The organism is Streptomyces sp. NBC_01546 (genome assembly GCF_045208355.1).
Taxonomy (GTDB): domain Bacteria; phylum Actinomycetota; class Actinomycetes; order Streptomycetales; family Streptomycetaceae; genus Streptomyces.
The window spans coordinates 1,863,358-2,786,103 of sequence record NZ_CP109379.1; the positions used below are offsets into that span (position 1 = coordinate 1,863,358).

At 71.8% G+C, this 922,746-nt stretch carries 655 protein-coding genes, 8 tRNA genes, 3 rRNA genes, 17 pseudogenes and 3 riboswitches (2 of these 686 cut by a window edge); of the genes and pseudogenes, 250 read left to right on the plus strand and 433 right to left on the minus strand.

What is annotated here, in order from left to right:
• From OHA89_RS08905 to OHA89_RS08955, 11 genes are all read right to left on the minus strand, one after another.
• A protein-coding gene (locus OHA89_RS08905) for a M1 family metallopeptidase (protein WP_266614073.1) crosses the window boundary here: on the minus strand, positions 1–1,150 show its 5' portion. It extends 203 nt beyond the left edge of the window; 1,150 of the gene's 1,353 nt are visible here — the first part of the coding sequence; its start codon is at positions 1,148–1,150; its stop codon lies beyond the left edge, outside the window.
• Positions 1,151–1,172: 22 nt separating this feature from the next.
• On the minus strand, positions 1,173–5,090 hold the full coding sequence (locus tag OHA89_RS08910) for a Pls/PosA family non-ribosomal peptide synthetase (RefSeq protein WP_406365832.1): 3,918 nt from the start codon (positions 5,088–5,090) through the stop codon (positions 1,173–1,175).
• A 166-nt stretch (positions 5,091–5,256) separates the two neighbouring features.
• Entirely contained in the window at positions 5,257–8,130 is a 2,874-nt protein-coding gene (locus OHA89_RS08915) for an NHLP bacteriocin export ABC transporter permease/ATPase subunit (protein WP_406368446.1), read from the minus strand.
• Between the two features lie 22 nt (positions 8,131–8,152).
• Positions 8,153–10,294, minus strand: a complete 2,142-nt coding sequence (locus OHA89_RS08920; RefSeq protein WP_406368448.1) for an NHLP family bacteriocin export ABC transporter peptidase/permease/ATPase subunit — start codon at positions 10,292–10,294, stop codon at positions 8,153–8,155.
• A 77-nt stretch (positions 10,295–10,371) separates the two neighbouring features.
• A complete protein-coding gene (locus OHA89_RS08925; RefSeq protein WP_406365833.1) occupies positions 10,372–11,178 on the minus strand; it encodes an HlyD family efflux transporter periplasmic adaptor subunit in 807 nt (268 codons plus the stop codon).
• A gap of 98 nt (positions 11,179–11,276) precedes the next feature.
• A complete protein-coding gene (locus OHA89_RS08930; RefSeq protein ID WP_257553557.1) occupies positions 11,277–11,516 on the minus strand; it encodes a hypothetical protein in 240 nt (79 codons plus the stop codon).
• 366 nt (positions 11,517–11,882) lie between these two features.
• Positions 11,883–14,483, minus strand: a complete 2,601-nt coding sequence (locus tag OHA89_RS08935; RefSeq protein WP_323186080.1) for a SpoIIE family protein phosphatase — start codon at positions 14,481–14,483, stop codon at positions 11,883–11,885.
• A gap of 144 nt (positions 14,484–14,627) precedes the next feature.
• Positions 14,628–16,412, minus strand: a complete 1,785-nt coding sequence (locus OHA89_RS08940; protein WP_406365834.1) for a VanW family protein — start codon at positions 16,410–16,412, stop codon at positions 14,628–14,630.
• A gap of 100 nt (positions 16,413–16,512) precedes the next feature.
• Positions 16,513–17,526, minus strand: a complete 1,014-nt coding sequence (locus OHA89_RS08945) for a TolB family protein (protein ID WP_406365835.1) — start codon at positions 17,524–17,526, stop codon at positions 16,513–16,515.
• Positions 17,523–18,851, minus strand: a complete 1,329-nt coding sequence (locus OHA89_RS08950) for an MFS transporter (RefSeq protein WP_406365836.1) — start codon at positions 18,849–18,851, stop codon at positions 17,523–17,525. The genes OHA89_RS08945 and OHA89_RS08950 overlap by 4 nt, the downstream gene beginning before the upstream one ends.
• A gap of 2 nt (positions 18,852–18,853) precedes the next feature.
• Entirely contained in the window at positions 18,854–19,714 is an 861-nt protein-coding gene (locus OHA89_RS08955) for a glycosyltransferase (protein ID WP_406365838.1), read from the minus strand.
• 354 nt (positions 19,715–20,068) lie between these two features.
• Between OHA89_RS08955 and OHA89_RS08960 the strand changes: the two genes are divergently transcribed.
• From OHA89_RS08960 to OHA89_RS08990, 7 genes are all read left to right on the plus strand, one after another.
• On the plus strand, positions 20,069–21,157 hold the full coding sequence (locus tag OHA89_RS08960) for a Gfo/Idh/MocA family protein (protein WP_215145798.1): 1,089 nt from the start codon (positions 20,069–20,071) through the stop codon (positions 21,155–21,157).
• A gap of 104 nt (positions 21,158–21,261) precedes the next feature.
• Positions 21,262–22,257, plus strand: a complete 996-nt coding sequence (locus OHA89_RS08965; protein WP_266614085.1) for an NAD-dependent epimerase/dehydratase family protein — start codon at positions 21,262–21,264, stop codon at positions 22,255–22,257.
• Positions 22,254–23,411, plus strand: coding sequence for a DegT/DnrJ/EryC1/StrS family aminotransferase (locus OHA89_RS08970; protein WP_406365839.1), 1,158 nt, complete (start codon positions 22,254–22,256; stop codon positions 23,409–23,411). Before OHA89_RS08965 ends, OHA89_RS08970 begins: the two co-directional genes overlap by 4 nt.
• Entirely contained in the window at positions 23,408–24,175 is a 768-nt protein-coding gene (locus OHA89_RS08975; RefSeq protein WP_406365841.1) for a NeuD/PglB/VioB family sugar acetyltransferase, read from the plus strand. The genes OHA89_RS08970 and OHA89_RS08975 overlap by 4 nt, the downstream gene beginning before the upstream one ends.
• A complete protein-coding gene (locus OHA89_RS08980; protein WP_266614091.1) occupies positions 24,172–25,290 on the plus strand; it encodes a DegT/DnrJ/EryC1/StrS aminotransferase family protein in 1,119 nt (372 codons plus the stop codon). The genes OHA89_RS08975 and OHA89_RS08980 overlap by 4 nt, the downstream gene beginning before the upstream one ends.
• Positions 25,291–25,372: 82 nt before the next feature.
• Positions 25,373–28,630, plus strand: a complete 3,258-nt coding sequence (locus OHA89_RS08985; RefSeq protein ID WP_406365842.1) for a DUF4082 domain-containing protein — start codon at positions 25,373–25,375, stop codon at positions 28,628–28,630.
• Complete coding sequence (locus OHA89_RS08990; RefSeq protein WP_257553569.1) at positions 28,627–29,676, plus strand: glycosyltransferase; 1,050 nt, start codon at positions 28,627–28,629, stop codon at positions 29,674–29,676. Before OHA89_RS08985 ends, OHA89_RS08990 begins: the two co-directional genes overlap by 4 nt.
• Here OHA89_RS08990 and OHA89_RS08995 read toward each other — a convergent pair.
• Entirely contained in the window at positions 29,595–30,353 is a 759-nt protein-coding gene (locus tag OHA89_RS08995; RefSeq protein WP_257553570.1) for a hypothetical protein, read from the minus strand. The two genes, OHA89_RS08990 and OHA89_RS08995, sit on opposite strands and share 82 nt — an antisense overlap.
• Positions 30,354–30,433: 80 nt before the next feature.
• On the opposite strand from OHA89_RS08995, the gene OHA89_RS09000 reads away from it, so the two are divergent.
• Positions 30,434–32,482, plus strand: a complete 2,049-nt coding sequence (locus tag OHA89_RS09000; protein ID WP_266614094.1) for an O-antigen ligase — start codon at positions 30,434–30,436, stop codon at positions 32,480–32,482.
• Positions 32,428–33,399: a glycosyltransferase gene (locus tag OHA89_RS09005; protein ID WP_215145811.1), complete on the plus strand. Its 972-nt coding sequence runs from the start codon at positions 32,428–32,430 to the stop codon at positions 33,397–33,399. Before OHA89_RS09000 ends, OHA89_RS09005 begins: the two co-directional genes overlap by 55 nt.
• On the opposite strand, the gene OHA89_RS09010 is transcribed toward OHA89_RS09005, so the two are convergent.
• From OHA89_RS09010 to OHA89_RS09075, 14 genes are all read right to left on the minus strand, one after another.
• Positions 33,396–34,199 (minus strand): glycosyltransferase family 2 protein, encoded by an 804-nt coding sequence (locus OHA89_RS09010; protein ID WP_406365843.1) that lies wholly within the window; start codon positions 34,197–34,199, stop codon positions 33,396–33,398. The two genes, OHA89_RS09005 and OHA89_RS09010, sit on opposite strands and share 4 nt — an antisense overlap.
• A gap of 12 nt (positions 34,200–34,211) precedes the next feature.
• Positions 34,212–35,288: a hypothetical protein gene (locus OHA89_RS09015; RefSeq protein ID WP_266614096.1), complete on the minus strand. Its 1,077-nt coding sequence runs from the start codon at positions 35,286–35,288 to the stop codon at positions 34,212–34,214.
• Positions 35,285–36,739 carry an oligosaccharide flippase family protein gene (locus OHA89_RS09020; RefSeq protein WP_266614098.1) on the minus strand — a complete coding sequence of 485 codons (1,455 nt, stop codon included), beginning with the start codon at positions 36,737–36,739 and terminating at the stop codon, positions 35,285–35,287. The genes OHA89_RS09015 and OHA89_RS09020 overlap by 4 nt, the downstream gene beginning before the upstream one ends.
• Complete coding sequence (locus tag OHA89_RS09025) at positions 36,736–37,485, minus strand: chain length determinant protein (protein ID WP_266614100.1); 750 nt, start codon at positions 37,483–37,485, stop codon at positions 36,736–36,738. Before OHA89_RS09025 ends, OHA89_RS09020 begins: the two co-directional genes overlap by 4 nt.
• 19 nt (positions 37,486–37,504) lie before the next feature.
• The gene (gene wecB, locus OHA89_RS09030) at positions 37,505–38,632 is read right to left on the minus strand and encodes a non-hydrolyzing UDP-N-acetylglucosamine 2-epimerase (RefSeq protein ID WP_266614102.1); all 1,128 of its coding nucleotides are present in this window, start codon (positions 38,630–38,632) and stop codon (positions 37,505–37,507) included.
• Between the two features lie 2 nt (positions 38,633–38,634).
• Entirely contained in the window at positions 38,635–39,891 is a 1,257-nt protein-coding gene (locus tag OHA89_RS09035) for a nucleotide sugar dehydrogenase (protein WP_257553578.1), read from the minus strand.
• Positions 39,891–40,661, minus strand: coding sequence for a WecB/TagA/CpsF family glycosyltransferase (locus tag OHA89_RS09040; protein ID WP_266614105.1), 771 nt, complete (start codon positions 40,659–40,661; stop codon positions 39,891–39,893). Before OHA89_RS09040 ends, OHA89_RS09035 begins: the two co-directional genes overlap by 1 nt.
• Entirely contained in the window at positions 40,658–41,827 is a 1,170-nt protein-coding gene (locus OHA89_RS09045) for a hypothetical protein (protein ID WP_266614107.1), read from the minus strand. The genes OHA89_RS09040 and OHA89_RS09045 overlap by 4 nt, the downstream gene beginning before the upstream one ends.
• 432 nt (positions 41,828–42,259) lie before the next feature.
• Positions 42,260–42,859, minus strand: coding sequence for an acyltransferase (locus OHA89_RS09050; protein ID WP_215145821.1), 600 nt, complete (start codon positions 42,857–42,859; stop codon positions 42,260–42,262).
• Positions 42,860–42,980: 121 nt separating this feature from the next.
• Positions 42,981–43,646 carry an MSMEG_1061 family FMN-dependent PPOX-type flavoprotein gene (locus OHA89_RS09055; RefSeq protein WP_266614108.1) on the minus strand — a complete coding sequence of 222 codons (666 nt, stop codon included), beginning with the start codon at positions 43,644–43,646 and terminating at the stop codon, positions 42,981–42,983.
• A 566-nt stretch (positions 43,647–44,212) separates the two neighbouring features.
• Positions 44,213–44,683 carry a hypothetical protein gene (locus OHA89_RS09060; protein ID WP_406365844.1) on the minus strand — a complete coding sequence of 157 codons (471 nt, stop codon included), beginning with the start codon at positions 44,681–44,683 and terminating at the stop codon, positions 44,213–44,215.
• Positions 44,684–44,711: 28 nt separating this feature from the next.
• On the minus strand, positions 44,712–45,092 hold the full coding sequence (locus OHA89_RS09065) for a hypothetical protein (RefSeq protein WP_406365845.1): 381 nt from the start codon (positions 45,090–45,092) through the stop codon (positions 44,712–44,714).
• Between the two features lie 126 nt (positions 45,093–45,218).
• Positions 45,219–46,229 (minus strand): AIR synthase-related protein, encoded by a 1,011-nt coding sequence (locus OHA89_RS09070; protein WP_406365846.1) that lies wholly within the window; start codon positions 46,227–46,229, stop codon positions 45,219–45,221.
• 98 nt (positions 46,230–46,327) lie between these two features.
• Positions 46,328–47,695 (minus strand): MFS transporter, encoded by a 1,368-nt coding sequence (locus OHA89_RS09075; RefSeq protein ID WP_406365847.1) that lies wholly within the window; start codon positions 47,693–47,695, stop codon positions 46,328–46,330.
• Positions 47,696–47,956: 261 nt separating this feature from the next.
• On the opposite strand from OHA89_RS09075, the gene OHA89_RS09080 reads away from it, so the two are divergent.
• The 5 genes from OHA89_RS09080 to OHA89_RS09100 all read left to right on the plus strand — a co-directional run bounded on the left by OHA89_RS09080 (position 47,957) and on the right by OHA89_RS09100 (position 55,619).
• Positions 47,957–48,958, plus strand: a complete 1,002-nt coding sequence (locus OHA89_RS09080) for an AfsA-related hotdog domain-containing protein (protein WP_266614115.1) — start codon at positions 47,957–47,959, stop codon at positions 48,956–48,958.
• Between the two features lie 5 nt (positions 48,959–48,963).
• Positions 48,964–50,490 carry a BTAD domain-containing putative transcriptional regulator gene (locus tag OHA89_RS09085; protein ID WP_406365848.1) on the plus strand — a complete coding sequence of 509 codons (1,527 nt, stop codon included), beginning with the start codon at positions 48,964–48,966 and terminating at the stop codon, positions 50,488–50,490.
• Entirely contained in the window at positions 50,427–51,551 is a 1,125-nt protein-coding gene (locus OHA89_RS09090; RefSeq protein ID WP_406365849.1) for a hypothetical protein, read from the plus strand. Before OHA89_RS09085 ends, OHA89_RS09090 begins: the two co-directional genes overlap by 64 nt.
• 64 nt (positions 51,552–51,615) lie before the next feature.
• Positions 51,616–53,841: an ATP-binding protein gene (locus OHA89_RS09095; RefSeq protein ID WP_406365850.1), complete on the plus strand. Its 2,226-nt coding sequence runs from the start codon at positions 51,616–51,618 to the stop codon at positions 53,839–53,841.
• A complete protein-coding gene (locus tag OHA89_RS09100) occupies positions 53,832–55,619 on the plus strand; it encodes an AMP-binding protein (RefSeq protein WP_406365851.1) in 1,788 nt (595 codons plus the stop codon). The genes OHA89_RS09095 and OHA89_RS09100 overlap by 10 nt, the downstream gene beginning before the upstream one ends.
• Before the next feature lie 25 nt (positions 55,620–55,644).
• Here OHA89_RS09100 and OHA89_RS09105 read toward each other — a convergent pair whose 3' ends face one another.
• The 3 genes from OHA89_RS09105 to OHA89_RS09115 form a co-directional block, all read right to left on the minus strand.
• Complete coding sequence (locus tag OHA89_RS09105) at positions 55,645–56,601, minus strand: polyprenyl synthetase family protein (RefSeq protein ID WP_406365852.1); 957 nt, start codon at positions 56,599–56,601, stop codon at positions 55,645–55,647.
• Positions 56,602–56,833: 232 nt separating this feature from the next.
• Entirely contained in the window at positions 56,834–59,545 is a 2,712-nt protein-coding gene (locus tag OHA89_RS09110; RefSeq protein ID WP_406365853.1) for an AAA family ATPase, read from the minus strand.
• A gap of 145 nt (positions 59,546–59,690) precedes the next feature.
• Complete coding sequence (locus tag OHA89_RS09115; RefSeq protein WP_406368450.1) at positions 59,691–60,518, minus strand: metallophosphoesterase family protein; 828 nt, start codon at positions 60,516–60,518, stop codon at positions 59,691–59,693.
• 307 nt (positions 60,519–60,825) lie between these two features.
• Here OHA89_RS09115 and OHA89_RS09120 point away from each other — a divergent pair, with 307 nt between their 5' ends.
• Positions 60,826–61,554 (plus strand): 4'-phosphopantetheinyl transferase, encoded by a 729-nt coding sequence (locus tag OHA89_RS09120; RefSeq protein WP_257553595.1) that lies wholly within the window; start codon positions 60,826–60,828, stop codon positions 61,552–61,554.
• A 387-nt stretch (positions 61,555–61,941) separates the two neighbouring features.
• On the plus strand, positions 61,942–62,982 hold the full coding sequence (locus OHA89_RS09125) for a LuxR C-terminal-related transcriptional regulator (protein WP_215149910.1): 1,041 nt from the start codon (positions 61,942–61,944) through the stop codon (positions 62,980–62,982).
• On the opposite strand, the gene OHA89_RS09130 is transcribed toward OHA89_RS09125, so the two are convergent.
• From OHA89_RS09130 to OHA89_RS09165, 8 genes are read right to left on the minus strand one after another with little or no spacing between them, the layout of a single operon-like run.
• Positions 62,922–63,851: a 4'-phosphopantetheinyl transferase superfamily protein gene (locus OHA89_RS09130; protein WP_257553596.1), complete on the minus strand. Its 930-nt coding sequence runs from the start codon at positions 63,849–63,851 to the stop codon at positions 62,922–62,924. The two genes, OHA89_RS09125 and OHA89_RS09130, sit on opposite strands and share 61 nt — an antisense overlap.
• Positions 63,848–64,084: a phosphopantetheine-binding protein gene (locus tag OHA89_RS09135; RefSeq protein WP_215149912.1), complete on the minus strand. Its 237-nt coding sequence runs from the start codon at positions 64,082–64,084 to the stop codon at positions 63,848–63,850. Before OHA89_RS09135 ends, OHA89_RS09130 begins: the two co-directional genes overlap by 4 nt.
• Positions 64,071–66,026, minus strand: coding sequence for an HAD-IIIC family phosphatase (locus OHA89_RS09140; RefSeq protein WP_406365854.1), 1,956 nt, complete (start codon positions 66,024–66,026; stop codon positions 64,071–64,073). Before OHA89_RS09140 ends, OHA89_RS09135 begins: the two co-directional genes overlap by 14 nt.
• Positions 66,027–66,033: 7 nt before the next feature.
• A complete protein-coding gene (locus OHA89_RS09145; RefSeq protein ID WP_215149914.1) occupies positions 66,034–67,053 on the minus strand; it encodes a 3-oxoacyl-ACP synthase III family protein in 1,020 nt (339 codons plus the stop codon).
• Positions 67,050–70,019 carry a type I polyketide synthase gene (locus OHA89_RS09150; RefSeq protein WP_406365855.1) on the minus strand — a complete coding sequence of 990 codons (2,970 nt, stop codon included), beginning with the start codon at positions 70,017–70,019 and terminating at the stop codon, positions 67,050–67,052. The genes OHA89_RS09145 and OHA89_RS09150 overlap by 4 nt, the downstream gene beginning before the upstream one ends.
• Positions 70,019–70,369: an acyl carrier protein gene (locus OHA89_RS09155; RefSeq protein ID WP_257553599.1), complete on the minus strand. Its 351-nt coding sequence runs from the start codon at positions 70,367–70,369 to the stop codon at positions 70,019–70,021. The genes OHA89_RS09150 and OHA89_RS09155 overlap by 1 nt, the downstream gene beginning before the upstream one ends.
• Positions 70,370–70,406: 37 nt before the next feature.
• Positions 70,407–72,161: an acyl-CoA dehydrogenase gene (locus OHA89_RS09160; protein ID WP_257553600.1), complete on the minus strand. Its 1,755-nt coding sequence runs from the start codon at positions 72,159–72,161 to the stop codon at positions 70,407–70,409.
• A complete protein-coding gene (locus OHA89_RS09165) occupies positions 72,155–73,978 on the minus strand; it encodes a fatty acyl-AMP ligase (protein WP_266614131.1) in 1,824 nt (607 codons plus the stop codon). The genes OHA89_RS09160 and OHA89_RS09165 overlap by 7 nt, the downstream gene beginning before the upstream one ends.
• 165 nt (positions 73,979–74,143) lie before the next feature.
• Between OHA89_RS09165 and OHA89_RS09170 the strand changes: the two genes are divergently transcribed.
• Positions 74,144–75,124 carry an ACP S-malonyltransferase gene (locus OHA89_RS09170; protein WP_406365856.1) on the plus strand — a complete coding sequence of 327 codons (981 nt, stop codon included), beginning with the start codon at positions 74,144–74,146 and terminating at the stop codon, positions 75,122–75,124.
• 59 nt (positions 75,125–75,183) lie between these two features.
• Here the strand turns inward: OHA89_RS09170 and OHA89_RS09175 are convergent, their stop codons facing one another.
• Complete coding sequence (locus OHA89_RS09175) at positions 75,184–76,782, minus strand: PQQ-binding-like beta-propeller repeat protein (protein WP_266614132.1); 1,599 nt, start codon at positions 76,780–76,782, stop codon at positions 75,184–75,186.
• Positions 76,783–76,822: 40 nt separating this feature from the next.
• Positions 76,823–78,433, minus strand: coding sequence for an AMP-binding protein (locus OHA89_RS09180; protein ID WP_323186083.1), 1,611 nt, complete (start codon positions 78,431–78,433; stop codon positions 76,823–76,825).
• A gap of 97 nt (positions 78,434–78,530) precedes the next feature.
• Between OHA89_RS09180 and OHA89_RS09185 the strand changes: the two genes are divergently transcribed.
• A complete protein-coding gene (locus OHA89_RS09185; protein WP_257553605.1) occupies positions 78,531–78,800 on the plus strand; it encodes a phosphopantetheine-binding protein in 270 nt (89 codons plus the stop codon).
• A 72-nt stretch (positions 78,801–78,872) separates the two neighbouring features.
• Here the strand turns inward: OHA89_RS09185 and OHA89_RS09190 are convergent, their stop codons facing one another.
• The 9 genes and pseudogenes from OHA89_RS09190 to OHA89_RS09230 all read right to left on the minus strand — a co-directional run bounded on the left by OHA89_RS09190 (position 78,873) and on the right by OHA89_RS09230 (position 136,995).
• Positions 78,873–80,126 carry a pyridoxal phosphate-dependent aminotransferase gene (locus OHA89_RS09190; RefSeq protein ID WP_215149920.1) on the minus strand — a complete coding sequence of 418 codons (1,254 nt, stop codon included), beginning with the start codon at positions 80,124–80,126 and terminating at the stop codon, positions 78,873–78,875.
• Positions 80,123–81,505: a KamA family radical SAM protein gene (locus OHA89_RS09195; protein WP_406365857.1), complete on the minus strand. Its 1,383-nt coding sequence runs from the start codon at positions 81,503–81,505 to the stop codon at positions 80,123–80,125. Before OHA89_RS09195 ends, OHA89_RS09190 begins: the two co-directional genes overlap by 4 nt.
• Positions 81,506–81,774: 269 nt before the next feature.
• Positions 81,775–83,394: an MFS transporter gene (locus OHA89_RS09200; protein ID WP_215149922.1), complete on the minus strand. Its 1,620-nt coding sequence runs from the start codon at positions 83,392–83,394 to the stop codon at positions 81,775–81,777.
• Positions 83,395–83,579: 185 nt separating this feature from the next.
• Entirely contained in the window at positions 83,580–85,175 is a 1,596-nt protein-coding gene (locus OHA89_RS09205; protein ID WP_406365858.1) for an AMP-binding protein, read from the minus strand.
• 55 nt (positions 85,176–85,230) lie between these two features.
• On the minus strand, positions 85,231–101,616 hold the full coding sequence (locus OHA89_RS09210) for an SDR family NAD(P)-dependent oxidoreductase (RefSeq protein ID WP_406365859.1): 16,386 nt from the start codon (positions 101,614–101,616) through the stop codon (positions 85,231–85,233).
• A 102-nt stretch (positions 101,617–101,718) separates the two neighbouring features.
• On the minus strand, positions 101,719–106,638 hold the full coding sequence (locus OHA89_RS09215) for a type I polyketide synthase (RefSeq protein ID WP_406365860.1): 4,920 nt from the start codon (positions 106,636–106,638) through the stop codon (positions 101,719–101,721).
• Positions 106,639–106,708: 70 nt separating this feature from the next.
• Positions 106,709–109,999 (minus strand): annotated as a pseudogene (locus OHA89_RS09220) (type I polyketide synthase); the annotation flags it as partial.
• Between the two features lie 247 nt (positions 110,000–110,246).
• Positions 110,247–120,692, minus strand: a complete 10,446-nt coding sequence (locus OHA89_RS09225; RefSeq protein ID WP_406365861.1) for an SDR family NAD(P)-dependent oxidoreductase — start codon at positions 120,690–120,692, stop codon at positions 110,247–110,249.
• On the minus strand, positions 120,661–136,995 hold the full coding sequence (locus tag OHA89_RS09230; protein ID WP_406365863.1) for a type I polyketide synthase: 16,335 nt from the start codon (positions 136,993–136,995) through the stop codon (positions 120,661–120,663). Before OHA89_RS09230 ends, OHA89_RS09225 begins: the two co-directional genes overlap by 32 nt.
• 360 nt (positions 136,996–137,355) lie before the next feature.
• Between OHA89_RS09230 and OHA89_RS09235 the strand changes: the two genes are divergently transcribed.
• Genes OHA89_RS09235 through OHA89_RS09245 form a run of 3 tightly spaced genes read left to right on the plus strand, consistent with a single transcriptional unit; the run spans position 137,356 to position 139,923 of the window.
• On the plus strand, positions 137,356–138,915 hold the full coding sequence (locus tag OHA89_RS09235; protein ID WP_266614146.1) for an acyl-CoA carboxylase subunit beta: 1,560 nt from the start codon (positions 137,356–137,358) through the stop codon (positions 138,913–138,915).
• Between the two features lie 23 nt (positions 138,916–138,938).
• On the plus strand, positions 138,939–139,136 hold the full coding sequence (locus OHA89_RS09240; protein WP_215146403.1) for an acyl-CoA carboxylase epsilon subunit: 198 nt from the start codon (positions 138,939–138,941) through the stop codon (positions 139,134–139,136).
• 28 nt (positions 139,137–139,164) lie between these two features.
• Positions 139,165–139,923, plus strand: a complete 759-nt coding sequence (locus OHA89_RS09245; protein ID WP_215146402.1) for a thioesterase II family protein — start codon at positions 139,165–139,167, stop codon at positions 139,921–139,923.
• 67 nt (positions 139,924–139,990) lie between these two features.
• Here the strand turns inward: OHA89_RS09245 and pqqB are convergent, their stop codons facing one another.
• From pqqB to pqqA, 5 genes are read right to left on the minus strand one after another with little or no spacing between them, the layout of a single operon-like run.
• On the minus strand, positions 139,991–140,893 hold the full coding sequence (gene pqqB / locus OHA89_RS09250; protein WP_406365864.1) for a pyrroloquinoline quinone biosynthesis protein PqqB: 903 nt from the start codon (positions 140,891–140,893) through the stop codon (positions 139,991–139,993).
• Positions 140,890–142,002, minus strand: coding sequence for a pyrroloquinoline quinone biosynthesis protein PqqE (pqqE, locus tag OHA89_RS09255; RefSeq protein WP_406365865.1), 1,113 nt, complete (start codon positions 142,000–142,002; stop codon positions 140,890–140,892). The genes pqqB and pqqE overlap by 4 nt, the downstream gene beginning before the upstream one ends.
• Complete coding sequence (gene pqqD / locus OHA89_RS09260; RefSeq protein ID WP_266614155.1) at positions 141,993–142,247, minus strand: pyrroloquinoline quinone biosynthesis peptide chaperone PqqD; 255 nt, start codon at positions 142,245–142,247, stop codon at positions 141,993–141,995. Before pqqD ends, pqqE begins: the two co-directional genes overlap by 10 nt.
• A gap of 26 nt (positions 142,248–142,273) precedes the next feature.
• Entirely contained in the window at positions 142,274–142,969 is a 696-nt protein-coding gene (gene pqqC, locus OHA89_RS09265) for a pyrroloquinoline-quinone synthase PqqC (protein ID WP_215146398.1), read from the minus strand.
• Between the two features lie 58 nt (positions 142,970–143,027).
• Positions 143,028–143,132, minus strand: coding sequence for a pyrroloquinoline quinone precursor peptide PqqA (pqqA, locus tag OHA89_RS09270; protein WP_215146397.1), 105 nt, complete (start codon positions 143,130–143,132; stop codon positions 143,028–143,030).
• 249 nt (positions 143,133–143,381) lie between these two features.
• Here pqqA and OHA89_RS09275 point away from each other — a divergent pair, with 249 nt between their 5' ends.
• The gene (locus OHA89_RS09275; RefSeq protein WP_406365866.1) at positions 143,382–144,293 is read left to right on the plus strand and encodes an ion transporter; all 912 of its coding nucleotides are present in this window, start codon (positions 143,382–143,384) and stop codon (positions 144,291–144,293) included.
• Here the strand turns inward: OHA89_RS09275 and OHA89_RS09280 are convergent.
• Positions 144,290–145,336, minus strand: coding sequence for a phosphatidylinositol-specific phospholipase C domain-containing protein (locus OHA89_RS09280; RefSeq protein WP_266614160.1), 1,047 nt, complete (start codon positions 145,334–145,336; stop codon positions 144,290–144,292). The two genes, OHA89_RS09275 and OHA89_RS09280, sit on opposite strands and share 4 nt — an antisense overlap.
• Positions 145,337–145,559: 223 nt before the next feature.
• On the opposite strand from OHA89_RS09280, the gene OHA89_RS09285 reads away from it, so the two are divergent.
• On the plus strand, positions 145,560–146,504 hold the full coding sequence (locus tag OHA89_RS09285; protein ID WP_266614162.1) for a serine protease: 945 nt from the start codon (positions 145,560–145,562) through the stop codon (positions 146,502–146,504).
• 131 nt (positions 146,505–146,635) lie between these two features.
• Complete coding sequence (locus OHA89_RS09290; RefSeq protein WP_266614164.1) at positions 146,636–147,238, plus strand: TetR/AcrR family transcriptional regulator; 603 nt, start codon at positions 146,636–146,638, stop codon at positions 147,236–147,238.
• On the opposite strand, the gene OHA89_RS09295 is transcribed toward OHA89_RS09290, so the two are convergent.
• Both OHA89_RS09295 and OHA89_RS09300 read right to left on the minus strand, forming a co-directional pair.
• The gene (locus OHA89_RS09295; protein ID WP_266614166.1) at positions 147,235–148,638 is read right to left on the minus strand and encodes an NAD(P)/FAD-dependent oxidoreductase; all 1,404 of its coding nucleotides are present in this window, start codon (positions 148,636–148,638) and stop codon (positions 147,235–147,237) included. The two genes, OHA89_RS09290 and OHA89_RS09295, sit on opposite strands and share 4 nt — an antisense overlap.
• Positions 148,639–148,745: 107 nt before the next feature.
• Positions 148,746–149,675 (minus strand): oxidoreductase, encoded by a 930-nt coding sequence (locus tag OHA89_RS09300; RefSeq protein ID WP_266614168.1) that lies wholly within the window; start codon positions 149,673–149,675, stop codon positions 148,746–148,748.
• A 152-nt stretch (positions 149,676–149,827) separates the two neighbouring features.
• On the opposite strand from OHA89_RS09300, the gene cbiE reads away from it, so the two are divergent.
• The 3 genes from cbiE to OHA89_RS09315 are packed head-to-tail and all read left to right on the plus strand — an operon-like array spanning position 149,828 to position 152,629.
• Positions 149,828–151,120: a precorrin-6y C5,15-methyltransferase (decarboxylating) subunit CbiE gene (gene cbiE, locus OHA89_RS09305; RefSeq protein WP_266614170.1), complete on the plus strand. Its 1,293-nt coding sequence runs from the start codon at positions 149,828–149,830 to the stop codon at positions 151,118–151,120.
• Positions 151,117–151,866 (plus strand): precorrin-4 C(11)-methyltransferase, encoded by a 750-nt coding sequence (gene cobM, locus OHA89_RS09310; RefSeq protein WP_257553625.1) that lies wholly within the window; start codon positions 151,117–151,119, stop codon positions 151,864–151,866. Before cbiE ends, cobM begins: the two co-directional genes overlap by 4 nt.
• The gene (locus OHA89_RS09315; protein ID WP_266614171.1) at positions 151,856–152,629 is read left to right on the plus strand and encodes a cobalt-precorrin-6A reductase; all 774 of its coding nucleotides are present in this window, start codon (positions 151,856–151,858) and stop codon (positions 152,627–152,629) included. Before cobM ends, OHA89_RS09315 begins: the two co-directional genes overlap by 11 nt.
• Positions 152,630–152,662: 33 nt before the next feature.
• Here OHA89_RS09315 and OHA89_RS09320 read toward each other — a convergent pair whose 3' ends face one another.
• The 6 genes from OHA89_RS09320 to OHA89_RS09345 all read right to left on the minus strand — a co-directional run bounded on the left by OHA89_RS09320 (position 152,663) and on the right by OHA89_RS09345 (position 161,875).
• Positions 152,663–156,328, minus strand: a complete 3,666-nt coding sequence (locus OHA89_RS09320; protein ID WP_406365867.1) for a hypothetical protein — start codon at positions 156,326–156,328, stop codon at positions 152,663–152,665.
• A gap of 3 nt (positions 156,329–156,331) precedes the next feature.
• Positions 156,332–156,652, minus strand: coding sequence for a hypothetical protein (locus OHA89_RS09325; protein ID WP_215146387.1), 321 nt, complete (start codon positions 156,650–156,652; stop codon positions 156,332–156,334).
• Positions 156,653–156,841: 189 nt separating this feature from the next.
• Positions 156,842–158,329 (minus strand): precorrin-2 C(20)-methyltransferase, encoded by a 1,488-nt coding sequence (locus OHA89_RS09330; RefSeq protein ID WP_266614174.1) that lies wholly within the window; start codon positions 158,327–158,329, stop codon positions 156,842–156,844.
• Entirely contained in the window at positions 158,326–158,973 is a 648-nt protein-coding gene (locus OHA89_RS09335) for a precorrin-8X methylmutase (RefSeq protein WP_215146385.1), read from the minus strand. The genes OHA89_RS09330 and OHA89_RS09335 overlap by 4 nt, the downstream gene beginning before the upstream one ends.
• Complete coding sequence (locus tag OHA89_RS09340; RefSeq protein ID WP_406365869.1) at positions 158,970–160,193, minus strand: cobalamin biosynthesis protein CobG; 1,224 nt, start codon at positions 160,191–160,193, stop codon at positions 158,970–158,972. The genes OHA89_RS09335 and OHA89_RS09340 overlap by 4 nt, the downstream gene beginning before the upstream one ends.
• Positions 160,194–160,255: 62 nt before the next feature.
• Complete coding sequence (locus tag OHA89_RS09345; RefSeq protein ID WP_406365870.1) at positions 160,256–161,875, minus strand: hypothetical protein; 1,620 nt, start codon at positions 161,873–161,875, stop codon at positions 160,256–160,258.
• Positions 161,876–162,242: 367 nt separating this feature from the next.
• Positions 162,243–162,327: riboswitch (cobalamin riboswitch) on the plus strand.
• Positions 162,328–162,380: 53 nt separating this feature from the next.
• On the opposite strand from OHA89_RS09345, the gene cobN reads away from it, so the two are divergent.
• Positions 162,381–165,998, plus strand: coding sequence for a cobaltochelatase subunit CobN (cobN, locus tag OHA89_RS09350; RefSeq protein WP_406365871.1), 3,618 nt, complete (start codon positions 162,381–162,383; stop codon positions 165,996–165,998).
• Positions 165,999–167,116: 1,118 nt separating this feature from the next.
• Here cobN and OHA89_RS09355 read toward each other — a convergent pair.
• A complete protein-coding gene (locus OHA89_RS09355; protein WP_406365872.1) occupies positions 167,117–167,524 on the minus strand; it encodes a hypothetical protein in 408 nt (135 codons plus the stop codon).
• 26 nt (positions 167,525–167,550) lie between these two features.
• On the minus strand, positions 167,551–174,288 hold the full coding sequence (locus tag OHA89_RS09360) for a polymorphic toxin-type HINT domain-containing protein (RefSeq protein WP_406365873.1): 6,738 nt from the start codon (positions 174,286–174,288) through the stop codon (positions 167,551–167,553).
• Positions 174,289–174,729: 441 nt separating this feature from the next.
• On the opposite strand from OHA89_RS09360, the gene OHA89_RS09365 reads away from it, so the two are divergent.
• Entirely contained in the window at positions 174,730–178,620 is a 3,891-nt protein-coding gene (locus tag OHA89_RS09365) for an FG-GAP-like repeat-containing protein (RefSeq protein WP_406365874.1), read from the plus strand.
• A gap of 85 nt (positions 178,621–178,705) precedes the next feature.
• Here the strand turns inward: OHA89_RS09365 and OHA89_RS09370 are convergent, their stop codons facing one another.
• On the minus strand, positions 178,706–179,860 hold the full coding sequence (locus tag OHA89_RS09370) for an acyltransferase family protein (protein WP_406365875.1): 1,155 nt from the start codon (positions 179,858–179,860) through the stop codon (positions 178,706–178,708).
• Positions 179,861–180,197: 337 nt separating this feature from the next.
• Between OHA89_RS09370 and OHA89_RS09375 the strand changes: the two genes are divergently transcribed.
• Positions 180,198–182,216, plus strand: coding sequence for an ABC transporter ATP-binding protein (locus OHA89_RS09375; protein WP_406365876.1), 2,019 nt, complete (start codon positions 180,198–180,200; stop codon positions 182,214–182,216).
• A gap of 110 nt (positions 182,217–182,326) precedes the next feature.
• Positions 182,327–184,543, plus strand: a complete 2,217-nt coding sequence (locus tag OHA89_RS09380) for a germacradienol/geosmin synthase (RefSeq protein ID WP_266614180.1) — start codon at positions 182,327–182,329, stop codon at positions 184,541–184,543.
• Between the two features lie 75 nt (positions 184,544–184,618).
• On the opposite strand, the gene OHA89_RS09385 is transcribed toward OHA89_RS09380, so the two are convergent.
• From OHA89_RS09385 to OHA89_RS09415, 7 genes are all read right to left on the minus strand, one after another.
• A complete protein-coding gene (locus OHA89_RS09385) occupies positions 184,619–185,851 on the minus strand; it encodes a GNAT family N-acetyltransferase (protein WP_406365877.1) in 1,233 nt (410 codons plus the stop codon).
• 128 nt (positions 185,852–185,979) lie between these two features.
• On the minus strand, positions 185,980–187,233 hold the full coding sequence (locus OHA89_RS09390; protein WP_266614185.1) for a YncE family protein: 1,254 nt from the start codon (positions 187,231–187,233) through the stop codon (positions 185,980–185,982).
• A 129-nt stretch (positions 187,234–187,362) separates the two neighbouring features.
• Positions 187,363–188,523 carry an XdhC family protein gene (locus tag OHA89_RS09395; protein ID WP_406365878.1) on the minus strand — a complete coding sequence of 387 codons (1,161 nt, stop codon included), beginning with the start codon at positions 188,521–188,523 and terminating at the stop codon, positions 187,363–187,365.
• 111 nt (positions 188,524–188,634) lie between these two features.
• Positions 188,635–190,098 carry an NCS2 family permease gene (locus OHA89_RS09400; RefSeq protein WP_215146377.1) on the minus strand — a complete coding sequence of 488 codons (1,464 nt, stop codon included), beginning with the start codon at positions 190,096–190,098 and terminating at the stop codon, positions 188,635–188,637.
• Positions 190,099–190,429: 331 nt separating this feature from the next.
• On the minus strand, positions 190,430–192,835 hold the full coding sequence (locus OHA89_RS09405; RefSeq protein WP_266614191.1) for a xanthine dehydrogenase family protein molybdopterin-binding subunit: 2,406 nt from the start codon (positions 192,833–192,835) through the stop codon (positions 190,430–190,432).
• Between the two features lie 2 nt (positions 192,836–192,837).
• Positions 192,838–193,443, minus strand: coding sequence for a (2Fe-2S)-binding protein (locus tag OHA89_RS09410; RefSeq protein WP_406365879.1), 606 nt, complete (start codon positions 193,441–193,443; stop codon positions 192,838–192,840).
• Positions 193,444–193,445: 2 nt separating this feature from the next.
• Positions 193,446–194,342 (minus strand): xanthine dehydrogenase family protein subunit M, encoded by an 897-nt coding sequence (locus tag OHA89_RS09415; protein WP_215146374.1) that lies wholly within the window; start codon positions 194,340–194,342, stop codon positions 193,446–193,448.
• A 254-nt stretch (positions 194,343–194,596) separates the two neighbouring features.
• Between OHA89_RS09415 and OHA89_RS09420 the strand changes: the two genes are divergently transcribed.
• Together OHA89_RS09420 and OHA89_RS09425 are read left to right on the plus strand one after the other, a co-directional pair.
• Positions 194,597–196,276, plus strand: a complete 1,680-nt coding sequence (locus tag OHA89_RS09420; protein WP_266614192.1) for a PucR family transcriptional regulator — start codon at positions 194,597–194,599, stop codon at positions 196,274–196,276.
• A gap of 180 nt (positions 196,277–196,456) precedes the next feature.
• Positions 196,457–197,224, plus strand: coding sequence for a hypothetical protein (locus OHA89_RS09425; protein ID WP_215146407.1), 768 nt, complete (start codon positions 196,457–196,459; stop codon positions 197,222–197,224).
• Positions 197,225–197,256: 32 nt separating this feature from the next.
• On the opposite strand, the gene OHA89_RS09430 is transcribed toward OHA89_RS09425, so the two are convergent.
• Positions 197,257–197,922, minus strand: coding sequence for a GntR family transcriptional regulator (locus OHA89_RS09430; protein WP_266614194.1), 666 nt, complete (start codon positions 197,920–197,922; stop codon positions 197,257–197,259).
• A 103-nt stretch (positions 197,923–198,025) separates the two neighbouring features.
• On the opposite strand from OHA89_RS09430, the gene OHA89_RS09435 reads away from it, so the two are divergent.
• Positions 198,026–198,886, plus strand: a complete 861-nt coding sequence (locus tag OHA89_RS09435) for a (2Fe-2S)-binding protein (RefSeq protein ID WP_406365880.1) — start codon at positions 198,026–198,028, stop codon at positions 198,884–198,886.
• Positions 198,887–199,082: 196 nt separating this feature from the next.
• A complete protein-coding gene (locus OHA89_RS09440) occupies positions 199,083–200,141 on the plus strand; it encodes a DUF2637 domain-containing protein (protein ID WP_257553642.1) in 1,059 nt (352 codons plus the stop codon).
• Between the two features lie 36 nt (positions 200,142–200,177).
• On the opposite strand, the gene OHA89_RS09445 is transcribed toward OHA89_RS09440, so the two are convergent.
• From OHA89_RS09445 to OHA89_RS09460, 4 genes are all read right to left on the minus strand, one after another.
• The gene (locus OHA89_RS09445; RefSeq protein WP_257559288.1) at positions 200,178–200,564 is read right to left on the minus strand and encodes an ATP-binding protein; all 387 of its coding nucleotides are present in this window, start codon (positions 200,562–200,564) and stop codon (positions 200,178–200,180) included.
• Between the two features lie 175 nt (positions 200,565–200,739).
• A complete protein-coding gene (locus OHA89_RS09450) occupies positions 200,740–202,482 on the minus strand; it encodes a pyruvate dehydrogenase (protein ID WP_406365882.1) in 1,743 nt (580 codons plus the stop codon).
• A gap of 61 nt (positions 202,483–202,543) precedes the next feature.
• A complete protein-coding gene (locus OHA89_RS09455; protein ID WP_406365884.1) occupies positions 202,544–202,930 on the minus strand; it encodes a hypothetical protein in 387 nt (128 codons plus the stop codon).
• A gap of 1,157 nt (positions 202,931–204,087) precedes the next feature.
• Entirely contained in the window at positions 204,088–207,855 is a 3,768-nt protein-coding gene (locus tag OHA89_RS09460) for a S8 family peptidase (RefSeq protein WP_406365886.1), read from the minus strand.
• 199 nt (positions 207,856–208,054) lie between these two features.
• Here OHA89_RS09460 and OHA89_RS09465 point away from each other — a divergent pair, with 199 nt between their 5' ends.
• From OHA89_RS09465 to OHA89_RS09475, 3 genes are all read left to right on the plus strand, one after another.
• Complete coding sequence (locus tag OHA89_RS09465; protein WP_215148083.1) at positions 208,055–209,032, plus strand: helix-turn-helix domain-containing protein; 978 nt, start codon at positions 208,055–208,057, stop codon at positions 209,030–209,032.
• Between the two features lie 24 nt (positions 209,033–209,056).
• Positions 209,057–209,542, plus strand: coding sequence for a DUF456 domain-containing protein (locus OHA89_RS09470; RefSeq protein WP_257553647.1), 486 nt, complete (start codon positions 209,057–209,059; stop codon positions 209,540–209,542).
• Positions 209,543–209,613: 71 nt separating this feature from the next.
• A complete protein-coding gene (locus OHA89_RS09475) occupies positions 209,614–209,985 on the plus strand; it encodes a PPOX class F420-dependent oxidoreductase (protein ID WP_215148069.1) in 372 nt (123 codons plus the stop codon).
• 25 nt (positions 209,986–210,010) lie between these two features.
• Here the strand turns inward: OHA89_RS09475 and rsgA are convergent, their stop codons facing one another.
• The 5 genes from rsgA to OHA89_RS09500 form a co-directional block, all read right to left on the minus strand.
• The gene (gene rsgA, locus OHA89_RS09480) at positions 210,011–211,120 is read right to left on the minus strand and encodes a ribosome small subunit-dependent GTPase A (RefSeq protein WP_257553648.1); all 1,110 of its coding nucleotides are present in this window, start codon (positions 211,118–211,120) and stop codon (positions 210,011–210,013) included.
• A gap of 260 nt (positions 211,121–211,380) precedes the next feature.
• A complete protein-coding gene (locus OHA89_RS09485; protein WP_406365888.1) occupies positions 211,381–211,830 on the minus strand; it encodes a carboxypeptidase regulatory-like domain-containing protein in 450 nt (149 codons plus the stop codon).
• A gap of 92 nt (positions 211,831–211,922) precedes the next feature.
• A complete protein-coding gene (locus tag OHA89_RS09490) occupies positions 211,923–212,741 on the minus strand; it encodes a hypothetical protein (protein WP_266614205.1) in 819 nt (272 codons plus the stop codon).
• Positions 212,738–213,394, minus strand: a complete 657-nt coding sequence (locus OHA89_RS09495) for a response regulator transcription factor (protein ID WP_257553651.1) — start codon at positions 213,392–213,394, stop codon at positions 212,738–212,740. Before OHA89_RS09495 ends, OHA89_RS09490 begins: the two co-directional genes overlap by 4 nt.
• The gene (locus OHA89_RS09500) at positions 213,382–214,629 is read right to left on the minus strand and encodes a sensor histidine kinase (protein WP_266614209.1); all 1,248 of its coding nucleotides are present in this window, start codon (positions 214,627–214,629) and stop codon (positions 213,382–213,384) included. The genes OHA89_RS09495 and OHA89_RS09500 overlap by 13 nt, the downstream gene beginning before the upstream one ends.
• Before the next feature lie 177 nt (positions 214,630–214,806).
• Between OHA89_RS09500 and OHA89_RS09505 the strand changes: the two genes are divergently transcribed.
• Together OHA89_RS09505 and OHA89_RS09510 are read left to right on the plus strand one after the other, a co-directional pair.
• Positions 214,807–215,307, plus strand: coding sequence for a hypothetical protein (locus OHA89_RS09505; RefSeq protein WP_266614210.1), 501 nt, complete (start codon positions 214,807–214,809; stop codon positions 215,305–215,307).
• A gap of 9 nt (positions 215,308–215,316) precedes the next feature.
• Complete coding sequence (locus OHA89_RS09510; protein WP_257553655.1) at positions 215,317–215,718, plus strand: VOC family protein; 402 nt, start codon at positions 215,317–215,319, stop codon at positions 215,716–215,718.
• Here the strand turns inward: OHA89_RS09510 and OHA89_RS09515 are convergent.
• Together OHA89_RS09515 and OHA89_RS09520 are read right to left on the minus strand one after the other, a co-directional pair.
• Positions 215,649–216,383: a helix-turn-helix domain-containing protein gene (locus OHA89_RS09515; RefSeq protein WP_266614211.1), complete on the minus strand. Its 735-nt coding sequence runs from the start codon at positions 216,381–216,383 to the stop codon at positions 215,649–215,651. The genes OHA89_RS09510 and OHA89_RS09515 overlap by 70 nt on opposite strands.
• A 37-nt stretch (positions 216,384–216,420) precedes the next feature.
• Entirely contained in the window at positions 216,421–217,548 is a 1,128-nt protein-coding gene (locus OHA89_RS09520; RefSeq protein ID WP_266614212.1) for a YihY/virulence factor BrkB family protein, read from the minus strand.
• Between the two features lie 17 nt (positions 217,549–217,565).
• Between OHA89_RS09520 and OHA89_RS09525 the strand changes: the two genes are divergently transcribed.
• From OHA89_RS09525 to OHA89_RS09590, 14 genes are all read left to right on the plus strand, one after another.
• Positions 217,566–219,215, plus strand: coding sequence for an acyl-CoA dehydrogenase family protein (locus OHA89_RS09525; RefSeq protein WP_266614213.1), 1,650 nt, complete (start codon positions 217,566–217,568; stop codon positions 219,213–219,215).
• 264 nt (positions 219,216–219,479) lie between these two features.
• A complete protein-coding gene (locus OHA89_RS09530) occupies positions 219,480–220,742 on the plus strand; it encodes a GAF domain-containing protein (RefSeq protein WP_215148077.1) in 1,263 nt (420 codons plus the stop codon).
• A gap of 5 nt (positions 220,743–220,747) precedes the next feature.
• Positions 220,748–221,311 (plus strand): GNAT family N-acetyltransferase, encoded by a 564-nt coding sequence (locus OHA89_RS09535; RefSeq protein WP_266614215.1) that lies wholly within the window; start codon positions 220,748–220,750, stop codon positions 221,309–221,311.
• A 142-nt stretch (positions 221,312–221,453) separates the two neighbouring features.
• Positions 221,454–221,537, plus strand: coding sequence for a putative leader peptide (locus OHA89_RS09540; protein WP_310942095.1), 84 nt, complete (start codon positions 221,454–221,456; stop codon positions 221,535–221,537).
• 225 nt (positions 221,538–221,762) lie between these two features.
• The gene (locus OHA89_RS09545; RefSeq protein ID WP_215148044.1) at positions 221,763–223,460 is read left to right on the plus strand and encodes a nitrite/sulfite reductase; all 1,698 of its coding nucleotides are present in this window, start codon (positions 221,763–221,765) and stop codon (positions 223,458–223,460) included.
• Positions 223,457–223,636, plus strand: coding sequence for a hypothetical protein (locus OHA89_RS09550; RefSeq protein ID WP_215148042.1), 180 nt, complete (start codon positions 223,457–223,459; stop codon positions 223,634–223,636). Before OHA89_RS09545 ends, OHA89_RS09550 begins: the two co-directional genes overlap by 4 nt.
• The gene (locus OHA89_RS09555; RefSeq protein ID WP_257553659.1) at positions 223,633–224,346 is read left to right on the plus strand and encodes a phosphoadenylyl-sulfate reductase; all 714 of its coding nucleotides are present in this window, start codon (positions 223,633–223,635) and stop codon (positions 224,344–224,346) included. The genes OHA89_RS09550 and OHA89_RS09555 overlap by 4 nt, the downstream gene beginning before the upstream one ends.
• 35 nt (positions 224,347–224,381) lie before the next feature.
• Positions 224,382–224,927, plus strand: coding sequence for an adenylyl-sulfate kinase (gene cysC, locus OHA89_RS09560; protein ID WP_215148038.1), 546 nt, complete (start codon positions 224,382–224,384; stop codon positions 224,925–224,927).
• Positions 224,924–225,859 (plus strand): sulfate adenylyltransferase subunit CysD, encoded by a 936-nt coding sequence (cysD, locus tag OHA89_RS09565; RefSeq protein ID WP_257553660.1) that lies wholly within the window; start codon positions 224,924–224,926, stop codon positions 225,857–225,859. Before cysC ends, cysD begins: the two co-directional genes overlap by 4 nt.
• 2 nt (positions 225,860–225,861) lie before the next feature.
• Positions 225,862–227,202, plus strand: a complete 1,341-nt coding sequence (locus OHA89_RS09570) for a sulfate adenylyltransferase subunit 1 (protein WP_215148034.1) — start codon at positions 225,862–225,864, stop codon at positions 227,200–227,202.
• Between the two features lie 224 nt (positions 227,203–227,426).
• A complete protein-coding gene (locus tag OHA89_RS09575; protein WP_266614216.1) occupies positions 227,427–228,572 on the plus strand; it encodes an aliphatic sulfonate ABC transporter substrate-binding protein in 1,146 nt (381 codons plus the stop codon).
• A 34-nt stretch (positions 228,573–228,606) separates the two neighbouring features.
• On the plus strand, positions 228,607–229,401 hold the full coding sequence (locus tag OHA89_RS09580) for an ABC transporter ATP-binding protein (protein WP_266942772.1): 795 nt from the start codon (positions 228,607–228,609) through the stop codon (positions 229,399–229,401).
• On the plus strand, positions 229,388–230,287 hold the full coding sequence (locus tag OHA89_RS09585) for an ABC transporter permease (RefSeq protein ID WP_266614220.1): 900 nt from the start codon (positions 229,388–229,390) through the stop codon (positions 230,285–230,287). The genes OHA89_RS09580 and OHA89_RS09585 overlap by 14 nt, the downstream gene beginning before the upstream one ends.
• Before the next feature lie 5 nt (positions 230,288–230,292).
• Positions 230,293–231,057 (plus strand): sirohydrochlorin chelatase, encoded by a 765-nt coding sequence (locus OHA89_RS09590; RefSeq protein WP_266614222.1) that lies wholly within the window; start codon positions 230,293–230,295, stop codon positions 231,055–231,057.
• Positions 231,058–231,147: 90 nt separating this feature from the next.
• Here the strand turns inward: OHA89_RS09590 and OHA89_RS09595 are convergent, their stop codons facing one another.
• Complete coding sequence (locus tag OHA89_RS09595) at positions 231,148–232,149, minus strand: ketopantoate reductase family protein (RefSeq protein ID WP_266942775.1); 1,002 nt, start codon at positions 232,147–232,149, stop codon at positions 231,148–231,150.
• A gap of 45 nt (positions 232,150–232,194) precedes the next feature.
• Between OHA89_RS09595 and OHA89_RS09600 the strand changes: the two genes are divergently transcribed.
• A complete protein-coding gene (locus tag OHA89_RS09600) occupies positions 232,195–233,040 on the plus strand; it encodes an aldo/keto reductase (RefSeq protein ID WP_257553666.1) in 846 nt (281 codons plus the stop codon).
• A gap of 60 nt (positions 233,041–233,100) precedes the next feature.
• On the opposite strand, the gene OHA89_RS09605 is transcribed toward OHA89_RS09600, so the two are convergent.
• From OHA89_RS09605 to OHA89_RS09625, 5 genes and pseudogenes are all read right to left on the minus strand, one after another.
• A complete protein-coding gene (locus OHA89_RS09605; RefSeq protein ID WP_257553667.1) occupies positions 233,101–233,649 on the minus strand; it encodes a DUF1697 domain-containing protein in 549 nt (182 codons plus the stop codon).
• Between the two features lie 20 nt (positions 233,650–233,669).
• Positions 233,670–234,916: pseudogene (mgt, locus tag OHA89_RS09610) on the minus strand (macrolide-inactivating glycosyltransferase).
• 12 nt (positions 234,917–234,928) lie between these two features.
• The gene (locus tag OHA89_RS09615) at positions 234,929–236,227 is read right to left on the minus strand and encodes an ABC transporter substrate-binding protein (protein ID WP_406365892.1); all 1,299 of its coding nucleotides are present in this window, start codon (positions 236,225–236,227) and stop codon (positions 234,929–234,931) included.
• Positions 236,227–237,075 carry a carbohydrate ABC transporter permease gene (locus OHA89_RS09620; protein ID WP_406365893.1) on the minus strand — a complete coding sequence of 283 codons (849 nt, stop codon included), beginning with the start codon at positions 237,073–237,075 and terminating at the stop codon, positions 236,227–236,229. Before OHA89_RS09620 ends, OHA89_RS09615 begins: the two co-directional genes overlap by 1 nt.
• Positions 237,075–238,079: a carbohydrate ABC transporter permease gene (locus OHA89_RS09625; protein WP_406365894.1), complete on the minus strand. Its 1,005-nt coding sequence runs from the start codon at positions 238,077–238,079 to the stop codon at positions 237,075–237,077. Before OHA89_RS09625 ends, OHA89_RS09620 begins: the two co-directional genes overlap by 1 nt.
• Before the next feature lie 28 nt (positions 238,080–238,107).
• Here OHA89_RS09625 and OHA89_RS09630 point away from each other — a divergent pair, with 28 nt between their 5' ends.
• Positions 238,108–238,965, plus strand: coding sequence for a phosphotransferase enzyme family protein (locus tag OHA89_RS09630; RefSeq protein WP_406365896.1), 858 nt, complete (start codon positions 238,108–238,110; stop codon positions 238,963–238,965).
• Between the two features lie 13 nt (positions 238,966–238,978).
• Here OHA89_RS09630 and OHA89_RS09635 read toward each other — a convergent pair whose 3' ends face one another.
• Positions 238,979–239,890, minus strand: a complete 912-nt coding sequence (locus OHA89_RS09635) for a LysR family transcriptional regulator (RefSeq protein WP_257553673.1) — start codon at positions 239,888–239,890, stop codon at positions 238,979–238,981.
• 109 nt (positions 239,891–239,999) lie between these two features.
• Between OHA89_RS09635 and OHA89_RS09640 the strand changes: the two genes are divergently transcribed.
• Positions 240,000–241,205 (plus strand): MFS transporter, encoded by a 1,206-nt coding sequence (locus OHA89_RS09640; RefSeq protein ID WP_257553674.1) that lies wholly within the window; start codon positions 240,000–240,002, stop codon positions 241,203–241,205.
• A gap of 144 nt (positions 241,206–241,349) precedes the next feature.
• Here the strand turns inward: OHA89_RS09640 and OHA89_RS09645 are convergent, their stop codons facing one another.
• Positions 241,350–242,141 (minus strand): alpha/beta fold hydrolase, encoded by a 792-nt coding sequence (locus OHA89_RS09645; protein WP_266614233.1) that lies wholly within the window; start codon positions 242,139–242,141, stop codon positions 241,350–241,352.
• Between the two features lie 195 nt (positions 242,142–242,336).
• Here OHA89_RS09645 and OHA89_RS09650 point away from each other — a divergent pair, with 195 nt between their 5' ends.
• From OHA89_RS09650 to OHA89_RS09680, 7 genes are all read left to right on the plus strand, one after another.
• Positions 242,337–249,590 carry a non-ribosomal peptide synthetase gene (locus tag OHA89_RS09650; protein WP_266614235.1) on the plus strand — a complete coding sequence of 2,418 codons (7,254 nt, stop codon included), beginning with the start codon at positions 242,337–242,339 and terminating at the stop codon, positions 249,588–249,590.
• A 1-nt stretch (position 249,591) separates the two neighbouring features.
• A complete protein-coding gene (locus OHA89_RS09655) occupies positions 249,592–250,764 on the plus strand; it encodes an NAD(P)/FAD-dependent oxidoreductase (RefSeq protein WP_215141526.1) in 1,173 nt (390 codons plus the stop codon).
• On the plus strand, positions 250,761–251,678 hold the full coding sequence (locus OHA89_RS09660; protein WP_406365897.1) for an SDR family oxidoreductase: 918 nt from the start codon (positions 250,761–250,763) through the stop codon (positions 251,676–251,678). Before OHA89_RS09655 ends, OHA89_RS09660 begins: the two co-directional genes overlap by 4 nt.
• 417 nt (positions 251,679–252,095) lie before the next feature.
• Positions 252,096–253,856 (plus strand): phenylacetic acid degradation protein PaaN, encoded by a 1,761-nt coding sequence (paaN, locus tag OHA89_RS09665; RefSeq protein WP_266614238.1) that lies wholly within the window; start codon positions 252,096–252,098, stop codon positions 253,854–253,856.
• Positions 253,853–254,347: an ATP-binding protein gene (locus OHA89_RS09670; protein WP_406365898.1), complete on the plus strand. Its 495-nt coding sequence runs from the start codon at positions 253,853–253,855 to the stop codon at positions 254,345–254,347. Before paaN ends, OHA89_RS09670 begins: the two co-directional genes overlap by 4 nt.
• Positions 254,248–255,069, plus strand: coding sequence for a LuxR C-terminal-related transcriptional regulator (locus tag OHA89_RS09675; protein ID WP_406365899.1), 822 nt, complete (start codon positions 254,248–254,250; stop codon positions 255,067–255,069). Before OHA89_RS09670 ends, OHA89_RS09675 begins: the two co-directional genes overlap by 100 nt.
• 61 nt (positions 255,070–255,130) lie before the next feature.
• Positions 255,131–256,576 (plus strand): NAD(P)/FAD-dependent oxidoreductase, encoded by a 1,446-nt coding sequence (locus OHA89_RS09680; RefSeq protein WP_406365900.1) that lies wholly within the window; start codon positions 255,131–255,133, stop codon positions 256,574–256,576.
• Positions 256,577–256,586: 10 nt separating this feature from the next.
• On the opposite strand, the gene OHA89_RS09685 is transcribed toward OHA89_RS09680, so the two are convergent.
• The gene (locus OHA89_RS09685) at positions 256,587–257,312 is read right to left on the minus strand and encodes a 3'-5' exonuclease (protein WP_215141540.1); all 726 of its coding nucleotides are present in this window, start codon (positions 257,310–257,312) and stop codon (positions 256,587–256,589) included.
• Positions 257,313–257,407: 95 nt separating this feature from the next.
• Complete coding sequence (locus OHA89_RS09690; RefSeq protein WP_215141516.1) at positions 257,408–258,658, minus strand: SAV2148 family HEPN domain-containing protein; 1,251 nt, start codon at positions 258,656–258,658, stop codon at positions 257,408–257,410.
• 274 nt (positions 258,659–258,932) lie between these two features.
• Here OHA89_RS09690 and glgX point away from each other — a divergent pair, with 274 nt between their 5' ends.
• Positions 258,933–261,047: a glycogen debranching protein GlgX gene (glgX, locus tag OHA89_RS09695; protein WP_266614242.1), complete on the plus strand. Its 2,115-nt coding sequence runs from the start codon at positions 258,933–258,935 to the stop codon at positions 261,045–261,047.
• Here the strand turns inward: glgX and OHA89_RS09700 are convergent.
• Positions 261,032–262,330 carry an MFS transporter gene (locus OHA89_RS09700; RefSeq protein ID WP_266614243.1) on the minus strand — a complete coding sequence of 433 codons (1,299 nt, stop codon included), beginning with the start codon at positions 262,328–262,330 and terminating at the stop codon, positions 261,032–261,034. The two genes, glgX and OHA89_RS09700, sit on opposite strands and share 16 nt — an antisense overlap.
• Before the next feature lie 82 nt (positions 262,331–262,412).
• On the opposite strand from OHA89_RS09700, the gene treY reads away from it, so the two are divergent.
• Entirely contained in the window at positions 262,413–264,665 is a 2,253-nt protein-coding gene (gene treY, locus OHA89_RS09705) for a malto-oligosyltrehalose synthase (RefSeq protein ID WP_406365901.1), read from the plus strand.
• Here treY and OHA89_RS09710 read toward each other — a convergent pair.
• On the minus strand, positions 264,648–265,520 hold the full coding sequence (locus OHA89_RS09710) for a LysR family transcriptional regulator (protein ID WP_266614246.1): 873 nt from the start codon (positions 265,518–265,520) through the stop codon (positions 264,648–264,650). The two genes, treY and OHA89_RS09710, sit on opposite strands and share 18 nt — an antisense overlap.
• Positions 265,521–265,631: 111 nt before the next feature.
• Between OHA89_RS09710 and lpdA the strand changes: the two genes are divergently transcribed.
• Both lpdA and OHA89_RS09720 read left to right on the plus strand, forming a co-directional pair.
• Positions 265,632–267,047: a dihydrolipoyl dehydrogenase gene (lpdA, locus tag OHA89_RS09715; protein WP_406365902.1), complete on the plus strand. Its 1,416-nt coding sequence runs from the start codon at positions 265,632–265,634 to the stop codon at positions 267,045–267,047.
• Between the two features lie 104 nt (positions 267,048–267,151).
• Positions 267,152–268,426: a M14 family zinc carboxypeptidase gene (locus OHA89_RS09720; protein WP_266615337.1), complete on the plus strand. Its 1,275-nt coding sequence runs from the start codon at positions 267,152–267,154 to the stop codon at positions 268,424–268,426.
• Positions 268,427–268,528: 102 nt separating this feature from the next.
• Here the strand turns inward: OHA89_RS09720 and OHA89_RS09725 are convergent, their stop codons facing one another.
• Positions 268,529–269,092 carry a DUF1707 and FHA domain-containing protein gene (locus tag OHA89_RS09725; protein WP_257553686.1) on the minus strand — a complete coding sequence of 188 codons (564 nt, stop codon included), beginning with the start codon at positions 269,090–269,092 and terminating at the stop codon, positions 268,529–268,531.
• Positions 269,093–269,202: 110 nt separating this feature from the next.
• Here OHA89_RS09725 and treZ point away from each other — a divergent pair, with 110 nt between their 5' ends.
• Entirely contained in the window at positions 269,203–270,951 is a 1,749-nt protein-coding gene (gene treZ, locus OHA89_RS09730) for a malto-oligosyltrehalose trehalohydrolase (RefSeq protein WP_406365903.1), read from the plus strand.
• Between the two features lie 19 nt (positions 270,952–270,970).
• Here the strand turns inward: treZ and OHA89_RS09735 are convergent, their stop codons facing one another.
• Positions 270,971–272,095: a Xaa-Pro peptidase family protein gene (locus tag OHA89_RS09735; protein WP_266614253.1), complete on the minus strand. Its 1,125-nt coding sequence runs from the start codon at positions 272,093–272,095 to the stop codon at positions 270,971–270,973.
• Positions 272,096–272,297: 202 nt separating this feature from the next.
• Here OHA89_RS09735 and OHA89_RS09740 point away from each other — a divergent pair.
• Positions 272,298–272,370, plus strand: a tRNA-His gene (locus OHA89_RS09740).
• Between the two features lie 62 nt (positions 272,371–272,432).
• On the opposite strand, the gene OHA89_RS09745 is transcribed toward OHA89_RS09740, so the two are convergent.
• Positions 272,433–273,188 (minus strand): alpha/beta fold hydrolase, encoded by a 756-nt coding sequence (locus tag OHA89_RS09745; protein WP_257553689.1) that lies wholly within the window; start codon positions 273,186–273,188, stop codon positions 272,433–272,435.
• Positions 273,189–273,261: 73 nt separating this feature from the next.
• Here OHA89_RS09745 and OHA89_RS09750 point away from each other — a divergent pair, with 73 nt between their 5' ends.
• Positions 273,262–273,984, plus strand: a complete 723-nt coding sequence (locus OHA89_RS09750) for a hypothetical protein (RefSeq protein WP_266614254.1) — start codon at positions 273,262–273,264, stop codon at positions 273,982–273,984.
• Here OHA89_RS09750 and OHA89_RS09755 read toward each other — a convergent pair.
• Positions 273,971–276,034, minus strand: coding sequence for a phosphocholine-specific phospholipase C (locus tag OHA89_RS09755; RefSeq protein WP_406365904.1), 2,064 nt, complete (start codon positions 276,032–276,034; stop codon positions 273,971–273,973). The two genes, OHA89_RS09750 and OHA89_RS09755, sit on opposite strands and share 14 nt — an antisense overlap.
• Before the next feature lie 299 nt (positions 276,035–276,333).
• Here OHA89_RS09755 and OHA89_RS09760 point away from each other — a divergent pair, with 299 nt between their 5' ends.
• The 6 genes and pseudogenes from OHA89_RS09760 to OHA89_RS09785 all read left to right on the plus strand — a co-directional run bounded on the left by OHA89_RS09760 (position 276,334) and on the right by OHA89_RS09785 (position 281,605).
• Positions 276,334–277,356, plus strand: a complete 1,023-nt coding sequence (locus OHA89_RS09760) for a 3-oxoacyl-ACP synthase III family protein (RefSeq protein WP_266614258.1) — start codon at positions 276,334–276,336, stop codon at positions 277,354–277,356.
• Positions 277,353–278,096, plus strand: a complete 744-nt coding sequence (locus OHA89_RS09765; protein WP_257553693.1) for a glycosyltransferase family A protein — start codon at positions 277,353–277,355, stop codon at positions 278,094–278,096. Before OHA89_RS09760 ends, OHA89_RS09765 begins: the two co-directional genes overlap by 4 nt.
• A pseudogene (locus OHA89_RS09770) lies at positions 278,096–278,953 on the plus strand (AMP-binding protein); the annotation flags it as partial. The gene OHA89_RS09765 and the pseudogene OHA89_RS09770, both read left to right, overlap by 1 nt.
• Positions 278,954–278,991: 38 nt before the next feature.
• Positions 278,992–279,570, plus strand: coding sequence for a hypothetical protein (locus OHA89_RS09775; protein ID WP_406365905.1), 579 nt, complete (start codon positions 278,992–278,994; stop codon positions 279,568–279,570).
• The gene (locus OHA89_RS09780) at positions 279,567–280,655 is read left to right on the plus strand and encodes a cytochrome P450 (protein WP_266614261.1); all 1,089 of its coding nucleotides are present in this window, start codon (positions 279,567–279,569) and stop codon (positions 280,653–280,655) included. The genes OHA89_RS09775 and OHA89_RS09780 overlap by 4 nt, the downstream gene beginning before the upstream one ends.
• Positions 280,652–281,605 (plus strand): NAD(P)-dependent oxidoreductase, encoded by a 954-nt coding sequence (locus OHA89_RS09785; protein WP_266614262.1) that lies wholly within the window; start codon positions 280,652–280,654, stop codon positions 281,603–281,605. Before OHA89_RS09780 ends, OHA89_RS09785 begins: the two co-directional genes overlap by 4 nt.
• Here OHA89_RS09785 and OHA89_RS09790 read toward each other — a convergent pair.
• The 8 genes from OHA89_RS09790 to OHA89_RS09825 all read right to left on the minus strand — a co-directional run bounded on the left by OHA89_RS09790 (position 281,571) and on the right by OHA89_RS09825 (position 288,709).
• The gene (locus tag OHA89_RS09790) at positions 281,571–282,164 is read right to left on the minus strand and encodes an ATP/GTP-binding protein (RefSeq protein WP_251064468.1); all 594 of its coding nucleotides are present in this window, start codon (positions 282,162–282,164) and stop codon (positions 281,571–281,573) included. The two genes, OHA89_RS09785 and OHA89_RS09790, sit on opposite strands and share 35 nt — an antisense overlap.
• The gene (locus OHA89_RS09795; protein WP_251064469.1) at positions 282,151–282,516 is read right to left on the minus strand and encodes a DUF742 domain-containing protein; all 366 of its coding nucleotides are present in this window, start codon (positions 282,514–282,516) and stop codon (positions 282,151–282,153) included. The genes OHA89_RS09790 and OHA89_RS09795 overlap by 14 nt, the downstream gene beginning before the upstream one ends.
• Positions 282,516–282,923 carry a roadblock/LC7 domain-containing protein gene (locus OHA89_RS09800; protein WP_215142933.1) on the minus strand — a complete coding sequence of 136 codons (408 nt, stop codon included), beginning with the start codon at positions 282,921–282,923 and terminating at the stop codon, positions 282,516–282,518. The genes OHA89_RS09795 and OHA89_RS09800 overlap by 1 nt, the downstream gene beginning before the upstream one ends.
• Entirely contained in the window at positions 282,920–285,280 is a 2,361-nt protein-coding gene (locus tag OHA89_RS09805) for a nitrate- and nitrite sensing domain-containing protein (protein WP_406365907.1), read from the minus strand. The genes OHA89_RS09800 and OHA89_RS09805 overlap by 4 nt, the downstream gene beginning before the upstream one ends.
• 158 nt (positions 285,281–285,438) lie before the next feature.
• The gene (gene msrB, locus OHA89_RS09810) at positions 285,439–285,846 is read right to left on the minus strand and encodes a peptide-methionine (R)-S-oxide reductase MsrB (RefSeq protein WP_215142937.1); all 408 of its coding nucleotides are present in this window, start codon (positions 285,844–285,846) and stop codon (positions 285,439–285,441) included.
• 15 nt (positions 285,847–285,861) lie between these two features.
• Positions 285,862–287,259, minus strand: coding sequence for a UDP-N-acetylmuramate--L-alanine ligase (murC, locus tag OHA89_RS09815; RefSeq protein ID WP_406365908.1), 1,398 nt, complete (start codon positions 287,257–287,259; stop codon positions 285,862–285,864).
• A 50-nt stretch (positions 287,260–287,309) separates the two neighbouring features.
• Positions 287,310–287,777: an indole-3-glycerol phosphate synthase gene (locus tag OHA89_RS09820; RefSeq protein ID WP_215142940.1), complete on the minus strand. Its 468-nt coding sequence runs from the start codon at positions 287,775–287,777 to the stop codon at positions 287,310–287,312.
• A 149-nt stretch (positions 287,778–287,926) separates the two neighbouring features.
• Positions 287,927–288,709, minus strand: a complete 783-nt coding sequence (locus tag OHA89_RS09825) for a pyrimidine reductase family protein (protein WP_257553698.1) — start codon at positions 288,707–288,709, stop codon at positions 287,927–287,929.
• Positions 288,710–288,793: 84 nt separating this feature from the next.
• On the opposite strand from OHA89_RS09825, the gene zapE reads away from it, so the two are divergent.
• From zapE to OHA89_RS09845, 4 genes are all read left to right on the plus strand, one after another.
• Complete coding sequence (gene zapE / locus OHA89_RS09830) at positions 288,794–289,849, plus strand: cell division protein ZapE (protein ID WP_406368455.1); 1,056 nt, start codon at positions 288,794–288,796, stop codon at positions 289,847–289,849.
• 62 nt (positions 289,850–289,911) lie between these two features.
• Complete coding sequence (locus OHA89_RS09835) at positions 289,912–290,340, plus strand: OsmC family peroxiredoxin (protein ID WP_257553700.1); 429 nt, start codon at positions 289,912–289,914, stop codon at positions 290,338–290,340.
• A 117-nt stretch (positions 290,341–290,457) separates the two neighbouring features.
• Positions 290,458–291,801: an alkaline phosphatase PhoX gene (locus tag OHA89_RS09840; RefSeq protein WP_406365909.1), complete on the plus strand. Its 1,344-nt coding sequence runs from the start codon at positions 290,458–290,460 to the stop codon at positions 291,799–291,801.
• Between the two features lie 74 nt (positions 291,802–291,875).
• Complete coding sequence (locus OHA89_RS09845; protein ID WP_266614272.1) at positions 291,876–292,799, plus strand: polysaccharide deacetylase family protein; 924 nt, start codon at positions 291,876–291,878, stop codon at positions 292,797–292,799.
• A 9-nt stretch (positions 292,800–292,808) separates the two neighbouring features.
• Here OHA89_RS09845 and OHA89_RS09850 read toward each other — a convergent pair whose 3' ends face one another.
• Positions 292,809–293,000, minus strand: a complete 192-nt coding sequence (locus tag OHA89_RS09850) for a hypothetical protein (protein ID WP_266614274.1) — start codon at positions 292,998–293,000, stop codon at positions 292,809–292,811.
• Positions 293,001–293,242: 242 nt separating this feature from the next.
• On the opposite strand from OHA89_RS09850, the gene OHA89_RS09855 reads away from it, so the two are divergent.
• The 3 genes from OHA89_RS09855 to OHA89_RS09865 are packed head-to-tail and all read left to right on the plus strand — an operon-like array spanning position 293,243 to position 296,840.
• On the plus strand, positions 293,243–294,610 hold the full coding sequence (locus OHA89_RS09855) for a discoidin domain-containing protein (protein ID WP_266614276.1): 1,368 nt from the start codon (positions 293,243–293,245) through the stop codon (positions 294,608–294,610).
• Positions 294,610–295,872 carry an MFS transporter gene (locus OHA89_RS09860; RefSeq protein ID WP_406365910.1) on the plus strand — a complete coding sequence of 421 codons (1,263 nt, stop codon included), beginning with the start codon at positions 294,610–294,612 and terminating at the stop codon, positions 295,870–295,872. Before OHA89_RS09855 ends, OHA89_RS09860 begins: the two co-directional genes overlap by 1 nt.
• Positions 295,869–296,840, plus strand: a complete 972-nt coding sequence (locus tag OHA89_RS09865) for a hypothetical protein (RefSeq protein ID WP_266614280.1) — start codon at positions 295,869–295,871, stop codon at positions 296,838–296,840. The genes OHA89_RS09860 and OHA89_RS09865 overlap by 4 nt, the downstream gene beginning before the upstream one ends.
• 61 nt (positions 296,841–296,901) lie before the next feature.
• On the opposite strand, the gene OHA89_RS09870 is transcribed toward OHA89_RS09865, so the two are convergent.
• Entirely contained in the window at positions 296,902–297,573 is a 672-nt protein-coding gene (locus OHA89_RS09870; RefSeq protein ID WP_215142958.1) for an AIM24 family protein, read from the minus strand.
• A 71-nt stretch (positions 297,574–297,644) separates the two neighbouring features.
• Here OHA89_RS09870 and OHA89_RS09875 point away from each other — a divergent pair, with 71 nt between their 5' ends.
• From OHA89_RS09875 to OHA89_RS09890, 4 genes are all read left to right on the plus strand, one after another.
• Entirely contained in the window at positions 297,645–298,397 is a 753-nt protein-coding gene (locus OHA89_RS09875; protein ID WP_266614281.1) for an aminoacyl-tRNA hydrolase, read from the plus strand.
• 182 nt (positions 298,398–298,579) lie between these two features.
• Entirely contained in the window at positions 298,580–299,860 is a 1,281-nt protein-coding gene (locus OHA89_RS09880) for a DUF692 domain-containing protein (protein ID WP_406368457.1), read from the plus strand.
• A complete protein-coding gene (locus OHA89_RS09885) occupies positions 299,857–300,909 on the plus strand; it encodes a TIGR04222 domain-containing membrane protein (RefSeq protein ID WP_266614283.1) in 1,053 nt (350 codons plus the stop codon). Before OHA89_RS09880 ends, OHA89_RS09885 begins: the two co-directional genes overlap by 4 nt.
• 160 nt (positions 300,910–301,069) lie before the next feature.
• A complete protein-coding gene (locus OHA89_RS09890; RefSeq protein ID WP_406365911.1) occupies positions 301,070–302,716 on the plus strand; it encodes an alpha/beta fold hydrolase in 1,647 nt (548 codons plus the stop codon).
• 112 nt (positions 302,717–302,828) lie between these two features.
• Here OHA89_RS09890 and hemQ read toward each other — a convergent pair whose 3' ends face one another.
• A complete protein-coding gene (hemQ, locus tag OHA89_RS09895) occupies positions 302,829–303,542 on the minus strand; it encodes a hydrogen peroxide-dependent heme synthase (RefSeq protein WP_406365912.1) in 714 nt (237 codons plus the stop codon).
• A gap of 4 nt (positions 303,543–303,546) precedes the next feature.
• Positions 303,547–305,025, minus strand: a complete 1,479-nt coding sequence (gene hemG / locus OHA89_RS09900; RefSeq protein WP_406365913.1) for a protoporphyrinogen oxidase — start codon at positions 305,023–305,025, stop codon at positions 303,547–303,549.
• Between the two features lie 150 nt (positions 305,026–305,175).
• Between hemG and OHA89_RS09905 the strand changes: the two genes are divergently transcribed.
• The 3 genes from OHA89_RS09905 to OHA89_RS09915 all read left to right on the plus strand — a co-directional run bounded on the left by OHA89_RS09905 (position 305,176) and on the right by OHA89_RS09915 (position 309,482).
• Positions 305,176–306,210, plus strand: coding sequence for a DUF4349 domain-containing protein (locus OHA89_RS09905; RefSeq protein ID WP_406365914.1), 1,035 nt, complete (start codon positions 305,176–305,178; stop codon positions 306,208–306,210).
• Positions 306,211–306,268: 58 nt separating this feature from the next.
• Positions 306,269–307,651, plus strand: a complete 1,383-nt coding sequence (locus tag OHA89_RS09910) for an FAD-dependent oxidoreductase (protein WP_266614290.1) — start codon at positions 306,269–306,271, stop codon at positions 307,649–307,651.
• Between the two features lie 118 nt (positions 307,652–307,769).
• On the plus strand, positions 307,770–309,482 hold the full coding sequence (locus tag OHA89_RS09915) for an alpha/beta hydrolase (RefSeq protein WP_406365916.1): 1,713 nt from the start codon (positions 307,770–307,772) through the stop codon (positions 309,480–309,482).
• 40 nt (positions 309,483–309,522) lie between these two features.
• Here OHA89_RS09915 and hemE read toward each other — a convergent pair whose 3' ends face one another.
• Positions 309,523–310,587: a uroporphyrinogen decarboxylase gene (hemE, locus tag OHA89_RS09920; protein WP_266614294.1), complete on the minus strand. Its 1,065-nt coding sequence runs from the start codon at positions 310,585–310,587 to the stop codon at positions 309,523–309,525.
• Positions 310,588–310,678: 91 nt separating this feature from the next.
• Here hemE and OHA89_RS09925 point away from each other — a divergent pair, with 91 nt between their 5' ends.
• The 3 genes from OHA89_RS09925 (at position 310,679) to OHA89_RS09935 (ending at position 313,678) form a co-directional block, all read left to right on the plus strand.
• A complete protein-coding gene (locus OHA89_RS09925; RefSeq protein WP_257553714.1) occupies positions 310,679–311,335 on the plus strand; it encodes a DUF3000 domain-containing protein in 657 nt (218 codons plus the stop codon).
• A gap of 272 nt (positions 311,336–311,607) precedes the next feature.
• A complete protein-coding gene (locus OHA89_RS09930; protein ID WP_069922445.1) occupies positions 311,608–312,270 on the plus strand; it encodes a response regulator transcription factor in 663 nt (220 codons plus the stop codon).
• A 124-nt stretch (positions 312,271–312,394) separates the two neighbouring features.
• A complete protein-coding gene (locus OHA89_RS09935) occupies positions 312,395–313,678 on the plus strand; it encodes a ribonuclease D (protein ID WP_215142980.1) in 1,284 nt (427 codons plus the stop codon).
• Between the two features lie 33 nt (positions 313,679–313,711).
• Here OHA89_RS09935 and OHA89_RS09940 read toward each other — a convergent pair whose 3' ends face one another.
• Positions 313,712–314,914 carry an alpha/beta fold hydrolase gene (locus tag OHA89_RS09940; RefSeq protein WP_266614295.1) on the minus strand — a complete coding sequence of 401 codons (1,203 nt, stop codon included), beginning with the start codon at positions 314,912–314,914 and terminating at the stop codon, positions 313,712–313,714.
• A 334-nt stretch (positions 314,915–315,248) separates the two neighbouring features.
• On the opposite strand from OHA89_RS09940, the gene OHA89_RS09945 reads away from it, so the two are divergent.
• The 3 genes from OHA89_RS09945 (at position 315,249) to OHA89_RS09955 (ending at position 319,733) form a co-directional block, all read left to right on the plus strand.
• Entirely contained in the window at positions 315,249–316,475 is a 1,227-nt protein-coding gene (locus tag OHA89_RS09945) for an acetyl-CoA C-acyltransferase (protein ID WP_215142984.1), read from the plus strand.
• The gene (locus tag OHA89_RS09950; RefSeq protein ID WP_266614299.1) at positions 316,472–318,601 is read left to right on the plus strand and encodes a 3-hydroxyacyl-CoA dehydrogenase NAD-binding domain-containing protein; all 2,130 of its coding nucleotides are present in this window, start codon (positions 316,472–316,474) and stop codon (positions 318,599–318,601) included. The genes OHA89_RS09945 and OHA89_RS09950 overlap by 4 nt, the downstream gene beginning before the upstream one ends.
• Before the next feature lie 91 nt (positions 318,602–318,692).
• Positions 318,693–319,733 carry an LCP family protein gene (locus OHA89_RS09955; protein WP_215142988.1) on the plus strand — a complete coding sequence of 347 codons (1,041 nt, stop codon included), beginning with the start codon at positions 318,693–318,695 and terminating at the stop codon, positions 319,731–319,733.
• A 94-nt stretch (positions 319,734–319,827) separates the two neighbouring features.
• Here OHA89_RS09955 and OHA89_RS09960 read toward each other — a convergent pair whose 3' ends face one another.
• The 6 genes from OHA89_RS09960 to OHA89_RS09985 all read right to left on the minus strand — a co-directional run bounded on the left by OHA89_RS09960 (position 319,828) and on the right by OHA89_RS09985 (position 328,344).
• Positions 319,828–321,315 (minus strand): amino acid permease, encoded by a 1,488-nt coding sequence (locus OHA89_RS09960; RefSeq protein WP_266614302.1) that lies wholly within the window; start codon positions 321,313–321,315, stop codon positions 319,828–319,830.
• 128 nt (positions 321,316–321,443) lie between these two features.
• A complete protein-coding gene (gene dxs / locus OHA89_RS09965; RefSeq protein ID WP_266614303.1) occupies positions 321,444–323,360 on the minus strand; it encodes a 1-deoxy-D-xylulose-5-phosphate synthase in 1,917 nt (638 codons plus the stop codon).
• A gap of 262 nt (positions 323,361–323,622) precedes the next feature.
• The gene (locus OHA89_RS09970; protein ID WP_215144593.1) at positions 323,623–324,912 is read right to left on the minus strand and encodes a sugar ABC transporter permease; all 1,290 of its coding nucleotides are present in this window, start codon (positions 324,910–324,912) and stop codon (positions 323,623–323,625) included.
• A gap of 26 nt (positions 324,913–324,938) precedes the next feature.
• Positions 324,939–325,727 (minus strand): ATP-binding cassette domain-containing protein, encoded by a 789-nt coding sequence (locus tag OHA89_RS09975; protein WP_215144586.1) that lies wholly within the window; start codon positions 325,725–325,727, stop codon positions 324,939–324,941.
• Between the two features lie 171 nt (positions 325,728–325,898).
• The gene (locus OHA89_RS09980) at positions 325,899–327,011 is read right to left on the minus strand and encodes a sugar ABC transporter substrate-binding protein (RefSeq protein ID WP_266614304.1); all 1,113 of its coding nucleotides are present in this window, start codon (positions 327,009–327,011) and stop codon (positions 325,899–325,901) included.
• A 118-nt stretch (positions 327,012–327,129) separates the two neighbouring features.
• Positions 327,130–328,344 carry an ROK family transcriptional regulator gene (locus tag OHA89_RS09985; RefSeq protein WP_215144584.1) on the minus strand — a complete coding sequence of 405 codons (1,215 nt, stop codon included), beginning with the start codon at positions 328,342–328,344 and terminating at the stop codon, positions 327,130–327,132.
• A gap of 547 nt (positions 328,345–328,891) precedes the next feature.
• Here OHA89_RS09985 and mgtA point away from each other — a divergent pair.
• Both mgtA and OHA89_RS09995 read left to right on the plus strand, forming a co-directional pair.
• Positions 328,892–331,612, plus strand: coding sequence for a magnesium-translocating P-type ATPase (gene mgtA, locus OHA89_RS09990; RefSeq protein WP_406365918.1), 2,721 nt, complete (start codon positions 328,892–328,894; stop codon positions 331,610–331,612).
• Between the two features lie 52 nt (positions 331,613–331,664).
• Positions 331,665–332,216, plus strand: coding sequence for a hypothetical protein (locus tag OHA89_RS09995; protein ID WP_406365919.1), 552 nt, complete (start codon positions 331,665–331,667; stop codon positions 332,214–332,216).
• On the opposite strand, the gene OHA89_RS10000 is transcribed toward OHA89_RS09995, so the two are convergent.
• The 4 genes from OHA89_RS10000 to acnA form a co-directional block, all read right to left on the minus strand.
• Positions 332,140–333,066: a carbohydrate ABC transporter permease gene (locus OHA89_RS10000; protein WP_266614306.1), complete on the minus strand. Its 927-nt coding sequence runs from the start codon at positions 333,064–333,066 to the stop codon at positions 332,140–332,142. The genes OHA89_RS09995 and OHA89_RS10000 overlap by 77 nt on opposite strands.
• A 13-nt stretch (positions 333,067–333,079) precedes the next feature.
• A complete protein-coding gene (locus tag OHA89_RS10005; protein ID WP_215144580.1) occupies positions 333,080–334,024 on the minus strand; it encodes a carbohydrate ABC transporter permease in 945 nt (314 codons plus the stop codon).
• 20 nt (positions 334,025–334,044) lie between these two features.
• Entirely contained in the window at positions 334,045–335,469 is a 1,425-nt protein-coding gene (ngcE, locus tag OHA89_RS10010) for an N-acetylglucosamine/diacetylchitobiose ABC transporter substrate-binding protein (protein WP_406365921.1), read from the minus strand.
• Between the two features lie 298 nt (positions 335,470–335,767).
• A complete protein-coding gene (gene acnA / locus OHA89_RS10015) occupies positions 335,768–338,482 on the minus strand; it encodes an aconitate hydratase AcnA (RefSeq protein WP_322975516.1) in 2,715 nt (904 codons plus the stop codon).
• Between the two features lie 489 nt (positions 338,483–338,971).
• Here acnA and OHA89_RS10020 point away from each other — a divergent pair, with 489 nt between their 5' ends.
• From OHA89_RS10020 to OHA89_RS10030, 3 genes and pseudogenes are all read left to right on the plus strand, one after another.
• Positions 338,972–340,501, plus strand: coding sequence for a UDP-N-acetylglucosamine 1-carboxyvinyltransferase (locus tag OHA89_RS10020; protein WP_215144574.1), 1,530 nt, complete (start codon positions 338,972–338,974; stop codon positions 340,499–340,501).
• Positions 340,502–340,635: 134 nt separating this feature from the next.
• Positions 340,636–341,013 (plus strand): annotated as a pseudogene (locus OHA89_RS10025) (cytochrome P450); the annotation flags it as partial.
• A gap of 26 nt (positions 341,014–341,039) precedes the next feature.
• Entirely contained in the window at positions 341,040–341,600 is a 561-nt protein-coding gene (locus tag OHA89_RS10030) for a hypothetical protein (RefSeq protein ID WP_266614321.1), read from the plus strand.
• A 9-nt stretch (positions 341,601–341,609) separates the two neighbouring features.
• Here OHA89_RS10030 and OHA89_RS10035 read toward each other — a convergent pair whose 3' ends face one another.
• The gene (locus OHA89_RS10035; protein ID WP_266614322.1) at positions 341,610–343,157 is read right to left on the minus strand and encodes an MFS transporter; all 1,548 of its coding nucleotides are present in this window, start codon (positions 343,155–343,157) and stop codon (positions 341,610–341,612) included.
• An 83-nt stretch (positions 343,158–343,240) separates the two neighbouring features.
• On the opposite strand from OHA89_RS10035, the gene OHA89_RS10040 reads away from it, so the two are divergent.
• Positions 343,241–345,322 (plus strand): alpha/beta fold hydrolase, encoded by a 2,082-nt coding sequence (locus tag OHA89_RS10040; protein ID WP_266614324.1) that lies wholly within the window; start codon positions 343,241–343,243, stop codon positions 345,320–345,322.
• A gap of 458 nt (positions 345,323–345,780) precedes the next feature.
• Positions 345,781–347,790 (plus strand): hypothetical protein, encoded by a 2,010-nt coding sequence (locus tag OHA89_RS10045; RefSeq protein ID WP_406365922.1) that lies wholly within the window; start codon positions 345,781–345,783, stop codon positions 347,788–347,790.
• 212 nt (positions 347,791–348,002) lie between these two features.
• Here OHA89_RS10045 and OHA89_RS10050 read toward each other — a convergent pair whose 3' ends face one another.
• From OHA89_RS10050 to OHA89_RS10125, 16 genes and pseudogenes are all read right to left on the minus strand, one after another.
• Positions 348,003–348,980 (minus strand): ABC transporter ATP-binding protein, encoded by a 978-nt coding sequence (locus OHA89_RS10050; RefSeq protein WP_257553732.1) that lies wholly within the window; start codon positions 348,978–348,980, stop codon positions 348,003–348,005.
• Positions 348,977–349,987 (minus strand): ABC transporter ATP-binding protein, encoded by a 1,011-nt coding sequence (locus OHA89_RS10055; RefSeq protein WP_266614336.1) that lies wholly within the window; start codon positions 349,985–349,987, stop codon positions 348,977–348,979. Before OHA89_RS10055 ends, OHA89_RS10050 begins: the two co-directional genes overlap by 4 nt.
• Complete coding sequence (locus tag OHA89_RS10060) at positions 349,987–350,973, minus strand: ABC transporter permease (RefSeq protein ID WP_266614338.1); 987 nt, start codon at positions 350,971–350,973, stop codon at positions 349,987–349,989. Before OHA89_RS10060 ends, OHA89_RS10055 begins: the two co-directional genes overlap by 1 nt.
• Entirely contained in the window at positions 350,970–351,776 is an 807-nt protein-coding gene (locus OHA89_RS10065; protein ID WP_406368459.1) for an ABC transporter permease, read from the minus strand. The genes OHA89_RS10060 and OHA89_RS10065 overlap by 4 nt, the downstream gene beginning before the upstream one ends.
• Positions 351,765–351,848 (minus strand): annotated as a pseudogene (locus tag OHA89_RS10070) (hypothetical protein); the annotation flags it as partial. The gene OHA89_RS10065 and the pseudogene OHA89_RS10070, both read right to left, overlap by 12 nt.
• Positions 351,849–351,945: 97 nt before the next feature.
• Positions 351,946–353,688 (minus strand): ABC transporter substrate-binding protein, encoded by a 1,743-nt coding sequence (locus OHA89_RS10075; protein WP_406365923.1) that lies wholly within the window; start codon positions 353,686–353,688, stop codon positions 351,946–351,948.
• 265 nt (positions 353,689–353,953) lie between these two features.
• Positions 353,954–354,709 (minus strand): hypothetical protein, encoded by a 756-nt coding sequence (locus OHA89_RS10080; RefSeq protein WP_406365925.1) that lies wholly within the window; start codon positions 354,707–354,709, stop codon positions 353,954–353,956.
• A gap of 157 nt (positions 354,710–354,866) precedes the next feature.
• A complete protein-coding gene (locus OHA89_RS10085; RefSeq protein WP_215142323.1) occupies positions 354,867–355,577 on the minus strand; it encodes a GntR family transcriptional regulator in 711 nt (236 codons plus the stop codon).
• A gap of 56 nt (positions 355,578–355,633) precedes the next feature.
• Complete coding sequence (locus OHA89_RS10090; protein ID WP_266614350.1) at positions 355,634–356,596, minus strand: ornithine cyclodeaminase family protein; 963 nt, start codon at positions 356,594–356,596, stop codon at positions 355,634–355,636.
• The gene (locus OHA89_RS10095; RefSeq protein WP_266614352.1) at positions 356,593–357,609 is read right to left on the minus strand and encodes a proline racemase family protein; all 1,017 of its coding nucleotides are present in this window, start codon (positions 357,607–357,609) and stop codon (positions 356,593–356,595) included. Before OHA89_RS10095 ends, OHA89_RS10090 begins: the two co-directional genes overlap by 4 nt.
• Positions 357,606–358,610: a proline racemase family protein gene (locus tag OHA89_RS10100; protein ID WP_266942837.1), complete on the minus strand. Its 1,005-nt coding sequence runs from the start codon at positions 358,608–358,610 to the stop codon at positions 357,606–357,608. Before OHA89_RS10100 ends, OHA89_RS10095 begins: the two co-directional genes overlap by 4 nt.
• A gap of 36 nt (positions 358,611–358,646) precedes the next feature.
• Positions 358,647–359,585, minus strand: coding sequence for a dihydrodipicolinate synthase family protein (locus OHA89_RS10105; protein ID WP_257553740.1), 939 nt, complete (start codon positions 359,583–359,585; stop codon positions 358,647–358,649).
• A gap of 76 nt (positions 359,586–359,661) precedes the next feature.
• Entirely contained in the window at positions 359,662–361,086 is a 1,425-nt protein-coding gene (locus OHA89_RS10110) for an NAD(P)/FAD-dependent oxidoreductase (RefSeq protein WP_406365927.1), read from the minus strand.
• Positions 361,067–361,396 (minus strand): (2Fe-2S)-binding protein, encoded by a 330-nt coding sequence (locus tag OHA89_RS10115; RefSeq protein ID WP_257553742.1) that lies wholly within the window; start codon positions 361,394–361,396, stop codon positions 361,067–361,069. The genes OHA89_RS10110 and OHA89_RS10115 overlap by 20 nt, the downstream gene beginning before the upstream one ends.
• Complete coding sequence (locus tag OHA89_RS10120) at positions 361,393–362,553, minus strand: FAD-binding oxidoreductase (protein ID WP_266614359.1); 1,161 nt, start codon at positions 362,551–362,553, stop codon at positions 361,393–361,395. The genes OHA89_RS10115 and OHA89_RS10120 overlap by 4 nt, the downstream gene beginning before the upstream one ends.
• Positions 362,554–362,623: 70 nt before the next feature.
• Positions 362,624–364,993, minus strand: a complete 2,370-nt coding sequence (locus tag OHA89_RS10125) for a collagenase (RefSeq protein WP_406365929.1) — start codon at positions 364,991–364,993, stop codon at positions 362,624–362,626.
• Between the two features lie 174 nt (positions 364,994–365,167).
• On the opposite strand from OHA89_RS10125, the gene OHA89_RS10130 reads away from it, so the two are divergent.
• Complete coding sequence (locus tag OHA89_RS10130) at positions 365,168–366,538, plus strand: aminopeptidase P family protein (RefSeq protein ID WP_406365930.1); 1,371 nt, start codon at positions 365,168–365,170, stop codon at positions 366,536–366,538.
• Here OHA89_RS10130 and OHA89_RS10135 read toward each other — a convergent pair.
• Positions 366,535–367,443: a LysR family transcriptional regulator gene (locus tag OHA89_RS10135; protein WP_406365931.1), complete on the minus strand. Its 909-nt coding sequence runs from the start codon at positions 367,441–367,443 to the stop codon at positions 366,535–366,537. The genes OHA89_RS10130 and OHA89_RS10135 overlap by 4 nt on opposite strands.
• Positions 367,444–367,561: 118 nt before the next feature.
• Between OHA89_RS10135 and OHA89_RS10140 the strand changes: the two genes are divergently transcribed.
• Positions 367,562–368,290 (plus strand): SDR family NAD(P)-dependent oxidoreductase, encoded by a 729-nt coding sequence (locus tag OHA89_RS10140; protein ID WP_215142345.1) that lies wholly within the window; start codon positions 367,562–367,564, stop codon positions 368,288–368,290.
• A gap of 39 nt (positions 368,291–368,329) precedes the next feature.
• Positions 368,330–368,536: a 4-oxalocrotonate tautomerase family protein gene (locus tag OHA89_RS10145; RefSeq protein ID WP_215142347.1), complete on the plus strand. Its 207-nt coding sequence runs from the start codon at positions 368,330–368,332 to the stop codon at positions 368,534–368,536.
• Between the two features lie 237 nt (positions 368,537–368,773).
• On the opposite strand, the gene OHA89_RS10150 is transcribed toward OHA89_RS10145, so the two are convergent.
• Together OHA89_RS10150 and OHA89_RS10155 are read right to left on the minus strand one after the other, a co-directional pair.
• Positions 368,774–369,172, minus strand: a complete 399-nt coding sequence (locus OHA89_RS10150) for a RidA family protein (protein WP_266614365.1) — start codon at positions 369,170–369,172, stop codon at positions 368,774–368,776.
• Complete coding sequence (locus OHA89_RS10155; RefSeq protein WP_266614366.1) at positions 369,169–370,296, minus strand: acyl-CoA dehydrogenase family protein; 1,128 nt, start codon at positions 370,294–370,296, stop codon at positions 369,169–369,171. Before OHA89_RS10155 ends, OHA89_RS10150 begins: the two co-directional genes overlap by 4 nt.
• A 114-nt stretch (positions 370,297–370,410) precedes the next feature.
• On the opposite strand from OHA89_RS10155, the gene OHA89_RS10160 reads away from it, so the two are divergent.
• The 3 genes from OHA89_RS10160 to OHA89_RS10170 are packed head-to-tail and all read left to right on the plus strand — an operon-like array spanning position 370,411 to position 373,748.
• Positions 370,411–372,042: an AMP-binding protein gene (locus OHA89_RS10160; RefSeq protein ID WP_406365934.1), complete on the plus strand. Its 1,632-nt coding sequence runs from the start codon at positions 370,411–370,413 to the stop codon at positions 372,040–372,042.
• Between the two features lie 4 nt (positions 372,043–372,046).
• The gene (locus tag OHA89_RS10165) at positions 372,047–372,859 is read left to right on the plus strand and encodes a PaaX family transcriptional regulator C-terminal domain-containing protein (RefSeq protein WP_406365935.1); all 813 of its coding nucleotides are present in this window, start codon (positions 372,047–372,049) and stop codon (positions 372,857–372,859) included.
• A gap of 49 nt (positions 372,860–372,908) precedes the next feature.
• Positions 372,909–373,748 carry a GNAT family N-acetyltransferase gene (locus tag OHA89_RS10170; protein WP_406365937.1) on the plus strand — a complete coding sequence of 280 codons (840 nt, stop codon included), beginning with the start codon at positions 372,909–372,911 and terminating at the stop codon, positions 373,746–373,748.
• 6 nt (positions 373,749–373,754) lie between these two features.
• Here OHA89_RS10170 and OHA89_RS10175 read toward each other — a convergent pair whose 3' ends face one another.
• Together OHA89_RS10175 and OHA89_RS10180 are read right to left on the minus strand one after the other, a co-directional pair.
• Positions 373,755–376,004 (minus strand): bifunctional salicylyl-CoA 5-hydroxylase/oxidoreductase, encoded by a 2,250-nt coding sequence (locus OHA89_RS10175; RefSeq protein ID WP_266614370.1) that lies wholly within the window; start codon positions 376,002–376,004, stop codon positions 373,755–373,757.
• 4 nt (positions 376,005–376,008) lie between these two features.
• Positions 376,009–376,836, minus strand: coding sequence for an enoyl-CoA hydratase family protein (locus OHA89_RS10180; protein ID WP_266614371.1), 828 nt, complete (start codon positions 376,834–376,836; stop codon positions 376,009–376,011).
• Positions 376,837–377,032: 196 nt separating this feature from the next.
• Here OHA89_RS10180 and OHA89_RS10185 point away from each other — a divergent pair, with 196 nt between their 5' ends.
• Positions 377,033–377,443, plus strand: a complete 411-nt coding sequence (locus OHA89_RS10185) for an ATP-binding protein (RefSeq protein WP_266614372.1) — start codon at positions 377,033–377,035, stop codon at positions 377,441–377,443.
• On the opposite strand, the gene argF is transcribed toward OHA89_RS10185, so the two are convergent.
• The 7 genes from argF to OHA89_RS10220 form a co-directional block, all read right to left on the minus strand.
• Positions 377,444–378,466 (minus strand): ornithine carbamoyltransferase, encoded by a 1,023-nt coding sequence (gene argF / locus OHA89_RS10190; protein ID WP_406365938.1) that lies wholly within the window; start codon positions 378,464–378,466, stop codon positions 377,444–377,446.
• A 124-nt stretch (positions 378,467–378,590) separates the two neighbouring features.
• The gene (locus tag OHA89_RS10195) at positions 378,591–379,817 is read right to left on the minus strand and encodes an arginine deiminase (protein WP_266614376.1); all 1,227 of its coding nucleotides are present in this window, start codon (positions 379,815–379,817) and stop codon (positions 378,591–378,593) included.
• Between the two features lie 46 nt (positions 379,818–379,863).
• On the minus strand, positions 379,864–380,376 hold the full coding sequence (locus tag OHA89_RS10200; RefSeq protein ID WP_266614377.1) for a hypothetical protein: 513 nt from the start codon (positions 380,374–380,376) through the stop codon (positions 379,864–379,866).
• A 161-nt stretch (positions 380,377–380,537) separates the two neighbouring features.
• Complete coding sequence (locus OHA89_RS10205) at positions 380,538–383,120, minus strand: polynucleotide kinase-phosphatase (protein WP_406365939.1); 2,583 nt, start codon at positions 383,118–383,120, stop codon at positions 380,538–380,540.
• On the minus strand, positions 383,117–384,628 hold the full coding sequence (locus OHA89_RS10210; RefSeq protein ID WP_406365940.1) for a 3' terminal RNA ribose 2'-O-methyltransferase Hen1: 1,512 nt from the start codon (positions 384,626–384,628) through the stop codon (positions 383,117–383,119). Before OHA89_RS10210 ends, OHA89_RS10205 begins: the two co-directional genes overlap by 4 nt.
• Positions 384,629–384,666: 38 nt before the next feature.
• Positions 384,667–385,542 (minus strand): homocysteine S-methyltransferase, encoded by an 876-nt coding sequence (gene mmuM / locus OHA89_RS10215; RefSeq protein ID WP_406365941.1) that lies wholly within the window; start codon positions 385,540–385,542, stop codon positions 384,667–384,669.
• A gap of 17 nt (positions 385,543–385,559) precedes the next feature.
• Positions 385,560–386,483, minus strand: a complete 924-nt coding sequence (locus OHA89_RS10220) for an LLM class F420-dependent oxidoreductase (protein WP_266614385.1) — start codon at positions 386,481–386,483, stop codon at positions 385,560–385,562.
• 295 nt (positions 386,484–386,778) lie between these two features.
• Here OHA89_RS10220 and OHA89_RS10225 point away from each other — a divergent pair, with 295 nt between their 5' ends.
• Positions 386,779–387,030, plus strand: coding sequence for a hypothetical protein (locus OHA89_RS10225; RefSeq protein WP_266615417.1), 252 nt, complete (start codon positions 386,779–386,781; stop codon positions 387,028–387,030).
• Between the two features lie 42 nt (positions 387,031–387,072).
• On the opposite strand, the gene OHA89_RS10230 is transcribed toward OHA89_RS10225, so the two are convergent.
• The 4 genes from OHA89_RS10230 to OHA89_RS10245 all read right to left on the minus strand — a co-directional run bounded on the left by OHA89_RS10230 (position 387,073) and on the right by OHA89_RS10245 (position 389,812).
• A complete protein-coding gene (locus OHA89_RS10230) occupies positions 387,073–387,558 on the minus strand; it encodes a DUF6099 family protein (RefSeq protein WP_257553760.1) in 486 nt (161 codons plus the stop codon).
• Between the two features lie 123 nt (positions 387,559–387,681).
• On the minus strand, positions 387,682–388,074 hold the full coding sequence (locus OHA89_RS10235; RefSeq protein WP_257553761.1) for a nucleotide pyrophosphohydrolase: 393 nt from the start codon (positions 388,072–388,074) through the stop codon (positions 387,682–387,684).
• 3 nt (positions 388,075–388,077) lie between these two features.
• On the minus strand, positions 388,078–389,349 hold the full coding sequence (locus OHA89_RS10240; RefSeq protein WP_266614387.1) for an ATP-binding protein: 1,272 nt from the start codon (positions 389,347–389,349) through the stop codon (positions 388,078–388,080).
• Between the two features lie 67 nt (positions 389,350–389,416).
• Positions 389,417–389,812, minus strand: a complete 396-nt coding sequence (locus tag OHA89_RS10245) for a cell division protein SepF (protein WP_030012729.1) — start codon at positions 389,810–389,812, stop codon at positions 389,417–389,419.
• A 157-nt stretch (positions 389,813–389,969) separates the two neighbouring features.
• Here OHA89_RS10245 and OHA89_RS10250 point away from each other — a divergent pair, with 157 nt between their 5' ends.
• Both OHA89_RS10250 and OHA89_RS10255 read left to right on the plus strand, forming a co-directional pair.
• Positions 389,970–390,689: a DUF2470 domain-containing protein gene (locus tag OHA89_RS10250; RefSeq protein ID WP_406365943.1), complete on the plus strand. Its 720-nt coding sequence runs from the start codon at positions 389,970–389,972 to the stop codon at positions 390,687–390,689.
• Between the two features lie 46 nt (positions 390,690–390,735).
• Positions 390,736–391,656, plus strand: a complete 921-nt coding sequence (locus OHA89_RS10255) for an NADP-dependent oxidoreductase (RefSeq protein WP_257553764.1) — start codon at positions 390,736–390,738, stop codon at positions 391,654–391,656.
• Positions 391,657–391,699: 43 nt separating this feature from the next.
• On the opposite strand, the gene OHA89_RS10260 is transcribed toward OHA89_RS10255, so the two are convergent.
• From OHA89_RS10260 to OHA89_RS10285, 6 genes are all read right to left on the minus strand, one after another.
• Positions 391,700–393,067, minus strand: a complete 1,368-nt coding sequence (locus tag OHA89_RS10260) for an LLM class flavin-dependent oxidoreductase (protein WP_266614394.1) — start codon at positions 393,065–393,067, stop codon at positions 391,700–391,702.
• Positions 393,068–393,077: 10 nt separating this feature from the next.
• Positions 393,078–393,851 carry an ABC transporter permease gene (locus OHA89_RS10265; protein WP_266615341.1) on the minus strand — a complete coding sequence of 258 codons (774 nt, stop codon included), beginning with the start codon at positions 393,849–393,851 and terminating at the stop codon, positions 393,078–393,080.
• 247 nt (positions 393,852–394,098) lie between these two features.
• Positions 394,099–394,893: an ABC transporter ATP-binding protein gene (locus OHA89_RS10270; RefSeq protein ID WP_266614396.1), complete on the minus strand. Its 795-nt coding sequence runs from the start codon at positions 394,891–394,893 to the stop codon at positions 394,099–394,101.
• 6 nt (positions 394,894–394,899) lie between these two features.
• Positions 394,900–395,940, minus strand: coding sequence for an ABC transporter substrate-binding protein (locus tag OHA89_RS10275; RefSeq protein ID WP_257553768.1), 1,041 nt, complete (start codon positions 395,938–395,940; stop codon positions 394,900–394,902).
• A gap of 40 nt (positions 395,941–395,980) precedes the next feature.
• A complete protein-coding gene (gene ssuE / locus OHA89_RS10280; RefSeq protein ID WP_257553769.1) occupies positions 395,981–396,538 on the minus strand; it encodes an NADPH-dependent FMN reductase in 558 nt (185 codons plus the stop codon).
• Between the two features lie 34 nt (positions 396,539–396,572).
• Positions 396,573–397,520, minus strand: coding sequence for a TauD/TfdA family dioxygenase (locus tag OHA89_RS10285; protein WP_266614398.1), 948 nt, complete (start codon positions 397,518–397,520; stop codon positions 396,573–396,575).
• Between the two features lie 971 nt (positions 397,521–398,491).
• Here OHA89_RS10285 and OHA89_RS10290 point away from each other — a divergent pair.
• From OHA89_RS10290 to meaB, 3 genes are read left to right on the plus strand one after another with little or no spacing between them, the layout of a single operon-like run.
• A complete protein-coding gene (locus tag OHA89_RS10290; protein ID WP_266614400.1) occupies positions 398,492–400,363 on the plus strand; it encodes a methylmalonyl-CoA mutase family protein in 1,872 nt (623 codons plus the stop codon).
• A gap of 7 nt (positions 400,364–400,370) precedes the next feature.
• Positions 400,371–402,572: a methylmalonyl-CoA mutase gene (gene scpA / locus OHA89_RS10295; RefSeq protein ID WP_266614401.1), complete on the plus strand. Its 2,202-nt coding sequence runs from the start codon at positions 400,371–400,373 to the stop codon at positions 402,570–402,572.
• Positions 402,573–402,582: 10 nt separating this feature from the next.
• The gene (gene meaB / locus OHA89_RS10300; RefSeq protein WP_406365945.1) at positions 402,583–403,566 is read left to right on the plus strand and encodes a methylmalonyl Co-A mutase-associated GTPase MeaB; all 984 of its coding nucleotides are present in this window, start codon (positions 402,583–402,585) and stop codon (positions 403,564–403,566) included.
• Positions 403,567–403,684: 118 nt separating this feature from the next.
• Here the strand turns inward: meaB and OHA89_RS10305 are convergent, their stop codons facing one another.
• Entirely contained in the window at positions 403,685–404,686 is a 1,002-nt protein-coding gene (locus OHA89_RS10305) for an asparaginase (RefSeq protein WP_406368461.1), read from the minus strand.
• A 118-nt stretch (positions 404,687–404,804) separates the two neighbouring features.
• Between OHA89_RS10305 and OHA89_RS10310 the strand changes: the two genes are divergently transcribed.
• The gene (locus OHA89_RS10310; RefSeq protein ID WP_406365946.1) at positions 404,805–405,260 is read left to right on the plus strand and encodes an Lrp/AsnC family transcriptional regulator; all 456 of its coding nucleotides are present in this window, start codon (positions 404,805–404,807) and stop codon (positions 405,258–405,260) included.
• Between the two features lie 78 nt (positions 405,261–405,338).
• Here the strand turns inward: OHA89_RS10310 and OHA89_RS10315 are convergent, their stop codons facing one another.
• The 4 genes from OHA89_RS10315 to OHA89_RS10330 form a co-directional block, all read right to left on the minus strand.
• Positions 405,339–406,706: a carotenoid oxygenase family protein gene (locus OHA89_RS10315; RefSeq protein ID WP_266614406.1), complete on the minus strand. Its 1,368-nt coding sequence runs from the start codon at positions 406,704–406,706 to the stop codon at positions 405,339–405,341.
• A 74-nt stretch (positions 406,707–406,780) separates the two neighbouring features.
• On the minus strand, positions 406,781–407,221 hold the full coding sequence (locus tag OHA89_RS10320; RefSeq protein WP_266614408.1) for an SRPBCC family protein: 441 nt from the start codon (positions 407,219–407,221) through the stop codon (positions 406,781–406,783).
• A gap of 34 nt (positions 407,222–407,255) precedes the next feature.
• Positions 407,256–408,716 carry an MFS transporter gene (locus OHA89_RS10325; RefSeq protein ID WP_406365947.1) on the minus strand — a complete coding sequence of 487 codons (1,461 nt, stop codon included), beginning with the start codon at positions 408,714–408,716 and terminating at the stop codon, positions 407,256–407,258.
• Between the two features lie 104 nt (positions 408,717–408,820).
• Entirely contained in the window at positions 408,821–409,387 is a 567-nt protein-coding gene (locus OHA89_RS10330) for a TetR/AcrR family transcriptional regulator (protein WP_215142411.1), read from the minus strand.
• 63 nt (positions 409,388–409,450) lie between these two features.
• On the opposite strand from OHA89_RS10330, the pseudogene OHA89_RS10335 reads away from it, so the two are divergent.
• Positions 409,451–409,594, plus strand: a pseudogene (locus OHA89_RS10335) (flavin-dependent oxidoreductase); the annotation flags it as partial.
• Here OHA89_RS10335 and OHA89_RS10340 read toward each other — a convergent pair.
• The 5 genes from OHA89_RS10340 to OHA89_RS10360 are packed head-to-tail and all read right to left on the minus strand — an operon-like array spanning position 409,592 to position 414,367.
• The gene (locus OHA89_RS10340) at positions 409,592–410,758 is read right to left on the minus strand and encodes an aminotransferase class I/II-fold pyridoxal phosphate-dependent enzyme (protein WP_406365949.1); all 1,167 of its coding nucleotides are present in this window, start codon (positions 410,756–410,758) and stop codon (positions 409,592–409,594) included. The pseudogene OHA89_RS10335 and the gene OHA89_RS10340 overlap by 3 nt on opposite strands.
• Positions 410,748–411,485, minus strand: a complete 738-nt coding sequence (locus OHA89_RS10345; RefSeq protein WP_266614414.1) for an alanyl-tRNA editing protein — start codon at positions 411,483–411,485, stop codon at positions 410,748–410,750. The genes OHA89_RS10340 and OHA89_RS10345 overlap by 11 nt, the downstream gene beginning before the upstream one ends.
• Entirely contained in the window at positions 411,478–412,461 is a 984-nt protein-coding gene (locus OHA89_RS10350) for a pyridoxal-phosphate dependent enzyme (protein WP_266614416.1), read from the minus strand. The genes OHA89_RS10345 and OHA89_RS10350 overlap by 8 nt, the downstream gene beginning before the upstream one ends.
• Positions 412,458–413,468 carry a DMT family transporter gene (locus OHA89_RS10355; RefSeq protein ID WP_406365951.1) on the minus strand — a complete coding sequence of 337 codons (1,011 nt, stop codon included), beginning with the start codon at positions 413,466–413,468 and terminating at the stop codon, positions 412,458–412,460. The genes OHA89_RS10350 and OHA89_RS10355 overlap by 4 nt, the downstream gene beginning before the upstream one ends.
• Positions 413,465–414,367 (minus strand): hypothetical protein, encoded by a 903-nt coding sequence (locus OHA89_RS10360; protein ID WP_266614420.1) that lies wholly within the window; start codon positions 414,365–414,367, stop codon positions 413,465–413,467. Before OHA89_RS10360 ends, OHA89_RS10355 begins: the two co-directional genes overlap by 4 nt.
• Positions 414,368–414,698: 331 nt before the next feature.
• Between OHA89_RS10360 and OHA89_RS10365 the strand changes: the two genes are divergently transcribed.
• Together OHA89_RS10365 and OHA89_RS10370 are read left to right on the plus strand one after the other, a co-directional pair.
• The gene (locus tag OHA89_RS10365; protein WP_266614422.1) at positions 414,699–415,646 is read left to right on the plus strand and encodes a LysR family transcriptional regulator; all 948 of its coding nucleotides are present in this window, start codon (positions 414,699–414,701) and stop codon (positions 415,644–415,646) included.
• A gap of 9 nt (positions 415,647–415,655) precedes the next feature.
• Positions 415,656–416,600: a DMT family transporter gene (locus tag OHA89_RS10370; RefSeq protein WP_215142423.1), complete on the plus strand. Its 945-nt coding sequence runs from the start codon at positions 415,656–415,658 to the stop codon at positions 416,598–416,600.
• A 116-nt stretch (positions 416,601–416,716) separates the two neighbouring features.
• Here OHA89_RS10370 and OHA89_RS10375 read toward each other — a convergent pair whose 3' ends face one another.
• Positions 416,717–417,529: a LuxR C-terminal-related transcriptional regulator gene (locus tag OHA89_RS10375; protein ID WP_266614425.1), complete on the minus strand. Its 813-nt coding sequence runs from the start codon at positions 417,527–417,529 to the stop codon at positions 416,717–416,719.
• Between the two features lie 258 nt (positions 417,530–417,787).
• Between OHA89_RS10375 and OHA89_RS10380 the strand changes: the two genes are divergently transcribed.
• The 21 genes from OHA89_RS10380 (at position 417,788) to OHA89_RS10480 (ending at position 443,699) form a co-directional block, all read left to right on the plus strand.
• Positions 417,788–417,994, plus strand: a complete 207-nt coding sequence (locus tag OHA89_RS10380) for a hypothetical protein (protein WP_257553786.1) — start codon at positions 417,788–417,790, stop codon at positions 417,992–417,994.
• A 14-nt stretch (positions 417,995–418,008) separates the two neighbouring features.
• A complete protein-coding gene (locus OHA89_RS10385) occupies positions 418,009–418,800 on the plus strand; it encodes a thioesterase II family protein (RefSeq protein ID WP_406365953.1) in 792 nt (263 codons plus the stop codon).
• Between the two features lie 46 nt (positions 418,801–418,846).
• Entirely contained in the window at positions 418,847–419,740 is an 894-nt protein-coding gene (locus tag OHA89_RS10390; protein WP_266614429.1) for an isocitrate lyase/phosphoenolpyruvate mutase family protein, read from the plus strand.
• On the plus strand, positions 419,737–420,699 hold the full coding sequence (locus OHA89_RS10395; protein ID WP_406365955.1) for a 3-oxoacyl-ACP synthase: 963 nt from the start codon (positions 419,737–419,739) through the stop codon (positions 420,697–420,699). Before OHA89_RS10390 ends, OHA89_RS10395 begins: the two co-directional genes overlap by 4 nt.
• Entirely contained in the window at positions 420,699–422,915 is a 2,217-nt protein-coding gene (locus tag OHA89_RS10400) for an iron-containing redox enzyme family protein (protein ID WP_406365956.1), read from the plus strand. The genes OHA89_RS10395 and OHA89_RS10400 overlap by 1 nt, the downstream gene beginning before the upstream one ends.
• A gap of 64 nt (positions 422,916–422,979) precedes the next feature.
• Positions 422,980–424,188, plus strand: coding sequence for an acyl-CoA dehydrogenase family protein (locus tag OHA89_RS10405; protein WP_406365958.1), 1,209 nt, complete (start codon positions 422,980–422,982; stop codon positions 424,186–424,188).
• A 77-nt stretch (positions 424,189–424,265) separates the two neighbouring features.
• A complete protein-coding gene (locus OHA89_RS10410; protein ID WP_406365960.1) occupies positions 424,266–425,411 on the plus strand; it encodes a hypothetical protein in 1,146 nt (381 codons plus the stop codon).
• 111 nt (positions 425,412–425,522) lie between these two features.
• Positions 425,523–426,620, plus strand: coding sequence for a saccharopine dehydrogenase (locus tag OHA89_RS10415; RefSeq protein WP_406365961.1), 1,098 nt, complete (start codon positions 425,523–425,525; stop codon positions 426,618–426,620).
• Positions 426,610–427,806, plus strand: coding sequence for a saccharopine dehydrogenase family protein (locus tag OHA89_RS10420; RefSeq protein WP_406365963.1), 1,197 nt, complete (start codon positions 426,610–426,612; stop codon positions 427,804–427,806). Before OHA89_RS10415 ends, OHA89_RS10420 begins: the two co-directional genes overlap by 11 nt.
• Positions 427,803–429,170: an acetyl-CoA carboxylase biotin carboxylase subunit family protein gene (locus OHA89_RS10425; protein WP_406365965.1), complete on the plus strand. Its 1,368-nt coding sequence runs from the start codon at positions 427,803–427,805 to the stop codon at positions 429,168–429,170. The genes OHA89_RS10420 and OHA89_RS10425 overlap by 4 nt, the downstream gene beginning before the upstream one ends.
• Positions 429,160–430,485 (plus strand): MFS transporter, encoded by a 1,326-nt coding sequence (locus OHA89_RS10430; protein WP_406365967.1) that lies wholly within the window; start codon positions 429,160–429,162, stop codon positions 430,483–430,485. Before OHA89_RS10425 ends, OHA89_RS10430 begins: the two co-directional genes overlap by 11 nt.
• Positions 430,486–430,574: 89 nt before the next feature.
• Complete coding sequence (locus OHA89_RS10435; RefSeq protein WP_257553797.1) at positions 430,575–431,894, plus strand: lysine N(6)-hydroxylase/L-ornithine N(5)-oxygenase family protein; 1,320 nt, start codon at positions 430,575–430,577, stop codon at positions 431,892–431,894.
• On the plus strand, positions 431,882–432,988 hold the full coding sequence (locus OHA89_RS10440; protein ID WP_266614446.1) for an FAD-binding oxidoreductase: 1,107 nt from the start codon (positions 431,882–431,884) through the stop codon (positions 432,986–432,988). The genes OHA89_RS10435 and OHA89_RS10440 overlap by 13 nt, the downstream gene beginning before the upstream one ends.
• Positions 432,985–435,258, plus strand: a complete 2,274-nt coding sequence (locus OHA89_RS10445; RefSeq protein ID WP_406365969.1) for a class I tRNA ligase family protein — start codon at positions 432,985–432,987, stop codon at positions 435,256–435,258. Before OHA89_RS10440 ends, OHA89_RS10445 begins: the two co-directional genes overlap by 4 nt.
• Positions 435,255–438,596: a non-ribosomal peptide synthetase gene (locus OHA89_RS10450; RefSeq protein ID WP_406365971.1), complete on the plus strand. Its 3,342-nt coding sequence runs from the start codon at positions 435,255–435,257 to the stop codon at positions 438,594–438,596. The genes OHA89_RS10445 and OHA89_RS10450 overlap by 4 nt, the downstream gene beginning before the upstream one ends.
• The gene (locus OHA89_RS10455) at positions 438,593–440,131 is read left to right on the plus strand and encodes an AMP-binding protein (RefSeq protein WP_406365972.1); all 1,539 of its coding nucleotides are present in this window, start codon (positions 438,593–438,595) and stop codon (positions 440,129–440,131) included. The genes OHA89_RS10450 and OHA89_RS10455 overlap by 4 nt, the downstream gene beginning before the upstream one ends.
• A complete protein-coding gene (locus OHA89_RS10460) occupies positions 440,121–440,417 on the plus strand; it encodes an acyl carrier protein (protein WP_406365973.1) in 297 nt (98 codons plus the stop codon). The genes OHA89_RS10455 and OHA89_RS10460 overlap by 11 nt, the downstream gene beginning before the upstream one ends.
• A gap of 3 nt (positions 440,418–440,420) precedes the next feature.
• The gene (locus tag OHA89_RS10465; protein ID WP_257553803.1) at positions 440,421–441,059 is read left to right on the plus strand and encodes a GNAT family N-acetyltransferase; all 639 of its coding nucleotides are present in this window, start codon (positions 440,421–440,423) and stop codon (positions 441,057–441,059) included.
• Positions 441,056–442,105, plus strand: a complete 1,050-nt coding sequence (locus OHA89_RS10470) for a C45 family autoproteolytic acyltransferase/hydolase (RefSeq protein ID WP_406365974.1) — start codon at positions 441,056–441,058, stop codon at positions 442,103–442,105. The genes OHA89_RS10465 and OHA89_RS10470 overlap by 4 nt, the downstream gene beginning before the upstream one ends.
• Positions 442,106–442,149: 44 nt before the next feature.
• Positions 442,150–442,902, plus strand: coding sequence for a 4'-phosphopantetheinyl transferase family protein (locus tag OHA89_RS10475; RefSeq protein WP_406365976.1), 753 nt, complete (start codon positions 442,150–442,152; stop codon positions 442,900–442,902).
• A 29-nt stretch (positions 442,903–442,931) separates the two neighbouring features.
• Positions 442,932–443,699 carry a hypothetical protein gene (locus tag OHA89_RS10480; RefSeq protein ID WP_406365978.1) on the plus strand — a complete coding sequence of 256 codons (768 nt, stop codon included), beginning with the start codon at positions 442,932–442,934 and terminating at the stop codon, positions 443,697–443,699.
• A 310-nt stretch (positions 443,700–444,009) separates the two neighbouring features.
• Here the strand turns inward: OHA89_RS10480 and OHA89_RS10485 are convergent, their stop codons facing one another.
• The 6 genes from OHA89_RS10485 to OHA89_RS10510 all read right to left on the minus strand — a co-directional run bounded on the left by OHA89_RS10485 (position 444,010) and on the right by OHA89_RS10510 (position 455,149).
• Complete coding sequence (locus OHA89_RS10485) at positions 444,010–446,157, minus strand: AIPR family protein (RefSeq protein ID WP_406365980.1); 2,148 nt, start codon at positions 446,155–446,157, stop codon at positions 444,010–444,012.
• A 112-nt stretch (positions 446,158–446,269) separates the two neighbouring features.
• Entirely contained in the window at positions 446,270–447,898 is a 1,629-nt protein-coding gene (locus OHA89_RS10490) for a protein kinase domain-containing protein (RefSeq protein WP_406365982.1), read from the minus strand.
• A gap of 72 nt (positions 447,899–447,970) precedes the next feature.
• The gene (locus OHA89_RS10495; protein ID WP_406365984.1) at positions 447,971–451,210 is read right to left on the minus strand and encodes a type I restriction endonuclease subunit R; all 3,240 of its coding nucleotides are present in this window, start codon (positions 451,208–451,210) and stop codon (positions 447,971–447,973) included.
• Between the two features lie 52 nt (positions 451,211–451,262).
• Positions 451,263–452,438: a restriction endonuclease subunit S gene (locus OHA89_RS10500; protein ID WP_406365985.1), complete on the minus strand. Its 1,176-nt coding sequence runs from the start codon at positions 452,436–452,438 to the stop codon at positions 451,263–451,265.
• Positions 452,439–452,518: 80 nt separating this feature from the next.
• The gene (locus OHA89_RS10505) at positions 452,519–454,567 is read right to left on the minus strand and encodes an N-6 DNA methylase (RefSeq protein ID WP_406365986.1); all 2,049 of its coding nucleotides are present in this window, start codon (positions 454,565–454,567) and stop codon (positions 452,519–452,521) included.
• A 123-nt stretch (positions 454,568–454,690) separates the two neighbouring features.
• A complete protein-coding gene (locus tag OHA89_RS10510; RefSeq protein ID WP_406365987.1) occupies positions 454,691–455,149 on the minus strand; it encodes an ATP-binding protein in 459 nt (152 codons plus the stop codon).
• 154 nt (positions 455,150–455,303) lie between these two features.
• Here OHA89_RS10510 and OHA89_RS10515 point away from each other — a divergent pair, with 154 nt between their 5' ends.
• From OHA89_RS10515 to OHA89_RS10535, 5 genes are all read left to right on the plus strand, one after another.
• On the plus strand, positions 455,304–456,149 hold the full coding sequence (locus OHA89_RS10515; protein WP_406365988.1) for a Scr1 family TA system antitoxin-like transcriptional regulator: 846 nt from the start codon (positions 455,304–455,306) through the stop codon (positions 456,147–456,149).
• On the plus strand, positions 456,146–456,337 hold the full coding sequence (locus OHA89_RS10520; RefSeq protein ID WP_406365989.1) for a DUF397 domain-containing protein: 192 nt from the start codon (positions 456,146–456,148) through the stop codon (positions 456,335–456,337). Before OHA89_RS10515 ends, OHA89_RS10520 begins: the two co-directional genes overlap by 4 nt.
• Positions 456,338–456,430: 93 nt before the next feature.
• Positions 456,431–457,612: a DUF262 domain-containing protein gene (locus tag OHA89_RS10525; protein WP_406365990.1), complete on the plus strand. Its 1,182-nt coding sequence runs from the start codon at positions 456,431–456,433 to the stop codon at positions 457,610–457,612.
• Positions 457,605–458,729 carry a DUF3696 domain-containing protein gene (locus OHA89_RS10530; protein WP_406365991.1) on the plus strand — a complete coding sequence of 375 codons (1,125 nt, stop codon included), beginning with the start codon at positions 457,605–457,607 and terminating at the stop codon, positions 458,727–458,729. Before OHA89_RS10525 ends, OHA89_RS10530 begins: the two co-directional genes overlap by 8 nt.
• A 54-nt stretch (positions 458,730–458,783) precedes the next feature.
• Positions 458,784–459,707 (plus strand): hypothetical protein, encoded by a 924-nt coding sequence (locus OHA89_RS10535; RefSeq protein WP_406365992.1) that lies wholly within the window; start codon positions 458,784–458,786, stop codon positions 459,705–459,707.
• A gap of 354 nt (positions 459,708–460,061) precedes the next feature.
• Here OHA89_RS10535 and OHA89_RS10540 read toward each other — a convergent pair whose 3' ends face one another.
• The 3 genes from OHA89_RS10540 to OHA89_RS10550 all read right to left on the minus strand — a co-directional run bounded on the left by OHA89_RS10540 (position 460,062) and on the right by OHA89_RS10550 (position 465,349).
• Complete coding sequence (locus tag OHA89_RS10540) at positions 460,062–461,381, minus strand: hypothetical protein (protein WP_406365993.1); 1,320 nt, start codon at positions 461,379–461,381, stop codon at positions 460,062–460,064.
• A 482-nt stretch (positions 461,382–461,863) separates the two neighbouring features.
• On the minus strand, positions 461,864–463,201 hold the full coding sequence (locus tag OHA89_RS10545) for a class I SAM-dependent RNA methyltransferase (RefSeq protein WP_406365994.1): 1,338 nt from the start codon (positions 463,199–463,201) through the stop codon (positions 461,864–461,866).
• 93 nt (positions 463,202–463,294) lie between these two features.
• Entirely contained in the window at positions 463,295–465,349 is a 2,055-nt protein-coding gene (locus OHA89_RS10550; RefSeq protein ID WP_406365995.1) for an APC family permease, read from the minus strand.
• A gap of 209 nt (positions 465,350–465,558) precedes the next feature.
• Here OHA89_RS10550 and OHA89_RS10555 point away from each other — a divergent pair, with 209 nt between their 5' ends.
• Both OHA89_RS10555 and OHA89_RS10560 read left to right on the plus strand, forming a co-directional pair.
• Complete coding sequence (locus tag OHA89_RS10555) at positions 465,559–466,227, plus strand: potassium channel family protein (RefSeq protein WP_406365996.1); 669 nt, start codon at positions 465,559–465,561, stop codon at positions 466,225–466,227.
• Positions 466,224–466,886, plus strand: a complete 663-nt coding sequence (locus tag OHA89_RS10560) for a TrkA family potassium uptake protein (protein WP_030709508.1) — start codon at positions 466,224–466,226, stop codon at positions 466,884–466,886. Before OHA89_RS10555 ends, OHA89_RS10560 begins: the two co-directional genes overlap by 4 nt.
• Positions 466,887–466,941: 55 nt before the next feature.
• Here OHA89_RS10560 and OHA89_RS10565 read toward each other — a convergent pair whose 3' ends face one another.
• The 7 genes from OHA89_RS10565 to OHA89_RS10595 all read right to left on the minus strand — a co-directional run bounded on the left by OHA89_RS10565 (position 466,942) and on the right by OHA89_RS10595 (position 473,537).
• Positions 466,942–467,664, minus strand: coding sequence for a DUF3159 domain-containing protein (locus tag OHA89_RS10565; RefSeq protein ID WP_266614492.1), 723 nt, complete (start codon positions 467,662–467,664; stop codon positions 466,942–466,944).
• Positions 467,665–467,667: 3 nt separating this feature from the next.
• Complete coding sequence (locus OHA89_RS10570) at positions 467,668–468,087, minus strand: OB-fold nucleic acid binding domain-containing protein (RefSeq protein ID WP_215142499.1); 420 nt, start codon at positions 468,085–468,087, stop codon at positions 467,668–467,670.
• Positions 468,088–468,112: 25 nt separating this feature from the next.
• A complete protein-coding gene (locus OHA89_RS10575; RefSeq protein ID WP_215142501.1) occupies positions 468,113–468,799 on the minus strand; it encodes a response regulator in 687 nt (228 codons plus the stop codon).
• Positions 468,796–471,438: a DUF4118 domain-containing protein gene (locus tag OHA89_RS10580; RefSeq protein ID WP_406365997.1), complete on the minus strand. Its 2,643-nt coding sequence runs from the start codon at positions 471,436–471,438 to the stop codon at positions 468,796–468,798. Before OHA89_RS10580 ends, OHA89_RS10575 begins: the two co-directional genes overlap by 4 nt.
• A 185-nt stretch (positions 471,439–471,623) precedes the next feature.
• On the minus strand, positions 471,624–472,415 hold the full coding sequence (locus tag OHA89_RS10585) for a DUF3710 domain-containing protein (RefSeq protein WP_406365998.1): 792 nt from the start codon (positions 472,413–472,415) through the stop codon (positions 471,624–471,626).
• 1 nt (position 472,416) lies between these two features.
• A complete protein-coding gene (gene dut / locus OHA89_RS10590; protein ID WP_215142513.1) occupies positions 472,417–472,953 on the minus strand; it encodes a dUTP diphosphatase in 537 nt (178 codons plus the stop codon).
• Positions 472,953–473,537: a PaaI family thioesterase gene (locus tag OHA89_RS10595; protein WP_215142515.1), complete on the minus strand. Its 585-nt coding sequence runs from the start codon at positions 473,535–473,537 to the stop codon at positions 472,953–472,955. Before OHA89_RS10595 ends, dut begins: the two co-directional genes overlap by 1 nt.
• A 58-nt stretch (positions 473,538–473,595) precedes the next feature.
• Here OHA89_RS10595 and OHA89_RS10600 point away from each other — a divergent pair, with 58 nt between their 5' ends.
• Positions 473,596–474,060 (plus strand): DUF3093 domain-containing protein, encoded by a 465-nt coding sequence (locus tag OHA89_RS10600; protein WP_215142517.1) that lies wholly within the window; start codon positions 473,596–473,598, stop codon positions 474,058–474,060.
• A gap of 11 nt (positions 474,061–474,071) precedes the next feature.
• Here OHA89_RS10600 and OHA89_RS10605 read toward each other — a convergent pair whose 3' ends face one another.
• The 4 genes from OHA89_RS10605 to OHA89_RS10620 form a co-directional block, all read right to left on the minus strand.
• On the minus strand, positions 474,072–475,019 hold the full coding sequence (locus tag OHA89_RS10605) for a hypothetical protein (RefSeq protein ID WP_406365999.1): 948 nt from the start codon (positions 475,017–475,019) through the stop codon (positions 474,072–474,074).
• Positions 475,020–475,031: 12 nt separating this feature from the next.
• Complete coding sequence (locus OHA89_RS10610; protein WP_030008769.1) at positions 475,032–475,328, minus strand: DUF4193 domain-containing protein; 297 nt, start codon at positions 475,326–475,328, stop codon at positions 475,032–475,034.
• 382 nt (positions 475,329–475,710) lie between these two features.
• On the minus strand, positions 475,711–476,952 hold the full coding sequence (locus tag OHA89_RS10615) for a HAMP domain-containing sensor histidine kinase (protein ID WP_257553815.1): 1,242 nt from the start codon (positions 476,950–476,952) through the stop codon (positions 475,711–475,713).
• 4 nt (positions 476,953–476,956) lie between these two features.
• Positions 476,957–477,610: a response regulator transcription factor gene (locus tag OHA89_RS10620; RefSeq protein WP_030008767.1), complete on the minus strand. Its 654-nt coding sequence runs from the start codon at positions 477,608–477,610 to the stop codon at positions 476,957–476,959.
• Between the two features lie 258 nt (positions 477,611–477,868).
• On the opposite strand from OHA89_RS10620, the gene OHA89_RS10625 reads away from it, so the two are divergent.
• Positions 477,869–478,048 (plus strand): hypothetical protein, encoded by a 180-nt coding sequence (locus tag OHA89_RS10625; protein ID WP_215142523.1) that lies wholly within the window; start codon positions 477,869–477,871, stop codon positions 478,046–478,048.
• Between the two features lie 79 nt (positions 478,049–478,127).
• Here OHA89_RS10625 and OHA89_RS10630 read toward each other — a convergent pair whose 3' ends face one another.
• Positions 478,128–478,931, minus strand: a complete 804-nt coding sequence (locus tag OHA89_RS10630; protein WP_406366001.1) for an inositol monophosphatase family protein — start codon at positions 478,929–478,931, stop codon at positions 478,128–478,130.
• Positions 478,932–478,943: 12 nt separating this feature from the next.
• The gene (locus tag OHA89_RS10635; RefSeq protein ID WP_406366002.1) at positions 478,944–480,110 is read right to left on the minus strand and encodes a ferrochelatase; all 1,167 of its coding nucleotides are present in this window, start codon (positions 480,108–480,110) and stop codon (positions 478,944–478,946) included.
• Positions 480,111–480,282: 172 nt separating this feature from the next.
• Between OHA89_RS10635 and OHA89_RS10640 the strand changes: the two genes are divergently transcribed.
• Entirely contained in the window at positions 480,283–481,536 is a 1,254-nt protein-coding gene (locus OHA89_RS10640; protein WP_257553817.1) for an MFS transporter, read from the plus strand.
• Positions 481,490–482,815, plus strand: a complete 1,326-nt coding sequence (locus OHA89_RS10645; protein ID WP_266614512.1) for a D-arabinono-1,4-lactone oxidase — start codon at positions 481,490–481,492, stop codon at positions 482,813–482,815. Before OHA89_RS10640 ends, OHA89_RS10645 begins: the two co-directional genes overlap by 47 nt.
• A 32-nt stretch (positions 482,816–482,847) precedes the next feature.
• Here OHA89_RS10645 and OHA89_RS10650 read toward each other — a convergent pair whose 3' ends face one another.
• Positions 482,848–483,606 (minus strand): hypothetical protein, encoded by a 759-nt coding sequence (locus tag OHA89_RS10650; protein WP_406366003.1) that lies wholly within the window; start codon positions 483,604–483,606, stop codon positions 482,848–482,850.
• Between the two features lie 528 nt (positions 483,607–484,134).
• On the opposite strand from OHA89_RS10650, the gene sepH reads away from it, so the two are divergent.
• Entirely contained in the window at positions 484,135–485,151 is a 1,017-nt protein-coding gene (gene sepH, locus OHA89_RS10655) for a septation protein SepH (protein WP_215142532.1), read from the plus strand.
• Positions 485,152–485,227: 76 nt separating this feature from the next.
• Here the strand turns inward: sepH and OHA89_RS10660 are convergent, their stop codons facing one another.
• Complete coding sequence (locus tag OHA89_RS10660; protein ID WP_266614516.1) at positions 485,228–486,073, minus strand: sulfurtransferase; 846 nt, start codon at positions 486,071–486,073, stop codon at positions 485,228–485,230.
• A 173-nt stretch (positions 486,074–486,246) separates the two neighbouring features.
• On the opposite strand from OHA89_RS10660, the gene OHA89_RS10665 reads away from it, so the two are divergent.
• The gene (locus OHA89_RS10665) at positions 486,247–487,044 is read left to right on the plus strand and encodes a VOC family protein (protein ID WP_215142536.1); all 798 of its coding nucleotides are present in this window, start codon (positions 486,247–486,249) and stop codon (positions 487,042–487,044) included.
• On the opposite strand, the gene OHA89_RS10670 is transcribed toward OHA89_RS10665, so the two are convergent.
• On the minus strand, positions 487,041–487,814 hold the full coding sequence (locus OHA89_RS10670) for a hypothetical protein (RefSeq protein ID WP_266614518.1): 774 nt from the start codon (positions 487,812–487,814) through the stop codon (positions 487,041–487,043). The two genes, OHA89_RS10665 and OHA89_RS10670, sit on opposite strands and share 4 nt — an antisense overlap.
• 61 nt (positions 487,815–487,875) lie before the next feature.
• A complete protein-coding gene (locus OHA89_RS10675; RefSeq protein WP_406366004.1) occupies positions 487,876–488,334 on the minus strand; it encodes a type II 3-dehydroquinate dehydratase in 459 nt (152 codons plus the stop codon).
• 422 nt (positions 488,335–488,756) lie between these two features.
• Here OHA89_RS10675 and OHA89_RS10680 point away from each other — a divergent pair, with 422 nt between their 5' ends.
• Positions 488,757–490,073: a LuxR C-terminal-related transcriptional regulator gene (locus OHA89_RS10680; RefSeq protein ID WP_266614521.1), complete on the plus strand. Its 1,317-nt coding sequence runs from the start codon at positions 488,757–488,759 to the stop codon at positions 490,071–490,073.
• Between the two features lie 38 nt (positions 490,074–490,111).
• Here OHA89_RS10680 and OHA89_RS10685 read toward each other — a convergent pair whose 3' ends face one another.
• The 5 genes from OHA89_RS10685 to OHA89_RS10705 all read right to left on the minus strand — a co-directional run bounded on the left by OHA89_RS10685 (position 490,112) and on the right by OHA89_RS10705 (position 495,505).
• A complete protein-coding gene (locus tag OHA89_RS10685) occupies positions 490,112–490,975 on the minus strand; it encodes a metallophosphoesterase family protein (RefSeq protein WP_406366005.1) in 864 nt (287 codons plus the stop codon).
• 128 nt (positions 490,976–491,103) lie between these two features.
• Entirely contained in the window at positions 491,104–492,435 is a 1,332-nt protein-coding gene (locus tag OHA89_RS10690) for a cation:proton antiporter (RefSeq protein ID WP_266614525.1), read from the minus strand.
• 6 nt (positions 492,436–492,441) lie between these two features.
• Positions 492,442–493,230, minus strand: a complete 789-nt coding sequence (locus OHA89_RS10695) for an alpha/beta fold hydrolase (protein WP_322975518.1) — start codon at positions 493,228–493,230, stop codon at positions 492,442–492,444.
• Between the two features lie 156 nt (positions 493,231–493,386).
• Positions 493,387–494,643 (minus strand): cytochrome P450, encoded by a 1,257-nt coding sequence (locus OHA89_RS10700; protein WP_257553826.1) that lies wholly within the window; start codon positions 494,641–494,643, stop codon positions 493,387–493,389.
• Between the two features lie 115 nt (positions 494,644–494,758).
• The gene (locus tag OHA89_RS10705) at positions 494,759–495,505 is read right to left on the minus strand and encodes a class I SAM-dependent methyltransferase (RefSeq protein WP_257553827.1); all 747 of its coding nucleotides are present in this window, start codon (positions 495,503–495,505) and stop codon (positions 494,759–494,761) included.
• Between the two features lie 442 nt (positions 495,506–495,947).
• On the opposite strand from OHA89_RS10705, the gene OHA89_RS10710 reads away from it, so the two are divergent.
• Positions 495,948–497,591, plus strand: a complete 1,644-nt coding sequence (locus OHA89_RS10710; RefSeq protein ID WP_406366006.1) for a bifunctional 3-(3-hydroxy-phenyl)propionate/3-hydroxycinnamic acid hydroxylase — start codon at positions 495,948–495,950, stop codon at positions 497,589–497,591.
• 3 nt (positions 497,592–497,594) lie between these two features.
• Here the strand turns inward: OHA89_RS10710 and OHA89_RS10715 are convergent, their stop codons facing one another.
• The 22 genes from OHA89_RS10715 to OHA89_RS10820 form a co-directional block, all read right to left on the minus strand.
• Positions 497,595–498,494 carry an ROK family protein gene (locus OHA89_RS10715; protein ID WP_406366007.1) on the minus strand — a complete coding sequence of 300 codons (900 nt, stop codon included), beginning with the start codon at positions 498,492–498,494 and terminating at the stop codon, positions 497,595–497,597.
• 15 nt (positions 498,495–498,509) lie between these two features.
• A complete protein-coding gene (locus tag OHA89_RS10720) occupies positions 498,510–499,202 on the minus strand; it encodes an HAD-IA family hydrolase (RefSeq protein ID WP_266614532.1) in 693 nt (230 codons plus the stop codon).
• A 73-nt stretch (positions 499,203–499,275) separates the two neighbouring features.
• Positions 499,276–500,352: a Gfo/Idh/MocA family protein gene (locus tag OHA89_RS10725; protein ID WP_266614533.1), complete on the minus strand. Its 1,077-nt coding sequence runs from the start codon at positions 500,350–500,352 to the stop codon at positions 499,276–499,278.
• On the minus strand, positions 500,349–501,509 hold the full coding sequence (locus OHA89_RS10730; RefSeq protein ID WP_266614534.1) for a DegT/DnrJ/EryC1/StrS family aminotransferase: 1,161 nt from the start codon (positions 501,507–501,509) through the stop codon (positions 500,349–500,351). The genes OHA89_RS10725 and OHA89_RS10730 overlap by 4 nt, the downstream gene beginning before the upstream one ends.
• Before the next feature lie 226 nt (positions 501,510–501,735).
• Entirely contained in the window at positions 501,736–502,548 is an 813-nt protein-coding gene (locus OHA89_RS10735) for a shikimate dehydrogenase (RefSeq protein WP_266614536.1), read from the minus strand.
• Positions 502,545–503,804, minus strand: coding sequence for a 3-deoxy-7-phosphoheptulonate synthase (locus OHA89_RS10740; RefSeq protein ID WP_266614538.1), 1,260 nt, complete (start codon positions 503,802–503,804; stop codon positions 502,545–502,547). The genes OHA89_RS10735 and OHA89_RS10740 overlap by 4 nt, the downstream gene beginning before the upstream one ends.
• Before the next feature lies 1 nt (position 503,805).
• Positions 503,806–504,873 carry a 3-dehydroquinate synthase gene (locus OHA89_RS10745; protein ID WP_266614540.1) on the minus strand — a complete coding sequence of 356 codons (1,068 nt, stop codon included), beginning with the start codon at positions 504,871–504,873 and terminating at the stop codon, positions 503,806–503,808.
• Between the two features lie 6 nt (positions 504,874–504,879).
• Positions 504,880–506,223, minus strand: a complete 1,344-nt coding sequence (locus OHA89_RS10750) for an NAD(P)/FAD-dependent oxidoreductase (RefSeq protein WP_266614542.1) — start codon at positions 506,221–506,223, stop codon at positions 504,880–504,882.
• Positions 506,224–506,308: 85 nt separating this feature from the next.
• A complete protein-coding gene (locus OHA89_RS10755; RefSeq protein WP_215142576.1) occupies positions 506,309–507,085 on the minus strand; it encodes an arylamine N-acetyltransferase in 777 nt (258 codons plus the stop codon).
• 16 nt (positions 507,086–507,101) lie between these two features.
• Positions 507,102–517,745: a type I polyketide synthase gene (locus tag OHA89_RS10760; RefSeq protein ID WP_406366009.1), complete on the minus strand. Its 10,644-nt coding sequence runs from the start codon at positions 517,743–517,745 to the stop codon at positions 507,102–507,104.
• 51 nt (positions 517,746–517,796) lie between these two features.
• Positions 517,797–523,370 (minus strand): SDR family NAD(P)-dependent oxidoreductase, encoded by a 5,574-nt coding sequence (locus OHA89_RS10765; RefSeq protein WP_406366010.1) that lies wholly within the window; start codon positions 523,368–523,370, stop codon positions 517,797–517,799.
• Between the two features lie 54 nt (positions 523,371–523,424).
• The gene (locus OHA89_RS10770; RefSeq protein WP_406366011.1) at positions 523,425–534,254 is read right to left on the minus strand and encodes a type I polyketide synthase; all 10,830 of its coding nucleotides are present in this window, start codon (positions 534,252–534,254) and stop codon (positions 523,425–523,427) included.
• Positions 534,255–534,290: 36 nt separating this feature from the next.
• The gene (locus OHA89_RS10775; RefSeq protein WP_406366012.1) at positions 534,291–545,039 is read right to left on the minus strand and encodes a type I polyketide synthase; all 10,749 of its coding nucleotides are present in this window, start codon (positions 545,037–545,039) and stop codon (positions 534,291–534,293) included.
• Between the two features lie 6 nt (positions 545,040–545,045).
• Entirely contained in the window at positions 545,046–562,106 is a 17,061-nt protein-coding gene (locus OHA89_RS10780) for a type I polyketide synthase (RefSeq protein WP_406366013.1), read from the minus strand.
• A 36-nt stretch (positions 562,107–562,142) separates the two neighbouring features.
• Complete coding sequence (locus tag OHA89_RS10785; protein ID WP_257553843.1) at positions 562,143–563,336, minus strand: cytochrome P450; 1,194 nt, start codon at positions 563,334–563,336, stop codon at positions 562,143–562,145.
• Between the two features lie 51 nt (positions 563,337–563,387).
• On the minus strand, positions 563,388–564,014 hold the full coding sequence (locus OHA89_RS10790) for an FMN-dependent NADH-azoreductase (protein ID WP_266614548.1): 627 nt from the start codon (positions 564,012–564,014) through the stop codon (positions 563,388–563,390).
• Positions 564,015–564,343: 329 nt separating this feature from the next.
• Positions 564,344–565,330, minus strand: a complete 987-nt coding sequence (locus OHA89_RS10795; RefSeq protein ID WP_266614549.1) for a Gfo/Idh/MocA family protein — start codon at positions 565,328–565,330, stop codon at positions 564,344–564,346.
• Positions 565,327–566,313, minus strand: coding sequence for a Gfo/Idh/MocA family protein (locus OHA89_RS10800; protein ID WP_257553845.1), 987 nt, complete (start codon positions 566,311–566,313; stop codon positions 565,327–565,329). Before OHA89_RS10800 ends, OHA89_RS10795 begins: the two co-directional genes overlap by 4 nt.
• Before the next feature lie 191 nt (positions 566,314–566,504).
• Positions 566,505–567,155, minus strand: coding sequence for a thymidine kinase (locus tag OHA89_RS10805; protein WP_257553846.1), 651 nt, complete (start codon positions 567,153–567,155; stop codon positions 566,505–566,507).
• A 56-nt stretch (positions 567,156–567,211) separates the two neighbouring features.
• Positions 567,212–568,417, minus strand: coding sequence for an alkaline phosphatase family protein (locus OHA89_RS10810; protein ID WP_257553847.1), 1,206 nt, complete (start codon positions 568,415–568,417; stop codon positions 567,212–567,214).
• Positions 568,417–569,013 carry a DUF5998 family protein gene (locus OHA89_RS10815; RefSeq protein ID WP_073909804.1) on the minus strand — a complete coding sequence of 199 codons (597 nt, stop codon included), beginning with the start codon at positions 569,011–569,013 and terminating at the stop codon, positions 568,417–568,419. Before OHA89_RS10815 ends, OHA89_RS10810 begins: the two co-directional genes overlap by 1 nt.
• A gap of 50 nt (positions 569,014–569,063) precedes the next feature.
• Positions 569,064–571,847 (minus strand): bifunctional GNAT family N-acetyltransferase/acetate--CoA ligase family protein, encoded by a 2,784-nt coding sequence (locus tag OHA89_RS10820; protein ID WP_266614553.1) that lies wholly within the window; start codon positions 571,845–571,847, stop codon positions 569,064–569,066.
• A gap of 184 nt (positions 571,848–572,031) precedes the next feature.
• On the opposite strand from OHA89_RS10820, the gene OHA89_RS10825 reads away from it, so the two are divergent.
• Entirely contained in the window at positions 572,032–572,313 is a 282-nt protein-coding gene (locus OHA89_RS10825; RefSeq protein ID WP_069922293.1) for an HPr family phosphocarrier protein, read from the plus strand.
• Positions 572,314–572,504: 191 nt separating this feature from the next.
• On the opposite strand, the gene OHA89_RS10830 is transcribed toward OHA89_RS10825, so the two are convergent.
• From OHA89_RS10830 to OHA89_RS10845, 4 genes are all read right to left on the minus strand, one after another.
• The gene (locus OHA89_RS10830) at positions 572,505–573,182 is read right to left on the minus strand and encodes a GntR family transcriptional regulator (RefSeq protein ID WP_215148665.1); all 678 of its coding nucleotides are present in this window, start codon (positions 573,180–573,182) and stop codon (positions 572,505–572,507) included.
• A gap of 190 nt (positions 573,183–573,372) precedes the next feature.
• Positions 573,373–574,173, minus strand: coding sequence for a M23 family metallopeptidase (locus tag OHA89_RS10835; protein ID WP_215148663.1), 801 nt, complete (start codon positions 574,171–574,173; stop codon positions 573,373–573,375).
• A gap of 12 nt (positions 574,174–574,185) precedes the next feature.
• Positions 574,186–574,345, minus strand: a riboswitch (cyclic di-AMP (ydaO/yuaA leader).
• A 218-nt stretch (positions 574,346–574,563) separates the two neighbouring features.
• On the minus strand, positions 574,564–575,931 hold the full coding sequence (locus OHA89_RS10840) for a pitrilysin family protein (protein WP_266615347.1): 1,368 nt from the start codon (positions 575,929–575,931) through the stop codon (positions 574,564–574,566).
• A 20-nt stretch (positions 575,932–575,951) separates the two neighbouring features.
• Complete coding sequence (locus tag OHA89_RS10845; protein ID WP_266614556.1) at positions 575,952–577,304, minus strand: pitrilysin family protein; 1,353 nt, start codon at positions 577,302–577,304, stop codon at positions 575,952–575,954.
• A gap of 188 nt (positions 577,305–577,492) precedes the next feature.
• Between OHA89_RS10845 and OHA89_RS10850 the strand changes: the two genes are divergently transcribed.
• Together OHA89_RS10850 and OHA89_RS10855 are read left to right on the plus strand one after the other, a co-directional pair.
• Positions 577,493–579,949, plus strand: coding sequence for a DNA topoisomerase (ATP-hydrolyzing) subunit A (locus OHA89_RS10850; RefSeq protein WP_406366016.1), 2,457 nt, complete (start codon positions 577,493–577,495; stop codon positions 579,947–579,949).
• 106 nt (positions 579,950–580,055) lie between these two features.
• A complete protein-coding gene (locus OHA89_RS10855; RefSeq protein WP_406366018.1) occupies positions 580,056–582,113 on the plus strand; it encodes a restriction endonuclease in 2,058 nt (685 codons plus the stop codon).
• A 31-nt stretch (positions 582,114–582,144) separates the two neighbouring features.
• Here OHA89_RS10855 and OHA89_RS10860 read toward each other — a convergent pair whose 3' ends face one another.
• Both OHA89_RS10860 and OHA89_RS10865 read right to left on the minus strand, forming a co-directional pair.
• Complete coding sequence (locus OHA89_RS10860) at positions 582,145–583,218, minus strand: GTP-binding protein (RefSeq protein ID WP_266614561.1); 1,074 nt, start codon at positions 583,216–583,218, stop codon at positions 582,145–582,147.
• Between the two features lie 24 nt (positions 583,219–583,242).
• Positions 583,243–584,421, minus strand: coding sequence for a citrate synthase (locus tag OHA89_RS10865; protein ID WP_406366020.1), 1,179 nt, complete (start codon positions 584,419–584,421; stop codon positions 583,243–583,245).
• A gap of 70 nt (positions 584,422–584,491) precedes the next feature.
• On the opposite strand from OHA89_RS10865, the gene OHA89_RS10870 reads away from it, so the two are divergent.
• Positions 584,492–585,715 carry a citrate/2-methylcitrate synthase gene (locus OHA89_RS10870; protein ID WP_406366021.1) on the plus strand — a complete coding sequence of 408 codons (1,224 nt, stop codon included), beginning with the start codon at positions 584,492–584,494 and terminating at the stop codon, positions 585,713–585,715.
• A 34-nt stretch (positions 585,716–585,749) separates the two neighbouring features.
• Here the strand turns inward: OHA89_RS10870 and OHA89_RS10875 are convergent, their stop codons facing one another.
• From OHA89_RS10875 to OHA89_RS10900, 6 genes are all read right to left on the minus strand, one after another.
• Complete coding sequence (locus tag OHA89_RS10875) at positions 585,750–587,357, minus strand: glycoside hydrolase family 13 protein (protein ID WP_266614564.1); 1,608 nt, start codon at positions 587,355–587,357, stop codon at positions 585,750–585,752.
• A 51-nt stretch (positions 587,358–587,408) separates the two neighbouring features.
• A complete protein-coding gene (locus tag OHA89_RS10880; protein WP_257553859.1) occupies positions 587,409–588,284 on the minus strand; it encodes a carbohydrate ABC transporter permease in 876 nt (291 codons plus the stop codon).
• Between the two features lie 15 nt (positions 588,285–588,299).
• Positions 588,300–589,208 carry a carbohydrate ABC transporter permease gene (locus OHA89_RS10885; protein ID WP_266614565.1) on the minus strand — a complete coding sequence of 303 codons (909 nt, stop codon included), beginning with the start codon at positions 589,206–589,208 and terminating at the stop codon, positions 588,300–588,302.
• Between the two features lie 76 nt (positions 589,209–589,284).
• On the minus strand, positions 589,285–590,682 hold the full coding sequence (locus OHA89_RS10890) for an ABC transporter substrate-binding protein (protein WP_266614567.1): 1,398 nt from the start codon (positions 590,680–590,682) through the stop codon (positions 589,285–589,287).
• A gap of 203 nt (positions 590,683–590,885) precedes the next feature.
• Positions 590,886–591,896 carry a LacI family DNA-binding transcriptional regulator gene (locus tag OHA89_RS10895; RefSeq protein WP_257553862.1) on the minus strand — a complete coding sequence of 337 codons (1,011 nt, stop codon included), beginning with the start codon at positions 591,894–591,896 and terminating at the stop codon, positions 590,886–590,888.
• A 175-nt stretch (positions 591,897–592,071) separates the two neighbouring features.
• Positions 592,072–596,358 (minus strand): discoidin domain-containing protein, encoded by a 4,287-nt coding sequence (locus OHA89_RS10900; RefSeq protein ID WP_406366022.1) that lies wholly within the window; start codon positions 596,356–596,358, stop codon positions 592,072–592,074.
• Positions 596,359–596,588: 230 nt separating this feature from the next.
• Between OHA89_RS10900 and OHA89_RS10905 the strand changes: the two genes are divergently transcribed.
• Both OHA89_RS10905 and OHA89_RS10910 read left to right on the plus strand, forming a co-directional pair.
• A complete protein-coding gene (locus OHA89_RS10905; protein ID WP_266942956.1) occupies positions 596,589–598,190 on the plus strand; it encodes a sensor histidine kinase in 1,602 nt (533 codons plus the stop codon).
• A complete protein-coding gene (locus OHA89_RS10910; RefSeq protein ID WP_215148644.1) occupies positions 598,187–598,885 on the plus strand; it encodes a response regulator in 699 nt (232 codons plus the stop codon). The genes OHA89_RS10905 and OHA89_RS10910 overlap by 4 nt, the downstream gene beginning before the upstream one ends.
• Positions 598,886–598,891: 6 nt before the next feature.
• On the opposite strand, the gene OHA89_RS10915 is transcribed toward OHA89_RS10910, so the two are convergent.
• The 3 genes from OHA89_RS10915 to OHA89_RS10925 form a co-directional block, all read right to left on the minus strand.
• Entirely contained in the window at positions 598,892–600,484 is a 1,593-nt protein-coding gene (locus OHA89_RS10915) for a cation acetate symporter (RefSeq protein WP_406366024.1), read from the minus strand.
• Positions 600,481–600,966, minus strand: a complete 486-nt coding sequence (locus tag OHA89_RS10920; protein ID WP_215148640.1) for a DUF485 domain-containing protein — start codon at positions 600,964–600,966, stop codon at positions 600,481–600,483. Before OHA89_RS10920 ends, OHA89_RS10915 begins: the two co-directional genes overlap by 4 nt.
• Positions 600,967–601,110: 144 nt before the next feature.
• On the minus strand, positions 601,111–603,231 hold the full coding sequence (locus OHA89_RS10925) for a type IIA DNA topoisomerase subunit B (RefSeq protein WP_215150788.1): 2,121 nt from the start codon (positions 603,229–603,231) through the stop codon (positions 601,111–601,113).
• A gap of 448 nt (positions 603,232–603,679) precedes the next feature.
• Here OHA89_RS10925 and OHA89_RS10930 point away from each other — a divergent pair, with 448 nt between their 5' ends.
• Positions 603,680–603,913: a hypothetical protein gene (locus tag OHA89_RS10930; RefSeq protein WP_030028922.1), complete on the plus strand. Its 234-nt coding sequence runs from the start codon at positions 603,680–603,682 to the stop codon at positions 603,911–603,913.
• A 129-nt stretch (positions 603,914–604,042) separates the two neighbouring features.
• Here OHA89_RS10930 and OHA89_RS10935 read toward each other — a convergent pair whose 3' ends face one another.
• From OHA89_RS10935 to OHA89_RS10965, 7 genes and pseudogenes are all read right to left on the minus strand, one after another.
• Positions 604,043–604,978, minus strand: coding sequence for a serine protease (locus OHA89_RS10935; protein WP_406366027.1), 936 nt, complete (start codon positions 604,976–604,978; stop codon positions 604,043–604,045).
• A 115-nt stretch (positions 604,979–605,093) separates the two neighbouring features.
• Positions 605,094–606,671 carry an RNA polymerase sigma factor gene (locus OHA89_RS10940; RefSeq protein WP_266614581.1) on the minus strand — a complete coding sequence of 526 codons (1,578 nt, stop codon included), beginning with the start codon at positions 606,669–606,671 and terminating at the stop codon, positions 605,094–605,096.
• A 364-nt stretch (positions 606,672–607,035) separates the two neighbouring features.
• Positions 607,036–607,977, minus strand: coding sequence for a FadR/GntR family transcriptional regulator (locus tag OHA89_RS10945; protein ID WP_323186086.1), 942 nt, complete (start codon positions 607,975–607,977; stop codon positions 607,036–607,038).
• Positions 607,978–608,113: 136 nt separating this feature from the next.
• Positions 608,114–609,952: an ATP-binding cassette domain-containing protein gene (locus OHA89_RS10950; protein WP_406366028.1), complete on the minus strand. Its 1,839-nt coding sequence runs from the start codon at positions 609,950–609,952 to the stop codon at positions 608,114–608,116.
• Positions 609,953–610,134: 182 nt separating this feature from the next.
• Entirely contained in the window at positions 610,135–610,881 is a 747-nt protein-coding gene (locus OHA89_RS10955) for an NUDIX domain-containing protein (protein WP_215150780.1), read from the minus strand.
• Between the two features lie 102 nt (positions 610,882–610,983).
• Positions 610,984–612,971 (minus strand): annotated as a pseudogene (locus OHA89_RS10960) (glycogen debranching N-terminal domain-containing protein).
• Positions 612,972–613,180: 209 nt separating this feature from the next.
• Positions 613,181–614,443, minus strand: a complete 1,263-nt coding sequence (locus tag OHA89_RS10965) for a DUF4192 domain-containing protein (protein ID WP_406366029.1) — start codon at positions 614,441–614,443, stop codon at positions 613,181–613,183.
• 123 nt (positions 614,444–614,566) lie between these two features.
• Here OHA89_RS10965 and OHA89_RS10970 point away from each other — a divergent pair, with 123 nt between their 5' ends.
• Entirely contained in the window at positions 614,567–616,726 is a 2,160-nt protein-coding gene (locus OHA89_RS10970; protein ID WP_257553871.1) for a RecQ family ATP-dependent DNA helicase, read from the plus strand.
• Between the two features lie 215 nt (positions 616,727–616,941).
• A complete protein-coding gene (locus OHA89_RS10975) occupies positions 616,942–617,571 on the plus strand; it encodes a hypothetical protein (protein WP_257553872.1) in 630 nt (209 codons plus the stop codon).
• A gap of 112 nt (positions 617,572–617,683) precedes the next feature.
• On the opposite strand, the gene OHA89_RS10980 is transcribed toward OHA89_RS10975, so the two are convergent.
• Both OHA89_RS10980 and OHA89_RS10985 read right to left on the minus strand, forming a co-directional pair.
• On the minus strand, positions 617,684–618,346 hold the full coding sequence (locus OHA89_RS10980; protein ID WP_406368464.1) for a hypothetical protein: 663 nt from the start codon (positions 618,344–618,346) through the stop codon (positions 617,684–617,686).
• Positions 618,347–618,422: 76 nt separating this feature from the next.
• Entirely contained in the window at positions 618,423–619,133 is a 711-nt protein-coding gene (locus OHA89_RS10985) for a ribonuclease HII (protein WP_257553873.1), read from the minus strand.
• Positions 619,134–619,758: 625 nt separating this feature from the next.
• On the opposite strand from OHA89_RS10985, the gene OHA89_RS10990 reads away from it, so the two are divergent.
• Positions 619,759–621,312, plus strand: coding sequence for an MFS transporter (locus OHA89_RS10990; protein ID WP_266614592.1), 1,554 nt, complete (start codon positions 619,759–619,761; stop codon positions 621,310–621,312).
• 86 nt (positions 621,313–621,398) lie between these two features.
• Here OHA89_RS10990 and OHA89_RS10995 read toward each other — a convergent pair whose 3' ends face one another.
• From OHA89_RS10995 to nrdR, 8 genes are all read right to left on the minus strand, one after another.
• Entirely contained in the window at positions 621,399–623,114 is a 1,716-nt protein-coding gene (locus OHA89_RS10995; protein ID WP_266614593.1) for a DUF4173 domain-containing protein, read from the minus strand.
• A gap of 164 nt (positions 623,115–623,278) precedes the next feature.
• On the minus strand, positions 623,279–624,202 hold the full coding sequence (locus OHA89_RS11000) for an ADP-ribosylglycohydrolase family protein (RefSeq protein ID WP_266614595.1): 924 nt from the start codon (positions 624,200–624,202) through the stop codon (positions 623,279–623,281).
• A gap of 11 nt (positions 624,203–624,213) precedes the next feature.
• The gene (locus OHA89_RS11005) at positions 624,214–624,873 is read right to left on the minus strand and encodes a histidine phosphatase family protein (protein WP_215144513.1); all 660 of its coding nucleotides are present in this window, start codon (positions 624,871–624,873) and stop codon (positions 624,214–624,216) included.
• Between the two features lie 83 nt (positions 624,874–624,956).
• Complete coding sequence (locus OHA89_RS11010; protein WP_257553877.1) at positions 624,957–625,562, minus strand: YdbC family protein; 606 nt, start codon at positions 625,560–625,562, stop codon at positions 624,957–624,959.
• A 32-nt stretch (positions 625,563–625,594) separates the two neighbouring features.
• Positions 625,595–626,452 (minus strand): arylamine N-acetyltransferase, encoded by an 858-nt coding sequence (locus OHA89_RS11015; RefSeq protein WP_406366031.1) that lies wholly within the window; start codon positions 626,450–626,452, stop codon positions 625,595–625,597.
• 129 nt (positions 626,453–626,581) lie between these two features.
• On the minus strand, positions 626,582–627,067 hold the full coding sequence (locus tag OHA89_RS11020; protein WP_406368466.1) for a DUF6215 domain-containing protein: 486 nt from the start codon (positions 627,065–627,067) through the stop codon (positions 626,582–626,584).
• 122 nt (positions 627,068–627,189) lie between these two features.
• Positions 627,190–630,081 (minus strand): vitamin B12-dependent ribonucleotide reductase, encoded by a 2,892-nt coding sequence (locus OHA89_RS11025; RefSeq protein ID WP_406366033.1) that lies wholly within the window; start codon positions 630,079–630,081, stop codon positions 627,190–627,192.
• A 144-nt stretch (positions 630,082–630,225) separates the two neighbouring features.
• On the minus strand, positions 630,226–630,738 hold the full coding sequence (gene nrdR / locus OHA89_RS11030) for a transcriptional regulator NrdR (RefSeq protein ID WP_215144523.1): 513 nt from the start codon (positions 630,736–630,738) through the stop codon (positions 630,226–630,228).
• 469 nt (positions 630,739–631,207) lie between these two features.
• Here nrdR and lexA point away from each other — a divergent pair, with 469 nt between their 5' ends.
• Complete coding sequence (lexA, locus tag OHA89_RS11035; protein WP_031142326.1) at positions 631,208–631,999, plus strand: transcriptional repressor LexA; 792 nt, start codon at positions 631,208–631,210, stop codon at positions 631,997–631,999.
• A 72-nt stretch (positions 632,000–632,071) separates the two neighbouring features.
• Here the strand turns inward: lexA and OHA89_RS11040 are convergent, their stop codons facing one another.
• The 5 genes from OHA89_RS11040 to OHA89_RS11060 form a co-directional block, all read right to left on the minus strand.
• Entirely contained in the window at positions 632,072–634,042 is a 1,971-nt protein-coding gene (locus OHA89_RS11040) for an ATP-dependent DNA helicase (RefSeq protein WP_406366034.1), read from the minus strand.
• A 52-nt stretch (positions 634,043–634,094) separates the two neighbouring features.
• On the minus strand, positions 634,095–635,951 hold the full coding sequence (locus tag OHA89_RS11045; protein ID WP_406366035.1) for an IucA/IucC family protein: 1,857 nt from the start codon (positions 635,949–635,951) through the stop codon (positions 634,095–634,097).
• Between the two features lie 98 nt (positions 635,952–636,049).
• Positions 636,050–636,748 carry a GNAT family N-acetyltransferase gene (locus OHA89_RS11050; protein ID WP_266614603.1) on the minus strand — a complete coding sequence of 233 codons (699 nt, stop codon included), beginning with the start codon at positions 636,746–636,748 and terminating at the stop codon, positions 636,050–636,052.
• Positions 636,749–636,778: 30 nt separating this feature from the next.
• Positions 636,779–638,767 (minus strand): IucA/IucC family protein, encoded by a 1,989-nt coding sequence (locus tag OHA89_RS11055; RefSeq protein ID WP_406368468.1) that lies wholly within the window; start codon positions 638,765–638,767, stop codon positions 636,779–636,781.
• A 255-nt stretch (positions 638,768–639,022) separates the two neighbouring features.
• The gene (locus OHA89_RS11060) at positions 639,023–640,336 is read right to left on the minus strand and encodes a diaminobutyrate--2-oxoglutarate transaminase family protein (protein WP_266614608.1); all 1,314 of its coding nucleotides are present in this window, start codon (positions 640,334–640,336) and stop codon (positions 639,023–639,025) included.
• Positions 640,337–640,706: 370 nt separating this feature from the next.
• Here OHA89_RS11060 and OHA89_RS11065 point away from each other — a divergent pair, with 370 nt between their 5' ends.
• Positions 640,707–641,876: a serine protease gene (locus OHA89_RS11065; protein WP_215144533.1), complete on the plus strand. Its 1,170-nt coding sequence runs from the start codon at positions 640,707–640,709 to the stop codon at positions 641,874–641,876.
• 93 nt (positions 641,877–641,969) lie between these two features.
• Here the strand turns inward: OHA89_RS11065 and hflX are convergent, their stop codons facing one another.
• From hflX to miaA, 6 genes are all read right to left on the minus strand, one after another.
• The gene (gene hflX / locus OHA89_RS11070) at positions 641,970–643,475 is read right to left on the minus strand and encodes a GTPase HflX (protein ID WP_215144535.1); all 1,506 of its coding nucleotides are present in this window, start codon (positions 643,473–643,475) and stop codon (positions 641,970–641,972) included.
• Positions 643,476–643,631: 156 nt separating this feature from the next.
• A complete protein-coding gene (locus OHA89_RS11075; RefSeq protein ID WP_266614610.1) occupies positions 643,632–645,071 on the minus strand; it encodes a M1 family metallopeptidase in 1,440 nt (479 codons plus the stop codon).
• Between the two features lie 115 nt (positions 645,072–645,186).
• Positions 645,187–647,286, minus strand: coding sequence for a RelA/SpoT family protein (locus OHA89_RS11080; RefSeq protein WP_406366036.1), 2,100 nt, complete (start codon positions 647,284–647,286; stop codon positions 645,187–645,189).
• 140 nt (positions 647,287–647,426) lie between these two features.
• The gene (gene dapF / locus OHA89_RS11085) at positions 647,427–648,302 is read right to left on the minus strand and encodes a diaminopimelate epimerase (protein WP_266614614.1); all 876 of its coding nucleotides are present in this window, start codon (positions 648,300–648,302) and stop codon (positions 647,427–647,429) included.
• 34 nt (positions 648,303–648,336) lie between these two features.
• Positions 648,337–648,891 (minus strand): hypothetical protein, encoded by a 555-nt coding sequence (locus tag OHA89_RS11090; protein WP_406366037.1) that lies wholly within the window; start codon positions 648,889–648,891, stop codon positions 648,337–648,339.
• Between the two features lie 126 nt (positions 648,892–649,017).
• Positions 649,018–649,956, minus strand: coding sequence for a tRNA (adenosine(37)-N6)-dimethylallyltransferase MiaA (gene miaA, locus OHA89_RS11095; RefSeq protein WP_215144543.1), 939 nt, complete (start codon positions 649,954–649,956; stop codon positions 649,018–649,020).
• A gap of 187 nt (positions 649,957–650,143) precedes the next feature.
• Here miaA and OHA89_RS11100 point away from each other — a divergent pair, with 187 nt between their 5' ends.
• The gene (locus tag OHA89_RS11100; RefSeq protein WP_257553889.1) at positions 650,144–650,359 is read left to right on the plus strand and encodes a gliding motility protein; all 216 of its coding nucleotides are present in this window, start codon (positions 650,144–650,146) and stop codon (positions 650,357–650,359) included.
• A 23-nt stretch (positions 650,360–650,382) separates the two neighbouring features.
• The gene (locus tag OHA89_RS11105; protein WP_406366039.1) at positions 650,383–650,628 is read left to right on the plus strand and encodes an antitoxin; all 246 of its coding nucleotides are present in this window, start codon (positions 650,383–650,385) and stop codon (positions 650,626–650,628) included.
• Positions 650,629–650,711: 83 nt separating this feature from the next.
• Here OHA89_RS11105 and OHA89_RS11110 read toward each other — a convergent pair whose 3' ends face one another.
• Positions 650,712–651,419: a hypothetical protein gene (locus OHA89_RS11110; RefSeq protein ID WP_406366041.1), complete on the minus strand. Its 708-nt coding sequence runs from the start codon at positions 651,417–651,419 to the stop codon at positions 650,712–650,714.
• Between the two features lie 34 nt (positions 651,420–651,453).
• Positions 651,454–652,971, minus strand: coding sequence for a tRNA (N6-isopentenyl adenosine(37)-C2)-methylthiotransferase MiaB (gene miaB, locus OHA89_RS11115; protein WP_406366043.1), 1,518 nt, complete (start codon positions 652,969–652,971; stop codon positions 651,454–651,456).
• Between the two features lie 95 nt (positions 652,972–653,066).
• Here miaB and OHA89_RS11120 point away from each other — a divergent pair, with 95 nt between their 5' ends.
• Entirely contained in the window at positions 653,067–654,062 is a 996-nt protein-coding gene (locus OHA89_RS11120) for a TAXI family TRAP transporter solute-binding subunit (protein ID WP_257553892.1), read from the plus strand.
• Here OHA89_RS11120 and OHA89_RS11125 read toward each other — a convergent pair.
• Positions 654,052–655,071 carry an ROK family protein gene (locus OHA89_RS11125; RefSeq protein WP_406366045.1) on the minus strand — a complete coding sequence of 340 codons (1,020 nt, stop codon included), beginning with the start codon at positions 655,069–655,071 and terminating at the stop codon, positions 654,052–654,054. The genes OHA89_RS11120 and OHA89_RS11125 overlap by 11 nt on opposite strands.
• A 21-nt stretch (positions 655,072–655,092) precedes the next feature.
• The gene (locus OHA89_RS11130; RefSeq protein ID WP_266614620.1) at positions 655,093–656,139 is read right to left on the minus strand and encodes a LacI family DNA-binding transcriptional regulator; all 1,047 of its coding nucleotides are present in this window, start codon (positions 656,137–656,139) and stop codon (positions 655,093–655,095) included.
• Positions 656,140–656,412: 273 nt separating this feature from the next.
• On the opposite strand from OHA89_RS11130, the gene OHA89_RS11135 reads away from it, so the two are divergent.
• Entirely contained in the window at positions 656,413–657,678 is a 1,266-nt protein-coding gene (locus OHA89_RS11135; RefSeq protein ID WP_406366046.1) for a glycosyl hydrolase, read from the plus strand.
• A 21-nt stretch (positions 657,679–657,699) separates the two neighbouring features.
• Positions 657,700–659,784, plus strand: coding sequence for an endo-beta-N-acetylglucosaminidase (locus OHA89_RS11140; RefSeq protein ID WP_406366047.1), 2,085 nt, complete (start codon positions 657,700–657,702; stop codon positions 659,782–659,784).
• A 9-nt stretch (positions 659,785–659,793) separates the two neighbouring features.
• Here OHA89_RS11140 and OHA89_RS11145 read toward each other — a convergent pair whose 3' ends face one another.
• Both OHA89_RS11145 and OHA89_RS11150 read right to left on the minus strand, forming a co-directional pair.
• Positions 659,794–661,206 (minus strand): ATP-binding protein, encoded by a 1,413-nt coding sequence (locus OHA89_RS11145; protein ID WP_406366049.1) that lies wholly within the window; start codon positions 661,204–661,206, stop codon positions 659,794–659,796.
• A 12-nt stretch (positions 661,207–661,218) separates the two neighbouring features.
• Positions 661,219–661,941 (minus strand): response regulator transcription factor, encoded by a 723-nt coding sequence (locus OHA89_RS11150; protein ID WP_406366050.1) that lies wholly within the window; start codon positions 661,939–661,941, stop codon positions 661,219–661,221.
• A 264-nt stretch (positions 661,942–662,205) separates the two neighbouring features.
• Between OHA89_RS11150 and OHA89_RS11155 the strand changes: the two genes are divergently transcribed.
• From OHA89_RS11155 to OHA89_RS11190, 8 genes are all read left to right on the plus strand, one after another.
• Positions 662,206–662,991, plus strand: coding sequence for an amino acid ABC transporter ATP-binding protein (locus tag OHA89_RS11155; RefSeq protein ID WP_285443961.1), 786 nt, complete (start codon positions 662,206–662,208; stop codon positions 662,989–662,991).
• A gap of 118 nt (positions 662,992–663,109) precedes the next feature.
• Positions 663,110–663,961 carry a glutamate ABC transporter substrate-binding protein gene (locus tag OHA89_RS11160; protein ID WP_266614626.1) on the plus strand — a complete coding sequence of 284 codons (852 nt, stop codon included), beginning with the start codon at positions 663,110–663,112 and terminating at the stop codon, positions 663,959–663,961.
• An 83-nt stretch (positions 663,962–664,044) separates the two neighbouring features.
• On the plus strand, positions 664,045–664,719 hold the full coding sequence (locus tag OHA89_RS11165) for an amino acid ABC transporter permease (protein ID WP_257553897.1): 675 nt from the start codon (positions 664,045–664,047) through the stop codon (positions 664,717–664,719).
• Complete coding sequence (locus OHA89_RS11170; protein WP_266614628.1) at positions 664,716–665,606, plus strand: amino acid ABC transporter permease; 891 nt, start codon at positions 664,716–664,718, stop codon at positions 665,604–665,606. The genes OHA89_RS11165 and OHA89_RS11170 overlap by 4 nt, the downstream gene beginning before the upstream one ends.
• A gap of 192 nt (positions 665,607–665,798) precedes the next feature.
• Complete coding sequence (locus OHA89_RS11175) at positions 665,799–667,388, plus strand: FAD-dependent monooxygenase (RefSeq protein ID WP_406366053.1); 1,590 nt, start codon at positions 665,799–665,801, stop codon at positions 667,386–667,388.
• 33 nt (positions 667,389–667,421) lie between these two features.
• Entirely contained in the window at positions 667,422–667,508 is an 87-nt protein-coding gene (locus OHA89_RS11180) for a putative leader peptide (RefSeq protein WP_322975615.1), read from the plus strand.
• A 78-nt stretch (positions 667,509–667,586) separates the two neighbouring features.
• Entirely contained in the window at positions 667,587–668,132 is a 546-nt protein-coding gene (locus OHA89_RS11185; protein WP_266614632.1) for a cysteine dioxygenase, read from the plus strand.
• Positions 668,123–668,521 (plus strand): rhodanese-like domain-containing protein, encoded by a 399-nt coding sequence (locus tag OHA89_RS11190; RefSeq protein ID WP_406368471.1) that lies wholly within the window; start codon positions 668,123–668,125, stop codon positions 668,519–668,521. Before OHA89_RS11185 ends, OHA89_RS11190 begins: the two co-directional genes overlap by 10 nt.
• 78 nt (positions 668,522–668,599) lie before the next feature.
• On the opposite strand, the pseudogene OHA89_RS11195 reads toward OHA89_RS11190, so the two are convergent.
• The 3 genes and pseudogenes from OHA89_RS11195 to recA form a co-directional block, all read right to left on the minus strand.
• Positions 668,600–670,777 (minus strand): annotated as a pseudogene (locus tag OHA89_RS11195) (FtsX-like permease family protein); the annotation flags it as partial.
• Between the two features lie 22 nt (positions 670,778–670,799).
• Complete coding sequence (recX, locus tag OHA89_RS11200) at positions 670,800–671,363, minus strand: recombination regulator RecX (protein WP_215142185.1); 564 nt, start codon at positions 671,361–671,363, stop codon at positions 670,800–670,802.
• 3 nt (positions 671,364–671,366) lie between these two features.
• Positions 671,367–672,479, minus strand: coding sequence for a recombinase RecA (recA, locus tag OHA89_RS11205; RefSeq protein ID WP_215142183.1), 1,113 nt, complete (start codon positions 672,477–672,479; stop codon positions 671,367–671,369).
• Between the two features lie 233 nt (positions 672,480–672,712).
• Between recA and OHA89_RS11210 the strand changes: the two genes are divergently transcribed.
• Complete coding sequence (locus OHA89_RS11210) at positions 672,713–673,510, plus strand: hypothetical protein (RefSeq protein ID WP_406366055.1); 798 nt, start codon at positions 672,713–672,715, stop codon at positions 673,508–673,510.
• Between the two features lie 61 nt (positions 673,511–673,571).
• Positions 673,572–674,327: a Clp protease N-terminal domain-containing protein gene (locus OHA89_RS11215; RefSeq protein ID WP_266614635.1), complete on the plus strand. Its 756-nt coding sequence runs from the start codon at positions 673,572–673,574 to the stop codon at positions 674,325–674,327.
• Here OHA89_RS11215 and OHA89_RS11220 read toward each other — a convergent pair.
• Together OHA89_RS11220 and OHA89_RS11225 are read right to left on the minus strand one after the other, a co-directional pair.
• Complete coding sequence (locus OHA89_RS11220; protein ID WP_323179959.1) at positions 674,281–675,369, minus strand: AI-2E family transporter; 1,089 nt, start codon at positions 675,367–675,369, stop codon at positions 674,281–674,283. The two genes, OHA89_RS11215 and OHA89_RS11220, sit on opposite strands and share 47 nt — an antisense overlap.
• 223 nt (positions 675,370–675,592) lie before the next feature.
• On the minus strand, positions 675,593–675,787 hold the full coding sequence (locus tag OHA89_RS11225) for a DUF3046 domain-containing protein (protein ID WP_257553905.1): 195 nt from the start codon (positions 675,785–675,787) through the stop codon (positions 675,593–675,595).
• An 81-nt stretch (positions 675,788–675,868) separates the two neighbouring features.
• Here OHA89_RS11225 and OHA89_RS11230 point away from each other — a divergent pair.
• Positions 675,869–676,780 (plus strand): annotated as a pseudogene (locus OHA89_RS11230) (hypothetical protein); the annotation flags it as partial.
• Positions 676,781–676,804: 24 nt separating this feature from the next.
• On the opposite strand, the pseudogene OHA89_RS11235 reads toward OHA89_RS11230, so the two are convergent.
• The 3 genes and pseudogenes from OHA89_RS11235 to OHA89_RS11245 all read right to left on the minus strand — a co-directional run.
• A pseudogene (locus tag OHA89_RS11235) lies at positions 676,805–677,101 on the minus strand (AzlD domain-containing protein); the annotation flags it as partial.
• Complete coding sequence (locus OHA89_RS11240) at positions 677,098–677,805, minus strand: AzlC family ABC transporter permease (protein ID WP_266614637.1); 708 nt, start codon at positions 677,803–677,805, stop codon at positions 677,098–677,100. The pseudogene OHA89_RS11235 and the gene OHA89_RS11240, both read right to left, overlap by 4 nt.
• A 69-nt stretch (positions 677,806–677,874) precedes the next feature.
• Positions 677,875–678,723: an AraC family transcriptional regulator gene (locus OHA89_RS11245; protein WP_406366057.1), complete on the minus strand. Its 849-nt coding sequence runs from the start codon at positions 678,721–678,723 to the stop codon at positions 677,875–677,877.
• A gap of 80 nt (positions 678,724–678,803) precedes the next feature.
• On the opposite strand from OHA89_RS11245, the gene OHA89_RS11250 reads away from it, so the two are divergent.
• A complete protein-coding gene (locus OHA89_RS11250) occupies positions 678,804–683,393 on the plus strand; it encodes an ATP-dependent helicase (RefSeq protein WP_266614641.1) in 4,590 nt (1,529 codons plus the stop codon).
• On the opposite strand, the gene OHA89_RS11255 is transcribed toward OHA89_RS11250, so the two are convergent.
• On the minus strand, positions 683,394–684,101 hold the full coding sequence (locus OHA89_RS11255) for an NADPH-dependent F420 reductase (protein ID WP_257553913.1): 708 nt from the start codon (positions 684,099–684,101) through the stop codon (positions 683,394–683,396).
• Between the two features lie 225 nt (positions 684,102–684,326).
• On the opposite strand from OHA89_RS11255, the gene OHA89_RS11260 reads away from it, so the two are divergent.
• On the plus strand, positions 684,327–685,148 hold the full coding sequence (locus tag OHA89_RS11260; protein WP_266614643.1) for an Fpg/Nei family DNA glycosylase: 822 nt from the start codon (positions 684,327–684,329) through the stop codon (positions 685,146–685,148).
• Between the two features lie 32 nt (positions 685,149–685,180).
• A complete protein-coding gene (locus OHA89_RS11265) occupies positions 685,181–685,951 on the plus strand; it encodes an SDR family NAD(P)-dependent oxidoreductase (protein ID WP_266614645.1) in 771 nt (256 codons plus the stop codon).
• Here OHA89_RS11265 and OHA89_RS11270 read toward each other — a convergent pair.
• From OHA89_RS11270 to OHA89_RS11310, 9 genes and pseudogenes are all read right to left on the minus strand, one after another.
• Positions 685,899–686,144 (minus strand): hypothetical protein, encoded by a 246-nt coding sequence (locus OHA89_RS11270; RefSeq protein WP_257553915.1) that lies wholly within the window; start codon positions 686,142–686,144, stop codon positions 685,899–685,901. The genes OHA89_RS11265 and OHA89_RS11270 overlap by 53 nt on opposite strands.
• 170 nt (positions 686,145–686,314) lie before the next feature.
• Positions 686,315–686,695: a helix-turn-helix domain-containing protein gene (locus tag OHA89_RS11275; protein ID WP_069922226.1), complete on the minus strand. Its 381-nt coding sequence runs from the start codon at positions 686,693–686,695 to the stop codon at positions 686,315–686,317.
• 109 nt (positions 686,696–686,804) lie between these two features.
• Positions 686,805–687,353, minus strand: a complete 549-nt coding sequence (locus tag OHA89_RS11280) for a CinA family protein (protein WP_257553916.1) — start codon at positions 687,351–687,353, stop codon at positions 686,805–686,807.
• Complete coding sequence (pgsA, locus tag OHA89_RS11285) at positions 687,350–688,006, minus strand: CDP-diacylglycerol--glycerol-3-phosphate 3-phosphatidyltransferase (protein ID WP_215142159.1); 657 nt, start codon at positions 688,004–688,006, stop codon at positions 687,350–687,352. Before pgsA ends, OHA89_RS11280 begins: the two co-directional genes overlap by 4 nt.
• Positions 688,003–689,496, minus strand: a complete 1,494-nt coding sequence (gene rimO / locus OHA89_RS11290; RefSeq protein WP_257553917.1) for a 30S ribosomal protein S12 methylthiotransferase RimO — start codon at positions 689,494–689,496, stop codon at positions 688,003–688,005. Before rimO ends, pgsA begins: the two co-directional genes overlap by 4 nt.
• A 137-nt stretch (positions 689,497–689,633) precedes the next feature.
• A complete protein-coding gene (locus OHA89_RS11295; RefSeq protein WP_215142155.1) occupies positions 689,634–690,539 on the minus strand; it encodes a RodZ domain-containing protein in 906 nt (301 codons plus the stop codon).
• A 239-nt stretch (positions 690,540–690,778) separates the two neighbouring features.
• Entirely contained in the window at positions 690,779–693,565 is a 2,787-nt protein-coding gene (locus tag OHA89_RS11300; protein ID WP_406366063.1) for a DNA translocase FtsK, read from the minus strand.
• 127 nt (positions 693,566–693,692) lie between these two features.
• The gene (locus OHA89_RS11305; protein ID WP_215142151.1) at positions 693,693–694,373 is read right to left on the minus strand and encodes a two-component system response regulator; all 681 of its coding nucleotides are present in this window, start codon (positions 694,371–694,373) and stop codon (positions 693,693–693,695) included.
• A gap of 330 nt (positions 694,374–694,703) precedes the next feature.
• Positions 694,704–700,228, minus strand: a pseudogene (locus OHA89_RS11310) (HAMP domain-containing protein).
• 166 nt (positions 700,229–700,394) lie between these two features.
• Between OHA89_RS11310 and OHA89_RS11315 the strand changes: the two are divergent.
• The gene (locus tag OHA89_RS11315) at positions 700,395–702,974 is read left to right on the plus strand and encodes a SpoIIE family protein phosphatase (RefSeq protein ID WP_266614651.1); all 2,580 of its coding nucleotides are present in this window, start codon (positions 700,395–700,397) and stop codon (positions 702,972–702,974) included.
• A gap of 466 nt (positions 702,975–703,440) precedes the next feature.
• Here the strand turns inward: OHA89_RS11315 and OHA89_RS11320 are convergent.
• From OHA89_RS11320 to thyX, 7 genes are all read right to left on the minus strand, one after another.
• Positions 703,441–703,513 (minus strand) — tRNA-Thr (locus OHA89_RS11320).
• Positions 703,514–703,518: 5 nt separating this feature from the next.
• A 5S ribosomal RNA gene (gene rrf, locus OHA89_RS11325) occupies positions 703,519–703,635 on the minus strand.
• Between the two features lie 76 nt (positions 703,636–703,711).
• Positions 703,712–706,834 (minus strand): 23S ribosomal RNA (locus OHA89_RS11330).
• Between the two features lie 283 nt (positions 706,835–707,117).
• Positions 707,118–708,642 (minus strand): 16S ribosomal RNA (locus tag OHA89_RS11335).
• The 16S, 23S and 5S rRNA genes sit together here with 1 tRNA gene alongside, the layout of an rRNA operon.
• Positions 708,643–709,292: 650 nt before the next feature.
• Positions 709,293–710,978 carry a ribonuclease J gene (locus tag OHA89_RS11340; protein ID WP_215148813.1) on the minus strand — a complete coding sequence of 562 codons (1,686 nt, stop codon included), beginning with the start codon at positions 710,976–710,978 and terminating at the stop codon, positions 709,293–709,295.
• Positions 710,979–711,092: 114 nt separating this feature from the next.
• Positions 711,093–711,992: a 4-hydroxy-tetrahydrodipicolinate synthase gene (gene dapA, locus OHA89_RS11345; protein ID WP_406366066.1), complete on the minus strand. Its 900-nt coding sequence runs from the start codon at positions 711,990–711,992 to the stop codon at positions 711,093–711,095.
• A gap of 201 nt (positions 711,993–712,193) precedes the next feature.
• Entirely contained in the window at positions 712,194–712,934 is a 741-nt protein-coding gene (thyX, locus tag OHA89_RS11350; protein ID WP_215148809.1) for an FAD-dependent thymidylate synthase, read from the minus strand.
• 244 nt (positions 712,935–713,178) lie between these two features.
• Between thyX and OHA89_RS11355 the strand changes: the two genes are divergently transcribed.
• Both OHA89_RS11355 and OHA89_RS11360 read left to right on the plus strand, forming a co-directional pair.
• On the plus strand, positions 713,179–713,418 hold the full coding sequence (locus OHA89_RS11355) for a hypothetical protein (RefSeq protein ID WP_215148807.1): 240 nt from the start codon (positions 713,179–713,181) through the stop codon (positions 713,416–713,418).
• A gap of 48 nt (positions 713,419–713,466) precedes the next feature.
• Positions 713,467–714,027 carry a PH domain-containing protein gene (locus OHA89_RS11360; protein WP_257553922.1) on the plus strand — a complete coding sequence of 187 codons (561 nt, stop codon included), beginning with the start codon at positions 713,467–713,469 and terminating at the stop codon, positions 714,025–714,027.
• Between the two features lie 37 nt (positions 714,028–714,064).
• Here the strand turns inward: OHA89_RS11360 and OHA89_RS11365 are convergent, their stop codons facing one another.
• From OHA89_RS11365 to eccD, 6 genes are all read right to left on the minus strand, one after another.
• Positions 714,065–714,517, minus strand: coding sequence for a hypothetical protein (locus OHA89_RS11365; RefSeq protein ID WP_266614653.1), 453 nt, complete (start codon positions 714,515–714,517; stop codon positions 714,065–714,067).
• A gap of 15 nt (positions 714,518–714,532) precedes the next feature.
• A complete protein-coding gene (gene dapB, locus OHA89_RS11370; protein ID WP_215148801.1) occupies positions 714,533–715,285 on the minus strand; it encodes a 4-hydroxy-tetrahydrodipicolinate reductase in 753 nt (250 codons plus the stop codon).
• A 29-nt stretch (positions 715,286–715,314) separates the two neighbouring features.
• On the minus strand, positions 715,315–716,694 hold the full coding sequence (locus OHA89_RS11375; RefSeq protein ID WP_215148799.1) for a pitrilysin family protein: 1,380 nt from the start codon (positions 716,692–716,694) through the stop codon (positions 715,315–715,317).
• Positions 716,691–718,913 (minus strand): polyribonucleotide nucleotidyltransferase, encoded by a 2,223-nt coding sequence (locus OHA89_RS11380; protein WP_257559306.1) that lies wholly within the window; start codon positions 718,911–718,913, stop codon positions 716,691–716,693. The genes OHA89_RS11375 and OHA89_RS11380 overlap by 4 nt, the downstream gene beginning before the upstream one ends.
• 304 nt (positions 718,914–719,217) lie before the next feature.
• Positions 719,218–719,505 carry a 30S ribosomal protein S15 gene (gene rpsO / locus OHA89_RS11385; protein WP_215148797.1) on the minus strand — a complete coding sequence of 96 codons (288 nt, stop codon included), beginning with the start codon at positions 719,503–719,505 and terminating at the stop codon, positions 719,218–719,220.
• A gap of 183 nt (positions 719,506–719,688) precedes the next feature.
• The gene (gene eccD / locus OHA89_RS11390; RefSeq protein WP_266614656.1) at positions 719,689–721,194 is read right to left on the minus strand and encodes a type VII secretion integral membrane protein EccD; all 1,506 of its coding nucleotides are present in this window, start codon (positions 721,192–721,194) and stop codon (positions 719,689–719,691) included.
• Between the two features lie 196 nt (positions 721,195–721,390).
• On the opposite strand from eccD, the gene eccCa reads away from it, so the two are divergent.
• Positions 721,391–725,344, plus strand: coding sequence for a type VII secretion protein EccCa (gene eccCa, locus OHA89_RS11395; RefSeq protein ID WP_406366071.1), 3,954 nt, complete (start codon positions 721,391–721,393; stop codon positions 725,342–725,344).
• A 76-nt stretch (positions 725,345–725,420) separates the two neighbouring features.
• Positions 725,421–725,666 carry a DUF397 domain-containing protein gene (locus OHA89_RS11400; RefSeq protein ID WP_215148791.1) on the plus strand — a complete coding sequence of 82 codons (246 nt, stop codon included), beginning with the start codon at positions 725,421–725,423 and terminating at the stop codon, positions 725,664–725,666.
• Between the two features lie 69 nt (positions 725,667–725,735).
• On the opposite strand, the gene OHA89_RS11405 is transcribed toward OHA89_RS11400, so the two are convergent.
• The 4 genes from OHA89_RS11405 to eccB all read right to left on the minus strand — a co-directional run bounded on the left by OHA89_RS11405 (position 725,736) and on the right by eccB (position 729,496).
• A complete protein-coding gene (locus tag OHA89_RS11405) occupies positions 725,736–726,044 on the minus strand; it encodes a WXG100 family type VII secretion target (protein WP_215148789.1) in 309 nt (102 codons plus the stop codon).
• Positions 726,045–726,086: 42 nt separating this feature from the next.
• Positions 726,087–726,431 carry a WXG100 family type VII secretion target gene (locus tag OHA89_RS11410; RefSeq protein ID WP_215148787.1) on the minus strand — a complete coding sequence of 115 codons (345 nt, stop codon included), beginning with the start codon at positions 726,429–726,431 and terminating at the stop codon, positions 726,087–726,089.
• Between the two features lie 213 nt (positions 726,432–726,644).
• Positions 726,645–727,895 (minus strand): type VII secretion-associated serine protease mycosin, encoded by a 1,251-nt coding sequence (mycP, locus tag OHA89_RS11415; RefSeq protein WP_266614660.1) that lies wholly within the window; start codon positions 727,893–727,895, stop codon positions 726,645–726,647.
• Between the two features lie 11 nt (positions 727,896–727,906).
• A complete protein-coding gene (eccB, locus tag OHA89_RS11420; protein WP_266614662.1) occupies positions 727,907–729,496 on the minus strand; it encodes a type VII secretion protein EccB in 1,590 nt (529 codons plus the stop codon).
• A gap of 258 nt (positions 729,497–729,754) precedes the next feature.
• Between eccB and eccE the strand changes: the two genes are divergently transcribed.
• The 3 genes and pseudogenes from eccE to OHA89_RS11435 all read left to right on the plus strand — a co-directional run.
• Complete coding sequence (gene eccE / locus OHA89_RS11425; protein WP_266614664.1) at positions 729,755–731,029, plus strand: type VII secretion protein EccE; 1,275 nt, start codon at positions 729,755–729,757, stop codon at positions 731,027–731,029.
• Positions 731,026–731,724 carry a hypothetical protein gene (locus tag OHA89_RS11430; RefSeq protein WP_215148779.1) on the plus strand — a complete coding sequence of 233 codons (699 nt, stop codon included), beginning with the start codon at positions 731,026–731,028 and terminating at the stop codon, positions 731,722–731,724. The genes eccE and OHA89_RS11430 overlap by 4 nt, the downstream gene beginning before the upstream one ends.
• 112 nt (positions 731,725–731,836) lie before the next feature.
• Positions 731,837–731,914, plus strand: a pseudogene (locus OHA89_RS11435) (hypothetical protein); the annotation flags it as partial.
• Positions 731,915–731,937: 23 nt separating this feature from the next.
• Here the strand turns inward: OHA89_RS11435 and OHA89_RS11440 are convergent.
• On the minus strand, positions 731,938–732,105 hold the full coding sequence (locus tag OHA89_RS11440; RefSeq protein WP_406366074.1) for a hypothetical protein: 168 nt from the start codon (positions 732,103–732,105) through the stop codon (positions 731,938–731,940).
• A gap of 280 nt (positions 732,106–732,385) precedes the next feature.
• Here OHA89_RS11440 and OHA89_RS11445 point away from each other — a divergent pair.
• Positions 732,386–734,175, plus strand: a pseudogene (locus OHA89_RS11445) (MinD/ParA family protein); the annotation flags it as partial.
• Here OHA89_RS11445 and OHA89_RS11450 read toward each other — a convergent pair.
• From OHA89_RS11450 to rimP, 9 genes are all read right to left on the minus strand, one after another.
• Positions 734,096–735,052 carry a bifunctional riboflavin kinase/FAD synthetase gene (locus OHA89_RS11450; RefSeq protein ID WP_215148777.1) on the minus strand — a complete coding sequence of 319 codons (957 nt, stop codon included), beginning with the start codon at positions 735,050–735,052 and terminating at the stop codon, positions 734,096–734,098. The pseudogene OHA89_RS11445 and the gene OHA89_RS11450 overlap by 80 nt on opposite strands.
• Before the next feature lie 162 nt (positions 735,053–735,214).
• Entirely contained in the window at positions 735,215–738,565 is a 3,351-nt protein-coding gene (locus tag OHA89_RS11455; RefSeq protein ID WP_406366075.1) for a serine protease, read from the minus strand.
• A 258-nt stretch (positions 738,566–738,823) separates the two neighbouring features.
• Positions 738,824–739,732, minus strand: coding sequence for a tRNA pseudouridine(55) synthase TruB (truB, locus tag OHA89_RS11460; protein ID WP_257553932.1), 909 nt, complete (start codon positions 739,730–739,732; stop codon positions 738,824–738,826).
• Positions 739,729–740,190: a 30S ribosome-binding factor RbfA gene (gene rbfA, locus OHA89_RS11465; protein ID WP_257553933.1), complete on the minus strand. Its 462-nt coding sequence runs from the start codon at positions 740,188–740,190 to the stop codon at positions 739,729–739,731. The genes truB and rbfA overlap by 4 nt, the downstream gene beginning before the upstream one ends.
• 28 nt (positions 740,191–740,218) lie before the next feature.
• A complete protein-coding gene (locus OHA89_RS11470) occupies positions 740,219–740,512 on the minus strand; it encodes a DUF503 domain-containing protein (protein WP_030161467.1) in 294 nt (97 codons plus the stop codon).
• Positions 740,513–740,672: 160 nt separating this feature from the next.
• Complete coding sequence (gene infB / locus OHA89_RS11475; RefSeq protein WP_266614672.1) at positions 740,673–743,792, minus strand: translation initiation factor IF-2; 3,120 nt, start codon at positions 743,790–743,792, stop codon at positions 740,673–740,675.
• A gap of 148 nt (positions 743,793–743,940) precedes the next feature.
• Positions 743,941–744,228, minus strand: coding sequence for a YlxR family protein (locus OHA89_RS11480; protein WP_257553935.1), 288 nt, complete (start codon positions 744,226–744,228; stop codon positions 743,941–743,943).
• Between the two features lie 147 nt (positions 744,229–744,375).
• On the minus strand, positions 744,376–745,386 hold the full coding sequence (nusA, locus tag OHA89_RS11485) for a transcription termination factor NusA (RefSeq protein ID WP_215146646.1): 1,011 nt from the start codon (positions 745,384–745,386) through the stop codon (positions 744,376–744,378).
• Between the two features lie 2 nt (positions 745,387–745,388).
• On the minus strand, positions 745,389–745,886 hold the full coding sequence (gene rimP / locus OHA89_RS11490; protein WP_266614674.1) for a ribosome maturation factor RimP: 498 nt from the start codon (positions 745,884–745,886) through the stop codon (positions 745,389–745,391).
• Between the two features lie 114 nt (positions 745,887–746,000).
• On the opposite strand from rimP, the gene OHA89_RS11495 reads away from it, so the two are divergent.
• From OHA89_RS11495 to OHA89_RS11510, 4 genes are read left to right on the plus strand one after another with little or no spacing between them, the layout of a single operon-like run.
• The gene (locus OHA89_RS11495) at positions 746,001–746,603 is read left to right on the plus strand and encodes a hypothetical protein (protein ID WP_266614676.1); all 603 of its coding nucleotides are present in this window, start codon (positions 746,001–746,003) and stop codon (positions 746,601–746,603) included.
• Entirely contained in the window at positions 746,600–747,040 is a 441-nt protein-coding gene (locus OHA89_RS11500; protein ID WP_257553937.1) for a ferritin-like domain-containing protein, read from the plus strand. Before OHA89_RS11495 ends, OHA89_RS11500 begins: the two co-directional genes overlap by 4 nt.
• Positions 747,041–747,084: 44 nt before the next feature.
• Complete coding sequence (locus tag OHA89_RS11505) at positions 747,085–747,987, plus strand: aminoglycoside phosphotransferase family protein (protein WP_257553938.1); 903 nt, start codon at positions 747,085–747,087, stop codon at positions 747,985–747,987.
• A gap of 44 nt (positions 747,988–748,031) precedes the next feature.
• Positions 748,032–748,943 carry a slipin family protein gene (locus tag OHA89_RS11510; RefSeq protein WP_266614679.1) on the plus strand — a complete coding sequence of 304 codons (912 nt, stop codon included), beginning with the start codon at positions 748,032–748,034 and terminating at the stop codon, positions 748,941–748,943.
• Positions 748,944–749,174: 231 nt separating this feature from the next.
• On the opposite strand, the gene OHA89_RS11515 is transcribed toward OHA89_RS11510, so the two are convergent.
• The 11 genes from OHA89_RS11515 to OHA89_RS11565 all read right to left on the minus strand — a co-directional run bounded on the left by OHA89_RS11515 (position 749,175) and on the right by OHA89_RS11565 (position 765,322).
• A complete protein-coding gene (locus OHA89_RS11515) occupies positions 749,175–750,869 on the minus strand; it encodes a proline--tRNA ligase (protein ID WP_406366080.1) in 1,695 nt (564 codons plus the stop codon).
• A gap of 43 nt (positions 750,870–750,912) precedes the next feature.
• Positions 750,913–751,455: an N-acetyltransferase gene (locus tag OHA89_RS11520; protein WP_257553941.1), complete on the minus strand. Its 543-nt coding sequence runs from the start codon at positions 751,453–751,455 to the stop codon at positions 750,913–750,915.
• 50 nt (positions 751,456–751,505) lie between these two features.
• The gene (locus OHA89_RS11525; RefSeq protein WP_257553942.1) at positions 751,506–752,351 is read right to left on the minus strand and encodes a GNAT family N-acetyltransferase; all 846 of its coding nucleotides are present in this window, start codon (positions 752,349–752,351) and stop codon (positions 751,506–751,508) included.
• Positions 752,352–752,490: 139 nt separating this feature from the next.
• Positions 752,491–753,648, minus strand: coding sequence for a flavodoxin-dependent (E)-4-hydroxy-3-methylbut-2-enyl-diphosphate synthase (ispG, locus tag OHA89_RS11530; RefSeq protein ID WP_215146653.1), 1,158 nt, complete (start codon positions 753,646–753,648; stop codon positions 752,491–752,493).
• Positions 753,649–753,823: 175 nt separating this feature from the next.
• Positions 753,824–755,125 (minus strand): RIP metalloprotease, encoded by a 1,302-nt coding sequence (locus OHA89_RS11535; RefSeq protein WP_257553943.1) that lies wholly within the window; start codon positions 755,123–755,125, stop codon positions 753,824–753,826.
• Positions 755,122–756,375: a 1-deoxy-D-xylulose-5-phosphate reductoisomerase gene (gene dxr, locus OHA89_RS11540; protein ID WP_266614683.1), complete on the minus strand. Its 1,254-nt coding sequence runs from the start codon at positions 756,373–756,375 to the stop codon at positions 755,122–755,124. Before dxr ends, OHA89_RS11535 begins: the two co-directional genes overlap by 4 nt.
• A 20-nt stretch (positions 756,376–756,395) precedes the next feature.
• Positions 756,396–757,709, minus strand: a complete 1,314-nt coding sequence (locus OHA89_RS11545; RefSeq protein WP_215146656.1) for a hypothetical protein — start codon at positions 757,707–757,709, stop codon at positions 756,396–756,398.
• A gap of 65 nt (positions 757,710–757,774) precedes the next feature.
• Entirely contained in the window at positions 757,775–759,727 is a 1,953-nt protein-coding gene (locus OHA89_RS11550) for an acyl-CoA dehydrogenase family protein (RefSeq protein ID WP_257553945.1), read from the minus strand.
• Positions 759,728–759,883: 156 nt separating this feature from the next.
• Entirely contained in the window at positions 759,884–761,329 is a 1,446-nt protein-coding gene (locus OHA89_RS11555; RefSeq protein ID WP_406366084.1) for an aldehyde dehydrogenase family protein, read from the minus strand.
• 178 nt (positions 761,330–761,507) lie between these two features.
• A complete protein-coding gene (locus OHA89_RS11560) occupies positions 761,508–763,088 on the minus strand; it encodes a PucR family transcriptional regulator (RefSeq protein ID WP_257553946.1) in 1,581 nt (526 codons plus the stop codon).
• A gap of 131 nt (positions 763,089–763,219) precedes the next feature.
• Positions 763,220–765,322: an ATP-binding protein gene (locus tag OHA89_RS11565; protein WP_406366086.1), complete on the minus strand. Its 2,103-nt coding sequence runs from the start codon at positions 765,320–765,322 to the stop codon at positions 763,220–763,222.
• 238 nt (positions 765,323–765,560) lie between these two features.
• Between OHA89_RS11565 and gabT the strand changes: the two genes are divergently transcribed.
• Positions 765,561–766,895 carry a 4-aminobutyrate--2-oxoglutarate transaminase gene (gene gabT / locus OHA89_RS11570; RefSeq protein WP_215145299.1) on the plus strand — a complete coding sequence of 445 codons (1,335 nt, stop codon included), beginning with the start codon at positions 765,561–765,563 and terminating at the stop codon, positions 766,893–766,895.
• 358 nt (positions 766,896–767,253) lie between these two features.
• The gene (locus tag OHA89_RS11575; protein ID WP_406366088.1) at positions 767,254–767,844 is read left to right on the plus strand and encodes a phosphatase PAP2 family protein; all 591 of its coding nucleotides are present in this window, start codon (positions 767,254–767,256) and stop codon (positions 767,842–767,844) included.
• Here the strand turns inward: OHA89_RS11575 and OHA89_RS11580 are convergent.
• The 8 genes from OHA89_RS11580 to OHA89_RS11615 form a co-directional block, all read right to left on the minus strand.
• Positions 767,810–769,627 carry a chitinase gene (locus OHA89_RS11580; protein WP_406366090.1) on the minus strand — a complete coding sequence of 606 codons (1,818 nt, stop codon included), beginning with the start codon at positions 769,625–769,627 and terminating at the stop codon, positions 767,810–767,812. The genes OHA89_RS11575 and OHA89_RS11580 overlap by 35 nt on opposite strands.
• Positions 769,628–769,724: 97 nt before the next feature.
• A complete protein-coding gene (locus OHA89_RS11585; RefSeq protein WP_266614690.1) occupies positions 769,725–770,213 on the minus strand; it encodes a hypothetical protein in 489 nt (162 codons plus the stop codon).
• A gap of 156 nt (positions 770,214–770,369) precedes the next feature.
• A complete protein-coding gene (locus tag OHA89_RS11590) occupies positions 770,370–771,788 on the minus strand; it encodes an NAD(P)/FAD-dependent oxidoreductase (RefSeq protein ID WP_406366092.1) in 1,419 nt (472 codons plus the stop codon).
• Between the two features lie 23 nt (positions 771,789–771,811).
• Entirely contained in the window at positions 771,812–772,606 is a 795-nt protein-coding gene (locus tag OHA89_RS11595) for an ABC transporter permease (protein ID WP_266614694.1), read from the minus strand.
• Positions 772,606–773,544, minus strand: a complete 939-nt coding sequence (locus OHA89_RS11600) for an ABC transporter permease (RefSeq protein ID WP_257553953.1) — start codon at positions 773,542–773,544, stop codon at positions 772,606–772,608. The genes OHA89_RS11595 and OHA89_RS11600 overlap by 1 nt, the downstream gene beginning before the upstream one ends.
• The gene (locus tag OHA89_RS11605) at positions 773,541–774,689 is read right to left on the minus strand and encodes an ABC transporter ATP-binding protein (protein WP_406366094.1); all 1,149 of its coding nucleotides are present in this window, start codon (positions 774,687–774,689) and stop codon (positions 773,541–773,543) included. The genes OHA89_RS11600 and OHA89_RS11605 overlap by 4 nt, the downstream gene beginning before the upstream one ends.
• 77 nt (positions 774,690–774,766) lie before the next feature.
• Entirely contained in the window at positions 774,767–776,017 is a 1,251-nt protein-coding gene (locus OHA89_RS11610; protein ID WP_257553955.1) for a spermidine/putrescine ABC transporter substrate-binding protein, read from the minus strand.
• Positions 776,018–776,064: 47 nt separating this feature from the next.
• Positions 776,065–777,579 carry a gamma-aminobutyraldehyde dehydrogenase gene (locus OHA89_RS11615; RefSeq protein ID WP_266615362.1) on the minus strand — a complete coding sequence of 505 codons (1,515 nt, stop codon included), beginning with the start codon at positions 777,577–777,579 and terminating at the stop codon, positions 776,065–776,067.
• Between the two features lie 194 nt (positions 777,580–777,773).
• On the opposite strand from OHA89_RS11615, the gene OHA89_RS11620 reads away from it, so the two are divergent.
• The 3 genes from OHA89_RS11620 to OHA89_RS11630 all read left to right on the plus strand — a co-directional run bounded on the left by OHA89_RS11620 (position 777,774) and on the right by OHA89_RS11630 (position 780,397).
• The gene (locus OHA89_RS11620; protein WP_257553956.1) at positions 777,774–778,331 is read left to right on the plus strand and encodes an NADAR family protein; all 558 of its coding nucleotides are present in this window, start codon (positions 777,774–777,776) and stop codon (positions 778,329–778,331) included.
• Positions 778,332–778,394: 63 nt separating this feature from the next.
• Positions 778,395–778,456: transfer RNA gene (locus OHA89_RS11625), tRNA-Ser, on the plus strand.
• 345 nt (positions 778,457–778,801) lie between these two features.
• A complete protein-coding gene (locus tag OHA89_RS11630; protein WP_406366096.1) occupies positions 778,802–780,397 on the plus strand; it encodes a TROVE domain-containing protein in 1,596 nt (531 codons plus the stop codon).
• Positions 780,398–780,425: 28 nt separating this feature from the next.
• Here the strand turns inward: OHA89_RS11630 and OHA89_RS11635 are convergent, their stop codons facing one another.
• Positions 780,426–781,106, minus strand: coding sequence for a hypothetical protein (locus OHA89_RS11635; RefSeq protein ID WP_406366097.1), 681 nt, complete (start codon positions 781,104–781,106; stop codon positions 780,426–780,428).
• Between the two features lie 110 nt (positions 781,107–781,216).
• Here OHA89_RS11635 and OHA89_RS11640 point away from each other — a divergent pair, with 110 nt between their 5' ends.
• The 5 genes from OHA89_RS11640 (at position 781,217) to OHA89_RS11660 (ending at position 786,205) form a co-directional block, all read left to right on the plus strand.
• The gene (locus OHA89_RS11640) at positions 781,217–782,242 is read left to right on the plus strand and encodes an adenosine deaminase (RefSeq protein WP_266614699.1); all 1,026 of its coding nucleotides are present in this window, start codon (positions 781,217–781,219) and stop codon (positions 782,240–782,242) included.
• Positions 782,243–782,278: 36 nt separating this feature from the next.
• Positions 782,279–782,968 carry a glycerophosphodiester phosphodiesterase gene (locus OHA89_RS11645; protein ID WP_266614701.1) on the plus strand — a complete coding sequence of 230 codons (690 nt, stop codon included), beginning with the start codon at positions 782,279–782,281 and terminating at the stop codon, positions 782,966–782,968.
• Positions 782,965–784,152, plus strand: coding sequence for a sensor histidine kinase (locus tag OHA89_RS11650; protein ID WP_406366099.1), 1,188 nt, complete (start codon positions 782,965–782,967; stop codon positions 784,150–784,152). Before OHA89_RS11645 ends, OHA89_RS11650 begins: the two co-directional genes overlap by 4 nt.
• On the plus strand, positions 784,149–784,868 hold the full coding sequence (locus OHA89_RS11655; RefSeq protein WP_406366101.1) for a response regulator: 720 nt from the start codon (positions 784,149–784,151) through the stop codon (positions 784,866–784,868). Before OHA89_RS11650 ends, OHA89_RS11655 begins: the two co-directional genes overlap by 4 nt.
• A 149-nt stretch (positions 784,869–785,017) precedes the next feature.
• A complete protein-coding gene (locus OHA89_RS11660; protein WP_406366103.1) occupies positions 785,018–786,205 on the plus strand; it encodes a serine hydrolase domain-containing protein in 1,188 nt (395 codons plus the stop codon).
• 8 nt (positions 786,206–786,213) lie between these two features.
• Here the strand turns inward: OHA89_RS11660 and OHA89_RS11665 are convergent, their stop codons facing one another.
• The 3 genes from OHA89_RS11665 to OHA89_RS11675 all read right to left on the minus strand — a co-directional run bounded on the left by OHA89_RS11665 (position 786,214) and on the right by OHA89_RS11675 (position 789,466).
• Positions 786,214–786,678, minus strand: a complete 465-nt coding sequence (locus OHA89_RS11665) for a hypothetical protein (protein ID WP_257553962.1) — start codon at positions 786,676–786,678, stop codon at positions 786,214–786,216.
• A gap of 77 nt (positions 786,679–786,755) precedes the next feature.
• Entirely contained in the window at positions 786,756–787,934 is a 1,179-nt protein-coding gene (locus OHA89_RS11670; protein ID WP_266614707.1) for a PotD/PotF family extracellular solute-binding protein, read from the minus strand.
• Between the two features lie 92 nt (positions 787,935–788,026).
• Positions 788,027–789,466, minus strand: coding sequence for a gamma-aminobutyraldehyde dehydrogenase (locus tag OHA89_RS11675; RefSeq protein WP_215145266.1), 1,440 nt, complete (start codon positions 789,464–789,466; stop codon positions 788,027–788,029).
• Between the two features lie 170 nt (positions 789,467–789,636).
• Here OHA89_RS11675 and OHA89_RS11680 point away from each other — a divergent pair, with 170 nt between their 5' ends.
• From OHA89_RS11680 to OHA89_RS11725, 10 genes and pseudogenes are all read left to right on the plus strand, one after another.
• Positions 789,637–790,140 carry an Lrp/AsnC family transcriptional regulator gene (locus OHA89_RS11680; protein ID WP_215145265.1) on the plus strand — a complete coding sequence of 168 codons (504 nt, stop codon included), beginning with the start codon at positions 789,637–789,639 and terminating at the stop codon, positions 790,138–790,140.
• A gap of 3 nt (positions 790,141–790,143) precedes the next feature.
• Positions 790,144–791,505, plus strand: a complete 1,362-nt coding sequence (locus tag OHA89_RS11685; RefSeq protein ID WP_215145264.1) for an aspartate aminotransferase family protein — start codon at positions 790,144–790,146, stop codon at positions 791,503–791,505.
• Positions 791,506–791,805: 300 nt separating this feature from the next.
• A pseudogene (locus tag OHA89_RS11690) lies at positions 791,806–792,480 on the plus strand (ABC transporter ATP-binding protein); the annotation flags it as partial.
• Positions 792,462–793,538 carry a hypothetical protein gene (locus tag OHA89_RS11695; RefSeq protein ID WP_266614710.1) on the plus strand — a complete coding sequence of 359 codons (1,077 nt, stop codon included), beginning with the start codon at positions 792,462–792,464 and terminating at the stop codon, positions 793,536–793,538. The pseudogene OHA89_RS11690 and the gene OHA89_RS11695, both read left to right, overlap by 19 nt.
• Before the next feature lie 26 nt (positions 793,539–793,564).
• A complete protein-coding gene (locus OHA89_RS11700) occupies positions 793,565–794,656 on the plus strand; it encodes an LOG family protein (protein WP_406366105.1) in 1,092 nt (363 codons plus the stop codon).
• An 80-nt stretch (positions 794,657–794,736) separates the two neighbouring features.
• Positions 794,737–795,642 (plus strand): hypothetical protein, encoded by a 906-nt coding sequence (locus OHA89_RS11705; RefSeq protein WP_257553967.1) that lies wholly within the window; start codon positions 794,737–794,739, stop codon positions 795,640–795,642.
• A gap of 124 nt (positions 795,643–795,766) precedes the next feature.
• Positions 795,767–796,369 (plus strand): hypothetical protein, encoded by a 603-nt coding sequence (locus OHA89_RS11710; RefSeq protein ID WP_406366107.1) that lies wholly within the window; start codon positions 795,767–795,769, stop codon positions 796,367–796,369.
• 127 nt (positions 796,370–796,496) lie between these two features.
• Complete coding sequence (locus tag OHA89_RS11715; RefSeq protein WP_215145253.1) at positions 796,497–796,733, plus strand: ferredoxin; 237 nt, start codon at positions 796,497–796,499, stop codon at positions 796,731–796,733.
• Positions 796,723–798,117 carry an NAD(P)/FAD-dependent oxidoreductase gene (locus tag OHA89_RS11720; protein WP_266614715.1) on the plus strand — a complete coding sequence of 465 codons (1,395 nt, stop codon included), beginning with the start codon at positions 796,723–796,725 and terminating at the stop codon, positions 798,115–798,117. Before OHA89_RS11715 ends, OHA89_RS11720 begins: the two co-directional genes overlap by 11 nt.
• A 33-nt stretch (positions 798,118–798,150) precedes the next feature.
• Entirely contained in the window at positions 798,151–799,401 is a 1,251-nt protein-coding gene (locus OHA89_RS11725; protein WP_266614716.1) for a cytochrome P450, read from the plus strand.
• Here OHA89_RS11725 and OHA89_RS11730 read toward each other — a convergent pair.
• From OHA89_RS11730 to rpsB, 9 genes are all read right to left on the minus strand, one after another.
• Complete coding sequence (locus OHA89_RS11730) at positions 799,398–800,426, minus strand: ABC transporter ATP-binding protein (RefSeq protein ID WP_266614718.1); 1,029 nt, start codon at positions 800,424–800,426, stop codon at positions 799,398–799,400. The genes OHA89_RS11725 and OHA89_RS11730 overlap by 4 nt on opposite strands.
• Positions 800,426–802,042 (minus strand): iron ABC transporter permease, encoded by a 1,617-nt coding sequence (locus OHA89_RS11735; protein WP_266615366.1) that lies wholly within the window; start codon positions 802,040–802,042, stop codon positions 800,426–800,428. Before OHA89_RS11735 ends, OHA89_RS11730 begins: the two co-directional genes overlap by 1 nt.
• Positions 802,043–802,137: 95 nt before the next feature.
• Positions 802,138–803,238 carry a thiamine ABC transporter substrate binding subunit gene (locus OHA89_RS11740; RefSeq protein WP_215145248.1) on the minus strand — a complete coding sequence of 367 codons (1,101 nt, stop codon included), beginning with the start codon at positions 803,236–803,238 and terminating at the stop codon, positions 802,138–802,140.
• Between the two features lie 84 nt (positions 803,239–803,322).
• Positions 803,323–803,431, minus strand: a riboswitch (TPP riboswitch).
• A 58-nt stretch (positions 803,432–803,489) separates the two neighbouring features.
• On the minus strand, positions 803,490–804,245 hold the full coding sequence (locus OHA89_RS11745) for a hypothetical protein (RefSeq protein WP_406366109.1): 756 nt from the start codon (positions 804,243–804,245) through the stop codon (positions 803,490–803,492).
• Between the two features lie 93 nt (positions 804,246–804,338).
• Positions 804,339–805,415: a phosphatidate cytidylyltransferase gene (locus OHA89_RS11750; protein ID WP_215145247.1), complete on the minus strand. Its 1,077-nt coding sequence runs from the start codon at positions 805,413–805,415 to the stop codon at positions 804,339–804,341.
• On the minus strand, positions 805,415–805,972 hold the full coding sequence (frr, locus tag OHA89_RS11755) for a ribosome recycling factor (protein ID WP_030016386.1): 558 nt from the start codon (positions 805,970–805,972) through the stop codon (positions 805,415–805,417). The genes OHA89_RS11750 and frr overlap by 1 nt, the downstream gene beginning before the upstream one ends.
• 85 nt (positions 805,973–806,057) lie before the next feature.
• Positions 806,058–806,837: a UMP kinase gene (gene pyrH, locus OHA89_RS11760; protein ID WP_215145246.1), complete on the minus strand. Its 780-nt coding sequence runs from the start codon at positions 806,835–806,837 to the stop codon at positions 806,058–806,060.
• Positions 806,838–806,999: 162 nt separating this feature from the next.
• Positions 807,000–807,836, minus strand: coding sequence for a translation elongation factor Ts (gene tsf / locus OHA89_RS11765; RefSeq protein ID WP_215145245.1), 837 nt, complete (start codon positions 807,834–807,836; stop codon positions 807,000–807,002).
• A 135-nt stretch (positions 807,837–807,971) separates the two neighbouring features.
• Positions 807,972–808,895 carry a 30S ribosomal protein S2 gene (gene rpsB, locus OHA89_RS11770; RefSeq protein ID WP_257553974.1) on the minus strand — a complete coding sequence of 308 codons (924 nt, stop codon included), beginning with the start codon at positions 808,893–808,895 and terminating at the stop codon, positions 807,972–807,974.
• Between the two features lie 248 nt (positions 808,896–809,143).
• Between rpsB and OHA89_RS11775 the strand changes: the two genes are divergently transcribed.
• Positions 809,144–809,665 (plus strand): M23 family metallopeptidase, encoded by a 522-nt coding sequence (locus tag OHA89_RS11775; RefSeq protein WP_266614723.1) that lies wholly within the window; start codon positions 809,144–809,146, stop codon positions 809,663–809,665.
• Here the strand turns inward: OHA89_RS11775 and OHA89_RS11780 are convergent.
• The 18 genes from OHA89_RS11780 to proS form a co-directional block, all read right to left on the minus strand.
• The gene (locus tag OHA89_RS11780) at positions 809,619–810,176 is read right to left on the minus strand and encodes a TetR/AcrR family transcriptional regulator (protein WP_266615367.1); all 558 of its coding nucleotides are present in this window, start codon (positions 810,174–810,176) and stop codon (positions 809,619–809,621) included. The two genes, OHA89_RS11775 and OHA89_RS11780, sit on opposite strands and share 47 nt — an antisense overlap.
• Positions 810,177–810,228: 52 nt before the next feature.
• On the minus strand, positions 810,229–811,065 hold the full coding sequence (whiG, locus tag OHA89_RS11785; RefSeq protein ID WP_215145239.1) for an RNA polymerase sigma factor WhiG: 837 nt from the start codon (positions 811,063–811,065) through the stop codon (positions 810,229–810,231).
• 209 nt (positions 811,066–811,274) lie between these two features.
• Complete coding sequence (dprA, locus tag OHA89_RS11790) at positions 811,275–812,438, minus strand: DNA-processing protein DprA (RefSeq protein WP_266614725.1); 1,164 nt, start codon at positions 812,436–812,438, stop codon at positions 811,275–811,277.
• A complete protein-coding gene (locus OHA89_RS11795; RefSeq protein WP_266614727.1) occupies positions 812,435–814,057 on the minus strand; it encodes a YifB family Mg chelatase-like AAA ATPase in 1,623 nt (540 codons plus the stop codon). The genes dprA and OHA89_RS11795 overlap by 4 nt, the downstream gene beginning before the upstream one ends.
• On the minus strand, positions 814,057–814,428 hold the full coding sequence (locus tag OHA89_RS11800; protein WP_215145233.1) for a YraN family protein: 372 nt from the start codon (positions 814,426–814,428) through the stop codon (positions 814,057–814,059). Before OHA89_RS11800 ends, OHA89_RS11795 begins: the two co-directional genes overlap by 1 nt.
• Positions 814,429–814,587: 159 nt before the next feature.
• On the minus strand, positions 814,588–814,896 hold the full coding sequence (locus OHA89_RS11805) for a DUF2469 domain-containing protein (RefSeq protein WP_005311352.1): 309 nt from the start codon (positions 814,894–814,896) through the stop codon (positions 814,588–814,590).
• 55 nt (positions 814,897–814,951) lie between these two features.
• Complete coding sequence (locus OHA89_RS11810) at positions 814,952–815,464, minus strand: NUDIX hydrolase (protein WP_257553982.1); 513 nt, start codon at positions 815,462–815,464, stop codon at positions 814,952–814,954.
• Positions 815,454–816,236: a signal peptidase I gene (gene lepB / locus OHA89_RS11815; RefSeq protein ID WP_266614730.1), complete on the minus strand. Its 783-nt coding sequence runs from the start codon at positions 816,234–816,236 to the stop codon at positions 815,454–815,456. The genes OHA89_RS11810 and lepB (OHA89_RS11815) overlap by 11 nt, the downstream gene beginning before the upstream one ends.
• 42 nt (positions 816,237–816,278) lie before the next feature.
• Positions 816,279–817,184, minus strand: coding sequence for a signal peptidase I (gene lepB / locus OHA89_RS11820; protein WP_266615369.1), 906 nt, complete (start codon positions 817,182–817,184; stop codon positions 816,279–816,281).
• A 113-nt stretch (positions 817,185–817,297) separates the two neighbouring features.
• On the minus strand, positions 817,298–818,152 hold the full coding sequence (lepB, locus tag OHA89_RS11825; RefSeq protein WP_406366114.1) for a signal peptidase I: 855 nt from the start codon (positions 818,150–818,152) through the stop codon (positions 817,298–817,300).
• Entirely contained in the window at positions 818,145–818,891 is a 747-nt protein-coding gene (lepB, locus tag OHA89_RS11830) for a signal peptidase I (protein ID WP_257553985.1), read from the minus strand. The genes lepB (OHA89_RS11825) and lepB (OHA89_RS11830) overlap by 8 nt, the downstream gene beginning before the upstream one ends.
• A 44-nt stretch (positions 818,892–818,935) precedes the next feature.
• Positions 818,936–819,286 carry a 50S ribosomal protein L19 gene (gene rplS / locus OHA89_RS11835; protein WP_073911044.1) on the minus strand — a complete coding sequence of 117 codons (351 nt, stop codon included), beginning with the start codon at positions 819,284–819,286 and terminating at the stop codon, positions 818,936–818,938.
• 133 nt (positions 819,287–819,419) lie between these two features.
• Positions 819,420–820,241 carry a tRNA (guanosine(37)-N1)-methyltransferase TrmD gene (gene trmD / locus OHA89_RS11840; protein ID WP_257553986.1) on the minus strand — a complete coding sequence of 274 codons (822 nt, stop codon included), beginning with the start codon at positions 820,239–820,241 and terminating at the stop codon, positions 819,420–819,422.
• Positions 820,241–820,798 (minus strand): ribosome maturation factor RimM, encoded by a 558-nt coding sequence (gene rimM, locus OHA89_RS11845; RefSeq protein ID WP_215150438.1) that lies wholly within the window; start codon positions 820,796–820,798, stop codon positions 820,241–820,243. The genes trmD and rimM overlap by 1 nt, the downstream gene beginning before the upstream one ends.
• A 93-nt stretch (positions 820,799–820,891) precedes the next feature.
• A complete protein-coding gene (locus OHA89_RS11850) occupies positions 820,892–821,131 on the minus strand; it encodes an RNA-binding protein (protein ID WP_007266827.1) in 240 nt (79 codons plus the stop codon).
• A 2-nt stretch (positions 821,132–821,133) separates the two neighbouring features.
• Complete coding sequence (gene rpsP, locus OHA89_RS11855) at positions 821,134–821,571, minus strand: 30S ribosomal protein S16 (RefSeq protein ID WP_215150440.1); 438 nt, start codon at positions 821,569–821,571, stop codon at positions 821,134–821,136.
• Between the two features lie 272 nt (positions 821,572–821,843).
• Entirely contained in the window at positions 821,844–822,440 is a 597-nt protein-coding gene (locus OHA89_RS11860; protein ID WP_069922136.1) for a hypothetical protein, read from the minus strand.
• A 199-nt stretch (positions 822,441–822,639) separates the two neighbouring features.
• Positions 822,640–824,052 carry a proline--tRNA ligase gene (gene proS / locus OHA89_RS11865; protein ID WP_215150442.1) on the minus strand — a complete coding sequence of 471 codons (1,413 nt, stop codon included), beginning with the start codon at positions 824,050–824,052 and terminating at the stop codon, positions 822,640–822,642.
• A gap of 131 nt (positions 824,053–824,183) precedes the next feature.
• Between proS and OHA89_RS11870 the strand changes: the two genes are divergently transcribed.
• Entirely contained in the window at positions 824,184–824,927 is a 744-nt protein-coding gene (locus OHA89_RS11870; protein ID WP_406366119.1) for a methyltransferase type 11, read from the plus strand.
• 10 nt (positions 824,928–824,937) lie between these two features.
• Here the strand turns inward: OHA89_RS11870 and ftsH are convergent, their stop codons facing one another.
• From ftsH to OHA89_RS11900, 6 genes are all read right to left on the minus strand, one after another.
• Entirely contained in the window at positions 824,938–826,878 is a 1,941-nt protein-coding gene (gene ftsH / locus OHA89_RS11875; RefSeq protein ID WP_257553990.1) for an ATP-dependent zinc metalloprotease FtsH, read from the minus strand.
• Positions 826,879–827,005: 127 nt separating this feature from the next.
• Positions 827,006–828,580 carry a signal recognition particle protein gene (gene ffh / locus OHA89_RS11880; protein ID WP_215150448.1) on the minus strand — a complete coding sequence of 525 codons (1,575 nt, stop codon included), beginning with the start codon at positions 828,578–828,580 and terminating at the stop codon, positions 827,006–827,008.
• Between the two features lie 158 nt (positions 828,581–828,738).
• Positions 828,739–831,165: a [protein-PII] uridylyltransferase gene (locus OHA89_RS11885; RefSeq protein WP_266614739.1), complete on the minus strand. Its 2,427-nt coding sequence runs from the start codon at positions 831,163–831,165 to the stop codon at positions 828,739–828,741.
• A gap of 17 nt (positions 831,166–831,182) precedes the next feature.
• Positions 831,183–831,521 (minus strand): P-II family nitrogen regulator, encoded by a 339-nt coding sequence (locus OHA89_RS11890; protein WP_215150452.1) that lies wholly within the window; start codon positions 831,519–831,521, stop codon positions 831,183–831,185.
• The gene (locus tag OHA89_RS11895; protein WP_215150453.1) at positions 831,518–832,864 is read right to left on the minus strand and encodes an ammonium transporter; all 1,347 of its coding nucleotides are present in this window, start codon (positions 832,862–832,864) and stop codon (positions 831,518–831,520) included. The genes OHA89_RS11890 and OHA89_RS11895 overlap by 4 nt, the downstream gene beginning before the upstream one ends.
• 318 nt (positions 832,865–833,182) lie before the next feature.
• Complete coding sequence (locus OHA89_RS11900; RefSeq protein WP_406366122.1) at positions 833,183–834,682, minus strand: hypothetical protein; 1,500 nt, start codon at positions 834,680–834,682, stop codon at positions 833,183–833,185.
• A gap of 373 nt (positions 834,683–835,055) precedes the next feature.
• Here OHA89_RS11900 and OHA89_RS11905 point away from each other — a divergent pair, with 373 nt between their 5' ends.
• Positions 835,056–835,724: a bifunctional DNA primase/polymerase gene (locus tag OHA89_RS11905; protein ID WP_257553994.1), complete on the plus strand. Its 669-nt coding sequence runs from the start codon at positions 835,056–835,058 to the stop codon at positions 835,722–835,724.
• A 70-nt stretch (positions 835,725–835,794) separates the two neighbouring features.
• Here the strand turns inward: OHA89_RS11905 and ftsY are convergent, their stop codons facing one another.
• Complete coding sequence (ftsY, locus tag OHA89_RS11910; RefSeq protein ID WP_266614742.1) at positions 835,795–837,006, minus strand: signal recognition particle-docking protein FtsY; 1,212 nt, start codon at positions 837,004–837,006, stop codon at positions 835,795–835,797.
• Positions 837,007–837,149: 143 nt separating this feature from the next.
• Here ftsY and OHA89_RS11915 point away from each other — a divergent pair, with 143 nt between their 5' ends.
• Both OHA89_RS11915 and OHA89_RS11920 read left to right on the plus strand, forming a co-directional pair.
• Positions 837,150–838,589, plus strand: a complete 1,440-nt coding sequence (locus OHA89_RS11915) for a cytosine permease (RefSeq protein ID WP_215149146.1) — start codon at positions 837,150–837,152, stop codon at positions 838,587–838,589.
• 63 nt (positions 838,590–838,652) lie between these two features.
• Positions 838,653–839,639, plus strand: coding sequence for an LLM class flavin-dependent oxidoreductase (locus tag OHA89_RS11920; RefSeq protein ID WP_266614745.1), 987 nt, complete (start codon positions 838,653–838,655; stop codon positions 839,637–839,639).
• A gap of 41 nt (positions 839,640–839,680) precedes the next feature.
• Here the strand turns inward: OHA89_RS11920 and OHA89_RS11925 are convergent, their stop codons facing one another.
• The 4 genes from OHA89_RS11925 to OHA89_RS11940 all read right to left on the minus strand — a co-directional run bounded on the left by OHA89_RS11925 (position 839,681) and on the right by OHA89_RS11940 (position 846,177).
• Positions 839,681–841,111: a sugar porter family MFS transporter gene (locus tag OHA89_RS11925; RefSeq protein WP_266614747.1), complete on the minus strand. Its 1,431-nt coding sequence runs from the start codon at positions 841,109–841,111 to the stop codon at positions 839,681–839,683.
• Between the two features lie 218 nt (positions 841,112–841,329).
• On the minus strand, positions 841,330–845,127 hold the full coding sequence (locus tag OHA89_RS11930; RefSeq protein WP_266614749.1) for an AAA family ATPase: 3,798 nt from the start codon (positions 845,125–845,127) through the stop codon (positions 841,330–841,332).
• Positions 845,128–845,327: 200 nt separating this feature from the next.
• Positions 845,328–845,546: a hypothetical protein gene (locus OHA89_RS11935; protein ID WP_069922122.1), complete on the minus strand. Its 219-nt coding sequence runs from the start codon at positions 845,544–845,546 to the stop codon at positions 845,328–845,330.
• Positions 845,547–845,895: 349 nt separating this feature from the next.
• Complete coding sequence (locus OHA89_RS11940) at positions 845,896–846,177, minus strand: acylphosphatase (RefSeq protein WP_257553999.1); 282 nt, start codon at positions 846,175–846,177, stop codon at positions 845,896–845,898.
• Between the two features lie 136 nt (positions 846,178–846,313).
• Here OHA89_RS11940 and OHA89_RS11945 point away from each other — a divergent pair, with 136 nt between their 5' ends.
• Positions 846,314–847,216, plus strand: a complete 903-nt coding sequence (locus tag OHA89_RS11945; RefSeq protein WP_266614751.1) for a CAP domain-containing protein — start codon at positions 846,314–846,316, stop codon at positions 847,214–847,216.
• A gap of 6 nt (positions 847,217–847,222) precedes the next feature.
• On the opposite strand, the gene OHA89_RS11950 is transcribed toward OHA89_RS11945, so the two are convergent.
• Positions 847,223–847,828 carry a flavodoxin family protein gene (locus OHA89_RS11950; protein ID WP_266614752.1) on the minus strand — a complete coding sequence of 202 codons (606 nt, stop codon included), beginning with the start codon at positions 847,826–847,828 and terminating at the stop codon, positions 847,223–847,225.
• Positions 847,829–847,967: 139 nt separating this feature from the next.
• On the opposite strand from OHA89_RS11950, the gene OHA89_RS11955 reads away from it, so the two are divergent.
• Positions 847,968–848,375, plus strand: coding sequence for a helix-turn-helix domain-containing protein (locus tag OHA89_RS11955; RefSeq protein WP_215150760.1), 408 nt, complete (start codon positions 847,968–847,970; stop codon positions 848,373–848,375).
• Here the strand turns inward: OHA89_RS11955 and mutM are convergent.
• The 9 genes from mutM to OHA89_RS12000 all read right to left on the minus strand — a co-directional run bounded on the left by mutM (position 848,348) and on the right by OHA89_RS12000 (position 857,342).
• Positions 848,348–849,241: a bifunctional DNA-formamidopyrimidine glycosylase/DNA-(apurinic or apyrimidinic site) lyase gene (gene mutM / locus OHA89_RS11960; RefSeq protein WP_406366128.1), complete on the minus strand. Its 894-nt coding sequence runs from the start codon at positions 849,239–849,241 to the stop codon at positions 848,348–848,350. The genes OHA89_RS11955 and mutM overlap by 28 nt on opposite strands.
• A gap of 135 nt (positions 849,242–849,376) precedes the next feature.
• Positions 849,377–850,213 carry a ribonuclease III gene (gene rnc, locus OHA89_RS11965; protein WP_215150756.1) on the minus strand — a complete coding sequence of 279 codons (837 nt, stop codon included), beginning with the start codon at positions 850,211–850,213 and terminating at the stop codon, positions 849,377–849,379.
• 19 nt (positions 850,214–850,232) lie between these two features.
• Positions 850,233–850,406 (minus strand): 50S ribosomal protein L32, encoded by a 174-nt coding sequence (gene rpmF, locus OHA89_RS11970; RefSeq protein ID WP_003965982.1) that lies wholly within the window; start codon positions 850,404–850,406, stop codon positions 850,233–850,235.
• A 2-nt stretch (positions 850,407–850,408) separates the two neighbouring features.
• Positions 850,409–851,107, minus strand: coding sequence for a DUF177 domain-containing protein (locus tag OHA89_RS11975; RefSeq protein WP_215150754.1), 699 nt, complete (start codon positions 851,105–851,107; stop codon positions 850,409–850,411).
• A 96-nt stretch (positions 851,108–851,203) separates the two neighbouring features.
• On the minus strand, positions 851,204–852,235 hold the full coding sequence (locus OHA89_RS11980) for a cell division initiation protein (protein WP_406366131.1): 1,032 nt from the start codon (positions 852,233–852,235) through the stop codon (positions 851,204–851,206).
• A gap of 103 nt (positions 852,236–852,338) precedes the next feature.
• Entirely contained in the window at positions 852,339–852,818 is a 480-nt protein-coding gene (coaD, locus tag OHA89_RS11985; protein WP_215150770.1) for a pantetheine-phosphate adenylyltransferase, read from the minus strand.
• A 14-nt stretch (positions 852,819–852,832) separates the two neighbouring features.
• Entirely contained in the window at positions 852,833–853,411 is a 579-nt protein-coding gene (gene rsmD, locus OHA89_RS11990) for a 16S rRNA (guanine(966)-N(2))-methyltransferase RsmD (protein WP_266614755.1), read from the minus strand.
• Between the two features lie 44 nt (positions 853,412–853,455).
• On the minus strand, positions 853,456–855,648 hold the full coding sequence (gene recG / locus OHA89_RS11995; RefSeq protein WP_406366134.1) for an ATP-dependent DNA helicase RecG: 2,193 nt from the start codon (positions 855,646–855,648) through the stop codon (positions 853,456–853,458).
• Positions 855,649–855,674: 26 nt separating this feature from the next.
• The gene (locus OHA89_RS12000; protein ID WP_257554004.1) at positions 855,675–857,342 is read right to left on the minus strand and encodes a DAK2 domain-containing protein; all 1,668 of its coding nucleotides are present in this window, start codon (positions 857,340–857,342) and stop codon (positions 855,675–855,677) included.
• A 243-nt stretch (positions 857,343–857,585) separates the two neighbouring features.
• On the opposite strand from OHA89_RS12000, the gene rpmB reads away from it, so the two are divergent.
• Positions 857,586–857,771: a 50S ribosomal protein L28 gene (rpmB, locus tag OHA89_RS12005; RefSeq protein ID WP_073911113.1), complete on the plus strand. Its 186-nt coding sequence runs from the start codon at positions 857,586–857,588 to the stop codon at positions 857,769–857,771.
• 118 nt (positions 857,772–857,889) lie between these two features.
• On the opposite strand, the gene thiD is transcribed toward rpmB, so the two are convergent.
• Positions 857,890–858,690: a bifunctional hydroxymethylpyrimidine kinase/phosphomethylpyrimidine kinase gene (gene thiD / locus OHA89_RS12010; protein WP_266614758.1), complete on the minus strand. Its 801-nt coding sequence runs from the start codon at positions 858,688–858,690 to the stop codon at positions 857,890–857,892.
• The gene (locus OHA89_RS12015; RefSeq protein ID WP_215149793.1) at positions 858,687–859,670 is read right to left on the minus strand and encodes a thiamine-phosphate kinase; all 984 of its coding nucleotides are present in this window, start codon (positions 859,668–859,670) and stop codon (positions 858,687–858,689) included. Before OHA89_RS12015 ends, thiD begins: the two co-directional genes overlap by 4 nt.
• A gap of 245 nt (positions 859,671–859,915) precedes the next feature.
• Between OHA89_RS12015 and OHA89_RS12020 the strand changes: the two genes are divergently transcribed.
• The gene (locus OHA89_RS12020; protein ID WP_030028650.1) at positions 859,916–860,149 is read left to right on the plus strand and encodes an Lrp/AsnC family transcriptional regulator; all 234 of its coding nucleotides are present in this window, start codon (positions 859,916–859,918) and stop codon (positions 860,147–860,149) included.
• Between the two features lie 23 nt (positions 860,150–860,172).
• Positions 860,173–860,673 carry a DUF3515 domain-containing protein gene (locus tag OHA89_RS12025; protein ID WP_215149794.1) on the plus strand — a complete coding sequence of 167 codons (501 nt, stop codon included), beginning with the start codon at positions 860,173–860,175 and terminating at the stop codon, positions 860,671–860,673.
• An 81-nt stretch (positions 860,674–860,754) separates the two neighbouring features.
• On the opposite strand, the gene OHA89_RS12030 is transcribed toward OHA89_RS12025, so the two are convergent.
• The 3 genes from OHA89_RS12030 to OHA89_RS12040 are packed head-to-tail and all read right to left on the minus strand — an operon-like array spanning position 860,755 to position 863,711.
• Positions 860,755–861,912, minus strand: a complete 1,158-nt coding sequence (locus tag OHA89_RS12030; protein WP_215149795.1) for a D-alanine--D-alanine ligase family protein — start codon at positions 861,910–861,912, stop codon at positions 860,755–860,757.
• A 39-nt stretch (positions 861,913–861,951) separates the two neighbouring features.
• Positions 861,952–862,962 carry an NAD(P)H-dependent glycerol-3-phosphate dehydrogenase gene (locus OHA89_RS12035; RefSeq protein WP_215149796.1) on the minus strand — a complete coding sequence of 337 codons (1,011 nt, stop codon included), beginning with the start codon at positions 862,960–862,962 and terminating at the stop codon, positions 861,952–861,954.
• Positions 862,959–863,711: a 1-acyl-sn-glycerol-3-phosphate acyltransferase gene (locus tag OHA89_RS12040; protein ID WP_215149797.1), complete on the minus strand. Its 753-nt coding sequence runs from the start codon at positions 863,709–863,711 to the stop codon at positions 862,959–862,961. The genes OHA89_RS12035 and OHA89_RS12040 overlap by 4 nt, the downstream gene beginning before the upstream one ends.
• A 190-nt stretch (positions 863,712–863,901) precedes the next feature.
• Here OHA89_RS12040 and cofC point away from each other — a divergent pair.
• Positions 863,902–864,558: pseudogene (gene cofC, locus OHA89_RS12045) on the plus strand (2-phospho-L-lactate guanylyltransferase); the annotation flags it as partial.
• A 264-nt stretch (positions 864,559–864,822) separates the two neighbouring features.
• Here cofC and OHA89_RS12050 read toward each other — a convergent pair.
• From OHA89_RS12050 to leuC, 4 genes are all read right to left on the minus strand, one after another.
• Positions 864,823–865,500, minus strand: a complete 678-nt coding sequence (locus tag OHA89_RS12050; protein ID WP_215149798.1) for an HU family DNA-binding protein — start codon at positions 865,498–865,500, stop codon at positions 864,823–864,825.
• Between the two features lie 145 nt (positions 865,501–865,645).
• Entirely contained in the window at positions 865,646–865,873 is a 228-nt protein-coding gene (locus tag OHA89_RS12055; protein ID WP_030009267.1) for a hypothetical protein, read from the minus strand.
• Between the two features lie 137 nt (positions 865,874–866,010).
• A complete protein-coding gene (gene leuD, locus OHA89_RS12060) occupies positions 866,011–866,604 on the minus strand; it encodes a 3-isopropylmalate dehydratase small subunit (RefSeq protein WP_215149799.1) in 594 nt (197 codons plus the stop codon).
• A gap of 6 nt (positions 866,605–866,610) precedes the next feature.
• The gene (leuC, locus tag OHA89_RS12065; protein ID WP_257554007.1) at positions 866,611–868,035 is read right to left on the minus strand and encodes a 3-isopropylmalate dehydratase large subunit; all 1,425 of its coding nucleotides are present in this window, start codon (positions 868,033–868,035) and stop codon (positions 866,611–866,613) included.
• Positions 868,036–868,154: 119 nt separating this feature from the next.
• On the opposite strand from leuC, the gene ndgR reads away from it, so the two are divergent.
• Positions 868,155–868,871: an IclR family transcriptional regulator NdgR gene (ndgR, locus tag OHA89_RS12070; protein WP_150517662.1), complete on the plus strand. Its 717-nt coding sequence runs from the start codon at positions 868,155–868,157 to the stop codon at positions 868,869–868,871.
• Positions 868,872–869,033: 162 nt separating this feature from the next.
• Here ndgR and OHA89_RS12075 read toward each other — a convergent pair.
• The 9 genes from OHA89_RS12075 to OHA89_RS12115 all read right to left on the minus strand — a co-directional run bounded on the left by OHA89_RS12075 (position 869,034) and on the right by OHA89_RS12115 (position 873,091).
• Positions 869,034–869,106 (minus strand) — tRNA-Glu (locus OHA89_RS12075).
• Positions 869,107–869,129: 23 nt separating this feature from the next.
• Positions 869,130–869,201 (minus strand) — tRNA-Gln (locus tag OHA89_RS12080).
• A 23-nt stretch (positions 869,202–869,224) separates the two neighbouring features.
• Positions 869,225–869,297, minus strand: a tRNA-Glu gene (locus OHA89_RS12085).
• 61 nt (positions 869,298–869,358) lie between these two features.
• Positions 869,359–869,431, minus strand: a tRNA-Glu gene (locus OHA89_RS12090).
• Between the two features lie 27 nt (positions 869,432–869,458).
• A tRNA-Gln gene (locus OHA89_RS12095) sits at positions 869,459–869,530 on the minus strand.
• Between the two features lie 86 nt (positions 869,531–869,616).
• A complete protein-coding gene (locus tag OHA89_RS12100) occupies positions 869,617–870,345 on the minus strand; it encodes an HAD family hydrolase (protein ID WP_266614764.1) in 729 nt (242 codons plus the stop codon).
• A gap of 205 nt (positions 870,346–870,550) precedes the next feature.
• Complete coding sequence (gene gltX / locus OHA89_RS12105) at positions 870,551–872,026, minus strand: glutamate--tRNA ligase (RefSeq protein WP_215149802.1); 1,476 nt, start codon at positions 872,024–872,026, stop codon at positions 870,551–870,553.
• Complete coding sequence (locus OHA89_RS12110; protein WP_266614766.1) at positions 872,019–872,807, minus strand: fumarylacetoacetate hydrolase family protein; 789 nt, start codon at positions 872,805–872,807, stop codon at positions 872,019–872,021. The genes gltX and OHA89_RS12110 overlap by 8 nt, the downstream gene beginning before the upstream one ends.
• Before the next feature lie 95 nt (positions 872,808–872,902).
• Positions 872,903–873,091 carry a hypothetical protein gene (locus OHA89_RS12115; protein ID WP_215149804.1) on the minus strand — a complete coding sequence of 63 codons (189 nt, stop codon included), beginning with the start codon at positions 873,089–873,091 and terminating at the stop codon, positions 872,903–872,905.
• Between the two features lie 578 nt (positions 873,092–873,669).
• Between OHA89_RS12115 and OHA89_RS12120 the strand changes: the two are divergent.
• From OHA89_RS12120 to OHA89_RS12155, 8 genes and pseudogenes are all read left to right on the plus strand, one after another.
• Positions 873,670–877,348 (plus strand): annotated as a pseudogene (locus OHA89_RS12120) (nitrate- and nitrite sensing domain-containing protein).
• Positions 877,349–877,357: 9 nt separating this feature from the next.
• Complete coding sequence (locus OHA89_RS12125; RefSeq protein ID WP_008739864.1) at positions 877,358–877,771, plus strand: roadblock/LC7 domain-containing protein; 414 nt, start codon at positions 877,358–877,360, stop codon at positions 877,769–877,771.
• A 151-nt stretch (positions 877,772–877,922) separates the two neighbouring features.
• Complete coding sequence (locus OHA89_RS12130; protein ID WP_215149806.1) at positions 877,923–878,315, plus strand: DUF742 domain-containing protein; 393 nt, start codon at positions 877,923–877,925, stop codon at positions 878,313–878,315.
• Positions 878,296–878,880: an ATP/GTP-binding protein gene (locus tag OHA89_RS12135; RefSeq protein ID WP_073776607.1), complete on the plus strand. Its 585-nt coding sequence runs from the start codon at positions 878,296–878,298 to the stop codon at positions 878,878–878,880. The genes OHA89_RS12130 and OHA89_RS12135 overlap by 20 nt, the downstream gene beginning before the upstream one ends.
• A 335-nt stretch (positions 878,881–879,215) precedes the next feature.
• Complete coding sequence (locus tag OHA89_RS12140; RefSeq protein ID WP_266614772.1) at positions 879,216–882,428, plus strand: nitrate- and nitrite sensing domain-containing protein; 3,213 nt, start codon at positions 879,216–879,218, stop codon at positions 882,426–882,428.
• Between the two features lie 10 nt (positions 882,429–882,438).
• A complete protein-coding gene (locus OHA89_RS12145) occupies positions 882,439–882,852 on the plus strand; it encodes a roadblock/LC7 domain-containing protein (RefSeq protein WP_030037347.1) in 414 nt (137 codons plus the stop codon).
• 93 nt (positions 882,853–882,945) lie between these two features.
• Positions 882,946–883,506 (plus strand): DUF742 domain-containing protein, encoded by a 561-nt coding sequence (locus OHA89_RS12150; RefSeq protein ID WP_257554011.1) that lies wholly within the window; start codon positions 882,946–882,948, stop codon positions 883,504–883,506.
• A complete protein-coding gene (locus OHA89_RS12155; RefSeq protein ID WP_215149809.1) occupies positions 883,487–884,074 on the plus strand; it encodes an ATP/GTP-binding protein in 588 nt (195 codons plus the stop codon). The genes OHA89_RS12150 and OHA89_RS12155 overlap by 20 nt, the downstream gene beginning before the upstream one ends.
• A 165-nt stretch (positions 884,075–884,239) precedes the next feature.
• On the opposite strand, the gene OHA89_RS12160 is transcribed toward OHA89_RS12155, so the two are convergent.
• Positions 884,240–884,431 (minus strand): acyl-CoA carboxylase subunit epsilon, encoded by a 192-nt coding sequence (locus OHA89_RS12160; RefSeq protein WP_215149810.1) that lies wholly within the window; start codon positions 884,429–884,431, stop codon positions 884,240–884,242.
• Positions 884,432–884,446: 15 nt separating this feature from the next.
• Positions 884,447–886,030 (minus strand): acyl-CoA carboxylase subunit beta, encoded by a 1,584-nt coding sequence (locus OHA89_RS12165; RefSeq protein ID WP_215149811.1) that lies wholly within the window; start codon positions 886,028–886,030, stop codon positions 884,447–884,449.
• A 264-nt stretch (positions 886,031–886,294) separates the two neighbouring features.
• On the opposite strand from OHA89_RS12165, the gene OHA89_RS12170 reads away from it, so the two are divergent.
• Positions 886,295–886,903: a YceI family protein gene (locus tag OHA89_RS12170; protein WP_266614775.1), complete on the plus strand. Its 609-nt coding sequence runs from the start codon at positions 886,295–886,297 to the stop codon at positions 886,901–886,903.
• Between the two features lie 38 nt (positions 886,904–886,941).
• Here OHA89_RS12170 and OHA89_RS12175 read toward each other — a convergent pair whose 3' ends face one another.
• The 6 genes from OHA89_RS12175 to ureA form a co-directional block, all read right to left on the minus strand.
• Positions 886,942–888,282 (minus strand): hypothetical protein, encoded by a 1,341-nt coding sequence (locus OHA89_RS12175; protein ID WP_266614777.1) that lies wholly within the window; start codon positions 888,280–888,282, stop codon positions 886,942–886,944.
• Positions 888,283–888,358: 76 nt separating this feature from the next.
• Entirely contained in the window at positions 888,359–889,987 is a 1,629-nt protein-coding gene (cimA, locus tag OHA89_RS12180) for a citramalate synthase (protein WP_257554014.1), read from the minus strand.
• Positions 889,988–890,323: 336 nt separating this feature from the next.
• The gene (locus tag OHA89_RS12185; RefSeq protein WP_266614780.1) at positions 890,324–890,962 is read right to left on the minus strand and encodes a TetR/AcrR family transcriptional regulator; all 639 of its coding nucleotides are present in this window, start codon (positions 890,960–890,962) and stop codon (positions 890,324–890,326) included.
• 37 nt (positions 890,963–890,999) lie between these two features.
• A complete protein-coding gene (locus tag OHA89_RS12190; RefSeq protein WP_266614782.1) occupies positions 891,000–892,037 on the minus strand; it encodes an agmatine/peptidylarginine deiminase in 1,038 nt (345 codons plus the stop codon).
• 12 nt (positions 892,038–892,049) lie between these two features.
• A complete protein-coding gene (locus OHA89_RS12195) occupies positions 892,050–893,783 on the minus strand; it encodes an urease subunit alpha (RefSeq protein ID WP_266614783.1) in 1,734 nt (577 codons plus the stop codon).
• A complete protein-coding gene (gene ureA / locus OHA89_RS12200) occupies positions 893,780–894,490 on the minus strand; it encodes an urease subunit gamma (protein ID WP_406366145.1) in 711 nt (236 codons plus the stop codon). The genes OHA89_RS12195 and ureA overlap by 4 nt, the downstream gene beginning before the upstream one ends.
• A gap of 157 nt (positions 894,491–894,647) precedes the next feature.
• Here ureA and OHA89_RS12205 point away from each other — a divergent pair, with 157 nt between their 5' ends.
• Positions 894,648–896,069 carry a cytosine permease gene (locus OHA89_RS12205; RefSeq protein WP_266614787.1) on the plus strand — a complete coding sequence of 474 codons (1,422 nt, stop codon included), beginning with the start codon at positions 894,648–894,650 and terminating at the stop codon, positions 896,067–896,069.
• A 74-nt stretch (positions 896,070–896,143) separates the two neighbouring features.
• On the opposite strand, the gene OHA89_RS12210 is transcribed toward OHA89_RS12205, so the two are convergent.
• From OHA89_RS12210 to OHA89_RS12225, 4 genes are all read right to left on the minus strand, one after another.
• Positions 896,144–897,229 (minus strand): branched-chain amino acid aminotransferase, encoded by a 1,086-nt coding sequence (locus OHA89_RS12210; protein WP_257554020.1) that lies wholly within the window; start codon positions 897,227–897,229, stop codon positions 896,144–896,146.
• 226 nt (positions 897,230–897,455) lie between these two features.
• Positions 897,456–898,496, minus strand: a complete 1,041-nt coding sequence (locus OHA89_RS12215) for a 3-isopropylmalate dehydrogenase (RefSeq protein ID WP_266614790.1) — start codon at positions 898,494–898,496, stop codon at positions 897,456–897,458.
• A gap of 95 nt (positions 898,497–898,591) precedes the next feature.
• Complete coding sequence (locus OHA89_RS12220; protein ID WP_257554021.1) at positions 898,592–898,723, minus strand: hypothetical protein; 132 nt, start codon at positions 898,721–898,723, stop codon at positions 898,592–898,594.
• A gap of 260 nt (positions 898,724–898,983) precedes the next feature.
• Positions 898,984–899,868: a LysR family transcriptional regulator gene (locus OHA89_RS12225; RefSeq protein ID WP_266614792.1), complete on the minus strand. Its 885-nt coding sequence runs from the start codon at positions 899,866–899,868 to the stop codon at positions 898,984–898,986.
• A gap of 99 nt (positions 899,869–899,967) precedes the next feature.
• Between OHA89_RS12225 and OHA89_RS12230 the strand changes: the two genes are divergently transcribed.
• Together OHA89_RS12230 and OHA89_RS12235 are read left to right on the plus strand one after the other, a co-directional pair.
• Positions 899,968–900,981, plus strand: a complete 1,014-nt coding sequence (locus tag OHA89_RS12230; RefSeq protein ID WP_266614794.1) for an NADP-dependent oxidoreductase — start codon at positions 899,968–899,970, stop codon at positions 900,979–900,981.
• A 119-nt stretch (positions 900,982–901,100) separates the two neighbouring features.
• Positions 901,101–903,131, plus strand: a complete 2,031-nt coding sequence (locus tag OHA89_RS12235) for a phosphocholine-specific phospholipase C (protein ID WP_406366146.1) — start codon at positions 901,101–901,103, stop codon at positions 903,129–903,131.
• On the opposite strand, the gene OHA89_RS12240 is transcribed toward OHA89_RS12235, so the two are convergent.
• Together OHA89_RS12240 and OHA89_RS12245 are read right to left on the minus strand one after the other, a co-directional pair.
• Entirely contained in the window at positions 903,132–903,674 is a 543-nt protein-coding gene (locus OHA89_RS12240) for a GNAT family N-acetyltransferase (RefSeq protein ID WP_406366148.1), read from the minus strand. It lies immediately after the preceding gene.
• A complete protein-coding gene (locus OHA89_RS12245; RefSeq protein ID WP_406366149.1) occupies positions 903,671–904,189 on the minus strand; it encodes an SMI1/KNR4 family protein in 519 nt (172 codons plus the stop codon). Before OHA89_RS12245 ends, OHA89_RS12240 begins: the two co-directional genes overlap by 4 nt.
• Before the next feature lie 109 nt (positions 904,190–904,298).
• Here OHA89_RS12245 and OHA89_RS12250 point away from each other — a divergent pair, with 109 nt between their 5' ends.
• Complete coding sequence (locus OHA89_RS12250) at positions 904,299–905,000, plus strand: nitroreductase family protein (RefSeq protein WP_406366150.1); 702 nt, start codon at positions 904,299–904,301, stop codon at positions 904,998–905,000.
• A gap of 77 nt (positions 905,001–905,077) precedes the next feature.
• Here the strand turns inward: OHA89_RS12250 and pruA are convergent, their stop codons facing one another.
• Together pruA and OHA89_RS12260 are read right to left on the minus strand one after the other, a co-directional pair.
• The gene (gene pruA, locus OHA89_RS12255; protein WP_257554028.1) at positions 905,078–906,709 is read right to left on the minus strand and encodes an L-glutamate gamma-semialdehyde dehydrogenase; all 1,632 of its coding nucleotides are present in this window, start codon (positions 906,707–906,709) and stop codon (positions 905,078–905,080) included.
• Between the two features lie 31 nt (positions 906,710–906,740).
• Complete coding sequence (locus OHA89_RS12260) at positions 906,741–907,667, minus strand: proline dehydrogenase family protein (RefSeq protein WP_215149828.1); 927 nt, start codon at positions 907,665–907,667, stop codon at positions 906,741–906,743.
• Between the two features lie 160 nt (positions 907,668–907,827).
• On the opposite strand from OHA89_RS12260, the gene OHA89_RS12265 reads away from it, so the two are divergent.
• Both OHA89_RS12265 and OHA89_RS12270 read left to right on the plus strand, forming a co-directional pair.
• Positions 907,828–909,015, plus strand: coding sequence for a CdaR family transcriptional regulator (locus OHA89_RS12265; RefSeq protein WP_266614803.1), 1,188 nt, complete (start codon positions 907,828–907,830; stop codon positions 909,013–909,015).
• Between the two features lie 87 nt (positions 909,016–909,102).
• Positions 909,103–909,683: pseudogene (locus tag OHA89_RS12270) on the plus strand (NAD(P)-dependent alcohol dehydrogenase); the annotation flags it as partial.
• A gap of 21 nt (positions 909,684–909,704) precedes the next feature.
• Here OHA89_RS12270 and OHA89_RS12275 read toward each other — a convergent pair.
• Positions 909,705–910,295, minus strand: a complete 591-nt coding sequence (locus OHA89_RS12275) for a TetR/AcrR family transcriptional regulator (protein WP_266614805.1) — start codon at positions 910,293–910,295, stop codon at positions 909,705–909,707.
• Between the two features lie 101 nt (positions 910,296–910,396).
• On the opposite strand from OHA89_RS12275, the gene OHA89_RS12280 reads away from it, so the two are divergent.
• Positions 910,397–911,953 (plus strand): MFS transporter, encoded by a 1,557-nt coding sequence (locus tag OHA89_RS12280; RefSeq protein WP_406366151.1) that lies wholly within the window; start codon positions 910,397–910,399, stop codon positions 911,951–911,953.
• 96 nt (positions 911,954–912,049) lie between these two features.
• Here the strand turns inward: OHA89_RS12280 and serA are convergent, their stop codons facing one another.
• The 6 genes from serA to OHA89_RS12310 all read right to left on the minus strand — a co-directional run bounded on the left by serA (position 912,050) and on the right by OHA89_RS12310 (position 921,868).
• Positions 912,050–913,639, minus strand: coding sequence for a phosphoglycerate dehydrogenase (gene serA / locus OHA89_RS12285; protein ID WP_215140145.1), 1,590 nt, complete (start codon positions 913,637–913,639; stop codon positions 912,050–912,052).
• 263 nt (positions 913,640–913,902) lie between these two features.
• Positions 913,903–914,904, minus strand: a complete 1,002-nt coding sequence (gene ilvC, locus OHA89_RS12290; RefSeq protein ID WP_215140146.1) for a ketol-acid reductoisomerase — start codon at positions 914,902–914,904, stop codon at positions 913,903–913,905.
• Positions 914,905–915,087: 183 nt separating this feature from the next.
• On the minus strand, positions 915,088–915,612 hold the full coding sequence (gene ilvN, locus OHA89_RS12295) for an acetolactate synthase small subunit (RefSeq protein ID WP_030010002.1): 525 nt from the start codon (positions 915,610–915,612) through the stop codon (positions 915,088–915,090).
• Positions 915,613–915,643: 31 nt separating this feature from the next.
• Positions 915,644–917,530, minus strand: a complete 1,887-nt coding sequence (locus tag OHA89_RS12300; protein ID WP_215140147.1) for an acetolactate synthase large subunit — start codon at positions 917,528–917,530, stop codon at positions 915,644–915,646.
• 204 nt (positions 917,531–917,734) lie between these two features.
• On the minus strand, positions 917,735–920,638 hold the full coding sequence (locus tag OHA89_RS12305) for a putative bifunctional diguanylate cyclase/phosphodiesterase (protein WP_406366153.1): 2,904 nt from the start codon (positions 920,636–920,638) through the stop codon (positions 917,735–917,737).
• A gap of 282 nt (positions 920,639–920,920) precedes the next feature.
• Positions 920,921–921,868 carry a 2-hydroxyacid dehydrogenase gene (locus OHA89_RS12310; RefSeq protein WP_406366154.1) on the minus strand — a complete coding sequence of 316 codons (948 nt, stop codon included), beginning with the start codon at positions 921,866–921,868 and terminating at the stop codon, positions 920,921–920,923.
• A 72-nt stretch (positions 921,869–921,940) separates the two neighbouring features.
• Here OHA89_RS12310 and OHA89_RS12315 point away from each other — a divergent pair, with 72 nt between their 5' ends.
• On the plus strand, positions 921,941–922,746 hold the 5' portion of the coding sequence (locus tag OHA89_RS12315) for an aldo/keto reductase (RefSeq protein ID WP_406366155.1). Its footprint extends 202 nt past the window's final position; only the first 806 of its 1,008 coding nucleotides appear in the window; it begins with the start codon at positions 921,941–921,943; its stop codon lies beyond the right edge, outside the window.

The following is a 922,746-nucleotide window of genomic DNA, read 5'->3' on the forward strand; positions in this document are numbered from 1 at the left end:
GGGCGCGGCGGATCGCGTGCACGGCGAGCCCCCCGCGCTGGTACAGGCGGTCGTCGAACATCAGCTTGCGGCCCGGGTCGACCAGCCGGAGGTCCTGCGGCTGCGAGGCCAGCAGCCGGTGCGCGGTGGCGGCCAGCTCGTGCGCGGTGCGGCCGCCGGAGCGCTCCGACCAGAGCCATTCGGCGTACTTCGCGAAGCCCTCGTTCAGCCAGATGTGCCGCCAGTCGGCGATGGTCACGCTGTTGCCGAACCACTGGTGCGCCAGCTCGTGGGCGATGAGCCGCTCCGAACCGCGGACGCCGTCGACGTGGTTGACGCCGAACGTGGAGAGGCCCTGGGCCTCCACCGGGACGTCCAGTTCCTCGTCGGCGACGACCACCGCGTACTCGCCGAAGGGGTAGGGCCCGAACAGTTCCTCGAACAGCTGCATCATGGCGGGCTGCCGGGCGAAGTCGCGGGAGAACCGCGCCAGCAGGTGCGCCGGCACGTGGGCGCTCTGCGGAACGCCGCCGAGCCCGGGGTCGCCGAGCAGCACCGTCTGGTACATGCCGATGGACAGGCCGACCAGGTAGCTGGAGGTCGGCGCGGACTGCTCGTACACCCAGGTGGTCGTGCTGGCCTTCGTGGTCCGGGTGAGCAGCCGGCCGCCCGCCACCACCGTGTAGGGGGAGGGCGTGTTGACCGAGATCTGGTACGAGGCCTTGTCGCCGGGGCGGTCGTTGCACGGGTACCAGGAGGGCGCGCCGACCGGCTGGCTGGCCACCAGCGCGCCGTCGGTCAGTTCCTCCCAGCCGAGGCCGCCCCAGGGGCTGCGCACCGGCTTGGGGTTGCCCGCCCAGTGCACCTCCACGGTGAAGGCGGCGCCGGCGGGCAGCGGCTTGGCCGGCCGGACGCGGAGCTTGCCGCCCCGGTGCGTGTAGAGCGGGGCCCGGCCGTTCAGGAGGACGCGGCCTATTTTGAAATCGGCCAGGTTCAGGTGGAACTCGGAGAGCGGCGCCCGCCCGGCGATCGCGCTGAGCCGGGCCGTCCCGGCCAGCCGGTTGGGGCCGGGCCGGTATTCCAGAGCGAGTTCGTACCGGTGCACGCGGTAACGGGAGTCGCCGTTGGCCGGAAAGTACGGGTCCGATACCGCTGTCTGCTGGCCGTTCACTGCCGCTTCCGTTCTGGCCCTGTCAGGACCGCCACGCCTCGATCGGATTGCCCAGCCAGCGGGAGTCGGCGGGCACGGATTCCCCGGCCATCACGAGGGAGGCGGGACCCAGGGTGCTGCGCGCCCCGACCGTACTCCCGGGCAGGACGATTCCGCCCGGGCCCAGGGTGGCGCCCTCACGGAGGACCACAGTATCCGTCCTCAAGATCCGGTCGTGGAAGAGGTGCGTCTGCAACACACAGCCACGGTTCACGCTGACCCCGTCGCCCAGCACCACCAGGTCCGTCTCGGGCAGCCAGTAGCTCTCGCACCACACGCCCCGGCCGATCCGGGCACCGAGCGAGCGCAGCCACAGGGCCAGCACCGGCGTGCCGGGCACCGATCCGGCCAGCCACGGCACGGCCAGGACCTCGACGAAGGTGTCGGCCAGCTCGTTGCGCCATACGAAGCCGCTCCACAGCGGGTGCTCCCCCGCCCGGTGGCGGCCCACCAGCAGCCACTTCGCGGCCACGGAGACCACGCACGCGGCCACACCGGCGGCGACCAGGACCGCTCCGGACAGCAGCGCGGTGCCCCAGATCCCGAGGCCGCTCGTCGTGATCAGCGCGCAGAGCGCGGCCACGGTCAGTACGGCCAGGGCGGCCGAGCAGAACACCGGGACGAGCCGGCACAGCTCCACCAGGCCGCGCGCCCACAGCAGCCGCGCGGGCGGATCGTAGGTCCGGCTCGCGTCGGAGTCCGCGGCGGAGCGCGGCAGCCGGACGGGCGGCAGGCCCAGGTAGGAGCTGCCCTTCTTGGCCTTCTTCGGCGTGGCGGACAGGACGCCGACCAGCCCGTCGTCCGGGACGGTGCGGCCCGGCGCGGTCATTCCGGAGTTGCCGAGGAACGCCCGGCGGCCGATCTCGGAGTGTCCGATCCGCATCCAGCCGCCGCCCAGTTCATAGGGGGCGGTCAGGGTGTCGTCGGCGAGGAACGCGCCCTCGCCCACCGTGGTGAGGCTCGGCAGCGCGAGCACGGTGGACACCTCCGCGCCCCGGCCGATCTTCATGCCGAGCAGCCGCAGCCACACCGGTGTGATCAGCCCGGCGTACAGCGGGAAGAGCGTCTCCCGGGACAGGTCCATGAGCTGGGTGACCGTCCAGGCCTGCCAGCCGACCCGGCTGTGCGTCGGATGGTTTCCCGTGCGCAGCCCGAGGCTGAGGAGGCGTACGAAGACCAGCAGGAGCAGCGCGTACGCGAATCCGAAGGCGAGCGCCCCGGGCACCACCGCGAGCAACGCTCCGCGCAGGGCCGGGACGAGCCCGGCGTCGGCGGGCACGAACCGGCTCACCACGAGCAGGGCGGGCAGGGTGGCGAGCACGGGCAGGGCCGTGAGGCAGAAGCCGGCCGCCCCGTATGCGGCACGCCAGAAGAGCCCGCGCGGCGGGCGTTCCTTGGGCCAGTTCCGCTTGGCCTTGCCGAGCTTGCCGGCGGGCGCTCCGGCCCAGCGCTGGCCGGTCGGGATCTGTCCGACCACGGCGGAGCCGGGGGCCACCTCGGCCCGCTTGCCGACCCGCGCGCCGGGGAAGAGGATGCTGCGGGTGCCGACGACGGCGCCCGCGCCGACCTTGACCGGGCCGATCTCGAGCCGGTCCCCGTCCAGCCAGTGCCCGGAGAGGTCCACCTCGGATTCCACGGCGCAGCCGCGGCCCAGCTTGAGCATGCCCGTGACCGGCGGCAGCGAGTGCAGGTCCACCTCGGGGCCGATCTTGGCGCCGAGGGCCCGGCCGTAGCGCTCCAGCCAGGAGCCGGTGAGCTGGGTCGCGCCGACGTACTCGGCCAGCCGCTCGGCCGTCCACAGCCTCAGGTGGACGCTTCCGCCGCGGGGGTAGCGGCCCGCCTTCACGCCGCGCAGCAGCAGGCGTGCGCCGCCCGCCGCGATCGCGAGGCGGCCCGGAGGGCTGTAGAGCAGTGCCGTACCGGCGGCGACGAGCCACCAGGAGGCGGCCGGGGCCCACGGGTAGGGGCCGAACCAGTGCAGCACGTTGCCCAGGGCCAGCAGCGCCACCGTCCAGCGCAGGCCGACCAGGGTGAACAGCGGGAGCAGCAGGAGCGACTGGATCACCTTGGAGCGGAGCGGGACCGGGGCGACGGTCCGGGCCGCGTCGTCGTCCCGTACGGACTTCTCCAGCCGCCGGGCGAGCTTGCGCAGGGTGGGCTGCTGGTAGATGTCGAGTACGGCCGCGCGCGGGTAGCGGGAGCGCAGCCGGGTGGTGAGCTGGGCGGCGGCGAGGCTGCTGCCGCCGATCGCGAAGAAGTCGTCGGCGGCGCCGGTGACGGCCACGCCGAGGGTCTCGCTCCACTGCTCGGCGAGCCAGGCCTCGGTGCCGTACAGCTGCTCGGCGGGGCCGGTGGTCTCGAGTTCGGGCAGCGGCCAGGGCAGCGCGTCCCGGTCCACCTTGCCGGAGGTACGGGTCGGCAGCTCCTCGACCGGTGCGAGCAGCGGTACGAGGGCCGCGGGCAGCTCGGCGCGCAGCCGCGTCACCGCCTCCGCGTGGTCCCAGCCCTCCTGGGTGACCAGGTAGCCGACGAGCAGCTGGTTGCCGCTGCGTGCCGTGCGTACGGCGGCGGCCGCGCCGGCGACGCAGGGCAGGGCCTGCAGCGCGGCGTCCACCTCGCCCAGCTCGATCCGGCGGCCGCCGAGCTTGATCTGCTCGTCACCGCGGCCGAGGAAGACCAGCCCTTCCGGTTCCGCGCGGACGAGGTCGCCGCTGCGGTAGGCGCGCTCCCAGCCGAGGGATTCGAGCGGGGCGTACTTCTCGGCGTCCTTCTCGGGGTCCAGGTAGCGGGCGAGGCCGACGCCGCCGATGACGAGCTGGCCGCTGCCGCCCATCGGCACGGGCTCGCCGGACTCGTCGACCACGGCCAGTTCCCAGCCGTTCAGCGGGAGGCCGATCCGGATCGGCTCCTCGCCGGTCAGGAGCGAGGCGCAGGCGACGACGGTGGCCTCGGTGGGGCCGTACGTGTTCCAGACCTCGCGGCCCTCGGTGACCAGGCGCTGGGTCAGCTCGGGCGGGCAGGCCTCGCCGCCGAAGATCAGCAGCCGGACCTCGTTGAGGGCCTCGGGCTCCCAGAGGGCGGCCAGGGTGGGCACGGTGGAGACCACGGTGATCTCCTGTTCCACCAGCCAGGGGCCGAGGTCGGCGCCGCTGCGCACCTGGGAGCGGGGGACGGGCACGAGGCAGGCGCCGTAGCGCCAGGCCAGCCACATCTCCTCGCAGGAGGCGTCGAAGGCGACGGACAGTCCGGCCATGACCCGGTCGCCGGGTCCGATCGGCTCCTCGGCGAGGAACAGCGCGGCCTCGGCGTCCACGAAGGCGGCGGCGCTGCGGTGGCTGACGGCGACGCCCTTGGGCTTGCCGGTGGAGCCGGAGGTGAAGATGATCCACGCGTCGTGCTCGGGGCCGGGCCGGGCGGCGGGGGCGGCGTCGGCGGGTGCGGTGACGTCGATGCGCTGTCCGGCGCCCAGCACCGCCCGCACCCCGGCCTCGCCGAAGACCAGCTCGGCCCGCTCGTCCGGGTCCTCGGCGTCGACCGGCACATAGGCGGCGCCCGCGGCGAGTACGGCGAGGATGGCCACGTACAGCTCGTTGGTCCCGGACGGCACGCGTACGCCGACCCGGTCGCCGAGCCCCACTCCGGCGGCCGCGAGGGCGCGCCGCCTGCGCTCGACCTCGGCGGCCAGCGCCCGGTAGGTCAGCTGGGCGGCGCCGTCGTCCAGGGCGGGCTCGTCGGGGTACGCCCGAACGGAGGCCTCGAGGATGTCGACGAGGGTGCGCGGCGGGGCGGCGGGCCCGGCGGAGAACCGGGCGGATTTACCGGACTCCTCGAGCGCTTCTCCGTCGAGCACTGCCCCGTCGTCGAGCAGAGTGAGTTCACCGTGCTCAGGTGTGGCTGCCATCGGCCCTCGCGTCTCGTTCCCGGATGCGTCCCGGGTCGCCGGCGGAGCCCGGGATTGCCCGGGTTGTTCCGGTCCGACGCCAAACAACCCTCCATTCTAGTGCGTCATCGAGATTTTTCTGGTTGAACCCTTGCGCGTGGCCGGGAAAGGACGGTATCGAGGCGGGTCAGCTGAGCTGGCGGCGGACCAGTTCGTGGAACAGGCCGCTCGTGTCGGCGAGCAGGTCGGCGGGGGTGCCCTGCTGGACGATCCGGCCGTCCGCCATGGCGATCACCCGGTCGGCGTCCATGATCGTGGACAGCCGGTGGGCGATCACGATGCGGGTGGCGTGCAGGGCGCGGGTGGATTCGATGACCACGCGCTGGGCCTCGTTGTCCAGCGCACTGGTGGCCTCGTCGAAGAACAGGACGCGGGGCTTGCGGATGAGGGCCTGGGCGATCATCAGCCGCTGGCGCTGGCCGCCAGAGACGGTGCCGCCGCCGTCGGACAGCATGGTGTGCATGCCCATCGGCATGGCCTTGATGTCCTCGGCCAGTCCGGCCATCGCGGCCGCCTCCCACGCCTCCTCGAGCGAGAACGCCTCGGCGCCGCATATGCAGTCGAGGATCGAGCCGGTGAAGGGCTGGGCGTTCTGCAGGACGACGCCGCACTGGCGGCGCACGGCCGCCTGGTCGAGTGCCGCCAGGTCCTGGCCGTCGTACAGCACGCTGCCGGTGGCGGGCTTGTCGAAGCCGATGAGCAGCCGCAGCAGGGTCGACTTGCCGCATCCGCTGGCCCCGACGATCGCGACGAACTCCCCCTGCCGCACCTGGAAGTCGATGCCGTCGAGTACCGGCGGGCCGTCGTCGGCGTAGCGGAAGGACAGGTTCTTGGCTTCGACCGCGCCGGTCAGCTCGCCCGGTCGGATGCTGGCACGGCCGGCCTCGGGGGCCTCCCGCAGGAGCGGTCTGACCTGCTCGAACATCGGCAGCACCGCGGCGACCGAAATGAGTGCGCCGGTCAGCTGCGTGACCGAGGACATCAGCATGGTCAGCGCGGTGCTGAAGGTGAGGAACTCGGCAGCGGACATGGCGCCGCGGGCCGGTCCGGCCAACAGCGCGAACATCACCAGCGTGCACAGCGGCAGGTACACCGCGCCCAGCACGGTGGTCACGTTCTGTACCCGGCCGACGCGCTGATGCAGTTCGCGGGTACGGGCGAACTCCTTTGCCCAGGCGGCGTAGGCGAAGCTCTCGGCCGCGGCGACGCGCAGCTTGGGCAGCCCGCGCAGGGTCTGGAAGGCCTGGTTGTTGAGCTGGTTGCCGAGTCTGACCAGCCGGCGCTGGTAGCGCAGCTGCCACAGCCCCAGGCCCAGGAACACCGCCGCGACGACGACGAGCATGGCGAGCGCCGCCATCGCCAGCGGCACGCTGTAGACGAGCAGCAGGACGAGGTTCATCGCGGCGACGGCGCCGGCCTGTACGCAGACCGAGCCGATCCCGGACAGCATGCCGCGGATGGCGCTGATGCCCATGGCCGCACTGGCCAGTTCGCCGGTGGAGCGGCCGCTGAAGAACCGCGTCGGCAGCCTCAGCAGCCGGTCCCACACCGCCGGCTGCAAGGTGGCCTCGATACGGCCCTCCAGGCGCAGGATCGACATGTTCTGCAGCAGCATGAAGGCGGCCGCGACGACGCCGGTCGCGATGAGTCCCAGCGCGGTCTGCACGATGAGGCTGTTCTCGGCCTGGGGGACGTACCGGCCGAGCACCCGGCCGGTGGCGATGGGCACCAGTGCGCCCAGGACCACGGCGACCAGCCCGCCCAGGGCCAGGCTGCGCAGCTCCGGCAGGGTGCCGCGCAGGCTGAAGCGGAGCAGGGCCGGCAGGCCCACCCGCCCGTCGGGCAGCGGGCGGTAGAACATGACGGCGCGCGGTTCGAAGGCGGCCTCACCACTGCGGTCGATGCGCTCGCGCGTGCCGGTGGCGGGGTCGACCGCCTCGTAGCGGCCGCGCCGCCACAGCAGGGCCACCGGGGTGCCGTCCTTCTCGCGCCGGCCCACCAGGGGCCCGCTGTTCTCCCGCCACCAGCGCCCGCTGAGCCTGACCACGCGGGTGCGCACCCGGGAGCCGAGCGCGATGCGTTCGACGGGGTCGGTCCGCTCGGAATCCGCGCCCGCCCCGCCCGGTTCGGTCAGGGTGATGCGGGCCTCTTCGGCGACCAGGCGGCACACGGCGAGGGTCGCGTCGACGCTCGCGCCCCGGTGACGGGAACGGCCGCCCGAGCGGCCGATGGAGGCCAGCAGCGTCCGGTCCGCCTGGGTTCGGGCTGCCTGGCCGGCCTCGATGCCGGCCGCCATGCGGTCCTCGTGGGCGCGCTCGAGCTCCTCGATCGAGCGGTCCAGGGCGTACAGCAGCCGGTACTGCTGGTCGACCATGCCCTGCCACATCGCCGGGTCGACGAGGAGGGTGCCGGCCGTGCCCTGCTCGGCCGTGTCCCCTTGATACAGGGCGCCGTACCGCACGCTGCCAGGGGTGACCTGCATCCACAGGATGTCGTCGTCGGCCTCGCCCGGCCCGGTGGCGGCGCGGCCGTCCAGCGGCGCCTGGTAGAGCACGCGCAGGCCGCGGCCGATGCCGCGCGCGAACGCGTCCTCGAGAGGGCTGGGCTGGGGCGCCGCCGGGGCGCCGTACTCCCCCTGGTCGGTCCACCCGTGGGAGTACGGCGCGCCGTAGTCCGCGGCGGACAGCTCCCGCAGCTCGATGCGGCGCAGCAGGCACCCCTGCAGGGGCCGGGCGACCAGGGTGTGTTCGGGGCCGTCGACCGGGCCCAGCAGCAACGTGCCCGCCTCCAGCCGGCCCAGGAAGTGCCAGTGCCCGGCCTGCGCCGCGTCGACGGCGAAGAGGTCCAGCTCGCCGTGCACGACGAGCCACAGCACGAGCGGGCCCTCCAGGGACAGGCTGCGCAGACCCGTGCAGTCGACCGGTGAGCCCAGCTGGCCCAGGGCCGCGACGACCGGGTCGTACGGCCCGCCCGGGGCGCCGTCCCAGGGTGCGGCGGCCATGGCCTGGTGCGCGTACGTCACTTCAGTGCTCCTTGACCAGTGCGGCGTACGCGCCCTGCGCGGCGAGCAGGTACTCGTGCCGGCCGCGTTCCACGACGGTGCCCCGGTCGAGGACGACGATCTCGTCGCTGTCGCGCACCGTGCTCAGCCGGTGGGCGATGACCACGCAGGCGCAGCCGCGGCGCCGCAGGTTGTCGATGACGGCCTGTTCGGTCACCGCGTCCAGGGCGCTGGTCACTTCGTCGAGGACCATGACGCTGGGGCGGCGCACCAGTGCCCGGGCGATCTCCAGCCGCTGGCGCTGGCCACCGGAGAAGTTGCGGCCGTCCTGCTCCACGCGGCTGTGGATGCCGCCCGGGCGGCGGGCCACCACGTCGTGGACGGCGGCGTCCTCGAGGGCGGCGATGACGGCCTCGTCGGGGATGGAGGGGTCCCACAGCGTGACGTTGTCGCGGACGGTGCCCTCGAAGAGGAAGACGTCCTGGTCGACGAAGGAGACGGAGGCGGCGAGCGCGCTGCGCGGGATGTCCTCCAGCCGCATCCCGTCGATGCGGATGGCCCCCTTCCAGGGGGTGTGGAGGCCCGACATCAGCCGTGACACGGTGGACTTGCCGCTGCCGGAGCCGCCGACGAGCGCGACCTGCTGCCCGGGGCCGACCGCCAGCGAGAAGTCCTTGAGCAGCGGCGCGTCCAGCGGGCTGTAGCCGAAGGTGACGTTGTCCAGTTCCACGTGGCCCTTGAGGCGGCGGGTGCCGGCGGCGGGCTCGCGCCGCGAGAAGACCGGGTCGACGGGAAAGTTCTCGACGTCCTTGAGGCGGGCCACGTCGGCCGCGAAGTCCTGGATCCGTCCGGCGACGCCGCCCAGCCGGGAGATCGGCGCGGTGAAGCTGGTCACCAGGGCCTGGAAGGCGACGAGCAGACCGACGGAGAGGTGGCCCTCCACCGCCCGCAGGCCGCCGATCATCAGGATCAGCGCACTGTTGAGGGCCGCGAGCGTGGGCGCGACGATCGCCAGCCACGCGCCGGGCACGCCGAGCCGCTGCTGTACGTCGAGGGTGACCGCGTGCTGTCCGGCCCAGCGGCGGAAGAAGCCGTTCTCGCCGCCGGTGGCCTTCATCGTCTCGATGAGCTGGAGGCCGCTGTAGGAGGTGTTCGTCAGCCGGGCGCTCTCGGCGCGCAGCTTCTGGGTGCCGGTGGCCCTCAGCCGGATCACGATGCGCATGGCCACCACGTTGAGCAGCGCGATCAGTACGCCGACGACGGTGAGCTGCGGGTCGTAGGTCCACAGCAGCACGGCGTACAGCACGACCACCACGGCGTCCACGCCCGCGGCGGCCAGGTCCCGGGCGAGGGTTTCGGCGACGGCGTCGTTGGACTGCAGGCGCTGCACGAGGTCGGCCGGGTTGCGCTGGGAGTAGAAGGTGACGGGGAGCCGGAGCAGGTGCCGCAGGAAGCGGGCGCTGCCGAGGGTGGAGGCGATGATGCGCCCCCGCAGCAGATTGGCCTGTTGCAGCGCGGTGAGCGTGGCGGTGAGCACCAGGGTGACGGCCATGGCCGCGAACAGCACGCCCAGCAGGGAGGTCTGCTCGCCGATGAGGAACATGTCGATGTACGTGCGGCTCAGGGCGGGCACCGACGCGCCGACGGCCACCAGCAGGAGGCTGGAGATCACGGCGGCGGCCATGGTGCCCGAAGTGCCGCGCAGGTGGGCCGGTATGGCGCCCAGGACGCCCGGCTTGCGGCCGCCGCGGCGGAAGCCGTCGCCGGGCTCGAAGGTGAGCACGACCCCGGTGAAGCTGGTGTCGAACTCGTCCATGGGGACGAACCGGCGACCCTTGGCGGGGTCGTTGACGTACACGCCCCTGCGGCCGAAGCGGCGGCCCATGCCGTCGTAGACGACGTAGTGGTTGAACTCCCAGAAGAGGACGGCAGGGGCGCTCACCTCGGCGAGCGCGGCCAGGTCCATCTGCATGCCCTTGGCCTTCAGCCCGTAACCGCGGGCGGCCTTGAGGAGGTTGCTGGCGCGGGAGCCGTCGCGGGAGACTCCGCAGCCGATGCGCAGCTCCTCCAGGGGAACGAAGCGGCCGTAGTGGCCGAGGACCATGGCCAGGGCGGCGGCTCCGCACTCCACCGCCTCCATCTGGAGCACGGTGGGGGTGCGCACGGTGCGCGCCGTCCTGATCCTGGGGGCGGGCGCGGACCTGCGGCGGGAGCGGCCCTGGGCGGCCCTGCGCGACGCGGTCACGGCAGCAGCCAGTCGACGGGGCGCTGCGCGGCGAGGTGGACGGCGCCGGTGACGGGGGTCGTGGAATCGACGGCGTACGGGGGCCCGTCCGTGGAGGACCACTTGTAGCCGGACTTCGTGGCGGAGGAGCGTTCCAGCTCCACGAGGACCGCGATCGGGTTGCCCTGTCGGGAGAACTGTTCGGCGAGGCCCTTGTCGCCGAGGAAGCCGCTGATCTGGGCGGGCGTCTGGGGGGCGCGGCCGACCGCGGTGACGCGGCCGCGCAGTACGCCGAACTGCCGCTGGGGCACCGACTGGACGGTCAGGTCGACGGAGGCGCCCACGGCGATCGTGGAGCCGCCGGCGCCCGGCACGTACAGCACGGCCACCAGGGGGTCGTCCGGGTTCTTCACGTGTTCCAGGGTGGCCACGTCCGCGCCGGTCGTGACGACCGAACCCACCCGTGCCACCAATGACGTCAGCCGGCCTCCGGTCACCGCGCGCACGGGCCGGTCGCCCTGCTCCGTACGGATGGTGAGCAGGGGCTCGCCGGGGGGCAGCAGTCGGCCCTCCTCGGCGAGGACGCCGGTCACCTGACCCGCGACCGGGCTCTGGAGCACGTAACTGCCCTCGGCGTGGGTGAGGATGCCGGGTGCGCTCAGCTTGGAGGAGACGGTGCCGGTGACGGCCCAGAAGCTCGCGGCGGCCATGACGAGGAGCGTGACGGCCAGGACGAGCCGCCCCTGCGGACGCGCGAAGCGTACGGGCAGGTCGAGTTCTTCCGGCGATTGCAGCTTGGAAAGAGCCTTTTGACGAAACTGCACGGACTATTCCTTCAACTGCATTCGCTTCGACCTGACGCAGGGGCAGCCATGAACCCCGGAGCCGTGGGGTGCGCTCCGGGGTTCATGGGATATCCAACTCAGAGACCGGCGCGACCGAGGTTCACGGAAACGCCGGTGATGCCCGAGACCAGGCCGGGGACGTTACCGACGAGACCCTGCGCGGCCTGGACGGTGTTGAGGGAGCCCACGACGCCCACGACGCCGCTGACGTCGCTGGTCACGGCGCCGGCCAGACCACCGGAGACGCTGATGACACCGCCGGAGACGGCGTCCAGCTCGGTGTCGTCGATCTCACGGGTCTCGATGTTGTCACGCATTATGCGCACCTTTCATTTGCAGGGGGAACTCGGCCGCATTTTTCGACGGCCGCAGCGGGCAAGATGTAAGCACGCGAACGGGCTGCCGGGCCAATCCCGTTGACGCCCTTTCACGGACGGAAGGCCGCCTCGAATGACGGGTGTGCCGCTTCGTTCACCGAATGGTCACAGCTTCTCTGCGAGATCGAGTAACGGAAATGGGGGGCCTGTCGTCCGCACAGAAGGTAAGGGACAAACACGCCTCAACCACACGGGACGTGTCAGACATTTCGCGCAACGGTGAACGCGGGCGGACCCGTTCGCGCACACGATGTGCAGATTTCCGGAAGGCGCGGGTCCGTGACGGGCCGATCACACCGGGTGGGGTCAGGCCGGACCGGGCAGCATCAGTTCCGCCCAGATGACCTTGCCTTCGGGCGTGTACCGGGTGCCCCAGTGGTCGCTGACCTGCGCCACCAGGAACAGCCCGCGCCCTCCCTCGTCCGTGGTCGCGGCGTACCGCAGGTGCGGGGCGGTGCTGCTGCCGTCCCACACCTCGCAGGTCAGGGTGTGGTCGTGCAGCAGCCGCACCCGCACCGGCGCGCGGCCGTGGCGCACGGCGTTGGTGACCAGTTCGCTGAGGATGAGTTCCGTGGCGAAGCCGAGCTCCTCCAGGCCCCACTCGTCGAGCTTGCGCGCCGCGGCGTTGCGTACGGCGCCGACCGCGCTCGGCTCGAACGGCACGTCCCACTGCGCGACCCGGTCCGGGCCCAGGGTCCGCGTCCGTGCGATGAGCAGCGCCACGTCGTCGCCGGGCCGGGCAGGCAGCAGGGCGTCGAGCACGGCCTGGCAGCTTTCCTGCGGGTCCCGGCCGGGATGGCTCAGCGCCCCGCGCAGCAGCTCCAGCCCCTCGGCGATGTCCCGGGTCCGCTCCTCGACCAGCCCGTCCGTGTACAGGACGAGCTGGCTGCCCTCCTCCAGGTACAGCTCCGCGGTCTCGAACGGCATGCCGCCCAGGCCCAGCGGGGGCCCGGTCGGCAGTTCCACGATCTGCGTCGTGCCGTCGGGAGCGACCATCAGGGGCGGCAGGTGCCCCGCCCGCGCCATCGTGCAGATCTGGGACACCGGGTCGTACACGGCGTACAGGCAGGTCGCGCCCAGTACGCCGACGCCTCCGCCGTCGCCGTCCCCGATGTCGTCGTGGTCGATGCGCTGGACGAGGTCGTCGAGCCGGGCCAGCAGGTCGTCGGGCGGCAGGTCGAGGGAGGAGAAGTTGTGCACCGCGGTGCGCAGCCGGCCCATGGTGGCCGCGGCGTGCAGGCCGTGCCCGACGACGTCCCCGACGACCAGGGCGACCCGGCTGCCGGGCAGCGGGATCACGTCGAACCAGTCCCCGCCCACCCCGGACTGCGCGGGCAGGTAGAAGTGCGCCACGTCCACGGCGCTCTGCTCGGGCAGGGCGCGCGGCAGCAGGCTGCGCTGGAGCGTCTCGGCGAGGGCGTGTTCGCGGGTGTAGCGGCGCGCGTTGTCCATGCTGATCGCCGCGCGGGCGACGAGCTCCTCGGCCAGTGACATGTCGTCCTCGTCGAAGGGCTCCGGTTTCTGCGACCGCCAGAAGTTGACCACCCCGAGCACGACGCCCCGGGCCGTCAGCGGGGCCGCGATGAGCGAGTGGATCCCGTACTCGACGATGGCCCGTGCGCGCGGCGGGTCCTGGGCCTGCCAGCCCGGCGCCTCGGCCAGGTCGGGCACCAGCTCAGCCTCACCGGTGCCGTAACCGCGCGCCTGCGGGGTGGACGGCAGGAAGTCGATCAGCCTGCCGATGGGGTAGAGGGGGTGGTCGGACCGGATGCCGCCGACCGCCGTGCGCCGCATGTCGGCTCCCGGGCCGGGCTCGTCCCCGTCGAGCACCCGCTCGGCGAGGTCGACGGTGACGTAGTCCGCGAACCGGGGGACGGCGACGGCGGCGAGCTCCTCGGCCGTCCGCACCACGTCGAGGGTGGTGCCGATGTCGACCCCGGCGTCGTAGAGCAGCTTGAGCCTTCTGCGGGCCGTCTCCGCCCGGCTCGTCAGCAGCCGCATCTCGGTGGAGTCGCGGATGGTGACCGCGGTGCCCTCCGCCCGGCCCCGGGTGTGGGTGGGCCGCTGGTTGACCACGAGCAGCCGGTCCCCGGTCTCGAGCACCTCGTCGGTGGCCACCCGGCCGGACAGCAGCAGGTCGGCCATCCGGCGGTCCAGGCCCGGTACGTCCCCGATGTGCTGCCCCTCCGCGTCCTCGGGCAGTCCGAGCAGGCGTTTGGCCTCGTCGTTCGCCAGCAGCAGCCGCCCGTCACCGTCCGTGATCAGCACTCCTTCGCGGACGGAGTGGAGCACCGCGTCGTGGTGCTCGTACATGCGGGTCATTTCCTGCGTGCCGAGCCCGTGGGTCTGCCGCCGCAGCCGTCTGCTGATCAGCGCGGTGCCGACGGTCGCGAGGGCCAGGCCGGTCGCGATGGCCAGCAGGATGACGGGGAGCTGGCGGTCGACGACGCCGCTCACGTTCTTCACGGTCAGGCCCGCCGAGACCAGGCCGACGACCTTGCCGTCCGGCGCGGTGACCGGCACGACCGCCTGGATCTCCTTGCCGAGCGGACCCTGCACGCTCTCGGTGTGGACCTGCCCGGCGAGCGAGGGCTCGATCGTGCCCACGAAGCGTTGCCCGATGCGTTCCGGCTGGGGGTGGCTGTAGCGGATGCCCTTGGTGTCCATCACCACGATGAAGTCCACGCCCGCGTCCTTGCGCGTCGTCTCGGCGAGGGGTTGCAGGATGGCGGACGGGTCGGACGTCTTCAGCGCGTCCTGCAGGCCCAGCGAGTGCGCGAAGGTCTGGGCGACGGCCACCGACCGGCTGCGCGCTTCCCGGTCGATGTCGTGTCGCGACTGGAGCACCAGGGCCAGCAGCGAGCCGGCGGCGAGCAACACCACGATCGCCACCTGGAGGACGAACACCTGTCCGGCGACGCTTCTGGTTCTGTTGCCTACGGGTGACCGCACCGACGTGCCCGGCACGGGTGGCGAGGAATGGTCACGTTCCCAGTTGTAGCACCTCGCGGCGTCCGGGACCCGCGAAGCGCACACTGCGCACCCGGACGGTCACCTGCCGGATGCCATCGCTGGGCCGTTCGTGGGTGTCGCGGAGGGGGCCGGCCCGGTCCCCTCGGGCTGCGGCGTGCAGGTGACCTCGTCACGCGGCGTGTAGTGGGTCTTGAACTCCTCGCGCTTCACTTCCCGGCCGCCCTGGACGAAGACGCGGCCGACGGACACGTCGAAGCCCTCGAGCGGGGTCTGGACCTCGCACGTCGGTCCGCTGCCCGTCCGCTTGGCGGGCTCCGTGACGTTGGTGCGCGGTCCCTTGGTCGCCCGTATCTCGTCGTACTTCTTCGTGCCGAGGAGGGTGATGGTCAGCGAGGTGTCGGTGGATTCCGCCTGGACGTAGAGGGGGTGGCCGGAGTCGTTGATCCAGCGCAGGTCCAGGGTGCCCCACGCGACGGTGGCCTCCCGGCCCTCGGGGTAGCGCTCGATGTAGAAGGAGTGGGCGCCGTGCTCCACGGGCTTCAGGCCCGCGAAGAACACGGCGTTGTACATGGTGGTGGCTACTGCCGAAACGCCGCCACCAGGGGATTTCACGTACTGGCCGTCATTGATCATGATTCCGTCGACGAAGCCGTTCTCCGGGGTGCGCTCGCCGACCGTGCGGTTGAAGCTCCACTCCTCGCCCGGAAGGACCACGGAGCCGTTGATCAGCTCGACGGCCCGGCCGATGTTGGTGGTGCGGTACGGGGCGGCCGGGAAGGCGACGGTGAAGGAGGAGACCTTCTCCTTGATGCCGAGCCGCCGCGCCTCGGCGCTCGTGAGGTCCGGCTGGACCGCCACGGTGGCGACCTCGCCGCTGCGGGCCGCGCCCGAGCGGGTCAGCAGGGGCAGCACGGCCCGGCCGAGCGCCGCCTGTGTCACCTGTCGGCCCGGGCGGCCGGGGTCCCCCAGCACCACGCGGCCGTCCGTCTCGACCCCGAACGCGGCGTCGCGGGGAATCTGGGTGGCCTCCTCGAGCGGGCGGGCCACGGCGGGGTCGGCGAGCAGGCCCTTGGAGTCGAGGGACGGCACGAGCCGGCTCTCGCCGTCGGGGGTCATCTTCAGGTGCTCGCCGAGGACGGCGGGGCTGATGGGTATGCGCTTCCCGGCGACGGTGAGCGTGACGGGGCCCGACATCGCGGGCTGGGCGAACTGCCGCATGGCCCGTCCGGTCTCCTCCGCCCCGATGCCCGGCCGGGTGCGCTCGACCGGCAGCCCGACGGGGCCGGCGCCCGGCCGCAGGTACGCCTCGCGGAGGGTGTCCAGGGCCCGGTCCTCGACCAGGGCGACGCCGGGCCGGGGGGCGACGGCCTTCGCCGTGCCCTTCTCGAAGGCGATGGATCCGTCGCGGACCGGCTGCTCGGTGGTGGCGCCGATGCGGCCGACCGCGGCTCGGCCGGTCTGCTCGTTCACGCGGATCACGGGTTCGACGTCCCGGTCGGCGGAGGCGAAGAGCCTGCCGATGACGGTGGCCGGGCCGTATCCGGTGCGTACGGCGCGGTCGACGGTCGCCCCGGTGTCGAGGGACAGCCCGAGCGCGGCGGGATCGGCCTTCTCGACGCGGTCGCCGATCTTCATCACGACCGGCGCCGCGGCGCTGGGGCCCAGCTCTCGGGCCAGCGTCTGCCGTGCCTCGGCCCGGCTCATGCCGCCGATGTCCACCCCGCGGACGCGCGTGCCCCGGTCGATGTCACCGCCCACCACGAGCCCCGTGACGTAGAGGCCGCCGAGGCCGAGTACGACGGCCCCGCCCGCCACGGGCAGGGCGATGCGCCAATTACCCGTCCAGCTGCCTGCGCGTCCCATGTCTCTCCCGGCCGGTATACGACGATTCCGGGAAATAATGATTCATGGAAAAAGCTGAATTTTGGGGTGGATGTAACTCTTGTCACGAAACGGACATGGGTCAGCCCAGGCGGGTCGGGGAGGAAGCCGAGGGGATCAGGAGCCGGGGGGTGCCGGAGCCGTCGGCGGGGGCGGTCCATAGGTCCGTGGTGTCGGGGGCGCCCTCGGCGGGGAGGGCGTAGGCGAGGGTGCCGTCGTCGAGCCAGGCGGCCTGGTCGTCCACGCTGCGCTTCTCCGCGAGCGGGTGCTCTCGCAGGGTGCTCAGGTCCATGACGTGTTCGCGCCACAGCGAGGCGCCGGCCCGTACGCGCTTCTTGTACGCGATGCGGGTCTCGTCCGGGGACAGGGACGGGCACTCGACGTTCTTCGCGAGGGTGGTGACCGTACGCCGGGAGATCGAGCCCTTGACCAGGTGGGTCTGGCCGGCGGTGCTGAGGGTGGCGTAGAAGGTGTCGTCGTCCTTGGCGAAGGTGACGCCCCAGAAGTTCACGTCCGCGGCGCGGTACTCGCGGCCGTCCATGAGGACGGTGAACTCCTCCAGACTGGCTTCGAGCCGCCAGTCACGGGTGTCCAGGATCGAGGTGCGGGTGGAGAAGAACGCGGCGCCGTAGGACTCGCCGGAGACGAAGACCGTCCAGGCGGCGAACCGGCCGCTCGGGGATACCCGGGCCCGGCTGGGCGTGCCCGCGAGGGGGAAGCTGCGCCGCGTGCGCAGGTCGGCGTCGACGATCAGGGCCTGGTTGTCCTGTGCCAGCGCGCCCGGCGTGGAGCGCAGGCACACACCGGTGCCCGCGGCGGCGTGGAAGCGCTGGCAGGTGAGGTCGGAGGCGGTGCGCGCGGCCTGCGGCGTCCCGGCCGGGACCGAGGCCAGGGCGCCGCGGTGCGGGCCCTGGGCGGCGTTGAGGAAGGTCAGCCGGTCCTGCTGGGTGAGGGTGAGGCTGCCCGCGGCCACCGTGGGGCCGCCTTGCTGCGGCTGGTCGGCGCGGTCGGCGGCGCGCAGGACGAGGCCGGTGGCGAGGCCCCCGAGGAGCAGCACGGCCGCGGTGAGTACGAGCAGGCGGCGCGACAGCGTCATCGGGTTCCTCGGGGGCTTTGAGTGGGGTGGGGCGGGTGTGGCGGGTGGGCCGGGCGCAGTACGAAGGCGGCGACGGCCGCGCTGCACAGCAGGCCGGCCGCGGCGGCGCAGAGGGCGGGGCCGGTGCCCCAGAAGGTCCAGGCCGCGCCGAAGGCCAGTGAGCAGCCGAAGCGGGCCAGGGCCTGCCCGGTGCCGACCAGGGCCAGGCCGGTGGCCCGCAGCTCCCGGGGCACGATGGCTCCGACGGCCGCCGGCAGCACGCCGTCGGTGGCGGCGTAGAACATGCCGTGCAGGGCGAGGACGAGGAAGGGCAGGGCGGGCCGGCCGGGAGCCCACAGCAGCAGTCCGTATCCGGTCAGCAGGAGGGCGTGCCCGGCGAGGAACACGGTGCGCCGCCCGATCCGGTCGGCGAGGGCGCCGGCGGGTACGGCCAGCAGCAGGAACACGGCGGCGGTGCCCAGTGGCAGGAGCGGGAACCACTGCTCGGCGATGCCGGTGCGGCGTTGCAGCAGCAGGTAGACGAAGGCGTCGCTGACGGTGGTGAGGCCGAGCAGCGCGGCGCAGCCGGCCAGGGCGCGCAGCCGGGGCAGGCGCAGCAGGGCCAGGGCCTCGCGCACACCCACGGCGGGAGCGGCGGGAGCGGTATCGGCGGGGACGGGAGGACCGGCGGGGCGGGCGGAACCGGCGGGACCGGAGGTGCCCGGCACGAAGAGGACGAGCACCACCACGCCCAGCACGGCGACGCACGCGCTGACCCCGAAGACGGCGTCGTAACCGTCGACCGCCACGCTCAGGATCAGGAAGGCGGCCAGCGGGCCGAGCAGCGCCCCGGTGGTGTCCATGGCCCGGTGCACGCCGAAGGCCCGGCCCTGTAACCCGGTGGGTGTGGACAGGGAGATCAGCGCGTCCCGCGGGGCGGTGCGCAGGCCCTTGCCGGTGCGCTCGAGCGCGAGGACCACGCCGACCGGGCCGAGACTGTGGGCGAGCAGCAGCAGCGGCTTGCACAGGGCGGACAGGCCGTAGCCGATGCCGGCGATCAGCTTGTGGTTGCGGACCCGGTCGGCGAGGTGCCCGCCGGTCAGCTGGACCAGGGCGCTGACGCCGTTGTAGACGCCGTCGAGCGCGCCGAAGCCGAGCGGGCTGAGGCCGAGCCCGGCGACCAGGTACAGGGGCAGTACGGCGGTGACCATCTCGGAGGAGATGTCGGTGATCAGGCTGACCGTGCCCAGTGCGAGGACGGCGGAGGCGACCGCCGGGGTCCGTGCGGGACCGCGGTCCGGCGCGCCCTTCGCCCCGGCGGGGGCGGAGCGGTCGGCGAGGTACATGCTCAGGAGCTCCTCGAACTCTCGTCCCGCAGCCAGGTGGAGAAGTCCCCGTTCCGGATGGCCTTGCGCGAACCCCTGCGGGCGGCGAGGGCCGCCACGACGAACACCACTACCCCCGGGAGCAGCCGCGGATCCGTCCGCAGCAGGGCGCGCAGGTCGGCGGTGCCCGTGCGCGCGGTCGGCGCGGGCGCTCCGGTCGGTAACGACTCCTGGAAGCGCTCCAGTTCGGCGGAAGAGGTCGCCGCGCGGATCCGCCGCCTGATCAGGTCGGACCAGGTGCGCGGCGGATGGACGACGACCCGGGCCGCCTCGACCACGCGCCGCTCCCCCGGGCCGAAGGCCAGGGACGCGGCCAGGTCATCGGCCATCAGCGGGGGCAGCGCGGCGATCCGCGCGTGTCCCGCCTCGGACACCGCGATGACCCCCCGGCCGAAGAGGCCCGCGCGGACGGCCGGCAGCCGCTGCCACACCCGGTAGTACGCCCGTACCGGCCAGGCGCAGCCGGTCAGCGGGAGGTCGCGGCCCGGGGCGGCGGCGAGCAGGTCCGGGCTGTCGGCGAGCGCGCCGGTCAGGGCGCGCACGTCGGCGGCCCCGAGGACGACGTCGGCGTCCACGTAGAGGCGGGGGAAGCCCTTCGCGTGCTCGTCCCCGACCCGAAGTGCCGTGTGTTTGGAGGGAGTCGGGATCTCCACCACCCGTACGCGGGGGCCGCGCGCGCCCGCCACCCGGGCGGTGTCGTCCGTACAGCCGTTGCACACGACGACGATGTCGGTCCCGGAGGCCGGGGTGCCGGCCAGGAGGGTGTCGAGAAGGCGGCCGATGACCCGGCTCTCGTTGTGGGCCGGTATCACGATGCTGGTCACCCGGGAAGTATGCACGGTCGAACACTCGCCCCAGGCGATTCCGCCAACTCTCCCCGGGGGTAGGCCCGGTGGACTAGATTGACCGTCGTTACGGGGTCGGCTGCCTGGGGGAACACGCAGCCTGCCCGTGGCCGGGCCGGCGCACGGGGAGCGCCGGGCGGCCGGGGGGCGGAGGCACGCGGATTGTCGCGGAGCCTCCATCGGTTGTGGGGGGCCATCACCGTTGAGCAGGTCACGCACGGGACGCGCGGGCTACCCGCCTGCCGTCGACGGCACGTCCTTCCCTCGCACACGCCCCGGCCACGAGTTGTCGACGCGCCGGCCGGCACGTCGCGCAGAGCGAAGGGGAACGCTGTGAAGGACACTGCGAAGGACGCCGGCGCCGTCGGCCCGGGGCCGACGGCGCCATTAGGTGTCGCCGTGGTCGGCGCGGGCTACTGGGGCCCCAATCTCGTCCGCAACTTCCAGTCCAGTCCGGAGTTCCGGCTCCGCTGGCTCTGCGACCTGGACGTGGACCGGGCCCGGCAGGTGCTGGGCGGGTACTCCACGGTCCAGGCGACCGCGGACTACGCGGCGGTGCTCGCCGACCCGGCCGTCGAGGCGGTCGCCGTGGCCACTCCGGCCGGCACGCATCTGGACGTGGCCCTGGCCGCGCTGCGCGCCGGAAAGCACGTCCTCGTGGAGAAGCCGCTGGCCGCCACGTACGAGGACGGGCTGCGGCTGGTGACCGAGGCCGAGGAGCGCGGTCTCACGCTGATGTGCGACCACACGTACTGCTACACCCCGGCGGTGGCCCGCATCCGGGAGATGGTCCGCTCCGGCGAACTCGGCGACATCCAGTTCGTCGACTCGGTCCGGATCAACCTGGGGCTCGTCCAGAAGGACATCGACGTCCTGTGGGACCTGGCGCCGCACGACCTGTCGGTCCTCGACTTCATCCTCCCGGACCACGTCCAGCCGGTCGCCGTCGCCGCGCACGGGGCCGACCCGATCGGGACGGGGCAGTCGTGCGTGGCGTACCTGACGCTCCAGCTCAGCACCGGCGCCATCGCGCACGTCCACGTGAACTGGCTTTCGCCGACGAAGGTACGGACCACCATGGTCGGCGGGTCCAAGCGGACGCTGGTGTGGGACGACCTCAACCCCTCCCAGCGGGTGGCGGTGTTCGACCGCGGCGTGGATCTGACGGCCCCGCAGGAGATCGGCGCGGACGAGCGCCGCGACATGCTCGTCTCCTACCGGACCGGCGACATGGTCGCGCCCGCGCTCGGCGAGAAGGAGGCGCTGCGCAGCATGGTCGAGGAGTTCGCCGCCGCGATCCGTACGGGCCGTCCGGCGCTGACCGACGGCCGGGCCGGCCTGAAGGTGCTGGACATCCTCGAAGCGGCCTCCCGGAGCCTGGAGTTCCGCGGCGCGGTCGTCGGACTGCGCACCGGGCGCTGACCGTTCGCAGGGCCGTCCGCGAGGGCCCGTTCGCAGGGCCCTTCGCAGATCTTTCGCAGATCTTTCGCACGCAAGACCGTGACCGACTCAGTAGGGGCAGGGCGTTGAGCAGCGTACGAGGCAAGAGGATTCTGGTCACCGGCGGGGCGGGCACCATCGGCTCGCATCTGGTGGACCTGCTGGTGGACAACGGGGCACGCGAGGTCGTGGTGCTCGACAACTTCGTGCGGGGACGGAGCGCGAACCTGGCCCGCGCCCTGCCGAGCGGCGTGGTGGAGGTCGTCGAGGGCGACATCCGGGACGCGGTCGCGGTGCGCAAGGCGACCGAGGGCGCCGACCTGGTGTTCCACCTGGCCGCCATCCGGATCACCCAGTGCGCGGAGGAACCGCGGCTGGCGAACGAGGTGATGGTGGACGGCACGTTCAACGTGCTGGAGGCGGCCGCGGCGGCCGGGGTGGGCAAGGTGATCGCCTCTTCCTCGGCCTCGGTCTACGGGCTGGCCGAGACCTTCCCGACCACCGAGCGCCACCACCCGTACAACAACGACACCTTCTACGGGGCGGCGAAGGCCTTCAACGAGGGCATGCTGCGCAGCTTCCACGCCATGTACGGGCTGGACTACGTCGCGCTGCGCTACTTCAACGTGTACGGGCCCCGGATGGACATCCACGGGCTGTACACCGAAGTGCTGATCCGCTGGATGGAGCGGATCGCCTCGGGCGAACCGCCGCTGATCCTCGGTGACGGCACCCAGACCATGGACTTCGTGGACGTCAGGGACATCGCGCGCGCCAATCTGCTGGCGGCGGAGTCGGACCTGACCGACGAGGTGTTCAACGTCGCGAGCGGGACCGAGACCAGTCTGCTCGAGCTCGCGCTGGGCCTGCTGGAGGCGATGGGCGCCGAGGGCCTGGTACCCGAGCACGGCCCGGCCCGCGCCGTGAACGGGGTGACCCGGCGCCTCGCGGACACCTCGCAGGCCGCGGAGCGGCTCGGCTTCACCGCCGGGATCGACCTGCGCACCGGCCTTCGGGACCTGGTGCAGTGGTGGCGGGCCGAGCGCGCCGCCGACGCGGCGGCCACGGAGGCGGGCCGATGAGCACCCCGGACGCGGTACCGGCGGCCCGGATCCCGGTCATGGTGCCGTGGCTGGGCGAGGAGGAGGCGAAGGCCGCCGCCGACGCGGTGCTCTCCGGCTGGGTCGCCCAGGGTCCCCGGGTCGCCGAGTTCGAGCGGGCCTTCGCGGAGCGGGTGGGCGCCGGGCACGGCATCGCGGTGAGTTCCTGCACCACCGCCCTGCACCTGGCCCTCGTCGCACTGGAGCTGGGCCCGGGCGACGAGGTGGTCGTCCCCTCGCTGTCGTTCATCGCCACGGCCAACGCGGTGCGCTACGTGGGCGCGCGGCCGGTGTTCGCGGACGTCGAGGAGGCCACCGGCAACCTGACCCCGGCCACCGTGGACGCGGTCCGCACCCCCCGTACGAAGGCGGTGCTCGCGGTCCACCAGGGCGGCGTGCCCGCGGACGTGCACGCGCTGCGCGCGGCGTGCGCCGACTGGGACCTCGCGCTGGTGGAGGACGCCGCCTGCGGAATCGGCGCGACGGTGGGCGGCAAGTCCGTCGGCCACGGAGCGCTGCTCGCCGCCTGGTCCTTCCACCCGCGCAAGGTGATCACCACCGGCGAGGGCGGGATGCTGACCACGGACGACGCGCGGTGGGCGGAGCGGCTGCGGCGGCTGCGCGAGCACGGGATGAACGTGTCCGCCGCGCAGCGGCACGCGAGCAGCAAGCCGATCGTCGAGAGCTATCTGGAGGTCGGCTACAACTACCGGATGACCGACATCCAGGCCGCGGTGGGCCTGGTGCAGCTGGGCAAGCTGGACGCGATCGTGGCCCGGCGGCGTGAGCTGGCGGCCCGGTACGCGGAGCTGCTGCGCACCGTCCCCGGTGTGCGCCCGGTCCGGGACCCCGGTCACGGCGAGGGCAACTTCCAGTCGTACTGGGTGCTGCTGGCCGAGGAGTTCCCGGTCGGCCGGGACGAGCTGCTCGCCGTGCTCTCCGGGGCGGGGGTCTCGGCCCGGCGCGGGATCATGGCCTCGCACCTGGAGCCGGCCTACGCGGGGCACGGCGCGGCGCCGCTGCCGGTGACCGAGCGGATCAGCCGTGACTCGCTGATCCTGCCGCTGTTCCACACCATGACGCGGGAGCAGCAGGACCGGGTGGTGGCGGTGCTGCGCGAACAGGCGGGCGGATGAACGGGCCGCAGGGCACCGAGGACCTGCTGATCGTCGGTGCGGGCGGGTTCGCGCGGGAGACGGCCCAGGCGGTACGGGACGTGGCATCCGCGGACATGGCGCGGGGCCGCGCTCCGAGGTGGCGGCTCATCGGGCACCTGGACGACGATCCGGCCCTGCACGGCCGGGACGTGGACGGGGTGCCGGTGCTGGGCGGCTGCGAGCGGGTGCACGAGCTGTGGGACGCCCGGGTGGTGGTCTGCGTGGGCAGCCCGCGCGACTACGCCGTACGCGCCCGCCTGGTGCGGCGCCTCGGGCTGCCCGTGAACCGCTACGCGACGGTGGTCCACCCCACGGCGGTGGTGTCGGGGTCCTCGGTGCTCGGCGCAGGCTCGGTGCTGCTCGCGCAGTGCGTGCTGACCGCCGCCGTCCGGGTCGGGTCCCACGTGGCGGTGATGCCGCAGGTGGTCCTCACCCATGACGACGCGGTCGGCGACTTCGCCACGCTCGCCTCGGGTGTCCGCCTCGGCGGCGGGGTGCGGCTGGGGCGGGGCGCCTACGTGGGTGCGGGCTCGCTGGTCCGCGAGTACACCACGGTCGGCGCCTGGTCGCTGACCGGTATGGGAAGCACGGTCCTCGGTGATGTGCCGCCCGGCGAGGTCTGGGCCGGGAGCCCGGCCCGGCGGCTGCGCACGGCGGACGGTCCGGCGCTCGAAGAGCTGCGGACCGATGGGGAGATGACCGGCCGGCGGCCGGAGACACGGATGGGGAGCCCAGTCAGATGAACCAGATACCGCTCGTCGACCTGAAGGCGGCGCACGCCGAGGTCGCCGGGGAATTACGCGCCGGATTCGACCGCGTGCTGGCCGACACCGCCTTCATCGGCGGTGAGGAGGTCCGCGCGTTCGAGCGCGAGTACGCGCAGTTCGCCGGGGCCGGGCACTGCGTGGGCGTCGCCAACGGCACCGACGCCCTCGAACTGGCCCTGCGCGCGAGCGGGGTCGGCGTCGGCGACGAGGTGGTGCTGCCCGCCAACACGTTCATCGCGACCGCGGGCGCCGTCGCCCGGATCGGTGCGCGGCCGGTCCTGGTCGACTGCCTGCCCGACACGCTGCTGATGGATCCGCGGGCCGCGCTGGACGCGGTCGGGAAGGCCACCCGGGCGGTGGTCCCGGTCCACCTGTACGGACAGTGTGCCGCCACCACGGAGCTGGCCGCCGGGCTGCCGTCACACGTCAGGGTCGTCGAGGACGCCGCGCAGAGCCAGGGCGCGACCCGGGACGGCCGCTCCCCCGGCAGCGGCGGGATCGCCGCGACCAGCTTCTACCCGGGCAAGAACCTGGGCGCGTACGGGGACGCGGGCGCGGTGGTGACCGACGACGAAGGACGCGCCGACCTGGTCCGGGCGCTGGCCAACCACGGCGGTGTCGCCAAGTACCGGCACGACGTGGCCGGGTTCAACAGCCGCCTGGACGGTCTGCAGGCCGTGGTCCTGCGGGCGAAGCTGGCCCGGCTGGCCGACGGGAACGCGGCCCGCCGGGCCGCCGCCGCCCGGTACGACGCTCTGCTGGGCGACCTGGCGGCCACCGGACGCCTCACCCTGCCCGTGACGGCGCAGGGCAACGTCCACGTGTGGCACCTGTACGTCGTACGGGTCGCCGCGGGCACGGACCGCGACGCCGTCGTCGGCAAGCTCAACGCGGAGGGCATCGGCGCGGGAGTGCACTATCCGGCCCCGGTCCACCTCACCCCGGCCTTTGCCCACCTCGGCCACGGCCGCGGCGATTTCCCGCACGCCGAGGAGGCCGCGGACCGGATGCTCTCCCTTCCGCTCTTCCCGCAGATCACCGCTGACCAACAGCAGCGGGTCGTGGACGCACTCAGCGGCGCCCTGCGCTGACGCCTCCCGGTTCACGCAAACAAATGAGGTACAGATGAATAAGCGGAGAAGGCTGCTCCGGTTTCGGTACGGTCTTTTCACCGTGGTCGCCACCCTGGTGGCCACGGTTCTCTCACCGGCCTCGGTAGCCGGCGCCGCCGACCCCTGCGGTCCGACGTCGAACGCCGTCGTCTGCGAGAACTCCAAGCCGGGCACACCGATGTCGGACTGGTTCGCGCCCAGCGCCTGGGGCGACATCAAGGGCTTCAGTGCCCAGATGAGCGTCCAGGCCGGCGACACCGTGCAGTTCAAGGTCCAGTCCCCCTCCCCCTACCGCGTCTCGGTCTACCGGCTGGGCCACTACGGGGGCAACGGCGCCCGGCTGCTGTCGACGCAGGCTCAGGCCGCCCAGACCTACCCGGCCAACTACGCCCAGGGCGGGAACCCGAAGAACTGCACGACCAAGGCGTCGACCGGCCTGGTCGACTGCGGCAACTGGCCCGTGACGGCCACGTGGAGCGTGCCGTCCGACGCCGTCTCCGGCCTGTACATCGCCAACTTCGACCAGGCGGACGGCAACGGCCTGATGCCGTACCCGTTCGTCGTCCGCAACGACTCCAGCCACTCCGACGTCCTGGTGCAGACGAGCGACCAGACCTGGCAGGCCTACAACAACTACGGCGGCCAGGACCTCTACGACGGCGGCGGTCCCGCACCGGACGGGCGTGCGTACGAGGTGAGTTACAACCGTCCGATGGACATCGGCGGGGAGAACGGGATCTACGGCTCCGAGTACCAGATGATCTCGTGGCTGGAGCGCAACGGGTACGACGTCAGCTACATGTCCGGGATCGACATGTCGGTGCGCGGCGCCTCCCTGATGCAGAACCACAAGGTGTTCATGTCCTCGGGGCACGACGAGTACTGGACGCAGGAGCAGTTCACCAATGCCCTGAACGCCCGGCGTGCCGGTCAGCACCAGACGTACTTCGCCGGGAACGAGATCTTCTGGAAGACCCGGCTGGCGCCGAGCATCGACGGCGCCAACACCGCCAACCGGACACTGGTCTGCTACAAGGAGACCAAGCTGTCCTTCCCGGTGCCCAACGGCGTTCCCGACCCGAGCGGTACCTGGACGGGCACCTTCATGGACCCGGCCAGCGCCGCCAACGGGCGTCCGTACCAGCCCCAGAACCAGCTGACCGGAACGCTGTTCACGGTGAACGGCTACCGGGCGGACGCGATCACCGTGCCGGGCGCGTTCGCCAGGATGCGGCTGTGGCGCAACACCACCGTCGCGAACCTGACCCCCTCGCAGACCGCGACCTTCCCGACTGGAACGCTCGGCTACGAGTGGGACTCCGACATCGAGGACGCGGCGCGGCCGCCGGGGCAGATCAAGATGTCCTCCACCACCGTGGACATCGAGGACGGCAAGTACCGGCTGGACTACGGCAACACCTACGGGAACGGCACCGCGACGCACAGCCTGGTCGCCTTCCGCGACCAGACCTCGCACGCACTGGTCTTCGGCACGGGCACGGTGCAGTGGTCGTGGGGCCTGACCAACATGCCGACGGGCAACCCGGACGACGCGGTAGTCACCGAGGACAAGCGGATGCAGCAGGCCACCGTCAACGTCTTCGCGGACATGGGGGTGCAGCCCAAGAGCCTGCAGGGCGATCTGGTCCCGGCCACCGCGTCCACCGACGCCATCGGGCCCACCGTCAGCGTGACGAGCCCCGCGTCCGGCGCCACCGTGCCGGCCCTGCGGCCCGTGACCGTCACCGGCACGGCGGCCGACAGCGGTGGCGGCGTGGTGGCCCGCGTGGAGGTCTCCACGGACGGCGGAACCACCTGGAAGGCGACCACCGGCGTCGGAACCTGGAGCTACACCTGGACGCCGACCGCTCCCGGCTCCGTGCAGATCAAGGTCCGTGCGGTGGACGACAGCGTCAACATCGGCGCCGTCACCACCGTGCCGCTGACCGTCGGCCCCCAGCAGTGCCCCTGCACCGTCTGGCCCGCGGCCGCGGTACCGGGGACCGTCAACGCGGGTGACGGCAGCTCGGTGGAGCTCGGCGTGAAGATCCGCACCACGGCGGCCGGTTCGATCACGGGGGTCCGCTTCTACAAGTCCCCGGCCAACACGGGCACGCACACCGGCAGCCTGTGGAGCTCCACCGGTCAGCGCCTGGCCACGGGCACGTTCACCAACGAGACGGCTTCGGGCTGGCAGCAGCTGAACTTCGCCACTCCGGTACCGGTCAAGGCGAACACCACGTACGTCGCCTCCTACTTCGCGCCGCACGGCGGGTACTCCTTCGACAACACCTTCGCCGCCGGCTCCGCGGGCCTCGCCCCGCTCACCGCACTCAAGAGCGGTACCGACGGCGGCAACGGCGTCTACCGCTACAGCGCGACGGGCGGCTTCCCGAACACGGCCGCGAGCGGCAGCAACTACTGGGTCGACGCGGTCCTGGACACCTCGGCCGCGAGCACCACACCGCCCACCGTCACCTCCACCTCGCCGCAGTCCGCGGCGACCGGCACACAGATCACGGCCTCGGCGTCGGCCACCTTCTCCACGGCCATCGACTCCGACAGCCTGGTGTTCACCCTGAAGGACTCCGGGGGAGCCAACATCCCGGGTACGAAGGTGATGGGCGCGGCCAACAGCGCGACCTTCACGCCGTCCAGCGAACTCGCCCTGAACTCGACCTACACCCTGTCGGTCCAGGCGAGCGACCTGTGGGGCAACGCGATGACCGCACCGGTCACGTGGAACTTCACCACCAGCCCCAACCCGCCCACCGTGACCTGCCCCTGCACCCTCTGGCCGAACACCGCCACACCGACCACCGCCAACGTGGTGGACGACGCCAACTCCGTGGAGCTGGGCACCCGCTTCCAGTCCGCGGTGAACGGCTACGTCACCGGTGTCACCTTCTACAAGGGTCCCGGCAACACCGGTGCCCACACCGGCAGCCTCTGGGCCGCCGACGGCACCCTGCTCGCCACCGGCACCTTCGGCAGCGAGACCCTGACCGGCTGGCAGCAGCTCAAGTTCACCACCCCTGTGCCCGTCACCGCCGGTACCTCGTACGTGGCCTCCTACCACGCGCCGAACGGCAACTACTCGGTGGACGGCGGCTACTTCACCGGAGCGCACCGCTCCTACCCGCTGGTCGCACCGGCCGATGGATCGGGCGGCGCCAACGGCCTCTACAAGTACGGCGCGACCACCACGTTCCCCTCGAACACCTTCGGCTCGGTGAACTACTGGGTCGGTCCCGTCTTCACCACCAGCCCGCCGGCCGGTGTCCAGTCGGACGGGTCCACGGAGGTGGCGGGTCAGTGAGCACCGTCAGCGTGGTGATCCCCTGCTACAAGTACGGCCACTTCCTGGCCGACTGCGTCAAGAGCGTCCTGGACGAACAGGAGGGCGTCGACGTCCGTGTGCTGATCATCGACGACGCCTCGCCCGACGACTCCGCGGACGTGGCGCGCGCCCTGGCGGCGGCCGACCCGCGGATCGAGGTCCGGGTCCACGAGCAGAACCGGGGCCACATCGCCACCTACAACGAGGGGCTGCTGGAGTGGGCCGACGGGGACTACGTCGCCCTGCTCTCGGCGGACGACCGGCTGGTCCCCGGCGCCCTGGTACGGGCCGCCGCCCTGCTCGACGCGCATCCGGAGGCCGGTTTCGCCTACGGCCGGCCGCTGCGGTTCCTGCACGGCGGCCCGCTGCCCGCGGCCCGCACCCGGAGCACGGGGTCGGTCGTCTACCCCGGACGGTGGTGGCTGGAGCGGCGCTTCCGGGAGGGCACCGGGTGCATCACCTCACCGGAGGTGGTCGTCCGCACCAGCCTCCAGCGCAAGGTCGGGGGCTACGATCCGGAGCTCCCGCACGCGGGGGACATCGAGATGTGGATGCGGCTCGCGGCGCACGCCGACGTGGGTTACGTCCGCGGGGCCGACCAGGCCTTCTACCGGGTCCACGGCAACAACATGTCCACCACGGACTTCGGCGGGCAGCTCGACGACCTGCGCCAGCGCCTGGTCGCCTTCGACTCGGTGCTCGACAAGTGCGCCGGGCTGCTGCCCGATGCCGACCGGCTGGCGCTGGCGGCGCGCACCCGGCTCGCCCGGTACGCGCTGCGGCGCGCCTACCGCGCGTACGACCGGGGACGCACGGCGGTGGTACCGGTCGAGGAGCTGGTGGAGTTCGCCGCCGAGTGCCTGCCCGGCGGGTACGAAGCGCTCGCCGAGTACCGGGCACTGCGCAGGCGGCGGCGCATCGGCGCGCGCGCCATGCCCTGTCTTCAGCCGCTGGTGCTGTCGGCGGTCGCCGACCGGGGGCGCGAGTGGCTGTGGTGGCGGTCGTGGAAGCGCCGAGGGATCTGATGGACCGTCTCCACCGGTTCTTCCGGCGGGTTCTGGGGACCGGTGTCGGCGCGCTCGCGCCGGCGCCGGTTCCGGCGTGTCAGGAGCCGGTCGGTCCACAGGGCCGCCGCCACACCGCCGACCGCGGCCAGCAGGGCCACTCCGGCCAGGGCGCGCACCCTGTCGCCGGTCCGCGCGACCGCGTGCGGCTGCACCAGGAGGTCGACGCTCATCCGGGCCGCGGCCGGGATGCCCTGCTGCGTCTGGAGCTCGGTCAGGTGCCGGGTGTAGACCTCGATGATCTTCCGTACGGAGGCGTCGGCCGCCGCGGGGTCGGAGTGCTCCACCTGGATCTGGAGCGAGGGGATCAAGTGTCGAGGGGTGACGCTGGTGCCGCTGTTGCGCGGTGTCATCCGGTAGGTGCCGGTGACCCCCGCGGCCTCGAGCTCGGCCGCTCCGGCGGGCGAGCCGAGCTGCTGCACCACCCCGTACGAGACGGCGGCGAGCGGCGGCTGGAGGTTCGCGAGCTGGTTCGGCTGACTGCTGGTCACCGGCGGCTTGAGCACCACGATCGCCGAGCTGAGATAGACCGGTGCGGGCCGCAGCACGGCCGCCGCTCCGGCGGCCGCGAGCAGCATCGCCGCCACCAGGACGTACCAGCGCCGGCGCAGCGCACGGACCAACTCACCAGGCGACACGGGGATCCCTTCCTTCATGACCGATCTTTGCAGGACCCGGGTAGGTCCGCCATCAAATCCGGTTCCCGGCAGGGGTGTTCGTGAGCATTCGTGAAATGGGCGCGGTGCTGCGCCGGCGCTGGTACGTGATCGTGCCGGCGGTTCTGCTCAGCCTGCTGGCGGCGCTGCACCTGTACCGCTCGGTGCCGGTGGCCTACCAGTCGCAGAGCTCGGTGGCGCTGCTCGACTCCACGGCGAACTCCCAGCTGCCGCCCGCCTTCGGCAATCCCATATCCAACGCGGGCGGTTCCCTGGTGGTGACCGCGGACGTGCTGATCAGGACGCTGTCCGGGGCCGACGCCGCCCGCGACCTGCACAGCCTGGGCGTGACCGATCCCTATACCGTCGGGTTCGCCGCGAACACCTCGGGCCCGCTGCTGACGCTGACGGTCACGGGCACCGACCGGGCCAAGGTGCTCGAGGAGACGAACACGCTGACCGCCTTCGCCGGGGAGCAGCTCAACGCGCTGCAGGCGGCGGCCAAGGTCCAGCCCGGGTACTTCGTGCAGACCGCGCAGGTGGTGCTGCCGCAGACGCCGGTGCCGCAGCTCAAGAGCCGCTACCAGCAGGTGCTGGGGGTCCTCATCCTCGGCGTCAGCGGCGGGTTCACCCTGTCCTTCGTGGCGGACGCGCTGCTGGCGGCCCGCCGCCGCAGGCGCGAGAGCTCCGCCGAGGCCGCCGTGCCGCTGGGGGCACCTCCCAGCGGTAGCCGGGGGAGGGCCGCCCGCCGGAGGTCACGGGGCCGCCGTGTGGACGCCACCGCGCTGCTCACCGGGTATCTGGCGCTGGCCTTCTTCATCCCGTCGAACCTGACGCTGCCGGGCATGGGCGGGGTGGGCACCCCGGCCAACGTGTTCGCCCTGCTCGGCCTGTTCTGGTATCTGGCGACGTGGCTCACCGGCCGGATCCGGCCGGCGCCCGGGACCCGGCTGCCCCGGGTGGCCATGTGGCTGCTGGCCGTGTCGGTGCTGGCCTCCTACATCGCGAACGCGGGCCGCGGCAGCGTGCGCAAAGAGCTGCTCGGCGCTGACCGCGGTCTGATCGCCCTGCTGGTGTGGGTGTCGCTGGTGGTGCTGGTCTCCGCCGGCATCCAGGACCGCTCGCGCCTGGACGTACTGCTGCGCCGGGCCGTGGTGATGGGGACGGTCGTCGCGGCCGTCGGGTTCTACGACTTCTTCACCGCGACCAACATCGCCGACAGCATCAGCATCCCGGGGCTCCAGTCGAGCGTCCCCCAGATCACGACCCTGGACCGCGGGGCGTTCACCCGGCCCCGGTCCACCACGGCGCAGCCGCTGGAGTTCGGCGGGATGCTGGCGCTGCTGCTGCCCTTCGCCGTGCAGCAGGCCTTCGATCCCGTGCGGAGCCGGCTGCGCGCCTGGCGCCGCTGGGGGCCGGTGGTGCTGATGGGCGGGGCGCTGCCGCTGACGGTGTCGCGTACCTCGATCATCGGGGTGCTGATCGTGATCCTGGTGATGGTGCCGCGCTGGAGGCCGCAGCGGCGGTGGACCGCGATCGGTGTGCTGCTGGGCGCGGTGGCCTGCTTCAAGGTCATCATCCCCGGGCTGATCGGCACCATCACCGCGCTGTTCGCGTCCTTCCTGACGAACTCCGACAGCAGCACCCAGGCCCGTACGGTCAAGTACAGCGCGATCGTCCCCTACCTGGACGAGCGCCCCCTGTTCGGGCGGGGTCTGGGCACGTTCATTCCCGAGCTCTACTTCTTCACCGACAACCAGTACATGCTGACCCTCGCCGAGATGGGCTTCCTGGGGCTGCTCGCGCTCCTGTTCCTCTTCTTCACCGGCATCCACCAGGGCGGGGCGATCCGCCGGCTGGCCGTCGGCGAGTCCGACCGGGAGCTCGGGCAGGCCTTCTTCGCCTCCGCCATCGTCGCCCTGGTCGTCAGCGCCACCTTCGACGCACTCAGCTTCCCGATGTTCGCCGGGATGTTCTTCCTGACGATCGCCGCCGGAGGCAGCTACCTCGGCTTCATCCGGCGCGCGGCGCCGAAGCCCCGATCCGTGGAGTTCCCATGTCTTCCCGCCGACCAGCCTCCCCTCGGTCTCTCCCCGGCTCCGGCCCGGTAGCCGTTCTCGTCGTCACCTGGAACAGCGCCCCGGTGCTCCCGGAGTTCCTCGCCTCGCTGCCGGCGGGCATGGCCGGGCTGGACTGGCGCCTGGTCGTCGCCGACAACGACTCGGCCGACGGCACCGTGGACCTGGTCCGCTCGCTGGCCCCGGACGCGACGGTCGTCCAGACCGGCCGCAACGCCGGATACGCGGCCGGGGTGAACGCCGCCCTCGGAGCCGCCGCCGGGTGGGAGGGCGGCTTCCGGGCGGCCCTGGTGTGCAATCCGGACGTCCGGATGCGGCGGGGCTGCGCCAAGGTGCTGGTTGACGCGCTCGACGCCCCGCTGGCCGGTGGCGGCCGGGTCGGGATCAGCGTCCCGCTGCTGTACGAGGAGGACGGGCGGACGCTGCTGCACTCGCTGCGCCGCGAGTCGCGCGTGACCCGGGCGCTCGGCGAGGCGGTGCTGGGCAATCGCCGGGCCGGGCGGTTCCCGCGCTGGAGCGAGCTGGTCACCGACCCGTCGGCGTACGAGCGGGCGACGGTCGCGGACTGGGCCACCGGCGCGCTGATGGCCCTCTCCCGGGGGTGCCTGGACGCCTGCGGGCCCTGGGACGAATCGTTCTTCCTGTACTCGGAGGAGACCGACTACTGCCTGCGGGCCCGGGACCGCGGCTTCCGCACCCGCCTGGAGCCCGCGGCCTCGGCCACCCATCTCGGCGGTGATTCGCAGGTGTCGCCCCGGCTGTGGACCCTGCTGACGCTCAACCGCGTACGGCTCTACGGGCGCCGGCACGGGGCCGCGGCGACGGCCGCCTTCCGGATGGCAGTGCTCCTGCGGGAGACCTCGCGGGCGGCGCTCGGCCGCCCGGCCAGCCGGGCGGCGGCCCGCGCACTGGCCAGCCCGTCCGCACTGCGCGCCACTCCCGGTCCCTAGGGGGTGGGGCCGTCCCAGGCGGTGAAGAAGCTCTCCGGGTTGACCAGGTAGCGGACCGTGGGGCGGGGCAGGTGGCGCACCTCGTGGCGGCGGGCGTAGCGGCGGATCAGCTCCCAGTCCTCGCGGGGCAGCACCTCGGGGGTGCGCCGCAGCCTGCTGAAGTACAGGGAGCGGTTGCGGCGCGCGACGAAGGCGTTGGTGTCCAGGAAGGCCTCGTGGGCGGCGCGGCGGCGGTCGAAGGGCACGGAGAGGACGTCCCGCTCCGTGCCGTCGGGCAGCACCCTGCGCAGCGCGGTGTACACGGCGTCGGGCCCGCCGGGCGGCTCCAGCACCGCGAGGGCCTGTTCCAGGTGGTCGGGCTCCCACAGGTTGTCGTCGTCCAGGAAGGCCACGTACCGGGAGCGGGTCAGCCGGATCCCCACGTTGCGCACGACGCCGGCGGTGGCCGTGTTGCGGGCCAGGGACACCGCGAACAGCCGTGGATCATCCGGGAGTTCGGACAGTCCGGCGCCGTCGTCGACGACGATGACCACCTGGTCGGTCACGGTCTGCTCCAGCGCCGAGCGGACCGCCGCGCGCAGCGCCCCGGGCCGCCGGTGGGTGGCGATCACGGTGGCGACCAGGGCGGCCGGGGGCCGGCCGAGGGCGGCGGCGAGCCGGGCGGTCTCGGCGTCCTCGAAGCGCCGCAGCCGTACGGCGGAGGGGGCGAGGAGGACCTTGTTCCTGGCCTCGAAGAGCACCAGCCAGCCGAAGGCCCCTTTGAGCAGCTCCCACGGGGCCCGCGCGATTCGGCGCATCATGAACTCTCCCTGTCAGCCGGTGGGTTCGGGGGTGACGGGCCTGCCGTCGGACATGCGGTTTCCCCGCCACACGTTGCCGGCGCCGCCCGCGTTCCAGGCGGTGACCGGACCGTAGACCCCGCTGCCCGGGTGGTACTGGGTGGAGAAGACGTTGTCCGTGATCTCGATGCCGGTGGCGCCCGGGCCGCCGCCGTAGAGCGCGTACGCTCCCCCGGCCAGCCAGTTGCCCTCGACGATGACGGAGGAGACGGTCCCGGTGTCGGCGAACAGGCCGACGGCGGCGGTGGCTCCCCGGTCCACGGCGACGGAGTTCAGCAAGGTGTTGCGGCGGATGGTCAGCCGGCCCTTGTTGCCGCCTCCACTGATGACGGCGTCGGTGTGCTGCCATTCGCCGCCCTGGTTGCGGAACGCGACGATGTCGTGGACGTAGTTGTCGTGCAGGTCCCCCTGGCCCATGGACAGGGCGTTGCCGAAGACCGAGACGTCGCACCAGCCGACCTCGATCGAGCTGCCGCCCATGTTGGAGACCGCGTAGTTGACCCCTCCGTTGTCGGGGCCCTTGCCCGGCACGGCGGTGATGGTGGTGTGCAGGACCTTCAGCCCGCTGAAGCCGGGGCGCAGGTTGATCCCCCACCAGTTGGCCGAGGTGATCCGGCTGTCGATGACGGTGACGTCGTTGGCGTAGACGTCGAGGGAACCCCGGATGTCCCAGCCCTTGATGACCGTGCCGTCCTTCTTGACGGACATGTTCCCCGTGTCGTGCGGTTCGAGGGCGATCCGCGGGCCGGTGCTCTTCGCGTCGGGGAATCCGCAGTCGCCGGGCGCGGCGCAGGCCGTCGGGGAGGGGGTGCCCGGGGTGGCCGGGGGTTCGGCGGTGCCCGTACCGGGCGGTGTCGCGGGCGTTGTCGCGGAGGGCGTACCGGGCGGCGTGCCGGAGGGCCCGGCCGACGGGTCGGCCGAGGGGGCGGCCGACGGCGTGGCTTTGTGGTCGCCCACACCGGTCCGGTCGGCCTGGTACAAGGCGAGTACGACGGCCAGCAGCACCGCGGCGAGCGCCCATGCCCCCAGGCGCCTTCGGTCGGGGGTCACGGCTTGCCGCGCAGGAAGCCTCGGCTGGGCAGGACGCAGACGGCGTAGCAGAGGGTGCCGGCGGCTCCGGTGACGGCGAGGGCGAGCACGCCGTCGCCGAGGTACCGCTCCAGGCCGAGTACCACGGCGGTCATCACCGCTCCGCCGAGGAAGGGCCAGGCACAGGCCCGTACGACGGTGCCCAGCCCGATGCCGCCGCGGTGCAGCACGAGGAGGTACACCGGCACCACGACGACCACGGCGACCAGGACGTGGCCCTGGGCCACTCCCACGATCCCGCCGCCCCGGGCGCCTGCGATCAGGGCCGGGATCAGGACGAGGAGCCAGAGCCCCTGGACCGCGATGAGGGAGCGGCGCCGGCCGATGGCCACCAGACAGTCGTAGGCGAGTTCGCAGCCGATGCGGACCAGGCCGAGTGCCATCAGCCAGGGCAGGGCCCGGGCGGCGGGCATCCAGCGTTCTCCGTAGACGAGTTCCACGATCGGTCCGGCGAGGGCGGCCAGCAGGACGCAGAGCGGGACGGTTGCCGTGGTGACGACGCCGAGGGCGCGGCCGAATCCGGTGGCGAGCGCCTGCGGTGAGTCGGCCAGCCGGGAGAATCCGGCGAAGGAGACGCGGCGGGCCGCTTCGGAGACGATCCGTACGGGCCAGCCGGAGATGTTGAAGGCGAGCACGTAGAAGCCCAGGGCGAGCGGGTCGAGGGCCGAGCCCACCACCATGGTGTCGACGTTGACCACGCCGAGGGCGAGCATGCTGGCCCCGGCGAGCGGGAGCCCGAACCGGAGCAGGGCCCGGGCCTGTTCCCGGTCCCAGCCGAACCGCAGGGTGCCGGGGGCCGCGAGGCAGCAGCCGATCAGCGCGGCCACGTTGCCGACGACGGCGCCCCAGGCGAAGCTCATCGCGCCCCAGCCCTGGACGGCCAGCAGCAGGGTCACGGCGGTGCTGAGCACGAAGTTGAGCCCGTCGACGGCCATCCGCCGGCCCTGCGCGAACTCGCGGGTGAGGAATCCGGCGGGGACCTGGGACAGACCGTCGAGGACCACGCACAGGCACATCACCCGCAGGACGCCGGAGGCCTCGGGCGAGCCCAGTACGCCGGCCACCGCCGGGGCGGCCGCGAAGAGCACCGCGTACAGCAGGCAGCTGGAGACCGCGCTCAGGGTGAGGACGGTCGGGGCGAAGCGGCGCGGGTCGCCCTCCCAGCGCACGATCGCCAGGGAGACGCCGAGTTCGTTCGCGGAGAGCAGGACGAGCAGGACCGTCTGGGCGATCCCGTACACGCCCCAGGCCTCGGGGCCGAGGAAGAACCGGGCGAGGATGATGCCGGTCACGAAGTTGCCGAGCCGCATCACGATGGTGTTGACCAGGCTCCACTTGGCGGCGGAGCCGACCTTGCGCCCCAGTGACGGCGGCGCCGGGGTGGCCTCGGTGTCCGCCGCGGCGCCGGTCACGGCGATCCTCCCCGGCCCGGACCGGCCGGGTGGGCCACGGTCATGCGCAGGGTGTCCGACGCATCGGCCCCGGCGTCGGCGATGGCGTCGGCGTCCTCGGCGGGTTCGACGGCCTCGCCGGGTGCGGGCCGGTGCTTGCCGGGTTGCTGCGGCCGCCGGCGGGCCTCCACGAAGAAGGTGGCGACCAGGCTGAGCACAAAGCCCAGTACCCCTGCCATGACGAGGTACTGGAGCCTGGCCTTCGTCTGCGCCTCCGGCTTCTGCGGGGGCACGATCGTCGCCATCCGGATCATGGCCTCCGGTGCCACCGACTGCTGGGTCTGGAACTCCAGCAGCCGCTTCTCGGCGTAGGCGGTGAGGATCCCGTCCGACTTCAGGACGGCGGCGGGGTCCGTGCCGGTGACGCTCAGCCACATGAAGGGCCCCTGGGCGTTGTCGGCGATCTTCGCCTCGTGTTTTCCGGTGATGCCGAGGGACTTGAGGTCCCGGACGGAGTCGTCGGAGTTGAGGTTGCGGGCCAGGCCGTCGGCCATCCCGGTGAGCGAGGCCTGGGTGCTCAGGAAGGGGTTGCCGTCGAAGGCCACCGTGGCCTTCTCGGAGTTCAGGAGCGTCACCGTGCTCTGTGACCGGTACTCCACCGGAACCAGCAGGTACACGGCGGCGGTGAGCGCCGCCGTGACCGCCAGTCCGGGCAGCAGCACGTACCAGCGCCTGCGCATGACTCGCCAGATCTCGGCGAGATCCATGGTCTTCCCCCTCTTGTGACTACGGTTGCCGCGGAACGAGGTCGGTCGGTCTGAGCCGGGTCCGCGCGCTCCCGCCGTCCAGCAGGACCCCGGCGATGCGGTCGCCCGCGCGGCCGTCCCACAGCTCGGGGCAGCGGGGCGCGGGCGGATCGTCGAGCACCCGGTGCGCGGTGGTCACGATGCGCTCGGGATCGGTGCCCGCCAGCACGTTGGTGCCCTCCTCGACCGTGATGGGCCGCTCGGTGTTGTCCCGGAGGGTGACGCAGGGCACGCCCAGGGCGGTGGTCTCCTCCTGGATGCCCCCGGAGTCGGTGAGCACCAGGCGGGCGGAGTCCTGGAGGGCGATGAAGTCGAGGTACCCGGCGGCCGGCACCAGCCGGATGCCGTCGGGTACGCCCGCTTCGGCGAGCCGCTCGGCGGCCCGGGGGTGCACCGGCAGCAGTAGCGGACAGCGGCCGGCGATCTCGCCCAGGGCCTTCAGCAGGCCGCGCAGGGCACCGGGGTCGTCCACGTTGGCCGGGCGGTGCAGGGTGACCAGGCCGTACCCGCCCCGGGTCAGCCCGTACCGGTCCAGGACGTCCGACCGCCGGGCCCGGTCCAGGTTGGCGAGGAGGGTGTCGATCATGACGTTGCCGACGACGTGGATCTGGTCCTCCCGGTAGCCCTCCGCCCGCAGGTTCGCGGCCGCGTCGGGCGAGGGGGCCAGCAGGTAGTCGCTGACGCGGTCGGTGGCGACCCGGTTGACCTCCTCCGGCATGCCCCAGTCACGGCTGCGCAGTCCGGCTTCCACGTGGGCCAGCAGCGGGCCGGCCTTGGCGGTCACCAGGGCGCAGGCGAGCGTGGAGTTGATGTCGCCGACCACGACCACCGCGTCCGGGGCCACCTCGTCGAGCAGCGGCTCGAAGGCCGTCATCACCCGGCCGGTCTGCTGGGCGTGGCTGCCGGAGCCGGCGCCCAGGTACCGGTCGGGGGCGCGGATGCCGAGATCGCGGAAGAACACCTCGTTCATGGACTCGTCGTAGTGCTGACCGGTGTGGACGAGGACCACCTCGGCGCCGCGGCGCTCCAGTGCGTCCATCACCGGTTTGATCTTCATGTAGTTGGGGCGTGCTCCGGCGACACAGATGATCCGGACGGTGTCTCCCATGCTCAGAGCACCTCCACCGTCGGTCCGGACAGCCGGTTGCGGCAGTCGAGGACGAAGGAGGCGTGCTCGGTGACCAGTGCGTAGTCGAAGGAGTCGTGGTCGGTGAGCAGGACGACCACGTCGGCGGCGGCCAGTTCCTTGCGGGTGGGCTCGACCCGGACGAGGCGGGCGTCGACCTTGATGTGCTCGACCACGTGGGGATCGGCCGCGCGCACCTTGGCCCCCATGTCGAGGAGCAGTTGCGAGACGCGCACCGCGGGCGACTCCCGCGCGTCGCCGGTGTTCTTCTTGTAGGCGAGCCCGAGCAGCAGGACCCGGGAGCCGTTGACCGAGCGGCGCTTGGAGTTGAGCGCGTCGATGACCCGGCGGGTCACGTACTCGGGCATGTGGCTGTTGATGTCGTTGGCGAGCTCGACGAAGCGGAAGCTCTGGCCGAGTTCGCGCTGCACCCGCCAGGACAGGTACGAGGGGTCGATCGGCAGGCAGTGACCGCCGACCCCCGGGCCGGGTGTGAACTTCATGAAGCCGAAGGGCTTGCTGGACGCGGCTTCGATGGACTGCCACACGTCGATGTCGAGGTGGCGGGCGAACATCGCTATCTCGTTGACCAGCGCGATGTTCACGTGCCGGAAAGTGTTCTCCAGCAGCTTGGCCAGCTCGGCCTCCTTGGGCGAGCTCACCGGCACCGTGGTGTCGACGAGGTCCCCGTAGAAGGACTCGACGGCCTTCAGCGAGCGGGCGTCGACGCCGGAGACGACCTTGGGCGTCTGCTGGAAGCCCCAGACGGCGTTCCCGGGGTCGATGCGCTCCGGGCTGTAGCCGAGGTGGAAGTCGGCTCCGGCGGTGAGCCCCGAGCCGTCCTCCAGGATCGGCGCGAAGAGTTCCTCGGTGGTGCCCGGGTAGGTGGTGGACTCCAGCACCACGGTCGCGCCGGGGCGCAGGTAGCGGGCCAGCGTGTGGGCCGACTCCTCGATGTAGCGGAGGTCGGGGGCACCATCGTGTAACGGGGTCGGGACGGTGACGACGGCCACGTCGAAGCCGCCGCAGTCCCGGGCCAGTTCGGTGGGCCGGTAGGTGCCGAGCTCCAGCGCCCGGCTCAGCCGTTCGGAGCTGACGTCCTCCACGTACGACTCTCCGGCGGCGAGGCTCTTGACCCGCCGCGTGTCCACGTCGTAGCCGACCACCTGGTGCCCGACCTCGGCGGCCCGGATGGCCAGTGGCAGTCCGACGTATCCCTGTCCCACGACGACGACGCGCATCAGTGACTCCTGTTCGCGGAACCGGCAGACGGGGTGCGGCGGATGAGCTCGCGGACCGTCATGAGGAGGAAGGCGGTGTTGGTGGTGAGGTAGCGCTTGCCGAGGCGGCGCGGCTCCTGGAGGGTGCGGTAGAACCATTCGAGTCCCATCCGCTGCCAGACCACCGGTGCCCGTCTGGTGATGCCGGCGAGGATGTCGAAGGAGCCGCCGACGCCGTGCACGACGTGGGCGCCGGTGCGGTCGCCGTAACCGGCGGTGAAGATCTCCTTCTTGGGCGAGGTCATGCCGAGGAACAGGAGCTGGGCGCGGCTGTCCGCGATGGCGCCGGCGACCGACTCCTGCTCGGAGTCCGCGAAGTAGCCGTTGCGGCTGCCGGCCACCCGCAGCTTCGGGAACCGTTCGGAGATCTGCCGGAGCATCATCTCCAGGACCTCCTGCCGGGCGCCGAGCAGGTAGACGGAGATGTCCGCAGCCTCGGCCGCGGCGAGCAGGCGCATGAACAGGTCGATTCCCGCCACCCGTTCCGGCAGCCGGACGCCCAGGACGCGCCCGGCCCAGACCACGGCCTGGCCGTCGGCCAGGACCAGGTCGCAGCCGGCGACCGCCTCGGCGAGGCGGGGGTCGCGCCGCATGTTGACCAGCTTGGCCGCGTTGACCATGCCGATCTCGATCCGCTCGCCGCGGCGTACCGCGTCGAGGCAGCGCTGGACGGTCTCGTCCATGGTCAGGGCGTCGAGCGTGACCCCGAAGAGGGACTGTCTCTGGGTCATCTCTGGGGCCCCCCGAGCCAGGCGAACAGCATCCAGCCGAACTCGTACGGGCGGCACTCGCGGTCCACCGCGACGGGGCGGAAGAGCCGGTCGAGCGGTGCGAGCCGCGCGTGCGGGGCCACCCGGGTGGTGAGTCCGCGGGCGGCGCGGACGGCCTTCCTGGGGTCGCCGCGGTAGACCTTGCGCCAGGTGACGCCGAGTTCCTCGCGGATCATCGGCTCCCGCGGGGTGCCGGCGGGTCCGGCGAGTTCGGGCACCTCGGTCATCCAGCGCAGCCCGCGGCGGATCTCCTTGCCGAAGTCGGTGCCGCCCGCGTCGGCCAGGTCGAACAGGGCGGTCGGGGCCATCGCGTGCTGGTGGACGCTGTAGACGGGGTAGCCCTCGACGACGGTGCCGTGCCGGGCGTCGTAGTGCCACCACCACTGTCCGCCGTCCCCTTGCAGGGCGCAGATACGGGCGGCGCAGGCGTCGGCGGCCGCGAGTGCCTGCGGGTCGTCGCCGCTCGCGTGGAGCCGGGCCAGTGCCTGGAGCGGGTAGGTCTGGTCGGCGAAGCAGGCCACGTGGGACCGGAATCCGGGCACCAGGCCCGGTCCGGTGGCGTGCGGGAAGAGCGGGCTGTCGGCGGACTTCGCGGCCAGCAACCGGTCGCGGGCGGCCGCAAGGCGGTCTTCCACGTCCGCCGTGCCGCGGGCGGCGGTGAGTGCGGAGAGCACCCAGGCCGCCTCGACGGTGTACTGCGGCTTCCCGGGCACGTCCAGCGCGGCCACCCGGTCGAGGGCGTCGGCCAGCTTGGGGTGGCCGGTTTCGGCGGCGGCCCAGGCGATGAGCGCCGCGTCGCCGAGGTTCGTCACCGAGGGCAGCCGTTCCACCAGCAGTCCGGCGAACTCCTCGGCGGTGCGCCCGCCGAACAGGACGCGCTGCCGGTCCTCGGGCAGGAACCTGGCCCCGAGTGCGGTGATGGCCGCGTACCGGGTGCTGGTCCCGCGCTGCTCGAGGCCGCGGGCGCCGTCGGGTGAGGCCTTGCCCACCCGGGTGAACACGAACGTCTCGGCGCCCGGCAGGTACATCCCGGGCAGCCCCGCCTCGGCCAGCGCGAGCAGACGCTCGGCGAGGGCGTGCAGCGGCACGTCCTCGCGGGCCAGTGCTCCTAATCGTGTGATGGTCATCGGGTCCCCACCCCGACTCCCCGGGTGCTGCGCGCACCCCGTATGTCCGAGCTGTACGGCTCCAACACACCTACCCCCTCTGATCACTCCTCGGACGGACCTGGCGGTCGTCACTCCGCGGAGGGGGATTGCGCGTGACGGCGCCCGCGCCGACGGCACCCTTGCGCCGATGGCACGAGCCGTCCGACGGACGCCGACTGGACCCCCCAGCGATGCCTCGGACCGGAGCACGCGCGTGCGACGGCAGCGTTCGCGGGCGCGGTGAAGCCGCGCCGCGCGGCTCTGCCCGCGGTGCCCTCGTCGTGTACAACCCCCCACTGATACAGGCCTGTTGCCTGCTCAGATCCCTTGTGCAGGGACACGGTATGCCCACGGATGTTCGTTGATTGTGGTTTTGAGGAAATGCCGTTGCGCTAAATTGCCGACATTCCGTCAGGTGCGCTCGATGAGCGTGCCGTCCTTCTCCTCGTGCAGCGCGCCGGTGTCCGGGCACTCCCATACGCCCGGCTCGTCCTCGCGCTCCACGAGGCGGACCCCCGCCCGGCCCACCCAGCCGATCCGCCGGGCCGGCACCCCCGCCACGAGCGCGAAGTCCGGTACGTCCCGGGACACCACGGCCCCGGCCGCGACCAGCGCCCAGCGCCCGACACGCACCCCGGCCACGCACACCGAGTGGGCGCCCAGCGAGGCTCCCTCGCCCACCACGACCCCGGCGGCCTCCCAGTCCCCGCCCCGCTTCTGCCGGCCGTCGGGGTCGACCGCGCGCGGGTAGAAGTCATTGGTGAGTACGGCCGCGGGGCCGATGAACACCCCGTCGCCGAGCACGGCGGGCTCGTACACCAGCGCGTAGTTCTGGAGCTTGACGTGGTCCCCGATCCGCACGCCCGGCCCGACGTACGCCCCGCGGCCCACGATGCACCCGCGGCCGAGCCGGGCCTCCTCCCGTATCTGTGCCAGATCCCAGACGGTGGTCCCCTCACCGAGCTCGGCCGTCTCGTCGACCTGGGAGGAGGGTTGAATGCGGACACTCACGGAGCGGTCCCCTTACGGTTCGCGAGGTGTTCGGACGCACGCGCGTACGAACGCAGAGCATATGCGGCGGGGCACACTCGCCGTGGGGATCAACCGACTGTTCACGAAACGGACTTGGCGGTCACTCGTAGCGGTGGAGGAGGGACTCGCGCTCGCTCTGCAGGATCTGCTCGATGGTCAGGCCCGGCAGGTTCAGGTGGGAGAGGGTGACCTCGGCGGAACTCGGGACGGCGTCCTCGGCGAGCCACTCCCCGGGCTTCCAGGCGCTGCTGCGCAGGAACGCCTTCGGGCAGTGCTGGTAGAGCTCCTCCACCTCCACCACGATCGCGCTGCGCGGCGGCTTGCCGACGGCGGTCAGCTGCTCCAGCAGGCGCGGGTCGGCGGAGACGCAGGCCCTGCCGTTCACGCGCAGGGTGGTCGCCCGGCCGGGGATGACGAAGATCAGGCCGGCCCGCCCCGTCTCCACGATGTTGTGGCTGCTGTCGAGCCGCTTGTTGCCGGTGGCATCGGGAATGGCGAGGGTGAACTCGTCCAGGACGGACACGAATCCGGCCGGTCCGCCCCGGGGGGTCACGTCACAGTGGCCGCCGGCGCCCGCGCTGGCGATGAACACGAGCGACGATCTGCCGATCACGGCGCGCGCGACGTCGTGGATCCGGTCCACCGCCTTGCGGCGGACCAGTTCGCTGGGTTCCTCGTAGAGCTCGCGCAGCTGGGCCGTGGTCTGGACGGCGTCGGCGTTCAGGGCATCGAATATGCGGCCGTTCGGCGGCGTGGTGGTTGTCACGTCCACGCAATCTATCCGACCCCCGGAGCCTCCCGCCGGGGGCGCGGCCGTGTCTCCAGCCGGGCACTTCGGGGGCCACCGCTTCGGCGAAGTCGGCGGCGATGTCGCACACGTTCCGGTCCGGGCTCCCGGTGCCCTGCTGGGCCATGACGAGCGCCTTCCCGAACGACGTGGGCCACAGGATCACGCAGCCCTTGGCGTTCCCGCTGACCATCGCGGACCGTACCCCGGGCACGGACGTGGGGGGCGGCTTCGGTTCCAGGGGGATGTCCCTGAGTCCAGCTTCCACCCGCCCGTCACGTCGCTGTCGACCGCGTCGCACGGGTCGGCCAGGACGCCGGTCGCGGCCGGCGGCGCGGGATCCGGCGTATCGCCGCCGCCACCGCCGTCGTGTACCAGCGCCCAGATCCCGGCCCCGGCCGCCGCGGCGAGCAGGGCCGCGGTGATCACCACGATCGACATGCGCCGGGTCCGCTCCCCCGGTGGCGGTCCGTCCGGGCCGGCCGGGCCGCCCGCCTCCACCCAGGCCTGACTGTCCTCGTCCCATGAGGTCACGCCGACCACCCCTACCCGGTCAGAAGTTGTGTGATCTGCTCCACGAGGGCCCCCGCCGAGGCGAGCCCGGCCGCGGCCGTCGCACCGACGTCGAGGCGCTCGCGCCGCACCTGCCCCGTGGCGCCGATCTCCTCCTCGGCCCCGGCGAGCCCGGCGTCGACCTCGGAGGTCTCGTCGCTGGGGCTGAGCAGGCGCAGTTGCTCGCGCAGGGTGCCGAGGGCCGTCCGGAACTCGGCGGAGACGCCGATCAGTTCCTCGGAGGCGTCGAGGGCTCTGGCGCCGCGACCGGTGGCCGCGGCGCCTCCGCTCATCGCCCCGATGAACACCCCGCCGCCGCTGACGCTGACGACGTACTGCTCAAAGCCGCCCGTCTCGTAGCCCTTCGTGCGCAGCGCGTCCTGCACCCCGCTCGCGATGCGGTCCTGCAGCGTCCTCACGTACCGGCTGATGTCCATCTCCTGGAACAGGTAGATGTCCTTCACGCTGCCCAGTTCCCGTGCTGCGGGAGGGTCAGCCAGGCGCGGAAGACGGAGAGGGCCGTGGCCCGTAGGCCAGGAACCAGGGTGCGGGCAGCACCGATTGGGCGCCGACCCCGGCCAGCCCGAGACCGATGAAGACCGCCCAGAGGGCCAGCAGCGCGGCCGCGGTCTCCACCTCCAGCCAGCGTGCCCGCAGGGCGTGCGCGAGGACCGGCAGGGCGTCGATGCCGAGCGAGGGGGCGATCGGCCGCTCCTCGTGCTCGACCAGCTGCTCGATGACGCGGCGGCGGAATTCGCTGTCGAACCAGACGCCCGCGCACAGCAGCCGGGTGGCTTCGCTGCGGATGTGCCGCGGCTCGGCGGCGGCGTCCTCTGCTGCGGGTAAGCCGGAAGTCCGTCCAGGTGTGGACATGCATCCCCCGATGCTCGAACTCCCGCTCGGTAAGGAGTGTCCGAGGGAGTCACGGATGAGCAGTATGGCGGCTGGTGCCCGCGATCGGAAGGGTGTCCGTGGCAACCGTTCCGGTGCGCGGCCCGGTCACAGGAGGCGTTCGGGGACCGAACCGGAAGGGACGGTACGGGTGTGGAGGCGGCCGTCCGGAGTGAGGAACTCGACGTCACCCGGGGCCTCGGGCGTGACCTCGCCGACGACGGCCGCGTGGCGGCCGTAGGGGTGGGCGCGCAGTGCGGTCAGGGCGGGGGCGGTGTGCTCGGGCGGGACGAACAGGCACAGGCAGCCGGCGCAGGCCGCGTCGAGGGGGGCGAGGCCACGGGCGGCGAGGGCCGGCCGCGCCTCGTACCGTACGGGCAGAGCGGCCTCCTCGATGCGCAGGGTCAGGCCGCGGGCGGCGGCGCACCGGCGCAGGACCTCCGCGAGGCCGCCCGCGGCCACCGTACGGGCGTGGCGGACGTGCGGGCGCACCGTGCGCAGCAGGTCTCCCAGGGGGGCGCAGTCGCTGGGCACGTGGTGCTCGTACCCGAGGCCGTCGCGCAGGGAGACCAGGTGGGCGGCGTGGCTGCCCAGCGGCCCGGTCACCACGATGCGGTCGCCCGGCCGGACCGAGCCGAGCTCCATGGGCGGTCCGCTCGGCACGCCGAACGCGGTCGCGGTGACGAAGACCCGGTCGGCCTCGCCCGCGCGGACGACCTGGGTGTCGACGGCGGCGATGGTGACCCCGGCCTCGGCGGCCGCGCCGCGTACGGAGGCGGTCAGCCTGTGCACCAGGTCCAGGGGGAGGCCGGCCTCCAGCACGATGCCGAGGGCCAGGTGGCGGGCTTCGGCGCCGGTGGCGGCCAGTTCGTTGACGGCCCCGCAGACGGCGACCCGGCCGATGTCCCCGTTGCCGAAGAAGGGCGGGTCGACGACATAGGTGCCGGACCGGACGACGAAGGCCTCGGCGGCGCCGGGGCCGCCGCCCGCGCCGGGTGACGTGCCGGGTGAGCCGCCGGGTGACGTGCCGGGCTCCGGGACGAGGGCCTCCTCGATCAGGGCCCGGACCTCCGGTCCGAACCCGACCTGTGCCGTGTCCCACTCCTGTGTGTACGTCACGAGTGCCTCCCCCGAAGCCCGCGAGTCATGATCGTCCCATCATCCTGCGCGGACGGTCCCCCGCATACCCGTGTCGTGGCGCGGCTGCTGATGAGGGGTCAGTAGGGGAGGTCCGGGCGGTCGTAGGAGCGGAGCAGGGCTACGGCCAGCGCCGTCGCCAGGGCCGGGAGGAGTGCGAAGCCGGCCAGCATGCCGAGTTCGGCCGCAGGGGTCTGTTCGGCGGCGCGGCCGGTGCCGGAGGACACGTAGCCGCAGAGCTGGAGGACCACTCCGTACAGGAAGGGGCCGAGGGCTACGCCCAGGCCCTCGCCGGTGCTGAACAGGCCGGACAGGACGCCCGCCTGGCGCCGTTCGGTACGGGCCGCGTCCCGGGCGATGCAGTCCGGCAGCATCGCGTAGAGGAAGAGCAGCTGGCCCGCGTGGCCGGTGCCGGCCAGCGCCATGGAAAGCAGCACCGCCCCCTCGGGCAGCGCGGGCGCGGCGAGGAAGAGCAGGCAGCCGGCGGCGAACAGGGCCGAGGCGATCGGGTAGCCGTGGCGGCCGCGCAGCCGCGACCAGAGGGGCACGGTCAGCAGGTTGGGGGCGACGAAGGCGGCGACGAGGGCGCCGACGCCGGAGGAGTCGCGCAGTACGTGTGCGGCGAAGTACGGCGCGCCCGCGAGCAGGACGCCGGTCGCGACGGACTGGACGACCACGCACCGCAGCAGTGCCATGAAGGCCGGGTTGCCGCGGGCGGCGGCGAATTGGCGGCGCAGGCCCGACTCGGTTTCCATGACGGGGGCGTCCCGGGGGGCGCCTGAGGTGCCCGCGAAGACCCAGACCGCCCCGAGGGCGATCACCGCCCCGCCGAAGATCCCCATCCACCGGTGCCCGGCGAGGCCGCCGCCCCCGGCGTCGATGAGGGCGGGTCCGGCGGCGCCGGTGACCAGTGCCGCCACGCCGATGACGGCGACCCGTCCGCCGACCATGCGCATACGGTCCTCGTGCCGGTCGGTGAGCTCGGCGGGCATGGCGACGTACGGCACCAGGAAGAAGGCGAACGCGGTCGCGGTGAACAGGTACCCGGCCGCGGTGAGCCAGGCTCCGGCGGTGCCCGGCAGCAGCCCCGCGAAGGTCAGCGCGAAGGCCAGGGCCATCGCGAGCCCGCCGCACAGGACGTACGGGCGGCGCGAGCCCCAGCGGGTACGGGTGCGGTCGCTGGCCCGGCCGACCAGCGGGTTGAGGAAGGCGTCCCAGGCCTTGGGGACGAACACGATCGCGCCGGCCAGCGCGGCGCCCACGCCCAGGGTGTCCGTGAGGTACGGAAGCAGGAGCAGGCCCGGGAGGGTGGTGAACGTCCCGGTGACGAGCGATCCGGAGGCGTAGCCGATGCGGAGCCGGGCCGGCAGCCCGGCCATGGGACCCGGCGGCCGCGCGGCGGTGTCCGGCGGGGCGACCCGGGTTCGCCCGGACCCTGTGGTGGCCATCGGGGGCTTCCTTCCGGGGAGCTGTGGAGGTCTGCGGTGGGAAGAAAAGGGCCCCGCCCGGGGGCTGGGGGGACATCCCGGGGGGCGGGGCTCTCGTACCTCAGGGTCCGCCCTCCCGCTTGGACGTGACTAAAGCTCACGTACGCGGATCAGGGGCGACGGGCGACGGACGAGTTCCTGCCATGCACTTTCCTGCCAACGGCGGCGGCTGGATGCCCGCTCGAGCGCCGCTCCACCATGACGCGAGAGAAGGAGAGGGACATGACAGTCGACAACAGCACGACCTCGCTCCCCGCCATCCACGGACACGCGACGGCCGCCCGGCACCTGATCCACCGTCCGCCCTCGCGGGCCCACTACGGCCTCGACGTCCCCAGCCTGGGCGAGGAGAACTTCACGCTCGTCGGCGCGACCCCTGTCGGCCACCCGCTCTTCAACGACGGTCCGGGCCACTTCCACGACCTCCAGATCGCGACCGAGACCATGCGGGAGATCGGCGAGTTCGTCGGCCACCGCTACTTCGGCGTGCCGGAGGACCGCCCGGGCCTGTTCTACCGCTTCACCCTCGACCTCACCGATCTCTCCGCCTGGCGTACGGACGGGCCCGCGGCCGGCCCCGTCCCCATGGAGACCCACATCAGGGCCCGGCCGGCGAACGTGGTCGCCGAAGTGCCGCGCGGACTCGACTTCCACCTCGAGGTGGTGATCGACGGCCGCCCGTGCGCGACGGGCGCCGCCGGTCTGGTCTTCCTCATGCCGAAGCTCTACCGCCGCCACCTTGAGCACTCCCGGCAGGCCCTGCAGGCCGCGCCCGAGCTCGACGATGCGCCCGACGGCCCGCTGCGGCCCGCCGACGCCGCCGAGACGGGCCGCTACGCCCCCGAGAACACGGTGATCAGCGAACCGACGGACGCCGCACGAGGCCGGCTCAGCACCTGGCTGCTCACCCGCCACATCAGCCCCGTGTTCCTCGGTGAGGACGGACAGGTCTCCGGACTGCACCTGCTGGAGGCGCTGCGCCAGACCTCGCTGCTCGCGGCGGGTCGGACGCACGGGCTCGACCCCGTCCGCAGCGCGCTCGGCGCCTGCCAGGTGCACTTCCGCGGACAGGCCGAGGCCGATCTGCCGCTGCGCTGCGTGGCGGTGGCCGGTCCGCTGGGCCGCGACGGCGAGGGGCGGCCCTCCGTACCGGTCACGCTCACCCTGACGCAGCGCCGCCGTGCGGTGGCCGAGGCCCGCACCTCCGTGGTCCAGGACCACTGAGGACGATGCGCTTCGGGATTCTGGGCCCGCTGGAGGTCACGGGAGGCACGGACGGCGCTGCGGGCGGCAGTGCGGGCGACGGCGCTGCGGGCGACGGCACGGGCGGCGATCCTGGGGCCTCGTACGCTCCGCAGGCCGCCAAGCTGCGGGTCGTCCTCGGGACCCTGCTGGTCCGTGCGAACGAGGTCGTGTCGGCAGAGAGCCTCATCGACGAGCTCTGGCCGCAGGCGCCCCCGCGTACCGCGACGACCACGCTCCAGGTCTACGTGTCCCACCTGCGCAAGGCGCTCCGGAGCGCCGATCCGGAGAACGGCCGGGAGTCGCTGGTCACCCGGCGTCCGGGCTATCTGCTGCGGGTCGGCCCGGACGCGCTCGACACCATGGTCTTCGAGGACCTGTCCCGCCGCGGCCACCAGGCCCTGCGGGCCGCCGACTTCGCCGCCGCGGCCGAGCTGCAGCGGCGGGCGCTCGCCCTGTGGCGCGGGCCGGTGCTGTCGGACACCCCGCACGGACCGGTCCTGGACAGCGCGGCCGTCCGGCTGGGCGAGGCGCGCACCACCGTGCTCGACGAGCGCATCCGGGCCGAGCTGCACCTCGGGCTGCACCGCGAGCTGGTGGCCGAGCTCCAGGAGCTGGTGGCCGAGCACCCGATGCACGAGGAGTTCCACGCCCATCTGATGGTGGCGCTGTACCGGTGCGGGCGGCAGGCGGAGGCGCTGCGGGTGTTCGCGCTGCTGCGGCGGACCCTCGTGGAGGAGCTCGGGATAGAGCCGGGCCCGGCATCGCGGCAGCTCCAGCGGCGCATCCTGGAGGGCGATCCGGCGCTGTCGGCGGCCGGCTCCAGAGGTGCGGGGTCCGATGCCGGGCCCGACGCCGGGTCCGACGCCGGATCCGATGGCGCCCGGAGCACGGGAGGCTGGTCCCCCGCACTCGGCGCGCTGCCCCCCGCAGACCCGGCCTTCACCGGCCGTACGGGCGAACTGACCGAGTTGGAACAGCTGTTACGGGCCGCCCCCGCAGGTGGCGCCGTCGCCGTGACGGGCCTGCCGGGCACCGGCAAGACGGCGCTCGCGGTGGAGGCCGCGCACCGCGTGGCGGACGCCTTCCCCGACGGGCTGGTCTTCCTGGACCTGCGCGGCGCCGACGGGCCGCCGCCGACCGGGGCGGAGATCCTCGGCCGGCTGGCGCGCACCCCCCTGACGGGCCGCCGGGTACTGCTGGTCCTCGACCACGTCACCTCCGAGACGCAGGTCAGGCCGCTGCTGCCGCTCGCCGGGGGCTCCGCGGTGCTGCTGACCGCGGGCCGGGTGCCCGCCGGGCTCCCGGGGCTGCGGTCGGTGGTCCTCGGGCCGTGGCGCCCCGAGGAGTCCCGGCGGCTCGCCGGGCTGTTCACCGGCCGCGCGGGGATCCGTACCGGCGCGGCCCGCCCTGTGGCCGAACCGGGCACGGTCGCCGAGATAGCCGAGCTGTGCGGACGGCTCCCGCTCGCCGTACGGGCCGCCGCCGCCCAGCTCGCGGCCCGGCCGCACTGAACCCCGCCACGCTGGCGGACCGGCTGCGCGACGAGGGCGGGCGGCTCGACGCGCTGCGGACCGGCGATGTCGACGTACGGGCCCGCCTGTTGGAGGCGTACGCGGCCGCCCCCGACGCCCAGCGGCGGGAGTTCCGCCTGCTGGCGCTGCTGCCGCCGGGCCGGTTCGGCGCCCGGCAGGCCGCCGCCGCGCTGGACCTGGCCGAGGCGCGGGCCGCGGCGGCCCTGGACGTGCTCGCCGACGAGCGGCTGGTGGCCGTGGACCGGGACGGCTGCCGGCTCCCGGAGCTGCTGCGGCTGCTGGCGGTGGAGCGGCTGGCTCTGGAAGAGCCGCCGGAGGTACGGCGGGCGGCGGCGGAGCGGGTGTGCCGGGCGTACGCGGCGGCCGCCGCGGCGCGGCCGGGCCGGCTGCCGGACGCCGACGCGCGGGGGCTCGTACGGCTGGCGCGGACCGCGTACGAGGCGGGGCTGTGGGCGCTGACGGTACGGCTGACGGATGCCACGGGCGGGTGGGTGGAGGACGACGCCGAGGCCGCGTTCACCGTGGCCCTGGACGCCGCCGTACGGTGCGCGGACCGGTCGGCGCAGGCCCGGATGGAGCGCTCGCTCGGCGATCTGGCCTGGCAGTACCGGCGCCTGGAGCGGGCGCAGGAGCTGTTCGCGCGTGCGCTGGCGCACGCCCGGGAGGCGGGTGACGAGGAGGAGGCGGGCCGCGCCCTGGTGGGTCTGGCCGAGCTGCGGCTGGACGCCGGGGCGGCGGCGGAGGCGGCCGCCCTGCTGGAACCCGCCCTCGCCGCCCTGTCGGCGCCGGGCCGCGCCCGCTACGAGGCGAGCCGTGCGCGGGCGCTCCTCGCCCTCGCACAAGACGGGCCGGAGGGACGGTCGAGGGCCCGGACCTGGTTCGGCGAGTGCCTTGAGCTGGCGGTCGGCCTGCGCGATCACCGGCTCGAGGTGTACGCGCGGCGTTCGCTGCGTGCGCTGTCCGCCGAGGGGGGCGAGCAGCGGGCCGTGGAGATCCGCCCGGGGCTCTGGCGGATCCGGCCGGCCGGTGTCCGCACGTGACCGGGGGGGGGCGGCCCCGCGGCCTGACCCTGCGATCCCCTTCCACTGCTACATACGGAGAGCCATGTCGGTTGCGCTGGGCCCGGTAACGGAACTCGTCGGGCGGGAACGGGAGTCCGCCGCGCTGGTGGAGCGGCTGCGGGATCCGTCGGTCCGGACGCTGACGGTGACCGGGCGGGCCGGAGTGGGCAAGAGCCGGCTGGCCGCGGAGGCCGTACGGGAGATCGGCGGGGAGTTCGGCCGGGTGACGGTGGTCGATGCCGTTCGGTGGTGCGCCGCCGCCGGGCAGGAGCCGCTGCTCACCCCGGCCGGACCCGAGGAACACGGCCGCGTCCTGCTGCTGCTCGACGGCTGCGACCACGATGTGCGCCCGGCCGCCGCCGAGGCGGTGGCGGCGCTCGCCGGGGATCCCCGTGTGGTGGTGCTGGCCACGGCCCTGGAGCCGCTCGGGGTGTACGGGGAGCGGTTGCTGCCGCTGGCGCCGCTGCCCGTTCCGGGATCCGCGGGCACCGGCGACCCGCACGAGGTGCTGGAGGCGGCCTCGGTCGCGCTGTTCGTGCGCCGCGCCCGCGACGCCGACCCGGCCTTCGCGCTCACCCTCGAGAACGCGGCGGCCGTCGCCGAGATCTGCACGCGGCTGGACGGTCTGCCGCTCGCCGTCGAACTCGCCGCGCGCAGGCTGCGACTGCTCTCTCCCCAGTCGCTCGCCGCCCGGCTGCGCGGCCGTACGACCGTGCTGGCGGGCGGACCGGCGCACGCTCCCGAGCGCCACCGCTCGCTCGCGGCGCTCGCCGAGTGGAGCTGCCGGGGCCTGGCCGGTCCGGCCCGCGCGCTGCTGGACCGGCTTTCGGTGTACGAGCCGGGCTTCGGCCTGTCGGCGGCGGGGGTGTCGGCGGAGGCGGAGGTCGAGACGCTGCTGGACCGCGGTCTGCTGGCCGTGGTGGGCGAGGAGCAGGGGGAACCGCGGCTGGCCGTGACCGAGCCCGTACGTTCGCACCGCCGCGCGGAGTTGGCGGACTCGGGGCGCGACGGCGCGGCGCTGGACGCGCACGCGGAACGCTACCGGCTGCTGGTGACCAGCGCACTGCCGGGGCTGAACGGGACCGATCAGGAGCGGCTGCTGCGCGAGTTGGCCGCCGAGGGTGCGAACGTGACGGCCGCCCTGCGGCGGTTGCGGGAGCGGGGCGACGACGAGGCGGCCGCCGCCCTGGTGCTCGGCTGCCGGCTGCCCTGGCTGACGCAGGGGCGGCTGCGGGAGGCCCTGGACTGGTGCGACAGCTCGGCCGAGGCCGCCGGTCCCCCGCTGCCGGAGGCCGTACGGGCCCGGCTGGCCGACATGTCCGGGCTCTTCGCGCTCGCCCTGGGCGATCCGCAGGAGGCCGTACGCCGCCACCGGAGCGCCCTGGCGCTGGGCAAGGCCGTGGGCGACCGGCGGCAGAACGCGCTCGTCTCCGTGCACCTCGGGACGGCCCTGCTGAAGTCCGGGGATGCGCCGGGGGCGCGGGCCGTGCTGGTGGCCGCGCTGAGCGCGCTGGCGTCCATGGGCGTGACCGGGGGCGCGGCCGGGGCGGCGGCCGCGCTCGCGGCGGTCACGCGGGCCGAGGGCGACCGGCGCAAGGCGCTGGAGCTGCTGGACCGGGCCGAGGAGGCGTTCCGGCGGATCCGGGACGGGCGGGGCCTGGCGGGCACGCTGCGGACCGCGGCCGCACTGGCCCTGGACGGCGAGGAGCCGGACCGGGCCGACGGGGCGCTGCGGGAGGCCCTGCGGCTGTACGGGGCGATCGACGAGCGGACGGAACTGCCGGACCTGCTGGAGGAGTTCGCCCTGTTGCTGCTGCGCACGGCGCCTGCCCAGCGGCCGCGTACGGTGCGCCTGCTGGCGGCGGCCGACACCCTGCGGGCCGCGACGGGCGCCGAGGTGCCGGACGCGTGGCGCTCCGAGGCCGAGCGGGCCCGTACGGAGCTGAGCGCGCGGCTGGACTGGTCCGACTTCGCCACGGCGTGGGCCGAGGGCGTCCGGATGACCGCGCGGGCCGCGGTGGCGGAGGCCCTCTCCGCACCCGCTTCCTCGCGCCGACCGGCGGCGGGGGCGGTCGCCGAGGCGCAGTCCCTCACGCCGCGGCAGGTCCAGGTGGCCCTGCTGGTCTCCGAGGGACTGACGAACCGTCATATCGCGGCCAGGCTGGACATTTCCGAGTGGACGGTGGTCAACCACGTCCGCCAGGTGATGCGCCGTCTGGGGTGCACCTCACGGGTGCAGGTCGCCGGGGCGGTGGGCCGATGGGGCTGACGGATTCACCCTCGGAAAGCGCGGCGGCGCACGGCGCGGTGCACGGCCGGCCGCCCGGCCTCACCCCGCCCGCGGGGCTCTCGGACCGGTTCCGGGCGGCCGGCTGGTGGCGCCCGGAGACCTTCCTCGACGATCTGTACCGTACGGCCGCCGCCGCGCCCGAGCGCCCGGCGATCGTCTCGGAGCGGGCGCACCGGCCCGCCGGCCGGCGCAGGGTCGTCGTCACCTACGCCCAGCTCTCCTTGTACGTCGACCGGTTCGCCGCCGCCCTGGCCTCGCTCGGGGTCGCGCCCGGGGACCCGGTCGCCTACCAGCTGCCGAGCTGGTGGGAGACCGCGGCGCTGACCCTGGCCTGTCTGCGGGCCGGGGCGGTGGCGGTGCCGGTGCTGCCGACCGTACGGGCCCACGGACTGCACCGGATCCTGGAGAGCACCCGGGCCCGGGTCTGCGTGGTGCCCGACGTCTGGGAGGGCTACGCGCACGCCGAGGTCCTCGCGGATCTCGCCCCGGGGCTGCCGTGGCTGCGCCACCGGGTCGTCGTGGGGGACGCGGCGGCGACCGGGGCCGTCGATTTCGCGGCGTACTTCCGGCGCACCGCGCACGAACGCACCGAGGCCGGCCGGCGGAGCAGGCCGTACGCCGGGCAGGCCGACCGGCCGGCCCTGCTGATCAGCGTGATGGGCCTGCGGGACTCCTACACCTCGGTACTGCACTCCCCCAACACGCTGTACGCCAACATCGCCGCCCAGCACGGGGGCGACGGCCCGGGGCGGCGGCCCGGCGAGGTCTTCCTCAGCACGCTGCCGCTCACCTCGCTCGCCTCGCTGATCTACACCGTGTGCTGGCCGCTGGCGGTCGGCGGGACGGGCGTCTGCCAGGACGTGTGGGACCCGGGCCGGTGCCTGGACCTGATGGCCGCGGCCGGGGTGGACCAGGTGTACGCGGAGCCCGCGTACTGCTCCGAGCTGCTCACCGCCCAGCAGCGCCGCCCCCGGGAGCTGGACCGGCTGCGGCTGGTCCTGTCCGGCGGGCGCACCAGCACCCCGGGGCCACTCGCCGCCGCACTGCGCGAGGTGTTCGGCGTCCCCGTGCTCTCCGTGTGGGGGGCGCCGGAGCTGGGCATGGGCGCGCTCTCCGGCAACGCCCCGGACCAGGGTGACGGATTCCGCCCGCTGCACGGGCTGGAGGTGTCCGCCGGGCACGGGACCGGGGCGCTCGCGGTGCGCGGCCCGTCGGTGTGCCTGGCCACCTGGGAGCACGGTGCCCCGGCGCCGGTGCCCACCTGGGAGCGGGCGGACGGCTGGCTCGACACCGGCGACCTGGCGGAGGCCGGACCGCACGGCGGGATCCGGGTCCTCGCCCGGGCGGGCACGCGCACCGGCGCGATCTTCATGGTGCCGGTGGCCGAGGTGGAGGAGCGGCTGCTGAGCCACCCCCGGGTCCGCGAGGCCGCGGTCGTCGCCTACACCGATCCCGAGCACGGGGAACTGCCCTGCGCGGTGGTGGTCCCGACCGCCCAGGACCGGCCGCCGGGTCCGGCCGAGCTGCGGGAGCACCTCACCGCCGGGGGTGTCGCGGAGGCCTTCCTGCCGACGCGGCTGGAGATCGTCGGCGCCCTGCCGCGCGACGAGGAGGGCCGGATCCGCCGCGGGGCGCTGCGGAGCTGGCTGACGCGGCTGCGGCCGGGCGGGCCCCGGCCCGCCCCGGCTGAACGGCGGCGGCGCCAGGGGTGTCTTGTCGATCGGGCCGGGCTCGCGGCACCTGGCACCGCGCCCTGATCCGGCCCGATCGGCAAGACACCCCCTAGTCGCAGCCCGCCACCCGGCGGGCGAAGGCGGCGAGTTCGGTGCGCCACGCCGGGTCGACGGTGGCCGCCTCCACCGCCGCGTCCGCGCGCGCCAGGAGTCCGGCGATGGTCTCCTCGGCGCCGTCGCGCGCCCGCGCGTCGAAGAACACGTCGCGCAGGAACTGGGCGTCGCCGTCGAAGCCCGGGCCACCGCGCAGGAATCCGCGGATCCGCCAGGCCGCGTGCAGGGCCCGCGCGTACTCCTCGTAGCTCTCGCGCAGATCCTCCCGACCGGCCAGCGAGGCGCCGATCAGCAGCGCGTGGCGCAGCCCGTACCAGCCCGCGCCGCAGCCGCTGCGGCAGCCGTCGAGGCACTGGCCGGGCCAGGCGTCGTCGAGGTACTCGGTCGCGGCGGCGGCCGCGGCGTGCGCCCCGATCGCCCGCTCGGTGCGCAGGTCGTCCCACAACTCCCAGGCCTCGTACGGCAGCCGGACCGCGAGCCGGTCCCCGTAGGCGAGCGCGAGATCGCCCGCGAGCACGGCGGTGCCCTCCCCGAACCGGCGGGACTCGCCCCGCCAGCCGTTGCGCTCGTGCTCGGCGGCGTGGCTGATGTGCAGGGTCGGGATGCCGCGGCGCAGCGACGCGTTGTCCCGTACGTCCTCGCGGATCATCAGGCAGGTGTCGAGGAGTTCGAGCGCGGCGGCCGCGGCCACGGCGTCGTCGCCGTCCGGGTCGCCGCCCGCCGCGAGGTATCCGGTGAGGCAGATGACCGGGTGGGCGCGCTCGGCCCCGGCCTGGACGAGCTCGGCGACGCCGGCGACCAGGACGGCACTGCGCGGATCGGACGTACGCCGGTTGCGGTGTTCCTCGGCGAGCAGCCGGGCGAGGCGCTCCTCGACCCGGTCGAGCATGGCGTCGCGGACCTGTGCGGGTGTGGCCGTCCGCCACGGCTGGTCGTGCGTCGGTGTGGTCATGATGCCCTCCCTGGTGGGCTGCGGATCATGACCAGACCCTCCCCGAGGTGTCTTGCGGGCAGCCACCGGGGGAACGCGCGGGGAGGGATTCCGGGTGTGGCGGGGGCCGGGTGTGCCAGTTGTCTGCCAGAGAAGGGCGGGGGCCGGCGACGGCTTGCCATGACCTTGCCATGGCGCCGGTGCCGAAGCCGTCACCGGCGCCGTAACCGGCGTCGTCGCCCTTGCAGCCGCCTCACACGAACTCGGCCACCCCCAGGTGGAAGTCGACCGGGAGCGCCTGCCGGCCGGGGATCTCCAGCTTGCGGTAGACGCGGGTCAGGTGCTGTTCCACCGTGCTCACGGTGATGTAGAGCTTCTGGGCGATCTCGCGGTTGGTGTGGCCGTGCACCGCCAGCAGGGCCACCCGCTTCTCCGACTCGCTGAGGCTGGCGACGAGATCGGCGTGCGGCGCCTCGGCGGGCTCCGCCGCGTCGGCGGTGTCACCGGTGTGGCCGGGCAGGATCTTCACGCACAGCGCCTCGGCTCCGCATTCCCTGGCCACGTGCCAGGCCCGGCGGTTGACCATGGCGGCGCGCGCCGGTTCGCCGATCTCCCGCAGTACCTGCCCGAAGTCGCCCATCGCGCGGGCCAGTTCGTACTGGTCGCCCGAGCGGTGCAGGTCGTCCACGGCCTTGGCGAGCATCGCCTGCCGCTCCTTGGGCTCGCGCAGGGACGCCCTCAGCCGCAGCGTCATGCCGCGCACCCAGGGGTCGGCGGCGTCCCGGGTGGTGAGCTGGTCCGCGAGGAACCGTTCGGCCTGGTGGGCCTCGCCGAGCTTGAGCAGGGCCTCCGCCGCGTCGGTGCGCCAGGGCAGGAGCCGCGGCCGGTCCAGGCCCCAGCGCCGCATGTGGCGGCCGATGTCCAGGAAGTCGCCCAGGGCCGCGTGGAAGCGGCTCGTGGCGAGCGCGTAGTGGCCGCGGGCCCGCAGGTATCCGAGTCCGTGGATGCTGCCGGAGAGTTCGGCGGGGGCGGGCCGGCTCAGTACGGCCGCCGCTTCCTCGGGCCGCCCCATGGCCGTACGGGCGCGCACCAGGGTGCCGGCGATCCCGCACAGCAGGACGCTGCCGCCGTGTGCGGGCACGGCCCGCAGGATCTCCTGCGCGGTCCCGGCGGCGCCCGTGAGGTCGCCCAGGCGCATCCGCGCCTCGGCGAGCAGTCCGCCGAACACGGCCTGCCAGCCGGTGGCCCCGCGCTGCGCCGCCTGCCGGACGAAGGACTCGCACCAGGGCAGCGCCCTGGCCGCGCCGTCCAGGTACAGCAGGGTGCGCAGTGCCTGCACCACCGGCTCCACGGTGCCTTCGGCCAGGGTGGCGCCCCGCAGGAAGAGTTCGGCGGCCTGCGCTGCCGCGCCCTCCTCCGCCTCCACGGGGAGCGCCCACAGGGCCGCCGGGTGGACGGGGGTCCTGGCCGTGCGGCCCGCCGGGGGCGGTCCGGTCTCGGCCGGTGTGCCGCGACGGGTGGAGGCGGCCCACTGGGGAAACGCGGAGAGCCCGTCGAGGGGATCGTCCCCGGGGATGTCGCCGTGCCGGCGCTCCGCGCCGGGGTGCCGGCCGCCGCAGGCCGCCAGCCGTTCCAGTACGTCGGCCGACTCGTCGATCCGGCCCTGGGCGGCCAGTACGCGGGCCAGCGGGCCCATGGTGTGCGGGCCGAGCTTTCCTCCGGCCAGTGCGGACAGGGGTTCGAGGAGGTGGCGTTCGGCGACCGCCGGGTCGGTGCGTCCGGCGACGGCGCAGAGTCTGATGGCCAGTTCGGCGCGGATCGCGTCGTCCGGGCAGGCCTCCCGGGCGAGTTGGAGTACGGCCGTGGCCTCGGCGAGGGATCCGTCGGCGACGTACTGGTCCGCCGCGGAGCGCAGGACGGGCAGGGCCCATTCCTCGGCGGTGTGCCGTGCGGCGAGGAGCTGGGCGGCGACCGCCGTGTCGGGCGCGCCCGAGGCGCGGGCCAGCAGGGCGGCTTCCCGGTGCAGGGCGGCCCGGGCGGCCGGGTCCATCCGGTCGAGTACGGCGGCGCGCGCGGCCGGGTGCCTGAAGCCGTGCCCGCCCTCGGGGGCGATCAGGCCCGCGGCGTCGAGGGCGGTGAGGGCGCGGACGGCGGCGGCCTCGGTGGCGCCGGTGAGCCGTGCCAGGTGCGCGGCGCCCGCCAGGTCGTCGAGTACGGCGATGGCCTCGGCCAGCCGGGGGGTGGCGGCCCCGCAGCGGTGCAGGCAGGCGAGCACCGCCTGGGTGTAGGCGTCGCCGGGGCGGTGGTGGGGGTCTTGCAGCAGGGACCGCAGGAGCAGCGGGTTTCCGCCGCTGGTCCGGTACAGCCGGTCGGTCTCCGCCTCGGTGCGGTCCGGCAGCATGGCGCGGACGGCCTCGGGGGCGAAGCGTTCGAGGCGCAGCCGTACGAAGTGGGGCAGCCGGAGCAGTTCGGTGCGCAGCAGCGGGTCCTCGGCGCGTTCGTGCACGGACTCGGTGAGCACCAGGAGGACCCTGGCCTGCCGGCTGCCGCGGGCGAGGTGCAGCAGGTAGCGGCTGGACAGCTCGTCGACGTGGTGCAGGTCGTCGACGCAGATCACCACCGGTGCGGCGGCGCTCAGTTCACGGACGGCGGCGGCGAACACCTGCATGGCCTCGACCCGCCCGGCCTCGGCGGGCGACGGCGGGGGCGACAGGGCCCCGGGCGGGGCGTCGGCCGCCAACTGGCGCAGGACGCCCAGGGGATGGCCCCGCTCGGCCCCGGTGCCCATGGCCCGCAGGACGGCGGCCCCCCGGGCTTCGGCACGGGTGGCGACCGTCTCGAGGAATTCACTCTTTCCACACCCGACCGCACCTTCGACTAATAGCAGTCCGGCATTTCCTTCTGCGCAGCCGTCAAGCAGCGCATGTGACAGAGACAATTCCTCGGCACGCCGGAACAACACCATAGGATCCCCCTGTGTCCCCTTTTCCGTGCGTTCCGGAAAGGAATGCGAATCGGAAAGAGAGATGGTCGAGCACTGCTTGAGCCGGAATACAAGATCAGTATAGGCTCGAAATGCCCGCCCCACGGTGTCCGGAAGTTGCCAGGCATCAATCCCCGCGGCGGGCGCCGGGAAAGATCAGCCGCGGGACGTCGCGCGGGTGGCCCGGAGTGCGCCACTCCCGCGGGTAGCCGACGGACACCTCCTCGAAGCGGACTCCGTCGTACCACGTGGTGCGCGGGATGTGCAGGTGGCCGTAGACCACGGCCGCGGCACGGAAGCGGGTGTGCCAGCCGGCGGTGAGCTCGGTGCCGCACCACTGGGCGAACTCCGGGTGCCGCAGGATCCTGGTGGGTGCCTTGACCAGCGGGAAGTGGTTGACGAGCACCGTGCGCAGGTCGGGGTCGCAGGCGGCCAGGCGCCGTTCGGTGGCGGCGACCCGGGCCCGGCACCAGGCCTCGCGGGAGGGATGGGGGTCGGGGTGCAGCATGAATTCGTCGGTGCACACCACCCCCGCCTCGTAGGCCTGCTCCAGCGCCTGCTCCCGGGTGGCCGACTCGGGCGTGCGGAAGCTGTAGTCGTACAGCAGGAAGAGCGGGGCCACGACGAGCGGGCCGGCCGGTCCCGACCAGACCGGATAGGGGTCTTCCGGAGTGTGCACGCCGAAGGAGCGGCAGATCTCCACGAGGTGCCGGTAGCGCGCTTCTCCGCGCAAAGGCACAGGATCGTCGCGCAGGGTCCAAAGATCATGATTCCCGGGCGCCCAGACCACGGTGGCGTAGCGCCGGGTGAGCAGGGCGAGCACCCAACGGAGATCGTCGGGTGACTCGCCCACGTCACCGGCCACGACGAGCCAGTCGTCGGGGCTGTCCGGATACAGCTCCTCGACGATCCGGCGGTTCTCCGGGAATGCGACATGGAGGTCGCTGATGCCCATGAGGCTTCCGTGCGGCATTCGGTGAGGATGAGCGGAAGATCTTGCGGTGGACACCCCTGTTCGTCCCCTCAGTTGCCATGGGGGACGCGGGCGCTGCGCATGACAGGCGTATGGCAAGGCCGGCGGGGCCACTGCCAGGATCCCGGCAGCCGGCCCGCCCGCGGGGCGGCGGATGGCAGCGCCCTGGGAGGAATCCTGATGTCCGGGGGCCGATCGGGGCGGGCGGCGCCCGCGTTCCTGGTCGGGGCGGGGTCGGCGGCGGCAGCGTGGGACGTGTCAGACCGACGCTTCGACCCGAGGGAATGCCGTGCTCACGAAGCTCCTGCCATCGGATGTCGCCACCGCCGAGTCCACCGCCGACCCGGAGCACGTCTTCCTCTTTCCCGAGGAGGAGTTCCTGATCCGCAACGCCGTTCCCAAGCGGCGGCAGGAGTTCGGGACCGTACGGTGGTGCGCCCGCCGCGCCATGGGGGCGCTGGGAGTGCCCCCGACTCCGGTGGTGCCGGGCCGGCGCGGTGTCCCGCAGTGGGGTCCCTCGGTCGTGGGGTCCATGACGCACTGCGCGAGCTACCGGGGGGTGGCGCTCGCCCGCGCCTCGGAGTTCGTCGCGCTGGGCATCGACGCGGAGCCGAACACCCCGCTGCCGGAGGGGGTGCTGGAGTCGATCACGCTGCCCCAGGAGCTGCGCCGGACCCGGGAGCTGGCGCGGGCGGTGCCGGAGATCGCGTGGGACCGGCTGCTCTTCAGCATGAAGGAGGCGGTCTACAAGACGTGGTTCCCGCTCACCGGCCAGGAACTCGACTTCACGGACGCCCTGGTCACCGTCGACGCGGAACAGGAGACGTTCCGCGCCCGGCTGCTGCCGGACCCCGCACGCCTCTCGCCCGCCGGGCCCACCACGTTCAGCGGCCGCTGGTCGGCGCAGGACGGGGTACTGCTCAGCGCCATAGCGGTGCCGGCCGCCCGGTCGGCTCCGCCGGGGGCCCGGACAGCGCGAAGCGCTCCCCCCATCTGCACTGCGGGGAGCGCTTGCTGAACGTCGTCACCGGCGGGGTGGTCTCATCCCCACTGGTCGTCATCGGGAGTGGCGAGTAGACCCTGCACGGACACGCGCACCCCGTCGGCCGCGGCGGACTGACCCGGTCTGCCCAGCAGCGCCCCTGACATGAACTGCACCCCCATAACGGCGATGACCATACCCGTCAGTACAGTCAAGTAAATCGAAGAGAATTTACCGGAAATTGCCCTCACGACGCCCCCAGTCGAAGATCGAGATTTCCTCAGCCAGCACCTTCGCCCGATTTCTCCGGCTTTGGTGTCCCGGTGATGCGAATAGAGTGCGGGATATCGATCATTCACGCCAAGAGCCGCACGCTGGCGTAAAGTTACGTGGCAGCAATTACATCGATCAGTGGGGGCTGGCATGTTCACAGGGGAGGGCTCGGATTCAGGGTTCGCCGAGCTGGACGACATCAGCGCCTCGGCATACGGTCTCGCCGTCGAGTGCGGGCGCTTCGTACGCGAGAAGATCGCCGAGCAGCTGTCCCTGACACCCGAGGAGATCGCGCGGGTGGAGAAGGTGCTGTGCGGGGTGCGCCTCCTGCAATCCATGCCGGGTCAACCGTCCGAACTGACCCCCGTCACACCCGATGTGGCGGCCGCCTCCCTGGTCGCACCCGCGGAGCGGCACATCCGGGAACTGCAACAGGCGGTCACCGACGTCCGGGCCAAGCTGCTGTCCCTGACGCCCCTGTACTTCGAGGGGCGCCGGCTGCGCAACCGGCTGGAGGCCTTCGACATCATCACCGATGTCACCCGGATCCAGGCGATGCTCAACCACCTCAGCCAGAACTGCAAGGACGAGATGCTCACCGTCCAACCCGGTGGCGCCCGGCCGCCCGAACTCCTCGCGCAGGCAAGGGAGTCGGCACTGTCCACGCTGGCCCGCGGGGTCCGGATCCGGACCATCTACCAGCACACCGCCCGCAACGACCTGCCCACCCGCTCGTACGTCCGCGACGTCAGCCTCCAGGGCGCCGAGATCCGGACCGCCGACGAGGTCATCGACCGGCTGATCATCTACGACCGCGAGGTGGCCTTCCTGCCGGAACGATCCACCCACGAGTCCTCGCCCGGGGCGGCGATCGTCCGCGAGCCCACGCTCGTGGCCTTCCTGTGCTCCGTCTTCGAGTACCTGTGGGACGGCGCGTCCCCGTACGTCGTGGAATCCCAGCGGACCCCCGCCTCCTCCGACGAGCTCAAGTGGTCGATCATCCGGCTGATGACCAAGGGCTACAAGGACGAGATGGTCGCCCGCCGGCTCGGCATGTCGGTGCGCACCTGCCGCCGCCACATCGCCGAGATCACCGAGGAACTGGAGGCCACCAGCCGCTTCCAGGCGGGCTACAACGCCGCACGGCAGGAATTACTCTCCGGCGGCCCGGCAGCGGCGCCTCCCCCCTGATCCTCCCCCGGACCCCGTCCGGGGGAACCCCCGCCCAGCGCCTCCGTGATCGCGTCCACGCAGTCCTGGTCGAGCATCGTCGTGACGTGGGCGTCCTGGAGCCGGCCGAAGCCCGCGTCGTAGACCGCGGCGCTCACGACGTACCCGTCCGCCAGCGGGAACGTCCGGAAGATCCACTCGTCCCCGGTGCCCGCCGTCCCGTCCGGCCGCTGGACCCGCACGGGCCTGCCGTCCGGACCGAAGCCGAACTCGGTGAAGCGGAACTGCATGCCCTGGCCGATCGCCTTGCTGTAGGCCTCCTTGAGGGTCCACAGCCGTACGAGGGCGCCGTTGCGCTCCTCCTCCGGCATCCCGGACAGCAGTACCAGCTCGTACGGCGTACAGATGTGCCGGCCCAGACCGCTGCCGTACATCTCGCGGTCGGCGCGCTCCGCGTCCACCCCGATGAGGCCGCAGGTGGTCAGCCCGACGAGCAGCAGGTCCTCCGTGTGGCTCAGGCTGATGTCGATCTGGTCGCAGCCGCGCAGGTACGGACGGCCGGTGGGGCCGTAGGCGAGTTCCAGGTCCGCGGGCTCGCTGGCGAGCACCGCGCCCGCCGCGTACTTCAGGAGCATCCGGGAGGCGATGTAGCGGCCGCGCACGTCGGCGTGCGTCAGGTCCAGGAAGCGCGTCCAGTCACGGCCGAGCAGCTCGCGCAGCCCGTCGCCGGTCGGCAGGACGGGCTCCAGGTCCTTGAGCCTCGCGTAGACCAGCGCCGTGCCGTGGGTGGCGAGGTCCTCCCTGACCCTGTCCCACGAGTCGCCTCCCGGAACCACGGCGACGGGCTCCCCGAGGGGCGGGCCGAGCGTGGGGCTGCCCGGGGCGGTCATCCGTACTCCTTCACGAGCGTGTGGACGTCCCGGAAGCTGCGCGCCTCCAGCAGACGGTGCACCGGCACCCGGTGGCCGGACTCCTCCAGGAGGGCCACCAGGCGGAGCAGGTTGAGCGAGTCCCACCCGGGGAGGTCCGCCAGCGCGGTGTCCGCGCCCGCGGGGACGTCGAGGTCCAGGCCGAGGTCGTCGCGGACCGTCCGCAGGAACGTGTCGAGGCTATCGAGGCTCATCGGCCGGCCTTCCCCCCAGGAATTCGGTGATGCGCACATGACCGGGTACGTCCGGCACCCGTGCCAGGTCGTGGTGGAACTCCAGCGGCCCGCCCTCGGCCGCGCCGGTCCCGATCCGGGTGAAGCCGCAGGACGGGTAGAGATCACGGACGCGGTGGTTGCGTACGGTGGGCACGTACCGGGCCGTCACCGCGGACAGCCCGAGCGCGCGGGCCCGGGCCAGCAGCACGGCGAGGCAGGCCTGTTCGATCCCCCGGGCGAGCACCCGGCAGCTGAGCCACATGTTGTCCAGGTGCAGCGCCCCGTCGGCGAAGGTCCCCAGCACCGCTCCGACCAGGCCGTTGTCGCCGAACCGGTCCGCGGTGCGGGCGGCCAGCAGCAGGCGGCCCTCCGGGTCGGCGGCCAGCTCGGCCAGCTCGGACTCCTGGTGTCCGCCGCCCGTGAGGTTGAACTGGTTGGTGCGCAGGGTCAGCTGGGACAGGCGGGCGAACTCGTGGGCCCGGGTCGGGCCGAGTTCGACGCGTACCCCGAGGTTCCGCAGGAACTCCTCGTGCGAGCCGGCCTTCTCGTGCAGGGCCCGGCGTTCGCGCTGCCGGTGGTACTCGCCGGTCCTGGCCCGGTCCTCGTCGGTCAGCCGCAGGGTGTCGAACCAGCCGTCCGCGAGCAGCCGGGTCACGTGCAGCGCGGGCTCCTCGTCGAGCGGTACGACGGCCACCCCGGGCAGGCCGAACCGCACCCGGGCGCGCTCGGCCGGCGAGTCGTCGGCGAAGACGAGGGCGTCGGTGGCGATGTCCAGCCGGTCCGCGATGTCCGCGAGGTTGCCGTCCTTGGGCTCCCAGTTGGCGTTGATCCGTACGAAGTCGTCCTCGCGCAGCACGAGATCGGGATGTCCGCGCAGGGCCGCGAGGACCTGGTCCTCGTCGTTCTTGCTGCTGACCGCGAGGAGCACCCCCTGGGAGCCGAGCTGTTTGACGCACTTCTGGAAGGCTCCGAACGCCTCGCCGCGCAGCGTGCCGGCCGCCGCGACCCCGTCGGGTCCCCGCTCGCCGAGCACCCCGTCCCACAGGGTGTCGTCGAGGTCGAGCACCAGGCACTTGCGGGTCATGCCGCGCACCGCCCGGGCCAGGTGCGCGACCTCGCGGGCGTACGCCGCGAGGAGTTCCGCACCGAGCTGGACCTTGGCGTACCGGGCCAGGCGGGGGTCGGTGACCGGCCCGCCCTCGCCGACCAGCGGTTCCAGGTCGATCACCACGAGGCGGGGGGCGGTCTCGGTGAGCCGCAGCAGGCGGGCGTTGAACTCCCGCCACACCGCGCCGAGGAGGGCGCGGGAGCGGTGGTCGAGTAGCTGGTGGCTGTAGGCGCGCGGCAGCGGGACGGTGTTGAGTACGAGGGTGCCGGTGCCCGTGGCGGCCCCGGCCGCCAGCGCGGCGCACCGGCTCAGCGCCTCTTCTCCCGCCGCGAGCACGTCCCCGGGTCCCCACACCGTGGGCACCTGGGCGAACAAGGTCTCCGCGTCGAGCAGGCACAGCGTCAGATCCGGTGCGGCGGCACGCAGTTCGCTGCCGGGATCGGTCAGGTCGCGCAGGTACGTGCCGTGTTCGCCGAGGACGGGCCTCAGCAGGAGGCCGTGGCGGGCCAGTTCACCCGTGAGCGGATCGACGACGTGCCCCACCGTGGACTCGCCGGTGACCGCCACCGTCACGACGGGGGTCCGCGGATGGTGGGCCAGCACGGCATCGGGGTCGAGACCGGCGAGCAGCCGCCCGGCCGCCGCGGCGCCCGACGTGCCCTTGGGACCGCTCTCTTCCGCCGCGAGGAGCGCCGGCACCTCGTCGTACGCCTTCTCCAGCAGGCCCAGCGTGCGCAGTTCGCGCAGCCGCTCCAGCCCGGTGGGTCCCGTCGCTCCCGTCGCTCCCGTCGCTCCCGTCGCTCCCGTCGTCATCGACGCCTCACACCTTCTCCAGGGCGAACCCGGCTCTGATCCACCGGCTGGACTCCACGCACAGGGCGAGTGCGCGCTCCCCGGGGGCGAACTTCGGGAACAGCCGCTCGAGTTGCAGGAACGGCAGGGCGTTGCCCGTGTTTCCGGTCTCGGAGACGCAGGAGATCTCCTGTGCGGAGGAGTCCGGCAGCCGCTCCAGGATGCGCCCGGTCATCCGCTCGGAGAGCTGGGGCGGCAGCAGGTAGCCGATGTCGTCCAGGCCCCAGCCGAGTCCGCCGAGCAGTTCCCAGAGGATCTCCACGGTGATCGACGGGACGTGCTCCTCGATCGCCTTGTAGTCCTCGGCCAGCATCCGCCGCTCCGCGTGGCGGTCGGTGGTCCCGTACCAGTCCAGCACCTGTCCGGGCGGACGGCCCTGTCCGGTCCAGGAGTTCAGCACCGCCCGTACGGCCACCCGTTCGCCCTCGGGCTCGTCGGTGAGCACGGCGGCTCCGGCTCCGTCGCCGAACAGGACGTGGTTGACCAGCTCCTCGGTGGCCATCCGGGCGGTGTCCCGCCGGGGCGACAGGAACCGGTGGGTGACGTCGCCGCCGAGGATCAGCCCGGCCCGGCGGCCGCCGAGGACCAGGGTGCGGCCGAGGTCGAGGGCCTGGACCGCCCCGGAGCAGCCCGACTGGAGCTGGAAGACCGGCAGGTGGCCGAGGTCCAGCCGGTCGGCGACCTCGCTCGCGGTGGTGGGCAGGAGCAGGTCGGGGGTCGCGGTCGCGAGGACCAGGAACTCCATGTCGGCGGGGTCGAGCCCGGAGGCGTCCAGGGCCTGGGCGCCGGCCTCGGCGCACAGGTCGGCGAGGGAGCCGCGTACCTCTCCGGTCACCGGGTCCCAGCCGAAGTGGCGGGTCCTGGTGCCGACGAAGAGGTCGATCCACTCGGCGCTCACCCCCAGCAGCCGGCCGAGCGCGGCATTGTCCACCGGGTCCCCGGGCAGGGCCGTACCGGCGGCCGCCAGGTAGACGGCGCGGCCCGTCATGCCGACCTCGCCGCGATCAGGCCGCCGAGGAACTCGGCGAGCGAACCGACCGAGCGCAGCGCGGGCAGCATCTGCTGGACGGACACCTCTCCGACGTGCGGCAGCCGGGCCTCCACCCGGTTCTTGAGCTGCATGATCATCACGGAGTCGAAGCCGAGGTCCTCGTGGAAGCGGGCCTCGCGCACCACGCGCTCCGGGGGGTACCCGCCGACTTCGGTGACCGCCTGGACCACCGCGAGCAGCACCGGGTCGCCCGCGTCGCGGGCGGGTGCGGAGGCGGGGGCGGGGGCGGCCTGGGGGTCCTGCCGCTCCGGCAGCCGCTCCCCGGCCGAAGCCGGAGCCGGAGCCGTCGCCGCGGGCAGCGGCGCGCGCCGGTCCCAGTAGCGCTGCGCCGAGGAGAAGACGTACGGGCTCATCTGCTCGGCGACCCGGTGCTCGGGTGCGTAGAGCTCCTCCCACACCGGATCGAGTCCGCAGCGGTGGAGGGCGGCGACGGTCTCGGCGAGGTCCCGGCCGGTGGCCTCGGGGCCCGGCGCGGGGTGCAGGAACTCGGCTCCCGGCGCCCGGCCGCCCCGGGCGGCGAGCTGGAGGAGCTGGGTGCGCGGGCCGATCTCGATCAGATGGGTGGGGGCGATGTCCGAGACGAGCGCTCTCAGCGCGGTGTCCATGAGCACGGGCTCCTCGATCTGGTCCGCCCAGTAGTCGGCGTCCATGGGTTCGTGGTGCAGCATCCGGCCGTGCCGGGTCGAGGCCACCGGCACCGCGGGCTGCGCACACCGCACCGCCTCGGTGCGCAGCTTCGCGGCGGCCGGGGCCATCAGGGGCGAGTGGAAGGCGTACGGGGCGGGCAGCTCCCTGACCCGTACGCCGCGCCCGGTGAGCTCCTTGCCGATCCTGGCCAGTGCGGCCGACGGCCCGGAGAGCACGGTGTCCGCGGGGCCGTTCAGCGCGGCCACGACGGCGTCCGGCTCCCCCGCCAGGATCCCGGCGAGCTCCTCGGGAGCGGTGGCTACGGCGAGCATGCCGCCGCCGGGGGGCAGTTCGCCCGTCAGCGCGCCGCGCCGGACGACCAGGCGGGCGGCCTCGTCCAGGTCGAGGGCGCCCGCGGTCACGGCCGCCGCGTACTCGCCCAGGCTGTGGCCGAGGACGGCGGCCGGGGCGATCCCGAGCGCCGTGAGGGTGCGGGCCAGGGCGTAGCCGACGGCGAACAGGGCGGGCTGCGCGAACTCGGGGCGGTGCACCCGCTCGTCGCCGCCGAGGATCAGGTCGCGCACCGAGGTGCCCAGGGGGGCGGCGAGGGCCTCGTCGGCCTCGTCGAGATGGCGGCGGTAGGCCGCCGACTCGCGGTGCAGCCGCGCCGTCATGCCCGGGAACTCGCTGCCCTGCCCGGTGAAGAGAAAGGCCACCACCGGCCTGCCCCACGGGCGCCCGCCGATCCCGGCCGGATCCTGGGCGGCCGCGCCGCGCAGCGCGGAGACGAGCTCGTCGGTGTCGCGGACGGTGACCGCGAACCGGTGCGGCAGGCCGGTCTTGATGCGGTTGCTGCTCCAGCACAGGGCGGCGGCGCCGCCGCGCGGCCGTCTGGCGACCGCCTCCGCCTGGGCGGCGAGGTTGCGGCGCAGTCCTTCGGGGGTGTCGCCGCTGACGGTGAACACGCCGACGGCCCCGCGGGCGGCGCCCGTACGGGCCTTGGGCATTGCGGCCGCGGTGCGGCGGGGCAGCCGGGGGGCCGAACCGAGGACGGCATGGGCGTTGGTGCCGCCCATGCCGAAGCTGCTCACCCCGGCGAGGCTCTCCCCGCGAGGCAGCCGCATCGGGGACTTCAGCAGCCGCAGGCCCCGTTCGCCGAGCCGCAGCCGCGGGTTCTCGCGCTCGGCGAAGAGGCTGGCGGGGACGATGCGGTGGTGCAGGGCGAGGGCGGTCTTGATGAGTCCGGCGATGCCCGCCGCACCCTCGGTGTGCCCCAGGTTGCCCTTGACGGAGCCGAGCGCGCAGGGCGCGTCGCGCGCGATGCCGTGCAGCGCGCCGAGCGCCGCGCACTCGATGGCGTCGCCGAGTACGGTGCCGGTGCCGTGCGCCTCCAGGAACGCGACGCGGTCCGGGGTGATGCCGGCGCGCCGGTAGGCGGAGTTCAGCACCCGCTGCTGCGACCAGCGGTTGGGGGCGATGACCCCGTTGCTGCGGCCGTCCTGGTTGACGGCGCTGCCGCGCAGTACGGCGTAGATCCGCTGTCCCTCGGCCAGGGCGTCGTCGAGCCTGCGCAGGACGACCAGGCCCACGCCGTCGCTGCGGCCGATCCCGTCGGCGTCGGCGCTGAAGGGTTTGCAGCGGCCGTCGTGGGCGGCCAGGCCGAGCTGTCCGTAGACCATGCCCATGGACGGCGAGAGCACGATGCTGGCGCCGCCGGCGAGGGCGGTGTCGCACTCCCCGGCCAGCAGGGAGTTGGCGGCGAGGTGGACGGCGACGAGCGAGGAGGAGCAGGCCGTGTCGACGGCGAGGCTGGGGCCGGTGAGGTTGAAGTGGTAGGAGATCCGGTTGGCCGCCATCCCGGCGCTGCTGCCGGCGCCGAGCAGCGGGGTGACCTGCGCGAGGTCGCTCATGGTCAGGCGGCCCCACTCGCCGCCCATCATGCCGATGAACACCCCGGTCTCGGTGCCCGCCAGTTCGCCGGGGGCGCGGCCCGAGTCCTCGAGGGCGCGCCAGGCGCAGGGCAGCAGCAGCCGCTGGTGCGGGTCCATCGCGGCGGCCTCGCGCGGGGTGACGGAGAAGAAGTCACTGTCGAAGACATCGACGTCGTCGATGAAGCCACCGCGGCCGCTGACAGCGGGGAAGTCCTGCGCCTCCCATCGCTGGGCGGGGACCGGGCCGGTGCCGGCCCCGCCCCGCATCAGCAGGTCCCAGTACGCCTGCACGCCCGCCGCCCCCGGGAAGGCGCAGTCGATGCCGACGACGGCGATGTCCCCCATCAGCGCTGGTCCGCCGGTGCGGTGGCGGCCTGACCTGCGGGAGGGCCGGCGGGCGCGGCGGCGGCCAGCGCGGCCGACAGGTGGCGGACCAGGCTCGCCACGGTCGGGTGGTCCCACAGCAGCGTCGGCTCCACCTCGAGGCCGAACTCCTCCTCCAGGTCGCCGCACAGGCTCAGCGCCGCCACCGAGTCCATGCCGTACTCGGCGAGCGGCACGGTGGGGTCGATGGTCTCGGGAGCCCGGCGCAGGTAGACGGAGAGCCGGGCCGACAGCCATGCGTGCGGCAGTACGCCGTCAGCGGTGGCCGCGGTCGCGGTGGTCGCGGTGTGCCGACCGGTGGGAACGGTCATCGTGGGGCTCCTTCGGTGCGTACGGCCCGGGTCCCGGTCAGCCCGGGATGGGGGTGGAGTAGAGGTCGTAACCGAGCTGGGTGCTGAAGCGGAGCTGGACCTCGTGCCGGATCCGGGTCTCGCACTCCGGCGGCAGATCGGCCACGCGCGTGCCGAGCCGGCGGGCGATGTGGTGCAGCGCGGCCGCCGCCCAGCACGGATCGGCGAGGAACGGGTCGGGGCCGTAGCGGCCCTGGTCCCACAGGCCCAGTACGGCGGCAGCGGCCAGCAGCAGCGCGTACCGGTCCATGAGAGCGAACCGGGCGGGCTGGGCGGTGGCCGCGGAACCGGCCGCCTCCAGCCTGAGCACCCGGCTCCGTACGTCGCGGAACTCCTCGACGAGCTGCCCGGCGAGCGTGCGCAGGGCCCGCTCGACGGGACCGCTGCCGTCGACGGCCGAGCTGACGGCGAGCATCGTCGCGCTGAGCGAGTCGCGCCCGCACGCGAGAGCGAGCCGGTCGGTGCGCAGCGGCGGCAGGTCTCCGCCCAGCCGGAACAGACCCGAGGGCGCCTCGTCCTCCAGGAACCACGAACTCCGGGCCAGGCGCGGCATCTGCGGGATGACCGTGGCCTGGCAGGCGACCGTGCCGGCGTGGCCGAGGCTGAGCACCGGTACGTCCCTGACGTGCTTCTGGAAGATGCCCAGGCTGCCCTCGCGGGTGTAGAAGCCGGAGCCGAGGACTATGGACAGGTCGTACATGGTCTCGGTGAGCACGCGGGGCAGCAGGTACTTGAGCGCCGCCGAGTAGACGCTGGTCTCGGCCGGCAACAGGTGCAGGGCCCTGGTGGCGACGACGGCGAGGCTGTCGTAGAGCAGCAGGTTGACGAAGGCGCTGGTCAGTGCGGCGCCGGTGCGGCTCCCGTCCGTGCCTCGGGCCTGCGCGCCGCCGGAGTGCTCCCGGTCGAAGCGGACGGCGGTGCGCAGGCTGGTGTCGAGGGCGGCGACGGCCGAGGCGGAGATCACCGTGCGGCTGATCTGGAAGGAGCGCAGGGCGGTTTCGATCCCGCTGCCCTCGGGGCCCAGCAGGGCGGTGGCGGGCACCGGACAGTCGTCGAACTCCACTCCGGCGAACCGGCAGCCGCGCAGTCCGACCGGGGTGCGGCGGGCCGTCACCGCCGCGCGTGCGTCGGTCAGCTGCCCCGGTTCGAGGAGCAGTACGGAGTGGCTGCGGCTGCCCGGCGCCGGGTCGGTGCGGCAGAACAGGACCAGCGCGCCGGCCCGCTCGAGGTTGTTGACCAGGGGCTTGCCACCGCTGATCAGATAGCCGTGGGGGCTGCGCCGGGCGGTGACCTGGCTGCGTACGTAGTCGTTGCTGTGGGCGGTCTCGTGCTGGGCGATGGCCGCCTTGCCGCCGTCGCGCAGCAGCCCGGCCAGCCAGTGGCGCTGCCGGGAGCTCCCGGCGGTCCACACGTCGGAGGCGGCCATGAAGGTGGTCATGCCGTGGCCCATGGCCAGGCCGACGTCCCGGCGGAAAACCGGGCGCATGATCCGGACCAGGGTGTCCATGCCGTCGAGCCGCCCGCCCAGGGCCTGCGGGATGTACTCGTCGGTGATCCCGAACTCGTCGAGCAGCGCCTCGCCTGCGGCGAAGGGCACCGCCGCCCGGTCGGCCTCCAGCAGCGCGGTGTAGCCGACCGGGTTGGCCGGGTCCGAGGGGTCGCCGAGCAGCGACTCCAGGGCGGCGACCCGGGTCCGTACGGCGTCCTCGCGCCGGCGCGCCACCGTGCGGTCGCCGAGGAGGGCGGCTACCACCGTCTTCCTCCGTCGGCTCCTTCCGGCCGCAGCAGGTCCTCGCCGAACAGCACGTCCTCGGCCCGGGCCAGCGCCCACACGTCGGGGGTCAGCACCTCGTAGTCGCCGCGCACCACGCCGTCGAGGAAGAGCTTGCGCATCAGGGTGCGCTGGACCTTGCCGCTGCTGGTGCGGCGTACGGCGCCGGGGCGCACCAGCAGGATGTTGCCGGCCGGGATCTCGAACTCCTTGCCGATGAGGGCCTGGATCTTCTGCGCGACGGTGCGCAGTTCCTCGCTGCCGGCTCCGCGCACCTCCTGGACGAGGACGAGGTGTTCCCGCCCGGCGTCCACGGAGAACGCGGCGCCCACGCCGAAGGTCAGGGCGGGGCTGACGGTCCGCGCCGCCCATTCGATGTCCTGCGGGTACACGTTGCGGCCGTTGATGATGACGACTTCCTTCAGCCGCCCGGTGACGAACAGTTCACCGTCCTCGAGCATGCCCAGGTCGCCGGTGCGCAGGAAGCCGCTCTCCTCGTCGTTGAGGCTGGCGCGGAAGGTGCGTACCGTCTCGGTGGGCCGCTGCCAGTAGCCGCGGGCCACGCTGTAGCCGCGCAGCCAGATCTCGCCGACCGCGCCGGCCGGGAGCTCGTGGTGGGTCAGCGGGTCGACGATGCGCACCTCGATGTCGACGGGGGCGCCGCAGCCGATCAGGGTCCGGACGCGCTCGGTGCCGGTGGCCGAGGGACCGGCGCCGATCACCCGGTCACGTTCCAGGGCGGTCTGGTTGAACTCCTTGCGGACGTGCGGGGTGCCGGGGACGCCGCCGGAGACGACCAGGGTGGCCTCGGCCAGTCCGTAGCAGGGGCGCAGGGCCTCGGGGCGGAACCCGGCCGGGGCGAAGCGTTCGGCGAACTCGTCCAGGCTCTCGGGGCGTACCGGTTCGGCGCCGTTGAGGGCCAGGCGCCAGCGGGACAGGTCCAGGGCGGCGATCTGCTCGTCCTTGATCCGCCGCACGCACAGGTCGTAGCAGAAGTTGGGGCCGCCGCCCACGGTGACGCCGTACTCGTCGATGGCCTGGAGCCAGCGCAGCGGGCGCTTGACGAAGGACAGCGGGGTGACCTGGACGCTGTGGCTGCCGAGCCAGACGGGGTGCAGCAGGTGGGCGACCAGTCCCATGTCGTGGAAGTACGGCAGCCAGCTGCCGAAGACGTCCTCGCGGGTGGTGTGCAGCACCTTCTGCAGGGCGGCCTGGTTGGCGAGCAGGTTGCGGTGGGAGACGGTCACACCGCGCGGTTCGGAGACGGAGCCGGAGGTGTACTGGAGGAACACGAGGTCGTCGGGGCGTGCGGTGACGGGCTGCCAGGCGCCGGCGTCGCCGAAGCCGGGGACGTCGGTGACCACGCACTCGGCGTCGGGCCGGGAGTTGCGGGCGAGCCAGAGCGCGACCTCGGGCGCGGCGGCGGTCTCGGTGAGCACCACCTTGGCGCCGGTGTCCTTCAGGACGGCGGTGGTGCGGTTGAGCCGCTTGTCGCGGCCCGCTTCGCCCGGCATCGGTACGGGGACCGCGACGGCGCCGGCGTAGAGGCAGCCGGCGAAGGCCTTGAGGAACTCGACGGTGGAGGAGTAGACCAGCAGCACCGGCTGTCCGGTCGCCCCGTACTCCTGGAGGCCGGCCGCGATGCGTCTCGCCTCCCGGTCCAGCTCCCCGTACGTGAGGTGCCGGGCCTGCGCTCCGCCGGCCGTGTCGCGGAGGAAGACGTGCACGTCCTCGTCGGCGAGTTCTGCCGTCCGAACGCGGAGGAGTTCGGTGAAGGTGGCGAAGCGTGACTCTGACATCCGCGGCATCCCCTCGCGTCTGCGGGCCCGTGGACTGTCGGACCTCGTTTACCGGCGATCATCCGCGCGGCCGCTTAAGTGAGGCTTGTGCGGACCACCGACAAGACGCCCCCTAGGGGGTGGCAGGGGTGCTCGGCGGCGGGTGGGCGGGGCCAACCTCGGTCCATGGACACTCACACCGACAGCGACACCACCGCCGGGACCGAGCCGCCGGCAGCGGCGATCGTCTTCCCCGGCATGCAACCGACGGCCTTCTCCGAGGTGGCCCGGTTCATGCTGGTCAATCCGTACGCGCGGGAGCTGCACGCGATCGCCGACGACGTGCTGGGCTTCTCGCTGGCCGACCGCTACCAGCAGGCCGACGGCGACTACTCGCTCTACGGGCAGATCTCCTTCGTGGTGAACTGCCTCGCGCTGGCGCGGTGGGCCACGGACCGGCTGGAGGTCGCGCCCGCGTACGCGACGGGGCCGAGCTTCGGCGCCCGGGCCGCCGCCGTCTACTCCGGCGTGCTCGACTTCCCCGATGCGGTACGGATGACCGCGCGCCTCGCCGACACGATGGAGGACTACTTCGCGCGGGAACACCCCGCCCTGGTCACCCAGTCGATCGCCCGGGTACCGCAGGAGAAGGTCGCGCTGCTGCGCCGGGAGCTCGAGGAGCGGGGTGAGTGGAGCGACGTGTCCTGCGTGGTCGACCACGACTTCACGATGCTCACGGTGCACGAGTCGGTGCTCGACTGGCTCCAGCGGCGGATCCGCTCGCTGGGCGGCATGTCGATGTACACGATGAAGCCGCCCATGCACTCGTACCTCTTCGGGGGGCTGCGCGACCGGGTGGACGCCGAGATCTTCGACGGGCTGACCTGGTCCGAGCCGCGGCTGCCGCTGGTCGCGGACCAGGACGGCCGGGTGGTGACCACCGGCGAGGGCGTGCGCGGGATGCTGCTGGACGGCTTCGTCTGTACGGTGCGCTGGCCGGACGTGGTGTCCACGCTGGAGGGGGCCGGGGTCGGCCGGCTGTACGTGTCCGGGCAGGACGGGCTGTTCACCCGGGTCGCGTGCACCACGCGCGCCTTCGAGGTGGTGCCGGTGACGCCCCGCTCGGCGATGCGGCCGGTGCGGCGACGGCTGCCGGTCGCGGCCTGAGCGGCGGGCACGGGGAGGGGCCGGTACCCGCTGGGTACCGGCCCCTCCCTCATGTGCGGCTACTTGCCGTCCACGGTGAAGGCGTAGAAGGTGCCCTCGGTGAGGCTGCCGGTGGTGCCGCCGCCGTTGGCGAAGCGGGCGTAGCCGTTGCCCCAGTAGACGGTGCCGTCGACGACCGCGGGGCCGGCGTTGGACGAGTACGGCGCGGTGAAGTCCCAGAGGTAGGCGCCGGTCGCTGCGTCGAACGCGTACATGCGGCCGCTGGTGGAGCCGCCGAACACGACGCCGTTCGCGGTGGTCAGGGCGCCCCAGGCGAAGCCGTCGGTGCGGTCGGCGACCTGCCACAGGACGCGTCCGGTCTGCGGGTCGAGCGCCGCGAAGGAGCTGCGGGTCGTCGTCGTGCCGTCGGCCAGCTGGTAGGGCTGGCGGTTGAAGTTGGCCTCGGCGAGGTAGATCCGCTTGTCGTCATTGGCGGTACCCCACTGGATGCCGCCGATGTGACCGCCGGGGCCGGCCGCCGCGCTCCAGACCACGGCGCCGGTGTCCGCGTCCATCAGCCAGTACTCGCCGCTCTTCTCGCCCGCGCCGATCACCTTGCGGGGGCAGCCGTCGGGCCCCTTGATGGTGAACAGGTGCGCGCCGTCGCCGAAGTCGTAGTCGTAACCCGGGTTCGGCGGGCAGTTGTTGGGCGGGAAGCCGGGGATGCAGCCGGTGTTCCAGGCGTCGAAGCGCTTGGCTCCGGTGTTCCACTTGACCTGGCCGGTCCGCATGTCGAGGGCCAGCACGGTGTCCACGTAGTTGTCCGGGGCGTAGCACTCGGCAGGGGTGTGGCCTGCGGTCTGGCAGTCGCTGACGGACTTCGGGACGGTGTAGTTGTTGCCGGTGGTGAAGTACACGGTGTGGGTCGCCGGGTCCAGGGCCGGGGTGCCCCAGACGGCCACGCCGCTGTAGCCGCCGGGCTGACCGCCGTTGTCGGGGGTCGTGTACTGGCGCCACAGCCGGTCGCCGGTGGCGGCGTCAAAGGCGTTCACGCTGCCGCGGAAGGTGCAGCAGGGGTAGGCCGGGTCGAGGGCGCCCTCGGATTCGCGGGAGGAGACGCCCTGGTAGATCACGCCCTCGTGCACGACGGGAGACTGGGTCAGCACCGCCTTGTACTGGGTGTCCACCTCCCGGCTCCACACCTTGTTGCCGGTGGCCGCGTCGACGGAGATCAGGACGGCCTTGTTCCAGTCCGCTATGTACACCTTGCCGCCGACGACGGCGGGGCTGGTCCGGGCGACCGAGGCCGCGTCACCGGTGTACTCGGACACCTTGCGCGACCAGATCGGACGGCCGGTCTTCGCGTCCACCTTGTGCAGGTAGCCGCCCCAGTCGGGGAAGTACACGGCTCCGCCGACCACGGCCGGGGTGGCGGACACGTCGCCGTGGGTGGCGTACGTCCACTTGGCCTTCAGGCGGCCTACGTTGCCCTTGCCGATCGCCGTTTCCTGCGGGTTCGCCCGGCTGTTGCGGATGTCGTGACCGCCGGTCGGCCAGGCGGACGGGGGCAGGGCCGCGCTGGTGGCGGGAGCCGAGAACAGCGTGGCGGTCAGTGCGAGTACGGCGAGCAGCGCGAATCTGCGGACCGCTCCCTGGCGGGTCCGGGGTCTTGTGCGCATGGGTCTTCCTCTTCCGTGCTGTGATGGGTTGGTTCGGGTATCAGCCCGCGGTCACCGGTACACGGGTGCCGTGCAGGGCGGTGGCGCGCGCGGTGAGTTCCAGCCGGTCGGTCTTCTTGTTGGTGTTCAGCGGGAACTCGTCGAGCCGGTGGTAGTGGCGCGGGATCAGCTGGGCGGGCAGCAGCCCGGCCAGGTCGCGGTGGAACTCCTGCGGGGAGCGCTGCCCGCCGAGGTAGAAGGCGACGAGCTCGGTGCTGTTGGCCACGGGTACGCCGACCACCACCGCGTCGGTCACCGGGGTGCCGGCGCGCAGGGCGTGTTCCACCTCGGCCAGTTCGACCCGGTAGCCCTGCACCTGCACCTGGGAGTCGGTACGGCCCAGGTAGACCAGCTCGCCCCCGGCGAGCCGGCGTACCCGGTCGCCGGTGCGGTACCAGCGGACGCCGTCGCGCTCCAGGTACTTGCCGGCCCCGTCGGCCGGGTCCAGGTAGCCGGCCGACAACTGCGGGCCGGACAGCCATAGTTCGCCCTCCTCCGGGGCCGGAACGCCCTGCTCGTCCAGGAGCAGTTCCGCGTGGCCGTCGTGGAGCAGGCCGAGCGGTACCACCCCGTTGACTCCGAGCCGGGTGGACTCCTGCGGTGACCAGGTGTGCCGGTGGGTGGTGATCGTCATCTCGGTCGGGCCGTAGACGTTGATCACGGCGGAGCGGGGGGCGGCCTGCTGCCAGGCGTCGGTGTCCTGGAACTGGAGCGCCTCGCCGCCGAAGTACGTCCAGCGCAGCGTGGGCATGCTGCCCGGCAGCAGGCGTCCGGTGCGGCGGGACAGCGAGATGACGCTGGGCGCCGAGAACCAGACGGTGATGCCGTGCTCGGCGACGAAGGCGGGCAGGTCGCGGTAGGCGTGCGGGGAGACCGAGACCAGCGGCGCGCCCACCGCCCAGGCGCACCACAGGTCCGAGACCGCGGAGTCCCAGTTGAGGTTGGCGGCCTGGGAGAAGACGTCGTCGGCCGTGAAGTCGTACCAGGCGTCCATGAGGGCGAAGTAGTGCGCCATGTTGCCGTGCGTGAGCCGTACGCCCTTGGGCCGGCCGGTGGAGCCGGAGGTGAACAGGACGTACGCCACGTCCTCGGGTCCGGCGGACCAGCTCGGCTCCGCCAGCGCGGTGTCCGGGCCGGCGAGGAGCGGCCGCAGTCCGCTGCCGGCGGTGAGCGCTTCGGCCTCGGCGGGGGTCAGGTGCGGTGCCAGCACCGGGAGGTCCCCTGGTCCCGCGGCGAGTTCCGCGGCGAGTTCCGTCGCGAGCAGGGCCGCGCCCTCCTCGTCCACCACGAGGGCGGACACCTCCGCCGACGCGAGCATCGAGGCGATCTTGCCGGGCGGGAAGTCGGCCAGCACCGGCACCGCGGGGAGCCCGGCGTACAGGCTCGCCAGGACGGCGACGTACGAGGTGAGGCTGCGGCCGGCCAGGATGCCGACGGCCTTCGGCGGCCCGCCGGGGGCGCTCAGCAGCGCGCCCGCCCAGGACAGGGCCAGTTCGTGGGCGGTCGTGTAGTCGACGGTCTCCTTCCCGACGCGCACGGCCACCCCGCGCGGTGAACGTTCCAGACCGCGCAGGAAACGTGCGTGCAGCGCGGTCCGCGCCATTGGTTCCATTTCTGCTCCTCCTCGCCGGGAATTATCGGTCAGCCATTTCCCGGACCATTTCCGGGACGCATTGACAGTCGTCATCGGACGCCTCCATCATTCCCGTATGCCAGAACTCACGAAGCACACCTGGGACGGCGCTTTCGAGGCCGTCGTACGTCCGTTCCTGCCCTATCTCTCACCCGACGAGAAACTGACCGGTGACGCCGAACTCCGTGACCTGGGGCTCGACTCCATGGGTACGGTCGAACTGCTCGCCGCTCTGGAAGGCGCTTATGACGTCCGATTCCTGGACGATGCGCTGAAGCTGGAGAATTTCGCGAGCCCGGATATTCTCTGGAACACCCTGATCACGCAGACGGAATCCGCCGCTTGAGAAAACCGGTCCACCTGCGGCCCGGCGAGGATTTCATATCCGAGTCGGGCCGTTCGCTTTTTCCGGAGCCGGTCAGGGGACCAGTTGCCGGAAACTCTCCTCGATCCTGTCGAGCGTCTTGCGGACGTGCGGCAGGGCGGTGGGGTCCTGCGCGTCGAGGGCGAGCTGCTGCTGCTCGGCGGTCTCGCCGTACAGCATGCTGGTGGCGCATTTGAACCGCAGGGCGTCCCCCTCGTCGCCGAGCAGGTGTCCGGCGAGCACCACGATCCCCAGGTCCAGCATCCGGCGGGCCAGCGTCGGCGAGTCGGTCACCTCGTACTTCGCCAGCTCCTCACGGACCGGTTCGAAGTCGGGGTAGACGTAGAACGCCCCGGTCGGCGGCCGGCAGCGGGCGCCCGCGTCCACGGTGATGCGGTGGACCTCGCGGGCGACGGCCCCGTGCAGCCGGGCGCTGGCCCGCAGCCGGTCCCGTACCTCCGGCGGCTCGCCGAAGGCGTACGCGGCCACCTCCTGCATCGGCCCCGCCAGCGTCGACCAGACCTCGCTGGCCACCGAGACCACTCCGGTACGGATCCACTCGCCCCAGGGGCCCTGCGGGAAGCGGGCCACGCCGATGCGCCAGCCGCCCAGGGCGAGGCTCTTGCTCAGCCCGGTGGCGATGACCGTGCTCCCGGGGGCCACCTCGGCCGGGCTGAGGTACTCGGTGGCCGGGTCGTGCACCACGTCGCGGTAGATCTCGTCCGAGACGATCAGCAGGCCCTCCTCCTCGGCGATCGCGCACAGTTCGCGGATGAGCGGGGGCGGGGCCAGGGTGCCGGTCGGGTTGTCGGGGAGGGTCAGCACCATGATGCGCGGGTCTCGGCCGAGGACGCGGGCCGCGGTGATGCACTCGCGCAGGGCGTCCGGGTCCGGTACCCCGCCGCACTCCTCGGGGATCGGGACGGCGATCGGGTGCTTGCCGGCCAGCCGGGCCTGGGGGGCGTAGGTGTTCCAGGCCGGCCGGGGCAGCAGTACGTCGCCGGGGACGGCCAGGTTGAGGGCCATCAGCAGCGGCTTGCTGCCGGGGGCGACCACGATCTGCTCCGCGTCGGTGGGGATGCGGCGGCGGCTGAAGTAGCCGGCGGCGGCGTTGCGGACCGCGGGCGAACCGGCCACCGGCCCGTAGGCGTTGCGGTGCGCTCCCGCGGCGAGCCGTTCCACCAGGGGCTCGAACGCGGGCAGCCGGGACTCCCCGAAGCCGAGGTGGATCAGCGGTTCGCCGGCCGCCTGGCGCTGTGCCACCAGCTGGTTGAGCGCCAGGTTCGGTGACATCCGCATGTCGTTCATCCCCTGCTCCCCACCGGCGCGGCCGCCTTCGTCCCGAAGAGCTCCTGTCCGCCCGACCACGCCGGTCCCCCGATGGCGCGGGCGATGTCGGCCGGGACGGTGCGGTCGAGCCGCAGTTCGTCCAGCCAGGCCGCCTCCGGGTCGTAGTGCGCCAGGAAGGGCCTGCCGACCAGGGCGGGGTCGCGGGCCTGGACCATGTGCAGCTGGAAGAAGCGGCCTTCGGCGTTCTCGACGATCCCGTCCACCGCGACCTTGCCGGGGGTCGCGGACATCACCGGGCCGCGTACGGTGCGGGCCAGGCCGGGCAGGGTGCGATAGGCGCTCTGGAAGATCTCGGCCGCCCGCGCGAGGGGTACCCGGAAGTAGTCGTAGGGGCCGGTGTCGCGCTCCACGAACATGTAGTACGGCACCGAGCCGGCGGCGAGTTCGGCCCGCCACATCTCGCTCCAGACGGCCGGGTCGTCGTTGACGCGGGCGATCAGCGGCGCCTGGCAGTAGACGAGGGCGCCGGTGGACCTGATCCGGGAGATCGCCCGCCGGGCGAGGTCGGTGGCGAGCTCGCGGGGGTGGCTGAAGTGCGCCATGACGGCGAGGTTGCGTCCCGAGGCGACGACCTGCTCGAAGAGGCGCAGCACGTCGTCGGCGTCGGGGTCGCCGGTGAAGCGCTGCGGCCAGTACGCGACGGACTTCGTGCCGATCCTGATGGTCCGTACGCTCTCCACGGCGAGCAGCGGCTCCAGGTGGGAGCGCAGCCGCTCGGTGGACATCACCATCGGGTCGCCGCCGGTCACCAGTACGTCGGTGACGTCGGGGTGGTGGCCGAGGTAGGAGACGAGACCGCTCGGGTCGGGCGCGGCGAAGCGCAGGTCCGCGTCCCCGACGAACTGGGCCCAGCGGAAGCAGTAGGTGCAGTAGGAGTGGCAGGTCTGGCCCTGGCTCGGGAAGTAGAGCACCGTCTCGCGGTACTTGTGCTGGAGTCCGGGGATCTCGACGCCGTCCCGGGTGGGGACGTTGAGCTCCTTCTGGCCGGACGGGTGCGGGTTGAGCCGACCGCGGATCTGCTGCACGAGGGTGCGCAGCGCGACCTTCGACGCGGGGTCCGCGGAGAGCGCGGCCAGGTCCCGTTCGTTCTGCTCGGTCAGCATCCCCCGCTGCGGGAACACCAGTTGGAACATCGGGTCGTCCGGAATGCGGTCCCAGTCGATGAGGTGCGACAGAACGTACTCGTTGACCCGGAAGGGCAGCACCATCGACACGAGCCGGACGGTCTCCCGTATGTCGGCGGGCAGGCCGTGGCGGTCGGCGATCTCGTCGAGCTGCCGCGGCCCGTACGCGCGGAACCGTGCCGTCTCGACAGAATCGGTTGCCAGCAGGGACATGCGGATATTCCTCCAGCCTGGTGCCTGGCAGTTCCGAGCGTGTGCTCGAATGCGGTTCGATGCTAGGGAGAGGATTCGGCCACCGGACCCCAGATCCGACCCCAGCCCGACCCTTACGGCACCCCGGCGGCCCGCTCGCGCGGAGCGCTCCAGCGGCGCGGTGTGCCGACCGGCGCGGACCCGGACCCGGGCATGGCGAAGCCGCCCAGGACCGGCGGGGGTTCAGGTCCTGGGCGGCTGTCGGTGGGCCCCTGACGGGGGCAGGTGCCTTACGCGGTGCCCGCGCCCGGCTGTGCGGCCTTCTGCGCCGCCGGGGCGCTCTGCGCGGCGAGTTCCGCGGCCCGCTGGTTGTCGGTCTGGACGGAGCGCAGCCCGATCAGGGCGAAGACCGCGGCGCCGGCCATGACGACGGCTCCGGCCACCGAGGCGGCGTGCACCTCGGTCGTGAAGGCGGTACGGGCCGCCTCGATCAGACTGGCGGACGCGTCGCCCGAGAGCTTGCCGGCGGCCGCCAGGGCGCCGCCGATGGTCTCGCGGGCGGGCTCCAGCGCGTCGGCGGGCACCCCGGCCGGGGCGTCCAGCGCGGAGCTGTTGCGGTAGACGGCGGCGCCGATGCTGCCCAGCACGGCCACGCCGAGGGCGCCGCCGAGCTCCTGGCCGGTCTGGAGCAGGGCGGAGGCGGTACCGGCGCGCTCCGGCGGCACCTGGCCGACGACGAGCTCGGTGACGAGGGTGAGCACCGGGGTGAGCCCGACGGCCAGCGCGATGATGCCGATCAGGATCAGCACCAGGCCGTCCTCGGCCGGCACCTGGGTGAGCATCAGCAGGGCGAGGGTGGCGACGGTGAACCCGGCGCCGATGATGTGGGCGGGCTTGACGGTACGGACGAGGACGGTGGCGACGGGCACGACGGCGCCCACGGCGAGCGTGCCGGGGATGGTCCACAGCGCGGACTTCAGCGCGCTCATGCCGAGGACGGACTGCATGTACTGGGTGCTGAAGAGCGAGTAGCCGACGAGGGTGAAGCAGGCCAGCATGTTCACGGTGACCGAGGCGCCGAAGGCCCGGTTGCGGAACAGCGAGATGTCGATCATCGGGTCGCTGCTGGTGCGCTGGCGGCGCAGGAACAGCGGGACGATGGCCAGGCCGACCGCGATGGCGACGACGTGGGTGACGGAGAAGCCGTCCACGGCGATCTTCTTGAAGCCGTAGATGACCGGCAGCACGATGGCGAGCGAGAGCGCGGCGCTGATCAGGTCGAACTTCCCGGCCGCGGCGTCCTTGAACTCCGGCAGCAGGAACGGCGCGGCGACCAGCAGGAGAAGCATCACGGGGACGTTGATGAGGAAGACGGAACCCCACCAGAAGCCGGTGAGGAGGGCGCCGCTGACCACGGGGCCGAGCGCGGCGCCGGCGGCCATGCCGGTGGACCAGACGGCGACGGCGGTGCGCCGCTGGGTCTGGTCGCGGAACAGGTTCCGGATGAGGGCGAGCGTGGAGGGCATGAGGGTGGCGCCGCCGATGCCCTGGAGGGCCCGGGCGGTGACCACCATCTCGGGGTTGGAGGCGTAGGCGGCGAGCAGCGAGCCGCCGCCGAAGACCACGGCACCGATCAGCAGGAGGCGCCGGCGGCCGATGCGGTCGCCGAGCGCGCCCATGGTGAGCAGGACTCCGGACAGGACGAAGCCGTAGATGTCGATCATCCACAGCTGCTCGCTGCCGGAGGGCCGCAGGTCCTCGCTGATGGCGGGGATGGCGAAGTAGAGAACCGTCAGGTCCATGGAGACGAGCAGCACGGGCAGGAGCAGTACGCCGAGGGCGATCCATTCCTTGCGGCCCGCCTTGGCCTCCGGTCCGGTCGTGTCGTTCTCGCTCAGGGAGCTGGTCATGGGGGCTGTCCAATGCTGTCGGGACGGGACGTGGGTACCAGTGAACGGAATGGCGGGAGGGGCGGGGCGGGTCCGGACCGGGAACAGGGGTCGGAACAGGGGTCAGGACAGGGGTCGGAACAGGGGTGGCGCGGGGACGGGGCGGGGTCGGGGCGGGTCGGAACAGGGGGGCCGGACCGCCGGTTTCAGGCCTCCTCGGCGGCGCGTGCCGCCAGGGCCCTGCGGTCGGTCTTCCCGTTGGGCGTGAGCGGCAGACCTTGGATCAGGCCGACCTTCCGCGGAACCATGTACTCGGGCAGGGTCTGCTTGCAGAACGCGCTGATCACGAGGGGGTCGGCGGTGAAGCCGCGGGCGGGCACGACGTACGCGTACAGCTCCGGATCGTTGCCCGGACGCGGGCGGACCACGGCGGCGGCCGCCTCGACACCGGGGAACTCCAGGAGCCTGCGCTCGATCTCCCCCAGCTCCACGCGGTTGCCCCGGATCTTGACCTGGAGATCGGAACGGCCGACGAAGTACAGCTCACCACTCTCGCCGCGGTATGCCAAGTCATTTGACTTGTACACGAGTTGACCGGAACGGGGGTTGAGCGGATCGGGCACCAGGACGGCCCGGGTGGCCTCCGGATCGTCCCAGTAGCCGGTGAAGAGGGAGGGGCCGCGCAGGTGGATCTCGCCCACCGTCCCGGGTTCCCCGACGGGCCGGCCGTCCTCGTCGATCAGCAGCATCTCCGCGCCCGGGTAGGCGAATCCGATGGAGAGCTTGTCGACGCCCTCGGGCAGCGGGTTCGGCACGTCGGTGAGGGAGAAGGCCATCGCCTCGGTGGGGCCGAAGCAGTTCACCACCCGCGCCTGCGGCAACAGGCCCTGCAGCTGGCGCAGTTCGGGAAGCGGGAAGGCCTCGCCGGAGAACAGCACGCCGCGCAGCTGGCCGGCCAGCTGGGCCAGGCCCTTGGCCTCGTGGCGCAGTACGGGCCGCCAGATCGACGGCACCCCGTCGACCTGCGTGGCGCCGGTCTCGGTCAGGAAGCGCAGCAGCCGGCGCGGCCAGTGCATCAGCTCCCGCGGTACGGGGATCAGCTGGGCGCCCGAGCCGAGGGCGAGCCCGATGTCCAGCAGCGCGAAGTCGAACTGGAGCGGCGAGGTGGTGGCGAGCCGGTCCTCGGCCGTGACGATGGAGTGCTGGAGCATCCCCCGGTAGAAGGCGAGCACCCCGCGGTGGCTCATGACCACGCCCTTGGGGCGCCCCGTGGTCCCCGAGGTGAAGATCATGTACGCGGGGTCGGTGCCGACCGCCTCCCGCCGGTGACGGGTGCGGGGCGCGGGCGCGCGCTCCACGACCACCCCGTCCGGGCCGAAGCGTGCCGTGCCGATGGACTCCGGGACGCCCTCGCGCGTGCCGTCCGCCGTCTGGAGATGCAGGGCGGGCTCCGCGGTGGCGGCGATGGCCAGCAGCCGCGGGGTGGGGACCTCCGGGCTCACCGGGATGAAGGTGAGCCCGAGCATCGAGCAGGCGAGGAGCACGGCCACGGCGGCTGCTGAGTTGTCGGACTCCAGGATCACCCGGTCGCCGATGTCGAGGCCGAGCGAGTCCAGGGTCACCGCGTAGTCGTGGGCCCTGCGCTCGAGTTGGCGGTAGGTCAGCACCCGGGAGGTGCCGTCGGGGCCGGCCTCCCAGGCCGCCGGGCTGTCCGGCGCGGTCCTGGCCGCCGCCAGCATGAACTCGTGGATGCGCTCCGCCGGTCCGCGGACCGCGGCCGGGCGTATCGTGCTCAGGCTCACCGCTGTGCCACCTCTGCTCGTCCGGGTCCAACTGCTCGTCGTCGTCCATTGCTCATCAGGAGATCCGCTCCTTCAGGTCCGTCAGCCAGCTGTCGATGACGGGGGCCGTCGTGTCGACGTGCTGCTCGACGATGGTGAAGTGGGTGCCGGGGACGGTCGCCACGGTGTCGGCGCCCTCCCAGTCGGCCTGCCATCCGGCGTCGGGTGCGATGGCCGCGTCATCGCCCATCTCGAACAGGTCCCCGGCCCGTACGAACAGCACCGGCGCCTCGATCGCGTCCTGCCGGAACTGCGGCAGCAGCTCCACGTACCGCCCCATCGCGGAGAGTTCGGCGCTGCTGAAGGAGCCCAGCGTGGCGGCCTTGTCGGGGACGGCGAACGCCATCTGGTCGAAGAGCGCGTCGTTCGTCGCGCCCATGTAGTAGGTGTCCAGCAGGACCAGCCCGGCGGGGCGCACCCCGTGGACCTGCTCCAGGCGGGCCACGGTGGCGTGCGCGAGCAGACCGCCCGAGGAGAAGCCGAGCAGGGCGAACGGCTCCCCGTCCGCGGCGCGCAGCACGGCCTCGGCGAGAACGTCCACCGCCGCGCCGAAGGACTCCGGCAGGGCCTCCCCGCGCCCGAACCCGGGGGTGGGGATACCGGAGACAGGCATCGAGAGCCGGGCCGCGAGCCGCGCGTGCTGGTGCACGCCGCCCGCCACGGTCGGCGTGCTGAGGCAGATCAGCCGGGGCGTCCGGGATCCCTCCGGCCGGGTGCGTGCCCCGTAGGTCACCGCCGCGGGCAGTTCCGCCAGGTCGGCCGCCGAGGCGAAGGCGGGCCGCAGCGCCGCCACGGACCGCAGCATGGCCAGGCCGGGCTGGAGGTTCCCCGACATGATCGCGTCGAGGAACAGTCCGTACAGGGTGTCGTCGGCCCGGTCGGCGCCGTGCGGGGACGGTGTGTCGCCCTGCCCCCGCTCCCCCATCACGGCGCCCATCCGGTCGGCGAGCAGCCGGGCCAGCTCCAGCGGGTTCTTGCTGTCGAAGACCACCATGGCCGGCAGGGAGAGCCCGGACGCGGAGTTCAGCCGGTTGCGGAGTTCGACTGCGGTCAGCGAGTCGAATCCGGCCTCCAGGAAGCCCGCTTCGGCGTCGACCGCGCTCGCGTCGGCGTGCCCGAGGACCTCGGCCGCGTGGGTGAGCACCGCGTCGAGCACCGCCTTCTCGCGCTCGGCGCCGCCCAGCACGCGCACCTTCTCGCGCAGCGCGCCGGCCTCGGCGGCTCCGGCCGCGGCGCCGGCCCGGCGGCGCACCGCGGGGGCCAGGCCACGCAGCAGGGCGGGCACCTCGTCGGTACGGGCCCGCAGGGCGGCCAGGTCCACCCGCAGCGGTACGAGGGCGGGGGCGTCGGCCGCGACCGCCGCGTCGAGCAGCCACAGGCCCTCCTCCTCGGACAGGGCGGGCGTCCCGCTGCGCCGCATCCGCTGGAGGTCGGCCTCGCCGAGCCACTGGCTCAGTCCGGTCTCGGTGTCCCACAGTCCGAAGGCCATGGAGGTGGCCGCCAGCCCCTGCGAGCGGCGGTGCTGGGCGAGCGCGTCGAGGAAGACGTTCGCCGCCGCGTAGTTGCCCTGTCCGGCGGCCATGACCAGGCCGCCGGCCGAGGAGAACAGGGCGAAGACGGACAGGTCGTGACCGGCCGTCAGTTCGTGCAGGTACCAGGCCGCGTCCGCCTTCGCCCGCAGTACGGTGTCCACTTGCTCGGGCGTGAGCGCCCCGACCAGGCCGTTGTGGGCGACCCCGGCGGCGTGGACGATCCCGCGCAGCGGGTGCGCCGGGTCGATGCCGCCGATCAGCGCGGCCACGGCGGCCCGGTCGGACACGTCGCAGGCGGCGATCTCCACCCGGGCGCCGAGCGCGGCCAGTTCGTCACGGAGTCCGGCCGCGTTCGGCGCGCCGAGTCCGCGTCGGCTGGTGAGCACGAGGTGCCGTACACCGTGCGCGGTCACCAGGTGCCGGGCGACGAGGGCGCCCAGGCCGCCGGTTCCGCCGGTGATCAGGACGGTTCCCTCGGTGTCCCAGGGCGTGTCGCCGCCCGGTGCGGCGGACCGGACGAGGCGCGGCGCGAGGACCCTGCCCTGCCGGATCGCCAGCTCGGGCTCGCCCGAGGCGAGTGCGGCGGCCAGCGCCTTCGGGGACACCTCTGCCTCCTCCAGGTCCAGCAGTACGAACCGGCCCGGGTTCTCCGCCTGCGCGGCCCGCACCAGCCCCCACACCGGGGCCTGTCGTACGTCGACCGGGTCGCCGTCGGCCACGGCCGACGCGGCCCGGGTGACCAGGACCAGCCGCGACCGCGCGAACGCCGGCTCGGCCAGCCACTGCTGTACGGCGGCCAGCGCCGTGTCCACCGCCGAGCGGACCCCGGCGGGGACCGCCTCCTCGCGGACCGCGCCGGGCCCGGTCGCCAGGACCGGCAGCAGCACGGTGTCCGGTACCTCGTCCTGCGCCGCGCCGAGCGCGTCGAGTCCGGGAGCCACCGGAACCCCGGCCACCTCCAGGCCCGGTCCGGCGACCGTGCACGCTCCGCGCGGTCCGGAACCGCCGCCGACCGGCTGCCATTCGACGGACAGCAGCGCGTCCCGGAAGCCCCCGGTCGGCAGCTGTTCGGCGGCGACCGGCCGCAGCAGCAGCGCGGCGACCGAGGCCACCGGCGCTCCGGCCGGGTCGGCCAGGTCGAGGCGTACGGCGTTGCGCTGGCCTTCGACGGGCGCGAGCCGGACCCGTACGGCGGTGGCGGACGCGGCGTGCAGGGTGACGCCCGCCCAGGCGAAGGGAAGCAGCGCGCCCCCCGCGTCCTCCTCCGCGCCGAGCCCGCCGAAGCCGAGCGCGTGCATCGAGGCGTCGAGCAGGGCCGGGTGGAGTCCGAACCGTCCGGCGTCGGCGTGCGCCTGCTCGGGCAGTTCGATCTCGGCGTAGAGCGCGTCGTCCAGCCGCCAGGCGGCCGTCAGGCCCTGGAAGACCGGGCCGTAGCCGAACCCGCGCTCCTGGAGCCGGTCGTACAGCTCGGCCGCGTCCAGCTCGGCCGCGCCGGCGGGCGGCCAGGCGGTGAGACCGTCGCCGGGCTCGGTGGCGCCGGGCGCGAGGAAGCCGTCGGCGTGCCGGGTCCACGGCTCGTCGGGCCGGGCCTCGGGGCGCGAGTAGACCTGTACGGCGCGCCGCGCCCGCTCGTCGGGTTCGCCCACGACGACCTGGAGGGAGACGCCGCCGCGCTCGGGCAGCACGAGCGGGGCCTGGAGGGTGAGCTCCTCCAGGAGTCCGCAGCCGACGTGGTCGCCGGCCTGGAGCGCGAGCTCCACGAAGCCCGTGCCGGGGAGCAGCACGCTGCCGTGCACGGCGTGGTCGGCCACCCACGGCTGGGCGTCCAGGGAGATCCGTGCGGTGAAGGTGACCGCGTCGGAGTCGGGTGACGGCAGCACGGCCGCGAGGAGCGGGTGGTCGAGGGCGTCCTGGCCGACGGCGACGGCATCGGTGGCGGGCTTGGCGGCGTCGACCCAGTAGCGGGCGCGCTGGAAGGGATAGGTGGGCAGGTCCACGAGCCGGGCTCCGGTGCCCGCGTAGAAGGCCTCCCAGTCGACGGGTACGCCCGCCACGTACAGCTGGGCGAGAGCCGAGACCAGTGACTCGGGCTCCCCGCGGTCCTTGCGCAGGGCGGCGGCCGAGACGGCCTCCTCGGAGTCGAGGACCTGCTGGGCGAGAGCGGTGAGCACGCCGCCGGGCCCGATCTCCAGGAACCGGGTGACGCCCTGCTCCTCCAGCGTGTGGACGGCGTCGGCGAAGCGGACGGCCTCGCGGACCTGGCCGGCCCAGTAGTCGGGGGACTGCCAGGCGTCGGACAGTTCGCCGGAGACCGTGGAGACGACGGGTATGCGCGGCTCGCCGAAGCTCAATTCCCGGGCGAGGGAACGGAACTCGTCCAGCATCGGGTCCATCAGTGCCGAGTGGAAGGCGTGCGAGACGGCGAGGCGGCTGGTCTTGCGGCCGGCTGCGGCGAAGTGTTCGCCGATGGCCAGGACGGCCGCCTCGGCACCCGAAACCACCATGGATTCGGGTCCGTTGACGGCCGCGACCCCGACCCCGTCGGTGAGCAGCGGCAGCACTTCCTCCTCCGTCGCCTGGACTGCGAGCATCGCGCCACCGACCGGGAGTTCCTGCATCAGACGGCCGCGCGCGACGACCAGCCGGGCCGCGTCCGCCAGGGACAGCACCCCCACCGCATGGGCGGCGGCCAGCTCACCGATCGAATGCCCGGCCACCACGTCGGGCCGTACGCCCCACGCTTCGACGAGCCGGAACAGCGCCACCTCGAGCGCGAACAGGGCGGGCTGGGTCAGCGCGGTCGCGTTCAGCGCCTGCGCGTCCTCACCCCACACCACCTCGCGCAGCGACCGCCCGAGGTGCGGGTCGATCTCCGCGCAGACGGCGTCGAAGGCCGCCGCGAACGCCGGGAAGGACGCGTACAGCTCCCGTCCCATGCCCAGCCGCTGTGCACCCTGCCCGGTGAACAGGAACGCCGTCTTTCCGGTGCGGCGCGCCAGGTCGCGGACCACGGCGGGCGCGTTGCGGTCCTGGGCCAGTGCGGTCAGGCCGCGCAGCAGCTCCGAGCGCTCCGTTCCCACGACCACGGCACGGTGGGCGAATACGGTGCGCGAGGAGACCAGCGAGAGGCCGATGTCCGCGGGTTCGCTCTCCGGCCGCTCCGTGATCCGGTCCAGCAGGCGCTCGGCCCGGGCGGCCAGGGCCTGTGGGCTCTTGGCCGATAACACCCAGGGCAGAGCGGGGAGTTCTGACCGTACGGTCGTCTCCTCGGCGCCTTCCGGCGCTTCCTCGACGATGACGTGGGCGTTCGTCCCGCTGATCCCGAAGGAGGAGACGGCGGCCCGGCGGGGCCGGTCCGCCGCCTGCCATTGCCGCGCCTCGGTGAGCAGTTCCACGCTCCCCGCCGCCCAGTCCACCTGGTCGGACGGCGCGTCCACGTGCAGGGTCTTCGGCAGGGTCCCGTGGCGCATGGCCATGACCATCTTGATGATGCCCGCGACGCCCGCGGATGCCTGGGTGTGGCCCATGTTGGACTTGATGGAGCCCAGGTACAGCGGCTGTCCCTCGGGGCGGTCCTGCCCGTACGTGGCGAGCAGCGCCTGCGCCTCGATCGGGTCGCCGAGGGTCGTACCGGTGCCGTGCGCCTCGACCGCGTCGACCTCGGCGGCCGACAGCCCCGCGTTGGCGAGGGCCTGGCGGATCACCCGCTGCTGCGAGGGGCCGTTCGGGGCGGTCAGACCGTTGGAGGCACCGTCCTGATTCAGCGCTGACCCGCGGACGACGGCGACCACCGGGTGGCCGTTGCGCCGCGCGTCGGAGAGCCGCTCGAGCAGCAGGACGCCCGCGCCCTCGCCCCAGGCGACACCGTCGGCCGAGGCCGCGAAGGACTTGGAGCGGCCGTCGGGGGCGAGCCCGCGCTGACGGCTGAACTCGACGAACATGCCGGGCGTACCCATGACGGCGACACCGCCGGCCAGGGCCAGCGAGCACTCACCCGACCGCAGCGCCTGCGCCGCCATGTGCAGGGCGACCAGGGAGGACGAGCAGGCCGTGTCCACGGTGACCGAGGGGCCTTCCAGGCCGAGCGTGTACGAGGTGCGGCCGGAGACGAGGCTGCCGCCGCTGCTGGCCGCGGCCTCCACGCCCAGGGCGTAGTCGTGGTACATCACGCCCGCGAACACCCCGGTCGCCGAGCCCTTGAGGGCCGCCGGGTCGATGCCGGCCCGCTCGATCGCCTCCCAGGACACCTCCAGCAGCAGCCGCTGCTGCGGATCCATCATCAGCGCCTCGTTCGGACTGATCCCGAAGAACACCGGGTCGAACTCGGCCGCGTCGTACAGGAATCCGCCTTCACGGGCGTACGTCCGCCCGGGCGTGCCCGGCTCCGGGTCGTAGACCTCCGGGTCCCAGCCGCGGTCGGCCGGGAACCCGCCGATGGCGTCCACACCGCCGGCCACGAGGTCCCACAGCTCATCCGGGGTGGTCACCCCGCCCGGGTAGCGGCAGCCCATCCCCACGATCACGATCGGATCGTCCACGTCCGGACCGCCGGCGGCGGGCACGGCGCGGGCGGGTACGGGTGCGGCATGGCCCCGGCCGGCCACCTCGGCGCCGATGTGGCCGGCGACGGACTGCGCGGTCGGGTAGTCGAAGATGAGCGTGGCGGGCAGGCGCAGCCCCGTCGCCGAGCCGAGGCGGTTGCGCAGCTCCACCGCGGCGAGCGAGTCGAAGCCCAGCTCGCTGAACGCCCGCTCCGGCTCGATGGCATCCGGCGAGGCGTGCCCGAGGACACCGGCCACCTGAACCCGTACGAGGTCCAGCAGCGCGGCGGCCCGCCCGCTCGCGTCCAGCCCGGCCAACCGCGCGGCGAGCCCCTCGGCGCCGTCCCCGGACTGCGCGGCCCGGCGTACGGGGGCACGGACGATGCCGCGCAGAAGGGCCGGGATCTCCCCGGTACGGCCGCGCAGGACGTTCGTGTCGACGCGCAGGGGGACCACGGCGGGCTGCCCCGAGCGCAGGGACAGCGAGAACAGGGCGAGGCCTTCGGCCTGGGAGAGTGCGGGCAGGCCCTGGGCCGCCATGCGCTCTTCGGCCAGGTCCAGCATGGTGGTCATGCCGGTGTTGACGCCCCACAGGCCGAAGGCCATCGAGGTCGCGGGAAGCCCCTCCGCGTGGCGGTGGGCGGCGAGTGCGTCGAGGAAGACGTTCGCCGCCGCGTAATTGCCCTGCCCGGCCGCCAGCACCAACCCACCAGCAGAGGAGAACATCACGAACGCCGCCAGATCCAAGTGCGCGGTCAACTCGTGCAGATGCCACGCCGCATCCGCCTTCGGCCGCAGCACCGCATCCATCCGCTCAGCGGTCAGAGCACCGACCACACCGTTGTCCGCGACACCCGCCACATGCACCACACCCGACAACGGGTGCTCCAAACCATCCAACAGGGCGGCCAACGCCTCCCGATCGGCCACATCACACGCCACAACCGAGACCTGCGCACCCAACCCGGCCAGATCATCGACCAGTTCACCCACACCGGGCGTATCCGCTCCACGCCTGCCCGCCAGCACCAGACGACGCACACCATGCTCGACCACCAGATGACGGGCCACCAGAGCACCCAGACCACCCGTACCACCCGTGATCAGAACCGACCCCGACCCATCCCACACGGGTTCATGAGGATCCGCATCGACCGCCAGCCGGGCCAGCCGTGGCACCAACACCTCACCACCACGCACCGCCAACTCCGGCTCACCCAAGCCCAGAAGAAGACCCAGCTCCACCGACCCATCGGAATCGACCAGCACCAACCGGCCCGGATTCTCCGCCTGCGCCGCACGCACCAGACCCCACACCGGAGCCTGCCGCACATCAACCACATCACCCGCCCCGACAGCCACCGCACCCCGCGTGACCACCGCCAGCACCGAGTCCTCGCGGTCGTCCGCCAGCCAGTCCTGTACCGCCGCCAAGACCCGGTTGGCCAGGGTGTGGACAGCGGCCGGAACATCGTCGTCCGTCACCTCGCACTCGAAGACGGCCGCGCCCTCGGGCAGACCCTGCGGGGCGGCCGCTGCCGGCACGGGCAGCGGGTTCCACACGATGCGGAAGAGGGAATCCGTGCCGCCGGTGCCGAGCTGCTCGGTCGAGACCGGGCGGCCGACGACGGCGCCGACCGTGGCGACCGGAGCACCCGTCGCATCGGCGACCTGCAAGGAGAGGCTCTCCGGCGTGGGCTGGGTGATCCGCACCCGTACGGCGGAGGCTCCCGCCGCGTGCAGGGTGATGTCCTTCCAGACGAAGGGCAGGACGGTCTCGTCCCCGCCGGTGCCGTTCACCAGCGCGGCGTGCATGGACGCGTCCAGCAGCGCGGGGTGCAGCCCGAACTCCCCGGCCTCGGCGTGCGCCTGTTCCGGCAGGGCGACCTCGGCATAGAGCACGTCACCGAGCCGCCAGGCGGCCTTGAGTCCCTGGAACACCGGCCCGTAGCCGAAGCCCCGCTCGCGCAGGCCCTCGTACGCGCCGTCCAGAGACAGGGCGTCGGCGCCGGCGGGAGGCCAGGCCGCCAGGTCGAAGCCGGGGGCTTCGGCGCCTGCCGCGAGCACGCCGTCGGCGTGCAGGATCCACGGCAGGTCAGCCCGGTCCTCGGCACGCGAGTAGACGCTCACCGAACGCCGCCCGGAGGTATCGGCGGGGCCGACGACCATCTGTACGGTGACGGCACCGCGCTCGGGAAGGATCAGCGGCGCCTGCAGCGCCAGCTCTTCCAGTACGTCGCACCCGACCTGGTCGGCCGCCCGGACCGCAAGCTCCACGAAGCCGGTGCCGGGCAGCAGGATGCTGCCCAGGACGTCGTGGTCGGCGATCCAGGGGTGGGAGCTCGCGGACAGCCGGCCGGTGAACGTGACCACGTCGGTGTCGGGGGACGGCAGCACCGCGCCGAGCAGCGGGTGCCCCGCATCGGTCAGTCCGGCCGTGGCCATGCTGCCGCCGCCGGAGCCGATCCACGAGTTGGCGAGGTACTCCTCCGTGCCGATCCAGTAGCGAGTGCGCTGGAAGGCGTAGGTGGGGAGGTCGACGAGCCGGGCTCCGCTTCCGGCGAAGAAGGCCTGCCAGTCGACGGAGACCCCGGTGGTGTGCAGCTGGGCGACGGCGGTGACCAGGGTCTCGGGCTCGGGCCGGTTCTTACGGAGACCCGCGACGAGTACGGCGTCCACGCTCTGCGCGGCCAGCCCGGTCAGGATGCCGTCGGGACCGATCTCCAGGAACCGGGTCACGCCCTGCTGCTCCAGCGCGATCACGGCGTCGGCGAAACGGACGGCCTCCCGCACCTGGCTGACCCAGTACTCGGGCGATTGCCACCCGGTGGAGGTCTCGCCCGTGACGGTGGAGACCACGGCTATGCGCGGCTCGCTGTACGTCAACTCACTGGCAAGGGTGCGGAATTCGTCCAGCATCGGTTCCATCAGCGCCGAGTGGAACGCATGCGAGACGGCCAGACGGCTGGTCTTGCGACCGGCCGCGGAGAAGTGCTCACCCACCGCCAGAACGGCCGCCTCCACACCCGAAATGACCACCGATTCCGGCCCGTTGACCGCCGCAATCCCGACCCCGTCGGAGAGCAGCGGCAACACTTCCTCCTCCGTCGCCTGGACCGCGAGCATCGCGCCACCGACCGGGAGTTCCTGCATCAGACGGCCGCGCGCGACGACCAGCCGGGCCGCGTCCGCCAGGGACAGCACCCCCACCGCATGGGCGGCAGCCAACTCACCGATCGAATGCCCGGCCACCACATCAGGCCGCACACCCCACACCTCAACCAGCCGGAACAACGCCACCTCAAGCGCGAACAGCGCAGGCTGGGTCAGGGCAGTGGCATTCAGCGCCTCCGCATCCTCACCCCACACCACATCCCGCAACGACCGCCCCAGCAACGGGTCGATCTCCCCACACACCGCATCGAAAGCCGCCGCGAACACCGGGAAGGACGCATACAACTCCCGCCCCATCCCCAACCGCTGCGCACCCTGCCCCGTGAACAGGAACGCCGTCCGCCCACCCGACTGCGGCTGGCCGGTGACCACCCCGGGGTGGTCCTCGCCCGCCGCGAGAGCGGCCAGTCCGCTCTCCCGGTCGCCCACCACCACGGCCCGGTGCTCCATCGTGCTGCGCGCCGCAATGAGCGTGTGCCCGATGTCCTCGGGGCTGTAGGCGTCCACCACCTCGCGCAGGGCGCCCGCCTGGCCGGCCAGTGCCTTCGCGGACTTCGCCGACAGCACCCACGGCAGGACGGGCAGTTCCACCGCGCGCTCGGCCTCCGGCGGCTGCGCGGCGGGGACCTCCTCCACGATGACGTGTGCGTTCGTCCCGCTGATGCCGAAGGAGGAGATGCCCGCCCGTCGCAGTCGGCCCTCGGCGCGCCATTCCCGGGCCTCGGTGAGCAGTTCCACCTCACCAGCGGACCAGTCGATCTGATCCGACCGCTCCTCCGCATGCAGGGTCGGCGGCAACACCCCGTGCCGCATCGCCATCACCATCTTGATGATCCCCGCGACACCCGCCGCCGCCTGCGTATGCCCCATGTTGGACTTGACCGAGCCCAGCCACAGCGGCCGGCCTTCCGCCCGCCCCTGGCCGTACGTGGCCAGGAGCGCCTGCGCCTCGATCGGGTCGCCGAGGGTCGTACCGGTGCCGTGCGCCTCGACCGCGTCCACCTCGGCGGCCGACAGCCCCGCGTTGGCGAGGGCCTGGCGGATCACCCGCTGCTGCGAGGGGCCGTTGGGGGCGGTCAGACCGTTGGACGCGCCGTCCTGGTTCAGCGCCGAGCCCCGCACCGTCGCCAGTACCGGATGCCCGTTGCGCCGTGCGTCCGACAGCCGCTCCAGCAGCAGCATGCCCGCGCCCTCACCCCACCCCGTACCGTCCGCACCCGCCCCGAACGACTTGCACCGGCCGTCGGGGGCGAGTCCGCGCTGGCGGCTGAACTCGACGAAGACCTCCGGGGTGGCCATGACGGCGACACCGCCGGCGAGGGCCAGCGAGCACTCCCCCGACCGCAGCGCCTGCGCAGCCATGTGCAGGGCCACCAGGGACGAGGAGCACGCCGTGTCGACCGTGACGGCCGGGCCCTCCAGGCCGAACACGTACGAGACGCGCCCGGAGGCGATGGCTCCGGTGCTGTTGTTGGCGGCGTAGTCGTGGTACATCATTCCGGCGTAGCAGCCGGTCATGCTGCCGCGCAGGGTCTCCGGGTCGATTCCGGCCCGCTCGAACACCTCCCACGCCGTCTCCAGCAGCAGGAACTGCTGCGGATCCATGACGGCGGCTTCATTGGGGCTGATCCCGAAGAAGGCCGGGTCGAATTCGCCCGCCTCGTGCAGGAATCCGCCTTCGCGGGCGTAGCTGGTGTGCGGCCGCTCGGCGGTCGGGTCGTAGATGCGGTCGAGGTCCCAGCCGCGGTTGGCCGGGAAGCCGGAGACGGCGTCCACGCCGTCCGCGACCAGCTGCCACAGGTCCTCGGGGGTGCGCACCCCGCCGGGGTAGCGGCAGGCCATGGCGACGATCACGATCGGGTCCTCGTCCCCGACGCCGGCCCGGACCGCGGTGGGGGACGCGGTTCCCGGCTGCCCGGTGGCTCCGTCGAGTTCGCCGAGGAGGTGCCGGGCGAGCGCGCGCGGGTTGGGGTAGTCGAAGGCGAGGGTGGCGGGCAGCCGGACGTCGGCGGCGGCGCTGACGGCGTTGCGGAACTCGACGGCGGTGAGCGAGTCGAAGCCGAGTTCGCTGAACGCGCGGTTCTCGTCGACCGCGTGCGGTCCCGGGTATCCGAGGGTGATCGCGACCTGCGTACGGACCAGGTCGAGCAGGACTGCCGTGCGCTCCTCGCGGTCGAGTCCGGCCAGTCGGCCCCGCAGCGCCCCCGCCGCCTCGGGCGCCGCCGACGCCGCGCTCCTCCTCGCCCGTACGCGGACCAGGCCGCGGAAGAGCGGTGGCAGGGCCTCGCCCGCCTCGGCGAGCGTGCGGACGTCCAGCCGGATCGGCAGGAGGACCGGGGTGTCGACGGTCAGGGCCCGGTCGAAGAGGTCCACGCCGTACTCGGCGGTGAGCGCGCCGATGCCGGTGCGGCTCATCCGCTGGAGGTCGGCGTCGGTCAGGGCGCCGGACATGCCGCTCGCCCACAGGCCCCAGGCGAGGGACTGGGCGGGGAGGCCGTGGGCGCGCCGGTGGGTGGCGAGCGCGTCGAGCAGGGCGTTCGCCGCACCGTAGTTGCCCTGTCCGGGGACGCCCAGGACGCCGGTCGCGGAGGAGAACAGCACGAAGGCCGACAGTTCCAAGCCGCGGGTCAGTTCATGCAGGTGGAGCGCCGCGTCGGCCTTGGCGCTCAGGACGGTGTCCAGGCCTTCCGGGGTCAGCGAGGCGATGAGCGCGTCATCGAGCACCCCCGCGAGGTGGACCACGCCGGTGAGCGGCACCCCGGAGATCAGGGCGGCGAGGGCGTCGCGGTCTCCGGCGTCGCAGGCCGCGAGGGTGGCTTCGGCGCCGAGTCCGCGCAGCTCGGCGCGGAGTTCCACCGCACCGGGGGCGTCCGTACCGCGCCGGGAGACCAGCAGGAGGCTCCGTACGCCGTGGGCCTCGACGAGCTGCCGGGCGACCAGCCGGCCGAGTGCGCCGGTCGCGCCGGTGACCAGGACGGTGCCGTTGCCGAAGTCGGGGCGGACGCGGCGCTCGGGGTCGTCGGTGACGCGGGTGAGGCGGGCGCCTTGGACGGTCGTACCCCGTACGAGGGTCTGGGGTTCGGCGGCGGCCACCGCGGCGGCCGCCTCCTGCGGGTCGGCGAGGTCGGTGAGGTCCGCCAGGAGGAACCGTCCCGGGTTTTCCGCCTGCGCCGAGCGCACCAGGCCCCAGACGGCCGCCCCGGCCAGGTCGGTGATGTCCTCGCCGGGCAGGGCCACGGCTCCGGAGGTCGCGACGAGGAGCCGGGAGCCGGCGTACCGCTCGTCGGCGAGCCAGCTCTGCAGGACGGTGAGCGCCCGCGCGGTGGCCTCGCGGACCGCGTCCGGGCCGGATCCGGGCCGGGAGCGCAGGATGACGTGCTCCGGTACGGGCCCGTCGGCGGGCAGGGTGTCCCAGTCGGCCACGGGGGCCGCGGGGGCCGCTGGGGCGGGGAGAACGGCCCAGTCGAGGGCGAAGAGGGATTCGTGGGCGACCGTACGGGCGGCGGCGAGCTGCTCGGCGGAGACCTCTCGCAGGACGAGGGAGTCCACGGAGAGCACGGGACGGCCGGTCTCGTCACCGACCGTCAGGGTGATGGCGCCCGCGCCGTCCGGGGCGATCCGGACCCGCAGCCGGGTGGCGCCGGACGCGTGCAGCCGTACGCCGGTCCAGACGAACGGCAGGACCGGGCCCCGGGCCTCGGCGAACAGGTCGGTGAAGACGGACCCGTGCAGCGAGGCGTCCAGGAGCGCCGGGTGCAGGCCGAACGCGGCGGCGTCGGCACGGGCCCGCTCCGGGAGGGCGACCTCGGCGAACACCTCGGTGCCGGCCTCGGCGGCCCAGGCGGCGGTGAGGCCGCGGAAGACCGGGCCGTACGGGAGACCGGCGGCGGCCAGCGCCTCGTACACGCCGTCCGTCTCTATCGGGGTGGCGGCGGGCGGCCAGGCGCCCAGGTCGAAGGCGGAGTCCGGGGCCGCGGCGGCCGCCAGGACGCCCGCCGCGTGCAGGGTCCAGGGCTGGTCGGGCTGGTCGTCGCGGCGCGAGTGGACGCTGACGGGGCGCCGCCCGGACGCGTCCGCGGCGCCGACCTCGACCTGGAGGGCGACCGCCCCGCGTTCGGGCAGGACGAGGGGCGCCTGGAGCATGAGCTCTTCGAGCAGTTCGCAGCCGACCTGGTCGCCGGCGCGGACGGCCAGTTCCACGAAGCCGGTGCCGGGGAAGACCACGGAGTCGCCGACGAGGTGGTCGGCGAGCCAGGGCTGGGCCGATACCGAGACCCGGCCCGTCAGGACCACCCCGCCGGAGTCGGCGAGGGAGACGACGGCGCCGAGCAGCGGGTGCCCGGCGGCGGCCAGTCCGGCTGCCGAGAGGTCGCCGAGGGCGCCGGTGCCCTCGACCCAGTAGCGGGTGCGCTGGAAGGCGTAGGTGGGCAGGGCGACGAGCCGGGCTCCGGTTCCGGAGTGGAACGCCTCCCAGTCGACGGCCGCGCCGGAGGTGTGGAGCTGGGCGACGGCGGTGATCAGGGCCTCGGGCTCGGGGCGGTTGCGGCGCAGGGCCGGTACGAGGACCGCCTGCTCGGAGTCGGCGGTCTGCTGGGCGAGTCCGGTGAGGATGCCGTCGGGGCCGATCTCCAGGAAGCGGGTGACGCCCTCGTGCTCCAGGGTGCGGACGGCGTCGGCGAAGCGGACGGCCTCGCGGACCTGGGAGACCCAGTAGTCCGGGGACTGCCAGTCCGCGCCGGGCCGGTCGCCGGTCACGGTGGAGACGGCCGCGATCCGCGGTTCTTCGTACGTCAACTCATGGGCGATGGCCCGGAATTCGTCGAGCATCGGGTCCATCAGCGCCGAGTGGAAGGCGTGCGAGACGGCGAGGCGGCTGGTCTTGCGACCGGTGGCCGTGAACTGCTCGCCGAGCGCGAGGACGGCCGCTTCGACGCCCGAGACGACGACGGAGCCGGGCCCGTTGACCGCCGCGATGCCCACCTCGTCGGTGAGCAGTGGCAGGACCTCTTCCTCCGTCGCCTGGACGGCGAGCATCGCGCCACCGGCGGGCAGCGCCTGCATCAGACGGCCCCGGGCCACCACCAGCCGTGCCGCGTCCGCCAGGGACAGCACGCCGACGGCGTGGGCGGCGGCCAGCTCGCCGATCGAGTGGCCGGCGACCACATCGGGGGTGATCCCCCAGGCTTCGACGAGCCGGAACAGCGCCACTTCGAGGGCGAACAGGGCGGGCTGGGTGAGCGCGGTCGCGTTCAGCGCCTCCGCGTCCTCACCCCACACCACCTCCCGCAGCGACCGCCCGAGGTGCACGTCGATCTCCGCGCACACGGCGTCGAAGGCCGCCGCGAACACTGGGAAGACTTCGTACAACTCCCGCCCCATGCCCAGCCGTTGGGCGCCCTGGCCGGTGAACAGGAAGGCCGTCGAGCCCTTGGTCAGCACGCCGCGCACCACACCCGGGTGCGGCTGTCCGTCGGCCAGCGCGGCGAGAGCGGCGAGAGCGGCGTCCCGGCCGTCCGCCAGGACGACCGCGCGGTGGTCGAGCGCCGCGCGGCTGGTGGCCAGCGAGTAGGCCAGGTCCCTGGGGTCCAGCTCCGGCGAGGCCGTGACGTGGGCGTGCACCCGGCTCGCCTGAGCGGCGAGCGCCTCGGCGTCCCGGCCGGAGACCGGCCACGGCAGTACGGCGGGCAGCGACAGCGGAAGCGGCACGGTGTCAGCGGCAGGCGCATCCCCCGCCTGGCCCGCCTCGGCCGGCTCCTCGGCCGGTGCTTCCTCCAGGATGACGTGGGCGTTGGTGCCGCTGACCCCGAACGCCGAGACGCCGGCCCGTCGGGGCCGGTCCTCGCCGCGCTCCCACTCCCGGGATTCGGACAGCAGCCGGACCCGGCCCGCGGACCAGTCGACGTGGCTCGAGGGTTCGTCCACGTGCAGGGTCTGCGGCAGCACGCCGTTGCGCAGGGCCATGACCATCTTGATGATGCTGCCGACGCCGGCGGCGGCCTGCGCGTGCCCGATGTTGGACTTGATGGAGCCCAGCCACAGCGGCCGGTCTTCGGGGCGGTCCTGCCCGTAGGTGGCGAGCAGTGCCTGCGCCTCGATCGGGTCGCCGAGGGTGGTCCCGGTGCCGTGGCCCTCGACCACGTCGACCTGGGTCGCGGGGATGCGGGCGTTGGCGAGCGCCTGGCGGATGACCCGCTGCTGGGCGCGGCCGTTGGGGGCGGTCAGGCCGTTGCTGGCGCCGTCCTGGTTGACGGCGCTGCCGCGTACGACGGCCAGTACGGGGTGGCCGTTGCGGCGGGCGTCCGCCAGCCGTTCGAGTACGAGCATGCCCGCGCCCTCGGACCAGCCGGTGCCGTCGGCGGCCTCGGCGAAGGCCTTGCAGCGGCCGTCGGGGGCGAGGCCGCGCTGGCGGCTGAACGCGATGAACGGCGAGGGGGTGGACATCACCATGACGCCGCCGGCGAGGGCCAGCGAGCATTCGCGCTGTCTGAGCGCCTGGGCTGCCAGGTGGAGCGAGACGAGCGAGGAGGAGCACGCCGTGTCCACGGTCACGGCCGGGCCTTCCAGGCCCAGGGTGTAGGAGATCCGGCCGGAGATGACGGCGGCCGCGTTGGCGGTGGTCATATAGGCCTCGGCGACCTCGCCGGCCGCGCCGATCAGGTACTCGTAGTCCTGGATGCCGGAGCCCGCGAACACGCCGACCGGCTTGCCGCGCAGGGACACAGGGTCGATGCCGGCCCGCTCGATCGCCTCCCAGGACACCTCGAGCAGCAGCCGCTGCTGCGGGTCCATGGTCAGTGCCTCGTTGGGGCTGATCCCGAAGAAGCCCGCGTCGAAGCCGGCGACGTCGTGGACGAAGCCGCCCTCGTGGACGTAGCTGCTGCCGGACTCGGCGGTCTCCGGCTCCTCGCCGCGCAGCCCGTCGAGGTCCCAGCCGCGGTCCGTGGGGAAGGTGGTGATGGCGTCCCGGCCCTCGGCCACGAGCCGCCACAGGTCGTCCGGGGTGCTGATGCCTCCCGGGTAGCGGCAGCTCATCGCGACGATGGCGATGGGCTCGTGGTCCTGGTTCTCGACCTCCTGAAGCCTGCGGCGGGTCTGGTGCAGATCCGCCGTGACCCGCTTGAGGTAGTCGAGAAGCCTTGCGTCGTCATTGGACATCTTGGTCCCACCGAGTCCTTGTTCATGCCGTGAGGTCGAGTCGGGTCGGGTCGCGGTTGGCGCGTCGCGGATCGGGCCGCGGATCGGGTCCCGCGCGGTCGGTCAGGTGAGGCCGAGTTCCTTGTCGATGAAGGCGAAGACGTCGGCGGCGGAGGCGGATTCGAGCTGGTCGCCCACGGCCTGCGCGCCGGTCGTCGCTTCGAGGGTTCCGGTCAGCCGTGCCAGCAGGCTCTGCAGGCGGGCGGTGATGCGGGTGGCCTCGATCTCCTCGGCGGCGAGGGTCGCCGCGGTCTCTTCGAGGCGGTCCAGCTGGGCGAGTACGGGCAGTTCACCGGCTCCGGCGTCCTGGCAGAGCTCGGACCACAGGTGGGCCGCGAGCGCCCCCGGGCCGGGGTGGTCGTAGACCATGCTGGTGGGCAGGGGGCGGCCGGTGGCCGCGACCAGCCTCGTCCGCAGGTCGACGGCGGCGACGGAGTCGAAGCCGAGGTCGGTGAAGCCGCGGTCGGCGGGGACCTCGGCCGGGTCCTCGTAGCCGAGCAGGGCGGCCACGTGCGTACGGACCAGGTCGAGGAGGGCCGCCCGCTGCGCGGCCTGGGGCAGCCCGGCCAGGGTGTCCGCGAGGCCGGTGCCCGCTCCGCCGCCGCCCGGTGCCGGGTCGGTGTCGAGGGCGGCCCGCGCCTCGGGCAGTGCGTCGAGGAGCGGGCGCGGGCGGGCGAGTGCGTAGGTGGGCGCGAAGCGTTCCCAGTCGAACTCGGCGACCACGGCGTGCGGGGCGCCGCCCGCCAGGATGCGGCGCAGCGCGCCGACGGCCCGTTCGGGGCGCATCGCGGGTGCTCCGATGCGCCGCATGACGGCGGCCAGTTCGGCGTCGACCATGCCGCCGTCCCAGGAACCCCAGGCCACGGAGGTGGCGGCGAGGCCGCGGGCGCGGCGGTGGGCGGCGAGGCCGTCGAGGCAGGCGTTGGCGCTGCCGTAGGCGGACTGTCCGGCGCTGCCCCATACGGCGGCGCCGGAGGAGAAGAGGACGAAGGCGTCCAGCGGGGTGTCCGCGAGGAGTTCGTCGAGGTGCCGGGCGCCGAGGACCTTGGCGGAGGCCACCTCGGCGAGGTCCGCGAGGGTCAGTTCGGTCAGGGGGGCGATGCGCTGCGGGAGTCCGGCCGCGTGGATGACGGCGGTGAGGTCCGGGAGTCCGGCGAGGAGGGTGCGTACGGCTTCGCGGTCGGCGATGTCACAGGTCTCGACGGAGACCTGTACGCCCGACTCGCGTATTTCGTCGGCCAGTTCGCGGGCGCCGGGGGTGTCCGGTCCGCGGCGGCCGACGAGGACGACGTGGTCCGCGCCGTCGGCGGCGAGCATCCGGGCGACGTGCGCGCCGAGTCCGCCGGTGCCGCCGGTGACCAGGACCGTGCCGCGCGGCCGCCACGGTCCCGCCGGGTCGGGGTGCGCGGGGCGCACCATGCGGCGGGCGTACGTGCCTTCGGGGCGGACGGCGACCTGGTCCTCTCCGGTGGCTCCGGAGAGGGTGTCGCACACGCGCAGCGCGACCCGTTCGGCCGCGGCGCCGGCGACGGTGTCGGCCGGTTCCGCCTCGGCGTCGGCCGGGAGGTCGACGAGGCCGCCCCAGGTGCCCGGAGTCTCCAGGGCCAGGGCCGCCCCGAGGCCCCAGACGGCCGTCTGTGCGGGCCGGGACACCAGGTCGGCGTCGTCCGTGGCCACCGCCCCTTGGGTGAGACACCACACGGGGGCGGTGGATTCCCGCTCGGCCAGCTCCTGGAGCAGGGCGACGGTGTCCGCGAGGCCCTGGGAGAGCGCGGGGTGCTCCGGGTGCGGGGTGTCGTCCAGCGCGAGCAGGCTCAGCACCCCGGCGGGGGCCGCCGGGAGGGCCTCCGGGAGTACGGGGCGCCGGGCGCCGCCGGTCTCCCGCAGTACGGGCGCCGCGCCGCGCGTGGTGAGCGCGTCGGCCAGCAGAGCGGCCAGGGGGCGCTGGCCGGCGGTGTGGAGGACGAGCCAGTCGCCGTCGAGCGGGGCGGCGGGCGTGGGGTCGGCGACCGGCGCCCAGGCGACGCGGTAGCGCAGCGCGTCCACGGCGGCGGTCTCGCGGCGGCCGGCCCGCCAGGTGGTGAGCGCGGGCAGGACGGGGGCGAGGGCGGCGGGGTCGAGGCCGAGCCGCTCGGCGAGTCCCGCGGAGTCCTCGCGCTCGACGGCGTCCCAGAACTGCGACTCCCCGGGGTCGCCGGCGGACCCGGTGGTGGCCTGCGGATCGGGCTGCTGCGCCCAGTAGTTCCTTCGCTGGAAAGCGTAGGTGGGCAGGTCCACGCGGTGCGGGCGGGGCCCGGCCGCAGCCTCGAAGTAGGCGGCCCAGTCGACGTGGACACCGCGGGTGTGGGCGAGGGCCACGGCGCCGGCCAGCTCGCGGTCCTCGGGGCGGCCGCGGCGCAGGGCGGCGGTGAACACCGGCCCATCCGCTCCTTCCGTACCTTCACCGAGGCAGTCGGGACCGAGCGGGGTGAGCGCGGCGTCGGGGCCCAGTTCCAGGAAGGTGTGGACGCCCTTGTCCGCGAGCAGCCGGACGGCGTCGGCGAAGCGGACGCTCGCGCGGACGTGGCGTACCCAGTAGTCGGCGGAGGCCAGGTCGTCCGCGCCGGCGAGCTCTCCGGTGACGGTGGAGACGATGGGTATCCGGGCGGTTCCGTAGGCGATCGTCTCGGCGACGGCGCGGAACCCGGCGAGCATCGGCTCCATCAGCGGCGAGTGGAAGGCGTGCGAGACGGCGAGCCGCTTGGTCTTGCGCCCCAGGGCGTTGAAGTGTTCGGCGATGGCCAGGGCGCCGGTCTCGTCGCCCGAAACCACCACGGCGCGAGGCCCGTTGAGCGCGGCGATCCCGGTGGTCGCGGTGAGCAGCGGCTCCACCTCGTCCTCGGTCGCCTCCAGCGCGACCATCGCGCCGCCCTGCGGGAGGTCGCGCATCAGCCGGCCGCGGGCGGCGACCAGCCGGGCGGCGTCGGGAAGCGTGAGGACTCCGCTGACGTGGGCGGCGGCCAGTTCGCCGATGGAGTGGCCGGCGAGGAAGTCGGGGCGGATGCCCCAGGACTCGATGAGCCGGTACAGGGCCACTTCGAAGGCGAAGAGGGCGGGTTGGGCGCGGCCGGTGTCGGCGAGCGGTTCGCCGTCCTCGCCCCACATGGTGTCGCGCAGGGGGGTGTCGAGGTGTGCGTCGAGGGCGGCGACCGCCTCGTCGAAGGCGTGCGCGAACACCGGGTGGGCGGCGTGCAGTTCACGCCCCATGCCGGGCCGCTGGGCGCCCTGGCCGGTGAACAGGACGGCCGACAGGGCGTCGGGCCGGGCGGCGCCGGTGACGGTGCCGGGTGCGGGCAGGTCGGGGTCGGCGGCGAGCGCGCGCAGGGACCGGGTCAGGTCGGTGCGGCTGCCGGCGACGACCACGGCGCGGTGTTCGAGCGCGGCGCGGGTGGTGGCGAGGGACCAGGCGGTGTCGGCGAGGGGGTGGAGCGGGTGGGCGTCCACGTGGTCGGCGAGGCGGGCCGCCTGCGCGCCGAGGGCCTCCGGCCTCCGGGCCGATACGAGGAACGGCAGGTGGCGGGAGACGTCCTGGACCGAGCTGTCGGATGCCGCCGCCTCGGGTGCCGGCGCCTCGGGGTTCGGGGCCTCGGGGCTCGGCGCCTCCTCCACGATGACGTGGACGTTCGTACCGCTGAGACCGAACGACGACACCCCGGCGCGCTTGGCCCGGCCGCGGTCGGGCCAGGCGATCGGCTCGGTCAGCAGCCGTACGCTTCCCGCGCTCCAGTCGACGTTGGGACTCGGCGCGTCGACGTGCAGGGTCCGCGGCAGCACTCCGTGGTGCATGGCCAGCACCATCTTGATGACTCCGCCGATCCCGGCGGCGGCCTGGGCGTGGCCGATGTTCGACTTGAACGATCCCAGCCACAGCGGCTGGTCGGCGGGCCGCTCCCGGCCGTAGGCGGCGATGAGGGCCTGTGCCTCGATGGGGTCGCCGAGGGTGGTTCCGGTGCCGTGCGCCTCCACGGCGTCCACGTCGGCGGCGGTCAGCCGCCCGGAGGCGAGCGCCTGCTGGATGACCCGCTGCTGGGAGGGCCCGTTGGGGGCGGTGAGGCCGTTGGAGGCGCCGTCGGAGTTCATCGCCGAGCCGCGGATGACGGCCAGGACCGGGTGGCCGAGGCGGCGGGCCTCGGAGAGCCGCTCGACGAGGACCATGCCCGCGCCCTCGGACCAGGTGGTGCCGTCGGCTGCCGCCGCGAAGGACTTGCAGCGGCCGTCGGGGGCCAGGCCCCGGTCCTGGCTGAAGCCGACGAAGGAGTCCGGGCTCGCCATCACGGTCACCCCGCCGGCGAGGGCCAGCGTGCACTCGCCGGTCCGTACGGACTGGACGGCGAGGTGGAGGGCGACGAGGGAGGAGGAGCAGGCGGTGTCCACGGTGACGGCGGGGCCCTCCAGGCCCAGGGAGTACGCCACGCGCCCGGAGGCGACGCTGGCCAGACCGCCGGTCCCGCCGCCGCCCGGATAGTCGTGGTACACCACACCGGCGAACACGCCGGTCCGGCTGCCCTTGAGCGAGGTGGGGTCGATGCCGGCCCGCTCGATCGCCTCCCAGGACACCTCCAGCAGCAGCCGCTGCTGCGGGTCGGTGTCGCGGGCCTCGCGCGGGCTGATCTTGAAGAAGTCGGCGTCGAACTCGCCCGCGTCGTGCAGGAAGCCGCCTTCCCGGCAGTACGTCTTCCCGGGCGTGCCCGGCTCCGGGTCGTAGAGGGCGTCCATGTCCCAGCCGCGGCCGTCCGGGAAGAGCGAGACGGCGTCCCGGCCGGAGTCCACCAGCTGCCAGAGGTCATCGGGGGAGGCGATACCGCCCGGGAAGCGGCATCCCATCGCGACGATGGCGACGGGCTCGTGCTGCTGCTCCTCGGCCTCCCGCAACTGGCGCCGGGTGCGCTGGAGTTCCGTGGTGGCCCGCTTGAGATAGTCCCGGAGCTTCTCGTCGTTGCTCATCGAACCTCAACCAATCTAGAGCTGATCGCTGGCTAGTGCTGTGACCGGAAAGGTTCACCGGGTCACAGCACTAGGAGATGCCGAATTCGCTGTCGAGCACGTCGAACAGCTCCTCGTCGGTGACCGTTTCGAAGTCGGGGCCGTCCTCCGCCGGTCCTGCGGCGGCACCGCCCCGGGCGTCGCGCCAGCGGCGTACGACGGCCTCCAGCCGGGCGGTGATGGCATCCGCGCGGGCGCCGATGACCTCGGTGTCGCCGCCGGAGGCGGGGAACCCGGCGAGCACGGCCTCGATGCGGTCGAGTTCGGCCAGCGCGGCCGCGGCCGGGTCACCGCCGGCGGGCTCGGCCGCCATCCGCTCGCCGAGGAAGGCGGCGGCGGCCCGGGGCGTCGGGTAGTCGAAGATCAGGGTGGCGGGCAGATCGCATCCGCTCGCGGCGGTGAGCCGCTTGCGCAGTTCCACGGCGGCCAGCGAATCGAATCCCATGTCGCGGAAGGCGAGATCGGCTTCCACGGCGGCGCTGGAGGGGTACCCGAGAACCGTCGCGACATGTGTCCGCACCAGTGCCAGCAGGACCCGCGCGCCCTCGGCGGCGCCCACCCCGTCGAGCTCGGCCCGCAGCGCCTCGGCGGCCTCCCGGGACTCCGCGGCCGAGGGGACCTCGTGGCCGGCCGGGGCCAGGGGGATCGGGCCGCCGGAGGAACCGGCGGCGTCGACCCAGTAGCGGGCGCGCTGGAAGGGATAGGTGGGCAGGTCGACGAGCCGGGCCCCGGTGCCCGCGTAGTACGCCTCCCAGTTCACGCGCACGCCGTCCGCGTGGAGCTGGGCCAGGGCCGTGATCAGCGCCTCGGGCTCGGGACGGTTCCTGCGCAGGGCCGGTACGAGCACCGCGTGCGCGGAATCCTCGCTCTCGAGGCTCTGACTGGCGAGACCGGTCAGGATCCCGTCGGGGCCGATCTCCAGGAACCGGGTCACGCCCTCGTGCTCCAGCGCGCGGACGGCGTCGGCGAAGCGGACGGCCTCGCGGACCTGGGAGATCCAGTATTCGGGGGACTGCCAGTCGGCGCCCGCGCGGTCGGCGGTCACCGTGGAGACGGCCGCGATACGCGGCTCTGCGTACGTCAACTCCAGTGCGATGGAACGGAGTTCGTCCAGCATCGGATCCATCAGGGAGGAGTGGAAGGCGTGGGACACGGCGAGCCGGCTGGTCTTTCGACCGGCCGCGGAGAAGTGCTCGCCGACCGCCAGGACGGCTGCCTCCGCACCTGAGACGACCACGGACTCGGGCCCGTTGACGGCAGCGATGCCGACGCCGTCGGTGAGCTGCGGCAGCACCTCGCTCTCGGTCGCCTGGATGGCGAGCATGGCGCCACCGGCCGGGAGTTCCTGCATCAGCCGGCCGCGGGCGACGACCAGCCGGGCCGCGTCCGCCAGGGACAGCACCCCGGCCACGTGCGCGGCTGCCAGCTCGCCGATCGAGTGACCGGCGACGAGGTCGGGCGTGATTCCCCAGGTCTCCACCAGCCGGAACAGGGCGACTTCGAGGGCGAACAGGGCGGGCTGGGTGAGGGCGGTCGCGTTCAGCGCCTCCGGGTCCTCACCCCACACCACATCCCGCAGCGACCGCCCGAGGTGCGGGTCGATCTCCGCGCACGCCGCGTCGAATGCCTCCGCGAACGCCGGGAAGGCTTCGTACAACTCCCGCCCCATGCCAAGCCGTTGGGCGCCCTGGCCGGTGAACAGGAACGCCGTCCGGCCGCCGCGCCGGATGCAGCCGGTGACCACCCCGGGGTGGTCCTCGCCCGCCGCGAGGGCGGCGAGCCCGCTCCCGGGGTCGCCCACGAGCACGGCGCGGTGGGCGAAGAGGGTGCGCGAGACGGCCAGGGAGAGCCCGATGTCCGCCGCATCGGCATCGGGCTCCGCCGTGACCCGGCCCAGCAGGCGCTCCGCCCGAGCGGCGAGCGCCTGCTGGGACTTGGCCGACAACACCCAGGGAGTCACGGGGAGTCCGGCCCGCACAGCCGCCTCCTGGGCGCCCTCCGGCGCCTCCTCGATGATCACGTGGGCGTTGGTCCCGCTGATGCCGAACGAGGACACCCCGGCGCGCCGCACCGCACCGGATGCCACCCAGGGACGCGCCTCGGTGAGCAGTTCCACCGCTCCGGCCGACCAGTCCACCTGGTCCGAGGGCTCGTCCACGTGCAGGGTGGGCGGCAGTACTCCGTGCCGCATGGCCATCACCATCTTGATGACGCCCGCGACACCCGCCGCCGCCTGGCTGTGCCCCATGTTCGACTTGATGGACCCCAGGTACAGCGGCTGCCCCTCGGAGCGTTCCTGTCCGTACGTCTCCAGCAGGGCCTGGGCCTCGATCGGGTCGCCGAGGGTGGTGCCGGTGCCGTGCGCCTCCACGGCGTCGACCTCGGCCGCCGACAGACCGGCATCGGCGAGGGCCCTGCGGATCACGCGCTGCTGGGCGGGACCGTTCGGGGCGGTCAGACCGTTGGAGGCGCCGTCCTGGTTCAGCGCCGAGCCGCGGACGATGCCGAGGACGGGATGCCCGTTGCGCCGCGCGTCCGAGAGCCGCTCCAGCAGCAGGACGCCCGCGCCCTCCGAGCACGCTACGCCGTCCGCCGAGGAGGCGAAGGACTTCGAGCGGCCGTCGGCGGCCAGCCCCTGCTGGGTGCTGAAGTAGACGAACATGTCGGGGGTGGACATCACCGTGACCCCGCCGGCCAGCGCCAGGTCACACTCCCCCGACCGCAGCGCCTGGGCCGCCATGTGCAGGGCGACCAGGGAGGAGGAGCAGGCCGTGTCCACGCTCACGGCCGGGCCCTCGAGGCCCAGCGTGTAGGCGACCCGGCCGGAGACCACGCTGCCCGCGGTGGTGCTCCCGGGCTCCCGGCCCAGGGCGTAGTCGTGGTACATCACGCCCGCGAACACCCCGGTCGCACTGCCCTTGAGGGTGGTGGGATCGATGCCGGCCCGCTCGATCGCCTCCCAGGACACCTCGAGCAGCAGCCGCTGCTGAGGGTCCGTCATCAGCGCCTCGTTGGGGCTGATCCCGAAGAACACCGGGTCGAACTCGGCGGCGTCGTAGAGGAATCCGCCCTCCTGCGCGTACGTCTTCCCGGGGGTGCCCGGCTCGGGGTCGTAGACCTCCGGGTCCCACCCGCGGTCGGCCGGGAAGCCGCCGATGGCGTCCACGCCGTCGGCGACGAGCCGCCACAACTCCTCCGGGGTCGTCACGCCGCCCGGGTACCGGCAGCCCATGCCGACGATCACGACCGGGTCGCCGTGGCGTCCGGGCCGGCGCTCGGCCTCGGCGAGGCGGCGGCGGGCGTCGCGCAGGTCGGATGTGGCCCGCTTCAGATACTCGAGAAGCCGCTCCTCGTTGCTCACCGAGATCTACTCCCTCTGGTCGGACCGTCCGTGGCGGCTCATGTGCCGTACCTGGCCGTTTAGTTGATCGGTTGGAACGCTACTGAGCTGGCCAAAGGGCGGCCTACCCTTAGCCCACCCCTGCCGCGGGCCCCGGCGGATGAGGGGAAATCCCGCACTGCGCGCCAACAAAAAGGCCGGGGTGCCGGATCCGCCCCGGGTCGGGCGGTCAGGGGGTCGCGGGGGTGCCGAGCTCGTTGTCGAGGATGTCGAACAGCTCGTCCGCGGTGACCGCGTTCAGGTCCTCGCCACGGTCCGGGATCTCCGTCGTGGCATACCCCTGGGCGTGCTTCGGTGGCCCCTCGAGCCGGCCGGCCAGGTCCCGGAGCCGGTCGGCCAGTTGCGCCCGGGCCGGGCCGGTCGGCGGGGCATCGGCCAGCAGGAGGGATTCCAGCCTGCCGAGCTCGGCCTCCACCCCCGGTACGGGTGCGGCAGGTACGGCGGGTGCCAGGCGCCGGGCGAGGTAGGCGGCGACTTCCGCCGCACTCGGGTAGTCGAAGATCAGCGTGGCGGGCAGGCGCAGTCCACTGGCCGCGCTCAGCCGGTTCCGCAGCTCCACCGAGCCGAGCGAGTCGAAGCCCAACTCGCCGAAGGCACGGTCGGGTTCTATTGCCTCACCCGACGCGTGACCGAGTACGGCAGCCGCGTGACCCCGTACGACGTCCAGGATGACCCGGATCCGCTCCTCCTCGTCGTCCAGCCCGGCGATGCGGGCGGGCAGCGAGGCGACGTCGGGCGTCGACACCGCGTTGCGCTTGCGGGCGACCGGGACCAGCCCCCTCAGGAGGGCGGGCAGTTCGTCGGTACGGGTGCGCAGCGCGCCCGTGTCCACCTGGAGGGGGACGGTCAGCGCCGTGCCCGAGGCCAGGGAGGTGTCGAACAGGGCCAGCGCTTCCGCCTCCGACAGCGCGGGCGTGCCGGCGCGGCGCATGCGCTCCAGGTCCGCTTCGGTGAGGTCGGCGGCCATGCCGGTGTTGACGCCCCACAGGCCGAAGGCCATCGAGGTCGCGGGAAGCCCCTCCGTGTGGCGGTGGGCGGCGAGTGCGTCGAGGAAGACGTTCGCCGCCGCGTAATTGCCCTGCCCGGCCGCCAGCACCAACCCACCAGCAGAGGAGAACATCACGAACGCCGCCAGATCCAAGTGCGCGGTCAACTCGTGCAGATGCCACGCCGCATCCGCCTTCGGCCGCAACACCGCATCCATCCGCTCAGCGGTCAGAGCACCGACCACACCGTTGTCCGCGACACCCGCCACATGCACCACACCCGACAACGGGTGATCCAAACCATCCAACAAGCCGGCCAACGCCTCCCGATCGGCCACATCACACGCCACAACCGAGACCTGCGCACCCAACCCGGCCAGATCATCGACCAGTTCACCCACACCGGGCGTATCCGCTCCACGCCTGCCCGCCAGCACCAGATGACGCACACCATGCTCGACCACCAGATGACGGGCCACCAGAGCACCCAGACCACCCGTACCACCCGTGATCAGAACCGACCCCGACCCATCCCACACCGATTCATGAGGATCCGCATCGACCGCCAGCCGGGCCAGCCGTGGCACCAACACCTCACCACCACGCACCGCCAACTCCGGCTCACCCAAGCCCAGAAGAAGACCCAGCTCCACCGACCCATCGGAATCGACCAGCACGAACCGGCCCGGATTCTCCGCCTGCGCCGCACGCACCAGACCCCACACCGGAGCCTGCCGCACATCAACCACATCACCCGCCCCGACAGCCACCGCACCCCGCGTGACCACCGCCAGCACCCGGCCGTCGGAAAGGTCATCCGCCAGCCACCTCTGTACGGCCTCCAGGACCTGCTGCGCGTATGTCCGTACGTCGGCGAGCACGTCCGCGGTCTGAGGCACCTCGCCGCAGTCGAAGACCACGGCGTCGGACACCTCGGCCGTGTCCGGCTTCGGCGCGGGCTGCCACTCCACGTGGAGCAGCGCATTGCCCGTACCCGCGCCCAGTTGCTCCGCCGACACGGGCCGGGAGAGGAGGGACTCGACCGACAGCACGGGATGGCCGTGTTCATCGGCAACGGTGAGCGAGAGCCCGTCCTGCTGGGCGACGGGCGTGATGCGAACCCGCAGGGCCTTCGCTCCTGCGGAATGCAGGGCTACTCCGTTCCAGGCGAAGGGCAGCAGGGTCTGACCGCCGCCTTCGCGGCCCGGGATGCCGAGCAGCCCGACGTGCATGGCCGCGTCGAGCAGGGCGGGGTGGAGCCCGAACCGGGTCGCCTCCTCGGAAGCCTGCTCCGGCAGGGACACCTCGGCGTAGAGGGCGTCACCGAGCCGCCAGGCCGCAGCGAGACCCTGGAACACCGGCCCGTAGTGATATCCGGCGGCGGCGAGGTCCGGGTAGGCGTCGGAGACCGGAATGGCCTCGGCTCCGGCGGGCGGCCAGCTGGTGAGCGCCTCCGCGGGGTCCACGGACGCCGGGGCCAATACGCCCTCGGCGTGGCGGGTCCACGGCAGATCCGGTGCGTCGTCGGCTCGCGAGTGAACGGCCACGGTCCGGCGCCCGGATTCGTCCGCCGGGCCGACCACGACCTGGACGGCGATGCCGCCCCGCTCGGGGAGGATCAGCGGTGCCTGGAGCGTGAGCTCTTCGAGCAGCCCGCAGCCCACGTGGGTGCCCGCGCGGACGGCAAGCTCCACGAAGCCGGTACCGGGCAGGAGGACGCTGCCCAGGACTTCGTGGTCGGTGATCCAGGCGTGAGTGCTCGCGGACAGCCGGCCGGTGAGTACGGTCCCGCCGTCGTCGGGCAGCTCCACGGCCGCCCGCAGCACGGGGTGGTCGATGCCGACCTGACCGGTCTCCGCCGTGCCACCGCCGGCCGCCGGCGCCGTCATCCAGTAGCGGGTGCGCTGGAAGGCGTAGGTCGGCAGATCGACCCGGCGGGCGCCGGCGCCGCCGTAGAAGGCCTGCCAGTCGACGTGTACGCCGTCCACGTGGAGCTGCGCGAGGGCGGTGACGAGGGTCTCTGCCTCGGGCCGGTTCTTACGGAGACCCGCGACAGCCATGCCGTCCGCACTCTGCGCGGCCAGCCCGGTCAGGATGCCGTCGGGGCCGATCTCCAGGAACCGGGTCACACCCTGCTGCTCCAGCGCGACCACGGCGTCGGCGAAACGAACAGCCTCCCGCACCTGGCTGACCCAGTACTCGGGCGACTGCCACGCCTCCGACAGCTCACCCGACACCGTGGAGACCACAGGTACGCGCGGCGCACTGAACCTCAACTCCGCAGCCACAGCCCGGAACTCGTCCAGCATCGGATCCATCAGAGAGGAGTGGAACGCATGCGAGACAGCCAGACGGCTGGTCTTGCGACCGGCCGCGGAGAAGTGCTCGCCCACCGCGAGGACCGCCACTTCAACACCCGAAACCACCACGGATTCCGGACCGTTGACCGCCGCGATACCCACCCCGTCGGAGAGCAGCGGCAACACTTCCTCCTCCGTCGCCTGGACGGCCAGCATCGCGCCGCCAGCCGGCAGCGCCTGCATCAGACGGCCACGCGCTACCACCAGCCTGGCCGCATCCGCCAGAGACAGCACCCCCACGGCATGCGCGGCGGCCAGCTCACCAATCGAATGCCCGGCCACCACATCAGGCCGCACACCCCACGCCTCCACCAGCCGGAACAGCGCCACTTCCAACGCGAACAGAGCGGGCTGCGTGATCGCGGTCGCGTTCAACGCCTCCGCATCCTCACCCCACACCACATCCCGCAACGACCGCCCCAGCAACGGGTCGATCTCCCCACACACCGCATCGAAAGCCGCCGCGAACACCGGGAAGGACGCGTACAACTCCCGCCCCATCCCCAACCGCTGCGCACCCTGCCCCGTGAACAGGAAGGCAGTCTGGCCCTTGGCCACCGCCCCGCTCACCACGCCCGGGTGGTACTGCCCTGCGGCCAGCGCCGCGAGGCCTTCCGCCCGGTCGTCGGCCGTGATCACCGCACGGTGCTCCATCACACCGCGTGAGGTGGCGAGGGCGTGCCCGATGTCCTCGGGGGCATACGCGTCCACCACCTCGAGCAGGGCGCCCGCCTGGCCGGCCAGCGCCTTCGCGGACTTCGCCGACACCACCCACGGGACGACCGGCAGTCCGCTGCCGACCTCCGCTTCCGCCTCCGCCACGGCCTCCCGAGGCGCCTCCTCCACGATCACGTGCGCGTTGGTACCGCTCAGCCCGAACGAGGAGATGCCCGCCCGTCGCAGTCGGCCCTCGGCGCGCCATTCCCGAGCCTCGGTGAGCAGTTCCACCTCACCAGCAGACCAGTCGATCTGATCCGACCGCTCCTCCGCATGCAGGGTCGGCGGCAACACCCCGTGCCGCATCGCCATCACCATCTTGATGATCCCCGCGACACCCGCCGCAGCCTGCGTATGCCCGAAGTTGGACTTGACCGAGCCCAGCCACAGCGGCCGGCCCTCCGCCCGCCCCTGCCCGTACGTGGCGATCAGTGCCTGCGCCTCGATGGGATCGCCCAGTCGGGTGCCCGTGCCGTGTGCCTCCACCACGTCGACCTCGGCCGCCGTCAGCCCGGCGTCCGCGAGCGCCTGGCGGATCACCCGCTGCTGCGCCGGACCGTTCGGGGCGGTCAGACCGTTGGACGCCCCGTCCTGGTTCAGCGCCGAGCCGCGCACGACGGCCAGCACCCGGTGCCCGTTGCGCCGCGCGTCCGACAGCCGCTCCAGCAGCAGGACGCCCGCGCCCTCACCCCACCCCGTACCGTCCGCACCCGCCCCGAACGACTTGCACCGGCCGTCCATGGACAGCCCCCGCTGCTCGCTGAAGTACACCAGCATGTCGGGGGTGGACATCACGGTCACCCCACCGGCCAGGGCCAGGGAGCACTCCCCCGACCGCAGGGCCTGCGCCGCCATGTGCAGGGCCACCAGGGACGAGGAGCACGCCGTGTCGACCGTGACGGCCGGTCCTTCCAGGCCCAGCGTGTAGGCGACCCGGCCGGAGACGAGACTGCCCGCCGTGCCACCGGCGTAGTCGTGGTACATCACACCGGCGTACACACCCGTCCGGCTCCCCTTGAGCACGTCCGGGTCGACTCCGGCCCGCTCGATGGCCTCCCAGGAGGTCTCCAGCAGCAGCCTCTGCTGCGGATCCATGGTCAGCGCCTCGCGCGGGCTGATCCCGAAGAACGGCGGGTCGAATTCGGCCGCGTCGTAGAGGAAGCCTCCGTCACGCGCGTACGACTTGCCCGGCACCCCCGGCTCCGGGTCGTACACACCCGGGTCCCAGCCCCGGTCGTCGGGCAGGGGGGCGATGGCGTCCACGCCGTCGGCCACCAGCCGCCACAGGCCGTCCGGCGTGGTCACTCCGCCGGGGTAGCGGCAGGCCATGCCCACGATCACGACCGGATCGTCGTCCGTGGCCCGGACGGCGGCTGCCGCCCCCGGCACGGTGGTGGTGTCCGGGGTTCCGTCGAGGAGTTCGCGCACGTAGGCGGCGGCCGCTTCGGCCGTCGGGTAGTCGAAGATCAGCGTGGCCGGAAGCCGCAGTCCGGTCGCCCCGTCGAGCCGGTTGCGCAGTTCCACGGCGGTCAGCGAGTCGAAGCCCAACTCGTCGAAGGCGCGCCGGGGTTCGATGGCGTCACCCGACGCGTGTCCCAGGACTGCGGCGACCGTCGTGCGGACCAGGTCGAGCACGGCGGCGGCGCGGTCGGCTCCGGTCAGTCCGGCGAGCCGGCCGCGCAGTGCCGGGGAGCCGGATCCGGTACGGGTCGCCCGGCGGCCGGGGCTGCGTACGAGGCTGAGCAGCAGGGCGGGGGTTTCGTCGGCGTGGGCGCGGAGCACCCCGAGGTCCAGGCGCACCGGCACGGTGGCCGCGAGGCCCGAGTGCAGCGCGGCGTCGAAGAGGGCGAGGCCTCGGTCGGCGCGGAGGGCGGGGGTACCGGACTGCCGCATCCGCTCGAGTTCGGCGGCGCCGAGCCGGGTGCCCATGCCGCCCTCGGTGTCCCACAGCCCGAAGGCCATGGAGGTGGCCGCCAGCCCGGTGGCCCGGCGATCGGCGGCGAGGGCGTCGAGAAAGGCGTTGGCGGCCGCGTAGTTGGCCTGTCCGGTCGAGCCGAGGGTTCCGGCGATGGAGGAGAACAGGACGAACGCGGTGAGGCCGAGGCCTTCGGTCAGTTCGTGCAGGTGCCAGGCCGCGTCCGCCTTGGGGGCCAGCACGCCGCTGACCCGCTCGGGGGTGAGCGAGGTGACCACGGCGTCGTCGAGTACGCCCGCGGCGTGGACGATCCCGCGCAGCGGGTGGGCGGGGTCCACCTCGCCCAGAAGAGCCGCGAGGGCATCGCGGTCGGACACGTCGCAGGCGGCGACGGAGACCTGGGCGCCCGACTCCGCCAGTTCAAGGACCAGTTCGGCGACCCCGGGCGCCTTCGCGCCCCGCCGGCCGGCCAGCAGCAGATGCCGCACCCCGTGCCCGGTGACCAGATGGCGGGCCACCAGCGCGCCCAGGCCGCCGGTGCCGCCGGTGATGAGGACCGTCCCGGCCGCGTCCCAGACGGGCTCCGGACCGGTGGCGGCGGACGTGACCCGGACCAGCCGGGGAACGAACACCCTGCCCTCGCGTACGGCCAACTCCGCTTCACTCTGGGCCGGTACGCGGCCAAGGTCCGCCGAGCCGTCGGTGTCGAGGAGCACGAACCGGCCCGGGTTCTCCGCCTGCGCCGCGCGGACCAGACCCCACACCGGGGCCTGGCACACGTCGACCGGATCGCCGTCTCCGACCGCCACCGCACCGCGCGTGACCACCACGAGGGACGCGCTGGCGAACCGCTGGTCCACCAGCCACGCCTGCACCACGGCCAGGACCCGGTGGGACAGGGCGTGGACGGCGGCAGGCACCTCCTCCTCGTCCGGCGCCGCGCACTCGAAGACGACCGTGCCGTCGACCGGGCCCTCGGCGGGGACGTCTTCCCACCGTGCCCACTCCCCCGCCGCCGGGATGCCGGGGCCGGGGTCGGCCGACTGCCATGCGACCCGGTAGAGCGGATCCGCGGCCGGGCCTGCGATCCGGGCCTCGTCCACCGCGCGGCCGACGACCCCGCCGACCGCGGCGACCGGGACGCCGTCGGCGTCCGCGATGTCCAGGGCCAGGCTCTGCGGGGTGGGCCGGGAGATCCGTACGCGAGCGGCCGCCGTGCCGGCCGCGAAGAGCCGTACGTCCTTCCACACGAACGGCAGAACCGTGGCACCGTCGTCACCGGCGCCGTCCACCAGCGCCGCGTGCATGGAGGCGTCCAGCAGCGCCGGGTGCAGCCCGTACGCGCCGGCCTCCACGTCCTCCGGCAGGGAAACCTCGGCATAGACGGCTCCGTCGAGCCGCCAGGCCGCCGTCAGCCCCTGGAAGACCGGTCCGTACGCGAGACCGCGCTCGCGCAGGGCCTCGTACGCGCCGTCGAGAGGGACCGCCACGGCGCCCGGCGGCGGCCACGCGGACAGGTCGAAGGCGGGCGCCTCCGCGCCCTCGGCCAGCAGCCCCTCCGCGTGCAGGGTCCAGTCGGGGTCCGGGTGGCTTTCGTCCCGGGAGTACACGCCGACCGGGCGCCGCCCCGACGCGTCGGCAGCGCCGACGACGACCTGTACGGCGACGGCGCCGCCCTCGGGGAGAACGAGGGGCGCGTGGAGGGCGAGCTCTTCCAGTACTTCGCAGCCCGCGTGGTCGCCCGCGCGGATCGCCAGTTCGACGAAGCCCGCGCCGGGGAAGAGGATCGTGTCCCGCACCACATGGTCGGCGAGCCAAGGCTGCGCGCCGACGGCCAGCCGCCCGGTGAGGACGGCGCCGCCGGAGTCGGCCAGGGTCACCACCGCGCCGAGCAGCGGGTGTGCGTGACCTGCCGTCGCCCGCACCGCGTCGATCCAGAAGCGGGTGCGCTGGAAGGGGTAGGTGGGGAGGTCGACCCTGCGAGTGCCGGTCTTGGCGTAGAAGGCCTGCCAGTCGACACGTACGCCGTCCACGTGCAGTTGGGCGAGAGCGGTGATCAGAGTCTCGGGCTCGGGCCGGTTCTTACGGAGACCCGCGACGAGTACCCCGTCCACGCTCTGCGCGGCCAGCCCGGTCAGGATGCCGTCGGGACCGATCTCCAGGAACCGGGTCACACCCTGCTGCTCCATGACGCGCACCGCGTCAGCAAAACGGACGGCCTCCCGCACCTGCCCGACCCAGTACTCCGGCGACTGCCACCCGGTGGAAGTCTCGCCCGTGACGGTGGAGACCACGGGTATGCGCGGCTCGCTGTACGTCAACTCACTGGCAAAGGTGCGGAATTCGTCCAGCATCGGTTCCATCAGCGCCGAGTGGAACGCATGCGAGACGGCCAGACGGCTGGTCTTGCGACCGGCCGCGGAGAAGTGCTCGCCCACCGCGAGGACCGCCGCTTCAACACCCGAAACCACCACGGATTCCGGACCGTTGACCGCCGCGATCCCGACCCCGTCGGAGAGCAGCGGCAACACTTCCTCCTCCGTCGCCTGGACCGCGAGCATCGCGCCACCGGCCGGGAGTTCCTGCATCAGACGCCCGCGCGCGACGACCAGCCGGGCCGCGTCCGCCAGGGACAGCACCCCCACCGCATGGGCGGCAGCCAACTCACCGATCGAATGCCCGGCCACCACATCAGGCCGCACACCCCACGCCTCCACCAGCCGGAACAACGCCACCTCAAGCGCGAACAGCGCAGGCTGGGTCAGGGCAGTGGCATTCAGCGCCTCCGCATCCTCACCCCACACCACATCCCGCAACGACCGCCCCAGCAACGGGTCGATCTCCCCACACACCGCATCGAAAGCCGCCGCGAACACCGGGAAGGACGCGTACAACTCCCGCCCCATCCCCAACCGCTGCGCACCCTGCCCCGTGAACAGGAACGCCGTCCGCCCACCGGACCGCGCCTGGCCGGCGATCACCCCTGGGTGGTCCTCGCCCGCCGCGAGAGCGGCCAGTCCGCTTTCCCGGTCACCCAGCACCACGGCCCGGTGTTCGAACAGGGACCTGGAGCTCGCCAGGGAGTGGCCGACGTCCGCGGGCCGGAGTTCTTCCTCGTGTACGCGCGTGAGCAGCGCCGCCGCCTGGTCCGCCAGGGCCTGCGCGGACTTCGCGGAGAGCGGCCACGGCACCACCGGGGGCAGCGAGCCCACCGGCTCCTCGCCATCGGCCGTCTCCTCGGCGGGCGCCTGCTCGACGATCACGTGCGCGTTGGTCCCGCTCAGCCCGAACGAGGAGATTCCCGCCCGCCGCGGCCGGCCCTCGGTCTGCCACTGCCGCGCCTCGGTCAGCAGTTCCACGTTCCCCGCCGACCAGTCCACCTGGTCCGAGGGCGCGTCCACGTGCAGGGTCGGCGGCAGCACTCCGTGCCGCATCGCCATGACCATCTTGATGATGCCCGCGACACCCGCCGCGGCCTGCGTGTGCCCGAAGTTGGACTTGACGGAGCCCAGCCACAGCGGCCTTCCGTCGGGCCGCTTCCTGCCGTACGTGGCCAGCAGCGCCTGCGCTTCGATCGGGTCTCCGAGCCGGGTGCCCGTGCCGTGCGCCTCCACCGCGTCGACCTCGGCCGCCGTCAGCCCCGCGTCCGCCAGGGCCTGGCGGATCACCCGCTGCTGCGCCGGACCGTTGGGGACCGTCATGGCGCTCGACGCGCCGTCCTGGTTGACGGCGGACCCGCTGACCAGCGCGAGGACCGGATGGCCGTTGCGCCGCGCGTCCGAGAGCCGTTCCAGCAGCAGGACGCCCGCGCCCTCACCCCAGCCCGTACCGTCCGCGGCCGCCGCGAACGGCTTGCAGCGGCCGTCCGGTGCGAGCCCGCGCTGCTCGCTGAAGTACACCAGCATGTCGGGGGTGGACATCACCGTCACCCCACCGGCCAGGGCCAGGGAGCACTCCCCCGTCCTGAGCGCCTGGGCCGCCATGTGCAGGGCGACCAGCGACGAGGAGCACGCCGTGTCCACGGTCACGGCCGGGCCTTCGAGGCCGAGCGTGTACGAGGTGCGCCCGGAGACGAAGCTGCCCGCGCTTCCGTCGGCGTAGTCGTGGTACATCACACCGGCGTAGACGCCCGTCCGGCTGCCCTTCAGCGTGGTCGGGTCCACCCCGGCCCGCTCGATGGCCTCCCAGGAGATCTCCAGCAGCAGCCGCTGCTGCGGATCCATGGTCAGCGCCTCGCGCGGGCTGATCCCGAAGAACGCCGGGTCGAATTCGGCGGCGTCGTAGAGGAAGGCGCCGTCGCGCGTGTACGACTTGCCCGGCACGCCGGGCTCCGGGTCGTACACGCCCGGGTCCCAGCCCCGGTCGGCCGGGAAGCCGGACACCGCGTCGGTGCCGTCGGCGACCAGCCGCCACAGGTCCTCCGGTGTGCCGGCCCCGCCGGGGTAGCGGCACGCCATGGCCACGATCGCGATCGGGTCGTTGCCCGCGGCGGTGAGCCGGGCGTTCTCTTCGCGCAGCCGCTCGTTGTCCGTGAGTGACTTGCGCAGGGCCGCTACGACCTGTTCCACCGATGTGCTCACGTCATCCTCATCATCCAGGTCGGGGTCAGCTGAGTTCGCCGCCGGCCAGGGCGGCACGTACGAGGTCGTCGACGCCCATGTCCTGGATGGCGGCCGGGCCCTGCGGCGCCGGGTCGGCGGCCGCCTCGGCAGGAGCGGTCTCCGCCAGGCCGAGCAGGGCGTCGAGGAGGCCGGACTCGCGCAGGCGCGCGGCCGGGATCGACAGCAGGGCCCGCCTGATGCCGTCCTCGTCGAGCGGCTCTCCCGCCGCCGCGGCGGCCGGCTCGGGCTCCAGTTCCTCCAGCAGGAACCCGGCCAGGGAAGCCGAGTTGGGGTAGTCGAACATCAGCGTGGCGGGCAGCCGCAGTCCGGTCGCCTTCTGGAGCCGGTTGCGCAGTTCGATGGCTCCGAGGGAGTCCAGTCCCAGCTCGGTGAAGCCGCGGTCGGCAGCGACTCCCGCCGGGTCGCCGTGGCCCAGTACGGCGGCCGCGTGGCCCCGTGCGAGTTCCTCCAGGTAGCGGACCCGCTCCGGCCCGGCGGTCAGGCCGGCCAGCTTGCGCCGTACCAGGGAGCCGCCGGTGTCTCCGGAGCCCGCGGACGGGACCGCGGTGGGCTTGACGGTCTTGCGTGCGGGCGGTCCTGCCAACCCCCGCAGCAGGGCCGGGATGTCGTCGGCCCGCTCGCGCAGCGCGCCACGGTCGAGCCGGACCGGGGCGAGGAGGGCGTCGTCCAGTGCCAGCGCCGCGTCGAACAGGGCCAGGCCGTCGTCGAAGGACAGCTCCAGGACACCGGAGCGGCCCATCCGGCGCAGGTCGGCCTCGGTGAGCTCCGGGCCCTCGCCGACCGTGCCCTCCCACAGGCCCCAGGCCAGCGAGGTGGCTGCGAGACCGGCGGCGCGGCGGTCGGCGGCCAGTGCGTCGAGGAAGACGTTCGCCGCCGCGTAGGTGGCCTGTCCGGCGGACAGGATCTGACCGCCGGCCGAGGAGTAGAGGACGAACGCGGTCAGTCCGAGGTCCTTGGTCAGCTCGTGGAGGTGCCAGGCGGCGTCCACCTTGGGCCGCAGCACCCGGCTCACCTGCTCCTTGGTGACGGCGCCGACCAGGGCGTTGTCCATGACTCCGGCCGCGTGCACGACACCGGTCAGCGGGTGCGCGGCCGGGATCTCGTCGAGCAGTGCCGCCAGCGCGTACCGGTCGGCCGCATCGACCGCGACGATCCGCACGGATGCACCCAACGCGCCTAGTTCCTGGCGGAGTTCCTCGGCTGCTGGGGCCTCCGTGCCCCGCCGGCTGGTCAGTACGAGGTGGCGTACGCCGCGCTCGGCGACCAGGTGCCTGGCGAGCACCCCGCCCAGCAGGCCGGTGCCGCCGGTGATCAGTACGGTGCCGTCCGGGTCCCATTGCGGGGCCGGGGCGTCACCGGTGGCGGCGACGGCGTAGCGGGGTACGAGGATCCGGCCGGCCCGGAGGGCGATCTCCGTCTCGGCCGTGGCGACGGCCGCGGGCAGGGCCTGCACGGACGCGTCCGCCTCGTCGAGGTCGACGACGGTGAAGCGGCCCGGGTTCTCGGCCTGCGCGGCGCGCAGCACACCCCACAACGGGGCCTGTACGCAGTCCACGGTGTCGGCGGGGTCGACGGGCACGGCGTTCCGGGTGACGAGCACCAGACGGGAGTCGGCGAACCGCTCGTCGGCCAGCCACTGCCCGAGTCCGTCGAGCAGTCGGCCCACGGAGGTGCGGACCTGCTCGGGCACGCCGCCGGTGGTACCGAAGACGTCGGAGACGTCGGGTGCGGTCAGGACGACCGTGCCCGGCACCTGCGGCTCCGAGGCGAGGTCGGCGAGCGAGCCGACCGCCCGGAGGCCGGGCAGACCGGACCCCACGACCAGCCAGTCCTCGACGGACACCGGGGTGCCGGAGGGCTGGTGCGACTGGTGCGGCTCGTGCGGCTGCCAGTCGATGCGGAACAGGCCGGCGCCACTGCCGCCGTCGCCGCCCGCCAGTTGCTCGGCGGACACCTCGCGCACCACCAGCGACTCGACGGTGGCCACGGGCTCACCGGTCGGTGTGGTGATCCGCAGGGCGACGGCGTCGGGGCCGGGCTTGGTCAGCCGCACGCGCAGCGCGGCGGCGCCGGAGGCGTGCAGGGTGACGCCGTTCCACACGAAGGGCAGGGCGGCCCGGACGGGTCCGTCGCCGTCCCCGTCCCCGTCGAAGATGCGTTCCGCGTGCAGGGCCGCGTCGAGCAGCGCGGGGTGCAGAGCGAACGCGGCGGCCTCCGTACGGGCGTGGTCGGGCAGCGTGATCTCGGCGTACAGCTCGTCGCCGCGCCGCCAGGCGGCCGTGAGGCCCTGGAAGACCGGCCCGTAGCCGTACCCGAGTCCGGCGAGGTCCTCGTACATCCCGCTCACGTCGACCGGGCGGGCGCCGGCCGGGGGCCAGGCCTCCAGGTCCGCGGCGGGGACCCCCGGCTCGGGGGCGAGGACACCGCGGGCGTTGCGGGTCCACGGGGCTTCGGCGGCGAGGTTCTCGGCGCGCGAGTAGAGGGTGACGTCCCGCCGCCCCGACTCGTCCGCCTCGCCCACGACGACCTGCACGGCGACTCCGGTGTTCCCCGGCAGCAGCAGCGGGGTCTCCTGGGTCAGCTCCTCCAACCGGGCGCAGCCCGCCTCGTGTCCGGCGCGGAGCGCCATCTCGACGTAAGCGGTGCCGGGCAGCAGGACTCTGCCGTGTACGGCGTGGTCGGCGAGCCAGGGGTGGGTGGGGACGGAGATCCGGCCGGTGAGGACCGGGGCGCCGGTCTCGGGCGAGACGACGACCGCGCTGAGCAGCGGGTGCCCGGCGGGCTGCTGCCCCAGTCCGGCCGCGTCGCCGACGGCGGCGGGGGCGTCGAGCCAGTAGCGGGTGCGCTGGAAGGGGTAGGTGGGGAGGTCGACCCGCTGGGTGCCGGTACCGGCGAAGAAGGCCTGCCAGTCGACGGCCACGCCGTGTACGTGGAGCTGCGCGAGGCTGGTGATCAGAGTCTCGGGCTCGGGCCGGTTCTTACGGAGACCCGCGACAGCCATGCCGTCCACGCTCTGCGCGGCCAGCCCGGTCAAGATGCCGTCGGGACCGATCTCCAGGAACCGGGTCACTCCCTGCTGCTCCATGACGCGCACCGCGTCGGCGAAACGGACGGCCTCCCGCACCTGCCCGACCCAGTACTCGGGCGACTGCCACGCCTCCGACAGCTCACCCGTCACCGTGGAGACCACGGGTATGCGCGGCGCGCTGAAGCTCAGCTCCTCGGCCACAGCACGGAACTCGTCCAGCATCGGATCCATCAGGGCGGAGTGGAACGCGTGCGAGACGGCCAGACGGCTCGTCTTCCGCCCGACCCCGGCGAAGTACTCGCCCACCGCCAGGACCGCCGCTTCCACACCCGAAACCACCACCGACTGCGGACCGTTGACCGCCGCAATACCCACCCCGTCGGTGAGCAGCGGCAGCACCTCCTCCTCCGTCGCCTGGACGGCCAGCATCGCGCCGCCGGCAGGCAGCGCCTGCATCAGACGGCCCCGGGCGACCACCAGCCGGGCAGCATCCGCCAGAGACAGCACCCCCACGGCATGCGCGGCGGCCAGCTCACCGATCGAATGCCCGGCCACCACGTCAGGCCGTACGCCCCACGCCTCCACCAGCCGGAACAGCGCCACCTCAAGCGCGAACAGGGCCGGCTGGGTCAGGGCGGTCGCGTTCAGCGCCTCCGCATCCTCACCCCACACGGCATCCCGAAGCGACCGCCCCAGCAACGGGTCGATCTCCGCACACGCGGTCTCGAAGGCCGCCGCGAACACCGGGAAGGACGCGTACAACTCCCGTCCCATCCCCAGCCGTTGCGCACCTTGCCCGGTGAACAGGAACGCCGTCCGCCCTCCGGACCGGGCGGAGCCTCGTACGCCCTCGCCCTCGCCCTCCCCCTCGAGGAAGGCTTCGAGCCCGCTCAGTGCGCTCTGCGCGTCCGCGGCCAGGACGACGCCGCGGTGTTCCAGCGCCGCCCGGCCCGTGGCCAGGCTGTAGGCGACGTCGCCGAGGTCCAGTCCCGGGTCGGCGAGCAGGCGGGAGCGGAGCTCGCGTGCCTGGCGCGCCGGGCCGTCCGCGTCGGAGCCGGACAGCAGCAGCGGCCACGCCGCGGGAGCCGTCGCCTGGACCCGGGCCGGGGCCTCGGCCACGGCCGGCTCCGGCGCCTCCTCGACGATCAGGTGGGCGTTGGTGCCGCTCAGGCCGAACGAGGAGACGGTGGCCCGGCGCGGCCGGTCCGCCCGTCGGGGCCAGGGCCTGGCCTCGGTGAGCAGCCGTACGTTCCCGGCCTCCCAGTCGACCTCGGGCGAGGGCTCGTCCACGTGGAGGGTCTTGGGCATCAGGCCGTTGCGCAGCGCCATGACGGACTTGATGACTCCGCTGACACCGGCCGCGGCCTGGGCGTGTCCGATGTTGGACTTGATGGAGCCCAGCCACACCGGGTCCTCGGCGGGCCGCCCGCGACCGTACGTGGCGAGCAGGGCCTGCGCCTCGATCGGGTCGCCCAGCCGGGTGCCCGTGCCGTGGCCCTCGACCAGGTCCACGTCTGCGGTGGTGAGGCCGCAGGTGGCCAGCGCGCGTTGGATGACCCGCTGCTGCGAGGGGCCGTTGGGGGCGGTCAGTCCGTTGCTGGCGCCGTCCTGGTTGATCGCCGAGCCGCGGATGACGGCGAGGACCTCGTGGCCCAGGCGCTGTGCGTCGGAGAGCCGTTCGACGAGCAGCAGGCCGACGCCCTCCGCCCAGCCCGTGCCGTCCGCGCTGCCCGCGAAGGCCTTGCACCGGCCGTCGGCGGACAGTCCGCGCTGCTGGGCGAACTCGACGTAGATCTCGGGCGTGGACATCACCGTCACACCGCCGGCCAGCGCCATGCCGACCTCGCCGCGGCGCAGCGCCTGGCAGGCCATGTGGAGGGCGACGAGCGAGGACGAGCACGCCGTGTCCACGCTGACGGCCGGGCCTTCGAGGCCGAGGGTGTAGGCGACGCGGCCGGTCAGGATGGAGGCCGCGGTGCCGTTGCCGAGGTAGCCGGCGACGTCGTCGGGGATGTGCTGGAGGCGGGAGCCGTAGTCGTGGTACATGACGCCCGCGTAGACGCCGGTCTGGCTGCCGCGCATGGTCGTGGGGTCGATGCCGGCGCGTTCGAACGCCTCCCAGGCGGCCTGGAGCAGGAGCCGCTGCTGCGGGTCCATGGCGATGGCTTCGCGGGGGCTGATCCCGAAGAACGCGGGGTCGAACTCGGCCGCGTCGTAAAGGAATCCGCCTTCGCGTGCGTACGTCTTCCCGTGCAGGCCGGGCTCCGGGTCGTAGAGGGCGTCGGTGTCCCAGCCACGGTCGGCGGGGAAGTCGGCGATGGCGTCGCGTCCTTCGGCGACGAGGTCCCACAGGTCTTCGGCGGAGCGCACGCCGCCGGGGAAGCGGCAGCTGATGCCGACGATGGCGATGGGTTCGTCGTCCGAGAGGCCTGCCGGGGCGGCGGGCTGCTCCGGTGCCGCTTCCGGTTCCGAGCCCCCGAACTCCGTGTCGAGGTACTCGGCGACGGCGCGGGCGGTCGGGTAGTCGAAGACGAGGGTGACGGGAAGCCTGAGGCCCGTCGCGGAGTTGAGCGCGTTGCGCAGTTCGACGGCCGCGAGGGAGTCGAAGCCCAGTTCTTTGAAGGCGCGGTCGGCTCCGACGGCGTCCGCCGATGCGTGGCCGAGGACGGCCGCGACCTGGGTGGCGACGAGGTCGAGCAGGGTCCGGCGGCGTTCGGTGGCGCCGAGGGCGGCCAGCCTGCGGGCGAGGCCGTCGCCGGCGGGTGCGGTGTTCGCCGCGGTACGGCGGCCGGCGGGCCGGGCGGCGGCCGCGGCGGCGCGCAGCAGCGGCGGGATGTCGGCGCCCCGGGCGTGCAGGGCGGCGGGGTCGACGAGGAGGGGGGCGAGCAGGGCGTGCCGGGTGCGCAGGGCCTCGTCGAAGAGGGCGAGGCCGCGGGCTGCGGGGAGGGCGGGGAGGCCGAGCCGGTTCATCTTCTCGACGTCGGCGTCGGTGAGTTCGCCGCCGAGACCGGTGTTGACGGCCCACAGTCCGTACGCGAGGGAGGTGGCGGGGAGGCCGGCCGCTCGCCGGTGGGCGGCCAGCGCGTCCAGGAAGACGTTCGCGGCGGCGTAGTTGCCCTGTCCGGCGGGGAGGACGAGTCCGCCGGCCGAGGAGAACATCACGAACGCCGTCAGGCCGAGGCCCTCGGTCAGTACGTGCAGGTGCCAGGCGGCGTCCGCCTTGGGCCGCAGGACGGTGTCCAGGCGTTCGGGGGTGAGCGTGCCGATCAGCCCGGGGTCCACCACGCCCGCCGCGTGGACGACGCCGGTGAGCGGGTGCTCGTCCGGGATCGCCCCGAGTACGTCGGCCAGTGCGGCGCGGTCGGCCGCGTCGCAGGCGGCGACGCGGACGTCCAGGGCTCCGGCGTCCAGGAGCCGTTCCCGCAGTTCGGCGGCGCCGGGGGCCTGCGGGCCGCGCCGGCTGGTGAGCAGCAGGTGGCGTACGCCGTGCCGGGTGACGAGGTGGTGGGCGAGGCGGGCGCCGAGTCCGCCGGTGCCGCCGGTGATCAGGACGGTGCCCTCGCCGTTCCAGGGGGCGTCCGCCTCGGGTACGGCGGTCGGTACCAGCCGCGGGATGAGGAACCGGCCGTCGCGCAGGGCGAGTTCGGGCTCGCCGTGGGCCAGCGCCGCTGCCGCGATGGCCGGGAAGTCCGCCGGGTCGGTGTCCGGGTCGGTGTCGAGCAGGACGATCCGGCCCGGGTTCTCGGCCTGGGCCGCCCGGACGATGCCCCACACGGAGGCCTGGGTCAGATCGGGGGCGGTGTCCTCGGCGGTGGCGACCGCGCCGCGGGTGACGACGACCAGGGTGGTGAACTCGAACCGCTCGTCCGTCAGCCAGGACTGCAACAGGCCGAGCACGTACGAGGTGACCGTGCGCGCGGCTTCGAGGACGGGCCGGCGCACCGGGGTGGGGCAGCAGGCCAGTACGACGGCCGACGGGTCGCCGAGGATGGCCAGTCCGTACTCGTCGAGCACCACGACCGAGGAGGAGTGGACGGGTTCGGCCGGCTCGGGGAGCGGGGTCCACTCGATGTGGTGCAGGGCGTCGGAGAGGGTGCCGTCCGCCGGTTCCAGCTGGTCGGCGGAGACGGGCCGGCAGATCAGCGAGGCCACGGTCATCACCGGGCGGCCGGTCTCGTCGGCGACGACCATCGCCGAGTCCTCTGCGCCGCGGATCCGGCGTACGTACACGCGCAGGGCCGCGGCTCCCGTCGCGTGCAGGCTGACCCCGCTCCAGGCGAAGGGCAGCAGTGCCTCGGTGCCGCCCTCGCCCTGGTCGACGAGGACGTCGACGTGCATGGCGGTGTCCAGGAGCGCCGGGTGCAGTCCGTAGCCGGCGGCCTCGCCGCGCACCGCGTCGGGCAGGGCGACCTCGGCGAACAGCTCGTCGCCGCGCCGCCAGGCCGCCTTGAGGCCCTGGAAGGCGAGCCCGTAGCCGTATCCGCGCTCGCGCAGGCTCTCGTACGCCCCGGTCACCTCGACGGGGGTGGCGCCGCGCGGCGGCCACTGGGTGAGGTCCGCCTCGACGTGCGGGGGCGCGCCGGTGGCGAGGAAGCCGGTGGCGTGGCGGGTCCAGGCGTCTTCGGGGGCGCCGTCCGGGCGGGAGTGGATGTGCACGGGGCGGCGGCCGGACGCGTCGGGCGCTCCGGCGGCGACGCGCAGGGCGGCGCCCCCGGTGGCGGGCAGGACGAGCGGGGCTTCGAGGGTCAGCTCCTCCAGGAGGTCGCAGCCCACCTGGTCGCCGAGGCGTACGGCGAGCTCGACGAAGCCGGTGCCGGGGAGCAGTACGGCTCCGTGCACCGCGTGGTCGGCGATCCAGGGCTGTCCGGCGGCCGAGAGCCGGCCGGTCAGGACGACGGATCCGGACTCGGGCGAGACGACGGCCGCGCTGAGGAGGGGGTGTTCGACGGGGTCGAGGCCGGCCGAGCCGAGGTTTCCGGTGGCTGCGGGCACATCGAGCCAGTAGCGCTCGCGCTGGAAGGCGTAGGTGGGCAGGTCGACGAGGGTGCCGGGGCGGCGGGCCGGGCCGCCGAGCACGGCGGGCCAGTCGACGGCGCTGCCGTGCGCCCAGGCCGAGCCGATGCCGGTGAGGGCTTCGCGGGCTTCGTCGCGGTCACGGCGCAGCAGGGGGACGAAGGCGGTGTCCTCGTGGGTGGCCGAGCCCGCGCCGAGCGCGGTGAGCACGGCGTCGGGGCCGATCTCGACGAAGGTACGGACGCCCAGTTCCTCGGCGCGGCGCACCGCGTCGGCGAACCGGACGGGCTCGCGGACCTGGCCGGCCCAGTAGGCGGGCGACTGCCACGTGGTGGAGGTCTCACCGGTGACGGTGGAGACGATGGGCATGCGCGGTTCACGGAAGGTCAACCGCTGGGCCACGGCGGCAAGTTCGTCGAGCATGGGTTCCATCAGCGCCGAGTGGAAGGCGTGCGAGACGGAGAGGCGGCTGGTCTTGCGTCCGGCGGCGGCGAAGTGCCCGGCCACGGCGAGGACGGCCGCCTCGGTGCCCGAAACCACCACGGCCCGCGGGCCGTTGACGGCCGCGAGGCCCACCTGGCCGGTGAGCAGCGGCCGCACCTCCTCCTCGGTGGCCTGGACCGCGACCATGGCGCCGCCGGAGGGCAGGTCCTGCATCAGCCGGCCGCGTGCGACGACGAGTTCCGCGGCGTCGGCGAGGGACAGGACGCCCGCGGCGTGCGCGGCGGCCAGCTCTCCGATCGAGTGCCCGGCCACCACGTCGGGCCGCAGGCCCCAGGTCTCCACCAGCCGGAACAGCGCCACTTCGAGCGCGAACAGGGCGGGCTGGGCGAGGGCGGTGGCGTGGAGCGCGTCCGCGTCCTCACCCCACACCACCGCGCGCAACGACTGCCCGAGGTGCGGGTCGATCTCCGCGCAGGCGGCGTCGAAGGCCGCCGCGAACACCGGGAAGGCGGCGTACAGTTCCCGGCCCATGCCCAGCCGCTGGGCTCCCTGGCCGGTGAAGAGGAAGGCGGTCTTGGCGTCCTGGGCCACCGCCGCTCCCGCGAGGAGCTCCAGCGAGCGGGAGAGTTCCGCCCGGTCGGCCCCCAGGGCGACGGCGCGGTGCTCCAGCGCCGCACGTCCGGTGGCCAGTACGTGGGCGGCGGGAGCCAGTTCCTCGTCGGAGAGCGAGGCCAGGCGTTCCCGCAGCCGGTCGGCCTGGGCGCGCAGGGCCTCGGGCGTGGCACCGGAGACGGTCCAGGGGACGGCGGGGAGGACGGCTCCCGGCGGGGCCTCGACGGCCGGGCCCGGCTCCGGCTCCGCCTGCGGCGCCTGCTCGATGATCACGTGGGCGTTGGTGCCGCTGATCCCGAAGGAGGACACACCGGCCCGCCGCACCCCGGCCGGTGCGACGGCCCACTCCCGCGCCTCGGTGAGCAGTTCCACCTCGCCGGCCGACCAGTCGACCTGGTCGGAGGGGGTGTCAGCGTGGAGGGTCCGCGGCAGCAGGCCGTGGTCCATGGCCAGGACCATCTTGATGACGCCCGCGACACCGGCGGCGGCCTGCGTGTGCCCCATGTTGGACTTGACGGAGCCCAGCCACAGCGGCCGGCCCTCGGGGCGTTCCTGTCCGTACGTCTCCAGCAGGGCCTGCGCCTCGATCGGGTCGCCGAGCCGGGTGCCCGTGCCGTGCGCCTCGACCACGTCGACCTCGGCCGCCGTCAGCCCGGCGTCCGCGAGCGCCTGGCGGATCACCCGCTGCTGCGCCGGACCGTTCGGGGCGGTCAGGCCGTTGGACGCCCCGTCCTGGTTCAGCGCCGAGCCCCGCACGACGGCCAGCACCCGGTGCCCGTTGCGCCGCGCGTCCGACAGCCGCTCCAGCAGCAGGACGCCCGCGCCCTCACCCCAGCCCGTACCGTCCGCGCCCTCACCGAAGGACTTGCAGCGGCCGTCTGCGGCGAGGCCGCGCTGACGGCTCATGTCGAGGAAGGTGTCCGGGGTGGACATGATCGTGACTCCGCCGGCGAGGGCCAGCGAGCACTCCCCGGCGCGCAGCGAACGGGCGGCCATGTGCAGGGCCACCAGCGAGGAGGAGCAGGCGGTGTCCACGCTGATCGCCGGGCCCTCCAGGCCCAGGGCGTAGGCGACCCGGCCGGAGACCACGCTCGCCAGGCTGCCGTTGCCGTGGTAGGCGGCCACGTCCTCGGGGAGCGGACCGAGCCGCAGCCCCCAGTCGTGGTACATCACCCCGGCGAAGACGCCGGTGCTGCTGCCCTTGACGGAGCGGGGGTCGATCCCGGCGCGTTCGAAGGTCTCCCAGGCGACCTCCAGCAGCAGCCGCTGCTGCGGGTCCATGGCCTGGGCCTCGCGCGGGCTGATCCCGAAGAACGCCGGATCGAACCGGGCGGCGTCGTAGAGGAATCCGCCCTCCGTGGAGTACGTCCTGCCGGGCTTGCCGATCTCCGGGTCGTAGAGGTCGTCCGCCCAGCCCCGGTCGGCGGGGAAGGGGCCGATGGCGTCCGCGCCGTCCGCGACGAGCTGCCACAGCTCCTCGGGTGAGGTCACTCCGCCGGGATAGCGGCAGGCCATCCCGACGATCACGATCGGGTCGGCGGTGGTGTCGGCGGTGGCGCCGGCGCCCGGGGCCGCCGGGGCGGGGGCCTGGGCCGGGGCGGCCGTACCGACGAGCTTGGTCACGAGGTGCTCGGCCAGCGCGGTCGCCGTCGGGTAGTCGAAGGTCAGGGTGGCGCTGAGCCGCAGTCCGGTCGCCGCGCCGAGCCGGTTGCGCAGTTCCACGGCGGCCAGCGAGTCGAAGCCGGTCTCGGTGAACGCCCGGTTCGCGGTGACCTCTTCGGCGCTCTGGTAGCCGAGTACGGCAGCGGCCTCGGTGCGCACCAGCCGCAGCACGGTGGCGAGGCGGTCGGGCGCGGCGAGCTCGGCGAGGCCGGCGCCGAGCGGCACGCGGGCGTGGGCCGGGGCGGCCGCCGCCCCGGCTGCCGGGCGGCGTACGGCGGTCCGTACGAGGGCGCGCAGCAGGGTGGGCGTGCCGTCGCCGCGGCTCCGTACGGCCCGGTGGTTCACGCGTACGGGGACCACCGCCGGCTCGTGACCGGCCAGGGCCCGGTCCAGCCGGTCCAGGTTCTCCTCGAAGGTCAGCGAGTCGAGGCCGAGGCGCTCGATCCGGGTGAGGGCGGCCGCGTCGAGGGTGGCGCCCATGCCGCCGCCACCGGCCCACAGGCCCCAGGCGAGCGAGGTGACGACCTGGCCGGCCGCCGCGCGGTGGGCGGCGAGGGCGTCCAGGAAGAGGTTGGCGGCGGCGTAGTTGCCCTGTCCGGCGCCGTCGAGGACGGTCGAGGCGGAGGAGAAGAGGACGAAGGCGGTCAGGTCCAGGCCGGCGGTCAGTTCGTGCAGGTTCCAGGCGGCGTCCACCTTGGGCCGCATCACGGTGTCGAGGCGCTGCGCGGTGAGGTCGCCGGTCAGACCGTCGTCGATGACCCCGGCGGCGTGCACCACGGCGCGCAGCGGGTGCGCGGCCGGGATCGAGGCGAGCAGCTCGGCGAGGGCGTCCCGGTCGGCGACGTCGGTGGCGGTGACGGTGGCCTCGGCGCCCAAGGCAGCCAGGTCGGCGACGAGTTCGCGCGCGCCGGGGGCGTCGGGGCCGCGTCTGCTGGTGAGCAGGAGGTGGCGTACGCCGTGCCGCCGGACGAGGTGGCGGGCGAGTTCGGCGCCGACGCCGCCGGTGCCGCCGGTGATGAGCACGGTGCCCGTGGCGTCCCAGGGGGTGGGGCGCTCCTCGCCGTGGGCGGGTACGGCGGCCAGCCTGGGGACGTACGACTCGGCTCCGCGCAGGGCCAGTTCCGGCTCGGTGGCGGCGGCGAGCGCCCGGCCGAGCGCGGGGAGCCCGGCCTCGTCGGTGTCGACGAGGGTGAAGCGGCCGGGGTTCTCCGCTTCGGCGGAGCGTACGAGGCCCCAGACGGGGGCCTGGGCGAGGTCGACGTCGGTACCGGGGACGAAGGCGCCGTTGCGGGTGACCACGGCCAGGCGGGAGTCGGCGTAGCGGTCGTCCGCCAGCCAGGTCCGCAGGGCGGCCAGTGCGTCGGCGGCCACCGTCCGGACGGCGACGGTCAGGTCGTCGCCGTCCGGGGTCGGGAGGGTGCGGTAGACGACGACGGGCGGCACCGGGCCGTCGGCGAGCTCCGTAAGATCCGTGAACTCCACGGTTTCTGAAGGCAGTTCGAGCGGGTTCCACTGCACGCGCAGCAGCGGGTCGGTGCGGTCGCCCGCCAGCTGCTGCCCGGTGACGGCGCGCAGCTGCAGCGAGTCGACGCGGGCCACGGGGGCGCCGTCGGCGTCGGCCACGGTCACCGCGAGCTCGTCCCGGCCGAGCGCGGTGATCCGTACGCGGATGGCGGAGGCGCCTCCCGCGTACAGCGTGACCCCGTTCCAGGAGAAGGGGATCCAGGTCCCCTCGGGCCGGTCGCCGCCGGCCGCGAGGGCGTGGTCGGCGGGGTGCAGCGCGGCGTCCAGGAGCGCCGGGTGCAGTCCGTAGCCCGTGGCGTCCGCGCGCGTCGGCTGCGGGGGTTCGACCTCGGCGAAGACCTCGCCGTCGCGCAGCCAGGCGGCGCGTACGCCGTGGAAGGCGGGCCCGTAGCCGTAGCCCTCGTCCGCCATGTCGTCGTACAGGGTGCTGACGTCCAGCGGTACGGCGCCGGCCGGGGGCCAGGCGCCGGCGAGGGCGCCCGTGTCCGCGTCGGGGGCGGCGGGTGCCAGGACGCCGGTGGCGTGGCGGACCCACTCGTCCTCGACGGGGTCCGCCTGATCGGGGTGGCCGGGGTGGCCGGGGTGGTCGGGGTGGTCGGGCCGGCCGGCGCCGTCCGGGCGGGAGTAGCACGCGAGGGCGCGGCGGCCGTCCGCGTCGGCGGCGGCGACCACGACCTGGATCGCCACCGCACCCGACGCGGGCAGGACCAGCGGCGACTGGAGCGTCAGCTCCTCGACCAGCGCGCAGCCGGTCTCCGCGGCCGCCCGCAGGGCCAGTTCCACGAAGGCGGTGCCGGGCAGCAGGGTGACCCCGGCGATGGTGTGGTCGGCGATCCACGGGTGGGTGCGCGGTGACAGGCGGCCGGTCAGTACGGTGCCGTCGGCGCCCGCGAGGTCGACGACCGATCCCAGCAGCGGATGCCGGGCGGCGAGCTGGCCCAGTCCGGACGGGTCGCCGCCCGCCCGCTCGGGGGCGAGCCAGTAGCGCCGGGTGCGGAAGGCGTAGGTGGGCAGGTCGACGCGGCGGGTGTCGCGGCCCGCGTAGACGGCGTCCCAGTCCAGGAGCGCGCCGCGGGTGTGGGCGAGGGCGGCGGCCCCCAGCGCCTCGCGGACCTCGTCCTTGCCGGCGCGCAGCACGGGCGCGAAGACGGTGTCGGCCTCGCGCTCCTCGGGCAGGCAGTGCGGGCCGAGGGCGCTGAGGACGCCGTCGGGGCCGAGCTCCAGGAAGGTGCGTACGCCGCCCTGTACGGACAGCCAGTCGACGGCGTCGGCGAAGCGGACGGCCTCGCGGACGTGGCCGGTCCAGTAGTCGGGCGAGCGGAGTTCCTCGGAGGTGGCGAGCCGTCCGGTGACGGTGGAGACGAGGGGGATGCGGGGCGCGGAGTAGCCGAGGATGCCCGCGATCCGCCGGAACTCGGCGAGCATCGGTTCCATGAGCGGCGAGTGGAAGGCGTGGCTGACCTGGAGCCGCTTGGTCTTGCGTCCCTGCCCGGCGAAGCGTTCGGCGAGTGCGAGTACCGCGTTCTCCTCGCCCGAGAGGACCACGGAGTCGGGCCCGTTGACGGCGGCGACGGCGACCTGCGCACCGGCCCCGGCCCCGGCCTCGGCCCCGGCGCCGAGGAACGGGAGTATCTCCTCCTCGGTGGCCTGGACGGCGACCATGGCGCCGCCCCGGGGCAGCTCCTGCATCAGCCGGCCGCGCGCGGCGACCAGCGTGGCCGCGTCCTCCAGGTTCAGTACTCCCGCCGCATGGGCGGCCGCGATCTCGCCGATGGAGTGGCCGGCCAGGAAGTCGGGGCGGATGCCCCAGGATTCGACGAGCCGGAACAGGGCGGTCTCGACCGCGAAGAGGGCGGTCTGCGCGTAGCGGGTCTCGTCGAGCAGCGCGGCCGCCTCGGTGCCCGGCTCGGCGAAGAGGACGTCCCACAGGGAGGTGTCGAGCTGGAGGTCGAGCCAGCCGATGGCTTCGGCGAGGGCGTCCGCGAACACGGGGTGGGAGTCGTACAGTTGCCGGCCCATGGCCAGGCGCTGGCTGCCCTGGCCGGTGAAGAGGAACGCGAGGCGCCCGGAGGGGACCGTGCCGGTCCGGGTGGCGGGGGTGCTCTCCCCGTCGGCGAGGGCGCGCAGGCCCGCCAGGAGCTCCTCGTGGCCGGCCGCCAGGACGGTGGCGCGGTGGTCGAGGGCGGCCCGGCCGGTGCCGAGGGAGTGGCCGAGGTCGTCGGGGGTGAGCTCGGGCCGCTCGGCCACGAACTCCGCGAGCCGGGCGGCCTGTGCGCGCAGCCCCTCCTCGGAGCGCGCCCCGACGGGCACGAGGGCGGGGTGGCCCGTACCGGTGCGGGCGGCGGGGGCCGGTGCCGGCTCGCGCGGCGGCTCCTCCACGATGACGTGCGCGTTGGTGCCGCTGATCCCGAAGCCGGAGACGCCCGCCCGGCGCGGCCGGTCCTCGTCCGCCGGCCAGGGCACGGGCTCGGTGAGCAGCCGTACCGTCCCGGCGGACCAGTCGACGTTCCCGGTGGGGGCGTCGACGTGCAGGGTCCGCGGGAGTACGCCGTGCCGCATCGCCATGATCATCTTCATCAGGCCGGCCACCCCGGCCGCGGCCTGGGTGTGGCCGAGGTTGGACTTCACCGAGCCGAGCCACAGCGGCCGGTCCCCGGGCCGGTCCTTGCCGTAGGTGGCGATCAGCGCCCGGGCCTCGATCGGGTCGCCCAGCGTGGTGCCGGTACCGTGTGCCTCGACGGCGTCGACCTCCTCGCCCGACAGCCCGGCGTCGGCGAGGGCCTGGAGGATGACGCGCTGCTGCGCGGTGCCGCTGGGGGCGGTGAGCCCGTTGCTGGCCCCGTCCTGGTTGACGGCCGACCCGCGGATGACGGCGAGCACCTGGTGCCCGTTGCGCCGGGCGTCACCGAGCCGTTCCACCACCAGCAGGCCGACGCCCTCGGCGAAGGAGGTGCCGTCGGCGCCCGCCGCGAAGGCCTTGATCTGCCCGTCCGGGGCGAGCCCGCGCTGCCTGCTGAACTCGGTGAACAGGCCGGGCGTGCTCAGTACGGTGACACCGCCCGCCAGCGCCATGGAGCACTCGCCGCGGCGCAGGGACTGCACGGCCAGGTGCAGGGAGACCAGCGATCCGGAGCAGGCGGTGTCGACGGTGAGCGCCGGGCCCTCCAGGCCCAGCGCGTAGGCGACGCGCCCGGAGGTGACGCTGAGCGCGCCGCCGGTGACGAGGTAGCCGGTCAGGCTCTCGGGGGCGTCCTGCACCCGCGGCCCGTACTCGGAGGGGCCGGCGCCGATGAACACGCCGGTGCGGCTGCCGCGCAGCGAGGTCGGGTCGATGCCGGTGCGCTCCAGCGCCTCCCAGGCCGTCTCCAGCAGCAGCCGCTGCTGCGGGTCCATGGCGAGCGCCTCGCGCGGGCTGATGCCGAAGAACTCGGCGTCGAACTCGGGGGCGTCGTGCAGGAATCCGCCGGTGCGGGTGTAGCAGGTGCCGGGCACGGCGGGGTCGTCGTCGAACAGTGCGTCGAGGTCCCAGCCGCGGTCGTCGGGGAAGGGCCCGACGGCGGTCGCGCCCCGGGAGACCAGGTCCCACAGCTCCTCGGGCGAGCGCACGCCGCCGGGGAAGCGCCCGCCGATGCCGACGACGGCGATGGGCTCCGCGTCGTAGGCCGCGGCAGCCGCGGGAACGGGGGCCTCGCGCGGGGCCGCCGGCTCGGCGGGCACGCCGAGGAGTTCCGTGCGGACGTACGCGGCCAGCAGCTCGGGGCTGGGGTGGTCGAACGCGGCGGTCACCGGCAGGCCCAGCCCGGTCGCGGCGTTGATCCGGGCGTGCAGGTCGACCAGGGCGATGGAGTCCAGGCCCAGTTCCTTGAAGGAGATGCCGGTCGGCACCACCGGTTCGGTGTCGGGGTGGGCCGCGCGCAGGATGTCGGCGGCCTGCGTGCAGACCAGGTCCAGGAGCAGCCTGGACTGCTCGCTCCCGGGAAGTCCGGTCAGCCGGGCGGCCAGTTCGGCCCCCGGGCGGACCTCCGCGCCGGACAAGTCATCAGCGACAGGATCGAAGCCCGCGGACATCTGCACGCTCCCAGCTCGGTATCGATTGCCCCGGGTCAGTTCCGGCCACGAGGTGATCGCACGCTAGGTCGGCCCCGAAGGGGCGCGACACCCCTATCCCCCCGGGTGTTGACCCTGCCCGGAGCCCGCCCGTTCCCGGCTCCGGACGCCGCGCGTCCGCGCCGCCCGGCGCGACGTGCCTGCTGGGCGGGGGTGCGGGCGGGCCCCGGAGCGGTCAGGGGGGTGGTCGGTGTTCTCCGCGCGCGCCCCGGACGCCTTCAATGGCACGCACTGCTGCCCCGGGGCGCCGCCGTCCGGCGCCCCGGTGGCCGAAGAGACGGGTGGAGCATGACAGTTGCCGATGTCAGTGTCCGAGTGGCCGAACTGGGAGCGATCAAGGAGTCCGTCGAGCTGGGCCCGTCCGCGAGCGCCTCCGAGGCGCAGCACGCCCGCGGCAAGCTGACCGTGCGCGAGCGGCTGGACCTGCTGTTCGATCCGGGCACCTTCCGGGAGATAGAGCAGCTGCGCCGGCACCGGGCGACGGGATTCGGCCTGGAGGACCGCAGGCCGCACACCGACGGGGTGGTGACCGGCTGGGGCAAGGTCGACGGCCGCCGGGTGTTCGTGTACGCGCACGACTTCCGGATCTTCGGCGGCTCGCTCGGCGAGGCGCACGCGCAGAAGATCCACAAGGTGATGGACCTCGCGGTGGCGGCGGGCGCCCCGCTGGTATCGCTGAGCGACGGCGCGGGGGCCCGTATCCAGGAGGGCGTCACCGCGCTCGCCGGGTACGGCGGCATCTTCCGCCGCAACGTGGCCGCGTCCGGGGTGATCCCGCAGATCAGCGTGATGCTCGGGCCGTGCGCGGGCGGGGCCACGTACTCCCCCGCCCTGACGGACTACGTGTTCATGGTGCGCGACATCGCGCAGATGTACATCACCGGCCCCGACGTGGTGCAGGCGGTGACCGGCGAGAAGATCAGCCACAACGATCTGGGCGGCGCGCAGGTCCACTCCTCGGTCTCCGGCGCGAGCGCGTTCCTGTACGACACCGAGGAGGAGTGCCTGGAGGAGGTGCGCCACCTGCTGTCGCTGCTGCCGTCCAACAACCGCGAGCTGCCGCCCGCCGTGGCCGCCACGGACCCGGCCGACCGGTCGTGCGAGGCGCTGTCGCAGCTGGTGCCGGCCGACCCGAACCGCTCGTACGACATGCGTGCCGTGATCGAGGAGATCGTCGACGACGGCGATCTGTTCGAGGTGCACGCCAACTGGGCGACCAACATCATCTGCGGTCTGGCCCGGCTGGACGGGCACGTGGTGGGCGTCGTCGCCAACCAGCCCGCCTCGCTCGCCGGGGTGCTGGACATCAACGCCTCGGAGAAGGCGGCGCGTTTCGTCCAGACCTGCGACGCGTTCAGCGTGCCGCTGGTGACCCTGGTGGACGTGCCGGGCTTCCTGCCGGGCAGCGACCAGGAGCACAGCGGTGTCATCCGGCACGGCGCGAAGCTGCTCTACGCGTACTGCGCGGCGACCGTGCCCCGGGTGCAGATGATCCTGCGCAAGGCGTACGGCGGCGCGTACATCGTCATGGACTCCCGCTCCATCGGCGCGGACCTGTCGTTCGCGTGGCCCACCAACGAGATCGCGGTGATGGGCGCCGAGGGCGCCGCCAACGTGGTCTTCCGCCGGGAGATCGCCGCCGCGGACGACCCGGAGGCGGCCCGCGCCCAGCGCGTCAAGCAGTACCGCCAGGAGCTCATGCACCCGTACTACGCCGCCGAGCGGGGCCTCGTCGACGACGTCATCGACCCGGCCACGACCCGGCAGGTGCTGGTGGACGCCCTGGAGGCACTGCGGGCCAAGCACGTGCCGCTGCCCGAACGCAAGCACGGCAACCCGCCGTTCTAGCCCTACCGCAGAGGAGCACCCCGATGAGCGAGCGGGCCGAACCCCATCTCAGGATCGTGCGCGGCGCCCCGGACAGCACCGAACTCGCCGCCGTCCTCCTCGTGTTGCTCTCCACCACCCGGGGCCGGGAGGACGCCGGGGAGCAGGCCGCGCCCCGGCCCAGGGCCACCTGGGGTCCCGCGCGCGGCTGGCGCCCGCCGGGCACCTGGACCGCCGTGTGAACCCACTACGTAAGGACACCGACCACCCATGAACGGTACGACCACGACCGTGCGGGCGCCCAGCGCCTGGCTGCGCCGCTTCCACCCCGCCGAGGAGGCCCCCGTACGGCTGTTCTGCTTCCCGCACGCGGGCGGCTCGGCCAGCTACTACTTCCCCGTGTCCCGGGCCCTGTCCCCGCAGGCCGACGTGGTGGCCGTGCAGTACCCGGGCCGCCAGGACCGCCGCCACGAGGCGGTCGTGGACGACGTACGGACGCTCGCGGACCGGGTGTTCGCGGAGCTGCGGCCGTGGTGCGACCGGCCCGTCGCGCTGTTCGGGCACAGCCTGGGCGCGACCCTGGCCTTCGAGGTGGCGCTGCGGCTGGAGGCGGCCGGCGTGACGCCGGCGGCCCTGTTCGCCTCGGGGCGCCGGGCCCCCTCCCTGCACCGCGAGGACGAGCGGGTCCATCTCGCCCCGGACGAGCGGCTGCTGGCCACGATCAAGCGGATGAGCGGCACGGACCCGGCGGTCCTGGCCGATGACGAGCTGCTGCGGGCCGTGCTGCCGGCGATCCGCGGCGACTACAAGGCCGCGGAGACCTACCGCTACCTCCCCGGCCCCGACCTGGCCTGCCCGGTCGTGGTGCTCAACGGGGAGAGCGACCCCGAGGTGACCGAGCAGGAGGCCCTTGGCTGGGCCGCTCACACCAAAGGCCCTTGCTCCTTCCGCTCGTTCACCGGCGGCCACTTCTATCTCAACCAGCACGCCTCCGAGGTGATCGAGCTGGTGCGGCAGCAGCTCGCCTGAGGCACACGGCTCCACACCGAAGGGTCCGGCCGCAGTACTGCGGCCGGACCCTTCGGTGTGGAGCCGCTCAGAGCTCGACGCGCGTCCCGTCGGCCGGGATCTCCGCCCCCGCCGCGCACACCTCGCGGTGGGCCGCGGAGCGCGGATCCGCCATCGGGTTGGTGTTGTTGAGGTGCGTGTACGCGAACCTCGTGCCCGGCCGCTCCGCCCGCAGCCGCCCGATGTGGGCCAGGCTCCCGCCCTCCCCGGTCACCGGCAGGTGTCCCATCGCGGCCTGCGCGCCGCTCGCCCCGGCCGCGCGCGTGGCGCCGCCGAACTCCCGGGCCGAGTGGAAGGTGCCGTCGAGCAGGACGTATCCGGCCCCGGCGGTGAACTCGTCGAAGCCGGACGGCCAGGAGGCCAGGCACGGCGCGTACACGAGGACCCCGCCCGTGGCCGGGTCCTCGAAACGGTAGGCGACCACCCAGGGGCCGGCCACCCCGGGCAGCGAGCGCGCGTACTTGGGGCGTTTGTCACCGACCGCGAAGGCGGTCACCCGCAGCCCGCCGACCTCCTGCTCCTTGCCGGCGACGAACTCGGACCACTCTCCTGCCCCGTAGCCGCCGAGGATCCCCCGCACCGGGAACCCCGTGTCCAGCGCCTCGAGCACCGCCTTCGGCGCCCACACCCGCAGCCCGGCCCCTTCCCTGAGCATCATCAGGCCCAGCGTGTGGTCGAGTTCGGCGTCCGTGAGCAGCACACCGCGCACCGGTGTCTCGCGCGGCCCGGGACCGGCCGCCAGCTCGGGGGTGGCGAGGATCTGCGCACGGATGTCGGGCGAGGCGTTGACCAGGTACCACCCGACGCCGTCGGCGCCGACCGCGAGGCCGTCCTGGCACCGGGCGGGCGCTCCCGACGTGCACACCGGGCAGGCGCAGTTCCACTGGGGGCAGCCGCCTCCGGCGGCGGTGCCGAGCAGTACGGCCCTCATCGGCGCACCGCCACCGGTCCGCGCATCACCAGCTCGGGGGGTGTCGCGGGGACGCCCGCCAACATCAGGTCCACGGTGCCGCGCCGGCCGGATCGCGAGCACACCGGGTCGGTGGCCGCGGCGTCCCCGGTGAGCAGGAAGGCCTGGCAGCGGCAGCCGCCGTGGTCGAGGGAGCGCCGGTCGCAGCTCCGGCAGGGGTCGGACATCCACTCCTCGCCGCGATAGGCGTTGAAGGAGCCGGACTCGTACCAGATCTCGGCCAGCGGCCTCTCGGTGACGTTGTCGAGTTCCAGGGTGGTGATCGCGCCCGCCGCGGGGCAGGGCAGCACGGTGCCGTCGGGGGCGACCGTGAGCTGGATCGCCCCCCACCCGTGCATGCACGGCTTGGGGTACGGCTCGTAGTAGTCGGCGAGGACGTACACGATCTCCATCGTGCCCTTCAGCCGTTCCATCGCCGCCCGGACGACCGGTTCGGCAGCGGCCAGCTGCTCACGGGTGGGCATCAGGGCCTCCCGGTTGCGCAGCGCCCAGCCGTAGTACTGGGTGTTGGCGAGCTCCAGCCGGTCCGCGCCCATGCTCGTCGCCAGGTCGATGAAGCCTGCCAGCTGGTCGTGGTTGGCGCGGTGCAGTACGGCGTTGACGGTGAGGGGCAGGCCCTGCCGGCGGATCATCGCCGCGGCGGCGATCTTGTGGTGGTGGGCCTTGGCGCCCGCGAGCCGGTCGGCGCGTGCGGCGTCGGCCCCCTGCACCGACAGCTGTACGTTGTCCAGCCCGCGATCGACCAGGTCCGCGAGGCGCGCCTCGGTGAGGCCGAGCCCGCTGGTGACGAGGTTGACGTAGCAGCCGAGGCCGCTGACGTGCGAGACGAGCTCGGGCAGGTCGGGGCGGGCCAGCGGCTCGCCGCCGGACAGGTGCACCTGGAGGACACCGATCTCGCGGGCCTGGGTGAACACCTCAGCCCACTGCTCGGTGCTCAACTCGCGCTCCCGCTCGATGAGTTCCAGCGGGTTGGAGCAGTACGCGCAGTGCAGCGGACAGCGGTGGGTGAGCTCGGCGAGCAGCCCGAGGGGCGGGGCCGCGTTCTGCGGCCGGGTGGCGGTCAGATCCATCGCACGACGCCCTTCTCGGTGAGCCGCTCCAGGACGGTGCCGACCTCGGTCTCGCGGACTCCGGCGTACCTGGCGCCGAGCGCCGCCGTGATCTGCGCGACGTTCGTGGTTCCGTCGCAGAGTTCGAGCACCGAGACGGCGGTCCCGTTGGGCACGAGCACCCCTTCCGGGTGGAGCACGACATGCGTCTGCCGCGTCCTGTCGTAGATGAGCCGCACTCCGCGGCCGAGCACGGGCCTGTCCACGGCCACTCCTTCTGCGGTTGCGGCCACTACTCGCCCGTGGCGGTGGCGCGTTCGACGGCGTCCAGCATCAGCCACAGCAGGTCGCACTTGAACCGGAGCGCGGCGACGGCCGCGTCCTGCTGCTCCCGTGTCGTGCAGTGCCGGACGACGATGTCCAAGGTGCCCTTGCCCTCACCGGACACGGCCTCGATGCGGTCCGTGAAGTAGGCCAGGTCCGCCGGGCGGATCCAGTCGTAGTGGGCGAGCATGTCGGCGACCCTGCGGCTCATCAGGTGCCCGGCGAACATCTCGGTGAGCCCGGAGGCCACGGCCTCGGCCCACGGCTTGGTCCGGGCGAAGTTCACGTACGCGTCGACCGCGAAGCGCACGCCGGGAACCACGTGCCGCTCGTCGAGCACCTCTTCGCGGCTGAGCCCCACGGCCTCGCACAGCCGCAGCCAGCGCGCGATGCCGCCCTCGTCCCCGGCGGTCCCGTCGTGGTAGGCCAGCCGGTCCACCCAGACCCGTCGGATCTCGGGGAGCGGGCAGTTGCTGATGATCGCCGCGTCCTTCTGCGGCAGCATCCGCTGGTAGTACCAGCGATTGGCGGCCCACAGCCGCAGCGCCCGCCGGTCGAGCTCGCCGCCGTGCAGCCGCCGGTGGAAGGGATGGCTTCCCCAGTAGGAGGAGGACAGGGCGCGCAGGGCGCTGATGAACTCGGACTCGTCCAGTGTTGCCGTCATGTGTTCTCCCGCCACGGCGGGAGCCGGTCGCCCGGACTCCCGCCCGCCGACTGTGGGTTCACTTCTCCAGACGCGCGGCGTACGCGGTGACCTCGAAAGCCGTCTCGTACGCGACGAAGTCCGGGGTGGTCCACGCCTCGGGGGTCTCCGTGACCTCGGCCATGGGGTGCTCCTTCGCTCGGTGCCCATCGGTTTCCGCCAGGAACCTATGGCCTGGCCCGGGTGCCGGAGATCCCCTAACCGCCCCTAACACCGGACTTTCACCCCTGCGGCCCTCCGAGGCCAGGCGGGTTGACATGGGCACCGGACTGAAACCCGATCGGGTGTGTGGCGTTAGTAGGAACGACCACCGCGCCCCGCCCGGCGCGGACCTGCGGTGAAGACGCGTACGAGGAGCAAGATGAGAGTCCCGATGCCGGCCCGACGCGGCCGCGTGAAACTGGCGGCCCGGTGCAAGGAGATCACGGAGACCTCCGCCTTCGGCCTGGCCGTGTTCGGAGTGATCCTGCTCAACGCGGCGCTGATGGGCGTGGAGACGTACAGCGGGGTGGCGCGGGAGTACCGGCCGGTGCTGCAGGCCGCGGAGGACGGCTGCCTGGTCGTGTTCACGCTGGAGATGCTGCTGCGGGTGGGCGCGCACGCCGACCGGCCGAAAGCATTCTTCCGGGACCCCTGGAACCTCTTCGACCTCGCGGTCGTGGCCTCCGCCTTCGTCCCCCTCGTACGCGAGAACACCACCCTGCTGCGGCTGCTGCGGCTGGCCCGGGTCCTGCGCACCGCGCGCTTCCTGCCGCATCTGCGCATCCTGCTGATCGCCGTGGGGCGGAGCCTGCCGGGCACCGCCAGCTTCCTGTTCGTGGGCGCGCTGGTGCTGTACGTGTACGCCATGATCGGCTGGGTCTGCTTCGCGGAGTCCGACCCGCAGCACTACGGCTCCCTGGGCCGCGCCGCGCTCACCCTGTTCCTGCTGACGACGCTCGACGGGCTCACCGACGCGGTGCGGGCCGGGCTGCAGATCTCCCGTCTCAGCATCATCTACTACGCCTCGTACGCCCTGCTCGCCTCCTTCGTGCTGGTGAACGTCCTGATCGGCGTCGTGCTGAACTCCCTGGACGAGGCGCGCGAGATCGAAGCGGAGGCGGGCCGGGTACCGGCCCCGTCCCAGGGCGGGGGCGGGCGGGACGCCATGGACTCCAAGGACGCCGAGGGCGTCCGGGAGCGCATCGCCACCGCCCGCCGCGCGCTGGACGAGATCGAGGCCGGCCTCACCACGGGGGAGCTGCCCCCGGCGCGGCAGCTGGAGGCCTCGCACACGGGGCCTTAGCCGCGCGGGACCACCGTGGCCAGGACCTGGGGCAGCGGGTACCAGTCGGCGGAGACGATGGAGGCGTGGTGTCCGGCGAGGAGCGCCAGGCGGTCGCGGGCCTGCGCCTCCGTCGGTCGGGTGGCGTCGATGGCCGGCGCGACGTTGTGGGCGTCGGTGGCGATCACCAGGTAGTGGTTGCGGTCGTACCAGGCGGTGTCGATCGATCCCCCGGCGTAGGCGCTCGCGTCACCGTCGAAGACGACGAACCACGGGCGCAGGGAGGCGTCGGCGTAGCGGGCGCGGGGGTCGCCCGCCTCGGCCCGGTGCACGGCCGGGAACGCGGCGGCCTCGCCGAGCCGGCCCTGGGCTGCGAGGGAGCGCAGGTGGGTGGCGTACTCCCGGTCGGTCCACAGGGTGTCGGAGCTGTTGCCCTCCTCCACGGTGCCGGGGATCAGCTCCACGATGAACTTCCCGGCGAGCTGGGCGCGGCTGGGCCAGGCTCCGGCGCGGGCGGCGGTGTCGAGGTCGGGGTGGCCGGCCGCCAGCAGGCCGGGGCGGTAGACGGCGTCGCCGAGCCTGCCGGTCAGGAGCGCGTCGAGGTCCGCCGGGCCGCGGCCGAGGTTGGCCGCGAAGCCGTCCTTGAGTTCCAGCTTGAGGACGACGGGCCGGTGGCCGGGGTGGGCGTCGTGCCAGCTGCGGATGTCGGAGAGGCAGCCCGCCAGGTTCTGGTTGCGGGCCTTGGTGCGCAGCTGGGCGGGGGTGGTGGCGTTCTCGCAGTTGTTGTCGTTGCCGAAGGGATTGTTGTGCGAGACCCGCCACGAGCTGCCGAAGAAGTTGGTCCACACGTCGAGCTCGAGCATGGCGGCGCCCGAGTCGAGCGCGTCCGCGAAGTAGGGGTACTTGGCCTTCTCGTAGGCGTTGTGCACGCCGACTCCGGTCGATCCCGCGTAAGGGAGGCCGTCGGAGGGACCCGCCGCGCCGGCGGGGGCCGTGCCCAGCGCGAGGGCGAGCGCCGCCAGTCCCGCGGTCACCGCGCCCGCCATCCGGTTTCGCAGTCTCATGCTTCGGCTCCTGTCACTCCAGTGCGGCTCAAGTCGCTTGAAGGTTAGGAGAGTTGAATGAAGCCCAGAAAACCAGGGAGTGACCGGGGGTCCCCCGGACGGAGTCCGGGGGAGGGCGGCCGGGGAGCCGCTGTGAGAACGGACACGTCCGGTGTGCGGAACCCGTCCCGCGACTCTCCCCTCGAACGAAGCGTCGGACGCGTCTGAGGGCCGGGAGTGCCACATGTTCAGCAAGGTGCACGGGCGGGCCATACGGGCCACCGTGCTGGTCGGCGTCCTCGGCGCACTGGTCCTCTTGGGCGCGGGGTACCTGTGGGAGCTGCGCGGCATGGCCGCGAACCGCGCGGACGGCGACGCCGCGCGGGGCGTCTACCAGCAGGACCCCGAGCGTGCCGACCGGACGGCGGGCGCCGTGCTGGACGGGATCGCCCGCGAGGACCCGAACCCGCCGGCGGACGGCAAGGCCTTCGCCGACGGCGTCGCCTCGGCGGACTGGCGGTCCGCCGGGTGGCAGCCCTCCGACCCCCTGGAGGCCCGGCCCGCGCCGGCCGAGCCGGCGGTCGGGGCGCTCTTCTCCCCCGGCACCGACGGCGACCCCGACCACCACTGCTCGGCGGGCGTGGTCCACTCCCCCCAGGGCGACCTGATCGTCACCGCCGCCCACTGCGTGTACACCGGCGGCTTCCGCACCAACCTGGCCTTCGCCCCCGGCTACCGGGACGGCGTGGCTCCGTACGGGGTCTGGGTGCCCACCCGGATCGACGTGGACCCGCGCTGGACCGAGGACCAGGACCCCGACCACGACGTCGCCTTCGTCCGGCTGCGCCGCCCCGGCTACCCGGGCCAGCGGCTGGAGGACGTCACCGGGGCCGCGACGATCGCCTTCCGGACCGAACTGCCCGTGCCCGCACGGCTCGTGGGCTACCCCAACGACTCCGAGGAGCCGCTGGACTGCCGCAACACCGCCCGCGCCGCGGGCCCGGCGCAGCTGCGCTTCGACTGCGCGGACGTGCCGAACGGCACCAGCGGCGGCCCGGTGCTGACCGACGGGCACACGCTGATCGGGGTGATCGGCGGCCGCGACGGCGGGGGCGACGAGGAGACCTCGTACAGCAGCTACTTCGGTGACGCCGTCCGGGCCCTGTACGAGCGCGCCACGGCGTCCTAGGGCTCGCACCCAGGTGGCACGGATCCGCGAGCCGGAACCCTTTTCTAGAATGACCTTCTATTTACAGGTCTTGCTAGTCTCTCCGGCACGCCCAGCAGGGCCGCCAGCCCACGCACACCGACGGGACCGACATGTCTCCTAAGCAACAACGCGGCGAGGCCACCGTCGACCAGCTCCTGACCGCCGCGCTGCGGGTGTTCGCCGAGTCCGGCCAGCAGGGGTTCACGGTGAACGCGGTCGTCTCGGCGAGCGGGGTGAGCCTGGGCAGCCTCTACCACCACTTCGGCAATTTCGACGGCCTGGCCGCCGCCCTCTACATCCGGTGCATGGACCAGCTGTGCGACGACATGGTCGCCGCCCTGACCCGCTGCCGGACCGCCCGCACCGGCGTCCAGGCGTGGGTGAGCTCCTACCTGCGCTTCACCCAGGAGCACCGGGACGTCGCCCTGTTCCTGCACGCCTCGGCCTACTCCGGCTACCTCGTGGCCCACGCGGAGGAGATCGGCGCGGCCAAGGCGGAGAAGTTCGCGCCCATCATGCAGTGGCTGGGGGTGCGCATGGAGCGCGGCGAGATCGCCCCCCTCCCGGCCCCCGTGATCGAGGTCATGGTCATGGGCCCCCTCACCGAGGCGGCACGCCGCTGGCTGTCCAGCACGTACGAGATCGACCTGACGGAGGCCGCCCGCCACCTCCCGGAACTCATCTGGCGCGCCCTGCGCCCCGACCAGCCCTAGAGGGTGCCGGGCGGGCCGTGATGGGCCGGGTAGGCGGTGGTCCGCGGGGCCGTCGGGGTGCGCCACTTGGACAGGACGCGGAACATCGTGGACGGGCCGAGCAGGGTGTTGGGCGAGGTGGACAGCGACAGGACCCCGAAGAACCGGCCCGCGACGGCCGGGTCGGTGTTGGCGCCCACCATCACCCGTGACATGTAGCGCTGCAGGACCCGGGTGGTCCGGTCCGCGGGCGGGCCCTCCGTCTCCGGGTACCTCAGATCCTCGCTGGTGGCGATCTGCCAGGCCACCTCGGACGCCGCCGTCGTCCTGCGCTGGATCCGCCCGGCGGCCGCGGGGACGGCCGCGGTGTCCATGGTGCGGATCTCCTTGCGCAGGGCGTCCGCCGCCAGGGCGGCCACCGTCATCCCGTGCCCGTACACCGGGTTGAACCGGCAGGCCGCGTCGCCGAGCGCGATGAAGCCGGCCGGGCGGCGCGCGAGGCGCTCGTAGTGCCGCCACTCGTTCGCGGTGCGCCGGAAGCCGGCCGGCGAAGAGAGCGGTGTCGCCCCGCGGAGCGCGTCGTACAGGGCCGGACTGCGCAGGCTGCGGGCGAAGCCGAGGAACTCCTCGTCGCCGGTGGGCGGGGCGTGCTCGCCGTTGCCGACGAGCGTCGCGAGCCAGCGGTCGCCGTCCAGCGGGACCAGCACGCCCCCGCGCGGGCTGTCCGGCCGCCCCTGTACGTACATCCCGTGCCAGCGCCGCGCGGGGTCGGGCGGGATGGTGAAGTACCGGCTGGAGTAGCCGAGATGGGAGTCGTAGCGGGTGGTCTCCGGCGCCTGGTGGCCGAGGGCGGTGAGCCAGGCGGGGGCCTTGGAGGTGCGTCCGGTCGCGTCGACGACGAACCGCGCGGGCAGGGGGTCGCCGCCGCGCAGCCGCACGCCGGTGATCGAGCGGCCGTCCGGTCCGCCGACGAGTCCGGTGGCCAGGCATCCGTCCCGGATGCGGATGCGCCGGTCGCGCAGCACCTCGCCGCGTATCGTCCAGTCGAGCAGCTCCCGGCTGCCGAGCAGGATCCGGGCACCGGGCAGCGGGCCGAACCAGTCCGCGGGGCTCAGCCACAGGAAGTCCTTCGGCGACTCGAGCAGCGCGGCGCCGCCCGCGAGCAGCTTGTCCGTGATCCCGGGCAGCAGTTCCTCGATCACCTCCACGCCGCGCGACCACAGCACGTGCGCGTGCCGGGACTGCGGCACGCCGGGCCGGAACGCCGGGCCGTCGGCGGGCAGTTCGTCCCGCTCCACCACGGTCACGCGCGCGAACCGCTCCGCGAGCACCCGCGCCGCCAGCAGCCCGGCCAGTCCCGCGCCGAGCACCACCGCATGGTCGTGGGGGACTTCTATGTGGTTGTCCGGAGTGTCGTCCATGGCACCGAGTGTCCGGTGCCCGGGGCGCCCCGGTCAGGTCCCGCCCGGGGCGCCCGGAGGCGTCCCGGGGGCGGACGGGGGCGCTCAGGAGCAGAGCACCGTCCGGATCAGCGCGGCAGGGATCCGTACGAGACCCCCGTGAGCTTCTCGGACGCGGCCCAGAGCTGCTCGCCGCACGTGTCGTCGAGGGTCCATTTCGCCCGCCAGGAGCGGGCGGGTGCGCCGCGCCAGCCGAACCGCGGGCCGATGAACGCGTCCTGCCGGACTCCGGGCGCGGTGGCCGCGTACAGCGTGGGCAGGGCGCCCCCGGTGGCGGGCTGCGCAATGACGTCGTTGGCGATCTCCACCCCGCGCGCGTAGAGCGTGCTGCCGTCCCGCGTCGCACCGGCGTGCAGGTTGGTGGACGCGTAACCGGGGTGGGCGGCGGCCGCGAGGATGTCGGATCCGGCGGCGGTGAAGCGGCGCGACAGCTCGTGGGTGAAGAGCAGGTTGGCCGTCTTGGAGCGGCCGTAGGCGACCCAGCGCCGGTAGCCGCGCTCGTATCCCAGGTCGTCGAGGTCCACGTTCCCCAGCGCATGGAAGCCGCTGGATACGTTGACGATCCGCGCCCCGGGGGCGGCGGCCCGCAGCCGCGGCAGCAGCAGCCCGGTCAGCGCGAAGTGCCCGAGGTGGTTGACCCCGAGCTGCGTCTCGAACCCGTCGGCCGTCCGCCCGTAGGGCAGCGCCATCACGCCCGCGTTGTTGATCAGCAGGTCCAGGGCGGCACGGCGCTCCCCGAACGCTTTCGCGAACTCCCGTACGGATGCCAGGTCCGCGAGGTCGAGCGCGGCGAACTCCACCTCGGCGCCCGGCACTTCGGCGCGCAGCCGGACCTCGGCGGCCTTCCCGCGCGCGGCGCTGCGGCAGGCCAGCACCACGCTCGCCCCCCGCCGGGCGAGCTCGCGGGCGGCCACGTAGCCGATCCCGCTGTTGGCCCCGGTCACGACGGCCGTCCGGCCGCTCTGGTCGGGGATGTTCGTGGCGTTCCAGCCGGGCATGGCAGCTCCCTCGCGAACGATTGGGTTACCGAGGGTAGACGGGCCCGGCCGGGGGCGGGAGCGGGGGCCGTACGGGCAGGCGTCGACGCAGGCCAGTAGGCTGCCGTCCGCCAGCCTTCCGCTTTCCCCTTCCCGTTCCGAGGTACCGCGCAGTGAGCTCCGCACCGCCCTCCATACCCGTCACGGTCGTCGGCCTCGGCGCCGACGGCTGGGCCGGGCTCACCGCCGCCGCGCGGTCCGCGCTGTCCTCGGCCCAGGTGCTGATCGGCGGGCCGCGCCAGCTTGACCTGCTGCCGGCCGGCGAGTGCCCCGGTGAGCGGGTGGCGTGGCCGAGCCCGCTGCGGCCGGCCGTGCCGAAACTGATGGCCGAGCACGCGGGCCGCCGGATCGCGGTGCTGGCCAGCGGCGACCCGATGTTCTACGGGATCGGCCGCGCCCTCGCCCAGGAGCTCGGCCCGGACGCCCTCGCGGTCCACCCGCACCCCTCCTCCGTCTCGTACGCCTGCGCCCGTCTGGGCTGGCCGGTGGAGGACACCGAGGTGCTCACGGTCGTCGGCCGCCCGGTGGCCCGGCTCGCGGCCGCCCTGTACGAGGGACGCCGGGTGCTGGTGCTCAGTGCCGGAGCGGGGTCCCCGGACGAGATCGCCGCTCTGCTTCGGGAGCGGGGCTTCGGCCCGAGCCGGATCCGGGTGCTGGAGCAGCTCGGCTCCGAGCGCGAGGACACGTACGAGGGCCTCGCCGACGGCTGGGACCACCCGCCGGGCGACCCGCTGAACGTGGTGGCCGTGGAGTGCCGCCGGGACCCCGCCCACCCGGCGCCCCGGCTCGGTGCGACCCCCGGCCTGCCGGACGCCGCGTACGAGCACGACGGGCAGCTCACCAAGCGCCGCGTCCGCGCCGCGACCCTGTGCGCGCTGGCCCCGGCCCCGGGCGAGCTGCTGTGGGACATCGGCGGCGGCTCCGGTTCCATCGGCATCGAGTGGATGCGTACGCACCCCTCGTGCCGTGCGGTGGCCGTGGAGCGGGTCCCGGAGCGGGCGGCCCGCATCACCCGCAACGCGGCGGCGCTCGGTGTGCCCGGCCTGCGCGTGGTCGTCGGCTCGGCGCCCGACGCGCTCGGCGGGCTCCCCGCCCCCGACGCGGTGTTCATCGGCGGCGGGCTGACCGCGCCGGGACTGCTGGACGCGGCCTGGGCGGCGCTGGCCCCCGGCGGCCGGCTGGTGGTCAACACCGTCACCCTGGAGTCCGAGGCGGTCCTCACCGACCGCTACCGGCGCCACGGCGGCGATCTGGTGAAGCTCTCGGTCGCGCACGCGGTGCCGGTCGGCGGTTTCACGGGGTGGCGGCAGGCCATGCCGGTGACCCAGTGGTCAGTGACGAAGCCGGCGAAGTCGGCGAAGTCGGCGGAACCGGCGAACTCGACGAACGAGAAGGATCAAGCATGACCGTGTACTTCATCGGCGCGGGCCCCGGCGCCGCCGACCTGATCACGGTGCGCGGTGCCCGGACGCTGGCCGCCGCCCCCGTCTGCCTGTACGCGGGCAGCCTGGTCCCGCGCGAACTGCTGGCCGAGTGCCCGCCGGACGCGCGACTGGTCGACACCTCGCAGCTGAACCTGGACGAGATCATCGCCGAGTGCGTACGGGCGCACGCGGCGGGCCAGGACGTCGCGCGGCTGCACTCCGGCGACCCGTCGATCTTCAGCGCGGTCGCGGAGCAGATGCGGCGGCTCGACGCGGCCGGCATCCCCTACGAGGTCGTCCCGGGCGTACCGGCCTTCGCCGCCGCGGCCGCCGCGCTGAAGCGGGAACTGACCGTCCCCACCGTCGGCCAGACGGTGATCCTTACCCGCATCGCCCAGCAGGCCACCCCGATGCCGCCCGGCGAGGACCTGGCCACGCTGGGCCGCAGCGGCGCGCTGCTGGTGCTGCACCTGGCCACCCGCTACGTGGACCGGGTCGTCGGCGAACTGCTGCCGCACTACGGGGCCGAGTGCCCGGTGGCGGTGGTGGCGATGGCCAGCCGCCCCGACGAGCTGATCCTGCGCGGCACGCTCGCCGACATCGCGGCTCAGGTGAAGGAGGCGGGCCTGGTCCGCACCGCGGTCATCCTGGTGGGCCGCACCCTGGGCGCCGAGCAGTTCCGGGACAGCCACCTGTACTCCCCCGAGCGCGACCGGCATGTCTGCTGAACCGCACCCCCTCCCCGCCCACCACGTCCTGATCCTCGGCGGTACGACCGAGGCCAGGCAGCTCGCGGAGGCGCTGGCAGCCGACCCCTCGGTCCGGGTGACCACTTCGCTCGCGGGCCGGGTCACCTCGCCGGTGCTCCCGCCGGGCGAGATCCGCATCGGCGGCTTCGGCGGCATCGCGGGCCTCGCGGGCTGGATCGTCGGCCACGACGTCACCCGCGTCATCGACGCCACCCACCCGTTCGCGGAGCGGATGAGTTTCCACGCCTCCGAGGCGGAGGCGCTCACGGGCGTACCGCTGCTGGCGCTGCGGCGCCCCGGCTGGACTCCGCAGCCGGGCGACGACTGGAGGTTCGCCGGCTCCCTCGAGGAGGCGGCCTCGGTACTGCCCTCGCTCGGCGGCCGGGTGTTCCTGACCACCGGCCGGATGGGGCTGCACACCTTCGCGCACCTGACCGACACCTGGTTCCTGGTGCGCTCGGTGGACCCTCCGGCCGCGCCGGCGCCGCCGCAGCTCGAAGTCCTGCTCGCCCGGGGCCCGTTCACCCTCGACGACGAGCGGGAGCTGCTCGCCCGCCACCGGATCGACGTGCTGGTCACCAAGGACAGCGGCGGCTCGGCCACCGCCCCCAAGCTCACGGCCGCCCGCGAGGCGGGCATCCCGGTCCTCGTCGTACGCCGCCCCGCCGTCCCGGAGGGCGTACGGGAGGCGGATTCGGTGGCCGCGGCCCTGCGGTGGCTCGGGGTCGCCGAACCCTCTTGACGCGGGGAACCGTTCGGAGCCGGTTCCCAAGGGTCACCCGCCGCGCGCCTTGTGCCTGAGGACCTGCACCTCGTACGGGAGCGTCACGAACTCCGCGAGCCCGAGCGCACCCTGGGTACTGGCGTCCATGCGCCGGGCCCGGCTGACCGTCGCTGCCGGATCTTCGTTCGTCAGCCACTTCAGCACGAGGACCGCGAAGTCGTTGAGAAGGGACATGTGGTCCGGCAGGCTCTCCGGATCCGCGGACGTCGCACCCATCACGAATGTGGCGATCTGGTTCGGGAGGGTGTCGGGCGAGCCGACCAGGAGCGCCTCCTTGACCGCACCGACCACTTCGGGCAACGCCCTGGACCACTGGCGTTCCCCGCCCTCGGCGCACATCGTGGTTCCCCACCCGGCGGCCGCCCACAGGGCGTCCGCGTCGCCCAGCCGGATCGCGCAGTCGACCAGGTGCGCCAGGAAGACGGAGCCCACTTCGGTGGCTCCGCGGCCGACCACGGCGGACACCGCCTCACGGTAGTGCGGCAGCGCCTCGGCATGCCGTTCCATGAGCGTGTACACCTGGCCGAGGTCGTCGTGGCATTCGGCGACGGCCGTCCGGGCGCCCAATTTCTTCGCCAGCGCCAGGGCGGAGAGAGAGCAGCCCCCGGCGGCCCTGAGGTCGCCCTTGCCGCGGTAGCAAGCGGTGAGTGTCCTGAGCGCCGACAGTTCTCCCCGTTCGTCCTGGCAGCTTCGGTAGGTCTCCAGCGCTTCGATGACCTCGGTGGTGGCCGTGTCGAAATCGCCGTCCACTTGGTGGAGTGTGCTTCGCTGGAGCAGGAACGAGGCCTGATCCTCCCGGCCTTCCAGCCGTACCGCCAGGGCGTGGCCCTGCTCGGCGTACGCCATCGCCTCGGGGTAGCGGCCGAAACGCATCATGAGCGGGCCGAGCGTACCCAGGGTCCGCATCAGACCTTGATCGTCATGCTGTTCCGTGAAGAGATCACGTGCGTCACCGGCCGAGCGCAGCGCTCTGTCGTAGTCGCCCTGGCTCATCAGCAGGGAAGCCATCACCAGCAACACGTTCGCACGGTTTTCTCCGGCGGGCCGGTAGCGCATGCTGAGTTCGAGGTCGGCCAGGGCTTCCGCGCGGGCGCCGCGCTGCTGATGGAGGAGTCCGGCCAGCTCGAACCGGTCGGCCCGACGGCGATCGGTCACCGGTGCCGGCAGATCGAGTTCTTCGAGCGTCGCGTCGATCTGTGCGATCAACGCGGGGATGTCATCGGATTGTTCACCCTGTGACTGTGCGAGCAGCCAGGCGAGCCGCAGCTCCCACACCAGCGCGTCCACGTACGCCAGGGTCCGTGCGTGCTCGGTGCCCTCCACCGTGCGGCGCAACGCGGTCATCTCCCGGTACAGCACCTGCACCGCGACACTCCGGCTCCCCGACGTCCGGTTCAGGAACTTCAGTGCCGCGCGGCCGAGCACGAGGCAGTGGGCCAGTACGGCCTCGCCCCCGGTGACCTGGTCGGGCCATTGGTCCAACCGCCCGTTCACGGTGCCCACGTAGATGTAGGAGCGGTCGATGCCCTGGGGCGCGCCGGTGCCGACGATGGCCTCGGCGGCCGGTGTCTGCTGAGCGGTGAGCCGGTCCATGACGACGCGGGCGAAGTCGGCGGCCGGCCGGGCGGGGATGTCCCACAGAGTGCCGATGTAGCCGCGCGCGCCGATCCTGATGAACTCGCGGCCGACACCCGTCCATGACTGGCAGGAGTTGTTGAACACGATCGGCCGGTGGTCGAGCTTGAAGAGCTGGACGAGCTGATGGGTTTCCAGCGGCATGTCGGCCAGCTCGATGCTGTTGTCCCCGCCGTGCGTGTTGAAGAAGAGGAGCTCGACGGGCAGGTCGCCCGCCAGGGTCCGCAGTGCCAGCATGGAGGCGTCGCGGCCGTTCAGCAGGATCGGATGGGTGAAGTGCGCACCCACCGACCGCAGTACGTCCTCGGTCTCCGACGCGCGGAAGAACTCGGGATCGAGTACGAGGCTGAAGGTGCCCGCCTGCCGCTCGACGCCTGCGGCGTACAGCTCGGTCAGGACGATGAGTGCGGCATCGGCCGCCACGTGCCCGATGGGCTTGCGTGACCAGTTCGCCGTACCGGTGCGCACGAAGGAGTACGGAAGGCCGGTGGTGAACGCGGTCAGTCTGCGCTCACCCACCGCGTCGATCGTGGCCTGCGGCACCTGCGCCGTCACGGCGGTTTCCGTCTCGGCGTAGGGGTTCCGGCCCCCGAAGAAGAGGATCCGGCGCAGCGCCTCCCCGAAGCCGAGTCCCTTGGCCTCGTTGCCCATCGCACGGGTCGCATCCGTCACCCGGCTCTGGAGCCTGGCCACGGCGCGCTGGACGGGTTCGAGGTCCGGCGGCGGGGTGACCACGAGTCGCGCGCCGCGGTGGTGCGCGTAGAGGGCGCCCAGCAGCGTCGCCGCATCGCCGGTGTTCTCGACGAGGACGGCCTCTCCACTCGCCGGGCCGGCGTCGGCGAACGGGTCACCGGGGGGCGGCGTGCGGGGACGGTCGACCGCGCGGAGGGCAGCGCCGGTACGCAGTGCGGTGAACAGGGCGGACACGTAGCAGGAGGGGTCGTCGACGGGCACCTCCAGGACCCGTTCGGGCTCGCTGCCGGGATCCGGATCGCGCAGCAACCGCCAAGCGGCGGTGGTGAGGTCGCGCAGGCCCACTCCCGTGAGGCGCAGCTTGACCGGCACGTCCGCGAACATCCGTCCGTCATCGTCGTCGGGCACACGCCCGTTGGCGGCCGCGTACCGGTCGTACGCGTCGTCCAGAGCGGGGTCGTGGATGCCCAGCTCCTGCGGGGCGAAGTCGTGCAGGAACACGGCCCGTCCGATCCCCATGCGGGAGATCAGCCGCGAGGTCATCTCGTTGCGTTTGGCCCAGGACCGGTAGGGAGTCAGCATCGAAGCGAGCCATCTCAGGTCGGCCAGCCGCTGCAGCATCTCGCGCTGTGCTTCCGGACCGCCCGCCAGCGCCTGGGCGCCGGCGGTATCGGTGCCGATGCCGGCCATCACCTTTCGTTCGAGCTCCTGATGCAGCTCGTAGAAGTCGATGTGGTGCTCCCTGGGCACCGGCGGCGGCTCGATCGCGATGACCGGCGTCAGACGGTCGCCCGGCAGGCACGAGGCGACGACGGCCGCCTCCCGCAACTGGTCCGGGCGGCACACGACGATCGTGTCACCGACGGCGAAGACGGGCCGGCTGGTGACCGTCAGGTTCACTTCGCTGGTGCCTGCCGGGAGCCGCACGCGCACGGCGCCGCGGTCCACCGTGAACGGGGTCGTGGTCTCGACGGAGAGCTTGACCTCGTCCGGAAGCGTGAAGGCGGCTCCCCCGGGGCGGGGCCGCCCGGCCGCGTCGACCCGTAAGCACCATTCCATCGGCTCGCGCAGGTCGAACCGCTGCCGGAGCACCGTGGTGCCCTTGTCCGGTCCCGTGTCGAGTTCGATGTCCCGGAAGCCGGTCCCGAGCGCCTGCCGCAGCGGGGACTCCGCCGGGCCGTTCGGCGGCAGCGGTCCGAAGCTCACGTACGGGGACAGCAGCTCTTCGCGGAGGGCGAGCGTGGGTTTCCGGTGAAGGCCCAGCAGGATGCCGGTGAGCGCACCGTCTTCGTAGCGGAACCTGATCGCGTGCGGTGCTCCGAGGTACACCGTCTACAGCCCGCGGAGATAGGAATCGGCCGGTGAGTACCGGCGGTCGGGGCCCGGTCGCGAGCGCATCTCCTGGCGGGCGAGGTCCCGCCCCTTGCGCACCAGGGAATTGACCAGCACCGGTGTGGAGGCGCCGACGTACACGGCGGCCCAGTAGGTCGTCGCGGGCAGCACCAGGGCCATCAGCCCACCGAGTGCGCCGAAGACCAGGGATATCACGAGGTAGAACCACGACCATCGGAAGCGTTCGGGATCATTGCGTATCCCGTACAGGCGAACGACCTCCGGCGCCAACGCCCCGACCATGCCCAGTAAGAAGATCACTGTGTTTTCACGCCTCCACAGGCACGGTGCCACCGCGACAGGAATCGAGTTCCGAGTCGAGCGTAGCCTCACGGCGTCGCCGCTGTGTAGTGATCCAGTACGGAAGCGCGGGGGCCCGGTGCCCGGGGGCGGTCCGCCGCCCCCGGGCACCGGGCCCCGGTCGTTCACCTCACCCGGTGACGGTCACCGTCACGGGTAGCGGCGCGGCGTCCACGTGATCCTCGACCCGTCGGCCCGCTCGGTGACCTGGGTCTGCGAGGAGCCGATCAGCAGGATCGTGCGCATGTCCACCTCGGACGGCTCCAGTTCGCCGAGCGCGACGATCCGTACCGACTGCTCCGGTCCGCCCACGTCGCGGGCGACGACCACCGGGGTCTCGGGCGAGCGCAGCTCCAGCAGCAGCTCCCGGGCCTGGGCCACCTGCCAGGTCCGGCTGCGCGAGCCCGGGTTGTACAGGGCGAGCACCAGGTCCGCCGAGGCGGCCGCGCGCAGCCGCTCCGCGATGACCTCCCAGGGCTTGAGCCGGTCCGAGAGGGAGATGGTGGCGTAGTCGTGGCCGAGCGGGGCGCCGGCCGCGGCGGCCGCCGCGTTGGCCGCGGTCACCCCCGGCAGGACCCGTACGGGCACGTCCTTGTACTCCGCCTGCCCGGCGACCTCCAGCACCGCCGTGGCCATGGCGAAGACCCCGGGGTCACCGCCGGACACCACGGCCACCCGCTGTCCGCGCCGGGCGAGGTCGAGGGCGAACTCGGCGCGCTCGGACTCCACCTTGTTGTCGGAGCCGTGCCGGATCTGGCCCGGCCTGGCGGGGACCCGGTCCAGGTAGGTGGTGTACCCGACCAGCACCTCGGCGTCGGCCAGCGCCCGCCGGGTCTCGGGGGTCAGCCACAACGGCCCGGCGGGGCCGGTTCCGACGACCGCGACCTCGCCGGGACCGGACGGCACGCTGCCCGGGTTGCCGATGCGGCTGGGCACGACGGCGACGGCGAAGTACGGCACGGACTCCGGGTCGGTGTCCGCCAGCACGCCGGTGCGCTCCCCGGCCATGGTGGCGCGCTCCACGTAGCGGGCCTCGGCGAGCCGGCCGCTCTTCTCCATCGCCCCGCGCACGGCGGGGAAGGTCCGGCCGAGCTTCATCACGACGGCCGAGTCGGTGGCCGCCAGGCGGGCGGTCAGTTCCTCCTCCGGCAGGGTGCCGGGGAGGATGGTCAGGACCTCCTCGCCCTCCACGAGCGGGGTACCGAGGCGGGCGGCGGCGGCGCTCACGGAGGTGACGCCGGGGATCACCTCGGTCTCGTACCGGTCCGCGAGGCGCTTGTGCATGTGCATGTACGAGCTGTAGAAGAGCGGATCGCCCTCCGCGAGCACGGCCACGGTCCGGCCGGCGTCGAGGTGGACGGCCAGGCGGGCCGCGGCGGACTCGTAGAACTCCTCCATCGCGCCCTGGTAGCCGCCGGGGTGGTCGGTGGTCTCCGTGGTGACCGGGTAGACCAGCGGCTCCTCGATGTGGTCGGCGCGCAGGTGCTTCTCGGCGATCGAGCGGGCGATGGACCGCCCGTGGCGGGCGCTGTGATAGGCGACGACATCGGCCTCGCCGATCACCTCGACGGCGCGCAGCGTCATCAGATTCGGATCACCGGGCCCGAGCCCGACCCCGTAAAGACGTCCGCTGCTCATTCGGCCACGCTCGCAATGGCGTTGATCGCGGCGGCGGCGATGGCGCTGCCGCCGCGCCGGCCGCGCACGATCAGGTGGTCGAGCCCGGAGGGGTGCGCCGCGAGGGCGTCCTTGGACTCGGCGGCCCCGATGAAGCCGACGGGCACGCCGATGACGGCGGCCGGGCGCGGAGCACCCTCCTCGATCATCTCGAGCAGCCGGAACAGCGCGGTGGGCGCATTGCCGACGGCAATCACGGATCCCTCCAACAGGCCCCGGTCGCGCCAGACTTCAAGCGCGGCGGCGCTGCGCGTGGTACCCATCTTCGCGGCGAGCTCCGGCACGGCCGGGTCGGAAAGAGTACAGATCACTTCGTTGTCGGCGGGCAGCCGCTTGCGGGTGACCCCGCTGGCGACCATCTGCACGTCGCACAGGATCGGCGCACCGGCGGTGAGCGCGGCGCGCGCCCGCAGCACCACCTCGGGCGTGTACCCCAGGTCCTTGGGGAGGTCGGTCATCCCGCAGGCGTGAATCATGCGCACCGCGACCTGGGCGACGGAGGCGGGCAGCCCGGAGAGGTCCGCCTCGGCGCGGATCGTGGCAAAGGACTGGCGGTAGATCGCGGCGCCGTCCTTCTCGTACTCAAACACGGTGTACTCGCTCATTTCTTCACTACGTCGGGATCGGTGCGGGCGTCCGCGAGGACCGCGGCAAGTTCGTTGGCCGGTACGTCGTGCCGTGCGGGCCGGCCGGGGGCGGTGACCCGGTACCCGCCCGGAGCCGCCACCACGTCCACCCAGGCGGCGCCGCGCGGATGCCCGCAGCGGCGTTCACAGCCGGACCAGTGGACGGGCAGCGCGCCCCGCGAGGCCGTCTGCACGACGACGGCTCGCGCGTAGGCGCGCACGTCTGCGAGGGATTTCGCACAACCTGGCTTCCCCGTACAGGCGGTGACGGACAGCCAGGGATCGCCGGGGTCGGTGACGAGTCCGGCGTCGACGACCGGGGCGCCGCTGACGACGATGCTGCGCCAGGGGGTGATCCGCAACTCGCCGGACAGCGTCCGCCATTGAGTGGTGGTGAGCCGGCCGAGGGGGATCAGTACGCACAGCGCGTCCGCGTGCACCCCGGGCGCGGGCGGCGGCGCGTACGGGCGGGGCGCGTCGGCGACGTACCGCGCGGGAATCCCGGAGGCGGCGAGTCGGCGGGCGAACTCGGCCCCCTCCAGGGAGTGTTCGGCGGGCAGCTCGGCGACGCGCCAGGCGCGGGTACCGGCAGCCGCGACGGCGTCGAGGAAGTGGTGGGCGGCCGTCAGGGCGGCCCTGGGCGCGTCCTCGTCCGAGACCTCGACGGCGTCGCGGGCCGCGCCGAGGCGCAGCAGCGTACGGCCGCCCGCGTCCGGGCCGAGCAGGGTGATGTCGGGATCGAGCGCGGCCACGTCCCCGCGCCCGTCGTCGACGGCGAACAGGAACCGCCCGGACAGGGCGGCGGCCCTCGGGTCTGCACAGAGCAGCGCGTCCAGCGCGCGCACCGGACCCGGGTCGGCGAGCGGGGTCGCGACGATGTTCCGCACCCGCTCATGCGATGGGGCGGGGAGCAGCCCGGCCCCGTCCAGCAGCTCGGCGAGCCCGGCACCGCACCCGTCGCCCAGCCCCCGCAGCTGCACGTTCCCGCGCGAGGTCAGCTCCAGGTGTCCGTCCCCGAACCGGTCGGCGGCCAGCGCCAGCACGGCGGCCTGCGGAGCACTGAGCAGCCCGCCGGGGATCCGTACGCGGGCCAGGAACCCGTCGTCGGCCGCGTGCAGCCGCAGCGCACCGGGGCAGGCGTCACCGCGCTCCCGTATGACGGGTGCGTCCCGCGATGCGGCGGCAGGGGGCTTGGGCATGGCGGCGAGCATACCGTTCCTGGCGATGTCGGCCGCTGCTGGCCGGATCGCTGGAAACCGGGCTAGGCCGGTTGTCTCCCCGGACGGTGTTGGGAGACGGGGAACAGTGCGAGCTGGTCGCTTCGGTCCCGGCAGGTCTTACGCCCCTGGTGGGGTATGCCTGTGGTCCTTGGCGGGCTCGTGTTCCCGCGTGCCCTCGGGCGGGGGACGGTCTGGCCGGTAGCTCTCCGCGCCACGATCCTCTGGTCGTGTGCGGTCACACCTGGCCGACGCCGAATCCCGTGTCCGAGGGCGCGCCTGCCGATCGCCACCGAGGCACCATGGTGCCCAGTGATGGTGGTCTTGGATTGCTGCTGGAGCGGCTGCTTCCAGTACTGCGCTCCCCAGCGGGAGGTGTAGGCCGGGTCGACCGCGATAACGACCAGACCGGCGTGGTGGGCCATGCCGCGCAGGCGCTCCCGGAAGCGCGCGGTCGGCATTCCGGCGACGGTGCGGCGGAACGTCTTGCCCCGCTTCCCCCTGCCCATCGTCTCGCGGCCGGTGGCGCGGGCTTCGTCGAAGCCCAGGTTCTCGATGGCCAGGCCAGCGCAGTCGTTTGTCTTGGCGAGGTTGATCAGTTCGGTGATCGCAGCCCGTAGGCGGCCGTCGCGCTGGGATGTAGAGCCGGTCAGATCGGTGGGCACGGTGATGGGCTCACCGACTGGATTGCCGTGCGCGTCTACGACGCAGGCGGCCAGGTGGTCGGCGTTGAGGTCCACGGCGAGCAGGCGGATGGCCGAGGCGGCCAGCTCAATGGGTGTGGGGAGCACTGTCTTCGGGGTGGACCAGGAGGCGTCGAGGTACCAGCGGCCGCGTTCGGGGTCGTAAGTGATGTCGTAGCGCACCGAACTGTTGGCGTCGACGCGGTCGAGCCACTCCTCGCGGCGGTGGTTGAACGTAACGGTGCAGGCGAGCTGGTAGCGGCCACGCGGGGCGTTGGCCAGGTGCCGCAAGGGTTCGGGCAGGACGATCGTGGCAGTGCCGTCGGCCGGGTCCACGGTGATCGTGTAATTCCCGTACGGCGCACCGGATTCACCGTCGGCGGTCAGGAACATGCGGGCCGCGTCCCACCGCTCCCGCCACTCGGCCTCGGTGAGGCCGGCGTCGGCGCGGTGGTGCCGCACTTTCGCCAGACGGCGGCCACCCACCACGACCGCAGGGTGCCCGGCCGCGATACGCCGCTCCACCTCGGCCAGCCGGGCGGTGAGTACCTGCAGCCGGCACTGCTTCTGGGTGCGCTCGGCCCGGCTCGGGTAACCGCGCACGCCCCCCACACGCTGACCGCACGGCACCACCAAACGCTTCCCGATCTTCGTGATGGCCCGGCGCAGAGACGTCCGCTCGGCGAAGAGGCAGCGCAGGGACAGCTGGTACTGGTCCTCGGACGCGCGGGTGACGGACCCCGCCCAGCGAGACGACGACACCTTCGTCATCGCGCGTTTACGCTCCGCCCGCCGATTCTCCTTCACCGCCACTCTTCCGATCCGCACCCGCTCAGCCAGATCAGTACGAGCGTGCCCGCCGAGATGTTTGCCGACAATTCGCAAGACCTCGGCATCGCGGATGGACAGACGCAGACGATCCCGGATACGCGCACCCGCGGGCGCCGACACAGTGAACGGATCAGCCAACGTCCGCAGCACACGCCTCCGCCGACCCCCGCCACGCGCCACCAGCCACCCCTCCCCCCACAGCAGCCCTGCACGGCCTCCACCGACACTGGCGCCTCCGCCAACACCGCGCCCCTGCCACGCCCCACGTTCACCCATACGGGGTACCCGATGGCACAGCACGGCCAACAACCCAATCACATTCGGGAACCGACCTCATGTCCGCCACCACCCCCACCGGGCTGACTCCAGCCCGCCTGCGTTTGAGGCGCGGGGTCCGGGGCGGAGCCCCAGCATTGGCGCCGCACCTACCGACCCCCACTCCCGGCCAGGGAAAAGGCCCCCTAGGATGACCTCGGCGGCGCCACACGGCCCGCCATCGCCGAGGACGGCGACATGGGAGGAAGCCCGGTGCGATTCCGGCGCGGTCCCGCCACTGTGAACCCCGCGGAGCGACCCCCGCGACCGGGGTGAGTCAGGAACTCCCGTCGTCCTCACTGCCCGGGGCGCGGAAACCCCGAGGAAGGCCTGCCGCCGCATGATCTTGCTGCTGTCGACGTCCGACACCGATCTGCTCAGCGCTCGCGCCGCGACCACGGCGGACGGCCCCGTCCCCTACCGGTTCGCGAACCCCTCCCGCCTTCCCCTCGAAGACCTCCCCGGCCTCCTCGACGGCGTCGACCTGGTCGTCGTACGCCTCCTCGGCGGCCTCCGCGCCTGGCAGGAGGGCCTCGACCTCCTCCTCGCCCCCGGCCAGACCCGCCCGGTCGTGGTCCTGACCGGCGAACAGGCCCCGGACGCCCAGCTGATGGAGGCCTCCACGGTGCCGATCGGCATCGCGGCCGAGGCCCACGGCTACCTCGCGCACGGCGGCCCCGCCAACCTCGACCAGCTGGCCCGCTTCCTCTCCGACACGGTCCTCCTCACCGGCCACGGCTTCGAGCCGCCCGCCGCCTCCCCCACCTGGGGCCCCCTGGAGCGCACCGCGCGGCAGGCCGCCGGCCCCAAGGTGGCCGTGCTCTACTACCGCGCCCACCAGATGAGCGGCAACACCGCCTTCGTGCACGCCCTGTGCGAGGCCATCGAGGCGCACGGCGCCCAGCCGCTCCCCCTGTACGTCTCCTCCCTCCGCACGCCGGAGCCGGAACTGCTCGCCGAGCTGACGGGCGTCGACGCGGTCATCACCACGGTCCTCGCGGCCGGCGGCACCCGCCCCGCCACCGCCTCCGCCGGCGGTGACGACGAGTCCTGGGACGCGGGCGCGCTCGCCTCGCTCGGCGTGCCGATCCTCCAGGCCCTCTGCCTGACCGGTTCCCGGTCCACCTGGGAGGAGAACGACGAGGGTCTGTCCCCCCTCGACGCCGCCACCCAGGTCGCCGTGCCGGAGTTCGACGGCCGCCTGATCACCGTCCCGTTCTCCTTCAAGGAGCTCGACGAGGACGGCCTGCCCGCCTACGTGGCCGACCCCGAGCGGGCCGCCCGGGTCGCGGGGATCGCCGTACGCCACGCCCGCCTCCGCCACATCGAGCGCCGCGACAAGAAGGTCGCCCTCGTCCTCTCCGCGTACCCCACCAAGCACTCCCGCATCGGCAACGCGGTCGGCCTGGACACCCCGGCCAGCGCCGTCGAACTGCTGCGGACGCTGATCGCGGGCGGCTACGACTTCGGCCCCGTCGCCGAGATCCCCGGCCTCGTCTCCGGTGACGGTGACGAGCTGATCCGCGCCCTGATCGAGGCCGGCGGCCACGACCAGGACTGGCTCACCGAGGAGCAGCTGGCCCGCAACCCGGTCCGCATCCCGGCCGCCGACTACAAGCGCTGGTTCGCCGAGCTCCCCGCCGAACTCCGTTCGAGCGTCGAGGAACACTGGGGCGAGGCCCCCGGCAACATGTTCGTCGACAAGTCCTCCAACCCGGAGGGCGACATCGTCCTGGCGGCCCTGCGCCGCGGGAACCTCCTCATCCTCATCCAGCCGCCGCGCGGCTTCGGCGAGAACCCGATCGCGATCTACCACGACCCGGACCTGCCGCCCTCGCACCACTACCTGGCCGCGTACCGCTGGATCCAGGCTCGCGCGCAGGACGGCGGCTTCGGCGCCGACGCGATGATCCACCTGGGCAAGCACGGCAACCTGGAGTGGCTGCCGGGCAAGAACGCGGGCCTGTCCGCGTCCTGCGCCCCGGACGCCGCCCTCGGCGACCTCCCCCTGATCTACCCCTTCCTGGTCAACGACCCGGGCGAGGGTACCCAGGCCAAGCGCCGCGTGCACGCCACCCTGGTCGACCACCTGGTGCCACCGATGGCGCGCGCGGAGTCGTACGGCGACATCGCCCGCCTGGAACAGCACCTGGACGAGTACGCGCAGATCTCCGCGATGGACCCTGCCAAGCTCCCGGCGATCCGCGCCCAGATCTGGACCCTGATCCAGGCGGCGAAGCTGGACCACGACCTGGGCCTCGAAGAGCGCCCGGACGACGAGGGCTTCGACGACTTCCTCCTCCACGTCGACGGCTGGCTGTGCGAGGTCAAGGACGCCCAGATCCGCGACGGCCTGCACGTCCTCGGCGGCGCCCCGACCGGCGCGGCCCGCGTGAACCTGGTCCTCGCGATCCTGCGCGCCCGGCAGATCTGGGGCGGTACGACGGCCCTCCCGGGCCTGCGCGAGGCGCTGGGCCTGGACGAGTCGGCGGCCACCCGTACCTCGGCGGACGCCGTGGAGGAGCAGGCCCGCGCCCTGGTCCAGGCGATGGAGGACGCCGACTGGTCCCCCGACGCGGTGGCCGCGGTCGCGGCGGCCCACTCGCCGGAGGTCTCGGCGGTCCTGTCCTTCGCCGCCCGCGAGGTCGTCCCCCGGCTGGCCGGCACCACGGACGAGATCGCCCACGTCGTCTCGGCCCTGGATGGCTCGTTCATCCCGGCCGGCCCGTCCGGCTCGCCGCTCCGCGGTCTGGTCAACGTCCTCCCGACCGGCCGCAACTTCTACTCGGTGGACCCCAAGGCCGTCCCCTCCCGCCTCGCGTGGGAGACGGGCCAGGCCCTGGCCGAGTCCCTCCTCACCCGCTACCGCACGGACAACGGCGAATGGCCGGCGTCGGTCGGCCTCTCCCTCTGGGGCACGAGCGCGATGCGCACGTCGGGCGACGACGTGGCCGAAGCCCTCTCCCTCCTGGGCATCCGCCCGGTCTGGGACGAGGCCTCGCGCCGCGTGACCGGCCTGGAACCCATCCCCCTCGCCGAACTCGGCCGCCCCCGCATCGACGTCACCCTGCGCATCTCGGGCTTCTTCCGCGACGCGTTCCCCCACGTCATCGGCCTCCTGGACGACGCGGTCCGGCTGGCCGCGTCGTTGGACGAACCGGCGGATCAGAACTTCATCCGGGCGCACGCCCAGGCAGACCTGTCCGTCCACGGCGACGAACGCCGCGCGACGACCCGCATCTTCGGCTCGCGCCCGGGCACGTACGGGGCCGGCATCCTCCAGCTGATCGACTCCCGCGACTGGCGTACGGACGCCGACCTCGCGGAGGTCTACACGGTCTGGGGCGGCTACGCGTACGGCCGCGGCCTCGAGGGCCGCCCGGCCCGCGACGAAATGGAAACGGCCTACAAGCGCATCACGGTCGCCGCGAAGAACACGGACACCCGCGAGCACGACATCGCGGACTCGGACGACTACTTCCAGTACCACGGCGGCATGGTGGCCACGGTCCGCGCCCTGCGCGGCACGGCCCCGGAGGCGTACATCGGCGACTCCACCCGCCCGGAGACGGTCAAGACCCGCACCCTGGTGGAGGAAACCAGCCGCGTCTTCCGCGCCCGCGTCGTGAACCCCAAGTGGATCGAGGCGATGCGCCGCCACGGCTACAAGGGCGCCTTCGAACTCGCCGCGACGGTCGACTACCTCTTCGGCTACGACGCCACGACGGGCGTGATCGCGGACTGGATGTACGACAAGCTCACGGAAACGTACGTCCTGGACCCGACCAACCGCGCCTTCCTGGAGGAGGCCAACCCCTGGGCCCTGCACGGCATCGCGGAACGCCTCCTGGAGGCCGAGTCCCGCGGCATGTGGGAAAAGCCGGACCCCCAGATCCTCGAATCCCTCCGCCAGGTCTACCTGGACACGGAAGGCAACCTGGAAGGCGAAGCGGACTAGTCCTGATCGCAAGGTGCCCCCGGACCCCATGTTCATCGCTCCGAACGTGAGGTGGTGACCAACGCGGGCGGGCGACGCCCGCCGCGCCGCGGACGCCCCCCCAGGCCCGCACCCTGATCACGGACATGCAGGCCGTCCTCCTCGCCCACTGGAAGGGCTGAGGAGGACGGCCTCTTCGCGGTCATTTCCACGGATCCCGAATACGCGGTCTACATCGAGTCCTTGATCGCGGAACACCGTGACCTAGCGGCCTTCCTCAGCACGGTGGACTTGAGCTCCCCACAAGGCGTCGCAGCCTTCCGCTACTCAATGGACGACCTCCACCACCACATCGCCAAGGAGGAGGACGGCCTCTCCCGTCCTCCCTCACGGGAGACGACTGGAACCTGTCCATCAAGGCCTGGCAATCAGCCCACCCGCACTCCGAACTCCACCCGGCGGGCTGCCCCTCCCCACGGGAGACACTCGAGAATGGCCGCCTACGGCCGGCCGGATACCGAAAGGGCCGGACTCGCCCAAGGCGAAGGTACCGTTGGGCTGTTAGTTGATCGCAACTGCACACAGCCTGCATCCAGATCACACGGTCCGGGCCGGGGCGGCCCCCACACCCGGACTCTGCGGGGTGGTCGGTGCCGGGGCGACTCCTCCCTCTGGACTCACGTTTACCTGCGAAAACGCTGCACCGCCAACACGATTGCGAACGCGTCGACAAGAACACCGGGCGCCGACGAAGCGGTTCGGGTGCGTCCAGGCACACTCGTGCTTCCGGCGTAGCATTTCACTACTTCTGCGCGGTTTGGGCGCTGGGATCCCACAGTTGTGGAGCCGAAGGCGGGCTGCTTGGACAACGTACACACCCCACGCCGGCACCTCAGATGGGCTCCTCAACCTACCCCGCCGCAGGCAGGGCAGGCATGCACCCTTCTGCGGGCAGTTCCGCCCCAACCATTCACGGACGGGGCTTCCGCCGTCACGAGCGACCTACTGCAGTCCACACATGCGGGGAGCCCCCAGAAGTCAATGCCTCTGGGGGCCCGCAAGTACGGGATCCTCAACAGCAGTTTGGGCTGCCCTGGTAACGCAACATCCCACGCCTGACATTGCCGTCAAGGCAGCAGTCAATCGAGAGTCCGCTTCCTCAACTCTGCAAAGCACCCCAAATTGACTGATCTCGATCGTGCCGATACGACCCATTCAGTACTATCGATCGCCTGAATGGCAAGCGGATATTCACTCAAATCCATTTCGCCTATCGCCGCAAGATTTCGCCCGCCCGAACCCTCGATTGCCACCAGGCACAGATCGTGAGTCTGCTCAACGCCCCGCGAAAATTCCACCAGGCCATTCCAATCAAGCAGCACCCCTTCAGGCGTCGAGTTGGCGGCTTGCTCAAACTCTTCGACGGTCACACCATTAGGCATTTCCCCCGTTCCGGAGAATTCCAGAATCCTCCACGTCCACCCCTGATCCTCTACGCATTGCAGCACGTCGGAGAAGGAGACATAGGCCCCCTGAGGTCCATGCATGGGGATATTAATAGAATCTGACATATCTAAGGCCATTCGAGGGGTTCGGCAGCCCCGCGGTTTCGAGTTCCGCCGGTAGGGTTCTCATTATAGGGATGCTGGTGAGGATTATCGTGATTCTGGGGTCTTCCATGATCGGTGAAGTCGATATCACGGACCGGCCGCCCTTCGGCATCAAACTCTCGCGCCTGGGGGTAGTTTTCACGCCGCCCCCTCTTGGTCCCCAGTTGAGTATGCGGCGCACCTTCCGCCTGAGCATCCGGTACGGGGTTCCCGTGCTTATCCCTCGGTAGCGGCCTGTCTGGGAACCCACCACCCGCAGTGATGCAGCTCGAGTTGTGAACGAGGACCGGAGTCTCGCCCGCCAGCACATAGTACGTGTGAAAGTCGCTGACAGTCAGGTTGTACGTGGTTGCCTGCTGGGTGTACGGGTCATTCGCGATCACGATAGCGGTGTCACCGCTCATCGCGCGCAGGGACATTCCTGGACTGAGGTCAGCTGCGTCGACCCATGCATCCTGGGAAGGTGACCAGAACGGGTGCTCGTAGGTGGCTGTCAGGTCTTCGACACCCGCAGAGGTCGCGATCTTGAGCTTGTTGAAGCGTTTGTCGTCGTTCGTGACGATCAGCTGAGTTACCGGGCGCTTGCCCGTCTCGCCCGAGCGAGGGTCGGTTGCGGCTACCTCGTCTCCGACTTCGACATCTTCAATGTTTTTGAGTGTGCCGTCGGCGAGGAGAACCTTCGTGCCGGCCAGGAAGCACTGGCAGCCCGTCGGTTTGTTCGTCGGAACCTTCCGCGCCTTGCCCGAGCCTGGGGCCATTCCGTTGATGTTGAGATTCTCGCCGAAACCAAGGCCGTAGACGGCGGAGACAGCATCGCCGTGCTGGATGGCGTAGGCCTTTAGCTCCTCGCATCCGATCGCATCGCAGGCGTCCATCATCGCCTGCGTTTTGTTGATCCAGTCATCCTGCTCGGAAAATCCGAGACCGAAGCGCTGTGTCTGCTGCGTGTACTTCTGAATGTAGATCTTGATGAAGGCCGCTTGCTTCTTCTTCGGGAGACGAATGCGCAGGCCGTAGTCGTCTTCCAGCAGCGTCGGATAGCGGTACTTGTTCTCGCTGTCGTAGCTGCCCGTCATTCCCTTGTGACGGGACGGGTCGTTGACGTCCTTGTCGTCATCGCGGGGGTTGTAGTGGCCGTCGCAGTGGCCGTTCTTGCAATCCGTCTCGATAAGGCCCGACGGGTCGCTGAGGCTGACCGGGTTGTTGCTGGCGTAGGCGTACCCGTGCATCTGCTGCGAGCTGGACAGGTCCAAGATCGGGTCGACCGATATGAAGCGGCCGGTCAACGGGTCGTACTCCCGGGCCCCGAGGTGGGTGAGACCCGTCTCGGCGTCCTTGGTACCTCCGACGAATCCCTTGTCGCCCGTCCAGTTCGACGGCTGGGGACCACGGTCCTCACCGAAGATGCCGGTCTTACGACGGGTCACGGTCTGGTTGGCGTCCGCGGTGATCTGGGTGGTGCCGGTGCCATGGTGGTCTGCAAGCAGGAAAGTAAGCTTGCCGCTTTCACGCATGGCCACATTGCCGTAGTAGCGGGTGCCCGTGACCGTTCCGGTCGCCTTGTCCAGACGCAGCTCGTTGCCACCCGGCAGGTACAGGGTGGTGGCCTTGGTGTCCTTGCGCAGCAGCCGCTGGCCCGCGGTGTCATAGACGAAGGAGCTGCTGGAGGTGCCCTGGTTGAGCGTCTTCAGGTGTCCTTCGGCATCCCACTCGAGGTACTGCGTCTCGCTGCTCGCGCTGGCCTTGCGGGTCTTGGTGTTGCCCGCCTGATCGTAGGTGAACGTCTCCTCGTGGGGGCTGGTGCCGGTCTGTGTGACCTTGGGAAGGTCGTGCTTTCCGGCCGTGGGTGCCGTGTAGCTGCGGACCGTGTCGGCCGTCGGTCCCGAGGCGGTCTTGTGCTTGGTCTCGCTCTTGCGGTTGCCGACGACGTCGTAGGTGTACGTGGTCCAGTAAGGGTCCTCGCCGCCGATGACGGTGGCGGAGGGCATGGTGGCGCAGGTTTCACCCTTGTTGGTCCATGCCTCGGCGATGCGGCTCAGGGCATCAAGGCTGAAGCACTGGGTGTCCGTGGTGCGCAGAGTGTCCTGGCCGTAAGCGGTCGCGATCGAGGTGATTCGGCCGGCCGGGTTGTAGCTGTACTTCGTGTCTTCGATCCGCTCCGGCGCGAGGTCCCGGTCGGCGTACGAACGGGTGACGGCGCCGGTGTGCTCGTCGTATTCACTGGACCTGTAGAGGCGCTGCCCCAGCGCGCCGAATTCCTGGCGGATGCTGCGGCCGTAGTGGTCGTAGGCCATCGCCGAGACGAGCCGGCTGCTGCCCGCGCCCATGCTGTTCAGAAGACCCGAGACCGACTTGTAGGTGCTGCCCACCGTCTCAGCGGGGAGTCCTCCCATGGCAGGCTGCTTGGTCGTCAGGAGCTGACCGGTGATGTTGTAGGTGTTCGTCCACTGGTAAGTACCGGCTAGTGCGGCCGCATCAGGAGTGGACGGGATGGTGAGCTTGGTACCAAGCGGCTGGTAGAGGTCGTCGTAGGTCAGGACTTCCGACTCGTAGACCATGCCGTCGACGAAGCGGGTCGATTTTGTCAACTGACCCTTGGCCAAGGTGTCGTACACCTGTGAGGTAAGGGTCGTAGTGCCCTGCTTGGTCGCGACCGGGCGGCCGAGCTCGTCGTAGTCGGTATGCAGCGTGACGGCACGGGCATCCGTGACGTCCGTGACCCGGTCGGCCGAGTCATAGGCGGTCTTGGTGATGCCCCTGTCGGGGTCGTTCGATTCGATCTGGCGGCCGCGGACATCGTAGGTGTACGTCCACTTGGCGTTAGACGGGTCGGTCACCTGGCTCAGCCGGCCGAGCTTGTCGTAGCCGTAGTGGGTCGACTGCGAGGTCGTCCGGGCCGCGTCGGTGTACTGCTTGCGCTCGATCGTGCGCCCGAGTACGTCGATGACGTTGGTGGTGGCGGCTGCACCAAGGGGCGGGATCACCGTCGTGCTGTCACCGGTGTACTGGGTGACGGTGCGCTTGGTCTCGGTACCGAACTTCTTGTCGATCAGGTCCGTGGGCCGGCCCGCGCCGTCGAACAGGGTGTCGGTTGAGGCCGGGTAGGTGGTGGCAGTGCCGGTCACCAGTTGCGCGCTGGGCACGCCGTCGGCGTAGTAGGTACCCGAGTTGCGCCAGGCTTGTCCACGGGTGTCGTAGAACGTTTCGCTGACGAGACGACCTGCGAGGTCCGGGGACTGGGTCTGTGTCTGCCGGTCGCGGAGCAGGCCGTCGCGGATCGAGTAGACGGTGGAGTACTTCAGGTCGTGAGTCAGCGACTTCGAGGTGACGACATTGGGTGCGTCGTTGGTGACGGTGTACTCGAAGATGCGGCTGGGCTTGTCCGGGTTGGTTGCGGCGGGCCAGTTGGGGAACCAGATCTTGGTGGTTCGCCCGAGGGCGTCGTATTCGGTGGTGGTCAGCTTGCCGTTCGGGTCGGTGACCTTCGTGGGCTGTGAGCGGAGAGGGTCGACCTCGGACGTGATGATGTGGCCCTTGGGGTTGGTCACGGTCATCGAGGTCGGCGCCTCGCCCGTTCCCGGGGTGTAAGAGGTGCTGGTGACCTTGCCGTACGCGTCGGCAGCGGCCAGCTGGCGGCCGTAGATGTCGTAGCAGAGCTGGTTGTTCGTCGCTCCGCACGTGCTCGGGACGCTGGCCTGAACGTCGTATCCGTCGCCCTTGCCGTTGATCCTCTCGATCCGCGTCATCAGGCCGATGCCGGGGACCTCTCCGAGCTGTCCGTTGTCGAAGTAGGTGCGGACGTCGCTGATGAGGTCGGCGCTTGTGGTCCCCGTCGTCCCGCAGGGGACCGCCTGCGACTCGATGCGGCTGACCTTGTTGAGGATCCACGTCGCCGTGTTGCGGGCGTAGGTGCTCTTCGTGCACTTCTCGTCGCCGAGTTTGGCGGTGTCACCCGTCTCGGAGACCCAATCGGCCATCCCGTAGTCGTCGAAGTGCGTCGTCGACTCGACGGTGCGGGTGCCGCCCGTCACGGTGGTGCGGGTGGCTTGCTTCTCCGTTCCCGACTTGACGGCGACCAAGTCCGGGAGACCCTCGCGCTTCCTCGTCGCTGCGGCGGACGAGAGCCAGGGAGTGTACGAAGAACCGGTCAGCGGCTTGCTCGTGTCGTCACCGTTGTAGAGAACGGACTCGCGCGTGGTGCCGGCGAACTGTTCGCGGTCGATGACGGCGGCGCCCGTCGAGTCCTTGACTTCCTTGCCGTCGAGACCGCGGAAGTAGCGGGTCTCGGAAAGCGTCTTGGGATCGTTGGCGGCGCCGGTGCGTGTCTGGACGAGGCCATAGCCCCTGGACACGGAGTGAACGCGGTCCTCGGGCTTGGCGAGTTCGTCGGTGCTCTTGGCCCAGGCGGCACCACCAAGATAGGTATACGAGGTGACCTTGTCCGGAGACTCGGCGAGGTTGTCGCCCTCGACGACCTGGGTGGTCACATAGGTGTTGAACCAGTCGACCCTGGAGGTGTCGCCCTCCCAAGCCCATTTGACGGGGTAGCAGCGGGTGGTGTTCGTCTCGTCGGGCTTCGGCAGGGAAGTGGCGGTGCAGTCAGGATCGGAGTAGGTCACCCCGATGGTGCCGCCGGTCTCCGTGGTGATCTGGTACATGCGCATGCGCCAGAACCCGGCGAGTCCGTCGCCGGTCTTGTCGACACGGTTGGCATACGGTCTACCGGCGAAGGTGACGGGCTTGAGGGGTACATCGGCGCCGTCGCCGGCCTTGCCGGTGCGAGTGATCGAGCTCAGCCACAGGGCGCGGGACAGTCCGTCGCCGGAAGGCGGGAAGCTCTGTTCCAGTTTCCAGGAGTCGACGTCCTGGTAGACGCCCTTGGTGAGAACCTTGGTGGTGATTTCGGTGAGGCGCATCCGGGACCAGAAAGTGGCCGCAGTCTGGTCCTTGCACTCGGCGGATCCGTCCTTGCAGAACAGGTCGTACGGGGAGTCGGGCCAGTTGCCCGAATTGGCCTCGTCGAAGGTGCCGCAGCTTGTCAGGCACCGCTCGGAAACGCCGAACGTGACCTGGGCCATTGCCTTGGCGGTGTACACCGAGTCGGAGCGCAGGCCGTAGTCGATGTGGTCCAGCCACCCGCCGCGGACGTACTGCGTGACGGTGCCCTTGCCCGTGGTCTCCGAGACGTTACGGGTGTAGTTGTTGGTCTCGGTCTTCCAGTAGTACGCCATGGCACTGCCGCCAGGCGCGACTACGTAGTCGAGCTGCCAGCGCCAAGCCTGCTGACACCAGGCGCTCGCGAAGGAGGCGTTGTAGCAGGGCTCACCCGTCTGGTTGCCGAACACCGGGACGGTCCAAGTGGAGTTCGTCGTCGGATCGTCGGCGGCCGTACCGTTGTCCTTCCAGCCGGGAAGGCGGTTCAGGCCGAAGAAGTACTGGGTGCCATCGGTCGTGGTGACCTTCCAGTGCTCGCCTACACCGTCGACGCCAGCCGTGCCCTTGTCTCCGTTGATGGCGCCGGTGAGCTTCTCGACCTTCTCGCCGGAGTCGGCGGCCGGGTGCCAGCCCTTCCCCTGCTCAAAGACGAGCTCGGTGTTCTTGCCGTTCAAGGAGAGGGTGGCGTTGTCGTTGAACCAGCACTGGTCACCGACCTTGGTGGTGTTGGTGCCACCGGTCTTGTCGTCGTTGCACGGCTTGTACTTGCGTTCTACGAAACCGGGTTCCCAGGACCAGCCGTCACCGATCCACGACGCCTGGCTGTTCGAGGCTGCCATACGGCCATCGACCGACTGGGAGTTGTAGCCCAGGCTGATCTTCGGGTCCAGGCCGCCCGGAACCGTGGGGACGTTCACGTCGTAGGACCAGGAGAACGCTCCGGACGAGCCGCCGGCGTTCCAGGAGCCCGAGGGCTGGAGCGAGGTCGCCTTGTAGTCCCCGGTGGGTCCGGAGGCGTCGGCGGTTACGCCGAGAATCGTCGCGCCACCCGCTGCGCTTGCGGCGACCGACTGGGCCGAAGTACCGGGCATCTTGGCCTGGCTGCCGGCACCGGGCGTAGTGACCTGGCCCGACAGCTTGCCCGCACGGGTGTCGTTGCGAGTCTGGAGCGGCTTGTGCGTACGGCATTCCGGGGCGTTCGGGGTCGTCAGGGCACAGGCCGGCAGCTCGACCAGGCGCAGACGGGCGGCGTAGTCCCCGCCGTAGGCGTGGCGGAAGGAGTTGTAGTCCACCTCGACCTTCGCCGAAGCGGTCTGGGCCGAGCCGTCGGAGCGGCCCAACGAAAGCAGTATGCCGTCCACGCCGACCTTGCGCGCCGCGTCCTTGGCCGCCATGGTGACCTTCACCTTGGACGGCGCTTCGGCCGCCTTGCCAGGTGCCGCGTACACCGCTACCGGCAGCTTCCCGGCCTGCTGGGATCCCAAGTCGGCCGCAGGAGGCTGCGCCGAGCCGGACAGGAAGGCTTTCGAGACCGGGCCGGAGGCCAGGTCCACCTCGGCCGAACCTGGGGAAGGCCAGCTGATCTTGGGAGCCCGCCACGCGTTCTCCGTCGCGGCGTCGGGCTTCTTCGCTCCGCCGGTAGGGACCGGCGTGACCGGTACGGCCTTCGGCTGTTTGAGTTCCGGCAGTGATGGCCGGAATTTGCTGTCAGCTACGGCAACAGCGCCGGGCAACATGCTCGAGAGGACCGCTGCGGCCAATGCCACAGAAAGCCCTCGTATGCGAAATGTTCTCACACCCCACCCCATGTTTCTATGAAAATTTACCGGCGCAGACTAACAGGCCCCCAATTCATCGGATCCCACTCTCTGCCAGCGGCTAAGTTTCCCACATAGACTGCACCATCGTTGCAAATGGGGTCTTGTAGACAATAAGGGACTATGCACTAAGATCCACTTAAAAAACGCAGGTCAGAGGTGTGCATCCCCAAATAAAACGAGTAGAGTCTCCGCGAATATCCGACAGTTGGAGTTTGCGTGACAACAGAAAATTCCCTCCCCGGCAAGCGGAGAGGGCGGCAAATTTCGCGAGCAATATCCGCGATCCTGGTAAGCGGAATTACGGCTACCGGATTGAGTGTGCTGCACCCCACAGCGAACGCTGCTGGCAGCGTTGCCGCCGTCGCGGATCCGCTTGCTGATGGGTCCATGACCGCAGCAGACTTCGCACTTGCCAAGGCCAGAGAGACGGGTCAGCCTTACGAGCTGACGTCCGCGCGGACCGAGACCTCGGACACCTGGGCGCTGCCGACTGGCAAGTGGTCGGTCACCCGCCACGGGACGACGGTGCGTGTCCGGCGCGCCGGTGGGTGGGTCGCAACCGACCCGACACTGCAGTTCGCGGCGGACGGGAAAGTGACGCCGAAGGCGTCGGCCGTGTCCATCGCCTTCTCGGGTGGTGGCACCGGTCCGCTGCTGACGGGAGTGAAGAACGGGCGGACTCTGTCGCTGACGTGGCCCACTGCGCTGCCGAAGCCGACGCTCGCCGCGAACGTGGCGACGTACCCGAACGTCCTGCCGGACGTGGACCTTCAGCTGAAGGCCGAGGTCGAGGGTTTCTCTCAGCTGTTGGTGGTCAAGACCGCCGCCGCGGCGAAGCATCCTGACCTCGCGACACTGAAGTTCAAGCTCGACACCGTGGGCCTGAACGTCACCAGGGATGCGACGACGGGACTGTTGACTGCGGTAAATCCGGCCGGCGAGGTCGTGTTCACCTCCCCGACCCCGGTGATGTGGGACTCCACCACCACGGGGGCCGCTTCCCAGGCACCCGCGGGTGCAGGAGCGCTCAGCGCCGACTCGGGGACGGACACCGCCCCCTCGGATGCCTTCGTGACGCCGTCCGGTGCCAAGAACGCCCAGATGCCCACCACCGTCACGGGCGGCACGCTGGAGATCAAGCCTGACCAGGTTCTCCTCGCCGGTACGGAGACGAAGTACCCCGTCTACATCGACCCGTCGATCGCCTGGGGCGCGCGGCAGAACTGGGCATGGGCCTACCGCAGCTGGGAGAACAACTCCTACTGGAACACCAAGGAGGACGTGCGCGTCGGATACGAGTCCGAGACGAACGGGCTCTCGCGGTCCTACTTCCAGCTCGACACCTCCCCGGTCAAGGGTGCCCAGGTGTCGAAGGCAACCTTCCGGATCAGGGAGACCTGGTCCTGGTCCTGTATCGAGACCCCGGTGGAACTCTTCGCAACCGGCCCGATCTCGAACCAGACAACGTGGAAGAACCAGCCCATCAAGGGGCAGTGGCAGGACATGGTCAAGGCTGCCAAGGGGCGCCCCGGCTGCGAGGCGGGCAACCTCGAGTTCAACGCCACCCAGGCTGTGAAGGAGTCCGCAGCCAACCACTGGTCGAGCGTGACCTTGGGTCTGTTCGCCCAGAACGAGGGCGAGCAGTACCAGTGGAAGCGCTTCGACGCGAAGACGATGACGCTGGAGATCGAGTACAACAACCCGCCCAATACGCCTTCCGACCCGGGGACCTCGCCGTGGGTGCCGTGCGTCCAGGGCGGCTCGATCGGCAACACCACCATCGGCCTCTACGCCACGATCTCCGACCGTGACTCAGGGAACCTGAACACCGAGTTCCAGATCTTCAAGGACGGCCAGAGCGCCGCTGTCGCCGGCCAGAGCATCCCCGCCAACAACGGCAAGGTAGCCACCTGGAACGTCCCCGACGCCTCGCTCCCCGACGGGAGTTACACCTGGAAGGCGCGGACGACCGACCAGGACGGTGCCCAGTCGGGCTGGTCCCAGACGTGCAAGTTCACCGTCGACCGCGCCCGGCCGACGAAGGCACCGAAGATTACTTCGACCGTCTTCCCAGACGGCAGCAATGGCTGGCCTACTGGCACGGGCAAGGCCCGTGAGGAGGGGGACTTCGTCCTCTCGGCCAACGGCGTCAAGGACGTCACGTGGTACGGCTACTACACCGACTGGGACCCGGAGGTGAAGAGCACGGTCGTCGCCGCGGGCACCTCGTTCACAGCGAAGCTCACACCTCCGGGCGCGGGCCCGCACTTCGTCTACTCCTTCAGCCAGGACGCTGCCGGGAACCGTTCCGACACCACTGCCTACCAGTTCTACGCGGCACGCACGGCAAAGAGGGACGTGCCTCACGACTTCAACGGCGACGGCTTCCGCGACATCTGGAGCAGCGACCTCTTCGGCAGCCTCCTGACCTACACGGGCCTGGGCAACGCGAAGTTCTCCGCGACAGTCAGCTCCGGCAAGTCATTCGCCGGAGCCCAGGTCGCCACCCTGGGTGACTGGAACGAAGACGGGCTCAACGACATGCTCGCTCTTGAGCAGGAGCCCGGCATGACCCGCAAAACGCTGAATACATACGAGAACAACGGCCAAGGTGCCGTGATCAACCCCATCCCAATGGGGGTGGACGTGCAGGACAACAACCACTGGTTCAACGCCGATCAGATCATCGCCCCCGGCGACCTCGACGGCGACGCGGTTCCGGACGTCCTCGTCAAGCAGGGGAATAAACTCTGGGCTCACTACCTCACCATCCGGGCCACCCTGGACGAGACCCCGCCCGTGCTCGTCGGCGGCACCGACTGGGACAAGTACACCGTCATCGCCCCGGGTGACCTCAACAAGGACGGCGTTCCCGACCTGTGGCTGCGGGACAACGCCAGCGGCGACATCCTGCGCACCTACGGCAAGAAGAGCACGGTGGAAACAGAGGCGGTCGACCTGGCCACCTGGGGCACTCAGACGCGTGCCAAGGTCGGCTCCACCGTGACCCAGGCTGCCTACCCGAGCGTCGGCTCTGCCGGAGACCTCAACGGTGACGGCGTCGCGGACCTGTGGGCCCGCCAGGCCGACAACACCATGGTCGGGTGGCCCGGGAAGCTCTCCGCCGATGGCACCACCGTCGGTTCCTTCACCACCCGTTTCGAGATCGACGGCGTGCCCGGCGCACGTATTCCCGCCGGTACCACGCTGGCCTCGGGGCAGGAGTTCTCCAGCGGCAACTCCAAGCTGGTGATGCAGTCCGACGGCAACCTCGTGCTGTACACCAAGGACAAGAAGCCGATCTGGGCCACCGGAACCGACAAGAACCCGGGTGCCGTGGCCCGTATGCAGAGCGACGGCAACTTCGTCGTCTACGCTGCCGACGGCAAGACCGCCCTCTGGAGCAGCAAGACCACCACTCCGTACTCGTATGCGGTACTCCAGCCCCGCGGCGTGCTCGTCCTCTTCAACGCCTCCGGGCAGAGTCTGTGGACCAGCGACACCCAGAGCCGGCCGGACTACAACGGCGACGGCTACACGGATGTCGCCACTCGCGACGCCAACGGCTCCCTCTGGATCTATCCCGGCACCGGAGGGACGGGCACCAGCATGCTCGGCAGCCGCTACTTCGCGGGCAGCGGCTGGTGGCGTGATCAGTGGACGAACGTCTACACCGCTGACTTCAACAATGACGGCTACACCGACATCATCGCGCGCCATCACCTCGGCAACCTGTGGCTGTACCCGGGTACGGGCCGAACCGGAACCGAGACCCTCAACAATCCGGTCCTGATCGGCACTGGCTGGAACGTCTACACCGATCTGGGCTTCGGAGACATCAACGGAGACGGCCGTACCGATCTCATAGGCCGCGACAGTGGCGGCGGCCTGTGGGTCTACCCCCACAAGGGCGGCACCGGCACCGACACCCTGGGCAGCCGGATCTCGATCGGCGTCGGCTGGGGCGCGGCTGACTGGCCCACCCTGCGCTTCGCCGACCTGGACAACGACTACAAGATCGACATCCTGGCGCACCGCAACAACGGCAAGCTCTACCTCTACCCGAACACCAGCAAGGACTCGATGAGCCTCGGCGACCCCAAGGTCGTCGGCGAGGCCTGGTGGAACGGTGAATGGACTCCATATGCCACGGACCTCAACAGTGACGGCGCTGCCGAGCAAGTCGGGGTCGCCCGTACCGGCGAGCTGTACGACTTCATAGGTACCGGCCGCACTCTGATCGGTACCGGCTGGGGCATCTCCGACATCATCCTCTGATCCCTGACCGAGCGGGGGGGGTGAGGGCCCGCAGGCCCTCACCCCCCCTTCTCGTTTTCAAGGTCAACGACTGACAGCCGCCAGGTCAGCGTGCTCCCGCGCCCGGTTGCCGGCGGAGGGAATCGAGCGACCGGGTGAGACCGCGCTTCAGAACTGCGGACAAGGGGCGTTCGACGAAGCGGTGGACAAGCCAGGCGGCGACAAGCATGCCGAGCGTCATCACCGCGACCAGCGCCCACGGGGAGAGGTGGTGGCGGAGCAGGCGGATGCCGGTCCAGCCGATGTGCTCGTGGAGCAGGTAGAGCGGGTAGGTGGTCGCGCCGGCAACCGTGAGCCACTTGCCGCGCACCCAGGAGAGCCCGCCGAGAGCCAGGACGATCATCACGAGGTAGCCGAGGGTCATCAGCGCGATCGCCGGCTTGGAGTCCATCGTCCGGCCGAGGCTGCCCGCCAGAGCGTCGTTGTACAAGGTGACCTGGCGGATCGAGAACAGCCAGGAGATCACGACGATGCCCCACAGCAGCATGGTCGGCCGGAAGCGGTGCATCAGGTACATCGCGACACCTGCGATGAAGTAGGGCGAGTACTCGGGCATCAGGATGTAGTCGGCGAACGGCGCCCGCCCAGCGGTCACCAGGACCGAGGCGACGGTCCACAGCACGCAGAAGAGCACCACCCGGCGGTAGGTGACGCCCTTCCACACCACCAGGGCGAACAGCAGGTAGAAACGCAGCTCGACCCAGAGCGTCCAGTAGACGGCGTCCACAGAACCGACCCGGAACGGCTCCTGCAGCATTGTGAGGTTGAGGAGAACGTCCTTCAAGCCCAGCGGCTGCACGACCAACGGCCACAGCGTGACCACCGCGGTCGTGGCCAGGACGGCGAACCAGTACGCAGGATAGAGCCGCACCACGCGCGACGTGAAGAAGTCGCCCAGGCTGCGCCCCCAGCTGCTCATACAGATGACGAAGCCGCTGATAATGAAGAAGAACTCGACCCCGGTCCAGGTATAGGACGCCAGCCAAGACGCGGTGGGAAACACCACATCCACCGGCTTCGTCCAGGCATTCTTGGACGCTTCGGCATTACCACCAAAACCGACATAATGATGGAAAACCACCATAAGAGCGGCGATCAGGCGCAGCCCGTCCAGGGCAGCCAGCCTTGGACGCTTCCCGGCCGCCGGAGCAGGCGCCGGAGCAGCCTCTCGGACCGGGGTGGGTATCAGGTGGTTCAGCACCCGGCAGATCCTACTAAGACCTTTGCTCGCGTGATGACCGGGACATCGGGGTCGCCAGGGATCTCCAGGGCGGAGTACGTGGCACCGGCCGGAGATCGACGCAATCCCTCGAAGGGGGTCATCGCCACCTCCGAGTGATTCGAACGCCCCGCCCCTTAGGGTCCCCGGCCATGCAGGACGTCTGTGCGAGCTTTCGCTCCCCGCGCCCCGTGACGCCGCTCTGAGCAGCCACGTTCTTGCGGTCATCAGTTCGCGGCCGCGGCACCTCGGGAGGAATCTTGCGATCCGTGCACGTTCATGTGGCGTTCGACCCGGCAGCGGGCGGGGGTGGCCGCGGATGAGGCTTCTCAAGCGGCCCGCTCCCGCCGACCCGGCCGTCTCCGAGAGTGAGCGCCGGCTCTTCGGCGGCCCCCTGCGCTACGACGCCGGCTGGGCCAACCACGACTACGCCCGGCTGGAAGGCCGGCTCCTGACCACCCTGCGCTCCATGCCCCGGATGGCCGGCGGGACGCTCCGGCTCGCCTGGGACACCGACCGGCGCGCCCTGCTCACCGTCGCCTTCGCCGAGGCCGGGCAGGGGGTCACCTCCGCCGTCGGGCTGCTCGTCCTCAGCCAGGTGCTCCGTACGCTGCTCGGCGCGGGCAGTGCCGCCGACCGGCTGCACGCCGCCCTGCCCGCCCTCGCCGGGGGCGCCCTGGTCGCCGTACTGGGAGCCGTGCTGGCCTCGTGGTCCACGGCGGCCGCCGGGCGGCTGGAGCCCAAGGTGGAGCGGGCCGCGCACGAGCAGTACCTGAAGGCCGCCATCGAGGTGGAGCTCGAGGCCATCGAGGACGGGGAGTTCCGGCGGCTGCTCGACAGCGCCCAGTGGGGTCCGCCCTCGGCCCGCCGGACCGTCGGGGCTTGCGTGGCCACCCTCGGCGGGATGATCTCCCTCGTCGCCACCGCCGGGGTGCTCACCGTGCTGCACCCGCTGCTGCTGCCCATGCTGCTGCTGATCGCCGCCCCGCGCGGCTGGGGCGCGATGCGGGTGGCCCAGCGCCGCTATCTCTCCATGATCACCTGGGTGGAGCACGTCCGCGCCGCCCGGCTCATCGGCCAGCTGCTCATCTCCCGTACGTCGGCCCCCGAGGTACGGGTGCACGGAGTCGGGCGCTACCTCCTCGGCCACTACCGCAACATGGCCGAACACGCCGAAAGCGAGGCCACCCGCCTCGCCAAGGACAAAGCCGCCACCGAACTGCTCGCCGCCGCGCTCTCCGGCGTCGCGGCCCTCGTCACCTACACGGCGATGGGCGTGCTCATCGTCACCGGCCGGATGGACCTCGCCGTCGCCGGCACCGCCGTGATCGCGGTGCGCACCGGCTCGGCCAGCCTGGGCGCCCTCGTCGCCACCACCAACACCCTGCACGAGGAGTCCCTGTACGTACGGGACTTGGAACGGTTCGTCGCCGAGGCCGGCCGCCGCGCCATCCCGGACGGCGGGCTGCGACTGCCCGAGCGGCTCGGCACGCTGAGGCTCGAGGACGTCTCCTTCAGCTACCCGGACCGGGACGAGCCCGCCCTGACCGGCGTCTCCCTCACCATCGAGGCGGGCACCGTCGTCGCGCTGGTCGGCGAGAACGGATCGGGCAAGAGCACCCTCGTCAAACTCCTCGCCGGTCTGCACCTGCCCGACACCGGTTCGCTGACCTGGGACGGGGTGGACGTACGGGAGGCCGACCGGGAGCAGGTCTTCGACCGGATCTCGCTGCTCACCCAGGACTTCGAGCGCTGGCCGGTGACCGCCCGTACCAACATCGCCATCGGCCGCCCCGGCACCGGGCCCGAGGACGGCTCCGTGGACCAGGCCGCCGACGTGGTGGCCGCGGCCCGGTACGCGGGCGCCGACCAGGTCGTCGAGAAGCTGCCGCACGGCTACGAGACCCTGCTCGCCCGGATGTTCAGGGGCGCCTCGGAGCTGTCCGGGGGCCAGTGGCAGAAGTTCGGCCTGGCGCGCACCCGCTTCCGCGACGCCCGCGTCCTCGTCGTGGACGAGCCCACCTCGGCGCTCGACCCGGAGGCGGAGATCGCCGCCTTCGACAGCATCCGCGGCCTGGCCGGTCCGCAGCGCGCGGTCGTGCTGGTCACCCACCGGATGTCGGGGGTGCGGTACGCCGACGTCATCTACGTGCTGCACGAGGGGCGGCTCGTCGAACAGGGCAGCCACGAGGAGCTGCTGGCCCTGGGCGGCCGGTACGCCACCATGTTCCGGATCCAGGCCGACCAGTACGGCGACAAGCCCGGGCCCGGGGCCGGGCACGAAGTCCCTATCCCGCGCCAGGCCGCCGCGCCGCGGAACGACCAGTCCGTCACCTGAAGCAGTGAACTCCCCCTTATCCCAAGGGCACCAGGGGTAGAGCACTGCTGATCTCGTGCGGGGGCCGGCCCACCGGCCCCCGCACCCATGAGCGAAAGGCCGGCCCTGCCGTGACGCAGCCGTTTCAACTGCCGGACTTCTATGTGCCGTATCCGGCGCGACTGAACCCCCACCTGGAGGACGCCAGGGTCCACACCAAGCAGTGGGCGCGCGCATTCGGGATGCTGGAGGGTTCCGGCGTCTGGGAGGAAAGCGACCTCGACTCGCACGACTACGCGCTGCTGTGCTCGTACACCCACCCCGACTGCGACAGCGAGGCGCTGTCCCTGGTCACCGACTGGTACGTCTGGGTGTTCTTCTTCGACGACCACTTCCTGGAGATGTACAAGCGCTCGCAGGACCGCGCCGGCGCCAAGGACTACCTCGACAAGCTCGCCGCCTTCATGCCGATGGACCTGGCCGACGGCTTCCCCCAGCCCACCAACCCCGTCGAGGCCGGCCTCGCGGACCTCTGGAGGAGGACCGTTCCTGCCATGTCCGCGGACTGGAGGGAACGGTTCTCCGAGTCCACGAAGAACCTCCTCAACGAGTCGATGTGGGAACTGGCCAACATCAACCTCGGCCGCGTCGCCAACCCGCTCGAATACATCGAGATGCGCCGCAAGGTGGGCGGCGCCCCCTGGTCGGCCGGCCTGATCGAGTACGTCTCCGCCGAGGTCCCGGCCCGCGTCGCGCACTCGCGGCCGCTCGGCGTGCTCCGCGACGCCTTCTCCGACGCCGTGCACATCAGGAACGACATCTTCTCCTACCAGCGCGAGGTCGCCGACGAGGGCGAACTCTCCAACGCCATCCTGGTGTTGGAGACCTTCCTCGGCTGCACCACCCAGGAGGCGGCCGAGGCCTCCAACAACCTGCTGACCTCACGGCTCCAGCAGTTCGAGCAGACCGCGCTCTGCGAGCTCCCCCAGCTCTTCACCGACCACGCCCTGAACCCGGCCGAGATCGCCGCCGTCCTCGCCTACGCGAAGGGCCTGCAGGACTGGCAATCGGGCGGCCACGAGTGGCACATGGTCTCCAGCCGCTACATGAACAAGGAGGCTCGGGCCACCGCCCCGCTCACCCTGCCCTTCCTCCCGTCCGGGCTCGGCACCACCGCGCTCGACCTGCGGTCCGTCTTCACGCGGCGTTCGATGGAGATGCGCCACCGGTCCTTCACCCACGTCCCGTTCGAGCGCACCGGCCCGTCCGTGATCCCGGACCTCTACATGCCCTTCACGCTCGCCCTCAGTCCGCACGTGGACCTCGCCCGCCAGGGCTCCGTCGACTGGGCCCGGCGGATGGGCCTGCTGGATCCGCAGCCCGGCGACCCCGGGTCCGCGATCTGGAGCGAGGCGAAGCTGCGCGGCTACGACTTCGCGCTCTGCTCGGCCGGCATCGACCCCGACGCGACGCCCGGGGCGCTGCTCCTCAACGCCTGCTGGCTGACCTGGGGCACGTACGGTGACGACTACTACCCGGTGGTCTTCGGGCAGGCCAGGAACCTGAGCGCCGCCAAGACGACCACGGCGCGGCTGATCACCATGATCCCGGTGGACCACGCCGAGCAGCCGGTGCCGGTGACCGCGATGGAGCGCTCGCTGGCCGACCTGTGGGTGCGCACCAGCGCGGACATGGCCCCGCCCGTCCGCGCCGAGTTCCGGGCCACGCTCGTGTCCATGCTGGAGAGCTGGGTGTGGGAGGTGGAGAACCAGATCCAGAACCGCATCCCGGACCCGGTGGACTACGCCGAGATGCGCCGCCACACCTTCGGCTCGCACCTCACGATGTACCTGTGCCGGCTCGGCCAGGCGGGCCGCGGCATCCCCGAGGAGATCTACCGGTCCGGGACCATCCGGTCCCTGGAGAACGCGGCGGCCGACGCCGCCTGCATGATCAACGACATCTTCTCCTACCAGAAGGAGGTGGAGGTCGAGGGCGAGGTGCACAACTACGTGCTCGTCACCCGCAACTTCTTCGACATCGGCTATCCGGAGGCGCTGCACATCTGCCACGCGCTGATGACCCAGCGCACCGAGGAGTTCGAACACATCGTCGCCAGCCAGCTGCCGGTGCTCTACGACGACTGGAAGCTGGGCGCCGGAGCCCGGGCCGGGCTCGACGCGTACGTCGGCGAGCTCCAGGACTGGCTCGCCGGGATCCTCAACTGGCACCAGAAGTGCCGCCGTTACCGCGAGGAGGACCTCCACCGGCTGCCCGGCGGCCTGTCCACGCACGTCTGGGGCGCGGACTTCGGCATGTCCGCGGCAAGGATCTCGCTCCCGTCCTGAACCCGGCGGCGGGGGCGGTCCGCTCGCCCGCCCCCGCCTCCGCCCCGCCTCCGCCTGCGGCGCCGCCCCGTCGCCTCAGAACTCGTCGCTCGTGTGCGGCAGCAGATCCGTCCGCAGCGCCGCGTCCAGCGCCGCCGCCGCGCCGGGCGTGTGCTCGGCGACCAGCCCGGCGGCGACCAGCTCGACGACCCGGGTCCCGCCCAGGTAGCAGGCGGCCAGCTCCCGTACGTCCAGGGCCAGGTCCGGCGCCGCCCGGGCGGGCTCGTACGCGGCCCCGCCCGGCCCCGCCTTCAGCCGGAACCGCCCGGCGTTCGCGGGCAGCCGTACGTCGGTCAGCTCCAGCACCAGTTCCACCGGCGCGGCCCAGGACCGCCCGGTCAGCGCCGCCCGTACGTCGACCAGGCGCAGCCAGAGCGCCGGGAACTGGGCGGTGACCCGCACCTGGTCCCGGTCGGCGGCGAAGTGCAGCAGCGGGTCGTCTGCCGGGCGGCCCCACGCGGTGACCCTGCCGGTGAGGTCGAGGGCGGCGAGGCACTCCCACAGGGCGGCGGCGACCGCCGGGGTATCGGCCTCCAGTTCCTCCACACGGACCAGACCCGGTGTGCGGACGGGCCCGTTGTCGTCCTCCGGCTTGGTGCGGTAGAGCACGTACCCGGCGATCGGCTCTCCCGGTTCGCCCAGGACGATGATCCGGGGCGGGCTCAACTCCTCGTCCTCCTCGTCCTGTTCGGACAGCCACTCCTGGCTCCAGCGTTCGGGGCTGCGGGTGGGGCGGCCGGCCCGCCCGGCGCGGGCGGCCTCGTGGAAGGGACCGATGACGGCGAGCGCCTCGTCCGGGGCGACGAGGCGCAGCGGGCGCCGGTCCGGGGCGATGCGCAGGGGCAGCGGCCGGGTGGAGTCGATCTCGATGGTGACGCCGGTGGTCGCGCCGCCGTAGCCGAAGCGGCCGTAGATGGCGGCCTCGGAGGCCCACAGGGCGGCGAGCGGGCTGCCGACGGCCGATGCGCGGCGCAGCTGCTCCGCCATCAGCGCGGTGAGTACGCCGCGGCGGCGGTGGGTGGGGGCGACGGAGACGAAGGTGAGCCCGGGGCAGGGAAGATCTGCCCCGGGGACCGAGAGCCGGAAGTCGTGTGCGGCCATGAAGCCGACCAGGGTGTCGCCGTCGTAGGCGCCGATCCGGCTGCAGCGCACGAGCAGGGCGTGATGCCGTTCGCGGCCCTCTTTCTCGGGCCGGTCGTTGAACACCAGATACGCGAGCTCCAGAGCACGGTCGATGTCGGCCTCGGGTACCTCGCGGATGTCCACCATGATCACGAGACTAATCGGTCATCGGCGGACCGGTCACCTCATAGTGGCTGGATCTGCACGTTTGACCAGTTTGCAGGTGCCGGCCCGCAGCCGGCCGGGGCGGGCCGGCACCTGTTCGGGGGCGCGCGTCACCCGGTGGCGGGACCCGTCCAGCCCGCCGGGACGTGTCCGAGCCGGACGCGCTGCGGGTGGTCCCCGACGGGGACGGACACCCGCTTGGTGCCGGTGGCGAAGTCGATGGCCGTCACCCGGTCCGAACCGCTCTCGGAGATGACGCAGGCCGTACCGTCGCCGTCGACGGTGGCCCAGTACGGCTTGTCGGCGGGCACGAGCGGACCCTCGGCGAGGGTGGCCCGGTCCACGACGGTCGCGTAGTCGTCCATGGTGCCCGCGATGCAGAGCTTGGTCCCGTCCGGGCTCATGGACATGCCGTGGTGGCGGGAGTCGTTGACCCACTTGGTGCGGTCGGTGCTGGTGGCCGGGTTCTCGGGCAGGTTCTTGAGGCGGGTGATCCGGTCGGTGGCCACGTCGTACTCCAGGAAGCCGGCGAAGAACGACACCTGGAAGTAGAGCTTGGACTCGTCGGGGCTGAAGGAGACGGGACGTACGGCGTCGGACAGGTCCCGGCGGCCGAAGGCGTCCAGCCGCTCGCGCATGTCGATGACCTTGACCGTGCGGAAGGTCTGCGCGTCGACCACGGTGATCTTCCGGTCGCCCTTCGTCCAGTCCAGCCAGGGCGCGTCGAGGGCGGAGGTCACGTCCCCGATGGAGCTGTTCCACAGGTGGCGGCCGTCGCGGGTGAAGGTGTTCTCGTGGGGCTTGTCGCCGGTGGTGAAGGAGCCGGCCTCCCGGCCCGTGGCGATGTCGAGGACGTGCACGGTGTTGGCGGTGGAGGCCGATACGGCGACGCGGGTGCCGTCGGGCGAGACGGCCATGTGGTCGGCACGGTAACCGGCGACGGCGAAGCGCCAGTTGATCCGCCCCGTCCGTACGTCGATGGACACGACGTCGGCGAAGCTGGGCCGGGAGGCGACGACGGCCGAGCCGTCGGGGGTGGTGTACATGTCGTCCACGAACTGGTCGTGGCCCTCGCCCGCGGTTTCCCGGATGCCGAGGAAGAAGCCGAGCTTGACCGGGTTGAGGTAGATCTCCCGGAGCCGCTCCGCCTTGTCGGGTATGACGTTGATCCGGCCGACCTTGGCGAGATCGCCGGTGGAGGCGAGGACGTCGGCGGTCCCCTCCCAGTTGTTCCCGACGTAGAGCACCTCGCGCAGGCCGCCGTCGCCGGAAGCGGCCGTGGCCGGAGCGGCCGCGGCGGGCGCGAAGGAGGTCAGCAGCGTGGCCGCGGCGAGCGCGGCCAGGGTGCGGAGGGTACGTGACATCCGTTCAACTCCGGTGGGGGGAAGGGATGGAGAGGGTGCCTCCTGTTACCGGCCGGTAAAATAGGCGGAACGCCAAACGGGCGCAACCCCTAGGGGTCGCGCCCTTCCTCACGTACGGAGTTCAGCTCTTCAAGCGACGGAACCGATCCGGCCGATCACCGCGTTCGAGACGCCCTGCGGATCGGGGTGGATCGGGATGTGCGCGCCGGTCAGCGCGGCGCCGCTGCCGCCGCGGCGGTTGGCGACGATCTCGGCGGCGATGGACAGCGCGGTCTCCTCCGGGGAGCGGGCGCCGAGGTCCAGGCCGATCGGGGAGCGCAGCCGGGCCAGTTCGAGCTCGGTCACGCCGACCTCGCGGAGCCGCTTGCTGCGGTCCTCGTGGGTGCGGCGGGAGCCCATGGCGCCGACGTAGGCGACGGGCAGCCGGAGGGCCAGTTCGAGGAGCGGGACGTCGAACTTGGCGTCGTGGGTGAGCACGCACAGGACGGTACGGCCGTCCACTGCGGTGCTCTCCAGGTAGCGGTGCGGCCAGTCGACGACGATCTCGTCCGCCTCGGGGAAGCGGGTCTTCGTCGCGAAGACCGGGCGCGCGTCGCAGACGGTGACCCGGTAGCCGAGGAACTTGCCGATGCGCACGAGGGCGGAGGCGAAGTCGATGGCGCCGAAGACGATCATCCGGGGCGGCGGGACGCTGGACTCGACCAGCACCTTGAGCGGCTCTCCGCAGAGCCGGCCGTCGGCGCCCATCTCCAGCACGCCGGTCCGGCCGGCGTCGAGCATGGCGCGGGCCTCTTCGGCGATGGTGCGGTCCAGCTCGGGGTGTCCGCCGAAACCGCCCTCCCAGGCGCCTTCGGTACGGACGAACACGGCGCGGCCCATCAGCTCGGCCGGGCCCTCGGCGATCCGGGCGACCGCCGCCGCCTCCCCGCGGGCGGCGGCGGCCAGACCGGCCGCGAACACCTCCCGTACGGGAGAGCCCACGGGGACCGGGGTCACCAGGATGTCGATGATCCCGCCGCAGGTCAGGCCCACGGCGAAGGCATCGTCGTCGCTGTACCCGAAGCGCTCGGCGACGGTCTCGCCGTCCTCCAGCGCCTGCCGGCACAGCTCGTACACCGCGCCCTCCACGCATCCACCGGAAACCGAGCCGATGGCCGTGCCCTCGCTGTCGACGGCGAGCGCGGCCCCGGGCTGCCGGGGCGCGCTCCCGCCGACCGCCACCACGGTGGCGACGGCGAAGTCTCGTCCCTGCTCGACCCACCGGTTCAGTTCTTCGGCGATGTCCAGCATGGGGGCCTCCTCGGAGAGGTTCGGTTTCCAGTATCGGATACGTGGAGAGCGCGGTACTTCGTACGGATCAGGCTGTACGGATCGGGTACGACCGGGCCGGATACGGCCTGGTCAGCCGACTCCGAGCCAGCCCTCGATCGGGTGGAGCGAGAAGAAGACCAGGAAGATTCCGGTCAGCGCCCACATGAAGCCGCCGATCTCACGGGCCTTGCCCTGAGCGATCTTGATGGCGACGTAGGAGATGACTCCCGCGGCGACACCGGCGGTGATCGAGTAGGTGAACGGCATGATCACGACGGTCAGGAAGACCGGGATCGAGGTCGAGCTGTCGGCCCAGTCCACGTGGCGCGCGTTCTGCATCATCATCGCGCCGATGACGACCAGGGCCGCGGAGGCGACCTCACCCGGGACGATCTGGGTGATCGGGGTGAAGAAGAGGCAGGCGGCGAAGAACAGGCCGGTGACCACGGAGGCGAGGCCCGTGCGGGCTCCCTCACCGACGCCGGTCGCGGACTCGACGAACACGGTCTGGCCGGAGCCGCCCGCGACGCCACCGATGGCGCCACCGGCGCCGTCGATGAACAGAGCCTTGGACAGGCCCGGCATGCGGCCCTTGTCGTCGGCCAGCTTGGCCTCGGTGCCGACGCCGATGATGGTGGCCATGGCGTCGAAGAAGCCGGCGAGCACCAGGGTGAAGACGATCATGCCGACCGTCATGTAGCCGACGTCGCCCCAGCCGCCGAAGGAGACGTCGCCGAAGAGCGAGAAGTCCGGCATCGAGACCGCGGAGCCGCTGAGCTCCGGCGGACCGTTCTTCCAGGCCTTCGGGTCGATGTCCACGATGAGGTTGATGATCGCGGCGAGGACGGTGCCACCGACGATGCCGATCAGGATCGCGCCGCGGACCTTGCGGGCCTGGAGCATGAAGATGGTGATCAGGGTGACGGCGAAGAGCAGCACGGGCCAGCCGGACAGCTCACCGGTCGCACCGAGCTGGACGGGGGGCATGAACTCCCCGCCGTTGCCGACGAACCCGGCCTTCACGAAGCCGATCAGGGCGACGAACAGGCCGATGCCCATGGTGATGGCGTGCTTCAGCGCGAGGGGGATGGCGTTCATGATCATCTCGCGGAGGCCGGTGACGACCAGGAGACAGATCACGACGCCGTAGACCACGCACATGCCCATGGCCTGCGGCCAGGTCATCTGCGGGGCTACCTGCGAGGCGAGCACGCCGGACACGGAGAGGCCGGCGGCGAGGGCCAGCGGCACCTTGCCGACGAAGCCCATGAGGAGGGTGGTGACGGCCGCGGCGAAGGCGGTGGCGGTGATGATCGCCGATCCGTCCATCACGGTGCCCGCGACGTCCTTGCCCGAGAGGAGCAGGGGGTTGAGCAAGAGGATGTACGCCATGGCCATGAAGGTCGTGATACCGCCACGAACCTCATTGCCGACGTTGGAACCTCTGTGCGTTATGTGAAAGTACCGATCGAGCCAAGAACGCCCGGCGGGGGTGCGAGAGCCGTCGCCGGCCTCTTCCGCGGTGGTCTTGGGCTCCACAGACGACTGGGTCATGGTGCCTAACTCCCAAGGTTCAAAGGGGCACCCGCATAAAGATTGGAGACGCGGGATTTGGGATGCTGCGTTGGCTGCACGACCCGGGGTGACGGCCCGAGGCGACGCGAAAGTTCTGCGTGTACTGCGGGTACTGCGGGGGTTACCGCTGGTATTCCGGTACTGCTGGGGGTGTTGCTGGGTGCAGGGGTACTGCCGGGTGAAACGGACCGCGAGCGGTGCGGTACTTCGTACTCCGGGCGGCGCGGTGTGAAGTGTGACGTTCCCATGTCGCACCGCCCGGAGAGTCTGAGGGGGTCCGGGGGCCTCGCGGCCCCCGGACCACGCCGTCCTAGAGGGTCCCGGTGAGGGCTTCCGGACGGATCGGCGTCTTGTTGAGCTCCAGACCGGTCGCCTGCCGGATCGCCGCGAGGACGGCCGGGGTGGACGAGAGGGTCGGGGCCTCGCCCATGCCGCGCAGGCCGTACGGGGCCTTCGGGTCGGCGAGCTCCAGGACGTCGACCGGGATGGTCGGGGTGTCGAGGATGGTCGGGATCAGGTAGTCCGTGAAGGAGGGGTTGCGCACCTTCGCGGTCTTCGGGTCCACGATGATCTCTTCCATGATCGCGACGCCGAGGCCCTGGGTGGTACCACCCTGGATCTGGCCGACCACGGAGAGCATGTTGAGCGCCTTGCCGACGTCCTGGGCGGTCGCCAGCTCGACGACCTTGACCAGGCCGAGCTCGGTGTCCACCTCGACGACCGCGCGGTGCGCGGCGAAGGTGTACTGGACGTGGCCGTTGCCCTGACCGGTGACCAGGTCGAACGGGACGGTCGGGTGGTGACGGTACTCGAGCTCGAGGTCGATCGCGTCCTCGCCCTCCAGGATGTCGGCGATGTCCGCGAGGACCTCGCCGCCGTCGGTGACGACCTTTCCGCCTTCGAGCAGCAGCTCGGCCGTGGCCCACGCCGGGTGGTACGAGCCGTTCTTGCGGCGGCCTATCTCCAGCAGGGCCTCGCGGACGGCCTCACAGGTGTTCTTCACGGCGCCACCGGTCATGTACGTCTGCCGGGAGGCGGACGTGGAACCGGCGGAGCCGACCTGCGTGTCGGCCGGGTGGATGGTCACCTGCGTGACACCCAGCTCCGTACGGGCGATCTGCGCGTGGACGGTGATGCCGCCCTGGCCGACCTCCGCCATGGCCGTGTGGACCATCGCGACGGGCTCGCCGTTGATGACCTCGAGGCGCACGCGGGCGGTCGAGTAGTCGTCGAAGCCCTCGGAGAAGCCGACGTTCTTGATGCCGACCGCGTAGCCGACGCCGCGGACGACGCCTTCGCCGTGGGTGGTGTTCGAGAGGCCACCGGGCAGCGCGCGGACGTCCGCGTTCTCTCCGGCGCTCTCCCACTGGCGCTCCGGCGGCAGCGGGCGGGCCTTGACCCGGCGCAGCAGCTCGGCGACGGGCGCCGGGGCGTCCACGACCTGGCCGGTGGGCATGACCGTGCCCATCTCCATGGCGTTCAGCTGGCGGAACTCGACCGGGTCCATGCCCAGCTTCTCCGCGAGCTTGTCCATCTGGGCCTCGTAGGCGAAGCAGGCCTGGACGGCGCCGAAGCCGCGCATCGCGCCGCAGGGCGGGTTGTTCGTGTAGAGCGCGATCGCCTCGATGTCCACGTCCTCCAGGACGTACGGACCGACCGAGAGGGAGGAGGCGTTGCCCACGACCGCCGGGGAAGCGGACGCGTACGCGCCGCCGTCCAGGACGATCTTGCACTTCATGTGCGTGAGCTTGCCGTCCTTGGTGGCGCCGTGCTCGTAGTAGAGCTTCGCCGGGTGGCGGTGCACGTGTCCGAAGAAGGACTCGAAGCGGTTGTAGACGATCTTGACCGGCTTGTTCGTGGCCAGGGCCAGGAGGCAGGCGTGGATCTGCATCGAGATGTCCTCGCGGCCACCGAAGGCACCGCCGACGCCGGAGAGCGTCATGCGGACCTTCTCCGGCGGCAGACCCAGGACCGGGGCGATCTGCCCGAGGTCCGAGTGCAGCCACTGGGTGGCGACGTAGAGCTCGACGCCGCCGTCCTCGGAGGGCACGGCCAGGCCGGACTCCGGGCCGAGGAAGGCCTGGTCCTGCATGCCGAAGGTGTACTCGCCCTCGACGATGACGTCGGCGCGCTTGCGGGCCTCTTCCACGTTGCCGCGGATGATCGGCTGGCGGTGCACGATGTTCGGGTGCGGGACGTGACCGATGTGGTGGTCGTCGCGGCCCTCGTGGATCAGCGGCGCGCCGGGGGCGAGGGCGGAGGCCTCGTCCGTGACGAGCGGCAGCTCCTTGTAGTCGATCTTGATCTTGGCGGCCGCGCGGCGGGCGGTCTCCGGGTGGTCGGCGGCCACGAGGGCGACCGGCTCACCGTGGTGACGTACCCGGCCGTTGGCGAGAACCGGGGTGTCCTGGATCTCGAGGCCGTAGTTCTTCATCTCGGCCGGCAGGTCGTCGTACGTCAGCACCGAGTAGACGCCGGGCATCGCGAGCGCCTCGGAGATGTCGATGGAGACGATCTCGGCGTGGGCGACGGTGCTGCGCAGGGTCTGGCCCCACAGCATGTCCTCGTGCCACATGTCCGAGGAGTACGCGAACTCGCCGGTGACCTTGAGGGTGCCGTCCGGGCGGAGCGTGGACTCGCCGATGCCGCCCTTGTTGTGCTTCTGCGTGACGTTGGTCGGCGTACCCGCCGGAACCGTGCGCGTGTTCTGGGCCATGGTCAGACCGCCTCTGCCTGACGGGCGGCCGCCAGGCGGACCGCGTCGAGGATCTTCTCGTAGCCCGTGCAACGGCAGAGGTTGCCGGACAGGGCCTCACGGATGTCCTGGTCGGACGGGGAGGAGTTCTCCTCGAGCAGCGCGTCGGCCTGGACCAGGAGGCCCGGGGTGCAGAAACCGCACTGGACGGCGCCGGCGTCGATGAACGCCTGCTGGATGTTGGAGAGCTCGACGCCCTCACCGGTCTGCGAGTCGCCCGGCTTGGCCTGCCACTGCTTGGCCGCGTCCAGGGACACGCCCTTGCTGCCGCAGCCGCCGCCGGTGCCGCAGGCACCGCCGTGGCCGTGCTCGTCGCGCTGCTTGGCGAACTCCGCCAGGCCCTCGACGGTCACGACGTCGCGACCCTCGACCTGACCGGCCGCGACCAGACAGGAACAGACCGGCACGCCGTCGAGACGGACGGTGCAGGAACCGCACTCGCCCTGCTCACAGGCGTTCTTCGAACCGGGCAGGCCCAGGCGCTCGCGCAGGACGTAGAGAAGGGACTCGCCCTCCCATACGTCGTCGGCTTCCTGCTGACGGCCGTTGACAGTGAAATTGACGCGCATGATTACGCAGCCCCTTCAAGCGAGCGGCCGTTGCCGGTACCGCGGTACTGCTCCCAGGTCCAGACGAGCTGGCGGCGAGCCATGATGCCGACCGCGTGACGGCGGTACTTCGCCGTGCCGCGGACGTCGTCGATCGGGTTGGCCGCGCCGGAGGCGAGGTCACCGAACTGCTTGGCGATCGACGGGGTGATGACCTTGCCCGACTCCCAGAAGCCGCCCTCTTCGAGCGCGGCGTTCAGGAACTCCTCGGCGGCCTTCGCACGGATCGGGGTCGGCGCGGCCGAACCGATGCCGGTGCGGACCGTGCGGGTCTCCGGGTGCAGGGCCAGGCCGAACGCGCAGACCGCGATGACCATCGCGTTGCGGGAGCCGACCTTGGAGTACTGCTGGGGACCATCCGCCTTGTCGATGTGGATGGTCTTGATGAGCTCGTCGGCGGCGAGCGCGTTGCGCTTGACGCCGGTGTAGAACTCGTCGATCGGGATCAGGCGAGAGCCGCGTACGGACTCCACCTCGACCTGCGCGCCGGCGGCGAGCAGTGCGGGGTGGGAGTCACCTGCCGGCGAGGCGCAACCGAGGTTGCCGCCGACGCCGCCGCGGTTACGGATCTGCGGGGACGCGACCGTGTGCGAGGCGAGCGCGAGACCCGGAAGCTCCGTGCGGAGGTTTTCCATGATCTGCGTGTACGGGACGGAGGCGCCCAGACGAACCACGTCCTCGCCGACCTCCCACTCCCGCAGCAGACCGATGCGGTTCAGGTCCAGGAGGTACTCCGGCCGACGGTGGTCGAAGTTGATCTCGACCATCACATCGGTGCCACCCGCAATCGGCACAGCTGTGGGGAACTCGGCCTTAGCGGCGAGCGCCTCCTCCCAGCTGGCGGGGCGAAGGAAGTCCATGTGCGGCTCTCTTCTTCTTCATCGTGTCGTTCACTTCAAGCCAGGAGGCCTACGGGCCCTCGACTGGTCGTTCACGTGCTGTTAACGCGGTGTGGACTCAGTACACCGGCCGCCTGTCCCCCGGGTGCAGTCACCGAAACCATGAAGGAGTTGGCTGACGGCCTCCCTCGTCTTGTAGATTCGTATGAAAGGCAGGATGCAACGACCTGCCCGATTTCCAACGGCAACATTCGAGACAGATCGGCGGCGACATCATGCGGCTGCGCGCACTGCTGGAAACCGAGGCGCTGGGGCTGCGGCTGCTGGGCGGCGAGGATGAACTCGACCGGACGGTCCGCGGGGTCATGACGACCGACCTGCGTGATCCCAGCCGATACCTGACCGGGGGCGAGCTCGTCCTCACTGGCCTGGCCTGGCGTAGAAATTCAGCCGACTCCGAGCCGTTCGTACGAATCCTCGCGAGCGCGGGCGTCGCCGGGCTCGCCGCCGGCGAGGCGGAGCTGGGAGACATCCCGGATGATCTGGTCTCGGCCTGTCTGCGCAACCGTCTGCCGCTGTTCGCCGTGAACGAGGACGTTGCATTCGCCACGATCACCGAGTACGTGGTGCGGCAGGTCTCCGGAGAGCGCGCGGGCGATCTCGCGGCCGTCGTGGACCGCCACCGGCGCCTGATGACCTCGGGTCCGGCGGGCGGTGGACCGGATGTGGTGCTGGATCTGCTCACCACCGACCTCGATCTCCGGGCCTGGGTGCTGTCCCCCACCGGCCGGCAGATCGCCGGGGCGGGCGAGCCGCTGGCACCGGGCGTCTGCGCGGCCCTGGCGAGTGAGCACCTCGCGGCGGTCCGGACGGGCCGCAGGGGACCGCACCGGATCTCCATTCAGGGTATTACCTACTCGCTCTTCCCGATCAGGGGACACGGCCGGGGCGCCACCGGGCCGGGCTCCCGGGACGTGCGCGAGAGCGTGCTGTCGGACTGGCTGCTGGCCGTGGAGGCGGACGCGGGCGACTGGCCCGCCGAGCGCCTGGACCTGCTCCAGGGCGTCACCCAGCTGATCGCCGTAGAGCGGGACCGGCGCGACGCGGCCCGCACGGTGCGCCGCCGTCTCGCACAAGAGGTCCTCGAACTGGTCCAGACGGGTGCTCCGCCCGCCGAGATCGCCGCCCGCCTGCGGGTGGCGGCGCCGGTGCTGCTGCCCGGCCTGGGCGCGGCCCCGCACTGGCAGGTCGTCGTGGCCCGGGTGGACTGGGACGGCGGGGACATCCCCGGCGGCCCGGTGGCCCAGTCGCTGCTGGAGGAGATCCTCGTCGACCCGTCCGTCTCGGGGCCGGAGCCCTCGGACCGGATCGCCGTCGCCCACGCCGGGGACGAGGCCATCGCCCTGGTGCCGCTGCCCTCGCTGACCGGGGAGGGCGGGGAGGACAAGGGCCCCGACTCGGCCCTGCACGCCGACGAGCTGCTCTCGGCCGTACGCGACCCCCTGCAGGCCGGTCTGGCCGACGACGGGCGGCTCACGCTGGGCGTCAGCGCGGCCGTGCACTCCGCCGAGGGGCTGCGCGGGGCGCTGGAGGAGGCCCGGCACGCCCGCCGGGTCGCCGCGGCCCGCCCGGGCCGGGTCTGCGCGGCCGGACACCACGAGCTGGCCTCGCACGTGCTGCTGCTGCCGTTCGTGCCGGACGACGTGCGGCGCGCCTTCACGGCCCGGCTGCTGGACCCGCTGCGGGACTACGACCGGCGCCACCGTGCGGAGCTGATTCCGACGCTGGAGGCCTTCCTGGACTGCGACGGCTCCTGGACCCGCTGCGCGACGCGGCTGCACCTGCACGTCAACACGCTGCGCTACCGGGTTGGGCGAATCGAGCAGTTGACGGGGCGTGACCTGTCCCGGCTGGAGGACAAGCTCGACTTCTTCCTGGCACTGCGCATGAGCTGAGAAGATCCGCCCCGGGGCCGACGGGTTCCGGCCCGGGGCGGCTGATGATCCGTCCGGACTTTGTGAAAGAGTTCACCCGACCCCTTGGCCGGAGCCGCAGATCCGTGCTCTCATTTCGCCCCAGGGCTCAATGATGTGCTGCTTGGTTGCTTCGGGGAGGGCAATGTGGCGGATACCGCCATGTCGGGTGCCGGAACTACCGGGGGAGAAGACCCCCTCCAGCGGGCGATATGGCGGCTGCGCTCGCGCGGCTGTTGGACCGACGCGGCGGCGCTGCTGACGCCGCACCTGGGAAACGCGGGAGCCGCCGTGCAGCGGACCGCGCTGCTGGTCGAGCGGTGCCTGTTCACGGGTCAGGGCTGGGCCGAGGCCGAGGACGCGCTGCGGGTCGCCGAGGCGGTCGCGCAGGACGACGACGACCGCGGGGCGGCCGCGTGCGAGCGGGGCCAGCTGGCGTACGCCGCGACCGTGCTCGGCGTACGGGACCGGGCCGACGAGGCCCGCTCCGCGCTGGGCCGGGCGGCGGCCCTGCTGTCGCCGGGGTCCCGGACCCGTCCGCTGCTGGACTTCCGGCGGGGCCTGGTCGCCGAGCATCTGGCGGACGCCCCGCAGTCGGCGCGGCCGGCGTACCACCGGGCCCATGCGGGGGCCGAGGCGCACGGGGACACCCTGCTGCTGTCGTTCACCTGGCGGCACCTGGCCGCGCTGGCCCTGCGGGACGGTGAGGTCGCGGAGGCCCGCCACGGCTTTCTGGAGTCCCTTCGGATCCGGGAGGAGCTGGGGTTCCTGATCGGCACGGCCCCGGCGCTGGCCGCGCTGGCCGAAGCCGAGCCGGAGCCCGAGGCCGCCCGTCTCCGCGCTGAGGCCCGCCGCCTGTTCCACCTCCTGGGCGGCATCCCCACCTGGCTGGCGGACCAGCTCCACCCCGCCCCTTCGCCCGCGGCGTAGCCACCGGCACCCACACGGCGCTCCGCCCCGGGTCAGGGGGCGGAGCCCGTGAAGTGTTCGCGGACCAGGGACTCCACGACCGGGAGGTCACCGGCGGTCAGGGCCTCCAGCAGCGCCGCATGCTCCGCCGCGTCGGCGACGAGCTCCGCCCGCCGCACCCGCGGAGCGCCCGGCAGGGGCCACTGCGCCCGCCGGTGGAGGTCCTCGGCCACCTGGACCAGCTGGTCGTTCCCGGCCAGCGCGAGGATCTCGCGGTGGAAGGCCCGGTCCGCCTCCGCGTACCCCGGTACGTCGCCCGCCGCCGCCGCCTCCACCGTGGCGGCCGCGGCCGGCCGCAGGGCCTCCCACGTCGCCGCGGGCACGGAACGGGCCAGCCGGAGCATGACGGGGACCTCGAGCATGGCCCGTACCTCGGCCAGCTCCGCCAGCTCGCGCGGCGTGCGCGACAGGACGCGGAAGCCCCGGTTCGGGAGGCATTCCACCGCCCCCTCCAGGGCCAGCTGCTGCATCGCCTCGCGCACGGGGGTCGCGGAGACGCCGAAGCGGTCGCCCAGCGCCGGACCCGAGTAGATCTCGCCCGGCACCAGCTCACCGTCGACCAGCGCCGCGCGCAGCGCGTCGAGGATCTGTCCGCGCACCGAATGGCGCAGCACTTTCCGCGTCTGAGCCGGTACCCGGGCTCGGGCCGTGTCGTGCACTCGGTCCTCCTCGGGATGTCGGCCTGTCCCGAGGATACGGCCTGATCGAGTTCGGGTAAGGTAAGGCTAACCTGTTAACGATCGCGCGATTTGGTGGTCCGTCATGACCGTCACGGCCGTTCACCCCGCCGTCTCCTCCCCGGTGGCGGACGCGTACGCCCGGCTGGCCGAGGCCTACGCCGGGCTCCTGGTCATCGAGCGGTCCGCGCACGACCCCGCCCCCAGCGGTGCGGGCTGGGTCGGCGCGGACGAGCTCGCGGCGGGCGGACCGGCCCTGGACACCTTCCTCGCCTGGGACGAAGCCCAGGTGCTGCGGGACTACGGGCAACAGGCCCGCCCCGACGTGGTCGCGAGCTTCGGGCTGCACCGGTACGCGTGGCCGGCCTGCCTGCTGATCACCGTGCCGTGGTTCCTGCACCGGCGGGTCCCCCGGCTCCCGGCCTCCCGGGTGGCCTTCCACCGGACGCTGGGCCGGATGGCCGTACACGTCGAAAGTTTCTCCTGCCTGCCGGACGACCCGGCGGCCGCTCTCCCCGGGGCCCGGGTCGTGCCCGACGAGGAGGCCCTGCGCGCCGAGGTGCGGGCTGCGGTGGCCCAGCACCTCGAACCGGTGCTGGCAGGCTTCGGCCCGCGCATGCGGCGCGGCCGCCGCGCCCTGTGGGGCATGGTGACCGACGAGGTCGTCGAGAGCCTCTGGTACGTCGGCCACCTGCTCGGCGAGGAGCAGCGGGCCATGGCCGAGCTGGAGGCGCTCCTGCCCGGCTCGACCGCCCCGTACACGGGGGGCGCGGGATTCCGTACGCTCGCCGGGCCGGACGGCGGCGAGCTGCCCACCCGGGACCGGGCGAGCTGCTGCCTCTTCTACACGATCCGGCCGGACGACACCTGCGTCACCTGCCCCCGGACCTGCGACGCGGACCGTATCGCCCGGCTCACGGCGGCGGCCGAGGCAATCCCGAGCTGAACCCACCCCCAAGGGTGACGCTATTCGAACTCAACTCAGCTCGTACGGGCGCCAGTTCGAGCTACAACACCCTATCCGGCGGGCCCCGCCCCCCGATGGCGTCCACTTGCCCCGAAACCGGCGTGCCGGGCCGATCCGCTGCGCCACTATGGCGCCGGAAGGCCGCACACGCGAGGCAGAGGCAAGGGACACCCGCATGAGACTGACCGACATATCGCTGGACTGGCTGCTGCCCGGCAGCCTGCTGATCCTGGGCGTACTTGCGGCAGTTGCGGTACTGGCCCGTGGCAAGCGCGAGAGCGAGAAGGCCGCTGCCGACGACAGCTGGGAGCGCAGCGAGGAGCGCCGCAGGCGCAAGGAGGCCGTCTACGGCACCGCCTCCTACGTCCTGCTCTTCTGCTGCGCGGCGGTCGCCGCCGCGCTCTCCTTCCACGGGCTGGTCGGCTTCGGGCGGCAGAACCTCAACCTCTCCGGGGGCTGGGAGTATCTGGTCCCCTTCGGCCTCGACGGCGCCGCCATGTTCTGCTCGGTGCTCGCCGTCCGCGAGGCCAGCCACGGTGACGCGGCCCTCGGCTCGCGCATGCTGGTCTGGCTGTTCGCGGGGGCGGCCGCCTGGTTCAACTGGGTGCACGCACCGCGCGGGATGGGCCACGACGGGGCCCCGCAGTTCTTCGCCGGCATGTCCCTCTCGGCGGCCGTCCTCTTCGACCGGGCCCTCAAGCAGACCCGCCGGGCGGCGCTGCGCGAACAGGGCCTGATCCCCAGGCCGTTGCCGCAGATCCGGATGGTCCGCTGGCTGCGGGCCCCCCGGGAGACCTTCGGCGCGTGGTCGCTCATGCTGCTGGAGGGGGTGCGCACGCTCGACGAGGCCGTGGACGAGGTGCGCGAGGACAAGAAGGAGAAGGAGAACGACCGGCACCGCAGGCGGGAGCAGCACCGCCTGGACCGTGCGCACATCAGGGCACTGGGCCGGCAGCACCGGGCCTTCGGGCGGACCCGCGCCCGCCAGGTCGACCTCCCGGAACTGACGCAGGGAGCGGGCTCCGCGCCGGTCGGCGCGGAGCCGGCCATACCGGATTCAGGACAACTGCCCCCGCGCCGAAGGCCCTCCCTGCAGGCCGTCAGCAGGACCGAGTCCCTTGAGGTGACCGGTCCCCGGACGGTGGACCTCACCGCCGAGGACGACACCCAGACGATCCCGCGGCTCGATTCGCTGGAACGCAAACTCAAGGACCTGGAGCAGCAGTTCGGCTGACCGGTCCCGGCCCCGGACCCCGGAGGGCTCGCCCGCTCAGGCGAGCCCTCCGTCCAGTTCGAACCAGACCACCTTGCCGCGGCCCGGTTCCACCACGTCCACGCCCCACGCGTCGGCGAGCGCCTGCACCAGCACCAGCCCCCTGCCGTGCGTACCGTCGTCGGCGGTCGGTACGTACGGCAGGGGCCGCCGGGAGGCGTAGTCCCGGACCTCCACCCGCAGCCGGGCGGCGGCGAGGCTCGCGGAGACCTCCGCGCCCTGCTCGGTGTGGACGAGGGCGTTGGTGACGAGCTCGGTGACCAGGAGTTCGGCCACCTCCGCGGCGTCGGCCCGGCACCGGTGGCGCAGTAACTCCCGTAAAGAACGCCGGACTTCACCCACGGCCTTCAGATCCGCCCGGCGCACGCTCCGGCTGATCTCCAGCGCGTCCGCCGCTCCCCCGTCCTCGACGGAGGGCTCCCGCGGTACCGGCCGGCCCCTCTTCCACAGTTTCCCCGTGTTCGCCCCCACCCGCACGGCGGTCTACCTCCCGCGTTCATTGCTCTCGAACAGGTCTACGGGATGCATGCCCCCCGGACCGGTCCGCACTCCTGCGGGCTCAAGGGCGCGGCACGTTGCGGAGGTTGGATCGAGCCATCTGGATCATCCGGCCCACCCCGCCGTCCAGCACGATCTTGCTGGCCGAAAGTGCGAATCCGGTCACCATCTCGGCGCTGATCCTCGGCGGAATCGACAGGGCATTGGGATCGGTCACCACGTCCACCAGAGCGGGTCCCTTGTGCCGGAAAGCGTCCTTCAAAGCCCCCGTGAGCTGCTTGGGCTTCTCCACTCGGACCCCGTACGCGCCCGCCGCGCGGGCGATGGCGGCGAAATCGGGGTTCTTGTTCGCCGTTCCGTAGGAGGGCAGGCCGGAAACCAACATCTCCAACTCGACCATACCGAGGGATGAGTTGTTGAAGAGGACCACTTTGACGGGCAGGTCGTACTGCACCAGGGTGAGGAAATCTCCCATCAGCATCGAGAAACCGCCGTCACCCGACATCGACACCACTTGACGGCCCCGGTCGGTGAACTGTGCGCCGATGGCCTGCGGGAGGGCATTGGCCATGGAGCCGTGACTGAAGGAACCGATGATGCGCCGCTTGCCGTTCGGGGAAAGATAGCGCGCCGCCCACACATTGCACATGCCGGTGTCGACGGTGAACACGGCGTCCTCGTCGGAGAGTTCGTCGAGCACCGAGGCCACGTACTCGGGGTGGATGGGTGTGTGCTTCTCCACCTTGCGCGTGTAGGCCTTGACCACCCCTTCCAGGGCGTCCGCGTGCTTCTTCAGCATCCTGTCCAGGAAGCGGCGGTCCGTCTTGGCCTTCACCCGCGCGTTCAGGGCGCGCAGGGTCTCCCGTACGTCTCCCCAGACCGCGAGGTCCAACTTGGAGCGGCGCCCGAGGTGTTCGGGCCGGATGTCCACCTGGACGATCTTCACGTCGTCGGGGAGGAAGGCGTTGTACGGGAAGTCCGTGCCGAGCAGGATCAGCAGATCGCACTCGTGGGTCGCCTCGTAGGCCGCGCCGTAGCCGAGGAGCCCGCTCATACCGACGTCGTACGGATTGTCGTACTGGATCCACTCCTTCCCGCGCAGGGCGTGCCCGATGGGCGCCTTGACCCGGCCGGCGAACTCCATCACCTCGGCGTGCGCCCCGGCGGTGCCGCTGCCGCAGAAGAGCGTGACCTTGTCGGCCTCGTCGACGAGGCGGACAAGCTTCTCGATCTCGCCGTCGCCGGGGCGGACCGAGGGCCGGGCGGTGACGAGCGCGTGCTCCACCGACTTCTCCGGGGCGGGCTCCGCGGCGATGTCCCCGGGCAGCGCGACGACGCCGACCCCGCTGCGGCCGACGGCGTGCTGGATGGCGGTCTGGAGCACCCGCGGCATCTGCCGGGGGTTGGAGATCAACTCGCTGTAGTGGCTGCACTCGCTGAACAGCCGGTCGGGGTGGGTCTCCTGGAAGTAGCCGAGGCCGATCTCCGAGGAGGGGATGTGCGAGGCGAGCGCGAGGACCGGGGCCATGGAGCGGTGGGCGTCGTACAGGCCGTTGATCAGGTGCAGGTTTCCCGGGCCGCAGGAGCCGGCGCAGGCGGCCAGGCGGCCGGTGATCTGGGCCTCGGCGCCGGCCGCGAAGGCCGCCGTCTCCTCGTGGCGGACCTGGATCCAGTCGATGCCATCCGTCCGGCGGATCGCGTCCACCACCGGGTTGAGGCTATCTCCGACGACCCCGTACAGCCTGCGCACGCCGGCGCGCACGAGGATGTCGACGAACTGCTCTGCCACGTTCTGCTTGGCCATGGGGGTAGCACCCTTCGGTTCTCCGTCGCGTGTGCCTCCCATCCAGCCATGTATGCGCCGGTTACGCCTCCCAGACCGCGGCGGCGGTTCGGTCGTCGGCGTAGCCCTTGAGCCGGAGCTGGGTGTCCGCGAGGAAGGCCGCGAGGCCGGGCGGTTCCGGCTCGGCCCAGCGCGCGGCGAGCTCGGCCGGGAGGACCGGCTCCTCGCGCATCGGCTCCGCCAGGCCGCCGGAGCACAGCAGCAGGGTGTCGCCCGGGTGGGCCACGGACGCGCGGAACCGGAAGCCCCCGTCGGCGGGATCCGCGGGCTCTCCCGGCTCTGCGGGCCTGCGGGGGTCGGCGGAGCGCTCCTCCACCGGCTCCAGGTCCCGCCACTCTCCGGACCGCAGCCGGAACAGCCCGCCCGCGCCGGAGCCGAAGCACACCCGGGTCCGGCATTCGGGGTCCACCGGGAGCAGCAGGCCGCGCAGTCCGGCGGTGTACGCCTCCTCGGCGAGCCCCAGCTCGGCGGCGCGGGCCCGCAGCCGCCCGTAGCCCCGGTCGGTGAGGCGCTGGAGGCCCGAGCGGAGGGCGTCGCGGCGCCCGGCCCGGATGTCGTCGGCCAGCCGCTCCTGGCTCCGCCCGACGGCCGCCGCGACGGTGCGGCAGAGCTCGGCGGCGGCCTCCGCGGCTCGGGGGCGGCCCGGTCGCCGCCGGCGAGGGCCACCAGGACCAGGGCGTCGTCGCCGCCGCCGAACCGGGCGGTGAGGAGGAAGTCGCGGCGGGCCTCGCCGCGGAACCGGGCGGAGTCCCCGCGCAGGGAGGCGGCACGCAGGGTGTAGGTGCCGTAGCGGGCGCCCTCCAGGACCGTGTCGGGGGTCAGCCCGTCCAGGGCGGCCGGGTCGGCGGGCGGGAGCGCGCCGGGCTCGGCTGCGTAGGTGGGGGCGCGGTCGCCGAGGTGGCGCACCTCGGGCCGCCCGGCGGCGGGCGGCTCCGGCACGGGCGCGGGCGCGGCCCGGGGGCGGCGCGGCCTCGGCGGGCCGCTCCGGGGTTTCGGCGCGCGGCACCTCCCACCGCCACACGGGCAGTTCGGGCGGCGGTTCGGGGGCTCGTACGGGCGGCACGTCCACACCCCCGAGCGCGTACCCGGTGGCGTCCTGCTGCCTCGGATCGCGCGGGGGCGGCACGGCGGCCGAAGGCGGCGCGGGGGCCATCCCGGCGGGGGCGGCGGCGGGGAGCGGCGGGGGCCCGGGAGCAGCGCCTCAGGGGCAGGCGGGGGTTTCGGCGGGGCGGGCGGCGGCGAGGGCCGCACCGGCTCGTGCCCCGGCGCCGAAACCGCTCCCGCTGCCGCTTCCGGCCCCGCACCCGGCCCCGCACCCGGCCCTGGTCCCGGTCCGGGGTCCGTGGTCAGGCCCGCCGCCGAACGGAAGCGGTGGTCCAGCGTGTCCCCCGGGTCGGGTGCCGGTCCCGCTTCCGGGTCCTCGTAGAGCTTCTGCCACCAGTCGTCCGCGCCCTGCTGACTCATGCCCTCATTCTCGGCCTCCGGCAGGGGCGGAAAACGCCGAATGCACGAAAAGGGTCCACCGGGCCGCCGCCCGGTGGACCCTTCCACCCTTACCCGTACGGACTAGCGGACGTCGTACGCCCGCACGACCGTCTGGGTAACGGAGGCACCGTTCGCGTCGGTCAGTTCGACCTTCAGCGACACCTGCTTGCCGGTGGCCCCGGCGTGGTCCACGACCGCGCTCCACTTGCCTGCGCGCTCGCTCACCTTCGCCTCGGTCCAGTGCTCACCGTCGTAGGAGTACGACAGCTTCGCCGACTTCAGCGCGCCGGGCGCGTAGCCCGCGTGTCCGGTGACGCTCAGGCCGATGCTCTGGCCGTTCGCCGCCGCGACCGTCTTCATCCCGTCCAGCGGGGCGGCGTACCGCGGGAAGAGGATCGGCAGCCCCTGCGAGTACGCCGACGCGTCGAGCTTCGAGGTGAAGCCCCAGGTCGTCTGGACCGACGTGGAGCGCTGCCAGACCCGCGCGGGCGGGCCGATCTTCTCGATGGCCTGGGTCAGTTCGTACCGGCCCGCCTCGGCCGGGACCTCGAAGACCCCGAACGGGTACCAGCTCTCGCCGATGACCTCGCCGTCGCGCTTGAGCTGGAGGCTGCCGATGTCACCGAAGGAGCCCGGCTGGGCGGCGTGGCGGCTGTCGCCCCACATGGCGGAGGCGAAGCCGATCAGGTTGCCCTGCCGTTCGGCGGCCAGGGTCTCCTTGCCGGAGAGGTCGCGCGGCGCGACCGGGGCGGTCACCCCGTCGTACCAACTCGCGCCGGTCTTCTGCCCCTTGGTGTAGGTGTGCTGCTCGCCGACCATGAACTCGCCCCAGGGGAAGCTGCTGGAGAGCATCTGGTCCCAGGCCGTGTCCCCGGCGGTGTAGAACTCGGTGCGCTTGCCCGGCGTCGCGACGGTCTCGATCCCGCCGAAGTACACCGCGCTGCCGATCGGCCGGTAGGCGCCGGCCAGGTCGATGAAGTCGGCCGCCACGCCCATGGAGTTGTAGGTGGACTCCACCTGGCCGAGCTCGCGGTCGCGCACCCGGTAGGTGTGAGTGCCCTTGACCTCTCCCGTCTCGGGGAAGGCGAGGGAGTAGACGTACGGGCTGTTCGCGGTGGCCTTCCAGGACAGCGTGACCTTGCCCGCCGCCAGGCGGGCCAGCAGCGCCTTGCCCTCGGCGGACTCGATGGCCAGCGCGGGCAGCGCGCCGCCCGCGTAGCCGGTGAAGCCGACCCAGCGGCCGGGAGCCTCACGGTAGGCGAGCAGCGCCTTGGCGCCGGCGGCCTGCGCGTTCTGTGCGACCTCGTACAGCGCCCCGTCCGTGACCTTGACCAGGACGACCGCGTCCTTGGCGGCGACCGCGGCGAGCTCCCCGGGGGTGCCGGCGCCCGCGTCGACCAGCGGCGCGCTGCCGTTTCCGTCGAGGTTGTCGCTGCCGGTGGACGCGGTGATCGGGTGCAGGACCGGACCGCCGGCGACCTTCAGCTCGGAGACCAGCGGCGCGGCCGCCCGCCAGTAGCTGCCGAACTCGAACTCGCCGTCCTTCGCACGGCCTTCGACGGAGGAGTAGAAGCCGCGGATGGTCCGGCCGCCCGCGGCGGTGCCGGCGTGCAGCCACACGTCGTCCCAGCTGCGGGCGAACCCGAGGGTGGTGTTGCGGGCCTCGGCCGGCTTGTCGGCCTCGACGGCCAGGCGCCCGGCCTTGCGGGCGTCGAGCACGATGGTCGTGTCCTTCTTCACCTCGACCTGCGGGCGGCCGAGGTAGGTGAGGGAGTCGATGAGCCGGTCGTCTCCCTCACCCGCGTCGGGGGTGCCGACGAACGCGGAGAGGAAGTACGCGCCCGGCCGGACCCGGTAGACCTGGTCGACGGAGCCGTCGTTGAAGCGGCGCTCGCCGGTGGCGTCGTCGGTGCCGATCACGTCCAGGGAGGACGGTCCGGCGGCCGGCTTGCCCGCGCGGTCCACGAGCTTGACGCGCAGGGTCACCGTCTCCGGCTCGACGTACAGCGAGAAGGGGGTGGAGACGCGCACGCCGTTCGCCGTGGCGGTGATCCGGCCGGTGACGTCCCCGTACTGGGAGCGCGCCAGCCCGGCGGCCGGGTCGAGGGCGAGCGGCACCGTGACGGTGGCGCCGGCCGGGACGGTCACGGTGCGCCGGTCGAGGCGGGCGACCTGGCTGCGGACGGCGGAGCCGTCGTTGCCGGTGACCTTCTCGACGGCGAGGTTCAGGGTGACCGGCTTGGTGCCCGTGTTGGTGTACGGGACCTGCACGGTCGTCCGGTCGCTGCGGTCCTGCGGCCAGTTGTACGTGCCGCCCTGGACGGCGGGGGCGCCGGTGACGGTGGTGTCGATGGCCGCCTGCACGTCGAGGCGGCCGCCGCCGGTCTCGCGTACGTTCCCGGGCACCGCGGTGTTCGCCGAACCGACGAGGGCCGCCTTGACCTGCTGCGAGGTCCAGTCGGGGTGGCGCTGCTTGACGACGGCCGCGGCGCCCGCGACGTGCGGGGTGGCCATCGAGGTCCCCGACATGCCCTGGTACGCGTACACCCCGCGGCCGCCCGCCGCGGCGGCGGAGATCCCGACGCCGGGGGCGGCGATCTCGGGCTTGAGGGTGTGCTGGAGTCCGGCCGGGCCGCGGCTGGAGAAGACGGCCGTGGTGTCGTCGCGGTCGACGGCGCCCACCGTCAGCACACTGGCCGCACAACCGGGAGAGGAGACCGTGTTGTTGCCGGGGCCCGAGTTGCCGGCGGCGATGACGAAGAGCGGGCCCTGCTGGGAGAGCCGTTCGGCGGCCTCGGCGAGCGGGTCGTCGCAGGCGGTCTGGGAGGGGTCGCCGAGGCTCATGGAGACCACGTCGGCCTTGCTCGCGACGGCCCACTCCATGCCGGCGATGATCCACGAGTCGAGGCCGTAGCCCCCGTCGTTGAGGACCTTGCCGCTGAGCAGTTCGGCGCCGGGGGCCACGCCCTTCTTGGCGCCGCCGCTCTCGGCTCCGGAGCCGCCGACGGTGGAGATGGTGTGGGTGCCGTGCCCCTGCCGGTCCGTGTCGGTGTCCGAGTCGGTGAAGTTCTTCGAGTCGGCGACGCGGCCCTTGAGGTCGGGGTGTTCGAGGTCGGTGCCGGTGTCCAGGACGGCGACCTTGGTGCCCTTGCCGTCGTATCCGGCGGCCCAGGCGGCGGTGGCGTTCACCTGCCGGGTGGAGCGCTCCAGGTTCGCCTGGACCTTGCCGTCCAGCCACAGCTTCTTCAGCCCGCCCGAGACGGAGCGCGCGCGGGCGTCCGTACCGGTGACGTCGGCCCAGAACGCGGCGGCCTGCTCCTTGTCGGCGGAGAGGGCGACGCCGCCGATGGAGCCGAGGACGAGGGAGCGGTCGGCGCCGCGGGGCGCGGGCGGGGCGCTGCGCGCCACGTTCACGGAGCCGTCGTAGACCGCGATGAGCGGGAGCTTCTTGGCGTGTGCGTCGTCGTAGCCCTGCCGGATGAGGCCGGTGACGTTGAAGAGCTCGTGGTCGGCCTTGCCCGCGGCGAGGACCTTCACCGCGCTCTCCGGGTAGACGTAGAGGTCCTTGCCGGACTGGCGGGTCTGCACCACCGGCTGCGAGCCGTCCGCGCGCGGCATGGCGGTGGCGGCCGTACGGCCGGCCGCGTCGGTGGAGACCAGGATCCGGTCGCCGGTGACGAGGGTCACCGTGACGGGCGCGGTGGGCTGCTTTCCGGCTGCCTCGCTGCCCACGAGTGGTCTCTTTCCAGGCGCTCCGTCGCTCGGCTGTGCCGCCGACGGGCCGACGGCGGTGACGGCCAGGACGGCTGCTGTGGCCGCCCCGAGCGTCGTTCGCGATATCGGGCGCATCGCTCTCCCCAGGTGAATTCCGGCCAACTACTGCATTGCACGGCAAAGCTGCCGCGTAAATGGCTTCTGGCCAGCGGATGTTGGTGCTGCGGTGGCGTCACCTTGGCAGAGAGCCGGGGGGTGCGGCGATGATGTCCGCGGCGGGTTTGCGCCGTGGCCGCTTCCCGCCAGGGGCTGCGTGGAGAGGTGGGTGTTCGGGTTGCTGGGTGCGATAGGCCTCGACGAGGGCCAGGAGTCGGCGTACCGCGCGCTGGTGGCGCTGGGGGCGGCGGAGGTGCCCGACCTCGCGCACCGGCTGACCCTGCCGGTGCCGCAGACCGAGCGGGCGCTGCGGCACCTGGAGCGACAGGGCCTGGCCGCCCAGTCCTCGGCGCGCCCGGGGCGCTGGGTGGCGGCGCCGCCCGGGGTCGCCCTCGGGGCGCTCCTCACCCAGCAGCGGCACGAGCTGGAGCAGGCGGAGCTGGCGGCGGCGCTGCTGGCGGAGGAGTACCGGGTGGAGGCGGCCGAGCCGGCGGTGCACGACCTCGTGGAGGTGGTGCAGGGGGCGAGCGCGGTGGCGCACCGGTTCCACCAGCTCCAGCTGGGCGCGGAGAAGGAGGTGTGCGCGCTGGTCAGCGGCCGGCCGCAGGTGGTGACGGGCACGGAGAACGAGGCGGAGGACCGGGCCTCCGTACGCGGGGTCGACTACCGGGTGGTGATCGAACGGGAGGTGCTGACCCTGCCGAGCGGGATCCGCGAGGCGTCGACGGCGCTGGCCCGGGGCGAACGGGTCCGGGTGACGGGCGAGGTCCCGACGAAGCTCGTGATCGCGGACCGGACCCTGGCGATGGTCCCGCTGACGGCGCGCGGCGCGGAGCCGGCGGCGCTGGTGGTGCACGCGTCGGGGCTGCTGGAATCCCTGACGGGCCTGTTCGAGGCGGTGTGGCGGGAGTCGCTGCCGCTGCGGCTGGGCGCGTCGGGCGCGCCCGAGGAGTCGGACGGCGGCCCGGACGCCACCGACCTGGAGATCCTGACCCTGCTGTTGGCGGGGATGACGGACGCGAGCGTGGCGAAGCACCTGGAGCTGGGCCTGCGGACGGTGCAGCGGCGGGTCAAGGGCCTCATGGAGCTGTCGGGGGTCACGACGCGGCTCCAGCTGGGCTGGCACGCGTACGAACGGGGCTGGGTGGCCCGATAGCCCCTGGTCGGTCAGGCTGAGCAGATGGATCTGCCTCAGCTGCTCCTGGTGGGGCTGGTGCTGCTGCTCGGGACGCTCGGGGTGCTGGTGCCGGGCGTACCGGGGACCTGGCTGGTGTGGGCGGGACTGCTGTGGTGGACGCTGCACGTGCGGTCGGCGACGGCGTGGACCCTGCTGGTCGCGGCGACGGCCCTGCTGCTGGTGGTCCAGGTGGTGAAGTGGCTGCTCCCGCCGCGGCGGCTGCGGGGGGTGGGGGTGACCCGCCGGATGGTGGTGTTCGCGGGCGCCGGTGCGGTACTGGGCTTCGTGCTGATCCCGGTACTGGGGGCGGTCCCCGGTTTCGTGGGCGGCATCTACCTGTGCGAGAGGCTCCGCCTGGGGACGCACGGCGAGGCGTGGGCGTCGGTACGGGCGGTGATGCGGGCGGTGGGGACCAGTGTGCTGGTGGAACTGTTCGCGTGCCTGCTGGTGGCGGGGGCGTGGCTGGGCGTGGTGGTGGCGGGGGTCTGACCGGCCCCGGGCTCCGGTCCTAGGACCGGAGCCCGATGCGGCCGGCCGCGGTGCCTGCGAGGCTTGCAGCCATGACGGACTTCGAGGGATTCAGCGAGGCCGAGCTGGCGTACCTCCGCTCCCAGCGGCTGGGCCGCCTGGCCACCGTGGACGCGGCGGGGCAGCCGCAGGCGAACCCGGTGGGGTTCTTCCCGCAGGAGGACGGCACGATCCTGGTGGGCGGGCTGGCCATGGGGACGACGAAGAAGTGGCGCAACCTCCAGCGGAACCCGCGGCTGGCGCTGGTCGTGGACGACCTGGTGAGCACCCGCCCGTGGCGTGTCCGCGGCATCGAGATCCGCGGCCACGCCACGCTGGAGACCGGCCCGCACTCCCTGGGCCCCCACTTCAGCCCGGAGGTCATCCGCATCCACCCGGACCGGGTGCATGTGTGGGGTCTCTGACCGTCGGGACCCGCACCAGCGCGTCCTAGGCCCGGCCGGACCGCTTCGCGGCGTAGTTGGCGCGGCCCTCCGCCGACTTGAGCCGCCAGTCACGGCGGATCTCCGACCGGAGCCGCGCGTCCGTCTTCGCGACGATCCGCTGGTTCTCCCGCAGCAGCTTGCGGTAGCTGTCCAGGCGCCGCTCCGGCAGCTCTCCGGAGTCCACGGCGGCCCGCACCGCGCACCCCGGCTCCGCCTCGTGCGCGCAGTCGTGGAAGCGGCAGGACTCCGCGTACTCCTCGATCTCCGAGAAGACCTGGCCGACCCCGGTCCCGGCGTCCCAGAGGCCGACGCCGCGCAGTCCGGGCGTGTCGATCAGGACACCGCCGCCCGGCAGGGCGAGCAGGTTGCGCGTCGTGGTCGTGTGACGGCCCTTGCCGTCGACCTCGCGGGCCTCCTGGACCTCCATGACGTCGGCGCCGAGCAGCGTGTTGGCCAGCGTGGACTTGCCGGCGCCGGAGATGCCGAGCAGCACGCTCGTACCGCCCCCGACGACGGCGGCGAGGACGTCCGTGCCCTCCCCGGTGAGGGAGGACACCGTGAGTACCCGGACCCCGGGCGCGGTGGTCTCCACGTCCTGGACCAGGTGCCCGAGCGTCGCCGGGTCCGGGACCAGGTCGGCCTTGGTGAGGACGACCAGCGGCTGCGCCCCCGATTCCCACGCCAGGGCCAGGAAGCGCTCAATGCGCCCCAGGTCCAGTTCCACGGCGAGGGAGACGGCGATGATCGCGTGGTCGACGTTGGCGGCGAGGATCTGTCCCTCGGACCGCTGGGAGGAGGTGGACCGTACGAACGCGGTCCGGCGCGGCAGGTACGCCTTCACGTAGCGCGGGTTGCCCGCCGGCTCGACCGCTGCCCAGTCGCCGGTGCAGATGACCCTCAGCGGGTCGTGCGGGGTGACGAAGGCGGTGTCGGCGCGGACGATGCCGTCCTCGGTCATGACGTCGCACTGACCGCGGTCGACGCGTACGACGCGGCCGGGCAGGAGGCCCTGCTCGGCGTACGGGGTGAACTCGGCAGCCCAGGCTTCGTCCCAGCCGAAGGGGCTGAGCGCGTGCGAGAGCGAGGATGCCTGCGGGAAAGAAGAGAAAGACAAGGGGAACCCTTCACAGGGTGGCCCCGGCAGCGCGCGCCCGCTCGCTCGCTCAGCGGCGGCGGCGCGCGAAGTGGTGTGAGGTCAGCCGGAGACCACGGAAGTGACATTGATGGTCTTCTGAATGCGGGCAGTGCCCTGCGCGATGACATTCATCAACTGGCTCACCTCCGGATCGTGCACGTACTGACGGTTCCGCAGACCGGCGGAACGCATCCAGCGTAACAAGTGCCCTCAGGCGCGCGCCATTTCTTTTCTCCGCGCTAGGCCGGTTCGAAGTGGTCCAGGAGCCGTAGCTGGAGGCTGTTGAGCACGTTGCTGTGCTGCTTGAGCATCGAGAGGCGGTACGCCGCCGTAGGGGCGTACTCCTCGACCTCGTGCACGGCCGCGGCGATCACATAGCCGTTCAGCGCGTCCATGTTCCCCGCCGCGCCGAAGTCCTGACCCGTGGGCAGCAGACTGCGGTCCAAGGGGGTCTCGTCACTGGTGATCACGTTCGCGACCACCGACGGCTGCCAGTCCCTGGCGTTGGTGAGGGAGTGGTGCGTGTCGAACCGCACGGTGACCGTTTCACCTGCGGCGATCGCCACGCTGTACCGGCCCTCTTCGTCGGTGAAGACGTGATCGATCTCCGAGAGGTCACTGTTATAGACGCTGACCTTGATCATGAAGATCGGACTCTTGTCGGAAACTGCTCGCACTTGCCCGAACATCCGGGTCTCCTCCCGGTCGGAAATACCGCTGGAGACCACCCCTGCAATCCAGTCTGTCCGGGCCCCACCGCCGCCGCCAGTCGGACCGGTTCCTAGGGTCCGGCCGGGTACGAGGCCTCGGCGCGGCCGACGCCCGATTCGATGTCCAGGGTTCGGGGGGAGCCGCCGTCGCGCAGGGCGTCCGGGACCTCGCAGCGGCCGCTGCCGGCCGCGCAGCGCACCCGGAAGCGGGCGGCCGGGGGCACGGTGAGGGCGAGGCGGCCGGAGGCGACCCGGGCGGTCACCTGGTCGGGCGGGGTGGCGAAGGCCGCGTCGGCGCGGCCGGATCCGACCCGGACGTCGGCGTGGGGTGAGGCGAGGCCGGTGGCCAGCAGGCTGCCGGAGCCCACCTTCGCCCGCAGGGCCCCGCGCAGCCCGGCGATCTCGATCCGGCCGGAGTCGGTTTCCGCGTCGACGGCGCCGCCCAGGCCGCTGAGGGAGACCCGGCCGGACCCGGCCGTCACCTTCACGGGGATGTCCGCGGGTACGGTCACCCCCAGCTGGACCGAACAGCCGGCCCCGGCGGCCGTCCAGGAGCCCTCGCCGGGGCAGTGCGGGGTCAGCCTCAGGGTGTCGCCCAGCCAGCTCTCCTCGATGGTGGGCGCCTTGAGCGACCAGCTGATCGCGGCGCGGTAGCCGACCTCTTGGTCGGCGCGGGGGGTGACGGTGACGTTCGCGCTGCCGCCCACGATCTCCAGCGCGGTCACCCGGCGGCCCTCGCTGCCACCGAGCAGGGTGGCGTTGCGGACGGTCCCGTACGACCACGCCTGCCAGGCGACCGGGGCGACGACGAGCAGCGCGCCGAGTACCGCGGCGGTGATCCAGGCACGGCGGTGCCCGCGGCGGGGTCCGTCCCCGTCGGCGCCCGTCACGGTGTGCCGTCCAGGAAGCGGAGCACCGCGAGGACCCGGCGGTGGTCGCCGTCGGCCGGGGGCAGGTCGAGCTTGGCGAAGATGTTGTTGATGTGTTTGGCCACCGCGCTCTCGCTGACGACGAGTTCGGCGGCGATCCCGGCGTTGGAGCGGCCTTCCGCCATCAGGGCCAGTACCTCCCGCTCGCGCGGGGTGAGGCGCTCCAGCGGGTCCGGTCCCCCGCCGCGGCGCAGCAGGAGCTGAGCGACGACCTGGGGGTCGAGCGCGGTCCCGCCCGCGGCGACGCGTCGCAGGGCGTCCACGAACTCCTCGACGTCGGCGACCCGTTGCTTGAGCAGGTAGCCGATGCCGGCCCCGCTGCGGGTGGCCAGCAGGTCGGCGGCGTAGCGCTCCTCCACGTACTGGGACAGCAGCAGCACCGCCGTGTCCGGGTACTGCCGGCGGATCATCAGGGCCGCCCGAACGCCCTCGTCGGTGAAGCCGGGCGGCATCCGTACGTCGACGAGCGCGAGCTCCGGGCGGTGTTCCTCGACGGCGGCGAGCAGACCCTCGGCGTCGCCCGTCTCGGCGGCCACCTCGAATCCGGCCATTTCGAGGACTTTGACGAGTCCTATGCGCAGCAGGACGGAGTCCTCGGCGATCACAGCCCGCACGGCAGCTCCACGGTGATGACGGTCGGGCCCCCGAGAGGGCTGGTGATCATGATGGTTCCGTCGACCGACCCTACGCGCTTGCGCAGGCCGACCAGTCCGGTGCCGCGGGCCGGGTCCGCTCCGCCGACCCCGTCATCGGTGACGGTGAGGCGCAGCAGGTCCCCCCGCCGGCCGGGGACGCGCTCGACCCGGACGCGGCAGCGGTCGGCCCGGGCGTGTTTGGCGACGTTGGCCAGGGTCTCGGACACCACGAAGTAGGCGACGGCCTCGATGGTGGCCCCCGGCCTGGTTGCGATGTCCACGGCCAGCTCGACGGGGAACGGGGCCCGGGCGGCGATCCCGGAGAGCGCCGCGTCGAGCCCTCGGTCCTCCAGTACGGCCGGGTGCAGGCCGCGTACGAGGTTGTTGAGCTCCTCGATGGCCTCCTTCGCCTCGCGGTGGGCCTCGTCGATGACGGCCTTGACCTCGGGCGGCAGGTCGGTCAGGGTGGCGCGGGCGATGCCGAGGTTCATGGCGAGCGCGACGAGGCGCTGCTGGGCCCCGTCGTGCAAGTCCCGCTCGATCCTGCGGCGTTCGAGGTCGGCCGCGTCCAGGACGCCGGCCCGGCTCTCGGCGAGGTCCTCGACGCGGCGCGCCAGCTCGCGGGAGCGGTTGGGTCCGAGGAGCGCGGCCGCGGCGAAGGCGTCGAGGCGGGTGGCGAGCGCGGCGAGCCAGGGCGCGGAGAGCAGGAGGAGGCCGCCGCCGACGGTGATCACGTCGTATTCGAGGTGCAGGTCGGAGGACGGCAGGGTCCAGCCCCACGCGTACACGGCGGCGCCGGCCGCGCCGAGGACCCAGGCGAGCACCACCAGCGCCCCGGCCGCGGCGGCGAGCGGGCTGACGAGGAGGTGGTAGCCGTACTGGCGCCAGGTCGCCTCGGAGCGCACCCGTTCGAGCAGCCCGCGCGGGCTCCACCAGCGCTCCTTGCGCACGACCTCCGGCACGTCCAGACCGAGCAGGGACCAGAAGCGGCTGCGCTGGAGCGCGGTGAGCAGCGGGCTGAGGGCGAACAGCAGGAGCAGCGGGACGGGGCTGCGCCCGGGCGACACGCCCGCGTAGGCCAGCCCGAGGAGGACGGGCAGCGCGGCCGGGATCGCGGCCGCCGTGAAGGCGGTGTTGCGCCGGGCCCACGCCGACCACGGTGCGTGCTCCGTGGTCCAGGTGTACGAACGCCTCAGCGCGCCGCGAAGTGCCATGCCCCGTACGGTAATCGCACTGGTCGGAGAGCTGCGATCACGCTGGTGCCCGGTCGGGGGTGTAGCTGGTGCCACCCCCGGTTCGGACAGTGGGGCTACTGATCGCGAAGGCTCCGCGGACGAGGCTGAGGGGGTGCCCGGGGGACGGTCCGCCGGGCCGGAAGGAGACCCGCGGCCATGGCACTTGTCGCCCATCAGTTCCGTACCCGTCAGTTCCGCACTCGTCAGTTCCCTACCCGTCAGCTCCGTACCCGCCCGCGCATCGACGGCCCGCGCACGCCCCGGCTCGCCACGGTGTTCACGGGAGCCGGGGTGGCGCTGGTGCCGTGGGTGCTGGTGCTGGCGAAGACCGTGCCGCAGACCACCGAGGTCTCCCACTGGTCGACCGCGTGGATCGGCCTGGACCTGATGCTGGCCGCCGGGTTGACCGGGACGGGGATGCTGCTGCGCAAACGCAGCCCCCTGGTGTCCCCGGTGGCCGCGGCGACTGCGGCACTGCTCTTGATGGACGCCTGGTTCGACGTCACCACCTCGGCCGGGAGCGACGGTCAGGGGATGGCGCTGCTGCTGGCGGTGGGAGCGGAGCTGCCGCTGGCGGCGGCGCTGGCCGTGGTCGCCGCACGCACCGCCGGGGGCGTGTCCGTTTCGTTCAAGACGGCCGGCTCGGGTCCGGCCTAGCCTGCGGGCATGACTCCACGACTCGACATGATCGGCCTGGTCGTCTCCGACATGGCCGCCTCGCTCGCCTTCTACCGCCGGCTGGGGCTGGACGTACCGGCCGGCGCCGATGACCAGCCGCACGTCGAAGGCACCGCGCCGGGCGGACTGCGGATCGGCTGGGACACGGAGGAGACCATCCGCTCCTTCGACCCGTCCTGGACCCGGCCCACCGGTGACAGCCGCCGCGAGCTGGCCTTCCTGTGCGACTCCCCCGCCGAGGTGGACGCCCTGTACGCCGAGCTGACCGCCGCCGGGGCCCCCGGGCACCTGAAGCCCTGGGACGCCTTCTGGGGCCAGCGCTACGCCGTGGTCCTCGACCCGGACGGCTGCGGCGTCTCGCTGTTCGCCCCGTCGGCGCCTGCGACGTAGGCGCCCAGCGTGGTCCCGGCCAACGCGCGTACCTCGCGGGCCAGATGCGCCTGGTCGGCGTACCCGGCAACGCAGGCGACCTCGGCGTAGGGCATGCCCGCCCGGGCCAGCTCGAGGGCGCTGCGCAGCCGGAGCACCCGGCCCAGCGTCCGGGGCCCGTACCCGAAGGCGTCCAGGGAGCGCCGGCGCAGCTGCCGTTCCCCGAGGCCGACGGCGGCGGCGATCCGGGCCACCGGCCGGCCCGCCCGGAGCAGGGCCACGACCTCGGCGACGAGGGGGTCCGGCGGCCCGGCCTCGGCGGCGCGGCGGGCGGCCAGCGCGTCCAGCCCGGCGCACGGGTCCCCGTACGAGGCCACCCGCCCGGCGAGGCGGCGTACCTCCCCGGCGGGCCACAGGTCGTCCAGGGCGACGCGCCGGTCCCGCAGCCGGTGTGCCGGTACGCCGAGCAGCGCGGGCGCGGTGCCGGGCGCGAACCTGATCCCGGCGAAGGCCCCGCCCGCGACCTCCCCGGCGGGGTGCGGACCGGTGTCCGCCCCGGCCACCAGCAGCCGCCCCTCGACCCACATCAGGTCCATGCACCCGTCGGGCAGGACCACCTGGCCGGGGCCTTCGGCGCGCCACAGCACGGCTCCGGGCACGACCGCGGACCGCGTCTCCTCGTACACCCTTTCAGGCTAGTGCCGGGGCCCCGCCGGGCGCGGGTCAGTGCTTGCGCAGCCGCGAGCTGTAGTCCTCCGGCGGCAGGAACTTCGACCAGCGCTCGGGGAACTCGGACGGCATCCCCTCGTCGTCCTCGTCGTCCTCCGACTCGCCCTCCGCCATCGCCCGCCAGGCCGCCGCCCGTGCGATCAGCTTGGCGGCCTCCGCCTCGCGGACCCGCTCGTTCGCCTCGCGGGCCGCCGCGGTGGCCACCGAGGGCCAGACCCGGTCGATCGCCGCGTTGACGGCGGCCCCGACGAGGACCGCGAAGGCCGAGATGCCGATCCACAGCAGCACGGCCACCGGCGCCGCCAGCGAGCCGTAGATCGTCGGCCCCTCCACGGTGTTGGTGAGGTAGATCCGCAGCAGGAACGAGCCCAGCACCCACATCGCGAGGGCCACCAGCGCGCCCGGCACGTCCTCGATCCACGGCGAGCGCACGGGCACGGACACGTGGTACAGCGTGGTCAGGAAGACGATGGACAGCAGGGTGACGGTCGGCCAGTACAGCACCGCGATCACGCTGGTGCCCCAGGGCACCAGCCGGACCACCGCGTCGGGTCCGACCACCATCAGCGGCAGCACGACCGCGCCGATGACCAGCGCGATGACGTACAGCAGGAAGGCCAGCAGCCGGGTCTTGACGATGCCGCGCTGCCCGTCGAGCCCGTACATCACGGTGATGGTGTCGATGAAGACGTTCACCGCGCGCGAGCCCGACCACAGGGCGAAGGCGAAACCGAGCGAGATCAGGTCGGGGCGGCCGCGGCCCGTCACGTCGTCCAGCATCGGCCTGGCGATCTCGTTGACGCCCCGGTCGGACAGGATCGTGCCGACCGCCCCCAGGATGTTCTCCTCGATGCTGGCCACCGTCGTCGTGCCCGTCCAGCCGTCCACGTAGCCGAGGAGGCCCAGCAGGCCGAGGAAGAGCGGGGGCAGCGAGAGCAGGGTGAAGAAGGCCGCCTCGGCGGCGAGGCCGAGGATCCGGTACTCGATGCACGAGTTGACGGTGTCCTTCAGGAGCAGCCAGCCCATCTTCCGCTTCGAGACGTTGCGGTAGAGGGCGCGGGCCCGGTGGAGCCGTCCATGGCGTCCGAGGATCCGCTCGGGTGTTTCTTTTGCTGGCTGCACGTCCTTACGGTATCCGCATGGCAGCCACCACCCACACAGTCACCAACCAGGCCCCGCCCCTCGTGGGCCACGACGTCTACGGGGGCGACCGGGCCCTCACCGAGGGCGTGGAGCGGCATCTCGCCTCCGCGGACCCCGAACTCCTCGGCGAGGTGCGGGAGGAGCTCACCCTCCTCGGCCGCGCCGCCGGTTCCGCGCAGGCCCAGGAGTGGGGCCGGCTGGCGAACGAAAATCCACCCAAGTTGCGGACGCACGACCGGTACGGGAACCGGATCGACGAGGTGGAGTTCCATCCCGCCTGGCACCGGCTGCTCGGGAAGGCCGTGTCCTCCGGGCTCACCGACGCCTGGGGCCGGCCGGCGGGACACCTGCGGCGCGCCGCCGGGTTCTTCGTGTGGTCCCAGGCCGAGGCCGGGCACGGCTGCCCGGTCTCGATGACGCACGCCGCCGTACCGGCGCTGCGGGCCGATCCCGAGCTGGCCGCCGAGTGGGAGCCGCGGCTGACCTCGCACGTGTACGAGGAGGGGCTGGCGCCGGCCGCGCAGAAGAGCGGCGTGCTCTTCGGCATGGGGATGACGGAGAAGCAGGGCGGCAGCGACGTACGGGCGAACACGACGGCCGCGGTGCCGCTGGACGCTTCGGGCGAGTACGTGCTGACCGGGCACAAGTGGTTCTGCTCGGCGCCGATGTCCGACGGGTTCCTGGTACTGGCGCAGGCTCCGGGAGGGCTGACCTGCTTCCTGGTGCCGCGGGTGCTGCCGGACGGCACGCGCAACGTCTTCGCGATCCAGCGGCTGAAGGACAAGCTGGGCAACCGGTCGAACGCGTCGAGCGAGGTGGAGTTCGACGGGACCTGGGCGCGGCGGGTGGGCGAGGAGGGCCGGGGGGTGCGGACCATCATCGAGATGGTCGCGGCTACCCGGCTGGACTGTGTCATCGGCTCGGCCTCGCTGATGCGGCAGGCGCTGACGCAGGCCGCCCACCATGCGGAGCACCGCTCTGCTTTCGGAGCACCGCTCATCGACCAGCCGCTGATGCGCAACGTCCTCGCCGACCTCGCCCTGGAATCGGAGGCGGCGACCACCCTGACCCTGCGGCTCGCGGCCGCCTACGACGCCGGGACCGACCAGGAGAAGGCCTTCCTGCGCCTCGCCGTGCCCGCCGCCAAATACTGGGTGACCAAGCGCTGTACGCCGATGGTCGCGGAGGCCCTGGAGTGTCTGGGCGGCAACGGCTACGTCGAGGAGTCCGGACTGCCGAGACTGCTGCGCGAATCCCCGCTGAACTCCATCTGGGAGGGCTCGGGCAACGTCCAGGCCCTGGACGTGCTGCGCGCCCTGCAGCGGGAACCGCAGGCGCTGAACGCCTTCCTCCAGGAGGTCGGCCAGGCCCGGGGCGCGGACCACCGGCTGGATTCGGCCATCAAGGACCTGCTGACCGAGCTCGCCGACCTGGAGGGCATCGAGGCCCGGGCCCGCCGGGTGGTCGAGCGCATGGCCCTGGTGCTCCAGGGGTCGCTGCTGGTGCGGTGGGCCCCGCCGGAGGTGGCGGACGCGTTCTGTGCCTCGCGGCTGGGAGGCGACTGGGGAGCGGCCTTCGGCACGCTGCCGCACAGCCTCGACCTGGGCGCCGTAGTGGAACGGGCGCGGATCACGGGCGGGGAGTAGTCCCCAAACCGCTCCGAGCCGGGATCCGGGCCCGTCGACCGGGAACAGGAGTGGCGCCGCGCCGACTCGGCACCACCCCTGATCCCAGAAGCCCCGAGGAGGAGCTGTCACGCCGCTGAGCGGCGTCCGGACAGTTTCGGTCGGGTGACCGGGACTTGGCGAGAGTTGCATACCGTTGCAACCTTTGAGTCGTCCTGTTCGCACGGGGAGGTTCCGGTGGCCGACACCACAGGCAGCACGGTCGATGTGGCCCGCATCTCGGCCATGGACGCACGGGAGGCCGCGCGTCTGCTCAAGGGCGTACGGGCGGCGGCGCTGGCCGGGGACCGTCCCCCGGCCGCGCCGCGCCCGGAGATCGCCGAGTCCTGGCGCCGGATGCTGGCGGGCGGGGTGCACCCGGACCGGGACGCGCGCTCGCGGATGCTGTCGGCCGCCGAGACCGAGGAGCGGCGGCACGTCTCACCGCTGCGGGAGATCCTCCCGGTGCTCCGGGAGGGGCTGCTGCCGGCCCTGGACGAGGCCCTGCACATCATGGTCGTGGCCGACGCGGAGGGGCGGCTGCTGTGGCGGGAGGGCCACTCCTCCATCCTGCGCAAGGCGGACCGGCTCGGCTTCGCGGTGGGGGCCGACTGGGACGAGGGCGTGGTCGGCACGAACGGGGTGGGCACGGCCCTGGTGACCCGGCGGCCGGTCCAGGTGTTCTCGGCGGAGCACTTCGTCTCCAGCCACCACGACTGGACCTGCGCGGGCGCGCCCGTACGGGATCCGCGCGACGGGCGGCTGCTGGGCGTGGTCGACGTGAGCGGCCCGCTGGCCACCATGCACCCGGCGACCCTGGCCTGGGTGAGCTCGGTGGCCCGGCTCGCGGAGCGCGAGCTGCGCGTACGGCACCTGGAGTCGCTGGAGCGGCTGCGGGCGGTGGCGGCCCCGCTGCTGGCCCGGCTGCCGGGGCGGGCCCTCGCCGTGGACCCGAACGGCTGGACGGCGGCCGTGACGGGCCTGGCCCCCGTGGACCGCGTCCCGCTGCCGAAGTCCTTCGGGCCGGGGCGGGTGTGGGTGCCGCAGCTCGGCGACTGCGCGGTGGAGCCGCTGCCCGGCGGCTGGCTGCTGCGGATCGCGCAGGACCGTACGAGCACCGGGGTGACCCGGGTGGTGCTCGACCTCAGCCGGGCGGGGTCCTGGTCGGCGACGGTGTACGGGGCCGCCGGGAGCTGGTCGCAGGAGCTGAGCCCGCGCCACGCGGAGCTGCTGTTCCTGCTGGCGGAGAGCCCGCGGGGGCGCTCGGCGGCGGAGCTGTCCGGGGAGCTGTTCGGTGACCCGACACGCACGGTGACGGTCCGCGCGGAGATGTCCCGGGTACGCCGCAACCTCGCGGGCGTGCTGACCCACCGGCCGTACCGGTTCACGCAGGACGTGGAGGTGGAGCTGATCCGCCCCCAGGACCCGGCCGCGCTCCTCCCCCACTCCACCGCGCCCGCGGTGATCCGGGCCCGCCTGGGCCGCAGGGGGCCGGACGTGATTCCCTGACCTGCATGAGCACCATCACCCTCACCACCTGGTCCCTGGAAATGACCTCGCCGGCGGACCTGATACCCGCGACCGCGCCGGGCCCGGAGATCACCATCGTCCGGGCGGAGGTCCCCTCTCCCGAGTTCAGCCGCTTCCTGTACGCCTCCGTGGGCGGTGACATCCACTGGACGGACCGGCTGTCCCTGACCCGCGACCAGTGGGTGGAGCAGCTGGGACGGCCGGGCGTGGAGACGTGGGTGGCGTACGACCGCGGTACGCCGGCGGGGTACGTGGAGTTCGACGCCCAGGACGACGGCGTGGTCGAGATCATCTACTTCGGCCTGCTGCCGGACTTCCGGGGGCGGCGCATCGGGGGGCACCTGCTGTCGGTGGGCGTGGCCCGCGCGTGGGACCTCGGGACCCGTTGGCCGGACCGCGAGCAGACGCGGCGCGTCTGGCTCCACACGTGCAGCCAGGACGGCCCGACGGCGATGGACAACTACCTGCGGCGCGGCTTCAAGCTCTTCGAGACGGAAACGGAATCCAAGGAGGACACTCCGACCCCGGGCCCCTGGCCGGGGGCGTAGCCCCTCCGGAGCGGGATGAGCCCAATCCGGCCACGCGCGCACGGGAGTGACCCCGATCACCGCGTACCACGATGCGAGACGACTTCGTCCGGATTGTGGACAGTAGTGGACTCCTCCAATCGGCACATGACACGCTTCCGCCATGAATGGAGCTGGAATTGCCTTGGTGAGTCGGCGGCACGTCGACCTCGGCCGCATGTCCAGCGCCATCTGTCCGGCGTGCTGACGGAACCAGCAACCGCCGCACATCGTCGCAATCCCGGCATCGTCGCCGTGGACGTGGCGATCAGCCCAGCCCCCTGAAGGCCGAATACCGCCCTGCCCGCCGGCAACCCCGGCAACGGCGGTGATCAGCCACACCCGCTCAGCGACGCCGACGTGACGGGGGCGCGCCACCGCTCCCCCCTGCTCCCCGCTCCTGCCCTGAGCCGCCGACGAAGGACGTACCGCCATGGCCGCCACTCCCGAAACGCCCGCAGCCGCCGCCGCGCGCCGCAAGACAGGCCGTCACCGCGGTGAGGGTCAGTGGGCCGTCGGACACCACACGCCCCTCAACGGCAACGAGCAGTTCAAGAAGGACGACGACGGTCTCAACGTGCGGACACGCATTGAGACGATCTACTCCAAGACGGGCTTCGACTCGATCGACCCCAACGACCTGCGCGGCCGCATGCGCTGGTGGGGCCTCTACACCCAGCGCAAGCCCGGGATCGACGGCGGCAAGACCGCGATCCTGGAGCCGGAGGAGCTGGACGACAAGTACTTCATGCTGCGCGTGCGCATCGACGGCGGCCGGCTGACCACCGAGCAGCTGCGCGTCATCGGCGAGATCTCCCAGGAGTTCGCCCGCGGCACGGCGGACCTCACCGACCGCCAGAACGTGCAGTACCACTGGATCCGGATCGAGGACGTCCCGGAGATCTGGCGCCGCCTCGAGGCCGTCGGGCTGTCCACCACCGAGGCCTGCGGTGACACGCCCCGCGTCATCCTCGGCTCGCCCGTCGCCGGCATCGCGCAGGACGAGATCATCGACGGCACCCCCGCCATCGACGAGATCTACCGCCGCATCGTGGGCAACAAGGACTTCTCCAACCTGCCGCGCAAGTTCAAGTCCGCGATCTCCGGCTCGCCGCTGCTCGACGTGGCGCACGAGATCAACGACATCGCTTTCGTCGGGGTCAACCACCCCGAGCACGGCCCCGGCTTCGACGTCTGGGTCGGGGGCGGCCTCTCCACCAACCCCAAGCTGGGCGTCCGCCTGGGCACTTGGGTCTCGCTCGACGAGGTCCCGGACGTCTACGAGGGCGTCATCTCGATCTTCCGCGACTACGGCTACCGCCGGCTGCGCACCCGCGCCCGCCTGAAGTTCCTCGTCGCCGACTGGGGCCCGGCCAAGTTCCGCCAGGTCCTGGAGGACGAGTACCTGAAGCGGAAGCTCACCGACGGCCCCGCGCCCGAGCAGCCCTCCGGCCAGTGGCGCGACCACGTGGGTGTCCACCAGCAGCAGGACGGCAAGTTCTACGTCGGCTTCGCGCCCCGCGTCGGCCGCGTCGACGGCGCCACCCTGACCAAGATCGCGGACGTCGCCGAGCGGCACGGCTCCGGCCGGCTGCGCACCACCGCCGAGCAGAAGATGATCGTCCTCGACATCGAGGCCGACCAGGTCGACTCGGTGGTCTCGGCCCTGGAGGCGCTCGACCTGCGGGTCAAGCCGTCCCCGTTCCGCCGCGGCACGATGGCCTGCACCGGCATCGAGTTCTGCAAGCTGGCCATCGTCGAGACCAAGGCGCGCGGCGCCTCGCTGATCGACGAGCTGGAGCGCCGCCTGCCGGACTTCGCCGAGCCGCTGACCATCAACATCAACGGCTGCCCGAACGCCTGCGCCCGTATCCAGGTGGCGGACATCGGTCTCAAGGGCCAGCTGGTCCTGGACGACGACGGCAACCAGGTGGAGGGCTACCAGGTCCACCTGGGCGGCGCCCTCGGCCTGGAGGCCGGCTTCGGCCGCAAGGTCCGCGGCCTCAAGGTCACCTCGGCCGGTCTGCCCGACTACGTCGAGCGGGTCGTCACGCGCTTCGAGAACCAGCGCGAGGACGGCGAGCGCTTCGCCGCCTGGGTGACCCGTGCGAAGGACGAGGACCTCTCGTGAGCGAGCGCGCCGCACCGTTCTACTGCCCGTACTGCGGCGACGAGGACCTGTTTCCCCACGAGACGGGCCACGGCGCCTGGGAATGCAGGGCCTGCAACCGAGCCTTCCAGCTGAAGTACCTCGGGCTGCTGGCCCGGGGTCTTCAGTCCAACGCCGCTGGAGGGGACGAGATATGACCACCACTCAAGACGCGGATCTCAAAGCCGTGACCCTCAAGAGCGTGGCCGAGCAGGCGGGCCGCGACCTCGAGGACGCCTCCGCGCTGGAGATCCTCACCTGGGCGGCCGAGACCTTCGGGAAGAAGTTCGCCGTGACCTCCTCCATGGAGGACGCGGTCGTCGCCCACCTGGCCTCCCGCGCCTTCCCCGGCGTGGACGTGGTCTTCCTCGACACGGGCTACCACTTCGAGGAGACCATCGGCACCCGCGACGCGGTCGACGCGGTGATGGACGTCAACGTCATCACGCTCACCCCGCGGCAGACGGTGGCCGAGCAGGACGCGGAGTACGGCCCGAAGCTGCACGACCGCGACCCCGACCTGTGCTGCGCCCTGCGCAAGGTCAAGCCCCTCGAAGAGGGTCTGACCGCGTACGACGCGTGGGCGACGGGCCTGCGCCGCGACGAGTCCCCGACCCGGGCGAACACCCCGGTGGTCGGCTGGGACGAGAAGCGGCAGAAGGTCAAGATCTCGCCGATCGCCCGCTGGACCCAGGACGAGGTGGACGCGTACGTCGCCGAGCACGGCGTGCTCACCAACCCGCTGCTGATGGACGGTTACGCCTCCGTCGGCTGCGCTCCGTGCACGAGGCGTGTCGCGGAGGGCGAGGACGCCCGCGCCGGCCGATGGGCCGGCCGGGGCAAGACCGAGTGCGGACTGCACGGCTGATGACGACCACCGAAGAACTTACGGAGACAGAGCAGATGAGCGTGAGCGACCAGGGCGCCACCGTGTGGCTGACCGGGCTGCCGAGCGCGGGCAAGACCACGATCGCCTACGCGCTGGCCGAGCGGCTGCGCGCCGAGGGCCACCGCGTGGAGGTGCTCGACGGGGACGAGATCCGCGAGTTCCTCTCCGCCGGCCTCGGCTTCAGCCGCGAGGACCGGCACACCAACGTGCAGCGGATCGGCTTCGTCGCCGAGCTCCTCGCGAGCAACGGCGTCAAGGCGCTGGTACCGGTGATCGCGCCGTTCGCGGACAGCCGTGAGGCCGTCCGCAAGCGGCACGCCGCCGAGGGCACCTCGTACCTGGAGGTCCACGTGGCCACCCCGGTCGAGGTCTGCTCCGAGCGTGACGTGAAGGGCCTGTACGCCAAGCAGGCGGCGGGCGAGATCTCCGGTCTGACCGGGGTCGACGACCCGTACGAGGCACCGGAGTCCCCGGACCTCCGTATCGAGTCGCACACGCAGTCCGTGCAGGAGTCGGCTTCGGCCCTGCACGCGCTGCTCACCGAGAGGGGTCTGGCATGACCACGGTCGCCCACCTGCACGAAGAGACCGACGCGCCGTACGCGCTGTCGCACCTCGACGCCCTCGAGTCCGAGGCCGTGCACATCTTCCGCGAGGTGGCGGGCGAGTTCGAGAAGCCGGTGATCCTGTTCTCCGGCGGCAAGGACTCCATCGTCATGCTGCACCTGGCGCTGAAGGCGTTCGCGCCGGCGCCGGTCCCCTTCACCCTGCTGCACGTCGACACGGGGCACAACTTCCCCGAGGTGCTGGAGTACCGCGACCGCACGGTCGAGAAGCACGGTCTGCGCCTGCACGTCGCGTCCGTCCAGGACTACATCGACGCGGGCAAGCTGCGCGAGCGTCCGGACGGCACCCGCAACCCGCTGCAGACCGTCCCGCTGACCGAGGCCATCCAGAGCCTCAAGTTCGACGCCGTCTTCGGCGGCGGCCGCCGCGACGAGGAGAAGGCCCGCGCCAAGGAGCGGGTGTTCAGCCTGCGCGACGAGTTCTCCCAGTGGGATCCGCGCCGCCAGCGCCCCGAGCTGTGGCAGCTCTACAACGGCCGCCACGCGCCCGGCGAGCACGTGCGCGTCTTCCCGCTCTCCAACTGGACCGAGCTGGACGTCTGGCAGTACATCTCCCGCGAGGGCATCGAGCTGCCGGAGATCTACTTCGCCCATGAGCGCGAGGTCTTCCAGCGCAACGGCATGTGGCTGACGGCCGGCGAGTGGGGCGGCGCCAAGGAGGGCGAGACGCCCGAGACGCGTCTCATCCGCTACCGCACCGTCGGTGACATGTCCTGCACCGGCGCCGTCGACTCCGACGCCGCCACGCTGGACGCCGTGATCGCCGAGATCGCCGTCTCCCGCCTCACCGAGCGGGGTGCCACCCGCGCCGACGACAAGATGTCCGAGGCCGCGATGGAAGACCGCAAGCGCGAAGGGTACTTCTAGAAATGACCTCCACCACCGAGCAGTTCGCCGATCTGTCGGCGACCACGCTGCTGCGCTTCGCGACCGCCGGCTCCGTCGACGACGGCAAGTCCACCCTGGTGGGCCGGCTGCTGCACGACTCCAAGTCGGTGCTGACCGACCAGATGGAGGCCGTCGAGGCCGTCTCCGCCCAGCGCGGCCAGGACGCCCCCGACCTCGCGCTGCTCACCGACGGCCTGCGGGCCGAGCGTGAGCAGGGCATCACCATCGACGTCGCGTACCGCTACTTCGCCACCGCGCGCCGCCGGTTCATCCTCGCCGACACCCCCGGGCACGTGCAGTACACCCGGAACATGGTCACCGGCGCCTCCACCGCCGACCTGGCCGTGGTCCTGGTCGACGCCCGCAACGGCGTGATCGAGCAGACCCGCCGGCACGCGGCCGTCGCCGCCCTGCTGCGCGTCCCGCACGTGGTGCTGGCCGTCAACAAGATGGACCTCGTCGGCTACCAGGAGTCCGTCTTCGCGGCGATCGCCGAGGAGTTCACCGCGTACGCCTCGGACCTGGGCGTCCCGGAGATCACCGCGATCCCGATCTCGGCCCTGGCCGGGGACAACGTGGTGGACGTGTCGGCGAACATGGACTGGTACGGCGGCCCGACGGTGCTGGAGCACCTGGAGACCGTCCCGGTCAGCCACGACCTCACCGCCTGCCCGGCGCGTTTCCCGGTGCAGTACGTGATCCGTCCGCAGACCGCCGAGCACCCGGACTACCGGGGCTACGCGGGCCAGATCGCCTCCGGCGTGCTGCGGGTCGGCGAGGCCGTCACCGTCCTGCCGTCCGGCCGTACCTCGGTCATCGAGGGGATCGACGCGCTCGGCGAGAGCGTCGACATCGCCTGGGCCCCGCAGTCGGTGACCGTGCGGCTCAAGGACGACATCGACATCTCGCGCGGCGACCTGATCGCGCCGTCCGCGAGCGCCCCGGCCACCACGCAGGACGTCGAGGCGACGGTCTGCCACGTGGCGGACCAGCCCCTGGCCGTCGGCGCCCGGGTGCTGCTCAAGCACACGACGCGCACGGTCAAGGCGATCGTAAAGGAGATCCCCTCGCGGCTGACCCTCGACGACCTGTCCCAGCACCCGAACCCCGGGCAGCTGGTGGCCAACGACATCGGCCGCGTGGTCGTGCGTACCGCCGAGCCGCTCGCGCTCGACGCGTACGCCGACTCGCGCCGCACCGGGTCCTTCCTGCTGATCGACCCGGCCGACGGAACCACGCTGGCGGCGGGCATGGCGGGCGAGTCCTTCGCCTCCACCGCCGAGACCACCGTCCAGGCCGACGAAGAAGGGTGGGACTTCTAGCCCATGCCCTTCGACATCTACTCCACCTTCGCGAAGGAGGGCGGCCGCGTAGGCAGCGGCGCCCTCGGCAGCGGCCAGGGAGGGGTGGCGCGATGTGCGCGATGACGTACGCGCACCGCATGCGCGCCCACACCCCCCACGAGCTGTACCTGCCCCGGCTCCACGAACGCCACAGACGAAGACGTGCGTCATGAGATGACCACGTCACGAGAGGAAGTCCTCCCGTGCCTGCCACCGGTAACACCACCCGTACTGCCCTTTCCCGTGACAAGGGCCTGCGCGGCGTCGCCGCCGCCGCCGCGCTGCCGCTGCTGATCGGCGCGCTCGCCTCCTGCGGCTACGGCTCCCAGGCCGCGAAGAGCGAGGACAAGAAGGCCAACGTCGCGGCTACCGACGGCAAGAAGCTGTCGGCCTCCGAGGTCCGCATCGGGTACTTCCCGAACCTGACGCACGCCACCGCTCTGGTCGGCCTCCAGGAAGGCCTGATCGAGAAGGAACTGAACGGCACCAAGATCAAGCCGCAGTCCTTCAACGCCGGTCCGTCCGAGATCGAGGCGCTCAACGGCGGCTCTCTCGACATCGGTTTCATCGGCCCCTCGCCGTCGATCAACGGCTACGTCAAGTCCAAGGGCTCCAACCTGAGGATCATCTCCGGTTCGGCCTCCGGCGGCGTCAAGCTGGTCGTGAACCCGGACAAGATCAAAACCCTGGACGACCTCAAGGGCAAGAAGATCGCCACCCCGCAGAAGGGGAACACCCAGGACGTCGCGTTCCTCAACTGGATCTCCGAGAAGGGCTGGACGGTCGACCCGGAGTCCGGCAAGGGCGACGTCTCCGTCGTCCGCACGGACAACAAGGTCACCCCGGACGCCTTCAAGCAGGGCTCGATCGACGGCGCCTGGGTACCCGAGCCCACCGCCTCCAAGCTCGTCTCCGACGGCGGCTCCGTCCTCCTCGACGAGACCTCCCTGTGGCCCGACAAGAAGTTCGTGATCACGAACATCATCGTGTCGCAGAAGTTCCTCAAGGAACACCCGGACGTGGTCGAGGCCGTCCTCAAGGGCACCGTGAAGACCAACGAGTGGATCAACACCAACCCGGACAAGGCCAAGGCCTCCGCGAACGCCAGGCTCGAGGCCGAGGGCGGCAAGCCGCTCGACGCCAAGGTCATCGACCCGGCCTGGCCGAGCATCGCGATCACCGACGACCCGCTGGCCACCACGCTGAAGACGCAGGCCGACTACGCGGTCAAGGCCAAGCTCATCGAGCAGCCCGACCTGACCGGCATCTACGACCTGACGCTCCTGAACAAGGTACTGAAGGCCGCCGGCAAGCCCGAGGTCTCCGACGCCGGTCTCGGCGCCAAGTAACCCCGCAATCCAGCAACCCCAGGAGGTGACGACCATGGCCACCATGCTTGCCAAGGCTGCCGAGGGCACCGTAGCGGAGCTGACGCACGCCGCTCGCATCGAGCACGTCTCGAAGTCCTTCTCCGGCCCGGCCGGATCACAGCTCGTCCTGGACGACATCAGCCTCGATGTCGCTCCCGGAGAGTTCGTCACCATCCTGGGAGCCTCGGGATGCGGAAAGTCCACCCTGCTCAACCTGGTCGCCGGCCTGGACAAGCCGTCCGCGGGGTCCATCGAGACCCCCGGCGGCCGCCCGGCACTCATGTTCCAGGAACACGCCCTCTTCCCCTGGCTGACCGCGGGCAAGAACATCGAACTCGCCCTGCGCCTGCGCGGGGTCGCCAAGGCCGACCGCCGTACGGAGGCCGAACGGCTGCTGGAACTGGTCCGCCTCGCCGGCGCCTACGGCAAGCGCGTCCACGAACTGTCCGGCGGCATGCGCCAGCGCGTCGCCCTGGCCCGCGCCCTCGCCCAGGACAGCCAGCTGCTCCTGATGGACGAACCCTTCGCCGCGCTCGACGCCATCACCCGCGACGTACTGCACGGCGAACTCACCCGCATCTGGGCCGAGACCAACCTCTCCGTCCTGTTCGTCACGCACAACGTGCGCGAGGCCGTGCGGCTCGCGCAGCGCGTGGTCCTGCTCTCCTCCCGGCCCGGCCGGGTCGCGAAGGAATGGACCGTGGGCATCCCGCAGCCGCGCCGCATCGAGGACGCGGACGTGGCGGAACTGTCCCTTGAGATCACCGAACACCTGCGTGGGGAGATCCGCCGCCATGGCCAGCACTGACACCACCCCGAAAGCCGCGGCCAAGGGCAGGCAGGACGACCTGGCGGGCCTCGAGGCCGGCCTGGACGCCCTCGACGCGGTCCAGACCCACCGCACACCCATCCGCGAGATCCTCCTCAAGAAGGTCCTGCCCCCGGTCCTGGCCGTCGGCCTCGTGCTCCTGGTCTGGCAGATCCTCGTCGCAACGAAGGTCACCGAGGAGACCAAACTCCCCGCACTGTCCGCGGTATGGGACAGCCTGACCGACATGTGGCTCAAGGGCACCCTGCTCGAGGTCATCTGGACCAGCGTGTCGCGCGGACTGCTCGGCTTCCTGCTGGCCCTGGCCATCGGCACCCCGCTCGGACTGCTCGTCGCCCGGGTGAAGTTCGTCCGCGCCGCGATCGGCCCGATCCTCCAGGGCCTGCAGTCCCTGCCCTCGGTCGCCTGGGTGCCGCCGGCCGTCCTCTGGTTCGGCCTGAACGACGCCATGATGTACACGGTCATCCTGCTCGGCGCCGTCCCCTCCATCGCCAACGGCCTCGTCTCCGGCATCGACCAGATCCCGCCCCTCTACCTGCGGGCCGGGCGCACCCTGGGCGCCACCGGCCTGAGCGGCGCCCGGCACATCGTCATGCCGGCCGCACTGCCCGGCTACCTCGCCGGCCTCAAGCAAGGCTGGGCCTTCTCCTGGCGCTCCCTCATGGCCGCCGAGATCATCGCCAGCTCCCCCGAACTGGGCCTGGGCCTCGGCCAGCTCCTCGAGAACGGCCGCAACAACATCGACCTGCCCGGCGTGTTCCTCGCCATCATCCTCATCCTCGTCGTCGGCATCGCCATCGACCTGCTGATCTTCAGCCCGGTCGAGCGATGGGTCCTGCGCAGCCGCGGCCTGCTGGTCAAGTGAGTCCCGTGTCCACCGCACCCGCCCTCCTCGTCATCGCCCACGGCAGCCGCGACCCGCGGCACGCGGCGACCGTGCACGCCCTCACCGGGCGCGTGCGGGCGCTGCGGCCCGGGCTGCGCGTCGAGACGGCCTTCCTGGACTTCAACACCCCTTCGGTGGGGCAGGCCCTGTCCTCGCTCTACCTGTCGGGCGTACGGGAGGTCGTCGCCCTCCCGCTCCTCCTCACCCGGGCCTTCCACGCGAAGTCCGACATCCCTGCGGCGCTGGCCGAGTCGACGGCCCGGCTGCCGGGGCTGTCGGTGCGGGTGGCCGACGTACTCGGCCCGTCCCCGCTGCTCGTCTCGGCCCTCGAACGCCGGCTGGCCGAGGCCGGACTCACCCCGGCGGACCGCGCCACCACCGCGGTGGTGCTCGCGTCCGCCGGCTCCACGGACCCGGAGGCGATCGCAGTGATCGCTGAAATCGCGCGGGAGTGGCGGCACACCGGTTGGTGCGCCGTGCGGCCTGCGTTCGCCTCCGCTGCCCTTCCCCGTACGGAGGACGCCGTACGGGCGCTGCGTGCGGAGGGCTTCGCGCGGGTGGCGGTGGCGCCGTACGTCATCGCCCCCGGGCGGCTCCCGGACCGCATCGTGGCGGGGGCCGAAGCCGCGGGTGCCGATGTCGTCGCGGACGTTCTGGGCCCTGCCCCTGAATTGGCCCGCCTGCTGCTGCGCCGCTTCGACGCCGCCGCCGTCTCCGCTCCCGCTGGGCTCCCGGCCCTGACGGCCTGAGCACCGCCTCCTGGGGCACCGCCCCAGACCCTCCCCCAGACTCCGTCCGGGGGGACCCCCACGCCTCAAACGCCGGCGGGGCTGGATTTGCTACGCGCGGGCCGCGGCCTCGTCGGCCAGGGCCGTGAGGTCCGTGATGGACATCGCGCCCGGCGGCAGACCCTCCCGGGCAAAGATGTTGGCCGCGTGCCGCAGCACGTCGTTCACCGGCGTCGGAACCCCGTGCAGCCGCCCCAGCAGGGAGATCTCCCCGTTGAGGTAGTCCGCCTCCACCGAGCCGGTGCCCCGCGCCAGGCTCTGCCACGAGGACCCGCCCCGGACCCCCGGCGGCTGGTCCACCTTCCCGTCGCGCGCGGCCGCCTGCTCCGCGTCCGAGGCGTAGGCGATACCGGCCGCCCCGAAGACCGCCTTCGCCTCGCGGACCGCCCGCAGCAGCAGCGCGGCCTTCGCCGGGTCCGGCTCCGGGCCGGTGGTCGCCTGGACCGCGTTGCCGAGGTTCCCCAGCAGCTTCGCGTACTTCCACCGCATCACGTCCTCGACCACCGGCGCCTCGAAGCCGGCCTTCCCGAGGTCCGCCGCGACCGCGCGCGCCGGCGCGTCCGCGCCGCCCGCCGCCAGGCCCACGTGCAGGATCCCGGTCAGCGGCGCGCACAGCGCCGAGACCACGCCCGGCTCCAGGAACGTCGCGGGCAGCCACACGCACACCCCGTACACCCGCGCGAAGCGCCGCAGGGCCAGCCGCTCGCTCTCCACGCCGTTCTGCGCGCACAGCACCGGCAGCCGCTGCGCCGCCGTCCCGCCGCCCGCGACCTCCGCGTCGCCCCACGCGTCGAGCGCGGCGATGGCGTCCTGGGTCTTGACGGCCAGCAGCAGTACGTCGTCCGGGCGCAGTTCACCCAGTTCGGCCGGTCCGGTGACCACGGGCAGCCGGTGCACCCGGGTCCCGTCGGCCGTCGTGAGCCGCAGACCGTCCGCCCGCAGGGCCTCCGCGTGCGCGCCGCGCGCGACGAGGACGACCTCGCCGCCCGCCTCCGCGAGCCGTCCGCCGATGGTGGCGCCTACCGCGCCCGCGCCGATGATGATGTAACGCATGCCTACGAGCCTGGCACATCCCGCCCCTCGCGATACCGTCGGGGCATGGTGGATGAGATATTTGCGCTCGGCGGGGATCTGCCCGTGAGACGGCTCGGCTTCGGTACGGGCGGCCTGGTGGGGCCCGGCTACTGGGGCCCGCGCGGCGGGCGCGCCGAGGCCCGGGCGCTGCTGCGCACGGCGGTGGAGCGCGGGGTCACCCTCATCGACACCGCCGACAACTACGGCCCCGACCTGGCGGAGGAGCTGATCGCCGAGGCCCTGCACCCGTACGGGGAGCAGCTCGTCATCGCCACCAAGGGCGGGGTGGTGCGCACCGGCCCCGACCAGTGGCATGTGGCGGGCCGCCCGGAGCAGTTGCGGGAGATGTGCGAGGCGAGCCTGCGGCGGCTGCGCGTGGAGCGGATCGGCCTCTACCAGCTGCACCGCTTCGACCCGTCGGTCCCGATGGCCGAACAGCTGGGCGCGCTGGCCGATTTGCGGGCGGAGGGCAAGATCCGGCACATCGGGCTGGACACGGTCACCGCGGGGCAGCTGCGGTCGGCACGGGAGTCGGTGCCGGTCGCCGCGGTCCAGAACGCGTACAACCTGCTCGACCGCGGCTCGGCGGAGGTGCTGGCGCTGTGCGAGGCGCACCAGATCGCCTTCCTCCCGTACTACCCCCTGGGCAGCGGCTCCCTGACCCGTGAGAGCGCGGCCGCGGTCAGTGCGGTGGCCGCCGCACACGGTGCGAGCCCGGGCCAGGTGGCGCTCGCGTGGCTGCTGCACCGCTCCCCCGTCCTGTGCCCGACGCCGGGCACCGGTTCACCCGCCCACCTGGCGGAGAACCTGGACGCGGCGACGGTGCGCCTCACCGCGCGGGAGCTGGAACTGCTGGACGCGCTCGGCTGAGGCCTGAGGCCTGAGGTCCCCGCCCCGCCCCGTCCCGCCCCGCCCCGCCCCGTCCCCGGGTCAGGCTCCGGTGAGTTCGACGAGCTTGACGACCGTGTTCCAGTTGCGGGTGGTGACGTCGATGCCCTTGACGACGGCGGGCTTGGCGAGGGCCTCGCCCAGTTTCGAGCGGCCCATGCCGTTCGGGGCGTAGAGGTAGAGGACGCGGTCGCCGAGCCGGTACTCCTCGGGGAGGTACGCCGTCTGGTCGAGGGCGGCGAACCGCTCCGGGCCGGGCTGTTCGGAGAAGAAGGTGGCGTGGAGCTGCTTTCCCTCCAGCTCGGCGGCCGGGAAGGGGCAGGCCTCGGCGACGGCGCTCAGGTACGCGCCGTCCACGACCAGGCAGGCCACCCGGAAGCCGAAGTGGGCCTCTATGGCCGCCTCCAGCTCCCGGGCGAGCGCCTTCGGGTCCTCCTTCGCACTGCTGAAGACGGCGTTGCCGCTCTGCAGGTACGTCTGTACGTCGCCGTGGCCGAGCCCCTCCAGTACGGAGCGCAGCTCCGCCATGGGGACCTTCTTGCTCCCGCCGACATTGATCCCGCGCAGCAGCGCCGCGTATTTCTTCGCCATGAAGGCACCGTAGGGGGTGTCTATGACAGTTCGGCCTCGATGAGGTCGGCGGCCTGTCGTGTGCCGCCCTCGGTGGCCATCTGTGCGCGGACCTCCTCGCAGCGGGCCGCGACGCCGGGGTCGGAGAGCAGGGCGAGGACCGCTTCCCGGAGGGTTGCGGCGTCCGCCTGTTCCATCGGGACGTGCCGGGCCACGCCGAGTGACACCAGCATGTCGGCGTTGCCGAACTGGTCGACGGCCTGCGGGACGGCGACCATCGGGGTGGCGGTGGCGAGGCCCTCCTGGCTGCCGCCGGCGCCCGCGTGGGTGATGAAGGCGTCGGCCTGGCGCAGGATGTCCAGCTGGGGAACCCAGCGGTGGACCTCGACGTTGGCGGGGATCGTCCCGAGGTCGGCCTCGTCGGTGAACTTGCCGATCTGCAGGACGACGTGCCAGTCGGGCAGGTCCCCGAAGGCCTCGGCGCAGGCACGGTAGAAGGCGGGCTGCTTGGTGAAGGCGGAGCCGAGGGAGACCAGCAGCACCTTCCTGCCCTCGGCCGATTCCGGGCGCTGCCAGCGCCCCTGGGTCGCCGTACGGTCGCCGTGGCAGGCGCCGACGAAGGTGTAGACGGAGGTGTCGACGCGGTCGGCGTTCGGCTGGAGTGCCCGGGGGATCAGGACGACGCTGCGGCGCGGGCGGCCCTGGAAGCTGTCGACCTGGTCGCCGAGGCCGTTCTCGGTCAGCCAGGCGGCGAACCGGGCGTAGTAGGCCTGTCCGCGCTCGGATGCCTTGAGGTCGGCGAACATCGGTCCGGCCACTTCATCCTCGTACCCCTCCCAGGCGACCAGGTTCGGGGAGAGGGAGACGGCGGGGACTCCCCAGCGGTGGGCGAGCACGGGCGCCGGGTAGGCGGTGATGTCGTGGATGACGAGGTCCGGTTCGTCGCCCTCGAAGGCGGCCGCGAGCTGCGGGAGCGCCTGGACGGCGTCGTTGAGGAAGGGTTCGAGGTTGTCGATGAGCTCGGTGCCCCAGGCCTCCGGTTCGCCGTCGGTGGGGAGGGTGGAGTTCCAGATCACCGGGGTGGCGCCGGTCTCCGCGACCTTCTCGGCGAAGGAGGCGGGGATCGCGTAGCTGACGCGGTGGCCCCGGGCGACGAGTTCCCGGATCACTTCGATGCTCGGGTTCACGTGCCCGTGGGCGGCGATGGAGAACATGGCGATGTGTGCGGGCTTGGCGGAGGTCATGATCCGACCATAACGAGACGAGACGTCTCGTGCAATCTGTTTATGCTGCGCGGGCCCTACCTCTGGTACCGCGCCAGTACCCGGTTCCCGTCCCCCACCAGCCGTTCCTCGAGCTCGGCGAGGTCGATCGCCCCGCTGTAGAACTCCTGGAGCGCCGGGGTCGCGACCTTGTCCTTCCACTCCGGATAGCCGCGCGCCGACTGGGCCGGCGCCGGGCGCAGCCCGCCCGCCAGGGCCGTGCCCGTGGCCCAGCCGAGCTCGGGCGTGCGCAGGGCCGGGTCGGCCAGCGCCCGCGTGCCGGTCGGCAGCATCCAGTCGCCGCGGGCCAGGCGGACCATGTTGGCCGGGCCCAGCAGGAAGTCGATGAAGGCCGCCGCCTCCTTCTTGTGCGGGCTGTCCTGCGCGATGGAGAGGGTCTGCGGGCTGACTCCCTGCGCCAGGCCGTCCGCCCCGGCCGGGGGCGGCAGCACCTGCCACGCGAAGCCGGGCGGCGCCTGGCGCACGATCTGCTGGCGGTACGAGAACCCGAGCGGCACCATCGCGTACCGGCCGCCGAAGAAGCCGGGCAGGGTGTCGGAACCGCCCATCCCCAGGGTGGCCCGGGAGGCGCTGTGGTCGGTCTCGGTCAGGGCCCGGATGGTGGCGGGGACGACCGCGTCGCCCTCGGACCAGCGGATGACGGCCTTCCCGCCGGCGTCGCGGTGGAAGAGCCGGCCGCCCGCGGACAGGCCGAGGTTGAGGGTGGCGGAGACCGGGTCCTTGAGCGGCCAGGCCACCCCGTACCGGCCCTCGGCGGTCAGCTGCCGGGCGGCCGTACGGAACTCCTCCCAGCTCCAGGGGGCTTCGGGGGTGGGGATGCGCACCCCGGAGGCGCGCAGCAGCTCGGTGTTGGCCATCAGGACCCGGGGTTCCTGGAGGAAGGGGACCCCGTACACCCCGCCGTCGGCCCCGAAGGTGACGGACTCCCAGGAGCCGGCCGGGATGTCGGCCTTGAGCCGTTCGGAGAGCAGGGGCCGCAGGTCGGCGAGGTAACCGCCGTAGGCGAAGTCGGCCAGGTCGTCGGAGGCGTCGTGGATGACGTCGGGGGCCTCGCCGCCCTCGAAGGAGGTCAGCAGCTGGTCGTGGACGCTGTTCCAGCTGCCCTGCACGTACTGGACCTGGACCTCGGGGTGGGCGGCGTTCCATTCCGCGACCAGGGCCTTGTTGGCGTCGACGGACTCCTTCTGCCAGGCGAGCGACTGGAAGCGCAGCCGCACCACGCCGTCGAAGTCGCCGCGCGGCGCGGAGCAGCCGCCGAGCAGCCCGGCCAGCAGCGCGAGAGCGAGGGCCCCGGCCCGCCATCCGCGGATCCCCATCAGCTCTTCACCGCCCCGGCCAGCATGCCGCCGGTGATCCGCTTCTGGATGACGGAGAAGATCACCAGGGAGGGCAGGGTCGCGAGGAAGGCCGCGGCGGCGAGCGGGCCGAGGTCGGCGGCGCCCTCGGCACCCAGGAAGTGGGTCAGGACGACCGGCAAGGTCTGCTGCTCCGGGGTCTTGAGGAGGACGAGGGCGAAGAAGAACTCGTTCCAGGCGGTGATGAAGGCGAACAGCGCGGTGGCCACGATGCCCGGCGCCAGCAGGGGCGCGACCACCGAGACGAGGGTGCGCAGCCGCCCGGCCCCGTCCATCGCCGCCGCCTCCTCCAGTTCGGGCGGGACGGCGCGCACGTAGCCGACGAGCATCCACAGCGCGAACGGCAGCGACCAGACGACGTAGACGAGGATCAGGCCCGGTACGGAGTTGACCAGGTGGAGGTTCTTCAGCACCAGGAACAGCGGGATGATCACCAGGACGAAGGGGAAGGCCTGGCTGATCACGACCCAGCCGGTGGCGGCGGTGGCCAGCCTCCCCCGCCTCCGGGCGAGGACGAAGGCCGTCGGGGTGGCCAGGACGACCGCGAGCACGGCGGCGCAGACCGCGGCGATCAGGCTGTTCAGCGCCGCGTGCGCCAGCGGCTGCTCGGCGAAGGCCTGCCGGAAGTTGCCGAGGGTCGGGTCCTTCGGGATCCAGGTGGGGTGCAGGCTGCCGAGCTCGCGCGCGGGCTTGAAGGCGGTGGAGAGCAGCCACAGGAACGGGAACGCGAGGAAGACGAGGTAGGCGGCGAGCGCCGTGTACTGGGCGGCCCTGGTACGGGTGTTGGTGCGGTTGTGTGCGCGTCCCATCAGGTGTCGCCTCCCCGGAGCCGGCCGGCCAGGTACACGGCGAGCAGGACCGAGATCACCGCGACCATCACGCAGCCCATGGCGGCGGCGTACCCGAACTGCCCGTAGCGGAAGGCCTCCTCGTACGCGAAGAGCATCGGCAGCCGGGTGCGGCCGCCGGGCCCGCCGTTGGTCAGGACATAGACCAGGGCGAAGGAGTTGAAGTTCCAGATGAAGTTCAGGGCCGAGATGGACAGCGCCACCGGACGTATCGCGGGCCAGGTCACCGTCCGGAAGCGGCGCCAGGCCCCGGCGCCGTCGAGGGCGGCGGCCTCGTGGAGCTCGTGCGGGGTGTTCTGCAGGCCTGCGAGCAGCGCGACCGTGGTCTGCGGCATGCCCGCCCAGATGCCGACCACGACGACGGCGGGCAGGGCGGTGGCGAGGCCGCTGAGCCAGTCGGTGTCCCCGGCGAGCCCGAGGCCGGACAGGGTCTCGTTGAGCACCCCCGCGTCGGGGTGGTAGACGAGCCGCCACATGATGCCGACCACCACCTCGGGCATGGCCCAGGGGATGATCGCGAGAGAGCGGGCCAGCCACCGGAAGCGGAGGTTCTGGTTGAGCAGCAGGGCCAGCCCCAGGGCCAGCAGGAACTGCGGGACGGTGACCCCGGCAGCCCACAGCAGGCCGATCCGGAAGGACTCCCAGAACAGCCGGTCGTGGAGCAGGTCCTGGAAGTTCAGGATCCCGGCCCACTGGGTGGGGGCGGTGCGGCCGGACTGGGAGTCGGTGAAGGCGAGGGCGATGCCGTACAGCAGCGGGCCGACGCTGAGCAGCAGGATGGGAATCAGGGCGGGCAGCACCAGGAACCAGGCCCCGTGGTCGGCGCGGCGGCCCTTGCGCACGGGGGCGGCGGCGGTCACCTTCACCCCCTTCCCGGGGGATCGTCCGGATCCGTTGCGGTCATCGTGCGCAGGGCCTGATGGCGCGTCAAGGCAGTGCACACGCGGATGGGAGACTTGGCGCATTCACGACGATCCGGATCCGGAGTACGAGATGGACGAGGCGCGGGCCAGGGACGTACTGGCGGCCGCAGGCCTGGGCGGCGGCGCAGCCTCGCTGCTGGCCCTGGGCGAGAACGCGGTCTTCGCGGCCGGGGAACTGGTGGTGAAGGTGGGCCGCGCGGACCCGGCCCTGACGGCGCGGGCCGAACGCGAACTGGCCGTCGCGTACTGGCTGGAGCGGGCCGGGATTCCGGCGGTCCGCGCGGCCGAGCCCGAGCCGCGGCTGGTGGCGGGGCACCCGGTGACGCTGTGGCACCGGCTCCCGGACGCGGTGCGTCCCGCGGCGCCGGAGGATCTCGCGGTGCTGCTGCGGCGGATCCACGCCCTGTCCGCGCCGCCGTTCCCGCTGGCCGCGCGGGATCTGCTGGGCGGTGTCGAACGCTGGCTGCGGCTGGCCGGCGATGCGATCGACCCGGCGGACGCGGCGTACCTGCGGGCCCGCCGCGACGCCTACGCGGGCGAGGTGGCCGGGCTGGTGCCGCATCTGCCCCCGGGCCCGATCCACGGCGACGCCCTGCCCCGCAACGTGCACGTCGGCCCGGACGGCCCGGTCCTGGTCGACCTGGAGACCGTCTCGGCCGACCTGCGCGAGCACGACCTGGTGGTGATGGCCCTCTCCCGCGACCGGTACGGGCTGCCCGCCGAGTCCTACGAGGCGTTCGTGACGGCGTACGGCTGGGACGTCCGCGAGTGGGAGGGCTGCGCGGTGCTGCGCGGGGCCCGTGAGACGGCGAGCTGCGCCTGGGTGTCCCAGCACGCGCCGACCAACCCGAAGGCGCTGGCCGAATTCCGCCGCCGGGTGGACTCCCTGCGCGAGGGCGCGTCCGAGGTCCGCTGGCACCCGTTCTAGGCGTGTTTCACGGTCAGGCAGCCGTCCCGGCCGTCCCGGCGGTTTCGCTGACCGCCAGGGCGAAGGCCTCCGCCTGCGCGGAGGGCCGCAGACGGTGGCGGATGAGGCCCAGCTCGGAGTCGGGCAGGCCCTGCACCGGGACGAAGGTGAGGGAGTCGCGGCGCCCGTGGTAGTCGGCCGTGGACCGGCACAGCAGCATGGCACCGCGGTTGGCCGCCGTCAGACTCAGCCCTTCCTGGAGCGTGTTGACGCTGGGCCCGGCCGGTACGGGCAGGCCGCCCGGGGTCAGGCCGGGGGCCTGGGCCCGCCGCCAGTACTCGGGGGCTCCGCCGTCGATGCCGATGAGCCGGCAGTCGGCGAGTTCCTCGGCGGACAGCGAGTCCCGGGCGGCGAAGGGGTGCCGGACGGACACGGCGAGGGTCTGCGGCTGCCGGGAGAAGACCGGGCCGAGGACGAGGTCGTCCTCGGCCACCGGCAGCAGGACCACCGCGCAGTCCACCTCCTGGCGGCGCAGCGGCCCGAAGGGGTCGGAGAGCGGGATCTCGACGATGTCGATCGCGCAGTCGGGATACCGGTCCCCGAACCGTGCGATCGCCCGGCTGAGGTAGTCGTCGACGGTGCCCTGGAAGCCGATGCGCAGTTCCCCGCCCATGCCCCGCGCGGCGGCCCGGGCCTCGTCGACCGTGGCGCGCAGGGCGTCGTACGCGGGGCGCAGGCCCGCGAGGAAGCTCTCGCCCAGCGGGGTCAGGCGCACCCGGCGGCTGGTGCGTTCGACGAGCGGGGCGCCGATGCGGCTCTCCAGGGAGCGCAGCAGCTGGCTGACCCGGCTCTGGGAGACGTACAGCCGCTCGCCCGCCCGCCCGAAGTGCAACTCCTGGGCCAGCACGAGGAATGTCTCCAGCTCGCGTATCTCGACACCGCTCATGGTTCCCTTTCTACACCGCCGCTCCGCGCGGCCGATCGAGTAGTCCCGCTTATCGAAGGATGAGGGATCGGCCGTTGTTCCCGCAGGTCGGGGCGGGTTGGCTGGTCGCATGGCACAGACTGAGGAAATTGCAGACACCACCGGGGTGTCGGAGCGGTCGGCGACCCGCGGCTGGCTGGGCGTGGCGGCGGTCGCGAGCGCGACGTTCACGGTGGTGACGTCCGAGATGCTGCCCGTGGGCCTGCTGACGCCCATCGGGGACGCGCTGAAGGTGACCGAGGGCACCGCCGGACTGACCCTGACCATCACCGGCCTGGTCGGTGCGGTGTCGGCGCCGCTGCTGACACCGCTGTTGGGGCGGTTCGACCGGCGGGCGGTGCTGTGTGCGCTGATGGCGGTCCTGACGGTGGGCAACCTGCTCGCGGCGTGGACGCCGAACTTCGCGGTGATGGTGGCCGCCCGCGTGCTGGTCGGTATCGGCATGGGCGGTGTCTGGGCGATCGCGGCGGGCCTGGCGGTACGTCTGGTGCCGCCGAAGTCGATCGGCTCCGCGACCTCGTTGATCTTCAGCGGTATCGCGGTGGCCTCGGTGCTCGGCGTCCCCGCGGGTACGTACATCGGTGAACTGGCCGACTGGCGGACGGCGTTCGTCACCGTGGGCGCGCTGGCACTGGTGGTCCTGGTCGCCCTGGCGGTGCTGCTGCCGCGGCTGCCGGCCGAGCAAGAGGTGCGGCTCAGCGGTGTGATGCGGCTGTTCGGCGAGGCGCGGGTGCGGACCGGACTGGCCGTGGTGGCGCTGCTGGTCACCGGCCACTTCGCCGCCTACACGTACGTGCGCCCCGTGCTGGAGGAGGTCTCGGGGGCGAGCGCCGGGATGATCGGCACGCTGCTGCTGGTCTACGGAGTCGCCGGTGTGGCGGGCAACTTCGCGGCCGGCGCGGGCGCCGGGCGCTCCCCGCGCTCCACCCTGCTGGTGATCAGCGCGGTACTGGCGGCCACGGTGGCGCTGGTACCGGTGCTCGGCGGCTCCGTCCTGACCGCCGGCGTGCTGCTCGCCGTCTGGGGGCTCTCCTACGGCGGCGTGTCCGTCAGCACCCAGACCTGGCTGCTGGCCGCGGCCCCCGAGGCGCGCGAGGCCGCGTCCTCGCTCTTCGTCGGCGTCTTCAACGGGGCGATCGCCCTGGGCGCGCTGGCCGGGGGGCTGGCCGCGGACGGCGCCGGGGTCACCGCGGTGATGTGGCTGGGCGGCGGGCTCGCCGTGGCGGCCCTTGCGGTGACGGCGCTGGGCAAGGCCCCCGCCTCCGGGCGCCTCTGAGACCGGCCCCGGCGCCCACCCCGGGCCGCGCCACCCCGATCCCGGGGCCGGCGGGGCCGGGCGCCGGGCCCACGACCGGCCGCCGCGGGACGGTCCGGACGGCACGGGCGGTACGGGCGGGCCTGCCCGTACCGCCCGTGGTGTTCATCCGCCGACGGCGGCGAGGAACTCGGTGATGAGCTCGGCCCACTCGGCCGGCCGCTCCGCGGCGATGGCGTGACCGCAGTCCAGCGTCGCCAGCCGGGCGCCCGGAATACCGTCCGCGAGTTCGCGGGAGTGAACGGGCGTGATGAGGAGGTCCCCGAGGGGCGAGACGACGAGGGCCGGGACCGCGATCCGCGCCAGGTCGGCCCGTACGTCGATGTCGTCGAAGAGGGCGAGCTGCGCGTCGGTGCCCGGCGGCATTCCGGCGGAGAACAGCTCGAGCTGTTCCTCGATCTCCTCGTGGGAGCGTTCGTCGAGCCAGCGGGTGCCGCCGACCACCAGAGAGAGATAGGAGGCCAGGACCCTGCTGTCCCCGCCCGGCGCGCCGAGTGCCCGCCAGGTGTCGATCACCAGCTTGAGGCGTGCGTTCGGACGGGCGAATCCGGCGGAAAGAACAAGAGCGGTAACCCGCTCCGGATGGCGCACCGCGGCGCGCACCGCGACTGACACACCCATGGAGAATCCAGATATGGCAAAAGAATGTACGCCGGATTGCACGGCGCTTTCCACAATGTGGTCGGCCAGCTGGTCGAGCGACAGCGGATGGTCCAGGAGCGGATTATTCCCGGAGCCCGGATAATCCGGGCCGATGACGGTTCGACGGCCGGCGAGACTTTCGAGGATCGGGCCGTAACTGTCCTCGACGTCACTGCCCGCACCGTGCGCGAGCAGCAGTCCTGGTCCGCTGCCACGCACGGTGACGGATTTCTGGGAGGGAAGCAGAGAGGTCATGTCCGAGATGTTAGCGAGGGCTCCGGGAAATACCTGAGGAATATCGCGCGGATCACATATTCCCACGTGTGACTACTTGATCGAGTAGTCCTCTTCCACTCACACGAGTAGTGGTGAACCGGATTGAGGGAAACGTAGGCTCCTGAGCATCGGACGGCACACATTCCGGCTGTCCGAATTAGCGAAGGAAGGCCGATGCTCGCAACACGCCAGCTCCCTCTGTCCGCCTACCAGCGGGACATTTGGGCTGCCGAGTCCACCGCGCCGGGTGACCCCCAGTTCAACGTGGTCATTCATGAGCGGTTGGCCGGCGATGTCGACGTGGACAGCTTGAAGGAATCGCTGGAAGGCGCCCTGCGGAACAACGACGCGTTCTCCCTGCGCTTCGACGAACAGGACGGAATCCCCTGCCAGTGGGTGGCCGGGACCGACACCGAGGAGGAGGCGGGCCCCTGGGTGCAGTACGTCGACTTCTCCGGCGCCGCCGACCCCGCGGCGGCCTGCGCGGCGTGGCAGGAGTACTCCTTCACGCACCCCTTCACCCTGCGGCGTTCGCGTCTGTTCACGGCCGCAGTGCTGCGTGAGAGTGCCTCGGTCGTCCACGTGCACCTCAACGCCCACCACCTGATCGCCGACGCCTGGGCCCTGAACCAGGTCAGCCGGCAGCTCTGGGAGCGCTACGCCGACCGCTCGGCCGCGGCCATGGCGGCCGGGACCGGGGCCCTGCCCGTGGACCGTCCCGCTCCCCCCTCCGTCACCGCGCTCGTCGAGGCGGACACCGCCTACCGTGCCTCCGGCGCCTTCGAAGAGGACCGGGCGTACTTCCGCGACGCGCTGAAGGGCGTCCAGCCCGCCCTGTTCACCCGCGCCACCGTGGCTCCCGCGGACGGCGCGCGGCGCCGGGCCCGGCACACCTTCACCGTCGAGGCCGACCTGGTCCGCCGCATCCGCGGCGGGGGCAGCTCCCCGTTCGCGTTCCTCGCGGCCGCCTTCGCCGCCTACTTCTCCCGCGTGCACCGCACCGAGGAGCTGGTGCTCGGCGTCCCCTTCCGCAACCGGCACTCGGACGCGGAGCTCGACACGGTCGGCCAGCTGGCCAACAACCTCCCGCTGCGCGTGCCGGTCGGCCCCACGGCCACCCTGCACGAGCTGGCCGCCTCCGTCCGCCGCACCACGGACGCGCTGCGCACCCACGAACGGCTGGCCCTGGGCGACGTGCTGCGCGACCTCCCGGCCGTCGGCGCCGGCTCCCGCAGGCTCTTCGACGTCACCCTCTCCTACCTGCGCCACCCCCGGCCCGCCCCGCTCCCGGGCACCTCGGTGGAGTCCGTCGTGCAGGCGCCCGTCCACCACCAGGACGCGCTGTCCGTGATGGTGCACGCCTTCGACGACGACGCCGACCTGCGGGTCGACCTCGACTACGCCGTCGACGTCTTCGACGAGGACTACCCCATCGCCTCGGTCGCGGGCCACCTGCTGCGCCTCATCGGCGCGGGTGTCGCCGAGCCCGGCCGGGCCGCGGCGACGCTGCCGGTCCTGGACGAGGCCGAGCACAAGGACCTCACTCAGCTGCGGCAGGGGCCCGACACCCCGTACGCCGACGACCGGACCGTGCACGGTCTGATCGCCGAGCAGGCCGCCCGCACCCCGGACCGGACCGCCGTCACGGGCGCCGACGGGACCCCGCCGCTGACCTACGCGGAACTCGACACCCGCTCCAACCAGGTGGCGCACGCCCTGCGCGCCCGGGGCGTGGGCGCCGGCGACCGGGTGGCCGTCCTCATGGACCGCTCCCCGCAGCTGATCGTCGCCCTCCTCGGCGTCCTCAAGTCCGGCGGCGCCTACGTACCCGTGGACCCCGGCTACCCCGCCGAGCGGATCGGCTTCCTGCTCCAGGACAGCCGGGCCAAGGTGGTGCTGACCGACAGCGGCACGCGGGTAGAGGACCAGGACGTCCCCGTGCTGCGCACCGACGAGCTGCTGACCGGCCCGGGCGAGCCGCTCGAGGACCCGGCCGGGCCGCGCGACCTCGCGTACGTGATCTACACCTCCGGCTCCACCGGCCGCCCCAAGGGCGTCATGGTCGAGCACCACTCGGTGATCAACCGGCTCGCCTGGATGCAGAAGGCCTACCCGGTCGGCGAGGGCGACGTCCTGCTCCAGAAGACGCCGATCTCCTTCGACGTGTCCGTGTGGGAGCTCTTCTGGTGGGCGATCGAGGGCGCGGGGCTCGCCCTGCTGCCCGTCGGCGGCCAGCGCGACCCGCGCGGGATCCTGCGCACCATCGCGGAACAGCGGGTCACCACCCTGCACTTCGTCCCGTCGATGCTGGGCCCCTTCCTCGACCTGCTCGAGGACAGCCCGGAGCTGCGCGCCGAAGCCGCCTCCCTGCGGCAGGTGTTCTGCAGCGGCGAGGCCCTGCCCGCCGCGCGCGTGGAGCAGTTCAACCGGGTCTTCGGGTCCCGCGGCGAGAGCGCCCCGCGTCTGGTCAACCTGTACGGGCCCACCGAGGCCACCGTCGACGTGTCGTACTTCGACTGCCCGACGGCCTCGGACGGGCCGGTCCGCCGGGTCCCGATCGGCCGCCCCATCGACAACACCCGGCTGTACGTCCTGGACGCGCACGGCGGGCTCCAGCCGGCCGGTGTCCCCGGCGAGCTGTGCATCGGCGGCGTCGGCGTCGCCCGCGGCTATCTGGAACGGCCCGAGCTGACCGCGGAGAAGTTCACCGAGGACCCCTTCGCCCCGGGCGGGCGGCTCTACCGCACCGGTGACCTGGCCCGCTGGCTGGCCGACGGCACCCTGGAGTACCTCGGGCGCATCGACGGCCAGGTCAAGATCCGCGGCAACCGGGTGGAGCTCGGCGAGGTCCAGAACCGGCTGGCCTCCGTGGCCGGCGTACGGGACGCGGTCGTGGTCGACCACCAGTCGGGCAGCCGGGGCACCTTGCTGGTCGGCTACTACGTCTCGGACGCCGAACTCAGCCCGGCCCTGCTGCGCGGCGAACTGGCCTCTGCACTGCCGGAGTTCATGGTCCCGGCACACTTCATCCGGATCGACACCATCCCCCTGACCCCGAACGGCAAGGCCGACCGCCGCGCCCTGCCCGCCCCCTCGGCCACCGCCGGTCCGCAGTACACGGCGCCGCGCAACGCCACCGAGGAGACGCTCGCCGCGATCTGGGCGGACGTACTGGAGGCGGAGCGGGTCGGGATCCACGACGACTACTTCGCGCTCGGCGGGGACTCCATCACGATGCTGCGCATCCGCGCCCGGGCCGAGAAGGCCGGCATCCTGTTCTCGCTGACGGACCTGGTGCAGCAGCCGACCGTCGCCCAGCTGGCCGCCAGGTCGGCCACCGGCGAGGCACCCGCCGGGCCCGCCGCCGAGCTCGCCCCGTTCGCCCTGGTCTCGGGCGTCGACCGGGCCCGCCTCGAGGGCCGCGCCGACGCCCACCCGCTCACCCGCCTCCAGCTCGGGCTGCTCTACCACAGCCGGGCCGAGCAGGATTCCGCCGTCTACCGCGACGTCTTCCAGTACAGCGTCACGGCCGCGTGGGACGAGGAGGGCTTCCGGCGCGCCTTCGAACGGCTCGTCGCACGCCACCCCGTACTGCGTTCCTCCTTCGACCTGGGCTCGTTCTCCGAGCCGCTCCAGATCGTGGACCACCAGGTGACCGGCGGCTTCGACGCCGTGGACCTGCGGGGCCGGGAGGAGGCCGCGGCGCTCGCCGAGATCCGGGCCCACGTCGACGAACGGCGCTACCACCGCTACGACTTCGAGCAGGCCCCGCTCTACCACCTGCGCGCACACGTCCGTGAGGAGACGCTGGAGCTGGTCCTCAGCTTCCACCACGCGATCCTCGACGGCGGCAGCGTGGCCACCCTGGTCGCCGAGCTGCTGCGGGACTACCTGCACGGCCTGGGCCACCCCATCGAGGCCGTGGCCGAGACCGGCCTCCCCTCGGCGGCGCACCACGTGCGCGCCGAACGCGAGGCCCTGGAGTCGGAGCCGACCCGCGCCTTCTGGCGCGAGCGGCTGCGGGACGCTCCGCTGCTGCGCCTCGAGGCCTTCCGCGGCCACGAGGCCCCGGGCCCGGACACGCAGATCACCAGGATCGTGGACCTGCCCGCCGAACTCACCGCGCAGGTCGGCCGGTTCGCCCGGGAGCGGACGCTGCCCGTGAAGTCGGTGCTGTTCGCGGCCCACTGCCTGACGCTGGGGCTGTTCTCCGGCTCCGACGACATCACCACCGGTCTGGTCACGCACGGCCGCCCCGAGCTGGAGGACGCCGACCGCATCGCCGGACTCTTCCTCAACACGATGCCCGTGCGGCTCGGTACCGCCGCCGACAGCTGGGCCGACGTGGTCCGGGCGGCCTTCCGGCAGGAGCAGCAGAGCCACGCGCACCGCCGCTACCCGCTGAGCGCGATCCAGGAGGACCGGGGTTCCACCGTCCTGGAGACCGCCTTCAACTACATCCACTTCCGCCAGCTGGCCGCCGTCTTCGAACTGCCCGGGGTCCGTCTCCTGGACTTCCAGACCTGGGAGGAGACCAACTTCCAGCTGCTGGTCAACGCGATGACCGACCCGGTGGACGGCTCCGTCCGGCTGCGGCTGGACCACCACGGGCAGACCTTCACACCGGCCCAGGCCGATCTGTACGCCGAGCGGTACACGGCGATCCTGGACCGGCTGGTCCACCACCCCGACGAGGCACCGGACTTTGGCTTCCTGGTGTCCGGGCCCGGACAGGCGGCGGCACGGCGGCAGGAGGCCGGCGCCGCACCGCTGGACGTCGTACGGGCCTTCGCCGCGCAGAGCGCCCGCACCCCGGACGCCACGGCCCTGGTCTTCGGCGACCGCCGCTGGACCTACGCCGAACTGGACGCGGCCGCCGACCGGGTGGCCCGCGAGCTGATCGCACTGGGCTCGCGGCCCGGTGACCGGATCGGCATCGCGATGGACCGCTCGCCGGAGACCGTCGCCGTCATCCTCGGCGTCATGCGCGCCGGGGCCGCCACCGTGCCGCTGGACGTCAGCTACCCGGTGGACCGGCTGACCGCGATGGTCGAGCAGGCCCGCCCGTTCCGGGTCATCGCGAACGCCGCGCACGGCGCGACCTTCGGCGCCCCGGGGCTCGTCCTCGCGGCCGAGGAGCTCTTCGCCGAGGACGGCGAACGGCCGTACCTGCCGCGGATCCCGGCGGAGGTGACGGAGGAGATCACCCCCGACTCCCTCGCCTACGTCCTGTTCACCTCGGGCTCCACCGGCGCGCCCAAGGGCGTGGCGATGCCGCACCGCTCGCTGGCCCACCTGGTCGCCTGGCAGAACGGCATCCCGAGCGGTGTCGTCGGCGGGGTCACCGCGCAGTACGCGCCGATGAGCTTCGACGTGTCCTTCCAGGAGATCTTCTCCACCCTCGCGGGCGGCGGCACCCTGCTCCTGCTCTCCGAGGAAGAGCGCCGCGACATGCCGGCCCTGCTGCGGCTGCTCGACCGGGCGGGCGTGGAGCGCATCTGCCTGCCGTACGTCGCCCTCCAGCAGCTGGCCGAGGCCGCGGACGCGCTCGGGCTCGCCCCGCGCTCGCTGCGGGCGCTGCTCTCCTCCGGCGAGCAGCTGCGCGTCACCGACGAGATACGCCGGCTGTGCGCGGCCCTGCCCGGGGTGATCCTGGAGAACCAGTACGGGCCGACCGAGTCGCACGTGGTGACCGCGTACACGATGCAGGGCGACCCGGCCGCGTTCCCGGCCCTGCCGCCGATCGGGCGGGCCATCGCCGGCTCCGCGGTGCACGTCCTGGACTCCCGGCTGCGTCCGGTCCCGGCCGGGGTGCGGGGCGAGCTGTACCTGTCGGGTGCCTGCCTCGCGGAGGGCTACGTGGGCCGCCCCGACCTGACCGAGGAGCGGTTCGTACCGCACCCGTCCCCCGCGGCCGCCGCAGCGGGCGAGCGCCTCTACCGCACCGGCGACCTGGGCTTCGTCCTGCCCGGTGGTGACGTGGTGTGCCTGGGCCGGGCCGACGCGCAGGTCAAGGTCCGCGGCTACCGTGTGGAGCCGGCCGAGGTGGAGCTGGCCATCACCCGCTTCGCGGCGGGCCACCCCGGCATCGCGGAGGCCGCCGTCGTGGCCCGCCGCCGGGAGGGCAACGACTCCTTCCTCGCGGCCTTCCTGACGGGCGACCCGGACGGCGCCGACCTCACGCTCCTGCGCAAGCAGCTGCGGACGGTGCTGCCCGAGTACATGATGCCCTCGCACTTCGAGTGGCTGGCGGCCCTGCCGCTGACGCCGAGCGGCAAGCGGGACGACAAGGCCCTGCGCGGCGCCGCGCTGAGCACGGGGGCCACCGCCGACGCCGCCGCGGCCCCGCGCGACGCCTACGAGGAGACCCTGGTGGAGATCGTCGGCGATCTGCTCCAGCTGCCCGCGCTGGGCGTGCACGACAACATCTTCGACCTCGGGGCGACCTCGCTCACCGCGATGCGCCTGGTGGTCCAGATCGAGCAGCGCTACGGGATCAGCGTCCCGCTCTCGGAGTTCGTGTCGGCGCCGACCGTGGCCGAGCTGGCCGCGCGACTGCGCTCGGGCGAGGCGATGACCGCCTTCGACCCGCTGGTGCCCATCCGCCCGGCCGGATCGAAGCGCCCGATGTTCTTCGTCCACCCCATGGGCGGGAACGTGCTCTGCTACGTCCGGTTCGCCAAGTACCTGGAGGAGGACCAGCCGTTCTACGCCCTGCAGGCGGCCGGCGGCGACCCCGGCACCGAACCGCTGCGCAGCGTCGAGGAGATCGCGGCCAGCTACATCGAGGCCATGCGCCGGGTGCAGCCGAGCGGCCCGTACGTCATCGGCGGCTGGTCGTTCGGCGGGTTCGTGGCCTTCGAGATCGCCCGGCAGCTGCGGGCGGCCGGGGAGGAGATCGCCCGGCTGGTGCTGCTGGACACCACCGCCCTCAATCCGGGCCGGCGTCTGACCACGGACGACGAGGCCCTGCTCGGCTGGTTCTTCTGGGAGCTGCTGTGGCTGCGGCGCGGGGGCGACTCCCCGCTGGAGCTCATCCCGGACCGGCTGACGACGCTGGAGGAGAAGTTCGACTTCATCGCCCAGCTCGCCATCGACGAGGGCGTGCTGCCCGCAGGGAGCACCGGGGCCGTCGTGCGGCGCCTGTTCCACGTGTACGAGGCCAACTGGAAGGCGGCGTTCGCCTACCGGCCCGAGGTGGTGGACCAGGACATGGTCCTCATCCACGCCGCGCAGCCGCTGCCCGGCGTACTCAACTCGATGCACACGGCCATCGAGAGCATGCACGCGGACCCCAGCAACGGCTGGCGCGAGCGCACCAGCGGCGCGCTCGACGTCGTGGACGTACCCGGCGACCACCTCACGATCATGGAGGAGCCCTACGTGGCCCACATGGTCCGGGTCGTCACCGAACTGATCGGACAGTGAGATGACACAGAAGAAGAAGGCCCTGGTGATCGGCGCGGGGATCGGCGGCCTCACCGCCGCCGTCGCCCTGCGCGAGGCGGGTCTCGAGGTCGAGGTCCACGAACGGGCGGGCGAGCTGCGGGCCGCGGGCTCCGGCCTCTCGGTGATGAGCAACGCCGTCGGCGCGCTGAACTCGCTGGGCGTCGGGATCGACCTGGAGAAGCGCGGGGAGGCCCTGCGCTCGTATCACGTCAAGACGGCCTCGGGCCGGCTGATCCGGGAGTTCCCCTTCCCGGAGATCATCGGCAGGCTGGGGGTGCCCAGTGTGCTCATCACCCGGGCGGACCTCCAGCAGTCGCTGCTGGAGGCGGCGGAGGGCATCCCCCTGCACTTCGGCGCCGCGGCCACCGGCTTCGAGACGGAAGGGGTGCCGGGCGGCGGGGTGCGGGTCGCGTTCGACGACGGCACCACCGCCGAGGGGGACGTGCTGATCGGGGCGGACGGCTTCAACTCCGCCGTCCGCAGGCAGCTGGTGGGCCCGGAGGACTCGCAGGACAGCGGCTACATCTGCTGGCTCGCGGTCGTGCCGTTCTCGCACCCCCGTTTCACGCCGGGTTCGGTGACCCACTTCTGGGGCAGCGGCAAGCGCTTCGGGCTCGTGGACATGGGCGCCGGACGGCTGTACTGGTGGGGCACCAAGAACATGCCGGCCGAGCTCTCGCGGGACTGGAAGGGCGGCAAGGCCGAGGTCCTGCACTCCTACGACGGCTGGGCGGACGAGGTGCGGCAGGCGATCCTGGCCACCCCCGAGGAGTCGATCATCGCCGTGCCCTCCCGGGACCGGGCGTTCCTGGAGCGCTGGGGCCGGGGTCCGGTGACCCTGCTGGGGGACGCCGCGCACCCGATGCTCACCAGTCTCGGCCAGGGCTCGGGCATGGCGATCGAGGACGCCGTGGTGCTCGGGCGGGCCCTGAAGGGCGCGCCCGACCTGCCGCGGGCCCTGCGCCGCTACGAGGACGAGCGCCGCGAACGCACCCGGGGCATGGTCGCCGCCTCGCGCGGCATCAGCTCCTTCGAACAGTCCGAGGACCCGTTCCGCCGGCCGGTGCGGGACGCGTACTTCCGCTTCATGCCGCAGAGCAGGCTCACCCGCACGCTGGAGGACGCCCTCACCTTCCCGGCGGTGGCCGGATGAGCGCCCCCGCTTCCCGTAGGAGAAATCTCGTGTCAGCCGCCCAGAACCGCGCCGCCCTGTCGCCGCGCGGCCGGTCCGTACTGGTCACCGGGGCCTCCTCCGGCCTCGGCCGGGTCTGCGCGCTCGAGCTGGAGGAGGCGGGCTTCCGGGTCTTCGCCGGTGTCCGCAAGGAGGCCGACGCCCTGGCGCTCGCCGAGGCCTCCGCGCACGGCCGGATCGTTCCGGTGCTGGTCGACGTGACGGACGAGAAGTCGGTGGCCGCGGCCGCCGAACGGGTCACCGCCGAGGTGGGCGAGGACGGCCTGTGGGGGCTCGTGAACAACGCGGGCATCTGCGTCTCGGCCCCGCTGGAGTGCGTGTCGCCGGAGCGGCTGCGCCGGCAGCTGGACACCAACGTGGTCGGTCAGCTCGCCGTCACCCAGGCGTTCCTGCCGCTGCTGCGGCGTACCCGCGGCCGGGTGGTCAACGTGACCTCGGGCCTGGGCAGTGTGGCGATCCCGTTCCTCGGGGCGTACGCGGCCGCGCAGTTCGCCAAGGAGGCCCTGACCGACGTACTGCGGCGCGAGCTGGCACCGCAGGGCGTGGACGTCGCCCTGGTGCAGCCAGGCGCCATCATGACGCCGATCTGGGGCAAGGTCTCCGACGTCGCGCGGGCCGCGATGGACGGTGTCCCGGAGCAGGTGGCCGAGCGGTACCGGATCCCCTTCAACCGGTTCCTGCACCAGAACGAGAAGCAGGCGCGGGAGAGCCTGACCCGTCCGGAGGACTTCGCGGAGACGGTCCGGCAGGCCCTGACGGCCCGGCGGCCCAGGACCCGCTACCGGGTGGGTCCGGACGCCCGGAAGGTGAGCGTGCTCGCCCGGGTGCTGCCCGACACGGCACTCGACCGGTACCTGCGGCCGATCACCGAATAGCGCGGCTGCCGGGGTGGCTGGTGCCCGAGGGCTGAGGTAACAGGCAAACCTGCCCAGGAAGTCGTACAGAACAAGCCAGTTGGCACGCCCGCCGAGAGGTGGCGAGCGGCGATATCACGCCAGATGATGGCTGATAGCGGCAAGTTGCGCGTGATATGGCCATCGTCACAGTTTGACCCGCCTTTTCGGCGGGCGTGCCCAACGTCCCAGGACCGGCCCGGATTTCGCCCCTTTCCCCTCGGGCCGGAGCTCCGTCACGCCGCCGATTTCCCGCCCGTCGGTGTGAACGGTCCGTCAATTCCCTTCATGACCTGACTCCGCCGTGGGTGCGAACCAGCCGAATTAGCGTGATCGCCGAGGCTTTCCGGAATCGGCGTTCCCCGACCGGACCCCTACCGTTCGACAAGGATGAGGACCATGGCGCAAACCGTGCGGCCGCCCGTTCCCGAAACCCGCGCCGACGGCGGCGCGCTGACCCGATTCGCGTCCCGGCACGGCAGCACCCTGGAGCGGGCCCGCGAGGTGATCCGCACCCGCGAACACTGGTCGCCGTATTCGGAGGACCCGGAGGATCCGCAGGCCTACGGCCGGGGCGCGAGAGCCGCCGGCGAGGCCGCCTTCCGCCGGCTCCTCGGCCGGCCGCTGGAGCTCGGCCAGCCCGGCCGGGACGGCACCGTGGGCCCCGGCCCGGAAGCGGGCGGCGAGCGCTCCCCGTACGGCGGCCCGCTGAAGGTCTCCTACCCGCACTGCGACCCCGACGTCCTGCTGCCCGCCATGGAGGCGGCCCTGCCCGCCTGGCGCGACGCGGGTCCCGAGGCCCGTGCGGCGGTCTGCGCCGAGATCCTCCACCGGATCAACGCCCGCAGCGCCGAGTTCGCCTACGCGGCCGTGCACACCAGCGGCCACAACTTCCTGATGGCCTTCCACGCGGGGGCCGTCCACGCCCAGGACCGCGGCCTCGAGGCGGTGGCCTGCGCCCTCGCCGAGCAGAATCGGCTGCCGGCCGCCTCGGTCTGGCGCAAGCCCCAGGGCGACGGCCGTGCCGTCACCTTGGCCAAGACCTTCAGGACGGTGCCGCGGGGCGTCTCCCTGGTCGTCGCCAACAGCGTCTTCCCCGCCTGGAACAGCTACCCGGCCCTCTTCGCCTCCCTGGCCACCGGCAACCCCGTGCTGGTCAAACCGCACCCGGCGGCCGTCCTGCCCCTGGCGCTCACCGTCGAGATCGCCCGCGAGGTACTGACCGAAGCCGGCTTCCCGGCGGACCTGGTGTGCCTGGCCGCCGAACACCCCGGCGAGCAACTGGCCCGCCGGCTGGCCACCCGCCCCGAGGTGCGCCTCGTCGACTACGCGGGCAGCACCGCCTTCGGCACCTGGCTGGAGGACAACGCCCGCCAGGCGCGCGTCTTCACCGCCGGGTCCGCCGTCAACACCCTGCTCGTCGAGTCGACCGGCGACTACCGCGACATGCTCGCCAACCTCGCCTTCTCCGTCTCCCTCTACAGCGGGCAGCTGTGCACCAGCCCGCAGAACCTGCTGATCCCGCGGGCCGGTATCAGCACCGACGAGGGGCACCGGACGTACGAGGAGATCGTCGCCGACCTCGGCGCGGCCCTCGCCGGCCTGCTGGGCGACGACACGGTGGCGAGCGGCATCCTGGGCGCGCTCCTGGGACCCCCGGTCCTGGAGCGGCTCGAACGGGTGATGGCCGGGGAAGCCGGGACCGTGGCCGTCCCCTCCCGCGCCGTGCGCGACCCCGCGCACCCGGAGGCGGTCATCCGCACCCCGGCCGTCGTGACGCTCGACGCGAACCGGGCCGCGGACCGGACCACGCTGCTCGCCGAATGGCTGGGCCCCGTGGTCTTCGCCGTCGCGGTGGACACCGTCGCCGACGCGGTCGCGCTGGTCTCCCGCACCACCCGCGAGTGCGGCGCGCTGTCCGTCGGCCTCTATTCCACGTCACCGGAGGTGGAAGCGGCGATGGAACAGGCCTGCGCCGAAGCCGGGGTGATGCTGTCGGCGAACCTGATGGGCGACTGGTACATCTCCCAGTCGGCCGTCTATTCCGATCTGCACGGCACGGGAATGAACCCGTCGGGGAACTCGGTGTACTGCGACGCCGCGTTCGTGTCCGCGCGTTTCCACACCGTCGGCGTACGTCGCTACGGCGGCTCCATATGAACAGCACCCTCACCCACATGCCGCTGCGCGGGCGCGAGCGGGAAATGCGGCTCATCCGCGAGGTACTGGAATACGGCCGCCGCTCCGGCCCCGCCGTCCTGTCGATCGAGGGAATGCCCGGCATCGGCAAGACCCGGCTGCTGCAGGAAGCCGCCGCCCTCGCCGACGGCCTGGGCTACGCCGGGCACCACCCCGATCCGTGGGCGGACCCCCGCCACCTGCGGCGCCGGACCGTTCCGGCGCGCCACACCCGGGGCCGGCCCGGCCGGTGCCATGCCCCGGCGGGGCCCGTCCTCGTCCTGGTCGACGACACCCGCCGGGCCGTGGACGGGCCGCCGCGGATGCCCTTCGCCCCCGCGAACGGCCCGGCGGCGAACCCGTCGTCTGGCTGGTGGCCCACCGGCCCGGCGAGGCGCCGGCCCTGCCGGCCGGCCTCACGGGCCGCAGCGAGCGGCTGTCGCTGGGACCGCTGGGACCGGCCCACTCGCTGAGCCTGGCCCGGGACCTGCTGGGCGCGCCGCCCGCACCGGCTCTGGTCCAGCTGATCGACCAGGCCGGCGGGCACCCCCGGCTGCTGATCGAACTGCTCACCGGGCTCCAGGAGGAAGGTGCCCTGGAGACCGTGGACGACGAGGTCCGGCTGCTGACCTCGCGGCTCCCCGCCCGCCTGGCCACCCGGGTCCGGGCCACCTTGGAGCGCTTCTCCCCCGGATGCCGCCAACTGCTGTGCGTGGCCTCGCTCCTGGGGTGCGAGGTGGTCTACGAGGACCTGGCGCTGATGCTGCGGACCTCGGTCTCCGCCCTGCTCCCCGCGCTGGAGGAGGTGGAGGCCACCGGCGTCGTGCGCAACGACGACGGCCGGGCCGTCTTCTCCAGTCCGCTGCTGCGCCGGCTCATCTCGGACTCGATGCCCGACTCGCTGCGCCTCTCCCTCCAGCGGGAAGCGGCGGCGCTGCGGGCGACGGCGGGGCTCCGCGAGGCGCCGGCCGCCGGGCCGGAACTGAGCGAGCAGCAACGGGTGCTGGTGGGTCTGGTGCGCGAGGGCCTCACCAACCAGCAGATCGCCCGGCGCCTCGCGCTGTCCCCGCACACCGTCAACTACCACCTCCGGAAGCTGTTCAAGACCTTCGGGGTGAGCTCGCGGATCGACCTGCTGACGGCGGCGGAGCACCTGGACGCCTCCGGCCGGGCCACCCGCGCACGCCAGAACTGACCGCACCCCACCACACACACCGCACCGCACCGCACCGCACCGACCGTGGAGACCCGTACCCGTGACCGATCTCGTCCTGGCCGGCACCTGGCCCCGCCCCGACACCCCGCCTCCGGCCCGGCGCACCGCCTGGCTGCGTGACGCCCTGCACGCCGAACCCGACGACGGGCGCTCCCCGCAGCTGCTGGACGAGGTGCGCTGCGACGTCCTCGTCGTGGGCGGCGGCTTCACCGGCCTGTGGACCGCCCTGGAGATCCTGCGGCGGGCGCCCGGCACGGACATCGTGCTGATCGAGGCCGACGTGTGCGGCGGCGGAGCCAGCGGCGCCAACGCCGGCTATCTGATGCCGATGTGGGCCCGCTTCAGCAGCCTCGTCGCGATCGGCGGGCACGAAGAGGCGCGCCGGCTGGGCGAGGCCTCCGCCCAGGCCGTCGACGACATCCTCGCCTTCACCGAGGCGCACGGCATCGACGTCGAGTACCGGCGCGGTCCGTGGATGTGGGCCGCCTCCTCACCGGCCCAGCGCGGGGCGTGGCGGCAGACCCTGGAGGACCTGCGGCGGGCCGGGACGGAGCCGCTGCACGAGGTGTCCGCAGCCGAGTCCCGCCGGGCGGTCGGCACCCGCAACCACTTCGGCGGCGTCCTCGACCCGGGCTGCGCCACGCTCCAGCCCGCCAAGCTGACGCGCGGCATGCGCCGGGTGGCGATCGAGGCGGGCGTCCGCGTCCACGAGCGCACCCCGCTGACCGCCCTGCGGGGCGCGCCCGGCGGCGCCACGACCGCCCACACCCCCTACGGACGGGTGCACGCCGGACGGGTCGTGCTGGCCATCAACGCCTGGGCCGGGCAGCTGGAGGACCTCGGCCGCCGGATGGTGACCGTGGCCAGCGACACCCTCCTGACCGAGCCCGTTCCGGAGCGGCTCGCGGCGCTCGGCTGGGACGGGGAGACCTCGGTCTGCGACTCCCGCCGCAGGCTGAACTACTACCGCACGACCCCGGACGGCAGGCTGCTCTTCGGCAAGGGCGGCTCGGGCGTGGCCTTCGGCCAGAGCGGGGCCGACACGATGTGGGGCGACGCGCTGCGACCCGCCGAGCTACGGAGTCAGCTCGCCCGGCTCTTCCCGGAGCTCGCCGGCGCGCCGGTGGACACGGCCTGGACCGCCCCGGTCGAGTACTCGACCACCTCGCTCCCCTTCGCCGGCTGGCTGAAGTCCGTGCCCGGGGTCTGCTACGCCACGGGCTACTCGGGGGACGGGGTGGGCCCCTCGCGGCTGATGGCCAAGGTGCTCGCCTCCCTCGTCCTGGGCACCAAGGACGAGTGGTCGGGCTCGGCCTTCACCAGGCCGCCGGGCGGCTGGATCCCGCCGGAGCCCGTCCGCTACCCCGGTGCGCGGCTGGTCATCCCGGCGCTGCGCGCGGTGGAGCACCGCGAGGACCGTGGCCGCGGGGTGCCGGCGCTGGTGAAACGGCTGGCCTCCATCGACCCGTCCGCCTTCCGGCTCTGACCCGAGTGTCCTAGCCGGCCGCCGGGACCAGGCCCCGCAGCGGCCAGGCGGTGTCGATCACCGCGTCCGGGGTGCCCTGGCGGCGGAGGTAGGACTGGAAGTCCCGGGCCCAGCGCGCGTGCCAGGTGCCCTGGCGGGCGTGCAGGTCGGCCGGGGTGAGGGCGGCCACCTCGGGGTGGCGCGCGGCTATCGCGCGGGCCACCTCGACCGCGGCCAGGGCGTCCGCCCCGGCGTCGTGCGCGGCGTCCAAGGTGACCCCGTACACCCCGCAGACCGCCTCCAGGGTCCGCTTGCCGCGCCGGTAGCGGTCGACGGCCCGGTCGATGGTCAGCGGGTCGACCACCGGCCCGGTCGCCGCACCGCCCAGCCGCTCGGCCAGCGACGGCAGCCCGTGCCGGGCCAGCTCCGCGGAGAGCAGGGTCAGGTCGAAGGCCGCGTTGTACGCGACGACCACCGCCCCCGCGCGCCAGTGCCCGACCAGCGCCCGGGCGACCTCGTCGGCCACCTCCCGCACCGGGCGGCCCTCGGCGACGGCCCGCTCCGTGCTGATCCCGTGGATCGCCGAGGCCCCTTCCGGAATCGGTATCCCCGGGTCCGCGAGCCAGCCGCGCCGCTCGCGCACCTCGCCGCCCCGTACCTCGACCACCGCCGCCGTCACGATCCGCGACTCCCCCGGCTCCGTGCCGGTCGTCTCCAGGTCGAACCCGATCAGCACACCGCCGTGCCAGTCCCCCATCATGCGCCCTTCCCCCCGTACACCTTCGGTCAACGGCTTTCAGCCTGCCACGGCGCACTGACAGACCGGCCGCCGGGGGCTGGGCGCGGCCGGCGTCACGACACCGGCCGGGAGTCCTCCCACACCGATTCGAATTCCTCGCGGTACGTCGTGAACAGCCCGTGGTCGGCGTCCTTCGGCACGCCCCGGCCGCCGCCGCGCAGGACCAGGACGGGCGATTCCATGCCGCGCGCCCGCCGCAGGTACGACTGGACCACGGCGATCCCCGAGGACTGGCCCTCCACCAGGTAGGCGGTGAAGCGCGGGGTCTCGTCGAAGACGTGGATCTCGAAGCGCGAGGGGTCCCGCAGGCCCGCCCGGACCCGGCGGACGTGCAGGATGTTCATCTCCACCGAGCGGCTCAGCTCGCCCTTGCGCAGCCCCAGCTCGCGCTCGCGCCGTTTGACCGCGCTGCTCGCCGGGTTCAGGAACAGCAGCCGCACCCGGCAGCCGGCTTCCGTGAGCCGGACGAGTCTTCGGCCCGAGAAGTTCTGGACCAGCAGGTTGAGGCCTATGCCGATGGCGTCGAGCCGCCGCGCGCCGCCGAAGAGGTCCTCCGCCGGAAGCTGGCGCTGCAGGCGCACCCGGTCCGGGTGGACCGAGATGACGTCCGCGTACCGGTCGCCCACCAGGTCCTCGACGGCGTCGATCGGCAGCCGGTCGGCCGAGGGGCTGCCCGAGCCGCCTCCCAGCACCTCCAGCAGCCGCGCGGAGGCCCGTTCCGCCTGTTCCAGCACCGGACGGGACAGCGCCCGGTTGCGGGAGACGACGTTGCGGGTGACCTCCAGCTCGTCCAGTGCGAGCTCGATCTCGCGCCGGTCGTCGAAGTACGGTTCGAAGCAGGGCCAGTGCTGGACCATCAGCTCCCGCAGCTGCGGGAGGGTCAGGAAGCTCAGCACGTTGTCGTCGGCCGAGTCGAGCAGGTAGCCCTTGCGGCGGCTGACCTCGCGCACGGCCACCGCCCGCTGCACCCACTCCTGCCCGGCGGGCCCGGCGGCCGCGACCACCCAGTCGTCCCCGCCGTGCACCGGCTCGTAGATCGGCCGCAGTACCGCGCCGACCACCGACCGCAGCCGCTGTTCGATCAGGTTCAGCCAGATGTACGCACGGCCCGCGCGCTGCGCCCGGGTGCGGACCTCGCTCCAGGCCTCCGCGCCCCAGTCCAGCTCGGCGCCGGCCCGGGCGCTCCCGGCCGCCTGCGGGGCCAGCGACACCGCCCCGGCCGCGACCCCCGCCGACGGTGCGTCCGCGGGGCCACCCTCGTGACCGCTGTCACCAGGGGGCAGCTCCAGACCTCCCGAGCTCACCCGTGCACCGCCTTCTGCGTCTGGACGCCCGTCTCCAGTGATCACGGAAGGGTACTCCGCGCGCGCGGCCCGGTGCAGCCCGATGGCCCGTACACCGGCTGTCCGTTGACCCATTATCCGATGCCCAGACAGTCGTCCGACCCGCCTATCAGGTCTACGGGTCACCCGGAGGGACCAACCCAAGTCCACGCGTGAGGCACCTCTTTCGGGGAAGATCTGGCAGTGACGTGGTCCAGCCGGATCAGCCGGAGCAGGATGGGAAGAGTCGTTACCTATGCAGGTCTGGCCGGGACAGGCGTATCCGCTCGGCGCCACTTACGACGGCGCCGGCACCAACTTCGCGGTCTACTCCGAGGCCGCCCGACGCATCGAGCTGTGCCTCCTCCACGACGACGGCTCGGAGACCGCCGTGGAACTGCGCGAGACGGACGCCTTCGTCCGCCACGCGTACCTGCCGGGCATCATGCCCGGCCAGCGCTACGGGTTTCGGGTGCACGGCCCGTACGAGCCCGACCGCGGCCGGCGCTGCAACGCGGCGAAGCTGCTGCTGGACCCGTACGCGCGCGCCATCAGCGGCCAGGTCAACTGGAACGAGGCGGTGTACGGCTACCACTTCGGCCGGCCGGACTCCCGCAACGACCTGGACTCCGCCCCGCACACCATGAGCTCGGTCGTGGTGAACCCGTACTTCGACTGGGCCAACGACCGGCCGCCCCGGCACGAGTACCACCACACCGTGCTGTACGAGGCGCACGTCAAGGGTCTGACGATGCACCATCCCGACCTCCCCGAGGAGCTGCGCGGCACGTACGGGGCGCTCGCGCACCCGGCAGTCATCGGGCACCTGACCAAGCTCGGGGTGACGGCGCTGGAGCTGATGCCGGTGCACCAGTTCGTCAACGACCACCGGCTGGTCAACGACGGGCTGAGCAACTACTGGGGCTACAACACCATCGGCTTCTTCGCCCCGCACAACGGGTACGCCTCGGGCGACCGCGGCCAGCAGGTGCTGGAGTTCAAGTCGGCGGTCCGGGCCCTGCACGAGGCCGGGATCGAGGTGATCCTGGACGTGGTCTACAACCACACGGCCGAGGGGAACCACCTGGGTCCGACGCTGTCCTTCCGCGGGCTGGACAACGCCTCGTACTACCGGCTGGCGGAAGACCCCCGGCACTACACGGACACCACGGGCACGGGGAACTCGCTCCTGATGCGCTCCCCGCACGTGCTCCAGCTGATCATGGATTCGCTGCGGTACTGGGTCACCGAGATGCACGTGGACGGCTTCCGCTTCGACCTGGCGGCGACGCTGGCCCGCCAGTTCCACGAGGTGGACCGGCTGTCCTCGTTCTTCGACCTGGTCCAGCAGGACCCGGTGGTCAGCCAGGTGAAGCTGATCGCCGAACCCTGGGACCTGGGCGAGGGCGGCTACCAGGTGGGCAACTTCCCGCCGCTGTGGACCGAGTGGAACGGCAAGTACCGGGACACCGTACGGGACTTGTGGCGCGGGCAGCCGCGCACGCTGGCGGAGTTCGCGGGACGGCTGACCGGCTCCTCGGACCTCTACCAGGACGACGGGCGGCGCCCGCTGGCGTCGATCAACTTCACCACCTGCCACGACGGTTTCACCCTGCACGACCTGGTCTCCTACAACGAGAAGCACAACGAGGCCAACCGGGAGGGCAACCGGGACGGCGAGACCCACAACCGGTCCTGGAACTGCGGGGTGGAGGGGCCCACCGAGGACCCGGAGGTGCTGGAGCTGCGCGAGCGCCAGATGCGCAACTTCACGGCCACCCTGATGCTGTCGCAGGGCGTGCCGATGCTCAGCCACGGCGACGAGTTCGGGCGCTCCCAGGCCGGCAACAACAACGCCTACTGCCAGGACAACGAGCTGTCCTGGGTGGGCTGGCCGGAGCCCGGCAAGCCGGCGCCCGCGCTGCTGGAGTTCACCCGGCGGATGGTGTGGCTGCGCCGCGACCACCCGGTGTTCCGGCGGCGCCGGTTCTTCCACGGGCGGCCGGTGGAGGGGACGCACGACGAGCTCTCCGACATCGCCTGGTTCACCCCGCACGGCGAGGAGATGCGGGCCCGTGACTGGCAGGCGCAGCACGCGCGGGCGCTGACGGTGTTCCTCAACGGGGAGGCCATCTCCGAGCCGGGGACCCGCGGGGAGCGGATCACCGACGACTCGTTCCTGCTGATGTTCAACGCGGGCGCCGATCCGCAGGAGTTCACCGTTCCGGCGGGGCACGGGGCGCAGTGGCGCCTGGTGGTGGACACGGCGCGGCCGGACGTACTGCCACCCGGCACCGGGCCGCAGTACGCGGCCGGCGACCGGGTGGCGCTGACAGGACGGTGTCTGGTGGTGCTTCAGCGCCCGGCGTAGGCGGAGCTCTCGCCCACGGCCGGCGAGCCGGTCTGCTGCGCCGGGATGAAGGCCTTGCCGTGGGTACGGGCGGCCGGCACCCGGGTGAGGAGGGCGAGGGTCAGGCAGAGCGCGGCCGCCCCCACGGCCACGGCGAAGGCCGCGGCGGGCCCGTAGGACTCGGCGAGCCGCCCGGAGAGCGGCAGCGCGATGGCCTGCCCGGCCACCAGGGAGCTGGCGGCGAAGGCCATCGCCTCGGCCAGCCGGGCGGGCTCCACGACGCGCTCGGTGAGGGCGAACGCGGTGATCAGGTGCGGGGCGTAGGCCGCGCCGAGCACGGTGACGACCAGGTAGAGCGGCCACAGGGAGTCGGTGAAGAGCAGCGGTACGGAGAGCACCAGCGCGGCGCCGGTCGCCACCCGCCAGCGCAGCCGCAGCCCGAAGCGGGCGGGCAGCGCGCCGAGCGAGATGCCGACGACGGCGCTGACGACGCCCATGGCGGCGTATACGACGGCGGCCTGGTCGGGGACGCCCAGCCGCATGGTGAGCGCGGCGATCCCGGCCTGGCAGGCGCCGAACATGGCGCCCTGGAGGGCGAGCGAGCCGCGGACGGCGTGGACCACGCGCGGCTGCCGGACCCGGACCTTGCGCTCCTTGCTCCGCGCCTTGCTCCGCGCCTTCGCTGAGGGGCCGTCCGTGACGGCGGCGGTCGGGTGCAGCGCGAAGGCGGTGCCGAAGACGGCGACGAGGACGGCGGCCCCGCCGAGGGCGACCGCGGGGTGCGCGACGATCGAGGCGAGTCCGACGAAGGCCGGGCCGAGGACGAAGGAGACCTCGTCCAGGGTGCCTTCGAGCGAGTGGACGGCGCCCACCACGCTCTCCTCGGACTTGGCTCGGTGCGCCAGGGCCACGGAGCGGGTCCGGGCGAGCGGCCCGATCAGCGGGATGGAGGCGCCCGCGACGGCTCCGACGGCGGCGAGCGGGACGGTGGCGAGGTGGCCGAGGGCCCCGGCCACCAGGGCGGCGGTCGCGACGGCGTTGACCGCGGCGGCGGTCAGTACGACGGGCCGCTGGCCGTACCGGTCGGCGAGCCGGCCCAGGACGGGTCCGAAGACCACCTGACCGGCGGAGAGGGTGCCGCCGACGATGGCGCCGGTGGCGATCGAGCCGCTGGTCTGGGCGACCAGCACCACGCTGCCGAACTGGGACATCGCGACGGGCAGTCGGGCAAAGAACGAGATGAGCGGAAGTAGGGGCCCGGTCAGGGCGATGACTCTTCGATAGGTGTTGACGGTTCCAACCACTTGAGCAACGCTAACCCGGCGCAGTCACTCGTATGCATTGGGTAATGGCACGGAATCCGGCAGGCTGGGTACGTACGTTCTCATGAGCCTGCCGCGGTCAAGCATCCATTCGGAATCTGATGTTCCGACACCTGTCACTCCGGCGTCGACCTACCGCCTCCAGCTGCGTCCGGAGTTCCCGTTCGCGGCGGCCGAGGAAGCCGTACCGTACCTCGCCTCGCTCGGCGTCTCGCACCTGCACCTCTCCCCCGTCCTGGAGGCGGTGCCCGGCTCGGCGCACGGCTACGACGTCACCGACCACTCCCGGGTGCGCGAGGAGCTGGGGGGCGAGCCGGGCCTGAGGTCGCTGGGCGCGGCCGCCCGGGCGCACGGTATGGGCCTGGTGCTCGACATCGTGCCGAACCACATGGCGGTACCGGCGCCGCTGCGGCTGAACCGGCCGCTGTGGGAGGTGCTGCGGGAGGGGCCGGGCTCGCCGTTCGCGCGCTGGTTCGACATCGACTGGGAGGCGGGCGGCGGGCAGGTGCTGCTGCCGGTGCTCGCCGGGCCGGTGGAGTCCTGCGAGCTGAGGGCCGACGGGCAGGTGCTGCGCTACGGGGAGCAGGAGTTCCCGCTGCGGGAGGGCACCGCGGGGCTGGCGCTGCCCGAGCTGCTGGCCGCGCAGTGGTACCGGCCGGCCTGGTGGCGGGAGGCCCGTACCGGGCTCAACTACCGGCGCTTCTTCACGATTTCGGAGCTGATCGGGGTCCGGGTGGAGGACCCCGAGGTGTTCACGGCCACCCACGCCAAGGTGCTGGAGCTGGTCCGGGACGGGGTGGCGGACGGACTGCGGATCGACCACGTGGACGGGCTGGCGGATCCCGAGGAGTACCTGCGGCGGCTGCGGGCGGCGGCGGGGCCGCACTGCTGGGTGGTGGTGGAGAAGATCCTGGCCCGGCACGAGCGGCTGCCGCCCTCCTGGCCGGTGGCGGGGACCACCGGGTACGACGCGCTGCACCGGGTGGACGGGGTGTTCACCGATCCGGCCGGCACGGCCGAACTGGCTCGGAAGTACGTGGAGTTCACCGGCCACCCCGAGTGGGCGCGGACCGCCGACGAGAGCGCACGGGAGGTGCTGACCGGCGACCTGGCCGCCGAGCTGGGCGCGCTGGAACGGCAGGCCGGTCCGGAATTGGCCTCTGCGGTACGGGAGTTGCTGATCGCCTATCCGGTCTACCGGCCCTACCCCGGCGAGCCGGAGCCGGACCCGCGGGCCGTGCATCGGGCGGCCGCGGTGGCCGGTCCGGGTGCGGTGGGCGGTGTACGGGAGCTGCTGCTGCGGGATCCCGCCTTCGCGGCCCGCTTCGCGCAGACCTCGGCCGCGCTGCGCGCCAAGTCCCTGGAGGACCGGGCCTTCTACCGGTACGCGCCCCTGCTGTCGGCCACCGAGGTCGGCGGCGACCCCGGCCAACCGGCGGTTTCGGCCGAGGAGTTCCACGCGTACTGCGACCGGCTGGAGCGGGAGTGGCCCCGGTCCGGGACGGTGCTGTCCACGCACGACACCAAGCGCAGCGCGGACGTCCGGGCCAGGATCTCGGTGCTGTCGCAGGCGCCGCAGCCGATGGACGGGCTCGGCGGCCCGGACCCGGGGCTGGCGTGGACGGCCCGGCAGACCGCGCTGGGCCTCGGAGAGGTTCCGCAGGCCGTGCCCCGGCTGACCGAGGCGCTGCTCAAGGGGGCCCGGGAGGCCGCCCTGCACACCAGCTGGACGGAGCGGAACGAGGCCTACGAGGCGACCGTGGCGGGATACGCCCCCGGCCCCCTCGACCTGCCGCCGGAGCTGGCGGAGGCGGCCCGCGCCAACCTGCTCGGCATGGCGCTGCTGCACCTGACGATGCCCGGGGTGCCGGAGGTCTACCAGGGCGCGGAGACGGAGTACCGGGCCCTGGTGGACCCGGACAACCGGCGCCCGGCCCGCTTCCCGCGCGAGGAACTGGCCCGGCTGGACGCGCGGGCCGCGCCGTCCGGACCGGCCGAGGAGAAGCTGGCCCTGACGGCCGCCGTGCTGCGGCTGCGCCGGGACCGGCCGGGCCTGTTCGCCGGGTACGCCCCGCTGCAGGCCAGTGGCCCGGCGGCGGACCACTGCCTGGCCTTCGCCCGCTCGCCCGGCCTGGTGGTGGTGGCCACCCGGCTCTCGCACCGGCTGGCCGGCGCGGGGGGCTGGCGCGGCACCACCCTGCCACTGCCGCCGGGCCGCTGGCTGCCGCTGCACGACGGGAGCCCGTACGAGGCCGGGGTACGGCTGTCCGAATTGCTGGCAGCCCGGCCCGTGGCGGTCCTACTCCGGCACCAGTAGCCCGGCGAAGGCAGCCGCCGCGCCGATCAGCGGGACCCTGGAGAAGACTGCCAGGGGCCGGTGCCACGGCGGGTCGAGGGAGAGCAGCACGCAGTCCTCGCCGACGGCGCCCCGGACCATGTGGGCCGGGGCCATGACGATGCCCACCCCGGCGGCCGCCATCCGTACGGCCGTCGAGGTGTGTTCCGTACGCAGCACCGTGCGCGGGGTGAACCCCGCCTCGCCGCACGCCCAGTCGAGGACGGGCTGCCCGTGCACCAGCGGTTCCATGGCGCAGCGGATCCAGTCGCGGTCGGCGAGCTCGGTGAGCCGGACGGTGCCCCGCCCGCCCAGGGGGTCGTCGAAGGGCACCACGATCACCAGCTCCTCCCGGCCGATGCGGAGCACCGGACCGGTCCACTCCTTGGGTTCCGGGCCGACCGCGAGGTCGGCGACGCCCCGCTCCAGCTGTTCCTCCAGGGCCTCCGTGGAGCCGTACTCCCGCACCATCAGCGCCACTCCCGGGTGCAGGGTCCGCCAGCGGGCGGCAACGGCCGGGAGCAGGCCGACGGCGATGGCATGGACGGTGGCGAGGTGCAGTTCACCGCCTTGCGCCCCGGCGGCGGCGCGGGCGGCCCGCTCGGCCTGGCGGGCGCTGCGGACGGCGAGCTGGGCGTGCGGCAGGAAGGCGCGGCCCATGGGGGTGAGCCGGACCCCGCGCGGCATGCGTTCCAGCAGCTCGCCGCCCACGGACCGCTCCAGGGCCTTGACCTGGTGGGAGAGGGCGGGCTGGGTGACGTGCAGGGATTCGGCGGCCCGGGTGAAGGAGGACTCCTCCACGACGGTGAGGAAGTACTCCATCTGACGCAGGCTCATGGACCGGAAGCATAAAGCCGGAAGCATAAAGCCGGAAGCATAAACAACGTGCATGGCAACGAGAAGATCATTGCCTTGGATTCATGGGAACGGACCGCGCAGGCTGTACACATGAACAGCGACAGCAGCACCGTAGATGTGATCGTGATCGGCGGCGGCACGGGCGGCTACAGCACGGCCCTGCGCGCCTCGGCCCTCGGTCTGACCGTCCTCCTCGCCGAACGCGACAAGGTCGGCGGGACCTGCCTGCACCGCGGGTGCATCCCCAGCAAGGCCATGCTGCACGCGGCCGAACTCGTCGACGGCATAGCCGAGGCGCGCGAGCGCTGGGGGGTGCGGGCGAGCGTGGAGTCGGTGGACTGGCCGGCCCTGACCGCCACCCGCGACGACATCGTCTCCCGCAACCACAAGGGCGTGGAGGGCCACTTGGAGCACGCCGGGGTGCGCGTGGTGCGCAGCGGTGCCCGGCTGACCGGGCCGCGGTCGATCCGGACCGATGACGGCCGGGAGTTCACGGCCACCCGCGGGATCGTGCTGGCCACCGGGTCCCGGCCGCGTACCCTGCCCGGGCTGGAGCCCGACGGGCACACGGTGGTCACCAGCGACGACGCATTGTTCGCCCCCGGGCTGCCGGCCTCGGTGCTGGTGCTGGGCGGCGGGGCGATCGGGGTGGAGTACGCCTCCTTCCACCGGTCCATGGGCGCGGAGGTGACCCTGGTCGAAGCCGCGGACCGGCTGGTTCCGCTGGAGGACGCGGACGTGTCCCGCCACCTGGCGCGGGGCCTGAAGAAGCGCGGGATCGACGTGCAGACGGGGGCCCGGCTGGAGAAGGCCGAGCGGCTGGAGGCCGGGGGCGTACGGGCCACCGTGCGCACGGCGCGCGGGGAACTGCGGGAGCTCCGGGCGGAGCGGTTGCTCGTGGCGGTCGGGCGGGTTCCGGTCACCGACGGGCTGGACCTCGCGGCGGCCGGACTGGCCACCGACGAGCGGGGGTTCGTGGCGCCGGCCGACTGGTCCCGGCTGGAGACCGCCGTCCCGGGGATCCACGTGGTGGGCGACCTGCTGCCGCCGCCCTCGCTCGGCCTGGCACACGCCTCCTTCGCGGAGGGGCTGCTGGTCGCCGAGACCCTGGCCGGGGTGGCGAGCGCGCCGGTGGACTACGCCGCGGTGCCCCGGGTGACCTACTCGGCGCCGCAAACCGCCGCGGTCGGGCTGACGGAGGATCAGGCGCGCGAGGCGGCGCACGACGTGGTGGTGAACACCAAGCCGCTGACGGCCGTGGCCAAGGGAATGGTGCACGGGCAGGGCGGCATGGTGAAGGTGGTCGCCGAGCGGGGCGGGCGGGTGCTGGGTGTGCACCTGGTGGGGCCGCACGTGTCGGAGATGATCGCGGAGAGCCAGCTGATCGTGGGCTGGGACGCGGAGCCGGGCGATGTGGCACGGCACGTCCACGCCCACCCGACGCTGTCGGAGGCGGTGGGCGAGGCCTTCCTGACCCTGGCGGGCCGCGGCCTGCACCAGCAGTAGCCCGGGCCTGCGCCCCGTCCCTCGGCAGACCCTCGGCCAGACTCCGTCCGGGGGGCGACCCCCGGCGCGGGTACCGGCCCAGCCCGGCGGGCATGGCATCCCTTGTGACCCTCCTCCGTGACATGTGCTACCCCACACCGCACGAGCTCGCGCTGGCCGCCCGCGCCCTGGCGGACGAACGCCCCGCCGAGGTCCGGCTCCGCCAGGCCGGAACCTCCCGGGCCGGGCAGCCCCTCTGGGTGCTCTCCGTCGCGGCCACCGGCAAGGCCGGGCCCGGCCGGGACGTCCTCGTGGTCGCCGGGGCCCACGCCAACGAACCCGTCGGTGGCGCCACCGCCCTCTCCCTCGCCCGGCGGCTCCTGCACGACCCGGCCCCGCGCGCGGGCTGCGGCTGGCACTTCCTGCTCTGCGCCGATCCCGACGGCGCGGACCTGCACCGCACGCCCCGCCCGTACTCGCTCCTCGACTACCACCGGCACTTCTTCCGGCCGCCCGGTCCCGAACAGCCCGAGTGGGCGCCGTCTTTACTGCCCCCGGACCGGCTGCCGCCCGAGACCCTGGCCCTGACCGCGCTCATCGACGAGCTGCGGCCTGTCCTCCAGGTCTCCCTGCACGCCACCGACCTCGGCGGCTCCTGGGTCCAGCTCACCCGGGACATTCCCGGCCTCGCCGAGCCCTTCGGCAAATCGGCCGCCGAGCTGCGCATCCCGGTGGAGAACGGGGCCTCGGACGCCGCCGGCTGGCCCTCCCCCGGGCCCGGGATCTTCGTGATCCCGCAGCCGGGGAGCGAGGACGCCGGTGCCTTCCACCCCGAGGACACCCGGCTCAGCACCTGGTACCACGCCCACCGGTACGACGGCACCACCGCGATCGTCGAAGTCCCCATGTGGGCCTCCGACCTGGTCGACGACCCGGCCCCGCACCCCGACCCGCGCGGCGCCCTGCGGATGCTGGCCGGACGGCTCGGCGAGGACACCGCCCGCGTGGCCGCCGTACGGGACGGGATCCGGTACGGCCCGCTGCCCTACGAGGACCCGGCCGCGGCGCCCCTGCTGCGCGCGGTGGACTGGACGCTCGCGCTGATCCCCCGGATCACCGCCGAGTGGACCGGCGACGGGGCTCCCGCCGAGGCCACCGCGGCGTACGTCGCCAGCATCGACGCCTTCGGGCGGCGTCTGTCGCTGCGCGCCGCCGCGATGCTGCTGCGGGTGCTGCGCACCCAGGGTCACGCGTCGGCGCCCGGGCTGGACCAGCTGGTCACGGGGTGGTGCGAAGACTTCGCGGCCCGCTTCCAGGCCCGCTGGGTCCCGGTGGCCACGCAGGTGGAACACCAGTCCCGGACCGTCCTGGCCGCGTACGAACGCCTCGTCGCGCCCTAGAAGGGGTCCACGGGCCAGGGCCGCGCCCAGCCCGTGGCCGCGAGCCTCCTCGGCGGCGAACAGCTGCGGCCCTGGCCGCCCGGCGAGATCCGGCGGCCGGGTTCAGCTCGAGGACAGCCGGAAGGTCATCTTCCCGAAGCCGACCTGGTCGCCGTCCCGGACCACCGCGGAACCCGTCACGCGGTGCCCGTTGACCGTGGTCCCGTTCGTGGAGCCGAGGTCCTTGAGCACCCACACCCCGTCACGCAGGCTGAGTTCCGCGTGCGCCCGGGAGACGGTCTCGTGGCTGAGCCGCAGCCCGTTGCCGGGGTCGCGGCCGATCCGCAGGCCACCCGCGCTGGGGTGCGGCAGCAGCAGTTTGGGCAGCTTCTCGGCGGCCCAGGCGCGCCGGACTCCGACCGAGACGGCGGAGACCCGCCCCACCCAGCCGAACAGCCGACGGGTCCAAGGGCTTTCGGCACCCTCGCGCGCCTGGAGGTCGGCGGTGAGGACGGCGAGGTCCTCGGAGCGGCGCGCGACCAGGGCGAGTTCCATCCGGCGCAGGAACGTGTCGTGGGACAGCTTGCCGAGGGCAGCGCCCTCCCTGAGCTGGCCCAGCGCCCGGTCGCGCTCGGCGTCCGAGAGGCGCGGCACGGGGTAGGCGGGGAACTCAAAACTCGACGTCACAGGGTGATTGTCGGCCCGTCGGGGCCGGAGTGTCCAGAACACCCCCGCCGGGCCGGGAATGATGGGCAGGATACGCATGCTGAACAGCGCCGCAGACGAGGGGAACGTCCGTGCAGTTCGAGGTGTGGGCACCGCTGAAGGGTCATGTCGCCATGCGACTCGACGACGCGACGTACGAGATGGCACGCGATCCGGAGCGGGACGGCTGGTGGACCGCGCAGGCCCCGGCCGCCGACGGAAGCCGGTACGGATTCCTCCTGGACGGCGGCTCCGTCCCGCGGCCGGACCCGCGCGGCCGGCGGCTGCCCGACGGACCCGACGGCCTGTCGGCGGTGGTCGACTTCGAGGCCCTGCGCGAGCCGGGAGCCCCGGCGCCGCGCACCCCGCTCCAGGACGCGGTCCTGTACGAGCTGCACATCGGCACCTTCACCCCCGAGGGCACCTTCGACGCCGCCGCCGCCCGCCTGGGCCACCTCACCGGCCTCGGCGTCACCCACGTGGAACTGATGCCCGTCTGTCCCTTCCCCGGCCGGCACGGCTGGGGGTACGACGGGGTCGCCCCCTGGGCGGTGCACGAGCCGTACGGCGGCCCGGCCGGGCTGGCCCGGTTCGTCGAGGCGGCCCACGCCGCCGGGCTGGGCGTGGTCCTGGACGTGGTCCACAACCACCTCGGCCCCTCCGGCAACCACCTGCCCGCCTACGGCCCGTACTTCACCGACACCCACCACACCCCCTGGGGCGCGGCGGTGAACCTGGACGCGCCCGGCTCCGACGAGGTGCGCGCGTACCTCCTGGGCAGCGCGCTGGCCTGGCTGCGGGACTACGGGATCGACGGGCTGCGGCTCGACGCCGTGCACGCGCTGGCCGACGGGCGGGCCCTGACCTTCCTGGAGGAACTGGCCGCCGCCGTGGACGAGCTGGCGGCCGAGACCGGCCGTCCGCTGTTCCTGATCGCCGAGTCCGACCGGTGCGACCCGCGCACCACCACCCCCCGCGCCGACGGCGGCCTGGGGCTCCACGCACAGTGGAACGACGACTTCCACCACGCCCTGCACTGCGCGCTGACCGGTGAATCCCAGGCGTACTACGCCGACTTCGCCCAGGCCCCGCTGGCCGCGCTCGCCAAGACACTGACCCGCGCCTTCTTCCACGACGGCACCTGGTCCTCCTTCCGGGGCCGCACCCACGGCCGTCCGGTGGACCGCCGCCGGACCCCGGCCCACCGCTTCCTCGGCTACACCCAGACCCACGACCAGATCGGCAACCGGGCACTCGGCGACCGGCTCGCCGCCTCGCTCTCCCCCGGGCTGCTGGCCTGCGCCGCGACCGTGGCACTGACCGGTCCGTTCGTGCCGATGCTGTTCATGGGCGAGGAGTGGGGTGCGGGCACCCCGTGGCAGTACTTCACCGACCACCCCGACGCGGAGCTGGCCGAGGCCGTACGGACGGGCCGGCGGCGGGAGTTCGCGGCGCACGGCTGGAAGGCCGAAGAGATCCCCGACCCGCAGGACCCGGCCACCCGGGACCGCTCCTGCCTGGACTGGGCGGAGCCGGAGCAGGCGGGCCACGCCCGCCTGCTGGCCTGGTACCGCACCCTGGTCGCGCTGCGCCGCTCGCACCCGGACCTGCGCGACCCGGACCTGGCGGCGGTCCGGGTCGCCCATGACGAGGAGCGGCGCTGGCTCACCTTCCGGCGGGGCGACGTACGGGTGGCCGTGAACCTCTCCCCGGACCCGGTGACGATCGCGCTGGGGCGCAACGGGGTACGGGTGCTGGCCGCCTGGGAGCCGCTCGAACACCCGGGCCCGGACGGACGGATCCACGTACCGGGTGAATCCGCCGTCGTGCTGGGACCGTGAACCCGTGAGCCCGTGAGTCCTACTCGACGATCGCGAGCTCGCGCGGGGCGTTGTTGAGGCGGCGTCCGCCGTCCTCGGTGACGGTCACGATGTCCTCGATGCGGACGCCGAAGCGGCCGGGCAGGTAGACGCCCGGCTCCACGGAGAAGCACATGCCGGGGACCAGGGGCTGCTCCTCGCCCTCGACCATGTACGGCGGCTCGTGGGTGGTGACGCCGATGCCGTGGCCGGTGCGGTGGATGAAGCGGTCGCCGTAGCCGAACTCGGTGATCACCGCGCGGGCCGCCCGGTCCACCTCCTGGCAGGAGACCCCCGGCCGGACCGCGGCCACCCCGGCCTGCTGTGCCTCGCGCACGACGTCGTGGACGCGCTGCTCCTCGGCGGTCGGCTCGCCCACGTGCACGGTGCGGGAGATGTCGGAGCCGTAGCCGTACCGCAGGCCGCCGAAGTCGAGGACGATCATGTCGCCGTGCTGGATGACCCGTTCGCCGGCCTCGTGGTGCGGGTTGGCCCCGTTGGGTCCGGAGCCGACGACGGTGAAGTCGACCTGGGAGTGGCCGTGTACGCGCAGCAGCGCGGCCAGGTCCTCGGCGACCTCGGTCTCCCGGCGGCCCGCGAAGGGGAGGTGGAGGATCTGCGCGTAGGCGGCGTCGGCGGCCTCGCCCGCCGCGGCCAGGCGCTCGAGCTCCCGCTCGTCCTTCACCGCGCGCAGCATGGGCAGCGAGTCGGTGAGCGGAACGTAGGAGGTGGTGGGCAACTCCCGCTGCAGTCCGAGGAGATGCAGGGCCCAGGTGTTGTCGCTCACCCCGAAGCACCCGGCCGCGTCCAGCAGCGGGGCGGTGACCGCGTACGGGTTCTTCCCGTCGGTCCAGTCCCGCAGGGCCAGCGCGGCGGCGCCGGGGGCCTTGACGGCGTCGGGCGCCTCCAGCGCGGGCACCACGAGCACCGGGTCCTGCCCGGCGGCCAGGACCAGCAGGGTGAGCCGCTCGGTCTCGGCGGTGGGGCGGTAGCCGGTGAGGTGGGTGAGGTCGGGCCCGGGGGCGATCAGCAGCCCGGCCAGTCCGGCGTCGGCGGCGGTCTGCGCGGCGGCCGCCATCCGGGCCGCGTAGTCCTCGGCCGTGAAGGGTGCGGGTTCATGGGTCATACGGGTGATCCTGCCGTGAGCCGCGCGGCGGGGGCAGTGGCCGCGCCGGTCCGGCTCCTCCTCGCCCCCCGCCCGTCGCTGTGAGCGGGGCCACATCGGACTGCGGCACGTCGGCCCGCCCCGGATAACGCGTCGCGGGAGCACCCCCCTGATCGGCTATGCTGTGCGTGCACGTCGAACGGGTGGTCCGCCACCCTTCGTGGTGGGTGTAGCTCAGTTGGTAGAGCACCTGGTTGTGGTCCAGGTGGCCGCGGGTTCAAGTCCCGTCACTCACCCTTTGGGTCCCGTGAGGGGTACGAGGTTTCCTCGTACCCCTCACGGGCGTTTCCGGGGTCGGCTAGGCCCGCAGGAAGGCCTCCACCTCGGTGGCGAAGGTCACCGGGGTCTCGTGCGGCGGGTAGTGGCCGGCGCCCGGGAGGATGCGGATCCGGCAGTTCGGGTACCAGGCCTGCCAGGTGGCGCGCATCACCTCGGCGGTCAGCGCGAGGTCGTACTCCCCGACCAGGACCAGCACCGGGACGGTGTTGCCCTTCACGGCGGAGGACAGGTCGAGGGGCTGCCAGCTCTCCAGGTAGGCGGCGAAGGCCTCGGGCCGGGAGACGTCCAGGGAGTGCGCGACCATGCGGTCCACCCAGCGGCGGCTCGCCCGGTTCCCGGTGACGAGGTCGAGGATGATGCGCCGGCTCTCCGGGTCCTCGGCGGCGCCGTGGAAGAGGGTGTGGGTCGCGTCGTCCATCTCGTAGGGCGCGGCCGGCACGGGCGCGAGCCCGATCAGCTTCTCGATCCGCTCGGGGGCGCGGACGAGGACCTGCTGGACCGCCTTGCCGCCCATGGAGTGGCCGAGGAGGGAGAAGGTCTCCCAGCCGAGCTCGTCGGCGAGCGCGAGGACGTCGTCGGCGATCTCGGGGAGGTCGTACCGGCCTGGGACGTCCCGCCGCTCGCCGTAGCCGCGGTAGTCGAGGAAGGCGTACGAGAACCCCTCGGGGTCCAGGTAGTCCAGCACGGAGCCCCAGTTGGCGGAGGTGCCGAACCAGTCGTGCAGCACGATGACGCGGACGGGCCCGGTGCCGATCCTGCGGTGGGCGATGGCCATGCGTTCTCCCTCGGTGACGGGGTGGAAGACAACCAGCGCCGTACGTTCTGCCCACCGGGCCTACCATCACACCGTGCAGCCGATATCGAGTCCCGAGCCGCTGGCCATGGGGGATTACTCGCGCCCCGACGGGGCGCGCCACCCCCACCACCCCCGGAGCTACGCGATCACCGACCCGGCGGAGATCGCCGAGGTGCGGGCCGTGCGCCCGTACAACCGGCACTCCGAGCACCCCACGGACCCCTATGACGGCGGGCCGGTCGATTGCATGTGCGGCGAGGACTGGAGCCCCGCTCGCTCCACCCCCGAGTCCGAACGCCTGCTCGACCCGCTGTCCCCCGACGGGATCCCGGCCCGTCACCGCGCCCGGTGGGCCGCCGGGGCGCCCGAGGGGCTGCGGGAGTACGCCTGGGCTCTTGCCCGGGGTGAGGGGGAGCCGGACCTGCCGCGGGAGGTGCCCCTGAGCGTGGTGTTCAGCTGGCTGGGCACCCCGCGGAAGGAGCCCCGCGACGCGGCGTCGCTGCTCGCGGAGCTGGGCCCCTGGCGGCTGCTGGCCGGGGCCCCGACGGAAGAACTGGCCTGGGCGGTGCGCGAGACGGACCGGGCCGGCCTGGAGGGCGCCGTACGGTTCTTCTCGAGCGAGGAGTTCACCACCCGCCACCCGAAGCGCCGCCGGGTCCCGGACACCGCCCGCGACCGCCTGCTCCGGCACGCCCGCAGCCACCGCCCCGGCGACCTCCCGGTCCTGGAACGGCGGCTGCTGCGCACCCCGGAGGACCGGGTCAGACGGTCTTGATCGCCGGGTCGGAGATGCCCGGGGCGCCCGTCTCCACGTGGCCGGCGAAGCGGCGCAGGAAGGTGGTGTCCGCGTCGGAGACGACCTTGACGTCGTACCAGCGGCCCGTGGTGCGCAGGTCCACCGTGTGGGAGACCGTGGCGCCGGGGTTGACCCGGAAGGTCTGGGCCGCACCGCCGTAGGCGTTGGTCACCGTGAGGTTGACCGGGGCCGAACCGGGGTTGGTCAGGGTGAGGGCCAGATTGCCGGTCGAGGCCTCGTGGCGCGCCGTGACCTCGGGGCCTGCCTTCTTCGCCGGGCCCTTCCAGGTGCGCACGAAGCCGTTGGGGCCCCACACCGTGAGGTCGATCTGGTTACCGGTGGAGCTGCTGGTGCTCCAGGTGTCCGAGAGGGTCTTGCCCGCCTCGACCGTGTAGGGCCAGGGGCCGTCCGTACGGTTGCCCGAGGTGCTGTGGAAGTGGGCGCCGAGGCTGGGACCGCTGGCGAAGGTCAGGGTGAACTTGCCCGTGGAGACCGTGGCCTTGCCGTCCACGTACGGGCTGTAGCCCAGGGCGCGGGTCGGCTTGGAGCCTGCCTCCTGCTTGGGCAGGGTGCCCGTGGCCGGCGGGGTCGGGTGGTAGGACGGGTGGCGGTTCTTGTCCGGCGGGATGTACCCGGCCGTGGAGGGCAGTGCGGCGGGCGCGGCGTCGGCCTGGGTGAAGTCGAAGGCCGAGGTCAGGTCGCCGCAGACCGCGCGGCGCCACGGGGAGATGTTGGGCTCCTGCACGCCGAAGCGCTTCTCCATGAAGCGGATCACCGAGGTGTGGTCGAAGGTCTCCGAGCAGACGTAGCCGCCCTTGCTCCACGGGGAGACCACGATCATCGGGACGCGCGGGCCGAGGCCGTACGGGCCGGCCGCGTAGCCGGAGACGCCCCCGGTGTAGAGGTCGCCGGTGACGCTCGCCGTGGACAGGCCCCAGGCGGAGGAGGTGGGCGGGTACGGCGGGACGACGTGGTCGAAGAAGCCGTCGTTCTCGTCGTAGGTGATGAACAGGGCCGTCTTCGCCCACACGGCCGGGTTCGCGGTCAGCGAGTCCAGGACCTGCGAGATGTACCAGGCACCGAAGTTCGTCGGCCAGTTGGAGTGCTCGCTGAACGCCTCGGGGGCGGCTATCCAGGAGACCTGCGGGAGGGTGCCGTTGACGACGTCCGCGCGCAGCTTGTCGAAGTAGCCGCCGCCCGCCTTGACGTTGGTGCCGGTACGGGCCTTCTCGTACAGGGCGCTGCCGGGCTGGGCGTTGCGGAAGCTGTTGAAGTACAGCAGCGAGTTGTCGCCGTAGTTGCCGCGGAAGGCGTCGTTGATCCAGCCCCAGGAACCGGCCGCGTCCAGGCCGTCGCCGATGTCCTGGTAGACCTTCCAGGAGACGCCGGCCGACTCCAGGCGCTCGGGGTAGGTCTTCCAGCCGTAGCCGGCCTCCTGGTTGCCCAGGACCGGGCCGCCGCCGGTGCCGTCGTTGCCCGTGTAGCCCGTCCACATGTAGTAGCGGTTCGGGTCGGTGGCGCCGATGAAGGAGCAGTGGTAGGCGTCGCACACGGTGAAGGCGTCGGCGAGGGCGTAGTGGAACGGGATGTCGTTCCGGGTCATGTACGACATGGTCGTGGCCGTCTTGGCCGGGACCCATTTGTCGTACTTGCCGTTGTTGTACGCCTGGTGGCCGCCGGCCCAGTCGTGGTTCAGGCCCTCGAGGAACTGCATCCCGAGGTCCGCGACCTGCGGGTTGAAGGGGAGGATGTCCTTCGTCCCGTTGGACTGGTGGAAGACGGACTTGCCGTTGTCCTGGAGGACGGGCCGCGGGTCGCCGAAGCCCCGGACCCCCTTCATCGCGCCGAAGTAGTGGTCGAAGGACCGGTTCTCCTGCATCAGGACGACGACGTGCTCGATGTCCTGGATCGTGCCGGTGGTGCCCTGCGCCTGGATGGCGGCGGCCCGCGCGATGCTGTCGTTCAGCATCGTCAGGGCGGCGGTACCGCCGGCGATCTGGAGGAACCTGCGGCGATTGAGTTCTGCCATGGCGTGACGACCTCTGCGGGTGAGGGGCGAGTCGAGGGGCGCCCCAAGGACAGCGCCCCCGGAGTACCGGACGGAGATCCTTGTCTGACACCTGGCCGTACAGCCGGAGAACGGAAGGGTCACTGCCGACGGCCCGCGCGTCTGGCGAAGACGGTAAGGGAACCACCCGTCGCGCAACAGCCCCCGGAGTCACTCCACTTCGAGGTCAGGGCCCCGGCCGGGGGTACTCATCCGGCCCGTGCACCGATCTGAGCATCCGTACTCAGGCCCGGGAGATGGCGGCTTGTCATCGTGTGGGCATGCCCTTTCAGCCAAGTGACCCGCAGCCGCGCGCCGGGATAACCGCCGTCGGCAGCCTGCTGCCCGCCGAGGTCCTCTCCTCGGACTCCCTCCAGCGGGAGGTGGCCCGCCGCAGTGGCCTCACGCTGCCGCCGACGCTGCTGAGGCAGGCCACCGGGATCGTCTCCCGCCGCGTCGCGGGCCCGGAGGTGTACGCCTCCACGCTCGCCGTGGGCGCCGCCCGCCGGGCGCTGGACGCCGCCGGGCTGGGCCCGCTCGACATCGACCTGCTGCTCTTCGCCTCCGCCTCCCGCGACATGGTCGAGCCCGCCACCGCGCACATCGTGCAGGCGGAGCTGGGGTCGCGGGCCCACGCCCTGGACGTCACGAACGCCTGCAACAGCTTCGTGAACGGGATCGACCTCGCCCGGTCGATGATCATGGCCGGGCGGGCGCGGCGGGCCCTGGTGGTCACCGGGGAGACCCCGAGCCGGGCGGTGCGCAAGGATCCCGCCGACGCCGCCGGGTTCCGCAGCGGCTTCGCGGGGTACACGTTCGGCGACGCGGGGGCCGCCGTGGTCGTGGAGGCCGTGGAGCGCGGCGGGATCCTCGACGTGGACACCGAGACCCACTCGGAGCACTGGGAGGTCGGGGGCATCCCGGGCGGCGGTTCGCGCCACCCGCGCGGGGACGAGTACACCTACTTCCGCGGCGACGGGCACGAACTGCGCGGCGTCTTCGAGAAGGTGGGCACCGCCGTCATCGACCGGACGCTGCACCGGACGGGGATGGACTGGGACGGCTTCGCCAAGGTGCTGGTGCACCAGGTGACCGTGCCGTACCTGGAGCGGTTCGCTGAGCTGACCGGGGTGCCGGCCGGAAAGCTGGTGGTGACCGTGCCCGAGCTCGGCAACGTCGCGAGCGCGAGCATCGGGGTCCAGCTGGACCGGGTGTTCGCCGCACTGGATCCGGGGGACAGGGTGTTGTTCGTCGGACTCGGCGGTGGTATCAGCATCATGACGATGGTCTGGGAGAAGTCATGAGCCAGGCGATGTGGGTGGTCGTGCCCGCGCACGAGGAGGAGGCCCGCCTCGCGCAGACCCTGCGGGCCCTGGCCGCGCAGCGGGACCGGGACTTCACCCTGCTGGTCGTCGACAACGCCTCGGCGGACCGGACGGCCGCGATCGCCCGGGAGTTCGCCGCCGGCGCGCCCTTCCCGGTCGAGGTGATCGAGGAGCCCGAGAAGGGGGTCGGCTCGGCCGTGGACACCGGATTCCGGTACGCGATCGGCCGGGGCGCGGCCCTGCTCGCCCGCACGGACGCCGACTGCCTGCCCCGGCCCGGCTGGACGCGCGCCGCGCGGGCCGCCCTCGCCGAGCGCCCCGGGCTGGTGTGCGGGCGGATCGTCGCCCGGCGCGACGAGCACGGCCCGCTCGGCCGGGCCGGCTTCGGCCTCCTCGTGGCGCTCGCCGCGCTGTTCGGGCGGCTGCGGCCCGGGCACGCGCGCCGCAAGGGCTTCCGGGCCCCGTACCGCATGCACGCCGGGAACAACATGGCCATCACCGCCGAGCTGTACCTGGCCGTCGGCGGCATGCCCCGGCGCCCCTCGCCGACCGACCGGCTCTTCCTCAACGCCGTACGCCGCCACACCGACCGGATCGCGCACTGCCGGGAGATGGTCGTGGAGAACTCCACGCGGCGCCTGCGGGCCTACGGGATGGCGGGCACCGCCCGCTGGTACCTGGACCAGGGCAGCGGCACGCACGGAACGGATCCCCGCTGATGCTCGACCGTCTCGACCACGCGCTGCGCAGTCGCCCCGAGCGGCCGGCCGTACTCACCGCCACGCGGACCGGCGCGCCCCGGATCCGGGCCACCCGCGGGGAACTCGCCGAACTGTCCGACGCGTTCGCCGCCGCCCTGCACGCGCGCGGGCTGCGCGCCGGGGACACCGTCGGCGTCGCCGTACGGCCCGGGCCGCGGGCCCTCGCCGTGCTGCTCGCCCTGTGGCGGCTCGGGCTGCGCGGGGCCGTGCTCGACCCGGGCGCGGGGCCGGACGTGCTGCGCGCCCGGCTGTCCCTGGCCCGGCCCTCGCTGGTGCTGGCCGACGCGGCCGCACAGGCGGTCGCGGGCTGGGCCCGGCCGCTGGCCCGCCGGGCGCGGCTCGCGCTGCCGGACCTGGCCGAGCTGGGTCCGGTGGCCACCGTCGGGCGCCGGCTGCCGGGCTGCGCGCCCGCGCTGGACCTGAGGGCCCCCCGGGCGGGGGTTCCCGTACACGGGGACCACAACGGGGACGCGGTGATCGTGTTCACCTCGGGGACCACCTCCCGGCCGCGCGCCGTCGTACACACCCGGTCGAGCCTGGCCGCCGGGATGGCCACGGTCTCCTCCCTCTTCGACGCGGCCCCGGACCAGCCCGTCCTCGGGGGCACCTTCTTCGTCCTCGTTCCCGCGCTGACGTGCGGCGCCCCCGTCGCGCTCCCGGCCCGCGACCCCCGGGTGCTGGCCCGCCAGCTGCACCGGCTGCGCCCCCAGGACACCTATCTGACCCCGCCCGGGCTGCGGGACGCGCTGGACGCGGGCGCCCGCTTCCACGGCCGGGTCTGGACGGGCTCCGCACCGGCCGACGCCGCCCTGCTGGAACGGGTGCGCGGGGCGGGCGCGGCGCAGGCGTGGGGGTGTACGCGCTCACCGAGCTGTTCCCGGCCGCCGCGGTCGAGGCCCGGGAGAAGTCCGCCTTCGAGGGCCCGGGCGACCTGGTCGGCGCCCCGCTGCCGGGCGTCCTGGCCAAGCCCGACGCGGACGGCGAGCTGCTGCTGGCCGGGGCCGCGGCCCGCGACCGCTACCTCGGCGAGGAGCCCGACGCGTGGGTGCGTACGGGCGACCGGGCGCGGCTGGACGGCGCGGGCCGGATCGTCCTGGAGGGCAGGTGCAAGGACATGGTGCTGCGCCGGGCGGAGAACATCTATCCGGGGCTGTACGAGCCCGCCCTGCACGTGCCCGGCGTGGAGCTGGCCGTGCTCGTCGGAGTCCCGGCGGGTGACGGCGACGAACGGCTCGTCGCGGTCGTGCAGCCGGGCCGGGGGGTGCGTGAACCCGCCCTGCGCGCCGGGCTGTCGGGCCCCCTGCGGCGGATGGGATCCGCCCGTCCCGACGCGCTGCTGTTCGCCCGGATCCCGCTGGCGGGGCGCTCGCGCAAACCGGACCGGGCGGCGACCGCCGCCCTCGCGGCCCGTCGCCTCGGCGGGTCGGCGTGAGGGGGCACGCGCGGGCCCGGCGGCGCGACCGCCGGGTCTATCTGCGCAGCCATCCCCTGCTGTTCGGGCTGCTCGCCGCCACGCGCGGGCGGCCCGTGCGCCGGCTCGGCCGGACCCTGCTGGTGCACGACGCGGGCGCCTACCGCGAGGCGCTGACCCGGCTGCCGCTGGACCGTACGGCGGCCGGTACGACGGGCGGGGCCGCGCGGGCCGCGCTGGGCGGCAGCGGCGGGGTGCTGTTCGACCAGGAGGGCAGCGGGCACCGGGCGGACCGGCGCGGGCTGGCCGGGGAGCTGGGCACGGCCTCGGTCGCGCGGCTGCGTTCGGTGTGGCAGCCGTTGCTCGTACGCCGCCTCGCGCCGCTCGCCGAGGGCGGCGAGGTGGACCTCGTCGAGCTGTCGCGGGAGCTGGCCGGGGCGGTGGTCTGTGCGCTGCTGGACTGCGCCGCCGATCCGCGGGCCGTCGCGCGGGCGGCCGCCGAGGCCGCGGCGGCGTCCGTACGCAGCCACCTGCCCGGGCCGCGCCGACCGGGTGCGCAGGCCGCGGCGGCCCGGGCGGCCGACCGGCTCCGGCGGCTGCTGGGGCCCGCCGACGAGGCGCTGTCCGCGATGGTGGCGGTGGCCGCCGTGAACACCACCGTGGCCGCGCTGCCCCGGTCGGTGGCGTGGTGCGCCCACGCCGGACTGTGGGACCAGGCCGCCGACGAGGCGCTGCGGCCGGCGCTGGCCGACGAGCTGCTGCGGGTCACGGCGGCCTCGCCGCTGCTGCCGCGGGTGGCCGCCTCGCAGGGGTCCGTCGGCGGCTGCCCGGTGCGCGGCGGCGACCGGCTGCTGCTGGTCGCCCGGCACGCGGCCGAGGCGCACCGGCGCGACCCGGACGCCCGGGAGCCCGCCGGTCCGGGCCTGGCGCACCTGGTGTTCGGGGCCGGGCCGCACGCCTGTCCGGGGGCCGGGGCGGCCCGCTTCCTGCTGACCGACGTACTGGCCGCGCTGGCTCCGTACCGGCCGGTCGTGACGCGGGCCCGGGTGGACCGGCGGGCCGCGCTGCCCGGCTGGCGCTCGCTGACCGTGCGGGCGGGATCATGAGGGCCGCCCGTATCGCGGTCACGGGTGCCAGCGGCTTCTGCGGCGGGCACGTCGCACGCACGGCAGCGGCGGGCGGTGCCGAGGTGGTGTGCCTGGGCCGCAGGCCCGGCCCGCTGGGGGAGCACCGCTTCTGGGACGCCGCCCAGGGCGATCCGGACCTCACCGGGGTGGACCTGGTGGTGCACTGCGCCGCCGCGGTCGGTGATCCCGCCCCCGGCTCCCGGGCCGAGGCGCTGATGCGCGAGGTCAACGTGGGCGGTACGCGGCGCCTGCTGAGGGCGGCGGACGGCCGGCCGGTGGTCTGGGTGAGCAGCGCCAGCGTCTACGACCCGCGCCTCGACCGGCGCCTGGTCACCGAGGAGCATCCGCGCGCGGGCCAGCTGAACGCCTATGGCCGTACCAAGGCGGCCGGCGAGGCCCTCGCCCTGGCCGGCGGTGCGGTGGTGCTGCGGCCGAGGGCGGTCTACGGCCCCGGCGACACCCAGCTGCTGCCCCGGCTGCTCTCCCGGGTCCGGGCCGGGACCCTGCTGCTGCCGGGACCGGACGTGGAACTGAGCCTGACGGCGGTGGAGAACCTCGCCGAGGCCTGTCTGGCGGCGGCCGGCTGGCGCCCGGGCGCCTACAACGTGGCCGACGCCGAACCGTACGCCCGCGACGGGGCCGTACGGGAGGTCCTGCGGGCCCACGGCGTCCGGGCCCGGATCCGGCACCTGCCGCTGCCGGTGGCGCGTGCGGCGGCCCGGTTCGCGGAGTCCCTGCCGACCGCCGAACCGGCGCTGAGCCGCTACGCGGTGGACCAGCTCGCCCACCCGGTGGTCCTGGACACGGCCAGGGCCCGGTCCCGGGGCTGGACCCCGGGCCGGACCCTGGCGGACTACCTGGCCTCGGTGGCCGAAGGCGGCCGGAGCGGGCGCGTCAGACCGTCGCCATGGCTCCCGCGTCGGCGATGAGCCGGTCGAGGAGCGAGAGCAGGCAGGCGCGGACGTCCTGGCGGGAGCGGGCGTCCAGCATGAGGACGGGGGTGTTCGGGTCGCGCAGGTGCAGCGCCGCCCCGATCTCCTCGGCCGTGTAGGGCTGCTCGCCGTGGAAGCAGTTCGCGCCGACCACGAAGGGCAGTCCGCGGCTCTCGAAGAAGTCGACCGCGGGGAAGCTGCGGTCCAGGCGCCGCGTGTCGACCAGCACGATCGCCCCGAGGGCCCCGTTCAGCAGGTCGTCCCACATGAACCAGAAGCGCTCCTGGCCCGGCGTACCGAACAGGTAGAGGACGACTCCGGCGTCGGTGAGGGTGAGGCGGCCGAAGTCCATCGCCACGGTGGTCACCGTCTTGGACTCGATGCCGTCGAGGTCGTCGACGCCGACACCGGCGGCCGTCAGCCGCTCCTCCGTACGCAGGGGCTCGATCTCGGAGATCGTCTCGACCAGGGTCGTCTTGCCGACTCCGAATCCCCCGGCGATGAGGATCTTGACGGGGGCCGCTTCCTGCGGGGCAGGAGTGTCATATCCGGGCAAGGTTGTCCCTGATTCTCATGAGCAGGTGGACGTTGGTGGTCTCCGCCCTTTCCAGGGGCGACCGGTGGTGGATCAGCCCGCGGTCCGCGAGTTCGCCCAGGAGCAACGTCATCGGGGTGAGGCGGATGTGCATCCGGGCCGCTATCTCGGCGACCGCCAGGCCGCCGGGTTCCGCGCACATGGCCAGGATGGTCCGCCACTCGGTGGGCAGGCCGCCCTGGGCGTCCCCGCCGACCGCCGCCGTGATCGTGGTGTCCATGGTGAGGACGGTGTGCGGCGCGGCCGTACGCCCGTCGGTCAGGGCGTACAGCCGCGTACGGCGGCGGCGCGCGGGCTGCGGACCTTCCGGCATTACGATGCCGGCGCCTGGACGCGCTCGGGTGTGCTCAGCCATTCACCGAGCGCCTGGGCGGTCCGTACGGCCTCGCCTCCCAGTTCCCCGAGCCGCGCCTTGCGGGAGGTCACCACGATGAGCGTGCTGCCCTCCCCGCACCCGACGATGCAGAGGTAGCGGTCGTCCATCTCGACCAGCTGGCGGATGACCCGGCCGCCGTCGACCTCCCGGGATATCGCCTTCATGGTGGCCGCGATGCCGGAGGCCGCGGCGGCCATGCGCTCCGCCTGGGGCTCGTCCAGCAGGTAGGCGCTGAGCTTGATGCCGTCGTTGGACAGGAGCACGGCTCCCTGGACGCCCGCGATCCTGCTCAGGTTGTTGTCCAGGACGCTGTAGATCACGTCGTCGGAGGATGTCGTCGTCATGGCTGATCCTGTCGGAGCTCTGCTTCCACTGCCTGGGTCCCCTGTTCGTAGTCCGCCCAGGCGTCGGCCACCTCTTCGGGTGTAGCCGTGTCCTGGCCGGTGGCTGATTCCGGTGCGCGGGGCGCCCGGAGCTGTTCGGCGATGTGGGTCTGCGGGACGCGCTCGGGGAGCGCGGGCCGCGCCGCGCCCTCGCGCGCCACGGGGAGGGCCGCGCTCTCTCGTCGCGCCGGGAGTGCCGGGAGCGCCGGCGGCGGCGTACGGTCCGCCGACCGGGCCGCAGACGGCTCGCGCGGACGCTCGGGCAGCGCACGGCGCGCGGTCGCGGAGCCGCTGTGCAGGACCAGTTCGGGCTTGGGCTCGTCGGCGGTGACGCGGGGCGCGGGGAGCGCCGGCGGCGAGGGCCGGAGCGCCTCCCGCTCGGTGCGCACCAGCAGTTCGCCGGGAAGGATCACCACGGCGGAGGTCCCCCCGTACACCGAGCGGCGCAGGGTGACCGTCGCCCCGAGCTGGTCGGCGAGGTGGCCGACGACGAAGAGTCCCAGCCGGTGCGCGTTCTGCGCGAGAACGGAGTACGGCGGGGCCGCGTGCAGGCGCCCGTTCATCTCCTCGTAGCTCGCGGGGGTCACGCGCGGTCCGCGGTCCTCGATCTCGACCGACAGCCCGTCCGCGACGAGTTCGGCGCGGATGACCACCTTCGACCTCGGCGGGGAGAACCGGGTGGCGTTGTCCAGCAGCTCTGCCAGCAGATGGCTGACCTGGCTGATCACGCTGGGTTCGACGCTCGTCTCGTCCAGGGCGTGCCGCTCGATGCGCCGGAAGTCCTCGACCTCCGCGGCCGCTTCGCGCAGCAGGTCGGCGACGCGCATGGGTTCGGTGTGCGGGTCGGGGACCTCGCCGCCCGACAGGATGAGCAGGTTCTCGATCTGCCGCCGCATGCCCACCGTCAGCTGGTCGGACCGCATCAGTTCGGCGAGCAGCGCCTCGTCGTGACCGAAGGTGTCCTGGAGGTCCTCGGTGAGGCTCAGCTGACGGCTGACGAGGTTTCCGGTGCGCGAGGCGATGCCCGCGGCGAACAGGCCGAACCCGTGACGCTCGGCCGCGAGCTGCCGGTGCCCGTCGACGGATACGGCGACGGCCCTGGCGAACGCGTCGCTGATGCGGCCGACCTCGTCCAGGTCTCCGCGCACCGCCGGCAGGGCCTCGGTGTCGACGGACTGCCCGCGCTGGAGACGGGCGACGACGTCGGGGAGGGTTTCCTCGGCGACGGTCACCGTGCGTTCGTGCAGGTCGTGCAGACGGCGGAGCACCGATCGCGTGGTGAACACGACGACGGCCACGACGAGCAGCAGGCCGCCGCCGCTTCCCCCGATCAGCCAGGCGACCTCGGTCTCCAGCTCCGCGGCCTTGGCCTCCCCGCGCGTGAGCACCTTCCGCGCCCGGTCGATGTTGAGCGTGGCCATCTGCACCGAGAAGTTCTCGTGCGCGGAGCGCCAGCCGCCCACCTCGGCAGGCAGCTTGATGCCGGATGCGAGGTCGGTGTGGTCGGAGACGATCGCGTTCTCGATGCGGTTCTTCGTCTGCCAGTCCGGGGAGGCGACGATCCGGTCGTAGAACCGCCGGTCCCCCACGGGCAGATACGGCACGACCCACGTCTCGTACAGGTACCGGTGGGCTCCCACGGCACTGATGAACTGGTCGAAGCCGGCGGAGTTCAGTTCCCTGGACGGCCCGGCCAGGGCCAGGAGCGTGTCCTCGCGCGCCACCATCTCGGTGGCCGAGAGCATGGACACCACGGGTCGGCTCTCCTGGGCGAGTTCGGCGTCCTGCGCGTGGCTGAACTCCTGCTGGTACGCCTGGATGACCGTGCCGATCACGCCGGTGTAGTAGGTGAGCGTGGCGTCGGCGCCGCCGGTGCGGGCGTCCGCGCGCTGGCGGTACGCGGCCAGTCCGTCGAGCCGCTTGTTCACTTCCGCGAAGGACGTCCCCGAACCGGCCGTCAGCCGACGGACTTCGGCCGCGGCCCGGTCCGTGGCCTCCCGCCGGTTCCGCAGTTCCTCCTCGGCTCCGGCGGCGCCCGCCCACAGTCCGGCGGTCATCGTCCGCTCGGCCTGCATGTCGACCATGAGCGTGTACAGCGGTGCGCCGACCCGCTCGGCGGCCGCGACATCGGCCCGCAGGTGCTCCGATTGCGCGAGCAACCGCTGTGCGGTCACTGCCACTTGGGTGCCCATCGCCACGGTGGGGACCACGGCGAGCCAGATGAGCAGGGTGCGCAGGCGCGGGGTGCGCAGGCGCGGGGTTCGCCGCCGACGAGCCGTCGACGGCCCTGGCGGACCTTCGGGTTCTATGGGAGACATCGGTCCTCGGAGCAGGTGGAGAGCGGGGACGCAAGGGTGCCGATCATAACCAGCCATGGCGAAGAATCGGATAGGTACCTTCCGTAACGAAACAGGACCCCCACCGGTTCATCCGGTGGAGGTCCTGTGGGACGGCGGAAGGGCGCCCGCCCGAGGGGTCAGTCCTCGGCGGGGGTCAGCCGCAGCGAGATGGAGTTGATGCAGTACCGCTGGTCGGTGGGGGTCGGGTAGCCCTCGCCCTCGAAGACGTGGCCCAGGTGGGAGCCGCACGTCGCGCAGCGGACCTCGGTACGGACCATGCCGTGCGAGGTGTCGGCGATCAGCTCCACCGCCTCGGTGTCCTTCGGGTCGAAGAAGGACGGCCAGCCGCAGTGCGACTCGAACTTCTCCGAGGACCGGAACAGCTCGGACCCGCAGCCGCGACAGGAGTAGACGCCTTCCGTCTTGGTGTCCGTGTACTCACCCCGGAAGGCCGGCTCGGTGCCCGCGAGGCGCAGCACCTGGTACTCGGACGGGGTCAGCTCCGCCTGCCACTGCTCGTCCGTCTTCTCGACCTCGTACGACATGACTCTCCCGCTCCCTTAGCTCGACAGGCGGGCGAGGATGGCCGGACCGAGGTCCGTGACGTCGCCCGCGCCCATGGTGAGAACGAGATCACCGGGCTTGGCCATTCCCGCGATGACGTCGGCGACGGCGCCCTTGTCGTGCTCGGCGGTGACGTCGGCGCCCGCGGCGCGGGCTGCGGCGATGATGAGCTCGCTGGTGACGCCGGGGAGCGGGTCCTCGCGGGCCGGGTAGATGTCCAGGACCACGGAGGCGTCGGCGAGGGCCAGGGCCTGGCCCATCTCCTTGCCGAGCTCCTGGGTGCGGGAGAAGAGGTGCGGCTGGAAGACGACCAGGATCCGGGAGTCCCCGGCGGCGCCGCGGATGGCCTCCAGGTCGGCGGTCATCTCCGTGGGGTGGTGCGCGTAGGAGTCGATGACCTGGACGCCGGCCGCCTCGCCCTTGAGCTGGAGGCGGCGCTTGACCCCGGTGTACTTGCCGAGGGCGGAGGCGAGGTTGTGCGCCGGGATGCCGAGGGCGACACCGGCGGCGAGGGCCGCGACGGCGTTGTGCGCGTAGTGGCGGCCGGGCACGGAGACGGTGAAGGTGAGCATCCGCCCGTCCAGGACGACCGTGACCTCGCTGGTCAGGCCGCGCGGGGTGATCTTGGTGATCCGGACGTCGGCCTCGGGCTCCTCGCCGTACGTGACGACGTTCAGGCCCTCGCGGCCGGCAACGCGGCGGGCGATCTCGGCCGCACCCTCCTGGCCGTGGGCGACGACCAGGGTGCCGCCGGGCACGACCTTGGAGACGAAGGTCTCGAAGGACTCGTAGATCTCCTCGATCGACGCGTAGTTCGCGTGGTGGTCCAGCTCCGCGTTGAGGATGATCGCGACCTGCGGGGTGTACTTGTGGAAGGTGCGGTCGCTCTCGTCGGCCTCGGCCACGAAGATGTCGCCCTCGCCGTGGTGGGCGTTGGAGCCGGGGGCGTCCAGGTCGCCGCCGATGGCGTACGAGGGGTCCAGGCCCAGGGCCGAGAGGGACACCGCCAGCATCGAGGTGGTGGTGGTCTTGCCGTGCGTACCGGCGACGGCGATCGGGCGCAGGCCGTCCATCAGGGCGGCGAGGGCGTCGGAGCGGTGCACGACGGGGATGCCCAGCTCGGCGGCGCGGGCCAGCTCGGGGTTGTCGGCGCGGATGGCGCTGGAGACGACCACGCAGGTGGAGTCGTCGGCGAGGTTGCCGGCGGCGTGGCCGCCGTGGACCGTGGCGCCGTGGGCGCGCAGTGCCTCGGCGGTCTCGGAGTCCCCCCGGCTGTCGCTGCCGGCGACCTGCGCGCCGCGCTGGGCGAGGATCTTCGCGATGCCGGACATGCCGGCGCCGCCGATGCCGATGAAGTGGGGCCGTTCCATGGCGGTCGGCAGGCCGGGCTTCATTCAGGTCGCTCCAGGATCGAGGGTGGTGCTTGAGCTCTGACGAGCCCAGCCTATTCGTTGTGGGCGAAGAGCTTGAGCACGGGAACGCCGACCTTGTGGCGGGCCCGGGAGGCCCAGTCCCGGTGGAAGAACTCCTCCACGAAGTGCGGGGCGGTCAGGACGATCACCTCGTCGGCTCCGGTCTCCTCCACGACGCCCTTCAGTTTGTCGAGCGGATGGTCCTCGACGAGCTGCCCGATGACGTTGGCGCCCTTCTTGCGCAGGGCCTCCATGGAGTGCTCGAGGGCCAGCTCGGCGGGGCCGCGCGCGGCCTCGCCCTCCGGTTCGTCGCCCTCGTGAATGGCCTCGGGGAGCTCACCGAGCGCTACGTCGTCGATGGCGCGCAGCAGTCGGTCCTGGTCGCCGCGGGGTTGCATGAGGACGACGAAGGAGACCGAGTCGTCTCCGTGCAGGGTGGTGACGAAGTCCACGTCCACCGCGGTCAGGGGCTGCTCGATCATCAATACGCTCGTGAACACGGACGCCCTCTCCTTCATGGGCCGAGGCCGGCTGGCCGGCCCCCTGCGGAAACCATCCTGCCCCGCTCTCGCGCGGGACCTTGCGCAGATATGTGTGCCCAGGTTCGTGCCCGGCGGAAGCTAAGCGGAACGAGAAATTCCGCCTCTTCTCAGATCCGACGGTAGCTGGTGAAGAGAAACCCGGCCTCTTCCAGTACGGAGGCCGGTGAGAGCCGGTGCGGAACCGTGACGGAGGGCCCGCCCGCGATCCGCTGGGCGCCACCCGCCGTGAGCATCGGCGAGATCGTCAGGCACAGCTCGTCCAGCGCGTCGGCGGCCACGAACTGGCCCAGCAGCCGGGGCCCGCCCTCGGTGAGCTGGCGGCGCAGCCCGCGCGCGGCGAGTTCCCGCAGGGCGCGGGCCGGGTCTACGGCGGCCCCGTCCCCCGCCACCACGACCTCGGCCCCGGCCGCGGTGGCCTCGGCGACCTTGGCGGCGGGCGCGGCGGACCCGGTGACCACCAGGGTCGGCACGAGCGGGGAGGTGAACAGGGGCAGGCCGAAGTCCAGGTCCAGGCTCGCGGTGACCACCGCGATGGCGGCGGCGGGGCCCTGTCCGGCGGCCTCGCGGCGGGCGGCGAAGGCCTCCCGGGCCCGGGCCGGGCGGTACCCCTCCTGGCGAACCGTTTCCGCGCCGACGACCACCACATCGGCCAGCCCCCGCAGGGTGCCGAAGATCCGCATGTCGGTCTCGCCGGAGATGGGCTGCGAGCGGCCCTCGTGCTGTGCGGCGCCGTCCAGGGTCGAAACCATGTTCGCCCGCAGCCAGTGGGCCCCGGCGTCGAGAACGGGGTACTTGTAGGCGTCCGCGAGCTCGTCGAGCGACCACTCCCGGTCGGCCGGGGCCTGGGACGGGGCTGATGTCTGATCGGTCACAGGGAACAGGCGTCGCATCGGTGCAGTGTGCCACGACCCGTAGAGTTGAGTGCTGTGTCAACATCACTCTCCACCTCCGGTGCCACGTCCAGTCGGCCTCCGATAGCCGACGCGGGGCCCCAGGCCCTGTGCGCCCGCGAGCCCCGGGTACCCGCCGAACGGCTGGTCGCCGAGATGGTGCCGCCGCCGCGTTTCGACTCGGTGCGCTTCGACACGTACAACCCGGACCCGACCCAGCCGAGCCAGTCCGAGGCGGTCACCGTCCTCAGCGGCTTCGCGGCCGGTCTGGGCGGGGCGCACGCGAGCGGCGCCGGCAAGCGGCGCTGGTTCGGCAAGAAGCCGGTGGCCGCGGCCGCCCCGCGCGGGGTCTACCTCGACGGCGGCTACGGCGTCGGCAAGACCCACCTGCTCGCCTCCCTGTGGCACGCCACCCCCGCCGAGCCCGCGCTCAAGGCCTTCGGCACCTTCGTGGAGCTGACCAACCTGGTCGGCGCGCTCGGCTTCCAGCAGACCGTGCAGACCCTGGGCGGGCACCGGCTGCTGTGCATCGACGAGTTCGAGCTGGACGACCCGGGCGACACCGTCCTGGTGTCCTCGCTGCTCAGCCGCCTGGTCGAGCAGGGCGTGGCGCTGGCCGCCACCTCCAACACGCTGCCCGGCAAGCTCGGCGAGGGCCGATTCGCCGCCGCCGACTTCCTGCGGGAGATCCAGGGGCTGTCGGCGCACTTCCGGCCGCTGCGGATCGACGGCCAGGACTACCGCCACCGCGGGCTGCCGGAGGCTCCGGCGCCGTTCTCCGACGAGCAGGTCGCCAAGGCCGCGTACGCGACCGAGGGCGCGAGCCTGGACGACTTCCCCGGCCTGCTGGAGCACCTGGCCCGGGTGCACCCGAGCCGCTACGGCGCGCTGACCGACGGGCTCACGGCCGTCTGCCTGACCGATGTCGGCCCGGTGCCGGACCAGTCGACGGCCCTGCGGCTGGTGGTGCTCGCCGACCGGCTGTACGACCGCGAGGTCCCCGTTCTGGCCTCCGGGGTCCCCTTCGACCGCCTGTTCAGTGAAGAAATGCTCAACGGCGGCTATCGGAAGAAGTACTTCCGCGCCATATCGCGGCTCACCGCGCTGGCACGCGACGCGAAGCCCCTGGTGTCGCAGTAGGTTTGGCAACGCCGCGCCCTTCCGGGGGCCCGGCCGTTTCCACTTCTGCGAAGGGATCCACCATGGCCGCCACACGCAACGCGCACGCCGTCTGGGAAGGCGACCTGCTCGAGGGCAAGGGCGAGGTCACGCTCGACTCGTCCGGCCTCGGCACCTACAAGGTCTCCTGGCCCGCGCGCACCGACAAGGAGGCGAACGGGCGGACCAGCCCGGAAGAGCTCATCGCCGCCGCGCACTCCAGCTGCTTCAACATGGCCTTCTCGAACATCCTCGCCAAGGCGGGCAACGCGCCGGCCAAGCTGACCACCTCGGCCGCCGTCACCTTCGTGCCCGGCGAGGGCATCACCGGCATCCACCTCTCGGTGGAGGGCGAGGTGCCGGGCCTCGACAACGACGCCTTCGCCGCCGCCGCCGAGGACGCGAAGAAGAACTGCCCCGTCAGCCAGGCCCTGACCGGCACGACGATCACCCTGAGCGCCAAGCTCGCCTGACGCCCTCCGGAGTCCGGGACCGCTCGCGGAGCCACAGGTGTGACGCCCGGGCGGTCTCCCTCGCGTCGGCGCGCCGCGCGCCGACCCGCGTGGTACCCGTTGCCGATGCCGCTGCCCATGTCCGTCACCCGACGCAGCCTGCTCGCCGCCGGCGCGATCGCCTTCAGCGGGGCGCTCGGCGCCCTGTTCACCGGCCGGGCCGGCGCCGTCCGGCCGACGCGGGGATACGGGCCGCTGCTGCCCGACCCGCGCGGACTGCTCGACCTGCCCGCGGGGTTCTCCTACCGGGTGCTCTCCCGCGCCGGCGGGCCGCTGCGCTCCGGTGAGGGCCCCGTCCCGGCCAACTGCGACGGCATGGCCGCCTTCGGCGCGGGCGGCGGCCGCGTGCGGCTGGTCCGCAACCACGAGAACCGCACCACGGCCGCCCTGCGCGTGCCCGCCGTCCCGGGGCTGACGTACGACCCCGAGGCCCTGGGCGGCTGCACGGCCCTGGAGCTCGGCCCGGACGGCGCCGTCACCGGCGAGCGGGTCGCCCTCGCCGGCACCGCCGTCAACTGCGCGGGCGGCCGGACCCCCTGGAACACCTGGCTGAGCTGCGAGGAGACCGAGGACCGGGCGGGCACCTCCGGTTACACGCGGGACCACGGCTTCGTCTTCGAGGTGGACCCGGCGGACCCGCGGCGCTCGGGGGCGGTCCCGCTCACCGCGCTGGGCCGCTTCGCGCACGAGGCCGTCGCCGTGGACCCGTACCGCGGGGTCGTCTACGAGACCGAGGACGCCTTCGTCGAGCCCTTCGGGCTGTTCTACCGCTTCCTGCCGGCGCGGCCGCTCGGCGGCCCGGGCTCGCTGCGGGCCGGCGGTGTCCTCCAGGCCCTGCGCGTGCCGGGGCTGGCGGACCTGGCCGTGGTGGACCGGCCCGGGGCGGAGTTCCCGGTGGAGTGGGTACCCGTACCCGACCCCTCGGCGGCCGGGACCGCGATCCGGTTCCAGGACTTCGGGCGCGGCGGGATCACCCACGCGCAGAAGCTGGAGGGCTGCTACTGGGGCGGCGGCGGGGTCCACTTCGTCTCCAGCTACGCTCGCCGCCGCGAGGGCGCGGGCGCCGACCACCACGGGCAGGTGTGGTTCTACGACCCGCTGCGCTCCCGGCTCCGGCTGGACGTGCTGTTCGGCCCGGCCGCCGACATCCAGCTGCCCGGGGACTCCCCCGACAACATCTGCCTGGCCCCGGACGGCGGCCTCATGGTGTGCGAGGACGGCGGCGGGGCGCAGTACGTGTTCGGTGTGACGGTGGGCGGTGAGGTGTACCCGGTGGCCCGCAACGCCGAGGACATCGGGCAGCCGGGCGCCCCCGAGTGGGGGGAGTTCGCCGGGGTGACCTTCTCCCCCGACGGGCGGACGATGTACGTCAACGCCTACGCCCCGGGGACCACGTTCGCGGTGACCGGCCCCTGGCAGTGACCTCGCCCGGGTGACTTCGATGTCGGGGAGTGCCGCGCACGACTACTTGTCACATAGTCATATATTTTGCCTGTGTGACCATTTCTGTGCGCAAAGCGGCGTCCGTAGCCGTCCTCGGTGCCGCCCTCGGTGCCGCCCTCACCGGATGCGGGGGCGGCGCCGGCACCTCGGACGCCGGCCGCGGGGCCCGCCTGGGCACCCCCGCGGCGTCCGCCCCCGCGTCCGGCCCGGCGTCCGGCCCCGCCTCCGCCGCGGCCTCGGCGGCCGGGTCCGCCCCGCAGGCCGGCGCCCCCGCCAAGCCCCCGACCCTGGCACCCGGCCCGAACGGCCTGACCCCGGTCTTCGAGCGGGCGAAGCAGCACACCGACAAGACCGTGGCGCTGACCTTCGACGCCGACATGACCTCCGACCAGGGGCCGCGCGCCGCGGGCGGGGAGCGCTTCGACAACCCCCCGCTGATCTCGGCCCTGCGCACCCTCCAGGTGCCGTCGACGGTCTTCATGACGGGCCGCTGGGCCGAGGAGTACCCGGACCAGGCCAAGTCCATCGGCACCGACCCGAACTTCGAGGTCGCGAACCACTCGTACAGCCACCACGCCTTCACGTCCCCCTGCTACGGACTGCCCGCGCTCGACGGCGCCGCCGCCCGCGCCGACGTGGACCGGGCCTTCGCCGCCTTCCGTACGGCGGGCGCGGTCAACACCGTCCCCTACTTCCGCTTCCCCGGCGGCTGCTACGACGACCAGGCGCTGCGGGCCCTGTCCACGGCCAAGGTCACGGCCGTCCAGTGGGACGTGGTGAGCGGGGACGCCTTCGCCACGGACCCGGACGCGGTGGCCGAGCAGGTGCTGGCGGGGGTGAAGCCCGGCTCGGTGGTGGTCATGCACTGCACGCGCAGCGCGGCGCCGGTCACCGAGGAGGCCGTCCGCAAGATCGTCCCGGAGCTGCGCAAACGCGGCTACCGGTTCGTGAAGGTCTCCGAGCTCATCGGGAAGTAGCGAAGGGCCTCAGCCGGAGCAGGCCGTGCGCTGCGCGTCCTGCCACTCGCACACGGGGCACAGCACCACGCCCGGGGTCGCGACCCCGTACTCGGTGGGCTTGCCGCACTCCAGGCAGTCGGCGTACGGAGGCCCCGCCACCCGCCCGGCCGGGGCGGCGGGAGCGGGGCAGTACGACGGGGTCTCGTCCGGCTGGTCCATGCGTACGAGCGTACTGGGAGGCGTCCGGAGAACTGCTGCCCAAGTACTGGTAGGAAACTTTCCTTCCTGTTAGTCTCCCGGGCGGCGGCTTGGCGCGGTGCCCGACCAGCGTGGGCATGACGCGCTCAGCGAGAGCTCTGACCCGGCCGCTGTGACGCCGGCTCCTGCCCGCACACGGGCCGGGGGCGGTGTCCCGCGCCAGAGTCCAGCTCTCGCCGCCCCCAAGGCCAGGGAGTCCAGGTATGCACCTGAACGCTTCCGCTCGACCCCCCTCGCTCCGCTCGTTCCGCCTGTTCCGCGGCGGACTTCACCCACTCCTCCTCGCGGGCACCGCCGTGCTCGTCCTCGTCGCCGGGCTCCTGCTCGCCTGGCCCGAACGGGCCGGGGCCGCCGCCGACCCCCTCATATCGCGCGGGAAGCCGGCCACCGCGTCCTCCGTCGAAACCTCGTCCCTGAGCGCGAAGAACGCCTTCGACGGCGACCCGGCCACCCGCTGGGCCAGCGCCGAGGGCAAGGACCCGCAGTGGATCCGGGTCGACCTCGGCGCCTCCGCCACCGTCTCGCGCGTGAGACTGACCTGGGAGGCGGCCTACGCGAAGGCGTACCGCGTCGAGATGTCCGCCGACGGCGCCTCCTGGACGTCCGTCGCCACCGAGGCCGCCGGCAACGGCGGCGTCGACGACTGGACCGGCCTGTCCGGCAAGGGGCGCTACCTGCGCGTCCACGGAACCGCGCGCGGCACCGCGTACGGCTACTCGCTGTTCGAGGCCGAGGTGTACGGCACCCTCGACGGCGGACCGCCGCCCGGCGGCGCCTTCACGGTGGTCGCGGCCGGTGACATCGCCGCCCAGTGCACGGCCTCCGACAGCGGCTGCGCGCACCCCAAGACCGCCGCGCTCGCCCAGCGGATCGACCCGAAGTTCTATCTGACGATGGGCGACAACCAGTACGACGACGCCCGGATCTCCGACTTCCGCACCTATTACGACAAGAGCTGGGGCGCCTTCAAGGCCAAGACCCGGCCGGTGCCGGGCAACCACGAGACCTACGACCCGGCCGGCTCCCTCGCCGGGTACAAGGCCTACTTCGGAAGCATCGCCTTCCCGCAGGGCAAGAGCTGGTACAGCTACGACGAGGGCAACTGGCACTTCATCGCCCTCGACTCCAACTCCTTCGACCAGGCCGCCCAGACCGACTGGCTCAAGGCCGACCTCGCCGCCAACACCAGGAAGTGCGTCGCCGCCTACTGGCACCACCCGCTGTTCTCGTCCGGCGGGCACGGCAACGACCCGGTCTCCAAGCCCGTCTGGAAGATCCTCTACGCCGCCAAGGCCGACCTCGTCCTGAACGGCCACGACCACCACTACGAGCGGTTCGCCCCGCAGGACGCCGACGGCAGGGCGACCGCCGACGGGATCGTGGAGATCGTCGGCGGGATGGGCGGCGCCGAGCCGTACCCGATCGAACAGGTCCAGCCCAACAGCCAGAAGCGGATCAGCGGTCCCTACGGCGTGGTGAAGCTGGAGTTCTCCGACTCCGGCTACGGATGGACGTACGTCGCCACGGACGGCCAGGTCAAGGACACGAGCCCGAAGTACAGCTGCCACTGATGTACCTGGCCGCCAACGGCCGCCGCCCGGACGCGCCGCCCCGCACCCCAGGGGCCCGGCGGCGCGTCCCCGCCGCCGTCCTCGCGCTCGGCGCGGTCAGCCTGGTCACCGACGTCTCCTCCGAGATGGTCACGGCGGTGCTGCCGCTCTACCTCGTCCTCGGACTCGGCCTCTCCCCCCTCCAATTCGGCTTCCTGGACGGCATGTTCAACGGCGCGACCGCACTCGTGCGGCTGCTCGGCGGACGTCTCGCCGACCGCGGCGGCCGCCACAAGCGCGTCGCGGGGACGGGCTACCTGCTCTCCGCGCTGTCCCGGCTCGGGCTGCTCCTCGCCGGGGGCGCCACTGCCGGGATCGCCGCCGCGCTCGCCGCCGACCGGCTGGGCAAGGGCATCCGCACCGCACCGCGCGACGCCCTGATCTCGCTCAGCGGCCCCCCGGAGGCGCTCGGCCGCTCCTTCGGCGTGCACCGCGCCATGGACACCACGGGCGCCCTCCTCGGGCCGCTCGCCGCGTTCGCCGTGCTGTGGGCCACCGCCGACGCCTACGACGCGGTGTTCGCCGTCAGCTTCTGCGTCGGCCTGCTCGGCGTGCTGCTGCTCGTCGCGTACGTCCCGGCCGGGCCCGCGGCGGCGGCCGGGCCCGCGACTCCCCTCAAGGCCACGGCCCTTCGCGACCCCGCCTTCCGCCGCATCCTGTACGCCGCCGCCCTGCTCGGGGCCGCCACCATCGGCGACGCCTTCCTCTACCTGCTGCTCCTGCGCGGTCTCGACCTGCCGCCCGCCCTGTTCACGCTGCTGCCGCTCGGCGCGGCCGCCGTCTACCTGCTGCTCGCCGTCCCGGCGGGCCGGATCGCCGACCGGTCCGGGCGACGGCCTGCCTTCCTGCTCGGGCACGGCGCCCTGCTCTGCGCGTACGCCGTGCTGCTCGCGCCCGTCTCCTGGCCGACCGTCGTCGCCGTACTGGTCCTTCTGGGGATCTTCTACGCGGGCACCGACGGCGTCCTGATGGCACTCGCCGCTCCCGTGCTGCCCGCGCACGGCCGGGCGGGCGGACTCGCGGTGCTGCAGACCGGCCAGGCCCTGGCCCGGCTCCTCGGCGCCGCCGGGTTCGGGGCGGCGTGGACCTTCTGGGGGCAGCGGCCCGCCCTGTGGGCGGCGGCCCTCGCGCTGGCCGGGGCACTCGCGGCCGCCTGGCGCATCCTGCCCGCCCGCGCCACCACCCCCGCCCCCGCCACCACCCTCTCCCCGGAGCCCTCATGAACCTCCGTCACCGGCGGCTCCGTCTCGCCTTGGTCGTCGCCGCCGTACTCCTCCTGGCGGGCGGCTCCCTGGGCTACGTACTCCATGCGAGGAACCGCGACCGGCCGGCCCGACAGGGCGAGGCCAACGCCTCGTTCAGCCTCGCGGAGCCCGGCCTCTACTTCCTGGACCCGGCGACCGGCCGGGTCGCTCGCCAACCCGGCCCCGACGTGCCGCGCGTGACCGGCGGCCCTTCCTGCGACCGCTTCCACGCCGCCGGGGAACACGCCCTGTGCCTGCGCAAGCTGCCCGGCGTCCCGGCCCGCACCGAGGCCCGCGTGCTCGACCGGCACCTGCGGGAAATCCGCCGGGTGACCGTCCCCGGCATCCCCAACCGGGCCCGCGTCTCCGCCTCGGGGCAGCTCCTGTCCTGGACGACGTTCACGACCGGCGACTCCTACTCCACCTCCGCCTTCTCGACCCGGACCTCGATCCTGGACCTGCGCACCGGCTACCTGATCAAGTCGATGGAGCAGATCCCGCTGACCGTCGACGGGGCCCGGCACCACGATTCCGACGTCAACTACTGGGGGGTGAGCTTCGCCCGCGACGACAACCGCTTCTACGCCACCGTCTCCACCCGGGGCCTCACCCACCTCGTCGAGGGCGACCTGCGGAACTGGTCGGCGAAGGCGCTGCGCACGAACGCCGAATGCCCCTCGCTGTCACCGGACGACAGCCGCATCGCCTTCAAGAAGAAGGTCTCCGACGACCCCCGGGCACCCTGGCGGCTGTACGTCCTGGACCTGGCGACGATGGGGGAACACCCGCTGGCCGAGCCGCACAGCGTCGACGACCAGCCCGCCTGGCTGGACGACGCGACCGTGGGCTACGGCCTCGGCGGCGACGTCCGGTCGGTCCCGGCGGACGGTACGGGAGCGCCCCGGCTCCTCGTCCCGGGCGGCTCGTCACCCGCGTACGTGCGGTGACCGGGCCCCGGCAGTACCCGGGGCCGGCGCGGGCCGTGGCGCCGGCCCACGCCGGCCGGGTTCAGTGGGCCGCAGTCTCGGTGACCTCGCTCGGGCGGACGATGACGAAGCCCTCGCCGCGCAACATCAGCTGGACGGCCTCGCCGGAGCCGCCGCGGATCATCGAGCCGACCGACTGGGAACGGTGCAGGCCGGTCTCCAGCTGCGCGCTCCAGCCGACCACCGCGTCCGTGTCCACGTAGACCGGGGCCTGGGCGGTGACCGGGATGATGATCGGGTGGCCCTCGCAGACGACGGCGAGCTTGCCGGTGCCGGTGAAGAGGCTGTTGAAGAGGCCACCGCCGGTCATCCCGGCGCCCTTCAGCATCTTGATCTCGTAGGACAGGGTCGGGTCGAAGCACAGCACGTTGCGCCCGTTGATGGTCAGCGCGTCGCCGGGCTCGAAGTCGATGATGAAGCAGTTACCCGCCTGGTGGGCGAACCAGGCCTCGCCCTGGCCCCGTACGGACATCAGCGCCAGGCCCTCGCCCGTGACGGCGCGCTTGAGCATGCCGCCTATGCCCTGCCCCTTGCGCTCGAACTGCAGGTTGCCGCGGAAGGCGACCATCGAGCCCTGACGGGCCAGCATCTCGCCGTTGACGGCGTACTTCACGGACTTGGCGTTCTGCAGGGTCATGCCGGGGGCGACGGCCGCCTGGGCCAGGTTCTCGGACGCGAAAAGATCACTCTTCATGGCGTCGATCCTCGCCCGGCCCGGACCCCCGCGGCATCATCCTGGAGGCGGAGCCTGGCATCCTTGGCGGGATGAGCAGCCAGCACCCGAACGACACCACCGACGTCCCCGCGGTCGGCGCGGACAGCCCCTTCCGGCAGGAGCACGTTCTGCGCGACGAGGCCCCGCAGTTCGTCCTGCCGCTGGTGGTGCGGATCGAGAAGACCGAGCCGCCCGCCCGGACGGACGCCTTGGAGACGGCGGCCCGCGCCGTGCTGGTCATGCTGACCGACGAGCGGTCGCGGGGCGAGGGCGAGTGGGCCGAGGCGGTGCGGGACTGGCAGGACGCGCGGATCCGCAAGGTGGTCCGGCGGGCGCGCGGGGCGGAGTGGCGCAAGGCGCAGACCCTGCCGGGTGTCACGGTGCACGGTGCCACCTCGGAGGTACGGGTGTTCCCGCCGGTGCCCCTGGACGGCTGGCCCAAGGAGCTGGCCAAGCTCCAGGTGTCGGGCACCGACCTGGACGACCCGGAGCCGGTCGCCGCGGTCACCGAGCCGGGTCTTCCCGTGCTGTGGTTCAACCCGGCTCTCGACATGTCGGCCGGCAAGGAAATGGCCCAGGCCGGGCACGCGGCGCAGCTGGCGTGGTGGGAGCTGACGGAGGCGGAGCGCGCCGCGTGGCAGGACTCCGGTTTCGCGCTGGCCGTACGAACGGCGCCGCGTGAGCGGTGGGCGGAGCTGAGCGGCAGCGGGCTGCCGGTGGTCCGCGACGCCGGTTTCACGGAGATCGCGCCCGGCAGTGCGACGGTGATCGCCGACCACCCGGCACTGCGCGCGCGGCTCTGACGCCCTCCCGGTCCGGGGGACGGTCCGGGCAAAGGTCCGAGGAAGGTCCGGGAGGCGTCCCGGGGAACCTCAAATGTTGCTCTGAACGTCTCTCTTCGCGATTGGCGCGACCCCGCCGGGGCCATCACATCGCTACACGGTGCGATTCACTGCGCTGAGAGGGGGCGGGGGACATGAAGCCCATGGCACACCTGGGGGTGGGCATCGGCTGGCGGCCGGAGATCGCGGACGCGGTCGAGCGGCTGCCCGGCCTGGACTGGGTCGAGGTGGTGGCCGAGAACATCTGCCCGGGCCATCTGCCCGAGGCGCTGCTGAGGCTGCGCGAGCGCGGCGTCCGCATGGTGCCGCACGGGGTCTCGCTGGGTCTCGGCGGCTCCGACCGCCCCGACCCGGGGAAGCTGGCGGCGCTCGGGGAGCGGGCGGTGGCGCTGGGGGCGCCCCTCGTCACCGAGCACATCGCCTTCGTCCGTACCTCCTCGCCCGCGCTCGAGGCCGGCCACCTGCTGCCGGTGCCGCGCACCCGCGACGCGCTGGCCGTGCTGTGCGAGAACGTGCGCATCGCACAGGACGCGCTGCCCGTGCCGCTGGCGCTGGAGAACATCGCCGCGCTGTTCTCCTGGCCGGGCGAGGAGCTGACGGAGGGGCAGTTCCTGACGGAACTGGTCGAGCGGACCGGCGTACGGCTGCTCATCGACGTGGCCAACCTGCACACCAACCGGGTCAACCGGGGTGAGGACCCGGCCGCCGTGCTGGACGCGATCCCGCTGGAGGCGCTGGCGTACGTGCACGTGGCGGGCGGTGTCGAACGGGGCGGTGTCTGGCACGACACCCACGCGCACCCGGTGCCGCCGGTGGTGCTCGAGCTGCTGGCCGGGCTCCGCTCCCGGGTGGACCCGCCGGGCGTCCTGCTGGAGCGGGACGACGACTTCCCGCCGGAGCCGGAGCTGGCCGCCGAGCTGGCCGCGATCCGCGCCGTGGTGACGGCCGGGCCCGCCGTACCGGCGGACCCCCGGCCCGCCTGCGAGGCGGACACCCGGCCGGCGCCGCCCGACCAGGCCACCCGCACCCGGGTGGGGCTCGGGCAGGCCGCTCTGCTGTCGGCACTGGTGGCCGGGACGCCGGTCCCCGAGGGGTTCGACCGGCAGCGGATCCGGGTGCAGTCCCGGGCGCTGGCCGCCAAGCGGGCCGGGGTCGTGGCCCGGCTGGCTCCCGAACTGCCCGCATTCCTGGGCGGCGAGGAGCCGTACCGCAGGGCCTTCCTCGCCTACGCCAAGGGCCGCCCGATGACCGCCGGCTACCGCCGGGACGCGCTGGACTTCGCCGAGCACCTGCTGATCCAGGACCTGCCGGCCGACCCGGCCGCCCGGCGCCGGCTGACCGCGTGGTGGCGGGACCGGGCCGGGGCGCGGCCGCCCCGCCGGGTCGGGCGCTGGGCCCGGGCGCTCGTGGGGAGGGCGGCATGAACCTGCTCGCCCTGGCGATCTGGATCGCCGTCGCCACGTCCAGCGGCCTGCTGCTCCTCGGCCTGTACCGGGCCCGGCCCCGGTCGGCCGGGCCGGCGCCGGTCCTCCACGACCTGTCCGAGGCCGCGTTCATGGCGGGCGGGCCCGGCGCCGTCGTGGACACCGCCCTCGTCTCGATGCTGGGGGACGGCCGGCTGATGGTCGGTGGCCCGGGCATCGTCCACGTACGCCCCGGGGCGCGGGCGGGCGACCCCGCCGAGCGCGCCGTCCTGCAGGCCCACCGCGGTGCGCCCTCGGGATGGCTCTACCAGGTGCGGTACGCCGCCATGCTCGACCCGGCCGTCCAGGAGACCGGGGACGCGCTGGCGGCCCGCGGGCTGATCTCGCCGCCCGGCTGGGGGCGGACCTGGCGGCGCTGGGGCCTGATCCAGGCCACCGTGTGCGGACTGCTGGTGCCGGTGTCGCTGCCGCTGACCTTCGTCGCGTTCGTCATGGACCCCGACGGGCAGGTGCCGTTCATCGTCAAGGTGCTTCCCGTGCTGCTCGGCGGAATCCTCGTGGGGGCGCTGGGCGCCGCGGCGGCCGGGCGGCGGATCACCCCGGCGGGGCGGCGGGCGCTGCGCGAGATCCGCTCCCACTACGTGAACGACCGGACCCCGCACGTGCAGACCGCGCTGTTCGGGCTGCGCGGCCTGCGGGATCCGTTCCTGCGCGGGCAGCTGGTGCCCGCCGCGCGCGGCACCCGGCTGGCCGCGGCCCAGTCGGGGTCCCGTCCCGCGCACCGCTCCGACTCCTCGTCCTGGTCCTCCGCCGAGATCCTGCCGGTGCTGTGGTGCGCCGGGAGCGACGGCGGCGGGAGCGGGGGCGGATCGGGGTCCGGCTGCGGCTCGGGGTCCTCCTGCGGGAGCTCCGGTGGAGGCTCGGGTGGCGGCTGCGGAAGCGGCAGTTCGAGCTGTTCCAGCGGGAGTTCCAGCAGTTCCAGCTGTAGCAGTTCGTCCGGTTCCAGCTGTAGCAGTTCGTCCGGTTCCAGCTGTTCCAGCAGTTCCTGACGGCGGTCGCCGTTCCCGGGCGGCGGGCGGCGCCGGGGTGCGGCAACCGGGGGTGGATCCCACGGCAACGGGGCCATTGAGGGCGACACCGCCCGGTGTTCCTTTACTTACGCGCGGCGCCCTGGTCATCTCATCGGACCATCCGCAAGAAGGGGCCGCCATGCGGACGACGCCCGCACGCCACGCAGCCGCCGCGGCGGCCCTCACCCTCGCCCTCACCCTGTGCACGGCCGCCGCTGTCACCGCCGCCCCGGCGGCAGCGGCCGCCGCCCCGGATGCCGAATCGGCCGGCGCCGACCTCGCCGCCCGCCGCGCCGCCTCCACCGGCCTCGCCTTCCGGGCCTGTCCGGCCGTCGAGGCACTGCCCGGTCCCGTGCGCTGCGCGACCCTGCGCGTCCCGCTCGACTACGCCCGCCCCGGCGGCCCGCAGATCGCCCTCACCGTCAGCCGGGTACCGGCGAGCCGCGCCGGCGGCGCCGCCCGCCAGGGCGCACTCGTCCACAACCCCGGCGGCCCCGGCGCCTCCGGCATGTACTTCCCGCTGCTCGCCGGACTCCCCGCGTGGCAGCGGATCGCCGCCGCCTACGACCTCGTGGGCTACGCACCGCGCGGCGTCGGCCGCTCCGCCCCGCTGTCCTGCCAGGACCCGGCCGCCCGCGCCGCGGGCCCCACCCAGGTCCCGGTCCGCCCCTCCCCCGCGTACAAGGAGCAGCGCCGCGCCGCCGCCCGGGCGTACGCCCGCGGCTGCGCCGAGCGGGCCGGCTCGGCCCTGCCGTACTACACGACGCTGAACAACGTCCGCGATCTGCACGTGCTGCGCGCCGCGCTCGGCGAGGAGAAGCTGACCTTCGCGGGCGCCTCGTACGGCACCTACCTGGGCGCGGTCTACGCCACCCTCCACCCGGGCCACGTCCGCCGCATGGTCCTCGACTCGGCGGTCAACCCCGATCCGGCCCGCGTCTGGTACCGCAACAACCTGGACCAGGCGCCCGGGTTCGAGCGGCGCTGGCTCGACTTCCGCGCCTGGGTCGCCCGCCACCACGCCGCGTACGGCCTCGGCAGCACCCCGGCGGCCGTGCAGGCGAGCTACGAACGGGTCCGGGACGCGGTGGCCCGTACCCCGGCGGGCGGCAACATCGGCACCGGTGAGCTGCACGCGGCGTACCTCGAGACCGCCTACCGCGACGAGGTCTGGCCGGAGCGGGCGGAGGCCCTGGCCGCCTTCCTGCGCGGTGATCCCGACCCGCTGACCGGCCAGGCGGCCCCGGATCCGGCCGCGGCCGGCGAGGCCGAGAACGCTACGGCCGTGTACACGGCGGTGCTGTGCAACGACGCCTCCTGGCCCGCGGACTGGGCGACCTGGGACCGCGACCACACCGAGCTGGCCCGCACGGCGCCCTTCGAGACCTGGACCAACGCCTTCCTGAACCTGCCGTGCGCCTCGTGGCCGGTGCGGGCCCGGCAGCGGCCGGTGGCGGTCGGCACCCGGTCGGCCCGGCTGCCCCGGCTCCCCCGCACGCTGATCGTCGCGGCGGAACGGGACGGGGCGACTCCGTACCCGGGCGCGCTGGAGCTCCAGCGGCGGCTCGGTACCGAGGCGGCGCTGGTGACGGAGAAGGGGGCCGGCACCCACGGAGTCTTCGGCGGACGCAATGACTGCGTGGACCGTCACGTGGAGCGGTATCTGCTGACAGGTGACACCTCGGGGTGGCGTGTCACGTGTGCGCCGCATCCGGAGCCCGCACCGGTGTCGCTGGACGACCGGGCAGCACGTGCCCAGGGGGCAGTGCTGCCGCCAGTCGTCTGAACTTCCGGGCGGGATCTCCGGCTGCGTCGTTTCGGGGGCAGGGCCTCCCGATCCGCCGGAAGCCACTCTTGTGTCACGAGTGATCCTCCGGCCCTTCCCCCCAGGGGAGGTATCAGGCGAGCCCGGCCACCAGATCGGCGACGGACTTGCGGCGTCCGGTGTAGAAGGGCACCTCTTCACGGACGTGCATACGGGCCTCGGAGGCACGCAGGTGACGCATGAGGTCGACGATGCGGTAGAGCTCATCGGCCTCGAAGGCCAGCAGCCACTCGTAGTCGCCCAGGGAGAACGAGGCGACGGTGTTGGCGCGCACGTCCGGGTAACCGCGGGCCATCTTGCCGTGGTCGGCGAGCATACGGCGACGGTCCTCGTCGGGCAGCAGGTACCAGTCGTAACTGCGCACGAAGGGGTACACGCTGACGTAGTCGCGGGCGGTCTCGTCGGCCAGGAAGGCCGGGATGTGCGACTTGTTGAACTCGGCCGGGCGGTGCAGGGCCATGTTCGACCAGACCGGCTCCAGGGCGCGGCCCAGCTTGGTGCGGCGGAACAGGTTGTACGCGGTCTGCAGCTCGTCCGCGGTCTCCGCGTGCCACCAGATCATGATGTCCGCGTCGGCGCGCAGGCCGGAGACGTCATAGGTGCCGCGGACGGTGATGTCCTTGGCTGCCAGCTGGTCGAACAGCTCCTGGACCTCGTCGGCGAAGCCGGCGCGGTCCTCCGGGAGGACGTTCTTCAGCTTGAAGACGGACCACAGGGTGTAGCGGATGACCTCGTTGAGGTCCTTCGCCTTCTTCCCCGCGTTGGGAATCTTCTCTGGTGCAGTCATGTGCCTATTGTCCCGTGTGCTGATCAGTGGTCTGCGCCAGGGGTGCCGAACCCGCACCGAAGGCGGCGATCACCGCGTCCGCCGCCTTGCCCGCACTGGCGATGCACGCCGGAATGCCCACGCCGTCGTAGAGCGCCCCGCAGACCGCGAGGCCGGGCAGGGCCGCGACGGCCGTGCGGATCCCGGCCACCCGGCCGAGGTGGCCGACCGGGTACTGGGGCAGCCCGCCCTCCCATCGGGTGACGGTGGAGGCCACCGGCCGGGCCGCGAGGCCCACGGCCGCGCCGAGGTCGGTGAGCGAGACGTCGACCAGTTCGGCGTCCTCGCGCCCCAGGTCCTTCTCGTCGCCGTGCCGGCCGACGGAGGTGCGCAGCAGGAAGAGCTCCGGATCGGCCCCGGCCCAGGCCCACTTGTTGCTGGAGAAGGTGGAGGCCTTGATGGTCCGCCCGTCGACGGGAGGTACGAGGAACCCGCTCGCGCCGCCCTCGGCGATGGCGGCGGGCAGGTCGGAGCGGCGGAAGGCCATGGTGACCAGGGCCATGGAGGCGTACTCGACCCCGCGCAGCTCGGCCGCGGCGGCCGGCGCGAGCCCGTCGAGCAGCCGGGCGGCGGGGCCGGCGGGGGTCGCCAGGATCACGCCGTCGGCCTCGATGACCTCCGCGTCGGCGACGACCCGCCAGCCTTCAGGGGTACGGACGACCTCGCGGACGGGGGTTCCGGTGGCGATCCTGGCCCCGGCCGCGCGGCAGGCCTCGGCCACGGCGGCCGGGAGCCGTCCGATCCCGCCGTCGATGCCGGCGAAGACCGGACCGGCCGGCCGGGGCTGCGCCTCCGCGCGGTGCTGCAGTTCCCGTACCCCGTCGCCCAGCAGTGCGTGCGTACGGGCGGCCTCGAAGAGCTGGGGCACGGCGGCCCGCATCGAGATGCGGTAGGCGTTGCCCGCGTACACCCCGCCGAGCAGCGGTTCCACGAGCCGGTCGACGACCTCGCGGCCCAGCCGGGCGGCGACGTACTCGCCGACGGCGACGTCCTCGCCGATCTCAGCGGGCGGCAGCGTGCGCTCGGCCTCGATCCGGGCGAGGCCCTCCGGGGAGAGCACCCCGGAGGCGGCGAGCGGCCGCAGGTCGCCGGGAACCCCCATGACGTGCCCGCGCGGCATCGGCCGCAGGGCGCCGCGGGTCCACAGGTGGGCGGTGGCGGTGGCGGGCGGCTGGAGGGCCGCGCCGAGGCCCACGGCCCGGGCGAGGTCCACGGCCTCGGGGCGGCGGGCGAGCACGGATTCGGCGCCGAGGTCGACGGGGACGCCGGCGAGCTCACCGGCGCGCAGCTTGCCGCCGAGCCGCGGGCCGGCTTCCAGCAGGGTGACGCGCACGCCCGCGGCGAGCAGCCTGTGGGCCGCCGCGAGCCCCGCGATGCCGCCGCCGATGACGACGACGTGCCGGGTCCGGCCGGGGCGATCCGTACGCATGTCCGCTTCGTGCATGGACACATCGTCTCAGACCGATCACCGGCCGGGCACCGAGGCCGGACCGTGACCGCATCGGGATCGGCCCGGGACCGCCGAAGTGAAACCCGCGACGGGACTCTTTACGTCGAACCGGCAACACCAGCCGAAACTCGGGGGTTTGACACGATGCGCACTCCGCACAGACAGCCTTCCGCGGCGGCCCTGGCCGCCCTGTCCCTGGCCGGAGCCCTCGCGCTCACAGGCTGCGGCGCCGACGGGAGCCGGGACAGCGCGAGCGACAAGGCGGCGGTCGCGCCCGCCCAGGGCAACAAGGCTCCGGAGGGTGCGAAGGGAGCGGCGGCGGCCCCTGCCCCGGCGGCGTCCGGTGCCGGCTCCGCCGACAAGAACGGGCAGCAGCCGGTCGCCGTCCGGCCCAACGTCATCCGTACGGCGACGCTGGGCATCGAGACGGAGGACGTCCAGAAGACCCTGGCCGCGGCCCGCACCGCGGCCGACGGGGCGGGGGGCTACGTCGGCAACGAGTCGACCAAACGCGGCGGGGACGGCCGGATGACCTCGACGCTCACCCTGCGGGTGCCGGGCGAGCGCTACGACGCGGTGCTCAGCGCCATGGAGGGCAGCGGCAAGCTCCTGCACCGCAAGGTCGACGCGCAGGACGTCACCGAGAAGGTCGCCGACATCGGCAGCCGGGTGGCGTCGCAGCAGGCCAGCGTGGCCCGGGTGCGGGAGATGATGGGCAAGGCCTCGGCGCTCAGCGAGGTGGTGATGCTCGAGAGCGAGCTGAGCCGCCGCCAGTCGGACCTGGAGTCGCTGCTGGCCCAGCAGACGGCGCTGAAGGACCAGACCTCGCTGGGCACGATCACGCTGGAGGTCTCGGAGCCGGCCGCGAAGCCGGTGGCGGAGGAGAAGAAGGAGAAGGACCCCACCTTCCTGGGCGCCCTGCGCGGCGGCTGGGAGGTCTTCACGAAGATCGTGCGCTACCTGACGGTGGCGGTCGGCGCGCTGCTGCCGTTCGCGCTGGCGGCCGCGCTGGTGGCGCTGGGGTTCCGGCTGTACCGGAGGTTCCGCCCGGCGAAGCCGAAGACGGGTCTGGTCCCGGAGAGGGTCGCGGTCCCGGCGGCCCGGCCGGCGCCTTCGACGTCGCCTTCGCCTTCGAGTTCGCCTTCGGATGGCGCCGCGGAGGCCGACGTACAGGACTGAACGCGCGTTCGGCCGTAGCGTGTTCACCATCTGACGGCGGTGAAGGGCGGTACGGGCGATGGCGGCGGAACGACTGGTGGTGGTCGGCGGTGACGCGGCGGGCATGTCCGCCGCGTCACAGGCCCGGCGGCTCAAGGGCGCGGCGGAGCTGGAGATCGTCGCGTTCGAGCGCGGGCACTTCACCTCGTACTCGGCGTGCGGGATCCCGTACTGGGTCGGCGGCCGGGTCCCCGAGCGGGACGACCTGATCGCCCGCACCCCGGAGCAGCACCGGGCCCGGGACATCGACCTGCGCACCCGCACGGAGGTCGTGGAACTCGACCTCCCGGGATCGCGGGTCCGCGCCCGCGATCTGGACACGGGATCCGAATCCTGGACGGGTTACGACAAGCTCGTCCTGGCGACGGGCGCCCGCCCGGTCCGGCCCCGGCTTCCGGGCATCGGCGCGCACGGGGTCCACGGCATCCAGACCCTGGACGACGGCCAGCGCCTGATGGACACACTGGAGCGGACCGAGGGCCGCCGGGCGGTCGTGGTCGGCGCGGGCTACATCGGCGTGGAGATGGCCGAGGCCCTGGTCGGGCGGGGGTACGAGGTCACCGTCCTGCACCGCGGCGCGCAGCCGATGGCCACGCTGGACCCGGACATGGGCGGCCTGGTGCACAGCGCGATGAACCGGATGGGGATCCGTACGGTCTCGCGCGCCGAGGCGACGAAGATCCTCACCGACGAGCAGGGCCGGGTCCGCGCGGTGGCCACCGCGGGCGGCGAGGAGTACCCGGCGGACGTGGTCGTGCTCGGCATCGGCGTGGAGCCCCGTACTGCCCTCGCCCGCGCCGCCGGCCTCCCGCTCGGCCCCTCGGGCGGCATCCTCACGGACCTCTCGATGCGGGTCCGCGGCCACGAGAACATCTGGTCGGGCGGCGACTGCGTGGAGGTCCTGGACCTGGTCGCGGGCCGCACCCGGCACATCCCGCTGGGCACGCACGCCAATAAGCACGGCCAGGTCATCGGCTCGGGCGTGGGCGGCGGCTACGCGACCTTCCCCGGGGTCGTCGGCACGGCGGTCAGCAAGGTCTGCGAGCTGGAGATCGCCCGTACGGGCCTGCGCGAGCGGGACGCGCTGGAGGCGGGCCTGCGCTTCGTGACGGCCACCATCACCTCCACCACCACCGCGGGCTACTACCCGGGCGCGGCGGAGATGACGGTGAAGATGCTGGCGGAGCGCCGCACGGGCCGCCTCCTCGGCGTCCAGATCGTCGGCGGTGCGGGCTCCGCGAAGCGGGTGGACATCGCGGCGGTCGCCCTCACGGCGGGCATGACGGTGGAACAGGTGGTCTCCCTGGACCTGGGCTACGCCCCGCCCTTCTCCCCGGTCTGGGACCCCATCCTGGTGGCGGCCCGCAAGGCGGTCTCGGCGGTCCGCTCGGCGGGGGTCTGACCTCCTTACCCGTTCGGACGCGTGTCGGTTGCCCGGTGGCCCTGCCGCCGATGTCATGGCAGCGGGGCCCGTCGACACGGCATGGGGCCCCATCTTCTGCGTACGGAAGGGACCCGCGATGCGCGGTACCGGCGTGGGCGTGGCGGCCGGAGCCCTGCTGGCGCTGCTGTCGGCGGCCGGTGTGGCGTCGGCAGGCGGACCGGGCGGCGGTGGCGAAGCCGTCGTGCTGCGCTGGCAGCCGTGCACGCGGCCGGCGCAGGCGGCGCAGGGGGGCTTCGAGTGCGCGGTGGCGAAGGTGCCGCTGGACCACGCCGCCCCGTCGGGCCGGACGATCGACCTGGCGCTGATCCGGCACGGGGCGGCCGAGCCGGGGCGGCGCGCCGGGTCGCTGTTCTTCAACCCCGGCGGGCCCGGTGGCCCCGGGACCCTCGGACTGCCCGAGCTGTACGGCAAGTTCCCGCAGGAGCTGAAGGACCGTTTCGACATCGTCAGCTGGGACCCGCGCGGCGTCGGGGAGAGCACGGCGGTGCGCTGCTTCGACACCGCCGGCGAGGCCTCGGCCTGGCACGAACACGTCCCGCCGTTCCCGGTGGGCGGGGAGGAGCAGCGGGCGTTCACCGCCGCGTACGCCGACCTCGCGAAGCGCTGCGAGCGGCGGGATCCGCAGCTGCTGCGCCACATCTCGACCGCCGACACCGCGCGTGACCTGGACCTGCTCCGCCGGGCGGTGGGGGAGGAACGGCTGCGCTACTGGGGCATCTCGTACGGCACCCTGCTCGGCGCGACGTACGCGAACCTGTTCCCCGACCGGGTCGGGCGGCTCGTGGTCGACGGCAACGTCGACCCGCGGGCGTGGATGAACGGCGGCGCGGGCGGCGAGCCCGAGCTGAACACCTTCCTGCGCCTCGGCTCGCACCTCGGCTCCGCCGACACGCTCACGCAGTTCCTCGACCGCTGCGGCCGCGCGCCGGTGTCGGGCTGCCCCTTCTCCGCAGGGAGCCCGGCGGCGACCCGGGCCAAGTACGACACCCTGCTGGCGCGCCTCGCCGAGCGGCCGGTCGGACGCTGGACGTACGCCCGCGCGGTGAGCGAGGTCCGCGGCGACCTGTACACCGTGCACCCGGGCTGGAACGGGACCGCCGACACCCTTCAGTCGCTGTGGGAGGGCCGGGCCCCCGATGAATCCCCGACGCCGTCCGGGCCCGCCCGCTATCCCGGGTTCGAGCAGTCGCTCGCGGTCATGTGCGCGGAAAGCCCCAACCCCGCTTCCCCCGGGCGCTACGCCGAGCTGGAGGAGCGGGCCGTGCGGCAGGCCGGGGCGCTCGGCCGGTGGTGGGCGTGGGCGAACGAGCCCTGCACGGCATGGCCGGCCCGGGCCGCCGACCCGTACACGGGTCCGTGGAACCGGACCACCGCGCACCCCGTACTGGTGGTCAACACGGTGCACGACCCGTCCACCCCGTACCGCGCCGGGCAGGCGATGGCCGCGGAGCTCGCCCGGGCCCGGCTGCTGACGCTCGACGGCTACGGGCACACCGCGCTGGACAACCCGAGCGCCTGTGTGAAGCGCCATGTGGTCCGGTACGTCCTGACCGGGGCGCTGCCGCCGCAGGGGGCGCGGTGCGGGCAGGACACCCCGCCGTTCACGACCGTGCGGGAGCCGAAGTCGCAGGCCGCGTCACCCCGTCCGGCCGAGGCGGCCGGACGCAAGGCGCCACCGTTCACGTCCTGGCCGCTACGACCCGGCTGGACCAGGACCGTGGTGCCGGCCGCGGATGACCAGCCGATCCGGACCTGGCCACCGGCCTGGCGGCCGGACCGGACCGGCTGATGTCACCCTTTGGATCTTGCCCGGCTCAGCGGGCCGTTGCTCAGCGGGCCGTCTTGGTGTGGACGTAGTCCACCAGGCGGGTCAGGGCGTCCGGGTCCGTCGTCGGCAGGACGCCGTGGCCCAGGTTGAAGACGTGACCCTCCAGGCCGGCGGCGGCGGAGAGGACCTCGTCCGTCTTGGCCTCGACGGCCTCGGTGGTGGAGAAGAGCACCGCGGGGTCCAGGTTGCCCTGGAGGGCCTTGCCCGGGCCCACGCGGTGCACGGCCTCGTCCAGCGGGACCCGGTAGTCGACGCCCATGACGTCCGCGCCGGCCTCACCCATCAGGCCGAGGAGCTCGCCCGTGCCCACGCCGAAGTGGATCCGCGGGACTCCGTAGGAGGCGACGGACTCCAGGACCTTCGCGGACGCGGGCATCACCGAACGGCGGTAGTCCGCCGGGGGGAGCGCGCCGACCCAGGAGTCGAAGAGCTGGACGGCGGAGGCGCCGGCCTCGATCTGGACCTTCAGGAAGGCGGAGGTGATCTCCGCGAGGCGGTCCAGCAGGTCGGCCCACAGCTCCGGGTCCCCGTACATCAGGGCCTTGGTGTGCTCGTGGTTCTTCGAGGGGCCGCCCTCGACCAGGTAGCTCGCGAGGGTGAAAGGCGCGCCCGCGAATCCGATCAACGGCGTGGCGCCCAGTTCACCCGTGAGCATGCCGATCGCCTCGGTGACGTACGAGACGTCCTCAGGGGTGAGGTCGCGCAGCTGTGCGAGGTCCTCGCGGCGGCGGATCGGCTGGGCGACGACCGGGCCGACGCCCGGCTTGATGTCCAGGTCGACGCCGATGGCCTTCAGCGGGACGACGATGTCGGAGAAGAAGATCGCCGCGTCCACCTTGTGGCGGCGCACCGGCTGGAGCGTGATCTCGGTGACCAGCTCGGGCCGCATGCACGACTCCAGCATCTGGGTCCCCTCGCGCACCTTGCGGTACTCGGGGAGCGAGCGCCCGGCCTGCCGCATGAACCACACCGGGGTGTGCGGCACCGGCTCGCGCCGGCACGCCTTCAGGAAGGCGGAATCGTACGTCTGACTCGGCTGGCCCTTGGGGGTCTCGTTGGCGCTCACGACCCAAATCTTCGCACGTATGAAGAGTTGCACGGCTCGGTGCGGGTGTCCCTGCGCCGTACGGGCGCTCATTCCGCCTAGTCTTCCCCGCATGGCTGCGGCTCAGGGACGATTTTCAGATGGCGCTGACGGTATGGACAGCGCGAAGGAGAGCTCCGTCCCGCTCCCGTTCCGGCGGGCGGTCGACGGCTTGAAGAAAACGCGACTGCGTCCGGGGATCGAGATCGACCCCACAAAGCCGCCCCAGAGACTGGCGCCGCACGCCTATGCCCTGGAGGCGGCCGTCGTCGACGGCGAGGACGACCTGGCCGACGGCCGGCTCATCCTGCTCCACGATCCGGCCGGACACGAGGCCTGGCACGGGACCTTCCGGCTGGTGACACTCGTACGGGCGGAACTCGAGCCGGAGATGGCCGCGGACCCGCTCCTCCCCGAGGTGTGCTGGTCCTGGCTGACGGGGGCGCTGGAGGCGCGCGGGCTGGCGTACGGGGAGGCGAGCGGGACCGTGACCATGGCGAGCTCGCACTACTTCGGCGGGCTCGCGGAGCGGCGGCCGGCGACGCAGATCGAGATCAGAGCCTCCTGGACGCCGCGCGAGGGCGTGGGCGGGGTGCCGGACACCTCGGCCCACCTGTCGGCGTGGTGCGAGCTGCTGTGCCAGATCGCGGGACTGCCGCCGGTGGGGCCGACCGACAGCGTCACGGGCGTGGTCTCCCTGCCACAGCGGCGCGGTCCGCACCACCCGTAACGGCGGGGCCGTCCGGCCGCAGTGGGCCGCGGCGTCGGGGAACGGACGGGCGAAGCCCGCGAAGGAGTGTCGGAACGGGGCGTCCGTTGCGGGCTTCTGATCACCCTATGATCGATCGTGCGTCCGAATTGCCCGAATTGTTACTCACCAAATCGTGATCATTCCCTAAAGCCGGGCGGGTGACGTGCCGAAGGAGTCAGTGACCATCCGCACGGTTCGCACCGGCTTCCTTCCCCGAGCCGGCCGTCCCGCCACTCCCCCAGGAGGCCTAGGTGTCCGTTCTTCTCGAGCAGCCCGCAAGCCTGGTCGCCTACCGCCCGAACAAGCCGACGGCCATGGTCGTCGTGGCCGACCCGCGCGTCCGTTCCACCGTGACCCGCCATCTGTGGGCCCTCGGAGTACGTGACGTGATCGAGGCGTCGTCCATCGCGGAGGCCCGCCCCCGCGTCGGCAGCCCGCGCGACATCTGCGTGGCCGACGTACACCTGCCCGACGGTTCCGGTCTCACCCTGCTCTCCGAGACCCGCGCCGCGGGCTGGCCCAACGGACTGGCCCTGTCCGCCGCCGACGACATCGGCGCCGTACGCAACGCCCTCGCGGGCGGAGTGAAGGGCTACGTCGTCACCGGCACCCGGACCAACATCGGGCTCCCCAGCCGGCCCGGCGCCGCCCCCATCGGCGCTGCCGCCGCCCGTATGCACCGCCGCCCCCCGGGTGCCCCGAGCCACCCGGGCGGCTACCGCGAGCTCTCCGGCCGCGAGGTCGAGGTCCTGCGCCTCGTCGCGGAGGGCCAGTCCAACAAGGCCATCGGCGTCTCGATGGGCCTGTCCGCCCTGACCGTCAAGTCCCACCTCGCCCGGATCGCCCGCAAGCTGGGCACCGGCGACCGGGCCGGGATGGTCGCCGTCGCCCTGCGGACCGGGATCATCCACTAGGAGCTGCCCGAGGCTCCCGGGCGAACGCCGGGGAAACCCCGGGAACCGTCCGCCTTTCCCTCTCGCGCCCGTCGACGGATCACTCCGGCGACGGGCGCGTCGCATCCACGGATACCCTTGACCGGTGACCGACGCCCAAGAGACCGCAGCAGACCTGCGCACCACCACCGGGGGCGGCCCCCCGGACGACGTCGTCAGTTCGTCCGATGGGCCGCCGATTCCGTTGCTGGAACCCCGTGAGGGGATCCCCCCGGTGGTCGCCGACGCCGACGCCCTGGCCCGAGTGGTCGCGGCCTTCGCCGCGGGCACCGGCCCCGTGGCCGTCGACGCCGAGCGCGCCTCCGGATACCGCTACGGCCAGCGCGCCTATCTGGTGCAGCTGCGCCGCGAGGGGGCGGGCTCCGCGCTCATCGACCCGGTGGGCTGCCCCGACCTCTCCACACTCGGCGAGGCGCTGTCCGGCACCGAGTGGATCCTGCACGCCGCCACCCAGGACCTGCCGTGCCTGCGCGAAATAGGCATGGTGCCCACCTCCCTGTTCGACACCGAGCTGGCCGGCCGCCTGGCCGGCTTCCCGCGGGTCGGACTGGGCGCGATGGTCGAGAGCGTGCTCGGCTACGCGCTGGAGAAGGGCCACTCCGCCGTCGACTGGTCGACCCGCCCGCTTCCCGAGCCGTGGCTGCGCTACGCCGCCCTGGACGTGGAGCTGCTGGTCGATCTGCGGGACGCGCTGGAGGAGGAGCTGGACCGGCAGGGCAAGCTGGAATGGGCCCACCAGGAGTTCGACGCCATCGCCGCCGCACCGCCCGCGCCGCCGCGCAAGGACCCGTGGCGCCGTACGTCCGGCATGCACAAGGTGCGCCGCCGTCGCCAGATGGCGGTCGTACGGGAGCTGTGGGAGTCGCGGGACCGGATCGCCCAGCGGCGTGACGTGTCACCCGGCAAGGTGCTGGGTGACGCCGCGATCGTCGAGGCCGCCCTGGCCCTGCCGACGAACGTGCAGACCCTGTCCGCCCTGCCCGGCTACGGGCAGCGCATGGGCCGGCGCCAGCTGGAGCAGTGGATGGCCGCCGTGGACCGGGCCAAGGCCCTGCCCGAGAGCGAGCTGCCGCAGCCCGGAGCGACCCCGGCCGGTCCCCCGCCGCCGCGTTCCTGGGCGGACAAGGACCCGGCCGCCGCGGCCCGGCTGTCGGCGGCCCGCGCCGCCGTATCGGCGCTGGCGGAGGGGCTGAACCTGCCCCAGGAGAACCTGATCACCCCGGACACGGTCCGCCGGGTGTGCTGGGAGCCGCCGCAGCGGCTCGAGGCGGAGACGGTGGCGCAGGCCCTGGCGGGTTACGGCGCCCGCCCGTGGCAGGTCGAGCAGGTGACCCCGGCGCTGGTCGCGGCCTTGGCGGCCACGGCCTGAGCAGACCTGCCACGGACGCGTACGACGGGGTCCTCAGTCCTCCACGGGAGTGAGGACCCCGTCCTCGTCCCGGTAGTAGCTGCCGCTGGTCGCGCCCTCGACCTTGCCGTGCTTGAGCCAGTGCTCGGACATGGTGTGCACCGTCTTGTGCACCCGCTCCCAGGGGATCTGGTGACCCGCGCAGGCGATGCAGAACATCAGCTTCTTGGAGCCGGGGATGGCCTTGTAGAGCTCGGGCACCGAGAAGTACAGCAGGCCCAGGTGGGGCGCGGTGTTGACGATCGAGTCGTGCTCCCCGTACACGATGCACACGGGCACCTTGTTGCCGAGCGTGTCGTGCATGGGGACGGTGGTGCGGTTCCAGCCCCACCAGTACGAGTTGCGGATGCGGTTGAGCCCCTCCGGGCTCCCGGCCACGGGCCCTCCCCACTTGGCGCCGACGGGGTCGGCCTGCATCATCGCCTTCCAGACCACGTCGACCATGTCGGCCTCGCGCTGGTCCGGGCACTTCAGGTCGTTCTGCCAGCTGCGGTCGAGCCCGAGCTTGGTGCCGAGGCTCATCGGGAAGCCGAAGGCCCCTGCCGGTGCGGAGACCGGCAGTGCCACAGGGGCACCGAAGTCGGTCAAGGGCTGGCTCTGCCTGCCCTCCGGCGGGAAGATCGGTGCGAGCAGGAACAGGCTGCGCACCTTCCCGGGGTGCTGGATGGCGTAGGGCCCGAGCTGCTGGGCAGCCGCGGACCAGCCGATGAGGTCGACCTTCTTGACCCCGGTCAGCTTCTTGATGAACTCGACGACCGTGTCGACCTCGTCCCAGTCGCTCTGGGAGTTGTTGAGTTGCGCCTTGTACTCCGGCGGGCTCAGGTCGACCTGCGCGTCCGGGTTCGGGACGAGGAGCTTGCGCTGGGCCTCGGTGGGCTGGACGTTCCTCGTTTTGTCCATCTTCGGGCGGGTGGACAGGCCGGATCCCTGGAGCTCCATGACGAAGACGTCGAAGCCCGCCTTGGCCAGTTCTTCGGCCCAGCTGTACTTCTTGTGCTGCAGGTCGAAGCCGGCCAGGGCCGGGGCGCTCCTGCCGTGCAGCATGAGGACGGGTCTGCGCGGGCCGCCGTTGGTGCCGTTGCGTTCCCGGACGAAGAGTTTGGCCATCTCGTCGTAGTTCGCCGGGATGGTCGACTTGTGGTCCACGTAGTGGTCGGTGAGGACAGGGGCTGCCGCGGTGAGGACGGTCGATGCCATCGGTTGCGCTCCGTACGCTCGGTGCGCCCGGGGCGGTCGCCCGGGGCCTGCCCAGGGTTCGCACGGACGTGTGCCCGACGCCATCGACGTGGCCGTGGCGGCCGGGCGGCCGACCCGTTCGGGTAGCCCCGGGCGCTCCGATCGGCCGGGCGCACGGCGGGGGCGCGAGGGGGCTCACGCGGCGCCGGGCGGTGTGACCTTCGCCGCTCCTCGGGGAGGGGGTGTGCACATTGGTTACCCGCAAGTAGCATGGGCCAGGTGAGCGGGCGCTCAGCAACACATGCCGAGCCGCCCCCGCGCAGCAGTGCACACCCGCACCTGGAGGAGAGCCAACGTGCCTCGTACCGTCAGGGACGTCGTCTTCGTCGACGGCGTCCGCACCCCGTTCGGCAAGGCGGGCCCGAAGGGCATCTACCACGAGACCCGCGCCGACGACCTCGTCGTGAAGGCGATCCGGGAGCTGCTGCGCCGCAACCCGGACCTGGACCCCGCGAAGATCGACGAGGTCGCCATCGCCGCGACCACGCAGATCGGCGACCAGGGCCTCACGCTGGGCCGTACGGCCGGCATCCTCGCGGGCCTCCCCCAGTCCGTCCCGGGCTACTCCATCGACCGCATGTGCGCCGGCGCGCTGACCGCCGTGACCGCCGTCGCGGGCGGTGTGGCCTTCGGTGCGTACGACGTCGCCCTCGCCGGCGGTGTCGAGCACATGGGCCGCCACCCCATGGGCGAGGGCGTCGACCCGAACCCGCGGTTCGTCTCCGAGAAGCTGGTCGACGAGTCCGCCCTGTTCATGGGCATGACCGCCGAGAACCTGCACGACCGGTACCCGACGATCACCAAGCTCCGCGCCGACGAGTACGCCGTGCGCTCGCAGGAGAAGGCCGCCAAGGCGTACGCCGACGGCAAGATCCAGCAGGACCTGGTGCCGATCTCGGTGCGCAACACCAACGAGGCGGCCGGTGAGACGGGCTGGGGCCTGGTCACCACCGACGAGCCGATGCGCCCGGGCACCACGCTGGAGAACCTGGCCGGCCTGAAGACCCCGTTCCGTACCCACGGCCGGGTCACCGCGGGCAACGCCGCCGGTCTCAACGACGGTGCCACCGCCGCGATCATCGCGTCCGAGGACTTCGCCCGCGAGAACAACCTCCCGGTCAAGATGCGCCTCGTCTCGTACTCCTTCGCGGGTGTCGAGCCGGAGGTCATGGGCTACGGCCCGATCCCGGCCACCGAGAAGGCCCTCGCCCAGGCCGGCCTGTCCATCGAGGACATAGGCCTGTTCGAGGTCAACGAGGCCTTCGCGGTCCAGGTCCTCGCGTTCCTGGAGCACTACGGCATCGCCGACGACGACGCCCGCGTGAACCAGTACGGCGGCGCCATCGCGTTCGGCCACCCGCTGGCCTCCTCCGGCGTCCGTCTGATGACGCAGCTGGCCCGCCAGTTCGAGGAGCAGCCGCACGTCCGCTACGGCCTGACCACCATGTGCGTCGGCTTCGGCATGGGCGCCACGGTCATCTGGGAGAACCCGAACTTCAACGCCGAGGGAGACTCCAAGTGAGCACCACCGCTGAGCTCCTGAAGGGTGCGGCCGAGCTGTTCCCGGACGAGGTCGTCACGTCCGCGCACGTCCGCCACCTGGACCTGCCGTTCGGCGCCGGGCGCTTCGCGCTCATCACGCTGGACAACGGCTTCGACCACACCAAGCCGACCACCTTCGGCCCGCAGTCCCTCGCCAACCTGAACGCGGCGATCGACCAGGTCGAGCAGGAGGCCCTCGCGGGCTCCATCGTCGGCGCGGGCATCACCGGCAAGCCGTTCATCTTCGCGGTCGGCGCCGACCTCAAGGGTGTCGAGCTGCTGAAGAAGCACGACGAGGCGCTCGCCATCGGCAAGGGCGGCCACGACGTCTTCAAGCGCATCGCGGCGCTGGCCGTCCCGTCCTTCGCCTACTACAACGGCGCGGCGATGGGCGGCGGTGTCGAGGTCGGTCTGCACTGCACCTACCGCACCGTCTCGAAGGCGATCCCGGCCTTCTCGCTGCCCGAGGTCTTCCTCGGCCTGGTTCCGGGCTGGGGCGGCTGCGCCCTGCTCCCGAACCTGATCGGCGCGGAGCGCGCGGTCTCGGTCATCATCGAGAACTCGCTGAACCAGAACCGCCAGCTCAAGGGCAAGCAGGTCTTCGAGCTCGGCATCGCCGACGCGATCTTCGAGGGCGCCGACTTCCTGGAGCAGTCGCTCCTGTGGACCGCGAACGTCCTGAACGGCACCACCGAGGTCGTACGCGACGAGATCGACCGCGGCGAGGCCTGGGACGCGGCCGTCGCCAAGGGCCGCTTCATCGCGGACTCCAAGGTGCACGGCGCCGCTCCGGCCGCCTACCGCGCGCTGGACATCATCGCCGCGGCCAAGGACGGCGACCTGCAGGCCGGCTTCGACGCCGAGGACACGGCCCTGGCCGACCTCATCATGGGCGGCGAGCTGCGCTCCGGCATCTACGCCTTCAACCTGGTCCAGAAGCGCGCCAAGCGCCCGGCCGGTGCCCCGGACAAGTCCCTGGCCCGTCCGGTCACCAAGGTCGGCGTCGTCGGCGCGGGCCTGATGGCCTCGCAGCTGGCGCTGCTGTTCCTGCGCCGCCTCGAGGTGCCGGTGGTACTCACCGACATCGACCAGGAGCGCGTGGACAAGGGCGTGGGCTACGTCCACGCCGAGATCCAGAAGCTGCTCGGCAAGGGCCGCATCAACCAGGACAAGGCCAACCGCCTGACCGCCCTGGTGACCGGTGTCCTGGACAAGGCCGAGGGCTTCGCGGACGCGGACTTCATCATCGAGGCCGTGTTCGAGGAGATGTCCGTCAAGCAGAAGGTGTTCGCGGAGGTCGAGGCGGTCGCCCCGGCGCACGCGATCCTCGCCACCAACACCTCCTCGCTGTCGGTCTCGGAGATGGCCTCCAAGCTCCAGCACCCGGAGCGCGTGGTCGGCTTCCACTTCTTCAACCCGGTCGCGATCCTGCCCCTGCTGGAGATCGTCCGCGGTGACCAGACCGACGACGCCTCGCTGGCCACGGCCTTCGGCGTCGCCAAGAAGCTGAAGAAGACCGCGGTCCTCACCAAGGACGCCCCGGCGTTCGTCGTGAACCGCATCCTGACCCGCTTCATGGGCGAGATCCAGAACGTCATCGACGAGGGCACCCCGGTGGTCACCGCCGAGAAGGCCATCGAGCCGCTCGGCCTGCCGATGTCCCCGCTGGTGCTGCTGGAGCTCGTGGGCCCGGCGATCGGTCTGCACGTCTCCGAGACCCTGAACCGCGCCTTCCCGGAGCGCTTCACGGTCTCCCCGAACCTGGCTGCGGTCGTCAAGGCCGGCAAGCGCGGCTTCTACAAGTACGACTCCGGCAAGCCGGAGCTGGACCCCGAGGTCGCCGCCCTTCTCGTCCAGGGCGATGTCGTCCTGACGGAGGAGCAGGTCCGCGACCGCGTCCTGGACGCAGTGGCGCAGGAGATCGGCCTGATGCTGGAGGAGGGTGTCGTGGCCGAGGCCCAGGACATCGACCTCTGCCTCATCACGGGCGCCGGCTGGCCCTTCCACCTGGGCGGCGTCACGCCGTACCTGGACCGTGAAGGCGTCTCGGAGCGCGTGAACGGCAAGAAGTTCCTCGCCCCCGGCCTGGCGAGCGTCCCGGCCTAGTCCGGGTCGCGGACCGGTATTTCACGCCTTGGCCCGCCCCCTTCGGGGGGCGGGCTTCGGCCATTCGAATATCTGTCTAAGATTCACCCCCATGACGGAAACGCACGCGCGGCCCAGGCGCCGCCGACGCCGCATTCTGCGGATCACCCTGCTGCTGGTCGCCGTGCTGATCCTGGGAGCGGCCGGGGCCGGCTGGTGGACGTACAGCCACCTCGACGGCAACATCTCCAGCGTCGACCTGGACCAGGCGATCGGCGACAACCGGCCGCCGAAGGTGGTCGCGAACGCGCAGAACATCCTGGTGCTCGGCTCCGACTCGCGGGCCGGGGCCAACGGCGACCTGGACCACGGCGACGTCAGCGGAGCCCGCTCGGACACCGCGATGCTGGTGCACATACCCGAGGGCCGGGCCAAGGCGACCGCGGTGAGCATCCCCCGCGACACCCTGGTCACCCGGCCGGAGTGCAAGACCAAGGACGGCAAGAGCGTGCCGTCGGCGAAGCGGGTCATGTTCAACTCCGTCTACTCGCTGGCCGGGCCGGCTTGCGTGGTCAACACCGTGGAGCAGCTCTCCGGGGTCCGCGTGGACCACTTCGTCGAGGTGGACTTCGCCGGATTCAAGGGGCTGGTCGACGCGCTGGGCGGGGTCACCGTCACCCTGGACAAGCCGATGAGCGGTGCCAAGGGCGGCCTGAAGCTGGACGCGGGCACGCACCGGCTGGACGGCACCGACTCGCTCAAGTTCGTCCGTACCCGCTACGGCTACGGGGACGGCAGCGACCTCGGACGCATCGGGCTCCAGCAGCAGTTCATGATGGCGATGCTGTCCGAGATAAAGAAGCAGGACGCCTTCGGGAACCCGGCACGCCTGTACAAGCTCGCCGACGCCGCGACCAAGTCGCTGACCACCGACTCCGACCTCGCCTCGCTCACCGCGCTGTCCGACTTCGCGCAGAGCATGAAGGGCGTGGACCCAGAGACGATGGAGACGATCATGCTGCCGGTCGCCTACGACAAGGTGGACCCCAACCGCGTGGTCGTGGCCGAGCCGCAGGCGACCCAGTTGTGGGAAGCCCTCCGCAACGACCAGAAGATCCCCGCCTCGGCGAAGAACTCCCCCGCCAAGGGCTGAGCCGCCTGCCGCACCGCACGCACGACGCAGCGGGCCCGTACGGGAATCTCTCCCGTACGGGCCCGCTGCGTCGTGTGCGGCCGGCGAGCGGCGCTCAGAACTTCGCGTCCTGGCCGACCTGGTGCAGACGGCTGTTGCGGTAGCTGTAGAGGAAGTAGACGACGATGCCGATGGCCATCCAGATGCCGAAGCGCAGCCAGGTCTCGGCCGGCAGGTTGAGCATCAGCCAGAACGAGGCCGCGATCGACACGATCGGGATGAACGGCACCCACGGGGTCCGGAAGGACCGGTGCAGGTCGGGGCGGGTCTTGCGCAGGACGATCACGCCCAGCGCGACCACCACGAAGGCGAACAGGGTGCCGATGTTCACCAGTTCCGCGAGGGTCTCCAGACTGGTGAAACCCGCGACGATCGCGATGATCCCGCCGAGCAGCAGGGTCGCCCGGTAGGGGGTGCGGTACTTCGGGTGCGTCACGGAGAAGACCCGCGGCAGCAGTCCGTCACGGCTCATCGCGAAGAACACGCGGGTCTGGCCGAGCAGCAGAATCATGCACACGGTGATCAGACCGACGGCCGCTCCGAGGCTGATGGCGCCCGAGAAGAACGGCTGGTTCACCGATTTGAAGGCTTCGGCGAGTGGCGCGGTCGGGGACATCTCCGAGTACTTCTGCATGCCGGTGACCACCAGGGTCACGGCGACGTAGAGCACCGTGCAGACCAGTAGCGAGCCGAGGATGCCGCGCGGCATGTCCCGCTGGGGGTTCTTGGTCTCCTCGGCCGCCGTCGCCACCACGTCGAAGCCGATGAAGGCGAAGAAGATGAGCGAGGCCGCCGTGAAGATGCCCATGACGCCGAAGTTCGTGGGCTCGTAGCCGAAGAGCAACTGGACCAGGGGCGAGTGCCAGCCGCTGACGCCCTCGGCCTGTGGCTGGGCCGGCGGGATGAACGGCGAGTAGTTGTCGGCCTTGATGAAGAACAGGCCCGCGACGATGACCAGCAGCACGACCGTGACCTTGATGGCGACGACGACCGCGGTGATGCGGGCCGAGAGCTTCGTCCCGACGACCAGGATCCACGTCAGCACCAGGACCAGCAGGAACGCCAGCAGGTCGAAGTGGCCGCCGGCATCGGGGCCGGACAGGGAGGTCGGCAGGGTCCAGCCGAAGTTGGTGTCCATGAGGTGACGCACGTACCCGGACCAGCCGACCGCCACGACGGCGGTGCCGAGCGCGAACTCCAGCACCAGGTCCCAGCCGATGATCCAGGCGGGCAGCTCACCGATCGAGGCGTACGAGAAGGTGTACGCCGAGCCGGCCACCGGCACGGTGGAGGCGAACTCGGCGTAGCAGAGCGCCGCGAGGGCGCAGACGATACCTGCGGCCACGAAGGCGAGGGCGGTGGCGGGTCCGGCGTTGTTCCGGGCCGCGATACCCGTGAGGACGAAGATGCCGGTGCCGATGATGACACCGACACCGAAGACCGTCAGGTCCCAGGCGGAGAGCGACTTCCGGAGCGCGTGTTCCGGCTCCTCCGTGTCGCGGATGGACTGCTCCACCGTCTTGGTGCGGAAGGGGCTGTTCATATCCCTACTCACCGACGCACCTCCGAAACAGGCGACGCACGCGAACGGGCCGGGAGGCCCACTCCTCAAGAGTGATCTCCCGGCCCGTGACGTGCAACCGCGCGGCGATCTAGTGGCCGATACCCGTCCTAGTCGACGGCGGCGGCCGGCTCGGTGTCGTAGCGCCCGTCCAGCTTGGCCACCAGGCCGGTGACCTGCCGGGCGATGTCCGGAGCGGTCAGGCCGATCTCGGCCATGACCTCCTTGCGGGTGGCGTGGTCGAGGAACCGCTGCGGAATGCCGAAGTCACGCAGCGGTACGTCGACGCCCGCGTCCCGCAGGGCCTGCGACACGGCGGAGCCGACGCCGCCGGCGCGGCTGTTGTCCTCGACGGTGACGACCACGCGGTGGCGGTCGGCGAGCGGGGCGAGCGCCTCGTCCACCGGCTTGACCCATCGGGGGTCGACCACGGTGCACGAGATGCCCTGCTTGTCGAGCAGGTCGGCGATTTCCAGGCACATCGGGGCGAGCGCGCCGACCGAGACGAGCAGTACGTCCGGACGAGTGACTTCGGGGGCCGGGTTGCGCAGCACGTCCATGCCGCCGATGCGGCCGACGGCCGGGACGGCCGGGCCGACGACACCCTTGGAGAAGCGCACCACGGTCGGCGCGTCCTTGACGAGGACGGCCTCGTTCAGCTGGGCGCGCAGCTGCTCCGCGTCGCGCGGAGCGGCCAGGCGCAGGCCGGGCACGACCTGGAGGATGGACATGTCCCACATGCCGTTGTGGGAGGCGCCGTCGGTGCCGGTGACGCCCGCGCGGTCCAGGACGAAGGTGACCCCGCACTTGTGCAGGGCGACGTCCATCAGGACCTGGTCGAAGGCACGGTTGAGGAAGGTGGCGTACACCGCGAAGACCGGGTGGGCGCCGCCGGTCGCCAGGCCCGCCGCCGAGGTGGCGCCGTGCTGCTCGGCGATGCCGACGTCGAAGATCCGGTCGGGATAGGCGTCCGCGAACTTCTTCAGGCCGACCGGCTGGAGCATGGCCGCGGTGATCGCGACGATGTCCGCGCGCTCCTTGCCGAGCTTGACCATCTCGTCGGCGAAGACGGAGGTCCAGCTGGCGGCGTCGGTGCTGACCGGCAGGCCGGTGTCCGGGTGGATCACGCCGACCGCGTGGAAGCGGTCCGCTTCGTCCTGGACGGCGGGCTCGTAGCCGCGGCCCTTCTGGGTGAGGCAGTGCACGATGACCGGACCGCTGAAGCGCTTGGCGCGCTGCAGGGCCGACTCCAGGGCCTCGATGTCGTGGCCGTCGATGGGGCCGATGTACTTCAGGCCCAGGTCCTCGAACATGCCCTGCGGGGCGATGAAGTCCTTGAGGCCCTTCTTGGCGCCGTGCAGGGTCTCGTAGAGGGGCTTGCCGACGACCGGCGTGCGCTCCAGGAGGTCCTTGCCGCGGGCCAGGAAGCGCTCGTAGCCGTCCGTGGTGCGCAGGGTCGCCAGGTGGTTGGCGAGGCCGCCGATGGTGGGGCCGTACGAGCGCTCGTTGTCGTTGACGACGATGACCAGGGGGCGGTCCTTGGCGGCGGCGATGTTGTTCAGCGCCTCCCAGGCCATGCCGCCGGTCAGCGCGCCGTCGCCGATGACGGCGGCGACGTGGTGGTCCTCGCGGCCCAGCACCTCGTTGGCCTTGGCGATGCCGTCGGCCCAGCCCAGCACGGTGGAGGCGTGCGAGTTCTCGATCACGTCGTGCTCGGACTCGGCGCGCGAGGGGTAGCCGGACAGGCCACCCTTCGAGCGCAGGTTGCCGAAGTCCTGGCGGCCCGTGAGCAGCTTGTGGACGTAGGCCTGGTGGCCGGTGTCGAAGAGGACCTTGTCCTTGGGCGAGTCGAAGACCCGGTGCAGGGCGATCGTCAGTTCGACCACCCCGAGGTTGGGGCCGAGGTGCCCGCCGGTCTTGGAGACGGCGTCGACGAGGAAGGACCTGATCTCGGCGGCGAGCTGGTTGAGCTCCTCCTGGCTGAGCCGGTCCAGATCGCGCGGTCCCTTGATGCGGGTCAGCAGCACCCGTGCCTCCTTGCAGTTGCTCGCTGGTCTGTCGAGTCTAATGTTCCGTCGGCGGGTGCGGTCATCGGGCCGTCCCACTGGGGTCACACCTTTGTCATACATGTACGCACTGCCGCGGGGTCACACATCACAAACGGGCGTATACCCGCACAGGCGTACGCACATATGTACGCACGGATGCCCGGCGCCACACGAAGTGGCGCCGGGCACTGTGACCGTTCTTACCGCCGGATGTCGCTCCGGCGCACAGTCGGACGCACCGTCAGGCGCGTCCGGCCGTCTTCTGGGTCTTGCGCGTGACCGAGTCGATCACCACGGTGGCCAGCAGCACCGCACCGGTGATCATGTACTGGATCGGCGTCGCGATGCCTTCCAGGGCCAGACCGTACTGGATCGAGACGATGACCATGACGCCGAGGAGGGCGTTCCAGGTCCGGCCCCGGCCGCCGAAGAGGCTGGTGCCGCCGATGACGGCCGCCGCGATCACGTTCATCAGCAGGTCGCCGGCGCCGGCGCTCTGGTTGGCGGCCGCGATCTTCGAGGCCCAGAACAGACCGCCGATGGCGGCGAAAGTGCTGGAGATCGCGAAGACCGTGATCCGGATCCGGGTGACGTTGATGCCCGCACGACGGGAGGCCTCGACGCTGCCACCCAGTGCGAAAACGTTTCGCCCGAAGGTCGTGCGGCGCAGCAGGAAGTCCGTGAGGATCAGGGCCAGCAGGAAGACCACCACCGCGAGCGGCAGACCCTTGTACTGGTTGAACAGCACGGCGGGGCCGAAGGTGACCAGCGCGAGCAGACCCGTGCGCAGCAGGATCTCGCCGAGCGGCCGGGAGGGCATCCCGGCGGCGTCGCGGCGCCGCGCGTCGAGGAAGCAGGCGAGGAAGTAGCCCGCCACCGCGAGCGCGGCCAGCCCGTAGCCGACGGCCACGTCCGAGAAGAAGTACGTGGTCAGCTGGCCGACCACGCCGTCGGAGTCGATGTTGATCGTGCCGTTGCTGCCGAGGATCTGCAGCATCGCGCCGAGCCAGAAGAGCAGGCCCGACAGGGTGACCGCGAAGGCCGGGGCGCCGATCTTGGCGAAGAAGTAGCCGTGGATGCAGCCGATCAGGGCGCCGCCGGCCACGGCCGCCAGGATCGCCAGCCATTCGTTGATGCCGTGGGTCACGGCGAGGACGGCGACGATCGCGCCCGAGACACCGCTGACCGAGCCGACCGAGAGGTCGATCTCACCGAGCAGCAGCACGAAGATGATGCCGATGGCGATCATGCCGGTGCCGGTCATCGTGATCGCGATGTTGGTGAGGTTTTCCGGGGAGAGGAAGTTCGAGTTCAGCCCCTGGAAGATCGACCAGATGACGATCAGGCCGATGACGACCGGGAGGGAACCCAGGTCGCCGGCCTTCATCTTGCGCTTGAACTCGCCCACGTACCCGGCGAGGCCCTCCTCGCGGACGAGCAGGCGCGGGTCCACGGCCGGGATCGCGTCGTGAGCGGCCGCGGGATTGACCGGGTCGATGTGCTCCGGCTGGTCGACGGGGCCCTTGCCCAGTGGACCGGTGGCAGGGTTCTGGATGCTCACTTGCCGGCCTCCGAGGTGCGGGCCGCCCGGCGGGTCACGGCGTTGTCCGTGGCCCCGGTGATGGCGGAGATGATCTCTTCCTGCGAGGTGTCGGCGACATTGAAGACGCCGTTGTTCCGGCCCAGCCGCAGGACCGCCACCTTGTCGGCGACGGCCTTCACATCGGCCATGTTGTGGCTGATGAGGATGACGGCGTGGCCGCGCTCGCGCAGCCGTTCCACCAGGTCGAGAACCTGTGCGGTCTGCTCGACGCCGAGGGCGGCGGTGGGCTCGTCGAGGATGACGAGCTGGGGCTCGCCCAGCATCGACCGGGCGATGGCCACGGTCTGGCGCTGGCCTCCGGAGAGCGAGGCGATGGGGATCCGGACGCTGGGGATCCGGATGGAGAGAGTGGTCAGCAGCTCACGGGCACGGCGCTCCATCTCCACCTCGTCCAGGACACCGCGGCGCTTGAGCTCACGGCCGAGGAAGAGGTTCCCGACGACATCGATGTTGTCGCACAGGGCGAGGTCCTGGTAGACCGTCGCGATGCCCAGGTTCTGGGCGTCATGGGGCTTGCCGATGGAGACCGGGCGGCCTTCCCACTCGATGACGCCTTCATCGATGGGGTGCACGCCGGCGATCGTCTTGACCAGCGTGGACTTGCCGGCGCCGTTGTCGCCGACGAGGGCGACCACTTCACCGGAGTGGATCTCGAGTTCTACGTCGGTCAGGGCCTGAACGGCGCCGAACCGCTTCGAGACCCCTCGCAACGCCAGCACGGGCGCAGCGGACACATGAACCATCTCCTTCGCCGCCTGACCGGCGGGGATGTCGTGCAAAAGAGCAGGAGCGGGGCGAATAAGGGAAATATGACTTAGGGGGAACGTTTCTGCCCGGCGCCCCGCGGGTGGCGGGGGAAGAAGGGGCGGGGCGCCGGGCAGGCACGGGGGGTCGCCTCGTGGGCGACGGGGGCCTTACTTCAGGCCGGCGGTGGCGCAGGCCGCCGCGTACTTGTCGGTGCAGATCTCGTCGACCGTGTAGACGCCGTCCTTGACGACGGTGTCCTTGATGTTGGCCTTGGTGAGCGAGACGACCGGGATCAGCACGGACGGAACGCCCTTGGTGGTCGGGCTGTCGACCGTGGAGGTGGTGACGCCGGTGACCTTCTCGCCCTTGGCGAGGGCGACGGCCATCTTCGCCGCGGCCTCGGCCTCGGGGGCGTACGGCTTGTACACGCTCATGAACTGCTCGCCCGCGACGATGCGCTGCACACCGGCGAGTTCGGCGTCCTGGCCGGTGACCGGGGGCAGGGGGGACACGCCGGCGGCCTTGAGGGCGGTGATGATGCCGCCCGCCATGCCGTCGTTGGCGGAGTAGACGCCGATGACCTTGTCCTTGCCGAGCGCCGAGAGGGCGGCCGCCATGTTGGTGTTGGCGTTCTCCGGCTTCCACTCGACGGTGTCGTACTCCTTGCCGACGTTCACCTTGCCGTCGAGGACGGAGTGCGCGCCGGACTTGAAGAGCTTGGCGTTCGGGTCGGTGACCGAGCCGTTCATCATGACGATCTGGCCGTCCTTGGCCTTGTCGCCCAGCGCCTCGAGGAGCGCCTTGCCCTGGACCTTGCCGACCTCTTCGTTGTCGAAGGAGGTGTAGGCGTCGATCGGGCCCTCGGCCAGACGGTCGTAGGCGACGACCGGGATGCCGGCCTCCTTGGCCTTCTTGACCGAGCCGGCGATGGCCTTGGAGTCCACCGCGTCGACGATGAGGACGTTCACCTTGTTGGTGATCATCGTGTCGACCTGGGAGTTCTGGGTGGTCGCGTCCTGCTTGGCGTTGGCGTAGACGACCTCGCCCTTGCCGCCGGTCAGTTCCTTGACCGTCTTCTCGATGAGCGGCTTGTCGAACTTCTCGTAGCGCGCGGTCTGGTTCTCCGGGAGCAGGAGACCGACCTTGATGGCGTCGCCCGTGGCGGCTCCGGACTCCTTGGTCTTGTCGCCGGCCTCCTTGGCACTGCCACAGGCGGCAAGCGATACGGCCATGGCACCAGCGGCGACGGCTACGGCGACTCTGCGCATACGCGTGTTCATTACTTGAACCTCCCTGACGAGGCCGCAACACTGCGGCCGAGGTGGATGTGAGTCAACCCCGGCCGCAAGTTTGCCGTCAAGGAGTGAATCCTTAACGAGATGACAACGGTGCCATCCGTTATCTAACTGAAGACATGGCGGCGGGAGCTCGCACTCCACTTCCATGATCTGACAAAAGCGTCGAATCGCCCATTTCACTGAGCACAAGAGCGAGTGCGCCCAGTACCTCGGCCCGCCCGCCCAGAGACCCCGTCAGCACCGACAACTGGCGTGCGGCGCTCGGGATCGCGTACCTCCCCACTGATTCACGGATGGGAGCCAGTACGAGTTCACCCGCCTCCGCGAGCGAGCCGCCGAGGACCACCCGGCTCGGGTTCAGGAGGTTGCACAGACTGGCCACGCCGCTGCCGACGTGACGGCCCACGTCGGTGATGACGCGACGGCAGCCCGGGTCCCCCTCGCGGGCCAGTTCGACCACCCGCTCCATCGTCAACTCCGGTCCGTGGCTGCCCTGGAGCAGCGGAAGAACGTACCGGGCCGCGGCGAAGGTCTCCAGGCAGCCGCGGTTGCCACAGCGGCAGACCGGGCCGGATTCGTCGAGGGTGATGTGCCCGATCTCGCCCGCGGTGCCGCCCGGGCCGCGGTAGATCTGACCGTTGATCACCAGCCCGGCGCCGACACCGCTGGCCACCTTGATGTAGGCGAGGTCCTTCACTCCCCGGCCGCTCCCCCATACGAGTTCACCGAGGGCCCCGAGGTTCGCGTCGTTGTCCACGTACACGGGCACGCCGAGGCGCCGCGAGAGCTCCTCGCGGGGGTTGATCCCGGCCCAGCCCGGCAGGATCGCGGTCGAGCCGAGGGTCCCGGACTCCACGTCGATCGGGCCGGGGACGCCGAGGCCGACGCCGATGGCCTTGTCCAGGCTCACCCCGATGCCCGCGATCAACCGCCCGACCAGCGCTTCCGCCCGGTCGAAGCCCTCGACCCAGGAGGCGTCCACGTCCAGCGGCTCGGCCTCCTCGGCCAGTACCTGGTGGGCGAGGTTGCCGACCGCCACCCGCAGGTGGGTGTGGCCGAAGTCCACGCCGATCACGATGCCCGCGTCGCCGCTCAGCGACACGCTGCGGGCCCGCCGGCCACCCGCCGAGGTGTCGGTGACCTCGACGGTCCCGCCCTCCTTGAGCTCACGGACGATGTTGGAGACCGTGGCCGCCGACAGTCCGGTGGTACGGGCGATCTCCGCCTGCGTCAGCGAACCCGCGAGCCGGACCGCTCGCACGACCCGTTCGAGATTCGCCCGATGCAGCGAGGACTGCGATCCGGGAGTCTGCACGACTCATCCACTCCTGCCCATAAGCGACGGCCAGCCGTCGCCCCCCGGCCGGGGGTACGGCGCTGCGCGCTCCGAGACCCCGACGTCTCTCCAACTTGTGAACCTTAAGTCGAGCCTTTGCGCATCCAGACGTCAAGAGGCTGACACAGCACCAAACCGTCACTATCGGCCACAAGAGGGAGAGAACGGTCGCCTGGATCGTGCTACGGTCGCTGAGGCGCCGGTCCTCTGCGGCCTTTCCGGCCGGACCGCGCCCCGCAATGACAGCGCTACGCGAGGAGGTGTTCGGGATGAGTCCCGATCGAAGTCCTTGCCGCGCTCTCGCTCTCGTCGGCTGATCTGCCGATCTGCTGATCAGCCGGCTTTTTGCCGCGTTTCCCGCGTACCCCTTTCCTTCCGCATGTCCTGATTCTTCTGTCAGGCATACGTCATCCATGCCCTCGGCGCATCCCGTGGCCCGTCCGCGGCACACTGCGCCGACCCATGATCACTCCACGTGACCGCTCGGCTTCGCGCTGCCCGGACACCGTGGAGGGAGGTATTCGTCATGACCATGCTCACCCCTCGTACCCCCACGAAGCTCGCACCGCCGGGCCGGTCCCGCCGCGAGCGCAAGGCCGCCGAGCTCGAGTCCCGTACCCGCCTCGTCGGCGAGCGCCTCGCCGGCCTCAGCGCCCGCCCGGGGACCCACGCCCTGCAGTCCGTGGACACCTCGCGCAACGGCCTCACCCACGCCGAGGCGGCGCTGCGCCTGGAGCGCCACGGCCACAACCTCGTCGCCCAGGAGCGCGCCCCGCTCTGGTTCGTCCAGCTGGGCAAGGCGTACTGGAACCCCTTCATCGGCGTCCTGGTCTTCCTGGCCGCCGTCATGTACTGGCAGGACCCCGCGGACCCGGGCGTCATCATCCTCTCCGTGATGGTGGGGATCAGCGGGCTGCTGCGCTTCTGGCAGGAGTACCGCTCGGGCCGCGCCGCCGACGCGCTGAAGAAGCTCGTCACCACCACCTGCGCGGTGCAGCGCCGGGCCGGCAGCGGCTCCGGGCCCACCACCTTCGAGGTGCCCATGGACCAGGTGGTCCCGGGCGACGTGGTCAAGCTGGCCGCCGGTGACCTGATCCCGGCCGACCTGCGGCTGATCACCTCCAAGGACCTGATGGTCGGCCAGGCCGCGCTCTCCGGCGAGTCCCTGCCGGTCGCCAAGGCCGACACGCGAACGGAAGACCTCGGCCAGCAAGAGACCACCGACCCGGTGGAGGCCGACAACCTGTGCCTGATGGGGACCTCGGTCACCTCCGGCACCGCCACCGGAGTCGTCGTCGCCACCGGCGCCGACACCTACTTCGGCTCGATGGCAGGCTCGCTGGTCGGCGAGCGCCCGCAGACCAACTTCGACAACGGCGTCCGCAAGGTCAGCTTCCTGCTGATCCGCTTCATGCTGGTCATGGTCCCGGTGGTCTTCATGATCAACGGGTTCACCAAGGGCGACTGGAACGAGGCTTTCCTCTTCGGTATCGCCGTCGCGGTCGGCCTGACCCCCGAGATGCTGCCGATGGTGGTCTCCGCCAACCTGGCGCGCGGCGCGGTCGCCATGTCCAAGCGCAAGGTCGTCGTCAAGCGGCTGAACGCCATCCAGAACCTGGGCGCCATGGACGTGCTCTGCACGGACAAGACCGGCACCCTCACCGAGGACCGGATCGTCCTGGACCGCTACCTGGACGTGCACGGCAACGAGGACAACGAGGTGCTGGAGTACGGCTACCTCAACTCGCACTTCCAGACCGGTCTGAAGAACCTGATGGACCAGGCGGTCATCGACCGCGTCAACGAGGCCGAGGAGGTTGTCGTCGACGCACGGTTCTCGATGGTCGACGAGATCCCCTTCGACTTCGCCCGGCGCCGGATGTCCGTGGTCCTCAACCGGAACAGCATCGTGGGCGACCTCGGCCGCTCCGAACACATCATGATCACCAAGGGTGCGGTCGAGGAGGTCCTGGACCTCTGCACGCACATGACGGACCGCGGCGAGAAGACCGAGCTGACCGAGCAGCTGCGGTGGCACGTCACCCGCATCGCCGAGGACAACAACCGCAAGGGCCTGCGGGTACTGGCCGTCGCCACCCGCTCGATCGGCACGCCGCGCGACACCTACACGGTCGCCGACGAGGACGGGCTGACGCTGATCGGCTTCCTCGCCTTCCTCGACCCGCCGAAGGCCGACGCCGCCCGGGCCCTCCAGGGCCTGGCCGACAAGGGCATCGCGGTCAAGGTCGTCACGGGCGACAACGACCTCGTGGCCGCCCGGGTCTGCGCCGATGTCGGCATCGACGTGGGCCAGGTGGTGCTCGGCTCCGAGATCGACGGCCTCGACGAGACGGCGCTGCGCGCGCTGGCCGCCCGTACGACCGTCTTCGCCAAGGTCAACCCGGTCCAGAAGGCCCGCATCGTGCGGGCCCTGCAGGCCGACGGACACACCGTCGGGTTCCTCGGCGACGGCATCAACGACGCGGCCGCGCTGCGCGACGCCGACGTCGGCATCTCGGTCGACACCGCCGTCGACATCGCCAAGGAGTCGGCGGACATCATCCTGCTGGAGAAGGACCTGCCCGTCCTGGAGCAGGGCGTGGTCCAGGGCCGGACCACCTTCGGCAACACGATCAAGTACATCAAGATGACGGCGTCGTCGAACTTCGGCAATGTCTTCTCGGTGCTGGTGGCGAGCGCCTTCATCCCCTTCCAGCCGATGCTGCCGATCATGCTGCTGATGCAGAACCTGGTCTACGACGTCGCGCAGCTGGCGACCCCGTGGGACCGGATGGACAAGGAGTACCTGCGCAAGCCCCGTAACTGGGACGCCAAGGGCATCTTCCGTTTCATGGTCACCATCGGGCCCGTCAGCTCCATCTTCGACATCTCGATGTTCCTGATCATGTGGAACGTCTTCGCCGCCAACACCGAGGCGACCCAGTCGCTCTTCCAGTCCGGCTGGTTCATCGAGGGCCTGCTGTCGCAGACCCTGATCGTCCACATGATCCGTACCCGGAAGATCCCCTTCATCCAGTCCCGCGCCTCCTGGCCGGTGATGGTGATGACGATCCTCGCGGTGCTGACCGGCCTCTACCTGCCGTTCTCCCCGCTGGCCGACTCGCTGGGCTTCGTGGCCCTGCCGGCGGGCTACTTCCCGTGGCTGATCGGCGTGCTGCTCGCGTACTGCACCCTCACCCAGCTCGTGAAGACCTGGTACATCCGCAAGTTCAACACCTGGCTCTAGGCCGGCCCGCACCACGAGACACGAGAAGGGAGAGGCCGATGCAGCTCACCGAATGGGAGATGGCCGCGCACTCCCCCAGACTCCGTCCGGGGGGACCCCCAGCCCGCCGCGCTCGGGCTCGGAGCCGTCATCGGCCTCGAACGGCAGCGGCGGGCCCGCCTCGCGGGACGCTCCCCAGAACAGCGAGCCGCGCGGCGGCGCCGAGGTGGCCACCGACTACCACTTCGAGGCGGTGTGCCTGGAGACGGAGGAGGCCCACATCCGCCACCGGCTGGTGGACGCGCTGGCCCGGCCGGGCTACCAGCTGCGCCCGATCCGCAGCCGGGACGGGCCGGCGCCCGGCCGGGTGACGGTGTCCGCGCTGCTGACCGCCGAGGGCGAGGAGGGCAGGGCGCTCGAGGATGCCGTCAGCAACCTCTCGCTCGACCCTCCCCCAGCCTTCGGCCGGGGGCCCCCACGGTCTCGGCGGTCAGCTGGTCGGTCGTACCGGATCCGGCCGCCTGAGCCGTCCGGTCGCCCGGTCTGCGCTACTTCAGGGTGGCGGAGGTCAGGCCGGCCTGGATCTGGCGCTGGAAGGAGAGGTAGACCGCCAGCATCGGGATGATCGCGATGGTGGCTCCGGCGAACAGCACCGGCAGGTCGGTCTCGTAGCCCATCTGGTACTGGAGCTGGACGAGCCCCTGCGTGAGCATGTAGCGCTCGGGCTCGCCGCTCGTCTGGGGCTGCATCAGCACGGCGGGCAGGATGTACTGGTTCCACTGGCCCAGGACGTTGAAGATCCCGACGCTGATCAGGCCGGGCTTGGCCATCGGCAGCATCACCTGGAAGAAGATCCGGGTGTCGGAGGCCCCGTCGATCACCGCCGCCTCGTAGATCGCCGTGGGCAGCGTCCTGAAGAAGGAGTGCATGAAGAAGACGGTGAACGGCATCGAGTAGGCGATGTACACCAGGATCAGACCCTGGTAGGTGTTCAGCATGTCGAAGCGCTTGACCATGAAGAACAGCGGCACGAGCGCCAGGAACACCGGGAACATCGCCCCGCTGACGAAGAAGTAGTAGATGATCCGGTTGCCCGTGAAGGGGTAGCGGGCCAGTACGTACGCGGCCATCGAGCCGAACAGCATGGTCAGCGGCACCGAGAACACCAGCACGATGAACGTGTTGGCGAAGTAGCCGCCGATGCCCTTCTCCCAGGCGCGGCCGAAGGCGTCGAAGTGCCAGTTCGCGGGCCAGCTGAGGGCCGATCCGCCGATCTGCGCGTCGGTCTTGAAGGCGCCGAGCGCGAGCCAGATCAGCGGCAGCACGATCATTATCGCCCAGAGGGCGAGGAACCCGTGCGAGAAGACGTTGAGGACCACGCCCTCGGAGCGGCGCTTGTCCCGCTCCCCCGTCCGGCCGGCTTTCCCGGACTGCTCCGCGGCTTTTTCGCCCGGAGCCTTGATCACTGTGGTCATGATGGTCTCCCGCTCAGAACTCGATGCGCTCGCGGCGGGTGGCGCGCAGCGTGATGAGGGACAGGATCATGGTCAGGACGAGCATGACCACGCCCATGGCGCAGGCGTAGCCGCTCTTGCCGAAGTACAGGAAGTTGCGCATCAGCACCGTCGACATGACCTCGCTGTGGTGGTCGGGTCCGCCGCCGAACTGGCCCGAGGTCATGGTCGACACGAGGACGAACATGTCCATCGCGGCGATGCCCAGGTAGACCGCGGAGGTCTGCACAGAGTCCCACAGCAGGGGCAGGGTGACCCTGAAGAAGGTCTGGGCGCGTCCGGCGCCGTCGAGCAGCGCGGCCTCGTAGATGTCCTTGGGCACGGACTGCATGGCCGCGGAGAACAGGACGAGGTAGAAGCCGACCCCGTGCCAGACGACGACGAACAGCAGGCACCAGAGGACGAAGTTCGGCTCGTTGAGCCATTCGACCGGGTGCTCCGGGGAGATCAGGCCGATCTTGGTGAGGAAGCCGTTGAGCAGGCCGCCCTCGTCGCTCCGGTAGATCGCGCCGAAGAGCACGGCGAGGATGGCGAGGGAGAGGACCTGCGGAAAGAAGTAGACGATCTTGTAGACGCGCGATCCGCCGACTCCCTGGACCCCGCCGGCTCCGCCACGCCCTCCCGCGTTCACCATGAAGGCGAAGAAGAGGGCGAGCAGGATGGTGATCACCGGGACGAACACCACGAGCAGCAGGTTGTGCCAGAGCGCGCCGCGGAAGACCTCGTCCTCCAGCAGGGCCGAGTAGTTCTCCAGCCCGACGAAGTCGAACGTCGGTGACTGCCCGGTCCAGTTGGTGAAGGAGTAGCCGAACGTCTGTACGTACGGCCAGATGACGAAGGTCAGGTACAGCGCGAGGGGTGCGATGAGGAAGGAGGCGATGAAGCCGCCCTTCCGTCTCCCCTGGGCTACGTGGCTCATGGTGTCCGTCCCTGCGGTGGTCAGCTGCGCTTGTTGTTCTTGGCGTTCGGGTCCTTGGCCGCCTTGTCTACCGCAGCCTGGGCCCGCTTGATCCACTCCTTTGGCTGGATCCGCTGGGCCATCAGCTCATTGGACGCGTTCTGGATCTCGTTGTCCATCTCGCTGTACCAGTCGGGGTAGCGGTAGCTGAAGGTGTTGCTGCCCGCGGCCTTGAGCGCCTCGACGGCCGACTGGGTACCGGGCCGCAGCTTGACGCTCGGGTCCACTCCGTCCTTGACCACGGTGAGCGAGTTGGCCTGCTGGGCGAAGATCGTCGACCACTCGCGGGACATCATCGAGCGGAGGAACTCCATGGCCCCCGCCTTGTTGGCGGCCTTCTCCGGGACGATGAAGGGCTCGTCGACGCCGGCCCGGATGGCCTCGAAGGGCAGCTTGCTGTCCGCGAGCAGCGGCATCGGCAGGAACTTCATGTCGAAGTCCTCCGGGGTCTGCTTCAGCTGCTCGTTCTCCAGCCAGGATCCGGAGGGGATGAAGGCCGCCTTGTACTGGTTCCACGCGGTCTGGGACTCCGTGTGGGTCAGGCCGTTGGTGCCCGGCATCAGCAGGCCCTTTTCGACCACCTCGTAGACCGCCTCGACGGCGGCCAGGGCGGCCGGGTTGCCCTCGAAGGCGTTCGGCTCCAGGTTGTCGATCGCCTTCATCGCGTCCAGGCCGCCCTTCTTGGCGATCAGGTCCATGATGACGACGTTGATGTAGTACGGGTACTTGCCCTGGTGGGCGAGGCCGCCGATGCCCGCTTCCTTGGCCTTCGCACAGACGGCCAGGAACTCGTCCCACGTCTTGGGCGGCGTCCAGCCCTTCTCCTTGAACAGCTTGCCGGAGTACCAGAAGCCGAAGACGGCGTACACGTACTTCAGGACGACGAACTTGCCGCCCTGGAGCCCCTGTTCGTAGGCGCCGTCGACCAGGGTGTCGCGCACCTTCTTGGTCGGGTCGTCGAGCGAGGGCGAGTCGAGCACGGCGGTGAGGTCGGCGAGCTGGCCGGCCTTGGCGAGTACGTCCAGCTTGATCTGCTGGGCGCCGGAGTCGTCGACGACGTCCGGCGGGTTGCCGCCGTTGAGGCGCGGCTGGAGCTTGGCGGTGATCTCCTGGGTGCCCATGTGGGAGGTGGTCGTGCCCCACTTCTTGTCGAAGGCGGCCTCCCAGGCCTTCGCGTAGTCGTCGCCGAAGCCGCCCTTGAAGACCATGACGTCGAGCTTGCCGCCCTTGGCGACGCCGAACGGGTTCTCCTTGGTCACCGGCGCCTTGTCCGGGCCCTTCGTGGATTCGTCGCCGCCGGAGGCGCAGGCGGACAGGAAGCTCATCGTCGGCACCGTGATAAGCCCGAGTGCGGCGGAGCGCTTGATCAGATCGCGGCGTCCGAGGTCCTCACCAGTGGATCCCATGCTCATGTCCTCGCCTTCGTCAGAAGTGTGAAGGAGGCCGGAAAGTCACGGCGGTTGCCGTGCATGCGGACATCTCCGCAGGTCCCCGCCCATCCCCCGGGTCCGGGCCGCTCGTCTCGCGGTGATCCGGACGGGCACAGGTATAGTCCACTTCCGCTCGTGTGAGCAAGATCATGCACACGTATGGCGGCCAGCTTTTCCGAGTTGAGACCTGGCCGTCACCTCCGCCGGCCGCCGAAAAAGCGGAAGGGCCGTACCCCCTTAACGGGGATACGGCCCTTTGGTGCCGATACCGTGCTTAGCCGCGGATGAGGTTGCGGAGCACGTACTGCATGATGCCGCCGTTGCGGTAGTAGTCCGCCTCACCCGGCGTGTCGATGCGGACGACCGCGTCGAACTCCACGCCCGTGTCGGTGGTGACCTTGACGGTGCGCGGGGTGGTGCCGTTGTTCAGCTCCTCCACACCGGTGAAGGAGAAGGACTCCTCGCCGGTGAGGCCCAGGGAGGCCGCCGTGGCGCCCTCGGGGAACTGCAGGGGCAGGACGCCCATGCCGATCAGGTTGGAGCGGTGGATGCGCTCGTAGGACTCGGCGATGACGGCCTTCACACCGAGCAGCGCGGTGCCCTTGGCCGCCCAGTCGCGGGAGGAGCCGGAGCCGTACTCCTTGCCCGCCAGGATGACCAGCGGGATGCCGGCGGCCTGGTAGTTCTGCGAGGCGTCGTAGATGAACGCGACCGGCGCGCCCTCGACGGTGAAGTCGCGGGTGAAGCCGCCCTCGGTGCCCGGCGCGATCTGGTTGCGCAGGCGGATGTTGGCGAACGTACCGCGGATCATGACCTCGTGGTTGCCGCGGCGGGAACCGTACGAGTTGAAGTCGCGGCGCTCGACGCCGTGCTCCGTGAGGTACTTGCCGGCCGGGGTGTCGGCCTTGATCGCACCGGCCGGGGAGATGTGGTCGGTGGTGACCGAGTCGCCCAGCTTCGCCAGCACGCGGGCGCCGGCGATGTCGGAGACCGGGGTGGTCTCCATCGTCATGCCCTCGAAGTAAGGGGGCTTACGGACGTAGGTGGACTGCGGGTCCCACTCGAAGGTGTTGCCGGTCGGGATCGACAGCGCCTGCCACTGGGCGTCGCCCGCGAAGACGTCCTGGTAGGACTTGCTGAACATGTCCTCGCCGATGGCGTTCGCCACGACGTCGTTGACCTCGGCCTCGGAGGGCCAGATGTCCTTGAGGAAGACCGGCTTGCCCTCGGTGTCGATGCCGATGGCGTCCTTGGTGACGTCCACCTTCATGGAGCCCGCGATGGCGTACGCGACGACCAGCGGCGGGGAGGCCAGGTAGTTCATCTTGACGTCGGGGTTGATCCGGCCCTCGAAGTTGCGGTTGCCGGAGAGCACCGAGGTGACCGCGAGGTCGTGCTCGTTGATCGCCTTCGAGATCTCCTCGTCCAGCGGACCGGAGTTGCCGATGCAGGTGGTGCAGCCGTACCCGACGAGGTTGAAGCCCATCTTGTCGAGGTACGGGGTCAGGCCGGCCTTGTCGAAGTAGTCGGTGACGACCTTCGAGCCCGGGGCCAGGGTGGTCTTGACCCACGGCTTGCGGGACAGGCCCTTCTCGACCGCCTTCTTGGCCACGAGCGCCGCGGCGACCATGACGTAGGGGTTCGAGGTGTTGGTGCAGGAGGTGATCGCGGCGACGGTGACGGCGCCGTGGTCGATCTCGAAGGAGGTGCCGTCGGCCAGGGTGACCAGGGTCGGGCGGGTCGGCACGCCGTCGACGGTGGCCGGGGAGTCGGAGGCCGGGAAGGACTCCTTGCCCGCCTCGTCGTCGTCCTCGACGTAGTTGCGCACGTCCAGGGCGAACTGCTGCGAGGCGTTGGCCAGGACGATGCGGTCCTGCGGGCGCTTCGGGCCGGCGATGGAGGGGACGACCGTGGAGAGGTCGAGCTCCAGCTTCTCGGAGAAGTCAGGCTCGGCGGCCGGGTCCAGCCACAGGCCCTGCTCCTTGGCGTACGCCTCGACGAGCGCGACCTGCTGGGCGTCGCGGCCGGTCAGACGCAGGTACTTCAGCGTCTCGTCGTCGATCGGGAAGATAGCGGCCGTCGAGCCGAACTCCGGCGACATGTTGCCGATGGTGGCGCGGTTCGCGAGGGAGGTGGCGGCGACGCCCTCACCGTAGAACTCGACGAACTTGCCGACGACGCCGTGCTTGCGCAGCATCTCGGTGATGGTCAGCACCAGGTCGGTGGCGGTGGTGCCGGTGGGCAGCTCGCCGGTCAGCTTGAAGCCCACGACGCGCGGGATCAGCATGGAGACCGGCTGGCCGAGCATCGCGGCCTCGGCCTCGATGCCGCCGACGCCCCAGCCCAGCACGCCCAGGCCGTTGACCATGGTGGTGTGCGAGTCGGTGCCGACGAGGGTGTCGGGGTACGCCTGGCCGTTACGGACCATGACCGTGCGGGCCAGGTGCTCGATGTTGACCTGGTGGACGATGCCGGTGCCCGGGGGGACGACCTTGAAGTCGTCGAAGGCGGTCTGGCCCCAGCGCAGGAACTGGTAGCGCTCCTTGTTGCGGCCGTACTCCAGCTCGACGTTCTGCGCGAAGGCGTCCTTCGTGCCGAACTTGTCGGCGATGACCGAGTGGTCGATGACCATCTCGGCGGGCGAGAGCGGGTTGATCTTCGCCGGGTCGCCGCCGAGGGCCTTCACGGCCTCGCGCATGGTGGCGAGGTCCACGACGCAGGGAACGCCGGTGAAGTCCTGCATGATCACGCGAGCCGGCGTGAACTGGATTTCCTCGCTGGGCTGGGCCTGCGAGTCCCAGTTGCCGAGCGACCGGATGTGGTCGGCGGTGATGTTCGCGCCGTCCTCGGTACGGAGCAGGTTCTCCAGCAGCACCTTCAGGCTGTAGGGCAGGCGGGCCGAGCCCTCAACCTTGTCCAGCCGGAAGATCTCGTACGACTCGTCGCCCACCTGCAGCGTGCTGCGGGCGTCGAAGCTGTTCGCCGACACGACAGTCTCCTTCATGCATGAATTTCGCGCGTATGACCGCATCCTGCCGCCACGCCCCTTGGCCAATCCGCTAAGGTAAGACTAAGTTAGGTAACCCTTACCAGCGGGGGCGGCTGCGGTACGCCTTCGGCAGATATCTCGATGTCGAGATAACTCTAGTACATGTCCGGGCGCGGGGACGAGGCGCGCACCTGTGGCGCGGCCCCGGCACGCCCGGATCGGCCGGGTATCGGGCAGAGACCGGCGGGTGGGGCGACGCCGGGCGGCCGGGCCCCAGTCGAGCGCCCCGGCCCCGGCGGACACGCGACGGCCGGAGCAGTTGAGGGACCGAGCAGGACGGACGCACCCAAATGGGATGCCACGGGACCCCTCGGTCAACTCGTCGAGCAGGACACACCCGCCTGCCCCACCATGGGACCTGACGGTCGGTAACACCCGTTCGGCCTACCCCGCGCGATCAACATCTCATATCTGAGATACGGTGCAGCCATGGCAGACGACTACCTCGTACGCATCGGCAAGCTCATCCGTGACGCCCGGCAGCACCGGGGCTGGACACAGAGTCAGCTCGCCGACGCACTCGGCACCAGCCAGAGCGCCGTGAACCGGATCGAGCGCGGCAACCAGAACATCAGCCTTGAGATGATCGCCCGCATCGGCGAGGCGCTCGACAGTGAAATCGTCTCTCTCGGCTACGCCGGTCCGATGCACCTGCGCGTCGTCGGCGGCCGTCGGCTGTCCGGTGCCATCGACGTCAAGACGAGCAAGAACGCCTGTGTCGCCCTGCTGTGCGCCTCGTTGCTCAACAAGGGCCGTACGGTGCTGAGGCGGGTCGCCCGCATCGAGGAGGTCTACCGCCTGCTCGAGGTACTGAACTCCATCGGTGTCCGCACCCGCTGGATCAACGACGGCGTGGACCTGGAGCTGATCCCGCCGGCCCGCCTCGACATGGAGGCCATGGACGCGGACGCGGCCCGCCGGACCCGGAGCATCATCATGTTCCTGGGCCCCCTGCTGCACCGCATGGACCAGTTCCGCCTCCCGTACGCCGGCGGCTGCGACCTCGGCACCCGCACCATCGAGCCGCACATGATCGCCCTGCGCCGCTTCGGCCTGGACATCACCGCGACCGAGGGCATCTACCACGCGCGGGTCGCGACCGGGGTCTCCCCCGACCGCCCGATCGTGCTGACCGAACGCGGGGACACGGTCACCGAGAACGCCCTCCTGGCCGCCGCCCGGCACGACGGCGTCACGGTCATCCGCAACGCCTCCTCCAACTACATGGTCCAGGACCTGTGCTTCTTCCTGGAGGCGCTGGGCGTCAAGGTCGAGGGCATCGGCACCACGACCCTCACCGTCCACGGCATCCCGCACATCGACGTGGACGTGGACTACTCCCCCTCCGAGGACCCGGTCGAGGCGATGAGCCTGCTCGCCGCCGCGGTGGTCACGGAGTCGGAGCTGACCATCCGCCGGGTCCCGATCGAGTTCATGGAGATCGAGCTCGCGGTCCTGGAGGAGATGGGCCTGGACCACGACCGCTCGGCGGAGTACACCGCCGACAACGGCCGCACCCGGCTGGTCGACCTCACGGTCCGCCCCTCCAAGCTCGAAGCCCCGATCGACAAGATCCACCCGATGCCGTTCCCCGGGCTGAACATCGACAACGTCCCGTTCTTCGCGGCCATCGCCGCCGTCGCCCAGGGCCAGACCCTGATCCACGACTGGGTCTACGACAACCGCGCCATCTACCTGACCGACCTCAACCGCCTCGGCGGCCGCCTCCAGCTCCTGGACCCGCACCGCGTCCTGGTCGAGGGCCCCACCCGCTGGCGCGCGGCGGAGATGATGTGCCCGCCGGCGCTGCGCCCGGCGGTGGTGGTCCTCCTCGCGATGATGGCGGCGGAGGGCACCTCGGTGCTCCGCAACGTCTACGTCATCAACCGCGGCTACGAGGAACTGGCCGAGCGCCTCAACTCGGTGGGCGCCCAGATCGAGATCTTCAGGGACATCTAGGTACTGTTCGACGCCTGGAGCGCCGGGATCGGCAAGGAGAGCGGCGTTCGCTCGGACCTCAGCGCTCGGTGGCGGCCGCGGCGAGGGCGGCCTCGACCGCGGCCGGCCGGGCGGGGTCGGGGCGGGTGCCGTTCCCGGTCATCGGCCGCAACGCCGTCGCCGCCACCGAGGTCGACGGGCACACCATCCCCGCGGGCGCGAACGTGATCCTGGCGCCGTGGGTGACGCACCGCCATCCGCTCCACTGGCCGGACCCGGACCGCTTCGATCCGGAGCGGTTCACCCCGGAGGCGGAGGCCGGCCGGCCGCGCTACGCGTGGTTCCCCTTCGGAGGCGGCCCGCGCGCGTGCATCGGGCAGCACTTCTCGATGCTGGAATCGGTGATCGCACTGGCGGTGATCCTGCGGGCGTACGAGTTCGAGGCCGTGGACACCGAGATCCCGGTCAGCGCCGGCATCACCCTGCAGACGGACGGTCCGGCGCGCTGCCGGGTACGTCGCCTGGACCGTTAGCGGGGGCCATCGGCCATCATGGCCGGATGGACGAGGAGCTCCCGGGGAGACTGTCCCCTTACGTACGGCGGCCCGCGCGGGCGATGCTGCCCGGTTCGCCCGCCCCGGAGCGGCTGCTCCGCCGGATCGGCCGCTTCTTCCTCGTCCGGTTCCTGGCGGCGCTGCCCGACGACCTCGCCGACGCGGTGTCGGCGCTCGCCGACCCGTTCGAGCGGGCAGCCCGTCTGGTCGGGCGGCTCTTCCACGGCCCGGCCCTGCGGGGCGGCTGGGACGGCGAGGCCGGCCGCCTCGCCCTGGCCCTGCACGGCTTCCACTGGACGCACTGGCGCACCGAGACCGTGGGCCCGTACGGCACGTTCGCCGCGACGGCGGGGAAGGTCGTGGTCCGGCCGCCCTGGGGCCGCGGCGACCCCGCGCGCGAGTCGTACACCGCCGCCTGCGGCCTGCGCCGCGTCCCGCGGCTGCGCCGCCGGCCGTGCCGGGTGGACCTGGTCTTCGCGGACGGCTCCTGGGTGGCCCTGCGGATGAACACCCGCGCGGACGCCGCCCGGCTGCGCGGTGCGCTGGGTGGCTGGGCAGATGGCTAGCTGGACGGGCTAGACCTTCGTCGGTGTGTGGTTGCCCTGGAGACGTGCCAGGTCCGAGGGCCGGACCTGGATGACGAACATCGCGATCACCGCCCCGACCAGGGTGAACAGGGCCGCCACGACGAAGGCCGCGCTGATGCCCGAGGTGAGCACCTGGTCGCTCCACGGCTTGGGGAACTGTCCCGTGCGCCGGAAGAAGGCCAGCTGGTCGGGGGTGGCCGTGCGCAGGAAGCCCGGCGCCGTTTCCCTGGCCTCGTTGCGGCTGGCCGTGCCGAAGACGGTCACCAGGATCGACAGGCCGAGCGAACCACCGACCTGCTGCGTCGCGTTCAGCAGTCCGGATGCCGCGCCCGACTCCCGGTCGGGGACGTTGGACAGCGCCATCAGGGTCAGCGAGACGAACTGCAGGCCCATGCCGGTGGCGAACACCAGCATGGGGCCGAAGATGCTGCCCATGTACGTCGAGTCGATGTCGGTCTGCGTCAGCCAGGCCAGTCCGGCCGCACAGCAGAGCGCGCCGGTGACCATGAAGGGCTTGGGCCCGAACTTGGGCAGCAGCTGCGAGGTGATCCCGGCCGCCACCGCGATCATGACGCTGACGGGCAGGAAGGCGAAGCCCGCCTGGAGGGGGCTGAAGCCGAGCACGTTCTGCACGAAGAGCGTCAGGAAGAAGAACATGCCGAAGATCGCGCAGGCGAGCATGAGCATGATCCCGTAGGTTCCGGCCCGGTTGCGGTCGGCGAACATGTGCAGCGGGGTGATCGGCTGGGGCGAGCGCCGCTCGTTGACGATGAAAAGGCTCAGCAGGACCACCGCGGCGCCGAAGGAGCCGAGCGTCACCGGGTCGCGCCAGCCGTCCTGGGCGGCGCGGATGAATCCGTAGACGAGCGAGACCATGCCCAGGGTGGACAGCAGTGCGCCCGCGAAGTCGAAGTGTCCGGGGTGGCGTTCGGACTCGTGGATGACCTTCACGGCCATGCCGGCTATGAGCAAGGCGATGGGGACGTTGACAAAGAGCACCCAGCGCCAGTTGAGCCATTCGACGAGGATGCCGCCGGCGAGCAGCCCGATCGCGCCGCCGCCGGCCGAGACCGCGGCGAACACGCCGAACGCCCGGTTACGGGCGGGCCCTTCGCGGAAGATGGTGGTGATCAGCGCGAGGGAGGTCGGCGAGGCGATGGCGCCGCCGACGCCCTGGAGGGCCCGGGCGGCCATCAGCTGGCCGGAGTTCTGGGCGAATCCGCCCAGCAGCGAGGCCAGTCCGAAGAGCAGGATGCCGAAGATGAAGACCCGCTTGCGGCCGAGGATGTCGCCGGTGCGCCCGCCGAGCAGCAGCAGTCCGCCGAACGTGAGGGTGTAGGCGTTGACCACCCAGGAGAGGCTCTCGGTGGAGAAGCCGAGCGCGGTCTGGATGTGCGGCAGCGCGATGTTCACGATGGTGATGTCGAGAACCACCATGAGCTGGCAGGAGGCGATGACGAACAGGGCGAGCCCGTTCCCGCTCCCTCGGACCTTGCCGTCGGTCCCGGTGCTGGTCGGCGTTGCGTTCGGGTCCACCCTGTCGACGCTAAGCCCGCACACGTGGGGTCACCACTCGAACAGCCTAGCCCATGTGATATTTCACATGTCACACTACGATCATGGATGACTTCCTCAGGCTCTCCGCGAGCACCGCCCGGTTCACGTACGGCGCCCCGCGCGCCTTCGCTTTCGGGGACGAAGGACGGCTGCTCTGGTTCCTCCGGTCCACCGGCCCCACCGACCCCTTCGACAGCCTCTGGGTCCTCGACACGGCCACCGGAACCGAGTCCCGCCTTGCCGATCCCCTCGAGCTGTGCCCCGAGCTGCGCCGCGAGCCGGGCGCACGCGCCGGGCTCCCCGAGCTCCCCGCCGCCGAGCGCCGGCTCCGCGAGCGGATACGCCTCGTCGCCGCCGGGATCGGCTCGTACGCGCTCTCCGGCGACGGCCGGCGCGCCGTCTTCGCCCTCTACGGGCGGCTGTACGAGGTCACCGCCGACGGGACCGGGCAGCCCGTGCCCATCCCCGCCGCCGGACCCGCCCTGGACCCGCGCCCCAACGCCGACGGCTCCCGCACCGCGTACATCAGCGCCGACGCCCTGTACGTAGCCCCGGGCGGCCGGGTCAGCCCCGCCGACGGGGCCCGCTGGGGCCTCGCCGAGTTCGCGGCCGCCGAGGAGCTGGGCCGCTCCCGCGGGCACTGGTGGTCCCCGGACGGGGTCACCCTGCTGGCCGCCCGCGTCGTCGAATCCCCCCTCCAGCGGCGGTACTTCGCCGATCCCGCGCACCCCGAGCTCCCGGCCGAGGACTTCGCGTACCCCGAGGCGGGCGGGCCCAACGCCGAGGTGCAGCTGTGGGTGCTCGGCCCGGACGGGGCGCGCGTACGGCTGGACTGGGACGCGGAGAGCTACCCGTACGTCTCCGACGCCGGCTGGGAATCGACGGGGGAGATCCTGCTGACCGTCCAGGACAGGCTCCAGCAGACGGTCCTGCTGCTCTGCGCCGACCCGGCCACCGGCCGGACCCGGGAGCTGTCCCGCACCGTGCACCCGCAGTGGGTGGACCCCCTCCCAGGCACCCCTGCCCGCCTCCCCGACGGGCGGATGCTGACCGCCGCCGACGCCCCCGGTGATGCCCGCGCCCTCGCGGTCGACGGCGCGCCGCTGACCGGCGACGGCGTCCAGGTCCGCCGTGTGGCCGGAGTGCACGAGGGCCGGCTGCTGATCGAGGCCGGGCTGCGGGACCCCGCCGAGCAGCAGGTGCTCCTGCTCGACCCCGCGACCGGATCGCTCGCGCCGCTCGCCGACGGGCCCGGGGTGCACAGCGTCCAGGCCGGCGCCGGGACCCTGCTGCTGACCTCCGCCGACGCCGACGGGATCCGGCGCCTCGTACGCACCGCCGACGGGCGGGAGTTCACCCCCGCCGACCTGTCCCGGCCGCTGCCGTACCGGGTCGTGCCGGTCCTGGAGCAGGTCACCGAGCACGGCGTCCCCACCGCCCTGGTCCTCCCCCGCGACCACGTCCCCGGCCGGCGGCTCCCGGTCCTCGTCGACGCGTACGGCGGCCCCGGCTATCAGGACGTCAGCGCCGAGCCCCGCCGCTGGCAGGCCAAGCAGTGGTGGGCCGACCAGGGCTTCGCGGTGGTGACCGTCGACAACCGCGGCACCCCGTACGTCTCCCCCGCCTTCACGCACGCCATGTACCGCGGGTTCTCCGAGGTCACCCTGGAGGACCAGGTGGCGGCGCTCCGGGCGCTCGGCACCCGGCACCCGGATCTCGACCTCGGCCGGGTCGGCGTCCGCGGCTGGTCCTACGGCGGCTACCTGTCGGCGATGGCGGTGCTGCGCCGCCCGGACGTCTTCCACGCGGCGGCCGCGGGCGCGGCACCGACCGACTTCCGGCACTACGACACGGCGTACACCGAGCGGTACCTGGGCCTGCCCCAGGACAACCCGGAGGTCTACGAGCGGGACTCGCTCCTCGCGGATGCCCCGAAGCTGACCCGCCCGCTGCTGCTGGTCACCGGCCTGGCCGACGACAACGTCCACCCCTCCCACACCCTGCGCCTCTCACAGGCTCTGACGGACGCGGGCCGCCCGCACCAGCTGCTGGCGCTGCCCGGTGTCACCCACATGACCCCGGGCGGGACGAGGGAGAAGGTGATGGCTCTGGAGCTGGAGTTCTTCAGGAGGGAACTCGGCTGATTCCGGGGCGAGGCGGAGCCACTGCCCGAAGGGCCCCGGAGACGCCGTTGGCTCCGGGGCCCTGCCTTCCCGTGGATGCCCGTGTGTCGCACGCGATGCGCGAACTGATCGCCGCGCGGGAGTGGCTGACGCTGTTCCTGCTGCCGGCCTGTGCAGGTCGCCCTCGACCGGCTGGAGACGCTCGTTCGCAACCGGCTCGAGCGGCTGCAGTACCGGCCCGACCTCCTCGACGGCTTCTTCACCGGAACCGTGCCGGCTTACCCGTGTTCATCCTGCTGCCCCGCCCAAGGTGCCCGACCGGGAGCGCGACCATAACGTGCACTCATGGGAGCGATGGGTAGCGGCCTGGTCGGGACGGGGCCTCGTGATCGGCAGCCTTCGCCAGGCTCACGGGACCGGCACGGTCTTCCTCGGTACGGTGCGTGCCGAGGGGCAGACGCGGGCGGGCGGGTGTTCGCATGCTGAAGAAGGCCCTGGTCGCTCTGGGCATGGTGCTGGTCCTGCAGAGTGTGTTCGCGCTCTGCCTGGTCAGTGCGCTGCAGCTGCTCGTGCTGCGCAGCACCCCGTTCGGGGTGACCGGCGCGTCCCCGGTCGTGAACGCGGTGGCCTCAAAGGTGTCACTGGATACCCGCAGCTATGCTGACGAGTCCGCGGTGATGGAGGCGATCGGCCAGAGCAAGCTCTACGGCGCCTACCTGCCCGGCCAGGCGAGCGACACCCTGATCGTCGTCCCCGCCAAGAGCTTCTTCGGCCGTGTGGAGCTGGAAGCCGCGTTCGAGGACGCGGCCAAAAAACTCGACAGGCCCCTGACGGTGAAGACCGTCAAGCCGCTACCGAAGTACGACCGTCTCGGCGGCGTCTCCGGGCTGCTGCTGATCCCGCTGCTCATCGGCGGCTACCTGGCGGCCGTCCTGCTCCTCAAGGCGACCAGAACCGCGGCGGCCCCCTGGCACGTGGCGATGCTCGTCGGCTACTCGGCGGTGGGCGCCCTGCTGACCGACCTGATCGCCGGGCCTGGGATCGGCGCCTACTCCAACAGCCGCTTCTGGCCGCTCCTGCCGTGCTTCATCCTGATCGCCGCCTCGGTCAGCCTCGCGGCCGCCGCCTTCCAGCGTCTCCTGGGACCTGCGGGCACCCTCGTGGTCGCGACCCTGTTCATCATCGTGGGCGGCTCCGCCGCAGGCGGCGTCGGCATCACCCTCCTGCCCGACTACTGGCAGCACCTCGGCGCCGTCTTCCCGCCCCAGCACGCCATCACCCTGGTGCGCAACGTCATCTACTTCAACGGGAACAACATCACCACACCGTTGATAGTCCTGGGCCTGTACGCGCTGGCCGGCGGCATCGTCATCGGCTACCTGGGACGCTGGCGGCCCGTCAAAAGGGTCGGCAAGGCGGCACCCGCCGACGCGTCCGACACGACCGACGCGTCCGATACCCCGGCCACACAGGCCGCGGGCTCGAAGACGGCCGTGCGGGTCCTCGTCGCGCTGGCGATCGCCGCGGTCATGCAGTGCCTGTTCACCGTCAACTACATCAGCTCGGCGCACGAACCCGTCGCGACCGACATGCCGTTCGGTACCACCGGCCAGTCTCCGCTCCTGGCCGCGACCCGGCAGAACCTCTCCCTCAAGGTCACCCAGTACCCGAACGAGCAGGCGGCAAAGGACGCGATCGACCGGGCCGAGATCTACGGAGCACTCATCCCCGGGCAATCGTCGAACACCCTGCTCGTCGTCCCCACCCTCAGCGACGTCGCTCCCCTCGACCTGGCGGCGAACTTCGAGGTCGCCGCGAAGAAGCTCGGGCAGCCGCTCAGCGTCCAGCAGTACGCACCGCACCCACTGGCGAAGAAGGACCCCTTCGGCCTCGTCGAGTCGCTGATGCTCGTCCCGCTGCTGGTCGGCGGCTACATGGCATCGACCATGCTCAGAACCGTCACCGGCAGCGCGACCGGACGCCGACGCCTGACCGCCCTCCTCGGCTTCTCCGTCCTGGCCGGCCTCGCGGTCAACCTCGTCGTCGGCCCCTGGCTCCAGGGCTACCCCCTGGAGAAGTTCTGGATCGTCTGGCCGATCCTCTCGCTGATCGTCGCCGTCGTCGCCCTCGTCGCCGCCGTCCTGCAAAAGCTCCTCGGAGCCGCCGGGACACTCGTGACCGTCATCGTGGTCATGCTGTTCGGCAACCCCTCCTCCGGAGGGGCGAACGGCGTCCCGTACCTTCCGGCGTTCTGGCGTGACATCGGCCCGTTCCTGCCACCCCGCAACGCCTACATCCTGCTCCGCAACACGATCTACTTCGACGGCCACGGCACCACACAGGCACTCGTCGTCCTCCTGGTCTACCTGGCCGTCCCGGCAATCGCCCTCGCCCTCCTCGACCGGTTCCGCACCCCCGAGATCCCCGTGACCCGCGAGACCGAGGCCGAAGCGACCGCTCTGACCGTCCCCGTCGGCGGCCTGCCGTAGGCAGCACCGGCGCGTGCTCTGCATCGACACCCCGGACGCCCCTTGGACGGGCCTGACCGCGGTGTCCGAGCCCAGCGCCGAGCTCGTGGCCCGTCCGGCCGGGAGATCTCGACCGCCGTCGACAACATCGAGCCGGCCTGAACCGCCTGAAGGCAACGCGAAGGCCCCGGAGACGTCATTGGCTCCGGGGCCCTGCCTTCCCGTGATCCCCGTCAGTCACCCGGGAAGTGACAGGCCACCTCTCTTGAGGCGGCGAGCTGCAGCAGTGGGCGTTCGGTGCGGCAGATCTGCTGCGCCTTGGGGCAGCGGGGGTGGAAAGTGCAGCCCGGGGGCGGGGCGGCCGGGCTCGGGGGGTCGCCGAGGAGGACGATCCGTTCGCGCCGCCGTTCCGCCGCCGGGTCGGGCAGCGGTACGGCGGACAACAGCGCCCGGGTGTAGGGGTGCTGGGGGTTCTCGTAGAGGGATGCCTTGTCCCCGATCTCGACGATCCTGCCGAGGTACATGACGGCGACGCGGTCGCTGACCCGTTTGACGACGGAGAGGTCGTGCGCGATGAACACGTAGGCGAGGCCCAGCTCCGCGCGCAGCCGTTCCATCAGGTTGACGATCTGCGCCTGTACGGAGACGTCGAGGGCGGAGACCGGCTCGTCGGCGACGATCAGCCGGGGGCTGGTGGCCAGCGAGCGGGCGATGCCGATGCGCTGGGCCTGGCCGCCGGAGAACTCGTGCGGGTAGCGGTCGATGTGTTCGGGGATCAGGCCCACCAGGTCCATCAGTTCGGCGGCCCGGCGGCGGGCGTCCGTCGCGCTCCAGCCCTGCACCAGCAGCGGGTCGGAGATGATGCGGGCCACCGTCTGGCGGGGGTTGAGGGAGGAGTGCGGGTCCTGGAAGACCATCTGGATGTTCTTGCGCAGCGGGCGCATGGCTCCCTGGGAGAGCCGGCTGATGTCCTTGCCGTCGAAGGCGACGCGGCCCGAGGTGGGTTCCAGGAGGCGTACGAGCATCCGGCCGGTGGTGGACTTCCCGCAGCCCGATTCCCCGACCAGGCCCAGGGTCTGACCGGCCGCCAGGTCGAAGGAGACCCCGTCCACGGCGCGCACGGGCGCCCCCCGGCGCCCGGTCGCGGACCGCTTCCCGGGGAAGGTCATGGTGAGGTCCCGTACGGACAGGAGCGGGTCGGTCGTGGTCATCGGGCCGCCTCCTCGGCGGTGCGGGCGCCGGCGAAGTGGCAGGCCACCGTCCGGCCCGGCGCCTCCCCGTACGTCTCCAGCTCCGGGCGTACGTCACTGCAGCGGGCAGCGGCGCGCGGGCAGCGCGGTGCGAAGGCGCAGCCCGGGGCCGGTGCGAGCAGGGACGGCGGGGAGCCGGGGATGAAGGGCAGCGGTTCGTCGTCGGCAGTGTCGAGGCGGGGCAGCGAGTCGAGCAGGCCCCGGGTGTAGGGGTGCGCGGGCTCCGCGAACAGGTCGTCGACCGGGGCCTGTTCGGCGGCCCGGCCGCCGTACATGACCAGCACCTCGTGGGCGACGCGGGCGACCACCCCCAGGTCGTGGGTGATCATCACGACGCCGAGGCCGCGCTCCTGCTGGAGCGTGGCGATCAGCTCCAGGATCTGGGCCTGCACGGTGACGTCCAGGGCGGTGGTGGGCTCGTCGGCGATCAGCAGGTCGGGTTCGCATGCCAGGGCCATGGCGATCATCGCGCGCTGGCGCATGCCACCGGAGAACTGGTGCGGGTACTCCCCCGCCCGGCGGGCCGGTTCCGGGATGCCGACCTCGCCGAGCATGTCGACGGCCCGTTTGCGCGCGGCGGCCCTCCCGGCCTTGAAGTGCACCCGGAAGTGCTCGGCGATCTGCTCGCCCACCGTGTAGTAGGGGTGGAGGCTGGAGAGCGGATCCTGGAAGATCATCGCCACCTTGCGGCCGCGGATCTTGGACAGTTCCCGTTCGGAGAGAGTGGTCAGCTCCCGTCCGGAGAGGGCCACGGAGCCGGTGACCTCGGCCGCGCCCCGGTGCAGGCCCATGACGGCCAGCGAGGTGACCGACTTGCCGGAGCCGGACTCGCCGACGATGCCGAGGGTGCGGCCCGCCTCGACGGTGAAGCCGAGCGAGTCGACGGCCCGTACGGTGCCGCGCGGGGTGGTGAACGTGACGCGCAGATCGCGCACTTCGAGGAGCGGGGCGGTGTTTTCCGCGGCCATCAGTACCTCACCCTCGGGTCGATCACGGCGTAGAGGAGGTCGACGGCGAGGTTGGCGACGACGATGAAGAAGGCGGCGAGCAGGGTGACCCCGAGGACCACGGGCTGGTCCGAGCTGACCAGCGCCCCGTAGAACAGCCGCCCGATGCCGGGGAGTCCGAAGATGGACTCGGTGATCACGGCTCCGGCGAGCAGTCCGCCGAGGTCCATGCCGAAGATGGTGAGGATGGGGGTCATCCCGGAGCGCAGTCCGTGTTTGACGACGACGGTGCGCTCGGGCATGCCTTTGGCGCGGGCGGTACGGATGTACGGCTCGGCCATCGCCTCGATCATCGAACCCCGGCTCTGACGTGCGTACATGGCGGCGTACAGCAGCGCGAGCGCGGTCCAGGGCAGGAGGAGGTTGGAGGCCCAGGCGAGCGGATTGTCGGTGAAGGCCTGGTAGGTGGGATAGGGCAGCAGGCCGGCGATGCGGATGACCCCGTAGATCAGCATCACGGAGGTGAAGTAGACGGGCAGGGAGGCCGCGGCGACGGCGCCCACCATCAGGGCCTTGTCGGTGGCGGTGTCCTTGCGCAGGGCGGCGGTGACCCCGGCGCCCAGGCCCAGGACGAGCCAGAGCGCGGCGGCGCCGACGGCGAGGGAGGCGGAGACCGGAAGCCGGTCCATGAGCAGGTCCCAGACGGGCAGGGAGTTCTCGTACGAGTAGCCCAGGCAGGGGAAGTCGCACTGGACGGCGTACTGGCCGGTGCCGAGGGTGCGGCCGGTGAAGATGCCGGTCAGGAAGTCGGTGAACTGGCGCCACAGGGGCTGGTCGAGCCCCAGGTAGGCCCGTACGTCGGCCAGCCGCTCGGCGCTGCAGGTCTTGCCGCAGGCGGCCGCGGCCGGGTCGGAGGGCAGGACGTAGAAGATGAGGAAGGTGACGGCGGCGATGGCGAGGAGCACACCGGCCAGGGCCAGGAGCCGGCGGGCGAGGTAGAGGATCAACTGCGGCCGCCCCTCGGGTCGAGGATGTCGCGCAGGGCGTCGCCGAGCAGGGTGAAGGCGAGCACGGCGAGGAAGAGGAAGACGCTCGGGATGACGAAGTACATGGGATCGGTCTCGTAGAAGGCGACGGACTCGGCGATCATCTGGCCCCAGGAGGGGGTGGGAGGGCGGACGCCCACGCCGAGGTAGCTGAGCGCGGCCTCGGTGCTGATCATGCCGGGGATGAGCAGGGTGGTGTAGGCGATGACCGGGCCCGAGACGCCGGGGAGGATGTCGCGGGTCAGGATCCGCCAGGAGCTCGAACCGCCGACGCGGGCGGCGTCCACGTACTCGCGGTGTTTGAGGGAGAGCGTCTGGCCGCGGACGACGCGGGCGACGCCGGGCCAGCCGAAGACCCCGATCACGGCGGTCATGAGGACGATCCGGTTGACGTCCTTGGCCACGGACAGCATCGCGATCATGAAGATCAGGGAGGGGAAGGACATGGTGAGGTCCATGAGCCGGGACAGGATCGCGTCGGTGCGGCCGCCGAAGTAGCCGGCGGCGATTCCGGCGGCGGTGCCCGCGACGACCACGATGGCGGTGGCGGCGAAGGCGATGAGCAGGGAGACCTGCGCGCCGTGGACCACGCGGGCGAACAGGTCGCGGCCGGTGACGGGTTCGACGCCGAGCCAGTGCTCGGGGCCGATCCCGCCGAAGGAGCCCAGCGGCAGGCCCCCGAGGTAGGGGTCGATGGCGGTCTTGTCGAACTCCTCCGGGGACCAGCCGCCGAGCGCGCCCAGCCAGGGGGCGGTGACGGCCATGAGGACGAAGAGGAGGACGAGGCAGAGGCTGACGCGGACGGCGGGGCGGCGGCGGAGTTCCCGCCGGGCGAGCTGCCAGGGGCTGCTGCCGGGCGCTGCCGCGGGCCCGGCTTTGACGGCGTCCGGGACCGGGGTGGTGGCGGTCATGGTGGCGGTGGCTCCGGATTCCTCAGCCCTGGCTCTTCGACGGGTCCTTGAGGCCGACCGTCGCGTAGTCGATCTCGCCGGTCCACACGGGGTGGCCGAACGCGCCGGCGATGTTGGGGCCGACGAGCAGCGGCTTGCGCTCCAGCAGGATCGGGATGGACGGGGACTTCTTCATGAGCTCCGCGTCCAGGTCGATCCAGGCCTGATTGGCCTGCTTCGCGTCGGCCATGTTGTTGATCTCGTCGATCCGCTTGATGGTCGCCTCGTCGCGGAACTGGCTGTAGTTGCCCTGGTTGCCCTTGTCCTTGATGGTGCGTCCGTCGAAGACGAAGGGGATCCAGGTGGAGCCGGACGGGTAGTCGGGGCACCAGCCGGTGAAGGTCATGTCGGGGGTGGTGGCGAGGTCGCCGATGACGTCGTAGTACGCGCCCGGGTCGACGGTGTCGATGACGACTTCGATGCCCGCGCGGGACAGGCCCTGCTGGATGGCCTCGGCGGCGCCCTTGTCACCGGTGGAGACGGACAGGGAGACCTTGAGCTTCTCCTTGCCGGCGGCCTTCAGCAGTTCCTTGGCCTTGGCCGGATCGCCGGCCGGGGCGATCTTCAGCGTGTCGGCCTGCTTGCCGCCGGTCAGGGCCGGGGGCAGGTAGGCGGTGGCGATCTCGTTGAGGGCCGGGCCGCCGCCCGCGGTGACCACGGCCTCCTTGTCGACGGCGTACTGCATGGCCTCGCGGACCTTGGGGTCGTCGAAGGGGGCGCGGGAGTTGTTCAGGTAGAGCATCTCGGTACAGCCCTTGGACTCCGCGATCAGGCGCGCCTTGACGTCCGGCTTGGGCAGCACCTTGGGGGCGCTCTCGGGGCGCATGTCGGCGTACTGGACGGTGGAGGCGTCGGCGCCCTCCCCGGCGATGATGCGGTCGTCGATCTGGCCGCCCTTGAGGCCCATCACGACGACGAACTTGTCGGGGTAGGCCTTGCGCACGGTGTCGGTGTTCGCGTCCCAGTGCTCGTTGCGGACCAGGACCAGCTTCTTGTCGCGGTCGTACGACTCGATCTTGTACGGGCCGGAGGAGAACGGGCGGGCGTCGTACTGGGTGCCCTTCTCCTGGGACTGGGGTACGGGCGAGAAGGTGGGCAGGGTGGCGGTCGCGGAGAACTCGGCGACGGGCCGCTTGAGCTCGAAGACGATCGTGCGGTCGTCGGGGGTCTTCACGGAGTCGAGGTGCTGCCCCTGGAGCGGGCCCTTGTAGCCCTCGGTCCCGGCCAGGTACTGGGCCGCGTAGTCGGGGCCGCCGGTGAGGTCGGGGGCGAAGGAGCGCTCGACGTTGTACTTGACGTCCTGGGCCTTGACGGGCGAGCCGTCCTCGTACTTGACGCCCTCCTTGAGGGTGAAGGTCCAGGTGCGGCCGCCGTTGGAGGGAGTGCCCAGGTCGGTGGCGAGGTCGGGGACGAGCTCGCTGCCGCCCTTGCCCGGCTCGGCCTTGAAGGTCACCAGGGTGCGGTAGAGCAGCCGGGTGCCGAAGTCCATGGTCGGCATGACCCAGTTGCGGGCGGGGTCGAGGTGCGCGAAGTCCTGGTTGGACAGGACGGTCAGGGTGCCGCCCTTGACCGGGCTGCCGCCGAGGATCTTGCCGTCGTTGGCGGCGGCGGGGTTGGACGCGCCGGCGCCCTCGGAGCCCTTCTTGGTGTCGGAGCAGCCCGAGGCGCCGAGTGCGAGTGCCGCCACCAGAGCGGTGGCGAGGGCGAGTTGGGTGCGCTTGGTCATGGGTCACTCCAGTGAAGGGCCGCGCTTTAGGATGTGACCGGTAACATAGTAATGTGAAATTGTACTGACAAGGGGTTGAGTGGCCCGTTATCCAGCCGTGTCCAAATCCGGGTACTCGAAGGCGAGTTGAGGCGGTCCTGTCAGTCCACGGGAGGCCCCGACAACGCGCGGCGCCAGGCGGTCGAGGGCCTTCACCCCGTCACCACCTGGCGCCGCGCGTCACGACGGACGGCCGGAGCGGCACCCGCTCCCGCCCGGGATCAGATCAGTGCTGCGCACCGACCATGGGTTCCTTGTGCTTGTCCTTGTCCCTGTCCTTGTCCTTGTGCTTGCCCGGGGCCGAGACCGGACGGAAGTCAGGGTTCGTCACACAGCCGAGGTTGCGGTAGATGCGGTCGTTCGTCTGCGGGTCCCGGCCGACGAAGTGGTACTGGCAAGCCCCCTCGATGAACCTGCCTTCAATGCCGCCGGGGAAGTCGATCTCCTTGTTCCACAGGAAGGTCGACACGAGGCCGGTCTGCCGTGCGGTGGCGTTGACGTCGATCCCGCCGGGAGCCTGGATCGCGTACACCCAGCCGTCGGCCCCGCCCCCCGCGGCGAATTCCTGCGCCACCCACCGCTCACAACTGGTGCTCACGTGCGCGGCGTTCGGCTGCTGGCCGCCCCCGGTGATCCACTGCAACAGCGGCGTGAGGTCCGAGCCCCGCGGCTTGAAGCCTGTGGGGAAGATCGTCTGGGGGTCCCGCGAGTCGCCCCGCCACAGCGTGTTCACGTCGTGCCGCCAGTACCAGGCCTCGCTCACCGCGGCGAGGTCCACCTCCGGCTGGATCGTGGGGTCCGTCGTGGTCTGCAGCCACTCCGACGCACGGTAGCCGCCGGTCGGGCCGCAGGGGCCGGTGTCGCGGATCTGCTGCGGGGTGCCCGGGTACGGATCCGCCGCGGCGCCGGCGGGTGAGCCCAACCCCAACGAGACGGTGACCAGGACGGCGGCGGAAGCGATCCGAATTGCAGTCTTCAACACGGTCGGCACAACCTCTTCGCTCGGTGCACAGGACTCGGTGTTATTAGCCGAATTCCTGACGCAACCGACCTTCGTCCGCATCCGTCACCCGCTGGCACCACGAGGCCCACCCGCCCGGCGCAGGCCGCCGGCCCGGCGAACCCTCCCGTTCACCGTGCTAGACGCCGGAGCCGAGGCCTCCCGGGGTGCGGCCAACGGGCTCGTCGCGGCCCTGGGCCCACAGGGAGCGGACGTGGCCGAGGTGGCGGACCATGCAGGCCTCGGCCGCCGCGGCGTCACCGGAGAGCATCAGGTCGAGCAGCTCGAGGTGCTCCTCCGCCGAGGACACCAGCTTGCCGGCCTCGTCCAGACCGGTCAGCCCGTACAGCCGGGACCGCTTGCGCAGGTCGCCGACCGTCTCGACGAGGCGGTCGTTGCCCGCGAGCCCGAGCAGCGTGAGGTGGAAGCGGCGGTCCGCCTCCAGGTAGCCGATCAGGTTGTGCTCGCGGGCGCTGGTGACGATCTCCTGCGCGATCGGCCGCAGCGCCTCCAGCTGCTCGGCCGTGGCGATCTTCGTGATCCGCCCGATGGTCGGCACCTCGATCATCGTGCGCAGCTCGGTGTACTGGTCGAGGTCGCGCTCGCTGACCTCGGTGATGCGGAACCCCTTGTTGCGGACCGGTTCGACCAGGCCCTCGCGGGCGAGGTCGAGCATCGCCTCGCGCACCGGCGTGGCCGAAACGCCGAGTTCGGCCGCGAGACCGGGGGCGGAGTAGACGCTTCCGGGGCGCAGCTCACCCGCTATCAGGGCTGCTCGGAGGGCGTGGCCGACCTGGTCGCGGAGCCGTTCCTGGGCCTTGATGAGACTGTGCTGCTTCAGGTCACCCATTGCATTTCCTCCGAGACGCCCTACACCGGCGATGGGCAGAGGAACAGCGTACAATGTCACGTTTCGCTGCTCGCCCCGGCGGCCTGGAACAGCGCGACCGCCACGGCAAGATCCTCCCAGGCCATGCCCACACTCTTGAAGAGCTGTGGACAACCCGGCGTCCCGCCCACGGGCATCCGGCCCGTGACGAGGTCCGCGAGGGTGCCGGTGATGTGGCCGGGCCCGATGGCGCCCTCGGCCTCCGGGACCAGCAGGTCCCCCGCCTCGCGCAGGGCCGCCGCGCGCGACTCCACGTACACCGCCGCGCGTCGCACGAGGGCGGTGTCCGTCTCCCGGGCCTCCGGCTCGTGCGAACCGACGGCGACGACCGTTGCCCCGGGGCCCACCAGCCGTCCGTCGAAGAGGGGTTCCCGGGCCGTGGTGCAGCAGACGACCAGATCGGCGCCGGCCACGTCCTCGGGGGTGCCCGTGCGGGCGGCCGGGCCCAGGGTGCGGGCGTGCGCGGCGAGCTTCTCCGCGCCCTCGGGCCTGCGGGCGACGACCACCACCTCGGCCAACTCCCTTACCGCGAGCGTCGCTTCGAGGTGCCCGTACGCCTGCGGCCCCGAGCCGAAGAGCACCAGTCGCAGCGGCCGCCCGGCCGGCGCCAGGTGGCGCAGCGCGAGGGCGGAGACCGCCGGTGTGCGCAGGGCGGTCAGCGCCGCGCCGTCGAGCAGGGCGAGCGGGCGCAGGGTCGGCCCGTCCAGCAGCAGGTAGGACCCGGTGATCCGGGGCAGCCCGCGAGCCGGATTGCCCGGCGCGACCCCGGCGATCTTCACCCCGGCGTACGTCCCGGACGCGGCCGGCATCAGCAGCAGTTCGCCACCGCCTGGTACGGGGAGGGCGGTGCGCTGCGGGCAGCCCTCCGGGTCGAGGCCGCCCCGCAGGGCGGCGGCCAGTGCGTCGGCCGCGGCGGCCGGGGTGAGCAGCCCGGCCGTCTGCTCGGCGGTCAGTTGCGGGATCACAGCAGGTCCGCTCATAGCAAGAACCCCGCGCCGAGGGCGTCGTACGGGTCGGCCGTGAAGGCGTGTTCACCGGTGCGGTAGGCGGTGCCGGTGACCTCGGTGACGCCACCGGGGAGCATCCGTCCGGTGAACACCGTGCCCGTGACCGACTCGTGCAGCAGGTCCTCGCCCGGACCGAGCCGCCCGTCTTCCGCGAGCAGCGCGAGCCGCGTCGAGGTGCCCGAGCCGCAGGGCGAGCGGTCGATCTGACCGTCGGCGAAGACGGTGACGTTGCGCTGGTGCGGCCCGAAGGGAGTGCCGGGGAGCTCCTCGTACAGGATCACCCCGTAGACCCCGGACAGGAGCGGGCCGTCGGGGTGCCAGGTGGCCGGGTGGGTGGCCAGCGCGGCACGGATCTCCTGGCCGGCCCGCACCAGCGCGGGCAGCGAGGCCCGGGAGACGTCGAGGCCGAGGTCGCGGGCGGCGACCGAGGCGTAGCAGGCCCCGGCGTGTGCGAGGTCCACCTCCGCCATGCCGAGGGTGGTCGCCACCGGCACCTTGCGGGCGCTGACCCGGGCCGGGACGTTGCGGAAGGTGACACCGGTGGTGCGGCCGCCGTCCCGGTGCACGGTCGCGGTGACCCGGCCCGACGGCACGTCGATGCGCACCTGGGCGTCCCCGTCGTCGGGTGCGGCGACCCGGCCGGTGTCCACGGCCCAGACGCCGAGGGCCATGGCGCCGTGGCCGCAGGCGGTGGAGTAGCCGTCCTTGTGCCAGAAGAGCACCCCGAAGTGGGCCCCGTCGTCGTCGGGCGGGACGACGAAGCCCCCGTACATCCCGGCGTGCCCGCGCGGCTCCTGCACCAGCAGGCGCCGTACGTCGTCCAGGGCTCCGCGGCGCGGTGCGGTTCCGGATCCTCCGGGACCGATGGCGGTGGCACAGCGTTCGGCGACGGTGTCACCGGGCACGGCCAGGCCCTCCGCGCCGCAGTCGACGATGCGGAAGGGCTCGCCGGCGGTGTGGTAGTCCACCGTTCGGACGGTGCTCACAGCAGGAAGCCTCCGGGGAAGGGGTCGGCCGGGTCGAGGAAGTACTGGGCGGTGCCCGTGATCCAGGCGCGGCCGGTGACGGTGGGGACCACGGCCGGGAGCCCGCCGACGGTGGTCTCGCCGACGAGGCGGCCGGTGAACTCGGTGCCGATGAAGGACTCGTTGACGAAGTCCGCGCCGAGCTCCAGCAGGCCGCGGGCGTGCAGCTGGGCCATGCGCGCGCTGGTGCCCGTACCGCAGGGCGAGCGGTCGAACCAGCCCGGGTGGATGGCCATCGCGTGCCTGGAGCGGCGGGCGTCGGAGCCGGGGGCGGCGAGGTAGACGTGCTTGACCCCGGCGATGGAGGGGTTCTCGGGGTGGACGGGCCGGTCCCCGGAGCCGTTGATCGCGTCCATGATCGCGAGCCCGGCGGTGATCAGCTCGTCCTTGCGGGCGCGGTCGAAGGGGAGCCCGAGGTCGTCGAGTTCGACGAAGGCGTAGAAGTTTCCGCCGTAGGCGAGGTCGTAGGTGACCGTGCCGAAGCCGGGGACCTCGGCCTTCAGATCGAGCCCTACGCAGAAGGACGGGACGTTGGTGAGGGTGACGGCGGTGGCCGCGCCGTCCTCCACCTGGACATCGACGCTCACCAGTCCGGCCGGGGTGTCGAGCCGGACGGTGGTGACCGGCTCGACGACGGGCACCATGCCGGTCTCGACCAGCACGGTGGCCACCCCGATGGTCCCGTGCCCGCACATCGGCAGCAGGCCCGACACCTCGATGTAGAGCACGCCGAAGTCGGCGTCGGGCCGGGTGGGCGGCTGGAGGATGGCGCCGCTCATCGCGGCGTGCCCGCGCGGCTCGTACATGAGCAGCGTCCGCACGTGGTCCGTGTGCTCGATGAAGTGGAGCCGCTTCTCGGCCATCGTGGCGCCGGGGATCACCCCGATGCCCCCGGTGATGACGCGGGTCGGCATGCCCTCGGTGTGCGAGTCCACCGCGTGGTAGACGTGGCGCGTACGCATGGAGTCCCCTCCGACAGGGTGTTATCCGACAGGGTGCTAGTTGAGACCCTCGGCGAGGGCCTTCTCGGTGGCGGCGCGGACGGCGGCCTCGGTGTCGCCGGTGAGCGGGAAGCGCGGCGGGCGGGTGGCGCCGCCGGGGCGGCCCGCCAGGTCCATGGAGAGCTTGATGGCCTGGACGAACTCGGTCTTGGAGTCCCAGCGCAGCAGGGAGTGCAGGGACTTGTAGAGCGGCAGGGCGGTGGCGAGGTCACCGGCGACGGCGGCCCGGTAGAGGGTGGCGCAGGACTGCGGCAGGGCGTTGGGGTAGCCGGCTATCCAGCCGACGGCGCCCGCGAGGGCGAGTTCGAGGAGCACGTCGTCGGCGCCGATGAGCAGGTCCAGGCCGGGGGCGAGTTCGGCGATCTCGTAGGCGCGGCGCACGTCCCCGCTGAACTCCTTGACGGCGACGATGGATCCGTCGGCGTGCAGCCGGGCCAGCAGGGCCGGGACCAGGTCGACCTTGGTGTCGTACGGGTTGTTGTACGCGACGACGGGCAGCCCGGCGCGGGCGACCTCGGCGTAGTGGGCGCGTACGGTCTCCTCGTCGGCCCGGAAGGCGTTGGGGGGCAGCAGGAGTACGGAGCCGGCCCCGGCCTCGGCGGCCTGCTCGGCCCAGCGGCGGGCTTCGGCGCTGCCGTAGGCGGCGACTCCGGGCATGACGCGGGATCCGTCGCCCGCGGCCTCGACGGCGGTACGGACGACGCGGGCCCGCTCCTCGTCGTCGAGGGTCTGGTACTCGCCGAGGGAGCCGTTGGGGACCACGCCGTCGCAGCCGTTGGCGATCAGCCAGGCCACGTGCTCGGCGTAGGCGTCGTAGTCGACGCTGAGGTCCTCGCGCAGGGGCAGCGCGGTGGCGACCATGATGCCGTGCCAGGGGCGGGTGCGGGTGTCCGTGCCGGTGGCCGGGCGGGGCGCGGGGGTGGGCGCGTGGGTCATGAGGTGACTCCCTAGTGTGGTGTGTGACATTTTACTAGTGGGTGTGAGTCGGCCACAAGGGCCGGGGACGGTCCGATCAGTGCGCGTCCGGGGGAAGTTCGGCGAGCAGGCGCAGCGGGACCGGGCAGGACAGCGGCCGCCGGTCGGGCGCCGGGGCCTCACCGGCGAGGGCGGCCACGGCCGGGCCGCACATCCGGCCCTGGCACCAGCCCATGCCCGCCCGGGTGAGGAGTTTGACCGTACGGGCGTCCCGCGCGCCGAGTTCCCCGGCGGCCTCGCGGATCCGGCCGGCCGGCACCTCCTCACAGCGGCACACGACGGCGTCGTCCCGGAGCCAGCCGGTCCAGCCGGGGCCCGGGCGGTGGGCGGCGCCCATCGCGTCGGCGAAGGCGCGCAGCCGCGCGCGGCGGCGGACGAGCCCGGCGGGGGCGGGCCGTCCGGCGATCGCGTGGGCCGCGATCTCCCCTTCGGCGAGGGCGAGTCCGGCGCCGCCGATGCCGCCGGTCTCGCCCGCGGACCAGACACCGGGGACGGAGGTCCGCATCCCGGCGTCCAGCTCGAGGGCCACGGTGCCGTCGGGGCTGCGGCGGGTGGCGCAGCCGAGGCCGGTGGCGAGCTCCAGCTGGGGCACCAGGCCGTGGCCGACGGCGAGGGCGTCGCAGGGGATCCGGCGGGCGGTGCCGGGCAGCGGGCGCCAGTCGCGGTCGAGGCGGGCGACGGTGACGGCCTCGACCCGGTCGGTGCCGTGGGCCTCGGTGACGGCGTGCCGGGTGAGGAGGCGGATGCGGTGCCCGGCCAGCGCGGCGCCGTAGGCGGCGGCCTCGGCGAGCTTGCCGGGGTTGCGCAGCAGCACCGGGGTCCTGGCGGCGTACGCGGTGTAGGCGGCGGCCTCGACGACCGCGGGGACGGTGGCTCCGGCGGCGGCGAGGGACCCGGCCACCGCGAGCAGCAGCGGGCCGCTCCCGGCGACGACCACGCGCTTGCCGGGCAGTACGAGCCCGGCCTTGAGCATGGCCTGGGCCCCGCCGGCCCCGACGACCCCGGGCAGGGTCCAGCCGGGGAAGGGCAGTTGGCGCTCGTAGGCGCCGGTGGCGATGAGCAGGGCGCGGGCGTGGACCGCCGCCGCGCGCTCCTCGGGCCCCGCGACGGCGTGCAGCACCCAGTGGCCGCCGTCCGGCACCACGGTCCACACGTGGTGGGCCGTCAGGTACGTGACGCGGCCCGCCGACACGTGGGCGCGCAGGGCGGCTTCGCGGCTGGCGAACTCGGGCCAGGCGTGGTGGAGGGCCTCGGGGCGGGCGGCGCCGAGGCCGGGCGCGGGATGCCGGTAGAACTGCCCGCCGGGCTGCTCCCCCGCGTCGAGGAGGGTGACGCGCAGGCCGAGGCCGGCGGCCGTGACGGCGGCGGCCAGGCCGGCCGGGCCGGCGCCGACGACGGCGAGGTCGGCGAGGTCGGCGGGCCCGGACCCGGGGGCGTCCGGCTCAGACGGCGAGGTCGGCATGGCCGGTTCCCTCCTGGGTGGTGACGGTGTCCCCCGGTCGGGCGGGGACCAGGCAGGCCCGCTGGTTCGGGCGGCCGTTGACGGTGACGAGGCAGTCGTAGCAGCTGCCGATCCCGCAGAAGGCGCCGCGCGGGGCGCCGCCCTCGCGGGTGGTGCGCCAGGCGAGGATCCCGGCCGACCACAGCACGGCGGCGATGGACTGGCCCTCCTGCGCGGGCAGTTCGCGGCCGTCGAAGCCGATGGTGTGGGCGGACAACGGGCTGCCGCCGACGAGCGAGCGGGGGGTGCGGTCGCGGTCGTGTGCCTTCATCGGGACGCCTCCGCGGCTCGGTCGGGAAATCGGTCGGGACGGAACGGGGCCAGGGGGACCGCCGGTTCGGTTCCCGTCAGGGCGGCTGCGATCAGGGCGCCGGTGGCCGGGGCCAGGCCGATGCCCGCGCCCTCGTGCCCGCAGGCGTGCAGCAGTCCGGGACGGCGCGGGTCCGGGCCGATCGCCGGGAGGTGGTCGGGGAGGTAGGGGCGGAAGCCGTGATAGGTGCGCAGCACCCGGACGTCCGCGAGGACCGGGAAGAGGGCCGCCGCCTGGGCGGCGAGGCGGCGCAGGGCCTCCGTGGACAGGGTGCGGTCGAAGCCGACGCGTTCGCGGGTGGCCCCGATCAGGACCGGGCCCGCCGGGGTGCCCTCGACCACGGCCGAGGACTGCAGGGCCGCGGAGCCGCTGGCGACGTCCGCGATGTAGTCGGCGGCGTAGACCTTGTGCCGGACCATCCTGGGCAGCGGCTCGGTCACCAGGACGAAGCCGCGGCGCGGGAGGACGGGCAGGCTCACGCCCGCGAGCTCCGCGACGGCCCCGGCCCAGGTGCCCGCCGCGTTCACCACGGCGGGGGCCAGGAGTTCGCGGCGCGCGGTGCGGACCCCGCAGACGGCCTCGCCGGAGCGCACGAAGCCCGTCACCTCCTCGCCGAGGTGGACCTCGGCGCCCGACGCGGCCAGCAGCCGGGCCGCCGCCTGGGCGGGCTGGACCTGGGCGTCCTGCGGGTAGCGGAAGCCTCCCGCGAGGCCCGGGGCCAGATGGGGCTCCAGGGTGCGCAGGTCGCCGGCCGCCGCTTCGATCGCGTCGACCCCGGCCTTGCGCTGGCCTTCGGCGAAGCTCCGCAGGGCTTCGAGCGAAGCCTGGTCCGGGGCGACGACGAGGCCGCCCTTGGCCTCGTACTCGATCTCCTGCGGGAGGACGGCGGCGAGCTCGCGCCACAGCCCGGTGGAGAGCAGGGCGAGGTCGAGCTCCGGGCCCGCCTCCTTGTCGGAGACGAGCAGGTTGCCTTCGCCGGCGCCCGTCGTGCCGCCCGCGACCGGGCCTCGGTCGACCACGGCCACGGAGAGTCCGGCGCGGGCCGCGTAGTACGCGCACGCCGCTCCGACGACGCCGGCGCCGATGATGACGGCGTCCAGGGAGTGTCTCTTGAGCACGACAGTAATATGTCACATTCTTTAGTGGCTGCCCAGACCGGCCCTCCGAGGAGGGCCGGTCCGGTACGGATCAGCTGCGGAGCGGGCCCTCACAGCTGTAACTCGACGTACCCGCCACCTTGTTCGACCAGATCTCCACCGGCCCGAAGGAGCAGTTCATGTCGGCCAGGTTGTTGGAGGCCGTACCGGAGCGGTCGAGTATGAAGTAGTCGACCGTCTCGGACATGTCCTTGAAGTTCTGGTCGTCACTGCGCCAGTTCTTCAGGTTCGCGGTGATCCGCCCGGTACAGGTGAAGCGGCGCTTGCCGGGGTCGCCGTTCTCCACGCAGTCCGGGGTGCTGTAGGTGGCCGTGGCGAAGGAGGACTTCACCGAGGCCAGCGCCGAGTCGCGCAGCTGGTCGTTGGGGGTGAAGGAGGTGTTCGGCACGAAGAGCTGGTCGACCTTGGCGATCTGCGCGTCCAGGAAGCGGTCGTAGTCGCGCTGGAGGTAGGTGTCGGCGCCCATCCGGTGGCGCCAGGCGTCGTACGCCGCGACGTCGTTGTTGCGGAGGTGGGTGTACATCTCGCGCAGCAGCGTGGGCTTCTCGGTCCACAGGAACTCGAAGAAGGTGCCGGCGTAGCTGTAGAAGCGGAAGCCGTCGCCGTCGTAGGTGGCGTTCAGCAGCTGCTCGACGGACATGCGCGGGCCGCCGCCCGAGGTGTCGCTGATGATGCTCTTGACCAGGGACTTGCGGACGGCGATGCCGTTGTCGCGGGTGGCGCCGTCGAAGAACTCGGCCGTGCCCTCGTCCATGGCGGTCGTACGGTCGCCTTCGTACCAGGGGCCTTCCCCGAAGAAGCCGGGGACGGCGAAGCGGCCGTTGAGGTAGTGCGTGTACTCGTGGCGGAAGAGCTCCTCGAGGGTGAGGGAGGAGTCCTGCGGGACGCGGCGCTGGTAGGTGTAGAAGGTGGCGCCGTTCTCGATGTAGATGCCGCCGTTGTTGGTGCCGTAGCCGGTCAGGATCGGGTGGTAGTTCTCGTAGTCGGCGCGGGAGGCGTAGAGCACGATGTTCAGGGTGGTGTTGGGGTCTCCGGCGAGCGGCTGGTCCGTGCCGAGGACCCGGTGGTACTGGGTCTTGACCTGCTTGCTGGCGTAGTAGAGCTGGTCGACGGTGGCCCGGTCGAGGGCGGTGCGGACCTTGATGGCGCCGTTGTCGTAGGTGAAGGTGTTCGGGAAGAGCTGCTTCTCGATGTCCTCCTTGCAGACCCCGTACTGCTTGCACGCCTGGTAGTAGTTGAGCCAGGAGACGAGCTTGGCCCACGGCTCGCTGCCGAAGGCGGACTTCACCGGCCCCAGCAGGGCGCCGAGGTCGGCGACGACCTGGTCCTTGAGGGCCGGGATCTGGCCGAAGCGGCCGTACTCGCCGAGTGCGTCGCGCACCACCCAGGCGTTGCCGGTGCCCTTGAGGTGGGTGTAGCCCGAGAAGGCCTTGAAGACCGCGCGGTACGCGGGGTCGGCCGCCACCGCCGCCTGGAAGGCGGTGTCGTGGTTGCCGTCGTAGACGCCGAGGTAGTTGACGGAGAGGCCGGCGAGCGCCGCGCCCGCCCAGCCGGCGTCCAGGTGGGTGGCCGGGTGGGCCGGGTCCATGGTGGCCAGGACCTTCTTGATGAGGCCCAGCTGGTGCTGGCGCAGGCCCGGTGCGCTGCCGGCGTAGAGGGCCTCGCGCAGGGTGCGGGCGTTGGAGGCCGTGACGTCGAAGGTGTGGGCGGCGCTGCCGAAATCGGCGATGGCCTGGCGCATGGCGTTCACGGTCGGCGCGTCGGTGACGTCGATCTCGTCGCGCGAGTAGTCGTGGTAGGCGACCGCGTGCAGGTAGGTGAACATCTCCTCCAGGTGGGAGGAGTTGCGGCCGTCGTGGGCGGCGGCCAGGCCGGATATCCGGCGCGAGACGGCCTGGACGTGCGCATCGGACATCACGGGGGCCAGGCGGGCGTCCCAGGTCCAGATCAGGCCGCGCAGGCAGCCGTCGGCGAGGACGGCCTGGTCGGCGAGGAAGTCGGCGAACTGCTCCGGGCCGAGGCTGGTGATCCCGTCGAGGGTGCAGGGGACGCCCGCCGCGACGCTCCGTGCGGTGGGGGCCGTCTGGGCCGCCGCCTTGCGGCTCTTCTCGGTGCGCTCGGCGGGCGCGGAGGCGGCCGTGGCCGCGCCGGGGACCTGCCCGGTGAGGGCCTGCCCGCCGGGGGCCGGGGCGGGGGCGGGGGTCGTCTCGGGGGCGTTGGCGAGGTGGTCGACCTCGTCGAACGGGTTCGCGGCGGGCGCCGGGTCGGCCTGGGCCCCGGCGAACGTGGCCGGCACCGGGGCTTCCGCGGCCTGCGTGGTGGCCTGCCCGGCGGAGGCGAGGAGCGTCACAGCGACGGCGGAGGCGAGGAGGGACGAGCGCACAGCTCTGTGCTTGGACACCGAGAACTCCTGGTTGGAGAGGGTGAGGTGGGGGGTGGTGCGTTGAACGGCCCTGCGTCACACGGCGTTTGACGGGGATTAACGTGCCGAGGTGTGAGCTGTAACATAGTAATGTGAAATTGCACTGACAAGACCTGTGCGACCACCAGTTCGCATCTTCTTGAGGGAGCCCCCGTGACCGACACTCCATCCCGCCTCCACACGGGCAGCCACGACCTGCCGGTATCACCGGAGTTGTCCCGTTTCATGGCGGACAACTGGGCCGCCTCCCCGCTGCCCGGCTCCGTCCGCGTCCCCGGCCACGCCGTCACCCCGGCCCGCCAGGCGCGGCTCTCGGCCCGCTTCCCGGGCGAGCGGCTGATCATCCCGGCCGGCGGGCTGAAGGTCCGCTCCAACGACTGCGACCACCGCTTCCGCCCGCACAGCGCCTACGCCTGGCTGACGGGCCTGACCGGCGAGGACCAGGCGGGCCACGTCCTGGTCATGGAACCCTCGGGCCCGCACGCCCACGAGGCGGTGCTGTACCTGCGGCCGCGCTCGCCGCGGGCGGACGGGAACGAGGAGTTCTTCCGCGACCGCCGGTACGGGGAGTTCTGGGTGGGCCGCCGCCCCGACCTGGCAGAGGCGGAACGCCTCACCGGGATCCGCTGCGCGCACCTGGACCTGCTCGGGTCCCCGGCCGGCCGCGACGCCTCCACCGACGCGGAACTCGCCGCCGCCCTCTCGGAGTTGCGCCTGGTGAAGGACGCCTGGGAGGTCGAGCAGCTCCAGCTGGCGGTCGACCACACGACGGCGGGGTTCGAGGACGTCGTACGGGCACTGCCGCGCGCCCTGGCGCACCCGCGCGGGGAGCGGTGGATCGAGGGGGTCTTCGGCCTGCGCGCCCGGGCCGAGGGCAACGGCACCGGGTACGAGACCATCGCGGCGTCCGGCGCGCACGCGTGCACGCTGCACTGGATCCGCAACGACGGCCGGCTGAACGGGGACGAACTGCTGCTCCTGGACGCGGGCGTGGAGACGGACACCCTGTACACGGCGGACATCACCCGCACCCTCCCGCTGTCGGGCCGTTTCACCTCCGTCCAGCGGCAGGTGTACGAACTGGTCCTGGCCGCCCAGGAGGCGGGCATGGCCGCGCTGCGTCCCGGGGCGAGCTTCGGGGACTTCCACCGGGCCGGGATGCGGGTGATCGCGGAGGGCCTGGCGGAGTGGGGCGTCCTGAAGGACGCGGCGGGCGACCTGCACCGGCGGTACACCCTGTGCAGCAGCGGGCACATGCTGGGCCTGGACGTCCACGACTGCGCGAAGGCGCGGGCGGAGACCTACCTGGAAGGGGTCCTGGAGGAGGGTCAGGTCCTCACGGTGGAGCCGGGCCTGTACCTCCAGCCGGACGACGAGACCCTCCCGCCGGAGCTGCGCGGCATCGGGGTCCGCATCGAGGACGACCTGGTCATCACCGCGGACGGCGCCCGCCTGATGTCGGGCGCCCTGCCCCGCACGGTGGCGGGGATCGAGGAGTGGATGGGCCGCCTGCTGGAGGGCTAACCGCTGATCGGGGCGGTGAGGCGGGTGGTGAGTTCCTCGATGAAGGCCTCGAGGTGGGGCGGGCGCGGCCCGGTCCGGGTGGCGCAGAACCACGTACGGGTCAGCGGCTGCTCGCCGATGCGGACCAGCGCGAGGCCGTGCGAGGACACGTACGGGGCCGCCACCCAGTTGGGGAGCACCGTCACGCCCTGGCCGCCCGCCACCATCTCGATCACCAGGTCCGTCACCACCGGCATGGTGGTGATCCGGCCGGGCCGGGCCCCGGCCGGGATCGGCAGCGGCATCGACGGGATGCGGTTCTGGTCGTAGCCGTCGTAGAGGACCAGGTCGGCGCCGTCGAAATCACGGGCGGTCAGGTGCCCGCGGGAGGCCCACGGGTGTCCGGCGGGCACCACGGCCATCATCTCGTCGTCGAACAGCTTGGTCAGGGACACCCGGTCCATCTGCAGGTCCGGCTTGGTGACCAGCGCGACGTCGACCAGGTCGGCCAGCAGCGCCGGGATCGGGGCGTCGTCCGCGACGGCCTCGATGCGCACGTCGATGTCCGGCTCGCGCTCGCGGAAAGCCCGCAGGACGGGCGGCAGCCACGGGAAGGTGGTGCTGCACTGCGCGGTGAAGCGGACCCGCCAACCGTGCCCGTCGCGGATCTCCCGCAGGTCACGGGAGGCCGACTCCAGTTCGCCGAGGATCTGGCGGGCGGCGACCAGCAGCCGGCGGCCCGCCGCGTTGGGCACCAGGCGGCGGCCCTTGCGGTCGAAGAGCTGCATGCCGAGGCGGGCCTCCAGCCGGGTGAGCCGCTGGCTGAGGGCCGGCTGGCTCACGTACAGCCGCTCGGCGGCGGCCGTCAGCGAGCCGGCCTCGGCCGTGGCGTCGAGGAGCTCCAGGTCACGCAGATCCACATCCATAACCTGGGATTATCACACGCTCCAATCTACGTCGTGGTGTTATGGGTTGAGGGTTCATAGGTTCTTGGGTGTCAGCCGGACGAACGAGTCCGCCGATCCGCCCCGAAAGGCACCCACCATGACCACTGCCCTCATCACCGGATCCTCCAGCGGCATCGGCCTGGACATCGCCCGGGCCTTCCTGGCGAGCGGCGCGAACGTCGTCCTGAACGGCCGCGATGCCGACCGCCTCGCCAAGACCGCCGCCGGCCTCGGCCATCCGGAGCGGACCGCGTGGGTCGCGGGCAGCATCGCCGAGCGGGAGACCGGCGAGGCCCTCGTCCGTACGGCTCTGGAGCGCTTCGGCCGCATCGACGTCCTGGTCAACAACGCCGGCACCTTCGCCTCCAAGCCCTTCACCGAGGTCACGGAGGCCGAACTCGACGGCTTCCTGACGGGCAACCTCAAGGGCACCTACCTCACCACCCAGGCCGTGGTGCGGGCGCTGCGCGCGCAGGGCGAGGGCGGCAGCATCGTCAACATCGGCACCGTCCTGGTGGACCACGGGCTGGCCGGCTTCCCGGCCAGCGCGCCGGTGGTCAGCAAGGCCGGTGTGCACGGGCTGACCACGAGCCTGGCCGCCGAGCTGGCGGCCGACGGCATCCGCGTCAACCTCGTCTCGCCCGGCATCATCCGCACCCCGCTGCACGAGGGCGCCGACGTGGACACCTTCGGCGGGCTCGCCCTCCTCAACCGGGTCGGGGAGGCCTCCGAGATCGCCGAAGCGGTGCTGTACCTCGCGGGCGCCGGCTTCGTGACCGGCCACGCCCTGCGCGTGGACGGCGGCCACGTCACGGGCCGTTCCTGACCACCCCTCCCCTCCCTCCCTTACGAAAGGACTTCCACCATGCCGTACGTCAACGTCAAGATCACCCGTGAAGGCGCCACCGCCGCCCAGAAGGCCGAGATCATCGCCGGTGTCACCGACCTGCTGGTCAAGGTCCTCGACAAGGACCCGGCCACCACCTTCGTCCTCATCGACGAGGTCGCGCTGGAGGACTGGGGCGTGGCCGGCGTCCCCACGGACGAGTACCGCCGCCGCCCCCGCGGCTAGGCCACCGGGGGGCGATCCCCCACCCCGCCCCTCCCCGAAACCGGGCTCCGCCCAGACCCTCCCCCAGACTCCGTCCGGGGGGGACCCCCACTCAAACGCCGGCGAGGCTGAAATTGCCGCTGCGCGGCAATCCAGCCGCGCCTGGCAGGCTGCACCAGCCAAAATCCAGCCCCGCCGGCGTTTGAGGCGCGGGGTCTGGGGCGGAGCCCCAGCAGCGGCGCCGCTGGGGCAAAGCGGCTACGGCAGGACGGCCACGCCGTCGAGTTCGACCAGCGCCTGGTCGTCCCAGAGGCGGACCACCCCGATCACGGCCATCGCCGGATAGTCGCGGCCCGCCAACCTCCGCCAGATCCCCCCGAGTTCGCCGGCGCAGTCCCGGTACGCCGCCACGTCCACCGCGTAGACGGTGACACGGGCCAGGTCCCCCGGGGATCCGCCGGACTCCGCGAGCGCCGTCAGCAGGTTGGACAGGGCCCGCTCGAACTGCTCCGGCAGGGTCTCGCCCACCACCTTGCCCGAGGCGTCCAGCGCCGTCTGGCCGGCCAGGAACACCAGCCTGGAACCGGTCGCCGCCACCGCGTGCGAGAAGCCGGTCGGCGGCGACAGCTCCGCCGGGTTGATCCGCTCGAGGCTCATCGCGCGTCCACCCCCCGGTACAGCTCCTTCGCGATGATCGTGCGCTGCACCTCACTGGCCCCTTCGTAGATCCTGGGCGCCCGCACCTCCCGGTAGAGGTGCTCCAGCAGGTGCCCCCGCCGCAGGGCGACCGCCCCGTGCAGCTGGACCGCGTGGTCCACCACGTACTGGGCGGTCTCCGTGGCCAGGAGTTTCGCCATCGCCGCCCGGCGCGGAACGTCCGGGGAGCCCCCGTCGTAGGCGCCGGCCGCCGCGTACACCAGCAGCCGGGCGGCCTCCGTGCGGGTGGCCATCTCGGCCACCCGGTGCGCCACCGCCTGGAGGTCACTCAGCCGCCCGCCGAACGCGGCCCGGTCCGCCGTGTACGCGAGCGTCGCGTCGAGCGCGGCCCGCGCCATGCCCACCGCGAACGCCCCGACGCTCGGCCGGAAGAGGTTCAGCGTGTCCATCGCGACCCGGAAGCCCTGCCCGGGCTCACCGAGCAGGTCTTCGCGGCCCACGGGGACCCCGTCGAAGGCCAGCGAGCCGATGGGATGCGGGGACAGCATGTCCAGTGCTTCGCCGGTCAGCCCGGGACGGTCCGCCGGGACCAGGAAGGCCGACACCCCCTTGGCCCCCGGCCCCTCCCCCGTCCGGGCGAACACGGTGTAGAAGTCCGCCTCCGGCGCGTTGGAGATCCAGCACTTCTCGCCGCCGAGCCGCCAGCCGCCACCGGAATCGGGGGTGGCCGCCAGCGCCAGCGCCGCCGCGTCCGAACCTGCCCCCGGCTCGCTCAGCGCGAAGGCCGCCACCGCCTGCCCGGCACGCACCTGGGGCAGCCATCGCTCGCGCTGCGCCTCGCTGCCCGCCCGCAGCACCGGGTACGCCCCCAGCCCCTGCAGGGCGAGCGCCGTCTCGGCCTCCGTGCAGCCGTAGGCGAGCGACTCCCGCAGCAGGCACAGTTCCAGCGCGCCCGAGGCGAACACCCGCTCCAGCAGGCCCAGCTCCCCCAGCGCCGCGAGCAGCGGCCGGTTGACCCGCCCCGGCTCCCCCTTCTCGGCCAGCGGCCTCAGCCGGTCGGCCGCCAGTGCGCGCAACTGCCCGCACCAGTCCTCCTGGTCCACCCCGAGCGCGAATCCGGTCATCCGAACATCCCCGCTTCTATCGCGTCCTGTTGACTGCCGTCACCATCACGATACGCTCGTGCTGCACGGCCGGCTCCACCCCACCCGGGACCGTCGCAAGGGGGCGAACCCGCCTTGGATCTCAAGCCTTCCGCTCACGCCGACACCTTTGCGCGCGATCATCTGCCGCCCCCGGACACCTGGCCGGAACTCCTCTTCGAACTGCCCGAACTGGCCTATCCGGACCGCCTGAACTGCGCGGCCGAGCTGCTCGACGCCACCATCGCCCGGTTCGGGCCGGGCGGCGCCGATCGCCCCGCCTTCCGCAGCGCCGCGGGCGAGGTGTGGACGTACGGCGGGCTGCGCGAGCGCGTGGACCGCCTTGCCCACGTGCTGACCGTCGATCTCGGCGTCGTCCCCGGCAACCGGGTGCTCCTGCGCGGGCCCACCGGCCCCTGGCTCGCCGCCTGCTGGCTCGCGGTGGTCAAGGCGGGCGCGGTGGCGGTCACCGTGCTGCCCCAGCAGCGCGCCCAGGAGCTCGCCACGGTCTGCGCGATGGCCCGGGTGGGTCACGCCCTGTGCCATGCGGGCGTACTGGACGACCTGGTCAAGGCCGAGGTGCCGGGGCTGCGGATCACCGCGTACGGAGGCGAGGCCCCGGACGATCTGCTGCGCCTGGCCGAAGGGCATGCCGGCCGGCCGTTCCCCGCCGCCCCGACCTCCTGCGACGACGTCGCCCTGATCGCCTTCACCTCGGGAACCACCGGACGGCCCAAGGGGTGCATGCACTTCCACCGCGACGTGCTCTCCGTCGCCGACACCTTCTCCCGCACCGTGCTGCGCCCCCGCCCTGACGACGTCTTCGCGGGCAGCCCGCCGCTCGGATTCACGTTCGGGCTGGGCGGGCTGGTCGTCTTCCCGCTGCGGGCCGGGGCGTCCGCGCTGCTGCTGGAGGAGGCCGGGCCCCGGCACCTGCTGCCCGCGCTCGCCGCGCACCGGGTGACGGTGCTGTTCACGGCGCCCACCGCGTACCGGGCGATGCTGGACGCGCTGGGCCCGTACGACGTGGGCATGTACGACCTCTCCGCACTGCGCCGCTGCGTCTCGGCCGGGGAGAACCTGCCCGCCGCGACCTGGCGGGCCTGGTACGAGCGCACCGGCCTGCGGATCATCAACGGCATCGGGGCCACGGAACTGCTGCACATCTTCATCTCCGCCGCCGACGAGGACATCCGTCCGGGTACCACCGGCCGGGTGGTCCCGGGCTGGCAGGCCCGGGTGGTGGACCACTCCGGCCGCCCGGTCGCCGACAACGAGCCGGGCCTGCTGGCCGTGCGCGGCCCGGTGGGCTGCCGCTACCTGGCCGACCCACGGCAGGGGGAGTACGTCCGGGGCGGCTGGAACCTGACCGGTGACACCTATGTACGCGATCCGGAGGGCTACTTCCGCTACGTCGCCCGCGCCGACGACATGATCATCTCGGCGGGGTACAACATCGCGGGCCCGGAGGTGGAGGAGGCCCTGCTGCGCCACCCGGACGTGGTGGAGGCCGCGGTGGTGGGCCGCCCGGATGAGCGACGCGGACAGGTGGTCGTGGCGTACACCGTCACACGTGAGGGTGTGGTGCTCACGGAGGAGGACCTGCGCACCTTCATGCGGACCGAACTGGCCCCCCACAAGTGCCCGCGCTCCTTCTTCTTCCTCCCCGCCCTCCCCCGGACCGCCACGGGCAAGCTGCAACGGTTCATGCTGCGGGATCTAAAGTGAAGCCGTGGTCGAGCAGCACACTCCGCGATCCCTGATCGTCACGTTCTACGGAGCCTACGGGCGGGCCTTCGAGGGCCCGGTCCCGGTGTCCGCGCTGGTCCGCCTGCTGGGCGCGGTCGGCGTGGACGCCCCGTCGGTCCGCTCGTCGGTGTCCCGGCTGAAGCGGCGCGGCTTCGTGCTGCCCGCGCGCGCGGCGGACGGTTCGGCGGCGTACGAGCTCTCCGCGGAGGCGCGGCAGCTGCTGGACGACGGCGACCGCCGGATCTACGGGACGCCGGCCGACGGGGCGGGGCCGGCGGACGACTGGCTGGTGGCCGTGTTCTCCGTCCCCGAGCAGGAGCGGCACAAGCGGCACCTGCTGCGCTCCCGCCTGGCCCGGCTCGGCTTCGGCACGGTGGCCCCGGGCGTGTGGATCGCCCCGGCCCGGCTGTACGGGGAGACGGAGCACACGCTGGAGCGGCTGCACCTGACGCCGTACGTGGAACTCTTCCGGGGCGCCCACCTCGGCTTCGCCCCGACCGCCGAGGCCGTGGCCCGCTGGTGGGACCTGACGGCCCTGGCCAAGCAGCACGAGGAGTTCCTCGACCTCCACGGACCCGCCCTGCGCGCCCTCCGGCCGGGCCCCGGGCCGACGCCGGAGGAGGCCTACCGCGGCTACCTCCTCGCCCTGGACAGCTGGCGCCGCCTGCCGTACGCCGACCCGGGCCTGCCGCGCGCACTCCTCCCCGCGGACTGGCCGGGCGACCGCGCGGCGGCGGTCTTCGCCGAACTGCACGCACGGCTGCGGGACCTGGGCGCGCGCTTCGCCGGGCAGTGACGCCGAAAACCCGCGTGCGCCGGGGCCCTTCGCCGCGCCAGGATGGGCCATGACTTGGACCTTCACCTCAGACCTGGCGGCCTATCTGGCCGCGGCGGGCCCGGCCGTGGCCGCACAGCCCGTGCCCAACACCCTCCTGCTGACCGTGGCCGACGCGCTGGAACGGCGCGGGCCGCACGCCTACGGGCCTGCCGACCCCCTCTTCGGCTGGTGGACCGGGGCCGACGGAACCGTCTCGGGGGCCCTGCTGTGCACCCCTCCGTATCCGCTGCAGCTCGGTGCGCTGCCCGAGCAGGCGGTGCGGGCGCTGTCGGCCGCACTGGCCACCGAGCCGCTGCTCGCCGGGGTCAGCGGCATCAGCGCCCGGCGCCGCGACGCGGACGCGCTGGCCGGGGCGTGGGGGCGGCCGTTCCGGGTCGCCGAGGAGAACCGCCTGTACCGGCTGGCCGGACTGACCGCCCCGGATCCCGCACCGGCCGGGCGGGCCCGGCCCGCCACCGGGGCGGATCTCCCGCTGCTGCTGGAGTGGATCGAGGCCTTCAACTCGGAGGTGGGCCAGCCGGGCGAAGCCTCCGAAGCCGCCCTGCGCGACCGGATCTCCTACGGCGGCATCCTGCTCTGGGAGCACGACGGCGCCCCCGTCTCGCTGGCGTCCTTCTCCCGCCCGATCGGTTCGGCTGCCCGCGTCGGCCCCGTCTACACCCCGCCGGAGCTCCGCGGCCGCGGCTACGCCGCCGGGGTCACGCACGCGGTGAGCGAAGCGGCGTACGCGGCGGGCGCCTCGGAAGTCCTGCTCTTCACGGACCTGGCCAACCCGACCAGCAACGGCATCTACCTGCGCCTGGGCTACATCCCGGTCGAGGACCGCGCCGAGGTGGCATTTGCGTAGCGGGCCTCAGCCGCGTCCCGTCGGGGGTTTGCGGCTGCCCGCCCGGTAGGGCAGCGGCCAGGGCGCGGCCGGGCCCTCGTAGGACTGGTCGGCGGCCGCGTGCAGGGTCCAGTGCGGGTCGTAGAGGTGGGGCCGGCCGACGGCGCACAGGTCCGCGCGCCCGGCCAGGAGCAGGGAGTTCACGTCGTCCCAGGAGGAGATGGCGCCGACGGCGATGACGGGGACGCCCAGCGCGTTGCGGATCCGGTCGGCGTACGGGGTCTGGTACGAACGCCCGTACTCCGGGGCCTCGTCCGAGACGACCTGGCCGGTCGAGACGTCGATGGCGTCCGCGCCACGGGCGGCGAAGGCGGCCGCGATGTCGACGGCCTCCTGCGGGGACGTGCCGCCGGGCGCCCAGTCGGCGGCCGAGAGGCGGACCGTCATCGGCCGGTCCTCGGGCCACACGGCGCGGACCGCGTCGAAGACCTCCAGCGGGAAGCGGAGCCGGTTCTCCAGGGTGCCGCCGTAGGCGTCCGTGCGGCGGTTGGTCAGCGGTGACAGGAACCCGGAGAGCAGGTAGCCGTGGGCGCAGTGCAGTTCCAGCAGGTCGAAGCCGCAGTCGGCGGCGCGGACCGCGGCGGCCGCGAACTCGGAGCGGACCGCGTCCATCTCCCCCCGTGTCAGGGCGCGCGGGACCGCGGAGACGCCCGGCCGGTAGGGCAGTTCGGAGGCGGCCACCAGCGGCCAGTTGCCCTCCGGGAGGGGGTCGTCCATCCCCTCCCACATCACCCGGGTGGAGCCCTTGCGGCCCGAGTGCCCGAGCTGGACGCCGAGTGCGGTGCCGGGCGCCGAGGTGTGCACGAAGTCGGTGATCCGCTGCCAGGCGGCGGCCTGTTCCCGGGTGTAGAGGCCGGTGCAGCCGGGGGTGATCCGGCCCTCGGCGCTGACGCACACCATCTCCGTCATGACCAGGGCGGCCCCGCCGAGCGCCCGGGCGCCCAGGTGCACCAGGTGGAAGTCGCCGGGGACCCCGTCCTCGGCCGAGTACATGTCCATGGGCGAGACGACGACCCGGTTGCGCAGGGTCAGCCCGCGCAGGGTGAACGGGGTGAACATCGGCGGGGTCTGCTCGTCGGGGCAGCCGAAGTCCCGTTCCACGGACCGCGTGAACCGTTCGTCGCGCAGGCGCAGGTTGTCGTGGGTGACCCGGCGGCTGCGGGTGAGCAGGTTGAAGGCGAACTGCCGGGCGGGCTGGCCGGTGTATCCGGCGATCTCCTCGAACCAGCGCATGCTGGCGGCCGCGGCCCGCTGGGTGCTGGCGACCGCCGGCCGCCGCGCCGCCTCGTACGCCGCGAGCGCGGCGGGTACGTCCGGCTCGGTGCGGACGGCTTCGGCCAGGGCGAGGGCGTCCTCCACGGCGAGTTTGGTGCCGGAGCCGATGGAGAAGTGCGCGGTGTGGGCGGCGTCGCCGAGCAGGGCCACGTTCCCGTGCGACCAGCGCTCGTTCACGACGGTACGGAACCGGGTCCAGGCGGAGCGGTTGCCGTGCAGCGGCCGTCCGCGCAGGGCCTCGCTGAAGATCTTGGCGCAGCGGGCCGCCGACTCGTTCTCGTCGCACAGGTCGAAGCCCGCCGCCCGCCACACCTCCTCGCGCATCTCGACGATCACGGTGGAGGCGTCCGGTGCGTAGGGGTAGGCGTGCAGCTGCATCACCCCGTGCTCGGTCTCCGCGATCTCGAAGCGGAAGGCGTCGAAGGCGAAGTCGGCGGCGAGCCAGATGTAGTGGCACCGCCCGCCCGTCACGGTCGGCGCGAACCGGTCGGCCCCGGCCTCGCGGGTCGCGCTGTGCACCCCGTCCGCGGCGACCACCAGGTCGTACGAGCCCGCGAGCGCGAAGGCGTCGGGGGCCTCGGCGCGGAAGCGGAGCCGGACGCCCAGACCGGCGCAGCGCTCGTGCAGGATCTCCAGCAGCCGGCGCCGGCCGAGGGCCGCGAAGCCGTGGCCGCCGGAGGTCAGCAGCCGGCCCCGGTGCACGATGTCCACGTCGTCCCAGCGCACGAACTCCGCGCTCAGGGCCGCGTACACGACGGAGTCGGCCTGCTCGATCCCGCCGAGCGTCTCGTCGGAGAGGACCACCCCGAAGCCGAAGGTGTCGTCCGGCGCGTTCCGTTCCCAGACCTCGACGGTGTGGCCCTGGCGGGCCAGCAGCGCGGCGGCGTACAGCCCGCCCGGTCCCCCGCCGACGACGGCGACCCGCATGGCGTCCGCGGACATGTGGCTACCTGCCCTTCCACTCCGGCGGCCGCTTCCCGGTGAAGGCGGCGTGGAACTCGGCGTAGTCCTGGCCGTTCATCAGCAGGGCCTGGGTGTTGGCGTCCAGCTCCACGGACGCGGCCAGCGGCATGTCGAGCTCGGCGGTGAGCAGCGCCTTGGTCTGCGCGTAGGCGAGGGCGGGCCCGGCGGCGAGGTGCGCGGCGAGTTCGGCGGCCCGTACGTGGGCCTTGCCCTCCTCGGTGAGCTCGCTGAGCAGGCCGATCCGCTCGGCCTCGGGGGCGCGTACGGGCTCTCCGAGCATCAGCAGCCGGGTGGCGTGGCCGAGGCCGACGACGCGGGGCAGCAGGTAGGCGGCGCCCATGTCCCCGCCGGAGAGGCCGACGCGGGTGAAGAGGAAGGCGAAGCGGGCGGTGGGGTCGGCGATCCGGAAGTCGGCGGCGAGCGCGAGGACGGCTCCGGCTCCGGCGGCCACCCCGTGCACGGCGGCGATCACCGGGAAGGGGCATTCGCGGATGGCGCGCACGACCTGGCCGGTCATCCGGTTGAAGTCGAGGAGCTGGGCGGTGTCCATGGCGAGGGTGGCGCCGATGATCTCGTCCACGTCGCCGCCGGAGCAGAAGCCGCGTCCCTCGCCGCCGAGCACGAGGGCGCGTACGGACCGCTCACGGGACAGTTCGGCCAGGAGGTCGCGCAGGTCGGCATAGGCGCCGAAGGTGAGCGCGTTGAGTTTGTCGGGGCGGTCGAGGGTGACGGTGGCCACGCCGTCCTGCCGGGTCACCCGCAGGTGGCGCCACCGTTCTGTCGCTTCTGTGGAACCGGTGAAGGGGCTCACACGATCGACGGTATCACTGGAACGTGACTGCCGTCACAGAAACGCGACACGTGCCTGCGGTCGTTGCGGCTGCGCCGGGGTGCCGTACAGGGATCATATTTCGACTTCGTATGGTTGAAACCAGGATCTCCCGCTGCGCCGACGCCCACCGGCCGGCCACGACCCCCACGACCCCCACGGAACGGAGGGACCTGCCGTGCCCGACCCCTCCGCCTGGCGGATCGCCCTGCCCCACACGGCGGCGGCCGTACCCATGGCCCGCGCCCTGGTCCGTACCGCGCTGGCCGACGTCGACGCGCCCGCCGACAGCGACACGGCCGAGCTTCTGACCGCGGAGCTCGTCGCCAACGCCGTCGAGCACACCCGCCCCGGCGCCCAGATCGAGCTGGTCGTGGAGCTGCTGGCGGGCGGCTGCCAGGTGGAGGTCCACGACGGCGATCCGCAGCCGCCCGGCGGCCTGACGCCCCGCCCGGACGACGCCCACCCCGACCCCTGGCAGGAGCACGGCCGCGGACTGCTGCTGATCCGCACCCTGAGCTCCGCCTGCGGCCACCGGCCGACGCCGCACGGCAAGGCGGTGTGGTTCACCCTGCCCGCGCGCGTATGACTATGCGCCGGGCTGCGTGCCGGGCTTCGCGAGGGTCGCGACGAGCACGGCCTTGATGGTGTGCAGCCGGTTCTCCGCCTCGTCGAAGACGACGGAGTGCGCGGACTCGAACACCTCGTCCGTCACCTCCAGCGATTCCAGCCCGTGCCGCTCGTGGATCTCCCGGGCCACCTTGGTGCCGAGGTCGTGGAAGGCCGGCAGGCAGTGCATGAACTTCACGTCCGGGTTGCCGGTGGCCCGCAGCACGTCCATGGTCACCGCGTACGGGGACAGCGCCGCGATCCGCTCGTCCCAGACCTCCTTGGGCTCGCCCATGGACACCCAGATGTCGGTCACGACGAAGTCGGCCTGGGCCACGCCCGCGGCGATCTCCTCGGTCAGGGTGATCCGGGCGCCGCTCTCCGCCGCCAGCTCGCGCGCCGCGGCCACCACGGACTCGGCCGGCCAGTAGGCCTTCGGCGCCACGATCCGTACGTCCATGCCCAGCAGCGCGCCGGTCACGAGGTACGAGTTGCCCATGTTGAAGCGGGCGTCGCCCAGGTAAGCGAAGCAGATCCGCTCCAGCGGCTTGCCGGAGTGCTCGGTCATGGTCAGGACGTCGGCCAGCATCTGGGTGGGGTGCCAGTCGTCGGTGAGCCCGTTGAAGACGGGCACCCCGGCGTGGGCGGCGAGCTCCTCGACGGCGTCCTGGCTGTCACCCCGGTACTCGATCCCGTCGAACATCCGGCCCAGCACCCGCGCGGTGTCCCTGACCGACTCCTTGTGCCCCATCTGCGAGCCGGAAGGGTCCAGGTAGGTCGTACGGGCACCCTGGTCGGCCGCGGCGACCTCGAAGGCGCAGCGGGTGCGCGTCGAGGTCTTCTCGAAGATCAGCGCGATGTTCCTGCCCTGGAGCAAGGGCTGCTCGGTCCCGGCCTTCTTGGCCGCCTTGAGATCGGCGGCGAGCTCGATCAGGCCGCGGAACTCGGCGGCGGTGAAGTCGAGCTCCTTGAGAAAACTGCGGCCGGCGAGGTCGGTGGCCATGGGGTCGCTCCAGCGTCACGGTGACAGGGGATATTGGAAGTCTATACGATCCCCTGTATTGATATACGGCCCGGTCGTGGTGCGCGGGCCCCCGCCCCTCCGGCTCCCTCCTCAGAATCCCCCGTCAGACGGCATCGCGCTCCACCGGGCAGCTCATGCAGCGCGGCCCGCCCCGGCCCCGGCCCAGCTCGCTGCCGGGGATCTCGATGACCTCGATGCCCTCCTTGCGTAGATGGGTGTTGGTCGTCACGTTCCGCTCGTACGCGACCACCACCCCCGGCTCGACGGCCAGCACGTTGCACCCGTCGTCCCACTGCTCGCGCTCTGCCGAGTGCACGTCCTGCGTCGCGGTCAGCACCCGGATCGAGTCCAGCCCGAGGGCCGCCGCGATGGCCCGGTGCATGTGCTCCGGCGCGTGGTCGGTCACCTTCAGCTCGTGCGCCCCGGCGCCCGGCTCGATCGTGTAGGAGCGGAGCATGCCGAGCCCGGCGTACTGAGTGAACGTATCTCCGTCGACCATCGTCATCACCGTGTCCAGGTGCATGAACGCCCGCCGCTTCGGCATGTCGAGGGCCACGATGCTGCTCGCCGACCCGGCGGCGAACAGTCCCCGCGCCAGCATTTCCACCGCCTGCGGGGTGGTCCGCTCGCTCATCCCGATGAGCACCGCGCCGTTCCCGATGACCAGCACGTCACCGCCCTCGATGGTCGAGGGGTAGTCGACCTGCCCCTGCGACCAGTAGTGGAAGGCGCCGGAGGAGGTGAAGAGCGGGTGGTGCTTGTAGATCGCCTCGAAGTGGACGGTCTCGCGCTGCCGCGCCGGCCAGCGCATCGCGTTGATGGACACCCCGTCGTAGATCCACGCGGAAGTGTCCCGGGTGAACAGGTGGTTGGGCAGCGGCCCCAGCAGGAAGTCGTCCAGTTCCAGGGCGTGGAAGCGCACCGACACCGGCTCGGCGTGCCGCTCCAGGAACTCCCGCTTGGTCATCCCGCCGACCAGGGCCTCGGCCAGCTCGGCCGAACTCAGCCCGTCGAACACCGCTCTGAGGTGGTCGGTGGCGAGCGGCCCGTACTCCTTCTCGTCGAACACCCGGTCCAGGACCAGGTGTCTCGCCTCCGGGATGTCGAGGGCCTCGCACAACAGGTCACCGAAGAGGTGGACCTCCACGCCCCGGTCGCGCAGCACGTCCGCGAAGCCGTCGTGCTCCTGGCGGGCCCGGCGCACCCACAGCACGTCGTCGAAGAGGAGCGCGTCCTTGTTGCTCGGTGTGAGCCGCTTCAGCTCCAGGTCGGGCCGGTGGAGGATGACGCGGCGAAGCCGCCCGGTCTCGGAGTCGACATGGAATCCCATGCCGTACACGTTCCCAGACCGGACGGCTTTTTGACGTGGCGTCTGCTCAGCGAGGGGTACCGAGGCCGAGAAGTGCCGTCGGGGTGCCGACGAGCTCCGGGGCGATCAGGCCGAGCTTGGGCTTGGTCAGGTTCGGCAGCCCGAAGTTGGAGCCGTCCGGCATGGTCAGCGGGGAGCCGAGGATCGCACCCGGGGTCCGGGCGCGCATCGTGGTGGCCGGCGCGTCCAGGGAACCCTCGCCGTCCGTCTCCGGCTCGCCCAGCAGGTTCGGCACCGGGGAGGTGATGAGGGTGTTGCCGAGCTCGGTGGCGATCGGGACCGCGGGGAGCAGTGGGGACGGGAGCATGTCCCCCGAGTGGAAGCGGGGCGCCTCGGGCGCTCCGACGACCGGCACCGGCACCCCGGTGGCCACGCGGGGGGCCTCGACGCCCAGCGTGGTCTCCACGGCCTCCAGCGGGACACCGACCGGGACCGAGTCGGCCGCGGCCGGGGTGGCCGCGCCGGCCGCCGCCATACAGGTCATGAGCGCCGCAAAGCTTCCGCGCGCGGTCATCTTCATAGGTGATGTTCCGTCCTTCCAGGGTCGCGGACAGTCCGCTGCCCTGGATGAACGATCCCGCCGGTGGTTTTCCCGGCGTTCTCCGCGAAAGTTCCCCCATACGACCTAATTCGCGGCCGTACGGGGGCCTCCGCTTTACGCGCGTGCACCCCTGGCCGGGGTCAGAGGCGGGGGTCGACCGGCTCCGACTCGAGGGCGAGCACCGCGAAGACGGCCTCGTGGACCCGCCACAGCGGCTCGTCGGCCGCCAGCCGGTCCAGCGCCTCCAGCCCGAGCGCGTACTCGCGCAGGGCCAGCGAGCGCTTGTGGCCGAGGAAGCGCTCGCGCAGCCGCTCCAGGTGGTCGGGGCGGGTGTACTCCGGACCGTAGATGATCCGCAGGTACTCGCGCCCGCGCACCTTGACCCCGGGCTGGACCAGCCGGCCCTTGCCGTCCCGGGCGTACGCCTGGAGCGGCTTGACGACCATGCCCTCGCCGCCGGCGGCCGTCAGCTCCGACCACCAGTCGGTGCCCGCCCGTACGGACTCCTCGTCCGCGGTGTCCACCAGGATCCGGCCGGTGCGGCGCAGCAGCCCGGTGCCCGCCGCCTCGTCGGCGGCGACCAGCCGGTCCAGCCAGAACAGCTGCTCGTCGTGGGGTACGGCGGCCAGCGACCGCCCGGCCGCCGCCAGCAGCTGGAACGGCGCGAACCGTACGCCGTCCAGCCCGTCGGTGGTCCAGCAGTAACGCCGGTACGCCTCGGTGAACTTCGCGGCGTCGACGGCCCGGCCGCGCTGGCGCTCCAGCAGCTCGCCGGTGTCGATGCCCCGGGCGGCGGCCGCCACCAGGGCGGCGATCGCGCCCGGGAAGACGGCGCCGGAGGCCGCGCCCACGGCGGCGTACTGGTTGCGCAGCAGGCCGGCGGACTTCAGGGACCAGGGCAGCAGTTCGCCGTCGATCAGCAGCCAGTCCGTGCCGAGCTCCTCCCAGAGACCGGCGTCGGTGACGGCCGCGCGGAGCCGGGTGAGGACCTCCTCGGTGACCTCCGGATCCTTGAAGAACGGCCGCCCGGTGCGGGTGTAGACGGACCCGGTCGGGCCGTCGACGCCGAAGCGCTCGCGGGCCGCGTCGGCGTCCTTGCAGACCAGGACGGTGGCGCGGGAGCCCATGTGCTTCTCCTCGCACACCACCTGGGCGATGCCGTCCTTGCGGTACTGCGCGAAGGCCTCGGCCGGGTGCTCGAGGTAGCCCTCCTCGCGGGAGGTGGCCGTGGGCGCCATGGTCGGCGGCAGGTACGGGACCAGCCGCGGATCCACGGCGAAGCGGCTCATGACCTCCAGCGCGGCGGCCGCGTTCTCCTCGCGCACGGTGACGTTGCCCAGGTGCCGGGTCTCCACGATCCGGCGCCCGTGCACGTCGGCCAGGTCGAGCGGGCGGCCTCCCCCAGACTCCGTCCGGGGGGACCCCCAGTGGCCGCCGGGCACCTCGGTGACGAGCGGGCGCGTGGGCTCGTACCAGACCTTCTCGGCCGGTACGTCGACCAGTTCGCGCTCGGGCCAGCGCAGGGCGGTCATCTTCCCGCCGAAGACGGCGCCGGTGTCGAGGCAGATGGTGTTGTTGATCCAGGCGGTGTTCGGGACCGGGGTGTGGCCGTAGACCACGGCCGCCTTGCCGCGGTAGTCCTCGGCCCACGGGTAGCGCACGGGCAGGCCGAACTCGTCCGTCTCGCCGGTGGTGTCCCCGTACAGGGCGTGCGAGCGGACCCGGCCGGAGGTGCGGCCGTGGTACTTCTCGGGCAGTCCTGCGTGAGAGACCACCAGCTTGCCGCCGTCGAGCACGTAGTGGCTGACGAGGCCGCGGATGAACTCCCGTACCTCCTGGACGAACTCCTCCGGCTCCCCTTCCAGCTGCTCGATCGTCTCGGCGAGGCCGTGGGTCCGCTGGACCTTGGAGCCCTTCAGATAACGGCCGAGCTTGTTCTCGTGGTTCCCGGGCACGCACAGGGCGTTGCCGGACTTGACCATGCCCATGACGCGGCGCAGGACGCCCGGACTGTCCGGACCGCGGTCGACGAGGTCGCCGACGAAGACGGCGGTGCGCCCCTCGGGGTGGGCCCCGTCCTCGTACCCGAGCTTGGCGAGCAGGGTCTCCAGCTCGGAGGAACAGCCGTGGATGTCACCGATGATGTCGAAGGGGCCGGTGAGGTGCGTGAGGTCGTTGAAGCGCTTCTCCAGGACCACCTCGGCGGCCTCGGCCTCCTCGGCGGAACGCAGCACGTGCACCTTGCGGAAGCCCTCGCGCTCCAGTCCGCGCAGCGAACGCCGCAGATCGCGGCGGTGGCGCTGGATGACCGCGCGCGGCAGCCCGGCCCGGTCGGGGCGGGCGGCGTTGCGCTCGGCGCAGACCTCTTCGGGCATGTCGAGGACGATGGCGATGGGCAGGACGTCGTACCGGCGGGCGAGCTCGACGAGCTGCCTGCGGGCCTCGGCCTGCACGCTGGTGGCGTCGACGACGGTGAGGCGGCCGGCCTCGAGCCGCTTGCCGGCGATGTAGTGCAGGACCTCGAAGGCGGCCTTGCTGGCGCTCTGGTCGTTCTCGTCGTCGGCGACGAGCCCGCGGCAGTAGTCCGAGGAGATGACCTCGGTGGGCTTGAAGTGCTTGCGGGCGAACGTGGACTTGCCCGAGCCGGTGGCCCCGACGAGGACGACGAGGGACAGGTCGGTGACGGGAAGTACGCGGTGGGTCCCGGTGCTTGCGATGGTCATGCTGCCTCGCCCTCCTTCGGGGTTTCGGTGGTGGTGTCGGTGGTGTCGGTGGTGGCGGTCGTGTCGGTGTCGGTCTGTGTGAAGACGGCCATCTGGGTCGGCGGCCCGACCTCGGGGTCGTCGTCCCCGACGGGGACGAACCCGACGGCGTACCCGTGCCGTTCGGCGACGGCGCCGGCCCAGGCGCGGAACTCCTCGCGGGTCCACTCGAAGCGGTGGTCGCCGTGGCGGACCTGCCCGGCGGGCAGCGACTCCCAGCGGACGTTGTACTCGACGTTGGGGGTGGTCACGAGGACCGTACGGGGCCGGGCCGCGCCGAACACCGCGTACTCCAGCGCGGGCAGCCGCTCCGGGTCCAGGTGCTCGATGACCTCGCTGAGCACGGCCGCGTCGTAGCCGGCCAGCCGCTTGTCGGTGTAGGCGAGCGAGCCCTGGAGCAGCCGGACGCGCGCGCTCTGCCGCTCCCCCATCCGCTCCAGCCGCAGCCGCTTGGCCGCGAGGTTCAGGGCGCGCACGGACACGTCCATGCCGACGATCTCGCTGTACGCCGGGTCCTTGAGCAGGGCCTGGACCAACTGCCCCTGTCCGCAGCCGAGGTCCAGCACCCGCTGGGCACCCGCGCCGCGCAGGGCGGCGAGGATCGCGTCCCGCCGCTGCACCGCGAGCGGTACGGGCCTCTCCTCCGTGTCACGGCTCTCGTCCACGGCGTTGTCGAGCTCCTCGACCTCGCTGCCGTCGGCCTCGGCGAGGCGGACCAGCTCCAGGCGCTCGAGGGCGTCCTGGGTCAGCCGCTTGTGGCGGGCGAGGTAGCGGGAGCTGATCAGACCGTTCTCGGGGTGCGCGGCCAGCCAGCCGTCTCCGGCGCGCAGCAGCTTGTCGACCTCGTCGGGGGCGATCCAGTAGTGCTTGGCGTCGTCGAGCACGGGCAGCAGGACGTAGAGCTGCCGCAGGGCGTCCGCCAAGCGCAGGTTCCCCTCCAGGACGAGGCGTACGTATCGGGAGTCCCCCCACTCGGGGAACCGCTCGTCGAGCGGTACGGGCTCGGCCCGTACGAGCTCCCAGCCGAGCGGGTCGAACAGCCGGTGCACGAGCTCGGCCCCGCCGCGGGCGGGCAGCGCCGGAATCTCGACGCGCAGCGGCCGTGCCTGCTCCGGCAGCTCCGGGCGGACGGCGCACTGGCCCTTCAGCGCACTGCGGAACACCCCGCTGAGCGCGACGGCGAGCAGCGAGGAGGCGGCGTACGGCCGGTCGTTGACGTACTGCGCGAGCGCGGCGTCGGGCGCTCCGCCCCGGCCCTTGCCCTGACCGCGCCGCACGAGCGCGACGGGATCCACCTCCAGCAGCAGGGCCGCCGTGCACCGCTGCTCAGTGGCCTCGGGGTAGAACACGTGGGCGGTGCCGTGGGAGGTGGAGAACGCCTGCGTCTTCCCGGGATGCTTGTGCAGCAGGTAGCCCAGGTCTGTAGCGGGTCGTTCAGGGGATCCGGTGGTGGAGATCGTCAGGAACACACGACCGATTGTTGCTGGTCACCCGTCCTGACGGCCCCCTATTTTCCGGCGGCCAGCTCCGCGATGCGGTCCGGGCCGATGCGGCAGCAGCCGCCGAGGAGGCGGGCGCCCGTGTGCTGCCAGGCGCCGGTGGGCCAGGGGCGCGGGCTTTCGGGGGCGTGCCAGGTGCCGGTGGCGGCCTCCCAGGCGGAGCCGTCGTTGGGGTAGGCCACGAGCGGTTTGCGGGTGGCGGCCGCGGCCGCTTCGAGGGCGGGCAGGACTTCTGCCGGGTCGCAGCAGTTGACGCCGACCGCGATGACCTGCGGGGCCGCCGCCGCGAGGGCGAAGGCTTCGGGGAGGGGTGCGCCGGAGCGGGTACGGCCGTCGGCGACGGTGTAGCTCAGCCAGGCCGGGGCGCCCGTCTCCGCGAGGACGGTGAGCAGTGCCTCCGCTTCGTCCGGGTCGGGGACGGTCTCCAGGGCGAGGACGTCGGGGCCCGCGGCGAGCAGCGCCTCGACGCGCGGGCGGTGGAAGGCGGCGAGTTCGCGCACGCTCAGGCCGTACCGGCCGCGGTACTCGGAGCCGTCCGCGAGCACCGCCCCGTACGGGCCCACGGAGGCGGCCACCCACACCTCGTGGCCGGCGGCCTCGGCGACGCGGGCGGCGAGGGCGACGCTGCGGTGCAGCAGGGCGGCGGCCCGGGGGTGACCGGGGCCGATCTGGTAGCTCGCGGTGATCAGCACCTCGGCGCCGGCCCGTGCGTACGCCGTGTGGGCGGCCTCCACCTGGCCGGGCCGCTCGTCGAGCACCCGGCCCGTCCAGAGGCCGCCGGACAGGTCGCAGCCCTGGGCGGCGAGCTGGTTGCTCAGCCCGCCGTCCAGGAGCACGGTCCGGTGGGCCAGGGCTTCGGCGAGCGGGCCGGACGCGCGTGGCATCGCTGCTGCGTCCCCGGTCAGCCGAGCTGGGAGAGGACCTGGGCGGAGATCAGCTCCAGGTGGTCCAGGTCGTCGAGGTCGAGCAGCTGGAGGTAGACGCGGGAGGAGCCGATGGAGCCGTAGGCCCCGATCTTCTCCACGACCTGGGCCGGGGAGCCGGCCAGACCGTTGGCCTTGAGTTCGTCCACGTCACGGCCGATGGCGGCGGCCCGGCGGGCGACCTCGGCGTCGTCCTTGCCGACGCAGACCACCAGGGCGTTGGAGTAGACGAGGTCGCCGGCCTTGCGCCCGGCCTCCGCGGCGGCCTCCCGGACCCGCGCGAACTGCCGCTCGCTGTCGGCGATCGACGCGAAGGGCATGTTGAACTCGTCGGCGTAGCGGGCGGCGAGGCGCGGGGTGCGCCGCGCGCCGTGCCCGCCGATGAGCACGGGCACCTTGGCCTGGGCGGGCTTGGGCAGCGCGGGCGAGTTCTCCACCCGGTAGTGGCTGCCCGGATAGTCGAAGGTGGCTCCGATCTCGGTGGCCCACAGCCCGGTGACGATGGCCAGCTGCTCCTCCAGCCGGGCCATCCGCTCGGCCGGGAAGGGGATCCCGTACGCCTTGTGCTCCTCCTCGAACCAGCCCGCGCCCAGCCCCAGTTCGACGCGGCCGCCGGACATCTGGTCGACCTGGGCGACCTGGATGGCGAGCACACCGGGCAGCCGGAAGGTGCCGGCCGTCATCAGGGTGCCCAGCCGGATCCGCCGGGTCTCCCGGGCCAGGCCCGCGAGGGTGATCCACGCGTCGGTGGGTCCGGGCAGGCCGTCGGCCGAGCCCATCTTCAGATAGTGGTCGGATCGGAAGAACGCATCGAAGCCGAGGTCCTCGGTGGCCTTGGCGACGGTCAGGAGGGTGTCGTAGCTCGCGCCCTGCTGGGGCTCGGTGAAAATGCGAAGATCCATGCCCCCATCCTGCCTCCCCAGGCCGCCTCCCCGGGCTCTCCGCCGAGCTCTCTCCCGGCCGCCGCCGGGAGGTACCTCCATCCGGGGGACCTCGCGGAGGTTCCCCCCTCGCACCCCTGCCGGGTGAATCTGCGTCAACCGGACGGTCCACCCCCGACGCCGCCAGTGACCACCCCCGAAGGGGCTCGTTGGCTCGGACGGAGCCGGACCGCCCGGCCCGCGCGCCGGCGGCCACTTCGCCGGTGCGTCCACCGCGCCCTTCCGCCTCGGAGGGGCCAGGGCCGAGGAGGCCGCCATGTCCCACGAGGTCGTGCCGGAGACCCACCGACAGACCGGGCAGGCAGCACACGACGACGCACGTCAGGAGTCCTCGGTCCCCGCCGAGGGCGGCGCACCGAAGGGCCTGCTGCAGCAGATGGAAGAGCTGATGGCGGCGCTGAACGCCGACCTGTCGCAGCTCGACGCCGACCTCCAGTCCTCCTCCACGGACCGCGCCCCGGGCACGCCCGCACCCGGGGAAGAGCGCCCGTCCTACCGGTCGTTCTGACCGTGCGGGTCCCGTCGCGCGCGACGGGACCCGTGTGACACCTCAGGCCACGCCCGAGGCGGACCCCCGCTCGCGCACCGCCATGCGGCGCAGGATCGCCCGTACCCGGTCGCTCGACTCGTCAGCCGCGTCGATCGACTCTATGCACTGCCAGTACAGGGTCTCGTCGTCCGTCCCGCAGGCCACCCCGACCAGGGCTATGCCCACTTCGCCCAGCAATGCCTGGAGCCCGAGCAGTGCCTGCCGGACGTCCGACACCACCGTCAACTGCGCGGCCCGCGGCGGATACTCGGGCGCGCTGCCCTCTCCGCGCAGAGCCGCCCGGTCGATCACCCCGCAGCCTCTGCCTCCCGCTTCCCCCAGTCCCCGTGCCTCCGCTCTCATCTCCGGCGGCCCGGTGACCGCCAGATAGCCTCCTACGCCCTGCGCGAGCGCCTGGGCCTGCCAGGCCTCGCCCACGATGTCCCACGCAGCCCCGCTCTGTGCCAGCGCGTGCCGGCCGGCCGCGATGAGCCGTACCGCATCCATATGCCGTCCCCCGTCCGCACGACATCCCGCCGTCCTCACCACTACCCAGAGTGAGGGCAATGAGCCAGTAAAGCCAGGGGTATTCGGAAAATGTGGACACAAACGTGATTGTGGAGGAGTCCATCACTCCGAAGAGTGACGATTAGGTGTCGGTTCGCCCGCCACCGGGAAGCGGAGCTCGTTCCTCTCGATCTTCGCGGCGAGCGCATCCAGCACATCCACCCCGAGAACCTCACAGAACTGCAGCAGATACGCGAGTACGTCGGCCACCTCATCGGCCACGCGGTGCGCCGTTTCCGGCTTCTCCATGACCTTCGCGGACTGTTCCGGCGTCAGCCACTGGAAGATCTCGACCAGTTCGGCCGCCTCCACGCTCAGGGCCACCGCCAGGTTCTTGGGCGTGTGGTACGGCTCCCAGCCGCGTGCCGCGGCGAAGTCGGCGAGCCTGCGCTGCAGCAGGCCGAGCCGCTCACCGCGCGCCGCCGGGGTCTCGTTCGTGTCGTTCGCGTCGCTCATGGATCACAGGTCTACCACCGTGACACCCGCGAGGAGCCGGGCGGCCGCCGCGGTCTCCTCCCCCACCGCCGCCACCAGCCGGACGTGGCCGCGCCCGCACGACAGCAGGGCCAGGCGCAGCAGCTCGGCGCTCTGGCGCCGGTCCAGGCCGCGGTCGAAGCCGTCGGCCAGCACCGTCAGCGCCTGCTGCGCGGAGAGCAGTTCGGCGGCCGGGTCCATGGCGAGCACTCCCGGGCCGGTCAGCAGGACCAGCGCCTGCGCGAGGAAGCGCAGTTCGCCCGCGCCGAGGCGGGCCAGTTCCGTGGCGGGCCGGTCGGGGCCGCGGTCCAGCACCGCCGTGACGGGGCCGTCGGCGGGGGCCCGTACGTCCAGTCCGGCGACGGGTCCCGCGCAGCCGGTGCGGGCGGCCTCGGCCAGCAGCGCGTGCCGGGTGCCGCATTCGTGGCGGGTCCGGCGCAGTACGTCGGCCAGGTTGGCGCAGTCGCCGAGCAGCCGGCCCTCCCCCGGCGGGACGGGCGCGCGCATCCGCTCCGGGCGGGGATCGCAGGGGAACACCGAGCGCAGCGCCACCACGACCTGTTCGGCGGCGGCCAGGACCTGGCGCTGGCCGGCCGTGGCGCCGGCCACGCGGAGCGGGAGCAGGGCCGTGCCGAGCCGGTCGTCCGGCAGCGGGGCCCGGGTGACGCCGATGGCGCCGCCGGTCAGCCACGCGCCCTGCACGGAGCGCCGGCCGGGGTCGCGCAGGGCGGTGGCGAGCAGGATCTGCCCCGGCTGCGAGAGCCGTTCGCCGACGATGCGCAGGGTGGGCTCGGCCTGGACGGCGAGGTCGAGCCGGACCGGTCCGGCGGGACCGTCGACGGTGCAGCCGATGCGGAAGCCGCGCCGCCGGTCGGCATCGGGGACGGCCAGGTCCGGGATGCGGGCACCCGGGTCGGGGAAGGCCTCCTCGAGGGTGGCTCCGGAGCCGAGCACGGCGAGGGCCTCGTAGGCGGCCAGGGCCTGGGACTTGCCGCTGCCGCTCGGCCCGGCGAGGAGGGTGACGGGCCCGAGCGCGAAGGCGGCGCCCCGGTGCGGCCCGAAGGCGGACAGCCGCAGTCCGGTGACCCCGGGCCGGTGGAGCCGCACGGCTTGCGCGGGCACGGTCGGGTCGTCGCCGGCTAACGCGACGGCGGGGAGGCCGACGGGGAGGTCCGGGGCGAGGGCGGCGGGGGTGGCGGGAAGGGGAGCGGCGAGGGCGGCGGGAGCGGCGAGGGTGGCGGGGAGGGTGGCGTCCATGCGGCGGACGGTACGGGCCGCCGGACCCCCCGAGAGCCCGGCGAACCGTTACGTCGCGGCGACCTTCCTACGATCGGGGGACGGCAGCGGCCGCGATCCCCTCGACCTCGGTCCCGACGGGCGCCAGCAGGAAGACGTTCCGGTCCACCCGGTGCATCCCGCTGCCGAGTCCGAAGACCACACCACTGCTGAAGTCCAGGATCCGCTTGGCCACTTCGCTGTCGGCGCCGGTCAGGTCGAGCAGTACCGGGATCTGCGCGATCAGGTACTCCGCCACCTCCCGCGCGTCCGCGAAGATCTGAACCCGGATCACCACGAAGCGCCGCTGCTCCGCCGCCGACGCTCCCGGCGCCGTGGGGATGGTGCGGTGGTCCACCCGGGAGGGCCATTCGTTGCGGCTGCGCAGGGGGACCACCTGCGCGAGCCCCTCCCACTGTTCGTCGGTGACGTCGTACCTGCTCACCGGGCCGCCTCGGCCGCGCGCTTCATGTGCATCCCCCCATCCTCTCGCGTTTCACCCGTTCAGCCCAACACCGACACGAACCAGACCGGCTACTCCCCACGAACGAATTAGGTTAGGTTAGGCATACCTAAGTTCTCGGGATGATGGAGAGATCCAGATGCGCATGTCCGGTGCCCCTGCCACCCCGGCCACCCGGCCCACCGACGCCGAGCGCGTGCGGTCGATCCTGGCCGCCGCCCACTCCATGACCGCGGTCACCGACGGGCTGCGCGCCGAGGTCCGCCACCTCGACGGCGGCGACCCGATGGGCCGGCTGCACCTGCACCCCGCCGAACCGGGCGGCGACGCCGAGCACCGGCCCCCGATCCGGCTGGAGTTCACCGACGTCGCCCCCACCCCCGTACGCGACCGGGTGCGGGCCCGGGTGACCATCGTGGGCCGCCTGCTCACCCCGTACACGGGCGAGAGCGACGGTCCCGGGGATGAGAGCACCTGCATGGAGTTCGGCCAGGCCGTCCTGGAGACCGCGGACGGCTTCTCCTACGTCGGGCTGGAAGAGCTGGACGCGGCCCGCCCCGACCCGCTGGCCCCGTACGAGGCGGGCATGCTCACGCACCTCCTCGACGACCACCCGGACCTCGTCACCCTGCTGCTGCGCCTGGTCCGGCCGCTGCCCGCCGCCTCGGTGATCCGCGCACTGCCGGTCGCCATGGACCGGTACGGGATCACCCTGCGGCTCGAGGAGCGGAGCGGCCACCGCGACGCACGGCTGGCCTTCCCCTCGCCGCTCGACGACGTGGAGCAGTCGGGGGCGCAGATCCAGGCCCTGTTCAGCGCGGCCCGGCGGCGCTCGCACCGCAACACGCTGCCGGCCTGACGAACGGGGCGGAATAGGCCCGGGCGGCGCCCCGTTGGAACCGATCATGAAGGCCATCACGTACAACGCATACGGAACTCCCGGCCGGCTCACGCTCGTTGACGTACCGCAGCCCAAGGTGGGGCCGGGCGAGGTTCTCGTCCGCGTCAAGGCGGCCGGGGTCAACCCGGTGGACTGGAAGCTCGCCGCCGGATATCTCGACCCGATCCTCGAAGTCCGCTATCCCGTCATACCCGGCTGGGACGTGGCCGGAGTCGTCGAGGCGGTCGGCCCGGACACCTTCGACTTCGCCGTCGGCGACGAGGTCTACGGGTACGTGAGGAAGGAGTGGGTGGAGCTCGGCACCTACGCCGAGCTGGTCAGCGCCCCGGTCCGCACCCTCGCGCACAAGCCCCGCGAGCTGACCTTCGAGCAGGCCGCGGGAATTCCCCTGGCCGGCCTGACCGCCTACCAGTCCCTCACCCGCGTGGGCCTCAAGGCCGGCGAGACCGTCGTCATCCACTCCGCGGCCGGCGGCACCGGCTCGTTCGGGGTGCAGATCGCGGTCGCCCTCGGCCTGCGTGTCATCGGTACGGCCGGCGCGCACAACCACGACTACCTGCGCTCCCTCGGCGCCGAGCCGGTCCTGTACGGGGACGGGCTGGCCGACCGCATCCGCGCGCTGGCGCCCGAAGGCGTGGACGCGGGCCTCGACTTCTACGGCGACGGCGCCGTCGAGCTGCTCCAGTCGCTGGTGAAGGAGCGTGACCGGGTGGTCTCCATCGCCGACTACGAGGCCGCGGCCAAGGGCGCGCACCAGCTGTGGGTACGGCCCGACACCGCCGACCTGACCTTCCTGGCCGAGCTCGCGGACTCGGGCCGGCTCACGGTCAACGTCGAGCACGCGCTGCCGCTCGCGCAGGCCGCCAGGGCGTGGGAGCTGAGCGCCACGGGCCGGACCAGGGGCAAGATCGTACTGACGGTCTGAAAACCCGGCGGGGGGCGGTCCGCCTCGGACCGCCCCCCAGTGCTCAGGCGGTGACCGGCACCGCTGCCGGTGCGCCGGCCCCGCCGCTCGCGTAGCGGTTGGCGGGGCGCGGCAGGCCGTAGTTCTCGCGCAGCGTGCGGCCGGTGTACTCGGTGCGGAAGAGGCCGCGGCGCTGGAGGATCGGCACGACCTGGTCCACGAAGTCGGTCAGGCCGGTGGGCAGGACGGGCGCCATGATGTTGAACCCGTCGGCGGCTCCCCGGGTGAACCACTCCTCGAGCTGGTCGGCGATCTGCTCGGGCGTGCCGGCGAAGACCCGGTGGCCGCGGCCGGCGCCGAGGCGGGCGATCAGCTGGCGCAGGGTGAGGCCGTCGCGGCGGGCGAGTTCGGCGACGAGGGTGAAACGGCTCTTGTTGCCGTTGACGTCCCGCTCCTCGGGGAGATCGGGCAGCGGGCCGTCGAGGGGCAGTCCGGAAAGGTCCACGTTGAGCATTCCGGAGAGCTGGGCGAGGCCGTACTCCGGCACCTGGAGGTCGGTGAGCTGCTGCTCCAGGGCCTTCGCCTCGGCCTCGGTGGAGCCGATGACGGGCGCGATGCCGGGCAGGACGAGCAGGTCGCTCTCGGCCCGCCCGTACTTCGCCAGGCGGGACTTGAGGTCCTTGTAGAAGGTCTGGCCGTCCGCGAGGGTCTGCTGGGCGGTGAAGACGGCCTCGGCGTACTGGGCGGCGAACTCCTTTCCGGACTCGGAGGAGCCCGCCTGCACGAGCAGCGGGTACCCCTGCGGGGAGCGCGGGACGTTGAGCGGGCCGGCCACGCCGAAGTACTCGCCGCGGTGGGCGGCGGGGTGGAGCTTGTCGGTGTCGGCGTAGATGCCGCGCTCCTTGTCGAGGACGATCGCGTCGTCCTCCCAGCTGTCCCAGAGCTTGGTGGCGACGTCGAGGAACTCGCGGGCCCGGTCGTAGCGGAGGCCGTGCTCCAGGTGCTCCTCCCGGTTGAAGTTGCGGGCCTCGTCCACGGTGCCGGAGGTGACGATGTTCCAGCCGGCGCGGCCGCCGCTGATGTGGTCGAGGGAGGCGAATTTGCGGGCGAGGTTGAAGGGCTCGTTGAAGGTGGTGGAGACGGTGGCGATCAGCCCGATGTGCTCGGTGACGGCGGCGATGGCGGAGAGCAGGGTGAGCGGCTCGAACCCGCCCAGGGCGTTGTAACGGGCCTTGCCCCAGAGGGCGAGTCCGTCCGCGAAGAAGATGGAGTCGAGCCTTCCGCGCTCCGCGGTCCGGGCGAGCTCCTGGAAGTAGCGCAGGTCGGTGACGCGCTCGGGGCTGCTGCCGGGGTGGCGCCAGGCGGCGTCGTGGTGTCCGGCGTTCATGAGGAAGGCGTTGAGGTGGAGGGTCCGGGGCGTCTGGTCGGTCATGTGGGTTTCCCTAGGAAGAGGCGGGGACGCGCCAGAGGCTGAGGCGGCGTTCGACGGTGACGAGGAGCTGGTTGAAGGCGACGCCGATCGCGGAGATCGTGATGATGCCCGCGTACATCTGCGGGATCGCGAAGTTGAACTGCGAGGCGTTGATCAGATAGCCGAGTCCCGCTTTCGCGCCGATCATCTCGGCGGCCACGAGGACGAGGATGGATACGGCGCCGGCGAGCCGGATGCCGGTGAAGATCGCCGGTACGGAGGCCGGGAGGATCACCTTCTGGAACAGGCGGGGCGTGGAGAGGTCCATCGACCGGGCGAGCCGGATCAGGGTGGGGTCGGCGTTCCGGACGGCGCTGATGGTGTTGAGCAGGACGGGCCAGAGGCAGGCGTAGACGACGATCGACACCTTCGAGGTCTCGCCGATGCCGAGGAGCAGCACGAAGACCGGGAGCAGCGCGAGGGCCGCGGTGTTGCGGAAGACCTCCAGCAGCGGCCCGAGGAAGTCGGCGAGGGGCCGGTACCAGCCGATGAGCAGGCCGAGCGGGACGGCGACGGCCACGGCGATGCCGAAGCCGCCGAAGGAGCGGATCAGGCTGGCCTGGGTGTGGTCGGCGAGCTGGCCGTCGCCGGCCAGCTCCCACCAGGCGACGGCCACCTCGCTGATGGGAGGCAGGAAGGTGGCGTCGACCAGGCCGGCGCGCGGGGCGATCTCCCAGAGGGCGACCAGGGCGAGGATCGCCGCGGTCCGGACGGCGACGGCCTTCAGGACGCGTACGACGGCCAGTGCGGCGGTCTTCGTACGGACGGGGGCGGGGGCGGGGGCCTGGCCGGCTCGGATCGGGCCGACGGGGGTATCGGCCCGGGCGGTCCCGGCCGGGGCCGGGGCCTTGCGGACCGGGGCCCCGGTCGCCCGGGGCGTCCGGGCCGGGTTCACGACGGGGTCGGCGGCCGGGTCGGCGACGGGGTCGGCCGGGGTGCGGCCGGGGCCGTGAGGCCCGCGGCCGCCAGGGCGGTGGTGTCGGTTCCGGTGGTCATACGGCTGCCGCCTCCTTCTCCAGTTGCTGGGCGCGGGCCACCTCGTCGTGGAGGAGGTTCCAGATCTCGTGCCGGTAGCGGGCGAACTCCGGGCTGGACCGCAGGGCCTCGCCGAGCAGTCCGTCGCGGTCGCCGAAGGAGACCGGGACGACCTCCTTGACCCGGCCGGGCCGGGAGGTCATGACGGCCACCCGCTGCCCGAGGTAGACGGCCTCCTCGATGCCGTGCGTGATGAAGACGACGGTCTTGCCGGTGCTCTGCCAGATGCGGCGCAGCTCGTCCTGGAGGGACTCGCGGGTCTGCGCGTCGAGTGCGGCGAACGGCTCGTCCATCAGCAGCACGTCCGGGTCGTACGCCAGCGAGCGGGCGATGGCGACGCGCTGGCGCATGCCGCCGGAGAGCTGGTGCGGGTGCCGGTCCTCGAAGCCGGTCAGTCCGACCAGGTCCAGGAACTCCTTCGCCCGGGCGGCGCGTTGGCGACGCGGCACACCGGTCGCCTCCAGGCCGAACTCGACGTTGCCCTGGGCGGTGCGCCACGGCAGCAGCGCGTACTGCTGGAAGACGATGCCCCGGTCCAGGCCCGGCCCGGTGACCTGCTTGCCGTCGAGCAGGATCCGCCCGGCCGTCGGGGCCGCCAGTCCGCCGAGGAGGTCGAGGAGAGTGGACTTGCCGCAGCCGCTGGGGCCGACGACCACGAGGAACTCCCCGCTGCGGATCTCCAGGTCGATGCCGTCGAGGGCGGTGAAGTCCCCGAAGGTCTTGCGCACTCCCTCGAACACGATCTTCGCCATGTCCGGTCAGCCCTTTCCGTAGCCGTTGAACTCGTTGGTGTAGAGGTCGGACGGCTTGAACTGCCCCGCCTTGATCTCGCCGCGCTCGCCGAGCCAGTCGAGCCAGAGCTGGAACTCCTTGTCGGGTATCCGGCCGCCCGTCTCGGCGATCCCGAAGGAGCGCCAGTACTGCAGGGCGGCGGTGTCCTCGTTGCGGCCGCGCTTCTTGACGATCTCGGTCATCCGGGCGACGGCCTCCTCGCGCGGGGTGGTGCGGGACCACTCGATGGCCTTGGCCACGCCCGTCACGAAGGTCCGTACGGTGTCCGGGTTCTGCTTGATGAAGCGCTCGGTCATGATGTAGGTGCCCGCGCTGAACGGGCCGAGCAGATCCACGTCGGTGAACAGCGGGCGGATGCCGCCGGAGGCGACGGCCTTGTCGCGCAGGATGCCGGTGAGCACCCCGACCTCGATCTGCTTCGCGCGCAGCGCCTGTTCGGTGTTGACGGGCGGTACGACCAGGGCCTCGACCTTGGCGGCGTCCGCCTTGGAGAGGCCGTTGCGGCTGAGGTAGGTGTCGAGCAGCGCCTGGTAGTGGGCGCCCAGGGTGTTCATGCCCACCTTCTTGCCGATCAGGTCCCGGGCGGAGCGGATCGGGCTGTCCTCCAGGACGAAGTAGCCGGCGTAGGAGTACTGGTCCGAGCCGTAGGAGGAGATGACCGCCTTGATCGGCGCCTTGCCTGCGGCGAGCTTGATGACCGCGCCGTTGAAGGCGCTGCCGAAGTGGGTCTGGCCGGTGGCGGCGGACTGGATGTCCTGCGGGCCGCTGATGGTGTTGCCGACCCATTCGAGCTTGACGTCCTCGAAGTAGCCGAGGTCGGCGGCGAGTTCGGGGAGCGTGACCGCGCCGACCGAGCCCTGGTACTTCAGGGTCTTGACCTGCGAGCCGGAGCCGGGTCCGCCGCCGTTGGCGGTGGCCGTGCCGCAGCTCACCGCGGCCGCCGAGATGCCGAGCAGGGTCAGGAACTGGCGTCGGGAGGTGGAGGTCGGGGCGAGGGCTGCGGGCATGGCGGGTCCTTGTGGGTGCTGGTCGCGGGGGCGGGCTGTATTACGGGGCGGGGGTGAGGGCGGTGGCGTCCGCGGCGCGCAGGGCGTCCGCGAACTCGTCGACGGCCTGGAAGAGGTCCAGTTCCGCCTCGGGCCGCAGCCGGTCGGGGCCGGAGCCGCGCTCGACGGAGGAGTCCAGGACGAACCGGCCGGCGGTGACGTGCCGGGCGCCGAGGGCGGCGAGCACCGGGCGCAGGGCGTAGTCGATGGTCAGGACGTGGGCGAGGCTGCCGCCGGTGACGAGCGGCAGCACCGTCTTGCCGGCGAGGCCGTCCTGCGGGAGCAGGTCGAGGAAGGCCTTGAGCAGTCCGGTGTAGGAGGCCTTGTAGACCGGGGTGGCGATGACGATGCCGTCGGCCTCGGCGACGGCCTCCAGGGCCCGGCGGATGTCCGGCTCGCCGCGGCGGGCGGACAGCAGGTCGGCGGCGGGCAGTTCGCGCACGGAGAGGTGCGCGGTCCCGAAGCCGGCGTGGGCCAGGCGGCGCAGTACGTGGTCGGCGACGACGGCGGTACGGGAGTGGGCGGAGGGGCTGCCGGTGATGGCGAGCAGCTGGGGCACGGGGGCTCCTTGGGCTTCGTACGGGAACGGACGGTCAGGCGGCGGTCGCGGCCGAGGCGCCTGAGGCGATGCCGAAGGCCGGGTCCGGGACGCTCGCAGGGCTGAGCAGGCGGGAGGGCTCGCCGTCGGGGCCGACCGGGACGTCGCCGTCGACCGTGACGCGGCGCAGGGTGCGCTCGTGGTCGTCGGAGTCGTCCACGCCGTAGTGCTGGGTGGCGCGGTTGTCCCAGATCGCGACGTCGCCGGCCTGCCAGTGCCAGCGGACGGTGTTCTCGGGGCTCTCGATGTGGGCCTGGAAGAGGTCCTGGAGGAGGCGGGAGTCGCGGCCGGTGAGGCCCTTGATGCGCTGGACGAAGTTGCCGAGCAGCAGGGTGCGTTCACCGGTCTCGGGGTGGACGCGGACCACCGGGTGCTCGGTGAGGAACTTCGTGGAGGTGAAGACCTCGCGGTACTGGGCCAGGGCCTCGGGCAGCGCGTCGGGCTTCAGGGCGGCGTAGTCGTACTCGTTGGAGTGGACGGCGCGCAGGCCGTCGGCGAGGATCCGCAGCGGTTCCGGGAGGTTGCCGTAAGCGGTGGCGGTGTTGGCCCACAGGGTGTTGCCGCCGTACGGGGGGATGGTCACGGCGCGCAGGACGGAGAAGGCCGGGTAGGCGGGGACGAAGGTGACGTCGGTGTGCCACTGGTTGGCGCGGGCGCCGTGGTGGGAGTCGATGCCGAGGGCGTACCGGCCGTCCGCGGAGGGGACGGTGGGGTGCGCGACCGGGGCGCCGAGCAGCCGGGCGAAGGCCTCGTGGCCGGCTTCGTCGAGGTGGTCCTGGCCGCGGAAGAAGACGACCTTGTGGGCGAGGAGGGCGGCGCGGATCTCGGCGACGGTGGCGGCGGGCAGGTCTCCGCCGAGCCGTACGCCGCCGAGCTCGGCTCCGATGCGGCCGCCGATCTTCGTGACGGTGACGGTAACGGCGGTGGTTGTGGCAGTGGCCATGGGAACTCCCTGGGCAGGGGCGCGGACGAGTTGTCTCCGCGGCGGAGGAAATGGAGGTACGCGGCAGCGCGGTACGACGCGATGCGGGTACGGGAAGACGCGCGGGCCGGGCCTCTGGAACCGGGGGCCACGGAGGCGCGGGGCGGCCGGGGCACGGGGCAGCGGGGCAGCCGGGCCGTGGGGCCCTGGGCCGGGGGCCGGGGCCCTGGAGCAGCCGGGCTCAGGCGCGGTGCGGGGCCGGACAGCGGCCCGGACACCCGCCGGGCGCGGTACAGAGGCCGGGGGTGTGGAGCCGCGGGACGAGGAGTGCGTTCGCGGTCATGGCTCGGAGCCTGACAGCGCCCCCACCCCCGGTCAACCCCCGCCGAAGGCCGCCGACGGGGCCTCGGCCGGAACCCCCGCCGGGGCCTTCGCACCCGCTGCGACCTGGCCTTTCCTCGCACCTGGGAGCCGCGCACGAACCCGGCCCGACGGCCGAAAACCGTGGCTGGATTTCACGCCCCCGCAACGCGACCGCCACGCGTCCGCCGGATCCGCCTGCCGCTGCCGCTGCCGCTGCGCGGGGCCTCCCCCACCCCGCCCCTTCCCTAAACCGGGCTCCGCCCGGACCTGCGCCTCAAACGCCGGCGGGGCTGGGATATGCCCGGCGGACGACATCAGCCAAATCCAGCAACGGCGCCGCACCATCGCTGCTTCTGTCGGATGTCTTCAAAACCGGCGATCATGGTCGGGACCGAGCAGCCACGCGTCCCGTACAAGGGAAGATCCGCCCCGCCGCGACGGCGCTCCGGCCCGCCCCCGACACCCCCGCGCGGATCGTGATCTCGCACGCGGACCCGGCCACACCCCCGCAAGCCGCCGCAACGGTGCTGCTCAGCCCGGTGTTCCGTGATCCAAGCCGCTCAAATGAGAGGGCGAGATCACACCCGTCGGTATAGTGCCGCTTGAGCGTCCTCCCCTACATTCGAGCCATGACGGTCCTGCCTGACGACGGGCTCTCCCTGGCCGCCGAGTTCCCTGTCGCGACACATGAGCAGTGGCAGCGCCTTGTAGAGGGCGTACTGCGCAAGTCGGGCAAGGAAGTCTCCGGCGAGGCTGCTGAAGAAGCGTTGTCCACCCCGCTCGAGGACGGGCTCATCACCCGCCCGCTGTACACCGCGCCGCCCGACGGGACGGCCCCCGACACCGGTTTCCCCGGATTCGCCCCCTTCGTACGGGGCGGCAGGCCGGAGGGCACCACCGCCAACGGCTGGGACGTACGCCAGCGCATGGTGGGCACCGATCCGGCACGCCTGAACGAGGCGGTCCTCGCCGATCTGGAGAACGGGGTCACCTCCCTCTGGCTGACCGCGGGCCAGGGCGGCATCCCGGTCGACGGTCTCGCCCGCGCGCTGGACGGGGTCTACCTGGACCTCGCCCCGGTCGTCCTGGACGCCGGAGCCGAATACGCCGAGGCCGCCCGTACGTTGCTGAGCCTGTATGCCGAGCGTGGCGTCGCCCCCGAGGCCGCCCGGGCCTCCCTCGGCGCCGACCCGCTGGGCCACGAGGCCCGGACCGGTGAGGCGCTGGACCCGGCGGGTGCCGTGGAGCTGGCCCTGGAGGCCGCCGCCGGCTGGCCCGGGGTCCGCGCGCTGACCGTGGACGCCCTGCCGTACCACGAGGCCGGCGGCAGCGCCGCCGAGGAGCTGGCCCTGTCGCTGGCCACCGGTGTCGCCTATCTGCGCGCCCTCACCGAGGCCGGTCTGAGCGTCGAAGCGGCCCTGGGCCAGCTGGAGTTCCGCTACGCGGCCACGGCCGACCAGTTCCTCACCATCGCCAAGCTGCGCGCCGCGCGCCGTCTGTGGTCCCGTGTCGCCGAGGCCTCGGGGGCCCCGGAGGCGGGCGCCCAGCTCCAGCACGCGGTGACCTCGCCGGTGATGATGACCCGCCGCGACCCCTGGGTGAACATGCTGCGCACCACCGTGGCCTGCATGGCCGCGGGCGTGGGCGGCGCGGACTCGGTCACCGTGCTCCCCTTCGACCACGAGCTGGGCCTGCCGGACGCCTTCGCGCGCCGGATCGCCCGCAACACCTCCACCATCCTGCTGGAGGAGTCGCACCTGGCCCGCGTGATCGACCCGGCCGGCGGCTCGTACTACGTCGAGCGGCTCACGGACGAACTCGCGCACGCCGCCTGGGAGTTCTTCCAGACCCTGGAGAAGGCCGGCGGCCAGGCCGCCGCCCTGCGCTCCGGGCTGGTCGCCGAGCGGCTCGCCGCCACCTGGGCCGCCCGCTCGAAGAAGCTGGCCAAGCGCCGCGAACCGATCACCGGCGTCAGCGAGTTCCCGCTGCTGTCGGAGAAGCCGGTCGTACGCGAGAGCGCGCCCCCGGCGCCGACCGGCGGTCTGCCGCGCGTCCGGCGCGACGAGGCGTACGAGGCCCTGCGCGCCCGCAGCGACGCGCACCTGGCGGAGACGGGCGCCCGGCCGCGGATCTTCCTCGCCGCTCTGGGCCCGGCGGCCGCGCACACCGCGCGGGCGGGGTTCGCCTCGAACCTGTTCCAGGCGGGCGGCATCGAGGCGGTGCACGACCCGGTGTCCGTCGACGCGTCGACGGCCGCCGCGGCCTACGCCGCGAGCGGCGCCGACGGCATGGCCGTGCTGTGCTCCAGCGACGCGCTGTACGCGGAGCAGGCCGAGGCGGTGGCCGAGGCCCTGCGCGCGGCGGGCGCCACGACCGTGTTCCTCGCCGGCAAGCCGGGCACCGCAGAGGCGTCCGTGGACGAGTACGTCTTCGCCGGCTGTGACGCCGTCGCCGTGCTGTCCTCCGTACTCGACCGGATGGGAGTGCCCAATGAGCAGTAGGAACAGCATGAGCATCCCCGATTTCTCCGAGCTGTCGCTCGGCCCCACCGCCGCCACCGGAGTCTCCGAGGACCAGTGGCGCTCCTCGGTGAAGGAGTCCACCGGCACCGCGGCCGCCGACCTGCTGTGGGAGACCCCCGAGGGCATCGGCGTCAAGCCGCTGTACACCGGCCGCGACGTGGAGGGCCTGGACTTCCTCCAGACGTACCCGGGCGTGGCCCCGTACCTGCGCGGCCCGTACCCGACGATGTACGTCAACCAGCCCTGGACGATCCGGCAGTACGCCGGATTCTCCACGGCCGAGGAGTCGAACGCCTTCTACCGGCGCAATCTGGCCGCCGGCCAGAAGGGCCTGTCGGTGGCCTTCGACCTGCCGACGCACCGCGGCTACGACAGCGACCACCCGCGCGTGACCGGCGACGTCGGCATGGCGGGCGTGGCGATCGACTCGATCTACGACATGCGGCAGCTGTTCGACGGGATCCCGCTGGACAAGATGTCGGTGTCGATGACGATGAACGGCGCGGTGCTGCCCGTTCTCGCCCTCTACATCGTGGCGGCGGAGGAGCAGGGCGTCTCCCCCGACAAGCTCGCCGGGACCATCCAGAACGACATCCTCAAAGAGTTCATGGTCCGCAACACCTACATCTACCCGCCGAAGCCCTCGATGCGGATCATCTCCGACATCTTCTCCTTCACCTCGCAGAAGATGCCGCGGTACAACTCGATCTCCATCTCCGGCTACCACATCCAGGAGGCCGGAGCCACGGCCGACCTGGAGCTGGCGTACACCCTCGCCGACGGCGTGGAGTACCTGCGCGCCGGTCAGGCCGTGGGGCTGAACGTGGACGCCTTCGCGCCGCGCCTGTCCTTCTTCTGGGCGATCGGCATGAACTTCTTCATGGAGGTCGCGAAGCTGCGCGCCGCCCGCCTGCTGTGGGCGCGTCTGGTCAAGCAGTTCGACCCGCAGAACGCCAAGTCGCTGTCGCTGCGCACCCACTCGCAGACCTCGGGCTGGTCGCTGACCGCGCAGGACGTCTTCAACAACGTGACGCGTACGTGCATCGAGGCGATGGCGGCGACCCAGGGCCACACCCAGTCGCTGCACACCAACGCCCTCGACGAGGCGCTCGCGCTGCCGACCGACTTCTCGGCGCGCATCGCCCGCAACACCCAGCTGCTGCTGCAGCAGGAGTCGGGGACCTGCCGGTCGATCGACCCGTGGGGCGGCAGCGCGTACGTCGAGAAGCTGACGTACGACCTGGCGCGGCGGGCCTGGCAGCACATCGAGGAGGTCGAGGCGGCCGGCGGCATGGCGCAGGCCATCGACGCGGGCATCCCCAAGCTGCGCGTGGAGGAGGCCGCGGCCCGTACGCAGGCGCGGATCGACTCGGGCCGCCAGCCGGTGATCGGCGTCAACAAGTACCGGGTGGCCACCGACGAGCAGATCGACGTCCTCAAGGTCGACAACTCCTCGGTGCGCACCCAGCAGATCGCCAAGCTGCGGCGGCTGCGCGAGGAGCGCGACGAGGCGGTCACGCAGGACGCGCTGCGGGCGCTGACGAACGCGGCGGAGCGGGGCGCGGGCCAGGGCCTGGAAGGCAACCTGCTGGCCCTGGCGGTGGACGCGGCGCGCGCCAAGGCCACCGTGGGCGAGATCTCGGACGCACTGGAGAAGGTGTACGGGCGGCACGCGAGCCAGATCCGTACGATCTCGGGTGTGTACCGCACCGAAGCAGGCGAGTCCCCGTCCGTGGAGCGCACCCGCGCGCTCGTCGACCGGTTCGAGGAGTCGGAAGGCCGCCGTCCGCGCATCCTGGTCGCCAAGATGGGCCAGGACGGGCACGACCGCGGCCAGAAGGTGATCGCGACCGCATTCGCCGACCTGGGCTTCGACGTGGACGTCGGCCCGCTGTTCCAGACCCCGGCGGAGGTGGCCCGCCAGGCCGTCGAGGCGGACGTCCACGTGGTGGGCGTGTCGTCGCTGGCGGCCGGCCACCTGACCCTCGTACCGGCGCTGCGCGAGCAGTTGGCGGAGGAGGGCCGCGAGGACATCATGATCGTCGTGGGCGGGGTCATCCCGCCGGCCGATGTGCCCACGCTCCTGGAGATGGGCGCGACGGCGGTGTTCCCGCCCGGAACGGTGATCCCCGACGCGGCCCACGACCTGGTGACGCGGCTGGCCGCGGACCTGGGCCACGAGCTGTAGGCGGCCGCCGGTGCCGAAGATCGACATCGAGGCGTACGCGAAGGGCGTGCTCGACGGGAAACGCGCGTCCATCGCGCGGGCGATCACCCTCGTCGAGTCCACCCTGCCCGCCCACCGGGCGCTGGCGCAGGCGTTGTTGACGGAGCTCCTCCCCCATGCGGGGAGGGCACGCCGGATCGGGATCAGCGGGGTGCCGGGGGTGGGCAAGTCCACCTTCATCGACGCGTTCGGCACGATGCTGACGGGTCTGGGCCACCGGGTCGCGGTGCTGGCGGTGGACCCGTCGTCCAAGCGCACGGGCGGCTCCATCCTCGGCGACAAGACGCGGATGGAGCGCCTCGCCGTGGACCCCGCGGCGTTCGTCCGCCCCTCACCGTCCGCCGGAACCCTGGGCGGTGTCGCGAAGGCCACCCGCGAGTCGATGATCGTCATGGAGGCGGCGGGCTACGACGTGGTCCTCGTCGAGACGGTCGGCGTCGGCCAGTCCGAGACCACGGTCGCGGGCATGGTCGACTCCTTCCTCCTGCTCTCCCTCGCCCGTACGGGCGACCAGCTCCAGGGCATCAAGAAGGGCGTCCTGGAACTGGCCGACGTCCTGGCGGTGAACAAGGCGGACGGCCCGCACGAGCGCGACGCGAAGGCCGCCGCCCGCGAACTGTCGGGCGCGCTGCGCCTGATGCACCCGGCGGACTCGGCATGGACCCCGCCGGTGCTGACGTGCAGCGCACGGGAGTCGGCGGGCCTGGACGAAATCTGGAACCGCCTCGAACAGCACCGCCGGCTCCTGGACGCGAACGGCCGCCTGACGGCGAAGCGGGCGGCCCAGCAGGTGGAGTGGACCTGGTCGATGGTCCGCGACGAACTCCTGGAACGCCTGCGCTCGGATCCGGCCGTACGAGATCTCGCGCCCGGCCTCGAAGCCGCAGTCCGAGCGGGTACGGTCACCGCCACCGCGGCGGCGGACCGCCTCCTCTCGGCCTTCGGCCGCCCCTGACAAAACGCCGGCGGGGCTGGAGCAATCCAGCCCCGCCTGGGGCCCCTCCCAGCGGTAGCTGGGGGAGTTTGAGGCGCGGGGTCTGGGGCGGAGCCCCCAGCAACGGCGGCGCCGCAGGCTACGCCTCGACCAGCACCGCCCCGGCGGCCCCGAGCACCTCACGCAGGACGCAGGTCTGCTCGGCCACCTCGCCGGAGGCGAGCAGCGCGGACAGGACGGCGATCCGGGCCTGACCGGCCCGCAGCGTCCCCGTCGGCACCGCACCCGCCGCCACCAGATCCACCGCCCCGCCGTGCGTGTAGATCTCGGTGACCGGCCCGGCCATCACCCGCGTGGTCAGCGCGACCAGCACCCCGCGCCCGACGGCGGCCTTGACGGCGTCCACGATCTCGGGAGTCGCGTTGCCCGCGCCCGTCCCGACGAGGACGACACCCCGCGCACCGGCCGCGACGGCGGCGTTCAGCAGCACCGCGTCGCCGTCGGCGTGGTGCACCACCACGTCCACGCGCGGCGGCAGCTCCGGCATGGCCGGCAGCGCGAGCGGGGCGGGCCGCTGGGGTTCGCGCAGGATGGCGACCTTGCCGAAGCCGATCTTCCCGAGCAGTTCCTTCGAGGGGTCGGCGAACGCGTCCAGCGCCACCGCCTGCGTCTTCACCGTGCCGCGCGCGGCGTGCACCCGCCCCGAGAAGGCGATCAGCACGCCCAGCCCGCGCGTGGTGGAGGCGGTGAGGAGCGCGTCGTACAGGTTCTCCGGCCCGTCCCCGTCCGCGGTGCCCATGGGGCGCTGCGAGCCGGTGAACACCACGGAGCGCGCGTCGTGGTGGTGCAGGTCGACGAGGAACGCCGACTCCTCCAGGGTGTCCGTGCCGTGGGTGATGACGATGCCGTCGACGCCGGGGTCGGCGAGCACCTCGTGCACGGTGCGCAGCAGGGTGAGCTGGTGGGCGGTGGTGAGCCGCGGGCTGTTCACGCTGAACAGGTCCACGACCTCGACGTCGATGCCCTCGGGCAGCGGCGCGGTGGCCATGACCTCGCTGCCGTCGGCGTCCGCCGCGAATCCGGAGCCCTGCCAGCGGCTGGCTATCGTTCCGCCGGTGCTGATGACGACGATCCGCCCCATGGCCGCGGCCACCTCTCCTCGCACGTATGTACTGAAACAGCAATGATAGAGAGATCTACGCGCAATGTGATTGCTTCTTTCACCCCTCCCGTAACACCCGGTGGGTGATAATTGCGTGATGGATGCCATTGACCGCGAAATCTTGCGCGAGCTCCAGGCGGACGGTCGCCTGAGCAACCAGGAACTCGCCCAGCGCGTGGGACTGACCCCCTCCCCCTGCATGCGCCGTGTGCGCCAGCTGGAACAGGACGGGGTGATCCAGGGCTACCGCGCCGTGATCTCCCCCGAGGCGGTGGGCCGCGGCTTCGAGGTGCTCGTCTCGGTGGAGGTCCGCCGCGACCGCGAGGCGGTCGAGGCGTTCGAGGCCGCCCTCCAGGACATCCCCGACGTCATCGAGGCCTACCGCCTCTTCGGCAGCCCGGGCTGCCTGCTGCGGATCGCCGTCGCGGACCTGCGCGCGTACGAACGCCTGTGGATCGAGCAGCTGACGGCGCTCTCCGGGATCACCGAGGTCAACTCGCAGATCATCATGAAGCGCATCAAGGAACCGACCGGCCTCCCCGTCGAACGCTGAGGACACCAGGTCGGTGGCGGCGTCTGCCGGACCGGGACCGGGCCCCGGGTGGGCGGAAGTCCCCGGGGCCCGGTCGGGTCAGTTGTCGGTGCCGTCGAGGGCCGTGTCCGGGATCCAGGAGCCGTGGATGCCGGCGGTGACGCGGCGCGGGAGGTGGACGGTGGCGATCCGGTCGAGGCCGGAGGCGTCCAGGACCAGGAGCTGGGAGGCGTCCTGCTTGAGGTCGGAGAGGACGGTGAGGAGGTAGCCGTCGTCCTCGCGGGTGGCGCCGGCGGCGGGGACGAAGACGGCCTCGCTGGGCAGGCGGGCGTCGCCGGCCTGGTGGATGCGGCGGGCGCCGGTGGTGCGGTCGTACTTGACGATGCCGTAGCCGCCGAGACCGTCCTGGTCGGGGAAGGAGACCGCGTACTGGTAGCGGTTCTCGGCGCCGAGGAACTCCTCGTTGAGCGTGGGGAATTCGACGGCGAGGTCGTCGATGACCTGCTCGTCGACGCTGCCGGCGGCCAGATCGATGACCCATCGGCGGTTGAAGGAGCGGGTGTTGGGCTCGGTACCGCGGCCGGGGGCGCCGACCCACCAGTTCCAGGAGAGCTGGAATCCTTCCCGGTCCACCGTCGGGCCTTCCAGCACGATCCGGCCCGCGGCGTCCTCGTAGGCGTTGGCGGCGTGCAGCATGTTGCCGGGCTCGACGGAGAACCAGCGGATCTGCCCGGCGCCCTGCGGACCGCGCGGCATGACGCCGATCCGGGCCGGCTGGGCATCGCTCCAGCCGTAGGGGATGCCCGAGTGCTCGGTCGGGTCGAAGGTGACGCTGCCCTCGACGAAGACCACGTGGTGGCGGGTGAGCGCGAAGTCGTGCTTGAGGGAGGCGGTGGCCCCCGGCACCTCGAAGCTGTGCGTGACCTGGCCCTTGGCGTCGGCCACGTAGTACATGAGGTAGGGCGGGAACGGCGAGGAGCCGAAGAAGTGCAGCTCCCCGGTGACCGGGTCGGTCTTCGGGTGCGCGGTCATCGCGCCGCGCAGCTTGCCGTCGAAGTCGTACGCGCCGACCGTGTCGAGGTCCCGGGTGAGCTCGAAGGGGAAGTTCGCCTCGCAGAGCGCGAGCAGGCGTCCGGCGTGCTCGATGACGTGGGTGCCGGCAGTACTGGCCGTCAGGTCCGGGCCGTGCTCGGTCATGTAGGGGGCGCCGTCCAGGGCGGGGGTGTGCACCCAGCGGTTGCGGTACCACTCGGCGCGGCCTTCCCGCAGCCGGATGCCGTGGACCATGCCGCTGCCCTTGAACCAGTGGGTGGGGGTGACGCCGGGCTTGGGGTTGTGGCTGTTGCGGATCAGCCGACCGGTCAGCTCCGGCGGCAGGTTGCCCTCGACGGTGAGCTCGGTGGCGGTGATCTCGTCGACGGCCGGGGCGTAGTGGCCGGTCAGGTAGGGCTTGGCGGTGGTGGTCATGGCTGGGAACCTCGCTTCGTGTGACGGTGACGGTGACGGATGAGAGATGTGGCGGACGCGGTGGGTGACTGAGGTCAGCCGGCCTGCTCCGCGCGGGACTTGAGGGCGGCGAGCCAGGCGGTCAGGGAGTCGTGGAGGGCCTGGCCGAGCTCGGCGGTCGCGGCGTCGACGGGGGCGCCGCTCCAGGACTCCTCGGTGTGGACGGTGACCCGGCTGCCGGTCTGCTCGAACGTCCACACGTGGACGCCCTCGATGCCGTTGGCGGGGCCGCCCCAGACCAGGCGCTCGCCGGGGACGATCTCGCGGATGGTGGAGGTGATGTCCAGCCCGTGCGTCTTCCAGCTGAAGGAGCCGCCCGGCAGCAGCGGTCCGTCGAGCTCGGCCTGGTCGACATCGGCGTTCCAGCTCGGCCAGGTGTCGATGTCGGTGTGCAGGTCCCAGACCCGCTCCAGCGGGGCGTCGATCACGGTGGACAGGCGGACGATGACGGGAGCGGTCTCGTCGATGGTGAACATGGTGCGTCTTCCTCTCGGTGGATCCGGCGATGGGTCAGCGGGTGCGGATGGTGGTGGACGGCGCGGCGTCGGTGGTGGCCGGTGCCTTCCCGTCCGGGGTACGGCTTCGTCGGGTCAGGAGGGCTGCGAGGACGGCGGTCGCGGCCAGGACGGCGGCGGAGATGGCGAAGGCGGTGCGGTAGCCGGCGGTGAGCGCCTCCAGTTGGGGCTGGTGGGCGGCTGCGTGGGCGGTGGTGGTACCCGCGAGGGTGGCCAGTACGGCGAGGCCGATGGCGCCGCCGACCTGCCGGGAGGTGTTCACCAGGCCGCCGGCCAGCCCGGTGTCCCGCTTGGCGACGCCGTCCACGGAGAGGGCGGTGAGCTGGACGAAGGCGATGCTCAGGCCCAGTCCGATGAGGGTGCTGGCTCCGAGGACGTCGGCGAGGTAGCTGCCGTGGGCGGTGATCCGGGACAGCCACAGCAGTCCGGCGGCTTCGGTCAGCAGGGCGCCGGTCACCGTCGCGGTGGCGCCGACCCGGCCGGAGATCCGCGGGGCGAGGGCGGAGCCGAGCATGTTGGCCGCGGCGAGCGGGAGTTGGCCCAGGCCGGTGACCAGAGGGCTGGAGCCGAGGACCTGCTGCTGGTAGAGCGGCAGGAAGAAGAACAGGGCGATCCACACCGAGCCCAGCAGTGCCATCAGCAGGTTGCCGACGGTGACGCGACCGGCGCGGAACAGGCGTGGCGGCAGCAGCGGATTCGGGTGGCGGCGCTCGACCAGGACGAACACGGCCAGCAGCACGGCGGTGACGGCGAAGGCCCCGAGGACGGCGGTGTCCGTCCAGCCCGAGCGGCGGGCGGTGGTCAGGCCCCACACCAGGGCGGTCAGCGCGAGGGTGACGGCGGCGGCGCCGGGCAGGTCGAACCGGCCGCCGGCGCCGACCGGGCTCGGCGGCACGCTGAGGGCAACGCCGGCCAGGACCAGGAGCGCGCCGATGGCGACGGCGAAGAAGATCCACGGCCAGCCCCACGCCTGGGTGAGGACACCACCGAGCAGGACTCCGGCCGCGCCTCCCGCGCCGGACACCGCGCCCCACACGCCAAGTGCCCTCCCCCGCCCGGGTCCTGGCGGGAACAGGTCCATCACCAGGGCCAGCGCCGCCGGCGCGATCGCCGCCGCGCCCAGGCCCTGCACCGCACGGGCCGCGATCAGGACCGGGGGCGAGGCTGCCAGCCCCGCAGCCAGCGAGGCGGCCCCGAACACCGCGAGACCCGCGAGCAGTACCCGGCGCCGGCCGAGCAGGTCGGCCGCCCTTCCGCCGGCCAGCAGCAGTGCGCCGAAGGCCAGCCCGTAGGCGTTCACCACCCACGTCATGCCGCCGTCCGACAGCCCGACGCCGTCGCGGATCTGCGGCAGGGCCACGTTCACGATCGAGGTGGCGAGCATGACGGTGAACTGCGCCCCCGCCAGAGCGGCGAGCGCCGCTCCGGGACTGCGGGTGGTGGCGGTGATCCTCACGACCGATCCTCCTTGAGTGGTTAACCACTCACACTTGACGCCTAAGGAAAGGCGGGGCCGCATGCCCCGCCGACAATTCCAGCCGTCCGGCCGCGAGCCGGACGTCAGTAGTGCGTGATGCCCGCGGACAGTGTTCGGATCCAGGGGGCGTCCACCTCGTCGGCCCCCATGGAGACGATGAGGTGGCACAGCATGCCGAGCGCGAAGAACTGCTGGACCTGCTCCTCCGTGCCGCCCGAAGCTCCGCGTACGTACTCCACCACCCGGGCGTAACCCTGCCGGACCGCCTCACGCACGGCCGGCTCGGAGACGGCCGCGGCCTGGGCGTGCAGCTGAATCAGCATCAGGTCCTTGTCGCTGATCAGCAGCGCGTAGGAATCCCCCATGGCTTCCAGGACCACCTCGGCGGAGCTGCCCTTCGCCTCGGCCGCCGCCCGCTCCAGGCTGGCCCGGACCAGCACGAAGCAGTGCTCGACCACCGCGGTGAACAGCAGCTCCTTGCTCGGGAACAAGCGGTAGACGTACGCCTGCGAGATGCCGGCCGCCTTCGCCACCTCGGAGGTGGTGGTGCCCCAGTAGCCACGCGCCGCGAAGGCGCCGATGGCGGTGCGCAGCACCGTCTCGCGGCGCTCTTCGGCGGTGGAAAGCTTTCGGGGTCGTTCGCTCTTCATGTGAGTACTCAACCACTCACACTCTTCCGTGTCAACGCATCCACCGGCGCCCTGCGACGACCTCTCGCCGCACGCTCCTCGGCGATCTTCGAGTACCCGATGGTCGACCGCGATCCCCTGCCGCGCCGGAGCTTCGGACGGGTCACCCTGCTCGGCGACGCCGCACACCCGATGTTCCCCATGGGCATGAATGGCGGATCGCATTCACAGCGCCGCCCCGATCCGGTCGAACGCCTCGCCCAGGACCGCCGGATGGCTGGCGGCGTTGATCCGGAAGTACCCGGCGTAGGCATCGCCTCCGAACGCGGCCCCGGGAAGCGTGTGGACCCTGGCGCGGGCGAGGGCGCGGGCGAAGCGCTCCGCCTGGTCCGGCTCGGGGAATCCAGCCCACACCAGGTAGGTGGCCTCGGGTGCGACGGCGTCCACCTGCAGGGGGAGCCGGGAGAGTTCCGTACGGACCGATTCCACGCGCTCGGCGAGTACGGCACGCAGTGCGGCCAGCCATCCGGTCCCCTGCTCGTAGCAGGCGACCGTGGCGATGGCGCCGAAGCTTCCGGGGCGCCCGAGCAGACTCTGCGGCAGCCCGGCGAGCGCCGCGGCCGTGCGGTCCGAGGCATAGACCGTGGCGCTCTTCAGGCCGGCGATGTTGAATGCCTTGGACGCCGAAGTGAGGCCGAAGACCCGGGCCCGGTGCACGGCGGGGTCGGCGAACACGGACCGCGGCTGCCGCGCGAGTCCGAGCGGCATGTGCACTTCGTTCGCGAGCAGCAGCAGATCGTGTTCCAGGACGAGGGAGAGCGCCGCGGTGATCTCGTCGGCGTTCCAGGCCCGCCCTACCGGGTTGTGCGGCTGGCACAGAATCCAGGCCCCCGCACCGGCCGCCGCGGCAGCCTCGAGCGCGGCGAAGTCGTGCCGGTAGCCGGCCTCGTCCCGCAGCAGCGGCACGGCCACCGGGCGCATGCCCGCCTCTTCGATCACCGTGAACAGGTCGCCGTACACCGGTGTCTCCACGATGACGGGGCTGCCGGGCGGCAGCTGGTCCCGGAGGAGTGACCGCAGCCCGGTCAGTATGTCGGTGGTGCAGCGGAGTCCTGCTGTGGAGGCGTGGTGCTCTCGGGCCAGATGGCGTGCGCAGGCCTGCTCCTGCTCGCCGGTGAGGCCGTATCCCGTCTCGCCCTCCCGCACGGCGCGTTCGAGGGCGTGGCGGAGGAACTCCGGTGCCTCCAGATCCATTTCTGCGACACCGAGGCAGATCCGGTCCGGTTCGAGCGCGCCCACCTGCCACTTCAGAGTGCGCCGGGCGCGCAGGACGTCCGCGTCCGCTATGAACCTCGGGGCGTCCCCGGGCGTGAGCCGGTCGTCAGTCCGCATCGCGATCCAGCTCGACATAGAGGCGGGTGCCGCCCTTTCCCTTGGTGCGGCGGCGCACGGTGATGCCGCCCAGGATCTCCTTCGGATGCCGCACGTGGGTGCCGCCGCAGGGGATCTCGATCTCTCCCGAACGCCAGACGAAGACGTCGTCGGCCCCCGGCAGGGGGGTCACGACCGCCTCCCCGGCGGCATCGAGAAGGGCGAGGACACGGGCTTGGATCTCCTGCACCGCCTCGCTGGGGATCGAACAGCCGAAGTCGAAGCGTGCGGCGCTGTCGCTGATGTGACAGCCGCGGGTCGAGCGCGCCTGGCCGTGCGCCGTGAGGTATTCACCGGTGGCGTGGAACAGGAAGTGCGCCAGGGTGTGCATCTGCATGTTGCGGAAGCGGCGTTCCCAGTCGATCTCCATGGTGACCTCCGCTCCCACCTCGAGCGAGCAGGGTTCCTCGAACACGTGACAGAACACCGAGTCGATCGTGGCGACTTCACCGTTGGGCAGCTGATAGGGCCGGCCGCCCGCCTTCTGTACGTCCACCACTCGCTGTCCGTCGACGGTTCCCTGGTCGGCGACCTGCCCGCCGGACTCGGCGTAGAACAGTGAACGGTCGAAGACCGCGTGGTGCCCCTCGACCGCCAGGACGACGGCCGTCGCGGTCGTCGCGTACGGGTCGTGGTGGTAGAGCTGGGCCGTGGCGGGAGCCTTGCTCCACAGGGCGGGGTTAAGCATCGGTCCGTCCTCCGTTCAGCAGTGTCGTTCCGTACAGTTCGCCGCGGTCGGCGAAGAAGGTGAGTATCTCGCCGTCGGCGGACGGGCCGAGGTCCGCGGCGAGTTGGCGCGCGCCCATGAAGCAGACGCCGGACGATCCGCCCACGCTGAGCCCTCTGGCGGCCAGCTCCCGCACGCCGTCGCAGGCCTGTGCGTCGGATACCCGGTAGACGCCCTCGACCCGGGTCCTGGCCGCGTCGATCACGGCGGGGATCCGGTTCTGATTGCCGGTGCCGCGCAGGATGCTCCGGGCCGGCGAGCCGCCGAAGGTGATCGAACCCTCGCGGTCCGCCACGTAGGAGGGGATGCCCTTGGCCTCCAGCATCGCGGACAGGGCGGCGAAGTGGCCGCCGCTGCCGACGCAGAAGATTCCGGCGGTGATCCGGGAGAAGTCGAGGGCGGCCATCAGGTGCGGTACCACCCAGCGGGTGTAGACCTGCGGGTTGAGCGGGCTGTCGTTCTGGTTGGTCCAGTAGTAGTCGGGGTGCTCGGACAGGATGCTCCGCAGCAGGTCGTCGCGGGCCTGCTGGCTGCCGAGGACCGGATGCGGGGTCGCGGCGATGTGGAGGACCCCGCCGACCAGTTCGATCTTCCGGCGGGTGATGTCCGGGATGCCGGGATCGGTGACCAGGTGAACGGGGTGCCCGAGCAGCCGGCCGGCCACCGCCAGTCCGAGTCCGAGGGAGCCCGACGTGGACTCGATGACGGTCTGGCCCTCGGCGAGCAGTCCCTCCTCACGGGCCAGGAGGAGCAGTCCGAGGCCGAGGATCGACTTGAAGCTGGACTCGGTGGCCGGGCTGCCGTGGATCGCGCGCAGCCGCAGTCCGGAGGCCTCGAAGCCGCCGCAGTCCAATGTGCTCAGCCGGCTGAGTTCTTCGATGAGTTCGTACGGATCGGGGCCGCTGTGGCGCGGCGCCGAGGGGTGGACCAGGTTCACTTCTTGCCCTCCAGGAGGTTCTTGGCCCAGAAGATCGAAACGAGCAGCACGCCGATGCCCGCCATCTGCACCAGGCTCAGACGCTGGTCGAACAGGACCAGGCCGTAGACGGCCGCGGCGACCGGCTGCAGCAGCACGAACAGCGCGGCGAGCTGGAGCGGCAGGAACTTCACGGCGTGTGCCATCAGGGTCTGGCCGAGCAGCTGCGAGGTCACCGCGAGGGCGATCAGTACGAGCCAGCCCTTCGCGCTGGTGGGCCACATGCTCTCGCCGAGCAGGGCCGCCACCGCGAAGCAGGCGAGGCCGCAGACCAGGCTGAGGGTGGCCATGATGCGGGTGGCTTCGTGGCGCTCGCGCAACCCCTTGGCCACGACGAGGAACAGCGCGTAGAACACGGCGGTGGCCAGTGCGAGGAGGTCACCGCGCAGATGCTGGGGGTCGAGGCCCGTTCCGAGGATGACCAGGATGTACAGGCCCGCCAGCGCGAGCAGGGCGGGCAGGGCGAGCCGCCACGGCAGCCGGTCGCCGAAGAGCAGGAAGCAGAGCGGGGCGATGATGAACGGCACCAGGTTGGCCAGGAGATTCGCCTCGGCCAGCGAGGTGTAGAGGAACGAGATGTTCCACAGGCACAGGTCGGCGGCGAGGAACAGCCCTCCCAGGACGATCAGGAGCTGGTCCCGCCGCCCGATCCGAGGCCGGCCGGCGCCGGAGACAGTGGGGGCGGTGGCGTTCACGCGCGTGCGGCGGGCGGCCGCCAGTGACATGCCGAGCAGCATGGGCGCGGCAAGCAGCGAACGGTATCCGCCGGTGGCCACCGGACCCACCTCGCTGATCCGGACGAAGACACCGCCGAGGGCCAGGCAGCAGACCGCGAGGAGCACCATGAGCTGCGAACGGGCACGGCTGCCCGGCTTTTCCTCCGCAGTGGGTTCCGGCGCGTCCGGGACCGGGCCCGGGACCTCGTGTCCCGGTTCTGTCGTCGAGTCCGTCGTGACTGCGCGGCTCATGAGTGCCCCGACTCCTTCAGTGTGTAGAGGTGGCTGTCGTAGCCGAGGGAATGCAGTGCACTCCGGGATTCAGCGACACGAAGATCGTGGTCCGTCTGGTGTTGCGAGAAGATGAGCCCGGCCACCGTTCCGCTGTGTGCCACGCACACGCCGAGGGCCCCCCATTCCTTCTTGACCGCCATGAGGTCCTCCAGGGACTTCTTGGGGAGCCGGTCATTGTGCAGTTCGCTGCTGAGAGTCGCTATTTCCGCGGCCGCATTGCCGTCATTCGCGAGGAGTGCCGCGTCGAGTTCGGCGAAGAGCCGCTCGTAGACACGGGCCTTCCCCGGGTCCTCCGGGATTTCCCGGTGGAACTCCTCCGTGCGTACCCAGCCGCCCTCGTCCACTCCGACGATGCTCCAGCGCAGATCCGTGTCGTATTTCGCGATCAGGGTCTGCGACCGCTGGGCGCAGGAGGCGATTCCGGGGTGCAGCAGATAGTCGCCGTATTCGAGCCTTCGGGCCACGGAGAGCGCGAGCGCGTGCGCCACTGGCGCGGGGGTCGCCGGGTGGGCCTCCTGGATGCAGAGCAGGGCGACGGCCAGGATGTCGGCGGTCGAGCTCGCATGTCCTTTGGCCACGGGGATGTTCGACGTGATGTCGATGGTGAGACCGGCGTGGGAGAACCCCAGGTCAGCGCTGAGGGTCTCGAAGGCGGAGAGCGCTTTGGTGCGGTCGGCCGGGCTGATCGTGAGTGCCTGCGTGCCAGGGCCCTCGGCCCGTCGCAGCCGCGCTGCGCAGCTCAGCTCCTCGACGGGCGCCGTGAAGAGGAAGTGCTCGAACCCGCGCGCGCCGACGGTGTAGCCCTGCAATATTTCTCCGAATGCGCCGTGGACGGTGCTGGCGATCTTGTCGTGCATGGGGTCGTTGTACGCGGCATCAAGTGGGTCCGGCAACCAAAGGAAACCTGCTGGCCGCCATAAGCGAGGGCATCGCGGGGGCGACCGTGAACCACATCGCCTGACCGGTTTGCTCCAGTTGCCCCGATAGGCGCCCCGCTCAAGATCATCTTGCTTATCGATGCCGAAAGGACTTCTTATGTGAACCCCCCTCTCGCGCTTGATGTTCAAAACTCGGTAAAACTGCCTCTGTATCACTCTGTGGACCTGCCGATCCATGCATAACGCCCGATACCACCGCGCCCTAAAGCGGAGTTGCTCGATTCCATTTCTCCTGCTTACGTTTCGCCCCATGATCGAGACGCGTCATCTCCGCACGCTGCGCGCCGTTGCGCAAACGGGCTCTTTCGCTGCCGCGGCACGGCAGCTGAGCTGTACCCAGCCGGCCGTGAGCCAGCAGATGAAATCCCTCGAACTGGCCATGGGTACTCCGCTTCTGATCCGCACCAGCCGTGAAGTACGGGTCACCGAGGCCGGTGCGGCCCTCGTGCGCCACTCGGCCGGGGTGCTCGCCGGACTCCACGCGGCCGAGGAGGAGATGGCGGCGTTCGCGGGGCTGCGCACCGGCCGGGTCCGGCTCACCTCATTCCTGAGCGGTACTTCGGCACTGATACCGTCTGCCATCGCCGCGATGCGCGCCGCCCATCCGGACGTAGAGGTTTCTCTCGCGGAGGCGCCTCCGCCGCGCTCCATCGACCTGCTTCGCAATGCCGACTGCGACATCTCCCTGGCCTTCCGCTACCCGGAGATCCCCGGCTCGGGCGCGAATGCGCAAGGCGAGTGGCAGGACCTCGCGGTCCGCCCGCTCCTCGCCGATCCTCTGGTCGTGTTGGTGCCGGAAGGACATCGCCTCGCGGAGGCGGGCCAAGTGGAACTGGCCGAACTGGCCGGCGAATCCTGGGTCATGGGCTGCCACCGCTGTCGCCGCCATCTGTTGCGGCTGTGCGAGCATGCCGGTTTCGAGCCGCGCGCCGAGTACCGAACGGACGACTATCCGACCGTGATCGGCCTGGTCGCGGCGGGCCTGGGGGTCGCCGTTCTGCCGGAACTGGCCCTGGGCGGACCGCCGTCGGCGGCGATCCGGCTGCTCCGCCTGGAGCCCACGGTGCACCGGGAGGTGGTGGCCCTGTCCATGTCGACGTCCCCCTCCGTCCCGGCGGTCGGACTCATGCTCCGCGAACTGGAACGATCCGCCGCCCGCCTGCCGAGGACGTCACCGGTTCACGGCGGCCCAGGCTAGGTTGCTCGTATGAACTCATCATCTGGACGTTCCGGAATGGATCGAGGGGCGCTGTTAGCCGCATCGGTCACTGTGGTGCTCTGGGCCTCTGCCTTCGTATCCATTCGTGCCTCCGCCGACTATTTCGAACCCGGAGCGCTGGCGCTGGGGCGACTGCTGACGGGCTCGTTGGCCTTGGTCTGCCTGCTGTTGGCGAAGGGCGGTGGAGTGCCGCCGCGGAAGGCATGGCCCGGGATCGTGGGATCGGGGGTGCTCTGGTTCGGCGTCTACATGGTCGTACTGAACTGGGGAGAGCAGCTGGTGGACGCGGGAACGGCGTCCATGGTCGTCAACGTGGGGCCGATGGTGGTCGCGCTGCTCGGCGGCTGGTTCCTGAAGGAAGGATTCCCTCCGCTGCTGCTGGCCGGCATGGCCGTGTCGTTCGTCGGCGCGGTCGTCGTCGGCTTCTCGTCGTCCGGCGGCGGATCGTCCTCGGTCCTCGGCCTGGGGCTCTGCCTGCTGGCTGCCGTGGCGTACGGGGCCGGCGTGGTGCTGCAGAAGCCCGCGCTGCGGCATGCGACCCCGATCCAGGTGACGACGTACGGCTGTCTGATCGGCGCCGTCGCGTGTCTGCCGTTCAGCGGGCAGCTGGTGTCGGACCTGTCCCGGGCGCCTGTGTCGGCCACGCTCAATGTCGTCTACCTGGGGCTGTTCCCCACGGCACTGGCCTTCACCACCTGGGCCTACGCGCTGTCGCGGACCACCGCCGGGAAGATGGGGGCGACCACCTACGCGGTGCCCGCCGTGGTGATCCTCATTTCCTGGCTCGCCCTGGACGAGGTGCCGGGCTGGGTCACACTCCTCGGCGGTGCCATCTGCCTGGGTGGCGTGGCCGTATCCCGGATGCCCGGCTTCCGCAGGCGCGGACCCGAGGAGACCGCAGAACCGGCGGCCAGCGTGGAGACAGCACGCTGAGGTGACTCGCCGAGGTCGGCAGGACCGGAGGCGACACGGACAGGGGCGGGGACATGATGTCCCCGCCCCTGTTTTTCGTACCCGCTTCTCGCGCCTACTCCTCGATGCCTGCCGTCTCACAGGATGAGCGTGGTCTCATTTCTGCCCAGTTCATAGCCGAACTGAATTCTGGTGTGCGCGCCCAGTTCCTGTTTCATCGCCGCGATATGCCCTTGCAGTGATCTCTCGCTGATACCGAGCCGGCGTGCGATCTGCTTGTCGGGGTAGCCCGAGACGAGCAGTTTGCTGATGGAGTTCCGGAGTGATGGGATGACCTGCTCGGCCGCCCTCGTGGCATGTGTCGAAACGAAGGGGAAGGGATTCGCCCGATCCCAGGAACGCTCGAATATGTCTTTGAGGAAGCGCACGATGGCGGGCTCCCTGATGGCTATGGCGTTGGTACGGGTTTCATTCGCAGAAATGAACGCGACGCTTTCGTCGACGATGATCATCCGGTCAAAGAATTCGGCCAGGGTGCGGACCTGGACTCCATAATCGGAGACGGTCCGCACGTAATTCTTGGTCGCTTCGTCGAATCGCGTGGTGTGCTGATACAGGGTGCGCATCGCAATGCCCCCCGCTATCTGGCGGCGTACGGATTCGAGGGCCTCGTCAAGAACCGGCCCTGGGCGCGGCCCGTCGGGCTGAGCGGTCAGGATCTCCTTGCGCGCATCGGCGAGTGCCTCGTCGATGGCGGCGCCAATGGCTTCGAGCCCGTGGTGATAGCGGATCCGGATGTCGGGGGGAGCCTTCGCCGCCGGTGCCGCGGGCGGTGCCGGTGCCGCGGCCGGGTCGGCCAGGCCGCCCGCGACAAGCCGGGAGAGCGCCTGCAGGTGCTCGGACATGAGCTGCTGCACACCGTTCGGGGTATCCGGAATTCCGTGTTCCATTCACATTCTCCCACTCGCTCGTCCTGTCACTTCCCGAGTGCTCAAAGGGTCTTGCAATGCCAACCGAATGTCCAATACATCCCCGTGTGCGGCTTTTAGGATCCATCGGATTTTAGCAGTGCGGGAATACGAGTCATCTCGGAGCTTGAGTCAAAGTCCACCCGGACTCGAGAGTGATCAAGGCCGATCGCAGCGATCGCCTTCACTCCACTAAACGGTCCGCGGGTACCTGCCCCGCTCTTTTGGAGGCTTGACGAAATGTTGGCGACCCTTTCCCGCCCCGGTACGTCGTTCCGGCCGCGACTGACGGTCCGCATCGCCACGGCAGCCATTGCGGCCACGCTGGCCGGCGGCGGGGTCGCGGTGTCCTCCGCGAGCACGGGCACCGCTCACGGGACATCGGGTGATGTGAAAATTCTGGCCGATGTTGGCTGGAATTCGACCAAGCCCAAGGTGACCCCGTGAGCACGGTCGTTCCAGTGAGCTCTTCCCCCTGGTTCATGTGTGACGGGACGGAATCCGAGCCGGGGCCCGCCGCACGTGTCTACTGCTTCCCGCACGCGGGCGGTAACCCGCGCTCCTTCCTCGGCTGGCAGTCGGACCTGGCGGGCGTGGCCGAGATCGCCGGGCTCTGCCCGCCGGGACGCGGCAACCGCTACCGGGAGCCCGCGCTCACCGATGTCGCGGAACTCGCCGACGCGGTGGCGCACGAGATCTCCGCCACCGCCGACCGCCCCTTCGTCCTCTTCGGACACAGCTTCGGCGCGGTGCTCGCCTTCGAGGTCGCACGGCGCATCGGTCACCTGCCGGACTTCCGCCACCTGGTCGCCTCCGGCTGCTCCGCCCCCTCCCTGCTGCCCACCCGGCGGGTCGTGGAGGCCGCCCGGCTGGAAGGCCGGGAGTTCACGGAGGCCGTGGGCTTCTTCGGCGGACTGCCGCCGGAGGTCATGGCCGACGAATCCCTGCAGGAGCTGCTCCTGCCGAACCTGCGCGCCGACTTCCGCATGGTCGCCGGGTACGCGTACCGGCCGGCCGCACCCCTGTCCGTACCGGTGACCTTGATCAACGGTACGGACGACCCGCACATCAGCGAGGCCGGGCTGCAGTCCTGGGAACGGGAATGCCTCCGGCCGCCGGTCCGGCACCGGGCCGAGGGCGGCCACTTCTACTTCGACGGCCGCTCCCGGACCGTCACCGACATCCTGCGGTCGCTCCTGCCCGCAGCGCCCGGAGCCGGGCAGCCTGGCGACTGGCACGTCGAACTCATCTGAACGTGCCGGAACCGTACGACACCAGCGCCACAGAGGAACTCCATCCGTGAACCTGCCCGTTGCCCCTTCCGTAGACCCCGCCGATCAGCGCGCCCGCGCCCTCGCCTTCCGCCGGCTCCACCAGGGCACCGAGCCCTTCGTCGTCCCCAACCCGTGGGACGCGGGAACCGCGCGGCTGCTGACCGGACTCGGCTTCGCCGCGCTCGCCACCACCGGTGCGGGGCTGGCCTACCGCCTCGGCCGGCCGGACGGCACGAACCTGGTGGGCAGGCTTGAGATCCTCGCCAACGCCGCGGAGATCGTGGCAGCGACGCATCTGCCGGTCTCCGCCGACCTGGAGAGCGGTTTCGGTGACACGCCGCGGGACGTGGCCGAGACCATTCGGCTCGCCGCCGCAGCGGGCCTGGTCGGAGGCTCGATCGAGGACTCCACGGGCCGGGCCGACGACCCCGTACGTCCCCTGGAGGAAGCCGTGGAACGCGTGGCCGCGGCTGTCGCCGCCGCCCGGGAGCTCGACTTCCCCTTCACCGTGACGGCCCGCGCCGAGAACTTCTTCCAGGGCCGGTCCGACCTGGCGGACACCATCCGCCGACTGCGGGCGTACGAGGCCGCGGGCGCCGATGTCCTCTACGCGCCGGGCCTCCCGGATGCGGAGGCGGTGCGCGCAGTGTGTGCCGCCGTCCGGCGCCCGGTCAACGTCCTGATGGGTTCGCCCGCCCTGCCGCTGTCCGTGGCGGAGCTCGGCGAACTCGGCGCACGACGGATCAGCGTCGGCTCGGCGCTGGCCCGGGCGGCGCTCGGTTCGGTCGTCCGCGCCGCCGAGGAGATCCGTACCCACGGGACCTTCGGCTTCGGGGCGGACGCCCTTCCCTACCCCGAAGCCAACGCGATGATGACACCGGCCCCGTCGGCCGGGCAGGAGAGTGACTCCGCACGGTGAACGCCACCCCCGTCCATCTGTCCGCCCCCCGCTACGTCCTCGGCGAGAACCCGGCCGACCACACGTCCATGGCGAATCTGACCGCGCGCGCCGCCGAGCTGCGCATGCCGGCCAAGGCCTCGCTGTGGGGCTGGGGAACGATCCACCGCACCGGCAAGAACCTGGAGACGCTGGCCGTGGAAAGCGGCCGGGCGACACTCGCCGCAGCTGGGGCAGAGCCCGGCCAGGTCGACGCCCTGATCCTCTGCTCGACCCGGTTTCCCGGCGGCCCCCGCACCCACGGGGGCTTCGTACAGGCGGTCATGACCGGCCTCGGGCTGGGTGATGCCGCTTTCACCGGCATCACCCTGAACCGCTGCACCAATCTGCTCGTCGGACTGCGCCTGGCACAGGCGCTGGTGGCCTCCGGGCAGCATCACACGGTGCTGGTCGTCACCACCGACCGGATCTCGGACGAGGCGATCCGGATGGAGAACTTCGCCCTGTTCAGTGACGGTTCGGCTGCCTGCCTGGTGAGCGCCCGGCCATACGGAGAAAACGCGTACGAGATCCTCGGCGGGGCCTCCGCCCAAGACCCGCCCTCGCTCGGCTGGTCCAACGAGATCAGCTCGGACCTGGCCCGGGTGGTCAACGACCGCATCCTCACGCCGCTCGATCTGACCCTCAAGCACGTCGACGGCGTACTGCACCCGAACCTCTTCAAGCCGATCGTCGTGCTGAAGGAGCGCCAGGCCGGATTCAGCGCCGGGCAGTTGTTCCTGGACAACATCCCCCGCGTCGGACACTGCTTCGCGGCCGACCCCCTGATCAACCTCGTGGACCGCGACGAGGCGGGACAGCTGCGCGACGGCGGTCACTACCTCCTGGCGTCGAGCGTGCCGGGCGTACGGGTCGGCGTACTCCTGCGCAAACTCTCCGCCGCCCAGCAGCCGACGAGCGACGAAACCCCGGAGTCCTGATGAACGCGCACACCGGATTTCCCCTTCCGGACCTGACCACTTCCCTGCCCCGCGCGGCCTTCCGGTTCAGCCCGAAGGCCGCCGAGGACGCCGCCGCGGTCATCGAGGCCGGACCCGCCGGCATCTTCCGGCAACTCCTCGACGACCAGGAGAGCGAGACGACCCGCCTCGTCGCCCGCCGGACCCTGCACGCCTTCCTCCCCGCGGCCGAGGACGAGGCCCCTACGGACGCCGACGCGATCGCCGCCCGCGTCCGGCGGGCCCGCACCGCCATCGAACCGGCCCTCGCCGGCCTGCGCGAGCGCGGCCCGCAGACGTACCGCCTCGTCCTGCGCCAGCGCGCACCCCTCATGCTGCTCGCCGGCTGCTGGCTGGACGATGTCTCGCAGACCGCCACCCAACCGTCGGTCATCGTCAACCAGCTCTTCGGCCAGCACTTCTTCTTGCAGGGCGAGGGCACCCCCGAGCGCGGGCTGCTCGCCCGGCGGCGGCGGACGCTCGCCGAGCTCGAGGTGCACCTGCCCGGGATCGAGACCGCGGACTTCCTGAAGGAGACCGAGGCGCGCCCGCTGACCGCGCTGCACGCCTCCTTCTACCTCGCGCTCTCCCGGCTGCCCGCGTCGTTCCTGCCCGAAGTGGTGGGCGTGCACTACGCCGTGAACGCCCTGGGCGTCGACGATCTGCTGCTGGGTACGGACACTCCCTTCCTGGCCGAGGCACAGGCCCGTGCGCTCCTCGCCGAATACCTCAGGCTGACCGAGAGCTCGCCGACCGGCGCACGGGACCGGCAGCGGATGACCGCCTCGATCGAGCTGGTGCTGCGCCTGGAGCAGGAACACACCGCACTCCTCGGCGAGCTGGCCGACTGGCACGACGGACTGTCCCTGGACGCCAAGGTCGGGCGGATCGTGGCCCGGCACGCGCCGTACGCGGGCCGCCAGCATCGCAGTGTGCGTCTCGGCGACCGGCGGCTGTCGGAGTGGCTCGACGACGAGAACATGGATCTGGCGGCCTTCGTCGGCCAGTTCCGCGAGGCCAGGCAGATGAAGCCCGCCCGCGAGGGCGTGTGCCGGTTCCTGCGGTCCATCAAGTTCGGCGGGCCGATGTTCGGCATCTTCGACGAGTACGAGGCGGCCGTGTTCACCCAGTGGGCGCAGGCCATCGCGGCGGGTGAGCCGGCGGACCTCGACTTCCGGCCGAACACCGCCGGCGACGGCCAGGCCCTGGCGTGGGCCGAGGCGCTGCGCGGCAGCGACCCGGACGACACGGTCCTCGCCGAGGCCCCGGCCGGCCTGGACGACCGGCAGCTGTTCCACCGTGTGGTCAACATCGAGCAGTTCCCCCACATCCTGGGGACCGCCCGGGACCGGGCCGAAGCCAACCTCGCCGACGCGGAACTGCTGTTCGCCCATGGATCGGGCGGCACCCTCACCGATGCCGAGTACTTCGACTACACGCCCGAGGCGCTGATGGCGCGCGTCGACGCGATCTACTGGGACAAGCTGGTGGACCCGTACCAGCCCCTCACCGAGATCCCCGACCGGGACACCGTGATCTTCGAGCAGAGCACCTTCGCCCTCGGCAGCCTGATCGACGGCACCTGGGCCCAGCGCATCGGCAACCTCGGCCGCAACCACCGGCAGAGCGACCACATGCTGTTCTCCATCTACGCCGACGAGATGGGCCGCGGCGACCTCGACAAGAACCACATCACGCTCATCCACCAGGTGCTGGCCAGCATGGACATCCACCTGCCGCACATCCGCCAGGACGAGTTCCTGGAGCAGGGCGATCTACCGGACGGGCTCTACGGGTTCTCCATCCACCAGGTGTGCCTGGCGCTCTTCCCCGACACCCTCTACAACGAGATCCTCGGCTACAACCTGGGCATCGAGATGTTCGGGCTCGGAGCGATGCGGCTCCACGAGATACAGAAGCTGCGCCGCCACAACCTCGACGCGGGCTACGAGCAGGCACACCTGTCGATCGACAATTTCTCCGCCGGGCACGCCCGGCAGTCGGCCGACATCATCGTCTCCTACCTCGACGGCATCCGGCGCAACTCCGGGGAGGAAGCCGTCCAGCGGGAGTGGCGCCGCATCTGGCGCGGCTACGCCTCCTTCGCCTACTTCGTCGAGCACAAGCTGGTCGCTCAGGTCAGTGCCGGGCAACCGGCCGCCACTCCCGCCGAGGAAGATGCCGGCCTGCTCATCTGACGCCTGACGCCTGACGCCTGATGCCGTACCCGCCGATGTCCGCCCCCTCGCACGGAGAACTGCCTTGGAACTCACCAGCGCCTTCGACCAGGAAATCCTGGCCCTCCCCTTCTACGACGACGGGCACCGCCGCCTCGCGAACGCCATCGGCACCTGGTGCGACGGCCGCGCCCCGCTGTGGAAGGAGGTCCGCCGGCAGGACCCGGAGAAGGCCGGACGGCGTCTGGTACGGGAGCTCGGCGAGGACGGCTGGCTCTCCTTCCTGGACCCTCGGACCGCGCCCGGCGGCCTCCCCGGTGACTTCCGCAGCATCTGCCTGATGCGTGAGGCGCTCGCCTACGCCGAGGACCTGGCCGACTTCGCCTTCTCCATCCAGGCCCTCGCCGCCACGCCGATCATCCGGTACGGCAGCGAGGAGCAGAAGGAGAACTACCTGTCACGGATGGCCGAGGGTTCGCTCATCGGCGCGTTCGCGGTCTCCGAGCACGAGGCGGGTTCGGACATCGCCTCGGTCGGACTGCGGGCCGAGCGCGACGAGGACGGCGGCTACGTCCTGAACGGGCAGAAGGCGTGGATCGCCAACGCCGGGATCGCGGACGTGTACGTCGTCATCGCCCGCACCGGCGAGGGCCCCGGCCCGCTGGGGCTCACCGCGTTCCTCGTCCCTGCCGGCTCCCGCGGTCTACAGGTCCACGAACGCCTGGACGCGGTCGCCCCGCGCGCCTTCGCCCATCTCTCCTTCGAGAACTGCCGGGTGCCCCGGGAGGCTGTACTGGGCAAGCCGGGCAGGGGTTTCGTCATCGCCATGGACCTGCTGGAGCGGTTCCGGATGACGGTCGGCGCCGCGGCGCTCGGGTTCGCCCGCCGGGCCGCCGACACGGCGCTGGCCCACGCCCGCACCCGCCGGATCGGCAACGAGAAACTGGTCGACCTCCAGCTGACCAAGGCGTCCCTGGCCGAGATGGACGTCCGGCTCAACGCGGCCGCCCTGCTGGTGGCGCGGGCAGGCTGGGAGACCGACCACGGCAGCAGGCGCTTCGCCCGGCATTCGAGCATCGCCAAGCTGTACGCCACCGAGGAAGCCCAGCACGTCGTCGACTCCGCCGTGCAGTTGCTCGGCGCGGCGGGTGTGGTCGCGGACAGCGTCACCGAGCGCCTGTACCGGCAGATCCGTTCCCTGCGGATATACGAGGGCACCTCGGAGGTCATGCGGCTGACGATCGCGGGCACCCTCGACGCCCGGCGCGCCGCGCTCCCCGCCCGCTATCTCTGACGCACCCTTCCCTCAGCGACGCCACCTCCCCCACCCCAAGGCACCGACATGCCGAACACCCAGCAAGGAGCACACAGGTGACCAACCCGATCGAAGCGGTCAGGCTGGCGGACCCGTACCCCGGCTACGCGGCGCTGGTGGCCGAGCGCCCCTTCGCCTTCGACCCGGCCCTGAACGCCTGGGTCGCGGCGGACGCTGCGGCGGTGCGCGCCGTGCTGGGCTCCGCCGCCCTGCGGGTCCGTCCGGTGGCCGAGCCGGTGCCCGCCGGAATCGTCGGCACCCCCGCCGGTGAGGTGTTCGGGGATCTGGTGCGGATGACCGACGGGGGCCTCCAGCAGCACCTGAAGGGTGTGGTCGTCGAGGCGCTGGGGACCGCCGACCCCGTGCACGCCGCCCGGCTGGCCGCCGAGCAGACCCGGGCATCTCTCGGGACGGGCGGCGAAGTCCCCTTCGAGGAGCTGATGTTCGCCGTCCCCGCACGGGTCGTGGCGGCCCTGTGCGGGCTCGACGCGGACGGCTCGGCGGAGGCCGCCCGGCTGATCGGCGATTTCGTCCAGTGCATCCCCGCCCTGGCCACCCCGGAGCAGCAGGCTGCGGCGGCGCTTGCCGCGGCCCGGCTCCAGGAGTTGCTCGGCCCCGGTCTCGAACACGCGGAGGCCGCCGGGAACGGGCTGCTCGCCGGGCTCGTACGGGCGGCACGGGAGGCCTCCTGGACCCGGACGGCTCCGCTGCTGGCCAACGCGGTCGGGTTCCTGTCCCAGACGTACGACGCCACGGCCGGGCTGATCGGGAACACGCTGCTCGCGCTGGCCCGGGGTGAGGAGACCCCGAAGACCCCTGCCGCGTGGGAGCGGTTCGTACGGGAGGTGGCCCGGCACGACGCGCCGATCCAGAACACCCGCCGCTTCGCCGCCGAGCCGTTCCGGCACGGTGCTGCCGAGGTCGCGCCGGGCGAGCAGGTGCTGGTGCTGCTCGCCGCCGCCAACCGGGACCCGGCGGTCAACCCCGATCCGCACGCCTTCCGGCCCGGCCGCGAGGCGCCGGTGGTCTTCACCTTCGGCGCCGCCGCCCACCGGTGTCCCGGAGGGAGCCTGGCGGTGGCGATAGCCGGGGCGGTCGTCGGGACGCTGCTGGACTCCGGGTTCGACCCGGCGCGGCTGTCGTCCGGGCCGGCCGAAGTGACGTACCGGCGGCTGGCCAACGCCCGGATCCCGGTGCTGTAGCGGCGCGACCCGCCCGGCGCAGTGAGCACACACAAGGCTACCGCCTGCCCATTTTCACCGAACTTATCGCCGCAAGTCGGCAGTTCTTCTCATGAGGGAGAAATGGCATCGATGTCGAATAATCCGCACCTTTGGATGCGGGCGGAATCCCGGCCGAGCGAGCGCCGCGCGCCCCTCGTCCCCGAGGATGCCGCGCGCCTGGTGGCCCAGGGCGTCGAGATCACCGTGGAGGAGTCGGCGCAGCGCGCCTTCCCCCTCGACGACTACCTCGCCGCGGGCTGCCACGCAGCCCCGGCGGGCAGCTGGACCGATGCGCCTGGCGGTGCTCACGTCCTGGGCCTCAAGGAGCTCCCTGACGGCCCCGCGGAACTGACCCACCGTCACATCTACTTCGGCCACGCCTACAAGGGACAGACCGGCGCGAGCGAGTTGCTCGCCCGGTTCACGGCGGGCGGCGGCTCGCTCCTCGACCTGGAGTACCTGACCGACGACACCGGCCGGCGGCTGGCGGCCTTCGGCTACTGGGCGGGCTACGTCGGAGCGGCGCTGGCCGTACTGCACCGGCGCGGGCGGCTGCGGACCCCGCTGACCCCGACCGGCCTTGACGCGCTGGACGCCCTGCTGAACGAGCCCGGTGAGAACGGGAGCGCGCTGGTGATCGGCGCCCTCGGCCGCAGCGGCCGCGGCGCGTGCGACGCCCTGGCCAAGGCCGGACTCACCCCCACCCGGTGGGACATCGCGGAGACGGCCACGCTGGACCGCGCGGCCCTGCTCGACCACGACATCCTCGTCAACACCGTCCTGATGAACCGGCCCACGCCGCCGTTCCTGACCCACGCGGACCTCGACGGCCCCCGGCGCCTCTCCGTGGTATCGGACGTCACCTGTGACGTGACCTCGGCGTGCAACGTCCTGCCGGTCTACACCGAACTCACCGACTGGGACCGGCCGGTACGCCGCCTGCGCGAAGGCGACCGGCCGGCCGACCTCATCGCCATCGACAATCTGCCCTCGCTGCTTCCGGTGGAGGCCAGCCGCGCCTTCTCGGCGGAGCTGTGGCCCCTGCTGGCAAACCTGGGCGGGGCGGATCCGGTCTGGGCGCGCTGCCTGGGCGTCTTCGAGACCGCCGTCGCCGGGACCGGGAACGGCGAATCCGCCGGGGACCGTGCGGACGACGACGAACGCAAGGAGTACGCCGATGCCCGCTGACCGGATATCGCCTGCCCCGGTGCCCGCGAGCGGCACCGTCCACTGGATAGGCACCGGCCTCTCGACCGGCCGCAGCGGCCTCGGGCTGCTGTGCGCACAGGCCGACCGGGTCGTGCTGTGGGACCGTACGGCCGAGCGCGCCGCCGACCGGCTCGCCGCCCTGGACCTGACCGGCCGCGCCGGGGTACGGGCCCTGACGGACGGGGCCCTGGAAGCCGAGGTGGGTGCCGGGGACGTGATCGTGTCGATGCTGCCCGCCGCCGAACACCCGCGTCTGCTGCGCCTCGCCATCGACCGCCGGGCCCACTTCGCCTGCACGAGCTACGTCTCCGAGGAGATCGCCGAGCTCGCGGAGCGTGCCGCCGAGGTGGGCGTCGTGGTGCTGACCGAGGCCGGACTCGACCCGGGAATCGACCACCTGATGGCCCATCTGCTGGTCTCAAGAGCCCGTGAGGCGATCGGGGACACCGCCGAGTCGGTCGACTTCACCTCCTACTGCGGCGGCATCCCGGCCGTTCCCAACGAGTTCCGCTACCGCTTCAGCTGGGCGCCGTACGGCGTACTCGCGGCTCTTGGCTCCGCCGCGCGCCATATCGCCGGGGGCGTCGAGAGCACCGCCCAGCGCCCGTGGGAGGCCACCGCGGCCTACCGCCTGGGCGCCGAGGACTTCGAGGTCTACCCCAACCGCGACAGCGTGCCCTTCGTGTCCCAGTACGCCATCCCCGAAGGCTGGCGTCTGCGTACCTTCGTCCGCGGCACCCTGCGCAACGCCGGCTGGCGCGACGCCTGGGAACCGGTCTTCCGCGTGGTGGGCTCCGGTGACCAGGCAGAGGTCCGCCGGCTCGCCAAGGAGCTGGCCGAACGCCACCCGACCACCGAGGCCGACCGCGACCGCGTGGTGCTCTCCGTCGCGCTGGACGTGCGCGCCTCGGACGGGAAGCGCTGGCAGGGCTCGTACCTGATGGACCTGACGGGCGAGCGGTCGGAGAGCGCGATGGCCCGCGCCGTGTCGCTGCCGGTCGCCTACGGAGTCACCCGGCTGCTGGCCGGGGCGCTGCCCCCCGGTCTGCACCGCGCCGGCCAGTCCGGCGAGGAGGCCGCCCCCTGGATGGCGTTCCTGGACTCCAACGGCCTGGGCAGCGCGTTCGCCGAAACCGTCCCCACCCCTCGAGGAGCCGACGCATGACCGCCGCAACTGACCCCGAACCCGCTGTGGAGGCCGGTTCCGAGGGCGCGCCCGAGGCCTTCGTCCTCACCGGTGCCTTCTGGGTCGTGTGCCGTAACCCCCGCTACCTGGCGGAGCTTGCCGCGCGGGGCCTGAAGATCCTGCTCATCACCCCGGCGGGCTACCGTGAGGCCGCTGAAGCCGCCCGCAAGGACCCGGACCACCCGGCGTCCCTCCTCGACGGCATCGCCTTCGTGGACGGCTCCCTCGACCAGGAGGGATCGTTCCTGCCGGGCTTCATCGCCCGCGCCCGCGTCTGGAGGCAGAAGTACACGATCGTCGGGGCGTACGCGGTCGGCGAGACGCTGGTGGAGCCGACCGGCCTGCTGGGCGACGCGCTCGGCCTGCGGGGCCCAGGACTGCGGGCGACCCGCGCCTGCCGCAGCAAGTACCTGCAGCGCTGGTACCTGGACGAGTTCAGCCCTGCCTCCCTGGTGATCCCGCCGGGGGAGCGCGAGGACACCGCCCTCGACGGGCTGCCGTACCCGGTGGTGGCCAAGCCCGCCACCCGCCACTCCAGTTCGGGTGTGGTGACCGTCGCGGACGCGGCGGAGCTGCGGGCCGAGCTGGCCGGCTACCCCGAGTACGAGACCCTGCTGGTCGAGCAGAAGATCGAGGGCCACGAGTACTCGGTCGAGAGCCTGGTGCAGGGCGGCGAGATCGTCTTCGCCTCGGTCACGAGCAAGGAGACCACCGAGTCGGACGCCCGCTCCTTCGTGGAACTGTCCCACTCGGTCCCGAGCGCCCGCCCCGGCGTGGACGACGGACTGCTGGACGCCAACCGGCGGTTGCTGCAGACCCTCGGCTTCCGTGACGGCATCGCCCACGCCGAGTGGCGGACGGGCGTGGACGGGCGGCCTTACCTGATGGAGGTCGCCGCCCGGACGCCTGGTGACGGTCTGCTCGCGCTGTACCACCTGGCCACCGGCCGGCCCCTGGAGCCCGAGATCGTCAAGATCGCGCTGGGCGAGCCCGCCGACTACCCGGCGCCGCGCCGCTGGACCCGCCAGGTCTACCTGGACCACACACCCGGCACCCTGGAGAACGTCTCCGTCGACTGGCCGGGGATCACCCCCGTCTGGGTCGGCGAGGGCGGGATCTGGCCGGAGATCACCCCGGGCGCCGCCGGCGAGCCGGCCGCGCTGCGCGCGGTACTGGTGCTGAAGGAGAAGGGTGCCGAGCTGTCCCCGCTGGCCAGCTCCGACGACCGGGCGGTCACCTTCCTCATCGACGCCCCCTCCGCCGGGGAGCTGGACGACCTGGAGCGCCGGGTCCGCGCCGCGGTGACGCTGACCGTGGGGACGGTGGACGGACATGGCCTCTGACACCGTCACCGAGACTGCGGACGCCGGCACCGGCACCGGCACCGGCACCGGCGAGGAGGAGAAGGCGCGACGGGCCACCGTCTGGGGCACCTTCCGTGAGGCCCCGCTCCCGGTGAAGACCGTCCTCGCCGGGGTCCTGGTCAACCGCCTCAGCGGCTTCCTCCAGGTCTTCCTCGTCCTGTTCCTCACCGCCAAGGGCTACTCCGACGGCAGCACCGTCCTGGCCCTCGGCGTCTACGGGGCGGGGGCCGTCGCCGGCTCGCTGATCGGCGGCACCCTGGCGGACCGGATGGGCGTACGCAACGCCACGGTCGTCTCGATGGGCAGCACCAGCGTGCTCACCGCCGCTCTGCTCTACGTGCCGAGCTTCCCGGCGCTGCTCGCCGCGATCGCCCTGGTGAGCCTCGGCTCCCAGCTCTTCCGGCCGGCTTCGGCGACACTGCTGGCCGAACTGACCGCCGAGAACCGGCAGGTCATGATCTTCGCGATGTACCGCTTCGGGCTCAACCTGGGCGCGACGGCCGCACCGCTGGTCGGCTTCGCCCTCTACAACGCGGGCGGCCACGGGTACACCCTGCTGTTCTGGGGCGAGGCCGTGATCGCCCTGGTGTACGCGGTGTTCGCGTGGGCGACACTGCCGGCCCGGGTCGGTGCCGCCCCGGCCGCTGCCGCGGCGGACCCGGACGGGGCGCCGGGCGGCTACGCGGCGGTGATCCGTGACCGCCGGTACCTGCTGTACCTGATCGCTGCCTTCTGCCACGCGGCCGTGTACATGCAGTACCTGTCCACTTTGCCGCTGTACATGAAGGACGAGGGGCTGGCGCTCTTCTGGTACACCTTCGCCGTCTCCCTCAACGGGTTCATCGTCATCGCCTTCGAGCTGCTGCTCACCAAGCTCTCGCAGGAGTGGCCGCTGAAGGTGACGATCGGTCTGGGATTCGCCCTGGTCGGTGCCGGCGTGGCCTTCTACGGTCTGCCCATCGGACCCGCCGCCGTGATCGTCGGCACGCTCATCTGGTCGATCGGCGAGATCGTCGGCGGCCCGGCGGTGTTCGCCTATCCGGCGACCGCGGGCCCGGCGCGACTGCGCTCCCGGTACATCGGCAGCTTCCAGTTCATGTTCGGTCTGGGCACCGCCGTGGGTCCGATGATCGGCAGCTGGCTCTTCCTCCGGCTGGACGGTCTCGTCTGGCCCGTGGTGGCCATGGGGTCGCTGCTGGCGACGGTCTTCGGGCTGATCGCCGTACGCCGTCCCGAACCTTCGCCCGCCAAGACGGCGAATCCGGCGCAAGCCCCGTCCCCCGCGCAGGTGTGAGCCGCATTGACCCCCACCACCGCACGTACCGCCCTCATCAGCACGACTCGGCCGGTCAGCCACCGGCACGCCTCGAAGGAGAGGACCGTATGAACACCAACCACGTCCGTCCCGAGTCCGACCACTACCGCTGCATCGGCATCGGAGTGGGCCCCGCGAACCTGAGCCTGGCATCACTGCTCCACGGTCGCCCGGAGGTGAACAACCTCTTCATCGACCGGAAGGAAGCCTTCGGCTGGCACGACAACCAGCAGATACCCGGCGCCACCCTGCAGGTCTCGATGTTCAAGGACCTGGTCAGCCTCGCCGACCCCCAGAGCCCCTTCTCCTTCCTGTCCTACCTGCACGACCAGGGCCGGGTGTACCACTTCCTCAACGCCCAGTTCGCCGACGTACCGCGCCTGGAGTTCCGCAACTACCTGGCCTGGGCCTCCCGGCGCAACCCGAACGTCGTCTTCGGCGAGACGGTGCAGGAGGTCGGCTTCGACGAGGTCTTCACCCTGCGCACCGACCGTCGCACGGTGACGGCCGACAACATCGTCGTCGGCGTGGGCAACCAGCCCTGGGTCCCGCCGCAGGGCACGCTCGGTGCCACCCAGTTCCACGTCAACGACTACGTCGAGGCGGCCCGGAACCTGGGCGGCAAACGAGTCGTCGTGGTCGGCGGCGGACAGTCCGGCGCCGAGGCGTTCCTGGACCTGATCTCCCGGTCCGGCACTGAAATGCCGCGCCGCGTCTCCTGGATCTCGCGCCGCCGCAACTACTTCCCGATCGACGACTCACCCTTCACCAACGACTACTACATGCCGTCCCACTCGGACTACTTCTACGGCCTGGGCCCGGAGGCCCGCGCCACCTTCAACGCCCAGCACGTCCTCAGCAGCGACGGCATCTCGGAGTCCACGCTGCGCGACGTCTACCAGGCCGTCTACGTCCACCGCTTCGTGGAGGGCAACAGCGACCTCGTCGGGCTGCACCCGAACCGCGACGTCGTCGCGGTCGAGGAGAGCCCCGTCGGAGGCTGGGACCTGACCGTCCGGCACAACGACGAACCCGGCGCCCCCGCCGAGCACTTCGACGCCGACGTCGTCGTCTGGGCAACCGGCTTCCGGCCGGCCCGGATGGACTTCCTCGCACCGATCGCGGACCGGCTGGAGCGCGACGGGGACGAGCTGCGCATCGACGAGGACTTCGCGGTGCGCTGGGACGGCCCGGCCGACCGCAGCATCTTCGTCCAGAACGCCGCGCGCGGGCAGCGCGGCCTGGCCGACCCCAACCTCAGCCTGAACGCCTGGCGCAGCCGGCGCATCGCGGACAGGCTGTGCGGGGTCCGTACCGACGAGCAGCTGGCGTCCTTCATCGAGTGGTCCGCCAAGTCCCCCGAGGCGAGCGCCGCATGGAGCGCGTGACGACCCCGCCGCGGCAGCGGCAGGACCCGGCGGCGTACGACGTGGCGGTGGTCGGCGGCGGTGTCCTCGGCCTCAGCATCGCCCAGGAGTTCCTCTCCCGGGAGCCGCAGGCACGCGTGGTGGTCCTGGAGCGGGACGCGGTCGGCAGCGGTGCCACCCGCCGCTCGGCGGGTCTGCACTTCCCGCGCGGCTCCTCGCCCCGGATCCGCGAGATGGCGGCCCTCAGCCAGGAGCGCTACGCGGCGCTCAAGGCGGCCCGCCCCGAACTGCCGATCCACAGCCTGGACATGACGGTGGTGGCCCCTGCTTCGGCACAGGCGCGGCTGGAGGAGACCTACCTGCCGCAGGCGCGGCTGCGGCCCGTCCGGGAAGTGGCCGGCAAGACCGCCCTGCTGCCGGAGGGCACCGCCGCCTGGGAGGGCGACGGCTGCCAGTACGCGGACGTCCAGGCCCTCACCCAGCAGCTGGCACGCGATCTGCGCCGGACCGTGGAGTTCCGCGAGGGGGTCGAGGTCACCGCGGTGACACCCGGCGCCGACTCGGTGGAGCTCTCCCTGAGCACGGGCGGCACGCTCCACGCCGGACAGGTGGTCCTGGCGCCTGGTCCCTGGCTCGCGGCCCCCGCGTGGAAGGATCTCGTATCCCCGCTCGGAGCCCGGGTGAAGAAGATCGTGGCCCTGCACATCGAGGTCCCGCCCTCCGTGGGCGACCGGGCGGTGGTCTTCCAGGACGAGGACGCCTTCCTGCTGCCGTACCACGAGCGCGGGCACTGGCTGTTCAGCTACACCTGCCAGGAATGGGATGTCGATCCGGACACCGTCGCGACGAGCCTGACCCCCGCCGACCGGGACGCGGCCCTCGCCGTCCTGGCCCGCTACGCACCCCACTTGATCGAGCACTGCGTCTCCGGGCGCGTCTTCTGCGACGCGTACGGCCCTGGCTTCGAGCCGCTCGTCCGCCCGCTCACGGCCGACGGCCGAGTGGTGTTCGCGGGCGCCGCCAGTGGCTCCGGGTACCGGCTGGCCCCTGCCATCGCGGCGGAGACCGCGCATCTGCTCTTCGTTCCGTCCCCCGGAAAGGACGACGTTTCGTGATCATCAACACCTATGACGACACCGTGCTCAGCGAGGCCTTCGGCATCGACATGAGCGATATCCATGGTCTGGGTGTCGGCGCCGGCTGGGGCCGGGTCTCTCCCGGCACCAGCTCCAACAGCCACCAGCACGACGAGACCGAGTTCTTCGTGATCGTCAGCGGACGGGGCGAGTTCGTCGTCGACGGCGAGCGCCACCCGGCCGCTCCCGGCACGGTCGTCCTCTTCGAGCCGTTCGAGTCCCACGTCCTGGAGAACACCGGGGACACCGACCTGGTCTTCCTCACCCAGTACTGGCGGGACGCCGGGCGCGCCCTGACCTCGGCGCTCAGCGCCGAGCGCAAGGACTTCGGCGATCGCCCGGTGTTCGTCTTCTCCACACCGCCCACCCCCAACGGCGACCTGCACCTCGGCCATCTGTCCGGTCCCTACCTCGGCGCCGATGTCTACGTCCGCCACCAGCGGCTGATCGGCACCAAGGCCTGGCACCTGACCGGCAGCGACGACTACCAGAGCTATGTGGTCGCCGCGGCCGCCGCCGACGGCGTCGAGCCCGCCGAGGCCGCCGCCCACTACAGCGCCGAGATAGCCAAGACGCTCGAGCTGATGGACATCTCGCTCGACCAGTACACGGTCACCGACACCGCCCCGGAGTACCGGTCCGGTCTGCAGGACTTCTTCTCCCGTACGGTCTCCTCGGGCCGGGTCACGGTCACCGAGGCCGACGCCCTGTTCGACGCCTCGAGCGGCCAGTACCTCTACGAGGTGGACGTCAAGGGCGACTGCCCCGGCTGCGGTTCGGGCGCCGGCGGCAACATCTGCGAGCAGTGCGGCGAGCCCAATGTCGTCACCGACCTGACCGACCCGGTCTCCGCCCTCTCCCCGGCCGCCCCGCGCCGCGGCCCGGTCTCCCGCTGGTCGCTGCCGCTGCACGAGTTCCGCGAGGACCTCGACGCCCACCACCGCCTGGGCCGGGTCCCGGCCAGGCTGCGCGAGCTCACCGACCGCCTCTTCCGCCGCCCGAGCCTCGACATCCCGGTCAGCCACCCCTCCTCCTGGGGCGTTCCCCCGGCCGAGAAGGACCTGGACGGACAGGTCATCTGGGTGTGGCCCGAGATGTCCTACGGCTTCCTCTACGGTATCCAGGCCCTCGGCGCCCGCCTCGGAGAGAACTGGAAGGCCGCCGAGCCGGAGCAGGACTGGAAGGTCGTCCACTTCTTCGGCTACGACAACAGCTTCTACCACTCGGTGCTCTACCCGGCCCTGTACAAGCTGGCCTTCCCCAACTGGGCGCCGGACATCGACTACCACGTCAACGAGTTCTACCTGCTGGAGGGCCAGAAGTTCTCCACCAGCCGCCGGCACGCCATCTGGGGCAAGGAGATCCTCGGCCCGGACTCGGTCGACGCCGTCCGCTACTTCCTGTCCCGCACCCGCCCCGAGGCCGAGCGGACCAACTTCCAGCGTGCCGCGTACGAGGCGACCCTCGAAGACACCCTGATCGGCACCTGGCAGGCCTGGCTGAACGACCTCGGATCCCGGGTCGCCAAGCACTACGGCGGCGCAGCCCCCGACGCCGGTACCTGGACGCCGGAGCACTCCGCCTTCCTCGGCCGCCTCGGCAACCGCCTCGACGCCGTCTCCGCCAGCCTCGGTTCCGAGGGCTTCTCCCTCAACGAGGCCGCGGCCGAGCTCGACGGCATCGTCAACGACACCGTGCGGTTCTCCCGCAAGGAGGGCCTGCTCGCCGAGACCGCCGGCTGGGAGAGCGAAGCACGTACCGCCGTGGCCCTCGAACTGGCCGCGGCCCGGCTGCTCGCCCAGGTCGCCGCCCCGGTCATGCCCCGCTTCGCCGCCCGCGTGGCCGAGGCGATCTCGCTGCCCGCGCCCACCGCGTGGCCGCGTACGGTCGAACTCGTCGCCCCGGGCAGTGAGATCCGCCTGGCCGACGCCGTCTTCTTCGTCCCGACCGGCCGGCCGGCGCCCGGCGCCACCGCCGGCTTGCGCCTGGGCGACTGGCTGAGCGAGCTCGTACGGACCCTGCTGCAGCTGCCCGCCGGCCAAGAGGTCGCCGCACACGGCCTGAACGCTCTCGGCACCAGTTCACTGCAGGCCGTCACGCTGCAGTACCAGATCCTCGAGGCACTCGACGTGGACATCACCCTCGAGGAACTGCTCGACGCCGAGGACGTCTCCGCCCTCGCCGCCCTCGTGGAGGAGCGCGCCGAGGACACCGCCGTCACCGAGCTGGTCGGGGCGGAGGCCCGATGAGCTTCCGCGACGTACTGCGTGAGATCGAGAGCCGCGGCCTGTTCCTGGAACTGTCCGGCAGCGACCTGCGTTTGCGGGGCGGCCGGGAGAACATGGAACCGGACTTCATCGCGCGGATCAAGGACGTGAAGGAAGACCTGATCTCCCATCTCCTCGACGAGGAGAAGAACGGTCCGGGGTTCCCGCTCACCACCCTGCAGCGCGCCTATCTGCTGGGCCGCAGCGGCATCTTCGAAATCGGTGACGTGGCCAGCCACGTCTACCACGAGATCGAGGGCTTCTGGGATGTGGACCGGCTGGAGAAGGCGCTGGCGGCCGTCATCGACGCCCACAGCGCGCTGCGTTCGCGCTTCTGCGCCGACGACCGGCAGGTCACCGAGAACAGCTGGTCCCGGCTGCGGATCCCCCGCCTCGACCTGCGGTCCAAGAGCCCCGGGGAGCAGAGCCGGATCCGCGGCGAGCTGCGCGAGGAGCGTTCGCACCGGGTGCTCCCCGCCGACCGGGCGCCGCTGCTCGCCGTCGAGGTGACGGTCCTCGCCGACGACCGGATGGTGCTGCACGTCAGCCACGACGGGCTGGTCATGGACGGGATCAGCATGTTCCTGTTCTTCCGCGCCTGGTGGCGGGAGTACCAGGGGGCCGGCTCCGGCGCCCTGGAGGAGCTGCCGTACGAGGACTACGTGACGGCCGTGGAGGCCGGGCGGGACCGGGCCCCCTTCCGCCGCTCGCGTGACTACTGGCTCGCCCGTGTCGACGAGCTCGCCCCGCACCCCGACCTGCCCTTGCGCACCAGTCCCGCGGCGCTGTCCTCGTCCCGGTTCTCCCAGCGCCAGGTGCGCCTTGGCCGGGAGGCGTGGGCAACGCTCAAGGAACGGGCCGCCGACGCCGGCCTGACCCCGTCGGCCGTGCTGCTCGCGGCGTACGCGGAGACCCTGGCCACCTGGGGCGCCGGAGCCCGGTTCACGATCAACACCACGGTCGCCAACCGCCCGCCCATCCACCCCCGCGTGTTCGAGGCCATCGGCAACTTCTCGGACACTCTGCTGGTCGAGGCGGAGGTGGACCGGAGCCTCACCTTCGTGGAGCGGGCCCGCGTCCTGCAGACCCGGCTCCGCAAGGACCTGGACCACCGGCACTTCTCCGGCGGCCAGGTCATGCAGGAACTGGCGCGCCGCCGCGGCGGCGTGGCGGGCGCCCGGATGCCCTTCACCTTCAACAGCGCGATCGGCCACGGCAACACCGAGGCCGACGGCTCGGCCCTGGAACTGTTCGGCCCGGAGGTCTTCACCGTCTCCCAGACCCCGCAGGTCTGGCTGAACGCCTTCGCGATGGAGCAGCACGGCGGACTCGTCGTCCAGCTCGACGGCATCGACGAGCTGTTCCCGGAGGGGCTGCTGGACGCTTTCACCCACGGCTACCGGACCCTGCTGGAGGACCTGACCGATCCGGGCTCCTGGCAGCGCACCTCCTTCGGCCTGCTGCCCGAGGCGCAGCTCGAGCGGCGCCGCGAGGCCAACGACACGCAGGTCCCGCTGCCGCCGACCATGCTCGGCAACACGTTTGTGGAGCAGGCCCTGCGGACCCCGGACGCGGCCGCGATCCTCACCTCCCGCCGCGAGGTCGGCTACGGCGAGCTGCTGCACCGGGCCGCCGCCGCGGCGCGCTGGCTGCGCGAGGGCGGCGTCGGCCGGGACGAGCTCGTCGGCCTGGTGATGCACCGCGGTCCCGAGCAGATCGTCGGCATCCTCGCCACCGTCCTGGCCGGAGCGGCGTACCTGCCCGTGGACGCGGGCCTGCCCGCCGAGCGGCAGGAGTACATGCTGCGCGACGGCCGGGTGCGCCGGGTCCTCACCAACGCCGGCTGGCAGGACACCAGTGGCGAGCGGGAGGTCATGCGCCTCGACATCACCGACGCGGACACCGGCAGCGGCCGGGCCGACGCCACGCCCGAGGTCCCCGCCCGGCTGCCCGGCTCGGACCCCGATGACCTCGCCTACGTGCTCTACACCTCCGGCACCACCGGCGCGCCCAAGGGCGTCATGGTCACCCACCGCAACGTCGCCAATGTCGTCGCCGACTGCCACGAACGTTTCGGCATCGTCCCCGCCGACCGTTTCTTCGCCATCAGCGCCTTCAACTTCGACCTGTCGGTGTGGGACGTGTTCGGCGCCCTCTCGGCGGGTGCGGCCCTGGTCATGCCCGACCGGGACAAGGCCGTGGACCCGGCGCACTGGCTGGACCTGTGCGAGAGCGCGGGGGTGACGGTGTGGAACTCCGTTCCCGCCATAGTCGGCCTGCTGCACGACCAGGCGGTCGCGGACGCGGTGGTCCCGCCTGCGCTGCGCCTGGTGATGATGAGCGGCGACCGTATCCCGCCGGCCCTGCCGGCCGCGCTGCGCACGCTCAAGGCCGACCTCGACGTGGTCTCCCTGGGCGGCCCCACCGAGACGACGATCTGGAACATCCTGCACCCGGTCGGTCCGGAGGAGGACGGCAGCGAGTCCATCCCCTACGGACGCCCGAACGCCAACAACCGCGCCTACGTCCTCGACCGGGACGGCCTGGACGCTCCGGACTGGGTGACCGGCGAGATCTGCGCGGCGGGCACCGGCCTGGCCCGCGGGTACTGGGGCGACGAAGAGCGCACCGCCGAGCGGTTCTTCCACGACGCCGTGCGCGGCGAACGGATGTACCGCACCGGCGACCTGGGCCGGATGCTGCCCGACGGAAACATCTCGATCCTGGGCCGCAGCGACTTCCAGATCAAGGTCAACGGCTACCGCATCGAGGCTGGTGAGGTCGAGACGCGCCTGGTCGCCGTCCCCGGCGTCGCCCAGGCCGTGGTCGCGGGCCAGGCAGGCGCCCAGGGCGCCCGGCTGGTGGCCCATCTGGTGGCGGTCGGCGAAGGCCGCCCCACCGACACCGAGCTGCGCGACGCGCTGCGCCGTGATCTGCCCGACTACATGGTGCCCACCGCCGTGGTCTGGCACCCGGAGCTGCCGCTCACCGGGAACGGCAAGGTGGACCGCAGCAAGCTGGCCACGGCGGCCGTCGCGGCGGCGGCCCCCGCTCAGGAGAACCGCAGCGGCGGTGAGCCCACCACGCAGACCGAGAAGACCCTCGTCTCGATGTGGACGACGGTGCTGCGCGGCAAGCAGGTCGGCATCCATGACAGCCTCGGCTCACTGGGCGGCGACTCCATCGCCGCCGCGCGCATCCTGACCGCCGTGCGCAAGCAGTTCGGGATCACCGTCCCGCTCGACGCGTTCGCCGAGATGGACTGCGTCCACGCACTGGCCGCGGCTCTCGACGAGCAGCAGGCGGGGACGTCGCGATGACCACGACCATGACCTCGGTGATCAACCGGATTGTCTCCACCGCTCCGTCCGGCGGCACGATCTCCTTCGCCCGCCTGGACGGTACGGAGACCATCGGCCTGCCGGAGCTGTACGAGCGCGCCGGGCGGCTCGCCGGACACCTGCGGGACCGGGGTGTCGGGCCGGGCGACCGGATCGGCATCCTGGCCGCGAACAGCCTGGAGTGGGTGCTGCTGGACCTGGCGGCGCTGCGGCTGAAGGCGCAGACCGCCGGGTTCGAGCCCGGCAAGTTCGACCCTGCGGACGATCTGGCCGGACGCTACGGCCTGACCATGCTCTTCACGGACCGGCCCACGGACACCCACCGGTCCATGCCGATGAGCGAGGTTCGCGCACTCTCCGAGCCGGCCGTGCGGCCGGACGAGGCGGCCGCCCCGGCGCCCGTGACGTGGGCCCCCCGGGACGTGACCACCATCAAGTTCACCTCCGGCAGCACCGGAACTCCCAAGGGGCTCGGCGCGACGGCCGGCAGCATCGACAGCTCGCTCGCGGCGGTGCAGGAGATCTTCGGCCACGTGCCGGGTGACGACCTGTTCGTCTTCCTGCCGCTGTCGCTGCTCCAACAGCGCTACTGGGTCTACTCGGCACTCGCCCACGGCCACGACGTCACGATCAGCACCTACGAGGCGGCCTTCGCGGCACTGCGCCGGGTCAAGCCGACCGTGGTCATGGGCGTGCCGGCCTTCTACGAGACGGCCAAGCGCCAGGTCGAGTCCCGCGTACGGCGCTCGGGCGGCACGGCGACCGCTGCCGACGCGGCCCGCCACCTGTTCGGCGACCGCATCCGCTACCTGTGGACCGGTTCCGCACCGGCTGACGCGGCGATGCTGCGCTTCTTCACGGATGCCGGACTGCCCATCTACGAGGGCTACGGGCTCAACGAGACCTGCATCGTCGCGAAGAACCATCCGGGCGCGACCCGTGAGGGCAGCGTGGGACGCGTACTGCCGGGCAAGCAGGTGCTGCTCGACGAGGACGGGGTGGTCAGCGTCCGCAGCGAACATCCGGTCGGCTACGGCTACACCTACGCCAAACCGGGTGACTCCGAGCGCGTCTTCGACTCGGACGGCACGGTGCGAACCGGCGACCTCGGCTACATCGACGACGACGGATTCCTCTTCATCAGGGGCCGGGCCGATGACGTCATCGTCCTGGACAACGGCAAGAAGGTCATCGTCAGGCCGCTCGAAGAGCACATGCGGACCAGTCCGGCCATCGCCGAATGCGTCCTGTTCTGCCCCACCCAAACAGACCTGGTCGCGGTCGTCTCGCCGGCGGCGCTGCCCGCCGACCCGGACGCCGTCCTCGCCCAGCTCGCCCTGACCAACGCCGCATTCGGCAGGGACGAGCAGATCAGCCGGGTCGTCATAGCCGACGAGCCGTTCAGCATCGGCAACGACCTGCTCACCTCGCAGTACAAGCCGAAACGACCCCGGATCCTGGCCGCCTACCGGACCAGCCTCCACGACAGCAAGGCAGGCATTCATGCACCCTGACACCGCCATCGACACGGCGATCGGCACGGCCATCGAGAACGCGGCCCGCGAGGCCCTCTCCGCCGTCCTCGACCCGGAGGTCCCCCCGGAGGAGCTGGACCTCGACGCGGACATGGCCGGCTCCTACAGCCTGACCTCCCTCAACAAGGTTCTCTTCCTGACCGAGGTGTGCGACGCGACCGACGTCGACCTCGCCAACTTCACCGAGCACGACCTCGCCGACATGCTCACCCTGCGCAGCGTCATCGAGTCCCTCACCCGGCACACCGACAACAAGGCGGTCTGAATCATGTCCTGGTCCCAGAAAGCGGCAGCGGTCCTGGAGAACGAGTACGTCCTGCTGCGGCCGGTCGCCGAAGCGGACCGCGAGGCCGTGCGCGCCGTCGCCATGGACCCCGACATCTGGCGCTACTTCGTCTCCGCGGTCACCGACGACGCCGACTACGCCACGTTCTTCGACGCCTGCCTGGCCGACCACGCGGCCGGCCGCCGCGCGGTCTACGTCATCGTCGACAAGGCCTCGGGCCGCGTCGCGGGCAGCATGAGCTTCGGCAACATGGCCGAGGCCGACAAGCGCCTGGAGATCGGCTGGTCCTGGCTGGGCCGCGACTTCCGCGGCAAGGGCATCAACCGCTGGGCCAAGTACCTGCTGCTGCGCCACGCGTTCGACGTCCTCGAGGCCGAGCGCGTCGAGTTCAAGACGGACATCCTCAACATCCAGGCCCGCCGCGGTCTGCGCAACATCGGCGCCGTCGAGGAAGGCACCCTGCGCAGCTTCAACTTCATGCCGGGCGGCCGCCGCCGCGACGCCATCTTCTACAGCGTCCTGCGCGCCGAATGGCCCCGAGTGGAGGAGGAGCTCGCGACGAAGCCGAAGGTCACCCCGCAGGAGCCGCAGGACGTCGCGGTGCCGAGCGCCGCCCGATGACCGGGGGCGGGGAGATACCCCTCATCCACGCGTCGGGCGACCCGTTCGCCGTGGGACGCGCCCACGGTGAGGCCCTCGCCGGTCCCCTCCGCACCTTCCTGGACGACTCGCTCTGCCGGCTGAACAAGGTCATGCCGGAGCCCGTCTCGCCGGCCGGTCTGCTGCCGTCGATCGCCGCCTACCGGGCGGCGGTCACGGCGGCGGTCCCCGCCCTGGCCGACGAGGTCTCCGGCCTCGCGGCCGGGGCCGGGATCGGGGAGGACGAGGCCTGGCTGCTGCAACTGCGCCGGGAGATCATGGGCTATCGCAAGGTGCCCACCATGGGCGACTGCACGACGTACGCCCGCACCGGTGCGGGCGGTCCGGTCCTCGCCCAGACCATCGACCTCAACGGTGATCTGGACGACTATCTGAGTGTGCTGAAGGTGGAGCGGTCCGACCGGCCCGGGCGGCGCTCGCTCGTCCTGAGCTTCGGCGGGCTGCTCGGTTACCTCGGCCTCAACAGCGACGGCCTCGCGATCGGCCTCAACCTGGTGCTGGGCGGCAACTGGCGCCCCGGCGTGCCGCCGTACCTCGCCATCCGGCACCTGCTGGACTCGGCGGGCAGTGTCACCGAGGCCCTGGAGATCCTGCGCGGGCTGCCGCTGGCCAGCTCCCGCACGCTCGTCCTGTGCGACCGCGAGCAGGCCGTCTACGTCGAAGTCCTCGGCGACGAACTCCGCGTCGTGGAGGGCCCGGAGGCCGTGCACGCCAACCACTTCCTGCACCCCGACTTCGTCGCGGGCGACGAGATCAACGTCTTCGCCCGCAACTCCTCGGTCCGCAGGCTGAAGGCGGCCGGTGCCGGACTCGCCGCGCTGCCCCCGGGCTCGGGCGCCGAGGAACACTTCGGGCTGCTGTCGCTGCCGCCGATCTGCGTACCGGACCGGGGCGACATCCGCGCCGAGCGGACCGTCGCGGCCGTGGTGATGCTGCCGGACCGGGGCGAGCTGCACGTACGGCCCGGGGATCCGTCGCTCAGCGCCACCCAGGTCTTCAGCCTGTAGTGGCCACCACCGGCCGCCACGGCACCGGAAGGAGGAGAACACACATGGACGCATGGCTGGTGGATCTGGACGAGCACGCCTGGTCACCGGCACGGTACGCGAACACCGGCACGCGCCCGGGCAGCAGGGCCCGTGCGACACCGGAAGAGAGCAGGCGCGCGGCGGAGTTCACCCGCGCGTCCTCCACCCGCCGCTTCCTGCGGGCCCGGCTGGCGGTGCGGGAGCTCCTGGGGGAACGGCTCGCCGTCCCCCCGGCGGAGCTGCGCGTCGCTCGTACGCCAGAGGGAAAACCGTATCTGCCGGACCATCCGCACCTGCACATCAGCTGGTCGCGCTCGGAACGGCTGCTGCTCCTCGCGGCGGCCGACACCGGCCCGATCGGCGTGGACATCGAATGGCTGCGGCCGATGCCCGCAGCCCTGGACGCGCTCGCCACGGTCTACCCCGCACTGCCGGTCACCGCCGAACCGGAGGTCTTCCTCCCGGCATGGACCCTGTTGGAGGCCGCGGTGAAGGCGACCGGCCTCGGGCTGGCCCGGGGTGCGAAGGACGTCGATCTCGCACTCGGCCCCGGCAACACGGTGTCGCTGCGCGGCATCGTCGGCCACGGGCCTTCGGACGCCTGGTACGGCCGTACGGAACCACTCGCGGCAAGTGGCGCGCTCCCGGCGGCCGTGGTCGCCGTGGTCACCCGGGACCGGCCCCCGATGTCTCTGAACCAGCTGCTCGGGAGAGACCGGCCGATGCCGGCGCCCACCGCGCGGAGCAGCCCGGACCCCTTCGTCCTGACCCTGTGACCGCCACCGACGCATTGAGGACCGACACGATGACCCGACCCACCGGTGTCCTGCTCAGGCTGCATGCCGTCGTCCCCGGGCTCGGCGCGGCCGACCTGGCCCGCGCCGTCTCCCGCACACTGACGGGCGAGGACTCCCCGCCCGGGGGATGGCGCGCCGGGCGGCGCGGCCAGGTCCTGCGGCACGAGGGGACCAGCGCCGAGGTGACCGGCGCCTGGGACGGACCTGAGCTGTGGCTGCGGCACCGGGGCGAACCGGCCGCCGCGGCGTGGGCCACCGGACTGCTGGACAAGATCGCCACGGTTGCGGCCGGGGCGGACCGAGCTGCCGCGTCCACTGCCGTGCCCGCCGCAACGCCCGCGGACCCGGCTACCACGCCCACCGCCGTACCCGACACGGACCGGGACCCGGCACCGCGCGCGGACGCGCCCGCCTACCTGGCCTGGCGGGCCCTGATGGCCCGCTGGCAGGTCGCCGACCGCGACCTCGCGGAGATCACCGCACCGGGCCTGCTCACTGCACCGCTCCCCGCTGCGCCGTCAGCCACATCCCACCCGCCCCACCCGTACCGCCCCGAGGAGCCCGTCTTCGTCTTCGACCACATTGGCCCCCCGAAGCCGCCGCCGGGCTGGCTGCTGCGTGAATGGTTCGCCCCCGACGCGGGCCTCTACCACTGCTCGGTCGCCTCCGGCTCCCGGCTGTCCGTCCGCACGCCCGACCCGGCGGCCGGTGACCGCTCCGCGGAACTGCTGGCGGCCTGGCAGGCCCTGACCGCCCGCTACGACGCGGCGGCCTGACCGACGGAGCAGCTCCCCGGCTGCCACCAACAGAGAAAGCCGCCTCCCGCACCGGGATGAACCCGTGGTGCGGGAGGCGGCCTTTTCGTGCGCGCGACCGGTTCCAGAAATCGCGACGCACTCCACGTGGTGCGTCATCGGGAAGGGATGAGAATGAAGCGAGCCGATAAAGCAGCAGGTCAGAGGCCATAACAGGCCGCTGAACGCGGTTCGAGATGGGTCCGAGCGTCAAACGAGCGTCACGGGTTCCTACGACAGCGTTACAGCGAACTGCACCTGCAAGACGTTTGCCTCCGCACCTGGATGCCATTTACACCCCCGGGTCTCCATCCTGCTCCTCCAGCTCACCGAGGAGCCGCCACGCGAGCTCCGCCAGCGTGTCCCCATCGGCGGTAGACCATCGGGTCGTGCCCTGGTTAGACACCGGCCTCTCCTCCCAGCCAGCGAGTTCCCACATGCGGGAGATCAAGCCAGAAGGTGAATACTGCTCGCCGTCTGCAGCCCACAGGACTGGCCTCGTCCGATGGTTAACCCAGGTTGCCCGAGAGCGCTGCTCGTCCTGCGCAAGCCAATCCTTGAGCGCGTCCTGTTCGGGGACGATGTAGGTGTTCAGGGTAAGTACTGCGCCATCCTTGAGCGCTCCCTGGTCGATGATGACGTGGACCGCGTTGGGGCGCCGCGGCTTACGCTGCTTCTTCTGCCGTCGATACTTCTCAGGAATGGCCTCCTCTACACCTTCGGCAATCCTGTGCCGCACCTCCGCGGTCAGTTCCTTGCACCGCTGCGTATCGGCACACAGATACCTGATCTGCGAGCGCTCTCCGTAGAGGCTGTCCATGGCCGCGACCAGCGCCGGCACGACCCGCTCCAGGATCTCGGGCACTCGGGCAACGGCGCCCTCTGCCCAGGAGAGAGCGGGATCGGGTTCGTCCATGGACTCGGTCCCGAGCTCCTGGAAGACCAGGTGTGCGATCAAGAATGTTCCATGCTCTACCACAGCTGCCCCACGCCCCTCGAAGCGTGCCCGGAGCTCGTGCAGGGTCCGCCGGACAGCCCGCAGAACGAGCACCGCATTCCACAGCTGGTACGCACCGGGCTGCGGGCGGAACAGGACGTCGTAAACGCCCTGACTGCCGCGTTCCCAGAGGACATCCAAGGAACCCGCGATACGAGCCGCGTACTGGCTGTGCGGGTGGGCGCAGGCCAGGGCACACGCGGCCTCCACGACGGAGCACCCCGACTCGGCGGGCGGTTCGAGTTCACCGCGCCGGACGCTGTAGTCCAGCCCGAGTTCCGCCTTGATCTCCTCCATCAATGCGGCCTGGACCGGGTCCAGCGCAATGAAGTCCCGCGGCTCAATGCGATTCTGCCGGTTCGTGGCCTGCGTGGTGCGCTTCGCGAACTCCTCGGCCCCGCCGGTGACAATGATCCGCACACCGACCTTCGCAAATCCGGCGTCGCTCTGCTCCTTCGTCATGGCGTCAGCAATGGAACGCACCGTCTGCGCACCGTTGACGACACTGGCCCCCCGGATCTGCAGGGACAGCGGATGCTGCTCCGGGGCCAGCATGGACTGCTGGGTCTTGTGCACGGAGTCACACAGAATGGTGATCCCGTTGTTGAAGTACCAGAAGTGGGCGGGTTCCTGGGTAAGGGTCCCGACCAGGTCATTGTTGATGGGTGTCAGACCCAGCGGGTTGCGGATGTTGAGATTGAAGAGGTCGGCACCGTGGTCCCTGAGCCATGCCGCGATCTGCTCCGCGGTCACCACTCCCTGGTACGACTCGTACGGTGAACTGACACCGAACCAGGGGAAAAGGTCTGCGGCCATGTCGACAGGCTTGGCGGCGATGTCGTCCCGGACCTTGGCCCAGACCTCCGATGCGTGGATCACTCGGCGGCCAAGCAAGTCGCCGTGACGGTTGAACTCGCTCTCTCCGTTACTGAGCGCCTGCTCCACCTCAGCGGACACAGGTTCGGCTCCCATGAGCACGATGACCTGCGTGACCGACACGGCGCCCTGGCCCATGAGGGCCTTGGCTTCCTGGGCGAGCTTCTGACCACGGGGGTTGAACTGGGCGAATTCCTCACTGTCGATGAGCCGTAGCCCGGCCAGTAGTTTGTGTACCGCCTCCGTCTTTGCCCTTGCCGTTCCCTTGCTGCTCCACTTCGCCTGAACAAGGTAGATGTGGGCAGGCTCAGTCACTATGGCGATCGCGTCGATGCCCTGGTCGCCACCTCCGTCGATGACCGTGAGCGCAGCGTCTCGGGCACTCCAGCCCGTAACGATCCTCACCGCGTGCGCGGCCAGCGCCCGGGAGCGACGGGCGTCAGCACGACGCTCCTCCGAGTGACTGGCGAAGTCGCTCATGTCCAGGAGATCCGTGTAGGTGTCATCGAACGCCCGGCGGACCTGACGGACCTGGGCAGGGATGTCCCGTTCTGCGTTGTGGGCCATGGGCATGCGTTCTCCTGTACTCGGGGCCGAGCGGCAAGGGGGCGGTGACGGTCTGGGGCCCTGGACGGTGTGATCGGATCGGTGGTCCGGGTGTCCCGGTGCTCGGACGATCTCAGGCCGAGAACCGACGGAGCCGGGCCAGATATCCGTCGATGTCGGCGAGCTCAGACGCCTCAGGCCCACGCAGTCGCTGTGTGTCCCGGCGCAGTTCCGCCGCCGCCGCGAGCGCGTCGGCCATCCGTTCCGTAGAGGCGTACAGCCGGGCCAAGGAGGCAAGGGCGTCCAGGTGGCGGTCAACGGCCGCCGCGTCGTCCGGTTCGCGAGAACCTGCGACGTAATCGCGGAAGGCGTCGACGGCGGCCGTCGTCTCACCGAGCTCCATACGGCACTGTGCGGCGAAATAGCGACACAGCAGCGCTTGTTCGTCGTCCGCCCCGAAGCGCACGGCGTAGGCGTGTCCCGCATCTTCGAAGTGTCCGGCCGCTTCACGATGGGCTCCACCGAGGAACCTCACCTGCGCCAGGGAGAACAGCAGGTCCTCACGCAGACCGGTGGCATCGCCCGCGCGCTCGATCGCCTCCGTCAGGAGGTCGGAGGCCTGGGTGAACTGTCCATCCTGGGCGAGTCGCGCCGCCTCGTCCGCGACCTCGTCCGCCTCCCGGTCCGTCAGCGCCGACGTATCGGAAGCGGACTCGTCCGGTACGAGCGCCGCCGGAGCCACCTCCGTCGGTGTGTATCTGGGTCGCTGACGTCCGGGGGGTCCCCCGAACGGCTGGTGGAAGGGGTGCCGGGGATCGAGTTCCCGCCCGTCCCGGTACCCGGCGTCGTCTGCGTGCACCCAGGGCAGCAGGGCCTCGTACACCGCGGCGGCTTCGAGTCGCCTCTCGGGTTCCTTTTCCAGCATCGCCAGCAGCAGCCGCTCCACATCGGCCGGGACATCGGGCCTGCTCCCTCGGATCGGCCGCGGCGCGGTCCGCACGTGGTGCCAGGCGTACGAGCGGTTCCCGTCCCCGTGAAACGGGGGCTGCCCGGTGAGGAGTTCGTACAACACGCACCCCAGGGCGTAGACGTCGGCCGCCGGGCCGACCGCGTTCGCCAGGCTCTGCTCCGGTGACATGTAGGCCGGCGTCCCGACGGTCATGCCTTCCTGCGTGAGTCGCGGATTACTGCCCGAGCCGAGGAGCGCCGCCACCCCGAAGTCGAGGACCTTCACCACTCCACCCCGCGTGAGCATGAGGTTGGCCGGTTTGATGTCGCGGTGGACCACGTCGTGCCGGTGCACCTCGTCGAGCACGGAGGCGATCTGCGCCCCGGCGGCGGCGACCCATGAAACCGGCAGGGGCCCGGACTCGTGGTCCGTCTCGTCGACGACCGCCTGTAGTTCACGGCCGGTCAGCAGCTGCATCACGATGTAGAGCCGACCGGAGAGGTCGTCGATTCCCGTGTCGTATACGGCGGGAATCCCCAGGTGCTCCACGGCCGCTGTGGTCCGGACCTCGCGGAGGAAGCGGTCACGACGGGTACGGAGGACCTCCTGCGACCACGTGCTGGGCGACGCACCGCCCTGTCCGCGCACGTCGGCGAGCATCATCTTCACCGCGACCCGACGGTCGAGCCGCTCGTCGTAGGCGTGCCACACCTCGCCCATACCGCCGGCTCCGATCGGGCGGTTCAGCCGGTACCGCCCCGCGAGCACACGGGACGGTACGGCGGCATCCTGGGTGACGGCGTCGTGCAGCACGGGCGGTCCCTCCTGCGCGGAGTGCCGGGCACACGCCGTGCGTCACACGTGATCGTTCTTGGTGTGACCAGGTTACGAGGCTGCGGGCGGAGTGTTCCCGGATTGGCCGGATTTGATCGCAGCGGCTCGCTCCGCCGTGGCCCGCCGCTCGGCCTCCCGGCGCACCGGCCGCCGGATGAGTCCGTACGCCTGCTGGGTGGCGACCTGCTTGAACAGCTTGTTGACCAGCGGATCGTCGTAGTACCGCACCAGCAGGGCGTCGTTGGACTGGGCCTGCTCGATGACGACTCGGTCCATATCCCGTTCCACTTCCCGTCGGAAGGTCTCCTCGTCGTTGTGCAGGCCAATCGCCTTGAGTTCCGGGTCCTCCGCCACGGCCACCACCAGCTGGCCGAGCAGGATCTGGTCCGTGGTGGACAGTCCGATGCCGTACTCGTCGTTGACCGATTCGATGACCTCGGCCAGCGACTGCTCCGGCACCTCGGTGGGCGTGCCTGCCGCCTGCGGCACCAGGCCGGGCAGCACCTGGGCGCCCTCGGCCCTCAGCTCGAGTTCCGGCGTGCCGGTCTTGCGTACACGCATGTGGCTGGGCGTGACCTCGCCTATGTCGGCGCTCGCGGTCCCCTCCGGGCGCGGCAGTCGGCGCAGCAGGAAGCGTCCGTACTGGTAGAGCCGCTCCAACTCCTCGCTCTCGAAGCCGATGACGTGCGAGAGCCAGCCGTACGCCTTGACGTACGACTCCAGGGCGCGCCGGAACTCCTGCGCGGCGTCCGGCTCGTCCGCGGCCAGGGCCGTGAAGCGGTCCACGGCCGGTGTGGTGTAGCGGTGAAGCTTGGAGTGGGCCTTCTCCACGGCCGCGTCGGCGGCGTCGCCTTCCTTGAAAGCCGCGAAGTAGGCGGTGACGAACGCGTCCATCTCCGCCACGATCAGCAGCCGATACGCCATCACCTCGTCATGCCGCTCGAAGAGGAGATTGGGCTCCGGCGGCTCGGCGACTGACGCCTCGTAGTACGCCTGGAACGCCTCCTCGATCACCTCCGGCTTGTTCGCGAAGTCCAGGACGAACAGGTCCTCGGCGGACTTCAGCCGGTGGGTGCGATTGAGACGGGAGAGGGTCTGTACAGCCGCCAGGCCCGCCAGGGGCTTGTCCACGTACATCGTGGTGAGGAGCGGCTGGTCAAACCCTGTCTGATACTTGTCCGCGACGACCAGGATGCGGTACTCGGGGCGGGGGACGGCTGGCGGCCGGGGATCGTCGAGCCGGGTGTACCCGAACTTGTCGGGAAGCTCGCTCTCGGTGAAGCCGTTGAGCTTCGCCTCCGTGTACTCGATTCCCTCGTCGAGAGTGAGGGTTCCGGAGAAGGCGACGAGGGCCGCGCAGTCCTGGAAGCCGCTCTGCTCGGCGTAGGACCGGATCTCCTGGTAGAGCCGTACGGCGTGTTCCCGGCTAGGGGTGACGACCATGGCCCTGGCCCGGCCGCCCAGCCGGCCTGCGGAGTGGGACCGGAAGTGGTCGACCATGATCCTGGCCCGTGACTTGAGGGAGGCTTCGGACATCAGGGCGGCCCGCACCATCCGGGAGCGGGCCTTGCGCGGGTCCACCTGCCGCTCCGCCTCGTCGGCGGCGGCCTTCTGGAGCTTGAAGTAGGTGCCGTAGGTGATGTAGGTGCCGAGCACGTCGAGGATGAATTCCTCTTCGACGGCCTGCCGCATCGAGTAGATGTGGAAGGGCTCCATCTGGCCGCTCTCAGGCGACCGGGTGCCGAAGAGGTTGAGGGTCTTCTCCTTAGGCGTCGCGGTGAACGCGAAGAAGGACAGGTTCGGCTGCTTGCCGCGGGCCAGCGCGGCGGCGGTCAGCGGATCACCGTCCTCGTCGACCGCGTCCGAACCAAGCTTGCCCAGAGCCTTCTTGAGCGCGTCGGCGCCCTTACCGCCCTGGGAAGAATGCGCCTCGTCGATGACGACGGCATAGCGGCGGCTGCGTCCAAGGCCGGCGGCCTTGTCCAGGATGAACGGGAACTTCTGGAGCGTGGTGATGACGATCCGGGCGGTGGACCCGGTGAGGGCCTCAGCGAGCTGCTGGGAGTCGTTGTCGACCCGCAGGACCACGCCGGGCGTGTGGTCGAACTGGTAGATCGTGTCCTGGAGCTGCTTGTCCAGGACCCGCCGGTCGGTGATGACGACGACCTTGTCGAAGACGGGCTTGTTGGAGCTGAGCCCCTTGGCGGCTGCCGCGCCCGGGTCGATGAGCGCCGGATCCTCAGGCGTGTGCAGCGAGCCCAGCCGGTGCGCGAGCCAGGCGATGGTGTTGGACTTGCCCGAACCGGCCGAGTGCTGGACCAGGTAGTTCTCTCCCGCCCCATGCCGGGCCGCGTGCGCGGTCATCCTCCGCACGGCGTCCCACTGGTGGAAGCGCGGAAAGATCAGCGGGTGAGAGTGGGCCACCCCCGGCCGGTAGCGGGGGGCTTTGCCGGCCTTGGCGGCCGGGTCCTCGACGTGCAGGTAGCGGTGCAGGAGGTCGAGCCAGGCGTCCCGCTGCCAGACCTGCTCCCACAGGTAGGAGGTGGCGTACTCGGCGTCGGCCGACAGCGGCGGGTTGCCCGCGCCTCCGATGGCGCCGGGGCCGCCCGTACCCATATTGAACGGCAGGAACCGGGTCTTCGGGCCCGCCAGGCGGGTCGTCAAGAACACGAGGTCCGGATCAACGGCGAAGTGGACAAGGCTGCGGCGAGCGAAGTACAGCTCGCCCGGGTCGCGGCGCCGGTATTGGCGCATGGCGTCCTCGGCCGCCGACTGCCCGGTGAGCGGGTTCTTCAACTCGACAGAGGCGACAGGCAAACCGTTGAGGAAGAGCGCCAGGTCCACGGACTTGGTCGGGTCGGCGGTGGAGAAGTAGAACTGCCGCACGACAGTGAGGCGATTGGCGTCGTACTCGTCCAGCGCCCCCGCGGCGAGGGTGTGGGCGGGCTTGAAGAAGGCGAGGCGGATCTTGACGTTCCGGTCGACGACGCCGTGCCGCAGCACGTCGAGCAGCCCGCGCCCGTCGATCTGCTTGGCGACGAGGGCGCCGAACCGCTGGATGGCCTGCTCCTCCTCTTCGCCGTAGGCGTCCTGAAGCCGCTGCCACTGATCAGCTTGGGAGGCGCCGAGGAAGGTACTGAGCTCCGAGGTGTCGATCCCGAGCGCGTGCCGGTAGGTATTGGCGAGCCCCTGCTCCCACCCGCCCCTTAGCAGCCCGGCCTCGACGGCGTCCTCGAAGGCCAGCTCGGTGTGGGCCTGGTGCGCGAGCGCTCGCGCGGGGGCGTCGGTCATAGGGACTCCTCGGGGCGGGCGGGTATGGGGTGGCGGACGGGGGCTGCGGAGGTCATACGGCTGCGGCCCGGCCGGCGGTGGTCACGTCGAGCTGTCCGGTGACGGCGGCAGTGATGAGGGCTTGGCGCCGCTCGGCAAGAAGGGAGCTCGCGCGCCCGATCGACGCTCGCATTCGCTTGACCGTCCCCTCCTCCTGTTCACGTTCGGCCACCACGTCTTTCTGCGCTGCAAGGGGAGCGTCCGGGATGAGACACCCCATGACGACGGCCGTTGGCAAATTGTTCGCCATGCCCTCGGCGCCTGAAATCCCGAGCTTGATGTGTTCACGAACAGAGTGACAGCGAAGAGCGCGGGCGATAAAGGGAGCGAGTGCACGGGTCCGATCAACACGCAATCTGTACACCTTGTCACAGAGGAGGAGTTGATGATCAAGCTCCTCAACTATTCCGATGCTGCCGATAAGTTCAGGTGAGCCACTCGCCCGCGACATGAGAAGGTCCCCGTTCCGGAGCTTGTACTCTTTACGAGGTTCCACATTAGGGGGGAGCGCCTTATGCTGCATGGCGTCAAATCTTCCCGAATTGACGCATCCAGCTTTGACTACACCCCATTCACCATCGCCAACATAGCGGTCCTCACACTGCGGGGACCAGCCCTGCTCCATGGACATGAGTACACGACGGAGACGCACAGTCCCATATTTGCGCGAAAGGCGCTCCGTAACGTCATTTAGACTACTGGCCGCGTGGAGAGTGAGAAGATCCCTCTGACGATCACGCGCCTCAAGCAGCGCGTCGATTCGCGCGGTCTCGGCGTCAAGGAAGTCCGCGATGCGACGCTGTTCCTCCATTGACGGCACTTCGATCGGCAGTGCCCGCACCCGCTCCGCGCTGATGTGGTAAATGTTCGCGCCCGTGGCCACTGACGCGAACAGTCCACTCCCGAAAGCCGATCGGGCCCACCACTCCAGGAACCGTCCGTCGGTCGCACCTTCCCGAGGCCGCATCCGCAACAGTGTGTTCTGGAAGCAGACCGGGCCGTCGATCTCTCCACGCCAGACAGCCGAGGCCCCAACAGATCCCAGGCTCCCGCTGCCCTCAGTGACAAGTACATCACCAGGGCGCAGGGAGAAGACCCGCCGCTCAGCCGGGGCGAAATTCATCTGTTTTACGTCGCTGAGGTCCAGGAAGCCGTCCTTGACGTTCGCTGCCCGAAGGTACGGAACCATGTGCGGTCCCGAGTCGTGCTGCGGCGAACGCTGTCGGCCTAGGGACACTTCCGCGACAGCACGGACCGTGACCGTCCGGCTCATCCCGCCACCTCGCCAAGCAGCTTCTGGATATCCGCCTCAAGGGTCTTCAGTTCCGCGTCGATCTCGGCGAGCGGCCGCGGCGGCTTGTACACGTAGAAGTGCCTCGTGAACGGGATCTCGTAGCCGACCCGGTAGCGCACGGTCTCCTTCGTCTTCGGGTCCTTGAATTCCGTGATCCACGCGTCATCCACGTACGGCTTCACCTCGCGTGCGAAATACGCGTCGATATCACCCCGCCTCGGCACGTTCTCGTAGTCGCGCAAGTCCGGATCATGCTCCGGCTGCCCCTTCTTCACGTACTGGACCTCGCCCTCGGGGTCCGGGACCCCGACCGCGTCGCGCATCGCCTTGTCGAACGGCTTGCCGCCCGGCCACGGGACTCCGCCCTCGGCCAGGGTCTTGCGCAGGGCGTCCCACGCCTCCGCCTTCTTGTCCCACCTCGACCCGATGAGCGGCTTCAGTGCGTCCGTCAGCTTCTCCACACCACCGGACCCGAGCTCCCTTTCGGCCACCTTCGACACGCGCAGCGCGTCCAGCGTGTCCTCGGTGACCTCGAAGCGCAGCTTCAGCGGGCGGTCAATGGTGATCCGCTTGTAGCCGAAGTCATCCGCGTCCATGATCTTGACCTTGTCCGGCACTGAGTGCTCGGAGCCGTCCCCCGAACGGGACAGCCGCCGCGCCTCCCCGTACCAGCGGTAGATCTCCTTCCGCTGCTCCTCGACGATCTCCTTGCGCTTGTTGCTCAGCGACTTCCGCATCTTCGACCACTGGTCCCGCGCGTCGATCAGGATGATCCGGTTCTTGAGGTTCTTCGGCTTGCGGTTGGTGACGATCCAGAAGTACGTGGAGATGCCGGTGTTGTAGAACAGCTGGTCCGGGAGGCCGACGATCGCCTCCAGGTAGTCGTTCTCGATGATCCAGCGGCGGATCTCGGACTCTCCCGATCCCGCCCCGCCCGTGAAGAGCGGTGAGCCGTTGAAGACGATGGCGAGCCGGCTGCCGCCGATCTCCTCCCCGTTCTCACCGATCTTCGGCTGCTTCATCTTGGCGATCATGTGCTGGAGGAAGAGGAACGAGCCGTCGTTGATCCGGGGCAGGCCGGCGCCGAAACGTCCGCCGTGGCCCTGGTCCTCGTACTCCTCCTTGATCTGCTTCTCCACCTTCTTCCACTCGACGCCGAAGGGCGGGTTGGCCAGCATGTAGCTGAACTCCTCACCTTCGTGTCCGTCCTGGGTGAAGGAGTTGCCGAAATGGATGAGTGACGCGTCCTGCCCCTTGAGAAGCATGTCGGAGCGGCAGATCGCGTATGACTCGGCGTTGAGTTCCTGCCCGTACAGGTTGACCCGGGCCCCGGGGCTGTGCTCCTTGATGTGGTGCTCGGCCGCCGACAGCATGCCGCCGGTACCGCAGGCGGGGTCGAGGATGTCGATCACCGGAGCCCCTTCTTTGAGGCGGTGGTCGTCGGGTGCGATCAGCATCTCCACCATCAGCTCGATGACCTCGCGCGGGGTGAAGTGTTCACCCGCGGTCTCGTTCGAGGCGTCCGCGAACTTGCGGATCAGCTCCTCGAAGATGAAGCCCATGTTGTGGTTGTCCACAACCTTCAGGCTGAGGTCGATGTCGCGGAACTTCTGGACCACGAGATAGAGCAGGTCGGCCTTGGCCAGTCGCTCGATCTGGAGATGGAAGGCGTAGCTGTCGAGGATCTCGGTGGCCTCGGCGGAGAAGCCATCGATGTAGTCCTTGAGGTTCTTCTCGACCTTCTGCGTGTCCGAGTCCGCGCCGATAGTGGCGAACGTCTGCTTCGAGGTGTTGTAGAAGTTCCGGCCGGCGGCGACCCGCAGTACGGCGTCCTTGTTGACTCCCGCATAGGACGCTTCCCGCGCCCACACGTCCTCGCGCGTGTCCGACATCACACAGTCCATACGGCGCAGCACCGTCATGGGCAGGATGACCTTGCCGTACTCGGAGCGCTTGTAGTCGCCTCGGAGCAGGTCCGCCACCGACCAGATGAAGTCGGCCAGCTCCTGGTTCTTGTCGCTCACTCGCTACCTTTTCGTGGTTCCGTGTCCTGCGCGGTCGCCGCGCCGCACCCGCTGGTACGCCGGGACGGGCTGGTCAAGCCTACGGAGTCCGGAGAGGCCGTACGGCGCCGACCGGAGAACTGATCACGTCTTCGCGATCTCGCCCTCGGGGCCTCGGGGTGACAGTGCGCACTCTGCCCACACGGTCTTCCCCGGCCCCACCCTGCCCCGGACACCCCACCGCTCGGCAAGCGCGGCGACCAGATTCAGGCCACGTCCGCCCTCACCCTCGGGCGTGAGCGCGGCACGCTCCGGCAGCGCCGGATGAGTTTCGGAAACCTCGACCCTGACGAGGGCGCCGTGGTGCGCGAGGCGCAGTTCGAAGTCACGGCCCGGAACCCGGCCGTGGAGCACGGCGTTGGCCGCGAGTTCCGCGACGACGAGCGTGAGGGCGTAGTGCGTCCCGGAGCCGTACGTAACGCCCCAGTCGGCGAGCTGCTGGGCGGCCAGGAGGCGGGCGAGCCGCGCGCCTCGCCGGGTGGACGAGAACCGCTGGGTGAACGTATGTACGGTGACGGTGGTCGAGCTGTGGGGTGGCGTCATGGAGCCCAGATTTCCGGCCGTCGCACCAGATCGGACAGGTCCGCCACTGGTACAGATCCCGCTGTACTGGTTCACGCTGTGGACTGGGTGGATCACCGTACGTAACTCTGTGAAGTCCGGGCGGGAGCGTACGGGCGCGAAGGGGCGGACTGCGATGAGCGTGGACCACAACGGCGGGGCCAACCACGAGCCGGAGCTGTCGGACAGTCTCAGGACTTTCGGGGCGGTGCTCAAGGCCCTGCGGGACGAGGCCGGGCTGACTCAGGAGGAGTTCGGTCCCCGGGTCCAGTATTCGGCGCATTACATCGCCAAGATCGAGCAGGGTAAACGCTTCCCGCCGAAGGACCTCGTCGGGCAGGCGGAGACGGTCCTCGGTCCAATCGCCGGGCGGGTGCTGGAGGCGGCGGCACGGAGTCTGACGAAGAAGGCGGGGCTGGCCTCACGGTTCCGGCCGTGGGCCGGCATCGAGGAGGACGCGATCTCCCTGTACACGTACGAGTGCCGGGCCATTCCCGGGCTGCTGCAACCCGAGCCGTACATCCGCGCGATCTTTGAGCGGTATCTTCCCCCGCTGGCCGAAGAGCAGCTCGAACGTCAGGTGACGGCACGCTTGGCACGCCAGCACTTGCTCGCTGAACGGCCCAACACCATGTTCTCCTTCATCTTCGAGCAGGCTCTTCTCGAACGTCGCTTGGGCGGCGCAGAAGTGACCCGGGAGCTCTTGGACTGCCTGCTGGACCGTGGATCCCTCCGTAACGTGGAGGTCCTACTCATGCCCTTGCGGCAGGAGGATCACGCGGGCTCCGAGGGGCTGATGTACCTGGCCGAGACGCCAGATAATCGTTGGCTCGGATACGTAGAGGGACATGACAGCAGCACCCTGATCACGGATCCGAAAGACGTGAGTTCCATGCTTCAGCGCTATGGCAAACTGCGCTCACAGGCTCTGAGCCCTCAGGCCACAACGAGCCTGCTGGAGCAGATGCGAGGAGCGCTATGAGCACCACTGAACTTACCTGGTTCAAGAGCAGCTACAGCGGCGGTGGCGGCGACAACTGCGTCGAGGTCGCCCTCCGCCCCGAGACCGTCCTCGTCCGGGACTCCAAGGACAGGGGGCTCGCCCCCGTACATGTGTCCCCCGGCGCCTGGTCCGCCTTCGCCGCCCACGCCGGAGACATCCGCCTCTGATACGCCACCACCCACCCCGGCACCGGGCCGCCCCGCATACGATGCCTCCGTGGACGACGGAGCCCGATAGCGGAGAGGCGGTTCGGAGAACCCATGAGTGACAGTACGACCGCACCCGAGGCCCGCCTCGTCCAGGACATGATTCCCGTCGAGCTGGACGAGACGGGCTTCAGCACGGGCGTGGAGCGGGAGGACATCGGCGAGCGGATCGACAGTCCCTTCGATCCCGATCTGATCGAAGTCCAGACCCGCAATCCCACCGTCGGTCTCCTTCTCAACCGCATCAGACGGGGAACGATCGACCTCGCCCCCGACTTTCAGCGCCGGGCCGGCATCTGGACCTTGAAGGCACAGAGCCGACTGATCGAGTCGCTGCTCCTACGCATCACGCTGCCGACCCTCTACGCCGCCGAGGGCGAGGACGACACCTGGGCCATCGTGGACGGAATTCAGCGGCTCTCCACGATCGCCCGCTTCGTCGCGCCCGAGGACATCGACAGCGAGCCGCTGCGCCTGACAGGGCTGGAGTACCTGACCGAGTTCAACGGCTATGTCTTCACCGACCTGCCCGGCCGCCTCCAGACCCGGATAGAAGAGACCGAACTCGTCGTCCTCCTCATCCGGCGGGGGACCCCGGAGGAGGTCAAGTTCAACATTTTCGCCCGGATCAACACCGGGGGGCGCGCGCTCACCCGCCAGGAGCTACGGCACGCTCTGATCCCCGGCCCCGCCCGCGCGTTCCTCGCCGATCTCGCCCGCTCCGATGCGTTCCGGAGGGCGACCGGCGAGAGCGTGTCGCCGGAGCGCATGTCCGACCGGGAGATGTGCCTTCGGTTCCTCGCGTTCACCCTCACGCCGCCCGACGCGTATGCGAGCGGAGACTTCGACGACTTCCTCCGCAAGGCCATGCACCAGGTCAACGATGCGGATTCTCACGAACGAGACGCCTTGCGGGAGCGTTTCCTGAAGGCGATGGACGCCGGTTCCGCCGTCTTCGGCGAGCATGCCTTCCGTAAGCGCTTCCGCGGCACAGGCCGCCGTTCGCCGGTCAACAAGGCTCTCTTCGAGGCGCAATCGGTCACTCTCTCCGGATACACCACGCCTGAGATCGAGCTGCTCGCCGCGCGCCGCGCCCAGGTCGAGGAAGGGTTCCTCGGCTTGATGGAGGACGCCGCTTTCTTCAACGCCGTGTCCGCCGGAACGGGCGACATCGGCAAGGTCCGCCTCCGCTTCCGCCTGCTCGACGAGATGTTCCGGGAGGTCCTGAGTGCTTGAGCGCATCGGCATCACCAACTTCAAGGCGTTCGGCCGCCAGGACCTCACGTTGGCGCCCTTCACCCTGCTCACCGGCCTGAACTCCTCCGGCAAGAGCACGGTCCTCCAGGCCCTCGCGCTGCTGCGCCAGTCGTACGAGGCGGGTGTCCTGGAAGATGGCGGCGAGTCGGGGCTGCTGCTCAACGGCGAGTTCGTCCAGCTGGGCACCGGACAGGACGTACGGCACGAGGCGTATCCGAAGGACGACCCCGACATCGGCCTGACCCTACTCCCGGCCGGCCTACCCGACACGCCCCTCACCTGGCGGGCCGCGTACGGCCCGGAGGACGATCTGCTGAAGCTGGTCGCGGCGCCGCCGGCAGGGACGCACCTGGTCGACGCCCTGCCTGAGCTCTTCTGTCCGGGCTTCCAGTATCTCAAGGCCGACCGCATCGTCCCCGACATCAGCTACCCGCGCTCGCATCACGCGGTCGTACGGCGAGGGTTCCTCGGTGCCCGGGGCGAACACACGGCCAACTATCTGCGCGTCCACCAGGACGATCCCGTAGGAACCGCGCTGCGGCACCCGTCAACGACCTCCGGCACGCTGCTGGCGCAGACCGACGCGTGGATGCGGCAGCTCTGCCCGGGAGTCAATCTCCAGGCGATCGGTATCGACGGCACGGACACCGTGCGGCTCAGCTACGGCTTCGGGTCGGGCGTGAACGCCTCGAACCGGTACCGGCCCACCAACGTCGGCTTCGGCCTCACCTACGCGCTGCCCATCGTCGTCGCCTGCCTCACCGCCCGGCCGGGCTCGCTCATCCTCCTGGAGAATCCGGAGGCTCATCTCCACCCCCAGGGGCAGACCTCGCTGGCCTACCTCGCGACGGCCGCCGTCGCCGCCGGCGCGCAGCTCGTCGTGGAGACTCACTCCGACCACGTCCTCAACGGCCTGCGGATCTCCGTCAAGAACAACCGCATCCCGGCGTCCGCGACAGCCGTGCACTTCTTCCGTCGCAGCGGGCAGAGCGGGGAAGTGGTTAGTCCCCGGATGGGGGACGACGGCATGCTGTCCGAATGGCCGCGAGGGTTCTTCGACGAGTGGGAGAACTCCCTCGACCAGCTGCTCGACTGAGCGCCGCGAGAGTCAGGCTGACACGATTCACGATCATCACACCTGGGGGCGGGCGTGCCACTTCTGCTGTTCCTCAACGAGCGGTCCTGCATGTCCGAAGCCTCGCCGGCAGAGGTGGCCGAGGCTATGGACGGGCTGATCAGCGTCCTGCGGGAGGCCCGGTCGTGGCGCGACATCGCCCTCGTCACCCGGACCCCGCTGGCTCAGTCCGAGCTGGCCCGCGACTACTGCTACCAGCGGTGGGCCGCAGACAACCGGCATCGCAACCATCGGCAGTACATCAAGGCCCTGCGCAACCGGGCCCCATTCGCCGAGATCCTCCCCCAGGACATGACACCCGGCGAGGTGGAGTACGAGTACGCGGGGGAACCGGTCGAGGGGATCGGCGCCGCCCATCTCATGGACGGGCTCTGCGTCAGCCTGCCAGTTTCGACCGCCTGGCACCGGCCGTGGCTGGAGGTCACCGTCCGTACACTCGTCGAGGACGACCGCGGTGAGCTCGTCATGGCGGAGGCGACCGAGTCCGTACGTCATAGCTCCCGTGCCGTCGACCTCAAGCCGCACGAGCAGTGGGGGCGGTCCACCGGGCTCGACTCGATCGACTCGGCGGCTCGGTTGTGGGAGGAACGGGGTGACTTCTTCCCCTCGCTCCGGTTCCTTCCCCGGGCCCGGCAGGATCTGGACGCTCTCCAGCCGCCAGCGTTCGTGCAGGTGCGCGGTCTGTTGGCGCGGCTGGAGGAGTCAGCCGCGCGGTGGGATCCGGCCGAAGCCGCCGTGCCTGCCTGGCAGGGAGCGAAGATCACGCCGGAGCATGAGCAGCGCAAACGCCTGTGCCACTTCACGGACGAGGACGGGGAGGATCACTGCTACGACTGGCACGGCCGCTTCACTCCGGGTCCCGGGCGCCTGCATTTCCGGCTCCTGCCCGAAGAGGGGGTGTTGGAGATCGCCTACATCGGACGCAAACTTGGAGCTTAGGGAATGGCCTTCGGCCGCCCTAGCGCGCCCAGGGCACGAGAGCGAGCAGCACAAGACCACCTCTCCGAGTCTAGGGACGACCCCCGATATCCACCGGATGGCGCCTCCTCGGCGACCTCTCGGGGCGCCAAAACGTGCGTAAACGAGCGTCGGGGCGTGGAGTCCTGCGACCCTTCGGAGCCGGGTGCACAGCCATACTGCCGCCGCGTCGTACGCACCCGGACTCGTCGTCCTCTCGCGGCTCGCGTCCCCACCGGCAGCCGCATCTCAGGCACCGGCTCCCGGCCCCGCCGCGCTGGCCCCTGGCCATGCTGATCGGTGTACGTACCGGCGGATCGTGGGATCACCGCGGGCTCAGCCCGCCGAGCCACCTCTGCGCTCCCTGGTGCGTTCGGCTTGCGTCATGTCGTCGCCAATGAGGGCGGCGAAGACAAGGGAGCGCGAGCCGTTGAGGCTGGCTTCGATTTGGTCCCGGATGATCTCGCTCGCCTTGCCGCGCGTGCCGATCCAGCCGTCTTGGACGAGCTGGGTGAAGGTCGTGTTGTCGAAGTAGCGGGGCACCGTGTGATAACCGAACAGCTCTCCCCCTCTCGGGCCCGTCGCGAGGTCGGGCTGTTGGCGAAGCCACTCGACGTGCTCGCGAGCGAGGTACATACCACCGATCAGAGCGTCCCCTCTCGGTGCGGTCTGCTCGGACTTACAGAATTTGATCCAACAAGGCTGAGGAGCAAGACGATAGTCGAGCAGCGGATCCTGATCGAGCCTCGTGCACGCCTCTTCTACCTGCCTCATGCGCTCCAGCTGGTCGTCCAGGTCAGTATCCGGACGATAGCCCCACTCGCTGCGGCCCGCACCGACCTGCTGCATCTTCTTGTACTGCACAAGGATGAAGCTGTCCCGGTTCACATGGTGGTAGATCAGGTCGATCCCCAGCGTGTCCTCGGCCGGCAGACGGTTGACGTTGGCGATGAAGAGCTTCTGATCGCCCTTCTGGAACAGACGCTTCGCGAGGTGCTCCGCATCGCTACCGACCCAGTCCGAGAACCGTTGCGCGTCGTGAAAGACAAGGTGGTCCTCGTGCGCCGGGTGACCTGGAAGAGTGGCTAGAACCGGCACTCTGGACCCGTTCTCATCCGGAAACAGAGCCTCACCGATGATGCTCCGGTCGAATCCGCCCAGCTGAAGCGCCAGCCCTGTGGCATCCCGTTCCTCGACAAAGAGCTCCCGCACCCGGCTGAGAATCCGGAATCCACCTGTCCGCTCCTGCAACCGGGCGATGACACCGGCCAAATCGGCCCGACAAGTGGTGAGTGCGTCCAGCAGCTCTTCCCCGGCACGCTTCGACAGCGTGCCCGACACACCGGTGGCGTATCTGTGACGAAGGTGGACTCGATCGGACAACGTCTCAATGGGGACGGGAGGTTCGATGCGATGAAGCTGCGTCACCTCGATCGTCTTACCAAATGTTCCCGCGCGTCGGCCGCTCCTGGCGTGCCCGACGTACTCAACGAGCGGCCTATGACTGTCCTGTCCGGTCACAACCAGGACGACGTGGCTACTCTTCCACGCTTCACGTTCCCCTAATGACTCCCAGCCGGCCTCGAACTGTGTCGGCCGCCGGAAGCCGGCAAGGAACTTCTCTTCATCAGGAGTGCACCGCAGGATCGCCACCATGGGTTCACGGTACGTCTAGCTTGATCCAGCCAGCATTACTGGGGCTCCCTCACAAGGGTGCCAGCCCAACTACGCGTCGGCCTGGCGGACTTATGAAGAGCCGAATGTATCCGGCTCCGGGCTGAACCTAGCCGAGAAGCTGTGCGCATTGCTGCAGCTCGCACGGGGAAGCATGGGGCCGCATTCCGGGCGGTCCGGCCTCGATCGCGACCGCCCGCATAGGCCGCTCCCGAACCGCCACACAGCACGCCCAAGAGTCGCCCATTCCTCGCTGACGACCCCTCAGGAGATTCACAGGCGAGCGTCATTCGAGCGTCAAGATTCCGAGTGATCCGGTGGTGCTACCGCCGAACCTCTGCCCCTGGTCACCCAAAGCCGCAGGTCAAGCAGCTCGTGGCAGCCGCGACTGCGACCGTATTCGCTCGACCTATTGTCCGTCCGGAAACAGGTCGAGTGAACTACCGAAACCGAGAAACCGCAGGTCAGGCGTCCTTCTTCACCGGCTCCAGGATTGCCACGCACTCCACGTGGTGCGTCATCGGGAACAGGTCGAAGACGCGCAGGGTGCGGACCTTGTAGCCGTTCTCCTTGAAGTAGCCCAGGTCGCGGGCCAGGGCCGCCGGGTCGCAGGCCACGTACGCGATGCGGCGCGCCGAGAGGCCGGCGATGTGGCGGACCGTCTGCTTGCCCGCGCCCGCGCGGGGCGGGTCCAGGACGACCAGGTCGCACTCCGTGATGCCGGTCTTCGGGAGGATCTGCTCGACCTTGCCCTGCTCGATCCGGACCCGGGGGAAGTCGGTCAGGTTGTGCCGGGCGTCCTCGACCGCGCGCTTCGTCGACTCGATGCCGAGCACCGCGCCCGTCTCCCCGAGCCGCTCGGCCAGCGCGCCCGCGAAGATGCCGACGCCGCAGTAGAGGTCGAGGGCCATCTCGCCCTTGCGCGGCATCAGGCCCTGCATGACGGCCTTGATCAGGGTGTCCGCGGCCTGCGGGTGGACCTGCCAGAAGCCGCCCATGCCCACGCGGTACGTACGGCCGTCCGCGCGCTCCCGTACGAAGGGGCGGCCGTGGACCCGGTGGACCCCGCCGTCCTTCTCCTCGACGCGCAGGACCGAGACCGGCTTGTCCAGTTCCACCAGGGGCAGGCGGCCGCCGGGGCGCGGGGTCAGGACGACCTGGCGGTCGCCGGAGCCGGAGGCCGCGATGGCCTCCACCGACGCCATCTGGGGCCAGTCCTGCTTCTCGATGCCCAGCTCGCTGACGCCCGGCGCCGCGATCATGCAGTGGTCGATCAGCTCGATGTCGTGCGAGCGGTGCTTGCGCAGACCCGCGTTGCCGTCCTCGTCGATGGCGAACTGCACGCGGGTGCGCCACTGCGGCACCTGCCCGGCCGGCACCTTGTCGCCCTCGGCGGGCATGACCGTGCCGTCCCAGCCGGCCTCCTCCGGGGTGAGCCCGGCGAGCCGCTTCAGCTGCTCGGCGACGACCTCGCCCTTGAGCCGGCGCTGGGCGCCCGGCTTGGCGTGCTGCCAGTCGCAGCCGCCGCACTTGCCGGGGCCGGCGTACGGGCAGGGCGCCTCGACGCGGTCCTTGGAGGCCTCCAGCACGGTGATCGCGTCGGCGCGCAGGTAGCGGGAGTCCTCGTCGCCCTCGGTCACACGGGCGACGACCTTCTCGCCGGGCAGCGTGTGGCGCACGAACAGGACGCGGCCGTCCGAGGTCCGGGCGATGCAGTGCCCGCCGTGTGCCACGGGGCCGACCTCGACCTCGTACTCCTCCCCGACCAGTGACTGCTTCTCGTTCTGCTCGGCGCTCGTCATGGTGGGGAGACTCCAAAAAACTGAAAACGGGAAACGGCCGGACGACCGACCCACCAGTTTACGTGGATCTCGTCCGGCCGTTCACCAACCCGGTCAGCCCTTCGCGGCGGGCTTCTTCGGGGGTCGCGGGGTGTCCACCGGACCGCGGCGCACGGCGCCCGGGGCGTTCCAGTCCTGGCGCTTCTTGGCCCGCCTCTTGGCGAGCTCCGAGGACTCCAGCTGGTAGGGCACCGAGGTGACCATCACACCGGGAGTGAAGAGCAGCCGGCCCTTGAGCCGCAGCGCGCTCTGGTTGTGCAGCAGGTGCTCGTACCAGCGGCCGACGACGTATTCCGGGATGTACACGCTGACCGCGTCGCGCGGGTTCTCGCTGCGCAGGCCCTTCACGTACTCCACCACCGGGCGGGTGATCTCCCGGTACGGCGAGTCGAGGATCTTGAGGGGGACGTTGATCCCGCGCCGCTCCCACTCCTCGCGCAGCGCCTTGGTCTCGGCCGCGTCGACGCTGATGCTGAGCGCCTCCAGGGTGTCCGAGCGGGTCAGCTTGGCGAAGGCCAGGGCGCGCAGCGTGGGCTTGTGGACCTTGGAGACCAGGACGATCGAGTGGACCCGGGAGGGCCGCACGCTGTCGTCGCTGGGGCCCTCGGCGGCGGCGATCTCGGCGGAGACCCGGTCGTAGTGCTTGCGGATCGCGGACATCGTGCCGTAGAAGATCACCATGCCGAGCAGGGCGACCCACGCACCGTGGGTGAACTTCGTGGCGAGGACGATGACCAGCACCATGCCGGTGAAGAAGGCGCCGAAGGCGTTGATCGCCCGGGAGCGGTGCATCCGGCGGCGGGCGGCCGGGTCGCGCTCGGACTTCAGATGGCGGTTCCAGTGCCGGACCATGCCGATCTGGCTCAGCGTGAAGGAGACGAAGACGCCGACGATGTAGAGCTGGATCAGCTTGGTCGAGTCGGCGTCGTAGAGCCACACGAGCAGGATCGCGGCGCCGGCGAGGAGCACGATGCCGTTGGAGAAGGCGAGCCGGTCGCCGCGGGTGTGCAGCTGGCGCGGCAGGTAGCGGTCCTGGGCGAGGATCGAGCCGAGCAGCGGGAAGCCGTTGTACGCGGTGTTGGCGGCCAGGAAAAGCACCAGCGCGGTGGCGGTGGCCAGCAGGATGAAGAAGAAGCTGCCGTCGCCGAAGACGGCCTCGGCCACCTGCGAGATCACCGGGTTCTGGACGTATTCGGGGCCGACCGGGACGCCGTTCGACAGCAGGTCCTCGGCGGGGTTCTCGGCCATCCTCACGTCGGAGGCCATGGCCAGGCCGATGATCCCGCAGAACATGGTGACCGCCAGGCCGCCCATGTAGGCGAGGGTGCTGGCGGCGTTCTTGCTCTTGGGCTTGCGGAAGGCCGGTACGCCGTTGCTGATGGCCTCGACGCCGGTCAGGGCCGCACAGCCGGAGGAGAAAGCGCGCAACAGCAGGAAGACCATCGCGAAGCCGGCCAGACCCTGCTGCTCGGGTTTGATCTCGAGGTCGGCGGTCGGCGCCGTCATGGTCTCGTCGAGGACGATGCCCTTCCAGGCACCCCAGGCGATCATGACGAAAACGGCGGCGACGAAGACATAGGTCGGGATGGCGAAGAGCTTGCCGGACTCCTTCACGCCGCGCAGGTTCATCAGCGTGAGCAAAAGGATCATGACGGTCGCCGAGAGCACTTTGTGCTCGATGACGAAATGCACGGCGGAGCCGAGATTCTCGACTCCGGAGGAGATCGAAACGGCGACGGTCAGGACGTAGTCGACGAGCAGGGCGCTCGCCACCGTGAGACCGGCTCTGGGACCGAGGTTGGTGTTGGCGACCTCGTAGTCACCGCCGCCGCTCGGGTAGGCGTGGACGTTCTGCCGGTAGGAGGCGACCACGGTGAACATCAGCACGACGACCGCGAGCGCGATCCAGGGGCTGTACTGGTACGCCGACACACCCGCGATCGACAGGACCAGCAGGACCTCGCCGGGGGCGTACGCCACCGAGGAGAGCGGGTCGGAGGCGAAAACGGGCAGGGCGATCCGCTTGGGAAGGAGTGTTTCTCCGAGGCGGTCGCTGCGCAGCGCCCGGCCGATCAGGATCCGTTTGGGCACGTCGGTCAGTTTGGACACGCAGAGGATCGTAAGCGTTCGAAATCGGACTGACGAACCCCCCACCCCTTCACCGCACAATCCCACCGCAATTCATCCCCGAGTGCGCCGCAAGAGGTCACACTCGTGACCACCCGTGTGTAGCTTGGGCCATGGTCTGAGACCCTGATTAGCCAGAGCATGCAATGAGGCTGTGAACCAGCGAGCCGCTGACAGCCGGAAGGACGGCCGTGCACATCGTCATCATGGGTTGCGGAAGAGTGGGTTCCGCCCTCGCGCAGACCTTGGAACAGCAGGGGCATACGGTCGCCGTCGTCGACCAGGACCCCACCGCATTCCGCCGGCTGGGGGCCGGATTCGGCGGCCGCCGCGTCACCGGGGTCGGCTTCGACCAGGACACCCTGAGGGAGGCCGGGATCGAGGAAGCGGGCGCGTTCGCCGCCGTCAGCAGTGGTGACAATTCCAACATCATCGCCGCCCGCGTGGCCCGCGAGATGTTCGGAGTCGAGAACGTCGCCGCCCGCATCTACGACCCCAAGCGCGCCGAGGTCTACCAGCGCCTCGGCATCCCGACCGTGGCCACCGTGCGGTGGACCGCCGACCAGATGCTGCGCCGGCTGCTGCCTTCGGGCGCCGAGCCGCTGTGGCGCGACCCGAGCGGCGGTGTGCAGCTCGCCGAGGTGCACACCTCGGCCGCCTGGATCGGGCACAAGGTCAGCCAGCTCCAGGAGGAGACCGGCGTCCGCGTCGCCTTCCTCACCCGCCTGGGCGAGGCGATGCTGCCCACGTCGGCGACCGTCCTCCAGGAGGGCGACCTCGTCCACGTCATGATGCGCACGGACGAGATCGACAAGGTCGAGGCGTCCTTCGCCGAGGGGCCTGAGGAGGCACACGCATGAGAGTCGCGATCGCCGGGGCAGGCGCGGTGGGCCGTTCCATCGCGGGCGAGCTGCTGGAGAACGGCCACGAGGTGCTCCTGGTCGACAAGGCCCCGACCGCCATCTCGGTGGAACGGGTGCCGCAGGCCGAGTGGCTGCTGGCCGACGCCTGCGAGATCACCTCGCTGGACGAGGCGGCGCTGCAGCGCTGCAACGTGGTCATCGCGGCGACCGGTGACGACAAGGTCAACCTCGTCGTCTCGCTGCTCGCCAAGACCGAGTACGGGGTCCCGCGCGTGGTGGCCCGCGTCAACAACCCGAAGAACGAGTGGCTCTTCAACGAGTCCTGGGGCGTCGACGTCGCGGTCTCCACGCCGCGCCTGATGTCGGCCCTGGTCGAGGAGGCCGTCAGCGTCGGCGACCTGGTGCGGCTGCTGCGCTTCAGCCACGGCGACGCCAACCTCGTCGAGCTGACCCTGCCGGCCGACTCCTCGGTCGCGGGCACCCAGATCAGCGAGATCACCTGGCCCGAGGACACCTCGCTGGTCACGATCATCCGGGGCAACCGGGTCCTCACCCCGCACGGGGAGGAAACCCTGGAGCCGGGCGACGAACTCCTCTTCGTGGCCGCCCAGGCCCGGGAGGAACAACTGGAGGACCTCCTCCAGGCCCGCGGCTAGTACGACGAAGGGGCGGGGGTGACCGGATGGTCACCCCCGCCCCTTCACGTCGGTCTCAGGATCCCGGCTTCCCCTCGGCAGCCTCCTTGGCCTCCCACTCCGCGATCACGTCGATCGGCGGCGGCGCCTTCGCCAGGAAGACCCAGGTGAAGTACACCGCGAGCACCATCGGCGGAAGCTTCAGCGCGATCAGCACCCAGCCGAGCTGCGTCGCGTCGCCCCACCAGTACAGCGGGAAGAGGATCGCGTACTTGGCGAGGAAGATCAGGCCCCAGGCCAGGCTGGCCTTGACGTACGCCTTCTTGCGACCGGGGTTGCGGGTGCGCCAGGACAGGTTCTCCTTGAACACCGGGCCCAGGATCACGCCCAGCAGCGGGAAGCCCACCAGCGCCGAGACCGTGAACGCCACGCCCAGGCCGACGCCGTAGATCATGCCCGGCAGGTAGAAGCCCTTGGCGCTGCCCGTGAACAGCGCGAAGGCCACGCCCACGCCCACGCCGAAGACCCCGCTGAAGGCGTGCTTGACGGTGTCCTTGCGCAGCAGACGCACGATCACCAGCAGCACCGCGACCGCGCCCGCCGCGATGGCGGACAGCTTCACGTCCTTGTTGATCGTGTAGATCATGACGAAGAGCAGCCCGGGGAGCATCGTCTCCACGGTGCCCCGGATGCCTCCGAAGGCGTCAAACAGCGCCGCCTGCGTCACCGCGCGCTGGTCGTCGGCGGGAGCGCCGGATGCGGCGGGCTCTGGGGTGGTCGGTTTGTCGAGTGACGTCACCGGTTAGTGCTCCTGTCCGAGCGGTCGGAGTTCGTACTTCGGGTTGAAGAGCACCCGACGGCCGTGGGTCATGGAGATCCGCCCTGAGGCGATCATGCGCCGACCGGGCTCGATTCCCACGATCGAGCGACGCCCGAGCCACACCACGTCCAGCGGGGCCGAGCCGTCGAACAGCTCCGCCTCCAGGGCGGGGACGCCCGCGCGCGGCCGCAAGGTGACGGTACGCAGGGTTCCGGTCACCTTGACTATCTGCCGGTCGTGGCAGTCGCAGATCCGCGTGCACCCCGCGGCTTCTGCGTCCTCTTGCAGCTCCGCCGAATGCAGCTCCTCCTGCGAGGTGGACAGCCGCTCTATCATCCGGCGGAACCGGCCCACCGGCCTGGCCGGCTTCGCGGGCTTCTCGGGACGCGGTTCAGCACTCATACAAGGAAGCGTACCGGCGTGCCCGCTACCTCTCGAAGCGGTATCCCATGCCCGGTTCGGTGATGAAGTGCCGCGGGTGCGAGGGGTTGCTCTCGAGTTTACGCCGCAGTTGTGCCATGTAGACCCGCAGGTAGTTCGTCTCCGTGCCGTACGAGGGGCCCCAGACCTCCTGCAACAGCTGCCGCTGGCTGACCAGCTTGCCGCCGTTGCGGACCAGGACCTCCAGCAGGTGCCACTCGGTGGGCGTGAGCCGTACGTCGCGCCCCTCCCGCACGGCCTTCTTGGCGGCCAGGTCCACCGTGAAGGCCTCGGTCTCCACGACCACCTCGTCCTCGCCGGATCCGGCGGGCGGCTCGGCCCGGCGGACGGCGGCGCGCAGCCGGGCCAGCAGCTCGTCCATGCCGAAGGGCTTGGTGACGTAGTCGTCGGCGCCCGCGTCCAGTGCCTCGACCTTCTCGTCGGAGGTGTGGCGGGCGGAGAGGACCAGGATCGGCACCCGGGTCCAGCCGCGCAGGCCCTTGATCACCTCGATGCCGTCCATGTCGGGCAGGCCGAGGTCGAGGACGACCACGTCGGGGTGGCGGGCCGCCGCGAGCTCCAGGGCGCTGGCCCCGTCGGCGGCCGCGTCGACCTCGTACTTGCGTGCCTTCAGATTGATCACGAGGGCTCGGACGATCTGCGGCTCGTCTTCCACCACGAGCACCCGGGTCATTGGGGTCCTGCCTTCTGTCGCATCATCCGATCACGGTCGTGATCGCGTTCCACTGTGTCCGCTCCGGCGCCGGTGTCCGCATCGGCGGCGAGGGTGCGGGCCTCGCCGTCCACCGTCGCGCGGGCCGGTGTGCCGTCCCGCGCCGCCGCTCGCAGGGTCAGCACCATGGTCAGGCCGCCGCCGGGGGTGTCCTCGGCCGCGAGGGTGCCGTCCATCGCCTCGGCGAAGCCCCGGGCGACGGCGAGCCCGAGGCCCACCCCGGCCCCGCGCGGCGCGTCCCCGTGCCGCTGGAAGGGGGCGAATATCCTGTCCTTGGCCTCGTCGGGAACGCCGGGCCCCCGGTCGACGACCCGCACCTCGACCCGGTCGCCGAGGAAGCTGGCCGCCACCAGCACCCGCTCCCCCGGCGGGCTGTACTTGACCGCGTTCTCGACCACGTTGGCCACGGTCCGCTCCAGCAGCCCCGGGTCCACCGCGACCATCGGCAGCGTCTCGGGCACGTCGAGCACCACGCTGCCCTCCGGTACGCCGCCCAGCGCCATCGGGACCACCTCGTCGAGGTCGATCTCCCGGATCAGCGGGGTGACGGTGCCGGTCTGCAGCCGGGACATGTCCAGCAGGTTGCCCACGAGGTGGTCGAGCCGGTCCGCGCCGTCCTCGATGCCTTCGAGGAGCTCGGCCCGGTCCTCCTCGGACCATTCCACGTCGGCGGAGCGCAAGGAGCTCACGGAGGCCTTGATCGAGGCCAGGGGCGTACGCAGGTCATGGCTGACGGCGGCCAGCAGCGCGGTCCGGATCCGGTTGCCCTCGGCCATCCGGCGGGCCTCCTCGGCCTCCCCGACCAGCCGCTGCCGGTCCAGGACCACGGCCGCCTGGGCGGCGAAGGCGCCGAGCACACGGCGGTCCTCGGCGGGCAGCACCCGCCCCGACAGGGCCAGCGCCATATGGTCGCCGATGGGCATGTCCACGTCGGCGTCCTCGGGCCGGTCCGCCGGCCTGGGGCCGACGCTGGCGGCCGGCTTCCACGGCTCGACCTCGCCCGCGCGCTCCAGCAGGGCCACGGACTCCATGGCGAAGGTCTCGCGCACCCGCTCCAGCAGCGCCTCCAGGCTGGTCTCCCCGCGCAGCACGCTGCCGGCCAGGAAGGAGAGGATCTCGGACTCGGCACGCAGCCGCGCCGCCTGGTGCGTGCGCCGGGCGGCCAGGTCCACCACGGAGGCCACCGAGACGGCGACCCCGAAGAAGACGGCGATGGCGACGATGTTCTTGGGGTCGGAGACCGTGAACCGGTGCAGGGGCGGGGCGAAGAAGTAGTTCAGCAGCAGCGATCCGACGGCGGCGGAGGCCAGGGCGGGCCAGAGTCCGCCCAGCAGCGCGGCCGCCACGGTCAGCGCCAGGAAGAGCAGCATGTCGTTGGCGAGCCCGAGGTCCGCGTCCACGTGCGTGAGCAGCAGGCAGAGCAGCACCGGCAGGGCCACGCCCACCACCCAGCCGGCTGCGATCCGGGGCCGCCCCAGGCGGGCCGCCGAGCGGACCACGGGCAGCCCGCGGCCCCTGGCCACCTCCTCGTGCGTGACGATGTGGACGTCGAGGTCGGGCCCCGAGTCGCGGGCCACGGTGGCGCCGACGCCGGGGCCGAAGACGTACTGCCAGGCCTTGCGGCGGCTGGAGCCGAGCACGATCTGGGTGGCGTTGACCCCCCGGGCGAAGGCGAGCAGCGCCTCGGGGACGTTGTCGCCGATCACATGGTGAAACGTTCCGCCTAGATCTTCCACCAGCGTCCGCTGGACGGCGAGCTCCTTCGGCGAGGCCGCGGTCAGCCCGTCGCTGCGGGCGATGTAGACGGCCAGGATCTCGCTGCCCGAACCCTTGGCCGCCATCCGGGAGGCGCGCCGGATGAGCGTGCGCCCCTCCGGCCCGCCGGTGAGCCCCACGACGATCCGCTCCCGGGCCTGCCAGGTGGAGCGGATGCCGTGCTCACCGCGGTACTGCTGGAGGTACTCGTCGGCCCGGTCGGCCACCCACAGCAGTGCGAGCTCGCGCAGGGCGGTCAGGTTGCCGGGGCGGAAGTAGTTGGACAGGGCCGCGTCGACCTTGTCCGGCTTGTAGATGTTCCCGTGCGCCATCCGCCGGCGCAGCGCCTGCGGGGACATGTCGACGAGCTCGATCTGGTCGGCCCGTCGCACCACCTCGTCCGGCACGGTCTCCCGCTGCCGGACCCCGGTGATCGACTCGACCACGTCCCCGAGGGACTCCAGGTGCTGGATGTTGACGGTCGACACCACGTCGATGCCGGCCCGCAGCAGCTCCTCCACGTCCTGCCAGCGCTTGGCGTTGCGCGAACCGGGCACATTGGTGTGCGCGAGCTCGTCCACGAGCGCCACGGCCGGCCGCCGGGCGAGAACGGCGTCCACGTCCATCTCGGTGAATGCCGCCCCGCGGTAGGTCAGCTCCCCGCGCGCCACCTGTTCCAGGCCGTGCAGCATGACCTCCGTGCGCGGCCGCCCGTGGTGCTCGACGAACCCGACGACGCAGTCGGCTCCCCGCTCCACCCTGCGGTGGCCCTCGGAGAGCATCGCGTAGGTCTTGCCCACACCGGGTGCCGCGCCGAGATAGATCCTTAGCTTGCCGCGTCCCATGCGCCCATTCTCGGGGACGTCCGCGCGGTCCACGCACCGATGGCGGGCCGGACGCACATCCCTGACGGATCTCTGACGCGGTCGCGCGAAAAGCCGGTGGGCCCCACCCGAAGAGGTGGGGCCCACCGGCCGAAAAACATGACGCTCCCCCCAGGCCCGGTCCGGGCGCGGGGGTCACACCGGGGTCAGCGGACCTCGGTGATCTCCGGGCCGCGCTCGAGCTGGCCCATGCCACCGCCGAAGCGGGAGCCTTCCTGGTCCTCCGTCTGCACGCCGTCCGGCACCATCTGGGCGTCGTTCGGCAGCTTCAGGACGATCGGGTCGCGGGGAGCCATCGGGCCGTCACCGCGGACCACGACGGTGTCGCGGAAGATCTGCTCGAGGACACCCGCCGACTCGGGGCGCACCGCGCCCTGGCCGGAGATGACACCGCGCAGGAACCAGCGCGGACCGTCGACGCCGATGAAACGGACCAGCTGTGCGCCGGTCTGCCCGTCCGGCAGCGGTACGGGAACCTGTGCGCGCAGCTCCCAGCCCAGCGGACCCTCGACCTCGTCGATGATGCCGCCCTGCTGGGTGATGCCCGCGGCGATCTCCTCGCGGACCTCGCCCCAGATGCCTTCCTTGCGCGGTGCGGCGAAGGCCTGCAGCTGTACGGCGCTGTCGCCCAGGACGACGGTCGCGGCGACGATCGCGTCACCGGCGACCTCGACCCGCAGCTCCATGCCCTCGACCCCGGGTACGAAGACGCCACCCAGGTCGACCCGGCCGTCGGCCGGGTTGCCGAGCACCTCGGAGATGTCCCAGGGGCCGTCGGGCCGCGGGGCCGGCGGCAGGTTCACGCGGCGCGGCTGGGCCGCGTCGAGCTCCTCGGCGCCGCCCTGATCGCCGGCGTCCAGGCCGGACACACGGCCATCGACCTGCTCGGCCGCGCCGCCGTCCTTGGCGGAGTCGTTCTTCTTGCGACGTCCGAACACGTCACTGTCCTTCCCGGTCGGTTACGACCGAAGCGTAGCCATTCCCACCCTGCTGACCAGCGCCGGATCCGGCCACGGCCGGATGACCGCCGGTGGAGCCGAAACCCCCCTCGGCCCGGGCCGAGCCGGGAAGTTCCGCCACCTCGTGGAAGCGCACCTTCTCGACCCGCTGGACAACCAGCTGGGCAATGCGGTCGAAACGCTCGAACCGAACGCTCTCGCGCGGGTCGAGATTGACCACGATCACCTTGATCTCCCCACGGTACCCGGCATCCACCGTCCCCGGGGCATTCACGAGCGCGAGCCCGCAGCGGGCGGCCAGGCCCGACCGCGGGTGCACGAAGGCCGCGTACCCGTCGGGCAGGGCGATGGACACCCCGGTGGGGAGTACGGTCCGCTCGCCGGGCTCCAGCTCGGCGGCCTGGGTGGTCACCAGGTCGCAGCCGGCGTCACCGGGGTGACTGTAGGCGGGGAGGGGCACCTCGGGGTCGACGCGGCGGATCAGCACGTCGACCGGTGCGTACTCGTTCTGGGACATCAGGGGTTCACCTCGAAGGCGCGTGCGCGCCTGACCTGGTCCGGGTCGGCCATCGCCGCCCGGATCTCCTCGGGCCGACCGTTGTCGATGAAGTGGTCGACCTTCACCTCGATGAAGAGCGCGTCCGCCCGCACGGCCACGAGGCCCTCGGGCCCGCCTATCCGGCCGACCGCCGTGGAGTAGATCTTCCGCCCGGCCACGGCGGTGACCTCGGCCTCCAGGTACAGCACGGTGTCCACCGGCACGGGCCGTACGAAGTCGGTCTCCAGCCGCCCCGTCACGGCGATGACGCGCAGCAGCCAGTTCAGCGAGCCGAGCGTCTCGTCGAGCGCCGTGGCCAGTACGCCGCCGTGGGCGAGACCGGGGGCACCCTGGTGCGCGGGCTTGACGGTGAACTCGGCGGTGACGCGCACGCCCTCGCCCGCACGGGCCTCCAGGTGGAGTCCGTGCGGCTGGCCCTCGCCGCAGCCGAAGCAGTGCTCGTAGTGCGCGCCGAGGAGCTCGCCCGGTGCCGGTGCATCGGGGTGCCGGACCGGCGCGGTGGCATCGGCCGGGGGCGTCAACGCTGTGTTTCGTCCACTCACAGCCGCAGACCTTACCCGCGCCGCTACCCGCCGGTCGCCTCGTGGCAGGCTTGAGCTCATGCAGCTCTCCCCCGCGCACCACGACGAACGTCTGACCGCCCCCCGCTCCTGGTGGGGCATCGCCGTACTCATCGGTCTCGCGTGCGCGCTGATGCTGCTGCCGCTGGGCACGCTGCCGCTGCTGGCCGGACTGGTCGGGGGCACCGGGCTGGCCGGGCTTCTGGTGAGTTCGTACGGTTCCGCGCGCGTGCGCGTGGTGAACGGCGCGCTGGCGGCGGGGGACGCGCGGATCCCGGTGACGGCCCTGGGTGATCCCGAGATCCTGGACGCCGAGGAGTCGCGCGCCTGGCGCACGTACAAGGCCGACACCCGCGCCTTCATGCTGTTGCGCAGCTACGTGCCGACGGCGGTCCGCGTCGAGGTGACCGACCCGGCGGACCCGACCCCGTACCTCTACGTCTCCACCCGCGAGCCGCAGGCCCTGGTCTCGGCGATCCGCGCGGCGCGCGCACAGGCGGCCTGACCGGCCCGGCCTCAGCCGTCCGTACCGGGGTCCATGCCCTCGAGTGCGGCCCTGGCGGCCTCGGGAAGGGGCTTGGAGGGCTGTTCCAGGGGCGGGAGCTGCCGCAGTGCATCCCACGCCACCGCCCGGCCCCGCAGGTCCGTACGCACCTTCTCGGCGACTTTGCGGGTGTCGCGGCGGTTCATCACCGCTCCGACGGCCGCACCGACCATGAACGGCATGAGGTTGGGCAGGCTGCGGAACATCCGCTTCATGATCTGTTGGCGCAGTTCGCGCTTCATCTGACCGCCGAGCGCCGCGTTCAGCGTGGTCGGCTTGGTCAGGTCGATGCCGCGCTCCTCGGTCCACGCGGTGAGGTAGGCGAGGCTGCGTTCCTTGAGCGCGCCGGGCGGGCGCAGGCCGTAGACCTCGTGGAGCTCGGCGACGAGCTTGATTTCGATCGCGGCGACGGAGGTGATCTCCGCGGCCAGCTCCGCCGGCATGGCGGGCGGGACGGGCAGCATGGCCGCCGCTCCGATGCCCGCGCCGACGGTGGAGGTGGCGTTCGCGGCTCCGGAGATCAGCTTGTCGGCAAGCTGATCGGGGCCGAGGCCCGGGAACTGCGCGCGCAGGGTCGCGAGGTCCCGAACCGGAACGCGTGGTGCGTTCTCGATGATCCATTCGGCGATGTACAGGACGGCGCCCCTGACGCTTCCGCCGCCCTTGCGTACACCGTTCTTGACTGCTTGCAGCCGACGAGCCCCGGACCGGTGCCGGGCCTCCTCGTCGGCCCCTGTGGCCGACGGCACCGCCGAGGCGGTGTCGGAGGGCACGATGGCGGTACCCATGGCGGAGCCGCCGGAGGTTCCAGGACTCGTTACCGGGTCCGTGGTTCCCGCCTGCGCCTCCGCCGGATCACCAGATTTTCGGAAGCGGCGCTTCCGACCGTGCTTCCGAAAAAAGGGTGTCGAGCCAGCCACGGCCGACGCCTCTCAGTCGCAGTCGCGGCAGATCGGCTGACCGTTCTTCTCACGTGCCAGCTGGCTGCGGTGGTGCACCAGGAAGCAGCTCATGCAGGTGAACTCGTCGGCCTGCTTCGGCAGGACCCGGACGGCCAGCTCCTCGTTGGAGAGGTCCGCGCCGGGAAGCTCCATGCTCTCGACCGAGTCGAATTCGTCCATGTCCGCGGACGAGGTCGACTTCTCGTTACGTCGGGCCTTCAGCTCTTCAATGCTGTCGTTGTCGACGTCGTCGTCGGTCTTGCGTGGGGTGTCGTAGTCCGTTGCCATTGTTCGCTCTCCCCCTCTGGGTGTTAGCGGTGTCTCAGCGCACGTAACGCGCGAGAGGCCGGACTTGTGCCCGACCTGAGGCGGAGATTTTGCCTCACATCAAGGTCTGTTACTCAATCGACACCCAGCCGCCTGCCTGAAGGAGCAATCAGCTGGGATGACGACCGGGACCGTACACGGTCCGGGGGCCGTCTTGCACAAACGCCACCCCGTGTATTTCCCGCCATTCGGGGGGCCGGAAACCCGGACTTCCCGGGCGTTCCGGCTGCGATGGGGTCACAGAACGCACATGGTCCGACACTCGGGCATGTGATCGATCACACAGACCGGGTTGTCTTCACAGGACAAGCATTCAGCCAAAAGCGAACACGGGGTGGAGAACTCACAAGGGAAGAGTGACACGCATCACGAGCCCACCGCCTTCCCGGGGGATCGCCTGGATTCGTCCGCCGTGTGCGCGGGCCACGGAGCGCGCGATCGAGAGGCCGAGCCCGACACCCTTGTCGCTGCCCGTTCGCTCCGTACGCAGCCGCCTGAAGGGCTCGAAGAGGTTGTCCACCTCGTACGCGGGAACGACCGGACCGGTGTTCGACACCACGAGGACCGCCTGGCCGTGCTGGGCCTCGGTGGTGACCTCCACCCAGCCTCCCTCCGGCACGTTGTACCGGACGGCGTTCTGCACCAGGTTGAGGGCGATCCGCTCCAGCAGCACGCCGTTGCCCTGGATGACGGCCAGCGCGCGCTCGCCGCGGATCTCCACGCCCTTCGCCTCGGCCTCCCCGCGCACCTGGTCGAGGGCGCGCGAGGCGACCTCCGCCAAGTCCACGGGCTTGCGCTCGACGATCTGGTTCTCGCTGCGGGCCAGCAGCAGCAGGCCCTCGACCAGCTGCTCGCTGCGCTCGTTGGTGGCGAGCAGGGTCTTCCCGAGCTGCTGGAGCTCGACCGGGGCCCCCGGATCGGAGAGGTGCACCTCCAGCAGGGTCCGGTTGATCGCGAGCGGGGTCCGCAGCTCGTGCGAGGCGTTCGCGACGAACCGCTGCTGCGCCGTGAAGGCCCGCTCCAGCCGGTCGAGCATCTCGTCGAAGGTGTCGGCGAGCTCCATGAGCTCGTCGTCCGGCCCGTCCAGCTCGATCCGCCGGGTCAGGTCGGAGCCGACGACCCGGCGGGCGGTCCGGGTGATCTTGCCGAGCGGCGAGAGCACCCGGCCGGCCATCGCGTAACCGAAGGCGAAGGCGATGATGCTCAGCCCCAGCAGGGCCATCAGCGAGCGGCTCAGCAGGTCGTCCAGCGCGTGCCGGCGCTGTTCGAGCATGCACTGGCCGATCGCGGCGTTGAAGTCGTTGGGCGTCAGCTGGCCCACCACGCCCGGGCAGGTACTGCTGGTGACCTTCACCTCGCCGCCGACGATCTGGAACGGGGGCGCGTTGCCCTCCCGCAGGGCCTGGGCCGCCAGCAGGTAGATGATCGACAGCAGCAGGATGCCTGCGATCAGGAACATCCCGCCGTACAGCAGCGTGAGGCGTATGCGGATGGTCGGCCGCAGCCAAGGGAAAGGACCCTCGGGCTGGCCGGGGTCCCAGGTGGGTTTCGGTGGCGCGACCGGTGGCGCCGGATTGGCGGGCACGCGCTCAGATCCGGTATCCGGAGCCCGGCACGGTCACGATGACCGGCGGCTCGCCCAGCTTGCGCCGCAGGGTCATCACGGTCACCCGTACGACGTTGGTGAAGGGGTCGGTGTTCTCGTCCCAGGCCTTCTCCAGCAGCTGCTCCGCGGAGACCACGGTCCCCTCGCTGCGCATGAGGACCTCCAGCACCGCGAACTCCTTGGGCGCCAGCTGCACCTCCTTGCCCTCGCGGAACACCTCGCGCCGGTTCGGGTCCAGCTTGATCCCGGCCCGCTCCAGTACGGGCGGCAGCGCGACCGTGGTGCGCCGCCCGAGGGCCCGCACGCGGGCGGTCAGCTCGGTGAAGGCGAAGGGCTTGGGCAGGTAGTCGTCCGCCCCGAGCTCCAGGCCCTCCACGCGGTCGCTGACATCTCCGGAGGCGGTCAGCATCAGCACGCGCGTGGGCATGCCGAGCTCGACGATCTTCCGGCAGACGTCGTCACCGTGCACGAGCGGGAGGTCCCGGTCGAGGACGACCACGTCGTAGTCGTTCACCCCGACACGCTCCAGGGCGGCGGCGCCGTCGTACACGACGTCCACGGCCATGGCCTCCCGGCGCAGTCCGGTGGCCACAGCATCGGCGAGCAGCTGCTCGTCCTCGACGACGAGTACGCGCACGTCGTTTCCTTCCTCCGAGCCCAGCAGGGCACACGTGTGTTGCGTCGCCCATCCTGCCCGTTTCGGCCGTAAACCGGCTGTAAGGCGCCGCTCGCAGGGTGCAGCGGGGAGGGCGGCCGGGGCGGAGGTGAGGATTCCCTCGTCTTACGAGGTTTCTGCGCCCAGGGTGCCGGGGAGGACGACAGGACACCCCATCCACTCCCTGACGGCGGACTGCCACGTGCCGCCGCCGACCCACGAAGAGGGGGCGAACCCACCATGGACGCATTCACCGCGGGTCTCCTGCAGCGCATCAGGGCCACGCAGTCGGACCTCAGGCAGGCCCGCGAGGCGGGCGACGACTTCCTCGCGGAAGTGGAACAGGCGGAGCTGGAGGATCTCCAGCGCCTCGCCGCCGAACACGGTGTTCCGGTCTCGGTCTCCGTGCCTGCCTCCTAACCTGCCGGCTCCGCACGGAGTGAACCCCGGCCGCCCTCTCGGGCGGCCGGGGTTCACTCATGCGCCCGTCGGCACCCGTTCAGTCGTGCCAGGCCCCCGCTTCGTCCAGCAGCGGCTGCAGCGAGGCGAACACCGCGGGCGTGGCGGCGAGGACGAGCTCACCCGAGGCCGGTTCCCCCGGCCGGCCGCCGGTCAGGGCCCCGGCCTCCCGGGCGATCAGGTCGCCCGCCGCCAGGTCCCAGGGGTTCAGCCCGCGCTCGTAGTAGCCGTCGAGCCGCCCGGCGGCCACGTCGCACAGGTCCAGCGCCGCCGAGCCGCCCCGCCGGATGTCCCGCACCACCGGAATGATCCCGGCCACGACCTCGGCCTGGTGGGCCCGCCGGGTCTGTACGTACGCGAAGCCGGTCCCGAGGAGCGCCTGGTCCAGCGGCGCCGCCGGCCTGCAGGCGAGGCGCTGCGCACCCAGCCAGGCCCCGCCGCCGAGCACCGCGTGGTAGGTCTCCCCGCGCATCGGCGCCGCCACGACGCCCACCACGGTCTCGCCCCCGTACTCGGCCGCGATGGACACGCCCCAGCTCGGCAGCCCGTACAGGTAGTTCACGGTCCCGTCCAGCGGGTCGACGACCCACCGCACCCCGCTGGTCCCGGGGGTGTCGGCCCCTTCCTCGCCCAGCAGCCCGTCCTCGGGCCGCCGCTCGGCGAGGATGCCGGTGATCAGCTTCTCGGCGGCGATGTCCATCTCGGTCACCACGTCGATCGGGCTGCTCTTCGTCGCGGCCACCGCCAGATCGGCCGGTCTGCCGTCGCGCAGCAGTGCCCCGGCCTGCCGGGCGGCCTCCAGCCCCACGTCCAGCAGTTCGGCCTTCAGCTCATCGGAGATCACGGTCCCTCATCCCTACGCGTACGGACTGTCCGCGCCCGCGGCCGCCGGCCGGGGCGCGCGCGCCGGGCAGCAGCCCACGGCGCACAGGTCATGGCTCTGGCCGAGCGTGCCCACCCAGCACTCCCGGGCCTGTTCGCCGCGTTCCTTGGCGGCCCGCTCCAGCACGAGTTCCCGTACGGCGCCGGCGAAGGCGGGGTCGGCTCCGACGGTCGCGGAGCGCGCGACGGGCAGGCCCAGTTCGGCGGCCTTGGCGGTGGCCTCGGTGTCGAGGTCGTAGAGGACCTCCATGTGGTCGGAGACGAAGCCGATGGGCACCATGACCACGGCCGGGGCGCCCGCCTCGTGCAGGGCCTCCAGGTGATCGCAGATGTCCGGCTCCAGCCACGGGATGTGCGGGGCGCCGCTGCGGGACTGGTAGACGAGCTGCCAGGGGCGCGTGACACCGGTCCGCCTGGCCACCTCGTCGGCGATCACCCGGGCGACGTCGAGGTGCTGCTTGACGTACGCGCCGCCCTCGCCGCCCCCGGTGTGGTCCTCGACGGGCCCGGAGGTGTCGGCGGCGGCCGTCGGGATGGAGTGGGTGGTGAAGGCCAGCCGGGCGCCCGGCCGGGTCTCCTCGGGCAGCGCGTCCAGCGCGGCGATCACCCCGTCGATCATGGGCTCCACGAAGCCGGGGTGGTTGAAGTAGTGCCGCAGCTTGTCCACGCGCGGCAGTTCCAGGCCCTCGGCGGCCAGGGTGGCCAGCGCGTCGGCGAGGTTCTCGCGGTACTGCCGGCAGCCCGAGTACGAGGCGTACGCGCTGGTCGCGAGCACCGCGATCCGGCGGCGCCCGTCGGCAGCCATCTCGCGCATCACGTCGGTCAGGTAAGGAGCCCAGTTCCGGTTGCCCCAGTAGACCGGGAGGTCCAGCCCGTGCTCGGCGAAGTCCTTGCGCAGCGCGTCCAGCAGCGCGCGGTTCTGCGCGTTGATCGGGCTGACCCCGCCGAAGCCGAAGTAGTGCTGTCCGACCTCCTTGAGCCGCTCGCGCGGGATCCCGCGCCCGCGCGTGACGTTCTCCAGGAACGGCACGACGTCGTCGGGTCCCTCGGGCCCCCCGAAGGAGAGCAGCAGGAGGGCGTCGTACGGGGCGGCGAGGCCTTCGGCCCTGGGCTGGGCGGCGGCGCGGAGCTGGTCTGACATGCGTCGAATCCTGCCACCCGGCTTCCGCGCGCGGGAATCGGCCCGGCCGGGGAGGACGCCCGCACCACAGGTAAGGTGACCCTAAGTTTCCAGGTCGGGAAGCTTCCCCGTGCGGGCGCCTCATCGGCAGTCGTAACCTGTATGGGCCGATGACGTCCCTTACGGAGGGCCCTTGCCCAGTCCCTATCGCGCCATCTTCGCGACCCCAGGCACCAAGGGGTTCAGCGCCGCCGGCCTCATAGGCCGGATCCCGATCTCCATGGTCGGGGTCGGCATCCTGACGATGATCTCCGAGATCACCGGCCGCTACGCGATGGCGAGCGCGCTCACCGGAACCCTCGCCCTGGCCGCCGCCGGGATCGGCCCGCAGGTCTCGCGGCTGGTGGACCAGTACGGCCAGCGGCGGGTCCTGCGCCCCGCCACCCTGATCTCCGTGGCCTCGGTGACCGGACTGCTGATCGCCGCCGCGAACGGGTGGCCCGACTGGACCCTCTTCGTGTTCGCCGCGATCGCCGGCTGCGTGCCGAGCGTCGGCTCGATGGTCCGCGCCCGCTGGACCGTGATCTACCAGGACTCCCCGCGCGAGCTGCACACGGCGTACTCCTTCGAGTCCGTGGTCGACGAGGTCTGCTTCATCTTCGGCCCGATCATCGCCATCGGGCTGTCCACCACCTGGTTCCCCGAGGCCGGTCCGCTGATCGCCGCCGTCTGCCTGCTGGTCGGCGTCTGGCTGCTCACCGCGCAGCGCGCCACCGAGCCCCCGCCGCACCCGCGCAGCGAGCACGGGGACCGCACCTCGGCCCTGCGCTCCCCCGGCCTCCAGGTACTGACGTTCACCTTCGTGGCGACCGGTGCGATCTTCGGTTCCATCGACGTGTCCACGCTCGCCTTCGCCGAGGAGCAGGGCCACAAGTCCTGGGCCAGCTTCATCCTGGCGATCTGGGCGCTGGGGTCCTGTATCGCCGGAATCGTGTTCGGCCTGCTCCATCTCAAGGGCCGGACCGAACTCAGGTGGGTACTGGGCGTATGTGCGATGGCCGTGAGTATGATCCCCCTCCTACTGGCCGGGAACCTTCCGTTTCTGGCCGTGGCGCTCTTCGTCTCGGGCCTCGCCATCGCTCCCACGATGATCACCACGATGGCCCTGATCGAGGCGCACGTACCACGCGCGAAGCTGACCGAGGGCATGACCTGGATCAGCACCGGCCTCGCGGTCGGCGTCGCGATCGGCTCCTCCGTGACCGGACTGGTCATCGACGCGGCCGGCGCGCAGCGCGGGTACGTCGTCTCCATCGCGTCGGGGGCGGCCGCGGCGGCGGTGGCGTTCGCGGGATACCGCCGGCTGACGAAGCCGGCGCAAGGGGAGGAGCCAGCCACCGATGGGGACGGCGACAGCAGGGCAGAACAGCCAGACCGCGTGGCGTAACTGGGCGGGCAACGTCTCCGCCACGCCCGCACGCACGGTGACCCCGGCCTCGGTCGGGGAGCTCCAGGAGGAGGTCCGCCGGGCCGCCGAACAGGGCCTGCGGGTGAAGGCGGTCGGCACCGGCCACTCCTTCACCGCGGCCGCCGCGACCGACGGGGTGCTGGTACGCCCCCAGGCGCTGGCCGGGATCCACTCGATCGACCGCGCCGCGGGCACCGTCACGGTGGCGGCGGGCACGGTCCTCAAGGACCTGAACGTGGCCCTGGCCAAGGAGGGCCTGTCGCTCACGAACATGGGCGACATCATGGAGCAGACGGTCTCCGGCGCCACCAGCACGGGCACCCACGGCACCGGCCGCGACTCGGCCTCCATCGCCGCCCAGATCCGCGGCCTGGAGCTGGTCACGGCCGACGGACGGCTGCTGACGTGTTCGGAGAAGGAGCACCCCGAGGTCTTCGCGGCGGCCCGGCTCGGCATCGGGGCGCTCGGCATAGTCACCGCGATCACCTTCGCCGTGGAGCCGGTCTTCTTCCTGACCGCCCGTGAGGAGCCCATGGGCTTCGACCGGGTGACGGCCGAGTTCGACCAGCACTTCGCGGAGAACGAGCACTTCGAGTTCTACTGGTTCCCGCACACCGGCAACTGCAACACCAAGCGGAACAACCGCAGCCAGGGCCCCGCGGCCCCGCCCGGGCCGGTGAGCTCGTGGATCGAGGACGAGCTGCTGTCCAACGGCATCTTCCAGGCGGTCAACTCGCTGGGCCGCGCGGTCCCGGCCACCATCCCCGCCATCGCCCGCGTCGCCAGCCGCGCCCTGTCCGCGCGCACCTACACGGACATCCCGTACAAGGTGTTCACCAGTCCGCGCCGGGTCCGGTTCGTGGAGATGGAGTACGCACTCCCGCGCGAGCGGGTGGTCGAGGCGCTGCGGGAGCTCCGGGCGATGGTCGACCGCTCCGGGCTGCGCGTCAGTTTCCCGGTGGAGGTGCGGACGGCCCCGGCGGACGACATCACGCTGTCCACCGCCTCGGGCCGCGAGACGGCGTACATCGCGGTGCACATGTACCGGGGCACGCCGTACCAGGCCTACTTCACGGCGGCCGAGCGCATCTTCACCGCGCACGGCGGCCGGCCGCACTGGGGCAAGGTGCACACGCGGGACGCGGAGTACCTCGCCGGGGTCTACCCGCGGTTCGCCGAGTTCACCGCGCTGCGCGACCGGCTGGACCCGGACCGGGTGTTCGGCAACGACTACCTGCGGCGCGTCCTGGGCGACTGACCTCGGCCGGGCCGGACCGGGCCCGACCGGGCTCAGGGGGCGCTCTGCTGCTGCCCGGACGGCGCCGACGCGTCCGGGCTCGGCGTCGGGGTCGGGGTGGGCGTGGGCGGCGTTGGCGTCGGCGTCGGCGTCGGCGTCGGAGTGGGCTTCGGAGGGGACGGGCTGGGCACCGGGTCCCCGGAGTCCGAGGGGCCCGGGGTGGAGCTCGGGCTCCGGCCGCCGCCGCTGTGCGAGCCCGAGGGGGCCGGGCTGGTCCCGGATCCCGGGGTCCTGCCGTCCTTCTCGCCGCCGCCCGGCTGCTCCTGGGGCCTGGAGGGCTGGTGGTCGGACGCCTTGCGGGTGCCTCCGGAGAGGATGGTGCCGCCGTCCGCGCTGACCGAGGTGCCGGCGATCGCCTCGTAGCTCCCGAGGACACCCAGGGAGATGGCGAAGACGGCGCCGGCGGCCACCGCCGTGCGCTTCCAGCCCCGCACCCGGGTGCCGTGCACGGTGGCCTCGCCGAACTCCTCGCAGGGCCCGGGCCCGCCGGGCAGCGGTACCTGGCGGGCCCTGGGGCGGGCGGTCTCGCGCAACTGGTCGCCGGTGCGCCGGAAGAAGTGCTGGATGACGGGACCGCCGGCGGTGGCGACGACGCTGACCACACCGGCGCCCAGGATGGTCCCGTAGACCCCCATCTTCGAGGCGAGGAGGGCCGCCGCGACGGTCGCGAGCGAGCTGCCGGCCACCTGAGCGGCGCTCAGGTCGAGCTTCTTCTTCTCCGGTTCGACGTCATGCGTCCTTTTCTGACCCATCGCCATCCCCTGTGTGTCCTGCCTCTCCCGCGCCGGAAGCCTTCAGCAGTTACTGACACCCGAGCGAAACGAATAGTTCCGTTTCTGCGGATTCTGTGAAGCAAGACACCCGGAAACGGACACGGGTGCAGGTGGAGCCCGCCGGAGGGCACGCCAACTCCCGCCGTCCGGGAGAACTTCGGCGGCGCGGCGGTCCACCCAGGTGGCCCGAATGGAGTACTGTGACGAGCCCTGGGGTCGTCCTTCCTTACGGATGTCCGGACTCGGGAGAGGGGGCCGGTTGATGGAAAACGGCACTCAAAGACCGGTGATGCCGCGGTATCGCACGGGTTCCTGCTGCGCACAGTAATCGTTCGGTCACTGTGTGTGCCCAACAGGTAACCGTGCCATAACGGCGATCAAGGGCGCATGCCCGACACGCCGGTTTAACTCGGCAAGGTTGTGGCAGGCTGCACCCGGGCAGGCCACACTCGACTAGCGGAAGCAGCGACGCACGTGACGTCGGCAGGCACCACCCGGGAGGTCCCCATGCCCGAACTGCGTGTCGTGGCCGTCTCAAATGACGGCACACGACTGGTGCTCAAGGCTGGGGACAGCACGGAGTACACGCTTCCGATCGACGAGCGGCTGCGGGCTGCCGTGCGCAACGACCGCGCGCGCCTGAACCAGATCGAGATCGAGGTCGAGAGCCACCTCCGCCCCCGCGACATCCAGGCCCGCATACGGGCCGGTGCCTCCGCTGAGGAGGTCGCTCAACTCGCCGGCATCCCCGTCGACCGCGTACGCCGCTTCGAGGGCCCGGTGCTCGCCGAGCGCGCGTTCATGGCCGAGCGCGCCCGCAAGACCCCCGTGCGCCGTCCGGGCGAGAACACCGGACCCCAGCTCGGCGAGGCCGTGCAGGAGCGGCTCACCCTGCGCGGGGCCGAGAAGGAGTCCGTGCAGTGGGACTCCTGGCGCCGCGATGACGGCACCTGGGAGGTCCTCCTCGTCTACCGGGTCGCCGGTGAACCGCACTCGGCGAGCTGGACGTACGACCCGCCGCGCCGGCTGGTCGTGGCCGTGGACGACGAGGCGCGCTCGCTGATCGGCGAGTCCGACGACCTGCCCGCCACGCCGGAACCCAGCTTCCCCTTCGTGCCGAGGATCGCGCGGCTGCCGCGCGACCGGCCGCTGGACCGCGCTCTCGACCGCCAGCTGGAGCGGCCGGTCGCCCCCCAGCCGGATCCGGAGGAGGAGCGGGACACGCTGACCAGCCTGCTGGAGGCGGTCCCGAGCTTCCGCGGCGACATGGTGGTCCCGGAGCGGACCGAACCCCCGGCGGCGGAAGCCGAGGCGGAGGAACCTCAGGCTCCGGCCGCGTCGGCGGGCGCGGGCTCCGCGTACGCCGACGTCCTGATGCCCCGCACGGTGGCCGGCCACCGCGACCGGCTGACGGGCACCACGGACCGGCAGGCCGAGGCGGACGGGGTCCGTCCCGGACGCCGCGCGGCGGTGCCCAGCTGGGACGAGATCGTCTTCGGGACGCGGCGCAAGAAGCAGGAGTAGCCGGGCCAGGGCCGACCAGGACCGGCCAGGAGGATCGCCGCCGCCCGGACGTGCCGGGCGGCGGTTCTCTTCCGGACTACTCGGGGTCCGGGCCCGTGGCCACCGGGCGGGCCGGATCCGCGGACCACTCCGACCAGCTGCCGGCGTAGAGGTCGGAGGCGATGCCCGCCACCTCCAGCGCAAGCACCTCATGGGCGCCGGACACCCCGGATCCGCAGTACACGCCGACCGGGGCGGCGCCCGAGGCGCCGAGCCCGGCGAAGCGCGCCCGCAGGGCATCGGCCGGCAGGAAACGGCCGTCCGGACCCACGTTCTCCGTGGTGGGGGCCGAGAGCGCGCCCGGGATGTGGCCGCCGACCGGGTCGATCGGCTCGACCTCCCCGCGGTACCTCTCCCCCGCACGTGCGTCCAGGAGGACCCCCGTACGCGCACGCGCGGCCGCTCCGTCCGCGTCGAGCAGCCCGACGGCTCCAGGAGTTGGCTTGAAATCGCCCTCCGTGGGGGTCACCCGGTCAGCCGACACGTCACCCCCCGCTGACGTCCACGCGGCCAGGCCGCCGTCCAGTACCCGTACGTCCTCGTGACCCGTCCAGCGCAACAGCCACCACGCCCTCGCCGCCGCCCAGCCCTGGCCGCCGTCGTACACGACCACCGGCACGTCCGCCGAGACCCCGGACCGCCTCATCACCGCCCCGAAGGCCTCCGGGTCCGGCAGCGGGTGCCGGCCGCCCGACCCCGCCGGACCTGCCAGTTCGCGGTCGAGGTCGACGTACACCGCGCCGGGCAGGTGCCCGGCCTCGTACGCGGGGCGCTGGTCGGGGCCGCCCAGCTGCCAGCGGATGTCCAACAGCACGGGAGGCCGGGAACCGGCCAGCTCGCTCATGAGTTCGGCGGCGCCGAGGATCGCAGTTGTCGCAGTCATACGGCCCATCTTCCACCCCGTCCGGCACCGCCGTAACAAGCGCGTCACCTGCCGGGCGCACCGATCCGGTCACTCTCTCCCGGCCCCGAAAGAGCGGCCCGGTCGAGGCGCGCCGAGCCCCCCGGAGTGGAAGCATCAGCAGCGGCAGCGGCACGACGGAGGAGACGGTTGACATGACCGAGGCAGCGGAACCAACGCGGCGCACGCCCGGCACCCCGTGCTGGGTGAGCCTCATGGTGCACGGCCTCGGGACCACCGAGGACTTCTACGCCGACCTGTTCGGTTGGGAGTACGAACCGGGCCCCGAGCAGCTCGGCCCGTACGTCCGGGCCCTGTTGGACGGCCGCGAGGTGGCCGGCATCGGCGAGATGCCACCGGACCGCCATCTTCCGGTCGCCTGGACCACGTACCTCGCCACGGACGACGCCGACGCCACGGCCGAGACGATCCGCTCGTGCGGCGGCACGGTGGCGGTGGGCCCGCTGGACGCGGGCATCGCGGGGCGGGTGGCGATCTGCTCCGACCCGCTGGGCGCGATCTTCGGGCTGTGGCAGGCGGAGAGCCACATGGGCACCCGGCTGCACGGCGCCCCGGGCACGCCGGTCTGGAACGAGCTGGTCACCCAGGACACCTCGACGGTCGGCAAGTTCTACGAGCACGTCTTCGGCCACGAGGCGCAGACGCACTCCACCGCCTCGGACGACTTCGACTACGTGACCCTCCTCCTGGAGGGCCGCCCGGTGGCCGCCGTGCACGGCGTCGGCCGCTCGCTGCCGCACGACCGGGGGCCGCACTGGATGGCGTACTTCGAGGTCGAGGACACCGACGCGGCCGCCGCCCGGGTCTCCGATCTGGGCGGACGGATCCTGGAGCCGCCCCGCGAGGGGCTCAGCGGGCGGGTGGCCACGGTCGCGGACCCGGAGGGCGCGGTCTTCACGGTCGTACGGTCGCGGTCGCGGAGGTCTGCCTAGCGCCCGAGGGCGAGGCGGACCGTGATGCCGTGGCGGACGCGCAGCCGGCGCAGCTCCCACAGGGAGAGCGCGGTCACCGAGAGCGGCGGCGCCAGCAGGAACAGCACGCGTACGGCGAGCGGGGCGTTGACGGGCGCGTCGTCGAAGAGCTGCACGACGAAGAGCGACCAGACCAGCACGGGCGAGAGCAGCGGCGGCAGCACCTCGTGGACGTCGGCGGTCCGGAAGGCGTGGTGGACGCAGAGCACCGCCGAGGCGAGCGCGAAGGGGATGAGGAAGAGTCCCGCGATCGCTCCCAGGCCGAACGCGAACGTGCCCGCGTACGGCAGCCCGTAGGACATCCCCAGGACGGTGGCGAGGAGCGCCCCGATGGCGGTGGCCGGTCCGCGCAGCCGGGCGCGGTAGAAGGCGGGACCGGGCGGCCGCGCCGACAGCACGAAGGCGGCGAGTCCGAGCGGTCCGAGCACGAGCAACAGCCCGGCGCTGATGAGCACTTCGGCGAACTTGTCCTCGACGATGCCGCCCGCACCCTCACGCAGCGGGTAGGACAGCACCAGCCAGAATCCGGCCAGCAGGCCGATGGCCGTCCGGGCGATCTGCGCGCGCCGGATGCCCTCGTCCACGATCCGGTCCGGGCGTGCGGGCCGGTGTATGCGGGACGCGAGGTCGAACGGCGCCCGGACCACCCGGACCCAGCCTGGTCTGCGGACCGGCGCCGGACCCTGCGGGTGCGCGGGCCGGTATGCGGGCGCGGGTCGGTGTGAACTCACGGCGTCGTCCCCCCATGACGAAGATGATCACCGCATCATAGGTCGAGCGGCCCTCCCGCACTCAGGCAATGGGCTTGTGCGGTGTTGCCTCGGACAGGTGCAGCAGCGCCTGGGCGGCCAGGCGGTAGCCGAAGGCTCCGAGACCGACCACCACACCGCTGGCCAGCGGGGCGATCACCGACTCGTGCCGAAACTGTTCGCGGGCCCAGACGTTGCTGAGGTGCACCTCGACCCAGGGCGGTGAATAGCTTGCCAGCGCGTCGCGCAGGCTCCATCCGGCGATCATGAGAGCGCCGGGATTGACGATCGCGCCGACAGTGGTGTCGGTGTGCTCGTGAATGGCGCGGACGAGGTCTCCTTCCGAGTCGTTCTGAATGGAGACGACTTCCCACCCCTTGACGCTCACTTCCTCGGCAACCGCCTTCTCGATGTCGGCCAGCGTGTCGGTGCCGTATATCTCCGGCTCGCGTCGCCCCAGAATTCCCAGATTGGGACCGTTCAAGAGAAGCACGACACTCAAGGGGACACCTCGTCATTCACTGCACCGGCGAGCTCTGGACCATCTCCATGCTGTCGACGCCGTCCGCGGTGCGCCATCATCAGAATTGATAGTTCCAGCGGCGCCCTCCCGCCCGCTCCGTGCCCGCCTCGGTCGAGGAACTGCCGGGTGTCCGCTCGAAACCGGCTCGGGTCGCGCTGGACGGCATCTTGCGCGCTTCCTTCGCCCCGTACGACGGGGATCCGGCAGCGCACCGGCGCGGACCGGTCCGCCGGGGTCTGTCCGACCTCCGCGAACCGCCTGGAGCCGCCCTCCAGTCGGCCAAACCCGATCACATCTCGAGGGGTTCCTGAGTCTCCGCCACCTAGTCTCTGCCGGGAACTCAGCCGGTACCCCCACAGGAACGACGCGGCGTGAATGATGGTCCCCTGACAGGAGATGTGATGCTCGATTCTCTGTTCCGCTTGGAGCTGCCGCCCGCCTTTTCCGCCATGCGGGCCTGCGGCAGCGGCTCTTGCGAGACCGTCAGACTCTCTGCGCTCTCTTTTACCGCCTGGTCGGGTGGCGAACTCGTGGAGGCAATACGCCTGGCGGAAAAAGCCAGTCAGCAGCACCCTGAATGCGCCGGCCATTGTGTGGGGCCGGCGACGGTCTGGCATTCCGCCCTGCTGGTCAGAATCCGCGAGCTCGTATCCGCGGCGCGTTCGCTCGCCCGCGTGGAGGAACTGACGGTCGGCGTCAAGGACACCGACGGACTGGTGGCGGCTTCGCTGATCTGTGCCGGAGATCTCGCGCTCGCCCAGGGGGACGTCAACACCGCTGTCGCTTCAGTGGGCAGGGGTGTTCACAAGGCGCAGCAGGCCGGCCTCCGCTGCATGCTTCCCGACGCGCACACGGTGATGGCGCTCAGCGCTCTCCGGCAGGGCAACATGAGCGTGAGCCTGGAGTTCGTGGATCAGTTGCGGGACGACGCCCTTCTCGGCCGGACGACCGACAGGCCCGGTCAGTACGCGTGGGCCGCGGCTCAGCTCCTGGAGGTGCAGGGCGGCGCGAAGAACGCCGCGCATTTCATCGTGGGCATCATCACGGATGACCAGCTCATCCTGGAGCTCCTGACCTCGCAGCCGGCCGCTGCCGCCTGGCTCGTCCGGGCCACGAGGGAGCTGGGCGACGAATCCCTCGCCAAGCGGGTGGCGTCCGAAGCCTCCGGCCTCGCGGCGCGCAACTTCGGGCTCCGTTCGATGGAAGCGGCGGCGATGCACGCCGGCGGGCTGCTCGAGGACCATCCTGAAAGACTCATCGCCGCGGGTGAAGCGCACCTGGATCCGTGGGCCGGTGCGTCCGCCTACGAGGACGCCGGGAATCTCCTCTCCGCACTGAGCCAGGAACGCGATCGGGCCGTCGAGACCCTCGAACGGGCGGTGGACGGGTACGCGAACTCCGGGGCTCCGCGCGATGCCCGCAGGGTCGTCAGCAAGCTCCGCTCACTCGGAGTGCGGCGTGGCCGCTACCCGCGGTACGTCGGACAGGACGGCGTGAACACCGGCTCCCTCACCGAGACCGAAGCCGCCGTGGCCGAACTGGTAAGCCATGGGTTCACCAACTCGCAGGTCGGCGAGCATCTCTTCATCTCCGGTCACACGGTGGCGTTCCACCTGAAGAAGATCTTCCGCAAGCTGAACGTGGCTTCTCGTGTGGAACTGACGCGAGCGTGGAGCCGCATCTCGGATGCGGCCGCCGAGCCCGCGTCCGCGGGCTGACGTCCGGCGGCCGGCTTCGCCGTGGCGCGGTTCCCCGATCATGCTGTCCCGGCCTCCATCGGCAGGATCCGGCGCAGCTTTCCCGGTGAACCCCCCGGGCGCTTGCGCCACTCGCGGGGATATCCCACGGACACCTCTTCGAAGCGGACGCCCTCGTGGTAGGTGGTCCTCGGAATGTGGAGGTGGCCGTAGACCATGGCGGCCACGCGGAACCTGCGGTGCCAGTCGGCGGTCAGCCGGGTCCCGCACCACATGGCGAACTCCGGGTACCACAGGACGTCCGTCGGGTGCCGGTCGAGCGGGTAGTGGTTGACGAGGACGGTGGGCAGGTCGTCGGGGATCTCGGCGAGCCTGCGCTCGGTCCCGGCGACCCTGGCCCGGCACCAGGCCTCGCGGCTCGGGTAGGGGTCGGGGTGCAGCACGTACTCGTCCTGGCAGACGACTCCGGTCTCGTGCGCGTAGGCCAGCCCCTGCTCCTTGGTGGTGCAGCCCTCCGGCAGGAAGGAGTAGTCGTACAGCAGGAACAGCGGCGCCACGGCCACGGGGCCGCCCGGACCCTCCCAGATCGGGTAGGGGTCCTCGGGCGTCGTCACGCCCAGTTCGCGGCACACCTCGACCAGGTGCTCGTAGCGGGCGACACCGCGCAAGGTGACGGTGTCGCTCGGGTGGGTCCACAGCTCGTGGTTGCCGGGGACCCAGACGACCTTGCGGAAGCGGCTCGCGAAGGTCTTCAGGCACCAGCGGATGTCGTCCACGTTCTCCGCCACGTCCCCGGCCACCAGCAGCCAGTCGTCGTCCGAGTCGGGCGTCATCCGCTCGACCAGGGCGCGGTTCTCGGCGTAGTTGAGGTGGAGGTCGCTGATGGCCAGCAGCTGTCCGGCGCCGCCGGTGGTCCTGGCCATCACTCGCTCCCTTCAGCGCTCACGAGCCGTGGCGAACTGCAAGTCATACAACTCTCCTCCTGGCACTCTTCGCGTGCCGGCTGAACCCTCGCCCGAGGGCGACGACAAGTCCTCATGTCCTCAAGTCCTCAGACCGAGGCGGGTGGTGAGGGCGTCAGGTCGCGCGGTTTGCCGCCGCCCATGCCCATCTCCGTCTCGGCATTCTCCTCGATCCTGTCCATGGCCGCGCGGAGAATGGGCGGCGCCATGAGGGAGGTCACGATCGCCACGAGGATGATGATGGTGTACGTCTCGGGGCCGAGAATGCCGAGCCGCAGCCCCACCATCGCCACGATCACCTCGATCACCCCGCGGGAGTTCATGCCGGCTCCGAGGGCGAGGGCCTCCCACCGGCCCAGCCCGCTCAGCTTCGCGCCGATGTAGGCACCCGCGAACTTGCCGAGGACGGCCACGGCGAGCACCGCGCACGCCGCCGCCAGAACGGCGGGCCTGGCCAGCGCGGTCAGGTCCATCCGTATCCCGGCCGTGGCGAAGTAGACCGGGGCCAGGAAGGCCAGCACCGTGGTGCGCAGCGGGGCCAGCTTCTCCCGGTCCAGCTCGCCGCTGGTGGCGATCAGTACGCCGCACACGAAGGCGCCGAACACGGCCTCCAGACCCATCGCGTGGGTCGCTGCCGAGCCCAGCAGGACGATCAGCGCCGCCACCGCGACGGTCGGGCCAGCCTCCGGGGACCGGTTGGCCGCCCTCAGCGCGATTCTCACCGCCGGGCGGCCCACCAGCACCGCGAACAGCACGACGCCCGTGGGGTACAGCAGGGCGGCGGCGATCTTCCCGGTGGTCAGCCCGACCGTTGCCATCGCCGAGACGATGGAGAGCAGGAACCAGCCGATGACGTCGTCGATCACACCGGAGGCGAGGGTCAGTTGTCCGACCTCGCGGTGGAGGAGGTTCATGTCCATCAGCGTCTTGGCGATCACCGGGATGGCGCTGACACACAGGGCCACTCCGAGGAACAGGGCGAACACCGTCGGGTCGGTGCCGCCCGGCAGGAGCGAGGACGGCAGCAGGAAGCCCACGGCGACGCCGAGCCCCAGGGGCAGGAGCAGACCGGCGAGACTCACCCGGACCGCGGTGGCCCCGCGCCGTTTGACGAGATCGAACTTCAGCTCCATGCCCGTGACACCGACCAGCAACAGCACGCCCAACTGCCCCACCGCATCGAGGAGATGCATCTGGCCGGGCTGCTTCGGCAGCAGCCAGTCGGCGAAATCGGGCAGCACGTGGCTGAGCACCGAGGGACCGAGTATCACTCCCGCGAACAGCTCGCCGACGATCGCGGGCATCTTGAACCAGGCGGCCAGCTGGCCCAGGGAAAGAGCCAGGAGAAGGAGGAGCGCCAGCTGGAGAAGAAGCACCAGCAACGAGTGGTGGGCGATGGTCGGTACGGGTACGGAGCTCATCTCACGTCACCTCAGATCGCTGCCTGCATACGCATCGACGCTCTTCCGGGCCAGACTCTCCGCCAGCAATCCGACCACGCGCTCGTTCTGATCGACGAGGTAGAAGTGGCCTCCCGGCAGTACGTGGAGCTCCGTCGGCCCGGTGGTGTGCTCCTCCCAGGCTGCCGCTTCGTCGATCGAGACCCGCGGGTCATTGTCTCCGGTGAGCACCGTCACCGGGCAGTCCAGCTTCCGGCCGCGTTCGTACCGGTACGTCTCGACGGCACGGTAGTCACTGCGGATGGCCGGCATGATCATTTCCAGCAGCTCGGGGTCGGTCAGCATGGCCGAGCTGGTGCCGCTCAGCTTCCGCAGCTCGGCCACCATCTGGTCGTCCGACTCCATGTGGACCCGCTCCTCGCGATGGCAGGAGGGGGCCCGCCGGCCGGAGGTGAAGAGCCGTACCGGCGAGGGGAGGCCGGCGTCCTGGATGCGCAGCGCGACCTCGTACGCGAGAACGGCGCCCATGCTGTGTCCGAACAACGCCAGGGGCCGGTCGTCGAGCCGGCGCACCGCCGCGAATATCTGATCGGCCAGGTCGGGGATGCTGGCGATGTTCGGCTCGTGGCGCCGGTCCTGCCGCCCCGGGTACTGGATCGCCAGCACCTCCACCGCGGGCGCGAGCGCCCTGGACAGCGGAAAGTAGAAGCTCGCAGACCCGCCGGCGTGCGGCAGGCACACGAGGCGGACCCTGCTGTTCGGCGCCGGGTGGGATCGGCGTACCCACTTCTCGAATTGCTCCGCTGCTTGAGGCACGGCCAGAAATTCCTTTCGGGAAGGCGGGATCCGCGCCGGCCCCGATCATCGCAGTGTCTTTTCAGGAGCGTAGGACAAGCGCGACCGGCCGGACATCCCTCGATCTGATAGGTCAACCACCTTGAAAACCAAGGCGGATACCGGCGATGACCGCGCTCAGCCGAGCCGCAGCGGGAGCTGCGCGACCGCGGTGAAACCGGTCCGCAGCACCCACGGGATCTCCTCGCGCCCTGCGGCGAGGGACATGTCCGGGAACCGGGCGAACAGCGCGTGCAGTGCCACCTCCGCCACCTGGAGGGCCAGCGGTGCACCGAGGCAGTAGTGGGCCCCCTGCCCGAACCCGAGGTGGCCCGTCCCGGTCTCCCGGCCGACGTCCAGCCGCTCGGGATCGTCGAACTTGCGCGGGTCGGTGTTCGCGGAAAGGATCAGCGGCAGGACCGGCGCCCCCGCCGGGATCGTCACCCCGCCCAACTCGACGTCCTCGGCCGGGTACCGGGGGTTGCCGAACTGAGTGGGCCCCAGGCGCATGAGCTCCTGCACCGCCTGCGGCCACCGGGACGGGTCCGCGCGCAGCGGCGCGAGCTGGTCCGGGTTCTCGAGCAGGGCGAGCACCGAGTTGCCGATCAGGTTCATCGTCGTCTCGTAGCCGGCGAGCACCAGGGTGAAGACCAGTTTGACCATCTCCCGGTCGGAGAGGCGGTCGCCGTCGTCCTCCTGGGCCTGCACGAGTGCGGTGACCAGGTCGTCACGCGGCTCGGCGCGCCGGCGCGCGATCACGTCCAGCAGGTGGTCGGCACACTCGCGAAAGACGGTCGGGAGGCGCTCGACGTGCTCCATGGGCGCCATCAGGACGCGCCCCCACGCGTACCAGTCCGGGCGGTCGGCCTCGTCGATCCCGACCAGCTCGCTGATCACGGTGGCCGGCAACTGGAAGCAGAACGACTCCATGAGGTCGACCGGCTTGCCGTCGCGTCCCGCCTCGGCCAGCCGGTCGAGCAGCGTCGCGGTGATCTCCTCGACCCGCGGGCGCAGCCCGGACACCCGCCGTGCGGTGAACGCCCGGGAGATCAGGCGCCGCAGCCGGCGGTGGTCGGCGCCGTCGATCTCGATCAGCTTGCCGGAGAGGTAGTCGACCACGTCGGACGGGATGTTGAGCCGCTTCATGACCGTGAACCGGCTGTCCGAGCTGCCTCCCCGCACCGATGCCGGGTTGTTGAGGAACTGCGGGTCGGTGAGGACGCGGCGCACGTCGTCGTAGCGGGTGACCAGCCACATCGGCGTCCCGCCCATCATCGAACCGGTCAGCACCGGCGCCTGCTCACGCATCCGCGCGTGCGCGGCGAACGGGTCGGCAACCAGTTCCGGCGAGAACAGGTCGACCGGGGCGGCCGGGTTCTCGGCGGTGGCGGTCATAGGTCTACCCCTTCGTGTCAAAGAACTCCGGCCGCACGCGCGGCCGGCTGCTGTACGAGCAGCCGGCCGCGTGGAGCCCGCGCTGGACGGGCTGATGACCTGGCAGCGGCTGCTGCTAGCCGGCGCGTACGGCCGTGAGCTGCCAGACGGGAGCCTTGATCTCGCCCTCCAGCTCCTCGTCGGGCCAGGAGAAGGCCGGGTCGAAGGCGACCGGCGCGTCGGGGGCGCCCTCCGCCGGCTTCGCGCCCAGCATCTCGCGGATGCCCTCGTGGGTGAGCGTGGTGTCGTACATGGCCAGCTCGAGGGAGGCGATGTCCCACTTCTCGCCGAACGTCTCACGGAGGTTCTTCTCGGTGACCCGCTGCACAGTGGGGAAGGGCGCGTGCGCCTCTGCGGCGAACACCCACAGGTGCAGCTTCGCACCGGGCTTGGTGGCACGGTGCAGCGCGGCGACGTAGGCGCGCTGGGCGTCCGCGGTCAGGCAGTGGTAGAGCGCGCTGTCGACGACCGTGTCGAAACGGCCTTCGAAACCCTCGAGGCTGGTCGCGTCGGCGACGGTGTACTCGACCTCGACGCCCGCGGCCTCGGCCCGCCTCTTCGCCTCCTTGACGGCGGTCGGGGCCGCGTCGATGCCGGTGACCCGGTGGCCGCGCGAGGCGAGGAAGATGGAGTTGCCGCCGAGCCCGCAGCCGATGTCGAGCACGTCGCCGGTGATCTGGCCCGCGTCCTCGAGCGCGATCAGGAGCGGCTGCGGCCCGCCGATGTCCCACGGCGCCGGGGCGCCGACCAGGGTCTCTCCTCGGTAACCTGCGTAAAAGGCATCGTTGTCGAGGGTTTCCAGTGAAACTTGCTTTCCGGTCACACGAGCCTCCAGCGAATTGTTCAACGAGATTGATTTTTAGCATCCGGCCGCACTGGCATACCGTCAACCGCGGGAATACTCCGAACCGGCAGCGGTGGCGAACTACCCAGGCCTTATTTCCGCGCGCTGGACACTGTGGAACCCGCAACTTGCATCGTCCTTCCACAGGTTAGGACGGGCGTCACCGGCTGTGCATCCCTCGATCTGATAGTCATTTACGGGGCAGCCCATAGGGCATGGAGGGCCCGCTGAGCATCCCTCAACCTGATAGGTTTTACCGATCCTTGACATGCCTCGAACGCCGGAATACTATTCTGGCAATTTTCCAGCGTGGCGGAATTCAGCCTTCAAACAGCGCGGACCTGTGAAGTTTCCTTGACGCCGTTTTTCGAAGTGCACACTGATCTGCCCACAGCATGCGACTAGGGGCGAGATGCCAACCATGCGAACGCACGATACGTACTCGAATCCGACGGACACGGACGTCGTCATCGTGGGCAACGGGCCGATCGGTGCCACGCTCTCGGTGCTGCTCGCCCAGCGTGGCTGGCGGGTGACGGTGCTCGAACGCCGCCCCCGGCCGTACAAGCTTCCCCGAGCGACCAGTTTCGACGGGGAGACCGCCCGGCTCCTGGCCGGCACCGGAATCGGCCCGGAACTCGACCGGGTCACCGAGCCGGCCAACGGCTACCAGTGGCAGACAGCCGCCGGCGCGGTGCTGCTGGACATCGGGTTCACAACGGCCGGTCCCTACGGCTGGCCGGACGCCAACACGATGCACCAGCCGGCTCTGGAGGAGCTGATCGCGGCCAGGGCGGCGGCGCTTCCCGGCATCACGGTGCTGCGCGGGCACGAGGTCGTGGGGATCTCGGACGGCGAGGAACGGGTGGAGGTGACCGCCGCGACCGACGACGAATCGACGCGCGTCCTCACCGCGAGGTGGGTCGTGGGGTGCGACGGCGCCAACAGCTTCGTGCGCGACCACCTCGACGTCTCCGTCACCGACCTCGGGTTCTCCTACGAGTGGCTGCTCTGCGACGTCGAACTGCGCCAGCCGCGCGAGTTCACCCCCAGCAACGTGCAGATCTGCGATCCGGCCAGGCCCACGACGGTGGTGGCCAGCGGCCCCGGGCGCCGGCGCTGGGAGTTCATGCGCCTGCCGGGCGAGAGCGCCGCCGAGCTCAACCGGGAGGAGACGGCCTGGCGGCTGCTGGCGCCGTTCGGCGTCACCCCCGACACGGCCACCCTGCTGCGCAGCACCACGTACATATTCCAGGCCCGTTGGGCCGACCAGTGGCGAGTGGGCCATGTCCTGCTGGCCGGCGACGCGGCCCATCTCATGCCGCCCTTCGCCGGGCAGGGCATGTGCTCCGGCATCCGGGACGTCGTCAACCTGGCGTGGAAGCTGGACCTGACGCTGCGCGGGCTCGCGGCCGAGTCCCTGCTGGACAGCTACACGGAAGAACGCCGTGCGCAGGCCAAGGAAGCGATCCTGGCGTCGGTCCAGTTGGGCCGGGTGATCTGCGTGACGGACCCGGCGGACGCCGCCGAGCGGGACGCCACGGTGCTGGCCAACCGGCGCGGCCGGCCGGCGGCGCGGCCGGAACCGGCGAAGCCGCTCTCGGACGGGCTGCTTCACCGGCGGTCCGCAGCGGAGGCGGCCGAGCGGGCGGCGGGTGCCGTCGTACCCCAGGGACGCGTGGGCCGGCAGGGCCGCAGCGGGCTGTTCGACGAGGCCGTCGGCCGTGGTTTCATGCTGCTGACCAGCGACGATCCGTACACCGTGCTCGACGAGGAGCGGCTTTCGTTCCTCGCCGGCCTGGGGACCCGCGTGGTGCGGCTGCTGCCTCCCGGGCAGGCGCCGGAGGAGGCCGACGGCGTGACCGATGTGATCTGCGTGGAGGATGTGGACGACGTCTACCGGCCGTATCTGGCGCGGTTCGGGGCGACTTCTCTGCTCGTCCGTCCGGATTACCACGTCTTCGGTGCCGCGAGCGGCCCGGGCGGCACCGAAGCGCTGGTGGACGACCTGCGGGACCAGCTGGGTGCCGCGGTGCCGGCCGGTGCACCGCACCGGGCCGGCTGACGGTCACGGCGCGATCTGCCGGGCGAGCGCCAGCGCCCCGCGCAACGACGACAGGCCGCCCAGCGCTGCCGGTTCCACCGGCAGCGGGGGCTGGCCGGGGCGGGCCAGCCCGGCGAGGTGGTCGGACACCAGCCCGACGAGCCCGGGGATGCCGGCCGCGAAGCCGCCGCCGATCAGGACGCGCTGCGGATGGACCAGTTCCTGGACGCCGGACACCGCGGTGGCCAGGGCCCGGCACGTCTCTTCAACCGCGGTGACGGCCCACGGCTGCCCTTCGTGCAGCGCCCGCCGAAGTTCCTCGAAGGTGGCGGGCGCTCCCCGCAGATGAGCCGCGCGGCGCAGGGTGGCCGGTCCGGAGGCGATCGCCTGGAGGCATCCCCGGCGGCCGCAGACGCACGGCGCACCGCCCATGTCGACGATCACGTGTCCGATCTCGAACGAGCCGCGGCCGAGCCCGGGGCAGAGTGCGCCTCGCAGGACGAGACCGCCGCCGATGCCGGTGCCCACTCCGAGGTAGAGCAGGTCGTCGCAGCCCGAGGCCCGGGCCTCCGCGAGTGCGCCGAGATCGCCGTCGTCCGCCCAGGCCACGGCCGCTTCGGGAAACAGCGCACGCAGGGACTCGTCCAGAGCGAGCCCGTTCCACTCCGGCCGGCTGGGCCAGGCGGTGATCCGGCCGGCCGGATCGACCGTCCCGGGCATCGCGACGCCCACCGCCCGGAGAGGCGCTGCGATCCGTGTCCGCAACTCCCCTACATGTCGGGCGAGTTGCGCCAGGTCCCGGGCGGCGCTGTGCCGCGGGTCCCACCGGAACGCGGACTCGTCAACACACTCCGCGCCGGCCTCCACCCGGAAGGCGACCTTGGTGCCCCCGATGTCGACACCGAGGTGATGTGCCTTCTCCATGCCCGGTGACGGCCCTCAGCCGCGGGGCACGGAGGGGCACAGTGCCAACAGGTCGGCAGGGCGGTGCAGGACGGCGCCGGGCTGAGCGGCCAGCAGTTCGTCCTCGTCGTCGACATCGGCCCACAGCGCGGCGGCCGAGGCCACACCGGCGCCCTTCGCACTGGCCAGGTCGGTCGGTGCGTCACCGACCATGATGGCCGCCTCGGCCGGCAGCCCCAGCAGATGGAGAGCGTGCTCCACGATGTCCGGGGCCGGCTTCGGGTTGGCGACCTCGTCCGACCCGATCACGTGGTCGAAGAAGGGCAGCAGGCCCAGCGTTTCGAGAAGCGAGCGTGCCCGCGGCCCGCTCTTGCCGGTGGCCACCGCGAGCCTGTACCCGCGCACCCGCAGGGTCAGCAGCAGCTCGACGATGCCCTCGAAGACCGGCACCTGGGGCGCGAGCCGATAGCTCTCGCGGACGAAGGGCTCCTCCATCTCCAGCGGGAGGTCCATGATCCGCATGATGTCCGGGAAGTAGCGCCCTTGGTGGCGCCGGTACTCCTCGAACGGCGCCGTGCCCTCACCGACGACCTCCTTGTACGCGATGGCGAAAGCCTCTTCCATCACCGCGAAGCTGTCGACGATGACCCCGTCGAGGTCGAAGATCACGGCGCGCCTGACGGCCGGCAGCGTCTCCGTCTGCGGTCGCCCTACCGTTGTAATTGTCATGTGATGCCCATTCCGTGCGTCTGCTCGTTCTCTTGGAACCGGTGCTTCCACCGGCTTTCCCGACCATCCGCCGCTAGGCGGGCACCACGTTCCGGGCGCGCACGGAGCGGGCCGACGCGTAGAAGTCCTCGATGACGCGGACCGTCGTACGGGCCTCGCCGATGGACCTGCCGCGGTTGCCCGGATCCGTCAGGATTCCGGCGAGGCCGTCCAGCTGGCGCCGGTACTCGTTGCCGATCGGCTCGTCCGGCACCGGGATGGACGTGGTGGTGCCTTCGCGGGTCAGCAACAGCGTCGACTGGGGCCGGCGGTTGGGGCTGAAGCCGAAGGTGCAGCTGAGCTCGGCGGTTCCACCGCTGCCCACGACCTGGATCGTGGAGACGTCCAGCGCCTCGTGCGAGGCCCAGCTGGCGTGCAAGGAGACCGAGACGCCGTCTTCGCGGACGAAGAAGCCCCGGGCGGTGTCCTCGACGTCGCCGTCGGCGTCGGCCGCGGGCTGGTCGTGCCGCCATGCCGCGCTCCACGAACCCATGTTCACGAAGTCGTTCGCCGTCACGCCGACGACCTGTGTGAAGCGGGCCGGACCGAGCAGGGACGCGAGGGTGTCGAGCAGGTGCCATCCGAGGTCGAACAGCACACCGCCGCCGGCCTTGCTGCGCTGGGTGAACCAACCGCCGGCCTTGGGGATGCCGCGCGCCCGGACCCAGGACAGGTCGACGTGCCGGATGTGACCGAGGTCGGGCACCAGAGCCGCCAGGGCTCCCACGTCGCTGCGGTAGGGGGCCGCGCTGCCCGCCAGCAGCATGGCGCCGCCGCTGCGTTCGGCGGCCGCCAGGGTGTCTGCCTCGTCGGAGGTCAGGCAGACCGGCTTCTCGAGGAAGACGGAGATGCCCTTGCCGAGCAGGGCCGCGGCCACCTCGGCATGCAGGAAGTTGGGTACGGCGACGACGGCGAGGTCGACCGACCGGGCGGTGAGCGCGTCCACCGTCGGGTACACGGGAATGCCCAGCGCACGGTCGAATGCCGCGCGCGCCGCCGGTTCGGTGTCGGTGACGGCCACCACTTCGAAGTCGGCGTGCTCTCTCAGCAGGGGGAGCCACAGCTCCCGCCCCGCCCAGCCGAGCCCGACGATGGCCACCCTGACGCTCATGCGGTGCTCACCGCGTCGGCGATGATCGCGGCGGTCAGGTGCAGGTCTTCCTCGCTCGCGAGCAGCGTGCGGTGGTGCAGCCAGATGCAGTCCTGGCTGATGGCCTCCGAGTTGGGGCAGCGCTCCGCGAGCTCGTCCGGGGTCGCGTCGGGCGCGCCGATCTCCCAGAAGGCGTCGGTGCGGTAGATCGCGCGGAATCCCGCGAACGCCGGCAGGCCGGCCTCCACGAGCCGGTCGACCAGGGCGTTGCGGTCGTCCTCGCCCATGCCGGGCACCCGGAACATGGCCATGTAGTGCGAGGGGACGTCAGTGCGCTCGTCACCGCGCTGCGGAACCACGCCGTCGATCGACTCGAGCAGCTTGGAGAGCAGGGCCCAGCGCTCGTGGCGCGTCGCTATCTGATCGTCCAGGCGGCGCAGCTGGGCCCGCAGGACCGCGGCCGAGAACTCGCCCAGTCGCAGGTTGGAGCCGGCGATCGCGTGACGGTACCGGCGGTCGGTACGAGGCCGTCCGCAGCTGTGCCGCAGGAACGCGTTCTCGTACATCTCCGAATCCGGGAACAGCACGGCGCCGCCCTCGCCGGCGGTCATCAGCTTGCCGTTCTGGAAGCTGAACGCGGCGACCGAACCGAGCTCGCCTACGCGCTTGCCCTGCCAGCGGGCGCCGTGGGCGTGCGCGGCGTCCTGGAGCAGCGGGACGCCCGTATCGGCGGAGAGCTTGTCCAGTGCGTCCATGTCCGCCAGGTAGCCCGCCATGTGGACCGGCATGATCGCCCGGGTCCGCGAGGTCACGGCTGCGGCCGCCGCAGCCACGTCGATGGAGTAGGTGTCCGGGTCGACGTCCACCGGGACCGCGACGGCGCCGAGTCGCTGCGCCGCCTGGGAGGACGAGATGAAGGTGAAGGCCGGGACGATGACTTCGGAGCCCGGTCCGACGCCCATGACCTGGAGGGCGAGTTCCAGTGCGTGGGTTCCGTTGGTGACCGCGAGGGCGTGGGCGGCACCGTGGTGCTCGGCGAACTCCTGCTCGAAGGAATCGACTTCACTCCCGCCCATCCGCCACCACTGGCCCTGCTCGAGTGCACGGATGAGCCCTTCCCGCTCACTCTCGTCATACTGGGGCCACTGGGGGAATTCCGGCGCCTGTCGCACGTTCATGTTTCTCCAAGGAATGGATCTGACTCGACGCGAGGTGCGAAACGGGCGGAGCAGCGTGCCACAGAGAAAGACGCGCGCGCACGAGCACTTGCCGTCGAGATCGCGGAAGAGGCGCACACTCCGCCCCGTGCAGCGTCATGTGCAGTCAGAATGAGCTGAATTACCGTCCAGCGTAGAGCGCTGCCTGCGACGGCGCATCCCTAGATTTGGTAGTTGCACCCATAATTCAGTTCAGATCGAAGAAAGCTCGATAGGAATTCAGTTGCCCCTCGAGCATGTGAATACCGTGATGGATGGGGTGTCCCAGTGCGGCTGCTTCACGGAGGAGCCGCGTCTCACGGGGTTTCATGACGATATCGGCCACCACACTGTCCGGCGGCAAGGAGTCCAAGGGGAACGGAAGCGGATCGTCGGTGCGCATTCCGAGCGGTGTGGCGTTCACGGCGATGTCGATGTCCCGCAGGTGCGGTCCGTCCGAGGCGCATATCCGGCCCGGCCAGTACGTGCCGAGGCGGGCGACCAGCGCGCCGAGCTTCGGGGCGTCCACGTCGTACACCTCCAGCCGGTCGACACCGGCCGTCAGCAGCGCCACGGCGACGGCGCATCCCGCGCCGCCGGCTCCGACGAGCGCCACCCGCCTGCCTCGGGGGTCGTGCCCGGCGCCTACGAGACCCGCCACGAATCCCGAACCGTCGAAGTTCTCGGCGAGCCAGCTGCCGTCGGCCTCCCGGCGCAGCACGTTCGCACTTCCGACGATGTCCACGTTCAGGCCGCACCGGTCGGCCAGCCTGCGGACGGCCACCTTGTGGGGCACCGTGATGAACATGCCGTCGAGGTTGTCCACCCGCTGCAGCCCTCGCACGACGTGCTCGAGGTTCTCCGGCCGGGCGTGCACCGGAACGACCACCGCGTCGATCCCGAGGCGCGCGAAGAGCGGATTCATCAGCGTGGGCGCCTGGACCTGAGCGACGGGATCCCCCAGCACGGCATACAGCCGGGTGGTGCCCGTGATGGGGATCCCGGGAGGCTGTCCGGTCATCGCAGCGCTGCCTCGGCGACACGGGCGGCCGCGAATTCGGCGACCTGGAAGGCGAGTTCCATCGACTGTTCCGCGTTGAGGCGGGGATCGCAGGCCGTCTGGTAGCGGGCCGGCAGGTCGGCTTCGGTCAGTCCCGAGGGACCGCCGAGACATTCCGTGACGTCGTCACCCGTCACTTCGACGTGAATGCCGCCGGGGTGGGTGCCCAGCCGGCGGTGGACTTCGAAGAACCCGGCGATCTCGTCGGCTATGCGCAGGACGTCGCGGGTCTTGTATCCGTTGGCCGACGTGTGGGTGTTGCCGTGCATCGGATCGCACTGCCAGATCACCTGGTGACCGGAGGCGGTGACCTTCTCCACGATCGGCGGCAGCACGTCACGGACCTGTGTGTGCCCCATGCGGCTGACCAGCGTCAGTCGCCCGGGTTCATGGTGCGGGTCGAGCCGCCGCACGTATTCGACGGCCATTTCCGGGGTCGTGCCCGGACCTATCTTGAGGCCGATCGGGTTGGAGAGGAGTTCCGCGAACGCGATGTGCGCGCCGTCGAGCTGACGGGTGCGCTCGCCGATCCACAGGAAATGCCCCAGCCCGCTGGACAGTCGGGGCTCCGGCCCCGTCGTGTCCACCCGCAGCAAGGACTTCTCGTAGTCGAGCAGCAGCGCCTCGTGGCCGACGTGGACGTCGTGGAACGAACGGACCAGGGCCATCGCGCGTGCCGCGTCGGCGTGGGCCCGCAGCATCCGGCTGGGATCGGCCGTCCGGGCCGCGAGCGTGGGCTCGACGGAGTTGATCACGTCGCCGCGGTAGACGGGCAGCCCCAGTGCGTCGACGGCCTGGGAACGGGGCTTGGCGTACTGGCCGGCCATGCGGGCGATCTTGACCACGGGCAGTCCGGTGCCGGCGGCGAGCACGGCGGCCATGTCCACGAGCGTCCGCAGATTGGCCCGCACATGGGCTTCGGTGTTCCCGGCGAAGGTTTCGGCGCAGTCACCGCCCTGGAGCAGGAACGCCTCGCCGCGCGCGACCGCGGCGAGCTGCCTGCTCAGCCGTGCCGTCTCGGCCGGCGCCACGATCGGCTCGGACCGGCTCAGCAGTTCCACCGCGTCTCTGGCCCGTTGCGGGTCCGGCCAGACGGGTTGCTGCGCTGCCGGCCGGGCCAGCGCTGCCTCCAGCCGGACGAACAGCGGACGGTCCACCGCTGGGGCAGCGACGGCCGGTCCGTCGAGATCGGCCGGCCACTGGGTCACAAGCTTCATTTCAAACCACATCGATCGTGGAGGCTCCGAGCGCGGCGTCGCCGACGAGGTCGGCCATCCGTGCCCGGGGCATCCGGTCCAGGACCCGCGCGACCACTTCGTGGGGCACGTCGCTCACCAGTTCCGCGCCCTTCGGGCCGTCCAGAACGAAGCCGAGTCCGGTCATCGCCTTCTTGTCGTGCCGCATCAGGTCCATGAGGACCGCGGGATCGGCCTCGGCCGGCAGGGCGGTGGGGAGACCGTAATGCCGGACGATGTCGTGGTGTTCCTCCACCCGCGCCTGGTCGATCCGGCCCAGGGCGCCGGCGAGCCTGCCCGCGAAGACCGTCCCGATGGCCACCGCCTCGCCGTGGCGCAGCGCGAAGTCGGTGGCCTTCTCCAGCGCATGGCCCAGCGTGTGGCCGTAGTTGAGCAGGTGCCGGAGTCCGGTGTCCCGCTCGTCCTGCTCCACGATGCCGGCCTTGAGGGTGACACTGGCGGTGATCTGCTCTTCCAGCGACAGCCCGCGCAGGTCGGCAGCGCCGATGAAGTGGCAGCGGGCGATCTCGCCGAGACCGTTCAGCAGCTCCCGGCGCGGCAGGGTCGACAGGTAGTCCGTATCGCACAGCACCGCGCTGGGCTGCCAGTACGCACCGACCAGGTTCTTGCCGGCCGGGAGGTTCACCGCCGTCTTCCCGCCGACGCTGGCGTCCACTTGGGCGAGCAGCGTCGTCGGGAGGTGGATCACGGGGACGCCACGGTGGTAGAGCGCCGCCGCGAGCCCGACCACATCGGTGGTCGTGCCGCCGCCGCAGGAGACGACGACGTCGGACCGGGTGAGCCCGAACCGTACGAACTCACCGCACAGCGCCTCCACCGTGGCGAGGGTCTTGTCCTGCTCGCCGTCCCGGGCCGGCAGCAGCAGGGTTTCCACACCAGTGTCCGGCACCCATTCCTCCGGGCGGGCCGACACCACTACGGCCCGCCTGGCGCCCAGCCGTTGGATGATCTCGGCGAGCGACGTACGCACCCCCGGGCCGATGAGGACGTCGTACGAATGGTCTCTGAGGCGCAGAGGAATGGAAGCCATCACGTTCTACCGACCCGCCGTCGCCCTGTGTGCGCGCGCCGCGGCCCGCTCCTTACGGTCGAATTCGTCCAGCTGGGGATAGGCCGGGCAGCCGTACACCCGCTTGAACGGAGCGAACGTGTCCCATTCGGTCCGCCGCCGCATTTCCTGTGCCATGGGGTTGTGCTCACTCCAGAAGTCGCCGCCGATGAGCCGGATCACGTACTTCTCCAGGGCCTCGCGCCGCGTGAAGCGGGCGGCGTCGGCGGCAACCGACACCAGCTCGCCCTCGTAGTAGGCGTGGATGAGGCGGATGTACGTGTCGTAGCCCGTCTTGAAGTAGTTGGAATACGTGTCGAACAGGCGGCCCTCCGCCGCGGGGTCGGCCAGCGCCGCCCCGAGGGTCTCGGCCGCGCGGACGGCGGTGGCCGTCGCCACCAGCACGCCGCCGGAGAACATCGGGTCGCCGAAGCAGCCGGCGTCTCCGACCATGAGCCAGCCGGGCCCGGTGACCGTGTCCGAGTGGTAGCAGTAGTCGGTCTCGACCCTGAGGTCCGTGGTGGGGCGGGTTCCGGTCAGGCGCGCGGTGATCCTGGGGATCCTGGCCACGTGCTCCTCGAACGCCTTCTCGGTCGTCGTCTTGCGCAGCACGTCGCGCGGCATGACCGTGCCCACGCTGATGGCGTCCTTGGACAGCGGGATCGCCCAGACCCAGCCGTCGTCGTGGGCGCCGACCTGGATGTCGCCCTCGACGCCGAGGTTGTGGCTCTCGTCGAGTCCTTCGTAGTGGCGGAACACCGCCACCATGCGGAGCTTCTCGAGGGTCTTGCGCAGCCCGAAGCGGTTGGCGATCCGGCCCGCGCGGCCGCTCGCGTCGACCACGTAGGCCGAACGCAGCTCGTGGCCCTGGCCCTCGCGTTCGTAGCGGACGCCGACCATCCGGTCACCGTCCATGAGCAGCTCGGTCACGTTGGCCCCGAAGAGGACCTTCGCGCCGGCCGCCTCGGCCTGGTCGGCGAGCATCTTGTCGAACTTGGCGCGCTCGACCTGGAAGGCGCTCCGGTGCCGTCCTTCACCCTGCTTGGTGAAGTCCGCGCGGAAGACGCCCTCAAAGAACTTCGTCTCGGTCGGGTCGATGAACTCGCCGCCGAACTTGGGGACGTAGCCCTGCGCCTCCACCGCCTCGCGCAGCCCGATCTGGTCGAACAGGCCCATCATGTAAGGCAGCAGGGACTCGCCTATGTGGAATCGGGGGAACTCGTCCTTCTCCAGCAGCACCACGTTGTGGCCCTGCCGGGCGAGGACCAGGGCGCTCACCGCGCCGGCCGGTCCTCCGCCAATCACTATTACATCAGCCGATTCTCTTTCCATTGTGTTCTCCCTTTCGCGTTCCAACTCGTTTCGAATTTCATTTCGGGATGAGCGGTGTTACGTGTGGGGGGTGGGAGTGCAAATTTCAGCTGAGCGGGCCGGACAGAATGCTGGTGATCAGCGTCCGGTGCTCGTCGTCATCCATGATCGTGCGTACCTGTTCACGGCCGTCACGGACCGTCAGGTACCGCCGCTGTTTCATCACGACCTGACCGTTCTCGAAAGTGCGGCCGCACAGCACTTCCTTGTCGTCATGCCGTTCCGGATCCGACAGGATCCCCCGGAAGCAGTCCTCCAGTTCCTTCCAGTCGTCCCACTCCCGGGATTTCATCGTGAAGGTGTAGACGACGCTCCACCTGGTCACCGCTCCTCGGCGCTGCAGAGCGATCTCGGATCCGTGGTCTACCAGCCTGAACTGGCTTCCGTACTGGGACTGCACCGCGTCGGAGACCAGCAGCGGCTCCATGTAGGAAGGGCCCGGGTAGCCGACGTCCACGAGCCATTCGTCACCGTCCAGGGAGACCCGGTTGAACATGTGCTCGACGCCGAGCCCGAAGGTGTCCCAGCCGGTGGCGGTGCTGCCCGCGATCAGCGTGACGTCGTAGCCCAGCTCACGCAGAAGCCTGAAGAACATCCGGTTCAGGTGGTAACACGCCCCGCCCTGCCCGTTGATGATGCTCTTCTCGAAAATGGCGTCCTCGTCGAGGTCGACGATGTCGATCCCGTCGCCGAGGTCATAGGCGAAGCTGTTGTACGGAAGCGCCAGGAGGTGGCTCTTGTGCAGTTTCCGCAGCGTCCCGATGTCCACACCGGTCTCTCCGTCACAGCCGATGCGCTGCAAATACCTGTTCACGTCGAACATGTCATCACCCTCTCTTTCAGACGGAGATCGCTACGGGACGCGCGGCCTCGTCGCCGCACATCAGCTCGTGCAGGTACCCGGCGAGCAGTCCTGGCGTCGGGTAGTCGAAGACGAGGTTGGGGGAGAGCTTCGTCTCGGTGATGTTGCGCAGCCGGTTACGGAGCTCGATGGCGGTCAGGGAGTCGAAGCCGATCTCGAAGAGCCCCTGGTCCGCGTCGAAGTGGTACGTCGGGCTGTAGCCCAGAACGGCGGCCACCTGGGCCCGCACCAGGTCGAGCAGGACCTTCGCCTGATCGGCGGCGGACAGTCCGGCCAGCCTTTCGGACAGCTGGCGGGGATCCTCGCTCGCGCCCGCGGCCTGCACCTGCTGCCGGCCCGCCCGTACCAGGCCGCGCAGCAGATGCGGGACTCCCCCGCCTGCCGCGGCCTGGGTGCGCAGCGTCCGCAGGTCCAGCTTGACCGGTACCAGCAGCGCGTGGCCGGAGCCCACGGCGGCGTCGAACAGTTCCATGCCCTCCGCCGGGGTGATCGGCAGCAGGCCGCCACGCCGGTTCATCCGGTTCCTGGTGAGGTCGTCGATGTGTTCCGCCATGCCGTTGGTCTGCTCCCACAGGCCCCAGGCCAGCGACAGACCCGGCAGGCCCGCCGCCCGGCGGCCGGCCATCAGGCCGTCCAGGAAGGCGTTCGCCGCCGCGTAACTACCGCTGCCGGCGCCCATGAAGACCGCCGAGACGGAGGAGTAGACGACGAAGGCGTCGAGGTCCAGGCCCCGGGTCAGCTCGTCGAGGTGCCGCACCGCGTCCACCTTGGGTGCGAACACCCTCGCCAGCCGCTCCGGAGTCAGCATCCCGATCACGCCGTCATCGGTCACACCTGCGGTGTGCACGACACCGGTCAGGCGGTGCTCGGCCGGCACGGAGGCCAGCAGGGCCTCCACCTGGGCGCGGTCGGACACGTCACAGGCCACCGCCGACACCGCAGCGCCCTGCTCGGTGAGCTCGGCGACCAGTTCCGCCATGCCCTCGGCGTCCGGACCACGGCGGCTGGCCAGCATCAGATGCCGTACGCCGTGCCGCGAGACCAGATGGCGGGCCACCAGGCCGCCCAGCGAACCTGCGCCCGAGACGAGGACGGTTCCCTCCGGCCCGAACACCGCCGGAACGTCCGGGGCTTGATCGGCGACCCGGGCGAGCCGGGGTACGGAGAGGGCCCTGCCGCGCACCGCGACCTGCGGCTCGCCGCTGGCCAGTACCGCTGCCAGCGCCTGTTCCACATCGCCTTCGGCAGCGGGGTCGGTGTCCAGCAGGATGATGCGGTCGGGGTTCTCGGCCTGGGCTGCACGCACCAGACCCCATACCGCCGCTCCGGCCGGGTCGGTCACCGCGCCGTCACCGGCGGGTACCGCGCCTCGGGTCGCGACCACCAGCCGCGACTCCTCCAGCCCGGTCCCTGCCAGCCAGCACTGCACGACCTCCAGCACCTGGCAGGCGAGGCCCAGCACCGCGTCCTCGCCCTCGGTGCTGCCGCCGACGGCTTCCATGACCGCCATCGCCGGTGCCACCGCGCCCGATTCCACATCGTCGGCCAGCGTCGCCACCTGTTCGGCGGTGGTCACCGCCACCCATGAAGGCGCGGGTTCCGTTCCCTGAGTCAGGGGCAGCTCGTTCCACTTCACCTGGAACAACGCGTCGGCGCCCGGCGTGCCCGCAGCCGTCTCCAGCTGCTCGGTGGACACCACGCGGCCCACCAGCGAGTCCATCGTCACGACCAGGCCGCCGGTCTCGTCCGCCGCCTGGAACGACATCGCGTCGTCCTCGTTGCGTGCGATGCGCACGCGCAGCACCGAGGCACCGGCCGCGTACAGCTCCAGCCCGTTCCATGCGAACGGCAGTTGCAGCTCCTGGTCGTCCTCTTCACCCTCGATGTTGCCATCGGCGGCCGCCGCGGCAGCGGTGAGCATCGCCGAGTGCAGGGCCGCGTCCAGCAGTGCGGGGTGGATGCCGAACTTCTCGGCCTCCTTGCGGTGCTCCTCGGGCAGGGCGACCTCGGCGAAGAGTTCCTCGCCTCGCCGCCATACCGCCTGCACGCCCTTGAACGCGGGGCCGTACCCGTACCCCACCTCGGCGAGCTGGCCGTAGCCGCTGCTGATGTCCACCTGCTTCGCGCCGGCCGGCGGCCAGGCAGCGAAGTCGAACCCGGTGCCGCTGCCGTTCGCCCGGACCGTGACGGCCAGCATGCCGGTGGCGTGCCGGGTCCATGTGTCCGTGCCGCCCTGGCCGGTGGCGTCCTCGCGCTGGGAGTACACGTCCACCGTGCGCGAGCCGTTCTCACGCGGTCCGCCGACCACGACCTGGACGCGTACGCCGCCGTGCTCGGGCACCACCAGCGGCGCCTCGATCACGAGTTCTTCCAGGACGCCGCATCCGGCCTCGTCGCCGGCGCGTACCGCGAGCTCCACCAGACCGGTGCCCGGGACGAGCACCACACCGCGGACGCGGTGGTCGGCCAGCCACGGGTGCGTGCGCAGTGCCAGGCGGGAGGTGAAGATGAACCCGTCGGAATGCGGCAGCTGCACCACGGCGCCCAGCATCGGGTGATCGGCCCCGGCAAGGCCCAGCGAGGTCGCGTCGGTCGGCTGCCCGGCCGGCTGGAGCCAGTAGTGCTGGTGGTCGAAGGCGTACGTCGGCAGGTCCACGCGCCCAGACGTCGCCGTCTGCGGCAGGACCGCACTCCAGTCGACGGCCACACCGCGGACGAACAGCTCGGCCATCGAGGCCAGCAGCCGTCGCGGACCGCCGTCCTCACGCCGCAGCGAACCGGTCACCACCGCGTCGGTGTCGGTGTCGTCGGCGGTCTCGGTGATCGGCTGGACCAGCACCGGGTGGGCGCTGACCTCGACGAACACCCGGTGGCCCTGCTCGAGCAGGGCGGCCACGGCCGGGCCGAAGCCCACCTGGCCCCGCAGGTTGCGGTACCAGTACTCGCCGTCCAGGACGTCGGCGTCCTCGACCCAGGTACCGGTGACCGTCGAATAGAACGGTACGTTCGGCGCCAGGGCGCCGACCCCGGCCAGCTCCTCGGCGAGCGCGTCGCGGATGTCCTCCACGTGCCGCGTGTGCGAGGCGTAATCCACCGCGACCCGACGCACCCGGACACCCTCGGCGGACAGGGCCTCCAGGGCCTCGTCCAGCGCCTGCGCGTCACCGGCGATCACTACGGAGGACGGCCCGTTGACCGCGGCCACCTCGACCCGGTCCGCCCACGGCTGGATCCGCGCGACCGCCTCGTCCTCGGACAGGGCGACCGACGCCATACCACCACGGCCGGCCAGCTCCGACGCGATCACCTGGCTGCGCTGTGCCACGACGCGCGCCGCGTCCTCCAGCGAGAGCCCACCCGCCACACAGGCGGCGGCGATCTCACCCTGAGAGTGGCCGAGTACGGCGTCCGGCTTGACGCCCAGGGACGACCACACCGCCGCCAGGCCCACCATCACGGCGAAGCTGGCCGGCTGCAGTACGTCGACCCGCTCGATGAGCTCGGGTTCGGTCTCGCCGCGCAGTACGTCGATCAGCGACCAGTCGACCCACGGCTCCAGGGCGGCGGCGCATTCCGCGATCCGCTCCGCGAAGACCGGGGAGGAGTCGAGCAGTTCACGGCCCATGCCGGACCACTGCGAGCCCTGACCCGGGAACACCCACACGACCTTGCCCGGCGTACCCGAACCGGCACTGCCGGACACGACACCAGCCGTGCTCTCGCCCCGAGCCAGCGCCTCCAGCCCGGACAGAGCCTCCTGATCCGAGCCGGCCACGATCACCGCACGCTCACCGAAGACCGCGCGGTCCGACACCAGAGCTCCGGCCACACCCGCCAACGACACCCCGTCGGCGCCCTCGACGAATTCCGCGAGCCGCCCGGCCTGACGCGAGAGCGAACCGGCGCTGCGCGCGGAGATCACCAACGGCACCGCACCAGCGGGCGCCTGCTCTTCGGAAACGGGCTCCGCCGACTCGGCGGGCGCCTCTTCCAGGATCAGGTGCGCGTTCGTCCCGCTGATTCCGAACGAGGAGACGCCGGCCCGGCGCGGATGGCCGTTCTGCGGCCACTCACGGGCCTCGGTCAGCAGCTCGACGGCACCCGCCGACCAGTCCACCTGGCTCGTGGGCTCGTCCACGTGCAGCGTGGGAGGCATGACGCCGTGGCGCAGCGCCTGCACCATCTTGATCACACTGGCCACGCCGGCAGCCGCCTGCGAATGACCGATGTTGGACTTGAGCGAACCCAACCACAGCGGCTGCTCCGGGTTCCGGTCCCGCCCGTAGGTCGCGAGGAGCGCCTGCGCCTCGATCGGGTCACCCAGGGCCGTACCGGTTCCGTGACCCTCCACCACGTCCACATCGGACGGGGAAAGCCCGGCGCTGTCCAGGGCCCTGCGGATCACCCGCTGCTGCGAGGGACCGTTCGGCGCCGTCAGACCGTTCGACGCACCGTCCTGGTTCACCGCACTGCCACGGAGCACCGCCAGCACCCGGTGACCACGCTCACGCGCCACCGACAACCGCTCCAACGCCACCACGCCCACGCCCTCGGCCCAACCGGTGCCGTCGGCGCCGTCGGCGTAGGACTTGCAGCGCCCGTCACGGGCCAGGCCGCGCTGCCGGGAGAACTCCACGAAGGTGCCGGGGGACGCCATCACCGTCGCGCCGCCCGCGAGTGCCATCGAGCACTCGCCCTGGCGCAGCGCCTGCGCGGCCAGGTGCATCGCCACCAGCGAGGACGAACAGGCGGTGTCGATGGTGACCGCCGGGCCCTCGAAACCGAATACGTACGACACACGGCCGGACGCCACACTCGCCGCCGAGGCCGTGGCCGCGAAGCCCTCCAGCTCCGGCGCCTCGCCGGCGCCCGCCCCGTAGCCCTGGCTGGATACGCCGGAGAACACTCCGACGTCGGTGCCCTTCATCGAGGCCGGGTCGATGCCGGCCTGCTCCATGGCCTCCCAGGAGGTCTCCAGCAGCACACGCTGCTGGGGGTCCATCGCCAGCGCCTCGCGCGGCGAGATCCCGAAGAACACCGGGTCGAAGAGCCCTGCCCCGCGCAGGAAGCCGCCCTGAGTGGTGTACGAGGTGCCCGTGCTCTCGGGGTCCGAATCGAAAAGACCGTCCAGGTCCCAGCCACGGTCGTCCGGGAAGGCCGACATGCCCTCACGGCCCTCGGACACCAGCCGCCACAGACCCTCGGGATCCGTGACACCGCCCGGCAGCCGGCAGGCCATCCCGACGATCGCGATCGGCTCGTCGGGATCGGCGACGACGGCCACAGCCGAGGCAGGGGCGTCGGCCACCGTGTCTCCGAGCTCGTCGCGCAGGTAGCGGGCGAGCGCCAGCGGGGTCGGGTAGTCGAAGACCAGCGTGGCCGGAAGCTTCAGACCGGTCTCCTCACGGAGCCGGTTGCGCAGTTCCACGGAGATGAGCGAGTCGAACCCGGCGTCCTTGAACGCCGTCTCCGCCCCGACCCCGCCCGGCCCGGTGTGCCCGAGGACGAGCGCGACCTGCGCACGCACCAGGTCGAGGAGCAGTGCCTCCTGCTCCGCCGCGCTGAGCCCGGCCAGGCGACGGACCAGCCCGCCTTCCCCGGCGGACGCCGCCCGCGCCAGCTGCCGGCCCGCTCGTACCAGGCCCCGCATCAGGGGCGGCACTCCCGCACCGGCCGCCGCGTCGGCTCGCACGCTGCGCAGGTCCAGCTTGACCGGCACCACCAGCGCCTGCCCGGACGCCACAGCGGCATCGAACAGTTCCATGCCCTCCACGGCGGATATCGCCTGCACACCACCGCGGTTCATACGCGCCTGGTCGGCGCCGCTGAGGTGGGCGGTCATGCCGTTGATCTGCTCCCACAGGCCCCAGGCCAGCGACAGACCCGGCAGGCCCGCCGCGCGACGGCCGGCCACCAGCCCGTCCAGGAAGGCGTTCGCCGCGCCGTAGTTGCCCTGACCGGCCGATCCGAACACGCCCGAGGCGGACGAGAACACGACGAACGCGTCGAGGTCCATGCCGCGGGTCAGCTCGTCGAGGTGGCGCACCGCGTCCACCTTCGGCGCGAACACCCTCGCCAGCCGCTCCGGGGTCTGCGCCGCGATCACACCGTCATCCAGCACACCCGCGGTGTGCACCACACCGGTCAGGGGGTGCTCGGCCGGGACCGAGGCCAGCAGGGACTGCACCTGGGCCCGGTCGGACACGTCACAGGCCGCCACGGACACCGCGGCACCCTGCTCGGTCAGCTCGGCGACCAGGTCCGCCATGCCCTCGGCATCCGCACCGCGACGGCTGGCCAGCACCAGACTCCGTACACCGTGCCGGATGACCAGATGACGGGCCACCAGGGCGCCCAACGAACCGGCGCCGGTCACCAGGACCGTGCCTTCCGGTCCGAACACCACCGGAGCGTCCGGGGTCTGAGCGGCGGTGCGCGCGAGCCGGGGAACCGACAGCACCGTGCCGCGGGCCGCGACCTGCGGCTCGCCACTGGCCAGCACCGCGCCCAGCACCGGCTCCACATCGCCTTCGCCGGTGGGATCGGCGTCGATCAGGATGATCCGCTCGGGGTTCTCGGCCTGGGCGGCACGCACCAGACCCCACACCGCCGAACCGGCCGGGTCGCTCACCGCGCCGTCACCGGCAGGCACCGCGCCACGGGTCACCACGACCAGCCGCGACTCCTCCAGCCCGGTCCCGGCCAGCCACGCCTGTACGACCTCCAGCACCCGGGAGGACAGGGCCAGGACCGCGTTCTCGCCGTCAGCGCTGCCCACGGCCTCCAGGAGCGCCACCGCGGGGACTTCCGCGCCCTCGGCCAGAGCCACCACGTCATCGGCGACGGACACCGGCGCCCACGACGGCGACGGCTCCGACCCCTGAACCGCGGGCAGTTCGGTCCACTCCACCTGGAACAGCGAGTTGGCGGTCACGGTGTCCGCCGCCGTCTCCAGCTGCTCGGCCGACACCGGCCGGGACACCAGCGAGTCCAGCGTCACGACCAGGCCACCTGCCTCGTCCGCCGCCGTCAGCGACACGGCACCGGGCCCGCCGGGCGCCATGCGCACCCGCAGCGCCGTGGCACCCGCGGCGTGCAGCTCCAGCCCGTTCCACGCGAACGGCAGCACCGGCCGCCCGGATTCCTCGCCCGTCGTGCCCGTCGCAGCGCCGAACATGCCGGTGTGCAGGGCAGCGTCCAGCAGCGCGGGGTGGATGCCGTACCTGGCGGCTTCCTTGCGGTGCTCCTCGGGCAGGGAGGCCTCGGCGAAGAGTTCCTCGCCGCGCCGCCACACCGCGCGCAAGCCCTGGAACACCGGACCGTAGCCGTAACCACTCTCGACCAGGCCGGCGTAGAAGTCCCCGACCTCGACCGGCTGCGCACCGGCCGGCGGCCAGGCGGTGAAGTCGAACCCGGTCCCGCTGCCACCGGCCTGGGAGGTGGCCGACAGCATGCCGGTGGCGTGCCGCGCCCACGTATCCGCGCCGCCGTCGTCGATCAGGTCCTCGCGCTGGGAGTACACGTCCACCGTGCGCGAGCCGTTCGCGCCCGCACTGCCGACCGCGACCAGTACCCGTACGCCGCCGTGCTCGGGCACCACCAGCGGCGCTTCGATCACGAGCTCTTCCAGGACCCCGCACCCGACCTCGTCACCGGCCCGTACGGACAGCTCCACGAGCCCGGTGCCCGCGACGAGCACGACACCGCCGACCCTGTGATCGGCCAGCCAGGGGTGCGTCCGCAGCGACAGCCTCGAGGTGAAGACCAGCCCGTCCGACTGCGGCAGCCGCACCACGGCGCCCAGCAGCGGATGATCGGCGGTCGTCTGTCCCAACGAGGCGGCGTCCGTCGCCTGCCCGGCCGGCTCGAGCCAGTAGTGCTGGTGGTCGAAGGCGTACGTCGGCAGGTCCGCCCACGCGGGCCCCGCCGTCCGCGGCAGCACACCGCTCCAGTCCACGGCCACACCGCGGACGAACAGCTCGGCCACCGAAGTCAGCAGCGTCTGCTCCTCCGGGCGGCCGTCGCGCAGGGCGGCGATGCATGCCACCTCGGCGTCCGCGGCGGTGGCCGTCTCCTCCACCAGGCCGGTCAGGGCCGCCCCCGGACCCAGTTCGACGAACAGCGTGCCGCCGTATTCCACCGCGGCCGCGATCCCCTCGGCGAACCGCACCGGCCGGCGCACGTGCCCGGCCCAGTACTGCGGGTCGGCGAGCTCACCGGGCTCGGCCAGCCGCCCGGTCACGTTCGAGACCACCGGAATCGCCGGCGTCTGCCACGCGACCCCGGTCAGCTCCGCGGCGAACTCGGCCAGCATCGGCTCCATCCGCAGCGAATGGAACGCGTGCGAGACCGCCAGCCGCTTCGTCTTGTGTCCCCGCTCCCGCATCCGGTCGGCCGCGGTGAGGACCACCGCCTCCTCACCGGAGAGGACCACCGAGGACGGGCCGTTGACCGCCGCGATCTCCACGCCCTCGCCCAGCAGCCCGGCGACCTCTTCCTCGGTCGCCGCCACCGCGACCATCGCCCCGCCGGGCGGCAGCGCCTGCATCAGCCGGCCCCGGGCCGCGACCACCCGCGCCGCGTCCTGCAGCGACAGCGCGCCCGCCGCGTACGCGGCGGTGATCTCGCCGACCGAGTGGCCGATCACCACGTCCGGCCGCACGCCCCAGGACTCCACCAGCCGGAACAGTGCGCTCTCCACGGCGAACAGGCCCGCCTGCGTGAACACCGTCTGGTTGAGGAGTTCGGCGCTGCCGGGCACTCGGCCCAGCACCACGTCGCGTACCGGGTGGTCGACCCACCCGGCCAGACGCGCGTCCAGCTGCTCGCACGCCTCGTCCAGTGCCTGCGCGAACACCGGGTACCGGTCGTACAGCTCCTGGCCCATGCCCACGCGCTGCGAGCCCTGGCCCGGGAACACCCACACGACCTTGTCCGGCGCACCGGAAACGGCCGCGCTGCCGGACACCACACCGGGCGCGCTCTCGCCCCGTGCCAGCGCCTGCAGCCCGGCCAGCGCCTCCTGGTCCGAGCCGCCCACGACCACCGCGCGCTCGCCCAGCAGGGCACGGCCCGACACCAGCGCGCCCGCCACGCCCGCCAGCGACACCTCGTCGGCGGCAGTCTCCAGGTACGAAGCCAGGCGCCCGGCCTGACCGGCCAGGGAACCGGCGCTCCGCGCCGACACCACCAACGGCACCACACCCGCAGGAGCCGACTCGGCCGGGACGGACTCCGCCTCCTCGGCGGGCGCCTCTTCCAGAATCACGTGCGCGTTCGTGCCACTGACACCGAACGAGGACACACCGGCGCGGCGCGGACGGCCGTTCTGCGGCCACTCGCGCGCCTCGGTCAGCAGCTCGACGGCGCCCTCGGTCCAGTCCACCTGCGTCGTGGGCTTCTCCACGTGCAGCGTGGGGGGCATGACGCCGTGCCGGATCGCCTGCACCATCTTGATCACACCGGCCACACCCGCGGCGGCCTGCGTGTGACCGATGTTCGACTTCAGCGAGCCCAGCCACAACGGCTGCTCCGGCTCCCGGCCCTGGCCGTAGGTCGCCAGCAGCGCCTGCGCCTCGATCGGGTCACCCAGGGCCGTACCGGTCCCGTGGGCCTCCACCACATCCACATCCGCCGCGACCAGCCCTGCGTTGGCCAGCGCCTTGCGGATCACCCGCTGCTGCGAGGGACCGTTCGGCGCGGTCAGGCCATTGGAAGCGCCGTCCTGGTTCACGGCGCTGCTGCGCAGCACCGCCAGCACCTGGTGCCCGCGCTCGCGCGCCACCGACAGCCGCTCCAGCACCAGCACTCCGACGCCCTCGGCCCAGCCCGTGCCGTCCGCGCCGTCCGCGAACGCCCTGCAGCGTCCGTCGCCGGCCAGTACCCGCTGCCGGGAGAACGCCACGAAGGTGCCGGGCGTCGCCATGACCGTCGCGCCGCCGGCGAGCGCCATCGAGCACTCGCCCTGGCGCAGGGCCTGCGCGGCCAGGTGCATCGTCACCAGCGAGGACGAACACGCGGTGTCCACCGTGACCGCCGGGCCCTCGAGGCCGAGTACGTACGACACCCGGCCCGACGCCACGCTCGACGCCCCGCCCGTGCCCGCGAAGCCCTCCAGCTCCGGCGGAATCGCACCGACACCGGCCCCGTATCCCTGGGTGAACACCCCGGAGAACACGCCGACATCGGTGCCCTTCAGCGAGACCGGGTCGATACCGGCGCCCTCGAGCGCCTCCCACGAGGTCTCCAGCAGCAGGCGCTGCTGCGGATCCATCACCACCGCCTCGCGCGGGGAAATTCCGAAGAACCCCGCGTCGAAGCGCCCCGCACCCTGAAGGAACCCACCCTGATCGGTGTAAGAGGTACCCGCGTGGTCGGGGTCCGGGTCGAACAGACCCTCCAAGTCCCATCCACGGTCTTCGGGGAAGGACGACATCGCGTCCCGGCCCTCGGACACCAAGCGCCACAAGTCCTCCGGCCCCGTCACGCCACCCGGGAACCGGCACGCCATTCCGACGATCGCGATCGGCTCATCGGCATGGGATGAGCCCTGCTGACGCAGGGTGTGCAACTCGGTCGTGACGCGCTTGAGGTACTTGAGGAGTTTTTCGTCCGTGGCCATTCTTTAGTCCTTACGAAGATTTGATGGAACCGCAAAGCCTTGAACTGGGTTTCAGATGAGCCCGAATTCACCATCGATGAAGTCGAAGATTTCATCGGCGGACGCGGATTCCAGCTGCTCCGCCACCGTGGAGGCGTCCGCCGCCTCGAGCACTCCGTTGCACCTGGCCACCAAACCCTGAAGGCGCAGCGCGATAGTGGATTTCTGGTCGAGGCGCAATCCAGTGATCAGCGACTCAACGTCTTCGATCTTCGCGTTCACACGAGAAAGCACGTCATCGCTGGTACCGAGCTCGTCGCGCAGGTACCTGGCGATGGCCAGCGGGGTGGGGTAGTCGAAGACCAGCGTGGCCGGCAGCTTCAGACCGGTCGCCTCGCGCAGCCGGTTGCGCAGTTCCACCGACGTGAGCGAGTCGAACCCGGTGTCCTTGAACGCCATCTCCGCCCGGACGCTTTCCGGCCCGGCATGCCCGAGCACGACCGCGACCTGAGTACGCACCACGTCGAGGAGCAGTGCCTCCTGCTCCGCCACGGTGAGTCCGGCCAGGCGACCGACCAGCCCGCCGTCCGTGGCGGATGCCGCCTGCGCAACCTGACGGCCGGCCCGTACCAGGCCCCGCATCAGGTGCGGGACTCCCGCACCGGCCGCGGCCTGCGTGCGCAGCGTCCGCAGGTCCAGGTTGACCGGCACCAGCAGCGCCTCCCCGGACGCCGCAGCGGCATCGAACAGCTCCATGCCCTCCGCTGCCGTCATCGCCTGCACACCACCGCGGCTCGCCCGCGCCTGGTCGGCCCCGCCCAGGTGAGCGGTCATGCCGGTGGCCTGCTCCCACAGACCCCAGGCGAGCGACTGCCCGGGCAGGCCCGCCGCGCGGCGGCCGGCCATCAGCCCGTCGAGGAAGGCGTTCGCCGCGCCGTAGTTGCCCTGACCGGCCGATCCGAACACGCCCGAGGCGGACGAGAACACGATGAACGCGTCGAGGTCCATGCCGCGGGTCAGCTCGTCGAGGTGCCGTACCGCGTCCACCTTGGGCGCGAACACCCTCGCCAGCCGCTCCGGGGTCTGCGCCGCGATCACACCGTCATCCAGCACACCCGCGGTGTGTACGACACCGGCCAGGGGGTGCTCGGCCGGGACCGAGGCCAGCAGGGACTCGACCTGGGCCCGGTCGGACACGTCACAGGCCACTGCCGACACCCCGGCACCCTGCTCGGTCAGCTCGGCGACCAGGTCCGCCATACCTTCGGCATCGGGGCCCTTCCGGCTGGCCAGCACCAGACTGCGCACGCCGTGCCGGGTGACCAGGTGACGGGCCACCAGGGCACCCAACGCGCCGGCACCCGAGACCAGGACGGTGCCTTCCGGTCCGAACACCGCGGGAGCGTCCGGGACTTCACCGCCGGCCCGGACGAGCCGGGGGACGGAGAGGGCCGTTCCGCGCACCGCGACCTGCGGCTCGCCGCTGGCCAGCACCGAACTCAGAACGAGCTCGAGATTGCCTTCGGCGGCGGGATCGGTGTCGATCAGGACGATCCGGTCGGGGTTTTCGACCTGAGCGGCACGCACCAGACCCCACACCGCCGATCCGGCCGGATCGGTCACCGCGCCGTCGGCGCCGGCGGGAACCGCGCCACGCGTCGCGACGACCAGCCGCGACTCCTCCAGCCCGGTCCCGGCCAGCCACGCCTGCACGACCTCCAGCACCCGGGTGGTCAACGCCAGGACCGCGTCCTCGCCGTCAGCGCCGACCGCCTCCAGGACAGCGACCGCCGGCACGCCGACGCTCTCGGCCAGAGCCGACACATCGTCAGCGGCGGACACCGGCACCCACGACGGCGAGGGCTCCACACCCTGACCCGGGGACAGCTCGGTCCACTCCACCCCGAACAGCGAATCGGCGACCGCCGTCTCCAACTGGTCGACGGACACCGCCCGGGACACCACCGAGTCCATCGTCAGGACCAGGCCACCGGTCTCGTCGGCAGCCTCTACCGACAGCGCGTCCGCGCCGACCGGGGCCAGCCGCACCCGCAGCGCCGAGGCACCCACGGCGTGCAGCACCAGCCCGTTCCAGTCCAGCGGCTGCCGCACCGGCTGCCCGGATTCCTCCGCTGCCGTGCCCGCCTGAAGCGCAGCGTCCAGCAGCGCCGGGTGGATACCGAACCTGCCGGCCTCCTTGCGCTGCTCCTCGGACAGGGCGACCTCGGCGAAGACCTCCTCGCCACGCAGCCACACCGCCCGCACGCCCTGGAACGCCGGACCGTACGCGTAGCCACGCTCGACCAGACCGGCGTAGAAGTCCCCGGCCTCGACCGGCTGCGCACCGGCAGGCGGCCAGGCGGCGAAGTCGAACCCGGTACCGGAGCCACCCGCGTGGGCCGATTCCGACAGCACACCGGTGGCATGCCGCGTCCACACGTCCGCCCCGGCAGCGTCCTCGAGCTGGGAGTAGACCTCGACGGGCCGCGAGCCGTTCTCACCCGGACCGCCGACCGCGATCTGTACGCGTACGCCTCCGTGCTCGGGCACCACCAGCGGCGTCTCGATCACGAGTTCTTCCAGGGCACCATTGCCGAACTCGTCGCCGGCGCGCACCGCGAGATCGACGTACACCGCGCCGGGGACGATCACCGCGCCGCCGACCGTGTGATCGGCCAGCCAGGGGTGCGTTCGCAGCGACAGCCTCGAGGTGAAGACCAGGCCGTCGGACTGCGGCAGCTGCACCGCTGCGCCCAACAGCGGGTGATCGGACCCGACGAGTCCCAGCGAGGCCGCGTCGGTGGCCGACTCGGCCGGCTGGAGCCAGTAGTGCTGGTGGTCGAAGGCGTAGGTCGGCAGGTCCACTCGCGCCGCCGTCTCCGGCAGCACGGCGCTCCAGTCCACCGCGACACCGCGGACGAACAGCTCGGCCATCGAGGCCAGCAGCCGTCGCAGACCGCCGTCCTCACGCCGCAGCGAACCCGTCACCACAGCACCGGTCTCGGTGCTGTCGACGGTCTCGGTGATCGGCTGGACCAGCACAGGATGGGCACTGACCTCCACGAACACCCCATGACCCTGCTCGAGCAGCGCCACCACCGCCGGACCGAAGCCCACCTGCGCACGCAGGTTCCGGTACCAGTACCCGCCGTCCAGGACATCGGCGTCCTCGACCCACGTACCGGTGACCGTCGAATAGAACGGCACCGTCGGCGCCAGAGCGCCAACCCCGGCCAATGCCTCGGCCAGCGTGGCCCGGATGTCCTCCACATGACGGGTGTGCGAGGCGTAGTCCACCGCGACCCGACGCACCCGGACACCCTCGCCCGACAGCGCCTCCAGCGCCTCGTCCAGCGCCTGCGCGTCACCGGCGATGACGACCGACGAAGGGCCGTTGATCGCTGCGACCTCGACACGGTCCGCCCACGGCTGGATCCGCGCGACCGCCTCGTCCACGCTCAGCGCGACCGACGCCATACCGCCACGGCCCGCAAGCTCCGACGCGATCACCTGACTGCGCAGCGCCACCACACACGCCGCATCCGGAAGCGACAGCGCACCGGACACACACGCGGCCGCGATCTCACCCTGAGAGTGACCCAGCACCGCGTCCGGCTTCACACCCACGGACGACCACACCGCCGCCAGACCGACCATCACCGCGAAACTCGCCGGCTGCAGTACGTCGACCCGCTCCATCAGCTCAGGCTCGACATCGCCACGAAGCACATCGATCAGCGACCAGTCCGCCCACGGCTCCAGAGCAGCCGCACACTCCGCGATCCGCTCCGCGAACACCGGCGAGGAATCCATCAGTTCACGGCCCATGCCCGCCCACTGCGAACCCTGACCCGGGAACACCCACACGACCTTGCCCAGCGCACCCGAACCAGCCGCGCTCCCGGACACCACACCAGGCAGGTTCTCGCCCCGTGCCAGCGCCTGCAGCCCTGCCAGTGCCTCCTGATCCGAGCCGGCGACGACCACCGCGCGGTCACCGAAGACCGAACGCTCCGACACCAGCGCCCCGGCCACGTCCGCCAGCGACACCCCATCGGCGCGCTCGACGAACGCCGCGAGGCGCTCCGCCTGACCCGCCAGGGAACCGGTACTCCGCGCCGAGACCACCAACGGCACCACACCCGCAGGCGCCGCCGCCGTCGAGACGGACTCCGCCTCTTCGGCTGCCGGCACCGGCTCCTCGGGCGCCTCTTCCAAGATCAGGTGCGCGTTCGTACCGCTGATACCGAAGGAGGAGACACCGGCCCGGCGCGGACGGCCGTTACGCGGCCAGTCCCGGGCTTCGGTCAGCAGCTCCACCGCACCCGCCGACCAGTCCACCTGAGTCGAGGGCGTGTCCACGTGCAGGGTTGCCGGGAGCAACCCGTGCCGCATTGCCTGCACCATCTTGATCACACCGGCCACACCCGCAGCAGCCTGCGTATGACCGAGGTTCGACTTCGACGAACCCAGCCACAGCGGCTGCTCCGGGTCCCGGCCCCGCCCGTAGGTGGCCAGCAGCGCCTGCGCCTCGATCGGGTCGCCCAAGGTCGTCCCGGTTCCGTGACCCTCGACCGCGTCGACATCGGACGGGGAGAGCCCGGCGTTGGCCAGCGCCTTGCGGATGACCCGCTGCTGCGAGGGACCGTTGGGCGCGGTCAGGCCGTTCGACGCACCGTCCTGGTTCAGCGCACTGCCGCGTATCACGGCCAGCACGCGGTGCCCGCGCTCGCGCGCCACCGACAGCCGCTCCAGCAGCACCACGCCCACGCCCTCGGACAGCCCCATGCCGTCCGCGCCGTCCGCGTACGCCTTGCACCGTCCGTCGGCAGCCAGGCCCCGCTGACGCGAGAACGCCATGAAGGTGCCGGGCGTCGCCATCACCATCGCACCGCTGGCCAGCGCCATCGAGCAGTCGCCCTGCCGCAGCGCCTGCGCGGCCAGGTGCATCGCCACCAGCGACGAAGAACACCCGGTGTCCACCGACACCGCAGGACCCTCGAAACCGAATACGTACGACACACGGCCCGACGCCACACTCGACGCCGTCGCCGCGCCCGCGAAAGCCTCCAGCTCCGGCGCGACCGCTCCGCCACCGGTTCCGTAACCCTGGTTGGACACACCGGAGAACACCCCGACATCGGTGCCCTTCAGCGAGACCGGATCGATGCCGGCGCCCTCCAGCACCTCCCAGGAGGTCTCCAGCAGCAACCGCTGCTGGGGGTCCATCGCCAGCGCCTCACGCGGCGAGATCCCGAAGAACCCCGCGTCGAAGAGCCCGGCCCCCCGTACGAAGCCACCCTCATTCGTGTAAGAGGTACCCGCGCTGTCGGGATCCGGGTCGATCAAAGCCTCCAGGTCCCAGCCGCGGTCGTCGGGCAACTCGGAGACGGTGTCGGCCCCGTCGACCACCAGCTTCCACAGGTCCTCGGGCGAGGACACACCACCCGGGTAGCGGCACGCCATGGAGACGATGGCGATCGGCTCCCGCGCCTGGTCCTCGACCTCGCGCAGCCGCTTGCGGGCATCGCGGGCGTCGGCGATGGCCCTCTTGAGGTAGTCGCGGAGTTGTACCTCGTCAGCCACTGAATTCAGCTCCCAGGAAATTGGTGTGTGCGATTGCTGTGGGTGGTGGGGTCCCCGCACGGTCCACGCGGGCCGTACGGCCGGGCCCACCCGAGCCCGGCCGTACGGTCCGGCTCAGTCGAGCCGGTCGAAGATCGCGAACAGGTCCTCGTCACTGGCGGATTCGAGATCCTCGTCGGACGTGTCCGCAGTCCCCGCGGCCCCGTCGGGACCGCCGGCCGCCTCGGCTGCCTTCAGCAGCTCCCGCAGACGTACGGTGATCCGCTCGCGGGCCTCCTCGTCGGAGGCCGCGGACTCGATGGCCGTCTCCAGACCTGCGAGACCGGCCAGCACCGGATCGGCGGCGGACGCCTCCTCGACGCCGCACTCCTCGCGCAGGTGGCGTGCGAGGGTCAGCGGGGTGGGGTAGTCGAAGACGAGCGTGGCCGGAAGCTTCAGACCAGTCACCTCACGCACCCGGTTCCGCAGTTCCACCGACGTCAGCGAGTCGAACCCGGCGTCCTTGAACGCCATCTCCGCCCGGACGCTTCCGGGATCGGAATGCCCGAGCACGACCGCGACCTGAGCACGCACCAGGTCGAGCAGCAGTGCCTCCTGCTCTGCCGCACCGAGCCCGGCCAGCCGGTCGGACAGCGACCGGCGCTCCTCGCCGGTGGCCGCCGCCGCCTGAGCCTGCTGCCGGCCGACTCGCACCAGGCCGCGCAGCAGGTACGGAACCCCGCCACTGGCCGCCGCGTCGGCTCGCGCGCCCTTCAGGTCCAGCTTGACCGGCACCAGCAGTGCCTGCCCGGACCCCACAGCCGCGCCGAACAGCTCCATGCCCTCGGCCGGCTTGAGCGCCGTGATGCCCCCACGTCCCTCACGCCGGCTCATCTGAGCCTTGGTGAGGTCGTCGATGGTGTCCCCCAAGTTGGTGGCCGTATCCCACGGTCCCCAGGCAAGCGACAGACCCGGCAGGCCGGCCCCTCGCCGATGGGCCATCAACCCGTCCAGGAAAGCATTCGCAGCGGCGTATCCGCCACTACCAGCTCCCATAAAGACTGACGACGCGGAGGAGTAGACGATGAAGGCGTCGAGGTCCATGCCACGGGTCAGTTCATCGAGGTGCTGCACCGCATTCACCTTCGGCGCGTACACCTTCGCGAGCCGCTCCGGGGTCAGCGCCCCGATCACTCCGGCGTCGAACACACCGGCGGTGTGCACCACACCGGTCAGGCGGTGCTCGGCCGGCACGGATGCCAGCAGGGCCTCGACCTGAGCGCGGTCGGACACGTCACAGGCCACCACCGACACCGTGGCACCCTGCTCGGTGAGTTCGGCGACCAGGTCCGCCACGCCATCGGCATCCGGACCCTTCCGGCTGGCCAGCATCAGATGGCGCACGCCCTGCCGGGTGACCAGGTGACGGGCGGCCAGAGCGCCCAACGACCCGGCTCCCGAGACCAGGACCGTGCCTTCCGGCCCGAACACCGCGGGGCCGTCCGCGACCTCGTCGCCGACCCGGACGAGCCGGGGGACGGACAGGGCCGTTCCGCGGACCGCGACCTGCGGCTCGCCACTGGCCAGCACCGCACCCAGCACGAGCTCCACATTGCCGTCGGCAGCGGGGTCGGTGTCGAGCAGGACGATCCGGTCGGGGTTCTCCGACTGGGCGGCACGCACCAGACCCCACACCGCCGAACCGGCCGGGTCGCTCACCGTGCCGTCACCGGCGGGAACCGCGCCACGGGTCAGCACGACCAGCCGCGACTCCTCCAGCCCGGCTCCGGCCAGCCACGCCTGTACGACCTCCAGCACCCGGGAGGACAGGGCCAGTACGGCGTCCTCTCCGTCGCCGCCCACCGCGTCCAGGACCGCCGCCGCCGGCACGCCGAGGCCGGATGCCGCGTCGTCGGCCAGGGCTGCCACATCGTCCGCACCGGCCACCGGCACCCACCAGGGTGAAGGCTCCAGTCCTTCGGCGAGGGACAGCTCGGTCCACTCCACCCCGAACATGTAGGAGCGGCTGTCGTCCGCTGCCGCGGCATCCAGCTGCTCGACGGACACCGGCCGGGACACCAGCGAGTCCATCGTCACCACCAGGGCGCCGGTCGCGTCCGCGGCCTCGACCGAGAGCGCGTCCGGGCCGCACGGAGCGACCCGTACCCGCAGTGCCGAGGCGCCGGCGGCGTGCAGCACGAGCCCGTTCCATGCGAACGCCAGCACCGGCTCGCGGGATTCGTCCTCAGCCGCGCCTGCCGCGGCACCGAAGGTGCCGGCCTGCAGGGCCGCGTCCAGCAGCGCGGGGTGGAGACCGAACTTGCCGGCTTCCTTGCGCAGTTCCTCCGGCAGAACCACTTCGGCGAAGACCTCATCGCCACGACGCCACACCGCACGCACGCCCTGGAACGCCGGACCGTAGCCGAACCCGCTCTCGGCCAGGTCGGTGTAGAGGTTCCCGGACTCGACCGGCTGCGCACCGGCCGGCGGCCAGGCGGCGAAGTCGAATCCGGTGCCACCCGCATGGGCCGCTGCCGACAGCGTGCCGGTGGCGTGCCGCGTCCAAACGTCCGCGCCACCCTCACTCACGGCGTCCTCGCGCTGGGAGTACACCTCCACCGTGCGCGAGCCGTTCGCACCCGGTCCGCCGACCGCGACCTGGATACGTACGCCGCCGTGCTCGGGCACCACCAGCGGCGCCTCGATCACCAGCTCCTCCAGGACCCCGCACCCGGCCTCGTCGCCGGCCCGCACCGCGAGCTCGAGCAGCCCGGTGCCCGGGAGGAGCACCACACCACCGATCGCGTGATCGGCCAGCCAGGGGTGCGTGCGCAGCGACAGCCTCGAGGTGAAGACCAGCCCGTCCGACTGCGGCAACCGCACCACAGCGCCCAGCAGCGGGTGGTCGGCTCCGGAAAGCCCGAGCGACGCGGCATCGGTGGCCGGCTCGCCCGGCTGGAGCCAGTAGTGCTGGTGGTCGAAGGCGTACGTCGGCAGCTCCACGCGCCGGGACTCCGCCGTCTGCGGCAGGACACCGCTCCAGTCCACGGCCACACCGCGGACGAACAGCTCGGCCATCGAGGCCAGCAGCCGTCGCAGGCCGCCGTCCTCACGCCGCAGCGAACCGGTCACCACCACATCGGCGTGACGGTCGTCGACGGTTTCGCTGATCGGCTGGACCAGCACCGGGTGGGCACTGACCTCCACGAACACCCCGTGGCCCTGGCCCAGCAGCTCGGCCACGGCCGGGCCGAAGCCCACCTGGCCCCGCAGGTTGCGGTACCAGTACTCGCCGTCGAGGACATCGGAGTCCTCCACCCACGTACCGGTGACGGTCGAGTAGAACGGCACCTTCGGCGCCAGGGCGATGACCCCGGCCAGCGCTTCGGCGAGCTTTTCGCGGATGTCCTCAACGTGCCGGGTGTGCGAGGCGTAGTCCACCGCGACCCGACGGACCCGGACGCCTTCGCCCGACAGGGCCTCCAGCGCCTCGTCCAGCGCCTCGGCGTCACCGGCGACGACCACCGACGACGGCCCGTTGACCGCGGCCACCTCGACCCGGTCCGCCCACGGCTGGATCCGCGTCACCGCCTCGTCCTCGGACAGGGCGACCGACGCCATCCCACCGCGCCCGGCCAGATCCTTGGCAATCGCCTGGCTGCGCAGCGCCACCACGCGCGCCGCGTCCTGCAGCGAGAGCGCACCCGCCACACACGCGGCCGCGATCTCACCCTGGGAGTGGCCCAGAACCGCGTCCGGCTCGACCCCCACGGACGACCACACCGCGGCCAGACCGACCATCACGGCGAAGCTGGCCGGCTGCAGTACGTCGACCCGCTCCATGAGCTCGGGAGCGGTCTGGCCGCGCAGCACTGCCAGCAGCGACCAGTCGACCCACGGGTCCAGAGCAGCCGCACATTCGGCGATCCGCTCGGCGAACACCGGGGAGGACTCGAGCAGTTCACGGCCCATGCCGGCCCACTGCGAACCCTGACCCGGGAACACCCACACGACCTTGCCCGGCGCACCCGAACCGGCACTGCCGATCACGACGCCGGGAGCGTTCTCTCCCTGCGCCAGTGCCCGCAGCCCCGGCAGCGCTTCCTCAGCCGAGTCGGCCAGGATGACCGCACGCTCACCGAAGGCCGTACGGTCCGACACCAGCGCCCCGGCCACGTCGGCCAGCGACACCCCGTCGGCGCCCTCGACGAACGCCGCCAGCCGCCCGGCCTGACCGGCCAGGGAACCGGCGCTGCGCGCGGAGACCACCAACGGCAGCACACCAGCGGGCGCCTGCTCTTCGGAGACGCGGTCCGCCGACTCGGCGGGCGCCTCTTCCAGGATCAGGTGCGCGTTCGTACCGCTGATGCCGAACGAGGAGACACCGGCCCGGCGCGGGTGACCGTTGCGCGGCCACTCACGGGCCTCGGTCAGCAGCTCGATGGCGCCCTCGGACCAGTCCACCTGGGTCGTGGGCTCCTCCACGTGCAGCGTGGGAGGCATGACACCGTGGCGCAGGGCCTGCACCATCTTGATCACACCCGCCACGCCGGCGGCTGCCTGCGAGTGACCGATGTTCGACTTCAGCGAGCCGAGCCACAGCGGGCGCTCCGCATCGCGGTCCCGTCCGTAGGTCGCCAGCAGCGCCTGCGCCTCGATCGGGTCACCCAGGGCCGTACCCGTGCCGTGACCCTCCACCACGTCCACATCGGACGGGGAGAGACCAGCACTGTCCAACGCCCTGCGGATCACCCGCTGCTGCGAGGGACCGTTCGGCGCCGTCAGACCGTTCGACGCACCGTCCTGGTTCACCGCACTGCCACGCAGCACCGCCAGCACCCGGTGACCACGCTCACGCGCCACCGACAACCGCTCCAGCAGCACTACGCCCACGCCCTCGGACAGCACCGTGCCGTCCGCGCCGTCCGCGTACGCCTTGCACCGTCCATCGGTGGCCAGGCCCCGCTGACGCGAGAACGCCGTGAAGCCGCCGGGGGACGCCATGACCATCGCGCCGCCCGCGAGCGCCATCGAGCACTCGCCCTGGCGCAGCGCCTGCGCGGCCAGGTGCATCGCCACCAGCGACGAGGAGCACGCCGTGTCCACCGTCACCGCCGGACCCTCGAGGCCCAGCACGTACGACACCCGGCCCGACGCCACACTCGACACCGACCCGGTGACCGCGAAGCCTTCCAGCTCCGGTGCGTCCGCACCGACTCCGTAGCCCTGACCGGACACCCCGGAGAACACGCCGACATCGGTGCCCTTCAGCGACACCGGATCGATACCGGCGCCCTCGAGCGCCTCCCAGGAGGTCTCCAGCAGCAACCGCTGCTGGGGGTCCATGGCCAGGGCCTCACGCGGCGAGATCCCGAAGAACCCCGCGTCGAACTGCCCCGCGTCGTGCAGGAATCCGCCCTTGCTGGTGTACGAGGTACCCGCGCTGTCGGGATCGGAGTCGAACAGACCCTCCAGGTCCCAGCCACGGTCGTCGGGGAAGGACGACACCGCGTCCCGGCCCTCGGACACCAGCCGCCACAGGTCCTCGGGCCCGGTCACGCCACCCGGCAGCCGGCACGCCATGCCCACGATCGCGAGCGGTTCACCCGCATCGGCCACCACGGCCGCGGGTGCCGCCGGCGCGGGCGCCACGTCACCGAACTCCTCGCGCAGGTAGCGGGAGAGGGCCAGCGGGGTCGGGTAGTCGAAGACCAGAGTGGCAGGCAGCTTCAGACCGGTCGCCTCACGGAGCCGGTTGCGCAGCTCCACCGAGGTGAGGGAGTCGAACCCGACGTCCTTGAACGCCATCTCCGCCCGGACGCCCTCCGGCCCGGCATGCCCGAGCACGACCGCGGCCTGAGCACGCACCACGTCAAGAAGCAGTGTTTCCTGTTCTGCCCCGGTGAGCCCGGCCAGGCGGCCGGCCAGCCCGCCGTCCGTGGCGGCCACAGCCCGCGCAACCTGCCGGCCGGCTCGTACCAGGCCGCGCAGCAGATGCGGGACTCCCCCGCCGGATCCGGCCTGGGCGCGCAGCGTCCGCAGGTCCAGCTTGATCGGCACCAGCAGGGCCCGGCCCGCGTGCAGGCCGGCGTCGAACAGATCCAGGCCCTCGTCCGCCGTGATCTCCAGTACGCCGCTACGGCTCGCGCGAGCTTGGTCGACGCTGCTGAGGTTCGCGGCCATGCCGAGGGTCCGCTCCCACAGGCCCCAGGCGAGCGACAGACCCGGCAGGCCCGCCGCCCGACGGCGCGACATCAGCCCGTCGAGGAAGGCGTTCGCCGCCGCGTAATTGCCCTGGGCGCCACCGCCGAACACGCCCGCGACGGACGAGTACACGACGAAGGCGTCGAGGTCCAGGTCACGGGTCAACTCGTCGAGGTGCCGTACCGCGTCCACCTTCGGTGCGAACACGCCGGCCAGCCGCTCCGGGGTGAGCGCCCCGATCACACCGTCATCGAACACACCCGCGGTGTGTACGACACCGGTCAGGCGGTGCTCGGCCGGCACGGATGCCAGCAGGGCCTCCACCTGGTCGCGGTCGGACACGTCGCAGGCCACCAGCGACACGGCCGCACCCTGCTCGGTGAGCTCGGTGACCAGGTCCTGCGCACCCTCGGCATCCGCACCCCGTCGGCTTGCGAGCACGAGGCTGCGCACGCCGTGCCGGGTGACCAGGTGACGGGCCACCAGAGCGCCCAGCGCCCCGGTGGCACCCGTGACCAGGACGGTGCCTTCGGGCCCGAACACCGCGGGAGCATCCGGGACTTCACCGCCGGCCCGGACGAGCCGGGGGACGGAAAGGGCCGTTCCGCGCACCGCGACCTGCGGCTCGCCGCTGGCCAGTACGGCACCGAGCACCGGCTCCACATCGCCTTCGGCAGCGGGGTCGGCGTCGATCAGGACGATCCGGTCGGGGTTCTCGGCCTGGGCGGCACGCACCAGACCCCACACCGCCGATCCGGCCGGGTCGCTCACCGCGCCGTCGGCGCCGGCGGGAACCGCACCGCGCGTCACGACCACCAGCTGCGACTCCTCCAGCCCGGCACCGTCCAGCCAGGTCTGCAGGATCTCCAGTACCCGGGAGGACAGGGCCAGGACCGCGTCCTCGCCGTCACCGCCGACGGCCTCCAGGACCACCACGGCCGGCGCTCCGGCGCTCTCGGCCAGGTCCGCCACATCATCAGCCGTGGCGACCGGCATCCACCACGGCGAAGGCTCCGTCACCTCGGCCGGGGACAGCTCGGTCCACTCCACGCCGAACAGCGAATCGGCGACCGCCGCGTCCGCCGCCGTCTCCAACTGCTCGGCGGACACCGCCCGGGACACCACCGAGTCCAGCGTCACGACCAGGCCGCCGGTCTCGTCGGCAGCCTCGACCGACAGCGCGTCCGGGCCGACCGGGGCGACCCGTACGCGCAGTGCGGAGGCACCCACGGCGTGCAGTTCCAGCCCGTTCCACGCGAAGGCCAGCACCGCCTCCCCGGGTTCCTCCCCTTCCGTGCCCGCAGCAGAGGCGAAGGTGCCGGCCTGCAGGGCCGCGTCCAGCAGCGCGGGGTGGAGGCCGAACTTGTCGGCCTCCTTGCGCTGCTCCTCGGGCAGGGCGACCTCGGCGAAGACCTCCTCGCCACGGCGCCACACCGCCCGCAGGCCCTGGAACGCCGGACCGTAGCCGAAGCCGCGCTCCTCCAGGCCGGCGTAGAAGTCCCCGACCTCGACCGGCTGCGCACCGGCCGGGGGCCACGCGGCGAAGTCGAACGTCTGCCCCGTCCCCGGTGCCGGCGCGGCCGCCAGCATGCCGGTGGCGTGTCGCGTCCACGTCTCTGCGCCGCCCTCGTCGACGGCGTCTTCGCGCTGGGAGTACACCTCCACCGTGCGCGAGCCGTTCGCACCCGGTCCGCCGACGGCGACCTGGATACGTACGCCGCCGTGCTCGGGCACCACCAGCGGCGCCTCGATCACGAGTTCTTCCAGGACGCCGCATCCGGCCTCGTCGCCGGCGCGGACCGCGAGCTCGAGCAGCCCGGTGCCCGGGAGGAGCACCACACCACCGATCGCGTGATCGGCCAGCCAGGGGTGCGTGCGCAGCGACAGCCTCGAGGTGAAGACCAGCCCGTCCGACTGCGGCAGCCGCACCACAGCACCCAGCAGCGGGTGGTCGGCCGTTGCCTGTCCCAGTGAGGCGGCGTCGGTGGCCGACTCGCCCGGCTGGAGCCAGTAGTGCTGGTGGTCGAACGCGTAGGTGGGCAGCGCCACGCGCCGGGACGACGGCGTCTGCGGCAGCACACCGCTCCAGTCCAGCGCGATGCCCCGGACGAACAGCTCGGCCATCGAGGCCAGCAGCCGTCGCAGACCGCCGTCCTCACGCCGCAGCGAACCCGTCACCACCACATTGGTGCCGGTGTCGGTGTTGTCGACGGTCTCGGTGATCGGCTGGACCAGCACCGGGTGGGCACTGACCTCGACGAACACGCCGTGGCCCTGCTCGAGCAGGCCGGCCACGGCCGGGCCGAAGCCCACCTGGCCCCGCAGGTTCCGGTACCAGTACTCACCGTCCAGGACGTCGGCGTCCTCGACCCAGGTACCGGTGACGGTGGAGTAGAACGGCACCTTCGGCGCCTGCGCGCTGATCCCGGCGAGGGTCTGGGCGAGCGCGTCGCGGATGTCCTCCACGTGGCGGGTGTGCGAGGCGTAGTCCACCGCGACCCGACGCACCCGGACGCCCTCGGCGGACAGGGCCTCCAGGGCCTCGTCCAGCGCCTGCGCGTCACCGGCGACGACCACGGAGGACGGCCCGTTGACCGCGGCCACCTCCACGCGGTCCGCCCACGGCTGGATCCTCGCGACGGCCTCGTCCTCGGACAGGGCGACCGAAGCCATCCCACCGCGACCGGCCAGATCCTTGGCAATGGCCTGGCTGCGCAGCGCCACCACGCGCGCCGCGTCCTGCAGCGAGAGCGCACCCGCCACACACGCGGCGGCGATCTCGCCCTGAGAGTGGCCGAGCACCGCGTCGGCCTTGATCCCGACCGATTCCCAGACCGCGGCCAGACCGACCATCACCGCGAAGCTCGCCGGCTGCAGTACGTCGACCCGCTCCATGAGCTCGGGGGCGGTCTCGCCGCGCAGTACGTCGATCAGCGACCAGTCCACGAAGGGCTCCAGAGCAGCCGCGCACTCCGCGATCCGCTCCGCGAACACCGGGGAGGAGTCGAGCAGTTCACGGCCCATGCCGGCCCACTGCGAGCCCTGACCCGGGAACACCCACACGACCTTGCCCGGCGCACCCGAACCGGCCGCGCTGCCGGACACCACACCGGCCGCGCTCTCGCCGCGTGCCAGCGCCTGCAGCCCGGCCAGCGCCTCCTCGTTCGAACCCGCGACCACCACCGCGCGCTCGCCCAGCAGCGCACGGTCCGATACGAGCGCCCCCGCCACCTCCGCCGGCGACACCCCATCGGCGCCCTCGACGAATGCCGCGAGCCGCTTCGCCTGACCGGCCAGGGAACCGGCGCTCCGCGCCGACACCACCAACGGCACCACACCCGCAGGGGCCGACTCCGCCGAGGCGGACTCCGCCTCCTCGGCGGGCGCCTCCTCCAGGATCAGGTGCGCGTTCGTGCCGCTGACTCCGAACGCGGAGACACCGGCGCGACGCGGACGGCCGTTCTGCGGCCATTCCCGCGACTCGGTCAGCAGTTCCACCGCGCCCGCGGACCAGTCCACCTGCGGGGTGGGCGCGTCCACGTGCAGGGTGGCGGGCATCACGCCGTGGCGCAGCGCCTGCACCATCTTGATGACACCGGCCACGCCCGCGGCGGCCTGCGTGTGACCGATGTTCGACTTGAGCGAGCCGAGCCACAGCGGCTGTTCCGGATTCCGGTCCCGCCCGTAGGTCGCCAGCAGCGCCTGCGCTTCGATGGGGTCACCCAGGGTGGTGCCGGTTCCGTGAGCCTCCACCACGTCCACGTCGGACGGGGAAAGCCCGGCACCGGTCAGCGCCTTGCGGATGACCCGCTGCTGCGAGGGACCGTTCGGCGCGGTCAGGCCATTGGAAGCGCCGTCCTGGTTGACGGCGCTGCCACGCAGCACCGCCAGCACCCGGTGACCGCGCTCACGCGCCACCGACAGCCGCTCCAGCACGACCACACCGACGCCCTCGGCCCAGCCCGTGCCGTCAGCCGCCGAGGAGAACGCCTTGCACCGGCCGTCAGCGGCCAGGCCCCGCTGCCGCGAGAACTCCACGAAGGCGCCGGGCGTCGCCATGACCGTCGCGCCGCCGGCGAGCGCCATCGAGCACTCGCCCTGGCGCAGCGCCTGCGCGGCCAGGTGCATCGCGACCAGCGAGGACGAACACGCGGTGTCGACCGTGACCGCCGGGCCCTCGAGGCCGAGCACGTACGACACCCGGCCCGAGGCCACGCTCGACAGCGTGCCCGTGACCCCGAAGCCCTCGGCCTCCGGCGCGTCCGAACCGGCCCCGTAGCCCTGAGTGGACGTCCCGGAGAACACCCCGACATCGGTGCCCTTCAGCGAGACCGGGTTGATACCGGCGGCCTCCAGCGCCTCCCAGGAGGTCTCCAGCAGCAACCGCTGCTGGGGGTCCATCGCCAGCGCCTCACGCGGGGAGATCCCGAAGAACCCCGCGTCGAACTGCGGAGCCTCGTGGAGGAATCCGCCCATGCTGGTGTATGAGGTACCCGCGTGGTCGGGATCCGGGTCGAACAGACCCTCCAGGTCCCAGCCTCGGTCGTCGGGGAAGGACGACATCGCGTCCCGGCCCTCGGACACCAAGCCCCACAAGTCCTCCGGCCCCGCCACGCCACCCGGCAAACGGCACGCCATCCCCACGATCGCTATCGGCTCGCGGGAAGCGCCGACGAGTTGCCGGTTCTGCTTCTTCAGCGAACCGACTTCTTCCAGCGACTTCCTCAGCGCCTCGACGACCTTTTCATACGACGCACTCACTTAACTGCCCCAATCATTTAGCGGTTCCGAAGGATTTCAGTCGCCGAGCGCCATTTGAACGAGATCATCGACGCCCAGCTCGGCGATCGCCCTTTCCTCATCGGCCTCGTCGTTCGAGCCGATTTCCGGGTCACCATCGCCGAGGGCGACCAGCTTGACCAGGGCATCCATCAATCCAGCTTCCCGGAACCGGGCCAGCGGGAGGGATACGAGCGCGTTCCGCAGTCGTTCCTCGTCCACTTCCGAGTCAATCGCGTCGCTATCCGGGAGCAATTCGTGGTGCAGGTGTCGAGCGAGGGCCAGCGGAGTCGGATAGTCGAAGATCAGCGTGGCCGGAAGCTTCAGACCGGTCGACTCACACAGCCCATTGCGCAATGCCACGGACGTGAGCGAGTCGAATCCCGCTTCCTTGAACGCCATCTCCGCCTGCACGCCCTCCGGTCCTGCGTGCCCCAGCACGACCGCGGCCTGGGCACGGACCAGATCGAGGAGCAGTACCTCCTGCTCCGCCGCGGTCAGCCCGGCCAGGCGACGGAGCAGCCCGCCGTCCGTGGCGGATGCCGACCGCGCCAGCTGCCGGCCCGCCCGTACCAGGCCGCGCAGCAGATGCGGGACTTCCCCGCCGGCCGCTGCCTGGGTGCGCAGCGTCCGCAGGTCCAGCTTGACCGGCACCAGCAGCGCCTGCCCGGACCCGGTGGCGGCATCGAAGAGCTCCATGCCCTCCGCAGCCGCCAGCCGCAGGCCCCCCATGCCGGCGGTCTGCTGCCACTGGCCCCAGGCCAGCGACAGACCCGGCAGGCCTGCCGCCCGGCGGCCGGCCATCAGCCCGTCGAGGTAGGCGTTCGCCGCCGCGTAGTTGCCCTGTCCGGCCGACCCCATGAGCGAGGCAGCCGACGAGAACACCACGAAGGCGTCGAGGTCCAGGCCTCGGGTCAGCGCATCGAGGTGCTGCACCGCGTTCACCTTCGGCGCGAATGCCGTCTCCAGCTGTTCCGGGGTCAGCGCCGTGATCACGGCGTCATCCAGCACACCGGCGGTGTGCACGACGCCGGTCAGGGGGTGCTCGGCCGGGACCGAGGCCAGCAAGGCCTCGACCTGGTCGCGGTCGGACATGTCACAGGACGCCACCGACACGACCACACCCTGCTCGGTGAGCTCGGCGAGCAGCTCCGCAGCTCCCTCGGCATCCGGGCCCTTCCGGCTGGCCAGCACCAGACTGCGTACGCCGTGCCGGGTGACCAGGTGACGGGCCACCACAGCGCCCAACGCCCCGGTACCACCCGTCACCAGAACCGTGCCTTCCGGCCCGAACACCGCGGGAGCGTCCGGGACTTCACCGCCGGCCCGGACGAGCCGGGGGACGGAGAGGGCCGTTCCGCGCACCGCGACCTGCGGCTCGCCGCTGGCCAGCACCGAACTCAGAACGAGCTCGAGATTGCCTTCGGCGGCGGGATCGGTGTCGATCAGGACGATCCGGTCGGGGTTTTCGACCTGAGCGGCACGCACCAGACCCCACACCGCCGAACCGGCCGGATCGGTCACCGCGCCGTCGGCGCCGGCGGGAACCGCGCCACGCGTCGCGACGACCAGCCGCGACTCCTCCAGCCCGGTCCCGGCCAGCCACGCCTGCACGACCTCCAGCACCCGGGAGGACAGGGCCAGGGCCGCGTCCTCGCCGTCGCCGCCGACCGCGTCCAGCAGCGCCACCGCCGGTACCTCGTCGCTGTCGGCCAGGGCCGTCACATCACCGGCGTTGGCCACCGGCACCCACCACGGAGAGGGCTCCGCCACGTCAGCCGGGGACAGCTCGGTCCACTCCACCCCGTACAACGAGTTGGCGACCGCCGTGTCCGCCGCCGTCTCCAACTGGCCGACGGTCACCGGACGGGACACCACCGAGTCCAGCGTCACCACGAGGCCGCCGGTCTCGTCGGCAGCCTCGACCGACAGCGCGTCCGGGCCGACCGGGGCCAGCCGTACGCGCAGCGCCGAGGCACCCACGGCGTGCAGCACCAGCCCGTTCCAGTCCAGCGGCTGCCGCACCGCACCGGATTCCTCCGCCGCGCCGTCGACCGTCCCGGCCTGCAGGGCAGCGTCCAGCAGCGCCGGGTGGATACCGAACTTCTCGGCCTCCTTGCGCTGTTCCTCGGGCAGGGCGACCTCGGCGAAGAGTTCCTCGCCACGGCGCCAGACCGCCCGCACTCCCTGGAACGCCGGACCGTAGCCGAGACCGCGCTCGACCAGGTCGGAGTAGAGACCCCCGACCTCGACCGGCTGCGCACCGGCCGGCGGCCAGGCGGCGAAGTCGAACCCGGTGCCGCCCGCAGGGGCCGAGGCCGACAGCACACCGGTGGCGTGCCGCGTCCACATGTCCGCGCCGGCAGCGTCCTCGCGCAGCGAGTACACCTGCACGGTCCGCGAGCCGTTCTCACCCGGTCCGCCCACCGCGACCTGGACGCGTACGCCGCCGTGCTCGGGCACGATCAGCGGCGTCTCGATCATCAGCTCTTCCAGGACCCCGCACCCGGCCTCGTCGCCTGCCCGCACGGCCAGTTCCACCAGTCCGGTGCCCGGGACGAGCACCGTGCCGCCGACCGTGTGATCGGCCAGCCAGGCGTGCGTGCGCTGCGACAGCCTGGAGGTGAAGACCAGCCCGTCGGACTGCGGCAGCTGCACCACAGCGCCCAGCAGCGGGTGATCGGCCGTCATTTGACCCAGCGACGCCGCGTCGGTGGCCGACTCGGCCAACTGGAGCCAGTAGTGCTGGTGGTCGAAGGCGTAGGTCGGCAGGTCGACTCGTCGGGATGCCGGCGTCTGCGGCAGTACGCCGTTCCAGTCGAGGGCGATACCCCGGACGAACAGCTCGGCCATCGAGGCGAGGAGGCGGCGCAGACCGCCGTCCTCACGGCGCAGCGAACCGGTCACCACGACATCGGCCTCCGTGGTGTCCACGGTCTCGGTGATCGGCTGGACCAGCACCGGGTGGGCGCTGACCTCGACGAACACCCCGTGGCCCTGGCCCAGCAGCTCGGCCACGGCCGGGCCGAAGCCCACCTGGCCCCGCAGGTTCCGGTACCAGTACCCGCCGTCCAGCACCCCGGCGTCCGAAACCCAACCGCCCGTGACGGTGGAGTAGAACGGCACCTTCGGCGCCTGCCCGCTGATCCCGGCGAGGGTCTGGGCGAGCGCGTCGCGGATGTCCTCCACGTGGCGGGTGTGCGAGGCGTAGTCCACCGCGACCCGACGCACCCGGACGCCCTCGGCGGACAGGGCCTCCAGGGCCTCGTCCAGCGCCTGCGCGTCACCGGCGACGACCACCGACGACGGCCCGTTGACGGCAGCGACCTCCACACGGTCCGCCCACGGCTGGATCCGCGCGACCGCCTCGTCCTCGGACAGGGCGACCGACGCCATACCGCCACGGCCTGCCAGGTCCTTGGCGATGGCCTGGCTCCGCAGTGCCACGACGCGCGCCGCGTCCTGCAGCGAGAGAGCGCCCGCCACACAAGCGGCCGCGATCTCACCCTGGGAGTGGCCCAGCACCGCATCGGGCTTCACGCCCACGGACGACCACACGGCCGCCAGGCCGACCATCACCGCGAAGCTCGCCGGCTGGAGGACGTCGACCCGCTCCATGAGCTCGGGGTCCGTCTCGCCGCGCAGCACATCCAGCAGCGACCAGTCCACGAACGGATCCAGGGCAGCCGCGCACTCCGCGATCCGCTCCGCGAACACCGGGGAGGACTCGAGCAGTTCGCGGCCCATGCCGGCCCACTGCGAACCCTGACCCGGGAACACCCACACGACCTTGCCCGGCGCACCCGAACCGGCACTGCCGGACACCACACCCGGCGCGTTCTCTCCCTGCGCCAGCGCCTTCAGTCCCGCCAGCGCCTCGTCGCCCGATTCGGCCACGACCACCGCACGCTCGCCGAAGACCCCGCGGTCCGACACCAGCGCCCCGGCCACAGCCGCCGGCGACACCCCGTCGGCGCCCTTGAGGAACGCCGCGAGCCGCTCGGCCTGACCGGCCAGAGAAGCGGTGCTCCGCGCCGACACCACCAGCGGTACGACACCCGCAGGCGCCTGCTCTTCGGAGCCGGGCTCCGCCGCCTGCGGCGGTGCCTCTTCCAGGATCAGGTGCGCGTTCGTACCGCTGATGCCGAACGAGGAGACGCCGACCCGGCGCGGATGGCCGTTGCGCGACCACTCGCGGGCCTCGGTCAGCAGCTCGATGGCTCCCTCGGACCAGTCCACCTTCTTCGAGGGCTCGTCCGCATGCAGGGTGGCGGGCATCACGCCGTGGCGCAGCGCCTGCACCATCTTGATGACACCGGCCACGCCCGCGGCGGCCTGTGTGTGACCGATGTTCGACTTCAGGGAGCCGAGCCACAGCGGCTGCTCCGGGTTCCGGTCCCGTCCGTAGGTCGCGAGCAGTGCCTGCGCCTCGATCGGGTCACCCAGGGCCGTACCGGTTCCGTGACCCTCCACCACGTCCACGTCGGACGGGGAAAGCCCGGCGCTGTCCAGGGCCCTGCGGATCACCCGCTGCTGCGAGGGACCGTTCGGCGCCGTCAGACCGTTCGACGCACCGTCCTGGTTGACGGCGCTGCCGCGCAGCACCGCCAGCACCCGGTGCCCGCGCTCACGCGCCACCGACAGCCGCTCCAGCACCACGAGGGCGACACCCTCGGACAGCACCGTGCCGTCCGCGCCGTCCCCGTACGCCTTGCACCGCCCGTCGGATGCCAGGCCGCGCTGCCGCGACATGCCGAGGACTCCGATCGGCGAGCCCATCACGGCGACACCGCCGGCGAGCGCCATGGAGCACTCGCCCTGCCGCAGCGCCTGCGCGGCAAGATGCATCGCCACCAGCGACGAGGAACACGCCGTGTCCACCGTCACCGCCGGGCCCTCGAAACCGAAGGTGTACGACACGCGGCCCGAGGCCACGCTTCCCGCCGTGGCGGTCGTGACGAAGCCTTCGAGCTCCGCGGGCACGTTGGTGAGGGACTCGACGTAGTCGTGGATGGAGACGCCGGAGAAGACGCCGATGTTGCTGCCCTGTGCCGCGGCCGGGTCGATGCCCGCGCGTTCCAGCGCCTCCCAGGAGGCCTCCAGCAGCAACCGCTGCTGGGGGTCCATCGCCAGCGCCTCGTTCGGCGAGATGCCGAAGAATCCCGCGTCGAACTGCGCGGCCTCGTGGAGGAATCCGCCCGTGCTCGTGTACGAGGTGCCCGCGCTGTCCGGGTTCGGGTCGTAGAGGCCCTCCAGGTCCCAGCCACGGTCGTCCGGGAAGGACGACATGCCCTCGCGGCGCTCCTGCAGCAACTGCCACAGGTCCTCGGGACCCGCGACACCGCCCGGCAGGCGGCACGCCATCCCGACGATCGCGATCGGCTCGTCGGGATCCGCGACGACGGCCACCGCGGTGGCGGGGGCGGCGCCGTCCGCCGCGTCACCGAGCTCCTCGCGCAGGTGACGGGCGAGGACCACCGGGGTGGGGTAGTCGAAGATCAGCGTGGCCGGCAGTTTCACGCCGGTCGCCGCGCTAAGCCGGTTCCGCAGCTCGACCGCGGTCAGCGAGTCGAACCCGATGTCGCTGAATCCACGGGTGCCCTGAGCCAGTTCGGGGCCGCTGAATCCGAGTACGGCGCTCGCCTCGTCCTGGACGATGGTCAGCAGGATGCTCTCCTGCTCGGCCTGGGGCAGCCCCGCGAGTCGGCGGACCAGTCCGCTGCTGTCGCCGGAAGCCGCCCGCGCCAGGCGTCGGCCCGCGCGTACCAGGCCGCGCAGCAGGTGCGGGACTCCCCCGCCGGCCGCTGCCTGGCTTCGCATGATCTTCAGGTCCAGCTTGATCGGGACCAGCAGCGCCTGGCCGGCGTGCAGGCCGACGTCGAAGATGTCCAGGCCCTCGGCCGGCGTTATCGCCAGCACGCCACCGCGGCTCATACGGGCCTGGTCGACGGCGCTGAGGTGAGCGGTCAATCCGTTGGCCTGCTCCCACAGACCCCAGGCCAGCGACAGACCGGGCAGGCCTGCCGCCCGGCGGCCGGCCATCAGCCCGTCGAGGTAGGCGTTCGCCGCCGCGTAGTTGCCCTGTCCGGCCGACCCCATGAGCGAGGCAGCCGACGAGAACACCACGAAGGCGTCGAGGTCCAGGCCTCGGGTCAGCTCGTCGAGGTGGCGTACCGCGTCCACCTTCGGCGCGAACACCCCGGCCAGCCGCTCCGGGGTCAGCGCCGCGATCACGCCGTCGTCCAGGACGCCGGCCATGTGCACGACACCGGTCAGAGGGTGCTCGGCCGGTACCGAGGCCAGCAAGGCCTCGACCTGGGCCCGGTCGGACACGTCACAGGACGCCACCGACACGGCCGCACCCTGCTCGGTGAGCTCGGCGACCAGTTCCGCCACGCCCTCCGCGTCCGTACCCCGACGGCTCGCGAGCACGAGGTGCCGCACGCCGTGCCGGGTGACCAGGTGACGGGCCACCAGTGCGCCCAGGGCGCCGGTGCCACCGGTGACCAGGACGGTCCCTTCGGTCGCGAACACCGCGGGGGCGTCCGGGACTTCACCGCCGGCCCGGACGAGCCGGGGGACGGAGAGGGCCGCTGCGCGCACCGCGACCTGCGGCTCGCCACTGGCCAGCACCGGACCCAGGACCGTACCCAGGACGGATTCCGCTCCGTCGCCGGAGGCCGGGTCGGTGTCGATCAGGATGATCCGCTCGGGGTTCTCGGCCTGGGCGGCACGCACCAGACCCCACACCGCCGAACCGGCCGGGTCGCTCACCGTGCCGTCACCGGCGGGAACCGCGCCGCGGGTCAGGACGACCAGCCGCGACTCCTCCAGCCCGGTCCCGGCCAGCCACGCCTGTACGACCTCCAGCACCCGGGAGGTCAACGCCAGTGCCGCGTCCTCGCTGTCAGCGCCGGCCACGGCCTGCAGGACCGCCACCGCCGGGACTCCCGCGCTCCCGGCCAGAGCCACGACGTCGTCGGCGGCGGACACCGGCGCCCACGACGGCGAAGCCTCCGTGCCCTGAGCCGAGGGCAGCTCGGTCCACTCCACCCCGAAGAGCGTGTCGCGGCTCTCGTCGCCTGCCGCGGCGCCCAGCTGGTCGGTGGACACCTCACGGGACACCAGCGAGTCCATCGTCAGGACCATGTCGCCGGTCTCGTCGGAGGCCTGGAACGACAGCGCGTCCGGGCCGCTCGGCGCGATCCGCACCCGCAGTGCCGAGGCACCCACGGCGTGCAGCACCAGCCCGTTCCAGGCGAACGGCAGCACCTGGCGGTCGTCGTCCGGATTGGCGAAGGCGTTCGTGTGGAGGGCGGCGTCCAGCAGCGCCGGGTGCATGCCGAACTTGCCGGCGTCCTCCCGCTGTTCCTCGGGCAGGACGGCCTCGGCGAAGACCTCGTCACCGCGCCGCCACACCGCCCGCAGGCCCTGGAACGCCGGACCGTACGCGTAGCCGCGCTCGAGCAGGTCGGTGTAGAAGTTCCCGACCTCGACGGGCTCCGCACCGGCCGGCGGCCACGCGGCGAAGTCGAATCCCTGCGCCGTTGCGCGTGTCGCCGAAGGCTCCGCCAGGAGTCCGGTAGCGTGCCGCGTCCAATCGCTCGCGCCACCCTCGCCGGCGGCGTCCTCGCGCTGGGAGTACACGTCCACCGTGCGCGTGCCGGTCGGGTTCGGTCCGCCGACCGCGACCTGCAACCGCACTCCGCCGTGCTCGGGGAGCACCAGGGGTGCCTCGATCACGAGTTCTTCCAGTACTCCGTAGCCGAACTCGTCGCCGGCGCGCACCGCGAGGTCGACGTACATCGTGCCGGGGATGATCACCACGCCGCCGATGGCGTGACCGGCCAGCCAGGGGTGCGTGCGCAGCGACAGCCGCGAGGTGAAGACCAGGCCGTCGGACTGCGGCAGCTGCACCACCGCGCCCAGCAGCGGGTGATCGGCCCCGGTCAGCCCCAGCGACGCCGCATCCGTGGCCGAGCCGGCCATCTGGATCCAGTAGTGCTGGTGGTCGAAGGCGTAGGTCGGCAGGTCCACGCGCCGGAAGGCCGCTCCACCGGGCAGAACCTCGGCCCAGTCCAGGGCCACACCGCGGACGAACAGCTCGGCCATCGAGGCCAGCAGCCGTCGCAGGCCGCCGTCCTGACGCCGCAGGGACCCGGTCACCACCACATCGGTGCCGGTGTCGGCCTTGTCGACGGTCTCGGTGATCGGCTGGACCAGCACCGGGTGGGCACTGACCTCGACGAACACCCCGTGACCCTGCTCGAGCAGCGCGGCCACCGCCGGGCCGAAGCCCACCTGTGCCCGCAGGTTCCGGTACCAGTACCCGCCGTCGAGGACGCCGGCGTCCTCGACCCACGTACCGGTGACGGTGGAGTAGAACGGCACCGTCGGGGCCTGCGCGCCGACCCCGGCCAGCGCCTCGGCGAGCGCGTCGCGGATGTCCTCGACGTGCCGGGTGTGCGAGGCGTAGTCCACCGCGACCCGACGCACTCGGACGCCCTGGTCCTCCAGCGCGTCCAGCGCCTCGTCCAGCGCCTCGGCGTCACCGGCGATCACCACGGAGGACGGGCCGTTGACCGCCGCGACCTCGACCCGGTCCGCCCAGCGCTCCAGACGCGCGACGGCCTCTTCCTCGGTCAGCGCGACCGAAGCCATACCGCCACGGCCGGCCAGGTCCTTGGCGATGGCCTGGCTGCGCAGCGCCACCACGCGCGCCGCGTCCTCCAGCGAGAGCGCACCCGCCACACAGGCGGCCGCGATCTCGCCCTGGGAGTGGCCGAGCACCGCGTCGGGCTCGACGCCCACGGAGGCCCACACCGCGGCCAGACCGACCATCACCGCGAAGCTCGCCGGCTGCAGGACGTCGACCCGGTCGAGGAGCTCGGGTTCGGCGTCGCCGCGCAGTACGTCGATCAGCGACCATTCCACCCACCGCTCCAGGGCGGCGGCGCACTCCGCGATCCGCCCGGCGAACACCGGGGAGGAGTCGAGCAGTTCACGGCCCATGCCGGCCCACTGCGAACCCTGACCCGGGAACACCCACACGACCTTGCCCGGCGCACCCGAACCGGTCACCACACCGGCCGCGTTCTCACCGCGCGCCAGCGCCTGCAGGCCGGCCAGCGCCTCGTCGTGGGAACCCGCGAGCACCACCGCGCGCTCACCGAGCACGGCGCGGCCCGACACCAGCGTTCCGGCCACGTCCGCCAGCGGCACCTCACCGGCGTCCTCGACGAACGCCGCCAGCCGCCCGGCCTGGGCCGCCAGCGAGGCAGCGGTCCCCGCCGACACCACCAACGGCACCACACCGGCGGGCTGCGCCACGTCCGCGACGGGCTCCGCCTCCTCGGCGGGCGCCTCTTCCAGGATCATGTGCGCGTTCGTACCGCTGGCCCCGAAAGCGGAGACGCCGGCCCGGCGCGGGCGGCCGTTCTCGGGCCACTCCCGCGACTCGGTCAGCAGCTCCACCGCACCCGCGGACCAGTCCACCTGGGGGGTGGGCGCGTCCACGTTCAGGGTCGCCGGGAGCGTCTTGTGCCGCAGCGCCTGGACCATGTTGATCACGGCGGCCACGCCGGACGCCGCCTGCGTGTGCCCGATGACCGACTTGACCGATCCGAGCCACAGCGGCTGTTCCGGGTCGCGGCCCTGCCCGTAGGTGGCCAGCAGTGCCTGCGCCTCGATCGGGTCACCCAGCACCGTGCCGGTGCCGTGACCCTCCACCGTGTCCACATCGGCCGGGGAGAGGCCGGCGCTCTCGAGGGCCTTGCGGATCACCCGCTGCTGCGAGGGGCCGTTCGGCGCGGTCAGGCCGTTGGACGCACCGTCCTGGTTGACCGCACTGCCGCGGATGACGGCAAGCACCTGGTGGCCGCGCTCGCGCGCCACCGACAGCCGCTCCAGCAGCACCACGCCCACGCCCTCGGCCCAGCCGGAGCCGTCGGCGCCGGCGGCGTAGGACTTGCAGCGCCCGTCGAAGGCGAGCGCGCGCTGACGCGCGAAGCCGACGAACCCGCCCGGGGTCGCCATCACCGTCGAGCCGCCCGCGAGCGCCATCGAGCACTCGCCGCGGCGCAGCGCCTGCGCGGCGAGGTGGATCGCCACCAGCGAGGAGGAGCACATGGTGTCGACGGTCACCGCGGGGCCCTCGAGCCCGAGGGTGTAGGAGACGCGACCGGAGGCGACGCCGCCGGCAGTGCCCAGGGCGCGCTCCAGGCTGAGGTATCCCTCGAACCCGCTGAGGTCCGGCGCGTAGTCCTGGTGCACGACTCCCGCGAACATCCCGATGTCGCTGCCCCGCACCGAGTGGGGGTCGATGCCGGCCCGTTCGAAGGTCTCCCAGGACACCTCGAGCAGCTGTCGCTGCTGGGGGTCCATGGCCAGGGCCTCACGCGGCGAGATTCCGAAGAACCCGGCGTCGAACTGCGCCGCGTCGTGCAGGAAGGCGCCCTCCCTGACATACGTCGTACCGGGGTTGTCGGGGTCCGGGTTGTAGAGGCCCTCGACATCCCAGCCGCGGTCCTCGGGGAAGGTGGAGTAGACGTCGGCGCCCTCGGACACCACCCGCCAGAAGTCCTCCGGGCCACGGATTCCGCCGGCGTACCGGCAGGCCATGGACACGATCGCGATGGGCTCAGAGGCAGCCGCGACGAGTGTGCTGTTCTCCTGCTGAAGCCGGGCGTTCTCCTTCAGCGAGGCACGCAGTGCCTCGACGACCTGCTGGTCGGGCGCCGACATATCCATCCTCCACGATTCGTTCACAGGCGATCAGCTCGTCTTGCCCAGGGCCCGTTGCACCAGATCGGCAACGTCCATGGCGTCGATCAGTTCCACGTCGGCGGCGGCCGCCGACGGTTCCGCTTCCGGCGCGTCCGCATCCGCGTCCGCGTCGCCCTCGGCGAGGCCGAGGAGGGTGTCCAGTACGCCGGCCTCCTTGAACCGGGCGAACGGCACGGACGCCAGGACCTGCCTGAGTTCGTCCTCCCGCTCTTCCAGGCCGTCGTCGGCCTCCCGGAGAAGTTCGGAGCGCAGGTAGCCGACCAGCGCCTCCGGCGTGGGGTAGTCGAAGATCAGCGTCGCGGGCAGGCGCAGTCCGGTGGCCGCGTGCAGGCTGTTGCGGAGGTTGACGGCGGCCAGCGAGTCGAAGCCGACCTCCTGGAAGGCCTGGCGCGGGCCGATGCCCTCCGCGCCGCTGTGGCCGAGGACCGTCGAGGCGTGGCCCCGTACCAGCCGGAGCAGGATGCGGTTCTGCTCGGTTTCCGCAACCGCCCGGAGCGAGTCCGCGAGGGACGAGGCGGCGTCGCTGTTCTCGCCGTCGCCCTGCAGTGCCTGGAGCGCTTGCTTCGCCTCGGGCAGGTCGGCGAACAGGGGGCTGGTCCGGACCGAGGTGAACGCGGGGATGAATGCGCTCCAGTCCATGTCGGCCACCGCCACGAACTTCTCGTTGCCCTGTACCGCCTGCACCATCGCGGTCACCGCCAGCTGGGGGCCCATGGGAAGGACACCGCGGCGACGGAGCTGGGTGAGGGCGGCCTCGTCCATGCCCACGCCGATCTGGTCGAGGGCGCCCCAGGCGATCGACGTCGCCCTCAGTCCACGGGCACGGCGCCACTCGATCAGGGCGTCGAGGACGGCGTTCGCCGCTCCGGACGGGCCCTGGCCGCCGCCGCCCCACACACCCGCGATCGAGGAGAACACGACGAACGCGTCGAGCGGTGTGCTCTCGAACAGCTCGTCCAGCCATACGGCCGTGTCCACCTTGGCCGAGAACACCTCGGCGAGGTCGTGCACACCGGTGTCGTCGATGGAACTGGTCTGCGTGACGTCGGCGGCGTGCACCACGGCCGTGAGCGGCTGCTCCGGGTCCGTCGCGGACACCAGCCGCGCGATCGCGTCCCGGTCGGAGTCCTCGCAGGACTCCACCGTGGTGGCGACGCCCAGCCCGGCCAGTTCGGCACGCAGTTCCGACACGCTGTGGCCGGGTGCGTGCGCGGTGGTCGTGATGAGGAGCCGGTCGGCGCCGGCCTGCGCGAGCCAGACCGAGACGTGCTTGCCGAGTCCTTCGGCGCCGCCGGTCACCAGGACCGTGCCCCGGGGGTGCCAGCCGCTGTCGCCGGTGGCCTCCGGCACGGGCTTGCGCACCAGCCGCCGGGTGTACACGCCCGATCGCCGGACTGCGAGCTGGTCCTCACCGGCGGCGGAGTTCAGCACTCCGAGCAGGTACTGGGCCGTGCGCGGGTCGGTCACGGCGGGCAGGTCGACCAGACCGCCCCACCGGTCGAGGCGTTCCAGCGCGGCGGCGCGGCCGAGGCCCCACAGCGACGCCTGCACCGGTGAGGTGAGGGTGTCGTGGATGCCGATGTTCACCGCGCCCCTGGTCACGCACCACAGTGGCTGGGTGGCGTTGTTGTCGCCGAGTGCCTGGATCAGCGCGAGCGTCGACGCCGTGACCGCGGTCGGGTCCTTGGGGCCGCTTCCCGTCTGCTGGTCCATGGCGAGCAGGGACAGCACACCGGTCAGGTCGTGTTCGGCCAGGACGCCGGCCAGCCGCTCGGCGAGCCGCTTCCGGGTGCCGTCGGGCTCGTCGACCTCGAGCAGGACCATGCCGAGTCCGAGACCGGTCAGCTCCGCCAGGAGGGCGTCGGTCACGCCGTCGTCCGGACGTGCGGACGGTGCGACGACCAGCCAGCGGCCGCTCGGTACACCGGCGGCTTCGCGCTCGAGCGGCTGCCAGGTGACCTGGTAGCGCAGCTTCTCCGCCGTCGACCTCTCACGGCGCTTCTCTCGCCATTGCGCCAGTACGGGAACGACGGTGCCGAGGGCGCTGCGCTGGTCGGTCGACGCCATCTCCAGCAACTCGCCGAGGGAGTCCAGATCGGCGTGCTCGACCGCGGCCCAGAAGTCGGAGTCCGCGCCTTCGGCCGCGTCGGCGGCCTCGGTGGCCGATTCCGCTTCCTGCAGCCAGTAACGCTGGTGGTCGAAGGCGTAGGTCGGCAGGTCCACGCGCCGGGAGGTCACCGTCCGCGGCAGGACACCGCTCCAGTCCAGCGGGACACCGCGGACGAACAGCTCGGCCATCGAGGCCAGCAGCCGTCGCGGACCGCCGTCCTCACGTCGCAGCGAACCGGTCACGATCACATCGGACTCGGTGTCGTCGGCGGTCTCGGTGATCGGCTGGACCAGCACCGGGTGGGCACTGACCTCGACGAACACCGCGTGGCCCTGGCCCATCAGGTCGGCCACGGCCGGGCCGAAGCCCACCTGGCCGCGCAGGTTCCGGTACCAGTACCCGCCGTCCAGGACGTCGGCGTCCTGCACCCAGCCGCCGGTCGCGGTGGAGTAGAACGGCACCTTCGGCGCCAGAGCGGTCACCCCGGCCAGCGCTTCGGCCAGCGTGTCGCGGACGTCCTCCACGTGGCGGGTGTGCGAGGCGTAGTCCACCGCGACCCGGCGGACCCGGACGCCTTCGCCGGACAGTGCCTCGAGGGCCTCGTCCAGCGCCTCGGCGTCTCCGGCGATCACTACGGAGGAGGGGCTGTTGACCGCGGCCACCTCGACCCGGTCCGCCCACGGCGCCAGCCGTGCGACCGCCTCGTCGGCGCTCAGCGCCGCCGAAGCCATACCACCGCGCCCGGCCAGGTCCTTCGCGATGACCTGGCTGCGCAGTGCCACCACGCGCGCCGCGTCTTCCAGCGACAGCGCCCCTGCGACGCAGGCGGCGGCGATCTCACCCTGGGAGTGGCCGAGCACCGCGCCGGGCTCAACTCCCACGGAGGCCCAGACCGCTGCCAGGCCCACCATCACCGCGAAGCTGGCCGGCTGCAGTACGTCGACCCGATCCATCAGCGCGGGGTCGGTCTCACCGCGCAGTACGTCGATCAGCGCCCAATCCACGAACGGGTCCAGGGCGGCAGCGCACTCCGCGATCCGTTCGGCGAACACCGGCGAGGAATCCATCAGTTCACGGCCCATGCCCGCCCACTGCGAACCCTGACCCGGGAAGACCCACACGAGCTTGCCCGGCTTGCTCGAACCGGCGCTGCCGGACACGACACCGGGTGCGCTCTCGCCGCGCGCCAGCGCCTTCAGTCCTGCCAGCGCCTCCTCGTCCGAGCCGGCCACGACGACCGCGCGCTCGCCCAGCACCGCACGGCTCGACACCAGCGTCCCGGCCACCGAGGCCGGCGACACCTCACCGGCAGCGGACTCCAGGTACGACGCCAGCCGACCGGCCTGACCGGCCAGGGAGGCGGCGCTCCGCGCCGACACCACCAACGGCACCACACCCGCGGGCTGCGCCTCTCCCGAGACGGGCTCCGCCTCCTCGGCGGGCGCCTCCTCCAGGATCAGGTGGGCGTTCGTGCCGCTGGCCCCGAACGAGGAGACCGCGGCCCGGCGCGGATGACCGTTGCGCGGCCAGTCCCGGGCCTCGGTCAGCAGCTCCACCGCACCCGCGGACCAGTCCACCTGAGTCGTGGGCTCGTCCACGTGCAAGGTGGCGGGCATGACGCCGTGCTGCATGGCCATCACCATCTTGATCACGCCGGCCACGCCCGCGGCTGCCTGCGTGTGACCGATGTTCGACTTGAGCGAGCCGAGCCACAGCGGCTGTTCCGGATTCCGGTCCCGCCCGTAGGTCGCCAGCAGCGCCTGCGCCTCGATCGGGTCGCCCAGGGACGTACCGGTCCCGTGGGCCTCCACCACGTCCACATCCGCCGGAGTGAGTCCCGCCGTGTCCAGCGCCTTGCGGATGACCCGCTGCTGGGAGGGACCGTTCGGCGCGGTCAGGCCGTTGGAAGCACCGTCCTGGTTGACCGCGCTGCCGCGCAGCACCGCCAGCACCCGGTGACCGCGCTCACGCGCCACCGACAGCCGCTCCAGCACCACCACGCCCACGCCCTCGGCCCAGCCGGTGCCGTCAGCCGCCGAGGAGAACGCCTTGCACCGGCCGTCAGCCGACAGGCCCCGCTGCCTCGAGAACTCCATGAAGGCGTCCGGACTGGCCATCACCGTCGCGCCGCCGGCGAGCGCCATCGAGCACTCGCCCTGCCGCAGCGCCTGCGCGGCAAGATGCATCGCCACCAGCGACGAGGAACACGCCGTGTCCACCGTGACCGCCGGACCCTCGAAACCGAACACGTACGACACGCGGCCCGAGGCCACGCTCGCCGCCGTACCGGTCATGAGATAGCCCTGGACGTCCTCGGGCACCTGGTGGAGCCGGGACACGTAGTCGTGGTGCACGATGCCGGTGAAGACGCCGATGTCACTGCCCCGGGCGGACAACGGGTCGATGCCGGCCCGTTCCAGCGCCTCCCAGGAGGTCTCCAGCAGCAACCGCTGCTGGGGGTCCATCGCCAGCGCCTCGCGCGGCGAGATCCCGAAGAGCCCGGCGTCGAACTGCGCGGCCTCGTGGAGGAATCCGCCCGAGCGGGTGTAGCTGGTGCCCGGGTGCGCCGGGTCCGGGTGGTACAGCCCCTCGAGGTCCCAGTCGCGGTCGACGGGGAAGCCGGACACCGCGTCCCGCTGCTCCACGACCAGCTTCCACAGTTCCTCGGGACTGTCCGCTCCGCCCGGCAGCCGGCTGCTCATGGCGACGATCGCGATCGGCTCGTCGGAGACCGATGCCGCCGTCGTGGCCGGGGCGGGCACCGCCGCGGGCTCACCGAGCAGTTCTGCCCGCAGGTGGTCAGCGAGAACGGCCGGTGTCGGATAGTCGAAGACCAGCGTGCTGGGCAGGTTCACCCCGGTGAGGTCGCGCAGCCGGTTGCAGAACTTGACCGCGCTGAGGGAGTCGAATCCAAGGCTCTTGAAGGACTGCTCCCCGTCGAACCCGTCCGTGTCGCGGTGGCCGAGCACGAGGGCCGTGCTCTCCTGGACCATGTCCATCAGCACTCGGTGCTGCTCCGCGGCCGGCAGCCCGGCCAGCCGGCCGGCGATCGCCTCGCCGGCCCCTTCGCTCCGCGACACCACGCGCCGGGTGAGGGCACCGGAAGGCGTCTGCGCATCTGCTGCGGAGTCGCGGTGCCCGGCCGCCGCGGCGGGCTCTTCGGCGCCGTCCGCGGGCATGGCGGCCAGGGTCAACGGGCCGAGGACCGCGACGGGTTCGCCGGTCGCGTCCGCGAGCTCGAGCAGATGGCCGCCGTCGTGTGCCGGCGTGATCCGCAGCCGCAGCGAGGCGGCGCCTTCCGCGTACACCGCCAAGCCGGTGCAGGCGGACAGGTCACGGACACGGTGGCCGTCGTCGGCCGCCGTCAGGTCCGAAGCGGTACGGGAGTCCAGGACCCGCAGTGCGGTGTCGATGAGCGCCGGGTGGATCGTGAACTCGGCGGCCTCGTCCGCCAGTTCGTCCGGCAGCGCGATCTCCGCGAAGATCTGTCCGTCCTGCTGCCACACGCGGTGCGCCCCCGGGAGGAGGGCGTCACTGTCCGCGGGCAGCGACCAGGTCCGCAGGTCGAAGGCCGGCTGAGGCATTCCGGGGACCAGTACGGCTCGTGCGTGGCAGGTCCAGGGCCCCTGCTCCGGGTCGAGGGGCCGGGCGTAGACGGCGGCCCGGCGCCGCCCGTCCGGACCGGGGCCGTCCACCGACACCCGTACCTGGGCGTTGCCGTGCTCGGGCACCGTCAAAGGCGCCTCGACGACGATCTGTTCGAAGCTTCCGCAGTCCACCTCGTCGGCGGCCCTGACGATCATCTCCAGGAGCGCGGCGGCCGGAATCCCGGCAGTGCCGTCCGTTGCCACCTGACCGGGGAACCGGCCCCGGCTGCGCGGCGACAGCTGCCCGGTGAGCACGACGCCGTTGTTGCCGTTGTCACCCGGCACCTCGATCACGGTGCCGAGCAGCGGGTGCCGGGCGCTGGCGGCGCCGAGCGCCTCCGCGCCGCCCACCGCGATCTCGTCGGACTCGACCCAGTACCGCTGGTGCTGGAACGCGTAGGTGGGCAGGTCGGTTCCGGCGGCCGTGGCCGGCCGGCCGAAGACGGCCGTCCAGTCCAGGGCCACACCGCGCACGTGCAGTTCCGCGAGCGCGGTCATGACGTCGGTGGCCTCGGCGCTGTTCTTGCGCAGGGTGGCTATGCAGCTCTGTTCCTGTGCGCCGAGGGTGCCGAGCGCCATCGCGGCGAGGGCTCCGCCCGGGCCGATCTCCAGGAAGGTCGTCGCTCCCTGGCCGCTCAGCGAGGTGACGGCGTCGCTGAACCGCACCGCGTTCCGGACCTGGTCGACCCAGTACTCGGGGGTCCTCAGCTGCCCGTCCCGGACGAGATCGCCCGTCAGGGTCGAGACGACGGGAAGGGCACCCTGCTGGTACGACAGGCTCTGGGCGACCGTGCGGAACTCGTCGAGCATGGGCTCCATGAGCTGGGAGTGGAAGGCGTGGCTGACCGACAGCCTCCGCGCCTTGCGGCCGCGGCTCGCCAGTTCTCCGGCCATGGCGAGCACGGCGTCCTCGACGCCGGAGAGCACCAGCGAGTCAGGGCCGTTCACCGCCGCGATGCAGACCGCACCTCGCGCCCGGGCCAGCAGGGGCTCGACGTCGGCCTCGGTCGCCTGGACGGCGACCATCGCGCCGCCTTCGGGCAGGGCCTGCATCAACCGGCCGCGCGCGGCGACCAGCTTGCCCGCCTCGGCCAGTCCCAGCACTCCGGAAACGTGCGCGGCAGTGATCTCTCCGATCGAGTGGCCGGCGAGGAGATCTGGGCGCACCCCCCAGGACTCGAACAGCCGGAACAGTGCGGTCTCCAGGGCGAACAGGGCGCCCTGCGTGTACATGGTCAGGTCGAGCAGTTCACCGTCGGGCGACCCGGGGGCGGCGAACACCACCTCGCGCAGCGGGCGCGCCGAGTGGTCGCGCAGGTGCTCTTCCACGGCAGCGCACGCGGCGGCGAAGGCTTCGCGGAAGACCGGGAAGGTCTCGGCGAGTTCACGGCCCATGCCGGCCCACTGGCTGCCCTGCCCCGTGAAGAGGATGGCCAGCTTGCCCGTGGCCGGGGTGCCGGAAACGACCGCGGGGCTCGCTTCACCGCGCCCGAAGGCGCTCAGGTCCGCGGAGAGCTGTCCCCTGTCGGATGCCAGGACGACGGCCCGGTGGTCGAGTTGGGCGCGCGTGGTCGCGAGGGCGTGGGCGGCATCGGTGAGGCGTACGCCGGGCCGGTCGTCGAGGAACCGGGCGAGCTGCTCGGCCTGGCCGCGCAGTCCGGCGGGTGTCCGCGCCGATACGGGCACCGGCACGAGGACGCCCGTGGGCTCCGGCATGGGCTCCGGCGTGGAGACGGCCGGCCGGTCGGGGCCGGGGGCCTCTTCGAGGACGACGTGCGCGTTGGTGCCGCCGATACCGAAGGAGGACACGCCGGCCCGGCGGACCCGGCCGTTCTGCGGCCAGTCGCGGGCCTCGGTCAGGAGTTCCACGGCGCCCGCGGACCAGTCGACGTGGGTCGACGGACGGTCCACGTGCAGCGTCTTGGGGAGGACGCCGTGCCGCATGGCCATGACCATCTTGATCACGCCTGCGACACCCGCCGCCCCCTGGGTGTGCCCGATGTTCGACTTCACGGACCCGAGCCACAGGGGCTCGTCGCCCTGCCGGTCCTGGCCGTAGGTCGCCAGGAGCGCCTCCGCCTCGATCGGGTCTCCGAGCGTCGTACCCGTACCGTGCGCTTCCACCACGTCCACGTCGGCCGGGGAAAGCCCGGCACCGGCCAGGGCCTTGCGGATCACCCGCTGCTGCGAGGGACCGTTCGGCGCGGTCAGACCGTTCGACGCGCCGTCCTGGTTCACCGCGGACCCGCGGACCACGGCCAGCACCTGATGGCCCCGGCGCCGGGCATCCGACAACCGCTCCACCAGCAGCAGCCCCGCGCCCTCGGACCAGCCGGTGCCGTCCGCGCCGTCCGCGAACGCCTTGCACCGGCCGTCGGGCGCCAGTCCGCGCTGCCGGGAGAACTCGACGAAGGTCTCCACGGTGCCCATCACCATCACACCGCCGGCCAGCGCCATGGAGCACTCACCCCGGTTCAGCGCCTGCGCCGCCAGGTGCAGTGCCACCAGCGAGGAGGAGCAGGCCGTGTCGACCGTGATGGCGGGACCCTCGAAGCCGAGGTGGTAGGCGATACGACCGGAGGTGACGCTGCCGGAACCGCCGGTGAGCCGGAATCCCTCGACGCCGGACGCCTGGTGCATCCGCATGCTGTAGTCGTGGCTGTTGACTCCGACGAAGACGCCGACGTCCTCTCCGGCCAGTGTGGTCGGGTCGATCGCGGCCCGTTCGAACGCCTCCCAGGACGTCTCCAGCAGCAGTCGCTGCTGCGGGTCCATCGCCAGCGCCTCGTTCGGCGAGATGCCGAAGAACGCGGCGTCGAACCCGGCGGCGTCATCGAGGAAGGAGCCGTGGCGTACGTAGGTGCTGCCCGCGTGGTCGGGATCCGCGTTGAAGAGCCGGTCGATGTCCCAGCCGCGGTCGTCGGGGAACTCGGTGACCGCGTCGATCCCGTCGGCCACCACTCGCCAGAGGTCCTCGGGGCTGTTCACGCCCGCGGGGAAGCGGCACGACATCGCCACGATCGCGATCGGCTCGTCGGTCGTCCCGGCGGGAACCGCGGGCTCCGACGGCCGCTCGGACGTGTCGCCGAAGAGCTTGACGCGCAGGTGATCGGCCAGCGTCGTCGGCTTCGGATAGTCGAAGATCATCACCGGGGAGAGGGTGAGCCCGGTGGCTGCGGCGAGCCGGTTCCGCAGTTCCACTGCCATCAGCGAGTCGAATCCGGCCTCCTTGAAGGTCCGGTCGGCATGGACGGCGTCGGCGGTGGCGTGTCCGAGCACCTCGGCGGCATGCCGGCGTACCAGTTCGACCAGGGCTTCGGTCCGCTCTGCTTCGCCCAGACCGGCGATGCGCTCCCGCACGGACGCGGGCCCGGACGGAGCGGCAGCCCGGGCCGCCGGCCGCGGCGACGGGGCCAGACCCCGCAGCAGCGGCGGGACCGGACCGTCGGCCGCCGACGCCCGCAGAGCGGACACGTCGAACTTGGCCGCCACCAGGGCGCCGGCCGTGCCCGCGTCCACGCCCAGGGCGGCGTCCAGCAGGGCCATTCCCTCGGTGGCGGAGATGCCGCTCATGCCGATGCGCTGGTTGCGTCGCAGGTCAGCGGCGCTCAGGTGCTCGGTCATCGAGCTGACCGTCGCCCAGTAGCCCCAGGCGAGGGAGACCGCCGGCAGGCCGAGGCCGTGCCGCTGTCGTGCCAGCGCGTCCAGCCAGGCGTTGGCCGCGGCGTAGTTGGCCTGCCCGGGGTTGCCCAGCACGCCCGCTGCCGAGGAGAACAGCACGAACGCGGCAAGGTCCATGTCCCGGGTGAGCTCGTGCAGGTGGAGCGCCGCGTCCACCTTCGGGCGCAGCACGGTGTCGACGCGTTCCGGGGTCAGCTCGGTGAGCACCCCGTCGTCCAGGACCCCGGCGGAGTGCACCACGGCGGTGAGCGGGTGCTCGGCCGGGATCGCCCGCAGGAGAGCCTCGAGCTGGGCCCGGTCCGACGTGTCGCAGGCGGCGACGGTGACGGACGCACCCATCGCGGTCAGCTCGTCGTGGAGTTCGGGGGCGTGGCCGCGGCGGCCGGCCAGGACCAGGTGCCTGATGCCGTACGCGGTGACCAGGTGCCGTGCCGTCATCGCACCCAGCGTTCCGGTGCCACCGGTGATCAGTACGGTGCCTTCGGTGTCGAGCGGACGCCGCTGCTGCCCGGCTTCGGGAAGCGACCCGCCCGACGGGACGGACACCCGGACCAGCCGGGGCACCTCCGCCACACCGCCGCGCACCCGCATCTGGGGTTCGCCGCTCAGCACCACGGCCGGCAGAGCGGACCGGGAGACGTCGTCGAGGTCCGCCAGTACGATCCGGTCCGGGTGCTCCGACTGCGCCGAGCGCACCAGACCCCACACCGCGGCCGCGTCGGGTTCGGCGCAGTCCCCGGTGACCACGGCCAACCGGGTTTCCGCGAGCGCGGGTTCCGCCAGCCAGGCCTGGAGCACGGCCAGCGCCGCGTTGACCGAGGCGCGGGGGTCGGCCGGCGCGCTCATGGCCTTGGCCTCGTACAGCAGGACGTCGGGAGTCGACGTGGCCGTCGTGGCCGACGCAGCGACATCCTCGGGGTTCTCGACGGTCACGATGTCGAGGGAGCGCTCCACGGTGGGAAGCGCGCACTGCGTCCAGTCGACGCGGAACAGGGCGTCGTGCGGCAACGCGCCGGTGATCCCTGCCTGTTCGGGGGAGAACGGAGTTCCGCGAACCGCTTCGACGGTCATGACGGGTTGCCCCGTGGGATCGGTCAGCTGCAGACCGGTTCCCTCCGCCGACGACCCGCCCGGTCGCACGTGCAGGGCGGCGGCGCCGGATGCCAGCAGGGACACCCCGGTCCACACGGACGGGAGCATGCCGTCGGCGATGACCGTACGGACTGCGGCGTCCAGCAGGGCGGGGTGCACCCCGTAGCGGCCCGCGTCACGGAGCGCGGCACCGTCCAGGGTGACTTCGGTGGCGGGCCCGGCGTTCGTGGGCGTCACCGTGGTGGCGGTGGGAGCCAGCGCGCCGTGCGCGTGCCGCGTCCACGGCGCGTCCAGAGGGGCGTCCGCGGCGCGGGAGTGGATCTCGACCGGACGACGTCGTGTCCCGTCGGGCTCGCCGACGTTCACCTGGATGCTGCGGCTGCCTCGCTGCGGCAGCACCACGGGCGCATCGACGGTCAGTTCGTCGAGTACGGGGGTGGCCGCCAGGTCGCCGAGCCGGATGGACAACTCGACCAGAGCCGCGTTCGGTACCACGACGGCATCGGACACCAGGTGGTCCGCGAGCCAGGGGTGCGACCGGAGCGACCAGCTCGACGTGGCCATGAGGCCGGCCGAGTTCGGCATGCCGACGACCGCGCCCAGCAGCGGGTGATCGGCCCCGGCCAGTCCCAGCGAGGCCGCGTCGGTGGCCGACTCGGCCGCCTGGAGCCAGTAGTGCTGGTGGTCGAAGGCATAGGTCGGCAGGTCCACGTGTGCGGACGGGGCACCGGCGGGCAGGACACCGCTCCAGTCGACGGCCACACCGCGGACGAACAGCTCGGCCATCGAGGCCAGCAGCCGTCGCAGACCGCCGTCCTCACGCCGCAGCGAACCCGTCACCACAGCACCGGTCTCGGTGCTGTCGACGGTCTCGGTGATCGGCTGGACCAGCACCGGATGGGCACTGACCTCCACGAACACCCCATGACCCTGCTCGAGCAGCGCCACCACCGCCGGACCGAAGCCCACCTGCGCACGCAGGTTCCGGTACCAGTACCCGCCGTCCAGGACATCGGCGTCCTCGACCCACGTACCGGTGACCGTCGAATAGAACGGCACCTTCGGCGCCAGAGCGCCAACCCCGGCCAATGCCTCGGCCAGCGTGGCCCGGATGTCCTCCACATGCCGGGTGTGCGAGGCGTAGTCCACCGCAACCCGACGCACCCGGACACCCTCGCCCGACAGCGCCTCCAGCGCCTCGTCCAACGCCTGCGCGTCACCGGCGATGACCACCGACGAAGGGCCGTTGATCGCTGCGACCTCGACACGGTCCGCCCACGGCTGGATCCGCGCGACCGCCTCGTCCACGCTCAGCGCCACCGAAGCCATACCGCCACGGCCCGCAAGCTCCGACGCGATCACCTGACTGCGCAGCGCCACCACACACGCCGCATCCGGAAGCGACAACGCACCGGACACACACGCGGCCGCGATCTCACCCTGAGAGTGACCCAGCACCGCGTCCGGCTTCACACCCACGGACGACCACACCGCCGCCAGACCGACCATCACCGCGAAACTCGCCGGCTGCAGTACGTCGACCCGCTCCATCAGCTCAGGCTCGACATCGCCACGAAGCACATCGATCAGCGACCAGTCCACCCACGGCTCCAGAGCAGCCGCACACTCCGCGATCCGCTCCGCGAACACCGGCGAGGAATCCATCAGTTCACGGCCCATGCCCGCCCACTGCGAACCCTGACCCGGGAACACCCACACAACCTTGCCCGGCGCATCCGAACCAACCGCGCTCCCGGACACCACACCGAGCGCGCTGTCGCCCTGAGCCAGTGCTCGCAGCCCCGTCAGCGCCTCCTCGGCGGAGTCGGCCACGACCACCGCACGCTCACCGAAGACCGCGCGGCCCGACACCAGCGCCCCGGCCACCGACGCCGGCGACACCTCGCCTGCAGCGGACTCCAAGTGCGACGCCAGCCGACCGGCCTGACCGGCCAGGGAACCGGCGCTCCGCGCCGACACCACCAGCGGCACCGCACCGGGCGACACCAGCGGCGGCTGCGCCTCTTCGGCGGGCGCCTCTTCCAGGATCAGGTGCGCGTTCGTCCCACTGACACCGAACGAGGAGACACCGGCGCGACGCGGCCGGCCGTTCAGCGGCCATTCCCGCGACTCGGTCAGCAGCTCCACCGCACCCGCGGACCAGTCCACCTGGGTTGTAGGTGCATCCACGTGCAGGGTCGCCGGGAGCACCCCGTGCCGCAGCGCCTGCACCATCTTGATCACACCGGCCACACCCGCGGCTGCCTGCGTGTGACCGATGTTCGACTTCAGCGAGCCCAGCCACAGCGGCTGGTCCGCGTCCCGGTCCCGCCCGTACGTGGCCAGCAGCGCCTGCGCCTCGATGGGGTCACCCAGGGACGTGCCGGTCCCGTGGGCCTCGACCACGTCCACATCCGCCGAGACCAGCCCGGCACTGGCGAGCGCCCTGCGGATCACCCGCTGCTGCGACAGCCCGTTCGGCGCCGTCAGACCGTTCGACGCGCCGTCCTGGTTGACGGCGCTGCCGCGCAGCACCGCCAGCACCCGGTGACCGCGCTCACGCGCCACCGACAGCCGCTCCAGCACCACGACGCCCACGCCCTCGGCCCAACCGGTGCCGTCCGCGCCATCGGCGAAGGCCTTGCACCGCCCGTCGGCGGCCAGAGCCCGCTGCCGGGAGAACTCCACGAAGTGGCCGGGCGTCGCCATCACCGACACGCCACCGGCCAGCGCCATGGAGCATTCGCCCTGCCGCAGCGCCTGCGCGGCAAGATGCATCGCCACCAGCGACGAGGAACACGCCGTGTCCACCGACACCGCCGGGCCCTCGAGACCGAGCACGTACGACACCCGGCCGGACGCGACGCTCGGCGCCAGCCCCGTGGTCGTGAAGCCTTCCAGCTCCGGCGCGGCCGCGGCGGCGCCGGTCCCGTATCCCTGGCCGAACAGCCCGGAGAACACCCCGACATCGGTGCCCTTCAGCGAGACCGGGTCGATACCGGCGCCTTCCAGCGCCTCCCAGGAGGTCTCCAGCAGCAACCGCTGCTGCGGATCCATCGCCAGCGCCTCACGCGGGGAGATCCCGAAGAACCCCGCGTCGAAGAGCCCCGCCTCGTGCAGGAATCCGCCCTGATCGGTGTACGAAGTGCCCGCACGGTCCGGGTCCGGGTCGAACAGACCCTCCAGGTCCCAGCCGCGGTCGTCGGGGAAGGACGACAGAGCGTCCCGGCCCTCGGACACCAGCCGCCACAGGTCCTCCGGCCCGGCCACTCCGCCCGGCAGCCGGCAGGCCATGCCCACGATCGCGAGCGGTTCATCGGGGTCGGCCGCCAGGACCGACTCCGTCACCGACCGGGTGATGCCGAGGACCTCGGCCCGCAGGCAGGCCGCCAGCGCGGCCGGAGTGGGGTGGTCGAAGACGACGGTGGTGGGCAGCGGCAGCCCGGTGCTCTCCGTCAGCCGGTTCCGCAGCTGGACGATGGCCATCGAGGTGAAGCCCATGTCGCGGAAAGCCCGGTCGGACGGGATCAGTTCAGGTCCCCGCAGTTGCTGCACAGCGGCGGCCTGCGTACGGACCAGGTCTTCCAGCAGTGCCAGTTGCGCACGCTCGTCCAGACCGGACAGCCGGTCACGCAGGGCTGCCGTGACGACGACGTCGGGCCGGCTCTGCTGCGAGGAGTCCTCGACCAAGGCTTCGAGGATCGAGGGGACTTCGTCGCCCGCGGTCGGCGCTTCCATCTTCAGGGCCAGCAGCGACGGGCGGTTCGCCGTCATGACGACGTCGAAGTCGAACGCGGAGAGGAGCAGGTTGCGGAGCCGGCCGGTCTCGTCATCCGCCGAGTCGCGGTCGCCGGGCCACGCGCCCCAGGCGAGGAAGGAGCCCGGCAGGTTCCGCAGCCGACGGTTGCGTACCACCGCGTCGGACAGGATCCCGTCGACGGCCTCGCCCGGGTTGTCGGGGGAACCCAGCAGCCCGGTGACGTCGGACACCACGACGAAGGCGGCGAGCTCGTCTCCGGCGGTCATCTCGTCCAGCTGAAGGGCCAGTTCGAGGTCGTCGGCGGCGTGGACCACTGCGGTCACCGGACGCGGCAGGTCGGCCAACGCGGCCCGCAGGGGCTCCGGGTTCCCGCTCTCTGCGGTCACCCGGATGATGCCGGTCTCGGCGAGACCCAGTTCGGCGCCGGATACAGCGGTGCCGTTGCCGCCGGGGGAACTGACGAGCAGCAGGTGCTGCGCCTGGTGGACCGTGGCCAGCCGGTGCGCGATCGCCGCACCGTGCTCCGTGTCCGCTCCGGTGACCACCACGGTGCCGGTGGCGCCCGCCCAGGATTCCGCCCGCGGCGTGTCGACCACGGGGAGGCGGTGCAGCCGGGGAACCAGCAGGGCCCCCGACCGCACCGCGATCTGCGGCTCGTCGGACGCGATCGCGGCCGGCAGGACGTCCAGGCTCAGGTCTGCGTTGCCGTCGGCCTCGGCCTCGCCGTCGGCCTCGAGGTCAAGAATGGTGAGCGCTGCCGGACGGACCTCCTGGAAGGACCGGGCGACGGCCCAGAGCGGAGCTTCGGCCAGATTCTGCGCACGGTCCTCCGCGGCGGCCGCGACTGCGCCGCGCGTGAGAACCACCAGGCGGGAAGCCGCCGACTCCGGGCGTGCCAGCCAAGCGTGTACGTGATCCGCGAGGAGGCGGGCGTTGCCGCGTCCCGCGGCGATCGCACCCTGCTCGTCCGCCGGCCCCGGCTGCTGAACGAGGACGATCACCTCGGGAGCCGCGTCGCCGTCGGCCACCGCGGTGTGTACCGCCGCCAGGTCCGGGTACTGCCGTACCTCGGCGCCGGCCGCCTCGAGGGCCTCGACGAGTCCGGCCGCGGAGGGACCCGCCACCGCCCAGCTCCGGGCCGGGGCAACGGGGTCCGTCGGTGCCGCGACCGGAATCCAGTCAAGGCTCATCAGCCCGTCGTGGTGTCCGGTCGCGGCGTACCGCAGCCGGCTCGGCTGCTCGGCCAGGAGACGCCGCTGGATCTTGCCCGAGGCGGTCCGGGGAACACCGGTGACCTCGCGGACCTGTTCCGGCACCTTGTAGGCGGAGAGCTGCTCGCGGCACCGGCTGATCAGCGTCGCGGTGTCGAACCCGGAGGGGCCGGGGACCACGTACGCGACCGGCACCTCGCCGAGCGTGTCGTGCGGCACGCCGGCGACCGCCGCGTCGGCGACACCCTCGACGGTGCGCAGTACTGCCTCGACTTCCTCGGGGTGGATGTTCTCCCCGCCGCGGATGACGAGTTCCTTGATCCGGCCGCAGATGGCGAAGTAGCCGGCGTCGTCACGCCGGGCCAGGTCTCCGGTCCGGTACCAGCCGTCCTGCAGCGCGGCGGCGGTCGCCTCCGGGCTGTTGTGGTAGCCGACCATGACGTTCGGTCCGCTGACCCACACCTCCCCCTCCTGGCCGACGGGTACGTCGAGGCCGGTGGTGGGGTTGACGATGCGGACCCCGACGCCCGGCACGGGCAGGCCGCAGGATCCGTCGACCCGGGCGCCGTCCGGCGGGTTGATGGTGATGGCGCCGCAGGTCTCGGTGCTGCCGTAGGCATCGACCAGCGGGACTCCGAAGACCTCTTCGAAGTCCTGGCGCAGCCGGGATCCGGTGACCGCTCCGCCGACCAGGCCGATCCGCAGGGCGGGTGCGGAGAATCCATTCTGCTGGGCGGCCGTCACCAGGTGGTGGTAGGTGGTGGGAACACCGGCGAGGAAGGTCGAGTTGTCCTCGCGGAGTGCGCTGATCACGTCCTCCGCGGAACTGCCGTCCATGATCCGGGCGGTGGCGCCGACCACGGTGACGGACAGCACGCACGCGATGTGCGAGAGGCTGTGGAACAGCGGGAGGGGCCACAGGACCCGGTCCTGGTCCGTCAGCCCCGGAATCGGCACGTAGCAAGAGGCCACGGACCACAGGCAGTTGCGCTGCGTGGACAGGACGCCCTTGGGCCGCCCGGTCGTCCCCGACGTGTAGAACATCCAGGCCACGTCGTCGAGGCCGAGGTCGTCCCGGGCGGTCCTGGCCGGCTCACTGACGGCGAACTCGTCGTACGAGTAGGCCCCCGCCTGCGCCGGGACATCGCCCGTCACCAGCAGGGTGATGCCGGCCGCGACGGCCGGCGAGCGCTGGAGCCGCTCCGCCTGCACGGAATCGGTGATGACCACCGTGGCGCCGCTGTCGGTCAGCAGGTACTCCAGCTCGGCAAGGGCCGAGGCCGGGTTGAGCGGCACCCCGATGCCGCTGGCGCGAACGATCGCCAGGTAACTCTCCACCGTGGAGACGGTGTTGCCGAGGCAGATGGCGACCCGGTCGCCGGGCCGGACGCCGAGGCCCGCCAGATGTCCGGCGAGCCGGCGCGTCCGCGCCTCCAGGTCGCCATAGGTGACCGCCCGCCGGTCATCCTCGAAAGCGACCTTGTCGGCAAAGCGGGTCGCGTTCTCCACGACTGCGACAGGAAGTGGCTTGATCAGGTCGGTGCGCACTATGCCGCAGTTCCTTTCGGAGAAAAGAAAGAAGAATTACCAGGAGACGGGCAGGCTCTTCAGCCCGAATACAGAGCCCTTGAGAATCAGCGGCACCTCGTCGAACTCGACGGCCAGCCGAAGGCCGGGGAACTCCCGGAGGAGAGCCGACAGGCCCACCCGCAGTGCCACGCGCGCCACGTTCTGGCCCAGGCACTGATGGACGCCGTAGCCGAACGACATGTGACCTGCGGTGTCGCGGTCGATGTCCAGATCCGCGGGGCACCCGAACTTGGCCGGGTCGCGATTGGCCGCGGGCAGCGACACGGTGACTGTGTCGCCCTTCTTGACCACTTCACCGTTCAGCTCGACGTCTTCCAGCGCGGTGCGGAAGATCTCGTACTGGTTGATGGTGATGTAGCGCAGGAGTTCCTCGACCGCGCCGTCGAGCTTGGACGGGTCCGCGCGGAGAGCCGCCATTTCGTCCTCGTGGTGGAGCAGGGCGAAAGCACTGACGGCCAGCGCCGGCCCCGTGGTCCCGTAGCCCGCGAAGAGCAGCAGGGCGACCATGTTGCACAGCTCTTCGTCGGTCAACTGACCGTCGACGATCAGGCGGCTGAGGAGGTCGTCTCCGGGCTGCTTCCGCTTCCTTTCGATGAGCTCGAGGAAATAGGCGAGAGCCTGCGCGTAAGCGGGCATGACCTCGTCCGGCTTCGAGTCCGGGTTGTGCATGATCTCCGGTGCGTGTGCGTACCGGTCACGTTCGTCGTAGGGCAGGCCGATCACCTCGCACACCACCCGCAGGGCCAGCGGTTCTGCGAAGTCCGCCACCAGATCCGCAGTCCCCCCGCGCTCGCGCATGACCTTGATCTGCTCGTCGGCCATGACCTCGACGCCCGATGTCATCTGGGTCGCCCGGCGGCCGGTGAACTCACCCGTCAGCAGACGCCGGTACCGGGTGTGGTTCGGCGGGTCCATGTAGATGAACATCCCCGGGATCTCCGGGGAGTTCGGCGTCAATTCGCCCCAGTGCGTCGTCGGGAAGTGACAGGTTTCCATGTTGTGGCTGAACCGCGGGTCACTGAGGACCTTGCGCGCCAGCTCGTGGCTGGTGGTGAGCCAGCCGACGTGCTCGTCGGGGTAGACCATCCTCGCGAGCGGACGTTCTTCACGCAGCGAATCGAATATCGCAGGAGGATCGAACTGATGGGTCCGCGCCCAATGGTCCTCGAAGGAAATTGCCTCGCTCATGGAATCCTTCTCACTCGAGATGATGTCGATAGCCCCGTTGACCGCGCAGGCCTAGGCGGCCAGCTTCTTGAGGGTTTCGTACGCGGTCGCCAGCGAGGTTTCGGCCAGCGGCCTGAGCTGCGCCATCTGCGGAACGGACGCAGCCATCGTCAGCTCGGCCGTCACGAACGTCAGGTCGTCCCCGAGACCGACCGACTCCAGAACGGCACGCAGATACGGCTCCTGGAAGTCGAAGTCCTCGCGGGGGGTTCCGGGCGCGTACGAACCGCCGCGCGCCTGGATGACCACCACCGACTTTCCGCTGAGCGGACTGGTCTTCCCGGGCATGGACATGTGGGCCGGGTGAACGACACGGTCCAGCCACGCCTTGAAGGTCGACGGGATCGAGAAGTTGTGCATGGGAACACCGAGGACGATCGTGGTCGCCTCGAGCAGCTCATTGGTGATCGCCGCCGTGAGGTCCCGCTCTTCCGCGCTCTGACCGTGCTCGCCGTCCGGGTAGACGAGAGACTGGTGCACGGGGTGCGTGATGTGCGGAATCGGGTCGGCCACGACATCGCGATAGGTGTATCCGCTGCCCGGGTGGCTGTTGCGCCACTCTTCGGCGAAATAGGCCGACAGCTGCCGCGAAACGGATTCAGTACCGATGCTCGAGTCTATGCGCAGGAGGTGCGACATCCCGGAGTCCCCTTACCTATCGAAGAAGAAATGTAGGTCTACGCGTCCCGCGACAGTTCGTCGATTCATCGAATGCGTCGAATTCGCCGCGATGGTGCGGTCTTTGATCCTCTGCAGCCAGACTAGATCGAGCCATGTCGGCACGACATCCCTCAGCCTGGTAGGGAGGGGTCGGTGGCTCGGCAACTCGGTACACTTCGAGCGCTGTTGTAGCGGGTCTCGAGTTTCCCTGAGTAATTCGCGTTAAAACAGCCGGAATTCAAACAAGCGCGAGCCGCCGCCGCTTCGAAAGAGCGGCGGCGGCTTCGACGGGGTACGTCCCGAAGGGGTCAGGCAGAAGCCAGATCGACGGGCTGGCCCGTGCGCACCGACGCGTAGGCCGCCTCGACGACCCGCAGCGTGCGTACGCCGGCGGCGCCGTCCGGGCCGGCTCCCTGCTCCTTGCCGACGGCGGCGATGAACGCTCCGAGCATGACCGAGTCCAGGTCGGCCCCGCCGGCCTCCCACCGTTCGCCGGCCGTGGCGGCGTCGAATCCGCCGAGCAGCCGCGGGCGGGCATTGAACTCCACGCTCGCCTTCTCACCGATGAAGGTCATGGCCGGTCCGCTGAGGGCCGACCGGTTCGCCGACAGGATCCGGCTGCAGTCGATGGACGCGACCGCCCCGCTCGCGTACCGCACGGATACGAGTGCTGCGCTCTCCACGCCCGGCTGCCCGCTGAGGACGCTGTTCGACTGCGCGTACACCTGCTCCGCCGGCTCCCCGCCGAGCACCGCGTCCACCAGGTCGAGCAGGACCGCCGCGTTGGCACCCAGCGCCCCGCCGTCCTGCGCTCCCCCGGTCGCGGGGGTGTTGTACGACCCGTGCATGGTCGTCAGCGTGCCAAGGGCCTCACCGGCGGCGATGCCCTCGCGCACGGCGGTGAACGCCGGGCTGAAGCAGGCCGGCGACGCCAGGGTCAGCCGCACCCCCGCGTCCTCACAGGCGCGCACCATGGCCCGGGCGTCCGCCTCCTTGGCCGCCATCGGCTGCTCGACCAGCACGTGCGCCCCGGCCTCGGCCGCCCGCTCGACCAGTTCCCGGCGGCGGGCGACCTCGCTGGTGACCACCACGGCCTCGGGGCGCAGCGCGAACACCTCGTCCCAGCCGTCCGCGTACGGAGCGTCCAACTCCGCGGCCACTGCCCGCCCCCGGGCGGGATCACCCGGCGCACCGTCGGGGTCCGCGATGATCAGCTCGACGCCGGGCATGCCGTGCAGCAGCCGGGCGTACGTCGCGGCGCGCTCATGGGCGAACGACAACACGGCGACCTTCATGCGGCGGCCCCCTTCACGGTCAGTTCCACGGCACGTCCGGTCCACGCGGACTCCGCCGCGGCTTGGGTGATACGGATGGCGGCCAGTCCGTCCCGCGCTCCGAGCCGCGGCTCGGGACCGCCCGTGAATCCCTGGGCGAACTCGCGGATCATGGAGACGAACGGCGTTTCCCCGAAGTGCGCGAGGTCCCCGGCCGAACCGCCGAACCCCTGGACCTCCTGGGGCCATTCGGAGTCGTAGAGCACCGTCCCGCCCGTGCCCGAGACATGGCAGGTGAGGCGGTAGGGGGGCACCGGCGTCGCCATCCAGCGGCTCACGACCTGGCTGATCGCGCCACTGGCGTGGGTGAGGACGGCGGTTCCGACCCCGACGGCTCCCGTGGGGGCCGGTGCGGCGATGTCACCCTGGTAGTAGGCGTGCACGCGCACGACGTCCCCGAAGACCCACTGGGCGAGGTCGACGCCGTGCAGCATCTGGTCGGTCACGATGCCGCCCGACCGCGCGGACGCCTGCCCGCTCCAGGGCCGCGGGTGGTATCCGGCCACCGTGAACCGGGCGACCGTGCCCGCTCCGACGCTGCCCGCCGCTACCAGCTCGCCGAGCCTGCCGTACGCCGGGGCGAAACGCACGTTGTGGGTCGGGTAGAGCCGTACGCCGGCCTGCTCGGCCGCTGCGACGATCTCCTCGGCCTCGGCGGTGGTGCTCGCCAGCGGCTTCTCGCACACCACGCCCGCACCCGCGGTGATGGCGGCCATGGCCATCGCGTGGTGGGTGCTCGTCGGGGTGCAGATGTCCACGACGTCCACGCCGTCCAGCGCTTCCTCCAGGGAACCGACGGCCTTGGCACCGAACTCGCGCGCGAGCTCCTCGGCCCGGCCGTCGGTGGAGTGGACCCGCACGGACGCGCCGATGGTGGTCCACGCGTCCAGATGGAAGCGTGCGATCAGCCCAGCGCCCATCAATGCCACTTCAAGTCGCTTCATGGCATCCCCCGCCTTTCTTCCCGATCGTCTTGACAGGCGACCCGGCTACGGGAGCCCTCGGCCGGGCGCAGCCCCGGCATGACTGCCGACGCCCAGCACGTCTGAAGTCCGATCAGTCTCGCCCGCACCACCCGGGCGGGACCATCACCAGCGTGGGTAGTCTCAACCGGCACCCCGCCGGGGGGGTGCGGTCAGGCGTGGTTGACCGGGAGGACGTCCGGGGAGAGGGCGCCCGCGCGGGCCGCGGCCGAGGTCATGCGGCGGCGGTGGTGGCGGCGGCAGAGGACCTCGTAGCCGATCTCCTCCGCCGGGCGGTTCACGTCGCCGACCACGACCTGCGCGCCCTCGACGACCATCTCGCCGCCCACCGTACGGGCGTTGTGGGTGGCCCGGGCGCCGCACCAGCACAGGGCCTCGACCTGGAGCTGCTCGAGGCGGTCCGCCAGCTCGATCAGCCGCTGCGAGCCGGGGAAGAGTTTGGTGCGGAAGTCCGTGGTGATGCCGAAGGCGAAGACGTCCATGTCGAGGTCGTCCACGATGCGGGCCAGCTGGTCGATCTGCTCCGGGGCCAGGAACTGCGCCTCGTCCACGATCACGTAGTCCGCCTTGCCGCCCTTGGAGAGCTGGGCGACCAGGTACGCGTACAGGTCCATGCCCTCCGGCGCCTCGATCGCCTCCGTCACCAGACCCAGCCGGGACGACAGCTTCCCCTCGCCCGCCCGGTCGTCCCGCGTGAAGATCACGCCCTGAAGCCCGCGCGCGTCACGGTTGTGCGCGATCTGGAGCGCCAGAGTGCTCTTTCCGCAGTCCATCGTTCCGGAGAAGAACACCAGCTCGGGCATGGGAAGTACAGAACCTTTCGGGTCGTGGGCGGGAGGGGACGAGAGGGAAGGAAGGGTCAGGAGCGGATTTCGAGCAGCGGTACGAGCTGCTCTGCCGCGGTCATGGAGCCGTGCATGCCGACGAGGGCGGACTCGTTGGGCTCGTTGCGCGACGCGGTGATCGCGACATCGGCCTGGGCGGCCGCGACCACGTCGCCGATCCGGCCGAGCACGCGCTCGTCGCACTCCCCCGGCGTCCCGAACCAGCCCAGTTCCAGGGCCTCTTCGCGGCTCGCCACCCAGAAGCGGTCGCCGAGCACCTCGCGCCACACCGTCAGTACGTCGGCCTCGGCGCCCGGTACCGCGTAGACGTGCCGGGCCCGGCCCTCGCCGCCGAGCAGGGCCACGCCCGCGCCCAGCTCCCAGTCCTCGTCGAAGTCGATCCGGGAGTCCTCGTCGAAGGGGACGTCGACCATGCCGTGGTCCGCCGTCACGTACAGGGCGGTGCGCGGCGGGAGTTGCTCGGCGAGGCGCTGCACCAGCCGGTCGACGTACATCAACTGGCCGCGCCAGGCGTCGGAGTTCACCCCGTGGCGGTGGCCGGCCCCGTCGAGTTCGCTGTAGTACGTGTACACGAGCGAGCGGTCACCGGCCGCGAGGCGGTCCGCGGCGAGGTCCATCCGCTCCTCGCCGGTCATCCGGCCGAGGAAGGTGCCGCCGCTCAGCGCGACCTTCGTGAGCGGTGTGGTCTGGAAGGCGGGCGAGGACACCTGCGCGGTCGCCACGCCGGCCTTGTCGGCCAGCTGGAAGACGGTCGGGTACGGCTGCCAGGGCTTGGGCGCGGTCCACGGCTGCCAGCGGAGCTGGTTCATCAGCTCACCGGTGGCCGGATTGCGGACGGCGTAGCCGGGCAGGCCGTGGCGGGCGGGCGGCAGGCCGGTGCCGACCGAGGCCAGCGAGGTGGCGGTGGTCGCCGGGAAGCCCGCGGTGATCGGGCGGCCGGTGCCGCCGCGCGAGCCGGCGAGGAGGGAGGTGAGGTAGGGGGCCTCGTCCGGGTGGGCCTTGATCTGCTCCCAGCCCATGCCGTCGACCAGGAACACACAGTTCCGGTCGGCCGGGGTCAGCTCCGCGATGGAGGCGGAGAAGCCGGGGACGCCCTGGCCGGCCACGAGGGTGGGCAGCAGGTCGGCGAGCGAGCCCGTGCCGTACTCGGGGACGGGCGCGGCCGCGAGATCCAGCAGCTCAGGCTCGTCCGCCCAGTTCTGCGCGGCGGGGTACGCCATCAGCGGGCGGGGGTGGACGTGGCCGCGGTGGCTTCGGAGAGCGCCTGCGCGAAGACCAGGGTCTGGCGCACCGCCTCCGGGCCGTCGCCCGCCTCGCTGACCCGCAGGCTGAGGTCGTCGGCGGTGGAGTTGCCGGTGTAGCCGTGGTCGGAGTCGCAGTTCGGGTCGCCGCAGGCGGCCGGCTCCAGGTCGATCCGGGAGACCGCACCCCAGCCGATGGTCAGGACGACCTCGCGGGGCAGGGTGCCGGGGGTGTAGGACTCCGGGTTGGCGACGACGCGGCTGAGCACCACGGAGGAGATGCTGGAGAGCTTGACCGACTCGGTGGAGGTGGTGGCGTACGGGGACGGCGACCCGGCGTCCGCGGCCTGCTCGTCGGTGTGGCTCACGATGAAGCGGTTGCCGGTCAGGACCAGCACGGTGACGTGGCGGCGGACCTCGTTGGAGTCGAAGGTCGTCTCCTGGTGGACCAGGTACGACGAAATCGGCTCGCCGCCCACCGCGGCCTCCACGGCCTCGGCCACGAGGGCCGGGTAGTAGCCGCTGCGCTCGATCGCCGTGCGCAGCCCCTGGGTCGTCGTACCGGATTTCGCCATGAGGTCCATCCTAAGGCCCCTACGGGGCGTCCCGGCCGCGCCGGACCCGCTCAGTAACTGGGGAGGGTCCGCGGGCCGAGATCGCCACGGGCGGGCGGATGCGCGACGCGGACGGTGGCGCTCAGCACGGAGAGTCCCTCGGTGGCCACGACCACGGGCTCCAGCGAGACCCCGATCACCTCGGGGTGGTCGTCCACGAGCCGGGACAGCCGCAGGAGCAGCTCCTCCAGCGCGGGGGTGTCGACGGGGTCGCTGCCGCGCCAGCCGAAGAGAAGGGGTGCGGTCCGGATGGACCGGATCAGCCCGGCGGCGTCCCGGTCGGTGGCCGGGACCAGGCGGTGGGCGATGTCCCCGAGCAGCTCGGAGGCGACTCCGGCGAGCCCGAAGGAGAGGACGGCGCCGGCGGCCGCGTCGATGACGGAGCGGACCACGGTGTCGACCCCGCGCGGCACCATCGTCTGGACCACCGGCTGGAGCTCCGACGGCTTCCCGAGCAGCCCGGTGAGGTCCTCGTACGAGCGCCTCAGCTCGGCCTCGTTCCTGAGGTCGAGGCGTACGCCGCCGAGGTCCGCGCGGTGGCGCAGGTGCGGGGCGGTGGTCTTCAGGGCGACCGGGTAGCCCAGGATCCCGGCGGCGCGGACCGCCGCGTCGGGGCTGGGCGCGGGCAGGGCGGGCAGCACGTGGATCCCGTACCGCGCGAGCAGCTCGCGGGCGTCCCACTCGGCCAGGGTCAGCACGGCCCCGCCGTCGACGTCGGCCAGCAGCCCGGCCAGCTGGGCGGCGGCGCCGGGCTCGTCGATGTCCTCGTACTCGGGAACGTGCCCGACCTCGGCGTTGCCCCGCCGCCACTGTCCGTACCGCACGGCCTCGGCGAGGGCCTTGACGGCCCGCTCGGCGGCGGGGTAGCCGGGGATCCGGTCCGGCTCGGCGCCGTGCCCCTCGCCCGCGAGACCGGGCCGGGGCAGGTCGGAGCCCGGGACGGGAGCGGGCGGGGCGGGCGAAGGGGCGCCCGCGGCGGACAGCGCCTCGACCAGTTCGCCGAGCTCCACGTGCACCACCGCCACGGGCTTGCCCGGCACCTCGGCCACGGCCTCGCGCAGGGACTCGGCCAGGTCGTCGGCCAGCGCGTGCTCGCTCACCCAGGGGATGGCCGTGACCACCACCGCATCGCAGTCGTCGGAGGCCAGCGCCGCGGCCAGGGCCGTGCGGAAGTCCTCGGGCGCGGCCGCGGTGGTCAGGTCGATCGGCGGCAGCGGCCGCAGGCCCTGGGCCAGGCAGGCGTCGTAGGTGAGGACCCCGAGGGACTCGGAGTTGCCCAGGATCGCGACGCGCGGGCCGGCGGGCAGCGGCTGCGAGGCCAGCAGCAGCCCGACGTCCACCAGCTCCGTCACCGTGTCGACGCGGATCACGCCGGCCTGCCGCAGCAGGGCGGAGACGGTGGCGTCCGGCAGCCGGGTGCCCGGGACCACGTGCCCGGCGGGGGTGTGGCGGCCGCCCTTGGCGACGACCACCGGCTTGACGGCTGCCGTCCGGCGGGCGAGGCGGGTGAACTTCCGCGGGTTGCCCAGGGTTTCCAGGTAGAGCAGGGCGACGTCGGTCGCCTCGTCGTCGTACCAGTACTGGAGGATGTCGTTGCCGGAGACGTCGGCGCGGTTGCCGGCGGAGACGAAGGAGGACAGCCCCTCGCCGCGGCGCAGCAGGGCGGAGAGCAGGGCGATGCCGATCGCCCCGGACTGCGTGAACAGGCCGATCCGGCCGCGCATCGGCATCGGCGCGGGGGTCAGCGAGGCGTTGAGTTCCACCTCCGGCGCGGTGTTGATCACCCCGAAGGCGTTGGGCCCGATCAGGCGCATCCCGTACGAGCGCACCTGCTTCACGAGTTCGCGCTGGCGGGCGAGTCCGGCCGGGCCGCTCTCCCCGTATCCGGCGGACAGCACCACGAGCCCCTGGACGCCGTGTTCACCGCAGGCCGCCACGGCCTCGGGGACCCGGTCGGCCGGGACGGCGATCACCGCGAGGTCGACGGGGGCGCCGATGGCGTCGACCGTGCGGTAGGCCCGTACGCCGTCGAGCAGATCGTGCGTGACCTCCTCGTTGACGGCGTAGAGGTGGCCGTGGAAGCCGCTGTCGCGCAGGTTGCGCAGCGCGGCGGCGCCCACGCCCGCGCCGGAGCGGCTGACTCCGATCACCGCGACCGAACCGGGGGCGAGCAGCCGCTGCACCGAGCGGGCCTCGGCGCGCTGTTCACGGGCGCGCTGCACGGCGAGGGACTCGGCGGTGGGTTCGAGGTCGAGGGTGAGGTGGACGGAGCCGTCCTCGAAGCTGCGCTTCTGCTCGTAGCCGACGTCCCTGAACACTTTGATCATCTTGGTGTTGGCGGGCAGCACCTCGGCGGCGAACCGGCGGATGCCCCGCTCCCGGGCCACCGCGCCGATGTGTTCGAGGAGGGCGGAGGCCACCCCGCGGCCCTGGTGGGCGTCCTGGACCAGGAAGGCGACCTCGGCCTCGTCGGAGGGTCCCGAGGCGGGCCGGCCGTCGGCGCCGATGCGGTCGTAGCGGACGGTGCCGATGAACTCCCCGCCGATGGTCGCCGCGAGGCCGACCCGGTCCACGTAGTCGTGGTGCGTGAACCGGTGCACGTCGCGGTCGGAGAGCCGGGGGTACGGGGCGAAGAAGCGGTAGTACTTCGACTCGTCGGAGACCTGCTCGTAGAAACTGACCAGTCGGCCCGCGTCGGCGGGGGTGATGGGCCTGATCCGGGCGGTGCCGCCGTCGCGCAGGACGACGTCCGCCTCCCAGTGGGCCGGGTACGAGGGGTCCGACTCGGTGGTCATGGGCCTACCTTACGGCCGGAAACCGCCTGACAGCGCTCGCGCGGCGCGTGAGGCACACCAGGGCAAAACGGTGCAAGCTGGGGAAGGTCGAACGGCGGAAGATTCGGGCCGAAGGTCGGTCGGAGCATTCAGGGCGTCGTGAGAGACTGGTCTAGACAACCGTAAGAACCTGAAGGGCATCACCATGGCAGAGCGCCGCGTCAACGTCGGCTGGGCCGAGGGCCTGCACGCTCGTCCCGCCTCGATCTTCGTCCGTGCGACGACCGCTTCCGGCGTCCCGGTGACCATCGCGAAGGCCGGCGGCGACCCCGTCAACGCCGCTTCCATGCTGGCGGTTCTGGGCCTGGGCGCCCAGGGCGGCGAGGAGATCGTCCTCGCGTCCGACGCCGACGGCGCCGAGGCGGCGCTGGACCGCCTCGCGAAGCTGGTCGCCGAGGGTCTCGAGGAGCTCCCCGAGACCGTCTGACCCTTCACACGCGAAAGCCGCGACCCCTGCCGTCCGGGGCCGCGGCTTTCGTGTTCACGCAGGGGAATGTCCACGCAGGGGAGTGTTCACCCAGGGGAATTCGACTCCGCAGGAATTCGGCACGCCGAATTCACGCCACCCGGAATTCCGGCAGCGGCGCACGAATACCGATCCTTTGTATACGGGCCCTGTTAATGACGGCCGCTCGACATGTTTACGGCAGGTTGCGAAGTTCTCACGGCCGCCCGTATCCGCAGCCGGTGCGCGCCCGCCGCCCGGTCGGCGTGGACGGCCGCCAGTGTCCGCGCCCGCTCCGCGTCCCCGCGCGCCACCGCGTCCACGATCGCCCCGTGCTCCGCCCAGGACTCCACCGGCCGGGCCGGCGCCTCCACCACGTACATCCACGCCACCTTGTGCCGCATCTGCGTGAGCAGCGCGATCAGGCCCGGGCTCCCGGAGGCCTGCGCGAGCGTCTCGTGGAACCAGCCGCCCAGGGAGCGCAGATCCTCGCCCTGGCCCCGCCTGGCCCGCTCCTGGCCCAGTCTGACCAGCCCTCTCAACACCTTGAGGTGGGCCTCGGTGCGCCGCCGGGCCGCCTTGGCGGCCGCCAGGGGCTCCAGCAGCATCCGCAGCTCGAGGAGGTCTACGGCCTCCTGCTCGGTCGGCTCGGCCACACAGGCACCCGCGTGGCGCCGCGTGGTCACGAACCCCTCGGACTCCAGGGTCCGCAGCGCCTCGCGCACCGGGACACGCGAGACTCCGTACCGGCGGGCCAGCACCTCCTCGGTCAGCCTGCCGCCCGGTTCGAAGACCCCGGAAACGATGTCGTCGCGGATCGCTGTGCATACCGCGTGCGCAGGAATACGCAAGACCGGACCTCCGCCTATTTCCGATTTTCGACTGCCACGCCCATTGGACACGCATGCGCGTGCTGCGACTCTATTGCAACACACGATAATTTCCGAGAGCGGCCGGAAATGACAAACATGTATCCGGCACAGCAGCGCGAAGGCCCCGGCTCGGGGAGCCGGGGCCTTCGGTGAAGCTGTGGAGTGCGGGTCAGACGCTGACACCGTGCGAGCGCAGGTACGAGATCGGGTCGATGTCCGAGCCGTAGTCGGCACCGGTGCGGGCCTCGAAGTGCAGGTGCGGGCCGCTGGAGTTGCCCGTGGAGCCCGAGAGGCCGATCTGCTGGCCGGGGGTGACCTGCTGGCCGACGGAGACGCTCAGCGAGGACATGTGCCCGTACTGGGTGTACGTACCGTCGTTGTGCTTGATCACGACGTTGTTGCCGTACGCGCCGCCCCAGCCGGCCTCGACCACGACGCCGACGCCCACCGCGTGGACGGTGGTGCCGGAGGCGGCGTGGAAGTCGATGCCGGTGTGGCTGCCGGAGGACCACATGCCGCCGCCCGCCTTGTACTGCGTGCTGACGTACGAGCTGTCGAGCGGCGAGACGAAGGTGTTGAGGCGCTTGCGCTCCTCCTCGCGGGCGGCGCGCTCGGCGGCCTCGCGCTCGGCCTTCGCCTTGGCCTCGGCGAGGCGCTTGGCCTCGGAGGCCCGCTGCTTCGCGTCGGCCTCGGCCTGCGCCTTGGCGGCGGCGTGCTCGGCGGCACGCTGCTGGGAGGCGGCCTGGTCCTCGATGTCACCCGCGAGGTCCTCGGCGACGACCGCGCCGAGCGCGTTGTCCGGGGCGGAGTGGGTGTTGCCGTTGTCCGCGGCGAAGGCCGGGGCGGCGAGGGAGCCGACGACACCAGTGGTGGCGAGGGCGGCGATACCGGCGTAGCCGGCGGTCTTGCGGCTCAGACGGCTGGAACCGCGGTGCTTGCCGGAGCCGGCGGGACGACTGCCAAACGCCATGAAGGGGCTGATCCTTTCCTTCCTTCTCGCCTACCGGGTTAGCTGACGGGTTCGGAGCAGGAAGGTCTCCTACGGGCCTCCTCTTGCGAGGCGGTCCGATTCACCCCAGGGACTGATGTGGGTCCCCGGCTCCCCAGGCTCGCGCCTGACGGGGACTCGGCGATCGCTGCCCGGTGCCGCGGATGCGGCGGGTACAACTGACGGACAGCACGGGTGACGCTAGGCGGATCATCAGTCAATCGCCAAACAGACACGCCTTTTTGTTGCGTACGCCACATCACATAAAAGCAACCTCTCCACTAAACGGACAAAAAGGGGCTCTGGCGGACAAGCCCGCCAGAGCCCCTTGCCGTGTCGGCCGGTTGGCCGTCGGCTGCCGTTCGGTTGCCGTCAGTTGGTGACGACGCTCACGTCGCCGATCCCCAAGGCCCGCACCGGCGCCTCGATCTGCGCCGCGTCGCCCACCAGCACGGTGACCAGCCGGTCCGCGGGGAAGGCCTTCACGACCGCCGAAGTCGCCTCCACCGTCCCGGTTTCGGCGAGCCGCGCGTACAACTGCGCCTGGTAGTCGTCCGGCAGCTCCTGCTCGACCTGGTCGGCGAGGGTGCCCGCGACCGAGGCCGCCGTCTCGAACTTGAGCGGGGCCACGCCCACCAAGTTCTGCACCGCCACGTCCCGTTCGGTGTCGGTCAGGCCGCCCTCCGCGAGGGTGCGCAGCACCTTCCAGAGGTCCTCGAGGGCCGGGGCGGTGTTCGGGGTGTCCACCGAGCCGCTGATGGCGAGCATCGAGGCGCCCCTGCCGTCGGCGGTGGAGCGCAGCACCTGGCCGAAGGCGCGCACGCCGTACGTGTACCCCTTCTCCTCGCGCAGCACCTTGTCCAGGCGGGAGGTCAGGGTGCCGCCCAGGCAGTACGTGCCGAGCACCTGGGCCGCCCAGACCCGGTCGTGCCGGTCCGCTCCGATCCGGCCGATCAGCAGCTGCGTCTGGACCGCGCCGGGCCGGTCCACGATGACCACGCGGCCGGTGTCGTCGGCGGTCACCGGCGGCACCGGGAGGGGCTCGGCGGTGCCGCCCGTCCACGCGCCCAGGGTGTCTGCGAGGACCGCGTCCAGGTCGATGCCGGTCATGTCGCCGACGATCACCGCGGTGGCGGTGGCGGGGCGTACGTGGGCCTCGTAGAAGGCGCGTACGGCCGCGGAGTCGATACGGGCGACCGTCTCCTCGGTGCCCTGGCGCGGCCGGGACATGCGCAGGGTGGCCGGAAAGAGCTCCTTGGAGAGCTGCTTGGCCGCGCGGCGCTGCGGGTTGGCCAGCTCGTGCGGGATCTCGTCGAGCCGGTTGCGCACCAGCCGGTCGACCTCGGCGTCGGCGAAGGCCGGCGCGCGCAGGGCCTCGGCGAGCAGGCCCAGCGCCTTGGGCAGCCGCGAGGCCGGGACCTCCAGGGAGACCCGCAGGCCCGGGTGGTCGGCGTGCGCGTCGAGGGTGGCGCCGCAGCGCTCCAGCTCGGCCGCGAACTCCTCGGCGGAGTGCTTGTCGGTGCCCTCGGACAGGGCACGGGACATGATGGTCGCCACGCCGTCCAAGCCCTCGGGCTCGGCGTCCAGCGGGGCGGCGAGGTTGACCTCGACCGCGATCACCTGCTGGCCCGGGCGGTGGCAGCGCAGCAGGGTCAGGCCGTTGGAGAGGACCGAGCGGTCGGGGGCCGGGAAGGCCCACGGCTGCGGCTCGCCGGCCTGCGGCTGCGGGTGGAAGGTCATCGTGACGGCTGCGGTGTCGCTCACTGCTCCGCCCCCTCGTTCTCGTCGTTCTCGGCGGACTCGTCCGACTCGTCGGCCGCGATCGGCTCGTAGACCAGCACCGCGCGGTTGTCCGGGCGCAGCCGGGCCGCGGCCACGGCCTGCACCTCCTCGGCGGTCACGTCGAGGACCCGCTGCACGGCGGTCAGCGCCAGCTGCGGGTCGCCGAAGAGCACCGCGAACCGGCACAGTTCGTCGGCCCGGCCCGCGACCGTGCTCAGCCGGTCCAGCCACTCCCGCTCCAGCTGCGCCTGCGCGCGCTCCATCTCCTCGGCCGTCGGGCCCTCGGCGGCGAACCGCGCGAGCTCCTCGTCCACGGCCGCCTCGATGTCGGGGACCTCGACCCCGCCGGAGGTCTTGACGTCCAGCCAGCCCAGCGAGGGCGCCCCGGCCAGGCGCAGGATGCCGAACCCGGCCGCGACGGCCGTCTGGTCCCGGCGTACCAGGCGGTTGTGGAGCCGCGAGGACTCGCCGCCGCCCAGGACGGTCAGCGCCACGTCGGCGGCGTCGCACTCGCGGGTGCCGTCGTGCGGGAGCCGGTAGGCGGCCATCAGCGCACGCGCCGGAACCTCCTCGACGATCTCCTCGCGCAGCTCCCGGCCGATGACCTCGGGCAGCGAACCGTCACGGGGCGGCTGCTTGCCGTCGTGCGAGGGGATGCTGCCGAAGTACTTCTCGACCCACGCGAGCGTGCGCTCCGGGTCGATGTCGCCGACGATCGACAGCACCGCGTTGTTGGGCGCGTAGTACGTACGGAAGAAGGTGCGCGCGTCCTCCAGGGAGGCGGCGTCCAGATCGGCCATGGAGCCGATCGGCGTGTGGTGGTACGGGTGGCCCTCGGGGTAGGCGAGGGCGGTCAGCTTCTCGAAAGCCGTGCCGTACGGGACGTTGTCGTACCGCTGGCGGCGCTCGTTCTTGACGACGTCACGCTGGTTCTCCATGGACTCGTCGTCCAGGGCGGCCAGCAGCGAACCCATCCGGTCCGCCTCCAGCCACAGCGCGAGCTCCAGCTGGTGGGTGGGCATCGTCTCGAAGTAGTTGGTGCGCTCGAAGCTGGTGGTGCCGTTGAGGGAACCTCCGGCGCCCTGGACCAGCTCGAAGTGCCCGTTGCCCGGTACGCTCGCCGAGCCCTGGAACATCAGGTGCTCGAAGAGGTGAGCCAGGCCGGTACGGCCCTTGACTTCGTGGCGCGAGCCGACGTCGTACCAGAGACAGACCGCGGCGACCGGGGTCAGGTGGTCCTCGGACAGCACCACGCGCAGGCCGTTGGCCAGCCGGTGCTCGGTCGCTGTCAGGCCGCCGGAGCCGGCCTGGGCTGTGGCCGTGTGACCCATGGGCATGTGATCCCTTCGATCGCGATGCAGAGATTTCCGTCAGACCTGCCACTGTATGCAAGCGCGTCGGCAGCCGGATAAGTTCCCGGGTCACACTGGGTCGGAGTCGGCGCTGTCGGTGCCTCGGGCCACAATGGTCCGCGTCAGACCCCCAGCACACTCATTCTTGGTTAAGGAGCCGCGCAGCGATGGCCCGCCGCAGCACGAAGACCCCGCCGCCGGAGGATTTCGAGGAGAAGATCCTCGACATCGACGTCGTCGACGAAATGCAGGGCTCCTTCCTCGAGTACGCGTACTCGGTGATCTACTCCCGTGCCCTGCCCGATGCCCGGGACGGCATGAAGCCGGTGCACCGCCGCATCGTGTACCAGATGAACGAGATGGGTCTGCGACCCGACCGCGGCTATGTGAAGTGCGCCCGCGTTGTCGGCGAGGTGATGGGCAAGCTCCACCCGCACGGTGACGCGTCGATCTACGACGCCCTCGTGCGCATGGCCCAGCCCTTCTCGATGCGGCTGCCGCTGGTCGACGGCCACGGCAACTTCGGTTCGCTCGGCAACGACGACCCGCCGGCCGCGATGCGTTACACCGAGTGCAAGATGGCCGACGCCACGTCACTGATGACGGAGTCGATCGACGAGGACACCGTCGACTTCACCGCCAACTACGACGGCCAGGAGCGGGAGCCGGTCGCGCTTCCCGCCGCGTATCCGAACCTGCTGGTCAACGGCGCGTCCGGGATCGCGGTCGGCATGGCCACCAACATGCCCCCGCACAACCTCGGCGAGGTCATCGCGGCCGCCCGCCACCTGATCCGCTACCCGCACGCGGACCTGGAGGCGCTGATGCGCTTCGTCCCGGGTCCGGACCTGCCCACGGGCGGCCGGATCGTCGGGCTCTCGGGGATCAAGGACGCGTACGAGAACGGCCGCGGCACCTTCAAGATCCGCGCGACGGTGGCGGTGGAGAACGTGACGGCGCGCCGCAAGGGCCTGGTCGTCACGGAACTGCCCTTCACGGTCGGCCCCGAGAAGGTCATCGCGAAGATCAAGGACCTGGTCGGCTCGAAGAAGCTCCAGGGCATCGCGGACGTCAAGGACCTCACCGACCGCTCGCACGGCCTGCGCCTGGTCATCGAGATCAAGAACGGCTTCCACCCCGAGGCCGTGCTCGAGCAGCTCTACAAGCTGACGCCGATGGAGGAGTCCTTCGGCATCAACAACGTGGCGCTGGTGGACGGGCAGCCGCTCACGCTCGGCCTCAAGGAGCTGCTGGAGGTCTACCTCGACCACCGCTTCGAGGTCGTCCGGCGGCGCAGCGAGTTCCGCCGCACCAAGCGCCGCGACCGGCTGCACCTGGTCGAGGGCCTGCTGGTGGCGCTCATCGACATCGACGAGGTCATCCGGCTCATCCGGGACAGCGACAACTCCGCGCAGGCCAAGGCCCGGCTGATGGAGCGGTTCTCGCTCAGCGAGATCCAGACCCAGTACATCCTGGACACCCCGCTGCGCCGCCTCACCCGGTTCGACCGGATCGAGCTGGAGTCCGAGCGCGACCGGCTGACCGGCGAGATCGACGAGCTGACCGGCATCCTGGAGTCCGACACCGAGCTGCGCAAGCTGGTCTCCACGGAACTGGCGGCGGTCGCCAAGAAGTTCGGCAACGAGCGCCGCACGGTCCTGCTGGAGTCGGCCGGCACGGCGGTGGCGGCGGTTCCGCTGGAGGTCGCGGACGACCCCTGCCGCGTGCTGCTGTCCTCGACCGGCCTGCTGGCGCGTACCGCGAACGGCGATGCCCTTCCCGAGGAGGAGGGCGGCGCCCGCGCCAAGCACGACCTGATCGTCTCGCAGGTCGCGGCGACCGCCCGGGCCGAGGTCGGCGCGGTCACCTCGTACGGGCGGCTGCTGCGGCTGTCGGTGATCGACCTGCCGCAGCTGCCGGACACCCACGCCGCGCCGAACCTGGCGGGCGGCGCCCCGGTCTCGGAGTTCCTCTCCGGGCTGGAGGCGGACGAGAAGGTGATCTGCCTGACCTCGCTGGACGAGTCCTCGCAGGGCCTGGCGCTGGGCACCGAGCAGGGCGTGGTCAAGCGCGTCGTGCCGGACTACCCGGCCAACAAGGACGAGCTGGAGGTCATCACCCTCAAGGAGGGCGACCGGATCGTCGGCGCGGTCGAGCTGCGCACGGGTGAGGAGGACCTGGTCTTCCTCACCGACGACGCCCAGCTGCTGCGCTACCCGGCCTCGCAGGTGCGCCCGCAGGGCCGTCCGGCGGGCGGTATGGCGGGCATCAAGCTCGCCGAGAACTCCAAGGTGATCCACTTCTCGGCCGTCGACCCGGCCCGGGACGCGATGGTGTTCACGGTGGCGGGCTCGCACGGGACGCTGGACGACTCGGTGCTGTCCGGGAAGCTGACCCCCTTCGACCAGTACCCGCGCAAGGGCCGCGCCACCGGTGGTGTGCGCTGCCAGCGGTTCCTGAAGGCCGAGGACGTGCTGGTGCTGGCCTGGGTGGGCAACGCGCCGGTCCGGGCGGCGACGGCGAACGGCACACCGGCCGAACTGCCGGCCGTGGACCCGCGCCGCGACGGCTCGGGGGCCGCGCTGCCCGCGTCCGTGGCGGCGCTGGCCGGGGGCGCGCTGTAGGAGGTACGAGGTCATTCGGGTGGTACGTCCGGGGGACGTACCACCCGAATGGCCACTAGTGTTCTCCCTCTTGGCACTGGCGGGTGGGGCGGGGAGAACAGAGCTGATGAGTCGTCGCTCGGGCGGAGTGATCGGGGACTGGGCGGAGGCCCAGCGCCGGATGCAGCAGACGCAATTGATCCAGCAGCGCCAGGCGGAGCGCCGGCGGCGCGAGCAGCAGACCGCCGACCGGCAGTACCGCGAGGCCGAGGCCCGGCGGCGTACGGAACAGATCGAGGCGGAAGTCGCCGCCCTGCAGGGCCTGCTGGCCGCGGGGTGCCGGGCACCGGCGTTCCGGACGGCCGGGCTGGTCCGGTCCGAGCGGCTCGAACCCTTCAATCCGGGCACGCTGGCGCACCCCGTGCCGATGCCGCAGCTGCACCAGTTCCAGCAGCAGAGCGCGGGCTGGACGCTCGGCTCGAACCGGCGGGCGCAGGCCGAGCGCGAGGCACACGCCCGCTACACGCAGGCCTGGCAGGCCGCGCATGCCGCGGAGGCGCAGCGACAGCAGCAGCTGGCGGCGTACCGGCAGCAGTACGACCGGTGGGCGGCGGAGCAGCTCGCCGGCGTGCGGGCGCACAACAGCGGGCTCGCCGAACTGGCCGTGGCGCTGCGCGCGGGCGACGCGGAGTCGGTGGTGGAGTACTTCTCGGCCGCCCTGTACGCCTCCACGGCCTGGCCCGAGGCGCTGCCGAGGCAGGTGGCGGCCGCGTACGACCCGGGGGCGCGCCAGCTGGTGCTGGACTGGGAGCTGCCGGGGTACGCGGTGGTACCGGAGGCCAAGTCGGTGCGGTACGTGCCGAGTACGGGCCAGGACAAGGAGACGGCCCGCCCGGCCACGCAGCGGCGGGCGCTGTACCGGGACCTGCTGGCGCAGTGCGTACTGCTGGTGGTGCGCGAGCTGTACGCGGCGGACGAGTTCGGCGTGCTGGACTCGGTGGTGGTCAACGGCTTCGTGGACGCCCACGATCCGGTGACGGGCCTGGAAGCACAGCTGGTGCTCGCCACGCTGTCGGCGGCCCGGTCAGCCTTCGAGGGGCTGCGGCTGGAGCAGGTCAGCGCGGTGGACTGCCTGGTGGAGGGGTTGCGCGGGCAGCTGTCGGCACGGCCGGACCAGCTGACCGCCGTACGCCCCGGGCGCAGGCCCGACGAGGTCGGCGGCGGGGTCGTCAGCCACGGCGGGCAGACGGGTGACGGCGAGGCCGAGCCGGATCTGTTCGCGATGGACCCGATCGCCTTCGAGAACCTGGTGGCGGAGCTCTTCCGGGCGATGGGCATGGAGGCGGTGACCACACAGCGGTCGGGCGACGGCGGTGTGGACGTCGAGGCGCTGGACCCGGCCCCGATCCGGGGCGGGCGGATCGTGGTGCAGGTCAAGCGCTACCGGAACACCGTGCCGCCCACGGCGGTACGGGATCTGTACGGCACGGTCCAGGACAAGGGGGCGAACAAGGGGGTGCTGGTCACCACCGCGTCCTTCGGGCCGGGGTCGTACACCTTTGCCAACGGCAAGCCGCTGGAGTTGGTTCCCGGCGACAAGCTCGTTGAGCTCCTGCACCAGTACGGACTGCGGGGCCGTCTGGGCGGCGCCCCGTCGGACATCCCGGCTCAGCGGACGTCCGAGCCCGCTGCCCCTTCCGCGGACCACAACGTGCTCGGCATGTCCTGGTCGGGCGCGGTCGCGCTCGACGTGTGCGCGCTGGTGTGCACCGGCAACCGAGTGCTGAGCGAGGAGCACTTCGTCTTCTTCAACAACCCGCGGACGCCCGACGGTTCGGTGCGCACCCGCGCGCACACCGCGCCCGACAAGGCCGCGCTCGAGGTCACCTTCGAGGCCCTGCCCGGCGAGGCCGACCGGCTGGTCCTGGTGGCCGCGATCGACCCGGAGGCCGATCCGCACGCGGACCTGGCCGGTTTCACGGACGCCCGGATCCGGCTCCTCGACGCGGCGGGCGCGGAGGCGGGGCAGCTGGAGGTGTCCGACGGCCGGGCCGGCGAGACCGCCCTCGTACTCGGGTCCTTCCGGCGCCGGGCGAACGGCGACTGGGACTTCGTGATCGGCGGCAAGGGCTACCGGGGCGGCCTGGAGGACCTGCTGCGCGAGTACGGCGTCGAGGTCGCCTAGGTCCTGTCCGCCCGGACAGGACCTAGACGGCCTAGGCCTCGGCCGTTTCGGCCTCCGGTTCCGCGGGCCGGGCGACGTACCGGAGGACGCCCCACATGCTCTCCGGGCGCGCCTCGTGCGGGGCCGGTTCGCGGCAGGCTTCCAGTTCGCCCAGCAGGCCCGGCCCGTCGGTGCCGGAGCCGATCAGGACCAGCTGCGTCAGCCGGCGCTCGCCCCGGCCCCAGGGCCGCGGGGCGAAGCGGAGGAACCGGCCGACCGCGTGGACCTCGTACCTCTCCTCGTGTCCGGGAACGCCGAAGTAGACGAAGCCCTTGATCCGGTAGAGCCCGGCCGGGCGGCGGTCGAGGAAGTCGATGAACCGGCGCGGCGAGAGGGCCTGTTCGGTGACGAACTCGAGGCTCTCGTACGCCGCGTGTGTGTGCGAGCAGTGGTCGTGGTCGTGGTCCTCTGCCTCCGCGAGCAGGTCCTCGAAGGAGAGCTGTCCGCGGGTCTCGGTCCAGGGCCGCCGGTCGAAGAGCAGCTCGGGGTCGATCCGCCCGTGGTCGGCGCCGACGACCGGGGTGCCCGGAGCGCACAGGGTGCCCAGAAGGCCCTCGATCCGGGCCCGCTCCACGTCATCGACCCGGTCGGTCTTGTTGAGCACGACCAGGTCCGCGACGGCGAGGTGCCGGTCGGTCTCCGGGTGCCGGGACCGGGTCGCGTCGAACTCCGCCGCGTCCACGACCTCCACCATGCCGCCGTAGCGGATGCCGGGATTCTCGCTGGCCACGAGCATCCGGATCATCTCCTGGGGCTCGGCCAGCCCGCTCGCCTCGATGACGATCACGTCGATGCGGTGCACGGGGGCGGCGAGCTTCTCCAGGTACGCGTCGAGCTCGCTGCCGTCGACGGCGCAGCACAGGCAGCCGCCGCCGAGGGAGACCATCGAGTCGCCGACCTGGCCGGCCACCGACATGGCGTCGATCTCGATCGACCCGAAGTCGTTGACGACGACCCCGATCCGGGTGCCGGCGCGGTGGGCGAGGAGGTGGTTGAGCACGGTGGTCTTGCCGGATCCGAGGAATCCGGCGAGGACGACGACGGGGATGGGCTGCCTGCTGTTCACCCGGTCGATCGTATCCAGGTGTCGTCAGCCGAGCGCGGGCACCGGCTGCGGCGGGGTGGGCCCGGTGTACCGGGCGGCAGGCCGGATGATCTTCGAATCGGCGGCCTGTTCCAGGATGTTCGCGCTCCAGCCCACCACGCGGGCCGCGCAGAAGGTCGGGGTGAACATCTCGCGCGGGAGCCCGCACAGGTCCATGACCACGCCCGCGTAGAACTCCACGTTGGTGTGCAGTTCGCGGCCCGGCTTGAGTTCGGCGAGGATCTCCTCGACCTGACGCTCGACCTCGACGGCGAAGTCCACCAGGGGGCCGCCGAAGTCGCGGGCGATGTCCCGCAGCATGCGTGAGCGGGGGTCCTCGGTGCGGTAGACGGGGTGGCCGAAGCCCATGATCCGCTCCCCCGCCAGGACCCGCTCGCGGATCCACGGACCGATCCGGTCCGCGGTGCCGATGGCGTCCAGCGTGTCCAGGGCCCGGCTCGGGGCGCCGCCGTGCAGCGGGCCGGAGAGCGCGCCGATCGCGCCGGTCAGGCAGGCCGCGACGTCGGCGCCGGTGGAGGCGATGACGCGGGCGGTGAAGGTGGAGGCGTTGAATCCGTGGTCGATGGTGGAGATCAGGTACCGCTCTATCGCGCGGGCCGTGACCGGGTCGGGCTCCTGCCCGGTCAGCATGTAGAGGTAGTTGGCCGCGTACGGGAGGTCGTCGCGCGGCTCCACCGGCTCCAGCCCCTGCCCCAGCCGGTGCAGCGCGGTGAGCAGGGTCGGTACGGCGGCGCAGGCGGCCAGCGCGTCGGCGGCCCGGCGGCCCGGGTCGAGGTCGTAGACCGGGCGGAATCCGGCGGATGCGCCGAGCAGCGAGAGCGCGGTACGCAGTCCGGCGAGCGGTCCGGAGAGCGCGCAGGCCCTGGCCAGCGCGGGGAGGGCGTCCCGTACCTCGGCGGGCAGCCGGCGCAGCGGGACGGTCTCGGCGGTGAAGGCGGCGCGCTGGGCGGCGTCCGCGGGCAGCGTGCCGCGGAACATCAGGTGCCACACGTCCTCGAAGCTGCGGCTCTCGGCGAGCTCGACGGCCGAGAACTGACGGTAGTGGTAGAAGCCCTCACGGCCCCGGACGTCACCGAGCTCGGTCTCGGTGACCACGACTCCCGCGAGACCGCGCGGGCCTTCGAAGGTACTGACGGTGGTGTCGGTGGTGTCGGTGGTGTTCATGCATCGACCATCGATGATTGATGGAATCCTTGTCAATATTGATTGAATCAACCTATGTAGGCTGGCGTGCATGAACGAAGAGCGACGGCTCAGCACCCGGCAGGCCGCCGAGCTGCTCGGGGTGAAGCCCGCGACCGTGTACGCCTACGTCAGCCGGGGTCAGCTCACGAGCCGCCGCGACCTGGTGGGGCGCGGCAGCAGTTTCGACGCCCGTGAGGTGGAGGAGCTGGCCCGGCGCAGCCGGCGCGAGGCGGCGGTCCCGGCCGGGGAGCTCGCCGTACGGACGGCCCTCACGCTCATCGAGCCGGACCGCTACTACTTCCGGGGCGTGGACGCCGTGGCCCTGGCCTCGCGGTACGCCTTCGAGGAGGTCGCGGAGTGGCTCTGGACGGGAACGCTCCCGCGCGGGGCGCGGTTCACCGCTCCCCCGGAGCCGCTCGCCGCGGCCCGCCGGGCGGTGGCCGCCCTGCCGGAGCACAGCGGCCCGGTGGACATGCTGCGGGTGGCGGTCGCCGCCGCCGCGGTGGCGGATCCGCTGCGCTTCGACCTCTCCGAGGAGGCGGTACTGGGCTCCGCGCGCTGCCTGATCCCCACGCTGGTCGGCTCCCTGCCGGTGGTGGGTCCGCCGGGGTGGGCCGGGGACGGCCGGACGGCCCGGCAGCTGTGGCCGCGGCTGACGGCCCGCGAGCCGGACCCGGACGCGCTGGCCGCGCTGGACCTGGCGCTGGGGCTCCTCGTGGACCACGATCTGGCCGCCTCCACCCTGGCGGTACGGGTGGCCGCGTCGGCGCGGGCACATCCGTACGCGGCGGTGTCGGCCGGGCTCGGCGCGCTGGAGGGGCCGCTGCACGGCGCGGCCGGACGGCTCGCACACCGGATGCTGGTGGAGGTGCTGGAGCGGGGCGGAGCCGCGCCGGTGGTGGCGGAGTACCTCCGGGCGGGGCGCCGGGTGCCGGGGCTCGGCCACCGGCTGTACCGGGGCGAGGACCCGCGTGCGCAGGCGCTGTTCGCACGGCTGGAGGGCCTGCCGCAGGCGGCCCCCGCGCTGGCCGCGGCACGCGAGGTGGCCGCGGTGATGGCCCGGCAGGGCGGGCTGCACGCCAATGTGGACCTGGCGCTGGCGGTGCTGACGGTGTCGTGCGGGATGGCGGCGGAGGCCGGGGAGACGGTCTTCGCGGTGGCGCGCACGGCGGGCTGGATCGCGCACGCGCTGGAGGAGTACCAGGAGCGGCCGCTGCGGATGCGGCCGAGCGGGGAGTACCACGGACCCCGCCCACCCCAGCCGATGCCGTGACGGGCGGTGGGGCGGGGGCGGTCCGGCCGCGGCGTCAGGTCCGCAGCCAGACCGCCGTGTCCTGCGGGAGCAGCCCCGTGTCGTCAAGGGCGGAGCTGCCCAGCAGGAGTTGGGTGTGGGCCGGCAGCGGGACCGGCCCTTCGGACAGGTTGACCACGCAGACCAGTCCGTCGGGGCGGACGAAGGCCAGCACCCCGGGCGGCGCCTGCAGCCACTCCAGCGAGCCGCCGCCGAAGCCGGCCGCCGCGCGGCGCAGCCCGAGCGCCGTCCGGTAGAGGGTCAGCATGGAGTCCGGGTCGCCGTCCTGCCGGTCGGCGGCGTACGTCGGCCAGCTCGCGGGCTGCGGCAGCCAGGGGTCGTTCCAGGGTTCCGCGGTCCACGGCAGCGGGACCCGGCAGCCGTCCCGGCCGGGGTCGGTGCCGCCGGAGCGGAAGTGCATCGGGTCCTGGATCCGGCTGATCGGTATGTCAGCTTCCGGCAGACCCAGTTCCTCGCCCTGATAGACGTACACGGCGCCGGGCAGGGCCAGCGTCAACAGGGCGGCGGCACGGGCCCGCCGGGTGCCGAGCGCCAGATCGGTCGGGGTCCCGAAGATCTTGGCGGCGAAGTCGAAGCCGGTCTCGGCGCGCCCGTATCGGGTGACCGTACGGGTCACGTCGTGGTTGCAGAGCACCCAGGTGGCCGGAGCCCCGACGGGCGCGTGCTCGGCGAGCGTCTCCTCGATGGAGGTGCGCAGCCGCCGTGCGTCCCATGGGCAGCTGAGGAAGGAGAAGTTGAAGGCGGTGTGCAGCTCGTCGGGGCGCAGGTAGCGGGCGAAGCGCTCGGAGTCGGGCAGCCAGACCTCGCCGACGAAGATCGCGTCGTACGCGTCGGCGATGGCGCGCCAGGAGCGGTAGATGGTGTGCAGTTCGTCGCGGTCGATGTACGGGTGGGTCTCTCCGGGCCAGGGCTCCGGTGAGCGGCCGGCCAGGTCGGGCAGGGCCGGATCCTTCGCGAGCAGGGCCGCGGAGTCGATGCGTACGCCGGACACGCCCCGCTCGAACCAGAAGCGCAGGACCTCCTCGTGCTCGCGACGGACCGCGGGGTGGTCCCAGTTGAGGTCGGGCTGCTCCGGGGTGAAGAGGTGCAGGTACCACTCCCCGTCCGGCACCCGTGTCCAGGTGGTGGCCCCGTTGAACTGCGACGGCCAGTCCCCCGGGGGCAGTTCGCCGTGCTCGCCGCGTCCCGGGCGGAAGTGGAACAGCTCCCGTTCGGGGCTGCCGGGGCCGGCCGCGAGGGCGGCCCTGAACCACGCGTGCTGGTCGGACACGTGGTTCGGGACGATGTCGACGATGGTCCGGATGCCCAGCTCGCGGGCTTCGGAGATGAGCTTCTCGGCTTCGGCGAGGGTGCCGAAGGCGGGGTCGATGGTGCGGTAGTCGGCGACGTCGTAGCCGCCGTCGGCGAGGGGTGAGAGGTACCAGGGGGTGAACCACAGGGCGTCCACGCCGAGTTCGGCGAGGTAGGGCAGCCGGGCCCGGACGCCCGCGAGGTCACCGGTGCCGTCCCCGTCGCCGTCGGCGAAGCTGCGTACGTACACCTGGTAGATGGCGGCCGAGCGCCACCAGTCGGCGGCGTTTTCGGGCAGGGGAAAGTCAGCCACGAGGGGTCCTTTCACGGGGGCGGCCGGGCGTGGCGGTGCGGGCTGCGGACGTCAGCCCTTGAGGGAGCCCGCCGTCAGGCCGCTCATGATGTTGCGCTGGAAGATCAGGAAGATGACGAGCGTGGGCACCGAGGCCATCGCGAGTGCGGCGATGAGATGGTTCTCGGGGACTCCCGAGGCCAGTGAGTAGATGCCGACGTTGAGCGTCTGGAGCGCCGGGTCGGGGAGGGTGAGCATCGGCCAGAGGAAGTCCTTCCAGACCCCGACGATCGCGAAGATCGACACGACGCCCAGGATGGGCCTGGACATCGGCAGGACGATCGAGCGCAGGGTGCGGACCGCGCTCGCCCCGTCGATGGCGGAGGCGTCGAGGATCTCCTGCGGGATGGAGTCGAAGAACCGCTTCAGCAAGAAGATGCTGAAGGCGTTGGTGACGGACGGCAGCCAGATCACCCAGGGCGTGTTGAGCAGGTTCCGCTCGATGAGCGGCATGTCGAGCACCGTGAGGTACTGCGGCACGACCAGGACGGTGGCCGGGATCATCAGGGTCGCCAGCATCATGCCGAGCACGGCCTTGCCGAGGACGGGGCGCAGCTTGGACAGCGAGTACGCGGCGGCCACGTCGAGGACGAGCTGGAAGGCCAGCGCCCCGAAGGCGTAGTAGAGGGTGTTGAACAGCAGCTTGGCGAGGTCCATGACCTTCCAGGCGGCCGTGTAGTTGGCGGTGTGCAGGGAGTCGGGCACCAGGGTCGGCGGGACCTGGGCGAACTCCTCGGTGCTCTTGAGGCCGTTCGCGGCCATCCAGTACAGGGGGCCGAGGAAGACGAGGGTGAAGCCGCCGACGACCAGGACGAGGGCGGTCCAGTACAGGATCCTGCCCCGGGTGCGGCCCAGTTGCGCCGGCGATATCAGCGTGCGCTCTGCCATGTGAGGGGCTCCTTGTCAGCTCTCGTTGTCGCGGCTGAGGCGGACGTAAAGCGCGGAGAAGCCCGCGAGCAGGACGAGCAGGCACAGGCCCAGGGCCGCGGCGCCGCCGTACTGGTTGAAACTGAAGGCGTACTGGTAGATGAGGACGACGACGGTGGTGGTCGAGCCCTCGGGGCCGGCTCCGCCGGTCAGCAGGAACGGTTCGACGAACACCTGCATCGTCGCGATGATCTGCATCAGCAGCAGGAGCGAGAGGATCAGCTTGGTCTGCGGGATCGTGACGTGCCAGATCTTGCGCAGGAGCCCCGCCCCGTCGAGTTCGGCGGCCTCGTACAGCTCACCGGGGATGCCCTGGAGCGCGGCGAGGTAGATCAGGGTCGCACCGCCCATGTTCATCCACGTGGAGGCGATGACGACCGAGAGCATCGCGGTGTCGGTGGACTGCAGCCAGTCCTGCGCGGGGAGGTGCAGGAACTCCAGCGCCCTGTTGAAGAGGCCGTATCCGGGATCGTAGAAGTACTTGAAGAGCAGGACCGAGGCCACCGGCGGCATCATCACCGGCAGGTAGACGAGCAGGCGCAGATAGCCCTGGCCGTGGCGGAACTCGTTCAGCACCAGGGCCACCACGAACGGGACCACGAAGCCGAGGAGCAGGGCCAGTCCGGTGAAGAGCAGGGTGTTGCGCCAGGCCTGCCAGAAGTTCGGGTCCCCGAAGACGTAGGCGAAGTTGTCCCAGCCGACCCAGCGGGTGGCGCCGTTCTCGGTCTTCTGGAAGGCCAGCAGGAACTCCCGGACCATCGGGTACCAGGAGAAGAAGGAGAAGCAGAGGACGGCGCCGATCAGGAAGCCGTGGGCCGTGAGGTTCCGCTTGAGCGCCCGGCGGAACTCCGCACGGGAGGCTCGGGGCAGGGTGGGGGCCGGCATCGGCGCTCGCTCCTTGGTGGGTCGTCGTCTTCGGTGCGCGGGAGGCGGGGGTCCCGGCGGGGACCCCCGGACGCCGCTACTGGTTCCCCAGCACCTGGTTGACCGCCTTCTCGGCGTCGCCGAGGAGCTGAGCCGGGTCCGCGTCCTTGTTGGTGAGGACCCCCGACATCACCTTGTCGAGGACCTTGTAGATCTCCTGCGCCTTCACCGGCTCCGGCTTTCCGGGCACCGGGTTGTCCAGGAAGGCCTTGAAGTTGGCGACCGGCATGGTGGCGCTCGCCGCCTTCAGCTCGTCGTCCTTGGCCTTGCTGGCTCCGGTGAAGAAGGCGGGCTGGGGCAGGCCGACCGGCAGGCCGTCGGCCTTGCTGCGGTCGTACTGGAACTGGCCCTTGCCGACCGCGAGGGTCTTGAAGTTGAGCCAGGCGACGGCGGCCTTGACCTTGTCGGGCGAGCTGCCCTTCTTGATCATGTAGCCGTTGCCGCCGGCCAGGGTGGCCGCGCCGCCCGGGATGGGGCCCATGCCGAAGTTCTCGTACTTGGCGCCGAGCTGCTGGACCATGTAGGTGATGTCGTCGGGCGCGGCGAGGAACATGCCGAGCTTGTCCGAGGCCATCTGCTTCTGCAGGTCGCCCCACTTGAGCAGCTGGGTCTTGCCCATGCTGTCGTCCTCCCAGCGCATGGCGTGGAGGTTGTCGACGATTCGCGCGCCGGTGGCGTTGTTGAAGGCGGCCTTGCCGTCGGCGCCGACGACGTCGCCGCCCATTCCGTACGTGGTGGCCGTGAAGTGCCAGCCGCCGGTGTTCTCCACGCTGTACTCGCCGAAGCCGGCGACTCCGTTGCCCAGGGCCGCGATCTTCTTGGCGGCCGCCCGGACCTCCTCCCAACTGCGCGGCGGGGTATCGGGGTTGAGGCCGGCCTGCTGGAAGAGCTTGCGGTTGACCAGCAGGCCCATCGTGTAGTTGCTGGTGGGCAGGCCGTAGAGCTTGCCGTCCCGCTTGAGGACGTCCGTCACGTTCTTGTCGATGTCGTCGAGCGCGGGCACCGAGGCGGGGGTGACGTACGCCGAGATGTCCTCGGCCCCGTCGTTGTCCAGCACCTGCTGGAGGTCGGTGAAGTAGGCGTAGAAGACGTCCGGCTGGGACTTGGCCTTCAGCATCGCGGTGAAGCGCGGGGGTTCCAGACACTGGCCGGGGGTGGAGCGACCCTCGATGGTGACGTTCGGGTACGTCTTGTTGAACTCCGCCACGTCCTCCTTCCACTCCTTGAGCTCGGCCGCCTTCGCCGGGGGCGGCATGCAGTCGATGGAGAGGGTGACCTTGGTCTTCGGGTCGAGCGGGGCGGAGGCGTCGGTGGAACCGCCGGCGGCCTGGGGCTTGCCGTCGCCGCTGCTGCTCGTGCCGCAGGCTGCGAGGGCGGTCACGGCGAGCGCGGAGGCGAGGGCTGCCGCGACGTTGCGGCGGACGTTGGTTCTCATCGGTGGTCCCCTTCGAGCATCGGGCAGGAGGCGTGGGGGCGAGCGCGGCACACTCAACCACCGCCGATAGATGAACGCAATATCTCGCGCAGATTTCGTAATACATTGACAGTCAGATGTCGGACGGGGAACGCAAAAAGGGCTCCGGAACGTCTGTGTGACGTTCCGGAGCCCTGGGCGCAGCTGCGCGGGCGCTACGAGGGTCAGCCGCGCGGGGCCTGTGCGGTGGAGCCGCGGACCACCAGCTCCGGTTCGAAGAGCAGCTCGCCGGGCTGCACGGCGGCGCCCTGGATCTGCGCGGTGAGCAGTTCGACGGCGGCCCGGCCCATGGCCTCGATGGGCTGCCGGACGGTGGTCAGCGGGGGCTCGGTGCAGTTCATGAAGGCCGAGTCGTCGTAGCCCACCACGGAGACCTGCCGGGGTACGTGCAGCCCCCGGCGGCGGGCCGCTCGTACCGCGCCCAGCGCGAGCGGGTCGCTCGCGCAGATGATGCCGGTCACCCCGCGGTCCAGCAGCCGGGAGGCGGCCGCATGGCCTCCTTCCAGGGAGAACAGCGCCCGCTCCACATGGGCTTCGGGCAGTTCGGTGCCCGCCGCGGCGGCCACCGCCTGGGCGGCCACCAGCTTGCGCAGCGAGGGCATGTGGTCGGGCGGGCCCAGCACCAGGCCGATCCGCTCGTGCCCGAGCGAGGCCAGGTGGCGCCAGGCCTGCTCGACCGCGACGGCGTCGTCGCAGGCCACGCACGGGAAGCCGAGGTCCTCGATGGAGGCGTTGATGAGCACCACCGGAACCTTGCGGTCGGACAGCAGCCGGTAGTGCTCGTGCGGGGCGTCGGCCTGCGCGAAGAGGCCGCCGGCGAAGACCACTCCGGACACCTGCTGCTGGAGCAGCAGTTCCACGTAGTCGGCCTCCGAGACCCCGCCGGTGGTCTGGGTGCACAGCACCGGGGTGAGCCCCTGCTGGGCCAGCGCACCGCCGATGACCTCGGCGAAGGCGGGGAAGATGGGGTTCTGGAGCTCGGGCAGGACCAGCCCGACCAGCCGGGCACGCTCGCCGCGCAGCTGGGTGGGGCGCTCGTACCCGAGGACGTCCAGGGCGGTGAGCACGGACTGGCGGGTCGCCTCCGAGACGCCCGGCTTGCCGTTGAGCACCCGGCTGACCGTTGCCTCGCTGACTCCCACCTTCTTCGCCACTTGAGCAAGTCGTCGCGTCATGAGCGCAAGACTAGCGCAAGGAATGCAAGTTCCTTGCGGTTCGATTAGGGCCAGTTTGGCGCATGTAAGCCCGGTCCGAAAGAGGTCGGACCAGAGGGGCTTCGCCCCCGCCCGGAGATGGCCGCGGCGCGGGCGGGGCACCGCGGAGGCGCCCCACCCACTGTCTGCCCAGCGGCTACGGCAGCTGGTTGATCTTGAACGTCGAGGTCGTGTTCCGTACGTCCACGGCGTTGTCGCTCGTCTTCAGGTTGTGGACGGTGACCTCACCGACCGCCGGGCCCTGTCCCGCCTCGGGCATCTCGTTCGCCCAGAGACCGAAGCCGGACTTCGCGTCGAAGGCGTCGCCGCTCTTCTTCGCCCCGGTGATGGTGATGTCCCTCAGGATGGTGTCCTTGATGGGATTGACCGGCTGACCGCCGACGTACTGCGTCTGGAACATGATTCCGCTGTACGTCGGGTCGACGATGTCGACGTTGTTGATCCGAATCCCCTGGAACACCTTCGAGGCCGAGAACAGCCAGATTCCCGGGAAGGTCTGCGCCCCCCAGAAGTGGCCGCCGGACCGGACGATCGAGATGTTCTCGAAGGTCGTCGGATCCGTCCCGAAGCCGTTCATGGGATACCCGAAGTCCAGCGAGCTGATGGTGATGCCCGAGTAGACGAGGGTGTCGGCGATGTGGATGTTGCGGAAGGTGTTGTTGAAGCCGCCGTAGACGGCGACACCGGCCGCGCGCCAGGTCAGGATCGAGGTCAGGTTCTCGTAGACGTTGTTCTTCATGTCCGAGCCGCCCGCGTCGATCGCGGAGAACAGCGCGAAGCTGTCGTCGCCCGTGGCCCGCGCCTCGTTGTTGGTCACGAGGTTGTCCGTGGAGCCGTTGGTCATGTTGATGCCGTCGGCGAACATGTCGCGGATCCGCGAGTTCTTGATGGTGATCCGGTCCGTGTTGGCGCCCCAGTAGAGGCACACCATGTGCTCGTTCCAGATGTTGTCGATGGTGATGTCGGAGACGTTCGAGAAGTCGAAGACCTTGCCCGGGCCGTCGATGCGCGAGGTGTAGTTGCCGAAGTAGGCGAAGCCGGAGAAGGACGAGCCCTTCGCCGTGCCCTCCGCCCGCCAGCCGATGTCGGTGTTGTCCTGGGAGGACGGGGCCTGGAATCGGGTGAACCACGGTCCGGCGCCGACCACTTGCACGGCCTTGCCGTACACCTGGAACTTGCTCGCCGTCTGGTAGTCGCCCGGCGGCAGGTAGACGCCGGCGAGCTTGCCGGTGGTGTCCATCCGGACCTTGTCCAGGGCGTTCTGCACGTCCTGGTGGGTGAAGCCGGCGGGCACGGTGTAGGTCGCCGGGTCCGGGTTGGGAAGAGCCGTGGCCTGCTCCAGGCTGACGAAGTCGATCGCGTAGGTGGAGGTGTTGGCCGCGTCCTTCTGGAGGCGGATCTTGCTGCCCTGCGGGACGGTCTCGCCCAGCAGGATGTTGGCCTCGTCGTAGATGTGCCGCGGCGCGCCGGAGCCGGGCGAGTTCCCCGGTGAGGCCTCGGCACCGTACAGCCAGGCGTATTTGGAGGTCAGCGGCAGGGTCTTCCTGAGGGTGCCGTTGACGTAGACGTTGATGGTGGAGTCGATGCCGCCGCCGCCCGGGGCGTCCGGGATGGAGAAGCGGGTGACCAGGGTGTTGGTCGCGGCCCGGGTGGTGAACTCGACGTATTCGCCGGTCGCGTCGAGGCTGACGGCCTTGCGGCCCGAGGCCTCCCCCGCGATGTCACCGATGGTGCGGTTGGGTCCGACGACAGTGGCTCCGCCGCCGACGGCCCCGTCCTCCGCCTCGTACATGTCGAAGGGCATGTTCGCCCCGCGGCCCACGAAGAACGGCTTGGTGGAGGTGTTGTTGCCGCGCCTGACCGGCAGTTCGTTGGCGTCGTCGGCGAGCACCACCTTGACGGTGTACTTGCCGTTGGCGGCCGGCCAGCTGCCGAGCGCGATCGGGGCCGAGGAGGCACCGGCCGCGAGGGCGCCGCCGAAGGATCCCGTCAGGGTGCGGACGGTGGCGCCGGCCGCGTCCTGCAGGGTGAGGGTGACCCCGTGCGTGCCGGCGGCCGCCGCCACCGTGCCCTGGTTCTTCACGGTGACGGTGAAGTCCACCGGCTGGCCCGCGGAGGGTGCGCCGGGCGACCAGCTCACGGCCGAAGCGACCAGGTCCGAGCTGTCGACCGGGCGGACCACGAGCGGCGAGGCGGTGAAGGTGTTGTTGCTGTCGTTCTGCTCGACGACCGTGTTCGCCTCGTCCACGACCGCGCTCAGCGGGTACGTCCCCGCGTCGCGCGGGCCGATCCCGGCGGTGACGGTGGCCGTCGCTCCCGCGGCGAGCGCGGGCACGTCGGCCGCGGCGATCTTGGTGCCGCCGAGCCGGAAGGAGACGGCGGTGGCGGCGGCCGGGGCCGGGCCGCTGTTCCTGACGGTCGCGGAGAGGGTGACGGAGTCCGATTCCACCGGGGTGGCCGGGGCCGCGCTCAGCGCGCTGATCTCCAGGTCGGGGTTGGGCGCCGGGACGCCGATGACCTGGAATTCGGCGATCTGACCATTGGAGGCCCCGGTGTTGGCGGTGAAGCGCAGCTGCACGTCCGCGATGCGGGCGGTCAGCGGGATGGTGACGGTGTTGCCGGACGCCGGGTCGAAGACGTAGTCCTTGGCGGCGACCAGACCGGTGACCCCCGCGGCACTCTGCTCCCGGCCGAGAACCTGGATGTTCTGGGTACGGGTGCCCCAGCCGCTGTCCGGGTTGAGCTTGAGGACGATGCGGTCGAGGTCGGCGTTGGCTCCGAGCTTCACCGTGAGGGTGCTCGGATAGGCACCGGCCGCGCCCTCCCAGTAGGTGCTGGTGCTGTTGTCGTTGGCGTTCTCCGCGACGAAGGTGTGGATCACGGAGGAGCCGGCGATCGGCTTGCCCACGGCGAGGTTGGAACCACCGCCCCCGGTGCCGTTGCGGGTCACGGTGTTGCTGTCGCCGGAGCGGTTGCCCGCGGCGTCCTTGGCGCGCACGAAGTAGCTGACGGTGGCGCTCGTGGGCTGGGTGTCGGTGTAGGTGGTGACGTTGCCCGCGACGGTGGTGCGCAGCTGGTTGTTCGCGTACACCTCGTAGCCGGTGACGCCCACGTTGTCGGTGGAGGCCTGCCAGGTGAGTTTGACCTGGCCGGCGGCGGGTTCGGTGAGGGTCAGGGAGCCCGGGGCGGTCGGGGCCTGGGTGTCGCCGGTGTCCCCGGCGCGGGTGACGCTGTTGCTGTTCGGGGACTGGTTGCCGGCCGCGTCCTTGGCGCGCACGAAGTAGCTGACGGTGGCGCTCGTGGGCTGGGTGTCGGTGTAGGTGGTGACGTTGCCGGCCACGGTGGTGCGCAGCTGGTTGTTGGCGTAGACGTCGTAGCCGGTGATGCCCACGTTGTCGGTGGCCGCCTGCCAGGTGAGCTTGATCTGGCCGGTGGCGGGCTCGGTGTAGGCGAGCGCGGTCGGGGCCGTAGGCGCCTGGGTGTCGCCCGTCTGCGGCCCGTAGATCTCCAGCTCGGAGAGCTGGCCGCCGGGTTGCACGGAATTGAGCGAGATCAGCACGCGGAGGTAGCGGGTGGCGGCGGCGTCGAAGGTGATCGTCACGGCGTTGCCGCCGGCCGCGTTGAAGTCGTAGCCCCTGGAGGCGGTGATGTCGGTGTAGTCCGAGCCGTTGGCGCTGCCCTGGAGCTTCAGGGTCTGGGTACGGGCACCCCAGCCCTCCGGCAGCCGCAGGACCACGCGGTCCACGCGTACGGAGGCACCGAGGTCGGCCTGGATCCACTGGGGCATGGCGTTGTTGGCGCTCTCCCAGTAGCTGGCGGCGTTCCCGTCGTTGGCGTTGGCCGGGACGTAGACCTGGGTGCTGCTGCTCGCGGTCAGGGTCTTGCCGAGCGCCAGGTTGGCGGAGGACTCGCCGGGGGCGCGGACCTCCAGCTCGGAGAGCTGCGCGGCCTGCCAGCCCGTGTTCGCGGTGATGTCGATCCGGACGTACCGCGTCTGGGTGGCGGGGAAGGCGATGGTCACCACGTTCCCGCTGCCCTGGCCGAAGGTGTAGGCGGCCGAGCCGACCAGGGTGCTGAACGTGGTGCCGTCGGCGCTGCCCTGGACGGACAGGGTCTGGTTGCGGCTCTCCCAGGCGGCGGGCAGCTTGAGCACCACCTGGTCGACCCGGGTGGTGGCGCCGAGATCGGTCTGCACCCATTGCGGGAGGGTGCCGCCGGCGCTCTCCCAGTACGTCGACTGGTTGCCGTCGGTGACGTTGGCGGGCCCGTAGGCGCCGTTGCTACTACTCGCGGCCGCGGGGCGGCCCGCCGCGATGCTCGGACCGCCGGCGGCCACCGCGCTCAGGGCGGGCCAGCCCGTGATCAGCAGGGCTGTGGTGATGAGGGCGGCGAGTGCCCGCCATCTCCAGTTGAGCCTTCTCATATGTCCTCGTCCCTCGGCATGAGTTTTCTGAACCAGGTGAGATAGGAATTTGCAGCGTGCGGTGCGAGAGTTGCAGAGCATTGCTCAGTCGTCTACTGCCATGACCGCACTTTCATGCCGTCAACACTTGCGCAAGCTGGGCGCAAATAGCGCAAGCGATTTGCGTCCACCATGGAAATTCCGCTTATGCCCGAGCCGACCTACCGTTGCTACTCATGCGGTTCCTCCTCATGAGCGCTCGGCGCCTCGGGCTGCCCAGACGGGCCGTCTCCCAGATCCTGCTCACCCAGCTGGCCATCGCCGGCGGGGTCGTCGTCCTGGCCACCGGGCTGTTCCTGGCCCCGCTGAGCGCCCAGCTCGACGACCAGGCCATGCGGCGCGCCCTGGCCATCGCGCAGAGCGCCGCGGCCGACCCCTCGCTGGCCGCCGACCTCCTGGACTCCGGGCCATCGGCTGACAGCCCCGTACAGTCCTCGGCGGAGCGGATCCGCCGGGCCACCGGCGCCGAGTACGTGGTCGTCCTCGACCTGGACGGCATCCGCCGCTCGCACCCCAGCCCCGACCGGATCGGGCTGCCCGTCTCCACGGACCCCAGCGACGCCCTGGCGGGCCGCGAGGTCATGGAGATCGACGAGGGCACCCTGGGCCGCTCGGCCCGCGGCAAGGTCCCGCTCCTGGCCGCCGACGGCGAGATCATCGGCGCCGTCTCGGTCGGCATCGCCTACGACAGCGTCCACGACCGGCTGCTCGGCGCCATCCCCGGCCTGCTCGCCTACGCGGGCGGGGCCCTCGCGGCGGGCGCACTCGCCGCCTACCTGCTGTCCCGCAGGATCCACCGGCAGACCAGGGACCTCGCCTTCTCCGACATCGCCGGCCTGCTCGCCGAGCGCGAGGCGATGCTGCACTCCATCCGCGAAGGCGTGATCGCCCTCGACCGGGAGGGACGGATCCGGCTGGTCAACGACGAGGCCGCCCGCCTGCTCGGCCTCACCCCGGACTCCGCCGCCTCCCTCGCCGGACGCCCGCTGGACGACGTACTGGGCGCGGGGCGCACCGCCGACGTCCTGTCGGGCCGCGTCACCGGCCGCGACCTGGTCACCGTGCAGGGGCCGCGCGTCCTGGTCACCAACCGGATGCCGACCGAGGACGGCGGCGCCGTCGCCACCCTGCGTGACCGCACCGAGCTGGAGCACCTGGGCCGCGAGCTCGATTCCACCCGGGGCCTGATCGACGCCCTGCGCGCCCAGGACCACGAGCACGCGAACCGCCTCCACACCCTCCTCGGCCTGCTGGAGCTGGGCTTGCACGAGGAGGCCGTGGAGTTCGTCACCGAGGTCGTCGGCGTGCACCGCACCACCGCTGAGCAGGTCACCGAGAAGGTCCACGACCCCCTGCTGGCGGCCCTCCTCGTCGGCAAGGCGACGGTCGCGGCGGAGCGCGGCGTCCCCCTGCGGCTGGCCGGAACCACCTTCCTCCCCGACCGCGTGGTCGACCCGGGAGGCCTCGTCACCATCCTCGGCAACCTGGTGGACAACGCCCTGGACGCCGCCGTCGGTTCGACGGCGCCCCTGGTCGAAGTGGAGCTGAGCGCCGAAGGCCGCACAGCCGTGCTGCGGGTGCGCGACAGCGGCCCCGGGGTCCCTGCCGCACGCCGCGAGGAGATCTTCACGGAGGGCTGGTCGACCAAGCAGCCCAAGGCACACCGCGAGCGCGGGCTGGGCCTCGCCCTCGTACGCCGTCTCGCGGAACGGCAGGGCGGCAGCGCCCGGGCCGGCGAGGCAGCGGACGGAGGGGCGGAGTTCTCCGTCGTACTCCCGGAGGCCCTGCGATGAACGAGACCCCGATTCACGTATTGGTCGTCGACGACGACATGCGCGTTGCCCGGATCAACGCGGCGTATGTGGCGAAGGTTCCCGGTTTCCGGGTCGCGGCCCAGGCCCATTCGGCGGCCGAGGCCCTCGACTTCCTCACCGCCCACCCCGTGGACCTGATCCTCCTCGACCACTACCTCCCGGACGAGAACGGCCTGGACCTGGTGCGCCGCCTGCGCGAACGCGGCCTCCGCACCGACGTGATCATGGTGACGGCCGCCCGCGACCTGGCCACCGTCCAGGCCGCCATGCGCCTCGGCGCCCTCCAGTACCTGGTCAAGCCCTTCACCTTCGCCGGCCTGCGCACCAAGCTGGAGGCGTACGGGACGCTGCGCCGCACCCTGGAGACCGGCGGCGAGGCCGAACAGGCCGAGGTGGACCGGATCTTCGGCGCCCTGGCCACCGCCGGGTCCCCGAACGACCTCCCCAAGGGCCACTCCCCCACCACCGCGGAAGTGGTCCGCCAGGTCCTGCTCTCGGCCGAAGGCCCGCTCTCCACCCAGCAGATCGCCGACCGCGCGGGCATCAGCCGCCAGACCGCCCAGCGCTACCTGAAGCTGCTGGACCGCACCGGCCGCGTCACGCTCGCCCTGCGCTACGGCGAGACCGGCCGCCCCGAGCACCGCTACACCTGGCGCCCGTCCGACGGCTCCTGAGCGGGCTCACACCGCACCGGCCCCGGTCAGCGAACGCACCTCGGTCTCCGCGTGCCTGCGCTCGTCCGCTTCCTCACCCGAGGTCACGGTGCCGAGCCAGCCCGCCAGGAAGCCCAGCGGAATCGAGACGATGCCCGGGTTCTGCAACGGGAAGACCTGGAAGTCCACGCCCGGGAAGAGCGATTCGGGGCTTCCCGAGACCACCGGCGACAGGACGACCAGCAGCACCGCCGGAACCAGACCTCCGTACACCGCCCAGACGGCTCCCCGCGTGGTGAAGTCGCGCCAGAAGAGCGAGTACAGCAGCACCGGCAGATTGGCCGAGGCCGCCACCGCGAAGGCCAGGCCCACCAGGAAGGCGACGTTGAGGTTCTGCGCGAGCAGCCCCAGCGCGATCGCCACCGCCCCGATGCCGACGGCCGCGATCCGGGCCACGGACACCTCGCTGCGCTGCCTGGCGTGCCGGCGCTTGAGGGAGGCGTACAGGTCGTGCGCGACGGAGGCCGAGGAGGCGAGGGTGATCCCGGCTACCACGGCGAGGATGGTGGCGAAGGCGATGGCCGCCACGAAGGCGAACAGCACCGCGCCCCCGGTGGAGCCGACGCCGCCGCCGAGGAAGGCCGCGAGCAGCGGAACGGCCGTGTTCCCCGAAGCGTTGGAGGCCCGCACCTGGTCCGGGCCCACCAGGGCGGCCGCCCCGAAGCCGAGCACGATGGTCATCAGGTAGAAGCCGCCGATCAGCGCGATCGCCCACACCACCGACCGGCGGGCGGCTCGCGCGGTGGGCACGGTGTAGAAGCGCGACAGGATGTGCGGCAGCCCGGCGGTGCCCAGCACCAGCGCGAGGCCCAGGCTCATGAAGTCGAAGCGGGCGGTCCAGTCCCCGCCGTACTTGAGGCCGGGGCTCAGGAAGCGCAGCCCGTGCCCGCTGCGGTCGGCGGCGGTGGTGAGCAGCTGGTCGAAGTTCCCGTGGAAGCGCAGGAGCACGAGCACCGTGAGGGTGATCGCCCCGCCCATCAGCAGCACGGCCTTCACGATCTGGATCCACGTCGTGGCCCGCATCCCGCCGAAGGACACGTAGACCACCATCAGGGCGCCCACGCCGATCACCGCGAGCGTCCGGGCCGCTGGGGTCGAACTCCCGAGCAGCAGGCCGACCAGGCTGCCCGCGCCCACCATCTGCGCGACGAGGTACAGCACGGAGACGACCACCGACGAGGTGCCGGCCGCGATGCGCACGGGCCGCTCGCTCATCCGGGCGGCGACCACGTCGGCGAGGGTGAAACGCCCGCAGTTCCTGACGAGTTCGGCGACCAGGAACAGCACCACCAGCCAGGCGACGAGGAACCCCACCGAATACAGCAATCCGTCGTAGCCGAAGAGGGCGATCAGTCCGGAGATGCCGAGGAAGGACGCGGCGGACATGTAGTCGCCCGCGATGGCGAAACCGTTCTCCAGTGGGGAGAACAGCCGCCCGCCTGCGTAGAACTCCTCCGCCGACCCGTGCCGGTTCCGGCTGACCCAGGTGGTGATGCCCAGCGTCACCGCGATGAAGACGCTGAACAGGATCAGCGCGAGGGTCTGGTGCTCGGTGGTCACCGGCCTGCCCCCTTCGCCCGGTTCCGCTCCTGGTCGCGCTCCTGCTCGAAGACGGTCCAGCGCAGGTCGAGCGCGGCCCGGTCCCGGCGAAGCCGCGCGTGGCGTGCGTAGGCCCAGGTCAGCAGGAAGGTGCTGAGGAACTGGCCGAGCCCCGCCAGCATGGCCACGTTCACCGCGCCCGCCACGGGCCGGGCCATCAGGCCGGGCGCCGCGGTGGCAGCGACCACGTAGGCGACGTACCAGAGGAAGAAACCGGCGGTCGCGGGGACGACGAACCTGCGGTAGCGGCTGCGGACCTCCTGGAAGGCGGCGCTGCGCTGCACTTCGAGGTAGATGTCGGACGCCCCGTGCGCGGGGCGGCCGCCGGGGGCCGGTTGAGGCGGGGACGTTTCCTCCCCTTCGCCCCAGCCGACGGCCAGCGCGTCGTACCAGGGGTCGTCCAGCCGGATCGTTCCGGCATCACGACCTTCGTGCTTGTCCACCGAACTCTCCTTGTCCGCTGCCGCATTGGCCGCGTGCTCACAAGGATGTGCTCAATGGTCCCTTTCCGGACTGATGTCCCGTCGCTCTTCACTCCTTCAGGTGATGGAGCGAAGAGCGACGGTGTGCGAGGCGTACCCGCCGGGTCAGGCGTCGATGCGCGAGCGGTCCAGGGTGGCCGCGGAGCTCGTGATGAACTCCTTGCGCGGGGCCACCTCGTTGCCCATGAGCAGGTCGAAGACCGTCTCGGCGGAGTCGAGGTCACCGATGTTGATCCTGCGCAGGGTGCGGAAGCGCGGGTCCATGGTGGTCTCCGCCAGCTGGTCCGCGTCCATCTCGCCGAGGCCCTTGTAGCGCTGGATCGAGTCCTTGTACCGGATGTTCTTGCGCTGGTACTCCAGCAGGGTCTGGCGCAGCTCGTTGTCCGAGTACGTGTAGACGTACTTGTCCTGGCCCTTCTTCGGCTGGACGAGCTCGATCCGGTGCAGCGGCGGCACGGCCGCGAACACCCGGCCCGCCTCGACCATCGGACGCATGTACCGCTGGAAGAGCGTGAGCAGCAGGCAGCGGATGTGCGCGCCGTCCACATCGGCGTCGACCAGGAGGACGATCTTCCCGTACCGGGCGGCGTCGATGTCGAAGGTCCGGCCCGAGCCGGCTCCTATGACCTGGATGATCGCCCCGCACTCGGCGTTCTTGAGCATGTCCGAAACCGAGGACTTCTGGACGTTGAGGATCTTGCCTCGGATGGGCAGGAGCGCCTGGAACTCGGAATTGCGGGCGAGCTTCGCGGTGCCGAGGGCGGAGTCGCCCTCGACGATGAAGAGCTCGCTGCGGTCCACGTCGTCGCTGCGGCAGTCGGCGAGCTTGGCGGGGAGCGAGGAGGACTCCAGCGCGGTCTTGCGGCGCTGCGCCTCCTTGTGCTGGCGGGCCGCGATCCGGGTCCGGGCCGCCGCGACGATCTTCTCCATCACCGAGCGCGCCTGCTGCTTGTCGTCGCGCTTGGTGGAGGTCAGGAAGGCCTTGAGCTCCTTGGCGACGACGGCGGCGACGATCCGGGTAGCGGCCGAGGTGCCGAGGACCTCCTTGGTCTGGCCCTCGAACTGGGGCTCGGCGAGGCGGACGGTGACGACGGCCGTCATGCCCTCCATCGCGTCGTCCTTGACCACGTCGTCCTCGGCGACGCGCAGCAGCTTCGCCGAGCGCAGCACCTCGTTCACGGTCTTGGCCACCGAGCGCTCGAAGCCGGAGACGTGGGTGCCGCCCTTGGGGGTGGCGATGATGTTCACGAAGGACTTGACGTTGGTCTCGTAGCCCGTGCCCCAGCGCAGGGCGATGTCCACGCCGAGTTCGCGGGTGACCTCGGTGGGGGTCATGTGGCCGCGGTCGTCGAGGACCGGGACGGTCTCCTTGAAGGTGCCCGTGCCGGTCAGGCGCAGTACGTCGCAGGCGGCCTTGTCCTGGGCGAGGTACTCGCAGAACTCGCTGATGCCGCCGTCGAAGCGGAAGGTCTCCTCGGTCTTGCCCGCCCCGTCGATGCCCCGCTCGTCGCGGACCACCAGGGTCAGGCCGGGGACGAGGAAGGCGGTCTGGCGGGCGCGCTGGTAGAGCGTCTCCAGGTTGAGCCGGGCGTCCTTGAGGAAGATCTGGCGGTCGGCCCAGTAGCGGACCCGGGTTCCGGTCTTGCCCTTGGCGACCCGCTTGACCTTGCGCAGGCCGTTGGCGGGGTCGAAGGGGCTCTCGGCGCCCTGCTCGGTGAACATGCCGGGGACGCCGCGGCGGAAGCTGATGGCGTGGGTGGCGCTGTTGCGGTCGACCTCGACGTCGAGCCGGGCCGAGAGGGCGTTGACCACGGATGCGCCGACGCCGTGCAGGCCGCCGGAGGCCGCGTACGAGCCGCCGCCGAACTTGCCGCCGGCGTGCAGCTTGGTCATGACGACCTCGATGCCGGACAGGCCGGTCTTGGGCTCGACGTCCACGGGGATGCCGCGGCCGTTGTCCCGGACCTCCACGGAGGCGTCCTCGTGGAGGATCACCTCGATGTGGTCGCAGTACCCGCCCAGGGCCTCGTCGACGGAATTGTCGATGATCTCCCAGAGGCAGTGCATGAGGCCTCGGCTGTCGGTCGAGCCGATATACATGCCGGGGCGCTTGCGGACGGCCTCCAGCCCTTCGAGGACGAGCAGGTGCCGCGCGGTGTAGTTGGAACCGTCCCGGTCTGCTCCGGACAGCAGCGCGCTGGAAGGCACGGACGTGTCGGCGGTCACGCAGTTCGCTCCTCGCTGAATTTCTTTTCTGGCCCGGCAGGGCGCAGGGGTGGCTCGGTTGCCGGTCGAAGGGTACCGAGGCCAGGTAGAGCCGATGCAACGCCACCCTCGCGCATTCCTCAGCCTAGTCCAGATCCGCACGGATGTTCGATCCCCCGTGGGGGTGAAGCAAACATCACGTTCCCTTCCAGGCATGAACCATTTAGGGTTCGGGCACGTCCTCATGAACAACCTGGCACTCACGCCGGGGGAGGATGGAACTGCAACAAGCGAACGACTGACAACGCGAAACCGTAGAGCAACGCAATACGGCTCCTTCGCCGCCAACCGGCAACAGCCGGCCAGCTTCGGAAGGAAGTTTCGAGGAAAAGCCGCGAGCGGGAACGTTTTCGGCCTGGTTGGATGTTGACCCTGGTACGACAGCTCGTCGAGCTAGAGAAGAGGCGACGTGACTACTGTTCTGACACCCGCGACCCCGCTGACGGCCGCTGACCGATGCGACCGTTGCGGCGCCCAGGCATATCTGCGCGTCGTCCTGCTGAGCGGCGGTGAACTGCTCTTCTGCGCCCACCACGGTCGCAAGTTCGAGCCGGAACTCAAGAAGATCGCCGCGGAAATACAGGATGAGACCGAGCGGCTCACGTCCGCTCCGGCTGCCCATGCCGAACCCGAGGACCGCTGACACAGGCCTGTTCCTCGCATCCGACGAGCCAGGACCGGCCAGGCCGGTCGACGGGCGGCATTCCTGAGACCCAGGGGTGCCGCCCGTCCTCATACCCGGGCCCGCCGCCGCTCCATCACGGCCGGCGGCTTACGGGCCCTTCTCCGTGCGATGCCCCTGTACGGGCCCTGCACCCGGCCCGGAGGCCCTCCCGGGGCTCGGGCCGGTGTCCTGGACCCCGGCCAGCTGCGCGCCGCTCTCCGGGCCCGTCACGAAGCCGACCAGCGGCGCGATGCGCGTGTAGACCCCCGGGCTGTCGGCCCGGCCGCAGCCGCGCCCCCACGACACCAGGCCGATGAGCCGCCCCTGGGCCACCAGCGGTCCCCCGCTGTCGCCCTGGCATGCGTCCTTCCCGCCGACGCCGTCGCCCGCGCACACCATGGATTCCGCCCGGTACTGACCGTTCGCGTCCCCGGGATAGGCCCGCCCGCAGACCTCGTCGGACAGCACGGTCACCCGCGCGGCACGCAGTGCGTACGCGTAGTCACCAAAACCGCTGGTGTCGCCCCAGCCGTACACCGCCGCCTCCGTCCCCGGCGCGTACGAGGCGTGACCCGCGCCGGCCATGGGGAGCACGTAGTGCGCCGGCAGGGATTCCGCGAGTTCCAGGACTGCGAGGTCCCCGGCATTGCTGCGCGGGTCGTACTCCGGGTTCACCCGCGCACCGCGCACCGCGATCTCCCGGCCGTCGGTCGCCCGCAGCTCCGTACGCCCGGCGACCACCCGGAAATCGCTGACCGACTCGACCGGGCCGCCCAGCACCTCGCGGCCCAGGCAGTGGGCCGCCGTCAGCACCTTCGTCGGGGCCACGACGACGCCCCCGCAGAACTGGCCGCCCCGCGTACCCCCGAACCGGTCACGGCTGGCGAGGGCCACGACCCAGGGGCTCTCGCCGACCTTCACCGGCTTGCCGCCGATCACCACGCTGTCCGCGGCCGCCTGCGGTGCCTGGGTCAGCGGTGCCGCGGCCGCTCCCGCCGCCAGGGTCAGCGCTCCCGCCAGAGCGCGGGCAATGGGACGACGCATGAGGCCTCCTGACTCCGAGTGTGCATGACTACACCCAGAGTGGGATGCCTGGTGGCCGTGCGCACCCGCGCGGCCACCGGCGCCGGTGTCGGTATCGCCGCCGGCCCGGTGCCGGTCAGTCGAGGTAGTCGCGCAGCACCTGGGAGCGGGAGGGGTGGCGCAGCTTCGACATCGTCTTCGACTCGATCTGGCGGATGCGCTCACGCGTGACGCCGTAGACCTTGCCGATCTCGTCGAGGGTCTTGGGCTGGCCGTCCGTGAGGCCGAAGCGCATCGAGACCACGCCGGCCTCGCGCTCGCTCAGGGTGTCGAGCACCGAGTGCAGCTGCTCCTGCAGGAGCGTGAAGCTCACGGCGTCGGCCGGGACGACGGCCTCGGAGTCCTCGATCAGGTCGCCGAACTCGCTGTCGCCGTCCTCGCCGAGCGGCGTGTGCAGGGAGATCGGCTCTCGGCCGTACTTCTGGACCTCGATGACCTTCTCGGGGGTCATGTCGAGTTCCTTGGCCAGCTCCTCCGGGGTGGGCTCGCGGCCCAGGTCCTGGAGCATCTGGCGCTGCACGCGGGCGAGCTTGTTGATCACCTCGACCATGTGCACCGGGATGCGGATGGTGCGGGCCTGGTCGGCCATGGCGCGCGTGATCGCCTGGCGGATCCACCACGTCGCGTAGGTGGAGAACTTGTAGCCCTTGGTGTAGTCGAACTTCTCGACCGCGCGGATCAGGCCCAGGTTGCCCTCCTGGATCAGGTCCAGGAAGAGCATGCCGCGGCCGGTGTAGCGCTTGGCGAGGGACACCACGAGGCGGAGGTTGGCCTCCAGCAGGTGGTTCTTCGCACGGCGGCCGTCCTCCGCGATGATCTCCAGCTCGCGCTTGAGCTTGGGCGCCAGCTTGTCCGAGTTCGCCAGCTTGTCCTCGGCGAACAGTCCGGCCTCGATGCGCTTGGCGAGCTCGACCTCCTGCTCGGCGTTGAGGAGGGGGACCTTGCCGATCTGCTTGAGGTAGTCCTTGACCGGGTCGGCGGTGGCACCGGCGACGACCACCTGCTGGGCGGGCGCGTCGTCCTCGTCGTCGGAGATGACGAAGCCCTTGTTCTCGCCGCCCTCCTCCTCTTCGTCGGCCTCGGCCTTGGCGGCGTCGGGACCCTCCTCCGGGGTCTCCTCGCCACCGGCCTCGTCGGCGTCCTTCTTGGAGGCGGTCTTCTTCGCCGCCGTCTTCTTGGCGGCGGTCTTCTTGGCGGGCGCGGCCTTCTTCGCCGCCGTCTTCTTGGCCGCCGTCTTCTTCGCGGCGGGTTCGGTTCCGGGCTCCTGCGCCAGGGCGTCCGTGGTCTCCGCGTCCGTCGTATCGGCCGCCGACGCCGCGGCGGCGGTGGCCGCGGGCTGCGCCGCCGTCTTCTTGGCCACGGGCTCGGTGGCCGTCCGCTTTGCCGGGCTCTTCGCTGCGACGCTCTTGCGGGTGGTGCGCTTGGGCGACTCCGCGGCACTGACCATCAGCGTCACACCCTCTTCCTCGAGGATCTGGTTGAGGCTGCGCAGAACATTCTTCCACTGGGTCGCAGGAATCTGGTCAGCCTCGAAGGCCCGACGCACGTCATCGCCGGCGATCTGCCCCTCGGCCTTGCCCCGCTCGATGAGCGCCATCACAGACTCGGAATCGGCGATCTCCGGCGGGAGCGTACGGGATGTGCTGGCCGACACGAACAACCTCTCGGAACGATGGGAACGGGTTCCGACCCCGGGCCTGGTGGTGCTGGACCGGAGCCGACGACCACCGACTGGGGATGGGCCGGGGGCGCGGGCAGGGGCCGGGGAGCTGTACAGCACCCCCAAGGGCTGCTGTCTTCCCTCCGTCGGCCATCACCTCTTAGGTCATCGCGTGACCTCGCAGAGCGTTACGCCCAATCTTCGTGGCCCGAGTCACACCCCGTATGCGGCAATGCCGGTCATAGGGTCATACGCACGGTTTCTGCCGGGCCGGATGCGGCGCCGCACGCCGGTGTCGCCGGACCCGACCGGGCCCGGCGACATGTCGTGCACCCCCGCGCCCCCGCGGGTACGCCCGTCAGTGCTCGCGCGGGGCGGGGACCACGCGCTCGACCTCCGGATGCACCGTCAGGAGCTGGCGCATGGCGTTCTCGGCGCCCATCGCGTCCCCGGCGGCGAGGGCCTCGACCATCCGCGCGTGGTGCGCGACGCAGGCCTCGCTCGGACGGTCGCAGGCGGTGACGGGGCTGCCGGAGACCTGGAGCGCGGCGGAGACGATGCCGGAGAGGTGCTCCAGCATGCGGTTGGCGGCGACCTGGATGAGGAGAGCGTGGAACTCGTTGTCGGCGCGGGCGAAGGTGATCGAGTCCCCCTGGCCGAGGGCGTGACCCATGATCTCGACCATGTCGGCGAGGCGCTGCTGGATGTCCGGGCGGCCGTGCCCGGCGGCGAGGCGGGCGGCGAGCGGCTCGATGGTCCAGCGGAGCTCGTTGAGCTCGCGGCGCTGGTCGTCGCGCTGGGGGCCGAAGGCCCGCCACTCGATGATGTCGGGGTCGAGCAGGTTCCAGTCGGCGACCGGGCGGACCCGGGTGCCGACGTTCGGGCGGGCGCTGACGAGGCCCTTGGCCTCCAGGACCCGCAGCGACTCGCGGACGACGGTCCGGGAGACCTCGAAACGCTGGCCGATCTCCTCGGGGACCAGCGGGCGGTCCGCTCCGAGATCACCGGAAACGATCATCTGGCCGAGCTGCTGGACGAGTTGGCCGTGCAGTCCGCGGCCGCGGCTGCCGGCGGCGCGGCGGCCGACGCGGCTCAACTCGACGTCGGCGCCGTCCCAGTGGGGCGCTGCGGCGCGGTCGGACCCGGGGGTCTCCGCGTAGGGGTAGCGGTCGAGTTCGCCCGGGCCGGCGAGGCCGGAGTCGGCATGGCGGGCGGCGGTCATCATGGTGTGCGCAAGGGTACTCACGAATCCTTTGTCGGCCGTGCCTCCATTGCCCTTGAGGTCTTTGGTGAAAAGCACACGAAAGGGTGATCGGTGCCACCTACGCAATTGACGACTTATCGTAAAGAACCGGGCCTTTTGCGGGGAGTTGCGGTCCGCATCACGCGAGGTGGACTCCAACGGTCTCGTACGGGCCTTCTGTGCACCGGAACGATCACCAACGGACCCGGCTGCGCAGTCCGGTGAACCCATAGGCGCACAACAGGACCATCAGCGACAACACCAGAGCGGTGCCGACGGGTTGGGCCATGACCCGCAAGGCCCCCAGGACCAGGCGGTCCGCTTCGGGCGGCCACTGCACCCAGGTCAGGCTCCGCAGCCGGGGCCCGAGTCCGGTGACCGGGTACGCGGACGAACCCTCCAGCACCTTGCGCACCAGCGGCACCACCATCACCGGCACGGCGAGCACCGCGGCCAGGCCGGCGGTGGCCGATCTGAAGACGCCGGAGGCCAGGACGCCCGCCCAGGCGCAGCCGATGAGCAGCCCGGCCCAACTCGCGGCCGGGGAGAGCCACTCCACCGGGGTGCGCAGCGGGCCGCTGTCGAAGACGAGGGCCAGTGCGGCGGCGTCGGCCACCACCACCAGGGCGCCCAGCAGGAGGGCGAGGACGGCGCAGACGCCGAGCTTGGCGGCGAGCAGCCCCATCCGGCGGGGCACGGTGCCGCGGTCGGCGGCGAGCGCGGGGTAGCGGTACTCCTCGCCGAAGGCCAGGGCGCCGAGCAGGCCCGCGCCGAGGGCCGCGGGCGGCAGCGGCAGCAGCTCGGGCCAGGCCGCGAGCAGCCGGTTCTGCGGGGTGTGCCCGGCCCGGGCCAGTACGAGCGCGGTCAGAACGGAGACGACGGCGACGACCGCGGTGGTGAGGAAAGGGGTGGCGGTGCCGAAGACCCGGAGCAGCTCGTAGCGCAGCGGCCTCATGGGTCCGCCGACGCGGCGCACCGCCGAGGCGGGCCGCCGCGACCGGGCGCGCCGGGACCGTCCACCCGTGGCAGCCTTGCCCGATGCCCAGCCGGATGCCGCATCGGAAGCCGCGTCGGACGTCGCGTCGGACGTCGCGTCGGACGTCGCGTCGGACGTCGCGTCGGCGGCGGCCCGGGCGTGCGGGACCGGCGGCGCGGGAGCGCCGGCGTCTCCGGTCTCGTCGGCGAGCCGGTGGACCAGCACGCCGTGCTTGAACGCCGCCTCGCCGACCTCCGCGCAGCTGCTGCCGTACACCGACAGGCGGCTGCCGCTCTCCTCCACGATCTCCACCGCGCGCTGGGCAGCCCGGGCCTCGCGGCCCAGTACGTCGGCCAGCCGGGCCGCGTGCGGGGTGCGCACGGCGACCCTCGGTCGCAGCCGGGTCCGGGCGAACTCGGCTGCGTCCTGGTCGGCGACGAGCCGGCCTGCCTCTACGCTGACGATCCGGTCGGCGTTGCGTGCCGCCTCCTTGGCGTCGTCGGTGGTGAAGAGCACCGCTCCGCCGAGGGAGGCGTGGCCGCGCAGCAGCCCGTACAGCCAGCCGCTCTCGCGGGGCGAGAGACCTGCCGCGGGCTCGTCCAGCAGCAGGGTGCAGGGATCGGCGAGCAGCGCGGCGGCCAGCGCGACGCGGCGTTCCATGCCCAGCGAGAGCGAGCCGAGTCGCTGGTCCCGCAGACCCGCGATCCCGACGACCTCGAGCATGGTGTCGGCCCGGGAGGCCGGCACCCCGGCGGCGGCGCAGAGCATCCGCAGCTGGTTGCGTACGGTGCGCGCGGGATTGCCGGGGACATCGCCGAGCAGCACGCCGACCTCACGGCCGGGGTACGGGATCCGGTGCAGCGGGCGACCGCGGAAGTAGGTGACGCCGCGGCCCGGTTCGAGTTCGAGCATGAGCCGCAGTGCGGTGGTCTTGCCCGATCCCGGCTCGCCGAGCAGGGCGGTCACGCTCCCCGGGCGGACCTCGAGGGTGAGGTCGTCCACGAGGGGCTGGGCGTCGGGGCGGGGGTTGCTGGTAAGTCCGATGGCCTGGAGCATCGCTTCTCTCGCGGGGGGTGAGACCGCTCTGCGGCAGCGTGAGTACCGCAAGCAAGATAACGCGATATGTCCGATTTACAGCGCAACCGGTCCGATGGAATGTCAATATTGCGGCCGAGTCAGCCCAGGGTGCCGGGGCGAAACCGGGGGCCGGGCCGGGGACCGGGACTGGTGTCGCGGCGTCAGACCTCGGGACGCAGCATTGGCGGGTTGAGCAAGGTGGCTCCGCCGGCGCGGAACAGCTGTGCCGGGCGTCCGCCCTGACGGGTCGTCGTCCCTCCGGCCGGCACCAGGAATCCGGGGGTCCCGGTGACCTTGCGGTGGAAGTTCCGCGGGTCGAGGGCCACGCCCCAGACGGCCTCGTAGACCCGGCGCAGCTCGCCGACGGTGAACTCCGGCGGGCAGAAGGCGGTGGCCAGCGAGGAGTACTCGATCTTCGAGCGGGCCCGCTCCACGCCGTCGGCAAGGATCCGGGCATGGTCGAAGGCGAGTCCCGCCGAGGTCTGCTCCTCGGATGCGAGCAGTTCGTCGACGGGAGCCCATCGGGCGCTGTTGGCGTCGCCGCCAGCGCGGGGCGCCGGCAGGTCGGGGGCCAGCACCAGGTGCGCCACGCTGACGACGCGCATCCGCGGATCCCGCTTCGGGTCACCGTAGGTGGCCAGCTGTTCGAGATGGGCCCCGTTACCCACGCCCGGGAGGGCGGGGTCGTGTGCGCACAGGCCGGTCTCCTCGGAGAGTTCCCGGGCCGCGGCCGCCGCGAGGTCCTCGTCTCCGCGTACGAATCCGCCGGGCAGCGCCCAGCGCCCCTGGAACGGCTGCTCACCCCGCCGGACGACCAGCGCACAGAGCGCGTGGCGCCGCACGGTGAGCACGACCAGGTCGACAGTGACGGCGAAGGGCGGAAAGGCCGACGGGTCGTAGGGCGACATGCCGCGATCATAGTCGTCTGCCTGACGATAAACAGCGCTTTGGTGACCTTGAAGACGCCGGTGTGCGGGCCGGGTGTGTCCGGCCTGACCGGCAAGACACCTCTAACCTCCCAGTTGGAGCGCATCCGCGGCCTCCTCCACCATGCCGAGGCCGAGCCGGCTGACCCGCACGGCGAAGGGCTCCCCCGATACGCGCAGGCCGGAGAGGCGGAGTGCGCCGAGGGGTGCGCCGGGGAGCGGGGCGAGGGCGACCGTGCCCGCGGGGGCATCGGGACGGATTCCGGCGAGGGCGGTCAGGACGTGCACCCCGGCCGCCGCGGCCACCGCGGCCGGGCGGCACGCGGCCGGGTGCGGAAGCGGGGCGCTGTGGGAAACGCGCTGTTCGGCCGCGAACATCTCCGGCAGCCGGTACCCGAAGCTTTCCGCCGCGTCCAACAGACCGCGGAGAAGGCCCGCGGCCTCCTTCTCGAAGCCCGCCTGGGCCAGTCCGGCCACCGCCACGGCGCTTTCGTACGCCCGTACCGCCCCGGAGCGGTGGCCGAAGGGGTTGTGGCCCGGCTCCTTGGCGGCCATGCTCCGCAGTCCCCATCCGCAGTCCATGGCGGGGGCCCCGAGCAGCCGGGCCAACTGCTCGGTGCAGGCCCGGTCCAGGAGGCCCGGGGCGAGCCGGCCGCCGCCGAGGAGCCCGGTGTCGAGCAGGTGTGCGGCGGCCCCGGTCAGCCGGGGCAGCGGCCGGCCGTCGGGGTGCAGGGCCGCCGCGGGCCTGCCCCGTCCGGACCGTCGATCCAGAAGCCGGCCCGGAACCGCTCCCGCAGCGCGGCCGCCCACTGCCGCCATCCCTCGGCCCCGGGACGCCCGCACGCGGCGAGCAGGTCGGCCCCCAGCAGGGCGGCCCGGTGGGCGTGGGCCTGGGTCTCGCAGCGCCGCGGCCCCGGGTCGGGATCGGCCAGGAAGCCGTCTGCGCCCAGAGCGCCCCGCAGCCAGTCGAGGCACCGCTCGGCGGCGGGGAGCAGCCGGGCCACCTCCTCCTCCGGCATCCCCCAGAGCCGGGCCTCGGCGAGCACCGCCGGGAAGGCCAGGGTCGCCTCCGTACCGGTGCACCCCGGCGGGAGCTGAGGGCCCGCCCCCCGCAGCGGGCCCGGGATCTTCCCCGCCTCGGGGCCGCTCCCGCCGCTCTGGTTGCGGGCCAGGATCCGCAGGGTGGCCGCGGCCAGTCCGGTCCCGAGCGGCAGCGCCATCCGGGCGGCCCAGAGGGACTCCGCCGGGGCCAGTCCCAGCCGCCATGGCACCCCCGCGGCCACGAAGGCGTCGCCCGGCTCCCCGGGATCTCTCAGCAACAGCGCCCCGAGATCCTCGATGCTGGTGCGGAACCACGCCTCGACTCTCGGGTCGTCACCCTCGGCCCGGGCGTCGGCGAGCGGATTCGCCACCTGCCCTGCTGACGCCCGCGTGACCCGGTCCTGCGTGGTCCGCAGCTCGATGGTGTGTGACTCGCCGGGGCCCAGGTCGAGCTGCCAGCGCAGCAGCCCGGACGAGGCCAGCGCGTCGTCGGGCGGCGGCTCGGCGGCGATGACGGCCTGAGCCTCGCCGGTGCTCCACCGCAGCCCGGCGGCATGCACCCCGGCGGGCAGTTCCGGCCCGGCGAGCCCGGCGGCCACGGCGGCCAGTTCCGACAGGTCAGTGCCGAGCAGTACCTCCACGGGCAGCCGCACCGGCCGGGACGCGAAGCTGCGCAGGGTGATCCGCTCGGTGCCGTCCGCGTGCCGGACCCGTTCCACCCCGATGTCCGGGTCGGGGCCGGGCTCCGCCCCGGTGCGCACCGTCGCGGTGAAGACGGCCCGGTCGGCGCCGAGGCTGCGCCCCTGAACGGCGACCGGATCGCGCCCGCCGACGCGCAGCACGCAGCGGGAGAGCAGCCGGCGCCCGGAGCGATAGATCCCGTCGATCCCCCGCCCCGTCAGCTGGCCGTGCTCCGGCGAGATGACCAGGCAGGGCGCGGCGACGCAGATGACGGCGCCGTGCACGGGCGGCGGCTCGGACCTGCGGGCGGCAGGCACGCCGGGTGGTCGGAGAGATGCGGGGTGAGACATGCGTCGCCTTGTCTGGGCTCCGGTCGGTTCAGCCGGGCGGCGGCGTGGCCGGGCCCCCGCCGCCCTCCAGCTGAACGCCCCCACCCCCGCCCGGGTCACGGGCCGCGGCGCCTGCTGCGCGCAGCCGGGGCGGGGCCGCCGCCGTACAACGACGCCCAGGCAGCTCCGGATCCGCCGCACCAGGGTGCCGCGCTGGAGCGGGCGCGGGCTCACTGCCCGCTCCCCGCGGTGCGGCGGGGCTCGCGGCTCGGAGCCGGCTTGCCGCGGCGGCCCGGGGGACGCGAGCCCGCCGGACGGCGCCCCCGCCGGGGCTCGCGGCTCCGCCGCTCCTCCCGCAGACACTCCCGCAGTCCCTCGGGGTCGATGCCCTCGTTGCAGGCGTGGTGGAGCAGCTGGGCGAAGCGGTAGTCGGAATCCGCCCGCAAGGCCAGGCCCAGGGCGATCCGGGCGGTCGGCTCGTCCCCGGTGGACCAGGAGACCCAGCCCGCGAGGGTGAGCGGAGCCGCCGCGTGCTCCCCGTACGCGCCGACGCAGCGCCGGGCGAGGGCCCGCCACAGCCGCAGGGCGGGGCCCGCCTCCTCGTCCTCCATCCACTCTGCGGCGATGTCCCGGATCTCACGGTCCTGGAGGCCGAGGATCAGCGCGGCCGCCTCGTCGTGGCCGAGCAGCGCGTCGTCCCGGTCATCGGCCTGGGTTCCCTCGACGGGTGGGGCAAGGGCCATCCGCCGCATCAGCGACCGGGCCAGCTCGAGGGTCTCGGCACCGACCTCCTCCCGGGTGGCCCCGTCGAGGATCTTCGGTACGAGGGCGGCAGCCGCCCGGTCCAGGGCGCCTTCCATCTCCGCGGCCACGGCGCCGCCCAGCGGCGCCAGCCTGCCCTCGATCTCCTTGAGGGAACCCCGGACCTGGAGGCCGGCGAAGGTGGCCGCGGCGGCCATCACCGAGGTGCCGACCGCCGCCAGCCGGCTGCCCTCGGCCGGGCAGCAGCGCTCGTCGGGACACACGTAGGACCAGAAGCGGCCCGCGGAGAGGCACAGGGCCTCCAACACGGGCACGTCGAGCGCGCCGCAGGCCAGCCTGATGCGCTGGGCGAGCGGCCGCAGCCGGGTCATCACCCGCTGGCCGCTCTCCCCGCCGAGCGGCTCCTGGCAGAGGAAGACGACGATGCCGTCGGGCTTGCCCTCACGCCGCTCGCTGCCGCGGATCAGGCAGTCGGCGACCTGCCGCGCGGTGTCCTCCCATTCCGCGGGAGTGGCCGGGATGCCGACGCGGAGCCGGCCGCCGAAGCGGCCTCCCTCGCCGTGCACGGCGACCATGACGAGGGAGTCCGTGGGGTGGAAGCCGAGCATGTAGGGCAGCGCGTCGGCCAGCTCGGCCGGGCTGCGCAGTGTGATCCGGGGATCGGTGGTGGATCCGGCCGTGCTGGTGGACGGCCGGTCGGACGGGGTGCGTGATTCGTGGTTGTTCGTCATGCCCCGAAGGTCCCGCGCAAGATCCGATCGCGAAAGCCCTGTGGATAACCAATTCAAACTTCAACATCCACAGGCTCAGAGCGGCATTGGCGCGATGTCAGAGGCATCGGGTTGCATGGGGGCATGAACGCAGACCTGAGGTCCTCGGCCGACTCCGTACTAGCCCGTCTCGTGGGCGACCCCACGGGCACGGCTCGGCTGCGCGAGGACCAGTGGCGGGCGATCGAGGCGCTCGTCGCGCACAAGCGCCGGGCGCTGGTCGTGCAGCGCACGGGCTGGGGCAAGTCCGCTGTGTACTTCGTCGCCACCTCGCTGCTGCGGGCGAGCGGCGCCGGACCCACCGTGATCGTCTCCCCGCTCCTCGCGCTGATGCGCAATCAGGTCGAGGCCGCCGCCCGCGCCGGAATCCGCGCCCGCACCATCAACTCCGCCAACCCCGAGGAGTGGGAGGGGATCCAGGCCGAGGTCGCGGCGGGCGAGGTGGACGTTCTGCTGGTGAGCCCGGAGCGGCTCAACAACCCCGACTTCCGCGACCAGGTCCTCCCCAAGCTCTCCGCCGCCACCGGCCTCCTCGTTGTGGACGAGGCCCACTGCATCTCCGACTGGGGACACGACTTCCGCCCGGACTACCGCCGGCTGCGCACCATGCTGGCCGATCTCCCGCCGGGCGTCCCGGTGCTGGCCACGACCGCCACGGCCAACGCCCGCGTGACCGCCGACGTCGCCGAACAGCTCGGTACCGGCGCCGGCACGGACGCCCTGGTGCTGCGCGGACCGCTGGACCGCGAGAGCCTGAGCCTGGCCGTGCTGACGCTGCCCGACGCGGCGCACCGGCTGGCCTGGCTCGCCGACCACCTCGGCGACCTGCCCGGCTCCGGGATCATCTACACGCTGACGGTCGCGGCGGCCGAGGAGGTCACCGCGTACCTGCGCCACCGCGGGCACACGGTGTCCTCGTACACCGGCAAGACGGAGAACGCCGACCGGCAGCAGGCCGAGGACGACCTCCAGGCCAACCGGGTCAAGGCGCTGGTGGCCACCTCCGCCCTGGGCATGGGCTTCGACAAGCCCGACCTCGGTTTCGTCGTGCACCTGGGCTCCCCCTCCTCCCCCATCGCCTACTACCAGCAGGTCGGCCGCGCCGGCCGCGGCGTGGAGCACGCGGAGGTCCTGCTCCTGCCCGGCCGGGAGGACGAGGCGATCTGGCAGTACTTCGCCTCGGTGGCCTTCCCGCCCGAGGAGCAGGTGCGCCGGACGCTGGACGTACTCGCCCAGGCGGGGCGGCCGCTGTCGCTGCCCGCGCTGGAGCCGCTGGTCGACCTGCGCCGCACCCGGCTGGAGACGATGCTCAAGGTCCTGGACGTGGACGGCGCCGTGCACCGGGTCAAGGGCGGCTGGACCTCGACTGGGGAGCCGTGGGCTTACGACGCCGAGCGATACGCGTGGGTGGCCCGCCAGCGGGCCGCGGAACAGCAGGCCATGCGCGACTACGCGGCGGCCACCGAGTGCCGGATGGAGTTCCTGCGCCGCCAGCTCGACGACGAGCAGGCCGCCCCCTGCGGCCGCTGCGACAACTGCGCCGGGGCCCGGTTCACGGCGGACGTGTCCACCGCCGCGCTGGACACCGCCCGCGGTGAACTCGGCCGCCCGGGCGTGGAGCTGGAGCCGCGCAAGATGTGGCCGACCGGGCTCGCGGCGGTCGGCGTCGACCTCAAGGGCCGCATCCCGGCCGGGGAGCAAGCCGCCACCGGGCGGGCGCTGGGCCGGCTGTCCGACATCGGCTGGGGCAACCGGCTGCGCCCGATGCTCGCCCAGCAGAGTCCCGACCAGCCGATTCCGGACGATGTAGCCCAGGCCGTGGTGGCCGTCCTCGCCGACTGGGCCCGCGGCCCGGGCGGCTGGGCCTCGGGTGCCCCGGACGCACCGGCGAGGCCGGTGGGCGTGGTCGCGCTGCCCTCACGGAGCCGCCCCCAGCTGGTCGGTTCGCTGGCCGCGCGCATCGCGGAGGTCGGGCGGCTGCCTCTGCTCGGGACGATCGGGTACACGGACCAGGTCCCGGAATACGGCCTGCCCTCCTCCAACAGCGCCCAGCGGGTACGGGGGCTCCACCAGGCCTTGACCGTGCCCCCGGCTCTGGCGGCGACACTGGCCGAGGCAGCGGGACCGGTACTCCTCGTGGACGACCGCGCGGAGAGCGGATGGACCCTCGCCGTGGCCGCCCGGCTTCTCCGGCGGGCTGGCGCGAAGGGGGTGTTTCCGCTGGTGCTTGCGCTTCAGCCGTAGCCGAATGCGTCATCTTCGGCGTGGCGGGGCAAGGATATGAGCGGCATACCGGCGAATTCCGGTCGGCGGCGCCAATTGCTCGTTGCCGCATGCTCGCGGGCCACGCGAGAATTGGGGTGCTCCCGCCCGGTTCCCCGGCACCCTCCTGGGCCGTGCTGCGGCGCGCCCACACTCCAGCCGTGCCCGTCCGCGGGCGTGTACCCGAAGGGAGGACCGTGACCTTCGGATTCGCCCCGCCCTCGACCACGTCCCTGACAACGGCCACCGGCGGCGCCAGCCGGCACGGCCGGCTGCTGGAACCCGCCGAATGGACGTCGGCAGGCATTCCCCTGCTCCGCAACCCCCGCGAGGTCGTCAGCGGGCTGCACTCCCGGCACAGCCCCGTGCCGTCGACGGCGGTCATCGCCGTCCTCGGCCCGGAGGAGCAGCTCGTGGCGAGCGCTTCGTTCGTACAGCGGTCGACCTCGGCCGACGGCTGGGAGTACCGCAACGCCCTGCTGTCCCGGCTGCGCCGGGTCATCCCGCACGATCTGCGGCGCCGGACCCCGGTGCGCACGGCGGTGCTGCTCTACTGCCGCGAGGGCGACGAGCGGTGGACCGAGGAGGACGGAGCCTGGATGTGGGGGCTGCGGGACGCCTGCACCCTGCACGGGCTGCGCTGCGGCGCGTACATCACGCTGACCCGCGGGGGCTGGCAGGTTCTGGGCGAAGGCCGGGGCGGCCGGCAGCCCAGCTCGGACTCACGGCCTCAGCGGCTCGGCGACACGGTGGCCGAGTTCGCCCCGCTCGCCCTGCACACCGGTGGCGGCGCGGCCGAGGCACTGCGCCGGACCGCCGCGCGCTGACCCTCGTACGGCCGCCCGGCCGAAGGGGTGCGCACGGCGAATCGGCCCTCGGGCTTCAGCGGGGCCGGCCCACGGCCCGCCCCGCCCCTCGCCCGTGCCGGGATACGGGGCGTCAGACGCCCGCACCCAACACGGAGTTGATCTGCTGCGGGTCACCGCACACGATCAGCAGCGCACCGGCCCGCGTGAGCGCGACCGGCAGGTGGCCCGCGACCGTGTCGACCGCTCCGCCGTTGGCGGCGAAGACGACGACGGGGCGGCCGGTGGCGCGCTGGACCTGAGCGGCGTCCGCGTAGAAGACGTCGTCCCCGGCGTCGTGCAGGGCCCAGTAGGCGGCCTCGCCGAAGGACAGCTCGTGGGCGGCCCACGGGTGCGGGTCGCCGGTGGTGAGCACCAGGATGTCACCGGGCGCGCGCCCGGTGTCGAGCAGCAGGTCCACGGCTTCTTCGGCCGCGTCGAGCGCACCCTCGACGGAGGCCGGGATCAGCTGGATCTGCGGCACCGCCGCCGAGACGGACGGCGCTGCGGAGGCGGTCGGGGCGGGGGCTGCGGGAACGGGTCCGGGGGTGGCCTGCGGCGCACGCTGCGCGGGCGGAGCGGGCCTGGGGGCACCACCCGCGCGGCTTGCCGCTGCGGGGGAGGGACTGGGGCGTCCGGGCCGGGGTACTGCTGCGGGACGCGGACCAGGTACGGGGCGGGGGGTCTGCGCGGTGCGGCTCGCGGCCGGCGTGACGCGGGGACCCTGGGCACTCTCGTGAATCTGAGGCTCCTCGATGGCGTGGTGAGAGGCTTGGCGTGATGTCTATCAAACACCGGTACGAAACGTACCGGCCGGTGGCACATGGGTGCGATCAGAAATCGAAGCCGAGTTGGCCTCCGTTTTCCAGCTCCATCGACTCCTCGCTGCGGCGCACCTTCTTGAGGTGGCGCCACCGGGGAAGCGCGTCGAGGTACGACCACGAGAGCCGGTGGTAGGGGGTGGGCCCCAGCTCCTCCAGCGCCGCACGGTGCACGGGCGAGGGATATCCGGCGTTGGCGGCGAAGGCGAAGTCCTCGAAGCCACCGCCCTGACCGCCTATTTCGGCCATCATGCGGTCCCGACGGACCTTCGCGATGACCGAGGCCGCCGCGACGGCGACGCACGACTGGTCACCCTTGATCACCGTACGGACCTGCCAGGGCGAGCCGAGGTAGTCGTGCTTGCCGTCGAGGATGACCGCGTCGGGCCGCACCGGCAGGGCCTGAAGGGCCCGCTCCGCCGCGAGCCGCAGAGCGGCCGTCATCCCCAGCTCGTCAATCTCCTCCGGGGAGGCATGCCCGAGGGCATAAGACGTGACCCAGGCCTCCAGGACGTCGACGAGGGCGTCACGTCGCTTGGGGGTGAGCAATTTGGAGTCGGTGAGCCCGGCGGGCGGCCGGCGCAGACCGGTGATCGCCGCGCACACGGTGACGGGACCGGCCCAGGCCCCTCGTCCGACTTCGTCGACCCCGGCGATGACCTTGGCGCCGGTGGTTGCACGGAGGGAGCGTTCGACGGTGTGGGTGGGTGCTTCGTACGGCATGGCGCCAGCAAGGTTACGCCGCCCCGCGCCGCCTGCACACCCCGCCCCGGGTCGGGCCTTGCCCGGGCCGCCCCGCCGGTCCGGCATCCGCCCTTGAGTCCGGTCCCCCGCCGGTCCCACACAGGTCTCGCGTCGACCCCTCTTCGGTCCCTCTACGGCCCCTCGTCGCGGCTCTCCCGCCGAGCGACGGCACCACCACCCGGTCGATCACCTGCCTGATGTCCGCATCCCACCTTCGCTCCCGCACACCATCACGCGGTGCGCCTGCCTCACCGGAACGACATCCACGACGCCCCTGCGCCACCCCGATCGATCCCCCGCCGCACAAGCTCCCTGATCAGACACAAAGCCAGCGCGCACATTCCGGACCCGATGTCTCCACCAACCTGACGCCGCAGGTCTGGTCGCAGTCGTGAAGGAGAGACCGCGAGCCTGCCCGGCACGGCCGTACCCGGACTCCCCAACGCCGCGTCGAGAATCGCCCGTTCGAGTTCGGGACTCCGCCCGCGCCTACCGGGTACGCCCATTTCCACCCCGGTGAACGCTCGCGTCCGCCGCCTTCTGGCTCGTACCGTGGTCCGCAAGTGAACGATTGCGTCCACTGTTTCACTTTGGGGGATCCTCAGTGACACGCTCTCAACTCGCCACACCCCGAATACCGGGCGCGGCCCACCGGGAGGGGCGCCCCGGAATCGCGCTCACCGTCATCGCCGCCTGCCAGCTCATGGTCGTCCTCGACGCGACGATCGTGAACATCGCCCTTCCGCACATCCAGACCGCCCTCGACTTCAGCACCACCGATCTCTCCTGGGTGCTGAGCGCCTACACGCTCACCTTCGGGGGCCTGCTCCTGCTCGGCGGCCGGGCCGGCGACATCCTGGGCCGGCGCCGCGTGTTCATGGCCGGAATCCTGCTCTTCACCCTGGCCTCCCTCCTCGGCGGCTTCGCCCAGGAACCCTGGCAGCTGCTCGCCGCCCGCGCCCTCCAGGGGGTCGGTGGCGCCATCGCCTCCCCGACCTCGCTCGCCCTGATCACCACCACCTTCGCCGAAGGCCCCGAACGGAACCGGGCCTTCGGGGTGTTCGCCGCCGTCTCCGCGGGCGGCGGCGCCATCGGTCTGCTGGCCGGCGGCATGCTCACCGAGTGGCTCGACTGGCGCTGGGTCCTCTTCGTCAACGTGCCGATCGGCGTGCTGATCGCGGTCCTCGCCCCGCTCTACATCAGCGAGTCCGAGCGCCACCCCGGCCGTTTCGACATCGCCGGCGCCCTGACCTCCACCGGTGGCATGGCCTCGCTGGTCTACGGATTCATCCGCGCCTCGGAGGACGGCTGGCGCGACTCCCTCACGCTCGGCTCGTTCGCGGCGGCCGTCATCCTGCTCGCGCTGTTCGTCGCCGTCGAGTCGCGGGCCCGTGAACCGATCATCCCGCTGCGGATGTTCGCCGACCGCAACCGCGCCGGCACCTACCTGATCATGCTCAGCCTCGCCGCCGCGATGTTCGGCATGTTCTTCTTCATCGTCCAGTTCGTGCAGAACGTACTGGACTTCACCCCGATCGAATCCGGACTCGGCTTCCTGCCCGTGACCGTCGCCATCGTCACGGCCGCGGGCCTCTCGCAGCGCTTCCTGCCGCGCTTCGGCCCCAAACCGTTCATGGTGTCGGGATCCGCCCTCGTCGGCGTGGGGCTCGGCTGGCTCACCCTGATCCGCACCGACTCCTCGTACGTGGCCGGGGTGCTCGGGCCGATGCTGCTGTTCGGGTTCGGTATGGGCCTCAACTTCGTGACCCTCACCCTGACCGCCGTCTCCGGAGTGTCGTCCAAAGAAGCGGGCGCGGCCTCCGGACTGCTCAACGCCAGCCAGCAGGTGGGCGGTTCCCTGGGCCTGTCCATCCTGGTCACCGTCTTCGGCACGGCCGCCCGCACCGAGGCCGGGCAGCAGTTCCCCGCCTTCGCGGCGCAGGCGGAGCCGGGCCAGCTGGCCGCCTTCCAGGAGACCGGGCAGCTGCCCGACCCCTGGGGCGACCTCGTGCTCACCCAGGGCATCTCCACCGCGTTCGGCGCCGCCGTGGCGATGGCGGGAGTGGCCCTGGCCACCGCGCTGCTGGTGATCCGGGTGCGCAAGAGCGACCTTGATGCCCTCAACGGAACCGCCGTGAAGGGTGGACCGCCGGCCTGAGCGGGGCCGGAGGTACGAGGGCCCGGGTGCGGGGACGATCCCGCGCCCGGGCCCTCGTACGTCCGGGGCAGCCGGCCCTCGTACGCCTAGTACTCGGTGCGGCTGCCGAAGCTGCCGAGGCGCGAGCAGACCTCGTACGCGGCCGTCACCGGTCGCTCGTGCAGGATCTGCCGGGCCCGGTGCTCACCCATGCTCATGGCGTACCAGGGGACGTCCCCGGCCCTGGAGATCTCCTCGTCGATCCCGCGCAGGGCGCAGGACCGCTGGGGCTCGGGCAGCCGGTCCAGCGCCGGCACGGCGTCCGCCGACAGGCTCTGGAAGTAGGCCAGGTCGATCTTGCCGTCCGCCTCGAAACGGGCCACGTTGCGCTCTGCGACCATCCCGTCCGGGGACAGCAGGCCGAAGGCCAGAACGGCGGCCGCCGCACTCCCCGCGACCGCGCGCGGCAGCCAGCGGGCCCCGAACACCCCGGCCGCCATGATCAGTACGAGGACCAGGCCGAGCCACAGCTCCATCGCGGCCACCGACACGCGCAGGATGGTCAGCCCGTACGCGTCCACGTACAGGTCCATGCGGCGCAGCGCGGAGGCGACGACGACCAGCGTCAGCGCGCACAGCACCCCGAGGACGGTGCGCACGAAGCGGCGGTCGGCGGCGCCGGAGCGCGGGGCCCAGCGCAGGGCCAGGGCTATCACCGCGAGGGTGAACAGCGTGGCCCAGAGCAGCTGCCAGAAACCCTGCCGGGCGTACTCGGCGTAGGTGAGGCCGGTGCTCTTGAGGACCTTGTCGTAGCCGCCGAACAGGACGGCCAGCTGCACGGCGTTGAAGCCGGCGAAGAGCAGGTTGAGCACGACGAGCGGCAGGGCCCATTCGACGCGGGACCGCGGCTTGCCGGGAGCCACCTTGATCCGGTCCCAGCGCAGCGGGGCGGCGGCGGCGCGGGCAGCGGCCAGCGCGAGGAAGGCGCCGAAGAGGAAGAGAACGATCCGGATGGGTCCGTCCTCGATGGAGATGTCGGGCGTCAGCCCGCTCAGCAGGTCGGCGAAGGCCGCGTCGGCGGAGGCGAACAGCGTGCCGAAGACCAGCAGGAGGACCACGGCCACGGCAACGGCCTTGGCGACGGGCAGCCAGCGGTCCTTCCTGACGCCGCCGCGCGAGCGCAGGCCCGCCCATGCCCAGCCGAGCCCGGACACGGCCGCCTCGAAGAAGCCGATCGGACTGAGCAGGACGCCGGGCCAGGTGCGGCTGCCGTGCAGGGCCAGCGCACCGAGCAGGATGGCGGAGAGGATCGCGAGGGTGGACGGCCACGCCGAGTCGCGCAGGGCGGGTACGGCGAGGAGGGCGAGGCAGCCGATCGCCCAGACCAGGGTCCAGGGGCGGGCGGTACGACGGGCCGCGCGGGCGGCGGCGTACGCGGCGACCACGGCGGGCACGACGGCGAGCAGCAGGCCGGGCCCCATGCCGTCGCCGAGGAGCAGGGCGGCGGAGAGGCCGGCGATCAGGGTCGCGACGAGGGTCACGGCCCCGATCGGGGCGGCTTCGGCGGGCCGCAGCGACACCACCCACTCGGGGGGCCCGGAGGCCGCGGCCCGGGCCGCTGCGGCCCGTTGCCACGCCTGCTGCTGTTGCCATGCCTGCCAGGCGGCGGCGTCGGCCGGGGTTCCGGTGCCCGTCGGTGGTGCGGCTGCGGCTGGCGGTATCTGTTCCGCAGCCGGTTCGGCCGGTTTTTGTGCCGGTCTTCCGGCCGGTCCGCCCTCGGTCCGGTCCGCGGCCTCGTCCACCCCGTCGGTGTTCTCTGACATCGGGTTCCCCTCCCCTGTCGGCCGCCCCGGCTTTCAGGTGGGGCGGCGAAGCGGACAGCGTAGGCCGGTGTCAGGTGGTTTTGAACAGGCTCAAAAGAGGCCTGTGGCAGGACCGTGACAATCGGAAGGGGAGGTTTCGTCCTGCGCGGGACGCCGTGGCCGGCTTACCGCTCACGCTCCGCGGCCTCCGGCAGCCAGGCCGGCAGGGCCTCGGTGCGCGCCAGCCACGCGGCCGGCAGCACCTCGTCGCCGCGCGCGCCCAGTACCCCGCCGACGATCGCGCAGGTCGTGTCGACGTCGCCGCCGACCTGCGCGGTGGTCCAGAACGCCCGCTCGTAGTCGTCCAGCGACCGCGCGGCCGACCACAGGGCGAAGGGCACGGTGTCATGGGCGCTCGTGCGCCGTCCGCAGCCCAGTACCGCCGCGACCGTGGTCGCGTCGCCGTAGTCCAGCATGTCCCGCGCCCGCCGGATCCCGGCGCCCACCGCGCTGCGCGGCACCAGCGCGATCACTCCGTCCAGCAGGTCTGCGGCCTTCGGCGGGCCGGCCGGGTCCGCCGCGAGCGCGGCCGCCGCGGCGACGGCCATGGCCCCGCAGACGGCCTCGCGGTGCTGGTGGGTGGTGTAGGCGGAGATCTCCGCCTGGTGCGTGGCCTGCTCGGGGTCGTCGGCGTACCAGGCGCCCAGCGGCGCGATCCGCATGGCGGCGCCGTTGCCCCACGAGCCCTGGCCGTTGAACAGTTCGGCGGCCAGCGTGCGCCAGTCCTGGCCCTCCCGGACCAGGCGCAGCATCCGGTTCACGGCGGGCCCGTAGCCCCGGTCGAAGTCGTGGTGGTGGGCGAAGGAGCTCGCCAGCGCGTCCTGGTCGATGCGTCCGTGCTCGGCGAGCACGGCCACGACCGAGCAGGCCATCTCGGTGTCGTCGGTCCACTGCCACGTCTCGGTGCCGACGGGCAGTTCACGCCGCTTGAGCAGCGGGTAGTTCACGGGGACGAAGTACTGGGAGCCCAGGGCGTCCCCCAGGGCCAGCCCGCGGAGGCTGGACAGGGCGCGTGCGTAGCGCCGTTCGGGAGTGGAATGAGGGGTCATCGCGGGTCACTCTAGCCGTCCAGGTCGTAGGGCTCGGGTGTGGTCCACCGCTCAAACGGGCGGTCCATCCGATACCGGCCGTCCGGGCCCAGCACGAGCGTCCGGAATTCGCCGTTCCCCGGATTGGACAGGGCCTCGAATTCGGACACCGACCAGTGGAACCACCGCATGCAGAACAGCCGCATGGTCAGCCCGTGCGTCACGAGCAGCACGTTCTGCGGATGGTCCTCGGCCTCGAAGCTGCGGTAGAGGCTCTCCAGGAAGGACCCGACCCGGTCGTACACGTCGGCTCCCGACTCGCCCTGCGCGAAGCGGTAGAAGAAGTGCCCGTACGCGTCCCGGTACGCCTTCTGGAGCCGTACGTCGTCCCGGTCCTGCCAGTTTCCCCAGTCCTGCTCGCGCAGTCTCGGCTCCTCGCGCATCCGGACCCGGGTCGGGTCCAGCCGCAGCTCCCGGAAGGTCTGCAGGGTCCGGCGGTACGGGGAGACGTACGCGCTGATCGTCTCTTCGCCGAAGAGCTCGCGCAGCCGTACGCCGACCGCCGCGGCCTGCTCCCGCCCGCTCGAGGTCAGCCGCAGGGCGTGGTCGGGCTCCCGTTCATACACCGAGTCGTCGGCATTCCCCTCGGATTCCCCGTGCCGGACGAGGACGATGCGCCGTGGTCGAACCATTCCACGACCCTATTCGGCCATCGGCGGGCCGACCGACCGGGCACGCCGGTCGGCCCGCCGAGTCGTCGTACGGTCATACCGCCTCAGACCGTCCAGGAGGGTTCGAGGTCGACGACGTCACCGGTGAGGGCCTCGACATCGGCCTGGATCTGGGCGCGCAGGGAGAGCCGCTCGACCCGCTCCTGCCGGTACTTGCCGTGCTCGGCTGCCGCGTGCCACATCGACAGCACCAGGAACTCCCGGCCCGGGGCCTCGCCGAAGAGGCCCCGGATCATGCCGGGCGAGCCCGCCATCGCCGGATTCCACACCTTCTCCTGCATGAGGGCGAAGTGGTCGACCCGGCCCTCCCGGACCCGGGTGTGCGCGACGCGGACCACGTCGGCGTCGGTGAAGCGCGGCTCGAAGCCGGTCTTCACGTCGAAGCGGTGATCGAAGAGCGTGACCCGCGAATCGGTGTAGGTGCCGTTCTGCGCGGCGGCCAGCCGGTCGTGACTGCGGGCCATGAAGGAATCGTAGAAAGAGCGGCTCTCCCAGAACGCGAAGACATGCGCGACCCCCTGCCGGCCTCGGCTCCAACCGCCGCCCTGTCCCCGGAATCCCGGCTCGCCCGGCAGCCCCGCCCATTTGCGCTGCCCCCGCTCGAACCCGCGTCGGTCCGTCACCGTGCAGCGAATCCACTTGACCAGCACGGCGCCATCGTACGGTCCCGGCGCGGCCCGGGTCAGTCCCCGGCGCGGTGGATCCGTACCAGTTCCGCCGCATCCCGCTCGGGTAGCCGAAGGCCGAACTCCCGGTCGATTACGCCGAGCAGTGCCTCCGGCCCGACGGTTTGCCGCTCCTCCCGCCCGTCGGGGTGGAGCCGGATGAGTTCCCGCCCGACCAGCGTCCGGCGGACGTCATCGCCCGGGTGCTGGACGATGACCCGCCCGATGAAGGCGGAGCGGGGATGGGTGGAGCTGTAGTGGTTGAGCAGGACGTAGTCGACGGGGTGGTACCGCTGAGGGGAGAACGTGTACAGATCGCGCCAGGTTCCCCCGCGCTGGAAGCACAGCACGAGGACGCCGTCCGCCTCCTCCCGCACGCGGTACGTCCAGGCCCCCTGCCGCACCTCGGCTCCGGGGTTCCCCAGCGGGATGGGCTCGCGGGGGCCCTGGTAGCCGAAACCGGCGTCGCACAGCCACGGTTGTCCCTCGACGGTGACGACGAGGACGGCATGCGTCACCGGGGTCAGGGCGTCGCCGCGGGTGCGATTGCGCGCGCCTCGCCCCGAGACCTCGAAGCCGATCCGCTCCAGGGCAGCGGCCAGCAGCGAGTTCTGCTCGTAGCAGTAGCCGCCGCGGCGGTCGTGCACGAGCTTGTCCTCGAGCGCCTTGACGTCCAGCTCGACGGGGCGGCCGAGCAGAACATCCAGACTCTCGAAGGTGATGGCGCCGGTGTGGGCCCGGTGCACTGCGTACAACGTCTCGAGGTCCGGCCGGAGTTCCCCGGCCCTCTCCCTCCCGATCCCGGTCCCGGCCTCCCTGCCGATTCCTATCCGCGCCAGATACGCGTCGAGGTCCAGCTCGTCACCGCTCCACATGGTTCCCCGTCTCCCCGTGATCCGTCCTCACCCGCACAATGATCGGCATGACGGGCCCGGCACACCAACCCCTTCTTCGCCCGCCCGCCGCATCCGCCACTGACGGTGACCGGCCCGAACGGGCCGCGTTCAGCCGGCGGTCCAGCCCGGGCTCGTCGGAAGGACCTGCTCGGCGGTGCGGAACAGGGCCGTGTCATCGGGCAGTCGGCCGTCCTGGCGCCAGATCACGACCTCGAAGGAACCGCCGCCGTCCTGCGCGTCCTTCGCGACCACCAGGCTGCGGGCGATGCCGCCGGGGCCTGTGCCGGTGCTGGTCTTGCCGCCGTTGAAGTTCAAGATGATGCCGATCGTCCGGTCCGAATACAGGACGGCCGGGCGTCCCAGGACCGTTGTCTTCTGCGCGGTGAAGCCCAGCAGGTCGGCCGTCTCGGCGACCGGTAGACGGTCGTACGATGCCGATGTTCCGAAGAGCACCGGAAGATCCGGGCGGTTCAGCGCCGTACACAGCTGAACTCCCGAGACGTACCCCGCCGGCAGGTCCTGGTCCTGGCTCGAGCAAGCGGCCGGCCGGTCGGCGCGGTCGTCGTCGCGTCGGGAATTCTCCCGGACCCGTATCTCGTCGTACTCACAGGCACGACGAAGGGGACCGGCCGTGGGCCGGTCCCCTTCGTGAGCTGCTGGTCAGCTACCCGTGCGGGCTACGCCGGATGCTGCATCCAGCGCGATTGCGCCCGGTTTCAGCTGCAGCCGCTGGTGGAGCCGCAGCCCTCGCAGATGTAGCAGGAGCCGGCGCGCTGCATCTTCGTACCGCAGGAGAAGCAGAGCGGGGCGTCGGCGGAGACGCCGAGCTGCATCTCGACCAGTTCGGCGTTGCTGTGCGCCGTCTTCGGAGCCGGGACCGGCACGGCGGGCGCGAGGGGCTTCGGGGCCGACGGCACCGCGGCCAGCGGGGCCGACTGCGCCAGGGACTCGGTGTCCAGCTCGTCCTCGAGGGGCTCGTAGGAGCCGGTCTCCAGGTGGCGCTGGCGCTCCTCGGCGGTGTGGATGCCGAGGGCCGAGCGGGTCTCGAAGGGCAGGAAGTCCAGCGCCAGGCGGCGGAAGATGTAGTCGACGATCGACTGCGCCATCCGCACGTCCGGGTCGTCCGTCATGCCGGCCGGCTCGAAGCGCATGTTCGTGAACTTCGAGACGTAGGTCTCCAGCGGCACGCCGTACTGCAGACCGACCGAGACGGCGATCGAGAAGGCGTCCATCATGCCCGCGAGGGTCGAACCCTGCTTGGACATCTTCAGGAAGACCTCGCCCAGACCGTCGTCCGGGTAGGAGTTCGCGGTCATGTAGCCCTCGGCGCCACCGACCGTGAAGGAGGTGGTGATCCCCGGGCGGCCCTTGGGGAGGCGCTTGCGGACGGGGCGGTACTCGATGACCTTCTCGACGGCGGCGCGGATGGTCTCCTCCGTCTTGGCGGTGACCTCCTGCTTCTCCTCCTCCTTCTTCTTGGCGGAGAGGGGCTGGCCGACCTTGCAGTTGTCGCGGTAGATCGCGAGCGCCTTGACGCCGAGCTTCCAGGCCTCGAAGTAGATCTCCTCGATCTCCTCGACGGTCGCCGTCTCCGGCATGTTGACCGTCTTCGAGATCGCGCCGGAGATCCAGGGCTGGATCGCGGCCATCATGCGGACGTGGCCCATCGCGGAGATGGAACGCTCGCCCATGGCGCAGTCGAACACCGAGTAGTGCTCGGCCTTCAGGCCCGGCGCGTCGACGACGACGCCGTGCTCGGCGATGTGGGCGACGATCGCCTCGATCTGCTCTTCCTGGTACCCCATGCGGCGCAGGGCCTGCGGGACGGTGCCGTTGACGATCTGCATCGAGCCGCCGCCGACGAGCTTCTTGAACTTGACCAGGGCCAGGTCCGGCTCGACACCGGTGGTGTCGCAGGACATCGCGAGACCGATGGTGCCGGTCGGCGCCAGGACGGAGGCCTGGGAGTTGCGGAAGCCGTTCTTCTCGCCGAGGCGCAGAACGTCCTGCCAGGCCTCGGTGGCCGCGGCCCAGATCGTGTTGTCCAGGTCCTCGGTGCGCGGCGCGACGGCGTTGGCGTCGGAGTGCTGCTTCATGACGCGCTTGTGCGACTCGGCGTTGCGGGCGTAGCCGTCGTACGGACCGACGATGGCGGCCAGCTCGGCGGAACGCTTGTAGGCGGTACCGGTCATCAGCGAGGTGATCGACGCGGCGAGGGTGCGGCCGCCGTCCGAGTCGTACGCGTGGCCGGTGGCCATCAGCAGGGCGCCGAGATTGGCGTAGCCGATGCCCAGCTGGCGGAAGGCGCGGGTGTTCTCGCCGATCTTCTGCGTCGGGAAGTCCGCGAAGCAGATGGAGATGTCCATCGCGGTGATGACGAGCTCGACGACCTTGGCGAAGCGCTCGGCGTCGAAGGACTGGTTGCCCTTGCCGTCGTCGTTGAGGAACTTCATCAGGTTCAGCGAGGCGAGGTTGCAGGACGTGTTGTCCAGGTGCATGTACTCGCTGCAGGGGTTGGACGCGGTGATGCGGCCGGACTCGGGGCAGGTGTGCCAGTTGTTGATCACACCGTCGTACTGGATGCCCGGGTCGGCGCAGGCCCACGCGGCCTCGGCGAGCTTGCGGAAGAGCGCCTTGGCGTCGACCTTCTCGATGACCTCGCCGGTCATGCGGGCACGCAGGCCGAACTCGGTGCCGTTCTCGACGGCCGTCATGAACTCGTCGTTCACACGGACGGAGTTGTTGGCGTTCTGGTACTGGACGGACGTGATGTCGTCGCCGCCCAGGTCCATGTCGAAGCCCGCGTCGCGCAGGGCGCGGATCTTCTCCTCCTCCTTCACCTTGGTCTCGATGAAGGCCTCGACGTCCGGGTGGTCCACGTCCAGGACGACCATCTTGGCCGCGCGGCGGGTGGCGCCGCCCGACTTGATCGTTCCTGCGGACGCGTCGGCGCCGCGCATGAAGGAGACCGGGCCGGAGGCGTTGCCACCGGAGGAGAGGAGCTCCTTGGAGGAGCGGATGCGGGAGAGGTTCAGGCCGGCGCCGGAGCCGCCCTTGAAGATCATGCCCTCTTCCTTGTACCAGTCGAGGATCGACTCCATGGAGTCGTCGACGGCCAGGATGAAGCAGGCGGAGACCTGCTGCGGCTGGGGCGTGCCGACGTTGAACCACACCGGGGAGTTGAAGCTGAAGATCTGGTGCAGGAGGGCGTAGGTCAGCTCGTGCTCGAAGATCTCCGCGTCGGCGGGCGACGAGAAGTAGTCGAAGTCCTCGCCGGCCTTCGTGTACGTCTTCACGATCCGGTCGATCAGCTGCTTCAGACCGGTCTCGCGCTGCGGGGTGCCGACCGCGCCGCGGAAGTACTTGCTGGTGACGATGTTGACCGCGTTCACCGACCAGAAGTCGGGGAACTCGACGCCACGCTGCTCGAAATTGACCGAGCCGTCGCGCCAGTTGGTCATGACGACGTCACGGCGCTCCCAGCTCACCTCGTCGTACGGGTGTACGCCCGGGGTGGTGTGGATGCGCTCGATACGCAGGCCGCCCTTGGCAGCCTTGGTCCCCTTGGCGCGGGAACCACGTGCCGAGCTGCTCGCCGTCTCTGTCATGCCAGGCCTCCCATATGCGGGCAAAAACGCCCTAAAGTGCCATCGCTATTCCGCGGCACGATGCTGTGTCTTGTATCTACGTCTCTTCGCCTGGCAGACCGGCCGTGCTGGCGGTGCGTGAGCACCGGAGCACGGGCCGTCCGGTCAGTCGGCGGCGGAGGCGGGCACGGGGACCGGAGCGGTCCGACCGGGCTCGCACTCTTCAGGGTGAGGTCGCGACACGCGGAGCTCCGCGATGGCGGCCTCGAAGTCTTCGAGTGTGTCGAACGCCTTGTAAACGGACGCGAACCGGAGGTACGCGACCAGGTCGAGTTCCTGCAACGGGCCGAGTATGGCCAGACCCACGTCGTGGGTGGTCAGCTCGGCACTCCCGGTGGCGCGCACCGCCTCCTCGACCCGCTGGCCGAGCTTGGCGAGGGCGTCCTCGGTGACCGGCCGCCCCTGGCACGCCTTGCGCACGCCGGAGATGACCTTGGTACGGCTGAAGGGTTCGGTCACCCCGCTGCGCTTGATCACCATCAGCGAGGCCGTCTCCACCGTCGTGAAGCGACGGGAGCAGTCGGGGCACTGACGGCGCCGGCGGATCGACGTGCCGTCGTCCGTGGTGCGGCTGTCGACGACGCGGCTGTCGGGGTGCCTGCAGAAGGGGCAGTGCATGGTTCCCTCACCCTCCCTCTTGGCACGACTGAATCACCTCACGAGGCCCCTGAACGACAGAGACGGACTCTGTCGGGGGCTTGTGAAGCAGCCACCAGCATATGCGATGTCGGGACCCTCAGCGGACCCGGGGACCACAACTTCTGGGCGGCTGCGCTCATCCAACCACTAGATCTTGGGTTGTGGTGGATTTACCCGACTCCGCGTGTCGCGGCGTCCGATAGGCGGATACGAGGTCTTCCGGTGCCACACTGGGCCCGGACCCGGAGGGTCGCGATCCGACCGGGAAGGGTACCGTAAGCAGCGGGCGCCGAGCCGAACCCGCGTTCGGTGAACCGATCGCCCATACACCCCTCGATTTGCCCACGCGGGACGATCTGCGATTTTTCACTCGAACGTGTGTTTGGCGCAACCTTTCGAAAGCTACTACCGTTGTCCAGCTAGGGAGAACATTTCGAGAGGGGCCGACGTGACCACCACCGCAGACAGTGCCACCATCACTGCCCAGAACCGCTCCCAGAGCCGACTCGAGCCGGTGCATGCCATGAACGACGCAAACCTGAACCCGGAGGCGGAGCCCGTACGCCCCGCACGCTCGCTGCCAGGTCGACCTCCAGGCATCCGCGCCGACAGCTCCGGGCTCACGGACCGGCAGCGGAGGGTCATCGAGGTCATTCGCGACTCCGTGCAGCGGCGGGGTTACCCGCCGTCGATGCGGGAGATCGGCCAGGCGGTCGGCCTGTCCAGCACGTCGTCGGTCGCCCACCAGCTGATGGCCCTGGAGCGGAAGGGCTTCCTGCGCCGTGACCCGCACCGCCCCCGGGCCTATGAGGTGCGCGGCTCCGACCAGCCCAGCTCGCAGCCCACGGACACCACCGGCAAGCCCGCCGCCTCCTACGTTCCCCTGGTCGGCCGGATCGCGGCAGGCGGCCCGATCCTCGCCGAGGAGTCGGTCGAGGACGTGTTCCCGCTCCCCCGCCAGCTCGTCGGCGACGGCGAGCTGTTCGTCCTCAAGGTCGTCGGCGACTCGATGATCGAGGCCGCCATCTGTGACGGCGACTGGGTCACGGTCCGGCGCCAGCCGGTCGCGGAGAACGGCGACATCGTCGCCGCGATGCTCGACGGCGAGGCCACCGTCAAGCGCTTCAAGCGCGAGGACGGCCATGTCTGGCTCCTCCCGCACAACGCCGCCTACCAGCCGATCCCCGGCGACGAGGCGACCATTCTCGGCAAGGTCGTCGCGGTACTGCGCCGGGTCTGACCCCGCCGCCTCGATCCAGCCCCCGGGACCCACTGCGCCGGTCCCGGGGGTTGTCTTGTGCCCGAGGGGCGACTACTTGCCGTCAGCCTGGGCGGCGGCGTCGATGGCGGCCAGGGAACGGCGGGCCTGGTTCCGGTCCGTGGTGTACCAGAAGTCCGGCAGCGTGGCCCGCAGGAAGCTCCCGTACCGGGCCGTGGCCAGGCGGGGATCCAGGACCGCGACCACACCCCGGTCACCCGTGGCCCGTACGAGACGGCCCGCTCCCTGGGCCATCAGCAGCGCGGCATGCGTGGCGGCGACGGCCATGAATCCGTTGCCGCCGTGCTCCTCCACCGACTTCTGCCGGGCGCTCATCAGCGGGTCGTCGGGACGCGGGAACGGAATCCTGTCCATCACCACCAGCTGGCAGCTGGGACCGGGCACGTCCACGCCCTGCCACAGCGACAGCGTCCCGAACAGGCAGGTCTTCGGGTCGGCCGCGAACGCCTTGATCAGCTCGCCCAGGGTCTCCTCGCCCTGGAGCAGGATCGGGTTGTCGAGCCGGCCGCGGAGCTCCTCGGCGGCCGCCTTGGCGCCGCGCATGGAGGAGAACAGTCCGAGGGTCCGGCCGCCGGCGGACTCGATCAGCTCGGCGAGCTCGTCCATCATGTCGCCGCGGGTGCCCTCGCGGCCCGGCGTGGCCAGGTGCTTGGCGACGTAGAGGATGCCCTGCTTCGGGTAGTCGAAGGGCGAGCCGACGTCCAGGCCCTTCCAGAGCGGCGCGTCCTCGGCCTCGACCCCCTCGGGGGACAGGCCCATGGAGGCCGCGACGCCGTTGAAGTCGCCGCCGAGCTTGAGGGTGGCCGAGGTCAGGACCACGGAGCGGTCCTCGAAGAGCTTCTCGCGCAGCAGGCCCGACACCGACAGGGGGGCGACCCGCAGGGTGGCGCCGAATCGGTCGTGGCGCTCGAACCAGACGACGTCGTACTCGGAGCCGTTGGTGATCCGCTCCGTCACCCCGTGGACGTTCTCCACCGCGGCCAGGGCCTGCTTGCGGACGGCGTCCTCGTCGTGGACGGACTTGTCGCGGGTCGCGCCGATCGCCGAGATCACGTTGCGCGCGGCATCCCGCAACGCCATGAGCGCGTAGCCGAGGTCCTCGGGAATCTCCTCCAGCCGGCCGGGGAGAGCCAGCTCCATGACCCGCTCGAAGGACTCGGACGCGGTCTGCAGGGAGTCGGCGGTCTTCTCGTCGACCAGCTTGGCCGCCCGCTTCACCGCCCGGTTGACCTGCCCCGGGGTGAGCTCGCCAGTGGCGACCCCGGTCACCCGGGAGACCAGCTCGTGGGCCTCGTCCACGATCAGCACCTCGTGCTGCGGCAGCACCGGCGCGCCCTCGATGGCGTCGATGGCGAGCAGTGCGTGGTTGGTGACGACCACGTCCGCGAGCTTGGCCCGCTCGCGGGCCGCCTCGGCGAAGCACTCGGCCCCGTACGCGCACTTCGTCGCACCCAGGCACTCGCGGGAGGACACGGAAATCTGCGACCAGGCCTTGTCCGAGACGCCCGGCGTGAGGTCGTCACGGTCCCCGGTCTCCGTCTCGTCCGCCCAGTCGCGCAGGCGCAGCAGGTCCTTGCCGAGCTTGCTGGTGGGGGTGGCCGCCTCGAACTGGTCGAAGAGGCCTTCCTCCTCGTCCTGCGGAGCACCCTCGTGCAGACGGTGCAGGCACAGATAGTTGGAGCGGCCCTTGAGCATGGCGAACTGCGGGCGGCGGCGCAGCTGCGGATGCAGTGCCTCCACCGTCCGGGGCAGGTCGCGCTCGACGAGCTGCCGCTGGAGCGCGAGGGTCGCCGTGGCCACGACCACGCGCTCGCCGTGGGCGAGGGCCGGCACCAGGTAGCCGAGGGACTTGCCTGTGCCGGTGCCGGCCTGGATGAGCCGGTGGGAGTTGTCGTCGATCGCTTCGGCGACGGCTTCGGCCATGGCCACCTGGCCGGGGCGCTCCGTGCCGCCGACGGCGGAGACGGCGGCGTGCAGCAGGTCGGGGAGGGAGGGCTTCGTCATAGCACTGCCAACCCTACGGGGCCCCACCGACAGCGATCGCACCGGCGAGGATTCATGGCTGGTACAAGGGGTTGGGGACGGTGCCGTGCTGGACGGCGTGCGGGCGGGTGGGGCGGTCGCGGTAGCCGTCCTCGTAGAGCCGGTTCCGGTTCAGGCAGAGCCGTCCGATGCGCTCGCCGAGCAGGTCGAAGAGCTCGTAGCGGTCCTTGAGCTCAGGGAATCGGGCCTGGTGGCGGAGGATTTCCGCCCGTGCGAGGGACCAGAACTCGCTCTCCGGGACACCGAGGCGATCCTCGCACAGGGCCGAGAGGTAGCGGAAGACGCCGACGAACAGCCCGGAGTGGATGAACTGGGGAAGGAAGTCGGCGGGCTCGGTGAGCAGGACCGCCCGGACCTCGTCGGGCAGGCACTCGAGCTCGGGAAGCGGTTCGGCGGTGATGTTGATGTCGTCCACGAAGTCCTTGACCGCGAGCCGGACCGGGACGTCGTGTTCGTCGAAGATCACGATGGCGTTCTCGCCGTGCGGGGAGAAGACGGTGCCGTAGCGGTAGAGGAAGTGGAGGAGCGGGGGCAGCAGGGCGGCGAAGAGGCGCTGCAGCCATCCGGTGGGGGTGAGCCCGGACCGGGCGACGAGTTCGGCGGTGAAGGACCGGCCTCGGGGATCGGTGTGGAGGAGGGAGGCGAGCGTGCGGGCGCGCTCGCCGGGTGCCAGGCGTCCGGTCAGGGGCTCGCGCCAGATCGCGCCGAGGAGTTCCTTGTACTGGTACGGGACCTCGGGGAGCGCGTCGTAGACGGGGTGGCGGACGGTGACGGAGGCGACCTCGCCGAGCAGGATGACCCCGCATTCCTCGCGGAGGAAGGGGTCGGCGTCGCGGAGGGAGTGGATCCACGCGGTGACGGCGGGGGCGGCGAGGGTGAGATCGCTGGGCAGACCGCGCCAGACCATGGTGTTGAAGACGGACAGCGGGAGCTTGACGCTGTGCCGGTCGGGGCGGGTGAGGTTGAGGAAGGTACGGATCGACTGCTGGGGCAGGCGCACGTCGGGATCGGCGGGGAGCGGTACGAGGGCGCCGGAGGCGAGGGCGGGGGCGAAGAGCGGGAGGACGACCTCGTCCCACTGCCAGGGGTGGACCGGCAGGTAGAGGTAGTGGAGCGGGTCCAGGCCGCGGTCGCGCAGGGCCTGGTCGAAGCCGGAGCGGGTGACGGGGTCGAGCTCGGCGGAGTAGAGCCGGGCGGGCTCCTCCAAGCCGGCGGTCCCGCGGTAGGCGGCGAGCGAGGTGTGGGCGGCGAGCCAGGGCAGGCGCTGGCGGGTACGAGCCTCCGGTGCCCACGCCGCGGCGTCGGAGGAGGAGAGACCGATGCGGCCCTTGTTGAGGACGAGCCAGGGGTGACCGGTCTGGTGGCCTTCGAGGAGGGCGTAGTCGAGGTCGGCGAGGACGTCGGCGGTGAGCGCGGTGTGGTCGATCCGGGCGTCGGCGGCAAGGGTGGCGCTGAGCTCGCGGACGAGGTGGCCGAGGGTGGCTCCGTCGAGGCCGAGGAGCGTACGGGAGCGGATGAGGAAGGCGTACGGGTCCCCGAAGGCGGTCGGCGGCTGCGTGGAGGGTGGGGGCGGGGTGAGGGTAATGGTGTCGGGGATGACGTGCCAGCTGCCGTACGAGCGGCGGCGGGCCCGGAAGCCGAGGAGGCTGCCGTCGTCCAGGGTCAGGCTCCACGCGTCTGGGGCGGCGGCCGGGGCGGGGACGGGACGGATGATCTCCTCGTAGGCGAATTCGGCGAGCATCTTGGCGAGCAGGCGCCGGGCGGCGGAGTCCCAGGTCGCGGAGGTGAGTTCGGGTGGTGTGCAGGGGTGTTGGGGCGACGGGGGCAGCGGGGATTCTGCGGAGTCGGGGGCTGCGGGGAAATTCGGCACGGGACTCCTCGGAGATCGGGAACTTTGCTGCGTGACGCAGAGTTTTCGAAGGGAGAGGTGCGAAGCGGCGAAGACGGTCGGGGCGCGCGGGGCGGCACTCAGAGGAGATTGCGCAGCGCCCGCTCCCGGACCATCAGGGCGGCACGCTTCTCGGGAAGGTCGATTTCGGTGTAACAGCGGAAACCAGAACTCAGAAAGGCCGATACGGAGGGGGTGTTGCGGATGTCCGGTTCCGCGATGACACGTGTGCAGCGGTGGCGGTTGTCGAGTACCAGGCCGGCGACGGCGCGCAGCAGGGTGGTGCCCAGACCGCGGCCCCGGTTCGTGCCGTCTCCGATGAGCAGGTGGATACCCGTGTCGTGGGGGCGCGCCGGGTAGTGGCGGGAGAGCGGGTCGAGGTCGGCCCGGTAGATCTCCCAGTAGCTCATCGGTGTTCCGTCGAGGAGGCCGAGGCAGGGGATGCTGCGGCCGTCTCCGTCGAGCTGTGCCCGCAGGTGGGCGGCGGTGACCTCGGCGGGACCGGCGAGTTCCCAGTAGGCGGCCACCTCGGGGTCGTTCATCCAGCCTGTCAGGAGTTCCAGGTCGCGGCCCGGTCGTACGGGTTCGAGGCGGAAGGCTCCGGCAGGGGTGTCGGTACTGCCCCAGGTGGCCGGTGAGTCGAGGAGGTCGGCTTCGGCGAGCAGGGGCAACAGCCCCGTGGGGAGCCGTAGTTCGACGGTGTCTCCGTGGGCACGGACCGTGCCGGTGGCGTGGGTGGTGGAGCCGGCGGAATCAGCGGGGGCGTCTGTGGTGGGCATGGGGTTCTTCCCCGCGTCGGTTCCGACGCGTCAATCGTGGAGGGGGTTGGTGATGGTGACGTAGACGGACTGGCTGTCGACGGGTCCGACGAGTTCGTCGAGGCCGCCCAGGCGGGTCAGGAGGTTCGCCTTGCAGCGCAGGGTGGGCGAGTCGAGCAGCTTGGCGGGGAGCGGGCCGAGGCCTGCGGCCTTGCCGAGGAAGCGGCGGAAGGCGGCGAGGAGCACGCGTTCGTCGGCGAGCCGCTCGGATCCGAAGGCGCCGATCAGACCCAGCACGTTGTTGATGCCGAGGTAGTAAGCGAAGCGTTCGTCGGTGACGGCGTCGGAGACGAAGGTGTCGCTGAGGCTGCCGATTCCGGGGAGCCGGTGCTCCAGCTCCGCGCGGTGGGACTCGCGGAAGTAGTAGCCCTGGTTGTCGCGGAAGCGGCCGCCGACCGGCCACCCGGCCGGGTCGAGGAGGACCAGGGTGTTCTGCTGGTGCGCTTCGAGGGCGATGCCGGCGATCGCGTCGAAGGCGAGGACCGGCAGGACCACGTGGTCGAGGTAGCGCAGGAACCACTCGGCGGCGACGGCGGAGGTGGTGCGTCCGGTGGCGGCGGCGAGGGCGGAGACGATCGCGGCGAGCCGGGAGGTCATGGTGCTCCGGCCGGGCCATGGGCGGGGCGATGTGAGAGCGGCGACGCAGACGGCGTCGTCGCCGGATCGGAAGGGGTTGTGGCGCAGCAGGGCGTCGAGTCCGGGGACGGGGGTGCCGTCCGGGGCATCGACGGCGACCCATGCGGGGTCGCGGACGATGTCGAAGCCGGGGTGGGCCGCCTGCCACTCCTCGGCGAGGCCGGTGCGGAGCAGCCGGTGCACTTCGACACCGCGGTGGAGCTCCTTGCGGAGGTTCTCGCGGCGGGAGTTGGTGATGCGCAGGCCCAGGGAGAGCTTGAGCATCGCGGGTGAGCCGGGACGGTGGACGGTGCGGACGGAGGAGGTGGGGTACCAGGGCGCGCCGTACGGGCCCAGGTCGTGCAGGACTCCGGCGTCGCGTAGGGCGGCGACGGCGGGTCGCTGGAGCAGGTCGCGGGCCTGCCAGGGGTGAAGGGGAAGGGGGGTGGCACCGTCGGGCAGTGGGAGTCCGGGGGCGAGTCGGCCCAGGAGCTGGGGGGCGGAGACGGGGCGGCCGCGCTCGGTCCAGGCGGATTCGGTTGCGATGGCGGAGGGGTCGATCGCGAACCAGTGCAGAGGGAAGGAGCCGTGGAGTTCGGGTGAGTAGCGGCGTACTTCGGTCTCGGAGAGTCCTTCGCGGCTCTTCGGATCCGGCTGGAGGGGGTGACCGAGGAGGAGGGACTGTTCGGCGGTCAGGAAGCGGTCCACGCCGATGAGTGCGGGGGCGGCGGGGCGTTCTCGCCGGTCGGCGATGAACTCCGCGGTGCGGCGTACCGAGTCGGCGACCCGGCCGACGAGGTCGGCACTGCCTCGGCCGGCGTCGGGCCCGTTGGCGGTGCCGGGGCCCGAGATCGTGCCCTCGCGGGCGATCAGTGCGGCCAGGGTGACGGCGTCAAGGGCTCGGGCGGTGGCGGGGGCGCCGGCCAGCCTGGCGGGGCCGAAGCGGTGCCATCCCGTGGCGGACCAGTACCGGACGGGGACGAGCAGAGCCGCGCCGGAAGCGGGGAGGGGGATGCGCAGCGGGGTCCCGGCGGGGCCGTCGGGCCGTCGGATCGCGGCCTCGCGGACCCAGCAGCGGAGGAGGTTCTCCACCGCCGCCGCCTCGGCGGCGACGGCCGGGTCGGGATGGTCCAGGAGGTCGGGCTGCGCGGTCGGCTCGGGTCCGGCGGGAACGGGCCAGGAGATCCGGGGTCTGGGCGTGCCGTCCTTCTGGCGCGGCACGGTGGCCGCCGCCCCGATACCGGCCGCCGGGGGCTGCTGGCGCGGTGCTCCGGTGGCGGGGGCCGGGACGCCGGGCTGCGGGGGTTCCGGCGGGCCGGAGGGGCTCGGCGGTGCGGAGGGCAGCACCGGGGGCGCCGGGGGCATGGGGGGCAGGAGCCTGGGCGCGGGGTCGGGAGACACGTGCGCCTCGGCCGGGCCCTGGGCCTCCGGTTGGGCGCCGGGGGCCTCGGGGGTCGGCTGGGTGACCGGGCCGGGGTCGGCTGCCTGAGGCGCGGGGGCGGGAGCGGGGGCGGGGTCCGCGGCTCCGGCGGGCGCCGGGGGCGGGGTTTCCGGGAGCGGCCGGCCGTGGGGCGGGGTGGACTGGTGCGGATCGGGCATCGCGGGTCCTCGGGGTGCGGGTCAGTGGGGCCGTCGGGCGGCGGCCGGAATGGCGTCGGCCAGGCGGTCGAGAACCGCCGCGGCCTGCTCGTCGGTCAGGGTCAGCGGGGGGAGCAGGCGGACGACGGTGTTGTGGCGGCCGCCGAGTTCGACGATCAGGCCCCGGTCCAGGCACTCCTGGCGGACGGCCGAGGCGAGGGCCGTCGCGGCGGCCCCGGTGTCGGGATCGATGAGTTCGATGCCGATCATGAGGCCGCGGCCCCGGACGTCCCCGATGCAGGGGTGGGCGGCGGCCAGGCCGCGCAGGGCCGTCAGCATGCGCTCGCCCAGGGCGGCGGCGCGCTCGGCGAGCCGGTTCTCACGGACGAAGGCGAGCGTGGCGGTTCCGGCGGCCATGGCGAGCTGATTGCCGCGGAAGGTGCCCGCGTGGGCGCCGGGGGTCCACACGTCCAGGTCCGCCCGGTACACGATCACAGCGAGCGGCAGGCTGCCGCCGATCGCCTTGGACAGGACCATCACGTCGGGCACCACCCCGGCGTGGTCGACTCCCCAGAAGGCACCGGTCCGGCCGACGCCCGTCTGCACCTCGTCCGCGATCAGGGGGATCCCCCGGGCCGCGGTGATCTCCCGCATCCGGCGCAGCCAGGCGTCCGGAGCCGGGATGACGCCACCTTCGCCCTGCACGGGTTCGACGATCATCCCGGCGGGGGCGGGCACCCCGCCCTTGGGGTCGTCCAGCAGGCTCTCCGTCCAGCGCGCGCCGAGTTCGGCTCCCTCGGCGCCGCCGACTCCGAACGGGCAGCGGTGGTCCTGCGGGTACGGCAGCCGGGTCACCCGCACGTCCTGGGCCCCGCCCGAGGCGTCCAGGGCTCCGGCGGTCATCCCGTGGTAGGCCCCGGTGAAGGCGAGCAGCCCGGAGCGCCCGGTCGCGGTGCGGACCAGCTTGAGGGCGGCCTCCACGGCGTCCGTGCCGGCCGGTCCGCAGAACTGGACGCGGGCGTCGGCGGCCAGTTCCGGCGGCAGGTTGGCGAACAGCTCGGTGGTGAAGGCGTCCTTGACCGGAGTCGCGAGGTCCAGCACGTGCAACGGGGCCCCGGAGTCGAGGACTCCGCGGACGGCCTGGAGGACGACCGGGTGGTTGTGCCCGAGGGCGAGGGTCCCGGCCCCGGAGAGGCAGTCGAGGTAGCGGCGGCCGTCGGCGCCCTCGATGGTCAGCCCGCGGGCCCGCACGGGGACGATGGGCAGCGAGCGAGCGTACGTCCGGGCGGCGGATTCCCGCTGCGCCTGCCTGCGCAGGATGCCGTCCGCGAAGACCGGACCGCTGAGCGCCGGCAACCGGCTCCCCTGCGGTGGTACTTGTGAAGGCGCCTGCGGCGGCGTCAGCTGTGCAGCGGCCGCCGCCGCTGCCGCTGCCGGCTCGGTCAAAGCCACGAGTGTCGGTCCTCCCGCACGAAGTGCTCTTCCGGATTGCGCCTCGAACACGAGCGCTGCCCGCCCATCCCCCGTACGTACCAACGACGCTGACGGCGACGGATCACGGGTGGGTCCAAGATCCTTGTCCGCCGGACGAAGAGACGGGCGAAGAGAAGGGGCAGAGAGGGGAAGAGAGAGGGGGAACCGCCGCCCCGGGCTGTGCCGTCCCCAACCTCGGCGGCATAGTGGGGTGCTGCACTCCACGCCTCGATTCCACAGGGGGACGAAAGACATGCGACCGAACCGACCGGTCACCGCGATTCTGTGCGCGGCCGCGCTCGCGCTGACCGCCGCCGCCTGCGGGCCCGGCGACGGGGAGGCCGGCGGCGACGCCAAGCCGACCGTGGCGGCGAGCCTTCCGGGCACGGACGGGATCAAGATCCCGGACCAGCTCAAGGACAAGCTCAAGGAACACGGCATCGACCTGGAGAAGTGGAAGGGGGGTGCGTGGAAGAACTGGAAGAAGGAGGACTGGCTCCGCGAGGCGGGCGACTACATCAACCCGGTCATCGAGGGCCTGTGGGACCCGGACCGCATGCGTGACGCGGAGCAGCCGAAGCAGCCGTCCGTCGATCCGGACGCGGGCAAGGACCAGGGCGTCACCGACCCGACCCCGGCGCCGGTGGCGGCCAAGGCGGCGAACCCGCCTTACCACCAGAGCGTTCCGGAGGCCGGCAAGGTCTTCTTCGACGGGCCCGAGGGCTCGATGGTCTGCTCGGCGACCGTGGTCAAGGACCCGGCCCACCCCGGCAAGTCCAACATGGTCTGGACGGCGGGCCACTGCGTGCACGCCGGCAAGTCCGGCGGCTGGTACCGCAACATCGCCTTCGTCCCGTCGTACAACAACGCGGGCAAGCCCGCGGCGCAGCTCAAGGGCGCGCCCCGCGAGCAGGTGGCCCCGTTCGGCGTCTGGTGGAGCGACTGGGCGCAGACCTCCGACCAGTGGATCGCGACCGGCGGTCCGACCGGCGGCGCGGGTGCCCCGTACGACTTCGCGGTCCTGCACGTGACCCCCGAGAAGGGCAGCGGCAAGTCCCTGGAGGAGACGATCGGTTCGGCGCTCCCGGTGGAGTTCGCCGCCCCGGCGGTGCCGAAGGTCGCGAGCATCACGGCCACCGGCTACCCGGCGGCGGCCCCGTTCGACGGCCAGAAGGCCTACCAGTGCGCGGACAAGCCGGGCCGGCTGTCGCTGACCGCGAGCGACCCGGTGATGTACCGCATCGGCTGCACCATGACGGGCGGTTCCTCCGGCGGCGGCTGGGTCGCGGCGGGCGCGGACGGCAAGCCGGCGCTGGTGTCGAACACCTCGATCGGCCCGGCCAAGGCGGGCTGGCTGGCCGGACCCCGGCTGGGTCCGGAGGCGAAGGGCATCTTCGACGCCGTGAGCGGCAAGTTCAAGTAGCCCACGGCACGCGACCACGCACGTGAAATGACCGAGGCCCCGCCCCCTGCGACGCAGGGGGCGGGGCCTCGGTCATTCACACAGGTGCGCTCGTCACCGCTTGGCGAGCGCGTACGGAGCCAGGTCCGCCGCGAGCTCCTGGTGCACCCGCACCTTGAGCAGGGTGCCCTCCGGGGTGTGCTCCTCGGAGATCACCTCGCCCTCGGCGTGCGCCTTGGCGACCAGCGAGCCGCGGGTGTACGGCACCAGGGCCTCCACCTCGACCTCGGGCCGCGGCAGCTCGGTGTCGATGAGCGCGAGGAGTTCCTCGATGCCCATGCCCGTGCGCGCCGAGACGGCGATGGAATGCCGCTCGATCCGCAGCAGGCGCTGGAGGACGAGCGGGTCCGCCGCGTCCGCCTTGTTGATCACCACGATCTCCGGCACGTTCACCGCACCGACCTCGCGGATGACCTCGCGCACCGCCGCCAGCTGCTCCTCCGGCGCCGGGTGCGAGCCGTCCACGATGTGCAGGATGAGGTCGGAGTCGCCGACCTCCTCCATCGTGGAGCGGAACGCCTCGACGAGGTGGTGGGGCAGGTGCCGGACGAAGCCGACGGTGTCGGCCAGGGTGTAGATCCGGCCGCTCGGCGTCTCGGCCCGGCGCACGGTCGGGTCGAGGGTGGCGAACAGTGCGTTCTCCACCAGCACGCCCGCGCCCGTGAGGCGGTTGAGCAGCGAGGACTTGCCTGCGTTGGTGTAACCGGCGATGGCGACCGACGGCACCTTGTTGCGGCGCCGTTCCTGCCGCTTGATGTCGCGGCCGGTCTTCATGTCCGCGATCTCCCGGCGCATCTTCGCCATCTTCTCGCGGATCCGTCGCCGGTCCGTTTCGATCTTGGTCTCACCGGGGCCTCGGGTGGCCATGCCGCCACCGCCGCCGCCACCCATCTGCCGGGACAGCGAGGCACCCCAGCCGCGCAGGCGCGGAAGCATGTACTGCATCTGCGCGAGAGCGACCTGTGCCTTGCCCTCTCGGGACTTTGCGTGCTGGGCGAAGATGTCCAGGATGAGGGCGGTCCGGTCGACCACCTTCACCTTGACGACGTCCTCGAGGGCGATGAGCTGGCCGGGGCTGAGCTCGCCGTCACAGACGACGGTGTCGGCGCCGCTCTCCAGCACGATGTCGCGCAGCTCCCGCGCCTTGCCGGAGCCGATGAAGGTGGCCGGGTCCGGCTTGTCGCGGCGCTGGATCACACCGTCGAGTACGAGGGCACCTGCCGTCTCGGCGAGGGCGGCGAGCTCCGCGAGGGAGTTCTCCGCGTCGATCACCGTGCCGGAGGTCCAGACACCGACGAGGACGACCCGCTCCAGACGGAGCTGTCGGTACTCGACCTCGGTGACGTCTTCGAGCTCGGTGGAGAGGCCGGCCACACGGCGCAGGGCCGCGCGCTCGGAGCGTTCGAACTGCTCGCCGTCGCGGTCTCCGTCGATCTCGTGGCTCCAGGCGACGTCCTCTTCCATCAGGGCATCGGCCCGAAGGCTCTCGGTGAAGCTCTGCGAGTCGCGCACGTCCTGTGCGTCCCGCGCGTCCTGGGAAGGGGAAGAAGAGGAGGTCATTGGATCCTTACGTCGATTCGAATAGCACGGTCACGTCGGATGTCACGTCCAACGTGAGGTGTCACATCCAACGTGAGCTGTCACGTCCAACGTGTCACACCGCCGGGGGATTCCCCGAACGGCCCTGTCGATGGTGACATGCCCGTTCCTCGTGGGTCACACGCTTTTTCCGCTCCACTCGGGGTGCCCGGGCATCGCCGGGGTCGTCTTCCCGTACAGCCACGGCTCCAGGAAGGCCGTCAGGTCCCGGCCCGCCTCCTGCGAGGCCAGGCGGACGAAGTCCTCCGTGCCCGCGACCCCGTCCTTGTGCTCCGCCACCCAGCGGCGCTCGACGCGGTCGAAGGCCTGCGTGCCGATCTCCTGGCGCAGCGCGTAGAGGATCAGCGCGGCCCCGTCGTAGACCACGGGCCGGAACAGGCCGATCTTCTCGCCCGGTGCGGCGGCCTTCGGCGCGGCCGGGGGGCCGCCCGCGGCCCGCCACTGGTCGGAGCGCTGGTAGGCCTCGCGCATGCGCCGGTCCAGGGAGTACTTGCCGAGCCCGTCCGCGTACAGGGCCTCGTACCAGGTGGCGTGTCCCTCGTTGAGCCACAGGTCGGACCAGGTGCGCGGGGCGACGCTGTCGCCGAACCACTGGTGGGCGAGCTCGTGGACCATCACGGACTCCACGTACCACTCGGGGTAGCCCTCGCCCGAGAACAGGCTGTGCTCGAAGAGCGAGAGGGTCTGCGTCTCCAGCTCGAAGCCGGTGCTCGCCCGCGCGATCAGCACCCCGTAGTTCTCGAAGGGGTAGCGGCCGACCCGCTCCTCCATCCAGGCGATGTGGCCCGCGGTCTTCCTCAGCCAGGGGTCCAGCTTCTGCCGGTCGGCGGCGGGCACCACGTCGCGCAGCGGCAGCCCGTGCGGTCCGGTGCCGTGGACGACCGCGGAGCGTCCGACCGAGACCTGGGCCAGTTCCGTGGCCATCGGGTGCCGGGTCCGGTAGGTCCACGTCTTGGAGGGGCCCATCCGCAGGGCGGCGGCCACCGGCACCCCGTTGGCGACGACCGTGAGCGCTTCCGGGGCCGTGACCCGGAAGGTGAAGAACGCCTTGTCGGCGGGGTGGTCGTTGCAGGGGAAGACGCGGTGGGCGGCGTCCGCCTGGTTGGCCATGGCCAGCCCGTCCTCGGTGGGGACCCAGCCCCCGTCCGCGCGCCCGCGCGGGTCGCTGGTGTGCCGGATGGTGATGTGCAGCGGCACGTGGGCGGTGACCGGACGCGCGGGCGTCAGCACGAGGTCCTCCCCCGCGCTCTCGAACCGGGCAGGCTCGCCGTTGACCTCGGCGGACGCCACCTTTCCGTGGGTGAAGTCCAGATTGATCCGCTCCAGCGACTGCAGGGCGCGGGCATCGATGACGGTGACGGCGTCGAGGGGCGTGCGGTTGTCCTTGTACGTGAAGGAGAGGTCGTACGAGAGCACGTCGTAGCCGGGGTTCCCGAGCTCCGGGAACAGCCGGTCGCCGATGCCCAGCGGCTCCGGCGGGGGCAGTACGGCGGCGACGAGGGTGAGGGAGGCCGCGGCCAGCAGGGCGGCGCGCAGGCGCGGGGAGGTGAGCTGCATCCACCACCGCTTACCAGCGTCCGCCACACGGCCGCGAACGGCGCGCGACGGGTCCACCCGAACGGGACCTTCCGGCGCGGACCCGGGCTAGGGAGAGCGCTGGGAAGGGCCCACCCTAGGCGCGGCTGACGTCGTAGACGCCGGGCACGTTCCGCATCGCGCGCATCAGGGCGGGCAGTCCGGCCGCGTCGGGCAGCTGGAGGGTGTAGCTGTGCCGGACCCGCTGTTCGACGGGGGGTTCCACGGTCGCGGAGACGACCTCGACCCCCTCGCGGGCAATGGCTTCGGTCAGGTCGGCCAGCAGATGGGGGCGGCCGAACGATTCGGCGAGCAGTGTGACGCGGCAGTCCGCCGTGGCCCGCCAGTGCACGGCGACGGAGGTGCGCCCCACCGCCCGCATCTGGGCGACCGCGGCGCAGTGGATGCGGTGCACGGTGACGGCCCCGCCCCGGACCACGAACCCGGCGACCGCGTCCGGCGGCACGGGAGTGCAGCAGCCGGCGAGCCGTACGGGGGCGTTCGGCAGGTCGGCGACCGCGTTGGCCCCTCCGCCGCGGGCCCCGATCACCGACAACGGTGCCCGGGCGGCCGTGGTGGTGGCCATCGCCCGGTCGGGATGGGCTTCGAGCCAGCTGCTGATGGCGATCCGGGCCGCCGGGGTCCGCGCGTGGTCCAGCCACTCGGCGGCGGGTCCCGAGGAGGCGTCCTGCGCGAGCAGCAGCTGCACGGTGTCCCCGTCGGACAGCGGGGAGGACAGGGAGGTGAGGCGCCCGTTGACGCGGGCGCCGATACAGCCGTGGGCCGCCGCGCCGTGCTGGGCGTAGGCGGCGTCGATACAGCTGGCTCCGGCCGGCAGGCCCAGCGTCCCCCCGTCGGCCCGGAAGACGGTGATCTCCCGGTCCTGGGCCAGCTCGGCGCGCAGGACGCTCCAGAAGGTGTCGGGGTCGGGCGCGGACTGCTGCCAGTCGAGCAGCCGTGACAGCCAGCCGGGCCGCGTCGGGTCCACGCGCTCCTCGTACGGATCCGCCGCGGTGTCCGGGGTCCCGGCGGTGGCGGATGACGCGGTGACGTACGGATTGCCGAGCGCGACCACGCCCGCCTCCGCCACCCGGTGCATCTGCCGGGTCCGCACGATGACCTCGGCGACGTGACCCTGGGGCGTGGCGACGGCGGTGTGCAGCGACTGGTAGAGGTTGAACTTCGGGGTGGCGATGAAGTCCTTGAACTCCGAGACGACCGGGGTGAAGCAGGTGTGCAGCTCGCCCAGCACCGCGTAGCAGTCTGCGTTCTCGCCGACGAGGACGAGGATGCGGCCGAAGTCGGAGCCGCGCAGTTCGCCGCGTTTGAGGGCGATCCGGTGGACGGAGACGAAGTGCCGCGGCCGGACCTGTACTTCGGCGGTGATGCCTGCCTCGCGCAGGACGGTGCGTACGGATTCGGCGATGGCGGGCAGCGGGTCGCGTTCCCCCGCGTGGGCCGCGATGAGCGCGCGGGTGCGCTCGTACTCCTCGGGGTGCAGGATCGCGAAGACGAGGTCTTCCAGCTCGGTCTTGAGGGCCTGGACGCCGAGCCGCTCGGCGAGCGGGATGAGGACGTCGCGGGTGACCTTGGCGATGCGGGCCTGTTTCTCGGGTCGCATCACCCCGAGGGTGCGCATGTTGTGCAGCCGGTCGGCGAGTTTGATGGACATCACGCGGACGTCGTTGCCGGTGGCGACGAGCATCTTGCGGAAGGTCTCGGGTTCGGCGGCGGCGCCGTAGTCGATCTTCTCCACCTTGGTGACGCCGTCGACGATGAAGCGCACCTCGTCGCCGAACTCCTCGCGGACCTGATCGAGGGTCACGTCGGTGTCCTCGACGGTGTCGTGGAGGAGGGAGGCTGTCAACGTGGTGGTCTCGGCGCCGAGTTCGGCCAGGATCAGGGTGACGGCGAGCGGATGTGTGATGTACGGCTCACCGCTTTTGCGCATTTGACCGCGGTGCGAGGTCTCCGCGAGGAGGTACGCCCGCCGCAGAACGGACAGATCGGCGTCCGGATGGTGGGCACGGTGTGCCTCCGCGACGTGGCCGATGGCGTCCGGGAGGCGGTCGCGGGACGTGGGCCCGAGCAGGGCCGCGCGCCCGAGCCGGCGCAGATCGAGCCTGGTCCGGCCGCGTCTGCGGAGCTCAGGGCGCGCTTCGGGGTGTGCTTCGGGGTTCGTGGCCTCTGCACTCATGGGCACCTCCGGCGGCTTCGACCGGCGGTGGTGGGCATGGGGTGAGCCCTCAGGGCCGGTGCCTGATGTTACCGACCCCACCACGTGGCGCAGTCCACCTCTCGCTCAGCGTGAAATGGATCACCCATTAGAGGGAAGCTTCAGGCGAAAGCCGTTTCGGTGAGCCAGGCCGCCTCGAAGTCGCCCGCGGCCACGATCACGGCCGGTCCGGTCATGTCGATCCGCCCGTCCGGGTGCTCGGTGATGAGCAGGGTTCCGCCGGGGAGGTCGACGGTGTAGCTGACCGGGTCGCCGGTGGCGGCCGGGTCCGCTCCGTCGCGGCGGATGGCGGCCACGGCGACGGCGCAGGCGCCGGTGCCGCAGGAGCGGGTCTCGCCGGAGCCGCGCTCGTGCACGCGCATGGCGACGTGGCGGGGGCCGCGGTCGACGACGAACTCGACGTTGACGCCGGTCGGGTAGGCGGACGCGGGGCTGAACGGCGGGGCGGTGTACAGGGTCCCTGCGTCGTCGAGGCTGTCGACGAAGGCCACGGCGTGCGGGTTGCCCATGTTGACGTTGCGCGCGGGCCAGCTGCGCTCGCCGACGGAGACGGTGACCTCGCCCTCGGGGAGGACCGCCCGGCCCATCGCGACGGTGACGTCGCCGCTCTTGTCGAGGTGGACGTGCTTGACGCCGCCCCGGGTGGCGACCACGAGGTCGCCGGGCTCGACGTGGCCGGCGTGCTGGAGGTAGCGGGCGAAGACGCGGACGCCGTTGCCGCACATCTCGGCGATGGAGCCGTCGCTGTTGCGGTAGTCCATGAACCACTCCGCCTCGCCGGCCAGGTGCGCGGCGTCGGGGTGGGCGGCGGACCGGACGACGTGCAGCACGCCGTCACCGCCGATCCCGGCCCGCCGGTCGCACAGCTTCGCGACGGCGGACGCGGGCAGCTCGATGGCGTTGTCCGGGTCCGGGATGATCACGAAGTCGTTCTCGGTGCCGTGGCCCTTGAGGAAGGAGAGGCTGTTCTGCGTCACCCGCTCATGGTACCGATCCGCTGGTCACGGGCTCTCAGCGGAGCCGCGCCACCCGGTACACGGCGAGGGTTACGAGGGCCAGCGCGACCACGGCGTACAGCGCGGCCATGCGCCAGTCGGGGCGGCGGCCGCTGCCCCGGGCCGGGAGCCCGGGCCACGTGTAGCCGACGCGGCGCGCGGCCATCATGCCCCAGCCGCCGGCGCAGCAGCTGATCAGGAAGCCGAGCATGGCGACCACGGCTCCGCCGTCGCCGAACTCGAAGGCGAGCGGGAAGGCGAACATCAGCGATCCGGCGGCGGCGAGCATCACGATGGGGGCGATCTGCCACAGGCGCAGGCGGCGCTGCGGACGCAGTTCGACCTCGAACTCCGGTCCGCCCGCCTCGGCGCCCGCGGTGTCCGGCGCGTCCGGGCCGTCGGGCGTCAGCCGCGGCGCGGGGTCGGCGGGCAGCCCGAGCCCAGGGGCTCCGGATCCCGTTCCGGTTCCGCTTCCGGTTCCGCTTCCGTCCGGCCGGTCGAGAAGCTTCGGGTCCGCTTCCCGCCGGCTGTTGTCCTGCCCGGTGTCACGAGGGCCGGCCTCCATCGCCACGCGCCCTCCCCACTCGGACTCAGTACGCCGCCATGCACTGGCGGTGACCGCACCGCCAGAAGTTTGATGATGGCACGCCCCCGACCCCCCGACGGGCGCCCGGGGCGTCCCGATGCCATCACGTGATCAGGCTGTAACCGCTCGTTCGACCAACGTCTGCGCGATCCCGGGGAGTTCCCCCCGGTCGGCGGCGGCCCCGCTGAGCCAGTGCACGCGCGGGTCGCGGCGGAACCACGAATCCTGCCGCCGGGCGAACCTCTTGGTGGCGCGGACGGTCTCGGCCCTGGCCTCGTCCTCGGTGCACTCGCCGGCGAGCGCGGTGAGCACCTGCTGGTAGCCGAGCGCCCTGGAAGCGGTGATTCCGTCGCGCAGCCCCCGGGCCTCGAGGGCCCGGACCTCGTCCACCAGCCCGTCCTCCCACATCCGGTCCACTCGCAGCGCGATCCGCTCGTCGAGCTCGGGCCGGGCCACGTCGACGCCGATCTGCACGGTGTCGTAGACGGACTCGTGGCCGGGCAGGTTGGCGGTGAAGGGCCGGCCGGTGATCTCGATGACCTCCAGCGCGCGGACGATCCTGCGCCCGTTGCTGGGCAGGATCGCCCGGCCGGCGGCCGGGTCGGACGCGGCGAGGCGGGCGTGCAGGGCGCCGGGGCCGCGCAGGGTGAGCTCTTCCTCCAGCCGGGCGCGGACCTCGGGGTCGGTGCCGGGAAACTCCATGGCGTCCAGGGCGCCGCGCACGTAGAGGCCGGATCCGCCGACGAGGACGGGCGTACGGCCCTCCGCGAGGAGTTTGTCGATCTCGATGCGGGCGAGGCGCTGGTACTCGGCGACGTTGGCGGTCTCGGTGATGTCCCAGATGTCGAGGAGGTGGTGCGGGACTCCGCCTCGTTCCGCGGTCGTCAGTTTGGCGGTGCCGATGTCCATCCCCCGGTACAGCTGCATGGAGTCGGCGTTGACGACTTCGCCGTCGAAATGGCGGGCCAGGGCTACGCCCAGATCGGACTTTCCGGCCGCGGTGGGACCGACGACGGCGATGACCCGCGGTGCGGGGGCTGCTTTCCTCACTGCCCCAGTCTCGCAGCCCCCCGTCAAGGCACGGTCATGTACCCGATCGGGTGAGGTGACGGGGTCGGGACGGGGTCGTTGCCCTGGCGAGGTTCCGGCCGGATTGCGCCCGGCTGCGCACGTCCGGCGGAGGCCGGTCCGGCCAAGGCGGAACTTCACTCACACGAGTAACGTTACGGGAGTAGACATGGGCGTTTTTGATCGGTTTTTTCGTCGTAAGGAAGAGGTTGCGGCCGAGGAGGTCGTCGCCGAGGCCGTGACGACGGAGTCCGGTGCGGCCGACGAGGCCGAGGCCGAGCCCGCTGTCGCGGAGGCTCCGGCGGCGGAAGCCGTGGAGATCCCGAAGCAGCAGTCGGCCGAGGTGGCCGCGGACAGCGAAGCCGGCGAGGGCGCCCGTACGTAGCGACCGCCAATGGAAGGTGACCCATGGGCCTGCTGGACAATCTGAAGGCCAAGCTCGCTCCGGCGAAGGACAAGGTCGGAGACCTCGCCCAGAAGAACGAGGGCAGGATCACCGAGGGTCTGGACAAGGTGGCCAAGGCCGTGGACTCCAAGACGCACGGCAAGTACAGCGGCCGGATCACGAGTGGTACGGGCAAGGCGAAGGACGCCCTGGGCAAGATCGCGCACAAGGACGCTCCCGGCGGGCCGACGCCGCCGGCAGCTTCCTGACGCGGCACGGAAAAGGGGCGCGGGACCGGCTGGAGCCGGTCCCGCCCCTCCGTCGTTCCCGCCGCCCGGGCCCTGTCGGGGGCCTAGGACCAGGCTGCGACGAAGTACCCGACCCCGTACGGCGCGTCCTCGTACAGCAGGCGTCCGTCGAGCCCCGCGCCTTCGGCGGCGCCCGCCAGCACCTGCCAGGGGGCCCGTCCGGCGGCCAGGAGCTCGGCCGCGAGCTCCGCGTCGAGGGCGGCGAGCGCGGCCACGTCGGCGGCGCCCAGCGCTCGGGCGGCGGCCGCGTCGAAGGCGGCGGCGCGCTCGTCGAGGTAGCCGGGGGCCTTCAGGGTCCGGCAGGCGCTGCCGTCACCCATCACGAGCAACGCGACCCGGGCAGAACGCGTGCCGAGTTCCCGGCCGGTCTCCAGACACAGCGCGGTGTCCAGCGGCTCGGCGACCCCGAGCCCCTCGACGGGGGCCGAGCCCCAGCGCGCGTGCCGCAGCAGCCAGGCACCCACGGCGAGCGAGGGGGGCAGCAGGCGCGGCCCTTCCTCACCCTCCCCGAGCTGTACGTCGGCCTCGACGCCGAATCCGCGGAAGGTGCCGCGGGCGCCCTGCGGGTAGGGCCCGCGGTGGTCCTGGTCGGCGGCCCCGACCACGACGAGCAGGTCGGGCCGGGAGGCGGCGAGCACCGCGAGCGCGTCGGAGCAGGCGGTGCGGGCGTCGCCGAGTTCGGCGGCGGCCCCCGAGGCGACCTCCGGCACGAGCAGCGGCGGGGCGGGACAGACGGCAGCGGCTACGAGCATGATCCGCAGCCTAGCCGCCCCCTGTGGCCGATGGTCAGTCGATCGCGCAGCCCGAGGTGACGGTGGGCAGCGGGGCCGGGACACCCAGGCTCGGGATGCCGAGCATGACCCCGGCGGGCTGGGCCGGGGCGGCGTTGCGCTTCTCCCAGGCGTCGCCGGCGCGGGTGCGGCGTACGGTCAGGGTCGGCCCCTCGGCCAGCAGGTGGTGCGGAGCCGCGTAGGTGATGTCCACGGTGACCACGTCGCCCGGCCGGACCTCCGCGTCCGGCTTCGTGAAGTGGACCAGGCGGTTGTCGGGGGCGCGGCCCGAGAGGCGGTGGGTGGCGCCGTCCTTGCGGCCCTCGCCCTCCGCGACCATGACCTCGAGGGTGCGGCCGACCTGCTTCTTGTTCTCCTCCCAGGAGATCTCCTCCTGGAGGGCGACCAGGCGCATGTAGCGGTCCTGCACGACCTCCTTGGGGATCTGCCCGTCCATGTCGGCGGCGGGGGTGCCGGGCCGCTTGGAGTACTGGAAGGTGAAGGCGTTCGCGAAGCGGGCCTCGCGCACGGCGTGCATCGTCTGCTGGAAGTCCTCCTCCGTCTCGCCGGGGAAGCCCACGATGATGTCGGTGGAGATCGCGGCGTGCGGGATCGCGGCGCGGACCTTCTCGATGATGCCGAGGAACCGCTCCTGGCGGTACGAGCGGCGCATCGCCTTGAGGATCGGGTCCGAGCCGGACTGCATCGGCATGTGCAGCTGCGGCATCACGTTCGGGGTCTCGGCCATCGCCGCGATCACGTCGTCCGTGAAGTCGCGCGGGTGCGGGGAGGTGAAGCGGACCCGCTCCAGGCCCTCGATCTGGCCGCAGGCGCGCAGCAGCTTGCTGAAGGCCTCGCGGTCGCCCAGGTCGGAGCCGTAGGCGTTGACGTTCTGGCCGAGCAGCGTGATCTCGGAGACGCCCTCGGCGACCAGGGCCTCCACCTCGGCGAGGATGTCGCCGGGACGGCGGTCCTCCTCCTTGCCGCGCAGCGCCGGGACGATGCAGAAGGTGCAGGTGTTGTTGCAGCCGACGGAGATCGAGACCCAGGCGGCGTACGCGGACTCGCGGCGGGTCGGCAGCGTCGAGGGGAACGCCTCCAGCGACTCGGCGATCTCGACCTGCGCCTCTTCCTGGATGCGGGCGCGCTCCAGCAGCACGGGGAGCTTGCCGATGTTGTGCGTACCGAAGACGACGTCGACCCAGGGGGCCCGCTTGACGATCGTGTCGCGGTCCTTCTGGGCGAGGCAGCCGCCGACGGCGATCTGCATGCCGGGCCGCTTCGTCTTCATCGGGGCGAGCCGGCCGAGGTTGCCGTACAGCTTGTTGTCGGCGTTCTCGCGGACCGCGCAGGTGTTGAAGACCACAACGTCGGCGTCGCCGTCGGAGCCCTCGGGGGCGCGGACGTAGCCGGCGTCCTCCAGCAGACCGGAAAGCCGCTCGGAGTCGTGCACGTTCATCTGGCACCCGTAGGTGCGCACCTCGTATGTTCCCTTGACGTCCACTGCCGTGCTCCGGTCGCTGCTGCTGGTCATGGAACAAGGGTAGGCGGTACCCGGAGGCCCCCCGGCCGCCCGGGGCGGCGGCCCGCGCCGTGACAGGACGGCGGGCGGGTGGCAGGATCGCGACCATGCCTCCCGTACTGCCCCGGATCAGCAGGCGCCACGCCCTGCGGGCCCTGGTGGCCGTACTCGCGCTGCTCGGCGTCCTGCTCTGGTGGCTGAAGCCCCTCGGGGAGCCGGAGCTCAAGGGGGAGCTGACCTTCAGCACGGGCGTCAGGACCGGGGTCTACCACCGGTACGGAGAGCTGCTGGAGCAGCAGCTCCGGCGGGACATGCCCGGGGTGAAGGTACGGCTGGAAACCAGCGAGGGCTCGCAGCAGAACCTGCAGCGGGTGGCCGCCGGGGAGGCGGACTTCACGGTGGCGACGGCGGACGCGGTGGCCAAGTACCGGCAGGACGGCAAGCCCGGGGCCGCCTATCTGCGCGGGTGCGCGCGGCTGTACGACGACTACGTGCAGCTGGTGGTGCCGGCCGGGTCCCCGGTGCAGTCGGCGCGGGACCTGCGGGGCAAGCGGGTCGCGATAGGCCAGGCGGGATCCGGGGTGCGGCTCATCTCTGAGCGGCTGCTGACGGCGGCCCAGCTGGACCCGGCGCGGGACATCACCCCGGTGTCCATCGGCATCGACACCATGCCGGCCGAGCTGGAGGCCGGGCGGATCGACGCCTTCTTCTGGTCGGGAGGGCTCCCGACGAACGCGGTGCGCGAGCTGTCGGAGCGGTTCGACATCAGGCTCGTGCAGCTCGGCGACCTGGTGGAGCAGCTGCAGGGAAGCGGAAGCCCGGCACGCTACTACCGGGCGGCGGTGATGCCGCAGGACGCGTACGCGCGGGCGCGCAACACCAGCGCGGTGGCGACCCTGGCCGTGCCGAACCTGCTGGTGACCACGGAGGGCACGGACCCCGAGCTGACGGAGCGGTTCACGCGGACGGTGATCCTCAGCCGCGACGGCATCGGGCACGAGGTGCACGCGGCGCAGCTGGTGGACCTGCGGACCGCGATCTACACCGATCCCCTGGACCTGCACGAGGGCGCGCGGCGCTACTACCGCTCGGTCAAGCCGTAGCGGTCGGCGCGGCGGCCTCGGGCAGCAGCATGGTCGCCGCGGCGGCCGCGCCGATCAGGCCCGCGTGCGTGCCCAGGCTCGCCGGGACCACCGTCAGCTCCCGTACGAAGGACAGCGTGGCGTAGTCGGCGAGATGGCTGCGGATGGGGGCGAAGAGGGTCTCGCCGGAGGCGGCGACGCCCCCGCCGATGACCGCGATATCCGTTTCGACGAGGGTCGCGGTGGCCGCGATGGCAGCGGCCAGGGCGCGCCCGGCACGGTCGAAGGCGGCCAGCGCGACCGGGTCGCCGGCCTCGGCGGCCGCGGCCACGCCCGCCGCCGTGGCGTCGCCCCCGGGCTCTGCCGGGGTCCAGCCCTGGGCCCGGGCCCAGCCGGCGATGGCGGTGCCGGAGGCGATCGACTCGACGCAGCCGCGGCCGCCGCAGACGCAGGGTTCGCCGTCGAAGGCCACGCTGATGTGGCCGATGTGGCCGGCGTTGCCGGTGGGGCCGGGGTGGAGCTGGTTGTTCAGGATGAGGCCGCCGCCGACGCCGGTGGACACCACCATGCAAAGGGCGTTCGCGTGGCCCCGGGCAGCTCCCAGCCAGTGTTCCGCCGCGGTCATCGCCACGCCGTCCCCGGCCAGTACGGCCGGGATGGCGGCGCCGCGCGCCGTGAGCTCCGCCGTGACCCGGGCCTGGACGGGGAACTCCCGCCACGCCCCGATGTTGACCGGGCTGACCGTCCCCCGGGAGGAGTCCACCGGACCCGCGCTGCCGATGCCGCAGCGGACCGCCGCGGGCCACAGCGGGGAGCCGGCCAGGTCGGTGATGACCTCGGTGACCGCGGCCATCACGGCGTCCGCTTCCCCGCCGCGCGGGGTCGGACGGCGGGTCGTGGCCGTCATCGTGCCGTCGGGGTGCACCAGCGCCCCGGCGATCTTCGTCCCGCCGATGTCGATCGCCACCGTCAGGCCTGCGGCCGAGGCGTCGGCCCGCGATGTGGGGAAGGGGGCGGTGGGGGTGGTCACGGTGGCGGCTCCAGGAAGGGGTCAGGATTCAGTATGCGCCGCGGGCGGCGCCGTGCTCTCGCGGGGCTCCAGCCGCGGCTGCTCGCTCGTGCGCACCCCGGGCGGCCGTCCCGCGAGGACGGCGAGGAGTTCCTCGGCGGCGAGCCGGCCGAAACCCGCGGTGTCCCGCACGAGGGCGGTGAGCCGGGGGTGGGTGACCCGGCACAGCGCGGAGTCGTCCCAGGCCACCATGGAGAGCCGGCCCGGGACGGGGATGCCCAGCTCGGCGGCGACCGCGATCCCGGCGACGGCCATCACGTCGTTGTCGTAGACGAGTGCCGTGGGCGGCTCGGGCTCGGCGAGGACCCTGCGGGTGGCCGCCGCGCCCTCGGCGTCGGAGTAGTCGGTGACCACGGAGCGCACCCGGTCCGGGCCGAGCCCCCGCAGCGCGGCCTCGGTGCGCAGCGCCTCGATCCGGCGGGCCGTGTGGGCGAGCTCGGGGAGCCCGGCGACGTGGACGATCCGGCGGTGGCCGAGCCCGTGGAGGTGGTCCAGGATCCGGATCATCGCCCCGGCGTCGTCGGCGCGTACCGAGGAGACGGCCTCCGGGGCCTGGGAGAGGTCGCCCTCGCCCACCATGACCGCGGGCAGGGCCAGCCGGCCGAGCAGCTCCGGGCGCGGATCGTGCGTACGGGGGTCGACGACGAGGACGCCGTCGACCCGCCGCTCGGCCCACCAGCGGCGGTAGACGGCGCATTCGGCGTCGATGTCCTCGACGACCTGGAACAGCAGGGCGGTCCGGGCGGCCGAGAGGACTTCCTGGATGCCGGAGACGAGCTGGAGGAAGAAGGACTCGACGCCGAGCGTGTGCGCGGGCCGCGCGAGGACCAGCCCGACGGCTCCTGAGTGTTCGCCGGACAGGGCCCGGGCGGCGCTGTTGGGCTGCCAGCCGAGCTCCTCGGCGACGCGGCGGATCCGGGCACGGGTGGCCTGGGAGACGCCCGGCCGGTCGTTGAGCGCGAAGGACACGGCGCTCTCCGACACCCCGGCCCGGCGGGCGATGTCCTTGATGGTGGGTCTGCGGGCCATGCGTGCCTCGTCATTCGGTGACTTCGATGGCTTCGGTGACTTCGATGACTTCGGTGACGCAGACCGAAATGGCGCTGTCCTTTTCCACGCACGCTCCTGCGGTCCGCCACAGCTAAAGCGCATTAGTTTCCACAGGTTCGGGGGAACAGAACCCTTGTGTCAACAGGGCTGAAGCGCATAAGTACGCCGGACCGAGGCCCTGTTGACTTTCCCCGTGCGCACCGGCAGGTTGTGGCTCGCCCGGTGAATTCCTCAGAACTCCAGGGACGCCCAGTGCACGAAGACGCGCTCCGTTTTGGCGCCAACTACACGCCCGCCCGAGGCTGGTTCCACCACTGGCTGGACTTCGACCTCGACGAGGTCAGGGCCGATCTCGACTCGATCGCCGCGCTCGGGCTGGACCACGTCCGCGTGTTTCCGCTGTGGCCGGTGTTCCAGCCGAACCGGACGCTGATCCGGCCGCGCGCCGTGGAGCAGCTCGTCGCGCTCGCCGACGCGGCCGCCGAGCGCGGGCTCGACGTCGCCGTGGACGGGCTGCAGGGGCACCTGTCGAGTTTCGACTTCCTGCCCGCCTGGACCCGGACCTGGCACCGGCGCAGCCTCTTCGCCGACCCGGAGGTGGTCTCCGGTCAGGAGGAGTACCTGCGCACGCTGGCCGCCGCCCTCGCGGACCGGCCCAACTTCCTGGGCATGACCGTCGGCAACGAGTTCAACCAGTTCTCCGACGACCCGCACCCCGACCCCGACCGGATCACCCGGGAGCAGGCCGCCCGCTGGCTGGAGCGGATGCTCGCCGCCTGCGAGGAGGGCGCGCCCGGGCGGTTCCACCTGCACGCCGAGTACGACGCCGCCTGGTACCGGGACGGGCACCCCTTCACCGTCGCCCAGGCCGCGCGGCTGGGCGCGGCCACCGCCGTGCACTCCTGGGTGTTCAACGGCACCGCGCAGCGCCACGGCCCGGCGGGGACGGCGACCGAGCACCACGCCGCGTACCTGATCGAGCTGTCCAAGGCCTGGGCGCTCGACCCGCACCGCCCGGTATGGCTCCAGGAGGTGGGCGCCCCCGCCCCGCTGATCGCGCCCGAGCGGGCGGCCGCCTTCACGGAGGCCACCGTGGCCAACGCCCTGGACTGCCCGGACTTGTGGGGCGTGACCTGGTGGTGCTCGCACGACGTGTCCCGGGAGCTCGCGGACTTCCCGGAGCTGGAGTACGGCCTCGGTCTGCTCACCAACGACCGCCGGACCAAGCCCGCCGGAGCCGCCGTGGCCCGCATCGCCGCGCAGTGGCGGGGGCGGGGGCGGGGGCGGGCACACCGTCCCGCCGTACGGTCCACCGCGCTGGTGGTGGACGTCGGCGGGGCCGACGCGGCGCCGCGGCGCTCGGTGTGCGCGCCCGGCGGCGCGTTCTTCGAGGCGTGGGCGGGGCTCACCGCGCAGGGGGTCCGGCCCGCGGTGGTGCTGGCCGAGCTCGCCGAGGACCCCGCGCACCTGTCCGCGCGCGGCATCACCGAGGTGCTGCGCGTCCCCGACCTGACCTGACGCCCATCCGGAGGAGCCCGCATGTCCGAGAGCGATGCGTTACGACGACCGACCCGGCGCACGGTGCTGGCGGCCGGGGTGGGTGCCGTCGCCCTGCCGGCCGGGCCTGCTCCGGCGGCAGCCGCTGCGGCCACTCCCGCCACGGCCGCTCCCGCCGACCTGGCCCCGTACGCCTCCTACTGGTTCCCCGATTCCCTCCCCGCGGGCACTCCCGGCCCCGGGATCGTGTGGCGCTCTCTCAAGCAGTGGACCCCGCAGAGCGACCCCGATCTCGCCCACAACACCGCGACCGTACCGCTCGCGCCGCGCTTCACGCCGGTGCCCCCGCACCGGGGCGCCCGCGCCGGCCAGGCCCGGATCGCCTCCCTGGTCTCCTTCGGGCCCACCGCGCAGAACCCCTCGCAGGGTTCGCCCACCGCCGACTACTACGCGCTGACGCACTGGGCGTACATCGACGAGCTGGTCTTCTGGGGCGGCTCCTCCGGCGAGGGCATCGTGCTCGCCCCGAACGCGCCCGTCGTCGACGCGGCCCACCGCAACGGGGTCCGGGTCCTGGGCAACGTGTTCCTGCCGCCCGCGGCCTACGGCGGCGACCTCCGGTGGACCCGCGACCTGGTCCAGCGGGACTCCCTCGGCCGCTTCCCGATCGCCGAGCAGCTGGTGCGGGTGGCATCGGCCTACGGTTTCGACGGCTGGTTCGTCAACGCCGAGACCGAGGGCGGGGACAGTGAACTCGCCTCCCTGATGCGGCGGTTCCTGCGCGCCCTGCGGGCGGCCGGCGAACCGCACGGGCTGCGGATCACGTGGTACGACGCCATGAACACCACCGGGCGGGTCGGCTGGCAGGGCGCGCTCAACGAGCTCAACCAGGAGTTCTTCGAGGACCGGGCCGGCAAGGTCGCGGACACGATGTTCGTGGACTTCCGCTGGACCCCGCAGTCCCTGACCGCCTCCGGCGCGCTCGCCGACGGGCTGGGCCGCTCCCGCCACGAGCTGTGGGCGGCCGTGGACACCGAGTCCAACGGCTGGAATTCCACCGTCCGCTGGGACGCGATCATCCCGCGCGAGCACGACCACGTCGTCAGCTACGGCTTCTACCGGCCCGAGTGGACCCGCAACCACCTCACCGACCGCTCCCCCGGAGCCTTCCACCGAGCCGACGACCGGTTCTGGACGGGCATGTCCCTCGATCCGTCCCGCCCGGCGCCCGAGGACCCCTGGCGGGCCCCGGCCACGGCCGTCGCCGACCGGTCCACGGTCACCGCGCTGCCCTTTGCCTGCTCCTTCAACACCGGGCACGGGGAGCGCTGGTACGAGGAGGGCGAGGTCGCCTCCGGCATCCCGTGGAACCACCTCGGGCTTCAGGACCGGCTGCCGGGCCGCCGCTGGGTCGTGGACACCGCCGGTGAACGGCCCGCCGTGACGCTGGACTTCGCGCGGGCCTGGCGCGGCGGCTCCAGCCTGCTCGTCGCCGGTCCCCTCTCCGCCCCGGCCGCCGTCGGGCTGCACGCGACCCGCCTGCCCCTGACCCGGTCCACGGTCCTGGAGCTGGTGCACGCCACCGAGGCGGGCCCGGTCGCCGTGGAGGTCGGGGTGGCCACCCGCGAGCCGTCGGCTCCGGGAGAGCCGGTCCCGTACACCTGGCTCCGGACGGAAACCCTCGGCACGGGGCAGGCCTGGCGCCGGGCGCGGGTCGGGCTGTCGGCACTGGCGGGGAGAACGGCGTATGGACTTGCCGTACGGATCACGGGACTCGGGAACAGAGCCGTGGTGTGGCGGCTCGGGTCCTTGTCGGTACGCGACACCGCCGCCGGTCGGCGCCCGGCGTCTCCCGCTGCCCTGACCGTGGACGCCTCGGCCCGCCACGAGGACCAGGCCCGGCTCCGCCTGTCGTGGCGCCGGGCAGCCGGGCCGGTCCGGCAGTACACGGTGTCCCGGGTCCTGCCCGACGGCACCCGCCGCTTCCTCGGCGGCACCTGCGGCACCGCCCTCTATCTGCCCGCGGTCCGGCGCGCGGGCCGGGAGCGGGCGGCCGTCTTCGAGGTGCGGGCCGTGGACGAGCTGTACGCGGCGTCCGCCCCGGCACGTACCACCCTGCCCTGGTAGAAGAGCAGGTCAGGAGGTGTGCGGGTCGGTGCGCGGCACCGCCACCGTCACCCGCAGACCGTGCGGCGGGTTCTTCTCGTACGAGAGGGACCCGCCGCCCGCGGCGAGCAGGGCCCGGGAGATCGACAGGCCGAGCCCGGAGCCCTTGATGTTCTGGTGCCGGCCGCTGCGCCAGAACCGGTCGCCGACGCGGAGCAGCTCGTCCTCGGTGAGGCCGGGCCCCCGGTCGGCGATGACCACGCGGACGGTGCGCTCGACGGCCGAGACCGAAACCTCGACCTCCTCACCTGTGGGGGTGAACTTCAGGGCGTTGTCGATGACGGCGTCGAGCGCGCTGGACAGGGCGATGGGGTCGGCCCAGCCGGTGACGGCGGACCGGCCCGTCTCGGTGAGCCGTACGCCCTTCTCCTCGGCGTACGGACGCCAGGCGGCGACCCGCTCGGCGGCCATGGCCCCGATGTCGGTGAGGCTGATCTCGGCGGAGGCGTGCTCGGCCAGCGCCAGGTCCAGCAGGTCGTCCAGGACCTGGGTCAGGCGCTTGCCCTCGGCGCGCACGGAGGCGATCTCCTCATTGCCCTCGGGCAGTTCGAGGGCGAGCAGCTCGATCCGCAGGAGCAGCGCGGCGAGCGGGTTGCGCAGCTGGTGGGAGGCGTCCGCGACGAACGCCCGCTGCTGCTCCAGTACCTCTTCGACGTTGTCGGCCATCTCGTTGAACGACCGGGCCAGGCGTTGGAGTTCCGGCGGCCCGCCGGCGGCCGCGACCCGCGAGTTCATCCGTCCGGTGGCGATGCCGTGGGCGGCCGCGTCCAGGGTCTGCACGGGCTTGAGGACCCAGCTGGTCAGGCGCAGGGCGGCGCCGAAGGCGACCAGCATGGCGGCGGCGAGCCCGCCGGCGATGAGCAGCCAGCCCCGCAGGATCCGGCCGCGCATCAGGTCGGTGGGCGATTCGGTGGCGACGACGGCGACCACGTCCCCGTCGAGGACCACCGGTGAGGCGACGAGGAGTTTGCCGTGGGTCTGCCAGGGCCAGACCTGTCCGGGATCGTGACTGCGCCGCCCGGCCAGTGCCTCCTCGAAGGCGCGGCGGCCTTCGCCGGACTCGGGGAGCTGCCACCAGCCGGGAGCCCGGGCCATGGCGCCGTCGTCGCGGTAGAAGATGCCGACGCGGATGCCGTACAGCTCCTGGTAGCGGGTCAGTTCGTGCTGGAGGGTCGCCAGGCGCTCGTCCGAGCCGGTGGAGCCGGACCCCTCGGCGTCGATGACGAACTGGGCCAGGGCGGCGAAGCGGGCGCTGTCGTCGATGCGGTCGACGACCACCCGCTGCTGCTGTCCGGCGGCCAGGCTCACGGCGAGCGGGAAACCGAGCGCGAGGAGCGTGCCCGCCATCAGGACGACGAGCAGCGGGAGCAGCCGGGCGCGCACGGAGCGGGTTCCTTAGGGGGCGGGGGCGGCCGGGGCGACGAGCCGGTAGCCCACCCCGCGGACCGTCTCGATGAGGGCGGGCATGCGCAGCTTGGACCGCAGCGAGGCGACGTGGACCTCCAGGGTCCGCCCGGTCCCCTCCCAGCTGGTGCGCCACACCTCGCTGATGATCTGCTCGCGGCGGAAGACGACCCCGGGCCGCTGCGCGAGCAGGGCCAGCAGGTCGAACTCCTTGCGGGTGAGCGGCACATCGGCGCCGTCCACGCTGACCCGGCGGGTGGGCAGCTCGATGCTGACGGCGCCGAGCCGGACCGTGGTGGGCGTACCGGTGCCGGTGGCGGCGGCCTCCTCGGAGGCGCCGGTGCGCCGGGCGACCGCGTGGATGCGGGCCAGGAGTTCGCCGGTGTCGTAGGGCTTGGTGACGTAGTCGTCGGCGCCCATGTTCAGGCCGTGGATGCGGGAGCGCACGTCGGCCCGCGCGGTCACCATGATGACGGGCGTGGCGGTGCGCTTGCGGATCTTGCCGCAGACCTCGTAGCCGTCCTGGTCGGGCAGTCCGAGGTCGAGCAGGATGACCCCGTAGGAAGGGGCGCTGGGCGCGGCTCCGGCGGGCAGCAGGGCCTGGAGGGCCTCCTCGCCGTTGCGGGCATGGGTGACCTTGAAGCCGTGCCGGGCGAGGATCGCGGACAGGGCGGCGGCGACGTGGTCGTCGTCCTCGACGAGCAGCAGTCTCATGTCGTCCCCCTCTCCTCTTCTCGATCTTCTTCAGCTTCTCTGCAGGGCCACCCTGCATCCACGCTGATGGAGACTCCCACGTCAAGGGGGTTCCGGCTCGGCGCGCCTTCCGTTATGCACCCGGTACGAGCACATCGAGGAAGCGTACGGAGCGTATCCGGGCGAGGCCGGATCGTTATGCTCAATTCTCCCTCAGATGTGGTGACGGTGTGGACGCTTCGTCACTACTGTCCTCCCAACCGAGGAGGACGGAGCAAGAAGCCGATGAGCGGAGTATCAGTGACCAAGGACGTGCAGGACGCGGCCGGCGCCGCGGACGACCTGGTCGTACTGAGCAACGTCAACAAGCACTTCGGCGCGCTGCACGTGCTTCAGGACATCGATCTGAGCATTGCCCGCGGTGAGGTCGTCGTGGTGATCGGTCCTTCGGGATCGGGCAAGTCCACGCTGTGCCGGACCATCAACCGGCTGGAAACCATCGACTCGGGCACCATCACGCTCGACGGCAAGGAGCTGCCCTCGGAGGGCAGGGAACTCGCCCGGCTGCGCGCCGACGTCGGCATGGTGTTCCAGTCGTTCAATCTCTTCGCGCACAAGACGGTGCTCCAGAACGTCATGCTGGGCCAGGTCAAGGTCCGCAAGACGGACCAGGCCGCAGCGCATGCGAAGGCGGTGGCCCTGCTGGACCGGGTGGGTGTCGGCTCGCAGGCCGACAAGTACCCGGCGCAGCTCTCCGGCGGCCAGCAGCAGCGCGTGGCGATCGCCCGCGCGCTGGCGATGGAGCCGAAGGTGATGCTGTTCGACGAGCCGACCTCGGCGCTCGACCCGGAGATGATCAACGAGGTGCTGGAGGTCATGCAGCAGCTCGCCCGGGAGGGGATGACCATGGTGGTCGTCACGCACGAGATGGGCTTCGCCCGCTCTGCGGCCAACCGGGTCGTCTTCATGGCCGACGGAAAGATCGTCGAAGAGGCCACGCCCGAGCAGTTCTTCAGCAACCCGCGCAGTGACCGTGCCAAGGACTTCCTGTCGAAGATCCTGCACCACTGAGGGTCTCGTCTGGTAGTCATCCGTATGCGGATCACCGCCGGATCGGTTCCTGTCGGCCGCGCGTACGCCGCAAGCGTCGCTCGTCGTTCAACAACGTCTCATCCGAGGGAAGTTCACCATGAAGATCTCCAAGGCCGCTGCGGCCGCGGCCGTCGCCGTCGCCCTTTCCCTGACCGCGACCGCCTGTGGCGGCAGCGACAAGGACGCCGCCAGTGACGGTGGCGCGTCCGGCGGCGCCAAGGACAAGATCGTCGTCGGCATCAAGTACGACCAGCCCGGTCTCGGCCTGAAGACTCCCGACGGCAAGTACACCGGCTTCGACGTCGACGTCGCCACGTACGTGGCCAAGGAGCTCGGCTACCAGCCCGACCAGATCGAGTTCAAGCAGGCCGTCAGCGCCGAGCGCGAGAACCTGATCGCCAACGGCGACGTGAAGTTCGTCGTCGCGACGTACTCGATCAACGACAAGCGCAAGGAGAGGGTCGACTTCGCCGGCCCGTACTTCCTCGCGCACCAGGACCTGCTGGTCCGTGCCGACGACACGAGCATCACCAAGGCCGAGGACCTGAACAAGAAGAAGCTCTGCTCGGTCACCGGCTCGACCTCGGCGCAGAACGTCAAGACCAAGCTGGCCCCCGAGGCCGACCTGCTGGAGCTGGGCGGCTACTCCGAGTGCCTGACCGGCCTGGAGAACAAGAAGGTCGATGCCCTCACCACGGACAACTCGATCCTGGCGGGCTACGCGGCCCAGGAGAAGAACAAGGGCAAGTTCAAGCTGGCCGGGCTGAGCCTGAGCAACGAGAACTACGGCATCGGTCTGAAGAAGGGCGACAAGGAGCTTCAGACCAAGATCAACGCCGCGCTCAAGAAGATGGTCGAGGACGGCAGCTGGCAGAAGGCCGTGGACACGAACCTCGGTCCGGCCAACTTCAAGAGCGAGCCTGCCCCGCAGATCACCGAAGGCAGCTGATTCATCGGTGAGGAGCGTCGCCGCCCGCCTGCCGCGGGCGGCGGCGCACCTCACCGGCCATCCTGGGGAGAGCGCAGGGCATCGTGTTCGATTTTCTTGATTCCGGGCAGTACGACGTGCTCGGAGCCTTCTGGGTGACGGTTCAGCTCACCCTCTACTCGGCGGCCGGATCCTTGATCTGGGGCACCATCCTGGCCGGGATGCGGGTCAGCCCGGTCCCGCTGCTGCGGGGCTTCGGCACCGCGTACGTCAACCTGGTGCGCAACACCCCGCTGACCTTGCTGATCATCGGCTGCTCGCTGGGTCTCAGCCAGACCCTCGGCATCGATCTGGCCGGCGACACGTTCAAGGAGACCGGCTTCCGGCTCGCGGTCCTCGGACTGATCGCATACACGGGAACCTTCGTCTGCGAGGCCCTGCGCTCCGGCATCAACACCGTGCCGGTGGGCCAGGCCGAAGCGGCCCGCGCACTGGGGCTGAGCTTCTTCCAGGTGCTCACCCTGATCGTGCTCCCCCAGGCCTTCCGGGCGGTCGTCGCGCCGCTCGCCAACGTACTGATCGCACTCACCAAGAACACCACGGTGGCGGCGACCATCGGCGTGGCCGAGGCGGCCCTGCTGATGAAGGAAATGATGGAGAACGAGGCGCAGGCCCTCTTCGCCGTCTTCGCGATCTTCGCCCTCGGCTTCGTCCTGCTGACCCTGCCCACCGGCCTGCTCCTGGGCTGGGTGGCCAAGCGAGTGGCGGTGAAGCGATGACCTCCGTGCTGTACGACGCCCCCGGCCCCAAGGCCAAGGCGCGCAACTGGATCTACAGCGGGATCTTCGTCGTCCTGTTCGGGCTCGTCATGTGGTGGGTTCTGTCCCTCATGGCGGAGAAGGGCCAGCTCGAGGCCGACAAGTGGACCCCGTTCGTCACCGACAGCCGGGTGTGGACCACGTACCTGATCCCCGGCCTCCTGGAGACCCTCAAGGCCGGGGCGCTCTCCATGCTGATCGCCCTCCCGCTGGGAGCGGTGCTGGGCATCGGCCGGCTGTCCGACCACGCCTGGGTGCGGGGGCCGGTCGGTACGTGGGTGGAGTTCTTCCGTGCCATCCCGGTGCTGATGCTGATGCTGTTCAGCAGCGCGCTGTACTCACCGCAGTTCATGGACGTGCCGTCCGACACCCGGCCGTTCTGGGCCGTCGTCACGGGCCTGGTCCTCTACAACTCGGCCGTCATCGCCGAGATCGTCCGGGCCGGTGTGCTGTCCCTGCCCCACGGCCAGACCGACGCGGCCAAGGCGATCGGCATGCGCAAGGGTCAGACCATGTTCCACGTCCTGATCCCGCAGGCCGTCACGGCGATGCTGCCGGCCCTGGTCAGCCAGCTCGTGGTGATCCTCAAGGACACCGCGCTCGGCGGCGCCCTGCTCGGCTTCGCGGAACTGCTCGCCGCGAACCGGCAGATCTCGGCGAACTACAGCAACACCATCCCCACCCTCGTCGTGATCGCGCTGATCTACATCGTGGTCAACTTCGGCCTCACCACCTTCGCCTCCCAGCTGGAAGGCCGGCTGAGGAAGTCGAAGAAGAGCACCGGCGCGGTGGTCGGCGTGGCCGATGTCGGCGACATGGCCACCGGCGCGAACAGCGCGGGCGGATAGAACCGTCGTCCTCCCGGTTTGAGACCCCCGTAGGTCTGACGTACGGTCAGTCATAGTGCGTATCCCGTGTGGTGCGGCGGAACTCTTCCGCCGCACCACACGGCGTTGTCCGGACGGGCGTCACTTGACGCGGGCACCTTCAGTCGGTTGCATACGTTCTGTGATCACATACCGGACACCGGGAGCCACATCATGGACCCGGTGATCGTCGTCGGCGCGGGGCCCGTCGGGCTGTCCCTGTCCCTCGCCCTGGCCGGCCAGGGCGTGCCCTCCGTCGTGCTCGACGAAGGGCCCGGGAAGGAGGAACCCCGCCCGGCCCGTACGGTCGTCCTGCACGCCGACACGGCGGCCATGGCGCACCGGCTGGGCTGTAGGACGCTGCGCGACGAGGGGGCCTACTTCGCCGCCTGGCGCACCATGCGGCGCAGCCGCCCCGCCCAGCGGATCACCTTCGACGACGGCCCCGCTCCCCTGCACCTGCCGCAGCACGCCCTGACGCGCGGGCTGCGCGACGCCGCCGCCGCGCACCCGCTCGTCCAGCTGGTCACCGACAGCAGGCTGGACTCCGTGGAGCAGGACGACCACGGGGTCACCGCGCACACCCGGGGCGCCGAGACCACGTGGTGGCGCGGCAGTTACCTGGTCGGCTGCGACGGCGCCCGGTCCACCGTGCGCAAACTGATCGGCATCCGCTTCCCCGGCCGCACCGCCGTGGAGCGCCACGCCGTGGCCGCCCTGCGCACCGAACTGCCTTGGCCAGGCGAGGCGTTGCTGCACCGCAGCCCGCCGTCCGGGCCCGAGGAGGTCACCTCGCGGCCGCTGCCCGACGGGGTGTGGCGGCTGGACTGGCTGCTCCCGGCCCGCGGGGAGCTGGTGACTCCCGACACGCTGGTGACCCTGATCCGGGACACCCTCGCGACGTGGTGCGGGGGCACGACGCCCCCGTACGACCTCCTCGACACCGGGGTCCACACGCTGCACCACCGCCTCGCGCGGCGGTGGCGCGATGGCCGCGCCTTCCTCGCCGGGGACGCCGCCCACCTACTGGGCGCCCTCGGCACGCAGGGCGTCGAGGAGGGGCTGCGGGACGCCGAGAACCTCGCGTGGAAGCTGTCCCTGGCCTGGCACCAGGGAGCCTCCGAGGCGCTGCTCGACAGCTACGAGGGCGAACGGCGCACGGCGGTCGCGGCACGGCTGCGCGCCGCCGACCAGGCGATGCCCGCGCTGCGGGCCACAGGCGGCCTGCGTACCTACCTCCCCGGATCCTCGCGGTCCGCCGAGTCCCTCCTGACCGACGGCCACCTGGGGCGGGGGCCGCTGGGCGCGGCGCCGGCGTACGCCCCGCCGGTGGCCGTACGGGAGGTCCCGACGGCCACGGAACCGGGCGGTCCGGTGGCGAACGTACCGGTGACCGCGCCGGACGGGGCGACCGTGCCGTTGCGCGACATGCTGGGGCAGGGCCGGCTGCTGGTGGTCCTGGTCGCGCCGGGCACCGGGGTCTGGGACCGGCGCCACTGGCTGGGCGCCGGGCTGATGCCCCGCCTCGCTGCCGCGGTGAGCGCGCTGCCCGTCCGTACCGATCTGCTGGTCGCGGACGGCTATCCGGGCGCCCCGGCGCACACCGTGCTCCTGATCCGGCCGGACGGGCACCTGGCGGCGACCTTCGCGGGCGTGCGTCCGGCGGAGCTGTACGAGGCGGCGGACTCGGTCCGGGCGGGAGCGCCCGCGACCCGGGTGCCGACGCCCTCGGCCGCCACGACACCGACGGTGGTGATCGATTGACCGGCTCGCGGCGCTCGTGGTTCACTCGCGGACATGACCGGCAATGACGTACGCCTGTGGCGGAGGGTCCATATGGACCTGCTCCGCTACGCGGGCTGCGTATGTTGCCCTTCCTGCTGATTCGCCCTTTCCTTCGCGCGCCCCGTGCCGTCACCGGCCTGCGCGCATTTCCGCGAACCCCAGGAACGGTCCCCTGCCATGTCTCTGCCTTCTGCACCCGCCCGCACCCCTGAGCCCGTGTCGGCGGCCGGGGGCCCCACGGCCGCCGAACTCCTCCGGTTCGCGCTGCGCACCGCTGCCGATCCCGAGACCGTTTCCTCGCTGCCGCTCGACCCGGAGGGCCGCACCTGGATCCGGCTGGACGGGCCGTCCGGCAGCGAGGCGTGGCTGATCGGCTGGCCGCCGGGGACGGGCACCGGCTGGCACGACCACGCCGAGTCGCGGGGCGCGTTCGCCGCCGCCCGCGGCCGGCTCACCGAGCACTCACTGGCCGTACGCCTGCCCTCGGAGGGCTGGCAGTCGCTGGAGCTCGCCCCCGGACTGGACCGCAGCCGCAGCCTGGGCGCGGGCGACGGGCGGGCCTTCGGGGAGCACCACGTACACGAGGTCCTCAACGAATCCCCGGCCGAGCACGCGGTCTCGGTGCACGTGTACTACCCGCCGCTTCCCCTGATCCGGCGGTACAGCCGCAGCGGCTCCGTGCTCAACCTGGAGCACGTCGAGCGTCCGGCGGACTGGCAGTGAGCACCCCGACGGGCATCGACGAGCTGCTGGAGCGGGTCCGCGCGGGCTACACCCGCGTCGGCCCGCAGGAGGCGTACGCCGCCTCCCGCGCCGGAGCCCTCCTGGTGGACATCCGCTACCAGGCCCTGCGGGACCGCGACGGCCTGATCCCGGGCGCGCTGGTGGTCGAGCGCAACGAACTGGAGTGGCGCCTGGACCCCCAGGGCAGCCACCGGGCCCCCGAGGCCGAAAGCCACGACCTCCAGGTGGTGGTGATCTGCAACGAGGGCTACGCCTCCAGCCTCGCCGCGGCCTCCCTCCACGCCCTGGGCCTCCACCGCGCGACGGACCTGACGGGCGGCTTCCAGGCCTGGAAGTCGGCGGGCCTCCCGGTGGCCACGCCTTCCTGACGCGCACTGCGTCCGCCGAGGGCCGGGCGGCAGCCCTGCTGCCTCCCGGCCCCGTCCGGTCCGGACACCCCGTCCGGCCTAGCCCTTGGCCGTGGCCACATCCACTGGCGGGACCCGGAGCGCGACCCGGCCCGGGAGGGCGGTGGCCGCCAGGGCCAGCAGCCCGGCCACCCCCACCACCACCGCGTACGCGACCGGCAGCACGGCCGGCGCCGCCGCCCCCGTCATGCCCACGCTGAAGGCGGTCAGCACGGCCAGCGCGATCCCCGACCCCAGCACGGACCCGATCAGGACCACCGCCAGCGCCTCCGCCCGAAGCATCCGCAGGACCTGCCTGCGCTTCGCCCCGGCCAGCCGCAGCATCGCGAACTCCCGTACCCGCTCGGCGGTGGACATGGCCAGGGTGTTCATCACCGCGATCGCGGTGAAGGCCAGCACCAGCCCCATCGCCAGCAGGTTGATCTCCGCCCCGGCAGCCTGCCGCTCCGCCCGTGCCTCGTCGGCATCCCGTGCGGACAGCACCGCCACCCCCGGGTACGCCCGCACCGCCGCGGCCAACTGCTCCCGCCCGGTGCCCGGTTCCGCCGCCACCAGGACACCGGCGGCCAGCGGATTGTCCACGTGCGCGGCCACCAGGGCGTGCGGCAGCGTGAGGTCCCCGAAGCCCAGCCCCCGCGCGTACACGGCCGACACCGTCAGGGTGACCGGCGTCCCGTCGCCCAGCGTCAGCCGCAGCGCGCTCCCCGGCTTCAACCCCAGCTGGTCGGCGGCGAGTTCACTGACCGCCGCGGTCCCGGTCCCCTCCCCGAACCCGTCCAGGCTCCCGGCGGTGACCGCGGGGTCCCAGGTCCGGGTCAGCCCCGTCGGGGTCACGCCCTGCGCGTCGTACTTCGCGAGCCCCACCCGTACCGTCGACTGCACGATCTCGGTGGCCGCGGTGACCCCGGGGGTCCGGCGGATCCGCTCCGCCGCCTCCCCCGAGACGCCGGGACCCTGCGCGGCCAGCACCCATCCGGCCTTGACCCCGTCGCGGGCCTGCGCCCGGGCCGCGTCCCCGAGCGTCGGGGTGATGAAGAGCACCGTGGAGGTCATGCCGACGAGCAGGGCGAGCGGGGTGACGGCGGAGGCCATCCGGGTGGAGTTGCCGCGCAGGTTCGCGGTGGCGAGGTGGCCGCCCGCCCCGGCCAGCCGCAGCGGACCGGCGAGCAGCGCGGTGGCGCCGCGTACGAGCAGCGGGCCGAGCAGCGAGACCGCCCCGGCCAAGACCACCACGGCGAGGAAGGTGACCGGGGTCGACGCCGGCTCGGTCCGCAGCGAGGCGAGCACCACGACCAGCACCGCCCCGCCGGCCAGCAGCAGCATGCCGAGCACGGTCCGGATCCAGGCGGGCCGGCGCGGCTCGAGCGCGGCTTCGGCGAGGGCCTCTGCGGGGCGGATCCGGGCGATCCGCCGGCCGGTGATCCGCGCGGCGGCCCAGGCTCCGAGCAGGCTCGCGGCTACGGCGGCGAACATCGGGAAGATGCCGGCGGTGCGCTCCAGGACCGGGGGGACGACCCCGCTGTCGATGAACCGGCCGTACAGCCAGGCGGCGAGCGGCAGCCCGGCGAAGGCCCCGGTGACTCCGGCGGCCAGGCCGACCAGCAGCGCCTCCCGGCCGATCATCCGTCGCAGTTGCCTGGGGGTGGCGGCGATGGCCCGCAGCAGGGCGAGTTCGCGGTGGCGCTGCTGGACGGAGAGGGCGAAGGTGCCGACGACCACGAGGATCGCGACGAGCAGCGAGGTGCCGCCCATCGCGCCGCCCATGGAGACCAGCTTGGTCCGGGCCCCGGCGGCGTCGAGGAACTCCACCGGCCCGCGCTCGTCCCCCGTGCCGACCTGCGCCGTGGCCGACGTGGTGCCCTTCAGGGCCTTCTCGACCCGGCCGGCCAGTTCGCCGGGGTCGGTACCGGGCCGGGGCAGCACGCCGATGACGCTGACCTGTCCGTCGCGTGCGGCGAGCCGCTGGGCCTCGGCGTCGCTGAAGAAGAGTGCGCTCTGGCGGACGAGGTCGCCGCGGGGGGTGGTCGCGATCCCGCTCACCCGGTACGTCTTCGGCTCGCCGGTGGACTGCACGGTGAGCTCGGAGCCGGCCGTCAGTCCGGCGCGGGCGGCCAGCGCGCGGTCGATGACGACCTCGCCGGCGTCCCGGGGTGCGCGTCCCCCGGCGAGCGTGAAGGGGGTCAGCTCGGCGGAGGTCCAGGCGTGCCCGTACGAGGGCGTCCGCGGCCGGGGGCTATCCCTACCCCGGATGCTCCAGATCGTCGGCGTCCTCGCCCTCCGCCTCCAGCGCGCGGCGGACCACGCGCAGGGCCATGCCCTCCGGGTACCCCTTGCGGGCGAGCATCCCGGCGAGGCGCCGGATCCGCTTATCGCGCTCCAGGCCCCGGGTCGCGCGGAGCTTGCGCTCCACTAGCTCCCGGGCGGTCTGCTCCTCCTGGTCGGAGTCGAGCTGCTCCAGGGCCTCTTGCACCAGGGTGGCGTGTACCCCCTTGGTCCGGAGTTCCTGTGCGAGCGCCCGGCGGGCCAGGCCCCGGCCGCGGTGCCGGGACTCGACCCAGGCCCCGGCGAAGGCGGCGTCGTCGATCAGGCCCACCTCCTCGTACCGGGAGAGGACCTGCTGCGACACCTCCTCGGGGATGCCCCGCTTGTCCAGGGCGTCCGCGAGCTGGCGCCGGGTGCGCGGGCTCCCCGTGAGCAGGCGCAGACAGATCGCCCGCGCCTGCTCCTCGGGACTCTGGGGCGGCAGTTCCTGGCGGCCTTCACGGCCGCCGCGGTCCCTGCCGCCCCTTTCCTGCTCCCGCACGGGTCAGCTCTTGGCCACGGCGGCCTTGGCCGTCGTCTTTGCCTTCGACGCGGGCGCGGGGACGGCGGCGGCGGTGGCGTCGGCCGCCGCAGCACCGGCCTCGGCGGTCTCGGTGTCCTTGCGGACCCCCACGCCCAGCTTCTCCTTGATCTTCCGCTCGATCTCGTCGGAGAGGGCGGGGTTGTCGCAGAGGAACTTCCGCGCGTTCTCCTTGCCCTGGCCGAGCTGGTCGCCCTCGTACGTGTACCAGGCGCCGGCCTTGCGCACGAAGCCGTGCTCCACGCCCATGTCGATCAGACCGCCCTCGCGGCTGATCCCGTGGCCGTAGAGGATGTCGAACTCGGCCTGCTTGAACGGCGGCGCGACCTTGTTCTTGACGACCTTGACGCGGGTGCGGTTGCCGACCGCGTCCGTGCCGTCCTTGAGGGTCTCGATGCGGCGGATGTCCAGACGCACGGAGGCGTAGAACTTCAGCGCGCGGCCACCGGTCGTGGTCTCCGGCGAGCCGAACATCACACCGATCTTCTCGCGGAGCTGGTTGATGAAGATCGCGGTGGTCTTCGACTGGTTGAGCGCACCGGTGATCTTCCGGAGCGCCTGGCTCATCAGGCGGGCCTGGAGACCCACGTGCGAGTCACCCATCTCGCCCTCGATCTCGGCGCGCGGCACCAGGGCCGCCACCGAGTCGATGACGATCAGGTCGAGGGCGCCGGAGCGGACGAGCATGTCCACGATCTCCAGCGCCTGCTCGCCGGTGTCCGGCTGGGACAGGATGAGGTTGTCGGTGTCGACGCCGAGGGCCTTCGCGTACTCGGGGTCGAGCGCGTGCTCGGCGTCCACGAAGGCGACGGTGCCGCCGGCCTTCTGTGCGTTGGCCACGGCGTGCAGGGTCAGGGTCGTCTTACCGGAGGACTCCGGCCCGTACACCTCGATCACGCGGCCGCGGGGCAGCCCGCCTACGCCGAGGGCGATGTCCAGCGCGGTCGACCCGGTGGGGATGACCTCGATGGGGTCGTTCGGCTTGTCGCCGAGGCGCATGACCGCACCCTTGCCGAATTGCCGTTCAATCTGTGCGAGCGCGGCGTCGAGAGCCTTCTCGCGGTCGGTGCCTGCCATGGGTTCCACCCGGTTTGCTTGAGTCGATCGCTTCACGCCATTGACGCTAATGCCTGCCACTGACAATGCGCCTCCACGACCGGTTCGGCTGTGGATAACTCATCAGAATGGATGTTCGATTTCCCTGTCAAGCGCACCACGCCGCGCGCCGTCCTGCCACCCTCACCGGCACCCCGCGGTCCGGCACCCCGCACAATCATGGCTCCGGCACGATCTCGAGGGGGATGCACGAAATGCAGGGGATACAACGGACGCAGGGGATGCGGGACACGGCGGGGTACGCGAAGGTCCGGCGTGCGGCGGCCGCCGCACTGATCGGTGCGGCACTGACCGCCGGCACCGCCGGGTGCGGGGCGGGCACGCAGAACAAGGCCACTCCGTCCGCGAGCCAGAGCCACAGCCACGGCCAGACCCAGAGCCCGGGCGGCCCGCCCGGACCGCCCGGACCGCCCGTCGAGCAGCTCAAGGCCTTCGCGCTCGCGCCGGGCGACAAGGCCGGACCGTACGAGGCCACGGAACCGCTGCTGGACGAGCCGATGAGCGAGCTGTACGAGGCCAAGCCCGAGGCGTGCGGACCGCTCACCAGCCTCGGCAAGGCCGGCCACACCGCCCAGGCCTACGCCAAGACCGGGGTTCCCGGCGAGTGGCAGGCCGTCGGAACCGACATCCTGCTGCGCTCCTACAAGGACGGCGGTTCGGCCGCGGCGATGAAGGCCCTGGCCGAGGCGGGCCGGCAGTGCGCCGGCGGCTACACCGAGGACCGCGCGCTCGCCGAGGGGAAGGTCCTCAAGGTGGAGCCGGTCAAGGCGCCCGCGCTGGGCGACGAGGCGCTGGCCTACCGGATCGTGGTGCAGGACGTGAAGGACAAGGGCATCTCGCTGTACAAGTACCTGACGGTGATCCGCTCCGGACCGGTGACGCTCTCCTTCCGGTCCGACGCCATCGACACGAAGGACTTCGGCGGAGTACCGGCGGAGGTGGTCACGGCCCAGTGGGAGAAGTTCGCGAAGGCCTCCGGGGCGGCCTCGTAGCCACAACAGAGTGACAACCACGGGTTGACAGTCGCAAGACTGTCAACCTAGGGTTGCACCCATGACGAACCCTTCCGTGGAACCCGTTCGCATGACCACACCGGTCCGCCTCGACGACCTGATCGAGGCCATCAAGAAGGTCCATCCCGACACCCTGGAGCAGCTCAGCGGCGCCGTCGTCGCCGCCGAGGCCCTGGGCGACGTGGCCGACCACCTCATCGGCCACTTCGTCGACCAGGCCCGCCGCTCCGGCGCCTCCTGGACCGACATCGGCCGCAGCATGGGCGTCACCCGCCAGGCCGCCCAGAAGCGCTTCGTGCCCAAGGCCGACAAGGAGGGCGACGCCGGCCTCGACCCCAACCAGGGCTTCGGCCGGTTCACCCCCCGTGCCCGCAACGTCGTCATGGTCTCGCAGAACGAGGCCCGCGCCGCCGGCAACACCGAGATCCGCACCGAGCACCTGGTCCTCGGCCTGCTCGCCGAGCCCGAGGGCCTCGCGGCGCTCGCGCTGACCGCCCAGGGGGTCGCGGCCGACGCCGTACGTGCCGCGGCGACCGCCACCCTGCCCCCGGCAGCGGCGGACGTCCCCGACCTCATCCCCTTCGACGCCTCCGCCAAGAAGGCCCTGGAGCTCACCTTCCGCGAAGCCCTGCGCCTGGGCCACGGCTACGTGGGCACGGAGCACATCCTCCTCGCGCTCCTGGAGCAGGAGCACGGCGAGGGCCCGCTGACCGGCCTCGGTGTGGACAAGGCCGCCGTCGAGGCCGCCGTCACCGAAGCCTTGGCAGCCGTACTCGGCGGCGAGGCCGGGAAGTAGAGGCGTCCGCGTCCCGCGTCAGCTCGTACTTCTTCACGTACGCGCCGAGGAACGCCTGCAGCGTGGCGACGGCCGGGATCGCGACGAGCGCCCCGACCGCGCCCAGCAGGGCGGTGCCCGCGACGACCGAGCCGAAGGCCACCGCCGGGTGGATGTCGACGGTCTTCGAAGTCAGCTTGGGCTGCAGGACGTAGTTCTCGAACTGCTGGTAGACCACCACGAATCCGAGGACGTACAGCGCGTACCAGGGGTCGACGGTGAAGGCGATCAGAACCGGGAGCGCGCCCGCCAGATAGGTGCCGATGGTGGGGATGAACTGGGAGACCAGCCCCACCCACACGGCGAGGGCGGGCGCGTAGGGCACCCCGAGGATCACCAGCACGATGTAGTGCGCGATGCCGGAGATCAGCGCCATCAGCCCGCGCGAGTAGAGGTACCCGCCCGTCTTGGTGACGGCGATCTCCCAGGCGCGCAGCACCTCGGCCTGCTTAGCGGGCGGCAGTACGGAACACAGCGCGCGCCGCAGCCGCGGCCCGTCGGCGGCGAAGTAGAAGGAGAACAGCCCGATCGTCAGCAGCTTGAAGAGTCCGCCGAGCACGGTGGCGGACACGTCGAGCACGCCGGTCGCGCTGTTCTGCACGTACTTGCGCAGCCAGTCGGAGCGCACCAGGCTGTCCTGGATCTCCAGCCGGGACAGCTCGGTGTGGAACGTCGAGTTGATCGAGTTGATCACCCTGTCGAGGTAGCCCGGGAAGCCCTCCACCATCTCGACGATCTGCCCGGCGAGCATCGAGCCGAGCAGCGCGAGGAAGCCGGCGCCCAGGACGAACACCGCGAGGAACACCAGGAAGGTGGCGAGCCCGCGGCGCATGCCGCGGGCCGCCATCCTCGCCACCGCGGGTTCGACCGCGAGCGCGAGGAAGAACGCGATCAGGATGTTGACGAGCAACCCGATGAGCTGGTGGAAGGCCCAGCTGCCGAGCTGGAAGCAGGCGACGAGGGCCAGTACGAGGACCACGGCGCGCGGCAGCCAGCGCGGCATCCGAGCGTCCGCCCCGGCCGGGGCGCTGCCTGCGGGCGGCATCCCGGGCCCGGCGGGTGCGGCCTGCGCGGCGGGGTCAGCAGGCTGCGGCTGCGTCACCCCGTGGGCATCTGCGGGCTGATCGGTCGTCGTCTCATCACTGGCTGCCACGCCGCCAAGTCTGTCCCACCGGCGGCCCGGACCGCGAAGCGGTGCCCCGTACCCGCCCCTCGCCGGCGGCTTGCTACCGCAGCGAGGCCGGCACGTCCATCGCCGAACACACCGCGCGCCACACGTCCTTGGCTTCCCAGCCGGCGTCCAGCGCCTGGTGGACGGTCCGCCCGCCCAGCTCGGTCATGACGTGGTCCCGCGCGAAGGACTCGGCGTAGCCCGCACCGAAGTGTTCGGCCATCCGCTCCCAGAAAATCGTCAACCGCATGCCTCCAGTATCCCGCCCCGGGAGAGTGCACCGGCCGCGTTCGTCCCTCCCCGCCGCTCCGCCTCGTCCTACGTTGCACGCATGCCTGGAGACGAAGCTTCCCCGCTGACCCCGTTGGCCCGCGCCGAGCGGTTCGTCTGGCTCACGGCGCGGGTGCTGGAGCAGCGGCGGTTCGCATTCCACTTCCTCGGAGGGGACGCCGACCCGGTGGACACCGCCCTCGGCTCCTACCTCAACGGCGACGGCGGCTACGGGCACGCCCTCGATCCGGATCTGCGCGGCCCGCTCAGCCAGCCCCTGCACACCGCGCACGCGCTGCGCGTCCTGGACGGCCTGGGCCGCTGCGCCGGGCAGCGCATCGAGAGGCTGTGCCGCCACCTGACCGTGGTCTCCACCCCGGAGGGCGCCCTTCCGGTGATCTCGCCGGCCCCGGGCGGCTATCCCGTCGCCCCGTACCACCCGATGTACGACGACCCGCCGGGCGAACTGCTGACCACGGGCCCGGTCGTCGGCCTGCTGCACCGCAACCGGGTCTGGCACGCCTGGCTCTTCCGGGCCACGGACTTCTGCTGGGACCGGATCGAGAGCCTGCGCCAGTCGCATCCGTACGAGGTCCAGAGCGCGGTGGCCTTCCTCGACGGCGCCCCCGACCGGGCCCGTGCCGTGGCGGCCGCGGACCGGCTGGGGCGGTTGGTGCGCGAGCGGAACCTCGCGGTGCTGGACCCGTGGCGACGCTCGCAGTACCCGTTGTTCCCCGGCTACGCGCCGGGCGAGCACCTGTTCGCGTACGACTTCGCGCGCCGCCCGGAGTCGCTGGCCCGGAGCTGGTTCACCGACAGGGAGATGGCCCGGGCGCTGGATTTCCTGGCCGCCGAGCAGCAGCCGGACGGCGGCTGGCCGGTGCGCCGGCGGGCCTGGGCGCCGGGCAGCTCGCTGGAGCGGCGGCCGATCGCCACACTGGAGGCGCTGCTGACGCTGCGCGCGTACGGGCGCCTGCCGGCCGGGGTCAGCCGCCCAGGCCCGTACCCCCGCGGTGACGACGACGGCGGCGGCGACCACGAGCAGGAACGGCGCGCGCAGCAGCAGGGCGAGCGCGGCGGCCGCGAGCCCGGCGGCGCGGGCATCGAGCACGAGTGCGCTGCCGGTGCTGAAGGTCTGCTGGGCGGTGAGGGCCGCGAGCAGGGCGACGGGCAGCAGGGCGGCGAGCCGGCGCACGAGCGGCCGTTCCAGGGCCCCTGCGGGGACGAGCAGCCCGGCGAGCTTGACGGCGTAGCAGCCGAGGACGGTCAGTCCGATGGCGATCCAGACGTTCACGAGCGGCGTCCCTTCATCCACAGCACGGCGGGCGCGGCCAGCGCGGCGATCAGCACGGGCACCCCGGCGGGCAGTACGGGCAGGAATCCCAGCCCGAGGACGAGCGCGAGGGCGGCGACGGCCCGCTCGGTGGCGGTCTTGAGCATCGGCGCGAGGAGGGCGAGGAACACGGCGGGCCCGGCGGCGTCCAGCCCCCAGGCGGCGGTGTCGCCGATGGCCTCGGCGCCGAGCGCCCCGAGCAGGGTGGTGAGGTTCCACAGGACGTAGAGGCTGAGCCCGGTGACGGTGAAGCCGAGCCGGGCGGACTTGCGGTCCGGCTGGGCCAGCGCGACGGCAGTGGTCTCGTCGATGACCCAGTGCGCGGCGAAGGGCCGTACGGCGCGCGGCAGCGCGAGCAGCTGCGACAGCCGCAGCCCGTAGAAGGCGTTCCGCGTCCCGAGGAAGAAGGCCCCGGCGGCGGCGGTGAAGGGGTTGCCACCGGCCGCCAGCGCCCCGACCAGGGCGAACTGGGAGGCGCCGGTGAAGACGAGCAGGCTCAGCACGCAGGCCTGCAGCACGCTGATGCCGGCCCCCGCGGCGGTCACCCCGAACGCGAACCCGGACAGCCCGACGGCCACCCCCACCCCGAGTGCGTCGCGCACGACGACGGCGCGCGGCCGCCCCGGCGTCGCCGGGGTCTCCCGTGTTTCTGGCTCTGTGACCATCCGCTGCTCTCCCACGCCCCGAAACTATGCGGGGCCCGGCCGAGCCGTCTTGTACGTTCTTGCGCGCGCCTAGGCCCTGTCCGGGCCGGCAGCCCGTTCCCGCCGGTACGCGCCCGGCGGGACCCCCACGATGCGGGTGAAGTGCCGGTTCAGGTGCGGCTGGTCGGTGAAGCCGACCGCGACGGCCGCCTCCGCCGGCGGGGTGCCCGCGCCGAGCAGCCTGCGCGCCCGCCGGACCCGGGCGTCGGTCAGCCAGGTGTGCGGCGGCATGCCGTACCGCTCCCGGAAGGCCCGCAGCAGGGCGAACGGGCTGGTCCCCAGCTCCGCCGCGAGCTGTTCCAGCGACGGCGGATCGGCCATCCGGTCCTCCAGGACCGCCCGGGCCCGTTCGGCGTCGGCGGCGCCGGCGCGGCGGACCGTACGGGCGGGCAGCGGGCCCGCGTGGCGGCTGAGCATCCGCGCCACCACACCCCGCAGCAGTGTGTCGGCGGCCAGCGCGTTTCCGGCCTCGGCGGCCCGGTGGACCTCGGTGATCACCCGGGAGCCCTGCGCGTCGGCGACCATGTCGGCGGTGAATCCGGGGGTACCGCGCAGCGTGCCGATGTCGGCGGCGACCTCGGTGATCAGGTCGCGGGAGGGGTAGAGGGTGGCGTAGGCCCAGCCCTCGGGCGCCCCGGCCCGCGCGGTGTGCGCCACCTCGGGGTTGATCAGGACCACGCTGCCGGGCCCGGCGCGCACGGTGCCGCCGGGGAGTCCGATCTCCTCGACGCCGCCGGTGACGGCCGCGATGACGTACCCGTCGTGGGCGTGGCGCGGGAAGGTGTGGCGTACGTAGTGGGCGCGCAGCAGATCCAGTCCGGGCAGTTCCGGGTACTGCCAGTGCCGGGCCCATTCCCGGCGCCCCTCGTCCGTCCCCATCTCCCCATTCTGCGCCCAGCCGGTCAGGGGTGTTCCCGCAGGTCCGGCCCGTTGTCAGTGCCGGGGTGCACGATGGGGGCATGTCCGGCTCCGCGCTCGCCTCGTTCTCCCCCGCGACCCGCTCCTGGTTCACGGGGGCCTTCCGTACGCCCACCGCCGCGCAGGAGGGTGCCTGGCGGGCGATCGGGCAGGGCTCCGACGTGCTGGTCGTGGCGCCCACCGGCTCGGGCAAGACGCTGGCCGCCTTCCTGGCCGCCCTGGACCGGCTGGCCTCGGCACCGCCCCCGGCCGAGGCGAGGAAGCGCTGCCGCGTGCTGTACGTGTCGCCGCTGAAGGCCCTGGCCGTGGACGTGGAGCGCAACCTGCGCAGCCCCCTGACGGGGATCCGCCAGGAGTCCGTGCGCCTCGGCCTGCCCGAGCCGGACATCCGGGTCGGGATCCGCTCGGGCGACACCCCGCCCGCCGAGCGCCGGGCTCTGGCCACCCGCCCGCCGGACATCCTCATCACCACGCCCGAGTCGCTGTTCCTGATGCTGACCTCGGCCGCCCGGGACGCGCTGGCCGGGATCGAGACCGTGATCCTGGACGAGGTGCACGCCGTGGCCGGGACCAAGCGCGGCGCCCACCTCGCCCTGTCCCTGGAGCGGCTGGACGAGCTGCTGCCGCGCCCGGCGCGCCGGATCGGGCTGTCGGCGACGGTCCGGCCGGTGGACGAGGTGGCCCGGTACCTCGCGCCGCGCGGCCGGGTGGAGATCGTGCAGCCGCCGTCGGACAAGGAGTTCGACCTGTCGGTGGTCGTCCCGGTGCAGGACATGGGCGAGTTGGGAGGCTCTCCCGCCACCGAGGGCCGGGAGGGCGGGGACAAGCCCTCCATCTGGCCGCATGTGGAGGAGCGGATCGCGGACCTGGTGCAGGCGCACCGCTCCACGATCGTGTTCGCCAACTCCCGCCGCCTCGCCGAGCGGCTGTGCAACCGGCTCAACGAGATCGCGTACGAGCGCGCCATGGGCGAGAAGCTCCCCGAGGGCTCTCCCCCTGCGGAGATCATGGCCCAGTCGGGCGCCGCCCAGGGCGCCCCGCCGCTGCTGGCCCGGGCCCACCACGGGTCCGTCTCCAAGGAGCAGCGGGCCCTGGTGGAGGAGGATCTGAAGGCGGGCCGGCTGCCCGCCGTGGTCGCCACCTCCAGCCTGGAGCTGGGCATCGACATGGGCGCCGTGGACCTGGTGGTGCAGGTGGAGTCCCCGCCGTCGGTGGCCTCCGGCCTCCAGCGGGTGGGGCGTGCCGGGCACCAGGTGGGCGCGGTCTCCACCGGTGTGGTCTTCCCCAAGTACCGGGGCGACCTGGTGCAGGCGGCCGTGGTGACCGAGCGGATGCGCACCGGCTCCATCGAGTCTCTGCGCATCCCGTCGAACCCCCTGGACGTCCTGGCGCAGCAGCTGGTCGCGATGGTCGCGATGGACACCTGGCAGCTGGACGACCTCCTCGCGCTGGTCCGCCGGGCGGCGCCCTTCGCCGCGCTGCCGGAGTCGGCGTTCACCGCGGTGCTGGACATGCTGGCGGGCCGCTATCCCTCGGACGCGTTCGCCGAGCTCAGGCCCCGGGTGGTGTGGGACCGCGTCGCCGGGACGATCACCGGCCGGCCCGGCGCCCAGCGCCTCGCGGTCACCTCCGGCGGCACCATCCCGGACCGCGGTCTCTTCGGCGTCTTCCTCGCCGGATCCGACCCGAAGAAGGGCGGCGGCCGGGTCGGCGAGCTCGACGAGGAGATGGTCTACGAGTCCCGCGTCGGGGACGTGTTCACCCTCGGCACCACCTCCTGGCGGATCGAGGACATCACCCGCGACCGCGTCCTGGTGACACCGGCACCCGGGGTGCCGGGCCGGCTGCCGTTCTGGAAGGGCGACCAGCTGGGCCGCCCGCTCGAACTGGGCCGCGCGGTCGGCGCGTTCCTCCGCGAACTGGGCGGCCTCACCGACGAGGACGCCCGGCTGCGGCTGCTGGCGGCCGGCCTGGACGCGTGGGCCGCGGAAAACGTCCTGGCGTACCTCGCCGAACAGCGCGAGGCCTGCGGTCACGTGCCGGACGACCGGACCATCGTGGTCGAGCGGTTCCGCGACGAGCTCGGCGACTGGCGGGTCGTCGTCCACTCCCCCTTCGGTGCCCAGGTGCACGCCCCGTGGGCGCTGGCGCTGGGCGCCCGCCTCGCCGAGAAGTACGGCATGGACGCGCAGGTCATGCACGCCGACGACGGGATCGTGCTGCGCCTCCCGGACGCCGATCTGCTCTCCATGGACCTGCTGGACCACGACCCCACCGCGCCCGCGCCGTTCGAGTTCGACGACGAACAGGCCCCGCTCGGCGCGGCCGACGTCGCCTTCGACCACGGTGACGTCAACCAGCTCGTGACCGACCAGGTCGGCGGTTCGGCGCTCTTCGCGTCCCGATTCCGCGAGTGCGCGGCCCGCGCCCTGCTGCTGCCGCGGCGCAGTCCGGGCAAGCGCACCCCGCTGTGGCAGCAGCGCCAGCGCGCTTCCCAACTGCTTCAGGTGGCCTCGGAGTTCGGTTCGTTCCCGATCGTGCTGGAAGCCGTACGCGAATGCCTCCAGGACGTCTTCGACGTGCCCGGCCTGACCGAGCTGATGGCGGACATCGAGGCCCGCCGGGTCCGCCTGGTCGAGGTCACCACCCCCGAGCCCTCGCCCTTCGCCCGCTCCCTCCTGTTCGGTTACGTCGCCCAGTTCCTCTACGAGGGCGACTCGCCCCTCGCCGAGCGCAGGGCGGCCGCGCTGTCGCTGGACTCGCGTCTGCTGGCCGAACTGCTGGGCCAGGCGGAGCTGCGCGAACTGCTCGACGCGGAGGTCCTGGGGGAGCTGGAGCGGGAGCTCCAGTGGCTCACCGAGGACCGGCGGGCCAAGGACGCCGAGTCGGTGGCCGACCTGCTGCGCATGCTGGGGCCGCTGACCGATGCCGAGCTGGCCGAGCGCGGGGCGGAGCCCGCCTGGGCACCCGCGCTCTCCTCGGCCCGCCGGGCCATCCGGGTCCGGATCGGCGGCGCGGACCACTGGGCGGCGATCGAGGACGCGGGCCGGCTGCGCGACGCCCTGGGCACGGCGCTCCCGGTCGGTGTCCCGGAGGCGTTCACCGAGCCGGTCAAGGACCCGCTGGGCGATCTCCTGGCCCGGTACGCCCGTACCCACGGGCCGTTCACCACGGTCGCCGTCGCCGCCCGCTTCGGTCTGGGCCCGGCGGTCACCGAGGGTGCCCTGCACCGGCTGGCGGCGGCCGGGAGGGTGGTCGAGGGCGAGTTCCATCCGGCGGGCATCGGCCAGGAGTGGTGCGACGCGACGGTGCTGCGCAGGCTCCGCCGCCGCTCGCTGGCCGCGCTGCGCCAGGAGCTGGAGCCGGTCCCGCCGACCTCGCTGGCCACCTTCCTCCCGCAGTGGCAGCACCTGGGCGGCGCCCTGCGCGGCATCGACGGCCTGGCCCGGGCGGTCGAGCAGCTCCAGGGCGCCCCGGTCCCGGCCTCGGCGCTGGAGCGCCTGATCCTCCCGTCCCGGGTGAGCGGCTATTCCCCCGGCCTGCTGGACGAGCTGACCACGGCGGGCGAGGTGGTCTGGGCGGGCGCCGGAGCCCTCCCGGGCAAGGACGGCTGGATCTCCCTGTACCTGGCGGACGCCGCTCCGCTGCTGCTGCCCCCGCCGCACCCCCTGGAGCTCAGCCCTCTCCACCAGGCGGTCCTGGAGTGCCTCTCGGGCGGATACGGGCTGTTCTTCCGCCAGATCGCCGAGTCGGTCCGGGGCGCGCTTCCCGAGACCTCCGACATCGCGCTCTCGGAGGCGGTGTGGGACCTGGCCTGGTCGGGCCGGCTCACCAACGACACCCTGGGCCCGCTGCGGGCGCTGCTCGGCTCGGGCCGCACGGCCGGCTCGACGGCCCACCGGGCCCGGCGAACGGTGCCGCGCGGGCGGTACGGCACGCTCAGCGCGACCGTGTCCCGTACGGGCCCGCCCACGGTCTCGGGCCGCTGGTCCCTCCTCCCCTCCCAGGCCCCCGACCCGACCCACCGGGCCCACGCCCTGGCCAGGACCCTGCTGGACCGGCACGGGGTGGTGACCCGGGGCGCGGTCGCCGCCGAAGGGGTGGAGGGCGGCTTCAGCGCGGTCTACCGCGTCCTGTCGGCCTTCGAGGACAGCGGCCAGGCCCGCCGGGGCTACGTGGTCGAGGGGCTCGGCGCGGCCCAGTTCGCGATGGACGGCGCGGTGGACCGCCTCCGGGCCGCCGAGCGGACCCCGCCCCCGCTGGCGGCGGTGGTACTGGCCGCCGCCGATCCGGCGAACGCGTACGGGGCGGCCCTGCCCTGGCCGGAGCCCCCGGCCGGGGCCACGCACAAGCCCGGCCGCAAGGCGGGCTCCCTGGTGGTCCTGGTCGACGGCGAGCTCACCCTGTATCTGGAGCGCGGCGGCAAGACCCTCCTCGCCTGGCCGGACTCCGGCGACCCCCGCCTGACGGCGGCCGCCGAGGCCCTCGCCGCCGCCTCCCGTACGGGCACGCTCCCCGCCCTCACGGTGGAACGCATCAACGCCGCGGCCTCCCTGACCTCCCCGCTGGGCCCGGCCCTGGAGGCGGCGGGCTTCCACGCGACGCCCCGCGGCCTGCGCCTGCGCCAGTGATCACCGGACCACCTTGATGCCGAAGCGGGCACCGCCGAGCGCGAACTGGATCGCGCTGTGCATGTGGGAGTACATCTCCATGCCCCGCGAGGAGACGAGCGGACCGAGGTCGAGGATGTCCTGCCAGCCGTAGGACCGCAGCAGGCCGGTCACCTCCGCCTTGGCATCGTCGTGGTCTCCCGCGATGAAGATCGTGTGGTCGCCGCCGCCGACGCTCTGCGGGTCGACGACGGTCTCCTGCTCCTGGGTGACGCACGCCTTGACGACCTTGACCGCGGGCAGGGCCCGCTGGATCCGCTCCCCCAGGCTGTCGTGGTCCACCGGGTCCAGAGCCGGCATCACCCCCCACGGAGTGGGCCAGGGGTGGGCCTGTTCCGGGTTGTAGATGAACGGAACGGCGTAGTCCATCAGAGTCTTGCCGGCCAGCTGTCTGCCGATGCCGCCGAGCACACCCACCGCGCCGGCGCCGTCGATCCCGTTGATGACGAAGTCGGCCGCGGCCGCGGCCTCACCGAAGTGCATGAGCTGGATGCCCGGGTAGTCGGCGAGCCACTGTTCGTACGGCTCGATGCCCATGAAGTCCGGTTCGGTACGGCTGAGCGTGTCCTGCGAGTCCCGGGTCCCCAAGATCACCTCGTGCCCGAGCTCCACCAGCCTGGCCGCGTGCGCGCGTCCGCCCGCACCCGTTCCGAGGACTGCGACCTTCATTGCGACGCTCCGTTCTGGCCGTTCCGGCCGTTCTCGTCGTCCCGGGGGGCCTGTCCGTTCCCCCCGGAGCCTGACCACAGTGACCGAGAAACCGCGCCGCACCCGGCGACACGGCCCGAACCGCCGCGAGCGGATCGCCGGACTGGCCGAGGAACCGATCGCCGGGCCTGAGCCGCGCCCCCCTCCTCGGGCCGCCCGCCCCACCCCCGGCGCGACAATGGCGTCATGCCCGAAGGAGACAGCGTCCGGCGCGCGGCGACCCGCCTCCACACCGCCCTCGCCGGCAAGCCCCTCACCCGCAGCGACCTCCGCGTCCCCCGCTTCGCCACAGCCGACCTCACCGGCCGCACCACCCTCGACGTCACCCCGCGCGGCAAGCACCTCCTCGCCCGCTTCGAGGGCGGCCTCACCCTGCACAGCCACCTCCGCATGGACGGCGCCTGGCACGTCTTCCCCGCGGGTGCCAAGTGGCACGGCGGTCCCGCCCACGAGATCCGGGCGGTCCTCGGCACCGCCGAGGACACCGCCGTCGGCTACCGCCTGCCCGTCCTGGAACTGATCCGCACCGCCGACGAGGACCGGGCCGTGGGCCACCTCGGCCCCGACCTCCTCGGCCCCGACTGGGACGCGGACCGGGCCGCCGCCAACCTGCTCGCCGCCCCCGAGCGCCCCCTCGGCGAGGCCCTGCTCGACCAGCGCAACCTCGCCGGGATCGGCAACATCTACAAGTGCGAGCTCTGCTTCCTGGCCGGGGTCACGCCCTGGACCCCGGTCGGCGCGCTCCCCGAGGCCACCCTCCCCCGCCTGGCCGCCGCGGCCCACCGCCTCCTGTCCGCGAACACCGGCGACCGGCCGGGCCCCCGCAACACCACCGGCAGCCGCCGCCCCGGCCAGGACCTCTTCGTGTACGGCCGCAGCCACCGGCCCTGCCTGCGCTGCGGCACCCCCGTCCGCGAGGCCCCCCAGGACGGCCGCCCCACCTACTGGTGCCCCCGCTGCCAGACCGGCCCGGCCACGGCCCCGGACCGACCCCGGCCCACTGGTTGACGCTCCGTCAGATCCGGTCGTACGGTCCCGGCATGCCCACACCCACAGCCTCGTACGACCTCACCGGCCGCACCGCCCTGATAACCGGCGCGGCGAGCGGCATCGGCCGTGCCACCGCCGTCCTCCTCGCCGAGGCGGGTGCGCACGTGCACTGCGCGGACCGCGACGAACAGGGGCTCGCCGAGACGGCCGCCCTCGTCGCCAAGGCAGGCGGCGCCGCCACCGTCCACGCCCTCGACGTGACCGACCGAACCGCCCTGCGGGCCGCCGTCACCGCCGCGGGCCCGCTCGACATCGCCGCGGCCATCGCCGGGGTCATGCACACCAGCAGCGTCCTGGAGACCACCGACGAGGACCTCGACCGGGTCCTGGACATCAACTTCAAGGGCGTCCTGCGCACCTGCCAGGAAGCCGCCCGTTCCATGATCGCCGCGGGCCGCCCCGGCTCGGTCGTCACGATGGCCTCCGGCGCCGTGGACGCCGCCCAGCCCGGTCTGCTCTGCTACAGCGCGGCCAAAGCCGCCGTCGTCCAGCTGACCAAGACGCTCGCCACCGAGGCCGGCCCGCACGGCATCCGGGTCAACGCGGTCGCCCCCGGCTGGATCCGCACTCCGATGACCGGCCGGCACGGCGCCGAGGTCCAGGACCAGACCGAGGCCGTGATGGTCCGCATGTCCCCGCTGCGCCGGGTCGGCGAGCCCGAGGACATCGCCCAGGCCGTGCTCTACCTGGCCTCGGACGCCTCGTCCTTCATGACGGGCCAGATTCTGCGCCCGAACGGCGGAGTGTCGATGCCCTGGTAGCCCCCGCCGCCCCGGCGGCCTTGCGCACCGGGCCCGGAACACAGTGCACCGGCAGCAGCCCCAGCCCCCAGCCCCCCACGGCCACCGCACCCTCCACGGGCCCGGACTCCGCGGGCGCCAGGGCCAGCCGCAGCACGGCCCACCACCACAGCACCCCCACCGCCAACGCGAGGGCTGTCAGGAACGGCCGCACGGTACCTCCCTGGGGGTCCCCCCGGACGGAGTTTGGGGGAGGGCCGGAGCCCGGACCGCACCATCCTCCCGCACCCGCCTTGGCCCCGCACCCAGAACAGCCGGGAGCCCCGGCCGGTGCATTACGCACCGGCCGGGGCTCCGGCCACACTCATACGCTCACGTACTCGCTCACGCGGCTACGACATTCACCGCTTCCGCAGGCGCCTTGATGGTCACCCGCTCCGGCCCGGCCGTGACCGAAGCCATGGAGACCGAATTGAGCATCGGGCGGACCGGCACACTCACCGGTTCGCTTGCCGCGGCCGACTGTGCCAGCTCGGCCAGCGACAGTTCATCGCTGACTTCGCGCATCAGCTCGGACATCCGTACGTCCAACGCGTCGCAGATCGCGGAGAGCAGCTCGGAGGATGCCTCCTTCTGCCCCCGCTCCACCTCGGAGAGATAGCCGAGCGAAACTCGGGCCGACGAGGAGACTTCGCGCAGAGTACGGCCCTGGCGCTGGCGCTGCCGACGCAGCACGTCACCCAGCAGGCGACGGAGCAGAATCATCGGTGGCTCCCTCCTCTGACCGTGTAGCCGCATCCTTCACGCCCCACCGTACCGCCTCGCGCCGCGGCCGTGCGGGGAGCGATGTCGTGTTCACTCAGGGCTGCAAACATCAAATCCCCCCGTTCTGTTCCGTATCCTGCCCCCGCGCATTCTCACGGAGTTGGCTCGAGAGAAGTTCGAGCACTGTCCGTGCGCTCTCCCTACGAATTTCCGCACGGGAGCCGTTCAACCTCAGCCGGGCCGTTTTCCTGCCTGCCGGACCCTCCACGGCGACGAAAACGGTGCCCACCGGCTGCCCGTCCTGCGGGTCGGGACCGGCCACTCCCGTGGTCGCGATTCCCCACGAAGCGCCCATCACGCGCCGCACCCCGGCCGCCATCTCCTCCGCGACCTGCGCGTTCACCGCACCTTCGGCCGCCAGCAGCCCGGCGTCCACCCCCAGGACCCGGTGCTTGAGCTCCGTCGCGTACGCCGTGACCGAGCCGCGGAAGGAGCGCGAGGCTCCGGGGACGGCGGTCAGCTCGGCGGCCACCATGCCGCCGGTCAGGGATTCGGCGACGGCGAGGGTCTGGTCACGCTCCGCGAGCAGCCGCAACACCTCCGCCGCCACCCCGGACGCGTCCAGCGCCTCCGGGGAATCCCCCGCCGCGTCCGTCACCTGGCAGCCCGCTCCGCGGCGAGACCCTGGCGGCGCAGGACGACCGCCTGCCGGATGTAGTCCAAACCGGTGACCAGAGTCAGCACGACGGCGACCGCCATCACCCAGAAGCGCAAGGTCGCCAGCGGACCGGTCAGTGCGAGCACGTACATGCCCACGGCCGTGCCCTGCGCCAGGGTCTTCAGCTTGCCGCCCCGGCTGGCCGGAATCACTCCGTAGCGGATCACCCAGAAACGCAGGAGCGTGATCCCGAGCTCCCGTCCGAGGATCAGCCCGGTGACCCACCACGGCAGGTCTCCGAGCCAGGAGAGGCAGATCAGCGCCGACCCCATGATCGCCTTGTCGGCGATGGGGTCGGCGATCTTGCCGAAGTCCGTGACCAGGTTGTACGTCCGGGCCAGGTGCCCGTCGAAGATGTCCGTGATCATGGCGACGGCGAACGCCGCCCAGGCCCAGGCCCGCCAGGCCGGGTCGTAGCCGCCCTCGGCGAGCAGCAGGAAGACGAAGCCCGGCACCAGCACGAGCCGGATCATCGTCAGGATGTTGGCGATGTTCCACAGGCTGGCCTGATTGACCGCCGCGGCTCCCAGCTTCGCGCCGGGCGCGGGCCGGCGGCCGGTCCCGCCCGCCGCAGATGCCGGGGCTCCGGTCATCCGGCCGCCTCCTCAAGATCCATGCCAAGGGGCTCGGCCACCAGGTCCACACCCAGGGTGCCGACCACCTTCGCCGTGACGATACGCCCGGGGACCAGGCCCGTGCCGTCCGTGAAGACGACCTGGCCGTCGGTCTCGGGGGCCTGGTGGGCGGCGCGCCCGTAGGCACCCTCGCCGTCCTCCGCCTCGTCGAGCGGAACCACCGTCTCGACGAGTACCTCCAGCGTCTCTCCGATCCGCTCCTCCGCGCGCTGCGAGGTGAGCTCCTCGGCGAGGCGCTGCATGTGGGCGAGCCGCTCGGCGATGGTGTCCTCGTCCAGCTTGTGGTCGTAGGTCACCGCCTCGGTGCCGTCCTCGTCGGAGTAGCCGAACACGCCGATGGCGTCGAGGCGCGCGTGGGTGAGGAAACGCTCCAGCTCGGCGAAGTCCGACTCCTTCTCGCCGGGGAAGCCGACGATGAAGTTGGACCGGACGCCGGCCTGCGGGGCCTTGGTGCGGATGGTGTCCAGCAGCTCCAGGAACCGGTCGGTGTCACCGAAGCGGCGCATGGCGCGCAGCACGTCGGGGGCCGAGTGCTGGAAGGACAGGTCGAAGTACGGGACGACCTTGGGGGTCGAGGTCAGTACGTCGATCAGACCGGGCCGCATCTCGGCCGGCTGGAGGTAGCTGACGCGGACGCGCTCGATGCCGTCGACCTCGGCCAGCTCCGGCAGCAGGGTCTCCAGCAGCCGGATGTCGCCGAGGTCCTTGCCGTACGAGGTGTTGTTCTCGGAGACCAGCATGATCTCCTTGACGCCCTGCTCCGCGAGCCAGCGGGTCTCGCCCAGTACGTCGCTCGGCCGGCGGGAGATGAAGGAGCCGCGGAAGGACGGGATGGCGCAGAAGGAGCAGCGCCGGTCGCAGCCGGAGGCCAGCTTGACCGAGGCGACGGGGCTCTTGTCCAGGCGGCGGCGCAGCGGCGCGCGCGGCCCGGAGGCGGGCGCGACGCCCTCGGGGAGGTCCGCGGGGGCGGCCTCGGGCTCCTGCGCGTGGCCGGGCAGTGCGACCTCGGCCTCCTGGCGGTCCGCCGGGCTGATCGGCAGCAGCTTGCGCCGGTCGCGCGGGGTGTGGGAGGCGTGGATGCCGCCGTTGAGGATGGTCTGCAGGCGGTCGGAGATGTCGGCGTAGTCGTCGAAACCGAGCACGCCGTCCGCCTCGGGGAGCGCTTCGGCGAGTTCCTTGCCGTAGCGCTCGGCCATACAGCCGACGGCGACGACGGCCTGCGTCTTGCCGTGATCCTTCAGATCATTGGCTTCGAGCAGGGCGTCTACGGAGTCCTTTTTGGCGGCTTCGACGAAGCCACAGGTGTTGACGACGGCAACGTCCGCGTCGGCGGCGTCCTCGACGAGCTCCCAGCCATCCGCCGCCAAGCGGCCTGCGAGCTCCTCCGAGTCCACCTCGTTACGGGCGCAGCCAAGAGTGACAAGGGCGACGGTACGGCGTTCGGGCATGGACTCAAGACTACTTCGTCCCGGCGGCGGCCCCCGCCTCAAGTCCCCTCACAACAAGATCCCCGGGGCCTGCGGCAGGTACCGCACAGCGCCCCGGGGATCCGGATCAAAGCGTTCCGCCCTAGGGCGGCCTCGGGTCAGCCCGCCTGGGGCTGTTCCTGGAGGGGGTCTTCCTTGGTGTATGTGAGACGTTCCACCTGGCCCGGCTGGAAGTCGTCCTTGATCTCCTTGCCGTTAACGAAGAGCTTCACGGCCCCGGCGTCGCCGAGCACGAGGTCGACGGACTCCTTGTCCGTGAACGTCTTGGACTGGCCCTGGGTCAGGGTGCCGTCGAAGAGCAGCCGGCCGTTGTGGTCCTTGGCCGAGATCCAGCTCTCGCCGGTGTCGGCCGTCAGGACGACCGTGACGAGGTCCTTGGGCGCGGCGGCGATCGCGCTGTCGGAAGGCTCCGGCTTGGGCGCCAGCGGGGCCTGGGGCGTCTGCTGGGGCTGCGCGGCCGGCTTCCCGCCGCTCTGCTTGGGAGCGGGCTTCGGGGCGGCGGAACCTTCCGCCACCGGCTTCTTGGCCTTCTCGTCGCCGCCGCTGAAGGCGGTGAAGCCCACGAAGCCGATCACGGCGACGATGGCGGCGACCATGGCGGCGGTCCAGTTGGGCCGCTGCCTCTCGGGGCGGAGGCGCTCTGCCTCGAACATCGGCGCGGCGGGGGTGGGTGCCGGCCGACCGCCGTGAGCCGCGTCGTAGCTCTCGATCAGGGGTGCCGGATCGAGGTGGACGGCGCGGGCGAGCGTACGGATGTGGCCGCGGGCGTAGACGTCGCCGCCGCAGCGCGTGAAGTCGTCCTCTTCGATCGCGTGCACGATCGGGATGCGCACGCGGGTGGTGGAGCTGACCTCGTCGACGGTGAGCCCGGCGGCGATCCGGGCCTTCTTGAGGGCCGTCCCGATGGACGGTCCTTCGACGGAACGTTCGACGATGCGGTCCTCGGACCGGTCGTCGGTCGAAGGACGCTCTTCTTCGGGGGAGTTGGCGTTGCCGATGGACACGAGGGCGCCTTTCGAGCGTGTAGCCACCTGCTGGATGTCCAGTCTAGGGGGGTGACGAAAGGGTGGAGCAACCGGAGGGTGCACTTCATACGCCATCCGAATGGCGCGGAAGGTTCCGCCCGGTGCGGCGGCGCTGCGCCGTGCGCGTGCCGTGCGCGGTGCCGCCACCTTCCTTCAACTGGACGCGAGCCCAAGGGAAACGGTTGCCCCCCGTTTCATTACGGATGGGCCTCAGCTCATTACGGATGGGTCTCACCGCGGATGACGGCGAGCACTCCGTCCAGCTCATCGGCCTTCAGCAGCACGTCGCGCGCCTTCGAACCCTCGCTCGGGCCGACGATTCCGCGCGATTCCATGAGGTCCATGAGCCGCCCGGCCTTGGCGAAGCCCACCCGCAGCTTGCGCTGGAGCATCGAGGTGGAGCCGAACTGCGTGGAGACGACCAGCTCGGCAGCCTGGCACAACAGGTCCAGGTCGTCGCCGATGTCCTCGTCGATCTCCTTCTTCTGCTTCTGACCGACGGTGACGTCTTCCCGGAAGACGGGGGCCATCTGGTCCTTGCAGTGCTGGACGATCCCGGCGATCTCGTCCTCGGTCACGAAGGCGCCCTGGAGCCGGACCGGCTTGTTCGCGCCCATCGGCAGGAACAGTCCGTCACCCTTTCCGATCAGCTTCTCGGCGCCCGGCTGGTCCAGGATGACCCGGCTGTCGGCGAGCGAGGAGGTGGCGAAGGCGAGCCGCGAGGGCACGTTCGCCTTGATCAGGCCGGTGACCACGTCCACCGAGGGCCGCTGGGTCGCCAGCACCAGGTGGATGCCGGCCGCACGGGCCAGCTGCGTGATGCGGACGATCGAGTCCTCCACGTCGCGCGGGGCCACCATCATCAGGTCGGCCAGCTCGTCGACGATCACCAGCAGGTACGGGTACGGGCTGAGCTCGCGCTCGCTGCCCGGCGGCAGTTTGATCTTGCCGTCCCGGATGGCCTGGTTGAAGTCGTCGATGTGCCGGTAGCCGAAGGCGGCCAGGTCGTCGTAGCGCAGGTCCATCTCGCGCACGACCCACTGCAGCGCCTCGGCGGCCCGCTTGGGGTTGGTGATGATCGGCGTGATCAGGTGCGGGATGCCCTCGTACGCCGTCAGCTCCACCCGCTTGGGGTCCACCAGCACCATCCGGACGTCCTCCGGGGTCGCCCGGACCATGACCGAGGTGATCAGGCAGTTGATGCAGGAGGACTTTCCGGAACCGGTGGCACCGGCGACCAGCACGTGCGGCATCTTCGCGAGGTTGGCCATGACGTAGCCGCCCTCTACGTCCTTGCCCAGCGCGACCAGCATCGGGTGGTCGTCCTCGGCCGCGTCCGCCAGCCGCAGTACGTCGCCCAGGTTGACCATCTCGCGGTCGGTGTTCGGGATCTCGATGCCGACCGCGGACTTGCCCGGGATCGGGCTGATGATCCGCACGTCCGGCGAGGCCACGGCGTAGGCGATGTTCTTCGCCAGCGCCGTGATCCGCTCGACCTTCACCGCCGCGCCGAGGGTCACCTCGTAGCGGGTGACCGTCGGCCCCCGGGTGAAACCGGTGACCTGCGCGTCGACCTTGAACTCGGTGAACACGTTCGTCAGCGAGGCGACCACCGCGTCGTTGGCGGCGCTGCGGGTCTTGCCCGGCCCGCCGCGCTCCAGCAGGTCCAGCGAGGGCAGCGCGTACGTGATGTCCCCGCGCAGCTGGAGCTGCTCGGCGCGCGGCGGCAGGGCCTGGGTCTGCGGCGGGGCCTTGGTCAGATCCGGTACCGCCAGCGTCCCGGAGGCCGCGGCGGTGGTGTCGCGCGGGCCGGCTCCCTCGGCTTCCTCGGCCGCCGCGGCCGAGCGCGGTACGGGACGCTCCTCGCGGGCGGGCGGCACCGGAGCGGTGATCTCCACGCCCTCCCGCTCGACGGAGATCCCCTGGGTGAGGTCGGCGACCAGCGGAGACGGCGGCAGTCCGCCGTAGACCACCCCGTCCAGTGCGGCGGCAGCCGCCGCGGCCACGTCGACGGCGTCCATCTCCCGGTCCATGGCCGGCCGGGACGCGGCCCGCCGCGGCCGGCGCCGCCGGGCGAGTGCCTCCTCCTCGGCGGCGTCCACCGGATCGGCGGGGTCCTCCCCGGCTCCGGTACGGGCCCGCCACCGCTCCGGATCGTGCCGGTCGGCAGCGCCCGCCGCGCCCTCGTGCTCCCCGTAGCCCTCGTCGTATTCGTTCGGCGCGATGATCCCGAGCCTGATCCCGAGCCGCCGCAGCCGCTCCGGGATCGCGTTGACCGGGGTCGCGGTGACCACGAGCAGCCCGAAGACCGTGAGGAGCACCAGCAGCGGTACGGCCAGCGGCGCGCCCATGGTGAAGATCAGCGGCTTGGAGGCGCCCCAGCCGATGAGCCCGCCCGCGTTCTGCATGGCGGTGGTGCCCTCGTCGCGGCCGGGCGCCCCGCAGGCGATGTGGACCAGGCCCAGCACCCCGATGACCAGGGCGGAGAGTCCGATGCCGATGCGGCCGTTGGCGTCGGTCTGCTCGGGATGGCGGATGAAACGTACCGCCATGACACCGAGCAGGATCGGCACGAGCAGATCCAGTCGCCCGAAGGCACCCGTGACCAGCATCGTGACCAGATCCCCGACGGGACCGCTCAGGTTCGACCAGGTTCCGGCGGCGACGATCAGTGCGAGGGCGAGCAGCAGCAGCGCGACGCCGTCCTTGCGGTGGGCGGGGTCGAGGTTCCTGGCACCCTGGCCGATCCCGCGGAAGACGGCGCCGACCGCGTGCGCGCAGCCGAGCCACAGAGCGCGCACCAGCCGCACCACGCCCCCGGTCGGAGACGGCGCGGGCTTGGGCGCGACCTTCTTGACCGGGGCGCGCCGGGCGGCAGCGGCCTTCTTCGCGGGAGGCTTGCGCGCGGGAGCCGCCTTCTTCGCCGGCGCCGAGGTACGGCCGGTGCGGCCCTTCGCGGTGCCCGCGGTGCTCTGGGAACCCTTGCCGGACGTACGTGAGGCCATGGGCCCGAGATTACCGGTGTCCACGCCGGTGGACACGCGTGCCCACCCCTTCACCCGTTCGTGTCGCCCGTTCCGTAGGCGCTTTGACGCGCCGCCAGCCCTGACGCACCGCCAGGCGGGGTGCCCCTCAGCCCTGCAACGGCAGTACGGCTCCCCCGCCGGCCCCCGGCTCCAGCGCGTCCAGCGCCCGCCGCAGCCCCGTCAGCTTGCGCTCCAGATGAGCCGCGGTCGCCACCACCGCCGCCTCGGCCGAATCCTCGCCGAGCTGCTTGGTCAGCGCCTCGGCCTGCTCCTCGACCGCCGCGAGCCGCGCGGAGAGCTCGGCCAGCAGGCCGGCCGTCTCCTTGCTGGCGTCCACGCCGTTCGAACCGCCGCCCTCCAGCTGGAGCCGCAGCAGCGCCGCCTGCTCGCGCAGTTGGCAGTTCTTCGTATACAGCTCCACGAAGACCGAGACCTTGGCGCGCAGCACCCACGGGTCGAAGGGCTTGGAGATGTAGTCCACCGCGCCCGCCGCATAGCCGCGGAAGGTGTGGTGCGGACCGTGGTTGATCGCGGTGAGGAAGATGATCGGGATGTCCCGGGTCCGCTCCCGCCGCTTGATGTGCGCGGCCGTTTCGAATCCGTCCATTCCCGGCATCTGCACATCCAGCAGGATGACCGCGAAATCGTCCGTCAGCAGCGCCTTGAGCGCTTCCTCTCCCGACGACGCCCGGACCAGTGTCTGATCGAGCGCGGAGAGGATGGCCTCCAGCGCCAGCAGATTCTCCGGCCGGTCGTCGACCAGGAGGATCTTGGCCTTCTGCACCATGCCCTGTCCTCCTCGCCCCGGCATGGGGCCTCCCCGGCTCCAGGCTCCGGCCTGTGCGCCGGGCCCCGCCCCAGAGGACGGCATCCTTGCGCCGTCCGTCCTTGTGCCGGTCATCGTAGCCCCAGTCCCGAGATCGCCACACCCTGTCACCAAGATGTCACTGTGCACGTAGTCCTGTCCGGTCGATCCGGCCGAGCTCGCCGGCCGGATCGACCGGACAGGGCCTAGCAGAAACGTGGTGGGAGAGCAGAAGGTTCCCCGTTTGCCACCCTCCCACACCGCCTCGGGCACAGTCCGTCGGCAATTGTTGCCGACCCGCTCGCCCGGTGATCACTTCCCGCGCATCCACTGCTCCATCACCGACAGCAGATAGTCGGGGTCGACCGGCTTGGTGACGTAGTCGGAAGCACCGGAGTCGATCGCCTTCTCCCGGTCCCCCTTCATCGCCTTCGCCGTCAGCGCGATGATCGGCAGCCCCGCGAACTGCGGCATCCGCCGGATCGCCGAGGTCGTGGCATACCCGTCCATCTCCGGCATCATGATGTCCATCAGCACGACCGTCACGTCGTCGTGCTGCTCCAGCACCTCGATGCCCTCCCGCCCGTTCTCCGCGTACAGCACCGCCAGCCCGTGCTGCTCCAGCACGCTGGTCAGCGCGAAGACGTTGCGTACGTCGTCGTCCACGATGAGCACCTTCTCGCCGTGGAAGTCGTACGTCCGGGGCACCACCGGAAGTTCCTCCTCCGCGCTGCCCCAGCCGTCCTCGGCCCCCACCGCGCCCGGCTGCCCCGGCACGGCCGTACGCGGCTCGAGGTCGCTCAGCGCCTTGCGCCGGCGCCGGAACAGCGCGGCCCCGCCCTGACCGGGCTCGGAGCCCGGCAGCCCCGACCGCTCCGCACGGGCCGGCGAGGCCTGTGCCGAAGCCGCGGGCGCCACGGGGCCGCCGGCAGCGCGGGCCGCGCGTCCTCCGCGGGCCTGCGGTACAGCTCGGCGCGGCCACCGCCCGGCGTGGGCGGCGCGTACCCCTGCGGGGGCAGCTCGCTCGGGTGCAGCGGCAAGTACAGCGTGAAGGTGGAGCCGCGGCCGGGCTCGCTTGCCGCATGGATCTCCCCGCCCAGCAGCCGGGCGATCTCCCGGCTGATGGACAGGCCCAGACCCGTGCCCCCGTACTTGCGGCTGGTCGTCCCGTCGGCCTGCTTGAACGCCTCGAAGATCACCAGCATCTTGCTCGCCGCGATCCCGATCCCGGTGTCGGTCACCGAGAAGGCGATCAGATCCGCATCGGCCTCCCGCAGCGACCCGGCCTCCAGCAGCTGCTCCCGGATCGCCATCGGCACATCGGCCCCGGCCGGCCGGATCACCAGCTCCACCGCCCCGGTGTCGGTGAACTTCACCGCGTTGGACAGCAGGTTGCGCAGCACCTGGAGCAGCCGCTGCTCGTCGGTGTGCAGCGTGGCCGGCAGCTCCGGGGAGACCCGTACCGAGAAGTCGAGCCCCTTCTCCGCGGTCAGCGGCCGGAAGGTCGCCTCCACGTAGTCCACGAGCTGCACCAGCGCGATCCGCGTCGGGGAGACGTCCATCTTCCCGGCCTCGACCTTCGACAGGTCGAGGATGTCGTTGATCAGCTGGAGCAGGTCCGAGCCGGCGCCGTGGATGGTCTCGGCGAACTCCACCTGCTTCCCCGAGAGGTTCTCGTCCGCGTTGTCGGCGAGCAGCTTGGCCAGGATCAGCAGCGAGTTGAGCGGGGTCCGCAGCTCGTGCGACATGTTCGCGAGGAACTCGGACTTGTAGCGCATCGAGACCGCGAGCTGCTCGGCGCGCTCCTCCAGAACCTGCCGGGCCTCCTCGATCTCGGTGTTCTTCACCTCGATGTCGCGGTTCTGCTGGGCCAGCAGCTCGGCCTTCTCCTCCAGCTCCGCGTTGGCGGCCTGGAGGGCCTTCTGCCGGTTCTCCAGCTCGTCGGAGCGCTCGCGCAGCTGCTCGGTCATCTCCTGCGACTGCTTCAGCAGCATCTCCGTCTTGGAGTTGACGCTGATGGTGTTGACGCTCGTACCGATCATCTCGGCGATCTGGCTGAGGAAGTCCTTCTGGATCTGCGTGAAGGGCGTGAAGGAGGCCAGCTCGATGACGCCGAGCACCTTCCCCTCGAAGAGCACCGGCAGCACGATCACGTGCGCCGGCGGCGCCTCGCCGAGCCCCGAGGAGATCTTCAGGTAGCCGGGCGGGGTGTTCTCGACCAGGATCGTCCGCTTCTCCTCGGCGACCGTCCCGATCAGCCCCTCCCCCGGCCGGAAGGAGGTGGGCATCTGGCCTCCGGCGTACGCGTAACTCCCGCGCATCCGCAGCTCGTACGAGCCGTCCGCGCCGCCCTCGGTCCCGATCTCGTTGGTGCCGCCGGCCGGCAGGGCCAGGAAGAAGGCCCCGTGCTGCGCCGAGACCACCGGGGTCAGCTCGCTCATGATCAGCGAGGCAACGTCGTCGAGTTCCCGGCGGCCCTGCATCAGCGCGGAGATCCGCGCCAGGTTGCCCTTGAGCCAGTCCTGCTCCTTGTTGGCCAAGGTGGTGTCGCGCAGGTTGACGATCATCGTGTTGATGTTGTCCTGGAGGACCTGGATCTCGCCCGCCGCGTCCACGTCGACCTTCAGGCTGAGGTCGCCGCGGGTCACCGCGGTGGCGACGGCCGCGATCGCGCGCACCTGCCGGGTGAGGTTCCCGGCCATCTCGTTCACGGACTCGGTGAGGTCCCGCCAGGTGCCGTCGACGTCCCGGACCCGGGCCTGACCGCCCAGGATGCCCTCGGTGCCCACCTCGCGGGCCACCCGCGTCACCTGGTCGGCGAAGGAAGACAGCTGGTCCACCATCGTGTTGATGGTGGTCTTGAGCTCCAGGATCTCGCCGCGCGCGTCGATGTCGATCTTCTTGGTCATGTCGCCCTTGGCGATGGCGGTCGTGACCATGGCGATCTGCCGCACCTGACCGGTGAGGTTGGAGGCCATGAAGTTCACCGAGTCGGTGAGGTCCTTCCACGTCCCCGAGACGCCCGGCACGTGCGCCTGGCCGCCGAGGCGGCCCTCCGTGCCCACCTCACGGGCCACGCGCGTGACCTCGTCGGCGAAGGACGACAGGGTCTTCACCATCGTGTTCACGGTGTCGGCGAGCTGCGCGACCTCGCCGCGCGCCTCGACGGTGACCTTCTTCGTCAGGTCGCCGTTGGCCACCGCCGCCGAGACCTGGGAGATGTTGCGCACCTGCGAGGTCAGGTTGTTGGCCATCAGGTTGACGTTGTCGGTCAGGTCCTTCCAGATGCCCGTCACCCCGCGCACCCGGGCCTGACCGCCCAGGATGCCCTCGGAGCCCACCTCGCGCGCCACCCGCGTCACCTGCTCCGCGAACGACGACAGCTGGTCCACCATCGTGTTGACGGTGGTGACGAGTTCGAGGATCTCGCCCTTCGCATCGACCGTGATCTTCTTCGACAGGTCGCCCATGGCCACCGCCGTGGTCACCTCGGCGATGTTGCGCACCTGCGACGTCAGGTTGTTGGCCATGAAGTTGACGGACTGGGTGAGGTCCTTCCAGGTGCCGGAGACACCCTTCACCTCCGCCTGGCCGCCGAGGATGCCCTCGGTACCCACCTCGCGGGCCACCCGGGTCACCTGCTCCGCGAAGTTCGAGAGCTGGTCGACCATCGTGTTGAGGGTGTTCTTCAGCTCCAGGATCTCGCCCCGGGCATCCACGTCGATCTTCTGCGACAGGTCACCGCGCGCCACCGCCGTGGCGACCTGCGCGATGTTGCGCACCTGCGAGGTCAGGTTCCCGGCCATGCCGTTCACGGAATCCGTCAGGTCACGCCATACGCCGGCCACCCCGGGCACCTGCGCCTGACCGCCGAGGCGGCCCTCGGTACCCACGTCCCGGGCCACCCGGGTCACCTGCTCCGCGAAGGCCGAGAGCTGGTCGACCATCGTGTTGATGGTGTTCTTCAGCTCCAGGATCTCGCCGCGGGCATCCACGTCGATCTTCTGCGACAGGTCACCGCGCGCCACCGCCGTGGTCACCTGGGCGATCTGGCGCACCTGGGAAGTCAGGTTGCCGGCCATGAAGTTGACGGAGTCGGTGAGCTCCTTCCAGGTGCCGGACACCCCCTCGACCCGGGCCTGGCCGCCGAGCCGGCCCTCCGTGCCCACGTCCCGCGCCATCCGCGTGACCTGGTCGGCGAAGGAGGACAGCTGGTCCACCATCGTGTTCACGGTGTTCTTCAGCTGGAGCATCTCGCCGGAGACGTCCACGGTGACCTTCTGCGACAGGTCGCCGTTGGCCACCGCCGTCGTCACCTGGGCGATGTTGCGGACCTGCAGGGTGAGGTTGAGGAAGGCGGTGTTCACCGAGTCGGTGAGGTCCTTCCACGTACCCGCGGCTCCCGGCACCTGCGCCTGGCCGCCCAGCTCACCCTCGACGCCGACCTCACGGGCCACTCGCGTCACTTCCGCACCGAAGGACTGGAGCTGGTCCACCATCGTGTTGACGGTGTTCTTCAACTCCAGCATCTCGCCGGCCACATTGACGGTGACCTTCTGCGACAGGTCGCCGTTGGCCACCGCCGTCGTCACCTGCGCGATGTCGCGCACCTGCGTGGTGAGGTTGCGGAAGACCGTGTTCACCGAGTCGGTGAGGTCCTTCCACGTACCCGCGGCCCCCGGCACCTGCGCCTGACCGCCGAGCAGCCCCTTCGCCCCGACCTCGCTGGCCACACGCGTGACCTCGTCCGCGAAGGTCCGCAGCGTCTCGGTCATCTGGTTGATCGTTTCGGCCAGCTGAGCGACCTCGCCGCGCGCGCTCACCCGGACCTTCTGCGACAGATCGCCGTTCGCGACCGCCGTCGTCACCTGCGCGATCCCGCGCACCTGAGCCGTGAGGTTGCCCGCCATGGTGTTGACGGAGTCGGTCAGGTCCTTCCACACACCGGCGACCCCGGGCACCTTCGCCTGGCCGCCGAGCTCACCCTCCGTACCCACCTCGCGGGCGACCCGGGTCACCTCGGAGGAGAAGGAGGACAGCTGGTCCACCATGGTGTTCACGGTGTTCTTCAGCTGGAGCATCTCGCCGGCCACGTGCACCGTGACCTTGCGCGACAGATCGCCCTTCGCCACCGCCGTCGTGACGAGAGCGATATCACGCACCTGAGCGGTGAGCCGGTACGCCATCGTGTTGACGGAGTCGGTCAGATCCTTCCAGGAACCGGACATTCCGCGCACCTGGGCCTGGCCACCGAGCTTGCCCTCGGTACCCACCTCCAGCGCCACGCGCGTCACCTCGTCGGTGAACGCGGACAGCTGGTCGACCAGGTTGTTGACCGTACGCCCGACCTTCAGGAACTCCCCGCGCAGCGGATGCCCGACCCCGTCCGGGGCCTGGGTCCGCAGATCCATCCGCTGGTCCAGATCGCCCTCGGCGACCGCCGACAGCACCCGGCCCACCTCGGACACCGGCCGGGCCAGATCGTCCACCAGCTGGTTCGAGGCATCGATCGCGGCCGCCCAGGAGCCCTCGCAGGCACCTGTTTCCAGCCTTTCGCTCAGCTTGCCCTCGCGGCCCACCATCCTCCGGACCCGGGACAGCTCCCCGGTCAGGTGAAGATTGCGGTCGGCGACCTCGTTGTAGACGGCGGCGATCTCCGCCATCACGCCCTCGCCGGAGACCGTCAGCCGCTTGCGGAAGTTCCCGTCCCGCATCGACACCAGGGCCGTGAGCAGCCGGTTCAGAGCGGCGGTATCGACCTCAGTCGTGCCGCTGCGCCGGGACCGCCCGCCTTTCGGCCGCGTTCCCGTACGCCGCACCGCTGCGCCAGACTCCACCGTGTCCCTCCCGAAAGGGTCGACCGCTGTTCCACCGGGCTTCGAGTGTTCCTGCCCGGCTCTTCAAGCCTGCCCAGTGTTTCACCCTGGCCGAACCCGGCCATAACACTTCGGCACCATCGCACACCCGCCGTACCCTGCGGGTGGAATCCCCGACGACGGCACCATGCCGACCGTGAAGGTAAGTAACCTGGCACCCGATGTCCAACCGCGTCGAAGGAGTCTCGTGATCACGGCACGGGCGGCTGCCAGTTTCGATCCCCTCGGGCGTTCGGTCGCCGCCGCTCGCGCGTTCGTCCGCGACACCCTGCAGGGCTGGGGCTTCGGGGACATCGTCGACGATGCGGTGGTGCTCACCAGCGAGCTCGTCACCAATGCCGTGGTTCACGCCGGAACCCGGGCCGAGGTCCTGTGCCTGCGCGCCGAGGACGGCGTACGGGTCGAGGTCGCCGACCGGTACCCGGAGCGCGAGCTCCCCCTCCAGCACCCCGGCGAGCGCCCGTACGCCGACCCCGACCGCGAGAACGGCCGCGGCCTGATGCTCTGCGCCGCCCTCGCCACCCGCTGGGGCGTCGAGTACACCGCCACCCACAAACACGTGTGGTTCCGCCTCGACCTGCCAGACCGGCCGGTCGGTACCCGCTCCGCGGGCCCCGTCGTCCCCGACCAGCTGCTCCCCCTCGCCGACAGCCGGGTCCGCGTCGCCGTCCTCCAGATCGACTCCGCCGGCTCCGTCTCCGCCTGGAACGAGGACGCCGAGCACATCTTCGGCTACCCCGCCGAGAAGGTCGTCGGCCGCCCGCTCGGCGAGCTCGCCGCCTGGCCCCAGACCCCCGGCACCGGCACCGGCATCGCCGAGGCCCTGCGTCTGTCCCGCTGGGAGGGCAGTTACGGGATCCGCGGCGCCGACGGCCGCGTCATCCCCGTTTACGCCTCGCACCTCCGGGTACGCGACGCCCATGGCGAGCCCTCCATCGTCTGCCTCCTCGTCCACGACGACGAGCGCGCCCTCCTGCAGACCCCCGTACGGATCCCGGCCGACGGGGGTCTCACCGAGCCCCGCCCCGCGGACCCCTTCGAGGTCTTCATCGGCTCGCCCGCCCCCGACGACCTCGACGGACTCCTCCAGCGCACCGTCGAGCGGGCCCGCGACCTCCTCGACGCCGACGCCGCCTTCCTGCTGCTCGCCACCGACGACGAGACCGAGCTCGAGGTCCGCGCCACCACCGGCCTGCCCTCCACCCGCCAGCGCTTCGCCCGCGTCCCCGTCGAGGCCGGCACCAATCGGTACGGCTCGGCCCGCATGCCCGCCGTCCACGACGACCTCGCTGCCGTCCCCGGAGCCGTCCCGCTCCTGGAGTCCACCGGCATGCGGTCCGTGGTGACCGTCCCCCTCAAGGTCGAAGGCCGGCTCACGGGCTCCCTCGGCGTCGCCGCCGAAATCCCCGGCCGCTACTCCAACGAGGAAGCGCTGCGCCTCCAGTTCGCCGCCGACCGCATCGCCCTCGCCGTCGAATCCGCCCGCCTCGGCGAGCTGGAGCGCCTGCGCCGCGGCTCGCTCTCCTTCCTCGTCGAGGCCTCCGACCTGCTGGCCGGCACCCTCGACCGGGACCAGACCCTGGCCCTCATGGCCCAGATGACCGTCCCCACCCTCGCGACCTGGTGCGCCGTCTACACCATCGCGGACCAGTCCTCGGACCCGTACCTCTCCTACGTGCTGCACGAGGACGAGGAACGCATCGACGGCCTCAAGGCCCTGCTCTCCCGGGTCAGCCCGCCCGAACCGGTCCGCGGGGCCGGCGCCCGCCCCTGGCCGGAAACGGCTCTCGCGGTCGGCGGCGAGACCGTCGTCCTCCCGCTGATGGCCCGCAACCGTGTGATCGGCATGCTCACCCTCGGCAAGCCCAGCGAGGAACACTTCCGCCAGGAGATCCTCGAACTCGCCGAGGACCTCTCCCGCCGGGCCGCCCTCGCCCTCGACAACGCCCGTCTCTACTCCGAGCGCACCGCCATCAGCCGCTCCCTCCAGCGCAGCCTGCTGCCGCCCGGCTCCCCTGCGATCCCCGGCATGGAGGTCGAGGTCATCTACCGCGCGGCCGGCGAGGGCAACGAGGTGGGCGGCGACTTCTACGACGTCTTCCCGATCCGCGAGGGCGCGTACGGCTTCGCCATCGGCGACGTCTGCGGTACGGGCCCGGAGGCGGCGGCGGTAACGGGCCTGGCCCGCCACGCCCTGCGACTGCTGGCCCGCGAGGGCCTGGGCGGGCCCGCCGTCCTGGAACGCCTCAACGCGGCGATCCTCGACGAGGGCGCCCGCAGCCGCTTCCTCACCCTCCTGTACGGGGAGCTCCACCCCCAGCCCGACGGCGGCGCCCTGATGAAGGTCGTCTGCGCCGGCCACCCGCTCCCGCTGCGCCTCCGCCCGAACGGCGAGGTCACTCCGGCCGCGGACCCGCAGCCCCTGCTCGGCGTGATCGACGAGCTGGACCTCTACGAGCAGACCCTCACGCTCGACCCCGGTGATGTCCTGCTCTGCGTCACCGACGGCGTGACCGAACGCCGCGAGGGCACCCGCATGCTCGGCGACGACGGCCTCGCCGAGGTCCTCACCACCTGCACGGGCCTCACCGCGGGCGCGGTCGCCTCCCGCGTCCTGCGCGCGGTCGAACGCTTCGCGGCCGAACCCGCCTCGGACGACATGGCCATCCTGGCCTTCCGCGTCCCGCAGCAGCGCGAAGGCGACTGAGCACGCCCGTCATCCCCGTTACCGCCGAGGCCGCGCCGACAAGATCACGAAGGATGGGGGCGCCATTCCTGCGGCCCAGGGGATTCGCCCTGCGTTGAAGACCTCTTCTGGCCCGTCGGTACCGGCGGCGACACTCGCCCGTGCCGTACTCGGGGCGACGGACGCGGAGGAGAGCGGGGAGACGGCGTCGGCCGTCCAGGCCGTCACGATCTTGAGGACGAGGCGTCGGATCCTGGCCATGGTCATGAGATTGGGTCCTTCCGCTGATCGAGGAGCTCGGACTGCGGATGAGGCGAGGGAGCTGCCTGCTCCCCGTTCAGCCATCCGTGATCCCATTGCGCCCCAGGCAGCGGCCCTGGTCACGGCCCGAGAAATCGGGACTTGACAGCGGGGCCCGCTTCGTGGGCCCCGCCGGCACGGAAACGCAAAAAGGCCCCCGCCAATAGGCGGGGGCCTTCTTTTGCTGAGCCCTTTAACGGAATCGAACCGTTGACCTTCTCCTTACCATGGAGACGCTCTACCGACTGAGCTAAAAGGGCGGGTTGTTCGGCGGCGTCCTACTCTCCCACAGGGTCCCCCCTGCAGTACCATCGGCGCTGAAAGGCTTAGCTTCCGGGTTCGGAATGTAACCGGGCGTTTCCCTAACGCTATGACCACCGAAACACTATGAAATTTGAACGCTGGCATGGACACAGCTGTTCGTTATTTCAGAACTAACACAGTGGACGCGAGCAACTGAGGACAAGCCCTCGGCCTATTAGTACCAGTCAGCTTCACCCGTTACCGGGCTTCCACATCTGGCCTATCAACCCAGTCGTCTACTGGGAGCCTTACCCTCTCAAGGAGGTGGGAATACTCATCTTGAAGCAGGCTTCCCGCTTAGATGCTTTCAGCGGTTATCCCTCCCGAACGTAGCCAACCAGCCATGCCCTTGGCAGGACAACTGGCACACCAGAGGTTCGTCCGTCCCGGTCCTCTCGTACTAGGGACAGCCCTTCTCAATATTCCTACGCGCACAGCGGATAGGGACCGAACTGTCTCACGACGTTCTAAACCCAGCTCGCGTACCGCTTTAATGGGCGAACAGCCCAACCCTTGGGACCGACTCCAGCCCCAGGATGCGACGAGCCGACATCGAGGTGCCAAACCATCCCGTCGATATGGACTCTTGGGGAAGATCAGCCTGTTATCCCCGGGGTACCTTTTATCCGTTGAGCGACGGCGCTTCCACAAGCCACCGCCGGATCACTAGTCCCGACTTTCGTCCCTGCTCGACCCGTCGGTCTCACAGTCAAGCTCCCTTGTGCACTTACACTCAACACCTGATTGCCAACCAGGCTGAGGGAACCTTTGGGCGCCTCCGTTACCCTTTGGGAGGCAACCGCCCCAGTTAAACTACCCATCAGACACTGTCCCTGATCCGGATCACGGACCGAGGTTAGACATCCAGCACGACCAGAGTGGTATTTCAACGGCGACTCCACCCCAACTGGCGTTGGGGTTTCAAAGTCTCCCACCTATCCTACACAAGCCGAACCGAACACCAATATCAAACTATAGTAAAGGTCCCGGGGTCTTTCCGTCCTGCTGCGCGAAACGAGCATCTTTACTCGTAGTGCAATTTCACCGGGCCTATGGTTGAGACAGTCGAGAAGTCGTTACGCCATTCGTGCAGGTCGGAACTTACCCGACAAGGAATTTCGCTACCTTAGGATGGTTATAGTTACCACCGCCGTTTACTGGCGCTTAAGTTCTCAGCTTCGCACGCCCGAAAGCGCACTAACCGGTCCCCTTAACGTTCCAGCACCGGGCAGGCGTCAGTCCGTATACATCGCCTTACGGCTTCGCACGGACCTGTGTTTTTAGTAAACAGTCGCTTCTCGCTGGTCTCTGCGGCCACCCCCAGCTCAGGAAGCAAGTTCCCTCACCAGTGATGGCCCCCCTTCTCCCGAAGTTACGGGGGCATTTTGCCGAGTTCCTTAACCATAGTTCACCCGAACGCCTCGGTATTCTCTACCTGACCACCTGAGTCGGTTTAGGGTACGGGCCGCCATGAAACTCGCTAGAGGCTTTTCTCGACAGCATAGGATCATCCACTTCACCACAATCGGCTCGGCATCAGGTCTCAGCCTTAATGAGGGACGGATTTGCCTACCCCTCGGCCTACACCCTTACCCCGGGACTACCACCGCCCGGGCTGGACTACCTTCCTGCGTCACCCCATCGCTTACCTACTACAAGTCTGGTTCGTCGGCTCCACCACTTTCCTTTCCCCGAAGGGTCCGGAACGGCTTCACGGACTTAGCATCGCCTGATTCGATATTGGGCGTTTCAAAGCGGGTACCGGAATATCAACCGGTTGTCCATCGACTACGCCTGTCGGCCTCGCCTTAGGTCCCGACTTACCCTGGGCAGATCAGCTTGACCCAGGAACCCTTAGTCAATCGGCGCACACGTTTCTCACGTGTGTATCGCTACTCATGCCTGCATTCTCACTCGTGAACCGTCCACAACTAGCTTCCGCTGCTGCTTCACCCGGCACACGACGCTCCCCTACCCATCACAGCGGGCGTTGGCCCTATTGCTGCAATGACACGACTTCGGCGGTACGCTTGAGCCCCGCTACATTGTCGGCGCGGAATCACTTGACCAGTGAGCTATTACGCACTCTTTCAAGGGTGGCTGCTTCTAAGCCAACCTCCTGGTTGTCTCTGCGACTCCACATCCTTTCCCACTTAGCGTACGCTTAGGGGCCTTAGTCGATGCTCTGGGCTGTTTCCCTCTCGACCATGGAGCTTATCCCCCACAGTCTCACTGCCGTGCTCTCACTTACCGGCATTCGGAGTTTGGCTAAGGTCAGTAACCCGGTAGGGCCCATCGCCTATCCAGTGCTCTACCTCCGGCAAGAAACACACGACGCTGCACCTAAATGCATTTCGGGGAGAACCAGCTATCACGGAGTTTGATTGGCCTTTCACCCCTAACCACAGGTCATCCCCCAGGTTTTCAACCCTGGTGGGTTCGGTCCTCCACGAAGTCTTACCTCCGCTTCAACCTGCCCATGGCTAGATCACTCCGCTTCGGGTCTAGAGCGTGCAACTCAATCGCCCTATTCGGACTCGCTTTCGCTACGGCTTCCCCACACGGGTTAACCTCGCTACACACCGCTAACTCGCAGGCTCATTCTTCAAAAGGCACGCAGTCACGACCGTTGTTCCGAAGAACAACGGCGACGCTCCCACGGCTTGTAGGCACACGGTTTCAGGTACTATTTCACTCCGCTCCCGCGGTACTTTTCACCATTCCCTCACGGTACTATCCGCTATCGGTCACCAGGGAATATTTAGGCTTAGCGGGTGGTCCCGCCAGATTCACACGGGATTTCTCGGGCCCCGTGCTACTTGGGAGATTCTTAAGCAAGCCGCTGATGTTTCGTCTACGGGGGTCTTACCCTCTACGCCGGACCTTTCGCATGTCCTTCGACTACATCAACGGTTTCTGACTCGCCGACCGGCCGGCAGACCGATCAAAAGAATTCCCACAACCCCGCATGCGCAACCCCTGCCGGGTATCACACGCATACGGTTTGGCCTCATCCGGTTTCGCTCGCCACTACTCCCGGAATCACGGTTGTTTTCTCTTCCTGCGGGTACTGAGATGTTTCACTTCCCCGCGTTCCCTCCACATGCCCTATGTGTTCAGGCATGGGTGACAGCCCATGACGACTGCCGGGTTTCCCCATTCGGACACCCCCGGATCAAAGCTCAGTTGGCAGCTCCCCGGGGCCTATCGCGGCCTCTCACGTCCTTCATCGGTTCCTGGTGCCAAGGCATCCACCGTGCGCCCTTAAAAACTTGGCCACAGATGCTCGCGTCCACTGTGTAGTTCTCAAACAACGACCAGCCACCCATCACCCCACCAGACAAGCTAGTGAGTTCACTGGGGCCGGCACTGAAGACATGACCTCACGGCCGTACCTTCAGGACCCAACAACGTGCCAGACACGATCCCGTCCACTGTCACTGTTTTCCACGCCGAAGCAGTACTCACAGGAAGTTTCAGAAACCGTGCCAAATAATCAACGTTCCACCCATGAGCTGACCGTGCAGAACATTTGTCTGCAATCGGTACTGTGCTCCTTAGAAAGGAGGTGATCCAGCCGCACCTTCCGGTACGGCTACCTTGTTACGACTTCGTCCCAATCGCCAGTCCCACCTTCGACAGCTCCCTCCCTTACGGGTTGGGCCACCGGCTTCGGGTGTTACCGACTTTCGTGACGTGACGGGCGGTGTGTACAAGGCCCGGGAACGTATTCACCGCAGCAATGCTGATCTGCGATTACTAGCGACTCCGACTTCATGGGGTCGAGTTGCAGACCCCAATCCGAACTGAGACCGGCTTTTTGAGATTCGCTCCACCTCACGGTATCGCAGCTCATTGTACCGGCCATTGTAGCACGTGTGCAGCCCAAGACATAAGGGGCATGATGACTTGACGTCGTCCCCACCTTCCTCCGAGTTGACCCCGGCGGTCTCCTGTGAGTCCCCATCACCCCGAAGGGCATGCTGGCAACACAGGACAAGGGTTGCGCTCGTTGCGGGACTTAACCCAACATCTCACGACACGAGCTGACGACAGCCATGCACCACCTGTATACCGACCACAAGGGGGGCACTATCTCTAATGCTTTCCGGTATATGTCAAGCCTTGGTAAGGTTCTTCGCGTTGCGTCGAATTAAGCCACATGCTCCGCCGCTTGTGCGGGCCCCCGTCAATTCCTTTGAGTTTTAGCCTTGCGGCCGTACTCCCCAGGCGGGGAACTTAATGCGTTAGCTGCGGCACCGACGACGTGGAATGTCGCCAACACCTAGTTCCCAACGTTTACGGCGTGGACTACCAGGGTATCTAATCCTGTTCGCTCCCCACGCTTTCGCTCCTCAGCGTCAGTAATGGCCCAGAGATCCGCCTTCGCCACCGGTGTTCCTCCTGATATCTGCGCATTTCACCGCTACACCAGGAATTCCGATCTCCCCTACCACACTCTAGCTAGCCCGTATCGAATGCAGACCCGAGGTTAAGCCTCGGGCTTTCACATCCGACGTGACAAGCCGCCTACGAGCTCTTTACGCCCAATAATTCCGGACAACGCTTGCGCCCTACGTATTACCGCGGCTGCTGGCACGTAGTTAGCCGGCGCTTCTTCTGCAGGTACCGTCACTTTCGCTTCTTCCCTGCTGAAAGAGGTTTACAACCCGAAGGCCGTCATCCCTCACGCGGCGTCGCTGCATCAGGCTTTCGCCCATTGTGCAATATTCCCCACTGCTGCCTCCCGTAGGAGTCTGGGCCGTGTCTCAGTCCCAGTGTGGCCGGTCGCCCTCTCAGGCCGGCTACCCGTCGTCGCCTTGGTGGGCCATTACCCCACCAACAAGCTGATAGGCCGCGGGCTCATCCTTCACCGCCGGAGCTTTCAACCCCTGCCCATGCAGGCAGGAGTGGTATCCGGTATTAGACCCCGTTTCCAGGGCTTGTCCCAGAGTGAAGGGCAGATTGCCCACGTGTTACTCACCCGTTCGCCACTAATCCACCCCGAAGGGCTTCATCGTTCGACTTGCATGTGTTAAGCACGCCGCCAGCGTTCGTCCTGAGCCAGGATCAAACTCTCCATGAATGTTTACCCGTAATCGGGTGCACACATCACGTAGAGCGGGCCAGTCATGGTCGGAATAAGACCGACTGACCACTGCGTCCTCGCTGTGTAATTGCCTGCAAGCACCCCGAAACGGAGCCTCACAGGTCTTTTTCAAAGGAACCTCATCCACCGAAGTGGACGGGGTATCAACTTTTGGCGTTGATTTTTGGCACGCTGTTGAGTTCTCAAGGAACGGACGCTTCCTTTGTACTCACCCTCTCGGGCTTTCCTCCGGGCTTTCGTTCTGTGTTCTTGCGTTTCCGACTCTATCAGACTCTTTCGGGCCCGATTTCCTCGGCGCTTTCCAGGTTCTGCGCTTTCGCGCTTTCCCTTTCCGGCGATTCCGACTCTATCAGATCCTTTTCCATGTCGTTTCCGACTTGGACTTGGAATTCCGATGGCCTTCGGAGGGCCTTTCCCTTTCGGGCGGAACAGACTTTATCAGGTCTCCCTGGGTCTTGATTCCCGCCCTCCCCCAGACTTCGTCCGGGGGACCCCCAACATGACTCATCCGAGCACACGTGTGTGCCCGGGTGCCGTGCGAGGTGGAGACGTAAACGTACTGGAGCGGGGCCCCCGGATGCAAATCCGGTTGCCCCGCTCCGGTGACGTCGGCTACGGCGAGGGGATCAGACCTCGACGACGACGGGGAGGATCATCGGGCGGCGGCGGTAGCTGTCCGACACCCACTTGCCCATCGTGCGGCGGATGAGCTGCTGGATCTGGTGCGGCTCGGCCACGCCGTCGGAGGCGGCACGGGCGATGGCCTCTTCGATCTTCGCCACCACCGGGCCGAAGGCCGTGTCCTCGATGCCGGACCCGCGGGCCTGGATGTTCGGGCCGCTGACGACCTTGCCCGTGGTGCTGTCGACCACCACGTAGACCGAGATGATGCCCTCTTCGCCGAGGATCCGGCGGTCCTTGAGGTGGACCTCGGTGACGTCGCCGACCGAGAGGCCGTCCACGTACACGTATCCGGCCTGGACCTTGCCGGAGATCCGGGCCTTGCCGTCGATCAGGTCGACGACCACGCCGTCCTCGGCGATGACGATCCGGTCCTTCGGGACGCCCGTCAGGGCACCGAGCTCGGCGTTGGCGCGCAGGTGGCGCCATTCGCCGTGGACCGGCATCAGGTTCCGCGGCTTGCAGATGTTGTAGAAGTACAGCAGCTCGCCCGCGGAGGCATGGCCCGAGACGTGCACCTTGGCGTTGCCCTTGTGCACGACGTTGGCGCCCCAGCGGGTCAGGCCGTTGATCACGCGGTAGACCGCGTTCTCGTTGCCCGGGATCAGGGACGACGCCAGGATCACGGTGTCGCCGGGGACGATCCGGATCTGGTGGTCGCGGTTGGCCATGCGGGACAGGGCGGCCATCGGCTCGCCCTGGGAACCCGTGCACACCAGGACGACCTCGTGGGCCGGCAGGTCGTCGAGGGTCTTGACGTCCACGACGAGACCCGGCGGGACCTTCAGGTAGCCCAGGTCACGGGCGATGCCCATGTTGCGGACCATCGAGCGGCCGACGAAGGCGACCCTGCGGCCGTACTCGTGGGCGGCGTCGAGGATCTGCTGGATGCGGTGCACGTGGCTGGCGAAGCTCGCCACGATGATCCGGTTGTGGGCGTTCGCGAAGACCGTGCGCAGGACGTTGGAGATCTCGCGCTCGGGCGGTACGAAGCCCGGGACCTCGGCGTTCGTCGAGTCGGAGAGGAGGAGGTCGATGCCCTCCTCGCTCAGACGCGCGAAGGCGTGCAGGTCCGTGAGGCGGCTGTCCAGCGGCAGCTGGTCCATCTTGAAGTCGCCGGTGGCGACGACCAGGCCCGCAGGGGTCCGGATCGCGACGGCCAGGGCGTCGGGGATGGAGTGGTTGACGGCGATGAACTCGCAGTCGAAGGGGCCGAGGCTCTCGCGCTCGCCTTCCTTCACCTCGAGGGTGTAGGGGCGGATGCGGTGCTCCTGGAGCTTCGCCTCGATGAGGGCCAGCGTCAGCTTGGAGCCGATCAGCGGGATGTCCGGCTTCTCCCGGAGGAGGTAGGGGACGGCGCCGATGTGGTCCTCGTGGCCGTGCGTGAGCACGATGCCGTCGATGTCGTCGAGGCGATCCCGGATGGACGTGAAGTCCGGCAGGATCAGGTCGATGCCCGGCTGCTCCTCCTCGGGGAAGAGGACGCCGCAGTCGACGATCAGCAGGCGGCCGTCGAACTCGAAGACGGTCATGTTGCGACCGATCTCGCCGAGACCACCCAGAGGGGTGACCCGCAGGCCGCCCTTCGGGAGCTTCGGCGGCGGACCGAGTTCAGGATGCGGATGGCTCAAAAGTGTCTCCTCACCACACACGCCACGTACCTCGGAAGGCACGTGGCGTGTATGTCATTCGTGCTCTTGCTGTTGTCTGTTTCGGTCGTGCTTATTCAGTTGTGAAGTCTGTTGTCAGAGCTGTACCCCGCCGGCGGCGAGATCGCGCTTGAGCTGCGCCGTCTCTTCGGCGGTCAGCTCGATCAGCGGGAGCCGCAGCGGGCCCGCGGGCAGGCCCTGCAGGTTCAGCGCGCCCTTGGTGGTCATCACGCCCTGGGTGCGGAACATGCCGGTGAAGACGGGGAGCAGCTTCTGGTGGATCTCGGTCGCCTTCTGGACGTCTCCGCCCAGGTGGGCCTCCAGCATGGCGCGCAGCTCGGGGGTGACCACGTGGCCGACCACGGAGACGAAGCCCACCCCGCCGACCGACAGGAGCGGCAGGTTCAGCATGTCGTCACCGGAATACCAGGCCAGGCCGCTCTGTGCAATGGCCCAGCTGGCGCGGCCGAGGTCGCCCTTGGCGTCCTTGTTGGCAACGATACGGGGGTGCTCGGCCAGCCGGACCAGGGTTTCGGTGTCGATCGGGACACCACTGCGGCCGGGGATGTCGTAGAGCATGACCGGCAGACCGGTCGCGTCGGCGATCGCCGTGAAGTGCCGGTAGAGGCCCTCCTGCGGCGGCTTGCTGTAGTACGGGGTCACGGCGAGCAGGCCGTGGGCGCCCGTGCGCTCGGCCTGGCGGGCGAGCTCGAGGGTGTGGCGGGTGTCGTTCGTACCGATGCCGGCGACCACGTGGGCGCGGTCTCCGACGGCTTCGAGGACGGCTCGTACGAGGTCGTTTTTCTCCGCGTCGGTGGTGGTCGGCGACTCACCGGTGGTGCCGTTGACGATCAGGCCGTCGTTGCCTGCGTCCACCAGGTGGACGGCGAGCCGCTGCGCGCCGTCGAGGTCGAGTGCGCCATCCGCCGTAAACGGCGTGATCATGGCGGTGAGGACCCGCCCGAAGGGGGTCTGCGGAGTCGAGATCGGAGCCATGGGTAACACGCTACTCGCTGCCATGCTCGACATGTCCCCTCGGGGGACGTGGGTCCGAGTGTTGGACGCCGGCACTGCCTGCTCGGGGGTTCAAGCAGTGCCGGGTCCGTTTGATCAGCCTAGATGAACTTTACGAAACGTCGCAATACGGACACTTGGGACTTGACTCCGCACATGTGTGCGTCAGGCATACAACAGGCCTTACGGGGCAACGCGGCCGTTGCCGTTGAAGGCCGCGTACGTGAGCGGCATGAGCTTCGCCCAGTGCTGCTCCATCTTCTCGCCGACCATCTCGATCTCCCGCTGCGGGAAGGACGGGACCTTCGCGAGCTCGTGCTGCGTGCGCAGACCGAGGAAGTGCATCAGCGAGCGCGCGTTGCAGGTGGCGTACATCGAGGAGAAAAGACCGACCGGCAGGACCGAACGGGCAACCTCACGGGCCACGCCCGCGGCGAGCATCTCCTGGTAGGCCTCGTACGCCTGCCGGTACGAGTCCTCCATGACGCGGCCGGTCAGCTCCTGCTGCGCCTCGGTGCCCTCGACGAAGACGTACTTGCCCGGGCGGCCCTCCTGGACGAGCTTGCGCTCGGCGTCCGGGACGTAGAAGACCGGCTCGAGCTCCCTGTAGCGGCCGGATTCCTCGTTGTAGGACCAGCCGACGCGGTGCCGCATGAACTCCCGGAACACGAAGATCGGGGCGCTGATGAAGAAGGTCATCGAGTTGTGCTCGAAGGGGCTGCCGTGGCGGTCGCGCATCAGGTAGTTGATGAGGCCCTTGGAGCGCTCCGGGTCCTTCTGCAGCTCCTCCAGGGACTGCTCGCCGGCCGTGGAGACCCGGGCGGCCCACAGCACGTCGGAGTCGGAGGCGGAGTGCTTCACCAGCTCCACCGTCACGTCACTGCGGAAGCTGGGTTTCAGATCTGAAGCGGCGGTCTCGCTCACCGGGGGTCCTTCCAAACGTGCGTCCTGGGGCGCGCCCACTCTACGTCGCCGCCCGCGGCCCGCCGTGCAGGGCCGCTCGGGACCGCGGTCGTCCCGCGGAGCTGACGCGGCGCCAAAAAACTTGGTGAATATACCGAAATCGGGCACCGATTGAGCGGTTCGGACGTCCTACCGGGTAGAACCCACGCCCAGCCGCCACAGCCACCGCCGCCCCCGGGCCCCGACCGTCAGGAGAGTCCCTCTCATGTTCAGCCGGCGCGAACCCGTCCCGTTCGCCTTCGTCGCCGAGGCCGACCGCTTCCGCAGCAACGTCACTCCGCCGCCGCGCGAGCGCCTGAGCAAGACCCAGCTCGCCGCCCGTAGTCTGGTCGGGCTGACCGTGGTTGCCGGGCTGGCCGGCTCGCTGGTCTTCGGCATGCCCGCACTGCAGCCGAGCAAGGCGCCGGAGAAGTCGCAGCAGTCGGAGGCCTCCCAGGGGCGGTAGCCTCACGGTCACAGCCCAACCGAACGTGCATGTGAGTGAGGTCCAGCCGTGCCCCTGCCCTTCCTGACTGCCGACGGTGTGTCCGACGCGGATGACGACGGCGACGAGCTGCAGGCCCATGCCGACCACGACCGCTGGCGACGGCCCTACCGGCCGGGCCCCTGGCGGGTGGGCATCGCCGCCCTGCTGCTCCTGCTGTCCGCCTTCATGCTGCTGTCCACGATGATCGTCGCCTTCGCCGGCGGCTGGGGCGGGGCCGGGGTCTGCCTCGCCGCCGCCCTCGCCGTCATCGGCTCGGCGCTGCGGCTGCTGCGCGCCGGCGTGTGGGTGAGCCGTGCGGGACTGCGCCGGGTGGGGTTCTTCGGGACCCGCTCGATCGCGTGGAGCGAGATCGCCGAGCTCCGCACGGTGCAGCAGCCGGTGCGCTGGCTCGGACTGCCGAGGACCGTACAGGGGCAGGCGCTGACCGTGGCCACGCGCGACGGCGCGGAGGTGCCGGCGCTGCTGACCGACCACAACGCCGATTTCCTGTCGCGGGCCGAGGCCTTCGACCGGGCCGCCGACACGGTCGCGGCCTGGGCCGACGAGTACCGGCCCGTGCCCGCCTGATCCGGCGCCGAGCGCGCACGCGAAGCCCGTACCGGTATCAGACCCGTACGGGCTTCGTCTCGTGCAGGGCGATCGCCCGCTGCATGGCCTTGCGCGCCCGCGGGGTGTCGCGGGCGTCGTGGTAGGCGACGGCGAGGCGGAACCAGCTGCGCCAGTCCCCCGGCGCGTCCTCGGTCTCGGCCTTGCGGCGCGCGAAGACCTCGTCGGCGGAGTCCCGCAGGATCCGGCCGTACCGGTCCCGCTCCAGCTCGTCCACGGGCAGTCCGCCCTCGGCCTCCAGCTCGGTCGCGAGCTGGTTGGCCCTGGTGACGAACTGCGTGTTCTTCCAGAGGAACCAGACGCCGATGACCGGCAGGATCAGCACGGCCGCCCCGAAGGTGACGGTGAGCCAGGTGCCCTGCCGGATCAGCATCAGGCCCCGGCTGCCGACCAGGACGAAGTAGACCACCAGGACGGCGGCCGTGAGGAAGTACGTGATCTTCGCGCGCATGGGAGTACTACCGGATCAGCCGAGGTCGAGGAAGTGTTCCAGGCCGAAGGTGAGGCCCGGGGTCTGCGTCACGCGGCGCGCGCCGAGCAGGATGCCCGGCATGAAGCTGCTGTGGTGCAGAGAGTCGTGACGGATGGTCAGGGTCTCGCCCTCGCCGCCGAGGAGCACCTCCTGGTGGGCCAGCAGGCCGCGCAGGCGGATGGCGTGCACCGGGACTCCGTCGACGTCCGCGCCGCGGGCGCCGTCGAGTGCGGTGGCGGTGGCGTCGGGCTGGGCGCCGAGGCCGGCCTCGGCCCGGGCGGCCGCGATGAGCTGCGCCGTACGGGTCGCGGTGCCCGAGGGGGCGTCGACCTTGTTCGGGTGGTGCAGCTCGACGACCTCGACGGACTCGAAGTAGCGGGCGGCCTGGGCGGCGAACTTCATGGTCAGGACGGCGCCGATGGAGAAGTTCGGCGCGATGAGCACACCGGTCCCCGGGGAAGCGGCGAGCCAGGTGTTCAGCTGGGCGAGGCGGTCCTCGGTCCATCCGGTGGTGCCGACCACTCCGTGGATGCCGTGGCGGATGAGGAAGTCCAGGTTTCCCATGACCGAGGCGGGGGTGGTCAGCTCGACCGCGACCTGGGCGCCGGCCTCGGCCAGCGTCTCCAGCTTGTCGCCGCGGCCGAGGGCGGCCACCAGCTCCATGTCGGCGGCGGCCTCGACCGCCTTGACCGCTTCGGAGCCGATGCGGCCCTGTGCGCCGAGGACTGCCACGCGCAGCTTGCTCATGTTGCTTGCTTCCTTACGTGCGTACGGGACTAGGCGACCGCTTCGTCGAGACGGGCTGCCTGCTTCTCCTTCAGCGGGCCGATCACTGCGAGCGAGGGCCGCTGGGCCAGTACATCCTGTGCGACCGAGCGGACGTCGTCCGGGGTCACGGAGGCGATCCGGGCCAGCATGTCGTCGACCGACATCTGGTCGCCCCAGCACAGCTCGCTCTTGCCGATGCGGTTCATGATCGCGCCGGTGTCCTCCAGGCCGAGGACGGTCGACCCGGAGAGCTGGCCGATGGCCCGCTTGATCTCCTCGTCGGCGAGTCCGTCCGTGGCGACCTTGTCGAGCTCGTCGCGGCAGATCCGGAGCACGTCGTGGACCTGGTTGGGGCGGCAGCCCGCGTAGACGCCGAACAGGCCGGTGTCGGCGAAGCCCGAGGTGTACGAGTACACGCTGTAGGCCAGACCGCGCTTCTCCCGGACCTCCTGGAAGAGGCGGGAGGACATCCCGCCGCCGAGGGCGGTGTTCAGCACGCCCAGTGCCCAGCGGCGCTCGTCGGTGCGGGCGAGGCCGGGCATCCCGAGAACCACGTGGGCCTGCTCGGTCTTGCGGTTGACCAGCTCGACGCGGCCGGAGGTGCGGATGCGCTTGCTGCCGGAGCGCGGGCCGATCGGCTCGGCGTCGGTGCGGGTCAGCGCGCCGGCCTTCTCGAAGGCGGCGCGGACCTGGCGTACGACCTTGTTGTGGTCGACGTTGCCGGCGGCGGCCACCACGAGGTGGGTCGGGTCGTAGTGCTTCTTGTAGAAGCGGCGGATCCGGTCGGCGCCGAGCGCGTTGATCGTGTCGACGCTGCCGAGGACGGGGCGGCCCAGGGGGGTGTCCCCGTACATGGTCTGCGCGAACAGGTCGTGGACCATGTCGCCCGGGTCGTCCTCGGTCATCGCGATCTCTTCGAGGATGACTCCGCGCTCGGCGTCGACGTCCTCCTCGCGGATCAGCGAGCCGGTGAGCATGTCGCAGACCACGTCGATGGCCAGCGGCAGGTCGGTGTCGAGCACCCGGGCGTAGTAGCAGGTGTACTCCTTCGCCGTGAAGGCGTTCATCTCTCCGCCGACCGCGTCGATCGCGGAGGAGATGTCGAGGGCGCTGCGCTTGGCGGTGCCCTTGAAGAGGAGGTGCTCCAGGTAGTGCGTGGCGCCGTTCAGCGTGGGCGTCTCGTCACGGGAGCCGACGTGCGCCCAGATGCCGAAGGTGGCGGAGCGGACGGAGGGCAGCGTCTCGGTGACGATGCGCAGTCCGCCGGGCAGGACGGTGCGCCGGACGGTGCCGATGCCGTTCTGCCCCTGGAGAAGGGTTTGGGTACGGGCGACGGCCCGCCCCTCCGAAGAGGGGCGGGCCGTCACACGGGAACTACGCGACATCACTTGTCGGAGTCGTCCTTGTCAGCGTCGTCGCCGGCAGCCTCGCCGTCGATCACGGGGATCAGGGAGAGCTTGCCGCGCGAGTCGATCTCGGCGATCTCCACCTGGACCTTGGTGCCGACCGCGAGCACGTCCTCGACGTTCTCCACGCGCTTGCCACCGGCGAGCTTGCGGATCTGCGAGATGTGCAGCAGGCCGTCCTTGCCGGGCATCAGGGAGACGAAGGCACCGAAGGTGGTGGTCTTGACGACCGTACCCAGGTAGCGCTCGCCGACCTCCGGCATGGTCGGGTTGGCGATCGAGTTGATCGTGGCACGGGCGGCCTCGGCCGCCGGGCCGTCGGAGGCACCGATGTAGATGGTGCCGTCGTCCTCGATCGTGATCTCGGCGCCGGTGTCCTCCTGGATCTGGTTGATCATCTTGCCCTTGGGGCCGATGACCTCACCGATCTTGTCCACCGGGATCTTGACGGTGATGATCCGCGGGGCGAACGGGGACATCGCGTCGGGCGTGTCGATCGCTTCCATCATCACGTCGAGGATGTGGAGGCGGGCGTCGCGCGCCTGCTTGAGGGCGGCGGCCAGAACCGAGGCCGGGATGCCGTCGAGCTTGGTGTCCAGCTGGAGCGCGGTGACGAACTCCTTGGTGCCGGCGACCTTGAAGTCCATGTCGCCGAAGGCGTCCTCCGCACCGAGGATGTCGGTGAGGGCGACGTAGTGGGTCTTGCCGTCGATCTCCTGGGAGATCAGACCCATGGCGATACCGGCGACGGGGGCCTTGAGGGGCACACCGGCGTTCAGCAGCGACATGGTGGAGGCGCAGACCGAGCCCATGGACGTCGAACCGTTGGAGCCGAGGGCCTCGGACACCTGACGGATCGCGTAGGGGAACTCCTCGCGGGTCGGGAGGACCGGCACGATGGCGCGCTCGGCGAGCGCGCCGTGGCCGATCTCGCGGCGCTTGGGCGAGCCCACGCGGCCGGTCTCACCGACGGAGTACGGCGGGAAGTTGTAGTTGTGCATGTAGCGCTTGCGGGTCACCGGGGAAAGGGTGTCCAGCTGCTGCTCCATACGGAGCATGTTGAGGGTGGTGACGCCCAGGATCTGGGTCTCGCCACGCTCGAACAGCGCCGAGCCGTGCACGCGCGGGATGGCCTCGACCTCGGCGGCGAGGGTACGGATGTCCGTGATCCCGCGGCCGTCGATGCGGACCTTGTCCTTGATGACGCGCTCGCGCACCAGGGCCTTGGTCAGGCTGCGGTAGGCGGCGGAGATCTCCTTCTCGCGGCCCTCGAAGGCCGGGAGGAGCTTCTCGGCGGCGATCTCCTTGACGCGGTCCAGCTCGGCCTCGCGGTCCTGCTTGCCCGCGATGGTCAGCGCCTGGGAGAGGTCACCCTTGACGGCGGCCGCGAGGGCCTCGTACACGTCGTCCTGGTAGTCCAGGAAGACCGGGAACTCGCCCTCGGGCTTGGCGGCCTTGGCGGCCAGGTCGGCCTGGGCCTTGCAGAGGACCTTGATGAACGGCTTCGCGGCGTCGAGACCCGCGGCGACGATCTCCTCGGTCGGCGCCTGGGCGCCGCCCTTGACGAGGGCGATGGTCTTCTCGGTGGCCTCGGCCTCGACCATCATGATCGCGACGTCGCCGTCCTCCAGGACGCGGCCCGCGACGACCATGTCGAAGACGGCGTCCTCGAGCTCGGTGTGCGTCGGGAAGGCCACCCACTGGCCGCGGATCAGCGCGACGCGGACGCCGCCGATCGGGCCGGAGAAGGGCAGACCGGCCAGCTGGGTGGACGCGGACGCGGCGTTGATCGCGACGACGTCGTACAGGTGGTCGGGGTTGAGCGCCATGATCGTGGCGACGACCTGGATCTCGTTGCGCAGGCCCTTCTTGAAGGACGGGCGCAGCGGGCGGTCGATCAGGCGGCAGGTGAGGATCGCGTCCTCGGAGGGCCGGCCCTCGCGGCGGAAGAAGGAGCCGGGGATCTTGCCGGCGGCGTACTGCCGCTCCTCGACGTCCACCGTCAGGGGGAAGAAGTCGAGCTGGTCCTTGGGCTTCTTCGACGCGGTGGTGGCGGAAAGCACCATCGTGTCGTCGTCCAGGTAGGCAACGGCGGAGCCGGCGGCCTGGCGGGCCAGACGGCCCGTCTCGAAGCGGATGGTGCGGGTGCCGAAGGAACCGTTGTCAATGACGGCCTCGGCGTAGTGGGTCTCGTTCTCCACTAGCGTTTTCTCCATTTTCGTCGTCTCCGTCCGCCGCCCGTGTGGCGGTGGACGGTTGCGGAGAAGCGCTCCTGGCGTGCGGGCCGGTCTTCGATCGAAGCATCCGGTTCGTTGCCCCTGGGGCATTCCGGGTGCCACTACCGAGGACCGGCGGCGTCGGGAGGGCGCTCCTCCTCTTCAGTTGTGCGCGTCTGCCTCAGACGCGCACGTGCGGCCTTTCCAGACTACAAAGGGTCCGGTCCGGTCCGCACGTACAGCAAAGGGAGCGGCCCCCGGATGTGGGAACCGCTCCCTCCACAGCGCTTTACTTGGCGCCGGCCGCACCGCGGCGGATGCCGAGGCGCTCGACCAGCGCACGGAAGCGCTGGATGTCCTTCTTGGCCAGGTACTGCAGCAGGCGGCGACGCTGGCCGACCAGGATCAGCAGACCACGACGGGAGTGGTGGTCGTGCTTGTGCGTCTTGAGGTGCTCGGTCAGGTCCGAGATGCGGCGGGAGAGCATCGCGACCTGGACCTCGGGAGAGCCGGTGTCGCCCTCCTTGGCACCGAACTCGCTGATGATCTGCTTCTTCGTAGCGGCGTCGAGCGGCACGCGTACTCCTCGTTTAGGTCTTCAGTGCCACCGAGTGCCCCAGGTCGAATTCTCTGGGGATCTTCCGTAACTCGGGAGGCGAGGTCCGCTGAGCGCAGTCCACAGACCCTCTGTCGAGGAGTCCGGGGGACGCGTACACAAACGGCCGTCACACAGCGTACCAGGCTGCCGGGACGCGGCGTCTCAGCTGGTGAGAGCGCGGGCCCGGGAGTAGACGTCCAGCACGGCCAGGGCCAGCGGGACCAGGCTCAGCAGGACCGCCGCCTCGGTGAGGTCGAGCAGCCTTCCCCAGAAGGGTGACAGACCCTTGCGCGGGATGACAAGCGCAATTCCCGCGAGGAGGGCCGCGCCGGCCGAGACGGCGGCGGTCAGCCAGATCGTACGGAGGTCCATGCCGCTGTGGTCCTGCTTCAGGACCAGGGCTTCGATCAGGTCGGCCGGCGGGTGCAGGGCCAGGCCCAGGATCAGCAGCGCGATGGCGACGAGGCCGGCGGCGAGGGCGCACACCACCTGGGAGGTGTAGCGGAAGAGCCGGGCGCGCAGCAGCATGGCGAGGCCGGTGGCGAGCGCGAGCAGCCTGCCCCAGGTGTTGTCGGAGAAGCCGAGGACGGCGGCGGCCCCCACGGCGACCGCGGCGCAGCCGCCGACCAGGCCGAGCAGCATCTCGTGGCCGCGGCGGGCCTGGGCGGCGATCTGCTCGGCGTCGAGGGTGGCGCCCGGGTCGTGCTGGTCGGTGCCGGGCCGGTCACCGTACGGCTCGGTCTCGTAGCGGTCCGGGGTCTCGTAATCCTCGGTGGCGCTCTGCGGGGCGGCGTAGCCGATGGGCAGGCGGGCGAAGCGGGCGGAGAGGCCGGGGAGGAAGGCGACGAGGCCGATGGCGACGGGTGCGCAGGCCGCTGCGGTGGCGGTCGCGGAGGCGCCGGTGGCGATGGCCGTGAAGGTGGCCAGCGTGCCGGTGGCGGCGACGAAGGTGGCCGCGACGAAGGGGGCGTCGCCGCTGGGGGTGAGCGCGACCAGCGCCACGGAGGCGACGAGGACGCAGACGCAGCCGAGCAGGAACTGGAGGCGGCCGGGGCCCTGGCCGGCGGCGGGGGCGATGATCCCGGAGCCGGCGATCAGCAGCTGCGGCAGGGCCGCGAGGCCGAGTGCCACGGCGGAGCCCCGGTCCCGGTAGACGCGGGCGCGGACGCCGGCCACGGCGGTGAGCAGGACTCCGACGGCGCCCGCGATGATCCCCGGCAGCCCGTGCATGTCGTGGCGCAGGGGGTCGGCGTACCAGAGGACGAAGCCGAGCATGACGAGGAGCAGTGCGGCGCCGGCCAGGCCCGCGCCGCGCAGCATGTCGTCGCTCCAGCGGTGCCGGTCGCGGACGACGGCCGAGGCGACGGCGTCGGAGACGTCGTCGAAGACGGCCGGCGGCAGGGACTCGGCGAAGGGGCGGAGGCTGAGCACCTCGCCGTCGAGGACCTGCTGGGCGGCGAGGGTTCGGGCGCCGTCGAGGACGGTGCCGGAGCGGCGTACGAGGTGGAAGCCGGTGGGGGCGCCGACGGGCTGGGTCTGGCCGGTGAGGCGCAGCAGCTCGGGATAGACGTCGGCGACGGCGATGTCCTCGGGGAGGGCGACGTCGATCCGGCTGTCCGGGGCCACGACGGTGACCCTGCAGAAGCCCGTCGTTGCGGCCGTACTCACCTGTGTGACCCCCCGTGTTGGTGCCCGCGGCGGCGGACGATTCGCGGATGCGCATACTGCGCGCGCCACCCTACCGGGCGTCTGCCCGACAGTCGGCAAGTAGGATCACCGACGCGTGGAGGAGACCCCCTCCCCGCCCGGGACTTGGGGGCGCCGGTTGCGGTGTCCCGTCCGTTTTCGAGGGATTGATGCTCCGGTGAGCCAGATCGTCGTCAAACGCCCGCCGCGGTCCCTGCCGCCCGAAGTGCCTTCGGACGAGCTGCGGCTGGAGGCACCGCCGGAGCTACCGCGGGGGCAGCAGGAGGGCATGCTGATGCAGCTCCTGCCGATGCTCGGCATGGGCTCCTCCGTCGTGTTCTTCTTCATGCCGGGTGCTGCGCCGTTCATGCGCATCATGGGTGTGCTGATGCTGGTGTCGACGGTGGCGATGGTGGTCGCGCAGCTCGTGCGGCACCGCCGGGGTACGCAGGGGCAAATGGCCGATGTGCGCCGGGACTACCTCAAATACCTTGCGCAGACGCGTCGTCAGGTACGCCGGACCGCGCGGGCGCAGCGCGACGCGCAGCTGTACCTGCACCCGGCTCCGGAGCAGTTGTGGTCGGTGGTGGCCGAGGGTTCGCGGCTGTGGGAGCGGCGGGTCGGTGACGCGGACTTCGGTCAGGCGCGGCTCGGGCTGGGCTCGCAGCGCCTGTCGACGGCGCTGGTGGCGCCGGACACGGCGCCGGTGGACGAGCTGGAGCCGTTGACTGCGGGCGCGATGCAGCGCTTCCTGAAGGTGCACTCCTCGCTGGACGGGCTGCCGATGGCGGTGTCGATCCGGGCGTTCTACCACGTGACCGTGTCGGGTGAGCCGGAGTCGGCGCGCGGTGCGGCGCGGGCGCTGGTGGCGCAGCTGGCGACGCTGCACTCCCCCGAGGACCTGGTGGTGGCCGTGGTGGCCGCGCCGGGTGCGGTGCCGTCGTGGGACTGGACGAAGTGGCTGCCGCACGCGCAGGTCCCGGGGCAGGTGGACGGGGCCGGTACGAAGCGGCTGTTCGGCGACGACCTGGGTGAGCTCGAGGGGCTGCTGGCACCCCGGCTGGAGGGGCGGCCGCGGTTCAGCCGTGACGTGTCCCCGGTGCTGGACCAGCCGCACCTGGTGGTCGTGCTCGACGGCGGAATGGTGCCGCCGGACTCGGTCTTCGCGGCGGCCGAGGGTTTGCAGGGCGTCACCATCGTCGAGGTGGTCGCGGGCGAGCTGGACGAGCCGCGCGGCGGGCTGTCGGTCGTGGTGCGACCGGGCCGGCTGCGCCTGGAGTCGGGCGCGGGCGTCGCGTACGAGGGCACGCCGGACACCCTGTCGCTGCCGGCCGCGGAGGCGCTGGCCCGTCAGCTGGCCCCGCTGCGCACGGGCGGCGGGGACGACGACGAACCGCTGCTGGCCAACCTGGACTTCACGGATCTGCTGAACCTGGGGGACGCGGCCGCGGTGGACGTGGCGCGGACCTGGCGGCCGCGGTCGGCCGGTGAGCGGCTGCGCGTGCCGATCGGTGTCGGCGAGGACGGCGCTCCGGTGATGCTGGACCTCAAGGAGGCCGCGCAGGAGGGCATGGGGCCGCACGGCCTGTGCGTGGGCGCGACCGGTTCCGGCAAGTCGGAGCTGCTGCGCACGCTGGTGCTGGGTCTGGCGGTCACGCACACCTCGGAGACGCTGAACTTCGTCCTCGCCGACTTCAAGGGCGGTGCGACCTTCACGGGCATGGGGCAGATGCCGCACGTGGCGGCGGTCATCACCAACCTTGCGGACGACCTCACGCTCGTGGACCGGATGGGCGACTCGATCCGGGGCGAGCTGCAGCGCCGTCAGGAGCTGCTGCGCTCGGCGGGCAACTACGCGAACATCCACGACTACGAGAAGGCGCGCGCGGCGGGTGCTCCGCTGGAGCCGCTGGCCTCGCTGGTGCTGGTCATCGACGAGTTCAGCGAGTTGCTGACGGCGAAGCCCGACTTCATCGACATGTTCATCCAGATCGGCCGGATCGGCCGGTCGCTGGGCGTGCACCTGCTGCTGGCCTCGCAGCGGCTGGAGGAAGGCAAGCTGCGCGGGCTGGACACGTACCTCTCGTACCGGATCGGTCTGCGGACCTTCTCGGCGGCGGAGTCACGGACGGCGATCGGTGTGCCGGACGCCTACCACCTGCCGTCGGTGCCCGGTTCGGGCTATCTGAAGTTCGGTACGGACGAGATGACCCGGTTCAAGGCGGCGTACGTCTCGGGGACCTACCGCTCGGGCGGGCCGGACCTGTCGGTGGGCCTGTTCCCGGTGGAGCGGCGGCCCGCGCTGTTCACGGCGGCTCCGGTGCCGGTGGTGTACGCGGCCCCCGACCCGGCGTATCTGGCGGCGCAGTCGGCGCGGGAGGACGACGCGCTCGCGGACACGGTGCTGGACGTGATCGTGAGCCGGCTGGAGGGGCAGGGGGTGCCGGCGCACCAGGTGTGGCTGCCGCCGCTGGACCAGGCTCCGCCTTTGGACCAGTTGCTGCCGGCGCTGGCGCCGAGCACGGAGCGCGGGCTGCACGCGGACGGGTACACGCGCCCCGGCGGGCTCGTCGTGCCGCTCGGCCTCATCGACAAGCCGTTCGAGCAGCGGCGCGAGGTGCTGTACCGGGACTTCTCGGGTGCGGCGGGCCACATGATGGTGGTCGGCGGTCCGCAGTCGGGCAAGTCCACGCTGATGCGGACGCTGATCTCCTCGTTCGCGCTCACGCACACCCCGCGCGAAGTGCAGTTCTACGGACTGGACTTCGGCGGTGGCAGCCTGTCCTCGATCGCCGAGCTGCCGCACGTGGGCGGGATCGCCTCGCGGCTGGACCCGGAGCGGGTGCGCCGTACCGTCGCGGAGGTGGGGGGCATCCTCAACCGCCGCGAGGAGTTCTTCCGCTCGAACAACATCGACTCGATCGGCACCTACCGGCGCCGGCGGGCGGCGGGCGACCTGCCCGGTGAGCCGTGGGGCGACGTGTTCCTGGTCATCGACGGCTGGGGCGGCTTCCGCGGCGAGTACGAGGGCCTGGAGCAGGTGGTCACGGACATCGCGGCCCGCGGTCTGGGCTACGGCATCCACGTGGTGATCACCGCGGCGCGGTACATGGAGGTCCGCTCGGCGCTCAAGGACCAGATGCTGAGCCGGCTGGAGCTGCGGCTCGGCGACGTCATGGACTCGGAGTTCGACCGGAAGGTCGCGGCGAACGTCCCCACGGGGATGCCGGGCCGCGGCCAGGTGCCGGAGAAGCTGCACTTCCTGGGCGCGCTCCCGCGGATCGACGGCTCGCACGACGCGGCGGACCTGTCGGAGGCCACGGCCGCCTTCGTGGACGCGGTGAAGCGCCACTGGGCGGGGCCCGCGGCCCCCGGAGTGCGGCTGCTGCCGCGGCTGCTCCACGCCGACCAGCTGCCCAGGGGCGGGAACCACCCGGGCCGCGGGATCGCGATCGGCATCGACGAGACGGACCTGGAGCCGGTGTTCGTCGACTTCGACTCCGACCCGTTCCTCCTGGTCTTCGGCGAGAGCGAGTCGGGCAAGACGAACCTGCTGCGGCTCATCACCCAGCAGATCGCGGAGCGGTACACGCCGGAGCAGGCGCGCCTGGTGGTGGGCGACTACCGGCGGAGCCTGCTCGGGGCGCTGCCGGAGGCACACCTGCTGGAGTACGCGCCGATGGCGAGCTCGCTGCAGATGCACATGGAGGCGCTGGGCGGGGTGTTCTCCCGCCGCCAGCCGCCGAACGACGTCACTCCGCAACAGCTGCGCGACCGCAGCTGGTGGACGGGGCCGGACGTGTTCATCGTCATCGACGACTTCGACCTGGTGGCCACGAGCCAGGGCAATCCGCTGGCGCCGCTGGTGGACTTCCTGCCCTTCGCCCGGGACACGGGCGTGCGCTTCATCATCGCGCGGAACTCGGCGGGTGCCTCGAGGTCGATGTACGAGCCGTTCATGCAGCGGATCAAGGAGCTGGGCGCGCAGGGCGTCGTGCTGTCCGGCGATCCGTCCGAGGGCGACCTGGTCGGCAACGTGCGGCCGCGTCCGATGCCGCCGGGCCGGGCGTACTTCGCCTCGCGCAGGCGGGGCACCTCGCTGGTGCAGCTCGGGCGGATGCCGGGAATGTGAGGAAACCGGTTCCCCTCGGCGGCGCAGCACCGATAATCGGCGGTGAAGACCGCGCCACCGAGGGGAAAGGCCGCACATGGGCACCCAGCAGGAGAAGGACGAGCTGTACGCGCTCGACATCAGCGGCGTGGAGTGGGAGGGCCCTCCCGGGACCAGCCCCGACGAGGAGCGGGTCGAGATCGCCCGGCTGCCCGAGGGCGCGGTGGCCATGCGGTCCTCGCTGGACCGGGACACGGTGCTGCGGTACACCAAGGCCGAGTGGGACGCCTTCGTACTCGGGGCCCGGGACGGCGAGTTCGACCTCGACCGCCACCGGCCCTGAGACGGGCGGCGGTACGCCGAAGGGGCGCGCCCGGTGCGGGCGCGCCCCTTCGTACGTGGTGTACCGGGCTCAGTAGGCCTCGGTGAACAGGCGCGAGGCCTTCACGTCGGTGGCGCGGTAGTCGCCCTTGCCCTGCTCGATGAGCTTGGCGACGGTTTCCAGCTTCTTCTGCATCTCGTCGGCGATGCGCTTGTACTTGTTCTGGAGGGTGACGTACTCGCGGTGCGCCTCACCGTCCCAGGTGTCGGTCACCACCTTCACGGCCTGCTCCATCTCGTTCAGGTCCTTGATGATGTTGTTCGACACGACGCGGATGCGGTCCGCCATCTGCTGAACGGTCTCGTACCGTACCCGGGTGTTGCCGTCATTTCCCGACATGATCTTCTCCTTCGCGCTGGTGGTGGCTGGGAACGACGCCGGTCAGATGCCCTCGAGGCCGGACCGGCCGCCGCCCGCACCGCCGGAGGGGGCGACCGCCCGGAATGCAGCGCGTACGTCCTCGTCCTGGGCGTTGCTCAGGTTCTTGGTCTGCGAGACCGCGTGGTGCAGGACCCCGAGCAGCCGGCGGATCTCGTCGTGTTCCGTGTTGAGGTCCGTCTGGGCCTTCGCGAAACCTGCGGCACCGACACCCGTCCAGCCCGCGCTGACGGTGGCGATGATGTCGGCCAGCTCGCGGGCCTGGGTGGTGACGGCGTTGGCCGTCTCGCCGATCCTGTTGGCCGCCTTGACGACCGGATCGTCCGCGAGTCCGAAATTATTCGTCATCCGAAGCTCCTCACTTCTCAATTCGCCGGCAGAACCGGCGGATTGCGTGGCGGAGCGGACGTTCCCGGCGCGGTTTTGAGTCACGCGCCCCGGACATCCCCCTCCGCTTCACGCGATCCCCCGATCACATTCGTGAAGCCTGCCGTCACTCTAGTCAGTTCAGCCTCACGGCCCAACACCAGTGGGTTGCTTCCGTAGATGAACTGTGACCGTTCACTGCAAACGGCGTCTGCGGCTGCGTGCGTCCCGGATGACGGTCGCCGTCCCCGCGATGACGGCGATGAGGACGGCGCCGATGCCGAGAGCGTACGTGCCGAACCGCTCCTCCCGCTCCTGGGCCGTCTCGGTGAGCCGGAGCGCGGCCGCCTCCGGGGCGGCCGCCGGGGGCGGGCCGGGGTCCGGGACGGGTGCCTTCGGGACCTCGCGGTCCTGGCTGAGCGCGCGCACCGGGTCGACGATGCCCCAGCCGACGTAGTCGTCGCGGCCCTTGACCGAGCGTTCGGCGGTGTTCTGGATCTGCCAGACGATCTGCTGCGCCGACCAGTCCCCGTGCTTGGCGCGGAGCAGGGCGGCGACCCCGGCGACGTACGGGGCGGAGAAGCTGGTGCCGTTGTCGATGCACTGGCCGAAGCCCGGGACCGTGGAGACCATGTCGACGCCGGGCGCCGCCACCCCGATGAAGTCGCCGGGCTGGGAGAAGGCGGCCCGCTCGTTGTTGCGGTCCGAGGCGCCCACCGCGAGCACGCCGGGGAAGGCCGCCGGGTAGGTCTTGCGCTTCTCGCCGCTGATGCCGTCGTTGCCCGCCGAGGCCACCACCACGACCTTGGCGTCGACGGCCTTCTGCACGGACTTGCCGAGCTCGGAGTCCGCGGTCAGCGGTACGTCGGTGTCCTGGGAGATGTTGATCACCTGGGCGCCCTTGGCCACCGCGTGGTCGATCGCCTGGCTCAGCGAGAGGGCGTTGCCCTTGCCCTGCCCGTCGTTCTGCCGGATCGGGATGATCGTGGCGTCGGGGGCCAGCCCGACGAAGCCGGTGCCCTCCTGGGGGCGGGCCGCGATCAGTCCGGCGACCTTGGTGCCGTGGCCGACGGTGTCGGTGGTTCCGTCGCCGCCCTTGGGATCGATCAGGTCCTTGCCGGCGCCGACGTCGAGGGCGCCGCTGAGCTGGGGGTTCGCCCGGTCCACACCGGTATCGATGACCGCGACGCGGACGCTGTTGCCGTTCTTGTCCTTGCCCTTGGTGTGCGCCCACAGCTCGTCGAGGAGCAGCCGCTGGAGGGCCCAGGGGCGGTCCTCGATCTGCTTCTTCATGGGGAAGGTGCACTCGCCGGCGCCGTCGAGACGCAGGGCGTACGGGGGCTGCGGCGCGGCGGGCCCGGCGGTGGCGGGCGCGGCGGCGCAGACCCCGGCGAGGGCGAAGGCGGCGGCGAGCAGGGCGTGCGGCCGCTGCGGGAGCTGGGTCATCGGCGGCTTCCTCACGAACCCTGCGGCTGGCGGGCGGAGTTGGTGTCCAGCCGCGGGCCCTTGGAGAGGAACTCCGACCAGGCGATGGGCACCATGGCCGGTGCCACGCCCGCGTAGCCGAGCCGGATCTGCGCCTGGCTGGGCTCGGGGGCCCCGGGGGCACCCGCCGTGCCGCCCTTCGCCTGCTGGTCGGGGGCGCCGATCTTCGACTGCTCGGCGTCACTGTCGCCGTTGGCCTGGACGGCGTACCGCAGGCCCGTGTCGGTGACCAGGAAGAGGGAGCCGCCGGCCGTCGTCTGCTTGCCCTGGACCTGCGTGTAGAGCAGCCCCGAGCCCGGGGTGACGTACGCGCTGGTGCCGCTGGCGGTGATGTCGATGGGGAAGCCGGTGCCGGCCCAGGTGCTCAGCGTCTGGTTGCCCTGGCCGTCGACCGCGCGCAGGACGTTGCAGACGGTGTCGCGGCCGCCGGGGCCAGTGGCCTGGGCTCCGGGTGCCGGTGCGCTCTGGTTGACCCGTTCCGCCTTCTTCTGCGGCCACTTGACGTCGCCGGCGAAGGGGGCGGGATCCGGGCTGAGGGCCTGGAGGTCGACCTCGCGGGCCTTGCCGTGCATGTTGAGGCCGTCGGTCGCGGGCGCGGAGATCAGCAGCCAGGCGACGAACTCGGAGACCGGCGCGACCTTCCCGGGCAGGACCACGTAGTGCTGGGTGCCGGAACCCGTCTGGGCCGTCAGGACCATGCCGACCTTGTTGTCGGCGGTGACCAGGCCCTTGACGTCGGCGTTGGCGCCGGCCTTGCCGGGCAGCTGCGGGAAGGCCAGGTCGTCACCGGAGTTGAGGGTCGCCAGCCACTGCTCGGTGACCTGCTGCGGGGTGGCGCTCGTGCCGACCAGGGCGTTGGTCATCGTCCCCGCGGCCGCAGTGCCCTCCGGGAACTTGTACTTCGTGCCCGCCGCGTCGACCAGGTAGCGCTCCTTGCCCGCGCCGGTGCTCTGCACGTACAGCGTCTGGGTGTCGGTGAGCCTGCGCTCGTCGTCCGTCAGGTGCGCCTCGCGGTCGGCGAGCACGAAGGTGGCGGTCTGCACCCCGCGGCCGTTGCCGCCCGGCTGCTGACAGACGGCCCAGCGCTTGGCCTTGGCCGCGTCCTCCTTGGCGGGGAGCCGGTCGGGGGCGTAGGGGATGCCGATGATGGGGCCGCGCGGCGGCTTGCCCGCGTCCAGGACCTTGTCGTCGACCTGGATCACCTTGAACTTCGAGGGGTCCAGCAGCAGTCGGGCGGAGGCGAGGTTGAGCACCGGGTGCAGCCGGGTCTGGTCCTTGCCGTTCACCTTCGTCGTCAGGACCACGTACCGGGTCGTCGACTGCTTGCCGACGAGCACCTGGGTACCGGCGTCCGCCCAGCCCTTGGGGGCCGTGGGCTTGAACATGCCCCAGGCGCCGAAGGCGGCGAGCACGACCGCGGCGACGATCACGCCCGGGACGACCGCGCGCAGCGGGCGCGGCGCGCCCTCCTCGGTGCCCGTCGCGGACGGCTGGAGGAACGCGGCCACCGTGCGCCGCTTCGCAAAGGTGTACGCGTTGAGCTCATCACGTCGTGATGCCATGACCGCCTGCTTCTCCCCGCACGGCCCGGTCGGTGAGTACGGTCCCCGAGCCTCGATTGTCGGACCGGGCACCTACTATGCCTCTTGACCGACGGTATGCAGGGGCCGGGTAGGGTGAGGGTGCCGCTCAGCGCCTTCCACACCGGGGTAATCAGGGCTCGTTGGGGTGGATTGGGGAGATTCCGGGATCGCGCGGCTGCCGTCGCGCAGTGCCGGAACTCACGGGGTCTGGGCACCGAAAGGGGAAGTGCGCGAGTGATGGCAACGGCAACGCAGCCGCAGACCGGCGCGGCCGCACCCGCACACGGCGGGGTGACGCCGCATCCGAAGTCGAGCCCCGGCCGGTTCGGTCCGTTCCGATTGCAACAGCTCGTACTGCTTCAGGTGGCCGCGGCCGTCCTGTTGGTGGCCTGGGTGGTCGAACCGATGCTGCTGGTTCCCGCCGGTGTCCTCGCGCTCGTCCTGGTGGTGCTCGCGGTCGTACGCCGGCACCAGCGCTCCCTGCCCGAGTGGATCGGCGGTGCGCTCGCGCTGCGCGCGCGACGGCGCCGGGCCGCGTCCCTGACCGTGCCCGCGGGCACGGAGCCCGGGCTGGCGCCGCTCGTCGAGGCCGATCCGGCGCTGCGCACGCTCACGTTCAACGACCGCGACCGGCGGCCGGTCGGCATGATCGGCGACGGCACCTTCCTGACCGCGGTCGTCCAGGTGGACACGGACGCCACCGCACTGCGGCCCGACCGGGGGGCGCGGCCGCTGCCGCTGGCCGTCGTACGGGACATCCTCGAAGTGGACGGCATCCGGCTGGAGTCCGCGCAGCTGGTGCAGCACACCCAGCCCGCGCCGGCCCCGCACCTGCCCGCCCAGTCGATGGCCACGCGCAACTACGCGCCGCTGCAGGCCCGGACCGGCACCCCGGCGGTGCGGCTGACCTGGATCGCGCTCAAGCTCGACCCGGAGCTGTGCCCCGAGGCGGTCACCGCGCGCGGCGGCGGGCTGGCGGGTGCCCAGCGGTGTGTGGTGCGCGCGGCGGACCAGTTGGCGAGCCGGCTGGCCGGGGCCGGGTTCAAAGCCAGTGTGCTGACCGAGCAGGAACTCACGGCGGCCCTGGCCACCTCCTCGTGCGCGAACCCGATGGCCATCACCCAGGCCGGGCGGTCGGCCAGCACGGGGCGGCGTACGGAGGAGACCCCGCGGACCTGGCGCTGTGACGACCGGCGGCACACCACGTACTGGATAGGCCGCTGGCCGCAGCTGGGCGGCGCGGGGGCGGCGGCGCTGCCGCAGTTCGTGGCGCTGCTGACCTCACTGCCGGCTCTCGCGACGAACTTCAGCCTGACGATCGCCCCGGCGGAGCGCCAGGGCGTGACGCTGACCGGACACGTCCGGGTGACGGGGCGCAGCGACGAGGAACTGGTCGCCGCCCGGCGGGAGTTGGAGCGGACGGCGCGGGGCGTGAAGACCGGGCTGGTCCGGCTCGACCGTGAACAGGTACCGGGGCTGCTGGCTTCGCTGCCGCTGGGAGGGGCGCGATGAGGGGCGGTTTCGGGCTGGTCGGCCCGCGTCGGGAACGGCACGTGGTGCCCGCCGTGGACCTCGACGCCCTCGCGCTGCCCGTCGGGGACGACGGGGTCGTCATCGGCGTGGACGCCGAGGGGCGGCCGGCGGTGCTCGGCGTCAACCGGCCGACCCCGTACGAGGTGACCCTGATCGGCGGTCTGTGGACGGCGCAGGTGCTGGCGCTGCGCGCGGCGGCCACGGGTGCGCGGGTGGCGGTGGAGACGGGGCGCGGGCACGTGTGGTCCGGGCTGGCCCAGGCGGCGGGCGGCGGGCAGCAGTGCGTGACCCTGCACGAGGTGGGCCGGGTGCCCCCGCAGGGCGCGTCGGCGGGCAGCCCGGTGCTGGTGATCCGGGACTGCGGGATGCGGCCGCCGCGCGGGCGCGTGGTGGCCGGGCCCTGGCAGTCGGTGCTGACGCTGCTGCCGTACCTGAGCCCGACGGCGCCGCGGTTGCTCCAGCAGTCGTCGCTGGTGGGCGTGCAGCGGGTGTCGCCGGACGAGGCGGAGCAGATCGGCCGGCTGATGAGCCTGCCGCGGCCCGCGGTGGATTCCCTGCCGACACTGGGCGACGGGGTGACGCTGTGGTGTACGCCACGGGACCGGCAGTTCGTGATGACCCAGGGGACGGAAGCGGAGACGGGCCTGTTGGGCCCGGCCCGGCGGATCGACTGAGCGCCGGCGGGGCAGACGGGGGCGGACACCGGTACCGGGCCGCGATTAGGCTGAGCGTGGGCGCGGCGTCGAGGTGGGCGCCGGACCAGTGTTCGACAGACCAGGAGGACCAGTGAGCGGCGATCGGAACGAGAGGCGCGGCGGGACGTGGGACGTCCCGACGGACGATCAGTCCGACGCGGAGCCCGAGCTGACGGGCGAGTTCACCATCGACTACACCCCGCCGGCCTGGTACACCCAGGGCGCGGCTCCGGCCGCGCAGGTACCGGGGCTGCCCGAGGGCAGCGGCTTTGAACCCCACCGCCCGTCGGACGTGGCCTCGCCTCCGACGATGCGGATCGCGCCGCCGGCCCCGCGGACCCCGTCCGACGGCTCGGGCATGCCCACGCCTCTGACGACCCCGGCTCCGGCTCCGGCCGAGTCGACTCCGGTCGACGCGGCCCCCGCGCCGGCCCCGGCTCCGGTCGAGGCGGCTCCGCCGTTCCAGGCCCCGGCCCTGACTCCGGTCGAGGTTCCGGCGTTCCGGACCCCGGCGCTGCCCCCGGCCGAGTCAGAGGTGCCCGCGCCCGTCGCTCCCCCGGCACTGGCGCAGACCCCGGCCCCGATCGAGGCACCGGCGTTCCAGGCTCCGGCGCTGCCTCCGGCCGAGCTTCCCGCTCCCGCGCCCGTGGAGTTCCCCGCCCCGATCGAGCCTCCGGCGTACCAGGCGTACCAGGCTCCGGCGCTGCCCCCGGTCGAGGCCGAGGTACCCGCACCGCCCGCGGCCGACGCCGTGCCCGTCGCGGAGCAGGCGGCGCCCGCCCCGGTCAGCCCTGCGGACGTACCGCACGCCGGCGCCGAGAACCCGTTCGGGGGACCCGGTGGCGAACTGCCGTCGCCGCCGCCCGCGTTCGCGGCCCCGGACGACTACGCGTTCCCGCCGCCGGCTCCGGCCCCGGTCGCCCCGGCCCCGGTCGCCCCGGCCCCGGTCGCCCCGGCTCCGGTCAATCCGGCCCCGGCACCCGCTCCGGCCCCGGTGCCCCAGTACGACCCCCGCTCCGGTACCCAGTGGCCCACCGGACCGGGACCGGGACCGGGGCCGGGACCGCAGCAACAGCATCCGCAACAGCAGCCCCCGCAGCCGCACGACCCCCGGTACTCCGGCCAGGCCGCCGGCGGGGCCCCGCTCGGCTACACGGCCGCCGTCGAGCTGTCCTCCGACCGTCTGCTGCGCAACAAGCAGAAGCCCAAGAACAACAACAACGCCGGCGGCCGCTTCCGCTTCGGCGGCAAGGCGGCCGAGGCGGAGCGCCAGCGCAAGCTGGAGCTGATCCGCACGCCGGTCATGTCCTGCTACCGCATCGCCGTCATCAGCCTCAAGGGCGGCGTCGGCAAGACCACGACCACCACCGCCCTCGGCGCCACCCTCGCCACCGAGCGCCAGGACAAGATCCTGGCCATCGACGCGAACCCCGACGCCGGAACCCTCGGCCGGCGCGTGCGCCGCGAGACCGGGGCCACCATCCGGGACCTGGTCCAGGCGATCCCGTACCTGAACTCGTACATGGACATCCGCCGGTTCACCTCGCAGGCGCCCTCCGGTCTGGAGATCATCGCCAACGACGTGGACCCGGCCGTCTCGACGACCTTCAACGACGAGGACTACCGCCGCGTCATCGATACGCTGGGCCGCCAGTACCCGATCATCCTCACCGACTCGGGCACCGGGCTCCTCTACTCCGCCATGCGCGGAGTCCTGGACCTGGCCGATCAGCTCATCATCATCTCGACCCCGTCCGTGGACGGCGCCAGCAGCGCCAGCACCACCCTCGACTGGCTCTCCGCACACGGGTACGCCGACCTCGTCTCGCGCTCCCTCACCGTCATCTCCGGAGTCCGCGAGACGGCCAAGATGATCAAGATCGAGGACATCGTCCAGCACTTCGAGACCCGCTGCCGCGGCGTCGTCGTCGTGCCGTTCGACGAGCACCTCGCGGCCGGCGCCGAGGTCGATCTCGACATGATGCGGCCCAAGACCCGCGAGGCCTACTTCAACCTCTCCGCCCTCGTGGCGGAGGACTTCCTGCGCGCCCAGCAGCAGGCCCCGCAGGGCCACTGGGGAGCCCCGCACCAGCAGGCCCAGCAGCCCCAGCCGCAGCAGCCGTACGGCCAGCCCCAGGGCCAGCCCGCGTACCAGCAGCCGCAACAGCCGTACGCCCAGCCCTACCCGCAGCCCGGCCAGCCCTGGCAGCAGCCCCCGGCCGCGCCGCAGCAGCCCCAGCAGCCGCCGCGGGACCCGCGCCTCGGCTGACCCGCCGACAGCAGGAAGGGCCCGTACCGCCCCCGGAACCGGGACGGTACGGGCCCTTGCCCGTCAGTGACCTCTTCGTCGTCAGCGCGCCGCGTCGTACGCGTCCGTCAGCACCCGCGCCCGCTTCACGTCGCCCGCGATCGCCTCCAGCAGCCCGTCCAGCGACTCGAACTTCGCCATCCCCCGCACGTACGCGAGGAAGTCGACGGCGACGTGCTGCCCGTACAGGTCCAGCCCGATCCGGTCGATCGCGTACGCCTCCACGGTCCGCTCGGTCGCGTCGAACTGCACGTTCGTCCCCACCGAGATCGCCGCGGGCATCCGCTCTCCGTCGGCCGTCAGCCAGCCCGCGTACACCCCGTCCGCCGGGATCGCGGTGTGCGGCGCCGTCTCGACGTTCGCCGTCGGGTAGCCGAGCTCGCGCCCGCGCTGCGCACCGCGCACCACCACGCCCTCGACCCGGTGCGGACGCCCCAGGATCTCGGCCGCGCCCTCCATGTCCCCTTCGGACACCAGCCTGCGCGCCAGCGTCGAGGAGAACGGCACGCCGCCGCCCGCCTCGCCCCGCTCGACCAGGTCCACGACCTCGACCTCGTAGTCGTACGTGCCGCCCAGCTCGCGCAGGAAGTCGACGTTCCCGGCGGCCCGGTGGCCGAAGCGGAAGTTGGGGCCCTCGATGACGGCCCGCGCGTGCAGCTTGTCGACGAGCACCTTCACGATGAACTCGGCCGGGGACAGCTGCGAGAACTCCGCCGTGAACGGCAGGATCAGCAGGGCGTCCACGCCCAGCCCGGCCATGAGTTCGGCACGCCGGTCGTACGGGGCCAGGATCGGCGGGTGGCTGCCGGGGCGGACGACCTCGCTCGGGTGCGGGCTGAAGGTGACGACGACGGACGGGACGCCGAGCTGACGCGCCGTGGCCACGGCCCGTCCGATGATCAGCTGATGACCCCGGTGCACACCGTCGTAGGAGCCGATGGTGACGACGCTGCGTCCCCAGTCCTGGGGGATGTCCTCCAAGCCACGCCAGCGCTGCACTGTGACCGCTCCTCGCCCGAACCCGTGTAGGCCTTGTACTGATTGCCGATTACAGGTCTAAGACTGCCATGCCGGTGCCCGGGGCCCCGCATCGGCGTCCGGGTGGGACGGCCTCCGCGGCCGCCGCGGCCCCTCGTCACGTCACGTCCGGAGCGGCCCTGCTCAAGGTCTCCACGGTCCGCCGCGCGCTCGGGCCCAGCAGGGCCGCCGCCTCCGCGCCCGCCTGCGCCAGCCAGCGCGCCACGAACGCCCCGAAGGCCGGGTCGGACCGGGCCAGCTCCACCGTCCGCCGCTCGAACACCGCGGGCCCGCCGGGGGCCCCGAGCAGCTGTCGCCCGGTGCGCCGCAGCAGCTCCCGCGTACGGTCCTCCGGGCGTGCGGCGGCCCCGGCCGCGACGGCCCCCAGGAACGCGTCGAGCACCCGCGGGTCCGTCTCCTTGCGCAGCAGTACGTCGGCCAGCTCGCCCCGCAGCGCGTACGAGGGCTCCCCGCCCGGCGCGGCCAGTACGGCGGCCAGCTCGGCCCGTACCGCCGCCGGGGCGGACCGCAGCAGGTCCAGGACCAGCGGGCGCAGCACCGGGCCGGCGGCCGGGCCCTGTTCCAGGCGCCGGTCGACGAACGCGGCGGCGTGCGGGGCGTCCTCGGACGGCGCGCGAGGTGCTCCCGTACGAGGTCACCGGCGCGCCGGGCCAGCCCGGGCGTGGTCAGCGCGGCCAGGGCGCGCACCACCTCCCCGTCGGCCCGCTCCCGCAGAGCGTCGAACACCGCGTCCGGGTCGGGCAGTACGGGCAGGGCCGCGACCAGCGCCGCCGCGGGCAGCCGGGGGCCGTGCTCGGGGGCGCGGAAGCAGGCGAGGGCGTCGGGCAGGTAGCGGCCGCGCACCTGCGGGTCGCGGAGCAGCGTCGCCAGGGCGCTGCCGTGCAGGGCGGCGTCGGCGGGGCGGGCCAGCAGCGTCTGGGCGGCGTAGCGCAGCAGCTCGCGGTCTGCGGGGGTGCGCACGTGCGGGGCGGTGGCGAGGCCGTACGCGGCGGCCGCGACCCGCCGCCCGGGCCGTTCGTCGTGGGCCCAGCGGTCCACGGCCCGGCACATCGCGGAGGGCTCCTCCTCGGCGAGTACGGCGAGCAGTTCGTCGGCGCGGGGGTGCGCGGCGGTGACGAGCGCCTCGGTGAGGTCGTCCACGGCGAGGCGGCGGTGGGTGTGCAGCAGGGCCTGCGCGGCGGTGGCGACGGTGGCCCCGGGCCGGCCGCGCAGCCGCCGCCCGTCGGTGAACCAGGCGCAGAGCAGGGGCTGCGCGAACCGGGGGTCCCGGACGAGCCGGCGGGCCGCGGCGTCGAGGTAGCGGTCGCCGGGGACCGCCTCGGCGGGGTCGGCGGGCAGCAGCCGGCGCAGGAGGTCGAGACGGTCGGACTCGGGCAGCCGGAGCCGGTTCCAGAACCAGCCGCCGAACTCGCCCGGGCCCGCGCGGGCCACGTGCTCGGCGAGGGCGTGCAGGACGGGGAGGTGGGGGTGGGCGTCGGGCGCGCGCAGCAGGGTTTCGCGCAGCAGTCGGGCGGCCCACCAGACCCGGTCGGGTTCGGCTGCGCCGGTCCCGGCCTCGGCGAGGGCGTTGAGGCGGTCGACCAGGCGCTGGAGCTCGCCGCGCAGGCTCTGCGCGGGCAGTCTGCGCAGGGCCTCCAGGACGGGCCCGATCCGGTGCCGGGGTACGGGGAGGCCGGGCCCGGCGGGCCGGTGGACGAGGGAGGCCAGGGCGGTCGGGACGTCCAGGTGGAAGGCCTGGATCCAGTCGGACAGCTCCTCGTGGGCGAAGCGGAAGCCGGGCCCGGCGGGCACCAGCAGCCCCTCGGTGAGCACCGCGGAGGCCCAGCCGGTGCGCCACGGGAACAGCTCCTCGAAGTCGGCCCGGGCGAGCGACCCCTGCCCGGGTCCCAGGCAGCGCCGGGCGGCCTCGTGGACCCGGCCGGCCATGCGCGTCGCGAGCCGCCGCACCCCGGGGCCGTGCACCCGGGCGCCCCCGGCCTGGTCGGCGGCGACGCGGACCGCGGCGCGCAGGCACAGCAGGTCCAGGTGGGCGGCGAACACCTCGTCGCGGCCGGGGCGGCCGGCCGTGACCTCGGCGGCGCGGATCCCGGCCAGCAGGCGCAGGGTGAGCGGGTGCCGGGCGTCGGCCTCCCGGACGGCGCCCTCGGGGATGCCGAGGCGGGCCCGGGCGGTCTCGGCCTCGGCGGCGGTGAGGTCGCCGAGCGGGAGGGCGGGCGGCATCCGGCGGGCTGGGCGGGCGGGGGTGTGGAGCACCTCGGGCGGGCAGAGGGCGCCGGCCCGCTCCCAGTGCTCGGGGCGGGCGGCGACGGCCAGCCGGGCGCCCGCCGCGCGCAGCCAGCCGACGGTGGCCTCGGTCCAGGGCCCGAGGCGGTGGGCGAGCTCCGGCGGCATCTCCTCGGGGGCGTCGAGCACCACGAGCAGCGCCCGCCCGGCCTCCCCGGCCACCCGCGCCACCTGCTCGGCGTCCGCCTCGGCCGCGGGCCGGTCCCCCGGTTCGGCCGGGTCCCCGGCGGTGACGATCCGGGCCGCGGCGGCCAGCGCCCGCGTCACCGCGTCGGCCAGCGAGGTGTCCCCGGCGGTCAGGTCCGCGCCGCGCAGCCACAGCGTCGGTGCGGGACGGGACCCGCGTGCCCGGCGTACGGCCAGGGCCGCCAGCGCGGTGGTCCGGCCGGTGCCCGGTTCGCCGACCAGGCCGAGGACGAGGCGGTCGCCCGCCGTGAAGGCCTCCAGTTCGGCCGCGGTCCCCGGTCGCTCCACGGGGTCAAAGCCGGGTTCGGCCTCGTCCGGGGGGAAGGCCGCGCCCACGGTGGTCCCGGTCAGTTCCAGGATCCCGGCGAGGTTCAGGTCCGGCCCGTACGCGGGCACGGTCGCGGTATTGCGTTCCAGCAGCGCGGCCAGCGGACCGGCCGGGTCGGCGACGGCGGCCGCGCGCAGGGCCACCGCGAAGCCACCAGAGCGGTGTTCCGCCCGCAGAGCGGTGCCCAGGACGGCGAGCACCGCTCCGGTCTCGGCGTCGAGGACCGGGCCGCCGCAGGCCTCCCCGCCCAGGCTCAGCGCGTCCCGCCCGTCGGTTCCGATCGCCAGCTCCATCGCGGCGCGGGCGGGCACAGCGTGCAGTCCGCCGGCCGTCGGATAGGTGACCTCGGCGCCCCCGAGCACCCGCGCCTGCCGCCATCCCCGCGCGGGCAGCCGTACGTACGTCCCCGGAGCGATGGCCTCGCGCACCGCCACCGGCAGCGGCCGCATCCCGAGCCCGTCGGTCCGTACGAGCGCCAGCGCGAGCCCCGGCAGGGCGGTGACGTCGCCCGCCTCGGCCAGCCAGGTCCGGCCGGCCGGGCCGGGCGCGTGCAGCACCACCCGGCTCAGTCCCTCGACCGCCTCGTGGCTGGTGACCACCGTCCCGCGGTCGTCGGCGACGAACCCGCTGCCGCGCGCCTGACCGGCGAGATCGCAGATTGTGACGAGCTCCGCCATGGCCGCACCACTCCCCCGCAACGCCCCGTGTTCACGACGGTAGGCAGGTGAAGATCAGCACGAAAAGCACGTGTGGCGAACGCGCCCCCTTACGCTCCCTCCATTCACTCCGAGCGCCTGCTCGGACGGGTGAATACGGGGCTCCGGGTGGATAGAGACCTACCCGAGGGGGGTCGTGGAGCGGTGAGCGCCAGTGCATGCGCGCTCACCGCTCCACGTCAACGAACAGTCCGCTTCAACGAACGCAGCGGCGGTGGGTCAGACGAAGACCGCGAGGGACTTGGCCTTTCCGCCCTTGCTCTCCACGAGCCCGAGCAGCGTTCCCTGCGGTCCGAAGACCGCCACGGTCCGGCCGGCCTCGTACGTGTCCGGCATCTCGATCCGCACGCCGTTGGCGAGCAGCGAGGCGCGCCGGGCATCCAGGTCCCAGCGCGGGAAGGCCGCGGCCGCCGCGTCGCCGATCGGCATGACGGTCAGCTCCTCCTGGAGCTGGTCCAGCGTGCGCGCCCGGTCGATCTTGTACGGGCCCACCCGGGTGCGCCGCAGCGCCGTCAGGTGCCCGCCGACGCCGAGGTCGGCGCCCAGGTCACGGGCCAGGGCGCGGATGTACGTACCGCTGGAGCAGGCGACGGAGACGACGAGGTCGACGACCTTGGTGCCGTCCTCGGCCTCCGCCTCGCGCATGTCGTACACCTGGAACGAGGAGACGGTCACGGGCCGGGCCGGGATCTCGAAGTCCTCGCCGTCCCGCGCGCGCTTGTAGGAGCGCACGCCCTTGATCTTGATGGCGCTGACCTTGGACGGGACCTGCATGATCTCGCCGGTCAGCTTGGCGATGCCCTCGTCCACGGCCTGCCGGGTGACCCCGGTGGCGTCCGTGGAGGAGGTGAGCTCGCCTTCGGCGTCGTCCGTCAGGGTGTTCTGCCCCAGCCGGATGGTGCCGAGGTACTCCTTCTCCGTGAGCGCGAGGTGGCCGAGGAGCTTGGTGGCCTTCTCGACGCCCAGGACCAGCACGCCCGTCGCCATCGGGTCGAGCGTGCCGGCGTGGCCCACGCGGCGGGTCTTGGCGATCCCGCGCATCTTGGCGACCACGTCGTGCGAAGTGAAGCCGGACGGCTTGTCGACGATGATCAAGCCGTCCGGAGTCTTCCCTGCGTTGCTGCTCATTCCGCGGCTGCGTCCTCGTCGGAGTCGTCTGCGTCCTCACCGGGCTTCTTGTACGGGTCGGCGTCACCGGCGTACTGCGCGCCGGAGGACACCTCGCGCACCTGGGCGTCGGAGGTCCGTGCCTTGTCGAGGAGGTCCTCGATGGTCTTGGCGTTCTCCGGGAGGGCGTCCGCGACGAAGGTCAGGGTGGGCGTGAACTTGGTGCCCGCCGCCCGGCCGACCGCGGAACGCAGTACGCCCTTGGCGCTCTCCAGGCCCGCTGCCGCACTGGCCCGGTCCTCGTCGTCGCCGTAGACCGTGTAGAAGACCGTGGCCTCCCGCAGGTCGCCGGTGACCCGGGTGTCCGTGATGGTCACGTGCGTACCGAGGCGGGGGTCCTTGACACCGCGCAGCAGCTTCTCGGCCACCACCTCCCGGATGAGGTCCGCCAGCTTCTTCGCCCGCGCATTGTCGGCCACTGGTCCGTCTCCTTCTTATGTCTTGCTATCAGTCTTCATCACCGTGGAGGCGCCGTCGCACGGACAGCAGCTCCACTTCCGGACGCGCCGCGACCAGCCGCTCACAGCGGTCCAGTACGTCCGAGAGGAACCCCGTGTCCCCGCTCACCAGAGCGACCCCTATGCGGGCCCTGCGGTGCAGGTCCTGGTCGCCCACTTCGGCCGCGCTCACGGAGAACTTGCGTTGGAGCTCGGCGACGATGGGCCGGACGACGGAGCGTTTCTCCTTCAGCGAGTGGACGTCGCCGAGGAGCAGATCGAAGGACAGAGTCCCCACGTACATGCAGTTCCGGATGTCCCGCCGGTGCGGGTTCGGTGGCCTGCCGGCCGTCGCTCGGCAGGGTCACCAGAACCGTACACGCAACGGCCGGGGCCGATCGACGGATATTCCGCCGACCGGCCCCGGTGTTACGAGTTACGACACGGTGCGAACCGCCTCGCGCTTACGCGCGGGGCTTCTCGCGCATCTCGTACGTCGCGATGACGTCGTCGATCTTGATGTCGTTGTAGCTGCCGAGGTTGATACCGCCCTCGAAGCCTTCGCGAATCTCGGTGACGTCGTCCTTGAAGCGGCGCAGACCGGAGATGGTGAGGTTCTCGGCGATGACCTTGCCATCGCGCAGGAGCCGCGCCTTGGTGTTGCGCTTGACCTCGCCGGACCGGATGAGGACACCGGCGATGTTGCCCAGCTTGGACGAGCGGAAGATCTCGCGGACCTCCGCCGTACCGAGCTCGACCTCTTCGTACTCCGGCTTGAGGAGACCCTTCAGGGCCGCCTCGATCTCCTCGATGGCCTGGTAGATCACCGAGTAGTAGCGGACGTCGACGCCCTCGCGGTCCGCCATCTGCGCGGCACGGCCGGCCGCACGGACGTTGTAACCGATGACGATGGCGTCGGAGCCCATCGCCAGCGAGATGTCGGACTCGGTGACCGCACCCACACCGCGGTGCAGGACCCGGATGTCGACCTCTTCACCGACGTCGAGCTGGAGCAGCGAGGACTCGAGAGCCTCGACCGCACCGGACGCGTCGCCCTTGATGATGAGGTTGAGTTCCTGGACCAGACCGGCCTTGAGCACGGAGTCGAGGTCCTCGAGGGACACACGACGGACGCGCTTGGCGAAGTTGGCGTTGCGCTCACGCGCAGCACGCTTCTCGGCGATCTGACGGGCCGTACGGTCCTCGTCGACGACGAGGAAGTTGTCGCCGGCGCCGGGGACGTTGGTGAGACCCAGGACCAGGACGGGGGTCGACGGACCCGCTTCCTCGACGTTGTTGCCCTTGTCGTCGAGCATGGCGCGCACTCGGCCGTAGGCGTCGCCCACGACCATCGTGTCGCCGACGCGGAGGGTACCGCGCTGGACGAGGACGGTGGCGACGGCACCGCGGCCGCGGTCGAGGTGGGACTCGATCGCAATACCCTGAGCGTCCTGCTCCGGGTTGGCGCGGAGGTCGAGCGAGGCGTCGGCGGTGAGGACGACGGCCTCGAGCAGGGAGTCGATGTGCAGACCCTGCTTGGCGGAGATGTCGACGAACATCGTGTCGCCGCCGTACTCCTCGGCGACCAGACCGAACTCGGTGAGCTGACCGCGCACCTTGACCGGGTCGGCACCTTCGACGTCGATCTTGTTGACCGCGACGACGATCGGGACGCCGGCGGCCTTGGCGTGGTTGAGCGCCTCGATCGTCTGCGGCATGACGCCGTCGTTGGCCGCGACCACGAGGATCGCGATGTCGGTCGACTTGGCACCACGGGCACGCATGGCGGTGAACGCCTCGTGACCCGGGGTGTCGATGAAGGTGATCTTGCGCTCTTCACCGTTGACCTCGGTACCGACCTGGTACGCACCGATGTGCTGCGTGATGCCACCGGCCTCGCCCGCAACGACGTTCGTCTTGCGGATGGCGTCGAGCAGTCGGGTCTTACCGTGGTCGACGTGACCCATGACGGTCACGACCGGCGGACGCGGCATGAGGTATTCCTCGCCGCCCTCGTCCTCGCCGAACTCGATGTCGAAGCCCTCGAGGAGCTCGCGGTCCTCTTCCTCCGGGCTGACGATCTGGACGACGTAGTTCATCTCGCCGGCCAGCATCTCGAGCGTCTCGTCGGAGACGGACTGCGTGGCAGTGACCATCTCGCCGAGGTTCATCATCACGGCGACGAGCGACGCCGGGTTGGCGTTGATCTTCTCCGCGAAGTCGGTGAGGGACGCACCGCGCGACAGGCGAACGGTCTCGCCCTGGCCGCGAGGCAGCATCACGCCGCCGACGGACGGGGCCTGCATGGCCTCGTACTCCTGGCGCCTCTGACGCTTGGACTTGCGACCACGACGGGCCGGACCACCGGGACGGCCGAAGGCACCCTGCGTGCCACCACGGGCACCGGGACCACCGGGACGCCCGCCGAAGCCGGGACGACCGCCGCCACCGGCACCGGCCGGACCGCCGCCGAAGCCGCCGCCACCGGGACGCGGGCCGCCGAAGCCGCCACCGCCGCCGGGACGCGAGCCCGGACCGGCCGGACGGCCGGCGAAGCCGCCGCCCGCGGGACGACCGGCGCCGCCGCCGGGACGGGCACCGCCCGCACCGGGACCACGGCCACCGGGGCCGCCGCCGGGACGCGGACCGGGACCACCGGCAGCGGGACGCTGCGGCATCATGCCCGGGTTCGGACGGTTACCACCGGGAGCACCGCCCGGACGCGGGGCGCCGCCCTGCGGACGGGGCATGCCGCCGGGGGTCGGGCGACCAGCGCCCTGGCCCTGGGGACGCGGAGCGCCGCCGGGACCGCCCTGCGGGCGGGGAGCACCCTGGCCGCCGCCGGCGCCGGGGGCACCGGGACGGGGCGCGCCGGCCGGACGGGGCGCCTGCGGGCGCGCCATGCCGGTGGAGCCACCAGAGGTGAAGGGGTTGTTGCCCGGACGGGGACCGGCCGGACGGGCGCCCTGCGGACGCGGGGCCGCGCCACCGGGGCGCGGGGCCTGGGCACCGGGAGCGGTGCCGGCCGGACGCGGGGCGCCGGGACGGGCGCCGGCCTGGCCACCCTGGGCCGCCGGACGCTGCTGCGCCGGACGGGGACCGGGGGCGGCGGCGGGACGCTCGGTGCGCGCCGGGGCGGCGGGAGCCGCCGGAGGCGCGGAGAACTCGGTCGCCACGGGAGCCGCCGGAGCGGGCTTCGGGGCGGCCGGAGCCTTCGGGCCGGGACGCGGGCCGGATGCGGCCGGAGTCACCGGGGCGGGCGCTGCGGCGGCCGGAGCCTCCGCGACGACCGGCTTGGGGGCCGGTGCGCCGGGCTTCGGCGCAGCGGGACGTGCAGCGGCACCCGGGGTGGGAGCCCCGGGCTTGGCGGGGGCGGCCTTGCGGGGCGCACCCGGCTTCGCAGCGGACTTGCCGGCGTTGCCGCCGGGGCCCTGCAGCGCGTCAGTCAACTTGCGTACAACCGGCGCCTCGATCGTCGAGGACGCCGAACGGACGAACTCACCGAGTTCCTGGAGCTTGGCCATGACGACCTTGCTCTCAACTCCGAACTCCTTGGCGAGTTCGTATACCCGGACCTTAGCCACTTCGCTCCTTTTAGGTCCGGGTTACGCCGGACCGTCGCTACTTCATGGGCGTACTCATCGCGTACTCATCGAGTGCTCATCGCAATCTCGACCTACTTCCAACTCGCGAGGTACCTGACCGCACGGGGTATCCGTGCCGTACTACTTCTTACGGTGTCGCCTCGGCCTCGGCGGCCAGGGCGTTGCGCAGTTCCGTCGTGTCGAGCACTCCGGCGGACCGTAGGGCCCGGGGGAACGCCCGGCGGCGGACCGCCTGGTCGAGGCAGACCACGGCGGAGTGCACATAGGCACCCCGGCCGGGCAGCGTACCGCGTGGATCGGGGACGCATTCGTCCTCGATCGCCACGATGCGCAGCAGATCGCTCTTGGCCGCTCGCTCCCGACACCCCACACAGGTGCGTTCGGGGCGTGCGCGGGCTTGCGTCCGGCCAGACACGCCTAAGTCTACCTCCCCGCACCGACCCTCCCCCGACAAGTTCCGGGCGAAAATCGAACGGCTGTTGTGTTGTGGTGATCCACGGGCCGGTGTAAGGCCGCCGCGTGGTCCCTGTCTACCGCCCGGGAAGCCCCGGGCGGTACCGGTTTATTCCCCGTCGCCGTCCGCGTCCGCGTCCGGGGACGCCTCGGTGTCGGGACGGATGTCGATGCGCCAGCCGGTGAGCCGGGCGGCGAGGCGGGCGTTCTGGCCCTCCTTGCCGATGGCCAGCGACAGCTGGTAGTCGGGCACGGTCACCCGCGCGGAGCGGGTGTCCCAGTCGACGACCTCGACCTTGCTCACCCGGGCGGGTGACAGCGCGTTCGCGACCATCTCCGCCGGGTCGTCCGACCAGTCGACGATGTCGATCTTCTCGCCGTGCAGCTCGGCCATGACATTGCGCACTCGGCTGCCCATCGGGCCGATGCAGGCGCCCTTCGGGTTGAGGCCCGAGCGGGTGGACCGTACGGCGATCTTGGTGCGGTGACCGGCCTCACGGGCGATCGCCGAGATCTCGACGCTGCCGTCGGCGATCTCCGGGACCTCCAGCGAGAACAGCTTCTTCACCAGGTTGGGGTGGGTGCGCGACAGGGTCACGGACGGACCGCGGACACCCTTCGCCACCCGCACGACGTACGCCTTCAGGCGCAGTCCGTGCGTGTACTCCTCGCCGGGGACCTGCTCCTGCACCGGCAGGATGGCCTCCAGCTTGCCGATGTCGACGAGGACGTTCTTGGGGTCCTTGCCCTGCTGGACGACGCCGGTGATGACGTCGCCCTCCCGGCCGGCGAACTCGCCGAAGGTCAGGTCGTCCTCGGCGTCGCGCAGACGCTGCAGGATCACCTGCTTGGCGGTCGTCGCGGCGATCCGCCCGAAGTCCGACGGGGTGTCGTCGAACTCCTTGGGCTCCTGGCCCTCTTCGAGGTCCCTCGGGTCTTCCGTCGCCCACACGACCACGTGACCGTTGGTGCGGTCCAGCACGACGCGTGCGCGGCGGAAGCTCCCCTCGGTCCGGTGGTACGCGATGAGGAGGGCCGACTCGATCGCCTCGACGAGCAGGTCGAAGGAGATCTCCTTCTCCCGGACCAGACCCCGCAGGGCACTCATGTCGATGTCCACGGCTACGCCTCCTCTTCCTTCTTGTCCTTGCGGCTGAACTCGATCTCGACACGCGCCTTGGCGATGTCGGTGAAAGCAATGCGGCGGGCGGTCGCCTTGCGGCCCTTCACGCCCGGGACCTCGACGTCCAGTCCCTCGTCGTCGAGGTCGATGATGCGGGCGATCAGTTCCCCGCCCTCCGCCAACTGGAACTTCACGAGACGGCCGATCGCCCGTACGTAGTGACGGTGCTCGCTGAGCGGGCGGTCCGCGCCCGGGGAGCTGACTTCGAGGACGTACTCGTCCTCGCCCATCACATCGGAATCGTCGAGCTTGTCGGAAACCTCACGGCTCAGCTCGGCGCACGCGTCCAGCTCTACACCCTCATCGGAATCCACGATGATCCGCAGCATCCGGCGCTTGCCCGCCTTGGACAGCTCGATCTCCTCGAGGTCCAGGCCCTTGGCGGCGACGAGCGGCTCCAGCAATCCGCGCAGCCTGTCGCTCTGGGTGGTGCTCATCCGGGTGACTCCTCGGCCGCGTGTGCTGTTGTGGTTTCCGTCGTGCGTCAGGTCAAAGGGTATCCGGTCGCGGAGGGTGTTGCCGTCAGCCCTGTGGACGGGGCCCCGGGTACCGTGATCACACCCTGCCCCGCCATCACCCCCGAGGACGTCGCCGTGCCCTGGACTCTGCCATCGAGGCCCTCGCGCAGGAGCCTGCTCGCCGGTGCCGCCGGAGCGGCCGGAGCCGCGCTGCTCACGGGGTGCTCCGACACCCGTTCGTCCGGTATGGATGTCGGGATTCCACTCGAACGGCGGATGCGGGAAGCGGCCGTTCGTGACAGTGCGCGACTGCTGGAACGTTACGACGCCACCGCCGCCGCGCATCCGGCTCTGGCGGCGCGGCTCGAACCGCTGCGCACCGCCGTGGCCGCGCACGCGGCGGCCCTCTCCCTCACCCCTTCGGACGCTCCGTCCGCATCCGCGTCGGCTTCCGCTTCCGCCTCGCCGTCCGGCGGTACGGGGGCGGCCGCTCCCGCGCCGAGCGGGGAGCCGGTGCCGCCGAAGCCCGCCGAGGCCCTGACCGCCCTCGCGGACGCCGAGCGGAGCCTGTCGGAGGCCCGGACCATCGACCTGGCCGGGGCGCCGGGCGAGCTGGCCCGGATGCTGGCCTCGGTGGCCGCCTGCGGCGCCGTCCACGCGTACCTGCTGACCTCGACCCCCGGAGCCAAGCCGTGAAGCCCGAACCCTCCCCCGCCGGCCGGGCCCTGGAAGCCACCCAGGCCGCCCTGGCCGCCGAGCACGCGGCCGCGTACGGCTACGGGGTGATCGGCGCCCGGACCGCCGGGGCCCGCACGACGGAAGCCCGGGAGGCGTACGGCGGCCACCTCGCGCGGCGGGACTCCCTGGCCCGGACCGTGCGGGAGCTGGGCGGCGCGCCCCGGTCCGCGGAGGCGGCGTACGCCCTGCCGTTCGAGGTGCGCACCCCCGCCGACGCCGAGCGGCTGGCCGCCGAGATCGAGGACCGGGTGGCGGGCGCGTACTCCGATCTGGTGCGGGCGGCGGAGGGTCCGCTGCGCCGCGAGGCGGCCGACGCGCTGAGCGCCGCGGCGGTCCGCGCGGCACGCTGGCGCGGTGTCGGCGTAGCCTTCCCTGGGCTCACGGAAAAGCGCTGAAGTGGCGAAACGGGCCCGGCACAGCTGAAAGGGACCACGCACGCATGGCTTTCGAACCGCCGCAGCGGCTTGTACGGGCGCTCGGCGAGATGCCGGAATCGGCGCAAGACGCGGAGTGGCTGGGGCAGTTGCCCCGGCTCACCGAGGCAGCGCTGTCCCGGCGTGAGGTACGGGCCCAGCGGGTGCAGGCCCCGGGCGGCCGCAGCAGCCTGGTCGTCCTCGTCCAGTACGCCGACGGGACCCCGGCCGCGCTGAAGCTGGCGCCTCCGCACGCCCGGCCCGACCGGGAACTGGCGGCCCTGGCGCACTGGGGCGGTTTCGGGGCCGTACGGGTCCTCGACTCGCGGTACCACGAGGAGGACGGGGCGCTGCTGCTGGAGCGGCTGCACCCGGAGGTCTCGCTGCGGTCGCTGCCGGACGCCAAGGCGCTGCTGGAGGCCAGCGGCACGCTGCGCAGGCTGTGGGTGGCGCCGCCCGCCGGGCACGTCTGGGAAACGGTGGCGGAGCGGACCGAGCAGCAGTCGGCGGCGCTGAAGGCGGCCCCGGCGGAGGTCCGGGCGCTGGCGGACACGGCCCTGGCGATGCGCGACGAGCTGGTCGCGGCCGCACCGGAGGAGCTCCTGCTGCACGGGAACTTCCGGCAGGGCAAGGTCCTCGCCGGCGAGCGCGCCCCGTGGCTGACGGTGGGCCCGGACCCGCTGGTCGGCGAGCGGGCGTACGACCTGGCGCGGCTGGTCCGGGACCGGCTGGAGGACCAGGTGGCCACCTCGGCGGGGGCCGCGGGCGCCCGGCGCCGGGTGAACCGGCTGGCCGACGCCCTGGAGGTGGACCGGGACCGGCTGCGGGGCTGGACGGTGTTCCGGGCGGTGGAGTCGGGGAACAGGGCGCTGGCCGCCGGGCGGCGCCGGGACGCGGAGCTGTTGCTGGAGTTCGCCGCCTGGCTGTAGGGCATACCGTTTAGGTAGGCAGGTGAGTCCGGCAGGGGGCCGTCATGGTCGAAGAACTGCTGACAGCGGCGATCGCCGCGGGTGTGGGCATCGCGGTCTACATGGGCGCCGCGGCCCGGGTGGTGAAGCAGTACGAGCGGGGCCTGGTCTTCCGTTTCGGCAGGCTGCGCCCGCAGATACGGCCGCCCGGCTTCGCGATGATCGTTCCTGTGATCGACCGGATCCACAAGGTGAACATGCAGATCGTGACGCTGCCGGTGCCGGCGCAGGAGGGCATCACGCGGGACAACGTCACGGTGCGGGTGGACGCGGTCGTGTACTTCAAGGTCGTCGACCCGGCGAACGCGATCGTGGCGGTGGAGGACTACCGCTTCGCCGTCTCGCAGATGGCGCAGACCTCGCTCAGGTCGATCATCGGCAAGTCCGACCTGGACGATCTGCTGTCCAACCGCGAGATGCTCAACCAGGGCCTGGAGCTGATGATCGACAGTCCGGCGGTGGGGTGGGGCGTGCAGATCGACCGGGTCGAGATCAAGGACGTGTCGCTGCCGGAGACGATGAAGCGGTCGATGGCCCGGCAGGCGGAGGCGGACCGGGAGCGGCGGGCCCGTGTGATCAACGCGGATGCGGAGCTTCAGGCCTCGCACAAGCTGGCCGAGGCGGCGGAGGTCATGTCCGAGCAGCCGGCCGCGTTGCAGCTGCGGCTGCTGCAGACCGTGGTGGCGGTGGCTGCCGAGAAGAACTCGACGCTGGTTCTGCCGTTCCCGGTGGAACTCCTGCGCTTCCTGGAACGCGCGGCCCCTTCGCCCCCGGCGCCCGGCCCGGCCGAGGGCCCGGCCCCGGCCGAGGCTCCTGCCCCGGCCCCGGCTCTGGACGAAGCCCCGCCCGCGGACCCGGGCCTGGCCCTGGACGGCTCGCCGCCGCCCCCGGAGGAGCCGCACGACCCTCGCGACTAGGCGGCGGCCGCTGCGCGGGGCCTCCCCCACCCCGCCCCCTCCCGAAACCGGGGCTCCGCCCCAGACCCCGTACGGCGCTCCGCGCCCGCGCCTCAAACGCCGGCGAGGCTGAGGTGTTCCCGGCAGACGGCACCAGCCAAATCCAGCCCCGCCTGGGGGTCCCCCCGGACGGAGTCTGGGGGAGTTTGAGGCGCGGGGTCTGGGGCGGAGCCCCGGCAACGGACCCGCTGGTTATGTCAGGCGGGCCAGGGCCTCGGAGAGGGGGAGTTCCTCGCGGGTGCCCGAGGCGCGGTGCTGGAGTTCGACCACCGACTCCGCCGAACGGCGGCCCGCGACCAGGATCCACGGGACGCCGATCAGCTCCGCGTCGGTGAGCTTCACGCCCGGGGACAGGCCCGGACGGTCGTCCAGCAGGACGCGCAGGCCCGCCTCCGAAAGGGCCGACGCCGCCTGCTCCGCCAGAGCCAGCGGCACGGCCTTGCCCGCCGCCACCACGTGCACGTCGGCCGGGGCCACGGCGGCCGGCCAGGACAGGCCCCGCTCGTCCGCCGTCTGCTCGGCCAGCGCGGCCACCGCCCGCGAGACCCCGATGCCGTACGAACCCATCGTGACCCGAACGGGCTTGCCCTCCTTGCCGAGGACGTCGAGACCGAACGCGTCCGCGTACTTGCGGCCCAGCTGGAAGATGTGGCCGATCTCGATGGCCCGGTCCAGCCGGAGGCCGGAGCCGCAGCGCGGACAGGGATCGCCCGGTTCCACGACCACCACGTCCAGGTACTGGTCCACCTCGAAGTCCCGCCCGCAGACCACGTTCCGGGCGTGGGTGTCCGCCCTGTTGGCGCCGGTCACCCACGAAGTGCCCGGCGCCACCCGGGGATCGGCCAGGTAGCGGACCTTCTCCAGGCCCTGCGGGCCCACGTAGCCCCGTACGAGATCGGGCCGGCCCTCGAAGTCCTCGGCGGTGACGAGCTCGACGATCGCCGGCGCCAGGTGTTCGCCCAGCTTGCCGAGGTCCACCTCGCGATCGCCCGGCACGCCCACGGCCACGATCTCCCCGTCCACCTTCACCAGGAGGTTCTTCAGGGTCGCCGAGGCCGGGACGCCGAGCAGCGCCGCCAGGGACTCGATCGTCGGGGTGTCGGGGGTGTCCAGCTCCTCCACGGGGCCGTGGTCACCGGCGACCGGGGTCAGCGCGAACGTCACCGCCTCGGTGTTGGCCGCGTAGTCGCAGGAGGGACAGTCCGCGAAGGTGTCCTCGCCCGCTTCCGCGGGAGCCAGGAACTCCTCGGACGCCGAGCCGCCCATGGCCCCCGACACGGCCGACACGATCCGGTGGTCCAGGCCGAGCCGCTCGAAGATGCGGACGTACGCCTCGCGGTGGAGGCGGTAGGACTCCGCCAGCCCCTCGTCGGACACGTCGAAGGAGTAGGAGTCCTTCATCTGGAACTCGCGCCCGCGCAGCACTCCCGACCGGGGCCGCGCCTCGTCGCGGTACTTGGTCTGGATCTGGTACAGCATGACCGGCAGGTCCTTGTACGAGGTGCACTGGTCCTTCACCACCAGGGTGAAGATCTCCTCGTGGGTGGGACCGAGCAGGTAGTCCGCGCCCTTGCGGTCCCTGAGCCGGAACAGCAGGTCCCCGTACTCCGACCAGCGTCCGCTGACCTCGTACGGCTCCTTCGGCAGCAGTGCGGGGAGCAGCACCTCCTGGGCGCCGATCGCGTCCATCTCCTCGCGGACGATGCGCGAGACGTTGTCCAGGACCCGCTTGCCGAGCGGCAGCCACGTCCACACTCCGGCCGAGGACCGCCGGACGTAGCCGGCGCGGACCAGCAGCCGGTGGCTGAGGGTTTCGGCGTCGGCCGGGTCCTCGCGGAGGGTCTTGGCCATGAGGCGGGACATGCGCTGTACGTGGTGTGTGGACATGCCGGGAGATTACCGGCGTCCGCGCGGCCGGGGGTACTTGGTTTCAGGGCCGGGGCAGCGGCAGCGGGGCGCCCATGACGGCGTACGGGAGGCTCGCGCTCGGGAAGTGGACCTGGCGGGCGAGGTCGACGTAGCCGAGGGCCCGGTAGAGGCCGCGGGCGGGGCTGTCGGTGTCGATGGCGGAGAGGATCGAGCGCGTTTCGGCGGCGCTGTCGGTGATGCCGGTGATCAGGGCGCGGCCGACGCCGTGGCCCTGGAATCCGGGGTGGACGTGCAGTTCGGTGATCACGAAGGAGCCGTCGAGCCAGTCCTCGTGGCCGCCGGCCCGCAGATAGGGCTCGACGATGGTGGACCACCAGTGCGTGCGGTCGTTGGGCATCCCGTAGACGAATCCGGTGAGCGCGCCGTCCTCGGCGAAGGCCCCCAGCGCGCGGGCGCCGCGGCAGGTCATGTGGCGCTGGACGATGTAGCGCCGGATGCCGACCTCCTCCTCGCTGAGGCCGAAGGCGACGGCCTGCACGCGCAGGGCCTCGTCCACGCGGGCGGCGAGGTCGAGGGGGCCGATGCGGACTCCGGAAGGCAGCATGCGGCGACCTTACTTCGCGGTAGGGAGGAGCCGGTACGGGTTCGGCCGGTTCAGAACAGCACGCTCATGAAGGCGCCGACCTCACGGAAACCCACCCGCCGGTAGGAGGCACGGGCGGCGGTGTTGAAGTCGTTCACGTAGAGGCTGACCACGGGTGCCACGTCGCGCAGCGCGTAGGCGACGACGGCGGCCATCCCGGTCTCCGAGTAGCCGCGGCCGCGGAACTCGGGGGCCACCCACACGCCCTGGATCTGGCAGGCGCGGGAGGTGGCGGCGCCGATCTCCGCCTTGAAGACGATCTTTCCGTCCGCGATGTGGGCGAAGGAGCGGCCGCTGCCGACGAGTTCGGCGACCCTGGCCTGGTAGAGCAGCCCGCCGTCGCCGGCCATCGGCGAGATGCCGACCTCCTCGGTGAACATGGCCACGCAGGCAGGCATGATCAGTTCCATCTCGTCCTTGCGGACGCGCCGGACCTGCGGGTCGGCCTCGACCGTGGCGGAAGGGCTCTCGATGACCATGAGCGGCTGGTGGGAGCGCACGTCGCGGGCGGGTCCCCAGCTGGGCTCCAGGAGCTGCCACAGCAGCCGGGTGGCCTCGGCGGGGCCCACGATGGAGGAGCAGCGGCGGCCGGTGCGGCGGGCGCGGTCGGCGAAGGCGCGGACGGCCTCGGGTCCGGCGCAGACGGGGACCAGGTTGGCGCCGGCGTAGCAGAGGGAGCGGAGCTCGCCGTCGGCGTACCAGCCCCACATCTCGCCGCCCAGGCGCCAGGGGTCGAGCCCGGCGACCTGGACCCGGGAGGTGACGAACGCGTTCTCGACCGGCTGACGTCCGAGGACGTCGAGCGCCGCGTCGAGATCACTGGGCTCAAGGACCCGGGTGGTGGTCTGCGTCAACACTGGGGCCTCACCGTACAAGTCTGCTGATCTCCGCACTGTACCCGCCGGGACCGGAGGATGCCTGGTCTCCCGGGTCACGAAAAAGCCCCGGCCCCGCCCGCGAGCTGCGGGAACGGGGCCGGGGCACTTCTCGGAGGTCTCAGACGCCGATCGCGACGGTGGGCTCGCCGCTCATCACGCCGTCCTTCTCCATCTGCTCGGCGATCTTCATCGCCTCTTCGATGAGGGTCTCGACGATCTTCGACTCGGGGACGGTCTTGATGACCTCGCCCTTCACGAAGATCTGGCCCTTGCCGTTGCCGGAGGCCACGCCCAGGTCGGCCTCGCGGGCCTCGCCGGGGCCGTTGACGACGCAGCCCATGACCGCGACGCGCAGCGGGACCTCCATGCCCTCCAGGCCCGCCGTGACCTCTTCGGCCAGCTTGTAGACGTCCACCTGGGCGCGCCCGCAGGACGGGCAGGAGACGATCTCCAGGCGGCGCGGCTTGAGGTTCAGCGACTCCAGGATCTGGTTGCCGACCTTGACCTCCTCGACCGGCGGCGCGGAGAGGGAGACGCGGATGGTGTCGCCGATGCCCTCGGAGAGCAGTGCGCCGAAGGCGACGGCGGACTTGATGGTGCCCTGGAAGGCGGGGCCGGCCTCGGTGACGCCGAGGTGCAGCGGGTAGTCGCAGGCGGCGGCGAGCTGGCGGTACGCGTTGACCATGACGACCGGGTCGTTGTGCTTGACCGAGATCTTGATGTCGCCGAAGCCGTGCTCCTCGAAGAGGGAGGCCTCCCACAGCGCGGACTCGACCAGCGCCTCGGGGGTGGCCTTGCCGTACTTCTTCAGCAGCCGGGCGTCGAGGGAGCCCGCGTTGACGCCGATCCGGATCGGGGTGCCCGCGGCCTTGGCGGCGTGCGCGATCTCCTTGACCTTGTCGTCGAACTGCTTGATGTTGCCCGGGTTCACGCGGACGGCGGCGCAGCCGGCGTCGATCGCGGCGAACACGTACTTGGGCTGGAAGTGGATGTCGGCGATGACCGGGATCTGCGACTTCTTCGCGATGACGGCGAGGGCGTCGGCGTCGTCCTGCGTGGGGCAGGCCACGCGGACGATGTTGCAGCCGGAGGCGGTCAGCTCGGCGATCTGCTGGAGCGTGGCGCCGATGTCGGAGGTGCGGGTCGTGGTCATGGACTGCACCGAGATGGGTGCGTCGCCGCCGACGGCCACCGACCCGACCTGGATCTTGCGGCTGACCCTGCGGTCGGCAAGCTTCGTCGGCACGGCCGGCATTCCGAGAGAGATGGCAGTCATCTGCTGTGCAACCCCAAGGTGTGGATCAAGGTCCCGAGATCGGCGGGCTCCAGGCTTCGAGATTACGCCAACCACGGTGCGGCACTCGCATCCGAGGGGGTGTGCCACCCGAACGTAGGGAGCCGGGCACGATGCGTGCCCGGCTCCCGTGTTCCTCGTGTAGCGCCCGCCGCAGCTAGGTGATCTTGATGGGGTTCACCACGTCCGCCACCATCACCAGCAGCGTGAAGCAGATGAACAGCCCGGCCACCACGTACGCGACCGGCATCAGCTTGGCCACGTCGAACGGGCCGGGGTCGGGGCGCCGGAAGACCCGTGCCACGTTGCGCCGGACCGACTCCCACAGGGCGCCCGCGATGTGCCCGCCGTCGAGCGGGAGCAGCGGCAGCATGTTGAACAGGAACAGCGAGAGGTTGAAGCCGGCCAGCAGGTTGAGGAAGAACACCAGCTGGTGCTGGGCGGGGATGTCGAGGGTGAAGATCTCACCGCTGACCCGCGCCGCGCCGACCACGCCCATGGGGCTGTCCTGCTTGCGCTCGGCTCCGTTGAAGGCCGCGTTCCACAGGTCCGGGACCTTGGACGGCAGGTCGATCAGCGACTGCACGCCGGCCGTCATCATCTCGCCCATGCGGTCGACGGACTGGCCGAAGGACTGCGGGACGTAGCCGGAGGCGGGGGCGAAGCCGAGGAAGCCGGCCGTGACGTACTGGTCCTTGACGTACCTGCCGTCGCCGTCCGTCTTGGCGACCTTGTTCTCGATCAGGTTCGCCGTGAGGCCGACCTGCTCGCCGGCCCGCTCCACGGTGATCCTGGCGGGGCCGACGGTGGCGCGGATGTCCTTCTGCAGGGCGGACCAGTCGTCGACCGGGCGGCCGTTGAAGGCGACGATCTTGTCGCCCGCCTTGAGGCCCGCCGCCTTGGCGGGGGCGGCCGGGTCCCCGGGGGCGCACTTGTCGCGCTTCTCGCTCTGCTGGATGACGCAGTCCGAGACCGTGGCGACCGTCGTGGTCTGCGTGTTCAGCCCGAAGGTCATCAGCGTGGTGAGGAAGATCGCCACGGCCAGGATCAGGTTCATGAACGGACCGGCGAACATCACGATCACGCGCTTCCACGGCTTGCGCGTGTAGAAGAGCCGGGTCTCGTCGCCGGGCTGGAGCTCCTCGTACGCGGCCGAGCGCGCGTCCTCGATCATCGACCGGAACGGCGAGGTCGAGCGGGCGGTGACCTTGCCGTCCTCGCCGGGCGGGAACATCCCGATCATGCGGATGTAGCCGCCCATCGGGATGGCCTTGATCCCGTACTCGGTATCGCCCTTCCGCCGTGACCAGATGGTCGGGCCGAAGCCCACCATGTACTGCGGCACCCGGATGCCGAAGAGCTTGGCCGTGGAGAGGTGTCCGAGCTCGTGCCAGGCGATGGAGACCAGCAGGCCGACCGCGAAGATCACGACCCCGAGCACCGTCATCAGCAGTGTCATGCGCCCGCCTCCACGGCGGCCCGAGCCGCCATCTCCCGCGCCCGGGCCCTGGCCCAGGCCTCTGCTTCAAGGACGTCCTGAACGGTCAGGGAAGTTCCCGACTCCGGCGTCCCGTGCTCGTCGACCACGGCAGAGACGGTATCCATGATTGCTGTGAACGGCAGCCGACCTGCCAGGAATGCCTCGACGCACTCCTCGTTGGCCGCGTTGAACACGGCCGGGGCGGTGCCGCCGAGGGTGCCCACGTGCCGGGCCAGGCCCACTGCCGGGAAGGCCTCGGTGTCCAGCGGGAAGAACTCCCACGTGGACGCCTTGGTCCAGTCGAAGGCGGGGGCCGCGTCCGGGATCCGCTGGGGCCAGCCGAGGCCGATCGCGATGGGGCCGCGCATGTCCGGCGGGGTGGCCTGGGCGAGCGTGGAGCCGTCGGTGAACTCGACCATCGAGTGCACGTAGGACTGCGGGTGGACCACGACCTCGATGCGGTCGAAGGGGATGTCGTAGAGCAGGTGCGCCTCGATGACCTCGAGCCCCTTGTTGACCAGGGTCGCCGAGTTGACGGTGATCACCGGGCCCATGGCCCAGGTGGGGTGCGCGAGGGCGTCCTTGACGGTCACCTGTCCCAGCTCGGCCCGGGTGCGGCCGCGGAAGGGCCCGCCCGAGGCCGTGACCACGAGCTTGCGCACGTCGGCCCGGGTCCCGGCGGCGAGCGCCTGGAAGAGCGCCGCGTGCTCGGAGTCCACGGGGATGATCTGGCCGGGCTGCGCGAGGGCCTTCACCAGGGGGCCGCCGACGATCAGCGACTCCTTGTTGGCGAGGGCCAGGGTGCGGCCCGCCCGCAGCGCGGCGAGGGTGGGCGCGAGGCCGATGGAGCCGGTGATGCCGTTGAGGACGGTGTGGCACTCGGAGGCCGCGAGCTCGGCGGCCGCGTCCGGACCGGCCAGGATCTCGGGCAGCGGCTCGGACGCCCCGTACTGGGCGCTCAGCGCCTCTTTCAGGGCCGGTACGACGTCCTCCCGGGCGACGGCCACCGCCTTGACCCGGAGCAGCCGGGCCTGCTCGGCCAGCAGCCCGACCCGCCCGCCGGCGGCGGACAGCGCCGTCACCCGGAACCGGTCCGGGTTGCGCAGGGCGAGGTCGATGGCCTGGGTGCCGATGGACCCGGTGGACCCGAGGATGACGATGTCCCGGGGGCCGGCCGCGGGGTCGAAGAGGAGGTGCGGATCGGCGAGGGGGGCTGGGCGGTCGCTCATGCCCCCATTGTTGCCGGAAGTCAGGAGCGGCCCGACACGGAGCCCCCTTCAGTGACCCGCAGGAGGAGGTGGGGCAGGGTTCCGGCGAAGTCCGGGAGCGTGACGGCGACGCGCCACCAGGCGTCCGGATCGGCGCCGAGGGCCAGGGCGAACAGCCGGTCCGCCTCGGCCCGGGCGGCGAGCACCGGCGCGATCCAGTCGTGGCGGTCGGGGTGGTTCACGTCGCCCAGCCAGTGGTCCTCGTCCAGGGCCCAGCAGGCGGGCGCCTTGTGCCGGATCACGTCCTGGCCCGTGAGCAGCCCGCGGGCCAGGCAGTCGCGCACCCACCGGATGTCCTCCTGGACGGACTGCATGGGCACCGCGAGGCTCGCCAGGGCCAGTTCGCGGTCCACTCCCCCGACGGGCGGGGCGGCCTTCGGAGCCAGGGAGCGCACCGCCTCGGCGAGCCAGGGGACAACGGGCCCGTCGGCGGGCTCCGGCAGGGTGCCGCGCACGATCCGGGCGACGAGTACCGGCAGGGTGCCGCGGAAGGCGGGGGCGTGGCGGAGCAGCTCCGCCCAGAGCCGGGGGTCGTCCCGCAGGGGACGCAGCGCCCGGGCGACGGCCGTCCGCATGCCCGTCCGTTCGGGCAGGGACCAGCGCAGGCCCCTGGTCTCGGGCAGGTCCGCGAGCAGCAGCGTTCGGTGTGCGGGGGCGACGTGGGCGACGAGCTCGTCGCAGGTGAGCAGGCCCATCCGGACGGCCCGGACGGCGGGCCGGTACCACCGGTACCCGTTCGCGTCCTGCGTGCCGGCGTCGAGCAGCGCCCGGCAGGCCTCGCGGGGCAGTCCGCCGACCAGCAGCAGGGCCTCGACCGCGCTGGGCGGCAGCGGGTCCCGGGCGTGCTCGCGCAGCAGCGCCTCGGGGTCGAGGGGGTCGTGCGGCATGCGCAGCAGGGTCAGGGGGACCCGGGGCCGGCGGCCGTGCCGGCGCAGCAGCGCCACCAGCTCGTCCTGGCCGAACGGCCCGGGGCCGACCTGCGCCAGCAGTTCGGGGGAGGGCCCGGGGCGGGCCGCGTACCGCGCGGGGCCGGGCAGACCGGGCAGCGGCCGTCCGACGACGCGCGGGTTGCGGGCGATGAAGTGCCGGTCCTGCGCGCTGCCGCGGCGCAGCAGGAGCGTGACGGCGGAGGCGGGCAGCCATTCGTCGCGGCACAGGTATTTGCGGGCCGCCGGGTCGTGCCCCGCCAGCCGGTCGAGGAGTTCGGCGGCCACGTGGTCCGGTGCGTGGCGCAGGACGTGCGCCACGCACCAGGCCAGCCGCCGGCTGTTTCGGTCTTCCACGGCCGTCGACATCGCAGCCCGCCTCGCACTCGCACCAGTACCCGTACATCAGTCCGACTACTGTCGATGATTGCAGGTCAGCGGAGGGGGCGGTGGACGTTTTCCCGGGTCGAGGGGCCGGGGGAGGCGTCCGCGATCCAGGGGCCCTCGCCGGAGGGGTCGATGATGCCGTCCTCCAGCCAGGTGTAGGTGCCGCTCAGCACGCCCTCGACGACCTTCCGGTCGAGTGCGTCGGTGTTGGTCCAGAGCCGGCCGAAGAGCTCCTCGACCCGGATCCGGGACTGCCGGCAGAAGGCGTCGGCCAGCTGGTAGGCCTCGCGGCCGTGGTCGCCGGTGGCCCGCAGGTGCTCCGCGCGGACGCAGGCCGCGCTCATCGCGAAGAGCTCGGCGCCGATGTCGACGATCCGGCCGAGGAAGCCCTGCTTGGTCTCCATGCGGCCCTGCCAGCGGGACATGGCGTAAAACGTGGACCGGGCGAGTTTGCGGGCGCTGCGCTCGACATAGCGCAGGTGGGTGGCGAGGTCGGGGTGGCCGCCGGGGTGGAAGGCCCGGTAGGTGCCGGGTACCTGGCCGGCGCCGGTGGCCAGCTTGGGCAGCCAGCGGGCGTAGAACCCGGCGGCGCGGGCGCCCGCCTTGGCCTTGTCGCCGAGGTCCTTTTCGGGGTCGATGAGGTCGCCCGCGACCGACAGGTGGGCGTCGACGGCCTCGCGGGCGATCAGCAGGTGCATGATCTCGGTGGAGCCCTCGAAGATCCGGTTGATGCGCAGGTCGCGGAGCATCTGCTCGGCGGGGACGGCGCGCTCGCCGCGGGCGGCGAGGGACTCGGCGGTCTCGAAGCCGCGGCCGCCGCGGATCTGGACCAGCTCGTCGGCCATCAGGCAGGCCATTTCCGAGCCGTACAGCTTGGCGAGGGCGGCCTCGATGCGGATGTCGTTGCGGTCCTCGTCGGCCATCTGGGAGGCCAGGTCGACGACGGCTTCGAGGGCGAAGGTGGTGGCGGCGATGAAGGAGATCTTGGCGCCGACCGCCTCGTGCTTCGCGACCGGCCGGCCCCACTGCTCGCGTACGCCGGACCACTCGCGGGCGATCTTCAGGCACCACTTCCCGGCGCCGACGCACATGGCGGGCAGCGACAGCCGTCCGGTGTTGAGGGTGGTCAGGGCGATCTTGAGGCCGGAGCCCTCGGCCCCGATGCGCTGGGAGGCGGGCACCCGGACCTGGTGGAAGCGCGTGACGCCGTTCTCCAGACCGCGCAGGCCCATGAAGGCGTTGCGGTGCTCGACGGTGATCCCCGGTGAATCGGCCTCGACGACGAAGGCGGTGATCCCGCCGCGGTGGTTCTCGCTCCTGGGTACCCGGGCCATCACCACGAGCAGGTCCGCGACCACCCCGTTGGTGGTCCACAGCTTCACCCCGTCGAGGACGTACGCGTCCTCCCCGTCCGGGACCGCCGTGGTGGCCAGGCGCGCAGGGTCGGAGCCCACGTCCGGCTCGGTGAGCAGGAAGGCGCTGATGGCGGTGGTGGCGCAGCGCGGCAGGTAGGCGTCCTTCTGCTCCTGCGTGCCGAAGATCTTCAGCGGCTGGGGGACGCCGATCGACTGGTGGGCGGAGAGCAGGGCGCCGATGGCGGGGCTGACGGAGCCGACGAGGGCTAGCGCCTTGTTGTAGTAGACCTGGGTGAGGCCGAGGCCGCCGTACTTGGGGTCGATCTTCATGCCGAGGGCGCCGAGCTCTTTCAGCCCGCGCACGGTCTCGTCGGGGATCTTCGCCTCGCGCTCGATGCGCGCTGCGATACCTTCGGCGAGCTGGGCCTCACAGAACTCCCGCAGCCGGGCCAGGAAGGCCTCGCCGCGCCGGACGTCCTCGTCGGCGGGGAGCGGGTGAGGGTGGATCAGATCGAGCCGCAGCCTGCCGAGGAAGAGCTCCTTGGCGAAGCTGGGCTTGCGCCAGTCCTGTTCCCGGGCCGCTTCCGCGACCTGCCGTGCCTCGCGCTCGGTCACCTTGGGCTGTGCGGGCTGTGTTGCGGACATGAGGGGACTCACCTCGCCGCCGAGTCGGGTGTGGTTCACCGGATTACCAGCCGGTGCTACCTGTGAGTCGTACCCAATGTGGGCGGGATGGAAAAGGGGGACGGCCGGAGCCCCCGCACAGTAGGCTCCGGCCGTCGGCTTTTTGGCCGTACGAGATCAGATGTCGAGGCCGGTCAGGACCAGGACTCGCTCGTACGTGTAGTCGTCCATCGCATAGCGGACACCCTCGCGGCCCACACCGGACTGCTTGACGCCGCCGTAGGGCATCTGGTCGGCGCGGTAGGACGGCGCGTCGCCGACGACCACACCGCCGACCTCGAGCTCGCGGTGGGCGCGGAAGGCGACCTGGATGTCGCGGGTGAAGACGCCGGTCTGCAGACCGAACTTGGAGTCGTTCACCGCGGCGAAGGCCTCGTCGGTGTTCTCGGTCTTCGTCAGGGTCAGCACCGGACCGAAGACCTCCTCGGTGGCGAGCTTGACGCCCGCCGGGACCTCCGCGAGCACGGTGGGCTCGTACGAGGCACCCTCGCGCTTGCCACCGGTGAGCAGCTTGGCTCCGGCGGACACGGCCTCGTCGACCCAGGACTCGACCCGCTTGGCGGCGTCCTCGGAGACGAGGGGGCCGACGTCGGTGGCGGAGTCGGACGGGTCACCGGTGACCTGGGCCTGGACCTTCGCGACGACCTTCTCGACGAGGCGGTCGTAGACGGAGGCATCGGCGATCACGCGCTGCACAGAGATGCAGGACTGACCGGCCTGGTAGTTCGAGAAGGTCGCGATACGGGTCGCGGCCCAGTCGAGGTCGGCCTCGGAGGACCAGTCGGCGAGGACCACGGCCGCGGCGTTGCCGCCGAGCTCCAGGGTGCAGTGCTTGTGGGGCACCGACTGCTGGATGGCGTAGCCGACGGTGTCGGAGCCGGTGAAGGAGATGACGGGGAGGCGCTCGTCCTTGACCAGGGCGGGCATCTTCTCGTTCGCGACCGGCAGGACCGACCAGGAACCGGCCGGGAGGTCGGTCTCGGCGAGCAGCTCGCCCAGGATCAGCCCGGACAGGGGCGTGGCCGGGGCGGGCTTCAGGATGATCGGCGCGCCGACGGCGATGGCCGGGGCCACCTTGTGGGCGCACAGGTTCAGCGGGAAGTTGAACGGCGCGATGCCGAGGACCGGACCCTTGACGAAGCGGCGGGTCAGCGCGAGGCGGCCGACGCCACCGGCGTCGGTGTCGAGGCGCTGGGCGTCTCCGCCGTTGAAGCGACGGGCCTCTTCGGCGGCGAAGCGGAACACGGACACCGCACGGCCGACCTCACCGCGCGCCCACTTGATGGGCTTGCCGTTCTCGGCGGAGATCAGCTGGGCGATCTCCTCGGTGCGCTCGGCGAGCCGCTTGGACACGTGGTCCAGGGCGGCGGCGCGCACGTGGGCGGGGGTCGCCGAGAACTCCGCCGTCACGGCGTACGCCGCGGCCACGGCCTCTTCGACCTGGGCCTCGGTGGGCACGCTGACCGTGCCGACCAGGCGTCCGTCCCACGGGGAGTGGACGTCGAAGCTGTCCTCGCCGGTGGCCAGGCGGCCGGCGAGCCAGAAGGCGTGGGTGGAAGTCATGCGAATCCCGGCCCTTCGAGTGTGTGCGGTGGGGTGCTGTCTCCACCACGGTAGGACCCGGTCCGGGATTCGTCGTTTAGCCGGGGTGTAGTACCCGCTGTCCGGGCCGCGCCGCTTTGTCACTGTCCTGGGGCCGGAGGCCTGCCCCCGCCGGGCCCATGCCGGGCCCATGCCGGGCCTATGCCGGGTTCGGGGAGGCCTTGAGGGCGAGCCAGAGCTCCATGCGGACGTCCGGGTCGTCCAGGGAGCGGCCGAGGATCTCCTCGACCCGCTTCATCCGGTAGCGCAGGGTGTGCCGGTGCACGCCGAGGTCGGCGGCGGCCGCGTCCCACTGGCCGTGGCGCGAGAGCCAGGCCTGCAACGAGGCCACGAGGTCGCCGCGTCCGGTCGCGTCGTGTTCCCGCAGCGCGCGCAGGGTGCCGTCCGCGAAGGCCCGTACGGCGTCGTCGGCCAGCAGCGGCAGGACCGAGCCGGCCGCCATCTCCTCGTGCTCCACCATCGGCCGTCCCCGCCGCCGGGCCACGGCCAGGGCCTGGTCGGCCTGCTTCAGGGCCGCCGCGACGGTGTCCGGACCGGCCGGCGCGGACAGGCCGACCACCAGTTCGTCGGGCTCGGGACCCGCGGCGTCCCGGCCGCGCCGCGCCTCCAGCGCCTCCGCGTGGTCCATGCACGCCTGTACGGCCGCTCCCCCGTCGGCGGCCAGGACCACGAGCCGGCCCGGCTCCGGGACCACCAGCAACGGCTCCCCGGTGCGGGACGCCGCCGACTCCACCGTGTCGGCCAGCAGGGCCAGCCCCTCGGGCTGGGCCGTCCCCGGCAGCGCCGCCTCGGCGGCGATCAGCCGGAACGGTGCCTCCAGCAGGGCCCCGTACAGGTCCCCGGCGACGGCCTGCGCGTGCTCCGCCTCCCCGGCCAGCAGCATCCGCAGCACCGCAGCGCCCAGCCGGGACTCGGCGTCGTGGAGCGAGCGCGAGCGCTCGGTGGTGAGGGTGAGCAGTGCGACCGCGGAGTGCACGGCGTACCGCTCGGCCGTGCCCAGCGGGGCCCCCGTACCGACGGCGAGCGCGCCGCGCGCCCGCCGGCCCGTGCCCAGGGACTGCAGCTCGACCCGGTCCTCGGAGCCGCCGACGACGGCGCTCGCGGGCGCGGGCCGCTCCCGCAGCCGCTCCACGTCCGGGGTGAGCCGGGCGGCGCGCCGGGCGGCCCAGTCGGGGGCGGCCGCGACGACCGAGCCCGAGGCGTCGTACAGCGCGGCCCAGCCGTGCACGTGCGCCGCCAGCTTCGCCAGCAGCTCGGCGGGCCCGTCGGCGGAGAGCGCGGCGCGCGTCAGCTCCCGCTGCGCCTCGAAACCGGCGGTCACGGCCCGGTACTGGTCGGCGGCGAGCGCGGCGGAGACGGCCTTGCTGATGGCGAGGAAGGGGGTCCGCCGCGGGACCTCCAGCAGCGGCATGTCCTCCTTGCGCGCGGCCTCGACCAGCGCTTCGGGAATCGCGTCGTAGTTCACGCCGACCGCGAAGCCGATGCCGACGACCCCGGCCGCGGCGAGGCGGCGTACGTAGGGGCCCATCTCCTGCGGATCCTCCGCGTCCAGCTTCATCGCGGTGATCAGGAGCAGCTCCCCGCCCTCCATGTAGGGCACGGGGTCGGCGAGCTCGCTGACGTGGGCCCAGCGCACGGGGGTGTCGAGGCGGCCCTCCCCTGCCCGGACGCTGAGCTTGAGCGCCGAATGCTGGACGAGCGAGGCGAGGGTGAGCGGCATCGGATACCAGGGGCCTTAGCGGGAGGGGACGGCGGAAGAGGGGCGACAGAAGGGCATCAGAGGAGCCGCACCCCATTTCGCCGTGTCGTATGAACGACTCCCCTCGATTCTGCCACCTCGTACGGGTCTGTTCAGGCCGTTCCGCCGAGCCGGACCAGCAGCGGAGCCGCCCGTTCCCCTTGAACCGAGGTCAAGGACAGCACCGCGTGCCCCGGCGGCACGGCGTGCGCCAGGTCCGAGGCGGACCACCGTTCGCGCTCCACCTGCCGCACGGTGACCGCGTCGGTGGTGACGGCCTTGCCGGTGACGAGCTTGCGGAAGGCGTGGATCAGCCTGGTCAGCGGCTGGTCGGCGAAGACGGTGCGGTGGGTGACGTCGCGCGTCTCCACCCATTCGGTGCCCCAGGCCTCGGCGAAGCGCTTGCCGTCCCAGGTGGTGACCCCGGAGAAGGCCATGCGGCAGCCGACCGCGCCGAGCAGCGGCGTCCGCAGCTCCTCCGGTACGTCGTCCAGCGAGCGCAGCGTGAGCAGGACTCCGGCGTTCGCCGAGCGCAGCCGCTGCACGCCCCGGACGGTCTGCGGGGTCAGGGTGTGCGAGGCGTCGTCGAAGGTGAGGAAGGCGAACAGGGAGCGGTCGGTGCGGGCGGCCGCGGCGGCGTTGAACTGGGCGAGCAGCAGCCGGGCCAGCATCCGGGAGGCGTCGGCGTGGCCGCGCTCGGGGAGGTCGACGCGGACGCGGATCGGGTGCTCGAGGGTGCGCAGGGAGAACGGCCGGTTCTGGCCGGTGGTGTCGAAGAAGGCGGCGAAGGCGGGCCGGTCGAGCAGCGCCACCCGGTCGGCGAGGGCCGGTCCGGGGTCGCCGGGGGCCCTGTGCTGCCGTTCCCGGGCGTCGAGCTCGCGGAGCATCGCGTGCTGGCCGGCGTCGGCCAGCTCCCGGCGCAGCGCGCCGAAGGCGTCCGGCAGCGGGTCGAGCAGTTCGCGCAGCTCGGGCACGGCGGGGAAGCGGCCGTACGCCGTCCGGAACGGGCCGAGGAGCTGGGCGAGTGCGGTCGCCGCCCGGCGCACCTCGATGCCGGGGACGTCCCCGACGAAGGCCTCGGCGAGGAGCGTGGCGGCCTCGTCGGGGTCGGTGGTGCCGCCGTAGAGGTCGAGGTCGTAGACGGACTCGGGGTCGCCGATGCGGACCACGACGTCGAAGGCGTCGTCCGGGCCGAGCTGGGCCCCGGCCGCGCCGACGGCGACGACGGCGGCCTGGCCGGCGAGCGCCTGGAGCGCGAGGGACTCGACGACGGGCCGGACCAGGCGCCGGGTCTTGCCGGATCCCGACGGCCCGACGGCGAGCAGCGAGGTGCCCAGCACGTCGGGGTCCAGGGCGAGCGAAGTGCCGCGGCGGACGTAGGGATTGCGCGGGCCGTCCTCGACGGTGCCGAGCCGCACCTGACGGGCCAGCAGGTCGTGGCGGGCGGCGCGCACGGGCAGGTCCCGCGCCCCGGACGGGTGTACGCAGGCCCCGGCGCCCTTGTCCCGCACGGCCTCGGCGAAGGCCCGCAGCCGGGACGGGTCGACCCGCACGGAATCCCAGGCCCGCCGGATCCGGGTGTAGTCCACGTCGTTCATCCGCCCGGCCCCGGCCTCCCCCTCGAGCCGGTCGGCCGCCTCGTCGAGGCCGGCCCCCCGCAGCTGCGGCCAGCGCGCGGGGTCGTCCGCGCCGCCCGCCTCGGGGCGGGCCGGGGCGACCGTGTGCACGGCGCGGACGGGGCGGCTGGTGAGCACCCGGCGGCCCAGCTCGGGCCAGCGGCCCAGTCGCCCGAAGCCCGTCGCCAGGATGCCGGCGACCACGGCGTACCAGACGTACGAGGCCACGACGGCGGGGAGCGTCCCGGCCCAGGAGTCGGGCGTGAACATGTAGAGGGGCCAGAGCCAGAAGCCGCCGAGGTATCCGTTCCACAGCAGGGACCACAGGAGCAGCCCGGCCAGCAGGGCGATCAGGGCTCCGCTGACCAGTTGGCGGGTCGGGGTCTCCTCGGGCTCTTCGGCGGCCCGCGGCACGTGTCCGTACGACCAGACGCCGGGCCCGTCCGAGGCGCGCGGGACGCGCAGCCACTCCCCCAGTGACGGCCCGGCGGTGGGCGCGTGGGAGGGCTTGGGGGGAAGACCCGGGGGCGGTGGGCCGGCCGGCCGGGGGATCTGCCCGGTACCGGGTGGGCGCGTCTCGTGCGTGCCGTCGGTGTCCATGAAACCCCTGCCCCCTGACCGTGCCGTGCGCTGCGGCGCTCAATCTAGTGCCCGGCCCGGGTGTTGGGGCCGTACCCCGCCATGACCGGCGGGAGACGTCCGGCGTCCTTCCTATGGCCGTCACGGACAAGGACACGCGGGCACCACTCCCGAACGGAGCATGCCGTACCCCCTCTGCCGGGCCTAGCCTGCGGACAAAGACACAAGTGCGTCCGAAAACACCCCCCAGGAGCCCTCTATGACCGCTGTCCCGCAGGAGCGCCGCATCGTCACCGCGATCCCCGGCCCCAAGTCGCAGGAGCTGCAGGCCCGCCGCCTCGAGACGGTGGCCGGCGGCGTGGGCTCCGTGCTCCCCGTCTTCACGGCCCGTGCGGGCGGCGGCATCATCGAGGACGTCGACGGCAACCGCCTGATCGACTTCGGCTCCGGCATCGCCGTGACCTCGGTCGGTGCCTCCGCCGAGGCCGTCGTGCGCCGCGCCTCCGCGCAGCTCGCGGACTTCACCCACACCTGTTTCATGGTCACCCCCTACGAGGGCTACGTCGAGGTCTGCGAGGCCCTCGCCGAGCTCACCCCGGGTGACCACGCGAAGAAGTCGGCGCTGTTCAACTCCGGCGCCGAGGCCGTCGAGAACGCCGTCAAGATCGCCCGTGCGTACACCAAGCGCCAGGCCGTCGTCGTCTTCGACCACGGCTACCACGGCCGTACGAACCTCACGATGGCGCTGACCTCGAAGAACATGCCGTACAAGCAGGGCTTCGGTCCGTTCGCCCCCGAGGTCTACCGCGTCCCGGTCGCCTACGGCTACCGCTGGCTCACCGGCGCCGAGAACTGCGGCCCCGAGGCCGCCGCCCAGGCGATCGACCAGATCACCAAGCAGATCGGCGCCGACAACGTCGCCGCGATCATCATCGAGCCGGTGCTCGGCGAGGGCGGCTTCATCGAGCCGGCCAAGGGCTTCCTCCCCGCGATCGTGAAGTTCGCCAACGACAACGGCATCGTCTTCGTCGCCGACGAGATCCAGTCCGGCTTCTGCCGCACCGGCCAGTGGTTCGCGTGCGAGGACGAGGGCATCGTCCCGGACCTGATCACCACCGCCAAGGGCATCGCGGGCGGTCTGCCGCTCGCCGCCGTGACCGGCCGCGCCGAGATCATGGACTCCGCGCACGCGGGTGGCCTGGGCGGCACCTACGGCGGCAACCCGGTGGCCTGCGCCGGTGCGCTCGGCTCCATCGAGACCATGAAGGAGCTCGACCTCAACGCCGCGGCGAAGAAGATCGAGTCCGTCATGAAGGCCCGCCTGACGGCCATGCAGGAGAAGTACGAGATCATCGGCGACATCCGCGGCCGCGGCGCCATGATCGCGATCGAGCTGGTCAAGGACCCCGCGTCCAAGACCCCGTTCCCGGAGGCGGCCGGCGCGCTCGCCAAGGCCTGCCACGCCGAGGGCCTGCTCGTCCTCACCTGCGGCACCTACGGCAACGTGCTCCGCTTCCTCCCGCCGATCGTCATCGGCGAGGACCTGCTGAACGAGGGCCTGGACATCCTCGAGGCCGCTTTTGCGGGCATCTGATCGAACGTGTAGAACGTGAGAGCGCAGCGCCCGATTTCTACCGCCGGTAACGGTCGGACGCTGTGAAGAACGTGTGGGGGGCCGATGGCGGGAGCGCGTTCCTGCTGTCGGCCCCCCTCTCGCTGCCGTACGGTTTCTGCAGATGAGTGAGACACCCCGCTCCCGGGAAACCGAGGGCGACTCCAGTACCGGGCTTCCCCAGCGCCGTACTGGGCATGCGTTCGCGCACACTCCTCACCGATCGGACGGCCGACCGCCCCAAACCCCCCGGGGCGAGCGGCAACCCGATCCGGGCGGCCGTCCCGGAACCATCCCCCCTGTTCCGGGACGGCCGGCCATTCCTCTCCTCGTCGCCGCCGTGTGCGGCCTCCTCTTCTCCCTGGTCACCTGGCAGGTGCTGGTCTCCGGCCCGCTGCTGACCCCGGATCTCGCGCTGAGCCGCGCGCTGGTGCGCACGGTCCCCGACTCCGTCACCGAACGCCTCTCGGACCTGGGCAACATCCCGGTCGCCGTGCCCGTCCTCGCCCTGGCCATGGCCTACGCCGCCCGGCGCGGCCGGCGCCTCGCCGCCGGGGCGGCCGGACTGGCCATGGCCCTGGTGCCGGCACTGGTCATCCCGTTCAAGCAGTGGACCGCCCGCCCGGGCCCCCTGGAGCCCTGGGCCGCCGGCTACTTCCCCTCGGGCCACACGGCCACGGCGGCCGTCGCGTACCTCGGCGCAGCCCTGCTCGTACGCCCGTACACCCGCCGGGCATGGCCGACGGCCATTGCCCTCGTCCTCACGGGGGCAACGGCCGTCGGTCTGATCCTGCGGGGGTGGCACTGGCCGCTGGACGTGCTGGCCAGCCTGCTGATGTGCGCACCCCTGCTGATCGGCGTGGGCTGGGTCAGCCGGCGCGGCCCGCTCAGCCCGCTCAGCCGCCGAAGTAGCCGTCGAAGTTCCGGCTGAACTCCCAGCCTCCGAAGCGGTCCCAGTTGATCGACCAGGTCATCAGGCCGCGCAGGGCGGGCCAGCTGCCGTGCGTCTGGTAGCTGCCGCAGTTCGTCTTCTTCGTCAGGCAGTCCAGGGCCTTGTTCACCTCGGCGGGCGGGGTGTGGCCGTTGCCCGCGTTCGTGGTGGCGGGGAGGCCGATGGCCACCTGCTCCGGGCGCAGCGGCGGAAAGACGCGGGCGGTGTCGCCGGCGACCGGGAAGCCGGTGAGCAGCATGTCGGTCATGGCGATGTGGAAGTCCGCGCCGCCCATGGAGTGGTACTGGTTGTCGAGGCCCATGATCGAGCCCGAGTTGTAGTCCTGGACGTGGAGCAGGGTGAGGTCGTCCCGCAGGGCGTGGATGACCGGGAGGTAGGCGCCGGCGCGCGGGTCCTGGCCGCCCCAGGGGCCGGAACCGTAGTACTGGTAGCCCAGCTGCACGAAGAAGGTCTCGGGGGCCATGGTCAGGACGAACTCCGGGCCGTACTTGGCCTTGAGGGTCTTCACGGCCGAGATCAGGTTGACGATTCCCGGGGTGGTGGGGGCCCGGAAGTCGGTGTCCCCGGTGGCCAGCGAGAGGGAGTGGCCCTCGAAGTCGATGTCGAGACCGTTGAGCCCGTACTCGTCGATGATCTTGCTGACGGAGGAGACGAAGGTGTCGCGGGCGGCCGTGGTCGCGAGCTGCACCTGGCCGTTCTGGCCGCCGATGGAGATCAGCACCTTCTTGCCCGCGGCCTGCTTGGCCTTGATCGCCGCCTTGAACTCCGCCGGGCTTTCGGCGTTCGGGCACTCGGCGACCGGGCAGAGCTGGAAGCGGATGTCGCCCGAGGTCACCGAAGTCGGTTCGCCGAAGGCGAGGTTGATGACGTCCCAGGAGGCGGGCACGTCCGCCATCCGCACGTAGCCGGAGCCGTTGGCGAAGCTCGCGTGCAGGTAGCCGACCAGCGCGTGCGCGGGCAGGGCACCGCCACCGCCGCCGCCACCGCTCGCCGTGGTCACGCTGACGGGAGCGCTCTTCGGGGACGCGCCCGCCGCGTTCACCGCACTGACCTGGAAGGTGTACGTGGTGGACGCGGCGAGGCCGGTCACGCTCGCCGCGGCGGAGCTGACGGACAGGGGCGCCGCGCCGTCCCGGTGGACGGTGTACGAGGTGGCCCCGGGCACGGCCGCCCAGGACAGGGAGACCGAGGTCGAGGAGGTCGCGCTCGTCGTCAGGCCGGTGGGGGCGGCCGGGGGCTGGGGCTGGCCGGGGCCGCCGGGGTCGGGACCGACCAGGGTGAGGTCGTCGGTGAAGTGGGCGGGCTGGCCGTACCAGCCGTGCGTGTAGACCGTCACGGAGGTCGTCGACGGGCCGGTGCGGAAGCTGGTCGTCAGCTGTTTCCAGGCGCCCGGGGTCTGGGTCCAGGCGGACACGTCGGTGGTGCCGGTCCCACTCGCGCCGAGGTAGACGTACGCGCCCTGCACCCAGGCGGCCAGCGTGTACGCCGAGTCGGGCTTGACGGTGACGGTCTGGGCGCAGCGGGCGTTGTCCTGGCCCGCCGGGGTGGCCCTGAGGGCGGAACTCCCGCTGTGGGCGGGGGTGGCGACGACCGCCCCGCTGCCCGCCGAGCAGCTCCAGCCGTCGAGGCCTGCTTCGAAGCCGCCGTTGCGCACTGCGTCTATGTCTGTCGACGCTCCGTCCGCCGCGGCCGGCGGGCCCGCGGCGAGGAAGCCGGCCGCCGCCAGGGCGGCGGCCGTAAGGATGGACCAGGCTCTGCGCACAACTGCCTCCGGGACATGGGGGGATGGAGGGGGGCTGGGGGCACCTCCCGGCGATGGCCGGGGGCGGCGCCCAACATGGTCCAGACCAATACCCTTGTCAAGACTTCCGGCCCTCCTCCGCCACCACGCGCGCGGCCGCCTCGTGCATCGCGAGCTCCAGCACGGCCGGGTCGGTGAGCGTCCCCTGCCCGTCGGGCAGCACCAGCCAGCGCACCCCGCCGGTCGCCCGCCCGGGATACGGGACCACGATCCAGGTCCCGCGCCCCGCTCCCCGTACGCCCGTGCCGATCCAGCGCGACGCCGTGCCCGCGGGCACGAAAAAGCCCAGCCGACCGAACACTGTGCGGCTCCGCCGCGTGGCACCGAAGTCGGCGAGCACCGGGCCGGGCCGGTCGAGGAGCAGCTTCAGTACGTCGAGGGTGGCCTGCCCCAGTTCCCCGGGCAGGATCAGCACGTCCCAGCGCCGGCCGGCGGGCAGGAGGACCACCCCGAGGGGATGGCGCTCCCACTCCCACCGGCAGGCGTCGGGATCCGGCGCCACCGATACGAGCCAGTCCACTGCCGCCTTGGCCTCCGGGATCGTCATCGCCCGGCCTCCGTTCGTCTCGCGCGGTGAAGGGTTCTCACCGGGAGAGAGCGCGGCCGGGCGCGGCTATGACGCGGGTTCCGTTACTCCATGGAGGTGAAGCGGGTCACATGGTGATCGGCGGTGTGCGCCGGGGGCGTGGCTTCCGCGGACGGGTCAGCTGTCGAAGCCGAGGCCGAAGCGGTCGAGCGTCCGGAGCCAGAGGTTGCGGTGCCCGCCGCGGCTGTCGGCGCGGGCCAGCGACCACTTGGTGAGGGTGATCCCGGTCCACGCGAAGGGCTCGGGCGGGAACGGCATCGGCTTGGACTTCACCATCTCCAGCCGGGTGCGCTCGGTGGGGACCCCGTCGAGCAGGTCCAGCATCACGTCCGCGCCGAAGCGGGTGGCGCCCACCCCGAGCCCGGTGTACCCGGCCGCGTAGGCCACCTTCCCGGAGTGCGAGGTGCCGAAGAAGGCCGAGAAGCGCGAGCAGGTGTCGATCGCGCCGCCCCAGGCGTGGCTGAACTTCAGACCCTCCAGCTGCGGGAAGGCGGTGAAGAAGTGCTCCGCGAGCTTGAGGTAGGTCTCGGGACGGTGGTCGTACTCGGAGTCGAGCTTCCCCCGGTAGGGGTAGATCGCGTCGTAACCGCCCCACAGGATCCGGTGGTCCTTGGTGATCCTGAAGTAGTGGAACTGGTTCGCGCTGTCGCCCAGCCCCTGCCGGTTCTTCCAGCCGATGGCCGCGAGCTGCGCCTCGTCCAGCGGCTCGCTCATCAGCGCGTAGTCGTAGACCGGCACGGTGAACGGGCGGATGCGGCGGACCAGCGACGGGAAGATGTTGGTGCCCAGGGCGACCCGGCGCGCGAGGATCGTGCCGTACGGGGTCTGGACGGTCATCCCCGTGCCCGCCGAGGCCAGCTTCAGGCCGCGGGTGTTCTCGTAGATCCGCACCCCGAGGTCCAGACAGGCCTGCTTGAGGCCCCAGGCCAGCTTCGCCGGGTTGAGCATGGCGACGCCGTCGCGGTCCCAGAGGCCCGCGAGGAAGGTCGGGGAGTCGATCTCGGCGCGCAGCGCGTCGCCGTCCAGCCATTCGGAGCCGCCCGCGAGGCCCAGGCGCTGCGCCTCCTCGTGCAGTTCGCGCAGCTCCTCGACCTGGTGCGGTTCGGTGGCGACGTCGATCTCGCCGGTGCGCTCGAAGTCGCAGTCGATGCCGTAGCGGGCGACGGCCTCCTCGATGGCGTCGAGGTTGCGGGCGCCCAGCTCCTCCAGCTTGGCCAGCTCGTCGGGCCAGCGGGCCATCCCGTTGGCGAGTCCGTGGGTGAGGGAGGCGGCGCAGAACCCGCCGTTGCGGCCGGAGGCGGCCCAGCCCGCCTCCTTGCTCTCGATCAGGACGACGTCCCGCCCGGGGTCGCGCTCCTTGGCGAGCAGCGCGGTCCACAGTCCGCTGTAGCCGCCGCCGATGACCAGCAGGTCGCACCGCTCGTCGGTGGTGAGCGCCGGCTGCGCGGCGGGCTTGCCGGGGTCGTCCAGCCAGTACGAGACCGGCTTCGCTTCGGAAAGGGATTTCGCAACACTACGCATGGCGACTGGGGCCATGTCTTCCAACTCCCTACAGGGGTCTACTTCGGTTGTGCCTTCTTGCGGCGGTTGCCGACCATCTGGCCGGCGAGGACCACCAGGACGGCGATGACGAACATCGCCGTGCCGATGACGTTGATCTGCACGGGCGTACCGCGCTGGGCCGATCCCCACACGAACATGGGGAAGGTGACGGTGTTGCCCGAGTTGAAGTTGGTGATGATGAAGTCGTCGAAGGAGAGCGCGAAGGAGAGCAGCGCGCCCGCCGCGATGCCGGGTGCCGCGATCGGCAGGGTGACCCGTACGAAGGTCTGCACCGGGCCCGCGTAGAGGTCGCGGGCGGCCTCCTCCAGCCGCGGATCCATGGACAGGACACGCGCCTTGACGGCGGCGACGACGAAACTGAGGCAGAACATGACGTGGGCGATCAGGATCGTCCAGAAGCCCAGCTGGATGCCCATGTTGAGGAAGAGCGCGAGCAGCGAGGCCGCCATCACGATCTCGGGCATGGCCATGGGCAGGAAGATCAGCGAGTTCACCGCTCCGCGCGCCCGGAAGCGGTAGCGGACGAGCGCGAAGGCGATCGCGGTGCCCAGGACGGTGGCCCCGATGGTGGCCCACAGGGCGATCTGGAGCGAGAGCGAGAGGGAGCCGCACATGTCGGCGACCCCACAGGGGTCCTTCCACGCGTCGAGCGAGAACTCCTGCCAGGCGTAGTTGAACCGCCCGGTGGGGTTGTTGAAGGAGAAGACGGTCACGACCACGTTCGGCAGGATCATGTACGCGAGCGTGCCGAGACCGGCGATCACTACGAGATTGCGGCGAAGCCAACGCATCAGACCAGGTCCTCCGTCCCCGCTCGGCGGATGTAGATGGTGACCATGATCAGCACAATGGCCATGAGGATGAAGGACAGCGCGGCCGCCGTCGGGTAGTCGAGGATCCGCAGGTACTGCGACTGGATGACGTTGCCGATCATCCGGGTGTCCGTGGAGCCGAGCAGTTCGGCGTTCACGTAGTCGCCGCTCGCCGGGATGAAGGTGAGCAGGGTCCCGGAGACCACGCCCGGCATGGAGAGCGGGAAGGTCACCTTCCGGAAGACCGTCGAGGGGCGGGCGTACAGGTCCCCGGCCGCCTCGTGGAGGCGGGTGTCGATGCGCTCCAGAGAGGAGTACAGCGGCAGGATCATGAAGGGGAGGAAGTTGTACGTCAGACCGCAGACGACCGCGAGCGGCGTGGCCAGCACCCGGTCCCCCTCGGTCATGCCGAGCCAGCTGGTGACGTCGAGGAAGCCGATGTCGTTGAGGACGGCGACCACCGGGCCGCCGTCGGCCAGGATCGTCTTCCAGGCGAGGGTGCGGATCAGGAAGCTGGTGAAGAACGGCGCGATGACCAGCACCAGCAGCAGGTTGCGCCAGCGGCCCGCCTTGAAGGCGATCAGGTAGGCCAGCGGGTACCCGAGCAGCAGGCACAGCACGGTGGCGGTGCCCGCGTAGAGCAGGGAGCGCAGGAACTGCGGGTAGTACTCGGTGAAGGCGTCCCAGTAGGTCTGGAAGTGCCAGGTGACCTGGAAGCCCTCTTCGAGGGAGCCGGTCTGCACCGAGGTGGAGGCCTGGTAGACCATCGGCAGCACGAAGAAGACCAGCAGCCACAGGATGCCGGGGAGCAGCAGCCAGTACGGGATCAGGCGCTTGCGCCGGGACGCCTTGTGCACCGGGGGTTCGGTGGAGGCGGGCGCCTGGGGCGGCGCTGTCTCTACGGCGGGGCCGGTCATGCGCTCTCCTCGACGGTCTCGATGCCCGCGTCGATGTCCTGAGCGGCGTCCAGGCCGAAGGTGTGCTCCGGGTTCCAGTGCAGGATCACCTCGGCGCCCGGGACCAGACGGGTGTCCCGCTCGATGTTCTGGGCGTACACCTCCAGCTCGGGGCAGACCTTGCTGTCGATGACGTACTGGGTGGAGACGCCGATGAAGGAGGAGTCCGCGATCCTGCCCGGGATCCTGTTGCGGCCGGCCGCGATGGTGTGCTCCTCGTCGGCGTGCACCAGGGAGATCTTCTCCGGGCGCACTCCGACCAGCAGCTTTCCGCCCGTGCTGGGGGTGGTCGCGCAGCGGGCCGCGGGCAGCCGGAGCTTCGTACCGGAGGCGGATACGACGACCTCGGAGCCGGCCGACTCCACCGAGGCCTCGATGAGGTTGGAGGTGCCGAGGAAGTTGGCGACGAAGGTGGTGCCCGGGTTCTCGTACAGCTCGGCGGGGGCGCCCAGCTGCTCGACGCGTCCGCCGTTCATCACGGCGACCGTGTCGGCCATGGTCATGGCCTCCTCCTGGTCGTGCGTGACGTGCACGAAGGTGATGCCGACCTCGGTCTGTATTCGCTTGAGCTCCAGCTGCATCTGGCGGCGCAGCTTGAGGTCGAGGGCGCCGAGCGGCTCGTCGAGGAGGAGCACCTGCGGGTGGTTGATCAGGGCGCGGGCGACGGCGACGCGCTGCTGCTGGCCGCCGGAGAGCTGGTGCGGCTTGCGCTGGGCGAACTGGCCGAGCTGGACCAGTTCCAGCATGTCGTCGACCTGCTTCTTGACCGACTTTATGCCGCGGCGGCGCAGGCCGAAGGCGATGTTCTCGTAGATGTTCAGGTGCGGGAAGAGGGCGTAGCTCTGGAAGACCGTGTTGACCGGGCGCTTGTACGGCGGCAGGTCGGTGACCTCCCGGTCGCCGAGGCTGACCGTGCCGGTGGAGGGCTCCTCCAGGCCGGCGATCATGCGCAGGGTGGTGGTCTTCCCGCAGCCCGAGGCGCCGAGAAGGGCGAAGAAGGAGCCCTGGGGGATGGTGAGATCCAGCGGGTGCACGGCGGTGAAGGTGCCGTAGTGCTTGCTGATCCCGGCGAGGCGGACGTCGCCGCCCGCGGTCTTGTCAGTCATGGGTCGCGGCCTTCGGTGGTGGTGTCGTCGGAAGAGTGCGGGGTGCGGGTGCGGGATTCCGGTGGGGGCGGGACCCGTCACGCTCCGATGAGCTTGGCGAACTTCTCCTCGTACGCCGTCTCTTCTTCGCTGGTCAGAGAGCGGAAGGCGTGGGCCTTGGCGGCCATGGCCTTGTCCGGGACGATCAGCGGGTTGTCCGCGAGTGCGGGATCGATCTTGGCGAGTTCGTCCTTGACGCCCTCGACCGGGCAGACGTAGCTGATGAAGGCGGCCAGCTGGGCGGCGACCGGCGGCTCGTAGTAGTAGTCGATGAGCTTCTCCGCGTTGGCCTTGTGCCGGGCCTTGGCGGGGACCAGCAGGTTGTCGCTGGAGCTGATGTATCCGGGGGCCGGGATCGCGTACTGGATGTCCGGGTTGCCGGCCTGGAGCTGAATGACGTCGCCCGCCCAGGCGAGGCAGGCGGCGAGGTCGCCCTTGTCGAGGTCGGCCGTGTAGTCGTTGCCCGTGAACCGGCGGATCTGCTTGGTGTCCACGCCCTTCTGGAGGCGGCCGATGGCGCCGTCGAAGTCCGCGGTGGTGAAGTTCCCCGGGTCCTTGCCCTGGTCGAGCAGGGTCATGCCGACGGAGTCGCGCATCTCGGTGAGGAAGCCGACGCGGCCCTTGAGGGTGGGGTCGTCCAGCATCTGGGTGACGGAATCGACCTTCTTCCCGCCGGTGGCCTTGGTGTTGTAGGCGATGACCGTGTCGATGCCGGTCCACGGGTAGCTGTAGGCGCGACCCGGGTCCCAGTCGGGGGTGCGGAACTGCGGGATCAGGTTGGCGTAGGCGTGCGGCAGCTGGGAGGGGTCCAGCTTCTGTGCCCAGCCGAGGCGGATGATGCGCGCGGCGAGCCAGTCGGTGACGACGATCAGGTCGCGGCCGGTGTCCTGACCGGCGGCGAGCTGCGGGCGGATCTTGCCGAAGAACTCGACGTTGTCGTTGATGTCCTCGGTGTACTTGACCTTGATCCCGGTCCGCTTGGTGAACTCCTCCAGGGTGGGACGGGTCTTCTCGTCGTCACTGGTGTCCATGTACTCGGTCCAGTTGGAGAAGTTGATCTCCTTCTCCTGTGCCGAGTGGTCGTCGGAGGCCACCGCCGCGTCCCCCTCGCGCTTGGCGGGCGGGATTCCGCACGCGGCGAGGGTGGACAGGCCTCCGAGGGTGAGCGCTCCGACTCCGGAGGCGCGCAGCAGCGAGCGGCGGGTGAGGGCGCCGCGCCCGCTGGTGAGGCTGCGCCGCATCGCGGCGAGTTGCGCCGCCGAGAGGCGGTCGGGCTCGAACTGCTCCATGCGCGTTGCCCTTTCGGGAGGTGTACCGCTGGTCAGGCGGTGGATTCTTATCGGTCCCCGAAGATCGTGCGGTGCCAGTCCTTCGCGGCCACCGCGGTGTTGTCGTACATCACGTGCTTGACCTGCGTGTACTCCTCGAAGGAGTAGGCCGACATGTCCTTTCCGAAGCCGCTGGCCTTGTAGCCGCCGTGGGGCATCTCGCTGATGATCGGGATGTGGTCGTTGACCCAGACGCAGCCCGCCTTGATCTCGCGGGTGGCACGGTTCGCCCGGTAGACGTCGCGGCTCCAGGCGGAGGCGGCGAGTCCGTACGGGGTGTCGTTGGCCAGCGCGATGCCCTCGTCGTCGGTGTCGAAGGGCAGGACGACCAGGACCGGGCCGAAGATCTCGGACTGGACCACCTCGCTGTCCTGGGCGGCGCCGGAGATGAGGGTGGGCCGGTAGTACGCGCCCTCGGCGAGCTCGCCCCCGGGGATCTCGCCGCCGGTGACGACGGTGGCGTAGGCGCGGGCCCGCTCGACGAATCCGGCCACCCGGTCGCGGTGGACGTGGGAGACCAGCGGGCCGAGGTCGGTGGCGGGCGCGAAGGGATCGCCCAGGCGGACGGTCTCCATCAGCTCCGCGACGCGGGCGACGAAGGCGTCGTGGAGGGGGCGCTGGACGTAGGCACGGGTCGCGGCGGTGCAGTCCTGGCCGGTGTTGATCAGGGAGGCGGCGACCGCGCCGTGCGCGGCGGCCTCCAGGTCGGCGTCGTCGAAGACGAGGAAGGGCGCCTTGCCGCCGAGCTCCAGGTGGAGCCGCTTGACGGTGGCGGTGGCGATCTCGGCGACCCGCTTGCCGACCCCGGTGGAGCCCGTGAAGGAGGTCATGACCACGTCGGGGTGGCCGACCAGGTGCTCGCCCGCCTCGCGGCCGGCGCCCGTGACGATGTTGATCACGCCGTCGGGCAGGCCCGCGTCCTTGGCGGCCTGCGCGAACATCAGGGAGGTCAGCGGGGTGAGCTCGGCAGGCTTGAGGACGATGGTGTTGCCGGCGGCGATGGCCGGGAGGATCTTCCAGGCGGCCATCTGGAGCGGATAGTTCCAAGGGGCGATGGAGCCGACCACGCCGATGGCCTCGCGGCGTACGTAAGAGGTGTGGTCGCCGGAGTACTCGGCGGCCGCCTGCCCCTGGAGGTGGCGTGCGGCCCCCGCGAAGAAGGCCGTGTTGTCGATGGTCCCCGGCACGTCGAACTCCGTGGACAGCTTGAACGGCTTGCCGCACTGGAGAGACTCGGCGAAGGCGAAGTCCTCCGCCTGCTCGGCCAGTACGGCGGCCAGCCGGTGCAGGGCGTCCGACCGCTCCCCGGGAGTGGCGGCCGACCAGCCCGGGAAGGCCCGCTTGGCGGCGGCGACGGCCTCGTCGACGTCCGCCGTGCTCGCGAGTTCGTAGGTGAGGACCTCGTCCCCGGTGGCCGGGTCGACCACGGTGTGTGACCGGCCCGAGGTGCCGGACCTGAGCTGCCCATCGATGTACTGCGCGCCGTCCGCGAAGCGGTCCTTGACCTGGAAGCGGTTGCCCATCACGCTCTCACGCTCTCCGTAGCTACAGTTCGAGCTACAGCTCGAATTGAGTGCCGATCCTGACAGAGGAGGCTCCCCTGTCCAAGTGATTCCGTTGTTGCCTTTTGATTACGCGACGGATTCGGTCGACCAAGTGTCGAGGCACGCCGGAAATCCCGTACGAGTTGTCCGTGGCGACTGCCAGACTCGCGTGCATGGAGATGATCGACCAACTGATCAAGCAGGTCAGCCGTGGTGAGCGAGTGAAGTTCCTGCCGTTCTGGGGGCACCGGCCGAGGCCGGACGGGACCCTCGGTCCGAGCTGCCTGAGCCAGTGGTGGCCGTCCGAGTTCACTGTGGGTGACGTCCGGTATGCGACGGCGGAGCACTGGATGATGGCCGGGAAGGCTCGGCTCTTCGGGGACGCGGAGGCGGAGCGGGCGGCGCTCGCGGCCCGGACCCCGGCCGAGGCGAAGAAGGCCGGGCGGCTCGTGCGCGGCTTCGACAACGCGGTATGGGAGCGGGAGCGCTTCGCCGTGGTGGTGGAGGGCAGCGTGCACAAGTTCGCCTCCGACCCGGCGCTGCGCTCGTACCTGCTGACCACCGGGGACCGGGTCCTGGTGGAGGCGAGCCCGATGGACCGCATCTGGGGCATCGGCCTGGCGCCCGATGACGAACGCGCCCTGGACCCGGCCCGCTGGCAGGGCCTGAACCTGCTGGGCTTCGCCCTGATGGAGGCCCGCGAGCGGCTGCGGTCGGCGCCCGCCGGATGACCTGGGCGTAATTGCGTGGCGGCGCCGGTGAGCCGCCACCTAATGTAGGGCTCGTCCAGGTGCGCAGGTGAGACGTACTTCCACTGTTAATGGGGCGGTCGCGGGTTCGAGTCCCGTCACCGGCTTTCGGGCCGGTGTAGCTCAGTCGGCAGAGCACCACGTCGTTTCGCCGACCTTGTTCTCTGGACACCTACGTCACGCACCTCCCGGTGCGCGGGCTGCGGCTCCTTCTTTTGCAAAGACACCAGGCCGCCGCCACCTTGATCTCGGGAGGCACGCGTGCGGGATGCCCGGTGCGCAGGCAACGGTTACTTCTCCCAATCAGCGGGTCGCGGGTTCAAGTCCCGCCCGGCTCCGGCCGGTAGCTCAGATGATGAGAGCAGCTGACACAAGTCCGTCGCCGACTTCCGATCTCGGGCATCCCGCACGTCACGCCTCCCCCGCTTTCCTTTGAATTCGGGGGGATTCACATGGCTCGTTTCAACCTGCGCGCGTTCAAGTCCGCGCCCGCCTCGCCCACTTCGCCCGTCCGCTCGACCAGCCGCGCACGCACCCACGAGGGCGGCCCCGGCCACCTGCGCGACCCGCGCTCCGAACTGTTCCTGCTCGCGATCGCCAACTTCGTGACGCAGCGCACCGCGTACGAGAGCGGCGAGGCCCGCGACGACCGATTCGCCGCCCTCGTGCGGCGACTCGCGGTCGAGGACCCCGCGTGGACGGCCGGCCTGCTGGGCTGGCTCCGCGGGGAGGCGAACATGCGGACCGCCTCGCTCGTCGGCGCCGCCGAGTACGTGAAGGCGCGCCTCGACACGGGCGCCACCGACGGGCCTTCGAACCGCCAGGTCGTGGACTCCGTACTGCGGCGCGCGGACGAGCCCGGTGAGCTGCTGGCCTACTGGACGGCGACGTACGGGCGGAACGTGCCCAAGCCCGTGAAGCGCGGCATCGCCGACGCGGTACGCCGGCTCTACTCCGGCACCTCGCTGCTGAAGTACGACACCACCTCCAAGGGCTACCGCTTCGGGGACGTCCTCAACCTCGTGCACGCCTCCCCCGACCCGGCCAAGGCCTGGCAGGGCGAGCTGTTCCGCTACGCCCTCGACCGCCGGCACAACCCGGAGAGCGCCGAGGTCCCGGCCGGCAACCGGACCCTCGCCGCCCACCGAGCGCTGATGGAGCTCCCGGTGTCCGAGCGGCGTGCCGTGGTCACCGCGCCGGACGGCGCCGAGCGGCTCGCTGAGGCGGGCATGACCTGGGAGGCGCTGGCCGGCTGGCTGCAGGGGCCCATGGACGCGGCCGCCTGGGAGGCGGTCATCCCGTCCATGGGCGCGATGGCCCTGCTGCGCAACCTGCGCAACTTCGACCAGGCCGGGGTCTCGGACGAGGTGGCCGCGGCGGTCGCGGCGAAGGTCTCCGACCCGGAGGGCGTCGCCCGGTCGCGGCAGTTCCCCTTCCGCTACCTGGCCGCCTACCAGCACGCGCCCTCGCTGCGCTGGGCGTATCCGCTGGAGCGGGCGCTCGGCCACTCGCTGGCCAACGTACCTGCGCTGCCCGGCCGGACGCTGGTCCTCGTGGACCGGTCCGGGTCGATGTGGTCCCCGCTGTCGGACCGCTCGCAGCTCAACCGGGCCGACGCGGCAGCCGTGTTCGGGGCGGCGCTCGCGCTGCGCGCCGAGGAGGCGGACCTGGTGCAGTTCGGCACGACCAGCGCGGTGGTGCCGTACGTGCGGGGCGAGTCCGTGCTGAAGGTGCTGGAGCGGTTCGGGAACCTCGGCGGGACCTACACGGCCGAGGCCGTCAGGAAGCACTACCGCGGCCACGACCGGGTGCTGATCGTCACCGACGAGCAGGCCGCCTCGTACGGCCACGCCGGTGACCCGACGGCCGAGGTGCCGCAGACGGTGCCGGTGTACACCTGGAACCTGGCGAGCTACCGGGTGGGCCACGCCCCGTCCGGTGCCGCGAACCGGCACACCTTCGGCGGGCTCACCGACGCCGCCTTCCGCATGGTGTCCCTGATCGAGCGAGGCCGGGACGCCGACTGGCCGTGGGCGTCCCGCCTCTGAGCATGAGCCCCGGGCCTCGGCCCGGGGCTCATATCTTCTCGCGCGTCCGGGAGTTCGAGTACGGGCTCTCGTAGCCGGAGTCGTCGTCCCACTCCCCGTCCATGAACGGGGCGAACATGGCGAGCAGCATGAGGGCGCCCAGCACGATGCCGATCCCGCCGAGGATGATGCCGGCCAGCGCCATCCCGCCGTTGTCGGCCTCGCCGCGGGTCGCCTTGCCCTTGCCCAGGGCACCGAAGACGACCGCCGCGATCCCGATCCCGATGGCCAGGAAGCTGGTGATGCAGCCGACCACGGAGATGATGCCGAGGACGAGGGCGGTGACGCCGAAGCCGTTGCTCTTCGGCGCCGCGTACAGCGGGTAGCCGGCATTGCCCGGATATCCGGGATACCCGGGATACCCGGGGTACCCCGCGTCGCCGGGATACCCGTACCCCGGCATCGCGGACGGAGCGGTGGGATATCCGTAACCGCTCGTGTCCGGCTGGGACGGATAGCCGTACGCGGGCGGTGCGGTGGGGGTCGGTGTCGGCGTGGACTGCGGGGCGGGCCGCGGTGCTCCCGCCCCCGGCATCTCGATGACCGTCGGCTGGTCGTGCACGGACGGCGGGCCCGGCACTCCCGGCGCGGCCTGCTGCTTGCCCAGGTCCACCGCCGGCCGCTCCGGCGGCGCCCACGGGTCCCTCGGCTCAGGGCTCTGGTCGGTCATGCGGCACCCCCCTCTCGTACGGCCATGCTAAGCGCTGCCACCGACAGTCACCGGCCTGCCTACGATGAAGGCCGATCTGACCGCACGCGCGCCCTCCCGGAGGCACCCTCATGACCGACCTGCACCCCTTCATCGCGGGGCTGCCCAAGGCGGAACTCCACGTCCACCACGTCGGCTCGGCGTCACCGCGCATCGTGGCCGAACTCGCCGCCCGGCACCCCGACTCGAAGGTCCCGACCGATCCCGAGGCGCTCGCCGACTACTTCACCTTCACCGACTTCGCGCACTTCATCGAGGTCTACCTGTCGGTCGTCGACCTCGTCCGCACCCCCGACGACGTACGCACCCTGACCTTCGAGGTCGCCCGTGACATGGCCCGGCAGAACATCCGCTACGCCGAGCTGACCATCACCCCGTACTCCTCCACCCGCCGCGGCATCGAGGAGAAGGCCTTCATGGAGGCCATCGAGGACGCCCGCAAGGCCGCCGAGGCCGAGCTCGGCGTCATCCTGCGCTGGTGCTTCGACATCCCCGGCGAGGCCGGCCTGGAGGCCGCCGCCGAGACCGCCCGCCTCGCCGTCGACCTGCGTCCCGAGGGCCTGGTCTCCTTCGGCCTGGGCGGCCCCGAGATCGGCGTCCCGCGCCCCCAGTTCAAGCCGTACTTCGACCAGGCACGCGCCGCCGGTCTGCACAGCGTCCCGCACGCCGGCGAGACCACCGGCCCCGAGACGGTCTGGGACGCGATCCGCGACCTGGGCGCCGAGCGCATCGGCCACGGCACCAGCTCCACCCAGGACCCCGAGCTCCTCGCCTACCTGGCCGAGCACCGCATCGCGCTGGAGGTCTGCCCGACCTCCAACATCGCCACCCGCGCGGTGACCGACCTGGACCGGCACCCCGTCAAGGAGATGGTGGCCGCGGGCGTGCTCGTCACCATCAACAGCGACGACCCGCCGATGTTCGGCTCCGACCTCAACAACGAGTACGCGGTGGCGGCACGCCTCCTCGACCTCGACGAGCGCGGTCTGGCCCAGCTCGCCAAGAACGCCGTCGAGGCCTCCTTCCTGGACGCGGCCGGCAAGGCGAAGATCAGCGCGGAGATCGACGCGTACACCGCCGATTGGCTCGCGCGCTGACATCGCCCCGGTCCCGCCGCCCCTGAGAATGGGGCCATGCGCACCCTGACTGCCGTCGGCCACCGCGGCGATCCCTACCGTGTCCGTGAGAACACCCTGTCCTCGATCCGCTCCGCGTTCGCGCGCGGGGCGGACGCGGTCGAGATCGACGTACGGCTGACCCGCGACGGGGTGCCGGTCCTGCTCCACGACGAGACGCTCCAGCGGCTGTGGGGCCATGACGTGCGGCTCGACGCCGTCACGGCCCCGCAGCTCAAGGAGCTGACGGGGGGCGGGATTCCGACGCTGCGCGAGGCGGTACTGGCGGCCGGTGCGGGACGGCTGATGATCGACCTTCCGGGTGCCTCGTACGAGGCGGTACGGACCGTCGTGGACCAGGTCCGCGAGTGCGGGGCGCGCGAGCGCACCTACTACTGCGCGGGTCCGAACACCATGCTGGCGGTCCGCGCCGCCGATCCGGGCGCGGAGATCGCGCTGACCTGGACCACGCTGTCGCCGCCGCGCCGGGTGCTGATCGACGCGGTGGCCCCGCGCTGGCTCAACTACCGGTTCGGGCTGGTCACCCGGGAGCTGACGGACGCGCTGCACCGGGACGGCCTGCTGGTGTCGGCCTGGACCGCGGACACCAAGCGGACGATGCGGGCGCTCGCCGAGGCCGGGGTCGACTCGATCACCACGAACCGGGTGGACGCGCTGACCGCCGTACGGGCCGAGCTCGGCCGGTGACAGGCGCGATACGCGCGATACGCGGCCGGGCCGTGCGGCTGGGCCGGGCCTGGCCGTGGGTCGTGGATCTGGGTCTGACGCTGCTGGTGCAGCTGGCCGTCACGATGCCGTTCGTGCTGCCGCGGGAGGCCGGGCTGCCGGCCGTGAGCTGGGGCTCGTACGCGATGACCACTCTGGGGGTGCTGCCGCTGGCGTGGCGGCGGCACCGGCCGGTCACCGTACTGATGGTGATCCTGCTGGTCGGCGGGGTCTACAAGGTGGCGCTCGACGGACCCGGGCAGCCCCTGCCGTACGCGGGGCTCATGGCCTTCTACACGGTCGCCCTGCTGTGCCCCGCACGGGTGCGGGCGGCGGTCGGGGCTCTCTCGGTGGCGGCCGTCTTCGCGTCCGTGGGACTGGCCGCGGGTTCGGCCAGGGAGCTGTCCTTCACCATGTTCTGTGCGGGCGCCGCCTACGCGCTGGGCCGGCTCCAGTTCACGCGGCAGGCCTACACCGCGGCCGTGGAGGACCGGGCGGCGCAGCTGGAGCGGGCGAACCGGATCGAGGCCGAGCAGGCCGTGGCGCGCGAACGGGCCAGGATCGCAAGGGAGATGCACGACATCCTCTCGCATTCCGTCAGCATCATGATCGTGCAGGCGGAGGCCGGTCCGGTGGCCGTTCGCCGGGCCCCGGAGCGGGCGGAGGCGGCCTTCGAGGCGATCTCGGAGACCGGCCGGGAGGCGATGGTGCAGCTGCGGGCGATGCTCGGATTGCTGAGGGAGGACGGTCCGGCGCCGCGTGAACCCCAGCCGGGGGTGGCGGCGCTGCCCCGGCTGCTCGACCGCGTGCGGCAGGGCGGTCCGGAGGTCTCGTACGAGGAGACCGGCGAGGTCCGGGCGCTGGCCCCGGCGGTGGACACGGCCGTGTACAGGATCGTGCAGGAGGCCCTGACGAACGTGGTGAAGCACGCCGCGGCCCGGCGGGTGGCGGTCCGGCTCCACCACGCGGCAGAGGAGCTGACGATCACGGTGACCGACGACGGGCGGGGGCCGGCCGGGGGCGGTTCCGGCGGGCACGGCCTGATCGGGGTCCGGGAGCGGGCCGCGGCGCACGGCGGGACGGTGGAGGCCGGTCCGGGGCCGGGCGGGAAGGGGTATCTGGTACGGGTGGCACTTGTAACCTCGCAGGTGGAGGTGGGGATTTGACGATCCGTGTGGTGGTGGCGGACGACCAGGAGCTGGTGCGCAGCGGGTTCGCGATGATCCTGGACGCCCAGGAGGACATCGAGGTCGTGGCGGAGGCGGGGGACGGCGCGGCGGCGGTGGAGGCGGTGGCCCGGCACGCGCCGGACGTGGCGCTGCTGGACATCCGGATGCCGGTGCTGGACGGGATCGAGGCGTGCCGGACGATCACGGCGCGCAGCGCGTGCCGGACGGTGATGCTGACGACCTTCGATTCGGACGAGTACGTGTACGAGGCACTGCACGCGGGGGCGAGCGGATTCCTGCTGAAGGACGTGCGGCGGGACGATCTGGTGCACGCGGTACGGGTGGTGGCGGCGGGCGAGTCGCTGCTGGCGCCCTCGGTGGCGCGGCGGCTGATCGAGGAGTACACGGCGGCGACGGCGCGGCCCTCGGTCCCGGCGCTCGCCGCGGACCGGCTGGAGGTGCTGACGGCGCGGGAGCGGGAAACGCTGCTGCACCTGGGGCGCGGACTTTCGAACGCCGAGATCGCGGCGGCGCTGGTGGTGAGCGAGCACACGGTGAAGTCGCACGTGGGGAACGTGCTGGCGAAGCTGGGGCTGCGCGACCGGATCCAGGCGGTGATCTGCGCGTACGAGACGGGCATGATCGCGGCGGGGGCGGCGCCGACGGGGGCGGGGGCAGGCACTCCCTCTGGGGTATCTCCCTCTGGGGAGTGAGGGCCGGGCGTGTCGGCTCCCTCGCGCCGGTGAGTTGTCGTACCGCCGAAGACCCCTCCGTGGGGTGATCCGCAACTACCCTTCTGACCAGCAGCATTGAGTCATCGGAGGCCGCAGTGGCCCCGGATGTCTCGCAGGGGGATCCCGTCATGAACGCTCGTACGCGCACACTGATCGCCGCCGCTCTGGTGCTGGGGGTCGCTTCCGGTCCGGTCGTCGCCCATGCCGCACCGGCAGCCGGCCCGGCCGCTTCGGCCGCGCCCGTCGTCCGGACGCCACCCGACGCGGCGGCGCTGGAGAAGGCGATCGCCGGGCTGGGTCCGGAGCACAAGGACGCGACGGCCGCGCTGGTCCGCGTCGGCGGTACGAGCGGGAGCTGGCAGGGGAGTTCGGGGGTCGCGGACATCCGCACCGGGCGGGAGGCCGTGGAGCAGGGCCACTTCCGGGCCGGCTCGGTGACCAAGACCTTCACCGCGGCGGTGGTGCTCCAGCTGGCGGCCGAGGGCACGGTGGATCTCGACCGGCCGGTGCGGCAGTACCTGCCGCGGACCGTCCCCGACGCCTACGGCACGGTCACCGTCCGGCAGCTGCTGAACCACACCAGCGGCATTCCGGCGGCGGGCGGCCCGGGCGACTCGTTCGAGGCACAGTGGGAGCACCGCTTCGACGTCACCGACCCACAGACCCAGTTGGCCAATGCCTTCGCCAAGAAGCCGGAGTTCACGCCGGGCACGGCCCAGCACTACCTGAACATCAACTACACGGTGCTGGGCGCGCTCGTCGAGAAGGTGACGGGCACGACGTACGAGGAGGCGGTCGCCCGGCGGATCCTGAAGCCCCTGGGTCTGCGTCAGACCTCGTTCCCGGCCCGGACTCAGACGAAAATCCACGGTCCGCACAACCGGGGCTACCAGGCGGTGGTGGGGGCGGACGGCTCCAGGGAGCTGCGGGACGTCACCGAGTGGAACTCTTCGGACCGATGGGCGGCGGGGGACATCATCTCGACCACGGCCGATCTGGAGCGGTTCACCATAGCCCTGTTCAGCGGGCGGATCGTGCCGAAGGCCCAGCTGGAGGAGATGTTCACGGTACCGGCGGTGAAGGATTTTGCGAGCGGGAAGGACGCCGCTCTGACGGCGGGGATGTCCAGGATGGTCCTGCCCGACGGCACCGTGGCCTGGGGCAAGACCGGCGGCCGGTACGGCTACAACACGGCGATCGGCGGAACCCGTGACCTCTCCCGCACCCTCGTGTATTCGGTGAACTCCACCGACGCCAAGGGCCAGGACATGAACCCGGTCGCTCTCGGCATCGTGATGGCGGCTTTCGCACGGTAGGCCCTCAACTACGCGGGCATGGCCTCAAGGCGCTTGATCATGCGGTGGAGCACCAGGAGCGGGATCACTCCGAAGACGCCGAAGGACATGTCGATGACGCTCCACCAGAAGGGGATCCCGCGGATCGGGCCGCAGATCAGGGCCAGCGGGATGATGCCGGCGCAGGCGATCATGCCGGCTTCGACGATCCATATGTTGCGCACCGGGTCGCGGTGGACGCCGTAGAAGAAGACGGCGATGACCAGGTGGGCGAAGGCGAGCCAGTCGGTGCCGTAGAGGAGGAAGGGGTATTCGGCATCGGCGCGGCCCAGCCCGTCGCCCACCCGCCGCAGCCATTCGTTGTCCACCAGGGCGTTGGCCCAGCGGAGTTCGCTGACCAGCGGGAAGGCGGTGAGCCCGCTGAGCACGAGACAGACGAGGAACAGGGTCAGCCAGGCACGGATCCGCCGCTGAAGGGCGCTTCTCTCGCTCATGGAAGGAAGCGTACGCATCTTTCTGAACACGTTCAGCCAAATTGGTGAACGCGTTCAATTCCGTGGCCGGACCGTGATCAGAGCCCGACGATCGCGTTCCACCGGCGGGCGAGGGAGCGGCGCTCGGCCGAGGAGATGTCCCGGGCGACGACCAGCCGCTTGCGCATGTCGTCGTCGGGGAAGATCAGCGGATTCTCGGCCAGTTCGGCGGTCTCCTTGTCGCCGGAGCCGGCCAGGACCTCGCGGGCGGCCGGGACCGGGCAGACGTAGTTGACGGAGGCGGCGAGCTCCGCGGCCACCTCCGGGGCGTAGTAGTGGTCGATCAGGGCCTCGGCATTGGCCTTGTGCCGGGCCAGGTTGGGCACGAGGAGGCTCTCCGCCCAGAGTTCGGCCCCTTCCTCCGGAACCACGAACTCGATGTCCGGGTTGTCGGCCTGGAGCTGGATGGCGTCACCGGAGTAGGCCTGGCAGGCCAGGACGTCGCCCTTACTCAGATCGGAGGTGTAGTCGTTGCCGGTGAAGCGGCGGATGTGCTTCTTCTTCACCATGCTCTCGACCTGGTCGCACATCCGGTGGAAGTCGGAGTCCGTCCAGCGGGTGACGTCCACGCCGTCGCCCTGCATCAGGAGGGCGAAGGACTCGTCGAGACCGGAGAAGAGGGTGACCTTGCCCGCGAGCTCCGGCTGCCAGAGGTCCTTGACGGACTTGATCTCCCGGCCCAGAGCCTTGCGGTTGTAGGCGATGCCGGTGATCCCCGACTGCCAGGGAACGGTGTGCAGCCGGCCCTCGTCGAAGGCGGGGGAACGCAGCTGCGGGTCCAGGTACCTGTCCACGTTGGACTGCGCCGAGCGGTCCATCTTCTGGGCCCAGCCCAGGTGGACGAAGCGGGCGGCCATCCAGTCGCTGACCACGACCAGGTCGTGGCCCGTCTCCTGGCGGTTCATCAGGGCCGGGCTGACCTTGCCGAAGAACTCGTCGTTGTCGTTGATCTCCTCGGTGTACCGGACCTCGATGCCGGACTGCTCGGAGAAGGCGTCCAGCGTCGGACGGCGCTCCTCGTCCTCCTCGTCGGTGTCGATGTACAGCGGCCAGTTGGAGAAGGTGAGGCTCCGGTCCCGCTCGGAGCGGTCGACTCCTTCACGCCGGTCCTCGGGGACGTAGGCGGCGGGTACTCCGCAGCCGGTGAGGGCGGCCAGCAGGCCCGTGGCACCGAGGCCGCGCAGTGCGGCGCGGCGGGAGTAGGCGAGTTGAGGCATGGCCTCAGCCTCGGTGAACGCGAAGGGGCGGGCAATAGACATGTTGTCTACCGCCCGCCCCGTCAACGGCCTGCTCTGACCGATGCGGCCGATCAGCCGCCGAGCGAGGTCATCACGTGCTTGATGCGCGTGTAGTCCTCGAAGCCGTAGGCGGAGAGGTCCTTGCCGTAGCCGGACTTCTTGAAGCCGCCGTGCGGCATCTCGGCGACGAGCGGGATGTGGGTGTTGATCCACACGCAGCCGAAGTCGAGGTTCTTGGACATCCGCATCGCGCGGCCGTGGTCCTTGGTCCACACGGAGGAGGCGAGGGCGAACTCGACGCCGTTCGCGTACTCCAGGGCCTGGGCCTCGTCCGTGAAGGGCTGGACGGTGATGACGGGGCCGAAGACCTCGTTCTGGATGATCTCGTCGTCCTGCTTCAGGCCGGAGACCACGGTCGGGGCGTAGAAGTAGCCCTTCTCGCCGACCTGGTGGCCGCCCGCCTCGACCTTGGCGTGCGCCGGGAGGCGCTCGATGAAGCCCGCGACCTGCTTGAGCTGGTTCGGGTTGTTCAGCGGGCCGTACAGCACGTCCTCGTCGTCCGGCTGGCCGGTCTTGGTGTCGGCGGCGGCCTTGGCGAGCGCGCTCACGAACTCGTCGTGGATCGACTCGTGCACGAGCACGCGGGTGGCGGCCGTGCAGTCCTGGCCGGCGTTGAAGTAGCCGGCGACGGCGATGTCCTCGACGGCCTTGGCGATGTCGGCGTCCTCGAAGACCACGACCGGGGCCTTGCCGCCGAGCTCCAGGTGGACGCGCTTGACGTCCTTCGAGGCGCTCTCGGCGACCTGCATGCCCGCGCGCACCGAGCCGGTGATGGAGGCCATCGCCGGGGTGGAGTGCTCGACCATGGCCTTGCCGGTCTCGCGGTCACCGCAGATGACGTTGAAGACGCCCTTGGGCAGGACCGAGTCGATGATCTCCGCCATCAGGACGGTGGAGGCGGGGGTGGTGTCCGAGGGCTTGAGCACCACGGTGTTGCCCGCGGCGATGGCCGGGGCGAACTTCCACACGGCCATCATCATCGGGTAGTTCCACGGCGCGACCTGGGCGCAGACACCGACCGGCTCACGGCGGATGATCGAGGTCATGCCCTCCATGTACTCGCCGGCCGAGCGGCCCTCGAGCAGGCGGGCGGCGCCCGCGAAGAAGCGGATCTGGTCCACCATCGGCGGCAGCTCCTCGCTGGCCGTGAGGCCCAGCGGCTTGCCGGTGTTCTCCGACTCCGCGGCGACGAGCTCGTCCGCGCGGGCCTCGAAGGCGTCCGCGATCTTCAGCAGCGCCTTCTGACGCTCGGAGGGCGTGGTGTCGCGCCAGCCCGGGAAGGCGGCCGCGGCCGCGGCCATGGCGGCATCCACATCGGCCTGACCCGAGAGCGGTGCGGTGGCGTACACCTCGCCGGTGGCCGGGTTCACCACCTCGGTGGTCCGGCCGTCGGCGGCGTCCTTGAACTCTCCGCCGATGTAGTTGCGCAGACGACGCAGTTCGGTGGTCACTACAGCCACACTCCTGATCACATGTCCAACGATTGAGACGATTCCCCAAGGGTAGCTCCTCGGCGGACGCTTTCGACAGAGCCAGACACCACCAACTACGAAATCAGTGAGATCGGAGTCGCCAAACAACGGATTTCATCGATTCCGTCTTGCGGAACAGACGACTCCTCGTGCACAGTGTGGTCGTGGTCAGTCGAAGCGCAGATTCCAGGAACAGACAACCGTCCCCTTCGGTCGATGCTGTGTCCCTGGCGATCATCGAGCAACTGCAGGAGGACGGTCGCCGTCCCTACGCATCCATCGGCAAGGCCGTCGGCCTGTCCGAAGCGGCTGTGCGCCAGCGCGTGCAGAAGCTGCTCGACCAGGGCGTCATGCAGATCGTCGCCGTCACCGACCCGCTCACCGTGGGCCTGCGGCGCCAGGCCATGGTCGGCATCAACGTCGAGGGAGACCTCGACCCGGTGGCCGACGCCCTGACCGCAATGGCCGAATGCGAGTACGTGGTGATGACCGCGGGCTCGTTCGACCTGATGGTGGAAATCGTCTGCGAGGACGACGACCACCTGCTGGAAACGATCAACAAGAAGATCCGCACGCTCCCCGGCGTGCGATCAACCGAAAGCTTCGTTTACCTGAAGCTGAAGAAGCAGACCTACATGTGGGGAACTCGATAGCCCGTGAGCCAGGACCTCTCCAAAACCGCGTACGACCACCTGTGGATGCACTTCACCCGCATGTCGTCCTACGAGAACGCACCCGTGCCCACCATCGTGCGTGGTGAGGGCACCTACATCTTCGACGACAAGGGCAAGCGCTACCTCGACGGCCTCGCCGGCCTGTTCGTGGTCAACGCCGGTCACGGCCGCAAGGAACTGGCCGAGGTCGCCTACAAGCAGGCGCAGGAACTCGCGTTCTTCCCCATCTGGTCGTACGCGCACCCCAAGGCCGTGGAGCTCGCCGAGCGCCTCGCCGACTATGCCCCCGGCGACCTGAACAAGGTCTTCTTCACCACCGGTGGCGGCGAGGCCGTCGAGACCGCCTGGAAGCTCGCCAAGCAGTACTTCAAGCTGCAGGGCAAGCACACCAAGTACAAGGTCATCTCGCGTGCGGTCGCCTACCACGGCACCCCGCAGGGCGCCCTGTCCATCACGGGTCTGCCGGCCCTGAAGGCCCCCTTCGAGCCGCTGGTCCCCGGCGCGCACAAGGTGCCGAACACCAACATCTACCGCGCCCCGATCTACGGCGACGACCCCGAGGCCTTCGGCCGCTGGTGCGCCGACCAGATCGAGCAGGAGATCCTCTTCGAGGGCGCCGACACCGTCGCGGCCGTCTTCCTGGAGCCGGTGCAGAACGCCGGCGGCTGCTTCCCGCCGCCGCCCGGGTACTTCCAGCGGGTCCGTGAGATCTGCGACGAGTACGACGTGCTGCTCGTCTCCGACGAGACGATCTGCGCCTTCGGCCGCCTCGGCACGATGTTCGCCTGTGACAAGTTCGGCTACGTGCCGGACATGATCACCTGCGCCAAGGGCATGACCTCGGGCTACTCCCCGATCGGCGCCTGCATCATCTCGGACAAGCTGGCCGAGCCGTTCTACAAGGGCGACAACACCTTCCTGCACGGCTACACCTTCGGCGGCCACCCGGTCTCCTCGGCGGTCGCGCTGGCCAACCTCGACATCTTCGACAAGGAAGGCCTCAACCAGCACGTGCTGGACAACGAGGACGCCTTCTTCTCGACGCTGAAGAAGCTGCACGACCTGCCGATCGTCGGCGACGTCCGCGGCAACGGGTTCTTCTACGGCATCGAGCTCGTCAAGGACAAGGCCACCAAGGAGTCCTTCACGGACGAGGAGACGGAGCGCGTGCTCTACGGCTTCCTCTCCAAGGCGCTCTTCGAGAACGGCCTGTACTGCCGGGCCGACGACCGAGGCGACCCGGTCATCCAGCTGGCCCCGCCGCTGATCGCGGACCAGGGCACCTTCGACGAGATCGAAGGCATCCTGCGCTCGGTGCTCACCGAGGCGTGGACCAAGCTGTAAATCGTCCGACCACACGGCCCGGATCCTCCGTTCGAGTGAGAACGCGGGGGTCCGGGCCGTGTGCTGTCGCCATCCATCGCGTTCATCTCTTTACATCTCAGTGCGGCGCCAGTGACTTCAGCAGGCTCCGCTTCGTTCCCCCGGACGGAGGTGTACGCCATGGTGGCTCCACCGGACAATGCCCCGACCGACAATGCCCCACCCCAAGACGATCTGCTCTGGGCACGGTCCCTTCACTACTCCCACAGGGGGTCCCCCCGGACGAAGTCTGGGGGAGGTTCCCCCGGCCTCATCGGGGTCTCCGCCGGGATCCGCCAGGGCGAGATCCTGGCCCTGACCGGCCCGCGCGGCAGCGGCAAGACCACGCTGCTGCGCTGCCTCTCCGGACAGCTGTGCCCCGAGCAGGGCGAGGTCTGGTTCAACAGCGTCCCCGTGCACACGATGGGCGCCCTGGCCCGCGAGCGGCTGCGCCGCGACCGGTTCGGCTGGATCGGCCCCGAGCCCCAGCTGCTGCCCGAGCTGAAGGTGTGGGAGAACGCGGCCCTGCCGCTGCTGATCGCCGGTGCCTCGCACCGCAGCGCCAAGCACGCCGCCTGCGAATGGCTGGACCGCCTGGACATCGGCGGTTTCGCCCGCAAGCGCCCCTCCGCGCTCACCCGGGCCGAGTCCCAGCGGGTGGCGCTGGCCCGGGCCCTGGTCAACGAGCCCGCAGTGATCTTCGGCGACGATCCCACGGCCCCGCTGCACCGGGCCGAGCGCGCCCTGCTGCTCCGTACGCTGACCACCGCGGCCCGCTCGCACGGGATCACCGTGGTGCTGGCCACCCACGACGAGGAGACCGCGGCCGCCGCCGACCGGCGCCTGGCCCTGCTCGACGGCCGGCCCGCCGCCACGGCCATGGCCGCCGCGGGGCAGCCGGGTCCCCCGTCCTCCGGAACCGCGGAGGGGCAGGCCGCGTGCTCGCTCTCCGCCTAGCCCGCGGCTCCCGGCCGCTGGTCCAGCTGCGCCGGCTCCTCGTCGCCGCCGCCTCGGCCGGTACCGGGTTCCTCCTTCTCTACGTGCTCGCCGAGGCTGTGGCCCGCCCCGCCGGATCGTTCCCTCGCCTGCTGTGGGCCCTGGTGCCGCTGGCCGCCACCGTCCAATTCGCCGTCGCCGTGGCCCGTACCGACCCGGCGACCCGGCCCCGGGAAGGGCTGGACGCCGCCGGGCTGGGACCCGTACGGCTCAGCCTGATCGCGGCGATCTCCACCGCCGTCGCGTGCACCCTGGGCAGCGCGCTCGCCCTGGCCGCCTTCCTCCACCTGCGCGGGGATCTGGCCGGGCTGCCGTTCGACGGAGCCGGCGCCCGGCTGCTCCATGCCGGCCAGCCGCTGCCGGTGGCGGCCGCGCTCACCCTCCTGGTCCTGCTCCCGCTGACCGCGTCGGCCGCCGCCGCCCTCACCCTGCCCCGGCGCAGCAGGCCCCTGGCCCCGCAGACCGGGCTGCCGTGGGGCATCGCGCTCACCGCATGCGGGCTCGCGGCCCTGGGCTACGCCGGGCGGGGCGGTCCCGGCATGCTCGTCGGCTGGTCGCTCACCGCCGTCGGCCTCGCCCTCGCCGGGCCCGGCCTGGCCTACGCCTGCGGCACGCTGGTCCAGGCCGTACGCCCGGGCGCGCTCCGTCTGCTGGCCGGCCGGGCCCTCCAGGAGGAGGCGCCCCGGCTCGGCCCGCCGCTGGGGGTGCTCTGCGCGGTCGGGGCGGCCGCCCTCACCGCCCTGGCCCTGCGGGACCGGGGCGGGCTGCTCGTCCCGCTCGGCCCGCTGACCGGACCGGCCGCGGCCCTGGTCGCCCTGTGCGCCGCCGCGACCCTTCTCACATCCGCGGTGGAGGCACGCCAGGGCCGAGCCGCCGGCCGCGAGGCCCTGACCGACATCGGCGCTCCGGCCAAGGTCCTGCGTACGGCCGCGAGTTTGCGGGCCACCGCGCTGGTGGCCGTGTGCGTACCCCTCAGCTGGGGTGTGGCGCAGCTGACGTCGCTGGCCCTGACCCGCTGACGCGGGCAGCCCTTAGGGTGGGCCGAATGGTCAACGCAGACATCGAGATCGAGACGCTCGCCGAATTCGACCAGGTCGTGGCCCGCGGCTCGCTCAGCGGCTACCGGATCCAGTCGGTCAACCTGCTGGAGCGGACCTTCGCGCTGCTGTCCGCCGACACCTCGGCCGCCGTGTTCCTGGGCTGCGCGATGGAGCCCGACGCCTCGGTGAAGGTCCGCGCCGACGGCGCGCTGGTCTTCCCGCCCGTGCCGGACCTTCCGTTCAATCCGTACCGGAGCCTGCTCTACACGCCCGAGGAGCTGTTCGCCGGGCTGCCCGCCGGATACGAGGCCACCCCGGACGCCCAGGCCTACGCCTGGTTCCAGGAGACCAAGGCCGACGGAGACGTCTTCTCCTCGATGCTCCGCTCCATCCACGACGACGCCATATCCGACGCCCTGGACGAGCACCTCTCGGGTGCCCGGGTGGTCGGCGTCATGGGCGGCCACGCCATGTCCCGCAGCGGTGCGGAGTACCACGGCGCGGCGGAGCTCGGCCGGGCGCTGACCCGGTCGGGGCTCACCGTGGCCACCGGCGGCGGCCCCGGCGCGATGGAGGCCGCCAACCTCGGCGCCTACCTGGCCCCGGCTCCGGACGAGGCCCTTCCGGAAGCCCTGGAGCTGCTGGCCAAGGCCCCTTCCTTCGCTCCGTCGGTGTCCGACTGGGCGCGGGCGGCCTTCGCCGTACGGGACCGGTGGCCCGGCGGCGGGGACTCGGTGGGCATCCCGACCTGGTTCTACGGGCACGAGCCGCCGAATGCCTTCGCGGCGCACAGCGGCAAGTACTTCGCGAACGCCACCCGGGAGGACGGGCTGCTGGCTCGCTCCACGGCGGGCGTGGTGTTCCTGCCGGGCGCGGCGGGCACGGTCCAGGAGATCTTCGACAGCGCGACGCCGAACTACTACTCCTCGCGGGGCGAGCCCGCACCGATGATCCTGGTCGACCGGGCCCACTGGACCGAGCACCTTCCTGCCTGGCCCCTGCTCCAGGCACTGGCGCGCGGCCGGGCGATGGAATCCCGGATCGCCCTCGTGGACTCGGTGGACGAGGTCCCGGACGTCCTCGCGTCAATGGCCTGACACCGGGAGGCAACTTCCCGGCCCGTTCCGACGTCTGGCAGAGGTACCGCAAAACCTGCCAGACGTGAACGGAGCCTTCGGTGCTCATAGGCCTGCTGACCGCTGTCGCGGCGTCCATCTGCTACGGCACGGGATCCGTCCTGCAAGCCGTCGGATCGCGCCGCGCCGCCCGGATGTCCCCGTCCGCCGCCGGGGTGACGGCGCACGGCGGCCCCAACCTGTCGTCGACCGCGAAAGCGGCGATGACCTGGGAGTTCATCGTCGGGACGGTCCTGGACTTCGTCGGCTTCGGGCTGGGCGCGCTGGCGGCCCGCCTGCTGCCCCTGTTCCTGTCCCAGACGGTGATCAGCGCCAACCTGGTGATCACCGCGGTGCTGAGCGTGAAGATGCTGGGCATCCGGCTGAGCCGCAAGGAATGGACCTCCATCGGCGTCGTCTGCACGGCGCTGGTGCTGCTGGCGACGGCCGCGGGCCACGAGGGCGGGCACCACGCCCCGATGTCCACGCACTGGTGGTTGCTGGGGATCACCCTGCTGCTGATGGTGGGCGGCACGGTGGCCGTACGCCTCCTCGGCGGCGGCGCGGCGATCCTGGCGGGTCTGCTGTCGGGCCTGGGCTTCGGCGCGCTGGGCGTCGGCGTCCGGATCCTGGACGGCGTCGACCCGTTCGACCTGGGCACCCTCCTGTCCGACCCGGCCCTGTACGCCATCCTCGTGGCGGGCTTCGGCGGCATGTACCTGCACACCGTCGCCCTCCAGATCGGCTCGGTGAACGGCGCGACGGCCGCCCTGGTCGTCGGCGAGACGGTCCTGCCGGGCGCGATCGGCGTGCTCTGGCTCGGCGACGCCTCCCGCCCGGGTCTGGCCTGGCTGGCGGTGCTGGGCTTCGTCCTGGCCGTCACGGGCGCGGTGGCGGTCGCCTGGTACGGCAAGCACGAGGGGGCCGACGCGGAGGCCCAGGCCCCGGTCCCCGAGCCGGTGGCGTAGCCCGGAGGAGTCACCCGGTCGGCCCGGAGGAGTCACCCGGTCGGCGCCTTCACCCGGTCGGCCGTCCCCGATGGTGGTGGAGCACGGGCTGCCGCTTTCTGGACGGGGGAGAAAGCGAGGGTTCATGGAACCCACCAGTGAGCGGCTCCGGACCCCGCGCGCCGCGGGAACGGCCGGAATCGCCTTCGCCCTGCTGCTCGCCGCGGCGATCGTGCTGATGCGGATCGCCGTCCCGTCGGGAAACGCCGCTGACGCGGCCATCCCTTCGGACCGGCGCTGGGCGGTGCGGGTGGCCCTGGAGATCATCCCCTTCGCGGGGATCTTCTTCCTGTGGTTCATGGGCGCCCTGCGCGCCCATGCCGGCGAGGCCGAGGACAGATTCGTCGCCACGGTGTTCCTCGGCAGCGGGTTCGTCTTCGTCTCCACCCTGTTCGTCGCCTCCGGGGCGGCGGGCACCGTGCTGGCGGAGAACACGCCCTCCGACTTCGGCCGCCACTACGCGTACACGGTGCTGTCGACCTATGCCATGCGGATGGCCGCCGTATTCGTCTTCGCGACCTCGACGATCGGACGGCGGCTCGGGGTCTTCCCCAAGCCGCTGGTTCTGCTGGGCACCGTCGTCGGGCTGGTCCTGCTCATCGTGGCGTCCGCTGTGCCCTGGTCCGAGCTGGTCTTCCCGGCCTGGGCCCTCATCGTCAGCTTCCACATCCTGCTGCACAGGTCCTGACCTGCCCTTCCGCCGTCTGGCAGGCCGTCCCCGGGCCCCGCGTGCATGCTGGATGCAGGGGAGGGACGGGTACTTCGGGGGCTCGGGGATGACGGGGATGATCGGGCCACGGAAGGGCTGATCTTTCATGAGGCTTGTCGTCGACCTCAATCGCTGCCAGGGATACGCGCAGTGCGCGTTCCTCGCTCCCGACGTGTTCGCCATGCACGGTGACGAGTCGCTGCTGTACGACCCGGAGGCGGACGAGGAACAGCGCGAGAACGTCGCGCGCGCCGTCGCCGCCTGCCCGGTCGGGGCGATCCTCGTCGAATACGACGCTGCGGACGGCCCCGTACTCACCCCGGAGGTGCGCGGTGAGCGTTGACGGCAGCCTCGAGCGCCTCAAGCGCGACGGCCGCATCGTCGTCGTCGGCGCCTCCCTGGCCGGCCTGCGGGCGGCCGAAACCATGCGCGAGAAGGGCTTCAGCGGCTCGCTCACGATGATCGGCGACGAGCCGTACGAGCCGTACGACCGGCCCCCGCTGTCCAAGCAGGTGCTGCTGGGCAAGGCGACCGCGGACCGTACCGCCCTCCCCCGCCGCCGGGACATCGACGCGAAGTGGCGCCTCGGAGTCCCCGCCTCCGGCCTGGACATGGCGGCCCGGCGGGTGCGCCTCGCCGACGGCGACGAGGTGGAGTACGACCGGCTGTTGATCGCCACCGGCGTACGGGCCCGGCCGTGGCCCAACGAGGCCGAGGGCGCCCTCGACGGCGTCTTCGTCCTGCGCACCCGTGACGACGGCGCCCGACTGGAACGGGCCCTCGCGGCCGGTCCCCGCCGGGTACTCGTCATCGGGGCCGGGTTCACCGGATCCGAGATCGCCTCCGCCTGCCGGGAGCGCGATCTGCCCGTCACGGTCGCCGAGCGGGGCGCCGCGCCCCTGGTCGGCGCGCTCGGCGGGGTGATCGGCGAGGTCGCCGCCCAGATGCACCAGGAGCACGGGGTGGACCTGCGCACCGGCGTGATGGTGACCGGGCTGGAGGGCGATCCCTCCGGGCGGGTCCGCGCCGCCCACCTCTCCGACGGCGCCACCGTCGAAGCCGACGTGGTGGTCGTCTCGCTCGGCGCGCAGCGCAACACCGAGTGGCTCGCCGGGTCCGGACTGGGTGCCGGCCCCCGCGGCATCGCCTGCGACGCGGGCTGCCGGGCCTTCAACATCTGGGGCATCGTCACCGACGACATCTACGTGGCGGGTGACGTGGCACGTTCCCCGCACGCGCTCTTCGGGTACCAGTTCCTGTCCCTGGAGCACTGGGGCAACGCCGTCGCCCAGGCCGAGACGGCGGCGCACAACATGCTCAGCGAAGGCATGGACCGCCGCCCCCACGTGTGGGTGCCGGCCTTCTGGTCCTCCCAGTTCGGCGTGAACATCAAGTCGGTCGGGGTGCCGCCGATGGGGACCGAGATCCAGGTCACGCAGGGCTCCCTCGCGGAGCGCCGGTTCGCGGCCGTGTACGGGTACCAGGGGCGCATGATCGCCGCCGTGACCTTCGACAACTGCCGGTGGCTCCCGTTCTACGAGCACCAGATCGAGACCACCGCCCCGTTCCCCCCGCCGTTCTCCACGGTGGACCGCAGGCCGGAGGGGCACAAGCCGATGCCGGCCGACTTCCCCGACCCGTCGGTCCCCACCCACGGTCCGACCATCACCCTCAGCGGCTACTCGCCGGCCGACCGGACGATGACCTTCACCCCCGCGCGCCACTGACCGCGCCCTCCCCGAGGATCACGAGGACCCGTCATGACACAAGCCATCCTGCGGGAGATCATCGACTACGCGAACCGCGCGAACCCGTACCCGCTGTACGAGGAGCTCCGCAAGACCCCGGTCTCGCACGATGGGGACGGCCCGTACGTCGTCAGCACGTACTACGAGATCCAGAGCCTCCTGCACGACCCCCGGATCAGCTCCGACGCCAAGAACCTGAAGGCGACCGGGGACGATCCGCTGGGCCAGGGCCAGGGCGAGGAGGAGGGGGCGACCCTGCCCCCGTCCTTCCTCAAGCTCGACCCGCCCGACCACGACCGCCTGCGGCGGATGACGAACCGGCCGTTCGGGCCGCCGCACGCCCCCCACCGGGTGCACGACATGCGGGAGGAGCTCGGCGGCCTCGTATCCGGGCTCATCGACGGCATCGCCACCACCGGGAACCTGGACCGGGTCGACCTGGTCGACCAGTTCGCCTACCCCTTCCCGGTCTCGGTCATCTGCCGGCTGCTCGGGGTGCCCCACGAGGACGAGCCACGCTTCCACGTCTGGGCGGAGACCCTCGCGGCCAGCCTGGACCCCGACCCGGACGCGGACCCCGCCCAGCAGGGCAAGGGGGCCATGGACGCCCGCATGGAACTGGGCATGTACCTGGCCGGGCTGATCGAGGAGCGCCGCAAGAACCCCGGCGACGACATGCTGTCGCAGCTGGCGACGGCCGACGGCCCGGACGGCTCGATGACCACGATGGAGGTGCTCAGCACCTCCGCGCTGCTGCTGATCGCGGGCCACGAGACCACGGTCAACCTGATCACCAACGGCATGCTGACCCTGCTGCGCCACCCGGACGTCCTCCAGCGACTGCGCGAGGACCCAGCCCTGTCCGTCCCCATCGTCGAGGAGCTGCTCCGCTACGAGCCTCCCGTGCAGCTGCTGCCCCAGCGCAGCACGCTCACCGAGATCGAGGTCGCCGGCGTGACCATCCCCAAGGGCGCATCCCTGTGGCTGATCCTGGCGTCCGGGAACCGCGACCCGAAGCGGTTCGAGAACCCGGACCGCTTCGACCCCGACCGCAAGGACATCCAGCACCTCGGGCTCGGCAGCGGAATCCACAGCTGCTTCGGGGCACCGCTGGCCCGGCTGGAGGCCCAGCTGGCCTTGAGCGAGCTAGCCCGGCGGCTGGAGAACCCCCGGCTGCTGGAGGACCCGCCGCCGTACCGTCAGAACGCGGTCCTGCGCGGCCCGCGCCACCTGACGATCTCCTGCGACGGCGTCCGTTCCTAGGGGGTGTCCGCCGGCAGGACGACCACCTCGGCCGGGGTGAAGGACACCGCGACCCGGTCCCCCGAGGCCGGTGCCCCCGCCAGCCCGCACTCCGCTTCCAGCACCGGCCCCGCCTCGGGGCGCAGCAGCAGCGCGACGTGCGTGCCCCGGAAGGTCCTGGACACGACCTCGCAGCGCAGACCGTCCGGGGCCAGGACCACTCCGGCCGGTCGGATCAGCAGCCGCTGTTCGCCCTCCGGGGATCCGGCCGGGACCGGGACCTTGCCCCACGGGGTCCCCGCGACCCCGCCCGACACCACGGCCGGGACCACGTTCTCGAAGCCGAGGAAGCGCGCCACGAACTCCGAGGCCGGGCGCTGCCACACCTCCAGCGGGGTCCCGGCCTGCGCGACGCGCCCGTCCCGCATGACCACCACCCGGTCGGCCAGCGCGAAGGCCTCGCCCTGGTCGTGCGTGACGGCCAGCACCGTGGTCCCCAGCCGGGAGAACAGCCCCTGGAGCTCCACCACGAGCCGCTCGCGCAGCCCGCGGTCCAGCTGCCCCAGCGGTTCGTCCAGCATCAGCAGCCTCGGTGACGGGGCCAGCGCACGGGCCAGCGCCACCCGCTGCTGTTCGCCGCCGGACAGCGAGGCCACCGCCCGGCCCTGGGCCCCGGGGAGCCCTACCAGCTCCAGCAGCTCCGCGACCCGGGCCTCGGACGAGCCGCGCCCCTCGCCCCGCATCCGCAGCCCGAAGGCGACGTTCCCGCCGACGTCCCGGTGCGGGAAGAGCTGGTGGTCCTGGAACATCAGGCCCACGCCCCGCCGGTGTACGGGCACGCCGGCCTGGTCGGCGCCGCCGAGCGAGACCCGGCCCGCGGACACCGGCTGGAGCCCGGCGACGACCCTCAGCAGGGTCGACTTCCCGCTGCCGCTCGGCCCCAGCACGCACACGATCTCGTGCTCGGCGACCTCCAGGTCCACGCGGTCCACCACCGCGCGCTCGCCGAAGCGGACCGACACCCCGTCCAGCTGAAGCAGTGTCATCAGAACTCTCCCGAGGTCTTGTCGGGACGCAGTCGCTCCAGCACCAGCAGGGACACCGCGCACACCAGCATCAGAATCGTGCTCAAGGCCATGGCCTGCCCGTAGTTCATCTCTCCGGCCCGCCCCAGCAGCCGTGCCACGGCCACCGGCAGCGTCGGACGGTCCGGCCGCGCGATGAACACGGTCGCGCCGAACTCCCCGAGCGAGATGGCGAAGGCGAAGCCCGCCGCGATCAGCAGCGCCCGCCGGACCAGGGGCAGGTCCACCTCCCGCCAGGCGCGCAGCGGGGAGGCGCCGAGCACGGCGGCGGCCTCCCGCAGCCGCCCGTCCACGGCGCGCAGCACCGGCAGCATGGTCCGTACGACGAACGGCACGCCCACCAGGGCCTGCGCGAGCGGAACCAGGACCCACGAGGTCCGCAGATCCAGCGGCGGCTCGTCCAGGGTGATCAGGAAGCCGAAGCCGACCGTCACGGCGGACACCCCGAGCGGCAGCATCAGCAGCGCGTCGAAGCCCCGAACGAAACGGCCGGCGCGCCTGGTGAGGGCCGCGGCCGCGAGCCCGCCGATGACCAGGGCGATGGCGGTGGCGGCGAGCGCGTACTGCAGGGAGTTCCAGATCGCCTCCAGCGGGGGCACCAGGAAGGTTCCGCCGCCCGCGCCCACCTCCTGGAGCGCCCGGTAGAAGCCGAACCCGTACCCGCCGGGCGCGTCGAAGGACCGCTCCACCAGCACCGCCAGCGGGGCCACGATCAGCAGGGCGACCGTCAGCAGCACCCCTCCCAGCAGGGTGCGCTGCGCCCAGCCGCGCGGCCGGTGCGTCGTGCGCCCCGGGTCCACCAGCCGCAGCGCGGTCTCCCGCTTGCGCACCGTCCAGGCGTGCACCGCGAGGATCCCGCCGAGAGCCGCGAACTGCACCATCGTCAGCACGGCGGCCGTGGACAGGTCCAGGAGCTGCGCGGTCTGCCGGTAGACCTCCACCTCCAGGGTGGAGTACGCGGGCCCGCCCAGGATGAGGACGACGCCGAAGGAGCTGAAGGTGAACAGGAAGACCATCAGCGAGGCGGCGGCCACCGACGGGGCCAGCGCGGGCAGCGTCACCCGCCGCCAGGCGGCGAACCGCCCGGCGCCCAGGACCCGGGCGGCCTCCTCCTGGCGCGGATCCAACTGGGCCCACAGCCCGCCGACCGTCCGTACGACGACGGCGTAGTTGAAGAAGACGTGTGCGAGGAGGATCGCCCAGACGGTGGTGTCGAGCCGGACGCCCACCAGTTCGTCGAGCAGCCCGCCCCGGCCGACCAGCGCCAGGAAGGCGGTGCCGACCACCACGGTCGGCAGCACGAAGGGAACGGTCACCACGGCCCGCAGCAGCTGCTTGCCGGGGAACTCGAAGCGCGCGAACACGTACGCGCCGGGGAGCGCGATCAGCAGCGTGAGCAGGGTGGAGGCGAACGCCTGCCAGGTGGTGAACCACAGCACATCGGCGATGTCGGGCCGGGCGAGCACCTCGCCGATCCGGCCGAACTGCCAGCCGGCGTCGGTCTTGAGCCCGCGCCCGACGATCGCGGCCACGGGATAGGCGAAGAACAGCCCGAAGAAGGCCAGTGGCACGGCCATCAGCGCGAACCGCAGGGCCGTGGCCCGGCCGGACTCGCGAGGGGCGGGGACCGGCGCGGCGCCCTCCGGCGCCGCGCTCGGAACCTTTGTACCGCCTACTTCACGACGAGCGAGGTCCATGCCTTGACCCACTGCTCACGGTTCTTGGCGATGGTCTCGGGAGCGACGCTCGTAGGCTTCTCGACCACCACACCGTGCTTGGTGAACAGCTCCGGCAGGGAAGCGTCCTTCGTCACCGGGTTCACGAACATCTGCAGCGGCATGTCCTCCTGGAACTTCTTGCTGATCAGGAAGTCCACGAGCGCCTTGCCGCCCTCCTCGTTCTTCGCGCCCTTCAGCAGGCCCGCGAACTCGGTCTGACGGAAGCAGGTGCCGGTGGCGACGCCCGTCGGGGCCTCGGCCGGCTGCGGCTCGGCGTACAGCACCTCGACCGGCGGACTGGAGGCGTAGGAGACGACCAGCGGGCGGTCGCCCTTGGCCTTCTTGCCGCCCGCGGAGCCGGAGAAGCGCTCGTTGTAGGCCTGCTCCCAGCCGTCGACGACCTCGACGCCGTTGGCCTTCAGCTTGCTCCAGTAGTCCTTCCAGCCCTCGTCGCCGTACTTGCCGACGGAGGCGAGCAGGAAGCCGAGGCCCGGCGAGGAGGTCGCGGCGTTCTCGGTGACCAGCAGGTTCTTGTACTCCGGCTTGATCAGGTCGTCCAGCGTCTGCGGCGGGGCGATCTTCTTGTCGGCGAAGTACGCCTTGTCGTAGTTGACGCAGATGTCACCGGAGTCGATCGGGGTGACCCGGTGCTCCTTGTCGAGCTGGAACTCCGGCTTCACCTCGCCCAGGCCCTTGGCCTCGTACGGCGTGAAGATCCCGTTGTCGAGGGCGCGCGAGAGCAGGGTGTTGTCCACCCCGAAGAAGACGTCGCCGCGCGGGGAGCCCTTGGTGAGGATCTCCTGGTTCAGCGCCGCGCCCGCGTCCCCGGACTTCAGCACCTTGACGGTGTAGCCGCTCTGCTGCTCGAACTCCTTGAGGACCGTGTCGGTCACGTTGAAGGAGTCGTGGGAGACGAGCGTGACGGTCGTGGACTTCGGGGCATCGCTCGTGCCCGCGGACTTGTCCTTGGCGTCGCCGCCGCCGCAGGCGCTGAGCGTGGTGACGCCCAGGGCAGCCGCGAGCGCGGCGCCCGCGATCTTCTTGGTGGTGCTCACTGGTGATTCCTCCTGGGATGTCCAGGAGAAGACGCGGCCCTGCCCGGCGCTCTGTGGGAGCGGACGCCGGGCAGGGCGCAACAGCATGAGTGGTGACCGAACTTCCTACCCCGAATGACCGGGGCGAGGTTCAGAGGGTCTGCGGATGACGGTTCCGCACTCTCAGCGCTGTGGCGCTCCCCTGTCGGAATATGAAATTGGTTCGGCCACAGGGTACCCCGTGGCCGAATACGGACCCCGGTGACCGGAAACTAGCGCTCCGAGGCCGCGAGCTGGCCGCACGCACCGTCGATCTCCTGGCCGCGGGTGTCCCGGACGGTCACGGGCACGCCGTGCCGGGCGATGGCCTCAACGAAGGCCTTCTCGTCCTCGGGCCGCGAGGCGGTCCACTTGGAGCCGGGCGTCGGGTTCAGCGGGATCAGGTTGACGTGGACGCGCTTGCCCTTGAGCAGCTTGCCCAGCAGGTCACCGCGCCAGGCCTGGTCGTTGATGTCGCGGATCAGGGCGTACTCGATCGAGATCCGGCGGCCGGACTTCTCCGCGTACTCCCAGGCCGCGCCGAGGACCTCGCGGACGTTCCAGCGGGTGTTCACGGGGACCAGGGTGTCGCGCAGCTCGTCGTCGGGCGCGTGCAGCGAGACGGCGAGACGGCACTTGAAGCCCTCGTCGGCGAAGCGCAGCATGGCCGGGACGTGCAGCTTCCACAGGGTCTTGCGGGTGGTGTCGTCGTCACACGAGATGTGCCGGATGACGTTCATCAGATCCGGCAGCAGCTCCTGCTGGAGCTTCTCCCGCGAGCCCGCCGGGATGTCGGTCCACTCGGCCGGGTCGTGCGCGTAGCGCGCGAAGTAGTGCTGGGAGAGCTGCTTGGCCCGGAACGGCTTCTCGCCGATCGCGGCGACCGCCTCACGGCGCTCGGCCGGGGTCATGTCGGCGAGGTGCCGGGGCGGCTTCTTGGCCCCGCGAGGGGCGACGAAGGTGAGCTCTCCCGGAACGGGGCGGGCCATGGCAGGTACTCCTTGTAAGACGAAAGGCGCACCGCAGAAGCAGCGCGCCTTCCAAGAGTAACCGCCCGGCGTGTTACGACGCCTTTCCGCAGGTCAGCCCGTGCCCACAAAGGCCGCCAGCAGCAGCCACACCACCGGCGCGGTCGGCAGCAGGGAGTCGAGCCGGTCCATGATGCCGCCGTGGCCCGGCAGCAGGGTGCCCATGTCCTTGATGCCCAGGTCCCGCTTGATCATCGACTCGCCGAGGTCACCCAGCGTGGCGCTGACCGCGACCGCCAGCCCCAGCACCAGGCCCTGCCACCAGGAGCCGCCGTCGATCAGGAACTCCATGCACAGCGCACCGGCCGCCATCGCGAAGGCCACCGCGCCGAACAGCCCCTCGCGGGTCTTTCCGGGGCTGATGCGCGGGGCGAGCTTGGTCTTGCCGAAGCGCCAGCCGACGGCGTAGGCCCCGGTGTCGCTGACCACCGTCAGCACCAGGAACGTCACCACGCGCTGCGGCCCGTCGTCGGCGGTGAGCAGCATCGCGACGAAGGTGGCCAGGAAGGGCACGTAGAACGCGGCGAAGACGCCGGCCGTGACGTCCTTGAGGTAGTCCTCGGGCGGTTCGGTCATCCGCCAGACCAGGACGGCCAGAGCCGTCAGGGCCATGGCGACCCAGGCGCCCTCGGCTCCCCGGACGTATCCGGCGATGACCATGGCCGCGCCGCCGACGGCGAGCGGGACCAGCGGGGCCTTGATGCCCTTCTTCTCCTGGAGCCGGGAGGTGAGCTCCCACAGCCCCACGACGACCGCGACGACGATGACGCCGACGAAGACCGCCTTGACGATGAACAGCGAGGCGAAGATCACCGCGCCGAGGCCGACGCCGACACCTATGGCGGCGCGCAGGTCCCTCCCCGCCCGCTTCTTCGGCGGCGGAGGCGAGGCGTCCTGCGGTACCTGCGAAGGCGGGGGCGGGGGGCTGGGCATGGGCTCCTGCGGCGGCGTTTCGGCGCGGAAGAGGGGGCCGCCGTCCGAGGCGGCCCCCCGATCGCGTGCTTCCCGGTCGTCGAAGTCACGGCCGGCGGCATCGGGCACGATGGGCATGGGCCGAGTGTGCGGGCCCACCTGCGCATCGTATGCGGGACCCGCCGGAACCGGCTCCGGCTGCCAGGAAGAGTCGTTCATCAGACTTCGAGGAGCTCGGCTTCCTTGTGCTTGAGGAGCTCGTCCACCTGCGCGACGTACTTCGCGGTGGTGTCGTCGAGCTCCTTCTCCGCGCGGCGCACCTCGTCCTCGCCGGCCTCCTTGTCCTTGACGAGCTTGTCAAGGGCGTCCTTCGCCTTGCGGCGCACGGCGCGCAGGGAGATCTTGGAGTCCTCGGCCTTGGTGCGCGCGACCTTGATGTACTCCTTGCGGCGGTCCTGCGTCAGCTCGGGGAAGGTCACCCGGATGATGCTGCCGTCGTTGCTCGGGTTGACACCGAGGTCCGAGTCGCGGATCGCCTGCTCGATGTTGCGCAGGGCGCTCTTGTCGAACGGGGTCACGATCGCCATGCGCGGCTCGGGCACGGAGAAGGAGGCGAGCTGGTTGATGGGCGTGATGGCGCCGTAGTACTCCGCCACGATCTTGTTGAACATCGCCGGGTGCGCACGACCGGTGCGAATCGCGGCGAAGTCTTCCTTGGCGACGACGACGGCCTTTTCCATCTTCTCCTCGGCCTCGAGGAGGATCTCTTCGGTCACCACGTGCTCCTGCATGTCTTGAATGGATGGTTCAGGCGGGCATGACGGGCGGGGCCGGTCCGGGCTCGGTCCGGCAGCGGACTGCTCAGGCCCGGGTTCCCTGGTCGCTGACGAGCGTGCCGATCTTCTCACCCTTGACGGCGCGGGCGATATTGCCCTCGGCGAGCAGTTCGAAGACGAGGATCGGCAGCTTGTTGTCGCGGCACAGCGTGATGGCGGTGGCGTCCGCGACCTTGAGGTCGCGGGACAGGACCTCGCCGTACTCCAGCGCGTCGAACTTCACCGCGTCCGGGTTCTTCTTCGGGTCGGAGTCGTAGACGCCGTCGACACCGTTCTTGCCCATGAGCAGGGCTTCGGCGTCGATCTCCAGGGCGCGCTGGGCGGCCGTGGTGTCGGTGGAGAAGTACGGCATGCCCATGCCGGCGCCGAAGATCACGACGCGGCCCTTCTCCAGGTGCCGTACGGCGCGCAGCGGGATGTACGGCTCCGCGACCTGACCCATGGTGATGGCGGTCTGCACGCGGGAGTCGATGCCCTCCTTCTCCAGGAAGTCCTGGAGTGCGAGGCAGTTCATCACGGTGCCGAGCATGCCCATGTAGTCGGACCGGGCCCGGTCCATGCCGCGCTGCTGGAGCTCGGCGCCGCGGAAGAAGTTTCCGCCGCCGATCACGACGGCGATCTCCGCGCCGTCACGGACCACCGCGGCGATCTCGCGCGCGATGGCGTGGACGACGTCGGGGTCGACGCCCAGTCCTCTGCCACCCGAGAAGGCTTCGCCCGACAGCTTCAGCATGAAGCGGCGGCCCTTCTTGTCCTGGTCGCTCTTGTCGTCGGATGCGGTGTGGGTGTCCACGCCCTGATTCATGGAGATCTCCTCGTGCACATACGAAGAAGGCCATTGCCGGTGGGTCCTTGCGGTTCCCTCTGCGGCAATGGCCTCCTCGTCAGATCTGCGGTCGCCTCGCGCAAGCGCGGGCGACTGCCTCAGACCCTACCGGGGTCCGGTGTCCGTCGTGTACGGACGGACTCAGATGCCGACCTTGATGCGGGTGAAGCGCTTCAGGGTGACACCGGCCTCGTCCAGGACCTTCTGGACGGACTTCTTGTTGTCCAGGGCGTAGGCCTGGCCGAGCAGCGTGGCGTCCTTGAAGAAGCCGTTGACGCGACCCTCGACGATCTTCGCGATGGCAGCCTCGGGCTTGCCCTCCGCGCGGGTGACCTCTTCGGCGATGCGACGCTCGGACTCGACCTTGTCGGCCGGGACGTCCTCGGCGGACAGCCACTGCGGGGCGAACGCGGCGATGTGCTGCGCGACGCCGCGGGCGACCTCGGCGTTCTCCTTGTCGAGCTCGACGAGGACACCGATCTGGAACGGCAGGTCGGGCATCGTGCGGTGCATGTACGAGCTCACGTAACCGCCGGTGAACTGCGCGAAGCGGTCCAGGACGATCTTCTCGCCGAGGTTGGCGTTGGCCTCGTCGACGAAAGCGGTGACGGTCTTGCCGGCCTCGATCTCGGACGCGAGGAGCGCCTCGATGTCGGCCGGGGAGGTGGCGGCCACGTGGGCGGCCAGCTGGTTGGCGACGGCCAGGAACTTCTCGCCCTTGGCGACGAAGTCGGTCTCGCACTTCAGCTCGACGAGGACACCGGAGGTGTTGTCGTCGGCGATCAGGGAGACGACGGCACCGTTCTCGGCAGAACGGCCCTCGCGCTTGGCGACGCCCTTCTGACCCTTGATACGGAGGGCCTCCTGGGCCTTCTCGACGTCGCCGTCGGCGTCCACGAGCGCGTTCTTGCAGTCCAGCATGCCGGCGCCGGTGAGCTCGCGGAGCTTCTTGACGTCAGCGGCGGTGTAGTTCGCCATGAGTCTGTGATTCTCTCTCGAAGTCGTAGATCTACGGGTGAACGGCGGAGGCGCCGCGCTTTTGGCGCGGCTCCCCCGCCGTCATCGTCCGTGCTGCGAGTGCCCGGCGCGTGAACGCCGGGCGCTCTCAGTGGGTCAGGCCTGCTCGGCGTCGGCGGCCGGGGCCTCGACAGCCTCGGCGTCGGCGGCCGGAGCCTCGACGGCCGGGGCCTCGACGGTCTCGGCAGCGGCCTCGGCCGGAGCGGCCGCAGCCTCGGCCGACTCGTCGGAGTCGGCCTTCTTGTCGCCCTCGAGCAGGTCGCGCTCCCACTCGGCGAGCGGCTCGGCGGCGGCCTTCTCGCCCGGCTTCGAGTCGCCGGTCGCGGCGCCGGAGCGGGCGATGAGGCCCTCGGCGACGGCGTCGGCGATCACGCGGGTGAGCAGGGTGACGGAGCGGATCGCGTCGTCGTTGCCCGGGATCTTGTAGTCGACCTCGTCGGGGTCACAGTTGGTGTCGAGGATCGCGACGACCGGGATGTGGAGCTTGCGCGCCTCACCGACGGCGATGTGCTCCTTCTTGGTGTCGACGATCCAGACGGCGCTGGGGACCTTCGACATCTCGCGGATACCACCGAGGGTCTTCTCCAGCTTGATCTTCTCGCGGGAGAGGACCAGGAGCTCCTTCTTGGTGAGACCCGAGGCGGCGACGTCCTCGAAGTCGATCGCCTCAAGCTCCTTCAGACGCTGAAGGCGCTTGTAGACGGTGGAGAAGTTGGTGAGCATGCCACCCAGCCACCGCTGGTTGACGTACGGCATACCAACGCGCGTCGCCTGCTCGGCGATGGCCTCCTGGGCCTGCTTCTTGGTACCGACGAACATGATGGAGCCACCGTGCGCGACGGTCTCCTTCACGAACTCGTAGGCGCGGTCGATGTACGACAGCGACTGCAGCAGGTCGATGATGTAGATGCCGTTGCGCTCCGTGAAGATGAAGCGCTTCATCTTCGGGTTCCAACGGCGGGTCTGGTGACCGAAGTGGACGCCGCTTTCCAGCAGCTCCCGCATCGTGACGACGGCCATGGCCATCTCCTTGTTTTCTCGGTTTGGTTCCTGACGCCCCGCCGCGCCCTGCCCCGAAAGGGACCGAGAGACGCTCTCACCTGGCTGTTTCGGGCTGGTGAGGGGGCGTGCGAAGTCGACCCGGTGACCCGGATCGCCACAAGAAGTGTACGGGACCCGGCGGTATGCCGGGTGACGCCGTTGTCCACACCCGGCGGTCTGTCCACAGCTCAGCCCGCCGGACGGCCCGGCACGGGACGCTGTGCGCCATGACGACACTGCTGCTCAGCCTGCTGCTGGCCCTGGTCCAGACGTCCTTCGGCCCCGTCCTCGGGGTCCGGCCGCTGCCCCCGCCCCTCTCGGTGGCGCGCTGGTGGGACCCGCCCCCGACCCCGTACGCGGCCGGCCACCGCGGGGTGGACCTGTCGGCGCCGGTGGGCGCGGAGCTCCGCGCCGTGGCGGCTGGCCGGGTCCACTACGCGGGCATGGTCGCCGGCCGCGGGGTCCTCTCGCTCGCGCTGCCGAACGGCCTGCGCACCACCTACGAGCCGGTCCGCGCCCTGGTCGCGGAGGGCGAGCAGGTCACGGCGGGCCAGGTCGTGGCGGTCCTGACCGAGGGCTCCCACTGCCCGGAACCGTGCCTCCACTGGGGCCTGCTCGCGGGCGAGGCTTACCTCAACCCACTCGCCCTGCTCCCCCGCCCGGCACCCCGCCTGCTGCCGATGGCCGGCTCCGCCGCCGGCCTCAGCCCCGGACGCCCCGCAGCGCCATGGCGACGGCCGTTTCCGTGACGACGGCCGGGTCCTCGGCGGCACCGAGCTCGATCCGCCGGACGGCGGCGTCCACGACCCCTTGCAGCAGCATGGCGGCCAGCCTCGGCTCCGCCTGCCCCAGAGAGCTCAGCGCCTCGACGATCATCGCGACCAGCCCGCCGTGGGCCGCGCGGATCTTCTCCCGCGCCCCGGCGTCCAGCTCGCTCGCGGAGATGGCGACCACCGCCCGGTGCCGCCGGTCGCCCACCAGTCCGAGCTGGCTCCGCACGTAGGCCTCGATCTTCGCCTCGGGCGACTCGGCCTGCTCCATGGCCGCCTCGATCTCGGCGGCCCAGACGGGGAAGTCCACCGCGCACAGCTCTTCGACCACGGCCGCACGGGAGCGGAAGTACTCGTACACGGAGGACCGGGCGAGCCCGGTCCGCTCCGCGAGGGCGGGGAAGGTCAGCGATTCCGTCCCGCCTTCGGACAGCAGGGAACGCGCGGCGTCCAACAGGGCGCCGCGCTGCATCGACCGGTGCTCGGCCACGGAGGCCGCTCGAATCCTGGGCACGTCTCCACTCTACGGAGGTGCCGCAAGCTCACCGCCCCACATCGGCGAGCTTCGCCCGCAGTTGCAGCACGGACTTGGTGTGGATCTGGCTGACCCGGCTCTCGGTGACGCCCAGCACGTTGCCGATCTCGGCCAGCGTGAGCCCCTCGTAGTAGTAGAGGGTGACCACCGTCTTCTCGCGCTCGGGAAGCGTGTTGATGGCCCGGGCCAGCAGGCGCCGCAGCTCCCTGTCCTCCGCCACCTCCACGGGGTTGTCGGCGGCCGTGTCCTCCAGGGTGTCCATCAGCGAGAGGCGGTCGCCGCCCTCCCCGCCGACGTGCAGCAGCTCCTCCAGGGCGACCACGTTGGCCAGGGACAACTGGCTGAAGACCGTGTGGAGGTCCTCCACCCCGATGCCCATCTCCCCGGCGACCTCGCTCTCCGTCGGAGTGCGCCTCAGCTGGGCCTCGAGCGTGGCGTAGGCCCGCTCCACGGCCCGCGCCTTCTGCCGCACCGATCGCGGGATCCAGTCCAGCGCCCGCAGCTCGTCGATCATCGCCCCGCGGATCCGGGTGATCGCGTACGTCTCGAACTTGATCGACCGGTCGATGTCGAACTTCTCGATGGCGTCGATCAGTCCGAAGACCCCGGAGGAGACGAAGTCGGCCTGCTCCACATTGGGCGGCAGCCCCACGCTGACGCGGCCGGCCACGTACTTGACCAGCGGCGAGTAGTGCAGGATCAGCTGCTCCCGCAGCCGCTCGTCACCGGAGTCCTTGTACGAGCGCCAGAGCACCTCCAGGGACGAGGGCGCGGTGGACCGCACACTGCCGCGGGCAGCGGGGGGCACCGCAGCGCGGTCGGACCCTGAGGTGTGCTGGGGCATGCTTCGCCTTTGCCGGAGCCGGATTCCTTGGGAGCGTAGCGTGACGGAAGTGTCGCGGTGCGCGAAGAGTACGGGATGGCGCGGGGGCGCACGGGCGACCCGGCTCGCGCGGGCGACCCGGGACCGGCGCCTGGCGCACGGTCCCGGCGACTGCCACCGGGAGGACCGCGTCTCTCATCGGTTTCACTCTTTCACCGGAACGCCCCAGGTCAACGACCGCCTCGCCGGGTGGCTCCGGTTTGTGTGCCGCCTCCAGGCGTTTGTCCGGTCAACTGCCAGCCCTCGCCCTGCCGTTCGACGAACCCCAGAGAGTGAAGTTCGTACAGTCTGCCGATGACTTCATCGGTGCCGTTGCCGGAGGCAAGTGCCAATTCCTCCACTTGGACCGGGCGGCCGGCCGGGAGCGCTTCGAGCACCCGGTTGGTCTCCGGGTCCAACAGGTCCCGGGCGAGCACGGGCCCGCGCCGCTCGGGGGCCAGCTCGCCGATGGAGCCGACGAGTTCGACCACCTCCGCCGCGTCGGTGACGAGTACGGCCTCGCCCCGCAGCAGTTCGTGCACCCCGGCCGAGAGCCCGCTGGTGGCGGGCCCGGGGACGCCCATCGTGAACCTCCCGAGCTCCTGGGCCCGCCGGGCGGTCACCAGCGAACCGCTGCGGTGGGCGGCCTCCACCACGACCGTGCCCCGGGTGAGGGCGGCGATGACCCGGTTGCGCAGGACGAACCGGCTCGGGGTCGGGTGACTCCCGGGCGCCAGCTCCCCCAGGACCAGTCCCTGGCCGGCGATCCGGCCGAGGAGTCCGGCGTGTCCGCGGGGGTAGGCGACGTCCACCCCGCAGGCCAGGACCGCCGCGGTGGCGCCGCCCGAGGCGAGGGCCCCGCGGTGGGCGGCTCCGTCGATCCCGTACGCGGCTCCGGAGACGACGACCCAGCCCCGTTCGGCGAGCCCGGCGGCCAGGATCTGGGCCATGTGCGCCCCGTACGGGGTACAGGCCCGGGCCCCGACCACGGCGACCGAACGCAGCGCCCAGGTCCGCAGGTTCGGCCGGCCCCGCAGCCACAGCCCGACGGGCCGGGCATCGCCGAGGTCGTCGAGCTGGGTGGGCCACTCCGGCGACCCCGGGCACACGAACCGGCCCCCCGACTCGGCGGCCAGCGCCAGGTCCCGCCGGGGGTCGGCCAGCGCGGCCCGTCTGCGGTACCCGGCCAGCCGCTCGCCCCCGACCCCGGCCGGAGCCTCCACCTCCGCCTCGGGCCCGGTCAGCATCCGTATCAGCCCCACCGCGCCGTACTCCCGCAGCCAGCGCCCGCCCCGCTCCTCCCCGGGTTCCAGGACCCGGGTCAACGCCGCCCTCGCCAGCAGCTCGGGCGTCATGACCGCTCCCCCGTCATGAGCGGAACGCCTCGTGCGATGCCCGTGCGCAGCTCCAGCGCCACGGCCACGTCGAGGGCGCTGGGACGGCCCCGGCCCGCCAGGTCCGCCACGGTCCAGGCCACTCTCAGCACCCGGTCCAGCCCGCGCGCGGTGAGCACCCCCCGCTCCAGATCCCGCTCGGCCTGCGCCAGCGCCCCGGGGTCGGGCTGCCACCGCGTGCGCAGTTCCCGCCCGGGGACCTCGCTGTTGATCCGCCAGGGGGTGTCGTCGAGGCGGTGGGCCGCCCGGGCCCGGGCCAGGGCGACCCGCTCGGCCACGGTGGCGCTGCTCTCGCCCCGTCCGCCGTGCCCGAGCAGGTCGGACCGGCTGACGGGTTCGACCTCGATGCGCAGGTCCACGCGGTCCAGCAGGGGACCCGACAGCCGCGCCTGGTACCGCCTGATCGACGAGGGCGCGCAGTCACAGCCCGCGCCGTGCAGGGTGTGCCGCCCGCAGGGACAGGGGTTGGCCGCGAGCACCATCAGGAACCGGGCCGGCAGGCGCACCACTCCCGCAGCCCGGGCCACCACGATGTGCCCCGACTCGAGGGGTTGCCTCAGCGCGTCCAGCACTTGGGGGCGGAACTCCGGTGCTTCGTCGAGGAAGAGCACCCCTTTGTGGGCCAGCGACACCGCTCCGGGTCTCGGCAGCCCGCTCCCGCCGCCGACCAGGGCCTGCATGGTCGCCGAGTGGTGTGGTGCGCAGTACGGCGGAACGGTCACCAGGGGCTCGCCCGGCGGGAGGATTCCCGCGACCGAGTGCACGGCCGTGACCTCGAGGGACTCCTGTCGCGTGAGCGGCGGCATGATGCCCGGCAGCCGCTCGGCCAGCAGGGTCTTGCCCGCGCCGGGCGGGCCGCTCAGCAAGAGGTGATGGCCGCCGGCCGCGGCGACCTCCAGGCTCCGCCGGGCGGGTCGCTGCCCGGCGACGTCGGCGAGATCCAGCCCGTCCCAGCCGCCGGCGGCCCCCGCGATCCCGGTGCCCAGGCCCGCACCGGGGAGGATCAGGCCCGCCAGTATCGGGTCGGGGCGGCCCGGCGGGTCGGGAGGTTCCTCCTCGGGGACCGCCCCGTCGGTCAGAACCGCGATCAGCTGGCGCAGGCTGCGTACCCCGAGCACCGAGACGTCCGGCACGAGCGTGGCCTCGGCGGCGCACTGCTGCGGCACCACCACCTGCCGGTATCCGGCCTCCGCCGCGGCGAGGACCGCGGGCAGGACACCCCGGACCGGCCGTACCCGGCCGTCCAGGCCCAGTTCCCCGATGAGCACGAGGTCGGCGATCACGCCCGGGTCGACCACTTCGGCGGCGCCGAGCACGGCGGCCGCAACGGCCAGGTCGAATCCCGCTCCGGACTTCGGTACGGAGGCGGGGCTGAGCCCGACGGTGAGCTTCTTCTGCGGCCACGCCGCACCCGAGTTGACCACGGCGGCCCGCACCCGGTCCCGGCTTTCGACCAGGGTCTTGTCCGGCAGTCCCACGAGGGTGAAGGCCGCGACCCCGGGCTCCAGGTCGGCCTGGACCTCCACCACCACGCCGTCGACGCCCACCAGGGCCACCGAGCAGGCTCGGGCGAATCCCATCACGCCACCCCCCTGACGTGCTCCACCACGGGCGCACCGCGCCGTGGCAGCAGGACTCCGACCAGGTCGATGCGCACCCCGCCCGGCGGCGGTCCGCCGTGGTCGGCGAGCCAGCGCCCGGCGAGCGTGCGTAAGCGCTCGGCCTTGCCGGGCCGCACGGCGGCCATGGGATGTTCGAAGTCCCCGGCCCGGCGGGTCTTCACCTCGCACACGACGAGGGCGTCACCGTCCCGGGCGACGATGTCGATCTCCCCGCCGCGGCACCGCCAGTTCCGCGCGATCACGGTCATCCCGGCCTCGGCCAGCCGCCGCGCGGCGAGCTCCTCGCCGTACCGCCCCAATGCCTGCTGTGCCACGCCCTTCGCGTTCATCCGGCACCACCTCCGGTACCGACGATCCCGCGCCCCCGCCCACCCTGTGGATCTTGGTGGACAACTCCGCCGTTGTGGATAACCCGGTCACCCGTACGGTGGAGAAACCCGGCGGCGGAAACCCAGCGGCGGAAGCCCGGCGAAACCCGGCGGGGGAACTCAGCTGCCCGGCAGTTCCAGGTCGCTCTTGTTGAGCTCCTCGATGTTCACGTCCTTGAACGTCAGCACCCTCACCTGCTTCACGAACCGGGCCGGCCGGTACATGTCCCACACCCAGGCATCGGCCATGGAGACCTCGAAGAAGACCTCCCCCTGGACCGAGTGCACCTGCATCTCGTAGTCGTTGGTGAGGTAGAAACGGCGTTCGGTCTCGATCACGTACTTGAACAGCCCGACGACGTCGCGGTACTCCCGATAGAGCTTCAGCTCCATCTCGGTCTCGTACTTTTCGAGGTCCTCGGCACTCATGGCATGTTCCCCTTCAGCCGTGCGTCCCCCTATTGTGCGCCAGGCCCATGCGCCCCTAAACGATTTCCGGGGCCAGGACCACCGGCGCACCCGGAGGACCGTCGTCGAGCAGCGTACGGAGCAGCTCGGCGAGTCTGGTCGGGTACACCGTCTCACGTGCCGAGAGAAGTTCCTCGGAGGTCCACCACCTGGCTCCGGTGACGCTGCGCCGCTCCAGCTCGGTGAGCCCGGCCGGCTCGATCTCCGTCTGGGCGGTTCGGGCCAGGAAGTACCACTCGTCCTGCTCCCAGCGGCGCCCGTCGAAGGGGAAGGAGCAGTACCGGTGCCACAGCACAGGCCCCAAATCGACCTCTGTGATCCCCGTCTCCTCCGCCAGTTCCCGGAGCGCCGCCTGCTCCCGGCTCTCGTCGCCCTCCAGCCCGCCGCCCGGGGTGAACCACCAGTCGTCCGCGGGGTCCGCCGGTTCGAAGCCGTGCAGCAGCAGGATCCGGTCCGCCGGGTCCAGCAGGATCACCCGCGACACCTTGCGGGGGCCGGGGGCCGGGGCCTGTGCCGGGTCAGTGGACACCGGCCGGCTCCCGCCGCCGCCCGCGCCCCAGAACCCGTGCGAGAGGCCCGTAGGCGGCGCCCAGGACCACCAGCGCGGCGCCGGCCACCACGCTCGCGAGCTGGAGCCGCAGCGGCCCGGGCTTGGAGATTCCGCCGGGCAGCGCCGCGTAGGTCCGCGGCCGCTCCAGCATCGCCGTGGAGGGCCAGGCCACGGCGTCGACGCGGGCGCTGACGGTCGACCGGGGCACGGTGCCCTGCCCGGCCTCCTGGAGGTGGGCCCGGGAGTCGAGGGAGGCGGCCCGGCGGTCGCCGAGCAGGAAAAGGTTCCCCTCGGGAACGGTCACCTCGAAGGGGGTCCCGGGGGCCGGGGCCTGCCCGGGCGGCATCGCCAGGCCCGAGTCGGGCTTGGTGTTGTCGGCGTACGGCTCGTCGAGGGCCGTGCCGTTCACGGTCAGCTCGCCGCCCGCGCCGCAGCACTTCACGGTGTCGCCGCCGATGCCGACGACCCGCTTGACCATGGGCGAATCGCTCCACATGGAATCAGTGAAGATGACCACGTCCCCACGGCGCACCTCGCCGCCGTCGATGCGCTGGGCCAGCACCCGGTCCCCGGGCAGCACCGTGGGCATCATCGAGTCGGTGGGCACGGTGTAGGGCTGATAGACGAGCGCCCCCCACACGAAACCGCCGAGGAAGAGCGCAAAGCCGACGGCCACGGCGATGCCCGACAACACGTTGCCGAGACCACCGTGGCCGTCCTTGCCACTGCGTATTGCCTGTGTTCCGCCCATTGCAGCGCCCCCACGTCGGAGATCGTCGACCTGGGCGGCACCCTACCCGGCGGTACGGCCCGAGGTCAGCCTCCGCCGCCGCCACATGACGAGCGGCACAGCGCCCGTGAGCCCCAGCGCGGCCGGAGCCAGCCCGACCGGCGCCAGCCCGGCGGCGCCGAGGCCGAGCGCGGTCGCCGCGGCCTGGTTGCCGATGCCCGGCTGGTCGAAGGTGTCGGGGACCGGCAGGGTGGACCAGCGGGTGATCGGCCATGCGATCACGACGGCCCGCCCGACGACCTTGTCGACGGGCACGAAGCCCTCGGTGGAGTCCTGCATGTGGTAGCGGGAGTCCTGGGAGTTCTGCCGGTGGTCGCCCATCACCCAGATCTTGCCCTTGGGCACCTTGAGGGGACCGAAGGGGGCGTCGTCGCACGCGGTGTTGCCGGGGAAGATGTACGGCTCGTCGAGGGCCTTGCCGTTGACGACGACCGGACCGCCCTTCTTGCACTCGACCGTGTCCCCGCCGATGGCGATGGTCCGCTTGATCAGGTCCTTCTCGGCGGCGTCCGGCATCAGGCCGATCTTGCTGAGGATCTGCTGGGCGAGGTTCGGCTCGGGGGTGGGCTCTCCGGAGAGCCAGTTCGCCGGATCGTGGAAGACGACGACCTCGCCCCGCTCGGGCTCGGAGCCGAACCACGGGGTCAGCTTGTCCACCAGCACCCGGTCCCCGCGCTGCAGGGTGTTCTGCATCGAGTCGGACGGGATCGAGAACGCCTGCACGAGGAAGGTCTTGATCAGCAGGGCCAGCAGCAGCGCGATACCGACCAGGAGCGGAAGCTCCTTCCAGAACGAGCGGTGCGGGCGCGCCTTGCCACCGCCGTCGTCCTCGGCCTCGGCCTCGTGCTTGATGGCGTCGTCCGGCCGCTCCTCGCCTTCATCGCGTCCGGATCGTGCGCCTACCGCCACGTCCCCCACATCCACTCCTCACTCGGATTCGCCGCCCGCTCCGACATCGGACACGGGCCCTCCCCTCCCTTAACGAGCGGGAGTTCCCTAAGGCGCGGGAGACCCAGGACACACTATGCGAACGGAGTGCCCCGTCGGCGCCGACGACGCCCGTGTGCCTCGCGTCGCGCCTGATCGGGCACCATCCGGAAGGTCGCGGGGGTCTCCAGCCGACGCCAGTGCCCGAACGGCCAGGCGATGACCACGGCCTCGCCCACAACCCCGTTCTCGTCGATGGTGCCCTCGAAGGCCTCGTCGAGGTGGTAGCGGGAGTCGGCCGAGTTCGCCCGGTGGTCGCCCATCACGAAGAGCCGGCCCGCCGGCACCCGCACCTCGAAGCGGATCTCCGAGGGCGCGTTGCCCGGGTTCACGTACGGCTCATCGAGCGGCGAGCCGTTGACGGTGACCCGCCCCCGGGCGTCACAGCACTGGACGGTGTCCCCGCCGACGCCGATGACGCGCTTGATCAGATCCTGCTCGTCCGCGGAGGGCAGCAGTCCGATGAAGGTGAGGGTCTGCTTGACCTGCTTGACGCCGACCGGGTCCGAGGCCGGCCGGGCGACCTCGCCCTTGAGCCAGCCGCCGGGGTCCTTGAACACGACGACGTCGCCGCGCTCGACCTTGGAGCCGAACCACGGGGTCAGCTTGTCCACCAGCACCCGGTCGCCGATCTGGATGGTCTGCTCCATCGAACCCGACGGGATGAAGAAGGCCTGCACCAGGAAGGTCTTGAGGAGCAGCGCGATGCACAGCGCCACGACCACCAGCAGGGGCAGCTCACCGGCCCGGCGCGTGCGGCGGCGCCGCCGCACCCGGCGGGCCAGCCGGCGCCGCTCGGCCCGGCCGCCCTCCGGCACGACGGGTTCCGGCTCCGGCTCGGGTCTGCGCTCGGGCTCCCGCCCGCCGCGCGGCCGCCCGCGGCTACCCATGCCCGCCGCCGGCCGTGCCCCAGCGCGAGAGGGGCCAGCCGATCCATTCGGCCCGCCCGATCACCTTCTCCACCGGCACCATCCCCCCGCCCGGTTCCCCCAGGTGGTCCCGCGAATCCCGGGACTGGGACCGATGATCACCCATCACCCACAGGGTCCCAAGGGGGACGACGATCCGGAAGGGCACCTTCGAGGGCGCGTCGCCCGGGTAGAGGTACGGCTCCTCCAGCGGGACGCCGTTGACCTCGATGCGTCCCCCGGCATCGCAGCACACCACGTCGTCGCCGCCGACGCCCACGACCCGCTTGACGAAGTCGGTGTCGGCGGGCTCCGCGAGCCCGAGCGCGGAGGCCGCTCCGTGCAGCAGCTCGCCGATCGGATGGCCCGCGGGGCGTTCCCGTACGAAGGACCCGGTGCCGTCGAAGACCACCAGGTCACCGCGGCGCGGCTGGTCGCCGAAACGGTACGCCAGCTTGTCGACCAGCACCCGGTCGCCGACCTTGAGCGTCGGCTCCATCGAGCGGCTGGGGATCAGGAAGGGCTGCACCACGAAATTGCTGAGCAACAGCAGGAAGACGGTGCAGATCACACCGAGCACTCCGGCTCGCCGCCACGTCAGCCGCCAGGCATGCCGCGACCGCGCCGACCGGCCGGTCTTCGAAAACGCGAAACGCGACCGCCCCTCCCCCTCGTCGGGGGAAGAGTGGCCGCGCTGCGTGTGAGGTGCTTCGGTGTCCATCGGGGGCGAGCCTATCCGGCCGCCCCGGGACCCCGGAGGGGACCTCAGTTGTCGCGCTTCTCCTTGATCTTCGCGGCCTTGCCGCGGAGCTCACGGAGGTAGTACAGCTTGGCGCGGCGCACGTCACCGCGGGTGACGAGCTCGATCTTCTCGAAGATCGGGGAGTGGACCGGGAAGGTACGCTCCACGCCGACGCTGAAGGAGACCTTGCGAACGGTGAAGGTCTCGGAGACACCGGCGCCCTGGCGACGGATGACGACACCCTTGAACTGCTGGATACGGGAGCGGTTGCCCTCGATCACGCGGACGTGCACGTTGATCGTGTCACCCGGGCGGAAGGCCGGGACGTCCGAGCGGAGCGCGGCGGCGTTGACGCCATCGAGCAGGTGAGACATGTTCTTCGTCTGCTTTCTTCGCACGACGCCACAGGTCGCCGGTGCGGGTTTCCGTAGAGAATTCGGGAGCCGTGGGACTCGGCGGACGACGGTCCCCCTGTGGCAGGGGCGTCCGCGAGCACACAGCAGCCGCCTATTCTTCCACGGTCTGCGGCCGGAGCCAAAATCGGCCGTCGTCCGACGGCTTCCAGCCCAGTACGGAGAGGATCTCCCGGTCCTTCTTGTCGAAGGCGGAGGCCTCGCAGCGCTCGATCAGGTCCGGGCGGTTGCGGGCGGTACGGCGGAAGGCCTCGTCCCGGCGCCAGCGGGCGATCTTCCCGTGGTGGCCGCTGAGCAGCACCTCCGGAATGCCCCGGCCGCGCCACTCGGGGGGCTTGGTGTAGACGGGCCCCTCCAGCAGGTTGGCCATCTCGCCGGGGGCGAAGGAGTCGTCGCGGTGCGATTCGGCGTTGCCGAGCACCCCGGGGAGCAGCCGGGCCACCGCCTCGGTGACGACCAGGACGGCGGCCTCGCCGCCCGCCAGGACGTAGTCCCCGATGGAGACCTCGTACACCGGCATGCGCGTCGCGTACTCGTCCATGACACGGCGGTCGATGCCCTCGTAGCGGGCCGGGGTGAAGATCAGCCAGGGCCGCTCGGAGAGTTCGACGGCGAGTTCCTGGGTGAAGGGGCGGCCGCTGGGGGTGGGAACGACCATGACGGGCCCGTGCGCGCCCGCCTCGTAGCCGTCGGCCAGCGCCGCGTCCAGGGCCTCGCCCCACGGATCGGTCTTCATGACCATGCCGGGTCCGCCGCCGTACGGGGTGTCGTCCACCGTGTTGTGGCGGTCGTACGTCCAGTCCCGCAGGTCATGGACGTGTACGTCGAGCTGGCCGCGGGCGCGGGCCTTGCCGACGAGGGAGACGTTCAGCGGTTCCAGGTACTCGGGGAAGATCGTGACGACGTCGAGACGCATCAGGCGTCTTCCCCGTCCTCGTCACGGGTCGAGTCGATGACGGCTTCGCGCTCGTCGATCAGCCCGGGCGGCGGGGTGATGACGCAGCGCTGCTCCTCGAGGTCGATCTCGGCGACGATCTCCTCGACGAAGGGGATCATCACCTCGGAGCCGTCCGGCCGCTCGACGATGAAGAGGTCCTGCGAGGGCAGGTGGGAGATCTCGGTGATCCGGCCGATCTCGGTGCCGTCCTCGAGGACCACGTCCAGATCCATCAGCTGGTGGTCGTAGTACTCGTCGGGCTCCTCGGGGAGCTCCGCCGGGTCCACCTCGGCGATCAGCAGGATGTTGCGCAGCGCCTCGGCGCCGGTGCGGTCCTTGACGCCGGCGAAGCGGAGCATCAGCCTTCCGCTGTGCACCCGGCCCGTCTCGATGGTCAGCGGTCCTGCCGTCACGGGCTCCGTCTTGAGCACGGCGCCGGGACTGAGCCGCAGTTCCGGCTCGTCGGTGCGCACCTCGACGGTGACCTCACCCTTGATGCCGTGGGCGCGGCCGATCCGCGCGACTACCAACTCCACTGTGCTCTCCTGTTCAGACGACGACGGGCCGGGGCGGGCACGTATGCCCTCCCCGGCCCGTGCCGGTGATTCACGCTGCTGGCGAACCGGGTCTCAGCGGACCTGGTCCACGTCGACGAGGTCGACGCGGATCCCCCGGCCGCCGATGGCGCCCACGACTGTGCGCAGAGCACGTGCGGTGCGGCCGTTGCGGCCGATCACCTTGCCGAGGTCGTCGGGGTGAACCCGGACCTCGAGCACCTGCCCGCGGCGCAGGTTGCGCGAGGCGACCTGCACGTCGTCGGGGTTGTCCACAATGCCCTTCACGAGGTGCTCAAGAGCCTCCTCGAGCATGCTCAGGCCTCGGTCGACTCGGCGGCGGCCTCAGCCTCGTCCGCCTTCTTGTCGGCCTTCTTCGCCTTCTGCGTGATGGCCTCGCCCTTGGCGTCGCCACCCTCGAGGGCCTTGGCGAACTCGTCGAAGGTGCGACGCTTGTCTTCCTTCGTCGCCGGCTGCAGCAGCGGCGCGGGGGCGGGGAGGCCCTTGTGGGCCTGCCAGTCACCGGTCAGCTTCAGGATGGCGAGCACAGCCTCGGTGGGCTGGGCGCCGACGGACAGCCAGTACTGCGCACGCTCGGCGTTGACCTCGATGCGCGACGGGTTGTAGGTCGGGTGGTAGATACCGATCTCCTCGATCGCGCGACCATCCCGGCGGGTGCGGGCGTCGGCGACGACGATGCGGTAGTGCGGCTGGCGAATCTTGCCGAGGCGCTTGAGCTTGATCTTGACTGCCACTGGAGTGGTGTCTCCTGAACTTGACGTGGTTGGGCACATGAGATGCCACGTGGGGTTGCGGTACTCGGGTGCCCGATGGACGCGTCAGCCGGAGGAGAGAGGGGTCCTATGCGACTGTCGAGTACAGCTAGCCATTGTGCCATACGCCTGCGGTGCGCTCAGCCGGGCGGGGTGCACCGGCCCCGCCCGGCGGGCGCGGCTGAACCCAGCCCCGGCCGCCGCCCCAGTGGCGGCCCTGCGGCCGGGATGTCGGCGGGGGCCGGCCCCGGCGGTCAGGAGGCCGCCGCGACGGCCACCTCGGGGATGCGGAAGGGCTTCATGCAGCCGCCGCACACGATCGGCGCCTGGGCGAGCACGGAAGGGACCACGCGCACGTTGCGCCCGCAGTCGCAGACCGCCTTGACGCGCACGCCGCCGCCGGAGGAGCCGTGCCGGGCGGCCGGTCCGCGGAAACTGCGCTTGGTGTCGGCGGCCGTGGCGGCCGTGTGCGCCTTCAGCGCGCGCTGCAGCCGCTCGATGGTGGGCCGGTAGCGTCGCTTGGCCTCCGGATTGAGCGCGACCAGCGAGAAGCCGCTGCTCGCGTGGGGCTCCTCGGAGTGGTCCAGCCCCATCTCCTCGGCGATCGCGAGGAATCTGCGGTTGTGGTAACGGCCGGCGCGCGAAGTGTCGCGGACACCCCGGGCGGCGGCGATGCCGTGGACTGCCTCGTGCAGCAGTCGCTCGAAGGAGAGCTCGGCGCCACAGGCGGACGAGGACTCTCCGATCAGGGACTCGGGCGCGGCAAGGTCAGGCAGCTCGGAGTGGTACCGCTGAATGTCGGCCCACGCCTGCGCCAGCTCTGCGGCGAGAACAGGTGGTGTCGTGCTCACGTCGTGACAACGAGCCGGGGTGCCCCGGTGTTCCGATTCCGGGCCATTCCAAATTTTTTGCACGTACCAGTCAGTTCAGTCTCATGCGTCCTGAGGAGGACGGGTGCGTCGATGTCAGGAGGAGTCGGTACTTAACGTCGACGGACAAGCATCAGCCCCGGCGCGCGGCACGAGCCGCACGCCGGGGCCTAAGAGTTACTCAGTACGAGCGCGCGACGATCGCGAGGGTACCGGGGGCGTCGTCCGACTCCGGGACCGACCCGTCGGCGGCGATCAGACAGCGCACGGAGACGGCCTGCTCGGCCAGCTTCGCCTCGCCCTCCGGACCAAGGTCCGCCCACGGGATCCGCGCCCAGCCACCGGCGATGGCGGCCTCGGCGGCCTCCTCGATGGTCGAGACGTCCGAGGTACGGGCCTCACGGCGCTCGCGGGACTCGCGCAGCAGCTGCGCCTGGTCCTCGTCGAGCACCTTGGGCAGCAGGTCGGCGATCGCGTCGATCTGCACCGGGGTCTTGCCGCCCGGGATCCGGCGGGCCAGCATCGCGGTGCCGGCCTCCAGGTCGCGGGGGCCGATCTCGATGCGGACCGGTACGCCCTTGAGCTCCCAGTCGACGGCGCGGCGGCCGAAGGGGGTGTCCACGCGGTCGTCGACGTGTACGCGGAGACCGGCGGCCTTCAGCTGGGCGCCCAGCTCGCGGACCTTCGCCACGGCCTCGTCGCCCTTGATCGCCATGACGACGACCTGGACGTGCGCGAGGCGCGGCGGGACGCGCAGGCCGTTGTCGTCGCCGTGGGACATGATCAGGCCGCCGACCATGCGGGTCGAGACGCCCCACGAGGTCTGCCAGACGAGCTCCTGCTTGCCTTCCTTCGACAGGTACTGGGTGTTGAAGGCCTTGGCGAAGTTGGTGCCGAGCTCGTGGCTCGTGCCCAGCTGCAGGGCCTTGCCGTCGCCCATCATGCCCTCGAGGGTGAGGGTGTTGATGGCGCCGGCGAAGCGCTCCTTGGCGGTCTTGCGGCCGAGCACGACGTCGATGCCGAGCACGTTCGTCATGAAGTCGCCGTACACGTCCGTGTGGATGCGGGCGGCGTAGTCGCGGGCTTCCTCGTAGGTGGCGTGGGCCGTGTGGCCCTCCTGCCAGAGGAACTCGCTCGTACGGAGGAAGACGCGCGGGCGCATCTCCCAGCGGACCACGTTGGCCCACTGGTTGATCAGCAGGGGCAGGTCGCGGTAGCTCTGGACCCACTTGGAGAAGTAGTCGTTGATGATCGTCTCGGAGGTGGGCCGGACGACGACCGGCTCTTCCAGCTCCTTGCCGCCGCCGTGCGTGACGACCGCGAGCTCGGGGGCGAAGCCCTCGACGTGCTCCGCTTCCTTCGTCAGGTACGACTGCGGGATGAAGAGCGGGAAGTAGGCGTTCTGGGCGCCCGCGTCCTTGATCCGCGCGTCCATCTCCTGCTGCATCCGCTCCCACAGGCCGTAGCCGTACGGTCGGATGACCATGGTGCCGCGGACCGGACCGTTGTCGGCCAGCTCGGCCTTGTTGATCAGATCCTGGTACCAGCGGGGGAAATCCTCCGCCTGCGGGGTGAGAACGGGTGCCTTTGCCATGGCGCGAATGGTACGGCGCCCGGCGCACCGAGCGTGAATCGGGTGGCTCGTTCCTCTGGACGCGGGAGCCGATGGGGAGTTCTCTGTCAACGGGGGCAAGGGGGCGACATGGAATCAGGAGCGCTCTTTCGATGACACCGACGCCGACCGCGACGCTCGTCGCCCGGGACTGGGCCGAGATCCAGGAACGGATGCTGGTACCGCTGTACGAGGCGGTCTACGACCGGCTGGAGGTCGGGCCGGGGGACCGGCTGCTGGGCCTCGGCTGCGGGGCCGGGCTGCCCCTGCTGCTCGCGGCCGGGCGGGGAGCCGCGGCCACCGGCGTGGAAGCGGATCCGGCGCGGCGGGCGCTGGCCCGCGAGCGGCTCCTGGAGGTGCTGGCGACTCCGCCGTCCGCACCGGCGGCGTCGGGGTCGGCGGGCCGCCCGTACGACGCCCTGCTGGCCTTCTCGCCCGACCCGGTGGCGCTGGAGCGGGCCCTGCCCGCGGTCCGGCGCGGCGGGGCGGTGGTGCTGGCCGACTGGGGCCCGGCGGAGAGGTGCACCGTGCCCGCGGTGCTGGGCGGCGGGCCCGCGCCGCGGGATCTGGACGCTCTCGTGGAGCGGGCCGGACTGCGTCCGGACGGGTCGGGGCGGGTGTTCTGCCCGTTCGGCTACGCGGACGTGGACAGCGCGGTGCGCGGGCTGTTGTCGACGGGGCTGTACCCCGTCGCGGGCACCGGCTCCACCGGAGTGGCGGACGCCGCGCCCTTCGGGATGGCCGATCCCGTGCTGGCGGAGAAGGAGCTCGCCGTCGCCCTTCACCCGTACGAGCGGCCCGACGGGGCCGTTTGGCTGCCGAACATCTTCCGGTATGTGATCGCCCGAATGGCGTAACGGGGTCGCTTCAGTCCGCGTCGTGGCCCTTCGTCAGGCGCGGGATCCCGGCGGCGGCGTAGGCGGCGGGTTCGTCCAGGGTCTCGGCGGCAAGGAGTGCCTCGGCCAGGGCGTCGAGCTTCGGGCGGTTCTCGCGCAGCAGTCGGCAGGCGTCCTCGTAGCACTCGTCCACAACCCGCCGCATCTCGTGGTCCACCGCGTCCAGGGTGGCCGGGGCGGCGGACAGGCCGTAGGGGCTCTGGCCGTCGGAGGGGATGGCGGTGAGGCGGCCGACGCGTTCGCTCATGCCCCAGCGGCCGACCATGCCGCGGGCGATGCTGGTGACCTGTTCCAGGTCGCTCTCCGAGCCCGTGGTGATGACGTCGTAGACCACGTGCTCGGCCGCCATGCCGCCCAGCGCCCCGATGATGCGGCCGCGCAGGTACGGCTCGGTGTACGAGTAGCGGTCGGCGTCCGGGGTCGAGAGGGTGACGCCGAGCGCGCGGCCGCGGGGGACGATCGTGACCTTGCGCACCGGGTCGGCGCCCGGCTGGAGCATGCCGAGGAGGGCGTGCCCGCTCTCGTGGTAGGCCGTCCGGCGGCGCTCCTCCTCCGGCATGACCAGGGACCTCTCGGCGCCCAGCTGGACCTTCTCCAGCGCCTCGGACAGATCGGCCTGGGTGACCGCCTTGCGTCCCCGTTTGACGGCGAGCAGCGCGGCCTCGTTGGCCAGGTTGGCGAGTTCGGCGCCGGTCATGCCGGGGGTCGAACGGGCCACCTGGGTCAGTTCCACGTCCTCGGCGAGGGGGATGTCGCGGGTGTGGATGCGCAGGATGGCCTCGCGTCCGCCCCGGTCGGGCGGGGAGACGACCACGGTGCGGTCGAAGCGGCCGGGCCGGGTCAGGGCCGGGTCCAGCACGTCCGCCCGGTTGGTGGCGGCCAGTACGACCACGCCCTCGGAGCCCGAGAAGCCGTCCATCTCGGTGAGGATCTGGTTGAGGGTCTGCTCGCGTTCGTCGTGGCCGCCCATGCCGGCGCCCGCGCCGCGCGCCCGGCCGATGGTGTCGATCTCGTCGATGAAGATGATCGCGGGGGCCACTTTCCGCGCCTCGGAGAAGAGTTCGCGCACCCGGGAAGCGCCCACGCCGACGATCATCTCGATGAACTCCGAGGCCGAGGCGGAGAAGAACGGCACCCCTGCCTCACCCGCGACCGCCCGCGCGAGCAGGGTCTTGCCGGTGCCGGGCGGGCCGGACAGCAGGACGCCCCGGGGCATCCGGGCGCCCATGTCCCGGTACTGCTGCGGGTTCTTGAGGAAGTCGACGACGTCGTTGAGCTCGCCCGCGACCTCGTCGATGCCCGCCACGTCCTGGAAGGTGGTGCGCTGGGCGCCCACCTGCAGCTCCACGGGTTTGGGCGGTGCCTTGCGGCCCAGCCCGCCCATGCCGCCCATCCCCGCACCGCTCATGCGGCGGGCGATGAACACCCACAGGAGGACCAGGAGCAGCATCGGGGCGAGGGAGAGCAGCAGATTGGCCAGGAAGCTGCGCTGGACGACGACCGGGGAGGCCGTCACGTTCACGTTCTGCTTGGTGAGGTCGGCCCACAGGTCGTCGTCGGCGAAGGCGGGGCGCTGGGTGACGAACTTGGTGTAGTCGCCCTTGTCCCCGTCGGGCAGCGCCTGCTTGGCCTTCAGCTCGCCCTGGATGGCGTCGCCCTTGGAGTAGATCTTCGAGACGTTGCCGTTGGCGACCTGCTTGCTGAACTCCGTGTACGAGATCGTCGGCTCGTCGCCCTCGTTGAAGAAGGACAGCACGAGGTTGGTCACCAAGTACACGATCAGGGCGGCGAGGATCAGCCCGCGCCAGCCGCCCGGCATCTTCCGCTTCGGCGCGGGGGCGGGCGGCGCACCCTCCGAGCGCCACGGCGTGTCGGCCCGGTCTCGGGGCGGTACGGGGGTGGGGCTGGGCACGGGCGCCTCCTTATGCCGTCCTCCCGGCCGACCATAAGCGACAAACCGGATCATCGCCCCGCAGGAACGGCAAGGCCCCGGCCGTGTGACACAGCCGGGGCCCAGCGTTCGCGTACCCGCGTACGTACTACTTCATGAACTTCTTGAACTCGTCCGGAAGGTCGAAGTCCTCGCCCGGCTGAGCGCCGCCCGCCGGAAGGCCGAAGGGGTTGCCGCCGGCCGCGGGCTCGATCGCCTGCGGGCCCTGCTCGCGGCGGGCCGCTGCTGCGGCCTCCTCTTCCTTGCGCTTCATCGGGTTGCCGCTCTTGCGCTTGCCCTTGGCCTGCTTGACCTGCTTCTTCTGCCGGCCGGGGCCGCCGCCCATCCCGGGGATGCCGGGCATGCCCGGCATGCCGCCGCCCTGCGCCATGCGGGACATCATCTTGCGGGCGTCGAAGAACCGCTCCACGAGCGACTTGACCGCGCTGACCTCGGTGCCGGAGCCCTTGGCGATACGGGCACGGCGCGAGCCGTTGATGATCGTCGGGTCCTGGCGCTCGGCCGGGGTCATCGACTTGATGATCGCGGCGGTGCGGTCCACGTCGCGCTCGTCGATGTTGTTGATCTGGTCCTTGATCTGCCCCATGCCGGGGAGCATGCCGAGCAGCTTGGAGATGGAGCCCATCTTGCGGACCTGCTCCATCTGGGCCAGGAAGTCGTCGAGCGTGAACTCCTTGGGGCCCTTGGCGAGCTTGGCCGCCATCTTCTCGGCCTCGGCCTGCGAGAAGGTCTTCTCGGCCTGCTCGATGAGGGTGAGCATGTCACCCATGTCGAGGATCCGGCCGGCCATGCGGTCCGGGTGGAAGGCGTCGAACTCGTCGAGCTTCTCGCCGTTCGAGGCGAACATGATCTGCTTGCCGGTGACGTGCGCGATGGAGAGCGCGGCACCGCCCCGGGCGTCACCGTCGAGCTTGGAGAGCACGACGCCGTCGAAGCCGACGCCGTCGCGGAAGGCCTCGGCGGTGTTGACCGCGTCCTGGCCGATCATGGCGTCGACGACGAAGAGGATCTCGTCGGGGCTGACGGCGTCGCGGATGTCCGCGGCCTGCTGCATCAGCTCGGCGTCGATGCCGAGGCGGCCGGCGGTGTCGACGATGACGATGTCGTGCTGCTTGGTGCGCGCGTACTCGATGGAGTCCTTCGCGACCTGGACCGGGTCGCCGACGCCGTTGCCGGGCTGCGGGCCGTAGAACGCGACGCCCGCGCGGTCGGCGACGACGCCCAGCTGGTTGACGGCGTTGGGGCGCTGGAGGTCGCACGCGACGAGGAGCGGGGTGTGGCCCTGCCCCTTGAGCCACAGGCCGAGCTTTCCGGCGAGGGTGGTCTTACCGGCACCCTGGAGGCCGGCCAGCATGATCACGGTGGGGGCGGTCTTGGCGAACCGCAGCCGCCGGGTCTCGCCGCCGAGGATCGTCACGAGCTCGTCGTTGACGATCTTGAGGACCTGCTGGCCGGGGTTCAGCGCCTTGCTGACCTCCTCGCCGCGGGCCCTTTCCTTGACGTTCGAGATGAAGGAACGGACGACGGGGAGGGCGACGTCGGCCTCGAGGAGGGCGATACGGATTTCCCGGGCCGCTGCGTCGATGTCAGCCTCGGACAGCCGGCCTTTGCCGCGCAGGCCCTTGAAGGTATTCGCCAAGCGGTCGGAGAGCGTATCGAACACGGTGGTCGCGATTCCTCGGGTCGGGGGCGTTGTGGTCGTCCCCCAGGGTATCGGGCCGCGCCACCTGCCCGGCCCTGCGGGCAGTTTTTCCCGGGGCTCCGCCCCGGACCCCACGCCTGAAGGGTCCGGGGGCGGAGCCCCGACAACGGTGCCGCAGGTTACGACAGGGCCGCCTGCACCGACCCTGCCAAGGCCGCGGCCTCCCGCGCGGGAAGCGGTTTGCCGTCGCCGTCGACCACGTACACGGTGTCCACCGCATTGGCACCCAGCGTCGAGACGTGCGCGCTGCGCACCCGCACCCCCGCCGATTCCAGCGCGCGGCCGACCCGGTGGAGCAGCCCCACCGCATCGGGGGCCCGCACCTCCAGGACCGTGGCCAGCGCGGAGACGTCCGCGACCACCGTGACCCGGGGCGGCGGCGGGACCACCCCGCGCCTGCGCGGGTACGCCGCCTCGCGGTCCGCCAGCTTCGCCGGGACGTCCAGCGAGCCGTCCAGGGCGCGGATCAGGTCGGTGCGCAGCCGGGCGGCCTCCGGCAGCGCCCCGTACTCCGCCGCCACCCGCCAGCGCAGCACCAGCACCTCCCCCGCCAGGTCCGGGAGCTCCATGGAGCGCAGGTCGGCCGCCCTCACGGTGAGCCGGTGCAGGGCCAGCACCCCGGCCACCGCCGGGAGGACCCCCGGCTGGTCGGGGACGGCCACGACGAGTTCCACGCCGACCGCGTCCTCCTCCTGACGGGCGTGGAGGGCGAGCACCGGCTCCCCGGTGCGCAGGGCCTCCACCGCCAGCCGTTCCTGCTCGGTCGTCGGGATCTCCGGCTGCGGCACGTCCTGCGGCGTACCCCGCAGCACGGCGGCGACCCGGGCGACGAGGTCGTCGACCAGCATGGCCCGCCAGCTGCTCCACGCCGCCGGCCCGGTGGCCAGGGCGTCCGCCTCGGTCAGGGCGTGCAGTATCTCCAGCGTGCCCACCGACCCCACGGCCTCGGCGACCGAGCGGACGGTCGCCGGGTCGTCCAGGTCGCGCCGGGTCGCGGTGTCGATCAGCAGCAGGTGGTGGCGTACGAGCGCCCCCAGCACGGCGACGTCCTGCGCGTCGAAGCCGACCCGGGCCGCGACGTCGCGGGCGATCGTCTCGCCTGCCACCGAGTGGTCCCCCGGCCAGCCCTTGCCGATGTCGTGCAGGAGGGCGGCCATCAGGAGCAGGTCGGGGCGGCCGACCCGGCGGGTGAGGACCGAGGCGCGCACCGCCGTCTCGATCAGGTGCCGGTCCACCGTCCAGGTGTGGACGGGATTGCGCTGGGGGCGGCACCGTACCCGCTCCCAGTCGGGCAGCAGGCGCGTGATCAGGCCTTCCGCCTCCAGTGCCTCCCACACGGCCACCGTCGGCTCCCCCGCGCCCAGCAGCGTCAGCAGCTGTTCGCGGGCCTCCGCCGGCCACGGCACCGGCAGCGGTTTGCCCTGTGCCGCGAGCCTGCGCAGGGCGTGCAGCGATACGGGCAGCCCCGCCTGCGCGGATGCCGCGGCGAGCCGCAGCGCGAGCACCGGATCGCGGTCGGGGCGCGCGGCCAGGGCCAGTACGGCCTCGCCGTCGGACTCCACGACCCCTTCGGCGAGCGGTGCCCGCGGGGCCGCCACGGGGCCCCGGGTGCCCAGCAGGCCGCGCAGCCGAGGCCGGGCCGCGCGCGCCCGCAGCACCCGCCCGACCTCCCGCCAGGTCACGTCACCGGCGTACGCGACGACCCGCGCGGCCTCGTACACCTCGCGGAGCAGCGCGTCCGCGTCGAGCAGCCCGAGCTGCGCCGCGACCTGGTCCTGTTCCTGGAGCGACAGCCGGTCGGTGGCCCGGCCGGTCACCAGGTGCAGGGCGTCCCGGGCGTCCAGGAGCCGCCGCCGGGCCTCGGCGAGGCCCTCGCGCGGGGCGTCGGCCAGCCAGGACGCCGCCACCGCCCGCAGCGCTGTGACGTCCCGGAGCCCGCCGCGGGCCTCCTTGAGGTCGGGTTCGAGCAGGAAGCGGAGCTCCCCGGCGCGCTCGGCCCGCTCCCGGCACAGGGAGTGCAGCTGCGGGAGCCGCTTGGCGGCCTGGTTGCGCCAGTCGGCCAGGACGGAGGTCCGCAGGCCCGCGAGGAGGCCGGCGTCACCGGCGACCGGCCGGGCGTCCAGCAGCCCGAGGTGCACCTTGAGGTCCTCGGCGGCCGTCTTGCGGGCCTCGGCGGGTGTCCGTACGGAGTGGTCGAGGGCGAGGCCCAGGTCCCACACCGGGTACCAGAGGCGGTCGGCCAGCGCGCTGAGCTGCCGCGGCTCCGCCTTGCCGTCGTGCAGCAGCACCAGGTCGAGGTCGCTGCGCGGGGAGAGCTCGCCCCGCCCGTAGCCGCCGACGGCCACCAGCGAGGCGCCGCGTACGCCGGTCTCCCGTACGGCGGTCGCGAACAGGGCGCTCAGCCATTCGTCGGTCAGCCCGGCCAGGGCGGAACGCCGCGAAGGCCCGGACCGCGACTCCTCCTGGAGGAGTCGCAGCCGGGCCGCGGCGTATCCGCTGGGTCCCGAGTCGGCCGTGTGGTCCGTGGTCTTCTCGACGCTCGTCACCCAGGAGCTCCCGTCACCTAGAGCGCGTCAGCGCCGCGCTCGCCGGTGCGGACCCGGACCACCGAGTCCACGGGGACGCTCCACACCTTGCCGTCGCCGATCTTTCCGGTGGCGGCGGCGCTCACGATGACCCGGATCACCTCTTCGGCGTCGGTGTCCTCGGTGAGCACCTCGATACGGATCTTCGGTACGAGGTCCACGGTGTACTCGGCGCCGCGGTAGACCTCGGTGTGGCCGCGCTGCCGGCCGTAGCCGCTGGCCTCGGTGACCGTGAGCCCCTGGACTCCGAAGGTCTGGAGGGCTTCCTTGATCTCGTCCAGCTTGTGCGGCTTGACGATCGCGGTGATCAGCTTCATGCGTCAACCTTCTTGCTCGCGGCGGCAGCGGTGGCGGGTACGGCGGTGCTCCGGGAGGAGGAGCCGCCGCCTGCCCCGCTGAAGTCGTAGGCGGTCTCGGCGTGTTCGACCTGGTCGATGCCGGAGACCTCGTCGTCCTCGGTGACCCGCATCCCGATCGTCTTGTCGAGGAGGAAGGCGAGCAGCGCGGACGCCACGAGAGAGTAGGCCAGGACCGAGAAGACTCCGATGGCCTGCTTGCCGAGCTGCTCCAGGCCGCCGCCGTAGAAGAGGCCGGCGACGTCGGACTGGACCCCGCCGGTGGCGAAGAGGCCGACGAGCAGGGAGCCGGCGACACCGCCGACGAGGTGGACGCCGACCACGTCGAGGGAGTCGTCGTAGCCGAACTTGTACTTGAGGCCCACCGCCATGGCGCACAGCACACCGGCGATGGCGCCGACCGCGATCGCGCCGAGCGGGCTGACCGCACCGCCGGAGGGGGTGATGGCGACGAGGCCCGCGACCGCGCCGGAGGCGGCGCCGAGGGTGGTGAAGGAGCCGTGGCGCAGCTTCTCGTAGGCGAGCCAGGCGAGCATGGCGGCGGCCGTGGCGACCTGGGTGTTGACGAACATGACCGCGCCGACGCCGTCGTCGTTGCCGAGCCAGGAGCCTGCGTTGAAGCCGAACCAGCCGAACCACAGGAGACCGGCGCCCAGCATCACGAGGGGGAGGCTGTGCGGGCGCATCGGGTCCTTCTTGAACCCGACGCGCTTGCCGATGACCAGGATCACGCCGAGGGCGCCGGCGCCGGCGTTGATGTGGACGGCGGTGCCGCCCGCGAAGTCGATGACGCCGAGCTCGAAGAGCCAGCCGCCCGCGCCCCAGACCCAGTGGGCGACGGGGAAGTACACGACGGTGACCCACAGGGCGGTGAACAGGGCCCAGGCGCTGAACTTCACGCGGTCGGCCAGGGCGCCGCTGATCAGGGCGGGGGTGATCACGGCGAACATCAGCTGGAAGACGGCGAAGACGTAGACCGGGATGGTGTAGCCGTCCCACAGCTCGGTGATCCCGATGCCGCTCAGGCCCACGTAGTCGGAGTTCCAGCCGATGAGGGAGCCGGAGTCGGTGCCGAAGGCGAGGCTGAAGCCGTAGAGGACCCACAGGATCGTGACGATCCCGAGGCTGATGAAACTCATCATCAGCATGTTGAGGCTGCTCTTGACGCGGACCATGCCTCCGTAGAAGAAGGCCAGTCCCGGGGTCATCAGCATGACCAGGGCGGAGCAGATGAGCATGAACCCGGTGTTCGCGGCAGACAGCGTCGGGGCGTCTGCCGCGAGGGTCGTGATGGCTGATGCCATCGGCGTCTCCTCGTCGTCGGTACGTTCGCGTGCGGGCGATCGTGAAAACCTGAGCGGCGTTAAGGGGTCCGGCCGGGTGGGGGGCTGGCCTGGACTGGCCGGTTATTGGCCCTGAGATTCGCGCAGGCCGGTTTCCGGCGGCGCCGCTGGGTGTTTCGTGCCCGTGACGAAGAGGTCGGGCGTGTTACGCGTCCATGAACGGACGGCGGGCGGAAAACCGGCCGCGGCAGTACCCGGACGTCCTGGCTGGGGGAGCCTGATCGGGCTTCACGGGGTTGGCTGCCGCGGCCGGGGCCTCGGGGACGACCGGGTCGGTCGTCAGACGGCCTCCGCGGCTTCGGGGAGCCGGGCGGCGAGGACGTCGGTGAGCCGGACCACGTCGGCGACGTCGCCGTACTCACGGGCCGCGGTGTCGACGGTCTTGCGCAGCCGGGTGTTCACCCGCTCGGACCGAACCTTTTGCGCCACGTCCAGGGCCCGGCCGACGAGGACGGTGGCCTGTTCGGGCTCGCGCTGGAGCAGGTGGACGGTGGCCATGCCGATGAGGTTGAGGGCGTAGGAGCGCTGGTGCTCCTCGTCCTTCTCGAAGAGTTCGACGGCCCGCTCCATGACGGGTTCGGCGAGGGAGGCGTACGTGGGGCTGCGCCCGGCGACGTACGCCAGATCCCGGTACGAGTGGGAGTTCTCGCCGTTCAGCTCGGCCTCGGAGAAGAAGCGGATCCAGTCGGGTTCGGGCTCGCCCCCGAAGCCGACGTCGCCGAAGGTGTCCTCGGCCATCCGCACCGCCCGCTTGCAGCGGCTGGGCTGCCCCATGTTGGCGTAGGCGCGGGCCTCCATCGCATACAGCATGGCCTGGGTGCGCGGTCCGGCGCAGTCGCGGCTTCCGTACTGCGCGAGGTGGATGAGTTCCAGGGCGTCCTCGGGGCGGCCCAGGTGGATCATCTGGCGGCTCATGCTGGAGAGGATGTACGAGCCGAGCGGCTTGTCGCCGCCCTCCTTCGCGGCGTGCAGCGCGAGCACGAAGTACTTCTGCGCGGTGGGGTGCAGGCCGATGTCGTAGCTCATCCAGCCGGCCAGTTCGGCGAGTTCCGCGGCGACCTTGAAGAGCCGCTTCATGACGGGGGCCGGGTGGTTCTCCTGGAGCAGGTCGGTGACCTCGTGGAGCTGGCCCACCACGGCCTTGCGTCGCAGGCCGCCCCCGCACTGGGCGTCCCACTGGCGGAACATGACGGTGGTGGCGTCGAGGAGGTCGAGCTCGGGTCCGGAGAGCCGCGGCGGGCGGGGGCCGCCGATGGCGCCCGCCGGCCCCACCGCGCGCGGTCCCGGGTCGGCGGCCGGGGCCGGCACGAGCCAGCGCTGCATGGGCTCGATGAGGGCGGGGCCGGCGGAGAGGGCGAGCGAGGTCCCGAGGAAGCCGCGGCGGGCCAGCATCAGGTCGCTGCGGGAGAACTCGCCGAGCAGTTCGACGGTCTGCGGACCGGCCCAGGGCAGGTCGACGCCGGAGACGGAGGGGGTCTGGTGGGCGGTGCGCAGGCCGAGCTGCTCGATGGCGACGACCGAGCCGAAGCGCTCCGAGAACAGCTCGGAGAGGATCCGCGGGACGGGCTCGCGGGGCTGTTCCCCGTCGAGCCAGCGGCGCACCCGGGAGGTGTCCGTGCTGATGTGGTGCGCGCCCATCTGGCGGGCCCGGCGGTTGACCTGGCGGGCCAGTTCGCCCTTCGACCAGCCGCTGCGGACGAACCACGACGTCAGCTGGACGTTCCGGTCGGCGGACTCCACAGACTCCTCGCCCGTTCCGCTTGCGCCGTTGCCGCTCACTGGAACGCCCCCATCCGTTCAGCCTCTTCCACACGAAACCCTGGCGGGAGCGGCAAGCGCCGCCACGGACCTTCACGGGTCCTTCACACATTGCCTCCGGCATACCCACGGACGGGCCTGCCTTGGGGGTTCGTGTACCGAAAGTAATCCTACGATCACCCCTCCGGCGAGGTCGATTCCAGAAACGCCACCATTCGCCACCCCTTTGAATGAACTCGCCACCGGCCAGGCGCGATTCACTTGACACCAAGGTGAAAGGCGATTGGTTGCTCGGAGTGCACTGAGGGCGCGCGCGGCGAGGAGTGCGCCGGGCAAGGAGTCCCGCCGACGTCGTAACCACCGGAGCGTCCGACCCGTTGGAGGGGGCATGGGCATGGGCTTCACGATCGGCGGCAGCCGTGGCACCAAGGAGTTCCGCTCCGGCGCCCGGCGCCGCGGCCGGACCTCGGAGTGCACGGCGGTGGCGGAGTACACCGGGCTGTGGGGCTGGGACGTGGTCCCCGGCGCCCGCGCCGCGGCGCCCGCCCGGGACTGCTCCTGCGGGGACACGCGGTGCACCGCCCCCGGGGCGCATCCGCTGGCCTTCGCCCCCACGGTCAAGGCCGGGGCCACCCTGGACGAGGTCACCGAGGCCTGGGGCGAGTACCCGGGCGCCGCGGTGCTGCTCCCCGTGGGCCGCTCCTTCGACGTCATCGAGGTCGAAGCGGAGGCCGGACGGCGCGCACTGGTCCGGCTGGAGCGGATGGGCCTGCCCCTTGGACCGGTCATCGAGACCGCGGACGGCAGGGCGCAGTTCTTCGTGGCGCCCGGCGCGGCGGCCGAACTGCCGCAGCTGCTGTACCGGATGGGCTGGGACGACGCCGACCTGGACCTGCGGGCCCTGGGTCACGGCTGCCACGTGACGGCCCCGCCCTCCGACCGGGCCGGGCTCGGCCAGGTCAGCTGGCTGCGGCCGCCCGCGCTCGACTCGGCCGGGGGCCCGCCGCAGGCCCGGCTGCTGCTCGGCACCCTCGCCTACATCTGCCACCGCTTCCGCCGGTAGCCCCTCCCACAGACGGTGCCCCCGCGTTCCGGCCGGAACGCGGGGGCACCCGTCTGTGTGCGTACGGCCCTCAGTCGCCGATCAGGGCGTCCACGAACGCCTCCGGCTCGAAGGGCGCCAGGTCGTCCGGGCCCTCTCCGAGGCCGACGAGCTTGACCGGGACGCCGAGCTCGCGCTGGACGGCGACGACGATGCCGCCCTTGGCGGTGCCGTCGAGCTTGGTCAGCACGATGCCGGTGATGTCCACGACCTCGGCGAAGACGCGGGCCTGGGTCAGGCCGTTCTGGCCGGTGGTGGCGTCCAGGACGAGCAGGATCTCGTCCAGCGGACCGTGCTTCTCCACGACGCGCTTGACCTTGCCGAGCTCGTCCATCAGGCCGGTCTTGGTGTGCAGGCGGCCCGCGGTGTCGATGAGCACCACGTCGGCGCCCTCGGCGATGCCCTCCTTGACGGCGTCGTAGGCGATCGAGGCCGGGTCGCCGCCCTCGGGGCCGCGTACCGTGCGGGCGCCCACGCGGTCACCCCAGGTCTGGAGCTGGTCGGCGGCGGCCGCGCGGAAGGTGTCGGCCGCGCCGAGCACCACGCTGCGGCCGTCGGCCACGAGCACGCGCGCCAGCTTGCCGGTGGTGGTGGTCTTGCCGGTGCCGTTGACGCCGACGACCATGATCACGCCGGGGGTGTCCTCGCCGCTCTCCGTCTTCACGACGCGGTCGAAGTCGGTGCCGACCAGGGTCAGCAGCTCCTCCTTGAGGAGGGCGCGCAGGTCCGCCGGGGTACGGGTGCCCAGCACCTTGACCCGCTCGCGGAGCCGGTCGACCAGCTCCTGGGTCGGGACGACACCGACGTCGGCGACGAGGAGGGTCTCCTCGATCTCCTCCCAGGTGTCCTCGTCGAGGTGCTCCCGGGAGAGCAGCGTGAGCAGCCCCTTGCCGAGGGAGTTCTGCGACCGGGCGAGACGGGCGCGCAGCCGGATCAGTCGGCCGGCGGTGGGCTCGGGCACCTCGATCGCGGGGGCGGGCGGAGCCTGCGGCTCGGCCTCCTCCACGGGAGCGGGAGCCTCCGCCTCGGGGAGGGCGACCTCCTCGATGGTGCGGCGCGGCTCTTCGACCGTCGGTGCGGCGTCCTCCCCCACCTGGGGTTCGGCGGGCGGGGCAGTGATGGTCGGCGTGCTCGACGGCGCCGTGGGCGGCAGCTGCTTCTTCTTGCGGCTGCTGACCACGAGCCCGCTGATCGCGCCGACCGCGACCAGGGCGATGACTACAGCAAGGATGAGGATGTCCATAACCCACCCAGTATCGGCCACAGCCGCCCCGGAACCCGGACCTTGGAGGTTCCCATCAGGCCGTAAGCCGCTATTTGTGGTCTTAGCGGCAAATCTACGATGATGGGCGACTCCCCTCCACGCCCTCCCCCACGGAGTACTGCATGCCTGCCGAAGAGACCGCGATCGAGACCCGCGGCCTGGAGCCCGTCCCGGACGGCGAGCGCGGCGGCCGGGTCCGCGAGCTCGTCCCCACCTGGGTCGCCGCCAACATCAGCGTGCTCCTGCTGACCATGGGCGCCGGACTGGTGATCTTCAACAAGCTGAACATCTGGCAGGTGCTGGTCGTCGCGGTCGCCGCGCCGATCGTCTCGTACGGGATCGTCGGGCTGATCTCGATCGCCGGCAAGCGCGGCGGCTCCCCGGGCATGGCGCTCTCGCGGGCCGTGTTCGGCCAGCGCGGCAACCTCTTCCCCGGCGCCCTGATATGGGTGGCCCGGTGGGGCTGGGAGACCATCAACGCGGTCAGCGGCGCCTACGCCGTCCTGACCGTGCTCGACCTGCTCTTCGGCATCAAGAGCAACACCCCGCTGATCGTCGTCACCCTGCTGTTCTTCGTGGGCTGCACCTTCGTCGTCTCGGGTCTCGGCATCAACGCGCTGCGCGTCTGCTCGAAGTGGTCGACGTACCTCTTCGGCGCGTTCAGCGTGCTGGTCCTGGGGTACCTGGTCTTCACCACCGACTGGTCCGCCGTCTTCGGCAAGCCTGCGGGCTCCACCGCGATGATGATCGCGGGCATCGGCACCATCGCCGCCGGCGGCATCAGCTGGGTGCCGTCCGGTCCCGACTTCACGCGCTACCTGCCCCGTACGGCCTCCTCCAAGGGCATGGTCGGCGCGACGATCGGCGGCGCCGGCGTGGTCGTGCTCCCGATGGTCCTGATGGGCGCGGTCATGGCCGTCGGCACCCCGGACCTGGCCACCGCCCAGGACCCGGTCTCCTTCATCGGCGAGCTGCTGCCGATCTGGATCGCCGTCCCGTACCTGCTCATCGCGCTCGTCGGGATGCTGCTCATCAACTCGATGTCCATGTACTCGGCCGGCTTCACCGCGCAGACCCTGGGCATCAAGGTCCCGCGCGCCTGGGCGGTCAGCGTCAACGCCGTCATCAGCCTGGTCTTCGGCTTCCTGCTGATGGTCGTGGCGACCAGCTTCTTCGGCTCCTTCATCTCCTTCCTGACCCTGCTGGCCGTGGCCTTCTCCGCGTGGATCGGCGTCTTCGGCGTGGACATGCTGCGCCGCAAGACCTACGACGGCCCCGCGCTGCTGGACACCACGCGGACCAGCGCGTACTGGTACCGGGGCGGCTTCGCCTGGCAGGCGATGACCTCGTGGGCCCTCGCCCTGGTCGTGGGCCTGCTGTTCACCAAGGTGGACTGGTTCAGCGGGCCGCTCGCCGGCACCTGGATCGGGGAGAACGGCCTCGGCTGGGCGGCCGGCATCCTGACCTCGGGCGTGCTGTACGCGGTACTGCCGCGCACGGCGGTCCCGGACGCGCCCGCTCCGGCCGAGGAGCACGAGCTCGCCGGATCCCTGTCCAACTGACGCTACGTCAGCTAACGTCCCCCTTCGCCCGCCCACCCACATCCGGCGAAGGGGGACTTCTCCATGCCCATCACCGTGGCCCGGTTCAATCTCGTCGACCCCAGCGGCACCCCCGAGTCCCTCTCCGCCCGCTACAAGGCGGCGCTGGAGATGGCGAGGTACGCGGACGACCGCGGGATCGACACCATCCAGACCGAGGAGCACCACGGCACCGGCAACAACTGGCTGCCCTCCCCCTTCGCCTTCGCGGGCGCCGTCTTCGGCGCCACCCGCCGGATCGCGGTCACCGTCTCGGCGATCATCGGCCCGCTGTACGACCCGCTGAAGGTGGCCGAGGACATCGCCGTACTGGACCTGCTGAGCGGCGGGCGCCTGGTCACGGTGGCGGGCATCGGCTACCGGCCGGAGGAGTACGAGCAGCACGGCGTGGAGTGGGGGCGGCGCGGCCGGCTCCAGGACGAGCTGCTGGAGACCCTGCTGAAGGCGTGGACCGGCGAGCCCTTCGAGTTCCGCGGCCGCACCGTACGGGTCACCCCGCGGCCGTTCACCCAACCGCACCCGATGCTCCTGGTCGGCGGGAGTTCGCAGGCGGCGGCGCGGCGCGCGGCCCGGCTGGGGCTGCCGTTCTTCCCCAGCGCGCACCTGCCGGAGCTGGAGGCGTACTACCGGGCGAAGCTCGCGGAGTACGGCACGGAGGGCTTCTGCATGATGCCCGCGGCCGAGACCCCGCTGCTGCACATCGCGGAGGACCCCGACCGGGTCTGGGCCGAGCACGGCGAGCGCTTCCTGCACGAGGCGGGCATGTACGCGTCCTGGCAGTCCAAGGACATCCGCAGCGCCGTACGGTCGGCCGCGCGCTCGGTGGCCGAACTGCGCGCGGAGGGCGTGTACCGGATCCTCACGCCGGACGAGGCACTCGCGTACGCCCGGGGCGCGGGCGAGTCGGGGAACCTGGTGCTGCACCCGCTGTGCGGCGGGATGCCGCTGGACGAGGGCTGGCGCAGCCTGCACCTGCTGTGCGAACAGGTACTGCCCCGGCTCAAGGACTGAGCCGGGGCAGTATCGAGGAGAAGGGGTGTTGGCGGGGGTGGTTACCCCATCTCCTCCAGCGCCTTGCCCTTGGTCTCCGGCACCCACTTGAGGATGAAGGGGATCGAGAGCAGGGCGAAGACGGTGTAGATCACGTACGCGCCGGACAGGTTCCAGTCCGACAGGGTCGGGAACGACACGGTGATGACCCAGTTGGCGATCCACTGGGCCGAGGCGGCGACGCCGAGGGCAGCGGCCCGGATGCGGTTCGGGAACATCTCGCCGAGCAGCACCCAGACCACCACGCCCCAGGACAGGGCGAAGAAGAGCACGAAGGAGTGCGCGGCGATCAGCGCGATCGTGCCCTGGGTGTCGGGCATCGTGATGTTGTCGCCGCTGCCCTCCTTGTAGGAGAACGCCCACGCGCAGAGGCCCAGGGAGACCGCCATGCCCGCCGAGCCGATGAGGGCGAGCGGCTTGCGGCCGATCCGGTCGACGAGGACCATCGCGATCACCGTGCCGATGATGTTGATGATCGACGTGGTGAAGGAGTAGAAGAACGAGCTGCTCGGGTCGATGCCCACGGACTGCCACAGCGAGGAGCTGTAGTAGAAGATCACGTTGATGCCGACGAGCTGCTGGAAGACGGAGAGGCCGATGCCGATCCAGACGATGGGCAGGAAGCCGAAGCGGCCGCCCAGCAGGTCCTTGAAGGTGGACTTGTGCTCGGAGTGCATCGCCTGCTCGATCTCGGCGGCGCGTGCGTCGATGTCGATCTTCGAGCCCTCGACCTCGCGCAGCACCTCCTTGGCCTGCTCGGTGCGGCCGACGGAGATCAGGTAGCGGGGGGACTCCGGGATGACGAAGGACATCAGGCCGTAGATCACGGCCGGGATGACCATGATGCCGAGCATCCACTGCCAGGCCTCCAGGCCGGCGATCTCGCCGCGCTGGTCGCCGTCGGCGAGGTTCAGGAGGCCCCAGTTGACCAGCTGGGAGACGGCGATGCCGATGACGATGGCGGCCTGCTGGAAGGAGGCGAGCCGGCCGCGGTAGGCGGCCGGGGACACCTCGGCGATGTAGGCGGGGCCGATGACGGAGGCCATGCCGATGCCGAAGCCGCCGATGACGCGCCACATCGCCAGGTCCCACAGGGCGAACGGGAGGGCCGAGCCGATGGCGCTCGCGGTGAAGAGGACGGCGGCGATCTGCATGCAGCGGATGCGGCCGATCCGGTCGGCGATGCGGCCGGCGGTGGCGGCGCCGAGGGCGCAGCCGATCAGCGCGGCGGCGATCACCTGGGCGAGCGCCGCGGATCCGACCTCGAACCGTTCACGGATGGCGACGACGGCGCCGTTGATGACGGAGCTGTCGTAGCCGAAGAGGAAGCCGCCCATGGCCGCGGCCGCGGCGATGAAGATGACGTGCCCGAGATGGTCGGGGCGGGCCGCCCGGCCACCGCCTGACGCGGGTGCGTTCGCTGTGCTGGTCAAGATGCGCTCCTGGGCCCGGCGTCGACGGCGGGCGGTGTGGGGGTGTGCGTCTGTGCGCGTGTTCCTCCAGTGGCGCACAGCAAACTGCTCACCACCACCTGAACGTCGAACACGGCAAGGCAGAGCTTATGACTTCACTTTCTGAAGTCAATAGGGCTGAAGAACCCGCTGCGCGCGAGTGAAGAGAGCCACAGTGTTCACTTCCTGAAGTGAACTGGTCAGCGCAGCCGCTGGCTGATGACCTTGGAGACCCCGTCGCCCTGCATCGAGACGCCGTAGAGCGCGTCGGCGACCTCCATCGTCCGCTTCTGGTGCGTGATGACGATCAGCTGGGAGCTCTCCTGGAGCTCCTCCATGATCCGGATCAGCCGCTGCAGGTTGGTGTCGTCGAGCGCGGCCTCGACCTCGTCCATCACGTAGAACGGGCTGGGCCGCGCCTTGAAGATGGACACCAGCAGGGCCACGGCGGTCAGCGAGCGCTCGCCGCCCGAGAGCAGCGACAGCCGCTTGACCTTCTTGCCCGGCGGGCGCGCCTCGACGTCGACTCCCGTGGTCAGCATGTTGTCGGGGTCGGTGAGGATCAGCCGGCCCTCGCCGCCGGGGAACAGCCTCGAGAAGACCCCCTCGAACTCCCGGGCCGTGTCCCGGTACGCCTCGGTGAAGACCTGCTCGACGCGCTCGTCGACCTCCTTCACCACTTGAAGGAGATCGGCGCGGGTCTTGCGCAGGTCCTCCAACTGCTCGCTGAGGAACTGGTGGCGCTCCTCCAGCGCCGCGAACTCCTCCAGCGCGAGCGGGTTGACCTTGCCGAGCTGCTGGTAGGCGCGCTCGGCCGCCTTGAGCCGCTTCTCCTGCTGGGCGCGGACGAAGGGGCCGGGAAGGTTCCGGGGGTGCTCCGGGTCCGCGGGCAGCTCCTCGCCCTCGGCCGGCAGGGACGGCGGCACCGGCTGGTCGGGGCCGTACTCGGCGACGAGCCCGGCGGCCTCCATACCGAACTCCTCCAGCGCCTTGGCCTCCACCGCTTCGATGCGCAGCCGCTTCTCGGCGCCGAGCACCTCCCCGCGGTGCACCGAGTCGGTGAGCTTGTCGAGTTCGCCCTTCAGGTCCCGGCCGCTGTTCCTGGCCTCGGCGAGTTCCCGCTCGCGCAGGCCCTTGGCGTACTCGGCCCCGGCGCGCTCCTCGTCGGCCCGGCCCAGCGAGACCTCCACGTGCGCGAGCAGCTGGCGGGCCCCGTCGGCCACCGCCCGGGCGACCTCCGCCTCGTGCCGCAGCCGTGCCCGGCGGCGCTCCGCGCGGGTGCGGGCCTCCCGTTCGGCGCGGGCCGCCCGGTCGAGTGAATCCGCCCTTCCGGCCAGTCCCTTGACCCGCTCCTCGTGGGTCCTGAGCTGCAGCCGGGCCTCCATCTCGGTCTGGCGGGCGTTGGCCCCGTCGGCGGCGAGCCGGTCCCGCCGGGAGGTGTCCGGCTCCTCCTCCGCCGGCATCTCCTCGGCCGTCGCCAGCTGCCCGGCGCACTCCTCCACGTCCAGCAGCGCCTGCTCCAGCGCGTCCTGGGCCTTGGCCGCCGCGGTGACGCTGCGCTCGGCCTCGCCCGCGGCCCCCTTCGCCTGCCCGGCGAGGCGGCCGAGCTGCTGGGCGACGCCGGCACGGGCCCGCTCGCCGGCCCGGCGGCGTTCCGCGAGCTCCTCGACCAGGGCCGCCGCGTCCTGCCGCCGCGCCCAGGCGGCCGCCTGGGCTCCGGTCAGCTCCCGGCACTGCCCGTCGAGCCGGGCCAGCTCGGCCGCGGCCTCGTCGACCGCCGCCTGCACCTCGATCAGGCTGGGCGCCCCGGCGGAGCCGCCGTGCGCGAGGTGTGCCCCGAGGATGTCGCCCTCGACGGTCACCGCCACCGCGCCGGGCCGCTCCGCGACGAGGGTCTCGGCCTCGTCGAGCGTCCCGACCACGAAGTGGTCCCGCAGCACCCACGCCACGGCCCGCCGCACCTCGGCATCGCCCTGAACGAACTCGGCGGCGGCTTCGCTGCCGGGGCTTTGGCTGATCCCGTCCGCCTGGCGCGGGCTGGATTGCCCGCAGGGCGATTCCAGCCTCGCCTGGGGGCCCCTCCCAGCGGTAGCTGGGGGAGCTTGAGGCGCGGGTCCGGGCAGAGCCCCGTTTCGGGAAGGGGCGGGGTGGGGGAAGGCCCCTTCACCGGCAGCGGCCTGCCCGGGGAGCAGGCTGCCCGCAGCCGCGCCCACCGGGCCCGGGGCCTGCCCCGGAACCACGGCCCCGGCCCCGGCGGCCGAGGCCTGGCCCGGGAGGGCCGGCGCCGCCGGGGCGATCAGGAGGGTGGCGCGCCCCGCGTCCGCGTCGCGGAGGTGGCGGATCGCCGCGGCCGCGGCGGCCGGGGACGACACCGCCAAAGCGTCCGCCGCCGAGCCCAGCGCGGCGGCCACGGCGACCTCGTACCCCGGGGTCACCGACAGCCGCTCCGCCGCCGGTCCCAGCAGCCCGGCCAGCCGCTCCCGCGCCGCGAGCAGCGCTCCCGTACCGTCCTTGCGCCGCAGCCCCAGCGCCAGCGCGTCCCGCCGCGCCGACACCGCCGCCCGCGAGCGCTCCGCCGCCGTCACCGCGTCCCGGGCCGCCGCCAGTTCGGCGTCCGCCTCGGTCAGCCCGGCCCGCGCCGCCTCGTACTCGCCCTCCACCGAAGAGTCGTCGAGGCCGCCGACCTCCTCCGCCAGGACCTCGTACTCCTCCTGCGCAGCCACCGCCCGGGCCGAGGCCTCGTCGCGCGCCGCGACGAGCCGGTCGATCTCGGCCTGCGCGGCACCGGCCCGGGAGCGGGCGGCGCCGAGCCGGCCCGTCAGCCGGGCCAGCGCCTCGCGCCGGTCCGCGATGGCCCGCGCGGCGTCCCGCAGCCGCCGCTCCTCCTCGGCCAGCGCCCGCTCCAGCTCCGCCCGGTGCGCCGCCGTGTCCTCCAGCGCGTGGGAGGCCGCCTCCAGAGCCGCCGTCAGTTCCGCCTCCTGCTCGCGGATCCGCGCGGCCTCCTTCTCCATGTCCTCCGGATCGCGCCCCCGCCGCTCCTCCTCCGCCGGAGCCGTCGCGCTCTTGACCCGCGCGTCCGCCAGCGACGCGGTTCCCCGGACCCGCTCGGCGAGCTGCGAGAGCTCGTACCAGGTCTGCTGCGCCCGCTGGAGCCGCGGCGCGAGCTCCCGTACGGCCTCCTCCAGCTCGGCCTCGCGCCGCAGCGCCTCCGCCAGCCGGGCCTCGGCGGCCTCCTTGCGTTCCTTCAGCGCCGCCTCGTCCGCGACCTCCGCGTCGAGCGCACGGCGCAGGGTGACCAGGTCGTCGGCGAGCAGCCGCAGCCGCGCGTCGCGCAGGTCCGCCTGGATGACGGCCGCCCGGCGGGCCACCGCGGCCTGCCGGCCCAGGGGCTTCAGCTGGCGCCGCAGCTCTTCGTTGAGGTCCTGCACGCGCGCGAGGTTCGCCTGCATCGCGTCCAGCTTCCGCAGCGCCTTCTCCTTGCGCTTGCGGTGCTTCAGTACGCCGGCCGCCTCCTCGATGAAGGCGCGGCGCCCCATGGGATCGGCGTGCAGGACGGAGTCCAGCTGGCCCTGTCCGACGATGACGTGCATCTCGCGGCCGATGCCGGAGTCGGAGAGCAGCTCCTGGATGTCGAGCAGGCGGCAGGTGTCACCGTTGATCTGGTACTCGCTGCTGCCGCCGCGGAACATGATCCGGGTGATGGTCACTTCGGCGTAGTCGATGGGCAGCGCGCCGTCGGAGTTGTCGATCGTCAGCGAGACCTCGGCGCGGCCGAGCGGCGGACGTCCGGTGGTCCCGGCGAAGATGACGTCTTCCATCTTCCCGCCGCGCAGGGATTTGGCCCCTTGTTCGCCCATGACCCAGGACAGCGCGTCCACCACGTTGGACTTGCCGGAGCCGTTCGGACCCACGACACAGGTGATGCCGGGTTCGAAGCGCAGGGTGGTCGCGGAAGCAAAGGATTTGAAGCCGCGCAGGGTCAGGGACTTGAGGTGCACGCCGCCGGACTCTACCTTTCGCGTTCGGTTTCGCCCATGAAGGTCAGGGCAAACCTGACGTCAAAGGAATCAGTCCCTCCACTTGGCCTCATGCCGCGGGGCGCGGTGTCCAGAGAAAGGCGGTGTCCAAAGAAAGAAGGGACGCCGGAGCGTCCCTTGCAGATCATGCGGGGCTGGAGTCGAGCGACGATGAGAGCGGATCAGGTGAGCGCAGGCTCCGCCTGGGGTACGTCGATCTCGATGCTGTCGAGCAGCGAGTCTCCGTCGTGCTGAGCGGCGGCCGCGTTCAGCGCGTCATTTTCGGACTGAATCCGTACGAGCTCGGACTCGAGGTCCTGGACGCGCTGCTGAAGCCGTCGCATCTCGGCGAGGAGTCGCGGATCGGAACCGCCGACGTAACCGAGAAGCGCCTTTGCCATGATGGATGGTCCTCCACACTGAGTGACCGACCGAAGCGGTGTGGGTCGTGAGGGAATCGCACCCGCGGATGTCCGACAGCGACTGTCAGTCACTGCTCTTACTACTGCCAACACTGCCAAACAGCTCAGGTGCGCGGGGCTTCCAGCGTCTCACCAAAAAGTTTGACGGTCAACACGATCACGCCCCGTATCGGCGGGCAGCCCGGGCCCCGCAAGGGACGTGGAGATCATCCTCATCTCCGAGCCTTCCACGGATCGCCCGCGTCGGCAACGCGTCGACGGAGAATGCGCAGATCCGACCGTGTGCGGACGGCCTCGGGGTGTGATCAGTACATGATCAGCAGAAAGGTCACCGGATCGCGAAGCCGTCGTAGCCACCGCGCGGTGTGCCCCAGATCTCTGTCACCCCGTCCACCCGGCCGGGCGTGTCGGCCGAGCGCAGCCAGTCGAGCAGCCGGTGGCAATTCTCACGTTGACCTTCCGCCACCACCTGCACTCGCCCGTCGTCGAGATTGAGCGCGAAACCGACGACTCCGCCGATCTCCAGGGCGTTCTCCCTGGTGAACCAGCGGAAGCCGACTCCCTGCACACGGCCGCGCACCCAGGCGATCAGGCGGACATCTTCATTCATGCGTGAACGCTAACCGGGCAAACACTTTCGGGACACATCGCCCCCTTGCCCCATGGCGTACAGTCGCGCACCAATGAACTCACCCATTTGGGCGAGTAAGGGACGATCTTGATCTGGTAAGGAAGGCACGACGCCGATGGGACGCCACGGACTTCACGCCGCACCGCGCCGCGGCGGCAAGCGCGGCACCGCCCTGCGCACCGGCCTGCTGGGCGTCTCGGTTGCCGTGGCGCTCGGTACGGCCGCCGTCACCACCGGCATGGTGCCGGTCGGCGACTCCTTCCCCTACGTAGGGGTCGCCGGTTCGGCCTCCGACTCCACAGAGGCCCGCGCGAAGGCCTCGGCGAGCCCCGACGGCAGCGCCGTGGACCAGCAGGGCGGCCTCGCCAACCTGTCCGGCCGCGTCCCCACCGGCTCGGGCTCCCCGTCGGCCGGCCCGTCGGCCTCCCCTTCCCCCTCCGCCTCACCGAGCCCGTCCGCATCGGCCTCCGCGTCGCCTTCGGCGCCGGCATCGGCTTCGGCTTCGGCCTCGCCGAGCGCCTCGCCCTCCGCCGCGCCGTCCACCGCGCGTTCCAGCGAGGCCCCGGCGAAGCCCGCCCCCGTGCCCCCGAAGCCGTCCGCCAAGGCGCCGACGACCCCGCCCCCGCCGGCCATCGACGGTCACTCCGCCGAGGAGGCCGCCGTGGTCACCCTGGTGAACCAGGAGCGCGCGCAGGCCGGGTGCGGTCCGGTCCGGGCGAACCCGCCGCTCGCGACGCTGGCGGGCGCCTTCAGCAAGGACATGGCCACCCGCGGCTTCTTCGGCCACACCGACCCCGACGGCAACAGCCCGTGGGACCGCGCCACCAAGGCCGGGATCTCGGGCCTCGGCGGCGAGAACATCGCCCGCGGCCAGGGCGACGCCGAGGCCGTGATGAAGGCCTGGATGAACAGCCCGGGCCACAAGGCGAACATCCTCAACTGCGAGTTCCGCACCCTGGGCGTCGGCGCCCACTTCGCCGCCGGCGGCCCCTGGTGGACCCAGGACTTCGGCTTCTAGCGAGCCTTAGAGCGCGGCCAGGGCCGCGCGGCCCGCGACGACGACGCGGGCGTGCTCGGCGACGCGCCGGCCCAGGTGCTCGGCGGTCGCGATGTCGGCCTTGTGGACCGCGTCCGCACCCTCGTCGGAGTTGGTCTGCGCGGCGGCACCGGCGAAGACGCCGAGGCGGTTGAGGTCGTTCTCCGAGGCGGTGCTGGAGTTCCAGCCCGGCTTCAGGCCCAGGTTGACCCAGCTCATGCCGTGCTGCGCGGCCAGGATCTGGAAGAACTGCAGGGTGTGCAGCTTGTCGCCGCTCTTGGAGGCCGAGTTGGTGAAACCGGCCGCCACCTTGTCCTGCCAGGCGTCGCCGAACCAGCGCTTCGAGGTGGCCTCGGCGAAGACGTGGAAGGCACCGGACGCCGTGCCCATGTAGGTCGGCGAGCCGAAGACGATCGCGTCGGAGGCGTCGAGCAGCTCCCACTGCGCGTCGTCGATCTCGTCGACCTTGATGAAGTGGACGGTCGCACCGGCCTCGGCGGCGCCGTTGCGGACCGCCTCGGCGATGACCGCGGTGTGGCCGTAGCCGGAGTGGTAGGCGATCGAGACGACGGGGGTGTGCGTGGTACCGGACACGGGGAACTCTCCTCGGGAAGTCCCCGTCGCCTCACGGGAGCGGTGCGACGGGGGAAGACTGCGACGAGGAAAAGAAAACCACTAACTTTTAGAAAGCGCAACCCCTCAGTTAGCGCTATACGGAGGTACGCTCTACCTCATGGACACACCATCCGTCTGTACCGAGAGCGCCGAGTCCGAACTACCGTTCGATGCCTTCGCGCGCGCGTGCCCGTCCCGGGAAACCCTGGAACACGTCACCGGCCGCTGGGGCAGCCTCACCGTGGGCGCTCTGCGCGAGGGCCCGTGCCGCTTCAACGAGCTGCGCCGCCGCGTGGAGGGCGTGAGCGAGAAGATGCTCTCCCAGACCCTGCACGCGCTGGAGCGCGACGGCATCGTCAACCGCGAGGCGCAGCCGACCAACCCGCCCCGCGTCGACTACGAACTCACCCCGCTCGGCGTCGAGGTGGCGGACCGTCTGCTCTCCCTCATCCACTTCCTGGAGGGGAGCATGCCGGACGTGCTGACCGCCCGGCAGACCTACGACGACACGCGCGGAGCCCGCTGACAGCGCGGGCAGAAGTAGCTCGACCTGTTCATCCACGGCCGGCGCCGCATCGGCGTACCGCAGCGACGGCAGGGCTCGTCCTCGCGCCCGTAGGCGTCGAGCGACCGGTCGAAGTAGCCCGACTCGCCGTTCACGTTGACGTAGAGGCTGTCGAAGCTGGTGCCGCCGACGGCGAGGGCCGCGTTCATGACGTCCCGGACGTGGCCCAGGAGTTCCGCGCTCCGGGGGCGTGTGAGGGTGGCCGTGGGGCGCTCGTAGTGCAGCTTGGCGCGCCACAGCGCCTCGTCCGCGTAGATGTTGCCGACCCCGCTGATCAGGGACTGGTCGAGCAGCGCCCGCTTGACGGTGGTCCGCCGGCCATGCAGCGCCAGGTGGTAGGCGCCCTCGTCGAACAACGGGTCCAGGGGGTCGCGCGCGATGTGGGCGATGACGTCGGGCAGCCCGTCGGTGCTGTCGGCGGCGACCTCGTGCAACGAGAGCCCGCCGAAGGTCCGCTGGTCCACGAAGCGCAGTTCGGTTCCGGCGGCGCCCGCGGCGGAGCCGCTGTCGGAATCAGTGAACCGCACCCGGATCCGCAGGTGCTTCTCGTCGGGGGCGTCCTCGGGCTGCACGAGCAGTTGTCCGCTCATCCCCAGATGACCCAGGACCGACAGGTCCCGGCCCGCCAGGGGCAGCCACAGGTACTTCCCGCGCCGCTGCGGCACCCCGATGGTCTCCCCGCGCAGGCGCGCCGCGAAGTCGGCCCCGCCGCCCGCGTGGCGCCGTACGGCACGGGGGTGCAGGACCTCGACGGCCTCGACGGTCCGCCCGGCCACCCAGCGCTCGAGGCCCCGCCGCACGACTTCGACCTCGGGCAGCTCGGGCACGGTTCTCCTCCGGTGGCGATGCGGTTCTGGGCGCTGCCGCCGAGCCTACCGGCCCCGTCGCGGGGCCCCGGAAACGGGACCGCCCCGCCGCCTGCCGGGGCAGGTGGCGGGGCGGGGGAAACCCCGAAGGAAGGGTCAGGCGCTCGGCGTCGGGTCGGCGGGCGTCGGCGCCCCGCCCTCCTCGGCCGGAGCACCGGCTTCGGCGTTCGCACCGGCCGCGGCCGCAGCCGCGATCCGCTCGTCCGCCGCGGTACGGATACCGCGCCAGGCGGATTCCGCCGCCTGCTGTTCCGCTTCCTTCTTGCTGCGGCCGGTGCCGGTGCCGTACGAGACACCACCGACGCGGGCAGCAGCAGTGAAGGTCTTCTCGTGGTCCGGGCCGGTCTCGGTGACCAGGTATTCCGGTACGCCAAGACCTTCGGCCGCCGTGAGCTCCTGGAGACTGGTCTTCCAGTCCAGGCCGGCTCCGAGGTTCGAGGACTTCTCGATGAGCGGGTCGAAGAGCCGGTGAACCAGCTCCGAGGCCGCGTCGAGGCCCTGGTCGAGGTAGACCGCGCCGATCACCGCTTCAAGGGTGTCGGCGAGGATGGAGGCCTTGTCCCGGCCACCCGTGCCCTCTTCGCCCCGGCCGAGCCGGATGAAGGAGCCGAGTTCGAGGCCACGCCCGACCTCCGCCAGTGCACGCGAGTTGACCACCGCGGCCCGAAGTTTGGCCAGCTGGCCTTCGGGGAGATCCGGGTGGGTCGTGTACAGCGTGTCCGTGACCACCAGGCCGAGCACGGAGTCCCCGAGGAACTCCAGCCGCTCGTTGGTGGGCAGACCGCCGTTCTCGTACGCGTACGAGCGGTGGGTCAGTGCACGCACCAGAAGGGCGGACTCGAGTCGATACCCGAGCCGCCCTTCCAGAAGCTTGTGGGACGAGGCCGCGTTGTTACTGTCTGCCTGCTTCTCAGCGTTGGACAGCTCAGACATTGCGCCTCTCACCAGCCGCTCAGACCTCGAGGACCTGGCGCTTGTTGTAGGTGCCGCAGCTCGGGCACGCAATGTGCTGGAGCTTCGGCTCCTGGCAACGCTCACACGAAACCAGGGTGGGGACCGCAGCCTTCCACTGCGACCGGCGGTGGCGCGTGTTGCTGCGCGACATCTTCCGCTTCGGAACAGCCACGGCTACTTCTCCTGCTTCTCGGCGGCGCCCTGAACTCCGTCAGAGGCAGTGCCGCTCATGTTGTCCTTCTCGTCGTCCTGATCGGTCACGACGAGTCCCTGCAGTGCCGCCCAACGGATGTCGACGGCGTCATGGTGGTGGTCCGGGTCGTCGTTCAGGCTGAGCCCGCAATCGGGGCACAGTCCGAGACAATCCTCCCGGCACACCGGCTGCAGCGGCAGTGCGAGCACCACCACGTCGCGCAGCACGGGTTCGAGGTCGAACAAACCGTCCTCGAGGAAGAGCGTGTCCTCGTCGTCCTCGGCGTCGTCGGCCGGCTCCGCCTTGGAGCGGGTCCGGTCGTCGGCGTCAGGGTACGAAAACATCTCCTGGAAGTCCGCCTTGAGCTCGCGCTCCACGGACTCCAGACACCTTACGCACTCCCCGGTTGCCGATGCACGGGCGGTGCCTGTGACAAGCACCCCTTCCATGACCGACTCCAGGCGGAGCTTGAGCTTCAGCGGGGTGCCTTCCGGCACTCCGATGACGCCGGCGAGACCGAGGTCCGCCGGTGCCGCGATCTCACGGGACAGCCGCTGCATGGCACCAGGACGCCGACCCAGCTCGTGCGTGTCGAACACGAGGGGGTTGCGGTGGTCGAGGCGGGTATTCAGGGCCGTTCCTGCTTTCACAGATCGCTGAAGATCAAAGACGCTGCCCATAAAGATTGAGCCACATGTGGGCAGCATGGATCGCGGTGCATACGCGCGACCGAAGAGCCAGGATACCCGGCAGCGCGCTCTGCGCCCAATCCTGGCCTAGCGCCCCTGTTCGTACTGGCGCAGCTGATCCAGGTTGATCATGCTCGTGTCGAAGAAGCTGGTCTCGTCGAGCGAGGGCTGCTGCCCCTGCGGCTCCTGGTACGCGGCATACGGGTCGGGCTGCTGCTGCTGGTATCCCGCATACGGGTCGGGCTGCTGCTGGTACCCCGCATAGGGGTCCTGGTGGCCCTGGTAGGCGTAGCCGTCCTGCTGCTGGGGCTGCTGCTGGTAGGAGTACGTGTCGTACACAGGCTCGGGCTGCGCCGGGATCGGCGACGCGGGCGCCGGCTGCGGCTCGGCCAGGCCCGCGAGGAAGTCGGCGTCGCTCCCGGAACGGGACTGCTGCCCGCCCGCCGCGTCCTGGGCGGCCATGTGTGCGCCGAGGTCGTCCGTGGGCACCCGGCCCAGCAGCTTCTGCCGGCCGCGGCCGACGGCCTCCAGGGTCTTGGAGAGCACCGCCTCGAAGGTCGCCAGCTTGGTGTCCACGTACGCGTCCGCCTGCTGCCGCTGCGTGTCGGGGTCGTGGCTGCGCTCGGGCGCCTCGTCGTAGTCGGGGTCCCGGTAGCCCTGCTCGTCCAGCCCGGGGCCGCGGCCCAGCAGCTTCTCCCGGCCCCGGTCCACCGACCCGATGGTCTTGGTGAGCACGACCTCGAAGTTGGCGAGCTTGCTGTCGACGTAGTCGTCGGCCTCGGCCCGGATCTCCTCGGCCTCCCGGCGGGCCTCCTCCAGGATCCGGTCCGCCTCGGCCTGGGAGCGCCGCGCGATCTCGGTGTCGGAGATCAGCGAACCGCGCTGGTTGTGGGCGGACTCGATGATCCGCTCCGCCTCCCGGCGGGCCTCCTCGACCATTTGCGCCCGGCCGCCGATGAGCTCCTGCGCCTGTGCGAGCGAGCCGGGGAGCGCCTCGCGGACCTCTTCGAGCTGGGCGAGCAGCTCGGCGCGGTTGATCACGCAGGAGGCCGACATGGGCATGGACCGGGCGCCGCCGACGGCCGCGACGATCTCGTCGAGCTTCTTCTGCACGTCCATGGGGGCTCGCACTCTCTCGGCCTCGGGCGGTTCCCGAGTCGGACGCCACGACTGTAAGGCCAGCGGGCGGCCCCCCGACACTGACTGACGGCCCGTCAGCGACTCAGCGCTCGCGCAGGCGCTCCATCAGCGCCGCGTGCACGTGCGCCGGAAGCAGGTGGGCGACGTCGCCGCCCCACGCCGCGACCTCCTTGACCAGGGAGGAGGACAGGAAGCTGTAGGTGGGGTTCGTCGGGACGAACAGCGTCTCGACGCCCGACAGGCCCATGTTCATCTGGGCCATCTGGAGCTCGTAGTCGAAGTCGCTGACGGCGCGCAGGCCCTTGACGATGGCCGGGATGTCCCGCTGCTTGCAGAAGTCGACGAGCAGCCCGTGGAAGGACTCGACCTGGATGTTGCCGTAGTCGGCCGTCGCCTCGCGGATCAGCTCGATCCGCTCCTCGACGGTGAACAGGCCCTGCTTCGACTGGTTGATCATCACGGCGACGTGCACGACGTCGTACAGCCTGGAGGCACGTCCGATGATGTCGAGGTGTCCGTTGGTGATGGGGTCGAAGGATCCCGGACAGACGGCGCGGCGCAACTGAACTCCCTCGTTCATGAGTCTTCGCTGGTGAAGGCGGCGCGACCGTACCAAAGGGTGCCCTCGCCGTACTTCCGCGACCGGAGCGGCTCGAAGCCCTCGGGCCACGGGAAGGCGCCGCTCCTGGTGCTGCGTTCCACGGTGACGAGCGCATCGTCCGTGAGCCAGCCATTGGACCGGAGTGTGAGCAGGATCTCCCGAAGATCGTCGTTGCCGACGGCGTACGGGGGGTCCAGGAAGACGATGTCGTACGGGTCCCCGCCGGCCCTCCCCGCGATGACCTGCTCGGCCTTGCCCGACCGGAATTCGGCGCCGGGCAGGCCCACGGCCTTGATGTTGTCCCGGATGGACTTGGCGGCCTTGGGGTCGGTCTCGACCAGCAGGGCGTGGTCCGCGCCGCGGGAGAGGGCCTCCAGGCCGACGGCTCCGGAACCTGCGTAGAGGTCCAGCACCCGGGCCGCTTCGACGCCGTGCAGCGACTCCCACGTGGAGAAGAGGCCTTCGCGCATCCGGTCGGAGGTCGGCCGGGTGCCGGTGCCGGGGGGCACGGCCAGCCGTCGCCCGCCGGCGCTGCCGGCGATCACGCGGGTCATCGATAGGGTCCTTCGGTCTTCGGGAGTAGCGGGCCCCCCTATTGTCAGCCCTTCTCCAGGTACTGCTCCCGCTCGGTGTCCAGCAAGGCGTCCAGCGCGGTCCGCAGCCCCGGCAGCCGCTCCAGCTCCGGGTCCTCCGCGACCACGCGGGTGGCCTCCTCCCGGGCCTGGGCGATGACCTCCTCGTCCTCGATGACGGCCAGCATCCGCAGCGAGGAGCGCACGCCCGACTGCGCCTGGCCCAGTACGTCGCCCTCGCGGCGCTGCTCCAGGTCGATGCGGGAGAGCTCGAAGCCGTCGAGGGTGGCGGCGACGGCGGCCAGCCGGGCCCGGGCGGGGCTCGCCTCGTGCATCTCGCTGACCAGCAGGCACAGGCCGGGTGCGGAGCCGCGGCCGACGCGGCCGCGCAGCTGGTGGAGCTGGGAGACGCCGAACCGGTCCGCGTCCATGATCACCATGGCGGTGGAGTTCGGCACGTTCACCCCGACCTCGATGACGGTCGTGGCGACCAGCACCTTGACCTCGCCCGCGGCGAAGCGGCGCATCACGTCGTCCTTGTCGGCCGGGTCCATCCGCCCGTGCAGCACCTCAACGCTCAGTCCGGCCAGCGGGCCGCGCGTGAGCTGTTCGGCGATGTCCAGGACGGCGAGCGGCGGCCGCTTCTCGGCCTCGTCCTCGGCGGCGGCCTTCTTCTTCGGCTCCTCCTCGTCGCCGATCCGGGGGCAGACCACATACGCCTGGTGGCCCTTCTCCACCTCCTCGCGGACCCGCTCCCAGGCCCGGGTGAGGAAGTGCGGCTTGTCCTTGGCGGGCACCACATGGGTCGCGATCGGCGAGCGCCCGGCGGGCAGCTGGTCGAGGACGGAGGTCTCCAGGTCGCCGAAGACCGTCATGGCGACGGTGCGCGGGATCGGGGTCGCGGTCATCACCAGCAGGTGCGGGGGCTGCTTCCCCTTCGACCGGAGCGCGTCGCGCTGCTCCACGCCGAAGCGGTGCTGTTCGTCGACGACCACCAGGCCGAGGTCGTGGAACTGCACCTTGTCCTCGATCAGCGCGTGCGTGCCGATCACGATCCCGGCCTCGCCGGTGACCAGATCGAGCAGGGCCCGGCGCCGTGCCGGCACGCCCATGGACCCGGTGAGCAGGACCACCTTGGTGCCCTGGTCGGATCCGCCGAGCATGCCCCCCTCGGCCAGTTCGCCCATCATCTCGGTGATGGACCGGTGGTGCTGCTGTGCGAGGACCTCGGTGGGCGCGAGCATCGCGGCCTGCCCGCCGGAGTCCACGACGGCGAGCATGGCCCGCAGCGCCACCATCGTCTTGCCGCTTCCGACCTCGCCCTGGAGGAGGCGGTGCATGGGGTGGCTGGTGCCCAGGTCGTCGAAGATCTCCTTCGAGACGCCCTGCTGGCCTTCGGTGAGCGTGAAGGGGAGTTTGGCGTCGAAGGAGTCGAGCAGCCCGCCCTGGGCGGGGCGGCGGGGCACGGCCGGGAGCTGGGAGTCGGCGTGCCGGCGGCGGGCCAGGGCGACCTGGAGGACGAAGGCCTCGTCCCACTTCAGGCGCTGGCGGGCGTCGTCGATGTCGGCCTTGGTGGCCGGCCGGTGGATCTTCAGCAGGGCCTCGGTGAGGGGGACCAGACCGCGGCCCTCGCGCAGGGCGGCGGGAAGCGGGTCCACGGCCTCCTGGGCGCTGGGCAGCACCGCGTCCACGCACTTGGCGATCTTCCAGGACTCCAGTTTCGCGCAGGCCGGGTAGATCGGGATGAGCTGGCTGGCGAAGGCGGTGGCCGCGTCCCGGTCGGAGGCGTCCCCGCCGAGCGGCTCGTAGGCGGGGTGCGCCAGCTGGAGCTTGTGGTTGAACTTCGAGACCTTGCCCGCGAACATCGCGCGGGTGCCGGGCAGCAGGTCCTTGTGCGGCTTGTGCACGCCCGCGCCGAAGAAGACCAGCTGGAGCCGGCCGCTGCCGTCGGTGATGGTGACTTCGAGGCGTTTGCCGCGGCCCCCGTTGAAGCTCAGGATCCGGGCGTCGGCGACCTGCGCGACGACGGTCACGTGCTCGTCGATCTGGTCGGCGAGCTCGGCCAGCGAGGTCAGCTCACCGCGCTCGGCATACCGCCGGGGGTAGTGGTGGAGCAGGTCCAGGGCCGTGTGCAGGCCGAGCTGCTCGGCCAGCACCTTGGCGGTGGCGGGACCGAGCGTCTTCTTGAGGTCTTCGTCGAGCGCGGGCACGTGTTCCATTGCACACCATGCCGCTGACAAGCCGGCTATTCCACCCCGATGAGGAGCGGCGCCGAGTACCGCCCGCCGCGGTAGGTGACGGTGTCCACGGCCAGGTGCCCGTGCTGGACGTACGCCTCCAGGTGCTCGGCGAGGGTGTCCGGCACCTCGGGTCCCAGTACGAGCGTGACGAGTTCGCCGCCGGAGCCCAGCATCCGCTCCAGGACGGCCTCGGCGGTCTCGGTCAGGCCCGGGCCGATGACGGCGACGTCGCCGTCGATGAGGCCGAGCACGTCCCCGGCCTGGCAGATCCCGGCCGAGGTGAAGGACTGCCGTTCGGCGACGGCGAGTTCCGCGTACCGGGTGGCGCCGGCCGCCGCGGTCATGGCTACCACGTCCTCGTCGAAGCTGCCCTCCGGGTCGTGCACGGCGAGGGCGGCCAGGCCCTGGACCGCCGACCGGGTGGGGATCACCGCCACGCGCACGCCGTCGGCCCGGGCCCGCTCGGCCGCCGCGGCCGCGGTCGCGCGCAGCTCGGCGCCGCCCGGCAGCAGGACCACCTCGCGGGCGTGCGCACGGCGGATGGCGTCGACCAGGTCGCCGACGGCCGGGACCTCTCCGGGGCGCACGAGCACCGCGGTCGCGCCCGCTTCCCCGCACAGCCCGGCCAGCCCTTCGCCCGGGACGACGGCGACCACGGCCCGCTGGGCGCGCTCGCCCCGGGCCCGGCGCCGCTCGTCGCCGAAGTGCGTGATGCGTATCCGGTACGGCCGGCCGGCGACGACGCCGGCCTCCACGGCCGCGCCCGGGTCGTCGACGTGCACGTGGACGTTCCACAGCCCTTCGCCGCCGACCACGACCAGGGAGTCGCCGAGCCCGTCGAGCTGTTCGCGCAGCTCCCCGACCGCCGCCTCGGAGGCCTCGAGCAGGTAGACCACCTCGTAGGCCGGCCCGTCCTCCTGCGCGCAGGGCTCCGGGGTCTGCGGTACGGACACGGCCCGGCCGCGCACCGGCTCGGGGGCCGGCTCCTGCCCGGAGAGCGCCTGCCACAGGGCCCCGAGTACGGCGACCAGCCCGCAGCCCCCGGCGTCGACCACCCCGGCCCGGCCCAGCGCGGCCAGCTGCCCCGGGGTCTCGGCCAGGGCGGCGCGGGCCCCGTCGTAGGCGGCGCGGGCCACGTCGGCGGCGCTTCCCGCCGCGCTCCCGGCCGCCTCGCCGGCGCGGGCGGCCGCCGCGGCGACGGTGAGCATGGTGCCCTCCACGGGGTGCGCGACGGCCCCGTACGCCTCCTCCGCGGCCCGGGTCAGCGCCTGGGCCAGCAGCCGGCCGGGCCCCCGCTCGCCGGGCTCGTCGCCGAGTACGTCGGCCACTCCGCGCAGGAGCTGCGCCAGGATGGTCCCGGAGTTGCCCCGGGCCCCGACGAGAGCCCCGTACGCGTAGGCCCGTACGGCCTGGGCCAGGGAGGTCCGTGTGGCGTCGGTCATGCCCGGGGCGCCCGGAGCGGCCTTCCCGAAGGCCTCGTCGAGGGCGCGGTCGGCCGATTCGGCGGTGAGGTAGAGGTTGGTGCCGGTGTCCGCGTCGGCCACCGGATAGACGTTGATCGCGTCGATGTCCTCGCGGGCCCGGCCCAGTGCGGCCAGGGCCAGCGAGCTCCAGGTGCGCACCGCTTCGGCGTCGAGCTCGTCGGGGCGCTGCGGCTGCGGCTCGTGCGGCACCGGGCGTTCCTCCTTGTGCGGGCCAGGGTTCACCGCAGGGTAACCAAGGACTGCCCGGACGTCCGGACCCCGGGGCGGGGGCAGCGGCGGTCATGGTAGTTTTCTTGGACGGACGCAGTCGTTGTATGCTGCTCCGGTTGCCCGATGAGAGTCGGGCCATTCCCCCCGGCAAACCACTTCAGATCCCTGATACCGGTGCGCCGGGATTCACTGTAAGTGCATCTGAAGTCTTTGGAGTGACCTGTGGCTGCCAACTGCGACGTTTGCGCCAAGGGGCCGAGCTTCGGCAACAGCATTTCCCACTCGCACCGCCGCACCTCGCGTCGCTGGAACCCGAACATCCAGCGTGTCCGTGCCGTGGTCAATGGGACGCCGAAGCGCCTCAACGCCTGCACCTCGTGCATCAAGGCCGGCAAGGTCTCGCGCTGACGCCTCCCGTCGTAGCGCAGCCCTTTCCGGTTGCCAAGAAGACCGGTTCACCTCTGGTGAACCGGTCTTTTGTCTTTCCCGGACCGTGTCCCGGACCGTTTCCCGGACCGGGTGGGGCTCAGCGCCACTGCCAGGCGTGATCCACCGGGCCGATGCCGCCGCCCAGCGGGAAACCGGTGGCGATGGCGCCCGTGACGTACTCCTTGGCGGCCGTGACCGCCTCCGGGACGGTCAGGCCCTTGGCCAGGCCCGCCGCGACCGCACTGGCGAGGGTGCAGCCCGTGCCGTGGGTGTGCCGGTTGTCGTGCCGCGGGGCCCGCAGCCACCGCTCCTCGGTCCCGTCGGTCAGCAGGTCCACGGCCTCGTCCCCGTGCGCCGCCAGGTGCCCGCCCTTGATCAGCGCCCACCGCGGCCCGTACCCGAGGATCGCGTCGGCGGCCCGCCGCATGTCGTCCTCGCTCTCCACCAGCACGCCCGTGAGCTGCGCCACCTCGTCCAGGTTGGGCGTGGCCACGGTGGCCCGCGGGAGCAGCTCCTTGCGCACGGCGTCCAGCGCCGAGGCGGCGAGCAGCGAGTCGCCGTGTTTGGAGACGCCCACGGGGTCCACGACGGACGGGGCGGGGGTGTCGGCCAACAGGGCGGCCACCGTCTCCACGAGCACGGCGGAGGAGAGCATGCCGGTCTTCACGGCCTGTACGCCGATGTCGTCCACGACGGCCCGGTACTGGGTCGTCACGGCCTCGGCGGGCAGCTCCCAGACTCCCCGTACCCCGAGCGAGTTCTGCGCGGTCACCGCGGTCACCACGCTCATGCCGTGCACGCCGAGCGCCAGCATGGTCTTGAGGTCGGCCTGGATGCCTGCGCCGCCGCCGGAGTCGGATCCGGCGACGGTCAGGCACAGCGGCGGGGCGGTGCTCACGTGGCGCTGTCCTCGGTGGCCGGATCGGCCCCGAAGTGGTCCCAGCCGCCCGTGCTGGTCCAGGGCGCGCCGTCCACGGTGACCTGGGGCAGCGCGGAGCGGTTGAGCACCTCGCCGATGACCTTCCAGCGGGCCGGGAGCTTCACGTCGGGCGGGAAGGTGGCCACGATCGCGTGGTCCTCTCCCCCGGTGAGCACCCACTGCAGCGGGTCCACGCCGACGGCCTGGCCGATGTCGTGCATCTGGGTCGGGATGTCGACGGCCCCCGAGCGCAGGTCGATCCGTACCTTGCTGGCCTCGGCGATGTGCCCGAGGTCGGCAATCAGGCCGTCGCTGACGTCGGTCATGGCGGTGGCGCCGAGCCCGGCGGCCGCGGGGCCCGCGTGGTAGGGCGGCTCGGGGCGCCGGTGCGCCTCGACGAAGGCCCGCGGGGAGCGGAAGCCGCGCGAGAGGACCGCGAAGCCGGCGGCGGACCAGCCGAGCCAGCCCGTGACGGCCACGACATCGCCGGGCTGGGCGCCGGAGCGCAGCACGGGCTCGTGGTTGCGCAGGTCGCCGAGGGCGGTGATGGCGACGGTGATGGTGTCGCCGCGCACGACGTCCCCGCCGACCACGGCCGCGCCGGCGACCTGGCACTCGTCGCGGATGCCGTCCATCAGCTCGGTGGGCCAGGTGACCGGCAGCTCGGCCGGGACGACGAGGCCGAGGAGCAGTGCGGTCGGCACCGCGCCCATGGCGGCGATGTCGGCGAGGTTCTGCGCGGCGGCCTTGCGGCCGACGTCGTAGGCGGTGGACCAGTCGCGCCGGAAGTGCCTGCCTTCCAGCAGGATGTCGGTGCTCGCCACGACCCGCCGGTCGGGTGCCGACACCACCGCGGCGTCGTCGCCCGGTCCGAGCCGGACCGCCGGGGTGGTGGTGAGCCGTGAGGTGAGCTCACGAATGAGCCCGAACTCCCCCAGTTCGCCCACAGTGCCCTTCATCGCTGTGCCCCTTCTTGCCCAGTCCGCTTGCGGTCGCGAGCCGTCACAGCTCTGGGTACCGTCAACAGATACGTCAACTTCAGCTCTCCGTACGCCCCGCTGTGCGTGGCGCCGGGCTCGCGGGTCTCCCCGCGGCGCGCGGCAACGCGGTACCGTGGCGTCCCTTCTTCCCCCGGCCCCTTCGATCGTGTGGGGCCCACCTGAAGGTTAGGGGAAATGATCCTCGTGGCCGCCCTGGAGGTTCCGTGGTACAGGCGTACATCCTTATCCAGACCGAAGTGGGCAAGGCGTCGTTCGTCGCCGAGTCCATCGGCCAGATCCCGGGGGTGATCCAGGCCGAGGACGTGACGGGTCCGTACGACGTGATCGTGCGCGCCCAGGCCGACACCGTGGACGAGCTCGGCCGCATGGTCGTGGCCAAGGTCCAGCAGGTGGAGGGGATCACCCGCACCTTGACCTGCCCGGTGGTCCATCTGTAGCCCCCGTCTACTCTTGGCCGGTGATGTCCCTCCACCGCCGGCCCCGCCGTGTCCGATTCCTGCCGGCCGTGTCGGCCGTACTGGCCCTCGCGGCATGTTCTCCGGGCGGTTCCCAGGCCCGGGTGGATCCGCCTCCCACGCCGCCCGCCGACGTCGCGGGGCTCTGTGCAGCACTGCACGAGGAGCTCCCGGAGACGGTGGCCGGCCTGGGGCGGACCCCGACCGAACCGGAGTCCGGTCTGACGGCCGCGTGGGGCGGCTCGGCGATCGTACTGCGGTGCGGTATCCCCAAGCCCCCCACGATGGCCGATCCGAAGCAGGAGGGCGTCCACGTGAACGGGGTGGCCTGGCTGCTGGAGCAGCTCCCCGACAGCGCCGGAGGCGGTTTCCGGTTCACCACCGGGTTGCGGCTGGCGTACACGGAGGTCCGGGTCGACAAGGAGCACGCCACGGACGCGGGGATGCTGGTCGGGCTGTCCGCCGCCGTCTCCGCGACCGTGCCGGAGGGCATCTCGTCCTACTGAGCTCCTGCCGAGCACACCGCCGCCCGCCGAACCGTGCCTGTGAGGGCGGGTCGGCGGGCGGTCTGCTGTACGGCCCGGCGGCTAGCGCAGCCCGGTGGAGCGGCGCAGTGCGGCCTGGATCAGGAGGTCGACCAGTTCCTGGTACTCGATGCCCGACTCCTGCCACATCCGCGGGTACATGGAGATCGGCGTGAAGCCCGGCATCGTGTTGATCTCGTTGATGACGAAGGTGCCGTCCTCGGTGAGGAAGAAGTCGGCGCGCACCAGGCCCTCGCAGGAGGCGGCCTCGAAGGCCTCGATCGCGAGCCGCTGCACCTCGGCGGTCTGCTCCGGGGTGAGCGGGGCGGGCACGATCCCGGAGGCCGAGTCGATGTACTTCGCCTCGAAGTCGTAGAAGTCGTGGCTGGAGACCGGCGGGATCTCGGCGGGCGCGCTCGCGCGCGGGCCGTCCTCGAACTCCAGGACCCCGCACTCGATCTCGCGGCCGCGCAGCAGCGCCTCCACGATGATCTTCGGGTCGTGGCGCTGGGCCTCGCGGACCGCCTCGTCCAGGCCGGAGGCGTCGTCGACCTTGGTGATGCCGATGGAGGAGCCGGCCCGGGCGGGCTTGATGAACAGCGGCCAGCCGTGCTCGGCGGCGAAGTCCAGGATGCGGCCGCGGGCGGCGTCGGGATCGGCGGTCCACTCACGGGGGCGGATGGTCACGTACGGGCCGACGCGCAGCCCGAAGGAGGTGAACACCCGCTTCATGTAGTCCTTGTCCTGGCCGACGGCCGAGGCGAGGACGCCGGAGCCGACGTACGGGACCCCGGACAGCTCCAGGAGGCCCTGGAGGGTGCCGTCCTCGCCGTACGGGCCGTGCAGGACGGGGAAGACGACGTCGACCTCGCCCAGGGCCTTGGGGACGGCGCCGGGCTCGGTGTAGACGACCTCGCGGCTGGCGGGGTCGACCGAGAGCACGACGGCGCCGTCCTCGGAGTCGGCGAGCTCCGCGACGCTCGGGAGTTTGCGGTCGGCGATGGCCATCCGCGACGGCTCGTCGGCGGTCAGTGCCCACCGGCCGTCCGTGGTGATGCCGATGGGCAGCACCTCGTACTTGGAGCGGTCGATGGAGCGCAGCACCGCGCCCGCCGTGACGACCGAGATGGCGTGTTCCGAGCTGCGGCCGCCGAACACGACGGCCACGCGGGGCTTGCGGCCCTGCTGCTCAGGGGTCTGGGGGAGGTTCTCGCTGCTCATATCGCCACGAGGGTACCCGCTCAGACGTCCGGAAAGGAGTCAGCGGCGTTCCGGTTTGGCGCTGCGTCCCATCAGTTCCTTGAGCGCGACCAGGGTCGGCTTGCCGTGGTGGACGATGTCGACGACCGTCTCGGTGATCGGCATGTCGACGCCGTGCCGGTGGGCCAGATCGGCCACGGACTGGCAGGACTTGACGCCCTCGGCGGTCTGCTTGGTGACCGCGATGGTCTCCTCCAGGGTCATCCCGCGGCCGAGGTTGGTGCCGAAGGTGTGGTTTCGGGAGAGCGGCGAGGAGCAGGTGGCGACGAGGTCGCCGAGTCCGGCGAGGCCGGAGAAGGTGAGCGGGTCGGCGCCCATCGCCAGGCCCAGGCGGGTCGTTTCGGCGAGGCCGCGGGTGATGAGCGAGCCCTTGGTGTTGTCGCCCAGGCCCATGCCGTCCGCGATGCCGACGGCGAGGCCGATGACGTTCTTGACGGCGCCGCCGAGCTCGCAGCCGACGACGTCGGTGTTGGTGTAGGGGCGGAAGTACGGGGTGTGGCAGGCGGCCTGGAGGCGCTGGGCCACCGCCTCGTCCACGCAGGCCACGACGGAGGCGGCGGGCTGGCGGGCGGCGATCTCGCGGGCCAGGTTGGGGCCGGTGACCACGGCGACGCGCTCGGCCGGGACCTTGCCCACTTCTTCGATGACCTCGCTCATCCGCTTGGCGGTGCCGAGTTCGATGCCCTTCATCAGGGAGACGAGCACGGTGTCGGGGGCGAGCAGCGGGGCCCATGCGGCGAGGTTGCCGCGCAGCGTCTGGGACGGGACGGCGAGGACGGTGAAGTCGGCGCCGCGCGCGGCCTCGGCCGGGTCGGTGGTGGCGCGGAGGTTCTCGGGGAGTTCGATCCCCGGCAGGTAGTCCGGGTTGGTCCGGCCGGTGTTGATGGCGTCGGCCAGCTCCCGGCGGCGGCCCCAGAGGGTCACCTCGCAGCCGGCGTCGGCGAGCACCATGCCGAAGGCCGTGCCCCAGGAGCCGGTTCCGTACACGGCTGCCTTCACGGGACGTGTCACTTCTTGCCCTCCCCCGCGGCCTTGCGCCGCTGTTCCGCCCTGGCCTTGCGATGGTCGTACGGCTGCTCGGGCGCGGTCTCGCCGCGCACTTCCTCCAGCAGCGCGGTGATGGCCGCCATGATGACCTCGGTGGCCTCCTTGAGCACTTCCGGGGTGGGTTCCCGGTCGTAGAAGGCGGAAAGGTCGACGGGCGGTCCGGCGAGCACCTGGAGGGTCTTGCGCGGGAAGAGCCGGACCTTGTCCTGCTGGGCGTAGGGCGGCATCGCGAGGTTCGCGCCCCACTGGGCCACCGGAATGACGGGGGCCTTGGTGATCAGCGCGACACGGGCGGCGCCGGTCTTGCCGGCCATCGGCCACATGTCGGGATCGCGGGTGAGCGTGCCTTCCGGGTAAAAGGCCACGCATTCGCCGCGCTCGATCGCGTCCACCGCGGCCCGGAATGCGTCCAGGGCGTTGGTGCTCTCGCGGTAGACCGGGATCTGCCCTGATCCGCGCAGGATCGCGCCGACAATGGGGACCTTGAAGAGGCCCGCCTTGGCCAGCAATCGGGGTACGCGGCCGGTGTTGTACTGGAAGTGCGCGTAGGAGAGCGGGTCCAGATACGAGTTGTGATTGACGGCGGTGATAAAGCCGCCATCGACCGGAATGTGCTCCATTCCCCGCCAGTCCCGCTTGAAGAGCACTACCAGCGGCGGTTTTGCGATGACCGCCGCCAGGCGGTACCAGAAGCCGATTCTGCGGCGGGACACTCGGACACCTTCCTCTAGGACCGGTGCGCGGCGTGGGCACCTCGTCGGCCGGACAAGTGTCGCCCCAGGCCCGGTCTCTGTCGAGAACACCGTACGCCCCGCTCACGCGGCCGGAGCCCCGGGCTGCCCGGGCGGAGGTGACAATGGGCCGACACATAACCCGGCCATGACCTGACCATGGGCTGTACATGTGCCGGAGCGCACCGGAGGGAAGGGGTCGGTCACGAACGCCGTCTGGAGCCTGGTGGTCCCGTTGAAGCCTCTGTCGACGGCCAAGAGCCGGCTCGCGGCCGCGGTGGGCGCGTCCCGCCCGGGGCTCGCGCTCGCCTTCGCCCAGGACACCGTGGCGGGGGCGCTGGCCTGCCCGGCGGTCGCGGATGTGGTGGTGGTCACGGACGACTCGGTGGCCTCCGCGGAACTGGCCCGGCTGGGGGCGCGGATCGTCGCGGACGGCCCGGGGGCCGGGCTCAACGCGGCGCTGGCCCACGGGGCGCGGGCGATACGGGCGGACCGGCCGGGGGCGGCGGTGGCCGCGATGAACGCCGATCTGCCGGCCCTGCGGCCGCCCGAATTGCTACGCGTGCTCGAAACCGCATCGGCATTTCCCCGGGCATTTCTGGCGGATGCGGCCGGAATCGGGACGACCTTGCTTTCCGCTGCTCCGGACGTGGAATTGGCACCCGCGTTCGGCGGCCGCTCGCGGGCCCGTCATTCGGCTTCGGGGGCGGTGGAAATCGCACTGTCGGGCGTGGACAGCGTGCGCCGGGACGTGGATACGGCGGCGGATCTGAGGACGGCTCTCGCCCTCGGTGTGGGGCCTCATACGGCCCGATACAGTGCCGGTATGCAGGCGACCGCGTACACGTACGACTCCCAGACCCGCAGCGGCAGTGTGCTGCTGGACGACGGCACCCCGGTGCCCTTCGAGGCCCCGGCCTTCGACGCGGGCGGCCTGCGGCTGCTGCGGCCCGGGCAGCGGGTCCGGATCGAGACGGACGGCGAGGGCGCGGCCCTGCGGATCACCCTGGTCACGCTGCAGACCTTCTGAGACGCACCGCGGGCCGGTTTCCCCGCGGAGGGGAAACCGGCCCGGCGTGTGTGACTCGTGCCCCTACTTCTTGCGGGCGGTGGTCTTCTTCGCGGTGGCCTTGCGCGTCGCCGTCTTCTTGGCGGGCGCCTTCGTCGCTGCGGTGGCCTTCTTGGCGGCCGGAGCGGTCTTCTTCGCGGTGGCGGTGGTCTTCTTCGCCGCCGGCGTGGCCTTCTTGGCGGCCGTGGCCTTCTTCGCCGTGGCCGTCGCCTTCTTGGCGGTAGCCGTGCTCTTCACCGCCGCCTTCTTGGCGGTGGCGGTGGTCTTCTTGGCCGTGACCTTCTTTGCGACCGCGGTCTTTGCCGCCGCCTTCTTGGCGGTGGTGGCCCTCTTCGCGGCGGCCTTCTTGACCGTCGCGGACGCACCACCGGTGAGGCTGCCCTTGGGCGCCTTCTTCACCGAGACCTCGCCGCCCTTGGGCAGCTTCTTGGTGCCGGCGACCAGGTCCTTGAACCCCTGGCCCGCACGGAAGCGGGGCACCGAGGTCTTCTTGACCCGGACGCGCTCTCCGGTCTGCGGGTTGCGGGCGTAACGGGCCGGACGGTCGACCTTCTCGAACGAGCCGAAGCCCGTGACCGAGACCCGGTCGCCCGCGACGGTAGCGCGGACGATCGCGTCCAGTACCGCGTCGACAGCGTCCGCGGCCTGCTGACGGCCGCCCAGCTTGTCGGCAATCGCTTCTACGAGCTGCGCCTTGTTCAACGTCTTCCCCTTCGGAGACTTCGCCAGAACGAATGTGTTCAAGCTTATTTCGCACGTTAGGCGGATATATACCGCAAATCAAACACGAAACGGGCTAATCACCCTAGTGCCGCAACGCTGGAGGCCGTTACGGAGTTCCTTCGCATCAGTCGCCTTCAGGGAATCGACCCTCGTCAAGGTCCTTCATCAACCTGTCCAGGCGCCTTGCCGCATCGGCGAGATCGTGCTTCGCCGCGGCCGTGACGACCAACAGCTTCCGGGACAGCGCCATCCTTACGCCCTCCGGGACTTGCAGTGAGCGCACCCGTGTGTGTGCTTCTTTCAGCCGGTCCGCGACGAGTTCGTAGAGCTCAAGTTGACTGTCGCGTTCCATGCACAGATTGTGCCATCTGGGGCGAGTTGTCGCCTCACGGGGCCTCAACACACAGCTGTGCCCCCCACCGGACGGTGGGGGGCACAGTGTCGTGGACGTGATCACCCGAAGGTGAATAAGCGCTGATCAGGCTGGAATCAGACCTGAACCGTGCGCGGCTTGAAGGCCGGACGGGCACTTTCGTACGTGGCGATGTCCGCTTCGTTCTGAAGGGTGAGGGAGATGTCGTCCAGGCCCTCCAGCAGCCTCCAGCGGGCGTTGTCGTCGAGTTCGAACTCCGCCACGACGCCCTCCGCTCGCACCTGGCGGTCGACCAGGTCGACGGTGATCTCCGCGGTGGGGTCGGCCTCGGTCAGCTTCCACAGCCGCTCGACGGTCTCCTGCGGCAGAACGACGGTCAGCAGGCCGTTCTTCAGCGAGTTCCCGCGGAAGATGTCGGCGAAGCGGGAGGAGATGACCGTCTTGAAGCCGAAGTTCTGCAGGGCCCATACGGCGTGCTCGCGCGAGGAACCGGTACCGAAGTCGGGGCCGGCCACCAGCACGGTCGCCCCGGCGCGCTCCGGGCGGTTGGTGATGAACTCCGGGTCCTTGCGCCAGGCCTCGAAGAGCCCGTCCTCGAACCCGTCACGGGTGATCTTCTTCAGCCAGTGGGCGGGGATGATCTGGTCGGTGTCGACGTTGCTGCGGCGCAGCGGGACGGCCCGGCCGGTGTGGGTGGTGAAGGCTTCCATGGGTTCTCAGACTCCGGCGGTCGCGGGGGCGTCGGACAGGTCGGCGGGAGAGGCCAAGTGGCCCAGTACCGCGGTGGCCGCGGCCACCTGCGGGGAGACCAGGTGGGTGCGCCCGCCCTTACCCTGCCGGCCTTCGAAGTTGCGGTTGGAGGTGGACGCGGAACGCTCACCGGGGGCCAGTTGGTCGGGGTTCATGCCCAGACACATCGAACAGCCCGCGTGCCGCCATTCGGCGCCGGCCTCCTTGAAGAGCTTGTCCAGGCCCTCTTCCACGGCCTGCAGGGCGACCCGGACCGAGCCGGGGACGACCAGCATCCTTACGCCGTCGGCGACTTTGCGGCCCTCGATGATCCCGGCGACGGCGCGCAGGTCCTCGATGCGGCCGTTGGTGCAGGAACCTACGAAGACGGTGTCGACCTTGATGTCGCGCAGCGGCTGCCCGGCGGTCAACCCCATGTACTCCAGGGCCTTTTCGGCGGCGTGGCGCTCCGAAGCGTCCTCGTACGAAGCCGGGTCGGGGACGTTGGCCGACAGCGGCGCGCCCTGGCCCGGGTTGGTGCCCCAGGTGACGAACGGGGCCAGCTTCGTGCCGTCGATGACGACCTCGGCGTCGAATACCGCGTCGTCGTCGGTGCGCAGCGTCTTCCAGTAGGCGACCGCCGCGTCCCAGTCCTCGCCCACGGGGGCGTGGTCGCGGCCCTCCAGGTAGTCGAAGGTGGTCTGGTCGGGGGCGATCATGCCCGCGCGGGCGCCGGCCTCGATCGACATGTTGCAGATGGTCATGCGGGCTTCCATCGACAGCTGCTCGATGGCCTCGCCGCGGTATTCCAGGATGTACCCCTGGCCGCCGCCGGTGCCGATCTTGGCGATGATCGCCAGGATCAGGTCCTTGGCGGTGACACCGTCGGCCAGCGCGCCGGTGACGGTGATCGCCATCGTCTTCGGCCGGGCCAGCGGCAGTGTCTGGGTGGCCAGCACGTGCTCGACCTGGCTGGTGCCGATGCCGAAGGCCAGCGCGCCGAAGGCGCCGTGCGTGGAGGTGTGCGAGTCGCCGCAGACCACCGTGGTGCCGGGCTGGGTCAGGCCCAGCTGCGGTCCCACGACGTGGACGACGCCCTGCTCGACGTCACCCAGCGAGTGCAGGCGGACACCGAACTCGGAGCAGTTCTTGCGCAGCGTCTCCAGCTGGGCCCGGGAGACCGGGTCCGCGATCGGCTTGTCGATGTCGAGGGTGGGGGTGTTGTGGTCCTCGGTCGCGATGGTGAGGTCGAGGCGTCGGACCTTGCGGCCGGCCTGGCGCAGGCCTTCGAAGGCCTGGGGGCTGGTCACCTCGTGCAGCAGGTGCAGATCGATGAAGAGGAGGTCGGGCTCGCCTTCGGCGCGCCGGACGACATGGTCGTCCCAGACCTTCTCCGCGAGTGTCCTACCCATCGCTTTCCCTCCGGCTCACCGTCCCGGACCCAGTGGTTCGTGGACCCGTACATACAGACTCGCTGGTTCTTGGAAAAATTGAACTTGCGTTTCACAGTGTGAGACGTGAATATCGTTTCATGGACAACTCTAGCGGCGTCGGCGTTCTCGACAAGGCAGCTCTGGTACTGAGCGCACTGGAGTCCGGTCCGGCCACCCTCGCCGGGCTGGTCGCGGCGACAGGGCTCGCACGACCCACGGCACATCGCCTTGCCGTGGCACTGGAACACCACCGGATGGTGGCGAGGGACATGCAGGGCCGGTTCATTCTCGGTCCGCGGCTGGCGGAGCTCGCCGCCGCGGCCGGCGAGGACCGCCTGCTGGCCACGGCGGGACCGGTACTGACCCACCTCCGCGACGTGACGGGCGAGAGCGCGCAGCTCTACCGCCGTCAGGGAGACATGCGCATCTGCGTGGCGGCCGCCGAGCGGCTGTCGGGCCTGCGGGACACCGTCCCGGTGGGTTCGACCCTCCCGATGAAGGCGGGCTCCGCCGCGCAGATCCTGATGGCCTGGGAGGAGCCCGAGCGGCTCCACCGCGGCCTGCAGGGCGCGCGCTTCACGGCGACGGCGCTCTCGGGCGTACGCCGCCGCGGCTGGGCGCAGTCGATCGGCGAGCGGGAGCCCGGCGTGGCCTCCGTGTCGGCGCCGGTGCGCGGGCCGTCGAACCGCGTGGTGGCCTCGGTGTCGGTCTCCGGGCCGATCGAGCGCCTGACCCGCCACCCGGGCCGGATGCACGCCCAGGCCGTCATCGACGCGGCCGCCCGCCTCACGGAGGCCCTGCGCCGCACTGGCTGACCTTTCACCCTGCTTCATCCACCACCCCCGGGCCCGGGGGCGCGTACGACGCCGCACACGTCCGAACACGCGCCGCCGGGCCCGTACTTGTATCCGGGTCGACCGGGTCGGGACAAAGCGAAGAGGCCCTCCGCGATGATCGCGGAGGGCCTCTTCGATGCGTACCCCCGACCGGATTCGAACCGGCGCTACCGCCTTGAGAGGGCGGCGTGCTAGGCCGCTACACAACGGGGGCTAGCTGGTGCTGCTGTTACTGCGCTGGGCTACCAGGACTCGAACCTAGAATAAGGGAACCAGAAACCCTCGTGTTGCCAATTACACTATAGCCCAAAGTGGTCTAGACCAGACCAACGTACCCCCGACCGGATTCGAACCGGCGCTACCGCCTTGAGAGGGCGGCGTGCTAGGCCGCTACACAACGGGGGCCCTAGCGATCCTGCTTCGAGACGTCCGGGTGCGACCCAGGAGATCTCGCGGGAAGGATCTGTACCCCCGACCGGATTCGAACCGGCGCTACCGCCTTGAGAGGGCGGCGTGCTAGGCCGCTACACAACGGGGGCAAAGCACTGCGTTACTGCTGCACTGCGCTGGGGTACCAGGACTCGAACCTAGAATAAGGGAACCAGAAACCCTCGTGTTGCCAATTACACTATACCCCACCAAAAGTCAACCCCCTGCGGGGCCTTTTCTTTGGGTGGCGCCTCCGTCCGGCCTTTCGGCCCGCTCCGGCGGCGCAGAAAGAACATTACCGGATGCCTGACCGTGCTCCAAAACGGGTATCCCCAGCCAGCAGCTCCGGGAGCTGGCCAAGGCCGGCGATGCGGTGCACGCCGTCGGGCCCGTCCCCGCGGCCCCCGTCGCGGTCCAGCCAGATGGCGAGCAGCCCGGCGTCGCGCGCCCCGCGCGCGTCGATCTCCGGCTGGTCCCCGACGTACGCCACCTCCCCCGGCGGCAGCCCCAGCGCCTCGCACGCGGCGAGGAACGCGCCGGCCTCGGGCTTGCTGATGCCGAGCTCCACGGCGCAGACCAGCACCTCGAAGCGGTCGCGCAGCCCGAGGTCGCGCAGCTTGGGGTCCTGGTTGGCGGTGGAGGAGTTGGAGAGCACCCCGTGCCGGTAGTCCTCGGCGAGGGCGTCCAGCGCGGGCACCACGTCGGGGAAGACGGTCCAGGCGTCCTTGTAGTGCTCGATGTACCGCTCCAGCCAGGCGTCGGCCGCCTCCGCGCTCATGCCGGGCTCCCCGAGGAACTCCCGTACCCGCTCCCGGCGCTGCCCCTGGAAGGTGCCCTCGCCGGCCGCGAAGCGCGCCCAGTGCCGGTCGGTGATCTCCCGCCACAGCGCGAGCGCCTGCGCGGGGGTCCCGTACCGCCCGGCGATCCGCTCCTCCTCGAGCTTCCGCGAGAGCCCGGCGGCGTCGGCCCCCGTGTAGTCGAAGAGGGTGTCGTCGATGTCCCACAGGATCGCTCGGATGGCCATACCCCCAAGTATGCGAAGCCCCCGCGACCGTGTCCCGAGGACACGGAAACCGGCACCCGCAGGCCGTCGAGGTCCGGTGACCGCCGAGGAAACCGCGACGGCGCAAGCCGATGTGGCGTGCAAGGCGAACACCGATCTGCAGACTTCAGGCCCGGACCCCTGGCATCCGCCTAGGGGTCCGGGCCTGGTCTTCGTTCCGGAGCGGCTAGCCGGCGAGCTTGGCCAGGGTCGCGTCGATCCGGGACAGCGAGCGCTCCTTGCCCAGGATCTCCAGGGACTCGAAGAGCGGCAGGCCGACCGTGCGGCCGGTGACCGCCACGCGGACCGGGGCCTGGGCCTTGCCGAGCTTGAGGCCGTGGGCCTCGCCCGCGGTCAGGACGGCCTGCTTGAGGGACTCGGGGTCGCTCCAGTCGGCCGTTTCCAGGTTGGCGCGGGCGGTGGTCAGGAGAGCCGCCGGCTCGCCCTTCATCGCCTTGTCCCACGAGGCCTGGTCCTCGACCGGCTCCTTGCGGAACAGGAAGTCGACGTTGGCGGTGATGTCCGACAGGACGGTCACCCGGGTCTGGGCGTACGGCGCGATGCGCTCCCAGGCCTCGGCGTCGAAGTCCTCGGGCTCCCAGTTGGCGTGCGGGGCCCCCAGCCACGGGGCGCAGGCGTCCGCGAAGGCCTTCGGGTCCAGCAGGCGGATGTGGTCGGCGTTGATCGCCTCGGCCTTCTTCAGGTCGAAGCGCGCCGGGTTGGCGTTCACGTCCGGGATGTCGAACTTCGCCACCATCTCCTCGATGGTGAAGATGTCCTGGTCCTTGGAGAACGACCAGCCGAGGAGCGAGAGGTAGTTCAGCAGGCCCTCGGGGAGGAAGCCGCGCTCGCGGTACAGGTTGAGCGAGGCCTCGGGGTCGCGCTTGGAGAGCTTCTTGTTGCCCTCGCCCATGACGTACGGCAGGTGGCCGAACTCGGGGGTCCCGTTGGCGACGCCCAGCTCGATGAGCGCCTTGTAGAGCGCGATCTGGCGGGGGGTCGAGGACAGGAGGTCCTCGCCGCGCAGCACGTGCGTGATCTCCATCAGCGCGTCGTCCACCGGGTTGACCAGCGTGTACAGCGGGGCGCCGTTGGCCCGGACGATGCCGAAGTCCGGCACGTTCTCGGGGGTGAAGGACAGCTCGCCGCGGACCAGGTCCGTGAAGGTGATGGTCTCGTCGGGCATCCGGAAGCGGACGATCGAGCTGCGGTGCTCGCCCTGGTACGCCTCGACCTGCACGGTGGTGAGCTCGCGGCAGTGGCCGTCGTAGCCGGAGGGCTTGCCGGCGGCGCGGGCGGCCGCGCGGCGCGCGTCGAGCTCCTCGGTGGTGCAGTAGCAGTGGTACGCGTACCCGCCGTCCAGGAGCTTCTGCGCGACGTCCTTGTAGATGTCCATGCGCTCGGACTGGCGGTACGGGGCGTGCGGGCCGCCGACCTCGGGACCCTCGTCCCAGGTGAAGCCGAGCCAGCGCAGCGAGTCGAGCAGCTGGCCGTAGGACTCCTCGGAGTCGCGGGCCGCGTCGGTGTCCTCGATGCGGAAGACGAACGTACCGCCGTGGTGGCGGGCGAACGCCCAGTTGAAGAGGGCCGTGCGGACCAGGCCCACGTGGGGGTTGCCGGTCGGGGACGGACAGAAACGGACGCGGGGGGTCGCGTTAGCCACGCTTGATCACCTTGTTGGTGAGAGTGCCGATGCCTTCGATGGTGACGGCGACCTCGTCGCCGACGTTGAGGGGGCCGACTCCGGCCGGGGTCCCCGTGAGGATGACGTCGCCCGGGAGCAGCGTCATGGCCTCGGTGATGTGGACGATCAGGTCCTCGATGGAGCGGACCATGTCGCTGGTGCGGCCGAGCTGGCGCTGTTCGCCGTTGACCGTGCACTGGATGGTGAGGTCGCTCGGGTCCAGGTCGGTCTCGATCCAGGGACCGAGGGGGCAGGAGCTGTCGAAGCCCTTGGCCCGGGCCCACTGCTTCTCGCGCTGCTGGACGTCGCGCGCGGTGACGTCGTTGGCGCAGGTGTAGCCCAGGATGACGTCCTTGACCCGCTCCTTGGGGACCTCTCGGCACATGCGGCCGATGACCACGGCGAGCTCCGCCTCGTGGTGGAGGTCCTGGGAGAAGGAGGGGTACGCGATCGGGTCACCCGGGCCGACCACCGAGGTGGAGGGCTTGAAGAAGGTGATGGGGGTTTCCGGGACCGCGTTGCCGAGCTCCGCCGCGTGCTCCGCGTAGTTGCGGCCGATGGCCACGACCTTGTTCGGGAGCACGGGCGGCAGCAGGCGCACCTTGCTCAGCGGGACCTTCGTGCCGGAGAGCTCGAAGTCCGCGAACGGGATGCCCTTGATGATGTCGAGGACGAGCTCCCCTTCGGCGCCGGGGGCGACATCGCCCTCGACCACGCCGAAGGCGACATTGCCGTCGATCGAGAACCTGGCGATGCGCACGTGTTGCGTCTGCCCCTCTATATGTCCGCTGGCTGGAGTCTGCGGACCCAGGCTAACGCGGCCGGCACGGGCGCTTCGCCCTCTTTTGCCGGGGGCTACTGCGCGGCGGCGGCCACGGGCGCGTCCATCAGGATCGTGCGCCGGGGGTTGGCGGTCTGCGTCGGCAGCTCGACGGAGTGCTCCGGGGTGGCCGGGGCCGCCTGCAGGTCCTCGGCGTCCTTGAGGTGCGCGAGGGTGGTGCGGCGGGGGTTGGCTATGTTGCGGAACATCGTCGTCGTCTTCATCGGGGTTCGGGGTCCTCGGTTCGATCTTTGGATGTCGGTTGTGGCACGCGCCAACCCTGGCGCCAACCCTTTAAGGGGTAAGGCTAAACATCCGAATCCCCCGCCGAACCGAGAAGTAATGGCCACGGCTGTGTGAGTTTGCTCACCAGTCACCAGGCATTACCGACATAATGGACAGTCAATTCTGCACCGCAAAACGGGCATTGCGCCACTGAATGCGCCATTCCGCTCCTGATCATCTCGACTGGGACACCTTGCCAGTCACCGTGTTTGCATGGTGTAAGTCCGGTTTCTCCTGAAAGCGGTCCCACATCCCGTAGTCCATTCGTCACGAACCGTGACCGACTCTCCGGGCTGGTCCCCGCACCTTGTTGGAGATCCGCCACTGTGCTGGAATTCGCGGGACCGCCGCGGGAACAGTCGGCGCGCAGGTGGCGCGACTCAGCGCCGAGCGCGGCGGCAAGGAGAGGGAGACGCGCCGGTCACCGACGACCACCATGGGGCCGTTAGTGCTCCACGACTCGACACCGTCCCACCGGTCGCCCGGCGGGACGCCTGGTCCAGAGGTTGCGACGCTAGTGCAGGGACGATTCAAGAGGGACAGCGCTGCGGCGGAGCAGGAGCCGCGCGGCGGGACCGACCGTGGCTCCTCGCCCCAGCACGCCCAGAACCGCGGGCCGGCTGTCGACGGCGCAGGCCCCGACGCCTTGGCCAGGGTGAAGGCGAAGGGCCGGGGTAAGTCCATCAAGCCCAGGCCCAAGGCCGGGGCGGTCGAGCAGGACGTGGCGATACCGAAGGCCCCCAGTGGGCCCGGTTCTCGCCTCGCCATGCAGAACTGGCGCATCAGCACGCGACTCGTGTCGCTGCTGACCCTGCCCGTCGTCGCCGCCACCACGCTCGGTGGCGTCCGTATCAACGACTCGCTCAACGACATCGCGCAGCTGGAGCACATGCAGCTGCTGACGATGATGACCCGGCAGGCCACCAACCTGGCCGCCGCGCTCCAGGAGGAGCGCGACAAGTCAGCGGGTCCGCTGTCCGTCGACAAGTCCGGCAAGCCCAACACCCTCGTCGCGGGCGTCCGTGAGCAGACCGACGCCTCCGCCAAGGCCTTCGCCGCTGCGACCGACAAGGTCGACAACACGGAGGACAAGGACGAGACGCTCAAGTCGATCCGCAACAACATCCTGCAGATCGGCCGCCAGCTCACCAACATCGAAGAGATCCGCAGCAAGGCGTACGCCAACGGTGCCCAGCAGACGGTCACCGAGTACAACAGCCTGATCGTCTCGCTGCTCTCGCTCTCCCAGGACATGGCGCAGGCCACCTCCAGCCCGGAGATGATCAAGCGTACGCGCGCCCTGGCGGCCTTCTCCGCCGCCAAGGAGTACGCCTCCGTCCAGCGCGCGATCATCGCCGCCTCCCTCCCCGACAACGCCGAGAAGCCGGGTGAGCTCAAGGAGAACGACCGTCTGTACGGTCTCTCCGCGCTCAAGGGCGAGCAGCAGTCGAAGAAGACCTTCGAACTCGTCTACCAGGGCAAGCCCGAGGAGCTCCTCGCGGCGCTCGGCGACGGCAACCCCGAGATCGGCAAGGCCGACCACTACGCCCGCCGCGTGCTGAGCACCAGTGGGCAGTTCGGCAAGGAGACGCAGTACCGGTCCTGGATGGACTGGTACGACGCCGACGGCACCAAGCTCCAGGCGATGAAGGTCATCGAGCTGACCCTGCTCGAGGACATGGAGCAGAAGGCCCGCGAGCTCAAGAACGAGTCGCAGCAGGACGCCATCATCAACGGTGCCCTGATCCTCCTCGTCCTCGGTGTCTCCCTCGTCGGCGCCTTCGTCATGGCCCGCTCGATGATCCGCTCGCTGCGCCGCCTCCAGGACACCGCGACCCGCGTCGCCCAGGACCGCCTCCCCGAGCTCGTCAAGCAGCTGTCCGAGTCCGACCCGCAGGACGTGGACACGTCCGTGGAGTCGGTCGGTCTGCACACCCGCGACGAGATCGGCCAGGTGGCCGCGGCCTTCGACGACGTGCACCGCGAGGCCGTCCGCCTCGCCGCCGAGCAGGCCCTCCTCCGGGGCAACGTCAACGCGATGTTCACCAACCTCTCGCGCCGTTCGCAGGGCCTCATCCAGCGTCAGCTCTCGCTCATCTCCGAGCTGGAGTCGCGCGAGGCCGACCCGGACCAGCTGTCCTCGCTCTTCAAGCTCGACCACCTCGCGACCCGCATGCGCCGTAACGGCGAAAACCTCCTCGTCCTCGCGGGCGAGGAGCCGGGCCGCCGGTGGACCCGCCCCGTCCCGCTCGTCGACGTGCTCCGCGCCGCCGCGTCCGAGGTGGAGCAGTACGAGCGCATCGAGCTGGCGGCGGTGCCCGGCACCGATGTCGCCGGCCGCGTCGTCAACGACCTCGTGCACCTCCTCGCCGAGCTGCTGGAGAACGCCACCTCGTTCTCCTCCCCGCAGACCAAGGTCAAGGTCACCGGTCACGCGCTGCCCGACGGCCGCGTGCTCGTCGAGATCCACGACACCGGTATCGGCCTCTCCCCCGAGGACCTCGCCGCGATCAACGAGCGGCTCGCGTCGCCGCCGACCGTGGACGTCTCCGTCTCCCGCCGCATGGGCCTGTTCGTGGTCGGCCGCCTGTCCCTGCGACACGGCATCCGCATCCAGCTGCGCCCCTCCGACTCGGGCGGTACGACGGCCCTCGTCATGCTGCCGGTGGACGTCGCCCAGGGCGGCAAGAAGCCCGGTGGCCAAGGTCCCCAGGGCGGCCCCGGCGGCGTTCAGGGCGGCCCCGGCGGGCAGGCTTCCGTGCCCGGTGCGGCCTCCCGTCCCCCGGTCGGCGCGGCTCCGCAGCGCGGCCAGGTCGCCTCGGGCGGTCAGCGTGCCGCCCTGCCCGGCCGCGACGGCGCCCCTGGCCAGCAGCGTCCGCAGGGCGCGCAGAACCAGCAGGGTTCCCCGAGCGGTTGGTCCCCGCAGCAGGGCGGCCCGGGTCCTTCCGGCGCCCGCCCGCAGCAGGGTCCGACCACCAACGGGCAGGGCCAGGCCGGCTTCGGCTCCGGCGCGCCGCTGGCGGGTCGTGGTCCGCAGGCCCGTCCGGCGGCCGCTCCGCGGGGCGTCCGCTCAGCCCGGCTTCCCGCAGGGCAACGGCTTCGAGCGTCCGCAGCAGCCCCAGCAGCCCCAGCAGCCCCAGCAGCAGTCGCAGGCACAGGCTCCGCAGCAGCAGCCGGCCGCTCCCGCGGCTCCGGCCTCGCGCGGTGCCCGGCCGCAGCTGCCGCCGCGCGGTGGCGCTGCCCGGCCCGAGCTCCCCGGTCCGCAGACCACCAGCTGGGGCGCCGACCAGGCCCGTGGCCACGACGAGCTCTCGGGCCCCGGCTCGACGGCCGAGTTCGCCCGCCCGGACTTCAACGCCCCGATGCCCCAGGCGAACCCCGGCGGCAACAGCACGACCGGACAGTTCGAGCGTCCGGACGTACGCGGCCCCGTGGACCCGTCCAGCACCGGACAGTTCGAGCGTCCTGGCTACCAGCCCCAGCGGCCCGGCGGCCCCGGTGTCGGCGGCTTCGCCCGTCAGCCCCAGGGCCCCCAGCAGCCCCAGGCCCCGCAGCAGTACCAGCAGCCGCAGGCTCCGCAGCAGGGCGGCAACTACGCAGCGCCGCAGCGCCCGGAGGCCCCCGGCCTGCCGCAGGGCCACCGGCCCGAGGCGCTGCCCCCGGCGCAGAGCTCCGGCGACGCCCGCAGCCCGATCTTCGACACCCTGGAGTCGAACTGGTTCCGCGAGGAAGGGCAGCAGCCCGGCGCGCAGGCACCGGGCACGGCGATACCCCAGCAGGGCCAGCAGCCGCAGCAGTCCGCCCCGGCTCCGCAGCAGCAGCCGCTGCCGCAGCGCGGCCAGGAGCAGGCGGCCGACCCGGCCGCCGCGGCGACCGGCGCCATGCCGACCGTCAGCTGGCGGTCCTCGCCGAACGACGAGCTGATGCGGCAGGCCGAGCGCGTGCGCCAGCCCGCCGCCGGCGGGATCACCACTTCGGGGCTGCCCCGCCGGGTCCCGCGGGCGAACCTCGTGGCCGGCACCGCGCAGCAGCAGGCCGACGCGCAGGCCGGTCCGCAGGTCTCGCGGGCGCCGGACGACGTCCGTGGCCGTCTGACCAACCTCAGGCGCGGTATCCAGCAGGGTCGTCAGGCCGGCAACAGCGGCCCGGCGACCGGCAGTTACCACATCGACCCCACTTACCAGCAGGAGCGATAGTTGAGTTCGATGAGCCAGGCGGCACAGAACCTGAACTGGTTGATCACCAACTTCGTGGACAACACCCCTGGGGTGTCCCACACCGTGGTGGTCTCCGCCGACGGACTCCTTCTGGCGATGTCCGAAGGATTCCCCCGCGACCGCGCCGATCAGCTGGCGGCCGTGGCCTCCGGTCTGACCTCGCTGACCGCCGGAGCCTCCCGCATCTTCGAGGGCGGCGCCGTCAACCAGACCGTGGTCGAGATGGACCGGGGATTCCTCTTCCTCATGTCCGTCTCGGACGGCTCCTCGCTGGCCGTACTGGCGCACCCCGAGTGCGACATCGGCCTCGTAGGCTACGAGATGGCCCTCCTCGTGGACCGTGCCGGCAGCGTCCTCACTCCGGACCTGCGTGCGGAACTGCAGGGAAGCCTGCTCATCTGACTCCCCCTCTCCCGGCCGGACGGTACTAACGGCCGGGGGACCGAGGCACTCGCCCCGGAACCCAGTACCACCGCCAGGCCGTCATACCTTCCCCCCACCGGCCGCCCCGTCAGACGGCACGCTGACCACTGCTGTCCAGCCCGGAGGATCAATGACCCCGCCCCCCGCCTACCCCGATGCGTACGGAGATTCGTACTCGGATGGCGACCAGCCGCTGGTGCGTCCGTACGCGATGACCGGCGGCCGGACCCGGCCCCGCTACCAGCTCGCGATCGAAGCCCTGGTCAGCACCACGGCCGATCCGATGCACCTGTCCGGCCTGCTCCCGGAGCACCAGCGCATCTGCACGCTGTGCCGCGAGGTCAAGTCGGTCGCGGAGGTCTCCGCACTGCTGTCGATGCCGCTCGGTGTCGCCCGGATCCTCGTCGCCGACCTGGCGGAGGCCGGAATGGTGGCCATCCACCAGCCGGGCAATGGAGAGGCCGGCGGCACGCCGGACGTCACGCTGCTCGAAAGGGTGCTCAGTGGACTTCGCAAGCTCTAACGGCGGAGCGGCTCCTCGCTCCACCACCTCCGCGAAGATCGTGGTGGCGGGCGGTTTCGGCGTGGGCAAGACCACGTTCGTCGGAGCCGTTTCCGAGATCAACCCGCTGCGCACCGAAGCCGTCATGACCTCCGCCTCGGCGGGCATCGACGACCTCACGCACACCGGTGACAAGACGACGACGACCGTCGCGATGGACTTCGGCCGCATCACCCTGGACCAGGACCTGATCCTGTACCTCTTCGGTACGCCGGGCCAGGACCGCTTCTGGTTCATGTGGGACGACCTCGTCCGCGGCGCCATCGGGGCGATCGTCCTGGTCGACACCCGCCGGCTGGCCGACTGCTTCCCCGCGGTCGACTACTTCGAGAACAGCGGCCTGCCGTTCGTGGTGGCCCTCAATGGCTTCGAGGGGTACCAGCCGTACACTCCGGAGGAAGTCCGCGAGGCCCTGCAGATCGGCCCGGACGCCCCGATCATCACCACCGACGCCCGCCACCGCGCGGACGCCAAGAGCGCGCTCATCACTCTCGTCGAGCACGCCCTCATGGCCCGACTCAAGTAACACGACTTCGGTCCCGCGGCTCAAGTGGCACCACTCAAGCAACACGGGTTCTTCACAACGAGGAGAAGGGCGGGCTGTGTCATACGACACGGCCCGCCCTTCTGGTTCATAACGTTTCGACAGACAATTGCCGCCAGTTGGCCACGGGGTGCGTTCGGTTGGTGCCGCTACGCGCACAACTCCCCCTATTTTTGCCGCAGGAAGCTCTTTATGTCCGTTTTATGTGGGGCATACGTCTCTGGGTATGGCCGGTTTCAACTGTTTGGAACACGGCCGTTAACCGTGCTGGAATTCAACGAACTAGCTAGTAGCACCGCCGAGAGGTTGTTGGTCGAGTGAGGCGAAGTAACACGAGCCCTGCGGATGAACCCGCACGCGGCAACTTCACCCCGCCGCCGCGAGCGGCCGCGTCGCCTGTCGACATGCCCGTGGAGCCACCCGTGAGCGGCGGGAGCAGCAGCAGGTTCTCGCCCCGCAACTGGCGCGTGCCGACCCGTCTGAACGCGATCCTGCTCGTGCCGGCCCTCGTCGGTCTGGTCATGGGCGGCTTCCAGGTGAAGGGCTCCGTCGACACCTGGAACGAGGCCAAGGACGCCGAGAAGATAGCCAGGGTCGTCCAGGCCGCCTCGGAATACAGCCAGGCCCTGCTCAACGAGCGCGACCTCACGGCCGAGCCGCTGCTGAGCGGCAACCCGAACAGCGAGGTCGTCACCAAGGTCCGCGGCACGACCGACTCGGCCAAGGCGAAGTTCGACACGGCCGTCCTGGACATGCCGAAGAACCAGGGCCTGGAGCGGCGACTGGATCTCTTCCGCGCGGAGGAGCCCACGCTCAAGAAGGTCCGCGAGACCGCGTACGTCGCCGCGGCCGAGACCGCGAAGAAGAACCTCCCCAGCGCGCCGGGCCCGATCCCGACCGAAGAGGGCTACGTACTGGTCCAGCACTACCTCATGCAGTTCGCCAACGAGCTCGGCCTCGGCACCGGCAACGTGACCTCGTACGGCCGCATGGTCTACGCGATCCAGCTGGCCAAGGCGGCGAACTCGCTGCAGCGCTCCGTCGGTACCCACCTGCTGGTCCGTCCGAGCACGAACGAGGAGATCCGCAAGAGCCAGCTCGTCGCCTTCTCCTCGTACGCCTACCTCGAGGAAATCGCCCAGGGCGAGTACGTCGCGGCCGGCACCGAGGAGGACGTGAACCGCCTCAAGCAGGTCATGCAGAAGAAGTCCGACGAGGGAGCCGCCAAGCTCGCCGAGGCCAAGGCCAAGGCCGAGCAGGCCGGCGTCCGCTTCGTGCCCCCGCCCCAGGGTGGCGCCAACAAGTCGGTGCTGACCGGAATGACCGAGGCGATAGCCAGCGGCCAGGACAAGACCAAGCTGGCCGCCGCAGGCACCACGCCCATGGCCTGGCAGGCCGCCGCCACCGCGAAGTTCGACGGCTACGACGAGATCGAGAAGGAACTCCTCGACAACGCCATCAAGGACGCCGTCGCGGTCTCCGACGAGGCCCGCGGCGACGCCATCACCAACGGCGCCATCGTGGTCGTGTCCCTGCTCGCCGCGTTCATCCTGGCCGGTCTCATGGCCCGCCAGATGGGCCGCGCGATGCGCCAGCTGCGCTCCGCGGCCTTCGACATCGCCGAGCAGCGCCTGCCGATGCTCGTCGACCAGCTCTCGCGCACCGACCCGGGCAAGGTGGACACCCGTGTCCACCCGATCCCCATCGACTCCCAGGACGAGATCGGCGAGGTCGCACGCGCCTTCGACCAGGTCCACCGGGAAGCGGTCCGGCTCGCCGCCGAGCAGGCGCTCCTGCGAGGGAACGTCAACGCGATCTTCACCAACCTCTCCATGCGCAACCAGTCGCTGATCGAGGGCCAGCTGACCCTCATCACCGACCTGGAGAACAACGAGGCGGACCCGGACCAGCTGGAGAACCTCTTCCGCCTGGACCACCTGGCCACCCGTATGCGCCGCAACGGCGAGAACCTCCTCATCCTCGCGGGTGAGAACCCGGGCCGCCGCTGGGACCAGCCGGTCCCCCTCGTCGACGTCCTGCGCGCCGCCTCCTCCGAGGTGGAGCAGTACGAGCGCATCGAGCTCTCCGGTGTCTCCGAAGCCGAGATCCACGGCCAGGCCGTGACCGACCTCGTGCACCTGCTCGCCGAGCTGCTGGAGAACGCCACCACGTTCTCCTCCCCGCAGACCAAGGTCCGCGTCACCGCCACGCGTCTGCCCGACGGCCGCGTGATGGTCGAGATCCACGACAAGGGCATCGGCCTGACCGCCGAGGACTTCGCGGACATCAACCACAAGCTGGCCAACCCGCCGACCGTGGACGCCGCGATCTCGCAGCGCATGGGTCTGTTCGTGGTCGGCCGGCTGGCGGACCGCCACAGCATCCGCGTCCAGCTGCGCCCTTCGGGCGAAGCGGCCGGCACCACCTCGCTCATCATGCTCCCCGACGCCATCACCCACGGTGGCGGTGGAGAGGGCATTCCGGACGACGACTTCACGGTCTCCTCGATGATCCCGCAGCAGCAGCAGGCACAGCTGGCGCCGCCGCTGCGCACGGCCGCCGAGCTCGGGTTCGACGACTCCCGCTACGACCAGCAGGGCGGCGACGCCCGCGATATCGACCCGGTCGGGCGGTCCCTCGGACGCGAGGAGCGGCGTGCCGCCCTGGAGGCTCAGGTCGGCTACCCGCAGGGCGAGGACCAGCAGTACGCGGACCACGCTGCCCAGGAGTATCCGGAACCCCAGCCTGAACACGGCTACCAGCCGTACCAGGGCTACGAGCAGCAGCCCGAGCAGGGCTACGACGGCTCGTACGAGGCACCGCAGGCGCAGCAGGGCCGGCAGGGGTACGAGGACTACCCGCAGCAGGGCTACGCCTATCCGGAAGCCGGATACGAGGACCGTCAGCAGAACACCCAGGATTACGACGGTGGCTACGATTCCCGGTCGCAGCAGGCCGAGTGGCCCGAGCAGAACACGTATCCGGCTGCTTACCAGCAGGATTACGGGACCGAATCGGAATCCCCCGCCGTACCCGAACCCGCCCCGGAGCGCGTAGGCTTCGACCGTCCGGGCGCCGCTGCCGACACCGGTCACCAGATGACCGGAGCGGGCCTGCCGCGCCGCGGCAGCCAGCAGCAGTGGCAGCCGGCACGGCAGGAAGCGGAGTCCTCCGGATCCCTCTTCGAGCAGCGGCCGCAGCGTCAGCAGCAGCCCGCTGAGGCGGAGCGGGCCCCGGAGGAGACGGAAGGCACGGCGGCGTGGCGCTCGCGCAACGACGAGCGCTGGCAGCAGGCCGGCAAACTCCGTGAGCCGAAGGCGGGCGGGGTCACCCCGTCCGGTCTCCCTCGGCGTGTGCCCAAGGCCAACCTGGTCGAGGGCGCGGCGGAGACGACCCCGCAGGGCGGCCCCCAGGTCTCCCGCGCACCGGAGGACGTCCGCGGCAGGTTGAGCAACCTGCGGCGCGGTGTCCAGCAGGGACGCAGCGCGGGTTCTGAGCAGTCAAGTAACAGCTATGACCAGGAGCGTTAGTGTGAGCCCGATGAGCCAGGCGGCACAGAACCTGAACTGGTTGATCACCAACTTCGTGGACAACACCCCTGGGGTGTCCCACACCGTGGTGGTCTCCGCCGACGGACTCCTTCTGGCGATGTCCGACGGGTTTCCGCGCGACCGCGCCGATCAGCTGGCGGCCGTGGCCTCCGGTCTGACCTCGCTGACCGCCGGAGCCTCCCGCATCTTCGAGGGTGGCGCCGTCAACCAGACCGTGGTCGAGATGGACCGGGGATTCCTCTTCCTCATGTCCGTCTCGGACGGATCCTCGCTCGCGGTGCTCGCGCACCCCGAGTGCGACATCGGCCTCGTCGGCTACGAGATGGCCCTTCTGGTGGATCGCGCGGGCAGTGTCCTCACCCCGGACCTGCGCGCCGAGCTGCAGGGAAGTCTTCTCAACTAGCAGACAGGCAGTGCGTTTCGCGCCATCGCACCATAGGGTGCGGTGGCGCGGTTCCACAGGGAGTACCGCGTAGTTGGAGTCGGAGGAGGAAACGTGACAACACCCGGAGGTCATCCTTATGGCGGCGCCCAGCAGCCGCAGGGTGGGCAGCACGACCAGAACCGCTTCAACTTTCCCTCTGCTCCAAGTCGGCCCATGCCGGAGCACAACCCGTACCAGCAGCAGCCGTACGGCCAGCCCCAACAGCCCCAGCAGCCCTACATGCCTCCGCAGCAGCCTTCGCGCGCCATGCGGCAGCCGGCTCCGAAGGCCCACAACCCGCTGGTGCGCCCGTACGCGATGACCGGCGGCCGTACTCGGCCGCGCTACCAGCTCGCCATCGAGGCGCTGGTCAGTACCACGGCCGACCCCGCGCGACTGCAAGGGCAGTTGCCCGAGCACCAGCGCATCTGCCGTCTGTGCCAGGAGATCAAATCCGTCGCGGAGATCTCGGCACTCCTCTCCATTCCTCTTGGTGTCGCCCGCATCCTCGTCGCCGACCTGGCGGAAGCGGGCCTTGTCGCCATTCACCAGCCCGGCGGCGACGAGTCTGCCGGCGGCCAGCCAGATGTGACACTGCTCGAAAGGGTGCTCAGTGGACTTCGCAAGCTCTAACGGCGGAGCGGCTCCCGCCCGCTCCACCACCTCCGCGAAGATCGTGGTGGCGGGCGGTTTCGGCGTGGGCAAGACCACGTTCGTCGGAGCCGTTTCCGAGATCAACCCGCTGCGCACCGAAGCCGTCATGACCTCCGCCTCGGCGGGCATCGACGACCTCACCCACACCGGTGACAAGACGACCACCACGGTCGCCATGGACTTCGGCCGCATCACCCTGGACCAGGACCTGATCCTGTACCTCTTCGGTACGCCGGGCCAGGACCGCTTCTGGTTCATGTGGGACGACCTCGTCCGCGGCGCCATCGGCGCCGTCGTGCTCGTGGACACGCGCCGCCTCGCCGACTGCTTCCCCGCCGTCGACTACTTCGAGAACAGCGGCCTGCCGTTCGTCGTGGCCCTCAACGGCTTCGACGGGAACCAGGCCTACACCCCGGAGGAAGTCCGCGAGGCCCTGCAGATCGGCCCGGACGCCCCGATCATCACCACCGACGCCCGCCACCGCGCGGACGCCAAGAGCGCGCTCATCACCCTGGTCGAGCACGCCCTCATGGCCCGCCTGCGGTAGCGGCTGCCCCGCCCGTACACCGAAGGCCCCCGCGTCCCTGACGCGGGGGCCTTCGCCGTGAGCTCCGTACGGCCCCGTACGGCCCCCGTGCGGGCTCCGTACCCGGGTACGCGGAAGGCCCCGCACCCTCGGGGAGGGTACGGGGCCTTGCGTCGAACTCGGAGCTCAGCCCTGCCAGCTGTGCGGGGCGCGGAAGCCCGGGGTGCGCTCCAGGCGGCGCCAGCCGGCCTGGGAGCGCGGGATGCCTGCGGTCTCGGGGGTGGCGGCGGCGCGGGCGAGCAGGATCGCGGTGATCGCGGCCAGCTCCTCGGGCTCGGCGTTGCCCTTTTCGACGCGCAGAAGAGTGTCGGTGCTCATCGGTGGCTGGTCTCCTTACTGCGGCGGGTTGCCGTGCTTGCGGGACGGCAGGTCGGCGTGCTTGTTGCGGAGCATCGCGAGGGCGGCCACGAGGGTCTCGCGGGTCTCGGCGGGGTCGATGACGTCGTCGACGAGGCCGCGCTCGGCCGCGTAGTACGGGTGCATCAGCTCGGCCTTGTACTCCTTGACCATGCGCACGCGCATGGCCTCGGGGTCCTCGGCGTCCGCGATCTGCTTGCGGAAGATGACGTTGGCGGCACCCTCGGCGCCCATCACGGCGATCTCGTTGGTGGGCCAGGCGTAGGTGATGTCGGCGCCGATGGACTGGGAGTCCATGACGATGTACGCGCCGCCGTAGGCCTTGCGCAGGATCAGCGAGATCCGCGGGACGGTGGCGTTGCAGTACGCGTACAGCAGCTTGGCGCCGTGGCGGATGATGCCGCCGTGCTCCTGGTCGACGCCCGGCAGGAAGCCGGGGACGTCCAGCAGGGTGATGATCGGGATGTTGAAGGCGTCGCACAGCTGGACGAAGCGCGCGGCCTTCTCCGAGGCATGGATGTCCAGGACGCCGGCGAGGTGGCCGGGCTGGTTGGCGACGATGCCGACCACCTGGCCGTCCATCCGGGCCAGGGCACAGATGATGTTGCGGGCCCAGCGCTCGTGGATCTCCAGGACGTCGCCCTCGTCGACGAGCTCCTCGATGACCTTGAGCATGTCGTACGGGCGGTTGCCGTCGGCGGGCACCAGGTCGAGGAGGACCTCGGAGCGGCGGTCCGCCGGGTCGCTCGTCTCGTGGACGGGCGGGTTCTCGCGGTTGTTGGAGGGCAGCATCGAGATGAGGTAGCGGACCTCGGAGATGCAGGTCTCCTCGTCGTCGTACGCGAAGTGCGCGACGCCCGAGGTCTCGGCGTGCACGTCCGCGCCGCCGAGGCCGTTCTGGGTGATCTCCTCGCCGGTCACCGCGCGGACCACGTCCGGGCCGGTGATGAACATCTGCGAGGTGTCCCGGACCATGAACACGAAGTCCGTGAGGGCCGGGGAGTAGGCGGCGCCACCGGCGCAGGGGCCCAGCATGACCGAGATCTGCGGGATGACGCCCGAGGCCTTGGTGTTGCGCTGGAAGATGCCGCCGTAACCGGCGAGGGCGGAGACGCCCTCCTGGATGCGGGCGCCGGCACCGTCGTTCAGGGAGACCAGCGGGGCACCGGCCGCGATGGCCATGTCCATGATCTTGTGGATCTTCGTGGCGTGGGCCTCGCCCAGGGCGCCGCCGAAGATGCGGAAGTCGTGGGCGTAGACGAAGACCGTGCGGCCCTCGACCGTGCCCCAGCCGGTGATGACACCGTCGGTGTAGGGCTTCTTGCCCTCCAGGCCGAAGCCGGTCGCGCGGTGGCGGCGGAGCTGCTCGACCTCCTTGAAGGAACCTTCGTCGAGGAGCAGCGCGATGCGCTCGCGGGCGGTCAGCTTGCCCTTGGCGTGCTGGGTCTCGGTCGCGCGATCACTGGGGCCGCGCCGCGCCTGCTCGCGCAGGGAGTGCAGCTCGGCCACGCGCCCACGGGCGTCCGTCGGCTCGCTCGGGGTCTGGTCCACAACGGTCATGTACCGACCTTACGAAGATCGCGATGAAAAACCTCCGTTCATTCCGCACAGTCTCGGGAGTCTTCCGCTGTCCGGCCCGCACAGTACGGCCGGTGGATGCAAGGACTCCGCCAGACGGGACCTACGTCCTTTGTGGTGCTTCCACAAAACTGCCTGACACCCCGCCCAGATGTTGAAATTTGAACGGAATGGGTCTAGCGTCATTCCCGTTGAAGTCGTTGAAGATTCAACAGAATCTCTCGGCGCACTACCAAGGAGCACATCATGGGTCTCTTCACCCGCCGTAGCCAGGACACCGCCACCGCGACCGCCGATCTGGCGGTGGACCCGGCCCTCGCCGCCCTCACCGGCGACTACGTCATCGACGCCTCCCACAGCAGCATCGGCTTCACCGTCCGTCACGCCATGGTCACCAACGTCCGCGGCAGCTTCGACGCGTTCGAGGGCAGCCTGCACCTGGACGGCAGCGACCCGGCCCGCTCCACCGCCTCCATCGACGTGACGATCGGTTCGGTCAACACCGGCATCGGCGACCGCGACGCCCACCTGCTGGGCAGCGACTTCTTCGACGCCGAGCTCTTCCCGCTGATGACCTTCCGCTCCACGCGGGCGGCCCAGCTCGGCGGCGACGCGTACCGCATCACCGGCGAGCTGACGATCAAGGACGTCACGCGGCCGCTCTCCATCGACCTGGAGTTCGCCGGCTCCGCCACCGACGTGTACGGCAACGAGCGCGTCGGCTTCGAGGGCTCCGCCGAGATCCTGCGCTCCGACTGGGGCCTGACCTGGAACGCCGCGCTGGAGGCCGGCGGTGTGATGGTCAGCGACAAGGTGAAGCTGAGCTTCGACATCTCGGCCATCAAGCAGGCCTGATCGGCTGACCAGCGCAACCGCGGATCCTTCGGGGGCGGCTAGAAGCCGCCCCCGCCGTCGAATCCGCCACCGCCGCCGAAGTCCCCGCCGCCGAAGTCGGACGGGTTGAAGTCGGCCCCGGAGATGTCCCCGCCCTCGTAGCCGTTGCCCATGCCACCGCCGAAGTCCGAGGCGTAGGCGGGGCTGGACATCATCGAACCGAGCATCGTGCCCACGAGCAGACCGGGCAGGATGCCTCCGCCGAAGTAGCCGCCGGCCCAGGGACCGTACGCCGGGCCGGCGTCGTAGTACGGCCGCGGCCCGTGCGCCGTGTCGACCGTACGGACCGCCGGGTCCAGGCCGTCCCGCAGCCGGACGGCGTCCGCCGTGCAGACCGGCACGGTACGGGAGGCCCCGCCGGCCGGAGCCCAGGAGGCGTCCTCGTCGCTGGGCCCGTGGCGCGGGTCGAAGAAGCAGGGCGAGCGCCGCTCGGGGAGCGGCCTGCCCTGACGGCGCGCGTCCAGGCTGGCCAGCGCGAAGCGGCCGTCCTCCAGGGCCTGCGTGACGCCCTTGACCTCTTCGGGGTACCGAACCGAGGCCATGATCTGCTTGGCCTTCTCGTACGAGTCGAGCCCCTGCTCGTAGTCCTTGCGCATGGCGTCGTCCGCGCCGGGCTCGCCGGGGTGGAAGTCGAGGCGGTCGAGTTCCTCGCCGAAGGCCGTGATGTCCTCGTCCACGACCACGCTCAGCCGCTCGATGGCCTCGCGCCGGGTCTCTTCCTTCTTCTTCCGGTTGCGGCGGACCAGCGCGTACGCGCCACCGCCGCCGACCGCGGCCACCGCGGCGAGGGTGATCAGCCCGCCGACCGGGGCACCGGCGTCCGCGCCGGTGCTGCCCCAGGAGGCCGGGGCGCCACCCTTGGCCTGGCTCAGCGCCTGGTCGACGAAGTTGTCGAGCTGGGTCGCCGCGTCGGGCGCCCCCACCTTCACCGCGTCGGTGAGGTTGCGTACGGCGTTCGCCGGCATGACCGCCTTGTCGGCTCCGGCGTTGAAGCCGTCGCCGAGCCGGATCGCGTAGAGCCCGGTGATGCCGGTCTCGGCCCGGACGGCGCCGAGCACCTTGTCGGCGGGGAACTCGCCCGTCGCGGGCAGCACGGCGACGAACACCGGCTTCCCGGAGTCCTTGATCTTCTTCGCGAGCGCGTCGGCCTCGGCCTTCGGCAGCTGCGCCTCGGCCCGGGGATCGACGTAGACGGGCCCCTCCTTGAGGGCCTCCCCCACGGCTGCGACCCCGGTGTCCGCCGACGCCTGCGGGGCGGCCACGAGGGCGGTCGCCGACAGGGCCAGCAGCAGACCGGCAAGCAGCGATCCAACGCGTACGGACATCAGCCTGGTCCTCATATCCATGACGCTACCCGAACCGGCACTTTCCTGTGTGAGCAGGACATAAGCCCCGGTCCGGGCCCTGACCAGGGGACTACTCGGCCGGTTCCACGCCCGCGTGCAGGAGGCCGTACGTGAAGGCGTCCTCCAGGGCCTGCCAGGACGCGGCGATCACGTTCTGGGCCACGCCGACCGTGGACCACTCCCGGACGCCGTCCGTCGTGGCGATCAGCACGCGGGTCGTGGACTCCGTGCCGTGCGTGCCCTCCAGGATGCGGACCTTGTAGTCGACGAGCTCGAATTTCGCGAGCTGCGGGTAGAACCGCTCCAGGGCCACCCTTAGGGCCCGGTCCAGCGCGTTGACCGGGCCGTTGCCCTCGGCCGTCGCGACGATCCGCTCGCCCTTGGCCCTCAGCTTGACCGTGGCCTCGTTGGCGTGGGTGCCGTCCGGACGGTCCTCGACGATCGCCCGCCAGGACTCGATGCGGAAGTACTTGCGGGCCCGGCCCTCGGCCTCGGCGCGCAGCAGCAGCTCGAAGGAGGCGTCGGCGGCCTCGTACGTGTAGCCCTTGAGCTCCCGCTCCTTGACCCGCTCCACGACCCGGGAGATCAGCGCGCGGTCCCCGCCCAGCTCGACGCCGAGCTCCTTGCCCTTGAGCTCGATCGAGGCGCGGCCGGCCATGTCGGAGACCAGCATCCGCATGGTGTTGCCGACCCGCTCGGGGTCGATGTGCTGGTAGAGGTCCGGGTCGACCTTGATGGCCGAAGCGTGCAGGCCCGCCTTGTGCGCGAAGGCGGAGACTCCCACGTACGGCTGGTGCGTGGACGGCGTGAGGTTGACGACCTCGGCGATGGCGTGCGAGATCCGGGTCATCTCGGCGAGGGCGCCCTCGGGGAGCACCTTGCGGCCGTACTTGATCTCCAGGGCGGCCACGACGGGGAAGAGGTTCGCGTTGCCGACGCGCTCGCCGTAGCCGTTGGCCGTGCACTGCACGTGGGTGGCGCCCGCGTCCACGGCGGCGAGGGTGTTGGCGACGGCGCAGCCGGTGTCGTCCTGGGCGTGGATGCCCAGGCGGGCGCCGGTGTCGGCGAGGACGGTCGCGACGGTCGCGGTGATCTGGGCGGGCAGCATTCCGCCGTTGGTGTCGCAGAGGATGACGACGTCGGCGCCGGCCTCGTGGGCGGCGCGTACGACGGACTTCGCGTACTCGGGGTTGGCCCGGTAACCGTCGAAGAAGTGCTCGCAGTCGACGAAGACGCGGCGGCCCTGGGCCACCAGGTGGGAGACCGTGTCCCGGACCATCTCGAGGTTCTCGTCCAGGGTGGTGCGCAGGGCGAGTTCGACGTGGCGGTCGTGGGACTTGGCGACGAGTGTGATCACCGGGGCGCCGGACTCCAGCAGGGCCCGCACCTGCGGGTCGGTGGCGGCCGCGCCTCCCGCCCGGCGGGTCGCGCCGAAGGCGACCAGTTGGGCGTTCTTGAAGTCGATCTCGGCGCGGGCGCGGGCGAAGAACTCGGTGTCGCGGGGGTTGGCGCCGGGCCAGCCGCCCTCGATGAAGCCCACCCCGAAGTCGTCCAGGTGCCGGGCGATCGTGAGCTTGTCGGCGACCGTGAGGTTGATGCCTTCGCGCTGGGCGCCGTCGCGCAGCGTGGTGTCGAAGACATGGAAGCTGTCGTCCAGGTCCCCTGAGCGCACAGTTGCCGCCTCTGGTGTCGTCGTCATGCTGATCTGACTCCTGTCGGATGAGTGGTTCCGGATGCCCGGGGGTCCACTGCCCCCATCATCGCGCGCGGTCCGGCCCCGGCAGGGATGGGCCGGGAAACGAAAAAACCCCTCGCGGGTAGCGAGAGGTCTGCGCGCGGGTCCGAGGCACGGTGGCCGCTTCCGCGAAGTTCTTCCGCGGTTCAGCGGCCACTGGGGACCGGCGCGCTGCTGGCGATAATCATGAGCTGAGCAGGCACACCCGCAGCTTGCCATATCACCTGCGGCCCGCGGACACGTATCTCAGCATGCGGGCAGCGGTCGGGCGGACGGCTGCCGCCCGGGCCGGCGCCGGGCTCAGGTCTGTGCCCGGGGCGTCTCCCACGGGGAGAGGGTCTCCGTCAGGAACTCGCGTACGTGGTCCAGGATCGCCTCCCGGTCCAGCGAGGGCAGGCCCACCGCCAGCTGGATGCTGAACCCGTCGAGCAGGGCCCGGATGCGGGCCGCCACGCGGTCGGGGTCCACCGGGCGGAACTCGCCGCGCGAGATGCCCTCCGCGAGCAGCGCCACCAGATCGCGGTGCCAGGCGCCCTCGATGGCGGCCTGGCGGTCGCGTTCCTGGGGGCCGGCGTTCTGTGAGCGGTTCCAGACCTCCAGCCACAGCGTCCAGTGCGGGTCGCGGGGCTGCGTGGGCACGTAGAGGTCGACGTACGCCCGCAGGCGCTCGCTCACCGGGCCGCGGCGGGAGAGGAGCGCCCGCCGCTCGGTGCCCAGTTCCGCCTCGCTCCACTCCAGGGTCTGCAGCAGGAGCTCGTCCTTGCTGCGGAAGTAGTAGAGGAGGTGGCCGCTGCTCATGCCGACCTCACGGCCCAGACCGGCCATGGTCAGGCCTTCCAGGCCGCGTTCGGCGATCGTGGCCATGGCGGCGACGAGTACGTCCTCGCGCGGGGGCGCGTTCTTGCGTGCCGCCCGTACCGGTACTGCACCCGCCGCCATGGCCCACTCCTCGTCGCTCCGTTGCCGGTCCCGGTCCTCAGACCTTCGGCTGCTGCTGGGTGATGCAGTGGATTCCGCCACCCCCGGCGAAAATCGTACGTGCGTCAACGAGTGTCACGGTCCGCTCGGGGAACAGTCCGCGGAAGATCTCGGCGGCCTCCTCGTCGCGCGGGTCGTCGAAGGAGCACAGCACGACACCGCCGTTGCACAGGTAGTGGTTGATGTAGGAGTAGTCCACCCACTCCCCGTCCTCCTCCAGCACGGTCGGCGCCGGGATCTCCACGACCTCCAGCTGCCGGCCCTGCGCGTCGGTGGACGCCCGCAGGATGGCGGCGATGGTCTTGCAGCGCTCGTGGTCCGGGTGGGCCGGGTCGGGCTGGGTGTGCACCATGACCACGCCGGGGCGGGCGAAGGCGGCGACGATGTCCACGTGGCCCTGGGTGCCGTAGGTGCCGTAGTCACCGGCCAGGCCGTACGGGAGCCAGATCGCCTTGGTGGTGCCGAGGTGGGCGTGGATCTCGGCCTCGACCTGCTGGCGGGACCAGCCGGGGTTGCGGTCCTCGCCGAGCTGCACGGTGTCGGTGAGGAGCACGGTGCCCTCGCCGTCGACGTGGATGGCGCCGCCCTCGTTGACGAGCGGGGTGCTGTACGTACGGGTGCCGACCACGTCCGAGACGTGCCGGGCGATCTTCGAGTCGTGCTCCCAGCGGGCCCATTCCTGGGCGCCCCAGCCGTTGAAGGTCCAGTCGACGGCCGCGAGCTCGCCGGCGTCGTTGGTGACGAAGGTCGGGCCGATGTCGCGCATCCAGGCGTCGTCGAGCTCGCGCTCCACCAGCTGGACGTCGTCACCCACGATGGCGCGGGCGCTCTCGGCGTCGCCGGGCGAGACGACGAGCGTCACGGGCTCGTACGTACGCACCGCGCGGGCCACGGCGCCCCAGGCCTCGCGGGCCTCGGCGAGCTCCTGCCCGTTGGTGAAGGTGGGGTTGGGGCTGGGCCAGGCCATCCAGGTGCGCTCGTGGGGGGTCCACTCGGCGGGCATCCGGAAACCGTCGTTCACGGGCTGTGCAGTCATGGCAGGGGGTCCTTACAAGAAGTACAGGCGGTTCAGGGAGACCGATTCGGCGGCTTCGGAGCGCAGCGGTTCCCCGTCGAGGGAGACGAGGCCGCTGCGCGCGTCCACATCGACCGCGCCCACCCGGGAGTTGAGGAGCAGGTCCTTGGGGCCGATGCCGCGGGTCCCGCGGACGGCGACCCGGCGTCGGCGGGTCGGCATCTCGTCGCTCCCGAGGGCGGCCGCTGCGGCCGAGACGAAGGCGACGGAGATGTCGGCGGCGGTGGCCCCGTAGGAGCCGAACTGCGGGCCGAGGACCAGCGGTTCGCAGGTGTCGGTGGCGGCGTTCGGGTCGCCGGTGACCCCGTACGCCGGGAAGCCGGACTTGAGGACCAGCTGCGGCTTGGCGCCGAAGAACTGGGGGCGCCACAGCACGATGTCGGCGAGTTTGCCGACCTCGATGGAGCCGATCTCGTGGGCCAGGCCGTGGGCGATGGCGGGGTTGATGGTCAGCTTGGCCATGTAGCGCAGGACGCGGGCGTTGTCGTCGCCCTCGCCGTCGCCGGCCAGCGGGCCCAGCTCGCCCTTCATCTTGGCGGCCATGGCGAAGGTGCGGCGGATGGTCTCGCCCGCGCGGCCCATGCCCTGGGCGTCGGAGGAGGTGATGCCGATCGCGCCGAGGTCGTGCAGGACGTCCTCGGCCCCCATGGTGCCCGCGCGGATCCGGTCGCGGGCCATGGCGGCGTCGCCGGGGAGATCCGGCTTGAGGTCGTGGACGGAGACGATCATGCCGTAGTGCTCGGCGACCGCGTCCCGGCCGAAGGGCAGGGTGGGGTTGGTCGAGGAGCCGATGACGTTCGGCACGCCCGCCATCTTGAGCACGTTGGGGACGTGTCCGCCGCCGCAGCCCTCGATGTGGAAGGCGTGGATGGTCCGGCCGTCCAGGACGCGCAGGGTGTCCTCGACGGAGAGGCACTCGTTGAGGCCGTCGCTGTGCAGGGCGACCTGTACGTCGTACTCCTCGGCGACCCGCAGGGCGGTGTCCAGGGCGCGGGTGTGCGCGCCCATGTCCTCGTGGACCTTGAAGCCGGAGGCGCCGCCTTCGGCGAGTGCCTCGACGAGCGGGGCGGCGTCCGAGGAGGAGCCGCGGGCGAGGAAGCCGATGTTGACGGGCCAGGCGTCGAAGGCGTTGAAGGCGTGCTTCAGCGCCCACGGGGAGTTGACGCCGACGCCCCAGACCGGGCCGAACTCCTGGCCGATGATCGTGGTGACGCCCGCGGCGAGCGAGGCCTCCATGATGCGCGGGGAGAGCAGGTGGACGTGGGTGTCCACGGCTCCGGCGGTGGCGATCAGGCCTTCGCCGGAGACGATCGACGTACCCGTGCCGACGACCACGTCGACCCCGTCGAGGGTGTCCGGGTTGCCGGCCCGGCCGATGGCGTGGATGCGGCCCTCGCGGATGCCGACGGAGACCTTGCGGATGCCGAGGACGGCGTCGATCACCAGGACGTTGCTGATGACGACGTCGCAGGTCTCGCGGACGGCGGCGGCCTTCAGGTGCAGGCCGTCGCGGGCGGTCTTGCCGAAGCCGGCCAGGAACTCGTCCCCGGGCTTCTGTGCGTCGGACTCCACCCGGACGGTGAGCCCGGAGTCGCCGAGCCGCACCCGGTCCCCGGCCCGGGGGCCGAAGACGGAGGCGTACTCGTGCGGGTCGATGTGGCGGCTGCCCGGCGCGCAGTGATCGCTGTGGGGGGTCTTCTTGCTCACGCCTGGTCTCCGTCCGCGTGGTCGGTACCGACGCCGAGATAGCCGCAGGCGGCGGCCCGGCGCAGGGCCTCTTCCTTGGCTCCGGGGGCGTCGAGGGGGCCGTCGACCAGGCCCGCGAAGCCGATCGCGACGCGGTCGCCGCCGATCGGGACGAGTCCGACCTCGCCCTCGCCGTGCGGGTCGAACCGTACGGACGAGCCCGCCGGTACGCACAATCGCATCCCGTAGGCCGCGGCGCGGTCGAAGTCGAGGCGCGGGTTGGCCTCGAAGAAGTGGAAGTGGGAGGTGACGCTCACCGGCACGGCGGCGGTGTTGCGCACGCGCAGGTGCAGCACCGGCTCGGGCTGGGGGACGCCGGGGCCGGGGACGACCGCCCCGGGGGCGTCGTCGCCGAGCGGCACCGCGCCCTGGATGGGCGACGAGACCACCGCGAGCCGGGATCCGTCGTCGAAGACGGCCTCCACGTGCACCTCGGTGACCACGTCGGCCACGCCCGGCAGGACGTCTCCGGGGCCCAGCACGGTGCGGGCCTCCTCGATGGCCTCCGCGAGCCGTTTGCCGTCGCGCGCGGCCTCGCAGACGGTGTCCGCGATCAGCGCGGTGGCCTCCGGGACGTTGAGCTTCAGGCCCCGGGCCCGTCGGGCCCTGGCCAGTTCCGCAGCGCTGCGGAGCAGCAGCCGGTCGCGCTCCGTAGGGGTCAGCCGCACGCCGATCCACCACCTCTTGAGTCGATGGGTTAGAGCATCACTCTAACTCTCCATTTCGTTGCAGGGAATCATTGACCTGAGAGCAGGCCTTGAGTCACATTGAGTGTCGCTCAAACAAATGCGCAACCATCCCCCGCCCTGCCAAGGGAGTCCCCCCATGCCCATCGAACAGCGCGGAGTCGACACCATCCCCGAGGAGGAGCGGACGAGCGGTCCCCGTGACCTGATCTCGATCCTGCTCGGATCCAACCTCTGCCTCGGCGTGATCGTGTTCGGCTGGCTCCCCCCGTCCTTCGGACTGGGCCTGTGGCCCTCCGTCACCGCCATCGTGACCGGCACCGTGGTCGGCATCGCCTTCACCGCGCCGCTGGCACTGGTCTCCCTGCGGACCGCCACCAACCTCTCCACCTCCAGCGGAGCCCAGTTCGGTGTCCGCGGCCGCCTCGTCGGCTCGGTCGTCGGGCTGCTGCTGTCGCTGGGCTACACCGCGCTCACCCTGTGGATCGGCGGCGACGTGATGGTCGGCGTGCTCTCGCGGCTCACCGGGCTGCCGGACACCGGCGTCTCGCGGGCCGTGATGTACGGCGTACTGGCCGTCTGTACCGTCGTCGCGGCCGTCTTCGGCTACCGGCTGCTGCTCCGCATGAGCAAGATCCTGTCCTTCGGCATGGTGATCCTGCTGGCCATCGGCATCTTCGCGTACGCCCCGGACTTCACCGCCGCCGCGCCGGCGGACACCGAGTACCTGCTGGGCTCCTTCTGGCCGACCTGGCTGCTCGCGGCCGTCGCCGCCGGCCTGAGCGGCCCCGTCGCCTTCATCACCCTGCTCGGCGACTACACCCGCTACATCTCCCCCCGCAAGCACAGCTCCCGCAAGGTCTTCTGGGCCACCGGCTTCGGCCTGCTGATCGGCCTGCTGATACCGCAGCTCTTCGGCACCTACACCGCGCTCGCCGCCCGGGCCGGCGCCGAATACGCCGGGCCGCTGGTCGAGGCCGCGCCGTTCTGGTACCTGGTCCCGCTGCTCGCCGCGGCCGCCGCCGGTTCGGTGGGCAACGCCGGGCTGATGCTCTACTCCATGGGCCTCGACCTCGACGCGATCGTCCCCAAGGCCACGCGCACCACGGCCACCGTGATCGCCGCGGCCGTCGCCACCGCCTTCGTCTTCGTCGGCTCCTTCGAGTGGGACGTGCAGGCGGCGATGACCTCCTTCGTGCTGCTGCTGACCGCGATCGGCACCCCCTGGGCCGTGATCACCCTGATCGGCCACGTGCGCTGCAAGGGGCGGTACGACGCCGACGCCCTCCAGGTCTTCAACCGCCGCTCGGTGGGCGGGGTCTACTGGTACCGCGGCGGCTGGAACGTGGCCGCCACCGCCTCCTGGGCCATCGGCGCGGGTGTCGGCCTGCTCGCCGTGGCCACCCCGTTCTACGAGGGCCCGCTGCTCGCCCTGACCGGCGGCGTGGACTGCTCCTTCGTCCTGTCCGGCCTGGCCGGCGGGCTCGTCTACACGGCCCTGACCGCGCGCACCTCCCCGGCGGCCGTTCCGGCCGAGGAGCCGGAGCCGGTGGCCGCCTGAGTCCCTCCGTACGCACGCAGGCCCGCGCCCGGGAGATCCGGGGCGCGGGCCTGCGTGCGTACGGGTGCGGGCGACTAGCCCAGCGGGTGCATCCAGCCGTGGGTGTCGGCGGCGTGGCCGGTCTGGAGCTCCAGGAGCGCCTTGCGCAGCCGCATGGTGACCTGGCCGGGCTCGCCGTCGCCCTGGGTCCAGTTGGCGCGCTCGGACTTCACCGAGCCGACCGGGGTGATGACGGCGGCGGTGCCGCAGGCGAACACCTCGGTGAGGGTGCCGTTCGCGTTGTCGCGCTGCCAGTCCTCGGTGGTGATCCGGCCCTCTTCGGCGGTGTAGCCGAGGTCGCGGGCGATCGTGAGGAGGGAGTCGCGGGTGATGCCGGGAAGGAGCGAGCCGGTGAGCTCCGGGGTGACGATGCGGTCGCCGTACACGAAGTACAGGTTCATCCCGCCCATCTCCTCGATCCAGCGGTGCTCGACGGCGTCGAGCCAGACCACCTGGTCGCAGCCGTGCGAGGCCGCCTGGGCCTGCGCGACCAGCGAGGCCGCGTAGTTGCCGCCGGTCTTCGCCGCGCCGGTGCCGCCCTTGACCGCGCGGACGTAGTCCTCGGAGAGCCAGACAGAGACGGGCTTGACCCCACCGGGGAAGTACGCGCCGGCGGGCGAGGCGATGACGATGAAGAGGAACTCGTTCGCCGGACGGACACCGAGGCCGACCTCGGAGGCGAACATGAACGGCCGCAGGTACAGGGAGGCCTCGCCGGAGTCCGGCACCCAGGCGCGGTCCTGCTGGATGAGGGCGTCGCAGGCCTCGATGAACAGCTCGGCCGGCAGCTCCGGCATGGCCATGCGGCGGGCCGAGGACTGGAAGCGCTCGGCGTTGGCCAGCGGGCGGAAGGTGGCGACGGTGCCGTCGGGCTGGCGGTAGGCCTTGAGGCCCTCGAAGATCGTCTGCGCGTAGTGCAGCGTCATGTTCGCCGGGTCGATCGCCAGGGGCGCGTACGGGACCAGCTCGGCGTCGTGCCAGCCGCGGCCCTCGGTCCACTTGATCGTCACCATGTGGTCGGTGAAGTGGCGGCCGAAGCCGGGGCTGGCCAGGATCGCCTCGCGCTCCGCGTCGGACAGCGGGTTCGAGGAGGGCTTGAGCTCGATCGTGGGCGTCGTCATGAGTGCTTGTCCTTCACCGGTTGTGTATGGCGGACCGCGCTCACGGCGTACTAGGACGTCCGAGCTTCCCCGCATTCCGCGGCCTCGCGTTCGATTATCGCGCGCACGAGGGCTTCGGAGAAGCGGGGGTAGCGGCCCAGGGGAGATGGTGGCACCCGGGGCCGCACAGGAAAAGCCGCCGGGTCCCCTATATGACCCGACGGCTTCCTGAAGTGGTGCTGCCGGGTCAGCCGGCTACGCGCGCGGCCAGGGCGTCACCGATCGCGTCGGTGGAGCGGAAGGTGTCGTCGCGCTCCGCGAGATCGGCGGAGACCGCGTCCTCGATGCGGACGGCCTGGGCCTCGTAGCCCAGGTGGCGCAGCAGGAGGGCGACCGAGAGGATCGTCGCGGTCGGGTCGGCCTTGCCGGTGCCGGCGATGTCCGGGGCCGAGCCGTGGACGGGCTCGAACATGGACGGGAAGGCGCCGGTCGGGTTGATGTTCCCGGAGGCGGCCAGGCCGATTCCGCCGGTCACGGCGGCGGCCAGGTCGGTGAGGATGTCACCGAAGAGGTTGTCCGTGACGATGACGTCGAAGCGCTCGGGCTGGGTGACGAAGAAGATCGTCGCGGCGTCGACGTGCAGGTAGTCGGTGGTCACCTCGGGGTACTCCTGGCCGACCTTGTCGAAGATGTTCTTCCACAGGTGGCCGGCGTACACGAGGACGTTGTTCTTGTGGACCAGCGTCAGCTTCTTGCGGGGGCGGGCGTTGGCACGCTCGTAGGCGTCACGGACCACGCGCTCCACGCCATACGCGGTGTTGAGGCTGACCTCGGTGGCCACCTCGGCGGGGGTGCCGGTGCGCAGCGAGCCGCCGTTGCCGGTGTACGGGCCCTCGGTGCCCTCGCGGACCACGACGAAGTCGATCTCCGGACGGCCGGCGAGCGGGGTGGCCGTGTTGGGGAAGAGCTTCGAGGGGCGCAGGTTGATGAAGTGGTCGAAGGCGAAGCGGAGCTTCAGCAGCAGGCCGCGCTCCAGTACGCCGGACGGGACCGAGGGGTCGCCGATGGCGCCGAGCAGGATCGCGTCGTGGTGCTTGAGGGCTTCGAGCTCCGCGTCCGGGAGGGTCTCACCGGTGCGGTGCCAGCGCTGGGCGCCGAGGTCGTATTCCTTGGTCTCCAGCTTCACATCCTGGGGCAGGACCGCGGTAAGGACCTTGAGGCCCTGAGCCACGACTTCCTGGCCGATGCCATCACCGGGGATCACTGCGAGATTGATGCTGGTCGACATGACGGAACCGTACTCCCTGTCCCAGCCCTCAGACATATTGCGTCCGCCATGTGGACGCGAGCCGCAATATGTCCGATGAGCGGGTGACTCGGTGGTCAGTGGCCGGTCGACCCGCCGTTGTCACGGCGGTCGAGGGCCCGCTGGAGCGCGGCGGCGGCGTTCCGGCGGTCGGCGTCGGCCGTGGAGGAGTGGCGGACGCGGCGGGCTGCGGCGGTGGTGGGGGTCATGTGGATCGACTCCTTGAGATCACGGCGTGGCGAAGCCACGGATGAGGGGTTCCTTCAAGGCGCCGGAAGAGGCGGGGAGCGGTGCGCCGCAGGGGTTGCCTGCCAGGGGCGCGCGCTCTCGACCGCCATTCGCCGGATCGGCGAGACGTTCGGCTTCTACAAAGCTAGGGCAGGTCCGGCTGTATGTCTCCGCAATTACTCGGACTTCCTACTATCTGAGACGCCGAGCCCCTCGGAAGACCCCCTTCCGAGGGTCCGATTCAGCCCTTCGCCGAGCGAAGTTCCCTGATCAGAGCACGTACGGCGAGAGTGGCGGCGGATTCCGGCGTGGTGACGTATCCCACCTGCCTCACCGGCCTCCGCGGCCCCAGATCGGTGATCTGCACCGCCTCGCCGGCCTCGCGGAGCGACAGCTCCGGCAGGATCGCCATGCCGAGCCCGCGGCCGACCATCGTCAGCACCATCCCGTCGTCCTCCGCTTTGACGGTGGCCGGCGGGATCCAGTCCTGCTCCCGCCACCAGGCCCGGGTGTAGGAGCCGCAGTTCTCGTCCCAGTCCAGCAGGGGCAGCGCCTTCGGGTCCGGGTGCCCGGCCGGGTGGACCAGCGCGTACGCCTCCTCGGCGAGCACCCCGGTCAGCAGGCCGGCCGGCGCCTCGTCCGACCCGCCCAGCGTGGCGATCCCCAGGTCGGCGCGGCCCGCGGCCACCTCCCCGGCCGTGCCCGCGCCGAGTTCGCGCACCACCCGGACCTCGGGGCGGATCCCCGGGTGCCGGGCCGTGAGCCGCTCCAGGGCGGGCGGCAGCAGGTGCAGGGCCGCGCTGCGGAACGCGGCGATCCGGAGCACGCCCGCAAGGGTGTCACCCGCCGCCCCGGCCCGGCCCGCGCCGCGCACCTCCGCGCCCATGACCTCGTACAGCCGCAGGATCCGGCGCGCGTGGCCGACGGCCCGCTCCCCCGCCGGGGTGGGCGAGGCCCCGGTCCGCCCGCGCTCGAAGAGCACCGCGCCGATCTTGGCCTCACTGCCTCGCACCGAGTGCGATACGGCCGACTGGGTGAGGCCGAGCGCAGCGGCCGCGGCGGAGAACCCGCCGGACTCGGCGACGGCGACCAGGACCCGCAGTTCCTGCGGGAGGAGCTCGGACACCGGCCCCCACCTCGTTCCATGAGCGTCATTCATGCATGTGCGGCTTCCATGAGCGCAACCCCCTGCCCGGCCGGGAGATTCCTTCCTAGCGTCTGGGCCATGACCACGAACACCGCTTACGCCGTCCACCAGATCGCCCGTCCCACCGGCTTCCCCACCGCCGCCGATTTCACCTACGCCGCGCACCCCGTCCCGGAACCGGGGCCCGGGACCGCCCTGGTGGAGAACCTCCTGCTCTCGGTGGACCCGTACCACCGCGGGCTGATGGACGGCGGCGAGGGCGGCTTCGAGCTGAACGCCCCGCTGGAGGGCCGCTCGGTCGGCCGCGTGATCGCCTCCCGCGACCCCGGACTGGCCGAGGGTGACCTGGTCTTCCACCGCGAGGGATGGCGCACCCACGCCCTCGTCACCCTCGGGGTGGCCGGAACCCGCAAGCTGCGGGGCCACGCGGGGGTCCCGCTGGAGGCGTACCTGTCCGTCCTCGGCGGCACCGGCCTCACCGCGTACGCCGCCCTGACCCGGACCGCGGTCCTGCGGGAGGGCGAGGACCTCTTCGTCTCCGCCGCGGCGGGCGGGGTCGGCACCGCCACCGGCCACATCGCCCGGCTGCTCGGCGCCCGCCGGATCATCGGCAGCGCGGGCTCGGCGGCCAAGGTCCGCCACCTCACCGAGAACCTCGGTTTCGACGCGGCCTTCGACTACCACGACGGCCCGGTCGGCGAGCAGCTCGCGAAGGCGGCGCCCGACGGGATCGACGTCTACGTGGACAACGTGGGCGGCGACCACCTGGAGGGTGCCATCGACGTGCTGCGCGAGTACGGGCGGATCGCCTGGGTCGGCGCCATCTCGATGTACAACGGCGACCGCTCCCCCGCCGCGCCCCGCAACCTCTTCGAGGTCGTACACAAATCGCTGCGCCTGGAAGGCGTATTGGTTCGGAATCACACCAATCTGCAGGACGAGCTGGAGGACTTCCTGGTCCCCCATCTGCGCAGTGGCCGGATCGGTACCGATACCACCGTTGTGCAGGGATTTGACCGCACGGTGGAGGCTTTTCTGGGCATGTTCCGCGGGGACAATCTGGGCAAGATGCTCGTCCGCCTCAACAGCTGAATCCAGCCACCCGGATGTTCACCGACTTCTTACCGCACGGATGTAGACCTTTGGCGCGAGGCCCGTCACTCTTGCCGTCAATGTGCCAGCGGGGCACTGGAGTTGGAGGCGAGCAGTCAGTGACACCGATCAGCCGCAGAGGGTTCGTGGGAATCGGCGCCGGGCTGATGGCAGGCGCCACCCTGCCCGCCATCGCGCCGACGACAGCTGCCGCGGCCGCCGCGACCGGCACGATCACCGATGTGAAGCACGTGGTGATCCTGATGCAGGAGAACCGCAGTTTCGACCACTACTTCGGAAAGCTGAAGGGTGTCCGCGGCTTCGGCGACCGCGCCGCCGGAAACATCCCGGGCGGCTGGGGCATGTTCAACCAGCCGAACTGGGGCGGCCGCCAGTACCCGTGGAAGCTGAGCGCGACCCCGCCCGCGGGCGGGGTCGACGGCGAGACGCTGGCCCAGTGCAACGGCGACCTCCCGCACAGCTGGACCTCGCAGCACGCCGCCTGGAACAAGGGCCGGATGGACAACTTCGTCACCGGCGTCGGCAACACCCGCACCCTCGGCTACCTGGACCGGGGCGACATCCCCTTCCACTACGGACTCGCCGACAACTACACCATCTGCGACGCCTACTTCTGCTCCACGCTCAGCGCGACCGGCCCGAACCGCACCTTCCTGTGGAGCGGCAAGATCGACGCCTCCAGCAAGGACGGCGGCGACGAGTCCGGGCTGACCTGGGAGACGTACGCGGAAGCCCTCCAGCGCGCCGGCATGAGCTGGAAGGTCTACCAGAACGCCCAGGACAACTACGGCGACAACGGTCTGGCCTACTTCAAGAAGTTCACGGACGCGGCCCCCGGCAACCCGCTGTACGACCGCGGCATGTCGTCCGTCCCGCGCGTCACCGGCTCCACCCCGGACGACATCGCGGCCGCCATCCGCGCCGACGTCGTCGCCGGCACCCTCCCCCAGGTCTCCTGGGTCGTGGCGAACGAGGCCTTCTCCGAGCACCCGTACGCCCCGCCGGGCGACGGCGCGCACTTCGTCGACCTCGTCTACCGGGCGCTCGCCGCCAACCCGGAGGTCTTCGACTCGACCGTCCTCTTCCTCAACTACGACGAGAACGACGGCTTCTTCGACCACGTCCCGCCGCCGGTCGCTCCGCCCGGCACGCCGGGCGAGTACCTCGACGGCACCCCGATCGGCCTCGGCTTCCGCGTCCCGATGATCGTGATGTCCCCGTGGACGCGGGGCGGCTGGGTGAGCTCGGAGGTCTTCGACCACACCTCGGTGCTGCGGTTCATGGAGAAGTGGACGGCCTCCCTCGGGACCCCCGCCACCTGTCCGAACATCAGCGCCTGGCGCCGCAAGGTGACCGGCGACCTGACCGGCGTCTTCGACTTCGCGCACCCGGTCTACGGGGTCCCCGCGGGCCTGCCGTCCACCGCCGAGGTGATCGGCCAGTCGACCTGCGGCCCGCTCCCCAACCCGGTGCCGCAGGACAACGCCCTGCCGGCGCAGGAGGCCGGGACCCGCCCGGCGCGGGCGCTTCCGTACCAGGTCAACGGCAACCTGGACCGCCTGGAGTTCGGCGCGGCCGGCAAGATCCTGGCCTGGTTCTCGATGACCAACCAGGGCGCGGAGGCGAAGCAGGCGGCGCACTTCTCGATCCACCCGCACCAGTACCGGGACACGGCCGCCTGGCAGTACACGGTGGACCCGGGCGGCACCGGCAGCGACTACTTCAACATCGGCCTCGGCCACGGCTCGGGCAAGTACGACATCTCGATGTACGGCCCGAACCGCTTCCTGCGCCGCTTCCTCGGCGACGCCACGAAGCCGGGCAAGGACCTGGAGGTGGCGGCGCGCTTCGCGGTCGATCCGGGCACGGGCAAGACGGCGGTCTACTTCAAGATGACCAACGCCTCCGCCGCCGCGGTCACCTTCACGATCCGCTCCAACGCCTACCGCACGGACGGCCCGTGGACGTACACGGTTCCGGCGAACTCCTCGCGCGAGGACTACTTCAACGCGGTGGCGTACAGCAACGGCTGGTACGACTTCACGATCCTGGCCGGCTCCGACGGCACCTGGTCCCGCCGCTACACGGGCCACATCGAGTCGGGGGCGGCAAGCATCTCGGGGTCGTAGCTACAGGACGTCCCCGTCCCGCCAGTCGAAGTCGAGCCGCCCGCCGGGGTCCAGCCGGACCCCGCCGGGCGGCACCCACACGTACGTGGACCCCTCCTCCTCGGTGAGGCGTACCGGCCCGTCCGGCGACAGCGCCCCGACCCGGCCCGGCCACACCGACCAGCCACGGCCGAGGTAGAGCCCGGCCCCCTCCTCCGACGCCGACAGCGCGCCCAGCACGTAGGCCCGCCCGATGACGCGCTCCAGCTCCGCCATGACCTGCCCGCCGAGGCCCCGCCGCCGCGAGCCGGCCCGTACGGCGACGGCCTCCACGTACCCGGTCCGCAGGGCCCGCCCACCGTGCACGACCCGGCGCTGCACCACACTGCCGTGCGCGACGAGCACGCCGCCCGCGTCCCGGACCAGCACGTGCATCCCGCCGAGCGCGTGCTCGAAGTCCTCCTCGCCGAAGTCCCCCTCGAAGGCCTCGTCCAGCAGGGCCCGCACCTCGCGGAGCTCGTCGCCGGTCAGCCCGGCGGTGTGTGCGACGCGCACGCCCGTCACTTCTCCAGCCAATCGGTGTACCAGGTGCGGAAGTCCGGGCTCTCGGCCACGCAGGTCCCGAAGTCCTGGTCCAGGTACCAGACCTGACCGGCCAGCGGCCCGTTGAGGATCAGCCTCGTATACGTGCCGCACCCCTGTTCGGCGAGCACGAGGGTGCCCAGGGTCAGCGCCTCGCGCTCGTCGAACCGCCGGTTCTCGTCGAACGTACGGGGTTCCCGGATCGGGCAGGGCGCGGCCAGCCGGCCCGGGCGCCGGTCGTCCTCCCACTCCCCGTCCACCGCCCAGTCGTCGTCGGCCTCCGGGCGCGGGGTGACCAGGGGCATCAGCCCGCCATGGGGGCCCGCTGGGCCGTCGCCGACCGTCGTGACGAACGTCCGGTACTCCTCGGGCAGCCGGATGCCGTGCTCCACCTCGAAGGCCCGGACCTCCGCCTCCGGAAGCGACGCGGCCAGCTCGTACCGGAGGACCTTCGCGTGCAGCCGCGCCCGTACGGCGTCCGCATCCCAGTCGCTCATCCCGCGACCGTACCAAGGACCGCATTGCGGACACCGGACGCCGTCCACCGGCCGGAATCGGCCGACGCGGCCCTGGCGGTCTGGACCATTGCCTCGGCAGACTCGCCCCATGTCGCCTCAGACCCAGCAGTGGACCCCGATCCACGGCCTGCCGTACCGTCCCGCCCCCTACCGGCCCGAGCGGATGCCGGGCGAGGAATCCCTCGCGCGGGCCGCCGAGTTGCGGGCGCGGATGGACGAGCGGCGGACCGTGCGCAGCTTCTCCCCCGACCCCGTGCCCGAGCAGGTGGTCCGGGACGCCATCGCGTGCGCCGCGACCGCCCCATCCGGGGCGCACCAGCAGCCCTGGACCTTCGTCCTCGTCAAGGACCCGGCGGTGCGGCGGCAGATCCGCGACGCCGCCGAGCAGGAGGAGGTGCTCTCGTACGACGGCCGGCTCGGCGACGAGTGGCTCGCGGCCCTGCGCCCCCTCGGCACGGACGCCGTGAAGACCCACCTGACGGACGCCCCGGCCCTGATCGTGGTCTTCCAGCAGCGCTACTGGCTCGGCCCGGACAGCACGAAGCGCAAGCACTACTACGTCGACGAGTCGGTCGGCATCGCGGTCGGCATGCTGCTCTCCGCCCTCCACCTGTCGGGCCTGGCGGCCCTGATCCACACGCCGAGCCCGATGCGCTTCCTCTCCCACGTCCTGGACCGCCCCGAGAACGAGAAGGCCTTCGCGGTCATCCCGGTCGGCTACCCGGCGGACGACTGCGAGGTCCCCGACCTGGTCCGCAAGTCCCTGGACCAGGTGATCGTCGAGGTCTGACCGGGCCGCGAACTGGAACCGCCCCCGCTCCGGACTTGGGGGTACCGGAGCGGGGGCGGGGTTCAGCGGGGCAGGGATCAGCCCATGTGGGGGTAGCCGTACTCGGTCGGCGCGACCAGGGTCTCCTTGATGGAGCGGGTCGACGTCCAGCGCTGCAGGTTGGTCGCCGCGCCGGCCTTGTCGTTCGTGCCCGAGGCACGGCCGCCGCCGAAGGGCTGCTGGCCGACGACGGCGCCGGTGGACTTGTCGTTGATGTAGAAGTTGCCCGCCGCGAAGCGGAGCTTCTCCATCGCGTCCGCCGCCGCGTAGCGGTCCGCCGCGATGATCGAGCCGGTCAGGGCGTACGCCGAGACGGACTCCATCTGCGCCAGCATCGCGTCGAAGTCGGCGTCCTCGTAGACGTGGATCGCCAGGATCGGACCGAAGTACTCGGTCGTGAAGACCTCGTTCTCCGGGTCGGTGCACGCGATGACGGTCGGGCGGACGAAGTAGCCCTCCGAGTCGTCGTACGTGCCGCCCGCGACGATCTCGCAGGTCGGGTCGGCGATGGCACGGTCGATCGCGGCCTTGTTCTTGGCGAAGGACCGCTCGTCGATGACGGCGCCGATGAAGTTGGTCAGGTCGCGGACGTCACCCATCGCGATGCCGTTGACCTCGGCCGCGAAGGCCTCCTTGAAGCCGTCGTTCCAGATCGAGGCCGGGACGTAGGCGCGCGAGGACGCCGAGCACTTCTGGCCCTGGAACTCGAAGGAGCCGCGGGTCAGCGCGGTCTTCAGGATCGCGCGGTCCGCGGACGGGTGCGCGACGACGAAGTCCTTGCCGCCGGTCTCGCCGACCAGCCGCGGGTAGGACTTGTACTTCTCGATGTTGTTGCCGACCGTCTTCCACAGGTACTGGAAGGTCTTGGTCGAGCCGGTGAAGTGGATGCCGGCCAGCTCGGGGTGGTTCAGGGCCACCTCGGACACGGCGATGCCGTCGCCCGTCACCAGGTTGATGACGCCCTTCGGCAGGCCGGCCTCCTCCAGGAGCTCCATCAGGAGGACCGCGGAGTGGGTCTGCGTCGGGGACGGCTTCCACAGGACCACGTTGCCCATCAGGGCGGGGGCGGTCGGCAGGTTGCCGGCGATGGCCGTGAAGTTGAACGGCGTGATCGCATAGACGAAGCCCTCGAGCGGGCGGTGGTCGCTGCGGTTCCACACGCCGGCGGAGTTCGCGACCGGCTGCTCGGCCAGGATCTGGCGGGCGAAGTGGACGTTGAAGCGCCAGAAGTCGACGAGCTCGCACGGGGTGTCGATCTCGGCCTGCTGGGCGGTCTTCGACTGGCCCAGCATGGTCGAGGCGGCGAGCTTCTCGCGCCACGGGCCGGACAGCAGCTCCGCGGCGCGCAGGATGATCGCGGCGCGGTCGTCGAAGGACATCGAGCGCCAGGCCGGGGCGGCGGCGAGGGCGGCGTCGACGGCCTCCTGCGCGTCGGCCTGGGTGGCGTTGGCGTAGGTGCCGAGCACCGACTTGTGGTCGTGCGGCTGGACCACGTCGAAACGCTCGCCGCCGCCCATCCGCTTGACGCCGTTGATCGTCATCGGGAGGTCGATCGGGTTCTCGGACAGCTGCTTGAGCTGCACTTCGAGCCGCGCGCGCTCCGGGGTTCCGGGGGCGTACGAGTGGACCGGCTCGTTGACCGGAGCGGGGACCTGGGTCACAGCATCCATGGGGCTGGTAACTCCTTGACCTAGTTCTTGGCTAGTTCTTGGTGATCATCGAGCGGAGGAAGAACAGCAGGTTGGCCGGCTTCTCCGCGAGGCGGCGCATGAAGTAGCCGTACCAGTCGGTCCCGTACGCGGTGTAGACCCGCATCCGGTGGCCCTCGGCGGCCAGCCGCAGGTGCTCTTCGCTGCGGATGCCGTACAGCATCTGGAACTCGTACTCGTCCAGTTTGCGCCCGGCCTGGCGGGCGAGCTCCTGGCCGATGGCGATGAGCCGCGGGTCGTGGGACCCGATCATCGGGTAGCCCTCGCCGTCCATCAGGATCTTCATGATCCGGACGTACGCCTTGTCGATCTCGGCCTTGTCCTGGTACGCGACCTCGGCGGGCTCCTTGTAGGCGCCCTTCACGATCCGGACGCGGCTGCCGGAGTCGGCCAGCCGGCGGGCGTCGGCCTCCGTGCGGAAGAGGTAGGCCTGGATGACGCAGCCGGTCTGCGGGAAGTCCCGGCGCAGCTCCTCGTGGATGGCGAACATCGAGTCGAGGGTGGTGTGGTCCTCGGCGTCCAGCGTCACGGTGGTGCCGATGGCGGCGGCGGCCTCGACCACTGGGCGGACGTTGGCCAGCGCGAGCTCGTGGCCGCCTTCCAGCGCCTGGCCGAACATCGACAGCTTGACCGACATCTCGACGGTCTCGCCGAGGCCGAGCTCCGCGAGGCGCTCGATGAGCTGGAGGTAGGCGTCCCGCGCGGCGTGCGACTGCGCCACCTCGGTGATGTCCTCGCCGACGACGTCGAGGGTGACCTCCAGGCCGCTGCGCGTGAGGTCCTCGACGATCGGGATCACCTGGTCGACCGTCTCACCGGGGATGAACCGGTTCACCACGGGCTTGGTCACCGGGGCGGCAGAGACGATACGACGCATCTTGTCGCTGCGCGAAGCGGCGAGGATCACGGGACCCAGCACGGGGGCACCTCCAACGGGTGGCGGAAGAAAAGCGCAAGTAAAACCACCGTGAAACCTAAGGATCGGTTTGATCCTCTGCCATCGACAGCTGTCACGCATCCGTGGCCCGGATCTCATACATCTGTCTGAAGAGCGGGCGCGCGGGTGGGAGAATGTCTGGGTGAAGGGCGATTACCAGGACCTGGTGGACGAGATCTCGGCGCTGCTCGGCGCCCCGGCGACGCTGGAGAACCGGGACTTCCGCCTCATCGCCTTCGGCGCGCACGACAGCGACGACGACGCGGCGATGGACCCGGTACGGACCCGCTCGATCCTGACCCGGCAGTCGACGGCGGCCGTCCGGTCCTGGTTCGAGGGCTTCGGCATCGCCCGCGCCACCGGGCCGGTGCACATCCCGGCGGCGCCCGAGGCCGGGGTCTTCCGGGGGCGGATCTGCCTGCCGGTGCGGTGCCGGGGCATCGTGCAGGGCTACGTGTGGCTCCTCGACCAGGATCCCGGCCCGGGTCCGGCGGAGCTGGCCGCGGCCATGGAGGTGGCCCAGCGCATCGGGGTCCTGCTCGACGAGGAGGCGAAGGCGGGGGCCGACCTGTCGCGGGAGTTCCTGGCGGTGCTCACGGCCGGACGGGGCTGGCAGCAGGACATGGCGGTGGCCGCGCTGCGGGTCGCCCTGGGCCCGGCCGCGGAAGGGCTGCACGCGGCGGTGTGCGTGGCGCCGTGGTCCGGGGAGGCTCCGGCTTCGGTGCCGGGCGCGGCGGCGGTGTGCGTCGTACCGCGGCCGGGCCACGAGGGCGGGGCCGGCGGAGGCCTGGCGCTGGCGGTCCTGCTCCGGCTGCGCTCGACGGACGCGCTGGCTCCGGCCCTGACGGCAGTGGCCCGGCTGCTGCCGCGTTCGGCGGGTACGGGGGGCACGGCGGGCACTGCGGGTACGCCCGGCGCGGTGACCGCCGGGGTCGCCGAACCCGTCCGGGTCCTGTCGGAGTTGCCCGCCGCCTGGGCGCAGGCCGTCGCCGCGGCCCGGGCGGCCGCCGCGCAGCCCCGGTTCGGCCCCGTCGCCCGCTGGTCGGCGATCGGCCCGTACCGGCTGCTGGCGGCCCTGGCCGCCGACCCGGTGGACGACCCGGCGACGCGCGCCCTGCTGGGCCCGGCCCACCGCGAACTCGCCCGTACGGCAGAGGTGTTCCTGGACTGCGCCGGCCAGGCTGGCCGCGCGGCGGCGGCCCTGGGCATCCACCGGCAGACGCTGTACTACCGCCTCGCCAGGGTGGAGCAGCTGACCGGCCTCGACCTGGACGAGGGCGAGGACCGGCTGTTGCTGCACATGGCCCTCAAGGCCGCCCGCCTGGCCTGAGGTTCCCCTCCCCCCGAGGTCCCTAAGGGGATTCCCCGATGTCCGCACGGCGGTCGGTCGCCTACCGTCGCGAGCAGTTGACTACGGAGGCCCGATGAAGGCGATCGTCCAAGACCGGTACGGGCCCGCGCCGCCGCGGTCAACGCGCGCGACTGGCACCTGATGCGGGGCGACCCGTACGTGGCCCGCCTGGTCCTCGGGCTGACCCGGCCGAAGGAACGGATCCGCGGCACGGACTTCGCGGGCGTGGTGGAAGCGGTGGGCCGGGACGTGACGCGGCTGCGCCCCGGTGACGAGGTGTTCGGCGAGGCCGACGGGGCGTTCGCCGAGTACGCACGAAGAACGCGGACCTGGTCCGCTCGCTCGGCGCGGACCACGTCATCGACTACACCCGCGAGGACTTCACCCGCAACGGGCGCCGGTACGACGTGGTGTTCGACCTGGTCGGGAACCGTTCGCTGGCCCTGTCCCGGTTCGCCGGCCGGCAGCGGCTGCTCGTGCTGACGGCGGAGCCGAAGCGGGAGAACCTGGAGGCGCTGACGGAGCTCGTCGAGCGCGGGGACGTCTCCCCGGTGGTCGACCGGACGTACCCGCTCGGCGAGGCCGCCGAGGCCATCCGGTACCTCGAAGTGGAGCACGCCCGCGCGAAGGTCGTCGTCACGGTGTGACGGACCGCCCCTTCGCTCCGCTCAGGCCGGGTCGTTGCCGTGGGCGGGCGTCAGCGCCTGCGCGGCCCGCCGCATGCCCTCGGTGAACTCCTCCGCCGTGGCCGCCGTCGCCGGGTCGAACAGCCACTGGATCATCAGGCCGTTCAGCAGTGCCTGGTAGAAGGCGCCCAGGGTGCGTACGTCCCGCTCGTCGAGCCGGTCCTCCGGGGTGCCGGTCAGCATGGAGATCAGCCCCCGGCGCCCCTCGGCCTGCGAGCCCGCGAGCATCGCCTTCAACTCCGGCCGCTGGTCCCGGCTCAGCGCCACTTCCAGGCTCGCCGCCCAGACCGGGCCGGACTTCTCGTGCTGCGCCAGCACGCCCTCCCACAGCGCGCGGAAGCGCTCCAGCGAGCCGCCCTCACCCTCGAGACCGTCCTGGAAGACCTGCCCCCACTCCTCCATCAGCGCGATGAAGGCCTGGGTGAGCAGGGCGTCCTTGGATCCGTAGTGGTACCCGATGGACGCCAGGTTCGTGCCCGAGGCACTGACGATGTCGCGCGCGGTGGTGCGCACGAAACCCTTCTCGACCAGGCACTTCTTGGCACCTTCGAGCAGATCTTCACGATGTCCCATGGCGCAACCGTAGCAACGCGAACGCCACGGACAAGAGCCCTGGACAAAGTTCTATACACTCGTCATAGACAAGCGTTTAAGACGTCTGTACATTCCTTCTCATGACGAACCCCGCCGCCACAGCGCGCCTCGCCGGCCGCCGCGAATGGACCGCCTTCACCGTCCTCGTGCTGCCGCTGCTCCTGGTCTCGATGGACGTCTCCGTCCTCTACTTCGCCATCCCCGCCATCACCCGCGAGCTGGACCCCAGCGCCACCCAGCAGCTCTGGATCTTCGACAGCTACGCCTTCGCCCTCTCCGGCCTGCTGCTGACGATGGGTTCGCTGGGCGACCGCATCGGCCGGCGCCGCCTACTCCTGATCGGCGCGACCGCCTTCGGCCTCGCCTCGGTCGGCGCCGCCTACGCCACCAGCGCGGAGATGCTCATCGCGGCCCGCGTCCTGCTCGGCATCGGCGGGGCGACCCTGATGCCCTCCACGCTGGCCCTCGTACGGAACCTCTTCCAGGACGCCAAGCAGCGCGGCCAGGCCATCGCGATCTGGTCCGGTGTCATGACCGGCGGCATCGCCCTCGGTTCGGTCATGAGCGGACTGATGCTGAACCACTTCTGGTGGGGCTCGGTCTTCCTGATCAACGTGCCCGCGATGGTGCTCCTGCTGGTCCTGGTCCCGGTGCTGGTCCCGGAGTTCAAGGACCCGGCCCCCGGCCGCTTCGACCTGCTGAGCGTCCCGCTGTCCATGGCCGCCGTACTGCCCGTCGTCTACGGGCTCAAGGAGATCGCCGCCGAGGGCTTCGAGCCCCTCTACCTGGGCAGCGTGGCCGTGGGCCTGGCCGTCGGGTACGTCTTCGTCCGCCGCCAGCGCAGCCGCGACGACGCCATGGTCCCCCGCGCCCTGTTCGCCCACCGCGGGTTCGGGGCGGCCATCGGCCTCAACACCATCGCCGCCTTCGCCATGATGGGCTCGGCCTACTTCACCACCCAGTACCTCCAGTCGGTGCTGGGGATGGGCACCCTGGAGGCCGCCCTGTGGAGCCTCGCCCCCTCCGTCGTCATCGGCGCCGCCGCCCCGGTCTCCGCGGTCCTGGCCCAGAAGACGGAGCGGGCCTACGTCATCGCCGGCGGGTTCGTCCTCGCCGCCGCCGGATTCGCCCTGATCAGCCTGGTCGGCGACGACTCGCTGTGGCTGCTGCTGACCGGCGCCGGGGTGCTCGCCTCCGGCCTCGTCACCGTGATGTCGCTGGTCTCGGACATGGCGCTGGGCTCCGCCCCCGCCGAGAAGGCCGGATCCGCCGCCTCTCTGCTGGAGACGGGCCAGGAGTTCGGCGGCGCGCTCGGCATGGCCCTGCTCGGCAGCCTGGGCACCGCGGTCTACCGCAGCGACCTGGCGGACTCCGAGCCGGCGGTCCGGGAGACCCTGGGCGGCGCGGTGGCCACCGCCCAGCAGCTCGGCGGGGCCGCGGGCGAGCAGGTGCTGGCCCTGGCCCGCGAGGCCTTCGTCCACGGGATGCAGTACGCGGCCTGGGGCGGTACGGCGCTGCTGCTCGGGGCGGCCGTGCTCGCCGCGGCTCTGATGCGCGGGATCGAAACCCCCGCCCCGGCCGCGGCGGAACCGGCCCCGGTTCCCGGAGACGGCGTACAGGAGCCGACGTACAACTGATCCTGCGCGGTGCGCGGTGTCCGGCGGCACGCGAAAGGGCCCGGGGGGAGACCCCCGGGCCCTTCGCACGCGTGGAAAGAGTTCAGCTCACACGGTTCAGCCGAGGCTGACCGTGCGCGCCGACACGGCGCCGATCTCGGCGGAGATGTCCGCGAGGACGTTCGCCGGGACCTCGGCGTCGACCGTCAGCACGGCGAGCGCCTCTCCGTGCTCCTCGGCACGGGCGACCTGCATGCCCGCGATGTTCAGCCCGGCCTCGCCGAGCACGCGGCCGACGGCACCGACCACGCCCGGGCGGTCGGTATAGCGCAGCACGACCATGTAGTCGGCGAGCGCCAGGTCCACGTCGTACTCGCCCACACCGACGATCTTCTGCAGGTGCTTCGGGCCCGCGAGCGTGCCGGAGACCGACACCTCCTGGCCGTCCGAGAGGGTCCCGCGGACGGTCACCACGTTGCGGTGGTCCGGGGACTCCGAGCTGGTGGTCAGGCGCACCTCGACACCGCGCTCCTGCGCGAACAGCGGGGCGTTGACGTAGGAGACCGTCTCGTCGACGACGTCCTCGAAGACACCCTTGAGCGCGGAGAGTTCGAGCACCTTCACGTCGTGCTGGGTGATCTCGCCGTAGACCTCGACGTCGAGGCGGACCGCGACCTCGCCCGCGAGGGCGGTGAAGATGCGGCCGAGCTTCTCGGCGAGCGGCAGGCCGGGACGGACGTCCTCGGCGATGACGCCGCCCTGGACGTTGACCGCGTCCGGCACGAGCTCACCGGCGAGCGCGAGGCGCACCGACTTGGCGACCGAGACACCGGCCTTCTCCTGGGCCTCGTCCGTGGACGCGCCGAGGTGCGGGGTGCAGACGACCTGGTCGAGCTCGAACAGCGGGGAGTCCGTGCAGGGCTCCTTCGCGTAGACGTCGAGTCCGGCGCCGGCGACGCGGCCCTCCTTGATGGCCGCGTACAGGGCGGCCTCGTCCACGATCCCGCCGCGCGCGGCGTTCACGATACGGACGGACGGCTTCACCTTGTGCAGGGCCTCGTTCCCGATGAGACCGAGGGTCTCGGGGGTCTTGGGCAGGTGCACGGTGATGAAGTCGGCGACCTCCAGGAGCTCGTCCAGCGTGAGCATCTTGACGCCCATCTGGGCGGCGCGCGCGGGCTGTACGTAGGGGTCGTACGCGACGATCTTCATGCCGAAGGCCGACATGCGCTGCGCGACCAGGACGCCGATGCGGCCGAGGCCGACGACGCCGAGGGTCTTCTCGCTGAGTTCGACACCCGTGTACTTGTTCCGCTTCCACTCACCGTTCTTCAGGGCGGTGTTGGCCTGCGGGATGTGGCGGGCGGTGGCGACGAGCAGGCCACAGGCGAGCTCGGCGGCGGTCACGATGTTCGAGGTCGGCGCGTTGACGACCATCACGCCGGCCTTGGTGGCGGCGGAGACGTCGACGTTGTCCAGACCGACGCCGGCGCGGGCGACGACCCGCAGCTTCTTGGCGGCGGCGATGGCCTCGGCGTCGACCTTGGTCGCGGAGCGGACGAGGATCGCGTCGGCGTCGACGATCGCGGGCAGCAGCTCGGCGCGGTCGGCGCCGTTGCAGTGCCGGATCTCGAAGTCCGGGCCGAGCGCCTCCACGGTGGCGGGCGACAGCTCTTCGGCGATGAGTACGACAGGTTTCGAGCTCACGTGGGTCCTCACAGGTCCAGTGCGGACGGCCGTCCCGACGGCCGCAGGCGTGGAGGGGGTAGCCGCGTGGAAGACGCACGACACTGTGGGCCTGACGCGTATGTGTTGAGCAGTGTAGTGGCGGTGGCGGACAGGATTTCCGCCTGTACGGAAGGATCACCCGTCCGTGGTTGGCCGCCTTGGACAAGCCGGGGTGTCGTGCGGCCTTCCGGCCATGTGCCGCGGGGCCGGGACACACCGTCCCGGCCCCGCCGTTCACTCGATCAGCTCTCGCTGCTGTCGACCCAGCTCATCAGCTTGCGCAGCTTCTTGCCGGTGGTCTCGAGCAGGTGCGCCTCGTCGGCCTTCTTGTACTCGTTGTACTTCGGCAGACCGGCCTTGTACTCGGCCATCCAGGTGTTGGCGAACTCGCCGTTCTGGATCTCGGCGAGGACCTTCTTCATCTCGGCCTTGGTGGCGTCGGTGATGATCCGCGGGCCGGTGATGTAGTCGCCCCACTCGGCGGTCTCGGAGACCGACCAGCGCATCTTCTCCAGGCCGCCCTCGTACATGAGGTCCACGATGAGCTTCAGCTCGTGCAGGCACTCGAAGTACGCGATCTCCGGCTGGTAGCCGGCCTCGGTCAGGGTCTCGAAACCGGCCTTGACCAGCGCGGAGGCGCCACCGCAGAGGACGGCCTGCTCACCGAACAGGTCGGTCTCGGTCTCCTCGGTGAAGGTGGTCTTGATGACGCCGGCGCGGGTGCCGCCGATGCCGGCCGCGTACGAGAGCGCGAGGGCGAAGGCGTTGCCCGAGTGGTCCTGCTCGACGGCCGCGATGCACGGAACGCCGCGGCCCTCCTCGTACTGGCGGCGGACCAGGTGACCCGGGCCCTTCGGGGCGACCAGGGCGACGTCCACGTTGGCCGGGGGCTTGATGAAGCCGTAGCGGACGTTGAAGCCGTGGCCGAAGAAGAGCGCGTCACCCTCCTTGAGGTGGTCCTTGATGGACTCCTCGTAGATCTCGGCCTGGAGCGGGTCCGGGGTGAGGATCATGATGACGTTCGCCCACTCGGCGGCCTCGGCCACGGGGAGGACCTTCAGACCCTGCTCCTCGGCCTTGGCCTTGGACTTCGAGCCCTCCTTCAGGCCGACGACGACGTCGACGCCGGAGTCACGGAGCGACAGCGCGTGGGCGTGGCCCTGGCTGCCGTAACCGATGACCGCGACCTTGCGGCCCTGGATGATGGACAGGTCGGCGTCGTTCTCGTAGAACAGCTCGGCCACTGGGATATCTCCTTGGTGCGCTGGTGTTGCTCCCACCGTACGGCGGGGAACGGAATCTGAGTTTCTCGGTCTCGCTATGCGAACGTGAGCGTGTCCGACGTGTCTTGCGTGTCTGTTGTGCCGGACACGTCGAACAGGTCGAACACGTCCGGCACGTCGGCCGTGTCGGCCGTGTCGGCCGTGTCAGGCGCTGCGGTCGAGCGCGCGCAGGCTGCGGTCCGTGATGGACCGTCCGCCACGCCCTATGGCGATCGTGCCGGACTGCACGAGCTCCTTGATGCCGAAGGGCTCCAGCATCTTGAGCATCGCGCCGAGCTTGTCGGAACCGCCGGTGGCCTCGATGGTGACGGCCTCCGGGGAGACGTCGACCGTCTTGGCGCGGAACAGCTGGACGATCTCGACGATCTGCGAGCGGGTCTCGTTGTCGGCGCGGACCTTCACCAGGACGAGTTCGCGCTCGATCGCGTTGTGCGACTCCAGCTCGACGATCTTGAGCACGTTGACCAGCTTGTTGAGCTGCTTGGTCACCTGCTCCAGCGGAAGGTCCTCGACGTTCACGACGATGGTGATGCGGGAGATGTCGGGGTGCTCCGTGACACCGACCGCGAGGGAGTCGATGTTGAACCCGCGGCGGGAGAACAGCGCGGCGATCCGGGCGAGGATGCCGGGCGTGTTCTCGACCAGGACGGAGAGCGTGTGCTTGGACATGTGAGGCGTTCTCTCTCTCGGCTCTCTCGGCTCAGTCGTCTTCGTTGTCGCCGAAGTCGGGACGGACGCCCCGGGCTGCCATGACCTCGTCGTTGGAGGTGCCGGCGGCGACCATCGGCCACACCATGGCGTCCTCGTGGACGATGAAGTCGATGACCACCGTACGGTCGTTGATCGCGTTGGCCTCGGCGATGACCTTGTCGAGGTCGGCCGGGTCCTCGCAGCGCAGGGCGACGCAGCCCATGGCCTCGGACAGCTTGACGAAGTCCGGGACGCGGGTGCCCTTGCGGGGGGCGATCGACTCGCCGAGCTGGGAGCCGACCGCGTCGTGGCCGGTCTCGTCAGCGTGCAGCACGGTGCTGGAGTACCGCTGGTTGTAGAACAGCGTCTGCCACTGGCGGACCATGCCCAGTGCGCCGTTGTTGATGATCGCGACCTTGATCGGGATGTTGTTCAGCGCGCAGGTGACCAGTTCCTGATTGGTCATCTGGAAGCAGCCGTCGCCGTCGATCGCCCAGACCGTGCGCTCGGGCATGCCGACCTTGGCACCCATCGCGGCCGGGACCGCGTAGCCCATGGTTCCGGCGCCGCCGGAGTTCAGCCAGGTGCGGGGCTCCTCGTACTTCACGAAGTGCGAGGCCCACATCTGGTGCTGGCCGACGCCGGCCGCGAAGATCGTGCTCTTCGGCGCGAGCGCGCCGATCCGCTCGATGACCTGCTGCGGCGAGAGGCTGCCGTCCTCGGGCAGGTCGTAGCCCAGCGGGTACGTGTCGCGCCAGCGGCTGAGGTCCTTCCACCAGGCGCTGTAGTCGCCGGCGTTGCCCTCGGTGTGCTCGGCCTGGACGGCCTGGATCAGGTCGGCGATGACCTCGCGGGCGTCGCCGACGATCGGGACGTCGACCGCGCGGTTCTTGCCGATCTCGGCCGGGTCGATGTCCGCATGGATGATCTTGGCGAACGGGGCGAAGCTGTCCAGCTTGCCGGTGACGCGGTCGTCGAAGCGGGTGCCGAGCGCGATCAGCAGGTCCGACTTCTGCAGCGCGGTGACGCCGGTGACGCTGCCGTGCATGCCCGGCATGCCGACGTGCAGCGGGTGGCTGTCGGGGAAGGAGCCGAGCGCCATCAGCGTGGTGCAGACCGGGACCCCGGTCAGCTCGGCGAGGACCTTCAGCTCGGCGGTCGCGCCGGACTTCATGACGCCGCCGCCGACGTACAGCACCGGGCGCTTGGCCTGGCAGATGAGCTTGGCGGCCTCGCGGATCTGCTTGGCGTGCGGCTTGGTGACCGGCCGGTAACCGGGGAGGTCCTGGGTGGGCGGCCACGAGAAGGTGGTCCTCGCCTGGAGGGCGTCCTTGGCGATGTCGACCAGGACCGGGCCGGGGCGGCCGGTGGAGGCGATGTGGAAGGCCTCGGCGATCGTCCGCGGGATGTCCTCGGCCTTGGTGACCAGGAAGTTGTGCTTGGTGATCGGCATCGTGATGCCGACGATGTCCGCCTCCTGGAAGGCGTCGGTACCGATCGCCTTGGAGGAGACCTGGCCGGTGATGGCGACGAGCGGGACGGAGTCCATGTGCGCGTCGGCGATCGGGGTGACCAGGTTCGTGGCACCCGGGCCGGAGGTGGCCATACAGACGCCGACCTTGCCGGTGGCCTGCGCGTAACCGGTGGCGGCGTGGCCGGCCCCCTGCTCGTGGCGGACCAGGATGTGACGGACTTTCTTCGAGTCCATCATCGGGTCGTACGCGGGGAGGATGGCGCCGCCCGGAATACCGAAGACGGTGTCGCACCCCACCTCTTCGAGAGAGCGGATGAGGGACTGCGCACCCGTGACGTGCTCAACTGCGGCGGACTGCTGTCCGCCGGAACGGGGCCGCGGCTGCGGATGGTGGGCCCCGGTGGCCTGCTCGGTCATCGGCATTCTCTTCTCGAAGCTGAGGGTTTTACGAGGATTCGACTCTGTGCCAGTGCAACAAAAAACCCCTCGTGCCGGGAGGCAAGCGAGGGGAGCGCGTCGGGTTCGTTGAGCGGGGACATGCTGGCCCCTGCTTCAGCCGACGCGCTTTCCAAGTACGAGAATTCGGGTGCGCATGGCACTGACCCTCCCTCCGGCGGGAGGGTGATGTCAAGTAGGTGGGACGGGCGTCTCATTATGTGAGCCTCTGTGGATGGCCATCGATCCCCCGGACGAACCACCGGCCAGGGCGGGCTGCACCGCACCACCCGGTACGGGGAACGTACCGCGCACGAGCGCCCGCCGCAGCCTGTATTCATCGAGTGGCCCGGAGAAGGCCATCCCCTGACCGTGGGTGCACCCCATGGCGCGCAGGGCCATGACCTGCTCGGGCAGATCCACCCCGTCGGCCACCGATTGCATGCCCAGGTCGTTTGCGATCCGCAACAAACCTGCGGTGATCTTGTGCAGGCGGGCGGACTCCACGACGCCTTCCACCAGGCCGCGGTCCAGCTTGAGCATGTCCACCGGGAGGCGGCGCAGGGCGCTGATGGCCGCATAGCCGCTCCCGAAACCGTCCAGCGCGATGCCCACCCCGAGCCGGTGCAGGGCCGTCAGGCGGCGTTCCAGATCGTCGAAGGGCACTCTGGGGTCGGATACGGCGAGCTCCAGGACCAGGGCTCCGGAGGGCAGCCCGTGCCGGGTCAGCAGCGCCTCCACGGAGCCGAGGGGCACGGCGCGGTCGAGCAGCCGCTGGGCGGTCATCCGCACGGCCACGGGTACGCCGTGCCCGGCCCGGTGCCGGTCGGCGGCCTGTTCCACGGCCTGCTCCAGCAGCCAGCGCCCCAGCTCGGCGCTGCGGGTGCTGGTGCCCGCGGCGAAGCCGGGAGGGGCATCAGGCCCCGTGGCGGCGGCGCCCTCGCTGTACTCGGCCACCCGGAGGAACTCCGCCGGGGTGAAGAGGATCCCCTGGGCCGAGCGCCAGCGGGCCTGCGCGACCACGGTGGAGACCTCGCCGGTGGCCAGCGAGACCACGGGCTGGTGCAGCAGGGCGAACTCCCCCTCGTGGAGCGCGGTCCGCAGCCGCCCCGCCAGCTCGGCCTTCCGTACGACCTCGGCCTGCATCTGCGGGGCGTACAGCTCGACGCGGTCCTTGCCTCCGGCCTTCGCCCGGTACATCGCGAGATCCGCGTTGCGCATCAGGTCCGAAGGGGTGATGCCGGGGTCGGCGAAGGCCACACCGATGCTGGCGGCGACCCGGACCTCGCTGCCGGCGATCCGGTACGGCTGGGAGAGCGTGGTGCGCAGCCGGTCGGCGATCTCGTGCACCTGGTACTCGCGGGCACTGCGGTCGCGGCTGCCGTCGCCCAGGATCAGCGCCGCGAACTCGTCGCCGCCGAGGCGGGCAGCGGTGTCCCCGGCCCGGACCGAGTCCTGGAGCCTGTGGGCGGCCTCGACGAGCAGCTCGTCGCCGGCCTGGTGGCCGATGGTGTCGTTGACCGCCTTGAAGCCGTCGAGGTCGATGAAGAGGACGGCGGTGCTGTGGTCGCCCGCGCGCCGGCCGGTCAGCGCCTGGCGGACGCGGCGGGTGAACAGGGCCCGGTTGGGCAGGTCGGTGAGCGGGTCGTGTTCGGCGCTGTGCTGGAGCTGCGCCTGGAGGCGGACCCGCTCGGTGACGTCCCGGCTGTTGAGGATGAGTCCGCCCTGGTGGCGGTTGACGGTGGACTCCACGTTGAGCCACTCGCCGCCGCCCGATTTGAAGCGGCATTCGATGCGGGTGGTGGGTTCCTCGGTCGGCGGAGCGGCGAGGAAGCGGCGCACCTCGTGGACCACTCTGCCGAGGTCGTCGGGGTGGATCAGGGTGGCGAGCTCGGTGCCGACCAGCTCCTCCGCCTCGCGGCCGTAGACCCCGGCGGCGGCGGGGCTCACGTACCGCAGGGTGCCGGTGGGTGCGGCGATCATGATGACGTCGCTCGAGCCCTGGACCAGGGAGCGGAAGTGGTTCTCCTTCTGGGCCAGTTCCTGGGTCAGCGCGATGTTGTCGAGGAGCATGATGCCCTGGCGGATGACGAGGGCGAGCACGACGGTGCAGCCGGTGAAGACGACCACCCGGTCGACCTTCCGGCCGTCCACGACGTTGTAGAGGATACCCAGGGTGCACACGGCGGCCGCGAGGTACGGGGTGAGGGCGGGCAGCGACCCGGTGATGGGGCGGCTGTGCGGCCTCTCGACGCGCCGGGGGCCGACGGGCTCCGGTCCCGGATGGAGGCGCCGGGCACCCCAGGGCGCGTACGCGAGCAGCAGCGACCCGGCGAACCAGCCGGCGTCGAGCAGCTGGCCGGACTGGTACTCGGCGCTCAGCAGCGGTGAGGTGAACAGCGCGTCGCTGAGCACGGTCAGGGCGAGCGCGGCGATGGCGGTGTTGACGGCCGAGCGGTTGGTCTCGGACCGCCGGAAGTGCAGGACCAGGACCATCGAGACCAGCGCGATGTCCAGGAGCGGATAGGCGAGGGAGAGGGCGGCGCGCGGGACGCTGCCGGGGGCGCCGGACTGCGCGGTCCGCGCCGCGTGGGCCAGCGCCAGGCTCCAGGAGAGGGTGAGCAGGGAGCCGCCGATGAGCCAGGAGTCGAGCCCGAGGCAGACCCAGCCGGCGCGGGTGACCGGGCGCTTGGCGAGGACCAACAAGCCCACGATGGCCGGCGGGGCGAAGCACAGGAAGGCGAAGTCGGCCAGCGAGGGCTTCGGCACGTCCTGGCCGAGGATCACCTCGTACCAGCCCCAGACGGCGTTTCCGGAGGCGCCCATGAGGGAGGAGAAGGCGAAGAGCAGCCAGGCGGGACGTTCGCGGCTGTCGATCGCCCGCGCGTAGGAGAAGCAGGAGACCGCGGCAAGTAAGCCCGCCGCGCTGAGCCCGAAGTCACCCATGATCTCGGCGACTTCCTCCGACCCCCAGTTGAGGGCGGCGCCGACGGCGTATCCCCCGCTGACCAGCGCGAGGAGCACCTGCATGACCAGGCCCCTGCCTCCGCCCGACAGGGACGGACGGTTCAGGAGCGCCGCCCCCGGGGCACTCACCGGACCCCCTCGCCTGCTGGTTCCGGTGCAGCCCCGTCTCGGCAGCGCCGCCTCCGGCGGCTCTGCCGCGTCGGATCCTTCGTCCATTGGCCGTGCATCGCCCGTCGCCCCCCAAAGTGTCCGATCACTCCCCAGCGCCAGACTTTCGTGGCGCAGCCCCTTCTTCCGGACGATACACCACTTTCGTCACTCAGGGACATACCTTCTCTACGCTCCGTTACCACGCGGGGAGTTGTGCCCACTGAGCGCATCCGGGTGATTGCGGAGCGTGTGCGCCGGGGGTCAGGTGGTGATCAGCACCGTGTGCTCCACGGGCTCTCCGGCGGCGAACCGGGTGAGCTGGCGCGCCAGCATGCGCTTGGCCCGTGGCTCGAAAGCCGTGCTGCTGCCGCCGACATGAGGCGTGATCAGAACATTCGGAGCATGCCAGAGCGGGTGGCCTGCGGGCAGCGGTTCCGGGTCGGTCACGTCGAGCGCCGCGCGCAGTCGGCCCGACTCGACCTCGGCCAGCAGGGACTTGGTGTCCACGACGGGACCGCGCGCGACGTTCACCAGCAGGGCCCCGTCCTTCATGCGGGCGAGGAACTCGGCTCCGGCCAGCCCGCGGGTGCTGTCGGTCAGCGGGGTCGTGAGGATCACCACGTCCGCCCGCGGCAGGAGTTCGGGCAGCTCGGCCAGGGCGTGGACGGGTCCGCGCGGTGCGGTGCGCGCCGAGCGTGCGACGCGGGTGATCCGCTCGCATTCGAAGGGCACGAGCCGGTCCTCGACGGCCGAGCCGATCGCTCCGTAGCCGATGATCAGTACGGACTTGTCGGCGAGGGCGTCGTAGACCCCGAACAGCCATTCCTCGCGGTCCTGGCCGCGGACCATGCCGGGGATGCCGCGCAGGGAGGCGAGGGTCAGGGTGAGGGCGAGCTCGGCGGTGCTCGCCGTGTGGACCCCGGCCGCGTTGCACAGCCGTACTCCGGGGCGCAGGTCACCAACGGCGCCGAGGATGTGGTCCATGCCCGCGGTGAGGGTCTGGACGACCTGGAGGGCGGGCATGGCGGCCAGCGGGCGCGCGGTGACCTCGGGGGGCTGCATGTACGGGGTGACGTAGAAGACGCAGTCGGCCGGATCGGCCGGGAAGACGTCCTCCCCGTCCCACAGGCGGTACCGGAAGGAGTCGGGCAGACCGTCGATCTCCTCGGCGGGGAACGGGAGCCAGACGTCAGGGGTCTTTACAGTCATGATCACGAGGCTATGCCAAGCGTCCGGATCCAGCCGTTAGGTTGAGTGCCGGACCGGGAGGAGGACGCACGGGTGGAGCGCAGGTCGATCGGGGCGGGGGCACTGTCGGTGGGCGCCGTCGGGCTCGGCTGTATGCCGATGAGCTGGGCGTATGCGCCTTCGCGGCGGCGGGGGCAGGAGTCGCTGGCGGCGGTGCACACGGCGCTGGACCTGGGGTCGAACCTGCTCGACACGGCTGATCTGTACGGGCCGTACACCAATGAGCTGCTGCTGGGGCGGGTGCTGGCGGAGCGGCGCTCGGAGGCGTTCGTCTCGGCCAAGGTCGGGCTGCGGGCGGGCGACCAGCACGTGGTGGCCGACGGGCGGCCCGGATATCTGCGGCGGGCCTGCGACGCCTCGCTGCGGCGGCTGCGGACCGATGTCATAGACCTCTACCAGCTGCACCGGGTGGATCCGGACGTGCCGGTGGAGGAGACCTGGGGCGCGATGGCGGAGCTGGTGGGCGCGGGAAAGGTGCGGGCGCTCGGCTTCTGCGCGCTGGGGGCCGGGGCCGGGCCGGGGGCCGGGCGGCGCGGGGACCGGGCGTACGGGACGACCGTGCGGCATCTGGAGCGGGCGCAGCAGGTGTTCCCGGTGAGCGCGGTGCAGGCGGAGCTGTCGGTGTGGTCTCCGGAGGCGGCCTGGCAGCTCCTGCCGTGGTGTGCGGCGCGCGGCGTGGGGTTCCTGGCGGCGATGCCGCTGGGCAGCGGGTTCCTGACCGGGACGCTCACTCCGGGTGAGGGGTTCGAGTCGCAGGACGTGCGGGCCCGGCATCCGCGGTTCACGGCGCACGCGATGGCGTCGAACCAGGAGCTGGTGGCGGGGCTGCGGCGGGTGGC

Bases quoted from the DNA above. Each gene is read 5' to 3' on its own strand.
- OHA89_RS09025 (WP_266614100.1), bottom strand. From the start codon at position 37,485: ATGGATCTCGCCGAGATCTGGCGAGTCATGCGCAGGCGCTGGTACGTG.
- OHA89_RS09330 (WP_266614174.1), bottom strand. From the start codon at position 158,329: ATGAGCAGCGGACGTCTTTACGGGGTCGGGCTCGGGCCCGGTGATCCG.
- OHA89_RS09980 (WP_266614304.1), bottom strand. From the start codon at position 327,011: ATGAACACGCGTATGCGCAGAGTCGCCGTAGCCGTCGCCGCTGGTGCC.
- OHA89_RS09085 (WP_406365848.1), top strand. From the start codon at position 48,964: ATGCGCTTCGGGATTCTGGGCCCGCTGGAGGTCACGGGAGGCACGGAC.
- OHA89_RS09080 (WP_266614115.1), top strand. From the start codon at position 47,957: ATGACAGTCGACAACAGCACGACCTCGCTCCCCGCCATCCACGGACAC.
- OHA89_RS11800 (WP_215145233.1), bottom strand. From the start codon at position 814,428: ATGAACGCGAAGGGCGTGGCACAGCAGGCATTGGGGCGGTACGGCGAG.
- OHA89_RS09290 (WP_266614164.1), top strand. From the start codon at position 146,636: ATGTCTCCTAAGCAACAACGCGGCGAGGCCACCGTCGACCAGCTCCTG.
- OHA89_RS10285 (WP_266614398.1), bottom strand. From the start codon at position 397,520: ATGGCCACTGCCACAACCACCGCCGTTACCGTCACCGTCACGAAGATC.
- cobN (WP_406365871.1), top strand. From the start codon at position 162,381: ATGATCTTGCTGCTGTCGACGTCCGACACCGATCTGCTCAGCGCTCGC.
- pruA (WP_257554028.1), bottom strand. From the start codon at position 906,709: ATGGATGCTGTGACCCAGGTCCCCGCTCCGGTCAACGAGCCGGTCCAC.
- OHA89_RS11505 (WP_257553938.1), top strand. From the start codon at position 747,085: ATGGCTTTCGAACCGCCGCAGCGGCTTGTACGGGCGCTCGGCGAGATG.
- OHA89_RS11055 (WP_406368468.1), bottom strand. From the start codon at position 638,767: ATGCCCCCGGCGCCCCCGGTGCTGCCCTCCGCACCGCCGAGCCCCTCC.
- OHA89_RS09655 (WP_215141526.1), top strand. From the start codon at position 249,592: ATGACACAGAAGAAGAAGGCCCTGGTGATCGGCGCGGGGATCGGCGGC.
- OHA89_RS11220 (WP_323179959.1), bottom strand. From the start codon at position 675,369: ATGCCGCGCTGGCTGCCGCGCGCCGTGGTCCTCGTACTGGCCCTCGTC.
- OHA89_RS09280 (WP_266614160.1), bottom strand. From the start codon at position 145,336: ATGAGACTGCGAAACCGGATGGCGGGCGCGGTGACCGCGGGACTGGCG.
- OHA89_RS10950 (WP_406366028.1), bottom strand. From the start codon at position 609,952: ATGCTCCAGGCCATCGGACTTACCAGCAACCCCCGCCCCGACGCCCAG.
- OHA89_RS10730 (WP_266614534.1), bottom strand. From the start codon at position 501,509: ATGAACGTGCGACAGGCGCCGGAATTCCCCCAGTGGCCCCAGTATGAC.
- OHA89_RS10420 (WP_406365963.1), top strand. From the start codon at position 426,610: ATGCCCGCTGACCGGATATCGCCTGCCCCGGTGCCCGCGAGCGGCACC.
- mmuM (WP_406365941.1), bottom strand. From the start codon at position 385,542: ATGCCACGCGCGTCCGGCCCGCTCGCCGAAGCCCTGGCCCACCGGACC.
- OHA89_RS09010 (WP_406365843.1), bottom strand. From the start codon at position 34,199: ATGATGCGCCGAATCGCGCGGGCCCCGTGGGAGCTGCTCAAAGGGGCC.
- OHA89_RS10105 (WP_257553740.1), bottom strand. From the start codon at position 359,585: ATGACCCACGCGCCCACCCCCGCGCCCCGCCCGGCCACCGGCACGGAC.
- OHA89_RS10090 (WP_266614350.1), bottom strand. From the start codon at position 356,596: ATGAGCGGACCTGCTGTGATCCCGCAACTGACCGCCGAGCAGACGGCC.
- OHA89_RS10560 (WP_030709508.1), top strand. From the start codon at position 466,224: ATGAGAGTCGCGATCGCCGGGGCAGGCGCGGTGGGCCGTTCCATCGCG.
- OHA89_RS09570 (WP_215148034.1), top strand. From the start codon at position 225,862: ATGACCTCCACCACCGAGCAGTTCGCCGATCTGTCGGCGACCACGCTG.
- OHA89_RS11520 (WP_257553941.1), bottom strand. From the start codon at position 751,455: ATGCTGCCTTCCGGAGTCCGCATCGGCCCCCTCGACCTCGCCGCCCGC.
- OHA89_RS10150 (WP_266614365.1), bottom strand. From the start codon at position 369,172: ATGAGCCTCGAGCGGATCAACCCGGCGGAGCTGTCGCCGCCGACCGGC.
- OHA89_RS09410 (WP_406365879.1), bottom strand. From the start codon at position 193,443: ATGCGCGTCAATTTCACTGTCAACGGCCGTCAGCAGGAAGCCGACGAC.
- OHA89_RS10360 (WP_266614420.1), bottom strand. From the start codon at position 414,367: ATGCACGACAAGATCGCCAGCACCGTCCACGGCGCATTCGGAGAAATA.
- OHA89_RS09365 (WP_406365874.1), top strand. From the start codon at position 174,730: ATGACCGCAGCAGACTTCGCACTTGCCAAGGCCAGAGAGACGGGTCAG.
- OHA89_RS11260 (WP_266614643.1), top strand. From the start codon at position 684,327: ATGCCCGAAGGAGACAGCGTCCGGCGCGCGGCGACCCGCCTCCACACC.
- whiG (WP_215145239.1), bottom strand. From the start codon at position 811,065: ATGCCCCAGCACACCTCAGGGTCCGACCGCGCTGCGGTGCCCCCCGCT.
- OHA89_RS11470 (WP_030161467.1), bottom strand. From the start codon at position 740,512: ATGTACGTGGGGACTCTGTCCTTCGATCTGCTCCTCGGCGACGTCCAC.
- OHA89_RS10240 (WP_266614387.1), bottom strand. From the start codon at position 389,349: ATGGACGCCACCCTCCCCGCCACCCTCGCCGCTCCCGCCGCCCTCGCC.
- OHA89_RS09240 (WP_215146403.1), top strand. From the start codon at position 138,939: ATGAGCGAGCGGGCCGAACCCCATCTCAGGATCGTGCGCGGCGCCCCG.
- OHA89_RS09175 (WP_266614132.1), bottom strand. From the start codon at position 76,782: ATGCGCACAAGACCCCGGACCCGCCAGGGAGCGGTCCGCAGATTCGCG.
- OHA89_RS11955 (WP_215150760.1), top strand. From the start codon at position 847,968: ATGGACACACCATCCGTCTGTACCGAGAGCGCCGAGTCCGAACTACCG.
- OHA89_RS11730 (WP_266614718.1), bottom strand. From the start codon at position 800,426: ATGACACTGCTTCAGCTGGACGGGGTGTCGGTCCGCTTCGGCGAGCGC.
- OHA89_RS10440 (WP_266614446.1), top strand. From the start codon at position 431,882: ATGGAGCGCGTGACGACCCCGCCGCGGCAGCGGCAGGACCCGGCGGCG.
- OHA89_RS10800 (WP_257553845.1), bottom strand. From the start codon at position 566,313: ATGAAGCGACTTGAAGTGGCATTGATGGGCGCTGGGCTGATCGCACGC.
- cysD (WP_257553660.1), top strand. From the start codon at position 224,924: ATGACCACGGTCGCCCACCTGCACGAAGAGACCGACGCGCCGTACGCG.
- OHA89_RS11545 (WP_215146656.1), bottom strand. From the start codon at position 757,709: ATGTCGACGGCCGTGGAAGACCGAAACAGCCGGCGGCTGGCCTGGTGC.
- OHA89_RS10700 (WP_257553826.1), bottom strand. From the start codon at position 494,643: ATGACCGCCACCGCCGAGAACCCGGCCGCCCCGGTCGACCTGTTCTCG.
- OHA89_RS09645 (WP_266614233.1), bottom strand. From the start codon at position 242,141: ATGACCTCTCTGCTTCCCTCCCAGAAATCCGTCACCGTGCGTGGCAGC.
- OHA89_RS09605 (WP_257553667.1), bottom strand. From the start codon at position 233,649: ATGGCGAAGAAATACGCGGCGCTGCTGCGCGGGATCAATGTCGGCGGG.
- OHA89_RS09875 (WP_266614281.1), top strand. From the start codon at position 297,645: ATGAGCAGCCAGCACCCGAACGACACCACCGACGTCCCCGCGGTCGGC.
- OHA89_RS09145 (WP_215149914.1), bottom strand. From the start codon at position 67,053: ATGACGGGCCGCGCCGTCTACCTGGCGGCCGCCGGTACGGCCCTGCCC.
- OHA89_RS10790 (WP_266614548.1), bottom strand. From the start codon at position 564,014: ATGTCGCACCTCCTGCGCATAGACTCGAGCATCGGTACTGAATCCGTT.
- OHA89_RS09415 (WP_215146374.1), bottom strand. From the start codon at position 194,342: ATGGACTTCCTTCGCCCCGCCAGCTGGGAGGAGGCGCTCGCCGCTAAG.
- OHA89_RS10235 (WP_257553761.1), bottom strand. From the start codon at position 388,074: ATGAGCGACGCGAACGACACGAACGAGACCCCGGCGGCGCGCGGTGAG.
- OHA89_RS10110 (WP_406365927.1), bottom strand. From the start codon at position 361,086: ATGCCGACCTCGCCGTCTGAGCCGGACGCCCCCGGGTCCGGGCCCGCC.
- OHA89_RS10955 (WP_215150780.1), bottom strand. From the start codon at position 610,881: ATGTCGCCCTACGACCCGTCGGCCTTTCCGCCCTTCGCCGTCACTGTC.
- OHA89_RS09170 (WP_406365856.1), top strand. From the start codon at position 74,144: ATGGACACTCACACCGACAGCGACACCACCGCCGGGACCGAGCCGCCG.
- OHA89_RS10510 (WP_406365987.1), bottom strand. From the start codon at position 455,149: ATGACGCCACCCCACAGCTCGACCACCGTCACCGTACATACGTTCACC.
- OHA89_RS11510 (WP_266614679.1), top strand. From the start codon at position 748,032: ATGGTCGAAGAACTGCTGACAGCGGCGATCGCCGCGGGTGTGGGCATC.
- pqqE (WP_406365865.1), bottom strand. From the start codon at position 142,002: ATGGATCTGACCGCCACCCGGCCGCAGAACGCGGCCCCGCCCCTCGGG.
- OHA89_RS11850 (WP_007266827.1), bottom strand. From the start codon at position 821,131: ATGCTCGAGGAGGCTCTTGAGCACCTCGTGAAGGGCATTGTGGACAAC.
- OHA89_RS10500 (WP_406365985.1), bottom strand. From the start codon at position 452,438: ATGGTTCCGTACCTTCGGGCAGCGAACGTCAAGGACGGCTTCCTGGAC.
- wecB (WP_266614102.1), bottom strand. From the start codon at position 38,632: ATGGGAGACACCGTCCGGATCATCTGTGTCGCCGGAGCACGCCCCAAC.
- OHA89_RS10575 (WP_215142501.1), bottom strand. From the start codon at position 468,799: ATGACCCGGGTGCTCGTGGTGGAAGACGAGCCGCAGATCGTCCGAGCC.
- lpdA (WP_406365902.1), top strand. From the start codon at position 265,632: ATGAACAGCGACAGCAGCACCGTAGATGTGATCGTGATCGGCGGCGGC.
- OHA89_RS11615 (WP_266615362.1), bottom strand. From the start codon at position 777,579: ATGGGCAACCGCTTCCAGGTCAAGGACCGCTTCGCGGACGGCGCGCAG.
- OHA89_RS12250 (WP_406366150.1), top strand. From the start codon at position 904,299: ATGTCGCCTCAGACCCAGCAGTGGACCCCGATCCACGGCCTGCCGTAC.
- OHA89_RS12055 (WP_030009267.1), bottom strand. From the start codon at position 865,873: ATGGAACGCGACAGTCAACTTGAGCTCTACGAACTCGTCGCGGACCGG.
- OHA89_RS09300 (WP_266614168.1), bottom strand. From the start codon at position 149,675: ATGCCCGGCTGGAACGCCACGAACATCCCCGACCAGAGCGGCCGGACG.
- OHA89_RS09540 (WP_310942095.1), top strand. From the start codon at position 221,454: ATGAATGGAGCTGGAATTGCCTTGGTGAGTCGGCGGCACGTCGACCTC.
- murC (WP_406365908.1), bottom strand. From the start codon at position 287,259: ATGAAGCCCGGCCTGCCGACCGCCATGGAACGGCCCCACTTCATCGGC.
- OHA89_RS09215 (WP_406365860.1), bottom strand. From the start codon at position 106,638: ATGAGCAACGACGAGAAGCTCCGGGACTATCTCAAGCGGGCCACCACG.
- OHA89_RS10495 (WP_406365984.1), bottom strand. From the start codon at position 451,210: ATGACCGACGCCCCCGCGCGAGCGCTCGCGCACCAGGCCCACACCGAG.
- scpA (WP_266614401.1), top strand. From the start codon at position 400,371: ATGAGCATCCCCGATTTCTCCGAGCTGTCGCTCGGCCCCACCGCCGCC.
- OHA89_RS11355 (WP_215148807.1), top strand. From the start codon at position 713,179: ATGTTCAGCCGGCGCGAACCCGTCCCGTTCGCCTTCGTCGCCGAGGCC.
- OHA89_RS10415 (WP_406365961.1), top strand. From the start codon at position 425,523: ATGTCGAATAATCCGCACCTTTGGATGCGGGCGGAATCCCGGCCGAGC.
- OHA89_RS11590 (WP_406366092.1), bottom strand. From the start codon at position 771,788: ATGGCCCCAGTCGCCATGCGTAGTGTTGCGAAATCCCTTTCCGAAGCG.
- OHA89_RS10195 (WP_266614376.1), bottom strand. From the start codon at position 379,817: ATGGGATTCCATGTCGACTCCGAGACCGGGCGGCTTCGCCGCGTCATC.
- OHA89_RS09710 (WP_266614246.1), bottom strand. From the start codon at position 265,520: ATGAGCCTGCGTCAGATGGAGTACTTCCTCACCGTCGTGGAGGAGTCC.
- OHA89_RS10065 (WP_406368459.1), bottom strand. From the start codon at position 351,776: ATGGCCGTCACCGCCCCCTGGCTGGGCGCGCTCGGCGGCTGGTCCCCG.
- OHA89_RS11175 (WP_406366053.1), top strand. From the start codon at position 665,799: ATGGACCCGGTGATCGTCGTCGGCGCGGGGCCCGTCGGGCTGTCCCTG.
- nrdR (WP_215144523.1), bottom strand. From the start codon at position 630,738: ATGCACTGCCCCTTCTGCAGGCACCCCGACAGCCGCGTCGTCGACAGC.
- OHA89_RS10045 (WP_406365922.1), top strand. From the start codon at position 345,781: ATGCTGAAGAAGGCCCTGGTCGCTCTGGGCATGGTGCTGGTCCTGCAG.
- OHA89_RS08945 (WP_406365835.1), bottom strand. From the start codon at position 17,526: ATGACGCTGTCGCGCCGCCTGCTCGTACTCACCGCGGCCGTGCTGCTC.
- OHA89_RS10870 (WP_406366021.1), top strand. From the start codon at position 584,492: ATGAACGAAGAGCGACGGCTCAGCACCCGGCAGGCCGCCGAGCTGCTC.
- ilvN (WP_030010002.1), bottom strand. From the start codon at position 915,612: ATGTCCAAGCACACGCTCTCCGTCCTGGTCGAGAACACGCCCGGCATC.
- OHA89_RS09735 (WP_266614253.1), bottom strand. From the start codon at position 272,095: ATGACCCATGAACCCGCACCCTTCACGGCCGAGGACTACGCGGCCCGG.
- OHA89_RS12230 (WP_266614794.1), top strand. From the start codon at position 899,968: ATGACCACGAACACCGCTTACGCCGTCCACCAGATCGCCCGTCCCACC.
- OHA89_RS10355 (WP_406365951.1), bottom strand. From the start codon at position 413,468: ATGAGCCGCGCAGTCACGACGGACTCGACGACAGAACCGGGACACGAG.
- OHA89_RS10840 (WP_266615347.1), bottom strand. From the start codon at position 575,931: ATGACCTTCCACCCGCAGCCGCAGGCCGGCGAGCCGCAGCCGTGGGCC.
- OHA89_RS09785 (WP_266614262.1), top strand. From the start codon at position 280,652: ATGAGGGCCGCCCGTATCGCGGTCACGGGTGCCAGCGGCTTCTGCGGC.
- OHA89_RS12220 (WP_257554021.1), bottom strand. From the start codon at position 898,723: ATGACCCCCACCACCGCCGCAGCCCGCCGCGTCCGCCACTCCTCCACG.
- OHA89_RS11645 (WP_266614701.1), top strand. From the start codon at position 782,279: ATGCGCACCCTGACTGCCGTCGGCCACCGCGGCGATCCCTACCGTGTC.
- recA (WP_215142183.1), bottom strand. From the start codon at position 672,479: ATGGCAGGCACCGACCGCGAGAAGGCTCTCGACGCCGCGCTCGCACAG.
- gabT (WP_215145299.1), top strand. From the start codon at position 765,561: ATGACCGCTGTCCCGCAGGAGCGCCGCATCGTCACCGCGATCCCCGGC.
- OHA89_RS10545 (WP_406365994.1), bottom strand. From the start codon at position 463,201: ATGACGAGCGCCGAGCAGAACGAGAAGCAGTCACTGGTCGGGGAGGAG.
- OHA89_RS09555 (WP_257553659.1), top strand. From the start codon at position 223,633: ATGACCACCACTCAAGACGCGGATCTCAAAGCCGTGACCCTCAAGAGC.
- OHA89_RS10965 (WP_406366029.1), bottom strand. From the start codon at position 614,443: ATGACGAACAACCACGAATCACGCACCCCGTCCGACCGGCCGTCCACC.
- OHA89_RS11550 (WP_257553945.1), bottom strand. From the start codon at position 759,727: ATGTCCGCAACACAGCCCGCACAGCCCAAGGTGACCGAGCGCGAGGCA.
- OHA89_RS09065 (WP_406365845.1), bottom strand. From the start codon at position 45,092: ATGTCCACACCTGGACGGACTTCCGGCTTACCCGCAGCAGAGGACGCC.
- OHA89_RS08910 (WP_406365832.1), bottom strand. From the start codon at position 5,090: ATGGCAGCCACACCTGAGCACGGTGAACTCACTCTGCTCGACGACGGG.
- OHA89_RS11160 (WP_266614626.1), top strand. From the start codon at position 663,110: ATGAAGATCTCCAAGGCCGCTGCGGCCGCGGCCGTCGCCGTCGCCCTT.
- OHA89_RS11180 (WP_322975615.1), top strand. From the start codon at position 667,422: ATGACCGGCAATGACGTACGCCTGTGGCGGAGGGTCCATATGGACCTG.
- pqqB (WP_406365864.1), bottom strand. From the start codon at position 140,893: ATGAGGGCCGTACTGCTCGGCACCGCCGCCGGAGGCGGCTGCCCCCAG.
- OHA89_RS10020 (WP_215144574.1), top strand. From the start codon at position 338,972: ATGGCAGACGACTACCTCGTACGCATCGGCAAGCTCATCCGTGACGCC.
- OHA89_RS11895 (WP_215150453.1), bottom strand. From the start codon at position 832,864: ATGGCATCAGCCATCACGACCCTCGCGGCAGACGCCCCGACGCTGTCT.
- OHA89_RS11975 (WP_215150754.1), bottom strand. From the start codon at position 851,107: ATGGGCAGCGTCTTTGATCTTCAGCGATCTGTGAAAGCAGGAACGGCC.
- dapB (WP_215148801.1), bottom strand. From the start codon at position 715,285: ATGAGCAAGCTGCGCGTGGCAGTCCTCGGCGCACAGGGCCGCATCGGC.
- OHA89_RS12300 (WP_215140147.1), bottom strand. From the start codon at position 917,530: ATGCCGATGACCGAGCAGGCCACCGGGGCCCACCATCCGCAGCCGCGG.
- OHA89_RS11440 (WP_406366074.1), bottom strand. From the start codon at position 732,105: ATGCCCGAGCCGTCGGACGGGGTCCGCGGGGCCGGCGGCGCGATCCGC.
- hemG (WP_406365913.1), bottom strand. From the start codon at position 305,025: ATGCACGAAGCGGACATGCGTACGGATCGCCCCGGCCGGACCCGGCAC.
- OHA89_RS10815 (WP_073909804.1), bottom strand. From the start codon at position 569,013: ATGGCGAAATCCGGTACGACGACCCAGGGGCTGCGCACGGCGATCGAG.
- hemQ (WP_406365912.1), bottom strand. From the start codon at position 303,542: ATGACTGCACCAGAGAAGATTCCCAACGCGGGGAAGAAGGCGAAGGAC.
- OHA89_RS10175 (WP_266614370.1), bottom strand. From the start codon at position 376,004: ATGTCCGCGGACGCCATGCGGGTCGCCGTCGTCGGCGGGGGACCGGGC.
- OHA89_RS10465 (WP_257553803.1), top strand. From the start codon at position 440,421: ATGTCCTGGTCCCAGAAAGCGGCAGCGGTCCTGGAGAACGAGTACGTC.
- mycP (WP_266614660.1), bottom strand. From the start codon at position 727,895: ATGACCCAGCTCCCGCAGCGGCCGCACGCCCTGCTCGCCGCCGCCTTC.
- OHA89_RS10850 (WP_406366016.1), top strand. From the start codon at position 577,493: ATGGCCCGCCGCAGCACGAAGACCCCGCCGCCGGAGGATTTCGAGGAG.
- lepB (WP_257553985.1), bottom strand. From the start codon at position 818,891: ATGGACACCGAAGCACCTCACACGCAGCGCGGCCACTCTTCCCCCGAC.
- OHA89_RS11870 (WP_406366119.1), top strand. From the start codon at position 824,184: ATGACACCGACGCCGACCGCGACGCTCGTCGCCCGGGACTGGGCCGAG.
- OHA89_RS10515 (WP_406365988.1), top strand. From the start codon at position 455,304: ATGAGCGTGGACCACAACGGCGGGGCCAACCACGAGCCGGAGCTGTCG.
- hflX (WP_215144535.1), bottom strand. From the start codon at position 643,475: ATGACCTCCTCTTCTTCCCCTTCCCAGGACGCGCGGGACGCACAGGAC.
- OHA89_RS09100 (WP_406365851.1), top strand. From the start codon at position 53,832: ATGGGGCTGACGGATTCACCCTCGGAAAGCGCGGCGGCGCACGGCGCG.
- OHA89_RS11130 (WP_266614620.1), bottom strand. From the start codon at position 656,139: ATGGCCCGCAGACCCACCATCAAGGACATCGCCCGCCGGGCCGGGGTG.
- OHA89_RS12215 (WP_266614790.1), bottom strand. From the start codon at position 898,496: ATGTCGACCAGCATCAATCTCGCAGTGATCCCCGGTGATGGCATCGGC.
- OHA89_RS12125 (WP_008739864.1), top strand. From the start codon at position 877,358: ATGAGCCAGGCGGCACAGAACCTGAACTGGTTGATCACCAACTTCGTG.
- OHA89_RS10580 (WP_406365997.1), bottom strand. From the start codon at position 471,438: ATGGGACGCGGCAAGCTAAGGATCTATCTCGGCGCGGCACCCGGTGTG.
- OHA89_RS09235 (WP_266614146.1), top strand. From the start codon at position 137,356: ATGACAGTTGCCGATGTCAGTGTCCGAGTGGCCGAACTGGGAGCGATC.
- OHA89_RS09440 (WP_257553642.1), top strand. From the start codon at position 199,083: ATGAGACTGACCGACATATCGCTGGACTGGCTGCTGCCCGGCAGCCTG.
- OHA89_RS10330 (WP_215142411.1), bottom strand. From the start codon at position 409,387: ATGAAGAGCGAACGACCCCGAAAGCTTTCCACCGCCGAAGAGCGCCGC.
- OHA89_RS10685 (WP_406366005.1), bottom strand. From the start codon at position 490,975: ATGGCCAGGACCACCGGCGGCGCCGGACAGCTGCTGGCCATCAGCGAC.
- OHA89_RS09095 (WP_406365850.1), top strand. From the start codon at position 51,616: ATGTCGGTTGCGCTGGGCCCGGTAACGGAACTCGTCGGGCGGGAACGG.
- OHA89_RS10270 (WP_266614396.1), bottom strand. From the start codon at position 394,893: ATGGCGAAGATCGTGTTCGAGGGAGTGCGCAAGACCTTCGGGGACTTC.
- OHA89_RS09940 (WP_266614295.1), bottom strand. From the start codon at position 314,914: ATGGCATCGACCGTCCTCACCGCGGCAGCCCCTGTCCTCACCGACCAC.
- OHA89_RS10725 (WP_266614533.1), bottom strand. From the start codon at position 500,352: ATGAGCGTCAGGGTGGCCATCGTCGGGCTCGGCTGGGCGGGGCGGGAG.
- OHA89_RS08970 (WP_406365839.1), top strand. From the start codon at position 22,254: ATGAGCACCCCGGACGCGGTACCGGCGGCCCGGATCCCGGTCATGGTG.
- dxr (WP_266614683.1), bottom strand. From the start codon at position 756,375: ATGAGCGACCGCCCAGCCCCCCTCGCCGATCCGCACCTCCTCTTCGAC.
- glgX (WP_266614242.1), top strand. From the start codon at position 258,933: ATGCAGGTCTGGCCGGGACAGGCGTATCCGCTCGGCGCCACTTACGAC.
- OHA89_RS09105 (WP_406365852.1), bottom strand. From the start codon at position 56,601: ATGACCACACCGACGCACGACCAGCCGTGGCGGACGGCCACACCCGCA.
- OHA89_RS10255 (WP_257553764.1), top strand. From the start codon at position 390,736: ATGAAGGCCATCACGTACAACGCATACGGAACTCCCGGCCGGCTCACG.
- OHA89_RS11935 (WP_069922122.1), bottom strand. From the start codon at position 845,546: ATGGCAAAGGCGCTTCTCGGTTACGTCGGCGGTTCCGATCCGCGACTC.
- dprA (WP_266614725.1), bottom strand. From the start codon at position 812,438: ATGACGCCCGAGCTGCTGGCGAGGGCGGCGTTGACCCGGGTCCTGGAA.
- OHA89_RS09975 (WP_215144586.1), bottom strand. From the start codon at position 325,727: ATGGTTCATGTGTCCGCTGCGCCCGTGCTGGCGTTGCGAGGGGTCTCG.
- OHA89_RS10995 (WP_266614593.1), bottom strand. From the start codon at position 623,114: ATGTCAGAGAACACCGACGGGGTGGACGAGGCCGCGGACCGGACCGAG.
- OHA89_RS10085 (WP_215142323.1), bottom strand. From the start codon at position 355,577: ATGGGTGACCTGAAGCAGCACAGTCTCATCAAGGCCCAGGAACGGCTC.
- OHA89_RS09960 (WP_266614302.1), bottom strand. From the start codon at position 321,315: ATGAACAGCCCCTTCCGCACCAAGACGGTGGAGCAGTCCATCCGCGAC.
- OHA89_RS09850 (WP_266614274.1), bottom strand. From the start codon at position 293,000: ATGGACCAGCCGGACGAGACCCCGTCGTACTGCCCCGCTCCCGCCGCC.
- OHA89_RS10320 (WP_266614408.1), bottom strand. From the start codon at position 407,221: ATGTTCACCATCGACGAGACCGCTCCCGTCATCGTCCGCCTGTCCACC.
- OHA89_RS09195 (WP_406365857.1), bottom strand. From the start codon at position 81,505: ATGTCCCTGCTGGCAACCGATTCTGTCGAGACGGCACGGTTCCGCGCG.
- OHA89_RS09355 (WP_406365872.1), bottom strand. From the start codon at position 167,524: ATGCATGGACCTCAGGGGGCCTATGTCTCCTTCTCCGACGTGCTGCAA.
- OHA89_RS09670 (WP_406365898.1), top strand. From the start codon at position 253,853: ATGAACAGCACCCTCACCCACATGCCGCTGCGCGGGCGCGAGCGGGAA.
- OHA89_RS10845 (WP_266614556.1), bottom strand. From the start codon at position 577,304: ATGGGTCACACGGCCACAGCCCAGGCCGGCTCCGGCGGCCTGACAGCG.
- OHA89_RS11105 (WP_406366039.1), top strand. From the start codon at position 650,383: ATGGGCCTGCTGGACAATCTGAAGGCCAAGCTCGCTCCGGCGAAGGAC.
- OHA89_RS11670 (WP_266614707.1), bottom strand. From the start codon at position 787,934: ATGCCTCAACTCGCCTACTCCCGCCGCGCCGCACTGCGCGGCCTCGGT.
- OHA89_RS09510 (WP_257553655.1), top strand. From the start codon at position 215,317: ATGACTCCACGACTCGACATGATCGGCCTGGTCGTCTCCGACATGGCC.
- OHA89_RS09620 (WP_406365893.1), bottom strand. From the start codon at position 237,075: ATGGGACGCGCACACAACCGCACCAACACCCGTACCAGGGCCGCCCAG.
- OHA89_RS11245 (WP_406366057.1), bottom strand. From the start codon at position 678,723: ATGGGGACGGACGAGGGGCGCCGGGAATGGGCCCGGCACTGGCAGTAC.
- OHA89_RS09625 (WP_406365894.1), bottom strand. From the start codon at position 238,079: ATGCGCCAAGTCTCCCATCCGCGTGTGCACTGCCTTGACGCGCCATCA.
- ngcE (WP_406365921.1), bottom strand. From the start codon at position 335,469: ATGGGATCCACTGGTGAGGACCTCGGACGCCGCGATCTGATCAAGCGC.
- OHA89_RS10005 (WP_215144580.1), bottom strand. From the start codon at position 334,024: ATGAGCCACGTAGCCCAGGGGAGACGGAAGGGCGGCTTCATCGCCTCC.
- OHA89_RS09180 (WP_323186083.1), bottom strand. From the start codon at position 78,433: ATGGAACCAATGGCGCGGACCGCGCTGCACGCACGTTTCCTGCGCGGT.
- argF (WP_406365938.1), bottom strand. From the start codon at position 378,466: ATGGCCACCGACCTCGCCGGCCGCAGTTTTCTCAAGGAGCTCGACTTC.
- OHA89_RS10645 (WP_266614512.1), top strand. From the start codon at position 481,490: ATGGGGACGGCGACAGCAGGGCAGAACAGCCAGACCGCGTGGCGTAAC.
- OHA89_RS09630 (WP_406365896.1), top strand. From the start codon at position 238,108: ATGGACGAGGCGCGGGCCAGGGACGTACTGGCGGCCGCAGGCCTGGGC.
- OHA89_RS10135 (WP_406365931.1), bottom strand. From the start codon at position 367,443: ATGGATGTGGATCTGCGTGACCTGGAGCTCCTCGACGCCACGGCCGAG.
- OHA89_RS11240 (WP_266614637.1), bottom strand. From the start codon at position 677,805: ATGGTCACAGAGCCAGAAACACGGGAGACCCCGGCGACGCCGGGGCGG.
- OHA89_RS09200 (WP_215149922.1), bottom strand. From the start codon at position 83,394: ATGACCAGCTCCCTGAGCGAGAACGACACGACCGGACCGGAGGCCAAG.
- OHA89_RS09005 (WP_215145811.1), top strand. From the start codon at position 32,428: ATGTCTTCCCGCCGACCAGCCTCCCCTCGGTCTCTCCCCGGCTCCGGC.
- proS (WP_215150442.1), bottom strand. From the start codon at position 824,052: ATGGCAAAGGCACCCGTTCTCACCCCGCAGGCGGAGGATTTCCCCCGC.
- OHA89_RS12170 (WP_266614775.1), top strand. From the start codon at position 886,295: ATGGGTCTCTTCACCCGCCGTAGCCAGGACACCGCCACCGCGACCGCC.
- OHA89_RS09390 (WP_266614185.1), bottom strand. From the start codon at position 187,233: ATGTCACGTACCCTCCGCACCCTGGCCGCGCTCGCCGCGGCCACGCTG.
- OHA89_RS11620 (WP_257553956.1), top strand. From the start codon at position 777,774: ATGGAGATGATCGACCAACTGATCAAGCAGGTCAGCCGTGGTGAGCGA.
- OHA89_RS11700 (WP_406366105.1), top strand. From the start codon at position 793,565: ATGGTCAACGCAGACATCGAGATCGAGACGCTCGCCGAATTCGACCAG.
- OHA89_RS09135 (WP_215149912.1), bottom strand. From the start codon at position 64,084: ATGAGCCTCGATAGCCTCGACACGTTCCTGCGGACGGTCCGCGACGAC.
- OHA89_RS10000 (WP_266614306.1), bottom strand. From the start codon at position 333,066: ATGACCACAGTGATCAAGGCTCCGGGCGAAAAAGCCGCGGAGCAGTCC.
- OHA89_RS11215 (WP_266614635.1), top strand. From the start codon at position 673,572: ATGACGAACCCTTCCGTGGAACCCGTTCGCATGACCACACCGGTCCGC.
- OHA89_RS11005 (WP_215144513.1), bottom strand. From the start codon at position 624,873: ATGGTTCGACCACGGCGCATCGTCCTCGTCCGGCACGGGGAATCCGAG.
- OHA89_RS10680 (WP_266614521.1), top strand. From the start codon at position 488,757: ATGCTCGATTCTCTGTTCCGCTTGGAGCTGCCGCCCGCCTTTTCCGCC.
- OHA89_RS09535 (WP_266614215.1), top strand. From the start codon at position 220,748: ATGAGCACCATCACCCTCACCACCTGGTCCCTGGAAATGACCTCGCCG.
- OHA89_RS10380 (WP_257553786.1), top strand. From the start codon at position 417,788: ATGTTGGCGACCCTTTCCCGCCCCGGTACGTCGTTCCGGCCGCGACTG.
- OHA89_RS10635 (WP_406366002.1), bottom strand. From the start codon at position 480,110: ATGTCAGACCAGCTCCGCGCCGCCGCCCAGCCCAGGGCCGAAGGCCTC.
- OHA89_RS09755 (WP_406365904.1), bottom strand. From the start codon at position 276,034: ATGGCAGAACTCAATCGCCGCAGGTTCCTCCAGATCGCCGGCGGTACC.
- OHA89_RS10755 (WP_215142576.1), bottom strand. From the start codon at position 507,085: ATGTTCGACGTGAACAGGTATTTGCAGCGCATCGGCTGTGACGGAGAG.
- OHA89_RS12310 (WP_406366154.1), bottom strand. From the start codon at position 921,868: ATGACTGTAAAGACCCCTGACGTCTGGCTCCCGTTCCCCGCCGAGGAG.
- OHA89_RS09760 (WP_266614258.1), top strand. From the start codon at position 276,334: ATGCCCTTTCAGCCAAGTGACCCGCAGCCGCGCGCCGGGATAACCGCC.
- OHA89_RS11185 (WP_266614632.1), top strand. From the start codon at position 667,587: ATGTCTCTGCCTTCTGCACCCGCCCGCACCCCTGAGCCCGTGTCGGCG.
- OHA89_RS11595 (WP_266614694.1), bottom strand. From the start codon at position 772,606: ATGCGTTGGCTTCGCCGCAATCTCGTAGTGATCGCCGGTCTCGGCACG.
- OHA89_RS09595 (WP_266942775.1), bottom strand. From the start codon at position 232,149: ATGCGTTACATCATCATCGGCGCGGGCGCGGTAGGCGCCACCATCGGC.
- OHA89_RS11305 (WP_215142151.1), bottom strand. From the start codon at position 694,373: ATGGTGCAGAAGGCCAAGATCCTCCTGGTCGACGACCGGCCGGAGAAT.
- OHA89_RS11750 (WP_215145247.1), bottom strand. From the start codon at position 805,415: ATGAACGACTCTTCCTGGCAGCCGGAGCCGGTTCCGGCGGGTCCCGCA.
- OHA89_RS11120 (WP_257553892.1), top strand. From the start codon at position 653,067: ATGCCTCCCGTACTGCCCCGGATCAGCAGGCGCCACGCCCTGCGGGCC.
- OHA89_RS10735 (WP_266614536.1), bottom strand. From the start codon at position 502,548: ATGACCGGACAGCCTCCCGGGATCCCCATCACGGGCACCACCCGGCTG.
- OHA89_RS11665 (WP_257553962.1), bottom strand. From the start codon at position 786,678: ATGAGCGAGAGAAGCGCCCTTCAGCGGCGGATCCGTGCCTGGCTGACC.
- pqqA (WP_215146397.1), bottom strand. From the start codon at position 143,132: ATGGCCGAGGTCACGGAGACCCCCGAGGCGTGGACCACCCCGGACTTC.
- OHA89_RS09405 (WP_266614191.1), bottom strand. From the start codon at position 192,835: ATGGCCCAGAACACGCGCACGGTTCCGGCGGGTACGCCGACCAACGTC.
- OHA89_RS10400 (WP_406365956.1), top strand. From the start codon at position 420,699: ATGAACGCGCACACCGGATTTCCCCTTCCGGACCTGACCACTTCCCTG.
- OHA89_RS10170 (WP_406365937.1), top strand. From the start codon at position 372,909: ATGACTTGGACCTTCACCTCAGACCTGGCGGCCTATCTGGCCGCGGCG.
- OHA89_RS10740 (WP_266614538.1), bottom strand. From the start codon at position 503,804: ATGAAGCTTGTGACCCAGTGGCCGGCCGATCTCGACGGACCGGCCGTC.
- OHA89_RS09435 (WP_406365880.1), top strand. From the start codon at position 198,026: ATGACCGTCACGGCCGTTCACCCCGCCGTCTCCTCCCCGGTGGCGGAC.
- OHA89_RS10435 (WP_257553797.1), top strand. From the start codon at position 430,575: ATGAACACCAACCACGTCCGTCCCGAGTCCGACCACTACCGCTGCATC.
- OHA89_RS09130 (WP_257553596.1), bottom strand. From the start codon at position 63,851: ATGACCGCCCCGGGCAGCCCCACGCTCGGCCCGCCCCTCGGGGAGCCC.
- sepH (WP_215142532.1), top strand. From the start codon at position 484,135: ATGCCCGAACTGCGTGTCGTGGCCGTCTCAAATGACGGCACACGACTG.
- cysC (WP_215148038.1), top strand. From the start codon at position 224,382: ATGAGCGTGAGCGACCAGGGCGCCACCGTGTGGCTGACCGGGCTGCCG.
- OHA89_RS12130 (WP_215149806.1), top strand. From the start codon at position 877,923: ATGACCCCGCCCCCCGCCTACCCCGATGCGTACGGAGATTCGTACTCG.
- OHA89_RS09800 (WP_215142933.1), bottom strand. From the start codon at position 282,923: ATGACGACGACATCCTCCGACGACGTGATCTACAGCGTCCTGGACAAC.
- OHA89_RS11635 (WP_406366097.1), bottom strand. From the start codon at position 781,106: ATGACCGACCAGAGCCCTGAGCCGAGGGACCCGTGGGCGCCGCCGGAG.
- OHA89_RS09140 (WP_406365854.1), bottom strand. From the start codon at position 66,026: ATGACGACGGGAGCGACGGGAGCGACGGGAGCGACGGGAGCGACGGGA.
- OHA89_RS10855 (WP_406366018.1), top strand. From the start codon at position 580,056: ATGAGTCGTCGCTCGGGCGGAGTGATCGGGGACTGGGCGGAGGCCCAG.
- OHA89_RS11430 (WP_215148779.1), top strand. From the start codon at position 731,026: ATGAGGGGCGGTTTCGGGCTGGTCGGCCCGCGTCGGGAACGGCACGTG.
- cimA (WP_257554014.1), bottom strand. From the start codon at position 889,987: ATGACGACGACACCAGAGGCGGCAACTGTGCGCTCAGGGGACCTGGAC.
- OHA89_RS10460 (WP_406365973.1), top strand. From the start codon at position 440,121: ATGCACCCTGACACCGCCATCGACACGGCGATCGGCACGGCCATCGAG.
- OHA89_RS10260 (WP_266614394.1), bottom strand. From the start codon at position 393,067: ATGACCGACCAGACGCCCCGGACCCTCCACCTCAACGCCTTCCTCATG.
- OHA89_RS11405 (WP_215148789.1), bottom strand. From the start codon at position 726,044: ATGTCGGGAAATGACGGCAACACCCGGGTACGGTACGAGACCGTTCAG.
- OHA89_RS12205 (WP_266614787.1), top strand. From the start codon at position 894,648: ATGCCCATCGAACAGCGCGGAGTCGACACCATCCCCGAGGAGGAGCGG.
- OHA89_RS10835 (WP_215148663.1), bottom strand. From the start codon at position 574,173: ATGGCGTTTGGCAGTCGTCCCGCCGGCTCCGGCAAGCACCGCGGTTCC.
- OHA89_RS11940 (WP_257553999.1), bottom strand. From the start codon at position 846,177: ATGAATGAAGATGTCCGCCTGATCGCCTGGGTGCGCGGCCGTGTGCAG.
- OHA89_RS09650 (WP_266614235.1), top strand. From the start codon at position 242,337: ATGCTCGCAACACGCCAGCTCCCTCTGTCCGCCTACCAGCGGGACATT.
- OHA89_RS11000 (WP_266614595.1), bottom strand. From the start codon at position 624,202: ATGACCCCTCATTCCACTCCCGAACGGCGCTACGCACGCGCCCTGTCC.
- OHA89_RS11735 (WP_266615366.1), bottom strand. From the start codon at position 802,042: ATGGCCGTGCCACTGGCCTTCTTCGGGCTGTTCTTCGCCTATCCCGTG.
- OHA89_RS10865 (WP_406366020.1), bottom strand. From the start codon at position 584,421: ATGAACACCACCGACACCACCGACACCACCGTCAGTACCTTCGAAGGC.
- OHA89_RS09285 (WP_266614162.1), top strand. From the start codon at position 145,560: ATGTTCAGCAAGGTGCACGGGCGGGCCATACGGGCCACCGTGCTGGTC.
- OHA89_RS11110 (WP_406366041.1), bottom strand. From the start codon at position 651,419: ATGCTCGTAGCCGCTGCCGTCTGTCCCGCCCCGCCGCTGCTCGTGCCG.
- OHA89_RS09395 (WP_406365878.1), bottom strand. From the start codon at position 188,523: ATGCTGGACATCGCCGAAGAACTGAACCGGTGGGTCGAGCAGGGACGA.
- OHA89_RS09385 (WP_406365877.1), bottom strand. From the start codon at position 185,851: ATGGTGGACATCCGCGAGGTACCCGAGGCCGACATCGACCGTGCTCTG.
- OHA89_RS09110 (WP_406365853.1), bottom strand. From the start codon at position 59,545: ATGGTGTTGTTCCGGCGTGCCGAGGAATTGTCTCTGTCACATGCGCTG.
- OHA89_RS10900 (WP_406366022.1), bottom strand. From the start codon at position 596,358: ATGAGAAGGCTCAACTGGAGATGGCGGGCACTCGCCGCCCTCATCACC.
- OHA89_RS08980 (WP_266614091.1), top strand. From the start codon at position 24,172: ATGAACCAGATACCGCTCGTCGACCTGAAGGCGGCGCACGCCGAGGTC.
- OHA89_RS10970 (WP_257553871.1), top strand. From the start codon at position 614,567: ATGAACGCAGACCTGAGGTCCTCGGCCGACTCCGTACTAGCCCGTCTC.
- OHA89_RS10810 (WP_257553847.1), bottom strand. From the start codon at position 568,417: ATGGCGTACCCCGCCGCGCAGAACTGGGCGGACGAGCCTGAGCTGCTG.
- ftsY (WP_266614742.1), bottom strand. From the start codon at position 837,006: ATGGACATCCTCATCCTTGCTGTAGTCATCGCCCTGGTCGCGGTCGGC.
- OHA89_RS11050 (WP_266614603.1), bottom strand. From the start codon at position 636,748: ATGCCCACCACAGACGCCCCCGCTGATTCCGCCGGCTCCACCACCCAC.
- ispG (WP_215146653.1), bottom strand. From the start codon at position 753,648: ATGACTGCCATCTCTCTCGGAATGCCGGCCGTGCCGACGAAGCTTGCC.
- OHA89_RS09825 (WP_257553698.1), bottom strand. From the start codon at position 288,709: ATGCGACGCCTGTTCCCTGTGACCGATCAGACATCAGCCCCGTCCCAG.
- OHA89_RS11605 (WP_406366094.1), bottom strand. From the start codon at position 774,689: ATGACTGACAAGACCGCGGGCGGCGACGTCCGCCTCGCCGGGATCAGC.
- OHA89_RS09460 (WP_406365886.1), bottom strand. From the start codon at position 207,855: ATGCGCCCGATATCGCGAACGACGCTCGGGGCGGCCACAGCAGCCGTC.
- OHA89_RS10710 (WP_406366006.1), top strand. From the start codon at position 495,948: ATGCGAACGCACGATACGTACTCGAATCCGACGGACACGGACGTCGTC.
- OHA89_RS11610 (WP_257553955.1), bottom strand. From the start codon at position 776,017: ATGGAGCAGTTCGAGCCCGACCGCCTCTCGGCGGCGCAACTCGCCGCG.
- OHA89_RS10745 (WP_266614540.1), bottom strand. From the start codon at position 504,873: ATGGCTTCCATTCCTCTGCGCCTCAGAGACCATTCGTACGACGTCCTC.
- OHA89_RS09600 (WP_257553666.1), top strand. From the start codon at position 232,195: ATGGTGGATGAGATATTTGCGCTCGGCGGGGATCTGCCCGTGAGACGG.
- OHA89_RS08930 (WP_257553557.1), bottom strand. From the start codon at position 11,516: ATGCGTGACAACATCGAGACCCGTGAGATCGACGACACCGAGCTGGAC.
- paaN (WP_266614238.1), top strand. From the start codon at position 252,096: ATGGCGCAAACCGTGCGGCCGCCCGTTCCCGAAACCCGCGCCGACGGC.
- eccB (WP_266614662.1), bottom strand. From the start codon at position 729,496: ATGGCATCACGACGTGATGAGCTCAACGCGTACACCTTTGCGAAGCGG.
- pyrH (WP_215145246.1), bottom strand. From the start codon at position 806,837: ATGAATCAGGGCGTGGACACCCACACCGCATCCGACGACAAGAGCGAC.
- OHA89_RS09870 (WP_215142958.1), bottom strand. From the start codon at position 297,573: ATGAAGAGTGATCTTTTCGCGTCCGAGAACCTGGCCCAGGCGGCCGTC.
- OHA89_RS10115 (WP_257553742.1), bottom strand. From the start codon at position 361,396: ATGAAGGCACACGACCGCGACCGCACCCCCCGCTCGCTCGTCGGCGGC.
- OHA89_RS11715 (WP_215145253.1), top strand. From the start codon at position 796,497: ATGAGGCTTGTCGTCGACCTCAATCGCTGCCAGGGATACGCGCAGTGC.
- OHA89_RS12210 (WP_257554020.1), bottom strand. From the start codon at position 897,229: ATGACGACGCCCACGATCGAGCTCAAGCCCTCCTCGAACCCGCTGTCC.
- OHA89_RS09500 (WP_266614209.1), bottom strand. From the start codon at position 214,629: ATGGCACTTCGCGGCGCGCTGAGGCGTTCGTACACCTGGACCACGGAG.
- OHA89_RS09910 (WP_266614290.1), top strand. From the start codon at position 306,269: ATGGCGGCGGAACGACTGGTGGTGGTCGGCGGTGACGCGGCGGGCATG.
- OHA89_RS10820 (WP_266614553.1), bottom strand. From the start codon at position 571,847: ATGACCACCGAGTCGGACCCCTCGTACCCGGCCCACTGGGAGGCGGAC.
- OHA89_RS11100 (WP_257553889.1), top strand. From the start codon at position 650,144: ATGGGCGTTTTTGATCGGTTTTTTCGTCGTAAGGAAGAGGTTGCGGCC.
- treY (WP_406365901.1), top strand. From the start codon at position 262,413: ATGAGCCTGCCGCGGTCAAGCATCCATTCGGAATCTGATGTTCCGACA.
- OHA89_RS12190 (WP_266614782.1), bottom strand. From the start codon at position 892,037: ATGACTGCACAGCCCGTGAACGACGGTTTCCGGATGCCCGCCGAGTGG.
- mgtA (WP_406365918.1), top strand. From the start codon at position 328,892: ATGACCATGCTCACCCCTCGTACCCCCACGAAGCTCGCACCGCCGGGC.
- OHA89_RS11555 (WP_406366084.1), bottom strand. From the start codon at position 761,329: ATGACTTCCACCCACGCCTTCTGGCTCGCCGGCCGCCTGGCCACCGGC.
- OHA89_RS11560 (WP_257553946.1), bottom strand. From the start codon at position 763,088: ATGCCGCTCACCCTCGCCTCGCTCGTCCAGCATTCGGCGCTCAAGCTC.
- OHA89_RS11565 (WP_406366086.1), bottom strand. From the start codon at position 765,322: ATGGACACCGACGGCACGCACGAGACGCGCCCACCCGGTACCGGGCAG.
- OHA89_RS10905 (WP_266942956.1), top strand. From the start codon at position 596,589: ATGAGCGCTCGGCGCCTCGGGCTGCCCAGACGGGCCGTCTCCCAGATC.
- OHA89_RS10795 (WP_266614549.1), bottom strand. From the start codon at position 565,330: ATGAAGGTCGCCGTGTTGTCGTTCGCCCATGAGCGCGCCGCGACGTAC.
- OHA89_RS09340 (WP_406365869.1), bottom strand. From the start codon at position 160,193: ATGCCCAAGCCCCCTGCCGCCGCATCGCGGGACGCACCCGTCATACGG.
- msrB (WP_215142937.1), bottom strand. From the start codon at position 285,846: ATGTCGTACGAGGTCGAGAAGACGGACGAGCAGTGGCAGGCGGAGCTG.
- OHA89_RS11410 (WP_215148787.1), bottom strand. From the start codon at position 726,431: ATGACGAATAATTTCGGACTCGCGGACGATCCGGTCGTCAAGGCGGCC.
- OHA89_RS09115 (WP_406368450.1), bottom strand. From the start codon at position 60,518: ATGGGCATCAGCGACCTCCATGTCGCATTCCCGGAGAACCGCCGGATC.
- OHA89_RS12100 (WP_266614764.1), bottom strand. From the start codon at position 870,345: ATGGCCATCCGAGCGATCCTGTGGGACATCGACGACACCCTCTTCGAC.
- OHA89_RS09635 (WP_257553673.1), bottom strand. From the start codon at position 239,890: ATGAGCGGTGTCGAGATACGCGAGCTGGAGACATTCCTCGTGCTGGCC.
- OHA89_RS10455 (WP_406365972.1), top strand. From the start codon at position 438,593: ATGACCACGACCATGACCTCGGTGATCAACCGGATTGTCTCCACCGCT.
- OHA89_RS09375 (WP_406365876.1), top strand. From the start codon at position 180,198: ATGAGGCTTCTCAAGCGGCCCGCTCCCGCCGACCCGGCCGTCTCCGAG.
- OHA89_RS11075 (WP_266614610.1), bottom strand. From the start codon at position 645,071: ATGCAGCTCACCTCCCCGCGCCTGCGCGCCGCCCTGCTGGCCGCGGCC.
- OHA89_RS11455 (WP_406366075.1), bottom strand. From the start codon at position 738,565: ATGGCGGAGCTCGTCACAATCTGCGATCTCGCCGGTCAGGCGCGCGGC.
- lepB (WP_406366114.1), bottom strand. From the start codon at position 818,152: ATGGGTAGCCGCGGGCGGCCGCGCGGCGGGCGGGAGCCCGAGCGCAGA.
- OHA89_RS11140 (WP_406366047.1), top strand. From the start codon at position 657,700: ATGTCCGAGAGCGATGCGTTACGACGACCGACCCGGCGCACGGTGCTG.
- OHA89_RS11805 (WP_005311352.1), bottom strand. From the start codon at position 814,896: ATGAGTGCCGAGGACCTCGAAAAGTACGAGACCGAGATGGAGCTGAAG.
- OHA89_RS09580 (WP_266942772.1), top strand. From the start codon at position 228,607: ATGGCCACCATGCTTGCCAAGGCTGCCGAGGGCACCGTAGCGGAGCTG.
- OHA89_RS08975 (WP_406365841.1), top strand. From the start codon at position 23,408: ATGAACGGGCCGCAGGGCACCGAGGACCTGCTGATCGTCGGTGCGGGC.
- rimO (WP_257553917.1), bottom strand. From the start codon at position 689,496: ATGCCCGAACGCCGTACCGTCGCCCTTGTCACTCTTGGCTGCGCCCGT.
- OHA89_RS10910 (WP_215148644.1), top strand. From the start codon at position 598,187: ATGAACGAGACCCCGATTCACGTATTGGTCGTCGACGACGACATGCGC.
- OHA89_RS09685 (WP_215141540.1), bottom strand. From the start codon at position 257,312: ATGGGGGACTGGCACGGCGGTGTGCTGATCGGGTTCGACCTGGAGACG.
- OHA89_RS10760 (WP_406366009.1), bottom strand. From the start codon at position 517,745: ATGGCCACGGACGAAAAACTCCTCAAGTACCTCAAGCGCGTCACGACC.
- lepB (WP_266614730.1), bottom strand. From the start codon at position 816,236: ATGGGCGGAACACAGGCAATACGCAGTGGCAAGGACGGCCACGGTGGT.
- OHA89_RS09525 (WP_266614213.1), top strand. From the start codon at position 217,566: ATGGCAGCCACCACCCACACAGTCACCAACCAGGCCCCGCCCCTCGTG.
- OHA89_RS09485 (WP_406365888.1), bottom strand. From the start codon at position 211,830: ATGTTCGGGCAAGTGCGAGCAGTTTCCGACAAGAGTCCGATCTTCATG.
- OHA89_RS10430 (WP_406365967.1), top strand. From the start codon at position 429,160: ATGGCCTCTGACACCGTCACCGAGACTGCGGACGCCGGCACCGGCACC.
- OHA89_RS09040 (WP_266614105.1), bottom strand. From the start codon at position 40,661: ATGACCCAGAGACAGTCCCTCTTCGGGGTCACGCTCGACGCCCTGACC.
- OHA89_RS09155 (WP_257553599.1), bottom strand. From the start codon at position 70,369: ATGACCGTTCCCACCGGTCGGCACACCGCGACCACCGCGACCGCGGCC.
- OHA89_RS10475 (WP_406365976.1), top strand. From the start codon at position 442,150: ATGGACGCATGGCTGGTGGATCTGGACGAGCACGCCTGGTCACCGGCA.
- OHA89_RS11915 (WP_215149146.1), top strand. From the start codon at position 837,150: ATGCCTGCCGAAGAGACCGCGATCGAGACCCGCGGCCTGGAGCCCGTC.
- OHA89_RS10155 (WP_266614366.1), bottom strand. From the start codon at position 370,296: ATGACCGGATTCGCGCTCGGGGTGGACCAGGAGGACTGGTGCGGGCAG.
- pgsA (WP_215142159.1), bottom strand. From the start codon at position 688,006: ATGACCGGAGCCCCGGCATCTGCGGCGGGCGGGACCGGCCGCCGGCCC.
- OHA89_RS12165 (WP_215149811.1), bottom strand. From the start codon at position 886,030: ATGACCGTTGTGGACCAGACCCCGAGCGAGCCGACGGACGCCCGTGGG.
- OHA89_RS12280 (WP_406366151.1), top strand. From the start codon at position 910,397: ATGACGAACCCCGCCGCCACAGCGCGCCTCGCCGGCCGCCGCGAATGG.
- OHA89_RS09035 (WP_257553578.1), bottom strand. From the start codon at position 39,891: ATGCGCGTCGTCGTCGTGGGACAGGGATACGTCGGACTGCCACTGGCC.
- OHA89_RS10895 (WP_257553862.1), bottom strand. From the start codon at position 591,896: ATGACGCGACGACTTGCTCAAGTGGCGAAGAAGGTGGGAGTCAGCGAG.
- OHA89_RS12175 (WP_266614777.1), bottom strand. From the start codon at position 888,282: ATGAGGACCAGGCTGATGTCCGTACGCGTTGGATCGCTGCTTGCCGGT.
- OHA89_RS09275 (WP_406365866.1), top strand. From the start codon at position 143,382: ATGCCGGCCCGACGCGGCCGCGTGAAACTGGCGGCCCGGTGCAAGGAG.
- OHA89_RS10665 (WP_215142536.1), top strand. From the start codon at position 486,247: ATGACCGAGGCAGCGGAACCAACGCGGCGCACGCCCGGCACCCCGTGC.
- OHA89_RS09400 (WP_215146377.1), bottom strand. From the start codon at position 190,098: ATGACCCAGTCGTCTGTGGAGCCCAAGACCACCGCGGAAGAGGCCGGC.
- OHA89_RS10140 (WP_215142345.1), top strand. From the start codon at position 367,562: ATGACCACTGCCCTCATCACCGGATCCTCCAGCGGCATCGGCCTGGAC.
- OHA89_RS10225 (WP_266615417.1), top strand. From the start codon at position 386,779: ATGTCCCACGAGGTCGTGCCGGAGACCCACCGACAGACCGGGCAGGCA.
- OHA89_RS11025 (WP_406366033.1), bottom strand. From the start codon at position 630,081: ATGACAGAGACGGCGAGCAGCTCGGCACGTGGTTCCCGCGCCAAGGGG.
- OHA89_RS12160 (WP_215149810.1), bottom strand. From the start codon at position 884,431: ATGAGCACCGACACTCTTCTGCGCGTCGAAAAGGGCAACGCCGAGCCC.
- OHA89_RS10030 (WP_266614321.1), top strand. From the start codon at position 341,040: ATGGACGAGGAGCTCCCGGGGAGACTGTCCCCTTACGTACGGCGGCCC.
- OHA89_RS10315 (WP_266614406.1), bottom strand. From the start codon at position 406,706: ATGACCACCACCGCCAAGCCCTACCTGACCGGCCACTACGCCCCGGCC.
- eccE (WP_266614664.1), top strand. From the start codon at position 729,755: ATGGCAACGGCAACGCAGCCGCAGACCGGCGCGGCCGCACCCGCACAC.
- OHA89_RS09045 (WP_266614107.1), bottom strand. From the start codon at position 41,827: ATGACCATCACACGATTAGGAGCACTGGCCCGCGAGGACGTGCCGCTG.
- leuC (WP_257554007.1), bottom strand. From the start codon at position 868,035: ATGGGTAGGACACTCGCGGAGAAGGTCTGGGACGACCATGTCGTCCGG.
- OHA89_RS09185 (WP_257553605.1), top strand. From the start codon at position 78,531: ATGCCAGAACTCACGAAGCACACCTGGGACGGCGCTTTCGAGGCCGTC.
- OHA89_RS10525 (WP_406365990.1), top strand. From the start codon at position 456,431: ATGAGTGACAGTACGACCGCACCCGAGGCCCGCCTCGTCCAGGACATG.
- OHA89_RS09470 (WP_257553647.1), top strand. From the start codon at position 209,057: ATGGATCTGCCTCAGCTGCTCCTGGTGGGGCTGGTGCTGCTGCTCGGG.
- OHA89_RS10485 (WP_406365980.1), bottom strand. From the start codon at position 446,157: ATGGCCCACAACGCAGAACGGGACATCCCTGCCCAGGTCCGTCAGGTC.
- OHA89_RS08915 (WP_406368446.1), bottom strand. From the start codon at position 8,130: ATGGCCGCCGCACCCTGGGACGGCGCCCCGGGCGGGCCGTACGACCCG.
- OHA89_RS10985 (WP_257553873.1), bottom strand. From the start codon at position 619,133: ATGCCGTACGAAGCACCCACCCACACCGTCGAACGCTCCCTCCGTGCA.
- OHA89_RS11155 (WP_285443961.1), top strand. From the start codon at position 662,206: ATGAGCGGAGTATCAGTGACCAAGGACGTGCAGGACGCGGCCGGCGCC.
- OHA89_RS11980 (WP_406366131.1), bottom strand. From the start codon at position 852,235: ATGGACGTGCAGAAGAAGCTCGACGAGATCGTCGCGGCCGTCGGCGGC.
- OHA89_RS09615 (WP_406365892.1), bottom strand. From the start codon at position 236,227: ATGGGGATCCGCGGATGGCGGGCCGGGGCCCTCGCTCTCGCGCTGCTG.
- OHA89_RS09640 (WP_257553674.1), top strand. From the start codon at position 240,000: ATGGCACAGACTGAGGAAATTGCAGACACCACCGGGGTGTCGGAGCGG.
- OHA89_RS10520 (WP_406365989.1), top strand. From the start codon at position 456,146: ATGAGCACCACTGAACTTACCTGGTTCAAGAGCAGCTACAGCGGCGGT.
- OHA89_RS10470 (WP_406365974.1), top strand. From the start codon at position 441,056: ATGACCGGGGGCGGGGAGATACCCCTCATCCACGCGTCGGGCGACCCG.
- OHA89_RS11255 (WP_257553913.1), bottom strand. From the start codon at position 684,101: ATGAAGGTCGCAGTCCTCGGAACGGGTGCGGGCGGACGCGCGCACGCG.
- OHA89_RS10220 (WP_266614385.1), bottom strand. From the start codon at position 386,483: ATGGATCTTCGCATTTTCACCGAGCCCCAGCAGGGCGCGAGCTACGAC.
- OHA89_RS10345 (WP_266614414.1), bottom strand. From the start codon at position 411,485: ATGCTTAACCCCGCCCTGTGGAGCAAGGCTCCCGCCACGGCCCAGCTC.
- OHA89_RS10935 (WP_406366027.1), bottom strand. From the start codon at position 604,978: ATGCGTCGTCCCATTGCCCGCGCTCTGGCGGGAGCGCTGACCCTGGCG.
- OHA89_RS11065 (WP_215144533.1), top strand. From the start codon at position 640,707: ATGCGACCGAACCGACCGGTCACCGCGATTCTGTGCGCGGCCGCGCTC.
- OHA89_RS11890 (WP_215150452.1), bottom strand. From the start codon at position 831,521: ATGAAGCTGATCACCGCGATCGTCAAGCCGCACAAGCTGGACGAGATC.
- OHA89_RS09425 (WP_215146407.1), top strand. From the start codon at position 196,457: ATGTCGGGTGCCGGAACTACCGGGGGAGAAGACCCCCTCCAGCGGGCG.
- OHA89_RS10370 (WP_215142423.1), top strand. From the start codon at position 415,656: ATGAACTCATCATCTGGACGTTCCGGAATGGATCGAGGGGCGCTGTTA.
- OHA89_RS12115 (WP_215149804.1), bottom strand. From the start codon at position 873,091: ATGAAGACGACGACGATGTTCCGCAACATAGCCAACCCCCGCCGCACC.
- miaB (WP_406366043.1), bottom strand. From the start codon at position 652,971: ATGACCAGCAGCAGCGACCGGAGCACGGCAGTGGACGTCAAGGGAACA.
- rpsB (WP_257553974.1), bottom strand. From the start codon at position 808,895: ATGGCCGTCGTCACGATGCGGGAGCTGCTGGAAAGCGGCGTCCACTTC.
- OHA89_RS09885 (WP_266614283.1), top strand. From the start codon at position 299,857: ATGAACCTGCTCGCCCTGGCGATCTGGATCGCCGTCGCCACGTCCAGC.
- OHA89_RS09125 (WP_215149910.1), top strand. From the start codon at position 61,942: ATGTTCACAGGGGAGGGCTCGGATTCAGGGTTCGCCGAGCTGGACGAC.
- OHA89_RS09905 (WP_406365914.1), top strand. From the start codon at position 305,176: ATGCGCACTCCGCACAGACAGCCTTCCGCGGCGGCCCTGGCCGCCCTG.
- OHA89_RS09335 (WP_215146385.1), bottom strand. From the start codon at position 158,973: ATGAGCGAGTACACCGTGTTTGAGTACGAGAAGGACGGCGCCGCGATC.
- OHA89_RS11300 (WP_406366063.1), bottom strand. From the start codon at position 693,565: ATGGCCTCACGTACGTCCGGCAAGGGTTCCCAGAGCACCGCGGGCACC.
- OHA89_RS09505 (WP_266614210.1), top strand. From the start codon at position 214,807: ATGGCACTTGTCGCCCATCAGTTCCGTACCCGTCAGTTCCGCACTCGT.
- OHA89_RS10055 (WP_266614336.1), bottom strand. From the start codon at position 349,987: ATGGCCGCGGAAAACACCGCCCCGCTCCTCGAAGTGCGCGATCTGCGC.
- OHA89_RS10425 (WP_406365965.1), top strand. From the start codon at position 427,803: ATGACCGCCGCAACTGACCCCGAACCCGCTGTGGAGGCCGGTTCCGAG.
- OHA89_RS11365 (WP_266614653.1), bottom strand. From the start codon at position 714,517: ATGCGCGCGAAGATCACGTACTTCCTCACGGCCGCCGTCCTGGTGGTC.
- OHA89_RS10650 (WP_406366003.1), bottom strand. From the start codon at position 483,606: ATGGGTCAGAAAAGGACGCATGACGTCGAACCGGAGAAGAAGAAGCTC.
- OHA89_RS11945 (WP_266614751.1), top strand. From the start codon at position 846,314: ATGGGACGCCACGGACTTCACGCCGCACCGCGCCGCGGCGGCAAGCGC.
- OHA89_RS11660 (WP_406366103.1), top strand. From the start codon at position 785,018: ATGAACGCTCGTACGCGCACACTGATCGCCGCCGCTCTGGTGCTGGGG.
- OHA89_RS11905 (WP_257553994.1), top strand. From the start codon at position 835,056: ATGGGCTTCACGATCGGCGGCAGCCGTGGCACCAAGGAGTTCCGCTCC.
- OHA89_RS09210 (WP_406365859.1), bottom strand. From the start codon at position 101,616: ATGTCCAATGACGACGCAAGGCTTCTCGACTACCTCAAGCGGGTCACG.
- pqqC (WP_215146398.1), bottom strand. From the start codon at position 142,969: ATGACGGCAACACTGGACGAGTCCGAGTTCATCAGCGCCCTGCGCGCC.
- OHA89_RS11600 (WP_257553953.1), bottom strand. From the start codon at position 773,544: ATGACCGGCCCCGCCGTAGAGACAGCGCCGCCCCAGGCGCCCGCCTCC.
- OHA89_RS10540 (WP_406365993.1), bottom strand. From the start codon at position 461,381: ATGGTGGCGATCCTGCGGTGCACTCCTGATGAAGAGAAGTTCCTTGCC.
- OHA89_RS10145 (WP_215142347.1), top strand. From the start codon at position 368,330: ATGCCGTACGTCAACGTCAAGATCACCCGTGAAGGCGCCACCGCCGCC.
- OHA89_RS09150 (WP_406365855.1), bottom strand. From the start codon at position 70,019: ATGGGGGACATCGCCGTCGTCGGCATCGACTGCGCCTTCCCGGGGGCG.
- OHA89_RS10690 (WP_266614525.1), bottom strand. From the start codon at position 492,435: ATGAGCTCCGTACCCGTACCGACCATCGCCCACCACTCGTTGCTGGTG.
- OHA89_RS09585 (WP_266614220.1), top strand. From the start codon at position 229,388: ATGGCCAGCACTGACACCACCCCGAAAGCCGCGGCCAAGGGCAGGCAG.
- dut (WP_215142513.1), bottom strand. From the start codon at position 472,953: ATGTCCCAGAACGAGTACGCACCGGTCGACGTGCTGATCCGCCGCGTC.
- OHA89_RS09865 (WP_266614280.1), top strand. From the start codon at position 295,869: ATGAACCTCCGTCACCGGCGGCTCCGTCTCGCCTTGGTCGTCGCCGCC.
- OHA89_RS10880 (WP_257553859.1), bottom strand. From the start codon at position 588,284: ATGGCAGAGCGCACGCTGATATCGCCGGCGCAACTGGGCCGCACCCGG.
- OHA89_RS11515 (WP_406366080.1), bottom strand. From the start codon at position 750,869: ATGTCCACACACCACGTACAGCGCATGTCCCGCCTCATGGCCAAGACC.
- OHA89_RS12015 (WP_215149793.1), bottom strand. From the start codon at position 859,670: ATGAAGGGCACTGTGGGCGAACTGGGGGAGTTCGGGCTCATTCGTGAG.
- OHA89_RS11210 (WP_406366055.1), top strand. From the start codon at position 672,713: ATGCAGGGGATACAACGGACGCAGGGGATGCGGGACACGGCGGGGTAC.
- leuD (WP_215149799.1), bottom strand. From the start codon at position 866,604: ATGGAAGCCTTCACCACCCACACCGGCCGGGCCGTCCCGCTGCGCCGC.
- OHA89_RS10600 (WP_215142517.1), top strand. From the start codon at position 473,596: ATGCAGCTCTCCCCCGCGCACCACGACGAACGTCTGACCGCCCCCCGC.
- OHA89_RS09165 (WP_266614131.1), bottom strand. From the start codon at position 73,978: ATGTCAGAGTCACGCTTCGCCACCTTCACCGAACTCCTCCGCGTTCGG.
- OHA89_RS10885 (WP_266614565.1), bottom strand. From the start codon at position 589,208: ATGCCGGCCCCCACCCTGCCCCGAGCCTCCCGTGCGGAGTTCCGCCGG.
- OHA89_RS09765 (WP_257553693.1), top strand. From the start codon at position 277,353: ATGAGCCAGGCGATGTGGGTGGTCGTGCCCGCGCACGAGGAGGAGGCC.
- OHA89_RS09880 (WP_406368457.1), top strand. From the start codon at position 298,580: ATGGCACACCTGGGGGTGGGCATCGGCTGGCGGCCGGAGATCGCGGAC.
- OHA89_RS10450 (WP_406365971.1), top strand. From the start codon at position 435,255: ATGAGCTTCCGCGACGTACTGCGTGAGATCGAGAGCCGCGGCCTGTTC.
- OHA89_RS09475 (WP_215148069.1), top strand. From the start codon at position 209,614: ATGACGGACTTCGAGGGATTCAGCGAGGCCGAGCTGGCGTACCTCCGC.
- OHA89_RS09925 (WP_257553714.1), top strand. From the start codon at position 310,679: ATGGCTGCGGCTCAGGGACGATTTTCAGATGGCGCTGACGGTATGGAC.
- OHA89_RS10825 (WP_069922293.1), top strand. From the start codon at position 572,032: ATGGCAGAGCGCCGCGTCAACGTCGGCTGGGCCGAGGGCCTGCACGCT.
- OHA89_RS09530 (WP_215148077.1), top strand. From the start codon at position 219,480: ATGGACGCACGGGAGGCCGCGCGTCTGCTCAAGGGCGTACGGGCGGCG.
- OHA89_RS11630 (WP_406366096.1), top strand. From the start codon at position 778,802: ATGGCTCGTTTCAACCTGCGCGCGTTCAAGTCCGCGCCCGCCTCGCCC.
- OHA89_RS11040 (WP_406366034.1), bottom strand. From the start codon at position 634,042: ATGACGAAGCCCTCCCTCCCCGACCTGCTGCACGCCGCCGTCTCCGCC.
- OHA89_RS09855 (WP_266614276.1), top strand. From the start codon at position 293,243: ATGCACCTGAACGCTTCCGCTCGACCCCCCTCGCTCCGCTCGTTCCGC.
- truB (WP_257553932.1), bottom strand. From the start codon at position 739,732: ATGAGCAGCAACGCAGGGAAGACTCCGGACGGCTTGATCATCGTCGAC.
- OHA89_RS10890 (WP_266614567.1), bottom strand. From the start codon at position 590,682: ATGAGAACCAACGTCCGCCGCAACGTCGCGGCAGCCCTCGCCTCCGCG.
- OHA89_RS10275 (WP_257553768.1), bottom strand. From the start codon at position 395,940: ATGCCCGCAGCCCTCGCCCCGACCTCCACCTCCCGACGCCAGTTCCTG.
- OHA89_RS11080 (WP_406366036.1), bottom strand. From the start codon at position 647,286: ATGAGTGCAGAGGCCACGAACCCCGAAGCACACCCCGAAGCGCGCCCT.
- OHA89_RS10310 (WP_406365946.1), top strand. From the start codon at position 404,805: ATGGATGCCATTGACCGCGAAATCTTGCGCGAGCTCCAGGCGGACGGT.
- OHA89_RS11725 (WP_266614716.1), top strand. From the start codon at position 798,151: ATGACACAAGCCATCCTGCGGGAGATCATCGACTACGCGAACCGCGCG.
- OHA89_RS10715 (WP_406366007.1), bottom strand. From the start codon at position 498,494: ATGGAGAAGGCACATCACCTCGGTGTCGACATCGGGGGCACCAAGGTC.
- recG (WP_406366134.1), bottom strand. From the start codon at position 855,648: ATGGAACACGTGCCCGCGCTCGACGAAGACCTCAAGAAGACGCTCGGT.
- rsmD (WP_266614755.1), bottom strand. From the start codon at position 853,411: ATGACCCGCGTGATCGCCGGCAGCGCCGGCGGGCGACGGCTGGCCGTG.
- OHA89_RS10480 (WP_406365978.1), top strand. From the start codon at position 442,932: ATGACCCGACCCACCGGTGTCCTGCTCAGGCTGCATGCCGTCGTCCCC.
- OHA89_RS12030 (WP_215149795.1), bottom strand. From the start codon at position 861,912: ATGAGCAGCGAGAACCTCCCCCAGACCCCTGAGCAGCAGGGCCGCAAG.
- OHA89_RS10365 (WP_266614422.1), top strand. From the start codon at position 414,699: ATGATCGAGACGCGTCATCTCCGCACGCTGCGCGCCGTTGCGCAAACG.
- OHA89_RS11585 (WP_266614690.1), bottom strand. From the start codon at position 770,213: ATGACGATCCCGGAGGCCAAGGCGGCAGTGGACTGGCTCGTATCGGTG.
- OHA89_RS10050 (WP_257553732.1), bottom strand. From the start codon at position 348,980: ATGACCACGACCGACCCGCTCCTGTCCGTACGGGACCTCACCATGACC.
- tsf (WP_215145245.1), bottom strand. From the start codon at position 807,836: ATGGCGAACTACACCGCCGCTGACGTCAAGAAGCTCCGCGAGCTCACC.
- OHA89_RS09915 (WP_406365916.1), top strand. From the start codon at position 307,770: ATGCGCGGTACCGGCGTGGGCGTGGCGGCCGGAGCCCTGCTGGCGCTG.
- OHA89_RS10230 (WP_257553760.1), bottom strand. From the start codon at position 387,558: ATGGATGCGGTACGGCTCATCGCGGCCGGCCGGCACGCGCTGGCACAG.
- OHA89_RS11535 (WP_257553943.1), bottom strand. From the start codon at position 755,125: ATGACACTGCTGATGACGGTGCTCGGGGTCGTGATCTTCGCGGTCGGC.
- OHA89_RS12185 (WP_266614780.1), bottom strand. From the start codon at position 890,962: ATGGCGGCGGGTGCAGTACCGGTACGGGCGGCACGCAAGAACGCGCCC.
- OHA89_RS10040 (WP_266614324.1), top strand. From the start codon at position 343,241: ATGGATGACTTCCTCAGGCTCTCCGCGAGCACCGCCCGGTTCACGTAC.
- OHA89_RS10805 (WP_257553846.1), bottom strand. From the start codon at position 567,155: ATGCCCGAGCTGGTGTTCTTCTCCGGAACGATGGACTGCGGAAAGAGC.
- OHA89_RS10205 (WP_406365939.1), bottom strand. From the start codon at position 383,120: ATGACCATCGCAAGCACCGGGACCCACCGCGTACTTCCCGTCACCGAC.
- OHA89_RS11745 (WP_406366109.1), bottom strand. From the start codon at position 804,245: ATGGCCCGCCCCGTTCCGGGAGAGCTCACCTTCGTCGCCCCTCGCGGG.
- OHA89_RS09745 (WP_257553689.1), bottom strand. From the start codon at position 273,188: ATGGCCATCGCCCACCGCAGGATCGGCACCGGGCCCGTCCGCGTCATC.
- OHA89_RS09545 (WP_215148044.1), top strand. From the start codon at position 221,763: ATGGCCGCCACTCCCGAAACGCCCGCAGCCGCCGCCGCGCGCCGCAAG.
- OHA89_RS11170 (WP_266614628.1), top strand. From the start codon at position 664,716: ATGACCTCCGTGCTGTACGACGCCCCCGGCCCCAAGGCCAAGGCGCGC.
- OHA89_RS11015 (WP_406366031.1), bottom strand. From the start codon at position 626,452: ATGTGGAGCGGTGACGAGCTGGACCTCGACGCGTATCTGGCGCGGATA.
- OHA89_RS11225 (WP_257553905.1), bottom strand. From the start codon at position 675,787: ATGCGGTTGACGATTTTCTGGGAGCGGATGGCCGAACACTTCGGTGCG.
- OHA89_RS10075 (WP_406365923.1), bottom strand. From the start codon at position 353,688: ATGACCAAGCGCACCCAACTCGCCCTCGCCACCGCTCTGGTGGCGGCA.
- OHA89_RS10250 (WP_406365943.1), top strand. From the start codon at position 389,970: ATGCGCATGTCCGGTGCCCCTGCCACCCCGGCCACCCGGCCCACCGAC.
- rnc (WP_215150756.1), bottom strand. From the start codon at position 850,213: ATGTCTGAGCTGTCCAACGCTGAGAAGCAGGCAGACAGTAACAACGCG.
- OHA89_RS09835 (WP_257553700.1), top strand. From the start codon at position 289,912: ATGGCCGCCACACGCAACGCGCACGCCGTCTGGGAAGGCGACCTGCTC.
- OHA89_RS11315 (WP_266614651.1), top strand. From the start codon at position 700,395: ATGCCGACCGTGAAGGTAAGTAACCTGGCACCCGATGTCCAACCGCGT.
- OHA89_RS11795 (WP_266614727.1), bottom strand. From the start codon at position 814,057: ATGGGATTCGCCCGAGCCTGCTCGGTGGCCCTGGTGGGCGTCGACGGC.
- OHA89_RS09420 (WP_266614192.1), top strand. From the start codon at position 194,597: ATGCGGCTGCGCGCACTGCTGGAAACCGAGGCGCTGGGGCTGCGGCTG.
- OHA89_RS10625 (WP_215142523.1), top strand. From the start codon at position 477,869: ATGGACGCATTCACCGCGGGTCTCCTGCAGCGCATCAGGGCCACGCAG.
- OHA89_RS10750 (WP_266614542.1), bottom strand. From the start codon at position 506,223: ATGGAAAGAGAATCGGCTGATGTAATAGTGATTGGCGGAGGACCGGCC.
- OHA89_RS09450 (WP_406365882.1), bottom strand. From the start codon at position 202,482: ATGGCCAAGCAGAACGTGGCAGAGCAGTTCGTCGACATCCTCGTGCGC.
- OHA89_RS09795 (WP_251064469.1), bottom strand. From the start codon at position 282,516: ATGCCGGAAGGTCCGCAGCCCGCGCGCCGCCGCCGTACGCGGCTGTAC.
- OHA89_RS11710 (WP_406366107.1), top strand. From the start codon at position 795,767: ATGGAACCCACCAGTGAGCGGCTCCGGACCCCGCGCGCCGCGGGAACG.
- OHA89_RS08940 (WP_406365834.1), bottom strand. From the start codon at position 16,412: ATGGGACGCGCAGGCAGCTGGACGGGTAATTGGCGCATCGCCCTGCCC.
- OHA89_RS10100 (WP_266942837.1), bottom strand. From the start codon at position 358,610: ATGCGTACGCGCCACGTCTACCACGCGGTGGACTCGCACACCGAGGGC.
- ndgR (WP_150517662.1), top strand. From the start codon at position 868,155: ATGGACAACTCTAGCGGCGTCGGCGTTCTCGACAAGGCAGCTCTGGTA.
- OHA89_RS11775 (WP_266614723.1), top strand. From the start codon at position 809,144: ATGACGACACTGCTGCTCAGCCTGCTGCTGGCCCTGGTCCAGACGTCC.
- OHA89_RS09660 (WP_406365897.1), top strand. From the start codon at position 250,761: ATGAGCGCCCCCGCTTCCCGTAGGAGAAATCTCGTGTCAGCCGCCCAG.
- trmD (WP_257553986.1), bottom strand. From the start codon at position 820,241: ATGCGTCTCGACGTCGTCACGATCTTCCCCGAGTACCTGGAACCGCTG.
- rplS (WP_073911044.1), bottom strand. From the start codon at position 819,286: ATGTCTCACCTGCTCGATGGCGTCAACGCCGCCGCGCTCCGCTCGGAC.
- OHA89_RS12245 (WP_406366149.1), bottom strand. From the start codon at position 904,189: ATGAGCGACTGGGATGCGGACGCCGTACGGGCGCGGCTGCACGCGAAG.
- OHA89_RS09190 (WP_215149920.1), bottom strand. From the start codon at position 80,126: ATGAACGACATGCGGATGTCACCGAACCTGGCGCTCAACCAGCTGGTG.
- OHA89_RS08950 (WP_406365836.1), bottom strand. From the start codon at position 18,851: ATGTACCTCGCCGACCGCTCCGCCCCCGCCGGGGCGAAGGGCGCGCCG.
- OHA89_RS10305 (WP_406368461.1), bottom strand. From the start codon at position 404,686: ATGGGGCGGATCGTCGTCATCAGCACCGGCGGAACGATAGCCAGCCGC.
- OHA89_RS10785 (WP_257553843.1), bottom strand. From the start codon at position 563,336: ATGAGCGAGGCAATTTCCTTCGAGGACCATTGGGCGCGGACCCATCAG.
- OHA89_RS10570 (WP_215142499.1), bottom strand. From the start codon at position 468,087: ATGAGTGCTGAACCGCGTCCCGAGAAGCCCGCGAAGCCGGCCAGGCCG.
- OHA89_RS11275 (WP_069922226.1), bottom strand. From the start codon at position 686,695: ATGATTCTGCTCCGTCGCCTGCTGGGTGACGTGCTGCGTCGGCAGCGC.
- OHA89_RS10375 (WP_266614425.1), bottom strand. From the start codon at position 417,529: ATGGAACACGGAATTCCGGATACCCCGAACGGTGTGCAGCAGCTCATG.
- cobM (WP_257553625.1), top strand. From the start codon at position 151,117: ATGACCGTGTACTTCATCGGCGCGGGCCCCGGCGCCGCCGACCTGATC.
- OHA89_RS09295 (WP_266614166.1), bottom strand. From the start codon at position 148,638: ATGGACGACACTCCGGACAACCACATAGAAGTCCCCCACGACCATGCG.
- OHA89_RS10610 (WP_030008769.1), bottom strand. From the start codon at position 475,328: ATGGCAACGGACTACGACACCCCACGCAAGACCGACGACGACGTCGAC.
- rimP (WP_266614674.1), bottom strand. From the start codon at position 745,886: ATGAGCACCACCCAGAGCGACAGGCTGCGCGGATTGCTGGAGCCGCTC.
- OHA89_RS09955 (WP_215142988.1), top strand. From the start codon at position 318,693: ATGACGGAAACGCACGCGCGGCCCAGGCGCCGCCGACGCCGCATTCTG.
- OHA89_RS11250 (WP_266614641.1), top strand. From the start codon at position 678,804: ATGTCCGGCTCCGCGCTCGCCTCGTTCTCCCCCGCGACCCGCTCCTGG.
- OHA89_RS09315 (WP_266614171.1), top strand. From the start codon at position 151,856: ATGTCTGCTGAACCGCACCCCCTCCCCGCCCACCACGTCCTGATCCTC.
- OHA89_RS11920 (WP_266614745.1), top strand. From the start codon at position 838,653: ATGCCCATCACCGTGGCCCGGTTCAATCTCGTCGACCCCAGCGGCACC.
- OHA89_RS09995 (WP_406365919.1), top strand. From the start codon at position 331,665: ATGGGAGATGGCCGCGCACTCCCCCAGACTCCGTCCGGGGGGACCCCC.
- OHA89_RS09075 (WP_406365847.1), bottom strand. From the start codon at position 47,695: ATGGCCACCACAGGGTCCGGGCGAACCCGGGTCGCCCCGCCGGACACC.
- OHA89_RS09840 (WP_406365909.1), top strand. From the start codon at position 290,458: ATGTCCGTCACCCGACGCAGCCTGCTCGCCGCCGGCGCGATCGCCTTC.
- OHA89_RS10290 (WP_266614400.1), top strand. From the start codon at position 398,492: ATGACGGTCCTGCCTGACGACGGGCTCTCCCTGGCCGCCGAGTTCCCT.
- OHA89_RS12145 (WP_030037347.1), top strand. From the start codon at position 882,439: ATGAGCCAGGCGGCACAGAACCTGAACTGGTTGATCACCAACTTCGTG.
- OHA89_RS10200 (WP_266614377.1), bottom strand. From the start codon at position 380,376: ATGAAGATGACCGCGCGCGGAAGCTTTGCGGCGCTCATGACCTGTATG.
- OHA89_RS11265 (WP_266614645.1), top strand. From the start codon at position 685,181: ATGCCCACACCCACAGCCTCGTACGACCTCACCGGCCGCACCGCCCTG.
- OHA89_RS12275 (WP_266614805.1), bottom strand. From the start codon at position 910,295: ATGGGACATCGTGAAGATCTGCTCGAAGGTGCCAAGAAGTGCCTGGTC.
- OHA89_RS12025 (WP_215149794.1), top strand. From the start codon at position 860,173: ATGTCCCTCCACCGCCGGCCCCGCCGTGTCCGATTCCTGCCGGCCGTG.
- OHA89_RS10660 (WP_266614516.1), bottom strand. From the start codon at position 486,073: ATGACTGCGACAACTGCGATCCTCGGCGCCGCCGAACTCATGAGCGAG.
- OHA89_RS10720 (WP_266614532.1), bottom strand. From the start codon at position 499,202: ATGACAATTACAACGGTAGGGCGACCGCAGACGGAGACGCTGCCGGCC.
- OHA89_RS11400 (WP_215148791.1), top strand. From the start codon at position 725,421: ATGGGCACCCAGCAGGAGAAGGACGAGCTGTACGCGCTCGACATCAGC.
- OHA89_RS11640 (WP_266614699.1), top strand. From the start codon at position 781,217: ATGACCGACCTGCACCCCTTCATCGCGGGGCTGCCCAAGGCGGAACTC.
- OHA89_RS11150 (WP_406366050.1), bottom strand. From the start codon at position 661,941: ATGAGACTGCTGCTCGTCGAGGACGACGACCACGTCGCCGCCGCCCTG.
- OHA89_RS09890 (WP_406365911.1), top strand. From the start codon at position 301,070: ATGCGGACGACGCCCGCACGCCACGCAGCCGCCGCGGCGGCCCTCACC.
- dapA (WP_406366066.1), bottom strand. From the start codon at position 711,992: ATGGCTCCGATCTCGACTCCGCAGACCCCCTTCGGGCGGGTCCTCACC.
- OHA89_RS09860 (WP_406365910.1), top strand. From the start codon at position 294,610: ATGTACCTGGCCGCCAACGGCCGCCGCCCGGACGCGCCGCCCCGCACC.
- OHA89_RS10340 (WP_406365949.1), bottom strand. From the start codon at position 410,758: ATGCGGACTGACGACCGGCTCACGCCCGGGGACGCCCCGAGGTTCATA.
- OHA89_RS09245 (WP_215146402.1), top strand. From the start codon at position 139,165: ATGAACGGTACGACCACGACCGTGCGGGCGCCCAGCGCCTGGCTGCGC.
- OHA89_RS09805 (WP_406365907.1), bottom strand. From the start codon at position 285,280: ATGTCTCCCATAGAACCCGAAGGTCCGCCAGGGCCGTCGACGGCTCGT.